The sequence below is a fragment of the Leuconostoc sp. JNUCC 76 genome, from assembly GCF_053667755.1.
Genome location: NZ_CM132206.1, coordinates 475,133 through 1,397,878 on the forward strand (window position 1 = coordinate 475,133; position 922,746 = coordinate 1,397,878).

Annotated in this window: 889 protein-coding genes, 4 tRNA genes, 1 other RNA gene, 13 pseudogenes, 8 riboswitches and 2 other annotated features (2 of these 917 only partly in view); of the genes and pseudogenes, 612 read left to right on the plus strand and 295 right to left on the minus strand. The window is 36.1% G+C overall.

The genetic code is table 11. From position 1 onward, the window contains the following. From JNUCC76_RS02545 to JNUCC76_RS02630, 18 genes are all read left to right on the plus strand, one after another. On the plus strand, positions 1 to 395 hold the final stretch of the coding sequence (locus tag JNUCC76_RS02545; RefSeq protein ID WP_454155554.1) for a Gfo/Idh/MocA family protein. The gene continues 610 nt to the left of window position 1, outside the view; 395 of the gene's 1,005 nt are visible here — the last part of the coding sequence; its start codon lies off the left edge, out of view; the stop codon is at positions 393 to 395. 1 nt (position 396) lies between these two features. After that, complete coding sequence (locus JNUCC76_RS02550) at positions 397 to 1,692, plus strand: DEAD/DEAH box helicase (protein WP_454155556.1); 1,296 nt, start codon at positions 397 to 399, stop codon at positions 1,690 to 1,692. Between the two features lie 190 nt (positions 1,693 to 1,882). After that, the gene (mutM, locus tag JNUCC76_RS02555; RefSeq protein WP_454155558.1) at positions 1,883 to 2,716 is read left to right on the plus strand and encodes a bifunctional DNA-formamidopyrimidine glycosylase/DNA-(apurinic or apyrimidinic site) lyase; all 834 of its coding nucleotides are present in this window, start codon (positions 1,883 to 1,885) and stop codon (positions 2,714 to 2,716) included. Position 2,717: 1 nt separating this feature from the next. Further along, on the plus strand, positions 2,718 to 3,452 hold the full coding sequence (locus JNUCC76_RS02560; RefSeq protein ID WP_454155560.1) for a DUF975 family protein: 735 nt from the start codon (positions 2,718 to 2,720) through the stop codon (positions 3,450 to 3,452). Beyond that, entirely contained in the window at positions 3,453 to 4,073 is a 621-nt protein-coding gene (gene coaE, locus JNUCC76_RS02565; RefSeq protein WP_454155562.1) for a dephospho-CoA kinase, read from the plus strand. Next, positions 4,060 to 5,349, plus strand: a complete 1,290-nt coding sequence (locus tag JNUCC76_RS02570; RefSeq protein ID WP_454155564.1) for a DnaD domain protein — start codon at positions 4,060 to 4,062, stop codon at positions 5,347 to 5,349. The genes coaE and JNUCC76_RS02570 overlap by 14 nt, the downstream gene beginning before the upstream one ends. A gap of 7 nt (positions 5,350 to 5,356) precedes the next feature. Next, the gene (gene dnaI / locus JNUCC76_RS02575) at positions 5,357 to 6,304 is read left to right on the plus strand and encodes a primosomal protein DnaI (protein WP_454155566.1); all 948 of its coding nucleotides are present in this window, start codon (positions 5,357 to 5,359) and stop codon (positions 6,302 to 6,304) included. Continuing rightward, positions 6,301 to 7,386: a YibE/F family protein gene (locus JNUCC76_RS02580; protein ID WP_454155568.1), complete on the plus strand. Its 1,086-nt coding sequence runs from the start codon at positions 6,301 to 6,303 to the stop codon at positions 7,384 to 7,386. Before dnaI ends, JNUCC76_RS02580 begins: the two co-directional genes overlap by 4 nt. After that, the gene (locus tag JNUCC76_RS02585) at positions 7,386 to 8,162 is read left to right on the plus strand and encodes a YibE/F family protein (RefSeq protein ID WP_454155570.1); all 777 of its coding nucleotides are present in this window, start codon (positions 7,386 to 7,388) and stop codon (positions 8,160 to 8,162) included. Before JNUCC76_RS02580 ends, JNUCC76_RS02585 begins: the two co-directional genes overlap by 1 nt. A 40-nt stretch (positions 8,163 to 8,202) precedes the next feature. After that, positions 8,203 to 8,505 carry a hypothetical protein gene (locus JNUCC76_RS02590; RefSeq protein WP_454155572.1) on the plus strand — a complete coding sequence of 101 codons (303 nt, stop codon included), beginning with the start codon at positions 8,203 to 8,205 and terminating at the stop codon, positions 8,503 to 8,505. 127 nt (positions 8,506 to 8,632) lie between these two features. Next, a tRNA-Cys gene (locus JNUCC76_RS02595) sits at positions 8,633 to 8,703 on the plus strand. A gap of 309 nt (positions 8,704 to 9,012) precedes the next feature. Continuing rightward, positions 9,013 to 11,043: an ATP-dependent DNA helicase RecG gene (recG, locus tag JNUCC76_RS02600; RefSeq protein WP_454155574.1), complete on the plus strand. Its 2,031-nt coding sequence runs from the start codon at positions 9,013 to 9,015 to the stop codon at positions 11,041 to 11,043. Positions 11,044 to 11,127: 84 nt separating this feature from the next. Next, positions 11,128 to 12,174 (plus strand): phosphate acyltransferase PlsX, encoded by a 1,047-nt coding sequence (gene plsX, locus JNUCC76_RS02605; protein WP_454155576.1) that lies wholly within the window; start codon positions 11,128 to 11,130, stop codon positions 12,172 to 12,174. 49 nt (positions 12,175 to 12,223) lie between these two features. Further along, a complete protein-coding gene (gene acpP / locus JNUCC76_RS02610) occupies positions 12,224 to 12,472 on the plus strand; it encodes an acyl carrier protein (protein WP_010284595.1) in 249 nt (82 codons plus the stop codon). 185 nt (positions 12,473 to 12,657) lie between these two features. Beyond that, positions 12,658 to 13,107, plus strand: a complete 450-nt coding sequence (locus tag JNUCC76_RS02615; RefSeq protein ID WP_454155579.1) for a SprT family protein — start codon at positions 12,658 to 12,660, stop codon at positions 13,105 to 13,107. 48 nt (positions 13,108 to 13,155) lie between these two features. Continuing rightward, complete coding sequence (locus tag JNUCC76_RS02620) at positions 13,156 to 13,989, plus strand: Cof-type HAD-IIB family hydrolase (protein WP_454155581.1); 834 nt, start codon at positions 13,156 to 13,158, stop codon at positions 13,987 to 13,989. Then, complete coding sequence (locus tag JNUCC76_RS02625; RefSeq protein WP_454155583.1) at positions 13,970 to 14,200, plus strand: hypothetical protein; 231 nt, start codon at positions 13,970 to 13,972, stop codon at positions 14,198 to 14,200. The genes JNUCC76_RS02620 and JNUCC76_RS02625 overlap by 20 nt, the downstream gene beginning before the upstream one ends. Further along, positions 14,193 to 14,930: a CPBP family intramembrane glutamic endopeptidase gene (locus JNUCC76_RS02630; RefSeq protein ID WP_454155584.1), complete on the plus strand. Its 738-nt coding sequence runs from the start codon at positions 14,193 to 14,195 to the stop codon at positions 14,928 to 14,930. Before JNUCC76_RS02625 ends, JNUCC76_RS02630 begins: the two co-directional genes overlap by 8 nt. Positions 14,931 to 14,967: 37 nt before the next feature. Here JNUCC76_RS02630 and JNUCC76_RS02635 read toward each other — a convergent pair whose 3' ends face one another. Further along, the gene (locus JNUCC76_RS02635; protein ID WP_454155585.1) at positions 14,968 to 16,065 is read right to left on the minus strand and encodes an aminopeptidase P family protein; all 1,098 of its coding nucleotides are present in this window, start codon (positions 16,063 to 16,065) and stop codon (positions 14,968 to 14,970) included. Between the two features lie 201 nt (positions 16,066 to 16,266). Here JNUCC76_RS02635 and ccpA point away from each other — a divergent pair, with 201 nt between their 5' ends. The 6 genes from ccpA to budA all read left to right on the plus strand — a co-directional run bounded on the left by ccpA (position 16,267) and on the right by budA (position 23,664). Beyond that, positions 16,267 to 17,274 carry a catabolite control protein A gene (ccpA, locus tag JNUCC76_RS02640; RefSeq protein ID WP_454155587.1) on the plus strand — a complete coding sequence of 336 codons (1,008 nt, stop codon included), beginning with the start codon at positions 16,267 to 16,269 and terminating at the stop codon, positions 17,272 to 17,274. Between the two features lie 108 nt (positions 17,275 to 17,382). Then, complete coding sequence (locus JNUCC76_RS02645) at positions 17,383 to 19,245, plus strand: acyltransferase family protein (RefSeq protein WP_454155589.1); 1,863 nt, start codon at positions 17,383 to 17,385, stop codon at positions 19,243 to 19,245. Between the two features lie 114 nt (positions 19,246 to 19,359). After that, the gene (locus JNUCC76_RS02650; protein ID WP_454155591.1) at positions 19,360 to 20,706 is read left to right on the plus strand and encodes an MFS transporter; all 1,347 of its coding nucleotides are present in this window, start codon (positions 19,360 to 19,362) and stop codon (positions 20,704 to 20,706) included. A gap of 173 nt (positions 20,707 to 20,879) precedes the next feature. Further along, entirely contained in the window at positions 20,880 to 21,836 is a 957-nt protein-coding gene (locus tag JNUCC76_RS02655; RefSeq protein WP_454155592.1) for a cation:proton antiporter, read from the plus strand. 108 nt (positions 21,837 to 21,944) lie between these two features. Next, entirely contained in the window at positions 21,945 to 22,865 is a 921-nt protein-coding gene (locus tag JNUCC76_RS02660; RefSeq protein ID WP_454155594.1) for an EamA family transporter, read from the plus strand. 79 nt (positions 22,866 to 22,944) lie between these two features. Then, the gene (gene budA / locus JNUCC76_RS02665; protein WP_454155595.1) at positions 22,945 to 23,664 is read left to right on the plus strand and encodes an acetolactate decarboxylase; all 720 of its coding nucleotides are present in this window, start codon (positions 22,945 to 22,947) and stop codon (positions 23,662 to 23,664) included. A gap of 69 nt (positions 23,665 to 23,733) precedes the next feature. On the opposite strand, the gene JNUCC76_RS02670 is transcribed toward budA, so the two are convergent. Beyond that, positions 23,734 to 24,588, minus strand: coding sequence for a MurR/RpiR family transcriptional regulator (locus JNUCC76_RS02670; RefSeq protein ID WP_454155596.1), 855 nt, complete (start codon positions 24,586 to 24,588; stop codon positions 23,734 to 23,736). A 130-nt stretch (positions 24,589 to 24,718) separates the two neighbouring features. On the opposite strand from JNUCC76_RS02670, the gene gnd reads away from it, so the two are divergent. The 14 genes from gnd (at position 24,719) to JNUCC76_RS02740 (ending at position 42,765) form a co-directional block, all read left to right on the plus strand. Beyond that, the gene (gnd, locus tag JNUCC76_RS02675) at positions 24,719 to 25,627 is read left to right on the plus strand and encodes a phosphogluconate dehydrogenase (NAD(+)-dependent, decarboxylating) (protein WP_454155598.1); all 909 of its coding nucleotides are present in this window, start codon (positions 24,719 to 24,721) and stop codon (positions 25,625 to 25,627) included. 105 nt (positions 25,628 to 25,732) lie between these two features. Beyond that, positions 25,733 to 27,271, plus strand: a complete 1,539-nt coding sequence (gene gntK, locus JNUCC76_RS02680; protein ID WP_454155599.1) for a gluconokinase — start codon at positions 25,733 to 25,735, stop codon at positions 27,269 to 27,271. A gap of 72 nt (positions 27,272 to 27,343) precedes the next feature. Beyond that, entirely contained in the window at positions 27,344 to 28,726 is a 1,383-nt protein-coding gene (locus JNUCC76_RS02685) for a gluconate:H+ symporter (RefSeq protein ID WP_454155600.1), read from the plus strand. A gap of 226 nt (positions 28,727 to 28,952) precedes the next feature. Then, the gene (locus JNUCC76_RS02690; RefSeq protein WP_454155602.1) at positions 28,953 to 30,383 is read left to right on the plus strand and encodes an APC family permease; all 1,431 of its coding nucleotides are present in this window, start codon (positions 28,953 to 28,955) and stop codon (positions 30,381 to 30,383) included. Positions 30,384 to 30,456: 73 nt separating this feature from the next. After that, entirely contained in the window at positions 30,457 to 31,791 is a 1,335-nt protein-coding gene (locus JNUCC76_RS02695) for an aspartate aminotransferase family protein (RefSeq protein WP_454155604.1), read from the plus strand. A 256-nt stretch (positions 31,792 to 32,047) separates the two neighbouring features. Then, a complete protein-coding gene (alaS, locus tag JNUCC76_RS02700) occupies positions 32,048 to 34,729 on the plus strand; it encodes an alanine--tRNA ligase (RefSeq protein WP_454155606.1) in 2,682 nt (893 codons plus the stop codon). Between the two features lie 96 nt (positions 34,730 to 34,825). Further along, positions 34,826 to 35,077: an IreB family regulatory phosphoprotein gene (locus JNUCC76_RS02705; RefSeq protein WP_004164519.1), complete on the plus strand. Its 252-nt coding sequence runs from the start codon at positions 34,826 to 34,828 to the stop codon at positions 35,075 to 35,077. Further along, on the plus strand, positions 35,077 to 35,508 hold the full coding sequence (gene ruvX, locus JNUCC76_RS02710) for a Holliday junction resolvase RuvX (RefSeq protein WP_454155608.1): 432 nt from the start codon (positions 35,077 to 35,079) through the stop codon (positions 35,506 to 35,508). Before JNUCC76_RS02705 ends, ruvX begins: the two co-directional genes overlap by 1 nt. A 76-nt stretch (positions 35,509 to 35,584) precedes the next feature. After that, complete coding sequence (locus tag JNUCC76_RS02715) at positions 35,585 to 35,884, plus strand: DUF1292 domain-containing protein (RefSeq protein ID WP_454155610.1); 300 nt, start codon at positions 35,585 to 35,587, stop codon at positions 35,882 to 35,884. 195 nt (positions 35,885 to 36,079) lie between these two features. Next, positions 36,080 to 37,555, plus strand: coding sequence for a cytochrome ubiquinol oxidase subunit I (locus tag JNUCC76_RS02720; protein WP_454155612.1), 1,476 nt, complete (start codon positions 36,080 to 36,082; stop codon positions 37,553 to 37,555). Further along, entirely contained in the window at positions 37,555 to 38,568 is a 1,014-nt protein-coding gene (gene cydB, locus JNUCC76_RS02725) for a cytochrome d ubiquinol oxidase subunit II (protein WP_454155613.1), read from the plus strand. Before JNUCC76_RS02720 ends, cydB begins: the two co-directional genes overlap by 1 nt. 110 nt (positions 38,569 to 38,678) lie before the next feature. Continuing rightward, positions 38,679 to 40,406 carry a thiol reductant ABC exporter subunit CydD gene (cydD, locus tag JNUCC76_RS02730; protein ID WP_454155614.1) on the plus strand — a complete coding sequence of 576 codons (1,728 nt, stop codon included), beginning with the start codon at positions 38,679 to 38,681 and terminating at the stop codon, positions 40,404 to 40,406. After that, positions 40,403 to 42,127, plus strand: coding sequence for a thiol reductant ABC exporter subunit CydC (gene cydC / locus JNUCC76_RS02735; protein WP_454155616.1), 1,725 nt, complete (start codon positions 40,403 to 40,405; stop codon positions 42,125 to 42,127). Before cydD ends, cydC begins: the two co-directional genes overlap by 4 nt. Further along, positions 42,127 to 42,765, plus strand: a complete 639-nt coding sequence (locus tag JNUCC76_RS02740; protein WP_454155617.1) for a glycoside hydrolase family 73 protein — start codon at positions 42,127 to 42,129, stop codon at positions 42,763 to 42,765. The genes cydC and JNUCC76_RS02740 overlap by 1 nt, the downstream gene beginning before the upstream one ends. Positions 42,766 to 42,789: 24 nt before the next feature. Here JNUCC76_RS02740 and JNUCC76_RS02745 read toward each other — a convergent pair whose 3' ends face one another. Then, positions 42,790 to 43,287 carry a GNAT family N-acetyltransferase gene (locus tag JNUCC76_RS02745; RefSeq protein WP_454155619.1) on the minus strand — a complete coding sequence of 166 codons (498 nt, stop codon included), beginning with the start codon at positions 43,285 to 43,287 and terminating at the stop codon, positions 42,790 to 42,792. 183 nt (positions 43,288 to 43,470) lie between these two features. On the opposite strand from JNUCC76_RS02745, the gene pcrA reads away from it, so the two are divergent. From pcrA to JNUCC76_RS02765, 4 genes are read left to right on the plus strand one after another with little or no spacing between them, the layout of a single operon-like run. Continuing rightward, the gene (gene pcrA / locus JNUCC76_RS02750) at positions 43,471 to 45,720 is read left to right on the plus strand and encodes a DNA helicase PcrA (RefSeq protein ID WP_211636724.1); all 2,250 of its coding nucleotides are present in this window, start codon (positions 43,471 to 43,473) and stop codon (positions 45,718 to 45,720) included. Then, positions 45,717 to 46,205: a kinase gene (locus JNUCC76_RS02755; RefSeq protein WP_454155620.1), complete on the plus strand. Its 489-nt coding sequence runs from the start codon at positions 45,717 to 45,719 to the stop codon at positions 46,203 to 46,205. Before pcrA ends, JNUCC76_RS02755 begins: the two co-directional genes overlap by 4 nt. Before the next feature lie 8 nt (positions 46,206 to 46,213). Beyond that, positions 46,214 to 48,256: an NAD-dependent DNA ligase LigA gene (gene ligA / locus JNUCC76_RS02760; protein ID WP_260342505.1), complete on the plus strand. Its 2,043-nt coding sequence runs from the start codon at positions 46,214 to 46,216 to the stop codon at positions 48,254 to 48,256. Continuing rightward, positions 48,256 to 49,398, plus strand: a complete 1,143-nt coding sequence (locus tag JNUCC76_RS02765; protein WP_454155621.1) for a CamS family sex pheromone protein — start codon at positions 48,256 to 48,258, stop codon at positions 49,396 to 49,398. The genes ligA and JNUCC76_RS02765 overlap by 1 nt, the downstream gene beginning before the upstream one ends. A 27-nt stretch (positions 49,399 to 49,425) precedes the next feature. Here JNUCC76_RS02765 and JNUCC76_RS02770 read toward each other — a convergent pair whose 3' ends face one another. Both JNUCC76_RS02770 and JNUCC76_RS02775 read right to left on the minus strand, forming a co-directional pair. Next, complete coding sequence (locus tag JNUCC76_RS02770; protein ID WP_454155623.1) at positions 49,426 to 50,118, minus strand: MucBP domain-containing protein; 693 nt, start codon at positions 50,116 to 50,118, stop codon at positions 49,426 to 49,428. A gap of 78 nt (positions 50,119 to 50,196) precedes the next feature. Beyond that, on the minus strand, positions 50,197 to 52,251 hold the full coding sequence (locus JNUCC76_RS02775; RefSeq protein WP_454155625.1) for an ATP-dependent Clp protease ATP-binding subunit: 2,055 nt from the start codon (positions 52,249 to 52,251) through the stop codon (positions 50,197 to 50,199). Positions 52,252 to 52,436: 185 nt separating this feature from the next. Here JNUCC76_RS02775 and JNUCC76_RS02780 point away from each other — a divergent pair, with 185 nt between their 5' ends. The 27 genes from JNUCC76_RS02780 to trxB all read left to right on the plus strand — a co-directional run bounded on the left by JNUCC76_RS02780 (position 52,437) and on the right by trxB (position 77,951). After that, positions 52,437 to 52,610, plus strand: a complete 174-nt coding sequence (locus JNUCC76_RS02780; RefSeq protein ID WP_454155627.1) for a protein YkzS — start codon at positions 52,437 to 52,439, stop codon at positions 52,608 to 52,610. Positions 52,611 to 52,706: 96 nt separating this feature from the next. Next, positions 52,707 to 53,714: a rod shape-determining protein gene (locus tag JNUCC76_RS02785; protein WP_454155628.1), complete on the plus strand. Its 1,008-nt coding sequence runs from the start codon at positions 52,707 to 52,709 to the stop codon at positions 53,712 to 53,714. Between the two features lie 162 nt (positions 53,715 to 53,876). Further along, positions 53,877 to 54,734 (plus strand): rod shape-determining protein MreC, encoded by an 858-nt coding sequence (gene mreC, locus JNUCC76_RS02790; protein ID WP_454155629.1) that lies wholly within the window; start codon positions 53,877 to 53,879, stop codon positions 54,732 to 54,734. Then, on the plus strand, positions 54,734 to 55,261 hold the full coding sequence (mreD, locus tag JNUCC76_RS02795) for a rod shape-determining protein MreD (protein WP_454155631.1): 528 nt from the start codon (positions 54,734 to 54,736) through the stop codon (positions 55,259 to 55,261). Before mreC ends, mreD begins: the two co-directional genes overlap by 1 nt. A 35-nt stretch (positions 55,262 to 55,296) precedes the next feature. Then, positions 55,297 to 55,521 (plus strand) — a binding site (T-box leader). Between the two features lie 225 nt (positions 55,522 to 55,746). Then, the gene (locus tag JNUCC76_RS02800) at positions 55,747 to 56,388 is read left to right on the plus strand and encodes an amino acid ABC transporter permease (protein ID WP_454155632.1); all 642 of its coding nucleotides are present in this window, start codon (positions 55,747 to 55,749) and stop codon (positions 56,386 to 56,388) included. Between the two features lie 4 nt (positions 56,389 to 56,392). After that, positions 56,393 to 57,031 carry an amino acid ABC transporter ATP-binding protein gene (locus tag JNUCC76_RS02805; protein WP_454155633.1) on the plus strand — a complete coding sequence of 213 codons (639 nt, stop codon included), beginning with the start codon at positions 56,393 to 56,395 and terminating at the stop codon, positions 57,029 to 57,031. Further along, positions 57,031 to 57,885 carry an amino acid ABC transporter substrate-binding protein gene (locus JNUCC76_RS02810; protein WP_454155635.1) on the plus strand — a complete coding sequence of 285 codons (855 nt, stop codon included), beginning with the start codon at positions 57,031 to 57,033 and terminating at the stop codon, positions 57,883 to 57,885. Before JNUCC76_RS02805 ends, JNUCC76_RS02810 begins: the two co-directional genes overlap by 1 nt. Positions 57,886 to 57,970: 85 nt before the next feature. Further along, positions 57,971 to 59,425 (plus strand): cardiolipin synthase, encoded by a 1,455-nt coding sequence (gene cls / locus JNUCC76_RS02815; protein ID WP_454155636.1) that lies wholly within the window; start codon positions 57,971 to 57,973, stop codon positions 59,423 to 59,425. After that, on the plus strand, positions 59,422 to 60,687 hold the full coding sequence (gene yfmF / locus JNUCC76_RS02820) for an EF-P 5-aminopentanol modification-associated protein YfmF (RefSeq protein ID WP_454155638.1): 1,266 nt from the start codon (positions 59,422 to 59,424) through the stop codon (positions 60,685 to 60,687). Before cls (JNUCC76_RS02815) ends, yfmF begins: the two co-directional genes overlap by 4 nt. Position 60,688: 1 nt before the next feature. Beyond that, entirely contained in the window at positions 60,689 to 61,960 is a 1,272-nt protein-coding gene (gene yfmH / locus JNUCC76_RS02825; protein WP_454155640.1) for an EF-P 5-aminopentanol modification-associated protein YfmH, read from the plus strand. 14 nt (positions 61,961 to 61,974) lie between these two features. Continuing rightward, a complete protein-coding gene (locus JNUCC76_RS02830; protein ID WP_454155642.1) occupies positions 61,975 to 62,850 on the plus strand; it encodes a helix-turn-helix domain-containing protein in 876 nt (291 codons plus the stop codon). Between the two features lie 10 nt (positions 62,851 to 62,860). Beyond that, positions 62,861 to 63,442, plus strand: a complete 582-nt coding sequence (gene pgsA / locus JNUCC76_RS02835) for a CDP-diacylglycerol--glycerol-3-phosphate 3-phosphatidyltransferase (RefSeq protein WP_454155644.1) — start codon at positions 62,861 to 62,863, stop codon at positions 63,440 to 63,442. A gap of 139 nt (positions 63,443 to 63,581) precedes the next feature. Next, on the plus strand, positions 63,582 to 64,739 hold the full coding sequence (gene recA, locus JNUCC76_RS02840) for a recombinase RecA (RefSeq protein WP_454155646.1): 1,158 nt from the start codon (positions 63,582 to 63,584) through the stop codon (positions 64,737 to 64,739). Positions 64,740 to 64,821: 82 nt separating this feature from the next. Next, positions 64,822 to 65,514, plus strand: a complete 693-nt coding sequence (locus JNUCC76_RS02845; protein ID WP_454155648.1) for a response regulator transcription factor — start codon at positions 64,822 to 64,824, stop codon at positions 65,512 to 65,514. Between the two features lie 248 nt (positions 65,515 to 65,762). Beyond that, positions 65,763 to 66,677 (plus strand): phosphate ABC transporter substrate-binding protein, encoded by a 915-nt coding sequence (locus JNUCC76_RS02850; RefSeq protein ID WP_454155650.1) that lies wholly within the window; start codon positions 65,763 to 65,765, stop codon positions 66,675 to 66,677. 81 nt (positions 66,678 to 66,758) lie between these two features. Beyond that, on the plus strand, positions 66,759 to 68,099 hold the full coding sequence (locus tag JNUCC76_RS02855) for a sensor histidine kinase (protein ID WP_454155652.1): 1,341 nt from the start codon (positions 66,759 to 66,761) through the stop codon (positions 68,097 to 68,099). A gap of 162 nt (positions 68,100 to 68,261) precedes the next feature. After that, positions 68,262 to 69,143 carry a phosphate ABC transporter substrate-binding protein PstS family protein gene (locus JNUCC76_RS02860; RefSeq protein ID WP_454155653.1) on the plus strand — a complete coding sequence of 294 codons (882 nt, stop codon included), beginning with the start codon at positions 68,262 to 68,264 and terminating at the stop codon, positions 69,141 to 69,143. 50 nt (positions 69,144 to 69,193) lie between these two features. Next, on the plus strand, positions 69,194 to 70,117 hold the full coding sequence (gene pstC / locus JNUCC76_RS02865) for a phosphate ABC transporter permease subunit PstC (RefSeq protein ID WP_454155654.1): 924 nt from the start codon (positions 69,194 to 69,196) through the stop codon (positions 70,115 to 70,117). Next, positions 70,117 to 71,001 (plus strand): phosphate ABC transporter permease PstA, encoded by an 885-nt coding sequence (gene pstA / locus JNUCC76_RS02870; RefSeq protein ID WP_072613268.1) that lies wholly within the window; start codon positions 70,117 to 70,119, stop codon positions 70,999 to 71,001. Before pstC ends, pstA begins: the two co-directional genes overlap by 1 nt. Positions 71,002 to 71,008: 7 nt before the next feature. Further along, positions 71,009 to 71,851, plus strand: coding sequence for a phosphate ABC transporter ATP-binding protein PstB (gene pstB, locus JNUCC76_RS02875; protein ID WP_454155655.1), 843 nt, complete (start codon positions 71,009 to 71,011; stop codon positions 71,849 to 71,851). After that, positions 71,848 to 72,618: a phosphate ABC transporter ATP-binding protein PstB gene (gene pstB / locus JNUCC76_RS02880; protein WP_072613269.1), complete on the plus strand. Its 771-nt coding sequence runs from the start codon at positions 71,848 to 71,850 to the stop codon at positions 72,616 to 72,618. The genes pstB (JNUCC76_RS02875) and pstB (JNUCC76_RS02880) overlap by 4 nt, the downstream gene beginning before the upstream one ends. Before the next feature lie 57 nt (positions 72,619 to 72,675). Then, positions 72,676 to 73,350, plus strand: a complete 675-nt coding sequence (phoU, locus tag JNUCC76_RS02885) for a phosphate signaling complex protein PhoU (RefSeq protein WP_454155657.1) — start codon at positions 72,676 to 72,678, stop codon at positions 73,348 to 73,350. Between the two features lie 308 nt (positions 73,351 to 73,658). After that, positions 73,659 to 74,015 (plus strand): phage holin family protein, encoded by a 357-nt coding sequence (locus JNUCC76_RS02890; RefSeq protein ID WP_260354659.1) that lies wholly within the window; start codon positions 73,659 to 73,661, stop codon positions 74,013 to 74,015. A 1-nt stretch (position 74,016) separates the two neighbouring features. After that, entirely contained in the window at positions 74,017 to 74,982 is a 966-nt protein-coding gene (gene hprK / locus JNUCC76_RS02895; protein ID WP_454155659.1) for an HPr(Ser) kinase/phosphatase, read from the plus strand. Further along, entirely contained in the window at positions 74,975 to 75,985 is a 1,011-nt protein-coding gene (locus tag JNUCC76_RS02900; protein ID WP_454155660.1) for an NAD(P)H-dependent glycerol-3-phosphate dehydrogenase, read from the plus strand. Before hprK ends, JNUCC76_RS02900 begins: the two co-directional genes overlap by 8 nt. Before the next feature lie 23 nt (positions 75,986 to 76,008). Further along, a complete protein-coding gene (gene galU / locus JNUCC76_RS02905) occupies positions 76,009 to 76,884 on the plus strand; it encodes a UTP--glucose-1-phosphate uridylyltransferase GalU (RefSeq protein WP_260354654.1) in 876 nt (291 codons plus the stop codon). A 113-nt stretch (positions 76,885 to 76,997) separates the two neighbouring features. After that, a complete protein-coding gene (gene trxB, locus JNUCC76_RS02910) occupies positions 76,998 to 77,951 on the plus strand; it encodes a thioredoxin-disulfide reductase (protein ID WP_454155662.1) in 954 nt (317 codons plus the stop codon). 46 nt (positions 77,952 to 77,997) lie between these two features. On the opposite strand, the gene JNUCC76_RS02915 is transcribed toward trxB, so the two are convergent. The 3 genes from JNUCC76_RS02915 to JNUCC76_RS02925 are packed head-to-tail and all read right to left on the minus strand — an operon-like array spanning position 77,998 to position 80,188. After that, positions 77,998 to 78,381, minus strand: coding sequence for a VOC family protein (locus JNUCC76_RS02915; protein WP_454155664.1), 384 nt, complete (start codon positions 78,379 to 78,381; stop codon positions 77,998 to 78,000). 50 nt (positions 78,382 to 78,431) lie between these two features. Then, on the minus strand, positions 78,432 to 79,169 hold the full coding sequence (locus JNUCC76_RS02920) for a DUF6198 family protein (protein WP_011679418.1): 738 nt from the start codon (positions 79,167 to 79,169) through the stop codon (positions 78,432 to 78,434). 2 nt (positions 79,170 to 79,171) lie between these two features. Beyond that, on the minus strand, positions 79,172 to 80,188 hold the full coding sequence (locus JNUCC76_RS02925; protein ID WP_454155666.1) for a zinc-dependent alcohol dehydrogenase family protein: 1,017 nt from the start codon (positions 80,186 to 80,188) through the stop codon (positions 79,172 to 79,174). Between the two features lie 146 nt (positions 80,189 to 80,334). Between JNUCC76_RS02925 and JNUCC76_RS02930 the strand changes: the two genes are divergently transcribed. The 4 genes from JNUCC76_RS02930 to rplS all read left to right on the plus strand — a co-directional run bounded on the left by JNUCC76_RS02930 (position 80,335) and on the right by rplS (position 84,249). After that, positions 80,335 to 81,315, plus strand: coding sequence for a LacI family DNA-binding transcriptional regulator (locus tag JNUCC76_RS02930; protein ID WP_454155668.1), 981 nt, complete (start codon positions 80,335 to 80,337; stop codon positions 81,313 to 81,315). A 49-nt stretch (positions 81,316 to 81,364) separates the two neighbouring features. Beyond that, positions 81,365 to 82,024, plus strand: a complete 660-nt coding sequence (locus JNUCC76_RS02935) for a DedA family protein (RefSeq protein ID WP_454155670.1) — start codon at positions 81,365 to 81,367, stop codon at positions 82,022 to 82,024. A gap of 41 nt (positions 82,025 to 82,065) precedes the next feature. After that, the gene (locus JNUCC76_RS02940; RefSeq protein ID WP_454155672.1) at positions 82,066 to 83,766 is read left to right on the plus strand and encodes a phospho-sugar mutase; all 1,701 of its coding nucleotides are present in this window, start codon (positions 82,066 to 82,068) and stop codon (positions 83,764 to 83,766) included. 123 nt (positions 83,767 to 83,889) lie between these two features. Beyond that, positions 83,890 to 84,249 (plus strand): 50S ribosomal protein L19, encoded by a 360-nt coding sequence (gene rplS / locus JNUCC76_RS02945; protein ID WP_004164446.1) that lies wholly within the window; start codon positions 83,890 to 83,892, stop codon positions 84,247 to 84,249. 349 nt (positions 84,250 to 84,598) lie between these two features. On the opposite strand, the gene JNUCC76_RS02950 is transcribed toward rplS, so the two are convergent. After that, complete coding sequence (locus JNUCC76_RS02950) at positions 84,599 to 85,312, minus strand: YslB family protein (protein WP_011679423.1); 714 nt, start codon at positions 85,310 to 85,312, stop codon at positions 84,599 to 84,601. A 48-nt stretch (positions 85,313 to 85,360) separates the two neighbouring features. Here JNUCC76_RS02950 and racE point away from each other — a divergent pair, with 48 nt between their 5' ends. From racE to JNUCC76_RS02995, 9 genes are all read left to right on the plus strand, one after another. Next, positions 85,361 to 86,236, plus strand: a complete 876-nt coding sequence (gene racE / locus JNUCC76_RS02955) for a glutamate racemase (RefSeq protein ID WP_454155675.1) — start codon at positions 85,361 to 85,363, stop codon at positions 86,234 to 86,236. Beyond that, positions 86,233 to 86,838 (plus strand): XTP/dITP diphosphatase, encoded by a 606-nt coding sequence (locus JNUCC76_RS02960; RefSeq protein WP_454155677.1) that lies wholly within the window; start codon positions 86,233 to 86,235, stop codon positions 86,836 to 86,838. Before racE ends, JNUCC76_RS02960 begins: the two co-directional genes overlap by 4 nt. Next, positions 86,838 to 87,374 carry a YfcE family phosphodiesterase gene (locus JNUCC76_RS02965; RefSeq protein ID WP_454155679.1) on the plus strand — a complete coding sequence of 179 codons (537 nt, stop codon included), beginning with the start codon at positions 86,838 to 86,840 and terminating at the stop codon, positions 87,372 to 87,374. Before JNUCC76_RS02960 ends, JNUCC76_RS02965 begins: the two co-directional genes overlap by 1 nt. A gap of 134 nt (positions 87,375 to 87,508) precedes the next feature. After that, positions 87,509 to 88,564: a Holliday junction branch migration DNA helicase RuvB gene (gene ruvB / locus JNUCC76_RS02970; protein ID WP_454155681.1), complete on the plus strand. Its 1,056-nt coding sequence runs from the start codon at positions 87,509 to 87,511 to the stop codon at positions 88,562 to 88,564. Next, positions 88,561 to 89,418: a phosphoesterase gene (locus JNUCC76_RS02975; RefSeq protein ID WP_454155683.1), complete on the plus strand. Its 858-nt coding sequence runs from the start codon at positions 88,561 to 88,563 to the stop codon at positions 89,416 to 89,418. The genes ruvB and JNUCC76_RS02975 overlap by 4 nt, the downstream gene beginning before the upstream one ends. A 109-nt stretch (positions 89,419 to 89,527) precedes the next feature. Further along, on the plus strand, positions 89,528 to 90,589 hold the full coding sequence (gene queA, locus JNUCC76_RS02980; protein WP_454156505.1) for a tRNA preQ1(34) S-adenosylmethionine ribosyltransferase-isomerase QueA: 1,062 nt from the start codon (positions 89,528 to 89,530) through the stop codon (positions 90,587 to 90,589). 100 nt (positions 90,590 to 90,689) lie between these two features. Further along, positions 90,690 to 91,808 carry a glycerophosphodiester phosphodiesterase gene (locus JNUCC76_RS02985; RefSeq protein WP_454155685.1) on the plus strand — a complete coding sequence of 373 codons (1,119 nt, stop codon included), beginning with the start codon at positions 90,690 to 90,692 and terminating at the stop codon, positions 91,806 to 91,808. A gap of 75 nt (positions 91,809 to 91,883) precedes the next feature. Continuing rightward, entirely contained in the window at positions 91,884 to 92,474 is a 591-nt protein-coding gene (gene ruvA / locus JNUCC76_RS02990; RefSeq protein ID WP_011679431.1) for a Holliday junction branch migration protein RuvA, read from the plus strand. Between the two features lie 237 nt (positions 92,475 to 92,711). Beyond that, on the plus strand, positions 92,712 to 93,344 hold the full coding sequence (locus tag JNUCC76_RS02995) for a deoxynucleoside kinase (RefSeq protein WP_454155687.1): 633 nt from the start codon (positions 92,712 to 92,714) through the stop codon (positions 93,342 to 93,344). A gap of 35 nt (positions 93,345 to 93,379) precedes the next feature. Here the strand turns inward: JNUCC76_RS02995 and mscL are convergent, their stop codons facing one another. Next, on the minus strand, positions 93,380 to 93,760 hold the full coding sequence (gene mscL / locus JNUCC76_RS03000) for a large-conductance mechanosensitive channel protein MscL (RefSeq protein WP_260342526.1): 381 nt from the start codon (positions 93,758 to 93,760) through the stop codon (positions 93,380 to 93,382). Positions 93,761 to 93,931: 171 nt separating this feature from the next. Between mscL and JNUCC76_RS03005 the strand changes: the two genes are divergently transcribed. The 3 genes from JNUCC76_RS03005 to JNUCC76_RS03015 all read left to right on the plus strand — a co-directional run bounded on the left by JNUCC76_RS03005 (position 93,932) and on the right by JNUCC76_RS03015 (position 96,847). Continuing rightward, the gene (locus tag JNUCC76_RS03005) at positions 93,932 to 95,404 is read left to right on the plus strand and encodes an ABC transporter permease (RefSeq protein WP_454155689.1); all 1,473 of its coding nucleotides are present in this window, start codon (positions 93,932 to 93,934) and stop codon (positions 95,402 to 95,404) included. Between the two features lie 60 nt (positions 95,405 to 95,464). Beyond that, positions 95,465 to 96,127 (plus strand): ABC transporter ATP-binding protein, encoded by a 663-nt coding sequence (locus JNUCC76_RS03010; RefSeq protein ID WP_454155692.1) that lies wholly within the window; start codon positions 95,465 to 95,467, stop codon positions 96,125 to 96,127. A 105-nt stretch (positions 96,128 to 96,232) separates the two neighbouring features. Then, positions 96,233 to 96,847, plus strand: coding sequence for an ECF transporter S component (locus tag JNUCC76_RS03015; protein WP_454155694.1), 615 nt, complete (start codon positions 96,233 to 96,235; stop codon positions 96,845 to 96,847). A gap of 31 nt (positions 96,848 to 96,878) precedes the next feature. Here the strand turns inward: JNUCC76_RS03015 and JNUCC76_RS03020 are convergent. Further along, a tRNA-Arg gene (locus JNUCC76_RS03020) sits at positions 96,879 to 96,951 on the minus strand. A gap of 107 nt (positions 96,952 to 97,058) precedes the next feature. Between JNUCC76_RS03020 and JNUCC76_RS03025 the strand changes: the two genes are divergently transcribed. Continuing rightward, on the plus strand, positions 97,059 to 97,673 hold the full coding sequence (locus JNUCC76_RS03025; RefSeq protein WP_454155696.1) for an ECF transporter S component: 615 nt from the start codon (positions 97,059 to 97,061) through the stop codon (positions 97,671 to 97,673). A 48-nt stretch (positions 97,674 to 97,721) separates the two neighbouring features. On the opposite strand, the gene JNUCC76_RS03030 is transcribed toward JNUCC76_RS03025, so the two are convergent. Next, entirely contained in the window at positions 97,722 to 98,399 is a 678-nt protein-coding gene (locus tag JNUCC76_RS03030) for a cell wall anchor protein (RefSeq protein WP_454155698.1), read from the minus strand. 268 nt (positions 98,400 to 98,667) lie between these two features. Between JNUCC76_RS03030 and JNUCC76_RS03035 the strand changes: the two genes are divergently transcribed. The 3 genes from JNUCC76_RS03035 (at position 98,668) to tuf (ending at position 102,876) form a co-directional block, all read left to right on the plus strand. Next, the gene (locus tag JNUCC76_RS03035) at positions 98,668 to 100,497 is read left to right on the plus strand and encodes a ribonuclease J (protein WP_454155700.1); all 1,830 of its coding nucleotides are present in this window, start codon (positions 98,668 to 98,670) and stop codon (positions 100,495 to 100,497) included. A 104-nt stretch (positions 100,498 to 100,601) separates the two neighbouring features. Further along, on the plus strand, positions 100,602 to 101,525 hold the full coding sequence (locus tag JNUCC76_RS03040) for a type I restriction endonuclease subunit R (protein ID WP_454155702.1): 924 nt from the start codon (positions 100,602 to 100,604) through the stop codon (positions 101,523 to 101,525). Between the two features lie 163 nt (positions 101,526 to 101,688). Beyond that, positions 101,689 to 102,876: an elongation factor Tu gene (gene tuf, locus JNUCC76_RS03045; protein ID WP_454155704.1), complete on the plus strand. Its 1,188-nt coding sequence runs from the start codon at positions 101,689 to 101,691 to the stop codon at positions 102,874 to 102,876. Positions 102,877 to 102,921: 45 nt separating this feature from the next. Here tuf and JNUCC76_RS03050 read toward each other — a convergent pair whose 3' ends face one another. Further along, on the minus strand, positions 102,922 to 103,056 hold the full coding sequence (locus JNUCC76_RS03050; protein ID WP_010692185.1) for a hypothetical protein: 135 nt from the start codon (positions 103,054 to 103,056) through the stop codon (positions 102,922 to 102,924). Between the two features lie 137 nt (positions 103,057 to 103,193). Here JNUCC76_RS03050 and JNUCC76_RS03055 point away from each other — a divergent pair, with 137 nt between their 5' ends. The 3 genes from JNUCC76_RS03055 to JNUCC76_RS03065 all read left to right on the plus strand — a co-directional run bounded on the left by JNUCC76_RS03055 (position 103,194) and on the right by JNUCC76_RS03065 (position 105,142). Next, entirely contained in the window at positions 103,194 to 103,928 is a 735-nt protein-coding gene (locus JNUCC76_RS03055) for an amino acid ABC transporter ATP-binding protein (protein ID WP_454155706.1), read from the plus strand. 9 nt (positions 103,929 to 103,937) lie between these two features. Next, the gene (rpiA, locus tag JNUCC76_RS03060) at positions 103,938 to 104,627 is read left to right on the plus strand and encodes a ribose-5-phosphate isomerase RpiA (protein WP_454155708.1); all 690 of its coding nucleotides are present in this window, start codon (positions 103,938 to 103,940) and stop codon (positions 104,625 to 104,627) included. A 74-nt stretch (positions 104,628 to 104,701) separates the two neighbouring features. Beyond that, positions 104,702 to 105,142, plus strand: a complete 441-nt coding sequence (locus JNUCC76_RS03065; RefSeq protein WP_454155710.1) for a universal stress protein — start codon at positions 104,702 to 104,704, stop codon at positions 105,140 to 105,142. A gap of 33 nt (positions 105,143 to 105,175) precedes the next feature. Here the strand turns inward: JNUCC76_RS03065 and JNUCC76_RS03070 are convergent, their stop codons facing one another. From JNUCC76_RS03070 to JNUCC76_RS03080, 3 genes are read right to left on the minus strand one after another with little or no spacing between them, the layout of a single operon-like run. Next, positions 105,176 to 105,928, minus strand: coding sequence for a peptidylprolyl isomerase (locus JNUCC76_RS03070; protein ID WP_454155712.1), 753 nt, complete (start codon positions 105,926 to 105,928; stop codon positions 105,176 to 105,178). After that, positions 105,928 to 106,449, minus strand: coding sequence for an SAM-dependent methyltransferase (locus JNUCC76_RS03075; protein ID WP_454155713.1), 522 nt, complete (start codon positions 106,447 to 106,449; stop codon positions 105,928 to 105,930). Before JNUCC76_RS03075 ends, JNUCC76_RS03070 begins: the two co-directional genes overlap by 1 nt. Further along, positions 106,433 to 107,086 carry a phosphatase PAP2 family protein gene (locus JNUCC76_RS03080; protein WP_454155715.1) on the minus strand — a complete coding sequence of 218 codons (654 nt, stop codon included), beginning with the start codon at positions 107,084 to 107,086 and terminating at the stop codon, positions 106,433 to 106,435. The genes JNUCC76_RS03075 and JNUCC76_RS03080 overlap by 17 nt, the downstream gene beginning before the upstream one ends. A 337-nt stretch (positions 107,087 to 107,423) precedes the next feature. Between JNUCC76_RS03080 and leuS the strand changes: the two genes are divergently transcribed. From leuS to guaA, 13 genes are all read left to right on the plus strand, one after another. Next, positions 107,424 to 109,850 (plus strand): leucine--tRNA ligase, encoded by a 2,427-nt coding sequence (gene leuS, locus JNUCC76_RS03085; RefSeq protein WP_454155717.1) that lies wholly within the window; start codon positions 107,424 to 107,426, stop codon positions 109,848 to 109,850. Between the two features lie 96 nt (positions 109,851 to 109,946). Then, positions 109,947 to 111,890, plus strand: a complete 1,944-nt coding sequence (locus tag JNUCC76_RS03090; protein WP_454155719.1) for a putative polysaccharide biosynthesis protein — start codon at positions 109,947 to 109,949, stop codon at positions 111,888 to 111,890. Positions 111,891 to 112,023: 133 nt separating this feature from the next. Then, positions 112,024 to 112,872: a hydrolase gene (locus JNUCC76_RS03095; RefSeq protein WP_454155720.1), complete on the plus strand. Its 849-nt coding sequence runs from the start codon at positions 112,024 to 112,026 to the stop codon at positions 112,870 to 112,872. 1 nt (position 112,873) lies between these two features. After that, positions 112,874 to 113,788 (plus strand): hypothetical protein, encoded by a 915-nt coding sequence (locus tag JNUCC76_RS03100; protein ID WP_454155722.1) that lies wholly within the window; start codon positions 112,874 to 112,876, stop codon positions 113,786 to 113,788. Between the two features lie 36 nt (positions 113,789 to 113,824). Continuing rightward, the gene (locus JNUCC76_RS03105) at positions 113,825 to 114,373 is read left to right on the plus strand and encodes a LemA family protein (RefSeq protein ID WP_011679449.1); all 549 of its coding nucleotides are present in this window, start codon (positions 113,825 to 113,827) and stop codon (positions 114,371 to 114,373) included. Beyond that, a complete protein-coding gene (htpX, locus tag JNUCC76_RS03110) occupies positions 114,373 to 115,266 on the plus strand; it encodes a zinc metalloprotease HtpX (protein WP_454155724.1) in 894 nt (297 codons plus the stop codon). Before JNUCC76_RS03105 ends, htpX begins: the two co-directional genes overlap by 1 nt. A gap of 111 nt (positions 115,267 to 115,377) precedes the next feature. After that, entirely contained in the window at positions 115,378 to 116,355 is a 978-nt protein-coding gene (locus JNUCC76_RS03115; protein WP_454155726.1) for a YitT family protein, read from the plus strand. A 27-nt stretch (positions 116,356 to 116,382) separates the two neighbouring features. Continuing rightward, positions 116,383 to 116,568, plus strand: coding sequence for a 2-hydroxymuconate tautomerase (gene thmT / locus JNUCC76_RS03120; RefSeq protein ID WP_004164395.1), 186 nt, complete (start codon positions 116,383 to 116,385; stop codon positions 116,566 to 116,568). 202 nt (positions 116,569 to 116,770) lie between these two features. Then, the gene (locus tag JNUCC76_RS03125; RefSeq protein WP_454155727.1) at positions 116,771 to 118,183 is read left to right on the plus strand and encodes a C40 family peptidase; all 1,413 of its coding nucleotides are present in this window, start codon (positions 116,771 to 116,773) and stop codon (positions 118,181 to 118,183) included. A 536-nt stretch (positions 118,184 to 118,719) separates the two neighbouring features. Beyond that, a complete protein-coding gene (locus JNUCC76_RS03130; protein WP_072613310.1) occupies positions 118,720 to 118,950 on the plus strand; it encodes a CsbD family protein in 231 nt (76 codons plus the stop codon). 183 nt (positions 118,951 to 119,133) lie between these two features. Further along, positions 119,134 to 119,230, plus strand: a riboswitch (purine riboswitch). Between the two features lie 223 nt (positions 119,231 to 119,453). After that, positions 119,454 to 120,596, plus strand: a complete 1,143-nt coding sequence (guaB, locus tag JNUCC76_RS03135; RefSeq protein ID WP_454155729.1) for an IMP dehydrogenase — start codon at positions 119,454 to 119,456, stop codon at positions 120,594 to 120,596. 42 nt (positions 120,597 to 120,638) lie between these two features. Continuing rightward, positions 120,639 to 121,625 carry an IMP dehydrogenase gene (locus JNUCC76_RS03140; protein ID WP_454155731.1) on the plus strand — a complete coding sequence of 329 codons (987 nt, stop codon included), beginning with the start codon at positions 120,639 to 120,641 and terminating at the stop codon, positions 121,623 to 121,625. Between the two features lie 3 nt (positions 121,626 to 121,628). Next, positions 121,629 to 123,173 carry a glutamine-hydrolyzing GMP synthase gene (gene guaA / locus JNUCC76_RS03145; protein ID WP_454155733.1) on the plus strand — a complete coding sequence of 515 codons (1,545 nt, stop codon included), beginning with the start codon at positions 121,629 to 121,631 and terminating at the stop codon, positions 123,171 to 123,173. Between the two features lie 90 nt (positions 123,174 to 123,263). On the opposite strand, the gene JNUCC76_RS03150 is transcribed toward guaA, so the two are convergent. Then, positions 123,264 to 123,434 carry a hypothetical protein gene (locus JNUCC76_RS03150; RefSeq protein ID WP_011679456.1) on the minus strand — a complete coding sequence of 57 codons (171 nt, stop codon included), beginning with the start codon at positions 123,432 to 123,434 and terminating at the stop codon, positions 123,264 to 123,266. A 949-nt stretch (positions 123,435 to 124,383) separates the two neighbouring features. On the opposite strand from JNUCC76_RS03150, the gene JNUCC76_RS03155 reads away from it, so the two are divergent. The 7 genes from JNUCC76_RS03155 (at position 124,384) to JNUCC76_RS03185 (ending at position 130,705) form a co-directional block, all read left to right on the plus strand. Then, complete coding sequence (locus JNUCC76_RS03155) at positions 124,384 to 124,611, plus strand: CsbD family protein (RefSeq protein WP_454155735.1); 228 nt, start codon at positions 124,384 to 124,386, stop codon at positions 124,609 to 124,611. A 151-nt stretch (positions 124,612 to 124,762) separates the two neighbouring features. Further along, the gene (recU, locus tag JNUCC76_RS03160; RefSeq protein WP_454155736.1) at positions 124,763 to 125,377 is read left to right on the plus strand and encodes a Holliday junction resolvase RecU; all 615 of its coding nucleotides are present in this window, start codon (positions 124,763 to 124,765) and stop codon (positions 125,375 to 125,377) included. Positions 125,378 to 125,398: 21 nt separating this feature from the next. Continuing rightward, a complete protein-coding gene (locus tag JNUCC76_RS03165; RefSeq protein ID WP_454155738.1) occupies positions 125,399 to 127,591 on the plus strand; it encodes a transglycosylase domain-containing protein in 2,193 nt (730 codons plus the stop codon). 57 nt (positions 127,592 to 127,648) lie between these two features. Then, positions 127,649 to 128,215, plus strand: coding sequence for an SLOG family protein (locus JNUCC76_RS03170; protein ID WP_454155740.1), 567 nt, complete (start codon positions 127,649 to 127,651; stop codon positions 128,213 to 128,215). A gap of 75 nt (positions 128,216 to 128,290) precedes the next feature. Beyond that, positions 128,291 to 128,689 carry a DivIVA domain-containing protein gene (locus JNUCC76_RS03175; RefSeq protein WP_454155742.1) on the plus strand — a complete coding sequence of 133 codons (399 nt, stop codon included), beginning with the start codon at positions 128,291 to 128,293 and terminating at the stop codon, positions 128,687 to 128,689. Positions 128,690 to 128,711: 22 nt separating this feature from the next. Then, positions 128,712 to 129,084: RNase P RNA component class B (rnpB, locus tag JNUCC76_RS03180), an RNA gene on the plus strand. A gap of 148 nt (positions 129,085 to 129,232) precedes the next feature. Then, positions 129,233 to 130,705, plus strand: a complete 1,473-nt coding sequence (locus JNUCC76_RS03185; protein WP_454155744.1) for an ABC transporter substrate-binding protein/permease — start codon at positions 129,233 to 129,235, stop codon at positions 130,703 to 130,705. Between the two features lie 56 nt (positions 130,706 to 130,761). Here the strand turns inward: JNUCC76_RS03185 and JNUCC76_RS03190 are convergent, their stop codons facing one another. Then, positions 130,762 to 131,790, minus strand: coding sequence for a lactonase family protein (locus tag JNUCC76_RS03190; protein ID WP_454155746.1), 1,029 nt, complete (start codon positions 131,788 to 131,790; stop codon positions 130,762 to 130,764). Positions 131,791 to 131,968: 178 nt separating this feature from the next. Between JNUCC76_RS03190 and JNUCC76_RS03195 the strand changes: the two genes are divergently transcribed. From JNUCC76_RS03195 to JNUCC76_RS03285, 19 genes are all read left to right on the plus strand, one after another. Beyond that, positions 131,969 to 133,123, plus strand: a complete 1,155-nt coding sequence (locus JNUCC76_RS03195) for an AI-2E family transporter (RefSeq protein ID WP_454155748.1) — start codon at positions 131,969 to 131,971, stop codon at positions 133,121 to 133,123. Then, the gene (locus JNUCC76_RS03200) at positions 133,120 to 133,632 is read left to right on the plus strand and encodes a tRNA (cytidine(34)-2'-O)-methyltransferase (protein ID WP_454155750.1); all 513 of its coding nucleotides are present in this window, start codon (positions 133,120 to 133,122) and stop codon (positions 133,630 to 133,632) included. Before JNUCC76_RS03195 ends, JNUCC76_RS03200 begins: the two co-directional genes overlap by 4 nt. Before the next feature lie 72 nt (positions 133,633 to 133,704). Beyond that, positions 133,705 to 133,776, plus strand: a tRNA-Glu gene (locus JNUCC76_RS03205). 155 nt (positions 133,777 to 133,931) lie between these two features. Next, positions 133,932 to 136,298: an FtsK/SpoIIIE family DNA translocase gene (locus tag JNUCC76_RS03210; RefSeq protein WP_454155752.1), complete on the plus strand. Its 2,367-nt coding sequence runs from the start codon at positions 133,932 to 133,934 to the stop codon at positions 136,296 to 136,298. A gap of 232 nt (positions 136,299 to 136,530) precedes the next feature. Continuing rightward, positions 136,531 to 136,749, plus strand: a binding site (T-box leader). A 78-nt stretch (positions 136,750 to 136,827) separates the two neighbouring features. Next, positions 136,828 to 138,795 (plus strand): threonine--tRNA ligase, encoded by a 1,968-nt coding sequence (thrS, locus tag JNUCC76_RS03215; RefSeq protein WP_454155754.1) that lies wholly within the window; start codon positions 136,828 to 136,830, stop codon positions 138,793 to 138,795. 116 nt (positions 138,796 to 138,911) lie between these two features. Continuing rightward, positions 138,912 to 140,285, plus strand: coding sequence for an amino acid permease (locus JNUCC76_RS03220; protein WP_454155756.1), 1,374 nt, complete (start codon positions 138,912 to 138,914; stop codon positions 140,283 to 140,285). A 122-nt stretch (positions 140,286 to 140,407) separates the two neighbouring features. Next, positions 140,408 to 141,082: a VTT domain-containing protein gene (locus JNUCC76_RS03225; protein ID WP_454155758.1), complete on the plus strand. Its 675-nt coding sequence runs from the start codon at positions 140,408 to 140,410 to the stop codon at positions 141,080 to 141,082. Between the two features lie 37 nt (positions 141,083 to 141,119). Further along, positions 141,120 to 141,665 (plus strand): XRE family transcriptional regulator, encoded by a 546-nt coding sequence (locus JNUCC76_RS03230; protein WP_454155760.1) that lies wholly within the window; start codon positions 141,120 to 141,122, stop codon positions 141,663 to 141,665. Between the two features lie 183 nt (positions 141,666 to 141,848). Further along, positions 141,849 to 142,691 carry a fructosamine kinase family protein gene (locus JNUCC76_RS03235; RefSeq protein ID WP_454155762.1) on the plus strand — a complete coding sequence of 281 codons (843 nt, stop codon included), beginning with the start codon at positions 141,849 to 141,851 and terminating at the stop codon, positions 142,689 to 142,691. An 86-nt stretch (positions 142,692 to 142,777) separates the two neighbouring features. Beyond that, positions 142,778 to 142,946, plus strand: a riboswitch (Lysine riboswitch). An 83-nt stretch (positions 142,947 to 143,029) separates the two neighbouring features. Beyond that, the gene (gene lysA / locus JNUCC76_RS03240; protein WP_454155764.1) at positions 143,030 to 144,322 is read left to right on the plus strand and encodes a diaminopimelate decarboxylase; all 1,293 of its coding nucleotides are present in this window, start codon (positions 143,030 to 143,032) and stop codon (positions 144,320 to 144,322) included. 1 nt (position 144,323) lies between these two features. Next, positions 144,324 to 145,025 (plus strand): 2,3,4,5-tetrahydropyridine-2,6-dicarboxylate N-acetyltransferase, encoded by a 702-nt coding sequence (gene dapD / locus JNUCC76_RS03245; protein ID WP_014324468.1) that lies wholly within the window; start codon positions 144,324 to 144,326, stop codon positions 145,023 to 145,025. Next, positions 145,025 to 146,179, plus strand: a complete 1,155-nt coding sequence (locus JNUCC76_RS03250) for an N-acetyldiaminopimelate deacetylase (RefSeq protein ID WP_454155767.1) — start codon at positions 145,025 to 145,027, stop codon at positions 146,177 to 146,179. The genes dapD and JNUCC76_RS03250 overlap by 1 nt, the downstream gene beginning before the upstream one ends. A gap of 1 nt (position 146,180) precedes the next feature. Further along, positions 146,181 to 147,047 (plus strand): 4-hydroxy-tetrahydrodipicolinate synthase, encoded by an 867-nt coding sequence (gene dapA / locus JNUCC76_RS03255; protein ID WP_454155769.1) that lies wholly within the window; start codon positions 146,181 to 146,183, stop codon positions 147,045 to 147,047. Continuing rightward, positions 147,047 to 147,769, plus strand: a complete 723-nt coding sequence (dapB, locus tag JNUCC76_RS03260; protein ID WP_072613331.1) for a 4-hydroxy-tetrahydrodipicolinate reductase — start codon at positions 147,047 to 147,049, stop codon at positions 147,767 to 147,769. Before dapA ends, dapB begins: the two co-directional genes overlap by 1 nt. An 89-nt stretch (positions 147,770 to 147,858) precedes the next feature. Beyond that, positions 147,859 to 148,662, plus strand: coding sequence for a recombination regulator RecX (recX, locus tag JNUCC76_RS03265; protein WP_454155771.1), 804 nt, complete (start codon positions 147,859 to 147,861; stop codon positions 148,660 to 148,662). Positions 148,663 to 148,712: 50 nt separating this feature from the next. Beyond that, a complete protein-coding gene (ntdP, locus tag JNUCC76_RS03270) occupies positions 148,713 to 149,282 on the plus strand; it encodes a nucleoside tri-diphosphate phosphatase (RefSeq protein ID WP_004164346.1) in 570 nt (189 codons plus the stop codon). Positions 149,283 to 149,389: 107 nt separating this feature from the next. Beyond that, complete coding sequence (locus tag JNUCC76_RS03275; RefSeq protein ID WP_454155773.1) at positions 149,390 to 150,073, plus strand: rhomboid family intramembrane serine protease; 684 nt, start codon at positions 149,390 to 149,392, stop codon at positions 150,071 to 150,073. Continuing rightward, positions 150,070 to 150,276 (plus strand): YqgQ family protein, encoded by a 207-nt coding sequence (locus tag JNUCC76_RS03280; protein WP_011679476.1) that lies wholly within the window; start codon positions 150,070 to 150,072, stop codon positions 150,274 to 150,276. The genes JNUCC76_RS03275 and JNUCC76_RS03280 overlap by 4 nt, the downstream gene beginning before the upstream one ends. Before the next feature lie 161 nt (positions 150,277 to 150,437). After that, positions 150,438 to 151,403: an ROK family glucokinase gene (locus JNUCC76_RS03285; protein WP_454155775.1), complete on the plus strand. Its 966-nt coding sequence runs from the start codon at positions 150,438 to 150,440 to the stop codon at positions 151,401 to 151,403. A gap of 54 nt (positions 151,404 to 151,457) precedes the next feature. Here JNUCC76_RS03285 and JNUCC76_RS03290 read toward each other — a convergent pair whose 3' ends face one another. Continuing rightward, positions 151,458 to 152,057, minus strand: a complete 600-nt coding sequence (locus JNUCC76_RS03290) for a DsbA family protein (protein WP_454155777.1) — start codon at positions 152,055 to 152,057, stop codon at positions 151,458 to 151,460. Positions 152,058 to 152,198: 141 nt separating this feature from the next. Between JNUCC76_RS03290 and JNUCC76_RS03295 the strand changes: the two genes are divergently transcribed. The 4 genes from JNUCC76_RS03295 to mgtE all read left to right on the plus strand — a co-directional run bounded on the left by JNUCC76_RS03295 (position 152,199) and on the right by mgtE (position 155,987). Continuing rightward, positions 152,199 to 152,774, plus strand: coding sequence for a GTP pyrophosphokinase (locus JNUCC76_RS03295; RefSeq protein WP_454155778.1), 576 nt, complete (start codon positions 152,199 to 152,201; stop codon positions 152,772 to 152,774). Then, positions 152,771 to 153,565: an NAD kinase gene (locus JNUCC76_RS03300; protein WP_454155780.1), complete on the plus strand. Its 795-nt coding sequence runs from the start codon at positions 152,771 to 152,773 to the stop codon at positions 153,563 to 153,565. Before JNUCC76_RS03295 ends, JNUCC76_RS03300 begins: the two co-directional genes overlap by 4 nt. A gap of 154 nt (positions 153,566 to 153,719) precedes the next feature. After that, on the plus strand, positions 153,720 to 154,619 hold the full coding sequence (locus tag JNUCC76_RS03305) for an RluA family pseudouridine synthase (RefSeq protein WP_454155782.1): 900 nt from the start codon (positions 153,720 to 153,722) through the stop codon (positions 154,617 to 154,619). Positions 154,620 to 154,622: 3 nt separating this feature from the next. Then, positions 154,623 to 155,987: a magnesium transporter gene (mgtE, locus tag JNUCC76_RS03310; protein ID WP_454155783.1), complete on the plus strand. Its 1,365-nt coding sequence runs from the start codon at positions 154,623 to 154,625 to the stop codon at positions 155,985 to 155,987. Between the two features lie 54 nt (positions 155,988 to 156,041). Here the strand turns inward: mgtE and JNUCC76_RS03315 are convergent, their stop codons facing one another. Both JNUCC76_RS03315 and ade read right to left on the minus strand, forming a co-directional pair. Continuing rightward, complete coding sequence (locus JNUCC76_RS03315) at positions 156,042 to 156,539, minus strand: hypothetical protein (RefSeq protein WP_454155785.1); 498 nt, start codon at positions 156,537 to 156,539, stop codon at positions 156,042 to 156,044. A gap of 4 nt (positions 156,540 to 156,543) precedes the next feature. Continuing rightward, on the minus strand, positions 156,544 to 158,199 hold the full coding sequence (gene ade / locus JNUCC76_RS03320) for an adenine deaminase (RefSeq protein WP_454155786.1): 1,656 nt from the start codon (positions 158,197 to 158,199) through the stop codon (positions 156,544 to 156,546). A 208-nt stretch (positions 158,200 to 158,407) separates the two neighbouring features. Between ade and glmS the strand changes: the two genes are divergently transcribed. The 18 genes from glmS (at position 158,408) to JNUCC76_RS03410 (ending at position 183,193) form a co-directional block, all read left to right on the plus strand. Beyond that, positions 158,408 to 160,213, plus strand: coding sequence for a glutamine--fructose-6-phosphate transaminase (isomerizing) (gene glmS / locus JNUCC76_RS03325; RefSeq protein WP_454155788.1), 1,806 nt, complete (start codon positions 158,408 to 158,410; stop codon positions 160,211 to 160,213). Between the two features lie 118 nt (positions 160,214 to 160,331). Then, entirely contained in the window at positions 160,332 to 161,111 is a 780-nt protein-coding gene (gene uppS / locus JNUCC76_RS03330; protein ID WP_454155790.1) for an undecaprenyl pyrophosphate synthase, read from the plus strand. After that, positions 161,111 to 161,905: a phosphatidate cytidylyltransferase gene (locus JNUCC76_RS03335; RefSeq protein ID WP_454155792.1), complete on the plus strand. Its 795-nt coding sequence runs from the start codon at positions 161,111 to 161,113 to the stop codon at positions 161,903 to 161,905. Before uppS ends, JNUCC76_RS03335 begins: the two co-directional genes overlap by 1 nt. A gap of 53 nt (positions 161,906 to 161,958) precedes the next feature. Further along, the gene (gene rseP, locus JNUCC76_RS03340; RefSeq protein WP_454155794.1) at positions 161,959 to 163,212 is read left to right on the plus strand and encodes an RIP metalloprotease RseP; all 1,254 of its coding nucleotides are present in this window, start codon (positions 161,959 to 161,961) and stop codon (positions 163,210 to 163,212) included. Between the two features lie 50 nt (positions 163,213 to 163,262). Next, positions 163,263 to 164,981 (plus strand): proline--tRNA ligase, encoded by a 1,719-nt coding sequence (locus JNUCC76_RS03345; RefSeq protein ID WP_454155795.1) that lies wholly within the window; start codon positions 163,263 to 163,265, stop codon positions 164,979 to 164,981. A gap of 55 nt (positions 164,982 to 165,036) precedes the next feature. After that, positions 165,037 to 169,350, plus strand: a complete 4,314-nt coding sequence (locus JNUCC76_RS03350; RefSeq protein WP_454155797.1) for a PolC-type DNA polymerase III — start codon at positions 165,037 to 165,039, stop codon at positions 169,348 to 169,350. 69 nt (positions 169,351 to 169,419) lie between these two features. Next, positions 169,420 to 169,827: a phosphate-starvation-inducible protein PsiE gene (locus JNUCC76_RS03355; protein WP_072613347.1), complete on the plus strand. Its 408-nt coding sequence runs from the start codon at positions 169,420 to 169,422 to the stop codon at positions 169,825 to 169,827. 147 nt (positions 169,828 to 169,974) lie between these two features. Beyond that, on the plus strand, positions 169,975 to 170,886 hold the full coding sequence (gene rbsK, locus JNUCC76_RS03360) for a ribokinase (protein ID WP_454155799.1): 912 nt from the start codon (positions 169,975 to 169,977) through the stop codon (positions 170,884 to 170,886). Continuing rightward, positions 170,886 to 172,298, plus strand: a complete 1,413-nt coding sequence (locus JNUCC76_RS03365; RefSeq protein ID WP_454155801.1) for an RsmF rRNA methyltransferase first C-terminal domain-containing protein — start codon at positions 170,886 to 170,888, stop codon at positions 172,296 to 172,298. Before rbsK (JNUCC76_RS03360) ends, JNUCC76_RS03365 begins: the two co-directional genes overlap by 1 nt. A 156-nt stretch (positions 172,299 to 172,454) precedes the next feature. Further along, complete coding sequence (locus JNUCC76_RS03370) at positions 172,455 to 173,570, plus strand: BMP family lipoprotein (RefSeq protein ID WP_454155802.1); 1,116 nt, start codon at positions 172,455 to 172,457, stop codon at positions 173,568 to 173,570. A 150-nt stretch (positions 173,571 to 173,720) separates the two neighbouring features. Beyond that, positions 173,721 to 174,065, plus strand: coding sequence for a cysteine desulfurase (locus JNUCC76_RS03375; RefSeq protein WP_454155804.1), 345 nt, complete (start codon positions 173,721 to 173,723; stop codon positions 174,063 to 174,065). Between the two features lie 44 nt (positions 174,066 to 174,109). Then, positions 174,110 to 174,763 (plus strand): histidine phosphatase family protein, encoded by a 654-nt coding sequence (locus tag JNUCC76_RS03380; RefSeq protein WP_454155806.1) that lies wholly within the window; start codon positions 174,110 to 174,112, stop codon positions 174,761 to 174,763. Further along, positions 174,763 to 177,150, plus strand: a complete 2,388-nt coding sequence (recD2, locus tag JNUCC76_RS03385; RefSeq protein ID WP_454155808.1) for an SF1B family DNA helicase RecD2 — start codon at positions 174,763 to 174,765, stop codon at positions 177,148 to 177,150. The genes JNUCC76_RS03380 and recD2 overlap by 1 nt, the downstream gene beginning before the upstream one ends. A gap of 49 nt (positions 177,151 to 177,199) precedes the next feature. Next, positions 177,200 to 178,171 (plus strand): ribose-phosphate diphosphokinase, encoded by a 972-nt coding sequence (locus tag JNUCC76_RS03390; RefSeq protein WP_454155810.1) that lies wholly within the window; start codon positions 177,200 to 177,202, stop codon positions 178,169 to 178,171. Then, positions 178,168 to 179,058 (plus strand): SGNH/GDSL hydrolase family protein, encoded by an 891-nt coding sequence (locus JNUCC76_RS03395; RefSeq protein ID WP_454155812.1) that lies wholly within the window; start codon positions 178,168 to 178,170, stop codon positions 179,056 to 179,058. The genes JNUCC76_RS03390 and JNUCC76_RS03395 overlap by 4 nt, the downstream gene beginning before the upstream one ends. A gap of 1 nt (position 179,059) precedes the next feature. Continuing rightward, entirely contained in the window at positions 179,060 to 180,052 is a 993-nt protein-coding gene (locus tag JNUCC76_RS03400; RefSeq protein ID WP_454155814.1) for an aldo/keto reductase, read from the plus strand. Between the two features lie 219 nt (positions 180,053 to 180,271). After that, positions 180,272 to 181,516 (plus strand): phosphoribosylamine--glycine ligase, encoded by a 1,245-nt coding sequence (gene purD / locus JNUCC76_RS03405; RefSeq protein ID WP_454155816.1) that lies wholly within the window; start codon positions 180,272 to 180,274, stop codon positions 181,514 to 181,516. 12 nt (positions 181,517 to 181,528) lie between these two features. Further along, entirely contained in the window at positions 181,529 to 183,193 is a 1,665-nt protein-coding gene (locus tag JNUCC76_RS03410) for a formate--tetrahydrofolate ligase (RefSeq protein WP_454155818.1), read from the plus strand. Between the two features lie 30 nt (positions 183,194 to 183,223). Here the strand turns inward: JNUCC76_RS03410 and JNUCC76_RS03415 are convergent, their stop codons facing one another. Next, positions 183,224 to 184,099, minus strand: coding sequence for a cation diffusion facilitator family transporter (locus tag JNUCC76_RS03415; protein WP_454155820.1), 876 nt, complete (start codon positions 184,097 to 184,099; stop codon positions 183,224 to 183,226). Positions 184,100 to 184,274: 175 nt separating this feature from the next. Here JNUCC76_RS03415 and JNUCC76_RS03420 point away from each other — a divergent pair, with 175 nt between their 5' ends. From JNUCC76_RS03420 to JNUCC76_RS03610, 39 genes are all read left to right on the plus strand, one after another. Then, positions 184,275 to 184,499: a cold-shock protein gene (locus tag JNUCC76_RS03420; protein ID WP_072613358.1), complete on the plus strand. Its 225-nt coding sequence runs from the start codon at positions 184,275 to 184,277 to the stop codon at positions 184,497 to 184,499. Continuing rightward, positions 184,499 to 185,053, plus strand: coding sequence for an NUDIX hydrolase (locus tag JNUCC76_RS03425; RefSeq protein WP_014324489.1), 555 nt, complete (start codon positions 184,499 to 184,501; stop codon positions 185,051 to 185,053). The genes JNUCC76_RS03420 and JNUCC76_RS03425 overlap by 1 nt, the downstream gene beginning before the upstream one ends. Positions 185,054 to 185,056: 3 nt before the next feature. Next, the gene (locus JNUCC76_RS03430; protein ID WP_272220364.1) at positions 185,057 to 185,350 is read left to right on the plus strand and encodes a hypothetical protein; all 294 of its coding nucleotides are present in this window, start codon (positions 185,057 to 185,059) and stop codon (positions 185,348 to 185,350) included. A 17-nt stretch (positions 185,351 to 185,367) separates the two neighbouring features. Beyond that, the gene (locus JNUCC76_RS03435) at positions 185,368 to 186,042 is read left to right on the plus strand and encodes a 5'-methylthioadenosine/adenosylhomocysteine nucleosidase (RefSeq protein ID WP_454155822.1); all 675 of its coding nucleotides are present in this window, start codon (positions 185,368 to 185,370) and stop codon (positions 186,040 to 186,042) included. Positions 186,043 to 186,187: 145 nt separating this feature from the next. Continuing rightward, positions 186,188 to 186,844 (plus strand): YtpR family tRNA-binding protein, encoded by a 657-nt coding sequence (gene ytpR / locus JNUCC76_RS03440; protein WP_454155824.1) that lies wholly within the window; start codon positions 186,188 to 186,190, stop codon positions 186,842 to 186,844. A 60-nt stretch (positions 186,845 to 186,904) separates the two neighbouring features. Continuing rightward, the gene (locus tag JNUCC76_RS03445) at positions 186,905 to 187,045 is read left to right on the plus strand and encodes a hypothetical protein (protein WP_282849028.1); all 141 of its coding nucleotides are present in this window, start codon (positions 186,905 to 186,907) and stop codon (positions 187,043 to 187,045) included. After that, on the plus strand, positions 187,042 to 188,376 hold the full coding sequence (murC, locus tag JNUCC76_RS03450) for a UDP-N-acetylmuramate--L-alanine ligase (protein ID WP_454155826.1): 1,335 nt from the start codon (positions 187,042 to 187,044) through the stop codon (positions 188,374 to 188,376). The genes JNUCC76_RS03445 and murC overlap by 4 nt, the downstream gene beginning before the upstream one ends. Positions 188,377 to 188,447: 71 nt before the next feature. Next, positions 188,448 to 189,167, plus strand: coding sequence for a Bax inhibitor-1/YccA family protein (locus JNUCC76_RS03455; protein WP_454155827.1), 720 nt, complete (start codon positions 188,448 to 188,450; stop codon positions 189,165 to 189,167). Between the two features lie 139 nt (positions 189,168 to 189,306). Next, complete coding sequence (locus JNUCC76_RS03460) at positions 189,307 to 189,702, plus strand: DUF1093 domain-containing protein (RefSeq protein WP_454155829.1); 396 nt, start codon at positions 189,307 to 189,309, stop codon at positions 189,700 to 189,702. 242 nt (positions 189,703 to 189,944) lie between these two features. Then, positions 189,945 to 191,522, plus strand: coding sequence for a glycoside hydrolase family 32 protein (locus JNUCC76_RS03465; RefSeq protein WP_454155831.1), 1,578 nt, complete (start codon positions 189,945 to 189,947; stop codon positions 191,520 to 191,522). A 204-nt stretch (positions 191,523 to 191,726) separates the two neighbouring features. Then, positions 191,727 to 194,408, plus strand: a complete 2,682-nt coding sequence (polA, locus tag JNUCC76_RS03470) for a DNA polymerase I (protein WP_454155833.1) — start codon at positions 191,727 to 191,729, stop codon at positions 194,406 to 194,408. 36 nt (positions 194,409 to 194,444) lie between these two features. Beyond that, complete coding sequence (locus JNUCC76_RS03475; protein ID WP_454155835.1) at positions 194,445 to 195,437, plus strand: class A sortase; 993 nt, start codon at positions 194,445 to 194,447, stop codon at positions 195,435 to 195,437. 147 nt (positions 195,438 to 195,584) lie between these two features. Beyond that, the gene (locus JNUCC76_RS03480; RefSeq protein ID WP_454155837.1) at positions 195,585 to 196,814 is read left to right on the plus strand and encodes an ATP-binding protein; all 1,230 of its coding nucleotides are present in this window, start codon (positions 195,585 to 195,587) and stop codon (positions 196,812 to 196,814) included. Positions 196,815 to 196,903: 89 nt separating this feature from the next. After that, on the plus strand, positions 196,904 to 197,242 hold the full coding sequence (locus JNUCC76_RS03485) for a MerR family transcriptional regulator (protein WP_010289022.1): 339 nt from the start codon (positions 196,904 to 196,906) through the stop codon (positions 197,240 to 197,242). Between the two features lie 12 nt (positions 197,243 to 197,254). Next, the gene (gene glnA / locus JNUCC76_RS03490) at positions 197,255 to 198,601 is read left to right on the plus strand and encodes a type I glutamate--ammonia ligase (RefSeq protein ID WP_072613368.1); all 1,347 of its coding nucleotides are present in this window, start codon (positions 197,255 to 197,257) and stop codon (positions 198,599 to 198,601) included. 267 nt (positions 198,602 to 198,868) lie between these two features. Further along, entirely contained in the window at positions 198,869 to 199,354 is a 486-nt protein-coding gene (gene purE, locus JNUCC76_RS03495) for a 5-(carboxyamino)imidazole ribonucleotide mutase (RefSeq protein ID WP_454155840.1), read from the plus strand. Then, the gene (purK, locus tag JNUCC76_RS03500; protein WP_454155842.1) at positions 199,351 to 200,460 is read left to right on the plus strand and encodes a 5-(carboxyamino)imidazole ribonucleotide synthase; all 1,110 of its coding nucleotides are present in this window, start codon (positions 199,351 to 199,353) and stop codon (positions 200,458 to 200,460) included. Before purE ends, purK begins: the two co-directional genes overlap by 4 nt. Further along, a complete protein-coding gene (locus JNUCC76_RS03505) occupies positions 200,444 to 201,193 on the plus strand; it encodes a phosphoribosylaminoimidazolesuccinocarboxamide synthase (RefSeq protein ID WP_454155844.1) in 750 nt (249 codons plus the stop codon). Before purK ends, JNUCC76_RS03505 begins: the two co-directional genes overlap by 17 nt. A gap of 1 nt (position 201,194) precedes the next feature. After that, positions 201,195 to 201,464, plus strand: a complete 270-nt coding sequence (purS, locus tag JNUCC76_RS03510; RefSeq protein ID WP_004164272.1) for a phosphoribosylformylglycinamidine synthase subunit PurS — start codon at positions 201,195 to 201,197, stop codon at positions 201,462 to 201,464. Next, on the plus strand, positions 201,461 to 202,129 hold the full coding sequence (gene purQ / locus JNUCC76_RS03515) for a phosphoribosylformylglycinamidine synthase subunit PurQ (protein ID WP_454155846.1): 669 nt from the start codon (positions 201,461 to 201,463) through the stop codon (positions 202,127 to 202,129). Before purS ends, purQ begins: the two co-directional genes overlap by 4 nt. 4 nt (positions 202,130 to 202,133) lie before the next feature. Further along, positions 202,134 to 204,350 carry a phosphoribosylformylglycinamidine synthase subunit PurL gene (purL, locus tag JNUCC76_RS03520; RefSeq protein WP_454155848.1) on the plus strand — a complete coding sequence of 739 codons (2,217 nt, stop codon included), beginning with the start codon at positions 202,134 to 202,136 and terminating at the stop codon, positions 204,348 to 204,350. Continuing rightward, on the plus strand, positions 204,329 to 205,939 hold the full coding sequence (gene purF / locus JNUCC76_RS03525; RefSeq protein WP_454155850.1) for an amidophosphoribosyltransferase: 1,611 nt from the start codon (positions 204,329 to 204,331) through the stop codon (positions 205,937 to 205,939). The genes purL and purF overlap by 22 nt, the downstream gene beginning before the upstream one ends. Further along, on the plus strand, positions 205,936 to 206,973 hold the full coding sequence (gene purM, locus JNUCC76_RS03530) for a phosphoribosylformylglycinamidine cyclo-ligase (RefSeq protein WP_454155852.1): 1,038 nt from the start codon (positions 205,936 to 205,938) through the stop codon (positions 206,971 to 206,973). Before purF ends, purM begins: the two co-directional genes overlap by 4 nt. Further along, positions 206,967 to 207,557: a phosphoribosylglycinamide formyltransferase gene (gene purN / locus JNUCC76_RS03535; protein WP_454155854.1), complete on the plus strand. Its 591-nt coding sequence runs from the start codon at positions 206,967 to 206,969 to the stop codon at positions 207,555 to 207,557. The genes purM and purN overlap by 7 nt, the downstream gene beginning before the upstream one ends. Next, positions 207,554 to 209,080 (plus strand): bifunctional phosphoribosylaminoimidazolecarboxamide formyltransferase/IMP cyclohydrolase, encoded by a 1,527-nt coding sequence (gene purH / locus JNUCC76_RS03540; RefSeq protein ID WP_454155855.1) that lies wholly within the window; start codon positions 207,554 to 207,556, stop codon positions 209,078 to 209,080. The genes purN and purH overlap by 4 nt, the downstream gene beginning before the upstream one ends. A gap of 103 nt (positions 209,081 to 209,183) precedes the next feature. Next, positions 209,184 to 210,356: a metallophosphoesterase family protein gene (locus JNUCC76_RS03545; protein ID WP_454155857.1), complete on the plus strand. Its 1,173-nt coding sequence runs from the start codon at positions 209,184 to 209,186 to the stop codon at positions 210,354 to 210,356. Then, positions 210,346 to 212,709 carry an ATP-binding protein gene (locus JNUCC76_RS03550; protein WP_454155859.1) on the plus strand — a complete coding sequence of 788 codons (2,364 nt, stop codon included), beginning with the start codon at positions 210,346 to 210,348 and terminating at the stop codon, positions 212,707 to 212,709. The genes JNUCC76_RS03545 and JNUCC76_RS03550 overlap by 11 nt, the downstream gene beginning before the upstream one ends. Positions 212,710 to 212,736: 27 nt before the next feature. Next, positions 212,737 to 213,687, plus strand: a complete 951-nt coding sequence (locus tag JNUCC76_RS03555; RefSeq protein WP_454155861.1) for a 3'-5' exoribonuclease YhaM family protein — start codon at positions 212,737 to 212,739, stop codon at positions 213,685 to 213,687. Positions 213,688 to 214,102: 415 nt separating this feature from the next. Further along, positions 214,103 to 215,392: an alkaline phosphatase family protein gene (locus JNUCC76_RS03560; protein WP_454155863.1), complete on the plus strand. Its 1,290-nt coding sequence runs from the start codon at positions 214,103 to 214,105 to the stop codon at positions 215,390 to 215,392. 36 nt (positions 215,393 to 215,428) lie between these two features. Then, positions 215,429 to 216,742 (plus strand): bifunctional folylpolyglutamate synthase/dihydrofolate synthase, encoded by a 1,314-nt coding sequence (locus tag JNUCC76_RS03565; protein WP_454156507.1) that lies wholly within the window; start codon positions 215,429 to 215,431, stop codon positions 216,740 to 216,742. A gap of 142 nt (positions 216,743 to 216,884) precedes the next feature. Next, positions 216,885 to 217,982: a tRNA dihydrouridine synthase gene (locus tag JNUCC76_RS03570; RefSeq protein WP_454155864.1), complete on the plus strand. Its 1,098-nt coding sequence runs from the start codon at positions 216,885 to 216,887 to the stop codon at positions 217,980 to 217,982. Between the two features lie 56 nt (positions 217,983 to 218,038). Continuing rightward, entirely contained in the window at positions 218,039 to 219,511 is a 1,473-nt protein-coding gene (gene murE, locus JNUCC76_RS03575; protein WP_454155866.1) for a UDP-N-acetylmuramyl-tripeptide synthetase, read from the plus strand. Positions 219,512 to 219,618: 107 nt separating this feature from the next. Then, on the plus strand, positions 219,619 to 220,629 hold the full coding sequence (lplA, locus tag JNUCC76_RS03580; RefSeq protein ID WP_454155868.1) for a lipoate--protein ligase: 1,011 nt from the start codon (positions 219,619 to 219,621) through the stop codon (positions 220,627 to 220,629). Then, complete coding sequence (locus JNUCC76_RS03585) at positions 220,622 to 221,758, plus strand: thiamine pyrophosphate-dependent dehydrogenase E1 component subunit alpha (RefSeq protein ID WP_454155869.1); 1,137 nt, start codon at positions 220,622 to 220,624, stop codon at positions 221,756 to 221,758. The genes lplA and JNUCC76_RS03585 overlap by 8 nt, the downstream gene beginning before the upstream one ends. 1 nt (position 221,759) lies before the next feature. Continuing rightward, positions 221,760 to 222,740, plus strand: a complete 981-nt coding sequence (locus JNUCC76_RS03590; protein ID WP_454155871.1) for an alpha-ketoacid dehydrogenase subunit beta — start codon at positions 221,760 to 221,762, stop codon at positions 222,738 to 222,740. Next, a complete protein-coding gene (locus tag JNUCC76_RS03595) occupies positions 222,733 to 224,034 on the plus strand; it encodes a dihydrolipoamide acetyltransferase family protein (protein ID WP_454155873.1) in 1,302 nt (433 codons plus the stop codon). Before JNUCC76_RS03590 ends, JNUCC76_RS03595 begins: the two co-directional genes overlap by 8 nt. A 2-nt stretch (positions 224,035 to 224,036) precedes the next feature. Then, positions 224,037 to 225,446 carry a dihydrolipoyl dehydrogenase gene (lpdA, locus tag JNUCC76_RS03600; RefSeq protein ID WP_454155875.1) on the plus strand — a complete coding sequence of 470 codons (1,410 nt, stop codon included), beginning with the start codon at positions 224,037 to 224,039 and terminating at the stop codon, positions 225,444 to 225,446. Positions 225,447 to 225,495: 49 nt separating this feature from the next. Further along, positions 225,496 to 226,284 (plus strand): alpha/beta fold hydrolase, encoded by a 789-nt coding sequence (locus JNUCC76_RS03605; RefSeq protein WP_454155877.1) that lies wholly within the window; start codon positions 225,496 to 225,498, stop codon positions 226,282 to 226,284. A gap of 152 nt (positions 226,285 to 226,436) precedes the next feature. Beyond that, entirely contained in the window at positions 226,437 to 228,110 is a 1,674-nt protein-coding gene (locus JNUCC76_RS03610; protein ID WP_454155879.1) for a glycerophosphodiester phosphodiesterase family protein, read from the plus strand. A 55-nt stretch (positions 228,111 to 228,165) separates the two neighbouring features. On the opposite strand, the gene JNUCC76_RS03615 is transcribed toward JNUCC76_RS03610, so the two are convergent. After that, positions 228,166 to 229,341, minus strand: a complete 1,176-nt coding sequence (locus JNUCC76_RS03615; protein WP_454155880.1) for a DNA/RNA non-specific endonuclease — start codon at positions 229,339 to 229,341, stop codon at positions 228,166 to 228,168. A gap of 521 nt (positions 229,342 to 229,862) precedes the next feature. Between JNUCC76_RS03615 and JNUCC76_RS03620 the strand changes: the two genes are divergently transcribed. The 4 genes from JNUCC76_RS03620 to topA all read left to right on the plus strand — a co-directional run bounded on the left by JNUCC76_RS03620 (position 229,863) and on the right by topA (position 233,224). Beyond that, a tRNA-Ile gene (locus JNUCC76_RS03620) sits at positions 229,863 to 229,936 on the plus strand. 162 nt (positions 229,937 to 230,098) lie between these two features. Further along, on the plus strand, positions 230,099 to 230,269 hold the full coding sequence (locus JNUCC76_RS03625) for a hypothetical protein (RefSeq protein ID WP_454155882.1): 171 nt from the start codon (positions 230,099 to 230,101) through the stop codon (positions 230,267 to 230,269). A gap of 169 nt (positions 230,270 to 230,438) precedes the next feature. After that, positions 230,439 to 230,972 carry an HdeD family acid-resistance protein gene (locus tag JNUCC76_RS03630; RefSeq protein ID WP_454155884.1) on the plus strand — a complete coding sequence of 178 codons (534 nt, stop codon included), beginning with the start codon at positions 230,439 to 230,441 and terminating at the stop codon, positions 230,970 to 230,972. A 167-nt stretch (positions 230,973 to 231,139) separates the two neighbouring features. Beyond that, positions 231,140 to 233,224: a type I DNA topoisomerase gene (gene topA, locus JNUCC76_RS03635; protein WP_454155886.1), complete on the plus strand. Its 2,085-nt coding sequence runs from the start codon at positions 231,140 to 231,142 to the stop codon at positions 233,222 to 233,224. A gap of 25 nt (positions 233,225 to 233,249) precedes the next feature. Here topA and JNUCC76_RS03640 read toward each other — a convergent pair whose 3' ends face one another. Then, positions 233,250 to 234,137, minus strand: coding sequence for a YitT family protein (locus JNUCC76_RS03640; protein ID WP_454155888.1), 888 nt, complete (start codon positions 234,135 to 234,137; stop codon positions 233,250 to 233,252). Positions 234,138 to 234,237: 100 nt separating this feature from the next. Between JNUCC76_RS03640 and JNUCC76_RS03645 the strand changes: the two genes are divergently transcribed. The 18 genes from JNUCC76_RS03645 to rnhB all read left to right on the plus strand — a co-directional run bounded on the left by JNUCC76_RS03645 (position 234,238) and on the right by rnhB (position 250,168). Beyond that, positions 234,238 to 234,732 carry a hypothetical protein gene (locus tag JNUCC76_RS03645; protein WP_454155889.1) on the plus strand — a complete coding sequence of 165 codons (495 nt, stop codon included), beginning with the start codon at positions 234,238 to 234,240 and terminating at the stop codon, positions 234,730 to 234,732. Next, complete coding sequence (locus JNUCC76_RS03650; RefSeq protein ID WP_454156509.1) at positions 234,732 to 235,535, plus strand: bifunctional hydroxymethylpyrimidine kinase/phosphomethylpyrimidine kinase; 804 nt, start codon at positions 234,732 to 234,734, stop codon at positions 235,533 to 235,535. The genes JNUCC76_RS03645 and JNUCC76_RS03650 overlap by 1 nt, the downstream gene beginning before the upstream one ends. Positions 235,536 to 235,639: 104 nt before the next feature. Then, positions 235,640 to 236,797 carry an isochorismate synthase gene (locus JNUCC76_RS03655; protein ID WP_454155890.1) on the plus strand — a complete coding sequence of 386 codons (1,158 nt, stop codon included), beginning with the start codon at positions 235,640 to 235,642 and terminating at the stop codon, positions 236,795 to 236,797. Further along, positions 236,775 to 238,400 (plus strand): 2-succinyl-5-enolpyruvyl-6-hydroxy-3-cyclohexene-1-carboxylic-acid synthase, encoded by a 1,626-nt coding sequence (gene menD / locus JNUCC76_RS03660; RefSeq protein WP_454155892.1) that lies wholly within the window; start codon positions 236,775 to 236,777, stop codon positions 238,398 to 238,400. Before JNUCC76_RS03655 ends, menD begins: the two co-directional genes overlap by 23 nt. Next, complete coding sequence (gene menH / locus JNUCC76_RS03665) at positions 238,397 to 239,197, plus strand: 2-succinyl-6-hydroxy-2,4-cyclohexadiene-1-carboxylate synthase (RefSeq protein WP_454155894.1); 801 nt, start codon at positions 238,397 to 238,399, stop codon at positions 239,195 to 239,197. The genes menD and menH overlap by 4 nt, the downstream gene beginning before the upstream one ends. Next, on the plus strand, positions 239,184 to 240,284 hold the full coding sequence (menC, locus tag JNUCC76_RS03670) for an o-succinylbenzoate synthase (RefSeq protein WP_454155896.1): 1,101 nt from the start codon (positions 239,184 to 239,186) through the stop codon (positions 240,282 to 240,284). The genes menH and menC overlap by 14 nt, the downstream gene beginning before the upstream one ends. Positions 240,285 to 240,297: 13 nt before the next feature. After that, on the plus strand, positions 240,298 to 241,563 hold the full coding sequence (locus tag JNUCC76_RS03675) for a tetratricopeptide repeat protein (RefSeq protein WP_454155898.1): 1,266 nt from the start codon (positions 240,298 to 240,300) through the stop codon (positions 241,561 to 241,563). Between the two features lie 39 nt (positions 241,564 to 241,602). Beyond that, a complete protein-coding gene (locus JNUCC76_RS03680) occupies positions 241,603 to 242,808 on the plus strand; it encodes a CCA tRNA nucleotidyltransferase (protein ID WP_454155900.1) in 1,206 nt (401 codons plus the stop codon). Continuing rightward, positions 242,795 to 243,292, plus strand: a complete 498-nt coding sequence (locus JNUCC76_RS03685; RefSeq protein WP_454155902.1) for a dihydrofolate reductase — start codon at positions 242,795 to 242,797, stop codon at positions 243,290 to 243,292. The genes JNUCC76_RS03680 and JNUCC76_RS03685 overlap by 14 nt, the downstream gene beginning before the upstream one ends. Positions 243,293 to 243,301: 9 nt before the next feature. Continuing rightward, complete coding sequence (locus JNUCC76_RS03690; RefSeq protein ID WP_454155904.1) at positions 243,302 to 244,156, plus strand: DegV family protein; 855 nt, start codon at positions 243,302 to 243,304, stop codon at positions 244,154 to 244,156. Between the two features lie 180 nt (positions 244,157 to 244,336). Then, entirely contained in the window at positions 244,337 to 245,323 is a 987-nt protein-coding gene (locus tag JNUCC76_RS03695) for a nucleoside hydrolase (RefSeq protein WP_454155905.1), read from the plus strand. After that, positions 245,320 to 245,868, plus strand: a complete 549-nt coding sequence (locus tag JNUCC76_RS03700) for an ECF transporter S component (protein WP_454155907.1) — start codon at positions 245,320 to 245,322, stop codon at positions 245,866 to 245,868. The genes JNUCC76_RS03695 and JNUCC76_RS03700 overlap by 4 nt, the downstream gene beginning before the upstream one ends. A 154-nt stretch (positions 245,869 to 246,022) precedes the next feature. Beyond that, positions 246,023 to 246,724 (plus strand): nicotinamide mononucleotide transporter family protein, encoded by a 702-nt coding sequence (locus tag JNUCC76_RS03705; RefSeq protein ID WP_454155909.1) that lies wholly within the window; start codon positions 246,023 to 246,025, stop codon positions 246,722 to 246,724. A 91-nt stretch (positions 246,725 to 246,815) separates the two neighbouring features. Continuing rightward, positions 246,816 to 247,727 (plus strand): SGNH/GDSL hydrolase family protein, encoded by a 912-nt coding sequence (locus tag JNUCC76_RS03710; protein WP_454155911.1) that lies wholly within the window; start codon positions 246,816 to 246,818, stop codon positions 247,725 to 247,727. Beyond that, positions 247,709 to 248,323 carry a YpmS family protein gene (locus tag JNUCC76_RS03715; RefSeq protein WP_454155913.1) on the plus strand — a complete coding sequence of 205 codons (615 nt, stop codon included), beginning with the start codon at positions 247,709 to 247,711 and terminating at the stop codon, positions 248,321 to 248,323. Before JNUCC76_RS03710 ends, JNUCC76_RS03715 begins: the two co-directional genes overlap by 19 nt. Then, on the plus strand, positions 248,310 to 248,537 hold the full coding sequence (locus tag JNUCC76_RS03720; RefSeq protein ID WP_004164222.1) for a YozE family protein: 228 nt from the start codon (positions 248,310 to 248,312) through the stop codon (positions 248,535 to 248,537). The genes JNUCC76_RS03715 and JNUCC76_RS03720 overlap by 14 nt, the downstream gene beginning before the upstream one ends. Positions 248,538 to 248,559: 22 nt before the next feature. Next, on the plus strand, positions 248,560 to 249,414 hold the full coding sequence (gene ylqF, locus JNUCC76_RS03725) for a ribosome biogenesis GTPase YlqF (RefSeq protein WP_260342605.1): 855 nt from the start codon (positions 248,560 to 248,562) through the stop codon (positions 249,412 to 249,414). Then, complete coding sequence (rnhB, locus tag JNUCC76_RS03730) at positions 249,407 to 250,168, plus strand: ribonuclease HII (RefSeq protein ID WP_454155916.1); 762 nt, start codon at positions 249,407 to 249,409, stop codon at positions 250,166 to 250,168. The genes ylqF and rnhB overlap by 8 nt, the downstream gene beginning before the upstream one ends. Here rnhB and JNUCC76_RS03735 read toward each other — a convergent pair. From JNUCC76_RS03735 to JNUCC76_RS03750, 4 genes are read right to left on the minus strand one after another with little or no spacing between them, the layout of a single operon-like run. Beyond that, positions 250,152 to 250,793, minus strand: a complete 642-nt coding sequence (locus JNUCC76_RS03735) for an energy-coupling factor transporter transmembrane component T family protein (protein WP_454155918.1) — start codon at positions 250,791 to 250,793, stop codon at positions 250,152 to 250,154. The genes rnhB and JNUCC76_RS03735 overlap by 17 nt on opposite strands. Then, a complete protein-coding gene (locus JNUCC76_RS03740) occupies positions 250,790 to 252,163 on the minus strand; it encodes an ATP-binding cassette domain-containing protein (protein ID WP_454155919.1) in 1,374 nt (457 codons plus the stop codon). Before JNUCC76_RS03740 ends, JNUCC76_RS03735 begins: the two co-directional genes overlap by 4 nt. A gap of 30 nt (positions 252,164 to 252,193) precedes the next feature. Then, positions 252,194 to 252,487, minus strand: a complete 294-nt coding sequence (locus JNUCC76_RS03745; protein WP_454155921.1) for a thiamine-binding protein — start codon at positions 252,485 to 252,487, stop codon at positions 252,194 to 252,196. Then, complete coding sequence (locus JNUCC76_RS03750) at positions 252,484 to 253,065, minus strand: ECF transporter S component (protein WP_454155922.1); 582 nt, start codon at positions 253,063 to 253,065, stop codon at positions 252,484 to 252,486. The genes JNUCC76_RS03745 and JNUCC76_RS03750 overlap by 4 nt, the downstream gene beginning before the upstream one ends. 279 nt (positions 253,066 to 253,344) lie before the next feature. After that, positions 253,345 to 253,434, minus strand: a riboswitch (TPP riboswitch). Between the two features lie 253 nt (positions 253,435 to 253,687). Between JNUCC76_RS03750 and JNUCC76_RS03755 the strand changes: the two genes are divergently transcribed. The 3 genes from JNUCC76_RS03755 to pepT are packed head-to-tail and all read left to right on the plus strand — an operon-like array spanning position 253,688 to position 256,438. Beyond that, entirely contained in the window at positions 253,688 to 254,377 is a 690-nt protein-coding gene (locus tag JNUCC76_RS03755; protein ID WP_454155924.1) for a tRNA (adenine(22)-N(1))-methyltransferase, read from the plus strand. Further along, complete coding sequence (locus tag JNUCC76_RS03760; RefSeq protein WP_454155926.1) at positions 254,374 to 255,159, plus strand: Nif3-like dinuclear metal center hexameric protein; 786 nt, start codon at positions 254,374 to 254,376, stop codon at positions 255,157 to 255,159. The genes JNUCC76_RS03755 and JNUCC76_RS03760 overlap by 4 nt, the downstream gene beginning before the upstream one ends. A gap of 43 nt (positions 255,160 to 255,202) precedes the next feature. Continuing rightward, on the plus strand, positions 255,203 to 256,438 hold the full coding sequence (gene pepT / locus JNUCC76_RS03765; RefSeq protein WP_454155928.1) for a peptidase T: 1,236 nt from the start codon (positions 255,203 to 255,205) through the stop codon (positions 256,436 to 256,438). A 52-nt stretch (positions 256,439 to 256,490) separates the two neighbouring features. On the opposite strand, the gene JNUCC76_RS03770 is transcribed toward pepT, so the two are convergent. Further along, on the minus strand, positions 256,491 to 256,688 hold the full coding sequence (locus tag JNUCC76_RS03770; RefSeq protein WP_454155930.1) for a YjzD family protein: 198 nt from the start codon (positions 256,686 to 256,688) through the stop codon (positions 256,491 to 256,493). Positions 256,689 to 256,882: 194 nt separating this feature from the next. On the opposite strand from JNUCC76_RS03770, the gene JNUCC76_RS03775 reads away from it, so the two are divergent. The 10 genes from JNUCC76_RS03775 (at position 256,883) to JNUCC76_RS03820 (ending at position 268,436) form a co-directional block, all read left to right on the plus strand. Further along, on the plus strand, positions 256,883 to 260,221 hold the full coding sequence (locus tag JNUCC76_RS03775; RefSeq protein ID WP_454155932.1) for a DNA polymerase III subunit alpha: 3,339 nt from the start codon (positions 256,883 to 256,885) through the stop codon (positions 260,219 to 260,221). A 95-nt stretch (positions 260,222 to 260,316) separates the two neighbouring features. Next, positions 260,317 to 261,738: a pyruvate kinase gene (gene pyk, locus JNUCC76_RS03780; RefSeq protein ID WP_454155933.1), complete on the plus strand. Its 1,422-nt coding sequence runs from the start codon at positions 260,317 to 260,319 to the stop codon at positions 261,736 to 261,738. 161 nt (positions 261,739 to 261,899) lie between these two features. Further along, the gene (locus JNUCC76_RS03785; protein ID WP_454155935.1) at positions 261,900 to 263,096 is read left to right on the plus strand and encodes an ammonium transporter; all 1,197 of its coding nucleotides are present in this window, start codon (positions 261,900 to 261,902) and stop codon (positions 263,094 to 263,096) included. A gap of 103 nt (positions 263,097 to 263,199) precedes the next feature. Next, positions 263,200 to 264,192, plus strand: a complete 993-nt coding sequence (locus JNUCC76_RS03790; RefSeq protein WP_454155937.1) for a PhoH family protein — start codon at positions 263,200 to 263,202, stop codon at positions 264,190 to 264,192. Continuing rightward, entirely contained in the window at positions 264,192 to 264,674 is a 483-nt protein-coding gene (gene ybeY / locus JNUCC76_RS03795) for an rRNA maturation RNase YbeY (protein ID WP_454155939.1), read from the plus strand. The genes JNUCC76_RS03790 and ybeY overlap by 1 nt, the downstream gene beginning before the upstream one ends. Beyond that, complete coding sequence (locus JNUCC76_RS03800) at positions 264,658 to 265,125, plus strand: diacylglycerol kinase family protein (RefSeq protein ID WP_010284749.1); 468 nt, start codon at positions 264,658 to 264,660, stop codon at positions 265,123 to 265,125. Before ybeY ends, JNUCC76_RS03800 begins: the two co-directional genes overlap by 17 nt. Before the next feature lie 41 nt (positions 265,126 to 265,166). Further along, the gene (gene era / locus JNUCC76_RS03805) at positions 265,167 to 266,078 is read left to right on the plus strand and encodes a GTPase Era (protein ID WP_454155941.1); all 912 of its coding nucleotides are present in this window, start codon (positions 265,167 to 265,169) and stop codon (positions 266,076 to 266,078) included. Between the two features lie 55 nt (positions 266,079 to 266,133). Next, positions 266,134 to 266,913, plus strand: a complete 780-nt coding sequence (recO, locus tag JNUCC76_RS03810; RefSeq protein ID WP_454155942.1) for a DNA repair protein RecO — start codon at positions 266,134 to 266,136, stop codon at positions 266,911 to 266,913. Between the two features lie 2 nt (positions 266,914 to 266,915). Further along, complete coding sequence (locus tag JNUCC76_RS03815; RefSeq protein ID WP_454155944.1) at positions 266,916 to 267,878, plus strand: asparaginase; 963 nt, start codon at positions 266,916 to 266,918, stop codon at positions 267,876 to 267,878. Between the two features lie 6 nt (positions 267,879 to 267,884). Next, complete coding sequence (locus tag JNUCC76_RS03820) at positions 267,885 to 268,436, plus strand: histidine phosphatase family protein (RefSeq protein ID WP_454155946.1); 552 nt, start codon at positions 267,885 to 267,887, stop codon at positions 268,434 to 268,436. A gap of 30 nt (positions 268,437 to 268,466) precedes the next feature. Here the strand turns inward: JNUCC76_RS03820 and JNUCC76_RS03825 are convergent, their stop codons facing one another. The 3 genes from JNUCC76_RS03825 to JNUCC76_RS03835 are packed head-to-tail and all read right to left on the minus strand — an operon-like array spanning position 268,467 to position 272,006. After that, a complete protein-coding gene (locus tag JNUCC76_RS03825; protein ID WP_454155948.1) occupies positions 268,467 to 269,822 on the minus strand; it encodes an aspartate kinase in 1,356 nt (451 codons plus the stop codon). 31 nt (positions 269,823 to 269,853) lie between these two features. Further along, positions 269,854 to 270,732 (minus strand): homoserine kinase, encoded by an 879-nt coding sequence (gene thrB, locus JNUCC76_RS03830; RefSeq protein ID WP_454155950.1) that lies wholly within the window; start codon positions 270,730 to 270,732, stop codon positions 269,854 to 269,856. Continuing rightward, positions 270,729 to 272,006, minus strand: a complete 1,278-nt coding sequence (locus JNUCC76_RS03835) for a homoserine dehydrogenase (RefSeq protein ID WP_454155951.1) — start codon at positions 272,004 to 272,006, stop codon at positions 270,729 to 270,731. The genes thrB and JNUCC76_RS03835 overlap by 4 nt, the downstream gene beginning before the upstream one ends. Positions 272,007 to 272,131: 125 nt before the next feature. Between JNUCC76_RS03835 and thrC the strand changes: the two genes are divergently transcribed. From thrC to JNUCC76_RS03865, 6 genes are all read left to right on the plus strand, one after another. Further along, positions 272,132 to 273,589: a threonine synthase gene (gene thrC, locus JNUCC76_RS03840; RefSeq protein ID WP_454155953.1), complete on the plus strand. Its 1,458-nt coding sequence runs from the start codon at positions 272,132 to 272,134 to the stop codon at positions 273,587 to 273,589. Positions 273,590 to 273,682: 93 nt separating this feature from the next. After that, positions 273,683 to 274,915, plus strand: a complete 1,233-nt coding sequence (gene glyA / locus JNUCC76_RS03845; protein WP_454155954.1) for a serine hydroxymethyltransferase — start codon at positions 273,683 to 273,685, stop codon at positions 274,913 to 274,915. A gap of 37 nt (positions 274,916 to 274,952) precedes the next feature. Further along, on the plus strand, positions 274,953 to 275,492 hold the full coding sequence (locus JNUCC76_RS03850; protein ID WP_454156511.1) for a 5-formyltetrahydrofolate cyclo-ligase: 540 nt from the start codon (positions 274,953 to 274,955) through the stop codon (positions 275,490 to 275,492). Between the two features lie 77 nt (positions 275,493 to 275,569). Continuing rightward, positions 275,570 to 276,859: an AMP-binding protein gene (locus JNUCC76_RS03855; RefSeq protein ID WP_454155955.1), complete on the plus strand. Its 1,290-nt coding sequence runs from the start codon at positions 275,570 to 275,572 to the stop codon at positions 276,857 to 276,859. Then, entirely contained in the window at positions 276,856 to 278,004 is a 1,149-nt protein-coding gene (locus JNUCC76_RS03860; protein ID WP_454155956.1) for a thiolase family protein, read from the plus strand. The genes JNUCC76_RS03855 and JNUCC76_RS03860 overlap by 4 nt, the downstream gene beginning before the upstream one ends. A 113-nt stretch (positions 278,005 to 278,117) precedes the next feature. Further along, complete coding sequence (locus JNUCC76_RS03865) at positions 278,118 to 279,314, plus strand: class I SAM-dependent methyltransferase (protein ID WP_454155958.1); 1,197 nt, start codon at positions 278,118 to 278,120, stop codon at positions 279,312 to 279,314. Between the two features lie 67 nt (positions 279,315 to 279,381). Here JNUCC76_RS03865 and JNUCC76_RS03870 read toward each other — a convergent pair whose 3' ends face one another. From JNUCC76_RS03870 to rbsR, 5 genes are all read right to left on the minus strand, one after another. Then, positions 279,382 to 280,215, minus strand: a complete 834-nt coding sequence (locus JNUCC76_RS03870; protein WP_454155959.1) for an aldo/keto reductase — start codon at positions 280,213 to 280,215, stop codon at positions 279,382 to 279,384. 122 nt (positions 280,216 to 280,337) lie between these two features. After that, the gene (locus JNUCC76_RS03875) at positions 280,338 to 281,255 is read right to left on the minus strand and encodes a DMT family transporter (RefSeq protein WP_454155961.1); all 918 of its coding nucleotides are present in this window, start codon (positions 281,253 to 281,255) and stop codon (positions 280,338 to 280,340) included. Next, on the minus strand, positions 281,255 to 281,950 hold the full coding sequence (gene rpiA / locus JNUCC76_RS03880; RefSeq protein WP_454155962.1) for a ribose-5-phosphate isomerase RpiA: 696 nt from the start codon (positions 281,948 to 281,950) through the stop codon (positions 281,255 to 281,257). The genes JNUCC76_RS03875 and rpiA (JNUCC76_RS03880) overlap by 1 nt, the downstream gene beginning before the upstream one ends. Before the next feature lie 8 nt (positions 281,951 to 281,958). Further along, on the minus strand, positions 281,959 to 282,900 hold the full coding sequence (rbsK, locus tag JNUCC76_RS03885; RefSeq protein ID WP_454155963.1) for a ribokinase: 942 nt from the start codon (positions 282,898 to 282,900) through the stop codon (positions 281,959 to 281,961). A 111-nt stretch (positions 282,901 to 283,011) separates the two neighbouring features. Next, positions 283,012 to 284,022 (minus strand): ribose utilization transcriptional repressor RbsR, encoded by a 1,011-nt coding sequence (gene rbsR / locus JNUCC76_RS03890; protein WP_454155965.1) that lies wholly within the window; start codon positions 284,020 to 284,022, stop codon positions 283,012 to 283,014. Between the two features lie 153 nt (positions 284,023 to 284,175). Here rbsR and JNUCC76_RS03895 point away from each other — a divergent pair, with 153 nt between their 5' ends. From JNUCC76_RS03895 to JNUCC76_RS03910, 4 genes are all read left to right on the plus strand, one after another. Further along, positions 284,176 to 285,399 carry a NupC/NupG family nucleoside CNT transporter gene (locus JNUCC76_RS03895; RefSeq protein ID WP_454155967.1) on the plus strand — a complete coding sequence of 408 codons (1,224 nt, stop codon included), beginning with the start codon at positions 284,176 to 284,178 and terminating at the stop codon, positions 285,397 to 285,399. Between the two features lie 30 nt (positions 285,400 to 285,429). Continuing rightward, positions 285,430 to 286,362 carry a ribonucleoside hydrolase RihC gene (rihC, locus tag JNUCC76_RS03900; protein ID WP_454155969.1) on the plus strand — a complete coding sequence of 311 codons (933 nt, stop codon included), beginning with the start codon at positions 285,430 to 285,432 and terminating at the stop codon, positions 286,360 to 286,362. Between the two features lies 1 nt (position 286,363). Continuing rightward, positions 286,364 to 287,323 (plus strand): nucleoside hydrolase, encoded by a 960-nt coding sequence (locus tag JNUCC76_RS03905; protein ID WP_454155971.1) that lies wholly within the window; start codon positions 286,364 to 286,366, stop codon positions 287,321 to 287,323. A 122-nt stretch (positions 287,324 to 287,445) separates the two neighbouring features. Next, positions 287,446 to 288,729: a chloride channel protein gene (locus JNUCC76_RS03910; protein ID WP_454155973.1), complete on the plus strand. Its 1,284-nt coding sequence runs from the start codon at positions 287,446 to 287,448 to the stop codon at positions 288,727 to 288,729. Between the two features lie 66 nt (positions 288,730 to 288,795). Here JNUCC76_RS03910 and JNUCC76_RS03915 read toward each other — a convergent pair whose 3' ends face one another. Next, complete coding sequence (locus JNUCC76_RS03915) at positions 288,796 to 289,752, minus strand: KpsF/GutQ family sugar-phosphate isomerase (RefSeq protein WP_260354397.1); 957 nt, start codon at positions 289,750 to 289,752, stop codon at positions 288,796 to 288,798. Next, positions 289,736 to 290,587 (minus strand): 3-deoxy-8-phosphooctulonate synthase, encoded by an 852-nt coding sequence (kdsA, locus tag JNUCC76_RS03920; RefSeq protein WP_454155975.1) that lies wholly within the window; start codon positions 290,585 to 290,587, stop codon positions 289,736 to 289,738. Before kdsA ends, JNUCC76_RS03915 begins: the two co-directional genes overlap by 17 nt. A gap of 256 nt (positions 290,588 to 290,843) precedes the next feature. Between kdsA and JNUCC76_RS03925 the strand changes: the two genes are divergently transcribed. From JNUCC76_RS03925 to JNUCC76_RS03945, 5 genes are all read left to right on the plus strand, one after another. Further along, positions 290,844 to 291,293, plus strand: coding sequence for a Fur family transcriptional regulator (locus tag JNUCC76_RS03925; protein WP_454155977.1), 450 nt, complete (start codon positions 290,844 to 290,846; stop codon positions 291,291 to 291,293). A 234-nt stretch (positions 291,294 to 291,527) separates the two neighbouring features. Beyond that, complete coding sequence (locus JNUCC76_RS03930) at positions 291,528 to 292,418, plus strand: metal ABC transporter solute-binding protein (RefSeq protein WP_454155979.1); 891 nt, start codon at positions 291,528 to 291,530, stop codon at positions 292,416 to 292,418. A gap of 7 nt (positions 292,419 to 292,425) precedes the next feature. Further along, on the plus strand, positions 292,426 to 293,112 hold the full coding sequence (locus JNUCC76_RS03935; protein WP_454155980.1) for an ATP-binding cassette domain-containing protein: 687 nt from the start codon (positions 292,426 to 292,428) through the stop codon (positions 293,110 to 293,112). Next, the gene (locus tag JNUCC76_RS03940; RefSeq protein WP_072613446.1) at positions 293,105 to 293,905 is read left to right on the plus strand and encodes a metal ABC transporter permease; all 801 of its coding nucleotides are present in this window, start codon (positions 293,105 to 293,107) and stop codon (positions 293,903 to 293,905) included. Before JNUCC76_RS03935 ends, JNUCC76_RS03940 begins: the two co-directional genes overlap by 8 nt. A 94-nt stretch (positions 293,906 to 293,999) precedes the next feature. Beyond that, positions 294,000 to 295,331, plus strand: a complete 1,332-nt coding sequence (locus JNUCC76_RS03945; protein ID WP_454155982.1) for a dihydrolipoyl dehydrogenase family protein — start codon at positions 294,000 to 294,002, stop codon at positions 295,329 to 295,331. Positions 295,332 to 295,407: 76 nt separating this feature from the next. Here JNUCC76_RS03945 and JNUCC76_RS03950 read toward each other — a convergent pair whose 3' ends face one another. Further along, complete coding sequence (locus tag JNUCC76_RS03950; protein WP_454155984.1) at positions 295,408 to 297,081, minus strand: hypothetical protein; 1,674 nt, start codon at positions 297,079 to 297,081, stop codon at positions 295,408 to 295,410. A gap of 195 nt (positions 297,082 to 297,276) precedes the next feature. Here JNUCC76_RS03950 and JNUCC76_RS03955 point away from each other — a divergent pair, with 195 nt between their 5' ends. Next, entirely contained in the window at positions 297,277 to 298,977 is a 1,701-nt protein-coding gene (locus JNUCC76_RS03955) for a hypothetical protein (protein WP_454155986.1), read from the plus strand. Between the two features lie 46 nt (positions 298,978 to 299,023). Here the strand turns inward: JNUCC76_RS03955 and add are convergent, their stop codons facing one another. Continuing rightward, positions 299,024 to 300,040 carry an adenosine deaminase gene (gene add, locus JNUCC76_RS03960; protein WP_454156513.1) on the minus strand — a complete coding sequence of 339 codons (1,017 nt, stop codon included), beginning with the start codon at positions 300,038 to 300,040 and terminating at the stop codon, positions 299,024 to 299,026. 248 nt (positions 300,041 to 300,288) lie between these two features. Between add and JNUCC76_RS03965 the strand changes: the two genes are divergently transcribed. Genes JNUCC76_RS03965 through JNUCC76_RS03975 form a run of 3 tightly spaced genes read left to right on the plus strand, consistent with a single transcriptional unit; the run spans position 300,289 to position 303,471 of the window. After that, positions 300,289 to 301,701 (plus strand): cryptochrome/photolyase family protein, encoded by a 1,413-nt coding sequence (locus JNUCC76_RS03965; protein WP_454155988.1) that lies wholly within the window; start codon positions 300,289 to 300,291, stop codon positions 301,699 to 301,701. Positions 301,702 to 301,727: 26 nt separating this feature from the next. Next, on the plus strand, positions 301,728 to 302,774 hold the full coding sequence (locus JNUCC76_RS03970) for an ABC transporter permease (RefSeq protein WP_454155990.1): 1,047 nt from the start codon (positions 301,728 to 301,730) through the stop codon (positions 302,772 to 302,774). Positions 302,775 to 302,778: 4 nt separating this feature from the next. Beyond that, a complete protein-coding gene (locus JNUCC76_RS03975; RefSeq protein ID WP_454155992.1) occupies positions 302,779 to 303,471 on the plus strand; it encodes an ABC transporter ATP-binding protein in 693 nt (230 codons plus the stop codon). Positions 303,472 to 303,517: 46 nt separating this feature from the next. On the opposite strand, the gene JNUCC76_RS03980 is transcribed toward JNUCC76_RS03975, so the two are convergent. Next, positions 303,518 to 304,081, minus strand: coding sequence for a TetR/AcrR family transcriptional regulator (locus JNUCC76_RS03980; protein ID WP_454155993.1), 564 nt, complete (start codon positions 304,079 to 304,081; stop codon positions 303,518 to 303,520). A gap of 138 nt (positions 304,082 to 304,219) precedes the next feature. Between JNUCC76_RS03980 and JNUCC76_RS03985 the strand changes: the two genes are divergently transcribed. Both JNUCC76_RS03985 and JNUCC76_RS03990 read left to right on the plus strand, forming a co-directional pair. Beyond that, positions 304,220 to 307,825, plus strand: a complete 3,606-nt coding sequence (locus JNUCC76_RS03985) for an MMPL family transporter (RefSeq protein WP_454155995.1) — start codon at positions 304,220 to 304,222, stop codon at positions 307,823 to 307,825. A 405-nt stretch (positions 307,826 to 308,230) separates the two neighbouring features. Then, positions 308,231 to 308,662, plus strand: coding sequence for a universal stress protein (locus tag JNUCC76_RS03990; protein WP_454155997.1), 432 nt, complete (start codon positions 308,231 to 308,233; stop codon positions 308,660 to 308,662). 332 nt (positions 308,663 to 308,994) lie between these two features. Here the strand turns inward: JNUCC76_RS03990 and JNUCC76_RS03995 are convergent, their stop codons facing one another. Next, positions 308,995 to 309,372, minus strand: a complete 378-nt coding sequence (locus tag JNUCC76_RS03995) for a PH domain-containing protein (protein WP_454155999.1) — start codon at positions 309,370 to 309,372, stop codon at positions 308,995 to 308,997. A gap of 253 nt (positions 309,373 to 309,625) precedes the next feature. Between JNUCC76_RS03995 and gltB the strand changes: the two genes are divergently transcribed. The 9 genes from gltB (at position 309,626) to JNUCC76_RS04040 (ending at position 324,567) form a co-directional block, all read left to right on the plus strand. Beyond that, positions 309,626 to 314,146 carry a glutamate synthase large subunit gene (gene gltB / locus JNUCC76_RS04000; protein WP_454156001.1) on the plus strand — a complete coding sequence of 1,507 codons (4,521 nt, stop codon included), beginning with the start codon at positions 309,626 to 309,628 and terminating at the stop codon, positions 314,144 to 314,146. Positions 314,147 to 314,156: 10 nt separating this feature from the next. After that, positions 314,157 to 315,611, plus strand: a complete 1,455-nt coding sequence (locus JNUCC76_RS04005) for a glutamate synthase subunit beta (protein WP_454156003.1) — start codon at positions 314,157 to 314,159, stop codon at positions 315,609 to 315,611. Positions 315,612 to 315,909: 298 nt separating this feature from the next. Continuing rightward, positions 315,910 to 316,815, plus strand: coding sequence for a cation efflux transmembrane domain-containing protein (locus tag JNUCC76_RS04010; protein WP_454156004.1), 906 nt, complete (start codon positions 315,910 to 315,912; stop codon positions 316,813 to 316,815). Between the two features lie 18 nt (positions 316,816 to 316,833). Further along, the gene (locus JNUCC76_RS04015; protein WP_454156006.1) at positions 316,834 to 317,790 is read left to right on the plus strand and encodes a dimethylarginine dimethylaminohydrolase family protein; all 957 of its coding nucleotides are present in this window, start codon (positions 316,834 to 316,836) and stop codon (positions 317,788 to 317,790) included. 120 nt (positions 317,791 to 317,910) lie between these two features. Next, positions 317,911 to 318,048, plus strand: a riboswitch (FMN riboswitch). A 125-nt stretch (positions 318,049 to 318,173) separates the two neighbouring features. Continuing rightward, positions 318,174 to 319,205, plus strand: coding sequence for a bifunctional diaminohydroxyphosphoribosylaminopyrimidine deaminase/5-amino-6-(5-phosphoribosylamino)uracil reductase RibD (ribD, locus tag JNUCC76_RS04020; protein WP_454156008.1), 1,032 nt, complete (start codon positions 318,174 to 318,176; stop codon positions 319,203 to 319,205). A gap of 2 nt (positions 319,206 to 319,207) precedes the next feature. After that, positions 319,208 to 319,798: a riboflavin synthase gene (locus JNUCC76_RS04025; RefSeq protein ID WP_454156010.1), complete on the plus strand. Its 591-nt coding sequence runs from the start codon at positions 319,208 to 319,210 to the stop codon at positions 319,796 to 319,798. 2 nt (positions 319,799 to 319,800) lie between these two features. After that, the gene (gene ribA, locus JNUCC76_RS04030; protein WP_454156012.1) at positions 319,801 to 320,994 is read left to right on the plus strand and encodes a GTP cyclohydrolase II; all 1,194 of its coding nucleotides are present in this window, start codon (positions 319,801 to 319,803) and stop codon (positions 320,992 to 320,994) included. Between the two features lie 24 nt (positions 320,995 to 321,018). Further along, a complete protein-coding gene (ribH, locus tag JNUCC76_RS04035) occupies positions 321,019 to 321,489 on the plus strand; it encodes a 6,7-dimethyl-8-ribityllumazine synthase (protein WP_454156014.1) in 471 nt (156 codons plus the stop codon). Between the two features lie 438 nt (positions 321,490 to 321,927). Then, positions 321,928 to 324,567 (plus strand): cation-translocating P-type ATPase, encoded by a 2,640-nt coding sequence (locus JNUCC76_RS04040; RefSeq protein WP_454156016.1) that lies wholly within the window; start codon positions 321,928 to 321,930, stop codon positions 324,565 to 324,567. Positions 324,568 to 324,635: 68 nt separating this feature from the next. On the opposite strand, the gene JNUCC76_RS04045 is transcribed toward JNUCC76_RS04040, so the two are convergent. Continuing rightward, complete coding sequence (locus tag JNUCC76_RS04045; protein ID WP_454156018.1) at positions 324,636 to 325,814, minus strand: MFS transporter; 1,179 nt, start codon at positions 325,812 to 325,814, stop codon at positions 324,636 to 324,638. Between the two features lie 31 nt (positions 325,815 to 325,845). Next, positions 325,846 to 327,516 carry a glycoside hydrolase family 13 protein gene (locus tag JNUCC76_RS04050; protein WP_454156020.1) on the minus strand — a complete coding sequence of 557 codons (1,671 nt, stop codon included), beginning with the start codon at positions 327,514 to 327,516 and terminating at the stop codon, positions 325,846 to 325,848. A gap of 212 nt (positions 327,517 to 327,728) precedes the next feature. On the opposite strand from JNUCC76_RS04050, the gene JNUCC76_RS04055 reads away from it, so the two are divergent. Continuing rightward, positions 327,729 to 328,709, plus strand: coding sequence for a LacI family DNA-binding transcriptional regulator (locus JNUCC76_RS04055; protein WP_454156022.1), 981 nt, complete (start codon positions 327,729 to 327,731; stop codon positions 328,707 to 328,709). A 201-nt stretch (positions 328,710 to 328,910) separates the two neighbouring features. Here the strand turns inward: JNUCC76_RS04055 and JNUCC76_RS04060 are convergent, their stop codons facing one another. Together JNUCC76_RS04060 and JNUCC76_RS04065 are read right to left on the minus strand one after the other, a co-directional pair. Beyond that, positions 328,911 to 329,042 (minus strand): hypothetical protein, encoded by a 132-nt coding sequence (locus JNUCC76_RS04060; RefSeq protein WP_454156024.1) that lies wholly within the window; start codon positions 329,040 to 329,042, stop codon positions 328,911 to 328,913. A gap of 157 nt (positions 329,043 to 329,199) precedes the next feature. Then, the gene (locus JNUCC76_RS04065; protein WP_454156026.1) at positions 329,200 to 330,114 is read right to left on the minus strand and encodes a LysR family transcriptional regulator; all 915 of its coding nucleotides are present in this window, start codon (positions 330,112 to 330,114) and stop codon (positions 329,200 to 329,202) included. A gap of 123 nt (positions 330,115 to 330,237) precedes the next feature. Here JNUCC76_RS04065 and JNUCC76_RS04070 point away from each other — a divergent pair, with 123 nt between their 5' ends. The 5 genes from JNUCC76_RS04070 (at position 330,238) to JNUCC76_RS04090 (ending at position 334,326) form a co-directional block, all read left to right on the plus strand. Further along, positions 330,238 to 331,575 (plus strand): aspartate aminotransferase family protein, encoded by a 1,338-nt coding sequence (locus JNUCC76_RS04070; RefSeq protein WP_454156028.1) that lies wholly within the window; start codon positions 330,238 to 330,240, stop codon positions 331,573 to 331,575. A 39-nt stretch (positions 331,576 to 331,614) separates the two neighbouring features. Continuing rightward, a complete protein-coding gene (cysE, locus tag JNUCC76_RS04075; RefSeq protein WP_454156030.1) occupies positions 331,615 to 332,118 on the plus strand; it encodes a serine O-acetyltransferase in 504 nt (167 codons plus the stop codon). A 68-nt stretch (positions 332,119 to 332,186) separates the two neighbouring features. Then, a complete protein-coding gene (locus JNUCC76_RS04080) occupies positions 332,187 to 332,732 on the plus strand; it encodes a GNAT family N-acetyltransferase (RefSeq protein ID WP_454156032.1) in 546 nt (181 codons plus the stop codon). Positions 332,733 to 332,823: 91 nt separating this feature from the next. Beyond that, on the plus strand, positions 332,824 to 333,732 hold the full coding sequence (locus tag JNUCC76_RS04085) for an aldo/keto reductase (RefSeq protein ID WP_454156034.1): 909 nt from the start codon (positions 332,824 to 332,826) through the stop codon (positions 333,730 to 333,732). Between the two features lie 93 nt (positions 333,733 to 333,825). Continuing rightward, the gene (locus tag JNUCC76_RS04090; RefSeq protein ID WP_454156035.1) at positions 333,826 to 334,326 is read left to right on the plus strand and encodes an NUDIX hydrolase; all 501 of its coding nucleotides are present in this window, start codon (positions 333,826 to 333,828) and stop codon (positions 334,324 to 334,326) included. A 32-nt stretch (positions 334,327 to 334,358) separates the two neighbouring features. Here JNUCC76_RS04090 and JNUCC76_RS04095 read toward each other — a convergent pair whose 3' ends face one another. Next, positions 334,359 to 335,255: an AraC family transcriptional regulator gene (locus JNUCC76_RS04095; RefSeq protein ID WP_454156036.1), complete on the minus strand. Its 897-nt coding sequence runs from the start codon at positions 335,253 to 335,255 to the stop codon at positions 334,359 to 334,361. Positions 335,256 to 335,378: 123 nt separating this feature from the next. On the opposite strand from JNUCC76_RS04095, the gene JNUCC76_RS04100 reads away from it, so the two are divergent. The 6 genes from JNUCC76_RS04100 (at position 335,379) to JNUCC76_RS04125 (ending at position 342,762) form a co-directional block, all read left to right on the plus strand. Next, the gene (locus JNUCC76_RS04100) at positions 335,379 to 337,400 is read left to right on the plus strand and encodes a beta-galactosidase (RefSeq protein WP_454156037.1); all 2,022 of its coding nucleotides are present in this window, start codon (positions 335,379 to 335,381) and stop codon (positions 337,398 to 337,400) included. A gap of 2 nt (positions 337,401 to 337,402) precedes the next feature. Further along, complete coding sequence (locus JNUCC76_RS04105; protein WP_454156039.1) at positions 337,403 to 338,653, plus strand: MFS transporter; 1,251 nt, start codon at positions 337,403 to 337,405, stop codon at positions 338,651 to 338,653. 15 nt (positions 338,654 to 338,668) lie between these two features. After that, positions 338,669 to 339,817 carry a glycoside hydrolase family 5 protein gene (locus tag JNUCC76_RS04110; protein WP_454156040.1) on the plus strand — a complete coding sequence of 383 codons (1,149 nt, stop codon included), beginning with the start codon at positions 338,669 to 338,671 and terminating at the stop codon, positions 339,815 to 339,817. Between the two features lie 36 nt (positions 339,818 to 339,853). Continuing rightward, on the plus strand, positions 339,854 to 341,512 hold the full coding sequence (locus tag JNUCC76_RS04115; RefSeq protein WP_454156041.1) for a glycoside hydrolase family 43 protein: 1,659 nt from the start codon (positions 339,854 to 339,856) through the stop codon (positions 341,510 to 341,512). A gap of 190 nt (positions 341,513 to 341,702) precedes the next feature. Continuing rightward, on the plus strand, positions 341,703 to 342,431 hold the full coding sequence (locus JNUCC76_RS04120) for an AzlC family ABC transporter permease (protein ID WP_454156043.1): 729 nt from the start codon (positions 341,703 to 341,705) through the stop codon (positions 342,429 to 342,431). Between the two features lie 79 nt (positions 342,432 to 342,510). Continuing rightward, positions 342,511 to 342,762, plus strand: coding sequence for an AzlD domain-containing protein (locus JNUCC76_RS04125; protein ID WP_454156044.1), 252 nt, complete (start codon positions 342,511 to 342,513; stop codon positions 342,760 to 342,762). A 40-nt stretch (positions 342,763 to 342,802) separates the two neighbouring features. Here JNUCC76_RS04125 and JNUCC76_RS04130 read toward each other — a convergent pair whose 3' ends face one another. After that, a complete protein-coding gene (locus JNUCC76_RS04130; protein WP_454156046.1) occupies positions 342,803 to 343,180 on the minus strand; it encodes a MerR family transcriptional regulator in 378 nt (125 codons plus the stop codon). A gap of 229 nt (positions 343,181 to 343,409) precedes the next feature. Between JNUCC76_RS04130 and JNUCC76_RS04135 the strand changes: the two genes are divergently transcribed. From JNUCC76_RS04135 to JNUCC76_RS04160, 6 genes are all read left to right on the plus strand, one after another. Then, positions 343,410 to 344,120, plus strand: a complete 711-nt coding sequence (locus tag JNUCC76_RS04135) for a CPBP family intramembrane glutamic endopeptidase (protein ID WP_454156048.1) — start codon at positions 343,410 to 343,412, stop codon at positions 344,118 to 344,120. Positions 344,121 to 344,589: 469 nt separating this feature from the next. Further along, positions 344,590 to 345,669: a GntR family transcriptional regulator gene (locus tag JNUCC76_RS04140; RefSeq protein WP_454156050.1), complete on the plus strand. Its 1,080-nt coding sequence runs from the start codon at positions 344,590 to 344,592 to the stop codon at positions 345,667 to 345,669. 230 nt (positions 345,670 to 345,899) lie between these two features. Next, a complete protein-coding gene (gene araA, locus JNUCC76_RS04145; RefSeq protein ID WP_454156052.1) occupies positions 345,900 to 347,324 on the plus strand; it encodes an L-arabinose isomerase in 1,425 nt (474 codons plus the stop codon). Positions 347,325 to 347,334: 10 nt separating this feature from the next. Further along, a complete protein-coding gene (locus JNUCC76_RS04150) occupies positions 347,335 to 348,714 on the plus strand; it encodes a sugar porter family MFS transporter (protein WP_454156054.1) in 1,380 nt (459 codons plus the stop codon). A gap of 84 nt (positions 348,715 to 348,798) precedes the next feature. Next, positions 348,799 to 350,415 (plus strand): xylulokinase, encoded by a 1,617-nt coding sequence (locus tag JNUCC76_RS04155; protein WP_454156056.1) that lies wholly within the window; start codon positions 348,799 to 348,801, stop codon positions 350,413 to 350,415. 5 nt (positions 350,416 to 350,420) lie between these two features. Beyond that, positions 350,421 to 351,125 (plus strand): L-ribulose-5-phosphate 4-epimerase, encoded by a 705-nt coding sequence (locus tag JNUCC76_RS04160; protein ID WP_454156058.1) that lies wholly within the window; start codon positions 350,421 to 350,423, stop codon positions 351,123 to 351,125. A 9-nt stretch (positions 351,126 to 351,134) separates the two neighbouring features. Here JNUCC76_RS04160 and JNUCC76_RS04165 read toward each other — a convergent pair whose 3' ends face one another. Further along, a complete protein-coding gene (locus JNUCC76_RS04165; protein WP_454156060.1) occupies positions 351,135 to 351,998 on the minus strand; it encodes a helix-turn-helix transcriptional regulator in 864 nt (287 codons plus the stop codon). A 204-nt stretch (positions 351,999 to 352,202) separates the two neighbouring features. Between JNUCC76_RS04165 and JNUCC76_RS04170 the strand changes: the two genes are divergently transcribed. The 17 genes from JNUCC76_RS04170 to JNUCC76_RS04250 all read left to right on the plus strand — a co-directional run bounded on the left by JNUCC76_RS04170 (position 352,203) and on the right by JNUCC76_RS04250 (position 374,079). Then, positions 352,203 to 361,202, plus strand: a complete 9,000-nt coding sequence (locus JNUCC76_RS04170; RefSeq protein ID WP_454156062.1) for a glycoside hydrolase family 70 protein — start codon at positions 352,203 to 352,205, stop codon at positions 361,200 to 361,202. A 282-nt stretch (positions 361,203 to 361,484) separates the two neighbouring features. Next, positions 361,485 to 362,354: an SDR family oxidoreductase gene (locus JNUCC76_RS04175; protein WP_454156064.1), complete on the plus strand. Its 870-nt coding sequence runs from the start codon at positions 361,485 to 361,487 to the stop codon at positions 362,352 to 362,354. Between the two features lie 237 nt (positions 362,355 to 362,591). Further along, positions 362,592 to 362,726 carry a hypothetical protein gene (locus JNUCC76_RS04180; RefSeq protein ID WP_002827664.1) on the plus strand — a complete coding sequence of 45 codons (135 nt, stop codon included), beginning with the start codon at positions 362,592 to 362,594 and terminating at the stop codon, positions 362,724 to 362,726. Between the two features lie 197 nt (positions 362,727 to 362,923). Further along, entirely contained in the window at positions 362,924 to 363,169 is a 246-nt protein-coding gene (locus JNUCC76_RS04185) for a GlsB/YeaQ/YmgE family stress response membrane protein (protein WP_011679630.1), read from the plus strand. 24 nt (positions 363,170 to 363,193) lie between these two features. Beyond that, positions 363,194 to 363,748, plus strand: coding sequence for an alkaline shock response membrane anchor protein AmaP (gene amaP, locus JNUCC76_RS04190; protein WP_454156066.1), 555 nt, complete (start codon positions 363,194 to 363,196; stop codon positions 363,746 to 363,748). 17 nt (positions 363,749 to 363,765) lie between these two features. After that, positions 363,766 to 363,966 carry a DUF2273 domain-containing protein gene (locus tag JNUCC76_RS04195; RefSeq protein ID WP_282834787.1) on the plus strand — a complete coding sequence of 67 codons (201 nt, stop codon included), beginning with the start codon at positions 363,766 to 363,768 and terminating at the stop codon, positions 363,964 to 363,966. Positions 363,967 to 363,993: 27 nt separating this feature from the next. Continuing rightward, positions 363,994 to 364,521, plus strand: a complete 528-nt coding sequence (locus JNUCC76_RS04200) for an Asp23/Gls24 family envelope stress response protein (protein ID WP_454156068.1) — start codon at positions 363,994 to 363,996, stop codon at positions 364,519 to 364,521. A gap of 91 nt (positions 364,522 to 364,612) precedes the next feature. Continuing rightward, positions 364,613 to 365,257, plus strand: a complete 645-nt coding sequence (locus tag JNUCC76_RS04205; protein WP_454156070.1) for a DUF1345 domain-containing protein — start codon at positions 364,613 to 364,615, stop codon at positions 365,255 to 365,257. Positions 365,258 to 365,371: 114 nt separating this feature from the next. Next, positions 365,372 to 365,620, plus strand: coding sequence for a GlsB/YeaQ/YmgE family stress response membrane protein (locus tag JNUCC76_RS04210; RefSeq protein ID WP_072613496.1), 249 nt, complete (start codon positions 365,372 to 365,374; stop codon positions 365,618 to 365,620). A 72-nt stretch (positions 365,621 to 365,692) separates the two neighbouring features. After that, on the plus strand, positions 365,693 to 365,836 hold the full coding sequence (locus tag JNUCC76_RS04215) for a hypothetical protein (RefSeq protein ID WP_454156072.1): 144 nt from the start codon (positions 365,693 to 365,695) through the stop codon (positions 365,834 to 365,836). A gap of 95 nt (positions 365,837 to 365,931) precedes the next feature. Then, complete coding sequence (locus tag JNUCC76_RS04220; protein WP_454156073.1) at positions 365,932 to 366,774, plus strand: aldo/keto reductase; 843 nt, start codon at positions 365,932 to 365,934, stop codon at positions 366,772 to 366,774. Positions 366,775 to 366,827: 53 nt separating this feature from the next. Beyond that, positions 366,828 to 368,198, plus strand: a complete 1,371-nt coding sequence (locus JNUCC76_RS04225) for a sugar porter family MFS transporter (RefSeq protein WP_454156075.1) — start codon at positions 366,828 to 366,830, stop codon at positions 368,196 to 368,198. Between the two features lie 22 nt (positions 368,199 to 368,220). Then, on the plus strand, positions 368,221 to 369,240 hold the full coding sequence (locus JNUCC76_RS04230) for a polysaccharide pyruvyl transferase family protein (protein WP_454156077.1): 1,020 nt from the start codon (positions 368,221 to 368,223) through the stop codon (positions 369,238 to 369,240). Between the two features lie 179 nt (positions 369,241 to 369,419). Next, on the plus strand, positions 369,420 to 371,645 hold the full coding sequence (locus JNUCC76_RS04235; protein WP_454156079.1) for a beta-glucosidase: 2,226 nt from the start codon (positions 369,420 to 369,422) through the stop codon (positions 371,643 to 371,645). 140 nt (positions 371,646 to 371,785) lie between these two features. Next, positions 371,786 to 372,328: an NADPH-dependent FMN reductase gene (locus JNUCC76_RS04240; protein ID WP_454156081.1), complete on the plus strand. Its 543-nt coding sequence runs from the start codon at positions 371,786 to 371,788 to the stop codon at positions 372,326 to 372,328. A gap of 113 nt (positions 372,329 to 372,441) precedes the next feature. Continuing rightward, positions 372,442 to 373,089, plus strand: coding sequence for a YcjF family protein (locus tag JNUCC76_RS04245; RefSeq protein WP_454156083.1), 648 nt, complete (start codon positions 372,442 to 372,444; stop codon positions 373,087 to 373,089). A 114-nt stretch (positions 373,090 to 373,203) separates the two neighbouring features. Next, a complete protein-coding gene (locus tag JNUCC76_RS04250; protein WP_454156085.1) occupies positions 373,204 to 374,079 on the plus strand; it encodes a CPBP family intramembrane glutamic endopeptidase in 876 nt (291 codons plus the stop codon). Positions 374,080 to 374,104: 25 nt separating this feature from the next. Here JNUCC76_RS04250 and JNUCC76_RS04255 read toward each other — a convergent pair whose 3' ends face one another. Beyond that, positions 374,105 to 374,626 carry a 2'-5' RNA ligase family protein gene (locus tag JNUCC76_RS04255; RefSeq protein ID WP_454156086.1) on the minus strand — a complete coding sequence of 174 codons (522 nt, stop codon included), beginning with the start codon at positions 374,624 to 374,626 and terminating at the stop codon, positions 374,105 to 374,107. Positions 374,627 to 374,757: 131 nt separating this feature from the next. After that, a complete protein-coding gene (locus tag JNUCC76_RS04260; RefSeq protein WP_454156088.1) occupies positions 374,758 to 376,680 on the minus strand; it encodes a glycoside-pentoside-hexuronide (GPH):cation symporter in 1,923 nt (640 codons plus the stop codon). Between the two features lie 170 nt (positions 376,681 to 376,850). On the opposite strand from JNUCC76_RS04260, the gene JNUCC76_RS04265 reads away from it, so the two are divergent. From JNUCC76_RS04265 to JNUCC76_RS04285, 5 genes are all read left to right on the plus strand, one after another. Then, entirely contained in the window at positions 376,851 to 377,858 is a 1,008-nt protein-coding gene (locus JNUCC76_RS04265) for a LacI family DNA-binding transcriptional regulator (protein ID WP_454156090.1), read from the plus strand. A gap of 77 nt (positions 377,859 to 377,935) precedes the next feature. Further along, a complete protein-coding gene (locus tag JNUCC76_RS04270) occupies positions 377,936 to 380,158 on the plus strand; it encodes an alpha-galactosidase (RefSeq protein ID WP_454156091.1) in 2,223 nt (740 codons plus the stop codon). Between the two features lie 30 nt (positions 380,159 to 380,188). Next, positions 380,189 to 381,373 carry a galactokinase gene (locus JNUCC76_RS04275; protein WP_454156093.1) on the plus strand — a complete coding sequence of 395 codons (1,185 nt, stop codon included), beginning with the start codon at positions 380,189 to 380,191 and terminating at the stop codon, positions 381,371 to 381,373. Between the two features lie 2 nt (positions 381,374 to 381,375). Next, positions 381,376 to 382,893, plus strand: a complete 1,518-nt coding sequence (gene galT, locus JNUCC76_RS04280) for a UDP-glucose--hexose-1-phosphate uridylyltransferase (protein WP_454156095.1) — start codon at positions 381,376 to 381,378, stop codon at positions 382,891 to 382,893. 125 nt (positions 382,894 to 383,018) lie between these two features. Then, a complete protein-coding gene (locus JNUCC76_RS04285) occupies positions 383,019 to 385,271 on the plus strand; it encodes an excinuclease ABC subunit UvrA (RefSeq protein WP_454156097.1) in 2,253 nt (750 codons plus the stop codon). 59 nt (positions 385,272 to 385,330) lie between these two features. On the opposite strand, the gene JNUCC76_RS04290 is transcribed toward JNUCC76_RS04285, so the two are convergent. After that, entirely contained in the window at positions 385,331 to 386,452 is a 1,122-nt protein-coding gene (locus tag JNUCC76_RS04290) for an alpha/beta fold hydrolase (RefSeq protein ID WP_454156098.1), read from the minus strand. Positions 386,453 to 386,591: 139 nt separating this feature from the next. On the opposite strand from JNUCC76_RS04290, the gene JNUCC76_RS04295 reads away from it, so the two are divergent. The 3 genes from JNUCC76_RS04295 to JNUCC76_RS04305 all read left to right on the plus strand — a co-directional run bounded on the left by JNUCC76_RS04295 (position 386,592) and on the right by JNUCC76_RS04305 (position 388,454). Further along, positions 386,592 to 387,164 (plus strand): TetR/AcrR family transcriptional regulator, encoded by a 573-nt coding sequence (locus tag JNUCC76_RS04295; RefSeq protein ID WP_454156099.1) that lies wholly within the window; start codon positions 386,592 to 386,594, stop codon positions 387,162 to 387,164. A gap of 113 nt (positions 387,165 to 387,277) precedes the next feature. Beyond that, a complete protein-coding gene (locus JNUCC76_RS04300) occupies positions 387,278 to 387,625 on the plus strand; it encodes a PadR family transcriptional regulator (protein ID WP_260342222.1) in 348 nt (115 codons plus the stop codon). Beyond that, a complete protein-coding gene (locus JNUCC76_RS04305) occupies positions 387,612 to 388,454 on the plus strand; it encodes a DUF1129 domain-containing protein (protein WP_454156101.1) in 843 nt (280 codons plus the stop codon). Before JNUCC76_RS04300 ends, JNUCC76_RS04305 begins: the two co-directional genes overlap by 14 nt. Before the next feature lie 34 nt (positions 388,455 to 388,488). Here the strand turns inward: JNUCC76_RS04305 and JNUCC76_RS04310 are convergent, their stop codons facing one another. After that, the gene (locus JNUCC76_RS04310) at positions 388,489 to 389,598 is read right to left on the minus strand and encodes a helix-turn-helix domain-containing protein (RefSeq protein ID WP_454156103.1); all 1,110 of its coding nucleotides are present in this window, start codon (positions 389,596 to 389,598) and stop codon (positions 388,489 to 388,491) included. Positions 389,599 to 389,749: 151 nt separating this feature from the next. Between JNUCC76_RS04310 and JNUCC76_RS04315 the strand changes: the two genes are divergently transcribed. The 7 genes from JNUCC76_RS04315 to pgmB all read left to right on the plus strand — a co-directional run bounded on the left by JNUCC76_RS04315 (position 389,750) and on the right by pgmB (position 399,077). Beyond that, on the plus strand, positions 389,750 to 391,003 hold the full coding sequence (locus JNUCC76_RS04315; RefSeq protein WP_454156105.1) for an MFS transporter: 1,254 nt from the start codon (positions 389,750 to 389,752) through the stop codon (positions 391,001 to 391,003). Positions 391,004 to 391,030: 27 nt separating this feature from the next. Continuing rightward, complete coding sequence (locus tag JNUCC76_RS04320; protein WP_454156107.1) at positions 391,031 to 392,557, plus strand: alpha-L-arabinofuranosidase C-terminal domain-containing protein; 1,527 nt, start codon at positions 391,031 to 391,033, stop codon at positions 392,555 to 392,557. Between the two features lie 106 nt (positions 392,558 to 392,663). After that, positions 392,664 to 393,650 carry a LacI family DNA-binding transcriptional regulator gene (locus JNUCC76_RS04325; protein WP_454156109.1) on the plus strand — a complete coding sequence of 329 codons (987 nt, stop codon included), beginning with the start codon at positions 392,664 to 392,666 and terminating at the stop codon, positions 393,648 to 393,650. A gap of 2 nt (positions 393,651 to 393,652) precedes the next feature. Next, complete coding sequence (locus tag JNUCC76_RS04330) at positions 393,653 to 394,606, plus strand: LacI family DNA-binding transcriptional regulator (RefSeq protein WP_454156111.1); 954 nt, start codon at positions 393,653 to 393,655, stop codon at positions 394,604 to 394,606. A gap of 106 nt (positions 394,607 to 394,712) precedes the next feature. Then, positions 394,713 to 396,065 (plus strand): SLC45 family MFS transporter, encoded by a 1,353-nt coding sequence (locus tag JNUCC76_RS04335; RefSeq protein ID WP_454156113.1) that lies wholly within the window; start codon positions 394,713 to 394,715, stop codon positions 396,063 to 396,065. 50 nt (positions 396,066 to 396,115) lie between these two features. Next, positions 396,116 to 398,374, plus strand: a complete 2,259-nt coding sequence (locus JNUCC76_RS04340) for a glycoside hydrolase family 65 protein (RefSeq protein WP_454156114.1) — start codon at positions 396,116 to 396,118, stop codon at positions 398,372 to 398,374. Between the two features lie 16 nt (positions 398,375 to 398,390). Beyond that, the gene (gene pgmB / locus JNUCC76_RS04345; protein ID WP_454156116.1) at positions 398,391 to 399,077 is read left to right on the plus strand and encodes a beta-phosphoglucomutase; all 687 of its coding nucleotides are present in this window, start codon (positions 398,391 to 398,393) and stop codon (positions 399,075 to 399,077) included. Positions 399,078 to 399,128: 51 nt separating this feature from the next. Here pgmB and JNUCC76_RS04350 read toward each other — a convergent pair whose 3' ends face one another. Then, positions 399,129 to 400,136, minus strand: coding sequence for a LacI family DNA-binding transcriptional regulator (locus JNUCC76_RS04350; RefSeq protein WP_454156117.1), 1,008 nt, complete (start codon positions 400,134 to 400,136; stop codon positions 399,129 to 399,131). 109 nt (positions 400,137 to 400,245) lie between these two features. On the opposite strand from JNUCC76_RS04350, the gene JNUCC76_RS04355 reads away from it, so the two are divergent. From JNUCC76_RS04355 to JNUCC76_RS04385, 7 genes are all read left to right on the plus strand, one after another. After that, complete coding sequence (locus JNUCC76_RS04355) at positions 400,246 to 401,916, plus strand: glycoside hydrolase family 13 protein (protein WP_454156119.1); 1,671 nt, start codon at positions 400,246 to 400,248, stop codon at positions 401,914 to 401,916. Between the two features lie 102 nt (positions 401,917 to 402,018). Next, positions 402,019 to 403,383, plus strand: coding sequence for an SLC45 family MFS transporter (locus JNUCC76_RS04360; RefSeq protein WP_454156121.1), 1,365 nt, complete (start codon positions 402,019 to 402,021; stop codon positions 403,381 to 403,383). Between the two features lie 3 nt (positions 403,384 to 403,386). Further along, a complete protein-coding gene (locus tag JNUCC76_RS04365) occupies positions 403,387 to 405,069 on the plus strand; it encodes a glycoside hydrolase family 13 protein (protein ID WP_454156123.1) in 1,683 nt (560 codons plus the stop codon). A 227-nt stretch (positions 405,070 to 405,296) separates the two neighbouring features. Further along, a complete protein-coding gene (locus JNUCC76_RS04370; protein ID WP_454156125.1) occupies positions 405,297 to 406,157 on the plus strand; it encodes a PRD domain-containing protein in 861 nt (286 codons plus the stop codon). Between the two features lie 96 nt (positions 406,158 to 406,253). After that, positions 406,254 to 408,092 carry a beta-glucoside-specific PTS transporter subunit IIABC gene (locus JNUCC76_RS04375; RefSeq protein ID WP_454156127.1) on the plus strand — a complete coding sequence of 613 codons (1,839 nt, stop codon included), beginning with the start codon at positions 406,254 to 406,256 and terminating at the stop codon, positions 408,090 to 408,092. A 13-nt stretch (positions 408,093 to 408,105) separates the two neighbouring features. Then, entirely contained in the window at positions 408,106 to 409,566 is a 1,461-nt protein-coding gene (locus tag JNUCC76_RS04380; protein ID WP_454156129.1) for a glycoside hydrolase family 1 protein, read from the plus strand. A 190-nt stretch (positions 409,567 to 409,756) separates the two neighbouring features. Then, entirely contained in the window at positions 409,757 to 410,212 is a 456-nt protein-coding gene (locus JNUCC76_RS04385; RefSeq protein ID WP_454156131.1) for a GAF domain-containing protein, read from the plus strand. 75 nt (positions 410,213 to 410,287) lie between these two features. Here JNUCC76_RS04385 and JNUCC76_RS04390 read toward each other — a convergent pair whose 3' ends face one another. The 6 genes from JNUCC76_RS04390 to JNUCC76_RS04415 all read right to left on the minus strand — a co-directional run bounded on the left by JNUCC76_RS04390 (position 410,288) and on the right by JNUCC76_RS04415 (position 415,484). Further along, positions 410,288 to 410,722, minus strand: a complete 435-nt coding sequence (locus JNUCC76_RS04390; protein ID WP_454156133.1) for a hypothetical protein — start codon at positions 410,720 to 410,722, stop codon at positions 410,288 to 410,290. Next, the gene (locus JNUCC76_RS04395; protein WP_454156134.1) at positions 410,676 to 410,969 is read right to left on the minus strand and encodes a hypothetical protein; all 294 of its coding nucleotides are present in this window, start codon (positions 410,967 to 410,969) and stop codon (positions 410,676 to 410,678) included. Before JNUCC76_RS04395 ends, JNUCC76_RS04390 begins: the two co-directional genes overlap by 47 nt. A 75-nt stretch (positions 410,970 to 411,044) precedes the next feature. Further along, entirely contained in the window at positions 411,045 to 412,019 is a 975-nt protein-coding gene (locus JNUCC76_RS04400; protein WP_454156136.1) for a LacI family DNA-binding transcriptional regulator, read from the minus strand. Between the two features lie 73 nt (positions 412,020 to 412,092). Beyond that, the gene (locus JNUCC76_RS04405) at positions 412,093 to 412,332 is read right to left on the minus strand and encodes a hypothetical protein (RefSeq protein WP_454156138.1); all 240 of its coding nucleotides are present in this window, start codon (positions 412,330 to 412,332) and stop codon (positions 412,093 to 412,095) included. Between the two features lie 18 nt (positions 412,333 to 412,350). Next, the gene (locus tag JNUCC76_RS04410; RefSeq protein WP_454156140.1) at positions 412,351 to 413,754 is read right to left on the minus strand and encodes a glycoside-pentoside-hexuronide (GPH):cation symporter; all 1,404 of its coding nucleotides are present in this window, start codon (positions 413,752 to 413,754) and stop codon (positions 412,351 to 412,353) included. Between the two features lie 17 nt (positions 413,755 to 413,771). Then, positions 413,772 to 415,484, minus strand: a complete 1,713-nt coding sequence (locus JNUCC76_RS04415; RefSeq protein ID WP_454156142.1) for an alpha-glucosidase — start codon at positions 415,482 to 415,484, stop codon at positions 413,772 to 413,774. 338 nt (positions 415,485 to 415,822) lie between these two features. Here JNUCC76_RS04415 and JNUCC76_RS04420 point away from each other — a divergent pair, with 338 nt between their 5' ends. From JNUCC76_RS04420 to JNUCC76_RS04470, 11 genes and pseudogenes are all read left to right on the plus strand, one after another. Further along, positions 415,823 to 416,539, plus strand: a complete 717-nt coding sequence (locus JNUCC76_RS04420) for a Firmicu-CTERM sorting domain-containing protein (protein WP_454156144.1) — start codon at positions 415,823 to 415,825, stop codon at positions 416,537 to 416,539. Between the two features lie 5 nt (positions 416,540 to 416,544). Beyond that, positions 416,545 to 417,117 carry an exosortase family protein XrtG gene (gene xrtG / locus JNUCC76_RS04425; RefSeq protein ID WP_454156146.1) on the plus strand — a complete coding sequence of 191 codons (573 nt, stop codon included), beginning with the start codon at positions 416,545 to 416,547 and terminating at the stop codon, positions 417,115 to 417,117. Then, the gene (locus tag JNUCC76_RS04430; protein ID WP_454156147.1) at positions 417,118 to 418,464 is read left to right on the plus strand and encodes a TIGR03111 family XrtG-associated glycosyltransferase; all 1,347 of its coding nucleotides are present in this window, start codon (positions 417,118 to 417,120) and stop codon (positions 418,462 to 418,464) included. Further along, positions 418,461 to 418,841, plus strand: a complete 381-nt coding sequence (locus tag JNUCC76_RS04435; RefSeq protein ID WP_454156149.1) for a 6-carboxytetrahydropterin synthase — start codon at positions 418,461 to 418,463, stop codon at positions 418,839 to 418,841. Before JNUCC76_RS04430 ends, JNUCC76_RS04435 begins: the two co-directional genes overlap by 4 nt. 3 nt (positions 418,842 to 418,844) lie before the next feature. Next, on the plus strand, positions 418,845 to 420,401 hold the full coding sequence (locus JNUCC76_RS04440) for a TIGR03766 family XrtG-associated glycosyltransferase (protein WP_454156151.1): 1,557 nt from the start codon (positions 418,845 to 418,847) through the stop codon (positions 420,399 to 420,401). 237 nt (positions 420,402 to 420,638) lie between these two features. Next, a pseudogene (locus JNUCC76_RS04445) lies at positions 420,639 to 421,001 on the plus strand (SDR family NAD(P)-dependent oxidoreductase); the annotation flags it as partial. Between the two features lie 28 nt (positions 421,002 to 421,029). After that, positions 421,030 to 421,767: an NUDIX domain-containing protein gene (locus JNUCC76_RS04450; RefSeq protein WP_454156153.1), complete on the plus strand. Its 738-nt coding sequence runs from the start codon at positions 421,030 to 421,032 to the stop codon at positions 421,765 to 421,767. Positions 421,768 to 421,832: 65 nt separating this feature from the next. Beyond that, entirely contained in the window at positions 421,833 to 422,999 is a 1,167-nt protein-coding gene (locus JNUCC76_RS04455; protein WP_454156154.1) for an MFS transporter, read from the plus strand. A gap of 158 nt (positions 423,000 to 423,157) precedes the next feature. Continuing rightward, positions 423,158 to 424,207, plus strand: coding sequence for a 2,3-butanediol dehydrogenase (locus tag JNUCC76_RS04460; protein WP_454156156.1), 1,050 nt, complete (start codon positions 423,158 to 423,160; stop codon positions 424,205 to 424,207). Between the two features lie 314 nt (positions 424,208 to 424,521). Continuing rightward, entirely contained in the window at positions 424,522 to 425,097 is a 576-nt protein-coding gene (locus JNUCC76_RS04465; protein WP_454156158.1) for a uracil-DNA glycosylase family protein, read from the plus strand. 66 nt (positions 425,098 to 425,163) lie between these two features. Then, entirely contained in the window at positions 425,164 to 425,670 is a 507-nt protein-coding gene (locus JNUCC76_RS04470; RefSeq protein WP_454156160.1) for an ECF transporter S component, read from the plus strand. 448 nt (positions 425,671 to 426,118) lie between these two features. Here JNUCC76_RS04470 and JNUCC76_RS04475 read toward each other — a convergent pair whose 3' ends face one another. Next, the gene (locus JNUCC76_RS04475; protein ID WP_454156162.1) at positions 426,119 to 426,625 is read right to left on the minus strand and encodes a type 1 glutamine amidotransferase domain-containing protein; all 507 of its coding nucleotides are present in this window, start codon (positions 426,623 to 426,625) and stop codon (positions 426,119 to 426,121) included. Between the two features lie 294 nt (positions 426,626 to 426,919). On the opposite strand from JNUCC76_RS04475, the gene JNUCC76_RS04480 reads away from it, so the two are divergent. The 5 genes from JNUCC76_RS04480 (at position 426,920) to gndA (ending at position 432,232) form a co-directional block, all read left to right on the plus strand. After that, positions 426,920 to 427,318, plus strand: a complete 399-nt coding sequence (locus tag JNUCC76_RS04480; RefSeq protein WP_454156164.1) for a pyridoxamine 5'-phosphate oxidase family protein — start codon at positions 426,920 to 426,922, stop codon at positions 427,316 to 427,318. Beyond that, positions 427,311 to 428,537 carry a pyridoxal phosphate-dependent aminotransferase gene (locus tag JNUCC76_RS04485; RefSeq protein WP_454156166.1) on the plus strand — a complete coding sequence of 409 codons (1,227 nt, stop codon included), beginning with the start codon at positions 427,311 to 427,313 and terminating at the stop codon, positions 428,535 to 428,537. Before JNUCC76_RS04480 ends, JNUCC76_RS04485 begins: the two co-directional genes overlap by 8 nt. Before the next feature lie 78 nt (positions 428,538 to 428,615). Beyond that, positions 428,616 to 429,386, plus strand: a complete 771-nt coding sequence (locus JNUCC76_RS04490; RefSeq protein ID WP_454156515.1) for a glucose 1-dehydrogenase — start codon at positions 428,616 to 428,618, stop codon at positions 429,384 to 429,386. Positions 429,387 to 429,413: 27 nt separating this feature from the next. After that, positions 429,414 to 430,748 carry a gluconate:H+ symporter gene (locus JNUCC76_RS04495; protein ID WP_273730064.1) on the plus strand — a complete coding sequence of 445 codons (1,335 nt, stop codon included), beginning with the start codon at positions 429,414 to 429,416 and terminating at the stop codon, positions 430,746 to 430,748. Positions 430,749 to 430,804: 56 nt separating this feature from the next. After that, the gene (gndA, locus tag JNUCC76_RS04500) at positions 430,805 to 432,232 is read left to right on the plus strand and encodes an NADP-dependent phosphogluconate dehydrogenase (protein WP_454156168.1); all 1,428 of its coding nucleotides are present in this window, start codon (positions 430,805 to 430,807) and stop codon (positions 432,230 to 432,232) included. A gap of 561 nt (positions 432,233 to 432,793) precedes the next feature. On the opposite strand, the gene JNUCC76_RS04505 is transcribed toward gndA, so the two are convergent. Then, on the minus strand, positions 432,794 to 433,300 hold the full coding sequence (locus tag JNUCC76_RS04505) for a GNAT family N-acetyltransferase (RefSeq protein WP_454156170.1): 507 nt from the start codon (positions 433,298 to 433,300) through the stop codon (positions 432,794 to 432,796). 203 nt (positions 433,301 to 433,503) lie between these two features. On the opposite strand from JNUCC76_RS04505, the gene JNUCC76_RS04510 reads away from it, so the two are divergent. From JNUCC76_RS04510 to JNUCC76_RS04550, 9 genes and pseudogenes are all read left to right on the plus strand, one after another. Continuing rightward, complete coding sequence (locus JNUCC76_RS04510; protein ID WP_454156172.1) at positions 433,504 to 434,940, plus strand: 6-phospho-beta-glucosidase; 1,437 nt, start codon at positions 433,504 to 433,506, stop codon at positions 434,938 to 434,940. Positions 434,941 to 434,954: 14 nt separating this feature from the next. Beyond that, positions 434,955 to 435,272, plus strand: a complete 318-nt coding sequence (locus JNUCC76_RS04515) for a PTS cellobiose transporter subunit IIB (RefSeq protein ID WP_454156174.1) — start codon at positions 434,955 to 434,957, stop codon at positions 435,270 to 435,272. Positions 435,273 to 435,300: 28 nt separating this feature from the next. Continuing rightward, a complete protein-coding gene (locus tag JNUCC76_RS04520) occupies positions 435,301 to 437,292 on the plus strand; it encodes a BglG family transcription antiterminator (protein ID WP_454156517.1) in 1,992 nt (663 codons plus the stop codon). After that, positions 437,289 to 437,648 (plus strand): PTS cellobiose transporter subunit IIA, encoded by a 360-nt coding sequence (locus tag JNUCC76_RS04525; RefSeq protein ID WP_454156175.1) that lies wholly within the window; start codon positions 437,289 to 437,291, stop codon positions 437,646 to 437,648. The genes JNUCC76_RS04520 and JNUCC76_RS04525 overlap by 4 nt, the downstream gene beginning before the upstream one ends. Further along, the gene (locus tag JNUCC76_RS04530; protein ID WP_454156177.1) at positions 437,605 to 438,159 is read left to right on the plus strand and encodes a sugar transporter; all 555 of its coding nucleotides are present in this window, start codon (positions 437,605 to 437,607) and stop codon (positions 438,157 to 438,159) included. The genes JNUCC76_RS04525 and JNUCC76_RS04530 overlap by 44 nt, the downstream gene beginning before the upstream one ends. 17 nt (positions 438,160 to 438,176) lie before the next feature. Beyond that, entirely contained in the window at positions 438,177 to 439,511 is a 1,335-nt protein-coding gene (gene celB, locus JNUCC76_RS04535; RefSeq protein ID WP_193324971.1) for a PTS cellobiose transporter subunit IIC, read from the plus strand. A 174-nt stretch (positions 439,512 to 439,685) separates the two neighbouring features. Then, a riboswitch (TPP riboswitch) is annotated at positions 439,686 to 439,775 on the plus strand. Positions 439,776 to 439,857: 82 nt separating this feature from the next. Then, positions 439,858 to 439,957, plus strand: a riboswitch (TPP riboswitch). 281 nt (positions 439,958 to 440,238) lie between these two features. After that, the gene (gene thiW, locus JNUCC76_RS04540) at positions 440,239 to 440,703 is read left to right on the plus strand and encodes an energy coupling factor transporter S component ThiW (RefSeq protein ID WP_454156520.1); all 465 of its coding nucleotides are present in this window, start codon (positions 440,239 to 440,241) and stop codon (positions 440,701 to 440,703) included. Positions 440,704 to 440,841: 138 nt separating this feature from the next. Next, a pseudogene (locus JNUCC76_RS04545) lies at positions 440,842 to 441,452 on the plus strand (hydroxyethylthiazole kinase). 158 nt (positions 441,453 to 441,610) lie between these two features. Beyond that, positions 441,611 to 442,177: an NADPH-dependent F420 reductase gene (locus JNUCC76_RS04550; protein WP_454156179.1), complete on the plus strand. Its 567-nt coding sequence runs from the start codon at positions 441,611 to 441,613 to the stop codon at positions 442,175 to 442,177. Between the two features lie 86 nt (positions 442,178 to 442,263). On the opposite strand, the gene JNUCC76_RS04555 is transcribed toward JNUCC76_RS04550, so the two are convergent. Further along, the gene (locus JNUCC76_RS04555) at positions 442,264 to 442,623 is read right to left on the minus strand and encodes a winged helix-turn-helix transcriptional regulator (RefSeq protein ID WP_454156181.1); all 360 of its coding nucleotides are present in this window, start codon (positions 442,621 to 442,623) and stop codon (positions 442,264 to 442,266) included. A 187-nt stretch (positions 442,624 to 442,810) separates the two neighbouring features. Between JNUCC76_RS04555 and JNUCC76_RS04560 the strand changes: the two genes are divergently transcribed. The 11 genes from JNUCC76_RS04560 (at position 442,811) to JNUCC76_RS04610 (ending at position 454,750) form a co-directional block, all read left to right on the plus strand. Beyond that, entirely contained in the window at positions 442,811 to 443,263 is a 453-nt protein-coding gene (locus JNUCC76_RS04560) for a MarR family winged helix-turn-helix transcriptional regulator (RefSeq protein WP_454156183.1), read from the plus strand. A gap of 2 nt (positions 443,264 to 443,265) precedes the next feature. After that, positions 443,266 to 444,606: a dihydrolipoyl dehydrogenase family protein gene (locus tag JNUCC76_RS04565; protein WP_454156185.1), complete on the plus strand. Its 1,341-nt coding sequence runs from the start codon at positions 443,266 to 443,268 to the stop codon at positions 444,604 to 444,606. Between the two features lie 15 nt (positions 444,607 to 444,621). Next, positions 444,622 to 445,560: an NADP-dependent oxidoreductase gene (locus tag JNUCC76_RS04570; RefSeq protein ID WP_454156187.1), complete on the plus strand. Its 939-nt coding sequence runs from the start codon at positions 444,622 to 444,624 to the stop codon at positions 445,558 to 445,560. A 17-nt stretch (positions 445,561 to 445,577) separates the two neighbouring features. Continuing rightward, entirely contained in the window at positions 445,578 to 445,937 is a 360-nt protein-coding gene (locus JNUCC76_RS04575; RefSeq protein WP_454156189.1) for a DUF1304 domain-containing protein, read from the plus strand. A gap of 517 nt (positions 445,938 to 446,454) precedes the next feature. After that, positions 446,455 to 447,687, plus strand: a complete 1,233-nt coding sequence (locus tag JNUCC76_RS04580) for an LCP family protein (protein WP_454156190.1) — start codon at positions 446,455 to 446,457, stop codon at positions 447,685 to 447,687. 350 nt (positions 447,688 to 448,037) lie between these two features. After that, positions 448,038 to 448,484, plus strand: coding sequence for a MarR family winged helix-turn-helix transcriptional regulator (locus JNUCC76_RS04585; RefSeq protein WP_454156192.1), 447 nt, complete (start codon positions 448,038 to 448,040; stop codon positions 448,482 to 448,484). Next, positions 448,471 to 449,823 carry an MFS transporter gene (locus JNUCC76_RS04590; RefSeq protein ID WP_454156194.1) on the plus strand — a complete coding sequence of 451 codons (1,353 nt, stop codon included), beginning with the start codon at positions 448,471 to 448,473 and terminating at the stop codon, positions 449,821 to 449,823. Before JNUCC76_RS04585 ends, JNUCC76_RS04590 begins: the two co-directional genes overlap by 14 nt. A 198-nt stretch (positions 449,824 to 450,021) precedes the next feature. After that, complete coding sequence (locus JNUCC76_RS04595) at positions 450,022 to 452,712, plus strand: HAD-IC family P-type ATPase (protein WP_454156196.1); 2,691 nt, start codon at positions 450,022 to 450,024, stop codon at positions 452,710 to 452,712. 203 nt (positions 452,713 to 452,915) lie between these two features. Beyond that, positions 452,916 to 453,347, plus strand: a complete 432-nt coding sequence (locus JNUCC76_RS04600; protein WP_454156198.1) for a hypothetical protein — start codon at positions 452,916 to 452,918, stop codon at positions 453,345 to 453,347. A 307-nt stretch (positions 453,348 to 453,654) separates the two neighbouring features. Then, positions 453,655 to 454,122, plus strand: a complete 468-nt coding sequence (locus JNUCC76_RS04605) for a YbaK/EbsC family protein (protein ID WP_454156199.1) — start codon at positions 453,655 to 453,657, stop codon at positions 454,120 to 454,122. A gap of 148 nt (positions 454,123 to 454,270) precedes the next feature. Further along, positions 454,271 to 454,750 (plus strand): LysE family translocator, encoded by a 480-nt coding sequence (locus JNUCC76_RS04610; RefSeq protein ID WP_454156201.1) that lies wholly within the window; start codon positions 454,271 to 454,273, stop codon positions 454,748 to 454,750. A 39-nt stretch (positions 454,751 to 454,789) separates the two neighbouring features. Here the strand turns inward: JNUCC76_RS04610 and JNUCC76_RS04615 are convergent, their stop codons facing one another. Further along, a complete protein-coding gene (locus tag JNUCC76_RS04615; protein WP_454156203.1) occupies positions 454,790 to 455,749 on the minus strand; it encodes a D-2-hydroxyacid dehydrogenase in 960 nt (319 codons plus the stop codon). Positions 455,750 to 456,044: 295 nt separating this feature from the next. On the opposite strand from JNUCC76_RS04615, the gene JNUCC76_RS04620 reads away from it, so the two are divergent. The 11 genes and pseudogenes from JNUCC76_RS04620 to JNUCC76_RS04670 all read left to right on the plus strand — a co-directional run bounded on the left by JNUCC76_RS04620 (position 456,045) and on the right by JNUCC76_RS04670 (position 468,129). Then, positions 456,045 to 456,908 carry an oxidoreductase gene (locus tag JNUCC76_RS04620; protein ID WP_454156204.1) on the plus strand — a complete coding sequence of 288 codons (864 nt, stop codon included), beginning with the start codon at positions 456,045 to 456,047 and terminating at the stop codon, positions 456,906 to 456,908. A 260-nt stretch (positions 456,909 to 457,168) separates the two neighbouring features. Next, positions 457,169 to 458,560 (plus strand): hypothetical protein, encoded by a 1,392-nt coding sequence (locus tag JNUCC76_RS04625; protein WP_454156205.1) that lies wholly within the window; start codon positions 457,169 to 457,171, stop codon positions 458,558 to 458,560. Continuing rightward, positions 458,541 to 460,211: a lectin-like domain-containing protein gene (locus JNUCC76_RS04630; protein ID WP_272204404.1), complete on the plus strand. Its 1,671-nt coding sequence runs from the start codon at positions 458,541 to 458,543 to the stop codon at positions 460,209 to 460,211. Before JNUCC76_RS04625 ends, JNUCC76_RS04630 begins: the two co-directional genes overlap by 20 nt. Before the next feature lie 115 nt (positions 460,212 to 460,326). Then, positions 460,327 to 461,373 (plus strand): acyltransferase, encoded by a 1,047-nt coding sequence (locus JNUCC76_RS04635; RefSeq protein ID WP_454156207.1) that lies wholly within the window; start codon positions 460,327 to 460,329, stop codon positions 461,371 to 461,373. Then, positions 461,370 to 462,584, plus strand: a complete 1,215-nt coding sequence (locus JNUCC76_RS04640) for a glycosyltransferase family 2 protein (protein WP_454156208.1) — start codon at positions 461,370 to 461,372, stop codon at positions 462,582 to 462,584. The genes JNUCC76_RS04635 and JNUCC76_RS04640 overlap by 4 nt, the downstream gene beginning before the upstream one ends. 5 nt (positions 462,585 to 462,589) lie before the next feature. Continuing rightward, complete coding sequence (locus JNUCC76_RS04645) at positions 462,590 to 462,862, plus strand: hypothetical protein (RefSeq protein WP_454156210.1); 273 nt, start codon at positions 462,590 to 462,592, stop codon at positions 462,860 to 462,862. Positions 462,863 to 462,929: 67 nt separating this feature from the next. Further along, entirely contained in the window at positions 462,930 to 463,772 is an 843-nt protein-coding gene (locus JNUCC76_RS04650; RefSeq protein WP_454156211.1) for a polysaccharide deacetylase family protein, read from the plus strand. 730 nt (positions 463,773 to 464,502) lie between these two features. Next, entirely contained in the window at positions 464,503 to 465,153 is a 651-nt protein-coding gene (locus JNUCC76_RS04655; protein ID WP_454156212.1) for a YczE/YyaS/YitT family protein, read from the plus strand. 63 nt (positions 465,154 to 465,216) lie between these two features. After that, a pseudogene (locus JNUCC76_RS04660) lies at positions 465,217 to 465,399 on the plus strand (Y-family DNA polymerase); the annotation flags it as partial. 334 nt (positions 465,400 to 465,733) lie between these two features. Continuing rightward, positions 465,734 to 467,554 carry a pyruvate oxidase gene (gene spxB, locus JNUCC76_RS04665; protein ID WP_454156213.1) on the plus strand — a complete coding sequence of 607 codons (1,821 nt, stop codon included), beginning with the start codon at positions 465,734 to 465,736 and terminating at the stop codon, positions 467,552 to 467,554. Positions 467,555 to 467,706: 152 nt separating this feature from the next. Further along, on the plus strand, positions 467,707 to 468,129 hold the full coding sequence (locus JNUCC76_RS04670) for an Hsp20/alpha crystallin family protein (RefSeq protein ID WP_282835184.1): 423 nt from the start codon (positions 467,707 to 467,709) through the stop codon (positions 468,127 to 468,129). 158 nt (positions 468,130 to 468,287) lie between these two features. Here the strand turns inward: JNUCC76_RS04670 and JNUCC76_RS04675 are convergent, their stop codons facing one another. Next, positions 468,288 to 468,569 carry a Rossmann-fold NAD(P)-binding domain-containing protein gene (locus tag JNUCC76_RS04675; protein WP_454156215.1) on the minus strand — a complete coding sequence of 94 codons (282 nt, stop codon included), beginning with the start codon at positions 468,567 to 468,569 and terminating at the stop codon, positions 468,288 to 468,290. Between the two features lie 404 nt (positions 468,570 to 468,973). Here JNUCC76_RS04675 and JNUCC76_RS04680 point away from each other — a divergent pair, with 404 nt between their 5' ends. Then, on the plus strand, positions 468,974 to 469,486 hold the full coding sequence (locus JNUCC76_RS04680; RefSeq protein ID WP_454156216.1) for a DUF6622 family protein: 513 nt from the start codon (positions 468,974 to 468,976) through the stop codon (positions 469,484 to 469,486). A gap of 165 nt (positions 469,487 to 469,651) precedes the next feature. Here the strand turns inward: JNUCC76_RS04680 and JNUCC76_RS04685 are convergent, their stop codons facing one another. From JNUCC76_RS04685 to JNUCC76_RS04695, 3 genes are all read right to left on the minus strand, one after another. Next, entirely contained in the window at positions 469,652 to 470,230 is a 579-nt protein-coding gene (locus JNUCC76_RS04685) for a zinc-binding dehydrogenase (protein WP_454156522.1), read from the minus strand. Between the two features lie 281 nt (positions 470,231 to 470,511). Further along, complete coding sequence (locus tag JNUCC76_RS04690; protein ID WP_454156218.1) at positions 470,512 to 471,552, minus strand: HAMP domain-containing sensor histidine kinase; 1,041 nt, start codon at positions 471,550 to 471,552, stop codon at positions 470,512 to 470,514. Further along, a complete protein-coding gene (locus JNUCC76_RS04695) occupies positions 471,537 to 472,298 on the minus strand; it encodes a response regulator transcription factor (protein WP_454156220.1) in 762 nt (253 codons plus the stop codon). The genes JNUCC76_RS04690 and JNUCC76_RS04695 overlap by 16 nt, the downstream gene beginning before the upstream one ends. A 55-nt stretch (positions 472,299 to 472,353) precedes the next feature. On the opposite strand from JNUCC76_RS04695, the gene JNUCC76_RS04700 reads away from it, so the two are divergent. Both JNUCC76_RS04700 and JNUCC76_RS04705 read left to right on the plus strand, forming a co-directional pair. Beyond that, entirely contained in the window at positions 472,354 to 474,327 is a 1,974-nt protein-coding gene (locus JNUCC76_RS04700; protein WP_454156222.1) for an ABC transporter ATP-binding protein/permease, read from the plus strand. Between the two features lie 94 nt (positions 474,328 to 474,421). Further along, a complete protein-coding gene (locus JNUCC76_RS04705) occupies positions 474,422 to 474,721 on the plus strand; it encodes a DUF2316 family protein (RefSeq protein WP_454156224.1) in 300 nt (99 codons plus the stop codon). 76 nt (positions 474,722 to 474,797) lie between these two features. On the opposite strand, the gene JNUCC76_RS04710 is transcribed toward JNUCC76_RS04705, so the two are convergent. Continuing rightward, positions 474,798 to 475,496, minus strand: a complete 699-nt coding sequence (locus JNUCC76_RS04710) for a hypothetical protein (protein WP_454156225.1) — start codon at positions 475,494 to 475,496, stop codon at positions 474,798 to 474,800. Positions 475,497 to 475,728: 232 nt separating this feature from the next. Between JNUCC76_RS04710 and JNUCC76_RS04715 the strand changes: the two genes are divergently transcribed. The 7 genes from JNUCC76_RS04715 to JNUCC76_RS04745 all read left to right on the plus strand — a co-directional run bounded on the left by JNUCC76_RS04715 (position 475,729) and on the right by JNUCC76_RS04745 (position 480,593). Then, on the plus strand, positions 475,729 to 477,093 hold the full coding sequence (locus JNUCC76_RS04715) for a hypothetical protein (protein WP_454156227.1): 1,365 nt from the start codon (positions 475,729 to 475,731) through the stop codon (positions 477,091 to 477,093). A gap of 62 nt (positions 477,094 to 477,155) precedes the next feature. Continuing rightward, complete coding sequence (locus JNUCC76_RS04720; protein WP_454156229.1) at positions 477,156 to 477,437, plus strand: hypothetical protein; 282 nt, start codon at positions 477,156 to 477,158, stop codon at positions 477,435 to 477,437. Positions 477,438 to 477,457: 20 nt separating this feature from the next. Further along, positions 477,458 to 477,829 (plus strand): hypothetical protein, encoded by a 372-nt coding sequence (locus JNUCC76_RS04725; RefSeq protein WP_454156231.1) that lies wholly within the window; start codon positions 477,458 to 477,460, stop codon positions 477,827 to 477,829. 169 nt (positions 477,830 to 477,998) lie between these two features. Further along, complete coding sequence (locus tag JNUCC76_RS04730; RefSeq protein ID WP_454156233.1) at positions 477,999 to 478,274, plus strand: hypothetical protein; 276 nt, start codon at positions 477,999 to 478,001, stop codon at positions 478,272 to 478,274. A 51-nt stretch (positions 478,275 to 478,325) separates the two neighbouring features. Further along, positions 478,326 to 479,000, plus strand: coding sequence for a response regulator transcription factor (locus JNUCC76_RS04735; RefSeq protein ID WP_454156235.1), 675 nt, complete (start codon positions 478,326 to 478,328; stop codon positions 478,998 to 479,000). Further along, complete coding sequence (locus tag JNUCC76_RS04740; protein ID WP_454156237.1) at positions 478,993 to 480,087, plus strand: HAMP domain-containing sensor histidine kinase; 1,095 nt, start codon at positions 478,993 to 478,995, stop codon at positions 480,085 to 480,087. The genes JNUCC76_RS04735 and JNUCC76_RS04740 overlap by 8 nt, the downstream gene beginning before the upstream one ends. Positions 480,088 to 480,119: 32 nt before the next feature. Further along, on the plus strand, positions 480,120 to 480,593 hold the full coding sequence (locus JNUCC76_RS04745) for a VOC family protein (protein ID WP_454156238.1): 474 nt from the start codon (positions 480,120 to 480,122) through the stop codon (positions 480,591 to 480,593). Positions 480,594 to 480,776: 183 nt separating this feature from the next. Here the strand turns inward: JNUCC76_RS04745 and JNUCC76_RS04750 are convergent, their stop codons facing one another. Beyond that, positions 480,777 to 481,649: an Rgg/GadR/MutR family transcriptional regulator gene (locus JNUCC76_RS04750; protein ID WP_454156240.1), complete on the minus strand. Its 873-nt coding sequence runs from the start codon at positions 481,647 to 481,649 to the stop codon at positions 480,777 to 480,779. A 98-nt stretch (positions 481,650 to 481,747) separates the two neighbouring features. On the opposite strand from JNUCC76_RS04750, the gene JNUCC76_RS04755 reads away from it, so the two are divergent. The 23 genes from JNUCC76_RS04755 to msrA all read left to right on the plus strand — a co-directional run bounded on the left by JNUCC76_RS04755 (position 481,748) and on the right by msrA (position 507,774). Beyond that, positions 481,748 to 482,299, plus strand: coding sequence for a flavodoxin family protein (locus JNUCC76_RS04755; protein WP_454156242.1), 552 nt, complete (start codon positions 481,748 to 481,750; stop codon positions 482,297 to 482,299). Further along, a complete protein-coding gene (locus JNUCC76_RS04760) occupies positions 482,292 to 483,509 on the plus strand; it encodes an MFS transporter (protein WP_454156244.1) in 1,218 nt (405 codons plus the stop codon). The genes JNUCC76_RS04755 and JNUCC76_RS04760 overlap by 8 nt, the downstream gene beginning before the upstream one ends. A gap of 1 nt (position 483,510) precedes the next feature. Further along, positions 483,511 to 484,734 carry an ATP-grasp domain-containing protein gene (locus tag JNUCC76_RS04765; protein ID WP_454156246.1) on the plus strand — a complete coding sequence of 408 codons (1,224 nt, stop codon included), beginning with the start codon at positions 483,511 to 483,513 and terminating at the stop codon, positions 484,732 to 484,734. 742 nt (positions 484,735 to 485,476) lie between these two features. Further along, a complete protein-coding gene (locus JNUCC76_RS04770; protein ID WP_454156248.1) occupies positions 485,477 to 486,241 on the plus strand; it encodes an SDR family NAD(P)-dependent oxidoreductase in 765 nt (254 codons plus the stop codon). Positions 486,242 to 486,258: 17 nt separating this feature from the next. Then, complete coding sequence (locus JNUCC76_RS04775) at positions 486,259 to 486,708, plus strand: MarR family winged helix-turn-helix transcriptional regulator (protein WP_454156250.1); 450 nt, start codon at positions 486,259 to 486,261, stop codon at positions 486,706 to 486,708. Between the two features lie 741 nt (positions 486,709 to 487,449). After that, positions 487,450 to 487,977 (plus strand): methylated-DNA--[protein]-cysteine S-methyltransferase, encoded by a 528-nt coding sequence (locus JNUCC76_RS04780; protein ID WP_454156252.1) that lies wholly within the window; start codon positions 487,450 to 487,452, stop codon positions 487,975 to 487,977. Further along, the gene (locus tag JNUCC76_RS04785) at positions 487,964 to 488,512 is read left to right on the plus strand and encodes an Ada metal-binding domain-containing protein (RefSeq protein ID WP_454156254.1); all 549 of its coding nucleotides are present in this window, start codon (positions 487,964 to 487,966) and stop codon (positions 488,510 to 488,512) included. Before JNUCC76_RS04780 ends, JNUCC76_RS04785 begins: the two co-directional genes overlap by 14 nt. 96 nt (positions 488,513 to 488,608) lie before the next feature. Further along, a complete protein-coding gene (locus tag JNUCC76_RS04790; RefSeq protein WP_454156256.1) occupies positions 488,609 to 489,217 on the plus strand; it encodes a LysE/ArgO family amino acid transporter in 609 nt (202 codons plus the stop codon). A 193-nt stretch (positions 489,218 to 489,410) separates the two neighbouring features. Continuing rightward, a complete protein-coding gene (locus JNUCC76_RS04795) occupies positions 489,411 to 489,830 on the plus strand; it encodes a MarR family winged helix-turn-helix transcriptional regulator (RefSeq protein WP_454156258.1) in 420 nt (139 codons plus the stop codon). Between the two features lie 165 nt (positions 489,831 to 489,995). Further along, positions 489,996 to 491,372: an MFS transporter gene (locus tag JNUCC76_RS04800; protein ID WP_454156260.1), complete on the plus strand. Its 1,377-nt coding sequence runs from the start codon at positions 489,996 to 489,998 to the stop codon at positions 491,370 to 491,372. Positions 491,373 to 492,121: 749 nt separating this feature from the next. Continuing rightward, positions 492,122 to 492,877: a hypothetical protein gene (locus tag JNUCC76_RS04805; RefSeq protein ID WP_454156262.1), complete on the plus strand. Its 756-nt coding sequence runs from the start codon at positions 492,122 to 492,124 to the stop codon at positions 492,875 to 492,877. 11 nt (positions 492,878 to 492,888) lie between these two features. After that, positions 492,889 to 493,479 carry an ATP-binding cassette domain-containing protein gene (locus tag JNUCC76_RS04810; protein WP_454156264.1) on the plus strand — a complete coding sequence of 197 codons (591 nt, stop codon included), beginning with the start codon at positions 492,889 to 492,891 and terminating at the stop codon, positions 493,477 to 493,479. 331 nt (positions 493,480 to 493,810) lie between these two features. Beyond that, complete coding sequence (locus JNUCC76_RS04815; protein ID WP_454156266.1) at positions 493,811 to 494,365, plus strand: GNAT family N-acetyltransferase; 555 nt, start codon at positions 493,811 to 493,813, stop codon at positions 494,363 to 494,365. A 454-nt stretch (positions 494,366 to 494,819) separates the two neighbouring features. Then, positions 494,820 to 494,945, plus strand: coding sequence for a hypothetical protein (locus JNUCC76_RS04820; protein ID WP_454156267.1), 126 nt, complete (start codon positions 494,820 to 494,822; stop codon positions 494,943 to 494,945). A 1,289-nt stretch (positions 494,946 to 496,234) separates the two neighbouring features. Continuing rightward, a complete protein-coding gene (locus tag JNUCC76_RS04825; RefSeq protein ID WP_454156268.1) occupies positions 496,235 to 496,846 on the plus strand; it encodes an MptD family putative ECF transporter S component in 612 nt (203 codons plus the stop codon). 103 nt (positions 496,847 to 496,949) lie between these two features. After that, entirely contained in the window at positions 496,950 to 497,522 is a 573-nt protein-coding gene (locus JNUCC76_RS04830; protein WP_454156270.1) for an energy-coupling factor transporter transmembrane component T family protein, read from the plus strand. A gap of 2 nt (positions 497,523 to 497,524) precedes the next feature. Further along, entirely contained in the window at positions 497,525 to 498,997 is a 1,473-nt protein-coding gene (locus JNUCC76_RS04835; RefSeq protein ID WP_454156271.1) for an ABC transporter ATP-binding protein, read from the plus strand. Positions 498,998 to 499,116: 119 nt separating this feature from the next. After that, positions 499,117 to 499,788: a TetR/AcrR family transcriptional regulator gene (locus tag JNUCC76_RS04840; RefSeq protein WP_454156273.1), complete on the plus strand. Its 672-nt coding sequence runs from the start codon at positions 499,117 to 499,119 to the stop codon at positions 499,786 to 499,788. Between the two features lie 102 nt (positions 499,789 to 499,890). Then, entirely contained in the window at positions 499,891 to 501,648 is a 1,758-nt protein-coding gene (locus JNUCC76_RS04845) for an ABC transporter ATP-binding protein (RefSeq protein ID WP_454156274.1), read from the plus strand. Further along, the gene (locus tag JNUCC76_RS04850; protein ID WP_454156276.1) at positions 501,645 to 503,381 is read left to right on the plus strand and encodes an ABC transporter ATP-binding protein; all 1,737 of its coding nucleotides are present in this window, start codon (positions 501,645 to 501,647) and stop codon (positions 503,379 to 503,381) included. The genes JNUCC76_RS04845 and JNUCC76_RS04850 overlap by 4 nt, the downstream gene beginning before the upstream one ends. 740 nt (positions 503,382 to 504,121) lie before the next feature. Next, the gene (locus tag JNUCC76_RS04855; RefSeq protein ID WP_454156277.1) at positions 504,122 to 504,967 is read left to right on the plus strand and encodes a PhzF family phenazine biosynthesis protein; all 846 of its coding nucleotides are present in this window, start codon (positions 504,122 to 504,124) and stop codon (positions 504,965 to 504,967) included. A 313-nt stretch (positions 504,968 to 505,280) separates the two neighbouring features. After that, the gene (locus tag JNUCC76_RS04860; RefSeq protein WP_454156279.1) at positions 505,281 to 506,507 is read left to right on the plus strand and encodes an MFS transporter; all 1,227 of its coding nucleotides are present in this window, start codon (positions 505,281 to 505,283) and stop codon (positions 506,505 to 506,507) included. A gap of 430 nt (positions 506,508 to 506,937) precedes the next feature. Beyond that, the gene (msrA, locus tag JNUCC76_RS04865; protein ID WP_454156281.1) at positions 506,938 to 507,774 is read left to right on the plus strand and encodes a peptide-methionine (S)-S-oxide reductase MsrA; all 837 of its coding nucleotides are present in this window, start codon (positions 506,938 to 506,940) and stop codon (positions 507,772 to 507,774) included. A 48-nt stretch (positions 507,775 to 507,822) separates the two neighbouring features. Here the strand turns inward: msrA and JNUCC76_RS04870 are convergent, their stop codons facing one another. Then, a complete protein-coding gene (locus JNUCC76_RS04870; protein ID WP_454156283.1) occupies positions 507,823 to 508,119 on the minus strand; it encodes a Dabb family protein in 297 nt (98 codons plus the stop codon). 308 nt (positions 508,120 to 508,427) lie between these two features. On the opposite strand from JNUCC76_RS04870, the gene JNUCC76_RS04875 reads away from it, so the two are divergent. The 4 genes from JNUCC76_RS04875 to JNUCC76_RS04890 all read left to right on the plus strand — a co-directional run bounded on the left by JNUCC76_RS04875 (position 508,428) and on the right by JNUCC76_RS04890 (position 511,084). Then, positions 508,428 to 508,700, plus strand: a complete 273-nt coding sequence (locus JNUCC76_RS04875) for a hypothetical protein (protein WP_454156284.1) — start codon at positions 508,428 to 508,430, stop codon at positions 508,698 to 508,700. 18 nt (positions 508,701 to 508,718) lie between these two features. Continuing rightward, positions 508,719 to 509,627 carry an ABC transporter ATP-binding protein gene (locus tag JNUCC76_RS04880; protein WP_454156286.1) on the plus strand — a complete coding sequence of 303 codons (909 nt, stop codon included), beginning with the start codon at positions 508,719 to 508,721 and terminating at the stop codon, positions 509,625 to 509,627. Further along, positions 509,620 to 510,387, plus strand: coding sequence for a hypothetical protein (locus tag JNUCC76_RS04885; RefSeq protein WP_454156288.1), 768 nt, complete (start codon positions 509,620 to 509,622; stop codon positions 510,385 to 510,387). The genes JNUCC76_RS04880 and JNUCC76_RS04885 overlap by 8 nt, the downstream gene beginning before the upstream one ends. Before the next feature lie 391 nt (positions 510,388 to 510,778). Next, complete coding sequence (locus JNUCC76_RS04890; RefSeq protein WP_454156290.1) at positions 510,779 to 511,084, plus strand: MarR family winged helix-turn-helix transcriptional regulator; 306 nt, start codon at positions 510,779 to 510,781, stop codon at positions 511,082 to 511,084. A gap of 126 nt (positions 511,085 to 511,210) precedes the next feature. Here the strand turns inward: JNUCC76_RS04890 and JNUCC76_RS04895 are convergent, their stop codons facing one another. Further along, the gene (locus tag JNUCC76_RS04895; RefSeq protein WP_454156292.1) at positions 511,211 to 512,101 is read right to left on the minus strand and encodes a serine hydrolase; all 891 of its coding nucleotides are present in this window, start codon (positions 512,099 to 512,101) and stop codon (positions 511,211 to 511,213) included. A gap of 244 nt (positions 512,102 to 512,345) precedes the next feature. Here JNUCC76_RS04895 and JNUCC76_RS04900 point away from each other — a divergent pair, with 244 nt between their 5' ends. Then, positions 512,346 to 512,675, plus strand: a complete 330-nt coding sequence (locus JNUCC76_RS04900) for an ArsR/SmtB family transcription factor (protein WP_454156293.1) — start codon at positions 512,346 to 512,348, stop codon at positions 512,673 to 512,675. Positions 512,676 to 512,691: 16 nt separating this feature from the next. Continuing rightward, positions 512,692 to 513,894 (plus strand): iron-containing alcohol dehydrogenase, encoded by a 1,203-nt coding sequence (locus JNUCC76_RS04905; RefSeq protein ID WP_454156295.1) that lies wholly within the window; start codon positions 512,692 to 512,694, stop codon positions 513,892 to 513,894. 553 nt (positions 513,895 to 514,447) lie between these two features. Here JNUCC76_RS04905 and JNUCC76_RS04910 read toward each other — a convergent pair. Beyond that, entirely contained in the window at positions 514,448 to 515,026 is a 579-nt protein-coding gene (locus JNUCC76_RS04910) for a TetR/AcrR family transcriptional regulator (protein ID WP_454156297.1), read from the minus strand. 119 nt (positions 515,027 to 515,145) lie between these two features. Between JNUCC76_RS04910 and JNUCC76_RS04915 the strand changes: the two genes are divergently transcribed. Together JNUCC76_RS04915 and JNUCC76_RS04920 are read left to right on the plus strand one after the other, a co-directional pair. Then, on the plus strand, positions 515,146 to 516,966 hold the full coding sequence (locus tag JNUCC76_RS04915; protein WP_454156298.1) for a hypothetical protein: 1,821 nt from the start codon (positions 515,146 to 515,148) through the stop codon (positions 516,964 to 516,966). A gap of 270 nt (positions 516,967 to 517,236) precedes the next feature. Continuing rightward, positions 517,237 to 518,025 (plus strand): CPBP family intramembrane glutamic endopeptidase, encoded by a 789-nt coding sequence (locus JNUCC76_RS04920; RefSeq protein WP_454156300.1) that lies wholly within the window; start codon positions 517,237 to 517,239, stop codon positions 518,023 to 518,025. Positions 518,026 to 518,700: 675 nt separating this feature from the next. On the opposite strand, the gene cls (JNUCC76_RS04925) is transcribed toward JNUCC76_RS04920, so the two are convergent. Continuing rightward, positions 518,701 to 520,212, minus strand: a complete 1,512-nt coding sequence (cls, locus tag JNUCC76_RS04925; protein ID WP_454156302.1) for a cardiolipin synthase — start codon at positions 520,210 to 520,212, stop codon at positions 518,701 to 518,703. A 736-nt stretch (positions 520,213 to 520,948) separates the two neighbouring features. Between cls (JNUCC76_RS04925) and JNUCC76_RS04930 the strand changes: the two genes are divergently transcribed. The 3 genes and pseudogenes from JNUCC76_RS04930 (at position 520,949) to JNUCC76_RS04940 (ending at position 523,282) form a co-directional block, all read left to right on the plus strand. Further along, complete coding sequence (locus JNUCC76_RS04930; RefSeq protein WP_454156304.1) at positions 520,949 to 521,416, plus strand: MarR family winged helix-turn-helix transcriptional regulator; 468 nt, start codon at positions 520,949 to 520,951, stop codon at positions 521,414 to 521,416. 202 nt (positions 521,417 to 521,618) lie between these two features. Continuing rightward, positions 521,619 to 521,996: a hypothetical protein gene (locus JNUCC76_RS04935; protein WP_454156306.1), complete on the plus strand. Its 378-nt coding sequence runs from the start codon at positions 521,619 to 521,621 to the stop codon at positions 521,994 to 521,996. A gap of 137 nt (positions 521,997 to 522,133) precedes the next feature. After that, positions 522,134 to 523,282, plus strand: a pseudogene (locus JNUCC76_RS04940) (IS30 family transposase). A gap of 52 nt (positions 523,283 to 523,334) precedes the next feature. Here JNUCC76_RS04940 and JNUCC76_RS04945 read toward each other — a convergent pair. Next, a complete protein-coding gene (locus JNUCC76_RS04945; RefSeq protein WP_454156308.1) occupies positions 523,335 to 523,904 on the minus strand; it encodes a helix-turn-helix transcriptional regulator in 570 nt (189 codons plus the stop codon). Next, positions 523,888 to 524,184 carry a helix-turn-helix transcriptional regulator gene (locus JNUCC76_RS04950; RefSeq protein ID WP_454156310.1) on the minus strand — a complete coding sequence of 99 codons (297 nt, stop codon included), beginning with the start codon at positions 524,182 to 524,184 and terminating at the stop codon, positions 523,888 to 523,890. Before JNUCC76_RS04950 ends, JNUCC76_RS04945 begins: the two co-directional genes overlap by 17 nt. A gap of 172 nt (positions 524,185 to 524,356) precedes the next feature. Here JNUCC76_RS04950 and JNUCC76_RS04955 point away from each other — a divergent pair, with 172 nt between their 5' ends. From JNUCC76_RS04955 to JNUCC76_RS05030, 16 genes are all read left to right on the plus strand, one after another. Beyond that, positions 524,357 to 524,749, plus strand: coding sequence for a DJ-1/PfpI family protein (locus tag JNUCC76_RS04955; RefSeq protein WP_454156311.1), 393 nt, complete (start codon positions 524,357 to 524,359; stop codon positions 524,747 to 524,749). Between the two features lie 215 nt (positions 524,750 to 524,964). Next, a complete protein-coding gene (locus JNUCC76_RS04960) occupies positions 524,965 to 526,287 on the plus strand; it encodes a Y-family DNA polymerase (protein WP_454156312.1) in 1,323 nt (440 codons plus the stop codon). A gap of 26 nt (positions 526,288 to 526,313) precedes the next feature. Continuing rightward, positions 526,314 to 526,685 carry a hypothetical protein gene (locus JNUCC76_RS04965; RefSeq protein WP_454156314.1) on the plus strand — a complete coding sequence of 124 codons (372 nt, stop codon included), beginning with the start codon at positions 526,314 to 526,316 and terminating at the stop codon, positions 526,683 to 526,685. Next, entirely contained in the window at positions 526,682 to 526,936 is a 255-nt protein-coding gene (locus JNUCC76_RS04970; protein WP_454156315.1) for a hypothetical protein, read from the plus strand. Before JNUCC76_RS04965 ends, JNUCC76_RS04970 begins: the two co-directional genes overlap by 4 nt. 423 nt (positions 526,937 to 527,359) lie before the next feature. Continuing rightward, the gene (locus JNUCC76_RS04975; RefSeq protein ID WP_454156317.1) at positions 527,360 to 527,581 is read left to right on the plus strand and encodes an XRE family transcriptional regulator; all 222 of its coding nucleotides are present in this window, start codon (positions 527,360 to 527,362) and stop codon (positions 527,579 to 527,581) included. Then, the gene (locus JNUCC76_RS04980) at positions 527,578 to 527,820 is read left to right on the plus strand and encodes a hypothetical protein (RefSeq protein ID WP_454156319.1); all 243 of its coding nucleotides are present in this window, start codon (positions 527,578 to 527,580) and stop codon (positions 527,818 to 527,820) included. The genes JNUCC76_RS04975 and JNUCC76_RS04980 overlap by 4 nt, the downstream gene beginning before the upstream one ends. A gap of 76 nt (positions 527,821 to 527,896) precedes the next feature. Beyond that, complete coding sequence (locus JNUCC76_RS04985) at positions 527,897 to 528,034, plus strand: hypothetical protein (protein ID WP_454156321.1); 138 nt, start codon at positions 527,897 to 527,899, stop codon at positions 528,032 to 528,034. Between the two features lie 576 nt (positions 528,035 to 528,610). Continuing rightward, positions 528,611 to 529,258 (plus strand): 3,4-dihydroxy-2-butanone-4-phosphate synthase, encoded by a 648-nt coding sequence (ribB, locus tag JNUCC76_RS04990; RefSeq protein WP_454156323.1) that lies wholly within the window; start codon positions 528,611 to 528,613, stop codon positions 529,256 to 529,258. Positions 529,259 to 529,270: 12 nt separating this feature from the next. Continuing rightward, positions 529,271 to 530,494, plus strand: coding sequence for a 1-acyl-sn-glycerol-3-phosphate acyltransferase (locus tag JNUCC76_RS04995; protein ID WP_454156325.1), 1,224 nt, complete (start codon positions 529,271 to 529,273; stop codon positions 530,492 to 530,494). Between the two features lie 321 nt (positions 530,495 to 530,815). Further along, positions 530,816 to 531,646, plus strand: a complete 831-nt coding sequence (locus JNUCC76_RS05000) for a helix-turn-helix domain-containing protein (protein ID WP_454156327.1) — start codon at positions 530,816 to 530,818, stop codon at positions 531,644 to 531,646. Between the two features lie 174 nt (positions 531,647 to 531,820). Then, on the plus strand, positions 531,821 to 531,916 hold the full coding sequence (locus tag JNUCC76_RS05005) for a hypothetical protein (RefSeq protein ID WP_454156524.1): 96 nt from the start codon (positions 531,821 to 531,823) through the stop codon (positions 531,914 to 531,916). A 119-nt stretch (positions 531,917 to 532,035) separates the two neighbouring features. After that, entirely contained in the window at positions 532,036 to 532,773 is a 738-nt protein-coding gene (locus JNUCC76_RS05010) for an SDR family NAD(P)-dependent oxidoreductase (protein ID WP_454156328.1), read from the plus strand. 1,099 nt (positions 532,774 to 533,872) lie between these two features. After that, positions 533,873 to 534,559: a response regulator transcription factor gene (locus JNUCC76_RS05015; protein ID WP_454156330.1), complete on the plus strand. Its 687-nt coding sequence runs from the start codon at positions 533,873 to 533,875 to the stop codon at positions 534,557 to 534,559. Positions 534,560 to 534,597: 38 nt separating this feature from the next. Further along, the gene (locus JNUCC76_RS05020) at positions 534,598 to 535,527 is read left to right on the plus strand and encodes a sensor histidine kinase (protein ID WP_454156332.1); all 930 of its coding nucleotides are present in this window, start codon (positions 534,598 to 534,600) and stop codon (positions 535,525 to 535,527) included. 134 nt (positions 535,528 to 535,661) lie between these two features. Continuing rightward, positions 535,662 to 536,582, plus strand: a complete 921-nt coding sequence (locus JNUCC76_RS05025) for an ATP-binding cassette domain-containing protein (RefSeq protein ID WP_454156334.1) — start codon at positions 535,662 to 535,664, stop codon at positions 536,580 to 536,582. After that, positions 536,575 to 537,258 carry an ABC transporter permease gene (locus JNUCC76_RS05030; RefSeq protein WP_454156336.1) on the plus strand — a complete coding sequence of 228 codons (684 nt, stop codon included), beginning with the start codon at positions 536,575 to 536,577 and terminating at the stop codon, positions 537,256 to 537,258. Before JNUCC76_RS05025 ends, JNUCC76_RS05030 begins: the two co-directional genes overlap by 8 nt. Positions 537,259 to 537,458: 200 nt before the next feature. On the opposite strand, the gene JNUCC76_RS05035 is transcribed toward JNUCC76_RS05030, so the two are convergent. Continuing rightward, positions 537,459 to 538,607, minus strand: a complete 1,149-nt coding sequence (locus JNUCC76_RS05035) for an MFS transporter (RefSeq protein ID WP_454156338.1) — start codon at positions 538,605 to 538,607, stop codon at positions 537,459 to 537,461. 76 nt (positions 538,608 to 538,683) lie between these two features. On the opposite strand from JNUCC76_RS05035, the gene JNUCC76_RS05040 reads away from it, so the two are divergent. Both JNUCC76_RS05040 and JNUCC76_RS05045 read left to right on the plus strand, forming a co-directional pair. Further along, complete coding sequence (locus JNUCC76_RS05040) at positions 538,684 to 539,040, plus strand: MerR family transcriptional regulator (protein ID WP_454156340.1); 357 nt, start codon at positions 538,684 to 538,686, stop codon at positions 539,038 to 539,040. A 141-nt stretch (positions 539,041 to 539,181) separates the two neighbouring features. After that, entirely contained in the window at positions 539,182 to 539,592 is a 411-nt protein-coding gene (locus JNUCC76_RS05045; RefSeq protein WP_454156342.1) for a hypothetical protein, read from the plus strand. Here JNUCC76_RS05045 and JNUCC76_RS05050 read toward each other — a convergent pair. Beyond that, positions 539,587 to 540,288, minus strand: coding sequence for a CPBP family intramembrane glutamic endopeptidase (locus tag JNUCC76_RS05050; protein WP_454156343.1), 702 nt, complete (start codon positions 540,286 to 540,288; stop codon positions 539,587 to 539,589). The genes JNUCC76_RS05045 and JNUCC76_RS05050 overlap by 6 nt on opposite strands. Before the next feature lie 301 nt (positions 540,289 to 540,589). Between JNUCC76_RS05050 and JNUCC76_RS05055 the strand changes: the two are divergent. The 14 genes and pseudogenes from JNUCC76_RS05055 to JNUCC76_RS05120 form a co-directional block, all read left to right on the plus strand. After that, a pseudogene (locus JNUCC76_RS05055) lies at positions 540,590 to 541,351 on the plus strand (IS30 family transposase); the annotation flags it as partial. A 967-nt stretch (positions 541,352 to 542,318) separates the two neighbouring features. Further along, the gene (locus tag JNUCC76_RS05060; RefSeq protein WP_454156344.1) at positions 542,319 to 543,278 is read left to right on the plus strand and encodes a hypothetical protein; all 960 of its coding nucleotides are present in this window, start codon (positions 542,319 to 542,321) and stop codon (positions 543,276 to 543,278) included. A 308-nt stretch (positions 543,279 to 543,586) separates the two neighbouring features. Continuing rightward, a complete protein-coding gene (locus JNUCC76_RS05065) occupies positions 543,587 to 545,464 on the plus strand; it encodes an AAA family ATPase (protein WP_454156346.1) in 1,878 nt (625 codons plus the stop codon). Between the two features lie 120 nt (positions 545,465 to 545,584). After that, complete coding sequence (locus tag JNUCC76_RS05070; RefSeq protein WP_454156347.1) at positions 545,585 to 547,003, plus strand: AAA family ATPase; 1,419 nt, start codon at positions 545,585 to 545,587, stop codon at positions 547,001 to 547,003. Then, the gene (locus JNUCC76_RS05075; protein ID WP_454156349.1) at positions 547,003 to 547,920 is read left to right on the plus strand and encodes a hypothetical protein; all 918 of its coding nucleotides are present in this window, start codon (positions 547,003 to 547,005) and stop codon (positions 547,918 to 547,920) included. The genes JNUCC76_RS05070 and JNUCC76_RS05075 overlap by 1 nt, the downstream gene beginning before the upstream one ends. Before the next feature lie 238 nt (positions 547,921 to 548,158). After that, complete coding sequence (locus tag JNUCC76_RS05080) at positions 548,159 to 548,941, plus strand: hypothetical protein (RefSeq protein WP_454156350.1); 783 nt, start codon at positions 548,159 to 548,161, stop codon at positions 548,939 to 548,941. Between the two features lie 268 nt (positions 548,942 to 549,209). Then, on the plus strand, positions 549,210 to 551,243 hold the full coding sequence (locus tag JNUCC76_RS05085; protein ID WP_454156352.1) for a KUP/HAK/KT family potassium transporter: 2,034 nt from the start codon (positions 549,210 to 549,212) through the stop codon (positions 551,241 to 551,243). A 126-nt stretch (positions 551,244 to 551,369) separates the two neighbouring features. After that, entirely contained in the window at positions 551,370 to 551,582 is a 213-nt protein-coding gene (locus tag JNUCC76_RS05090) for a hypothetical protein (RefSeq protein WP_454156354.1), read from the plus strand. A 45-nt stretch (positions 551,583 to 551,627) separates the two neighbouring features. Next, positions 551,628 to 553,421, plus strand: coding sequence for a KxYKxGKxW signal peptide domain-containing protein (locus tag JNUCC76_RS05095; protein ID WP_454156355.1), 1,794 nt, complete (start codon positions 551,628 to 551,630; stop codon positions 553,419 to 553,421). 90 nt (positions 553,422 to 553,511) lie between these two features. Further along, entirely contained in the window at positions 553,512 to 554,396 is an 885-nt protein-coding gene (gene uasX / locus JNUCC76_RS05100) for a serine-rich aggregation substance UasX (RefSeq protein WP_454156356.1), read from the plus strand. A 179-nt stretch (positions 554,397 to 554,575) separates the two neighbouring features. After that, positions 554,576 to 555,757: a multidrug effflux MFS transporter gene (locus JNUCC76_RS05105; RefSeq protein ID WP_454156357.1), complete on the plus strand. Its 1,182-nt coding sequence runs from the start codon at positions 554,576 to 554,578 to the stop codon at positions 555,755 to 555,757. A gap of 80 nt (positions 555,758 to 555,837) precedes the next feature. Continuing rightward, positions 555,838 to 556,785, plus strand: a complete 948-nt coding sequence (locus tag JNUCC76_RS05110; protein WP_454156358.1) for a conjugal transfer protein — start codon at positions 555,838 to 555,840, stop codon at positions 556,783 to 556,785. A gap of 12 nt (positions 556,786 to 556,797) precedes the next feature. Further along, entirely contained in the window at positions 556,798 to 557,025 is a 228-nt protein-coding gene (locus JNUCC76_RS05115) for a TcpD family membrane protein (RefSeq protein WP_454156360.1), read from the plus strand. A 5-nt stretch (positions 557,026 to 557,030) separates the two neighbouring features. Beyond that, complete coding sequence (locus JNUCC76_RS05120) at positions 557,031 to 557,405, plus strand: MFS transporter permease (RefSeq protein ID WP_454156361.1); 375 nt, start codon at positions 557,031 to 557,033, stop codon at positions 557,403 to 557,405. A 102-nt stretch (positions 557,406 to 557,507) separates the two neighbouring features. On the opposite strand, the gene JNUCC76_RS05125 is transcribed toward JNUCC76_RS05120, so the two are convergent. After that, positions 557,508 to 558,077: an RBBP9/YdeN family alpha/beta hydrolase gene (locus tag JNUCC76_RS05125; RefSeq protein WP_454156363.1), complete on the minus strand. Its 570-nt coding sequence runs from the start codon at positions 558,075 to 558,077 to the stop codon at positions 557,508 to 557,510. Between the two features lie 127 nt (positions 558,078 to 558,204). Between JNUCC76_RS05125 and JNUCC76_RS05130 the strand changes: the two genes are divergently transcribed. The 18 genes from JNUCC76_RS05130 (at position 558,205) to JNUCC76_RS05215 (ending at position 574,890) form a co-directional block, all read left to right on the plus strand. After that, positions 558,205 to 558,780 (plus strand): alanyl-tRNA synthetase, encoded by a 576-nt coding sequence (locus JNUCC76_RS05130; RefSeq protein WP_454156364.1) that lies wholly within the window; start codon positions 558,205 to 558,207, stop codon positions 558,778 to 558,780. Positions 558,781 to 558,834: 54 nt separating this feature from the next. Continuing rightward, the gene (locus JNUCC76_RS05135) at positions 558,835 to 560,823 is read left to right on the plus strand and encodes a CD3337/EF1877 family mobilome membrane protein (protein ID WP_454156366.1); all 1,989 of its coding nucleotides are present in this window, start codon (positions 558,835 to 558,837) and stop codon (positions 560,821 to 560,823) included. Beyond that, a complete protein-coding gene (locus JNUCC76_RS05140) occupies positions 560,820 to 561,962 on the plus strand; it encodes a phage tail tip lysozyme (protein WP_454156368.1) in 1,143 nt (380 codons plus the stop codon). The genes JNUCC76_RS05135 and JNUCC76_RS05140 overlap by 4 nt, the downstream gene beginning before the upstream one ends. 15 nt (positions 561,963 to 561,977) lie before the next feature. Then, complete coding sequence (locus JNUCC76_RS05145; RefSeq protein WP_454156370.1) at positions 561,978 to 562,502, plus strand: hypothetical protein; 525 nt, start codon at positions 561,978 to 561,980, stop codon at positions 562,500 to 562,502. Continuing rightward, positions 562,492 to 563,058: a hypothetical protein gene (locus tag JNUCC76_RS05150; RefSeq protein WP_454156372.1), complete on the plus strand. Its 567-nt coding sequence runs from the start codon at positions 562,492 to 562,494 to the stop codon at positions 563,056 to 563,058. The genes JNUCC76_RS05145 and JNUCC76_RS05150 overlap by 11 nt, the downstream gene beginning before the upstream one ends. Before the next feature lie 79 nt (positions 563,059 to 563,137). After that, on the plus strand, positions 563,138 to 563,338 hold the full coding sequence (locus JNUCC76_RS05155) for a helix-turn-helix transcriptional regulator (RefSeq protein WP_004906473.1): 201 nt from the start codon (positions 563,138 to 563,140) through the stop codon (positions 563,336 to 563,338). Continuing rightward, the gene (locus JNUCC76_RS05160; RefSeq protein ID WP_454156374.1) at positions 563,328 to 563,849 is read left to right on the plus strand and encodes a DUF3278 domain-containing protein; all 522 of its coding nucleotides are present in this window, start codon (positions 563,328 to 563,330) and stop codon (positions 563,847 to 563,849) included. Before JNUCC76_RS05155 ends, JNUCC76_RS05160 begins: the two co-directional genes overlap by 11 nt. Before the next feature lie 2 nt (positions 563,850 to 563,851). Then, positions 563,852 to 564,310: a thioredoxin domain-containing protein gene (locus JNUCC76_RS05165; protein ID WP_454156376.1), complete on the plus strand. Its 459-nt coding sequence runs from the start codon at positions 563,852 to 563,854 to the stop codon at positions 564,308 to 564,310. 32 nt (positions 564,311 to 564,342) lie between these two features. Then, complete coding sequence (locus JNUCC76_RS05170) at positions 564,343 to 566,847, plus strand: ATP-binding protein (protein ID WP_454156378.1); 2,505 nt, start codon at positions 564,343 to 564,345, stop codon at positions 566,845 to 566,847. An 86-nt stretch (positions 566,848 to 566,933) separates the two neighbouring features. After that, a complete protein-coding gene (locus JNUCC76_RS05175; RefSeq protein WP_454156380.1) occupies positions 566,934 to 568,082 on the plus strand; it encodes a CPBP family intramembrane glutamic endopeptidase in 1,149 nt (382 codons plus the stop codon). A gap of 41 nt (positions 568,083 to 568,123) precedes the next feature. After that, the gene (locus JNUCC76_RS05180) at positions 568,124 to 568,684 is read left to right on the plus strand and encodes a helix-turn-helix transcriptional regulator (RefSeq protein WP_454156382.1); all 561 of its coding nucleotides are present in this window, start codon (positions 568,124 to 568,126) and stop codon (positions 568,682 to 568,684) included. Positions 568,685 to 569,019: 335 nt separating this feature from the next. Continuing rightward, complete coding sequence (locus JNUCC76_RS05185) at positions 569,020 to 569,382, plus strand: hypothetical protein (RefSeq protein WP_454156384.1); 363 nt, start codon at positions 569,020 to 569,022, stop codon at positions 569,380 to 569,382. Then, positions 569,382 to 569,639 carry a hypothetical protein gene (locus tag JNUCC76_RS05190; protein WP_454156386.1) on the plus strand — a complete coding sequence of 86 codons (258 nt, stop codon included), beginning with the start codon at positions 569,382 to 569,384 and terminating at the stop codon, positions 569,637 to 569,639. Before JNUCC76_RS05185 ends, JNUCC76_RS05190 begins: the two co-directional genes overlap by 1 nt. Beyond that, a complete protein-coding gene (locus JNUCC76_RS05195) occupies positions 569,632 to 571,008 on the plus strand; it encodes an ATP-binding protein (RefSeq protein WP_454156388.1) in 1,377 nt (458 codons plus the stop codon). The genes JNUCC76_RS05190 and JNUCC76_RS05195 overlap by 8 nt, the downstream gene beginning before the upstream one ends. Beyond that, a complete protein-coding gene (locus tag JNUCC76_RS05200; RefSeq protein WP_454156390.1) occupies positions 571,008 to 571,319 on the plus strand; it encodes a hypothetical protein in 312 nt (103 codons plus the stop codon). The genes JNUCC76_RS05195 and JNUCC76_RS05200 overlap by 1 nt, the downstream gene beginning before the upstream one ends. A gap of 261 nt (positions 571,320 to 571,580) precedes the next feature. After that, positions 571,581 to 572,402 carry an alpha/beta fold hydrolase gene (locus JNUCC76_RS05205; RefSeq protein ID WP_454156392.1) on the plus strand — a complete coding sequence of 274 codons (822 nt, stop codon included), beginning with the start codon at positions 571,581 to 571,583 and terminating at the stop codon, positions 572,400 to 572,402. 192 nt (positions 572,403 to 572,594) lie between these two features. Next, positions 572,595 to 572,891 carry a hypothetical protein gene (locus JNUCC76_RS05210; protein ID WP_011679788.1) on the plus strand — a complete coding sequence of 99 codons (297 nt, stop codon included), beginning with the start codon at positions 572,595 to 572,597 and terminating at the stop codon, positions 572,889 to 572,891. A 385-nt stretch (positions 572,892 to 573,276) separates the two neighbouring features. Next, positions 573,277 to 574,890 carry a replication initiation factor domain-containing protein gene (locus tag JNUCC76_RS05215; RefSeq protein WP_454156394.1) on the plus strand — a complete coding sequence of 538 codons (1,614 nt, stop codon included), beginning with the start codon at positions 573,277 to 573,279 and terminating at the stop codon, positions 574,888 to 574,890. A gap of 22 nt (positions 574,891 to 574,912) precedes the next feature. Here the strand turns inward: JNUCC76_RS05215 and JNUCC76_RS05220 are convergent, their stop codons facing one another. Beyond that, positions 574,913 to 575,230, minus strand: coding sequence for a winged helix-turn-helix transcriptional regulator (locus tag JNUCC76_RS05220; RefSeq protein WP_454156395.1), 318 nt, complete (start codon positions 575,228 to 575,230; stop codon positions 574,913 to 574,915). 94 nt (positions 575,231 to 575,324) lie between these two features. Here JNUCC76_RS05220 and JNUCC76_RS05225 point away from each other — a divergent pair, with 94 nt between their 5' ends. From JNUCC76_RS05225 to JNUCC76_RS05240, 4 genes are all read left to right on the plus strand, one after another. Beyond that, entirely contained in the window at positions 575,325 to 575,936 is a 612-nt protein-coding gene (locus tag JNUCC76_RS05225) for a nitroreductase family protein (protein WP_454156397.1), read from the plus strand. Between the two features lie 78 nt (positions 575,937 to 576,014). After that, positions 576,015 to 576,425: a hypothetical protein gene (locus JNUCC76_RS05230; RefSeq protein WP_454156399.1), complete on the plus strand. Its 411-nt coding sequence runs from the start codon at positions 576,015 to 576,017 to the stop codon at positions 576,423 to 576,425. Between the two features lie 104 nt (positions 576,426 to 576,529). Next, on the plus strand, positions 576,530 to 577,684 hold the full coding sequence (locus JNUCC76_RS05235) for an IS30 family transposase (RefSeq protein WP_454156401.1): 1,155 nt from the start codon (positions 576,530 to 576,532) through the stop codon (positions 577,682 to 577,684). A gap of 126 nt (positions 577,685 to 577,810) precedes the next feature. Beyond that, positions 577,811 to 579,580, plus strand: a complete 1,770-nt coding sequence (locus JNUCC76_RS05240) for a DUF262 domain-containing protein (protein WP_454156403.1) — start codon at positions 577,811 to 577,813, stop codon at positions 579,578 to 579,580. A gap of 256 nt (positions 579,581 to 579,836) precedes the next feature. Here JNUCC76_RS05240 and JNUCC76_RS05245 read toward each other — a convergent pair whose 3' ends face one another. Both JNUCC76_RS05245 and JNUCC76_RS05250 read right to left on the minus strand, forming a co-directional pair. Then, positions 579,837 to 580,421, minus strand: coding sequence for an NAD(P)H-dependent oxidoreductase (locus JNUCC76_RS05245; protein ID WP_454156405.1), 585 nt, complete (start codon positions 580,419 to 580,421; stop codon positions 579,837 to 579,839). Positions 580,422 to 580,425: 4 nt separating this feature from the next. Next, complete coding sequence (locus JNUCC76_RS05250; RefSeq protein WP_454156407.1) at positions 580,426 to 580,950, minus strand: TetR/AcrR family transcriptional regulator; 525 nt, start codon at positions 580,948 to 580,950, stop codon at positions 580,426 to 580,428. 269 nt (positions 580,951 to 581,219) lie between these two features. Between JNUCC76_RS05250 and JNUCC76_RS05255 the strand changes: the two genes are divergently transcribed. From JNUCC76_RS05255 to JNUCC76_RS05315, 13 genes are all read left to right on the plus strand, one after another. After that, a complete protein-coding gene (locus JNUCC76_RS05255; protein ID WP_454156409.1) occupies positions 581,220 to 581,654 on the plus strand; it encodes a hypothetical protein in 435 nt (144 codons plus the stop codon). A 486-nt stretch (positions 581,655 to 582,140) separates the two neighbouring features. Continuing rightward, positions 582,141 to 582,413, plus strand: coding sequence for a helix-turn-helix transcriptional regulator (locus JNUCC76_RS05260; RefSeq protein WP_243152021.1), 273 nt, complete (start codon positions 582,141 to 582,143; stop codon positions 582,411 to 582,413). Beyond that, positions 582,403 to 583,374, plus strand: a complete 972-nt coding sequence (locus tag JNUCC76_RS05265) for a replication initiator protein A (RefSeq protein WP_454156412.1) — start codon at positions 582,403 to 582,405, stop codon at positions 583,372 to 583,374. Before JNUCC76_RS05260 ends, JNUCC76_RS05265 begins: the two co-directional genes overlap by 11 nt. A 27-nt stretch (positions 583,375 to 583,401) precedes the next feature. Continuing rightward, a complete protein-coding gene (locus tag JNUCC76_RS05270; protein ID WP_454156414.1) occupies positions 583,402 to 583,677 on the plus strand; it encodes a hypothetical protein in 276 nt (91 codons plus the stop codon). Beyond that, entirely contained in the window at positions 583,646 to 584,002 is a 357-nt protein-coding gene (locus JNUCC76_RS05275; protein WP_454156416.1) for a hypothetical protein, read from the plus strand. Before JNUCC76_RS05270 ends, JNUCC76_RS05275 begins: the two co-directional genes overlap by 32 nt. Next, positions 583,992 to 584,426 (plus strand): single-stranded DNA-binding protein, encoded by a 435-nt coding sequence (locus tag JNUCC76_RS05280; RefSeq protein WP_454156418.1) that lies wholly within the window; start codon positions 583,992 to 583,994, stop codon positions 584,424 to 584,426. Before JNUCC76_RS05275 ends, JNUCC76_RS05280 begins: the two co-directional genes overlap by 11 nt. A gap of 4 nt (positions 584,427 to 584,430) precedes the next feature. Then, a complete protein-coding gene (locus tag JNUCC76_RS05285; protein ID WP_454156420.1) occupies positions 584,431 to 585,399 on the plus strand; it encodes a hypothetical protein in 969 nt (322 codons plus the stop codon). Between the two features lie 206 nt (positions 585,400 to 585,605). Further along, positions 585,606 to 585,983, plus strand: a complete 378-nt coding sequence (locus JNUCC76_RS05290) for a ribbon-helix-helix protein, CopG family (RefSeq protein WP_454156422.1) — start codon at positions 585,606 to 585,608, stop codon at positions 585,981 to 585,983. A 15-nt stretch (positions 585,984 to 585,998) separates the two neighbouring features. Continuing rightward, positions 585,999 to 586,784, plus strand: a complete 786-nt coding sequence (locus tag JNUCC76_RS05295; protein ID WP_454156424.1) for a DNA/RNA non-specific endonuclease — start codon at positions 585,999 to 586,001, stop codon at positions 586,782 to 586,784. After that, positions 586,785 to 587,498, plus strand: coding sequence for a hypothetical protein (locus JNUCC76_RS05300; protein WP_454156426.1), 714 nt, complete (start codon positions 586,785 to 586,787; stop codon positions 587,496 to 587,498). Then, positions 587,488 to 587,802, plus strand: a complete 315-nt coding sequence (locus JNUCC76_RS05305; RefSeq protein WP_349531203.1) for a hypothetical protein — start codon at positions 587,488 to 587,490, stop codon at positions 587,800 to 587,802. The genes JNUCC76_RS05300 and JNUCC76_RS05305 overlap by 11 nt, the downstream gene beginning before the upstream one ends. Further along, positions 587,786 to 589,267: a MobP2 family relaxase gene (gene mobP2, locus JNUCC76_RS05310; protein ID WP_454156428.1), complete on the plus strand. Its 1,482-nt coding sequence runs from the start codon at positions 587,786 to 587,788 to the stop codon at positions 589,265 to 589,267. Before JNUCC76_RS05305 ends, mobP2 begins: the two co-directional genes overlap by 17 nt. Positions 589,268 to 589,692: 425 nt before the next feature. After that, entirely contained in the window at positions 589,693 to 590,553 is an 861-nt protein-coding gene (locus JNUCC76_RS05315) for an alpha/beta hydrolase (RefSeq protein WP_454156430.1), read from the plus strand. A gap of 74 nt (positions 590,554 to 590,627) precedes the next feature. Here the strand turns inward: JNUCC76_RS05315 and JNUCC76_RS05320 are convergent, their stop codons facing one another. Further along, entirely contained in the window at positions 590,628 to 591,509 is an 882-nt protein-coding gene (locus tag JNUCC76_RS05320; protein WP_454156432.1) for a LysR family transcriptional regulator, read from the minus strand. Between the two features lie 113 nt (positions 591,510 to 591,622). Here JNUCC76_RS05320 and JNUCC76_RS05325 point away from each other — a divergent pair, with 113 nt between their 5' ends. The 14 genes from JNUCC76_RS05325 (at position 591,623) to JNUCC76_RS05390 (ending at position 603,901) form a co-directional block, all read left to right on the plus strand. Continuing rightward, on the plus strand, positions 591,623 to 592,360 hold the full coding sequence (locus JNUCC76_RS05325) for a carboxymuconolactone decarboxylase family protein (RefSeq protein ID WP_454156434.1): 738 nt from the start codon (positions 591,623 to 591,625) through the stop codon (positions 592,358 to 592,360). Positions 592,361 to 592,384: 24 nt separating this feature from the next. Continuing rightward, positions 592,385 to 593,392 (plus strand): aldo/keto reductase, encoded by a 1,008-nt coding sequence (locus JNUCC76_RS05330; protein ID WP_454156436.1) that lies wholly within the window; start codon positions 592,385 to 592,387, stop codon positions 593,390 to 593,392. Positions 593,393 to 593,636: 244 nt separating this feature from the next. Next, positions 593,637 to 594,773, plus strand: a complete 1,137-nt coding sequence (locus JNUCC76_RS05335) for a low temperature requirement protein A (RefSeq protein ID WP_454156438.1) — start codon at positions 593,637 to 593,639, stop codon at positions 594,771 to 594,773. A gap of 31 nt (positions 594,774 to 594,804) precedes the next feature. Then, entirely contained in the window at positions 594,805 to 595,731 is a 927-nt protein-coding gene (locus tag JNUCC76_RS05340; RefSeq protein WP_454156440.1) for an amidohydrolase family protein, read from the plus strand. A gap of 43 nt (positions 595,732 to 595,774) precedes the next feature. Next, positions 595,775 to 596,134 (plus strand): MerR family transcriptional regulator, encoded by a 360-nt coding sequence (locus JNUCC76_RS05345; RefSeq protein ID WP_454156442.1) that lies wholly within the window; start codon positions 595,775 to 595,777, stop codon positions 596,132 to 596,134. A gap of 123 nt (positions 596,135 to 596,257) precedes the next feature. After that, a complete protein-coding gene (locus JNUCC76_RS05350) occupies positions 596,258 to 596,902 on the plus strand; it encodes an NAD(P)H-binding protein (RefSeq protein WP_454156444.1) in 645 nt (214 codons plus the stop codon). A gap of 47 nt (positions 596,903 to 596,949) precedes the next feature. Next, positions 596,950 to 597,696: an SDR family oxidoreductase gene (locus JNUCC76_RS05355; protein WP_454156446.1), complete on the plus strand. Its 747-nt coding sequence runs from the start codon at positions 596,950 to 596,952 to the stop codon at positions 597,694 to 597,696. 64 nt (positions 597,697 to 597,760) lie between these two features. Next, complete coding sequence (locus tag JNUCC76_RS05360; protein WP_454156448.1) at positions 597,761 to 598,048, plus strand: YciI family protein; 288 nt, start codon at positions 597,761 to 597,763, stop codon at positions 598,046 to 598,048. An 11-nt stretch (positions 598,049 to 598,059) separates the two neighbouring features. Next, positions 598,060 to 599,025, plus strand: coding sequence for an aldo/keto reductase (locus JNUCC76_RS05365; RefSeq protein WP_454156450.1), 966 nt, complete (start codon positions 598,060 to 598,062; stop codon positions 599,023 to 599,025). Positions 599,026 to 599,070: 45 nt separating this feature from the next. Continuing rightward, positions 599,071 to 600,057: an aldo/keto reductase gene (locus JNUCC76_RS05370; RefSeq protein WP_454156452.1), complete on the plus strand. Its 987-nt coding sequence runs from the start codon at positions 599,071 to 599,073 to the stop codon at positions 600,055 to 600,057. Positions 600,058 to 600,147: 90 nt separating this feature from the next. Then, positions 600,148 to 601,611, plus strand: a complete 1,464-nt coding sequence (locus JNUCC76_RS05375) for an MFS transporter (protein ID WP_454156454.1) — start codon at positions 600,148 to 600,150, stop codon at positions 601,609 to 601,611. 31 nt (positions 601,612 to 601,642) lie between these two features. Next, entirely contained in the window at positions 601,643 to 602,515 is an 873-nt protein-coding gene (locus tag JNUCC76_RS05380; RefSeq protein ID WP_454156456.1) for a DUF3737 family protein, read from the plus strand. Next, positions 602,502 to 603,683, plus strand: a complete 1,182-nt coding sequence (locus JNUCC76_RS05385) for a MalY/PatB family protein (protein ID WP_454156458.1) — start codon at positions 602,502 to 602,504, stop codon at positions 603,681 to 603,683. Before JNUCC76_RS05380 ends, JNUCC76_RS05385 begins: the two co-directional genes overlap by 14 nt. 44 nt (positions 603,684 to 603,727) lie before the next feature. Then, positions 603,728 to 603,901, plus strand: coding sequence for a hypothetical protein (locus tag JNUCC76_RS05390; RefSeq protein WP_454156460.1), 174 nt, complete (start codon positions 603,728 to 603,730; stop codon positions 603,899 to 603,901). 1,023 nt (positions 603,902 to 604,924) lie between these two features. On the opposite strand, the gene JNUCC76_RS05395 is transcribed toward JNUCC76_RS05390, so the two are convergent. Then, entirely contained in the window at positions 604,925 to 605,503 is a 579-nt protein-coding gene (locus JNUCC76_RS05395) for a TetR/AcrR family transcriptional regulator (protein ID WP_228934561.1), read from the minus strand. A 101-nt stretch (positions 605,504 to 605,604) separates the two neighbouring features. On the opposite strand from JNUCC76_RS05395, the gene JNUCC76_RS05400 reads away from it, so the two are divergent. The 14 genes from JNUCC76_RS05400 to JNUCC76_RS05465 all read left to right on the plus strand — a co-directional run bounded on the left by JNUCC76_RS05400 (position 605,605) and on the right by JNUCC76_RS05465 (position 617,311). After that, entirely contained in the window at positions 605,605 to 606,180 is a 576-nt protein-coding gene (locus tag JNUCC76_RS05400) for an NAD-dependent epimerase/dehydratase family protein (RefSeq protein ID WP_454156462.1), read from the plus strand. 26 nt (positions 606,181 to 606,206) lie between these two features. Next, positions 606,207 to 608,804 carry a YhgE/Pip family protein gene (locus JNUCC76_RS05405; protein ID WP_454156464.1) on the plus strand — a complete coding sequence of 866 codons (2,598 nt, stop codon included), beginning with the start codon at positions 606,207 to 606,209 and terminating at the stop codon, positions 608,802 to 608,804. Between the two features lie 26 nt (positions 608,805 to 608,830). After that, on the plus strand, positions 608,831 to 609,643 hold the full coding sequence (locus tag JNUCC76_RS05410) for an N-acyl homoserine lactonase family protein (protein WP_454156466.1): 813 nt from the start codon (positions 608,831 to 608,833) through the stop codon (positions 609,641 to 609,643). Positions 609,644 to 610,541: 898 nt separating this feature from the next. Continuing rightward, positions 610,542 to 611,066, plus strand: coding sequence for an MFS transporter (locus JNUCC76_RS05415; RefSeq protein ID WP_454156468.1), 525 nt, complete (start codon positions 610,542 to 610,544; stop codon positions 611,064 to 611,066). A gap of 167 nt (positions 611,067 to 611,233) precedes the next feature. Beyond that, positions 611,234 to 611,407: a hypothetical protein gene (locus tag JNUCC76_RS05420; RefSeq protein WP_454156470.1), complete on the plus strand. Its 174-nt coding sequence runs from the start codon at positions 611,234 to 611,236 to the stop codon at positions 611,405 to 611,407. 150 nt (positions 611,408 to 611,557) lie between these two features. Further along, positions 611,558 to 612,019, plus strand: coding sequence for an NUDIX domain-containing protein (locus tag JNUCC76_RS05425; RefSeq protein WP_454156472.1), 462 nt, complete (start codon positions 611,558 to 611,560; stop codon positions 612,017 to 612,019). 189 nt (positions 612,020 to 612,208) lie between these two features. Then, positions 612,209 to 612,823, plus strand: a complete 615-nt coding sequence (locus tag JNUCC76_RS05430) for a LysE/ArgO family amino acid transporter (RefSeq protein WP_454156474.1) — start codon at positions 612,209 to 612,211, stop codon at positions 612,821 to 612,823. 301 nt (positions 612,824 to 613,124) lie between these two features. After that, a complete protein-coding gene (locus JNUCC76_RS05435; RefSeq protein ID WP_454156476.1) occupies positions 613,125 to 613,586 on the plus strand; it encodes a GNAT family N-acetyltransferase in 462 nt (153 codons plus the stop codon). 18 nt (positions 613,587 to 613,604) lie between these two features. After that, positions 613,605 to 613,967 (plus strand): hypothetical protein, encoded by a 363-nt coding sequence (locus JNUCC76_RS05440; protein WP_454156478.1) that lies wholly within the window; start codon positions 613,605 to 613,607, stop codon positions 613,965 to 613,967. A gap of 240 nt (positions 613,968 to 614,207) precedes the next feature. Beyond that, on the plus strand, positions 614,208 to 614,270 hold the full coding sequence (locus JNUCC76_RS05445) for a hypothetical protein (RefSeq protein WP_223317226.1): 63 nt from the start codon (positions 614,208 to 614,210) through the stop codon (positions 614,268 to 614,270). Positions 614,271 to 614,493: 223 nt separating this feature from the next. Then, positions 614,494 to 615,816: a Y-family DNA polymerase gene (locus JNUCC76_RS05450; RefSeq protein ID WP_454156480.1), complete on the plus strand. Its 1,323-nt coding sequence runs from the start codon at positions 614,494 to 614,496 to the stop codon at positions 615,814 to 615,816. Then, entirely contained in the window at positions 615,809 to 616,177 is a 369-nt protein-coding gene (locus tag JNUCC76_RS05455) for a hypothetical protein (RefSeq protein ID WP_454156526.1), read from the plus strand. The genes JNUCC76_RS05450 and JNUCC76_RS05455 overlap by 8 nt, the downstream gene beginning before the upstream one ends. Continuing rightward, complete coding sequence (locus JNUCC76_RS05460; RefSeq protein ID WP_454156481.1) at positions 616,174 to 616,428, plus strand: hypothetical protein; 255 nt, start codon at positions 616,174 to 616,176, stop codon at positions 616,426 to 616,428. The genes JNUCC76_RS05455 and JNUCC76_RS05460 overlap by 4 nt, the downstream gene beginning before the upstream one ends. A gap of 91 nt (positions 616,429 to 616,519) precedes the next feature. Beyond that, positions 616,520 to 617,311 (plus strand): AAA family ATPase, encoded by a 792-nt coding sequence (locus JNUCC76_RS05465; protein ID WP_454156482.1) that lies wholly within the window; start codon positions 616,520 to 616,522, stop codon positions 617,309 to 617,311. 314 nt (positions 617,312 to 617,625) lie between these two features. On the opposite strand, the gene JNUCC76_RS05470 is transcribed toward JNUCC76_RS05465, so the two are convergent. From JNUCC76_RS05470 to JNUCC76_RS05520, 11 genes are all read right to left on the minus strand, one after another. Continuing rightward, positions 617,626 to 617,880 carry a hypothetical protein gene (locus JNUCC76_RS05470; RefSeq protein WP_454156483.1) on the minus strand — a complete coding sequence of 85 codons (255 nt, stop codon included), beginning with the start codon at positions 617,878 to 617,880 and terminating at the stop codon, positions 617,626 to 617,628. A gap of 29 nt (positions 617,881 to 617,909) precedes the next feature. Then, complete coding sequence (locus tag JNUCC76_RS05475; protein WP_454156484.1) at positions 617,910 to 618,233, minus strand: hypothetical protein; 324 nt, start codon at positions 618,231 to 618,233, stop codon at positions 617,910 to 617,912. Next, positions 618,214 to 618,444: a hypothetical protein gene (locus JNUCC76_RS05480; RefSeq protein WP_139968325.1), complete on the minus strand. Its 231-nt coding sequence runs from the start codon at positions 618,442 to 618,444 to the stop codon at positions 618,214 to 618,216. Before JNUCC76_RS05480 ends, JNUCC76_RS05475 begins: the two co-directional genes overlap by 20 nt. Before the next feature lie 448 nt (positions 618,445 to 618,892). Next, positions 618,893 to 619,111 carry a hypothetical protein gene (locus JNUCC76_RS05485; protein ID WP_454156486.1) on the minus strand — a complete coding sequence of 73 codons (219 nt, stop codon included), beginning with the start codon at positions 619,109 to 619,111 and terminating at the stop codon, positions 618,893 to 618,895. Positions 619,112 to 619,121: 10 nt separating this feature from the next. Next, complete coding sequence (locus tag JNUCC76_RS05490; RefSeq protein ID WP_285714046.1) at positions 619,122 to 619,334, minus strand: hypothetical protein; 213 nt, start codon at positions 619,332 to 619,334, stop codon at positions 619,122 to 619,124. Further along, positions 619,327 to 619,770 (minus strand): hypothetical protein, encoded by a 444-nt coding sequence (locus tag JNUCC76_RS05495; RefSeq protein WP_061514929.1) that lies wholly within the window; start codon positions 619,768 to 619,770, stop codon positions 619,327 to 619,329. The genes JNUCC76_RS05490 and JNUCC76_RS05495 overlap by 8 nt, the downstream gene beginning before the upstream one ends. Then, entirely contained in the window at positions 619,770 to 620,108 is a 339-nt protein-coding gene (locus JNUCC76_RS05500; protein ID WP_454156488.1) for a hypothetical protein, read from the minus strand. The genes JNUCC76_RS05495 and JNUCC76_RS05500 overlap by 1 nt, the downstream gene beginning before the upstream one ends. Positions 620,109 to 620,347: 239 nt before the next feature. Further along, on the minus strand, positions 620,348 to 620,560 hold the full coding sequence (locus JNUCC76_RS05505) for a hypothetical protein (protein ID WP_454156490.1): 213 nt from the start codon (positions 620,558 to 620,560) through the stop codon (positions 620,348 to 620,350). Beyond that, positions 620,547 to 620,918, minus strand: a complete 372-nt coding sequence (locus JNUCC76_RS05510; protein WP_454156491.1) for a hypothetical protein — start codon at positions 620,916 to 620,918, stop codon at positions 620,547 to 620,549. Before JNUCC76_RS05510 ends, JNUCC76_RS05505 begins: the two co-directional genes overlap by 14 nt. Positions 620,919 to 620,928: 10 nt before the next feature. Further along, on the minus strand, positions 620,929 to 621,273 hold the full coding sequence (locus tag JNUCC76_RS05515; RefSeq protein WP_270340384.1) for a hypothetical protein: 345 nt from the start codon (positions 621,271 to 621,273) through the stop codon (positions 620,929 to 620,931). A 3-nt stretch (positions 621,274 to 621,276) separates the two neighbouring features. Next, a complete protein-coding gene (locus JNUCC76_RS05520) occupies positions 621,277 to 621,645 on the minus strand; it encodes a hypothetical protein (RefSeq protein WP_273711700.1) in 369 nt (122 codons plus the stop codon). Positions 621,646 to 622,099: 454 nt separating this feature from the next. Between JNUCC76_RS05520 and JNUCC76_RS05525 the strand changes: the two genes are divergently transcribed. The 7 genes from JNUCC76_RS05525 (at position 622,100) to JNUCC76_RS05555 (ending at position 632,707) form a co-directional block, all read left to right on the plus strand. Then, positions 622,100 to 622,366: a hypothetical protein gene (locus JNUCC76_RS05525; protein ID WP_002814593.1), complete on the plus strand. Its 267-nt coding sequence runs from the start codon at positions 622,100 to 622,102 to the stop codon at positions 622,364 to 622,366. Continuing rightward, positions 622,353 to 624,620, plus strand: coding sequence for an ArdC-like ssDNA-binding domain-containing protein (locus tag JNUCC76_RS05530; protein ID WP_454156494.1), 2,268 nt, complete (start codon positions 622,353 to 622,355; stop codon positions 624,618 to 624,620). The genes JNUCC76_RS05525 and JNUCC76_RS05530 overlap by 14 nt, the downstream gene beginning before the upstream one ends. Before the next feature lie 13 nt (positions 624,621 to 624,633). Further along, positions 624,634 to 625,116: a hypothetical protein gene (locus JNUCC76_RS05535; RefSeq protein ID WP_454153259.1), complete on the plus strand. Its 483-nt coding sequence runs from the start codon at positions 624,634 to 624,636 to the stop codon at positions 625,114 to 625,116. Beyond that, complete coding sequence (locus JNUCC76_RS05540; protein WP_454153261.1) at positions 625,113 to 627,011, plus strand: AAA family ATPase; 1,899 nt, start codon at positions 625,113 to 625,115, stop codon at positions 627,009 to 627,011. The genes JNUCC76_RS05535 and JNUCC76_RS05540 overlap by 4 nt, the downstream gene beginning before the upstream one ends. Next, on the plus strand, positions 626,998 to 630,018 hold the full coding sequence (locus JNUCC76_RS05545) for a type IV secretory system conjugative DNA transfer family protein (protein WP_454153263.1): 3,021 nt from the start codon (positions 626,998 to 627,000) through the stop codon (positions 630,016 to 630,018). The genes JNUCC76_RS05540 and JNUCC76_RS05545 overlap by 14 nt, the downstream gene beginning before the upstream one ends. Next, a complete protein-coding gene (locus JNUCC76_RS05550; RefSeq protein WP_454153265.1) occupies positions 630,015 to 632,126 on the plus strand; it encodes a pLS20_p028 family conjugation system transmembrane protein in 2,112 nt (703 codons plus the stop codon). The genes JNUCC76_RS05545 and JNUCC76_RS05550 overlap by 4 nt, the downstream gene beginning before the upstream one ends. Before the next feature lie 62 nt (positions 632,127 to 632,188). Next, positions 632,189 to 632,707 (plus strand): hypothetical protein, encoded by a 519-nt coding sequence (locus tag JNUCC76_RS05555; RefSeq protein ID WP_013102172.1) that lies wholly within the window; start codon positions 632,189 to 632,191, stop codon positions 632,705 to 632,707. 50 nt (positions 632,708 to 632,757) lie between these two features. Here the strand turns inward: JNUCC76_RS05555 and JNUCC76_RS05560 are convergent, their stop codons facing one another. Further along, the gene (locus tag JNUCC76_RS05560) at positions 632,758 to 633,039 is read right to left on the minus strand and encodes a hypothetical protein (protein WP_004915935.1); all 282 of its coding nucleotides are present in this window, start codon (positions 633,037 to 633,039) and stop codon (positions 632,758 to 632,760) included. Beyond that, the gene (locus JNUCC76_RS05565) at positions 633,039 to 633,818 is read right to left on the minus strand and encodes a ParA family protein (RefSeq protein ID WP_048593024.1); all 780 of its coding nucleotides are present in this window, start codon (positions 633,816 to 633,818) and stop codon (positions 633,039 to 633,041) included. The genes JNUCC76_RS05560 and JNUCC76_RS05565 overlap by 1 nt, the downstream gene beginning before the upstream one ends. A 369-nt stretch (positions 633,819 to 634,187) precedes the next feature. Between JNUCC76_RS05565 and JNUCC76_RS05570 the strand changes: the two genes are divergently transcribed. The 25 genes from JNUCC76_RS05570 (at position 634,188) to JNUCC76_RS05690 (ending at position 662,072) form a co-directional block, all read left to right on the plus strand. Next, positions 634,188 to 634,517 (plus strand): DUF5592 family protein, encoded by a 330-nt coding sequence (locus JNUCC76_RS05570; protein WP_013102170.1) that lies wholly within the window; start codon positions 634,188 to 634,190, stop codon positions 634,515 to 634,517. Beyond that, positions 634,517 to 635,170, plus strand: coding sequence for a TraC-like domain-containing protein (locus JNUCC76_RS05575; RefSeq protein ID WP_147651751.1), 654 nt, complete (start codon positions 634,517 to 634,519; stop codon positions 635,168 to 635,170). Before JNUCC76_RS05570 ends, JNUCC76_RS05575 begins: the two co-directional genes overlap by 1 nt. A 2-nt stretch (positions 635,171 to 635,172) precedes the next feature. Continuing rightward, positions 635,173 to 637,128: a type IV secretion system protein VirB4 gene (locus tag JNUCC76_RS05580; protein WP_454153270.1), complete on the plus strand. Its 1,956-nt coding sequence runs from the start codon at positions 635,173 to 635,175 to the stop codon at positions 637,126 to 637,128. Position 637,129: 1 nt separating this feature from the next. Further along, the gene (locus JNUCC76_RS05585) at positions 637,130 to 637,324 is read left to right on the plus strand and encodes a hypothetical protein (RefSeq protein ID WP_004901748.1); all 195 of its coding nucleotides are present in this window, start codon (positions 637,130 to 637,132) and stop codon (positions 637,322 to 637,324) included. A 3-nt stretch (positions 637,325 to 637,327) separates the two neighbouring features. Continuing rightward, positions 637,328 to 638,578 carry a phage tail tip lysozyme gene (locus JNUCC76_RS05590; protein WP_454153272.1) on the plus strand — a complete coding sequence of 417 codons (1,251 nt, stop codon included), beginning with the start codon at positions 637,328 to 637,330 and terminating at the stop codon, positions 638,576 to 638,578. Between the two features lie 12 nt (positions 638,579 to 638,590). After that, positions 638,591 to 639,016: a thioredoxin family protein gene (locus JNUCC76_RS05595; RefSeq protein ID WP_317848475.1), complete on the plus strand. Its 426-nt coding sequence runs from the start codon at positions 638,591 to 638,593 to the stop codon at positions 639,014 to 639,016. 2 nt (positions 639,017 to 639,018) lie between these two features. Further along, positions 639,019 to 639,576, plus strand: coding sequence for a hypothetical protein (locus JNUCC76_RS05600; protein ID WP_454153274.1), 558 nt, complete (start codon positions 639,019 to 639,021; stop codon positions 639,574 to 639,576). A 2-nt stretch (positions 639,577 to 639,578) separates the two neighbouring features. Further along, on the plus strand, positions 639,579 to 640,175 hold the full coding sequence (locus JNUCC76_RS05605; RefSeq protein WP_454153276.1) for a hypothetical protein: 597 nt from the start codon (positions 639,579 to 639,581) through the stop codon (positions 640,173 to 640,175). A gap of 293 nt (positions 640,176 to 640,468) precedes the next feature. Beyond that, on the plus strand, positions 640,469 to 640,858 hold the full coding sequence (locus JNUCC76_RS05610) for a hypothetical protein (RefSeq protein ID WP_013102158.1): 390 nt from the start codon (positions 640,469 to 640,471) through the stop codon (positions 640,856 to 640,858). Between the two features lie 15 nt (positions 640,859 to 640,873). Next, positions 640,874 to 643,003, plus strand: a complete 2,130-nt coding sequence (locus JNUCC76_RS05615; protein WP_454153278.1) for an AAA family ATPase — start codon at positions 640,874 to 640,876, stop codon at positions 643,001 to 643,003. Positions 643,004 to 643,013: 10 nt separating this feature from the next. After that, positions 643,014 to 643,895, plus strand: a complete 882-nt coding sequence (locus JNUCC76_RS05620) for a sortase family protein (protein ID WP_454153280.1) — start codon at positions 643,014 to 643,016, stop codon at positions 643,893 to 643,895. A gap of 66 nt (positions 643,896 to 643,961) precedes the next feature. Further along, positions 643,962 to 645,980: an SspB-related isopeptide-forming adhesin gene (locus tag JNUCC76_RS05625; RefSeq protein WP_454153282.1), complete on the plus strand. Its 2,019-nt coding sequence runs from the start codon at positions 643,962 to 643,964 to the stop codon at positions 645,978 to 645,980. Between the two features lie 710 nt (positions 645,981 to 646,690). Further along, on the plus strand, positions 646,691 to 647,716 hold the full coding sequence (locus JNUCC76_RS05630; protein ID WP_454153284.1) for an IS30 family transposase: 1,026 nt from the start codon (positions 646,691 to 646,693) through the stop codon (positions 647,714 to 647,716). 1,192 nt (positions 647,717 to 648,908) lie between these two features. After that, positions 648,909 to 651,785, plus strand: coding sequence for a YobI family P-loop NTPase (locus tag JNUCC76_RS05635; protein WP_454153286.1), 2,877 nt, complete (start codon positions 648,909 to 648,911; stop codon positions 651,783 to 651,785). Positions 651,786 to 651,863: 78 nt separating this feature from the next. After that, positions 651,864 to 652,643 (plus strand): hypothetical protein, encoded by a 780-nt coding sequence (locus JNUCC76_RS05640; RefSeq protein ID WP_454153288.1) that lies wholly within the window; start codon positions 651,864 to 651,866, stop codon positions 652,641 to 652,643. 92 nt (positions 652,644 to 652,735) lie between these two features. Further along, entirely contained in the window at positions 652,736 to 653,236 is a 501-nt protein-coding gene (locus JNUCC76_RS05645) for a GNAT family N-acetyltransferase (protein ID WP_454153290.1), read from the plus strand. Positions 653,237 to 653,567: 331 nt separating this feature from the next. Then, the gene (locus JNUCC76_RS05650) at positions 653,568 to 655,721 is read left to right on the plus strand and encodes a KxYKxGKxW signal peptide domain-containing protein (protein ID WP_454153292.1); all 2,154 of its coding nucleotides are present in this window, start codon (positions 653,568 to 653,570) and stop codon (positions 655,719 to 655,721) included. A gap of 83 nt (positions 655,722 to 655,804) precedes the next feature. Continuing rightward, on the plus strand, positions 655,805 to 657,550 hold the full coding sequence (locus tag JNUCC76_RS05655; RefSeq protein WP_454153294.1) for a GH32 C-terminal domain-containing protein: 1,746 nt from the start codon (positions 655,805 to 655,807) through the stop codon (positions 657,548 to 657,550). 21 nt (positions 657,551 to 657,571) lie between these two features. Then, entirely contained in the window at positions 657,572 to 658,306 is a 735-nt protein-coding gene (locus JNUCC76_RS05660) for an SH3-like domain-containing protein (protein ID WP_454153296.1), read from the plus strand. Between the two features lie 21 nt (positions 658,307 to 658,327). Continuing rightward, on the plus strand, positions 658,328 to 659,170 hold the full coding sequence (gene uasX, locus JNUCC76_RS05665) for a serine-rich aggregation substance UasX (protein WP_454153298.1): 843 nt from the start codon (positions 658,328 to 658,330) through the stop codon (positions 659,168 to 659,170). A gap of 35 nt (positions 659,171 to 659,205) precedes the next feature. Further along, on the plus strand, positions 659,206 to 660,153 hold the full coding sequence (locus JNUCC76_RS05670; RefSeq protein ID WP_454153300.1) for a conjugal transfer protein: 948 nt from the start codon (positions 659,206 to 659,208) through the stop codon (positions 660,151 to 660,153). Positions 660,154 to 660,167: 14 nt separating this feature from the next. Beyond that, positions 660,168 to 660,395 carry a TcpD family membrane protein gene (locus JNUCC76_RS05675; RefSeq protein ID WP_454153302.1) on the plus strand — a complete coding sequence of 76 codons (228 nt, stop codon included), beginning with the start codon at positions 660,168 to 660,170 and terminating at the stop codon, positions 660,393 to 660,395. Between the two features lies 1 nt (position 660,396). After that, the gene (locus tag JNUCC76_RS05680; RefSeq protein ID WP_454153304.1) at positions 660,397 to 660,765 is read left to right on the plus strand and encodes a hypothetical protein; all 369 of its coding nucleotides are present in this window, start codon (positions 660,397 to 660,399) and stop codon (positions 660,763 to 660,765) included. A 274-nt stretch (positions 660,766 to 661,039) separates the two neighbouring features. Next, the gene (locus JNUCC76_RS05685; RefSeq protein WP_454153306.1) at positions 661,040 to 661,519 is read left to right on the plus strand and encodes a GNAT family N-acetyltransferase; all 480 of its coding nucleotides are present in this window, start codon (positions 661,040 to 661,042) and stop codon (positions 661,517 to 661,519) included. Between the two features lie 25 nt (positions 661,520 to 661,544). Next, positions 661,545 to 662,072 (plus strand): alanyl-tRNA synthetase, encoded by a 528-nt coding sequence (locus JNUCC76_RS05690; protein WP_454153308.1) that lies wholly within the window; start codon positions 661,545 to 661,547, stop codon positions 662,070 to 662,072. A gap of 136 nt (positions 662,073 to 662,208) precedes the next feature. Here the strand turns inward: JNUCC76_RS05690 and JNUCC76_RS05695 are convergent, their stop codons facing one another. Then, positions 662,209 to 662,697 carry a MepB family protein gene (locus JNUCC76_RS05695; protein WP_454153310.1) on the minus strand — a complete coding sequence of 163 codons (489 nt, stop codon included), beginning with the start codon at positions 662,695 to 662,697 and terminating at the stop codon, positions 662,209 to 662,211. 128 nt (positions 662,698 to 662,825) lie between these two features. Here JNUCC76_RS05695 and JNUCC76_RS05700 point away from each other — a divergent pair, with 128 nt between their 5' ends. The 10 genes from JNUCC76_RS05700 (at position 662,826) to JNUCC76_RS05745 (ending at position 672,525) form a co-directional block, all read left to right on the plus strand. Next, a complete protein-coding gene (locus JNUCC76_RS05700; protein WP_454153312.1) occupies positions 662,826 to 664,790 on the plus strand; it encodes a CD3337/EF1877 family mobilome membrane protein in 1,965 nt (654 codons plus the stop codon). Continuing rightward, positions 664,790 to 665,962: a phage tail tip lysozyme gene (locus JNUCC76_RS05705; RefSeq protein ID WP_454153314.1), complete on the plus strand. Its 1,173-nt coding sequence runs from the start codon at positions 664,790 to 664,792 to the stop codon at positions 665,960 to 665,962. Before JNUCC76_RS05700 ends, JNUCC76_RS05705 begins: the two co-directional genes overlap by 1 nt. Positions 665,963 to 665,977: 15 nt before the next feature. After that, positions 665,978 to 666,502 carry a hypothetical protein gene (locus JNUCC76_RS05710; protein ID WP_454153316.1) on the plus strand — a complete coding sequence of 175 codons (525 nt, stop codon included), beginning with the start codon at positions 665,978 to 665,980 and terminating at the stop codon, positions 666,500 to 666,502. Continuing rightward, positions 666,492 to 667,061 carry a hypothetical protein gene (locus JNUCC76_RS05715; protein ID WP_454153318.1) on the plus strand — a complete coding sequence of 190 codons (570 nt, stop codon included), beginning with the start codon at positions 666,492 to 666,494 and terminating at the stop codon, positions 667,059 to 667,061. The genes JNUCC76_RS05710 and JNUCC76_RS05715 overlap by 11 nt, the downstream gene beginning before the upstream one ends. 134 nt (positions 667,062 to 667,195) lie before the next feature. Then, complete coding sequence (locus JNUCC76_RS05720) at positions 667,196 to 667,825, plus strand: hypothetical protein (RefSeq protein WP_454153320.1); 630 nt, start codon at positions 667,196 to 667,198, stop codon at positions 667,823 to 667,825. A 320-nt stretch (positions 667,826 to 668,145) separates the two neighbouring features. Beyond that, complete coding sequence (locus JNUCC76_RS05725; RefSeq protein WP_454153322.1) at positions 668,146 to 668,604, plus strand: thioredoxin domain-containing protein; 459 nt, start codon at positions 668,146 to 668,148, stop codon at positions 668,602 to 668,604. 31 nt (positions 668,605 to 668,635) lie between these two features. Further along, positions 668,636 to 671,134 (plus strand): ATP-binding protein, encoded by a 2,499-nt coding sequence (locus JNUCC76_RS05730; protein ID WP_454153324.1) that lies wholly within the window; start codon positions 668,636 to 668,638, stop codon positions 671,132 to 671,134. A 13-nt stretch (positions 671,135 to 671,147) separates the two neighbouring features. After that, positions 671,148 to 671,474: a hypothetical protein gene (locus JNUCC76_RS05735; protein WP_454153326.1), complete on the plus strand. Its 327-nt coding sequence runs from the start codon at positions 671,148 to 671,150 to the stop codon at positions 671,472 to 671,474. Positions 671,475 to 671,905: 431 nt separating this feature from the next. Continuing rightward, positions 671,906 to 672,268, plus strand: a complete 363-nt coding sequence (locus JNUCC76_RS05740; protein ID WP_454153328.1) for a hypothetical protein — start codon at positions 671,906 to 671,908, stop codon at positions 672,266 to 672,268. Then, entirely contained in the window at positions 672,268 to 672,525 is a 258-nt protein-coding gene (locus JNUCC76_RS05745) for a hypothetical protein (protein ID WP_454156528.1), read from the plus strand. The genes JNUCC76_RS05740 and JNUCC76_RS05745 overlap by 1 nt, the downstream gene beginning before the upstream one ends. 75 nt (positions 672,526 to 672,600) lie before the next feature. Here JNUCC76_RS05745 and JNUCC76_RS05750 read toward each other — a convergent pair whose 3' ends face one another. Then, the gene (locus JNUCC76_RS05750) at positions 672,601 to 673,041 is read right to left on the minus strand and encodes a hypothetical protein (RefSeq protein WP_454153330.1); all 441 of its coding nucleotides are present in this window, start codon (positions 673,039 to 673,041) and stop codon (positions 672,601 to 672,603) included. A gap of 120 nt (positions 673,042 to 673,161) precedes the next feature. Between JNUCC76_RS05750 and JNUCC76_RS05755 the strand changes: the two genes are divergently transcribed. The 3 genes from JNUCC76_RS05755 to JNUCC76_RS05765 are packed head-to-tail and all read left to right on the plus strand — an operon-like array spanning position 673,162 to position 675,368. Further along, positions 673,162 to 673,662: a PASTA domain-containing protein gene (locus JNUCC76_RS05755; RefSeq protein ID WP_454153332.1), complete on the plus strand. Its 501-nt coding sequence runs from the start codon at positions 673,162 to 673,164 to the stop codon at positions 673,660 to 673,662. A 15-nt stretch (positions 673,663 to 673,677) separates the two neighbouring features. Beyond that, complete coding sequence (locus JNUCC76_RS05760; protein ID WP_454153334.1) at positions 673,678 to 675,057, plus strand: cell division protein FtsK; 1,380 nt, start codon at positions 673,678 to 673,680, stop codon at positions 675,055 to 675,057. Beyond that, positions 675,057 to 675,368, plus strand: a complete 312-nt coding sequence (locus JNUCC76_RS05765; protein ID WP_454153336.1) for a hypothetical protein — start codon at positions 675,057 to 675,059, stop codon at positions 675,366 to 675,368. Before JNUCC76_RS05760 ends, JNUCC76_RS05765 begins: the two co-directional genes overlap by 1 nt. A 174-nt stretch (positions 675,369 to 675,542) precedes the next feature. Here JNUCC76_RS05765 and JNUCC76_RS05770 read toward each other — a convergent pair whose 3' ends face one another. Then, positions 675,543 to 676,058, minus strand: coding sequence for a GNAT family N-acetyltransferase (locus JNUCC76_RS05770; RefSeq protein ID WP_454153338.1), 516 nt, complete (start codon positions 676,056 to 676,058; stop codon positions 675,543 to 675,545). A gap of 323 nt (positions 676,059 to 676,381) precedes the next feature. Between JNUCC76_RS05770 and JNUCC76_RS05775 the strand changes: the two genes are divergently transcribed. From JNUCC76_RS05775 to JNUCC76_RS05790, 4 genes are all read left to right on the plus strand, one after another. After that, positions 676,382 to 676,678, plus strand: coding sequence for a hypothetical protein (locus JNUCC76_RS05775; RefSeq protein ID WP_454153340.1), 297 nt, complete (start codon positions 676,382 to 676,384; stop codon positions 676,676 to 676,678). Between the two features lie 398 nt (positions 676,679 to 677,076). Then, positions 677,077 to 678,729, plus strand: coding sequence for a replication initiation factor domain-containing protein (locus JNUCC76_RS05780; protein WP_454153342.1), 1,653 nt, complete (start codon positions 677,077 to 677,079; stop codon positions 678,727 to 678,729). A gap of 296 nt (positions 678,730 to 679,025) precedes the next feature. Beyond that, complete coding sequence (locus JNUCC76_RS05785) at positions 679,026 to 679,436, plus strand: hypothetical protein (RefSeq protein WP_454153343.1); 411 nt, start codon at positions 679,026 to 679,028, stop codon at positions 679,434 to 679,436. A 262-nt stretch (positions 679,437 to 679,698) separates the two neighbouring features. Beyond that, positions 679,699 to 680,883: an IS30 family transposase gene (locus JNUCC76_RS05790; protein WP_454153345.1), complete on the plus strand. Its 1,185-nt coding sequence runs from the start codon at positions 679,699 to 679,701 to the stop codon at positions 680,881 to 680,883. Positions 680,884 to 681,956: 1,073 nt separating this feature from the next. On the opposite strand, the gene JNUCC76_RS05795 is transcribed toward JNUCC76_RS05790, so the two are convergent. Beyond that, a complete protein-coding gene (locus tag JNUCC76_RS05795) occupies positions 681,957 to 683,069 on the minus strand; it encodes an SLC13 family permease (RefSeq protein ID WP_454153347.1) in 1,113 nt (370 codons plus the stop codon). A gap of 718 nt (positions 683,070 to 683,787) precedes the next feature. On the opposite strand from JNUCC76_RS05795, the gene JNUCC76_RS05800 reads away from it, so the two are divergent. From JNUCC76_RS05800 to JNUCC76_RS05815, 4 genes and pseudogenes are all read left to right on the plus strand, one after another. Continuing rightward, the gene (locus JNUCC76_RS05800) at positions 683,788 to 684,207 is read left to right on the plus strand and encodes a hypothetical protein (protein ID WP_454153349.1); all 420 of its coding nucleotides are present in this window, start codon (positions 683,788 to 683,790) and stop codon (positions 684,205 to 684,207) included. Beyond that, positions 684,194 to 684,597 (plus strand): annotated as a pseudogene (locus tag JNUCC76_RS05805) (transposase); the annotation flags it as partial. The gene JNUCC76_RS05800 and the pseudogene JNUCC76_RS05805, both read left to right, overlap by 14 nt. Positions 684,598 to 684,695: 98 nt before the next feature. After that, complete coding sequence (locus JNUCC76_RS05810) at positions 684,696 to 685,553, plus strand: SDR family oxidoreductase (protein ID WP_454153351.1); 858 nt, start codon at positions 684,696 to 684,698, stop codon at positions 685,551 to 685,553. A 24-nt stretch (positions 685,554 to 685,577) separates the two neighbouring features. Further along, entirely contained in the window at positions 685,578 to 686,891 is a 1,314-nt protein-coding gene (locus tag JNUCC76_RS05815) for an amidohydrolase family protein (RefSeq protein WP_454153353.1), read from the plus strand. 66 nt (positions 686,892 to 686,957) lie between these two features. Here the strand turns inward: JNUCC76_RS05815 and JNUCC76_RS05820 are convergent, their stop codons facing one another. Further along, a complete protein-coding gene (locus JNUCC76_RS05820) occupies positions 686,958 to 687,599 on the minus strand; it encodes an FMN-dependent NADH-azoreductase (RefSeq protein ID WP_454153355.1) in 642 nt (213 codons plus the stop codon). Between the two features lie 604 nt (positions 687,600 to 688,203). Between JNUCC76_RS05820 and JNUCC76_RS05825 the strand changes: the two genes are divergently transcribed. From JNUCC76_RS05825 to JNUCC76_RS05940, 24 genes are all read left to right on the plus strand, one after another. Next, a complete protein-coding gene (locus tag JNUCC76_RS05825; protein ID WP_454153357.1) occupies positions 688,204 to 688,956 on the plus strand; it encodes a hypothetical protein in 753 nt (250 codons plus the stop codon). Positions 688,957 to 689,044: 88 nt separating this feature from the next. Then, positions 689,045 to 691,153: a Dam family site-specific DNA-(adenine-N6)-methyltransferase gene (locus JNUCC76_RS05830; protein ID WP_454153359.1), complete on the plus strand. Its 2,109-nt coding sequence runs from the start codon at positions 689,045 to 689,047 to the stop codon at positions 691,151 to 691,153. Then, positions 691,150 to 693,099: an AlwI family type II restriction endonuclease gene (locus tag JNUCC76_RS05835; RefSeq protein WP_454153361.1), complete on the plus strand. Its 1,950-nt coding sequence runs from the start codon at positions 691,150 to 691,152 to the stop codon at positions 693,097 to 693,099. Before JNUCC76_RS05830 ends, JNUCC76_RS05835 begins: the two co-directional genes overlap by 4 nt. A gap of 17 nt (positions 693,100 to 693,116) precedes the next feature. Then, a complete protein-coding gene (locus JNUCC76_RS05840; RefSeq protein WP_454153363.1) occupies positions 693,117 to 694,064 on the plus strand; it encodes a conjugal transfer protein in 948 nt (315 codons plus the stop codon). Between the two features lie 12 nt (positions 694,065 to 694,076). Continuing rightward, positions 694,077 to 694,304: a TcpD family membrane protein gene (locus JNUCC76_RS05845; RefSeq protein WP_013231575.1), complete on the plus strand. Its 228-nt coding sequence runs from the start codon at positions 694,077 to 694,079 to the stop codon at positions 694,302 to 694,304. 3 nt (positions 694,305 to 694,307) lie between these two features. Continuing rightward, positions 694,308 to 694,682 carry an MFS transporter permease gene (locus JNUCC76_RS05850; protein WP_454153366.1) on the plus strand — a complete coding sequence of 125 codons (375 nt, stop codon included), beginning with the start codon at positions 694,308 to 694,310 and terminating at the stop codon, positions 694,680 to 694,682. Between the two features lie 131 nt (positions 694,683 to 694,813). Continuing rightward, positions 694,814 to 695,344: a hypothetical protein gene (locus JNUCC76_RS05855; protein WP_454153368.1), complete on the plus strand. Its 531-nt coding sequence runs from the start codon at positions 694,814 to 694,816 to the stop codon at positions 695,342 to 695,344. Positions 695,345 to 695,360: 16 nt separating this feature from the next. Continuing rightward, positions 695,361 to 697,358 (plus strand): CD3337/EF1877 family mobilome membrane protein, encoded by a 1,998-nt coding sequence (locus JNUCC76_RS05860; RefSeq protein WP_454153370.1) that lies wholly within the window; start codon positions 695,361 to 695,363, stop codon positions 697,356 to 697,358. Continuing rightward, on the plus strand, positions 697,355 to 698,497 hold the full coding sequence (locus JNUCC76_RS05865; protein WP_454153372.1) for a phage tail tip lysozyme: 1,143 nt from the start codon (positions 697,355 to 697,357) through the stop codon (positions 698,495 to 698,497). The genes JNUCC76_RS05860 and JNUCC76_RS05865 overlap by 4 nt, the downstream gene beginning before the upstream one ends. Positions 698,498 to 698,512: 15 nt before the next feature. Further along, entirely contained in the window at positions 698,513 to 699,037 is a 525-nt protein-coding gene (locus JNUCC76_RS05870) for a hypothetical protein (protein WP_193324947.1), read from the plus strand. After that, entirely contained in the window at positions 699,027 to 699,590 is a 564-nt protein-coding gene (locus JNUCC76_RS05875; protein WP_454153374.1) for a hypothetical protein, read from the plus strand. The genes JNUCC76_RS05870 and JNUCC76_RS05875 overlap by 11 nt, the downstream gene beginning before the upstream one ends. Before the next feature lie 15 nt (positions 699,591 to 699,605). Continuing rightward, on the plus strand, positions 699,606 to 700,043 hold the full coding sequence (locus JNUCC76_RS05880) for a thioredoxin domain-containing protein (protein WP_454153376.1): 438 nt from the start codon (positions 699,606 to 699,608) through the stop codon (positions 700,041 to 700,043). A 3-nt stretch (positions 700,044 to 700,046) separates the two neighbouring features. Further along, on the plus strand, positions 700,047 to 702,551 hold the full coding sequence (locus JNUCC76_RS05885; protein WP_454153377.1) for an ATP-binding protein: 2,505 nt from the start codon (positions 700,047 to 700,049) through the stop codon (positions 702,549 to 702,551). Positions 702,552 to 702,574: 23 nt separating this feature from the next. Then, complete coding sequence (locus JNUCC76_RS05890) at positions 702,575 to 702,832, plus strand: hypothetical protein (RefSeq protein ID WP_454153378.1); 258 nt, start codon at positions 702,575 to 702,577, stop codon at positions 702,830 to 702,832. Positions 702,833 to 702,852: 20 nt separating this feature from the next. After that, positions 702,853 to 703,167 carry a hypothetical protein gene (locus JNUCC76_RS05895; RefSeq protein ID WP_454153379.1) on the plus strand — a complete coding sequence of 105 codons (315 nt, stop codon included), beginning with the start codon at positions 702,853 to 702,855 and terminating at the stop codon, positions 703,165 to 703,167. 13 nt (positions 703,168 to 703,180) lie between these two features. After that, positions 703,181 to 704,548: an ATP-binding protein gene (locus JNUCC76_RS05900; RefSeq protein WP_454153380.1), complete on the plus strand. Its 1,368-nt coding sequence runs from the start codon at positions 703,181 to 703,183 to the stop codon at positions 704,546 to 704,548. A gap of 284 nt (positions 704,549 to 704,832) precedes the next feature. Then, a complete protein-coding gene (locus JNUCC76_RS05905) occupies positions 704,833 to 705,126 on the plus strand; it encodes a hypothetical protein (RefSeq protein WP_010001878.1) in 294 nt (97 codons plus the stop codon). A 384-nt stretch (positions 705,127 to 705,510) separates the two neighbouring features. Then, positions 705,511 to 707,124 carry a replication initiation factor domain-containing protein gene (locus JNUCC76_RS05910; RefSeq protein WP_454153381.1) on the plus strand — a complete coding sequence of 538 codons (1,614 nt, stop codon included), beginning with the start codon at positions 705,511 to 705,513 and terminating at the stop codon, positions 707,122 to 707,124. A 12-nt stretch (positions 707,125 to 707,136) separates the two neighbouring features. Further along, complete coding sequence (locus tag JNUCC76_RS05915; RefSeq protein WP_454153383.1) at positions 707,137 to 707,544, plus strand: hypothetical protein; 408 nt, start codon at positions 707,137 to 707,139, stop codon at positions 707,542 to 707,544. A 107-nt stretch (positions 707,545 to 707,651) separates the two neighbouring features. Then, a complete protein-coding gene (locus tag JNUCC76_RS05920; RefSeq protein ID WP_454153385.1) occupies positions 707,652 to 708,809 on the plus strand; it encodes an IS30 family transposase in 1,158 nt (385 codons plus the stop codon). A gap of 119 nt (positions 708,810 to 708,928) precedes the next feature. After that, on the plus strand, positions 708,929 to 709,213 hold the full coding sequence (locus JNUCC76_RS05925; RefSeq protein WP_282836378.1) for an ArsR/SmtB family transcription factor: 285 nt from the start codon (positions 708,929 to 708,931) through the stop codon (positions 709,211 to 709,213). Between the two features lie 100 nt (positions 709,214 to 709,313). Then, positions 709,314 to 710,750: an MFS transporter gene (locus tag JNUCC76_RS05930; RefSeq protein WP_454156530.1), complete on the plus strand. Its 1,437-nt coding sequence runs from the start codon at positions 709,314 to 709,316 to the stop codon at positions 710,748 to 710,750. Positions 710,751 to 710,761: 11 nt separating this feature from the next. Next, positions 710,762 to 710,959, plus strand: a complete 198-nt coding sequence (locus tag JNUCC76_RS05935; protein ID WP_454153387.1) for a hypothetical protein — start codon at positions 710,762 to 710,764, stop codon at positions 710,957 to 710,959. Positions 710,960 to 710,966: 7 nt separating this feature from the next. Further along, positions 710,967 to 711,242: a hypothetical protein gene (locus JNUCC76_RS05940; protein ID WP_454153389.1), complete on the plus strand. Its 276-nt coding sequence runs from the start codon at positions 710,967 to 710,969 to the stop codon at positions 711,240 to 711,242. Positions 711,243 to 711,926: 684 nt separating this feature from the next. Here JNUCC76_RS05940 and JNUCC76_RS05945 read toward each other — a convergent pair. The 20 genes and pseudogenes from JNUCC76_RS05945 to JNUCC76_RS06040 form a co-directional block, all read right to left on the minus strand. Next, positions 711,927 to 713,197 (minus strand): annotated as a pseudogene (locus JNUCC76_RS05945) (IS30 family transposase). Between the two features lie 230 nt (positions 713,198 to 713,427). Continuing rightward, a complete protein-coding gene (locus tag JNUCC76_RS05950) occupies positions 713,428 to 713,787 on the minus strand; it encodes a DUF2178 domain-containing protein (protein WP_454153391.1) in 360 nt (119 codons plus the stop codon). Continuing rightward, complete coding sequence (locus JNUCC76_RS05955) at positions 713,777 to 714,016, minus strand: helix-turn-helix transcriptional regulator (RefSeq protein WP_002814620.1); 240 nt, start codon at positions 714,014 to 714,016, stop codon at positions 713,777 to 713,779. Before JNUCC76_RS05955 ends, JNUCC76_RS05950 begins: the two co-directional genes overlap by 11 nt. Positions 714,017 to 714,136: 120 nt before the next feature. Beyond that, positions 714,137 to 714,550: a hypothetical protein gene (locus JNUCC76_RS05960; protein WP_454156532.1), complete on the minus strand. Its 414-nt coding sequence runs from the start codon at positions 714,548 to 714,550 to the stop codon at positions 714,137 to 714,139. A gap of 14 nt (positions 714,551 to 714,564) precedes the next feature. After that, on the minus strand, positions 714,565 to 714,837 hold the full coding sequence (locus JNUCC76_RS05965; RefSeq protein ID WP_454153393.1) for a hypothetical protein: 273 nt from the start codon (positions 714,835 to 714,837) through the stop codon (positions 714,565 to 714,567). Between the two features lie 68 nt (positions 714,838 to 714,905). After that, on the minus strand, positions 714,906 to 715,166 hold the full coding sequence (locus tag JNUCC76_RS05970) for a hypothetical protein (protein ID WP_454153395.1): 261 nt from the start codon (positions 715,164 to 715,166) through the stop codon (positions 714,906 to 714,908). A gap of 73 nt (positions 715,167 to 715,239) precedes the next feature. Beyond that, positions 715,240 to 716,910 (minus strand): replication initiation factor domain-containing protein, encoded by a 1,671-nt coding sequence (locus tag JNUCC76_RS05975; RefSeq protein WP_454153397.1) that lies wholly within the window; start codon positions 716,908 to 716,910, stop codon positions 715,240 to 715,242. Between the two features lie 397 nt (positions 716,911 to 717,307). Then, positions 717,308 to 717,604, minus strand: coding sequence for a hypothetical protein (locus JNUCC76_RS05980; RefSeq protein ID WP_454153399.1), 297 nt, complete (start codon positions 717,602 to 717,604; stop codon positions 717,308 to 717,310). A 276-nt stretch (positions 717,605 to 717,880) separates the two neighbouring features. Beyond that, on the minus strand, positions 717,881 to 718,192 hold the full coding sequence (locus JNUCC76_RS05985) for a hypothetical protein (protein ID WP_454153401.1): 312 nt from the start codon (positions 718,190 to 718,192) through the stop codon (positions 717,881 to 717,883). Continuing rightward, complete coding sequence (locus JNUCC76_RS05990) at positions 718,192 to 719,562, minus strand: FtsK/SpoIIIE domain-containing protein (protein ID WP_454153403.1); 1,371 nt, start codon at positions 719,560 to 719,562, stop codon at positions 718,192 to 718,194. The genes JNUCC76_RS05985 and JNUCC76_RS05990 overlap by 1 nt, the downstream gene beginning before the upstream one ends. A 30-nt stretch (positions 719,563 to 719,592) precedes the next feature. After that, positions 719,593 to 720,351, minus strand: a complete 759-nt coding sequence (locus JNUCC76_RS05995) for a YibE/F family protein (RefSeq protein ID WP_454153405.1) — start codon at positions 720,349 to 720,351, stop codon at positions 719,593 to 719,595. Next, positions 720,348 to 721,454 carry a YibE/F family protein gene (locus JNUCC76_RS06000; protein WP_454153407.1) on the minus strand — a complete coding sequence of 369 codons (1,107 nt, stop codon included), beginning with the start codon at positions 721,452 to 721,454 and terminating at the stop codon, positions 720,348 to 720,350. The genes JNUCC76_RS05995 and JNUCC76_RS06000 overlap by 4 nt, the downstream gene beginning before the upstream one ends. Before the next feature lie 70 nt (positions 721,455 to 721,524). Then, positions 721,525 to 721,791, minus strand: coding sequence for a hypothetical protein (locus tag JNUCC76_RS06005; RefSeq protein ID WP_454153409.1), 267 nt, complete (start codon positions 721,789 to 721,791; stop codon positions 721,525 to 721,527). Then, positions 721,788 to 722,126, minus strand: a complete 339-nt coding sequence (locus tag JNUCC76_RS06010) for a hypothetical protein (RefSeq protein ID WP_454153411.1) — start codon at positions 722,124 to 722,126, stop codon at positions 721,788 to 721,790. Before JNUCC76_RS06010 ends, JNUCC76_RS06005 begins: the two co-directional genes overlap by 4 nt. Beyond that, positions 722,113 to 722,499 (minus strand): hypothetical protein, encoded by a 387-nt coding sequence (locus JNUCC76_RS06015; protein ID WP_454153413.1) that lies wholly within the window; start codon positions 722,497 to 722,499, stop codon positions 722,113 to 722,115. The genes JNUCC76_RS06010 and JNUCC76_RS06015 overlap by 14 nt, the downstream gene beginning before the upstream one ends. Positions 722,500 to 722,513: 14 nt before the next feature. Further along, a complete protein-coding gene (locus JNUCC76_RS06020) occupies positions 722,514 to 722,831 on the minus strand; it encodes a hypothetical protein (RefSeq protein ID WP_454153415.1) in 318 nt (105 codons plus the stop codon). After that, positions 722,824 to 723,150, minus strand: a complete 327-nt coding sequence (locus tag JNUCC76_RS06025) for a hypothetical protein (protein ID WP_454156534.1) — start codon at positions 723,148 to 723,150, stop codon at positions 722,824 to 722,826. The genes JNUCC76_RS06020 and JNUCC76_RS06025 overlap by 8 nt, the downstream gene beginning before the upstream one ends. Positions 723,151 to 723,167: 17 nt before the next feature. Continuing rightward, positions 723,168 to 724,598, minus strand: a pseudogene (locus JNUCC76_RS06030) (ATP-binding protein); the annotation flags it as partial. A 50-nt stretch (positions 724,599 to 724,648) separates the two neighbouring features. After that, entirely contained in the window at positions 724,649 to 724,873 is a 225-nt protein-coding gene (locus JNUCC76_RS06035; RefSeq protein ID WP_454153417.1) for a hypothetical protein, read from the minus strand. Further along, the gene (locus tag JNUCC76_RS06040) at positions 724,870 to 725,043 is read right to left on the minus strand and encodes a KxYKxGKxW signal peptide domain-containing protein (RefSeq protein WP_454153419.1); all 174 of its coding nucleotides are present in this window, start codon (positions 725,041 to 725,043) and stop codon (positions 724,870 to 724,872) included. The genes JNUCC76_RS06035 and JNUCC76_RS06040 overlap by 4 nt, the downstream gene beginning before the upstream one ends. A 162-nt stretch (positions 725,044 to 725,205) precedes the next feature. On the opposite strand from JNUCC76_RS06040, the gene JNUCC76_RS06045 reads away from it, so the two are divergent. Next, positions 725,206 to 725,748, plus strand: a complete 543-nt coding sequence (locus JNUCC76_RS06045; RefSeq protein WP_454153421.1) for a GNAT family N-acetyltransferase — start codon at positions 725,206 to 725,208, stop codon at positions 725,746 to 725,748. A gap of 76 nt (positions 725,749 to 725,824) precedes the next feature. On the opposite strand, the pseudogene JNUCC76_RS06050 reads toward JNUCC76_RS06045, so the two are convergent. From JNUCC76_RS06050 to JNUCC76_RS06095, 10 genes and pseudogenes are all read right to left on the minus strand, one after another. After that, positions 725,825 to 726,065, minus strand: a pseudogene (locus tag JNUCC76_RS06050) (hypothetical protein). A 190-nt stretch (positions 726,066 to 726,255) separates the two neighbouring features. After that, on the minus strand, positions 726,256 to 727,053 hold the full coding sequence (locus tag JNUCC76_RS06055) for an alpha/beta fold hydrolase (RefSeq protein WP_454153423.1): 798 nt from the start codon (positions 727,051 to 727,053) through the stop codon (positions 726,256 to 726,258). A gap of 249 nt (positions 727,054 to 727,302) precedes the next feature. Beyond that, positions 727,303 to 728,088: a hypothetical protein gene (locus JNUCC76_RS06060; protein WP_454153425.1), complete on the minus strand. Its 786-nt coding sequence runs from the start codon at positions 728,086 to 728,088 to the stop codon at positions 727,303 to 727,305. Between the two features lie 43 nt (positions 728,089 to 728,131). After that, positions 728,132 to 728,275: pseudogene (locus tag JNUCC76_RS06065) on the minus strand (IS30 family transposase); the annotation flags it as partial. A 251-nt stretch (positions 728,276 to 728,526) separates the two neighbouring features. Next, on the minus strand, positions 728,527 to 729,495 hold the full coding sequence (locus tag JNUCC76_RS06070; protein WP_454153427.1) for a S66 family peptidase: 969 nt from the start codon (positions 729,493 to 729,495) through the stop codon (positions 728,527 to 728,529). Positions 729,496 to 729,963: 468 nt separating this feature from the next. Then, positions 729,964 to 731,166 (minus strand): MFS transporter, encoded by a 1,203-nt coding sequence (locus JNUCC76_RS06075; protein WP_454153429.1) that lies wholly within the window; start codon positions 731,164 to 731,166, stop codon positions 729,964 to 729,966. Positions 731,167 to 731,453: 287 nt separating this feature from the next. After that, positions 731,454 to 731,692: pseudogene (locus JNUCC76_RS06080) on the minus strand (hypothetical protein); the annotation flags it as partial. 288 nt (positions 731,693 to 731,980) lie between these two features. Further along, positions 731,981 to 732,925, minus strand: a complete 945-nt coding sequence (locus JNUCC76_RS06085; RefSeq protein ID WP_454153431.1) for a LacI family DNA-binding transcriptional regulator — start codon at positions 732,923 to 732,925, stop codon at positions 731,981 to 731,983. Positions 732,926 to 732,951: 26 nt separating this feature from the next. Beyond that, complete coding sequence (locus JNUCC76_RS06090) at positions 732,952 to 733,770, minus strand: HAD family hydrolase (RefSeq protein WP_454153433.1); 819 nt, start codon at positions 733,768 to 733,770, stop codon at positions 732,952 to 732,954. Between the two features lie 354 nt (positions 733,771 to 734,124). Beyond that, positions 734,125 to 735,294, minus strand: coding sequence for an MFS transporter (locus JNUCC76_RS06095; RefSeq protein WP_454153435.1), 1,170 nt, complete (start codon positions 735,292 to 735,294; stop codon positions 734,125 to 734,127). Positions 735,295 to 736,006: 712 nt separating this feature from the next. Between JNUCC76_RS06095 and JNUCC76_RS06100 the strand changes: the two genes are divergently transcribed. Further along, positions 736,007 to 736,102, plus strand: a complete 96-nt coding sequence (locus JNUCC76_RS06100; RefSeq protein ID WP_454156536.1) for an alpha-amylase family glycosyl hydrolase — start codon at positions 736,007 to 736,009, stop codon at positions 736,100 to 736,102. A 492-nt stretch (positions 736,103 to 736,594) separates the two neighbouring features. Here JNUCC76_RS06100 and JNUCC76_RS06105 read toward each other — a convergent pair whose 3' ends face one another. The 10 genes and pseudogenes from JNUCC76_RS06105 to JNUCC76_RS06150 form a co-directional block, all read right to left on the minus strand. Beyond that, positions 736,595 to 738,283 carry an alpha-glucosidase gene (locus JNUCC76_RS06105; RefSeq protein WP_454156537.1) on the minus strand — a complete coding sequence of 563 codons (1,689 nt, stop codon included), beginning with the start codon at positions 738,281 to 738,283 and terminating at the stop codon, positions 736,595 to 736,597. Then, a complete protein-coding gene (locus JNUCC76_RS06110; protein ID WP_454153437.1) occupies positions 738,276 to 738,695 on the minus strand; it encodes a PTS sugar transporter subunit IIA in 420 nt (139 codons plus the stop codon). The genes JNUCC76_RS06105 and JNUCC76_RS06110 overlap by 8 nt, the downstream gene beginning before the upstream one ends. Positions 738,696 to 738,711: 16 nt before the next feature. Then, positions 738,712 to 739,533, minus strand: a complete 822-nt coding sequence (locus tag JNUCC76_RS06115; protein WP_454153439.1) for a PTS system mannose/fructose/sorbose family transporter subunit IID — start codon at positions 739,531 to 739,533, stop codon at positions 738,712 to 738,714. Beyond that, positions 739,523 to 740,332, minus strand: coding sequence for a PTS mannose/fructose/sorbose/N-acetylgalactosamine transporter subunit IIC (locus tag JNUCC76_RS06120; RefSeq protein ID WP_454153441.1), 810 nt, complete (start codon positions 740,330 to 740,332; stop codon positions 739,523 to 739,525). The genes JNUCC76_RS06115 and JNUCC76_RS06120 overlap by 11 nt, the downstream gene beginning before the upstream one ends. 9 nt (positions 740,333 to 740,341) lie before the next feature. Beyond that, on the minus strand, positions 740,342 to 740,812 hold the full coding sequence (locus tag JNUCC76_RS06125) for a PTS sugar transporter subunit IIB (RefSeq protein ID WP_454153443.1): 471 nt from the start codon (positions 740,810 to 740,812) through the stop codon (positions 740,342 to 740,344). Between the two features lie 139 nt (positions 740,813 to 740,951). After that, positions 740,952 to 742,445, minus strand: coding sequence for an SIS domain-containing protein (locus JNUCC76_RS06130; RefSeq protein WP_454153445.1), 1,494 nt, complete (start codon positions 742,443 to 742,445; stop codon positions 740,952 to 740,954). Between the two features lie 271 nt (positions 742,446 to 742,716). Next, entirely contained in the window at positions 742,717 to 742,920 is a 204-nt protein-coding gene (locus tag JNUCC76_RS06135; protein WP_454153447.1) for a hypothetical protein, read from the minus strand. Then, a pseudogene (locus tag JNUCC76_RS06140) lies at positions 742,880 to 742,981 on the minus strand (hypothetical protein); the annotation flags it as partial. The gene JNUCC76_RS06135 and the pseudogene JNUCC76_RS06140, both read right to left, overlap by 41 nt. Before the next feature lie 533 nt (positions 742,982 to 743,514). Continuing rightward, a complete protein-coding gene (locus JNUCC76_RS06145; RefSeq protein WP_454153449.1) occupies positions 743,515 to 744,438 on the minus strand; it encodes a DMT family transporter in 924 nt (307 codons plus the stop codon). A 29-nt stretch (positions 744,439 to 744,467) separates the two neighbouring features. After that, positions 744,468 to 745,586 (minus strand): alpha/beta fold hydrolase, encoded by a 1,119-nt coding sequence (locus tag JNUCC76_RS06150; RefSeq protein ID WP_454153451.1) that lies wholly within the window; start codon positions 745,584 to 745,586, stop codon positions 744,468 to 744,470. 133 nt (positions 745,587 to 745,719) lie between these two features. Between JNUCC76_RS06150 and JNUCC76_RS06155 the strand changes: the two genes are divergently transcribed. Continuing rightward, the gene (locus JNUCC76_RS06155; protein ID WP_454153453.1) at positions 745,720 to 746,295 is read left to right on the plus strand and encodes a TetR/AcrR family transcriptional regulator; all 576 of its coding nucleotides are present in this window, start codon (positions 745,720 to 745,722) and stop codon (positions 746,293 to 746,295) included. Positions 746,296 to 746,586: 291 nt separating this feature from the next. Here the strand turns inward: JNUCC76_RS06155 and JNUCC76_RS06160 are convergent. From JNUCC76_RS06160 to JNUCC76_RS06175, 4 genes and pseudogenes are all read right to left on the minus strand, one after another. Then, a pseudogene (locus JNUCC76_RS06160) lies at positions 746,587 to 746,786 on the minus strand (hypothetical protein); the annotation flags it as partial. A gap of 229 nt (positions 746,787 to 747,015) precedes the next feature. Beyond that, a complete protein-coding gene (locus tag JNUCC76_RS06165; protein ID WP_454156539.1) occupies positions 747,016 to 747,357 on the minus strand; it encodes an ASCH domain-containing protein in 342 nt (113 codons plus the stop codon). Between the two features lie 52 nt (positions 747,358 to 747,409). Then, positions 747,410 to 748,024 carry a cadmium resistance transporter gene (locus tag JNUCC76_RS06170; protein ID WP_454153455.1) on the minus strand — a complete coding sequence of 205 codons (615 nt, stop codon included), beginning with the start codon at positions 748,022 to 748,024 and terminating at the stop codon, positions 747,410 to 747,412. A 127-nt stretch (positions 748,025 to 748,151) separates the two neighbouring features. Further along, positions 748,152 to 748,565 carry a cytidine deaminase family protein gene (locus JNUCC76_RS06175; RefSeq protein WP_454153457.1) on the minus strand — a complete coding sequence of 138 codons (414 nt, stop codon included), beginning with the start codon at positions 748,563 to 748,565 and terminating at the stop codon, positions 748,152 to 748,154. A 220-nt stretch (positions 748,566 to 748,785) separates the two neighbouring features. On the opposite strand from JNUCC76_RS06175, the gene JNUCC76_RS06180 reads away from it, so the two are divergent. Next, positions 748,786 to 749,217: an HIT family protein gene (locus JNUCC76_RS06180; RefSeq protein WP_454153459.1), complete on the plus strand. Its 432-nt coding sequence runs from the start codon at positions 748,786 to 748,788 to the stop codon at positions 749,215 to 749,217. Between the two features lie 82 nt (positions 749,218 to 749,299). Next, positions 749,300 to 749,740, plus strand: coding sequence for a DUF2000 domain-containing protein (locus JNUCC76_RS06185; protein WP_454153461.1), 441 nt, complete (start codon positions 749,300 to 749,302; stop codon positions 749,738 to 749,740). Here the strand turns inward: JNUCC76_RS06185 and JNUCC76_RS06190 are convergent. The 4 genes from JNUCC76_RS06190 to JNUCC76_RS06205 form a co-directional block, all read right to left on the minus strand. After that, positions 749,732 to 750,508: an AraC family transcriptional regulator gene (locus JNUCC76_RS06190; protein ID WP_454153463.1), complete on the minus strand. Its 777-nt coding sequence runs from the start codon at positions 750,506 to 750,508 to the stop codon at positions 749,732 to 749,734. The genes JNUCC76_RS06185 and JNUCC76_RS06190 overlap by 9 nt on opposite strands. 75 nt (positions 750,509 to 750,583) lie before the next feature. Then, positions 750,584 to 751,231, minus strand: a complete 648-nt coding sequence (locus tag JNUCC76_RS06195) for a response regulator (protein WP_454153465.1) — start codon at positions 751,229 to 751,231, stop codon at positions 750,584 to 750,586. After that, entirely contained in the window at positions 751,224 to 752,429 is a 1,206-nt protein-coding gene (locus JNUCC76_RS06200) for a sensor histidine kinase (protein ID WP_454153467.1), read from the minus strand. Before JNUCC76_RS06200 ends, JNUCC76_RS06195 begins: the two co-directional genes overlap by 8 nt. Before the next feature lie 63 nt (positions 752,430 to 752,492). Beyond that, positions 752,493 to 754,604, minus strand: a complete 2,112-nt coding sequence (locus JNUCC76_RS06205; RefSeq protein WP_454153469.1) for an MMPL family transporter — start codon at positions 754,602 to 754,604, stop codon at positions 752,493 to 752,495. A 137-nt stretch (positions 754,605 to 754,741) separates the two neighbouring features. Here JNUCC76_RS06205 and JNUCC76_RS06210 point away from each other — a divergent pair, with 137 nt between their 5' ends. Beyond that, positions 754,742 to 755,203, plus strand: coding sequence for a GNAT family N-acetyltransferase (locus tag JNUCC76_RS06210; RefSeq protein ID WP_454153471.1), 462 nt, complete (start codon positions 754,742 to 754,744; stop codon positions 755,201 to 755,203). Positions 755,204 to 755,242: 39 nt separating this feature from the next. Here the strand turns inward: JNUCC76_RS06210 and JNUCC76_RS06215 are convergent, their stop codons facing one another. The 33 genes from JNUCC76_RS06215 to xerC form a co-directional block, all read right to left on the minus strand. Then, positions 755,243 to 756,613: an FAD-binding oxidoreductase gene (locus JNUCC76_RS06215; protein ID WP_454153473.1), complete on the minus strand. Its 1,371-nt coding sequence runs from the start codon at positions 756,611 to 756,613 to the stop codon at positions 755,243 to 755,245. A gap of 26 nt (positions 756,614 to 756,639) precedes the next feature. Beyond that, complete coding sequence (locus JNUCC76_RS06220; protein ID WP_454153475.1) at positions 756,640 to 757,839, minus strand: MFS transporter; 1,200 nt, start codon at positions 757,837 to 757,839, stop codon at positions 756,640 to 756,642. A 118-nt stretch (positions 757,840 to 757,957) separates the two neighbouring features. Beyond that, entirely contained in the window at positions 757,958 to 758,884 is a 927-nt protein-coding gene (locus JNUCC76_RS06225; RefSeq protein ID WP_454153477.1) for a helix-turn-helix domain-containing protein, read from the minus strand. 9 nt (positions 758,885 to 758,893) lie between these two features. Further along, complete coding sequence (locus JNUCC76_RS06230; protein ID WP_454153480.1) at positions 758,894 to 759,655, minus strand: acetoin reductase; 762 nt, start codon at positions 759,653 to 759,655, stop codon at positions 758,894 to 758,896. 134 nt (positions 759,656 to 759,789) lie between these two features. Then, positions 759,790 to 760,929 (minus strand): acyltransferase family protein, encoded by a 1,140-nt coding sequence (locus JNUCC76_RS06235; RefSeq protein WP_454153482.1) that lies wholly within the window; start codon positions 760,927 to 760,929, stop codon positions 759,790 to 759,792. Further along, a complete protein-coding gene (locus JNUCC76_RS06240) occupies positions 760,913 to 762,442 on the minus strand; it encodes an AMP-binding protein (RefSeq protein ID WP_454153484.1) in 1,530 nt (509 codons plus the stop codon). The genes JNUCC76_RS06235 and JNUCC76_RS06240 overlap by 17 nt, the downstream gene beginning before the upstream one ends. Positions 762,443 to 762,463: 21 nt before the next feature. Then, positions 762,464 to 763,432, minus strand: coding sequence for an aliphatic sulfonate ABC transporter substrate-binding protein (locus tag JNUCC76_RS06245; protein WP_454153486.1), 969 nt, complete (start codon positions 763,430 to 763,432; stop codon positions 762,464 to 762,466). Then, positions 763,429 to 764,151: an ABC transporter ATP-binding protein gene (locus JNUCC76_RS06250; RefSeq protein ID WP_454153488.1), complete on the minus strand. Its 723-nt coding sequence runs from the start codon at positions 764,149 to 764,151 to the stop codon at positions 763,429 to 763,431. The genes JNUCC76_RS06245 and JNUCC76_RS06250 overlap by 4 nt, the downstream gene beginning before the upstream one ends. 4 nt (positions 764,152 to 764,155) lie before the next feature. Then, positions 764,156 to 764,932 carry an ABC transporter permease subunit gene (locus JNUCC76_RS06255; RefSeq protein WP_454153490.1) on the minus strand — a complete coding sequence of 259 codons (777 nt, stop codon included), beginning with the start codon at positions 764,930 to 764,932 and terminating at the stop codon, positions 764,156 to 764,158. Between the two features lie 256 nt (positions 764,933 to 765,188). Continuing rightward, the gene (locus tag JNUCC76_RS06260; RefSeq protein ID WP_454153492.1) at positions 765,189 to 766,382 is read right to left on the minus strand and encodes an MBL fold metallo-hydrolase; all 1,194 of its coding nucleotides are present in this window, start codon (positions 766,380 to 766,382) and stop codon (positions 765,189 to 765,191) included. Then, on the minus strand, positions 766,383 to 767,675 hold the full coding sequence (locus JNUCC76_RS06265; protein ID WP_454153494.1) for an ABC transporter substrate-binding protein: 1,293 nt from the start codon (positions 767,673 to 767,675) through the stop codon (positions 766,383 to 766,385). 116 nt (positions 767,676 to 767,791) lie between these two features. After that, entirely contained in the window at positions 767,792 to 768,613 is an 822-nt protein-coding gene (locus tag JNUCC76_RS06270) for a carbohydrate ABC transporter permease (protein WP_454153496.1), read from the minus strand. A 12-nt stretch (positions 768,614 to 768,625) separates the two neighbouring features. Beyond that, positions 768,626 to 769,519 (minus strand): carbohydrate ABC transporter permease, encoded by an 894-nt coding sequence (locus JNUCC76_RS06275; RefSeq protein ID WP_454156541.1) that lies wholly within the window; start codon positions 769,517 to 769,519, stop codon positions 768,626 to 768,628. Next, positions 769,519 to 770,559, minus strand: coding sequence for an ABC transporter ATP-binding protein (locus JNUCC76_RS06280; RefSeq protein ID WP_454153497.1), 1,041 nt, complete (start codon positions 770,557 to 770,559; stop codon positions 769,519 to 769,521). Before JNUCC76_RS06280 ends, JNUCC76_RS06275 begins: the two co-directional genes overlap by 1 nt. Positions 770,560 to 770,856: 297 nt before the next feature. Then, positions 770,857 to 771,741 (minus strand): type I 3-dehydroquinate dehydratase, encoded by an 885-nt coding sequence (locus tag JNUCC76_RS06285; RefSeq protein ID WP_454153499.1) that lies wholly within the window; start codon positions 771,739 to 771,741, stop codon positions 770,857 to 770,859. Then, positions 771,738 to 772,292 (minus strand): hypothetical protein, encoded by a 555-nt coding sequence (locus JNUCC76_RS06290; protein WP_454153501.1) that lies wholly within the window; start codon positions 772,290 to 772,292, stop codon positions 771,738 to 771,740. The genes JNUCC76_RS06285 and JNUCC76_RS06290 overlap by 4 nt, the downstream gene beginning before the upstream one ends. A 3-nt stretch (positions 772,293 to 772,295) precedes the next feature. Continuing rightward, entirely contained in the window at positions 772,296 to 773,096 is an 801-nt protein-coding gene (locus tag JNUCC76_RS06295; RefSeq protein WP_454153503.1) for a shikimate kinase, read from the minus strand. A 7-nt stretch (positions 773,097 to 773,103) separates the two neighbouring features. After that, entirely contained in the window at positions 773,104 to 773,955 is an 852-nt protein-coding gene (locus tag JNUCC76_RS06300; protein ID WP_454153505.1) for a prephenate dehydrogenase, read from the minus strand. Beyond that, positions 773,952 to 775,259 carry a 3-phosphoshikimate 1-carboxyvinyltransferase gene (gene aroA, locus JNUCC76_RS06305; protein ID WP_454153507.1) on the minus strand — a complete coding sequence of 436 codons (1,308 nt, stop codon included), beginning with the start codon at positions 775,257 to 775,259 and terminating at the stop codon, positions 773,952 to 773,954. The genes JNUCC76_RS06300 and aroA overlap by 4 nt, the downstream gene beginning before the upstream one ends. Positions 775,260 to 775,301: 42 nt before the next feature. Then, positions 775,302 to 776,480, minus strand: a complete 1,179-nt coding sequence (aroC, locus tag JNUCC76_RS06310) for a chorismate synthase (RefSeq protein ID WP_454153509.1) — start codon at positions 776,478 to 776,480, stop codon at positions 775,302 to 775,304. A 2-nt stretch (positions 776,481 to 776,482) separates the two neighbouring features. Then, positions 776,483 to 777,547, minus strand: coding sequence for a 3-dehydroquinate synthase (gene aroB, locus JNUCC76_RS06315; RefSeq protein WP_454153511.1), 1,065 nt, complete (start codon positions 777,545 to 777,547; stop codon positions 776,483 to 776,485). After that, positions 777,544 to 778,536 carry a 3-deoxy-7-phosphoheptulonate synthase gene (aroF, locus tag JNUCC76_RS06320; protein WP_454153513.1) on the minus strand — a complete coding sequence of 331 codons (993 nt, stop codon included), beginning with the start codon at positions 778,534 to 778,536 and terminating at the stop codon, positions 777,544 to 777,546. Before aroF ends, aroB begins: the two co-directional genes overlap by 4 nt. 4 nt (positions 778,537 to 778,540) lie before the next feature. Continuing rightward, positions 778,541 to 779,365: a shikimate dehydrogenase family protein gene (locus tag JNUCC76_RS06325; RefSeq protein WP_454153515.1), complete on the minus strand. Its 825-nt coding sequence runs from the start codon at positions 779,363 to 779,365 to the stop codon at positions 778,541 to 778,543. Beyond that, positions 779,362 to 781,284: a transketolase gene (tkt, locus tag JNUCC76_RS06330; RefSeq protein ID WP_454153517.1), complete on the minus strand. Its 1,923-nt coding sequence runs from the start codon at positions 781,282 to 781,284 to the stop codon at positions 779,362 to 779,364. The genes JNUCC76_RS06325 and tkt overlap by 4 nt, the downstream gene beginning before the upstream one ends. Positions 781,285 to 781,666: 382 nt before the next feature. Further along, positions 781,667 to 782,239 (minus strand): anthranilate synthase component II, encoded by a 573-nt coding sequence (locus JNUCC76_RS06335; RefSeq protein WP_454153519.1) that lies wholly within the window; start codon positions 782,237 to 782,239, stop codon positions 781,667 to 781,669. Further along, the gene (trpE, locus tag JNUCC76_RS06340) at positions 782,236 to 783,600 is read right to left on the minus strand and encodes an anthranilate synthase component I (RefSeq protein ID WP_454153521.1); all 1,365 of its coding nucleotides are present in this window, start codon (positions 783,598 to 783,600) and stop codon (positions 782,236 to 782,238) included. The genes JNUCC76_RS06335 and trpE overlap by 4 nt, the downstream gene beginning before the upstream one ends. Further along, a complete protein-coding gene (gene trpA, locus JNUCC76_RS06345) occupies positions 783,587 to 784,363 on the minus strand; it encodes a tryptophan synthase subunit alpha (RefSeq protein WP_454153523.1) in 777 nt (258 codons plus the stop codon). The genes trpE and trpA overlap by 14 nt, the downstream gene beginning before the upstream one ends. Then, entirely contained in the window at positions 784,360 to 784,935 is a 576-nt protein-coding gene (locus JNUCC76_RS06350; protein ID WP_454153525.1) for a phosphoribosylanthranilate isomerase, read from the minus strand. The genes trpA and JNUCC76_RS06350 overlap by 4 nt, the downstream gene beginning before the upstream one ends. A gap of 3 nt (positions 784,936 to 784,938) precedes the next feature. Beyond that, positions 784,939 to 785,721, minus strand: a complete 783-nt coding sequence (gene trpC / locus JNUCC76_RS06355; RefSeq protein WP_454153527.1) for an indole-3-glycerol phosphate synthase TrpC — start codon at positions 785,719 to 785,721, stop codon at positions 784,939 to 784,941. Then, a complete protein-coding gene (gene trpD / locus JNUCC76_RS06360) occupies positions 785,718 to 786,743 on the minus strand; it encodes an anthranilate phosphoribosyltransferase (protein WP_454153529.1) in 1,026 nt (341 codons plus the stop codon). Before trpD ends, trpC begins: the two co-directional genes overlap by 4 nt. Then, on the minus strand, positions 786,736 to 787,923 hold the full coding sequence (trpB, locus tag JNUCC76_RS06365) for a tryptophan synthase subunit beta (RefSeq protein WP_454153531.1): 1,188 nt from the start codon (positions 787,921 to 787,923) through the stop codon (positions 786,736 to 786,738). Before trpB ends, trpD begins: the two co-directional genes overlap by 8 nt. A gap of 435 nt (positions 787,924 to 788,358) precedes the next feature. After that, on the minus strand, positions 788,359 to 789,237 hold the full coding sequence (locus tag JNUCC76_RS06370) for an aldose 1-epimerase family protein (RefSeq protein ID WP_454153533.1): 879 nt from the start codon (positions 789,235 to 789,237) through the stop codon (positions 788,359 to 788,361). Positions 789,238 to 789,301: 64 nt separating this feature from the next. Continuing rightward, positions 789,302 to 790,204 carry a tyrosine recombinase XerC gene (gene xerC / locus JNUCC76_RS06375; RefSeq protein ID WP_454153535.1) on the minus strand — a complete coding sequence of 301 codons (903 nt, stop codon included), beginning with the start codon at positions 790,202 to 790,204 and terminating at the stop codon, positions 789,302 to 789,304. Positions 790,205 to 790,345: 141 nt separating this feature from the next. Between xerC and JNUCC76_RS06380 the strand changes: the two genes are divergently transcribed. After that, a complete protein-coding gene (locus JNUCC76_RS06380; RefSeq protein ID WP_454153537.1) occupies positions 790,346 to 790,786 on the plus strand; it encodes a hypothetical protein in 441 nt (146 codons plus the stop codon). A gap of 34 nt (positions 790,787 to 790,820) precedes the next feature. On the opposite strand, the gene JNUCC76_RS06385 is transcribed toward JNUCC76_RS06380, so the two are convergent. The 3 genes from JNUCC76_RS06385 to JNUCC76_RS06395 all read right to left on the minus strand — a co-directional run bounded on the left by JNUCC76_RS06385 (position 790,821) and on the right by JNUCC76_RS06395 (position 793,165). Then, positions 790,821 to 792,164: a PFL family protein gene (locus JNUCC76_RS06385; protein WP_454153539.1), complete on the minus strand. Its 1,344-nt coding sequence runs from the start codon at positions 792,162 to 792,164 to the stop codon at positions 790,821 to 790,823. Between the two features lie 53 nt (positions 792,165 to 792,217). Continuing rightward, entirely contained in the window at positions 792,218 to 792,490 is a 273-nt protein-coding gene (locus JNUCC76_RS06390) for an ACT domain-containing protein (RefSeq protein WP_014324802.1), read from the minus strand. A 231-nt stretch (positions 792,491 to 792,721) separates the two neighbouring features. Further along, entirely contained in the window at positions 792,722 to 793,165 is a 444-nt protein-coding gene (locus tag JNUCC76_RS06395) for a nucleoside 2-deoxyribosyltransferase (protein ID WP_454153541.1), read from the minus strand. A 267-nt stretch (positions 793,166 to 793,432) separates the two neighbouring features. Between JNUCC76_RS06395 and JNUCC76_RS06400 the strand changes: the two genes are divergently transcribed. Beyond that, positions 793,433 to 794,068: a hypothetical protein gene (locus JNUCC76_RS06400; RefSeq protein WP_454153543.1), complete on the plus strand. Its 636-nt coding sequence runs from the start codon at positions 793,433 to 793,435 to the stop codon at positions 794,066 to 794,068. A gap of 27 nt (positions 794,069 to 794,095) precedes the next feature. Here the strand turns inward: JNUCC76_RS06400 and JNUCC76_RS06405 are convergent, their stop codons facing one another. The 18 genes from JNUCC76_RS06405 to JNUCC76_RS06490 form a co-directional block, all read right to left on the minus strand. Next, a complete protein-coding gene (locus JNUCC76_RS06405; protein WP_454153545.1) occupies positions 794,096 to 795,253 on the minus strand; it encodes a hydroxymethylglutaryl-CoA synthase in 1,158 nt (385 codons plus the stop codon). A 134-nt stretch (positions 795,254 to 795,387) separates the two neighbouring features. Further along, the gene (locus JNUCC76_RS06410) at positions 795,388 to 797,010 is read right to left on the minus strand and encodes an ABC-F family ATP-binding cassette domain-containing protein (protein WP_211636419.1); all 1,623 of its coding nucleotides are present in this window, start codon (positions 797,008 to 797,010) and stop codon (positions 795,388 to 795,390) included. A gap of 162 nt (positions 797,011 to 797,172) precedes the next feature. Beyond that, on the minus strand, positions 797,173 to 797,610 hold the full coding sequence (locus JNUCC76_RS06415; protein WP_454153547.1) for a hypothetical protein: 438 nt from the start codon (positions 797,608 to 797,610) through the stop codon (positions 797,173 to 797,175). A 48-nt stretch (positions 797,611 to 797,658) separates the two neighbouring features. Next, the gene (locus JNUCC76_RS06420; RefSeq protein ID WP_454153549.1) at positions 797,659 to 798,396 is read right to left on the minus strand and encodes an RsmE family RNA methyltransferase; all 738 of its coding nucleotides are present in this window, start codon (positions 798,394 to 798,396) and stop codon (positions 797,659 to 797,661) included. Then, positions 798,396 to 799,286 (minus strand): 50S ribosomal protein L11 methyltransferase, encoded by an 891-nt coding sequence (gene prmA / locus JNUCC76_RS06425; protein WP_454153551.1) that lies wholly within the window; start codon positions 799,284 to 799,286, stop codon positions 798,396 to 798,398. Before prmA ends, JNUCC76_RS06420 begins: the two co-directional genes overlap by 1 nt. Then, complete coding sequence (locus JNUCC76_RS06430) at positions 799,273 to 800,343, minus strand: zinc-binding alcohol dehydrogenase family protein (protein WP_454153553.1); 1,071 nt, start codon at positions 800,341 to 800,343, stop codon at positions 799,273 to 799,275. The genes prmA and JNUCC76_RS06430 overlap by 14 nt, the downstream gene beginning before the upstream one ends. Then, positions 800,340 to 801,131 (minus strand): GTP-binding protein, encoded by a 792-nt coding sequence (locus JNUCC76_RS06435; protein WP_454153555.1) that lies wholly within the window; start codon positions 801,129 to 801,131, stop codon positions 800,340 to 800,342. Before JNUCC76_RS06435 ends, JNUCC76_RS06430 begins: the two co-directional genes overlap by 4 nt. Further along, entirely contained in the window at positions 801,115 to 802,968 is a 1,854-nt protein-coding gene (gene lepA, locus JNUCC76_RS06440) for a translation elongation factor 4 (protein WP_454153557.1), read from the minus strand. Before lepA ends, JNUCC76_RS06435 begins: the two co-directional genes overlap by 17 nt. A gap of 127 nt (positions 802,969 to 803,095) precedes the next feature. Next, positions 803,096 to 804,148, minus strand: a complete 1,053-nt coding sequence (locus JNUCC76_RS06445) for a Gfo/Idh/MocA family oxidoreductase (protein WP_454153559.1) — start codon at positions 804,146 to 804,148, stop codon at positions 803,096 to 803,098. A 43-nt stretch (positions 804,149 to 804,191) separates the two neighbouring features. Further along, the gene (gene glyS / locus JNUCC76_RS06450; RefSeq protein ID WP_454153561.1) at positions 804,192 to 806,249 is read right to left on the minus strand and encodes a glycine--tRNA ligase subunit beta; all 2,058 of its coding nucleotides are present in this window, start codon (positions 806,247 to 806,249) and stop codon (positions 804,192 to 804,194) included. Between the two features lie 37 nt (positions 806,250 to 806,286). Further along, entirely contained in the window at positions 806,287 to 807,228 is a 942-nt protein-coding gene (gene glyQ / locus JNUCC76_RS06455; RefSeq protein WP_454153563.1) for a glycine--tRNA ligase subunit alpha, read from the minus strand. A gap of 276 nt (positions 807,229 to 807,504) precedes the next feature. Then, positions 807,505 to 808,626 (minus strand): DUF805 domain-containing protein, encoded by a 1,122-nt coding sequence (locus JNUCC76_RS06460; protein WP_454153565.1) that lies wholly within the window; start codon positions 808,624 to 808,626, stop codon positions 807,505 to 807,507. 82 nt (positions 808,627 to 808,708) lie between these two features. Continuing rightward, on the minus strand, positions 808,709 to 809,254 hold the full coding sequence (gene frr / locus JNUCC76_RS06465; RefSeq protein WP_454153567.1) for a ribosome recycling factor: 546 nt from the start codon (positions 809,252 to 809,254) through the stop codon (positions 808,709 to 808,711). Then, complete coding sequence (gene pyrH, locus JNUCC76_RS06470) at positions 809,251 to 809,979, minus strand: UMP kinase (protein ID WP_260355732.1); 729 nt, start codon at positions 809,977 to 809,979, stop codon at positions 809,251 to 809,253. The genes frr and pyrH overlap by 4 nt, the downstream gene beginning before the upstream one ends. A 146-nt stretch (positions 809,980 to 810,125) precedes the next feature. After that, positions 810,126 to 811,001 (minus strand): translation elongation factor Ts, encoded by an 876-nt coding sequence (tsf, locus tag JNUCC76_RS06475; RefSeq protein WP_036091182.1) that lies wholly within the window; start codon positions 810,999 to 811,001, stop codon positions 810,126 to 810,128. A gap of 117 nt (positions 811,002 to 811,118) precedes the next feature. Next, positions 811,119 to 811,895, minus strand: a complete 777-nt coding sequence (gene rpsB, locus JNUCC76_RS06480) for a 30S ribosomal protein S2 (RefSeq protein ID WP_002814693.1) — start codon at positions 811,893 to 811,895, stop codon at positions 811,119 to 811,121. A gap of 144 nt (positions 811,896 to 812,039) precedes the next feature. Continuing rightward, positions 812,040 to 812,312: a GIY-YIG nuclease family protein gene (locus tag JNUCC76_RS06485; RefSeq protein WP_454153571.1), complete on the minus strand. Its 273-nt coding sequence runs from the start codon at positions 812,310 to 812,312 to the stop codon at positions 812,040 to 812,042. Further along, complete coding sequence (locus tag JNUCC76_RS06490) at positions 812,309 to 813,073, minus strand: tRNA1(Val) (adenine(37)-N6)-methyltransferase (protein WP_454153573.1); 765 nt, start codon at positions 813,071 to 813,073, stop codon at positions 812,309 to 812,311. The genes JNUCC76_RS06485 and JNUCC76_RS06490 overlap by 4 nt, the downstream gene beginning before the upstream one ends. A gap of 59 nt (positions 813,074 to 813,132) precedes the next feature. On the opposite strand from JNUCC76_RS06490, the gene JNUCC76_RS06495 reads away from it, so the two are divergent. Next, the gene (locus tag JNUCC76_RS06495) at positions 813,133 to 813,771 is read left to right on the plus strand and encodes a lysophospholipid acyltransferase family protein (protein ID WP_454153575.1); all 639 of its coding nucleotides are present in this window, start codon (positions 813,133 to 813,135) and stop codon (positions 813,769 to 813,771) included. 10 nt (positions 813,772 to 813,781) lie between these two features. Here JNUCC76_RS06495 and JNUCC76_RS06500 read toward each other — a convergent pair whose 3' ends face one another. Continuing rightward, positions 813,782 to 814,018 (minus strand): YneF family protein, encoded by a 237-nt coding sequence (locus tag JNUCC76_RS06500; RefSeq protein WP_454153577.1) that lies wholly within the window; start codon positions 814,016 to 814,018, stop codon positions 813,782 to 813,784. Between the two features lie 248 nt (positions 814,019 to 814,266). Between JNUCC76_RS06500 and lexA the strand changes: the two genes are divergently transcribed. Continuing rightward, a complete protein-coding gene (gene lexA / locus JNUCC76_RS06505; protein WP_454153579.1) occupies positions 814,267 to 814,905 on the plus strand; it encodes a transcriptional repressor LexA in 639 nt (212 codons plus the stop codon). A gap of 39 nt (positions 814,906 to 814,944) precedes the next feature. Here lexA and pyrE read toward each other — a convergent pair whose 3' ends face one another. From pyrE to JNUCC76_RS06600, 19 genes are all read right to left on the minus strand, one after another. After that, positions 814,945 to 815,577, minus strand: coding sequence for an orotate phosphoribosyltransferase (gene pyrE, locus JNUCC76_RS06510; RefSeq protein WP_454153581.1), 633 nt, complete (start codon positions 815,575 to 815,577; stop codon positions 814,945 to 814,947). Next, on the minus strand, positions 815,578 to 816,273 hold the full coding sequence (gene pyrF, locus JNUCC76_RS06515; RefSeq protein ID WP_454153583.1) for an orotidine-5'-phosphate decarboxylase: 696 nt from the start codon (positions 816,271 to 816,273) through the stop codon (positions 815,578 to 815,580). A gap of 44 nt (positions 816,274 to 816,317) precedes the next feature. Next, positions 816,318 to 819,497: a carbamoyl-phosphate synthase large subunit gene (carB, locus tag JNUCC76_RS06520; protein ID WP_454153585.1), complete on the minus strand. Its 3,180-nt coding sequence runs from the start codon at positions 819,495 to 819,497 to the stop codon at positions 816,318 to 816,320. Then, positions 819,490 to 820,575 carry a carbamoyl phosphate synthase small subunit gene (locus tag JNUCC76_RS06525; RefSeq protein ID WP_454153587.1) on the minus strand — a complete coding sequence of 362 codons (1,086 nt, stop codon included), beginning with the start codon at positions 820,573 to 820,575 and terminating at the stop codon, positions 819,490 to 819,492. The genes carB and JNUCC76_RS06525 overlap by 8 nt, the downstream gene beginning before the upstream one ends. Further along, positions 820,572 to 821,849, minus strand: a complete 1,278-nt coding sequence (pyrC, locus tag JNUCC76_RS06530) for a dihydroorotase (protein WP_454153589.1) — start codon at positions 821,847 to 821,849, stop codon at positions 820,572 to 820,574. Before pyrC ends, JNUCC76_RS06525 begins: the two co-directional genes overlap by 4 nt. Before the next feature lie 4 nt (positions 821,850 to 821,853). Next, the gene (locus JNUCC76_RS06535; RefSeq protein WP_011679936.1) at positions 821,854 to 822,747 is read right to left on the minus strand and encodes an aspartate carbamoyltransferase catalytic subunit; all 894 of its coding nucleotides are present in this window, start codon (positions 822,745 to 822,747) and stop codon (positions 821,854 to 821,856) included. Positions 822,748 to 822,924: 177 nt separating this feature from the next. Then, positions 822,925 to 823,548 (minus strand): signal peptidase I, encoded by a 624-nt coding sequence (gene lepB / locus JNUCC76_RS06540; protein WP_454153591.1) that lies wholly within the window; start codon positions 823,546 to 823,548, stop codon positions 822,925 to 822,927. A 60-nt stretch (positions 823,549 to 823,608) separates the two neighbouring features. Next, positions 823,609 to 823,962, minus strand: a complete 354-nt coding sequence (locus tag JNUCC76_RS06545) for a YlbF family regulator (RefSeq protein WP_454153593.1) — start codon at positions 823,960 to 823,962, stop codon at positions 823,609 to 823,611. An 87-nt stretch (positions 823,963 to 824,049) separates the two neighbouring features. Beyond that, positions 824,050 to 826,110: a PBP1A family penicillin-binding protein gene (locus JNUCC76_RS06550; protein WP_454153595.1), complete on the minus strand. Its 2,061-nt coding sequence runs from the start codon at positions 826,108 to 826,110 to the stop codon at positions 824,050 to 824,052. A 3-nt stretch (positions 826,111 to 826,113) separates the two neighbouring features. After that, complete coding sequence (locus JNUCC76_RS06555; RefSeq protein ID WP_011679939.1) at positions 826,114 to 826,584, minus strand: arginine repressor; 471 nt, start codon at positions 826,582 to 826,584, stop codon at positions 826,114 to 826,116. Positions 826,585 to 826,696: 112 nt separating this feature from the next. Continuing rightward, positions 826,697 to 828,388, minus strand: coding sequence for an arginine--tRNA ligase (gene argS / locus JNUCC76_RS06560; RefSeq protein ID WP_454153597.1), 1,692 nt, complete (start codon positions 828,386 to 828,388; stop codon positions 826,697 to 826,699). Between the two features lie 279 nt (positions 828,389 to 828,667). Continuing rightward, the gene (locus JNUCC76_RS06565) at positions 828,668 to 828,937 is read right to left on the minus strand and encodes a hypothetical protein (RefSeq protein ID WP_454153599.1); all 270 of its coding nucleotides are present in this window, start codon (positions 828,935 to 828,937) and stop codon (positions 828,668 to 828,670) included. 54 nt (positions 828,938 to 828,991) lie between these two features. Next, positions 828,992 to 830,197, minus strand: a complete 1,206-nt coding sequence (gene coaBC, locus JNUCC76_RS06570) for a bifunctional phosphopantothenoylcysteine decarboxylase/phosphopantothenate--cysteine ligase CoaBC (protein ID WP_454153601.1) — start codon at positions 830,195 to 830,197, stop codon at positions 828,992 to 828,994. Between the two features lie 70 nt (positions 830,198 to 830,267). Continuing rightward, positions 830,268 to 830,750, minus strand: a complete 483-nt coding sequence (locus tag JNUCC76_RS06575; RefSeq protein ID WP_454153603.1) for an LURP-one-related/scramblase family protein — start codon at positions 830,748 to 830,750, stop codon at positions 830,268 to 830,270. An 11-nt stretch (positions 830,751 to 830,761) separates the two neighbouring features. Next, on the minus strand, positions 830,762 to 831,577 hold the full coding sequence (locus JNUCC76_RS06580) for an SPFH domain-containing protein (RefSeq protein ID WP_011679943.1): 816 nt from the start codon (positions 831,575 to 831,577) through the stop codon (positions 830,762 to 830,764). An 11-nt stretch (positions 831,578 to 831,588) separates the two neighbouring features. Further along, positions 831,589 to 831,936: a toxin-antitoxin system HicB family antitoxin gene (locus tag JNUCC76_RS06585; RefSeq protein ID WP_454153605.1), complete on the minus strand. Its 348-nt coding sequence runs from the start codon at positions 831,934 to 831,936 to the stop codon at positions 831,589 to 831,591. 102 nt (positions 831,937 to 832,038) lie between these two features. Then, positions 832,039 to 832,242: a CsbD family protein gene (locus JNUCC76_RS06590; protein ID WP_011679945.1), complete on the minus strand. Its 204-nt coding sequence runs from the start codon at positions 832,240 to 832,242 to the stop codon at positions 832,039 to 832,041. A 1,132-nt stretch (positions 832,243 to 833,374) separates the two neighbouring features. Then, positions 833,375 to 833,557 (minus strand): hypothetical protein, encoded by a 183-nt coding sequence (locus JNUCC76_RS06595; protein ID WP_454153607.1) that lies wholly within the window; start codon positions 833,555 to 833,557, stop codon positions 833,375 to 833,377. Between the two features lie 993 nt (positions 833,558 to 834,550). Further along, complete coding sequence (locus tag JNUCC76_RS06600; protein ID WP_454153609.1) at positions 834,551 to 835,009, minus strand: GNAT family N-acetyltransferase; 459 nt, start codon at positions 835,007 to 835,009, stop codon at positions 834,551 to 834,553. Positions 835,010 to 835,919: 910 nt separating this feature from the next. Here JNUCC76_RS06600 and JNUCC76_RS06605 point away from each other — a divergent pair. The 3 genes from JNUCC76_RS06605 to JNUCC76_RS06615 all read left to right on the plus strand — a co-directional run bounded on the left by JNUCC76_RS06605 (position 835,920) and on the right by JNUCC76_RS06615 (position 837,475). Then, complete coding sequence (locus tag JNUCC76_RS06605) at positions 835,920 to 836,249, plus strand: S24 family peptidase (protein WP_454156543.1); 330 nt, start codon at positions 835,920 to 835,922, stop codon at positions 836,247 to 836,249. Between the two features lie 65 nt (positions 836,250 to 836,314). Further along, complete coding sequence (locus JNUCC76_RS06610) at positions 836,315 to 837,049, plus strand: DUF4352 domain-containing protein (RefSeq protein WP_454153611.1); 735 nt, start codon at positions 836,315 to 836,317, stop codon at positions 837,047 to 837,049. Positions 837,050 to 837,268: 219 nt separating this feature from the next. Then, entirely contained in the window at positions 837,269 to 837,475 is a 207-nt protein-coding gene (locus tag JNUCC76_RS06615; protein ID WP_454153613.1) for a hypothetical protein, read from the plus strand. A 179-nt stretch (positions 837,476 to 837,654) separates the two neighbouring features. Here the strand turns inward: JNUCC76_RS06615 and trmB are convergent, their stop codons facing one another. The 3 genes from trmB to JNUCC76_RS06630 are packed head-to-tail and all read right to left on the minus strand — an operon-like array spanning position 837,655 to position 840,343. Further along, entirely contained in the window at positions 837,655 to 838,314 is a 660-nt protein-coding gene (gene trmB / locus JNUCC76_RS06620; protein WP_454153615.1) for a tRNA (guanosine(46)-N7)-methyltransferase TrmB, read from the minus strand. A gap of 12 nt (positions 838,315 to 838,326) precedes the next feature. Next, the gene (locus JNUCC76_RS06625; RefSeq protein WP_454153617.1) at positions 838,327 to 839,613 is read right to left on the minus strand and encodes an ABC transporter permease; all 1,287 of its coding nucleotides are present in this window, start codon (positions 839,611 to 839,613) and stop codon (positions 838,327 to 838,329) included. Beyond that, positions 839,603 to 840,343, minus strand: a complete 741-nt coding sequence (locus tag JNUCC76_RS06630; RefSeq protein ID WP_454153619.1) for an ABC transporter ATP-binding protein — start codon at positions 840,341 to 840,343, stop codon at positions 839,603 to 839,605. The genes JNUCC76_RS06625 and JNUCC76_RS06630 overlap by 11 nt, the downstream gene beginning before the upstream one ends. Before the next feature lie 162 nt (positions 840,344 to 840,505). Here JNUCC76_RS06630 and JNUCC76_RS06635 point away from each other — a divergent pair, with 162 nt between their 5' ends. Genes JNUCC76_RS06635 through JNUCC76_RS06645 form a run of 3 tightly spaced genes read left to right on the plus strand, consistent with a single transcriptional unit; the run spans position 840,506 to position 842,262 of the window. After that, positions 840,506 to 840,928, plus strand: coding sequence for an HIT family protein (locus JNUCC76_RS06635; protein WP_454156544.1), 423 nt, complete (start codon positions 840,506 to 840,508; stop codon positions 840,926 to 840,928). 34 nt (positions 840,929 to 840,962) lie between these two features. After that, a complete protein-coding gene (locus JNUCC76_RS06640; RefSeq protein ID WP_454153621.1) occupies positions 840,963 to 841,205 on the plus strand; it encodes a hypothetical protein in 243 nt (80 codons plus the stop codon). A 55-nt stretch (positions 841,206 to 841,260) separates the two neighbouring features. Beyond that, positions 841,261 to 842,262 (plus strand): peptidyl-prolyl cis-trans isomerase, encoded by a 1,002-nt coding sequence (locus JNUCC76_RS06645; protein ID WP_454153623.1) that lies wholly within the window; start codon positions 841,261 to 841,263, stop codon positions 842,260 to 842,262. A gap of 77 nt (positions 842,263 to 842,339) precedes the next feature. Here the strand turns inward: JNUCC76_RS06645 and JNUCC76_RS06650 are convergent, their stop codons facing one another. From JNUCC76_RS06650 to JNUCC76_RS06680, 7 genes are read right to left on the minus strand one after another with little or no spacing between them, the layout of a single operon-like run. Continuing rightward, positions 842,340 to 843,545 carry an MFS transporter gene (locus JNUCC76_RS06650; RefSeq protein ID WP_454153625.1) on the minus strand — a complete coding sequence of 402 codons (1,206 nt, stop codon included), beginning with the start codon at positions 843,543 to 843,545 and terminating at the stop codon, positions 842,340 to 842,342. A gap of 11 nt (positions 843,546 to 843,556) precedes the next feature. Then, the gene (locus JNUCC76_RS06655) at positions 843,557 to 844,738 is read right to left on the minus strand and encodes a pyridoxal phosphate-dependent aminotransferase (RefSeq protein WP_454153627.1); all 1,182 of its coding nucleotides are present in this window, start codon (positions 844,736 to 844,738) and stop codon (positions 843,557 to 843,559) included. 30 nt (positions 844,739 to 844,768) lie between these two features. Continuing rightward, complete coding sequence (locus JNUCC76_RS06660; RefSeq protein ID WP_454153629.1) at positions 844,769 to 845,707, minus strand: D-isomer specific 2-hydroxyacid dehydrogenase family protein; 939 nt, start codon at positions 845,705 to 845,707, stop codon at positions 844,769 to 844,771. Between the two features lie 18 nt (positions 845,708 to 845,725). Then, complete coding sequence (locus JNUCC76_RS06665; protein WP_454153631.1) at positions 845,726 to 846,448, minus strand: amino acid ABC transporter ATP-binding protein; 723 nt, start codon at positions 846,446 to 846,448, stop codon at positions 845,726 to 845,728. Further along, a complete protein-coding gene (locus tag JNUCC76_RS06670) occupies positions 846,441 to 847,100 on the minus strand; it encodes an amino acid ABC transporter permease (RefSeq protein ID WP_454153633.1) in 660 nt (219 codons plus the stop codon). The genes JNUCC76_RS06665 and JNUCC76_RS06670 overlap by 8 nt, the downstream gene beginning before the upstream one ends. An 11-nt stretch (positions 847,101 to 847,111) precedes the next feature. Further along, complete coding sequence (locus JNUCC76_RS06675) at positions 847,112 to 847,948, minus strand: basic amino acid ABC transporter substrate-binding protein (RefSeq protein WP_454153635.1); 837 nt, start codon at positions 847,946 to 847,948, stop codon at positions 847,112 to 847,114. 2 nt (positions 847,949 to 847,950) lie between these two features. Then, on the minus strand, positions 847,951 to 849,147 hold the full coding sequence (locus JNUCC76_RS06680; RefSeq protein WP_454153637.1) for a trans-sulfuration enzyme family protein: 1,197 nt from the start codon (positions 849,145 to 849,147) through the stop codon (positions 847,951 to 847,953). A gap of 320 nt (positions 849,148 to 849,467) precedes the next feature. Between JNUCC76_RS06680 and JNUCC76_RS06685 the strand changes: the two genes are divergently transcribed. Beyond that, positions 849,468 to 850,373 (plus strand): LysR family transcriptional regulator, encoded by a 906-nt coding sequence (locus tag JNUCC76_RS06685; RefSeq protein WP_454153639.1) that lies wholly within the window; start codon positions 849,468 to 849,470, stop codon positions 850,371 to 850,373. Positions 850,374 to 850,651: 278 nt separating this feature from the next. Here the strand turns inward: JNUCC76_RS06685 and JNUCC76_RS06690 are convergent, their stop codons facing one another. From JNUCC76_RS06690 to JNUCC76_RS06720, 7 genes are all read right to left on the minus strand, one after another. After that, a complete protein-coding gene (locus JNUCC76_RS06690; RefSeq protein WP_454153641.1) occupies positions 850,652 to 851,389 on the minus strand; it encodes a 3-oxoacyl-ACP reductase in 738 nt (245 codons plus the stop codon). Then, positions 851,386 to 851,943 carry a QueT transporter family protein gene (locus JNUCC76_RS06695; RefSeq protein ID WP_454153643.1) on the minus strand — a complete coding sequence of 186 codons (558 nt, stop codon included), beginning with the start codon at positions 851,941 to 851,943 and terminating at the stop codon, positions 851,386 to 851,388. Before JNUCC76_RS06695 ends, JNUCC76_RS06690 begins: the two co-directional genes overlap by 4 nt. A 6-nt stretch (positions 851,944 to 851,949) precedes the next feature. After that, positions 851,950 to 851,995: riboswitch (PreQ1 riboswitch) on the minus strand. 21 nt (positions 851,996 to 852,016) lie between these two features. Next, complete coding sequence (rpoD, locus tag JNUCC76_RS06700) at positions 852,017 to 853,315, minus strand: RNA polymerase sigma factor RpoD (protein WP_011679963.1); 1,299 nt, start codon at positions 853,313 to 853,315, stop codon at positions 852,017 to 852,019. Positions 853,316 to 853,364: 49 nt separating this feature from the next. After that, positions 853,365 to 855,227, minus strand: coding sequence for a DNA primase (dnaG, locus tag JNUCC76_RS06705; protein WP_454153645.1), 1,863 nt, complete (start codon positions 855,225 to 855,227; stop codon positions 853,365 to 853,367). 451 nt (positions 855,228 to 855,678) lie between these two features. Further along, positions 855,679 to 856,665, minus strand: coding sequence for an IS30 family transposase (locus JNUCC76_RS06710; protein WP_454153647.1), 987 nt, complete (start codon positions 856,663 to 856,665; stop codon positions 855,679 to 855,681). 116 nt (positions 856,666 to 856,781) lie between these two features. Next, positions 856,782 to 857,312 (minus strand): hypothetical protein, encoded by a 531-nt coding sequence (locus JNUCC76_RS06715; protein WP_454153649.1) that lies wholly within the window; start codon positions 857,310 to 857,312, stop codon positions 856,782 to 856,784. Between the two features lie 62 nt (positions 857,313 to 857,374). Then, a complete protein-coding gene (locus JNUCC76_RS06720) occupies positions 857,375 to 859,462 on the minus strand; it encodes a pLS20_p028 family conjugation system transmembrane protein (protein ID WP_454153651.1) in 2,088 nt (695 codons plus the stop codon). A gap of 451 nt (positions 859,463 to 859,913) precedes the next feature. Here JNUCC76_RS06720 and JNUCC76_RS06725 point away from each other — a divergent pair, with 451 nt between their 5' ends. The 5 genes from JNUCC76_RS06725 to JNUCC76_RS06745 all read left to right on the plus strand — a co-directional run bounded on the left by JNUCC76_RS06725 (position 859,914) and on the right by JNUCC76_RS06745 (position 861,773). Further along, positions 859,914 to 860,357 carry a hypothetical protein gene (locus JNUCC76_RS06725; RefSeq protein ID WP_454153653.1) on the plus strand — a complete coding sequence of 148 codons (444 nt, stop codon included), beginning with the start codon at positions 859,914 to 859,916 and terminating at the stop codon, positions 860,355 to 860,357. Beyond that, a complete protein-coding gene (locus JNUCC76_RS06730; RefSeq protein ID WP_285714046.1) occupies positions 860,350 to 860,562 on the plus strand; it encodes a hypothetical protein in 213 nt (70 codons plus the stop codon). Before JNUCC76_RS06725 ends, JNUCC76_RS06730 begins: the two co-directional genes overlap by 8 nt. Before the next feature lie 10 nt (positions 860,563 to 860,572). Then, positions 860,573 to 860,791 (plus strand): hypothetical protein, encoded by a 219-nt coding sequence (locus JNUCC76_RS06735; protein WP_454153655.1) that lies wholly within the window; start codon positions 860,573 to 860,575, stop codon positions 860,789 to 860,791. 447 nt (positions 860,792 to 861,238) lie between these two features. Further along, positions 861,239 to 861,469 (plus strand): hypothetical protein, encoded by a 231-nt coding sequence (locus JNUCC76_RS06740; protein WP_454153657.1) that lies wholly within the window; start codon positions 861,239 to 861,241, stop codon positions 861,467 to 861,469. Next, positions 861,450 to 861,773 (plus strand): hypothetical protein, encoded by a 324-nt coding sequence (locus JNUCC76_RS06745; RefSeq protein WP_454153659.1) that lies wholly within the window; start codon positions 861,450 to 861,452, stop codon positions 861,771 to 861,773. Before JNUCC76_RS06740 ends, JNUCC76_RS06745 begins: the two co-directional genes overlap by 20 nt. Positions 861,774 to 862,538: 765 nt before the next feature. Here JNUCC76_RS06745 and JNUCC76_RS06750 read toward each other — a convergent pair. The 5 genes from JNUCC76_RS06750 to JNUCC76_RS06770 all read right to left on the minus strand — a co-directional run bounded on the left by JNUCC76_RS06750 (position 862,539) and on the right by JNUCC76_RS06770 (position 869,184). Continuing rightward, the gene (locus JNUCC76_RS06750) at positions 862,539 to 864,485 is read right to left on the minus strand and encodes a hypothetical protein (RefSeq protein ID WP_454153660.1); all 1,947 of its coding nucleotides are present in this window, start codon (positions 864,483 to 864,485) and stop codon (positions 862,539 to 862,541) included. Between the two features lie 656 nt (positions 864,486 to 865,141). Continuing rightward, positions 865,142 to 866,062: an FRG domain-containing protein gene (locus JNUCC76_RS06755; protein ID WP_454153662.1), complete on the minus strand. Its 921-nt coding sequence runs from the start codon at positions 866,060 to 866,062 to the stop codon at positions 865,142 to 865,144. An 821-nt stretch (positions 866,063 to 866,883) separates the two neighbouring features. Continuing rightward, positions 866,884 to 867,507 carry a hypothetical protein gene (locus tag JNUCC76_RS06760; protein WP_454153664.1) on the minus strand — a complete coding sequence of 208 codons (624 nt, stop codon included), beginning with the start codon at positions 867,505 to 867,507 and terminating at the stop codon, positions 866,884 to 866,886. 1 nt (position 867,508) lies between these two features. Beyond that, complete coding sequence (locus JNUCC76_RS06765) at positions 867,509 to 868,561, minus strand: DUF262 domain-containing protein (protein ID WP_454153666.1); 1,053 nt, start codon at positions 868,559 to 868,561, stop codon at positions 867,509 to 867,511. A 494-nt stretch (positions 868,562 to 869,055) separates the two neighbouring features. Further along, positions 869,056 to 869,184 (minus strand): hypothetical protein, encoded by a 129-nt coding sequence (locus JNUCC76_RS06770; protein WP_454153668.1) that lies wholly within the window; start codon positions 869,182 to 869,184, stop codon positions 869,056 to 869,058. 390 nt (positions 869,185 to 869,574) lie between these two features. Between JNUCC76_RS06770 and JNUCC76_RS06775 the strand changes: the two genes are divergently transcribed. Continuing rightward, positions 869,575 to 870,828, plus strand: coding sequence for an FRG domain-containing protein (locus tag JNUCC76_RS06775; protein WP_454153670.1), 1,254 nt, complete (start codon positions 869,575 to 869,577; stop codon positions 870,826 to 870,828). A 172-nt stretch (positions 870,829 to 871,000) separates the two neighbouring features. Here JNUCC76_RS06775 and JNUCC76_RS06780 read toward each other — a convergent pair whose 3' ends face one another. The 19 genes from JNUCC76_RS06780 to JNUCC76_RS06870 form a co-directional block, all read right to left on the minus strand. Beyond that, on the minus strand, positions 871,001 to 871,243 hold the full coding sequence (locus JNUCC76_RS06780; protein WP_454153672.1) for a hypothetical protein: 243 nt from the start codon (positions 871,241 to 871,243) through the stop codon (positions 871,001 to 871,003). Between the two features lie 11 nt (positions 871,244 to 871,254). Further along, entirely contained in the window at positions 871,255 to 871,986 is a 732-nt protein-coding gene (locus tag JNUCC76_RS06785; protein ID WP_454153674.1) for a hypothetical protein, read from the minus strand. 6 nt (positions 871,987 to 871,992) lie between these two features. After that, complete coding sequence (mobL, locus tag JNUCC76_RS06790; protein ID WP_454153676.1) at positions 871,993 to 872,751, minus strand: relaxase MobL; 759 nt, start codon at positions 872,749 to 872,751, stop codon at positions 871,993 to 871,995. Beyond that, positions 872,735 to 873,049, minus strand: a complete 315-nt coding sequence (locus JNUCC76_RS06795) for a hypothetical protein (protein ID WP_454153678.1) — start codon at positions 873,047 to 873,049, stop codon at positions 872,735 to 872,737. Before JNUCC76_RS06795 ends, mobL begins: the two co-directional genes overlap by 17 nt. Then, positions 873,039 to 873,752, minus strand: coding sequence for a hypothetical protein (locus JNUCC76_RS06800; RefSeq protein WP_454153680.1), 714 nt, complete (start codon positions 873,750 to 873,752; stop codon positions 873,039 to 873,041). The genes JNUCC76_RS06795 and JNUCC76_RS06800 overlap by 11 nt, the downstream gene beginning before the upstream one ends. A 17-nt stretch (positions 873,753 to 873,769) precedes the next feature. Beyond that, the gene (locus tag JNUCC76_RS06805) at positions 873,770 to 874,078 is read right to left on the minus strand and encodes a hypothetical protein (protein ID WP_454153682.1); all 309 of its coding nucleotides are present in this window, start codon (positions 874,076 to 874,078) and stop codon (positions 873,770 to 873,772) included. After that, complete coding sequence (locus tag JNUCC76_RS06810; RefSeq protein ID WP_454153684.1) at positions 874,065 to 874,862, minus strand: DNA/RNA non-specific endonuclease; 798 nt, start codon at positions 874,860 to 874,862, stop codon at positions 874,065 to 874,067. Before JNUCC76_RS06810 ends, JNUCC76_RS06805 begins: the two co-directional genes overlap by 14 nt. Before the next feature lie 15 nt (positions 874,863 to 874,877). Next, positions 874,878 to 875,255 (minus strand): hypothetical protein, encoded by a 378-nt coding sequence (locus JNUCC76_RS06815; RefSeq protein WP_454153686.1) that lies wholly within the window; start codon positions 875,253 to 875,255, stop codon positions 874,878 to 874,880. Positions 875,256 to 875,462: 207 nt separating this feature from the next. Next, positions 875,463 to 876,431 (minus strand): hypothetical protein, encoded by a 969-nt coding sequence (locus tag JNUCC76_RS06820; protein WP_454156546.1) that lies wholly within the window; start codon positions 876,429 to 876,431, stop codon positions 875,463 to 875,465. Positions 876,432 to 876,594: 163 nt separating this feature from the next. Continuing rightward, positions 876,595 to 876,945 (minus strand): hypothetical protein, encoded by a 351-nt coding sequence (locus JNUCC76_RS06825; RefSeq protein ID WP_454153688.1) that lies wholly within the window; start codon positions 876,943 to 876,945, stop codon positions 876,595 to 876,597. Then, positions 876,923 to 877,189, minus strand: a complete 267-nt coding sequence (locus JNUCC76_RS06830; RefSeq protein WP_454153690.1) for a hypothetical protein — start codon at positions 877,187 to 877,189, stop codon at positions 876,923 to 876,925. Before JNUCC76_RS06830 ends, JNUCC76_RS06825 begins: the two co-directional genes overlap by 23 nt. 26 nt (positions 877,190 to 877,215) lie before the next feature. After that, complete coding sequence (locus JNUCC76_RS06835) at positions 877,216 to 878,157, minus strand: replication initiator protein A (protein WP_454153692.1); 942 nt, start codon at positions 878,155 to 878,157, stop codon at positions 877,216 to 877,218. 14 nt (positions 878,158 to 878,171) lie between these two features. Continuing rightward, on the minus strand, positions 878,172 to 878,393 hold the full coding sequence (locus JNUCC76_RS06840; protein ID WP_223321768.1) for a helix-turn-helix domain-containing protein: 222 nt from the start codon (positions 878,391 to 878,393) through the stop codon (positions 878,172 to 878,174). A gap of 210 nt (positions 878,394 to 878,603) precedes the next feature. Further along, positions 878,604 to 878,897, minus strand: coding sequence for a PTS sugar transporter (locus JNUCC76_RS06845; RefSeq protein ID WP_454153695.1), 294 nt, complete (start codon positions 878,895 to 878,897; stop codon positions 878,604 to 878,606). A gap of 21 nt (positions 878,898 to 878,918) precedes the next feature. Beyond that, positions 878,919 to 879,761: a PTS system mannose/fructose/sorbose family transporter subunit IID gene (locus JNUCC76_RS06850; protein ID WP_454153697.1), complete on the minus strand. Its 843-nt coding sequence runs from the start codon at positions 879,759 to 879,761 to the stop codon at positions 878,919 to 878,921. 1 nt (position 879,762) lies between these two features. Then, positions 879,763 to 880,626, minus strand: a complete 864-nt coding sequence (locus JNUCC76_RS06855) for a PTS mannose/fructose/sorbose/N-acetylgalactosamine transporter subunit IIC (protein ID WP_454153699.1) — start codon at positions 880,624 to 880,626, stop codon at positions 879,763 to 879,765. A gap of 25 nt (positions 880,627 to 880,651) precedes the next feature. After that, positions 880,652 to 881,146, minus strand: a complete 495-nt coding sequence (locus JNUCC76_RS06860) for a PTS sugar transporter subunit IIB (protein WP_454153701.1) — start codon at positions 881,144 to 881,146, stop codon at positions 880,652 to 880,654. Between the two features lie 15 nt (positions 881,147 to 881,161). Continuing rightward, positions 881,162 to 881,593 carry a PTS sugar transporter subunit IIA gene (locus JNUCC76_RS06865; protein ID WP_454153703.1) on the minus strand — a complete coding sequence of 144 codons (432 nt, stop codon included), beginning with the start codon at positions 881,591 to 881,593 and terminating at the stop codon, positions 881,162 to 881,164. Positions 881,594 to 881,777: 184 nt separating this feature from the next. Then, the gene (locus JNUCC76_RS06870; RefSeq protein ID WP_454153705.1) at positions 881,778 to 882,353 is read right to left on the minus strand and encodes a TetR/AcrR family transcriptional regulator; all 576 of its coding nucleotides are present in this window, start codon (positions 882,351 to 882,353) and stop codon (positions 881,778 to 881,780) included. Positions 882,354 to 882,494: 141 nt separating this feature from the next. On the opposite strand from JNUCC76_RS06870, the gene JNUCC76_RS06875 reads away from it, so the two are divergent. Continuing rightward, complete coding sequence (locus tag JNUCC76_RS06875; protein WP_454153707.1) at positions 882,495 to 883,631, plus strand: alpha/beta fold hydrolase; 1,137 nt, start codon at positions 882,495 to 882,497, stop codon at positions 883,629 to 883,631. Positions 883,632 to 883,732: 101 nt separating this feature from the next. Beyond that, complete coding sequence (locus JNUCC76_RS06880; RefSeq protein ID WP_011679995.1) at positions 883,733 to 883,876, plus strand: hypothetical protein; 144 nt, start codon at positions 883,733 to 883,735, stop codon at positions 883,874 to 883,876. 39 nt (positions 883,877 to 883,915) lie between these two features. On the opposite strand, the gene dprA is transcribed toward JNUCC76_RS06880, so the two are convergent. Together dprA and JNUCC76_RS06890 are read right to left on the minus strand one after the other, a co-directional pair. After that, a complete protein-coding gene (gene dprA / locus JNUCC76_RS06885) occupies positions 883,916 to 884,782 on the minus strand; it encodes a DNA-processing protein DprA (RefSeq protein ID WP_454153709.1) in 867 nt (288 codons plus the stop codon). A 54-nt stretch (positions 884,783 to 884,836) separates the two neighbouring features. Beyond that, on the minus strand, positions 884,837 to 886,714 hold the full coding sequence (locus JNUCC76_RS06890) for an ABC-F family ATP-binding cassette domain-containing protein (RefSeq protein WP_454153711.1): 1,878 nt from the start codon (positions 886,712 to 886,714) through the stop codon (positions 884,837 to 884,839). Between the two features lie 93 nt (positions 886,715 to 886,807). On the opposite strand from JNUCC76_RS06890, the gene JNUCC76_RS06895 reads away from it, so the two are divergent. After that, positions 886,808 to 887,746 carry a dihydroorotate oxidase gene (locus JNUCC76_RS06895; protein ID WP_454153713.1) on the plus strand — a complete coding sequence of 313 codons (939 nt, stop codon included), beginning with the start codon at positions 886,808 to 886,810 and terminating at the stop codon, positions 887,744 to 887,746. Between the two features lie 30 nt (positions 887,747 to 887,776). On the opposite strand, the gene JNUCC76_RS06900 is transcribed toward JNUCC76_RS06895, so the two are convergent. Then, positions 887,777 to 889,033, minus strand: a complete 1,257-nt coding sequence (locus tag JNUCC76_RS06900) for an acetate/propionate family kinase (protein ID WP_454153715.1) — start codon at positions 889,031 to 889,033, stop codon at positions 887,777 to 887,779. A gap of 156 nt (positions 889,034 to 889,189) precedes the next feature. Between JNUCC76_RS06900 and JNUCC76_RS06905 the strand changes: the two genes are divergently transcribed. Together JNUCC76_RS06905 and JNUCC76_RS06910 are read left to right on the plus strand one after the other, a co-directional pair. Beyond that, entirely contained in the window at positions 889,190 to 890,053 is an 864-nt protein-coding gene (locus JNUCC76_RS06905; protein WP_454153717.1) for an N-acetylmuramoyl-L-alanine amidase family protein, read from the plus strand. Continuing rightward, positions 890,053 to 890,352, plus strand: a complete 300-nt coding sequence (locus JNUCC76_RS06910; protein WP_454153719.1) for a hypothetical protein — start codon at positions 890,053 to 890,055, stop codon at positions 890,350 to 890,352. The genes JNUCC76_RS06905 and JNUCC76_RS06910 overlap by 1 nt, the downstream gene beginning before the upstream one ends. Before the next feature lie 78 nt (positions 890,353 to 890,430). Here the strand turns inward: JNUCC76_RS06910 and JNUCC76_RS06915 are convergent, their stop codons facing one another. The 4 genes from JNUCC76_RS06915 to JNUCC76_RS06930 all read right to left on the minus strand — a co-directional run bounded on the left by JNUCC76_RS06915 (position 890,431) and on the right by JNUCC76_RS06930 (position 894,405). Further along, positions 890,431 to 892,623, minus strand: coding sequence for a Tex family protein (locus JNUCC76_RS06915; RefSeq protein WP_454153721.1), 2,193 nt, complete (start codon positions 892,621 to 892,623; stop codon positions 890,431 to 890,433). A 123-nt stretch (positions 892,624 to 892,746) separates the two neighbouring features. Beyond that, complete coding sequence (locus JNUCC76_RS06920; RefSeq protein ID WP_010290893.1) at positions 892,747 to 893,178, minus strand: universal stress protein; 432 nt, start codon at positions 893,176 to 893,178, stop codon at positions 892,747 to 892,749. Between the two features lie 370 nt (positions 893,179 to 893,548). Beyond that, positions 893,549 to 894,025 carry an MscL family protein gene (locus tag JNUCC76_RS06925; RefSeq protein WP_454153724.1) on the minus strand — a complete coding sequence of 159 codons (477 nt, stop codon included), beginning with the start codon at positions 894,023 to 894,025 and terminating at the stop codon, positions 893,549 to 893,551. Between the two features lie 92 nt (positions 894,026 to 894,117). Then, the gene (locus tag JNUCC76_RS06930) at positions 894,118 to 894,405 is read right to left on the minus strand and encodes a KxYKxGKxW signal peptide domain-containing protein (RefSeq protein WP_454153726.1); all 288 of its coding nucleotides are present in this window, start codon (positions 894,403 to 894,405) and stop codon (positions 894,118 to 894,120) included. Positions 894,406 to 894,743: 338 nt separating this feature from the next. On the opposite strand from JNUCC76_RS06930, the gene JNUCC76_RS06935 reads away from it, so the two are divergent. From JNUCC76_RS06935 to JNUCC76_RS06950, 4 genes are all read left to right on the plus strand, one after another. Then, positions 894,744 to 895,658 (plus strand): PLP-dependent cysteine synthase family protein, encoded by a 915-nt coding sequence (locus JNUCC76_RS06935; protein WP_454153728.1) that lies wholly within the window; start codon positions 894,744 to 894,746, stop codon positions 895,656 to 895,658. 10 nt (positions 895,659 to 895,668) lie between these two features. Then, positions 895,669 to 896,808, plus strand: a complete 1,140-nt coding sequence (locus JNUCC76_RS06940) for a trans-sulfuration enzyme family protein (protein WP_454153730.1) — start codon at positions 895,669 to 895,671, stop codon at positions 896,806 to 896,808. Between the two features lie 13 nt (positions 896,809 to 896,821). Beyond that, the gene (epsC, locus tag JNUCC76_RS06945) at positions 896,822 to 897,316 is read left to right on the plus strand and encodes a serine O-acetyltransferase EpsC (RefSeq protein WP_454153731.1); all 495 of its coding nucleotides are present in this window, start codon (positions 896,822 to 896,824) and stop codon (positions 897,314 to 897,316) included. A 168-nt stretch (positions 897,317 to 897,484) separates the two neighbouring features. Beyond that, entirely contained in the window at positions 897,485 to 897,685 is a 201-nt protein-coding gene (locus tag JNUCC76_RS06950; RefSeq protein WP_454153732.1) for a hypothetical protein, read from the plus strand. A 299-nt stretch (positions 897,686 to 897,984) separates the two neighbouring features. Here JNUCC76_RS06950 and JNUCC76_RS06955 read toward each other — a convergent pair whose 3' ends face one another. From JNUCC76_RS06955 to JNUCC76_RS07025, 15 genes are all read right to left on the minus strand, one after another. After that, positions 897,985 to 898,260 carry an HU family DNA-binding protein gene (locus JNUCC76_RS06955; protein WP_002814789.1) on the minus strand — a complete coding sequence of 92 codons (276 nt, stop codon included), beginning with the start codon at positions 898,258 to 898,260 and terminating at the stop codon, positions 897,985 to 897,987. 173 nt (positions 898,261 to 898,433) lie between these two features. Continuing rightward, complete coding sequence (gene der, locus JNUCC76_RS06960; protein WP_454153733.1) at positions 898,434 to 899,744, minus strand: ribosome biogenesis GTPase Der; 1,311 nt, start codon at positions 899,742 to 899,744, stop codon at positions 898,434 to 898,436. A gap of 74 nt (positions 899,745 to 899,818) precedes the next feature. After that, the gene (gene rpsA / locus JNUCC76_RS06965) at positions 899,819 to 901,009 is read right to left on the minus strand and encodes a 30S ribosomal protein S1 (protein ID WP_211636487.1); all 1,191 of its coding nucleotides are present in this window, start codon (positions 901,007 to 901,009) and stop codon (positions 899,819 to 899,821) included. A gap of 94 nt (positions 901,010 to 901,103) precedes the next feature. Continuing rightward, positions 901,104 to 901,781: a (d)CMP kinase gene (gene cmk / locus JNUCC76_RS06970; RefSeq protein ID WP_454156547.1), complete on the minus strand. Its 678-nt coding sequence runs from the start codon at positions 901,779 to 901,781 to the stop codon at positions 901,104 to 901,106. A gap of 14 nt (positions 901,782 to 901,795) precedes the next feature. Then, positions 901,796 to 902,350, minus strand: coding sequence for a peptidoglycan-binding protein LysM (locus JNUCC76_RS06975; protein ID WP_454153734.1), 555 nt, complete (start codon positions 902,348 to 902,350; stop codon positions 901,796 to 901,798). A 73-nt stretch (positions 902,351 to 902,423) separates the two neighbouring features. Beyond that, complete coding sequence (locus tag JNUCC76_RS06980) at positions 902,424 to 903,014, minus strand: ECF transporter S component (protein WP_454153735.1); 591 nt, start codon at positions 903,012 to 903,014, stop codon at positions 902,424 to 902,426. Between the two features lie 97 nt (positions 903,015 to 903,111). Further along, a riboswitch (FMN riboswitch) is annotated at positions 903,112 to 903,248 on the minus strand. A 28-nt stretch (positions 903,249 to 903,276) separates the two neighbouring features. Then, a complete protein-coding gene (locus JNUCC76_RS06985) occupies positions 903,277 to 904,026 on the minus strand; it encodes a pseudouridine synthase (RefSeq protein WP_454156549.1) in 750 nt (249 codons plus the stop codon). Further along, entirely contained in the window at positions 904,019 to 904,618 is a 600-nt protein-coding gene (scpB, locus tag JNUCC76_RS06990; protein ID WP_211636490.1) for an SMC-Scp complex subunit ScpB, read from the minus strand. The genes JNUCC76_RS06985 and scpB overlap by 8 nt, the downstream gene beginning before the upstream one ends. Next, positions 904,611 to 905,387, minus strand: a complete 777-nt coding sequence (locus tag JNUCC76_RS06995) for a segregation and condensation protein A (protein ID WP_454153736.1) — start codon at positions 905,385 to 905,387, stop codon at positions 904,611 to 904,613. Before JNUCC76_RS06995 ends, scpB begins: the two co-directional genes overlap by 8 nt. Beyond that, complete coding sequence (locus tag JNUCC76_RS07000; protein ID WP_454153737.1) at positions 905,354 to 905,728, minus strand: riboflavin biosynthesis protein RibT; 375 nt, start codon at positions 905,726 to 905,728, stop codon at positions 905,354 to 905,356. The genes JNUCC76_RS06995 and JNUCC76_RS07000 overlap by 34 nt, the downstream gene beginning before the upstream one ends. Before the next feature lie 5 nt (positions 905,729 to 905,733). After that, positions 905,734 to 906,630 carry a site-specific tyrosine recombinase XerD gene (gene xerD, locus JNUCC76_RS07005; protein ID WP_454153738.1) on the minus strand — a complete coding sequence of 299 codons (897 nt, stop codon included), beginning with the start codon at positions 906,628 to 906,630 and terminating at the stop codon, positions 905,734 to 905,736. After that, on the minus strand, positions 906,627 to 907,490 hold the full coding sequence (locus tag JNUCC76_RS07010; RefSeq protein ID WP_454153739.1) for a CvfB family protein: 864 nt from the start codon (positions 907,488 to 907,490) through the stop codon (positions 906,627 to 906,629). Before JNUCC76_RS07010 ends, xerD begins: the two co-directional genes overlap by 4 nt. Positions 907,491 to 907,578: 88 nt before the next feature. Further along, positions 907,579 to 908,025 carry a GatB/YqeY domain-containing protein gene (locus JNUCC76_RS07015; RefSeq protein WP_454153740.1) on the minus strand — a complete coding sequence of 149 codons (447 nt, stop codon included), beginning with the start codon at positions 908,023 to 908,025 and terminating at the stop codon, positions 907,579 to 907,581. An 82-nt stretch (positions 908,026 to 908,107) separates the two neighbouring features. Continuing rightward, on the minus strand, positions 908,108 to 908,293 hold the full coding sequence (gene rpsU, locus JNUCC76_RS07020; RefSeq protein WP_011680015.1) for a 30S ribosomal protein S21: 186 nt from the start codon (positions 908,291 to 908,293) through the stop codon (positions 908,108 to 908,110). Positions 908,294 to 908,429: 136 nt separating this feature from the next. Continuing rightward, the gene (locus tag JNUCC76_RS07025; RefSeq protein ID WP_454153741.1) at positions 908,430 to 909,698 is read right to left on the minus strand and encodes an MFS transporter; all 1,269 of its coding nucleotides are present in this window, start codon (positions 909,696 to 909,698) and stop codon (positions 908,430 to 908,432) included. Between the two features lie 139 nt (positions 909,699 to 909,837). Here JNUCC76_RS07025 and JNUCC76_RS07030 point away from each other — a divergent pair, with 139 nt between their 5' ends. Together JNUCC76_RS07030 and JNUCC76_RS07035 are read left to right on the plus strand one after the other, a co-directional pair. After that, positions 909,838 to 911,385, plus strand: a complete 1,548-nt coding sequence (locus tag JNUCC76_RS07030; RefSeq protein ID WP_454153742.1) for a PucR family transcriptional regulator — start codon at positions 909,838 to 909,840, stop codon at positions 911,383 to 911,385. 101 nt (positions 911,386 to 911,486) lie between these two features. Next, entirely contained in the window at positions 911,487 to 912,893 is a 1,407-nt protein-coding gene (locus tag JNUCC76_RS07035) for an amino acid permease (RefSeq protein ID WP_454153743.1), read from the plus strand. Positions 912,894 to 912,944: 51 nt separating this feature from the next. Here the strand turns inward: JNUCC76_RS07035 and JNUCC76_RS07040 are convergent, their stop codons facing one another. The 4 genes from JNUCC76_RS07040 to JNUCC76_RS07055 all read right to left on the minus strand — a co-directional run bounded on the left by JNUCC76_RS07040 (position 912,945) and on the right by JNUCC76_RS07055 (position 918,390). After that, complete coding sequence (locus tag JNUCC76_RS07040) at positions 912,945 to 913,811, minus strand: YitT family protein (protein WP_454153744.1); 867 nt, start codon at positions 913,809 to 913,811, stop codon at positions 912,945 to 912,947. Between the two features lie 101 nt (positions 913,812 to 913,912). After that, positions 913,913 to 915,688 carry an aspartate--tRNA ligase gene (gene aspS / locus JNUCC76_RS07045; RefSeq protein WP_454153745.1) on the minus strand — a complete coding sequence of 592 codons (1,776 nt, stop codon included), beginning with the start codon at positions 915,686 to 915,688 and terminating at the stop codon, positions 913,913 to 913,915. Further along, positions 915,685 to 916,986, minus strand: coding sequence for a histidine--tRNA ligase (hisS, locus tag JNUCC76_RS07050; RefSeq protein ID WP_454153746.1), 1,302 nt, complete (start codon positions 916,984 to 916,986; stop codon positions 915,685 to 915,687). Before hisS ends, aspS begins: the two co-directional genes overlap by 4 nt. Positions 916,987 to 917,394: 408 nt before the next feature. Then, entirely contained in the window at positions 917,395 to 918,390 is a 996-nt protein-coding gene (locus tag JNUCC76_RS07055) for an aldose epimerase family protein (RefSeq protein WP_454153747.1), read from the minus strand. A gap of 172 nt (positions 918,391 to 918,562) precedes the next feature. Here JNUCC76_RS07055 and JNUCC76_RS07060 point away from each other — a divergent pair, with 172 nt between their 5' ends. Further along, entirely contained in the window at positions 918,563 to 919,492 is a 930-nt protein-coding gene (locus JNUCC76_RS07060; protein WP_454153748.1) for a helix-turn-helix domain-containing protein, read from the plus strand. Here JNUCC76_RS07060 and JNUCC76_RS07065 read toward each other — a convergent pair. The 3 genes from JNUCC76_RS07065 to JNUCC76_RS07075 all read right to left on the minus strand — a co-directional run. Further along, complete coding sequence (locus JNUCC76_RS07065) at positions 919,489 to 920,661, minus strand: galactokinase (RefSeq protein ID WP_454153749.1); 1,173 nt, start codon at positions 920,659 to 920,661, stop codon at positions 919,489 to 919,491. The genes JNUCC76_RS07060 and JNUCC76_RS07065 overlap by 4 nt on opposite strands. A 28-nt stretch (positions 920,662 to 920,689) precedes the next feature. Next, a complete protein-coding gene (locus tag JNUCC76_RS07070) occupies positions 920,690 to 922,102 on the minus strand; it encodes a glycoside-pentoside-hexuronide (GPH):cation symporter (RefSeq protein WP_454153750.1) in 1,413 nt (470 codons plus the stop codon). A gap of 167 nt (positions 922,103 to 922,269) precedes the next feature. Beyond that, positions 922,270 to 922,746 carry the 3' portion of a histidine phosphatase family protein gene (locus JNUCC76_RS07075; RefSeq protein WP_454153751.1) on the minus strand. Its footprint extends 195 nt past the window's final position, so 477 of the gene's 672 nt are visible here — the last part of the coding sequence; its start codon lies beyond the right edge, outside the window; the stop codon is at positions 922,270 to 922,272.

Sequence of the window (922,746 nt, forward strand, 5' to 3'; positions counted from 1 at the left end):
TACCTAGACTATTACGCAACGGGGCTGATGGTAGTGGTGTAGCCAACCTATTTTACGACAATTTTAATGTAACTGTTATCTTCGGTAAAACTTCAAATTCGTATTTACCAAGTGAGTTTTATGGATTAAAGGATACAATCAGTGTCAGCAACATTGCAGAACTTGAAAAGGTTACTTATTATGATGGTGAAGGAAATAGTAATCATTTAGGAGATGTACCCGAAGAAAATCCCATGATTCGTGAGAGTCAGGATTTTGCAAATATTATTAACGACCCAACTACAAATCACGCTGAATATAGTCAGTGGTTTCAGTTGGCGAAGCAAGTGAACCAGACATTGTTTGACTTGCGTCAGTCTGCAGGCATTGAGTTTCCTGCAGATATTAAGGAATAAAATGAAACCTGAACTTTTAGAAAAATTTAATGCCTCTTTTGATACACCAACGCCTATACAAAGTGCTGTTTGGCAACGCTTGACTGATGGCGATTCAATATTTGGTTTAGCACCAACTGGAACTGGTAAGACATTAGCTTTTGTATTACCAGTTTTATCTCGTATTGACACGAACTTGAAACGTACACAAGTATTGATTCTAGCCCCCAGTCAAGAATTGGCCATGCAAACAACACAAGTCGCTCGAGAATGGGGAAATGTTGTTGGTGCAAGTGTAGCTAGTTTAATTGGTGGCGCAAATGGCCGTCGACAAGCTGATAAAATTAAGAAAGACAAACCGCACATTATAGTAGGCACATTGGGTCGTGTGCTGACAATGGTAGACGGTGGCGTACTAAAATTAGATCATATTGCAACTGTTATTTTTGATGAGGCTGATGCAATGTTAACTGAGGAGCGTCATGACAGTTTACAGAAGTTAGCAGATAAGTTACCTTCACATATTCAATTAGGGTTGTTTTCAGCAACTTCTGGTGTGGATTTAAACTATGTCAGCGACACGTTTGAACAAAAAGTGCATCCAATCTCTGTAGGAACAGATGCGCCGGTATCTATTAAGCATGAATTCCAGTACGTGGATCAACGTGCAAAAGAAAAAGTATTAATACAATTAGCCCGAAATAATCAACAGGCTTTGGTATTCTTTAATACAATTAGTGCTTTAGTGAGTATGCAAGCTACCTTGCGACACGCTCATGTGAGTGTTATGAGCATCGGTAGTAATGACAAACGCCAAGTGCAACGTGCAGACGCTTTGCGTTTATTCAAAAAAGGCGAAGTTACTTTATTATTGGTAACTGATGTTGCGGCGCGAGGATTAGACATTGAAGATCTGCCATTGGTAGTGAACGCACAGTTGCCGCAACGTAAAAAAACCTATGTCCACAGAACAGGACGAACAGGACGTATGGGAAAAATAGGGCGTGTATTGAATCTTGGTAACGATCATGACATTCGCGACCTAAAAAGAGAATTAGGGGATAGCTTTAATCTAGACAAAGCAGAAAACTTGTTTGAAAAAAGTATGAAGTCCCAAGAAAAGGCTGTCACAAAAGATACAAATACAGATAATGTTTCATCTGTCTCTAAAGTCAAAAAATCCTCAAGTGCCATTCCTTTGGTAACAAAAAAAGAAGTTATAGTTGAGCCCACTACAAAAGTTAAAAAGAAGAAACGTGCAAAAAGTTCCAAAGATAAGGGAAAACCAAAGTGGGCCAAGAACGGTAAAACGAAGTGATTGAGTTAGCTTGATACTTGGTTATCTACGTGACAATATGATATAAAGTTAAAAGCGCACACAATATTTGGTTGGGTGCGCTTTAGTGCTTGTGTGTTAAAATGATGTAATATAGAAATAATGCAATGCAAATTTATAAAATTAAGCTATAAAACAATTAGTCTTGTTTTACAAGACAGCAGGAGGGAAGATGCCAGAACTACCAGAAGTTGAAACGGTCAGACGTGGGCTTGAAAAACTGATTATTGGCAGCAAAATTATTGATGTACAGTTACCTTACCCAAAAGTTATTACTGGTGATGGGCAGCAGTTCATCACCGGCGTCATGAATACAGAATTCAAACAAATTGATCGTCGGGGCAAATATTTATTACTACGTTTAGCGAATAATCATACGATTGTATCGCACCTACGAATGGAGGGGCAATATTCAGTTGAGTCTCTCGAGACGCTCCCTTATAAACATACAGAGATTGTCTTTGAATTATCCGATAAGCGAGCTTTGTTTTACAATGACACGAGACGTTTTGGGCGCATGGCGTTGACCACAACTGGTTTTGAAAACACAGAAGTACCTTCGTTATCCAAATTAGGACCAGAGCCTACAGAGGAACAGCTGACTTTATCATATATGAAGGTCATTTTTTCAAAGTCTAGAAGACCTGTTAAAACATTTTTATTGGATCAAACACAAATAGCTGGTATTGGTAATATTTATGCTGATGAGGTTCTGTGGCAAAGCAAAATTCATCCCAAAACGCCGGCCAATGCACTAGATGAAGTTCAATTGAGTGTTCTTAGAGCAAATATCATTTCAGAAATTAAACGAGCGATTAAGCATCACGGTACAACAGTACATAGTTTTAGTAATGTTTTTGGTGAGGTGGGCAAGTTTCAAAATGAATTACAGGCTTATGGGCATGCTGGCGAACCATGTTTACGTTGTAATACACCAATGGTTAAAATAAAAGTTGGTCAACGTGGCACGACTTTTTGCCCATTTTGTCAAGTGGAGAAGAATTAATATGAATCAGGAACCAATAAGTATTATTGACGTCAAACGCGATGCCAAAAAATTGATAAAGGGTCGACTAGGGACAGCTATCAAAATTAATATTATCGCGATTATTGTGACAGTGATGACCTTATCAATGATGACTTTCGCAGTGTATGCGATGATCAAAGACACTAATCTAATGTCTAGCGCTGATGTTTCTTCAACAACAACATCTCTAAATATGAATACAGGAGATGTGATTGTTTCAGTATTGCGAGATGCAGCTGGGCTAACATTTATGTGGTCTGTTTCTTGGACAATTATTGATTGGTTTAATAAGCCTGAAAAGAATCCAAGATTCATTCAAACTTTTCAAATATTTAATAATGGTAAATTTCCGCAAAGTTTGCTATTAGCTGTCGTGCAGTCCATGCTGACTTTCCTTTGGACGATGCTGTTTACAATTCCTGGATTGATTAAGCATTATTCCTATGCTCAAACGTATTTTAGTTATAAACTAGATTTGGATGCTGGGAAACAAGCCAATGCATTGACAGATTATATTACACGTAGCCGAAAAATAATGAATGGCCGTAAGTGGGAATTATTTTTATTAGACTTGAGTTTTATTGGTTGGCACTTATTAGGAATATTGACAGCTGGTTTGGCTTACATTTATGTCATTCCTTATCTGAATGCTACTAAGGTAGCTTATTCACGTCGGTTATTTAAGCTAAATAATGAAGCAAACGAGGAACAGTAAATGTTGACAATTGGTTTAACAGGTGGAATTGCTACAGGGAAATCAACAGTTAGCGCTTTGTTGCGTCAAGCAGGTTTTCCAATTGTTGATGCAGATATAGTGGCTCGTGAAGTTGTTGAGCCAGGAACACCAACGCTTGAAAAAATTAAATTAGCGTTTGGGTCGGGGATAATTGACAATGGCGTATTAGATCGACGTAAGCTTGGTCAAATTGTCTTTGAAGATGGTGCCCAATTAAAAAAATTAAATGATATTATGCAACCAACCATTAGCAGTGCTATGGCAGATAAAATTAATTTTTGGCGTTTACAAAATGTGCCAATATTAGTCCTGGATGTACCATTGTTATTTGAACGAGACTATGATAAAAATAAGTCAGTAGATAAAATAATTGTTGTTACTGCTAGCGAAGAAGTCCAATTGTCTCGTTTGAAAAATCGTGATCAACTTAGTAATATGGAGGCACGTAATCGTGTAAAGGCACAGTTACCAATGTCGCAAAAAATTGCGAGAGCTGATTACGTTATAGACAATAATGGCCATATCGAAGAGCTACAGGAACAAGTTACGATTTTAATCAAAAAAATAAAGGAGATCGCGTCAACGCATGATGCAAAATGATGGCACAATTGAGTTTCACGCTAAGGCTGGTGTTTTTGTGCAGTCAAATACACCAATCACATTGACTGATTTAGATCGTGCTTTTGATTTATACACGCCGTTTATTGGTGCAACTGGATATGCATTGTACCATATGTTGGTAAGGGAATTACCCTACAATACACGACTAGATGCACGTGAAGATCATAATTTTATTTTAGATAGTCTGAATGTCAGTTTACCTGATTTTGTTAAGGTTCGTCGTCGTTTAGAAGCAGTTGGCCTATTGACGACACTTTATACGGAAGATGCTTTGGGAGAAATTTATACGTATCAATTATTTGCTCCGCTTGACGTTGACAGTTTTTTCAAAGAAAAATTATTGGCTGGCCTATTGTTTAAATATGTCGGGGAAGAGCGTTATTTAACACTCCAGAAACGATATGCTACACAAGGTCAACCAAACGTAAAGGGTGATAATATATCCGCCAAGTTTTTACAGGTCTTCAAGCACGATACAGCTACCTCATTACCACCAGTTGAAGCAGAAGTAAGTCATGGCAAAATTGAAATAGTAGATGACTTTAATTTTGAAAACTTTACTGGCTTAGTGAGAGGTACAACAATAGAAAAGTTGGCACAACATCGTGATTTCTTAGTATCGATGCACGTTATTTACGGTGTTGATGAGGTGACGCTTGCTGGCTATACCTCTCAAGCAATCTCATTAGATACTCATGATGTTGACGAAAAAATTTTGCAGCAAGTTATGCGTCAGAATCGTACAACTGTCGTTGCAGAGCCAGTGGTCTCACAGCCAGTACAGCAAAACATCTCCAGGGAAATGTTACAATTAGTTCAAGATGCGAAAACATTAGCGCCTAATGCCTTTATTGAAGATGTTAAGTTTAAAAAAGGTGGCGGATTTGTGACACGAAATGAATATTATTTCATTAGTAAAATGATCAAAGATGTGCGACTCAAAGCAGAGGTTGTCAATATGTTGGTTTGGTACGAGTTGGGTAAACGAAATCGTGATACTGTCAATGTTGATACAGCGGAAACAATTGCTAATTCATGGTTAAAAATGCATGTGAATTCGGCCGAAGCAGCACTAAATGCAATTGAAAAATATCAACCTAGTCGTCCGACAAAGCGAAATTATACCAAAAAAGTGACGCGTGTCGAACCAAAAATGCCTTCTGATACTCCCCAAAATAAGCCAGCAACTTCTGTGGATGAAGTAGCGGAAGCCTTAGCTGAACTAAAAAAGTTGAATATTAAGACTAAGAATTGAGATTAATATGCAGAATTTATCTGAAGTACTCAAGCAATTTCAGCAACAATATGCTAATAAAGCTAATTTATCGGATATTATTGAATCCATTGGAAAGGATCAAGATATACGTACTTTTTGGAATGAGCATCAGGATGAATTAAACTCAGATGCTTTTCAACTTAAAATGGGTGATCTGTATGAGTACATTCAACAAAAGAAAAAAATTGCAGCTGGGGAGAAAGTGCTCTATCCAGGATATTATCCACAGTTAACGATTGAAAAAGGTTATCCATTAGTTCATTATGTTGCTGATGAGAAAACACGCAAACAATTAATGCAACGCGAAAAACTAACTTTGTACAAGATGCCAAAATCTGTTCGTTCAGCAGATTGGAGCACTATCGGCGAGGAGATTGTTGATCATGCCCAAGAGGAACAGGGTAAAACAGAAGCATTTGTTTCGCTCAATAAAATTTTAAAAAGCTTAACTAGTACGGTCCAAAACAATTTTGTTCAAGGTATTTATTTATACGGCGATTTTGGCGTAGGTAAAACATATATGATGGGGGCTCTTGCTAATGCACTGGCCGCTAATAACATAGGCGTTATGTTGCTACATTTTCCTTCATTTATTAGTGATTTGAAAGCAACATTTGATCATAAAAATGAATCTTTGGATGAATTATTAAGTAAGGCAAAAAGCGTTTCTGTGTTAATTCTTGACGATGTTGGTGCAGATACGTTGACAGCGTGGAGCCGAGATTCGATTCTTGGTATTATTTTGGAATATCGTATGCAAAATGAGTTAACAACATTTTTTACCTCTAATTTTGATGCGAATGGATTTGAGCAATATCTATCGCAAACTAGGGAAGGTAATGAACCTATTAAAGCTGCTAGACTCATGCAAAGAGTGAAGTTCTTAGCTAAGCCGGTCCAAATGACAGGAAAAAATAAACGGTTAGAAAATTGATATTCCTAAAAAAGACAAAAAATTATTGGTTTGTAGCCATTGCCGTAATTGCTGCTTGGTTTCTATTGCGATCTGATTCATTTTTGTATCAAGAGCCAGTGGGCCAGGTTACGCATGTTAAAATTCAGTCCAAACAAAAAACGACAGATGAGCATAATAATACAGATAATATTTATCATCAACAATTAACGGTTAAACTGTTAAATAGAAACAAAATCATTAAGTTGACCAATCAATACACTGATTCGCAAACTGTGACACATAAGTACAAAGTTGGAGACCAACTATTATTAACAGGGCATACGGGATATTTTCGCATTATATCTCTTAAACGTGATGCAGTCATCGGATCTTTAGTTGTTTTACTATTAGGGCTGTTATTGATTTACGGGAAATGGCGTGCGACGTCATGGTTAACCCTCAGCCTTGTCGCTAATGTGATTCTTTTTGCGATTGCATTATATATAGATGTTCATCTTAAAAATCCGAATGTCATTTTGATATTTAGCATTTTAGCTATTGTTGTAGCCGCAATGAGTTTGGTACTAGTATTGGGCAGAACCCTCCAGATGGTGGTTACACTTTTGGCAACTCTTTTATCAACGATCCTTACGATGTTCATCATGTTTGTTGCCCTTAAAGTTACTGGTAATGAAGGTGTTCATTTCGAAACCATGTCGTACGTAACGCAAGTGCCAGTGACTTTGTTTATCGCCCAAACAATTATTGGTGTTCTAGGAGCGGTTATGGATGAAGCTGCAGATATTGTTGCTGCGTTATTTGGTCTGCGTCGTGAAAAAGTTGAGCGTCACTTCAAGGACTATTGGCATGCGGGAATGAATGTTGGGCGCGATATTATGGGTACATTAATTAATGTACTGTTCATGATTTTTATTGCAGAAACAATGCCAATGGTTTTTTTGATGCTACGAAATGGCAATAATTGGCCCTATATACTTGACCAAATTATGAACTTGGGCATTTTACAGACAGTTATTTCTGGAATCGGCATTGTATTGGCTGTTCCTGTCACTAGTGCTTTGGTTGGGTGGATTGCTGAGAGATACAAGGTGGTGGACTAATGAATGCGATTGGATTATTAATAATCATTTTATTTATTTTAATGGTGTTTGTTGGTGGTGTCCAGGGAATGAAAGCTTTTGTAGGCTTGGTGTTGAATTTTATCGTTATTTTCATTTTGATGATTTTAGTTAATTGGCAATTTAATGCATACATTGTTACGGCTTTAATGAGTGTCATTATTCTGGCTCTTGCAATTTATTTAGGTGCAGAAAATCAATTTGTGACTAACACAGCTTTTAAGACAAGCTTGATAGTTGTGTCAATTTTGATGGTAGTGGCGATTTTGGTTCAACATTTAGGCCAATTTCAAGGATTTGCAACCGAAAATTCAGAAGAACTGGAAGGGTTATCGTTGAATGTAGGCCTGCCTTTTACAAACATCGCTGTAATTGTAATGGTCATATCCATTTTAGGGGCTGTTGCTGAAGCTGCAATGGCTATTGTAGCTGATTTGAATGAGGTCATAGAGCGTACACCAAATTTGAGCAAAAAAAGTCTATATGCGCATGCACATATTATTGGTGGGCAAATATTAGGGACAGCTATTAACACACTTTTCTTTGGGGTTTTAGGTGCCAATCTACCGCTTTTAATCTGGTTCATTCGCCTCCGGTATTCAATCGCGATGTTTTTTAATGCAAAGCTATTAATGGTGGAAGTTGTTACAATGTTGTTGGGCATGCTAGGGATTTTGATGAGTATCTGGGTAGCTAGTCGATTAGTTGTACATGAATATGAAAAAATACAAAGCAAAAATACGATAAAAGGAGAATGAAGTCTACTTCTAAGGCTTCATTATTAAAAATTAATTCACTATGAAAGAAACTTTTAATTTAATTGAACGAATCACACGTAATGATGGTAGTTCTTATTTTGAACTAGGGAACATCCCTCATAATGGTCGTGCTGAATATGCTGCTGAACACGGGTTTATTCAAAGTGTTCAGATTTTGAAAGTTAACATACCACGCTCAACTCACGTAGAAAAAGTGGAAGAGTATATTAATTCACACTATAAACTACTTCCTTTGGAATATGATGGTTGGGAAGAATGGACTAAGACACCTGAAATTGAGGAAGAGCTACAAAGAATACTTTTGGATAATCGATTGGGCTAACTGAAACCCGTGTTTAAAGACCGATTAGTAACAATGTATATGAAAAGTAACCAAAATGTTGTAATTTTGATCAATTTTATATATAATTAAGAGCGTTGTTATTTGATATGACAACGCAAATAAGTTTGGTAGTGTAGCCAAGTGGTAAGGCAACGGTCTGCAAAACCGTGATCGCCGGTTCGACTCCGGTTACTACCTTCTAAATATGATAAACGCTGTAAAATTTTATGGATGCTGGTTTAATTGACCAAGCTGACAATATGATTTTAGCAGTGTTTTTTATATAAGAAATAGTTATGGATGCAGAGCCTGAATGCAAGCGAATAAAAAGCTATTTGGTGAAAAATATTGATAATGTCTTTCAACTATTGAATTAATGTTAGCGATTGACGAGCAAATACAGCCAACTATTTTTTTAAATGACGTCGGAAAATGATGTAGATGACCTTGCTCTTCTGTTGATGTTGCCACGCTATTGGTACTTTTTTATATGTTATAATATTCAAGATGATAATGCTAAATGACAATGTGAATATTTTGCCAGGTGTAGGTCCTAAGCGCCTAGATGCGTTACATGAAATTGGTATTTTTACCATTGAGGATTTGATTAATTATTTTCCATTTCGTTATGAAGACTTAGGAGAACGGCTACCCTCTGAAACAATAGATGGTGAAAAGGCTACTTTTAAGGGAATTGTGAGTACACCGGCTGTTGTAAATCGTTTTGGCAAACGATCTCAAACACGTTTTGGACTAATGATAGAGCATGAAAATGTACGTGTATCATTCTTTAATCAACCATGGATTGCTCAAAATATCGTGGTTGGCCAAGAGGTTGCTGTTTATGGTACTTATGACGCTGCTAAAGCATCCTTGACAGGAATGAAAGTGATTTCCAAGGCTTCCAATGAACTAGATCCAATTTATCCTTCGTCAAAACAAATAAGCGCTAAAACAATACGTCATTTGATAGAAATTGCGTGGGCTGATGTACGTGGTACAGTTGGCTCATTAGTTCCCGATAAAATTCGTCAAAAATACCGTTTACTGGACAGAAATACGCAAATTGAAAATATGCATTTTCCAGTTGACATGGAGCAAGCCAAATTGGCACGCCGAAGTATAGCTTTTGAGGAATTTTTTATATTTCAAATGAGATTGCAGTTGCTCAAATTAGCTGATAAGAACTTTTCCGGTGAAGGTATTAATTATGATAGTAAAGCGCTAAACAAATTTGAAGCTGGTTTACCTTTCACATTGACAGAAGCACAACAAAAAGTTGTTTCTGAAATTTTGCAAGATCAAAAACGTCCAGTTCACATGAATCGCTTATTACAAGGTGATGTAGGTTCTGGTAAAACAGTTGTTGCAGCAATTGCATTATATGCTGCTGTCACAGCAGGAATGCAAGCTGCATTGATGGCGCCAACTGAAATTTTGGCTCAGCAACATGCCATTAATTTAGCTTCAATGTTTGAAAAAGCTGGCGTTGACATCCGTATTGAATTACTGACTAGTGGTATGAAAGCTGCAGCTCGCCGTCAACTATTAGAAGATTTAGCTGACGGAACAATAGATATCTTGATTGGTACACATGCGTTGTTACAACCGGATGTAATGTTTCATCACCTGGGTTTAGCAGTGATTGACGAACAACATCGATTTGGTGTCAATCAACGTGCAAAATTACGTGAAAATGGTGTGAATCCTGATATACTAGCAATGACGGCCACGCCAATTCCTCGTACCTTATCCATTACTGCTTATGGAGAAATGGATGTATCAATAATTGATCAACTACCTAATGGTCGTAAACAAATTCAGACACGAAAGATTAGTCATAATCAAATTGACTCGGCACTTAATTTTCTTAAACAGCAGCTTTCAGAGGGCGCGCAGGCATATGTTGTGACGCCTTTGATTGAAGAGTCAGAAGCATTAGATGTGCAAAATGCGCAAGCAATGTATGAAGCATTACAACTTGAGCTGCCAAATGACACAATTGGCTTACTTCATGGTCGGCTCTCGAACGACGAAAAAAAAGCTTTGATGGCCGACTTTAAAAGAAACAAAATTCAGGTTTTAGTTGCTACTACAGTCATTGAAGTGGGTGTTGATGTACCTAATGCTAGCATCATGTTAATTATGGATGCAGATCGATTTGGATTGGCACAATTACACCAATTACGTGGCCGAGTTGGTCGTGGTACGAGACAATCATACACGATTTTAGTTGCAGATCCAAAGACGGATTATGGTCGTGCTAGGCTTGATGCAATGGTCGAAACAACAGATGGTTTCATTCTAGCGCAAAAAGACTTGGAACTACGCGGTTCTGGCGATATTTTAGGAACTAAACAGTCTGGTGTACCAGAATTTGCAGTTGGGGATCCGATTAAAGACTTGAAAATGATGGAAGTTGCTCAGCAAGAAGCAATTAGCCTGGTTAGTACTGACGGTTGGGATAAGTTCTCTGAGAATCAGGTATTAGTGGATTACTTATCAAGAACAATGGCGCATTATCGGCATTTAGATTAGATTAGGCAGTTTTGGCGCAAGAATAGAGATAAAAATGGAAAGGAACGTGTTCAGCTAATATTAAGTTGAACACATTTAAAGAACATGAAAATCGCAATAGATGCAATGGGTGGCGATTACGCACCGATGGAAATAGTCAAGGGTGTAGAAATAGCTCGTGATCGTTATCCAGATATTGAATTTTTACTTTTTGGAACAAGTGAACAGGTTAAACCATTGGTAAAGGATTGGTCACATATTACCCTAATTCCCACAACTGAAGTTATTGAGATGGGCGATGAGCCGGTTAAAGCAATGCGACGTAAAAAAGACTCATCAATGGTTCGTGCCGCAAATGCTGTTAAAGCTGGCGAAGCTGATGCTTTATTTAGTGCTGGAAATACGGGGGCCCTACTATCAAGTGCTATTTTCTTAATTGGTCGTATCAAAGGCGTTGACCGTCCAGCTTTGGCCACCGCTTTACCAAGTTTTGCTGGTGAAAATGATCAATTTGTATTTATGGACTTAGGTGCAAATGCTGAAAGTAAAGCCTCACATTTATATCAATACGGAATATTAGGAAGCTTTTATGCTTCTCATGTTTTAGGAATTAATGATGCACGAGTGCGTTTATTGAACAATGGTGCAGAAGAGGATAAAGGGGATGAGGTTCATAAAATAGCGCATCAGCTGATGAAAAACTCACAATCTTTTAATTTTTTGGGTAATGTTGAAGCACGTGAATTATTAGAAGGAACTGCAGACGTAGTGGTAGCTGATGGCTTTTCGGGTAATGCAGCATTGAAAGCCACGGAAGGCACTGCATTGATGATGTTGAAGCAAATTAAGCAGGCTATCATGCAAACCGGGCTTCGTGGTAAGATGGGCGGTCTCTTGCTAAAACCAGCTTTCAAAGATATTCAAAAGAAGTTGGACTATAACGAAGCAGGTGGTGCAGTAATCTTAGGTGTTAATGCGCCTGTCGTTAAAACGCACGGTTCTGCTAAAGCTAATGCAGTTGCTAATACAATGGGACAGATTAAAAAAATGATTGAAAAAAATCTAGTGCCAGATATTCGAACATACATCGCGGACCATAAGAATGAGTTGCAAGCTGCTAAGAATGAATTGCAGTCACAAATTAATGAATAAGTTATGGTATAATGGTTATTTAGATTAAAGATTCTGGGAGTAATTACTGATGGCAATGGAAAAAGAAGCAATTTATAATATGATGGCGGATGAAATTGCAGAACGATTTAATGTGAAAAGAGATACCATTACGCCGGATTTGAATTTTTTGACAGATATCGATGCGGATTCTATCGACTTTGTTGAGCTGGTATTAGAAGTAGAAGATATGTTTAATGTCGAAATTTCTGATGATGATGCTGAAAATTTGGTTACGTTGCAACAGACAGTTGACTACATTGTTGAACACCAAAATTAAATGTTTAAATACTTTGTATCATTCATGGGACTGACAAACATTTACAATATAGATACGCTTTAATGATTACGGGCATTGTTCTGAATCATTATATATTTTTGTTAAAGTAAGTCCTCACACATTGTTATTTGTTTGGGGACTTTTTGTATGATTGGCTAAAATATTAATTGAAACGATGTGTTAAAATGACAGATAACGAGTTACAAAATCTTGTTGAAAAAATATCACTTGATAACTTTGATAGACCATTTCAACACCATGCAACATTCAATTGTCATTTACGAACAACAGGTGGCCGCTATTTTTTGAAAACACATGATTTAGAATTCAATCCTAAAATGTCTACATTAGAAGACTTTAACAAAATTATCAAGCATGAATTGGTACACTATCATCTACATTTAAGTCATCAAGGGTACCAACATAAGGATAGCGATTTCAAACAATTATTAGTACGTGTGGGCGGCATGCGCTATGCACCTGATATTGGTGGCAGACAATCATCTAAGTATCAGTGGTTATATCGTTGTGAAAATGGGCATGATATTATTCGGAAACGCCGATTTCAAACTGCACGCTATCGATGTGGTCAGTGTCAAGCACGGATAAAATTTATTGGTAAATTATCTAAATAAATAAACTGCTTTGTTATAATGAATGTACAAACATAATTGGAGATTATAATGATAAAATTGATTCTTTCAGATTTAGATGAAACATTACTCGACGATGATGGTACGATTAATTCTCAAAACATCACTGCTGTTCAAAAATTTGTGAAGAATGGCGGCTATTTTGTTCCTAATACTGGGCGTTCTTATAAGTCTGTTTTTGGTACATTAAAGGATCTGGGCTTAAACAAGCAAAACAAACAGTACGTGGTTTCATACAATGGTGGTGCAATTGTGGAAATTCATGAAGATGGTGGCGAAAAGATTATTGTCCAACACGGCATGGATTTAGAACTAGCCAAGAAAATTTTTTCTCTTGGCCAAATTCAAGCAGACATTGATACACACATCTACACGATAGACACACTATTCATTTATAATATTTCGGAAAATGATGAACAATACATGAAAGAACGTAGTGTGCCATATCAAGAAATGGCCGACGATAATTTAGATTTTCTATCGAATGAAAAAACGATAATGAAAGTTATTTTTGAACATCGCGATCCAGATGTATTGCAAAAAATTGCTGACACAGTTAATGCTCAACTTTCTGATAAGGTATTGACAACATTCAGCTCCAATCGCTATGTTGAGTTCAATCCTAAGGGAAGTGACAAAGGTTCGGCCGGATTAGAATTAGCTGACATGCTGGGAATACCACGAAACGAGGTTGCTGCGTTGGGTGATAATTTGAATGATGCAGCTCAAATAAAAGCGGCAGGCGTAGGTGTTGCCGTGGCAAATGCTAAACCGGAAATCAAAGAAATGGCTGACTTGGTATTGTCAAAAACAAATAATGAAGGCGCGGTTGCGGAATTCATTAATGAACATACAGGAAAATAAATTGGGTAATTTAATTGCAAGAGTAGTAATATCAATAATCAGTTTCGTACTTTTTTTCTGGATATTTATGTTAAGTAATCATCAGCATTGGCCATTATGGATAACGATAGTACTTGTTGCTTTCTTATTCATTGCTTTTAATGTGAGCTTTGTTTGGTTATATTGGCAGAAGAAAAAAGTAACATTAGATGATGAGGATGATGATGCTTGAAACAACAAACGAAGTGAGACCGAAGTCCCTAATACTTAGAATAATTAATGTTGCTTTTGTTCTAGTTTTAGTAGTGGTTGCGCCGGTACCATTACTTTTTGCTACAAAAACAGATAATATACTTTTACAAATATTGTGTGCCACAATAATGTTCATTTTTTATATCGGTATCGGATTCTATGCCTATAGACTACTAAGAAAAAATGTATCTGGTCCAGTTTTTGCTAAACCAGATATTCGGAATTGGCGTGGCTTTTGGTGGCTAATTGGTATGTGGTTTATCATGATAGCTATTGAGATGATACTAGCTCAATTACGGGCTCAACTAACAGGGGTTACAACAACTGAAAATCAGGAGGCTATCAATGAGCTAACTTCAAATCTAAATGTTCCAATGGTTGCCATGGTAATTTATGCTATGTTTTTGGCACCTGTAGTTGAAGAATTAGTTTTTCGTGGACTTATTTTAAATTATTTTTTCCGTAAAAGTTGGTGGTGGGCAAATATTATTTTGTCTGGAGTAGTTTTTGCACTACCACATATGGATACAATTCCCACGAATCTCGCCGACACCTTGAGCTATGGAATATATGCTAGTATGGGGATGGTGCTTGCGTATGTTTACAAAAAAACTGGTAATTTGAAAAATAGTATTACAGTTCATATGTTGAATAATGTTATAACAATGATACCAATACTGGTTGTAGCAATTATGAATGCTATACAATAAAAGACCAATGACTTGAGTCATTGGTCTTTTATTTATTTCAGAATTGTAGTAGTGCTTTGGATGTGTGAGTATAAGGAATGAAACCTTCTTTACTCATATAACCACTATCTTCAATACGGACACCTGCAACACCTGGAACGTAGATACCAGGTTCAATAGAAAATACCATGCCTTCTTTAAGAATCATGTCATTTCCCGCCATAATTGAAGGAAACTCATGTACTGATGAGCCTAAGCCATGTCCGAGTCGATGATTAAAATATTGACCATAGCCAGCTTTTGTAATGATATTTCGTGCGATGGCATCCAGTTCGCTGGCTGTCATACCAATTTTAGCTTGCGATTGGGCTGTGAGTTGTGCTTCGAGTGTAATAGCATGTATCTTTTTGGCTTCGTCGCTTACGTTTCCAAAAGCTACTGTCCTTGTGGCATCTGAGGCATATCCTTCAGTCATCGTTCCTAAATCAAACAACGCCATTTCACCAGTATTGAGTGTATTTGTTGATGTTGAACCATGTGGATCAGCAGCGTGGGCTCCAAATTGAACTAGTGTTTCAAAACTCATACTAGATACGCCTGCTTTTTTAAGTTCATATTCTAATTCGGCGGCAACAGCTAATTCTGATATACCACGCTCTAGTGCGTTAAAGCCAATTTCAAAGGCGCGATCAGCATCACGACCAGCAGCTTTCATATGTGCTATTTCGTCTGGTGTTTTGATTAGGCGAAGCTGATTAATTTGATCGGTAATGTCAATAGAAAACTGGCCATCAGGAAAGGCAGTTTGCAGTAAGTTAAGACGTGCAACTGTTAGATTATCGGCCTCAATGGCAAATTTTTTACCGTTGGTTAATGTTCTAATATGGTCAGCCAATTTTAACCAAGGATTTTCATGGTCTTCGTAGCCAAAAGCAGCATAGCGCCAGCCACTTTCTTTCATACTGTTGACTTCAAGTGCTGGTCCAAACAAAAAAGGTTCACTATTTTCCAGTAGAACGAGCGCTAAAACACGTTCTATTGGATCAGATTCAAAACCGCTTAAATAGGCAACACTGTGGTAATTTGTAATGATAGCGCCTGACAACTCTTGTTTGGTCAGCCAGCTAGTTAATGCGCTGATTTTTTCTGCATTCATGACACTAACTCCTGTGAAATTTTATATAAATATATTGTATCACTTTCATCATGATGAATCTTTTCTTGTAACAAAGTGAAACAATGATGAAAACACTTATAATTAATGTTGTAAGCGTTTGCAATTTAATTATGATTTGATATAATAGTGTAGATGACTTCTAAAAAGAATAATAATAAATGTATTAAAGAGGAATAAATTATGCAAAAAAAGCAAACGGCTACAATTTATGATGTTGCTAGTCGAGTTGGTGTATCACTAGCAACAGTATCGCGAGTTGTAAATGGCAACAGTAATGTCCGTGAATCTACGAAACGTAAAGTATTGGATGCGATTGAAGAATTAGGTTACCATCCAAATGCTGTAGCACGTGGGCTGGCTTCAAAAAAGACGACTACCATTGGTGTTGTGATGCCAGACGTAACAGATATGTATTATTCAGAGCTGGCCCGAGGCATTGATGATGTCGCTAATATGTATCATTATGATGTCTTGCTAACAAATACAGATGAAGATCCTGTACGTGAAACAATGGCTATTAACAACCTTGCCAGCAAGCAAGTTGATGGCATTATTTTTATGGGCAATGAATTGGATCGTGAAGTTTTAAAGACAATCTCCTCTGTTGATGCACCGGTTGTTTTAGCTGGTTCTATTGATGCTGAAAAGGTCTTGCCAAGTGTTAATATTGACTATATTGCAGCTACCAAAGAAGCGGTTGAAATGGTAGTCAAAAATGGACATGAACGTGTGGCATTAGTTACCGGACCAATGGAATATGCAATTAACAAACAACATCGCTTAGTTGGCTACCAAGCAGGTCTAGAAGCTGCCGGAAAAGAGTTTGATGAGAATTTGTTATTTGCCTCTCATCAGGACTATTCTGCTGGCTATCAAATTGCCGATAAAATCTTTGCCACTAATGCAACAGCAGCTATTGTTCATGATGATGAAGTTGCATTAGGAATCATGAATTATATGCGCGATCAAAGTAAGTCAGTTCCTGAAGATTTTGAAATCATCACATCAAATGATACAAAATTTGCAATTGTGACGCGTCCTGCTTTAACATCAATCGGTCAACCTAAGTACGATATTGGTGCAGTCGCAATGCGTATGTTAACTAAACTGATGAATAATGAAGTGGTTGATAACATGCAAGTTACGTTACCACATACATTTGAAAAACGAGGAACAACAATTAATTAAGAAATAATATTGAAACATTTGACACGTTACGTTAATAAAAGTAAAATTAGAGAAATGATGTAGATTTCGTGTATTTAAGATTATTGAGGGAACATAACGGTCAAAATTATGGAAAGTCCAAAAAGACGTTATATCAAGGGATTTGATGGCTTACGTGCTTTAGCCGTCATTGGTGTTATTTTATTTCACTTAATGCCCACAAAATTTGTCGGTGGCTGGTTTGGCGTGCCGCTTTTTTTTGTGATTTCAGGATATTTAATTACCGATCAATTGATACAAGAGTTTGATCGCAATCACAAGATTGCAATTTTTAAGTTTTATAAGCGTAGAATAAAGCGTTTGTATCCGGCTTTAGTAGCCATGTTGTTGATAGTGACTGCGATGATTTTACTTTTTGATCGCCAGTTAATCTACAATTTACGTCCTACTGTTGAAACCAATTTATTGTATGTTTTTAACTTTTGGGCAATCGGCCATGGGTCGTCGTATTTTCAACAATTTGGTGGTGCTTCGCCTTTCACACATTTATGGTCACTTTCGATAGAGGGGCAATTTTATTTCATTTGGCCCTTAGTTGTTTGGGCTGTTTTACGATTGGGTTTGAAGCGAGTAAATATTGCTAGAGTACTAATTTTGCTTTCATTAATTAGCGCGATATTAATGGCTGTTTTGTATGATCCTGCTGCGATTAATCGAGTGTATTATGGAACGGATACGCGACTATTTGCTATTCTATTGGGTACAGCTCTAGCATTTGTTTGGCCCTCGATTAAACTTTCTAATCATGTTAGTAGCAAGGTAAAACACTATCTTAATATTGTAGGACTCTGTTCCTTTTTACTTTGGGGATTGGGAACATTATGGTTGAATGGACAACATCCTGCGACTTATTATGGATTAATGTATTTGCTAACTATAGCAAGTACTGTTTTGGTTGCTGTAACAGCTCATCCGGCTTCCTGGCATGCCAAAATATTAGATAACAAACTTTTAAACTATTTAGGGGAACGCTCCTATAGTATCTACTTATATCAATTACCAGTTTTTGTGTTTTATGAAAAATTTATCCCGCATTATCAGCCAAATGTTTTGAACATATTGATTGAAATTGCGATTGTTTTACTGTTAAGTGAATTGAGCTACCGCTATGTCGAAAATTTGTTTCGTAATGGAGAAAAACTACGCCAATTGGGTCATTGGTTGGTACAGTCACGTAATCGATTTTTCTTAATTTTAACGCCTGCACTGATTTTTTTGCTTTTCATCGGTCATGGATTAGCCAATCAAGATGCTGGGCACCCGCAACCACAGACTGAATTACAAAAGAAATTGTCCAAAAATAAATTGGCAGTGGAAAAGAGTAATCAAATCGCTCAAAAATCGGCTAAACATTCCTCTAAGCAATCAAGCAATAAAAGCATGTCGGAAGCTGATAAAAAAGTCATTGCAACATATGATTTAAATGCCGCACAGTACATGAGCTTCAAGAATATGTCATTTACAGCTATTGGTGATTCGGTTATGTTAGATTCGGCACCATATCTCCAAGAAATTAATCCCAAGATAGTGGTCGATGCAAAGGTGGGGCGCCAAGCCTACGAAGCGCCGGATTTAGTGAAAAAAATGGCTCGCAACGACGAGTTGGCACCAAACATCTTGGTAGGATTAGGAACAAATGGTGAGATTAGAAGGCAAGATTTGGATCGCATGATGAAAACCTTTGGTACAAAGCGGCAGGTTTATTGGATTAATAATTTAGTACAGAGCAAACCTTGGCAGAAAGATAACAATGACATGTTGGCGGAAGCTAATAACGATTATAAAAATTTACATATCATTGACTGGTATGGTTTGGCAAAAAAACATTCGGATTGGTTCGCTGATGATGGTGTCCACCAAGGGCCTCTTGGCGCACGAAATTATGTCAGGTTGATTGTTGAAAAAACAGGTGATGTGAACAAAATCAAGTAAGAATTAGCGCATGCAACCGTTTGAACATAATATCATTATAAATTATTCGTCAAAAGTTGAATTTTATGCTTATTTGTATTAGAATGAATATAAATAAGTGTTTGAGGGGGGATGATGTTTAAAAATATCAGAAAACTAACACCATTTTCACTTGCGTTATTATCGATTGCATTTATCATGTCGATTAGTCAATCTACTATGACAACGGCTTATCCGATTTTGATGAAAAGTTTTAATGTTAATGCGAGCACGGTTCAGTGGTTAACAACAGGTTTTATGGTTGCAATGACATTAGTCATGCCGCTAAGTCCTTGGCTTTTGGATAATGTGTCCTTACGTAAATTACTCAATGGTATCGTAGCCCTCTTTTTATTAGGAACTTTTTTGGCTATGGTTACACCCAATTTTACCGGTATTATTATCGGTCGGTTGCTAGAAGGTTTAGCAGTGGGTGCTTTATTTCCGACATTTCAAAGTGTAATCATGGAAAATACTGATAAAAATCAACGAGGTGTAGCTATGGGCGTAGTTGGTTTAGTTATGGGTTCAGCATTAGCTGTTGGTCCAATTATTTCCGGCTTGGTCCTGCAATGGATCTCTTGGCGTGCTTTATTTATGTTGTTTTTTGTCATATTGCTAATTTTGATTATTGTTTTGCAAAATAAAATAGAAAACACGCACACTATGAAGCCATCTGAATTTGATTGGTTTTCGGCTATAACCTTGCTTGGATTTGGCGGTATTTTGTATGACATTTCAATCATTCCAACCTCTGGAATTAACTTCTTGTGGTGGCTGATTTTAATAATTAGTGTTAGTTTATTAGTCATATTTATTGTTCGTCAAGTAAAATCACCTCAACCGTTTTTAGATTTAGCGGTGCTCAGATATAGAGGCTATGTTCCAGCTATGTTTTTAACGGGATTATCATATTCAGGACTAATTATTGCAACGGTTTTGATGCCTTTGTTTTATCAAAAGGTTTTTCATTTTAGCCCATTGTGGTCAGGGCTACTTATGGTACCTGCGGCAATCTTTCTAAGTCAATTGAATCCAAGATCAGGGGCGATGCTCAACAGAATTGGGTTAAAAAAATTAGTTTATATTGGTATGTCAATGATGCTTGTAGGGTATGCAATTTTGGGTACTTTAGGATCAGCTTCGTGGATAGCGTGTTTGATAGCAGCTATGTTACTTGAAGGTGGCAATGCTTTCATTATGATGCCCGCAATTACTGCGGCAAATAACGCACTACCCAAAAATTTAGTTAGTCATGGTACTGCGATTATTACTACGATGCGTCAAGTCATTGGAGCAGGTAGTGTTGTTGTTGCTTCTATTCTAATCACCGCATTTAATGTCAATTCTTCATTTGTACATGCGTTGTTAATGACAAGTCGCTGGTTTATCATTGTGCCACTTATTGGATTACTACTGACAATCAGAATCAAGTCAAATTAACTATTCGGTTGAGAAAATGTGATGTCGACTTGATTGCGTTCAACGATAAAGCATGCTAGTATTGAATATAATAAATTATTAACGGTTGGGCGAAAGCTTCAAGAAGTTAACTAGTCGGGGAGCTAGTTAATTTTTTGAAGCTTTTTTCTTTTTGTTTAGGAGAAATAAAAGATATGATAAATGCTTTATTATTAATCACAGTAACTCTATTTTTCGGGAAAGTGGCTGTAAAACTGGGCCTTTCAGAGGTTATAGGTCAGTTACTTGCTGGCATCGTCGTGGGAATGAGCTTTTTAAACATCGTTCATAGCACAAATTTAGTTCATATGCTGTCTGAAATTGGTATTTTTATATTGATGCTAAGTTCTGGATTGGCATCAGACATGAAAACAATGAAAAAATATGTCAAAGCTTCATCAGTGATAGCAATCATGGGTGTTGCTATTCCGGTGATTGCATTTCCAATCGCGTTTATTTTAATGGGATATAGTGTAGCAGTTTCTTTGTTTTCGGGTATAGTTTTTTCTGCCACATCAATATCAATTACATTAGCTGTTTTAGCTGAGCAAAAAAAATTAACATCAGTAGTTGGCGCAATAATATTGTCAGCTGCCATAATTGATGATGTTATTTCATTGCTAGCTGTCACATTATTTTCCGTATTTATTGGTAATGGTGGTTTCAATATAAGTAGTCTGTTGCCATTAATTGCTTTTGTTATCGGCATTTTTCTTAGGAAAACAGCGATTGCGGATCAAATATTCGAAAATACAAATCGGGTTGGACAGTGGATTTTTTATCCCATTTTCTTTGGATCAATAGGATTGAATGTTTCTATAGGACAATTGAACAATAAAATTTTAGCGATTGTTTTATTTATTTTGTTAGCGATTATCACAAAATTTGTTGGTTCATGGATTGGAGCTAAAATGTCTGGCTTGAACAATACAGCTTCAAAAGCTATCGGCGCGGGTATGGTATCGAGAGGGGAAATGGCGTTAGTCATTACACAGATAGGTTTATCATCACAAGTAATTAGCGCTGCAGTTTCAGGGGAGCTTATCTTGGTGATTATTTTTTCTACGCTCATTGCGCCAATTTTAATGAAACCACTATTTGGTAACATATAAAAAGCTTATTTTATATTAAAAAAAGAATACAATGACAAAGTAGGTGTACGAATCTCATCGATTAGGTTATTCTAAATTATAACTAGTATTCGAAAGGGATCAATTGGGATGAAAAAGCAGAGCATAATTTGTGGAGTTTTAAGTGCGATTTTATTTGGAATTAGTGGCATATTGGCAAGTATTTTATTTCGAAATCAAAATATTAATCCGGAGTGGCTAGTTGGTGTCAGAATGACCTTGTCAGGAATAATTTTGTTAATTGTATTATTTTGTTTTTCAGGACGTCGGGTTTTTGAAATATGGTTGAACAAAAAAGATGTTGTTCTAATTATTTTATACGGCATCGTTGGTGTTTTGTTAGCACAATCTAGTTTCTTTTTATCTGTATACTTTGGTGACGCAGCAACAGCGACCATTCTGCAATCACTTGGTCCAACTATTATTGTTATTTTATTGAGTTTAGCGACGAGGACGCTACCTTCTCGATTAGATGTTTGGTCAATTCTGATTGCCCTAACTGGTGTATTTTTGTTAATTACTAATGGCAACATCAATCAGCTAGTAGTAAACTCAAAAGCTTTATTTTGGGGTATACTGTCTGCATTTGGTTTAGCTGCGTATACACTTATTCCAAAACCTTTGCTTGACAAACAGCCACCCTTGGTTATAGTTACTTGGGGATTATTGGTTGGTGGAATAGCTGAGAACTTTTTTCATCCTATTTGGTATATGCCGTCTCAGGTGAGCACCAAAGACTGGATTATCATGTTGTTTGTTATTATAGCTGGCACATTACTACCATATGCTTTGTATGTTATGAGCCTGAGCCAATTAAAACCTACTACAGCAAGTTTATTATCTACCATTGAACCGATGGTGGCGACGCTTTTGTCGGTTACACTTTTACACGTTCACTTAAGGTTGTTTCAAGTCGTAGGAATCGTGTTCATTATTTCAACAATATTTTTAATCAGCTTACCACTAGAACGTATCTTTAAAAAAAGGATTAGTGATACTGAAACAAATTAAATATTTGCTCAATTTTTCTGGTTTATTTGCATTATTATACTGATAAACTTAAAATGATAGGTAAGAAGTGAGGCAAAACATGACAACAATATATCAACATGGTACATTAGCACAATTAGTAGCGCGCCAAATGTCAGGGACAATAACAGTCGCTGAAATGTTGGAACATGGGGACACTGGTATTGGTACTTTTGAGGGTCTTAACGGCGAAGCTATTTTTCTAAATGGGGAAGCCTATCAAGCTGATAGTACAGGAAAAGTCCACCACATAACTGATAAACAAACTACACTACCTTTTGCATCAATACATTTTGATCAACCAGAGGCAAGTCAAAAATTACCTTTTAAAAAAATAAAATATAGTAATTTGACTCAGAACTTGAAAGATGAGCAGTTATTTAACGTTTTCTCTGCCTTAAAAATGCATGGTGAGTTTGCCCACGTTCACGTTCGTATTGTAACCAAGCAAGAAAGACCGTATCCAAGTTTGTTACAAGTAGCTGAGCAGCAGCCTGAATTCAAAGCAGACAACATAACTGGTACATTAGTTGGATATTATGCACCAAAAGTTTTTGGCGGACCAACCGCAGCAGGGTGGCATTTACACTTTTTGTCAGATGATTTAACCTTTGCTGGTCACGTTTTGGATTTTGAAGCAACAGATGTGGATGGTACTTTAGAAGTTTTTGATAACTTTTTGCAACATCTACCTATTAACAATGCTGACTTTAGAAGTATGAATCAGGATATAGCTGGTTTGGATAAAGCCATTGAGGCCAGTGAAGGCGGAAAAAATTAGCAGTATTTTTGTGGCGAATGCTATGTGAAAAGTAATAATATCAAAAAAAGGAGCTCATTGAGCTCCTTTTTAATGTGATCTTGTTTCTTCAATAACATCGCGCATGGTGTCAACAACGTTCTGTGTATCTTGCGATAAATGGGAACCAACTAAAGTAAATAGCGTATCAATAATGGTCAGTTGAGCAATCAACGAACTCATTGATTCACTACGAAAATTAACTTCTTCAGCTAATGATAATAAAACCATATTCGCTAATTTGGCTAAAGGTGAATCTTTGAATGATGTTACTGCGATAATTTTAACATGTTGTTCATGCAACTTTTTTGCAATAAGCAGTGTATCCTTATTTCTACCGGAATGTGAAATAACCACTGCTGTATCATTTGAATTGAGTTTAACTGCTTGCATTAATTGAACATCATAATCTGGATGGGCGATAACGTCAATTGGTGTGCGCAGAAATTTGTGGTAGGCATTAAAAGCAACAATAGAAGATCCACCAATACCAAAAAAACCAACGCGCCGAGCAGATATTAAGGCCATAGTAGCCTCCTCTAGCTGGGGTGCTGTTAAATTACTGACAGTCGCTGCTAAAGCGTTCTCTGCTCCGCCAAAAACTTTTTGAGCAACCGCAATTGTATCATCAGTATCAGCTATTTCTCCAAATAAATCGACAGATGTTGACAGTTGGGTGGCAGCGCTGGCTAATGAAACAGAAAATTCACGAAATGATTCCAAGCCAATCTTTTTGACGAAACGAGAAATAGTGGCAGTAGAAACGCCAGACAATTCAGACATTTCTTGAATGTTAGCTTCGCGCGCTTGGCTGACGTTATTAATGATGAAATCAATTAGTTTTTGTTCGGTTGTATTATATTGTTTTCTTTGTGCCCGTAATTGAGCAATGATGTTATTTGCCATTTTATAATGCTCCAATAAACTAATAATACAAGATTAGAAAACAATTTTCAATAATATGGTTGCAATGTGTAAATTATTTTCATATAATAATAGTGTATTAAAAACTCAAAAAACAAAGAGGTAAGTAGACATGAAGTTTGCGATGATCGGCCTTGGTAAGATGGGCTTGAACTTGGTAAAAAACGCCGTTGATAACGGTCACGAAGTTGTTGCGTTTGATTTAAACGCTGACTTTGTTAAGGAAGCAACTGACTATTCAGCATCAATTGAAGCTGCTTCTGACATTGATGATATGTTGTCAAAGTTGCCATCTCCAAAGGCAGTTTGGGTTATGGTACCAGCCGGTGTACCAACTAACTCAACAATCGATACATTGATTGAGAAGATGGACAAGGGCGACATCATTATTGATGGTGGTAACTCTAACTATAAAGACAACTTGGAACAAAACAAGCGCACATCTGCTGCTGGAATTAAGTTCTTTGATGCCGGAACTTCTGGTGGAATGAACGGTGCTCGTAACGGTGGTAACTTCATGATTGGTGGCGATGATGCCGAAGCTTGGAAAGTTATCGAACCTTTGTTTAAGTCAATTTCTGAAGAAGATGGTTACTTGTACACAGGCCGTTTGGGCTCAGGTCACTATTTGAAGATGGTTCACAATGGTATCGAATACGGTATGATGCAAGCAATTGCTGAAGGATTCGAAGTATTGGAAGCCTCACAATTTGACTACGACTATGAAGCTGTTTCAAAGTTGTGGAACCACGGATCAGTAATCCGTTCATGGTTGATGGAATTGGCTGAAGAACAATTCGCCAAGGATCCACATTTGGATGCTATCGCTGGTCGTATGCATTCTTCAGGTGAAGGTAAGTGGACAGTTCAAGAATCATTGGACTTGGACGTACCTGCACCAGTTATCTACTTATCATTAGCAATGCGTTACCGTTCATTGCAAGATGACACATTTACTGGTAAGGTTGTTTCAGCTTTGCGTAACGGCTTCGGTGGTCACGCAATGGACGCAGCAAAGTAATTAAAAACACTTGTTCAATTTTATGAACAAAGCTCCCGCTTAAGGGGGCTTTTTCTGTTTTAAATAGAAAATATTAAACGCTTAACATCGATTAGAGGTAAACAAATGGAATATATGGTAGGAGTCGACATCGGCACAACCTCAACAAAGGCTGTTCTGTTTGATGATGAAAATGTAGTGGTAGCAAGTGCAAACAAGAGCTATGCTTTATATCGTGATTTGCCAGATATGGCTGAAGAAGACTTAAATGAGCTTTTTGAGGCATTGGTTTCGGCTTTGGCAGAAGTTGTACGTGATGCGGACTTGAGTAAAGGGAACAAAATTGCAGCTGTATCATTTAGCTCGGCAATGCATTCGTTAATTGCATTTGATGAAAAATGGAAGCCATTAACACGTGCGATTACTTGGGCCGACACACGGGCAGTAGAATACACCGAAGAATTAAAAGCAAATGGACTTGGTGAACAAATCTACAAAAATACTGGAACACCTATTCATCCGATGGCACCTTTATCGAAGCTATTATGGCTTAAGTCGGAACACGCTGACATTTATCATAAAGCTGCTCATTACTTGGGAATTAAGGAGTACTTATTCCATCGACTTTTTGGTTCAAATAAAATGGATATTTCTATTGCTTCAGGTACTGGGCTATTTAATATCTTTAATTTGGATTGGGATGAGCAAGCGCTTGAAGTTACAGGTGTTAAAAAAGAACAATTGCCTTTACCTGTAGAACCTTATGAATATGAAGACAACATGCTTGAAAAGTATGCCACACTTATTGGTATTCCGGCTACTACACCTTTTGTCTATGGTGCTGGTGATGGGCCACTTTCAAATCTAGGTGTAAACGCTGTTAAACCTGGTGTGGCGGCCATTACAATTGGTACTTCTGGTGCTATTCGAGTAGTGTCGGACCAGCCAGTTATTGACCCTAAAGGTCGTACTTTTACTTATGCTTTGGATAAAGACAACTGGGTGGTAGGTGGCCCAGTTAATAATGGTGGTGATGTATTCCGCTGGGCACGTGATAATATGTTTGATGCTGAAAAATCCACAGCGACCTTGCTTGGGAAAGATTCTTATGATTTATTGACAGAAATTGCTGAGCGCATTCCTGCTGGTTCAGAGGGTTTAATTTTCCACCCCTATCTTGGCGGCGAGCGCGCGCCAATTTGGGATGCTAATGCTCGCGGTTCTTTCTTTGGCCTTAATCATAGTCACACTCGTGCACATATGTTGCGTGCCGTGCTAGAAGGAATAACATTTAATGTGTTTATGGTGAGCTTGGCACTTGAAGAAGTTGTTGGTGGCTTGAAATCAATACAAGCAACTGGTGGCTTTGCTCGTTCACCATTATGGCGTCAGATGTTTGCTGATATCTTCGAGCAGCCAGTGACTGTACCAGAAGCATTTGAATCCGGCGCATTGGCTGCGGTTATTGTGGCACAAAAAGCTTTGGGGAAAATTGATAGTTTATATGAAATTGAAAAATATGTAGGCGCATCTAATACCTATATGCCTGAGCCAAAAAACTTTGAGGCATATAGAGAACTTGCACCAATATTTATTCGCCTATCTCGTCAATTACAGACAGAGTATCAAAACATTGCTAATTATCAAAGAAAGCACTCAAAATAATTTAATACTAGCGGGGAAGAATGTAGTTGTGATGAAAAGGAGATAACGGTCAAAGATCGTTAACACAAGTAGATGGATTTTGTTATGTTGGTTGTGTCGATTCTAATTTTGCTGGTTTTAATCGCCAAATTAAAATTAAACACATTTGTTTCACTTATTATTACCGCTTTTATTTTAGCTTTGCTACTAGGTATGAAGCCAATGGAGATACCAGATGCTGTTCTTGGTAGTGAAGGAGTAGGAAATATTCTTGGTCCTAATTCAGTTATCTTTATATTTGGTGGTATGATCGGACGTTTAGTTGCTGATGCAGGTGGATCTTATCGTATTGCGAAGACACTGATTGATTGGTTTGGTGTTAAGCGTCTGCAATGGGCAGTATTGATAGCATCATTTATTATTGGTATCTCCATGATTTTTGGTGTTGGTATGGTGTTGTTAATTCCGATCGTATTTGCTGTAGCCATTGAAGCTGGCGTACCATTGCTTTACTTAGGTATCTCAATGACAGCTGCCTTAAGTTCGGCACAAGGGTTTTTGCCACCACAGCCGGCGCCAACAGCTGTTGCTTCAGCTTTAGGGGCTAACATTGGAATGATGTTGATTTTTGGTTTGATTGTATCGGTAATTACCGCAGTTGTGGCTGGTCCAGCATTTACTAAATTGGCACAAAAATACGCACCTGATGCTTTTCAGTTTAAAACAGAAATTGAGGCAGTTGGTCCTGCTAAAAAGTATGATTTAAATGCAACACCAAAGTTCGGATTGTCCGTACTAACTTCTGTTTTTCCATTAGTATTTATGATTATTGCCACAATTTATAAGCTGATTTATACAGGTGGTGTAACGCCAAAGAACCCAAATACAATTGATCAAATTGTTGAGTTTGTGGCTAGTCCTGCAGTAGCTATGACAATCGCACTAGTTTTTGCTATTTTTACAATGGGAATTTGGCAAAAGAAAACCATGGTTGAAGTAGGGAAATCATTAAACGAAGGAATGTCAGCCGTTGCTGGAATTTTGTTAATTGTTGGTGGTGGTGGCGCCCTGCGTGGTGTCTTGGTTACATCGGGGCTGTCTGACAAAATTGCGACAATTTTCCAAGCCGGTGGTGCCATGAGTCCGATTGCTATTGTGTTGTTTGCTTGGGCTGTTGCGGCAGTCTTGCGAGTTTCTGTTGGCTCAGCTACAGTAGCTGGAATGACTGCGGCAGGAATTGTTACGGGTATTTTGGCCGCAAACCCTGGTAACACATTATTGCCAGTATTCGTGGCGTTAGCTATTGGTGCTGGGTCATTAATAGCTTCACACGTGAACGATGCGGGCTTTTGGATTTTTAAAGAATTTTTCGACTTATCAGTTAAGCAAACATTTCAAATTTGGACTGTTTTGGAAACAATTATTTCCGTGACTGGTTTGATTATTATTTTAATTTTAACGTCAGTATTTGCTTAAATTAAAAATGCTATTCCGCTTGGAATAGCATTTTTAATTTGGAAATGTAGTGAGGAACAGTTTTTTTATTCGATTGAACTTTATCAAAACTTTATTTTATTATTAAAATCCAACGAAAATAATAATTTGATTGGCATAATCATTCTTTATATGGGAAACGTTGACAATAAAATTAGAAAATGTTAATATATTGAAGTAACTTTTATAGAGTTGAAGGGATAAACATATGTCAGAAACAAAAACAAAAACAGGATGGTTGCATAAAGCCACTCCTGCTAGTTTCACTACTAGTGATCGACACCTACGTAAGACGTTAGGTGTTAAAGAAATGTTAGCTTTAGGTATTGGAACCATCGTATCTACAGCTATCTTTACCTTACCAGGTATTGTTGCAGCTAACCATGCTGGACCAGCGGTTGCAATTTCATTCGTAATTGCGGCAATTGTTTCAGGGCTCGCTGCGTTTGCTTATGCGGAGTTTGCTTCGGCATTACCTTTTGCCGGATCTGCTTATTCTTGGGCAAACGTTGTCTTTGGTGAAGTGTTTGGCTGGATTGCCGGTTGGGCACTTTTGGCGGAATATTTCATCGCTGTCGCTTTCGTGGCTTCAGGTTGGTCAGCAAACTTCAAATTATTCCTTGGCTCACATAACTTAGTATTGCCAAAGGCTTTGGCTGGTTCATTTGCTGCAGGAAATGGTGGTGTAATTGATATTGCTTCACTATTTGCTGTTTTAATTGTAGCAGTTCTGTTATGGCGCGGTACCAACACAACAGCTCGCGTTGAAAATGTATTAGTTGTGGGTAAAGTGTTAGTTATTTTGATTTTTATCGGTGTCGGCTTAACAGCTATTCACCCTGGTAATTACGTACCATTTATCCCTGCTCATAAGGCAGGAACTGATTTTGGTGGTTGGTCCGGTATATTTGCCGGTGCTTCACAAATTTTCTTAGCTTACATTGGATTTGATTCAATTGCTGCTAGTTCAGCTGAAGCAAAAGATCCTAAAAAGACAATGCCTCGTGGTATTATTGGTTCTTTAATCATTGCTACAATACTATTTGTGACAGTTGCGCTTGTATTGGTTGGTATGTTCCATTATACAAAGTATGCAAATAACGCAGCCCCAGCAGCATGGGCGTTATTGCATTCTGGACATGAATTTACATCTAACCTATTGTCCGTAGTGGCGTTGGTTGGTATGTTTACAGCCATTATTGGTATGATGCTTGCTGGCTCACGTTTACTTTATGCATTTGGTCGTGATGGATTGCTACCAAGTTTCTTAGGAAAAGTTAATGATAAAGGTTTGCCTAATAATGCATTGTTAGTATTATCTGTTATTGCTATTCTAATTGGTTCAGTATTTAGCTTCACAGAATTAGCTGGATTAATTTCTGCGGGGACATTGATTGCCTTTATTATTGTTTCACTGGGTATCTACGCATTACGCCCTCGTGAAGGAAAAGACATTCAAGAACCAGGATTCAAGATGCCATTCTATCCAGTAATGCCAGCATTGGCAGCATTAGGATCAGGATTTATCTTTTATGAATTAGACAACCAAGCAAAAATTTATGCTTTTGGTTGGTTCGTACTTGGCTTAATTATTTATGCTTTTTACGGTTCTAAACATAGCAAATTGTCTCAAAAATAATTGCCAAAAAAGTCCTGAATTGCAGGGCTTTTCTTGTACACAAATTTAAAACAAGATTATGAAAGTTGTTAATATGTCAAAAAACAAAGAGATTTTAGATGAAGAAAAAGTTCACTTGGCAGATGCAACGCGAGTTAAGTATTTTGATATTGTAATTGATCATGGTCAAGGTGCAATCATTACAGATGCTGATGGTCATGACTATATTGATCTATTAGCTAGTGCAAGTGCCACTAACACTGGTCATTCACATCCTAAGGTAGTCGAAGCCATTACAAACCAGGCTCAAAAGTTAATTCAATATACACCAGCGTATTTTGCTAATACTGCTACTGCAAAATTATCCAAGCGTTTAACTGCTGTTGCACCAGGTGATTTTGATAAGCAAGTAGCATTTGGAAATTCGGGTTCTGATGCTAATGATGCTATTATTAAATTTGCACGTGGATATACTGGTCGACAATACGTTGTTAGTTTTACAGGTGCTTATCATGGGTCAACTTATGGTTCTATTTCAATTTCAGCCGTGAGTCTAAATATGACCAGAAAAATTGGACCACTTCTACCAAATATCGTGAAGGTTCCTTACCCAGATCAAACTCAACGTATAAAGGGAGAAACCGATGATGACTTTTCAGAACGTTTATTTAAAGATTTTAAATTGCCATTTGAGACTTATTTACCAGCTGATGAAGTTGCTTTAGTAATTATCGAACCAATCCAAGGAGACGGGGGCATCATTAAAGCACCACAACGCTACATGGAACTAGTTTATGAATTTACACGTGAGCATGGAATTGTTTTTGCTGTTGATGAGGTTAATCAAGGATTAGGCAGAACTGGTAAGATGTGGTCTATTGACCATTTTGGAATAGCACCAGATTTGATGAGTGTTGGGAAATCCATCGCCAGTGGATTACCACTTAGTGCTGTTATTGGTCGTAAAGAAATCATGAGTAGTCTGGGAGCACCTGCGAACGTTTATACAACGGCTGGAAATCCGGTAACATCTGCTGCTGCATTGGCTACTTTAGACGTTATTGAAGAGGAAAACCTAGTTGAACGCTCTCGACAACTTGGTCAATTAGCCAAGCATTTTTTTGAAACGGCTGCTAAACGTTATGCTTTCATTGGGGATGTTCGTTTATATGGTTTAAATGGCGGAATTGATATCGTTAATACAAAAGGTGAACCGGATAATGAGGCAACTAACAAATTAATTTATCGCATCTTTGAGTTAGGAGCCATTATGATTAGCTTGAGAGGAAATATATTGCGTTTCCAGCCACCATTAGTCATTAAAAGGGAAGAGTTACAACAAGCGTTTGAAATATTAAATCAAGCGTTCTCGGACTTACAAGCTGATAGAATTACTTTACCAAAAACGGATAATCACATTGGTTGGTAATATGATATAATGATTAAGAATTCTGGACATACGAATTAGCCGTCCGTCAGTTAGAAATGTGCTGGATGATGAAAAGCACACGTTGGCTCTTTTGCGCTACCAGACTTAATTGTGATTGAAAAATCACCGCTGCTCAGCGTTATGAGACATAAAGGTAAAGATTTTATTCAAGATCATTACAAATTGCGGTGGTACCACGGTAGAGCGTCCGCACTTTGTTTTGGTCTTTTTATATTATTTAAGGAGAAATTTTTTTATGAAAGACTTGAGTTCAGCAGAAATTCGCCAAATGTTTTTAGATTTTTTTGCTTCTAAGGGTCACGAAGTTGTACCTTCAAAAAATCTAATTCCGCAAGATGATCCAACATTGTTATGGATTAATTCCGGTGTTGCGACTTTAAAAAAGTATTTTGATGGTACAGTAGTCCCAAATAATCCACGTATCACCAATTCTCAAAAGGCAATCCGTACCAATGATATCGAAAACGTTGGGAAAACAGCTCGACATCATACACTTTTTGAAATGATGGGCAACTTTTCGATTGGAGATTATTTTAAAGAACAAGCAATACCTTGGGCTTGGGAATTATTGACCAGTCCTGAGTGGTATGACTTGGATGCTGAAAAATTGTATGTAACTGTGTATCCTAAAGATCAAGAAGCTAGAAAAATTTGGGAAGAGAAAACTAGCTTGCCTGACGGTCACATTTATGAAGTTGAAGATAATTTCTGGGATATAGGTGAGGGACCTTCTGGCCCTGATTCTGAAATATTCTTTGATCGTGGTACTGACTTTCAAGACTTACCCGATGATGATTCAGAAATGTATCCGGGTGGTGAAAATGAACGATATCTAGAAATCTGGAACCTTGTTTTTTCACAATTTAATCATTTACCAGGGTTAACAGATAATTCACAGTATCCCGAGTTACCTCATAAAAATATTGATACCGGTATGGGACTTGAGCGTGTCGTATCTGTTTTCCAAAATGGTCGCACTAACTTTGATACAGACTTGTTTTTACCTATTATCCGGGCCACAGAGAAATTATCAAATCAATTTACCTATGATGATAGCCAAGATTCAGAGGTCAATACGAGTTTTAAAGTAATTGCCGACCATATTCGTGCAATAACGTTTGCAATTGGGGATGGTGCCTTGCCTTCAAATGAGGGACGTGGATATGTCATTCGGCGCTTGTTGCGCCGCGCAGTTTTGCATGGACAAAAATTAGGCATTAAAGGACAGTTTTTAACTAACCTGGTACCAATTGTTGGGGATATCATGGAGAGCTACTATCCAGAAGTTAAAGCCAACACTGCCAAAATTCAAAAGACTGTTGCTGCTGAAGAAAAACGCTTTAATGCAACATTAACAGGCGGACTCTCTTTGTTGAATGATGTTATCAGAGAAGCTAAAAAGACTGGCCAAACACAAATTAGTGGTGCCGATGCATTTAAATTATCTGATACTTATGGCTTCCCGCTTGAGTTGACGCAAGAGCAGGCTGAAGATGCTGGATTGACAGTGGATGTGGATGGATACAATGATGAGTTGCATGCGCAACGCGTTCGTGCTCGTGCTGCACGCTCTAATACTAAGTCAATGGGCGTTCAAAATGCCGTATTAACCGATTTGCGTGTCGATTCAAAGTATGTTGGTTGGTCCCAAACTGAAGTCAATCATGCAGAAATCGTTGCTATTATTGGCGAAGATGAACAAGGTGTTGATGCGTTATTGGATAATGCCGATGTTGATGCTACCGTACAACTAGCCTTTGATGTAACGCCTTTTTATGCTGAAATGGGTGGACAAGTGCCTGACTTTGGTGTTGTTTTGAACACTAATGGAAATGTGATTGCTCGTGTTACAGATGTTCAAACAGCTCCAAACGGACAACATATTCACACGGTTGATGTCATTTCAAGCTTTACTCTTGGTGATAAAGTAGATTTGAAGGTTGATATGGCGCGTCATATTGCTGTATCCAAAAACCACACAGCAACGCACATGTTAGATCAATCATTACGTAATATACTTGGTGGTGATGTTCATCAGGCGGGTTCATTAGTAGAGCCAGAATATTTAAGATTTGATTTCAATAATGATGGACCCGTTTCAAGTGAAAATCTTGATAAAATAGAATCGATGATGAATCAAGAAATTGCTAAGAACTTACCGGTTACATGGTTAGAAACTGACATTGAGTCTGCGAAAAAATTGGGTGCAGTTGCCGTATTTGGTGAGAAATATGGCGATCAGGTCCGTGTTGTATCAATTGGTGATTTCAATAAAGAGTTTGATGGTGGTACTCATGCTAATTCCACCGCAGAGTTAGGTCTATTTAAAATAGTCAGTGAATCAGGAATTGGTGCCGGGGTACGCCGTATTGAAGCGGTAACTGGTCTACAAGCACTAGCACAATATAAGGCTCAAGAAAAAGCTTTGAAAGAAATAGCTGCTACTTTGAAGGCACAAAAACTGACCGATGCTCCGGAGAAAGTATATGATTTGCAAGCTGATTTACGTACGGCGCAACGTCATGCTGAATCATTAGAAGCTAAATTAGCTAATGCCACAGCGGGTGAGATTTTTAATGATGTGAAAACTGTCAATGGACATACTTATATTACTGCCCAGTTACAGGTTTCTGGTATGGATGGCTTACGACAAGTTGCTGATAACTGGAAAGAGAATTATCCATCAGAAGTTTTGGTGCTAGCAACCGTTGCTGATGAAAAAGTTAGTTTGATTGTTGCTGCTTCACCAGATGCTAATGAGGCAGGCATTAAAGCCGGTGAATTAATCAAGACAATCGCACCAAGCATTGGCGGTGGCGGCGGTGGCCGTCCTGATATGGCTCAAGCTGGTGGTAAAAATGCTGCTGGGATTCAGGATGCATTTACCGAAGTTTCGGCATTCTTAGCAAATAAGTAACTTGTTTGTAACTTGATTGATGTGATTATAGCGTAGTATAATGAGTGAATAAACAAGGCAGTATGGAGATGATTTCTAAAGAAAGGAGCGTGTACTATGACAGTAGGAGATGAAACAGCAATATTTGATTTTGGTAATCAAATGCCAAAAGATATCCACGAAACACTTGAGATTGTATATAGTTCACTGGAAGAAAAGGGCTATAATCCAATTAACCAAATAGTTGGTTACTTGATGTCTGGCGATCCTGCCTATATTCCACGTTTAAATGACGCACGTAATCTAATTAAACGTCATGAGCGTGATGAAATTATTGAAGAACTTGTACACGCCTATTTGAAAAAATAATGCGCATATTAGGGTTAGATGTTGGTAGTCGAACAGTTGGTGTATCGGTTAGTGATCCGATGGGGTGGACAGCACAAGGTGTTGAAATCATCCGCATCAATGAAGAAGATAAAGAGTTTGGCATTGATCGTTTGGGAGAAATAATCAAAGAGAAAAACGCGACAGGTGTTGTTCTTGGTTTGCCAAAAAATATGAATAATAGTGAGGGGCCACGTGCAGAAGCAGCTCGAAACTATGCAAAGTTGGTTGAGGAAAACTTCGGTTTGCCGACTGATTTTCAGGATGAACGGTTAACTACGGTGGAAGCTGAGCGTATGCTCATTGAAGAAGCTAATGTATCACGCAAAAAGCGAAAAAAAGTTATTGATAAAATAGCTGCTGAATTTATTTTACAAAATTATTTAGATTCGAAAGGTAAGTTAACCAACTAGAATAAGAGCCTTGTCCCTATACGGAGCAAGGCTTTTATTGTATAATGAACTTATGACATTTGATAAGGAAAAAAACATGAGCGAAAATAACGCAGAAGTACAAAAAATTACGTTAATTGATGAAAGTGGTGATGAATCTCTGTATGAAGTATTATTCACCTTCCATTCAGATGAATATAATAAAGATTATATTTTACTAGTACCAGAAGGCATCGAGGATGATGAAGAAGTTGACATTCAAGCTTACATTTTTAATCCCGATGAAAATGGTGATGCAACAGAAGAAGAATTAGTTCAAATTGAAGATGATAAAGAATGGGATATGGTCGAAGAAGTCTTGAACACATTCCTTGAGGATGATTCTAACTTTAGTTAAATTTTATATGTTATTAAGAATATTCATGATGAAAAGTTATGGGTATTTTTTATTTTATTTAAAAATATCCAAATTACTTTCTTCATAGCTTATCAAGTGATAAACTATATAAGATAGAAACTATCTAATTTAGATTGGTTTCAATATTTGAGTTAGACATGTCAAATGTTCAGTCATGTCAGTGGAGGAATAGTTATGGTTACGTTAGTGGGCATTCTTGATTTAGCCCGTTTTCAATTTGCAATGACAACGATTTTTCATTTTTTCTTTGTACCAATGTCAATTGGTCTTGGAGTAGTTGTCGCTTTAATGGAAACAATGTATGTTATCAAAAAAGACGAAATTTACAAGAAAATGGCACAATTTTGGAGTAAAATTTTCTTGTTAAGTTTTGCTGTTGGTGTTGTAACCGGTATTATTCAAGAATTTCAGTTTGGAATGAACTGGTCTGAATACTCTCGTTATGTTGGTGATATTTTTGGCGCACCATTAGCGATTGAAGCTTTAGTTGCATTTTTTGCCGAATCATCGTTCATTGGATTATGGTCATTTACATGGGATCGCTTTAAACCAGCAATTCACGTGATATTTATATGGATTGTTGCTTTTGCATCAAGTTTGTCAGCCTTATGGATATTGGCTGCCAATTCATTCATGCAAAACCCTGTTGGTTATGCAATTGATAACAACATGGGGCGTGCTGAGTTAACTAGCATAGGTGCATTGTTAACCAACAAACAATTGTGGATTGAATTTCCGCACGTTATTGTTGGGACATTAGTTACAGGTGGCTTTATCGTTGCTGGTATGTCGGCATTCAAATTACTAAAACTTAAAACGAATGATCCTCAAATCGATTTTTTCCGTAAGTCAATTAACATTGCTTTATTTGTTGGCTTGGTAGGTGTCGGTGGCGCTTTGTATACAGGTGATCAGCATGCCTTCGAATTACAATCTATGCAACCAATGAAATATGCAGCCATGGAAGGTGTTGATGAAACCATCGATTCTTCAAAGCGTGCTGATAAGGCACAACCTTGGTCATTGATTTCTGTTACCAATCCTAAAACACACAAAGTGATTGCAAGAATCGAAGTGCCATATGCCTTGTCCATCTTGGGAAATCATTCCTTGACAGGTGGTAAAACTATAGGAACCACAGAGTTAAACAAAGAATTTGAAAAGAAGTATGGTAAGACACACGATGGAATCAAGGATTATTATGTGCCAGAAAATACACTATTTTATGCCTTTCGTGTGATGGCAATGGGAGCTGGATTAATTGGCCTTGTTGCTGTTGTAGCCCTATGGTTCAATCGTAAAAAAACCAATTTAATTCTAACGCAACGTTGGTTTTTATGGGTACTAGGAATTATGACTTTCTTCCCATTTGTTGTGAACACGGCCGGATGGCTCGTAACAGAATTAGGGCGTTATCCTTGGGTTGTCTACGGACTGATGACTATTGCGGATGCTGTATCACCCAATGTTTCAACCGCTTCGTTGCTTATTTCAAACATTATTTATTTCTTGACGTTTGCTGCACTTGGTGGTGTGATGATTTGGTTGTCCCGTCGTGCATTACATGCTGGTCCTGATGCTGAAAAAGAAGCAGAATTATCACCACGAGATCCATATGAAGATCTAGCAGGAAGTGAGGAGAAAGCATAATGAGTTTCTTACAAATTACTTGGTTTGTTTTGATTGCAATATTATGGTCAGGATTCTTTTTCTTAGAAGGTTATGATTTTGGTATAGGCATGCAATTTGTTTTCAATTCCCGTAATCAAAAAGATCGACAGGCACTTTATGAAGCTATTGGGCCTCATTGGGATGCTAACGAGGTTTGGTTAATTACAGCTGGAGGTGCCATGTTTGCGGCATTTCCATATTGGTATGCTTCACTATTTTCAGGATTTTATTTGTTATTGTTTATCGTATTGATGGCTTTGATTTATCGAGGTGTTTCATTCGAGTTTCGTGAACATATGCCAACAATACAAGGATCACAAATTTGGGAGCGCTTGATTGCTATTTCCTCGTTTATTGCGCCATTTTTCCTAGGAATGATTTTTACGGCAATGGTATCTGGTATGCCAATGGACGCTAAAGGAAACCTATCGGCTGGATTTTTTGATTATGTGACACCATTTACACTAGTTGGTGGTATTGCTGTAACCTTGATGAGTTATGTGCATGGGCTGAATTATACACGATTGCGTATTATCGGTGATATTCGCACAAGAGCAATGGCACAATTGAAAGCTCTATATCCAATTTTGTTAGCTGGAGAAGCACTATTTGCAATTCTGCTGTTCTTCTACACGGATTTTTTCCAAACGAAATTGTTATGGACATTAATTATGCTAGCGGCAATTGTCTTATCCACAGTTATTGGTTGGTATTTAACGGTTAACAAGAAAAAAGAAGTTTTCCCATTTATTTTATCTGGATTGACTTTGGTTGAGGTAGTCATCTTAATATTCGTTGGCCTATTCCCACGTTTAATGGTAGCTAACAATCCGCTACACAGTTTAAAAATTATTAATGCATCTTCATCGCCATATACATTAAAAGTGATGTCATTTGTTGTATTAACAGCTTTACCATTGACATTAGGATATCAAATATGGAGTTTCTGGGTTTTCCGTAAGCGTATTGTAGCTGATAAGGTAGTTGAATAATAATTCTAAAAACGTTTACAATTGATTGTAGGCGTTTTTTTATTTAAGGAGAGTGTTTGGCAGGGTATTGTTATAGAGATAGCAAACTGTTGTTTAACACATATAAAAATATGATAGATAAAAGACTTTTTGCGTTACCAGGTATTATTAGTTCTTTAGTAATTTTAGTTATTTTGACAGGAATTCAAGCATTTTCGATTATATTTCAAGGGGTTTTCTTGGCTCGAGCAATTACTGATTTATGGCAAGGTAAAAGCATTGACCAAACAATCATTAATGTATTGCTTTTTGCGTTTTCTTTTGTGATGAGACAATTATTGATTGTGCTAAAAAATAACTATATGTCGAAATTTGCTGATCATACAGTGGAAAATTATCGTATTCAATTGTTGGCTAAGTATACCGAAATTGGCCCTAGTATTATTAAACAATCAGGAACAGGAAATGCAGTTACAACACTAGGTGCGGGACTGGATAATATTAAAAACTATTTTCAACTACTATTGATTAAAGTTTTTGATTTGAGTATTATTCCTTGGTTAATTCTGCTATATATTGCTTATCTTAAGTGGGAACAAGGACTATTTTTATTGCTAGTATTTCCAGTGGTTATTTTGTTTTTCATCATTTTGGGCTTAGCAGCACAAAGTAAAGCTGATGCAGAGTTTGCTAATTTTAAGAACTTAAATAATCGTTTTGTAGATGCTTTGCGAGGCCTGCCAACCTTGAAGCAACTAGGTTTGTCGCAATCATATGGTGACGAAATTTATAATATTTCAGAAGATTATCGAAAAACAACCATGCGAACGTTGAAAATTGCGATTACATCAACGTTTGCGCTTGATTTTTTTACGACTTTATCAGTTGCAATTGTTGCTGTGTTTTTGGGAATGGATTTAATGAACGCCAGAATGGCACTCTTCCCAGCGTTGACAATTTTGATTTTAGCACCAGAATATTTTCTTCCTTTGCGTAATTTTGCTGATGATTATCACGCAACTTTGAATGGTAAAAATTCACTAACTGATGTTTTGGAAGTTATTGATACCAAAATTGTCGGGCCACAAGATGAACTCCAATTAAATAAATGGCATGCAGAGAGTGAATTGTCATTGAATGCTGTGCAGTTTTCTTACGACTCAAAAGTTAACTTGAAAAATATTTCGTTGCACGCTAAAGGTTATCAAAAAATTGCTTTGGTTGGTGAAAGTGGCTCTGGTAAATCTACACTACTAAGTATTTTGGGAGGCTTCCTACAGCCTGAGCAAGGAACGATAAATATCAACGGACAGGAAATCAAACATTTAACACAACAGCAGTGGCAAAAACAGTTTTTTTATATGCCACAAACGCCTTATATTTTTCATGAATCGTTACGTGATAATATTAGGTTTTACGCACCAAGCGCTAGTGACGAAGCAATCAGTGAAGCTGTTGAAAAAGCAGGTTTATCCAGTTTGATTGATGAATTGCCAGCAGGGTTGAATACAGTAATTGGTGAAAGTGGGCGTCAACTATCTGGCGGGCAGGCGCAGCGTGTAGCCTTAGCAAGAATGTTGCTAGATTCATCCCGTAAGGTGCTCCTTTTTGATGAACCAACGGCTCATTTAGATATTGAAACTGAAATTGATTTAAAGAAAACTATGTCAACTATCTTGGACAAGCACTTAGTTTTTTTCGCAACACACCGGTTACACTGGTTAGATCAAATGGATTTAGTTATTGTGATACGTGAAGGGCGCATTGTGGAAACTGGTGTGCCTAGTGTCTTGCTAGCTGATACCAACAGTGCTTTGAATGCGCTGCGTCATGAATTGCATAAAGGTGGTCTGAAATGAAGCGATTGAAAAAATTATTGTCACAAGACAGATGGATTCTTCCGTCCTTTCGTCAACAAAAATCTGGCCTTTTTTGGTCGATATTTTTGAATTTTATGATTACTTTTGCCGCTGGTGCATTAATGTTTGTATCCGGATTTCTAATTTCTCGTTCTGCACAGCATCCTTCTAATATTCTCATTATTTACGTTCCAATCGTGCTGACACGTGCATTTGGAATTGCGCGTCCAGTTTTTCGTTATGCACAGCGTTTGGTGTCGCACAATTGGGTATTACGTGTTGTTTCGAAAACACGCAAGCGTTTATACGAAAGCACGGCCAGCACGGCTAGCAGTATTCGAGGACAACTGCAAACAGGTGAAGTGCTTAGTTTACTTGCTGACGATTTAGAGCACTTACAAAATCTATATCTTAGAACGCTTTTTCCATTGGGTTCAGGTATGGTATTGTACCTTTTTCTCACAATAGCAATTGGCTCAATTAATTGGCTATTCATGTTGTGGTGGTTTGTTATGTTGGCTGTTATCTTGGTTGTTGTGCCGTTGTTGAGTTTGACAGTGAACTATAAAAGTGTGCAACAACAAAAAAAATTACAGCAAAGTCTTTATACAGATGCAACTGATGCTATTTTAGGTTTGCAAGATTGGGTGCTATCAGGGCGACAAGAAGATTTAGTACAAAATCAAGGCGAAACAATGTCAAAATTAGCTCATGTTAAGAACCAAAGTATGAAATTTGGCTGGTGGCGAGATTTTGTTATTCAAGTTTTAGTATTGGTACTGACTATAACAACCTTAATGTGGGCAACCAATCAGTTTTCTGGTAGTGCAAGTACAGTTAATTACATTGCGGCTTTCACACTTGCAATATTTCCTCTGATTGATAGCTTTATTGCTGTGAATCAAGGTGTAAGTGAATCCTCATTCTACGAAGATAGCATTGTGCGGTTAAATGATTTACCAGAACCAACCTTGCTACAGGAGACTAGACACACAACTAACTCAGCAGTAATTAATTTTAATCAAGTCACATTTAAGTATGGGGACAAAACAATTGTTGATAATTTGTCATTTGAAGTTCAGCCCAAAGAAAAAATTGCGTTACTTGGTCGTTCAGGTGCAGGGAAAACAACTTTACTAAAGCTTTTGGCAGGTGATATCCAATCATCTTTGGGTGAAGTAACAATCGATGAAACGCCAGTCCAGAACTTACAAGGGAATATGTCTAGTTTGGTGGCTGTGTTGGATCAACAGGCGTATTTATTTGATACAACGATTATGAACAACGTGCGTATGGGGAATATTCACGCCACTGATGAGCAAGTTCAAAAAGCAATTGAGCAAGCTGGGTTACAGTCACTAATCAATTCATTACCTAATGGATACCATACACAAATGCAGGAAGCAGGAACGCGCTTTTCTGGTGGAGAACGGCAAAGATTTGCCTTAGCACGAATCATGCTGCAAGATGCGCCAATTGTCGTGCTAGATGAACCAACAGTATCACTAGATCCCAAAACAGAGTACGAGGTTTTATCCCAAATATTTTCAGTTCTCAAAGATCGAACGATTATTTGGGTCACACATCATTTGACAGGAATCGAAAATGTTGATAAAGTTTACTTTTTAGAGAATGGAAAATTCACGTTGAGCGGTTCACCAGCTGAATTGCATCAAACTTCAGTAAGATTTAAACAATTATTACTCATGGATCAATATTAATGGCGAAAAAAAAGCGAAGAAGATCAAAAAAAGGATTACAAAAACAGAGATTACGTGTGTTGTGTGGTTTGCTAGTTGCATTGGTTATTTTAGCCGCCATCACATCCAACACTGCGATTTATGAAAGACCTCAAAACAATCAGATCAGTACAAACAGCGCAGAAGCAAAGAAGGTGGCTTGGATTAATGAATTAGCGCCATATGCTCGTGAACTGCAAGAAAAATATGGGGTCCTTGCATCAATTAGCATTGCGCAAGCTATCTTAGAGTCTGACTGGCACACAAGTACCTTGTCAACGAAGTATAATAATCTATATGGCATTAAAGCGGATGCAGGACAAAAAAGTGCGGTATTACCAACACAAGAGTATGTGAATGGTGAGTGGATCACCATTCAAGGACGTTTTGCGGCTTATGATAGTTGGCAAGAAAGTATGAAGGCACATGCAAAACTACTGCATGGTGGTACGAGTTGGAATGCAAAACAATATCAACACGTTTTGGATGCAGATGATTACGCTTCGGCCGCCAAAGCTTTAACGCAAGACGGTTATGCAACAGATCCTAATTATGCTAAAAAAATAATTACAATTATTCAAACATGGCATCTGGAAAGATTTGATGCAACAAAAAAGTAGACGTTAGTCTACTTTTTTGTGTTTTTAAAATGTAAATTCATGCGGAAAAATACCCATCATTAAACTGTCATGGTATTCTCCTTCGGCAAAAAAATGTTGACGGAGCGTACCTTCAGGGATGAAACCAATTTTTTTATAAATGTGGATAGCTGCCAAATTATTCACATCAACATACAAGTAAACTTTATGCATATTCAGTACTGTGAAGGCATACTCTATTCCTGCTCTCATAGCAGCTTGTGCATAACCATGACCTTGGAACTCGGAATGGATAATGATTTGAATTTCTGTGTGTCTGTGTAGCGTATCAATATCCATCAATTCAACAACACCAATAAAACGATCGTTCTCTTCCACAACAAAACGACGTTCAGTTTGATCTAAAATATGACGATCGTAAAGAATTTGTAATTCATCAAAAGATGTATAGGGTTCTTCAAACCATAATGCCATCACTTTACGTGAATTTTCTTGTTCGTAAATATAAGGGAGATCTCTTTTTTCAAGTGGTCTTAATTTCATAGAATACTTCTTTCCTTCAATATGCTTTTACTAGTAATTACGCTTATCATTTTATCATTGATATGGGGCGTGCGCCTAAAAATGTTGGAATAACAAGGGAAATATGTTTGGAAGAGCCATTAGAGTTATTACATGAAAAATGGTAAAATAAAGGAAGTTATTTTTACAAGTAAGGACATAAAAATGCCAATTGAAACCCTAATTCAAGGAATGAATGATAAACAGTCAGAGGCTGTTCAAACCACTGAAGGGCCATTATTAATTATGGCTGGCGCTGGTTCTGGTAAGACTCGTGTTTTGACACATCGTATTGCCCATTTGGTGCAAGATAAAAATGTATACCCATGGCGTATTTTGGCAATTACATTTACTAACAAGGCAGCCCGTGAAATGCGTGAACGTATTGCGCAACTGGTTGATCCGGAAATTGCAAGAGAAATTTGGGTCTCAACATTTCACGCTATGGCCGTACGAATTTTACGTCGAGATGGCGAGAGAATTGGCCTAGCACGTAATTTTACAATTATCGATACAAGTGCCCAACGCACGTTAATGAAGCGGGTTATTAACGATCTAAACTTAGATACTAATCAATATGACCCACGCACAATTTTAGGCACAGTTTCCAATGCTAAGAATGATATGTTGACAGCTAAGGCTTATGCTAAGCAGGCTGGCAATGTATATGAGGAAACAGTCGCTGAAGTGTATGCCGCATATCAAGCGGAGCTACGTCGCGCTCAGAGCGTTGATTTTGATGACCTGATTATGTCGACGATTGATCTATTCAAACAAGCACCAGACGTTCTGGAACGCTATCAAAATCAGTTTGAATACCTGCATGTTGATGAATATCAAGATACCAATGATGCGCAATATACGATTGTCAACTTACTGGCGAAACGTTCACGTAATTTAGCTGTTGTAGGTGATGCAGATCAGTCTATTTATGGTTGGCGTGGTGCTAACATGAATAATATTTTAAACTTCGAAAAAGACTATCCAGACGCTCACACAGTTTTGCTTGAACAAAACTATCGTTCAACTCAAAATATTCTAGATGCAGCGAATGCTGTTATCAATAATAATAATGAGCGCATCGACAAAAGCCTTTGGACTGAAAATGGCAAAGGCGATAAGATTACTTACTATCGCGCGCAAACAGAACGTGACGAAGCTAACTTTGTCTTGGCCAACATTCAAAAATCACGCCAAGAGAAGAATGCAGCATACAGTGATTTTGCAGTATTATATCGTACGAACGCCCAGTCACGTGGTATTGAAGAAGCACTTGTGAAAGCTAATATGCCATACACTATGGTTGGTGGACATAAGTTCTATGAGCGTAAAGAAATTCTTGATATCATGTCATACATGAATCTGATGACAAATCCGGCTGATAATGCCGCGTTTGAAAGAGTAGTTAATGAACCTAAGCGTGGTATTGGCGCAACATCGATTAATCGGTTACGGGATTTTGCTAATCGAATGAATTTGTCTTATATGGGCGCAATTGAAAATATTGAATTAGCACCAGAAATTACAGCTAAGGCAGCTTCAAAATTAATTCAGTTTGCTGAAATGATGCATAATTTGCGTCAACAGACTGAGTTTTTAACTGTGACAGAACTTGCTGAATTAGCGATGACAAAATCTGGCTATCGTCAAAAGCTAGCCGAGAAAAATGATCCTGAAAGCCAAGGGCGTCTAGAAAACTTGGAAGAATTTTTGTCAGTTACAAAGGAATTCGACTCGAAATACAATCCAGAAGATCCTGAGTCTGTTGATCCGATGACTGATTTTTTGAGTTCAACTGCGCTAATGAGTGATTTGGATGATTTTGAAGAAGGCGACGGGGCAGTTACCTTAATGACATTACACGCAGCTAAAGGATTGGAGTTTCCTGTCGTCTTTTTAGTTGGTATGGAGGAAGGTATATTTCCTTTGTCACGGGCTATGATGGATGATGACCAACTGGAAGAAGAACGTCGTTTGGCCTATGTTGGTATTACACGAGCGATGAAAAAATTATATCTAACTAATGCTTTTTCACGCTTATTGTATGGTCGCACGCAAGCAAATGAACCTTCGAGGTTTATTGATGAAATTTCAAGCGAGCTATTGGATACACAATATGGTGGTATCTCTTCTTCATCAAATGATCGAGCTTTTCCATTTGATAAGAAGATGCAGCGAGCAACAGCCACAACCTATAAGGCGGCTAGCCCAGTAACCAAAATAACTGCAGGCACAACTGGTGCTGATAGTATGGTTTGGCAGCCTGGTGATAAGGTGTCTCATAAAAAATGGGGCATTGGTACGATTGTTTCTGTGTCGGGGTCTGCACAAGATCAAGAATTAAAGGTTGCTTTCCCATCAGAAGGAGTAAAACAGTTATTAGCCGCTTTTGCACCAATTAAACGAGCAGAATGACCACGCTAATTATTATACGTGGCAATTCTGGTAGTGGGAAAACAACATTAGCCCATCAATTACGTCGTATTTTACCGGATAGCCTACTCATATCCCAAGATATTGTTCGTCGGGAAATGCTCAATGTTAAGGATCAGGTAGGTAACTTATCGATACCGCTAATCGAACAATTACTTGAGTTTGGTAATCAACAAGAACAGTTTGTGATACTAGAGGGCATTTTAAAAAATAGTGTTTATGGTCCAATGATACGTAAGCAAATCCAATATTTTAGTCAAGTGGTTACTGTTTATTACCAATTATCTTTGAACGAGACAGTTCGGCGTCATTGCACTAAGCAAGTTACTGGCTTTACTCCTAGTGATTTAACTCGTTGGTATCAAAAGGATGACTCACTTCGCATAGAAAGTGAAATTATTTTTGATGAGTCTGTGAGTTTGATGATGGCGGAAAAAAAAATACTTACTAAAATAAATAAATATTGAGGTCGAGAATGTTACCAGATTTTACGCCAATTGAAAAATTAACAACACAAGACGCGCAACAAGAAACCGCGCGATTACAAAAGCAGCTTGTACAATATGGCACGGCTTATTATGAAGAAGACGCACCACTAGTTGAGGACTACATTTACGATGCATTATATGCCCGGTTAATTGCATTAGAAGAAAAATTTCCACAATATGTGACCCCAGATTCACCAACACAGAATGTTGGTAGCGCAGATACAAAATCCGAATTACAAAAAGTGGTACATCCTGCACCTATGCTGTCGTTAGGTGATGTATTTAGCTTAGACGAACTTAACGATTGGGATGCAAGAACAACCAAGTCGCTAGGAAATCAAGCACCTTATAATTTAGAGTTGAAAATTGATGGCTTAGCAGTTGCATTGACCTACGTTGACGGTCAACTAGTACAAGCTTCTACGCGTGGGAATGGTATCGTTGGTGAAGATGTTACAGCGAATGTGAAAACAATTAAAGCAATACCAAAAAAACTGACTGAACCATTAACCATCGAGGTACGTGGCGAAATTTATATGCCAAAAGCTAGTTTTGCTGCTCTAAATAAGCAACGAGAGGCTGATGGGTTAGAACCTTTTGCCAATCCTCGTAATGCTGCAGCAGGTTCTTTGCGTCAATTGAACGTTAAAATTACTAAGTCACGAAATCTAGCGGCTTTTGTATATTATACGGCTGAACCCGATATTCTAGGAGTGACAACTCAAAGTGGTGCGTTAGAGCGCTTTGCAGAATTAGGTTTGCCAACAGACACACACAATCGTGTCATCAATAAAATGGCAGATATTGCTGACTATATTGATGAGTACACTTCGGAGCGCGAAAACTTGTCTTATGGTATCGATGGTGTTGTCGTTAAAGTGAATCAACTAGACTTACAGTTTGATTTAGGGAATACAGTTAAAATTCCACGTTGGGCTATCGCTTATAAATTTCCTCCGGAAGAAGCTTTGACAGTCGTTCGTGACATTGAATGGACTGTTGGACGAACTGGGGCGGTCACACCTACTGCAGTTATGGACTCCGTTTTGCTAGCGGGCACAACTGTGCAACGTGCTAGTTTGCATAATCCTGATTATTTAAGGGAAAAGGATATTCAAATTGGTGATACGGTTACGTTACACAAAGCGGGTGATATCATTCCAGAAATCGGGCAAGTCATTTTAGAAAAACGTCCGACAGATAGTGAAACTTATCAGATTCCAACAATATGTCCTGCCTGTGAATCGAATTTAGTTCACATTGAAGGTGAAGTAGCACTCCGCTGTATTAATCCATTCTGTTCAGCTCAAATTCAGGAAGGACTAACACATTTTGCGTCAAGGAATGCAATGAATATTGATGGTATGGGACCAAGGGTTGTCGGTCAATTATTAAAGGCAGGCTATATTAAAGATGTGGCTTCAATTTACCGCATAACGGTTGAACAATTACTAACTTTAGACAAGTTTCAAGAAAAATCAGCTGTGAAATTAATTGATGCGATTAATAGTTCAAAGAAAAATTCTCTTGAACGCTTATTATTTGGCTTAGGGGTTCGCATGGTTGGTGCAAAAGCGGCTCGCCTGATAGCAGAAAAGTTCAGAACTTTATCAGCTGTTTCAGAAGCTTCTGTTGAAGAAATCGCAAATATTAATGGTATTGGTCACACGATTGCCCAGTCAATTGTGCAATACTTTAGTACGCCAGAATCTAAGCAATTACTTGTCGAACTAGCTTCTTCTGGTGTTAACCAGTCATATTTATCTGATACAGTGATTGACGAAAATTCATTTTTCTATGGCAAAAAGGTAGTCTTAACTGGTAAACTAGAACAGAGTAGTCGACCTGCTGCAACAAAATGGTTGCAAGATCATGGTGCTAATGTCGCCGGATCAGTGTCAGTGAAAACAGACTTAGTTATTGCAGGAGAAGCTGCAGGTAGCAAACTTGATAAAGCTAATCAATTAGGTGTTACAGTTTGGACCGAACAACAGTTTGTTGATGAACAAGTAAAAGAGGACGGAAAATAATGAAGCGGATTGGGTTTCGTGGTTATATAGCGATTATCGTTGGTATTTTGATTATCGCCGTTGGCATTTTATATTTTTTCAATGTGAATCGTGTCACACTAACAACAAGTAAAAAAACAAGTGGTGTACAGTTGACTCAGAGCACACCAGGACAGTACCAAACAGTGATCAAAAATGGTCGTTATTTGGTGAGTGCAGCTCGTGGTATTACGTCAACTTCCGAAACGAATAGTCTTGATGTGAAAAATTTTGAATCATCATTGCTTGATTTGGCCAAAACGCATTTTAAGACAAGCAGTTATATTTTTCAAGAAGGACAATATTTGAGTTCGTCTACTGTTACTTCATTACTTGAACGTAAAAGTAGCAGTAATAGTGAGGGATTAAATCCTGAAGATAATGGTAAGACAGATAGTTCACGTAATCCGGTTTATGTTCAAACACTAACCGAACAGGATTTCATGACCAAAGATGGTGACAATCTTAAATTAGCTGGCATGGTTATCGGTGTGGCAATGAACACACAGGATGAATACCAAAAAGAACAATATGGTGCTACATATACACAAAATATTTCAGATGCTGACCGCATAGCTTATGGTAAAAAAATTGCACCAGAAATTATCAAAAAAGTGCGAGAACAAAAAGGGGTTGATTCAGATACGCCTATTGTGATTGCCATGTATGCCAATTCAAAAACAGATTCATTAGCGCCAGGGAACTTCTATGCAGAGTCTACAAGTAGTAGCGGAACTAAATTGAAAGAATGGACTAGCATTAATCAAAAGTCTATTGTTTTACCTAAGGAGTCAACTGATACATCGAGTTTGGGTTCAGAGGCTAACACATCTTTTGCTAACTTTAAAAATGATGTTTCGAATTTCTTTCCCAACATAGCTGGTGCTACGGCAGTTGCTAATTTTAAATCAGGTACGCTTTCTAGTATGAAAGTTACAGTGACAACACAGTTCTACAGTCAAACTGAAATTGAAAGTTTTGCAACATATGTATCTCAATCGGCGTTAAAGTATTTACCAACGAATGTACCGATTCGAATAATTATTAAAGCCGCCAATGAAATGCAAGCAATTCTAATCCGTAATTCAGGTGACAAAACATTTACGACAACAATATTAGACTAAAAAAATCGACCAACTTGGTCGATTTTTTTATAGCTTATTAATATAAATACTGTTAATCCATCCTTTAGTAGCTATTTTATACCAAACAATGTTATTATCATCATGAACTTCTTCAGTTATTGCCACAAAATCACTATCGGAAACACTACCGATTGGCAACCCATAAGGTTCAGCATAGACTTCTATAGATCGATCGGGAAGAAAATTAACAACCGCGTTAGGCTGATTGCTTTTACTTTTTTCTGCATCATTGAAGTAATTAATATTTTCGACTTCTGGAGCTGTGTCTGACAGTTTCATTTGGGTAGCATCATAACGAATCCAATGATAGTCACCAATTTGATACCAAAATTGACCATTACCAGAAATAGCGCGTAATTGAGTTGCCCAAAAAGTATTTGGGTTTAAGTTTGTCGTAACGTTTGATAAGTTATCTGGCTCTAGAAAAACTTGTACACTGGTTACTGTTTCGATAAACATGTTAATACGGTGTACAGCTTGCCATACTTGTGGCCGATAATGAAGCTCTAATGACTGAGGTAGGCTACCAAACAATCCCGTCAAAGATCCAGAATTATCGATATACTGATAATTGGCGATATCTAAAATAGCGATTTCGTAGGGTGTGCCTACTTCGCCATCTAGTCTTGTTGGTTCGTGTAACTCATCACCAGTTGCTATATTTTTATAATAAACCCATACGGGCGATGTATTTGCCATAATATCCCCTTTGAATATACCTACACATTATATCACAAACAAAAAACGACCCGAAAGTCGTTTCATATCACACGCAAGTTAAATTTTATTTACAGTAACTGGTTCTGGTTTAACTTCACTAATAACAAATTCGTTATGAACAATGTCAGCTTGCAAATGATGAACATTTGGGTGCTCTAAATAGAAGTCAGCGATACCATCGGCAATTTTGTCTTGCATGACACGACGGAGAGGTCGAGCACCCATTGCAGGGTCATAACCGAGCTCCACTAATTTCTTCTTAGCAGCAGTGCTCAAATCAATGTGCAAATCGTTGTCAGACAAGTTATCATTCATATCGGTCAATAGTAAGTCGACAATCTTTAGTAAATGATCTTGTGACAAAGGTTGGAAATCAATGATATCGTCTAAACGGTTCAAGAATTCTGGACGGAAATAATTTTCCAAACGTTGCATCAAACGATTTTGTTGATCAACTTGGGCGAATCCCACAGGCGTATTTCCTGTATCTGTTGAACCAGCGTTAGAAGTCATAATAATGACAGTATCTTTGAAACTCACTATGTGACCTTGTGCATCAGTTAGACGGCCATCATCAAGAATCTGTAAGAACATGTTCATTACATCTGGATGTGCTTTTTCTACTTCATCAAAGAGTACCAATGAGTAGGGGCGACGGCGAACTTGTTCTGTTAATTGACCGGCCTCTTCGTAACCGACATAACCGGCAGGAGCACCAATCATTTTAGAAACGGTATGTTTTTCCATGTACTCTGACATGTCGAAACGAATCATGGCATCTTTGCTACCAAACATTTCCTTAGCTAATTGCTTGGCAGTTTCAGTCTTACCAACACCGGTCGGTCCGACAAATAGGAATGATCCAATTGGACGACCAGATTTTGTTAGACCAATACGATTACGGCGAATCGCCTTGGCTACTTTTTCTACTGCCTCATCTTGACCAATAACATGTTTCGATAAGTTTTTATCCAAATCTTTTAGTTGATTAGCTTCGTTTTCTTTTAAAGCTCCGACAGGAATATCGGTTTTATCTTCAACAATTTTTAAGATGTCTTGTTCTGTTACTGTTTGTGGCTTTGACATCTCCGGGTGAGCCTCGACTTGTGCCTTCTGCGACTCAAGTTGGTTAACCTGATCACGCCAATAGCTTGCTTTTTCAAAATCTTCTTTATCAATTGCTTCTTGCTTTAATTTATCAGCTGCTTCGATGTTCACTTGAATAGTTTTGGGATCCGCAACTTTCATTGTCAAATTTTTACGTGAACCAGCTTCATCAAGCAAATCAATTGCTTTATCCGGTAGAAATCTTTCTGGAATATAACGGTCAGATAGTTCAACAGCTGCTTGAAGGGCAGAATCGCTGAATGTAACATAGTGATACTTTTCATATCGTTCACTAATTCCTTCTAAAATCGTGATAGTTTCTTCCTTAGAAGGTTCTTCAACTTGCACTGGTTGGAAACGACGGGCAATAGCACCATCTTTTTCAATCTTTCGATACTCGTTTAAAGTTGTTGCACCGATTAATTGGAATTCACCACGAGCTAGGGCAGGTTTCAAAATGTTACCTGCATCCATACCGCCTTCAGCATTTCCGGCACCCATAATTTCATGAATTTCATCAATGAATAAGATGACATCATCACTGTTCGTAACTTCTTTCATTAATTCACGCATCCGTGCTTCGAATTGACCACGCATGCTCGTACCTTGAACTAAGGCCGACATTTCCAAACGAATAACTTCTTTATGCTGTAACTTTTCAGGCACCTTTCCAGCCACAATAGCTTGCGCTAGGCCTTCAACAATAGCTGTTTTACCAACACCAGGTTCACCAATTAGTACTGGATTATTCTTTGTACGACGATTTAAAATTTCAATTGTGCGAGCAACTTCGTTATCTCGACCAATAACAGGGTCGAGCTTTCCATCGCGAGCTTGTTTGGTCAAATTAATACCAAACTCATCAAGTAAGCGTCTTTTTTTATTACCATTATTATTTTTTTGTGCTTGTGTATTTTGTTGTCCTTGTGCTTGCGCCATTTGTTCATTCATTGCGCGAAACATTTCATCTAAATTACCAAAACCAAACGAATCTTGTTGTGCCATATCTTTTACTTAGTGTGAAGCACCATGGAATACAGTTATTGCATTTCACCATAGTATTGCACACGATTCCTTTCTGTAGGTTATGCTTTAATTATAGCACGATTTAAGAAAAATGCAATTAAAATTAGCACTCTTTAAAGTAGAGTGCTAATTTTAAAAATGTTATACTGTCTATGAGGTGAATTATGAATTATACACAAGCACTAAATGATCTGCGTGATGGGAAAATAGACGAAATTGAAGTGACACCAGCAGTATTTCCGGAATTTCAGAAGGCTTGGGCAAATTTCGCATATCAAAATACTATTCGTGGTATTGCTCACGCTCACGGTAAAGTTACTTATGTTCGTTCAAATTGATGTGCGAATTAAACCATTTTTATGCTACAATATTATAAGTTAAGTAAAATTTAAATGTGTTGCAATAGCAGTCGTAACACGATAAGGGGCAGTACAGTGGCATTTTCATTTGGACAAAAAAATGTTGGTATCGATCTGGGTACCGCTAACACATATGTATATATCGAAGGTCGTGGTATCATATTGCGTGAACCATCAGTAGTTGCGCGTAATACACAAACCAATGAAGTCGTTGCTGTAGGTTCTGAAGCTAAAGACATGTTAGGCCGAACGCCTGCAAGTATCGCTGCTATCCGTCCGATGCGTGACGGTGTTATTGCAGATTACGATACAACTGTTGCAATGATTCGTTATTATTTGCAAAAAGCACTTGGCGGTCGTATTGGCAAACCTTATGTAACGATTGGTGTACCTTCGGGTGTAACAGCTGTCGAAAGGCGTGCTGTTATTGATGCTGCCCGTGTTGCTGGCGCGCGTGACGCTTATGTCATAGAGGAGCCCTTTGCCGCAGCGGTTGGTGCTGGGCTACCAGTTATGGATCCTACTGGATCAATGGTTGTTGACATGGGCGGCGGAACGACTGATGTTGCGACAATTTCATTAGGTGGAATTGTTTCAAGTCGTTCAATCCGTGTAGCTGGAGACAAGCTGGACGAAGCAATTGCTAATTTTGTTCGCAACAAATATAACGTTACCATTGGTGAACCGACAGCTGAAAGACTCAAAATCGAAATTGGTGCTGCATCACTTGCTTTAGCACGTACCTTGCCAAATGCTACGGTCAGAGGTCGCGACTTGTTGACTGGTTTGCCTAAGACAATTGATGTTACCGCTGAAGATGTATCCACATCAATTCAAGAGCCGGTGCAAGAAATCGTGGCGGCTATTCGTGAGACGTTAGAATCGACTCAACCTGAATTAGCTGCAGATGTTATTGATCACGGTATGATTTTGACCGGTGGTGGGGCATTATTACGCGACATTGAAAAAATTATTCAAGATGCAACCAAGGTACCAGTCTTAATAGCTAACGAGCCGTTAGATGCAGTTGCTATTGGTACTGGAGAGGCGTTGAAATCTATTGATGTCATGCGACAAAAGTAATGGTAGTTTAAAATAGCGTGGCGCTTGCGCTACGCTATTATTTATTTTCAAGAATTAATGTTAAATAAAAGTTTCTAAGTAAAACAAGGTAGCATACCATTGGAAGTAGATGAAATTGTCAACTATTTTTAGAAGTGGTAACTGGCTTTTTTGGGTAAATACATGAAAAAAATATTTTCATCACGCACGTTGGTATCAATAATTGTTGCGTTTATAATAATTGTAAGTTTAATTGCCGGATCAAATTGGTGGGCCAAAAGAACGAATACGCCGCCTTTTTTACAGCGTTTTGGGAATGATTTAGCGGGTGGTGTTAGTCGTATTATTGCTGTCCCAACGACTGCCGTTGGGCGCACAGCAAATAGTATTACTAATCTGTTAGATACATTTGAAGAAAACAAAAGGTTGAAATCTAAGATTGATGAATTTGCTCAGGACAAAGTTCATTTACAAACAGTTGAAGAAGAGAACAAATCTCTGAAGCAACAATTAAAACTAAAAGCCACATTAACAGATTATAAAACAGTTTCGGCTGTCACAATTAGTCGTTCACCAACGACATGGCAGTCACAATTAGTTATTGATGAAGGATCCAATTCGGGTTTGAAAAAAGGGATGCCAGTACTTGCAGGAGCCGGAATTATTGGCCGTATTAGTGAAGTAAACACAACTAATTCAAAAGTGGCTTTGATTTCTGATACTAGTTCCGACGCTAATAGATTTGCGATTAAAATTAAGGGTGATGATGGTGATGTTAACGGCATCGTAACAAGTTTTAATCGTGAGAAAAATCAATTAATTATGGGGCAAGTCACATCAAATAATAAAATCAGTAAAGGTGATTTAGTTGAAACTTCTGGACTTGGTGGTGTTATTCCAGCAGGACTGTATGTTGGTAAGGTTGCCAGTGTTACGACGGATGATTATGGTTTATCCAAGAAAATATACATTGAACCTGCGGCTGATTTAGGTAATATCACCACAGTTATGGTTGCAATTTCACAGATAGGAGCAAATTAATGGCATTTTGGCAATTGACGCGAATGCGTGTAATTTATCCTGTGTTATTATTTTTGGTATTGTTTGTTGATGGAACATTCATGTCTAGCATGGGGGGGTTCTTTACACAATTTCCTTGGCACATTCTACCCACTTTGACACTTGGTTGGCTCTTTTTGGGTGTCCAATTTGATGTTGAAAACGAGCTACCTTTTTGGTTTTATGTTGTAGTCATTGGTATACTGTTTGATATGTACTACACTGGCATTTTTGGTACATATACTTTTGCATTTATTGCCGCGGTAGCTATGATGAAGCAATTGCATGAAGTGCTAGATGAGCGTCTAGTAAGTGGCTTACTTTTATATCTAGCTGGCTTGCTTATTTACCTACTAATTTCTTATGTTAGTGGATTTGTTACTGGGATTGCTAATGTTAGCGTATTATCGTTTTTACTATACGAGGTATTGCCAACAGTAATTTTAAATCTGTTTTTTGCGGCTGTATCATATTATCCAGTATGGTCTTTATTTCAGTTTCTGCGTTGACAAGTTCTCTTTTTATAGTATAATTATGACCATATAGTAAAACGTTGAGTAGAAGAGTAGTTCATTTTAATTTAAAAGAGAATTTGCGGTCGCTGTGAGCAAATAGTTAAATTGCACGAAACACATCTATGAGTATAAAGCTGAACAAAGTAAGCTTTATCGGAAGTGTCCGTTATCACATAACAGTCTTTGACTTATTGAGATGCTACTAGTGATGGTAGCATAACAAAGAGGTGGAACCGCGATGAAACGCCCTCTGAATACATTTCTTGTATTTGGAGGCGTTTTTAATTGGTTAGAAGACTGGTGGAGAACTTTTGTGTGAGCAAAAGTTGAATTCGAGGTGGAACCACGCTTTTGCGTCCTCTTGCAGTAAAAATACTGTAAGAGGACTTTTTCGTTTTATAAATACATTATAAATGTGATTGTTCTTTCTCGTTAAAATATATGAGTTATAAGCGCAATTCAATAAAGGAGTTTCAATTATGAGTTATCTAACTACAATTCTTCCCAGTTTATTGGCTGGACTAAAAACGACGCTAGGGGTGTTTTTCCTAACAATCGTTGGATCTGTACCATTGGGGATTTTAGTATCCTTAGGGATGAAATCACCTTACTTTACAATACGTTGGTTGATTAACGGTTATATTTGGATTATGCGTGGTACGCCGCTACTTCTACAATTGATTTTTATCTACTATGGTCTTGGAATGATGGGTATAGCATTTCCACGATTTGAAGCTGCTATCATAGCGTTTATTATTAATTATGCAGCCTATCTTGCTGAAATTTTCCGTGGTGGACTACAATCAGTCCCAAGAGGGCAATATGATGCTGCTAAAGTACTTGGCTTTAGTAAAATACAAACATTTTTCAAAATAATTTTGCCACAAGTAATCAAGATTGTTGTTCCTTCATTTGGTAATGAAGTGATTAACTTGGTCAAAGACACGTCTTTAGTTTATGTTATTGGCTTAGGAGACATTCTGCGAGCAGGGAATATTGCGGCTAGTCGTGACGTCACTTTGATGCCATACTTATTAGTTGGATTGATATATTTGATTATGACGGCGGTTGTCACATTATTATTGCGTCGTAGCGAAACAGTTTTGAATACATGGAGGTAATTTAATGTTAGAAATCAAAAACTTAACCAAAAAATACGATCAAAATGTGATCTTTAAATCCCTTAATTTAACAGTACATGATGGTGAAGTATTAAGCATTGTTGGTCCATCTGGTATTGGTAAAACAACCTTAATTAAAATTATGGCAGGATTAGAAACTGCAGACGATGGCGAAATTATTTTAAATGGCGAAAACATCGATATTAAAGGTGAAAGTTCAGATACGAATATTGGCATGATTTTCCAAGACTTTAATCTATTCCCAAATTACACAGTTATTGACAATATCACGTTAGCACCTATTAATGTTAATAAACAGTCTTCATCAAAGGCCGTTGAACAAGGGCAGGAGCTTTTGGAATCCTTAGGCATGTTAGATAAAGCTAATTTGTTTCCCTATCAATTATCTGGTGGTCAAAAGCAGCGTGCAGCAATTGCACGTGCACTGGCCATGAAGCCCAAAATTTTGGCATATGATGAACCTACAAGTGGATTGGATGAAGCATCAACACACCAAGTAGCTGATGTTGTTAATACACTTAAGAAACGTGGTGTAACACAAGTTATTATTACGCACGATCAGCCATTTGCTGAAATGGTTTCTGATCGCGTGTTTGATTTTGCGACGGAGGTAAAGCGCTAATGCCAAGCATGAAAAAGAAGATTGTTGTTAATAGTATTGTTGGTACTTTATTTATTGCACTGGTCGTTATGGCAGCTCTCTCTTTATCTAATAATTCCCAAAAAAGCAAAAGTACAGAACAGACAGTAGTGAAAACAGATCAATGGTCACGAATCAAGAGGGAAAAGCAAATTACGATTGGTTTAGATGATACATTTGTGCCAATGGGATTTCGCGATAAATCGGGTAAATTAGTAGGATTTGATGTTGATTTGGCAACCGCTGTATTCAAAAGTTTGGGGATCAAGGTCAAATGGCAACCCATTGATTGGTCAATGAAAGAAACAGAATTAAACACCGGAAACATTGATGCTATTTGGAACGGTTATACAATTACAGATGACCGGAAAAAGAAGGTCGCTTTTTCAACACCTTATCACAAGGCAACGCAAGTGCTTGTTACTTTAAAGAAAAGTAACATTAACAAGTTTTCTGATATGCAAGGTAAAGTATTAGGAGATCAAACAGCTTCAAGTGGCGATCAAACTTTTGCGCAGTATCCTAAAGTTTTGAAACAATATGTTAAAGACCAGAAGGTTATTGGCTATGATACATTTGACAAAGCATTCAATGATTTGAATGCGAGCCGCATCGATGGTTTATTGATTGATGAAGACTATGCACGTTATTATGTTGCTCATCAATCTAACCCAAATGACTACACAATCACAACAGGTGGTTTCCCAGTAAATGATAATGCAGTTGGCTTCCGCAAAGCAGATAAAAAATTACGACAAGCAGTAAATAAAGAATTAGCAACTTATAAAAAAAATGGTCGTTTACAAAAATATAGTACGAAGTGGTTTGGTAATTAATACATACTTTGGCAGCACCGTAATGGTGCTGCTTTTTTATGTTAGAATGGTATTAATAGTTTTTTGTTGCACTGGGGAGGGCAATATGCTGAGAACATCTTTTTGGATTATTATATTAATAGCTTTGGTCATCAATACAATTATTTCTTTTATTGCTGTTTTTCGACAGAAACGTGAAATTGCCACAATTTGGGCTTGGATGCTTGTTCTTCTGCTGTTACCTGTTGTAGGATTTGCTATCTTCTTTTTGGCTGGTAGTCGTATTTCTAGTAAAAAAATATTTCGTTTACGGACCCAAGAACAACGTGGTTTAGATCAAATTGCTTTAAATCAAAAAAAGCAATTACAAGATATTGAGAACTTACTTCCTATTCCTTACAGTGCAACAGAGTTGTTGAAATTATTTTTATCATCTGATCGTGCTGTTTTGACACGTGGTAATAAAATTACAATTTTTAGTGATGGGAAAAAGAAGTTTGATAAGTTATTCTCAGATATTAAGGCTGCAAAGGAACATATCCATTTAGAATATTTTTCTATTTTTGATGATAAAATAGGACATCAACTCGTTGATCTATTAACTGAAAAAGCTAGTGAAGGTGTTGAGGTTCGCGTTATTTATGATCAGTTTGGTTCTCATGGACAACATCCTAAAATGTACAGACAATTACGTGCAGCTGGAGGTGTTGCTGTACCGTTCTTAATGCGACGCTTTCAGCTATTAACTTTGCGTTTTAATTTTAGAAATCACCGTAAAATTGCTATTATTGATGGTAAAATTGGATACATTGGTGGATTTAATGTAGGGGATCAATATATTGGTGAATCTAAAAAATTTGGTTATTGGCGTGATACGCATACCCGAATTGTTGGGGATGCAGTATTATCACTGCAAAGTCGATTTTTAATGGATTGGAACGCCACCGCTGAAGGTAAAGAGCTGTTAATCCAAACTACAAAGTATTTTCCTGAAAATTTTTCTTTACCGGGAAAATCTATGATTCAAATTGTTTCTAGTGGCCCTGATGACGATATGAAGCAGATCAAACAAGGTTACATGAGAATGTTTTCTTCTGCCCGTGAAAGCATAAGTATTCAAACACCTTATTTCATTCCGGACGGTCCCGTGTTAGAAACACTTGAAGTTGCTATTTTGTCTGGGGTTAAGGTGAAATTAATGATACCTAATCAGCCCGACCATCCTTTAGTTTATCGGGCAACTGAATATTATGCTCAAGAATTAATTGATCTTGGCGCGACAGTTTACCGCTATGATGGTGGCTTTTTACATAGCAAGGTTGTGGTCATTGATAATGAGGTAGCAACTGTCGGGTCAGCTAATATGGATATCCGTTCATTTTCTCTTAATTTTGAAGGCAACGCATTTATATACGATCCAGACTTTGCATCTGACCTAGAAGATTTATTTGAGCAAGATGTATTAAAGTCCACAAAATTAACAATGGAATATTTTGAGAAACAGTCTGCTTGGATGAAATTTAAGCAAAAGTTTAGTAGACTTTTCTCACCAATACTATGAAAAAAACAATTATTAATCATGGCGCGAATCTTGTAATTCTGCCAACTACACAATTTAAAACATTGCACATCGCCGTTGATTTTTCAACAGCAGTTGAGCCTGAAAGTATTAGTGCACGTGCATTAGTGTCTTATTTGACTGCTGTTAGCTCGGCTCATTATAAAACGCAACAACAAGTGGCGCAAAAAACAATTGATTTGTATGGTGCCCAATATCAAACTGATGTTTTTCGCATTGGCCAAACGCATCATGTACGCTTTACTTTGCAAATACCGGCACCTACCTACATAGTGGGGGGAAAACAGCTCCTGACCGAAGCTTTTGATTTTTTAAACGAGATGATATTTAATCCTTTGGCAGAGAATCATTCATTCAATGAACAAGTATTTGCCAATGAGCAGCAAAGCCTAATTAATGAACTTGCCAGCGTTAAAGATGACAAAAGTCGTTACGCGGTGGCTAAACTTCGTGAAATAACTTATGATAAATCTGGCATGCGTGTATCCGCTAGTGGTAATGAAGAGACTGTTGCTAATTTAAATCCTTCTGGTGTTTATCAAGCTTATCAGAACATGATTAACGACGATGCTATGAATATCGTTGTGCTTGGTGATATTAATCAACAGCAAATTATTTCATTATTAGAGAAGTGGCCGATTGTGCCACATCGAGCTAAGGAAGAAAAAGAGCCATTTTATAGGCAATCCTCTCGATTACATCTTAGTGAATTAGTTGAGCATAAAACTTCGATTAATCAGGCTATGCTTACCTTGGCTTATCAATTAAATGTTAAACCATTTGATGATCAGCGTTTTGCTGTTATAGTCATGAATTCGTTGTTGGGTGGTACGCCACTATCAAAATTATTTATGAATGTGCGCGAGAAGGAGTCACTAGCATATAGCATCTATTCTCGCTGGCAACACGATACAGGATTTTTAACTATTGCGGCTGGCTTAGATACTACAAAAGTGCGTCAGACGGACACAATGATACAAGAACAAATTAAAGCCATTCAAGAGGGCGACTTTGATAATCAGACAGTTGATGCGATTAAGATGAGCTTAATTAGTGATTACTTAAGTCAACGTGACTCACCTGCAAGTCAAATGGAAGTTGCTTTTTCTCGATTACTCACAAGAAGAGAAACGAGTGAACAGGAATGGATTGATCGAGTTAAGTCTGTGACTGCTGACGATATTCAAAATGCTGCTCAGAAGATGTCACTTCAAAGTCGTTATATATTATTGCCTGAGGTCTAATATGGAAACAAAACATTATCTAAAGTTAAAAGAAGATGTGATTACAGAAACGTTAGATAATGGTCTGTCAATAGTGATGGTTCCGAAGTCTAATTACCATAAAACTTTTGCTGTGTTAACAACTGCTTATGGTGCGTTAGAGCAGAAATTTGTTATCGATGATGAACAACCAATTCAGATTCCCGCTGGAACAGCACATTTTTTGGAACACAAGCTATTTGAAAAAGAAAATGAAGATGCATTCGCAAGATTTGGCGAATTGGGGGCTGATGCTAATGCATTTACCAATGCTTATCAAACAAGTTATCTGTTTTCAACTACTCAAAACTTAATACCTGCCTTAACACATTTACTAGACTTTGTTCAAACACCTTATTTTTCAAAGCAAACAGTAGAAAAAGAACAAGGAATTATTGGGCAAGAAATACAAATGTATGATGATGACCCTAATTGGGAACTCTATATGGGATTATTAAATACATTATATCCCGACTCATCAATTGCTAAAGATATCGCTGGAACCCGTGAAACGATTGCAACTATCACACCTGAATTACTGTACGCTATTCATTCTGCATTTTATCAACCTACACAGCTGACACTACACATTGTGGGGCATTTTAATCCCGAAGAAATATTAGCAGTTGTTAAAGAGAATCAATTCAAAAAAGATTTACGTCCTAGAAAGTTAACCCGTTTCCCAGAAAAAATTTTACCAGCAAAAGAACAACAATCGGAACGCTACTTTAATGTTTCGCGCCCTAAAGTTGCGTTTGGTATCCGACTTGATCAGAATCAGGTCGTTGGCACAGAGGCAACCAAACGTATCTTAATTGCTGATATTTTGGATGATTTATTGTTTGGTGAGCAAACAGATTGGTATCAGAATTTATATAGTCATGGTATTATTGATACAGAATTTGACACATCGTTTGATATTATAAAACATTATCAGTATGTGAGCTTTTTTGCTGAAACGGACGATTATAACGTTCTGACACAAGAAATTCAAAATCAAATTGATAATTATCAAAATGTTTTAGAAAATCAACAAAATGCTTTTGAGTCACTACGAAGAGCTACAGTTGGTGAGGGAATCCAGAAATTGAATTCCTTAGAAAATATGGCTTTGCAAGGTGATGATGTCTTGTTTGGAACTAATCTTTTTGATAAGATAGAGTTGTTACAAGATTTAACATTTGATGACATTCTTGTAACAGCGGATAAAATATATCGAAATGCTACGTTGCAACGATTTGTGTTGCATAAGTAGTCTTGTGGGCTATTATGAATGAAACTTTAACAAATCAAATAGGCGAACAACTGATGGCTGCTCGCTTAGAAAAACAATTATCATTGGATGATATCCAAGAGATTACAAAAATCCAACGCCGGTATTTATCAGCTATTGAAGAAAACAATCTTAGCGTTTTACCTGGTGATTTTTACGTTCGTGCTTTTATTCGGCAATATGCATTAGCTGTTGGGTTACATCCTGATGAGCTATTAGGAGAAACCAAACCAATTTCTATGTCTCGAACTAGCGACCTGAGCCGGGCACACAGGGATAATGATGGTATTGTTCGTGCTGGGATAGATAACACCCCAACAGCAAGATCACGGTTGGCGAACTCTATGCCAACAATTGGTTTGGGGCTATTGATTCTTGTGGCTTTAATAGTTATTTGGTTTGTATTGACACACATAGGAACTAATTCTCAACAGACATCTAATGGCGGTAATATCTCTGTTTCTACTTCTGAGGTTTCCAAATCTTCTAGTAAATCATCAGCATCGAAATCATCTGCTTCTAGTTCCAGTGAGGAATCTTCGAAACTTGATTTAGGTACACCAGAAACAGATACAAGTTTGCAGACGACAATCTATAATTTGTCTAATGAAAATACTAAAAAGCATACAGTTGTTATAACAGCAAAGAACACAGGTACTTCAGTTAAGGTCAATGATGCTAGTAGTAACATTTTGCTAAATGAAACATTGGCTAGTGGCAGTAAAACAGTAGAAATTCCAGCGGGAACAACAGCGTTTAATCTACAATTTTCTAATGTTACTAATGCTTCAGTTACAGTTGATGGACAAGATGTCGAAGTAAGTGGTGCAACAACAGCATTTTGGAATGTGCTTTTTAATCTCAATAAATAAAGGATGTATCATGAATTTACCTAATAAACTAACTGTTTTCAGAATTATTTTAATTCCTGTATTTATTTTATTGCTGACAGTACCATATGCTTGGTCTAATATCAGTTTTTTAGGAGCAACCATGCCAGTTAATTGGTTGATTGCCGCTGTTGTCTTTGCAATAGCTTCTGCAACTGACTTCTTGGACGGTCAGATAGCTCGTAGCCAGCATTTAGTCACTAATTTTGGAAAGTTTGCGGATCCTTTGGCTGATAAACTTTTGGTTATGACAGCGTTGATTTTCTTAACGAGCTTCAATGTTGTTCCAGCTTGGATGACTGCGGTAATCGTTATTCGAGAGTTGGCTGTTACAGGTTTACGCACGCTAATTGTTGAAAACAATGGCAAAGTTTTGGCAGCACAGATGCCAGGAAAGATAAAAACATTTTCACAAATGTTTGCTATTTTCTTCTTATATATTCACAACGCGCCATTTTCCATTATTAATTTTCCTATTGGGGATGTCTTATTGTGGATTGCAGTTATCTTTACAATTTATTCAGGTATCGATTACTTTTGGCAAAATAGAAATGTTTTTTCTGATGGTATGTAAGGAACTAAAAGCGCTTATAGCGCTTTTTTCGTATAATCAGGAAGAAAGCAAACAGAAACGAACAAATGTTCGAAAAACGCTTGCTTTTGACTCGCGAAAAAGGTACACTAATCAAGTAAGATAAAAGGAGTTAGCCGCAATGGTAGCAAAGAAAACGACTAAAAAAGACGATCAAGCAAAGAAAGATGGTCGTCGAGCCGCGCTAGATGAAGCGCTAAAGAAAATTGAAAAAAACTTTGGAAAAGGTTCAGTGATGACGTTAGGAGATAACGCACTAACGCAGATTGAAACGATTCCTTCAGGTTCTGTTAAAATTGATGTTGCTTTGGGTGTTGGTGGCTATCCCAAGGGGCGTATTATTGAAGTATACGGTCCAGAATCATCAGGTAAGACAACCATCGCACTTCATGCAGTTGCTGAAGTTCAAAAGCAAGGCGGAACGGCTGCCTATATTGATGCTGAAAATGCTTTGGATGTTAAATACGCTGAAGCCCTTGGCGTTAAAAAAGACGAATTACTTTTGTCACAACCGGATACAGGCGAACAGGGATTAGAAATTGCTGATGCTTTGGTACAATCAGGTGCCGTAGATATGATTGTTGTTGACTCAGTTGCTGCATTAGTACCTCGTGCCGAAATCGAAGGTGAAATGGGTGATGCGCACGTTGGACTGCAAGCCCGTTTAATGAGTCAAGCACTACGTAAGTTAGCGGGAACTCTAAACCGAACGGGAACAATTGCTATTTTCATCAACCAGATTCGTGAAAAAGTCGGTGTAATGTTTGGAAACCCTGAAACTACACCTGGTGGTCGTGCACTAAAGTTCTATTCGACAGTACGTTTGGAAGTTAGACGTTCAACACAAATTAAAGACGGTACTGATGTCACCGGTAATTTGACAAAAGTTAAAATTGTTAAAAACAAGGTGGCCCCCCCATTCAAAGTTGCTGAAGTCGATATTATGTATGGTCATGGAATTTCACAAACAGGTGAAATTCTTGATCTCGCTGTTGATCAAGATATTATCGATAAAGCAGGTGCATGGTATGCCTACGAAGGCGAGCGAATTGGTCAAGGGCGCGAGAAAGCCAAAGACTATTTAGATGATCCTGAGCATACTGCATTGCGACAAGAACTGTATGTCAAGGTGCGTCAAGCATATGGTATTGATTCTAATGCGAATGGTACTGCCGTTTCAAATACGGAAGCTCAGGCGGAAAAAGCTGATGAGCAAATTAATTTGCCAGATTTGGATACATCAGCAGATGATTCTTTAACAGATGAACCAATTGTATAAATTATGTAAATATTGAGAAAAACGTTAGGTCGTTTTTCTTTTTTTTGTTACAATGCAAGTATAGAAACGCATGGAGATAGACATGACTAAGATACTCGTTGTTGATGATGAAACGGCAATTGCAACGCTGCTGCAATACAATTTGCAACAAAATGGTTACGAAGTAACGGTTGCATCGGATGGTTTAGCCGCTTACCAAAAGGCAAAAGAGCAACAATTCGATGCAATATTGTTGGATCTAATGCTACCAGAAATGGATGGCATGACCGTTTTAAAACAGTTACGTCAAGATAAAGTTAGCACGCCAATAATTTTGGTAACCGCAAAAGGGGATGAGTTTGACCGTGTGCTTGGCTTAGAATTAGGTGCGGATGACTATATCACTAAGCCCTTCAGCCCTCGAGAAGTTGTAGCAAGACTAAAAGCAGTATTACGTCGTTCACAAGTTAGTACAGATGCTAACAAAACGGATGAAATGGTTATTTCTATACAAGATTTGCTCATCAATGATAGTAAAAAAACAGTGATGAAAAAAAATAGTGTTTTATCCTTAACGCCACGAGAATATGATTTGTTATTATATTTTGCACAGCGTTTGGGGCGTGTAATTGATCGTGAAACAATTTTGACAGCTGTTTGGGGATATGAATATACAGGCGAAAGCCGTATGGTAGATATGCACATCAGTAACTTACGTGATAAGATTGAGTCAAATCCAAAGACACCTAAAATATTGAAAACTGTTCGCGGATTCGGGTATACTATGACTAATTAGTGTGTTTATAAGATATAGTCATGTTATGTGGCATTATTATAGTGAATGGCAAACTGTAGACATTACGTCGAAGCTGAGCCATTTTTGTTTTGTAAATTATTCTTTACAATCATTTACAAGAACGCGACTAAATTGTGCGGTATTTCATAACATAATTCTCGTAATATATAAGTTGTAAACAAGGAGCGGCACCCAAGAGCCTCTACTACAGCCTTGTTTCGTTACATATTTCTAAGGGAGAAATCTTCATGAACAAAAATATTGTAGGAATTATTGGTGGTATAGTGGTCATTGTGGCCGGAATTGCTTTGTATACTTCCGCTAACAACAAGTCAAGTGATAGTAATACGAGTACAAGCACTTCTTCATCTTCTAAGGTTACTGGGAAAGTCTTGTCGCTAGGTTCGACAGCTCTACAACCTCTAGCAGAGCAAGTTGCCAGTTCATTCCAAGATAAAAATCCTGGTGTAACTGTGACGGTGCAAGGCGGTGGATCAGGTGCGGGGTTAAGTCAAGTATCTGACGGCTCGGCGCAAATTGGTAATTCTGATGTCTTTGCCGAAGAAAAAGAAGGTGTAGATGCTAGTAAATTAGTAGATCATAAGGTGGCTGTTGTTGGTATTGCACCAGTTGTTAATAGTGATGTTCAAATCAGTAGCCTAACTAAAACACAGTTGCGAGATATTTTCACTGGTAAAATAACAAACTGGAAAGACGTAGGCGGAAAAGATGAAAAAATTGTTGTCATCAACCGTGCAACTGGTTCAGGAACAAGAGCTGTTTTTGAAAAAAATATTTTAGATGGTCAGAATGCTGTTCAAGCAACAGAACAAGATTCTAATGGAACTGTTCAAAAAATCGTTAAGACAACACCAGGGGCTATTTCTTACCTAGCGTTTGCTTATCTAGATTCAGATGGTATTAAGGCTTTGAATTTGAGTGATGTTCATCCTAATAAGGCAAACGTAGAAGATAACTCATGGCCAATTTGGGCTTACGAACACATGTATACTAAAGGAACTCCCACAGGTGCTACTAAAGCATTCTTGAAATATTTCACAACTAAGGAAGTTCAAAAAACAATCGTTCCTAAGTTGGGATATATTGGCTTGACAGATATGAAAGTTACACGTGATTCAAGTGGTAAAGTTAGTGACAAGTAAATAAATAAAAACAAGCATACTGCTTGTTTTTTTATTGCCTTCTAATTTAATACATTGTTAAAACCATGATAGAATAAACTTATGAAGAAAAAAATTGGAAAATTGATTAGTATATATAGTTTAAACCTCTTACTATTACTTACAATAACACATGTAATTCATGTCACTCCAAAGCAACTTTACATGCTCTTAGTAATTTTTTTTGTGGTAGCTAATCTTGAGATTTTGGTTTTAAACTTTTGGAAAAGTAAAGAAACGTCCGAGCTAACTATTATGAAACAGCGAATGATGGCAACGACTACAGGTGAAACGCCACGAGGTGTAATAGCCGAACCGACATCACCTTACTATGACCTATTGGAAAAATTCAATGAATTACAGACTTATGTGCGTCACATGCAGTATGATGCTAATCGCGAAATTAATAACTATCAAACTCTTTTAACAAGTTTACCAGTTGGTGTTATTAATGTTAATCGAAATCATATGATAGATGTCTTTAATCAAACTGCTGCCAATTTTCTTGGTGTGGAAATGCCTGAAATACCAGTTTTAGATAGTTTGGTTATTCGTCAATTTACCTTGTCTGAAATAATTAATCATACTTTTAATACGCAACAGAGACAACAATCTATTTTGAACTTAATGGTTAATGGTGAAGCACGGCAATATGATGTGAGTACGCTATATCATCAATCTGGAGCTAATTCAGAAGTTATGGTCATGCTGTATGATTTAACTGAAGTACTTAAAATTGAACGTATGCAGGCTGATTTTCTAGCAAATGCATCACATGAATTTAAAACACCTTTAACGGCAATAACGGGATTTGTTGAAACATTGCAAGGTGAGGCTGGCTCAGATAACGAGACCAGAACACAATTTTTACAAATTGTAGCAAATGAAGCTAATCGTTTATCAGCGTTGGTCAATGATATATTATCATTATCTCGTATGCAACATAAAGTAGACGAAAAAGTAACAGATGTTGAGGTTGCAAAAATTGTTGATCAACAGTTGAAAAAAATTGATACAAAAACTGTGACGGTTCATAATGAAATTGCTTCCAACTTCAGTGTGTCAGGTGTTGCTAATGATATTAGTACAATCGTGCAAAATTTGCTGACAAATTCAGTGAAATATAATGTAATGAATGGCGATATTTGGATAACAGCCCATAAAAATAAGCAGCAATGGCAAATAGATTTTAAAGATACTGGTATAGGTATACCATTAAGTCAGCAATCACGTATTTTTGAACGTTTTTATAGAGGCGATGAGTCTCGGCAACGAAAAATTGCCGGTGGAACTGGTTTGGGATTAGCTATTGTGAATGAAATTGTAAATAGACATAACGGTGAAATTAAAGTTAAGTCACAGGTAGGTGTTGGGACAACTATTAGTGTTGTGTTACCCTTGTAATAATTTGATGCATGTTAAAGCGAAAAGCAAAGTAAAATTTTACTTTGCTTTTTTGTATTTTTAAACTTATCGTATTTACACAACCTTTACATAAAATCGTTTTGACATTTACATAAGTTTAAGATAATAAGTATGTAGTAGTAAATCTTGGGAGGCATTAACATGTCGAAATCATATCGCGGCCCACTTGTATTCACAATTGTAGCCGTGGCAGTTGCTGCAACGCTTGGAACAGCGTATGCAATGCGTGATAGAAGTGCGTCAAATACGTCAATCACTGCAGTTGGTTCAACAGCTTTACAGCCGTTGGTTGAAGCTGCTGGTGAGGAATATGCTAAAGACAATCTCGGAACTTTCATCAACGTTCAAGGCGGTGGAACAGGTACCGGATTAAGTCAAGTATCACAGGGAGCTGTTGATATAGGTAATTCTGATGTGTTTGCTGAAGAAAAAGAAGGCATCGATGCTAAAAAGTTAACAGATCATCAAGTTGCCGTTGTTGGTATTGCGCCGCTATTAAACAAAAATAATGGTGTAAAAAATTTGACAACAAAACAATTAATAGCCGTTTTCACTGGTAAAGTAACAAACTGGAAAGAAGTTGGTGGTAACAATCAAAAAATTGTAATCATCAATCGTGCGGCCGGTTCTGGAACAAGAGCAACTTTTGAAAAATGGGGACTGAAAGGTGCTCAAAGTATTGAAGCACAAGAACAGGATTCCTCAGGAATGGTTCGTTCAATTGTTGCCACTACCCCTGGCGCTATATCCTATGCAGCTTTTGGATATGTTGATGACACAGTAATAGCTGCTAGTGTCAATGGTGTCAAGCCTACAAAACAAAATGTTGTTTCTGGAAAGTATGCCATTTGGTCGTATGAGCATGTATACACCAAAGGAAAGCCAACGGAACCGGTAAATAAATTTTTAAAATACTTAACTTCTAAAAAAATTCAATCGACTCTTGTACCAAAGTTAGGGTACATATCAATACATGACATGAAAATTAATCGTGATGTGAATGGACATCTGACTAAAAAATAAACATATTTTTTGCTGAAAATCAAAGTTTCGGCACTCACCTTGGAGAAAAAATGGATAACATTACAAAAAAACTTATGCAACGATCCGAATCAACGCGTAAGGATACGTTTGGTCGTGCTGTTAGTTTGACGGCACTAACTCTTATTGGTATTGTGGTTGTGGCAATTTTTGCCTTTGTTTTAAGCCGAGGGTTTTCTACATTCTTTAAAGATGGCGTTAATGTTAAAGACTTTCTGTTTGGAACAACATGGAACCCTTCAGTAACTAATCCAGCAACAAAAATGCCATACGTTGGTGCATTACCAATGATTATTGGATCGTTTTTGGTGACATTCTTGTCCGCAATAGTTGCGACACCATTTGCGATTGGAACGGCCTTGTTTATGACAGAAATTGCTCAAAAACGAGGTGCAAAAATTATGCAACCAATTATCGAGTTGTTAGTAGGAATTCCCTCTGTTGTTTATGGATTTATTGGTTTAACTGTAGTTGTTCCTTTTATTCGAACAATAACAGGTGGTTCAGGTTTCGGTATTCTTTCTGGAACAATTGTTCTGTTCGTTATGATTTTACCCACTATCACATCAATGACTGTTGATACTCTAAAGTCAGTTCCTCGTTATTATCGTGAATCGGCTTTAGCAATTGGTGCAACGCGTTGGCAGATGATTTATAAAGTTGTTTTAAGAGCAGCAACGCCTGGTATCATGACAGCAATTGTGTTTGGTATGGCTCGCGCGTTTGGTGAAGCATTGGCTGTTCAAATGGTTATTGGTAATGCTGCTTTGATGCCAACAGGCTTAACAACACCAGCATCTACCTTAACATCTGTATTGACAATGGGCATTGGAAATACAGTCATGGGATCACTGCAAAATGATGTATTGTGGACCCTAGCAATGATTCTATTGCTTATGTCGTTAGTGTTTAATTTGATTGTTCGTGCAATTGGACGTAGAGGAGCGATGAAATAATGAATGCAAAAACTGCTGATAAAATAGCTACTGGCGTTATTTACGCTATTTCAGGCATCGTCGCTTTAATCTTGTTTGCGATGCTGAGTTTTATTCTTGTACGCGGTGTGCCACATTTGTCTTGGCATTTCTTGACTTCACCAGCACGGGCTTTTGAAGCAGGTGGAGGTATTGGTATACAACTATTTAACTCATTTTATTTATTAATACTTGCAATGGTCATTAGCTTTCCAATTGCTTTAGGTGCTGCAATTTACCTTAATGAATATGCTCAAAAAAACCATTTTACAGCAATTGTGCGTACGGCAATTGAGATATTGAGTTCATTACCATCTGTTGTTGTTGGTCTGTTTGGTTTCTTGCTCTTTGTTGTTCAGTTCAAATTAGGATTCTCTATTTTGTCTGGTGCTATTGCGTTGACATTGTTTAATTTACCTTTGTTAACACGCTCAATTGAGACAAGTTTGGCGCAAATCCCTGATTTGCAACGTGAAGCAGGGGCAGCACTTGGTTTATCACGTTGGGAGACAGTATTACATGTTATTTTACCAGCAGCCGTACCTTCAATAGTAACTGGTGTTGTGCTATCTGCTGGTCGAGTATTTGGTGAAGCCGCAGCTTTAATTTATACTGCTGGTCAATCGGCTCCAGCTTTGAACTTCTCGGATTGGAATCCATTTAACATCTCAAGTCCTTTGAATCCAATGCGTCCGGCTGAAACATTAGCTGTTCATATATGGAAAATTAATTCTGAAGGAATCATGCCAGATGTTAGTGCTGTATCTGCTGGCGCTTCAGCCGTTTTGATTATTGTTGTGTTGTTATTCAACTTTAGTGCACGGAAATTAGGAATGAAATTGTATAAAAAGTTAACGAGTGCGTGAGGCAAATATGACAAATAATAATACAAATCTTAAACCAGCTAGTGAATTCATTAAAGAAAATGCTCCAGAGCGGTTTCTCTATAATATGGACCCTGAAAAACATGAAATTGCTTTATCAACACATGATCTACAAGTATTCTATGGAGATAATCTCGCCTTAAGTGAGGGAGACTTACAGTTTGAGCGTTATAAGATTACTAGTTTAGTTGGTGCTTCAGGTTCTGGAAAATCAACGTTCTTACGTTCATTAAATCGTATGAATGATGGTGTTGCTACTGTGAATGGTAAAATAATGTATCGTGGTGTGGATATCAATACAAAAAAAATTGATGTTTATGAGATGCGACGCCATATTGGCATGGTATTTCAACGCCCTAATCCTTTTGCAAAATCAATTTATGATAATATTACTTTTGCTTTAACTAGTCGTGGAAACTACACTAAGGCACAATTAGATGAGGTTGTGGAAACAAGCCTCAAGCAAGCTGCGTTATGGGATCAAGTGAAGGATGAACTTGATAAGTCAGCACTTGCATTATCTGGTGGACAAGCACAACGTCTTGTTATTGCACGTGCATTGGCACTTAAGCCGGATATCTTATTGTTAGATGAACCTTCGAGTGCATTAGATCCAATTTCTTCGGCACAAGTTGAAGACACGTTGCTTAAATTGAAAGACCAATATACCATTATTATAGTTACACATAATATGCAACAAGCCGCTAGAATTAGCGATTATACAGCATTTTTCCATATGGGAAAAATTATTGAATATGATTTGACACGAAAAATATTTACACGACCAAAAGTGGCACTCACAAATGATTATATATCAGGTAATTTCGGATGACAGATAACAAACAAAAGACAATTTTATCAACCCGTGACGTGCACCTTTGGTATGGCAAAAAAGAGGCGCTTCATGGTATAGATTTAGATTTTCCAGAGAAGGGGATTACTGCCTTGATTGGACCTTCTGGGTCAGGAAAGTCAACATACTTACGTGCTATTAATCGTATGCACGATTTAGAAGATAATGTGACCGTCACTGGTTCATTTAACTTTAAGGGAACAGATATTTATGCACCAACAACTGATACAGTTGATTTGCGTAAGCGCATAGGAATGGTTTTCCAACAGCCTAACCCGTTTCCCTTTTCAACATATGAAAACGTTGCTTTTGGATTACGTCTTGCTGGTGTAAAAGATAAGGCGGTTTTGGATGAAGCAGTGGAAAAGGCCTTGAAACAAGCATCTGTTTGGGATGAAGTGAAAGATAATTTACACAAATCTGCTCTTGGACTATCTGGGGGTCAACAGCAACGAGTTTCTGTTGCACGTGTCTTAGCTACATCTCCAGAATTACTATTGTTGGATGAACCGACTTCAGCGCTTGATCCAGTCTCTAGCCATAACATTGAAGAAACTTTGTTAAATCTTCGTGATGACTATGCAATGATTATTGTGACACACTCAATGTCGCAAGCTTCACGAATTTCTGATCGAACAGCATTTTTCTTGAGTGGTGATTTAGTTGAGGTGGATGATACAAAACATATTTTCTTGAATCCAGAAAAGCAAGAGACACAAGATTATGTTTCTGGTCGTTTTGGTTAATTTACACAATTTTGATATAGAACAGTTATAATATAATAAAGTTAAGGAGGTTTCACTATGCGTCGATTATTTGATGAAGAATTAGCAGATCTAGACAGTTCATTTACCGAAATGGGCATGCTGGTTTCACAAACTATTCAAAAAGCTGTGCAATCATTTGTGGATCATGATCGGGAAGGTGCACGTACGATTTTGGAAAATGACCACCAAATCAATGAACGTGAGGCAGCAATTGAAAAAAAGACATTCGAAATGATTGCCTTGTATCAGCCTGTGACAACTGATTTGCGTGAAATCGTTACTATTTTAAAGGCTGTATCCGTACTTGAACGTATGGGTGATCAAGCGCGTAATATTGCAAACTCAACAATACGCGTTAAAGGCACAAAACACATCGCCAATGTTGAACAGGAACTAGGTGAAATGGGCGAGATGGTTGCTGGTATGGTCTCAGAGGTCATGGACTATTACGTGAAAAATGATGCACTTGGCGCTGAAGCAATTGCTGATAAAAACAGTATACTTACTCAAAACGCAGCCAAGGTGCGAACAGATTCTGTAAATGGTATGAAAGAGGATGCTGAACTAGTTGATTCGGCTGCTGATTATCTTGTAATTGCTGGATACTTGAAGCGTATTGGTGATTATACGACAGATATTGCCGAATGGATTGTCTATAAAAGAACAGGAAAAATTATTGAATTAAATCCTGGGTATAATTTCTTTATATAATATAAACTTGTAGTATATTAAAGGGCGGAACGTAGATAAATACTACGTTTCGCCCTTTAAATTTATAAATAAGTATGAGTGGTGAATTTATTTAATAGCAAATTATTAGTGAGAGTAAATATAAGTAAACACTAAAAATTTCGATGTAAATGTTTGATTAGTTAACGATGAAAATCAATACTATTTTGAACAGACACTTTTGAAGACATTTGACAAACTATCTACAATATTTGTTATAATGGAATTATTGAAAGCTTACTATATCAATATGGTAAACGTTTTCAAAAAAATATGTAATGGAGAATTTAATGCGATTTATTGTTCGTTTGGCAACAAATATGCTAACTTTTTTGATTTTATCAATGATTTTTCCATCAGGTTTTCGTGTAGATAACTGGATTGCGGCTTTGCTAGCAGCATTTGTATTATCAATTTTAAATGCGGTTATAAAACCGATTTTAACAATCTTGACGTTGCCATTAACAATTTTGACTTTTGGATTTTTTGCTATTGTTGTCAATGCCTTGTTATTAGAATTTACTGCTGATATTGTTGGAGGATTTGAGTTTTCAAGTTTTGGCTGGGCAATGATTATTGCATTCATTATCTCTATTCTTAATACGTTTTTGACAAATGATTTGCATGTGCAAGTAGAAAGACATTAAAATGGCACAAAATTCAGTAACAGTAAAACAATTAGTAGATAATACCCGATTAAAGATTGTTGCCGGTGAACAGTATCTAGACCGAGAAATCACTACTGCAGATATTTCTCGCCCTGGATTAGAAATGACAGGTTATTTCAATTACTATGCGCCAGACAGAATTCAGTTGCTTGGTATTACTGAAACATCGTTTTCTGAGCGTATGAGTCATGATGAATTACTGCTAGTATTTCGTCGTATGGCTGATGAAAAAACGCCGGCATTCGTTATTTCAACTGGTTTACCAATAAGTGATGAATTAAGTCAGGCAGCTGATGAGGCACACATACCTATTCTGTCCTCAACTTTAACTTCTTCACGAATTTTATCCAATATGACATATTATTTAGGTGGCGAACTAGCACCACGTAAAAATGTGCACGGTGTTTTGATCGATGTCCATGGATTAGGCGTTTTAATTACTGGAGACGCAGGAATTGGTAAGACAGAATCAGCTTTGGAATTAATTCAACAAGGGAAAGCACGTTTGGTTGCTGATGATCGTGTCGATATTTATCAAGAAGATGAAGAGAGACTTATTGGGGAACCAAACGGTGTATTACGTAACATGATGGAAGTGCGTGGTGTCGGAATAATTGATGTTCAGCAAGTTTATGGCGCTGTATCTGTTCGATCACATGCTACAATTGCGTTAAATATTCATTTATCTAATGGTAAAATAGGTGAAGCCAATTTTGACCGTTTAGGTGACGATAATGATTCCTTAGAAATTTTAGGTGTTAAGATTAAGCGAATGGTTGTGCCGGTGACGCCTGGTAGAAATACTGCAAGTGTGATTGATGCAGCCTCGGTTAAGTTCCGTACAGCGAATATGGGTATTGATGCGCTTAAAACATTGGAAGAGCGCATGACTGCTGAAATGGAAAAGAATGAAAAAATCGATGCAGGGGACGAAAAAAATGACTAAAATAGCCGTACTGGGCGGTGGCTCTTGGGGCACTGCGTTGGCAAACGTTGCTGCGGAAAATGATAATGATGTGCGTCTGTGGACACGCACTGTGGCGCAAGCGAATGAAATAAACAGTCAACATACTAACCAAAAGTATTTGCCAGATGCAAAGTTATCCTCTGAGTTAATGGCAACCAGTAACATGGCCTTGGCAGTGATGGATACCGAAATTGTTTTGACAGTTGTTCCTACTAAAGTCGTACGAGAAGTTGCACGTCAGCTAGCTGACGTTTTAAATAAGCAAAATCATCAGGTGATTTTGGCGCATGCCACTAAAGGACTTGAGCAAGGAACCTATAAGCGTGTATCGGAAATGCTTGCTGAAGAAGTGCCTGCAAAATATCGTTCAACGTTAGCAATGATTTCTGGTCCATCGCATGCAGAAGACGTTATCAGGCATGACTTGACATCTGTATCGATTGCTTCTGAAAATGAAGATGCTGCCAAATTATTACAACAGGTATTTGCTAATAGTTCATTTAGACCTTATATGAATCATGATTTATTAGGAGCAGAATTGGCGGCAGCTTTAAAAAATATTATCGCCATCGGATCAGGTGCGTTAATAGGATTAGGTTATGGTGCTAATGCACAGGCTGCTTTGCTGACACGTGGTTTATCGGAAATGCGCGCCTTAGGTCAAGCAATGGGATCCCAACCAGAAACGTTTTTAGGGCTTGCAGGAATTGGTGATTTAATTGTTACTGGCATGTCACCAAACTCTAGAAATTACCGAGCTGGGAAACAGTTGGGTGAAGGAAAGAGCTTGCAAGAAATCCAAAATGACATGGGCATGGTTATTGAGGGTGTTAGCACTACGAAAGCAGTATATGAATTTTCGCAACATCATTGTGTGGAAATGCCTATAACAGCCGGTATTTATCGCATATTATATGAAAATGAACCATTACGTGATGTGGTTAACGACCTAATGAGTCGCCCGTTGCGCAGTGAAGATTAGGAAAAAATAAAGAGGAAAAAATCATGAAACCAGTACGTAAAGCTATTATTCCAGCAGCAGGATTGGGTACGCGTTTTTTGCCAGCAACTAAGGCATTAGCTAAAGAAATGTTGCCAATCGTTGATACACCAACGATTGAATATATCGTGCGTGAAGCGATTGAATCTGGCATTGAAGATATCGTTATTGTTGATGGTAAATCAAAGCGTTCTATCGAGGATCACTTTGATTCTAACCCAGAATTAGAGAATAATTTACGTGAAAAAGGAAAGGATGAACTATTAAAGCTTGTTGAGGAAACAACAGATATTAATATGTATTTCATCCGTCAATCACATCCCAAGGGTCTCGGTGATGCTGTCTTGACTGCAAAAGCGTTTATCGGGGACGAACCATTTGTGGTTTTGCTGGGCGATGATTTGATGCAAGATGAAGTACCGTTGACAAAACAATTAATCCAGCGTTATGAGGAAACTGGTGAATCAACATTAGCTGTTATGAAAGTACCTCACGATCAAGTATCAGAATACGGTGTAATAGATCCAGCCGCACAAGTTGATAAAGATGGACTATATCGTGTAAAGAGCTTTGTTGAAAAGCCAAAGCCTGAGGATGCACCTTCAGACCTAGCAATTATTGGACGTTATCTTTTGACACCTGAAATTTTCGAAGAACTAGAAAATACAAAACCTGGTAAAGGAAATGAAATTCAATTGACTGACGCTATTGATTCATTGAACAACCGTCAACACGTATATGCTCATGAATTTAAGGGTAGCCGTTATGATATTGGTTCAAAAATTGGTTTCTTGGAAACAAACATTGAATTTGGTTTAAAGCATCCGCAAACAAAGGATGCATTACGTGCTTATATTAAAGAATTGGCATCAAAGTTGTAATTTAAAAACAGGAGAAGTGCTTCCTGTTTTTTTAAATAAGATGATTATGCTCGACAAGGGGTACATAATCGAGTACAATTAGTGTTAACAAAAAGTAAGTAAAGGGGTAAAATATGTCAGAAAAACTCAAAGAATATGATGTGGTCGTTATTGGGGCTGGACCAGCGGGAATGACTGCAGCTACATATGCTTCAAGAGCTAATTTATCAGTATTAATGTTGGATCGTGGTATTTATGGTGGCCAAATGAATAATACAGCTGAGGTGGAAAATTACCCTGGATTTGATTCAATTTTGGGTCCAGATTTAGCTGAAAAGATGTATTCTTCGTCAACACAATTTGGTGCTGAATATGGTTTTGGCTCAGTAGAGAGTATTGAAGTTGAAGATTATAGCAAAGTAATTCACACTGACATGGGGAGTTATGTTGCTAAAGCAATAATCATTGCAACTGGATCAGAGCATATCCACTTAGATGTAGCGGGTGAAGATAAGTATCAGGGTCGTGGTGTAAGTTATTGTGCAGTGTGTGATGGTGCATTTTTCCGAGACGAGGATGTTTTGGTTATTGGCGGTGGTGATTCGGCTATTGAAGAAGGTTTATACCTAACTAATTTAGCAAAATCAGTGACAGTACTTCATCGTCGTGACAAATTACGCGCACAACAAATTATCCAAAATCGTGCATTTGATAACACTAAAATGAAGTTTGAGTGGCATACTGAAGTGGAGGCGATTACTGGTGACGATGACAAAGTTACAGGCGTTGACGTTATCAATAATCAGACAAATGAAAAGCGTCATATTGATGCTTCAGGTGTGTTCATTTACGTAGGGTTAAAGGCAAATACTCAAGGCTTTGAAAATCTCAATATTACTGATCCAGAAGGATGGATTGTAACAGACGATAAGATGCAAACAAGTATTCCCGGTGTTTTTGCTGTTGGGGATGTTCGTGTAAAAGATTTGAGGCAAATAACTACTGCTGTTGGCGATGGTAGTTTGGCTGGTCAGGGTGTATACGATTATATAAGTAGTTTACCCGCCACCGAAAAAATTGCAGAATAAGCTAAAAAAACCGATGTCCAAGAGAGACATCGGTTTTTTATTTTAATTATTTAACGATTTCACAGAATTCTACGATAACGCCATCGGGTCCTTGAAGATTAAAGAACTTGATTCCTTTATCCCAAAATGGTAAATGTTGTACTTCTGAATCAATCAGAGTAAAGCCTTCAGCCTTAGCGGCATTAAAAGCAGCATCTGCATCAGTAGTGTCCATTGAAATATGGTTAATAGCTCCTGGTTTACCAGCAACTTCGTCACCACTCCATGTTTCGATTACTAGATTTTCACGTTGCATAAAGATGACATTTCCGGCAGGGAAATCACCAGTCTTTTTAAAACCTAATTTGGTCCAAAACGCTTCAGATTTTTCTAGTGAAGATGATGGAATACCAACGTGTTGTAAACCTGAGTAATAATCAGCAAAAGCCATAATTGTTTCCTCCAAAATTAATATTTTTCATACCAAACAATAAGTTTATTTTATTCACCAACATCAACAGCTTGGTGATCTAAATTACGAAATACTAGTTTGTCAGCAATTCCAGTTATTCCGCCTTGGAAAAGAAAGGCGAAGAGCGTTCCTAAACCAAAATTATACAGATTTGGGAAAGTAATAATAAACGCAATAATGGCAAAAATTGTTGGTGGAATGTATGAGGCCCACATTGCTTTGAAAGCAGAACCCTTAAAATACTTAAAACGCAAAATTTGCATTAAATCATCTGCTGGATGCAAAACCAAATTTACGCGTTGATATATTGAAATAGCAGTACCGATAAGGGCAACTCCTACGAAGTTGATCACTATATATAAAATGACCATTGGCAACGACTTTGCATCAGGCATAATTTGATTGAAAATGTTTGAAAACCATTGAATGAAAATTGAAAAAGGTAGCATGAATATAAAGTTACCTAAAATTCTTTTCCAATCAAGCTTCTTCATCAAAAATGCATTTAGGAAAGAGATTAACATACCAAGAACTAGGAAGGCCCAGAATAATGCTAGAGAATTATTTCCGAGAATCGCGTGACCTAAGTTGGCTTCTGCTGCTGTCCAGTACGCAGATCCAAGAAAGGCAGGGTGAATATGATCAGAAGTAACTAACGTTAAGACATTACCCATGGCATTGATAACTAGCGAAATAGTAAAGTAGGTAATCGACAAACTCATTGAAATAGTTCTAGAGCTTTTCGTCTTTGTCTCGTTTTGAGTCATAATTATGCCTCTTCGCCGCCAACCTTTACAACAGCCTTAGATACGACACCTAACTTACCGTTAACAAAGTCGTCAACAGTTTTATAGTCTAATTCGTGTGACATCAATGCTTCAACATTCAACTTACCAGATGATAACAAAGCCAATGAATCTTCAAATGCGTTAGGGTTGATGAATGAACCTTGGATTGTCAATTGCTTTTGGAATACTTCATAAGTGTTCATTTGGAACTTGGCATCAGGACCACCAACACCAAACATCAATACTTGAGCACCACGAGCTGATGATTCAATAGCAGCTTCTTGTGTTTGTGGTAGACCAACGGCTTCGATGATAACATCATATTCACCTTCAGGAATCTTGTCACCCTTCATTGTATTGAATGTGTTCTTTACATCAAACTTTTCTTTATTCATTGCCAACTTTTCATCAACAATACCAGCCAAATCAACTTGGTGAATACCATAAGCTTGCAAAATTTGAACAAACAATTCACCCATGAATCCATCACCAATTACCAAAGCTTTTTGGTAAGGAGTAACCTTCAATAATTGAATACCGTGAACGGCACATGAAATCGGTTCAACAACAGCAGCTGACTTTAATGAAACGTTATCAGGAATTGGATAAACAACAGATGCAGGTGCAGTGAAAAATTCTTCAAAGCCACCATCACGTGTCACACCAACAGCTGACAAGTTTTCGCATAATTCAGGACGTGCAGTACGGCAGAACTTGCATTGTCCACAGTAGATGTTAGGGTCAACAGTTACGCGATCACCAACTTTAACGTTGGTAACGCTTGAACCAACTTCTGCAACAACACCTGAATTTTCATGTCCTAAAACAATTGGAGGAACAGCATCAGCAGATCCTGGTAGACCAGCATACAATGCGTGGTCAGTACCACAAATACCAGCAAATGCTGTATGAATCAAAACTTCATTAGGCAAAACCTTTGGACGGTCAATGTCTTTTACTTCTAATTTCTTAGTTCCTGTTAGCACAAGTGCTTCCATGATTAATTCTCCTTTTTTGTGACAAAAGTAACTTACGGTGACTATGCTAAACCTTTGGCATTATAAAGTCAAGTCTCAGGCCAAATTAATTTTCGATTATAAGGCTGTTGGTGTGATAAAATAATATAAGACTATGGAGGTATGTAATGGTTGCAAAATTAAGTGATGTCGCAGCGCTAGCTGGTGTTTCTGTGACAACAGTATCACGTGTTATTAACAGCTACGGTTCTTTGAGCCAAAAAACAATTGATAAGGTCCATGCTGCAATGCGTGAACTACATTATCAACCAAATGCAATGGCACGTTCATTACAAGGTAAATCATCACAATTTATAGGTTTGATTCTACCTAATATGGAAAACCCATTTTTTACTGCACTAGCCAATGAAATCGAACAGTTATTGTTTTTAAAGGGTTATAAAGTTATTATTGCAGCATCAGCAAATAATGTTGAAAAAGAGCAGCAATACTTGCAAATGCTCGCTGCTAATCAGGTTGAAGGTATAATAACTTCTTCACACAATCTAGATATCGAAGAATACCAGAATACTTATTTACCGATTGTCTCTTATGATCGATACCTATCAGATGATATTCCTATCGTTTCTGAAGACAATGAGGAAGGAGGCTATCTTGCTGGTAAGTACTTGCTTTCAACAGGTGCTCAACGCCTATTAATACTGAGTGATGACGATGGCTCGAAATCACCTACACATATCCGCTATGATGGCTTTTTGAGAGCGACAAAAGGCTCTTCAGCAAAAGTGTTCCAAGAAAACTTTAACTTGGAAGGGTTTGCTTCCAAAGAAGATATTGATAAAATGATTAACTACGTTATAAAAGACGATATTGATGGTGTTTTTGCTTATAATGATGTTGGCGCAATTCAATTACAAAACGCACTTAGAAAAATTGGCAAACGTGTTCCAGAAGATGTAAAAATTATAGGTTACGATGGTACACCAATCGTTCGTCAGCTACACCCTGATTTGCCAACAGTCATTCAACCAGTGAAGCAGGCGGCAAAAGTGTTAATTGACGTATTGTTTGCGGTAATAGAAAATCCTGGAGAAAAGCCACAAAATAATGAATTACTTGGCGTTGAATTATTTCAACCCGAGCAATAAGTGATTTCGTTACGCTTTTTTCAACACAATATGACATTTTGGAGGGGAAATGTTTATAAATACATTAGCAACGATGCCAGAATGGATTAACCATCTAATTGGAAGCGACACTGAATTTTCTATATCAACTTTCATTGTGATGTTTTTATTAATTTTTGTTGAGACGGCTGGTATTCTAACAGGATTTATTCCCGGAGATGCTATTTTAATTACGGTCGGTGGCTTGGCAGGGGCACATCACAATATTTTTGAATTGGGACTAGTTATTTTAGTTTTTGCTTTTGCGTCCTTTTTAGGGGATGGTGTTAATTACTGGTTTGGCGCTTATATTACAAAGCAATTTGGTAAAATTCCAATTATTAAAAAACATGTACATGGTGAGTTAGTTGAGCAAATCGCAGGCAATTTCCATCCAAAACGTTGGTTGCTATTTATTGTCTTGGGACGTTTTTTACCTTTTATTCGTGTTGCGGTGCCACTATTAGCTCACCGTTTAGGTTTAGCATTTTTAAATTATTTACGGATGTCAGCATTTGCTAGTTTTCTGTGGTCACTAGTCATGGTCTCAATAGGCTATTTTATTGGTCACCTTGAAATTCCAAGACAAATTTCAATTTCCTTAGTTATTATAATGGCTGTAGTATTTATAGTAATTTTACGCAGCCCTAAATGTCGGCAACGCATTATTCAATTGTTTATTCGAAAATAAATTTGTTATAATTTAAGAATTACGAAAGAAGAAGGTAAATCATGAGTTATAAAGAAGCACTTACAAAATGGCAAGAGGCAACTTTACCAGATTATTTGGCTGCTGATTTAGAAAAATATACACCGGAACAGCAGGAAGATGCTTTTTACCAAAATTTAAGTTTTGGTACGGCTGGAATGCGTGGTGTATTGGGTGCAGGGATAAACCGCATGAATATTTTCACTGTTCGTCAGGTGACTGAAGCTTTGGCACGTTACATTGATGAACAAGGATCAGATGCTCAAAAACGTGGCGTAGCAATTAGTTTTGATTCGCGTCATTTTTCACCTGAATTCGCTTCAAATGCGGCGCAAGTATTGTCGGCACATGGTATTAAGAGCTACCTTTTCAGTTCTTTACGTCCAACTCCAGAACTTTCCTTTACGGTGCGTGAATTGCATGCATTCGCTGGTATTATGATCACTGCATCACATAACCCTAAGGAATACAATGGGTACAAGGTTTATGGAGAAGACGGCGGTCAAATGGTTCCAGAGGCAGTTGATGCTGTGGTTAACGAACTGGCGAACATTACTGATATTTTTAATATCGCATTAGATGAAGACAACAAAAATGTGAAAATTATTGATGATGAAATTGATAATAAATATTTGAAGAAGATGGAAACAGTGACAGTGAACGCTGACCTTGTTGCTAAAGAAGGTGCTTCGCTAAAGTTTGTTTATTCACCGCTACATGGAACAGGTCAATACATTGGCGAAAAAGCATTGCAGCAGGCTGGTTTCACAAATTACACGATTGTAAAAGAACAAGCTGTTATTGATGGTGATTTTCCAACGGTTAAAAAACCTAATCCGGAAGATGCCGCCGCCTTATCATTAGCTATTGAATATGCTAAGCGTGATGGAGCAGACGCTGTTGTAGCAACAGATCCTGATGCTGATCGTATGGGTGCTGCTGTTAAATTAGCTGACGGTACATTCCAAATTTTGACAGGTAATCAAATTGCCGCAGTTTTGGTTAACTACCTACTAACAGCTAAAAAAGACACAAACACTTTGCCAACTAATGGGTCAATTGTGACATCAATTGTATCGTCACGCTTTGCGTCAAAGGTTGCTGAAAGCTTTGGTGTTGAAACAGTTGATGTGTTGACTGGGTTTAAATATATTGCAGCTACGATTGATCAATTTGAGGAAACAAAATCCAATACATTTTTGTTTGGGTTTGAAGAAAGTTTTGGTTACTTGGTCAAGCCATTTTCTCATGATAAAGATGCCATTCAAGCATTGGTATTATTTGCAGAAGTAGCTGCATACTACAAGTCACAAGGGAAGACTTTTGCGGATGGATTGTATGAATTATTTGAGAAATTTGGATACTTTGAAGAAAAAACAATTAGCTTAGATTTCCCAGGAATTCATGGCAATGATGAAATGGCGTCCATTATAGCTGGCTTTCGTGATAATCAGCCTACTGAAATTGGCGGAATAGAGGTTGCACGCGTGCAAGACTTTTCAACCTCTGTTGAAACAAACAAAGATGGATCAACGGCTAAGTTACCTCAACCAAAAGCAAATGTGTTAAAGTACTGGTTGAATGATGGTTCTTGGGTGGCCTTAAGACCATCAGGCACAGAACCCAAGCTAAAGTTCTACATTGGGGTTGAATCTGAGTCACAACAAGAATCACAAGCTAAAATTGATATTATTTCCGCCGATTTAATGAAGCGCGCAAAGTAATACTAGACATAAAAATTATAATTTGCTATAATTACTGTTGGCTATCAAAGCCCATATTAACGATAATCCGCTGTGCGTTTAGCCTAAGGGCAAGTGTATGATTGTCGATCAGGAGAATGACCAATGCGTCAAAATACTATTTTAGAAAACGTTACATCAGCACAATTACGTACTGACATTCCTGCTTTCCGTGCAGGAGACACTGTTAAAGTGTATGCCAAGATCGTTGAAGGTTCACGTGAACGTGTTCAGTTGTTTGAAGGTGTTGTTATTAAGCGCAAGGGCGCTGGCATCCAAGCAACTTATACAGTTCGTAAGATTTCTTCAGGTGTTGGTGTGGAACGTACATTCCCATTACACTCACCACGTGTTGAAAAGATTGAAGTTACTCGCTTTGGTCAAGTACGCCGTGCAAAGTTGTACTACTTGCGTGCTTTGCAAGGTAAGGCAGCTCGTATTAAAGAACGTCGTCGCGACGTTTAAGTTATGTAAAAGGTATTTCTTCGGGAATACCTTTTTTGTTAATTATTCTTTAAAAAAGCTATTTACTTCACTAAATGTTATGTCATTGTCACGTAATATTTTTGTCAAAATCCAGACACATTATTACGAATAAATTAGTCTATAATAGATATATACTCAAATAACATTTGAGTTTCATTACTTCCCCCAGTAATGCATCAATCAGCTCCCCCAATTGTTGATTGATACACCGATAACTTATGTTATCAACCCCCTGACCAACCCCCCTCTTCGGTCAGGGGTTTTTTGTTTGCAAAAAAGTATTGAAACGTAATAAAAAACCGTTAACGATAGCGTTAACGGTTTTTTATTACTTAAAAGGGGACTGTGAGTTTTCTGTAGATGTTGGCACATTAAATGGATCAATTTCTTCACCAGATAAAGCACTTAACCCAGAACTTTCTTCTGTAGGCATGACGGTTTCATCAAACTTAAAAGCTAACAAGGAGTCTGTGATAGACTGTTCACGTGAAATATCGTCGTTATCGCGTACTTCCACAACGGTAGCTTTTTCTGTTGTAGCATGTGTTCGATCTAAGAAAGAATCTCGTGCAGCTGCACGTTGCCTAAGATCATCAACATTAACTGTTTCAGATAGGTCAGTGATTACTTCAAAAGAAACACCTTCGTTTTTCTTCAAATACTTGAAATTGGCTTCTGCAATGGCACCAGTTTGTACTTCAAGTTGTTGTGCTAAAAAGCCAGCCTCTAAACTAAAATCAGCATTTTTATTTAACGCAAGTCGTTGCCGCACTAAATCGCCAGTTAATTCCCAACGTTGGTTCTTGCTATTCTGTGATTTAATTTCTAAATCACCAAAGGCAGCGTTGGCAAAAAACTCTTTTACTGTCGACAGTGTGTCAGTTGGAAATTGACGCGCAATTTCTTTACCGGCCCAGTATAAAATATGCGGATAGTCTTCTTGAAGCAAATTCTTTAAGAGACCATCACGTAGCAAACTGAGCGCGAAACTGTTTACTTGAAAGTTTGTTTGTAAAATTTTATCGTAATCGTTGATATCCATGGTTGACGAAAATCCTTTCATTTCATTATACACAAAATTAGTGCTCAAATGCTTGCATTTTTTATTATCCTCGTCATAATTAATTATATGATAAAAAATAATCCTATTGGGTTAGTTGACTCTGGTATTGGTGGTCTAACTGTTGTCAAAGAATCCCAGAAGCAATTACCGAACGAACAATTAATTTATATTGGTGATACGGCACGTATGCCATATGGACCGCGATCCGAAAAAGAAGTTATTGACTATACTTTTCAAATGGCTCATTATCTAGTGAATGAGCAAAATATTAAAATGTTGGTCATTGCTTGTAATACTGCCACTGCTAGAGCTTTATCACAATTACGAGATCAATTGCCTATTCCGGTCATTGGCGTCATTCAACCAGGTGCAGAAGCAGCTGTCTCAATTAGTCAAAATAAAAAAATTGGATTGATTGCAACACAAGGCACTGTCGAATCGCAAGTCTACAATAAAAAAATGTTAGCAATTGACAATAATGTTCAGATTACTTCACAAGCTGAGCCTGAATTTGTTACTTTAGTGGAAAATAATCTCTATCAGAGTGATGAAGCCCGTGAGCTAATTGAAAGTCATTTGAGTGCCTTCAAAGAGGCAAATATTGATACCCTGATTCTGGGGTGCACTCATTTTCCATTACTGACGCCTTTTATTCAAGCGGCAGTCGGAACTGATGTTACACTCGTTGATTCTGGCGCTAAGACTGTTGCGGTGATGAAACAATATTTGGATGACCTTGACATTCATTCAGAAGTGAAACACAATCATAGCGATGATATTTATAACACGACAGGTGATAAACTGAAATTCAAAACAATTGCTAGTAGTTGGTTAGCACGAAATCATGAGTTAGATGTGCGCCACCTCAATATTGTTGGTGACCATTTGGAGGAAGAAGAGTGAAATTAATCATAGCGAGCAATAATGCCCATAAAATAACTGAAATTGAAGCCCTGCTGGCATCAATAAGTATTGAGTTACCTGTCGTTTCACTTCAAGAAATAGGGGATGTTCCCGATATTATTGAAGATGGGACAACATTTGAAGAAAATGCTGTGAAAAAAGTTGAAACGATTGCTAAAGTTGCCCCTAATGATTACATTTTGGCTGATGATTCTGGTATGTCGGTGGATGCTTTAAATGGTGAACCAGGCGTTTATTCAGCACGTTATGCTGGCGATCACGATGATCAAGCAAATATTGATAAAGTTTTGCAGAAATTAGCTAAGGTCCCTAACGAGCAGCGAACAGCACACTTCAATAGCGTTATCGCTCTACATAGTCCTAAGGGATCAAACCTAATAGTTAACGGACAAGTAGATGGCTATATAACAGAAAGTGAACGCGGACAAGATGGCTTTGGATATGATCCAATATTTTTTGTACCTAGCATGAACAAAACCTTTGCAGAAATGTCTGCAATTGAAAAAAATACAATTAGTCATCGTGGTTTAGCATTGCAAGAACTCGGTAAAAAATTACCAGTTTGGTTGAAAGGAGAATAATGGTTAAATTTTTGATTGTTTCAGATATACACAGTGATCGAAAAATTTTAGTAGATGTTTTGGCTCAGTGGCGAGATAAGGTTGCTGGCATTTTTTACAATGGTGATTCTGAATTGAACGCTGATGATGACATTTTTGAGGGTGTTTCTACGGTAATCGGTAACATGGATGATGATCCTGATTTTGCTGAAGCACGTTCAACGGTTATTGATGGTATAACTTTTTTTCAAACCCACGGTCACCTTTACAATGCAACGACAATATTAAAATGGGCTAATTTGAATTTGATGAACGAAGCTGCAAATGATGCCCATGCACAAGTTGTTTTGTTTGGTCATACACATAAAGAAGGGGCTGTTTTATATGATCATAAGTTATTTATCAATCCAGGTTCAACAACCCTGCCAAAGGGGCCACATGCGGACCTTGGTGGAACCTATGCGGTTCTAGAAGTAACAGATGATAAGTATATCGTAACGTTTTACACACGTCAGCATCAGGCCGTTCCTGATTTAACCGTGAAAGTAAATCGATAAATTTTTTTAAAACATAAAACTCCTTTTGTTATAATTTACTTATAAACTTAAGGAGTTTTTATTACGTCATATTAAAAAGTATGATGTTCAAAAACATAACCACATCATCGAACGTGTATAATATAGGACTAGCTATGACAGAAGATAACCCACAATTTAATCAATGGTATGAACAGGACACCGAAGCAGATCAGTTATTACGTGACGCAGCTGCCAATGATGAAGAACAGCGTAGTGAGTTATCATTACGTCCGCAATTTTTGCGTGAGTATATTGGGCAAGAGGCGTTAAAAGAAGAGTTGAATGTCTATATTTCGGCAGCGAAGCAACGTGAAGAAGCATTGGATCATGTGTTGCTTTTTGGACCGCCAGGATTAGGTAAAACAACGCTAGCGATGATTATTGCTAATGAGATGAATGTTAATATTAAAACAACATCGGGTCCTGCTATTGAAAAGCCAGGTGATTTGGTAGCATTACTGAATGAACTGGAGCCGGGAGATATCCTGTTTATTGATGAAATACATCGAATTCCTACTAATATTGAGGAAATAATGTATTCCGCAATGGAAGATTATTTTGTTGATATTATGGTTGGTCAGGGGCCAACAGCGCGTCCGGTTCATTTTCCGCTACCGCCATTTACTTTAATTGGGGCAACCACACGTCCTGGTATGTTATCCAAGCCACTTCGTGATCGATTTGGCATTATTAACTCGTTACAATATTATACTCCAGAAGAATTACAGCAAATAGTTGTTCGTACAGCGGACATCTTTAATGCACCAATTAAATCGGAAGGTGCATATGAAATATCGCTGCGCTCTCGTGGCACACCTCGTATCGCTAATCGTCTGTTGAAACGCGTCCGTGATTTTGCTCAGGTCGAGGGAAAAGATGCAATTGACAAGAATATTGTGACTATTGGTTTGGATAAATTGCGCGTTGACAATAGGGGTCTTGACGAAACCGATCATAAGCTTTTAGAAACAATGATCGAATATTATAAAGGTGGACCGGTTGGGTTAAATACAATAGCTGCTAATATTGGTGAAGAGTCAGAAACATTAGAGGCAATGGTTGAACCATATTTATTGCAGATTGGTTTTTTACAGCGCACACCGCGTGGACGTGTTGTCACTGAAGCTGGGTACACTCATTTAGGACACGCCTACCAAAGGAAATTATGACAAAATTTATTATTTCAGACACACATTTCAATCATGAAAAAATTCTATATTTTGATAAATCACGGGCAGTATCACTGCAAGCATTAAATATTGAGCCAACGATTGAAAACATGGATCGATATCTTGAGGATACTTGGAACGAAACTGTAACGGACGAGGACACAGTTTATTTTCTTGGTGATTTGGGTATGTTTCGCAAGAAACAGGATTTTGTAGCACAACTTAGTCGTTTAAAAGGTAAAAAAGTGTTCTTTAAAGGGAATCACGATCATTCAGATCAAATTAAAGCAGCAATAAAGGCACCCGAAACAAACATTATTGAATATATTGAAACTGCTAAAGCTATAAAAATCAATGGTATTAATGTATGGATGAGCCATTATGCAATTGATTTACCATACCCCATTTTATCTGTTCACGGACATATTCATGAAGCAGAGTACAAACAAGCTGGTATGGTGAATTTATCGCTTGACTCCTCATTTATGCAAAAAAGACGTTTTGGCCAACCGATTCCTTTTGATGAACTAACCGAAGAACTGACGGACAGATTGGACAAAATTCAAAATGAATATGCGATTGAGTCCGATAACAAGCGTTATGATCGATCTGTTGAGCGAGCTTTCGATGAAACGATAACAATTAATAAACCGACCGCTACACAGCGCCATGAATTAGCTTTATTAGTTGATCATTTGAATCAACATGATTTGACATATGCTGATGTTTTGGAGCAACTTAAAATTCCAAATGTAAATAAAGTATTGACTGCCGATGAACTTGACAAAGTAGCGCAAACCGGATTTGAGTTCGAAAAGAAAACAGGCCTCAGTGGTAATACCGGCAGTTTATAATGTGTTTTCTAATTTTTTCATTTGTTAAGCCAGTGCAGTGGCTTTTTTCTTTGCAAATAAGTATGTTACAATGGAAGTTAGATTATTTTTAAAGGGATTCGATATCATTATGGCAGAAGAAAAAAAATATACATTATCAGATTTCGATTATGATTTACCAGAGGCGTTGATTGCACAAACACCGTTGAAGCAACGTGATGCTTCGAGATTATTAGCATTGAACGCCGAAACTGGTGTTTATGAGGATAAACATTTCTATGACATATTGGATTACTTGAACCCTGGTGATGCTATTGTCATGAATAATTCACGTGTTCTACCAGCACGTTTACACGGTGCACGTCCGGAAACGGGTGGACATGCTGAAGTCCTACTACTTCGTCAAGATCATGGTGATGTATGGGAAACGTTAGTTAAACCAGCGAAAAAATCACCCGTTGGGTCAACTATTGTTTTTGGTGATGACATTGAAAATCCGATTATGACTGCAACAGTTGTTGGTGAGTTAGAACATGGTGGTCGATATATTGAATTTCATTATGATGGTATCTTCATGGAGCTACTTGATCAGTTGGGCGAAATGCCATTGCCACCTTATATTAAAGAAAAGCTGGACGATCAAGAACGTTATCAAACGGTCTATTCAAAGGTTGATGGTTCAGCAGCAGCACCAACAGCAGGGCTACATTGGACACCTGAGTTGTTAGATAAGGTTCGTGCCAAAGGTGTTAAAACAGTTGAATTAACGCTTCATGTAGGTCTTGGAACGTTCCGGCCTGTCGATGAAGAAAATATTGAAGATCATAAAATGCATTCGGAATTTTACCAACTCAGCCAAGAAGCTGCTGATGAGTTGAATTCGGTTAGAAAACACGGCGGGCGTATCATTGCTACTGGTACGACGTCAATACGTACCCTTGAAACTATCGGTACTAAGTTTAATGGTGACCTGACCGCTGACTCAGGTTGGACGGATATTTTTATTAAACCAGGATACAACTGGACAGTTGTAGATGCCTTTATAACTAACTTCCATTTGCCTAAATCAACATTGGTCATGTTAGTCGCTGCTTTCACTGGGCGTGATAATATTTTGAATGCATATAAACATGCGGTTGATGATCGGTATCGTTTCTTCAGTTTTGGAGACGCGATGTTTATTCATAAATAATAAAGACGAACAAAACGAAAAAAAAATACATCTGACTCTCAGACGTATTTTTTATTTGTTTATCAAAGTAGAATGCTATAAAAGTAATAACGGGGGTAACATGAGATTTATTGTAGGTTTGTGTGCATTGATATCGGGCATGCTTTTTACCAAAATTGTGAATTCGGAAGCGGGCTTAGTGGAGCCACCTTCAATGTTAGAAAAAGTAGTGCTAACACAAATTGAAAATGATTCGGTTGGCCAAACGCCACACTCTGGTTATGTGAACGGCAGTTATTATAAGACAGCTGAACCGGCTAACGGTTATTTAGATGATGGAACTGGAAAGTATTTTTTTAAAGATGGCAAACGTCAAAGTGGTTTACAAACTGTTGAATCAAAAACTTATTACTTTGATTCAGTAACAAATCTTGCTGTTAAAAATCAATTGAAGTCAGTTGATAAGCATACGTATTACTTTGCATCTGATGGTAGTGTTCAATACCGTGTTAATGGTAATTTTCAAACAAAGCTAATTGCTCATCGTGGTGCTTCAAATTTAGCGCCTGAGAATTCAATACCAGCTTTTCAATTAGCTAAGGGTAGCTATGGTGCGGAAACAGATATTTGGCTCACAAAAGATAGGCAGTGGATTGTCAGCCATGATGGCACTATTGATCGTATGACTAACGGTCATGGCGCCATTAAAGATTTAACATTAGCTCAGATTAAACAATATCACATTGACTCTGGTGTTAATGTTGGAAAATATCAATCACTAACTTTGCCAACTTTAAAAGAGTATTTAACCGAGATGTCTAATAATAATTTACGACCAATTATTGAAATTAAACAGCCTGCCAGTCAAATGAGCGATGGTGATGTTCAAAATTTAATTGGTGCAGTTAAAAATGCAGGATTGTATAACAATAGTACGATAATTAGCTTGCAGTGTGAAGCCTTAAAACACGTATATGCGCTAGATAAAAAGATTTCGCTGGAACTTTTATGGGATTCGACTAGTGATCCAGTGAAGTTGTCTGAAAAATTAAACGAATTAGGACCCAAAGCGGGGCTGGATATTAATGGGAAAAGTTTAACGAGCCAAACAATTCAAGAGCTCAGACGGCAAGGGCGACGACTAAATGTTTGGACAATATCACCGTCAGATTTCCCGTATTATATTGGACTAGGTGTTGATGAAATTACGACGGATGCTAACAGTTTTAGTTTAAACTGATTTATTTTAGGGTGAGTGCTATGCGCGTTTTATGCTAAACTAAAAGAAACGATTTGAAAGAGAGTTATTGCGTAAATGTATGAGTATATTAATGGGTTAATCACAAATATCACACCATCGTATATTGTGATTGCATCTCGAAGTGGCGTGGGATATCGTCTGTACAGTGCTAATCCTTACCGTTTTGAGGAGAATGTGGAATCACATGTCTATGTTCAGCAAATTGTTCGTGAAAATGACATCAGTTTATATGGATTTATTGACGCTGATGAGAAAGCCTTATTTAATAAGCTATTAAATGTTTCAGGAATTGGTCCTAAAAGCGCCTTGGCTATTTTGGCCAACGGGGATGCCGAGGGTCTTATTAGTGCAGTTGAAAATGATAATGTGGCTTATTTGACACAATTCCCTGGTGTCGGAAAGAAAACGGCGCAGCAAATTGTTTTGGATTTGAAAGGGAAGTTAGATGAGTTAGCATCTAAAACAGGTATGGTTGATTCTTCAAGCAATCCAGAACAATCGCAAGCCTTGGATGATGCTCTTGAAGCACTATTAGCACTTGGCTACACAGCTAAAGATGTGAAAGCGGTCGCCCAGATTATTGGTCGCAATAGCGATACTACAGATGGATATATTCGCTCAGCTTTAAAGCTGTTGGTTAAATAAAAACGTCCGTGAGGATGTTTTTTTTGTAGAATAAATTGGTAGGCATTTAAAGTAGTCTGCATTTTGAAGGATGTATTTGATATAATAAATATTGTCTTTAATACTGAAAATACCTCTGAATATTTTGTGAGGGTTCATCGGATATGACAAAAGTCGCTCACTAGCGATTACTTGAAAATAGCTGATTCAAACTAATTTTCAAGTCAAAATAATGAAAACATCAGGAAGAAGGTTGTCATGGTGATTATTACTGCGGGTATGATCGGTGTTGGTAAAACAACACTCACAAGTTTGATTGCAGAGCATATGAACACGAAAGCATTTTATGAACCGGTAGGCGATAATCCCGTTTTACCGCTTTATTACTCCAATCCAAAGCAATATGGTTTCTTGTTGCAAATATACTTTTTAAATCGTCGTTTTGACATGATTAAGCAAGCATTGGCGGACGATAATAATGTTCTTGATCGTTCAATTTATGAAGATGCCTTGTTTACAGAAGAAAACCACAAAGATGGTAATATCTCTGACTCTGAGATGGACGTTTATACCAGCCTATTAGATAATATGATGGCTGAACTACAAAAAATGCCTAAAAAAGCTCCCGATTTGATGGTATATGCTGAAACTGATTTTGAAACCATTTTATACCGTATTAAAAAGCGTGGTCGTGATTATGAACAATTTGATAATAATGAAGGTTTAAGAGCCTATTATTATAAAATGTGGTCAGCCTATCGTGATTGGTTTGATGCTTATGATGCATCTCCAAAAATTAAAATCGATTTACAGACTTATGATCTTGAGCAAGCAGATAACCAAAAAATTATTTTGGAACAAATTGATGACGCACTAAAAGCCATTCGATAAATAAAAAAGAAGTTCAAATTTGAACTTCTTTTTTATTAAGCTTTTTTCTCAGCATCTAACAAATCACGGATTTCTGTTAAAATCTCTAATTCAGGGTTAGCTTTTGCTTCTTCTTGTTTGTTAGCTTTAAACAAGCGATTGATAAACTTAACAATCAGGAATACAACGAAAGCAGTAATCAAAAAATTAATTACGTCATTTAAGAAAGCACCATATTTAAATGTTAACGTTTTTGTAATGACAAGTTGCAATTGGTCTAAGTCTGTTGTTCCGCCAGTTGCAAATGCAATGATTGGACCGATTAAATTAGTTGTTAATGACTTAACCAATCCAGTAAAGGCACCACCAATAATGACACCAACTGCCAAGTCAAGTACATTTCCTCGCATAATAAAAGCTTTGAATTCCGATAACATTAAGTTTGCTCCTCTATTCTCTTTAAAATTATTCTTGATTAAATTATACAATAAATGCAGGTTTTTGCCAAAAAAACGAATAATATGATGCTTTAATTTTCGTTTAATTGATTTGAATTTAATTTAGAAGTGCTAAATTGTCAATATTAAGAAATGTTAAGGAGCATTATTATGGATTTCATCAAACGTGCTGGGCTCTATTTACGGCAAAAAATAGGGCGTACAGCGTTGATTACACTGGTAATGAGCGCCATTATGATATTTGTATTGGCAGGTATCATCATTCAAAGTGCTGCTATTCAAGCGACGAATAGCGCTAAAAATTCGGCAGGTACGACAGTTACTTTAAGTGCAGACCGTGAAAAAGCTTTTGCCTCAATGCGCAAAAGTCAAAGCGGCTCGTCTTCATCAAGTAGCTCATCGTCGAATGTAACACCGGCTGCCATTACAATGCCAAGTGTAAAAATTAAAACGGCTGAAAAAATTGCTGCTTTGAGTAATGTGGCTGGTTATCAATATAGTAATAGTGCTTCAGTAAACGCTAGTGGCTTTTCGGCGGTTACAACATCTTCATCAAGTGGCGGCGGTGGCCAAGGTAGATTTGGTGGTTCAACAAACAGCGGTGATATAACAATTAGTGGTGTATCAACAACAGCTGCCGAAACTAACTTCAAATCAAAAAGTTATAAAATTACATCAGGTCGCGGTATTACCGCCGCCGATAAAAATACTAACAATGTTGTGATTGAAAGTGAATTAGCAACAAGCAACAGCTTAAAAGTTGGCAGCACCATTAAGGTTAAAACCACAGACGATGATTCAAAAACTTATACATTAAATGTTGTGGGTATTTACAAAGCAAAAACATCAACATCAAGTCAAGGTGGACCAAATATGAGTGATCCATCAAATACAATCTATACAAGTTATACATTTGCAGGAACAGTTAATGGTGATACAACATCTGTAACAAGTGTCGTTTACACACTAACAGATTCATCTAAAGAAAAAGCATTTACAAAGCAAGCTAAGAAGCTAATTTCAAGTAGTTTCAGTTTGACATCTAGCTCTGAAACTTATGCTTTGTTGATGAAGCCCATGAAGAATGTTCAAAGTTTTGCCAATAAGATTGTTTGGATAGTTGGTATTGCTGGTACGATTATTTTGGCATTAATTACTGTTTTGATGATTCGTGAACGTCGTCATGAAATTGGCGTCTTGATGGCATTAGGAGAAAGTAAATTTAAAATTGTGCTTCAACTTTTTTCGGAATTATTTGCGGTATTAGTATTGTCTCTAGTGATTGCAGGAGTTGCTGGAAACTTTGTAGGAAGTGCGGTGGGGAAGCAACTTGTTTCACAGCAAACTACTGCTACGCAATCAACTAGCACTGGTGCTGGGTTTGGTGGTGGTGGACAACGACCAGGTGGTGGCGGTGGAACAGCACCTTCTGGCGCTGGTAGAAGTGGTCAAACTAGTATGACAGCTGGTGGCAGTCAAGTAAACACCCTAAAAACAAAGATTAGCGCAAAGTCAATGGCTGAACTTGGTGGCCTAGGTTTGGGAATCATCGCGATTGCTGTCGTTGCTGGATCAACACCAATTTTCCGCTTAAAGCCAAAAAAGATTTTGTCAAATGAATAACGTAAAACTATTACAAAATTATTCATGCGCCTTGATGGCTAATCAAAAGGAGAATTATTAATGACATTGGCAATAAAAGATTTAACACATCAATATAATGCACAAGAAAAGCCACTATATGAACATATCAATATGTCATTTGAACCGAAAACATTGTACAGTATAGTCGGACAATCTGGTTCTGGTAAAACAACATTGCTTAGTTTTCTAGCAGGTTTAGACACACCATCCGAAGGGACGATTACGCTAGATGGTGAGGATATTAGTAAGTATGGATTAACCAAATACCGGAATCAAAAGGTTGCAATCATTTTCCAGTCATATAATCTCTTAAATTATATGACAGCCGCACAAAATGTATCATCAGCGTTATCGATGACCAACTCAAAGCATACAGGCGACAAGGATTATATTTATGCAACTTTGGAGAAACTTGGTATTAACCGCACGCTGGCAGATAAAAATGTTCAGCAGTTATCAGGTGGGCAACAACAACGAGTAGCTATTGCTCGAGCTTTGGCTGTGGATGCCAAGATAGTTATTGCTGATGAGCCAACAGGTAATCTGGATGAGGAAAATACACAAGAAGTTATCAAAATTTTCCAAGAACTGGCACATGAAGTTGGTAAAACAGTTATTTTAGTCACACACGAACCCAATGTGGCTCAAGCAGCCGATGTGCAAATTAGTTTGAAAAATCGTCAGTTTACAATTGTAGAATAACAATCAACAAAGAGCGCTATCATCAAAAGTTAGTGCTTTTTTTATTGACAAATTAATGATGTATCTATATAGTTTAGGGCATATGCAATTATTGGGGAGTCTATAATGATTAATCAAAGAACACGTTATTTCGTAATAACGACACTTTTTATCGCAATTGTATTTTTACAGATTTTTGTTCCTTGGCTTGGATTATTACCCCTTGGCGCATTTATTGTTGGGGCTTCAGTGACGATTATCCAATTTACCGTTGCCATTTCTAGCATTATTTTGGGTCCAAAATATGGCGCAATTGTTGGCTGCTGGTGGGGTTTATTATCATTTGCAAATGCCATAACTCACCCAGGAACGATAGGTTCTTTAATGTTTCAAAATCCTTTGACTGCCATTATCCCACGTGTTTTAGTTGGTTTGATTATTGGCTATTTCTTTAATAAGCTACTACGAAACCAGTCTACAGCAGTTCGGACAGTTGGGCTAGGGGTATTAGGTACAACAGCAGCTTTAATCAACACAGTAGGAGTTGTTTTGCTAACCACATTAGGTTTCACTGTTATGCACACTAATTTTACGGGTGTACCAACGCATAACATCTTAGCTTGGCTGATCAGCATTGTTTCATTTAATGCCTTGTTTGAAATGATTGTAGGTTTTATTTTAGTCAGTGTAATTGGTAGTGTATTGTTACCAATAGCGGAACGAGCAAATATAATAGGATAGAAAAAGGGTGCCAATCGGCACCCTTTTCTTATGCGTCCACCCAGACTCGAACTGGGAGCTAAAACTTAGGAGGTTCTTGTTCTATCCTGTTGAACTATAGACGCAGTACTCATAAATTATACCGATATTTGGCGACAAAAACAAATGTTAAATGAATAATGTTGCTCTATGATATGATATAAAGCGTGGAATATACATAGGAGCAAATATTATGACCAACAATAAGACAAAATATTTGGTAATTACAACCTTCTTTATGGCAATTATCTTATTACAAGTGCTGATTCCTTGGCTTGGATATATACCGCTCGGTGCTGTTATTGTAGGTGCACAACCAACAATTATACAGTTTACCGTAGCTATCGCTGCAATACTTTTAGGAGCACGTCGAGGTGCCTTTATTGGCGGCTTCTGGGGGTTATTAACTTTTTGGCAAGCTTGGTCGACACCGGGGTCTATTGGTTCATTAATGTTTCAAAATCCTTTTACGGCGTTTATACCTCGTATTTTAGTAGGGCTAGTAATTGGTATGGCTTTTAATAAGTGGTTGCGCAACAAAAATTTTGGTGTCCGTACGCTTGGATTAGGATTCTTAGGCGGACTAGCCGCTTTGATTAATACAGTTGGCGTGGTGCTACTTACTGTCATCGGGTTTACAGTGATGCGCACGAATTTTACCGGCATACCTAATCATAATTTATTAGGCTGGCTAATAGGCATTGTGTCGTTTAACAGCATTTTTGAAATTATTACTGGAATTATTTTAGTAGCTGCCATTGGCAATGTTTTGGTCCCCATTGCTCAAAGAGCTGGGGTAAAAGGGTAGCAGCATGTAGCAGCATAATAAAAAAGACATCAGTGAAGATGTCTTTTTTTATTGTAAACCTGATTGTGTTTTGTTACTTGCAATGAGTTGAACGTTATTACTTTCACCGCTAGGTGTAAAGACGATAGAGACTTTTGCACCACTTTGGCTTTGCCAAGTAGCATAAGCATATTTTTGATCTGCAGTTAAGTAAGTAGGGTTACCGTAAGTAGCACGAATTTGATCATAAGTGGCTGAACCAATGGCCACTTCATTATAAGTTGCCAAAGACCAGTTTCCAAATGTAGTTGTACTTGACGAAACAGCACTTGATGCGGAAGAACTATTGCTAACGCTAGATGTATTACTGTTATCTTGTACTGGTGTCTGCGTTGCATCTTGGGTAGCACTACTTAAGACTTGGGAAACTTCGCTACTAGCAACAGATGGAGCTGGAGCCACGCTTGTGGAAGAACTTATCATTGAAGTGGATTCTTCTGTTGAAGTACTGTTTGATGTATCTGAAGAGGTACTTGCTTTTTTTGCCTTCTTTTTGCTTGAAGATGTTGATGAGCTATGGGAAACTTTGCTTGAAGAAGTTGCTTTTTTGTTGTCAGATTGGTGACCAACAATTACAAATCCTATCACCACTACTGCGACAAAAATAATAATTATTATAATGCCATTGCGAACTTTGTGTGATGGTTTGAATGGATGACGTTGCATGAGGTATCTTGTTCCTTTCATTTATAGACATGCTTTTTATTAATTTTTATCTGTCATCTTAACAGATGCTGTTCTATTATTAACACGCTGTTTCAATAATACCAGAAAAGAGTTGAAAAGTATGCTAAAATAGAAACATTACGTATCGAGACAAGCAACAAGGAAGACCTCAGTGTTTTAGACCAGCAGGCTCCTGTTATTCATTAAATATACGAATAAAAAAAGAGTGTGTAGACTATGGTGATACCTAAAACATCTAGTTAATCACATGTTTATAAAGGAAAGATTAATGACAGATTTAAGTATTATTCCCTTTGGCGGAGTCCGCGAAAATGGGAAAAACATGTATGCCGTCACAGTTAATGACGAAATTTTTATATTGGATGCAGGATTAAAGTATCCAGAAACAGATCAGCTTGGTGTAGATGTAGTTGTGCCGGATTTTGAATATTTGATTAAGAATACTGAAAAAATTGCTGGCGTTTTCTTGTCACACGGACACGCGGATGCAATTGGAGCTTTGCCGTATTTTTTGCAACAAGTCAATGTACCGATTTTTGGATCCGAGCTAACAATTGAATTAGCTAAGCTAGCGATAAAAGATCAGCCGGCACTAAAAGATTATAATGACTACCACATTATTAATGAAAAAAGTGAAATTGACTTTGGTAATGTTAAAGTATCTTTCTTTAATACCACACACTCAATTCCAGAATCATTAGGTATTGTAATTGGTACGGAATATGGCCAAGTTGTGTATACTGGCGATTTTAAGTTTGATCAAACGGCGGAAAGTTACTATCGTACCGATATTCCTCGTTTAGTAGAAGTTGGTCAAGGGAAAGTATTGGCTTTGTTGGCTGATGCTGCTGGTACGGAGGGTGGAGCTGATTCAGTTAATGAATCAAAGATTGGCGATTATATATTAGAAACTTTCCGTGATAACAAAAAAAAGCGCATCATTGTAGCGGCCGTTGCTTCGAATATTCAAAGAATTCAGCAAATTATTGATGCCACTGCTGCGACAAAACGTAAACTTGTTTTATCAGGAAATGATATCGAAAATGTTGTCAGAACAGCTATCAAATTAAAAAAGTTACAGTTACCTTTGCCAGAAAGTCAACTATTTGTCAGTTTAAAAAATATGAAGAGTTTAGTTGCCCATGAAACGGTTATTTTAGAAACAGGCCGCATGGGAGAACCAATTAAGCATTTGAATCGTATGGCAAATGGCGAAGACGCTCACATTAAGATTGGTTCAGATGACCTTGTGTTTATTACCACAACACCTTCTACAGCCATGGAAAGTGTTGTAGCAAAAACACGTGATATGATTTTCAAACAAGGTGCTGATGTGAAACAGATTAGCACTGATATGCGTTCTAGTGGTCATGCATCACGAAATGATTTACAAATGATGCTTAATATCATGCAACCAGCGTATTTTATGCCTATTCAAGGAGAGTATCGTGTGATGTCAGCAGCTAAAGATGCTGCTGAAGAGGTTAATTTACCTGAAGATCATATCCTGATGGCAATGAAGGGTGATCAATTTAAGTTAATTGACGGCCAATTTGAATTAAAAGATTCATTTACTATTGGTGAGACATTGATTGATGGATCTGGTATTGGCGATATTGGTAACGTGGTCTTGCGTGATCGTCGTATTTTGTCTGAAGATGGTGTTTTTGTTTCTGTTGTGACAATTGATCGTAAAAAACGCCAGGTCGTATCAAAACCAAAGTTAACATCACGTGGATTTGTTTATGTTAAAGCAAATCGTGATTTAATGAAAGAAGCTTCTGATTTAACCGTTAAACAGATTGAAGATTATTTGACTAACAATAAAAGCTTTGATTGGAATGAGCTAAAAGCCGGTGTTCGTGATGTATTGTCACGTTTCTTATTTGAGCAAACGAGACGTCGACCTATGGTTATGCCTGTAGTTATGGAAGTTAACCAAAATCGCAGACCAAATAACCATAAAACAACGGCGACACAATCTGGTGCTCAAACAAGCAAACGCCCAGCACAAAAGAAACTAGCAACACCTAATAGCAATAAAAAAAAGGTTCGCCGTCCAGCAAAAAAGAATGTACAAAGTAAAACTACTGAATAATAAAAGTCCCAACTCGATTGAGTTGGGCTTTTGAATATTTGAAAGGAGGGCATGTGTTTTAATCATATACTGCATGATTTGAGTATTGTTGAACACAATAAATTATGGATGAAAATATAACACCAGAAAATCAAGAATTAATTAATCGAGCCAATATTGAGACAAAACAAAAAAATTGGCATGATGCTGCTGAAACGTTAGCTACGCTTTATGAGAAAATGCAAACATTCAAAGTTAATTATCGTCTAGTAACAGCGTTATTTATGGATGAACAATATCAACTTGCATCATCTTATGCGGATGATTTTCTATTAGAATATTTAGATGATGAATCTAATTTTCGAATGATTGTAGCGCTTGCAGTTCAAAATCAAAATTTTGTTTATGCGCAACAATTGGCTGTACTTTGGGATGATTTAGACGTTGTTGATGAAGTTCTAAATGAAATTAGACAAGCTGAAGAACTGGCGCAAGAGAATATGAAAGCAACACTCGATACTGTTGCGCGTCAGTTTTATCATATGAGTGATTATGATTTGCTAGCGCAGCGTGATCGCTACGAATCTGCGCGACATTTACCAGTGGCACAGTTTGTTGTTGGTGCTAAATTTCTCCTTGTGGATCCGTACGCGTTACCAATTATTCGCGCAACCTTATTAGAAGATTTGCAAAAACTGCAGATTGATGGGATAGTTAAGTACCGTTGGCTTGATGATGAAATTTATGCGATACAGCTTAGCGATGTAATGCCGTTAACTAGTTCACCAATTTTTGAAACTGCAGCAGCGACACTTGAAAGCAGATTAGGACAAGAAGATCCTATTGCCTTAGAAATGTTAGCTCATCAAATGCGCATTGAGCTAACATTGCTATACCCACGAGTTGATATCGCAATAACTGATATTGAAAAATGGGTTGATAGCAGTATCGCACATTATTATGGTCGCTCTAAACCAGATGAGCCAGAAAATCAACGACAATGGCATGAAAAAATAAATGCATTGACTGAAAGCTTTTTTGAAAATTAAGTTCAAAACGGTTTACATTTTCTTAATAAGTCGGTATAATAATTTCTGGCTTCAAAAGCCGGAAAAATGCAAGTTATTTGTTGTCTTTTGACGGCTTGCGTTGTAAAATATATTTATAAACATTTTTCATAATATTGAAAAATGAATTTTGGAGGAAACTACATTGGCTAAGGAAACTTACGTTCGCACTAAGCCCCACGTTAACATTGGTACTATTGGACACGTCGATCACGGAAAGACGACTTTGACTGCCGCTATCTCAAAGGTATTGGCTGAAAAGCAAGGTATTGATGCTACTGATTTTGCTGAAATCGATAACGCGCCTGAAGAAAAAGAACGTGGTATCACAATTAACACTTCTCATATCGAATATGAAACAGAGAAGCGTCACTATGCCCACATCGATGCCCCAGGTCACGCGGATTACGTTAAGAACATGATCACTGGTGCTGCCCAAATGGATGGTGCTATCTTGGTTGTTGCTGCAACTGATGGTCCTATGCCACAAACACGTGAACACATCTTGTTGGCACGTCAAGTTGGTGTTGACTACTTGGTTGTCTTCTTGAACAAGACTGATTTGGTTGATGATGAAGAATTAGTTGAATTGGTTGAAATGGAAGTTCGTGAATTGTTGTCAGAATATGACTTCCCAGGTGACGATATTCCTGTACTTAAGGGTTCAGCTTTGAAAGCTTTGGAAGGTGATCCTGAACAAGTTAAGGTTATCGAAGAATTGATGGATACTGTTGATTCATACATTCCAGAACCAGCACGTGAAACAGACAAGCCATTCTTGATGCCTGTCGAAGATGTCTTCACAATCACTGGTCGTGGTACAGTTGCTTCTGGTCGTGTTGACCGTGGTGTATTGACTACAGGAACTGAAGTTGAAATCGTTGGTTTGAAGGACGAAGTTCAAAAGACTACTGTTACAGGTATCGAAATGTTCCGTAAGACTTTGGAAGAAGCTCAAGCGGGTGATAACATCGGTGCATTGTTGCGTGGTGTTGACCGTAGTAACATTGAACGTGGTCAAGTTTTGGCAAAGCCAGGTTCAATTAACACACACAAGAAGTTTAAGGCTGAAGTCTATGTCTTGACTAAGGAAGAAGGTGGTCGTCATACACCATTCTTCACTAACTACCGTCCACAATTCTACTTCCACACAACTGATGTTACAGGTGTTGTTGAATTGCCAGCCGGTGTTGAAATGGTTATGCCTGGTGACCAAGTGACATTCGAAATCGAATTGATCTCACCAGTTGCCATCGAACAAGGTTTGAAGTTTACTGTTCGTGAAGGTGGCCACACTGTTGGTGCCGGAACAGTTACTGATATCGAAGACTAATTAATTTATTAGTATTCAAAAAAACACGCGTGAGCGTGTTTTTTTTTATTTCTTCTTTTCGTCTTTATCATGACCTAATGCTGCTTTTCGAGTTTCGTCATTACTTTCACTAGTTGGTAATGAAATGAGATCTTCGAATGAATTTGATACTTTTTCTTCACGATTTACAATTTTAGCCATTAGTAGTCTCCATATATAGTTTATCAAAGTTAGTTTTATGCAATATTATACAATGTATTCAGTTTAATACGAATAACAGATGCATATAAATTATAACACTGTATAATAGTAATTAACATTAGAAATGGAGATTAATAATGACTGAGTTATTGAATATAAAAAACTTGAAAAAACAATTTGGTGAAAAAATAATTTTTGATAATGTAAATGTTGCTGTACAAAAAGGAGAGGTTATCTCTGTTATTGGTCCTTCTGGCGCAGGTAAATCTACTTTTTTACGTGCCATTAATATGTTAGATGCACCAACTAGTGGTAAGGTGAATTTTGAGAATCAGGATTTAACAAATCTGTCTGAAAAAGAGTTGGATCAGTTACGTGAAAAAATGGGTATGGTGTTTCAAAGCTTTAATTTATTTCCAAATTTGTCTGTGATTGAGAACATTAAATTAGCACCGGTAAAGGTTAAAAATATTAGCGACAAGGAGGCAACGAAAATTGCTGAAAAGCTACTTGCTCAAGTTGGCTTAGCCGATAAAGGAACTGTTTATCCGGACAGTCTCTCAGGAGGGCAGAAACAACGTGTAGCGATTGCACGTGCTTTGGCAATGTCTCCTGATGTGTTACTCTTTGATGAACCGACAAGTGCCCTAGATCCAGAAATGGTAGGTGAGGTATTAGGCGTGATGAAGCAGTTGGCAGAAGATGGAATGACCATGATTGTTGTCACGCATGAGATGGGGTTTGCACGTGAAGTGGCGGATACTGTATGGTTTATGGCTGACGGTGGCATACAAGAGATTGCTACACCACAATCATTTTTTGATAAGCCAAAGACAAAGCGGGCACAAGAATTTTTAGAAAAAGTGTTGTAAAACAAAAAGATGAACAAGCAAAAGAAACATGCCGGTGAGTTTGCTGCTACACTAATAGAAGATGGAATGGTTGTTGGTCTTGGAACAGGATCTACGATAGCATACTTTTTAGATGCATTAGCTAAACGTATTCAAGATGAAAAAATGACTATTATTGGTGTGACCACCTCAACAAAGACTGCCAGACGTGCGGAAGAACTTGGTATTCCGATTCGTGATATTGACTTAGTGCCGATGATAGATTTAACAATTGATGGTGCGGATGAAGTTGATAAGCATTTAAATGGCATCAAAGGCGGTGGAGCAGCTTTCTTAATGGAGAAAGTTGTGGCGAGATATTCTAGACGTGTGATTTGGATTATTGATGAACAGAAGCTGCATAATGAACTGGGACAATTTCCTTTGCCGGTAGAAGTAGTAGCATTTGGAAGCGGTAAACTAATAGCTGAATTGAAAGAGCGCCATTTACACCCCAAATTACGTCTAGACAATCATCAGCAACCGCTAGTAACGGACTTAGGACACTATATTGTTGATCTATATTTAGAACAAATTGATCAGCCGTTTGAACTAGGGCACTATTTAGATGGACAGATTGGTATTGTTGAGCATGGGTTGTTTCTAAATGTTGCTGATCAAGTTATTATTGGACAGGACGAAGGCTATCGAATCATGAATAACTTACAGAAAGAAATGTAATCCATTAAAAGCGCTTACATTATTTTTTTAATAGCGTTATAATGTAGTTATTAAGAAATAAGAGGGATAGGCGCATGGCATATAAAAACATTTTGGTTGCAATTGATGGTTCAGAAGTTTCAAACACATTGATTAAAAAAGTTGTTGAATTTGCTCCTGATTCACACATTGATATTTTGACAGTAGTGGATACCACAGGTGGTGGTTATTTTGGTTCAATCGCAATGAATGAAGACGTTGTTTATCAAATGGAACAGACTGCAGAAAAGTCTGTTAACGAATCTTTTGATTACGCTAAGTCATTGGGACACAATGATGTCGATATTCATGTACGTTTTGGTTCACCAAAACGTGTGATTGCACGGGATTTCCCGAAGGATCACCATAATGATTTAATTGTGATTGGTGAAACCGGGCTGAGTCGTTTACAAAGAGCGATGGCAGGTACGGTACCATCCTTTGTAACACAGGTTTCCAAAGTAGATGTTTTGATTATGCGGACGTTTGAAAAATGAAGCTCAAAAAAAAGGTAGCGTATGCTACCTTTTTTATTGTGCTTCTTTTATAATTTCAATACTTGTAATCTTTACTGGATTAGCGGGCTTTGATTTTTCACCACTTGAAGTGGCGCTAACTTTAGCACTAGCTATTTTATCTACTACTGCCATGCCATCAATTACTTGGCCAAATACAGTGTAATTACCATCCAAACTAGGATAACCGCCTTTTTTATAAGCATTGAGAATTTTGGTTGGGTAAATATTGGGGTTGACGCCACTTGAAACATCTTCTGGGTTTTGGACAATGAAGAACTGACTAGTATTAGTGTCCGTACCTGCATTTGCCATTGAAACAGCGCCACGGATATTGTACAGTGAGGTACTAATTTCGTTTTTAAATCCGTTACCACTATCGATGCTCGTGTCTTTGCCTTTCCAAATTGATTGCCCACCACTACCTGTACCTGTTGGATCACCGCCTTGGATCATAAAATTATTAATAACACGATGAAATGATGTGTTGTTATAGTAACCATCTTTGGCATGAGTAATGAAATTTTCAACAGCTAGTGGTGTGTATTTATTAAAGAGTTTTATGGTGATATCACCATAAGTTGTCTTCATGATGAGCTTACTCTCGTTTTTAGCAATTTTAGTTGTTAGTTGAGGGAGGGCAACTTTATCTAGTTTAGGATCTTTTTTAGTACTCGGTGTTTTTTGTTGTGTCATCAGTAAAATGCCAACAATGCTAATGATTAATATGATTCCCATAACAATATGCGGCAAAAATTTTTTCATCATTAAATCCTTTCAATAACATCCGTTTGGACGAATCTTGTAATGTAACTAGCTTGTGAGTAGTCGGCCTCAAGTAGATTATTTTTATATTCAAGCCATGCTTCAGGTACTTGCTCAAATTTAACAATGAGTAACCCCCCATGGGTTAACCGCGGTAAGACGTATGAAATTTGTGCTAGGTAATCAGCTGGTCGATCATTAATATTTTTAGCATCATCAGAATAATCGAAAATGGCGACACTAATTTGGTTTTGTGAACCAAGTTCATTGATGAATTGGTCATCTAATGTTTTTCCCAGTAGGGTTACACGATCTGACAAACCACTCATGAAAAGCGAAGCAGCGGCAGCATTAGCATTGTCCTTGGTCGTCGCATAGCTAAGCACTTTTCCAGCATTTCCAACTCTTGTAGCTAAAAATCTGGTATTGATACCATTTGCTGTTGTGCCATCAAGAACTATATCGTTGATTCTGACTGTTTGTTCAATTAATTGATGTGTGAAAGTATTACTTGTGAGAATCATGAAGAACTCCTGTAGTTGATTTAAGATCAAAAATAAAATACTTCGAAATAAAAAGTAACACGTAGCCAAGTGATAAACCAGCAATAACATCACTTGGATAATGCACGTTAACATACACTCTGCTGATTGGAATAATGACAATTAAACCTGTTAGAACAAGTACACTGGCAGTTTTGAATAAACTTTTTTTTAGGTGATAATTGATGAAAATAATTAATGAGCCATATAATAAAATTGCGGCCATAGAATGACCAGAAGGAAAGCTGTAGCCACTTTCTTGAATAAGTTGTGGTTGTGGTCTGACACGAGTAATCACGTGTTTAAGCAATTGTGTAATGATTCCAGCTGATAACACGATATTAACGGACAAAAATAAAAGTTCGCGATAACAATGTTTATAGATTAGAAAAATACTAACAATTACTGATACTACAATAATTGCAGTCATATTGCCAGCCTGTGTAATATGAGTGAAAAATAAAGTAGTAAAGGTACCACGATGTTGGATTAACTGTTGGAAAAATATATCAAATTGGCGAAACCAGTTGGGACTCATCAGAATGCCAAACGTCATTATACCAAAGAGTATGGTCGCTAATAGCGTGCTTAATTTTTGTTTCTTTTGTTGAATAGTCATGCATTCAATTATACCTGATTATGACAATTTGTGTTATAATAATAGCATTATTGTTCAACACTATTACGTATGGCGGGGTATCAGAGAGTAAGTGGCGCTGGAAACTTACCAAACAAAATTCGGAACTCAGTTGATTAAATTGCGGGTGAAATTAAGTAGTTCGTAACGTTTTGTCGCGTTAAGATATAATGAGACGTAGCAATACGTGAACATGGGTGGTACCGCGAAACTTACATTTCGTCCTGTGTCATGCCTTTTTGGTGTGATGTGGGGTTTTTTTATTTCAAACGTAACGCCAAACTCTGTTAAAGAGAATAAATACAAAAGGGAAAAATATATGGTATACAATCACAAATCCATTGAAGCTAAATGGCAAAAATATTGGGATGAAAACGAAACATTTAAAGCACCTGATAAATCAGAAAAAGAAAAATACTACGTTATGGATATGTTCCCATATCCTTCTGGGCAAGGCCTGCACGTAGGACATCCTGAAGGTTATACGGCTACTGATATTATGAGTCGTTATAAGCGTGCTAAGGGATTTAATGTGTTGCATCCGATGGGGTGGGATGCATTTGGATTGCCTGCGGAACAATATGCGATTAAAACAGGCAATAATCCAGCCGGGTTTACTAATAAGAATGTTCAAGTATTTAAAAATCAAATTAAGTCGCTTGGCTTTTCAATCGATTGGTCTCGTGAAATTAATACAACCGATCCAGAATATTATAAATGGTCACAATGGATATTCGAAAAATTGTATGAAAAGGGCTTAGCTTATGAAGATGAAATCATGGTTAACTGGGCTCCGGATTTCCCAGGCGGTGGTATTGTTGTTGCAAACGAAGAAGTCATCGATGGTAAGACAGAGCGTGGTGGTTATCCAGTTTACCGCAAGCCAATGAAGCAGTGGGTATTGCGTATCACAGCGTATGCCGATCGTTTGCTTGAAGACTTGGAAGATTTAGATTGGCCAGAAGCTATTAAGGAACAACAACGTCACTGGATTGGGAAGTCAATTGGTGCTTCTGTATTCTTCAATATTGCAGATTCAGACAAACAAATTGAAGTTTATACCACACGTCCGGATACGCTGTTTGGTGCTCAGTATATGGTTCTATCACCAGAACATGAACTGGTAGATGAAATCACTACGCCAGAGCAAAAAGAGGCCATCACTAACTATAAAAAAGAAGTAGAAACTAAATCTGATTTAGAACGTACCGATTTGAACAAAGATAAGACCGGAGCCTTTACTGGGGCTTATGCTACCAACCCAATTAACGGTGAAAAGTTACCAATTTGGATTGCAGATTATGTTTTGTCTTCTTATGGTACTGGTGCGATTATGGCTGTTCCGGCACACGATGATCGTGATTGGGAATTTGCTAAGAAGTTCAATTTGCCAATTAAAGCTGTTATTGAAGGTGGAGATGTTGAAGATGCAGCTTACACTGACGATGGTACGCATATTAATTCGGGTTTCTTAGATGGTTTAAATAAGCAAGAAGCCATCGACAAGGCCATCAATTGGTTGGAAGAGCATAATGCAGGTCATAAGCAAATTAATTATCGTTTGCGTGATTGGATCTTTTCACGTCAACGTTATTGGGGGGAACCTATTCCAGTTATTCATTGGGAAGACGGTACACAAACTCTTGTTCCTGAATCAGAATTGCCATTGCGCCTACCAGAAATGACACAAGAACAATTAAAACCTTCTGGAACGGGAGAGTCACCATTAGCTAATGCTACTGATTGGTTAAATGTTACTCGTGAAGATGGTGTTAAGGGGCGTCGTGAGACTAATACAATGCCACAGTGGGCAGGCTCATCATGGTATTTCCTACGTTATGTTGATCCGCATAATTCAGAGGTATTGGCTGATCCTGAAAAGTTAAAGTATTGGATGAACGTTGATTTGTACGTAGGTGGTGCAGAGCATGCTGTGCTACACCTATTGTATGCTCGTTTCTGGCACAAGTTCTTGTATGACTTAGGCGTAGTACCAACTAAAGAGCCATTCCATAAGTTAGTTAACCAAGGTATGATTTTAGGTGAAAACCACGAGAAAATGTCTAAATCTAAGGGAAATGTTGTTAACCCTGATGAAATTGTTAATAACTATGGTGCAGATACGTTACGTGTATACGAAATGTTTATGGGACCGTTAACGCAAAGTAAGCCATGGTCTGAAGATGGTGTTGCCGGCTCACGTCGTTGGTTAGATCGCGTATGGCGTTTACTGATTGATGATGATAACAAACTTCGTGATCATGTGACAACCGTGAACAATGGTGACTTGGATAAGATCTATAATCAAACTGTTAAAAAGGTTTCGGAAGATTTAGAGAATATGCGATTTAACACAGCTATTTCTCAATTAATGGTTTTTGTTAATGAAGCATATAAATCAGAAACTTTACCAGTCCAGTATATGGATGGTTTTGTTCAAATGTTGGCGCCAATTGCACCACACTTAGCTGAAGAACTATGGTCAAAACTTGGACATGAAGATGATATTAGTTACGTTTCCTGGCCAACTTATGACGAAAGCCAGCTTGTTGAAGATAGTGTGGAAATTATTTTCCAAGTGAACGGTAAAGTACGTGGTAAAGCCACTGTTGCCCGTAACATTGATAAAGATGCTATGCTCGACTATGCTAAGGCTGATGAAAATGTCCAGAACTTTATTTCTGGTAAGGAAATTCGCAAAATAATTGCTATTCCTGGTAAGTTTGTTAATATTGTGGTAGGTTAAGATATCGAGTTAACAAATTTATACTTTATTTGCTAGTTGAATAAAAGCAATAATCCCGCTTTAGCGGGGTACATAATTAAAAATGAGGTCTCAAACATGACGAATGATCAACGTCCAGGAAAATTCAACGGTAATACTCGCGTTGATAAAACAGATGTTGACGGTAAAACGTTAACGGCTGATGAAATTCTAGCATTGGCAGGACGGCACCTACAAGAAAAACGTAATATGGGACCAAAAGCGACACGAAAGTCACGTAGCCATGCTAATGTGCCTCAGCCAACAGAACAAGAAATTTTGGCCATTAAAGAGAAAAATATTCGTGCACGACAAAAAATTATAAAAAAGAAACCTAATTTGCAGGTTCCAGAACAACTATCTACTGTTGAGAGTTCTCTTGAGAAACAACCAACGGCACAAGAAAGCAATCAAGCAACATTAATTAAAGGTTCAGCGTGGTTGTCCGTTGGAAACATGGTTTCGCGTATATTAGGTGTTGTATACTTAATTCCGTGGATGGCCATGCTTGGTAGCTACGGTACAAGAGCAAACGGCTTATTTAACCAAGGATACACTATCTATGCAATCTTTTTAGCGATAGCTACATTTGGTATTCCTGCAGCTATTTCAAAAGTAGTTGCGGAATTGGCAGCTAAAAATGATGTCTACCGATCAAGACAGTTAACAAGGCAATCTATGGCTTTGGGTATTGTACTAGGCATAGTGTTTGGTTTGATTTTGTACTTTGCTGCTCCCGCCTTATCCAATAATAATGCTGATGTTATTCCAGTACTTCATTCCTTGGCACCAGCGGTAGCTATTTTTCCTTTAATGTCAATGATCCGTGGCTTATTTCAAGGGCATCAGTTAATGAGCATATCAGCCATGTCACAGGTTATAGAACAAATTGCTCGAGTTGCTTACATGCTAGTAATGGCAATTATTGTGTTAAAAGCTGATCCAGATAATTGGACTGGTGTAGTTGTGCAATCAACTTTTGCAGCATTTATTGGTGCAATTTTTAGTATGTTGGTATTAATGTGGGGATGGGTAAAGTATCGTCATATATTATCCCGACCAGTGCTTCACTCTGTAAAACACGAAAAAGCTAGAACACTCAGCTTAGTACTAAATATTTTGAAAGAATCATGGCCATTCATCATTATTGGCTCTGCTATCACACTATTTCAAGCTGTCGATCAGTACTCATTCTTTAGCATAATGAATCATTTTTTTTCCGTTTCCAAATCGGATTTGCTGGAAAAATTTTCACTCTTTAGTGCTAATCCTAATAAGCTCATAATGATTATTGTGCCATTTTCAACTAGTATAGCGGCGACGGCGTTACCAATGTTATCCGGTAGTAAAGCTGCGTTAACTTATGAAACGATTCAAGATCAATTAAAGCAAGTGTTGAAGTTGTTCTCTTTGATTATGTTGCCTAGTGCTTTGGGAATGTATGCAATTGCAGAGCCTTTGTATAAAATGTTCTATCCAATCGAGGCCTCAAACCAAGAAGGTATTTACATGCTTCAATACTCAACAATCCTGGCATTGGTATTTAGTTTGTTCATGTTGCTTGCGTTTGTATTACAAGCTCTTTCAGAAGTTAAAATTGTTATGAAAGCATTTTTTGTTGGCATTATCATTAAAATTGTTTTGCAGATTCCATTGATACGCTATTTTGAAGGTATGGGTGCTTTGATGACGAGCGTGATTGGCATGTTCATTTCAATTCTCTATATGTTAGACTTTTTGCAAAAGGTTTATGGTGTTTCATTTAGTATGATTGGTAAAGAACTATGGCAGATGTTTATGGCTTCAGCCCTAATGGCTATTGTTGCCTATATTATCGTCTTTGCTATGGGTAATTTTATTTTCCCAATGGATACAAAGTTCTCTGTTACTGTGACAACGTTTAGTGCGGTCTTGATTGGTGGCGCTTTGTTAATCATAATGTATTTGCGAATGGGCTTAGGAGATGAGTTATTAGGTCGAAGAATGCGTTATATTCCTAAAATATTGCAACCGAAGCGATGATTTTTCATCGTTTTTTTGATGATAAATAACACCTATAAAGACAATAAAAAATTCTTAAGATAGTACTTTTTAAGGATTATATAAGGTATGCTAAAATTAGGTTTTAAATTAAGCTTTTAGCGGAGGCAAAACAATGACAGATTCTCAAACTGTGTTGCAGCCAGAATTAATCAATCGGCTCGATAGTAAAATTATGTACCTCGGACAATTACAGTCTGCTGTAATGAACCAACAGGTGCCCCAAGTATATGAATTACTCGACTCCAAAAAATTTAACGAGCAAATTCGCCAACGTCCTCATGCAGATTCTAATGCCTTACTCGCCCAAATGGTTACTGACATTCATGATAATCTGGCAATTTTCTTAGCACCTGAATTATTGAAATATTTAAAACAACAGTTTAATTTTTTTGATTTTGTGGCAACTAGCGATGAACCATCAATGTATAAAGTGTATATTGGTACTTGGTGGGATCACCGCCAATTTGCAATATTAGATGTTTTGTCACTCACGTTAACAATTAATAAAAAAATAGTTGGTGAATGGCAAGAAACAATTAAATTGCCAACTGGGGCAAACATCAATGATATTCAGATTCGTGAAATAAAACAAATTACGAATGGCTTACAAACTTTTTTGGACGATGAAACTAAACGGAATTTAGAAGTGCAAGTTTTAAATGATCAGTTAGCTCAACTAAAAGAAAATAAATCTGGACTGCTAGGGCGTACTGATAAAAAGGCCCGGGAAGAATTAGAAAATAAACGTGATTTATTGTTGGCCTCGCAGCAAAGAGTTCCTGAAGTAAAAGCTAAGTTGGCTGAACATGAATCCGAAATGCTTCAATTGGAAAAAGATGACGCTTTACGTCACCTCGAAATCGAAGAAATATTGTCACATTTTGATGACATCGACGCTTTCATTCAAAAAGTAGATCACCTTTATGTTGACTACTTGAAAACACTATTGCAGAAGAAATGATATGAATTTTGATACTTATAGCTATTCACAACAATTAAAGAAAGACTTAGAAGTGTTTCAACGGTGGCAAGTATTAATTGAAGCACTTTCTGAAGCCAATCAGACTGCTGAAATATTAGATATCACCAAAAAAATATTGGCTTTTGACGTGCATAAATCAGAAATTATGCGTGTAGCAAGTGAACATTGGTACCCCAACACGCATTGGATTACTGTAGCTTTTTCAAATTTAGCTAAAATGACCTCGCTATCACAAGCGCAAGTCATTTTACCAAAGATGCAAAAAGTGGCTGAGCTCCATTTTGAAGAATTTCCAAACGCGGCTTTCCAATTTACCAAGGCACCTTTAGCTGCAGGAGGTTATTATTTAGAAGAAATATCTCAAAATTTACGCGTTGCATACTGGGATATCATCAATAAACGTTTTTACTTAGACACTGTGCATTTTATGAAGTTAGTGCAAACAGAAGCCATTCAAATCGCTGGTGTTGAGGCACTAACTATTTTTCAAAAGCGCTTGACAGCAATTAGCTATCTCCTGAAAGATAACGAGTATGCTATTGATATTGTCGGACTTGATATGACAGATACTCAAAATTTGATGATGCAGCAAAAGGACTTGTCAGCTGAAATACTTGACAGCTTGTTTGTTGAAGCGGCAAAGCAAAACTTTGTCTTAACGTTATTACAAAATGATCAAGATGGGGCTGTATTAAAAATAGGCTCTGTATCATTAGAGATTATTCAGCACCGTGACCAACAAGGGCACGCGGTCTGGCAATATGATATCATTGATAATAATAAAAGCGTTACAATTTATACACTGTTTCAACAATTACCTTTTTTTGCCAAATGGTATGAAAAATGGTTTAATGAAGTTGGTCTGAAGGACAAACGCGCAGTTTTTGTGGATTAAAGCCAAAACTGGCATTGATTAGAAAGAGGAAACATTATGACAATACTGATTATAATTGCAATCGTTGTAATTATCGCTGTTGCTTGGGTTAGCATTTACAACTCGCTTGTAAAAACACGCATGCAAACAAAAGAATCTTGGAGCCAGATTGACGTTCAATTAAAGCGTCGTAATGATTTGATTCCAAATTTAGTGGAAACTGTTAAGGGCTACGCTAAGCATGAAAGCGGTACGTTAGAAGAAGTAACGAAACTCCGTCAAGAGGTAGAACGTGCCGCAACGCCGGCTGATAAAATGGTTGCTTCAAACCAATTGACTGGCGTTTTATCTGGATTCTTTGCTCGTGCTGAAGCGTATCCTGATTTGAAAGCTAATACAAACTTTACAAAGTTGCAAGAAGAACTAACAAACACTGAAAACAAGATTGCCTATTCACGTCAGTTGTTTAATTCAACAACAGCACTTTATAATACGAAGTTACAACAATTTCCAAGTAATATTGTTGCGGGAATTCATCATTTTGAACCTAGTGAATTTTTGCAAGTCCCAGAAGCTGAGAAAGAAGTCCCTACGGTTAAGTTCTAATGTTGTACCAACAAATACAATCAAATAAACGGCGCACCATTGTATTATTATTTGTATTTTTTATTTTGGTAGCCTTAGTTGGAGCTGCAGTGGGTTACCTATTGCTTAATTCCTTAGAAACTGGCGTAGTTGCGGCCATAGTTATTGGTGCTATTTACACGATTATTATGGTTAGTAATTCAACTAATGTAGTCATGGCGATGAACCATGGCCATGAAATCAAAAATGCTGACCATTATCCAGAACTTTGGCACACAGTTGAGGACATGGCGATGGTTGCTCAAGTACCAATGCCACGGGTATTTATTATTGATGATGATAGTCCTAATGCTTTTGCTACCGGAAATAATCCTGAGCATTCGGCAGTTGCTGCCACCACTGGGCTACTGAAGATTATGAACCGAAGTGAGTTAGAGGGTGTTATCGCTCACGAAATGAGTCATGTGCGCAATTATGACATTCGAATTTCAACTATTGCTTTAGCATTAGCTGCTGCTATCACACTATTAACTAATATTGGTGGTAATTGGTGGTTTTGGGGCAGTGGTGACAGACGACGAAATGATGATCGTAATGGTGGTGGTGGTTTACAAATACTGTTGTTAGTATTTTCGATTTTAATGATGGTTTTAGCACCGTTGGCTGCAGCAGCAATTCAAATGGCGATTTCACGTAATCGTGAATATCTTGCCGATGCTGGTAGTGCGGAGTTAACGAGAAATCCACAAGGATTAATTTCAGCATTACGAAAATTAGGTAACGCACAGCCAATGAAAGATGTGGATTCTTCATCAGCTGCATTGTATATTAGTAATCCTTTGAAGAACAAGGAGCGTTTGTTTGATACGCATCCACCGATTGAAGAACGTATTGATCGTTTAGAAAAAATGTAAAACGCGTAAAGGTTAATATAATTGAGCAAAACAAAAAGTTACGAACATATTCGTGACTTTTTTTGTTATGATAAAAGATGATGTAATTTGAATTTTGTGGAGTGTTGGGCGATGAAAAATATTAAAATTAACTGGCGAAAAGTACTGCTTACGATACTCATCTTTTTTGCTAGTTCAGCTGTACAAGTAGTTGGATTAAACGCTTTTTTAATTCCCAATAATGTTTTTTCAGGTGGATTTAACGGTATTGCGCAGCTATTATCTTTGTTCTCCCAAAACTTTTTCCACGTTAGCATGCCTACTGGAACATTTATTATGATATTCAATATCCCAGTTGGAATTGTTGGTTGGAAAATGATTGGTGGCAAATTTACAATATTGAGCTTTGCTAATTCACTATTCGTATCTGCTGTCCAAATTATTGCGCCGACACAAGCTTTAACCACAAATCCGTTGTTAGCAGCATTATTTGGTGGCTTATTAATTGGTGCTTCGATCGGACTAGCCATGAGATATGGTTTTTCAACAGGTGGTATGGATATTGTCGCGATGGTTGTTCAAAAGCGAACCGGAAAATCGATTGGTGCGCTGATGAACGTGATTAATTTCGGCGTTGTTGTTATTGCTGGTTCATTTATAGGCTGGCAAAATGCCTTATTCACAATCATTGGTATTTATGCAACCGGTCGTGTTGTTGATACGCTATATACTGGTTATCAGAAGTTGACGGCAATGATTGTAACCTCCAAAGGTGATGAAGTCGTTGCAGAGTTGCACAAAGACCTAATTCGAGGAATTACCATTTTGCCATCGAAAGGCGCCTATACAAAACGTGATTCGACAACATTAATGATGGTTCTTTCCCGTTACGAGTTATTTGAAATGCAAGAGGTTGTCCATCGTGCTGATCCAAAAGCGTTTATTAATTTAATGAATACGGTTAGTGTTTCAGGGGAGTTTCTTGATGCTGACCGTCAGCTGCAGATGAAGCGGGCGGTCGCTGTTCCAAAAGTTGAAACCGTTGAGGCGCAGATTGAAGCTGAACAACGGCTAGAAGAGCAACTTGAAAATTTAGATGATAAAAAGTAAAATATAGGAAATAGAAGGAGAATATTTATGCCAATAGTACAAGTCGAATTGCTTGAAGGTCGTACTCACGAACAACTTGCCAAAATGGTGAAAGACATTACCAACGTTATTGTTGAAGACGCAGGTGCATCACGAGAGGCCGTTCACGTTATTTTACGCGAAATGCCAAAAGACCATTATGCGGTTGGTGGTGTCTTAAAAAGTGACCAATAATTTTATTACAAACGATTAAAAACAGGAAATTTTATTCACCCTGTTTTTTTTGTAGAAATAAAATTTCAAGTTAGTAACAATAGTGCATTCCTTATGTTTTTTTAACAATTTCATGATAGAATTAAAATATTAAGAAAAATTTAAACATTGAGAGCAAAAAATAACACTGATTGTGGTGTTTAGAGTGGAAAGGTAGGGAAATATGGAACGACTGGATAAAAAAGTAGTAGCTTCAGGACTGAGTTTATTAGGTTTAGTAGGCGTTGGCTCGGGTATCGCCCATGCTGATGATGTTAAAAGCGCTGTCAACAAGGCTGTTAATTCTGTTGCCGAAGCTGCTGGACTAATTGATAACAAAACGGTTAACCTCACTCAAAAGAGTTTAACAATACCAAAAGATAAAGTAGCTCATATTGAGACACCAGCTGAGAAAAAAATTACCCAAAAAGCCACCACTAAATTAACATCGTATAAAGTAAAGGCTGGAGATTCTCTTTGGTCAATTGCTCATAATCATAATTTGAATGTCGATGATCTTGTGAGTGAGAATAATAATTCCGATTTGATATCAGTAGGGCAAACCTTAAACTTGCCAAATAGTGTTGGCGCTGATACACAAACGACAGTGGCTGATCAATCACCAACAGATATTAATACAAGTACTGATTCGTACGCCGAATCGTTGCAAACTCCTGCTAACGCACCTGTTTCAGAGGTATCAGCAGCCGGTAGCGCAGAATCAACTGAATCTTCCGTCACTTCTAGTGCTTCCAGTCAAGATTCATTGGCCTCAAGTTCAGCAGCTGAAAGCTCAGTACCTTCGACTTCGTCAAGTGGAGAATCAGCGCCATCAAGTTCAGGGAGTTCGGCAGTCTCGAGCGGATTAGATGAAGAAACAAGTTCAGCGACGGAGGGTACTTCTTCAACAACGTCTAGCACGGCAGATGTAGCATCAGAAACGCAAAACACATCAGTCAATACTAGTTTGCAAAGTAGTGAGCCAATTGCGTCAAGTGCTGCGAGTGACGCTACAACTTATACGGGTTCTGCAGATTCAACTTCAACAGATGATTCAGACAACATCAATAGTTCTTACGGTGCAGCTGCTGTTTCAAGTTCCGAGTCGAGTGCTGGACAACAGTATAATCAGCTATCTTCGACTACGACGAGTAATAGTAATTTAGTCAATCTTTCTACTGGGTCTGTCAGTCAAATAGTAAGTTCTAATACAACACAATCTACGTCTGAAAATTCTGCCGCAATTATTGCGCTAGCGCAACAATTGGTAGCACAAAATATTCCTTACGTTTGGGGTGGAGGATCACCTTCAACTGGGTTTGATTGCTCTGGATTAGTGAGTTATGTTTTCAAAAATGCTGCTGGCATTTCACTACCACACTCGTCCGTTGAACAAGAAATGTACACTCAAAAGAAATCGGTTTCTCAAGCTCAGCCAGGTGACTTATTATTTTGGGGTACACCAGGCGCTTCATACCATGTGGCTATTTATATTGGTAATAATCAGTATATTGCCGCACCAAAACCTGGATTGAATGTACGCGTTGAAACGATTTCACCGAACTTTTTGCCATCTTTCGCCGGTTCAATTAAGTGATTTAATGTATCAAACCAAGAGACTAGTTATAGTACGAGCACTAATCCATCAAGAGGGTTATGTGCTTTTTATTTTATTTTTTTGAATAAATAGTAATCATTACATTTATGTGGTACAATTAACTCATGAGTTACTTTAAATAAGCTCATTTCATTATTGTGATTACTGACAGTTACTACACATTTCTTCCATGATTAGATAATTGTAACTTACAACTTCATTTATCTGTTTGTCAGCATTGCATTGTTTAAGCGCCATAGTAGGTGCTTTTTCTTTTGAACAATCTCTGTTTTATTGACTACCGTTTTGGCTTGTAACCTACTTTTAGAAAACTTATAATTAATAGTATAGTTTAGTTGATCTTCAATGAGAAAACTTGAACTTTTGCGAAAGCTGCTCACCCCCGGGTGGCTTTTTTGTTTTGCACTTTTTGAGGTAAATGGTCCTATTATTAGAATCAAAATAATTTACAAACATTATGTACTACGTTATGATTAATTTGTAACATTGAATAAACCTCAAGGAGAATATGTACGATGACAGTTGAAGAAAAATTTGATAATGCCAAGGACAAGATTGCTGGAAAAGCAAAGGAAGTTGAGGGGAAAGTTACTGGTGACAAACAACGTGAATTACAAGGTAAAACCCAAAACATTTTCGGTAAGGCAAAGGATGCTGTAACTGATATCAAGGATGCAGCAGAGGAAGCCGTTAAAGATACGATTAATGACTACAAGCAAGATAGCAAAAAAAATATTGATAAATAAACATATGAAGAAAAGAGCATCTGATTGTAAATGAAAAAAATCAGGTGTTTTTTTATAAATTATTGAGTGTTTAATTAGTTGGAAATTACATATTTCTAGGAAAATTTTAAGTCGAGTCAGATGGGCTTTTCCTGCCTAACTAACGGTTGCTTTTTCTCATAAAAGCGGGTAATATGATAACAACAACTAAAGAAGTTATTTGCAGATATATCGTTGGAAAACGGCCAACAGTTTCTACCACGCCCCAAAAGTCGTGACTATCCGCAAATGTTTTTGACGATTCAAAAGCATTTGTGGATCTCTGTGTCCCAGATGCTTTTTTTGTGTTTAAAGATGATGGCGGATCCGTTAACAATTGTGTTAACAAAAAGGCCTTATTAAATTATATAAACTGCCGGTAAAGTTCGTTTTAAAAACAAATTGCAATACCTATTGGGGATGGGTCCAATTGCTTATTTGTTTATACGACCAAGGTAGAATGCATGTTTATTTTGGAGGATCTTATGCAGAAGTTTAGTTCAACAAACAAGTTTGTCCCAATGGGATTAACATTTGAAGACGTCAAGTTAGTTGATGATTTACAGTCAACTGTGACACCTGAATCTGTTTCGGTGACCACAACCTTAACACCTACTTTGAAGCTTAATATTCCATTACTCTCAGCTGCGATGGATACAGTGACAGAAGCACGCTTTGCTACAGCTTTAGCTAAGTTAGGTGGTCTTGGTGTCATCCATAAAAATATGACAATTAGTGCACAGGCTGATGAAGTTCGCAAGGTTAAAACGGCAACGTTTGACTCAGCAGACTTTCCTAATGCGGCTATTGATGCTGAAGGACATCTGCTTGTTGCTGGTGCCGTGGGTGTAACGAATGACACTGTAGATCGTGTGCAGGCCATGGTTGAATCTGGAGCTGATGCAATTGTGCTGGATTCTGCACATGGACATTCTGAGGGCGTTCTCCGCAAGGTATCTGAAGTGAGGTCGACTTTCCCTAATTTAAATATTATTGCTGGTAATATTGCAACTCGAGAAGGTGCAGCTGCATTATACGATGCGGGAGCTGATGTTGTTAAAATTGGAATTGGCCCTGGATCAATTTGCACCACACGTGTGGTTGCTGGTATTGGTGTACCACAAGTTTCTGCTATTCGTGATGCCGCCCTTGAAGCGGCTGCACGTGGCAAGAAGATTATTGCTGATGGCGGTGTTAAAACGCCATTAGATATTGTTAAAGCAATATCAGCTGGTGGAAATGCGGTCATGCTTGGATCAATGTTTTCTGGGACGGAAGAAACACCCGGCGAAGTGTTTGAGGACAATGGTCAAAAGTACAAAACATATCGAGGCATGGGTTCAATTGCTGCCATGGAAAATGGATCAAAAGATCGTTACTTCCAAGGTGAAGTGAACGAAGCTAAAAAGATGGTACCAGAAGGTATTGAAGCTCGTGTTACATACAAAGGCGATTTGACAACCATTTTAAATGCGATGTTAGTAGATATTCATAAAAAAATGGCACAATTAGGAGAAACGACGATTGATGACTTAGTTAATCATGAGCATATTGCACGTGACAGCGAAGTATTTGATTTCGAAGCAACGACGGATAAGCAAAAGCCTATTGTTGCTGCCCAATTCTAATTATCATTGCAAATAATAGTTCAATCATCTTTGGAGAAAATCATGCCTGAAAATACAGAGTTCATAGGTCTTGGCTACGATCAAGTTTTGTTAGTACCAGGAGCCTCAAACGTTTTACCATATAGTGTTACCTTGCGTACACAATTGTCAGAAAATTTTGAATTAAATATTCCGCTTGTTTCAGAGGCTTTTGGTCCGGAAACAGATACACGTGTTGCGCCAACCGCTTTGAATGGTGGCTTAGGCGTTGTTGCTGAACAAGAAGACTTGTCAAAACAAGTAGTTAGTTTGCAACAAGTTAAGGAGACATTCGTTGATACTGAAAAATATCCTAATGCTTTAGTTGATTCACAGAATCGTTTACGTGTAGCAGCTGAAGTATGGTTAGTGGACGGTGCAGAAACTCGTGTTGCTGCATTGGTTAATGCAGGAGCGGATGCTATATTCTTTTATTTGCATGAAGAGCTAGCTAAGAATACGCGTGATCTTATTAAGCAAATACGACAAGCATATCCGGATTTGTTCATCGCTGTTGGTGTCGTTGAAGATCAAAGCATTGCTGCTGCTTTATATGAAGCAGGAGCAGATACAATACTTGCAGGACGTTCCGTTGAATCATCACTACCAAACGACATTACATACCCATTCTTAACGATCACAATGAATATTGCAGATGTGGCAGCTGCATATGACAACAAATCAGTTATTGCTGTTGGGGGTATTCATTATTCGGGTGACATTGTTAAAGCTATTGCAGCAGGAGCAGATGCAACAATGGTATCAGACCTGTTAAAAGGATCAGTACTGGAATCTGACGGTTCGTTTAAAGAGGGAGATATGTCAATTGATGATGCAATCTTCCAAACTGACGGTGGCTTACGTGCTGGAATGGGGTACACGGGGTCACAAACAATTGAAAGCCTAAAATTAAATGCTAAGATTGTTCAAATAACAGATAACGGTTTGCGTGAATCACATCCACACGATGTTGAAATTACAAAACAAGCGCCTAACTACGCGAAAGGATAAGCAATGGTTGACAAACTTGATAAAGTCTTAGTTTTAGACTATGGAAGCCAATATAATCAATTAATCACACGACGTATACGTGAAATGGGTGTATTTTCAGAACTTAAGTCACGTAATATGACTGCCGAAGAAATCAAGTCCTATAATCCAAAGGCCATCATCTTGTCTGGAGGCCCTAAGTCGGTTTATGAGGAAAATGCGTTTACCATTGATAGCGAAATATTCAATTTAGATATTCCAGTTTTAGGTGTATGCTATGGTATGCAACTAATGGCACAAGAATTAGGCGGTAAAGTTGAAGCTAATCCAGGTAATGGCGAATTTGGACAAACTATCCTACAACAAACAGAGTCTGCTGGGCGATTATTAGCTGATACACCAGTATCACAAACTGTTTTGATGAGCCATTCAGATAATGTCATTGAATTACCTGAAGGATTTAAAGTGATTGGTGGTTCAGATAAAACACCAATCGCTGCCATTGCTAACGAAGAGCGTCGCTTGTATGGAGTTCAGTTCCACGCAGAAACGACCTTGTCAGAAAATGGTAAGCAAATTTTAACCAATTTTGTTAAAAATATTGCTGAAGCAGAATCTAACTGGGACATGAGTGGATTTATTGATGAACAAATTCAAAAAATTCGCGAAATTGTAGGCGACAAAAAGGTGTTGCTTGGACTATCAGGTGGTGTTGATTCATCCGTTGTTGGTGTTTTGTTGCACCGCGCGATTGGTGACCAATTGACATCTATATTTGTGGATCATGGCTTGCTCCGTAAAAACGAAGCAGATCAGGTGATGACAATGTTAGGTGGTAAGTTTGGATTAAACATCATTAAAGTTGATGCCCAGGAACGTTTTTTGGATAAATTGGCCGGTGTTTCAGATCCTGAACAAAAGCGAAAGATTATTGGAAATGAGTTTATTCAAGTTTTCAATGATGAGGCTAAAAAGTTAAATGGTATTGAATTCTTAGCACAGGGTACGCTATATACTGATGTGATTGAATCTGGTACCGATACGGCACAAACTATCAAGTCACATCATAACGTTGGTGGCTTACCAGAGGATATGCAATTCCAGCTAATTGAGCCACTTAACACATTATTTAAGGATGAGGTTCGTGAATTAGGTGAAAAGTTGAATATGCCACACGAAATGGTCTGGCGTCAACCATTCCCTGGGCCCGGATTAGGGATTCGTATTCTAGGAGACATCACTGAAGATAAGTTAGAAATCGTACGTGACTCTGATTGGATTTTGCGTGATGAAATCGCCAAAGCTGGTCTAGAAGGAGACATATGGCAATACTTTACGGTATTGACTGGTGTCCGTTCAGTTGGTGTCATGGGTGATTACCGTACTTACGATTACACGATAGCAATCCGTGCCATTACTTCTGTCGATGGTATGACAGCTGATTTTGCACGTGTGCCATGGGAATTATTGCAAAAAATATCAGCTCGTATTGTCAATGAAGTTGGTCATATTAACCGCGTGGTGTATGATATTACGGCTAAGCCACCTGCAACTGTTGAGTGGGAATAATCTCAAAAAAAATAAACCTCATTTGAGGTTTATTTTTTTTGACAAATTATCTATCTTTATTCAATGAATATGTACGTCCAGAAGGACTTTTTATTTTAAGAAATTATTGCGGTTTTCCCAGAGATATGAAATCGCTAAAATAAGCAAACCTAAGTTAGAGGCAATAATAGCAAAAGTTGGTTGGCTCATAATCCAACTAATCAAAGACGCAAACATAAGTATGAGTGAAATCATTAAAACAAAAACTGACACTTTTTTCATAAAACATTCTCCCTAATTTTGATCGTGATTGCTTAAAATTAAATGTAAAACATAAGGCACGACTACTACCGTTCATGTTATCACAGCCATTATCTTTATTCAAATAGGTCGCTTATCAAATAAATCGTAACGTTTGGCTCAATGCGGCTAATTTTTTATAGTGATGGAATGAATATGAAACACAAATAGATGAGCACGATAATTTGCGCTACAATTCCTACAACAGCTGTGATGGTCATATAACGATTATGCAGGATTAGTCCAGCGATTAACAGTGCAGTTAATAGAAGGGTCATAACAAATAACAATGAAAAGGGCACTATCATATTCTCCGATGTTTTTTGATACTGTCATTTTATCACAGATAACCTGAAAAAAAGCCAACGGAATATGAACTTTTATACAGTTATTGAGTCTGAAATACAAAAAACATACAATAAGAATATTGGTCAAATAAACAGATTATAGATAATTCATATAAACATAAAGAAACGAAAAAAGCAAAACAGTATTGTTTGAATCACAATACCGAAAGAGGTGATAATGATTGTTCCGCGGCTTCGAATTATAATTCCGACGAATAAAAAAGTAATTAAACAAATTGTTACGAATAAAATAAAAGTGTAGAGAAAAATAATTGTCATGATGACTCCTTAGTGAGCTTAGTAAGAATTATATCAAATTCTAGAAAAGGCTACACGGTCTATTTTGAGAATAAATATTGACATAGACAAACCACCCACAGAAACGAGTGGATGGCATGTGAAATTATTATGTCATTCGAATATTTAACGAGGATTAACTATAAATTAAATAACTAATTATTTTCTCCATGATGGAAGAAAATCTATTAATATACAATGTAACTTTATTGTGAGTTATTTACAAGCGCTTACATTTAAGTTATACTATATATGTAACATCAAATAAAGTTCAAGGAGGACATTATATGTCAGTTGAAGATAAGTTTGATAATGCTCAGGACAAGGTTGCTGGTAAAGCAAAAGAAGTTGAAGGCAAAGTTACCGGTGACAAGAGTCGCGAAGCACAAGGTAAAGCACAGGGACTTTTTGGTAAGGCGAAAGATAAGCTATCTGATGCCGCCGAAGCCGTCAAGGATTCTGCTGAAGATGCAGTTGATACTGTCAAAGATGGTGTTGAGAAGTTAAAAAAATAATAAGTAAAACCGTCCGACTAAACCTTTAGTCGGACGGTTTTTGAATAACCTGCACACACAAACATTGATATTGCTTAACCTAATTATGGTTAAGTTCTTTTTTATGGTAAAATAAAAAATATATATTTTATAGAAAATATTGAGAGTTGCGATGACAATTAATTATCCAGTCGGTACTCATCATGGTAAGACGTTAAAAAATAACACATTGCGTACCGGTAAAACAACTAAAAAGGTATTATTTGGTAAGCGAGGTATGGGTCTGGAAGATGAAATTAATCTTGCAAATGACTATTATCTTGCTAATCGTTTGGCAGTTGTTCATAAAAAACCTACACCGATAACCATAGTCAAAGTTGACTATCCTGTTCGCTCTGCTGCAAAAATTACAGAAGCATATTTCAAGCAAGCTTCAACTACAGATTACAATGGTGTTTATCAAGGAAAGTACATTGACTTTGATGCAAAGGAAACAAAAAACAAAACATCTTTTCCTTTAAAAAATTTTCATGAGCACCAAATTTCTCATTTAGCGAGTATTTTATCTCAAGGTGGCATTGGATTTGTTATCATTAAATTTACAAGTTTAAATGAGAGTTATGTCTATCCTGCTAGCGAATTAATACAACAGTGGCAACATTTGAATGGCAAACAGTCGATTTCTTATCAAGAGATAGTTGATAAGAGTTTTGTTGTGCCTGAAAGTTTAAATCCGAGTTTGGATTATCTCACGGCTGTGGATAAAATGCTTGACGCATTACATTAAATTTTAGGAGTTTTCAACAATATGGCAAATGACAAAGCAAATCAGTGGTCACGAGTGAATCGTAATCATAACATGTATGATGAGTATCCTGCACAAGAACCACCACGACCGCCTAAACCAAACGGACCTAAAGGTGGAGGACCACGGAAGCCACGAAAGACTAAAAAGAAACATCATTGGATTCTGGCAATTTTTTTGTGGTTATTGACACTTGGTGTTATCGCTGGCCTAGCTGGAACAGCACTTTTCTTCACTTATGCAAACGATGCGCCTAATATCACAGAATCAGATTTAGCTTCAGAGAACTCTACACAAATTCTAGATTCCAAAGGGAATGTTATTTGGAGTATGGCTACTCAGGATAGAGATTATGCCAACTCTAATGAGATTCCAAAGCAATTGAAACAAGCAGTTGTGTCAATTGAGGATAGGCGCTTTTATAAACACCACGGAGTTGATCCGATTCGTATCGCTGGGGCAGCAGTATCTAACATTAAAGGCTCCTCTTTGGGGATGCAGGGTGGGTCTACCTTAACGCAACAACTAGTTAAGCTTTCTGTATTTAGTACATCGACAGCTGACCAAACGTTTAAACGTAAAGCTCAAGAGGCTTGGTTAGCATTGCGAGTTGAAAAGAACTTTACAAAAGATCAAATTTTGACATTTTACATGAATAAAGTGTATATGGGACATGGTGTTTATGGAATGAAAACAGCTTCTGAATATTTTTATGGCAAAGCACTGACAGATCTTTCGCTACCACAATTAGCTTTGCTTGCTGGCATGCCACAGTCACCTACATACTATGATCCTTACTTAAAAGACACTACTGCCGCTAAGGAGCGGCGTGACACTGTTTTGAAAGCAATGGTTACATATGGCGCAGTTACTTCCAAACAGGCTTCAGATGCAATGAAAGTACCAGTGAGTGATGGGTTACAAGATTTAGATGCTAAAACTGAGGCTGCTAATAGCACCCGTAAAGTGGTGGATGCATACGCGCTCTCCACAATTAATGAAGCAAAAAAACTTGGTTATGATACAACAAAAGCTGGGTTGAAAATCTACACTAACATGGATTCTAATTTACAACAATCACTTTACGACAACGCTAATGACGGTTCTGTTAGTTTTTCAAGTAGTGATTTACAAATCGGCGCCACAATGACAGATCCTGATAACGGTCATGTTGTTGCACAGATTGGTGGACGTAATCTGACGACGTTACAAGCGCTTAATCGTGCCACCAATACTAACCGATCATCTGGTTCGTCCATTAAACCCTTGCTAGACTATGGTCCAGCAATTGAATATTTAAATTGGCCGACTTATCGAACGGTTGAAGATAAAAAGTACAAATATCTTGGAACAAATACAACCGTGTATGATTGGGATAAAAAGTATATGGGTAATATCACGATGCGGACTGCATTAACTCAGTCTCGAAACATCCCAGCTGTAAGAACTTTGGAAGAAGTTGGTGGTTCGAACGCAGAGAAATTTGTTAATGGCTTAGGGATTACTACAAGTTCAACTCCTGGCGGTTCAATGGCTATAGGTATTAATGTTTCAACAGAACAAGAAGCTGCCGCTTATGGTGCTGTAGCCAATGGTGGAGTATATTATAAGCCAACTTACATTTCAAAGGTCGTAACGGCTGATGGAACAACCCATAATTATAACTCAACTGGCACACGGGCTATGAAGACTAGCACTGCCTTTATGTTGACGGATATGATGAAGGGAGTCATCAAGCCTAACGCTACTGCCGCAGATGCTGCAATTTCTGGGTTGCATCAAGCAGGAAAGTCAGGCCTTGTTGCCTATGATGAGAATTCAGGGATGCCTGATCAAGCTATTTCTGATGCCTGGTTTACAGGTTATACAAAGTCTTATGCACTTTCTGTGTGGACGGGGTTTGATGTTCCTGGGAAAAATTATATTCCTTGGACAGAACAGGACTTGCCAGCGCAGTATTATGCAAAAGTAATGGCTTATGCAATGCAAAATAAGTCGAATACTGATTGGACCGCACCGGATACAGTTACCGCAAAGGTTAAAGGTAATATTGTGGAATACGAGGTAAAAGATGCCTCTTGGAGTAATGGTGGATTACCGAGTGTAACTTCTATTACTCAATCTGGTGAAACACCATCTGAAGCAGGAATTAGTGCCAACTCAGCTTCAACAGGATCCACAACTGGCAACAATTAATTTAGAATGTCTCGGTCTTGCTTTCATAGCAAGACTTTTCTTATAGAGGAGAATATTATGAGGCTTTGGGTAACGGGTTACCGTAGTTATGAACTAGGAACATTCGGCGACAAAGATCCTAAAATTAAAGCTATCAAGTATGCATTACATCAAACGCTAAAAGAACAAGTTGATAATGGATTGGAATGGGTAATCACAGGTGCCCAGCTAGGCATTGAGCAATGGACAATTGAAGTTGTGGATGATATGAAAAAAGAATATCCGCAACTTAAATTAGCTGTAATGTTACCCTTTAAACAGTTTGGCAGTCAATGGAGTGAAGATAATCAAGCAAAATTGCAGAGGTTGATTGCACAGAGTGATTTTTCTGAGAGCGTATCGACTAAACCTTTTCAATCGCCTATTCAACTAAAAAATTACCAAAAATTCATGTTAGCGCACACAGATGGGGCAGTGTTTTTTTATGATACGGAATTTGAAGGAAAGACATTATTTGATTTTCAAGTTGTGACAAAGTATCAGACGGAAACGCCGTATCCTCTTGTCCAAGTTGATATGTATCAGTTGCAAGAGTATGCATCGGAACTTGAAGAAAAAATGAATGAAAATCGTTATGATTATTAGTATTAAAAATGCCTTGTAATTCATTAGAATTATTGGTAACATAGGATAAGTAAAAAAATAATCGAGGTATAGCTTGTGGAACAAGTAAAATACACGCAAAAAGACATTTTGGAACGCGTCTTTAAGCAAAAACGTATGGGGGTCGGTTATGATCCTGCTGATGTTGACAGCTTTCTAGATGATATTATTAAAGATTATGGTGCATTTGGTAGCCGTGTTGAACAACTAAAAAGTGAAGTGGCTCGTTTACAAGTCGCTTTGAAAGATGCACAAGATCAACTAGTTGCTGTTAAACAGCAACAAAGTGTTGCACCGCAACAACCAGTTCAAACTGTTTCTCAACCTCAGCCAGTTGAGGATCAAAGACAAGCAGCAGTCGCACAGCAAGCGGCAGTAACTAACTTAGATTTGATTAAGCGTGTTGCTAATTTGGAGCGTGTGGTGTTTGGTCGCGATCATAATAGTGCTGAATAAATAAAAAGATAATAATTTTGCAAGTATCGGGTAATTGCGCGTTATATTCCTAACGTGAGGAAGGTCCATGCTCGTACACTCTGAGATGGGTGTAGTGTTTGTGCTGGGATAAAAAATAAACCCAGGAACAGTGATGTTACGGCAGTCGAAAGGGCTAAGGCTTAGGCTATGTCTGAATAGGCTCGAAGGTGCCATAGAAACGTATATGCTAGTGAAAGCTAGTATTTGAGACGAGGTAAACCCCACAAACGGGCAACCCAAACTTTTGGTAGGGGCGGCTGGCCTAGTGAAATGAAACGATGGTCGGTATGGTTCGTTTGAACGAACTTAGATAGATGATTACCGAAGGTGTAATGTTACCTGCATTGCACTGGAACAAAACATGGCCTATAGATACTTGCGACAGGTAGACTCGCTTCGGCGAGTTTTTTTGTATAAAAAAACTAGTTATTCAATAGCTTTTGTATATCCACGTTTTTTTATTGTATAAAAATTCAAATCAAGGTAAAATTAGTAATGTTGTTTCACATGAGGAGAAATTAAATGAATAGTATATTAAAAAAAGTATCAATCGTGATAATGACGATTACAATGTTATTGCCATTGTTAGCAGTTTTGCCAACTCATGCTGATGCTGCGACTACGGATCCGGCTCTAACTAAAATCAAGAAAAAGGGTACGTTAGTAATCGGTCTGTCAGCAGATTATGCACCATTTGAGTTCCATGCTACGGTCGACGGACGTGACCAAATTGTTGGTTTTGATGTTGAGATGGCTAAAAAAATTGCTAAGGATCTTGGTGTTAAGCCTGTCATTAAGGAAATGGGATTTGATGGTTTAATCGGTGCCTTGCAAACCGGTAAAATTGATGTCATTATTTCGGGTATCAATGCCACATCAGAACGAGAAAAAGTAGTTGATTTTTCAAACTCATACATGAAGCCTTTACAGACTGTGATGGTTTTGAAAAAAGATGCCTCTAAATATAGTGGCAACTTAAACTCTTTTTCTGGTAAGAAAATTGGTGTACAAAAACAAACTACCCAAGAAACTTATGCTCAAGAAAGTATGAGTGGATCAACAATAGTCAGTCTTCAAAAAGTTCCTGATTTGGTTGCACAATTATCCACTGGTAAAATTGCTGGAATTGTCCTTAATGAGCCAATATCTAAGGCTTATACACAACAAAATAAAGCCTTTAAAATTATTTATCCAAAGCCTTCGTCTGGAGAAGGGGCAGTTTCAATCGCGATGCCTAAAAATTCTCCAGTCCTGAAAGCCAAAATTAACAAGTCACTTGGTAACATCATTAAGTCAGGCGAATTAGAAGCTTATCAAAAAAGAGCTAATAAGCTAATGTTTGCCGATCAAAGCTTCTGGGCTAAATATGGTAATCTGTTTGTTAAGGGGACATTGTTGACGCTTGCCTTAGCTGCAGTGGCGGTAGTTTTGGGTATCGTGCTTGGCACAGTCTTTGCCTTATTCAAGTTGTCTCCCAATGCCATTTTGAGAATTATTGGTAATATTTATGTTGAGTATGTTCGTGGCACGCCGTTGCTAGTACAAGCGTTTATGGTGTTTTTCGGTACGCAAGTGATTGGATTGAACTTATCAGCTTTTGCTGCCGGTGCTCTGGCAATGGGACTTAATTCAGCCGCTTATGTTGCTGAAATCATTCGTTCAGGAATCAACTCTGTTGATTTTGGACAAACGGAGGCATCGCGTTCACTTGGCTTGTCAAAAGGCAAGACAATGCGATATGTCATATTACCACAAGCGGTTAAAAACATTTTACCTGCTCTGGGTAATGAATTTGTGACAATTATTAAAGAAGGTTCAGTTGTTTCTGTTATTGGTGTTGGTGAATTGATGTTCCAAACTGGTGTCGTTCAAGGGGCTAGTTTCAAACCATTTTTCCCATTAGTTATTGCATCATTGATTTATTTCGTTTTGACGTTTGGAATTAGTCGCTCATTGGGTTACGCCGAAAAACGTATGAATCGTAGTTCACGATAATTTAATTTAATGCAAGTAAAAAAGGACGCATCTGTCAATGATGCATCCTTTTTTTGTTATTCAAATAATACGCGAACACCTTCTGGAACTGTGAAGTCTTTTTGGAGTAGTGATAATTCGCCGGACTCGTCATTACGAGCGTACAATGACACGTTATCGGTATCTTGATTAGCAACTACTAAGAATTGTTCAGATTTGTCCCAATTCATGTCTCTTGGGAATTCTCCTTCAGTACTGATTAATTGAATACGTTCAATTTCAGATCCAAGATTAGTTGTTTTGAAGACTGCGACTGAGTTATTACAACGATTTGAAACATATATGAAGCGACCATCTTTACTGATGCGGATTGCAGCAGCTCCGTTATGTGCTGTCCAATCTGATGGTATAGTTGGTGCTGTCTGGACGTGTTCAAAAGAACCATCTTCACTGTTGTATTTCAAAACACTGAGTAGACTTGATAATTCACCGAGGAGGTAAGCATACTGACCATCTGGCGAGAACCGAATGTGACGAGGCCCAAAGCCATCTTCTGCTTTGAAACGAGCAGCTTCCGCTAACTTGCCATTGTCTGATACGTCAAAAGTAATAACTTCATCTGTACCTAAATCAACTGCAACTAAACGGTTGTCAGGCGTTAAATTGCTAAAGTGAATATGTGAAGATCCTTGTTCAGGACGCGGACCTGATCCTTCATTTTGCCAAGTATCGGTTAATGTCAAATTACCATCATCGTTAATTCGGTAAACTTCAACAGTTCCACGGTGATAATAACCTGCATAAACAAATTGACGATCTTCATCAACACCAATATATGCCGGCGCTGAACCTTCACTTAATTGTGCATCAATCTCAGCAAGGGGTCGAACGGAATTATCAAATGTAACAACACCACCTTGACCATCACGGTTCTCAACCGCATAGACTTTGTTGGCTTTTGATATTGCCAAATAAGTTGGATTTGTCAAACCACCAACGAATGTGGAGTTTTGTAATAATTTTTTTTCTGTATCAAGCTCAGCTTCATATATACCTTTTGAAACGTGCTTTGTATACGTACCAAATAGAATTTTATAGACTGCCATTATATAGTAGCTCCTTTGAATGTCTGTTTTAATTATACTTGTATGTAAGCATTTACACAAATAGAATTTTTAGCCTTAGTTAATTATCACATCATCGTAAAAATATTGCAAAGTAACAGCCATTCATAATTCTATGGTAAAATAATTACAATTGTATAGCATGAGAAGGGGAGTTTTTATGAAAAAACCAGAGCAACAGTCATGGTATAGTCGTTGGTTTTCTGGCAATGACTTGTTAAATGGTCTGATTGTAATTTTATTAGTTTTGCTAATCATTTTTTTGGCTTGGCAAGTACGTTTTTTGTTTGAACCAATTCGTGCATTATTTACAGCCGTCGGTGCACCAATAATAATAAGCGGTGTGTTGTATTATTTGCTGAGCCCGATTGTCGGTCTTCTGGAAAAATACGTGCATTTACCAAGAAATTTATCGATTGGTGTGGTCTTGATTGTCTTATTAGCTATCATTGGAGTAGCCATTGCTGCTATTGTCATGGTATTGCGCAATCAAGTCATTCAATTTATCGATAACTGGCCAAATTACTGGAAAACCAGCGAAGCTTTTATTAATGAGACTTTTGCCAGTGAACAATTTAAATTTATCAGAGATTATTTGAATCATACGAATTCTGATCTTAATCAGAATGTATTAGATTGGAGCAAAAAGTATTTGACGAGCGGGGTTGCAGGTATCAGTTCATTTGCATCAATCCTTACATCAATTGGTGTGACAATTGTTTCAACACCGTTTATTCTTTATTATATGCTGTTAGATGGACACAAATTTTCGTCATTTGTTTCTAGTAAGTTTCCAAATAACTCACAATTATCAGTACGCTATTTATTAACAGAAATTAGTAAGCAAATCGCTCAATATATTCGTGGACAACTTGGCGTTGCACTCGCTGTAATGATTATGTTTTCCATAGGGTATACCGTTATTGGTTTACCGTACGGCATATTATTAGCGCTGATGGCAGGTTTCTTTAACTTAATCCCGTATGTTGGATCAATTATTGCGCAAGTACCAGTTTTCATAGTAGCGCTGATTGCTGGTGGTCCAAAAATGCTAATATTAGCTATTATCGTGCTAGCTTTTGAACAACCAATTGAAGCACACGTTATTTCACCAAAAATTCTCGGGGAGGCGTTATCAATTCACCCTGTTACTGTTATCGTTGTGTTATTGAGCAGCGGACATATTTTTGGTGTATTAGGTATTGTGTTGGCGGTGCCATCGTATGCAGTAGCTAAAGTATTTGTTACGCACATCTATGATTGGTGGCGTGCAAACTCAGATTTATTTGAAGTAGAGGAAGTAGCTGAAAAATGACGAATCACATTGTTTTATTTGAACCTTTAATGCCTGCTAATACGGGGAATATTGCTCGTACGACTGCTGGGACAGATGCAGTTTTACATTTAATAGAACCGTTGGGGTTTGAACTGGATGACAAACACGTTAAACGTGCTGGGTTAGATTATTGGGATCATGTAAAGTTGGTGAAACACCCAAGCTTACCTGATTTTCTAGACACTTTAACAGAAAAAGACAACTTATACTTGGTTTCCAAATTTGCTAATCAAGACTACACACAGCCTAATTACGCACAAGATGATACTGACAACTACTTCTTGTTTGGGAAAGAAACCACAGGGCTACCAGAAGTATTTATGCGTCAAAATCCAGAGAAAGCTATTCGTATCCCACAAGATGATTCACATGTTCGTTCGTTGAATTTATCGAATACTGTCGCAATTGTACTTTATGAAGCATTGCGCCAGCAATCTTTTTCAAATTTAGAAACAACTCACACATATGAGCAAGATAAACTGAAATAAACGGTTGACAGATATAAATTTCCCTGATAAACTAATATAGTTGTTTCGTTACAACGAACAACTATTGACCATGGCTCGTTGGTCAAGTGGCTAAGACGCTGCCCTTTCACGGCGGAATCGAGAGTTCGATTCTCTCACGAGCTACTAAAAAGCGCAACTCTGGTTGCGTTTTTTTGTGTTTAAAAATTAAATTTTTGAAATAGAGTTAAGCAAAGCTTAAGAATTCGATGTGAACGTTTGTTCGTGTTTTAAAAATGATAAAATAAAGTGTTAGAATGAACTGACTAAGAGGTGGAACTTTGGCGACAAGAAAGACTACACAAAGACGGCGTACAACACGTGGTAAAAATAGTAAAAAAAAGAACCCTTTAGTTCAAAACCTATGTTTTTTGGGTGGTATTGTTTTAGGTATACTAGGGATATTTAAGCTTGGTATATTAGGGGTATTTATCGCTGATATTTTCCGTTTTTTCTTTGGAAACATGTATCTTGTGATTTTAATACCTATGACATTATTTTTAGGATACTATTTTATTACTCGAAAAACACCCAAAATAGCAACTCATTTTTGGGTCGGTGCCTTTATGATGTTTATTGCTGTTGAGACAATTTCATCATTGTTATTTTTTGAATACACACTAAAAAATGCAGATGGATACGTTGGCGAAGTGGTGCGGTTAATTAGTCAAGATTTTGTCAATCAATCAGCAAACACACCAGTTGGCGGTGGTATAATCGGTGCGGCATTGTATCATTTACTGTTTATGTTAATGTCTAGCATTGGCACGTGGATTGTAACAGTAATCTTATTATTCAGTGGTATTGCAATCTTTTTCCGTATTCCGGCTCGTGACATTGTTCAGCAAGGCGTTGAAAAAGCTCATGAAGGAGTTACCTATATTCAGGAAAAACGAGCTAACGAAAAGCCAACCCGACAATCGTTTTTCAAACGTGATCGACACAAGAAAGATATTACTGATTATGGAGATGATCCATTAGGTGTGAGCCAAGATAATAGCTTGTCGTCAGATGCTGTCCCTAAAATAGAAAAAGATGTCAATGAACCAAGTGCTCAAGAGAATTTCAATGAACCTGAAATTAAATGGAATGGTCCTATAGCACCCCAACCAACAAAAAAGTCACCCAAAAAACAAGCCGAGAAGACTTCTGTTAGTGATAGCGAAGTTTCTACAAATATGTTGGAAAAAGAAAATCCGGATTACCAGTTACCAACTGCTGACCTATTGACGCAATTAGCGCCTACAGACCAAACAAAAGAGTTTAAAGGTTTAACTGACAAATCACGTCTTGTTCATGATACGCTACAAAGCTTTGGTGTTGAGGCGGAAGTGACCAGTGTTTCATTAGGACCTACGGTAACGCAATATGAGTTAAAACCAGGGCAAGGCGTTAAGGTGAATCGAATTGCTAATCTATCGGATGATTTAGCATTGGCATTAGCTGCAAAATCAATACGAATTGAGGCGCCAATCCCCGGTAAACCCTATGTTGGTATAGAGGTTCCTAATGATACTCAGGCAACTGTTGGATTCCGGGACATGATTGAGAATGCGCCATTTGATGATAATCCGCTTAATGTGCCACTTGGCCGAGATGTAACAGGAAATATTATCATGGCAGACTTATCGGCTATGCCTCATTTGCTTATTGCTGGATCGACTGGATCTGGAAAATCAGTAGGGCTTAATGGTATTATTGTATCTATCCTTTTGCGTGCAAAACCTAATGAAGTTAAATTAATGATGGTTGATCCAAAGGTTGTTGAGCTATCTATTTATAATGGGATCCCACACCTGTTGACACCAGTTGTTTCGGAGCCACGCAAAGCAGCGAAGTCTTTGCAAAAAGTTGTTGACGAGATGGAAAATCGCTACAAGCTTTTAGCTCAATTTGGAAAACGTAATATTGGTGAATACAATGCGGCGGTTGAAAAGCAGAACGCTGAAGCCAAGGAAACAGATCAACCAATTATGCAACCAATGCCATATATTGTCGCCATTGTAGATGAATTCGCTGACTTAATGAGTACGGTGGGCAATGAAATTGAAGTTTCTATCGCGCGCCTTGGTGCTAAAGCTCGTGCAGCCGGTATTCACATGATTTTGGCCACACAGCGACCAGATGTTAAAGTGATTAACGGTACTATAAAAAGTAATATTCCTGGTAGAATTGCTTTTAGAACAGCCTCTGGAATTGATTCACGTACTATCCTAGACAGTAATGGTGCTGAGAAGCTACTCGGAAAAGGGGATATGATTTTTGCACCGCCCGGTAAGCCGACACAACGTGTTCAAGGTGCATTTATTAGTAATACTGATGTGACTAATATTGTTGAATTTGTTAAATCGCAACAAGAGGTTCAGTATTCCGATGCAATGACTGTTACAGATGAAGAAATTGCTCAAGATAACTCCGAAAATGCTGATGGAAATAGTGATGATGAGTTATTCCAAGAAGCTTTGCAATTTGTTATTGAACAACAAAAAGCCTCAACATCACTGTTACAACGTCGCTTCAGGATTGGTTATAATCGAGCCGCACGATTAATTGATGATTTGGAATCGGGCGGTTACATTGGTCCAGCAGACGGATCACGGCCAAGACACGTCAATATTTCAGATGGTAGTTCTGGAATAGAAAGTTAGCATTAGTTTCAAACTCAGTAGTATGATTATATTTTTTGAGTATAATTAAATGATTAAGCAAATAGGAGAATAATAAAAATGGCACTTACAAAAAATCAAATTGCTGCGCTACAAAATGTTTTTGATAATGGTATTTTAGATCATGATGCCGAGGCATTAGAAGCGCTAAAGATTGTATTGGCAGATTTAAAAAAATAATTGCAACGCAGCAAAAAAAATGTTATGATGTTTCTCAGAAACATTGATAAGGACAACTCGAATGTTATGCACTTAAAGAGAGCTCATGTTTGGTGAAAATGGGCAGTGCACACATAAGAGACTACCTTTGAGTGGTGATTTAGTATTTTTAAATGAAAAGTTACCCGGGTGATACCGTTATATATCATTTGAGAGAAATAGGAATTTTTCCTGTTTTTAAACTTGGGTGGTACCGCGGTAAAACGTCCCTTTAGATCGAATAAGGATCTAAAGAGACGTTTTTTGTTTTATTAATGTAAAAAATTGGGATGGAATTTGAAAGGAAAATAATATGGCAGAAATCAGTCTTACATTTCCAGACGGCGCTGTTAAGAAGTTTGATGAGGGCATCAAACCAATTGAGGTTGCTGCAAGTATTTCAAAGTCATTGGCAAAGAAGTCAGTGTCAGGAAAAATAAATGGTTCATATATTGGTATGAATGATGTTATTACTGAAAGTGGCGATTTTCAACTAATCACTACATCAGATAGCGAAGCATTAGATCTACTTCGTCACTCAGCATCTCATTTATTAGCACAAGCATTAAAGCGAATTCCAAAATTTGCTAACATTCATTTTGGAGTTGGTCCTTTTATTGAAAATGGCTTCTATTACGACACGGATAATGGGGCTGGTAATCAAGTATCAATCGAAGATTTCCCTGAAATCGAGGCGATGATGCACAAAATTGTGAAAGAAGATCTACCTATTCTTTCTCGTGAAATCACACGTGATGAAGCATTAGAAATGTTTGCTGATGATCCATATAAAGTTGAGTTAGTCAACGATTTACCAGCCGATGAAAAGATTACAATTGCTGTTCAAGGAGATCATATTGAACTTGATAAGGGTGGTCTGGTGCCCTCAACAGGTTGGATTAAGCATTTCAAGCTTACTTCAGTGGCTGGTGCTTACTGGCGTGGAAATTCAAGCAACCCAATGATGCAACGAGTATATGGAACAGCCTTTTGGAAAGCAGCTGACGTTGAAGCAGAAATTGCTCGTCGTGAAGAAGCCAAGGAACGTGATCATCGTGTCATTGGACGAGATCTTGATTTATTCTTTACTAGTCAAGAAGTTGGTTCAGGATTACCAGTTTGGCTGCCAAATGGTGCAACAATCCGTCGCCAAGTTGAAAGATATATTACAGATAAAGAGCTGTCAAATGGTTACCAGCACGTTTACACACCAGTATTGTCTAATTTGAACTTATATAAGACATCTGGTCACTGGGAGCATTATCGTGAAGATATGTTTCCACCAATGGATATGGGGGATGGCGAATTTTTGGAATTACGTCCAATGAATTGCCCATCACATATCATGGTATTTAATCATAAGCCACGTTCATACCGTGAATTACCAATGCGTATTGCTGAATTGGGAATGATGCATCGTTATGAAAAGTCTGGTGCTTTGACAGGGCTATCACGTGTTCGTGAGATGACGTTGAATGATGGCCATACGTTCGTTGAACCAGAAAAGTTAGAAGAAGAGTTTAAGTCTATCTTGACAATGATGATGGGCGTTTATCGTGACTTCAACATTAAAGATTATCGTTTCCGTCTGTCTTATCGTGATCCCAAAAATACAGAAAAGTATTTTGATGATGATGAAATGTGGGAAAAGTCACAAAAGCAATTGAAAACAGCAATGGACGATCTTGGTCTTGATTATTTCGAGGCTGAAGGTGAAGCTGCCTTTTATGGTCCAAAGTTAGACGTTCAAACAAAGACAGCCTTAGGTAATGAAGAAACATTATCTACGATTCAATTAGACTTTTTGTTGCCAGAACGATTTGATTTGAAATATATTGGTCGTGATGGGCTTGATAATCATCGTCCAGTGATGTTACATCGTGGTATTGTTGGTACGATGGAACGTTTCACAGCTTACTTAATTGAGATGTACAAGGGTGCATTCCCAACATGGTTGTCTCCTTTACAAGTGCAGATTATTCCTGTTAATTTAGGTGCTCACGGAGATTATGCAAATAATGTCCAACAGAAATTGCAAGATGCGGGATTACGCGCTAATGTTGAAACAAAAGATGCTAAGATGGGCTACCTCATTCGTGAAGCACAGACAAATAAAATACCATATACTTTGGTTCTTGGTGATTCAGAAGTGGATACTGATACAGTTACAGTTCGTAAATATGGTGAAGCAAAAACAATTACAATGTCATTTAATGAATTCCAAAACTTGATTTTATCTGATGTTGCCAATTATTCACGTGAATCCGAACCAGCAAAATAAAAATAGCTTGTTAAAAGAAATTATACTATACCATTTGTAGGTATATTTGTACAAAGCAAAGCACCCTGAGATTATCGAAGGGTGCTTTGCAATAGGAAAGGAAAATTTTTAATATTATGTCCGATTCAAAAGGCGACAGTAATCTTCCCAAACGAGGTTTACAAAATCGACACGTTCAGTTAATAGCCATTGGTGGTACGATTGGTACTGGTCTATTCATGGGTGCAGGAAACTCTATTCATTATGCTGGACCGTCTATTCTGTTGGTTTATTTAGTTATTGGAATGTTCATGTTTGTTGTGATGCGTGCTATAGGTGAATTGCTTTATGCTGATCCGAGCCAACATACATTTATTACATTTATTACCAAGTTTTTGGGAAACCGTGCCGGCTTTTTTGCCCGATGGTCGTACTGGTTAACCGTCGTATTTATGGGAATGGCTGAACTAACCGCTGTCGCGAAGTATATCCAATTTTGGCTACCAAGCCTCCCAAGTTGGTTAATCCAGATAGTGATGTTGATTTTATTGACATGCGTAAATTTGATTGCTGTAGCACTTTATGGTGAAACTGAGTTTTGGTTTGCTATGATTAAAATCGTTGCTATTTTAGCACTAATTGTTACTGGGATTATGATGGCAATAACTGGATTTAAAACCCCAGTAGGAACTGTTGCATTTAGTAATGTTTGGAATCATTTTGAATTTTTCCCTAATGGTGTTGGTAATTTTATTAATGCCTTTCAAATGGTGATGTTTGCCTTTGTCGGTATGGAATTTATCGGAATGACAACAGCAGAAACAGAAAATCCACGTTCAGTTTTACCTAAAGCAATTAATCAGATACCTTGGCGAATTTTATTCTTTTATCTTGGTGCCTTGTTTATTATTATGACAATCTATCCATGGCAAAAAATTCCTGCAAATCAAAGCCCATTTGTTATGGTTTTTGAATTAGCAGGTGTTAAGTGGGCAGCAGCATTAATTAATTTTGTTGTGTTGACGAGTGCTGCATCAGCTTTGAACTCAGTTTTGTTTAGTGCAAGTCGTAATTTTTATGCACTTTCATTTCAATCAAAAGCTAAATTTTTACAACCATTTAGAAAAATTTCTAAAACTCAATTACCAATCAATGCTGTATTGTTAACAGCAGTGATGGTTGCTTTCTCTGCATTGATTTCAGTTATACCTTCAATTACAAACGCATTCAGTTTTGTAACAAGTGCTTCAACTGATTTATTTTTAATGATTTATGTGTTGATTTTGATGGCATATATGAAATATCGTAAGTCAGATAGTTACATGCCTGATGGTTTTCTTGTTATAGCACCTAAGACATTAGTGCCATTGGCAATTCTGTTTTTCAGTTTTGTATTTGTTACGCTCTTCTTTAATCCAGAATCTCGTCTACCAGCAATTGGTGCTACTATTTGGATGGTCGTGTTTGGCTGTATTTCAATGAGACAACCAAAACAGGCGTTAAATAAGTAAGTTACTGTAATTTTTCTGGTTAGAAGGCAGTTAAAATCGCAATAGATATGAAAAGTTATATTTTAATATGACAAGCTTACATGTGTGGTAAAATATTACTATTCGTACTTTAGGGGAATTTTATGTCATTTCTAATTGATTTTATTTTGCACATTGATGTCCATATTGGTAATCTTGTGCAAGCGTTCGGTTTATGGACGTACTTGATTTTATTTGCGGTAATTTTCATTGAAACTGGTAGTGTGATTATGCCGTTTCTACCTGGAGATTCACTATTGTTTGCTGCAGGAGCAGTTGCTGCTACGCCTGCTGGGCTAAATGCCGGACTTAATCATTGGGTATTTATGATTGTATTCTTCTTAGCAGCTGTTATTGGTGACTCAGTCAATTTTTGGATTGGTCGTACAGGTGGTTATAAAATCTTGCATCACCGTTTCTTTGGCCGTTTCATTAAAGAACAACATATCAAAGAAGCTGAGGCTTTCTTTGAAAAGCGTGGTGCTGCGGCAATAATCATTGGGCGATACATGCCGATTGTTCGCACATTTGTACCGTTTGTGGCTGGCATCAGTCAATTTCCATACAAGCACTTCTTACGTAATAGTGTGATTGCTGCGTTTTCTTGGAGTTTAATTGCAACCGGTGCTGGTTATATGTTCGGAAATATTCCATTTGTTAAAGCACATTTTTCTGTAATTATTTTGGGTATTGCGTTGGTAACATTAATGCCAACGATTATTGGTGTTGTTCGTTCAGCGATGATTGCAAAAAAACAGAAAAAAATAATATCGAAATAACCGCCATTCATGGCGGTTTTTCTGTATAATTATAACTATGAATAACTTAAAAAAACTACAAGAATTAACTAAAATTTCAACATTAGAGATTGCTGATGCACTAGATGTTGAAGTTGAAACTGTTGAAGCATGGCAAAACGAAGAAAAAGTACCTAGTGTGAGTGATTTTGAGGCATTAAGTGGTATCTTCTCTTCTCAATTGGATGCTCAAGGAATCGACTCCCAATCCAGTAAGCATCCAATTCACATTCGTTTATCTGTGGATTATCTATTGAATCTAGGAATAACACTTTCAGATTGGATTACTTTAAAGTGGGCCTTTGAAGGGCAGTGGAACAATGATCAGTTAGCCGTCGGATTTTTTTCTAATAATCAATTGGTGCGTGTTGTCAAAAGTGAAAACGAATTTTCGGATGCTTTTGCAGGCTATCTTATTTTACAAACTGAAGGTGAGTTTGAACCATATATTGATGAGTTTGATAATGATAGGGAATACGATTGGCGGTTGTTACGTTTGAACGATGAAAGATTTGTAGATATAACTAACGATTTAATTGCAGCCAATTTACCAGTCATCAGCTAACAGTAGAGAAGTACACAAAGTAGTGACGTCTGTATAATATTATGATACACTACAATTAGATGTTAATACTTGTGGGACAATTGAATAAATTTGTCGATAATAAGGGTATTATTTTGTCAAAAACACAGTTTTCGTAATGGAAATTGTGTTTTTTTGTTCCGATAATAAATTTTGGAGGATAATATGGATTTAGGCAATGATTTTGTTACTCGTTTGGGACTTGAAAAACCATACGACTTAGAAAAGGTACGTGGTGGTGACATTAACGAGGCGTTTTCAATCTATTCGAACAACAAGCGCTATTTTTTAAAGATTCAACAAAATGCTCAAGCAAGTTTTTTTGATCATGAGGTTGCTGGTTTAAAGGCTTTGGGGGAAGTGGTGACTGTGCCAGCCATTTTAGCGCAGGGACAATTACAAGGACACGCCTACTTAGTATTGTCGTGGATTAATCAAGGAAATGGGACACAACAAGAATTAGCAAAGTCGCTGGTTAAAATTCACCAAGCTACAGCACCAAAGTTTGGATTTGATAGTGATAATTTAGTAGATTTTGTGCCTAAAAATAATACTTGGCAATCCTCTTGGGCTGAATTTTTTGTGACACAACGCTTGGATCCGCTAATGGCGCAAGCGCAAAAAAATAATTTTTGGCTGACCCAACGTGGTGATCATTATAATAATTTACGTGAAACGATATTAAATGATAATCACGCGCAAACAGTTCAACCATCATTACTGCATGGTGATTTCTGGGCAGGAAACTTTATGTTTAACGATCAAGGTAAACCTGTATTTATTGATCCTAACGTGTTCTACGGTGATCGAGAATATGATTTAGCTATTTCAAGAGTGTTTTCCGGGTTTAGCCTGTCATTTTATGATCAATATATGCAAGAATGGTCATTGGACGATGACTGGCAAAAACGTGAAAAATGGTATGAGTTCTATTACATATTGATGCACTTTACACGATTTGGTGATATTTATGCACCGCGAATGAACCAATTATTAACGTCTTTTTAAAAGCACATGATTGCTAGCAAAGAATTAGACGGAAAAACCTTGACATTCAATAGTGATTCAGTCATAATAATGACAGAATAAAAATTATTTCACATAGAGGTCGCGATTGACAATACACTTACCGGAGTTGCTGTAGCAATTGATGGTAAGCTTAGGGGATATCGCCGAAATCAAGGGTAACTACAAATAACCTTGATTGGGCTAATAGTTAAGAGCTATTAGACTGTCGCAGAGATGCGGTGAGCTATGGAAACTGTCAAAAATGCTAACAATGCCCTTTGATAAGTCCGTTTTGCGAACCTATCAAAGGGTTTTTTTGTGTAATTCAAGGGGAAATGATGACGTATCCAACAAATGAAAAGCAACATCTGACAGTTGATGGTGTTGATACAATCGAACTGGCAAAGACATATGGCACGCCGTTAGCAGTTTACGATGTAACACTTATTCGTAAGACAATGAGGGCGTTTAAACGTATCTTTGAACAAGAAAACGTCCCATATGTTGTAAGTTATGCTGGTAAAGCTTTTGCTACTAAAGCAATTTATCAAGTGGCAGCTCAAGAAAATATTCACGCTGATGTCGTGTCTGGTGGGGAATTATATACAGCAATTAAAGCTGATTTTCCAACTCAGCATCTTAGTTTTAATGGTAATAATAAGAGTTATGATGAACTTGTGATGGCCGTTGAAAATGGTGTGGGAACAATTATTGTTGATAATTTTCTGGAGTTACAGCTACTGTCAGAAATTACGGCGGAAAAAAATGTTATTCAAGATATTTTGCTACGTATTTCACCAGGAATTTCAGCTCATACTCATGAATTTATTAGTACTGGTCAACAAGATAGTAAATTCGGCTTTGATTTACAAACGGGTCAAGCGAAGCAAGCCTATGATATTGCAATAAAAGATAACCATCTTCACTTACGTGGCTTACATGCGCACATTGGATCTCAAATATTTGATGTGACTGGATTTGAGAAAAATGCAGCACTATTAGCAGACACTGCTTATTCATGGGGATGGCAACCAGAGGTCATTAATACTGGCGGTGGATTTGGTATTCGTTATACTGATGAGGATCAACCTTTGCCAGAAAGCGAGTTTGCTGATGCTATTATCCGTGTTTTGAAAGAGAAGGCTACACGGTACAATTGGGCGATGCCAGAAATATGGATTGAACCTGGTCGTTCGATTGTCGGACCAGCCGGACAAACTCTATATACAGTTGGATCGCGTAAGGATATTCCAGGAATTAGAAATTACTTGGCTGTAGATGGTGGTATGGGAGATAATATTCGTCCAGCACTTTATCAAGCAAATTATGAAGCGGTTTTAGCCAATCAACCAAATGCTAAAAGTGAAGAGATTGTGCGAATTGCGGGTAAGTATTGTGAGTCTGGTGACGTATTGGTTTGGCAGGCAGAATTACCGGCGACAAAACCTGGTGACATTTTATCTGTGCTTGCAACAGGTGCGTATGGCTATGCAATGGCTTCAAATTATAACCGAAATCCACGACCGGCCGTTGTCTTCGTGGAAAATGATCAGCATCAAGTCGTTGTTGAACGTGAAACTTTTGAACACATGATCAGTTTAGATCAGGATTATACTCTAGGAGATAAATAACATGGCTGAAAACGAAGCACAAAAACTAATTAATTTCATTGCAAATGCAAAAAAAATTACTCCAGTAAAGGTTACATATAAAGGTACATTGGCAACTGAAGTGCCAGATACTGTGCAACAATTTGGAAATGAGTCATTTGGACAATTGATTGGCGACTGGTCTGAAATTGAATTGTTGATTAAGAATCTACCATCAGAAGATGTGTTTATTGAAAATGATTCACGTAACTCTGCCGTTCCTTTGCTTGATAAAAAAGAAATTAATGCTCGCATTGAACCAGGTGCCATTATTCGCGATCAAGTTGAAATTGGTGATAATGCGGTGATTATGCTGGGCGCAGTGATTAATATTGGTGCAGAGATTGGTGCTAACACAATGATTGATATGGGTGCTGTACTTGGCGGCCGTGCCATCGTTGGTGAAAATTCTCATATTGGTGCTGGCGCGGTATTAGCTGGTGTGATTGAACCAGCATCTGCCCAACCTGTTCGCATCGGAAATAACGTTCTAGTTGGCGCTAATGCCGTCGTTATTGAAGGCGTACAGGTCGGTGACGGCGCAGTAGTTGCGGCTGGAGCGATTGTCACAAAGGATGTACCAGCCAATACAGTAGTTGCGGGTGTTCCTGCAAAAGTTATTAAGGAGATTGATTCGAAGACGCAACAAAAGACTGCGTTAATTGACGCATTGCGAGGCTTATAATGCCAGTTAGTGAAGAAGATTTAAAAACCTATCGGCGTGACTTACATAAAATTCCAGAACTTGCTTTAGCGGAATTTAAAACGCATCGTTATTTACTAGAAAAAATTCAATCTTGGCAAACTAATTTTATGACAATACGTCAAGTAGAAGAATTACCTACTGCATTGCTCGTGAAATTTTCTGGAACTGACCCAATTCGGACGATAGGATATCGTGCTGATATTGATGCGCTGCCAGTTACAGAAGATACTGGCTTGCCATTTGAATCAACACATAAAGGTGTTATGCATGCATGTGGGCATGATGTTCACATGTCTTTAGCTTTGGGATTGGTTCAGTATTTTAGCGAGAATCAACCTAAAGACAATTTAATTATCTTTTTTCAACCGGCTGAAGAGTCAAAAAGTGGTGGCAAATTAGCTGTTGATTTAGGAATCTTTGAAGGTGAATGGCATCCTGATGAGTTTTACGGTATTCATGATCAGCCTAATTTACCTGCTGGAACATTGAGTACATTAGCGGGTACCTTATTTGCCGGGACAGCCGAGCTCGAAATTGACATCTATGGGCAAGGTGGTCATGCGGCTTATCCCCACTTAGGTAAGGATCCAATTGTCATTTCGGCTGAATTAATTATGTTGTTACAAACTGTTGTATCGCGTGACGTTGATCCAATAGAAGGTGGTGTAGTGAGTCTTGGAATGATTAGCGGCGGCTTTACAAATAATGTTATTCCAGACACGGTTCATCTTGCCGGAACAGTTCGTAGTATGACTAAAGATGGGTTGGATAAAATGACAACACGAATTCGCCAAATAGTTGAAGGTGTGGCATTGGCAAATGATGTCAAGATTAATGTTCGCCTTGAAACAGGAAGTTATTTGCCTGTTGAAAACAATCCCGAATTAGCTAATAATTTGCTGAGTTTCATGGAACAGCGTCAAGACATTGCTTTTGAAGAAGCAAAACCTGCGATGACAGGTGAGGATTTTGGTTACATATTGCAACATATTCCTGGTGTCATGCTTTGGCTTGGCGTCAATGACAACCATTCACTGCACAGCGCGAAGTTAAACATCGATGAAGCAGCTTTGTTGCCAGGATTTAATGCTTTGAAAGATTTTATTGAGTGGCGAATGTCACAAGGAGAATAGCATGTACGAAGGAATTAATTTAATTACGGCGATTATTACGCCCTTTACAGTAAACGATGAGATTGATTATGAGTCATTAGAGAAATTAATTGAACACCTGTTAAATCATGGTTCGCAAGGATTTGTGATTGCAGCAACAACAGGTGAATCTCCAACGTTGTCTTTTGAAGAAAAAGTTGAGGTTACGAAGTTTATCGCAAAACAGGTTGGTAACCGTGCACTTTTAATTGCTAATGCAGGGTCCAATAATACAAAGGAATCCGTAGAAGCAGCCAAAGTTTTAAGTAAAATCGAGCATATTAACGGCATCTTAGCAGTAACACCGTATTATAATAAGCCAAGTCAAGCTGGTATGATTGCGCATTTTAAAGCTATCGCTGATGCTTCCGAAAAGCCAATTATGTTATATAATATTCCTGGACGTACGGTGGTCGGTCTGACAGTTGATAGTGTGATTGAATTAGCTCAACATCCTAATATTAATGCAATTAAGGAAACAACATCAACTGAATTTGTTGAAGCAGAGGTAGAAAGAACCACTGGATTTGCAGTCTATACTGGTGAAGATGCAATGACTCTTTCGGCCTACACTGTCGGCGGTGCTGGAACAATTTCGGTAGCTTCACATCTTTATGGCGACGAAATGTCTGAATTGTTTACTGCTATGAATGCAGATAACTGGCGTGAAGCTGCGCGCTTGCAACGTTACCTAACGCCACGAATGAATGCTCTATTTGCCTATCCTTCCCCAACTCCAGTTAAAACAAAATTGGCTGAAAAAGGATTCGTACGTGAAGTTGTCCGTCTGCCTCTTATTTCTTTAAGTGATGCAGAAAAATTACATTTGAATGAATTATTGGAGAAATAATGACAAAAATAATTTTAGCTGGTGGTTTTGGTAAACTAGGTCAAGCTATTCAAGATAACTTGAGTGAAGAATATGAAATTGTTGGTATTGTGAGTGGTCATCAACATGAGAGTAAGGTACCTGTGTGGACCTCCTTATCAGATATTAATGTGACAGCAGATATTTGGCTGGATGTCAGTACTCCAGCAACTGTATTTGACAATGCAATGTACGCAATCGAGCACAACATGCCACTAGTGATTGGTGCGACTGGTCTGTCTGATGAACAAGTAGCAACACTGCGTGAACAGTCATCAAAAGGCGTTTTAATTGTACCAAACTTTAGTTTATCAGCGGTTTTGTTAATGCAATTCTCACAGTTAGCGGCCAAATATTTTCCTGATGCAGAAATTATTGAAGCGCACAACCCTAAAAAGATAGATGCACCATCTGGAACGGCTAAGCAAACAGCAAAATTGATTGCAAAAGCTCGTATTGAGGAACCTACATCAACAAAATTAGCGCCAGCTCGCGGTGAACAGATTGATCGTGTGCCAGTCCATGCTGTACGGTTGCCTGGCTATATCGCACAGCAAAGTGTTTATTTTGGTGGTGTGGATGAGCAATTAACGCTGACCCAAAGTACAACAAGTCGATCAGCCTTTGTACCAGGTGTTATTCGCGCTATAGAAGCTGTGAAAAATATAGATGGTGTGGTCATCGGACTAGATCAAATTATTTAAATTAAAAATTGTGATGTTAATGTCAGTATTAGCATCATTTTTTATTTTAAAATACATGTGAATAGCAATATTTATCGTACAATAGAGTTATGAAAAAGATAACTAAAATTTCAATTCAAAAAAAAGCGGGTCGCTATAATATTGATCTAGATAATCAATTCGCTTTTGGTGTAGCAGAAAGTGTTCTCATCAAATTTGGTTTGGCGAAAGGGCGAGAATTAGATGAAGAACTAATTGCAGAAATTAAGCATAACGATTCTATTGCCAAGGCGTTAAGCATTGCGCTTAACTTTCTTAGCCACTCATTGCACACAGTTAAACAAGTTAAACAGAAAATGAGTGAAAAAGAGGTATCTGAAAGTATTCAGGATGAAGTCGTTGCCCAATTATATGAGCAAAAATACATCGATGATTTAAATTATGCACAACACTATGTTTCAACAAAAAAAAATATTAGTCCTAAGGGACCCAATGTTATCAAAATGGATTTGAAGCAGGCAGGTGTTAGTGATGATGATATCGAAACAGCGTTATCGGATTATGCTCACGAGGAGCAAATTGAAATTGCAGAGAAACTTGCTTTAAAATCTGCTAACACATACAAAAGAGAATCAACTCGTGCTAAGAAACAAAAAATTGTACAAGCTTTAGCTACAAAAGGGTTTTCTTTTGATATTGCAGAGATTGTTGTTGATAGGGTGATTACAGAAAATGACGATGAAGTTGAGTTAGAAAATATCAAACGTCAAGCGGAGAAAAGCTGGCGACGCTACCGTAAGGAACTACCAAGTCAAAGGATATATAAAACTAAAAATAGTTTATATACGAAGGGTTATAATGCCGAATTAATTAATGTGGTAATTCATGAGTTAGAAGTATCTGCAGATGATTGAAATGTGGTACAATTAAATAGGAATTCGGTGTTAGAAGAGTAGGTAGCGTTATGAACGTTGATAGACCCAGTCGTGGACCACGAGAAGGTGACTTCATCACGATCAAAAGCTATAAGCATGACGGCTCGTTGCATCGAACTTGGCGCGATACCATGGTACTAAAGACTAGTGAAAATTCTATCATTGGCCTAAACGATCATACTTTGGTAACGGAAGATGATGGTAGACGATGGGTTACCCGAGAACCTGCTATTGTTTATTTCCATAAGAAATATTGGTTTAACATTATTGCGATGATTCGCGATAATGGTGTGTCGTATTATTGTAATTTAGCTTCTCCCTATGTACTCGACAAAGAGGCGCTAAAATATATTGACTACGATTTAGATATTAAAGTTTTTCCTGATGGTGTCAAACATTTACTGGATGCAGATGAATATGCGGCTCACAGTAAAAAGTGGCATTATCCACCAGAAATCGATAAAATTTTGAAAGCTCATGTAAAAATTTTGGTTGATTGGATAAACGAAGGTTCTGGACCATTCTCACAAGGATATGTTGACGTTTGGTATACACGATATCAATATTTGATGCAACAGCGGTTAAAAGATCGTCGTTGAGAAAAAGCATTCGATTTGTCGAATGCTTTTTCTGATGCATGCGAAGAAGTTAATTGATTTATCACATAACAAAACATAAAAAAAAATAATCTGTTAAAATAAAGGTTATGAAGGCATTAAAAGAACAATATCAAACAGCACCGATAACGACAATTATATTTTTAGTAACTACTTTTGTATTCCTAATTGAGCTTGTATTAAGCCGTGGAATGACGGAAAATAGTGAATTTTTAATTAATATGGGTGCAAAATGGGGACCATATATCCAGTTAAAACATGAGTACTGGCGATTGTTAACACCTGTTTTTCTCCATGCTGGTTTTTTACACATTGTCACTAATATGATAACTTTATGGTTTATTGGACCACTCGTTGAACGAGCATTTGGCAGTGCAAAATTCTTTGGACTATATTTTTTTGGTGGCGTTATTGGTAATATTTTTTCATATTTATTCGCGCCGTCGAGTGTTTCTGTAGGTGCATCTACAGCACTTTTTGCCATGTTTGGTGGACTGATTTTATATGCCATTCGTTTTAAAGAAGATCCGCAAGTTAAGTCGATGGGAACAATGTTGGGGCTCTTTGTCATTTTGAATCTGCTCACAGGATTTTCATCAACGGATATTGATATATGGGGGCACATCGGTGGCTTAATCGGTGGACTGATGTTTGCGGTAATGTTTGGTTTCTATGGGCGCAGTGGAAAATACGCTATTCGAGCGCGCTTAATCATGGGGACTATAGCAGTATTGCTGATTATTTTAACTTTTTGGACAGGTTTAAGAATATGAAAACATTTTATGATGTATTACAGTATTTAAAAGAATTCGGTGTGTATATTCATGTCGGTAAGCGTCTGTGGGACATCGAATTAGCAGCACTAGAAGTAGATAATCTCTACAAAACTGACATTCTAAATGCAAAAGATTACGCAACAATTAAGTTAATTTTATCACATGAACACACAATGGAAGTTGAAAATCCAAGTGATTGAAAACATTTAATGAAAATGATGAAAACGCTTGCACTATGTAAGCACTTTCTGTTAGAATATGTAGGTAATAAATTTTATGGAGGAAACATGCATTGCGCTGATTAATCATCATATAAGGCAGTTAATATGTCTTTAGAAACACGCTTTGCACTTTAATAATCATGGCAAAAGATAAACTTATTGGCGTTGATCTTGGTGGTACAACTATCAAGTTTGCAATTTTGACTGATCAAGGTGAAATTCAACAAAAGTGGTCAATTAAAACAAATATTTTGGATGATGGTGCACACATTGTTCCAGATATTGTTGAATCCATTAATCATCATTTAGACTTATACCAATTGGATAAAGAACGTATTATTGGTATTGGTATGGGAACACCGGGAACTGTTAACCGCGAAACGGGCACAGTCACAGGTGCCTTTAACTTAAATTGGAAAACAGAGCAACCTGTCAGAACAGATATTGAGGCAGGAACTGGATTTACTTTGACAATTGATAACGATGCTAATGCTGCTGCCCTTGGCGAAGCATGGAAGGGCGCTGGTAATAATGATGATGATGTTTCATTCATTACCTTAGGCACCGGTGTCGGTGGTGGATTGTTAGCCAATGGTAAGCTAATCCACGGTAAAGTTGGGGCCGGTGGAGAAGTTGGCCACATGATCGTTGAACCTGATGGATACTTGTGCACATGTGGTAATCGTGGCTGTTTAGAACAATATGCTTCAGCTACAGGTGTTGTTCATTTGGCACAAAATATTGCTGAAGAATATGTAGGTAGTTCAAAATTAAAGAAGATGATCGACAATGGTGAAGAAGTCACATCAAAAATTGTTTTTGATTTAGCAAAACAGGGCGACTTTTTGGCAAATAAAGTTGTTGACAAAGTGGCTTACTATTTGGGTTATGCCACAGCTACTATGTCTAATATCTTGAATCCATCAGCTGTTGTTATCGGTGGTGGTGTTGCTGCTGCTGGCGAGTTCTTGCGTGCACGTGTTGAAGAACATTGGAGCAAGTTTGCTTTCCCAACTGTTCGTCACTCTACACGTGTCAAGTTAGCAGAGTTGGGTAACGATGCTGGTGTGATTGGCGCGGCGAGTCTAGCTCGAATAACTGCTTAAAATAATTACAAATAAAAAACTGCTATCTCGTAGCAGTTTTTTATTTGTAATTATTTATGCTAAATTGACTGATGCTTCTGCATTTTTTTCTGATGCATCATCATCTGATATGTGGGGTAAAAATGCAGGTAGCAAATCGTTAACGGAGAAATCAGTCAAGATTTGCGTTTTTAAATCGACTGCATCATCAATTGCTACCGTAGCCTGAATTTTTGGCATCATGCCGTGAGCTAGTTCTTGATCTTCTAATATGGCCTGCATTGTTTCTTTTGAATTACGGTTATACAGAAAGTCTGTGATGTTGATGCCCACTTTTTTAGCAATATTGATTACTAAATTACGTGAGTATTTCTGATGACCCATCGTTAGCGCTTCTTGTAGGTTAATAAGTAAAGCACGCGCTTTTTTATTACCTTCAATTTGAGCAGCTTTGAAATCGAGAGTGAGTCGATAGACTAAGCTGGCTTTGTCTGCTGGCTCATCAGCACATGTTGAATTATCATCTTTAATCATTTGCAAAATTGGTTCATTGATTAAAGGTACAAAAAACAGATGATGTGAGCGGTGAATTTGTTGACTAATTTTTTGTAGATATTGCTCTGTAATTAAGCAATTATCGGACAGTGGCGTGTCGAAATGATATATAGATAGCATGATTGTTCTCCTGAGTTATTAACTTATTCAATATACAAAATATTAGTATAGTCGTCAAGGGTATACTTGACAAATGATACGCTCATAAATATGTTAAAATAGAATAGTAGTAATTAAAAAAATATAATAAAGGATGACAGTATGAATTGGGATCATTTTTTTATACCATATATTCAAACCGTCTCAGAGCTTAAAGTAAAATTACGTGGTTTGCGTCAGCAATACGAAAAATCTGGTGAAGATTCATCAATTGAATTTGTAACTGGTCGTGTAAAGTCTCAAGCCTCAATTGAAGAAAAGATGGTTCGTCGACATTTAGATGAAAATCGGTTAGCACTTGATTTGCAAGATATTGCTGGTGTTCGTATTATGACTAAATATGTGGAAGATATCTACACTGTAGTTGACTTATTACGTCAACGCACGGATTTTCAAATTTTAGAAGAACGTGACTATGTAAGTAATGCAAAACCTTCAGGATATCGTTCCTATCATATCGTTATTGAATACCCAGTACAAATGTATACTGGTGAACTAAAAGTACTAGCTGAAATTCAAGTGCGAACAATGGCAATGAATTTTTGGGCGACTGTTGAACATGATTTGCGTTATAAGCATGGTGAATTAAACGAAGATTTAGCAGATCGATTGACGAAATTATCTGAATCAACTTTTGCTTTAGATCAAGAACTTAGTGAGATAAGAGCAATAGAATGAAAATCGCAATTTTCAATAATCATGCTGAACATAGCGTGCTTATTGCCAAAAAATTAATACTGGCAATGAAAAAAAACAATGTCGATATTGATGATAGAAATCCGGATATTGTCGTTTCCGTTGGTGGGGATGGCACGCTTTTGGGCGCTTTCCAAAAGTATGTTGATCAAACAGAAAGCGTGCGCTTTGTTGGCCTTCATACAGGCCATTTGGGGTTTTATACGGATTGGTTAAGCACGGAGCTTGATCAGTTTGTTGATAGTTTAATCCATGATAATGGACAAAAAGTTAGTTACCCATTACTCGAACTGACTGTTGTGAGAACTAGTGGTGAATCTTATAAATTTTTAGCGCTTAATGAAGCGGTTATAAAGCAACCCATTGGTACTTTAGTTGCTGATATATATTTAGGCGGTCAGGCCTTTGAGCGTTTTCGTGGAGATGGTATTGCTGTTGCAACGCCAACTGGATCAACAGCTTATAATAAGGCTAATGGTGGTGCAGTGCTACATCCGAGCTTGCCAGCAATTCAAATGTCTGAAATAGCCTCAATTAATAACCGAGTATTTCGAACATTAGGTTCACCGCTAATCGTGCCACAAGATCAAGAAATTGTCATGAAACCAAAAAGCGATCATTTTTTGGTCATGTATGATCAAGAAGAGATTAAGGGGCACAATATCACCGAACTACGCTTTAAGGTTTCCGAAAAAAGCGTCCATTTTGCTCAATATCGGCATGTAGATTTTTGGCGGCGTGTACAGAATGCCTTTATCAGTGAAATTGAATAAATTAAAAAGCTAATTACTGTCTTGAGGGATAGGATTTTTTATACATAAATTCGAGAGGAAATTTAGTAATAGTTTGTTCCAAGTCGGTACAAGCTAGAAATTATATATTGCAAATATTGTAGTATATAATTTAAGTTATTGAATAAGATTAAATATGAAATTTACTTGGAAATATAGTGGTGATGAACAGCGTAAAGTGCGTACTTTTTTGCAAAATCATGGCGTTTCGCATAGAATGTTTAGCCAAATGAAGCATAACGGTGGCGCAATCTTGGTAAATGAAAAACCAGTTTATACATCCGATTATTTGACGAATGGTGACATCGTGACGATTGTTATGCCTACAGAAAAAAGCAATGACTTGGTTGTACCGGACTATAAACCATTAGACATTATATTTGAAAATGAACATTGGCTAGTTGTTGATAAACCGTACGGTATAACAACGGTTCCAGGACATGCTGATCGTTTGCATACTTTGGTGAATCAAGTTAAAGGACACCTTGAAACAATTAAGGCTGATGATTTAGTTCCTCATGTTGTTACTCGCCTCGATCGTGACACATCAGGAATTGTCTTGTTAGCCAAACATAGATTTGCCCATGCGGTTTTGGATCAACAATTACAAAACCACACGGTTGAAAAATTTTATTTGGCTTATCCGTCAGGAATTTTACCGGATGATCATGGCGATATTAATGCACCGATTGGTCGTATGGATGATGATTTTATCAAAAGAGAAGTCCGTGATGATGGCAAACCATCTCGCACAGAATATTGGGTCGAACGTCGTTATGAAGATGATGAACAAAACATGACTCGTGTGAAGGTGCAATTGCATACGGGGCGAACACACCAAATCCGTGTTCATTTTGCCAATATAGGGCACCCTTTGGTAGGGGATACTTTGTATGGTGGACCAGCATGGCATGGATTACAAAGGCAAGCATTGCATGCTTATCATATGAAATTTTATGATCCCTTCATTGAGGAATACCGAGAATTTAATACCCTTTTACCAGATGATTTAAAAACCTTGAGAGATATAGAGTAAACAGTGGAAGAAAAATCAGAACAACTACATCAAAATATCGCTCATCTTTCCGATTTATTGCATTCAGGACAAGATGAGGCTTTTGTGACGTCATTCAACGCGCTACACGACTTTGAAATGGGACAAGTGTATAGTGAATTACCGGAACAATTACGTGCAGTAGCATGGCGATTGCTTGACAATGAAACATTAGCGACTGTTTTTGATAATATAGATGTTGATGATGAAGATATTGATGACTTATTGCAAGAAATGCCCCCTCAAAAAGCTGTTCAAATTTTGCGCAATATGTATGCCGATAACGAGGTCGATCTTCTTCAGGAAATGCCAACGCGGTTAGTTGCAACCTACTTAAGCTTGATGCCAAAAGATGAGGCTGAAGATATTCGTAAGCTGATCAATTACGAGGAGCAAACTGCTGGTTCATTAATGTCAATTGAGTATTTGGCAGTTGAGGCAGATTTGCGTGTTGATGAAGTGATGCGTTTAGTTAAGCAACAAGCACTTGAAGCTGAGGCGATCAACTACGTTTATGTATTAGATAAACAAGAACGGCTAGTTGGTGTTATTTCTCTTCGTGATTTGTTAACACATCCTGATGACATGTTGGTATCGGAAATCACGAAAGACAGGATTATCAGTGTAAAAGCTGGTGACGATCAGCAAGACGTTGCACAAATTGTGGCTGATTATAACTTCATATCCATTCCAGTTACAGACGATAATGACCGATTATTAGGTGTCATTACAGTCGATGATATCGTGGATGTTATTGATGAAGAGGCTGTTGAAGATTATTCCGGATTGGCTGCCGTTAACGTTAGTCAAACAGATGATACAGCATGGCATTCAGCGATTAAACGTATTCCTTGGTTGATTGCACTTCTTTTATTAGGGATGTCAACGGCTACACTGATTAGTTCATTTGATGGTCTGGTACGAAAAGCGTCAATACTGGCTGTGTTTATTTCTCTGATTACTGGTACAGCAGGTAATGCTGGAACGCAAGCATTAGCTTTGGCTGTCCGGCGCTTAGCTGTGGGAAGTAGTAATAGTGCTGTTAAAAATTTCTTGAGTGAAATTTTTGCAGGTTTTTTAGTAGGGACGGCAACGGGCTTTTCGGTTTTTCTAATTGTTACTTTTTGGAAGCATAATTATCAATTGGGTTTTGCGGTGGGTATCGCGATGGCAGTCGCCATTATGGTAGCCAACCTAGCAGGGTACTTGATTCCCGAACTTATTGATAAATTAGGCATGGATCCAGCGGTAGCAAGTGGTCCATTTATTACAACTTTATCAGATTTAACTTCAGTTCTAATTTATTTTAATATTGCACAATTATTTATTTCACATTTTACCGGCGCGTAAAACTAAAACACGCGAAAAAAGCAATAGCGGTTCTCATCGCTATTGCTTTTTTGTTTATATGATTTTAAATATTGGTTTGATTTGCTTCGCGAAGCTACCATCAGGGTCATTGACAAATGAAGCGTAGTCTTGCCAATATTTGTCTGATAAAATAATTGGTTCAGCAATATTGTCGGGGATGTATTGGCGAGGAATCGCACCATCCTCTGTAACGGGGCCATCATAACTGTTGATGAAGTCTTGCATTTTTTTCTCAATTACAAGTGCTTGTGGACCAAACCAATTATATGGTTCTCGATGGATATTACTTTCATTAATATCAAATAATTCATCACGATTAATCACTGTAAATGGATGAACCAAAGTAATAAATTTAACTTGACCAGTGTCACTGACTTCGGCTAATGCGCCTGCCATTTCAGACGGCAGGTTTGGTTGTTGATGCACCGTTGTTGCTAGAAGTAGTTGGCCTGCATAAGAAATATCTAAAGTTATGGGTTGACCAATGACCATTGTTAATAATTTTTCTGGGGAAATACTTAATGCTCTCATTTTTTTAATCCTGTAGTGTTATGAAATCAAATTTTTCGAAATCGAATAGGCCTTGATCGGTAATCTTTAAACTTGGAATGACTGGTAATGCCATGAACGATAAAGTTAAAAATGGATCAAATGGCACGTCACTGATTTCTGAGAAAGCTTGTAACAAATGTTGATTAGTTTTGATGACATTTTCAAATGGTTGATCTGACATTAAACCGCCAATTGGGAGTGGTAAGGTCGTAATTTTACCATGGTTAACGACAACTTGGCCGCCGCCAATTTCATGCAGCGTATCTGCTGCTAAAATCATGTCTTCGTCGTTTACGCCTGCTATAATCACGTTATGGGAATCATGAGCAATAGTTGAAGCAATCGCACCGTCGCGCATGTTAAATCCTTTGATGATACCGACACCGTGGCCAAGATTGTGATAACGTTCTGCGACTACAATTTTAGCGAAAGTTTCGTTTGCAACGAACAGTCCTTGTTCAACAGGAACTTCTTCCACAGTGTGCTCGGTGGTGATGTGGTGAGGGGTGATGTTGATAATATGCGCTGGTTTATCAGATTGGAGAGGTAAGGCAATATCGGATTTGGTTAATGAGAAGTTTAATGATTGGTTAGCTAACGGTGTGACAGTTGAATGATTGTCTTTATACCAATGACCACCAATCATGACCTTTGGTGTTTCCAAATGTGCTAAATCATCGAATACTGCTAGATCAGCCACAAATCCATCTGTCAATGCGCCGATATTTTGTAACTTATGCGCTTGAGCGGCATTATACGTTGCTATCGTAAAAGCAATTGCTGGATCCATACCATTTTCAATGGCAAGTTTCACGCTATAATCAATGGAACCTTCACTTTGAATGTCGTTAGCTGTTTTGTCATCTGTGGCAAAAGAAAAATGTGATTGATTGGCCATTGTAATTGCAGGTAGTATTGCTTTTTCATCACGCTCAACCGTACCTTCACGAACAAAGATTGAGAAACCAGCATTTAAGCGTTCTAATGCTTCTTTTGCATTCTCACTTTCGTGATCGGTGTCAATGCCAACTCTTCGATAAATTGCAAGTTGCTCCGGAGTTAAACCGGCAGCATGCCCGTCAACATGTCGACCAGCATCTTCAGCATCTTTAATTTTTTGTAACATATCGAGATCAAAATTTGCTACAGCAGGAAAATCCATAACTTCTGCTAAACCGTTGACTTCCGGCACGCTATAGAATGGCTTTAAAGCATCAGCGTGAAGCGTGGCTCCAGCATGTTCAAAAGGTGTAGCGGGTACTGAAGAAGGTAACATGTAATGAATGTTTAGTGGTGTTTGCTTAGCATCTTCTAACATATACTGAATGCCAGACACACCAGCTACACTGGCAATTTCATGGGGATCTGCAAATATTCGTGTAATGCCATGCGGTATAACCAGTTTTCCGAATTCACTGGGCGTGAGTAATGAGCTTTCAATGTGTAAATGGGAATCTATCAATCCAGGAACAATATACCTGCCACCAGCATCAAAGGTATTTTTAGCTGTCAAGTCACTTCGTTTTCCGCGGTATAAAATTTGATTATCGTTAATCCATAATTCTGTATCGTCAAATTTTAAATTAAATACATCTAGAATTTTGGCATTTTTGATGTGCCATGTAACGAGTTTTGTCACAATATGTCTCACCTTCAATTTTTTTATATGATACCACAAACTCATATTGTATAGGAAAAATATTCTAAATATTAATATTGTACCAATCACTTTTTATAGGGTATACCAATAATAAAAAAGTTGTTTGACAATGGCTTTTAAGCTGTGTAAAATAACACTTGTGAACAAAATAAAAAATAAAACCATTTTTGAAAGTAGGACTATATAAATGTGTGGAATTGTTGGATTTACTAGTTTTAATCAAGTGTTACCAACTTTATTAAAAGGTCTAGAAAAGCTAGAATATCGTGGTTATGATTCAGCTGGCGTGTATGTAAATGATGGTGACCAAGGAGACTATTTGGTCAAAGAAACAGGCCGTGTAGCTGATTTAGAACGTGCTACAGAAAACAAGGATATCAAGGGTACTTCGGGGATTGCTCACACGCGTTGGGCAACTCACGGTGGTGTATCTGTTGAAAATGCGCATCCCCATGCTTCAGAAGATGGACGTTTCTACTTAGCACACAATGGTGTAATTGAAAATTACGATGAATTACGTGATACATATTTGCAAGGTGTAAAACTACATTCTCAGACAGATACAGAAGTTGCGGTCCAATTGATAGATAAGTTTGCAAAAGAAGAGAACTTGTCAGCAGTCGACGCTTTTAAAAAAATGATTGCTTTACTAGACGGCAATTCAGCATACGCGTTCTTGTTGATGGATCGTCAAGAACCTGGTGTTATGTATACTGCTAAAAAGAAAAGTCCTTTACTGATTGGTGTTTCAGATCAGGGAAATGTGGTGACATCCGACGCTGCTGCTATGTTAGATGTAACTCATGACTTTATCGAATTGATGGATGATGAAGTTGCGATTATTGAGAAAGATAAAGTGACTTTATTCAATGCACAAGGAGAACCAATTACGCGGTTACCATTCCATCTCGATATTGATGCTACTGAAACTGATAAAGGTGTTTATCCATACTACATGCTTAAAGAAGTGGACGAGCAAGCAATTGTTACTCGTACACTTTCTCAATATTATTTTGATGATGAGAACAATATTCAAAATATCGATATCAAAATTATTGATGCAATGAAAGCGGCTGATCGCTTATATATTGTTGCTGCAGGAACATCTTATCATGCCGGATTAGTTGGCAAACGGTACTTTGAACAATGGGCTAAGATTCCGACTGAAGTTCATATTTCTTCAGAATTTGCTTATGATCAACCAATGCTCAGCCAAAAACCATTCTTTATCTTCTTAAGCCAATCAGGTGAAACGGCTGACTCTCGTGAAGTTTTGGATAACATTACGAAACAAGGTTATCCAACCTTGACTATTGCTAATGTTATGAATTCAACATTAACACGAGAAGCTGACTTCGCATTACCTCTACTGGCCGGACCGGAAATAGCGGTTGCTTCTACTAAAGCATACACGGCTCAAATAAGTGTTGAAGCTATTTTAGCTCACGCTATTGGTCATTCAGGATTGGATTTAAAGCTTGAATTGGCGAAAGTAGCTGTTGAAATGCAAGTGATCATTGATCAAAAAGAAGATTTTAAAGCAATAGCAGAAAGCGCATTATCTGGACAGCGCTCAGCATTTTATATCGGACGTGGCCTAGATGCTGCCGTAGCTGTTGAGGCGGCACTCAAATTAAAAGAAATCTCTTACGTCCAAACGGAAGGGTTTGCTGCTGGAGAGCTAAAGCATGGTACGATTTCACTTATTGAAGAAGGAACACCAGTTTTTGCACTCCTTACACAAACGAAGACAGCTGGATTAGTTCGAGGTGAAATCGCACAAGTTGCCGCGCGTGGTGCTAATGCAATTGTTATTGCAACCAAAGGACTCGCTAAAGTTGGGGACGCCTATATTTTGCCGGAAGTTAATGAGCTACTGATGCCATTATTGGAAGTGATTCCAGCTCAATTAATAGCCTACTACGCAACTCTAGACAGAGGGTTGGATGTTGATCGACCTCGAAATTTGGCAAAGAGTGTAACCGTTCAATAAAATATAAAAATCGATAGAAATATTCTTATCGATTTTTTTTGTACGCAGCGTTTCATTCTGGTAAAATGAATTAGATACCATTATGCAAAAAAAATATTGCATACGAAGGAGGAGCGTTTTGGCGCTTTTTAAAACAAAAAAGAACACCGTTTACGATACTACGCAACTTAAAATTCCAGAGCATATTGCAATTATTATGGATGGTAATGGTCGATGGGCAAAGAAACGTTTGATGCCAAGAGTTGCGGGACATAAAGCTGGCATGAATACAGTAAAGCGCATTGCGTCTGCAGCAAGTGATATGGGCGTTAAAGTCTTGACACTATACGTATTTTCTACGGAAAATTGGTCACGCCCTAATGATGAGGTCAACTTTCTAATGCAGCTGCCAATCGCTTTTTTTAATGATTTCGTACCTGATTTGATTAAAAATAACATTCGAGTTTCTGTTACTGGAAATGTTGATGCGTTACCAGCAGCGACTCAAGATGCTGTTAATAGAGCAATTGAAGAGACTGCCAGCGGTACCGGCATGGTTTTAAACTTTGCAATGAATTATGGCGGACAAGTTGAAATTGTTAATGCTACAAAAAAAATAGCCGAAGAAGTGGCCAAGGGTCATTTGTCACCGGATGATATTAATTCGGAAGTTTTCGCTGCTGCCTTACAAACAGCACACTTGGGAGACTTGGCTACACCAGACTTGATGATTCGAACCTCTGGTGAATTGCGCTTGAGTAATTTTTTGCCATATCAAGCCGCTTACGCAGAATTATATTTTACTGATGTTCTATGGCCTGACTATTCTTCGGATGATTTAATCATAGCCATACAATCTTATACAAAACGAGATCGACGATTTGGCGGTCTCAATGATGAAAGTGAGAAACAAGCTTAATGAAAACACGTGTTATTACAGCAGTCGTTGCTTTAATTATCTTTGTGCCATTGTTAGTAATTGGTGGCACGCCTCTTTTAATTTTGACGTTAGCCATGGCAGTTGTTGCTATGAGCGAGATACTACGTATGAAACATCGTTTTTTCGTATCTGCGGAAGCATTGCTGAGCTTTGTTGGTGTTACTGTAATTACACTACCAAAAGCAACTTGGCAGGATATGCCCTTTAATCTTAATGGAAGCATTATTTTTTATATTATTGTTTTCTTACTTTTGTTACATACCGTTTTGAGTCGTAATCATTTTAATTTCGATGATGCAGGAACATTGGCGCTGACGATTGTATATGTTGGTACAGGGTTTCATTACTTTTTTCAAGCAGATAGTAAAGGAATTGCTACGGTCATGTTCGGTATGCTGATTGTATGGATTACTGATTCAGGTGCTTATATGGTTGGTCGTGCAATTGGGAAAAACAAATTGGCTCCTAAAATCAGCCCCAATAAAACTTGGGAAGGTTCTATTGGTGGTAGCATGGTAGCTATTATTGTTGTTCCGGCATTATTTACCATCTTCCATTGGTTGCCGAACTATAACTTTATCGAATTGCTAGCGTTTACGGCCATTTTGTCAATTGCTGGTCAGTTAGGTGACTTAATTGAATCTGGTTTCAAACGTCATTATGGTGTGAAAGATTCGGGTAATATTTTGCCTGGACATGGTGGCATATTAGATCGTTTTGATTCAATGCTAATCGTTATGCCTATGATGGCCGTATTGGGTATACTCAATTAAAAATGATTTTGCAAGAATGTTAGATTTCTTCAAATCAGGTAGGTGCTAAATTTATGAATGTTACATCAATTATTGCTTTTATATTTGTGTTTGGCGTGCTCGTTACAGTGCATGAATTTGGACATTTTTTTGTTGCAAAAAAATCCGGTGTATTAGTTCGTGAATTTGCAATCGGAATGGGACCAAAACTGCTCAGTTGGAATCGAAACCATACAGCCTATACTATTCGCATACTACCTGTAGGTGGATATGTTCGCATGGCTGGCATGGATGAAGAACCTGATCTGGATGCGGGTCAACGATTACGTTTGACTTTTAATGAGCAAGGAAAAGTCACAAAAATAGATACACAAATAGATGAGGCCGGGATTGGCGTGCCTTTCCAAGTAGATTCGTTCGATTTAAGTGATGCATTGACCCTGACGGGATATTCAGATAATGCCACAGAAATGACGACTGTACATGTTGATCATGATGCAACGATTATTGAGGAAAATGGTATCGAGGTTCAAGTTGCGCCTCGAGATGTATGGCTACAAAGCGCCAAAGTATGGAAACGCGCGTTAATTAATATTGCCGGCCCGGTTATGAACTTTGTATTAGCTTTGGTTATTTTTTCGGGCGTAGGGTTTGCCACGGCTAGTGTGGGCTTAAATGAACCAATTATTGGCACCGTTCAAAAAAGTATGCCAGCTGATCAAGCTGGTTTAAAAGCCGGTGATGAAATCACACAAATTGATAAGGTCAAAACGAATACTTGGAATCAAGTTGCCAATGCTATTGGTAACTCTAAGGAAAATCAGCTGAACATCATAGTGTTACGCAATGGTCACAAAAAGCAGGTTGAAGTGAGACCAAAAACTGTTAAAATAAATGGTGTGCAGACTAAACAAATTGGTATCATCGAAAAAAAACACACTGATACCATTTCACGTCTAAAGTATGGTTTAATAAATACTGGTGCAACAATTGGCCAAATATGGCATGCTTTAAGCCATTTATTTACTGGTGGCTTTAGCTTAGATAAGCTTGGTGGTCCTGTATCTATTGCTAAAACAACTTCATCCGTAGCAAAAACAGGATTTTTAAACATATTAATATTTATGGCTATGCTATCACTTAATTTGGGTATTATGAATTTAATTCCAATTCCAGCATTGGATGGTGGTAAACTCATTTTGAATTTGTTGGAAGGTCTATTACGTCGACCTTTGCCACAGTCATTTGAAAACGCTGTAACTATCGTTGGCGCTGTATTTATGATCATTTTAATGGTCGCCGTCACTATAAACGATATTTTAAGATAAAAACTGGTGCTATCGGCACCGTACATAACAACAAAACATAAGGGGAATTCATGAAACAGTCGAAATTATTAATGCCAACATTGCGGGATATTCCAGCAGAGGCTGAAGTAAAAAGCCATCAACTTTTGCTAAAAGCAGGGTATATTCGCCCAATTGCAGCAGGAATGTTTTCATATTTACCATTAGCAAAACGAGTTTTAAATAAAATTGAAACAATTATTCGTGAAGAGATGGATAAGATTGATGCCAACGAAATGTTGGTACCTGAAGTCTTACCAGCCGAGTTATGGCAACGCTCTGGTCGTTATGAAACATACGGACCAGCTTTATATAAGTTTAAAAATCGTCAAGATCGCGATTTTATTTTGGGTCCCACGCACGAAGAAACTTTTACGCAATTAATTGCTGATGAAATTAAGTCATACAAGAAATTACCGTTGACTGTTTATCAAATTCAGGCAAAGTTCCGTGATGAAAACCGACCACGTTTCGGGCTATTACGTACTCGTGAATTTATTATGAAAGATGCTTATTCATTTAGTGCTGATCAAGAAGGTTTAGATGAAGCATTTCATAATATGGAAGAAGCCTATACCAATATCTTTGATCGACTAGGGCTCAAGTATCGTGCAATAGTTGGCGATGCTGGTGCTATGGGTGGATCAGATTCTAAAGAATTTTCGGCACCTGCTGCAGCTGGTGAAGATACGATTGCTTATTCTGATGCAACAGATTATGCGGCTAATCTTGAAATGGCTAAGGATTTTTACGAACGTCAATCTGCAACAGCTGAACAGTTGGCGCTTGAAAAGATTTCAACTCCTAACGAAAAAACAATTGATGATGTGGCCACATTTTTGGACAAGCCAAAGAATGAATTAGTTAAGACGATTATGTTCGTTGCAGATGACGAACTAGTTGCTGTTGTGACAACTGGCGATTTTGAAGTCAATGAAGTTAAGGTTCAGAATTATTTACATGCTGATTCGTTGGTTATGGCTGAAGAAGCGGATGTTCGTAAAGCAGTTGGTGCCGGATTTGGTTCATTGGGACCAATTGGACTACCAGAAGAAGTTAAACTTCTAGTTGATGAGAGAGCGGCTGATTTAGCTAATTTTGCAGCTGGTGCTAATGAAGACGGGATGCATTATGTCAATATTAATTGGAACCGTGATGTTGACTTACTTGCAGAAAATATTAGTGATTTCCGTACAGTACGCGAGGGTGATTTATCCATAGATGGTAAGGGTAAATTACAGTTTACTTCAGGTATTGAAATTGGTCATATTTTTAAACTTGGTACACGATACTCGAAAACCTTAGGCGCGCAAGTTCTGGATAATAATGGACGACAAACTGATGTCATCATGGGATCATATGGTATCGGTGTGTCACGTTTATTGAGTGCTATTGCCGAACAAAAGGCAGATGAAGATGGTTTAGTCTGGCCTGCTAGCGTAGCACCATTTGACATTCATATTGTTCCAATTAACATGAAGGATGAAGACCAAGCTCGTGTGGCTGAACAGTTAGAGACATTGTTGGTAGCGCAAGGCATGGAAGTACTAGTTGACGACCGTAAAGAGCGAGCTGGAGTTAAGTTTGCTGATGCGGACTTGATTGGCCTACCAATCCGTATTACAGTCGGTAAAAAGGCTGACGAAGATGTTGTAGAAGTCAAAGTTCGAGCAAGTAACACAAACATTGAGATGCGAGTTAGTGAAGTCGTAGATTCTGTCTCAGTATTGCTAAATGCGTCAGAAAAATAAGTATATTTAAAATTGCCGATATTCTATCGGCTTTTTTACTCAAGTAGAGGATAAAATGAAGTTAACGCAACAAGAACAATTACAACACTTACTTACGCATATTCAACTGCCAGAAGAAATTCATCATTATTTTGATGACGGTTGTTTGTCTCAAGTTGATGTTTCAGTTAGTCAAAAAATGTGGCTTTTTCATGTCGAAATTGAACAGATACTACCGGTAAATGTATACATGCAATTTCAGCAGTATTTACGAACTGCGTTCACTAATATAGCAGTGGTTCAACTTGAGATCACCACGCCAGTGCAGCAAGTTAACGAAGAAGTTGTCAATTCTTATTGGCATCTAGCGCTACAAGAATCAAGTCTTAACCATGCTACAACGCAGCAACTTGCTAGCAACACGATACTAAAGACAATTGAAACGAATCACTTTGGTGTTGCAGTCGGCGCATCAATTTTGTATCGCGCATTGACTGTTGAGGTTATCGATTCAATTACGACAGTTTATCATTCTTTTGGATTACCAAAAATTAAGTTGACTCCAAAGTTGGATGAACAACTTGAGCAAGAAATTCAAGAAAATGTGGCACAACATCATGCAAAAGCGCGTGAAGATTTGCAGAGAGCAATTGTTGCTAACGAACAATCAAAGCCTAAAGTTTCTAGTGAGGGGGTTGCATTAGCTTTAGGGCGTAAAATACCTGCTGATTCTGAAATTACACGTTTAGATAGCATAGATGGTGAAGAAAATCGTGTCGTTATAGAAGGATATATTTTTGCGGAAGAAATAAGAGAGCTACGTTCTGGACGGAAACTACTAACACTCAAATTGACAGATTATTCAAGTTCTATTTCTGCTAAGAAATTTTCAAACAACGAGAATGATGAAGCCGTTTTTGATGGTTTAAAGTCTGGTTTGTGGGTGCGATTAAGTGGAAACATTCAAGAAGATCAATATGCACGCGAATTGGTGATGAACATATATGATTTGCAGGTTGTAGATCATGCAAATCGACAAGAAGCTTATCAAGGTGAAGAAAAACATATTGAATTGCACGCACATACTAATATGTCAGCGATGGATGCAGTTACTGATTTTTCAGGTGTCGCGAAATTAGCAAAAGGTTGGGGACAAACTGCTTTGGCTGTTACTGATACGGGTAATGTTCAGGGATTCCCTGAGGCATCAGCTGCTGGTGCAAAAAATGGTTTGAAAATGATTTATGGCATGGAAGCTAACTTAGTTGAGGATGGTGAGCCTATTGGTTTTAATTTAGATCAAACCGAATTATTGAATAAAGACACTATTTTTGTAGCTTTTGATTTGGAAACAACCGGTTTATCGGCAGTGACAGATCGTATTATTGAGCTATCAGCGGTTAAAATGCAGCTGGGTAACGTAATTGAGAAGTTCTCAGAGTACATTAATCCTGGCTTCCCACTTTCTGAGTTTACCACCAAGTTAACTTCTATTACTGATGCTATGGTTGCTAATTCAGATACCGAAGAAAATGTTATTAAACGCTTTCGTGAATGGTCTGGAAATGCTGTCTTAGTTGGACATAATGTCACATTTGATGTTGGTTTTATGAATGCTGCCTATACGCGTTATAATCAACCAATTATCACGAATGCTATTATTGATACGTTACCATTCACACGCTGGTTATACCCTGATTATAAGTCTTATAGATTGGGCACAATCGCCAAGCGTTTCAATATTAATTTGGAACAAGCGCATCGCGCTATTTTTGATGCAGAAACCACTGGACATATCGCTTGGCGATTAATTAAGGAAGCACACGAACGTTATAATTTAAACCGCCATAATGAGTTGAATGATCGCATGACTGAAGGAGACGCTTGGAAACATGGGCGTCCCGTGCATGCCACTTTGTTAGTTCAAAATGCAATAGGTTTGAAAAATTTATACAAATTAGTGTCTCGATCTAACATTGAGTTTTTTGCTCGGGTACCGCGTATTCCAAGATCAATTCTAGAGCAGTATCGGGAAGGTTTACTTATCGGTACTGGAGACACGGGTGGTGATGTTATCATCACCTTGATTGAAAAGGGATATCAAGAAGCAGAGAAAAAAGCGGCATATTACGATTTTATTGAAATACAGCCAACAGCCAATTATCAACCAATGATTGAATCAGGATTGATTGCAAATGAAGAAAAATTGCAAGATATTTTGAAAGATATGGTATCAATAGGGAATAAGCTGAAGAAACTAGTTGTAGTTACCGAGGATGTAAAGTACACAAATCCTGAAGACAAGGTTTATCGCAATATCTTAATTGCCACACAACCCGGAAACCCACAAAATAGAACAGAATTACCGGACTTATATTTTAAAACCACACAAGAATTACTTGATGATTATGCTTTTATGGGTGAAGCATTAGCAAAAAAGTTGGTTATTGATAATACACATTTAATTGTTGAGATGTTAGAGGATGTTGAACCACTAAAAAGTGGTTCGTATCCACCAAAGATTCCTGAGGCTGGCGATGAGTTAACTGCAAAAACTTATCGCACAGCTAAGGAATGGTACGGTGATTCTATTCCAAAAGAAATACAGGCTCGTATCGATCAAGAATTAAAAGCCATTATCGGTAATGGCTTTGCACCACACTACATTATTGCACAAAGGCTGGTTGCAAAATCAATTAAAGATGGTTATTTGGTTGGTTCCCGTGGGTCAGTAGGCTCCTCTTTTGTCGCTACAATGTCTGGAATTACAGAGGTTAATCCCTTGCCACCTCATTACCGTTCTGCCCACGGAGATTATTTTGAATTGGTCGATCCTAAACAATATGAGTCGGGTTATGATTTACCTGAAAAAGAAGATCCGCATCATCCCGGCGAATTATTGATTGGTGATGGACAAAATATACCGTTTGAAACTTTCATGGGATTTACTGGTAACAAGGTGCCTGATATTGATTTAAACTTTTCTGGCGATTACCAACCGATTGCACATAATTACATGAAGGTATTGTTTGGTGAACATAATGTTTATCGTGCGGGGACAATTGCGACAGTCGCTGAAAAAACAGCTTTTGGTTATGTTAAAGCTTATGAACGTGAACATGAAAAACATTACCGAGGTGCCGAAATTGAACGACTTGCACAGGGAATGACAGGGGTTAAACGTACTACTGGTCAACATCCGGGTGGTATTTTGATTGTACCGCGTGAATATGAGGTATATGACTTTACACCAATACAATATCCAGCTGATGACCAAAAATCTCTCTGGCAAACTACACACATGGATTATCATTCAATACATGATAATTTACTTAAAATGGATATATTGGGTCATGATGACCCAACAATGGTACGTACTTTAAAGGATATGTCGGGAATTGACCCGCAGTCAATTCCTGCCAATGATCCTGGCGTGTTGAGCTTGTTTACATCAACTGAAGCGTTAGGTGTTACACCTGAGCAAATTTTTTCTAACACAGGGACACTTGGCTTACCTGAATTTGGTACCAATTTTGTGCGGGGGATGTTAACAGAAACACAACCACATACTTACTCAGAATTATTACAAATTTCTGGTCTATCTCATGGTACTGATGTTTGGTTAGGTAATGCCAATGAATTAATTGAGAATGGTACAGCAACAATCGGTACAGTAATTGGAACGCGAGATAAAATTATGACCGATTTAATTAACTGGGGATTTCCTGCTGCTGATGCTTTCAATATTATGGAAAAAGTACGTAAAGGAAAAGGGATAACAGACGAATACCAAAAACAGTTGCGTGAAGCAAAAATTCCTGAATGGTATATTCAATCAATGTTGAAGATTAAGTATATGTTCCCACGTGCTCATGCTGCTGCGTACGTTCTTATGGCGCTAAGAATTGCTTACTTTAAGGTATACTTTCCAACGATATACTATGCCACTTATTTTTCTGTAAGGGCTGATGCGTTTGATATTGTTGCTATGAGTCGCGGTAAGGATACAACTAAAGCAGCAATACAGAAGCTGAAGTCGCTAGGAAATGATGCCACTGTTGGAGACAAAAATTTGTTAACTGTTTTAGAGATGGCTAATGAAGCATTAGAACGTAATATCACTTTTGCTATGGTTGATTTAAATAAGTCTGAAGCACTGGAGTGGGTTATCGATGGAGATACGTTAATTCCGCCATTCGTTTCATTACCTGGATTGGGAGATAATGTGGCAAAGCAAATCGTTGCTGCTAGAACAGAAAAACCATTCATTAGTAAAGAAGATTTAAAGAAGCGTGGGAAAGTCTCACAAACAATTATTGAGTTTATGACATTGCACTCGGTTTTAGATGGATTACCAGATGAAAATCAGTTAAGTTTGTTTGATTTTTAGTAATTATGTTAAACTTTTGATACGGATATAAAACATTCTAAATCTGTCTACATTAAGAGGGAGAAATTTATGAAACATGAATGGCATCAAAAGGTAGCTGGATATTTTGAATACGTTTTAAATATTATGATGATTTTAATTGGTATCGTTATATTTGGTTTTTTGATTCGTGAAATTTGGAATTTGGCACAAATGCTGTCAATTAAGGATATCTCAGGACATTTTACGGAATTAGCAGAGCAAATATTGATTGTCTTTCTATTTTTTGAATTTTTGGGATTAGGAAGAGAATACTTTGTTAAGGATGCGCATATTTCAACTGATAATTTCTTGTATATTGGTGTTACAGCTATTGTACGAGCAATGCTTGTATATCACGATGAAACTTACAAAACATTAATGCTAGCTGCCTCGATATTCTTACTTATTTCAGCTCAGGCGATTTATCGTTACTTTAGACCAAAGCAAAAATATTGAATTACTAATCTGTAAAAAACTAATTATGATTCTAAATAATTAGTTTTTTTATTTGACTTCAAAAAAAGAATGTTTAGTAATCTATGCTTTTCGTCATCTATTTCATGGTATGATAATAAAAGAAATTTTATTAAAATGGACGGAAACATGACTAAAAACATTGTCGTACTCGGCAGCTTGAATGTCGATAATATTATGAAAATGCCACGGATGCCACTTGTTGGTGAAACGATGGCGCTTACTGAAGTGACAACAGCACCGGGTGGAAAAGGTGCTAATCAAGCTGTTGCTGCTTCTCGTCAAGGTGCTAATGTATCATTTATTGGCGCTGTTGGAAATGATGCTAATGGTCAATTTATGCGGGCAACATTACTTACGAATGGTGTTAATGTTGATTCAGTTGCAACAAATAGTGATGTACCAACAGGTTCAGCATACATTATGCTACAGGAAAGCGGCGCTAATACAATTTTAATTCATGGTGGAGCTAACCAAGCATTAAAAATTGAGGATCTAAATCCAGCACTAATTGCTAAAGCTGATGTTTTGATTGCACAATTTGAAGTACCATTAGACGTAATTGTGGCAGCATTTAAAATTGCCAAAGAAAACAATGTTCAAACTATTCTAAATCCAGCACCAGCGGTATATGAACTAACATCAGAACTAATGTCTGTGACAGACATAGTATTACCAAATGAAACTGAAGCACAATTATTGACTGGTATTACTGTCGTTAATGATGAAGGGGTATTAAATCGAGTTAGCGATGCACTTCAAGCGAAGGGAGTCCAACGGAGTATTATCACATTAGGAGAAGCGGGATCGTTTATCGCCGATGGTCAAAAAAGATGGTGGGTACAACCTGAAAAGGTAGATGCACAAGATACTACTGCGGCGGGTGACACTTTTATCGGTACATTAGCCAGCGTCATAGCACCTGATTTTAGTAATTTAGATGATGCTGTGCAGCGAGCTAACATTGCTAGTGCAATCGCTGTAACACGTCCAGGTGCTATTCCTTCAATTCCAACAGACAAAGAGGTTGATAACTATTGATGTTGCCTGAAGACTTTAAAAATAAATACAATCGGCTCCTCGGCGATGAGTATGAAGATTTTTTATTGAGTTTTGACGCACCGGTTCAAAAAGCGTATCGTGTGAATCCATTAAAATCACATCCTGTCGTCAATGATACAGAAGATCATGGTAATCTTCCCTATGGTAAATGGGGACATTTTGGAGCTGTTAACGGACATTCAGTAGACCACGTTACTGGTGTGGTCTACTCCCAAGAGCCGTCAGCGCAATTTGTGGGTGAGGTTGTTAGGCCAAATCCTGGCGAACGTGTTTTAGATTTAGCCGCTGCACCGGGTGGGAAATCTACTCATCTAGCAGCATTCATGGGACAAAAAGGACTATTATGGTCTAACGAAATATTCTTAAATCGTGCAAAAATTTTGAGCGAAAATATCGAGCGTATGGGTATTAAAAATGCAATTGTTAGTTCACATACACCGGCTGAGTTGAGTTCAAAATTACCACTTTTTTTCGATAAAATCTTATTAGACGCCCCTTGTTCTGGTGAGGGAATGTTTCGTAAAGATCCCGGTGCGATAGACTATTGGCATGAACATTATCCAGCTGAGAATGCCACTAGACAGCGTGAAATACTCGGAGAAGCTGTTAAAATGCTTCGTCCGGGTGGGCAGATTATTTACTCAACTTGTACATTTGCTCCAGAAGAGGACGAACAAATAATCAATTGGCTTATGGCGGAGTATCCTGAATTTAGTTTGGTTTCGATTGAAAAGCCAAACAGCGCTAATATTAGTGATGCACGTCCTGAATGGATAGACGAACTTTTTGTAAATGGAACAAATGAGCACAGTGCAACGACGACGAAAAATGAGATGAAAAAAGCTGCAAGATTGTGGCCACATAAGCTGGAAGGGGAAGGTCATTTTGTGGCGAAACTTGTTAAGGCTAGTGACGATTACAATGATGTATCTGTTGTCAAACCGCTTAAAAACAAATCTTTAGATAAACAACAACGTGAGATTTTATTTAGTTTTTTTGAGGAAACATTGGCTACATTTGATCAAAAAGCAAATGAATATGTTTTGTTTGGGGATCATTTGTATATGGCACCATTTGGTACACCAGATATTTCAAGTATGAAAATATTACGTCTTGGCCTTGAATTAGGTTTATTTAAGAAAAAAAGATTCGAGCCAGCACATGCGTTAGCTCTGGCCTTGAACCCTGATGAAGTTAATCAGTCGTATGAAATGAATTCTGAGGAGTGGGCACAATTTGTTCACGGTGATGTCCTTCAGACAAAGCTGGACTTAGATAAAGGTTGGGTATTAATGACTGCTAATGGTAACGGTGCTGGGTGGGGACGTTACGTTAACGGACAAATTAAAAACTTTTTTCCAAAAGGATTGCGATTTGTTGTAAAAAAATAATTTTGTTGAGACAGCTTTTCTTTAAAAAACAAGGCCATTTTCAGTCCTTGTTTTTTCTTTACGGTCACGTAAAATGTATTAATGTTAGTATTTGAGAAATTGCTACACTAAACAAAACTATTTTATTGAAAACAAGGTGAAACGGGAGAATTTATCATGAATAGGTCAACAAAAATATTTACTGGTTTGGCAGCTGTTGTTGTTATTGCAGGTGGCATTTATGCAGTTACTAGTCACAACTCATCTAGCTCAAAAAATACAAATAAAAGCGCTACTTTAGGATTGGTATTAGACGTTGGTGGTGTTGATGATCATTCCTTTAACCAATCAGCTTGGGAGGGTGCAAAATCTTATGCTAAGGGAAATAATTTAAAGGCCGGACAAAATGCGGCAGTTACATATTTTAATACAAAAAGTCAGTCAGATTTGAATCAGAACTTTAATTTGGCTACAAAAAGTAAAAAATATGACATTGTCTACGGTATTGGTTACTCGTTAAACCAATCAATCAGCAAATCAGCAAAACTTAATCCAAAACAGAAGTTTGTGCTAATTGATGATATTGTTAAAAACCGTAAGAATGTAGCAAGTGTGATGTTCCGTTCGGAGCAATCTTCTTACTTAGCTGGTGTAGCGGCAGCGACAAAAGCAAAAGAAAATGGTGAAAAAACAGTAGGATTTATTGGTGGTATCCATGGAAACATCATCGACGCTTTCGATGCAGGATTTGAAGCGGGCGTGAAAGCAACGGATTCATCATTGACAGTTCAAAAACAATATGCAGATTCTTTCTCTGATTCCGCCAAGGGAAAGACGATTGCGGCTGCTATGTATGCTTCAGGTATTCGCACAATTTTTGCGGCCGCAGGATTTGTCGGTAATGGCGCATTTGCTGAAGCGAAGGCTGAAAATACAAAGTTAGATGCAGACTCAAAAGATCGTTTATACATTATTGGTGTTGACCGTGATCAAAAATCTGACGGATCATATACATCAAAGGATGGAAAAAAGGTCACATCAACAATGGCCTCTTCAATTACTTCAGTTGGCGATGGGGTGAAAAACATTGCTGATAAATACAATAAAAATAAGAAATTCCCTGGCGGTAAAACAATCGCCTATGGCTTGGACGATCATGGTGTTTATTTAACAAAGTCTGAATTGACTAAGTCACAAAAGGCCGCAGTTAAAAAGGCAGAAAAGTCAATCATCAATGGTAAAATTACAGTACCAAATCATCCTAAGGGTTCACAATTTAACCAAAACTTTTAAATACTAAAAGCTATTCATTTGAATGGCTTTTTTTTGTACTTACCAATACTGTTTGATACTATATTCGTTCAAGAAGTTTATTGGTAGCAAAGCATTTGGCCGAAATACTTGTTATAATATTAATTAGACGAATCAGGGAGAAAATAAGACATGGCTTTTGACAAAACTGTAACGATACCTGGCGATAAAACATATAAACTCAGTAATAGTATTAAAAAATATACGCTTGGAGATCTTGGATTTATTACAAATAAAGCTGGTGTACACATATTACACCGTGCTTTAGAACCAGAAAAAGCGCTCGATAATGCTATTCAATTGAAAGTCTCAATCAATCAAGAACTGACTGGATTTAAAATGAGTACAGTTTCTGCTGGAGATGTTGTGCGAGTTGATATTTTCAAAAACAATAATGCTGCTGAGTTGGTGAAACTTTATTATTTTTTCGTGAATGAGTTAATTGAACGAGGCGTTCTGGAAGCAATAAATGAATAAATTTCTTTTGAAGTGGTTAATGTAGGAGGCCTAAGTAATTAATTATGACAAAATTTTACTTTGTACGACATGGACAAACTGAATGGAATCTTGAGCGCCGTTTTCAAGGTGGGCATGGTGATTCTGAATTGTTACCTTCGAGTTACAATGATATGAAAAAAGTGGGCAAGTTCTTGAGTAAAATCAAGTTCGACCACATTTATGCTTCGCCAATACGTAGGGCACGTATTACTGCGATTAACATCGCTAAACAGCTAAAATATAAGCCTGCTATATCTTTACGGTCAAATCTAGCTGAAGTTGGTTTGGGCGCATGGGAAGGTGAACTAGTTGCTAATGTAAAAGAACAGTATGCATCAAGCTATGACAATTACCGCAATGATTTAGATAAATTTGATGGTAAAGAATTTGGTGGCGAGGGATATACAAAAGCTGAAGCTCGGTTTGTTCGTTTTATTAAAGCAACCGCTAATAATTTCCCAGAAAGCAATATTTTAATTGTTTCCCACGGTATGGAACTGTCTTTTGGATTAAATGGCTTACTAAAGCAACCCCGTATGAGCATTCGTGAGCGAGGTGGTTTGACTAATACATCAACGACTATTTTATCAACTACTGATGGTGAGGATTTTGTGATAGAGGATTGGAATAATACCACTTATCTGAATAAGGAACAGGATGATTCGACAACAATTTGATGGCATACCCGGAAAAACAATTAGATAAAATAACTGGCACGTTACAAAACGTTATTTTTTCATCGACAGAATCTTATTTTAAAATTTTGTCGGTACATATTGAAGAATCAACTTTAGAAGATTGGCAAGAGCCAGAAATGATTGCCACTGGAACATTTGCTGACGTCCAAGAAGGAAGTGTGTACGGATTTTATGGCCAATTGGTTCGACATCCAAAGTACGGACAGCAATTTAAAGTCGACCATTACGAAAATGAACTGCCTCCTGATGAAAATGGATTGATTAAGTATTTTGCTAGTGGTCAATTTACTGGAATTGGTAAAAAAACGGCTGAAAAAATTGTTAACCATTTGGGATTGAATGCTGTTAATCTAATTCTAGATGACGCAAAAATTCTTGACGGTATTGTAAAGTCAGAAACAGCTCGAAAACTGGCGCGTACGTTGCGACTTAACCTAGGCTTAGAACGCTTGTTCCAAATCGGCAATCAATTTGGTATTGGTGCGGATATTGCCGGACGTTTATATGATCAATACGGCAACGAAGCACAAGATATTTTAACGCAAGATCCTTACCGTTTAGTATTTGAATTTGATGGCATTAGTTTTAAAAAAGCCGATGATATTGGTCAAAAGGTTGGTGTAGATAAATTCGATGAACGGCGTATGCAAGCCGCTGTTTACGCAACAATTATGAATGTGACGTTTCAATATGGTCATATGTTTTTATCACACGATCAATTATTATTGGCAGTCGAGCAAATGTTGCATCAAAACAACACCGAAATGTCAAAGCAAATTCAAAAGGCTATTCAGAGCTTGATTGATAGCAATATTTTGGTTAACGATGATGGTCGTTATTATGCCCAAAGGTTATATATCGCTGAAAAAGAAACGGCCAGTAATTTAACACGATTATTAAATACAAGTTCGCCATTGAATATAACAGCAAATGATATTGATGAATCATTTGTGACGCCTGGACAAATGACGCTTGATCAGAGACAAGTTGAGGCGGTTAAAACCGGGTTAAAATCACAAATTTTCTTGTTAACAGGTGGACCAGGAACTGGAAAAACAACAATTATTCGCACGATGGTCGCTACTTGGAAGAAAATGATTCAAAGTCGTGCAAAGTTTGCAGATAATACTAAAGATTTTCTCAAAAATTATCAGGTCAGAATGGCTTCACCAACAGGACGTGCAGCAAAGCGCATGACTGAGGTAACGGGTTATGATGCTTCGACAATCCATCGGCTACTGGGTATTGCTGATTTGGATGAGCCAGAGTTTAATGCGGATAATCCTATTGCAGGCGGTTTACTAGTAATAGATGAAGCATCGATGCTGGATATTGAATTAACTTCAAAATTACTAGCAGCAGTTCCAAATGGGATGAAGATAATTATCGTCGGAGATAGCGATCAACTACCATCGGTTGGACCGGGCAATGTATTAGAGGATTTAGTTAGTAGCGGAGATATCACTCATATTGAATTAGAAGTTATTTATCGACAAGGACGTGGTAGTAGTATTACTGAACTTGCAACGCATATTAAAAAAGGTGAGTTACCAACAGATTTCTTAGAGAATCAACCAGATCGTTCGAGTTTTATGGTGAATTCAGAGCAAGCTTCGCAAGCGATTGAACAAGTGGTTGCATTGGCGATAAAAAAAGGTTACACGCAAGATGATTTACAAATATTAACCCCAATGTACAAAACATCTGCTGGTGTAATTGCGTTAAATCAAATGGCTCAAAAATTATTTAACCCGCTTAAATCAAATCAAAAAAGTTTGCAGTTTGGCATGACGATTTTCCGAAAAGGTGATAAGGTCCTACAGTTAGAAAATGACAGCGAGCGAGATGTTTATAACGGAGATATGGGCAAAATAATTGCTGTCCAGTACAAGTCTGACATTGGTAACGATGATAATGAAGATCGCCTCATCATTGATTTTGATGGTAAAGAATTGGCTTATCCCAAAAAAAATTTGAATCAACTGTCATTAGCGTACGCTACGACCGTCCATAAAGCACAAGGCAACGAGTTTCAATTGGTTATCATGGTTTTGACAAATCATTTTGGCTTAATGCTTAATCGAAATTTATTGTATACAGGAATTACTAGAGCTAAAGAAGCTTTGATTCTTGTGGGAGAATACACCGCTTTTGAACGTGCTTCACGCACCTTGGTGCCGAAGAGATTCACATTTCTGCAACAAAGGTTGGACCACAGCAAAACTGAAGCGAATGAGCATGATAGTACAGACGAACCGGAAATTATTCGTGAAAAAGAACCTCATTTGACAACAACAATGGTTATTAGTAGTACGGTTAATCCGATGATTGGAATGGAAAATATTACCCCATATGATTTCATGTAATCGTTTTCATATAGTATAATGTATAATATAATAATGAATGGAGAACTTTATGACACCAGCATATGAGTTATTTAACCTTGGCAGTAATGATGAACTGGCAGGTGAAATATCAACAATTTTAGGTGTACCATTAGCCCCAATTGATATCAAAACATTTGCTGATAATGAAATATATGAGCGAATCGAAAATACTGTTCGTGGTCGGAATGTGTATGTCATCCAAGGAATCACGGCACCAGTAAATGATAATTTTATGAAATTAATGATTTTTATTGATGCAGCACGTCGTGCTTCTGCTAATTCAATCAACATTATTATTCCCTATTTCGGTTATGCACGTTCAGACCGAAAAGCCCGTTCTCGAGAACCTATTTCAGCACGTATGATTGCTAATATGTTGGAGTCTCAGGGTGTGAAGAGAGTCATGACGATAGATTTACATGCGGATCAGGTTCAAGGATTCTTTGACATTCCAGTAGATCATTTGCTAGCCATGCCGGCATTGGGACACTATTTTTATGCTAATGATTTGTTAGGGAACGATTTAGTTGTTGTTGCGCCGGATCATTCTAGTGTGGCTCGTGCACGCAAGTTTGCCAAACTTTTACATGCAGATTGGGCACTAGTTGATCGACGTGTCGATAGCGTTCGCCCGAATACACCATATCAAATTACTGGTAATGTTTCTGGTAAACGTGCTATTCTAATCGATGATATCATTGATACAGGGACAAGTATGGTTCTTGCCAGTGAAGCAGCTACTAATGCTGGTGCGATTGAAATTTATGCTGTCGCTACGCACGCTGTGTTGTCAGATAACGCGGTCGATCATCTTGAGAAATCACCAATTGATCATATTGTTGTAACAAATACTGTTGAAATAGCCGAACATAAAAAAATGAGTAAGTTGAAAGTGTTGTCTGTGGCCGAGTCATTTGCTGAAGCAATTAGACGCATCAATGTGTTTGAAAGTATTGAGGATGTGCTGAAAAGCCCAGATAATTTGGACGTAATGTTATGAAAATAGTGGATCTAGAATCTTTTTTATCTCCTGAATGGGGAAAAACAAGTAATGGATTTGTTACAACTCAATTTGGCGCAGCGTTGGAATTTATGGTTCAAGGTGCGCGTGAAGTTACTTTAAAGTTTGCAAAAAAATACGAAGGTCTCTCGCTGGTATTGTCTCTTAATGGAGAAAATTGGCATGAAATTAACGTTGAAAATAATGTAATCAAGTTATCGGTAACTGACGGTCGCTATATTTTATTGGTACGTTCTATTGCTGGTAATCAAATGACGCTATGGACTAATCCAATCACATTAGTTTCGGGCCAAATTGATTCTGGAGAGATAGCACCAATTGCAACCAATGTAAATTACATTACATTTATTGGTGATTCAATTACTGCTGGTGAGGGGATGATTGAACATGAGCCACATCCAGAGCTAAGCTATCCTGAATTGATTGCTGAAACGCTCCATAAGCCACTAGCTCGGATTGGCTATGGTGGTTCAGGTTTAACGCCGAGTGCCCCTTTTCAGGAACCAACGGCTGTTGAGGCATTATGGCATGTTGCTCCGAATGTTGAGCGTCCTAGGGTATTTTCTGATTTAGTAATTGTTAATTATGGCACAAACGATTATAATTATGGTGCAACGGTGCAAGATTTTTGTTTTGGGTTACGAGTGTACTTGCTCGAACTAATTAAACGTTTCCATGATGCTAAGATAGTGCTATTAGTGCCTTTCAATGGTGCGTTTAAAGAAGTCTTTGAGCAAGAGATAAAGCGCTTCGATTGTTTCGTTTTATTGGACACTACGCCGTGGAAAATTTCGCCGCAACAAGTGCATCCGAATATTTTGGAGCACAAGCGCGCGGCAAAACTACTTTTAGGAGGATTGATTTAAAATGGTATATGCAGCAGATGAACAACGTTACGAAAAGTTACCTTATCGCCGAGTTAGTGATTCTGGTCTTATTCTACCGGCAGTTTCGTTTGGATTGTGGCGTAATTTAGGTGATCAAATGCCACTTGAAAATTCCAGAAATGTGATTTTAAAAGCGTTTGATAGTGGTATTTTTAGTTTTGATAACGCATCAAATTATGGCCCAAGTAATGGCACAGCCGAAGTGACATTTGGAAATGTTTATCGTAATGATTTAAAACCTTATCGTGATGAATTGGTGATTACGACGAAAGCCGGTTATCATATGTGGACTGGACCTTTAGGCGAATTTTCTGGTAAGAAAACATTAGTTGCTGCGCTGGATTTGAGCTTACAACGTATGGGACTAGATTATGTTGACATCTTTTATGCACACCGTTGGGATCCAAACACACGTTTAGAGGAAACTGCTCGTGCGTTAGACTTAATTGTAAAACAGGGTAAGGCGCTTTATGTTGGTGTTTCAAACTACACTGCTGAGCAAACAAAAGCAATTACTAAAATATTCGATGAACTTGGTACACCATTTATTGGCAACCAAGTATCTTATAACATGTTGAACCGCACAGCTGAAAAGGATGGTCTTTTGGATGTCTTGGATCAAAATCATGCGGGTCTTGTAGCCTATGGACCACTTGCTGAGGGCTTACTAACTGATCGTTATCTGCAAGAAATTCCTGCTGATTATCCAATCCATCCAACAAATCAATTCTTATTTAAGAACGGTAAGGACGCCTTAATTGCCAAGCTAAATGCTTTAAACGCAATTGCGCAAGGCCGTGGACAAAAATTGTCACAAATGGCGCTAGCTTGGCTATTGAAGGATGAGCGCGTTGCAACAGTTGTCATTGGTGCAAGTAAGGTTGAACATTTAGTTGACAACTTAAAGTTTTCCGATAATTTAAATTTCTCGGCGGCTGAACTTAAAGAAATTCAAGCTATTTTAGACAAATAAATATTGGATACATCAGGAATCAGTTTTGAACTGGTTCTTTTTATTGTCCAAAAAGAAACCGTTTACAATCCAAACGTTCGACAAATTTTGTCAGATCTTGAAAATATCTATCAAAAAACGAACCATATCGTTATTTATTATAAAAATATAATTTAAAAACATACAAAATGATCAATATAATTGTTAAACTATAGTTATTAACAAACAAAGAGGCCAGTCATGACAAAAGTTTTGATTATCGGTTCTGGTGCACGTGAGCATGCGCTAGCACAAACATTTTTAAAAAGTCCACAAGTAGATGAAGTCATTGTTGCACCCGGAAATGATGGGATGTCAGATGACCATTTACGTCGAGTTGAAATTCCAGTAACTAATTTAATTGAACTAAGAGATTTCGCAACCCAAGAACACGTTGATCTAACTTTTGTTGGCAATGAAGAGCCGTTGACACTAGGCATCGTTGACGTATTTGCAGAAGCCTCCTTAAAAATATTTGGTCCAACAAAAAAGGCAGCCCAACTTGAAGGTTCTAAATCATTTACGAAGAACATCCTTCAAAAGCACAATATCCCAACTGCGCAATCACTGACCGTAACTTCTTTGAATGAAGCTAATCAAGCTATTGCAAAATTTGGTTTTCCAATTGTTTTTAAGCTCGATGGCTTGGCTTTGGGCAAGGGAGTAACTATTATTGAAAATGCCGCTGATGCTCAACAATATTTGGAAAAGTTATACACGCAAAGTGCTGATGCCAAATTGGTTATTGAGGAATATTTGAAAGGAGTCGAGTTTTCTGTATTCACATTAGTGGGTCAAAATGGTGTAATGACTCATGCGCCTTTGGCACAAGATCATAAACGTCGTTTTGATGGTGATGAAGGACCTAATACCGGTGGAATGGGGGCTTATAGCCCAGTGAAATGGATTTCAGATCAAATTCGACAGGAAACTATTGAAACTTTAGTTAACCCAACAGTGAAAGCGATGGTTGAAGAGCATGCACCATTTACTGGTGTCTTATACACAGGTGTCATGTTAACTGAAGAAGGACCTAAAGTCATTGAGTTCAATGTGCGTTTTGGTGACCCTGAGGCGCAAGTAGTATTACCCCAATTTGATGGTGATTTTTATCAATTAATTTTGCAGCTATTGTCAGGTGAAAAGCCAACGTCACATTGGCAAGATGAAGAAGTGTATGTTGGTGTTGTTCTAGCAGCGAAGGGTTATCCTGAACGTCCTCAAAAAGGAGCAATCGTTCCTCAAATCCCATTAGTGACTAATTATGCTGGCGTTAAATTGGCGAACACGGTGTTGCGTGCAAATGGCGGTCGTGTAGCCACTGTTATTGCTCATGACAAAAATGTGAAATTGGCACAAAAAAAAGTTTATAATGTATTAGATAAGACACCGATGGATTTACAATATCGTCATGATATTGCTTATCAAGCTGTTCAAAAATTATAAAGGGAAACAAACATGCAAACAGATATTGAAATTGCCCAATCCGTTGAAATAAAACCAATTACAGAAATTGCTACTGCTGCAGGGTTGCAGGCCAATGAAATTGAGCCCTATGGATACGACAAAGCAAAAATTAATTTGGATTCATCTATCGTGCGTAAACAAGAATTAGGTAAGCTGATTTTGGTTACGTCAATTAATCCAACTCCTGCTGGCGAAGGGAAATCAACAGTAACGGTTGGTTTGGCTGATGCGCTAAATTTGGCTGATAAAAAGACGATGATTGCGCTACGTGAACCTTCCTTGGGACCTGTGATGGGACTTAAAGGTGGCGCAACTGGTGGTGGCTTTGCGCAAGTTGTTCCAATGGCTGATATTAATTTACATTTTACTGGGGACTTTCATGCATTAACATCAGCTCATGATACACTTGCTGCATTGCTAGATAATAGTATTCACCAAGGAAATCCATTAAATATTGATCCACGTCGTATTTTGTGGAAACGCGTAGTAGATATTAATGATCGTGAATTGCGTCATGTTACCGTCGGCTTAGGTGGACCAACTTCAGGTGTTCCGCGGGAAGATGGTTTTGACATTACTGTAGCTTCTGAGTTGATGGCCATTCTAACACTCTCAACTGATTTAATGGATATGAAAGAGCGTATCAAGCGTATTGTTGTTGGTTATACCTACAGTAAAGAACCAGTGACTGTTGCTGATTTGGGTGTTGCTGGAGCTTTAACTGTTTTGTTGAAGGACGCTATCAAACCCAATCTTGTCCAAACGTTGGCGCACACACCGGCAATTATTCACGGTGGTCCATTCGCTAACATCGCTCAAGGGACTAACTCTATTTTGGCAACCAAAACAGCTCTGAAATTAGCAGATTATGTTGTCACGGAGGCGGGATTTGGTGCCGACTTGGGGGGGGAGAAGTTCCTAGATATTAAAGTGCCGTTGCTGGGTAAAACGCCAGATACAATTGTTATTGTAGCTACTGTACGTGCTTTGAAACATCATGGTGGCGTTGCATTAGCAAATTTGAATAATGAAGATATCACGGCGCTCAAGAACGGCTTAGAGAATTTGGGTCAACACCTAACAGCGATGAATCGTTATGGCGTACCGGTGTTAGTAGCCATTAATCGCTTCACCTCGGATACGGAAGCAGAGTTACAGGTTATTAAAGATTACGTCCAAAAATTTGGCGCTACAGCTTATACGACAGAAGTTTGGGCAAAAGGCGGTGCAGGGGCACAAGAGCTGGCTGCGGCTGTTATTAAAAAATCAGCTCAAGAAGCAGATTTTACACCACTATATCAAGCTGAAGATTCAGCTATTGATAAACTAAATACTATCGTGCAAACAATATACGGCGGAGCTGGTGTTGAATTATCAACTAAGGCGCAAAAACAATTACAAGATTTTGAAAAGTATGGTTGGGACAAGTTACCAATTATTATGGCAAAAACGCAGTACTCATTTACAGATGACGCTAAAAAACTTGGAGCACCTCAAGATTTCAAAATTCATATCCGTGAATTTGTACCGAAACTTGGGGCTGGATTTTTAGTCGCATTAACGGGAAACATCATGACAATGCCTGGATTACCAAAACATCCAGCGGCATTAGATATTGATATTGATGAAAATGGTACAATTACTGGTTTGTTTTAGACTAAAAAATGGCTTTGGGGCCATTTTTTATTACATATTTGCTGGCTCGACATGGATTTCAACGTCAAAAATTTGGTACTCTTCAAATAATTTTTTTTCAATAAGTTTTGTGATGGCATGACTTTCTGCCACAGTCAGTTGTGGGTTCATTGTTACGACAATATCCAAGGCAATGTTTTCACTATAGGATCGACCTCTTATCTCTTTTACAGTGATGACACCAGGAATTCTGTTAACTGCCAAACGATACTGATCCAGTGTATGCTGATCAAAACCATCTGAAAGCATAAACACACTATTTTTAAAAATGTCAATTGCCATGTTAAGAATTAATAGAGAAATAATGATTGCTACAGTGGCATCAAGCCATGAAAAATGAAGTGATGATGCGAGAATTGCCAACGTGGTAGCTATACTAGTAAAAATATCACTGAGATTGTCCTTTGCAGCAGCAAGCAAAGCTGTGCTATGTACGCGTTTGGACAACTTTTTGTTGTGAAAGTACAAAAAGCTAAGTAGAATGGCTGAAACGATGCCAACAATTGCGCTGAGCGGGCTAGGAGTGGCTATCTGATTACTCAAGATATTTTTAAAAGCGCTAAGTAGAACTTGTAACGCAACGATTAACATCATTATTGAAGTAATCATACTGGCGATGTTTTCTGATTTCCAGTGACCGTATTGATGGTTTTTATCAGGTGGTCGGCGCGAAAAATGAAGTCCAATCAGTACGGTTAGTGACACTAAAATGTCAGTTAAATTATTAAAGCCATCAGCGATTAAGGCTTCCGAATGACCAATTTTTCCAACTAACAATTTCGTAACAGTGATCAGGCTATAGGCAGTTAGACTTATAATAGCACCACCTTCAGCGGCTTTAAGTTGTTCATAGCGTTTATTGAGCATTTTGGTACCTGCATGTCAATGACAAATACATGTGCAAGAATTCACTCTTATTATACAATGAAATACAGTTGTTCCATCAAATTTGACTTTCATTTTTGGTGGAGAACAAATCCCTTTTAATGTTGTGTTTGAACCGTTTTAAACCAACAATATAAAGGTGTGTTATACTATATTTATGAAAACAGGAACAGTAAAAATTTGGCAAAAAGAACGTGGATATGGATACATTACACCCGATGAAGGTGGAGATGATGTCTTTGTTCATTTTAATGGTATTGATATGGATGGCTTTAAGTCATTGATTCAAGGCGAAAAAGTAGCGTACGTACTGGTACAAGGGTATAAGTCTTATCAAGCAGCCCAGGTTCGTCCACTTTCGGTTGAGGCAGCAGACATTTAATGGTGGCATATCGTGAGACAGTAACATCGTCTAAGATAATTTATGAGGGACCAATCTTTAGCGTTGAAACGCAAGATGTTGATCTCTATAATGGAAAAAAAGCTAAAAGAGATATTGTTCGGCACGTGCCTGCAATTGGCGTTTTAGCTTTTGTTGATGATGAACATATTATTTTAGAGAAACAATGGCGTGCCACAATTGGCGATTTTATTTTGGAAATTCCCGCTGGAAAATTGGATCAACGTGATTTTGACGAACCTCATCATGCAGTTGAGCGTGAACTAAATGAAGAATTACGTATGGCAGCGGGTTCTATTGAAAAAGCGTTAGGTTTTGTTGAAACGGTTGGTTTTTCTGATGCTTATATGCATTTATATGTTGCGAGAAATTTGACACCCATTGAACAAGATCAACAATTACCACGCGATTTAGGGGAGACAATGGATTTAGTAACCATGTCTTTTAGTGAAGTGAAATCGTTGTTTGATTCAGGAAAATTAATTGATCAAAAAACTGTCACAGCCTTTTTGTATTGGAATTACTTGCGGGGTTAATTTATGGATAAAATGTCACGTAAAGCAGCCAAAAAAGAGCAAAAGGTGCGTGAAAAAGAACGTATCAAAGTTGAAAAAGAATACGCTAGAAAACATCCAACTCAAGTTGAAATTGTCCAACCAGAAACTCGAGAAGAGATGCGGCTAACACGTAAAGGACGTTATGAATTAGGGTCAGATGGTAAGTTAACAGCGAAAGGTAAATCAAAACGCTTAACGCACCGTTATAATGTAATTATTATTGTTTTGATTCTATTAATTATTGCAACGTATGCTGCCTTTTTTTTAATTAACTAGTAAATTTGGAGAAAAAAATGAAAATAGGAATTATCACGCCAATGGCGGAGGAAAAGATTGCATTGTCTGCAATTCTTGAAAATACAGAAACAAGACAGCACGGCAGCACAACGATTACTTCAGGAACTTATAAAAATCATGAAGTAATGCTCACTGAGTCTGGTATTGGTAAAGTGGCTGCAGGTTCTGCCGCTACAGTGATGATTGATAATTTTAATCCTGATTTAATTGTTAACACTGGTTCTGCTGGTGCATTAGACCCCGATTTAAAAATAGGGGATGAAGTTATTGGTACACGTATTGCGTATTCTGACGTTGATGTAACAGCATTCGGCTATGCCTATGGTCAATTACCAAATAAGCCCTTATATTATGAAGCTGATCCGGCAGTAGTTGCTGATTTTATGAATTTGACAGCGGGCAAAAAAGGCTTAATTGTTTCTGGTGATCAATTTGTTCAAGAAGATGGTAAAAAGAAAATCTTGTCCCATTTTCCAGAGGCATTAGTTGCTGAGATGGAAGCAGCTGCAGTAGCACAAGTTGCGACACAGTTTGGAACCCCATTTATTGTATTACGTGGTGTTTCCGATTTAGCTAACGGAGAATCTAATATTGTATTTGATGATTACGTAGTTGAAGCTGGCAAGGCTTCAGCCCAGTTATTAATTAACTATATGGATCAAAAAAACTAAGCCGACAGGCTTTTTTTTGTACTTTGAAATTAGTGCAGTGTTAGATATAGCTGATTTGTATAGTAATTGGTATAGAGGTTAGTGTGCAAGCTAGTGAAGAATAATGTAAAATAGAAAATATATTAAATTTAAGGAATATAATAAAATGATTACTTCATATAACCAAAAATCTTGTGGGGACATACTTGTCGTTACGCTTGCTCCTAACGCGGAAAAACAGATGGTGACTACTAGCGGAAACGTAACACGAATAAGTAATGCTGAGACAGGTCAGGCAACTGGATTTAACATCGCTAATGTAGGTGCCAAATTAGGAATTATTGGAGAAAATGGTCAAATATTCTTAAATGAAGAGCAAATAAATATTCTTAATGCCAATATCAAATCAGCTGGGTTTGATGAAATCATGAAGGTTTCACCTTCAAAACTTGTTATTGGTTTCGTTGAAAGCCTTTCGAATCATCCCGATTCAGATCATTTGCATATCACACAAACAAAAGTTGGTGATCAAAAAAGTTTGCAGATTGTCTCTGGATCGCCAAATATGAAAAAAGGGATTAAAGTAGTGGTAGCTCAGCCTGGAACTATGATGCCTTCAGGCGCCTTGATATGGGATGGTGCATTACGCGGCGTGCCATCTTCAGGGATGATTGTTTCTGGGCGAGAGTTACATTTACCGGGGGCTCCTGAAAAACCAGGTGCTTTAGTTTTACCAAATGATTTTGGTGAAATTGGTGATGTGTTTGACTTCAAAAAGGGTGCAACTCTCTATAAAAATGGATTAGTTGATACAAATTATTAAGACAGAGGAAGTACAGCTAGTGTTGATTAATTGATTAATGTAGCTGAAAGTGTTGATAAGATGGTAGATAAAATTAGAAACGCACCACGTGTTTATCGAATATTCAATGATGAAAGTACAAAGTACCGGAAATTGGTGTTTGAGTTACGAAAAGGTGAGTTACAGTATTTCACGTTTGTGATGGAGATTGTAAAAAAATGAGTAAAAAATATTATTTTATTGGCATTAAAGGTACTGGAATGGGACCGTTAGCACAAATTTTGCATGACCAAGGGGACGAGGTACTTGGTTCAGACATTGATACGTATACATATACGCAAGCTCCGTTAGAGGCCGCAGGTATTAAAATATTACCATTTGATGCAAGAAATGTAGATGCCAATCAAGATGCTATTTTTGTGAAGGGAAACGCTTTTAATAATGATCAAATTGAAGTGGCTCGGGCATTAGAAATTGGTGTAACCATGATTTCTTATCCAGAAGCTGTTCAAGAACAAATATCACAAACCACATCCATAGCAATTGCAGGAGCCCACGGCAAAACTTCCACAACCGGATTACTAGCTCACGTGTTAAAGAATATTGCCCCCACCTCATATCTTATCGGGGATGGCACAGGACGAGGGGTGCCTAACTCACAATTTTTTGTTGTTGAGGCAGATGAATATCGTCGTCATTTTAAAGATTATGCCCCAGATTATGCAATTTTAACAAATATTGATTTTGATCATCCTGATTATTATACTGGCATTGAAGATGTAACGTCTGCATTTGCTGATTTTGCTAATAATGTTAAAAAGGCTATTTTTGCTTGGGGTGATGATGAACATTTGCGTTCGTTGCAACCTACGGCAGATGTCTACTACTATGGTGTTAATCCCGAACAGGATGATTTTGTTGCAACTAATATTCATAAATCAACTCAAGGATCGCATTTTGACGTTGTTTTTCGTGGTAAAGACTTAGGCGAATTTGCCGTTCCCTTATTCGGGCAACATGGTATTTTAAATGCGTTAGCAGTGATTGCTGTATCTTATATGGAAGAGGTTGACCTTGATTTAATTCGTCAATATTTGCTGACCTATCAGGGTGTTAAACGTCGTTTTAGCGAAAAGCAAATTGCTGATATTACAGTGATTGATGATTATGCTCACCATCCAACAGAAATTATGGCGACATTAGATGCGGCACGCCAAAAGTATCCCAACAAAAAAATTATTGCCATTTTCCAACCACATACTTTTTCACGCGTAATTGCGTATAAAGACGAATTTGCTAGTAGTTTAGAAGCGGCAGATCAAGTTTATCTAGCCAATATTTTTGGATCTGCACGAGAACAAGCCGGAACGATTACTTCCAAGGACTTAGGATCTGAAATTAGTAAGTTTGGTGGCATCATTGAAGAAAATGACATGAGTCTTTTGATGCCATATGAAAATGCTGTAATGGTCTTTATGGGCGCTGGTGACATTGAAAAATATGAATTTGCTTATGAAAAGCTACTTGGCCAATTGAGAACGGACTTGACTTAATATCTATTTAATGTGATTTCTGTTATAATTGATATAACCAGAATTGTTTAGAATACTGGAGGTAAATAGTAATGGATAATTTTAATATGAACGCCCGTCGTGATGTGACGGGTGTAGATGAGGGAATGCGCGCATTCTTTAAACAAACATATAGCTTTATGGGTATAGCAGTTTTACTTACCGCAGTGACAGGCTTTATAGTACAAAACTTTTTTTTGGAACAAGTTGCTAAGTTGCTTGTAGGTAATGTTATTGGTCTTTTGGCGCTGTTGGGTATTCAGATGTTGATTATAACGATGATTGGTCGTGCAACTTTTAAAAATCCTGCTCGTGCTTTTGGTTTGTTGATGGCTTTTGCAGTGGTTGAAGGCTTAACGCTTGGTGTCTTGTTAGCTGTTTATACAGGAGCTTCTGTGATGATGGCTTTCGTTTCTGCATCCGCGGTTTTTGGTGGAATGGCGGCTTATGGTGTCCTCACAAAACGTGATTTGACGGGACTAGGTTCGATTTTGTTTGGTCTGTTAATCGGTTTGCTGATAGCATCAATTGCTAATATGTTTTTCTACAGTGGAATCGTTTCGCTATTGCTTTCATGGGCTAGTGTCGTTGTCTTCTCCTTATTCACAGCATATGATAATCAGAATTTGAAGGTGATGTACTCACAATTTGCTGGTCAAGCAGATACAACAGGACTTGCAGTAAATGGCGCCTTGAGATTATACTTAGACTTTGTCAATATTTTCTTCGCGCTGCTACGCATCTTCGGTGTTGTTAATGGTTCACGTGATTAATGAAAAAGACCCAAAGGGGGTCTTTTTTTTTGTGAAAAAAATTTTGCTATAAACTAGAAACAAAAGTTTTAATTTTAATCATATAATCACGTATAATGAAATAGTTGTGGAAATATGAAGATTATTGTTGAGGAATATTATGAATTTGAATCGGAGAAAAAGCATTATTTTGGTCTCAATTATCTTGGTATTACTGGCTATTATTTTTGTTCAAGTAGCACGTTATTATCATGATACATATGTAACAGAAATCGGCTATGCCAAAACATCTGCGCATGTTCCTAAAAAAGAAAAAACTACAGATGATAATGGGAAGATTATTGCTCATTCACATAGTTATATATATAAATTTTACTTTGTTACCAAAAAAGGTGAAAGAAAAACACTCAATTATGAATTAAGTGGTAAGAATGTGAGGCCATTGAAAGAGAATAGTTTTGTTAAAGCCGATATTAGTGATAAACGTGTAGTAAAAGGTCCATATATCATTAGTAAGTCAACAATTCCAGATAACATTATTCATAAGCTGAAATAATATTTTTGAACACTTTCATAAATACTGCCTAGTATAGTCCATTGCTTTCAAAAAGCTATCGTTTTAAAATATTGTATGTGCTTTTCAACTCTACCGAAAAATGCACACTCTTGAATGTGGGACCATATGTTTACCTAATTGTATGGTTCTTTTTTATTTAGTTTAAATGACCAACGTTTGACAAATAAAATCTTTCAGGTACAATGAATCTTATGCGTGAATTTAAGAGAGAGAGTATTTTTATGACATTTACAAGACTACTAAGGGTAGCTGGAGCAATATGTTCACTGTTTTTCATCAGCACCTCATCTGTGATGGCGGGAACTGTGACGTCAAATGAATATCAGCAATATTATCATCATAATATTGAGCAAGGATTTATGAATGACGTACAGAGTATTTGGCAGGACTCATCAGGGTACTACCATATTTACTATTTAGCGGATTTAAATTATAAGCATGATGACGATGGCACGGAATGGTATCATGTTAAGACAAAAGACTTTGTACACTACGAGAAACTAGGAATAGCTATCCCTAAGTTTCAGAATAAGTGGGAAGCAGTTGCTACTGGATCAGTAATTAAAAACACGAACAAATTTTTTTCTGATTTGCCAAAAAAAGCAATAATTGCTTACTTCACTAGTTATACGCCAACTGGACAAAAACAATATGTGGCTTATTCTATTGACAATGGTGTGACCTATAAACCTTATTCCGATGGCGCCATTATGTCTGCGTCGTCCGTAAATGCTCACTTTAGAGATCCATACGTCTTTTTCAATAAAGAAACTAAAAAAATAACGATGTATCTTGCTGAAGATGATAAAATTGGTGTTTACACTAGCGATGATGGTAAAAACTTCAACTACGTAGGTGCTACGGCATTGAATAGCGATGCCTTAAATGGCAAAGATCTGGGCTTGATTGAATGTCCAAACCTAAAAACAATGAGAGATACAACCACAGGGATAACTAAAACTGTGATGTTTTTCGGTGCTAATGGCTACAATTACGGACAGACAAGTGGTTCTTATTATATGGTTGGGCACCTTGACAATAACGGTGTATTTGTCGCTGAACAGCAACCAAAACGTGTTGATGATGGTTCAGATTATTATGCTAGTAACTATTTTCAAACATCAGACAATACGAATATATTGTCAGTCGGTTGGTTAGGTAATTGGGGTTATTCAAGCAAAAAAATAGTCGATGCGAATAATGAACAATCATATAAGTTGGGCTCATTATCTTTAGCGCATCAATTGAATCTAAGCAAAGTCAACGGTGAGTACACAATGGTATCTTCATTGGTTAAGCCCTACGGTAGTTTAACACAAACAGTTAAAGACACGATTAATACGAGTCAGTTATCTAAGGATAACGAAGGCTATTATCAACTATTGAATGCTCAACGCTGGACAAGTCAAAACTTCTATTTACAAATGACAAATAAAAAGAAGGGGACCGTCTGTGGAAACGTTCACTTGTCATTCAAGCAAAAAGATTCAACTGTTAACTTAAATTATAATGCAGACACCGGATATTACACGGTAACACGACAAACAAAAAATATCGCTGATAGTAATGCAAACACTGAGTATAATAAAACATTTGTCGAACAAAGCGGTGTGGTTAATCCAAATGTCTTCAAGCTTCATGTATACACGGATAAAACAAGCATTGAGTTTGAATTTGAAAATAGTGGACGTACTTATTCACTATTAAAGTATTCGACAGAAGATGACTTATTATTTAATATTGAAACTGACAGTGAGAACGACTTGTTTTATTCGATGAGCAATGTTGATAATAAATAATCTTTGCTAATTAGCAGCATTTGTAACTAAATAAAAAGTATGTAAAACTTTTAGCTGGTGAATTTGGCTAAAAGTTTTTTATCGTTTTGACTAGTAACAACAAAAAATACGTGCAAAAACTGATTCATAAGAAATTACTATACTTAAGTGATATATCAACGTGTGTTACACTTAATATAGATAAATATAAGATGGGACATTAAGATGACCAATAAAAAACTATTACTTATTGATGGGAATTCTCTGGCTTTTAGGGCTTTTTATGCGATGTACAATCAGCTAGATCGTATGATCTCGCATGAAGGATTGCATACAAATGCATTAGTGGCTTTTAATAACTTTTTAGATAAAATTGTAGACCCAATGGCTCCAGATTTAGCATTAGTGGCTTGGGATGCTGGTTCTGGCAAAGAAACACATCGTGGGAAATTATTTCCTGAATATAAGGACGGCCGTTCTAAAGTACCAGAGGAATTTAAAGAACAGTTTCCATATTTACGTGAAATGGTTATGTTGCATGGTTTGCGGAATTATGAACAGGCTGGTTTAGAAGCTGACGATATCATTGGCACTTATTCACGTATGGGTGAAGCAGCAGGATATTCTGTTATTATTGTAACCGGCGATCAGGATTTGACACAATTAGCCACGGAAAATATTACTGTAAACGTGACCAAAAAAGGTGTAACAGATATTGAAAGCTATACACCAGCTTATATAAAAGAAAAATTTGGGCTTACACCGGATCAAATCATTGATAAGAAGGCGTTGACGGGCGATACATCTGATAATTATCCAGGTGTTACAAAAGTCGGTGAAAAAACAGCATTAAAATTACTTACCGAATATAATAACATTGACAATTTGTATGATAATATCGATAAAATGAAGCAGTCAAAAATGAAGGATAATTTGATCAATGATCGCGAATTAGCCTTCCAAGCACGTGAATTAGCTACAATTTTAACTGATGCTACATTACCTTTACCGCTTGAAGAAATGGAATATAGAGGTGTCGATTTTGAGAAGATTATTCCATTCTATGAAAACTTGGATTTCAAACAACATTTAGCGAAGATAAAAGCATTACGTAAATCTGGACAACTTGAGAATACAAAAGAATTTGATAATGGTGTAAATTTTGTCGAATTAAAAGAAAATAATTTAAAAGCAGTTGCGATGCTAGGGGATAAAATATCAGTTCATATTGAATTTGTGGGTGATAATTATCACGAGGGTGAAATGATTGGTTTCGCCATTGGTAATCCAGAAGTTGGCTACTATGCTAGTCGTGATATTTCCTTGTTACAAACCGAAGAGTTGAAGTCAGTGATTGAGAATGACCAGATTTTAAAAAATGTTTTCAATGTTAAAGCACAGCTTGTATTATTTAAGCGACTTGGTGTGGCACTTAAGGGCGTGAATTTTGATTTTATACTGGTTGCCTATTTGCTTGATACGGTAGCTAATGATAATGTTTTGTCAACTTTAGCACAGCGTTTTGATGTTTACTTAACACCTGATGAAGATATTTATGGTAAAGGCGCTAAATTCACTGTTCCAACCGATACCAATCTTTTGTTGTCACACATTGTTCATAAAGCGGATGGGCTTTTCAAATTAGAAAAACCAGCGTTCGCAGAATTAAAGCAACACGAACAAACGCACCTATATACAGACATTGAGCTACCATTAGCGTTTGTTTTAGCTGATATGGAATATCAAGGTATTAAGGTCAATCCCGAGTACTTACAAAATAAAGGCAAAGACTTATCCGAACGAATAGCTGATATTCAATCTGCCATCTATATTGAAGCTGGTGAAGAGTTTAATCTGAACTCACCAAAACAATTAGGTGTATTGTTGTTTGAAAAAATGGGTTTGCCAGTGATTAAAAAGACAAAGACAGGATACTCAACGGCTGTGGATGTTCTAGAAAAACTAGCACCACAAGCGCCCATAGTGGACCATATTTTGCAGTATCGTCAATTAGCAAAATTAAAATCAACTTACATTGACGGCCTACTTTCGGTTATATATCCCAAGGACAGCAAGATTCACACACGATTTTTGCAAACTTTGACACAAACTGGTCGATTGTCATCAGTTGATCCTAATCTGCAAAATATTCCAATGCGCTCAGAAGAAGGGCGTTTGATTCGGACAGCATTTGTTCCTAGTCATCCGGACTGGCAAATATTTGGTGCCGATTATTCTCAAATTGAATTGCGTGTTTTAGCCCATGTTACAGGTGATAAAAACATGCAAAAAGCCTTTCTAAACGGCGAGGACATACATGACGAAACAGCTCGTGCTGTCTTTGGCTTAGCCGATGATGCAGTAGTTGATCCACTTAAGCGTCGCACGGCTAAAGCTGTGAATTTTGGTATTGTGTATGGTATTTCGGATTATGGTTTGGCTAATAATTTAGGGATTCCACGTGCCGAGGCGAAACGTTTTATTGATACTTATTTCCAAGAGTTCCCTCAAATTCATGAATGGATGAATACAATTAAGACTTTTGCACATGAACATGGTTATGTAGAAACAATTGCCCATAGGCGACGTTATTTGCCAGATATTCAAGCAAAGAACTTTAATTTAAGGTCATTCGCTGAACGAACTGCGATGAATTCGCCCATACAAGGTTCAGCGGCAGATATTATCAAAATTGCGATGATAAAGGTTAACGAAGCTTTACGAGAGAATAATTTGCAGGCAAGAATGTTGCTTCAAGTACACGATGAATTGATTTTTGAAACCCCTGTAGACGAAATTGATGAATTGACCGAAGTTGTCACGAATGTTATGGATTCAGCCGTTGCATTAGATGTACCATTGAAAGTTGACGCACACCATGGTGACACTTGGTACGATGCAAAGTAGGGGTTACAAAAATTCAAGTGAGGACGGATTATTATTATGATAAAATTGCCTTCAGTATTGGCGGTGACTTCTAGTGGCGACATGACAGTATGGCGGATCATGCAAAAATTAGGAATATATGTTGCAATTTTTGTGATAATCTTTTTGTTAGTTGCTGCTGGTCAACTTGTAATTTCTAGACTACGTCATAAGAAGTTTAGTCATCATCATTTGTTTTATGATGCACTGTTTGCCACAAGTTTCATCTCGTTGCTTGTCCTTGGAGGTTCTTACTTATACCAAAAAAATGTGGCTGGCATCAAAACAGCTATTTTAGAACCAATTCATGAACAAGAACGCAAAACGGCTAATAAAAAAGCAGCAGAGGATACAACTTCGCGCGCCCTTATTCGAAAAATGGTTATGCGAAATGCAACAAAAAATTTTGAGAAACAAGGATTTGTAGCAATTCCAAGTAGAAATATTTTATTACCAATTTATAATGATGCCTATAGTGATGAAGGACTGAACCTTGGTGCAAATTATGCGAATAAATCCGAAAAAGACCCGGAGGGGAAACAAAAGCCAGTTATGGGACAAGGGAACTATGGATTAGCAGCCCACAATTTTAATGATGGTCAGACTGGCTTTAGTGCGTTGCAACAGACAGCCAATAATGATTCACCGTATTTACAGGACGGTAAACTGAAGGGTTCATCATGGCTAAATGGGAACAGTATTTTGTTGGCTAATAGCGAAGGTATTTACCGATACGAAATTACTAGCCAAAAGACAGTTCCATCAACAGAGGTGTCAGTTTTAAATCCAACTAAGAAAGCACAGTTAACAATTATTAGTTGTCTTTTTCCTTCAACGACATATCGAATTATCACTCATGCTGATTTGAAAAAAACTTATACATGGCGTAATGCACCCGAAAAATTGGTTAGTGAATTTAATTTGAAAGTACGCAATACTAATGCCCGTGTTAGTTGGTGGAATCCAGGCATAGAAGAAGGTGCAAATGGTGATGCTGGTGGAACAAAATAAATTGAATTGATTGAAAAAATGGTTTCAGATAATGAAACCATTTTTTGATGAATAAAATTCATTACCATTTATTTATACTATGAACAGCGCTATAATAAGCGAAAGCATAAAAATAGTGTCAAAATTTTTCTTTATACAGGGATAAAAATGATAAATAAACAAAAACGTAAGGATACCTCACTAATATTTAAGCGACAATTCTTCGATGTGAAAGCACAAGAATATTTGCCCATCTCTGCTGATGAATTATTATCTCAGCACTTGCTGATCACTGGTGTTACCGGTAGCGGAAAGTCTTCGACTGCGCTAACCATTATAGAAGAACTCAAAAAGAACCAACAGAATGTTATTGTATTAGATCCAACAGGTGAATTTCGTACAATACCAAATGTACAGCGTATCGTGTTGGGGAATGATGGTTTTTTTGATGTTACTCACCTAACGAGTGATCAAATTGCTCAGCTATTAAATATTACAGATGAATCGTTGCTGGGCAAATTACCCGCTGCAATTGAAAGTTTGCAAATACAAAACAATGTTGTAGCTAAAACAGGAATCTATAAAAAGATTAATAGAAGCCAAATTGAACATGAGAACCTAGTGGAACGACTTAAAATCAAGGATAAATACTTTGATTTAAGCTTGCTGGCTAATCAGTTGCAAGAAGAATTTATTACGCCGTATGTTGATGAGCGTGCTGATTTTTCATTATTAGGACAAACTTATGATAAGGAAGCTATTGCCAAAGCATGGTCAAGCATTGCCCAATTAAAGCAAACCTTAAAAAATAAACAAATACGTACTTTATTGTCAAGATCAATGAAACAAGGAATTGTGCACTATGATGTCGATTATTTACTGCGATTGTTTATAACGCGTCGGGCGACCAAACAGAGTTTGATTATTGATTTATCTTTGTTTAGTCACGAACAAAAATTAAATCAAGTACTTGTTGAGATACTGACTATGCAAATGATGAGCATAGCGAAACTTAATGGACCAAGCTTTCCTGTAACAATCTTTATTGATGAAGCACATCGATACTTGTCTAATAATGGGCATGACAATCACGGCATCTTTTCGTTAATTCGTGAGGGACGAAAACTAGGATTAGATTTGATGATGAGTACACAAAGCCCATTGGATGTTCCTGTTGAGCTACTCGGACAATTTGGCAGCTTTATCGTGCAGCGACTCAACACACGAAATGAAATGAAAAACTTATTAATCATCAAAGAGGACCTAATTGACCAAGTAGCAAATCTTGCAACTGGGGAGGCGCTTTTAAAAACAATTGGTCGCCAAGAGTTGAAAAAAATCAAAGTTGAACTGAGTACAATTAGTCACCAAACCGAAAATATTCAATTTGGTCTATAACTAATTTCAATGTCAGAAAACCTGACACATAATTTGCAAAGGCTATTAATTTCGTTTAGAATAAAAGTATCTTAAGCGGAGGTATTGTGATGAGCGAACGCGAATTGAGACGTAATTTATCAATTTTACCAATTGGTACTGTACGCGAGCTCACGTTATTGACTGATCGTCAGATTAGATACTATGAACAACAGAAATTAATTGCGCCGGGTCGCGGCAAAGGTGGCCAGAGACGTTTTTCATTAAATGATGTTGATCGTTTGCTCGAAATCCGTGATTTCTTGGATGCTGGAGACTCTATCAAAGATATTCAAGAGATTTTCGCCAAGCAACGCCGTAAAGCACAAGAAAAACAAGATTCAGAAGCAGCATTACGCCGTTCACTACAAAAAGAATTCGCCCAACTGGGACGATTCGGGGCTCATTAAGAAAGGACAATCATGGCTCGCAAAACTTTTACCAAAGAAGAAATTAAGCAAATCGTGGCAGACGAAAACGTGGAGTTTATTCGCGTAACCTTTACAGACGTCTTGGGCGCTATTAAAAATGTTGAAGTACCTACATCACAGTTAGATAAAGTGTTAGACAATAATTTAATGTTTGACGGTTCATCTATCGAAGGGTTTGTACGTATTAATGAATCAGATATGTATCTATATCCTGATTTGTCAACATTCATGATTTTCCCATGGGCGACTGACGGACACGGCGGTAAGGTAGCACGATTAATTGCTGATATTTACACAGCGGATCGTGAACCATTTGCTGGTGACCCTCGTCACGCACTACGTACTGTGTTGACAGAAGCACGTGAAGCTGGATTTACTTCATTTAATGTTGGTACTGAGCCTGAATTCTTTTTGTTCAAGCTTGATGAAAAAGGAAACCCAACCACAGAATTGAATGATAAGGGCGGCTACTTTGATTTGGCACCTTTGGATATGGGTGAAAATGTTCGTCGTGAAATCGTCTTGACATTGGAAAAGATGGGCTTTGAAATCGAAGCAGCTCACCACGAAGTTGCTGAAGGTCAACACGAAGTTGATTTCAAGTATGCATCGGCATTGGAAGCGGCAGATAACATTCAGACATTTAAGCTCGTTGTTAAAACAATTGCACGTAAGAATGGTTACTTTGCAACATTCATGCCAAAACCAGTTGCTGGTATTAATGGTTCAGGTATGCACACAAACATGTCTTTGTTCACTAAAGAAGGTAATGCCTTTGAAGATGTTTCTGATGAAATGGGACTTTCAAAAGCAGCTTATAACTTCTTGGGTGGTGTTTTGGAACATGCTACAGCCTTTACAGCTTTGGCAAACCCAACTGTTAACTCATATAAGCGTTTGACGCCTGGCTTTGAAGCACCAGTTTATGTTGCTTGGTCAGCTTCAAACCGTTCCCCAATGGTACGTGTCCCAGCTTCTCGTGGACAGTCAACACGTTTGGAATTACGTTCAGTAGATCCAACGGCGAACCCCTATACATCACTCGCAGCAATCCTTGCCTCAGGATTAGATGGTATTAAGCGTGAGTTGGAACCACTGGCTTCAGTTGATAAGAACATTTACTTGATGGATGAAATTGAACGTGAGCGTGCCGGTATTACAGATTTGCCAGATACATTGTTGGCGGCAGTTCGTGAACTTGCAGCTGATGAGGTTGTTCGTGCAGCAATCGGTGAACATATTGCTGACAAATTTATTGAAGCAAAGAAGATTGAATATACATCATATCGTCAATATGTTTCTCAATGGGAAACAGATTCATATTTAGAAAAGTATTAATTTTGTAGAAGCAGAAATGCTTCTTTTTTATTGCTCAAAATTTTAGACGAACGTTCAGTTTTGATGTTTTTGTAAACGCATACATTACTAACGTTCGGATAAAAACAAATAAAAGTAAAAAATGTTCGTCATATACGAACTCTTTTTTTATTATTGTGAATTTTCTTATTTTAAAACGAACACAAATGTATAAAAATCTGTTAAATTGTAATTGTAAACGAACGATAACCTTGCAAATCACAGAAATTGTATACATTGGAGAAAAATATGCCTCAAGTTGCAGTTGTCATGGGATCAACTAGTGATTGGTCCAGCATGAAAAAAACGACAGAAATTTTGGATATATTAGGTGTTACTTACGAAAAGCATGTTATTTCAGCACATCGCATGCCTCAAGAATTACAAGCATTTGGCACACAAGCAAGAGACAATAAGCTTCAAGTAATTATTGCTGGTGCCGGAGGTGCAGCTCATTTGCCTGGTATGCTGGCAGCTAATACGACGCTCCCAGTTATCGGCGTGCCGATGCAATCACGGGCACTAAATGGACTGGATTCTTTACTCTCTATTGTTCAAATGCCAGCGGGGGTCCCCGTTGCCACGGTTGCTATCGGCGACGCAGGTGCAAAAAATGCGGCAATTCTAGCTGTGCAAATTATTGCTTTAAATGATGATGACGTATTGCAGGCCTTGAATGAATATCGAGAACGCCAAACAAAGACTTCTATTGAAAGCGAGGCAGACTTGATATGACAGGAGTAATTTTACCACCGGCAACGATTGGTATTATTGGCGGTGGACAACTTGGTCAAATGATGGCTCTTTCTGCAAAGGAAATGGGGTATCGTGTTGGAATTTTGGATCCTACGAAAGACTCTCCAGCTGGGCAAGTATCCGATTTTCAGATAGTTGCTGATTATGATGATGTCGAAGCATTGAATGAATTATCACGACGAAGTGAAGTGTTAACATATGAATTTGAAAATGTTGATCGAGATGCATTGAATGAGCAAAGCGATGCAGAACTGCCACAAGGTACAGAACTACTAAGAATTACAAGCAATCGCATTACTGAAAAAAAGTTTATTCGAGATGATGCTAAAGTACCAGTCACAAATTTCATTGAAGTAAATTCACCCGAAGATTTACGAAAGATAACTTTACCAGCTATCTTAAAAACAGTGAGTGGTGGATATGATGGACATGGTCAGTGGTCAATCAATACAGTACAAGATATTGTTAATCTTGAAAAAGATTTTCCAGATACGCAATTAATTTTAGAACAAGTTGTGGATTTCAAGCAAGAGCTAAGTATTATGGTTTCACGTTCCCAAGATGGGCAAATTGTGACCTGGCCGATTGTCGAAAATATTCATGAAAATCACATTTTAAGAACGACAACAGCACCTGCTGACATTTCATTGGCACTCAAGAATAAAATTGAAGCAATTGCTGAGAATATCGCTGAGGCACTTAAATTGCGTGGCGTACTCGGTATTGAGTTATTTGTCGCTGACGAGGAAGTGTGGGTTAACGAATTAGCACCGCGACCACATAATTCTGGACATTATAGTATTGAAGCGACAAATGTATCACAGTTTGAAGGACATATTAGAAGTATTGTCGGTCTACCTATACCAGCAATTGAGTTGCAAAGCCCTGCTACAATGTTGAATTTGTTAGGCGATGAGTTAACGCAAGCTAGAGAAGATTTAATTTATCATCCTGAATGGCATTTTCACGATTATGGTAAATTAGTTGTTAAACCTGATCGTAAAATGGGACATATTACGGTATTAGGAGCAGAAAATGATCGAAAATTAAAAGAATGGGGTAACTTGCATGAGCAGCGCAACTGAATACGAAGACAAAACAGTGACTCGCGGAGAACTGAAATATCAAGGTAAGGCGAAACAAGTTTATTTCACAGATAATCCTACAATTTTGTGGGTTCATTATATGGATCAAGCAACAGCCCTGAATGGTAAAGTACATGAGGATATTCCTGAAAAAGGAAGACTAAACAGTGCTATTTCACATATATTGTTCAATTATTTAACTCGTCAGGGTATTGACAATCATTTTCTTTCTTCAATTTCAGAAACAGATGAACTTGATACTGCTCTTGATATCTTGCCGATTGAAGTAGTAACCAGAAATTATGCATCCGGGCATTTTGTTAGTAAGTTCGACGCTAAACCTATGCAAAAGTTATCACCTATCGTTCAAGAATTTTACTATAAATCAGACGAGCTAGATGATCCCTTTATGAATGATTCTCAAATTTTAGCTCTTGGTTTTGCCACATTATCTGAACTCACAAAATTACGCGCTTATGCCCAAGAAGTTAATCAAGCGCTCAAAGAAATATTTGATGAAATTAATATTAACTTAGTCGACTTTAAATTAGAATATGGTCGTGATAGTGAGGGAAAGTTAATCTTGGCTGATGAATTGTCACCAGATAATATGCGTTTGGTCGACCAAAAAACAGGCCAGTCGCTTGATAAAGATGTATTTCGAAAACATGCTGGTGACGTTACTATTGGTTATCGTGATGTTCTATCACGTTTAGAAAATTTGGAGAAATAATATGTACTTAGCAAAAATATATGTCACATACAAGCCATCAATCCTTGATCCACAAGGAGAAGTGATTAAAGCTGCGTTGAATCGTATGGATTATAGCGGAATCGAGCAAGTATCACAAGGGAAATATTTTGAAATTAAGCTGAAAGCGACCGATGTTGATGCTGCTACTTCAGAAGTTGAAAGTTTCACTGATGCCCTATTAATCAATCAAAATACCGAAACCTACCGTTTTGATTTATCTTTGGTAGATGAGGACGAGGTACTATCATGAAAGCTGCGGTTATTAGTTTTCCAGGATCAAATTGTGACTTTGACATGTTACATGCATTGCAAGAATTTGGTGTTGATGCAGAAATTGTTTCTGCAAAACATAATAATTTAAAAGAATATGATGCAATCTTTTTACCAGGTGGTTTCTCATACGGAGATTATTTGCGTACAGGAGCAATTGCCCGTTTTTCACCGATCATGAGTGCTGTGACACAGGCGGCTAATGATGGCAAGTTAATTGTGGGTATTTGCAATGGGTTCCAAATTTTGACAGAAGCTGGATTGTTGCCAGGTCAGTTGCTTCCTAATCAAGTGCCTGGATTTATTTGCGACGAGGTTGCCTTGTCAATTGCTAATCCAAATACATCTTATACGAACTCTTATGATGCTGAAGAAATAATTAATATTCCAGTGGCACACGCAGAAGGAAATTACTACGCAGATGAAGAAACATTAGTAGCTCTTGAAAGTCATAATCGTGTTGTCTTTCGGTATGTAAATAATCCTAATGGTTCAGCACGTGATATTGCCGGGATTATGAACGAGCGCGGTAATGTATTTGGTATGATGCCTCATCCGGAACGAGCAGTGGATGGTATTTCAGGTAACGAAGACGGTAAGAACTTTTTCAAAAGTATTTTGAGCGGCATTCTCGCAGGAGCCTAATATAATGACAACTAATGAATTATCACCAGAAGAAGTACGAGATACTAAGGTTTATCTAGACTGGGGACTCACTGAACAAGAATATGACTTGATTGTTGAGAAACTAAAGCGTCTGCCTAATTTTACTGAGACGGGAATCTTTTCTGGCATGTGGTCAGAGCATGTTTCTTATAAAAAATCAAAACCAATTTTACGTAAATTCTGGTCAACCAATGAACGTGTTTTGCAAGGCCCTGGAGAGGGTGCTGGTATTTTAGACATTGGTGACAACCAAGCAGTTGTTTTTAAGGCTGAAAGCCACAACCATCCTTCATTTGTTGAACCATACGAGGGTGCAGCAACCGGAGTTGGTGGTATTTTACGTGATATTTTTTCAATGGGCGCACAACCTATTGCTGTGTTAGATTCACTGCGTTTTGGGGAATTAGATAATACACATACTAGTCATATTGTTGACGGTGTTATTGCAGGAATTGCTGGTTATGGTAACGCGATTGGTATTCCTACAGTAGGTGGCGAAATTAGTTTTGATTCAGTTTACGCAGGAAATCCGTTAGTAAATGTAATGGCTGTCGGTCTGATGGATCAAAATGCCATGCAAGTTGGTCAGGCAAAAGGTATTGGTAATTCAATTATTTATGTTGGTGCCAAAACAGGTCGTGACGGTATTAATGGGGCCTCATTTGCTTCTGCTGAGTTCTCAAGTTCAGAAAAGTCTGATCGTTCTGCTGTTCAAGTTGGTGATCCATTTTTAGAAAAATTAGTGATGGACGCAACCCTCCAAGCAATTCGCGAACATTCTGATACTATTGTAGGTATTCAAGATATGGGTGCAGCTGGACTACTTTCTTCAAGTTCCGAAATGGCTGCCAAAGCTGGTATGGGCATTAATTTAAACTTGGATATGGTACCTCAGCGTGAAACAGGAATGACACCTTATGAACTAATGTTATCTGAGTCTCAAGAACGTATGGTATTGGTTGTTAAAAAGGGAGAGGAACAAGATATTATTAACTTGTTCCAAGAAGCCGATTTAGATGCGGTAATTATCGGACAAGTTACCGATGATGGCCGTTATCGATTAAACTTTAAAAATGAAGTTGTTGCAGATGTGCCTGTTGACTTTTTGACACATGCACCAAAACAAAATTTACCAATGAGTGAACCAGCGAGATTGGCGAACTTTACAGATGAACAATTTGAGCCAAACATGGTTAATGTCAAAGAAACGATATTAACATTACTCGCGCAGCCGACAATTGCTTCCAAAGCATCGTTGTTCCGTCACTTCGATTCACAGGTGCGTGCCGATACCGCCATTAAGCCTGGTGGCGATGCAGCACTAATTCGTATCCGTGGTACTCAAAAAGCATTGGCAATGACGACTGATGTTAATGCGCGCTATTTGTATCTCAATCCACGAGTGGGTGCAAAAATGGCAGTTGCTGAAGCTGCCAGAAATATTGTAGCCACTGGAGCTAATCCAATTGGCATTACGGATGGATTGAACTTTGGATCGCCTGATAATCCAGAGGTGTATTATGAATTAGATCAAGCTGTTTCAGGGATTAATGATGTTGCCAAGAAACTTAACACACCAATAATTTCCGGAAACGTTTCCCTTTACAACGAAACTGATGGTCAAGCAATTTATCCAACACCAATGATTGGTATGGTTGGATTGCTTGAGGATATCACAAAAGCAACACGAATCGCATTTCAATCGGCAGGTGATAGCGTTTATCTTGTAGGTCAAACTGAAGATAGTTTTAACGGTTCAGAAATTCAAAAAATGCAAACTGGAAATATTGATGGTCAATTATTCAACTTCAATGATGAGCGAGAAATTGCGACACAACAGTTCATTCTACACGCAACAGATAAACGCTTACTTAAGAGTGTACATGATTTATCAGAAGGTGGATTAATTGTTGGACTTCTTGAAAGTGCATTTGCTGGAAATCTTAGCTTCGATATTACTTTTGCGCTTGCGGATAAATATCTATTTTCAGAAACACCAAGCCGTTTCATTGTTAGTGTAGCACCTGAGAATGTTGCCGAGTTTGAATCGATGGCAAGTGATCAGGTAACAAAATTAGGTGTGGTCACAGCGGGAGATGCAATTAATATCACAACTTCAGCAAGCGATATTCAATTGTCACTCAAAGAAACGAAAAGGATTTATCAGGAGAGTATCGCATGGAAACTAAACGCGGAGTAGCGATGATGAACGAAGAAAAAAATGAAACATCACGTCTTAATGTGCGTAGTTTGAATGAAGAATGTGGCATTTTTGGTGTTTGGGGTCGACCGGATGCCGCGCAACTAACATATTATGGCCTGCATGCCTTACAACACCGTGGCCAAGAAGGAGCCGGAATTGTTGCCAATAATAATGGTCACTTGTGGCAAGAGCGTGGGTTGGGTTTACTGAGTGATGTGTTTCGTGATACATCACGTATAGAGGCATTAGCTGGTGAAAGTGCTATTGGTCATGTACGTTATGCCACAGCTGGATCTAATGGGTTAGAAAACATTCAACCCTTGATGGTAAATTTTCATGACATGCAAATCTCATTAGCTCACAACGGTAATTTGACAAATGCACTAACATTACGTGAAAATTTGGAAGAAGAAGGAGCTATTTTTCAATCATCTTCTGATTCAGAGATTTTGCTACATCTAATTCGTAGATCTAAAGCAGACAAATTTGCAGATAAGTTAAAAGAGGCGTTAAACATTGTCCATGGTGGTTTTGCATTTTTGTTATTGACGCCACATGGGATGTTTGCTGCTTTGGATCCGCATGCATTTCGTCCCTTTGTGATTGGTCAAATGCCTGACGGTCATTATATTGTGACATCAGAAACAGCAGCTATAGAGGTCGTTGGTGCGAAATTTGTACGCGATGTACAACCTGGTGAATTAATTATGATTGACGATAGTGGGTTAACCATCGATACTTATACTGATAAAACAACTTTAAATATTGATTCAATGGAATATATTTATTTTGCTCGACCTGATTCAATGATTTATGGTGTGAATGTGCATAAGGCCCGTAAGCGAATGGGGGCAGCCTTAGCAGCGGAAAAACCTGTTCCAGAAGCAGATATTGTTGTTGGTATCCCAAACTCTAGTTTGAGTGCAGCCGCTGGTTTTGCTGAAGCAAGTGGTTTGCCTAATGAAATGGGGTTGGTTAAGAATCAATATATTGCGCGAACATTTATAGAGCCAACACAGGATAAAAGAGAGCGTGCTGTCCGTATGAAATTAAGCGCTGTTCGTGATGTTGTTGTTGGAAAAAATGTTGTCTTGATTGATGATTCAATTGTTCGTGGTACGACGTCAATGTTTATTGTACGTATGCTAAAAGAGGCTGGTGCTAAATCAGTGCATGTAAGAATTGCAAGTCCTATATTTAAATTCCCATCATTTTATGGTATTGATATGCAAACAACAGAAGAATTGATGGGTGCAAATCATTCTCTACCAGAAATGACAAAAATGATTGAAGCTGATTCACTTGGATTTTTGTCAGTTGATGCGCTGGTTAAGGCAATTGACTTACCATATGATGGAGAAGGAACTGGGCTAACGACCGCTTACTTTGATGGGCATTATCCAAGCCCCATTTATGATTATAAAGCCAGTCTAGATAAATTTGTGCAGGCTGGAGAAGTTGATTTTGTTCCAGAGCCAACTACTACCTACCATCCCCGTCAAGTGGCATCGTTGCGACATCAAGAGCTTTTATCAGATGGCACTATTCACTTAGATTCACAAACAATTCAGGGGGTAGAGATATGAGTGAGCAAAACGCCTATCAAAGGGCTGGTGTTGATATCAAAGCTGGAGAACGTGCTGTTGACCTAATGAAAGATGCAGTGGCGGCTACGTATAATGACCAAGTTTTGGATGGTATTGGTGGCTTTGGGGCAGCATTTGCTTTAGGAAAGGACTACACGGATCCAGTTTTAGTTTCAGGCGCTGATGGTGTAGGAACAAAGCTATTGCTAGCTATTGCTGCGGATAAACACGATACAATTGGGCAAGATTTAGTAGCGATGGTGGCCAATGATATTTTGGCTCAAGGCGCAAAGCCTGCTTTTATATTAGATTATCTAGCTGTGGATAAAATGAGACCAGAAGTGGTTGCTGAAATTGTCACAGGCATTGCCAAAGCTGCTAAAGAATCAAATATGGCTTTGATTGGCGGTGAAAGCGCTGAATTACCGGGATTATATGCGGAAAAGCATTATGACTTAGCTGCTTTTGCTGTTGGTATTGCAGAACGTCAACAGTTATTGTCTGCGCAAAATATTTCTGAAGGGGATGTTTTGATTGGCTTGCCATCTTCTGGCATTCATTCTAACGGTTATTCACTAGTACGTCAGGTCTTTGATATTCATTCTGATAAGGACTTTAACAAATTATCGTTTGAAACAAAAGAAACACTACTGACGCCAACCGCCTTATATGCTAAGCCTGTTTGGCCACTTGTGGAAGCCAAATTAATACAGGCAATGGCGCATATTACTGGTGGAGGAATCACTGAAAACTTGCCAAGAGCCTTACCGGAAAATGTTTCTGCAGAAATAAACTGGGGTTCATGGCCTATTTTACCAATTTTTTCCGAATTACAAGCCAAGGGGAACCTTTCTGTAAAAGATATGTTATTGACCTTTAATAACGGACTTGGAATGATTTTGATTGTGAAACCACAGCAGTTAGCTGATGCGATGACATTACTAACAGAACAAGGTCAGACAGCTTATGTAGTCGGTAAAGTAACGCCTGCTCAGAAGGAACGAGTTGTCTTTACAGGTAATGAACCATGGTGAGAAAAGTAAGGTTAGCAGTTTTTGCATCTGGGACGGGGACTAACTTCCAAGCATTAAATGATGCTATTTTACAACGAAATCTGAATGCTGAAATCGTACGTTTGATTGTTGATAAATCAACTGCTGGTGCCCTGAATTTAGCAAAATTATTCGGTATTCCTGCTACAGCAATTAAATATTCGAATTATGAAACGAAGAGTGAAGCGGAACAGGTCATTATTAATCAACTTAAAACAGATCAAGTTGACGGTATTTTATTGGCAGGCTATATGCGTATCTTAACCTCAAAGTTAATCAGTGCTTATTCAGGAAAAATCATTAATCTCCACCCGGCCATGTTACCTAATTTTCCAGGGCGACATAGCATTTTAGACGCTTTTGAAGCAGGTGTTTCAGAGACTGGTGTAACTGTTCATTTTGTGGATAATGGCATTGACACTGGTGAAATAATTGCTCAAGAAGCTGTGCCAATTCTGGTTAATGATACAATTGATTTACTTGAGACACGGATTCATCATGTTGAACATGTGCTGTATCCTAACACACTTGAAAAGTTAATAGATGAAGGAGTATTTTTAAAATGACACGAGCATTACTTAGTGTTTCTGATAAAAGCGGTTTAGTCCCTTTTGCCAAAAATTTAGTTGAATTAGGTTATGAATTGGTATCTACTGGTGGTACACATAAGGTATTGGCGGATGCTGGTTTAGCTGTTATCTCAATTGATGAGGTAACTGATTTTCCAGAAATGCTGGATGGGCGTGTGAAAACTTTACATCCTCGTGTCCATGCAGGTTTGCTTGCTCGTCGTGATTTACCAGAACACATGGCAAAGTTAGCAGAATTTGATATCACACCGATTGATATGGTAGTTGTTAATTTATATCCCTTCAAATCAACCATCCAAAAAGAAGGTGTTACTGAGGCGGAAGCAATTGAAAACATTGATATTGGTGGTCCTTCAATGTTACGTTCTGCTGCCAAAAATTTTGCATCAGTTTTGCCAATTGTTGATCCAAAAGACTATGACGTTGTTGTCAATAAGTTGAAAGCTGGCGAAGTTGATCGTGAATATCGTAAGTCGTTGGCCGCAAAAGTATTCCAACATACTGCTAGCTATGATGCTTTGATTGCCAATTATTTGACAGAAACATCATTTCCTGAAAATCTAACATTACCTTACGAAAAATTTGATGATATGCGTTACGGGGAAAATCCACATCAATCAGCTGCTGCCTATAAGACAGCCTTACCTGAAGCTTATTCGGTTCTGAATGCTGATATTTTACATGGGAAACAATTGTCATATAACAATATTCGTGACGCCGATGCAGCACTTAGAATAATTGCTGAGTATGAAGAAACGACAGTTGTTACAGTTAAGCATATGAACCCAGCTGGAATAGGGCAGGGAGAAACTTTGGAGGCTGCTTGGGATCAAGCCTTTGCTGCTGACGATATTTCAATTTTTGGTGGTATTGTAGCGCTTAATCGTGAAGTTGACGTGGCGACTGCAGAAAAAATGCATGCTATTTTCCTTGAGATTATTATTGCGCCAAGCTTTACACCGGAAGCATATGAAATTTTAGCAGCTAAGAAAAACCTTCGTTTGCTAACATTACCATTTACAACAAGTATTCCACAAAAATTGGAAGTCACTTCTGTATTAGGCGGTGTGGTTGTACAAGAGCGTGATTTGGTTGGTGAGTCTGAAGATAATTTTAAAGTGGTTTCAAAAGCTCAGCCTACTAAAGAGCAATTACAGGCAATGATTTTTGCTCAAAAAGTAGTGAAACATGTGAAGTCAAATGCTATTGTTGTCGCTCGTAACGGACAAACGTTGGGTATTGGTGCAGGACAGCCTAATCGTATTGATTCAGTTGTTTATTCAATTCAAAAAGCAGAAAATAAGCCAGGGTTTGATGAAGCAGTATTAGCTTCAGATGCATTTTTCCCAATGGATGATTCTGTTCAGTATGCAGCAGAACATGGTATCAAAGCGATTGTTGAGCCTGGCGGATCCATAAAGGACAAAGATTCAATTGCCAAAGCTGATGAATTAGGAGTGGTTCTAATATTTAGTGGCACAAGACATTTTAAGCATTAAAATAATAGCCCAAAAGCGCTTTAAAGAGCGTTTTTTTAGTTGAATCGCGGTATTTTTTTAGGTATACTTATTTATACGAACAAATATTCGCTTAGGAGATCATATGAAATTCATTCATGCGGGTGATGTACATCTGGGGAATCCCTTCTCAGGATTGGATAAACAATTGCCATTTGCCCTAAAAAAAACAGTTCAAACAGCAACAATTAAGGCATTTGAGCAATTAATTGATGATGCTATTTCTGCTGAGGTTGATTTTGTCTTATTCCCAGGAGATTTATATAATTCAGCCGAGAATAGTCCATTTATTCAAGAAGTAGTGAGCAAACAATTCCAACGACTTTCAGATGTGAACATTGATGTTTTTTTAAGTTTTGGGAATCATGACTTTGAAGCAGATACAAGAAATCATCTGCCTTGGCCAAACAATATCCACGTTTTTCCTCAAGAAGTAGAAACAAAAATTAAAATACTTCATTCAGGAGAAAAAGTTGCGCTGACGGGATTTAGTTACCAAACTCAACGCCAAACTGAAAAAATCATTGATGAGTTTCCTAGCAAGGGGAATGTTGATTATCAAATAGGCTTGTATCATGGCGCACTCGGCGTTGATGGTGATCCTTATGCTCCTTTTTCCTTGAGTGATATGTTGCAAAAAAACTATGATTACTGGGCTTTGGGGCACATTCATATACGTCAAACACTAAATGAACAGCCATTTATTGGTTATTCTGGTGTTTTACAGGGCTTAAATCGTAAAGAAACCGGGGACAAAGGCTATTACCTGGTTCACTCTGAGAACCAACGTTTGATTCCAGAGTTTAAAAATATTGCACCAATTAATTGGAATAGTATGACGATTTCGTCAATGACAGATGAGGCTGACTTAATTGATCAAATTATCAGTCTCAAAAATGACAAAATAACTTTTTGGTCAATCACTATAACTGCTCAGATTGATGCAACCATTATTGAACGAATTAATGGCGGCGTGACATTAGACAAAATTCGTGATCAATTATCAACTAACATGTGGGTAGTTCGTTTAAGTGTTGCTAATTCTGGACAATTATCATTAGTTTCTGACAATATTGATCAACAATACTGGACGGGAGCGCTTGAGAAGGTGTTTGAAGAGTCTAACATAACTAATTACTTGCCGAGTCAAGTTCCTGTGTTTATTCGTGAGCATTTCATGAGTGGTGATGGTCAGGAAGAACTTCAAAATGCTATGGAACAATTAATCGCAGAAAGGCGACAAAACAATGAAGATTAAACGCTTAGAAATTAGCGGATTTGGCCGTTGGTCGCAAGAAGCTTTTGATTTATCGGATGGTTTACAGGTTATTTTCGGACAAAATGAGTCGGGGAAAACAACCCTAAGAGCATTTATTGTAGGTGTCCTGTTTGGTTTTCCAACGAAAAAAAATGGCCATAACGTTTACGATCCAAAGGACGGAAGCCAATACGGTGGTAGCCTAATTTTAGAAACAGATGAGGGCGATGTCAAAATAACGCGTTTGAATCGTACCAAAACAACTTTGACAATTACACGCTTAATTAATCAAACAGAAATTATTGATCCTGAAAAGTGGCTGAAACAAAAATTATCGCCACTCACAAGAGAAGCTTTTGACGATATTTTTAATTTTAACCAAGAAGACCTAACCCAAATTTCTCAAATCAAATCAGTGGATTTTCAAAGGTTGCTATTAAATATTGGTGCTGTAGGAAGCACAGGTTGGTTAGATGTCATGGATGAATTTGATAAGTCTGCTGATAAACTATTTGCTCCGCGGGCAAATAAAAGACCTTTAAATATTGCCATTAAAGAATATGAAAATGCAACGGAAGAATTACATCAAAAAAGTGCTGAATTAGATGATTTCATGTCGGCAGAACAAACACTAACTGATTTAGAAAGCAAGCAACATGAACAAGAAGGGAAAATTCTTACAGCTAATAAACAACTACAAGAAACACAACAGTTAGTACAACAATACCAATTGTTTGAATCAGCTAAAAAAATAGAAATTGAAAATATGCCATCTGCTAATGAAAAGCAGGTCATGCAAGCACGACGATTACAAATTGAAATTGATTCTTTGAATGATAATATTTTGCAACATAATGAAGTGTTAAAAAATATTGAAGTGCCTCATGAAGTGAGTGACGATAACACCGACCAAATGGTTTTAACAAAAGCACAAGTAGCGCAACGGAATTTGGCAGTGAATACTGAGAAGCGTGCTAATTTGCTAAAACAGAAGGAAAAAATTGAAGCTCAGTTTGAGGGGGATGTGCCAAAGGGATTAACAGACAGTGAGTTACAAAATTTATCTTCTTCAAATGTATATTTGTTGTCGACTGGTGCGTTAATTTTAATCTTATTTGTTAGTATTTTTATAATGCACTGGCCTGCCTTGTGGATGATTATTTTGGCACTAATTGTAGCTGCAGGTCTGTTCTATAAGCAACAGAAGAAAAATCAAATAAGCCAAATGATTCAAAAGGCTTACGGCCCGCTTAATATACAAAACATTAAGAAAATACAGCCTGAGATAGATCAATATGAACAACAAAAAAAAGATATTCAAATTTTAAGTGAACAGATTGAAGGCCAATATGACAGTCTTATTCAAATGTTACAGCCAATTGCACTGAAGCTTGATATTCAGATTCTTTCAGATTCGTTAGAATTAACCATTGCGCAATTAATAAATGTTCAACAACAAGAAAGTCTTTCGGAGCAAAGTAGACGAAGCATGTATGTGCAACAGCAAAATCAAATTGTCACTGAGATACAGCAACTACAGGAAAAGTTGTCTGAGAAGTTGAACGAACAGAACACAATTTTTAAAGAATATCATGTCACGGATTTGCACGAACTGCAAAACACATTAGATCGATATAAAAAAAATGAACAATTAAAGCAGCGCTATCAAGATATCATGAACCAAATTGATGAAAGTACGCGCCAAGAACTGTTAAAGTATGATAACGAAAGACAACTGCTTGAACAGAAAGAAAAACAGCAAAATCACTTAACGATACTACAAAAACACGCATTTGAATTGCAGAGCGACATTGCACATTACAAAGCGCAGCAGGAGCAAAGGACTAGTAACGATCAGTTCATGATGTTACAACAAGAGCTTGCTAACCAAAAAACAGAGCTTATACAACAATTTGGCGAGTATTTAGCAAAAAAAATGAGCGTAAAATGGATAAATCAAGCCTTGCAAGATGCATCTCAAAATCGCTTTCCAAAGATGCAGCAGTTAGCAACGGACTATTTTCAAAAACTTACAGATGGTCGATATGTAAACATTCAATTCGATAAAAATACGTTGCAGGTCGTGAGAAATGATCGACAAAAGTTTAGTGTAGTAGAATTATCCACCGGGACACAAGAACAACTGTATGTGGCCTTTCGTTTAGCGTTAAGCCAAGTTATTAAGGATATTATTAATATGCCTATTCTAGTAGATGATGGCTTTGTTAATTTTGATTTAAGTCGTAAACAAAATGTTATAGCATTGTTAACTGATATTGGTCGGAATCAGCAAGTTATCTATTGGACAGCTGCTATTCATAACGAACACTTCGACAAAGTGATAGAATTATAACTAATTAAGCTGGTAAGGGGCCGTGAGATGAAAAAATTATTAGCAGAGTATCAGGATACAGAGCACATTGATAATTTTGCACTAATCAAAGCTGCAGAGGTACGTCTAACGAAAACAGGGAAAACTTATATCAATATACTGTTTTCGGATCGTTCAGGAGATTTACCTGGTAATCTTTGGGATGCTACTGATGAACAAATTAAAACTTTGATTCCTGGAAAAGTCGTTAGTTTACAAGGCGTTAGAGGATCATATCGTGATCAGCCTCAGATACAAATTACTCACGTCAGACTAACTGAAGCTGGGGAACCTGATAGTCCTTCAGATTTTATGACTCATGCGCCAATTAAAGAAGCCGAAATGAGTGAAGAACTTAGTGATTTTATCTTGTCAATTGCTAATCCTACCTGGAATCGATTAGTTAGAAAATTATTTACGCAATATAATGATTTGTTTTTAAAATATCCTGCCGCAAAGATGAATCATCACGCATTTGGAGGCGGATTGGCATTTCACTCTTTGTCGATTGCTAAACTAGCAAAGAATCTTGTTTTACAATATCCGCAACTTAATCAGGATTTGCTGATTTCTGGTGCCTTGCTGCATGACTTAGGGAAAGTGATCGAACTTTCCGGACCAATCGCTACACAATATACATTGGCCGGAAACTTAATCGGTCATATTACGTTAATTGATGAGCAAATCGTTTTAGCAGCAAACGAGTTACATTTTGATTTGCAGAGTGAAGAAATGATTATTTTACGTCATGTGGTTCTAGCACATCATGGTTTGCTAGAGTTTGGATCGCCTGTTCGTCCGGCATTAATGGAAGCAGAAGTTCTCCATCAACTTGATGAGCTGGATGCAGGGATTCAAATGATGACGGGGGCTTTAGAAAAAACAAATTCAGGATCATTTTCCGATAAAGTATTTGGCTTAGACAATCGGAAGTTTTACAAAACAGAAGAGGATGATTAACTGAAAAATCAGTAGCGTAGCCTATCATAAACGTTTGAATAAGAAAAATGCAAAGGCACAAAATCCAATTTGAATGATCAAAACAGTGCTGACAAATACAAGTAAGTGAACGTCATTCAGACGGAATGATATATAAATTAGTAACAATAATACTAAAAAAATGATGACAAAAAAACCTGGCATAAACTTCTCCTTATTTATTGTGATCTTATTTTAGATTATTATAAGTTGCAATAGTTATATGAATTTTAAATGCATAAGATGCCCATCATTTATTGCTTGGTCTATTTGGCGCTTAATTTAAGTTAAAGTTTCGTACTCAAATACTAATATTATATTTTTGAACGTCTCTCATATCAGTGCTACAATAAATGAAATATAATATATTTGTAATTTGACGAGAAGGAAGAAATTCATGACTATTAAAAACCCGTTAGTAATTGTATCTTTTGATGCTATGGGTGCTGAAGATATTGCAGAGCACATTAACTTGATGCCCAATGTTGCTGCTTTAATCGCTCGGGGAACCCATGTAAAAAAGGTTGAAGGCATTTACCCAACACTAACTTATCCTTCACATACAACTATTATGACTGGTGTTTATCCCGCCAAGCACGGCATCGTAAACAATACAAAAATTCAGCCGGAGTTGGGGGATTCACCAGACTGGTTTTGGTATGCGCGAGACATCAAGACGCCAACTTTATTTGATTTAGCACACAACAAGGGATTGAAAACAGCAGCCTTTTTATGGCCGGTTTCAGCCAAAGCGCCAATTACATGGAATATTGCTGAAATTTTTCCTAACCGAATTTGGACTAACCAATATTTTGTTTCGTTTCATGCTAGTTCACCCTATTTTTTGTTTGACATGAATAGAAAATTTGGTAAATTTCGAAAAGGAATTGCACAACCACAGTTAGACCAATTTATTACAAAAGCCGCAGCAGATACAATTAAACACAAAAAGCCAGATATGACAGCTATTCATTTAGTTGACATGGATTCGCATCGGCACAAATATGGCGTGCGTTCTAAGGAAGCTTATGAGGCTTTAAAAAGATTAGATAGTAACCTTGGTGATATTATTCAAGCGACGAAAGACGCAGGTACTTTTGACCAAACCAATTTTGTTGTTTTAGGGGATCATTTTCAAATTGACGTTGAAAATATGATACATTTGAACAAGTTGTTTGCCATTAATAATTGGCTCACTGTAACTGACAAAGGGTTGATTGCAAATGATTGGCGAGTATTAGCCAAAACAACTGATGGGTCTACGTATATTTATATAAAAGATCTTTCATTAGTAGATGAGGTACGTGATGTTGTACAGCAAGTACCAGGTATTGAAATGATATATACTTCTGCAGATATTATTAAGTGGCACATTGATCCAGAAGCCACTTTTATTGTTGAAGCGCAAAACGGTTTTTTCTTTACAGATGAAGTTGACCGACCTGTAGTTGTGGAACCAACAGATGAGAAGGAATTAGGTCAAAGTGACCGCTATAAAGCAGTACATGGATTTCGGCCGGATAAAGTAGGCTATCAGACTACCCTTGTGATGGCTGGGCCAGATGTTGCGCATGGCACAATTGAAGAAGCGAGCTTAGTAGATGAAGCGCCCACTATGGCACAATTACTTGATGTGGAGTTTGAAAACGTCTTAGATGGTATACCGCTCACTAAAGCGTTTAAATGAAAATATCTTTTTTGGAGATTGATTGTGGATAAAAAAATGGATAAAAGCGAGTTGAAGGTTGCAACGCGCTACAAGACAGTGCTAAAAAGTCTGGATAATACATGGCGTATTCTTGATGAAGGTAGGGTAGCTGTACTAAAAGATGTGTTGATGTGGTTGGGGCATCCTGACCAATCATTAAAAATTATCCATATTGCTGGGACTAATGGCAAAGGGTCAACAGGCACAATGTTGGGATCAATTTTAAAGGCCAATGGATACACCTATGGTCATTTTTCAAGTCCTTATATCATGGATGATCGTGAACAAATTCGTATTAATGGGGAAATGATATCCAAAAGTGATTTTTTAAAATATTATGATCAGTTAGTCACTCTTTTTAAACATCATAATGTGCCCCTTTACTATTTATCTTATTTTGAGTATTTTACGATTATTTCATTGCTCGCATTTGTTGACAAAAAAGTGGATTTGGTTATTTTTGAAACTGGGTTAGGTGGACTTTTGGATGCCACTAATGCGATTGAGCCACCAATGTTAACTATTTTTACTAAAATTAGCATCGACCATCAAAACTTTCTTGGACATAATATCGCTGAAATTGCTGAGAACAAAGCTGCTATTATTAAACCGGGTACATGGGTAATTGACTATCCAGGACAAGATATTGAAGCAAAAAAGGTATTAAAAGCGCAAACAGAAAAGGTTGGCGCACGTTGGTTTGAACATAAGAGAGATGAAATCATTATATCCAATACCTCACCATCTGGTCTTGATTTGATTATTAATGGCAAGAGCGGTTATTTCTTAAGTATGGCTGGTGCTTTTCAGGTTCACAATTTCAGTATCGTATTGAAAACGAAAGCGGCATTAATCGAAAAGGGATATCGATTTGATGCCGAAAAGACTCGTAATGGCATTGCTAATGTAAAAATGTTGGGGCGGATGAATTATCATGCTGATAAAAACATTTTGTTTGATGCTGCTCATAATGTTGATGGCATTCAGGGATTAGTCTCTGCATTGAACTCTTGGCACTTAAAAATTAAGCCGACTTTGATTCTAGGCGTTCTCAAGGACAAAGATTATCATGAGATGTTGGATGAAATTATACCATTTGTTCAGCGTGTCATTACCGTCACACCGAATAACAAAACACGAGCGTTATCTGCAGACGAATTGGCAACTGATATTTTATCGAACTATCCAAGTATTGAGGTTGAGATTGCTAATGATGCTTCGGCAGCCATCTCACTTGCAATGCGTGTTCGTGAGTCTTCTCAGGCATTGATTGTGGTTACTGGATCATTCTACACTTTAAGTGCAATTCATAGGGAGGGGCGTATTTAGAGCCAGTTCAAAAATGATGTTGCTTAGTAGCAATTGATCATTTATTCACTTTTTTAGGTTGTCAATCTTTTGTGAAAATGTCTCTCTCATGTTAAAATGGGAGAGATATTTTTATGAGTATGAAACTTTATGAGGCAAAATAATGTCAGAATTAAAACAAAATTTTTTCTGGGACGAAGTCGTTGAAAAAGTACAAAATAATCACGAGAGCAAGCAACCTTTTTTTAGTATGGCACCAATGGAGGCCGTAACTGATACTGTTTTTAGACGTGTTGTCGCCCAAGCAGCGGCCCCAGATGTTTATTATACTGAGTTTACCAATGCTAGCTCGATGGTTCATCCTAAAGCTAAGTTTTCTGTTCAGGGTCGCTTGGCAGTCGCTGAAGGTGAACAACAGCCCGTGGCACAGATATGGGGATCAAGACCAAAAGAGATAGCTGGGTCAATAGAAGTTTTAGCTGACATGGGTTATCAGGCTGTTGATATTAATATGGGTTGCCCAGATGGCACAGTGATTAAAAATAGTTCTGGATCTGATTTGATCAGGCATCCTGATTTAGCTGAAGAAATTATTGTTGCCGCTCAAAGCGGTAGTTTGCCGGTTTCAGTAAAAACACGGCTTGGGTTTTATAAACCAGAAGAATTTAGAGAGTGGTTACCAATTATTTTGCGACATCAGGTAGCAGTTCTGACTGTCCATCTACGATCCCGTAAAGAGATGTCTAAAGCACCAGCTCATTATGAACATATTGATGAAATACTGGCAATGCGTGACGAAATAGCACCCAACACATTAATTCAAATTAATGGTGATATTAAAACTAGAGCACAGGGAATAGCACTAGTCCAAGAGCACCCAGGTATTGATGGGATTATGATTGGTCGAGGAATTTTTGAAAATCCGTATGCTTTTGAAAAGCAACCACGCCGACATACATTAGAAGAATCAATTGCGTTGTTAAATCTACAATTAGACTTATTTGATGAAATTAGTGAAACGGTAGCTACGAAACATTTTGAGGCTTTGAAAAGATACTTTAAAATTTATTTGCGTGGATTCGCCCATGCTTCAGCATTACGTCAAATGTTGATGGATACACATACAACGACTGAGGTTCGAGAAATTTTAACCCGTGAATTGGCAAAGGTCTATGCTGCAGTTGCTGATGATAAGCATATCTATCGTGACAATGCTGCTGCTAGTGCTGATATGGCCTTGTCAGCGAATAAGCAAAAATAAGAAAGCATTTGAAAGTTTGTGTGACTATTGCACAGCTTTTTTAGTATAATGAAATTATGAGATTAACAACTGAAACAATTCAAAATTTATTAGTGGACCATAATCTATTATTAGATGCACCAGACGTTGATATGACGTTTGATTTCTTACACTATGATACCCGAGAAGTACAAAAAAATACGTTATTTGTTATTAAGGGCGCCTTCAAAAGAGCCTACTTGGATAATGTACATGGTATTACAGGATTAATTACAGAAACAAAAATTGATGTTGATTTACCACAGTGGCAAGTAACGAATGTTCAAAAGGCCTTATCCTTGTTATCAATGGCTTTTTTTGATTACCCGCAAGAGCAGCTATGGATTGGTGCTTTTACAGGTACCAAAGGTAAAACAACTGCTGCTTATTTTGCCTATACAATGCTGAAAGAGGCAACTAATAATCATACGGCCTTATTTTCTACAGTTGATCGCATTACTGGCCCGCAAGCATCTGACAAGAAAAAGTCTGATTTGACAACACCTGAGTCATATGAATTGTTTAAAGATATGCGACAAGTTGTTGATAATGGTATGACTCACCTTGTGATGGAAGTAAGTTCACAAGCCTATCTTAAAAATCGTGTTTATGGACTACGCTATGATGTGGGCGCCTTCTTGAATATATCCCCAGATCATATTGGGCCTAATGAGCACCCAACATTTGAAGATTATTTGGCACACAAATTGATGTTACTAGATCATTCAGATGAGGTGATTGTCAACGCTGAAACAGATCATTTTGATACTATTTACACCTATGCTAAAAAAACACATCATAAGGTCTACACATACAGCCGTCAAATGTTTATTTCTGAAGAAAGTGCCATTCATGAAAGTAGATTCACTGTTATTAAAAGTGAATTCAATGAGATGCTGGGTTCGTATCGTTTAAATGTTCCAGGAGACTTCAATGAGTCAAACGCAATGGCAGCAATGATGCTGGTTTCTTTTGCTGGTGTTAAGCATCAAGCCATGGTAAAAGGGTTAGATGAAGTGTTTATTCCCGGCCGGATGCTTAGTTTGCCAATTAACGGACATGGAGTTGCTTTTGTTGATTATGCTCATAATTTTGTCTCCATGCAAGCTTTACTTAGCTTTGCACAGGCCCAATATCCAAATGGTAGAGTGCTTGTTGTAGTTGGTTCCCCAGGTAATAAAGGTGTTTCGAGACGTGCTGATTTTGGTCACGTAGTGAGTGATTTGGCTGATGTAGTTTATTTAACCGCTGATGATCCACAATTTGAAAATCCTTTGGATATTGCACAGGAGATTGCTGCGCATATCAATAATGATAAATTAGAGGTGCATTATGAAATGAACCGTATTGCAGCCATCCATGAAGCGATTTCTGCTGCAAAAGAAAATGATATTGTTATTGTTGCTGGTAAGGGTGAAGATCCCTACCAAAAAATAGATGGTGTTGATGTGCCTTACATTGGTGATTACGCCGTTGTAAAACAATTTAGAGATCAGATAAAGAACCCGTAAGGGTTCTTTTTTGCTTTGTAAACTTTAAAATTGATCATATTTTTTGGAAAACTAGTGGTACAATTAAATTGTATAATGTAAGCGGTTACAATAAAGGAGCTGATAATATGCAATTTATTAAATATTTTAATCAAGATGCCTATACCAACATCGCCATGGATGCTTGGTTATTAAAAAATTTAAAACCAAAAAAGCCGGTTTTTGCATTATGGCAGAACAAAAAAGCAGTGATTATTGGTGAAAATCAAAATACCTTTTCGGAGGTAAATCAGGAGTATATAGAGTCACAAAATGTTCAAGTTGTCCGTCGTGTTTCAGGAGGAGGCGCAGTTTATCATGATTTAGGAAACATTTGTTTTACATTTTTTGTTCCAGTTGCTACTAGTGCTAGTGTGGATTTTCATCAGTTTGTTAAACCAATGGCGGATGCTTTGGAGTCACTTGGTATACATGTTGATATCTCTGGACGAAATGATTTAGAGATTGCGGGGAAAAAGGTTTCTGGGAATGCCCAGAGATATGCCGGCGGCTATCTAATGCATCATGGCACACTGCTCTGGGACACTGATGTGGATGCTATGATACGTTCTCTTAATGTAGCTGATGAAAAGTTTATATCTAAGGCGGCTAAATCAGTTCGTGCTCGTGTTGGCAATATCAAAGACTATGCACCTGAGGGGTTAACAATTAGTACATTTATTGATCAGTTGAAATACCATTTAACAGATGAGGGCAAAGATACTGAATATGTGTTGAGTGAAGAACAAAAGGCTTCTATCAAAAAACTGCGCGATGAAAAGTTTTCACAGTGGGCATGGAATTACGGAAAAAGCCCACAGTTTATGTATAACAATCATGCTAAATATGGTGGTGGTGCAATTGATGTACAAATCGATGTTAAAAATGGTGATATTACAGATGTAAACTTTACAGGAGACTTTTTAGGGGTAAGAGATTGGCGTGAAATGAAATCAGAATTAATCGGTATTCCATTTACTCGCGATGCAATTGCCGAAGTACTTGACAGAAATAAAGATGGTCAATACTTTGGTAGCATCACAAATGATGAACTTTTAGAAACATTCTTTCAGAAAGATGAGGTAAAAATAAATGGCTGACATAACAGCAACAAATAAGCAAGTACTTGACTTTAATCATCAGCTTACTACACAAGCAAATAGTTTCCCAACATTAAGTGTATTAGACAATACTGGAAAAATTGTTGATGATGAAGCTTTTGAGCGTGCTGAGTTATCTAATGAAGACTTAATCAATATTATAAAACGCATGATTTTAAGTCGGCAGTTAGATATTCGTTCAACAAAATTAGCTAAGCAAGGGCGGTTTGGATTTTTTGCACCAACAGCTGGTCAAGAAGCCTCACAGATGGCCTCTTCTTATGCTTTTAATGATGATGACTGGCTAATGCCGGGTTACCGTGACATCCCACAAATTGTTGTGAAGGGATGGCCAATTTGGAAGGCAATTTTGTGGTCACGTGGGCATGTTTTAGGAAATGTATATACTACTGAAGACGACAAACCAGTAAATTCGTGGATGCCACAAATTATCATTGGTGCGCAGTATGTGGAGGCGGCTGGTATTGCGTTAGGTTTGAAGAAACGTGAAAAAAATGCAGTTGTGTATGCTTATACAGGTGATGGTGGTTCATCACAAGGCGATTTTTATGAGGGCATAAATTTTGCCGGAGCGTATAGAGCTAATGCAGTGTTTTTTGTTCAGAACAATGGTTACGCTATTTCTACACCACGCGCTTTGCAAACAGCAGCACCGCATTTAGCTGCAAAAGGTTGGGCGGCTGGATTACCAAGCCTGGTGGTGGACGGAAATGATCCGATTGCTGTTTATTTAGCTTCTAAAGAAGCTCGTGCATGGGCGGCAAATGGCAATGGCCCTGTACTGATTGAAACGATTACTAATCGTTTGGAGGCTCATTCGACAGCTGGAGACGATCCGCTACGTTACCGAACGAAAGATGATATTGGAGAATGGTGGCAAAAAGAACCGCTTATTCGCATGCGCAAGTTATTGCAGGATCAGGGTATTTGGAGTGAAGAACAAGAAGACGATTATGTAAATGAAGTCAATCAACTGATTGATGATCAAATTAAGATTGCAGATAGTGTTGAGAAACAAAAAATTTCTAACTTTATTAAAAATACACTCGAAGTCCCAAGTCAGGCAATGAAAGAGCAAATAGCTAAGTTTGAAAGCGAGGGAAAGTAACATGGCTGTGAAAAGTTACATCGATGCCATCCGCGAAGCGATGGACTTGGCATTGGAAAAAGATGATGATGTGATTATCTTTGGTGAAGATGTTGGAAAAAATGGTGGCGTTTTCCGTGCCACTGACGGTCTTCAAGCTAAATACGGTGAAGATCGTGTTTTTAATACACCTTTAGCAGAATCAGGTATAGGTGGAATGGCAATTGGTTTGACCACTCAGAATTATCGACCAATTATGGAAATTCAATTCTTTGGCTTTGTATTTGAAGTAATGGATTCGATAGCAGGCCAAATGGCACGAAATCGTTTTCGGTTTAATGGTACGCGTAACATGCCAATTGTTGTCCGTTCTCCTTATGGTGGCGGAACTAAAACACCAGAAATGCACGCCGATAATTTAGAGGGTATGGTAGCACAAATTCCTGGTATCCGAGTGGTGATGCCGGCAAATCCTGCTGACGCAAAGGGACTGCTACTAAGTTCTATTGCGTCCAATGATCCAGTTGTATTTCTAGAAAATTTACATTTGTATAGATCATTGAAGGGTGATGTGCCGGAAGGATACTACACAACACCATTAGATAAAGCTGCGATCGCACGCGAAGGAGAAGATGTATCAATCATTTCTTATGGCGGTGGCGTTCCTGTTGCCTTGAAGGCCGCTGAGGAATTACCTAAGAAAGGTATTTCAGCTGAGGTGCTAGATCTTCGTACAGTTTCGCCGTTAGATATTCAATCAATTGGAGAAACAGTTGCTAAAACAGGTCGTGTGGTTGTTGTGCAAGAAGCCCAACGAATGGCAGGTATTGGCGCTGCTATTATGAGTGAAATTTCTGAACGATTTATTTTGAGTTTAAAAGCACCTATCGGTCGAGTAGCTGCACCAGACTCTGTTTATCCATTTGGACAAGCAGAAAATGATTGGATGATTAAGTCTGACGATGTTGTGGCCAAAGTAGTGGAGGTTGTAAATTATGACTGAGATTTTTAAGATGCCAGATATTGGCGAAGGTATGGCGGAGGGAGATATTACTTCTTGGCTGGTTAAAGTTGGTGATACGATAGCCGCTGATGACCCAGTCGCAGAAGTACAAAATGACAAACTGATTCAAGAAATTTTGTCTCCTTACGGTGGTAAAGTTACAAAACTTTTTGTTGACGCCGGAACAACAGTTGAGGTTGGCGATCCATTAATTGAGTTTGATGGAGACGGCAGCAGTGATAATGACTCTGATAACGGTCATGTAGCACAACCAAGTATTTCTTCGAACGCAGTGAAGACAGAGGAAAGCAGCCCAAAAAACACAGCTCCTAAGGAAACTAGCACTGTTCAAGTAGCAAACGGTCATGTGCTGGCGATGCCATCAGTACGTCATTTGGCTTATGAGAAAAATATAGATTTAACACAAGTACCAGCTACTGGTCGCCATGGCCATGTTACACTAGCAGACGTTGAAAACTTCCAAGGATCAGACAATTCAGCATCCACTCAAACGCAAACATCAACCACATCTCAAACAGAGGCGTCTGCAGCTGTTCATGAGGAAAATGAACCAGCACCAGCATTACCATTACGTGAAGGGCGTCAACCAATGGCACCGGTACGTAAGGCGATAGCTAGAGCGATGGATATGCAAGCATCTATTCCAACAGTGACGAATTTTGATTCTGTTGATGTTAGAAAATTGGTTGCCCACCGTAAGGCGTTTAAGGAAATGGCTCGTGATGACAAAGGCATACGTTTAACATACCTAGCCTATGCTGTTAAAGCGTTGGCAGCTGTAGCTAAGAAATTCCCAGAATTAAATGCTAGTGTTGACATGAAAGCACAAGAAATTGTTTACCACGATGATGTTAACATGGGCATCGCTGTGGATGCGCCTACTGGGTTGTTTGTGCCAGTCATTAAGAACGCAGATCGAAAGTCTATTTTCACAATTGCGCAAGAAATAACTGATCTTGCTGAAGCAGTTCGTGATGGATCAATTACACCTGCCCAAATGCAGGGCGGAACAATCACAATTTCTAACCTTGGTTCAGCCCGAGGTACTTGGTTTACACCAATTATTAACGGTAAAGAAGTAGCAATATTAGGATTAGGCTCAATCTTAAAGGAACCGATTGTCAATGACGATGGAGAGCTAGCCGTGGGTCAAAATATGAAATTATCATTGACCTATGATCATCGTTTGATTGATGGCATGTTAGGACAATCGGCTCTTAATTATTTGAAGCAGTTATTATCTGATCCAGCCTATATGTTGATGGAGGTGTAATTATGGTTGTTGGTGCACAAGCACGTGAAATTGATACAGTAGTCATTGGATCTGGTCCTGGTGGCTATGTTGCTGCTATTCGAGCTGCTGAACTTGGACAAAAGGTTGTTATTATCGAGCGTGATAATATTGGTGGTGTTTGTTTAAATATTGGTTGTATTCCATCAAAGGCATTAATTAATGTAGGTCATAGGTACCGTGAAGCAACCGAGGAGACTCCGTTTGGATTAACCACTTCTAGTGTCACACTAGATTGGCAACAGACACAGGATTGGAAACAAAATAAGGTAGTACACACGCTAACTTCTGGTGTAGAGATGCTATTAAAAAAGCATCATGTTGAAATTGTTAAAGGAGAGGCAGTGTTCAATGACAACGAGACCTTGAATGTTTTACAAGAGGATGGTCATGAACTATTGCAGTTTAACAATGCAATAATTGCTACAGGTTCGAAGCCGGTTGAAATTCCAACTATTCCGTTTGGTGGACGCATCGTTGATTCTACTGGTGCTTTAGCTTTTACTGAAATACCAAAGAGATTAATTATTGTAGGTGGTGGCGTTATTGGATCTGAGATTGGCGGTGCCTATGCTAATTTAGGAGCGCAAGTAACCATTATTGAGGGTTTGGACCACACACTGAACGGTTTTGATGCGGAAATGACGAAACCAGTATTAGATGATTTTAAAGCTCATGGTGTTACGGTTGTGACGTCCGCAATGGCTAAGGAAGCAACACAGACTGCTAAGGAAGTGACGTTGAGCTACGAGGCAGACGGTAAGGAGCAAAGTATTACGGGCGATTATCTCTTAGTAGCTGTGGGACGTCGCGCCAATACAGACGGTTTGGGATTGAACAATACCGATATCAAAGTAGACAGCAAAGGCTTGGTTACAACAAGCGATACAATGAAAACGAGCGTTCCGCATATATATGCCATTGGAGATGTTGTCGCAGGTCCGCAGTTGGCTCATAAAGCTAGTTTTGAAGGAAAAATAGCTGCTGCAGCCATCGCAGAAGATGCGCAGGCGCGTGATTTACATTATTCACTACCTTCTGTAGCCTATACGCAGTATGAATTAGCAACAACTGGTGAAACGCCTGAGTCAGTTAAAATAAATCATTTGGATGCAAAAATTTCAAAGTTCCCGTTTGCCGGTAATGGTCGTGCTATTTCTATGGATCAAGCTGTTGGTTTTGTGCGGCTGATTAGTGATAAAAGTAGTAATGCGTTAATTGGTGCACAGGTTGTTGGTCCCTCTGCATCGGACTTGATTTCCGAGTTGTCCTTAGCGATTGAAAATGGTTTGACAACGAAGGATATTTCATTGACAATACATCCACATCCGACACTCGGTGAAGCAATTATGGATGCAGCTGAGTTAGCCGATGGGCTACCAATCCATATTTAAGTACAAAGTGTGTGATGAGTTTAAGAATAGAAGATGTTGGGGGTAAACAATGCCAACATTTATAACAAATGATGACGTAAAACTGAATTACAATATATACGGCGATGGGCAACCAATTATTTTAGTTGCAGGTTATTCGGGCAACCAGGCTACGTGGGCGGCACAAATAGAACCGCTTAAACGGGCTGGGTTTCAGGTGATTACTTATGATCGTCGCAATCATGGTGAAAGTCAAACGGTTGATTATGGCATGCGTATGTCAAGACATGGGCAAGATTTAGCCGAGTTGATCGCAGTGCTTCATCTCAATCAAGTAGTTCTTGTAGGACATTCAATGGGTGCAAGTACAATTTGGTCCTATTTGTCACTGTATGGCGAAGCAGATGTCAAAGCTATTATTACGGAAGATCAAATGCCCAAGATTTTAAGGGATGATACTTGGCCTCTGGGGATTTTTAATGCAGATATAACAATGATATGGACGGCAGCAGAAAAGTTGCCACATACTAAATTAACGCATGCTAAAATTTCAAGTGACATCAAACGTGAACTTGCAGCGGCTTATCATCCCTTTAACTTTAAATATAATGAACCATTATTAGTAAATAGTTTTATCGAAGATTGGCGTGACATTGTTAAACGTGAACGTGTACCACATTTATTCTTGGCGGGTAAGCATTCTCCTTTATGGCCAGCTGACCACGTTTATGATTTGAAGGGTATGTCTACATTTGGTGAAGAACACATATTTGAAGAATCGGGACATATTCCACATATCGAAGAACCAGAAAATTTCACTCAAGTAACCATCAACTTTTTAAAACGCATCGATGATTAGTGGACTGATAATAGCAGAGTATGACATTAATTTGTTTTAATGGTAACATGAGATTGTTCAGGTTACGTACTATGAATAGTACTGGCTTGCGCTTTCTTTTTTATGTCTAAAATAAAATTTATAATATCCCAGAAGTTCGTGAGAGAATACTTATGAAAAAAATAAAATTAAATACACTTTTTAAATGGGCAGTCGCTTTGTTTATTTACAACCTCGTTGCTAAAACAATCATTTATTTTGCTCAAAAAACGTTACCAGATTTTTATCGAGTTGATACGAGTAGTTTAGCTTCACTGACCGACTCAGCTTCAAAATACTTAGGATCTTTATTGGGAATAATTGGGGTTTATATTGTCCTTTGGTTTATGTTCGCAGGTATTGTATTATCCTTTCTTCGACGTTCGTGGGGAGAAGAAGGCAGAAAGCATTTTACTAGGCAGTTATTGTCTTATAAATTACATACTTCAATCGCGGCATTTATTATTTTGATGATCCCGTTAGTTGAATTTGGTTTAAAAGTGCCATTTGCTCAATATCTTGCACTACCCAAAACTTTTGTTGATACGGTGAGTGGATTTTGGGCAAATACGATTTTCACAGTGTGCTATCTTCTACTGATTTTATTGTTAATTAAATTCAGACACATTGGTTATTTTGCGATTTATAAAAATTATTCCTTATTGGACGCTATCAAGATATCTGCAAGAGAGGGTATGGCCTCAGCAACACAGTTATTCTTAAAATCAATAATTCGTTTGGTGGTAGCTAGTGGCATTTGTTTTGCGTTATTATATTTTGTGCAGTTATTTGCTGATACTTTTTTTGACGTAAATAATAGACGCCTTATTGCTAACATCTTACTTGCTATTACAAGTGCGTTAATGTATGTTATTACTGCATATATCTTAAACCTGTATGTCACTCTTTTGACAATTGACCGCAAGAAAGATTCTGCAGCAAAGTTGAATGGTTCTTCAATTTTTTTGCAAGGACTCATACTCTTAGCTATTGGGGCAGGCAGTACTTTGATTTCAGGTAATTATTTTATATCGCCAAGAGAAAAATATTTAGTGATTGCACATAAAGGTGTTTCATATCCGAATGCCGTGCCAAACTCGTTAATTGCTTTGAAAAGAACTATTGCTACTCATCCTGATTACGTTGAAATCGACATTCAACCCACAAAAGATGGCGTATATGTTCTGACACACAATACTAAAGTAAAAACAGTCTCGGGGGAGACGCTTGACATATCAAAAACAAATTGGTCGACTCTGAAAAACAAAAAAGTTACGGAAGATGGGCATCGATTTTATTTAACTAGCTTTTCGAAATATATTGATTTGGCTAATAACAAAAAACAAAAATTATTAGTGGAATTGAAGTTGAATCAAACTGTAACAGATGAGCAATTAAAACAATTTGTAGCCAAATATGGCAAGCAAATGAAGGAAAATAAAAGCGAAATTCAATCAATGAACCAAAACGTTATTAAACGAATATATCAATACACTAGTTTAACTACGGGATTATTATCACCCGTTAAAAATACAGTTGATGGAAATCAAATTAGTAAATTCTATGCTATAGAATATTCAAAGGTTGATTCACATTTATCCAACCAAATTAGACACCATAACAAAGGTTTGTATAGTTGGACAGTTAACGACAAACTTGATATTGAAACGGCCTATATGATAGGTGTCAATGGTGTGATTACCGATAAACCACGAGAGGCACGGACTATTTTAAAAAATATCAGTGAAAAGTTGACTTATCGTAGAGCATTTATTTCTATGATTTTGAATCAGCAAAGTGATATTTAATTCAATCCTTTTGAGTTCTTTAAAAATAATTATGTATGCCCGTGAGGGCTTTTTATTAGCGTAATGATTTACGATATCCTGCCGCTTGGGCGTCTGCTTCGCTATTAAAATAAACAGCGTTGCTATTGTTCATATAGTATCCAGCTTGACCAGGGACATGATAAATATGTGACTTTGAATTTCCGATAATTTGTTGACTTTCACCAGTATATGTTTTTGTTGCTGCAGATTGATTCTGTGCAGCTTGAGCTTGTGCAGATGAAGCTGCTGCTGCAGAATTAGCTGCTGCTTGAGATGACGCGGCGGCTGCCTGTGATACACTAGCTTCACTTGCAGCTTTTTGTGCAGCAGCTATTGAAGATTGTTCTGCTTCGGAACTAGCTTTGGCAGATGAAGCTGCTTCAGAACTGGCTCTGGCAGATGAAGAGGCTGCCGCAGAGCTAGCTTCTTCTGAGGCTTCTTTTTGAGCGGCTAAGTCAGCCTTTTTGTGTAATGTATTTTTGGCCGTCCCATCAGCATAATTAATAATTGCGTTTGAACTGTCATTATTTAGGTAAACGACTGTTGCACTGTCATTACCATCTTCTTCACGGTATGATTTAAGACTAATCTTAACTTTCTCTCCAGAGCTAGAATAGCCTACGTAAGCTAGGCGAATCTGTTGTGGCAAGAGTTCGTTGCCACTATACATTGGCGTAACTTGATAATCTAAACGACTTGATTTGTGTTGCTTAAGCCATTTTGTGAGGCCTCTTTCATAGTAAAGCACGGCTTTTTTATTACTAGCATTTGATTTTTTAAGTGCACCAGTATTTAGGTAAGCTGTCTCTGGGACTAAGTTTTTTGCTTCATCATTTAAGCCGCTGAATTGGAAACCAATAAGGTGTCCGCGATTGAATAGCCATGATTTACCAATAGATGCGTTGGCTTTTTTATATTTGAACTTATAGTTGTGCCAACCAACAGGATTGTAGTTTAGTTTTTTCGCTTGTTTTGCAGTTGGCTCTTCAGCATAATTGAGCTGAATATGAGCATCAACGGCACGCTTTTGACTATCTTGATCAGCTAAAACAAGTTGTTTTTCGTTTTTGAAATTAAGAGGATGCTGCTCAGCACCACTTAGTTTTTCATTCCGATAACTATCAGCAGCAACACCCAAAGCAGGATATATCGTACTAGCGGCAACCACTAACACAGCACTGATAGTTACTTTTTTTAGTAACTTTAACATAATAAATTCTCTCCCGAACAGTTTAGCGTGGATATTTAGCACGTATTCAACAATCATTTTTTAGTATTATTAAAAAATAGGAACAACTTTTTTATTTTTAAGCGTAAGCTACCATACTTTCTTAATTATAATACTTCTAAAGTGCGACATGCAAATATACTTGTGCAGACTAGTTGCTCGATATAAAAATGTATATCATAAAGGGCATTGACGAAACTTGAAATGCTGATATAATAAATATGTAAGCGTTTTCTTGTATTGAGTATTCGTTTACACAGCAATAATTTTCTGGCAATGAGTCAGATGCTCCTTAAATATGTATACTGAAATGTATACAATAAATAAGATGTGGTCACGGAAAACCATATCTTATTTTTTCAATATTTATGTTTTTCAAGTTTAATTTATTATGTTTTGATGATATAATTTAAAATGGTTGTGACCTACGATAGTTTCGAAAATATAAATGATGTAAAATTACCAATTTTATTTCAAAGTACTATTGTGGGGCATTACTGTCTGGACCATTAGCTCAGTTGGTTAGAGCAAACGGCTCATAACCGTTCGGTCGTTGGTTCGAGTCCAACATGGTCCATCTATTTATTTTAATTTAGTAGGAGCTTGTCTTCAATTGTCTTTCTGATATCGTTTTTTTATAGATATCAATCAATAAAAACGAAATAGGCTAAGAACAACCAAACGGAGTATTTTGGTTGTTTTTATTTGCTACTATTTTAAGTGAAAGAAGGATATGCTAATGAGTCAAGATATTGATTACGATATACTGAGAAAAAATCAGCAAGAAAACCATGCCAATGCTTATTTGAATAAAGGCTTGCGATTATTTGGTGCTGTGCCTATGATAACTATGGGGGTAGACACTAAGGATTATATGACCGAGAGTGGTTTTTATTCAGATAAGCATTGATAATAGAAAATGAAAAAGTCAGCCAGGTTAGTTTCTGGTTGATTTTTATTTTCATAAAAAGTAGGTGCTGAATTAATTCAAAAGCATCTTAAACACCAAGAGTAGTCCAAAAATGAGAATTAGCCATTAAAAGCGTATAATATGGAGTGAATGAGAAGGAGGATGAATAATGTCAGGCATATTTTTAAAGAAATTACGCAATATTATTGGATTTGACGCTATTGTGTCAATTATTTTTGGTGCTCTGATACTTTTTTGGCCAACGCATAGTGCTTCAGTAGTAGCCGCTTTAATTGGGTTAGCTTTTATTGCAATAGGTATATCGCACATAGCATCCGTATTCGATAGAAAAGATGAAGACGGTTGGGCTCGTGTGGGTAATTTGGTCGTTGGGGCTGTCTACTTCATCGCCGGTATATTCACCTTTATAAACTTGTATGCAGCAACTACCTATTTGTTTATAATTGTTGGCTTGCTTGTTGGTATGACATGGATACTCGAAGGAATTATTGAATTTGGATCACTGAAGTATTACACACAAAAAGGATGGGCAATGTTTTCAGCTCTCATCAGTATAATTGGTGGAATCGCGTTACTATTTGCGCCTTTGCTTAGTGCAATATTCCTTTGGCAATTACTTGGAGCCTCTTTACTGGTACTAGGTATTATTAAACTGTTGCACTTCTTTGCTTGGAAAAGGTAAAACCTATTTTCCAATTACAACGCCGTCTGCTTAGATTAATTCTGAACAGACGGTTTTGTGTTATAATCAAATCAATTTTAAATTATAAAGTCTTAAACAATTTGATTAGTGACTAATGTAACAAAAAATACTATATTTAAACATAAAAGATTGCGAGGAAATCTATTTTGGCAGAAACCAAAACAGCAACAAAAAAGAAAAAAGCAGCACCACGAAAGAAATCTAAAATCAAAAAAAATCTAGTTATTGTTGAAAGTCCATCGAAAGCAAAAACAATTGAAAAATATTTGGGTCGCAACTATAAAGTAGTTGCTAGCCTTGGTCATATACGTGATCTGCCTAAATCCACCTTAGGTGTTGATGTCGAAAACGATTATGATCCTAAGTATATTAATATTCGCGGAAAAGGCGATGTTATCAAGGGATTACGCAAGGAAGCAAAAGCCGCAAAAGCCGTTTATCTGGCTTCCGATCCGGATCGTGAAGGAGAAGCAATAGCTTGGCATTTGCAGCATATTTTGGATTTGAATCCTGAACAACCTAATCGAGTTGTTTTCAATGAAATCACAAAAGATACAATTAAAAATTCCTTTAAAACACCGCGCATTATTAATCAAGATCTTGTTGATGCACAGCAAGCACGTCGTATTCTTGATCGATTAGTAGGTTATTCAATATCACCTATTCTTTGGAAAACCGTGAAGCGTGGGTTGTCGGCTGGTCGCGTGCAGTCTGTGGCCTTAGGTTTGATCATTGCGCGTGAGCGAGAGATCCAGGCTTTTCAACCAGAAGAATATTGGACGCTGGATTCTATGTTTAAAAAGAATCGCACCAAATTCAAATCAGTATTCTACGGATTTGATGGAAAAAAGCAGCCATTGCCAGACAATGCCAGTGTTCAAGAGGTGTTGAATCGGATTAAAAAAGATGACGATTTTGACATTGTTAAGGTAGATACAAAGCAACGCAAGCGTCAACCTCAACCACCATTTACAACGTCAACAATGCAACAAACAGCCAATACGCAGTTAAAATTTAGAACGCGCAAAACAATGATGGCTGCACAGCAACTATATGAGGGTATTAATCTAGGCAAGGGGTTAGGTCAAGTAGGATTAATTACTTATATGCGTACAGATTCGACGCGTATTTCATCTGTTGCAAAAAATGCTGCGGCACAATTTATTCATGATACATGGGGTGAAGAATACTCACAACATAAGCCGGTACAAGGAAAGCTGCAGGAGGGAGCTCAAGATGCCCATGAGGCTATACGACCATCTGATGTCAATCGGACGCCAGAGTCTATCAAAGATAAACTAACCCCTGATCAATTTAAGCTATATTCTTTGATTTGGTCCCGATTTGTTGCTAGTCAAATGACACCAGAAATTTTAGATACAATGGCTGTGACAATTGAACAAAACGGTGTTATTTTCAGAGCTAACGGCTCTAAAACAAATTTTGAAGGATTTACAAAAGCCTATCCAACAGCAAAAAAGAAAGATAATGTTTTGCCTTCGTTGAGCGAAGGAGACAAGGTGAGTTTGGCGAATACAGATCCTGAACAACACTTTACTTTGCCACCAGCACGTTATTCTGAAGCGACGCTAATTAAAGCCTTAGAGGAAAATGGCGTAGGGCGTCCATCAACTTACGCGCCAACTCTAGATACGATCCAACGGCGGAACTATGTTCGTATTGATGCGCGTAAGTTTGTGCCAACTGAACTGGGAGAAATTGTTCAAACAATTGTTGAAGAAAGTTTTCCTGATGTGACCAACATGAAGTTCACGGCTGCGGTTGAACATGAGCTAGATGAAGTAGAAACCGGTAATAAGCACTGGGTACCAGTAATTGATTCGTTCTTTAAACCTTTTCAAAAAGAAGTTGAAAAAGCAGAAACGTCTCTGGAAAAAATCATTATGCATGATGAATTGGCGGGAATGGATTGTGAGGTTTGTGGTGCGCCAATGTTGGTTAAGATGGGACGATACGGTAAGTTCTATGCTTGTTCACGTTTCCCAGATTGTCGTAATACAAAAGCTATTGTGCAAGAAATTGGTTTATTGTGTCCAAAGTGTCATAAGGGACAGATTGTTCAGCGGAAGACCAAAAGAGGGCGCACATTTTATGGTTGCCAGAGGTACCCTGATTGTGATTTTGTAACATGGGATAAACCAACTGAAAAAACATTAGCTGATGGTACAACGCCAAAAGATGATGAAAAGAAAGAAACAGTCAAAAAATAAAAGCCACAATACAATATTGTGGCTTTTATTTGAATTTAAATATTGATTTTTGAGGGCGTTGGTAAGAAAATCCTTCGCCTAGTTGCTCTTGTGTTGTAAATATTGAAACAAAAGCTTTTGGATCAATTTGATCAACAATACGTCTGACAGTGCTAACTTCAGAAGGATCAACTACGGCATAAACAACCCGCTGACCACGATGAGAATAACCGCCTTCAGCTTTAAGTAAACTAGTACCACGATCAAGTTCATCCATAATAGCATGTGACATTTCTTCTGGGTACTGTGTAAAGATCATAAAGGATCTTGCATCATAAGCACCTCGTTGCGTCATGTTAACAACTTGTGAAAATACAAATGATGCAATTAGTGTATACATCATGTGCACAATATCAATATAAACTAGTGATAACAGCAAAACGATAGCATCAAGTACAAACATTGTTCGACCAATAGGGATACTGAATTTTTGTTCTACAATACGTGCAACGACATCACTGCCGCCAGAAGTGCCACCGAATCTAAAGACGATACCTAGACCAAAACCAGCAATTATTCCTGCAATGATACCGGCAATGAGCATATCGTGATGAAGTGCAGGTGGTGTGGGAACTACTTGCCATAACCATAGCCACACTGATAGAGAGGTAATTCCCCAGATAGTATAAATTAACGCGCGTCTACCTAAAATTCGATAGCCAATAAAAAGAAGAGGCACATTCAATAACAAGTTAGTATAGGCAGGATTCCAATTGAAAAGTGCCCGCAAAATCAGTGTGATACCGGATATACCACCTTCAGCTAAATTATTAGGTATATTTATATTAATTAAACCCCAGCCGTACATTCCGGTGCCAAAGGCAATCATAATTAAGTCTTTAATTGAAATGCGTTCCATGTTAGTTGTCTGCATAGCCAAAACCTCACAATATCTCGTAAAATTAATCATACCATATATATGGTGGGAAATTTATCGCTTTATTTGATATAATGGTTAGTGATTAGAGGTTAATATGGCAGATTATAATAATTATAAACGACCACAATTTTATAAGAAAAAGCATCCAGTACGTAATTTTTTTATTGTGCTTGTAATTTTAATTGTTGTAGCGTTGAGTATTTTTATCTACATGAATTATTCAACAGCACAAAAAACAACCACACCAATTGAACAGAAAACCAGTACAAATAGTACAATTGAAGAAAATTCTGATTCAACTTCTGAAGATAGCAGTTCCTCGGATGACAGTGAATCAAGTGATTCTGAGTCATCGTCAAGTGAATCAAGTTCGTCGTCATCTTCAAGTAGCTCAAGTTCATCATCTTCAAGCAGTGTCGCTGATTCAGCACAATTGAAGGGCAAAAAGATTAGTGAAGCTATTGCATGGGCTAAAGAAAATAGACGTACTTATTCATGGAACATTACATCAGGTGGAAATGATGCCGTTGTTACTCAGATTACAGACGATGGACAGAATATTAGTTTTACGGCATCGGCTGAGCAATGATGGTTAAGAAGTTACTAACAATTGCTGGATCTGATTCACTTTCAGGTGGTGGGGTTCAAGCTGATTTAGCTACATTTAATGAATTTGGATACTTTGGGTTAAGTGTGATCACAGGTATTGTGACCGTAACAAAAGACAATTTTAAAATTTATCCAACTGATTTAAAAGTTATTCAAGCACAACTTGATTCAACGTTAGCATTAGATGATATTGTTGCGATTAAAGTTGGCTTACTACCCACAGTTGACATTATTGACTTAGTTGCTGAGTATTTAAAAAAAGTCAATGTGCCTATTATTGTTGATCCCGTGATGGTGTTCAAAGAAACGAGTAGCACAAATACTGATTTTTTGGTACAAGCAATAAAAAATCAGTTATTACCACTAGCCACGGTTGCAACTCCAAATTTAGATGAGGCACAATTATTGTCTGGTTTAACGATTCAGAATGTAGACGATATGAAAGTTGCGGCAAAAGTTATCGGTAGTTTTGGAGTCGAGAGTGTTGTAGTTAAAAGTGGTGCGCGACTCGCTGGTAATCAAACATTCGATCTTCTGTTTCACAATAACCACTACACGATATTTGAACAGGAAAAAGTGATGGCAAATATACCCATGAACAACGGAGCAGGCTGTACTTTTTCATCCAGCATTGCGGCTAACCTTGTAACGTCCAGTGTTACTGATGCTGTAGCGGATGCAAAAGCATTTGTACTTGCGGGTATTGAAAATGGTGTAATATTAAATAAAAATTTTGAAGTAGGCAATGTCTGGCAGGCCGCTAGGCGTCTGCGCAACAACTAAAGTAAAAGCGACAGATCAATATCTGTTGCTTTTTATATGTTAAAGGCACATGTGAAATGGTAATCATAGACGAATTGATACGATATCGACGCACGCTGAGGTCGATGGATCGCAGTTTATTAAATCAAATGTTAGATAACGTTCAAGTTGCTGCATTCTTTGAAGCTAGTGATAAAAAAAGCACAATGTATGCATTTGGACAAAAAAAAATATGGTCAAAAATGCCAGATAAAACAGATTCGATTGTTTTTGGTGCCAGCTCTTTTGATGATCAATCAGAAGCAGGAATTATGAAGGGTTTTTGGTTTGAACCTGAATTTTTAGTTTTATTGCAAAATAATCAATTACTATCTAGTACTACAGCTATTGATAATTATTTAATGCAGCTTAGTCAATTAAAAGAACCACAAGCACCGAAAATTATCGATGAAAGTGCTGAGGCTGATTGGCGAGTAAGGGTGCAGAATTTAATTAATGAGTTGAACGTTAATCGAAGTTTAAAAAAGGTGGTTTTTAGCCGGCAACAGCAAGTAACATTATCATCAAAATTGGTTCTGTCTGAAGTCATACCAGCATTGCAAAAACAGCAAGATGTTTATCATGTGGCCCTCAAAAGAGATACTGAATTATTTATAACTGCCACACCAGAGCGACTAGTTAAAATAAATGATAATCAAGTAGAAACAGCAGCTGTGGCCGGTACAATTCGTCGCGAACAGATAGGCCTACTAGAAGATGTTAAACTGGGTAAAGAGCTATTGAATAGCGAAAAAAACAATCAAGAGCATCGTTATGTTGTGGATAATATTGTTCAGCAATTGGATAGTTTAACTAAGCAACTGCATGTGCCAAGTAAGCCTTTCTTGTTGAAAAATAAGCAGGTGCAACATCTTTATACGCCAATCCAAGGCACATTAGCTGACAACATTTCTATTAAAAATGTTGTCCAAAAATTGCATCCAACCCCGGCTCTGGGCGGTTTACCAAGAAAAGAAGCCTTGGAATATATTCGTAATTATGAATTGCATCCCCGAGGCTTATTTGCATCCCCAATAGGTTATTTTACAAAAAATAATTTTGGAGAATTCGTTGTCGGTATTAGATCAATGTATGTTAATGACCAAAATGCTCGTCTGTTTGCAGGCGCTGGTATTGTGGCTGAATCAGATAGCCAACAAGAATATCACGAAACAACTTTAAAGTTTCAACCAATGCTTGAGTTACTGGAGGAACTATCAAATGACGGATACACTAACTTTTAATACAAAGCACTTACTTCAGGCACTATTTGAAAGTGGTATTCGACATTTTATTGTGTCTCCTGGATCCAGAAGTACACCGATAGCATTACTTTTAGCAGAATATGCAGAACAGAATAATGAAATTAAATTATTTGTTGACGTTGATGAACGCTCAGCTGGCTTTTTTGCTCTAGGAATCGCCAAAACACTTTTGGAACCTGTTGCCCTGTTAGGAACATCTGGCACTGCAATTGCAGAGTATATGCCAGCAGTGGCTGAAGCGTATGCTGCGAACATACCATTAGTCGTATTATCAACTGATCGACCCCAAGAATTGCAGTTCAATGGAGCGCCACAGACCATACCGCAAAGTAACTTGTTTGGTCAATTAACAAAACAGGCAGTTTTAATACGTTTGCAAGATATGCACAGCGATGTGACAGAGTATATTGATTTCATGGTACAAAAGGTGGTTAACTTATCTATTACTGCACCACGCGGTCCTATTCAAATTAATTTACCGCTTCGTAAGCCGTTAATGCCTGCATTGGATCGACAAGATGAGGTGCATGTTCAACAAGTAGTTTTTGAACAGCAAACCGTGCAATATCATTTACCACCAATAACGGCAAAAAGATTATTAATATTGGCTGGTCCAAATGTTTTGGATAGTTATGATGATAGTTTGAAAAATTTTGCTATTAAAAATAATGTACCTGTCATTGCCGATGTGCTTAGTCAAAGTAGACATACAAATACAATTCATGGCATAGATGTTTTACTTCAGGCACACAAAATTAATGCTGATCTGAAGCCTGATTTAGTTGTTCGATTTGGTAAAACGCCAGTGTCTGCACGTGTATTACAGTGGCTAAAAGAGGAAAAAATTTTAACTTGGCATGTTGATGAAGATGCTGGTGTAGATCATACAAGACATATTGCACGAGCAATTAAGATGTCGCCAAATGATTTCCTGGAAAACATGCATTTGACGGTGTCTAAAAATCAGATTGATTTTAATCAAAAGTGGTTGTCTTTGCCTAAAGTAACAAAAACTCGTAACGAAATGAATATTATAACTGCTTTGGATGATGCTGTTCCAGATGACACGCATATTTTTGTGGCTAACAGCATGCCAATACGTGACATGGATAATTTTTTTACTGGTAACCATACGCAGCGTATTTATGCAAACCGCGGGGCTAATGGTATTGATGGTGTGATATCAAGCGCATTGGGCATGAGCGCAGTGGTTAAGCAGCGGAGTGTTTTGTTAACAGGTGATTTGACGTTATTTCATGATATGAATGGTTTAATGATGGCTAAAAACTATCAGTTACCGTTAGATATTATAGTAATTAATAACAACGGTGGGGGCATTTTCTCATTTTTACCGCAGGCCGGTGCACCAAAGTATTTTGAACAATTATTTGGCACCCCATTAAATATTAACATGAAAAAAATTGCTGATTTATATGATATAGACTATCATCAATTGAGTGTTCCAGAAGCATTAAGCCAAATTTTACAAACTCCTTCAAAAACGACGAGACTGATTGAATATAAAAGCGATCGTCAGAGGAATAGAGATGACCATCGTGACGTATTGGAGATGTTAAAATGATTATTAACGCCAATAATTATCCTTATCAGGCCTACCTGACGAAAAATAATGATGAAAATCAAAAGTGGCTATTATTGCATGGCTTTATGGGGTCTCATTGTGATTTTAATCATATTATTAATCATTTACCAGGGCAAGTATTGACTTTGAACTTACTGGGGTTTGGTGGTCATACAACGTCGGTTGAAGTTACCAGATTTGAAATGGCTAATCAAATACAAGATTTAGCGACTATATTGAATCAGTTGCACTGGAAAGATATTAACCTACTAGGCTACTCGATGGGCGGTCGATTAGCTTTAGGCTTTACCATGGTGCACAGTGAGATGGTTCAGCGATTATACTTAGAGAGCACAACTGCTGGATTAAGGACTGCTCAAGAACGTCGTGAACGGTGTGCTTCTGATTACAAAAAGGCTGAAAAAATCCAGCAGAATTTTGAAAAATTTGTTACGGACTGGGAGCAGATGCCACTATTTGCTACACAACAACATGTTAGTCTAGAGCAAAAAAAATTTATGCATCAACAACGAATGAGTCAGAATCCAATCAACGTTGCGAACTCACTCCGTTATATGGGCAGTGGTGTGCAACCAAATTATTGGTCTTGTTTGAAATCATTACACACACCCACACAAGTTATTGTAGGTGAACAAGATATTAAATTTAACCTTATTGCCGAAGAAATGACAAACTTACTGCCAAATGCCAAAATAAGTATTGTACCCAATGCTGGACATAATACGCATTTTGAGCAACCAGCAGCATTTATTGAGGTACTTGATGTATCAAATTAAAAAGATAACTTTAATACCTATTGCGCTGACTATGTTGCAAGCCTTTGAAACGGCGCATCACACCATTAGCGAACGGCCATTAACTATTGTCACCATCGAACTGTTGAACGAAGATAGTGGTGAGATAGCTGTAGGTTATGGTGAAGTACAGTCATTTGCAGACTTCTCGTATGCACCTGAAAATCAATATGTCAGTCGAGAAATTTTAAAAACAGTATTGCTACCACAAATTCGAAGATTTTCTTTTAGTAATCCACAATCATTTTCGAAGCGTTTGAATCAACTGACGCCATTTGCTTCATTCGCTAAGGCAGGTTTAGAAATGGCTATTTGGGATGCGATTGGTAAATTAACGCATCAATCTCTACAACAAATGATTCATGGTCAAGGAGCAACAGTTCCAGTCGGAATCGCTGTCGGTATGGCAGATAGTATTGATGAAGCATTAACGCAAGGATATCAGAGAATTAAGCTTAAAATTGATGCTCATTTAGTTGAGTTTGAAAATTTGAACCGATTGCTAAACAAATATCCTGAACAACAATTTTCAATTGATGCAAACAGTAGCTTTACAGATGAAAATATGGCACAAATTAACAGGTTACCTGAAAATGTTGGTTTCATTGAACAACCACTTGGGGAAAATGATTTTGTACAGCATGCGGTACTCCAAGCCCATACAAATAAAATCATTAGTTTAGACGAATCAATTAATAATCTTAGCGATGTTGCTACGATGTTGAAATGTCGTTCGGCGAAAGCTTTGACAGTTAAGCAGGGCAAAATTGGTGGTATTTCCAACGCTTTGACGGCCATCCAACTTGTTGATAAGCCATGGATTGGTGGCATGCTAACTAGTGGTTTAGGTAGAAGCGTCGATATAGCAATGAGTAGTTTACCTGAAATTGCTTTCCCAGGAGATATTTCGGATAGCAGGCGTTATTTTGAACGTGATATTATTGAGGAACGTTTGCTTGTGAATAAGGGGATGATGTCAGTGCCAAGGAAGTACGGCATTGGCGTGACATTAGATTTAAATGCGATTTCAGATCTACAAACGGAACAAATGTTTACAATTACTGATTAAAAACGAGGTTATTATGGAAACAAACTATGCGCAACAAATGCTTGATGCTCTCTCAAGTGGGCAACTAGATGATGCAAAAAAGTTTTTTGCACAATCATTACGAAAAGATAGTGATGATTTAATTTATAGTTTAGCTGAGGAGCTATATGCTCTTGGGTTTTTGAATCAGTCACGTCGTGCCTATAAAAAATTATTAGAAAAATACCCCGATGAGGATGAACTTCGTACGGCATTAGCTGATATTGCGATTGAAGATGGTGAGATTGATGAAGCGCAAGACTATTTAGCGCAAATTAATCCTGACTCACCTTCATACTTACAGGCTCTACTTGTTAAGGCAGACGTCTATCAGTCTGAGGGATTAACGGAATCCGCAGAACACAGTCTATTGCAGGCAGAAAAGATATCCCCAGATGAAGATGTGATTCAATTTGCCTTAGCTGAATTCTATTACGCTAATCAAAGTTACCCCAAGGCGATTCCACGCTATCGTGCGTTGCTGAAAAAAGGCAAACGAGAAATTAGTCGAGTTGATATTGTAGCGCGGATTGGTATGGCGTACGCTCAAGTAGGCAATTATGAGCATGCGGTTGGTTATTTAGAACAAATTAAACCAGAACAGATGACATTAGATACACGATTCCAACTAGCAGTTTTGTATCAAGGAAACAAACGAATCCAAGAAGCGATTGATTTGTTTAATGGTGTATTGGAAGTGGACCCAAAATATACGTCTATTTATCCGATATTGGGACAAGCGTACGAGCAAGAACAACAACTTGAGGACGCTTACCGAGTTTATCAAGAAGGGTTAGCTCAAGATGAGACCAACACAGTATTATACCGTTTAGCTGGGCTGGCGGCAGAAAAACTTGGAGATAATGCTAAAGCTAAAGCATATTATCAAAATGCTTTAGCTTTAGATGATACAGATATACCGTCAATAATTGTTTTGTCTGCTTTGCTATTAAAGCAACGAGAATTTGAAGCAGACATTCAGTTGTTAGAGAAACATATTCAAGAAGATGTTATTGATCCTGAGTTTTATTGGCATTTGGCGCGCGCCTATTATCAGGAAAGCAAGGAAGACCAAGCTACTAAATATTGGGAAATGGCTTTACCGTTTTTCCAAGAAAATGCTTCGTTTTTGCGTGATATTATTGACTGGTACCATGAAGAAGGTGAACGTGCAAGCGAGATTGACATGATGGTCAGATATTTAAACATCGAACCAGATGATGCTGATATGCAAATGCGATTAGAAAATACAAAATATTAAAGATACGCAATTGCCGCTATTTTGGTAAAATAGACTCATATGAAAATTACACAATTACCTCAAGAATTTATAGATGCACAACCAATATTAACAAAGTTAGAAGATGCTGGATTTGAAGCTTATTTTGTTGGTGGTTCGGTGCGTGATACTGTGCTTGGAAAAACGATCCATGATGTTGATATTGCAAGTAGCGCTTTTCCAGAAGAAGTTAAATCATTGTTTCATAATACTGTGGATACGGGCATTCAACACGGAACAGTTATGGTTTTGGACCATGGAACAGGATATGAAATTACGACTTTTCGTGTCGAGTCAACTTACACGGATTTTAGGCGACCTGATCGTGTCACTTTTGTACGTAGCCTCGAAGAGGATCTTAAAAGGCGTGATTTCACAATTAATGCTTTGGCAATGCGGCACGACGGTGAAATATTGGATTTTTTTGATGGCCTAGAGGACATGAAAAAAGGCGTTATTAGAGCCGTTGGAGATGCCGAAAAACGTTTCACAGAAGATGCCCTGAGAATGATGCGGGCTTTGAGATTTAGCGCCCAACTTGGTTTTAACATTGAAGCTGACACCCAAAAAGCATTGGTAGATTTGGCACCGAACTTGGTTAAGATCGCTGTCGAGCGAGTTCGAGTTGAATTTGAAAAACTGTTGTTAGGCAATCAAGCATCGCAAAGTTTAGAACTGGCCCTGCGCGATCAGGTCATGAATTATTTACCAGGTCCGCACATTGAAGATTGGTCAAGTATTATAGCTGATTTAAATAAAAACCAGGCTACAAATTACGCCGTTGCTTGGACACATGTATTGTCAAGATCTCAATTTGATGACAAGAAACGTCGTCAATTTATGTACGATTGGAAAATGAGTCGTAACGTGATGAAAATGGTCAGTGCAATTGTTCCAATCGTACATAATCCAGAGAAGTCAACTGTATTTGATATATACCAAGTTTTGGCTTATCAGAAAGAATTACTTGAAGTTTTGGCCCTAACCAATATTCAGTCCGAGACAATTGAAAGAATAAGTCATATAATAGAGATGTTACCGATTACAAAAGCTGCCGATATTAACATTAGTGGTGGTGAATTGATTCGTTCTGGTATTTTAGCACCTGGGCCTTTATTGGGGCGTGTGCTTAAAAAAATTGAGTATGCTGTCGTTGTTGGTGATGTTTTAAATGATCACGACGCACTTGAAAAATTTGCAAAGGAGTACGTAAATGACCAAAATTAAAATGGTATGGGCTGAAGATCGTCAACATGCAATTGGAAAAGATGGTGGTATACCTTGGCATATGCCTGATGACCTCAAGCTGTTTAGAGATGAAACGGTGAATACCTTAATGATTATGGGGCGTCCAACGTGGCTTAGTATTGGGCGACCATTGCCTAAACGAACAACTGTAGTTATGACTAGGCAAGAAGACTGGACACCGAGTTATCCAGAAGTAAAAGTTATTCATTCCATTGAAGAAGCCAAGCATTTGATAGCTAAGGAAGAGCGAGATATTACGATTGCTGGTGGTGCAGCGGTTTACCGTGAGTTTATGCCTTATGCAACAGATTTAGTTATAACGCGAGTTGACGGTGTGATTGATGGTGATACTTTTGTTGATGAGGTGGATTTAACACAATTCCAACTAAAGTCCAGTGAACCACATGCGAAAGATAATAATCATGATTACGCATTCGTTGTCGAACGCTATGAACGCATATAAGGAAAGAATATGTCAAATATTAAAATCGTTACAGATTCAGCTGTAGCATTAACTCCAGAAGAAATTACCAAATATGATATCAAAATTGTGCCACTATCAGTACAAATCGATGGTACAGTCTATGAAGATGGTGTCACTATTCAGCGCGATGAGTTTCTTGAAAAGATGGTTGAAAGTAAGAGTCTCCCTCAAACATCGCAACCCTCAATCGGCACATTTCAAGCTGTTTATGATGATATTCATAAGAAATTTCCAGATTCCGAAATTTTAAGTCTCCATTTATCATCAGGGCTGTCAGGAACTGTTCGCGCTGCTGAACAAGCAGCTGCATTGACAAGTGCTAAGATTACAACATTTGACACATTAGCAGCTGACCGTGCGCAAGCATTTGTTGTCTTACAAGCGGCGAAAATGGCCTCCCAAGGGGCTACGATGGCTGAAATTTTACCAGCGGTTGAAAAAGCTCGGGATGAATCGCATATCTTTTTGAGTTTTACTTCTTTGACAAATATGGTTGCCGGTGGTCGCTTGAGTAAAACACAAGGAATCATCGGTAATTTACTTAATATAAAAGTAGGTGCTGGTGTAACAAAAAATGATGGTACCGTTGAAGTGCTTCTCAAAGGTAGAGGTATGAAGACTATTGCTAAATTCAACAATAATGTTATTGCTAAGATGCAAGAGTATAAGGAAGTATTGTCAATAGGTATTTCTCACGCAGGAATTCCAGAGGAAGCAGCTCAAATTGCAGCACGCTTAAAAGCAATTTGGCCTGATATTGAAATTCCAGTTTTAAATACAACACCAATTATTTCTACTCACACAGGCGTAGGCGCATTAGCAATTTTGTACCGAGCGCGTTAACATAAAACCCCAGAATTCTATTTCTGGGGTTTTATTGTGCGCTTAAAATTGGTACACTTAAAAAGCATTTATCAAAATCGGCAATTGTGCCGGACTGGTTCGGAAAATCCCAGAATAAAAAACCAAGTGTGATGAGTATTTTGATAATATGATTCGCATGTGAACGAAAGGAAAGATGAAATGCAAAAAGTTATTATTGACACAGACCCTGGAATAGATGATAGTTTAGCACTTCTTGTTGCGCTAAATTCTCCAGAATTAGATGTCATTGGAATTACTGTTGTCGAGGGCAATGTACCTACTGATATTGGTGTGCAGAATGCCCTTAAAGTTCTTGAAGAGGCTGGGAAACCTGATATTCCCGTTTTTGAAGGTGCTCCCTTACCGTTGAAACATGAATATATTAGTGCTCAGGACACGCATGGTATAGATGGGCTTGGAGAAAGCAATGTTACTGCTCCTATAATATCGGCTAGTAAACTCAAGGCTTTATCAGCTTATGAGCAATTACTTTCTAATAATGATGATGTTTGGGTGCTGGCTTTAGGGCCATTGACCAATATTGCTATATCAATGCAAAGTACGCCCAAATGCTGGAAAAATATGTCACGATTAATTATAATGGGCGGTGCTTATCAATCAAATGGTAATACTTCACCGGTTGCTGAATATAACTTTTGGGTTGATCCGGACGCAGCAGATTACGTTTTAAAAAACAGTCCAATTGTTGCTGAAATTGTGCCACTCGATGTTACGAGAAAAATATTGTTAACACCAAATATTCTGTCATTAATGCAACGTTTAAACCCTGCTAACTCAATATTTATTACAAAAATAATTCAATTTTATTTTGATTTTCATTGGAAACAGGAACATGTATTGGGTGCGGTCATTAATGACCCGCTAGTTATTATCCATGCACTTTATCCTGAATACACAAGGGGCATGAGTAAATATGTCACGGTGGTGACTGATGGTATTGCATTAGGTCAAAGCATTGTTGATGTAGCTGATTTTTGGCAAGAAGAGCCTAATGCAGTTATTTTAACAGAAGTTGATTCATTACATGTCATGTCTGAAATAATAGCTCGCTTATTGAACTTATCTTCATCAATAGTGTTAACCGAGTTAACTAAAATTGCCACAAATCTTGAGGTGTTATCATGAGAAGAATTTCTACTCAACGCATAACACTTATTGCGCTATTTATAGTTGTTAATATTGTTGGTGGTCATGTTGCTTTGCTAGCAAAACTACCAGTTTATCTAGATACAATAGGAACATTATTAGGTGCAGCTTTTTTTGGCCCAATCGGGGGCGTTATAGTTGGCGTTCTAACAGCAATGATCAATGGTTTTACAGGCGATCTTTTTTCAATTTATTTCATGCCTAGTCAAATAGTCACCGCACTTATGGCTGGTTTTGTGTATCGAAAAGTGAAAGCTACGGAAATAAAAAAAATTTGGTGGTTGGCACTTGTTATATCTGTTCCAGCTACAATTGTAAGCTCAATTATCACGGTCATATTATTTCATGGTATAACATCTTCAGGATCTAGTACAATTGTACAGGTACTTCACGGTTTGGGGATGAATCAGACATTATCCGTTTTCTTAGTACAAGTTGGCACTGACTACCTTGACCGTATAATTGGTGTGTATGTTGTAGCTGTAGTATATAGTATTATTACTAGACGTATTAATTTGAGTTAACTAATACGTTAGTACAATATATTGGCCTGAATATGCCATTCAAAACTACTCCGGGCGTTCACGGCAGATCGGCTCGTTAACAACAAACTGATGAGCACGTTGCCGTTTCGGTGTTCGAAAAACAAGCGGAGGGCATTTTATTATGCTAATTCTAATGCAAAAACTTAACCGATCATGGATTATTGATATAGTTGGGATTTTGATTGTTGCTTTTGTTGCTTATAGTTCGGGTTATTTGTTTAATAATTTGGCTAGTGTAGTGATGTTTGCTCATGATAATTGGGCAAAGTATGTTCCTTTTGGTATTATTTCTGTTGTGTCATCCAGTTTATCAATAATGTCAACTCGTTTAACATCTCGTTTGAATAAATTTGGTAATGTTGTTGGTACATTCAATACATTGCTTTCTGGAATAATTGATTTTATGTTAGGAAACAGTGGTGCTGTTCTAACTTATCCGCTTTCGTTTCTTATTAACGCGGCCTCAGTTGGTGGCTGGACTCATTATGGTGATAAGCGAGTAAATCGGGCACTTGATTTTAAAAAATTATTTTTTGTCATGATTATAGGGGCAATAATTTTAAGTTTTGGATTAAATTATTTAGCATTTCAAAGCACAAGTCCATTATTTTGGTTATCAAGCACAGTTTTTGCTTTATCTTTAATTCCTAACATTATGAATGTTTTCAAGATTGAAGATCAGTGGTTGTTCTGGATAATATACAATGTTGTTCAATTAGCAAAGGCTCTGACTCAAGGTAACTTTGCTAATGTAGGGAAATATTTATATTACATTGCAAATAGTAGTATTGCTTATCCAGTTTGGAGAGCAAAGCGCCAAGATAATATTTCATAGCAGTAAAATAAAGAACGGTAAAACTCGTTCTTTGTACATAGTAATTATTTACGCTATAATGGTTACCAGTAAAGTTTCAGGAGAATTACGCATGCGAAAATTTGCCATTAGTTTCATAGTTATCTTACTGGTTGGCATTGGTGCGTTTTACGGTATCAAAATCTGGGAAAATCAAAAAAACAATTTGAATGAATCTCAAAGTTCTGTAAAAAAAGTTTCGCACATTAATTTAGTTGCGCTAGGTGACTCATTAACTGAAGGTGTTGGTGACGAAAAGAATATGAGGGGCTACTCTGGCCGTATTGCAAAAAAAATTCGTTCTACTGATAATATCAGTGTAACGATTAGCAATTTTGGAAAAGCAGGAGACCGCTCCGATCAAATTCAAAAAAGATTGGACACGCAGCAAAAGTTTAAAGCTCATCTAAAAGAAGCTAATGTAATTATAATGACTTCAGGTGGGAATGACTTACAACAAATACTTTTAAAAAATGTATTAGCAACTTCACCAAAGGCGTTATCTGCTGCTGTTAAAACAGGGCAACAATCTTATCAACAAAAGCTCACAGCCTTATTTAAGGATATTCGTTCTTTCAATTCAGATGCACCCATTTTCATATTTGGAAATTATAATCCATTATATGTTCATTTTGCTGACAGATCAGATTTTAACGCCGATGTTAAGTTATTTAATGAAGTTAATGCTACTGTCGCAAAAAAAGATGGTAATGCATATTTTGTTAATATTTTTGATTTGACATATGGTCAATTCAAAACAGCGGCGCAACGTGAAAAATTGATTTTAGAATCTGCAAGCTCTAATAATAGTACAAGTTCGGATGCTGCTATGACTGCCGTATTAACTGGTAAAGCAGGTGTTAATAACGCATGGATTAGTACTGATGATAATTACCATCCAAATAATAAGGGCTATAATTATATGACAACACAATTATTTAACAAAATGCAAAAGGAAGCAGATAAATGGCTGATCAAACATTAATTAGATCGAAAACTGAAGTTAAAAAAAAGAAACCAATTTGGTTTTGGCTTTTTTGGGGATTGCTACTTTTTCTAATAATTGGGTTTATTTGGATTTTTAATGATGCAACAGGCCCCGTGAAAATAAAAGATAATGTGTCTAAAGTAAGCAAATCAGATGCGACGTTTGATGTAACCTTGAATAAAAAACAAATTAATGCTTTGGTAGCTCATTACCTTAATGATACAGATAATAGTGGTTATACATTTAAAATTGGTGATGATGTGATGATGTATGGCAGTGCAAAATTTCTAGGGCAAAAGTTTAATTTTGGTATGGCTTTAGATGCCAAGCTAACACCTAATGGTAACATTGTTATGCAGGCGAAGTCTTTAGCAATCGGTAACCTATCGTTGCCGATTAAAACTGTGATGAGTTACGTCAGATCAAGTTATGATGCGCCTCAATACGTTACAATCGTACCGAAGAAGAAACAAATATTTATTGATATGAGCAAGTTACCCACAACGCAAGGTATTAAATTTAAAGCAAAGGTCATTAATATAAAAGCAGATCAGTTTGTTTTCCAAGGAGGTCTTGCAAATGAGAAAAAGTGATCGTTCATTTTACAATTGGTTAATGACGAATCGTAATTCTATGGCAGCCAATGAAGTGCAACAATTTGCAAATAATGCCTTTTTAGATTCGTCATTTCCAAAACAAAGTAGTGATTTTGATGAATTGTCAAAGTACTTAGAAGAGAATACAACCTATTTAATGAGTATGACAACATTTGATGAAGCGTGGTCACTATACAACGCTGAGCGTTGATGTTAGAAAGGATATATGTTTAATGGCACAAATAATTCAATGGTTCCCTGGCCATATGGCCAAAGCTTTTCGTTTGATGCGGGAAAATTTAAAACTAGTTGACGTTGTTTTTGAGCTGGTTGATTCCCGTATTCCCGAAAGCTCCCGTAATCCGGAAGTGGATAAGTTAATCGGCAATAAACCCCGTTTGTTAATTATGACTAAAGCTGATTTAGCAGATCCTGATCAAACACGGGCATGGAAAAAACATTTCGAAGCACAAGGATACACAGTACTTGTGCTCGATACGCGTGACCCAAGGACTCCGCAATTAGTGACTAAAGCAGCTCGACGAGCAGTTGAAGCAAAAAAAGCAGCACAACTAGCAAAAGGTATTCAAGATCAGCCTATTCGCGCCATGATTTCTGGAGTGCCAAATGTCGGTAAGTCAACATTATTGAATCACTTGGTAATGAAAAATGTTGCGCCAACGGCGGATCGACCAGGTGTAACGAAGAAAGTTGCTTGGCTAAAAACGCCAACAAAATTAGAATTACTGGATTCCCCAGGAGTGCTCTGGCCAAAGTTTGAAGATCAGAACATCGGCATGAAACTAGCATTAACAGGAGCGGTGAAAGATACAATCTTTGCCAAAGATGATGCTGCACTATTTTTAATTAACTTTTTTCGAGAATATCGACCAGAGGCCATTATTGAGCGATATCATTTGAACGACAATATTTTTGATCAAGAGAATGTAGATGTTTTATTATCCATCACAAGCAAATTAGGATTCAAAGACGATTATGACAAGGCCAGTGAACGAATACTAAATGATCTTAGAAAAAATAAATTAGGGGCGTTTACACTTGATTTAATTGAGATGAAAAATGACTGACACAATTGCAAATATTAAATTACAATTGAAAAATATGTTGCCTAACGATGAGCAGTTGCTGATTTGGCAACAAGATAAACGTGTTGGCGTACAAAATGCTTTGAGAGCTTGGCAAAAAAAGCAAGTGATGTTGCAGGAAAAACGCGAGCATTTTTTATCTCGTTTTGATATTGAGCGTCAGTACTGGATGCAAGGCTACGACTTAATTGCTGGCGTGGATGAAGTTGGTCGGGGGCCTTTAGCTGGCCCAGTTGTTGCGGCAGCTGTTATTTTACCGCATGATTTTGATGTTTTAGATGTCATAGATTCTAAGCAACTGTCTGCAAAAAAAAGAGACGAGTTGTACGACAAAATTATAGAAAAAGCAATTTCTATAGGTGTTGGTAGCGTCGAAGCCTCAATTATTGATGAAATTAATATTTATGAAGCAGCGCGTGTTGCGATGAAAGAGGCAGTCAACCAGTTGGCTCCCGTACCTGAAGCTTTATTAATAGATGCTATGCGGTTAGATTTAGATTTGCCACAAGAATTTTTAATTAAAGGGGATGCACGAAGTAATTCTATAGGTGCAGCCAGTATTATTGCAAAGGTCACACGTGATCGCCTAATGGCTTCTTATGGTTTAAAATATCCTGGTTATGGTTTCGAAAAGAACGCTGGATACGGTACAAAAGAACATCTTGAGGGTATTAAAAAAATCGGCATTACACCGATTCATCGTAAAACATTTGCACCTATTAAAGATATATTATGATGCACTGTAATATGACTAAGAGACTGATTGCCATCATCCAGTCTCTTTTTTTGATCACAATTGTTTTAAAGTGTGTCCGCTCAGCATTTTCGGTAAATCCGTGCGAGGCCATAGCTTCTGCTAAACGAGTTGACCATCGGAGTGAAACTAGAATAGCTTTGAAAAATAATTGTGGTGAGTAAAATGTTAAAGATTCACCACGCATTAAGGCTGCTGTTCGGATAGTTTGAATTTCTTGTTTAACACGTGGCACAAAAGATAATGCACCGCGAAGACCGTAGACAAAAGTGGTTGGCACACGAAATTTTTGTTCAAGTGTGTCTAGAAGCAGGACCATATCCGTTGTAAACGAAAAAGCCGCTCCTAGGAATATATAGGCGACAATTCGAGTTATCATGATAATTGCCATTTCATGGGAACCAAAAGTTGTAAATGATGTCCATGCACCTAAGACAGGCAAGATAGGCATGGCAATTAATAGCAAATAACGTTTCCAAGACAGTTTTGAAAGAACAAGATAAATACCAGCAACAATCGTTACAACAACATTGATTTGATAATTCAGGACAAAAGTTAGTTCGATGCTAACGATAAGTATAAGTAGAAATTTAACACTTGGATTCATAAAAAATGCTCCATATATTGTAACGTTCGATTAGATAGATGCAAATGATAATCAATGATTGGGCGTAGCTGATCTAGTTGGTGGCTAATAATAATAAAACGTTGTCGTCCAATGTCTGCGATTTCTCGTAAAATTTCGCCTACAACACGAACAGAATCTGTGTCCAGACCAGCAATAGGTTCGTCTAACAATAATATTGGTGTACCAACAATTAGCATCACCAAGAGTTGAACTTTTTTCTTTTGCCCGCCAGAGAGCTGATAAACGACATGATCTTGTAGTCCATCCAAATTTAAGCGCTCTAAATAACGAGTAATGACTTTTTCGGACCATTTTTCTGGTTGCTGCGCATGTTGCACGCTCAACGCGATTTCCTCACGAATCGTCATTCGTAAAAATTGTCGTTCTGCATTTTGAAATATCAATGCTACTTGTTTTGCATATTTTGCAGCATTAAATTTTTTGATATTTTGATCCATATACAAAATGTCACCTTGGTAGGATTTTAGACGAGTTAGCGCATTAAAAAGGGATGACTTGCCTGTGCCATTTGCTCCAGTAAGGAGCGTAATTCCACCAGGAGCCAAAGATAAATCAGAAATACTAATTAATTGACGTTGTCCCACTAAAAGTTCAAAGTTTTTTAATTGCAAAACACCTTCTTTAGGTAATTGCAGGTGGACATTTTGTTCCGGTAAAATACGATTCTGAAAGTTATTAACAGTTGTTACTTTTTTGTGGTGTATTTCCCATACATGATCAACAAGTGGTTCGTACCCATGTAAATCGTGATCAGTGATTAATATAGTGGTTTGTCCCTGTTTTTGTAAATCTTTCAATTTAGCTAATAGATCCTGACGAGATTGGCTATCAATATTTGCAAAAGGTTCGTCTAATAATAAGAAATCACTTTGCATTGCAACAATGATAGCTAATGCAACTTTTTGCTTTTCACCACCTGATAAGGTGTTAATATCTTGATGAGTTAATTCTGAGATACCAACAAATTCTAGAGCATGCGTTGCACGTTGCTTGATATCAGAAGGATGAACTTGCAAGTTTTCTAAAGTAAAAATCAATTCTTCCAGTGGTGTTTTCATAACAAATTGAGTGTCTGGATCTTGAAATAAAAAACCGACGACTTTAGCTTTTTCGTTAGCTGGTAATGTGGTAACTGATTGATCATTAACAAGCACTTCACCTTTTAGTTGGGGATATAGTCCTGCAAATATTCGGAGAAGGGTTGATTTTCCAGAGCCAGATGGACCGATTAATAGGTTAAAACTATTGTGAGATATTGACATAGTGGTATCATCAAGTATTTTTGTGTTGCCATATGACAAACTGATATGTTTTAAACGAGTAACCATAATAATTCCCTATGTACGCGGAAATTCCGCTTATTTATATTTATCTGTTTTCTTTGCAATGGTTAAAACATCAGAATCTGTAGCCATGTTTATTTTGCTGTAAACCATGACAGGAATGTCACTAATTTCTGCTGCAACCTTCGGCAGATTTTTCAAAATATCCATTAATTGATCGTAATCACCGTCAAGAGTTGATTCAAAAGCACCTACCTGATAGTTGACACCACTCTTGTCAATGTAAGCAATCACATGATCAACTATGCGAATGATTTTTTCTGTATCAGCTGTCATTGGTAATACTTGGACTGCAATACTTGATATCATGAGACCACCTCGTTTTTATTAACCTCTAGAATACCTGATTTAGCAACTAGTTTTTGTGTGAAGTAAACGATAACTCCTGCAAAAATAGCTGCTGAAATGAGACGAGTAATGAATAATCCAATCAACAAACCAAATGAATAATCAGCATATCCATTGCGGAAAAGGTCCCAAATAAATGTCACAATAGTAACTGTGATGACAGACATTGACAAACTCGTTTTGTCCCAACGACGGTAGCCAAATACAGCAAATCCAAGTTCGGTACCAAACCCTTGGATTAATGCAGCGACAACATTCATGACACCCCATTGAGAGCCAAAAACCATTTCAATTGTGCCGCCAAGTGTTTCACCTATAATAGATGCACCAGGACGACGTAAGATGAACCCAGCCATAGGACCAGCCATTAGCCAAGGACCCAATGTTGCATCATTAGCATATGCGCTTAATCCGAATGGTGTTAAAAAGGCAGCGATGACATTATAGCCAAATGCCCAAGCCCAAAATATAAATCCAAAAAACACACCGATTAGTGCGATGAAGATAACATCGCGAAGTGACCATTTGTTTGCAGACATTTGCAAAACCTCCTAAAATTTCCGATATTAACCAATAAGAGTATGAGATATACAACTGTTTTCATGACTTATTGGTTAATAATTGATGTAGCCGAAATCACCGCAAAATCGGGTGTAATTAGAAAAAGCCAGACTTCACAAGGAAGACTGGCTTGAAAAATTGTGGTCATAATTTCAATGCATAAACGACACTTAACAAACTTGTGTTATTTCATCATCACATATTATAGTGATAACGTTACAAAACATAGTACTGGTAAGATATGTCATTTCATAAATACATTTTCAAGTAAATCTCCCTACGCTAGTATTATCTAGATCAGGTGTAATGGGTTTTATCTCAGCACGACGGCACCCCAGATTTTGGTGTTTTCAGTTATTTGTGAAAAGCTCACGCATAGAGTGTAACACAGGACCAATTATCGTGCAAACTATTCATTCGTATGTTATAGAATTTAATCACCAAATAATGTTATATTTTCTAACATTTTAATGTTTTTAATGAAGAAATTTGAGTATGATGTAACTTGTGGTCTTTATTAATTAAAAGTACATGATATCAGCGAGATATTGAGTTATTTGTTATACTAAAATGAGTAAAAAACAACTCTAAGGATAGAAAATGGACAGTATTCATCTTTCACCACGGCTTGCAGCTGTGGCTTCATTTGTACCCAAAGGCGCAAGGTTAGCCGATATTGGCTCTGATCACGCTTATTTACCTGCTAATTTATTAATTAATAACAAAATTTCGTTCGCAATTGCTGGTGAGGTTGCTAAAGGACCTTACGAAAATGCGCAGCACGAAATTGTTCGAAAATCGTTAACCACACAACTTGAGGCGAGATTGGCGAATGGATTAGCGGCAATTAAAGATGAGGATCATATTGACACAGTCACAATCGCTGGTATGGGCGGTGTCTTAATTACAGACATATTAGAAGCGGGATTTTCAAGAGCAAAACATTTTGAAACGCTTATACTACAACCCAATACTGATGAGCACGTTGTGCGAACATGGCTAAACAACCATCAGTATAAAATTAACGACGAGGTTGTTGAACAAGAGGATAACCATTTTTATGAAATTATGATTGCAACAAAGGGCACCCAAATTTTATCAAGCCTTGATAAAAAATTTGGTCCTGTCTTGCGAAAGAGCAAAACGTCCGTTTTTGTTGCTAAATGGCAGAAAGAATTGGACCGTATCGACACAATTTTTGAAAATCTTGAATTTGCTGGAAAAACTGATTCACCCATTTATCAAGATTGGAAAAACAAATATCAGCAAATTCAGGAGGTTATCAAGTGATTGCACAAGAGCTAATTGACAAGATTGAGATTTTTGCGCCCAAACAATTAGCTGAGGAGGGTGACCCTACGGGACTGCAAATTGGTGATCCTAAACAGCCCGTGCATCGAGTAATAACAGCCCTTGATGTTCGTCCAGAAGTGGTTCAAGAAGCAATTGATAATCAGGTCGATTTTATATGGGCACACCATGAGGTCATGTTCTTTCCGGCAAAAAATCTAGACTTATCACAGCCTCAAAATCGAATGTATGCAGATTTGATTCAACACCATATTGTTGTTTATGCTTCACATACTAATATGGATAGTGCACAAGGTGGCATGAACGATTGGCTGGCTGAAGCGCTCGGTATTCAAAATGCAGTGCCTCTGGTACCAAATGTAGATAAGAGAACGGGTCTTGGCAGGATTGGACAATTAGTGCAACCAATTTCTGTACAAGAATACGCTGTGAAAATTCGTGATTTGTTTAAAGTTCAAGCAGTGCGCGTTATCGCTAACGATGTGACAAAGCCAATTCAAAAGATCGCTGTGCTAGGTGGAGATGGTGGCCGTTGGTGGCGGGTTGCGCAACAAGCTGGAGCTGATGCCTATGTCACAGCCGATGTCTACTATCACGTTGGGCACGACATCTTGGCTTCAAATTTTATTGTGATCGATCCTGATCATCATATGGAAGCCATTGCTAATGAAAAAATGGTTGATAAGGTCAAAGAATGGTTTGGTGACACTGTTGATATAGTTGCTACAAAAATCAATACAGATCCATACAAATATATTTAGTGAACGGCTAAAGCAGTGGGCAAATGCTCAAAAGGAGTAATATATGACAAAGTATCCTGAATTAACAGAACGTTTTTTGAAGTATATAAAAGTAGATACGCAATCTGATGAGAACTCAGAAACAGTACCTTCGTCACCTAAAGAGGTCGCTTTTTTGGCAGATTTAGCTGACGAATTAAAAGCTATTGGTCTTGAAAATGTACGCACCATGAAAGATGGTTATGTATTTGCGGAATTATCCAGCAATATTGATGACAGTGCTGTACCCACAATTGGCTTTATTGCACACGTCGATACTGCAGATTTTAATGGAGCGAACATTAACCCACAAATTGTTAAAAATTACGACGGCCAATCGTCAATTAAGTTGGGAAATAGTGGTTACGAATTGACAACTAACGAATTTCCTAGCTTAAAAAAATATGCGGGACATACTTTAATTACAACTGATGGCACAACACTATTAGGTGCTGATGATAAAGCTGGAGATGCTGAAATCATTACGGCAGCCCAGTATTTAATTGCACATCCAGAGATCAAACATGGTGATTTGCGATTTGCTTTTGGACCAGATGAAGAGATTGGCATCGGTGCCGATCATTTTGATGTTGAAGCATTTGGTGCTGACTTCGCTTATACAATGGATGGCGGACCGTTAGGCGAGCTTGAGTGGGAGACATTTAATGCTGCGAGCGCCGATATCACAATTCAGGGACGAAATGTTCATCCAGGAACTGCAAAAGATACAATGGTTAATGCCATTCAACTAGCATTTGATTTTCATGAACAACTTCCTGTCCATGATCGCCCAGAAAACACCGAAGGAACAGAAGGATTTTGGCATCTTCTAGCAGTTGACGGTAATCCTGAAGAAGCAACTCTGCGTTATATTGTTCGTGATCATGACCGAAATATATTTGAAGAACGTAAGCAAAGATTATTAGATATTGCCGATGCCTTTAATCAGAAATTAGGGGAAAAGCGTATTAAAGTTGTATTGAAAGATCAATACTATAATATGGGTGAAATCTTGAAAGATGATATGCGTTCAGTTAATTTGGCTGAAAAAGCGATGAATAACTTAGCGATTAAACCAATTATTGAACCTGTCCGTGGTGGTACCGATGGTTCAAAAATAACTTTCCTAGGGCTACCAACACCAAATATTTTTGCTGGAGGCGAAAATATGCATGGCCGTTTTGAATATGTTTCTACAACAGTCATGGAACAGGCAACAGACGTTATTTTAGAAATTGTAAAACTTGCACAAGAAAAATAACTTTTGGATAAACAAAAAAGAGCTCAACTGAGCTCTTTTTTAATCTTGTGATTTATTCTTCAGACGCAACTTCTTTTGGTGCAGCTGATCCTGAAATTGCTGGAATCGCAACTATCGCAATTTCACCAACAATAACAGCAATGACAGCAACAGTAACAAAATCATAAGTGCCAGAATTCAATTGGGATACAATATAACCCAAAATTTCACCAAATATTGCCGACCAAATTGCTACCATAATGTATTTCATGATTTTTTACCTCTTTACTGTCATTATAATACACCTTTTTTCACAAATGGCAAGTTTTTAAGTGAATTTAAACAAGAAAATAGAAAATGTCTAATTTTTGATTTTGAAGAACCCTAATATTTGTTAAAATTGACGACTTTTATGTGATTTTTCTGTATAATTAAAGAAAACAGATGTTCGTATAAGGAGTTGAAATGTACGCACCGCTTCAAATTTTAAGCAGTTATAGCTTATTAAAAAATCCAAATACAATTGAACAAATTGTCCAGACAGCAAAGACTCGTGGTTATGAAGCCATTGCACTGGCTGATGTTAATGTAATGTACGGAGCGATAGACTGGTTTCGACAAACAAGAAAGCATGGAATTAAACCCTTATTTGGCTTGACATTGATGGTCAACGGACTTGTGAATACTGCTACACTATTTCCAATCGTACTATTAGCTGAGAACCAAGTAGGCTACCAAAATCTAATGTGGCTATCATCAGCGAAGATGACCAGTCAGGGAGATTTTCAGTGGGAAACAATGGTTAAACACTTAGCTGGTATAAACATTGTTTTTCCAACTGACAGTGAGCTCGTTCAACTCATCTCTTCAGGGTATGAGGAAGTTGATAACTATTGGCAACAACTTATCACCCTTGTGGACGAGCACCATTCTTTTATTGGTATTAATTCGCAAATGGCACCGCAGATACAAGAGAGATTAGCGCAATTTAGCGAACGAACTGGTGGTCGTATGATTGCTTTAGATGATATTGATTATCTTAACTCAGATGATGCTTTCACTACTCAAGTCTTAAAAGCAATTGATGCAAATGTTAAATTGGACGATATTAAAATTTTGGCTCAGCAACAAGGTTCACATATTTTAAGAGATTTAACTGTTGTTCAGCAAGAATATCAAGATACAGAAATACTAAAGACAGCTTATATTAATAACGAATTATTGGTTTCAAAAAGCAATGTCAGCATTGAATTTAAAGATACGGCTTTACCACCTTTTGAAACACCATCTGGCGTGACCAACGCACAGTTTTTAGAAACAATTGCTGTCAATGGATTAAAAAAACGATTACAAGGACATAATACGAGCTTGAACTTGTACGAAGAAAGATTGCAGCACGAATTAAAAACCATTGAATTGTTAGGATTTAGCGATTACTTCCTGATTGTTTGGGACATTGTTAACTTTGCACATAAAAACCACATTCAAACTGGACCAGGTCGTGGTTCTGTCGCTGGATCTTTGGTTGCGTACAGTTTACAAATTACCGATGTAGATCCCTTGCAATTTAATTTGCTATTTGAACGTTTTCTAAATGATGAGCGCGTGCAAATGCCTGATATTGATATTGATTGGCCACCAAGCAAGCGTGAAGAACTATTCACCTACCTTTATCAAAAGTACGGGAAAAGAAATTTTGGTCAGATTATTACATTTGGTACTTTAGCTTCTAAGCAAGCCCTACGTGATGTTGGTAGAGTGTTTGGATTACCAACCCCAGCATTGAGCAAGTTGAGTGCTAGTATACCTGAAGGAAAAAATGGACGAAAAGTGTCTATTGATGATGCGCTCAAAGCGCCACAATTGCAGAATGCTCTTCGTGATATTGATAATGGTAGACTATTATTACAAACGGCTTTGAAAATTGAGGGTCTACCAAAAAATTACTCTACACATGCGGCAGGAATTGTACTCAGTGCGAACCCTTTGGTAAAAACATTGCCCGTGCAATCTGGTACGGAGGGACGCTTATTAACACAATTTGAAAAAGATCCAGTTGAACAATTAGGGTTACTTAAAATCGATATTCTAGGATTACAAAATTTGGCAATTTTAAGCCAAGCACTCTATTATGCTCAAAAAGAGCTACCAGAAGGATTTGATATTACTAAAATTGCTTTAGATGATGCCAAAACCCTAGCATTATTTGCTAAAGGCGACACAAATGGAGTTTTCCAGTTTGAATCTGCAGGCATTAAAAACGTATTGCGAAAGTTGAAACCGGTCACCTTTGAACATATTGTGGCTGTTAACGCGCTTTACCGTCCTGGTCCTGCACAAAATATTGATAAGTTTATCGCTCGACGCCATGGTAAAGAACCAGTGACAATCCCAGATCCTAGTTTGAAATCAATTTTGGCGCCAACTTTCGGTATCATTGTATATCAAGAGCAGGTTATGCTAGTTGCGGAGTCATATGCTGGGTTCACGCTAGGCGAGGCGGATGTTTTACGAAGTGCCATGTCGAAGAAAAAAGTCGACAAAATGCAAAAACTGCATGAGAAATTTATTAAAGGTGCTTTGAAAAATGGGCATGATCAAGAACAAGCAGAACTTATTTTTTCTTATATTGATGAATTCGCTAATTATGGTTTCAATCGTTCTCATGCAGTTGCTTATAGTAAATTGGCTTTTGAGTTAGCCTTTCTAAAGGCACATTATCCAGTTGCTTTTTTTACAGCTCTATTAAATGCAAATCTGGGGGAACAAAAAAAAGTGCAGCAATATGTATCTGAAGCCAAAATGCGCGGAATTGTAGTATTAGCGCCAGACATCAACAAATCATATAAGCTTTGGACATCTATCGAAAGCCAATTACAAATGGGCTTGAACAACATCCGTGGTGTTCGTACGGACTTTGTGACAGGTGTATTAGAAGAACGGCAAAATAATGGTTCATTTCAAACAATCCAGTCCTTTGTCAGACGTTTGCCAGATAAAATGCGTAAACGAGAAGTTTTAGAGCAGTTAGTATATGCTGGTGCACTTGATTCGTTTGGCTATAATCAACGCGAACTAATCGAAAATCTAGCGAGCTTGATTGAAGGTGCAAGCTTTGGTAACTTAATTTTGGAAGAAACGAAAATTAAGAAGTATGATGATTTTGCTTTGTCTGATCGTCTGAAAAAAGAAAAAGAAGTCATTGGCGTTAATTTATCAGGTCATCCTTTAGATACATATGTTGATTTCATTTTGGAAAATGGTTTTAGTCAAATAGGAAATGTCGTACAGCCCAGTCAGGTTGAGAAAATAATCGCAATTGTCGACAGTATTCGCCAGATCCGCACTAAAAAGGGGGATGATATGGCTTTCGTGAAAGTCTCTGATACCACTGGAGAAATTAGTGTAACCATATTCCCGCAACTATTTAAAAAAATAAGCAATTTTCTAAAGCCAGGAACGATATTGAGTATTGCTGGTAAATCAGAGCGTGATATGCGGAATGAAATCGCTATTGTGGCTAATCACATTAATTTAGCGCCAGAACCCCAGCGCGTCCAAACCATTCAAGGGACTTGGTTTCTTCAGCTTGACGAAAAGCATGACACACCGGAAAGACGTGAGGAAATTGGCCAAATCATGAAAAAACATCATGGCCATAATCCAGTGGTAATTCACTGGCAAAAAGATGGTAAAAATCAAAAACTTGATCAAGAATTTTGGATGACTAGTGAAACCGTTATCATGCGCGAATTAGCAGCTTTACTGGGTAGTGAAAATATTATTTTTAAACAAACTTACTAATAATATGACTTGTACAAATGGGTCATAATGTATAAAATAGAGATTGGGTAGAGTTGCACAAGCAACAACCAAGATAACTAAGGAGCTATTTAACCATGAAAAAGACGAAAATCGTCTCAACACTTGGTCCGTCATCATCTGATGTCGAAACAATCGTAAAGTTAATCCAAGCGGGCGCCAACGTATTCCGTTTTAACTTTTCACACGGTGATCACGAAGAACATTTGGGTCGTATGAATGCTGTTCACGAAGCCGAAAAGATCACTGGTAAGACAGTTGGTATCTTGTTGGACACTAAGGGTGCTGAAATCCGTACAACAAAGCAAGCTGACGGCAAAATTGAATTCCATACTGGTGACACATTGCGTATTGCAATGGATGAAAACCTTGAAGGAACAAAAGAAAAAATCGCCGTTACATACGCTGGTTTGTTCGATGATGTTAAAGAAGGTGGACAAGTCTTGTTTGATGATGGGTTGCTTGGTACAACTGTTGTCGAAAAAGATTCAGCCACTCGCGAATTAGTTGTTCGCGTTGATAATGATGGTATTTTGGGATCACGTAAGGGTGTTAACGCACCTGGTGTTTCAATTAATTTGCCAGGTATTACTGAAAAAGATGCTGATGACATCCGCTTTGGTTTGGATCACGAAATCAACTACATTGCTGCTTCATTCGTTCGTAAGCCTGAAGATGTGCTCGAAATTCGTGCATTGCTGAAGGAAAAGAACATGGAACATGTTCAAATTATTCCTAAGATTGAGTCACAAGAAGGTATCGACAATCTTGATGCAATCTTGGAAGTTTCAGATGCTTTGATGGTACCACGTGGTGACATGGGTGTTGAAATTCCTGCTGAAAACGTGCCTTTGGTTCAAAAAGACATGATTCGCAAGATGAACAAAGCAGGTTTGCCTGTTATTACTGCTACACAAATGCTTGACTCAATGGAAGAAAACCCACGTCCAACACGTGCCGAAGCTTCCGATGTTGCCAACGCTGTGTTTGATGGTACTGATGCAACAATGTTATCAGGTGAATCAGCTAACGGAGATTATCCAGTTGAATCTGTTGCCACAATGGCTGCTATCGACGAAAAAGCTGAAACTTCATTGCGCGAAAACGGTCGTCATGAGGATATTTTCTTTGATGAGACTGATTCAACAGAAGCTGTTGCAGCATCTGTTGCTCGTATCGCACGTAATGTGAATGCTAAAGCTGTTGTTGTATCAACTAACTCTGGTTACACTGCACGTATGGTTTCAAAGCACCGTCCTGATGTTAACATTTTGGCCGTTACCTATTCTGAACGCGTACAACGTGGTTTGACATTGAACTATGGTGTTGTTCCAGTGGTTTATGATGCACCAAAGACTATTGACGAAATGGTCGACTTAGCTAAGAAGGCCGTTAAAGACCAAGGATTGGCTAATTCAGGTGATACTATTGTTATTGCAGCAGGTGTACCAATGTCACAATCAGGTACAACAAATATGTTGACTGTTCAAACAGTATAATAATTCTAGTTTGTACTTGCAAAAAAAGACTATAGTGATTTGATTATTCAATCACTATAGCCTTTTTAATTTAATGTAAGAAAAGCTACCACAGTTTAATACTAAAATTTAGAGAACTGCTAATATTAAATTAATAAAGAAAAACAAGTAGGAGTGATTTAATGGACAGTGGTGATTTAGCATGGGTTTTAGTTTCAGCTGCATTAGTCTGGGTAATGACACCTGGATTAGCCTTGTTCTACGGTGGATTGGGTGAGCGTAGAAACTTGCTGCACACGATGTTTATTCCAGTTATGATTATTGGAATTGCTTCGTTAGTGTGGTTTGTTGTTGGATATACATTATCATTTGGTGGTAGTGGAAATGTAATTGGTAATTTTAAACATTTGTTCTTAACGAATGTTTCGTTCACGCATTCTACTAAAGATTTAACAATTCCTGACGGTGCATTTGCCTTGTTTCAAGGCATGTTTCCGATAATAACTGCAGCAATTATTACTGGATCCGTAATTGGTCGAGTTAGAATCAAAGCATTGCTTGTATTCATCGCACTTTGGTTGATTTTTATCTACTCACCGTTAGCGCACATGGTTTGGGGTGGTGGATTTTTGGCTCAGCTAGGCGCGATTGATTTTGCTGGTGGAACTGTTGTTCACATTTCTAGTGGTGTAACTGGATTGGTATTGGCTTTGATGATTGGACATCGTCATATTGACAAACACATACCTGTACGACCTTCTTATGTTTTGATTGGTGGTGCGTTGCTATGGGTTGGATGGTTTGGGTTTAACTCTGGATCAGCTCTCGCAGCAAATGGCACAGCAGTTCTAGCGTTAGTTAACACATGGCTAGCATCAGCTGCAGCTGTACTAACTTGGGGCCTCGTTGAATATAAGTATCATGGGCGTGCTACATTATCTGGTGTTACTAGTGGTGGTGTTGCTGGATTAGTTGCTATTACGCCTGCAGCAGGGTTTGTGGCACCATGGGCAGCTGTAGTGATGGGACTCTTAGCTGGGTTTATAGGCTTTGCTGGTATCACATTTGTTAAAAATAGTTTTGGATATGACGATACACTAGATGCTTTTGGTATTCATGGTATTGGTGGCGCTGTGGGCGCAATCTTGACAGGTGTATTTGCTGATAAAAGTGTTGGCGGTGTTGCTGGTTTAATCAACGGTGATGTATCATTGGTTGGTAAACAGTTAATCGCAATTTTATTTACTATCGTATTTGCGGCGATTGGCACATATGTTTTAGCTAAAATAACAGAATTTATTGCTGCGCCATTGCGTTTGACCGCTGATGAAGAAGCTGAAGGTTATGACGCAATTATGCATGATTTGACTGTGGAATAAAGGACAATAGTCCTTTTTATTTTGCCTGATATTTTGTGCATAAACTACCATCAATCACGGCAATATGGTAGAATAAAGGAAACATATAAAGGGGATTTGCTTTTTGACAGCACAAATTCAGCAAATTTTTACATTTGAAAATGTGGAGCAACAGACGAAGTTGCTTGGCGTTAATGATAGTTTTTTAAAGTTAATTGAAGAAGGATTAACTGTGCGACTTCATGCTCGTGGTGACCAAATGACCATCTCAGGTGATGAGGATAAAGTGCCATTAGCTAAAGCTGTACTACGCGAGTTAACTATATTAATTAAGCATCAAATTAATATATCCGATACCGACGTTGTGAGTGCAATAACAATGGCACAGCGTGGGACATTGGAGTATTTTGGTGACTTATATTCTGAAGTACTAATTCGTGACAATAAAGGACGTTCCGTTCACGTTAAAAATTTTGGTCAACGTCAGTACGTGCAATCAATTCGTAAGAATGATGTCACGTTTGGCATTGGGCCAGCTGGAACAGGGAAAACCTTTTTAGCAGTCGTCATGGCAATAGCAGCTTTGAAACGTGGTGACGTTGAAAGAATTATTATCACACGTCCTGCTGTTGAAGCAGGTGAGTCACTAGGATTTCTCCCAGGTGATTTGAAGGAAAAAGTAGATCCATATATGCGTCCCATTTACGATGCTATGAATGCATTAATTGGCGCGGAACAGACCCAGCGATTAATGGAGCGTGGTGTGATTGAAATTGCGCCACTAGCCTATATGCGCGGTCGAACATTGGACGAGGCATTTATCATTTTGGATGAAGCGCAAAATACCACGAATCAGCAAATGAAAATGTTCCTAACACGTTTTGGATTTGGATCGAAAATGATTATTAATGGGGACATCTCCCAAATTGATTTACCATACGGTGCAAAATCCGGTCTTATTTCGGTTCAACGTATTTTGAAAGACGTAGATCATGTGTCATTTATTCATTTCGGTAGTGCCGATGTTGTTCGTCATCCGGTTGTCGGTCTAATAGTTGGTGCCTATGAAGCAGCTGAAAAAAAATTAGCCGAATTAAAAAAGGAGCAAATTAACTAATGGATTTGGCTATTATTGACCAAACAAAAGCTGGTGTTAACCAATATCATCAGGATCTGGTTCGCTGTGTACTAGACTATGCTGGCAAATATTTGGAATTGCCCGATAATACAGAAATGTCAGTGACATTTATGAACAATGAAGAAATTCATCAATATAATAAAAAATATCGTGGTATAGACAAACCCACTGACGTGATTAGTTTTGCGATTGAAGAAGACGGTGATGATTTTCCAGTTTTACCAGACGAATTGATGGATTCTGAGTTAGCTAAAAATATTGGTGACATTCTAGTTTCTGTGGATATTATTAATTCTCAAGCAGAGTACTTGGGACATAGCTATGAACGTGAATTAGGTTTCCTAGTGGTGCACGGCTTCTTACATTTGAATGGATATGATCATATGTTGGGTGATGCAGAAGAAAAAGAAATGTTTGATTTACAACGAGAGATTTTAGATAATTATGGCCTCAAAAGATAAAAAGCTAGAAGGTGCGCCTAAAGATTACAATAAAAAAGTACAACGGAACAGTACATTTTTTCGAGCCATGAGAAACTCTTTGCACGGTATTTGGTTGATACTAGTCAGAGAACGCAATATGCGAATACATATCTTGCTAGGATTTCTCATATTACTTGTGGGCTTACATCTTGGCTTAAACCGTGCAGATTGGTTGTGGGTTGCAGTCGCAGTATTTACAGTAATATCAAGTGAGTTTTTGAACACGATTATTGAAGCCGTGGTCGATTTGGTTGTTGAAAAAAGATATCATCCACTTGCCGGGCTGGCAAAAGATGTCGCTGCTGGTGGCGTTTTAGTTGCTGTGGGTTTTGAAATTATTATTTTATTGATTGTATTTCAACCTTATGTTTGGCGGCATTTTGGTATTGTTACCAATTTTTCACAATTTATTCATGACTTTAGTAAATAAAACACATACAGGAGAATACGGCCAAAAGCCGCATATATATTATGACAGAATCTACTTTTAAATCAGGATTTGTGGCGATTATTGGTCGTCCAAATGTTGGTAAATCAACGCTTTTGAACCGCATTGTTGGCGAAAAAATTGCCATTATGTCAGATAAAGCCCAAACTACCCGTAATAAAATACAAGGCATTTACACAACTGATGATGCACAAGTTGTGTTCATTGATACACCAGGTGTACATAAACCACAAAATTCACTAGGTGATTTTATGGTGAAGTCTGCATTTTCTGCGCTTCATGAGGCGGATGCAATCTGGTTTGTGGTAGATGCTTCAATGGCACGTGGTCGTGGTGACGATTTCATTATTGATCGGTTACAAGAAGTTAAAAATACGCCAATTTATTTACTAATTAACAAAGTTGATTTATTAGCGCCAAATGACTTGCTTAATGTTATTGCTAACTATCAGAATGATGCGCCTGAGTGGGCTGAAGTATTTCCTATTTCTGCCACAGAAGGTGATAATGTTCCAGAATTGTTGGACAATATTGTGTCTCACTTGGATGAAGGGCCTCAATATTTCGATGCAGACCAATTAACGGATCACCCTGAACGTTTTGTTATTGGAGAATTAATTCGCGAAAAGGTATTGCAGTTAACACGTCAAGAGGTACCACATTCAGTTGCTGTCGTTATCGACAAAATTGCTCGTGAAAATGAAGAAAAAATTCATATTCAGGCATCGATTATTGTTGAACGACCAACACAGAAAAATATCATCATTGGTAAACAAGGTGCGATGATCAAAGATATTGGTACGAGGGCGCGCAAGGACATTGAACGTCTACTCGGTGACAAAGTTTTCCTTGAAACTTGGGTTAAGGTTGAGCCTCGCTGGCGTGACCGACCACAAGCTTTGCAAACATTAGGATACCGTCAAGAAGATTACTAAAATGATGCTGTGTTGTCATAAAAAAATTTTTGGCGATTGATTTAGTGGAGTCATTATGGCAATTATTCGTGGCATTGTATTATATACACGACAATATAAAGATAATGATTTATTAGTTCGCATACTAACGGAAACGTACGGCATGCGAACTTTTTTGGCACGCGGTGCAAAGAAAGCTACTTCTAAACTCTCAGCTGGTACACAACCTTACACAATTGTAACTTTTGATGGTGCTCTACCGAAACGAGAAACCGGACTAGGTTACATGAATGATGTTCAAGATATAAAAGTATATTCAAGGCTTATCGAAGATATCGAAGCAAATGCCTATGCTGCGCTGATTGCTAGTTTAATTGATTCCTCCTTTGAAGAAGGGGAAAAGATAACACGATGGTATAATCAACTTTTTGTCGCGTTACAGAAACTAGATGAGGGACTCGACCCTCAAATTATTGCTAATATTTTTGAAATTCAATTACTGGTTCCTCTAGGGGTGGCTCCAAACTTAAGAGCTGATCCGATTACAGGTCAAGTAGATGGAAAATTTGATTATTCTGAAAAGTACAATGGCATTATTTCAGAACAGCATTTTAATCTGGATGATCAGCGATTAATGCTTGATCAAAAAACTGTGTTTTATTTACGTCAATTTAGTGTCATTGATATGCGCCAAGTACATGACATCAAAATGTCAGTAATCACCAAACGTGGTTTGCAACGTGTAATTGATTATATTTACGAAAAACAAGTTGGTTTGAAGCCACGAGCAAAGTTATTTATTGAGCAAATGCATTCGTGGCAAAATACGTTGGTTAATTTTAGAAGGAATAAGTAATCATGAAAAAAATTTTAGTTTTGCATACCGGTGGTACAATTTCTATGCATGAAGATGCTGATGGCGATGTCGAAACAGGAGCTGAAAATCCTTTAGTTCAAGCGAAGGTTACCTTTCCAAATATCGAACTAGAAGTTGAAAACATTTTTAATTTACCAAGCGAGCATATTGGTCCTTCTCACATGCTACAGTTACAAAAACGTATCTCTGAAGCCAAAAATGATTTTGATGGTGTTGTCATTACTCATGGTACTGATACATTGGAAGAGACAGCATTCTTTCTCGATAGTACATTAAAAGTTTCGTTTCCTATTGTTATAACGGGAGCAATGCGTTCATCCAATGAACTTGGTTCAGATGGTTTGTACAATTATCAATCTGCGCTACGTGTAGCGGCAGATGATACATCCAAAAACCGTGGTGTGATCGTTGTGATGAATGATGAAATACATGCCGCTCGATTTGTAACTAAAACACACACTACCAATGTGGCAACGTTTGCGTCACCACTTAGTGGCACGATGGGGCTCCTAACGAAACGACAAATTATTTACTTTTATGACCTGCCACAACAAGAAGTATTACCAGATGTAGATATTAACAAAAATATCCCTGTTTTAAAGGCATATGCTGGTATGGATGGCCAATTATTGAAACTTTTGGCTGATGCCAATATTGACGGAATTATTATTGAAGCACTTGGCGCTGGTAATTTATCTCGTGAAGCAGCTCGCGGAGTAGAATATTTATTAGCGAAAAATACGCCAGTAGTCATTGTTTCAAGAAGCTTCAACGGTGTTGCTGCACCAGTATATGATTATTTAGGTGGCGGTGTTCAATTAGAAAAATCTGGCGCAATCTTTGCGTCCAGTATTAATGGCCCTAAAGCGCGATTAAAGCTGTTAATCGGACTATCAAACAACTTAAGTAAAGAACATCTGAAAACGTATTTACACGGTATTTAATACACTATGAGAAGAATCTATTTCGTGCGCCATAGCATACGTGATGCTAAAATTAAAGACGATTATTCGGCACCATTAACGGCAGAAGGGAAGCGATTAGCCCATGATTTGGTAGGTTATTTTGTAGGCAAAAATATTAAGGCTATCTATTCATCACCTTATCAGCGTGCGTTGCAGACTATTGAACCAACAGCAACCACACTGGGTATAGAAATTAATTTGAATGCCGCATTGCGCGAACGGCAAACTAATGACCAAATAGATTGGCAAAATCATTTAGAAAAGCTGTGGCAAAATTTTTATTTTAAAACCGATGGAGAAGAATCTTTAATAACTGTGCAACAAAGAATGAAAACAGCTTTTTATCAAATTATTGATGAATCTTCTGATGAAATAATTATTACAAGTCACGGGACGGCATTAAGTTTATTGTTCCACTACCTAACAAATGGTCATTTCAATTTTATGGATTGGCAAAAAATGAAAATGCCGGATGTATATATTGGCTTATTTGATGAAAATAATCAATTCATCAGTTTAACAAAAGAAGCGTATTAACTATTAAGTTAATACGCTTCTTTTGTTATGTCATTTAAAGATATTTGTATAGATTGCTTCTACAGCACTATCAGATAAGTCGGGCTGAATTCCTAACATAATCGAAATTTCGCTAGCTCCTTGGTTGACCATTTGTAAACTGATATTACGTTCCTTAAGGGGCGCAACAATCTCTGTCAAGGCACCAACACGATTACGCATTCCTTCACCGACAACCATAATAATACCGTAGCTTGGAATCCACTTTAATGTATCAGGTTTAATTTCAGCAGCGATATCACTTAACATGTTATCGACTTGCTCTTGCGTTAACATTGTTTTATCAAAAATAATTGTCAAATCATCAATACCAGAAGGCATATGTTCGTATGAAATGTTGTGACGCTTCAAAATCTCAAGAATACGAAGGGTAAAACCAACTTGCTTATTCAATAAGTATCGATGTAAGTATAACGCAGCAAAACGGTTGGAGTTAGCAATACCAGTTACAGGACGTGTTTGCTGAACTTCTGTAGGTGGAACAATAAATGTTCCAGGGGCATCGGGATCGTTGGTATTTTTGATGTTTATACGAATACCACCTTGAATGGCTGGAATAATGGCTTCATCATGGAATACAGCAAAACCAGCGTAAGATAACTCGCGCATTTCATCATATGTCATTTGTTGGATGGCTGCTGGATGTTCGACAATCGAAGGATTAACAGCGTAGATGGCACTGACATCGGTAAAGTTTTCATATAAATCAGCTCGTAGTCCGCGTGCCATAATAGCACCAGTTATGTCTGAACCACCACGTGAAAATGTCGCCATGTCGCCACTTCTAGTGTAGCCAAAGAAGCCAGGGATAATGAGTCGTTCAGAGGTTGACAGGTCTAACTCGCCGATTGTGGTATAAGAAGCGGTATCAAATGTTGCTGATCGTGCATTATCATCCACGAGCAAACCAATTTCTTTAGGATCCACAAAACGAGCTGGCATACCTAAATGGTTAAAGATTTTAGCGATCAATTGCGCATTTAAATATTCACCATGAGCAGCGAATGCTGCATATAAATAATCAAATGATCGGTAATGTTTTCTTGCTAGATGTTCAATTTGTTCATCTAGATCAGCTAGTTCATAATCTGGTAACTCAAAGTATTCACCAATAGAGTGATAGCGATGTTTAATCGTTTCAATAATTTCAGTGGTATCTTCATCGGCAAGCGTAGCTTGCGCGTATGATATCAATAAATCGGTCACTTTACGATCATCTTTAAATCGTTTACCAGGTGCTGAAACAACAACAACTTTCCGATCATCATCAGCACGAATGATATCGTAGACACGTTGCAGTTGTTGACCGTTAGCTAGTGAAGAACCACCAAATTTTGTAACTTTCATAATATGTAAGTGCTAGGGAGCACGTATTCTCCTAATTATTTTTTGTAATTTGTAAACCAGTATAATCTGGTTCTAGTAATAATAGTTTTCCTGGTAAAGCCATGTTTGTCAGCGTTTTTAATAACTTAGTTGCATTGTCTTTTGATACGAGGGTAATAACAGTTGGACCCGCCCCAGAAAGATAAGTGCCGACAATTTCTAGTTTATGGGCTGTATCGCGAATAATTTTTAGGTGTGGTGCTAAATGAGCACGAGCCTGTTCATGAAATTGGTCCTTTTCAATTAAAACGCGAGCTGTATTAAAATCACCGGCGTTCAATGCTGCGGTTAAAGTATTACTGATAGCGCTAGCAGCAACACTATCTTTAAATGTCATCTCAGCAGGCAGTGCATTACGTGCTTCAGTTGTGAGCAGTTCGTAATTTGGAATGAAGGTAATGAAATTAATGTCTTTTGGCAAATTTAATGGTGCATGGTAGACTTGATCACCATCATAAAAGGCTGCTACGCTCCCGCCAAGTAAGGCTGGAGCAACATTATCTGGATGACCTTCTAAAGCCGTCGCTTGCTTCAATAAAGCATCATTGCTCAATCGTAGATCGGCCAGAATGTTGGCCATGGCTAGACCGGCTAACAGTGCAGAAGATGATGAACCCAGTCCGCGTGCAAGTGGAATATCAGATTTTACAACGATACGATGAGGTGTCAAGTTTGGGGTTAATAACAGTGCTGTTTTGACGATGAAATTGTTAACATCACTGGGCATATTTGCACCGTAATCATGAATCACTTGCCATTCAGAGGTTTCTTCATACACTTCTAAGGTTAAATATAGTTTTAAGGCCACACCAAGAGAATCAAAGCCAGGGCCAATATTGGCGCTAGTAGCTGGAACAGTTATTTTAATCATGAGAAAATTTTATACTCCGCTGCTAAATTAATGCCATCAGCATTTCGGATTGTTGTACGAATAACATTGAGCTGCGCATCAGAGGCAGCGTGTGTCAGAGCAACTAATCGAGCAAAACCATTTTTTGCTGGGGTCTGCTTTAAATCAGTAAAACTTATTTTTGCGGATGCAAACATGCCAGTTACGGAATACATTGCTCCAGGCGTGTCAGCTACTTCTACAACAATAAAACGTCTTGCCACGCGCTGTGAAGGTTTAGCTAGATCTAGGTCTTGGTTAAAAGTATTAAATGGTCTTCCTGGAGTATTTAGCGCTAGATTGGTAGCGACATTTGTTAAATCACTTAATACCGAATTAGCAGTAGGCATTTCACCAGCGCCCGGCCCGTATAACATCACTTCACCAACTGACTCACCATTAACTAAAACGGCATTGTTTTCATTGTTAACGGTCGCTAAGGGATGATTGAATGGTACAAGGTGTGGAGCGACTTCAATGCTAAGTGCATCACCAACACGTTGAGCCACACCAAGCAATTTGATTGCGTAGCCAAAACCATGGGCATCATTGATATCTGAATCTGTTAGGTTGGCAATGCCAGTAATAGTTACGTCATCCATAACAGGTTGCACACCAAATGAAAAGTTAGATAAAATAATTAGCTTATATGCTGCGTCAAAGCCTTCCACGTCATTTGTGGGGTCGGATTCAGCAAAACCTTTTTCTTGAGCTAATTTAAGGGCTTCTGCGTACGTTAAACCATTTGTAGCCATTTGCGTTAGAATAAAGTTACTTGTGCCGTTAATGATACCAGCGACACGTGAAATCTCATCTGCCGTAAAACTGCTTGAAAGCGTACGCAAGATAGGCACGCCACCAGCAACGGCAGCTTCATAATACAAATCAACACCATTCTGGTTAGCTAATTCAGCTAACTCTTGTCCACGACTTGCGATTAAATCCTTGTTTGCCGTGACAACATGTTTTTTTGCCATAAGTGCGCGTTTGATAATATCGTATGCATAATCAATTCCACCCATGACTTCTACTACAATTTGTATTTCATCGTTACTTAAAATATCCTCAGGATTATCAGTAATTGGAAAATCTTGCGTGAAACCTGTGCGCGGTTTATTAAGATTATGTACGACAGCGTGGCGTACGACCAAATGAGATCCCGTGCGTTGGGTAATTTGATTAGCGTTTTGTTGTAATATTTTTACGACACCACTTCCAACTGTGCCGAGACCAAAAAGACCGATGCCTATTTCCATGTGATATTCCCTTTATTTTTGAGTGTATTATATATCTTCTTCTTATGATTTTATCATTATAATATCTAAAAATAAACAAATTTGTTATAATTGGATAAATTATAAAAAAAAGGAATATATTCATTATGAATTATGTATCAACACGTGGAGAGGCCCCTGCGGTTACATCGAGTCAAGCAATCATAAATGGTATTGCTCCTGATGGTGGACTCTATGTTCCAGAAACATGGCCAAAATTAAAACTAGATTGGAAAAATCTAAGCCAACAAAGTTACCAAGAAATTGCAACACAAGTATTTGATGCTTTTTTTGATGATTTTACTGTTGAGGAAATTGACCATGTTATTTCAAAGTCATATGGTAATCAATGGGATTCCAAAAATATTGTAACGCTACACGATGAAAACAGTCTTCACTATATTGAGCTCTTTCACGGACCAACACTGGCATTTAAAGATGTTGCTTTGCAAGCCTTACCACATTTGCTCACAACAGCTGCTAAAAAACAATCTTTACAAGATAAAATTGTTATTTTAACAGCAACATCAGGTGACACTGGAACTGCAGCAATGAGTGGGTTTGCAAATGTTGAAAACACGGAAATCGTTGTTTTTTATCCAGAAGTAGGGGTCAGCGATATTCAGCGTCAACAAATGCAAACGGAAGAAGGACGTAATGCTCACGTTACTTCAATTACAGGTAATTTTGATGATGCGCAAAAAGCTGTAAAATCTATTCTGAGTGATGAATCTTTGATTAAAGAGCTCTCAGAAAAAGGCATGCGTTTTTCATCGGCTAATTCAATTAATATTGGTCGCTTGGTGCCGCAAATTGTCTATTACATATATTCCTACGCCCAGTTAGTGAAGAATGGTCAAGTAGAATCAGGTGAAGAAATTGATATTGTTGTTCCAACTGGTAATTTTGGAAATGTGTTAGCTTCTTATTATGCTAGCCAACTTGGTTTACCAGTACATCAATTCGTTGTTGCATCAGATGAAAACAATGTGTTAACAGATTTCTTTAATACTGGCGAATATAATCGTCACCGCGACTTTAAAGTAACAAATTCACCAGCGATGGACATTTTAGTATCTAGTAATTTAGAGCGGTTATTGTATTTTGCTAGTGAGCGTGATGGTGAAGAAGTCCGTAAATATATGACGTCTCTAGCGGTTAATGGTGAATACAAGTTAACTGAATCAACTCGAAACAATCTTCATAAATTCACTGCTAAATTTGCTACACAAAAGCAGGTCGTAGATACGATTCAGAGTGTATATGAAGATACAGGGTACTTGATCGATCCACATACTGCTGTTGCTAGGTTTGTTTATGAGTCTGATAATTTGCAAACGTTACTTGCAGCTACTGCTAGTCCATATAAGTTCCCTCAAACTGTTTTGTCAGCCTTAAATGAAATAACAGTTGGTGGTGCAAAAGATTTACAAAAATTGGCAGAGCAAACAAATACAAGTGTCCCAAAACAAGTTGCAACATTATTTGATAAAGATATTTTGCATACTAAAGTTATTGATCCTACAACAATTATGCAGTCTCTTAAAGACGAACTTTCATTGTGATTTGGTTGTTATTGTTTAGCATATTAATTTTTTTTGATTCAAATAGCGCTATTTTTAATGTATAATTAGGCTATACCAACCAAGGAGAATCAAATGTCATACAAAGAATTAGATCCTATCGTCTGGAGTGCTATTCAACAGGAAGGTGCACGCCAAAACCGCACAATCGAGCTGATTGCCTCTGAAAACTTTACATCAAGAGCTGTACGTGCTGCACAAGGTTCGGTTTTGACCAACAAATATGCAGAAGGCTATCCATATAAACGCTATTATGGTGGAACTGAATATGTTGATGTTATTGAACAAGTCGCAATCGATCGTTTGAAGGCACTTTTTGGTGCAGAATACGCTAACGTTCAACCACATTCTGGATCTCAAGCGAATGCTGCTGCCTATATGGCCTTTTTGAAGCCAGGTGATAAAATATTAGGTATGAGCCTTGACGCCGGTGGACATTTGACACACGGAGCTAAAGTGAGTTTTTCTGGTAAGGTTTATGAATCACATACTTATGGATTAGATTCTGAAACAGAAACGTTAGATTATGAAGCAATTGCCGAACAAGCTCGTGAAGTAAAGCCACAAATGATTGTGGCCGGTGCTTCTGCATATTCACGAATTATTGATTTTGATAAGTTCCGTGAGATTGCTGACGAAGTGGGTGCTTACTTAATGGTTGATATGGCCCACATTGCTGGCTTGGTTGCGGCTGGATTACATCCTAATCCAGTAGGAATTGCAGATGTTGTGACATCAACAACTCATAAAACGTTGCGTGGACCACGTGGTGGGGTTATTTTGTCACAAGAAAAATACGCTAAACAACTTAATTCAGCTATTTTCCCAGGTTCGCAGGGTGGTCCATTAGAACACGTTATCGCAGGTAAAGCAATTGCTTTTGGTGAGGCCTTGCAACCGGAATTCAAGGATTACGCAAAACAAGTTATTAAAAATGCACAAGCAATGGCAAAGGTGTTTAATGATGCTGATGACATTCGTGTTGTAGCTGGTGGGACAGATAACCATCTGTTTAATTTAGATCTAACCAAAACCGCTTTAAATGGAAAACAAACACAAGAATTGCTAGATACAGTTTCGATTACCACAAACAAAGAAGCTTTACCTAATGAACAATTGAGTCCATTTGTAACTTCAGGTATTCGTATTGGAACTGCAGCCATAACAACTCGTGGTTTTGATGAAGTTGATGCAAGTCGAGTGGCTGAATTAATTGTCACAGCAATTCACAACTATGATGACGAAAAAGTACTTAAGCAAGTGAAACGCGATGCTGAAGCATTAGCGATGATTCATTTGTTTGATTGATTTAAAAGCTGGCTATGCCGGCTTTTTTGGTAAAAAAATGTATACAAAAAAAGAATTAAGACAGCAACAAAAAGTGGCATTAATGACTGAACATGCTTCAAAACGTAAATTTGAAGAGAAAAAACTTTATGAATTACTTTTTAAAAAAACAGAGTGGCAGACAGCTCATACAATAGCAACTACACTTAGTACAGATTTTGAGTTAAATACGATGCCTATTATTGCTGAGGCTTGGGAGGAGAAAAAAAGAGTTGTAGTACCAAAAATTATTAATCATCAAATGGTATTTATGGAAATTGATCCGAAAACACGTTATCAAGTTGGAAAGTTAAGTATTAAAGAACCAATAAATGCTAGTTCTCGTCCTATTGAAGATATCGACTTAGTTCTCGTTCCTGGATTGGCTTTTACCAAAAAGGGTCAGCGATTAGGATTTGGAGCAGGCTATTATGATAAATTTTTGCAGCAGTACTCAGGGAAAACTATAAGCTTAGCGTTGACTACTCAGCTCGTTGATGATTTACCAATAGAAGTACATGATCAAGTAGTTCAAATGGTGATCAGTTTGTCGGAATGATAGCTTTTTATTCACTTAGTATCGTTGCATTGATCTCTACTTTTTGTTAACCTTTTATAAAAAGAGGTTGACAAAAAATGGAGATTTTTAATTTTGACGAAATAGTATCCAAATTTGGCACAAAAACAGCAGTTGTTTCGGCTAATCAAAATTATAGCTATAATGACTTATCAAAATATGCTCAAGAGTTGGTAAAACAATATTCTTTAAAAAAGAAATACATTGTATTAGTCGGAAATTCAAGTGTATTATTTATTTGTCAGTTTCTTGCTGTTCATTATGCCAAACGTATTCCAATAGTGATTAGTCAACATGACACAGATAAACTAGACAAAATACTCATTAATGTTACGAATCAATGGCAATTCATAACAGATGTTGTGCCTACTGATGACTCTTTAGAGCATTTTGAGGAAGATCTATTGTTTTGTGGTGCTACTTCCGGAACAACAGGACTTCCCAAAATGTATCAGAGAAATTGGCAATCTTGGCGAATAGGTTTTGAAATTTGTAATAAAATATATGAGCTAGAAGAATATCAAGGTATAACGACTACCAGCCCATTGACAACATCGTTAGGCATGCATACATTACTTCTTAGTTTATATTTTGGAAAAACATTCTATACTTTTGATAAAGCAGACATTATTAAACATAAAATGAAAACAATGCTTTTCACTGTGCCAACATATTTATCGCATGTGCCACAATTTAAACATGCTTTTCAAAATATTAATGGAATTGTGTCATGTGGCGGTGAATTAACTAATCAGATTATATTAAAATGGAAAGAAAAATGTGCTGAAGTGAAATTATATGAACTTTATGGTTCTTCAGAAACTAGCTTAGTCGCTTGGCAGCGAGTTGATGGTGGTAAAAATGATGCTTGTGTTGGTCAGTTATTTCCTAATGTTAGTGTCAATTTTACAAAAGAGAAAGCTTTAATGGTGAAGAGTCCCTATTTATTTAGTGGATATATTGGGGATGCTTTTCAAGGACCAGTCTTGATGGATGATGTTGGCACTATAAAAAACAATCAACTGTTTATTTATGCTCGAGAAAGCGATGTCATCAATCACGGTGGTAATAAGGTTTACCCGAGTGAAATTGAAGTAATCTTGCGAAAATATTTGAGTGATGTTGTTGTCTTCGGTGTTCCCGATGCTTCTTATGGTGAAAACATTATTGTGATGACAACAACAAATTTAATAAATATAGAAAAATTAAATAAAAATTTAGCTAATTTTCTTCCAAAATATAAAATACCATCAGAATATATTAGTGTTGAGCAAATTCCCGAAACAGCTAATCATAAAATTTCTAGAAAAGAGCTAGTGTCTTTATATGAAAAGGGTACATATCAATGAAAAAAATACTTCCTAAAGCAACGATTGTCAGCGCTAAAAGGTTACCAATTGGAAAAGTGAACGGCATCTATGCAAATAAAACACCGGAAGAGCTTTTTTCACAGTTGTTTAAAAAGCAAGTAAAGGTAATACCAGGATTTTCAATAAAAAGTATTGACCAAATTCTAGTAGGCAATGTCACTAATTTAGGTGGTAATTTAGCTAGAAGATGTGCTATTGCTTCGGAAATTCCACTCTCAAAACCAGCCTACACAATTGATTGTCAGTGTGCTTCTGGACTGATGGCTGTTATTTCAGGTGTTCAAAGTATTTTGAGTGGTGATGCGAAAATTGTTTTAGCTGGTGGCGTTGAAAGCACTTCTACGGCTAACATTGTATTAGATCGTCAAACAAATAAAATAATTAAAAGATTTCCAATGGTACCACAAGGTCAAATAGATTTAGATATGGGTATTATTGCAGAAAATATGAGTGAAAAGTATCATATTTCCAGAGTTAAGCAAGATGAATATGCCTACAAAAGTCAATTTAAGGCTAAAAAAGCTGATGAACAAGAAACAATAAATCAAGAAATCGTACCGTTTGGTTTTGGTAAAAAGTTAATCACTAAAGATCAATGTCCTCGTTTTAATACTTCTATCGATCAGCTTGCTGAACTTAAAGCTGCCTTTCGACAAAACGGTACAGTGACAGCAGGAAATAGTTGTCCAATAAATGATGGTGCAGCCACGGTTATTTTAAAGGAATATAATAAAATTGATGTTGCCCAAGGATACTATCTAGATCAAGCTACAGTGGGGGCTTTACCTGAAGAATTTATATTGGGCCCAGTATATGCTACTAAAAAGTTATTAAATAGGCATCACTTAACCATTTCCGATATTGCTGTCGTTGAGCTTAACGAGGCATTTGCAGTACAAGGGATTTTATGCTGTGAACAGCTTGGCATATCAGAGAAACAGCTTAATCCATTAGGGGGAGCATTGGCCTATGGTCATCCTTATGGTGCAACTGGTGCCATATTGGTGTCAAGGTTATTGAATAGTTTAAACCGAATTGAACGTCCTGCTTTGGGGCTTGTTACGTTGTGTGTAGCGGGTGGAATGGGTATGAGTGTTTTAATTGGAAACAAATATTGGCAGTGAAATTCATCTGATTAAATTATCACTTTTGTTAAAAATGTTGAGAAATACTTGCGATAGTTGACTTTTTTAAGATGTTTTCTTACAATACCAGTATAGTAGGTAAAGGGGAAATTATGCTTGACAAGACGATTTATAAACAGATTTTTAAAGCTAGTTTCGACGCCCCAATCGACGTTGAATTTTGGGATGGGGAAAAGGCAAGTTACGGTCAAGGTGACCCAATCGCCACAATCATTCTTCACGAAGTCATACCAATCAAAGACATTATGGCTCATGCATCACTTACTTTTGGTGAAGCTTACATGGATGGTAAAATTGAAATTAAGGGTAATCTGCAACAATTGGTTAAAATTGCTTATGATTCCAAGGAAAGTTTTTTGAATGGATCTAAGTTTTCTAAGCTTATTCCTAAACACTCACACTCGGAAAATAAAAGTAAGGCGGACGTACAGAGTCATTATGATATCGGTAATGATTTTTACAAAATGTGGTTGGATCCCACGATGACCTATTCTTGTGCTTACTTCGTTAGCGAAAAAGATACGCTTGAAGATGCACAATGGAACAAGGTACGCCATATTTTAAATAAACTTCATGCACAATCAGGTGAAACTTTATTAGATATTGGGTGTGGATGGGGAACCTTATTATTCACAGCGGCTAAAGAATACAACTTGGAAGCCACTGGTGTAACGCTTAGTCAACAACAATATGATTTTGTTTCTAATAAAATAAAAGAAGAAGGCCTAGAAGGTCGCGTTCATGTTTATCTAGAAGATTATCGAGAACTTAAAGATACTTATGACCATGTAACTTCTGTTGGTATGTTTGAACATGTCGGGAAAGAGAATTTAGGTGAATACTTTAAACAAGTAGACCATCTTTTGACAGAAAACGGAACAGCATTAATTCATGGTATCACTGGACAGCATAAAGGTGCAGGTGTTGATGCTTGGATCAATAAATACATTTTCCCAGGTGGTTATATCCCAAATATAGCTGAAAACGTTGAACACATTATAGATGCTTCCTTGCAGGTTGATGATATTGAACCATTACGTCGTCATTATCAAAAAACGCTGGAAATCTGGACAGATAATTTCCATAAAGTTGATGAGGAAGTTGTTTCAAAATATGGCGAACGTTTTTACAGAATGTGGGATTTATATTTGCAAGCTTGTGCGGCTTCCTTCGAATCAGGAAACATTGACGTTGTTCAATATTTGCTTACCAAGGGGCCTTCTGGTACAAATCTACCAATGACTCGCTCGTATATTTATCATGCTGATGTTGCTAGCGGTGTGAAATAGCGTGTAATCTCGTTAAATTAGTAAAAAGCAGTCAACTATGATTAGGAGTTGACTGCTTTTTTATTGATTAAAATTCTTGATAAACTGCAGGATCTTGATTATTTATCCTGCCATCTGGTTTTGCTAGATCGTTGATACGTTGCATATCAGATGAACTAATTTCAAAATCAAAAAGATCTAGGTTGCCTTTTTGTCTTGCGTAACTACTTGCTTTAGGTATAGGCAATACACCAAGAGATATTTCCCATTTCAACACGAGTTGACCAATATTCTTGTGGTATTTTTTAGCTAATTCAACTAAAACAGGGTCTTTCAAAAGGGCACTTGCACGACCTAATGGGCTCCAAGCCTGTGTTAAAATATTTTGAGTGTTATTGTATTCACGCAATTCCTGTTGATTGAAATAAGGATGCAATTCAATTTGGTTAACAACTGGTAATATGTTTGTTTCTTTTTTCAAACGTTCAATGTGTTCAGGTAGAAAATTGCAAACACCGATTGATTTAACAAGACCAAACTTTTGCGCCTGAATGAGTGTGTGCCAAGCTTCTAGATAATGATCATCAATCGGATTGGGCCAATGTAATAGGTACAAGTCAAAGTAATCTAACTTACTTCGATACAAGGATTCTTGAATTAGATCAATTGAGTCTTGATAACTACTGTAATACTTCCCTGGAAGCTTTGAGGTGATGATTAATTCATCTCGATTGACATGCGATTGTTGTATAGCTTGTCCAACAGTACCTTCGTTCTGGTAATTAAAGGCTGTGTCAAATAGACGATAACCAGCATTAATTGCTGATAAAATTGATTGTGTTCCTGCAAAGCCATTTAATTTATATGTGCCAAAACCAATTTCTGGTAAGTGTTGACCGTCGCTTAGTTCATGAAATGTCATAAATATAGACCTACTTTCTTAGTATTATAATCTTTATAGTAGGTCAAGACTCCAGGAGTTGCAAGAGAATGGTTTGTTCACTAGCAAACAAAAAAACATTATCTAAGTAATGATTTTAATTATTAGTATATTTTAATAATTAAAATGCCAATCAACATACCAATAACACCAATTATTTGATAGATAGAAATTGATTGCTGTTTTGATTGAAATAACCCAAATTGTTGAATAAGCATGGCGCCAATCATAACACCTAGTGTTGAAATACTAACCGTGAGACCTGGACCTAACGGTAGGATGAGAAGCGACATAAGGGTTACAAACACAGCACCAGCTAAACCAGCAAACCAAGTTTGTGACAGACGGATACCAATGCGCAAATTATGCCAATTGTTGTTTTTTAAAAAAACGAGCACGACCAATCCGATTATGAAGGCCCATAATGCACTGACAGTTGGGCTTTTGATGTAATGACCTAGCTGACCATTAAAGGTGGATTGCACAGTGCACAAAATACCAGCTCCAAAAGCCCAGAGACGATTTAGCATTTGTGATTTTGAATGCTCACTACTTGCCAATTCTATAGCTGAATGTCGAGCCGATAACACTACGGCAATATAAGTGCCAGCTAAAAGAATGATGATACCAATGATGCGAGTCACAGAAATCATAACAACCGTTGTATTAAACCATCCAAAGGTTTCAAAAAACATACCGGATAAAATTTGACCTAATGTTGGAAACATGACTGTTTCTACAGACCCAATTTTTGGGAAAAGAATAATACAACTTGTAATGAATACCAATCCGAAAAGGCCACCTGTTGTCATCCATATTGGTGCTGAAAAGATAAGCTCTATTTTTGAAAAGTCACCCAGAATAACAGTCAGAATGAACAATAAAAATGAACCAACTATATAGGCCATATAGCAAGCAACGAGGGGAGATTTGAGTAAAAAACTTAACTGCGCATTAACGGCATTTTGAGCGGCCAAAATTAAACCAGCTCCAATGGCAAGTGCAATATATATCATGTACATCAGTTTATCTCCACATGAGCTTGCTGTCGTTCTTTAATTTCTACTGTGTTATCGCCAATAATTATTCGATCACAAACATTTAAAAACAAACCGTGTTCGACAACGCCAACTTGGCTTTCAAGATATTCGGCGAGAGCATATGGATTGTTAATTGTGGTCATATGGCAATCAATAATGTAGTGACCAGCATCAGTGATAACGGGTTGGTTATTGCCGGGATGACGACGTAGCTTGGGAAATAAACCTTTATTGGCAAATTGTCGTAACAATTGACCGCTGCCGTAGGGGATAACCTCTACGGGCAACGGGAAAGAACCTAGCGTGTTGTGCACTTTACTGCGATCAACAATCCAGATATTTTCCTTTGAGTTTTTAGCCACTATTTTCTCCATTAGCAGGGCAGCCCCGCCACCTTTTATACCGTTAAGGTAGGAGTCGACTTCGTCTGCACCATCAACTGTAATGTCAATATGGTCAATGTCATCAATGTCGACAATTGGAATATTTAGTTCTGCGCATCGCTGACTAGTAATTGTTGAAGTGGTCACACCGATGATGTTATATTGAGAAGCAGCTAAAACATCTAGAAAATAAGAAACAGTTGAACCAGTTCCTAGTCCGACAATCATATCGGTCTGGATATAATTTAAAGCTGCGAGGGCTGCTTGTTTTTTTTGGAAATTTTTTTCATTCATGATACACCTCATTCCGCCATAGCCGCATTAGCAAGCAAACCAGCGTCAACTTCTTTTTTATTTGGAATAGAGGCTATTGCACCAGATCGGCTGACAGCTATTGAACTAGCAAGGCAACTACGTCGAATGACGCTTCGTAAATTCGACAAGTTTTCGTCAATATTAGCTGAAAAAGTACCAATGAATGTGTCACCAGCAGCAGTAGTATCAACGGCATTTACCTTGAAAATAGGTAAAATATCTGCCGATTCATTGACATGGTAGTAAACACCCTCACTACCAAGTGTAACCACTACGTTGGGAAAACCTACTTTATTTAATTTGGAAGTAAGTGCTGCTAACGATGATTGTTTTGTGGTTGGCTCAGTGTGAGCTAGGGCAGCAGCTTCAGTTTCGTTTGGTATGATTAAATCAGTAGATGAAATAATATTTGAATCAAGATTTGAAGTAATAGGTGCCGGATTTAATATAGTTAGTACGCCATTTTCCTTGGCGATATTAAATCCAGCAACAATGGCTTCAGTAGGGACTTCAAGCTGTGCTATGACTACATCAGCATTAGCAATTATATTGCGTGCTTTTTCCACATCGGCGCTGGTTAAATTCATATTCGCGCCACCATATACCATAATCGTGTTATGTCCATCTGGCTCCAACATTATAGTGGCAGACCCAGTAAACTGGCTCTTTGTAAAAATGTAATCCGTTGAAATCCCCTCATCACTTAATAGTTGTTTGAAGGCACGTCCACGGTCATCATCACCTACAGCACCAATCATTGTTACATCAGCTCCTTGACGAGCAGCTGCAACTGCCTGATTGGCACCTTTACCACCAAATGTACTTGCTTGATTGTTAACGGTGATGGTTTCTCCTTGGTTAGGTAATCTATCAATCATTTGAATAGTATCAATATTGAGACTACCGATAACAACAACCTTATTCTTCATAACGATTACTCCTTAAAATGTCAAAGTTGGTTAAACGTTTTACCAAATTAAGGGTTGATCACAGTGTACGTTATTTTAAAAATAATGTCAAGAAAAAACAACCATAATTTCTTAGTGGTTGCCTTTTGTATTTTTAACTGGCCCGGTCGATTCACGAATAACCAATTTAACATCGAAAAATTCGGTTTGCAGGGGAAGGTTAGGATGATCGAGACGTCGGATAATCATTTTTAAAGCTGTTTCACCAATTTCCCAAACAGGTTGTGCTATGGTAGTTAATGTAGGAATCATAAATTCTGCATAGTCTGTATCATCATAACCAATGATGGAAATATCATCAGGTACTTTAATATCTTGATAGGCCAAACCACGCAAAACGCCGATAGCCATTTCATCATTTAAAATGAATGCTGCTGTAGATTTACTTTGAATGAGTTGATGAACAGTTGCCAGACCGCCATGTTTTGACAAAGTAGTAGTATTGATTATTTTTGGCGTTAAATTTGCTGTAGATAACGTGTCTAAGAAACCAGCTCGACGTTGTCGCATGTTATCGGTCAGATTATTTGGTAAAATTAAAGCGATATCTCGATGACCAAGAGACATTAAATGACTGGCTGCCATACTTCCGCCTGTAAATTCATTTGTTTGAACCATATCATGTGCATTTATATCGGCGTTTTGATCAAGCACAAGATACGGTATATTACGTTTTTTTAAAAATGTATTAACCTCTGCCCGATTAGGAATGTGACGGCCAAAGACTAATGCTTCTACGCCACGCTCAACCAAGGAAAAAATTGCATCTTGTAAACTTTCATCGGTTGACCCTAGAAATACTAAATTAACATCGGATGGCGCACTAGCTTGCATGCTTTGAATAATGTCGGCAAAAAAAGGCATGCGGAAAGAAGGGACTATGATACCAATCAAGCGTTTGTGCCTGCCTTTAAGATTTCTTGCAGCGCTGTTAGGAACGTAGCCTAACTCATCTCGTGCTTGAAGTACTTTTTCAGTTGTTGCCTCAGAAAAACGTTGGCCTTTGTTATTTAAAATTTGAGATACAGCAGCAATGGAAACGCCCGCTTTTTTGGCAACATCTTTTATTGAGATTTTGCGCATCACATTTTACTCCTTAGTTTAAAAACATTGTTCTTAAACTATTGTACCAGTAAAAAATAATTGAAAACGCTTCCATTTTCAAAAAGTTGGTGTTATAATGTTTTTGGTTAAACGTTTTACTGACTTGCATTTTGTTCAAGAGAGGAATAACTCATGTTTTTATTTGCTAATATTCTTGGTATTTTTGTTTTCATTGCCATTGCAGCTCTGTTTTCAAGGGATCGAAAAAATATTCAGTGGAAATCAGTCGGCATTGTGCTGGCATTAGAGATTTTGCTAGCCTGGTTTTTTACTCAATTCAAAGCCGGACAAATTGCTGTACAAGCTGCAGCTGATGGTTTCAATTGGCTTGTTTCTGTGGCAACACAAGGAATTGCATTTGCGTTGCCTGAATGGTTGACTTCCAATAATGGGGGGCCTAACTTTGTTACTTCTGCTTTGTTGCCAATTTTATTGGTTGTGCCCTTGTTTGATATCTTAACCTATATTGGTTTACTACCATGGCTTATTAAGTGGATTGGTAGGGGGCTCGCTTTTATAACTGGGCAACCAAAATTTGAAGCATTCTTTTCGATTGAAATGATGTTTTTAGGAAATACGGAAGTCTTGGCTGTTTCAAAAACACAACTAGATATGATGTCTGCGCGACGAAACTTTACGCTCGCTATGATGTCGATGAGCTGTGTCACCTCGGCTATTATTGGTTCTTATACTCAAATGGTTCCTGGTAAGTACGTTTTAACCGCCATCCCACTTAATATATTAGGTGCTATTATCATTGCTACGATTTTAAATCCCACTAAAGTGACGCCAGATGAAGATATTATCGTCAGCGTTGCATCGGATAATGGTAAAAAGGAGCCTTTCTTTTCATTCTTAGGCGATTCAATTCTTGGCGCTGGAAAGTTGATTTTAATTATTACGGCTACTGTTATTGCCTTTGTTTCTTTGGCTGCATTGATCAATCAGTTGTTCAGTTTGACCGGGCTACACTGGTTAACATTAGAAAATATCTTTGGCGTAATCATGTTTCCATTTGCGTGGTTATTGGGATTCAATGTTCACGAGGCTTTCCAAATTGCGCAATACATGGGTACAAAATTAGTAACTAATGAGTTTGTTGTCATGGGTGAAGTTTCAAAGTCAATTATGGCCGGTAAGGGACTGTTTGCAAATGAACATGCACGTATTGTTTTGACGGTGTTCCTTACTAGTTTTGCTAACTTTGGAACCCTAGGCATGATTATTGGTTGTTTCAAAGGACTTGTCAGTAAAGAAAAAAATGATTATATTAGTGCACGAGTGCCATACATGTTGTTGTCAGGGATATTAGTTTCATTATTGTCAGCTGCAACAGCAGGAATGTTTGTTTGGTAATCAAAAGAGAAATTCTTAAAAGGAGAAATGATGATACCTATAATTTTAGACATGGATCCAGGGATTGATGATGCAGTTGCTCTATCGATAGCACTCAGCAATCCTAGCATTGATATCAAACTGTTAACAAGTGTTGCTGGAAATGTTAGTGTTGATAAAACAACCAATAATTTATTAAAGTTGACAACATTTTTTCATCAAACCCAAATTCCAGTTGCAAAAGGTGCCGCAGCACCATTGAAAAAAGATTTCTCTGATGCTGCTTATATTCATGGCAAATCGGGTATGCCTGGATATGATTTTCCTCAAGTGACAAAAGAAGCAATTAAATTAGATGCAGTTACTGCAATGGCCGAAGAACTGGAAGCATCGATCGTACCAATTACTATTGTTGCTACTGGATCATATACGAATATTGCATTGCTGATCCAAAAATATCCAAGTTTACTTCACAAGATTGAAAAATTTGTTTTGATGGGTGGCTCTTTGTCAGGAGGGAATGTGTCTTCAGTTGCAGAATTTAACGTGTTTACTGATCCAGATGCAGCTGATATTGTTTTCAAAAGTGGTGTGCCAATTGTTATGATCGGTCTTGATGTAACGCTCAAGGCGCTATTACCTTTTGAAACAATAGATGCCATTGGCAGTCAAGGGGAAGCAGGTGAAATGTTACAGAAAGTTATGACAGCTTATGTTGATACTGCAGAAGGTGGTAAGCCTATGCATGATGTTAATACAATTTGTTATCTATTAAATCCTGAATTTTATACAGTTAAAGATTACTGGGTTGATATTATTGTTTCTGGACCGGCTGCGGGCGCCACGATTGCCGACACGCAAAATCGATGGTCAGAAGGTCGATTGAATGCACAGGTGGCAGTTGATATTGACACAACCGCATTTGAAAAATGGTTTGTTGAACAAGTACCGAAAATGAATCAATATCGCAAAGAGGAAAATTAAAATGGCATCAACAAAAATGATTTTGGACTTGGATACTGGTGTTGATGATGCGCTAGCTTTGGCTTTAGCTGTGTGTGATCCGCGAGTAGATTTAATTGGTGTGATCGCTTCTTATGGTAATACACTAATGAAAACTGCAGCACAAAATACATTAGATTTATTACATTTGCTACATGCTGACGAAGTACCTGTATACTTAGGCGAATCACATGCTTCCACAGTTAATGATTTTGAGGTAATGCCTATATCGAAAGCTATTCATGGTGACAATGGTGTGGGGAATATTTTAATAGAAAAATCACCACGATCAATTGAAAAAGAAAGTGGCATTCAGTTCTTAATAAATATGGCTCATCAATACCAAGATGAATTAGTATATGTACCCACTGGACCATTGACGAATTTAGCCAAAGCATTACAAATTGATCCAAAGATTGCAAAGCTGATTGGGAACACTACATTAATGGGTGGTGCTTTAACGGTTCCTGGCAATGTTACACCATTTACAGAGGCAAATATTAATCAGGACCCGCAGGCCGCAGATCAAGTATTTACTGCTCAAGAACACTTGACAATGGTAGGATTAGATGTGACTCTCCGTACGCTACTGACAAAGAAACACACAAAAAAGTGGCGTGACTTAGGCACTAAAGCTGGTCAAATATATGCTGATTTGATGGACTATTATATTGACGCTTATGATAATTTAGGTATTGATCATAGGGGAGCGGCCTTACATGATCCTTTAGCCGTTGCGGTAGCGATAGATCCAAGTTATGTTATGACAATTTCATTAAATATGCGCGTGACTCATGATCAAAAAACGAAAGATTATGGCCGAACGATTGGCGACCGGGAGCGGCTACTTGAACCGACAACGACAAAAGTGGCCGTTGGTGTAAAGTCTGAGCGCTTCGTACATGACTTCATGGATTTTATGATTGCAGTTTTAAAAAATTAATAAAGTAGAAAGATGGCCATTACGATAAGTAATTTGTTGTAGTGGCCATCTTTTTTTGTTTAGTTATTATATAATAGTGAGGTAATTTAATATTTATCAGAGAGATAGGGTGAGTGCTTGTCATGAAAAACACATTGCAGAAGAACAACGTTAAATCTGGTCAAAGTAAACATCAGTTAATGGTTTTAATTGGTGGAACAGTTCTGATTGGCATTGTCGTTGGCCTCAGTTCTCTTTTTTTAGGGCTTTTATTAGAATATGTTGAACAATTATTTTTGAGCTATGAAGAAACCGCGTGGCAACCAGCTCCTACCGGAACAATACCTGTCCGCCGATTATTTTCAGTGTTTATCGGTAGTTTGATTGCTGCTGTTATTTGGTGGTTTTTAAGAACAAAGACGAAACCAACGGTGGGCATTGCTAAAGCATTGTCGGGAGAGAAGATGCCCTTTTGGCAAACTATACTTCATGTCATGACACAAATATTTTATGTAGGTACTGGTGGTTCAGTGGGACGTGAACTCGCTCCGCGAGAAGCTGGCGCTATGCTTGCCCAAAAAGTAGCGTCTGCGTTTGAAAAATTTAACCTGCCTCAGTTATCTAGTGATGATCGTAAATTACTAATTGCATCAGCCGCAGGCGCTGGCTTTGCAGGAATATACATTGCGCCAATAACTGGAATGTTTTTTTGTACTGAAATTTTATTAAAAAAAATGACGGTACGTACAGTTGCAGTCAGCTTAAGTATGTCAACGATTGCAATGCTTATTGGGTCAATTGCCAAAGGATTTAAGCCATATTACTTAGTTGGGGACGCGAAATTATCAGTAGCCACTTTGCTGGTGGTGTTAGTGATTGCACCATTATGTGGTATTGCTGGGGCATTATTTCGAAAGTTATGCCAATGGGCAGAAAAAAATCAAACACGCAAGAATAACATTCTGTGGCAATTGCCTATCATGGGATTCACCACGGGACTAATTTCCATAATATTCCCAGAAGTGATGGGAAATGGTCGGTCATTAGCACAAGTGGCTATCAACAGCGCAGGATTTCTTTCTGTCAGTTTATTGCTATTAGGTGCTTTAACAAAAATGGTGGTTACTGTATTGACTATTCGATTTGGTGCTGCTGGAGGGACTTTGACCCCAGCAATTGCCATCGGGTCAGTCCTAGGAGCATTTATTGGTAGTCTTTTATTTTATTTGGTTCCAGGCATTCTAATGTGGGAAGTAGCTATACTAGGTGCTGCCACGTTACTTGCCGCCTCACAACAAGCACCGTTAATGGCCTTATTTATGATATTTGAAATTTGCCATTTGAATTATGCAATGTTATTACCACTCGGTCTGGGCGTTTTAATATCAATTGTTGTCTCGCGAAAAGTATTGAGTCAGTTCAACTGATTTTATATATGTTTATATCAAAAAAGACTGGAGGTTTTTCCAGTCTTTTTTAGTACAAAGCAAATATCATTCCAGTACATCATGAATGGTGACCACACCAACAACTTTTTTATCCTTATCCAAAACAACTAAGTTGGAAATATTATAGTTGGCCATTTTTCTCCAGGCTTCACGATTTCTTTTGTTTTCACTAATGCTAATGAAACCTTGTGTCATGTAATCTTTTGCTGTTGATCCTTTGACTCTACTGATATTGAGGAATTTTTTTCGAATATCGCCATCAGTAATAATACCAATCACATTTTCTTGTTCATCTTTGACTAAGGTAATACCAATCCCGTAGTCACTGATACGGTAGATTACCTCATTGATTGAAGTGTCGACATGAACATAAGGAATCTTAGTGTGCATTGAGTTCTTAACGTTTTGAAGCAAAATTTTCCCAATGGAGCCGCCAGGATGGTACATTGCGAAGCTTTCGCGATCAAACTCTTTGGCAGTTTCGATGGCAACTAGTAAGGCATCTCCCATGACAAGTGTGGCTGTGGTTGAACTAGTTGGTGCTAACTTTGTGATATCGGCTTCTTCAGCGACATCAATTGAGAGCACAATATCTGTATTTTTTGCGAGAGTCGAATCTTCAGAACCTGTCAAAGCAATAGTTGCCAATTCATTGTTATGGATATTTTGTAGCGCTGACAGGGCTTGGAGTACTTCTTGTGTTTCACCACTGTTGGATATGAATATAACAACGTCATCAGATGATACACGTCCCAAATCACCATGATACGCTGTTCCTGCATCAATATAGAAACTTGCCAAGCCTACTGAAGAAAATGAAGCAGCAATTTTATCAGCGATGATACCAGATTTTCCAATGCCGATAAATATAACGCGACCTTTAGTAGATAAAATTTTATCTACTGCTTCATCAAATGATTTACCCAGTGAACTTTTGACGCGATTCAGTGCTTCTATCTCAGCATCAAATGTTTTCTTTGCATCTTCATAATAAACCTTCATGATCATAAACCGCCTTCATCTTGAGATTTTGATGGAAGAGGTCGTTAGCTACCTCTAAGATTGGACGTATTTTGGAAAGATACAATTGACTATCCTGATCAGAAATAGCCTTGGGTGGGTTGGGGTGTACTTCTGCAAAAATACCAGCGACACCAATCGTTAAGGCTGCACGCATCAATGGGAATGCATAATCTCTATTACCACCCGAATGGTTACCATAACCACTAGGTATTTGGATAGAGTGGGTAGCATCGTAGATGATAGGAAAATTAGTCTCACGCATTTGAATAAGACTGGTCATATCAACTACGAGCTGATGATAACCAAACATGCTACCACGCTCAGTAACTAAAATATGTTTGTTGGTTTCTTCAACCTTATGCACAGCACTTTGAATATCTTCTGGTGCCATGAATTGAGCTTTTTTAATATTAACAACACGACCAGTTTTGGCAGCGGCAATTAAGAGGTCAGTTTGTCGACTTAAATAGGCAGGAATCTGTAATACATCAGCGACTTTTGCGACTGGTTCACATTGGTAAGATTCGTGAACATCAGTAACGATAGGGACATTATAAGTCTCTTTTATTTTTTTCAAAATTTCAAGGCCATGAGCCATTCCTGCACCACGATCGGACTCAAGTGAACTACGATTGGCCTTATCGAATGATGATTTGAAAACAAAGTTGATACCCAATTCGTCAGTAATTTCTTTTAACTGTTCGGCAACCTCAGCACATGTTTCATATGATTCAATTGCGCATGGACCAGCTAACAGCGTTAGCTTATCATCCGAAAAATTGTACTCTTGGAAAACTTCACTAATTTTTGTCATAATATATCTCCTTATATAGATACAAACGATGCACATATCTTCGCGGTATGTGCCACGAGCCCAAGTATTGAGTGAAGAAGCCTTGGTAAATTTATTGTAGCATCATTGAACTTAGAAGTAGTAAAAAATGACTTTTCAAGTTTTAAGGAAATAAGCGAGACCAATTATCACTTTGGAACAAAGCAGTGGACTAAATAATAATTATGAGAGATAATAATTGTTAAGTAAATTTGATGAATAATGAAAGTGTAATACTATGACAGACGATGAGACACAATACAAAAAAGGGTTGGATATCTTACAGAATAGCGAATTTCGTGTAACGAAACAACGCAAAGATCTCCTCAAATACTTATCAAAATTTGAATCACAATACGTATCAGTGACTGATGTCGATAGCTTTATGCAACAACTGTATCCTAATGTTAGCCATACAACAACTTATCGTAATATCAAAGAATTCTCTGAACTGGGCATCGTTGAACAACGTTCTGAAAATGGTCAGCTGAATGTCAAATTCCAATGTGACTTTGTTTCGCCGCAACACGGCCACTTTTTTTGCCAAAATTGTCATCGGGTGATAAAAATAGATTCAAGTTTGTCTCCTGCATTAAAAGAATCATTGAAAGAATTTTTGGTATTAAACATAAAATTAGAATTGTTTGGTTTGTGTGACCGGTGTCAACAAAATAACAAGACAGCATGAGATTAAGTTACCTTATTTATAAAAAAGAGCGACTATATTGTAAAAATATAGTCGCTCTTTTTCTTTTAAAGTAAGCATTACTTTTTGTTGACTTTAATAGTAATGATTACTATAATAAGAAAAGAATATTTTTAACACTAAATAGAGAGAGGGCAGTTCTTATGTTTCAAACTTAAACAAAACTTTTATTTCAACATAAATTTTAGAATAGATGAGAAAGTAGGAAATAGAATTATGAAACAAAAGAATTTTTTTGGTGGTTTGATTGGCGTTATTTTAGCGCTCTTCGTATTTGTTGTTGCTAACGGCACAGTGGGAGCTGATACAAAAAATATCCAGGTAGTTTCCTCAGTTGATTTCTATGGTGAAGCAGCTGAAAAAGTGTTAGGTCAGTATGGTACGGTTAAATCGGTCATTACGAATCCTAATGTTGATCCACATGATTATGAACCAAGCGCCAAAATTGCTACAGAAGTTTCCAAGGCTGATTTAGTTGTATACAATGGTATTGGTTATGACTCTTGGATGACTAAGCTAGCAAAAAATGCAAATGTTAAATCTGTTCGAGTTGGTGAAGATATTTTAGGTAAGAAAAACGGCGATAATCCTCACCTATGGTATCAAAGCCAAACAATGCCTAAACTTGCAAACTACTTGGCTGACAAGTTTTCAAAAATAGATCCTAAACATAAGGCTGCTTTTAAAGCAAATGCTAAAAAATATATTGCGAGCTTGGAACCTATTCAAACAAAAATAAAAGAACTAAAAAAGAATTCAGATAATAAGTTAGTTGATGTAAGTGAACCGGTTTTTGATTACGCTTTGGAAGAACTAGGGTATTCTGAAAATAATACACACTTTTCTAAGTCTGTTGAAGATGGTACAGACCCATCACCCAAAGATATCAAGGCAATGCAAGATGATATTAAAAATAAAAAAATCAGCTTCTTTGTTCAAAATACGCAAGCAACTGACAAAACAGTTGGGCAGTTAGTAAAGTTAGCAAAGAAACATGATGTACCAGTATTAAATGTTACTGAAACAATGCCTAAGGGTAAAAACTACAAACAATGGATGTTGAGTCAGTATAAGCAGTTAGAAAAAATCCAAAAATCAGAACAGTAGTCATTATATGATTGAGAAAATTTTAGAAGTTAATCAGTTAGATGTTGAAGTCCCAGGAAGTCTATTAATTCAAAAACTTTCTTTTTCAACCTACTCAGGGAAATTATTATGCATTACCGGTGACAATGGGGTTGGCAAAACAACCCTAATTAATTACTTACTAAAGGCAGCAAGAGACAAAAAGAGCTATCAATCAGAAATTAATTTGCACATTAAATTTGGTGACATTCAATTAGTACCACAATTTAGAGACGTTGATGCTGAGTATCCACTTAGTGTAAAAGATTTTATAGTATTGAATTTAACGCATCCTCTTACGCCTTGGCTAACTTCCTCAGAGAAGAAGCACTTAGAAAAAATTATATCTGTAACTAATTTAAAGGAGATTAAGAATCGTGCCTTAGGTCGTGTTTCAGGTGGCGAAAAGCAGCGTGCCTATTTGGCACAAGCATTAATGGCAAATCCGAAGATGTTGATCTTAGATGAAAGTACCTCTAATTTGGATTATGAGTCGCGGATTGATCTTTTGAAACTAGTTAAAAAAATTATTGCACAAGAGCAGTTAGCCGTTATTTTCATTACACATGATCCGGAGTTGGTTAGTTTATTTGGTGATTATGAACTGCACATTAGTAATCACCACGGTGAAATGAAAGAATTGCGTTCTTCTGCAGGAGGGAGTACGCATGTTTAATTATCCGTTTATGCAGTATGCGTTCATAGCAAGTTTTTTTATATCAATTATTTGTGCAGTTGTCGGTGTTTTCGTTGTAGCACGTAAAACATCCTTTTATGTCCATACTTTATCTGAAATTAGTTTTTCAGGTGCTAGTTTTGCTATTTTTGCAGGAATATCACCTATTGGTGGCATGCTATTATTTACGATACTAAGTTCAATATTTGTTTCTCTCGCGGGTAACAGGTTGAGTCAACGGGAATCTTCTATTAGTGTTTTTTCAGCAATATTCATTGGATTAGGTGTCTTATTCTTGTCTCTGTCCAATAAGCAGTCTAGTTATGCCACTAACATTTTATTTGGTAGCATCGTTGGTATTAGCCAAGAAAACCTATACGAGCTATTAGTTTTAATTATCGTTATTTTATTAATCACACTATTAATGTATCGAAAACTTAAGTATATATCTTTTGATACAATTGGTTCTGATTTGAATGCTAAAGGGACTGTCTGGATTTCTTTACTATTCTTAATACTAGTTGCATGTACCGTCAGTGTGACCGCGCAAATTGTTGGATCATTATTGATATTTTCTTTGTTAACGGTTCCTGCATCTTCTGCCAAATACATTGTTAGGTCTGTCCATCATATGATATTGCTTTCGTTTGTGTTTGCATTGTTTGGCACTTGGATGGGATTGTATTTGAGCTATATTAGTAATTGGCCTGTGAGCTTCTTTATCACCATTATTGAAGGTGCTATTTATTGTCTATCCTTGTTATATTATAAAATAAATACGTTACATCGTTAATCATTGAGCGAGTATATTGTTTGCCATACATATTTGCCTGAACTATAATTGCCATAACTGATACGGTAAGAGCCCTAAAATTGGAGGAAATTTTATGACACAGCAATACGATTATGATGTTTTATATTTAGGAAGTGGACATGGTACGTTTGATGGTGCAGTGCCACTTGCTCAATCAGGGGTCAAAGTTGGTATTATAGAAAAAGATTTGATTGGTGGTACATGTCCAAACTATGGTTGTAACGCTAAAATTACACTCGATGCTCCAGTTACTTTACTTCGTGAATCAGAGCGTTTCTCGGGTGTCGTTGCGGGTAACTTGAAAATCAATTGGAAAGAAAGTGTTGCGCACAAGCAAGAAGTAATTGATGAGTTGCCAGGGATGATTGGTGGACTTATTAAGAGTTCAGGGATTGATATCATCCAAGGAACAGGTGTTTTTCAAGATAATCACACTATTCTAGTAGATGGTCAGCCAAAAACTGCTGACAAAATTGTCATTTCAACTGGCTTACGTCCACATAGGCTTGACATTCCTGGTAGTGAGTTGGCCCATGATAGCCGTGAGTTTATGGATTTAACTGAATTACCCGACAAGATTGTTATTATAGGGTCTGGCTACATTAGCATGGAGTTTGTAACAATTGCCAATGCTGCTGGTTCTGACGTCACGGTGCTGATGCACGGGGAAAAAGCGCTTAAAGAATTTTATCAGCCATATGTCAACAAAGTAATTGATGATCTTCAGGAGCGTGGCGTAAAGTTTGTTAAAAATGCTAAGGTTTCAAGTTTTGAAAAATCAGGTGATCAAGTTATCGTGAATTATGGTGATGATCAATCATTATCAGTGGGATGGGTGTTAGATGCGACTGGTCGCATCCCAAATACTGACAATCTAGGGTTAGCAGAAATTGGTGTGAACTACAATGAAAAAGGTGTGGTTGTTAATGAGTATTTGCAAACTAATATTGATAACATATACGCATCAGGTGATGTTATTGATAAAACACAGCCTAAATTGACGCCAACAGCAATCTTTGAATCAACTTATTTGTTTAAGCGTTTTTCTGGTCAAAGCAGAGAACCTATCGCATATCCTGTGATTCCATCAGTCGTATTTACATCTCCTAGAATTGCTAAAGTTGGAGTAACTGTTGAAGCAGCAAAAGAAAACAATTATCAAATTGAAGAGAATAATTTGGTTGGTGATTGGTATCGTAAGGTGAACAAGGAAACAATTAGTGAGAACACCTTAATTTTTGATGATGAACATCGATTGCTTGGTGCAACAGAAGTCAGTGAGCAAGCAGAAAATGTTATCAACACATTGCTGCCAGCCGTTGAATTTAAGTTTAACAAAGAAGAAATTGCTCGGATAATTCACTTGTTCCCTTCAATCAGCGCCTCTACCTGGGATTTGTTATAAGATAGTAGCAGCTTAAGCCTTTTATGGTGCTGCGATCATAAAATAAAAAAGTATAATAAAAAACGCCAAAAAGATATTATTTATCGTTTTGGCGCTTTTTATTTTTTCTTGCAAAACTGTTTGAGTTTGCAAATGTTAGTTTCCCGATACTGTATACTATCGTCAATAGACTGATCAGCATCGTGAAATAATTACTGATATTTACTGTAACCGTGATTTTTAAACGGTTCAGGCCCTTAGGGATTTTTAATTTAAGAGCGTGGCTGTTTGCAAGCTTTACTTTTTTGTGATTTAAAGTAACATTGTAATGAATGCCTGAGTATACAGCAATCGGTAGAGAATAGTATCCTTCCTTTGCCGTAGTGATCATGTACTCAGCACTATTATATGTTTGCGATTTTATTTTCAGGGAAGAAACACTTGCATTTTGTAAAGCAGTTATTCTGGATTGCAGTTGATGCTTATTGTTTGCGGGTAAATAATCAATGCCTATTGCGCTATTTTTAATGGTTTGGTCATAGTTGTCTCTAGTTAGCCAAAAACGGTAACCATCTTTCGTGGTTTTGTTGTGATAAGTGTGAACTGCATTTAAACTGACTGCAACTAAAGCTAAGGTAATCACAAAATTAATGTCTTTGTACTTTAAAGGATACTGGTCAAAATAATACATAACACTGATGGCTAGAAATAGAGAAGAAATGAACAATAATCGTCCCAAAAATTGAATCATATTGATAGGTGTGCCGGCAAGGTTTTGCCAAGGTAACCAGTCAAAAGTGCTAAAAAATACAATAATTGTTGCAAGTGTCCAATGGCGCCATAAACCAGATTTATTTGTAAACAACATAATCATTAGGAAAAACAATAGGAAGGTGTTAATTGGCCCCATGTTAAAGTTAGCGGAACGTTCAATGATGCTATTATCAAGAAGAGCTTGCCAGTATTTTGTTGCATTTAACGGTACTAATTTTGGTGTTGGGCTCATTAATAAATTGGAGGCTAGCAGTGACCCGATGTTAGTAAGCGTATAAAAAGCCGATAAAATCGCTAGAACAGTGGCTTTTATATAATTAATGACTTCTTTTCGTGTTAATTGATGACGTAAAATTCTGATAAAACAGAAAATGGCAATCATGATTGTTACAATAATTAAAGAAAGAATGTGACTGTTGGCGATGGCGCCCATACCGAATCCTAAGTATAGCCAACCATTTGTTAAGTTATGCCATATTTTGAGACATCCCAGCAGAACTAGGGGTAAAAAAGCATAAGCCAGTGCTTCTCCAAGTGCATTACGAGAATAAAGGACAGCCATGTGATAAGAACTAAATTGGTATATTGCTATACCAAGTATTTGAATCCATCTTTTATGTGTTATAAACTTAGCTAGTAGGAAAACGTTAAAAATTGTTAAAAAGTTTAAAACGATAAATCCGACCATTAATGCAACTATTGGATTACTGAACAATAATTTGGGGATGATAAAAATAGTGCTGGTTATCCAAGGATACATACCGTTCATGGCAATCCCAGTATGGTGAAGGCCAATAAAATTTACAAGGGGAGGTAAAGAACCATGGCTAAGTGCTTGTGTTATAGCGTCGTAGCGTGCCAAGTGAATATTACCATCGTAGCTCAATTTGAATGTGTTGTTGGTAAAAGCGGGTAACGTTGATAAGAGTGATAAGAAAAAGATAATGACAAAAACAATGAAGCAATGCAACCATACTGGGGAATGACGTCTTAACATGATAAATCCTTTTTTTAATTCGTTCTAAACCGATTTATACCTACCATAATAAAAACAAGGTCAAATAGCAACTATAAAAAGAACAAAACGACATTTTGTATAAATATGCTTAAAATTAATGTTCATTTTATGTTAAAACGATAGTATTTTTCTGGCGTCTAATCTTAGCCAAGTAATACATAAATAGGGGAAGTTATGTCAACAATTTTACAACAGGTTAAAAAACTATGGCCAATCGCCATTCTACTACTGTCGTCGATACTGCTTTTAATACCATTTTTCTTAAACCATGCAATGATTATTGGATCTGATGCTATTTTTCACTTTAATCGTTTGTTTGATACGGCTATGCAGATAAAGCATGGGAACTTTCAATATTTTATTTCCATGTATGGATTCCAATCTTCTGGTCGAATTGTCAATGCCTTGTATGGACCATTTATGGCCTATATACAAGGGTTGATTGTATTAATTAGTCCTTCTTGGTTTGGTTATCAGGTGATTTCAAATGGCATTTTGTATTTTTTTTCTGGTTTGTCTTTGTATCTTCTTTTAAAAAAAGCTGGTGTACAGCTTGTGTATAGGATACCATTAAGTATTTTGTATATGACTACATACTCCGTTCAGTATTGGACATTACGACAAGGATTTTCGAGTTGGGGAGCAGCATTATTTCCACTCTGCCTTATACCGTTAATCGACTTAATTGAAAAAAAGAAGCTTTATCCAATCCAAACGGCTATAAGTATCGGCGTCATGTGTCAAGTTCATATGTTGTCAGCTTTTTTGCTTGTGTTTGTGTATACTTGCTTTTTCTTAACAGCTTTTTTCTCTAACAGTAAGCACACTAAAATTAAGCTTTTGAAACAGCTAGGTTTAGCCATTGTTATCTTCGGTTTTTTAGTATTAAATGTACTCTATAGTTTTATTGCAATTTATAGCGAAAATAATATTGCTCAACCATTTGTTAATAAATGGATGGCAGAAACAACTATTTTTAAGGGTAGTAGTTATTGGTTATTTTATCCGCCCATCTTAATGATTATTGTGCTGTTTGCTCTATGGACAATCTGTAAGCATTGGAAAAAAGAGTCGCAATTATTGAAAGTAACAGCGGTTACCTGCGGATTTTTGTTTATTTTATGTACAAATTTATTTCCATGGAAATTATTGAATAATTCTCATAATCAATTAATTGAGACAATTCAATTTCCGTTTCGTTTTTTCGTACCTTTCACAGTTCTGCTACTCCTAGCAGTTGGTTTGCTTTTGGAAAAGTGGCATAATAAATCAGTTATTTTTGGGCTCATCAGCTATGGTTTATTACTATTGTCGTTGTTTCAAACAGGTATTTCAACTAACAATGCCTTGAATGTGTGGCACCAAACGGAATCCTTTTTAAACTCTTCTGTTCATACGTATTTTACATCTGAAAATACCAGTGAAATCAAGAATTCCTTTTTCATAAAAAATAAAGCACTAGCTTTACAATACGTGGTAAAATCCACCCCAGATTACTTACCAGTGAAAACAGTTAAGTGTAAAGATAAATATTCACTCTATCATCATCAAGTTATTAACAAACAAAAATACTTTCATAAGTCTATCAATGGCAATAAATTGGTAGTCGAATGGGAAGGCAATAGCGTTAAGAGTATTCAGATTCCAATTATAAAGTACACAGATACTATTTTGCGATTGAATCAAAAAATGCTGCACACAAATGTCAAACTCAGTCGAATAGGAACGCCAATCGTCAAACAAAGAAAAGGTCATAATGAATTAGTTGTTTCTTATCGTAGTGATCGTCTATTGGATACGATACTCATATTTAATTTCATAAGTTGGTTAATTGTATTTTATATGAATTACAAGTTCAAGTTTTTGAACGAGTGATGATTAACTAAGAAAAGCCCATTCCCACTAAAGGAATAGGCTTTTCTTAATTTGTAGCAGCGTATTGGTCTAATTCTTTTAAATATAATTCTTTCTGTTCGGTACTAATCCAAGCTGATTCAAAAGAATTGCGAGCTAATTGGATCAATTGTTCCTTGCTTAGATTGAAATCAGTAGCCATTTTATAGTAATTGTCACTGATATATCCACCAAAATAGGCTGGGTCATCAGAATGAATAGAAATTTTAACACCTTGGTTTAACAAGTCAATCAGTTCTTTACCCTTCATGTCTGGCGTAACAAAAGAATTAGAGAGGGGGCAAGATGTCAAACCGATTCCTTTTTTAATAACTAAGTTGACTAAGTCTGGGTCTTCGACGATGTTGGTACCATGGTCGAGTCGTTCGACTTCCATGATTTCAAGTGCTTGGCGGATATGGTCAATGGAATCCTTCTGATCAATATCACAATGAGTTGTTAAATGCAGGCCGTGGGCTGCCGCATCCTCAAATTGACGAGCAAACTTTAAAGGCGGATTATTATGTTCATCAGAATCAAGTCCTACACCAATGAATTTATCTTTGTAAGGAAGCGCTTCGAGAAGAGTTTGCCGAGCTGACTCTTTCGGTAAATCACGCAAGAAACACATAATAAGTGCAGCATCAACATTTAAAGCGCGTGCGTCTACAATGGCTCTATGGAGGCCAGTAATAATCGTTTTGAAGGCAATGCCTCGAGTTGTATGAGCTTGAGGATCAAAAAAAATTTCGACATGACGAACATTATTGTCAGCAGCTCTTTGTAAATAGTCAAAAGCTAAATCATAAAAATCTTCTTCAGTTATTAAAACTGACATTCCCGGATAGTAGACAGCTAAAAAAGACGCTAAATCGTTAAATTGATAAGATTTTTGTATGTCTTCGACGGTTGTTTCAGTTAGCGCAATATTATTGCGTTGCGCTAACTTAAGCTTTAGCTCTGGTTCAATGGTTCCTTCAATATGCACATGTAACTCGCATTTTGGTAGTTTTTTTGTGAATTCATTGGTAATCACAGTGGTCATTGTGGTGTACTCCATTTTCTGTATTGTTCGTTAATTTATTGATATGTTTTATTTTAACATACTGATTGCTTAAAAATGGTCGCTAAAAACTATTCGTTGTTTAATTTATTTTATTATTGTTCGTTTATTAGCGATAAACGCTTTAATAGTTTATTATTTATTAATTTGATACAATGCATTATAGATAACTGTTATGGTGTTTTGCCATAATTATTCGTGGCAATAAAGAAAGATGCAGGGGGAATACAATGGTATCTGTTATGTGGTTTCGCAGAGATCTTAGATTAGAGGATAATATTGCATTATTTAATGCATTGCGACATAGTAATGAAATTTTTTTTGTGTTTCATATTAATCCGGAACAAGTGACAGAAAAGAGTACTGTCAATCAGAGTGCTTTTTTTGCGAGTGTTTTGCATTTTAAAAACAAACTCAAAAAACAAGGTATTACTTTAAACATAATGTATGGTGATATTAATGACTGTTTTACTTCTTTAAAACAGAAGTTGCCAGATTGGCATGACATCTTTTTTAATTTTGATGAAAGAGGTTTTGGGAGAAATAGGGATCAAAAAAGTGTAGCCTTTTTTGAGAATAAGTTAAAAGTTAAAGCACACCCTTATATTGATTATAATCTACACGGTGCCACCGAAGTAAAAAAGGATTCAGGGGAAGGGTACAAAGTATTTACCCCTTATTTTAAAAGATGGATACGCCAAGAAAAACCAGCACCAGTAAGCTATGTGATTGATAAACGAATCAAGAGCACCCGATTACTTTTTCCAGAAAATGAACAGCTATTAGAAACATTTATAGATGATCGTTTTTCTTTTATAAAAAAAGATTTAGGTAGTGAGACGGCCAAAAAGGTGCTCAATCGATTCATTAACGAAAGTTTGGATCAGTATGATGAGGGACGAGACTTTCCGGCAAACGACAGCACTAGCCATTTGTCGCGATATTTGCGGACCGGAGAAATATCAATTCGAACAGTTTGGCGAGCAATCGATCAGTCTCCTGACAGTGATGGCAAAATCACGTTTATGAAAGAGCTTTGCTGGCGTGACTTTTACAACATGATTTATGTGATGTACCCAAATCAAAACGTTGAATCAATCAATAAGGATTTTCGACATGTTGATTGGATAAATAATGAACAACAATTTGAAGCATGGCGGACAGGCCAAACTGGCTTTCCGATTGTGGACGCTGCTATGCGGCAATTAAATGAGACGGGATGGATGCATAATCGTTTAAGGATGATTGTCGCTTCATTTTTGACTAAAGATTTACTCATTGATTGGCGGTGGGGAGAGGCATACTTTCATCATAAATTGCTAGATTATGATGCGGCAAGTAATATTGGCGGTTGGCAGTGGGCTGCTTCTACGGGAACAGATAGTGTTCCTTATTTTCGAATATTTAATCCTACTTTACAATCAAAAAAATTTGATCCAAATGGACTATTCATTAAAAAATATGTGCCAGAACTAAAGAATGTGGACAACAAAATGATTCATGAACCAGGAAAACTCTCGGACTCGGAACAGACACGATTTAGTGTTAGAATAGGGCAGAACTATCCTTTTCCTATTGTGGATCATTCTTACGCAAGGAAACGCGCAATTAGCATTTATGAGAGCAGTAAAGATGTTAATTAAACAGTTAGAGAGGCAGGAGGCATATCATGTTTTTGGCATTAAGAGAAATCAGACATGAGAAATTACGTTATAGTTTAATTATTACGTTAATACTTTTTATTAGCTATTTAGTTTTTATTTTAAATGGTCTTGCTACGGGCTTGTCTGATTTAAACAAGTCGGCAATCACGCAATGGCAGGCATCAAAGATACTATTAGACACAGATGCTGAAGGGCGGCTGACACAGTCATTTTTGGATAGTGATGATCAAAAGAAGGTTAGTGGGCAAGGAACTGCAATTAGCCAGTACAGCACACTAGTTAAGAATAGCCATGCTGATAAAACTAACGCACAAATTTTAGCAATCAAAAGCGATGGTTTTATCTACAAAAACATAAAAATCATATCTGGGCATCGTTTTACTGGGGATAATACGGCAACCGTTTCTGATGAATTAAAAAAATCAGGATTTAAAATTGGGGATGAGATTACTGTAGCTAACAGTGACGAGAAGTTGAAAATTGTTGGCTTTACTTCGAATGCATCTTTGAACGTGGCTCCGGTTATTTATACGTCTTTCCAGACTTTAAAGAAAATTAACCAGGCACCCGTCAACGCGTTAGTTTTTAACAAAAAGATTACAGGCGCCACTCACTTTAAGAGCAGCAAGTTATACACGATAAATAGTTTTATTGAAAAATTGCCAGGGTATCAAGCACAACAATTAACCTTTAAATTTATGATTGGCTTTCTCTTTGTTATTGTTTTGATTGTTATTTCAATATTTTTGTATATATTAACAATTCAAAAATTACCTAATTTTGGTGTTATGAAAGCACAAGGTATTTCTACTAAATATCTGGTATTAAATACTCTCACACAAACATTTTTGATGGCGGTGATAGGTATCGGATTGGCAATTATTTTTACAATTATAACTTCGTACGTTCTCCCTAGCGAGGTACCAATAGCCATTTCAACCACGCAAGTGGTTACCACAAGTTTTGGCATTTTGATTATGTCGCTACTTGGGTCCTTATTACCAATTAGGCAAATAATTAAAGTAGATCCATTTGAAATGATTGGAGGTTAATACTATGTCCCGTTTAGAGTTTGAAAATGTTAGTAAAAAATATGGTACCGGAACAAGTGAATTTTTGGCGTTGGATAATGTTAATTTCAGTGCTGACTCTCAGCAATTAATATTAGTTGTTGGTCCTTCAGGTTCTGGAAAAACAACTTTTTTAACAATTGCTGGTGGATTACAATCTCCCACATCCGGTACGGTGAAAATTAATGATGAAATAATAGGCGAGTTATCGAAAAAAGAGCAGTCAGATCTCCGATTAAACACGGTAGGGTTTATTTTGCAATCTTATAACCTAGTGCCTTACTTAACGGTTAATGAGCAATTTGAACTAGTGGATAAAGTGAAAGAACAACATTTATCTCATGAAGAGTTTCGCACTGTTTTAAAAACATTAGCTATCGAGGACTTGGGAGCAAAGTATCCTAACGAACTCTCTGGTGGTCAAAGACAACGTGTTGCTATTGCGCGGGCCTTGTACGCTGATCCGGAATATATTTTAGCCGATGAACCAACTGCTTCATTGGATACAGCCCGCTCCAAAGAAGTTATGTCGCTATTACGTGAATTAGCCCATAAGAATGACAAAACAATTATTGTGGTGACCCATGATTTACGTTTGAAGGAAGAGGTGGATAAAGTTTATCAAATTATTGATGGCAAAATGTCCAAAATTGATGATGGTAAATTCAGTGAGATATAGTAAAAAACCTACGTGGTTCACGTAGGTTTTTTTAGAGAAAGAAAAATTAAGACTGGTAACACCATTTGTTGAAATAAGATGTGAGTGTCTTAGGCGACTCTTTCATATCATTTTTTATCCAATGTCTGATCATACCAACAATTCCGTTCAATGTATATTCGTATAGAAATTGCTTTTCACTCATTGATAGTGTGTCATCGTCTGGGACAAGCTGGTTAAAAAACTTCTGCTTTGTGGTAGATAAAATATTTGCTAAAAAGTCTTGATCTTCAGTCAAAATAAAATTAAAAACCCTGTTGTTTTTTTCAACTAGTTCAAATATGGCTTGTAACAAAACTTCCACAGAGTCAGTCTGTTTATCATTCTCAAGTATAGAAAAAAGTTCATTGGCAGTTTCTTTTTCCATATGATTCATGCAATCAGTAACATCAAGAAAATGAGCATAAAATGTTCCTCGATTAATGTCAGCAGTTTTACAAATATCTGTTACAGATATACTGTTGATATTTTTATCGCTCATTAGGTGGATTAGGGCATCTTGTATGTTTTTTTTCGTTAACTGTGCACGTCTATTATTTTTGGTACCAACCATTTTATTTCTCCGATTCATTAGTAAGAAATACTATCAATATATTATAGCAATAAATAATAACCATTTGATATGAAATTAAGATATGATATAATATTTTTCGTACACTATGTCGTTTTAATAACATAGTGTACGAAAAAATTACTGGAGGATACTAGAGTGAAGGGTAGCAAAAGAACTTTTCTCGTACAAGCTGTCATTTGGCTAATTATTATGATTTCGGCAGTCATATATTTGCCAAATACAAGCCAGCTTATTAAAGAAAAAGGTGATACAAGTTTACCAAGCGCTGTTAAAAGCGAGGTAGCGCAAAAAATTCAAGACAATTGGGGCAAGGGTCAAGATAATACGCGGCAAGTAATCGTTGTTTTCAACAATGGTAATGAAAAAATAACTGCTAGTCAGGAAAAAAACATTGCGAAAACAGTCGAACACTTTAAGAAAAATAAATCCACTTATCACATTAAGTCAATTTTAGCGCCAGAAGATAGTTCTGAAGCTAAGGAACAATTGCTTTCTAAAGATAAGACAACGGAATTAGTTCAGCTAACAGTGGATAAAAAACAGTCTGTCAGTCAAATGACAGAAACTTTAACCAAACAAGCTAAAACTGATGGTGTTAAAACCTACATAACGGGTAGTGACATTCTTGAAGATGACTTCTCTGAGGAAATTGAAAAGGGATTGCATAAAACAGAATGGATAACGGTTGTATTTATTTTTCTTGTATTAATGGTCGTCTTTAGATCAGTAATCACGCCGATTGTATCACTGTTTTCAGTGGGAGTATCGTTTATTACATCGCTAAGTGTAGTCATGAACTTAGTTGATAAGTTTAACTTCCCACTTTCCAATTTCACGCAAGTATTTATGGTGGTTGTGTTATTTGGAATAGGGACCGACTATAACATACTTTTGTTTGACCAGTTTAAGGAAGAACTGAATGCGGGTTATGAAAAGCTAGAAGCGACGAAGCGAGCACTAAAAACTGCAGGACGAACAATACTGTATAGTGGAATATCGGTACTCATCGGTTTTGCTACATTAGAGTTAGCGAAGTTTTCAATTTATAAGTCAGCAGTAGGAGTATCAATTGCTGTTGCGGTTTTGCTTCTCGTGCTATTGACACTCAATCCATTCTTCATGGTCATCTTTGGTAAATACTTGTTTTGGCCAAGTAAAAAATTTGCTGAAACATCGCAAAGCAAATTGTGGCATGGTATCGCTAAGAAGTCTATCAAATATCCATTGATAGCATTGTTGACAGTTGTGATAATGGCTATTCCATTATTTGCTAGTTACAACAGTCAATTAAACTATGATACCTTGACAGAACTTGGGGATGATATTCCGGCCAAAAAAGGTTTTAAAGTTGTTCAGAAGCATTTCTCAGAAGGAACAGCGGAGCCATCAACATTATACATAAAATCAAAAAACCGATTGGATAATGAAGATAGTCTTCAAACCATTGATAGTTTGGCGGAAAAATTGAAAAAAACCAAAGGTGTTAAGACAGTAACGTCGGCCACACGTCCTGGTGGTTCTAAGATAAAAGAACTATATGTTCGTAATCAATTAGGAACTGTTACAGACGGTTTGAAAAGTGCAATTTCTGGTACAAAATCTATTGGAAGTGGTTTGAATGAAGCAAGTAGTCAATTATCAGCTGGTAATATAAATGAGGGCATTGCCGGTGCCAAACAATTAGCTGATGGTTCAACAGAATTAAAGAATGGTAGCGCACAACTGAGTTTAGGTGCAAATGATTTGAATAACGGTATAGGTACACTATCTTCTGGTACGTCCGGGTTGGCTGAGGGGTTGGCAACTTTGGACAGTAATAAGGCGGCCATTCAATCAGGAGTTGGTACACTGAATACTGGTGTAAGCAGTTTGAACAGCGGATCTGCACAAATCACAAGTGGTCTAAAGCAATTAGAGTCAGAATTGAGTGCACAATCTGGTAATGATGTAGGGGAACAGCAAAGTCAAATTAACGAACTGAAGGAAAGTTTGCAAAGTTTGAATGAAGCCATGAACTCATTATCTAAAAGTTCAGACAGCAATGATAGTCTATCCAAGCTTAACAATACTTCTAGTTTGCTAACAACATCTAGTGCTAACATACAGACAGATGCTAATGACTTGAAAAATTCATTAAATGCAGCATTGAATAATAATAATAGTTCACTCAATGTACTTTCTGAAAATGATATTAATAATATTATTAGTAGTATTAATAGTAAGTCAGCATTAAGTAATGAGCAGCAAGCTGCATTAAGATCAGCATTACAAGAACAATCAAAATCCATCAATACACAAATCAGTTCAGCACAAAGTACTAACAAAAATAATATTGCTACAGCAAGCACAGCTGCAGAAAAGTTAGAAAATGACATGTCTGCTTTCCAACAAACAGGCAATGCACTTACTGAAGAATTAAGTAATTTGAAGGTATTTGCTGAACAAATGTCTAATTTAGGTGCATTAGCAACAAATTCGATTAAAGCTAATACCGCTTCAATATCAGCATTAGATAAGCTTAGCGAAGCTATTTCTGGTACACAGCAAATATTAATGGCATTACGGGGAACAAAAGATCAAACTGGATTAGTAAGTGGTTCGCAACAATTAACAGAAGGTTTGTCACAATTAAATACCGGTGTATCAGATATGCAAAGTCAAATGCATGCATATACCAACGGTGTTTCTAGTGCATCTTCTGGTGCAACAGCTGTTAATAGTGGTGTTGCAGAAATCAAGTCAGGTAGTCAAAGTTTAGCTGATAATCAAAGTCAATTAACATCCGGTATTGATAACCTCAATGCTGGTCAACAAACGATGTATAATTCGCTGAAAACTACTGGTGGACAGGTTCAATCACTTCAAGAAGGCTTGTCAGAAGCAAGTAATGGGACAACTCAAATCAGTAGTGGTTTAGAATCAGCAAATGACTATTTGATTGGATTAAAGAACTCTTCAGCAGCCAATACTTACTATGTACCAAAAAATGTATTGAATGGAAAAGATTACAAATCTGCTCTAGATGCGTACATGTCTGAAAATAAGAAAGCAACTAGCTTGAATATTATTCTAGATAGTAATCCTAATTCGGAAAAGTCAATGAAAAAAGTTTCTCAGCTACAAAGTCAAGTTGAGGGTGCTTTGAAAGGAACAGGACTCGCCAGCGCAGTTGCCGCAATTGGAGGACAAACTTCGAGAACGAATGATACCAGAGCAATTGCCTCGGCAGATTTCATTAGAACTGGTATTATTATGGTTGTCGGTATATTAATTGCTTTGATTTTTATCACCAAATCATTATTGCAACCACTATATATCATGGGTACATTGCTAGTATCTTATATTATGGCGTTAAGTCTTACTCAGATCATCAGCCATATTTTCCTGAAGCAAGATATGCTTTCTTGGACAACACCATTTTTCGCATTTATTATGCTATTAGCATTAGGTGTCGATTATAGTATTTTCTTAATGATGAAGTATCGTGACCTACAAAAGGAAGTTCCTTCAGCCAGAGATAGAATTCTTAGGGCTACGGGAATAATTGGTGTTGTTGTATTATCTGCCGCACTTATTTTAGGTGGCACATTTGCAGCACTAATACCTTCTGGTGTGTTAACGTTAATTCAGGTTGCAATCACGGTAATATTTGGCTTAATAATATTAATCATTGTATTACCAATTGTGATACCAAGTATGATTTCTTTGACATATCCTATTAAAAGTATGAAGCGTCACTGATAGGTTTGTTATTGATAATAAAATAAAAGTTGTGCAAAAGGCACGGCTTTTTTGTTAAAAGCAATTGTAAGCGCTTGCAATTCAGTGGAAGGTGTTGTATACTTTAGACATAGATTAGAAGAAGTCCTGTAGCAACGAAGTTGCTGACTTATTTCACGTAAGTGGTATAAATGGATTTCGCCTAATCCATGAGACAACTTGCTCGTTGTTTATATTATGAAGTTAAGTGAATGCTACGTGCATGATGTTAATTGATTAGTTTAAGCAGAATAATAATTATTTGGCCAAGTGAAAGCCTTGGGGAATATTGTTAGAGAGTGAGTTGTTTTTTATTGTTTAAAGTATTATTACGCTTAAGGTAAGGTTAAGATTGGTCATCTTATGTTTATTGGAAAGGAAATGCTCATGATTAATACAATTGTTGTTGCGACTGATGGTAGTGAGGCGGCTATGAGAGCGGTGGAGTATAGCACCCAGTTAGCTAAAAAATTTAATGCAAAGATTGAAATTGTTAGTGTCATTCAATACTCTACTGTTGCCTATCATGATGGCAGCCAGATTTTCTATGCTTCGATGACAGATAGCTTAACAAAGTTAGCATCAGATAATCTTTCCAAAGCAGCATCTGTTGTTGAGCCAACTGGTGTACCATTTGATACACATATCTTTAAAGGGGATGCTCGTTTCGTTTTGGTTAACGAAGTTATAGAAAATTATAATCCAGACTTAATTGTGATGGGGAAAACAGGCACAACTATCTTGACAAGAATGTTTATTGGTTCTACTGCACGTTATGTATCTGAACGTGCGGATACAAATGTTTTGCTTGTAAAATAATTATAGTTTATAAAAAACATCTAATTATGCAAATTAGGTGTTTTTTGCTGGTTTAAACTTGCAAAAATGCAACTATTTATGATGATGCATCCAGAATAAATAGCATCCCATAATAACTAGTATTGTTGTAAGTAGTGTATAAATAAGGATATAAACATATCTGATGTGTGACACAAAATAATTTAAAAAATGAGCCATATTTGTTCTCTCGCTTATTAGTATTTTTATTGCAAGTTATGATGATTGATATGTACGCCCACCAATAAAGGGCATTTAATTATATTTCAGCACGTAAAACTAAATGGTTTTCAACACAGCCAAATGGTTGGTTATTATAAAACTTTTTGAGCTAATAACTTTTGTACATCTGTTAATGCTTGCCCCTTTTTAAATTGTATTTTTTCTGATGGCTCTGTTTGCCCAGATATCCAGATTTTTACTTCTCCATCGAGATCAAAGTGACCACTAGTTTCGGTAGAAAACCTTGCAATAGAGCGGTAGGCGATAGATTTATACTCAACTTTTTTACCTGTAAATCCTTGAATATCACTTAAAATAAGCCTCTTGTTTGTAAAAATAACTAAGTCACGTACAAGTCGAAATGCGTTTTCGACTATTTCTGATTCGATTAAAAGAGGCTCAATTTCTTTTTGGACACTTGCAACAGGAACGCTTGAAGCATTACCAATTAATCCATTTAATAAACTCATATTCATTCCTCTCATCCATTCGTATTTGAATATTTCCCCAATACTTTTATTCTATCAATAGAAAAATAAAAAGCAAAAGAACTGCATAATATATTAAAAAACTGGTTAATCATATTAACGTTTATGAGTATTTTATTCCAAAATTATATTAAAAGATTAAAAAAATAAGAGTATAATTATAAAAAGTTTTAATTTTTTCGTTTGGTATTCAATATAATTTGAACTTAAATAAAATAAAGTGCGGGGAAAAAAGATGAAACAGTCAAAACTTCGTGAGCATTTGACAAATGATGCGCCACTTTGGGACGAGTCACTTGAACATGATGCATGTGGTATGGGATTTATTGCGCAGCGTGATGGGCAAGCCACTCATGAACTTGTAGAACGTGCCATTACACTATTAACGCGAATGAATCATCGAGGTGGAACAGGATCAGAACCAGATACAGGGGATGGTGCTGGCTTGTTGATGTCAATTCCTGATAAATTTTTTAAAAAAGTAGCAAAAGTAGAAGGGATCAATTTACCACAGTCAGGAGAATATGCTGTGGCTATGCTTTTTTTACCCTTTGACACAGTAGCTAAAAAGAAGGTTTTAGATAAAATAATTACTGAAATTATTTCAGGGGGATTCGAATACATTTTTGATCGAGATGTACCTTTTGATTTTGATGCTTGTGGTCCTACTGCGCAACAAGCTATGCCAGGATTTCGACAGGTCTTTATTAAAAAACCACAACATGTTGCTCTAGGAAGGGATTTTGATGACGCCTTGTATACACTACGGCGTCATTTAGAAGATACGATTTCAGACGAAGATATGTATATTGTATCCTTGTCGGCTAAGACAATTACGTATAAAGGCATGCTTCATGCATACCAAGTTGGGCAGTTCTTTTTGGACTTGCATGATGAAGATGTCGAGGCCAAAATAGCGCTAACGCATTCACGTTTTTCAACTAATACTTTCCCATCTTGGGACCGTGCACAGCCTTTTCGTTTTTTGGCGCATAATGGTGAAATTAATACCTTGCAAGGTGATGTTAACTGGATGAAAACCCATAATGTTGCTATCTATAACGAAGAAAATTCTGATTCGGCTATGATGGAAAATACAATGGAGCATCTATATCGAAATGGCCGTTCAATACCACAAGCTTTATTAATGATGGTCCCAGAAGCGCACTCGAAAGAAGCCAACGTTTCGGATGAACTTGCAGCTTTTACTGAATATAATGAATCCTTCATGGCACCTTGGGATGGCCCAGCTGCCGTTGTCTTTACTGATGGAGATATTGTTGGTGCAAGATTAGATCGTAACGGGTTACGCCCATCGCGTTATTTGATTACTGATGATGGTTATATCATTTTATCTTCTGAATCTGGAGTAGTTGATGTGCCTGCTAGTTCAATTATTGAAAAAGGTGTGCTCGGACCGGCCAATATGATTTTGGTGGATACAAAAACAGGAATTTTCACGAGAAATGAAGATGTAAAACATCATTTTGCAACTCAACATCCTTATCGACAATGGCTTAATGATCATCAAGAAACATTGCAAGAACTACCAAATCAAAATTTATTAGAAAAACGTTTAAATAATAAGGAAAGATTGACCCTTTTCAAACGCTTTGGTTATACGCAAGAAGTTATTGATGGTGCAGTTTTAAAAATGGCTAATACCGGACAAGAACCAACTGTTGCTATGGGATATGATTCACCACTAGCAGTCTTGTCGGACAAGCCACAAGGATTGTTCACATTTTTCAAACAACAATTTGCACAAGTCACCAACCCACCAATTGATGCACTTCGTGAACACCTAGTCATTGCAACACAGATGTATTTAGGCAGAGAAAATGATTTTCAAAAAGATTTGCCAGAAAATGCAAGCAAGTTAAAAATTGACTCGCCAATTCTTTCACCGGCTGATTTTGCTAAAATTGCACATATTTCCAATTCTAAACAAAAAGTTGCGCTTATCAAGCTAGCTTATAACTTAACAGGATTGGCAAATGGTCGTTTAGAGAGAGCCTTAATTGGCATTAATCAACAAGCCGATGCTGCTATTGCCTCTGGCGCAACAATTTTGATTCTATCTGATCGTGAGGTAACCAAAAAGCAACTGACAGTGCCGGCTCTTCTAGCTGTGTCCTCACTAAAAAATTATTTGGCAGCCAACGGAAATGCCACAAATGCTTCAATTGTGTTAAATACTGCGGAAGCCATTGAAACCCATCATTTTGCAACATTAGTTGGTTACGGAGCAGCCGCGATATATCCGCGTGGTGCTTACCGAATTTTAGAAGCATACGATATGAATGATGCAGCACATCAAGAAAACTATCGTGTAGCTGCTGAAAAAGGTATTGTTAAGATTATGGCTAAAATGGGTATTTCTACGATTCAAGGCTATTATGGAGCGCAATTATTTGAAGCGATTGGTTTATCAAAGAACGTTGTTGATACATATTTTACTGGCACACATTCACGAATTGGTGGTTTAGATCTAAATCAAATTGAGGAGGAATATTTAAAGCGTTACAAAGCAGCATATGACGAATCTCAAGACGACCCAATTCCTTCAGGTGGTGCTTATTCATTACGAGAAGATGGTGAATACCATCTATATAATCAAATGATGATGTATAAATTTCAAACGGCGGTCCGGACTGGAAATGAAGAACTTTTCAAGGAGTATGTGGCTGACATTCATGAAGCGGAGCATGAACATCCTGGTACTATTCGGTCGATGTGGGACATTGTGCCTAATCGTCTGCCTATTAATATTCAAGAAGTTGAGCGTGTTGAAAATATAGTGAAGCGATTTAAGGTTGGCGCGATGTCATTTGGTGCATTATCCCAAGAGGCTCATGAGACTATGGCTGTGGCAATGAACAGATTAGGTGCTAAGTCAAATTCTGGTGAAGGAGGTGAAAATAGGAAACGTTTTCACACAATTAAAAATTCTAAGATTAAACAAGTTGCTTCATCACGTTTTGGTGTTAACGCAGAATACTTGATGTCAGCCGAAGAAATTCAAATCAAAATGGCACAAGGTGCTAAGCCAGGTGAAGGTGGACAACTAGCTGGAAATAAAGTGTTTCCCTGGATTGCTGAAACACGTGGTTCAACACCAGGGGTACGCTTAATTTCTCCGCCACCACATCATGATATCTATTCAATTGAAGATTTAAAGCAGTTAATATTTGACTTAAAAGCGGTTAACCCGTATGCCAAAATTAATGTCAAATTAGTTTCCTCAACAGGTGTTGGTACGATTGCAACTGGTGCTGTGAAAGCTGGTGCTGACACAGTTACAATTTCTGGATATGATGGTGGCACAGGGGCAGCACCACGAAACTCGATTCGTGATGCTGGACTACCCTGGGAATTAGGGTTAGCTGAAGCACACCAAATTCTATCCGCCAATAAATTACGTCAACGAATGACTTTAGAAACTGATGGCAAATTGTTGACAGGTAGAGATATAGCTATTGCTGCTATGCTTGGTGCGGAAGAGTTTTCATTTGCAACATTATCAATGGTGGCAATAGGTTGTATTATGATGCGTGTTTGTCATTTAAATACTTGTCCAGTGGGAATTACTTCTCAAAATCCATTATTACGTTCACGTTTCCAGGGAAAACCAGAAGACATCATAAATATGATGACTTTTTTGGCGCAAGATTTACGTGAATTAATGGCCGAACTGGGTTTTCGTACCCTAGAAGAAATGGTTGGACATACAGAACTATTGAAAACTCGCTTTACAACGAACAAAAAGTATAAATCACTTGATTTTTCGAACATGATTGGTCAAGTGATTCCAATAGCACGAAAAACAAAAGATCCATTCATTGCTAAACGACAATGGCCAGAGTTAGATATGGCCGCTAAAGCGGCTATTGACAACAAACAAACATTAATAATGTCTGCGCCCATTAATAATGTATCACGAGCTGTTGGTGCTCGGATGGGTGGTTGGATAGCAGAGCGTTATGGAAATACCAAATTATCTTCAGGGCTTCTTCAATATACGTATACTGGCTCTGCGGGACAGTCGTTTGCAGCCTATACAACACAAGGTATGGAACTTAAAATTATTGGAGAAGCGAATGACTATGTTGGTAAGTCATTATCTGGTGCGCGTTTAATTGTAACGCCACCAAAAGATGCAGGATATGATACGAATAATTCGCCAATTATTGGTAACGTAGCTTGTTTTGGTGGATTTGCTGGAGAGGCATATTTTCATGGCCGCGCTGGTGAACGATTCTTTGTTCGCAACTCTGGCGTTTGTGGCGTTGTTGAAGGCGTTGGGGATCACGGTTGTGAGTATATGACGGGAGGTGTTGCTGTCATTCTGGGGACAATTGGGCGTAATTTTGCTGCTGGTATGTCAGGAGGAATTGCCTATATTTATGATCCAAATCATCAAGCAACGGCTAATATTAACATGGAAATGGTGGATTTGTTTGAAATTGGCCAAACACGTGGGGATGACATATTGTATAGTTTGCTTCGGGCACATGTAACGTATACTGACTCTCCCAAAGCTAGGCATATTTTAGCTCATTTTGAAACTGAAAAAGCTAATTTTATTAAAGTTTATCCAACTGAATATCATGAGGTGTTAAATGTCATGAATAAATATGAAGTTAAGGGATTTGGTGGCTTGACTAAGGAATTAAAAGCTTTTAATGAATTAATGCCAGCATATGAACGAGTACCAGAAACTGAAGAAGAACTAAAATCATTATTATCGAAGTGAGGTAATTACAATGGCTGACCCATTTGGCTTTCTTAAATACGAACGAGTAAACAATCCTTATCGTCAAATTGATGAACGTGTTAAAGATTTTAACTACATGGAAGAACCACTAAAATTCGATCAGCGAATCGAACAGGCGGCTCGTTGCATGAATTGTGGCGTCCCATATTGTCATATTGGTGCATTGTATGGCAACAAAAGTAAGCAATTAAGTGGTTGCCCGAATGATAATTTAATTCCTGAGTGGAACGACTTATTGTATCGAAAACAACTACATCAGGCTTGGCTAAGGTTAGCGAAAACTAATCCAATTCCTGAATTTACTGGAAAGGTTTGTCCTGCTCCATGTGAAGTTTCGTGTAACGAATTTTTGAATGGTGAAGGTGTTACAATCAAGGATAATGAAGATTTCATTGTCGAGTATGCTTTTGAGCACGGCTGGGTGGTTCCGGATGGTCTACCAGAACAGCGGACCGGTAAAAAGATTGCAGTTATTGGATCTGGACCAGCAGGAATTACAGCGGCTTGGCGATTAAACCAACTAGGCCATGAGGTTACAATTTTTGAGAAAAATGAACGCTTAGGTGGTCTTTTAATGTATGGCATTCCAAATATGAAATTAGAAAAATGGGTTGTCAAGCGTCGCTTTAAAGCCATGGCAGAAGTCGGTATAAAGTTTAAAGTTAATACAACTGTTGGAAAGGATGTTACCAAAGAACAATTAGACGTTGATTTTGATAAGGTCATAGTTGCTACTGGCGCATCAATTGCACGAGACGTAAATGTACCTGGTCGTAATTTAAAAGGAATTGATTTTGCATTACCATTTTTAAATGAAGCAACTGAAAATGTATTAAAAAATGGAACGAAAACATTTGAGAAAACCCTATCTAAAAAGAAAGTGATTGTAATTGGTTCTGGGGATACAGCAACAGATTGCATTGCAACAGCGGTTCGATTAGGAGCCGAAAATGTGACACAATTTGATTATCATGCAGAAAAACCAACAGACCGTACGACACCTTGGCCAGAATATCCATGGCAAAAACAAATCACCTATGGACAAGCGGAAGCTATGAATGTTGTCAATCCTGAATTAATACCCTATCAAACGCAGACGATAGAATTTTTAGGAAATGATTTTGGAGAAGTCATTGGTGTTCGCACTGTTTTAATTGATGCCAATAAACAAGTAATACCAAGTTCTGAAAAAGTTTATGAAGCTGACTTAGTACTGATTGCTGTTGGATTTACAGGACTCGACACTAAAGTGTTGATCGACTTAGGTATAACGCAGCTTAATGTTATGGGGGCGACAAACCAAGAAAATTACATGGTAGCAGGAGATGCTAATACTGGTGCTAATTTGGTTATAACAGCTATTCATGATGCTCGTTTAGTGGCTGAAATGATTGATTCGAAGCTCCAAAGTTTCGCAGATAGTTTTTCGTTTAAAGTAAATTAGTAAGTTGGAAAGAATAATTTTCATTTTTAAACATTGTTTGTATAAAAAACAGTGTTTTTTTGTTGGCATTTTTATACTCATTTAAATATTTTAAGTGAATAAAATGTATTGACAGGTCAGAAAAATTACTGTAAAGTAATTAACTAAGGTAATTACTTTGGTTAATTAAAAAAGAAAAAAGGGGGCAATAATTGTCAAATGAAGTACATATATAATTAGCAAAAATGGTTAACTAAATAGACATGCTAAGCTCACTCATAAAGCTGGCAAATAAACTAACTGATATGGATAAAATTATATGACTCAAAAAAAAGTTGAGCAACGCGCATTCATGGTTGGCTTGGCGATGAACTTACTTATGGGAAGTTTAGGGCTTTTCGTCTATTACTTGACTCAAATTCAAGCGTTGTTTGTAGATACATATTTCACAATCATGACTTTGATTTCAGGAATAGCAGCAATTATGATTTCAAAATTCAGTGTTAAAACAAGTAAACGTTTTCCACAGGGGCATTTTATGTTTGAGCCAATGTATGCAGCTTTTAAATCATCAATGACGCTGATCTTATTGACTACTTCTACTATACAAGTTAGTCAGAAAGCATATCAGTACTTTGTTTACCATAAAGGAGAACTATTAGATTTAACACCAATCATTCCGTATGAAATTGTCATGGTTATATTATGCTTAACAATTTCCTTATTTTACAGTCGTCAAAACCGTAAAATAGGTGGCGCAAGTACGATGTTATCCGCGGAGTCAAAAAGTACGCGCATAGATTCAATCATGTGTGGGGGTATAGGATTAGCAGCGTTCTTGGTGTTATTGATTCCAAAAAATTCTAGCTTGGGATTCTTATTATATACTGGTGATTTTTTTGTAACAGTGTTGCTGGTTCTATTTTCAATTACAACACCAATTAAAGTATTGAAGAATGCATTTAACGAAATTTGTGGGGGACGCTTGATTGATGAAAAGATTCAAAATGAATTTGAAGTTTGTCTAACAAAGCATTTAGGACGTGACATTAAAATGCATGAATGTCATATTTACAAAACAGGGATGTATTTTTCAATAAAAGTAATAATTGATGATACAAGTGAAAAAATAAATGCGGCACTATTGCGAGATAAAAAAGTACGCATTTTAGAAGAACTCAAAACATATTATGAATTTGTACATTTAGAATTTGTTTATGTCTAATGAAACGGGGAAGAAAAAATGAAAATCAATGTTTATAACGAATACGGTCCATTAAAAGAAGTCATTATTGGGGATGCAACAAAGTTGTATTTTCCAGACACACATGAAATTGAGCAAGAAGACCATACTGCAAAATGGAAGCAATTTGTTACGAAGCATATTTATACAGTCTTGCGCGGTAAAAGAGTACCAAATTTTATTGCTAAAAAGTTTCAAAATGAATTAGCGGAATTTAAAAGGATTCTAGAATCAAATGGTGTTAAAGTACATACTGTTGATGCAGTAACGCCGACGAAACAGGATCCTTATGGTATGGGACAAATGTATGCCCGAGATAGTACAATGAGTGTTGGTGAACATCTAATCGAGGGTAATGTTCAAATTGAGATGCGAAAAATTGAACGTCGTGGGTATCAAAGAATCGTTGAAGCAATTAAAAAGAACAATCAAGTTCATACGATAAATCAAAAAGATAAAATATATCTTGAGGGCGGTGATGTCATCGTTAATTATCCGAATGTATTCGTCGGCATTGGTAAGTATGCAAGTAACATGGCGGGTGTTGAATGGTTGCAAAGTATTTTAGACGAGGATTTTGAGAATAATATCGTTGAACAACCATGGAAAGTTATTCCAGTTTACTTGAATGACGATGCTATTTTGCATCTCGATTGTTGTATGACTATTATTGGTCCCAAAACAGCTATTATTCACAAACCTGTATTAAAGGATTTACCAAATGAACTTAAAGATTATAAGTTTATTGATATAGATGCTAAAACTCGAAAAGAAATGGGTGGCAACGTTTTGGTGATTGGTCCTAAAAAAGTTATTGTACAAAAAAGGCATACAGCCTTGCAAGAAGCTTTGAAACGAGAAGGGTATACTGTTATTCCTATTGTATTTACATGGCATTCATTGCTAGATGGGGCTTTAAGATGTGCTTCTTGCCCACTAGTCAGAGAAAAAGGATAAACAAAAAGACTGCTTTAGGCAGTCTTTTTTTGTTAATAATTTTTATGAATTCAAGCATATAGGAATTATTTTTTGATTGACATTGTAGAATTCTAATGATAAATTAGCAGTGTTAAATAATTTAATCTTCGGGGCAGGGTGCAATTCCCGACCGACGGTGATGGCTTATGGCCTTAGTCCGTGACCTACGATATTTTCGTGGTTGACACAGTGAAATTCTGTGACCGACAGTTAGAGTCTGGATGGGAGAAGATTTAAAATAGTTTAGGCAAAGCCGCTTTGGCTGTGTCTAGGTTTTTTTGAATTAATCTAAACTACTATAAACCCGATGTGTATTTTTAACGCATCGGGTTTTTTGTCCTGAAAAATTCAGGAGGTAAGCTATGAATGATTTAACATGGATGAATTTGGCTGCTCATGAAGCAGCCAGGGGATTACCCTACAAAACTTTTGAAAATCCTAGAGTCGGTGCGGTTCTTGTCAAAAAGAATAAAATTATTGCCACTGGATATCATGAAGAATTTGGGGAAGAGCATGCGGAAATCAATGCCTTTAACCACGTAAAAGATAAGAGCCAGGTTTTAGGAGCAACACTTTATGTTACATTAGAACCTTGTGCTTCGCGTGGAAAAGTTGGTTCTTGTGCAGAAGCGATTAAAAGATGGGGATTACATCGTGTTGTGATTGGTAAAAAGGATCCTAATCCTACAAATAATAGCAAAGGCATTAAAATTTTAAAAGATGCTGGAATTATTGTAGATGTTTTAAATACGACAGAATATCAACTTATTAACCCAGCCTTCGATTTTTTTTTCAACAAGCAATTACCCTATGTTCAGTTAAAGTCAGTAATGTCTCAAAATGGACTTGTTACTAAAATAGTTGGAGAACAGACAAAACTAACAGATTTTTTAGCAGATGTTGATGTTCACAAAGAACGTGCATCTAAAAGTGCAATTATGATAGGTAGTGAAACAATGCTGATCGATCACCCTAAATTAACAGTTAGATATATTAACATTAATCACAGACAACCAATGAAAATAGTGATTGATCGACGTGGACGTTTAAGAGATACAGATTTTGATTTTTCGGATAATTGGTTAATATATACCGAAAATATAAATTTTGCAAAGCAATGCGCCTATGCCAAATTAATATCAGACGGACTAAAAGGCATATTAATCGATTTAGCGAAACAGAATATTCAATCTGTGATGGTTGAAGGCGGGCCAAGCTTGATTTATTCATTTTTGAAACATAATTTATGGCAAGAAATGTTGATTTATACCACAAATAAAATTTTACCTGAGGGCGGACTAAAAGGAATATCTTTCAATCAAAAACCACAAAAGCAGTTGTATGTTGGTAATGCTGTTAAAAAAATATATGTAAACAAGCAAGGAAGAGTGTAAGTATGTTTACAGGCATTACACAAGAAGTTGGCCATTTGATAAGCCTCCATCATCGTAATGATAAAGAAATGCGCTTAAAAATTGCTGCATCCGAAGACTATTTTTCTGATAGCAGAGTAGGCGATAGCATTATGGTTGATGGTATTTGTTTAACAATTAATCGGCTAGAATCAAATTTTGCTGAATTCGACATTATGGTACCGACTTTTGAAACGACCATTGTTAAATTCTATCAAGTTGGTCAAAAAGTAAACTTGGAAAAAGCACTTTTAGTTTCCAACCGATTTGATGGCCATTTTGTTTTGGGCCATGTAGATCAGACAGCTGAAGTAGTCAAAAAAGAGTACAGTGGAAAAACCACGTTGTTAACTTTTAAATTAGCAGACCGTCAGCTAATAAATCAGATCGTCAATAAAGGTTCAGTTACTATATCAGGTGTGAGCCTGACCATTGTTCAAACGAGAGATGATGTATTTCAAGTTGGTCTAATACCACTTACATTAATCAAAACAACTTTGGGATTATTATGTGAACATGATTTGGTAAATATTGAAACCGATATTTTGGCGAAATATTTAATGAAAGGAAAATAATAATGACAAGTAGCACAGAAAAAGTTAAAACAGCAGTTAAAGAGCTGAAAAAAGGTAAGCTGATTATTTTGAGCGATGACAAAACAAGAGAACATGAAGGAGATTTGGTCGGTTTAGCATCATTTGCGACGGCAGCTACAGTCAATGAAGCCCTTTCAATTGCAAGAGGTGTTCTAGCTGTACCAATCACTAAATTTCGTGCTGATGAACTCGGGTTAGACCAAATGACGACGCATAATTCTGAAAAATTTGGGACAAAGTTCACTGTGAGCGTTGATCATATTGACAGCACGACGGGCGTTTCTGCGTATGAACGTGCTGCCACAATCAAAAATTTGGCTAATTTAAGTACAACATCTGCTGACTTTGCGACGCCTGGTCATATTTTCCCATTAGTCGCTGAAGATGGTGGCGTACTGACACGACAGGGACATACTGAGGGAGCTGTTGAATTAGCTAAAATAGCTGGTGTGCCACCAGTGGCGTATATAATTGAAATTTTGGCACAAGACGGAACAATGGCTCGAGAAAAAGAACTTAAAGAATTAGCGCAAAAACACGATATGTTTCAATTATCAATGCAGGATCTAATTAATTATCGAGAGAATCAAAAGCTATCAGGCATTGATGAGGGGGCAACGGTATATTTACCAACTCAATATGGTGATTTTCATTTGACGGAGTTCAGCGTGAATGAAGAAGAAAAACCAGAGCTACTCATTCAAAGTAGTCGTAGTTTTGATCAAATTCCTTTAGTTCGCCTACATTCCGAGTGCTTAACCGGCGAAATATTTGGTTCAAAACGTTGTGAATGTGGTCCTCAACTGAGAGAAGCGCTCAAAATAATAAACAAACAGGGTGGAGCTCTTGTTTATCTTCGTCAAGAAGGTCGTGGTATTGGACTCCACGAAAAACTAAAAAGTTATGTGTTGCAAGAAAATAAGTTTGATACGTATGATGCGAATGTTCACTTAGGGTATCTACCGGATGAACGGGACTATAAAAAGGCTGCCGAAATTCTAAAAATATCAGGACTAACGAAAATTCGCTTATTAACAAATAATCCGGATAAAGTGCAGTCGTTAATTGAGGAAGGTATTGAGGTTACTGAACAGGTACCCTTAATTACAGGCATTAATGACACGAATAAACAATACATGCAAACCAAAAAGGAAAAATTTAATCACAAGCTGTGATTGACATTAATCAGGTAAATAAAAATGATTTATAAAGCTAAATTAATTGATCTAAAAAGTAAAAAAATTGCAATTGTTGTCAGTAAGTTTAATGATTTAATTGTTAAGCAACTGCTTGCTGGCGCGCAAGAATCTCTAGAAATGCATGGTATTGATGCGGGTAATATTGATATTATTTGGGTGCCGGGAGCTTTGGAAATTCCAATAGTTGCCAAAAAAATAGCACAGGATCAAAAATATGATGGCATTGTAACATTAGGTGCTGTAATAAAAGGAGATACAGCTCATTATGACCTTGTCATTAATGGTGTTGCTAACGGTGTTTCTCAAATAAGTTTGAGTACCGATGTGCCAATTGTTTTTGGTGTGTTGACTACGGATACGTTAGAGCAAGCACAGCAACGGTCAGGCGCCAAATCAGGAAACAAAGGTGCCGAAGTTGCACTCAGCTTGTTGGAGCTTATTAATATCTTTGATCAAATAAAATCCATTTGATAAGCGTTTCTCATATTGCTGATATTGTTTTCATTTTCTATTCTTTTTTGTTTGCCTATAATACAGCGTTTGTTTAGTTATGTTACAATAGAAGTATCATACTAATTAGATAAGAATAATCGTTTTTATTCTTCTTTTATCATATTCTCATATATTATGAGAGAATAAATTTTTTGACAGCGAAGAGCGTAACTCAGTTACGTAGAGACATACAATGACTAATTTAAGATGGAAATGATTCATTTTTATCTATAAAGCGCAGTGATCAATCAAGTGAGTGTTAGGGACTCCGTTTGAATTGATCATTATTGTTGCGCTTGTTCTTGAATAGTATGCAACTGCCAACATGAACACGCTGGGAAAAACGTGTCGTGGCCACATTTCATCATGTGGTTTTATAATCTTTCCATAAGCAGTAAACAAAAAGGAGGACACTAAATGGAAGCATTCCGAAGAGGTGTTAAGGAAACAATCACAGCGCACCACGTTGATATGGGGAAAGGTTTAGATGCTGAGCAAGTTTCTAAAAATCGTGAAGAATACGGTGCCAACGTTTTTGTAGCTGAAAAAAAAGTTTCATTGTTGAAAAAAATCTTAATCAGCCTAAATGATGTTGCTACAATCATCTTGCTAATTGCGGCGGTGATTTCGTTTGTTGCTACATACTTAGAAAATACGGGGAACTATTTTGAAAGTCTCTTAATTATTGGTATTGTCGTTATTAATTCGGTCTTATCAATTGTTCAGGAAGGAAAAGCTGAGGATTCATTAGCAGCCTTGCAAAACCTCAATCGAACGCAAGTTAAAGTTTTGCGTGACGGACAGATAGAACAAATTGACGCGGATGATGTGGTTCTTGGGGATGTATTGGTTGTTGAAAACGGCAGCGCAATCGCCGCTGATGCCCGTTTAATTGAGGCTATTGAGCTTCAAGCTGAAGAGTCTGCTTTAACAGGTGAAAGTTTGCCGGTTGAAAAGAATGCAGATGCCACGTTTAAACTAGATGATGAAGTTGGTCTTGGAGAACGAATTACGATGGTATATCGTGGGACGACGATTGTTAACGGTCATGGACGAGCAATTGTTACAGCTGTTGGTATGCAGACTGAAATGGGTAAAATTGCCAGTTTACTTAGTAATGAATCAAAAATTCCATTAACACCATTGCAAAGACGTCTAGTTCAATTAGGAAAAAACATTTCTTGGGTAGCTATAGGTGCCGCAGTGGTCGTACTTGGGTTAGGTATTTACCAGGGCATGGATTTGAAGCATATCTTTTTGACAGCAATTTCTCTGGCCGTTGCGGTTGTTCCAGAAACATTAGCAGTAATTGTTACAATGACACTGGCGCTTGGCGTCCAACGAATCGCGCAAAAGCATGCGATTATCCGAAGGTTGCCAGCAGTAGAAACCTTGGGCACAACGAACGTTATTGCTTCCGATAAAACTGGTACATTAACACAAAATAAGATGACTGTTCGAAAGGTGTGGCAAGATGAACAGGATCATTTGACCGATATTTCAGATGGCTTGGACGATACTACTACGGAAGTGTTGTCTTTGGCAGCCATATCAACCAATGTTTCAGTTAAAACTGTTGAGGGGCGGACTGTTTATGATGGTCTACCAACAGAAGTAGCGTTAGTAAGAGCTATTGATGAAAAAGCGACACGGGAAGAGTTGTTAGAAAAGTATCCGCTAGTAGAACAGATACCATTTAATTCGACGAAAAAAAGAATGACCACCGTCCATAAGCAACCAGAAGGTGGCTACATTGCGATTACCAAAGGCGCATTTGATGTTTTGCTTCCAATGATTAAGCATGGGAATCGTGATAAAGCTGAAAGTGTCAACAAAAAATTCGGTGGACAGGCATTACGTGTCTTGACAATCGCTAAAAGAACATTTGATGTTATGCCAGAAGCGCCAACACAAGAATTTTATGAACAGGATTTGACATTGGTGGGGTTAGTTGGTATTATCGATCCACCACGACCAGAATCGGCACCAGCGGTTGAAAAGGCTCGTCTTGCAGGTGTTAGAACAATTATGATCACCGGAGATCACGTTGAAACAGCTAGTGCAATTGCGCGTGAAATTGGCATTTTACGTACTGGAGATCAAACAATTACAGGTTCAGAGTTAGCTAAATTATCAGACAAAGAGCTCGATGATAATGTGCAGCAGTATAGCGTGTATGCCCGTGTGACACCAACTGATAAAATTAGAATTATTAAATCATGGCAGCGTCAAGATGCAACCATTGCGATGACTGGAGATGGTGTCAACGATGCTCCCGCATTAAAAGCAGCGGATGTCGGTATTTCGATGGGTGAGACAGGGACAGATGTTGCCCGTGAAGCTTCGGACATCATTTTGACAGACGATAATTTTGCGACGATTATTAATGCTATTTCTGAGGGACGTGGTGTTTATGTTAAAGTTCGAAAGACAATTAATTTCTTATTAAGTGCCAATATATCAGAGTTGTTAGTGATCTTGATAGCCATGTTGCTAGGATGGGGATCACCATTGCTGCCCGTACACCTGTTGTTCATTAACTTGGTATCAGATGGTTTGCCAGGATTTGCTCTTAGTCGTGAGCCAATGTTAACAAACGTCATGAACGAACCGCCGATGCCTAAAAACACAAAGTTATTCGCACAAGGGCTAGGTCGTCAAATTGGCTTAAATGCTGCTTTGTTTGCGATTGTTACCTTGGTAGCCATCTGGGTTGGACAAAATGTTGTCTTTGGTGGTTTGCAAGCTAACGAGCAAATTGGTCAAACAATGGCTTTCACCATTCTGTCATTGACTTCTATATTCCACGTGTTCAATATTCGTTCAGAAAAGACGCTTTTTGCTATTAGTTATCGTGCTAATCCTTCGTTAGTTAACATGGCAATTTTAGCGACAGTAATTACCTTAGTGATTACGTTAATGCCATTTACACAGACGTTATTTGGTTTAACGGCGCTTTCATTAGGACACTGGATTGTGATTATAGTTCTTTCTTTAGCACCTACAATCGTTATTGAGTTGTTGAAGTATGTACGACCAACATTGTTTAAAGTGTGATAAATGAAAAAGCTTTGTCTCAAGGACAAAGCTTTTTTTGTTATATATTTTAAATTTATTTATGATCATTAATTCATAATATTTTGATGCACTTTTTTCTGGAAAAAAGTTTGGTAAATCAATACAATAATTGTCAGAATAATTAACAACCAGAATACCGTTAAGAATGGGCCAGCATGTGTCGTTAATGAGTTCATTTTTCCTAACTCACTTAAGAATAAGGGTGTTGAGAAAGACCCAAGATTTGCGCCAATTAATAGAGTTGAGTTAGCCAATGTTTCTGATCCTTTCGGTGCTATAGCACTTACTAGCGAGAAGATATAAGATCCTACAAGTGGATATGACATACCGCAAACAACAGCGCCAAGCGTAACACCAGCAACACTGTGAAAACTAACCATCATTAATGAACCAAACGCCATAAATAAAATACCTAATGGTAAAATAAATTTTTTAACAAAATGATAAATACGTCCGAAAAGTATGCCCATTACCATGCCCATCAGTGTATTAGCTGAAATAATCAAACTTGAAACAGCGCTTGATTTTGAAAGATCAGTGACTATAATATTTGGAACCTGAATAATAACTGCTGTAGTACAAGCAACCATGAACGCTAATAACAGTGTCATAATGATGACTGGTAAGTTAATGCGCTGTTTATTATTATCGCTATCTTGTGAGATAGGTGGTTCTGGCACTACTTTTAAGAAAAAGAGTAGTAGTGGGAAGGCTAAAAGATAGATTAAAAATGAAGCATGCCAGTTAATTAGCACGAGTAAGCCAACGACAATGTTTAAGATTGAAACACCAACTTGTTCCGTAGCAGAACGAAAACCAAGCATTTGAGAACGAGCAGGATCTTCATAAAATAAATCAATAATGGTGATGGCAAGTGAGTTAAACAGGCCAATACCACACCCCACGATTAACCTTGAAATTAAAATTAAGATGAAACTATGGGAGAAAAACGGAAATATACCGGCTATGCCCGTTAAAATCAACCCAATTGTAATTGTCCTCTTAATACCAAGCTTTTTGGAAATGATACCAGAAAGAAGTAGTGTTATCATAACTGAAAATTGCTGTATGGTAGCAATCATATCAATTTGGGATACGGAAATATCTGGGAAACTCTTCGCCATTTCAGGTAACGCAGAAGAAATTGCTGTACCTGTTGTGATCATGACAGATACTGATAAAACAGCTAAAACAAAAATTTTAGAATGAGGATTTTTTTGATTCAAAATAGCACCTTCTTTTTGTCAGAAATTTTAATTATTTCGTCAAAAGATAAACTTTGCTTTCATATGGACGTAAGGTTGTTCCTTGATCATCTGAATAGTTATTGATTAATAATTCTGCGAACTTCGTTTGTTCATAGTCGCGAGTGACTATTTCGTCAGTAAAGTTGCTCAAAACAAGAATAGACTGTTCTTTATAGTGACGAAGGTATGCGTATACCTGGTTATCTTCAGGATCAATTGCTTCAAACGTTCCATATCTAACGATCTCTGAATCATGACGAAGTTGTATTAACTTCTGGTAATGATAGTAAACGGAGTCGTTATCAGACAAAACATTTTCGGCATTGATTGCTCTGTAATTTTTATTTGGTGCATACCAAGGTGTCACATTTGAAAATCCGGCATTTTGTTGGTTGTTCCATTGCATAGGGGTTCTCGCGTTATCACGTGACATATTAGCTAAATACTTTAGCATTGTTGCGCTGTCAACAATCTTTTGCTCATCAACAAATTCATGATAAAAGTTGATCGACTCAATATCTTCATATTGTTCCAGATTCTCAAAATGACCGTTAGTCATACCTAGTTCTTCACCTTGATATACGTAGGGTGTACCTTGCATCATGTGCAAGGTAGTTGCCAACATTTTAGCAGACAATACTCTAAATTCAGGTTTATCATTTCCAAATCGCGAAACTGCACGGGGTTGGTCGTGATTATTCCAATAGAGGCTATTCCACCCCTTGCCATCTAATCCAATTTGCCAACGATTTAAGGACTCTTTTAACTCTTCTAGTTTAATTGGTTTGTCATTCCATTTACCAAGTCGTACGTCTGGATTAGGACTAAGAGAAACGTGTTCGAATTGGAAGACCATATTCAATTCATGACTATCTAGCCCTGTGTATTTAATCGCATCCTCAGGGGTTGAGCCAGGCATTTCACCAACAGTAATCGTGTCGTATTTAGACAATACTTCGTCATTCATTTCACGTAAGAATTCATTGAGTCGATGACCGTCTGCCACAAAGTCTAATGTTGTTCCTGCAGTTGCTGTTCCTGTGACATCAGGGAGGCCTTCAGGTTTAGAAATTAAATTGATTACATCCATTCGAAATCCATCAACACCTTTATCCAACCAAAATCTTTCAATATCAAAGACAGCTTCACGAACATCCGGATTTTCCCAATTGAGATCAGGTTGTCCTTCGGCAAACATGTGCAGGTAATATTGCTTACGATCAGGGGCATAAGTCCAAGCGGAACCGCCAAACGCTGCCTTCCAATTATTTGGCTCATGTCCGTCTACCGGATTTCGCCAAATATAATAATCTGCGTACTCGTTAGCTTGATTCTTCCGACTTTCTTTAAACCAAACATGTTGATCTGACGTATGATTAACAACCAAATCCATCATAATTTTAAGGTTTAAGCGATGAGCTTGTTGAAGTAAATCTTCAAAATCCTGCATTGTGCCATAATCGGGGTTGATATTGCGATAATCAGCAATGTCGTAGCCGTTGTCTTTATTTGGAGAGACATAAATAGGATTTAACCAAATAACATCAGCACCCAAATTATGAATATATTGTAAACGTTGAGTGATGCCAGCAAGGTCACCAATACCGTCGTTATTACTGTCTTGAAAACTCATAGGATAAATTTGATATACCACTGAGTCTTTAAACCATTGTTTAGTCATTGTATGATTCTCCTTTTTTATTTTATAAGCACAGACTATCACTTTACGTAAACGTTTACAATCCTTTTATATCAACACAGTAAACGTTTACTCATTATAATGACTGATATAATCGTCCACACACGAAAAAAATAAGAATTTATTTAATTTATGAGATTGAGTAGTGTTGGGATATAATAAAATCAGATGTAAGTTAGAAAACGGGGTTCATAATGTCAGTTACAATTAAAGATGTTGCTAAAAAAGCAAATGTTTCAATCGCAACTGTTTCCAGAGTATTAGCAGGTAAAAAAGAAGCCTACTCTTTAGCAACCAAAAAAAGAGTTCATGAAGCAATTCAAGAATTGGGCTACAAAAAAAATAAAGCCGCAGTAGAATTAGTGACCATGAAAAGTAATGTTATTGCAATTTTGGTACCAACACCCAAAACAAATTTTGCAATGAAGATCATTGAAAGTATCCAAAAAAATGCCTTTGAGAGGGATTTGAGTGTAATAATCCTATTTGTGGGTGATAATGATGAAGAAACACAAATTAAAGCACTCAATACTGTTATTGAACGACCTGTCACTGGCATATTATTAATTTCTGTGGGACTACGTGGTGATGCTATCAATTTACTAAAGAATAGTGGTATTTCGCATGTATTTGTTTCAACTGCAATGAGTAAAGAATCAAAGTTTGTGTCTTCAGACGATTTTAAAATAGGATATGAAGCAACCAAGTTTTTGATTCAAAAAGGTCACAAAAAAATTGGTTTATCAAGTCTAGAAGTGGATAAGTTTATAGGTCACCAACGAGTAGCTGGCTATTTGTCAGCTCTGAAGGACCATCATATTTCTCAAAATGATGATTGGATTTTTGATGGCGATTACTCATATGAAAGTGGTGTATCATCAATGCAATATTATGCATCACAAACGGATGTAACAGCCGTTATTGGCGCGAGTGACTTGGCAGCAATAGGTATTATTAACAAAGCTCAAAAACTAGACATTAATGTACCAGATCAACTAGCAGTAATCAGCATTGACGGCACCTATTTAGTTGATATTGTTAGCCCTCGTATCACGAGCGTCACACAGTCATTCTATAATATGGGAGAAACAGCTTTAAAGATGTTGTTTGATAAAGACAATGAGTCGAATCACATTTATACTTCTTTTCAGATAGACGAACGCGAGAGTAGTTGAATAAAATTAAAATGATTTCAGAATATGTTTGTACTAAAAAGACCCTTTGCCATTCATCGTGTGATGTGTGCACGGCGGTCTTTTTACAGTTGCAGTCATTTAACGCGAAAAGAACTTTATATGGGCTTCGAAGTGTTATCACTAAAAAATACCAATTTCCATACCAAACAATTCTGTTAATGACGAAGCATTAGGTAAATTTTAATAGGATAGTAGTGCATATTGTGTCATCACGATGGCAACTAATCCATCGACTAAATTTAATGATTTCAAATAAGTAATAATTGGACTACGAAAATGACGAGCTTTAAGCCAGCCAACGACGGATGTCATAATTTTAGTGAAATCAATCAGTGCAATTAGCAACACAATACTCTGAAAATATCAGAAACATATAATCAGCAGGTTTCAAGAAAAATATATTAGAATTCTGTTAGAAAAAATAAAAAGCGATTTCAATTACTGAAGTCGCTTTTTAAACTTGTAAAAATCAATCAAAGTTTTTTAAAACTGTAGTTGCTTGATTGGTAATCATTTGCGACACAATTTTGATTGCGGGGATTTTTTTTTGTGGCTTACGTTCTAAAAGGTAGATTTGTCTCTTGCTTTTAATATCAAAATCATGAATAAAAATCCCATCCATATCATTACCTGGAGTAAGTGCTAAGGAAGGCAATATAGAGATACCAAGTTGTGATTTTACTAAGCTTTTTATAGCATCATAACTGTGAATTTCACTAACGACATCAGGGTCAAATAAATTTTCTCGGCACATTTGGATGATATGATTAGATAAATATGTATTTTTGGGCTCTGTGATCCACTTTTTTGATGCTAAGTCTGAAAAGTGTTTAATTGGTAAAATACTTTTGTCGTCTTTACTTGAGACCACTAATAATTTATCTTCGCCAATATTGGTCGATATGATGTCTGAATTGGGAAAAGTGACCTTTTTTTCAAAATAACCAGTTAACACAATATCAAATTTGTGTGATTGAAGTCCTAATAGGCTTTGGTCGGGTTCCTCTTCATATATTCTGCATTCAATACTCGGAAAGGTTTGATTAATATTTTTTATGACAGGAATAAGTATAGAATTTAGTGCACTGGTGAAGGTTGCAATTCGAACAATACCAGCAATTTCACTTTGTCGTGTTTTAAATTCATTTTCGATCGTCTCTAATTCAGATAAAACCGGCTGGGTTCTCTTCACTAATTCTTGTCCAGTTTGGTTCAGATAAACTTTCCGTCCTTGTTTTTCAATCAGCGTTAATTCTAAATCGTTTTCAAGGTCTCTTAATTGCTGTGATATTGTTGCAGGACTAACAAATAAAGCATCAGCAACTCGATTCATTGTTCCTAGTTCGGCTAGGTGGTTTAAAATTTGCAGTTGCCAAATATTCATTCATATTACCTCAATCGTTTAGAAAAACTGAACTATATCCTCAGATACTTTATCTTTTCATTAATTTTATATTGCTTTAAAATTAATTTCAAGTTAATTATTAATCGAAAGAGGCATTTGAATATGATAGAAGCATTTGAAAAATCACAGGAACCATGGGGTGATATAGAAAAATATGTTGGTCGGTACGCTGGAATGGCTTTTAGTCCCGATATTATTGACCGCGCAAAAGGGACTTATTTGTTTACAGAATCAGGTAAAAAAATACTTGATTTTACGTCAGGGCAGATGAGTTCCACATTAGGACATTCAAATCCTGAAATTGTTACAACTGTACAGCAAACCGTACAACGATTGGATCATTTATATAGTGGTATGCTTTCGCGACCTAATATCAATTTGGCTAAAAACATTGCTAGTAAAACAGGAGGGACTTTAAACAAAGTTATTCCGTTATCGACGGGGTCGGAAGTTAATGAGGCCGCTTTGAGAATGGCTAAATTGGTCACAGGAAAATTTGAAGTCGTCTCTTTTAATAAATCATGGCACGGTGTGACGCAGGCTAGCGCTGGCGCCACCTATGCTTCAGCTAGAAAATCTGGGGCACCAACCTCTCCAGGTCAACTTTCAATCCCAACGCCGTATACATACCGTCCCAATTTTTTCAATTCAAAAGGAGAATATGATTGGCGCAAAGAACTAGATTATGGATTTGAAATGGTTGATGCACAATCGGTTGGTAGCCTAGCAGCTTGCATTGTGGAACCAATTGTATCGGGTGGTGGTATTTTGGTGCCCCCCAAAGGATACTTGGCAGCACTAAAAGAAAAATGTCGCGAACGTGGTATGTTGCTGATATTTGATGAAGCGCAAACTAGCTTAGGTAGAACTGGTGAATGGTTTGCATATCAGAATGATGACGTTGAACCAGATATTTTGACTTTATCAAAAACATTGGGTTCGGGTCTACCATTAGCAGCATTGGTTACGACGGATAAAATCGAAAAAGAGGCTCATGAAAAAGGATTTCTTTTTTATACATCGCACGTGAACGATCCCTTGGTAGCAGCTGTTGGTTGCACAGTTATGAATATTATTGAACGTGATAATTTATGTCAAGTAGCCAAAGAAAAAGGGAATTATTTACATGATGGATTGCAAAAACTAGTCGATAAATATGATATTGTTGGGGATGCTCGTGGTCGTGGGCTTCTTCAAGGATTAGAAATTATAAAAAGTAAAAGCAATAAAGAAAGATCTGAATTTATTGGTGATGAAATTACAAAACGCTGCTATAAACTAGGACTTCATATGAATATTGTTAATCTTCCAGGGATGGGTGGTGTGTTCAGGATAGCTCCGCCACTAACTGTTAGCTATGAAGAATTAGACAGTGGTTTGGTAATACTCGAACAGTCCATTAAATCTGTCCAAAATGCTATAAACCTTGGTAATTTATAGAATACTAAAAGGAGAATAATTATTTTTGAAAATATTAAAATGATCAGAAATTACGATCCCGCCATTTCTTCTAATTTGCAAATTATTTTAACTTATTCTGGCTTGCATGCTGTTTGGGTTTATCGTATTAGCCATCAGTTGTGGCAACTCAATTTGAAGCTTCTTGCGCATCTATGCTCGCAATGGGGACGCTTAATCACAGGAGTCGAGATACATCCTGGCGCGCAAATTGGGAAACGTCTGTTAATTGACCACGGCTCTGGAACTGTCATTGGTGAAACAGCAATTATTGGTGATGATGTGATTTTATATCATGGTGTAACCCTAGGTAGTACGCATCATGCCCTTGGAGACACAAGTCGCCGGCACCCGAAAATCGGCGATCACACACTGATTGGTGCGCATGCTACTATTTTGGGAAATATTACAATTGGAAATCATGTGAAAATCGGAGCTGCAACAGTGGTTTTACATGATGTTCCAAGTCACGTGACTATCGTTGGTAATCCAGCGCATATATTGCACAAAAATCCGAATATCTAATAAAAAAATGTAGTAATATCATAATTGTGTTAGAGTATATGATATTCTATACGTTATGAGGGAAAATTATGAGTATTTACTTTGAAAGTACGATAGAGAATCATCTTGCTATCGCGGTGACCGAACTAAGCCATGCCGATGAAATGTTTGAGTTACTCTATAATGATCAAGAAAACATCGGTCAATTTCTTGGGTTTGTGGCATTAACAAAAACAAAAGAAGACGAAGTTAATTATATAAAGAAAAAAATGCATGGTATCGCAGATGGTACTGATGCATTGTTTTCAATTATTCGAGATAATCATATTGTGGGTGTAATTGATCTTCATTATATTGATTCAGAGAACAAAAAAGCAGAGATAGGGTATTGGTTACATTCAAAATTTCAGCATCAAGGTATCATGACCAAGTCTGTTCGTAAGGTTTGTGAGTATGCTTTTGAAAATATTGGTTTGAATAAGTTATCATTGTTTGCCGATGTAGAGAATGTTGGCAGTAATGCAGTTGCCAAACACGCAGGTTTTTCATATTTGGCAACTCATCCGGATTACTATGTTCATCGTGGTCAATTGCGCGATATGAATGAGTATTATCTGCTCAAACGAGAATTTTAAATGTAATAATTAAGCATGAAAACAGTATTATTGATTAATCTGCTATATAATTAAGCTAATTAATAGTTAGTTGAATGTAGAAAGGAGAATCATGTCACATAATCAAAAAGAAAGTAGTAAGGCTGTGAAGTTGGGCATTGGAACCAATAAAGTAGGCGGTCATAATTTGTTTGAGGGCCTAAAAGATGAAGATGGCTTTGATATAGTTCGTGAAGCATTGGATTCGCAGGTTCAAATGATTGATACAGCCTATATGTATGGTCTTGGTCGCTCAGAAGAAATCATTGGTGAAGTTATTAAAAATTATTCTCGTTCAAGCTTTAAAATTGCTACTAAAGCGGCACAAGATCCAGATGATAATTTAAAAATTAATAATACACCAGCTTTTCTTAAAAAAGCAGTTGATGATGCCTTGGAAAGACTTCAGACGGACTACATCGATATTTTCTATATTCATTTTCCTGATGAAAACACGCCCAAAGATGAAGCAGTTGCTGCTTTAAATGATTTGAAGAAATCAGGGAAAATTCGTGCAGTCGGTGTATCAAACTTCAGTTTGGAACAAATTAAAGAAGCTAATAAAAATGGTCAAGTAGACTATGTCGAAGATGCATATAGTTTAGTGCACCGCGAAGCGGAAAATAAATTATGGCCATACTTGCAAGAAAACCATATTGGTTTTGTGCCATATTTTCCATTGGCTTCTGGATTGTTAACGGGAAAGTACAGCTTGGCAGATGCTGATAAATTTGAGCAGTTTACAAAAGAACAATTTGAAACAATTATTTCTGCCTTAAAACTTGTTGAGAAAATAGCGAAAAATCACAATGCTTCAATCTCGCAAACTATTCTGGCTTGGTATATTGCCAATCCTAGCATCAGTGCGGTTATTCCTGGGGCACGTAATGCAAGCCAAGTGACTAATAACGTTGCTACACTAAACATTGATTTAACTGAAACAGAATATCAGCAAATCGACACAGCCTTTGAAAATTTTTAGGTAGTGTTGTACTATAAGTCTATATAAAAAAGCAAGTCAGTAATATGACTTGCTTTTTTACGCTATTCACACTTTAGAAAGAAGGAATGGAATATGGAAAAATATCATCGTGCATTTGGCGTTTATGGCATTATTTATTCAAGCAGTAAAGGGCTTGTTGTCATAAAAAAGAATGGTGGACCATACATTAATCGTTTTGATTTGCCAGGTGGCAGCTTAGAAGATGGGGAAGAATTATCGCTTGCTATTAAACGTGAAATAACAGAAGAAACAGGTTTGACGGTTCAGAAATATAGTCAGTTGGGAATTACTAGTTTTAAATATCCTTGGGATTATTTAAATTACCACTATAATCAACATATCGCTGTATTTTATGATGTTGAAAAGTTGTCTGGCAAAGTTGAAGAAATTGCACCACAGTTTGATGGGCAAGATTCATTAGGCGCTGTTTTTATACCACTGGAAAATATAAGTATTCGTAATGCTTCACCATTGGTTTTAAAAGCAAAGGAATATTTATTGAACAATCGTCGTTTTGAAGATGAAGATACCATATTTGATGAGTGGACAGTGTTGGAGAATGCTGTATTTTAAAAAAGTACTGATTGCTAACAATCGGTACTTTTTTATTGATGATTTTTACGATATTGATAGGGGGTATTTTCAGTCCATTTTTTAAATTGTCGTGAAAAATGAGCGGAATCCTGATAACCCAGCGCTTCGCTAATGTTAATCACACTTAAATCAGGCATTTGCAGTAACCGCTTAGCTTGTGCAATTTTTAATTTTGTTAAATATTGTCGTGGTGCGTATCCGTAAATTTTTCTAAACACTTCTCCACCATAACTTGGACTAATTTTTAGATCACTGTAAATTTTGTCAATACTTAAACGGGACGAATGATCGCTGACAATGAAATCTTCGTTAAAGTAGCTGTGGATATTCTTTTGCAAAGTAGTTCTTATACCATAAGCAATTGAACTGGCTATTTTCAGTTGGGAGGAGTTAAGGGATGTGTGTTCTAATACTTCAGTAGAAAATAATTGGAAAATAAAATCAGACAGTAATACATGAAGCTTCAACTCATCCTTAAAAGTGTACGCCATGTTTTTGTTTAATACGTCCCGTAATTTGTCCAAACTTTTGATAAGAGGGATATTTTTTAGTGATCCGTTAGGAAAATTAAGGATACCCTGACTTATTAAATTTGTGACGAAACGTTCATCATCTAAATTGAAATGAAAATTAAAGTAGGTTGTATTTGTTAGACTAGTTGTTTCGTGCCATACATTGGGATATAAAACCATAATATCCCCCGATTCTAGGCGAATTGTATTATCAAAGGCCGTTACATTGATAGCACCTTCGACAATGTAAAATACTTCAAAAGCCAGATGACGTTCAGAAGGGTAGTGCCAGCCAGGTTTGATATCTTGCTGATGACCACCAAAGAAAGAGATGTTCCAATCTAATGCGGGTAATCGTATGGAGCCTTGAAGCTCTTTTTTTTCGAATGATTTCATGTGATAACCTCAAAAAGGGCTTTTTTATGGTGAATAAAGCGCTTACATTTAAGATAATTATGCGCCATAATGAAAGCGTTATCAAGAGTTATTATTTTATTTTAACACAAAGAAAGGAATCGTATGAACAAAAATAAGGAATTATTGTTTGGCGTTGCCTATTATTTTGAGTATTTACCCTATGATCGTATTGATCAAGATATCAAAATGATGCAAGAAGCCAAAATTAATGTCGTCAGAATTGGAGAAAGTACTTGGAGTACTTACGAACCACAGGATGGTGTATTCGATTTTAGTAAACTGATTTATACGCTCAATAAAATGAGGGATGCAAAGATATCGGTTATTGTGGGCACGCCGACGTATGCATTTCCTACTTGGCTGGCTAGGAAGTTCCCTGAGGTGCTTGTTGAAAATAACGGGATCCGCTTGCCTTATGGTGCCAGGCAGATAATGGATATTACCAGTCCAATTTATCGATATTATTCTGAGCGGATTATTCGTCAAATGTTGCAGAAAACGGTTGATTACGAGAACATCATTGGTTATCAAGTTGATAATGAAACCAAGCACTATGGTACATCTGCAAGCCATGTCCAAGCCGGCTTTGTTGAAGAAATTAAAGAAAAATTTTCTGGTGATCTTGATACGTTCAATAAAGAGTTTGGTCTCGACTATTGGTCGAATCGTATTAACACGTGGGAGGATTTTCCGAATGTAAACGGTACAATTAACGGCAGTTTAGCAGGTGAGTTTGCAAAATATCAACGTTCTCTGGTTCAGGAATACTTAAGTTGGCAAGTTGATTTGGTCAATGAATATAAAAAAGATTTTCAATTTGTGACACACAATTTTGATTTTGAATGGCGTGATTATTCGTATGGCATTCAACCAGACGTCAATCATTTTGCGGCAGCCGAACCGTTAGACTTTGTGGGAATTGATGTCTATCATCCCTCACAAGATCAACTTACAGGGACGGAAAATTCTTTTGCTGGCGATATTGCGCGTTCAATTAAGCATCAAAATTATTTGGTGCTAGAAACACAGGCACAAGCATTTAAAAGCTGGACACCATTTCCAGGTCAACTTTATCAACTTGCCTTTAATCATATCGCTAATGGCGCGAACATGATTGAATATTGGCACTGGCATTCTATCCATAATTCTTTCGAGACATATTGGAAAGGGTTATTGAGTCATGATTTTGAACCAAATCCGGTTTATGAAGAGGCTCAGAAAGTGGGACATGACTTTGAACGTTTGTCTGATAAGTTAGTCAACTTAAATCACTCAGCAGACGTAGCGTTTGTGGTAGATAACGAAAGTCTCACAGCAACATCCAGCGATTGGATAGAGTTTGCGATTGGGAAGGACGTAAAATACAATGATGTATTTCGGAGATTGTACGATACATTTTACAAATTAAATGTCCGAACCGATATTTTGAATCCAAAAACGATTAATTTGAGTGATTATTCATTAGTTGTCGTACCAATGTTATATGTCAGCGACGAAAGCTTTTTGAAAGCATTAAATCACTACATTCATGACGGTGGCAATGTATTGTTCACATTTAAAGATGGTGTGACTGATGAACATGTCAAAGTACGGACTGATATACAGCCAGCAATTATTCGAGAAGCAATTGGTGCGCATTATCACATGTTTGTCGACCCCAATGGTGAGACATTAGAAGATCAGACTGGCATATTTGAAGATACTGATTTGCAAATCAGTGAGTGGGCTGAATTGCTCGAAAGTGATGGAGCAACAATTTTAGCCTCATATAATAATCATTGGAAAAAATTTGGGGCTATTACTGAAAACAAATATGGTAATGGTACGGCATGGTATTTAGGTGCTTGGCCAAGCCAATCTGTTACGAATGCTCTAGTAAAACATGTTATCAAGCAATCAGGAGTTCTCCAATCCAATTATGATGCAACTTTCCCAGTGATTGTTAAATCAGCACAAAATGAGTACGGTGCAAGCATTGATTTCTTGTTTAATTTTTCGGATAGGAGTACAAGCCTGGCTGCGCCTTTCTCAGGTATGGAGTTAATCAAACAAGAACACATGGCTCAAGGTAGTCAAGTGACATTGCAGCCTTGGGATGTAAAAATTATAGAAAGAAGTAACTGATAATGGATAAGACAGTAGATGCTCAAATTAAATTGGGCAAAAAAGATGGATTTCGATTCACGATATCTTATTTCTTGTTCTCATTGTTGTGGATGGCTGGATTGGCAATTATAGCTGCAGTTCTTTTGCCACAACATTTGCGAAATGTGGTAGGAGCCGAAGGTTCCACAGCCGTGTTTGGTGTTTTAAACGCAGCAACCGCCATAACCTCATTATTATCAAACTTAATCGTTGGTAATTTATCAGATCGCACGCGTTCTCGCTTTGGCCAACGTACGCCATGGATTGTTGCAGGTGGTGTTATCGGCGGTGTATCTTTGTTTGCTATCGGTCTGTTTCAAAATGTCTGGTTAATCGGGGTTAGTTACTGTATCAGTATGATTGGTTTAAATATGATGATTGCGCCAGCTATGGCGACTCTGTCAGACCGAGTTCCCGAAAACTTGCGTGCAACAACATCAGCATTTTATTCAGCTGGTACTACCGTTGGAACGTCGCTTGGAACCTTAATTGGTGCCCGCTTTATTACGTTGCAGACTCCAGGATTTATTACGGCCGGTATCCTAATGGGTATTGCAGGTATTGCGACAGTTATCGTTTGGCCACACGAGCGTTCTGCAAAGTCATTACCATCAGTTACAGGTGGCGTTAAGGAATTATTAGCTTCATTTCGTCCACCACTTAAAGGCGCCCGTGATTTTTGGTTAGCCTTTACCGGTAGGTCATTATTAATCTTTTCATACTACATGATTTTGAATTATCAATTATATATTTTGTTAAGTTATATTGGTCAAAGTGAAACAGCTGCTGCTGCAACTATTTCGGTCATGTCAATCGTGACAATGGTTGTCGGATTAGTTGGCTCATTGGTCTCAGGGAGTTTGTCAGATAAATTTGGTCGTCGAAAGCTGCCAGTAAATATTGCAACCTTGCTCATGTCCATTGGGTTTTTGTTACCATGGATTATGAAGTCACCATTCTCAATGATTCTGTTTGCAGGATTCTCAGGATTAGGTTATGCAGTGTACGGTGCGGTTGATCAGGCATTGAATATAGACGTTTTGCCTAACAAGACTGAATCGGGTAAGGATTTAGGGATTTTAAACATGGCAACCACATTAGGCCAGACAGTTGGTCCAATTGTTACAAGTATTTTAGTTGGATTCGGCGGATATAATTTGGTATTTCCAACAGCTGTTGTATTTTCTGCACTAGCTATGATATTTATCCAAATGATTAAGTCGACAAAGTAAAGGAGAATTTAGACAATGATTAAAGGTGTTAATTTAGGTGGATGGCTTGTTTTGGAAAAATGGATGGCACCACAATTATTTGATGGTGTAGCAGCAGAAGATGAGTATTACTTGCCACGTGATTTAAGTGAAACAGACTACAAAACACGCATAAATATGCACCGGGCTAATTTTATTACGGAGGCTGATTTCTTAAATATCGCAAGTTTAGGAATAGACACAATACGTATTCCAGTTCCTTATTTTATTTTTGGTGATGTGTCACCATTTATTGGTGCTATCGATTATCTTGATAAAGCCTTTAGTTGGGCTGAAGCATATAACCTTAAAATTCTAATTGATTTGCATACAGTTCCTGGGAGTCAAAATGGTTTTGACAATGGTGGTATATCTGGTGTTCAGAACTGGGCACAACATTCAGATCAAGTAGATTTTGCTATTTCAGTTTTGCGTCGTTTGGCCGAACGTTATGGGCAAAGAGTTGGGTTATATGGTATTGAAGTATTAAATGAACCTGCAACAGCCGAAATGTTTCAAACAATGCTTGATCGGTATAAACCTCGTGATCCCGAGATGGCATTGGAAAACGCACCAATTACATTTAAGTTTCTATACGAATTTTATAAGCAATCATACACCAAATTACGAGAAGTACTACCGGTAGATAAGGTGGTTATGTTTCATGATGGATTTGATATTTCAAAATGGGCGGAATTTTTTAAGCAAAATGAATTTGAGAATGTTGTATTAGATACCCACCAATATCTAATGATTGCTGAAATGAAGACAGGTGAGTTAACACTTGATTCGTATCATCAATACATGAATGAAGTTGGGGATGCGATTGCTAAAGTCAAAGAATTTGTTCCAGTAGTAGTAGGTGAATGGACTTTGTTCAATTCTTTGGCTACAGGTTCAGATACCAAAGGTGGTGTTAGCCCTGTCCAACAGGTATTTGATCAGGAAGTAGAAATTGATCAAAACAATGCGCTAAGTATTTATCAAGATCTTTGGAACTTACAAATTGAGCAGTGGCAACGCGTTGATGGTTATTTTTTCTGGAGTTACAAAATTAATATTGACACAATTAATGATAAGGAATGGTTCGGTTGGGATTCTTGGTCACTCGAAAGGTCTGTCAACAAAAAGTGGGCCAAGATTTAAACAAACTGAGGCGATTAATTGAAAGAGAGTGATCATATGTTAAAAATAAAAAACCCGATTATTCCTGGAATGGCACCTGATCCATCCATCATTAGGGTAGAAAATAAATATTATATTGCTACTTCAACCTTTCATTGGACACCTGCAATTCAGCTATTTGAATCAACTGACTTAAAAAATTGGCAATTAATTGATCATGTTTTGAAAAAAGAAGAGATCTCTTTGAAGGGAACAAACACACCAGCAGGAATTTGGGCGCCACATCTATCCTATGATGCACACAAAAAACGTTATTGGATTGCTTATTCGCACATGTTAAACATGGCGGGTCGAGAATTTAATGCCGATTCGTATGCGCTTTGGTCGGAAAGTATTCACGGCCCTTGGTCAGAGCCAATTTACCTCACATCAATAGGCTTTGATCCATCTATTTTTCATGACGACGATGGCAAGAAATATATTGCTATCTTAGAATGGGAGTCAAGACCAAATTATCAAGCACCAGGGCATATTGTCATAGCTGAATTCAACTTTGAAAAGCAGAAAATTGTTGGTTCGTGGCATCGAGTAACTACCGGATTTACTTCAAGGGGTGCTGCTGAAGCACCAATAATTTACAAAAGAAACGGTTACTATTATCTTATGATTGCAGCTGGGGGTACAGGTTACGCCCATGGAGTCGAAATTGGCCGATCAAAGGACATATTTGGACCTTATGAATCACATCCTAGTGGCGAACCAATTATTACTTCCTCACCAGAACACCTTTTTTCCCTAGGAGATCCTGATGCTGGGCAATTTGAGATGTATAATCCAAATTCTAATATACAAAAGTCGGGTCACGGTTCTTTGGTGGAGACACCCAACGGTGAGTGGTACGTTGCACATTTGATGTCACGCCCATTGCCTGGTACGACATTAAACCCATTAGGACGAGAAACTGGTATCCAGAAAGTAAATTGGACGGCAGACAACTGGTTACAAATGGCTGACGGTACAAATTTTGCTAAGGAAAATATTGATGGCCCACAACAAAAAGAAGCAACAATAAAATATTCTGAAGATATCAAGGAGGACTTTAATGAGCCTTATTATGACAAGCGATTTTTATCTCCATATCGTTTTCAGAATAAAACATGGATCAATAATTCGGAAAATACAGATTACTTAAGAATTTATGGTGGCGAGTCACTTTTCTCACAAATGAATCCAAGTATTTTAGCTACCCGAGCTACATCGTTCACTTATTCTCTAGAAACTGAAGTGGAAATTCATCCAAATCATTATTCTGAATCAGCTGGAGCAGGGCTATATTATGATGCTAATAACTGGTTGTATGCAAACTTATACTGGTCAGAATCATTAAACGCGATAACATTAGGTTTAACACAAGCAAAGTTGGGTGAGAAAAAAATTTATCAGTACGTTAAGGTGCCTATTTCAATTGGACACGTTCAAATAAAATTCGTCTATAATTTTGGTGAAGCGACAGTGTTTTATAGAATGTCTGCTGACAGTGAATGGCTGATATTACTAGAAAATGTTGATGTTAATTATTTATCCGATGAAGGGGTTAATGGTGAAAAAGGTGAAATTGGCGGTTTCACAGGGCTCTTCAACTTCATAGCGGTCACTGATGCACACCAGCATGATGGTTACGGTGACTTTTCGTTCTATAAGGTAACGAATCTTTGATGTGTTGTTTAATTTAATTAAGAAGAAAACCCAACGTGATATGCTCGTTGGGTTTTTTGATGTAAAAATTATCATTTAATATAAAATTGTCTAATTATTTACTAATAAAAATATTAACATTATAAAACAGTTATGATAGGATATTTATATTGCTTCAACTGACTAAAATGTTATGAATTGAGAATAGTCTATGTCGTTATCAAAAGAACAATTGAATGATTTTTGGAGTGGCGTAAAGGCTTCTTTGCCAACCATGCTAGGTTATATTAGTATTGGCGCAGCATTTGGAACAATTGCTGGCTCAGAAAACTTTACTCTTTGGCAAGTATTTTTGCTGTCAGCGATTTTTTATGCTGGTTCTGGACAGTTTATTGTTATCAGTATGTTGGTTGCCAATGCGTCCATTAGCAGCATTGTCATGATGGTTTTTTTGGTTAACTTTCGCATGTTTTTACAGTCACTAACGGTTACACAAGTTTTTCCGCGGCAATCTACTGCATCCAGTTTGCTTATGGGTAGTTTAGTAACTGATGAGTCATTTGGCATACTGTCTGTGAATATTGCAGCTGGCAAGAAAAGATCAGTGATGTGGATGCATGGTTTGAATATTGCTTCATGGGCAACATGGTGGCTAGCTTGTGTTATTTTTGCAGTAGTTGGCAAAAATATTACTGATTCTGCAGCATTCGGCTTGGATTTTGCTTTAACGGGAATGTTTGCCGGACTTTGGTTGCTGACAAGCATTTCAATGTTCCAAAATCCTAAGGAAAATAAGTTTAAGGTGCTGTCAATTATAATCGTTTCTACGGCTTTGTTGTACTTACTTATGTATTTCTTTAGTGCAGTTGTGTCTGTATTGTTAGCATCTGTTTTGGGGAGCTTTTACGCCGTTTTGGTAAATAGAAGTGAGGGTGAGTAATATGAGTGATACTAAATTTTATATCGTCCTTCTAGGCTGTATTATTGTGACACTTATTCCTAGAGTGATACCTTTTTTTATGGCTAAGTATATTAACTTTCCAGATTGGATGACGACATTTTTAAGGTATTTACCGTTAGCAATGATGACAACACTTATGTTTCAAAATATATTTGTTGTTCATGGGCACGGGCAGCTGGCGACTGTGAACTTTACTGTTTTAGTGGCATTGTTACCTGGTTTAATTATCGGCTATTTTAGGCGTTCTCTGATGGTTGTAGTTTTATTGAGTGTGCTAGTAATGGCTTTGATGAGATACTTTAATCTTTAAAAAAAGATAGCCATATACGATAGTTATCTTTTTTTTTTACTTAAAATGTGCCCAAATAATTGTAAATGTCGGAATCTGAGAATTCTAACAAAGACATCAATAATTTTTTCATGGTAAATAGATTATCAATTCTGGATTCAATTTGAGTAATTTTACCTGCAACAAGCTTTTTTAAATCGTCTGGGGACATTTGTTTGTTAAGCATATTCAGGCTTTCTTGAATCTCTTTTAAAGTGTAACCTAGTGATTTGGCATCTTGAATAAACTTAATTTTTGGTAAATAAGTTTCATCATATATGCGATAACCATTTGCTAAACGCTTTGGTTTTGGTAGTAGTCCGCATTGTTCATAATAACGAATTGTCGCTGCACTAAGACCTGTTATTTTTGCTAGTTTGCCACGAGTTAGTTGTTTCATATCATTTTCCTCTAAAATAATTGGTTCCACTTTATTTCAATGACAAAATAGCAAGTTTAGCTTGACATTGAAGTTAACTTCATCGTTTGTAATAACGTTATTCCAGAGTGTTTGCAACGATAATAAAAAATTAAAGGATGTTTTAAATATGCTACGAAAAAAATATAAGCCGATAATGTTTCTCATAAAGAATATTGCAATTATCATAATGTTTTTTATTGGTATCTCGATGGAACCGTATTCTCCAGATCAAGCACCATTAAAAAATTTAATCATAATAACTTTTCTTTTAATCGTGTGCATCTACATATTTTCATGGCTTGTCAATTCGATTTCAAACCATGGTCGATTATTCATACACCGTATTGAACTGTCTACGTTTCAAAAGTATTCATCACTATTTGCTTTTGGTTATTTTATTTTGCTATATATTATTAATGAAAATATTCAAAGTATGCTACTTTTGTTTCAGAGTTCACCTGAAGTTATTGTCACTTGTACAGCTATAGCTTTGGGCGCCGGATTTTTCGAAGAATATCTTGCAAGAGGATATTTATTCAATCTAATTCAGCGGTTTTTAAAAAAATACAATAACAAATTGCTCATCACATCAATAGTGACTAGTATCATATTCGGTTTGTTGCATCTATTCAATTTAGGATTAGATACCACTAAGGGCGTTGCCCAGCAAGTTTTCTATGCTTTTTGTATTGGTTTATTTTTTTCTTTGGTAAAAATCATTACAAACAGTATTTACGTTGGTGCCATCTTACACTTTTTGTTTGATTTGCAATTTGGCATATACGAAAATACTTCAACACATATGAGTTGGTCAGTAGTCGTATTATTGTTTCTTCCCTTGGCTGTTATCAGTATGATTTTGATTAAATCATTAGAAACAACGGTGAATGCTAATCAAAATTTACTATTGGAAGTTTAATTGCAGTAAATATTTTCATAAAGTTGCGCCAATATCAGTTTTCTTTCAATTCATGACATGAAAAAAGGTATTTGCTTCGTAGTATTTTTACAAAAAATAGCAATTAGCTGTTTTTTTGATGAATTTTCAAGACTGCAATCTTTTGTAGCAACGTTTTATGCTTTTGTGAGAAGTATAGTTTAACGTATATATTTCTCATAGTAGCTTAGATAAAACCATAAGTTTGGTATTATCATTATTTGAAAGGCGATAAAGAAAAGCTTTTGATTAAGAAATCTAATAAATACCCTGAAGTGATTTTCAATAAACAATACACAAATTCGAAAAAGTAAGCTATGTATGACAACAGTATGATAAACTCAATGTATGATTAATTTTATACACTTGCTACACTGCAAAGAATAAGATTAAAATGATCATATAAAAGGACTAGCAGTGCCAGAAATATTTCGGCGCATTTTTATTAAACATGGCAAATAAATATGAAATTGTTAAAAAAGACATTTTAGAAAAAATATTGAGTGGAGAATACGATAAAAATCAACAGCTGCCAACAGAGAGCGAAATGATGACAGCGTTTTCTGTCAGCCGTTACACCGTACGACGTGCTGTTTCTGATTTAGAAAATGAAAAATATGTTTATCGTGTGCAAGGTGGTGGCTCGTTTGTGGCTGATTGGTCAGCTGCAAAAAAATATGAGGAAGTCCCCAAAGTAATTGGTATCTTATCTACTCATGTGGCATCTTATATATTTCCAGCAATTATTGATGGTGCTGATCAAGTGCTATCTGAAAACGGATTTTCACTTATTTTGGCTAACACCCATAACGACCCAAAACGTGAACGCACAGCATTAACAAACTTAATGAGCCAAAATTTAGGTGGATTGATCATTGAACCAACCCAAAGCGCTATCGATACACCTAATATTGATTTGTATCAAAAAATTGCGCAACTAAACATTCCGATGGTTTTCATTAATGCCTCATACAATAATTTTGAAGGGACCACATTGGTCAGTGATGATAAAAATGCAATCTATCAGGTAACGGAATATTTGATTAAACGAGGACATAAAAGAATCACAGGTGTATTTCAAGTTTCCGATGTTCAAGGTATTCATCGTTTGAATGGCTTTCTTCAGTCGTATCAGAACCATCCGAATATCTTACCAGAGAGTTCCTCAATCATGTATAAATCTGATGAAGTGAATGAAGCACTTCAAAATATGCGTGAATTGTTGGTGAAAAATCCAGATCAAAGGCCCACAGCCGTCATCGCATATAATGATCAGCTAGCGATACGTATTGTAGACTTGATTCATGAAGTGGGGCTTAAAGTACCACAAGATATCTCCGTGATTGGTTTTGATGATTTCCAATTATCACAATATTTGTCTCCTAGGCTGACAACAGTGTCACATGCTAAAGAGAAAATGGGACAAGATGCGGCGAGGTTATTGTTACAGAAAATCAAGCATCACAAGGTTGAGTCGATTATCTATCATTCTCAATTGATTGAAAGAGAATCAGTAAGTGATATTAGTTAAATTAAACGGCTAAAAAAAAGCTAACTAGAAGATATTTTCTAGTTAGCTTTTTTATGTTTTTAAAATTAAGTTATCGTATAAAAATAAATATATTTGACTTATACGGACAAATGTTTTATAGTTTGTTTGTAAGCGTTTCCAAAAAATGATTATTCTAGATAACATCGTTTGATTCCGAGTCGCTTCAACACTACAAATGTCGCTACAAGTACAAATACAGAGGATGAAAAATGACTGATATACAAGATTACAAGTTTTGGTTTGTGACAGGATCTCAATTTCTATATGGTCCTGAAGTATTGAAACAAGTTGAAGAAGATTCAAAAAAGATTATCGAGAAGTTAAATGAATCAGGTAATTTACCTTATCCAATTGAATTTAAAACTGTTGGTGTGACAGCTGAAAATATTACTGAAACGATGAAAGAAGCAAACTATGATGACTCTGTTGCTGGTGTCATCACATGGGCACATACTTTTTCACCAGCTAAAAATTGGATTCGTGGGACACAATTACTAAACAAACCACTGCTTCATTTAGCAACTCAAATGTTGAATAATATTCCTTATGACACAATTGATTTCGACTACATGAATTTAAATCAATCGGCGCACGGTGATCGTGAGTATGCGTTTATTAATGCTCGGCTTAGGTTAAACAATAAAATCATTTTTGGTCACTGGTCTGATGAAGCCGTTCAAGTGCAAATTGGAAAATGGATGGATGTTGCTGTCGCTTATGAAGAAAGTTTCAAGATTAAAGTAGTCACTTTTGCTGATAAGATGCGTAATGTAGCAGTTACAGACGGTGATAAAATTGAAGCACAAATTAAGTTCGGTTGGACAGTAGACTATTGGGGTGTTGGTGACTTAGTGGAATATGTCAATGCAGTTGATGGTACCGAAATTGATGATCTTTACATCAAGCTCCAAGATCAATACGAATTTGTTGCTGGTCAAAATGATCCTGAGAAATATGAACACAACGTGAAATATCAATTACGCGAATATCTAGGTATCAAGGCATTTTTGACTGATAAAGGTTATTCGGCTTTCACCACTAATTTTGAAGACTTGGTTGGGCTTGAACAATTACCTGGTTTGGCAGCACAACTTTTGATGGCAGATGGATTTGGATTCGCTGGTGAGGGAGATTGGAAGACAGCAGCACTAACACGTTTGTTAAAAATTGTGTCACATAATCAAGCGACAGCATTCATGGAAGATTATACTTTGGATTTGAGACAAGGCCATGAAGCAATTCTTGGATCACATATGCTTGAAGTTGATCCAACGATAGCATCGGATAAATCACGTGTTGAGGTGCATCCTCTTGATATTGGTGGTAAGGAAGATCCCGCTCGTTTGGTCTTTAGTGGACGTACTGGTGATGCTGTTGATGTGACAATTTCTGATTTTGGTGATGAGTTTAAGTTAATTAGCTATGATGTCACAGGAAATAAACCAGAAGCTGAAACACCATATCTACCAGTTGCTAAGCAATTATGGACACCAAAGGCCGGCTTGAAAGCGGGTGCTGAAGGATGGTTAACAGTTGGTGGCGGACATCACACAACATTGAGCTTCTCGATTGATTCTGAACAGCTGACCGATTTAGCCAACTTATTCGGTGTCACATATGTAGATATTAAGTAAAGGCATAATCATGGAAAATGGATCTACAAAAAAAATCTCCAGTTCATTTATATATTTCTTTGGTGCATTTGGTGGAATTTTATTTGGTTACGATATCGGTGTTATGACCGGTGCCTTACCATTTTTGCAAAAAGACTGGAATTTAACAGATGCTGGAACAATCGGATGGATTACTTCAACTTTGATGTTAGGAGCAATTCTCGGTGGTGCATTAGCTGGCCAATTGTCAGATAAATTGGGTCGGCGTCGGATGATATTAGCTTCATCGTTTATCTTTGCAGTAGGTGCGCTGATGGCAGGAATATCTCCGAATAACGGTGTAGCCTGGTTGCTCTTTGCTCGTTTCCTTTTGGGCTTAGCTGTTGGGGCAGCTTCGGCATTAGTTCCTTCATACATGTCTGAAATGGCGCCAGCAAAAACGAGAGGTCGTTTATCTGGATTGAATCAGTTGATGATTGTTTCTGGAATGCTTTTATCATATATCGTTGACTATTTGCTACAGGGGTTACCTCATACACTTGCTTGGCGATTAATGCTTGGTTTAGCTGCCGTACCTGCAATCATACTTTTCTTGGGTGTTCTCCGTTTACCTGAATCACCACGATTTCTGGTTAAAACACATAAATTAGCTGAAGCACGACAAGTGCTTACTTATATTCGTAGTGTCGGTGAGGTGGACTCAGAATTAGAAGACATACAAAACACTGTAGCAGTTGAGTCAGGAGCACAGAAGAATATTACTCTAGGTACATTATTTTCTAACAAGTACCGGTATTTAGTTACTGCGGGTATCGGTGTCGCAGCCTTTCAACAATTTATGGGCGCCAATGCAATATTTTACTATATTCCGCTAATTGTTGAAAAGGCGAGCGGTCAAGCTGCCTCAAGTGCATTGTTATGGCCTATCGTACAAGGTGTGATACTTGTACTTGGCGCATTATTGTACATGATAATTGCAGATAAATTCAAACGTCGCACATTGTTAATGGTCGGCGGAACAGTAATGGCTTTATCATTCTTAATGCCCTCAGCTCTCAATGCATTAGTTGGGGCTGATAAATTTCCACCAATGTTGATTGTTGTTTTTCTATCAATTTTTGTAGCCTTCTATTCATTTACTTGGGCGCCTTTGACATGGGTATTAGTAGGTGAAGTGTTCCCTCTGGCAATTCGCGGGCGTGCAAGTGGTTTGGCTTCATCGTTTAATTGGCTAGGATCATTTGCAGTTGGGTTGTTATTTCCTATTATGACGGCAGCAATGCCGCAAGCAACGGTATTTGCTATCTTTGGTGTAATTTCTATTATTGCCGTGCTATTTATTAAATTTGCTGTTCCTGAAACTCATGGCAGAACGCTTGAAGAAATAGAAGCTCAGGGAACCAGGAACTGATACATTGCGGGCCAAACTTAGGCATAAAAGAAAAGATACTTAACAAGATTGATAGGTATGTTTTCTGTTTAGGAGAACAAGTATATGACAAATGAAAAAGTAAAACAGGCAATTGAAACAGGAAATATAGCCCTTGGTGTTGAGTTCGGTTCAACAACAGTCAAGGCGATACTAACAACAGAAGATTTTACAACAATAGCTTCTGGTAGCTTTGATTGGGAAAACAGTTTACAAGATGGCCTATGGACATATGCAATAGAAGATATTTGGGTGGGACTTCAAACGGCCTATCGTAATCTTAAAAACAAGGTATTAGCAAATTATGATGTTGAAATAACTCAAATTAAGACAATGGGTTTTTCAGCTATGATGCATGGATACTTAGCATTTGATAAGAATGATGAGCTACTGGTACCATTTAGAACTTGGCGTAATGCCATTACTGGACAAGCGTCACTAGAGTTAACTAAACTATTTAACTTTAATATTCCACAACGTTGGAGTATTGCCCACCTGTATCAAGCCATAATCAATCAAGAATTACATGTCAAAAACATTGACTTTCTGACAACGCTTGCTGGTTATGTACATTGGCAATTAACAGATAAAAAAGTCATTGGCATTGGAGATGCATCTGGTATATTTCCCATTGATCGAACAGGAAATTATAATCAAAAAATGTTACATCAATTTAGTGGTTTGAAATCTGTTCAACAATATAATTGGTCAATCGAAACTATCCTACCAAAACCGTTAATGGCTGGAGCAGATGCTGGTTACTTAACAGAAAAAGGTGCAAGATTACTTGATCCAAGTGGTCAGTTAATTGCTGGATCGTTTATTGCTCCACCAGAGGGGGATGCAGGAACCGGAATGGTATCTACAAATAGTGTTAAGAAAAGATCTGGAAATATTTCAGTTGGAACATCTATTTTTTCTATGATTGTATTAGAAAAAAGCCTTAAACATGTCTATACCAATATCGATATAGTTACAACACCAACAGGGTTACCAGTAGCGATGGTTCACGCCAACAACTCCGCCTCTGATTTGAATGCATGGATAAAGTTATTCTCACAATTTGCTTCGATGATTGGAAGCGATATTTCAACGAGTGAATTATACAAAGTGCTTTTCAATGCTGCATTGACAGAAGCTGATGCTGATGCTGGTGAACTTTCTGGATATGGATATTATTCTGGTGAAAATATTACGGCAATACCAGAAGGACGTCCACTGTTAGTACGTCAACCAGATTCAGAATTTACAATTGGTAATTTGATGAGATTTCATCTGTTTACTGCGTTTGGTGCGGTTAAAATTGGTATGCGTATCTTGGCTGACGAAGATGTATTAACAGATAATATTGTGGCGCAAGGTGGGGTATTCAAGACACCGGTTGTGGCACAAAAATTATTAGCTGCCGCACTAAATACAGATGTCACGGTAATGAAAACGGCTGGCGAAGGTGGCCCTTGGGGAATGGCAATATTATCTCTATATGCAACAAATAGGCAAAATGGGCAGACCTTAGATGATTTTTTGGACAATGTTGTTTTTGCAAATGAAGTATCAGAAACTTTGTCGCCTGAACCTTCAGATGTCAAAGGGTTTGAAACATTTATGAAACGATATGTTGCAGGCTTAGATATTGAGTTGGCGGCAATTAAAACGTTACCTTCTAAAAAAAGAAAGGAGTGAATGTTATGCTAGAAGATTTAAAGAAAATTGTTTACGAAGCTAACATGGCCTTACCGGCCAATAATCTAGTAACTTTAACTTGGGGGAATGTCTCTCAAGTTGATCGTGAAAAAGGTGTTTTTGTCATTAAGCCTAGTGGTGTCGATTATCGTGAGTTGAAACCAGAGGATATGGTGGTTGTTAGTTTAGATGGTGAAGTAGTTGAAGGTAATTTGAATCCATCAACAGATACCCCAACACATGCATTTTTGTACCGTCATTGGCCCGAGCTAGGTGGGATTGTTCATACTCATTCTAAATGGGCAGTTGCTTTTGCACAAGCTGGTATTCCCGTGCCAGCGTCAGGAACAACACATGCTGATACATTTTATGGCGATGTACCGGTAGCAGACCGTTTAACTAAATTTGAAGTTGATGATGAGTACGAGTTAAATACTGGTAAGTCAATTGCTCGCGTGTTTGACAGAGAAAAAATAGATCCTATGGCAATTCCAGGAGTGTTAACTAACGATCATGGCCCGTTTACCTGGGGTAAGGATGCTTTGGATGCTGTTCATAATGCCATAGTACTAGATGTTGTTGCAGAAATCGATTACCATACAATGAATCTTAATCCATCCCAGGATATTCATGTACCACAGTATTTGTTGGATAGACATTATTTTAGAAAACATGGTGCAAATGCATATTACGGACAGAATAAACAATAAGTAATTTTGTTAAAGCTCTTTATTAAAGGAGCTTTTTTTATTATTATTTTTTGAACAATGTATTTTTATACGATTGAATACTTCAGCAGTACAGTCGTCATTTAAATACTCAGTGATACTATATGCTTCTTCCAACTTTTCTTGATTGTTGTAATAAATTCCAGTTAAAAATAACACCCATAATTGGTGATTAGTATTAAGGGTGACGTCATCACTACTTATTTTAGCGAGTAAAAAAGAGGTGATATGATTTTGCTGCTGTAAGATACTTGCCTCTAAATATTTAATCATAATGTTAGTGACAATATCAGGGTAATACATATTTACTTCACCACTACTACTATACTGTGACAAAATATCTAAAAAATAGGGTTTTGTTTTTTTAACAGGTAGCATATTAATGGTGGATTCAAGTAAATATATGTCATATAATTGCCAATTGATAATTTCATCAAAATATGAAAATAATACATTTTGATTAATTTCGTTTGCTTGTTTAAACAGCATGTGATAAATAGTGGATTTTATCATTAACATATGATGTTTTGTTTCCATATCTAAAGAAGCGTGTTGTTTATACTGACTATAGATTTTGTATAGTTCGTCAATTTCTCCTTGTTTATATAAGTAATCTAACTTATTTCTAAAGGTTGTGATATTTTTATCTGGGCCGAAAATGTTGCAAAAATATTCCTCTACTGTAATTTCTAATTTTTGGCAAAGCGTAAATATTGTTTGAGCATTGGGTAATATTTTTCCATTTTCAATTCTTGAGACCATTGCTTGTGAGCCAACAATATTACCTAGTTGAGCTTGCGATATATTTCGTAACTTTCTTTTTTCCTTAATAATGTTGTCACTAGTATCTTTCATTACCTAAATTTCTCCCATTACAACTTAATAGTTAAAAAATAGCATGGTATACACTATTTTTTTAGTTTATTCATTATTGAATATACTATTATGCATAAAATCAAGAAGATAATCATAAGACTAATAGAATGTAATGGTGAAGGTTTGTCATCTTTATATTATTGAGCATCTTACAGTAAGAATTTGAAGTGAGGGAATAGTTTTATGAGAAATAAGCGAGTGGTTTGCAATCGTAAAAAATTGTATAAATCTGGAAAAATGTTGGTTACAGCAGGTATTTTTTCTACAACAATTTTTGGTGTTGCAATTTCTAATGTCAGTGCGGATAGTACAAACAACACATTAGTAACAGCAACGACAACACAGCCAGCAGATACAACAACGGCCAATAAGTCAACAGATACAACAGCAACGACAACACAGCCAGCAGATACAACAACGGCCAACAAGTCAACTGATACAACGACAACGACAACACAGCCAGCAGATACAACAACGGCCAATAAGTCAACAGATACAACAGCAACGACAACACAGCCAGCAGATACAACAACGGCCAACAAGTCAACTGATACAACGACAACGACAACACAGCCAGCAGATACAACAACGGCCAATAAGTCAACAGATACAACAGCAACGACAACACAGCCAGCAGATACAACAACGGCCAATAAGTCAACAGATACAACAGCAACGACAACACAGCCAGCAGATACAACAACGGCCAACAAGTCAACTGATACAACGACAACGACAACACAGCCAGCAGATACAACAACGGCCAATAAGTCAACAGATACAACAGCAACGACAACACAGCCAGCAGATACAACAACGGCCAATAAGTCAACAGATACAACAGCAACGACAACACAGCCAGCAGATACAACAACGGCCAACAAGTCAACAGATACAACGACAACACAGCCAGCAGATACAACAACGGCCAACAAGTCAACTGATACAACGACAACACAGCCAGCAGATACAACAACAGCCAATAAAAATCTTAAGCAAATTGATGGGAAAACTTATTTTATTGGTGATGACGGCCAGCCAAAAAAGAACTTTACAGCACTTATTGATGGACAGGTGTTGTACTTTGATAAAGATAACGGAGAGTTAACATCAAATAGTAATCAGTATGTGAATGGTTTAGCAGACATTGGAAACGAGCATAATGCTGCTTATTCATTAGCCGCCGATAATTTTACACAAGTAGATGGTTATTTAACTGCTGATAGTTGGTATCGACCTAAAGATATTTTAAAAAATGGTACAACATGGACAGCGTCAACTGCGAATGATCTTCGTCCATTGCTGATGTCCTGGTGGCCAGATAAGAGCACACAAGTTTCTTATTTGAATTACATGAAATCTGTTGGTCTCTTGAGTGATGATGTTACAGTATCAAGTGCTGATGACATTAACCAACTGACTAACGCAGCAATGACTGTTCAAAAAAACATTGAATCAAAAATTAGCCTTTCAGGTAGTGCCGATTGGCTTAAAACAGATATGGATCAAATGATTGATTCACAACCAAACTGGAACATTGATAGTGAATCAAAAGGAAACGATCATTTACAAGGTGGGGCATTATTATATGTCAATAATGATAAAACGCCAGACGCGAATTCGGATTATCGCTTATTGAACCGGACACCAACAAATCAAACAGGTCAAGTCACTGACGCAAGTAAACAGGGTGGCTATGAAATGTTGTTGGCAAACGATGTTGATAATTCTAATCCAATTGTTCAGGCAGAACAGTTGAACTGGTTGTATTATATGATGAACATTGGTAGCATTACACAAAACGATCCGACAGCTAATTTTGATGGGTATCGAGTTGATGCAGTTGATAATGTCGACGTTGACTTATTGCAAATAGCTGGTGATTATTTTAAAGTAGCATATGGTACAAATCAAAGTGATGTAAATGCAAATAGCCATATTTCAATTTTAGAAGATTGGGATAACAATGATCCAGCTTATATAAAAGCGCAGGGAAATAATCAATTAACAATGGATTTTCCAATGCACTTGGCATTGAAGTATTCACTAAATATGCCTAGTGCTTCTCGAAGTGGCTTAGAACCAGATATATCTATCAGCTTAGTTAACCGTGCCGATGATTCAACCGAAAATGAAGCACAACCAAACTATTCATTTATTCGAGCTCATGATAGTGAAGTTCAAACTGTTATTGCACAAATTATTAAAGATCAAATTAATCCTAATTCGGATGGATTAACTGTTTCAACTGATGAAATTTCTAAAGCATTTGAAATTTATAATGCTGATGAACTAAAAGCCGATAAACAATACACAGCATATAATATTCCATCGTCTTATGCTTTAATGTTGACTAACAAAGATACAGTGCCACGTGTGTATTATGGTGATTTATTTACAGATGATGGCCAATATATGTCAGCAAAGTCACCATACTATGATGCTATTACTTCGCTATTAGAATCACGTGTAAAATATGTTTCTGGTGGTCAGAGTATGAACATGACGTATCTTCACGATAATCAAGGTGTGTTAACTTCTGTTCGTTATGGTGATGGTGCTATGTCTGCTACGGATTCAGGAACTAGCCAGACTCGTACTGAAGGAGTAGGTTTAATTGTTGGTAATAAAACTGATCTGAATTTAAACAATGATGAACAAATTGTACTTAATATGGGTGCCGCACATGAAAATCAAGCCTATCGTGCATTAATGTTAAGTACAAAAGATGGCTTGAAAATTTATAATAGTGACGCTGATGCACCAGTTGTTTACACTAATGATCAAGGACAATTGATATTTAAATCTGACATGGTTTACGGTGTTAGTGATGCACAAGTTTCAGGATACCTTGCGGCTTGGGTTCCTGTTGGTGCAAGTGAAAATCAAGATGCAAGAACTACTAGTTCAACAGATACAACAACCGATGGAAACACATATCATTCAAATGCTGCGTTAGATTCTCAAATAATATATGAAGGTTTTTCAAACTTTCAAGCTACACCAACACAAACTGAAGAGTATGCAAACGTCAAAATTGCACAAAATGCACAATTGTTTAAGAATTTAGGAATTACTACTTTTGAATTGGCACCACAATATCGTTCAAGTACTGATAATAGTTTCTTAGATTCAGTGATACAAAACGGATATGCTTTTACTGATCGTTATGATATTGGTTATGATACACCAACTAAATATGGAACAGTTGATCAGTTGTTAGATGCATTGCGTTCCTTGCATGCGCAAGGAATTCAAGCAATTAATGATTGGGTTCCTGATCAAATTTACAATTTAACTGGTGAGCAAATTGTGACTGCTGTGAGAACAAATGGTTCTGGAACATATGATTATGATTCTGTTATTAATAATACTTTGTATGACTCACGCACTATTGGAGGAGGGGAATATCAAGCCAAATTTGGAGGTGCTTTCTTAGATCAATTGCAAAAAGATTATCCTAGCTTATTTGAAACAAAGCAAATTTCTAATGGTCAACCAATGGATCCAACTGTTAAAATAACTGAATGGTCAGCTAAGTACTTTAACGGATCTAATATTCAAGGTCGCGGTGCGTGGTATGTTCTGAAAGATTGGGCAACCAACCAATATTTTAATGTTTCCAGTGATAATTCATTTTTACCTAAACAATTGTTGGGTGAAAAAACAAGCACCGGATTCACCACAAATGATAATGGAAAAACTGCTTTCTATTCTACTAGTGGCTATCAGGCTAAGAATACATTTATCGAGGATAATAGTAACTGGTATTACTTTGACACTGAGGGCTACATGGTTGTCGGCGCCCAAGAGATTAATGGCAAAAAATATTATTTCTTACCTAATGGTGGCGAATTGCAAGACGCATATATATTTGACGGGAAAAAGCAATACTACTACGGTACCAATGGGGCACAAATATCGAATCAATATTATCAGGGAACCGATGGCAATTGGCGTTATTTCTTCAATGACGGTCACATGGCAATTGGATTAACAACTATTACTTCAACTGATGGTCAAACAGCTCAACAATATTTTGATGGTAATGGTGTACAACTTAAGGGTGTTTCAATCAAAGACAGTGATGGAAGTATTCGTTATTTTGACGGAAATACTGGAAACATGGTTACACACTCGTGGGGAAGGACACCAGATGGCGCATGGCTTTATTTGAACGATAAGGGTACTGCCTTGATTGGAGCATCAAATATTGATGGTCAAAATTACTATTTTGATGCTAATGGAAAAGAGGTTAAGGGGGATGCTGTTACTGATAGTAATGGAAAAATACATTACTATGATGCAAATGGTGGTCACATGGTGGTTAGTTCATGGGCTAAATTGGCAAGTGGTTCATGGCTATATTTGAATGATAAAGGTGAAGCTGTTACGGGCAAACAACAAATTGATGGCTCATGGTTGTATTTGAATGATAACGGAATTGCTGTAACAGGTGCTCAGATTATTAATGGTCAAAATCTTTACTTTGATGATAATGGAAAAGAAATAAAAGGTAATTCAGTCAAAGATGCTAATGGTAATGTACATTATTATGATGGTCATACAGGAAATATGGTTATTAGTTCATGGGGTGTAACGCCAGAAGGCTCATGGCTATATTTGGATGATAACGGAATTGCTGTAACAGGTGCTCAGATTATTAATGGTCAAAATCTTTACTTTGATGATAATGGAAAAGAAATAAAAGGTAATTCAGTCAAAGATGCTAATGGTAATGTACATTATTATGATGGTCATACAGGAAATATGGTTATTAGTTCATGGGGTGTAACGCCAGAAGGCTCATGGCTATATTTGGATAATCAAGGTAATGCCGTTACTGGTAAGCAAGATATTAATGGCGAAACATTATATTTCAATGATGATGGGACACAAATTAAAGATTCATTCAAAGAACAAATTGATGGCTCATGGTTGTATTTGAATGATAACGGAATTGCTGTAACAGGTGCTCAGATTATTAATGGTCAAAATCTTTACTTTGATGATAATGGAAAAGAAATAAAAGGTAATTCAGTCAAAGATGCTAATGGTAATGTACATTATTATGATGGTCATACAGGAAATATGGTTATTAGTTCATGGGGTGTAACGCCAGAAGGCTCATGGCTATATTTGGATAATCAAGGTAATGCCGTTACTGGTAAGCAAGATATTAATGGCGAAACATTATATTTCAATGATGATGGTACACAGATTAAAAATGAATTTAAAACACTAGATGATAATTCAGTTGTGTATCTAGATGATAAAGGAATTGCTGTTATTGGTAAGCAAACAATCGACGGTAGAACCTATTTCTTTGATGCTTATGGTAAACAAGTACGATGCAGATTCGAGGAATTACCAAACGGATCATGGATGTATTTAGACGATAATGGTGTTGCTGTTACAGGCAAACAAATTATTAACGAACAAGAATTATATTTTGATGATAGTGGTCAACAAATAAAAAATGATAAAGTAATTAATTCGGATGGAACTATTAATTATTACACTGGTATAAGTGGTGAAAAATTAAAAAATGATTTTGGTGAATTACCTGATGGATCATGGATGTATTTAGATAACAATGGTAATGCAGTTACAGGTGCACAAATTATCAAAGGTCAAAATCTCTATTTTAAAAACGATGGTCAACAAGTTAAAGGTGCCACTGCTGTTGATAATGCTGGGAATATGCATTTCTACGATGCGAATTCTGGCGAAATGATTGTTAATAAATTCGAACAAATTACAGACGGTGTATGGAGTTATTTTGATGGTGAAGGAATTGCCGTAACTGGAGAACAGTATATTAATGGTCAAAATCTGTATTTTGATCAAAATGGTTATCAAGTTAAGGGTGAAGAACGAACAATTAATGGTACACGTTATGCTTTTGATAAAGAAAGTGGAGAGAAACAAAGCATTAGTTTTGCAACACTTCCAGTATCTGGACAATATATAACAAATAATGGCCAAGATTGGCAATTTGAAACAGATGGACAAATTGCTAAGGGATTTTATACAAATAGCGATGGAAAACTACGATATTTTGATTTGACAAGTGGTATACAAGCTAAAGGAACTTTTATTACAATTGGTCATGAAACATATTACTTTACGTCTGCGCAAGGAGATGGTCAATTAATTCCAAACATCGTAGATGGCAATTACGAATCAATCAAGCTCGAAAATAACAAAGTAGCATGGGTCTATAAAGATAAAAATAATGCTCTTCTTAAAGGTTTGCAAAATGTTAATGGTAATCTTCAATATTTCGATTCATCAACTGGAGAACAATTAAAGGGTGGTGCTGTTGATTATGATGACAATTTTTATTATTTTGAATCTTCTAAAGGAAACTTAGTGAGTACTGTTCAACAATCTTATACAGATGGAAAGTATGTCAGTACTGGCGATGGTAAAAGATATGTTGATGCATCACAAAATGATGTAACCGGCTTAGTTGTTATAAATAATCAATTGCAGTATTTTGATCCGTTAAATGGCAATCAAGTTAAAAATCAACAAGTCATTGTAAATGGTGTTACTTATTATTTTGATGAAAATGGAAATGGTCAATACCTATTCACCAATTCATCAGTTATGTCTACCAATGAATTTACGCAACATAATGCAGCATATAGTAATGATAGTACTAGCTTTAAAAATACAGTTGATGGTTTCTTAACAGCGGATACATGGTATCGTCCCAAAGACATTCTGCAAAATGGAACCACGTGGATAAAATCTTCAGATACAGATATGCGTCCGTTGATTACCGTATGGTGGCCAAATAAAAATATTGAAGTTAATTATTTAAACCTCATGAAACAAAATGGTTTATTACAAACTAATGATCAATACAGTCTACAATCTGATCAGTCTGAATTAAATACTGCGGTACAAGCTGTTCAAGTAGCAATCGAAAAGCGTGTGACAAAAGAAAACAGTGTAGATTGGCTACAAAGTTTGTTATTTAATGCACGGGGAGATCAAGAATCATTTGTTAAGCAACAATTTATTTGGAATAAGGATTCAGAATATCAAGGTGTTGGGGATGCATGGTTCCAAGGGGGGTACTTGAAGTACGGTAATAGTGATTTAACACCAACTACTAATTCGAATTATCGTCAATCTGGGAATGCGTTTGATTTTTTGTTAGCCAATGATGTTGATAATTCCAATCCTGCCGTTCAAGCTGAAAATCTGAATTGGCTTCATTATTTGATGAATTTCGGTACAATTACCGCTAATGATGATGATGCTAATTTTGATAGTATTCGTCTTGATGCTGTTGACTTTATCAATAATGATACAATCCAAAGAACCTATGATTATTTGCGTGATGCCTACGCAGTTGATTCTAGTGACGCCAATGCTAATAAACATATTTCCTTAGTTGAATCTGGTTTAGATGCCGGCACTTCTACAATTAATAGTGATGCATTAGTCGAATCTAACTTACGAGAGGCAGCAACTGCATCTTTGGCAAATGCATCGGGTAAGAATAGTTCATTAACTAATATGCTTCAAGATGTTGATGGTGGCACAGTCATCGCAGATCATACTGATAATGATACAGAAAATGAAGCCACACCAAATTATTCAATCATTCATGCTCATGATAAAGGGATTCAGGAAAAAGTCGGTGCAGCAATTACTGATGCGACTGGTGCAGACTGGACAAACTTCACTGATGATCAATTACAAGCTGGATTAGATCTTTATTATGAGGATCAGCGTTCGACTGATAAAAAATATAATATTTATAATTTGCCAAGTATTTATGCATTAATGTTGACAAACAAAGATACAGTACCACGTGTCTATTATGGTGATATGTATCAAGATAATGGGCAATATATGGCTGATCAAAGTATCTATTATAATGCTATTGTTTCATTAATGAATACCCGTAAGAATTACGTTAGTGGTGGACAAACTATGAGTGTAGATAGCAATGGTTTGTTAAAAAGCGTTCGGTTTGGCAATGATGCTATGACAGTCAATGATGATGGTACGAATGAGACAAGAACAGAAGGTGTAGGTGTAATTGTTGGCAATGATGCTTCATTAAAGCTTGATGATTCAGCTACTGTTACACTAGAAATGGGTGCTGCACATAAAAATCAAGAATATCGTGCTGCATTATTAACAACAGACGATGGTATTGCTACTTATGATTCTGACGAAAATGCACCAACTGCTTGGACAAATGAAAATGGTACACTAACATTCACAAATAAGAATGTTAGTAATCAAAATGACACAAGTATTAGAGGCGTGTCAAACCCACAGGTTTCGGGTTACCTTTCTGTTTGGGTCCCTGTTGGCGCTAGTAATGGGCAAGATGCACGTACAGTGGCAACAACAACCCAAAATACTGATGGCAAAGTGCTACATTCGAATGCAGCTTTGGATTCAAATCTAATTTATGAAGGATTTTCAAATTTCCAACCAAAAGCAACAACAAATGATGAATTAACTAATGTTGTTATCGCAAAAAATGCCGATTTGTTCAAAAATTGGGGCGTAACTAGTTTTGAAATGGCACCACAATATCGATCAAGTGGCGATCATACGTTCTTAGATTCAACAATCGACAATGGATATGCTTTTACAGATCGTTATGATTTGGGATTTAATACACCTACGAAATATGGGACAGATCAAGATTTACGTTCAGCTATAAAATCATTGCATCAATCAGGTATGCAAGTTATGGCTGATGTTGTAGATAATCAAATTTATAATTTATCTGGACAAGAGGTCGTATCTGCATCGCGTGCTGGTGTTTATGGTAATGATGTTAAAACAGGTTTTGGGACAGAACTTTATGTTGCAAATTCTGTTGGTGGAGGTCAATATCAAAATGAATATGGTGGAAAGTATTTAAACGAATTAAAAGATAAGTATCCCGATTTGTTTGATGCGAAGCAATATAATTATTGGACTAAAAATTATTCAAGTGATGGATCAAGTCCGTATTATACACTGTCACAAAATACCAGAGAGACCATTCCAACTGATGAGATTATTAAGCAATGGTCAGCCAAATACATGAACGGCACCAATGTATTGGGCAATGGTATGGGATATGTATTAAAGGATTGGAATACAGGAGATTATTTTAAAGTTGGTGATAAGGATTATTCTAATTTACCAATGTAACTGGAATAATGAGCTTAAAATTATATTACAATAAGCATAAAAATTATTAATATAATTTTAAAAATAGAAGTACTGTTACAAAAAAGTTCCATGTTTTTCATGGGCTTTTTTTATTTAGATTCAAGTCATTAAATTTGTAAGCAAAATTTTTGTAACCGCTCTCTTATAATGATATAGTGATCGTAATAAATCAGATATTATTTTGATTTATTTTCAGAACACAGTTTTATCATATATAAATCAGTGTTTGATGATTTGTTTATAAAATTAGGGAGGAGATATATGGCAAACACAAGTGGAAAATATGTTAAGCAAAATTTTCCAAAACAAAATCAGTCTGAACCAGGATTACAAAGCAAAATGTCACCGGCTCCTGATGATGGCGCAACCAGTTACATTGGTCATGGCCGGTTGAAGCATGAAAAGGCTTTAATTACTGGTGGAGATTCTGGAATTGGTAGGTCAGTTGCGATTGCATATGCTCATGAGGGGGCAGACATTGTATTAAATTATCTTCCTGAAGAAGAATCCGATGCGCAAGAAGTTAAGGGAATTGTCGAAGCACTTGGACGAAAAATTAAATTGGTGCCGGGAGACTTGAAATCGGAAGAATTTAGTCAAATATTAATTAATGAAGCTGTTGATTTCTTGGGTGATCTGAGTATTCTGACTCTTGTTGCAGGAAAACAACAAGCAGAGGTTGATATTACTAATTTATCGACAACACAATTAGAAGATACTTATGCAACCAATGTTTTTAGCATCGTTTGGTTGGTTAAAGCGGCTTTACCTCATTTGCAACCAGGTAGTAGCATTATAACAACTAATTCGATTCAAGCAGAACAGCCATCTTCATTTCTAGTCGACTACGCTGGAACAAAGGCTGCGATTAAAAATATGACGCTGAGTCTAGCCAAGCAGTTAGCAAATCGAGGAATCCGCGTCAATAGTGTCGCACCAGGCCCAATTTGGACACCGTTACAAGTAGTGGGTGGGCAATTGCCAGAAAATATTCCTACATTTGGTCAATCAACGCCGATTGGTAGAGCAGGTCAGCCTGCGGAATTAGCTGGTGCTTATGTTTTTCTTGCTTCCGACGAGTCTAGCTATGTGACAGGAGAGTCGATTAACGTTACTGGTGGTCTTAAATAAGGACTGATCACTGGTAAATTTCTGAAAATATGAACCACTGAAGCGGTCGGAAATTTGACAAAGAAAGTGGGAAAATACAATGAGTAAAAATCATCAAAAAATTGGCTTTTGGGATAAATTGTCAATGCTTTTAGCATTGTCGCAACTATTGTTTAGCCTTTATTATGTCGTTAAAAATTGGAAAAAAGCAAATAGAAATTAGATTATTTGCTCATAAAAGTAAGAAAGGAAAGAACTATGTTAAAAACTGTACTTAAAGTATTGTTGGCATCTACTTTAATTCTAGGTGGTATAGCAGTTGGAGGAACCATATTTGCAGCTAAAGGCATTGATAAAGCTGGGGACCGTTTGGAAGAGGAAATCCATAATTAAACTATAGAACAGATAATAACGATAGCAACTTATTGATAAGGGGTTATTGTTTTTTTTAATCTTTTAAAAATAACTCATAATGTTATTGTTTTGTAAAGGGGTAAAGCATTATTTTTGTAAACGCTTTCCGTTAGTGCTATATTTAGGCTAATGAATTGGATATCATAATTCATAGAGAAGAGAATGGAGGAAAGATTATGATTTGGTCATTAATTGTAGGTGCCATTATTGGTGCCATTGCAGGTGCTATCACAAATCGTGGTGAGTCAATGGGGTGGATTAGCAATATTATTGCTGGTCTAATCGGATCGGCTATTGGCCAGGCTTTGTTGGGACAATGGGGACCCAGTTTGGCGGGAATGGCAATCATTCCTTCGATAATCGGTGCTGTGATCCTTGTACTAGTCGTGTCAATGGTGCTTGGGATGAGAGCAAAACAGTAGCATAAGATAATAGAGAGGTATGATATGAAGAAAAGTCAAAAAATTATTCTGAGTATTTTCAGCCTCGGATATCTGGTTGGGCTTTGTTTGTTAATATGGCCGCAAATAATTGATGAAATGTTCAAATTTTCAGCAGAGTTTAATATACATTTAGACTTTAAGAGCGATCTTTTCATTTATTACTATGGTCTTGTACTGCTGTCACTGACCGTGCTTGTGTTTTTACTCATATTGATATGGCCGGTAGAATTACCAGATATTCCTTTGAAGCAAACCAAAGAAGGACGGCTTGCGTTGAGTAATCATGGGATCAACCAGTTTATTCAGACAAAGCTCTCAGGTGAAGATTTATCAAATATTAAAGTGAGATTGAAAAATACGCGTCGTCAACGAAAATTTTATATTGTTGCTGATTCAGTTTATAAACAGGCGACAGTCAAAGAATTACCTCGTATTTCATACGATTTAACGAAAAGCCTGAATGATTTACTCGCTGGCATAAATCGAATTCCCATTAAAGTTGATATTAAAGTAAATCAGAAATCAAACTCAAAGCGTAAAGTCACACGTGTGATTTAAAAAGGAGTGCGGATATAATGAAAGACAAAAAATCAATTAATATTTGGGTTGGTGGTCTTGCGGGTTTCCTTCTGTCAACTCTATTAGTAACTGTAGGATTTTGGAAGACAATTTTAATTATAGTTGTCACCTTACTAGCAGGTTGGATTGGCTACCTGCTCGACGCATACAATGTCGATTTATCAATTGTCTCTAAAATATTTACACGTAAAAATTAATTATTTAGATATAGAAAGGACTTAATTATGACTACAGAGAAAACAACTACACAAAATACAGCAACAGAGAATCATCAACCTAAAGGTGAATTAACATTTGATGACAAAGTGATTCAAAAGGTAGTGGGCTATGCAATTGAAAACGTGACAGGATTACTAGGTGTTGACGGTGGTTTTGTCGCAAATATTAAAAATAAAATTGTTAATACGGATAATCCCACTGACGGCATTGGTGTTGAGGTCGGAAAAGAACAAGTTGCGGTAGATTTAGATATTATCATGGAATACGGCCACAACGCACATGATATTTACAAGCAACTAACAGAGGTAATCACAAAACAGGTGCGAGACACAACAAGTTTGACACTAGTTGAGTTGAATGTTGAAGTAGTTGATATTCAAACACAAAAAGAATTTGACGCATCACAAACAAGCTTACAGGATCGCGTAACAGACGCTGGTAGCACCATCAAAGAAAAAACTTCAGATGGCGTTGATGCCGTGAAAAAGACAACTTCTCAAGTAGTGAACGATGACGACAATCGTGTCAAGTAAACGCACAAGCGTTTTGAAGTTGCGGTAGTAAGTTTCAGCACAACGGCCTAAACGTTGTGCTTTTTATATTAGAGCTAGGGTGATTTAAGATATGAAGCGAATAAAAATTCAAAGGTTTTTGCATGAACACGGGAATGTTTTTTTGCTTGCCTTAACTAGTGGTACCTTAGTAGCTTTGCTAACTTCTATGACTGCTTCTTGGGAATACGTTCTCCTAACAGGATGGGATTGCGCTATAATGGTGCTTTTTTGTTTAGTAATTTACTCTTTTTATCCGATGGATCAAGGGCGACATACGAAGAAAGTAATTCTCAAAGAAGGTATTCGATACCCACTGATTGATGCGTTTGTTGTCTTTTCAAGTGCAGTGAGTGTTTTTATTGTGATTTTGCTATTAACTGTTAGTAAAGGCAGTCGCATGGAAATTGTATTTTGTATTTTCAGTGTTTTTTCTTCTTGGAATTTGATTCAATTATTGTACGCTATTCACTACACGGAAATTTATTACCAAAATAATGGTGGGGTATCATTTAATGCAAAGGATCTTCCGAATTTTTGGGATTTTTTGTATTTAGCTTATACCATTGGTATGACTTACCAAGTTTCCGATACCAATTTTTCTACAACCCGCTTTCGAAAAGTTGCTTTAGGGCACTCGCTCATTTCTTTTGCTTTTAGTACACTTCTCATTGCCACTATGATTAATTTTATAGCCAGTTTGATTAGTAGTCACTAAGCCTTTTTTAGAATTAAACGCGATAGGAGTGCAAGCTAAATATTTGCGGAAAAAATATGACAGTGGTAACCTGTATTTAGGTTCTGATAGAGAACCGGAAGGAGAGATATCATTATGGGATTAATTTGGACACTTATCGTAGGTGCAATTATCGGCGCTATTGCAGGAGCAATTACAAGCCGTGGTGCAGCTATGGGATGGATTAGCAACATCGTCGCTGGTTTAATTGGTTCTTGGTTAGGGGAAAGTCTTCTAGGATCATGGGGACCAAGCTTAGCAGGAATGGCACTTATTCCTTCAATTATTGGTGCAGTTGTATTAGTCTTAATTGTATCTTGGATTACTAGTCGCACAAATAAGTAATTTATAAAAACTCAATGCGTAAAACTGTAATTGACTGTTTCACACAGAAAGTAGGTATAGGAGAAACTTATCATGACAGAAAACAAAAATAAAAACCAAAATAAAGAAGAGCAAGTTAAGGATCAAAAGGAAAAGATTGATCCTGAGTCAACTGCCGAAAATACCAATCTTTATGAACATGATCCAAAAAACGCTGATTATAAAAAAGCGGACTAAGGATTATATCAGTATTGCTACTAAAGCTTAAATTTGTTAGTTAACAAGTTAGGCTTTTTTATAAACCCTTTTGCAGTAGAATAGGAGACTTTTTAATGAGTTTGAATGAATTATATGAACTAAATGATGGACATCACTTACCAAAAATTGGTTTGGGAACTTTTCAGATTCGAGGTTATCAAGGCGTTGACCAGATTTTAAATGCTATACAGAGCGGTTACCGATTGCTTGATACGTCTACAAATTATGACAGCGAAGGTGCGGTTGGAGAAGCTATTCGTCGTTCAGGTATTCCACGTTCGCAATTTTATGTAACGACAAAACTTCCTGGTAAATATCATCATTTCGACGATGCTTTGAAAATTATTGAAGAATCGTTACTTCGTTTAGGCTTAGACTATTTGGATCTTTATTTGATTCATTGGCCACTTCCTAAACGAGACAATTATGTGGAGGCTTGGCAAGCTTTAATTGAGGCACAAAGACGTGGACTAGTTCGTTCGATTGGTGTGTCCAACTTTGAAAAGGAACACCTAGATAAGATTATTTCAGCAACGGGAGTCACACCGGCTGTTAATCAAAATGAAATTCATCCATATTGGCCGCAGGAATCATTGGTGGCTACTAATCAAGTGTATGGTATCGTGACTGAGGCTTGGAGCCCACTAGGTCGAGGCAGTAGCGAATTAACAGAACCGTTAATTTTAAAATTAGCTGAAAAATATGATAAAAATGCGGGTCAAATTATTTTGAGATGGCATATACAACGTGGTATTTTACCAATTGCTAAAGCCACCACTCCTCAGCATCAGCGACGTAACTTAGATATATTTGATTTCACACTGACAGAGACTGAGGTTAGCCAAATATCTGATTTGGAACGTAAAGATGGACGTGTGGATGACCAAGATCCAAAAGAATACGAAGAATTTGTTTAAGTGATTTATGGTTTTCTCACTTTTAAAATTTTTACAAAGGAATATTGAAAAGTATGAAAACTAGATCAAAAAAAATTAAGCTGAATTTTCTGCATTACTGTGTTTACGTTATATCATTAGGCGGATTTTTATTTGGCTATGATACTGGTGTGATTAACGGCGCACTGGCATTTATGAGCCGTCCGGACCAACTTAATTTGACACCGACCTTACAAGGCGTTGTGTCTAGTTCATTGGTTATTGGTGCTTGTTTTGGGGCACTAGGGTGTGGTCGAGTTGCTGATAAAATTGGTCGCCGTAAAACACTACGAATCATTGCAATCGTATTTACAATAGCTACATTGTTTTGCGCTGTTGCCATGAACTTTTGGCTTATGTCATTTTTTAGATTTGTATTAGGTTTAGCAGTTGGTGCTGCATCAAGTTTGTCACCAATGTACTTAGCAGAAATTTCACCAGAAAATTTAAGAAGTGCTAATGTCAATAAAAACGCTATTTTTATTGTACTTGGTCAGTTATGTGCTTTCATTGTAAACGCAATACTAGGTAACATCTGGGGCCATTGGGGTCCAATTTGGCGTGTTATGGTGATTTCTGGTGCGATCCCATCAATTATTCTCTGGGTAAACTCTTTTCGTATCAGTGGTAGTCCGCAATGGTTACTCTTAAAGCATCGCTTTAACCGAGCTCGAAAGATATTTCGTCGATTGGGATTTGAAAATACCAACCAGTTTATCAAATCTCAGAGTGAGCAATCTAGTGAGCAGAACGACGAATTTAATTGGTCAACAGCATTAAAAAACAAGAAGTTGATTTATTTGTTAGTGACAGGAATTGTGATTGCTTTGATCCAGCAAATATCAGGTGTAAACACCGTGATGTATTACGGTACGATTTTACTTGAAAAAGTTGGTATGGGCGAAAGTGGTTCCTTGTATGCCAATGTGTTAATTGGTGTCGTTTCTGTTATTGCTAGTATATTTGGTACTCGAATGATAGAACATGCCAATCATCATCGCATGTTGATTATTGGTTTAATTGGTAACGTTGTTTTTATGGCGCTACTTGGAACTATTATGAAATCTAATGTTTTTTCTCAAGGAGTAACTAATGCTTTGGTGCTTATCAGTTTAACGTTGTTTTTGGCTAATCATCAAGGTATTGTAAGTCCTGTTACATGGCTTTTGTTAGCCGAAATGTTTCCTGGAAAGGTTAAGGCGCAATTTATGTCCGTGGCCACAGCAACAACTTGGATAACCAACTTTGTCATTAGTTTGATCTATCCGCAGTTAGTTGCTATTCTTGGAACAGCATTGGTATTTTTCGTTTTTGCCATGTCAAATGGATTAAGTATTGTGTTAGCAAGTCTGTTTGTCAATAGTAAAAAAATGTCAAAGGCCTATGATACAGCTAGTTTATCATAGCCTCCAAAAAGGAGTGTAATTAATGGCTAATTTTTACATTGATACGACGGAAGTCGTTCATGAAATCCCACAAAATGATCGCCCAAAATTTTATATGTTTGGTGTGCCGAGTTATACAAATATGGGCGATCAGGCAGTATCATTAGCTGAAAGAAAATATATTGAAAATGAATTTCCTACTTATCAATATATCGAAATTATTGAAGAAGATGATGATGAAGCTATTCCAGTAGTACTGGAACATCTCCGTGCCGATGATATTATTGCTTTTACTGGCGGTGGCAATATGGGTAATTTGTATCATAATCACGAAGAGGCAAGGCGTAAAGTCTTTTCGACATTTGTAGACAATCTTACAATCTCATTTCCGCAATCAATTCATTTTGAAGATAATGAGGACGGTGAAATTCAAAAGAAAAAAAGTCAGGAAGCCTATGGCAAGAATCCAAATCTTGTTCTTGTAGCTCGCGACGCACAAAGCTTTCATCGTATGCTCACGATTTTTGACAACAAAGTTATTTTCACGCCGGACATGGTATTATACATGAATTCGGTAGACTGGAAATTTGAACGTAACGGCGCTCTGTTTGTTCTACGTCATGATTCAGAGAAGGTTGTCAAGCAAACCACTATTGATAAAATAAAAGAAATACTCGGTAATGACAGACCAGTGAAACGTGTTGATACAGTGCTAGATGAACCAAAAGAGATTACGCCGGTCACACGTGACACCTTGTTTGAGCAACAGCTTGAGTTATTTTCACATCAGGAAATCATCATTACCGATCGTTGGCATGCAATGGTTTTTTCTGTTTTAACTGGGACACCTTGTTTGCTTTTTGGAAATAGCTATGGAAAGGGCAAACACGCTTACTTTGATTGGCTAGAGCATGTGAATTGGATTGATTACACAGATGAGACCGATATCGATCGAATTGAAAGTGGTTTAAAACAATTGATGAAGCAGGAACGTCATGATTATAATGTAAAAAAAGACTTCCAGCAGCTTCATGATATTATAGAAGAAAATATATCTAAATAAGATTTCTAAGAACCTAGTACTTTTTTGTTCTAGGTTTTTTTGCAGTTAGATAAGTAAGAATGATGAAACGTTCTAATGTAAGCGTTACCAAAAAGTGGTATAATTCTGCTATAAATGTAATTTTTATTCTTAAATAGAATAAATTATTGTATTGAAAACAAAAACAAGGAGTTGGAAGAATGAGCACAAAATTTGATTTATCCTTTATACAAGGACTAACCGTTCGTGAAAAAGCTGAATTAGTAACAGGAAAAGATTTCTGGTTTACCGCGGAAAACCATGATAATGACATACCAAAAATCATGGTAACAGATGGTCCTTCTGGATTGCGAAAACAAGCAAGTAGTGCAGATGCACTAGGCTTGAATCAAAGTGTGGAGGCCATTGCTTTTCCAAGTTCGGCGTTGATGGCTAGTTCATTTAATGTTGGCATGCTTTATGAATTAGGTCAAAATCTTGGTACAGCCTCTAGAGCTGAAAATGTGTCAGTTTTATTGGGGCCAGGTATTAATATTAAACGCTCGCCATTGGCAGGAAGAAATTTTGAATACTTTTCCGAAGATCCATATCTTACTGGAGAATTAGGAAGCGCTTATGTGAAGGGTGTGCAATCGCAAGGCGTTGGTGTGAGTGTCAAGCACTTTGCAGCCAACAACCGAGAAGATCAACGTTTTACCTCGTCCTCGAATGTTGATGAACGTGCTTTACGTGAGATATACTTGATGGCTTTTGAAAAAATTGTCAAAGAGGCACATCCAGCAACGTTAATGTGCTCTTACAACGCGATTAATGGCGTGCTTAATTCTCAAAATTACCGTTTGTTAACCGAAATACTGCGTAATGAATGGGGATATACTGGCGTCGTTATGTCAGATTGGGGAGCAGTGGCCGATAATATTGCTTCGCTAAAAGCAGGTTTAGATTTAGAGATGCCTGGAAATGGTGCATATTCGATTGATAAAATTGTATCTGCTGTCCAAAATGGTCAGTTAGAAGAATCAAAATTAGATATTTCGGTATTACGCGTACTGGCGTTGGTTGAAAAGTTCCGTGTTAACGAAGATGATGGTACGGATTATGATAAGAATAATCAACATGAGTTTGCTCGAAAAGCAGCAGAGGATAGTATTGTTTTACTAAAAAATGATGACGATGTTTTACCGATTAAACAAACTGAAAAAATTGCATTAATTGGTGAACTAGCTCAGAATCCAAGATATCAAGGTGGCGGTAGTTCACATGTAAATGCGTACAAAGTTGTTACACCACATGAGGTTGCAAGCAACAGTGATTACAATGTTACTTATACTGCAGGGTATAGCTTATCTGAAGAAAAAGGTAATTTAGATTTAGAACAGCAAGCAGAATCTATTACTGAGTCGAGTGACAAAATCATTTTCTTTGCTGGGGTTCCAGAACAAGATGAGTCAGAAGGATTTGACAAAAAAACAATTGACTTACCGGAAAATCAAGTCAATTTGATTCAAAAGCTATCAGCAATTAATCCTAATGTAATTGTTGTTCTTCAAAATGGATCAGCGGTTGCAACACCTTGGAGAAGTAAAGTAAAAGCAATTGTAGAAACTTATTTAGCCGGCGAAGCCGTCGGTGAGGCGACATGGAATATTTTGACTGGTCAAACAAATCCTTCAGGTAAATTAGCAGAAACTTTCCCTGAAAAAATTGAAGACACACCGGCATACGGAACGTTCAATGCTAGTGTAGATGAAGAAAATTACCATGAAGGAATATTTGTTGGTTATCGGCATTATGATTTAAAGCAGAAAGAAGTTGCATTTCCATTTGGACATGGATTAAGTTATACAGATTTTGAGTATGAAGATTTGGAAATAGTAGCTAATACGAAAAAGCATGTCACAGGTAAAATCAAAATAACCAATGTGGGCTCAATATATGGCAAAGAAGCAGCTCAAATCTATGTTCAAAATCTAGAAAGCCGTGTTGAGAAACCTAGTCAAGAATTAAAAGCATTTGTTAAAGTTGGTCTCAATCCAGGAGAAAGTAAAACTGTCGAATTTTTCTTAGATCGAAGAAGTTTTGCTTGGTATAACGTGAAAAAAAGTATTTGGCAAGTTGATCAAGGTGACTATAATCTAAAAATAGGTAGTTCTTCGCGCGATATTAGATTAGAAAAAATTGTTTCCTTAGAAATGGGCACCAAAAATAATAGTCCAATCAGCGGAGACACCTATATCAGCGAAATTATTAACCGAGATGGTTTACATGAATCACTCGTGGCGTCTGGTTTACAAACAGCGATTGAGAGTATTAGTTCATCTGATAGTAATCGAGAGCTAATGGAAAACTTGCCACTGCGGGCAATTATTATGATTGGAGCAAATGTGGATCAAGTGAACAAGTTTATTGAACTAGCAAATAATTGACCCACTCGTTTGTAAATTTCGTTGAAAATATTTACTCAAAGATAGCTTGGTTAGTGTACAAAGAGATATAAATAGATGCTTGCAAACTATTTAATTTCATTGTATACTTACTTTTAGTAATTAGAAAGAAGGTCACATAAATGACAAAATATGGTGTTGTTGTTGGTTCGATTCGTGAAAACTCATTTTCAAAGGGAGTAGCTGACGCACTTGTAGCTGGTCTGCCTGAAGATGCTGAGGTAAATTACTTGAATATCAGTAACTTACCACTTTACAATCAAGATTTTGATGCTGATTCGCCTGAAGAATATACAACGTTCCGCGCGGCAGTTGCTGAGCAAGATGCATTTATCTTTGTCACACCTGAGCATAACCGAAGCATTTCAGCAGCTTTGAAAAATGCCTTAGATGTTGCTTCTCGACCTTGGGGGGAAAACGCATGGGCTGGCAAACCAGCGCTAGTCGCTTCACAATCAATTTCTGGTATTTCTGGTGTATTGGCTCATCACGTGCTACGTCAATCTTTGGTATTCTTGGATATGCCAACTCTGCAACAACCAGAACTGTATATTGGCAATGTTCAAAACTTAGCCGATGAAAATGGTCATATTACTAACACAGATACGCAAAATTTTCTTGCAAATGCAGCAAAGCAATTTGTTACATTCGCACAAAAGTTTTAATTATAAATATATATAAAACCTGGCTTTAGAAATAAGTCAGGTTTTTTATGTGCCTTTATATGCGATTAAAATTAAAATGAGGGTATAATAAAGGTAAAGGAATGTTAAATAGTATGGACAAAAACCAATTTGAAAAAAGAAACGATGACTCAGTCTCAGAAGACAAAGAATTCAATTCTTTTTTTTCTGAATTATTGCAACGATTTCCTGACAAAACTGCAAAGATTATACAGAACTCATATGAAAAATCGAAATCCAAGGCGGACAAGATATTATTTAAAAGTCAATCGAATTTGGATCAAGTTTTTGATACTTTTTTAACGGGAGTTGATCAACAAACAGCTCAGAAATGTCATCGGATTATTCATGCTGCATCATTGAGTGCCGCAATTGTGGGCTGCTCGCCAATTCCTTTCTCAGATGCGTTTTTACTAGTACCAATTCAATTGACTATGATGTCGCGATTGCATAAATTGTTTGGCCAGTCATGGTCAGAAGGGTTAGGTAAAAGTTTATCTAAGGAACTGGTAGTTGTAGGTCTTGGTCGTAGCGCAGTTGGGAATATTATTAAATTTATACCAGCTGTGGGAACTGTATCTGGTGCTGTAATCAATGCTTCCGTTGCTGTTTCAATCACTGAGGCTTTGGGATGGGTGACGGTGAAAATGTTAAATGATGGTGAAGATATATTTGAAAAAGCCATGTCATTTCGAGGACAGTTTGAAATTCTCTTTAAAGCACTTAGAAAAGCGAAAAAATAATTTTAAAAAGCATATCTCATGTGGATATGCTTTTTTTATAATTATTTGACATTAATTAAGAAACATTATAAACTATTTTGATTATGTATTAATTGCTAGGGGGAAACATTGAACATGGGGAAATTAAAAATAGTTTTAAAGTATTTGGTATATGCATTTTTACTCAGTTTTGTATTGGATATCGGCGGATTGTTTAGCGGAATATATGCTGAGCGTAGCGGTTTACCTGAGGAGTGGCTTGAAAATAGTCAGGGAGCTACGGTTTTCATGTTGATTTGTCAAATTACTTTACCAATCTTCTTGATGTTCCAGTATAAAGGTCGAAAAAATGATCTTAGAATTGTGATGCCCTTTGCTAAAGATAAAAAGGCCAACAAATATTTGATAGGGTACGCTGCTGGGGCAATATTCTTTCTGCTAACTTGGATAATAGCAGTCGCCTTTGGAGGATTTCAAGTCGTTAACATTTGGCATATGCGCAATGTACTGTGGCTTGTTCTCTTTCTTTTAGGTTTTTGTATTCAAGGGATGGGTGAAGAAATACTAGTTAGAGGATATTTGTTAGGTAAATTGAGTCAACATTTAAGCTATGTTTCAGCTATTATAATAAGTTCGATTTTTTTCGCTGCGCTACATTTGGCAAATCCAGGAATAACCAGAGTAGCTTTCTTAGAGCTATTTTTGTTTGGTGCTATCATGGCTATGATTCGAATTGAAACCAACGATTTGTGGACGGTGGGCGCCTTTCATGGTGCGTGGAACTTTTTTCAAGGACCGATTCTTGGTGTTGCAGTTTCTGGTACCAACGGTGGTGTGTTAATTTTCAAATCAATTCCAACACAAGCTTATGAATGGTTAAATGGTGGGCGTTTTGGCATCGAAGGCAGTGCAATGAGCCTAACGTTACATGTTGTGTTATTTGGTGTAACCGCAGTTTGGATTAAATTAAACAAGAATAACTCAAAAATCATTTGCGAATCTACTAAATAATTTTTTATTTTGCTCTGATGATTGATTATTCTTTTAGTCTAGATAGGGGAGTTTGAAAGAATTCGTCTGAATCGTCATTATCTAGGATATGTTCGATTGAAACGGTGTCGATTTCAGCATGGAGTTGCAGGTGTTTTGAGTTTAGCACTTTTAAGGTTGATAACATTGTTTGCTGATTATGTATCTGTCCCACTGTGATATGGGGCGTATATGGAAACTCAGGGCGTAAAAAGGGTGAGAACAAAGAGGATTGATATAAAACATCATGCATTTTTTGAATGAATGAACACCCCTCGTTAACAGGTAGCCAAAGATAATTTTTTTCATCAGACGAAAAATTTTCAAAAGTCACGTTGAAAGCCGAGAATGGTTTTAAAATCGTTTGAATATTTTGGATAATAGCTTCGTCTGTATCCTCACTTTCAAATGGGAACACAAGAGTGATGTGTGGACGAATATGTGGATATAAGGGATCAAGTTCGCTCCTGATATTTTGAATTGTTGTTACTTCTGAAAGTTTAGGAAATATTAAAATAGAACGTAACATAAACCTGGCCTCTTTAAATAGATTTGACTTGTGTTTGTAGTATATCAAATTTTAATGTACACAGTCTTCATAAGAAACAAAAAGTTATCAATATATTATATATTGATAACTTTTTGTATGTTAAAACTTACTTATTTATTGATTAAAGTCAAAACGATATCATGTTTATCAACTTTACTACCAATAGGCTTTACAATGTTGAATTCAGAAAGGACATTAGAATTAGTTATTGTCACAATAACGGTGTCATCAAAGCCAGCATCCTTTATTGACTTGTCCCAGAATTCAATGAGTAGATCACCTTTCTTAACGTGCTGGCCGCGCTCGAAGTAAGTGACAAATCCTGTCCCTTGCATAGCAACAGTACCAATACCAATATGAATTAATGTGACTAGACCAGTGTCTGAAACCAGACCAATGGCATGTTTTGTTGAGAAGGCAACGCGAACGGTTGCATCAAATGGCGCATAAACTCGACCATCGTTCGGGCGAATTCCAAATCCTTGACCTAAAGAGCCTGAAGCAAATGCATGGTCATTAACAGATGATAGATCGATTAATTCACCGGCAATAGGTGCATTGTATGTGTACTCACCAGCTTTTAATTCGGGAGTGGTTGTAGTTGTTGTTGTGTCAACAAATTTCTTTCCCCATGTTTTTTCAAGTTGGTCAACAATTTCAGCGTGCTTGCGCTCAGTAAGTGTTACTTTGCGATAAAATACGTAGGTGCCGACTAAAATAATAACAATTGGCAAACCAAACATAATGATTTTGAAAATAGATTGTCCAGACCCCGTTACTGAAGAAGCTGTGGCACCAGTTGTCATTCCTGCGACTACGGCAGTTAATCCGACGACACCGTTTGAAATAGCGCCAGCTAATTTATCTAATAGTGGACGAACCGACAACGTTAATGATTCATCACGATGACCGAGCTTCAGTTGACCGTACTCCACAGAATCAGAGATTGTCATGAGAACTACTAAGAACACAAGTGGTTGTGGAATGGCAAATAATTCGGCAGCGATTAGAACCATTGTGAGTGATTGTCCTGCAAAAATAAACAGAAATAACCCGATAATCATGGTTAAGATACACCAGAAAAATAAATTACGTCGATTAAGTTTATCAGCTAATTTTGGAAATAGTGAAACAGATAGTAAGCCAGTCACAATGTTTAGTGAGGCGAAAATTGAGAAAGCAGATGAGTTTCCTAAAATAAAAGTGAAATAATATAATTCCAGCGAATTAACAAGAGTGACGCCGGTAGTGTAAAATCCATAAGATAGGGCAATCCACATGAGCTGGTCATTATGTGTTAGTATGTGGATAACATTTTTGAACGTTGTTTTTTCTTTGTTCTTACGTAGGTCGGAATCAACTTCTTTAGTACCAACACCGACAGCGACCGCACTTAGCCATGCGATTACCGCAATAATAACAGCAAACCAGAACCAACCACGAGTGTCACCAGTACCATCATTTTGATTCAAAGAAAAAAACAAAACAATAGGCATAACAACAACGCCGACTAAGTTTCCACCGATAGTAGAACCAATACGGGCAAAAGTTGCGGTTTTTTCACGCTCACGTGAGTCAAAAGTTAATGCCGGTATCATTGACCAGAATCCAATATCTTTAAATGAATAGAAAATGTCCATAATAATATAGATTACGCCAAAGATAATCAAATAAAGAAGTGGGTTTGATTTATTTAGACCGCCCATATTTGTGAAAAGAATGATCAAAGCAACTGACCCAACCGTCCCACCAACAACCACCCAAGGTTTAAATTTACCCCATCGGGTGCTAGTATTGTCAATTGCATTACCAATAAATGGATCAATTGCCAATTCAACAAAACGTAACAAAAAGATAATTAGTGTAATTGAACTAATCATTTTGTCATTTTGCGCAGCATTACCACTGTTGAATAAATGTGTGGTAACAAACATAATGAAATACGTTGATAATGTCGCAAAAAACATATCATTACCAAATGCACCAAAAGCGTATGAAATGCGTGAGGACATTGACTGTTGGTTAGACTTCATAATTGTAATCTCCTTTTGTAGTAGCTAACACCTCAATAGTAAGCGCTTTCATTTAAAAAATCAATACTTTTTAGTAAATATTTAGTAAATAGTTATTTTTTATATTTTGATGTAAAATGATAAGGAGTATAAACGAAACAAATGAACTTGCATAAATTGAGGAAGAAAATATGGTAACAATTAAGCAGATCGCGTTGGAAACGGATGTGTCATCAAGTACCGTTTCTCGAGTTTTGAATAATGATCTGACTTTGTCAGTTTCTGATGAAACTCGTAGAAAGATTATTGATACCGCGCAAAAGTTGAATTACACAAAAAAACATAAAAAAAGTATTTCCAAAAAAATAATTCATATTGCGGTATTGACGGTTTTTTCTGAAATCCGAGAAGCCAGTGACGCTTACTGGCGACAAATATATCTGAGTATTGAACAGAATGCCCAGGATCAAAACATTATTGTTGATGAAGTTGTTCGAATCAATCAGGGTATCAATATCGCGGATTTCGTAACTTACGATGCCATTATTATTTTGGGTGATATGACTCAAAAAGCCGTGAACCAATTACAGAAAATTAATGAGCGAATTGTGTTGGTTGATGCTAAAACGCATTATGAAACCATTGACTCTGTCAATCCCGAACTGAAGATGATGACAACACGGATATTGAATGAGTTTTATCAAGCTGGACGACGGCATATTGGATTTATTGGTGGCGTCAACGATCTGCTAGAATTAGATGGCTCCTCAACACTTGCTGTCGAAGATGTGCGTAGCAAAATCTATCGTAATTGGGCTGAAGAACATCAAATGAGTCCCCATTTTTATACAGGACCATGGCATGCTGAAACAGGCATGCAAGGGGCTATATCGTTATTAAGAGAAGAACACAATATAGACGCATTTTTAGTTGCTTCAGATCCGATTGCAATTGGTGCCATTAATGCATTGAAATCCGAGAATCTAGAGCCGGGAATTGATATTGATGTGGTGAGCTTTGATAATGTTGAATTATCCTCTTACTTGGTTCCGTCACTAACGACGGTAGATTTAAATCCTGCGGCACTAGGGAAGACGGCTTTAGAACAAGCCTACGAACTTGCAAACGATGCACGTGATTGGACAGTTTGGGCTACAATACCGGGAAATTTGAAATATCGAGAAACTTTTAAAAAGTAAAAGTAACCGTTTACATTTTAGTAAACTAGTGGTAAACTGTGTTTGTAATTTAGTAAAAGACTTCACGGAGGAAGATTATGGCTAATGCAAACATTTCTTTTGATGACAAGCAAAATGTTTTTCATCTTTCGAATCGACAAATATCTTACCTGATACAAATTGAAGAGGGCGGACTGCTAAGCCATCTCTACTTTGGTAAAAAAATTACAAAATATCACGGTTCACGACATTATCCACGTCTAGATAGGGGATTCTCACCAAACCTATCTGGAGATCCACATCAAACAGATCGTAGTTATTCGAAAGACACATTATTACAAGAATACGGTGGTTATAATACGGGAGATTTTCGTCAAGCCGCGATTAAAATTAAAGGAGCCAACGGTGCACAAGCATCTGATTTTCGTTTTCAATCATTCGAAATTATAAATGGCAAGCCACATATAGATCATTTGCCGCAGGCCTACGTGTTGTCTGAAGATGAAGCTAAAACATTAATAATTTATCTTGTGGATAGTACGCTAGATGTCCAATTATCGCTTTATTACACAATTTATAGTGACCGGCCAGTAGTTGCAAGATCAACTAAAATAACGAATCTCTCTCAACAAAGTATTAATGTTGAGAAAATTGCATCACTGCAATTAGATTTACCAGTAAGTGATTTAGAAATTATCTCGTTACCCGGTGCACACGTGCGCGAACGTCAAATGGAGCGGCAAACTGTGCGCCAAGGGGTGACCGAATTTTCTAGTCATCGAGGAACGAGCTCGCACCACATGAATCCATTTGTAGCACTAGTAACACCAAACACAACCGAAAATGAGGGTGAAGCTGTTGGTATCCAACTGGTTTATTCGGGAAATCATCAATTCACTGTCGAAAGAGACTATGTGGAACAGACACGTGTTTTATCTGGCATTAACGAAGATGGATTTGATTGGCAGTTAAATGCTGCTGATGATTTTCAGACGCCTGAAGCGTTGTTGGTTTATTCTGATGAAGGCTTAAATGGTATGTCACAAGCTTATCATCACTTGCTACGAGAACGTGTAGCCCGTGGAAAATATCAATATGCAGAGAGACCGATTGTTATTAATAATTGGGAAGCAACCTATTTTGATTTTAATGCAGAAAAAATTCAAGAGATATTAGACGAAGCCTCCCCATTAGGCATTGAAATGTTTGTCTTAGACGATGGTTGGTTTGGAAAGCGTGATGATGACGATAGTTCTTTGGGTGACTGGTTTGAGTACGCTACTAAATTACAGAGTGGCGGTGGTTTAGTTGGCTTATCAGATAAAGTACACGAAAAAGGTATGAAATTTGGATTGTGGTTTGAACCAGAAATGATTTCCAAAAATTCTGATCTTTATCGGCAACATCCCGATTATATTCTCGGTATGCCTAACCGTGATTTGACCCCTAGTCGTGATCAATATGTGCTTGATTTTTCAAGACCTGAGGTAGTGGATAATATTTTCCGACAAGTAGTAAATATCTTGGATAATGTTAAGATTGATTACATTAAGTGGGACATGAACCGTCATTTGACAGAAGTATATTCTGCAGCGTTGTCACCAGAACGTCAAGGAGAAGTAGGACATCGTTATATGTTAGGTGTCTATGATTTGGCGGATCGTTTGACTAAACGTTATCCCGATATTTTGTTTGAAGGATGTTCAGGCGGTGGCGGACGATTTGATGCTGGCATGTTATATTTCTTTCCACAATCGTGGACATCCGACAATACAGACCCTGTTGAGCGCTTGAAAATTCAATATGGGACAACATTAAGTTACCCAGTTTCCAGTATGACTGCTCACGTTTCAGCATCACCTAATCATCAAACTGGGCGTCAAACGAGTCTGGCTATGCGTGGGGATGTTGCTACTGCAGGTGTCTTTGGATATGAATTAAACCTAGCTAAATTGTCATTAGAAGAAAAATCAGAAATCAAAAATCAAGTGACATTTTATAAACAGCATCGCTCGTTAATCCAGTATGGTAATTTCTATCGTATTAAAAATCCTTTTAAAAATAATGAAACAGCTTGGGAATTTGTCAGTGAAGATAAGACAGAAGCATTGTTATTTAATTACCGTGTTCTGTCAACTGCGCAGCCAGTTTTCAGTGTAACTAAAATGAGTCACCTGAAATCTGATGGAATCTATGTTGATCAAAGAACAAATGAACGTTATTCTGGAGATGAACTCATGTCAATTGGTCTATATAATACGCCAATTAAGCAAGCTGATTTTACCTCTGCGGTGCGTTATTTCAAATGGCAAGCTGAGTAAGTGAAAGTCATTGTGAAAGGAAAAATGAAAATGACTGAAACGTATGAAGAATTAATTCATGTTTTTAAGGACCGATTTCATCATGAGCCAACTGACAAGTTTTTCTCACCAGGCCGAATTAACTTAATCGGTGAGCATACTGATTATAATGGTGGTCACGTGTTTCCAGCCTCAATTACATTAGGAACATATGGCGTAGCATCTCAAAGAGCGGATAGTTTGGTAAAACTCTATTCGACCAATTTCCCGGATGAGGGGATGATTAGTTTTGACGTTAATGACGAAAAAAAGTTACCCAGAGCATCTTGGGGAAATTTTGTTAAAGGCGTATTGCAAGCTTTAAGAGGATATGGTAATCGTTTTGAGTATGGATTTGAATTAGTTATCAATGGTAACATACCAAACGGCTCAGGTTTGTCATCCTCATCGTCTTTAGAACTCTTAATTGGCGTAGTGGCGCAAAAACTATATGATTTAAAAATTCCGAGATTACAATTGGTGGCCAGTGGACAACGTGCTGAAAACGATTTTGTTGGTGTTAATACTGGAATAATGGATCAATTTGCTATTGGATTTGGTGAAGCAGACCAAGCTATCTATTTAGACACGAATACGATGATTTACGAAATGGTACCAATCTATTTGGGTGATTATGTTGTTGTCATTATGAATACGAATAAACGAAGAGAGTTAGCTGACTCAAAATACAATGAGCGTGTTCGTGAAACCCAAGAAGCAGTCTATCAACTGCAAAAATATACACCTATCCAATATCTGGGTGAACTAGACGCTAAAACTTTTAATAAATATGCTGATAAATTAGAAAGCAACATACTTGTAAAACGTGCTCGCCATGCTGTCTATGAAAACGAACGAACTAAAATTGCTGTCGAGGCATTAAAATCAAATGATTTGGCTAGTTTTGGTAAGTTGATGAATGAATCGCACCAGTCTTTAAAGGATGATTACGCGGTAACTGGAATAGAACTTGATACGCTTGTTGAAACAGCGCAAACAGTTGATGGTGTGCTCGGTGCAAGGATGACTGGTGCAGGATTTGGTGGTTGTGCAATCGCACTAGTACATCAAGATAGTGTTGATGAGTTGAAAACAGCTGTTGGGGCTAAATATGAATCTGTTGTTGGTTACGATCCCTCATTTTATGTAGCAAATGTTGGTGACGGGGCACACTGGGTCGGCAAAGTAGGTGAATAATAATGTTAGAAAACAATTTAATTACGGAATTTACTCAGCGTGTTATCAAACAATCAGATTACACAAATGAAGATGCAATCTACTTGGGAAACCAAATATTAGGCATGATTGGTGAATCAAATTATGAGCATGTAGCAAATGATCAAGATGTTTCGAGGTTATCTACGTTAACACTATTAGATAAGTTGGTAGCAATTGCTGCAGATAACGGCACATTACAAAATAGAAAAATAAATGCTGATATACTAGGGGCACAACTAATGGATTATTTTGTGCCTCGTCCTTCACAAGTTCGACAAATTTTTTGGCAACATTACGAGCACGCTCCACGCGAGGCTACTGACTATTTCTTTGATTTATCGAAAAGAAGTAACTATATCAAGACGCGGGAAATTAGTCAAAATTTATCTTACCCAGTTGACACCGAGTATGGTCAATTACAAATTACAATTAATCTCTCGAAGCCTGAAAAAGATCCGAAGGCAATTGCAGCAGCACTGAAAAATCAAACACAACAACAGGAACAATATCCTGCCTCTCAGTTAGCAAAAGAGAATGAAGGCTACTGGGGTCGTTTGGATTATGCTGCTCGGTCGAATCATCGTGTCATTCCAATAGCTTTAGGTAATGAAACTTGGTATTTTCAATATTCACCGTATGCCTATTTTAATGAACATGCAATTGTGCTATCAGAAAATATTCGACCAATGCACGTTGATCAGGAAAACTTAGCTAGACTGTTAGAATTTGTTACTAAATTTCCAGATTACTTTATTGGATCTAATGCAGATTTGCCAATTGTGGGTGGTTCGATATTGTCCCACGATCATTTTCAAGCAGGACGCTATGACTTACCAATGGCAAAAGCAACATTGAAGGAAAGTTTTCAGATTTCAGATGTGAATCTGTCAGAAGCGGGGGTATTAAACTGGCCAATGACCGCAATCCGTTTAATTGATTCAGACACTGACAAGTTACTCGTAGCGGCTGGTAAAGTAATGAAAACCTGGGGAAATTATGACGATCCAAATTTGTTTATTCAATCTCATAGTCAAACGGGTGAAAGACATCATACGGTTACTCCAATCGTCCGATTCCGCAACAACAAATATGAAGTAGACCTTGTGTTACGAGACAATAATACGTCGTCTGAGTTTCCAGATGGTATTTTTCATCCTCACCCAGATGTACAACATATAAAAAAAGAAAACATTGGACTAATAGAAGTGATGGGTTTGGCTATTTTGCCACCGCGTTTAAAAAAAGAACTTGCAGAAGTCGAAGCATATCTTCTGGGAAATACGGACTCTGTGGCTTCAAAATATAAGATATGGGCCGATAAATTAAAACATGAAGAAACTGTTAATGCTGATAATGTAACGGAAGTGGTGGAGCAAAGTGTTGGTCAAATTTTTAAAAGAGTTCTTGAAGATGCTGGCGTTTTCAAAAATTCTGAAGCAGGCCAAGCTGGTTTGAAAAAATTTATTGAACAATTGACCACTAATTGGAAACATGAATAAAAATACAAGTTATTACTTGTATTTTTTATTTTATCCGCAATGTAATCTGACTTTGATTATCATATAAAAAAATGATAACATTGCAATGAATTGTACACTAAAGATAATCGACAAAGGGGGATAGCGTGGGTAACAATGAATGGATTGGCATCGAAAATGCTCATCAAAATAATTTAAAAAATATTTCAGTCAGTATTCCAAAACATCAGTTAACAGTTTTTACAGGTGTATCTGGTTCTGGGAAGTCAACCTTAGTTTTTGACACTTTGGTTGCGCAGTCAAGACGTGAATTAAATGATACTTTCTCGAGTTATGTGCAACACATTTTACCAAAATATGGTAGGCCTGCTGTAGATAACATTACTAATTTGCCAATAGCAATACCAATTGAACAACGAAAAATGTCGGGTAACGTTAGGTCGACAGTAGGAACGTATACTGAAGTATATACATTCTTACGTTTGCTATTTTCTCGAATAGGCCAACCTTTTGTTGGTTATTCAGATGCCTTTTCTTTCAATCATCCCCAAGGAAAATGTGAAGTTTGTGATGGCTTAGGTTTTACTAAGAAAATTAATTTGACATATCTTGTTGATTTTAATCAATCACTTAATGAAAATCCAATTGATTTTCCAACTTTTGGAAATGGTGCTTGGCGTTGGAAACGTTATGCCTATAGCGGCTTATTTGATTTGAATAAAAAAATAAAGGATTATTCTAAAGAAGAACTAGATTTATTGTTGTACGCACCGCAGCAAAAACTAGCTTCTCCTCCTGAAAAATGGCCAAAAACTGCCTTATATGAGGGTTTGTTACCGAGAATTAAGCGAAGTATTATTAATACTGATGAGGGGAAAAGGCATAGAAAGCAACTTGAAAAGTTTGTATCCACTGGTATTTGTCCAACTTGTCAGGGTTCCAGATTGAATGCGAAGGCGCTGAGTTGCAAAATTGATGGACATAATATTCGTGACTTAGTTGCAATGTCGTTGGACGAATTACAATTATTTATTCAAAAAATAAAAAATCCACTGGTTCAGGATGTTAAAACACAGATTGATAAACGCCTAGATGCTTTAATTACGATTGGTTTAGGTTATCTTAATTTAGCAAGAAGTACAGATACGCTATCGGGTGGCGAAGCGCAAAGAATCAGAATTGCTAGGCACATCGCAAGCTCGTTAAATGATGTGATGTATGTCCTAGATGAACCTAGCTCAGGCCTACATCCAAAAGATATTGAACGACTCTATAAATGTTTGAACGTCTTAAAGAATCAAGGGAATACGATTATTTTGGTGGAACATAATCCATTGTTAATTCAACGAGCCGACTATATTATTGATGTTGGTCCGGGTCCTGGAGTTAATGGTGGCAGTATTCAATTTTCGGGAACATACGATGAGTTTTTTAAAAGTGATACGATTACCAGTATTGCTCTGCGTCAAAATGATAAATTGGATAATCATACTATCAAAAACTTCAAAAAATGGCTTTCTGTTAAAGATAAAAATTTAAACACAGTACAAAATGTTTCTCTAAAAATGCCACTCAATGCTTTGACTGTTTTATGTGGTGTGGCGGGATCGGGTAAATCGTCTCTAGCACAAATAGTAGCGTCAGAATTGATTCAAAAAGGAATTGATGTTATCAATATTTCGCAAAAGAACATTGGTATTAGTCTTAGGTCAACACCACTGACTTACTTAGATATTTTTGATGATATTAGGAAACTATTTGCCAAAGCAAACTCAGTTAGTCCATCGTTATTTAGTTACAATTCAAAGGGCGCTTGTCCGCGCTGCAAGGGGAAAGGCGTTATCGTTAATGATATGTACTTTATGGACGATGTCGTTTCTGAGTGTGAATTGTGTCACGGACAACGCTACAATCAGAAAGCATTGCAATATGACTATAAGAATAAGACAATTGTTGACATATTGTCTATGACAGTGAGCCAAGCCGTTGACTTTTTTAGTGGTATTGCACGAATAGCTACTGGTTTGCAGGCAATCTGTGATGTGGGTCTTGGTTATTTAAAATTAAACCAATCTTTGAGCACATTGTCAGGCGGAGAGTTGCAACGGATTAAGTTATCGAGCTACTTACAAAAGAAGAGTAGTGTTTATGTTATTGATGAACCAACGAATGGGTTACATCTAAGAGATATTGACCATTTGCTCGAGCTTTTCGATAAGCTTGTTGCTAGAGGAAATACGATTGTCATTATTGAACACAGTTTGAAAGTCATTCGACAGGCTGATTGGTTGATTGAGATGGGACCCGAAGGCGGGAAGATGGGCGGTAAAGTTGTTTTCTCCGGCACAATCGATGATTTAAAAAAATCAAATGATGCAATTACAAAACCATATTTATAAACAGAGATGCATATAAAAAGCAGAAAAATATGATTTATTTTTCTGCTTTTTATATTTAGCTATTTATTCGATAAAAATTCTTTTATAGCATTAAATCCTAATTGTCGATTACCCGCTTGACAATGTTGATCACCACCAGATGCCTTGTCAAACATAATTGATTTGACGGAAGCAGCATTAATTAATTTGCTATCAATTTCTACTAAGCGACTACTTGGAACATATTGATCATTTTCGCCAGCTAGCAACAGAACATCTTGATTAATAAGTGGCATAATCGGCTCCATATTATATTTTTGGAACTGTTTTAATAGTTCGTAAGGTGATTGAACGCCAACGTTTTCCATACCCTTATTAATTTTCCAATTTAAATCTAGATCATTGGCTATCATATTTTTTAACATAAGGTTAACTGTTTTGGCATCTTTAGCAGCTAGTAGTTGTTCGATTTTAGTAATTTGATCATAGGGCATTCGAATACGTAATGCATCAAAGAAACTATAGAAAATATCAAATGCGACAACTTTGTCCAATCGTTTTTCAAAGGCAGCGGCACGCATAACTAAATATCCACCTAATGACATACCAACTGCACTAGCTCTTTTAAGGTTGAAATAATCTAATATGACGCTTACCGGATTTTCCCAATTATGTATCAGGTGAATTCCTTGACGTAACGCAGTTCCTTGCCCCGGACCATCAAAAACATAAATATTATAATCAATTCCCTTCAAGAATTTTGACATTTTGACCATCTCTTCCATGTATGAATCGTACCCGGCAAAAAGCAATAGATTCTTAGTGGCGTTTGGTGTGACTAGTTTTACAACTGGTAAATAACCGTTTTCATAAGGTACTTGATATCTTTCGTATTCAAAGTCGTTGAACCCTTTATAAAAGTTTTCTCGATACTTTTGATAAGCATTTTCATCTCGGGGATCCTCAGGCGACAAATAAAACTCAGAAGCCTGATAATAAGTTGATGCGATAGAAAAATCATCATCTTGTTCTCTTGCAATAGCTTTATCATTCCAAGCTTTGAACCAAGACTCTTCATCTTTTAATTGGGGAATGATACTTTTTAAGTCTTCCTGTACTTTTTGATCATCCTCGTATTCATCATTGATGAATCGGTTGATTTGCAGATTGAATTGTTCGTTTTTAACATATTGTTTAAACATATTGTTTCTCCTTCTTTTAAGTACATTTTGACATGATGAAGGTAAAATACAACTGGCAAAAGCGGTAATAAAGAACGATATCATACTGAAAAAAGAAAACAGTATGATATTATTGATGTATAAATAGGGGGTTAGCATTGTGTCAAAAGACAAAAGGGTTATCAAAACAGAGAAATTGATTACTAAAACGATGATGCGGTTGTTGGCGACCACGAGTATTTCAAAGATAACTGTTAAAAAAATTTGTGATGAAGCTTTGATTAGTAAATCAACTTTTTATGATCACTATGTCGACAAGTTTGATGTCATTGACAAGGTTGTTGATGAGTACGCTATGCAGTTTAATTGTGAAATCCAACAAAGATTTGAAGCAGTGCAGCAGAAAGATACCTTTGAAATCTTTAACAAAATTATTAAAGATATGGCTAACCAAGATAGTGATCTATTGATTTTAATGTCGCTCGAACACGATGTACATAGTGTTCAAGATTGTTTTCACAAAATATTATACGATAATGCCCACTCTTTCTTGTCAAAACAAAAAATGAATAATCGTTTTTCAGTTGCTTTCTTGTCCCAAATTTATGCTGATCTTGCATTGACTTCAATTTCTTTTACGTTAAAACATGCTGAGAACAAAAATCTTCTTGAAGAGCAATCTGATTTTATGAATTTAATGCAAGAGGTGATTATTTCTAACGTTAAGCAGTAAATACCCATTCTTAATTTATATAAGTTTTAATTGTGTCACTAATATGCTTTACATATTAGTGACATTATTTTATACTACTAGTATGTTAAACATACTAATTGAGAGGATACATCATGAAACAAAATATATCCAGTCAGATGTTAAAAGGTATTCTTCAAGGAATCATGTTAATGATTTTGGCAAAACGGCCGGATTATGGTTACGGTATTAGTAAACAAATTAATGAATATGGCTTAGAAGATATCCCGAAAGGAACTATTTATCCTTTATTAACAGCCATGGAAAGACGCGGATTAATTGTAGGGAAAATGGAAGTATCACTAGATGGGCCGGATCGTAAATATTATTTTGTTACATCAGAAGGAGAGCAGGCAAAGCAAAACTTTATGCAAGAATGGCATTTTTTAAAGCATGCTGTTGACAAGCTAGTAGAGGAGAATAATCAAGATGAAAACCAGTGAAATGATTGAGGCAAATAATCAATTACGAGTACAGTTAAATACAAAAAATAAAAATTTTTATGAAAATATATTAGTTTACATTAGAATTGGAGGGTTAACACGTGATGAAAATAAAATGGAAGTGCAACTTCTGAACATATTACAAGATATAATTGACGCCCAAAATGATGGCTTAACTGCAGAAGAATATTTTGGTAAAAATCCTAAAGAACTTGCGGATGAAATTTTGTTGGCAATGCCATCTAATATTTGGGAAGGCGTCAAGCTAGCGTTATACATTGTGGCAGCTTATATAGGTTCATCTTTTTTGCCGTCTTTAATGACTGCAGGAACACCTTTGGATGTTGGCGCACTCGTACTGTGCGGGATATACTCAATTATTAGCGTTATTGTAGTATTGAAGTATGTTGCTTCAACAATATATACAGCTAATCGAAAAATGAAGAATAAGTATGCCAAGATTTTTGTATTGTGGTTTACAATCAGTTTATTGTTTGCACCCTTATTTATCATAAAAACGTTTGTACACACACCAATTCAAATAAGCTTAGATGGATGGATTGGCATTATAGTTATTATAATTACCTTAATTATTGGCCTTGTCTTCTTTTTTCGACAGAAAGATAAAACTTTTGGCTGGCCAGTTGTCATTTTTTTAGCTGGTGCAGGAATAATGGGTATTGTCACACGAATACCAGCTTATGGTAATTCATTGCTACATACAAAAAATGGTCGATATTTAGTAGCTGGAATAACTACAATATTGTTTATTTTATTTTGTCTATTCAATATTATCGCAGCTAGAAAATTAGCAAAGCAAACAAAATAAAAAAGTACTGACTGATGTGTAAAGTTCATATCTATCAGTACTTTTTTGTCGACATAAATTGTTTTGGGGATGTTCCTGTTAAACGTTTAAAGGTATGGGAAAAATGTGTGTAATCTTTAAAATTAAGTAACGTTGAAATATCGATTAAGGATAGTTGTGTTGAAAGTAATAAACGTTTTGCTTCTTCAATTTTTGCTTCAATAATGTATTGTTTGAGTGTTTGATTTGTTTCTTTTTTGAATCGTGTGGATAGGTAGTTTTGACTATATTTGAATTGTTTGGCAATATCTATAATAGATAAATTCTCATAGATATGGATTTGAATATAGGTTTGTATTTCAAATACTAAGTGACTTAATTTTCTATACTTCAGGGTTTTGACCAAATTAGCAAAATTGAGGAGAATATTTAACCGAACGTTTTGATTAATGATGTCTTCAACAGTGGTATATTTTTCAATTGTATTTATCCATTGATCAGACAATAAATAAGCTTTTTTTTCATTCACACCAGCTTGAATTACTTCACGTGTGGCTAAGGTTGCTACAATAATGAGCATATTTTTTTCATGACGTAATCGATTATTCTTCATTGCTAAAAATGATTCGTGCTCATTTTTAACCTGAAATTGTTTGTAAGCATTGATGACAATTTGTTTATCACCAGTTTTGATAGTGCTTAGTAATGCTTGTTCATCTAAATAACTGTGATGCGTTTGTAAACGAGAGGAATACTCTAACAAACTGATACCATCATCTGGAGCTTTAATGTTAATTGTCCCATTATTCTTGGGAATTTCATTATATATTATTGCTAGTATTGCACGGTATTTTTGATAGAGATTCAACAAAAGATATGTTGAAGAGTTGCTTTCTGATAGGGTAGGTTTACCATATAGAAACAAGTGATATGTTTTTATTGAAAATATGGCCAAAATCCCATCATAGTGAGAAGAATCAGAATGTACAATTGGATAAAATAGTGGTGAAGAGGAATTTTCCAAAAGAGCTTTGTGAAAATGTAGTTGATTGTTAAGTTGATTTAAGAGATCTTCATCACCAAATATCACATTATTGTGTGTGTCTTGCATAAATATTTTGTCAGTGATTAATTCTTGAATTGCTTTTAAAGTTTCTGCTAACATAATTAACCCCGTTTTTAACAAAAAAAAGTTAGAAAACACAATTTTTTTTTCAACTGAAGACTTATTATTTCATTATAGTAAGCGCTTACAAAAAAATCAACCTAAAGTACTCATCTACTTTTTAAAGGAAGGTATCATGATGGATAATCACATGAGTAAAAAAAATGATGTTTTGTATAATGGTTTGAGCAAATTATATAGAATACGTTTTGTTGTGAGTTTTTTCCTCTTCTCATTCTTATGGATGGGAGCCCTAGCAATTATTGCATCAGTTCTCTTGCCACAACATTTGAAAAATTTAGTTGGAGCTACTAGCTCTGTGGCAATTTTTGGTGTTTTGAATGCTGTAACAGCTATTTCATCGTTAGTTTCCAATCTAATATTTGGTAATTTTTCAGATCGTACCCGCTCAACATTTGGGCGTAGAACACCATGGATTTTTGTAGGAGGTATTCTTGGTGGCGCTTCTTTATTTTTAATGGGTGTTCTAAATAGTATTTGGCTCATTGGATTTTTCTACTGTCTAGCCATGTTTGGTCTAAACATGATGATTGCTCCAGCAATATCGACATTGTCTGACCGTGTTCCAGAAAGTTTGCGGGGCACAATGTCAGCATCAATGTCAGCAGGAACCACTGTTGGTAGTTCCGTAGGCGTGTTGATTGGCGCGTTATTTATTACAAGACAGTTACCCGGTTTTGCACTAGCAGGTATACTAATGGCAGTTTCTGGGATTTTGACAGTTATTGTTTGGCCACGTGAAGAGTCTTCGAAGAGTATGGCTCCTGTTAATAACAGTTTTAAGGATATCTTAGAATCATTTCGGCCACCTATTAAGGGTGCGAGAGACTTTTGGTTAGCATTTATAGGGCGTAGTCTACTTATTTTCAGTTACTACATGATTTACAATTATCAGCTCTATATTTTGCAAAGCTACATTGGATTAAGTACTACATCGGCTGCTGCAACAATTTCAGTGATGTCAGTAATTACTTTGATTGTTGCATTAGTTGGTTCATTTGTATCAGGAATTATATCTGATAAAATGGGCCGGAGAAAGCTGCCAGTTATTATAGCTTCTATCCTGATGGTGATTGGTTTCTTGCTTCCATGGGTGCTTCAATCAACATTCTCAATGATGCTGTTTGCTGGTTTTGCTGGATTAGGCTATGCCATATATGGTGCCGTGGATCAAGCATTGAACATTGATGTCTTACCTTCAAAAGAAACTGCGGGTAAGGATTTAGGAATTTTGAACATTGCCACAACGCTGGGTCAAACAGTTGGACCCATTGTAACCAGTGCGTTAGTAGTTATGGGTGGTTATGGTTATGTGTTCCCAACTGCCATTGCTTTTGCATTAATTGCCTGTGTATTTATCCAAATGATTCGTTCAACAAAATAATGATAAATCAAAAATTCTGGAGGAAAAATGAAAGTTAAAATACAAAAACGTCAAGATGAGACAAAAATTAATCCACGTTTACATGGTCAGTTTATTGAATTCCTCGGTAATGCCATAAATGATGGTATTTGGGTTGGGAAAGAAAGCAAAATTCCAAACATTAATGGTATGCGATTAGATGTCATTAATGCCTTAAAAGAAATTGAACCACCAATCATAAGATGGCCTGGTGGCGTGTTTGCCGATCATTACAATTGGAAAGATGGTGTAGGCAAAAAAAGGAAAAAGGTATTTAATGAAGGATTTGGAACATACAGCGTTGAAACAAACGAATTTGGAACAGATGAGTTCTTAGAATTTGCATCACTGATTCACTCTGAGCCATGGATTAATATTAATTTGTTGACTGGGTCTGCTCGGGAAATGTCTGAATGGATGGAATATATTAATCGTAAGCAAGCAAGTTATTTATCACAAAAAAGAAAGAACTCAGGTCATGAAGCACCTTATAATGTGAATATTTGGGGAATTGGCAATGAAGTTTGGGGTGGTGGCGGCATGATGACCCCTGAGCAATACGTTGCTGATTACCGAAAATTTGCAACTGCGGCACCAACGTTTGCATTGAATCAGTTTTCAGAAGATTCGAGATACTTTATTTTAAGTGGCGCGGATGCTAATAAGCCAAAAGAGCGTCGTTATTGGACTAGCAGTGTGATGAGAGAATTAGCAAAGGCTCGTCCACCGAAAGTTGATGGATATGACTTGCACTGGTATAACTGGTACTTAGGGAAAGAGTTTTCTGCATCAGCAACAGATTTTAATGCCGATGACTGGTACCAAGTAATTAGTGGTGCAATGGAATTAGAAGACATACTTAAAGAACAATATGATTTGATTCAGGATGGTTTAGATCAAATGCCAGAGCCTGAAGGAGAGTTTGATCAAAAACTAGAAAAGATTGATTTGATTTTAGGTGAATGGGGTAATTGGTACGGAAAAGCCTTTTTCGAAGAGAAAGCATTGTATCAGCAAAATACAATGCGTGATGCGATAACAACGGCAATCATTTTAGATATTCTTCATTCTAATGCTGACAAAGTTAAAATGGCTAGTATGGCACAAACAATTAATGTATTGAATGCATTGATATTAACTGATGGTAAAAAATTTGTACTAACACCAGTATATGATATTTTCAAAATGTACAAAGTGCATAGAGGTAATGATGTCTTAGATGTTAATGTAGCAGATCAGAGTAGTGATCACATTAAGCTCTTTGCATCAATAAAAGATAAAATAATTTATTTAAATGTGATTAATTTTGACCTGACTGAAACAATTAATATCAATATTGACCTACCTGGTCAGGTAAGTCGTTATCAAAGGGAAGAATTAGCAGCCAATGACATGCATGAGACGAATACGTTTGAGAATCCCAATCATTTGCGTTCATCGATTGTGGAACAACATGATGATGTTTCTTCGAATGAGCTGTCAAATATTGACATAAAACCAATGTCAATTTCTGTCTTTAAACTTGAATTAAGTTAGGCGCACATTAAATGAAAAATTTGAAGTAATTAGTATCTTTCAAAAAAGATTGAGACAGGTGTCTCAATCTTTTTCATGTTAAAATAACGTGAACAGGAGGTCGTGTATGGTAACAATACAAGATATCGCAAATAGAACTGGTGTGGCGATTTCAACAGTATCACGTGCTTTGGGTGATTCACCTAAAATCAGTTTAAAAACTAAAGAGCGTATTAAGAAAGTGGCACAAGATATGGGATATACACCCAATTTTGCTGCGCGAAACTTAACACAAACTGAAAGTAATACGGTTGGTGTTGTATTTCAACCTCAATCAGAAGGCAATACAGATAATGATTTTGCCATGCAAATTTTATTTGGAATTAATTCTCAATTAATTGCACGGCGATATTTATTAACCACAGCCACAGGCAGTAATTGGTTAGAAGTATTTAATTCGGTGAAAATGATGGTTGAGGCCGGACAAGTAAGGCGTTTTATTTTATTATATACAGTTGAAAATGATCCAATCACAGAACTGCTTAGTGAAAATCATGCGCGTGTTGTGGTTACGGGTGAGCCAGAAAGTGCTACAAATGTTTTGTATGTAGATAACGATAATCGTAAAGCAAGTGCTGAAGCTACTAAGACTTTAGTCAACTATTTTCAATTAAAATCACCACTATTTGTTAGAACAATGGCAGATTGGCGTTTTGAAGAAAATCGCGAACAGGGTTTTCGTGAAGCACAAGAAGAAGGTGATGTTTTATCTTTACCCTTGGAATTCACGCAACAAAAACAGGTTTTACAGAAATATTTTGAGCAACATCAAACGATTGACGGAATAGTTGCTAGTGATGATAAACTTGGTTACTTGGTACGTAATCAAGCACAAGCTCATCTGCCCAGTCATCCTAAATTACCAACAATATCATTCAACTGCTCTGAATACGCCCGCTTGGGAGGGAAAAACTTTTATTCTGTTGATGTCTTACCAAGGACTCTCGGAAGTGAAGCAGTTCGATTGTTATTTAATGACCAGCAATCGCTACTAGAGAGAACTGAAGCTACCAGTGTCATTGTTCCGTATCGTATACCAAAAGTAGGTGAATAGTAATGGCGAACTTAAATGATGTTGCGCGGAATGCCCATGTATCTAAAATGACAGTTAGTCGTGTAATCAACCACCCGGAACAAGTTTCAGAAGAACTGAAAGAGCTTGTAGGGAAAGCAATTCAGGAGGTTGGGTATGAACCAAATCGTATGGCAAAAGCGCTTGTGAATAGGCGTCAGTATGTGATTAGATTTTTACTCTTGGAGGATGTCACAACAGTTGAACCAAATTACGCCAAGTTATTGATTCATATTGCAAATTATCTCCAAGAGAGTGGCTACACGCTCGAAATAAGTACTGATTTAGCTGCCAATACAAACAATATTGACGGGATGATTGTTAGTGGCTGGCGTCAAACAGACTTAGAGAGTTTATCATTAGTGACTGTGCCAATTATTTTGTATGGTGTAGCACCAGAAAATTCATGTCTTTCTTATGTTGACGTTCATAATAAACAAGGAATTGAGATGGCGACGCAATATATGATAGACAGGGGTTATCAGGATATTTGGTACATTGGAATTGCAATTGACTTACCATTTGCTAAACAGAGGGCGTTAGGTTATCGTTCGGTCATGAATAAATATGGTAAGAGTCAAAAAGTTTTTGCGACAGAAAATCATGCCCACTCGGCGGATATATTAATGACGAATATGGTGACAAGTATTCAATCAAATACCGGTTTTGTCTGCGCGACAGATCGTATTGCTTTGGGCGTTGTCAGATCCTTGACACGTATTTATGAAGTGCCAACTGATTTTGGGGTAATTGGATTCGATGGTGTATTTATTGACCAAATTTCCTCACCACAATTAACGACAATTAGGCAACCGCTTGCATTAATTGCAAAAAATTTGGTCAAGGAGATAGTAAACCGAGTTGAGTCTGATGAAGAAAATACCAAAATTGAAGTTAATATTACGCCAGAACTAATTATCCGCGATTCAACGCAATGAAATGATGTTACCGTTAACATCGTGCAAACGCTTCCAAATATTTATCGACTGCTTTATACTGTTCAATGTAAACGGTTACAAAAATAATATTTTGGAGGCAGAAATAATGGATGAAAAGCATAAAGGGCAGGGATTACCTAATTTGCCGCTTAGCACAATTTGGATGTTAAGTTTTGGGTTCTTAGGTGTGCAAATGGCTTTTTCCTTGCAAAGTTCACAAATGGGAAGAATTTTCCAAACATTGGGTGCTGACCCAACAAAACTTGGTTTTTTCTTCATATTGCCACCTTTGGCTGGACTATTTGTTCAACCCTTGGTTGGTTATTTTTCAGATAGAACTTGGACTAAACGTTTTGGGCGACGCATGCCGTACTTGTTAGTTGGAGCGGTAGTTTCGGTTATAGTGATGTTCTTGTTACCAAATTCTGGTAGCTTTGGATTTTCTACAACCGCAGCATTATGGTTTGGTGCAATAACGATTTTATTTATGGATCTTAGTTCAAATGTAGCTATGCAACCCTTTAAAATGGTTGTTGGTGATATGGTTAATGAAGATCAAAAATCATACGCCTATTCTATTCAGAGTTTCTTATCAAATACAGGTTCCGTACTAGCCACAATTTTTCCGTTCTTGTTAACAGCAATTGGGGTTGCTAATACCGCTGGCAAAGGACAGGTTCCAGCTTCGGTTATTATTTCCTTTTACGTTGGTGCAGTTGTATTAGTTGTCTTCTCACTAGTTGCGGTATTCAACGTGAAAGAATACGATGACGGAACTTACGAGCTTTATCATGGTTACGCATTAAACACGCCAAATGATAATAATGGTGGGTTTCTAACTTTATTGAAGCGCGCACCAAAAACATTTTGGATGGTTACTGTGACACAATTCTTTTGCTGGATGGCTTTCCAATATTTGTGGACATACGGTACAGGCGCAGTTGCAGATAATGTCTTTCGTGCAACCGACCCAACAACAGCAGGTTATCAAAATGGTGGAAACTGGTTTGGCATTTTGTCGGCAGTTTATGCGATAGCTGCCGTACTCTGGTCGTTAGTATTGTCTAAAATTCCGGCTGAAAAAAATAAATTTGGGTATGCTTTGTCGCTGCTATTAGGGGCATCAGGATTCGTTTCAGTTTTCTTTATCCATTCACAATATCTTTTAATTGCATCTTTCATTTTGATTGGTATTTCATGGGCAGGGATGATGGCTTATCCATTTATCATGGTTACTAATGCATTGAACGGCGATCACATGGGTACGTATCTAGGGCTATTCAATGGCTCTATATGCTTACCACAAATTGTGGCGTCAGTTGCAAGTTTTGTTGTATTTCCAGCATTAGGATCACATTTTCCATCAATGATCTTGGTTTCAGGTGTTTTGATGCTATTGGGTGCAATCAGTGTTGGTTTTATTAAGGAAATTCATAGTAATCCAGTGAATGCAGATTAATATAGTTAATGAAATAACGTTACCGCAAAGAAGAATGAGGCATAAAAATAATGAAAAGAATCTTTGAAGTTAACCCTTGGACAGTTACCACGCATGATTTAAATCCTGAAGACAAACGCTTACAGGAATCTATGACTAGTTTGGGAAACGAATATATGGGTATGCGTGGTATGTTTGAAGAAGTTTATTCAGGCGATACACATCAAGGTATCTATATTGGCGGTGTGTGGTTTCCAGATAAAACAAGAGTTGGCTGGTGGAAAAACGGATACCCACTATACTTTGGAAAAGCTATCAATGCTTTGAATTTTGTTAAAGCAGATATTTATGTTGATGGGCATCAAATTGATTTAGCCAAGAATGAATTTCAGAATTTTGAAGTATCCTTAGACATGAAACATGGCGTTTTGAATCGTCGATTTACAGTCTTTGGCGTTGAAGTTCAAGTATCGCGTTTCGTTTCAGCTGCGTTTAAAGAACTAGCAGATATTCATTATACTTTTACATCTGCAGATGGATATAAGCATAATATTCGTTTTGATGCTAGCATTGATGCTGATGTAGTCAATGAAGATGCTAATTATGACGAAAAATTTTGGCAAGTCTTAGATGCCGGTAATGGTGTCGCATCGTCATTTATTGCCACACAAACCATTGAGAATCCATTTGGTGTGCCACAATTCACAGTGGTTGCTCGTCAAAGCTTCATTGGTGGCGAAAAGCACGGCTCTAATCGTGGAACAAAAGAAGTTACTGATAACTTTGATATTGAGGTACCAACTAGTGGCACAGTAAATTTTGAAAAGCGTGTCATCGTAACCACTTCTCGAGATTACGATAGTTTAAAAGAAACTATAGATGCTGGGACAACGTTGACGGACAAAGTTTTAGAAAAATCTTATCAAGAAATATATGAAGACCATGCGCAAGAATGGTTGAAACGGTGGGAGAAGGCTGACGTTCAAATTGAAGGTGATGATGCTGCGCAACAAGGTATTCGTTTTAATTTGTTCCACCTCTTCTCAACGTATTATGGTAATGATTCACGGCTAAATATTGGACCGAAAGGCTTTACCGGTGAAAAGTATGGTGGTGCAACGTACTGGGACACAGAAGCTTTTGCCATTCCGGTCTATCTTGGTGTTGCTGATCCATCAGTTACAAGATCACTGTTGCAATATCGTTTTGATCAACTTGATGGTGCCTTTCATAATGCCAGACAACAAGGTCTAAAAGGCGCGCTTTATCCTATGGTGACTTTTGATGGTATTGAATCTCATAATGAGTGGGAAATAACATTTGAAGAGATTCACCGTAATTCAACTATTGCTTATGCGATTTATAATTATACAAATATTACCGGAGATCACTCTTGGTTAGATGGGGATGGAGCGCAAGTACTTTACAGCATCGCGCGTTTCTGGGCTGACCGCGTTCACTATTCAAAACGCAATGATCAGTATATGATTCACGGTGTCACTGGACCCAATGAATATGAAAATAATGTTAATAATAATTACTACACTAATTGGATGGCTAAATGGGTCTTACAGTATTCGCTTGATCACTATGACGAAATTAATGATATGCAAAAGACAAAGTTAGCTATTACCGATGAAGAGTTGGTTCAATGGCAAGATATTGTTACTAAAATGTATTTACCAGAAGCTGATGTTGATACAAAGAATGGCAAAAAACATATTTTTGTACAACATGATACATTTTTGGATAAAGATTTAACCCCGATTGCTGATATGCCACAAAATATTCGTCCAATCAACCAGAACTGGTCTTGGGATCGAATATTACGATCGCCATACATTAAGCAGTCTGACACTTTGCACGCAATGTTCTATTTTCCTGATGCCTTTACTGAAGAAGAGAAACGTAACAATTTTAATTTTTATGAGCCATTGACTGTGCACGAATCATCATTATCACCGTCAGTTCATGCGATATTGGCTGCTGATTTACAAATGGCTGACAAAGCTGTTGAAATGTATGAACGCGCTGCGCGATTGGATTTGGATAATTACAATAATGATACTGATGATGGGTTGCATATTACTGCGATGACCGGTTCATGGTTGGCAATCGTGCAGGGATTTGCAGGAATGCGAGTACGAAATGACGAATTACATTTAAAGCCATTTTTGCCTAAAAATTGGACAAAATACGCTTTCCGTTTGGTTTTCCGTGGTCATGTTTTGGAAGTGACGGTTGACAAAGAAGGTACAGATGTCCAACTGATTTCTGGTGACCCACTTACGATTAATTTATTGGGTGAGCAAGTCACGTTAACGAGATAATAAGGAGGACAAATCAATGCAGAAATTCAAAGATATTAAGGGATTTGCTTTTGATTTAGATGGGGTCATTGCAGATACAGCTCGATTTCATGGACAAGCTTGGCATCAGACTGCTGATGAAGTCGGCACAACTTGGACACCACACTTGGCTGAATCACTCAAAGGTATTAGTCGCATGGAATCATTGCAAATGATTTTAGACGCGGGTAATCATGCGGATGATTTTTCACAAGCTGATAGAGAAGCACTCGCTGAAAAGAAAAATTATTTCTATCAACGACTAATTGCAACATTAACGGAGAAAGACATATTGCCGGGGATGAAAAGTTTTATTCAGTCGGCTAAAGTCGCAGGGTACAAAATGTCTATCGCCTCAGCCTCAAAAAACGCTCCTATGATCCTTGATCATTTGGGATTAGCAAATGATTTTGTTGGAATAGTAGATCCAGCAACACTGACAAAAGGAAAACCAGATCCTGAAATTTTTGTTAGGGCTGCAGAAGTGCTAGAACTGTCACCCAATCAAGTCATTGGATTAGAAGATTCAGCAGCCGGCATCGAGTCAATTAATGGTGCTGGTCAAATATCGTTGGCAATTGGTAATGCAGTTGTTTTATCGGCTGCTGATTTGATTTTCAGTTCGACTGCCGATGTCACTTTGCAAAGTATTCAATATAAAATGGACAAAATTAAATCCAACTAAAAGAAAATCATTAAAGCTACTAGAAATAAGCTTTAATGATTTTTTACTGTGCTAATTATTTTTGTCAAGTTTTGTCACTGTGCCTGATGGGACGATTTTAGTCTCTGTAAAGAAAACAGCATGTGGCGCTAATTCCTGTTCATCTAGTGCCGAAATAGCTAACTGTCCCATTAATTGAAAATCCTGTTTGGCAGCACTGAGAATGGGTCGGGTTATTTGTGCTATTTCAGTACCGTCAATTGTTATGATAGATAAGTCTTTGGGGACATCAATTTGAGCATCTTTAGCACCATTGAGGATGCCAACGCTGATAATATCAGCCGAACCAATTGCTGCTGTAAAAGGTAACGGGGTACCAAAATGTTTGATAGCATCCATTCCGGTTTGGTAAGCATTCTCTGTCCCCCATATGAAATCGGGATGATGTTTAATTCCGTGCTTTGTAAGTGCGTCAATAAATCCTTGTCTTCGTAACTTAGCAACAATTGAATTTGGATTAGAAGCACCAATAAGCGAAATTTTTTCGTGGCCATTTTCGTAAAGATAATCAACAATTTGGTGCATCATATCATAATTATCAGAGGAAATTGAAGGGATTTCATTGTTTAATTGATTTGAAACGCTAAGAAGTTGGACACCAGTGCTGGTCAACAAGTTAAAAACTGGGTCAGCGATTTCAATATCCACTGCCAACATGACAATTGCCAGCACTTTTCGAGATAACAAAGAATGAACGGTTTGCAGCTGTTGTTCTTTGTTTACATCGACAAAGGCGATGAGTAATTCATAGTTGAGCTCATACGCTTTAGATCGCATGCCCTTAATAATTTCATCAGCAAAATTAGTATGCTCGCTTGGTACTAACACGCCAATAACGCGACTTTGTTTTTGTGATAAATCAGCTGCTGATTGATTCTTAAGATAACCCATTGATTCCGCAAGTTCACGAACTCTTTTTGCTGTATCCGCATTAAAACGACCTCGATTAGTTAAAATTCGAGATACGGATGCCGGTGAAAGACCAGCTTTATCTGCAATGTCTTTAATAGTGATAGCCATATCAATTATTATAACCTAAAAAGGTTGACTTTCAATATGGAAGCGTTTACAATGTAGTTGCGTAAACGTTTACCCAAAAAATTTTTTAGTAATGATAAGGATGGTTATTATGGGAAAAGTGCAGTGGTGGCAGAATACAGTTGTTTACCAAATTTATCCAAGAAGCTTTCAAGATAGTAACGGAGATGGTGTGGGAGATATACCCGGCATTATTGAACGATTACCTTATTTGAAAGATCTTGGTGTCCAAGTGATTTGGCTAAGTCCAATTTATCAGTCGCCAAATGATGATAATGGCTATGACATTAGTGATTATCGTGAAGTCTTACCAGAGTTTGGAACAAAGGCAGATGTTCAAGAAATGCTTGAGGTAGCACATCATTTAGGGCTAAAAATTATGATGGATTTGGTCGTCAACCATACTTCTGATGAACATCAATGGTTTAAAGAGAGTCGTAAAAATAAGGATAATCCTTATCGTAATTATTATATTTGGCGAGATCCTGTGGATGGACACGAACCTAATAACTGGTTATCAGACTTTGGTGGATCAGCATGGGAATTTGACAGTAATACACAACAATATTATTTACACTTATTCTCAAAAAAACAACCAGATCTTAATTGGGATAACCCTGATTTGCGACAAGATATTTACGACATAATGAAATGGTGGTTAGATCAAGGTGTTGATGGTTTCCGCATGGATGTTATCAACCTAATTTCAAAACCATCAGATTTACCAAATGATCCAAATGTCACCTTAGAAAATCATGGCTCATCGATGGATTTTGTTGCTAATGGACCAAATATTCATGAGTATTTACAAGAGATGAATAAAGAGGTATTGTCAAAACATGACATCATTACCGTTGGTGAAACGCCAGGCGTATCAACAAGTGATGCAATGAAATATGCCGGTTTTGATTCGCGTGAGTTACAAATGATTTTCCAGTTTGAACATACAGAAATCGATAATAGTCACGAGGGACTAGGTAAGTGGAGTGATGAACGTTTCAAGTTAGTTGATTTAAAACGTATTTTATCCAAATGGCAAAATGATTTGTATGGTAAGGCTTGGAACAGTCTTTATTGGAACAATCATGATCGACCAAGAGTAGTCTCACGATTTGGAAATGATTCAGATGAATATCGCGTATTATCTGCTAAAATGTTGGCCGCAACTTTACATTTTATGCAGGGAACACCTTATATTTACCAAGGTGAAGAAATTGGTATGACCAATATTGACCTACCATCCATTAAAGACTACCGAGATATTGATACCTTGAATGCATATAATGATTTAGTTGTTCAACAAAAACGAGTTACTGCCGATAAAATGATGTCTTATGTTCATCATTCTTCAAGAGACAATGCACGAACACCAATGCAATGGGATAACACTAAAAATGCCGGATTCACTGATAGTCACCCATGGTTAAGTGTTAATCCTAATTACCAGACCATCAATGTGGCAGATGCATTAACTGATCAACAGTCAATCTTTCATTTTTACCAAAAGCTCATCGCCTTGAGGCAAAAGTTACCTATTATCACGACCGGAAAGTATGAAGTGTTGGATCTAGAAGACGAATCTGTCTACGCTTACAAGCGTATTGATAAAGATACGCAATTGCTAGTTATTAGTAACTTTACTGATCAAAAGCAAACACGTCATTACGATCGAACCCAATCTGCACAATTAGTTATAAGTAATTATGCAGATGACCAAGGTGATACACTCAGACCTTATGAATCAAAAGTATATTTGTTTTGATTCTTTTCCTTCAGTAAAATGTAAGCGGTTACTTAATAAAGGGGTGAGGGTTTGAATATTCTATATTTTTATAGCATCACTTAATTAAGGAGAGTGAATATAATGAGTACTAACGAACATAAAAAGGGACAGCTTCCAATGCTGACTAGCATGCAGCTATTTTTAATGACTTTTGGTTATGCAGGTGTTCAAGTTGCCTTCTCGGTTCAAACTGGTAATATGGGAAGGATATTCCAGACCTTAGGTTCCGATCCAACAAAATTAGGATTTTTCTTTATCTTGCCTCCTTTGGCAGGTATGATTACGCAGCCTTTAATTGGTCTGTTTTCTGACAAGACTTGGTTGCATAAATTTGGTCGGCGAATGCCTTACCTCATTGGTGGGTGTTTAGTATCATTGATTGTTTTACTATTATTGCCTAACACAGGTTCATTTGGTTTTGGTTATGGATCAATGACAGCCTTGTGGTTTGGTGCGATAACGGTATTGTTCATGGACTTGTCCGCAAACGTTTCAATGCAGCCTTTTAAGATGATTATTCCTGATATGGTCAATGAAAAGCAAACTGACAAAGCATGGAGCTTACAAAATATATGGGGAAGTTTGGGTGGCGTGATTGCCTTTGTTTTCCCATTTATCTTAACTTCGTTTGGTGTTGCTAACACTGCAGCACGTGGGGTTGTACCTGATTCAGTTAAAATTTCATTTTATGTCGCAGCTGCAATATTGTTATTGTCAACTATTTTTACCATTATGAACGTAAAAGAGTATGATCCGGAAACCTTGGCATATTACCACGGATTTAAATCTGATGATAAGACACACGAGTCGTTTATTGATATTTTAAAACACGCGCCAAAAGTTTTTTGGACCTTAGGCATTGTTGAATTCTTTGTCTGGTTTGGTATTCCATACATGTGGACTTATTCTACTGGTGCTCTGTCAGAAAATATCTGGCACGTTTCAGACCCTGCATCTGCGGGCTACCAAGCAGCAGGTAACTGGTTTGGTATTCTGCAGGCAGTGTATTCGGTTGTTGCAATAGTAGTGGGTATTTTATTTCAAAGATTAAACGATAAGACAAGAAAAATGACGTATTTCTTAAGTTTGATAGCTGGTGGTTTAGGATTTATTATCGTAGCTTATGGGCATACTCATGCGTCGTCGTTAATTGGCTTTGTATTAATCGGTATTGGTTGGATTGCATTGATTTCGATTCCATTTACTATTCTGACGAACGCATTGGATGGTAAACATGATGGCGTTTATCTAGGTCTGTTTAATTGCTTTATCTGTATCCCTCAAATTGTTGCTTCGGTAGCAAGTTTCGCTATTTTTCCAGCCGTCGGAAAATCAATGGCCCACATGTTAGCAATTGCAGGCGTCTTTCTGATGATTGGTGGTTGTTTAATTTGGATTGTTAAAGAAGAAAAAACACAAGTAGATGTGACACAAAAAGGAGAATGAAAAATGACAGAAGATATTAAGTGGTGGCAGAAAGCAGTTGTTTATCAGGTTTACCCACGATCGTTTCAAGATGCAAATGGAGATGGTATTGGTGATCTTCAAGGCATAGAACAAAGGTTAGATTATATTAAAAACTTGGGTGCAGATGTCATTTGGTTAAATCCAATATATGCTTCACCTGACAAAGATAATGGCTATGATATTTCTGATTATGAAGATATTAATGCAAAATTTGGCACAATACAAGACTTTGATCGATTACTTCAGAAAGCCCATGATAAAGGCATTAAAATTTTGATGGATTTGGTCGTTAATCACACATCAGATCAACATCAATGGTTCATTGAAAGCCGTTCCTCAAAAGATAATGATAAGCGTGACTTTTATATTTGGCGTGATCCGGTTGATGGACATGAGCCAAATAATTGGGGCTCATTCTTTTCCGGGCCAGCATGGAAATTTGACGAAGAAACCGGGCAGTATTACTTACATTTGTTTGTTGAAGGACAGCCCGATTTGAATTGGGTAAATCCGGAAGTACGCCAGGCAGTATTTGACATGATGAACTTTTGGGTTGATAAGGGAATTGATGGCTTCCGAATGGATGTTATTTCTTTGATATCAAAACCAGATGGTTTACCAGACGGTGAGATACCTGAAGGTGGAGAGTATGGTAATTCAGATAAGGCAGTAGCTAATGGGCCACATGTTCACGAATATTTGCAAGAAATGCGTGAAAAAGTTCTAAAGAGAGCTGATATGATGACTGTTGGTGAAGCATCTGGCGTTGATATTGATAACGCAATTAAGTATGCAAACACAGATGAATCAGAATTAAATATGGTTTTCCAATTTGAACATATGGGACTTGATAATAATCCAAATCCAGCTTTGGGAAAGTGGTATGATCAAAAAGTTTCTCTGATTGCCCTGAAGGAAAACTTATCCAAATGGCAAAATGATTTAGCCGGTAAAGCTTGGAATTCGCTTTATTGGGATAACCATGATCAACCACGAGCAGTAAGCCGCTATGGGGATGACCGAGCAGCGTATCGTGTGGTTTCAGCAAAGATGGTTGCGACCTTATTACACTTTATGCAAGGGACACCATATGTCTATCAGGGTGAAGAAATTGGAATGACAAATGCCTATAATTTGCAACGTGAAGATTTCGATGATGTTGAAATCAAAAATGCTTTTAAGTATTTAATTGACAAGGATCATTTGATTGACGAAGACACAATGTTGAAGTACGTACATGCGAAAGGACGCGACAATGCACGTACGCCGATGCAATGGGACAGTACAGCGAATGCAGGATTTACAACAGGCACGCCATGGCTCAAATTAAACGATAATTATGACGCAATAAACGTTGAGCAAGCACTAGCTGACAAGGGTTCTATATTTTACTATTATCAAAAACTAATTCAATTACGTCATGATTTGCCAATTATCACTACCGGCAAGTATCAGTTGTTGGATCCAGAAGACGAGCAAGTCTATACGTACCGACGTGTGGGGAATAACGAACAACTGCTTGTTATCAATAACTTCACTGACAACATTGTTACACGAGATTATAGTGTACCCACAAATGCAAAAATTTTGATTAGCAATTATGCTGATGACAAGGCGGAAACACTTCGTCCGTACGAGTCTAAAGTTTATCAGTTTGAAAAATAGCATTTTGCTTGATGAATGACATTAAATTTTTATTGTAAGATAATTTATTTAAATTGTTGTAAACGCTTTCATTTTGATATATAATAACAATATAAAGTTGGATTGTAACCACTGAATAAGTTGCGGTGGGCAAAACCAAATGATAGGGAAACTATACACCTTTCGATAAGCGATGGTGATGGGGAACTATTATTTGGTTTTTTATTTTCAAAATATAGGAGTGAGTCATGCTGGTAAAAAGAATTTTTAATAATAATGTTCTACTAGCTGAAAATAGCGAACAGGAATTAGTAATCGTTGGGCGCGGTGTTGGGTTCAAGCAAAAAATAGGTAATACAGTTGATTCGAGTAAAATTGAAAAAACTTATTATCCGCAAGATGAAAATTGGACGAGAATGTTTAACGAAATGGTCGATACAATTTCGTCGGATTATGTTGAAATCGCCTCACATATTATTTCAACTGCGGAAAAAAGTTTAGGCCTGTCATTTGACGGATACTTGTTAATTGGACTAGCTGATCACATACAGTTTGCGGTAGAACGCTTACAAAAAAACTTGCCCATTAAAAATGAACTATTATGGGAAACAAAACACTTTTACCCTGATGAATATCGTATTGGTGCACTCGCTGTAGCTTTTATTAATGAACAAATGGGTGTGCAATTACCTGAAGATGAGGTGGGTTTTATTGCTTTGAAGTTTGTTGAAAAGCGTGCTGGCCCAAACTTCAATGAAAAAGCAACCAACATGACGCAACTCATTGAGAGTGCATTAACATTGATTCGTCATGATTTATTACCTGATATTGATTCTTCTAATCTCAATTATCAGAGATTAATTGTTCATTTGCGTTTCTTCGTAGATCGATTATTAGATGAAAACCATGTTCAAAAAGGTGAGAATAGTTTTGACAATGTAATGTCGCAGCATTTATCAGAAAATTTGCGGGAGCGTTACACAAGTTCATATCAATGTGCACAACGTGTAATTAACTATTTTGAACAACAAACGAAACAACAAACAGGAGTCAACGAACAAGTTTACTTGACTATGCATCTGCAAAGAATTGTGGATTCTTCAATTTAAAATAGGGATTGTAACTATTTAATTAGGCAAAACCCAAAAGATATCATGTGTGATGTTTTTTGGGTTTTTATTTTACAACATAACGAGGTAGAAAAAATGGATTATGGAGTTTTGGCTAATAATATATTGGCTGGTGTCGGTGGCAAAGATAATATTGGATCCGCTTGGCATTGCGCTACGCGTTTGCGGTTTAAGTTAAAAGATGAAAGCAAGGCAGACACTGAAAAAATAGAAAATATGGATGGTGTGATTACTGTTGTTAAATCAGCGGGTCAATACCAGGTAGTTATTGGAAACAACGTTGCACGGGTCTTTGAACCATTGGCCGATGCAATTGGATTAGCAAGAGATGAAGCTCAGAGCGATAATCAAGAAGAAAAAAAGAAAGAAAATATTGTTAATCGCTTCATTGGTTTTATTTCAAGTGTTTTCACGCCTTTCTTAGGAGCAATGGCCGGAACCGGTGTTTTGAAAGGTTTATTGGCACTTTTTGTGACACTCGGATGGTTGCAAGAGTCCAGTGGAACTTATCAAATTTGGTATGCCGCTGGTGACGCATTCTTCTACTTCTTACCAGTCTGGCTAGCCTTCACAGCTGCAGCGCATCTGAAAGTGAATCAATATGTTGCAGCAGCTTTGGCTGGTGCGTTACTTTATCCAAATTTGATTACATTATTGGCAGGAAGTAAGCCTGTAACATTCTTCGGTTTGACTGTTGTCGGAACAACATACAGTTCGAGTGTTATACCAATCTTGTTGGCAGTTTGGATGTTATCTTATTTGCAACCAATTTTGGATAAGTTTTTCCATGATTCTGTTCGTAATATCTTTACACCGATGGTCAGTTTGATGATTATGGTACCAGTCACATTATTGGTTGTTGGTCCATTAGGTACTAGTGTTGGAACCGTGTTATCATCCTCAGTCGAAAGTGTTTACCGTGTGGCACCTTATGCTGCTGGTGCTGTAATGGGTGCTTTGTGGCAAGTATTTGTTATCTTCGGTGTACATTGGACTTTCGTGCCAGTTATGACAAATAATATCAGTCAGTTAGGGTATGATTACTTGCTACCAATGTTAAGTGTTGCTGTTTTAGCACAGTCGGGGGCTGCACTTGGTGTGTTCCTCAAAACAAAAGATGCTAAGATGAAATCTTTAGCAGGATCATCAGTCCTCACTGGTGTACTAGGCATTACTGAACCAGCCATTTATGGTGTTACACTTAAATTAAAGCGACCATTTATTTTCGCAGCGATTGCCGGTGGTATCGGTGGTGCCATTGCTGGTGGGGGCGGCGCGCATGCGAATGCTTTTACCTTACCTAGTTTATTAGCCTTACCTACGTATTTGGGTAAGGGATTTGCTAGTGTGGTTGTTGGTTTGGTTGTCGCCTTCGTTTTGTCAGCAGTTGCTACTTATCTATTCGGTGTACCTAGCCAACCAAAAGACAGTAAAGCAGACACTAAAAAAACCGAAGAAGTTCAAGATGACCTAGTCATTGCTCCTGTGTCTGGCACCATTATTCCACTAGAATCAGTAAAGGACGAGGTTTTTGCTAGTGGCGCAATGGGTAAAGGTATTGCTATCGTACCTGATGATGATCAAATTGTTTCACCAATAGTAGGTACAGTAGCTGCCGTTTATCCAAGTAAACATGCAATTGGTTTAATCTCTAATGGTGGTGTAGAAGTACTAATTCATGTAGGAATTGACACCGTGCAACTGAATGGAAAGCATTTCAATCAATTAGTTGAACAAGGACAAAAGGTCTCTGTTGGTACGCCGTTAATAACCTTTGACCGTCAAGCTATTCAGGCAGCTGGATATGATCCAACGGTGATGGTTATTATCACAAATACAGCAGATTACGAAATCACCGAGACACAAGATACGGTAGCTAACCAAAATTGGTTGCTACAACTGAAAGCATTATAAAAGGAGAATAAAAATGTACAGTAAAGAATCAATCACAGGTTTTCCAAAAAACTTTTTATGGGGTGGTGCAACCGCTGCTAATCAAATTGAAGGGGCATGGCAAGTTGATGGGAAAGGCTTAACAACAGCTGAAGTCGTACGTAAAGCTGAAGACCGACGCCACGGTTCAATGGGAGATGTTAACGCAGATACTTTACAAGAAGCTATCGCTGATCATTCGGATGTACATTATCCAAAACGTCGTGGAGTTGATTTTTATCATCACTACAAAGAAGATATTGCACTATTTGCAGAGATGGGTTTTAAAGTATTTCGACTTTCAATCGCTTGGTCACGTATTTTTCCAACTGGTTTAGAAGAAAATCCAAATGAAGCTGGGTTAGCTTTTTATGACCGAGTATTTGATGAACTAGATAAATACCATATTGAACCACTCGTGACTCTTTCACATTATGAGATGCCAATTGAACTAACGAAGCGTTACAACGGTTGGTTGGATCGTGAGGTCATCAAGGCATTCAATCACTATACCGAAACTGTTTTTAAAAGATACAAGGACCGAGTTAAGTACTGGTTGACATTCAATGAAATTAATACTAGTGCTTGGGGATTTCATGAAACTGGCGCTATGGATGGTGATTTAAGTACGCAAGAACAGTTGCAAGTGCGCTATCAGGCAGTTCATCATCAATTTGTTGCCAGCGCTATTGCGACAAAGCAATTAAAGGAAATTGCGCCCAATGCCAAAATTGGTTCAATGTTAGCTCGCATGCAAACGTATCCAGCAACAGCAAACCCGGTTGATGTGCAAGCAGCACAAGTTGAAGATCAGAAAAATTTGTTTTATACGGATGTCCAAGCACGGGGTGAATATCCAGAATATATGAATCGATATTTCAATGAAAATGACATCGTTATTAATATGTCTACTGATGATGAAAAGCTTTTGAAACAGTATCCGGTTGATTTTATTAGTTTCAGTTATTATATGACCAATGTGACAGGAGTAGATGGCATTGAAGACGGGATTGGTAATATGAGTTTGGGTGGTCGTAATCCCTACTTGAAGGAATCAGAATGGGGATGGCAAATCGACCCAATCGGCTTGCGAGTTTCTCTGAATGTCCTGTGGGATCGTTACCGTAAACCATTATTTATTGTTGAAAATGGCTTAGGAGCAGTTGACGAATTGACAGCAGATTACAAAGTACACGATGATTATCGTATTGACTATCTTCGTTTGCACATTGAGCAAATGAAAGAGGCTGTGATTGATGGTGTTGACTTAATGGGCTACACAATGTGGGCACCACTAGATATTATTAGTTTTAGCACTTCTGAGATGAGTAAGCGTTATGGCTTAATTTACGTAGATCAAGATGACGCAGGAAGTGGCACATTAAAGCGTTATAAAAAGGATTCGTTCTTCTGGTATCAAAAAGTTATTGAAAGTAACGGTAAAACATTAGAATAATAGCAAAAAGCGACACATCAATAAACTGTGTCGCTTTTAAATTGAAGTAGAAATAGTAGTCGTTTGTTTACATTAATAGTATAAGGATAGCAGATAAGTAACAAATGTTTAATAATTTACTCGGAACTTGTTTTATGTTAATATACTTATAATTAATAAGTGTATTACTTTAATAAAAAGAGGTGTATTCATGAGTAAAGTTATAAGTTTAGTTGGGCAACAGTTAGATGCACTACTAGAAAATGAGACTAATATCGTTTCCAACCTAGCAAATGCTGCTGCCTTATTGTTTCAAAACTATGAGAATCTGAACTGGGCAGGTTTTTATATCTACAACGATGATGCTAAAGAGTTGGATTTAGGTCCATTTCAGGGTAAAGTTGCATGTATGCATATCAAACCTGGATCAGGCGTAGTAGGGACGGCTTTTGCTAACAAAGAAAGTATTGTTGTACCGAACGTACATGAATTTGCTGGTCACATTGCTTGTGATGCTGATAGTAATTCAGAATTAGTTGTACCAATATTTAAAAATGGAAAAATTTATGGAATAATTGACATCGATTCACCATTACTGAACCGCTTTGGTGAGAACGAAAAAAATGAAGTAGAAGAACTTGCTGAAATCCTAGCAAATCATATTTAACGTCCATACTATAAATAAAAAGGCAACTGAGTTGAACAGTTGCCTTTTTATTTTGATAGGAATGCGTATCAGTATTTACCTATTTTTGAGGGCATCTAATACGTGGCATTTTTGGTAAATAACCAATAATAGTAAACCACCTAACGAGCCAACTAATGCTAGGAAAAGACCTGAGCTAACTCTAGTATCCGGAACAAAATGATTTGATAATAGAATTAATCCGGTAAATAGTATTAATAACATAAATGAGCTAACATATATGGCATTTAATACTTTCTTATTTAAAAAGTCAAGAAGTTCAAATCGATGATTAATATAACTGCCCATAATAATTGTGACAATAACCAGAGAAATCAACGTTGATAATAAAGCGCCTAGAGAGCTTGTTAAATAGATCATAATAGGCTGGCATAGGATTTTAACAGCCATGCCCCAGCCAATTGCCCTAAGTGCTATGCCAGTTTTACTGAGTCCTTGTAAAATCATGGCTAGGACAGATGTTAACCCCATGAATAGCGCAATAACCGCTGAAATTTGTACCAGCCGAAGGTAATCCAGCAGTCGATAACATTAAGAAAAATTGATATAAATTATAGCCTTTTCCCATCAAGGTGTTAGCTTGTAATGAAAGTGCACCTAACATCATCGTCCAAGGAATGACATACAATGCGCCTAAAACTCGCGAAGTAATATTGCCAAAAGCGAGCCATGCGGTACCGTTAGTGAGTTGGTTTTTGGATAATTTTTTTAGTCTCATCTTATTATTGTAACACTGATAAATATTTCAATATATTGGCGCATCTAATTTTGAAAAGGTATTACACCAATATAGTTACAAAGTAGTCATGCCTTTGACAAAATGAACTGGTAAGGTGACGTGATCGTGGGACGCTGTAGTAGTTTTTTGATTCATTTGTGATAATAATCTTTCTACTGATGATTTGGCGATTTCGGCAGTAGGCTGTTTAATTGAAGATAAGAAAATTTGTTGTCGTGAATAAATACGAGCACCATCAAATCCTATTATTTGTACATCTTTGGGTACATTAATTCCCTTTTGGGTAAGCAAAAAGTAAAAATCACTTGCGAATTCATCAGAATCAGAAAAAATACCGTCGTAGTTAAATGTTTTATTTATAGTATTTTCATTAATGAACGTAGCAAAGTCGTCCACAAAATTGGCAATGTCACGAGTTACAAACCTGTCTACAGTAATATTGTGTTCATGACAGTAGTCAAAAAATCCTTGTTCACGAATAGCTGATATATTTCTCACAGGTGCCTTTGAAATAAATAAAAGTCGTTTAGCACCAGAATTAACTAGAGTTTTCCCCGCTAGCTGTCCGCCAGAATAGTTATCTGAAACAACCAATGGGACTTGATCGGAAACTTTTTTTTCAATGGAAACGAGCGGTATATCTGTTGCGATTAAATTAGCTGCATCAGCATAGGACATCGTAATTAGCCCTGCAACTTTTTGTGTATTAGCCATCTGTATGTATTCGATTTCATCTTCTGAGCGGTTATTCGAGTTACATAATATCATTTTATAGCCATTTTTTTGCAACTCTTGTTGCATGTAGTAGCTCAATTCCGAAAAGAACGGTGAGTTGACTGTCGGAATAATAAAAACAACGAAATTTGATTGACTAGTTTTTAAAGAACGAGCCATAGCATTTGGCACATAGTTCAGCTCCGCTATGGCTTGTGCTATTTTTTTCTGTGTATTCGGCTTGGTTTTTTTTCCATTAATGTAATTAGACACAGAACCTCTAGAAACACCAGCTAAGCTAGCTACATCGTTCATATTAACCAATTGCAAATACCTTCTTCAATATATTATGTAATAAAAAAGTGCCTAACTGGCACTTTTACAATTATTATGGTGTAAACCTTCCTGATAACATTTTATCAAATAATTCTGACATTTGTTGTTGTTTCATGTTTTCTATTTGCTTCACTTCTAAATGATTGAAGTCTTCTATCATGAAATAGGCTTCTAGATAAAGTGTCAATTGATTTTTAATAAATCGTTGATTTGTTATCTTTTCGGGACGATTTGTGTTTCTTATCAGAGCTATCGCAAAATCGTGTGGATCAATAGTAAATTTTTTCTCCATGGTCGTTATCCTTTCTGATTACTCAATGCTATCTTCCAAATTTTCTCTGGCATGTTTGGCATCAATATAACGTGTCATTTCTAATTCCTTTTCGGGAGTCAAACGATAGAAGAGTATTAGTATGAATGAAATGACTAAAGCGACTAAAGGAACCCAAACATAATTTGCTTCGATACTAAATAGTGCTGCTGCAGACTGGGATTTATTTGGCACATAGTGACCAAGTGATAAAAGCATACCTGTAATTGCGCCACCAATACCCATGCCAAACTTGGCGGTAAAACTTGAGGCAGAGGTTACAATTCCTTCAGCACGAACGCCGTTTTTCCACTCTCCATAATCAACTGAATCTGCTAACAAAACAGCAATTAAGGCCCCAACGAAACCATTTCCAAAGTTTCCGATAATCGTACCAATAATTACTAGTGGAATGTTCAGTAATTGTGCACCGAGGCCAAGGACTAATTGACCCAAAATACTCAGTGCTAGTCCTGATAGTATTGTCTTCTTTTTTCCTATTTTCATGACAATTTTAGGTGTTAAGAATACAGAAACCAATCCAACAGCATTGAAGAACAATGCTAAGGAAGCAAGACCAGGTTTATCTAAATTGTATTTAAAGAAGTAGATGGTTACTTGTCCCTTTGTCTGCATTCCTAACCAATAAATAAAGTTTAAGCCAACAACAATAACCCATGGCCAATTATTCCTAAGTGCTTTTAAAGATGTTTTAATTGGAAGTGCTTGTTGTGATTGGCGGGTTTGTACATGCTCACGTAGGTTTGCAAACACAACCAGGTAAATGATGAAGAAGACGGCCGCTGCCATGACAGCAACCCAGAAGAACCCCCGTCGTGGGTTATTTGCCCCTCCGAATAAGGTGACAAGTGGTAAAGCAATAACTGAAATAAGTGTTCCACCAAAGTTTGAAAATAGCGACCTAATTGTGGAGAGTAAAACGCGTTCATTTGGATCTGTTGTCATACTTGGCAAGATTGAAGTTAGTGGAATATTGAAAGCTGAATATAAAACGTCAATACCAATATAGGTGACATAGGCCCAGACAATTTTCCAATTCATTGATAAGTCTGGTGTTGTAAAACATAAAATAGTGAAGATCGTAAATGGGGCATTAAACCAAAGAAAGTAGGGGCGGCTACGGCCCCATTTTGTGTGCGTATGGTCGATCATAATACCCCAAAAAGGTCCATCAAGTGCATCAATTACACGTGCAACTAACATCAATGTGCCGACGGCACCGGCTGTGATACCAAAGACGTCAGTATAGAAATACATTAAATATGTGCCAATTAAGCTAAATGTAAAACTACAAGCAAAATCACTAGCACCATAACTTAAACGTTCATTCCAAGGCAACTTTCCATTGCCTTTTTCTACCGTAACTGTTCCATTACTAGACATGTCATACACCTTCCTTTTTATAGATGCAGTGTGGTTGAGGGAGAAGTATACAGGTACACTTTGACCTCATATGGTTTTAATACTTGATTGTCATTTTGGAGATAATTTTGAATAATTAATTTGCTTTCAGAGGGTACATCATATTGGCGTGCGACCGAATGAGAGGTGAAGTTCGCAATTACGAACAAGGTTTCGTTTTTGTTTTTTCGTGTATAGGCGAAAACTTCCTTATCTTCCTCATTTCCTTTGAATAAATTGAAATCACCATCGGTAATCACTGGTAAAGTATGGCGTAGTTTAATCAACTTTTGATAAAAATAAAACAGTGAATTTGGATTTGATAATTCATCCTCTGCGTTAATTGCTTGATAATTGGGGTTCACAGATAGCCATGGTTTAACATGACTAAAGCCTGCATAAATATCGCTATTCCATTGCATCGGTGTTCTTGAGTTATCACGTGACCGTGCACGAAGATATGTCATCATATCCTGAGGTGTAATTAATTTTTCCTTTTCAACTAGCTCTTCATAGGCATTGATGGATTCCAAATCTTTATATTGTGACAATTCCTGAAAACCAGCGTTTGTCATCCCTAGTTCCTCACCTTGATAGATATAGGGGGTACCTTGCATGAAATGTAAAAGGGCAGCCAACATTTTTCCAGAAATTTCTCGATATTCTTCTGAGTCGTTGCCAAATCGTGATATAGCCCGGGGTTGATCATGGTTATTCCAATACAAACTGTTCCATGCCTTACCATACAGCGACTTCTGCCACTTGGTCAAATTATCACGTAATTTTTTCAATGACACGTGGTTATCGGACCATTTTCCGAGTGCTGGGTTGTCGTTTCCATCAAGACTAACATGTTCAAATTGAAAAACCATATTTAGTTCTGTCCCATCTAAATTGGCATATTTCTCCGCTTCTTTTGTGTCGACTCCGATAGTTTCGCCAACTGTAATCCAGTCATGCTTTTTCAATACATGTTTGTTCATTTCAGTTAGATAGTCATGGATATGTGGTCCATTGGCGACAATTTCGGCAGCATCACCATATAATTCTGAACCGTGTATCCGACCATCAGGTAATCCTGTTGGTTTTGAAATAAGGGAAATGACGTCCATACGAAAACCATCAATTCCTTTTGTAGCCCACCAATTCATCATGTCGAATATTGAATGTCTGAGTTCTGGATTATCCCAGTTTAAGTCTGGCTGTTCTTTGGCAAATAAATGCAGATAATACTGTCCAGAACTCTTGTCAAATGTCCAAGCAGGGCCGGAAAAGAAGGAACCCCAGTTGTTTGGTTCATGATCATTAACTGGGTCACGCCAAATATAATAATCTCGATACTTGTTATCCGTACTTTTGCTGCTGATGCTCTTTTGGAACCATTCATGTTCAAAAGAACTATGGTTAACCACAAGATCCATCATTATTTTTAATCCGCGTTCGTGGGCTTTGCTTAGTAGTTCTTCAAAATCATGCATGTCGCCAAAAGTAGGGTTGATGCTTTTATAATCCGAAATATCGTAACCACCATCAATATTGGAGGTTTTATAGACGGGATTCAACCATATAACGTCAACGCCTAGTTTTTTGATATAGTCAAGGCGATTTATTATGCCTCTCAAATCACCTATACCATCGCCATCACTATCTTGAAAACTTTTTGGGTAAACTTGATATACAACAGCATTTTGCCACCACATTGTCTTATTCATAAGTTCTCCTTTTTCATAAATGGAACGTTCCATTTATTTACCACATAGTATAAACCGAATAAATTATAAATGCAAGCGCTTACATTTAAAGGAGGCTTTTTTATATTACAGTGATGAAAATAGCAAAATTTAATTGAAAAATTAGAGATAATAATGTACAATTCAGAAGGCATGCATTTGGTTGTTTTCTTGACAATTACTGGATTTAGTGGATTACGTCAGTCAAGAATACCAAACAATTGACTGATGTATATATGTACTTAAATAAAGCGTAACTAAATATATTTTTTTAAGTCTATGAAAACCAATATGTATAAATCAAAGGAAGGTATCGTTTATTGCGTTTCAAAAAGATACTAATATTGTTTGTTTTAACGGTAAGTCTGTTTACAGTCACCTTATTGTATCCGAATTTAGTCAAAGCAGACACAACAAATAATTACAATATTACAATTGATGGTAACTTTGAGGATTGGGAAGACAAACCTAAGATAGATATCTTCTTTGACTATAACGATGGCAATGTTACCAAACAGGGTTCTTTTTTATCTGACGATAAGTACTTATATATTTATATTGATATGGATCCTTATAATAAGGGACATAATTATAGGTTTCAAGGAAGTGGTTGGAATGTCCAAGTTGGTAACAACATTACTAGTTTAACCTTTTCAGTTGATGGTGGAATATGGTCTCTCCAACCTGGTTCGAAAGCTGCTATTTCTTCTGTTTGGTCGTGGAGCAATAATGACCCTGACAAATTATTTATCAACCAACAAATTCCGGGTGTGACGGGTTATGTTACCACTGAAAAATCGAGTAATGGATGGGCATATCGCGATCGTGCAGAGATTAAGATCCCATTAAGTGGCTTTTTAAAAAATCCAGATATTGTGCAAAGCCTCATAATCTATGATACCGATAACATGGGACAACAAAAAGTAACGGTAACTGGTGCTAGTACGGGTGGAAATCTGATCGTTTTAAGCGGTTTTATTATGGTGATTCTGTTAGTTTTATTTGGCAAACTTTTCAAAAATAGAAAGAGAGGCTAAATTTTTTGAGTATCTTTTTATTAATTAGTGGTGTTATTTGGCTTTATACTTTATCTGTTTTTAAAAGAGCCAAGCTTCCAGCTTTTTATTTTATTGTGGGTAGCGTAGGGCTATTTTTTATTTTATTTTTCTTTAGCAAACCTTATTTTATTTGGATAATGGTGCGAGCGGTTACATTTGGTGTTTCTTTAGTCGCGCATCCCTTAAATTTAGCCACTGTATATTCAGATTACGGTTTAATTGCTATTAATAATGGATTTAACGCCATTACAATGTCAATTGATTATGAGTGTTCAGGAGTTATAGAAACAGCAGCATTTTGGGCTTTATTAGCATTTTATCCTATGTATCAAGTTAAAGAAAAAATTGTGCTAGCTTTACTGGGCCTTTTGTGGATGTACGTTGCAAATGTTATTAGATTGATTTTGATTGTACTAATTGTTCATACTTTTGGTGTTGATCATTTCTTTTTAGCTCACTCAATTATCGGTCGAATTGTATTTTATATCTTTGCGGTTTTCTTTTACTACAAAGTATTTACTTATGGTTATTTAGCAAAAAATAAAAAGAAGGTGTAGATGAGTTACGTAATTTTTTCAACGCTAAGTCAAATGGGATTCTGGATAACTTGGCTACTGATTCCTATTTTAGTAGAAACAGTTCCTGCGATTTTGTCTTTTGTTAATATATTTTTTTATACGATTGGTAAGCAAAAATCTGAAAAGGATCCAAGTTTCTGGCCTTTTATTTCAATTATCATTCCAGTATATGACTCTGAAGATACACTTTATGAATGCATTCAATCAGTGTACCAATCGACCTATCCTATAGATAGAATTCAAGTGATAGCAGTAGATAATAAAAGTAAAGACAGAAGTTTTAAAGCTTTTCAATCTGCACAAAACATTTTTCCAAAATTAAATATGCAGTGGATGAAGACAGAGCAGGGAAAAGCTCGTGCGCTAAACTCTGCAATTTACAGTAGTTCTGGTGCGTATATTATTAACATTGACAGTGACGGTATTTTAGAGCGTAATGCTTTAAAAAATCTAATCAAAAAGTTTGAGAGTGATACAACAATATCTGCCATGACAGGTAGTATACTGACACAAAAGTCTTTGATTAAAAGTACTAAAAATGTTGGATTGAAATGGTTGCAACGCTTAGAGTATTTTGAGTACGCGCAAGCTTTTATGTCGGGCAGGAGTATTGAATCACAAAATAATCACTTATATACAATGTCGGGTGCATTTTCAGGATTTCGAAAAGATGCATTAATGAAAACCTTTATGTATGATGTATCAACTGTCGGCGAGGACATTGATATTACCTTTCAGGTTAGAGACAAAACGAATGGAAAGGTTATTCTTTGTGCAGATGCTTTCTTTTTCGTTGACCCAATTGAAAGTTGGAATAAATTATATACTCAGCGACAACGTTGGCAGCGTGGCCAAATTGAAGTATCGCAAAAGTATTCTGAAAGTCGTTTAGGATTAAAATCATTTTTTTCAAATTTTTTAGTGAGAAGACTAATCATTGATCACACATTTATGTTTCTAAAAACAATATGGCTCTTCGCAAGTATTGCGCTGTTGTTTTTAAACTATTCACCCTTACTGTTATTACTATCATATGTTGCCATTTATCTTCTATATGTTTTCATGAGTATGATGGTTTTTGTTAATGTAAACATGATGCTAAAAAAATTTAGTGATGAGCGTACATTTTATTTTTCGCTATTCGATTGTGTATTTTGGATGCCCATATATAATTTTATTTTATCTTGGATACGCTTAATTGGCGTAATTAATACAGAATATCTTTCTGCTAAGTGGGCTACGAAAAATTATCATGAGGAATTCAAAACAGTCGGAACAATTGTTAAACAGGATTTTATTAAAATTAAAGGAGGTAGAAAAAAGTGAATTTAGTAGGTACCTATCATTTGAAATATTATATCCATGCTAGTCATGCAATTAGATGGGAAAATGGCGAAGGTGAAGAACATGCACATTCTTGGGAAATAGCTGTAGAATTCCGTTCAACAAACGAAAACATGATTGTATTTGATAAAATTGAGAGCTCTCTAGATGAGCTTTTTAAAGCATATTCTGGAAAATTTTTGAACACAGTTGAACCTTTTACCACAATAGATCCGACTTTAGAAAATATAACAAAGTTCTTTTTTACGTTAGTTGAGAAGCAAATTTTACCTATGCACGCACAATTAAACAAAATTGAGCTCGGTGAATCGCCAATGAGATTTTATTATGTGACCCGAGATGACATGAGTGGTGAATAGGATATGAAAGAAAAGATATTTTCTTTGGGAAATGCTGCTATTCTGGTTTTATTTTATTTACTTTTTGGTGTTACCTATATTTCAGTGATTCTATCAGATAATTTTACTATCGGTGATAATTTAAAAAGAGGAACAACGACGACGTTGGGATTGCTTGCCTTTCTTAGCATAATATTGTTGTTCATATGTCTACTTTATTTTTTACCTAAAGTCAAAAAGGCTGTTGTATTTGTTTTTAAACAACATAAAAATATTACATCAGTTACGTTATTTTTATTGTTAATTTTATTACAATTTTTGTTTGTAACAGTATTTCATTCCAAAATTGGCTGGGATCCCTCGGCATTAATTAATACACTAAATCATGTAAATGATGTAAACAATAGAGCATATTTTAGTTTGAATTCAAATAACTTGCCCATTCTGTTGTTTATGTCGTTTCTTTCAAATGTTTTTCAGTTGAAAACATGGTTGTTTTTTGATTATCTGACCATAGTCATGGTTGATCTATCGATTATTTTTTCGGTTGCCACCACTTATATGATCGACAGACGTTACTTTGCAGTTTCTTTATATATTCATATATTAGTATTTGGTTTCTTTCCTTGGATAGTTGTACCCTATACCGACACATGGGTCCTACCATTTGTATCAGCATTTTTATTTTTCTATTTCAGCGCAAAGAAAGTATCTAAACTATGGCAAAAAAATATATTAATGACACTCTTTGCTTTACTTGTGTGTGGAACGTATTTCATTAAACCATCCGCAATTATTCCCGCTATCGCAATTGGTTTAATTGAGGCACTTAGCTTGTTTAAAGAAAAACGTGTGTTATTACCCGAAGTACTCAAAAAAACCAGTACAGTTTTGATAGTTATGTTTTCTTTTATTTGTTTATACACGATAACTCAAAATAAAATTGAGCATCAAACATTAATTACCGTCAATCGAGAGCGGGCTATCCCAGCGGTGCACTTTATGAACATGGGTATTTCTGGTGATGGTGGATATAATGCGCAGGATACTTTAAAAATGGGTGAGTTAGCAACTAAGTCCGAAAAAATTGAGTATTCAAAAAAAATGTATGTTAAACGATTAAAAAAGTTAGGTGTCATTGGCTATTTTCATTTTATAATTCAAAAGCAAATAAACAATACGGCCGATGGCTCGTTTGCATGGGGAAAGGAGGGGCATTTTATTCAAGGAGACCAAATTTCAAAATCCCATGGATTAAAAGGGGTGCTGGAAAATCATCTGTATATATATGGGAAAAATGTGGCCAACTTTCGGTTTATTGCCCAATTCATTTGGTTGATTATCTTAAGCTGTATATTTTTTGGTTGGCATAATAAATCACAGACAACACAAACAATCAGATTAGGTATCACGGGAGCCTTTCTGTTTCTTCTTTTGTTTGAAGGAGGTAGAAGTAGGTATATTATCCAATTTTTACCACTATTTTTATTGGGCGCCAGTCTCTTGGTTAATGATTCGAAACAAATTATTAAAAAAATTATTGATGCTACGTTATTAAAACGAACAAACTACGAATCATAATAATTAGAATTTTGATAGTATGATGTCACTGGTAACAGTGGCTTTTTAATTATGAAAGCGTGAAAATTAAGGTTATAATTATTTTGTTGGAAAACACAGTATGCAGTAAAGTTAACAGATTAATAAGTTTGTTAATTGTCAAATCATATTTTGAAACCTTACGTCAATTATATGAGTCATCGAACGAAAAATGGAGAACATAAACGTATGACCAAGCAAAAAATAGTATTAATAACTGGTGCTGTTGAAAGTGTCCCCATAGCAGAAGCTAAGTAGCAATTTGAAACTAATTTGTTTGGCATTGCCAGTCTTGTTCAATTGGTTTTACCGCATATGCGTCATCAAAAATATGTCCGTATCGTTAACACTTCATCCATGGCAGGACATATATGGGCGGCTTTGTATCATGCCACGATGTTATTCCTAATTGAACCAGGTGGAATTAAAGCTGACTGGGGTACTATTGCTGCGGCAAAGTCAGTGACTACTAAACGACCAAAGTCTAGATACTTAGTGGGTTATGGCGCAAAGATATTGGTTAGTTTGCATGCCATTTTACCTACACGAATGTTTGATAAATTAATTCAAAAGGTTGTTTAAATTCAATTCAAACTACAAGGAGGCAGTTATGGATTCATTTCCTTTGGAAAGACCTTACATCACTATTACTAATGTCATCTGGAGTTTTGATTATAATACGCAACAAGTCAAAGTATTATTAATCAAGCGTGCAGATGAGCCATTTGGAAATTTTTGGGCGTTACCAGAAATATTGTTGCGAGAAGACGAAAGTGCACATGAAGCATCCTTACGGCTAATAAAAGAAAAAATAGGGTTATCGCTTTCGGATGTTCATGCAGAGCAATTAGCAACGTTTACAGCACCAGATAGAAATCCTGATTTTCGGGCGCTCTCGCTGAGTTACATGATATTTTTGCCAGAATACGTCAATCTCGTTCCTGGATCTGGTGCGATTGAGGCAGAATGGTTTACGCTAGAAAAGATTAAAAACAATTATTTTGGCATAAAAAAGGGTGATTTGTTTTTCAAAACGTTAGCTGAAAATGAGTACGTAACAGAATTAGATTCTCAAAAGCGATTGGCCTTTGATCATAATTGGATTTTAACTGTGGCGTGCCACCGGATAGTCAACAAGTTGAATTACCAGCCGACTATTTTATTAACATTAGGATCTTCCTTTACGTTGAAAGCAGCTCGGCATGTCTATGGCATTTTTGGACAAGATGAACCTGATAATTCTAATTTTTTACAAAACAATAAAAAAATATTTGAATTAGTTGGAGAAGTTGATAAAAAAGGTCCTGGAAGGCCTGCAAAGAAGTTTCGCTTGATAATTTCATTTTAAAGATGTAGAATCTCTTTATAAATAATAAAAGTAAAAAATACTTTTATAAGAAAGGGGTTCTTTTTATGGATAAGAAGAGACACTTATTGTTCATTATTGGCACGGCATGGATGATTGACGCATTGGATGTTGCTTTGCTATCGTTTATCATGCCATTAATTAAAAATGAGTGGGCCATCGGTAGTACAGAATTAGGATTGGCTGCCGCTGTCACATCGATTGGCATGATTGTTGGGTCAATTGTTTGCGGTAAATTAGCTGATAAATATGGTCGTAAAAATATTATCATCGGAACGCTACTCATTTTTTCATTGGGCAATTTGGCGTTAATATTTGCCCCAAATATCTTGTGGTTTATGGTCATTCGTTTTATAACAGGCATTGGACTAGGTGGGGAGTTACCAGTAGCAGCAACGATTATTGCTGACAACTACACTGGCACAAAGCGATCACAAATGCTATTATTAGCTGATAGTTTTTGGGCTTATGGTTGGATTTTAGCATCCTTAATTTCTTTTCTAATTATTCCTCGTTTTGGCTGGCGTGCTGCCGTTGCCCTTGCGGCTTTGTTTGCTTTTTATGCCCTAGCATTGCGTAAACACTTACCAAATGAACAGGATAATAAGAAAAGTCATGAAAACACTTTTAAAGAGCTTCTTTCCAGCAAACATAGATCACGGTTAATTGTTTTAAGTACAATGTGGTTTATCGTGATGTTGACCTATTATGGAATCTTTTTGTGGTTGCCTACTGTCCTAACCATGCGTGGCTTTTCAATCGTTAATTCATTAGGATACACGCTTATCATGAGTATAGCTCAGTTGCCAGGGTATTATTTAGCTGCCTACTTAATGAATAAGATGAGTCGGAAAAAGATTTTGGCAATTTATCTGTTGGGCACGCTGATTTCGAGTTTCGTTTTTGGCTTTGGTACTAATATAGCTTTAATACTAGTTGCTGGTGCCTTTATGTCTTTCTTTGACTTAGGTGCATGGGGGACATTAATTTCCTTGACTCCCGCACAATTTCCTGAAAAAATACGTGGTACAGCTATGGGTACCGCACAAGCAGTCGGGCGTGTTGGCGCCACGGTTGGACCATTCCTTGTCGGCTGGTTATTTGATTTTAAATTAGGCATTAGTGTCATATTTAGTGTCTTTGCAGTATTGCTGATTATTGCGATAGTGGTGTTATTAATAGGTGTAAAAGACAATCTAGAGGATGAGTATTGATTTTTACCATAGTATTGCTTGGTTGTGTATATAAATTTATATGTTTTATACAAAAAAACAACGAAATTTATATACACAAATTGTAAGCGTTGACATATAATATAATAAAGATAATTTATGTCTTTCAAAATTTAAACTGATAGTCAGAAGGAGAAACAATGAAAGCAGCTGTATGGCATGGCGTTAAAGATGTTCGTGTGGAGGATGTTGAACTCAAACCAACAAAATCTAATGAGGTAGTAGTGCGTGTTGCTTATGCTGGGATTTGTGGCAGCGACTTACACGAGTACCTTGAGGGTCCTGTATTTATTCCCGTTGATCAGCCAGATGAATTGACTGGCGGTCAAGCACCATTAACGATGGGACATGAGTTTTCTGGCGTTATCGAAAAAGTAGGTCCTGATGTGGTTAACTTTAAAGTTGGGGATCACGTTTCAGTTAATCCAACTGTCACAAAGGGAATTTCTTCTGATGATTTGGATGTTTACGATGGCTATAGCTTTATTGGTTTAAGCACGGATGGTGGCTTCACATCATACGTGAATGTACCAGAAGATAACTTATATCATCTACCTGAAGAATTCTCACTAAAATTAGCAGCTACTATCGAGCCAACGGCGGTTGCGGTCCAGGCTATCAAAGAAGCTGATCTTCGATTTGGCGAAAAAGTTGTGATTTTTGGTGCTGGGCCAATAGGTGTATTAGTTGCTGCTGCTGCGAAGGCAGCAGGAGCTACTAAAATCGTGGCTGTCGATTTGTCAGAAGTTCGCTTGAGAAAAGCGCTTGAAATGGGCGCAACAGATTTGATTAATCCAAGTCAAGTGCCAGATACTATTGCGGCTATTAAAAACATTATTCCTGGTGGAGCGGATGCATCATTTGAAGTTGCTGGGGTACAACCAACCTTTGAACAAGCAATAGATGCAACACGTCCACGCGGAAGTGTTGTTATTGTTTCAATTTTTGCAAAGCCAATCAGCTTTAACCCAATGCAATTGATGAATGCAGGTGTTAAACTGACTACAACAATTGCTTATTCAAAAGAAACTTTCCAACAAACTGTTGCTCTTGTTAGCAGTGGACAAATTAATGTAGAACCAGTTATTACGGATACAATTTCATTGGACAATGTTGTTTCTGACGGTTTTGAGTCATTAACAAGCGATAAATCACAGGCCAAGATTTTGATTGATTTAAATAAAGATTAACTAGTTCAAACTATCTAAGTATACAAGTTACTGCTATTCTTAATTTTTTTAGGATAGCGGTAGCTTTTTATTATGATTTAGATATTTAGCTAATTAATATATCATAAAAATATTTCAACTTAACTTTTAAAATATGTAGGTTTTTTTCTTGTTAGTTTCGCACCAAAGACAGATAACAGTGGTCACGATGTCGCATAATTTGCAGCAATTAGACAGTCTTCTATTTTCTAAAATAGATTTCTAATACAGTCGAATGGTATTAATATGGTAATATAAAGTTAGATTATGTAATTCGTGATAAATGGGAGAAATACATGACTATTTTTGAGGACATTAAAGCAGATAAGGATAATTTAACTTACACAGAAAAAGGGATAAATCCTGTATTTCACACACCTCAGAGCGCAAAAATTCTGATTATTGGTCAGGCTCCCGGTAAAAAAGTGCAAGAAACAGAAATCATGTGGAATGATGCTTCCGGAGATAGATTACGCGAGTGGTTGGGTGTTGATAGAAAACAATTTTACGATTCTGGTAATTTTGGTTTTATTTCGATGGACTTTTATTACCCAGGGAAAGCAAAATCAGGTGATAAGCCACCGCGTGGTGGTGTAGCAGATAGGTGGCACCCAAAGCTTATTGCTTCAATGCCTAATCTGCAGTTAATTGTTTTAATCGGGTCATATGCTCAAAAATACTATCTACACTTGTCTCGCACAGAGAAAATAACTGATGTTGTAAAAAATTATAAAACTTATTTGCCAAAATATTTTCCTATCATTCACCCATCACCAAGAAATAATATTTGGCTTAACCGTAATCCTTGGTTTGAAAAAAAGGTAGTGCCTCGCTTGCAAGCCAAAGTTAGTAACATAATTAAAGAAAAGTAAAATTGCGCGACAATTTGACTGAAGTATAAAAAAGTTATTTATGCAAAGTAAAAGGAAACAAATGATATGATAGAACAAAAAAACCATACAAAGCAGATCACTATTTTAGCGACAATCATTGCTTTTAATATTGCATTATCTTACATTGTTAAGATACCTGTCCCAGCGACAAATGGATTTGTTAACTTGGTTGAAGCTGGGATATTTTTAGCTGCCCTGCTTGGTGGCGCACGTAGTGGATTTATTGTCGGTGGTTTAAGCGGTTTGCTGTTAGACTTGCTTGCTGGGTATCCACAGTGGATGATTTTTTCTTTAATTATTCATGGGATAGAAGGATTAATCGTTGGCTATTTTGGCTATAAAAAACACATTACCAGCCAAGTCATTGGCTTAATTATTGGATCATTTATTATGGTGGTTGGGTACATGTTAGCTGGGGCTATGTTGTATAATTGGACAGCGGGACTGGCGTCAATTATCGGGAATATCGCACAAGCGGTGATGGGACTAATCGTTGCACTAGTTCTTGTTCCAGTAATTAAAAAGCTACCACAGGTTGATTTGAAAATTTAATCTTTTTTGGTTAGTTATTGATTTTTCTGTTTGATTAAAAATCTTGTATAAAAGTTGCATTTATGTAATCAAAATCACAAACTAGCTGGAAAACTTGGGCTATGGTCAGCGACCGAGGGCTTCATTTTTTGAAATATTCAAAAAACACTTATTGATATAAAAAATCCGAGGGGAAAGGTTCAGCGTCTTTGATATACACTGATTCTTTCCTTTTTTGATTTAGATAAAATGCTTTGTTCAGGTGGCTACATGTTCCTTTAGAGATCAAACAAGGGTTTCAAATAATGTGTGAGAATAAAAATTGAACCTGTTATACCAACGGGCAAAACTTAAAACATTTTAAGTTAATATGAATTTACTAGTTGTTGAAGAGAATAAAAAAGACCATCTTTCTTTAGAAATTGATGGATTAATGTAAGATGATTTTTATTGATGTTTTATTGCATTTCTAATTTAGAGCAGCAACTATAGCTTCATTAAACGAAGGGATGTCTTTTGGTTCGCGGCTAGTGATGAGATTACCATCAATAACTACTGGCTTATCCTCTATACGGGCACCGGCATAATAAAGATCTTGTTGTACTGTTCGATATGCTGTCATGGTTCTACCCAATACTAAGCCAGTAGGGATCATCAATTGTGGACCGTGGCAAATACTAAATAATGATTTATTGGTTGCCAAGAAATGTTTTGTAAAATTAACAAAGCGTTCGTCGGCTCGTAACTGATCTGGAGAAAAGCCTCCGGGAATGAACAGTACGTCAAAATCAGATGGCGCTACATCGCCGATTGATTTATCAATGTCAATTTTGGTGCCATGCTTTCCTGTAACAGCTTCAGTACTAAAACTGATTGTTGTAACTGAAGAACCACTTTTTTTTAGTGCTTTGACAGGGTCAGTGAATTCAATATCTTCGACTAAATCAGTTACGAGAACAGCAACTTTTTTACTCATGAATAATTCCTCCTTCTATAATTAGCTTAATTGTAACGACAATTAATATAGAATGAAAACGATACGTCTTGTAAACAAAGAATAAGTCATTATCTTTGTAAACGTTTTCTGTTAATGGTATATTAGCACCAACAAATTGAATGTGTCACTTTGTTGAGAAAAATTTCTTTTTTTTAATATAGAATATTCAAATCGACTGCTAGCACAACAATTGCGTGTTGTGCTTTTTAATTTAAAAAATTTAAATTTTAAAGATGTAGCAGTTTCCGCACGCACTCAAAAGGAGATGGAACAATGGCATTATTATCTGAAGAAATGAAAAAAATGATTGAACAACAGCTACCATTTTTAGCGACTACTGGAGGAGATGGGTCGCCACAAGTCGGGCCTAAAGGATCAACTCGTGTGTACGATGATGAACATTTGATTTATTATGAGCATACATTCAAACAAGCCTATGCCAATTTACAACAAAATGGTTATGCGGCAATTGCGGTCGTGGATTCTAATGTAGAGAAGGGGTTCCGCTTTGAAGGAACGGCCGTTATTCATGAAGATGATGACTTTGCTACTGACATTTTAGACAAAACAAGCATATTTGATCGCTTTCCAAGAGCGGCCGTCGTCTTGATAAGTATTGATCGCATCTATAAATTGGATAATACTTTGGAAGCTGGAGATCGCATTGCCTAATAGTCAAGAGAATATGGAAAAGGAAAATGTCATGACAAAGCCTATTAATCATCAAGTAATCAAAACAGAAGCCTCAGGAATTCGCCTTGTCTTGGACTTAGTAAAGAAGCCTGCTGACCAAATGATTGAATTAACGGTCGGCGAAATCGATTTACCTACGCCCGCGGCAACTAAAGAAGCAGGTAAACAAGCAATTAGTAATAACGTGACAAAATATACCGAAAATATGGGTTTCTTGTCGCTTAGAAGAGTAATATCTGATTACATTAAAAGATTTTATGAAGTAAGTTATTCCCCAGAAAACGAGATACTTGTGACCGTTGGTGCCAGTCAAGGTATTGACCTCACGGTTCGTACGCTCATTAACGCCGGTGACGAAGTTATTTTAATTGGGCCAGCTTACCCAGCTTATATACAAGCAGTAGTTCTGGCTGGGGCAATTCCTATCGTTGTTGATACTCGTTCTACTCATTTTAGATTATCTCCAGAGCAACTTGAGTCAGCAATTTCAAGCAAAACAAAATTAGTTATTTTAAACTACCCAAATAATCCAACAGGTATTGTGTTGTCGAAAGAAGAATTGAGTTCACTAGCGTCAGTTATTCAACAATACGATTTATATGTGCTGACAGATGATGTTTATCAAAGATTAACATATAATCAAGATTGTGCGTCATCAATTGCTAGCGCGCCATTGATGAAAGAGAGAACAATCATAGTCAACGGTTTGTCGAAATCGCACAGCATGACAGGCTGGCGTATCGGCTATTTGGCTGGTCCTAAAGCACTGATTCAAGAAATCTATAAAATACAGCAGGCTAATGTTGGTTGTGCATCAAGTATTTCGCAAATGGCTGCTTTAACGGCTTTAACCACCGATATTGAAGCCCCAAAAACATATATTACGGTGTTTAGAAAGCGTAGAGACTATATTTTGCAACGCTTAGATGAAATGTCTTTAAAATATACTAAACCTGAAGGTGCTTTTTATGTGTTTATCGATGTAAAACTATTTGGCATGTCGTCTTGGGATTTTGTTGCATTCACTATCAACGAATCTGATCTTGTTTTAGTACACGGTTCTGCTTTTACGGAGGCTGGCGAAGGGTACGTGCGTCTATCTTTTGCAAATGAAATGCAAGTACTCGTTGAAGCGATGAATCGCTTAGAGAAAACAGTAGATGTTTTAACGGCAAAAAAATCCGCTCATTTAAGTTGACAAAATAAATTCAAAAGACTATGATTGTAAGCGGTTACACAGAGTGGTTTATCGGTACACTAAGAAAGGGAAAAAATGATGGATAGTCAATCTAATTTATTTGATCTTACAAGTCGAGTTGCGATAGTGACGGGTGGTGCTTCAGGATTGGGGAAATATTATTCTCAAGCTCTCTTAGATGCAGGAGCTGATGTTTTCGTAGTTAGCAGAAGTGAAAGAGGCTGGTCAGAGTTAACGGAATTTGCTGAAAATCGTAATAGAAAAGTGCAATTTATGAGCATAGATATAACTGAAAGTGATGCCGCAGAAAAAATTGTCAACAACTGTGTTAAAGCTTTTGGTCAATTAGATATTTTAGTTAACAACGCTGGTATTCAGATTAGAAATAACGTGCTTGATTATAAGGATGAGGATTGGCGTAAAGTCATTGACATCAACCTAAACGCATTATATTTCCTGTCACATGAAGCCGCAAAACTCATGACAAAACAAAAATCTGGGAAAATAATTAATATTGGATCGATGCAATCGTTTCGAGCTGGAAAGTTTATTTTTCCTTACGCTGCAAGTAAGCATGCAGTAGTCGGGCTAACCAAAGCTTATGCAGATGCTTTAGCGTCCTATGGGGTTCAAGTCAATGCGTTGGCTCCTGGATACATTGATACTGAAATGACCAAGGCTCTTCAAAATGATCCAGAAAGAAATACTGAAATTCTAAACCACATTCCGGCAGGACATTGGGCAAAGCCATCGGAATTAATGGGTACGATTATTTATTTAGCAAGTGATGCATCAAATTATGTGAATGGCGCAACAATTCCGGTTGATGGTGGCTATTTACTAAGGTAGGGCTCGCATTTAAAAGGAGAATTAATTATGCCATTGTTAACAGTTTTGATTGGTGTCATTTTACTCGTATTTTTGATTACTAAATTTAAGTTGAACACTTTTTTATCGTTGGTCATTACAGCGTTTGTTGTCGGCTTAATTTTAGGTATTCCGGTTTCTGATATTTCAACAAGTATTGAGACAGGAATAGGTGGTCAGTTAGGCCACTTAGCGATTATATTTGGATTTGGATCGATGCTTGGAAAGCTAATTTCCGACGCAGGTGGTGGCTTTCGGATTGCGCACCAGCTCATTGCGACTTTTGGAAAAAAGCGCATCCAAATTGCTGTTATTATTACATCGTTTATTATTGGTTTGGCTTTGTTTTTTGAAGTTGGATTGGTCGTGTTATTGCCAATTATCTTCGTCATTGCACGTGAAGTAAATATGCCTCTTTTGTACCTTGGTATTCCAATGGCTGCGACATTAAATGTTGCACACGGTTTCTTACCACCACATCCTGCACCGACAGCGGTATCACAGGTGTTGAATGCGCCTTTAGGGCACGTTTTACTTATTGGTATTTTAGTATCAATTCCCACAATCATTATTTCTGGTCCGGTGTTCAATTACTTTTTGCATCGAGTATATCCGCAAGTTTATAAAAAAGATATTAATATTTCGGTTTTAGGTGAGTACAAAGAGTTTGAGTTGAAAGATACACCAAAGTTTGGCATTAGTGTTTTGACAGCATTATTACCAGTAATATTGATTAGTATTGCGACCATCTTATCATTTGTTTTGCCAGCTAAGTCAGTTATTTATCAAATCATTACATTTATCGGTGCACCTGATGTGGCTATGCTCATATCACTAATTGTTGCGATTTTCACCATGGGTATTTTCCGTGGATTGAATATCAAAGAAATTGGTGACGCAATGTCTGAATCGGTCAAACAAATTGCTATGATGTTGTTAATCATTGGTGGGGGTGGTGCCTTCAAACAAGTATTGGTTGATGGTGGCGTTTCTAAGTATATTGGTGATTTATTTGGACAAACTAATTTGTCCCCAATTCTTGTCGCTTGGTTAATCGCTGCTTTACTTCGCGTAAGCCTAGGATCATCTACTGTTGCTTCGATAACAGCAGCCAGTTTAGTTACTTCAGTTGTGTCTAACTCAAGTGTGAGCCCAGTGTTAGTAGTTTTGGCAATTGGTGCTGGAAGTATATTTGCTGATCATGTTAATGATGCTGGATTCTGGATGATAAAAGAATATTTTGGTTTAACATTGAAAGAAACGTTCTTATCTTGGACGACATTAACCAGTGTTATCTCCGTTTCGGGCTTGTTATCGATTCTACTCGTGTCATGTTTTATGTAGTGCAGTAAATTAATTATATATGAAAAAAGTTTAAATTAAGGAAAGTGGGTAATAAAATGGAAAAAGCAGACTTTGGTGTTGTTGGATTAGCAGTAATGGGACGTAATTTAGCGCTCAATATTGAGTCCCGTGGTTATCGAGTTGCTGTTTATAATCGTTCTCGCGAACGAACTGATGATTTAGTTCAAAAGCATGAAGATAAGAAATTTATCCCAAGCTATACTACAGAGGAATTTGTGGGGGCTATCAAAAAGCCTCGCCGAATTTTGCTGATGGTAAAAGCTGGAAAGGGTACGGATGCTGTTATTGATGAATTATTACCACATCTAGAAAAGGGTGATATGCTGATTGATGGCGGTAATACTTACTTCGAAGATACAATTCGCCGCTCAGATAAATTAGCTCAAGAAGGTATTAACTTTATTGGTATGGGTGTATCAGGTGGTGAATTGGGTGCACTGCAAGGACCGTCATTAATGCCAGGTGGTCAACGCGAAGCATATGATTTGGTAGCTCCTATTTTGACGCAGATTGCAGCAAAAGCCCCAGAAGATGGTAAGCCAACCGTTACGTATATTGGTCCTAATGGCGCAGGACATTATGTAAAGATGGTGCATAATGGTATCGAATATGGTGATATGCAATTGATTGCAGAGTCCTATGATATTTTGAAGCGTGTCTTACATCTTAATCAAGAGCAGTTATCTCAAACTTTTTCTGGTTGGAATGAAGGAGAACTAAACTCTTATTTGGTTGAAATAACTGCTGATATTTTAACTCGAAAGGATGATTTAGGGACTGACAAGCCAATTGTTGATGTTATCTTAGACCGGGCTGGGAATAAAGGCACAGGTAAGTGGTCTTCTCAATCAGCGCTTGAAGTTGGAGCGCCACAATCATTAATAACTGAATCAGTTTACGCACGTTATATATCAGCAATGAAAGATGATCGTGTTGCGGCTTCAAAAACATTGCAAGGACCAGACTATTCGTTTACTGGTGATGAGCAAAGTACTGTAGAGGACATTCGAAAAGCTTTATATTTTGGAAAGATCATGTCGTATGCACAAGGATTTGATCAACTTCGTATGGCATCAGAGCACTATGATTGGCATTTACCATTTGGAGAATTAGCACAATTGTGGCGTGCAGGGGCGATTATCCGTGCCCAATTCTTACAACGCATTACGGATGCTTTTACAACGCAAGCAGATTTGCATAATTTGCTCTTAGATCCTTACTTCCAACATATTGCTGAAGAATACCAAAATGCTGCTCGTCGTGTAGTAGCACTAGCTGTTACCGCTGGTGTGCCAACGCCTTCATTGTCTGCCGCTGTGGCTTACTACGACTCATATCGTTCAGCTGTTCTACCTGCTAATCTCACACAAGCACAACGTGATTATTTTGGTGCTCATACCTATGAGAGAACGGATAAGCCTGCTGGAGAAATGTACCATTATCCTTGGTACAATGAAGCATGAAAAAAACCGTCTTGGACGGTTTTTTATTTGAATGTACTTTCTTATTGAGAATGTGCTTTGTGGAGTGAGATAATTGAGCTATTTTTTCTTAAAAGATTACAAAGGACAACGAAACAAAAATGATGCCGATGTAAACATGGTATAATTATAGAAATAATATATTTTGTTGGGGAGTTTGACTATATTGATTAATGACAGTTAAGTTGGAAAAATATATTATTTTATTCTTAATTCAGGGGGTATTGATTATTGAGCGGGAATAATCAAAAAGTCTCTAACACATTTATTTATTTAACTTTCATTATTTGTGTTTGGCTTATTTATTTTATATTTACGGTTGCTATATTAGTTTTGTTCTGCAATTTTAGTCGAGCAATCTTTCTTGCTCTGATAATATCTAGCATCCTAACAGTATTGTTTATCATAATACAGACTTCATTTAAGCATTTGAATTCAATCAATAACGAAGATGATTAAATTTAAAAAGCTGCCTTAACAGGGCAGCTTTTTTGTCGTATTTTTTTAGAAATAAAACATCTTTCTGGATGATGATATTTATTACTAACTATTCAAATCAATCCAATATCGACAAAATAATTTTCCTGTGCTAGGTTCTTTGATGATGTTTTCAAGGACGCCACCATTGGATTCGATTGTCTTACGGCTAGGGATATTCCATTCTTCAGCGGTAACCAAGACAGGTGAAATTTTACGTTGCTGATAAATGTTCAGTGTTAATTCTAACATTTTTTTAGCTATTCCCTGTTGACGCCAGGCAGGGGCAACGCCGTATCCTATATGTCCTCCAAAATTAAGCAAGTGGTCATTTAACTGCCAGCGAGATGATACGCCGCCTTTTATCAAACCATCTTCAATAAAGAAATAGTTGCTGGCGGGGACAAAATTATCAATACTATTATTTTTCATCTGCTCTAGCTTAGCTAAATGTTCAGCGAAACTGCCAGTAATAGGTTTGGCTACAGAAACAATTGTCGATTCAGTGGTCCAACTTTTAATCCAGTCGTTAAAAATTTTTTCATCGTATTGTTTTAATTCTCTAAAAGTCATTTGTTTCCCCCTTGAGGTGACCGTAATCATTGAATATATTTACTAATAATTTTATCATACTAATTTATGTATTTTTATATATTTTTAATAATCATCATAAAAACTACTCTTGTAAGGTAATTTCCGCAAGTATGGGGAAAACAATTCAATGGTAATGTAAGCGCTTACTTGATAAAATGTAAGTAGTTAAAGGAGGACTAAATATGTCTAAACGTTTATCTGAAGATTTTCTTTGGGGTGGAGCTGTTGCAGCTCACCAATTAGAAGGTGCGTGGCAAGAAGGAGGTAAAGGAGTTAGCGTCGCTGATGTCATGACGGTTGGTGGACCAGACAAAGAGCGAAACATTACGAAAGGAGTTGTCTCAGGAGAATATTATCCTAATCATGAAGCGATTGATTTTTACCATCGTTACAAAACAGACATTGCCTTATTTAAAGAAATGGGATTTAAATGTTTTCGAACTTCAATTGCATGGACAAGAATTTACCCTACTGGTGAGGAAACCGAGCCAAATGAGGCAGGTTTAAAATTTTATGATGACCTATTTGATGAACTAATCAAAAATAATATTGAACCGGTCATCACGTTATCTCATTTCGAATTACCGTACCACTTGGTTACAAAATATGGCGGTTTTCGTAATCGAAAAGTAATCGATTTATTCGTTAAGTTTGCAACGACTTGTCTAAAGCGATACAAAGACAAGGTTAAATACTGGATGACGTTTAACGAGATTAACAATCAGGCTAACTATGACAATGATTTTCTGGTCTTTACAAATTCTGGGCTGCACTTTAACCATGGTGAAAATCGTGAGGAGGGCATGTACCAAGCTGCTCATAATGAATTAGTAGCTAGTGCACGAGTTGTTAAAATTGGTCATGAGATCAATCCCAATTTTCAAATTGGCTGTATGATCGCGATGGGACCTATTTATCCAGCCTCTATGAATCCAGATGATGTTCTTGCAGCTCAAAAGAGCATGGAAAAAAATTATTTCTTTGCAGACGTGCATGTTAATGGTCAATATCCGGCATTTTTAACAAAATATTGGACTCGGAAGGGATTTAACATTGATGTTACCCAAGAAGACCTGGCAGATTTACAAGCTGGTACTGTTGATTATATTGGTTTTAGTTACTACATGTCACATGCAGTTAAAAAGCCAGAAGGGTTAAACTTTGATGACATGACACCAGAAAATAGCCAAGTACGTAATACCTATTTAGCAGCAAGTGATTGGGGATGGCAAATTGATCCTAAGGGGTTGCGTTACGCCCTGAACTGGTTTACAGATAAATATCATTTACCATTATTTATTGTTGAGAATGGGTTCGGCGCATACGATAAAGTTGAAGAAGATGGTACAATACATGATTCTTATCGCATTGCATATTTACAAGAACACATTCGGGAAATGAAGTTGGCGGTAGTTGAAGATGGCGTTGACTTGATTGGATATACACCTTGGGGATGTATTGACTTGGTTTCAGCCGGGACTGGAGAAATGGACAAACGATACGGATTTATCTATGTAGACAAAAACAACCAAAATGAGGGCTCATTAAAACGTAGCAAAAAGGATTCCTTTTATTGGTTTAAAGACGTTATCGCAACGAACGCTGAAAATATTAATTAAAAAGGAGAAACACGATGAAAAAAGCGTTAATTATTTGTGCAGCTGGTATGTCATCATCCATGATGGCAAAAAAAACAACTGACTATTTCAAAAATAAAAATATAGATATTGAAGTAGATGCGATTACTGCTACAGAAGGAGAAGATGCTATTCGTAATAGTGATTTCGATCTATTTCTAGTCAGCCCACAGACAACAATGTATCTTGAAGGTTTTGAAAAAATTGGAAATGAGGTTGGTAAGCCTGTTGTTTCTATTCCCTTTAAAGCCTATATACCCATACCAACAGGTATTGAGGGCATGGCGAACTTAGTACAAGAGCATATTAATTAGCGATATGTATGATAAAGGTTGTGTGATGATGAGGAAAAAAGAACGTGATTTACTAATTTATTTAGTAGATAATTCAGATCGTTTCGTAACCAGTGAGGAATTATCTACTCTTTTGTCACTGACACCCAGAACAATTCGTAATTATATCAAAATTTTAAAAGAAACCTTAGTCTCACAAGGTGCCCAACTTGATGCGAAACCCAGTTTAGGTTATCGTTTGCACATATCTCATCCCGTTACATTTGACTTATTTTTAAATAAAAACTATGAATTATCCCAGTGGTTAATTAATGAGGACAGCAATAATATTTCGGATCGTCAAAAGTATATTTTGAACAAACTTGTTATTGAAAATCAAAAATTTCTAATTGAGGACTTAGCTGAAAAACTATTTGTTACAAGAACCACACTTTCAAAAGATTTATCGATTATTCGCAAAGTGTTAATGCCATATCAAATTAGTGTCGAAAGCAAAGCCAATATTGGTGTCTTCATTACGGGATTAGAGCGCGATAAACGTCATTTTATTTTAGATTACTTTTTCAGTCATAGTGAAAATTCTATTCAACATTATATGAAAAACAAATCTTTCTTTAAGGCAATTAGTTTTGATCAAATTACGATTATTGTTCTTGATGAATGTCGAGAAGCTGGTATTCATTTAACAGACTTTACCATACAAAATATTGTTTTATACATTGCACTAAGCGTTCAACGATTGAAATGTGGCTTTGAATTACAGGCTGTCCAAGTTGACATTAATCCTGAAATCAGAAAGGTTCGTGATGTTGCTAGAAAAATTTTTTCTCGTATTGAAAGTGGCCTATCATTAAAATTTCCGAAAAGTGAAGTAGATTATTTAACCATTCAATTAATGGCACAAGGGAAAAATATTAATATACAAAATGATGGTCCGTTACAACGGGATTTAGATATGATCTTACGACGAATTGAATTAGAAACCGACTACCCAGTTACTAAGGATTATGCTCTCAAGAAAAATATCATTGAACACCTAAAACCGATGGTAGTTCGCCTTGAGCAAGGTATTCAATTGAAAAATCCTTTGTTACAGGAAATAAAAACGAATTATTTAAGTGAGTTCATGGATACCAAGCGCTATATAAAATGGTCACCATATCTATCTCAGTTTGACATTAATGACGATGAAGTCGCTTATCTAGCACTTCATTTGATGGCAGCAGCAGAAAAATATAAAAATTTAAATAAACCAAGAGCCTTAATTATCTGCGCAACAGGGTATGGATCGGCACAGTTACTCAACAATCGTGTCGAAAAAGAATTTGGTATGTGTTTAAACATTGTTGATATTAAAGGATATTATGAAGTTGATGACACTGCTTTAAGTAATGTTAATCTCATTATCAGTGCTATTGATCTGTCAACACGTGTTTTCAAGGTCCCGGTCATACAGGTAAGTATTTTTTTAACTGAAGCAGATGTTCAAAAAATAAATGAATTTTTAGATAATGAACAAATCCGAAATAAATATATTGCTGTAGAGAAAAAGCAGCCAATTAATAGCGTTTTAAATCATTTTGATCAATTTATTGACCAGTCAAGTTTTAAAATATGGCAGGTATCGCCTCATCGAAAGGAATTACTACAAGAGTTAACTAATATGCTGATGTTCAATGAACCTACCGAATTAAAACATGAATTTTTGGAACAAATTGATCAACGTGAACAGCTGAGCTCAATCGTTTTTAGTGATACTATTGCCGTTCCACATCCTGCTATGCCGATGAGTCGAGTACCCAAAATTGCTATTGGGATTATACCAAACGGTGTCAGGTGGTCTGACGAGTATCCAAGCATTCAGCTAGTTTTCTTGCTATCACCATCTTATCGGAGCAATAAGGGTCTGACAGAAACAACGCAGGCAATAGTAAAATTCACAGAAAATACTGAAGAACAGCGTCGATTAGTTGCCTCAAAAAATTTTTCAGAATTTCGGCATAATTTTCTGTTAATGATGAAAGGAGGTAAGTATATATGAAATCAGAAGACATTCAAGTTGTCGCTTTTGAAATTATTTTACACAGTGGAAATGCGCGCACAATGGTTCATAAGGCTTTTGAAGCTATGAGAAAAAAAAACTTTAAGCTATCTAACGAAAATCTAAAATTATCAAATGACGAATTACTATTAGCTCATAAATCGCAAACAAACTTATTACAAGAATACGCTGAGGGTAGTCATATTGATATGGAAATTATATTAGTCCATGCACAAGACCACTTAATGACAACGATGACTTTACGTGAGATGGCTATTGAAATGCAGACTCTTTATGAGGAGGTACAAGACATTGAAAAAAGGAATCAAACGAGGGCCAAAAAGGCCACAGGATAAGCAGTATGGTTTAGAGGTCGCAATCGAAGAAAATCGTACGGAAATGAGCCTTAAAAGCATGCAGTTTAATCGATTCATGTTAATCCGTTATGCCACGGCATTCTTTCTGTTCGTAAACTTGTATTGGGCCATAATTATGTGGCAGACCCCAGTGGCACTAATACCTGTTGCTTTAATGCTTATCGCTTCGCTAGCAATTCTTGAACAAATTAAGTTATTTGGACATCATACGAATCAACTGATTTATTCAAAAGTGTTCTTCAGATCACAGCTTATCGTGAATATCATTTTAATGGTGAGCATCCCAACATCGTTATTTACATTTTTTTACCAATTTATACAAAATACTGGTAGTAACCGCTTAGTGGTACTAATCCTGTTATTACTCAGTAGTAGCATGCTTCTCATAGTTAACAAAAGGTTAGGCTTGATTGCAACAAATCACGATAAATATTACGCACGTTTGACAGCCTATCAGTCCGTTCTTAAAAATAATAAGGAGATGAAATAGTTATGGAAAATGGACCTATGTTTAACTTCCTGCAAAAAGTGCTTTTGAAACCAATGACCAAAGTTTCACAATATAGAATTGTGAGAGCGATCATGGCTGCTGGTATGGCTTCAATCCCTTTTACAATTGTGGGATCTATGATATTAGTTTTGAATATATTGCCGACAGTATTTCCGTTCTTAAATGATTTTTTCGACGCAACATTCTTTAAGTTTAGCGATTTGTACATGATTGCCAACACAGCAACCATGGGTATCTTAGCCATGTATTTTAGTTTAGCAATTGGTTTTGAATTAACGCGTATTATTCAAACAGAAGATAAACTAAAAGTAGCGCCATTAAATGGTGCCTTCTTATCGCTATTTGCATTCTTTATGTGCTTGCCAGAATTGGTTTTAAAAGGTGGAAAAATTGTTCTGCTAAATACCATATCCAAGGACGAAACAGTTATCAACGGATTTAGAATGACCAGCACAATCGACCGTGTTGGAACAAGTGGTATTTTCACAGCGATTATTATGGCTATTTTAGCAGTCTGGTTGTATTCATTCTGTGTGAAACATAACTGGACGATTAAAATGCCGGATGCTGTACCGGAAGGTGTATCAAGATCATTTACGGCATTAATTCCAACTTTCGTTATTGCTTTTGTTGTACTGGGTATTAATGGTTCCTTAGTGTTACTCGGTACTGACATTTTCAAAATGATTGCAATACCATTTAGCTTCGTCACAAGCATGACTAGCACCTGGCTAGGAATTATGGTGATTGAGTTCTTGATTCATGCCTTGTGGATTGTTGGTATTCATGGCGCTAACATTATTTCCGCATTCATTACGCCTATCTTCTTAGCAAATATGGTAGCAAATTCAAATGGGGCTAACATACCGTTTGCTGGAGAATTTAATAATGCCTTTGCTATCTTAGGTGGTTCTGGTGCGACACTTGGATTATGCATATTTATTACTTTACTAGCACGTTCCGAACAGCTCAAAGTTTTGGGTCGAGCTTCAATTGTACCATCATTTTTCAATATTAACGAGCCGTTAATATTTGGACTACCAATTGTTTATAATCCTTATCTAGCTATTCCATTTTTCTTGGCACCAATGGCAACAGCTTCCGTTGCTTATGCAGCTATTAACTTCCATATCATTCGGCCAATTGTTATTCAAGCACCATGGCCATCCCCAGCCGGAATCGGTGCATTTATTAGTACCGTTGATTGGAAAGCAGCAGTCTTAGCAATAATCTGTGTTGTAATAGCTTTCATTATTTACCTACCATTTATCAAAATATATGATACGAAGTTGTACAATGATGAGCAGGGGAAAACGCAAGTACAGCCTTAATGACGAGACATCGAAATACTGGTCTGTGTTTAGTAGCAGATTGGTATTTTTATATTCTCGACTGGCGGATTTGTGAAAAGTAAATTTCATCTGTAAGTCTATCACTTAATGATAAAGTTATGTGAAAAATAGAATGAATTATTTAGATTTAATAGGAAAATTATGATACAATAATGTTTGTGCTAGGGGCGCCAAAATGGCTGAGAAGAACCCTTCGAACCTGAACTGATTAACATCAGCGTAGGAAAGTGCTACATTTTTTAACGTAGCATTTTTCTCTAGGTGAGAAAAATGTTTTTTTATTGCATAAAATGACTTATTGAAAGGAATTTTTTGAAAAATGAATAATAATCACTAGGGGCGTCGCAAAGACTGAGATGATGTATATCGGTCCCTTTGAACCTGATCTAGTTAATACTAGCGTAGGAAAGTGACCAATATTTGATAACGACATGTACTGTTGTCAAAAGTGTCCTTTTTTATGTATTTAAGGGCACTTTTTTTATTGGAAAAGGAATTTAATTATGATGTGGCAGGTTCAGCTGTATTTCTGGCCTGAAAGCTTGCAAATAATATGACCGCCAATGTCTATTCATAGATGGTGGTTTAACTATGCTCTAATCGAAATTAACACAATCATTAAAATATAAAAATACAATGGAATATTAAAAAGGAAATCATAATGAATAAAAATGTTAAGTTAACAAAAATAATGGTCGTTACAATTATGATAGCGCTAGATATCGTGCTATCTCCAATTTTTAGAATTGAAGGTATGGCACCAATGTCCAGTGTCATGAATATTATTGCTGGTGTAATTCTAGGACCAGTATATGCAGTTTTTATGGCAGTAATCACTGGAATAATAAGAATGCTAATGCTAGGTATACCGCCATTGGCTTTGACTGGTTCAATTTTTGGCGCTTTTGGTGCAGGTATCTTGTATAAGTGTGGACGTAATATGTATTGGTCAATTTTTGGTGAAGTTCTTGGAACCGGAATTGTAGGATCGTTAATTTCAGTTCCGGTGATGGTCTGGTTTACTGGACAACAACAAAATTTATATTGGTTTGTGTATACACCTCGTTTTGTGGGTGCAACCATAATTGGATCAGTAATCGCTTATTTTGCTTTAGTAAATTTGCTAAAAATAAATTCTTTTAAAGAAATTCAGAGAATGTTTGTTGGGTAGCATAGCTATAAAAAATGAATTAATAAAAATTAAATCAATTTTACCTTTGCAAAAGGCACGTTAGTACATTGCATAACCAATGATATTACGTTATAAACGGTGGCTAATACTATATTGTATCTTGGTGGTAAACCTATCATGAGTAGTGATACCCGTGAATTTTCGTCATTATTTCAGTCAACAGATGCATTACTATTAAACATGGGTCGACTTAATGAGTCACACGAACAAAGTTAGGAATGGCTATGGCGCGTAATCATCCAACAGTCATCAAAGGAAATACTTCAGAAATCAGAAGATTTGTCGGCTTACCATCATTAGCAAAAGGTATTGATGGTGCTAGCTCTGATCAGCATGATCAAGCGTTAAAAGATCTCATTTTTTCTTTGAAACAAATAACAACTGATTATGCCGATACCGTGTTTGTGGCAACAGGAAAAAAGGATGTCATTGTTCAAAATGATAAATACCTTATTTTAAACAATGGCGTCGATGAATTGAATAAGTTTGTTGGGACAGGAGACATGGTTGGTGCAATGATAACTACACTTCTTGCGGTCGGTAAAGATCCATGGGTTGCCAGTCAATTTGCAATTAGCTACCTCAATATAGCAGCTGAAAAAGCACTGTCACTAACAAGCGGCATGGAAAACTTCAGGAGAGAAGTCATTAACCAAATTGACTTGCTGTGCAGTGATCCTCAATGGGTATTTAACATTAAATATTCACAATTGAAAAAAAGCAATTAAGTGAATGAAATGTTAAGCATAAAGGCAAGTTATTGATATACCAATAAGTTACTAATAGATATCTACTAACTTTAAACTGCCTACTATCAATTAGGTTGCAAACGTACTATAGTTATTATAGTGAACAAAACAAATAATTATAGAAATGAGGTTCTATCATGAAAGTAACAATTTTTGGTAAAGGCAATATGGGACAGGCAATCGGAGCTAATTTTGAAAAAGCTGGCAATGGTGTCAACTATTTAACTCCAGAGGATACAACGACAAGTCTTAGTGAATTAGTTATTTTGGCTGTGCCTTATCCTGCTTTAGACACAATCGCTCAACAATACAAACAAGAATTAAAAGGAAAAGTTGTTGTTGATATAACAAATCCCTTGAACTTTGAGACTTGGAATGAATTAGTCGTTCCAGCTAATAGTTCAGCAGCAGAAGAACTACAAAATAAGTTACCAGATAGCATAGTACTTAAGGCATTTAATACAAATTTTGCTGCTACGCTACAAAGTGGAATGGTTGGTGAAAATACAACAACCGTTTTGGTGGCAGGAAACGATGAAGGGAAGAAGCTATTTATCGAGGCTTTGAATGATAGCGATTTAAATGTTCTTGATGCGGGTCAACTTAATCGAGCTCGTGAATTAGAGGCAACTGGTTTTCTACAGATGACCTTGGCAGCTAGTGAACAAATTGGCTGGACAGGTGGGTTTTCAGTTACTAAGTAACTTCCAAAATAAAAAGCAACTATTTAAAGATAGTTGCTTTTTATTTTGCATAGCATATTCACTCGAAAAATGTGCATAATTTAATCTTATTGTTCCAGCAATGCTTTTCTTTTGTCTGGATTTTCGTCAAGATAGAAACTGCCCCAGTCAGCCATCGAATCAATGACTGGACGCATGCTTTGTCCCAAGGTTGATAAACTATACTCTACCCTAAGAGGTACTACAGCAAAGACCTGACGAACCACGAGACCATCTTCTTCCATCTCTCTCAAACTTTGCGTTAACATTTTTTGACTAATACCGGCCACACTAATTTTTAATTCTGAAAAACGTTTTGTTCCAGGTAAAAGGTCACGAATAATTAATACTTTCCATTTGCTGCTGAGCAGATCAATAGTCGTTGCTACAGGGCAGATGCCATTTTGTTCCAATAGTTTTCTAGACATAATGATTATCCTTTGTATTTTAAAACATACTTAAAGTGTGTAGGTTACTTTTAGTATCTTTTAATTATTATAGGCTTTCTTTGACGATAAGGCAAAGAAAGCCTATAATCAGTTATTTTTTTTAGTTATAACGTACTATTTGCAATATATATCGCACGCGATATAATATTGTTTAGGAGGTTACGATATGAGTAAAGATGAACATCTTTATGACGAATTGTGCTTGTCAATATACAATACAAATCGTTATTTTCATCATCTGTATGGTTACGTATTAGAAAAATATGATTTATCATATTTGCAATATATGAGCTTACTGATTATTTATAAACAGAATTCGGCTAAGCTAATGGATATTGGTGCCGAGCTTGAGTTGTCAAGTAATACATTGACACCGGTAATTGAGAAACTTGTCAATAAGTCTTGGATTGTTAAGGTGCAAAGTTCACAGGATAGACGCGTCAAGGTCTTAAAAATGTCTGATCAGAAAGCAACTACTTTTGAACGCATTTTGTCTGAAATCAAAATGATGCGTGACAACTTAATACATCAAGTTGGACGTCCAATTGAAGAAGTATTGCGAGAAAATCAAGCGCTTAATCAGGTCTTAAAAAAGATGATACAAGAAAAAGAGATATGAAAATGGATTATGATGTTATTTTTATTGGTAGTGGTCATGCTGCATGGCACGGGGCACAAACGTTAGCTCGCTCAGGAAAAAAAGTAGCCTTAGTGGAAGAAAATAAGGTTGCTGGTACATGCACAAATTTTGGTTGTAACGCCAAGATACTGTTAGATGGTCCCGCTGAAATGATGCATCATTTGCATCATTACCACGGTATCGGAATCAATGAAACGCCCAACATCATTTGGCCAGAATTGATGGCTTATAAGCACCAAATGATTGATCCTTTATCAGGCGTTTTAACACACATGCTGTCTGTTGATGGAATTGATATTATCAATGGACACGCCAAATTTTTAAATAACAAAAAAATTATTGTTGCTGATCAAGTTTATCAAGCTGAAAAATTTGTGATTGCTACTGGCCAGCGACCTGCAAAACTACCGATTTCTGGTTCAGAGTTTATGAAAGACAGTACAGACTTTCTAGACTTACCTAATATGCCGAAGTCAATTCTATTCGTTGGCGCAGGTTATATTGCAATGGAATTTGCTTCAATTGCATATGCCGCCGGGAGTGATGTCACTTTAATTGAATACGGGGACCATGCTTTAAATGGATTTGATGAGGCCTATTCTCAAATAGTCGTAGATGATATGACAGAAAGAGGCATTCATTTTAAGTTCAAACAAGCTGTTTCAAGCGTATCATTACTTGAAAATAGGCAATATCAAGTTAATACAACGCAAGGAGAGACCTATCATGTTGATTATGTTATGGATACAACAGGTCGTGTATCCAATATTGAGGGATTAGCCTTAGACGACATTAATGTTTTGTATGATAAGCAAGGTATTTTAGTTAACGATCATTTACAAACTTCTGTTGACAATATTTATGCCAGTGGTGATGTGATCTCTAAAACAATACCAAGATTAACACCAACCGCTACTTTTGAATCAAATTATATTGCCAGTGTATTATTAGGTAATCAGGAACCTATAAATTATCCTGTAGTGCCAACAGTCGCTTTTACATTGCCGCGTGTAGCACAAATAGGGGCAACCATTGATGAAGCGGCTAAAGATGAGAACTTACAAGTGCATGAAATTCCTTATGGGAGAGTTATGAGATTTCAGACACTAAACGATATTGACGCAGCAATTAAAATCGTAGTGAATAAAAACAAACAGCTGGTTGGTGCAGCTTTAATCGGTGATTTTGCCCCAGAGGTCGTCAATGCACTGGTTCCTGTGATTAATCAGCAGTACACAAGTTCGGACATTACCTCACAAATTTATGCGTTTCCAACTGCCTCAGGTATTATATTGCCAATGATTGCAAATTATTTAGCCTAAGTAAGGAGACCTATTATGAAAGCAGCAGTGATCAATCATTATGGTGGTAGAGAACAGCTAGAGGTTATCGACATGCCTATTCCTAAAGTAAAATCGGACGAGGTTTTAGTAGAAAACATGGCCACGAGTATTAATCCAATTGACTACAAAGCGCGAGAGGGATTATTAAAACGGATGTTTCAATGGCAATTTCCAGTCATTTTAGGTTGGGACATCGCTGGAATAGTTGCTTCTATTGGAGATGACGTAACAGGTTTTAAAGTTGGAGACCCAGTGTTTGCTCGGCCAGATATTGACTCAAAAGGAGCGAATGGTTCGTATGCAGAATACACAGCTGTTAAAGCGAATAAATTGGCAATAAAACCAAATAACATTAGCTTTGTTGAGGCGGCTGCCGTTCCTTTGGCTGGGCTAACTGCCTTGCAAATGCTGAGAAAAATTCAGTTATCATCTAATCAGAAAATACTAATTCAAGCTGGTGCTGGCGGGGTAGGTATTTATGCAATTCAGCTGGCTAAAATGCTTGGTGCATATGTAGTAACAACTGCTAGTCAAAATAACCATGAATTTGTGAAATCTTTAGGAGCGGATTCTGTAATTGATTATCACAAAGACAATATTCAAGATGTGTTATCTGATTTCGATGCTGTGCTAGACACAGTTGGCGATGTTGATAATGGGATTGCCATCCTTAAATCCGGTGGACACCTCGTTACCATTTCCAACACGTTAACTGATCAACAGAAAAAGACCTCAGACAAGACCGTGACAGAAGGGTGGTTAGACCCGAATGGTCAAGATTTAACAATTTTAGCATCCTACATCGCCATGGGTGAGCTTCAAATTGTTGTGGATTCTCTTTATCCATTAACCACAAAAGGTATTCAATCAGCCCACGAGCGAAGTGAAACACACCATGCCCGTGGAAAAGTAGTAGTTCAAATTAAAGAGTAGATACAGAGGAAAAATAAATGCTGGCATATATTATGGTTACATTAGTTAGTTTAGAGGCTATTGGTATTATGTTTGTAGAAATGTTTGGCACAACTTCACAGCAGGCAAAGGCATTTGATCTTAAAGAATCTTTCGTTCAGATACCAGAGGTTAAAACGTTATTAGCAAATCAAGGAATCTATAATGGATTGTTCGGTGCGCTCATTATTGGTACTATGTTGTTTGTATCAGGCCCCCAACAAGTTTTGATGTTACAAATGGAAATGTTATTTATTTTCTTGGCTGCAGTTTATGGTGCTTTAACAGCCACAAAAAAGATTATTCTAGTTCAGGGATTGCCAGCATTTATTGCAATAATTATTCTTTTTTTGAAGTAGTCTTTAACCAGCTAATATTACCGAATTAAAAAAGTGTAGCAATGACTGCGTTTTTTTTGCATAAAAGTATTATTTATATTTTAATTCTAGCATGCGCTGATAATGTTGATAAAGAATAGTGAATCAATTAATGTTGTGTTTATTCCACGGTTTCGGACGACCACAAAAATGTAAAATAGACGTGTTTGCTATCACCAAATTTGTATCAACTTGACCTCGGCTCTTAGCAAAGTGAACGATGTTATCTCGCGTATCAAACCTTTTGGTGTTTGCAAGTTCATTTTTAATTTGAGTAATTAACATTTTTAAAATAAGTTGTAAATATTTTTAAAATAAGTTGTAAATATTTTTGAAATAAATCATGAATATGATATAACCAAGGTAACCAACTATATTTCCCTTACACAATAATAACAGTTGAAATCCTCAACATTCTTAATCAATTTTCAAAAACCCTTATGTTATAATGGATAGCGTCCAATAGACATTTTTGAAAATTTAGGGGTAATGGGGAACAATGAAAAAAAATAGGGATACAAATACGCCATCAACTACTAAAAGTCGTATGGCGTTATTTCATAGTAAAAAACATAGTTCATTCAAATTATATATTATTTTAGCAGTTGTCACTGTTTTACTATCTGCTTCTGGTTATGCAGCATACTATTTTTATAGTTTGAATAACACAATTAATAAATCATTTTCATCAACAGGTCTCGATTCTGAAAAAAAAGCTACACAATTAATTCAGGATAAAAAGCCAATATCTTTCTTAGTTTTAGGAACAGATATTGGCACAGACGGTGGGTTTGGCACGAATCGTAGTCGCGTAGGATTAACTGATTCTATGATGGTTGTAACTGTTAATCCTAAAAATGAAACAACGACTTTAATTTCTATTCCACGAGATATCATGACATCCATTTCTGGGTTTGAAAGTAGTTTCCCTCAGAAATTAAATGCTGCCTATGCGTTCAAGGCAGCTTCTGATAATAATGCTTCGTTGGGGGATGGTGTAAGCACAACAATAGATACCATACAAAAGATGTTTAACTTCCCAATCAACTATTTTGCCATGGTTAACATGAGTGGACTTGGGGATGTTGTCGAACAACTTGGTGGCGTAAAAGTTAAGTCACCTTTAACGTTCGCGTTTAGCCAAGAAACTGCGCATGAAAGTGGCAAAGATCTATACCAATTTACTGAGGGTTCTAGCACATTTAAATATGCTTCTGATGGTGAAAACTTTAAAACCTATAGCAAAATGAATGGACAAGCAGCCTTAGCGTTTTCTCGAATGCGGTATCAAGATCCAAAAGGAGATTATGGTCGAACTGAACGACAACGCTTATTATTGCAACAAATTATTAGTAAAGTTAAGAAAAATCCAGCTCAGGTAGTTAATTTGAAATTCATCAATTCGACGACTAAAAATATTGCTTCTAATCTAAAATCGGAAGATATGTTGAAATTAGGTACTAACTACATTAGTGCCTCAAAGCATATTGTTTCGTATACTGTTCAAGGACAAGGTGAAACATATGAAGGAATCTCATATCAACGAGTTACCACCGCTCAGCGACAAGCAATAACAAATAAAGTTAGAAGCAGTTTGAACTTAGAAGCAGCTACAACTGGGAATGAATTTGGCAGTAATATTACAGAAAACAATTTAGCTCAAGTAGGTACCGCAGATCAATTGTATCCAGAAAATAATACTGACGAAAATATGCAGTTGCATGAAGAGTAAATATATAATTAGAAAAAGACATGTCAGGCAACATGTCTTTTTCTTTTTTAAATATAATAAAAAAGCAGCCTTGGGAGAGACTGCTTTTCTGGGAGAGAAGAGAATATTATCTTGTAGGGAGAAAGAAAATATATTCTTATATAAATAGTGGAGATACCTCTGTTAAGGTATGAATTCATAATACCGCTGAAATGTTAAATGAATATAAAAACCACGGAGTAATTATTTTCCATTAAGTCACGAAATAAATTAAAGAAAGGTATTGATTTATGTTGATTATAAGTGGTAATATCATTGTTATAATGTTAGTTAGCTAACTAACGTTTAATGATAAAGAAGGACAATTTATAATGACATCTATAGGTAAATTATTCAAAATTGGGCAACGTAATCTTGTAAAAGATCTTGATAAATTGGCCGTAACTCACGGGGTGACTGGTACGCAATTATCGGCAATTGACTTTATCGCCGACAATAAGTACGTTACGCAAAAAGATATTGAACAAGAATTTCATATAAAAGCTTCATCTGTAGCAACCATGATAGACCGAATGGTAGAGAAAAAAATGGTTACAAGAGTACCAAATGAAAAAGACAAAAGAGTTAATGAAATACATCTTACGGCGTCCGGAGAAAAGATTAATAAAATCGCTAAACAAATTATTAGCTCCCATGATGACGATATTTTACGGCCTTTTTCAGAAGATGAACGAAAAACTATAATTAAATTTTTAAAATATGTGGCAGAAGATAACAGAAATTCCTCACTAGAAGGAGAAAAAAATGGAAGAAAATAAAGTTTCAACTAAAAATGCAATGGCTATTATAGCGGTAGCGTTGGTTTCTTTTTCTGGTATTATGGCAGAAACGGCTATGAACGTTACATTTCCTGTTTTAACAAGGTACTTTAGCACATCGCTCAATTCGATACAGTGGGTAACGACTGTGTACTTACTCTCTGTAACAATTATGATCACAACAAGTGCCTATCTGAATAAAAGATATAATACCCGTTATTTATGGTTAGCCAGCCTTATTTCGTTTGCTACAGGAACTTTAGTGGGCGGGTTGGCCAGTAATTTACCGGTATTGTTAATTGGTCGTGTGTTAGAGGGTGTAGCAGCAGGTATATCAATGCCTCTCATGTTTAACTTGATCGTTCAACTAGTACCAAGATCAAAGATTGGCGTATGGATGGGTATTGGTTCTATGGTTGTCAGTTTAGCCCCTTCATTTGGTCCTACATACGGTGGCGCTTTGATCGATACTCTTGGTTGGCGATCAATATTTTTTATTCTTTTAATTGTGCCGATTATGTCGTTGTTATTAGGGTGGAAAACTATCGACAACAGTAAAGAAACACAAGCCAATGTCTCTTTTGACGTTCTTGCTTTCAGCTTATTATCAGTGTCATTAATTACGGCTTTGATATTAATTAACCAATTAGAAAATGGGACTGTCAATATCTTACTTCTAGTTGTCACCATTGTCAGTTTAACAGGTTTTGTAATTAGATCACTAACTTCAAAACAAACTTTCTTGAACATCAGATTACTCAGTAACAGTAAATTTCTATTTCTGCTACTTCCCGTTGTTTTATATATGTTTGCAAATTTGGGTATTAACCTTCTGCTGCCAAATTATTCGCAAAAAATCTTAAATACGTCAAGCTTTTGGGCAGGATTCTCTTTACTGCCTGGAACGTTACTAGGTGGTATCTTAAATCCTTATTTTGGCCATTTATATGATAAGCACGGAGATAAAATACCACTTTTGATAGGAAATACGATCTTTGGGATTAGTCTATTGGTCATGGCCTACTTCACTAAAAATTTTGGAATCATAGCATTCATACTCATGTATATGATTTTCACATTTGGGCGTAATATGGCTTTTAGCATTGGAATGACAGCATCTATTGATGAGTTGAGTAGAGATAAAAAGACGGATGCCACTGCTATTTTACAATCATCACAAATGTTTATGGGTGCATTAGGTACTACCGTTGCAGCTTTATACGGTGCACAAAAATCAGGCCTAGCTGTTGGGTTCCAACATTTCCTATGGTTGCTTTTCTTTATTTCACTTGTTATTTTCGTTATGTTCTTTGCTCGACAAAAAACAGGGAACAAATGAAATCTTTATATTAGACAGTAAAAAAATAGCATGATACAATTACATTACAAAATTAATGTGTTTTCATATTTAACATCCTTGCGGGAGTAGCGGCGCATGTGCGTGGGAAACTGACTTACTAGATTATTTACAGTCTAGCGGCCAACCTTAAACAGCAAGACGCAAAGAATATTTTCTCTTAAAGGAGTGTATCAAAATATGAGCACAAAGTCGAAAGAGGTAGATGATGATATTCCGTTATCGTCCTCAGCAAAGTTTCACCATCAAGAATGGTCTAAGATAGTCAATGATTTACATGCAAATTATCCTAAGGGACTATCAGACGAACAGGTAAATAATCGCTTACAAAGGAACGGATATAATGAGGTTAATCCAAAAGTTATCCCGAAGTGGTTGATTTTTTTGCAGCAGTTTAATAATGTTATTGTCTATATTTTAGTGGTAGCTGCGCTGCTAACGCTTTTTATGCAACATTATGCAGATTCAGTTGTTATTGCATTAGTTGTATTAATTAATGCGTTAATTGGGTATTTACAAGAAGTGAATGCCAGTAATGCACTAGATAAAATAAAAAATATGTTGTCTGTTGAAGCCACTGTTATTCGAGATGGCGATCGCTTTGATGTTCCAGCTCGAGAATTAGTACCTGGCGATTTAGTCTATCTAGAGGCTGGGGATAATGTCCCTGCTGATTTACGAATTATAGATGCTGACAACTTACGTATTCAAGAGTCGTCTCTAACTGGAGAGGCTGATTCCGTCCTCAAAAGCGAATCTATTTTATCCGAGCATGTGCCACTAGCCGAGCGTAGTAACATGGCTTATGCATCAACAGCTGTGACTAATGGTAGTGCCACAGGAATCGTGGTAAACACTGGTGTTCATTCACAGATTGGTCAAATTTCTCAAAGTGTTGCTGATGTTTCAGATAAAAAATCACCACTAACACGAGAATTAGATAGTTTAGGCTATGGTATTTCTTGGTTAATTATTGTTGTGGCTATAGTCATGTTTGCCTTAGGTTGGTTTTTCAAAATATATGACATATCCACCTTGATTATGGCTATTATTGCAATGATTGTCGGTGCAATGCCGGAAGGATTACCAGCAGCTACGTCAATTATATTAGCAACCGGTGTTCAAAAGTTAACCAAAAAGAATGCAATTGTGAAAACATTACCTGCTGCTGAAACCCTAGGTGCAATAGACATTATTGCGTCTGACAAAACAGGGACATTAACAAAAAATGAAATGACCATTCAAGATATTGTCGTTGGTGAAAATCATTATACAGTCACTGGGACTGGATATGCACCCGATGGTGACATTTTTATAGGGAATAAGCTTGTCGATGCAACACAAGACAAAAATCTTGAAATGTTTTTAACAATGGGACATCAAGCAAATGACACTTTTTTGACCGAAGAAGCAGGTGTCTGGACCATCAACGGCGAACCGACTGATGCTGCCTTTTTGTCGGCCTACTACAAGGCCTTTGGACAAAAAGTACCTAAATTAAAAGAGTTGGATCGTATTCCGTTTGATTCTGACTATCGATACATGGCACGTTTAGTTGAAAATAAGCATCAGCAACGATTTGTCGCCATAAAGGGTGCACCAGACAGATTATTCACATTAGCCCGAAAAAATTCAAATTTTGACTACGAGTATTGGACAAAGGTGTCAGCAAAGTTTGCCAAATCTGGAAAACGTGTAATTGCTGTTGGATATGTTGATGTCGATTCAGATACATCAGAAGTCCTTCACGAAACACTTGCAGCTGAAGGCGTGACATTCTTAGGATTAGCCGCTATTATTGATCCGCCACGACCAGAGGTTGTTGATGCTATTAGCAACATGCGCGAGGCTGGTATTCGCGTTAAAATGATTACCGGCGATAGTCCAGATACGGCCAAAGCAATCGCTCAACAACTTGGTTTAGCCGACCAAATTGAAGCTGTTACTGGATCAGAAGTTGAAGCAATGACGGATGATCAGTTGGCTAAGGTTGTTACAAATTATGATGTCTTCGCACGAACTACACCACAAGATAAGTTACGTATTATATCTGCCTATCAAGCAAATGGATTAGTAACTGCCATGACTGGTGATGGTGTTAATGATGCGCCAGCATTAAAAAAAGCTGATATTGGTGTAGCAATGGGTATTAAAGGTACTGATGTTGCAAAAGATTCGGCGGATATGGTATTGGCTAACGATGATTTTTCAACAATTAAAGTAGCTATCGAGCAAGGTCGTCGTTTATACGATAATATTAGAAAAACAATTTTATATTTGTTACCTACTAGTTTTGCTGAGGGATTGATTGTTGTCTTTAGTATATTATTGCGCCAGCCAATGCCTTTAACTGCAACGCAATTATTGTGGATTAACTTGGTTTCTGCTTTGACGTTGCAATTAGCGTTTATATTTGAGCCAGCTGAACCAGGATTGATGAAACGTCCACCGCGTAAAACAACGGCCAAATTAATGAGTCGATACGATGTTTTCCAAATGATTTATGTCAGTGTCATTATTGCCGCAGTGGCTCTAGTTGTTTTTGAACATTTAGATGATATCACAGGTTTTGCGGTAGCCAGTACAATGGCTGTTAACATACTTATTTTTGGTAAAATTTTCTATATGTTTAATATCAGAACAGCAGCACCAGCGCTAAGTAAGACATTCTGGACAAACCCAATGGCATTCGTGGCTATCGGTGCTATGATTATTTTACAGTTATTATTTACGTATATACCATTTATGCAAGGTGTATTCTCTACAGCTGCGTTATCGCTTTCTGATTGGTCTTTCATCATCTTAACAGGATTGATTGTTCTAATCGTAACAGAATTAGATAAGTATCGTCGTATGATTGTAAAACGATAGTATGTAAATAACGGTATTTATTAAAAAATAGCAGTCACAACTTAATTGACCTGTGATTGTTATTTTTTTTTGTGATGAAAATCTTATAAAAAATCACATTGAAGAAATCACTCTCACTCTTTTTGAAAAAACTTTTAATTTAATTTAACCTGATATCGATATAATCAAGCTAGTAACTAAACTATAAAAGATAGGATCAAGCTATGGTTAAAAATTCAACTACTGAGTATACTTTTATAAAAGCACAAATTGATCTGGTTATTCATAATATTGTTAGTAATAAATACAATGAGGAACTGACGTACTACGATGTTTTATGGCTTCCTGATCATTTAACCAATCCAGATAGCAAAGAGCTTTGGCAATCATTTCAAGATAATTTAGAAAAAATTTCTTTTATAGCTATGAATACTGGTTTGCCGAATCCCAATGCCAATGTCGAATTGGTAATCGTTAAAATGAATAGTGGTGAAATAAATCCAAATGCGATAAAATATTTTGAAGTAGGTAAGCGAAAAGATTATTTAGCGATGCAATACCCACATATAATGGACAAAGACAATGACACTTTATTTAACGCTTGGGATGAGGCTAACAACTCGTATAATTCAACGGAAACATCCGCAAGCGTTTGAAATTTAAGCGACTATCTGATCGAAAATACTAAATTCAAATAAAAAACAACTATCACTGCATAGTTGTTTTTTATTTGCCAGCTATTTTAATTTCTATTCGAAAAAAACTATTGATTTGAAATCCACTCTAAGGGTTACACTTATTATATACACTAGCCAAAATACGAGATAAAATAATTTAAAATTCCTGTTTTAAGTAAGATAATTTAACACGTGAATATTGAAAAATATATGTAATAATTTGTTGTTTTACATACTGACCAGGCAGTATATACTAGAGATATCAATTATTCAAGGAGTATAAAAAATGTCTGTTGAAAACGTTCGTCAATTTTTCAAAAAATATCATTTAGAGAACCGAATCGTAGAACATGAGAACATTGGCGATACGGTTGAACACGCTGCCGAGTTGTTGAAGTGTGAGATAAAACAAATTGCCAAATCCATGACCTTCATCGTGGAAGAAAATCCAGTTTTGATTGTTCTTGCAGGTGACAAAAAAGTAGATAATAAAAAATTCAAATCAACGTACAATTCAAGACCAAAAATGATTCCTTTTGATCAGGTTGCGGACAGAATTGGACACATTCCTGGTGCGGTAACACCATTTGCAATCAAATCAGACGTAAAAGTATATTTAGATGTATCTCTAAAGAGATTTGAAACTGTTTTTGCTGCAGGCGGTAGCACAAATAGTACAATCGAATTATCAATAGATGAGCTTGAAAACTATGCTCATCCCCTAGACTGGGTAGATGTTGGGAAAGACCAGTAAACTCACTTGCTAAACAAATTGTGTAGCAGGTGGGAACCGGAGGCAATCAATACGAATGACAGTAAATGATTGGATAACCTTTATATTAGCTAGTACCGTTATTATAATTTCTCCAGGTCCTTCTGTAATATATGTAACGACAAACAGTATGACCAATGAAATTAAAACGATGATGCCATTGGTTGTAGGGCTTACTGCAGGCTGTTTTTGTGGTATGGGCATCTCTTTAATATTTATAAGTAGCTTACTCAAAATTTCATCCTACTCATTGGTCGTGTTAAAAATAATTGGTTCTGGTTATTTAACGTACTTAGCCATCCAAATGTGGACTCGTAAGCATGTTAATCAAGATAGCAGAAAACCAACATTCATACGAGGTGTGCTCATTGCTGTCAGTAATCCTAAGGCGCTATTATTTTATACAACTTTTTTCCCGCAATTTGGTCATACTCAAGTTGATATGGTATATCTAGCACTATGTTACGGCATATTAAGTTTTATAGCGGATTTTTCGAATATGTTAATTTCTCATTTTGTTAGCAGAGGAATTAGCATGAACTCTTTAATGTGGATTAATCGATCCGGAGCATTATTGCTATGGATTACTACTTTAAAGATTTGGCTGTGAATAACCAGAAATTAGTCCCAACTGCTTTTTTTAGGACATTTAACCAATAACGTTTTTGGCTTCTCCTGATAAATATGCATTTAAATTATCTACGGTTATGCGTAATAATCTTTCACGAGTCTCTAATGGTGCCCAAGCGATGTGAGGCGTAATAAAGCAATTTTTAGCTTTTAATAAAGGATTGTCTTTTTCAATTGGCTCTTTTTGGACAACATCTGTAGCTAAGGCATAAACTTTTTCATTATTTAGTGCCTCGGCTATGTCATTTTCACTAATAAGTTTTCCACGGGCTGTATTGATTAAAATCACACCATCTTTCATTTTTGAGATAGTAGTCTTATTAATTAAATTAATCGTTTCTGGCGTTTGAACAACATGAAGACTAATAATATCCGCTTTTTGGAAAAGCTCATCTAAAGAAACTTGGTTGACCCATTTTGGGGTTGCAACACTAGGTCGATGATTATAAAAAATAACTTTCATTGAAAAAGCATTGGCTAATTCTGCCACTTTTTGAGCAATTCGACCATAACCAATGAGCCCTAATGTTTTACCTTTCAATTCAAATAGCGGTTTATCCCAAAATGTAAAATCATCGACACTAGACCATTTCCCATCATGGACCAATTGGTTATGTAATCCAACTTGACCGGTTATTTCTAGTAATAATGAAAAGGTAAATTGCGCGACAGCATCCGTAGCATAAGTAGGCACATTCGTCACAATAATGTTGTGGTTGTTTGCACTATCAATATCGACAACGTCATAACCTGTTCCCATAATGCCAATATATTTTAACTGTGAAGCACGACGGATTACACGATCATCTAGTGGGGTCTTATGTGTTATCACAACTTCCGCATCATCAATTCTCTGCAAAATTTCAGTGTCATTATCTACTGATGTACGGCTATAAAACTCGAAGTCGCCCAAATTTTTTAACGTTTCCCAATTTAAATCTTGATTGAGATCATAACCATCTAAAAGTACAATTTTCATAACTTATATCTCCGATTCATTTGCACAGATATTTTTCTACATGGATCTGAAAAGTAATTTAGTCATATTTTATCACTTATGACCTATTAACCATGATTTTTAAACTTGAAGACTAAGAACAGGGAGTTGTCGCAAGAATTATTTCGTGAATATAAACATCGTGGAGTTTTGAGTCCTTAACCGTGCTCAATTAAAATAAAGTGGTAAAATGAAACAAATGAGCGCTAATTGTTTGTTATCATCTGATTTCAGGTGAAGTTACGGCGCGGGTACTTATCATATAGGAGGAAACTAAATGTCAAGGAATGAAGAAAAAGTTTGGCTTGTAACGGGTGGATCAACTGGATTTGGACGTAAATTAATTGAAGAATTAATTGCAAAAAAGATTCCAGTCGTAGCTACCGCAAGAAATTTATCAGCATTTGATGATTTAGAAACGAATGAGGATGATTTACTACTTAAAGTACAATTGGATGTCACAAACCAAGAACAAGTTAACAATGCTGTCCAGTCAACGCTCAACAAATTCGGAAAAATTGATGTTCTGGTTAATAACGCTGGCTACGGATACTCTGGTTCGATCGAAGAATCAGATGAAACTGCAGTCCGCAAAATGTTTGAAGCAAATTTCTGGGGTGCTAGTGCGATGATTCGTGCAGTGTTACCAACGATGAGAAAAAATAGATCAGGATTAATTATCAATGTTACATCAATAGGTGGTTTACTAGCGTTACCCACCTATGGCTATTACAATGCAACCAAGCATGCCTTAGAAGGATTGGGTAAGGCGCTATCATTAGAAGTTGAACCTTTTGGTATTAAGGTAACAAATGTCGAGCCTGGTCCCTTTAGAACTGATTGGGCAGGCAGATCACAATTTTCTGCAAAACATTCAATTAACGATTATGAAAATACACCAGCAAGGAAATCCGAGGAAGCTTCACATGCCAGATCAGGCGAGCAAACTGGCTCTCCTGAACTAGCTGCAAAGGTATTTATTAAAATCGCTGAATCCGACAATCCACCTTTGCATTTTATTGCCGGTCAAAATGCTTTTAAACGTGAGCGAGAAGAAATTTCTGATATTCAACATGATATGCAAAAATGGCAAGAGGATTCAACCCATCTGGACTATGGTGACGAGACATATTGGCAATAGGTGGGGGAAATTTGTTGGATCGTTTATGAAAAAATAACGCATGCGATGATTATATTTTTTATTACGACTACTTTTCTTAGAGCACTATAACTAAGGCTAATAGTCTCTTTTTTATACACTTGACATCGCTTCGAAAAGATAACTTAAGTATTTAATTTATCTTTTTTATTTTTTAATTTTTTTTAAATTCTAAAAAAACAAGTAATATGGTAGGGTGTATAATTAATTGGTTTACACTAGATAAAAAGAAGGAAATAATAATGAATTCGTTAGATACGTTTATTACTAAAAATGATTCATTAAAAATTGATTTAATGAATTATTTTTTAGAAACAGACCAAAGTTTATATACAATGAAAAGCATTGAAAATAACTTCACATTATCGACATATATGTTGCGTGAAACAATAGAAGCATTAAATATTGATATTAATAATTTATTTAAGTTTGATTGGCTGCTGATTAAAAAAGGTATTATCTACCAAAAGTATCGCGTCAGCAGGTATCATCTCTACAAGCTGTCTCAATTTTATTTTAATTTGTCACCTTTAAAAATACTTTTAGAAAAACGATCGCTTTCAGGATCACTTCCCACCTACACGAATATTCAGGCAGAATACGGATGGAGTACTTCCTATTTTTTCACACAAAAAAATATCTTAGACAATATAATTATGGATCAAAATCCTTTTGAATTTATTCAGGCAGGTTATGCAATTTACAACTACTTTGATGAGAAACCATCTTTTTCTGGCCGTATAAAATCTATTAGTCATGCCATTATAGATTTTTTATTAGATACATATCTTATTAATGATATGAACCTTCAACAAAAAGAATTACTTATTGATTTTTATGTTTCTGAAATGATTAACAATGGACGTTACTGCTTAACAAACGTCAGTGAACCAGTAATCTATACATTACAAAAATTACCAGATTCGATAGCATTGCAAGTAAGTGGTGACACCACTATCTTTTTATCCAAATTGCTAGAAGTTTTAGATTTGTTTGATTTTCTACAAGAAAGTAATCTCTACTGGTTTTCTCCTGAAATTGAAGATAAAATTTTAAAGGCGCAACAAAAGATTACGCCGTTATTGTCACGTTATTTCAAGACTTTAAGTTTTTCAAAAATTAGTTTATTAGGTCATCAAATTTCAAAATATAGTCAACGATTTAGTATGAAAACGCAATGGTTTTTCAGACCAGAAGGTGTTGTTAACCTAAAATACTTTCAGGATATTTATCCTTCAATTTTTACATTATTACCAGAAATAATTAAAATACTTAACGATCAACAAACTATAATTTTTGATAGTCGTCAAAATTTATTTGAATTTAATCTTATTGGAATTATGTTTAACGATATTGCAGCTATCAATCTTGACAAGATAGAAATCAGTGTTAATTTCACAGCCACACAAATGACAAACAATATGATTATTACAATGCTAAAAAGTCATATTAATCACGCGAGCGTGTACTTCACACAAAACCAGACCAATGCGGATATTTATTTATCTGACACAATTGATGAAAAATCAAGAGGAGAGCAAGTAATTTGGAAAAAGCCGCCTACCTTAAGTGACTGGAGAGCATTGGGAGAACTAATTGTAAAGATAAAGAAAAATGAAAAGAAAAAAACTTAACATTAACAAACTAGTTTACACAAGCACCTTATCAATTTTATTGATATCAATTAACTCAACTTTGAGGCATCCTCTCATTACGGCTAACAAGATCACTTTAAGAGAACTCATTAATAATGATAATACGTTAAATCAGCTAGTAATAAACGGAGATGCTTTTGTTGATAACAATATTATTACGTTGACACCGGATAAACAGTCCATGTCTGGCACCGCTTATTTAAAAACACCGATTAACTTTTCTAATGATGTTTTGTTAAGTTTAAAAGTAAATGTTGGCGATAAATCTCAGCAAAGCAACGGTGGAGATGGCATTGCTGTTAGTTTTGTACCATATGATCAAATTAATTTACTAAATCAAAAACATGGCGGCGCTTTAGGGCTCGGGGGCATAAAAAATGTGTTTGGTTTTAAGGTAGACACATACTTTAACCAAGTTGGTGAGACAGGGATTTTTGATCCAGATCCTTCTAAATTTGGTTTATCACAAGGTTCTGGTGTACCATTTGGTGCATTTTTTTCTGGAACAAGTCAAGGCGTCATTCAGACGTTATCTGAAGGAGCTCAATCTCTTGATCAAGAAATTTATGGCAATCAACTTGAAGACCTGACTATCTCTTATGATAGTAACAATCGTTTGTTTCAAATTAACTATCATGGAAAAACTTGGAATCATTCAATTAAAAATGCTAATGAACTAGACAAACCGATGTATTTAGTTTTTTCCTCTTCTACTGGGACAAACCATAATTTGCAACAAATATCACTTGATACCACAGACTTCAAACCTTACACGTCAACTGTAACTGTTAATTATTTAGATGAAAGTAATAAAAAAATTGCATCTTCAGAAACTTTGACAGGTACGCCTAATGAAAAATATACTACCAATGAGAAAAAAATTGAGGGTTATGAGTTAATCGAGAAACCAAATAATAACTCAGGCATATTTTCAGGTAGTAGTTCAGATGTTAATTATTACTACAAACCAATTACCCATCAAATTATTATCGATTATATGTATAACAATTATTCATTACGAAAAGAAATATTAACAGGTAATACTGGCGAGACTATTAACCATGCAAGTACTACTACGCTATCTGTTTTAAAAGACTACACAATTGATTCTTCCGATTGGCCAGGAAGTTTCTCCATTCCTAATAGTGACCAGAAAGCATGGCACTTTAAAATCAGGCTATCCAAAAAAGCTGCATCTGTTACTAAAAATAACGACAGTGTGAAGGTAGATGGGGAAAAGATAAATAGCACTAATATAGTGACAAAAGATCCAATTGTTACGAGCTATTTCTCTGAAAGGTATTCAAGTGAAATTATCAAAAAATACCTATTTCCAAAATTATTTACTAATACTTCTAAAAAATATGTACAAATAGAGCATCCGTCTATTGTTATTGACAGGATAGCAGATAACTATTCAAACTTAGATAAGTATTTTGTTAGTATTAATAATCAAAAAGAAAAAACTACTGCTATAAGCACAACAGACCTTATGAATATTGATCAAGTAGCATTTCGTGATGATTTCATTAGTCGAAACATAAAGCCTAGCCCTTTTAGTGTAAAGGTAAGTGACTTTACAAAAGTATTAAATGTTATGGCATCGTACACAACTTTTACGGATAGATAAAAGCGTTATAATACGCTTTTTTATTTTTCATTTTTTTCAAAATAGAAAAGAATATATTAATAGGATAACTATATATAATAACTACTGGTCAAATATTTTATATAGGGGAGTAATCATGGGAAAACGCATCTATCAAATTGACAGTATCAAGGTCTTTGCAATATTCTCTGTTGTATCAGTTCATTTTCTTCTTAATTCGGGGTTTTATGATATTGACATTGAGTCTTTATTAGCATCAATTGGTACTGTTTTGAGATTGATTTTCATCACTGCGGTGCCACTGTTTATCATGTCAACCGGTTTTTTAATGGGAGAAAAAACTCTAGATGATACGTACGTTACAAAACTTGGTAAGGTATTGTTGATATACATTGTTGTGTCATTGATTGATTGGATTGGACATATTTTAATTCTACATAATGAATTTTCATTTTCTGATGCCGTATTTGGACTATTGGATTATTCAACTGACAGCTATGGCTGGTATGTAGAAATGTATATTGGATTGTATTTAATTATTCCTCTGTTAAATGCTGCTTGGCATAATAGCGAGGATAAACGATATCATTTATATATTGTAGTAACATCGACTATATTATTCTTCTTACCTTCACTATTTAACATTTTTGGGAAAATATTACCAGATTGGTGGACAGCTGCTTATCCTATCGGATACTACTACCTTGGGCTCTATTTTAAAACTTACTTGGAACAAATAAAAACAATTCGTGTAAAATCATTACTTTTTTATTCTGGAACAGTGTTTATTTTTCTATCAATTTTGACGTTATTAAAAAATTATGGTGGGATCTTTTCTTGGACAACGCAAAATGATTATATGGGATATCAACCATTTATTGTGTCAATCATCATTTTTTTATTATTTTTGAAATTGCCTTTTAAAGATGAAAAAAATGGCTCATTTCACTTTTTGTTGGTAAAGATATCAAATATGACATTAACCATTTATCTTTTTTCGGACTTAACTGACAGCATAGTGTATTACTATTTTAAGCAATTCGTGCCAAACATAGAAGCACGGTTTGTATGGGCACCAGTTATTGTTTGCATATCTTTTACTATGGCGCTTATGTTATCTTTTGCAGTTGAGATAATTTTATCAAAAACAATTTTCAATAGAATAAGAGGAGAAAAATCATGATGTTTTTGTCGAATGTTTTGCAATTCTACACATCGTATTATCCAATTATTATGACTATTGTTTGGTTACTGGGATCATGGATTTCCGGAATTCGAATTTCTAAAACAAAACAACAAGAATGTGTGAAAAATGATAAAGTTACTATACTTTTATCAATGTTCAATGAAGAAGAAAACATTATTGAAACGTTACAGTCATTTACTCATTTAGAATATTCTAATTTTGATGTTGTTATTGTTGATGATAAAAGTAATGATCATTCTGTCAAAATTGTCAAAAAATGGTTAAATGACCAAGTAAACATAACAGTTAATTTGATTGAATTATCTCAAAATATTGGTAAGGCGCAAGCACTAAATGAAGCAATCAAACAAATTGATTCACCGTACATCTTAGTAACAGATGCTGATTCTTTGTTAGCTAGTAATGCAATCAATAAATTATTGCAAGGTGTAACTAATGAAAGAGTTGCTGCTGTCACCGGTAAACCAATTGTCAGAAATCGAACAACATTACTTGGCAGATTACAAGCATTAGAGTATGTAGGTATCATTGATAGAATAAAACGAGCTCAGGACAATTTATATGGCGGTATTATGACCGTCGCAGGAGTTGTTGTACTGTACCGAAAAAAAGCGTTATTATCAGTGAATGGATTTGATCGTACAGCTATCACTGAAGATATTGATATTACTTGGCGATTAAGAAAAAATCAATGGCTCATTAGATATACACCTGAATCGTTAGCTTATATATTAGTACCCGAGACTTTTCAAGGATACGTTAAACAACGTATTCGTTGGTCAATAGGTGGGCTGGAAGTATTTTTAAAAAACATAAAATGGGTAGTTAAGCAGGGAAGTACTTATCAGAGAATGTTGTTACTTGACATGTTTTTAAGTCACATTTGGGCCTGGTTGGCAGTCATAACATTATGTCAATACATTCTATTAACCGTTACAACCAAAACATTTTCATTGCCTGGTGGCATATTGACTCTATATATTTCTCTCTTTTTTATCATGTTTTTTCAAGGCCTAATTCAAGATAAAGGTCAATCAATGCTTACTGTACAGGATATCTTTGCGTTGCCATTTTATAGCACCTTTTACTGGTTCACATCACTAGTAACAGCAATTATTTCACAGTTTAATATTGCCTTTTTTCACAAACAGAAAGGTTCTTGGAAAAGTCCAGATCGAGGGAGATAAAAATGATGTCAGAAATTATAATTCGTCGTAAAAATATGATAGGGAATACAATATCAAACATAATTACTTTGGTAGCTTGGGGGCTTAATTTGTTTATAATTTTGCTCGCCTTAATAACACAATGGGGAATTTACTCGGATAGCTTTGTGGTTGTTCAGCTATTATTAGGCCTGAATACACGTGTTATCAACGGAGGGTTACAAACAATTATGATCTGCTTAACTTTGATGTTATTACCAATGCTCACATCTTTGTTATCAAAAAAAGAGGGTATTTGAAGTGAAAAAAAGAAGTCGAATATCGGTGCTGATAGTTATATGTATTATGATTAGTCTCTTTTTTTTAATGACCTTATTTGTTTTTAAACAAGAACTGCGGCAACAAGAGATTGATCAAAAAGTTGATTATACATATCGTGATTTCGCACAAAAAAATAAGAATGTTAAGGATGGTGTAATTGTTTTAGCCTACCATCGTATCTTAAAAAATAATAAGACAGTTGATTTTGCAAAAAAAATTTCCAAAAATCCGCAGTTGCAACAATACAATGTTTCTCAAAATGAATTTATTCGTCAAATGAAATGGTTGAAGAAAAATGACGTTAGTGTTTGGTCAACAGATGAACTAATCAAACACTCTAAAGAAAATAATATTAGAGGAAAACATGTTGTTTTAACGTTTGACGATATTGATACGACATTACCGCGTAATGCAGCTCAGACAATGTTCAACTTGAGTTTTCCGTTTACTATTTTTGTAATCACAGGACAAACGGGTAGAAATTTAGACGGTGAGCAAATGGCAACATGGTCAGAAATTGCTAGATTGGCTGGACATAAGGAAGTTACAGTTGGGTTACACACCAATGATTTACATTATCAAGTTAATAATCACCCAATTTTATCAAGTGGAAAACTATCAAAACATACAATAATAGAAGATTATAAAAAATCACAACAAAAAATTAAAAAAAAATTATCAATCAATACGCATGTGTTTGCTTATCCTTATGGGAGTGAAAATAAGACACTTACAGAATATATGTACTTACACGGTATGAACGGTATTTTTCTTTTAGAACCTGGTGTTGTGACAAATGATATGCCTGATATTTTAAAACATGTACCAAGGTTTATCGTAACGGATTCGAACTTTAATCAGTTGGGAAAATGGCTTAATTCAAGATAAAAGATTATGAAAGTAATAATTTTAGTTGGTTGATAATATGACAACAAATGTCCCAGTTAATGTTTTTAAAAGAAAGTACAATACATTTCTTTCTAACTATTGTGTATCAGATGTAAAATGGATACATACAAATAAGCACTTAGAAATTCATTTTCTCGAAAGTAACGAGTATTCAATTGAGTCAGTACATATCCGCTGGCAAATTAAAAATGGTATAGTACTGCATAATTCAAAAAGAGTATTAAGATTTTGAATATGAATACTTAGTATCAGTTCAAATCACAGTATTTATTGACGCCATTGGGATTAAGTTACAGCGTTATTGTGTAAAAGCATAACCTTTTTTTGTTCAGATTTAGAATTAGCGTCTTACTTTTGGTGCTTGTTTTATGTTATATCGTTACGTAAAAATATTCTAGCGTTTTAGTGTTACTAATACCAGAGGTAATAGAAAAAGGGAATACCACTTAGAATGACAGTAATTTCGACAGACAGATTGGTCATCAGAACGTTAGAAATGACTGATTATGGCAGTTGATTTACTGGATTTTCTCATAGGAAACTTTATACATTAAATAATGATTTAATCTCAAAATCCTAACTTTTCTAAGGAATAGGGGTTGTGCTGAAAAAATGCGGATGCGCTCAATACAGAATTTAAATCATTAATTGACAATTCACTATCATCCATTTAAACTTTACTTATAAATAATAAGTTGAGGAAAAGAATTTGTTCAGTAGGAAATTAGGATCGTATTCTTTTCGTCTTTGTCTGTCTATTGTTGGCACCATTATCATTGCCTTTGGGATTGTTTTATTCCGTTTGGCGAACATGGGCATTGATCCAGCAACAGCAGCAGACGTTGGTATCTCAGATACCTTCCATTGGAATTTAGGGAACTACCAGCTTGCATTTAATGCACTATTGTTCCTTGGCGTGTTGTTTTTCGATCAAACCCAGTTTGGCGTCGGAACAATAATCAATATGTCGTTACCAGGATACATTATCGCTTATTTTACACCTAAGTTTGAACCTATAGTTGGACGTTGGTTTGGAACTTTTTCATATCTGGAAACCATATTTTTATTTGTTATTGGTATGTTTTTATTTTCATTAGGAATTGGCATATATACAAGTGTAAATCTTGGTGTTTCTCCGTACGATGCGGTTGCACCATTGTTTAACAAAAAGAAATGGGCTAGTTATCGTCTGACAAGGTCTGTTCAAGATTTGTTCTTTTTTGTAGTTGCCATTATATTTGGTGGGCCACTGGGTATTGGGACTTTTTTGATTGCCACATTAACTGGCTATATTGTACAATACTGGCATCAGCTATTTAAAAAAATAAAACACTACATACAAAAAACGCACAGCTTTTAGTTGTGCGTTTCGTCATTCAAAAAATTAAATGTAATTTATCCTCTTGCCTAAATAGAACACTTGGAATCTATTTTTGATATGATCTATTCTTGGCGTCTTTTTTGAAAATCACCGGAGAAAGTTGCTTTTAAAATACAAAAGCAAGTTCTGGCAGAAACAGGTATCTATCTAACTGTTGGTATTGGAAATTCTCCAGTCTTAGCCAAATTAGCGCTTGATATTGAAGCCAAACATGATAGAAATCTGACATTATGAATATTTGTATCAAATACCAGAGTTGGCGAAACTGATTAATCAGGCTACGGGCCAAACAGTTAACATCAATTAATTTATTCGTGAATTAATGATCATCTAAAGTCGTTTTTAGATTCAGTATGCGCTATACTATTCGTCTTATAAACACTTCAACCTCGGTAGATAGAGTGGTTGCAATAATTAATTGAATAATGGTTGCTCATCCAAATTCGAGTATTACTGTTAGCTACTTCACTAATTTGATATTCTATCCTAGTTGATATACAATTTAGTTATCATAATGAAAGCGCTTACAGTGTTTTCGTTTTTAGGAGGCCAGGTTAGAATGTCAGATAAAAAAATATCAGCTGGGTTAGCAGCTTTGAAGGTCATGGAAGGATGGGGTGTTCATACTATATATGGTATTCCTTCCGGAACATTAAGCGGGTTGATGGATGCTATGGGACATCCTGAAAATAATATTAAGTTTTTGCAAGTTAAACATGAAGAAGTTGCTGCAATGGCTGCCGTGATGCAATGGAAATTCGGTGGAAAATTAGGCGTCGCTGTCGGATCAGGCGGCCCGGGGGCTACTCATTTGATTAATGGCTTATATGATGCAGCTATGGATAATACGCCTGTATTAGCAATTTTGGGGTCAAAGCCAGTTCGTGAATTAAACATGGATTCCTTCCAAGAATTAAATCAAAATCCAATGTATGAAAGTATTGCTGTTTACAATCGTCGCGTTGCGACTGCCGAACAATTGCCTCATTTGATTGATGATGCAATTCGTACGGCGATTGCCAAGCGTGGTGTGGCTGTTCTTGAAGTACCTGCAGATTTTGGATTTTCACAAATTGATGCCAATTCGATTTATTCAACACCACTGTATTCATCAGGCCCAAAGTATAAAGAATACAAATCAGCACCTGTCGATAAGACTGATATTGATGCTGCTGTCGAACTATTAAACCAAGCAAAACAACCAGTTATTTATGCTGGTGTGGGTACCATGGGTCATGGCTCAGCTGTACAAGCGTTATCTCGCAAAATAAAGGCGCCCATTATCACGACCGGTAAAAACTTTGAAACTTTTGATTGGGACTTTGAGGCCTTTGCAGGTTCAAATTTCCGAGTAGGGTGGAAGCCAGCCAACGAAGCCGTTCTCGAAGCAGATACTGTACTATTTGTTGGAACAAATTTTCCATTTTCAGAAGTTGAAGGGTCATTCCGTAACGTTGACAAGTTTATCCAAATTGATAACAATCCTGCAATGCTAGGTAAACGCCACCAAAATGATGTGGCCATTCTCGGTGATGCTGGTGAAGCAATTGATGAAATACTTGCCAAGGTTTCCTCGGTTTCAGAATCACCTTGGTGGCAGGCTAACATTAAAAATATACAGAACTGGCGCGATTATATGACCAAACTTGAAAAAAAGACCGAGGGAGACCTACAAGCTTACCAAGTTTATAACGCAATTAATGAGCATGCAGCGAAAAACGCCATTTTCTCAATTGATGTTGGTAACGTAACACAGTTATCAGTTCGTCATTTGCACATGACACCTAAAAATATGTGGCGCACATCACCATTGTTTGCGTCAATGGGTATAGGTCTACCGGGAGGTATTGGTGCAAAGAACACTTATCCAGATCGTCAAGTTTGGAATTTGATAGGTGATGGCGCCTTTTCGATGACATATCCAGATGTTGTGACAAATGTTCGTTATAACTTACCAGTTATCAATGTTGTATTTACCAATACGGAATATGGATTCATCAAAAATAAGTACGAAGATACTAACACCTACAACTTCGGCGTTGACTTTACAGATGTTGATTATGCCAAAATAGCCGAAGCTCAGGGGGCGATTGGATTGACAGTAAGTCGTATTGAAGATATTGATCACGTCGTTCAGGAAGCGCTTAGCTATTATGATAAAGGCCGTGTCGTGGTGATTGATGCAAAAATCACTAAGGATCGTCCAATTCCTGTTGAAACATTGAAGTTAGATAAAAGTCTGTACAGTGCAGAAACTGTTAATGCTTATAAAGAAAAATACGAAGCGCAGGAACTCGTCCCATTCCGTGAGTATTTGGAAGCAGAGGGACTAACTTCAAAGTATATTAAAGACAGTAATGACAATAAGTACAGTTTCTAACAAGATACTTTTTAATGTTTAAATGCATTTTGTTTATACCTTGCCACCACCAGTCCAATCTATAATTCTAACTAGTATGTATCATTTGACAAAATTTATAGACGATACTATAACATAGTTGTAGACATAAAAAATTTGATGGAGGTGTAAATATGTCAAACAATTTAATGCAACGTTTTAGTTCTGATGATATTTTTGATTTTATGAATCAGGCTATGCATCCTTGGGCCGATCAACGTTTACTACCAAAGTCGATCAAGACTGATGTGATTGAGAAAGATGATCGTTTCACCGTTACTGCAGAATTAGCTGGGGTAAATAAAGACGACATTAACATTGATTACAAGAATGACCAACTTTTGATTAGTGCTAAACGTGATGAATTCAAGGATCACACTGATCATGACGGTAATATTTTGCAGAGTGAACGGACCTACGGATCTGTGTCCCGTGCTTACTATTTGCCAGGGGTGGACTCAAGCAAGATTACAGCAAAATTCGCAAATGGTGAATTGCGTGTTGAATTGCCTAAGCAAGCAACTGAACAATCAAGTACTAATATTAAGATTGACTAATCTATAACTCGGTGTTTCTGGCCGAAAATTGATTAATTCGTCCTTTGTACTACATTAATTGATACAAGTACAAAAGCTCATCCTGATGGGTGAGCTTTTTGTATTGGGCCTATTATATTTTTATGTTGGGCATCAACTTATATCAAAGACTTCATGACTTATTGGATACTTTCTAAAGCTTCAAATATAGGTGTATCACCATCACTCATTTTTATAACTTGATTTATTGTTGAATTGTGATTCAAAATATCCGCTAATGTTGTGCTAATATTTTGAATTGAATTCGTCGTTCGCGCCTTATCATTTAAGTTAATTTTATTGGTCCTCGGTATGTCTACGCGTGCAGTTGCTTGTAAAATCGTATAATTAAGTTTCGTTTGTTTCACAAGATATTTATCCGCAAAAAATTTAGCGATATTATAATTTATCAAATCAATCATTGCTGGATTATGCTATTTATTAGGTTCATTTTGAACATAACTTACTATATGTGAGTTTAACATAATTTTTTTTGTGTTGCTAAGCACTTTCATTTTTGAAAGAACGATAAAAAGATTTTGTGAATGGCTTTGAGGACAAAACAATTTTATAATACTTTGCCTCTCAAGATAGATGATGTTTTTTTTTAACATATAGATAGTTACCACTTACATTTACGCACCAACCTGTCGTCAAGTGTTTTTACCTCTTGTCCTAATTCTTATCTCAACAGTTATATTCTTCAGTATGATATTGGGTGTTGAAAGATATTTCTAATGTAGAAATTTTGTTGATTCGACTTGTTTGTTGTGTGAATTGTTATTTCATACTAACTAAAATTTATGTAGAGAAGGGAAGTATCATCATGGCTGATATACTAAGATTTATTTTCGAAATCATTAACAACACACCTTTCTGGGTATGGGTTGTTCTAGTTATACTGATTAAACGAGGTATGTCATTAATAAAGGACAGTCCTGCTTCTATTGGAAGATCAATTATAATGCCTTTTATTTTCGTTATTTGGGGTCTAAATACAGTAGTAAACAAATTTGCTTCTCCAAATACATTGCTGAGTTTTTACCTGGTAGCATTGATTCTAGGATTTTTGTTCAGTTACTTACTTTATATGCGACGATCTTTTTATGTTGAAGATGGTCAATTAATTCAAGAGGGTAGCGTCTTACCTTTAGTTATTATGCTAACCAATTTTCTAGTAAAATATATTCTAAACGTTATTCTTGCTATCCATCCAGTACTTTACACTCAGATGAATTTCAACATTTTTTATGGTATTGTTTCTGGGTTCACAGTTGGATTATTCTTTGGCGGTATTTATAAAACGCTTACGGCAAAGAAACAAATTTTGAAGTCATAGTGAAAGGAGCCATTCAAATTCCCAAGATCACATTATCGTAACCCTAAAACATAAACAAAGGCTCATGTATGTGTTTTCGTGTGTATTTTGACAGGAAAATAAAAATGCAATCTTTTTGCACATTATTTTTCATCGGAAACTAGATTATCAGCATTCACATCAGTACTAGTATAAATAAATTAAATTACTGAAAAAATAAATATTTATTCGATTTAACGTGATAATTAATACTTTGAGTGTGTGATTAACATCCGTCGCATCTTGAATAGCCTCTTCCGAATTATTTTGATTAAATTCACCAGTAATCATCAGAAGGAGATTAAATTGATGACCTTTCATAATTGCCATAACGGTTTTAACATCCTCAGGGTGGTATTCCCCAGAACCACCAATACTTTTTGAACCGTGTATCAATTCAAGCATATCAAGAGTGGGGTTTGAATTATTGATTTCAACCGTAACAAAGCGTCTGTCAATAGCTCCAAGATCTATAAACGCTTGAAGAATGTCATTACGATCAACGGCATCAATAAAGATATTTGCATTGGGATAGTCCGTGCCATGTAACCCTTGTGTTGTTCCTAAAATGTCAGTTGCGCGTTCGTGTACATGTTGCTGACCATTATTGATTATTTCGAATCCAAGTTGCTGGGCAATTTGTAAACGGAATTCGGAGCGGTCTACTAAAACAACTTTTTTAACGCCAAAGTGTATTAATGCAATCGCTGCAGCAAGACAAATAATACCGGCACCATTGTTCGAAGGGTTCGATGAGCTAAATCAACTGCTATATTAATTATATTAAAGCTCAGCAACCGGAAATTTTGGATGACGATTTAATGTACTTTTTTGTTGCATTTCAGTCCAGTTTTACAATGATTTTACGTCATTGGTCGGAAGAAGATTATCAAAAAGATCCGGAATAATTAGTAAATATTATCATCAATAGTTTGCCAAAAATTATTTTTGATAGCCATTTTGGATAAATTAATATTAATCGAGGTAATGTTTTAAAACCAACCGTGTTAATTATGTTTGGGAATTTTTACCTTAAATGTTGTTTCGTTTTGGTCGGAGTTTAATAATCTAATTGTGCCATTGTGCAGTTGGATAATTTTACGGACTAAGCTCAAACCTAAACCATTGCCATTTTTTGCGTGTGACGTGTCACTTTGAAAAAATTGATCAAAAATATATAACTGATCGTTTTTAGAAATTGGTTCGCCGTGATTTGTAATGGTGAATTCAATTGATGTATTGAATTCTTGTAAAATAATTTCTAATGATGATTCTGGGTTTGAAAACTTAACGGCGTTGCCAATTAGATTGATCCAAACATCCATCAATAATGGTTGATTACCAGTTATTTTTATTGCATCTAATTCAATATTTAACACTAGGTTTTTGGGTTGCCATTTAGGAGCTAACCACAAAATTGCAGTTCTAATTTGTTCATCAATCTCAAATCTTGTTTGCTCTAATTCACTTTCTTCCAAGTTTTCTAATTTTGATAATTCTAGTAAATGGCTAGTCATGGACGATAATTGATGTGTACTTTCAATGATTTGATCTAAATATCGATCACGTGTTGTTGGTGATAATTCTTTACTTTGTAATAAAGCTGCATATCCCTCAATAACAGATAGTGGTGTTTTGAATTCATGGGATACATTAGCAATAAAATCATTTCGTAGTGTGGCGATACGTTCCAGTTGTTCGGCCATATTATTGAAATTAGTCGATAAGTTTTTAATTTCGTCAACAGATGAATGGGTAGGTAATCTTACTTCAAAATTTCCTTCAGAGATGCTTTTGGTGCCTGATATAAAAAGTAAAAGTGGCTTTAAAACCTGTTGAACAAGAATAAATGAGAGCGCTACACTGACGAGAAGACTTAAGAATAAGAAACCAATTAAGGAAACTGTATTGCGATTCTCCAGTCCTGGTAGAAGCATTTTAAAGTGCGAATGTAAAATTATAACAGAAACAACAATAACGACGGTACTAAAGAAAAGAATTAAAGCAACAAAAAGAAAATATTTAATATAGTTTAGTTTTCTGTGCATAATGTCACCTGGTAACCAAGACCTCTAACCGTTATGATTTGTAATTGTTTGATTTCTTTTAGATGTTCTCTTAAACGATTAATATGAACATCGATTGTTCGTTCATCTGAATCTGAATCAAGGCCCCAGATGGCATCCAATAGCCGGCGTCTTGTAAATATTTTATTTGGGTATGAAATTAATTTATAAATTAAATCAAATTCTTTTTTTGGAAGCAAAATTGTTTTATTTTGGTATTCGACATTGTAACTACTTTGATTAAAAGTTGCTCCTGCAATTTTTAAAACTTTTGATTCATTAATTTTAGCGCGACGCAAAAGCGCTTTGACGCGTAATAATAATTCATTTAAATTGATTGGTTTTACCATATAGTCATCAACGCCAAGTTGATAACCACGTTCCAAATCTGTAAATTCTCCTAAGGCTGTTATTGCAATAATTGGGGTTGATAATTTAGCTTCACGAAGTAATTTAATAAAATCAAGGCCACTCATTTCAGGCATTAAAATGTCTGTTAAGATTAGATCAATTTCCTTATTTTCCAAAATGTCTAACGCTTGTTGTGCATTATTTGCGGAAAAGGTATAGTAATCTGCCCCCTTTAAGTATGTTGTATAGAGATGATTTAACGCTAAATTGTCTTCGATAACTAAAATCTTAACCAAAATGTTTAATCCTTTATGAATATTAGTTTTGTTGTTAGTATACCATCTCTGATAAATTAGGTTAATTGTTTGTTTGTTCATATTGAGTTTACAAAAGTATTTTAAACTAATGATATTAACAAACAGGAGGTCAGTTATGGCATTTTTAAAAATTAAAGATATTCGCAAATCGTATTATTTAGGTGATCAAGAATTTCCAATCTTGAAAGGAATTAATTTAGATTTTGAATTAGGGCAGTTTGTATCCATTTTGGGTGAGTCTGGCGGTGGTAAGTCGACATTAATGAACATCATTGGTGGGTTAGATCGACAGTTTGAGGGTAAAGTTACTATTAATGGTAAATCACTAAATCATCGTGATGAACGACAAATGGATGACTACCGACGTGCAACAGTGGGATATATTTATCAATCCTACAATTTAATCAATCATTTAACGGTATTAGAGAATGTGCTAATTTCACTTGAAATGACCACGCTAACACATGCTAATAAAATCGCGCGCGCGAAAGAGCTACTGGAACAGGTTGGCTTAGCCGACCAAATGAAGAAATACCCCAATCAACTATCAGGTGGGCAGAAACAACGTGTTGCGGTTGCTCGAGCGTTGGCAGCAGATCCGCAAATCATTATTGCTGATGAGCCAACAGGTGCATTGGATGCACAAAACACGCAGGAAGTGCTAACGCTTTTAAATGAGATTGCTAAATCAGGAAAGTTAGTTATAGCCGTAACGCACTCACAGGAGGTTGCAAACTATGGTACTCGAATTGTCCATCTAGCGGAAGGACAAATTGATGAAGATGTTATTCTTAAACCAGCATATGTGAAACCAACTAATCAAGGGGACCCCTCATTCACAGATCGACCACTTTCAGCACTATCCAGTTATCAAAATGCTGTTAAACATCTAACACATTCATTTTGGCGTAATTCTTTAATAGTATTAGGAACATCGATAGGTCTCTTTGCTGTTCTGCTATTTACAGGGTTAGGAGCAGGAATAAAAAGTTATATCAATTCAGAAGTTACTTCACTTGCAAATCCCAATGTAGTGACTGTTAAGACTTATTCTAAAGCTAGTCAGGATGAGTCCCAGATGACTACTGGAGGAAGTAGTGCTAGTTCAGGTGCCATCACTCAATCACAAGTGAATGCACTAAAAAAGACCAGTAAAATGTCATCTATTCAGCCAGGATATCAGTTTACTAATGCAACAGTACAATTGAATCAGCAAGTGGCATCAGCTCAAAGTTTGACCACTTGGACTGCTAATTATAGTAAAGATAGTTTGACAGCGGGAAAAGCACCGAAAGCTAACGAAGTAGTTATTGATAAAAAAAGTGTAGCACAAAAATTTGCAACAAAAAATTATAAGTCTGTAATTGGTAAAATGGTTACAGTTACATGGAATGTTCAGAAATCTGATGGAACAACAGCACAAGTCAAGCAAAATTTGAAAGTTTCCGGCGTATTGCAAACAACGTCAGCAGCGGGGATAGACGTGTTGAACTATCGATCGACTAAGGCGGCTTTGAAATCAGCTGGTGTGGCTGAAGATGTTAACTTTATCGTTGTCAAGGTGAAGGAAACTAATGATGTTAAAGCAGTTACAAAGCAAATCAATAATATCAAACAAGACAATAAGCGTATATTTACGGCTTCAACAATTGGTAGTATGCTTGATATGATCAATACAATTATTAGTTTGGCAACTAATGTATTAACAGCTATAGCAGCTATATCATTAATTGTTTCAGCATTGATGATTATCGTGACGATGTTTATGTCAGTATCCGAGCGTACTCGAGAAATCGGTGTTCTCAGAGCATTAGGAGAAAGCAAAAAAGATATTCGTAGATTATTTACAAGCGAGTCAATCTTGATTGGTTTGACTAGTGCTACATTAGCTACAGGGCTAGGACTAGCGTTTGGTGCGATATTAAATAAATTATTATATAGCATTGCTAAGTTCAATTTAGTACAAATTTCATTGAAACACGTGATATTGGTCTTTATTTTATCCCTCGTAATTTCTTATGTGGCGGCATTATTGCCATCACGTCGTGCAGCACGTTTGAATCCAATTGATGCTTTATCAGCAGACTAAAAAGTTTCGCCACTCAATTTGAAATTGAATTGAACTTTGACTTTTTTTCTGATTATATGTGTTATCATAAACAATAAATCAAGGAGGGCATCTCATGTCATTAAATGAAATTGAGCGTGCAAATACTATAAATGAGCTAAATGTCAATTTCCAGTTATTACATTACTCACTAACAAAAATTGCGCAAGATTTACATACAGAACCATCTCGAATTCAAGACATTTTAAAATTGAACCATGTTATGCCAGAAGATGCCTGGATTCTCAAAAATTATTTAAGTCGGGAACTTTTTAGACAAGGTAAAGAAGAAATTGCATACACTAAGTTAACTGGAACTTATCGTGATTATTGGTTTTTAGATCAACAAATAATTGAGCAAAATAAAATTTTATAAAAATATTCTAATGATTATAAAAAGACCTATCTTAATTTTAAAGATAGGTCTTTTTTCGTTATTATATTAAGTAAAATCATTTAGAATGAATTGAGTTTATATGGGCACGCAAAGCTATGATTAGTCCGACAATAACTAAAACAATTCCAATAGCTGCACCGAATAATCCAGTTGATGATGAGGCATCAGCTGAATGTTCATAAGCTAATAAAGAATATTGTGTCATGACAATAGCAACTAGACCATCCGCAAAATTCAGTGATTTTAAGTAGGTAATAATTGGACTTCTAAAACGCCGTGACTTAACCCACCCAACAATAGAGGTTACAATTTTTGTAAATCCAATCAGTGCAATTAATAAAACAATGCTTTGATTATAGTGTTGTGGTTGACCTTTAAAATACATATATGCTGATAATCCTACTAAAGCAGCTCCCAAGAGTGCATATAAAATACCGCCTTCACGCAAGTACTTCATTTCAATTTTTTCTCGTTCAGCGGGACTGATTGCAGAAACTCTAATTTGTTGATATCGCCATAAAAAATATGACCGTATGGCTAGAAGAATGATATAGTAACCACCAAAAATTAAAAACCAGAGAGACCAAAAAAATAGGCCAACAGCCAATTTTATTAATGCAAATAAAGAATTTGATATGGTGCTTGCTGCATTATAAAGTACAACACGATCAGCCTTTTCTGTGATGTGTCGTCTTAAGTTATATTTGTCGATGAGCACATTGGCTTTATTTGTAACTTTTTCAATAATTTTCATAAGGATAATCTTTCATATATGAATTATAGGTAATGGGGCTACATAGATAAAAATAAGTGATAATACAGTAGAAATTTCATTATTAATTGTACCAAATTTTTTATGTCGAGAACGAGCCCTTAATAAGATTAACAAAACACAAACAAAACGTAAACAAAATCCCAATAATTGTTAATTAATATTGAGGACATAAACAACTTAGAAATGAATGTTTTCAAAAAGGAGTCTAAAAATGACAGAAACAACTATTGAGGAAAAATATCAAAATATCTGGTTAACAACTAATGGCAAAAAGTACCTTGAAGCATTGCCACATTTGCAAAAAATTATATCTGGTCAATCATTTTTGTATCGTGAAAACGGTACGCCTAGTATGGTAATGGATATCAAGTTAGATGAGCAGGTAAATCAAGAGGCATTGCAAAATGCACTATATGCTTCTTTAGAACGTTTCCCATATTTTACTGGTCAGTTGCAGAGGAAAGAGAATAATTATTTCTTGGCTCATAATGACCTTCCGATAATTGTTACTGAAAGTAATACGTTACGAGTGCTCGGAGGTGCTGAAACAAATTATCATTTAATTGATGTAACTTTCTGGAATGACAAAATTCAGGTCTCCTATCATCACGCGTTAACTGATGGACGAGGCATAACGCCATTTATTAATACTTTGTTATATTACTATTTTAGTATAACAGACCATTCTTTACCACAGTTGACAGATATTCATCAGAGCAATGAAAGCATGCAATTAGAAGAAATGGCAGAGCCATTTGAACAAAAATTAGATAAGACACAGCAAAGCCATCCGATTAATCGTACAGGTTTTCAATTACCGGAAGTCACAGATGATTACAGTGAACAAAGTTATCGTTATGAATTAAACATTGATCAAAAAAGTTTTATGATGTTTGCTCGAAACCATAATGCTACACCAGCGATAGCGATATCAATTATGATGAGTCAAGCAATTCAAAGAGTATATCCTGAATTTGATCAGCCTATTGTTGTCAACATGGCAAGTGACTTGAGAATGGGTAGCGCGCATCAGTCAACGTCTCGTAATTGTGTAGGAAGTGTTACGTTGCCCATAGAGAAAAACATTGATGATAATACTTTGTTTGCGGAGTTGGCCAATAAATTCAGACAAGAGATAAAAGAACATAAGAAGCAAGAAAACCTAAATCAGTTATTAAATCAAATGATGGCTTTATATACAAAGTTAGATGCCCAGCCAACATTTGCTGATAAACAAAGAATGATGTCAATGTTCGATGATATGCTATTAAATACTTTTATTTTAAGTTACTCTGGTCAAACACAATTAGGTGTATTTGAGTCACATATTGAAGAAATGCACACATATATGAGTGGAACAAAAGGGCTATCAATTGAGATGTTAGCAGCTAATGACAAAATATTTGTAGATATTATGCAAAGCTTTGAAAGCGATGTATATGTTAAAACTTTAGCCGATATATTAACAGAAAACAATATTCAATTTACTAAACGAGACGGTATTGTATTTGAGACACCAAATGATGAAATTGAAAACAAAAATTCTAAAATTAACAAAACAGCAACAAAAGTTTAGCAATTTATAAACAAAACAATTAGATAATAGACTTATAAAAACAGCCAAAGGAGAAAAGAAAAATGGCAATCGTATTAAATATTATTTTAGGTGTTATAGTAGGTGCAGGTGTTGCATACTTAGGAAATATGGTGAACAAACCAGGAACAGAATTAAAGAAAATTATTACTTTAGTGATAGGAGTTGCACTGGGTGGTTTGGGTTCAGTTGCCGGTGATCAATTATTAGATTATGGTCCTACTTTCTTAAACAGTAATTTTGTTCCAGCAATTATTGGTGGCATCGTGTTAGCATTTGTCGGTGTCTATGCAGGGAAAAAGTGGTTGCATTTAGGAAATGCATAAAGGAAAGTAAGTGAACACTTATGAAGAAAAAAGATTTTGTAACAATGCTTATTGGCACTATTAGTGGATTCTTCTTTGCAATTGGTATGTGTATGGCTTTATTACCTGAATGGCATGCGGGTACATTGGGCATTGCTTTGGGTATCATAGGCCTGATAGGCGCATTAGTTGCATTCTTAATTAGACGTAAAATGGAAGGTAAGCCACTGTGGACATGGAATACTCGAATTGTACTAATTAGTTTGTTTGGTTTGTTGGGTGCTACAATTTTTGGTATCGGAATGGTTATGTCAATGGTATGGAATATGATGATTTTCGGTATTATTATTGGTTTTATTGGTATTGTCATGTTAGTTACATTATTCCCAATGATTAAAGGATTTGAAGAGTGAATAATTTAAATACTATTTAGCTTAGAATTTCAGGAGGAAATATTATGGAAAATCAAAAGACGGAACATCGCACAGTTAAGGCTTTAATTGGTTTAGCTATTGGTGGCGCAGTGATTGCGGCTATCGTGTTGCCAATCAAAGCTTACGTTGATTATCGAGATTAATAAAGATGATAGTACTTTTTCTATCAATATTAATTGGTATGATGTCTGGTGGTTTGATTACAGGCATTAAAAGATGGTCTAGTAGTTTAAACAAAACTAAATTACATTTTGCAATTGATTATACAATAGGGATGGGCTCAGGAATCATAGGAGCCATTATTGTTAATCATTTTTTGCTGAATGGACCAGAATTGTTCGGCTGTCATATATTATCAACAGTGGTGGGTGGTCTCCTTTTTTCCTATGAAGCATTCTATTTAATTCAAAAAACTTCATTGTAGTAGCTATCACTGGTATACTGTCTATAAAGTAAAGAAAGCGACAAGTTAACTATGATTTCAATTTTAGTAGTAGAAGATGATAAAGACTTGAATCAAACTGTATGTTCGGTATTAAAAAGGCATGACTATAGTGTCAAAGGCGCGCTCAATGCTAACGATGCGTTTGATTTGATGTATGCTGAAAAATTTGATTTGGTCATATCGGATATTATGATGCCTGAAGTTGACGGTTATGAATTTGCTGAAACAATTCGGCAACTTGATAATAATATTCCGATTATGTTTATGACGGCACGTGATGATTTTGAATCAAAGCAGATTGGTTTTCGTATAGGTGTTGATGATTATATGGTTAAACCTATTAATTTTGATGAGATGTTATTACGAATTGGTGCATTGTTGCGCCGTGCGAAAATTGCTTCCAACAAGAGATTGACGATTGGCTCATTTATCATGGATGCAGATGAACATGTTGTTTACAATCGGGGTGAAGTGATTGAATTCACACTACGAGAATTTGAATTAGTGTTCAAATTATTATCTTTCCCTAAAAAAACATTTACAAGAGGCCAATTGATGGACGATTTTTGGGGCGTCGGCACAAATACAAGTACACGCACAGTGGATGTTTATATAACAAAGATTCGTGAAAAATTAATTGACGTTGATGATTTTAGTATTGTTACTGTAAGAGGCCTCGGTTATAAGGCGGTTCCGAATGAATGATGATTTAAAAACCGTTAAAAACAGTATTTTTGGAATTGGTAACTATCTGGTTTATTTCTTATCTAGTTCCTTAGTTGTTACCTTAACTATTTTAATTATCTATGTACCTACGGGTAAAGAAACAGTTAATTCTATCAGACCCAGGGCGATTCTCGGTTTAGTTATTATAATTGCTTTAGCTTTGTTTTTGACAGTTGTTAATGGATTATGGCGGCGGTATACCATTGGACGACCAGTTAAAAAAATTCTTGAGGCAACACAAAAAGTCACAGAAGGGCAATATGATGTGCGCATTGAACCTTCACATGGATTTGACACAATCACAGAGTTAGATGTTATCATTACAAATTTTAATATTATGACAAAAGCACTTGGAAGTGTTGAAGCCTTGCAAACAGACTTTATCGCCAGTGTTTCTCATGAACTTAAGACACCTTTAGCTGTGATTCAAAATTATGCTTCTATACTTCAAGATGAGGATTTATCTGTAGAAGAAAGAGCTGAGTATGCAGCTAGAATTACAGATGCAACCCAACGATTAAGTACCTTAATTACAAATATTTTAAAGTTAAACAAAATAGATAATCAGGAAATAACGCCAAAGAATGACACCTATTTGTTGAATGAACAATTGGCCGAGGTGTTAGTCAGCCATGAGGCTTTATGGGAAGAAAAGAACATTGAACTTGAAGTAGATATGCCAGATGCATATATTACTAGTGATAGTGCTTTATTGGAACTTGCTTGGAATAATTTGGTTAGCAATGCAATAAAGTTTAGTCGCACAAATGGTAAAATTACCGTCAGTTTAATTCAACCTTCTGAAAAAGAAATCATTGTTCAAATACGTGATAATGGTATAGGTATGACAGAAGAGGTCAAAGATCATATTTTTGATAAATTTTATCAAGCAGATACCGCACGCTCAGTTCAAGGAAATGGTCTAGGATTGGCTTTAGTACGTCGAATAATTTATTTAGTTGGTGGGCAAATAGAGGTGACTTCTCAAGAAAATCAAGGATCGGAATTTAAAATAACACTACCAACAAATCATCCTAGTTGGATAAAAAAGGCAACAACGGCATAGATAGAAAATTGATTGTATAGGAGTAGATTTTTATGACACAACAATTATCAGAAACATATCATCTTGGAGAGATAGACCAAATTGCTTTTGTGGTTAACAATTTGGATATTGCTTTGCCGACTTATACGACTTTATTTGGTTCATTTAAATCTGTATTACTTCCCAATATACCAGTTGTTTATCGTGATAAGGAGACTTCAATTGCATTGAAAATGGCATTTGGGAAAAATGAATCACTTGAAATTGAAATTATAGAACCTGTAAATAAAAATGGTGAAACCGGTCCTTTTGGGGAGCACCTTAAAAAACATGGAGAAGGATTACACCATGTTAGATTTAAAGTAAAGAACTTACAGGAAACATTACGTTTAATGGAAGCAGATGGGTATAAGAATATTTATGGTAATTTAAACTCTGATCATCCATGGGCTTACATTGAAGCACCAGATAAATTAGGACATACACTAATAGAGTTAATTGAAGGATTGTCAAGTTCGACAATATAAAGTTATAGTCAAAGTACTATAGCTTTTTTTATTGAAAATAAGTTTAAAATTTTTTTCTATAGCAATTACTGTTATATACTATTTGATTTATCTGAAAACATCAAAGACATATTATCAACAAGTTTCGAGAAAGATATCATAATTTATACTAAAAAAACAACACATATTGTGCGTTGTTTTTTTTTAAAAATGATTGTAATTATCGAGAAATTGTTGCCAACGTTGTTGATAAAGCTTTGCTAAATGTTTTGAGTTTAGAATCTCAAAAATATAGAGTGATTCCTGTACTTTTTTTTGTGCTGGTTCGTAATTTTTTTGAAGATATAGCAATAAACCTTCAATAAAATGAAGCTCTGTTTTTTCATAAAGATATTGCTCATTATGAATTAAAGTATGTGCTTCAGTAATCATATTTGATAACTCTATCACATGATTGGTATTTGCCATTGTCAAAGCAGTTGTTAATATGACGTATAGCAAGTCGGCTTGATGATTCCAGTTCACATCTACTGTATCAGAACCTTTCTTAATCATTTGTTCCGTAAGATAATAAGATTGAAGTGGCTCAAATAAGGTGATAATGCTCATATAAAGTCTAATTTCATAGTGAGTCCAAGTTTCCTTGCTGAACAAGTAGTCATATAAAAAATGTTTTTCAACTAGAGTTAGCTCTGATAATTGATGTTTTTCTAGTGTAGCTTTTTCTTTCAAAAAGTTGACATAGTAATACTGTTCGTGATTAGTTTGCCATTGTTGATAATAATAATCACGAAGCTTTATGGAAGAAGCTACGGATTGCTCATCAACATAGTCTTTTGTATCATCATAATGAAATGGTTGATATCTTTGATTTATGTGATTGTCAAGATAAACAAATTCTTCTACTGATACATTGATGTTTAATAATAAGGAGTAAAGTTTATCAAAAACAATGTTACTTTGTCCACGTTCGAAACGTGACAAGAAAGATTTTGAAACAATATTTTTTGATGCCTCAGTTAAACTGATTCCTTTAGCCTCCCGCAAATGTTTAAATGTGTCTCCATAAGTATTCATGAGGTCTCCTGTGAACTATATGCAACTTTCTAAGCATATTATAATATTGATGATAACCTAAAGATACTTTATATGTAAAGGACTTAGGTGATCAAGTTATGAATATTTTAGTCATTAATGGCAGTTCTAGAGATAATAGTAATACAGATAGTATGCTAGCGGTATTGCTCAAGAATTTGTCGTATTGCAACATAGCGTTAAGAAAGTACAAGGTTTTGCCAATCCATGATCAAAGGCATACCAGAAAAAATTGGGAAACAGTAGAAGATGATTATAGTGCATTAATACAGAAAATGGTTAATGCAGACATCGTTATTCTTGCAACACCAATTTATTGGTACGGTATTTCTGGTTTGTTAAAAAATTTTATTGATCGTTGGTCGCAAAGTTTGGCAACTAATAAAAACTTTAAGCAAGATCTCAAAAGGAAAAGAATATATTTACTCTTAGTTGGGGATGATAGACCAACAGTAAAGGGAATGCCAATCATACATCAATTTCAATATATATGTGACTTTCTTAATTGGAATTTTGTCGATTATGTTATCGGATCAGGTAACAAACCGCAAGAAGTGAAAGATGATCGAATGGCTATGACAAAACTTTTGCAGCTTAATCAAGAATTACTGTTAGGTGGCAGCGATGAATAAACAGGCGTTACTACTAAACAAAAAATCATTTCGTAACTTTTTAATAGCTGATGTTATCTCAGGTTTTGGTGTAGGTATGACAACGGTCGGCGCCAATTGGTATTTGCTTTTACAGACGCATTCTAATCAGTTAGTTGGTATATATTTAACTATTAATGTTTTATCAGGATTTTTTGTATCGCCTTTAGCTGGTGCTATTACTGATAAATATTCTAGAAAAAAAGTTATTTTATGGACCTTTATTACTAGAGCTTTTCTGATTAGTATTGTAGCAGTTTACTTTTATTTTTCAGGATTTAGTATTTTGATGATGTATTTTTTATCTATTGTCACTGGAGCTGGGTGGATTACATATATGGCCGCATCCAGAAGTTATGTCCAAGACATTTTATCCAAAGAACAGTTTGGCAGTGCTAATTCTTTTATTGAAGTTTCTTTACAGGTCGGAATGTTTTCTGCAGGTGCCATTTCTGGATTCCTTTTAAACTACACTGGTTTTTTAATTATATTAATAATCAATATTTGTTTGTTTTTCTTCGCTAGTGTATTAATTTTAACTATCGAAAATGATAGGATATCTCAAATGAATCCAAGTGGAGCAAAGGGTAATTTTGTTTCAGGAATAAAATATATTTTAAATAAAAAAACAATCATGAATGCGGGATTACTCTCAATATTACCACTAATAATTACACAATTGTTCAATGTATCATCACCAGATTATGTTGCTTCAACACTTCATGCCACTAGTATTGTCTATGGTATGGCAGATATGTTTTATGGTATTGGGGGATTAGCAGCTGGGATTATGGTTGGATTGCTTCTAAATCAATTTCAAAGTAAAAAACTAATTATTTTATTTTTCTTTTTAGCAGGCTTAGCACTTTTTTTACTTTACCTCAAGCATTACGTTACTTTGATGTATATTTGTACCTTTCTTCTAGGATTATCAAATTCTTCGCTTCGTGTCATTATCAATACAATTCTAATGGCAAAGATAGAACCCGCATTTATGGGTAGAGCTACGGCACTATGGAACGGAATTGCGCAGTTTATGGAAGTTTTTGCTGCAATCTTAATTGGTATGCTGAATGATCGCTTCGGGGCTAGTTTAGGCTTCCTAGTCATGTTTTTCATTATGTTTTTCGGAATGATATGGAGTGCAATAGGACTTACATCAACTACTACTGACAAAAAGAGAGGAATATAATATGAACAGAGTTTTATTGGTAGAACCTAGTTTTTACGGTGTTGAATTTGTTAAGTCAGCCAAGAGCCTAGGTTGTGAAGTTGTTTGTGTTGTTAGCAATCAGGATAATCCAAAAAAATATGGCTATGAAGATTATTATGACGATTTAATAGTAGCTGATATAAGGAATGCAGAGAGTATTCTGGAAGCAATTGAAAAAAGTTCGTATACTAATTTTGATGCAATTATTCCAGCTACTGATTACGTTACGGAAATTACCGCTAAGGTTAATGAAAAATTACAATTATTTGGTAATTCAGTAAGTGCAACACACTTTGCTAGGAATAAAGATGCAGCTAGGAAAGTATATGCTCAAAAAAATGTACCATCAGCTAAGTTTAGTGTTGTAAAAAATATTGACGAAGCAATTCAAGCTAGTCAAAAAATTGGTTTTCCATTGGTTTTAAAGCCAGTTAATACTGCGAGTAGTATTAATGTTTTTTATATTGACACTGTTCAAACATTGGTAGAACGGTTTCAAGAAATGACAAAATTAAAAGAAAGCTATATGGGATTTAAAGTAAAAAATGAATATTTAATGGAAGAATTTTTAACTGGCCCAGAGTTTAGTGTTGAACTATTCTTAAACAGCAATTCAATAGCATTTGTAGAAGTTACAGCTAAAAAAACTACCAAACCGCCTTACTTTGTAGAGTTAATGCATACATTTCCAGCAGAAATTAGACTAGAGGACAAACAAGTAATCGTCGATGCAGCTTTTAAAGCCGTTCAATCCATTGGATTTGAAAATGGTCCAGCTCATGTTGAAGTAAAATTAACAGAAACTGGCCCAAAAATTATTGAAGTAAATGGGCGTCCAGGAGGGGACTGTATTACATCAGATTTAATTTTGAATGCTTATGGTGTAAATATTTTTACGAAAACTGTTGAGCTTTATTTGAACAGAAAAATAACATTTAACGTGGCTAAAAACAAATGCTCCATCATTAAATTTCTTTTTTCAAACAAATCAGGTAGATTAAAAGAAATTAAAGGTCTAAAAGAAATAAAGTCATTGCCAGAATTTAATCGCATGAAAATAATGAAACAATTGGGAGATACCGTAATTCCACCAACCAATTCTGATGATAGAATTGGTTACTATATTTTAACTGGTAATTCAGCATCAGAATTAGTCAAAAAGGTTCAAGATGTTGAGCAATTTTTTAAAATGAAGTTTGAATAGAATGAGTAATTGCATTATCTGAAAATTTCTTTCGAATTTTTTGCAGAGTTTCCGGCAACAATCGAGTAAGCTGAAGCATCATTATCTACAATGCCGTTAGCACTAATGTTAGTTCCATGCTCTACATGTACGCTTGGTAAAATTGTTACATTTTGAACTACCTAAACATCATTTTCTATGACAATATTTCCTTTATTTGGTAAATCGTCAACTACAGGAAAATGTTAAGACAATTCAGCGTCCATAATAAAAAGGTGAGGTGTTATACTTTTCATAAATTAGCTAGCACCGTTCATTATGGATTCTATATTGTCACCAATTGAGCAAAATTTTCCAATAATTAATTTATCATTTATAAATTCATAAAACTGGCAAGTTTTGCAAATCAAAAGAAATTATCCTACTCAAGCTTTTTAGCGTTGTGTTGTCGCTGATTTTACCAATAATAGAAGGTTTATAAAAGAATTCAAAAATTGAAAAACAAATCAAAAAAGACTAAAATTTTTAGTCTTTTTTGATTTTAAACGGTTTGACTTGGAATATTTTCTTGTACCAAAAATGAACTACTTTATTTATTCGAAAATAATGTGAAGAATGATCATCAACTTTACAATATAACTTAGCGACTATCAAACAGGTTTTCTAGGAGAAATAGTACATTTTATTGACAAGTTGGGTTTGAAGCTTTAATATATGTTTAGACATACATGTCTAAACATATATTAAACCAAGAGGTAATAAAATGAAATACATAGTAATCACTGGAGCTTCTTCTGGTATTGGGAGAGCATTTGCTCAACATTATGCTCAAAAAAATAGTAACCTAGTTTTGATTGCAAGGTCAGAGGATAAGTTGAAATTGATGAAGCAAGAATTCGAGAGTAAATTTAGCATCAACGTTATGCCACTAGCGTACGACTTATCCGTACCCGACATCGCACAAACAATCTATACAAAGTTATTAGATCAGAATATTGAAGTGGAAACATTAGTGAACTCGGCAGGAATCGCAACTAATGGCTTCGTTAATGACACTTCTTACGAAAGCCAACATAATCAGATTGTGCTAAACATAGTATCTTTGTTTGATTTAACTAAATTATTTTTAAATTCAATGATTGAAAATAATAATGGTACGATTATCAATGTGGCCTCAACTTCAGCGTATCATCCAATTCCAACCATGGCAGTATATGCAGCTAGTAAAGCCTTTGTTTTGTCTTTTTCTGAAGCATTATCAGCTGAAACGAAAGGAACAAACGTTCAAGTATTTGCAATTAGTCCGGGGGCTACAGATACAAATTTCTTTTCAAATGGTGGCGTATCTTACGGAAACCTGCGTACACCTGAACACGTCGTTGATATTACGATGTCTGCATTAAACAAGAAAAAAATATCAAAAATTGATGGTTTTAATAATTACTTCACCAGCATGATTTTGCCAAGAATATTGACGAGAAACAGAATGGTTAAAATGGTTTATAATATAATGACGAAACAAAAATAGTTTAAAGAGGTTACGTTTTGGATAAAATAGAAAAACTAAGATATTTAACTAAGGCCGTTGATTTAGAAGGCGAAAAACACTTTGCACAACTCCTATCTAGTGAAGATATTACGCCAACGCAAAATGAAGTATTGAAAATATTAGCTCATTATGGCAGCCTCTCAATTTCTGAAGTCGGAGATTTATTGATTTGTGGTTCTGACAATCCAAGTAGAGTTGTGCAACGTCTGCTATTAAAAAATCTGGTCATTAAGAAAAAAGATGGTAGTGATTCTAGAAAAACCAAACTATTATTAACCGAGCTGGGTAAAAGTACTTTAAATAAAACAACAAAAATAGAAAAAATGTTTAATCAACAAATAGCTCAAAACCTCGAAGATACAGTCGAAGTGGATAAATTAATTGAAATTTTTACTAAACAAATTTCTGGTTCCAAAACATTACAAAAGATTTCTACTCGAGAATAAGAATGCAATATACATTGTATAAGATGTATTAACGTAGGAAAAATTTATCTGTTTGAAACTGACGAAACGCAGGTGGGTTTATTCAACTAGGCTTTTTGACCCTGAATAAATTACTAGGCTATACACTGAATGCTGAGCTTGCGACAAATGGTAATCGTTCATTCAATTAATTTTGAAAGTAGGTCAAGAAGCGATTGGCATTTACAGTACGCTTAACAATCGGATGCCAAATTTAATTATTGGGTGAAAGTCCTTATTATTAGGGCTTTTTTCTTTTGACTAAAATTCATTGTTTTTTATGTAATCCTTTAAAAAAATATATCAATATTACGTGAATGAATATGAAAGACAAATACTGTTATTTATTAAGTCATTAATTTGCTATAATTTTTTTAAGAAAGGGGGCTGGTTAGTGGATACTACTTACACGATTAAGTTACCTAAACTGTTTGATTGAAAAAAGTAATAAGTTATTTGCAGAGAGAACAAAATGAGATAATATATCACATAATCAACACACAGATTTGGTAAAAAAGGCTATGGGGACAGCCCTATATTGTTCTAAGGCTTTGTCTCCGAATGGGAAATATACTGATACTGGATTATTAAACGGAATTATAGAAGTAAAAAACTAAATCACAAACCAAATACTGACTATTTAATGCAACTGAAGCAAAGATGCGGTTGCTGGTGTGATTATACTACATTTAAATAAAGGAACAGCAATTTATGTTGCACAAAATGACATACAAATCTCCATTAGGCGATATTACATTATTGAGCGATGAAACTTACCTACTCGGTCTTTGGATAAAAGGGCAAAAGAATTATGGTTCGACGTATAATTTAAATGCTACAGAACAGTCAGAAAGTAAACCTATTCATTTAGCGGTGCTTTGGTTAGAACAATACTTTGCCGGACAAAATCCTGATGTAATGAATGTCCCATTAAAGCCGGAAGTAACAAAGTTTAGGAAACTAATCTTACAAGAGGTAAGCAATGTACCATATGGACAGACAATTACATATAAACAGATATCCAATGCACTACAAAAATCTGATAGTTCTCTACAAAGTAACAAGTCTCGAGCAGTTGGCAATGCTTTGGGGCATAATCCGCTAATGATTATCATTCCATGTCATCGAGTGATTGGGAGCAATGGTTCATTAATGGGATATGCGGGAGGCTTGGATCGGAAACAATTTTTATTAAATTGGGAACAAAAGAGCATAGTATTCAGAAAAAGGAATCAAAATGGAACTAACTGACAGTATTTGGGAAATTATAAAAACAAATAGCAATGTTCTCGACGGAAAAGTTTGGTACGGCGTTAAATCAACCAAAATATTTTGTAAGCCGTCGTGTCCATCACGAATACCAAATAAATCTAATGTTCTTTTGTTTACTAATCTTGATGATCCTGTAAAAAACGGATTTAGACCCTGTAAACGTTGCCAGCCGATCAATGAAATTGTCTCTGATGAAGTTTGGGTTGCTGAAATAAACTACATTTTGGAGAGCTATTATGATCAAGACTTAACACTGGCAGAACTATCTGTTTTGGCACATGGAAGTATTTCTCATCTTCGTCATGTTTATCAATCAAAAACTGGCATATCACCATCAGAAAAACTGATGCGAATTAGAATGGATAAAGCTACAACACTTTTACAAAATACTAATCGGTCCATTAGTGATATTGGTAATGATGTTGGTATTCCTAATAACTCTTATTTCATTAAAATTTTTAAAAAAATTTATGGTATCACACCCCATCAGTATCGTGCTAAGCGTCTTAATTAAAATTAAGACTGGCTATAAGTTTTTACTAGAAAATTTTAAAATTGCAAGTTGCAACATTGAAAATGAACACTTTAATGATAAATGGAGAATGACATTATGTTTTATAATGGTTTACTGTTGGGATTTGCATTAGTAGCACCTATTGGCATGCAAAATTTATACGTATTCAACAACGCATTGAACAATCGTTTGCGACGCGCATACTTGTATTCAATGTTCATTTGGATTGCCAATAGTGCCTTTGTTTTATTTGCCTATTTTGGATTTGGCACATTAGTTAACAAGTACTTGCCGTTAAAATTTATAGTCATGCTTGTGGGAAGCTTTTTGGTAATTTGGATGGGAGCCATGGTTTTGAGATCTTCACAAACGATACAGCTGAAGACCGAACACAATGGGACAACTGTAAAAAAAGCTTTAACATCTGCATTGATTGTTTCCTGGGCCAATCCGCAAGCGATAATTGATGGTTCAATTACCCTTAGTGCTTTTCGAGGCACGTTAAACAATCGTGAGGTTTGGCCATTTGTGTTAGGAATTATGGCAGCGACTTTTATTTGGTTTAATGCAGTGACATTGTTAATAAACCTATTAAAAAGACGTTTGCCTCAGAACATAATATTCTGGTTTAACATTATATCAGGGTCCGTTCTAATTGGATATGCGTTTTATTTAATGTATGAAGTGTATCAATTGATCGTTTAATACGTCCCATTATTGAAACTAGTTTGAGAAAAAAATTGTATTTTAAATAACAATTTGAGCTGAAGAAAGACGGCAAGAAAATATTATTCCTAAGTCCAATGATGTGACCAAACAACTAAAAGATTTACAAGGTGTATAAAGGGTCAACAGATAATGTTATGATTAATTTATTTCATAGAAAGAGGTTAAAGGTATGGCATTACAAGAAACCGGCCGTAAAATCAGTCATTTATATCAATTATTTATGCAAGAATATGCTGATTTTGGTGAGAAAATATCAGTCAATGTGACTGATTATAATGTTTTTTTATCAATCCAAGAAAATCCTGGGTGTAGCCAGCAGTTTTTAGCTGATAAACGTCATGTCCAGCGTAGCCTTTTGACACGTATTATTAAAAAATACGTAGCCTTAGGGCTAATTGAGCGTAGAAGTAGTGACCGCAATAAAAGTGCTTATGCACTATACTTAACTAAAGGTGGGGAAAAAACAACCCAACAAATTAGAAATAAAATTCTTGATCTTAATCAAAAAATAGCTAATCATTGTTCAGCAGAACAATATCAGCAACTTAATGAAGCATTAGATACCATCATTAATAACTGGAATAGCTAGTCCCAAAAATTAATTAGTCCGAAAAAGACGTTACAATAATTTGTGATGTCTTCCTTTTTATCTGTAGTGTTTACAATGTAAACACTTCGTGTTATGATTTTATTCATAAACAAAAATAGAACTGATAGCATTATCAATGTTCCAAATAAAAAGGGGATAATTAAAATGAAAAACAATGAAAAAAGAGTTGCTCTGTTAATGGGTTTAAGCTTATTTATGGAGATGTTAGATAGTACCATTGTGACTACGGCTTTACCACAAATCAAAAACAGTTTACATATTACTTCTGCTAATGCTTCGCTAATCATTAGTCTATATATGATAGCTGTAGCTATTTTCATACCGTTGAGTGGTTGGCTTGCAAAAAGATATGGTAATAAAACAATATGGCTCTTTGCTATTATTATATTTACTATTAGTTCAATTGGTAGTGGACTTGCGTCAAATTTCACACTAATGTTAAGTATGAGATTACTACAAGGATTTTCAGGTGCATTAATGGTTCCGATAGCTCGGTTAATCGTTCTAGAAAATACACCACCTCAAAATTTACTCAAGATGATTAGCTATGTCATTTGGCCAGCACTAATAGCACCGGCTATTGCGCCATTTATCGGTGGAATACTAACTACATACTGGTCATGGCGTTTGATTTTTATGATTAATGTACCAATCGGTATGATTTTATTTATCATTGGGAACACAATTTTACAACACGAAAGCGAACATGAGAACAAAAACGCAACTTTTGATTGGATTGGTTTTTCTTTAATTAGTTTAGCTAGTGCATCGCTTTTAATAGCTTTGGACATTATTTCATCAAACAAAGCACTTAACATTTCATCGATAATATTGTTACTTGTTTTTATCTCTAGCAGTATTGTTACCGTAAAATATCTCATGAATACGAAAGTACCGCTATTTAGCATGCGAACACTCAGATTTTCATCATATAAAGTGAGTCAGCTCGGTGGTAGTATCATGTGGCTAACTGTGGGTGCCATTCCATATCTAAGTACTATTTTTTTTCAGAATGCTTTCCATTGGTCTGCCATTAAAACAGGTTCCTTTGTGTTATTTATTTTCGTTGGTAATATTGCTATAAAACCAGTAGCAAACAGCATCATACAACGAATAGGGTTTAAAAATACCATATTGTGTTCTTTGTTTCTGATATTTATTACAACACTCATGATTGGTACGTTGACAGAACAAATGAATCAAATTTATATATTAGCTATCTTAACATTTTCAGGTATTGGTAGATCTTTAGCTTTAACGGCATATAATGGTATGAGTTTAGTAGAAATCCCTTATGATGAACGAAATAGTGCTAATACACTAGGTGCTGTAAGCCAAAATTTGTCGCAAGGAATCGGTGTGTCATTAGTAACAATTAGTTTTTCAATTCTGAATCAATATCAGCCAGAATTAGATGCTTATCGGCTAACATACTTTTTATTGGGAATAATTATTATTGTGCCCATAGTAGAAATTATAATTCAGCCCCAAAGTATTGGTGTTGTTAAGCAAACAAATTAAAATCAATTCTAACTAGCATTATAAATTAAACTAATACTGTATTTCTTAGAAATTTAGTTGTGGAATCAAGATGTTAAACAACCTTAAAATAATTTTTAGAAACCGTAAACATTTCCGGAATTTTACCAATTGATTAAAACATCTGGTAAATGACTTGCACAGAGTATGTAGAATTATAAACATAAGATTTGATATGGAAGTTGAAATGCTTCTGTAACATACATCGTGATTTTATTTTTGAAAAAAGACAATGTAGTTTTCATAATTTATATAATCCTTGTAGAATTTGGGAAAAAAAACTTTTGGGGGTTCAAGTTGAATACAATTCTGAAAACTTATTTCTTTTATTCATCATTCATATTTTCCTTAAATTTTTTTATTCGCTATAAAATTGTATGATAATAATACATCTTAGAGCATACTTTAATGCAAGGAGGTAAAATGAAATTTTCAATAAATGAAATGAGTCAATTTACGGAAGTGAGTAAACACACGTGATGATATTATGAAAAAGAAAGATTGATCCCACTAATTGAACAAAATGAGAGTGGACATCGAGTTTATAATGATTAAGATTTAACGTGGATTAATTTTTTAATCCACGTCAAGAAAACTATTATGTCTATTGATAATATTAAAAAGTATGCAAAGATGAAACGCGATCACACTCAATTTTTGTATGGACTACCTAAAAACTTCTCGTTAGTATATAATAAAATTTATTGTGATTATATATTGAGGAGAATATGATGAGAGATATAGCGGCTTTATGTAAAGTCTATATGATTAATATATTGAGTAATAAGTTTGCTTTTGTTTACAATTTATTGCTACCAATTATCTATTTTATTTATAAAAATGTGACTTTTACTTCTTCATCCAGTCACCTTACTACTTCTGCAATGGAAACAATTGGAAATTTTTGGGCGTATATTATATTTGCTACAATACTTAACAATGTTATTGTGTCATTAATTGTTCAACGGGAACAAGGTTTTTACAAGCAAATGTTGTTTGTGGTGGGTTCTAAATTCAAAATTATCACTGCAATGTTTTTAGTTCAACTAGCAATCATTTGTATTGAACTCAGTATATTCAACATTTTGGTGATGATAGTTGTTCATCAACTAAGTTTTAAATTACTTCTCGCTGGAGTGGCTGTCGCACTACTATCTGCTTTGCCAGTGACACTAGTAGGTAGTAGTTTATTGATATTCAAAATAAAAATTGAGTCAGTTAACATACTGCTTGGAATAATATTATTTGGACTATTTTTTATAATGTCGGTTCCAACATCTTATTCCATTATTGGTCTGGTAAGTCTGTTAAATCCGTTGAGCTTTTTGACTGAAATGTCGTTACAAGTACAAAATATTATATTTAATATAGGGCTAGTTAGTGCTGGAATTTGGCTTCAGATGGTTATTGTTAGTTTATGTTATGCAATAATTGGATATTATTCAATTTCCAAGTTCTCTGTAAATGCGATTGCCGATAGGGTGTAAAGGGAGAAACAATGGAAATTAGAAATTATTCTGTGACATTTGATAGTCGTCAGCTTTCAAAAAATTTAAATTTGTCATTTTCAAGTAATAAAATGAACATTATTATGGGTGCTAATGGTGCTGGTAAAAGTACACTATTAGACTTTATAGCTGGAGTGGGACCGAAAGGGGCTGTCGGCGAAAAAGTAGGAATCCCTTCTTATCAAAAAATAGCTTATCAACTTCAACAAGTACATTTTTTCCCTACTTTGACGGTTGCACAAACCATTGATTTTTATAGTAAGTTAAGCAATAAATCTGACTCAAAATCATACGAAAATGCAAAATCTGTGCGAAATAATTTATTGAGTCCAATTTGGAACACTAAAATGGGGCAATTGTCTGGTGGGGAACGACAAATTGTTTTGACGTATGGGCAGTGTTTATTGAATAAAGAAGTTTATATTTTTGATGAACCGACAAGTGGGGTAGATGAAACAAATGCTCCTCTCGTTTTGAGCATGATTAATGACCTCGTACTCAATGATTACAAGGTTGTCATTATGACGTCTCATCATTCTGAACAGTTAAAGAAATTTAATCTTAATTTGATAGCATTATAATCATTTGAAGCGTGGAACATGCTTTTTTTATTTAAAATTTACCTATTTAATGAATTCTGTCTTGAACTATATTCAAGGGTTAGAAAATTAAGAAATGTATAATCGACTTGTGTACACGAATTCAGCCAAGTTTTGAATGATTTATGGTGATTTAAAAAGTGCCAGTCTTTATTGATTTTGAAAGTGGCGCTATTAAAAATAAAAAACGATCAACCTATTCATGAAGCGAAAGATTTTGACTTTATTTTTTGATTTTACAAACAACTTTTATTATTTTATAATAAATAAGTTATTTATTTCAAATACTTTTTTAATTTAAGGAGACATATTTGTGTTTAGTTTTAGATATGATGACGAAGTTAGTATAGCATTACCTTTGCCAGATAAGGATTCAGCAGCACTGTATGCACTCGTCGAAGACAGCCGCACTACACTTGCTCAATGGCTACCGTGGGCTAATCAACTTCATTCTGTTAACGATGAAAAAAAGTTTCTGCAAACAACGCTTATTCATTTCGGTGCAGGTGATTCTTTAAATTGTGTAATCCGTTATCGTAATCAGCCAGTTGGTATGATAAGTTTTAACCAGATTAATAAAGAACACAAACATGCCGAAATTGGCTATTGGCTTGGTAATCAATGGCATCACAAGAACATTATGCACCGTGCCGTAACAGCGTTAATGACTATTGGATTCACAGAATATAATCTACGTAAAGTCATTATTAATGTCGATATTAATAATGACTCGAGTAATCATGTCGCACAAAAATTGAACTGCCATTTAGATGGAACTAAACGCGAGGATATTTTATATAGTAATGGCAAATTTGCTGATATGAATGAGTGGACACTATTAAGGTCGGAATGGGAAAACCTCAGATAAAAAAGCAAAGAATATTTTTATTCTTTGCTTTTTTAGTAGTATTTAAACAATATAATGTGTGTCAAAATCTACTATTGTAATTATGATCTTAATTTCGATGAAGACTTTGTAGAGCTTTGATGTACAATATTCAGAATTTCCAATCTAGACGAGAGAATTAGATCGGTAGGTTTAAGCAATTGGGTCTAGTTAAAGCTACCGGTAACTGCAAACAAAACAAGTAAAATTATGACTATAGCAATTAAAATAATCATACTTTTGATACTAATGAATGCAAAATGTTGTTCCGGGTGAAGTGTTGATTCAACTGGATTATTATCTTTATTGACTTGTTTTTTAGTTATTAGTAGTACCTCATGATTTTATTTTATTACACCATATTTAGTCTGGTATAGCAACTAAGTACAGAAAGGGAAGATATATTATTCATGAAATATTTAGCACGTAATCCAATATGATTTCAAGTTTAAATGTATATGTTGCTAATATCCAAAAAAGACAAAAGGAAAATATGGCTTTTGACGTTAAAAAAGTACAATCACTATCAGAACAATCAATTGCTGATTTGAAAAAAATCTAGAAATTAGTCCGATGTTGCCACCATATATTACGGAAATCCGGGGAAACATTTGGTCCCTATTGGGTACTATAAGTCGGTTCGGACTCATGCGATTAATCGTGATTTTGTGCTTTTCTGTTTATCATACAAGCTATTTGGTTAATTATCCAAAAAAGTACTCTGCTTCAAGATAATATTAACGCATTTAAATAAGTATTCTCTATTATTATATGTTCATCACTCAATGCTAGTGGTGATTTTTTATTTGTGAAAAGAAAAATTATGCCAACTAAAATATGATTAAAAAGTTGGAACAATTTAGAGACTTATCTAGTCAACTAAACCAGACGTTAGAAAGTTATAGACAAGGCTTTCAGTTTAAACCCGGTGAACCCAATTTACAAAACACACTTCAAATATCCATGAAGTGATATCGTTACATTCAATCTTTGAATAGCGGGATTTAACTAATTTTTTCAACGGTCAAGGTAACGAGAGACTGCATGCTTACGAGAAAACTACAAAAAGTGGTGAGTTGTTGCACCATTCCATCTACGATTTTTCGTCGATGGTAACTAAATGCAAACAAGTTAGTCCTCGAAAAATTTATTTCTTGCAATTTTCTGAAATATATTCCAAAAGTACTTAAAATAGAACTTTTTTCTGCACGTCATTGATACCCCAACAGGAATTAGTTTTTAACTTGATAGGTAACGATAGTTAGATGAAATTACTGATAAGATGAATGCAATGTCGGTGCGAATTACCTTACAAGGTAATAATCCAATTGTGAAATCTGCTAAGTAATATAAAATGATATTATACATTGTGCTATAATGATAATCATTACTTTTAAAGGAGGGGTTTATGGGATATATAATTTGTAAATATTTTGTGAGCCAAGTAAGTACACTATTTGATTGTGCAACAATTTTTTTGATAGACCATGGTTTCTGGTAGCTAATTATAACGTTGTTTAATCTCAGCAATTGTTTATCAAAAAATCACAACTTTTAAATTGCTTGTAGTTAATTAAGCTTCTTTTTTCGATGTTGACATAGGGTTGGCATTTAAATGTTTGAAAAAGCGCTCAACGTAAACAAGTTGAAACGCATTTCACTATTTTACCAGTGATATCCATCTGATCAACACGTCGAAGAGTCGTGACTAGACCCTTTTTGAAACAGTTACCAAAAGTTATGTTGGAAGGGAAAATTAATTCACGGCGCGTCATCACATCTGAGTATAGATAATATATTCAAAGCATGTAGGAGATACCTACAAATGATAATATAAGGAATATTAGTTTTATGAATAATAATAAATTTTCTAGTAAGGATTATATAGCAGTGGTTATATACTCACTATTAGCATATGTTTTAATGTCTATTATGGGTCTGATTTTTAGCTTTGTAATGCCTTTTGCATGGCCTATATTGAGTGGTATTTCACTGTTCCCAGTCGCTATAATCTATTTGCTTATGGCATACCGAATTGGTAAAAAAGGAGCCATTTTTGGTTTTAGTTTAGTATTAGGTTTGATATATTCTTTAATGGGCCTAATCATTATGTTGCCTTATTCAATTTTATTCGGAATTATTGCGGAAGTTTCTCTACTTGGGAATTATAAAAACTATCGTAGTTTTGTACGACAAACTTTTGCATACGCCATCTATGTTGTAGCTCTCGGATTTGGTGATATGTTTTCTCTTTACGTTTTAGGAAGAAGTGCTTATAAAAAAATGCAGTATTCTTCAACTTTAATTGACAAAATGCAAAGTTTTGCCACAAATCCACTTTGGATAGTAGCAAATTTGCTTACAACATTATTATTGGCAATATTAGGATGTTGGATCGGTGAGAAGTTACTCAACAAACACTTTCGTAAGGCAGGTTATCTAGATAATCATGATAAAAATTAATTCGTTTTGCCAGTTAATTACTTTTATACTTGTTATCAGTCTAATTTTTTTTATCAATTTGAAAACAACATTTTTGCTGTCAATTATTGGCATCATATACTTAATGATTCAAAATAAAATGATTCTATCTTTTAAATATCTGAGCATTTCCGTCGTATTTATTTTTTGTATAATTTATATTGGTGCAACAAATAACACATATCTAGGATTACTTGGTTGGATTATTACAATTATGTTCAAATTATTGCCTACAATAATTTTTGGCTCTTCACTTGGTCTCGTTCCGATTAATGAGTTGAGAAGCATAATGGTAACATTGAAAGTTCCATCTGAAATTCAGATGTCACTGATTGTTGGAATAAGATATTTTTCCATTCTCAATGATGAATTTAGGGAAATTAAACAAGCCAGATTAACACATGGTTTATCATTAAGGAATCCTATTTACTACAGAAAACCTGTGCTTATTATGGAATATTATTTAATACCAACATTAATGAGAACAACACGTTTGATTGATGATTTAAGCATTGCTGCTTTTACTGAAGGACTGACAGTTTCTGGTAAAAAAACTTCATATAAATTAATTAGACTGAATGTAAATACATTCATCGGTCTATTATTTATTTTATTAATTCTTATAGTTAGTATTTTCAGTTTGTTAGGAGGATTTTAGTTGTGCTGAAATTAAAAAATGTTTCTCTTAAAATTAATAATAAAAAAATCTTATCAAATATAAATTTAGAAATTAATGCTGGTGAAAAAATTGCTCTAATTGGGCCCTCTGGTTCTGGTAAATCATCACTTATACAGCTAATTAATGGCGTATCTCAGTTTTTAGATCCCGATAATATTGAGGGAACTATTCTATTTGAAAATAGGTCCATTACAGACTGGCCTGTAGCAGAGTTAACTAACAAAATCGGTAACGTTTTTCAGGACCCCAGGAATCAATTTTTTGCCAATAGCGTTTCAGATGAAATAAATTTAAAACTAAGTTCTAACGAATTTGATGAAAGAAAGTTAACACACAAAAGAAACAAAATAATCAAGGAATTTAAATTAAATGATATATTAACAAAACGTCCAGTTAATTTATCTAGTGGGCAAAAACAGACAGTAGCTTTTGCAGCAGCAACAGCAAATAATCCCGATTTGTTGATTATGGATGAACCATCAGCTAACCTAGACTTACAAGAAGCTGTCCATATTGGCAATCTATTATCTAAGTTGGAACATAAAACAACTCTGATAATTTCAGAACATCGATTATTCTTTTTATTGCCAATTATTAATCGTTTTATTTATGTAAATAATGGTGCTATTCAAAGGGAATTCACAGCCAAAGAACTAAAGGAATTAAATGATGATCAGTTGGATCAATTAGGGTTGCGGCCACTCAGTATATATGATTCACCAACAAAAAATACTCCTATTACTCAGAATAAAAAAATAAACAAACAAGAGTTACTTAGAACAGAGAATGTAAACTTTTCATACCATTTTAATCATGAAATGCTGTTAAAAAACGTTAGTTGCAAAATTAATTCAAATGAAATAGTTGGATTGGTAGGTAAAAATGGTGTCGGTAAATCTACTTTTGCGAAAATAATTTCCGGTCTGAAAAATCAACGTAAAGGCAAAATCTTTATTCAAAACCATGTTTCTAGAAAATGGTCGTTACAAAAGTATGTTTGGTATGTAATGCAAGAAACAACTTATCAACTTTTTACTGATAGCGTGTGGAATGAATTATTTTTAAATCTAAAACAAACTCCTAAACTAATAAACGAAGGACAATATCTTTTGCAGGAGTTAAATTTAAGCGGATATGAACAACGTCATCCAGCAACTTTGTCCGGTGGTGAAAAACAAAGGCTTGTCCTTGCTACAGCATTAATACACCATCCCAAAATAATTATTTTAGATGAACCATCTTCAGGGTTGGACGAGAAAAGTTTAAACTGCATCATCAATGTTATAAATCATTATCAGCAAGAGCATGATATATCTTTTTTTATTATTAGTCATGACCCACAATTTTTATTTCAAATTTGTGATAAGATAATAAAATTTGAAAAATTTTCGAAGCCTAAGTCTGTTGATATTGATAACGATCATTACACAGATTTTTTAAAACTATTTGGATAATTTGATGATTTTATTTAAAAAAAGCAAGTGATTAACGTAACATGTTACAATAAGTACAAAGAAAATTTTATTAACGTAGTTTGCTAGAAATATCAAATAAAATGAGATAGCGTGTCACCATGAAAAATATTAGAGATTATCAAAAAACTCATAAAAAATTATTACAGAGTGGTTTAACCCTTTTTTTAAAAGCGAACTTTGAAACAACAAGTGTTCGACAAATTTGTAAGCTAGCTGATGTTACCACTGGAGCCTTTTATAAACATTTTACAAGTAAAGAAGATTTACTTGATGAATTAATTGAACCATATTTATTGAGTTTAAAAAAAATATACGACGAATATAGTAATGTTTTTCAGATGATGGTTTTCAATGAAGGGGTACAAAATTCTTCCGTGCTCAATAATTCTTTCCTAAAAAAATACTGGGAACAAAATACAAGTGAACTGGACCCAATTATTGACTATATGTATCTTCATCCTGAAATCACTAAACTAGTTTTGTTTAAATCTAACGGTTCACAATATGAAAATATTTTAGAGAAAATTACTATTTTTTCTGAAACAAGAACAATAGAAACAATTAAATGGTTGAAACAAAAAAAATTAATTAGTAAAGAAATTACAGGGGAAGATGATCAACTTCATTTTTTTATTTACTCTTATTTAGCGACAATACTTGATATTTTAATGCATGAATACTCATTAGAAAAAACAAAAAAATTGATGCGTGACGTTTATTCTTTTCAAACCCCATCTTGGATAAATTATTTATTGAATATCAAATGTTGACATTTTAATTACCAATGGTAGTATATATTTAGTTTTCCAATTAAGATAGCATTGCTATCTTAATTGGAAAATGGAACAACAAATATGTTTAGGAGAAATGTTATGCAAAAAATTCAACGTATTATTAATTTTGCAGGAAACTATAATAAATATTTGTATTGGTCAATATTTTTTTCAGCGTTAAGTGCTATTTTTATGCTAGTGCCATATTTAAGTATTTACAACTTAATTACATTATCATTTAATCAACATATTTCTGCTGCAAACATATTTAATTATGGTTACCTCGCATTGGGTGGTATATTATTAGACATTATTTCATACTTTATTTCTCTTTGGCTTAGTCATATGGCAGGGTTTCGCATTGAAAGAAACATGAGAATATATGGTATTAATAAATTGTTAGATGTTGGGCTAAGTTTTTTTGATAGTGAAGAATCAGGTGCTATTCGAAAGACAATAGATGACAATGCTTCCTTAACACATTCATTTGTAGCACATAATATCCCAGATATTATTAGAAGTGTTGTTGGCCCAATGATTATTTTAGTTAGTATTTTTTTGATTAATTGGTTGTACGGTTTTCTAATTCTAATGATAGTGATAATTTCACTATTTCTTTTAAGTAAAATGATGGGGAATACGAGCGACATAGTTCATTATATGGATTCTTTAGATGAAATGAATTCATCTTCGACAGAATTCATCAGAGGCATGTCATTAGTCAAATTATTCAATGTTCCGTTAACAACCTTTAAAAGATTCAGGCAATCAATATCAAACTATAGTCAATGGGCATTAAATTATTCTTTAACCGTACGGTTACCTTATGTGATTAATCAGATTGTACTAGAGGCATTTCCACTTTTAATTGTTTTCACACTGAAAAATACAGCTGTGATTTCAGACAGCGGTGCTACAACATTATTTTGTATCATTATTAGTTCACAAATTATATTATTACTAACGAAAGTTTTATCACTGGGTGAAAGTTTTTCAATGGCCATTCAAGCAGTGAACAGAATAGATAATATGTTTGATGGTTATAGCCAAACTTCTTTATTTTTAAAAACTAAAGAGAAAATATCAAAAGATTTTTCAAATGATGATATTTTTGCTAATAATATTGAATTTTCATATTCTAAAAGCCAACCAGTATTGAATGATATTAGTTTTACAATACCTAAAAAGAAAATGACTGTTATCGTTGGTGCTAGTGGTAGTGGAAAATCAACTATTGCCAAACTATTGATTGGTGCTTATCGAGAATATTCAGGTAATGTTCTTATTGGTAATCAAAATATTAAAAATATGAGTGAAGATCAACTTATGGAAAATATAACCTACATTTCACAAAATAGTAAGTTATTTACAAGATCTATTTTGGATAATTTAAAGATTGCTAATCCTGATGCCACCGAAGAGCAAATTAAACTAGCAATCAAACTATCTTGTTGCGACGAATTGATTGCAAAAATGCCAAACGGATTAAATACACTAATTGGAAATGAAGGTGTTCATTTATCTGGAGGTGAGCAGCAAAGATTAAGCCTTTGCCAAGCATTTTTACGAAAGGCAAAAATCGTTATTTTGGATGAAGTAACTGCTTCAATTGACTCTGAAAATGAGGAGCAAATGCAGGAAGCTATTATTCACTTGGCAAAAGAAAAAACATTAATTCTAATTGATCACAAATTAAAAATCACTAAATACGCTGATCAAATTTTAGTATTTAATCATGGAAATATTGTTGAACGTGGCACCCATTTAGAATTAGTTGATAAACATGGGAAATATTCAGAAATGATTCATATGCATCAACAAACGCAGAAATGGCAATTGGGGGTGGAAAATAAATGATTGAAAAGATTTCTAAAAAATTTGTACTTTCAAAAAAAGGAGCCCGAAACTATTTAGTATCCTCACTGTTGGAGTTTATAAATAACATTCTAGCCATGTTACCTATGATGTTATTTATTGTTTTCTTATTAGAATGGGAAAAGGCAAATTATTTATTTACATCGCCGGTTATTGTAATATTATTAGTTTTTGTTATTATCACTATACTTTATGTATCAAACTATTTTGATTATACTTTTTTGTTTGTTTCTGCTTATAAAGAGAGTGAAAAAAATCGCATACGGTTAATTAATAAAATGAAAGAATTACCGGCCAGTTATTATTCTAAACACAGTACAGCTGAATTAACCAATGTATTACTTAATGATATTTCTGAACAAGAAAAACTATTTAGTGGTGCTATGCCAAAAATGATAGGTATGTTCTTATTTATGGCATTGGGTTTTGTAAGTATGAGTATTTATAATTTTTGGATGGCAGTCACTCTGTTTTCTACTTATCCAATGTCTGCTTTTATTTTTTGGCTTTCTGGCCGTATAGAAAAACGTGCACATGAAAAATATGACAAACAATTACTAAAGCAAAGTAATGTTTTTCAAGAATTCATAGAAAAAATGCCAGAAGTACGATTCTTTAACTTTGTTCACGGAGCAAAAAAAGAAATTTTTTCCTTGTTAGAACAACAAGAAAAAAGTCATTTACAAACAGAATTACCTACTGCCATTTTCCATGGATTAATTACGAGTGTTACTCAAATTAATTTAGTATTATTAATAATTTTTGGTGGGTTTTGGTGGGAAACAGGTAATATTAGTTTGATTACGTTCCTTGTTTTCATACTTGTTGCAACACGATTCAATGGTTCAATGGTGGGAATATTTGAAACTCTTTCTCAATATAGATATGTTAAATTATGCATGAATAGACTTCGAAAGATTTATGACACACAACCAGATTCAGCAAATTTGCAACCGGACTTAAAACATTATAATTTTACAGTTAGTGATTTACATTTTGGTTATGCAAAAAAGGACGAAATTCTTAAAGGAATTTCATGTCAAATTCCTGAAAAAAAGGTAACAGCCATAGTTGGGCCTTCTGGATCTGGTAAAAGTACATTTTTAAGGCTATTATCAAAATTTTATCCATATGATTCAGGAAAGATATTACTTGATGGTGTTGATATTAAAACAATAGAACCTAATTTTTTATTTAAACAAATTTCGATGGTGTTTCAAGAAGTGATTTTATTCAATAATTCAATTAAAGAAAACATTAGAGTAGGTAATCCAAATGCAACTGATGAACAAGTAATAGAGGCAGGAAAACTAGCACAATGTGATGAATTTACAGAACATTTAGCAAATGGATACGATACGAATATAGGCGAAAACGGATCTCAACTTTCGGGTGGGCAGAGACAGCGTATCGCTATTGCCCGAGCCATTTTAAAAGATAGTCCTATTCTATTTTTAGATGAAATTAGCTCAGGATTAGACTACGAAAATGAATACTATGTTCAAAAAGCACTGAGTAATCTTGTTGAAAATAGAACAGTTATTGTAGTAGCACACAGATTAAAAACAATTGAAACCGCTGATAATATTTTAGTGATTGACAATGGTTATTTAAAGGAGTGTGGTAATAAATCTGAATTACTAAGTAAAAATGGTGTATTTTCAAAACTATGGAAACTTGAAAATAATATTGAAAGCGATGGTGAATTAGACTAATTTCAGCTTAAAAAAGAATTTATCAATAGGTAGATTGCAAGAATTAACCGGACACGACGAATTGCTGAGCACAAAAAATATAATTGTTATTCACTATACGATGGGTTATTTCACTTAATTTAGAAGGATCAACGAATAATTTTTTTAAGATTCTATTATTGGCTTTTGGGCATGAAGCATATTTGCCATCATACATTACAGAAATTCGGAAAACATTGGGTTCTTATTAGGTAACTATAAGTCGATTCGGAATCATGCAATCAATCGTGAAAAAAAGCTAAACAATAATATAGAAAATAAACGCCGGTATAAAGTATTTAGGTTATTGTGAAAGATGCCATTGTTGGTACTAGTGTTCATTACAATCAATTCATACATTCTGCTATTATGTTAATTATCGTGACTGCTAGTGGAACAGCAGTTTAGGTTCAATAATATTATCACCTTAATTACAGCTAATTTCTAAATAAGAAGATTCATCAAAAGCACAATTTCATTTTGTGCTTTTTTCTTGTTTCAAAATCAATTGAGTTGTCATTTGCTTATCGTGCTGATTAAGGGAAATGATTGCAAAGGTTTAAGTGGACATTGTATCAAGCTAATCGTCAGCTACGCGGAACTAGCGGTTAATAAATGATTTTAACTACTTAAAAAGTATCTATTGTAATCGTTTAAATAAATCTGTATACTAATCAGAACGAAGTGGCAATCGCAGTAATTTTGAATGGAGACAAATAATAATGGTTGACGTATATGTAGTAAGTGCTTTTAGTAAAGACAACGCTGGTGGTAATAAAGCTGGCCTTGTGTTTGATAGACCCGATTTAAATTCTGCTCAAAAAATGGCAATTGCCAAAGAATTGGGATATGCTGAAACGGCTTTTATAACCAAGTCAGAATTAGCAGATTTCCGATTAGAGTATTTCACGCCTACGGAAGAAGTGCCACTTTGTGGACACGCTACAATAGCAACATTCGCATTTATGAATTTAACGAATAAATTATCTAAAAGTGAGTATACGATAGAAACAAAATCGGGTGTTTTATCCATGAGAGTGGACCAAGACGGTATGGTATTTATGGAACAAAATGTTCCTACTTACTTTAATACGCTAACATCAGATTCATTTAATGAATGTTTAAATACAAATTCAATTAATTCAAAACTGCCAATTCAAATTGTTTCAACTGGATTGAGAGATATTCTCTTACCAATAAAGTCAAGTAAAGCACTTCAAAAGCTAAATCCTGATTTTAGGGCTATGACTGAATTGAGTAAGGAACAAAATGTGATTGGCGTTCATGCATTTGCACTAGAAGATGGCGATGTTACTGTAATTTGTAGAAATTTTGCACCACTCTATGATATTGATGAAGAGTCTGCAACGGGAACTTCTAACTGTGCGCTGGCTTGTTATCTATTTAAGTATGTTGAGAAGAAGTCACAATACATTTTTGAACAAGGTTATAATCTCAATAGCCCATCACGCATTGTTGTTAATTTAACAACGCATGATGATATAATTGATGCTGTATTTGTAGGCGGATATGGTTATTTAGTAGAGACAAAATCAGTATCAGTTTAAAATTATTATTGAATAGTCTTGAAGACAAAAAGCACAGACGCAGACTTATGGCGATGTGCTTTTTTAGCAAAGAATTAGTACTTCGTATTCAAATTCCGGTGTCAAAGTCGTTGGAACTTAAAGCGACTTATATTTGCTCATTGAAGGAACTAATCACAATATTGAAAGTAGCTTGAACAAATCGGTCATTCACATCAGTGGGAATCTGCTGAAACCTTTACAACATATCACGTAATGTTGTATTTATGGTATATTGACACAATCTATACATTATCTATCAAAATATTTGATACCCTTATTAATGAGGTGACGTATGTTAAAATCAGTTTCTAAGTTCACTCCAGCAGAACGAAGTTGGATGATATATGATTGGGCAAATTCAAGTTTTAGTTTGATTGTTGTTACTGCGGTTTTACCACTGTGGTTGGAAACAGTTGGTCAAAATATTAGTATATCGACTGCTCAAACTACTTCTTGGTGGTCTTATGCAAATTCTTTTTCAACGCTAATTGTAGCTGTATGTGCACCAATATTAGGTTCATTAGCAGATTTTCGTGGCTGGAAGAAACCAGCTTGGTTAGTATCTACTTTACTAGGCTTTGTTACAACACTCCTACTAGCAGCAGTCCCAGCTGATGGATTTTGGATGTTATTATTTTTGTTTGTATTAGCTAATATTGGTTTTAGTATTGCTAATATTTATTATGATGCTTTTATAACAGATGTCACAACATCAGAGCGCATGCCCAAAGTTTCTAGTTGGGGGTTTGCCCTTGGTTATGTAGGTGGCGTTGTACCATTTGTTATTTTTTATGCATTACGAAGTTTTATGTCTAGTCAACAAGGAGTCATGTTTGCTTTTATTCTTGCTGGTTTGTGGTGGGGCGCTTTTTCCTTGCCAATGTTATTTAAAGTTCGTCAAAAACATTTTTTACCAGTACCACAACATCCAATCAAACAATCTTTTAAACGATTAGTAAGTACGCTAAAACATTTATCTCAATATCCAAAAATTGTTGGATTTTTGATAGCATACTTTTTCTACATTGATGGTGTCAATACAATTATTACTGAAGCTTCTTTATTTGCAACTTCTATAGGTATTGACATGACACAATTACTTACAATTTTATTGTTCGTTCAATTAGTGGCTTTTCCAGCTTCAATTATTTTTGGACAGTTATCCAAAATTTTTGGAACTCGTCAAATGATATTAACCGGAATTTTTATTTATTCAATTATTTCCATCATGTCGATTTTTATTACACAAGCATGGGGATTTTGGTTAATGGCTTTTTTGATTGGCAGTGCGCAAGGAGGAATTCAAGCTTTGAGTAGATCATATTTTGGTCAAATTATTCCCAAAGAGTATTCCGGTGAATTTTTTGGATTTTACAATATCTTTGGAAAATTTTCAGCAGTTTTAGGCCCATTGGTTTTTGGTAGTGTTGCTGCTGGCACTGGACAAGTTCAGTTAGGTGCAGCTTCATTGTTGATTTTCTTTGTTCTAGGTGGTTGGATTTTTGTGAAATATGCGTAATGCTATGTATTATTCAAATTTTATTGTTTTTGAGAACAATTGTTATGAGTTATATTATTAAACAAAAACATCTACGTTCGGATGTTTTTTTTGTTTACAAAAAATTATAGATTGTATTTTCAATTTTTTTATGCGTGATTATTTTAGGAAACCATTTTCCAAATATTATTATAGTACATGGTATATTGACTATTATTTTAGGTATTTATGGTGGAAATTAGTTTATTGAGTGCATTATATTTGACTTAGTTCAAATGTAAGTGTATACATCTGTCATTAGGAGAGAATAAAATTTCAGTCGTAGCAACAGAAATAAATAAGTTTTGGTGAACTGATAATTGCCGAATACTTTGGTTCAATTGAGAAATTAAGAGGTGGAGATAAATTGTATTGAAATAGTTTCCATCAACAAATTGAGGAGCGTGGGAAAATGAAGCTTAATCAAGATGAAATTCAAAGAAACATCTATAATCTTATTTTAAATCCAGCAACTCGTGATTGGGAACGGCAAGTATTAATAGAATCAAAAAATGAATTTAACACGACTAGACTTAACGTCACAATTGATGAATTGAAATATAAGTTTAAACCGTTAGCTGTTCGAAATAATTTAACTCCTGATGTGATGGATTTTTATTTAAAAATTACTGATAGTTATCAAACCAGTTCAAATGAAAAAATGACATTGCATCATATTAAGAACTCATCATATCAAGAACTAGCTATTTTTGCCGGCGGCTGTTTTTGGTGCATGGTAGAACCATTCGATAAATTGCCTGGAATCAAATTAGTTGTTTCTGGTTATATTGGGGGAACACTAAAAAATCCCACATATGATCAGGTTTTAAGCCAACATACAGGACATGTTGAGGCTGTAGAAATTTTGTTTGATAATCGGTTTATAACATATGAACAACTGATAAATATTTATTGGCTACTTATTGATCCAACGGACAATTTAGGCCAAGTTGAAGATAGGGGGGAGAACTATAAGCCAATTATTTTTGTAAATAGTGAAAGGCAACGATATATAGCAGAAAAGTCTAAACAATCTATTATTGATTCTCATGTTTTCGCACGACCAATTGTAGTTGAAATTAAAAATGCAACCAAATTTTGGCCAGCAGAAAATTATCATCAGGATTTTTACAAAAAAAATCCTAGACGATACCATAAGCTAAAAAGATTTAAACAAGTATACTTATTTACACAACGCATACCAAATAGGTTAAGTCGTATATTGAAAAAAATGCACTATGATAAGTAGTCGATGTTGTTTAATTGTGGAATAAAATAATTTGAATGTACATTACTTTTATGAAACTTGAAAATCCATAACAACAACATCATTAGTGAAATTTTGAATGGCATTTTTAAAAACTTCATGATTAGGATGAGTGGCATAAGCTTCCAAATTTTCATATGAATCAAAGAAAAGCGTTAATCCATAATTAAAACCAGCCATTTTATCGGTTTCAGGAGTTTTGTTTTTTCCAAAATAAACATCTTGCACTCCTTTAATACAACGAAAATTTTCTACTAAAGCAGCTAGATTATCATGATTAGTTTGTTTTGAATCAAAATTAAAAAGAACGTTATGAACATATCGCATTTTAAGAGCCCCTCTTAGATAATTAATAGAGATAGTATAGCATGCAAAACTAATTTTTGTCGAGGTCTTGTCATAACAAAGTATTAAAAATTGAACAGCTAAAAAGCAGCATAGAATAGGTAGTTTAGCACAGAATTTAAATCGGTATATATTCAGATTTTGAGCAGAAATAAATAGTATTTTATTAAAAAGCATAAAATAAAATATCATTAACAATACTTAAACATTTTGTTAGCGATATAGCAACAAATCTCTGCAATAATATTGTTATTGACAAACAAAAAAGACAATTTTAGGAGGAAACTAGAATGACAATTTTTATAAATGTTGTTATTGGAATTATAGCTGGTGGGCTATTAGCATTTTTAACAAATCTGTTAACAAAACCATCTTCGAGTGTTAAACGTATCGGAATTTATGTTTTGGGAGTTGCTTTTGGTGGAATAGGCGCCCAGGCTGCAGATCAATTATTAAATTATGGTCCGACATTTTTGAATATTAGTATCGTACCTAGCTTCGTAGGCAGTATTGTACTTGTGTTTATTGTATTATATGCAGGAAAAAAATGGTTACATTTGTAATCAAATTAGGAGAAAATAATGAACGCTATCATCACTAAAAATATTTCAAAAAAATACAATAGTCAAGATGTTGTGAATAATTTAAACATTACTGTTCCTAAAGGTTCCATTTACGGATTTATTGGTAAAAATGGTGCAGGAAAATCTACAACTCAAAAAATGATTTGTGGCTTAATACAACCTACATCAGGAGCGATTGAAATATTGGGACATCCAGTTACTGATGATGAAGTGCGACACAAGGTAGGGGCTCTTATTGAACAAGTGGGGATGTATCCAAAGATGTCTGCTTTTTCGAATGTGTTGATGCAAGCTTTTAACTTAGGTTTAGATAATCCAACAGAATCATCTTTATCAGCATTGAAAATGGTTAATTTAGAAGAAGTACAAAATAAAAAAGCTAAGCATCTGTCCTTAGGAATGAAACAGCGCTTAGGGTTAGCTATTGCGTTGTTGGGAGATCCAGAATTATTAATCCTTGATGAACCGATAAATGGTTTAGATCCTGAAGGAATTGTTTCCTTTCGAAATGTGCTAGAAGAATTACATGAGCAAGGAGTCACAATTTTTATTAGTTCGCATATTTTAGGTGAACTTTCAAAAGTTGCAACTCATTATGGTTTTATAAACGATGGTCAGTTATTGGAAGAATTAACTGCAGAAGAGCTGCTGGCTAAACGTAAAAGTTATTTATCTGTTAAAGTGTCAAATGCAGATAATGCACTTAATTTATTAAAGCAAGAATTAAATATCACAAAATATGAGCTTGTATCTGACCATGAATTTAAAATTTATGATACCGAGGATACTGCAACTGTGAACTATATACTTTCAAAAAATGATTTTAAAGTTGAAGAAGTTTTTGTCTATCATGAAGACTTGGAAGACTACTTTATAAAATTAGTTGGAGGCGCAAAGAATGATTAGAATCTTTAAAATGGATCGCTATCGATTGATTCATTCCACTATTTTATATGTTTCTCTTGGTTTTATTACGATAATGGCAGTTGCAATGGTCATGAGTAACAATAATACTACATTAGATACATTAATGGGAGTGGTCAGTGAAACTGCTCAAAAGGATGCGTTTATGACTTCGACCACTGGAGCCGGTGTTATAAATATTTTATTAGGCATAATGCTTGCATTATTTATCAGTGGGGATTTTTCTAGCGGCTTCATAAAAAATATTTTCACAGTTCATGGCAATATTAAGGACTACTACTTAGGGAAACTAACTTCATTTAGCATTCTGAGTGGACTTATGTTGGTTTTCTATACAGTTGAAAGTTTGATTGCGTTGTTATTATTGGGTAACGGGATTACTTTTTCTTCTGGAATAATAGGTTTCATGTTCTTCCTTCTAGAAAAGTGGTTTGTTTCTATTGCCTTTTGCGGTGTCATTCTGTTATTAACTTTGCAAACACGTAAAGCTGCTTGGGGAATTATTATTGGATTTATTTTAGCAACTGGTGGCATTTCTATGATGCTTCCAGAATTAGCTCAAACACTCCATTTAAACTTTATAAATTACATTTATATGTTAACATTGTCTGGAACTAGTTCTTCAATTACAATGCAGTTTAGTTTTATTGGGTTTGTACATGTATTATTAGTTGGAATGATTTGGATTGCTGTTCCTATGTTAATAGCAATTAAATCTTTCCCTAAAAAAGATATTATTTAGTTTTTCTTTTACTAATTAAAAATTATCAAAAGAACAAGGCAATAGATATTCATCTATTGCCTTGTTTCTTTTTCAGCTTTCTTAATCAGTTCAGACAAAATTATAAATTAAAAAACAGCCATGGGAGGTGGCTGTTTCTTGGGGAGAGAGTATTTATAGAGAAAAAGAGAATAATTCTTATATAAATAGTAGGTATACCTCTATTAAGGTATGTATATACAGTAACAATATAAAATTAAATGAATATAAAATATACCAAAAAGTTGTTTTTAAATATGATTCGAGATGAAAATTCGTTCTATAATATTAGTTAGCCAGCTAAGATTATGTTTGGTGAAAATATATTATCGATTCAATAGGTAAATTATTCAAAATTGGTCAAAGAAATCTTGTGAGAGATCTTAATATACTAGCCAGATCTCATGGTGTAGCTGGTTCACAGCTATCAGCAATTGATTTTATTGGTGATAATAAAAGTTACGTGACACAGAAAGACATTGAGCAAGAACTTAATATAATAGTCTCATCTGTAGCAGCTATGATCGACAGAATGGTGGAAAAGGGACTTGTTATTAGAATTGCGAATGTTAATGACAGGCGAGTTAATGAGATACATCTCACAGAGGCGGGGCTTAAAATAAATGAAATTGCCAAAACAGAGTATCAACTAAAGATGCATTGGCTATCATCGCAATAGCATTAGTGTCTTTTTAATTGTTAGATTAGTTCCAGGGGCAAAAATTGGTGTTTGGATGGGTATTGATTGGATCAATGGTTGTTAGTTTAATGACGGCCTTTTGTATGGATTGTCAAAATAAGAATATCAATCTGAGTCGAGGTGCTGTGCTGTTAGAGTTGCCAATTTTTCAATTAAATCGATACCATCTTGTTCGGTCGGGTTGCCATTAGTTAACACAGCAATTGTATAGTTATTGTCGCTGGTTTTAACATGACCAATTGAATTAACAATCCAGCCACTGCCATACTCTAGCCAACCATTTTTTAACTCAATTGTAGCATTTGAATCAACACCAGTACTTATACCCCAGTCTTGATCAGAATCAATATTTGCCATTAAATTCAACACATAATTTCGGTCAGTACTGTCAATTGTTGAATTTTTACCATATGCTAAGGCATTCAAAAGTTTAACTTGATCATGAGCAGTTGTTGTAGTCAAACCCCAAGCATCAGCATTCATTTTGCTTTGAGACATATTTAAATCGTTAAATAACGCATCTGGGGCGCTATAACTGCCTTCGTAGGTACTTAATAACGTTGTCGTCGCATTATTATCAGATTCTTCAATCATTTCTTGGGCCAGCGTTTCTTCTGTAGTAGACAATGCTGTATTATTTTCTTCATGTTGTTGCAAAAGATTCGTCAAGACGCTAACTTTAACAATACTTGCTGTTTGATAGGTAGCACTGGTATCACTATTATAGATGGTTGTTTGTTTAGTTTTGTGGTTATAAACGGCAATATTAACGTTAGCATTTTGTTTTGCTAATGTTGTTTTCCATTGCTTTTTGAGCGCAGAATCAGGTTGATGGGTTATTTTTTGAGAAAGAGATACCACTGCGGAAGTTGATGAATTTAAGTTTTCTTTGATAGATTTTTTATAAAACAAAAAAGCACTTGTAACAAGTGTGAAAATTAAAATAAACACAATTAGTTTTGTTAAATTACTGTTTTTTCTTTTGAAGTGTCTCATAAAAAAGATTATACAGATTTATATTAAATGAAAGTGCGATTTGATTTATAAATAAAATGTATAGCAGAATAAAAAATTAAAAAGCGACTGTTTTCAGTGACTAAATTAAGTAATACTGATCAAAAAAATGACAAGACCATTCCGCAAATAAATGGTTACTCATAATAGATTCTTTCATAGTATCAAAAAAGATGCTATCATTAGTTCATAAGTTGAAACATATAAACCAATGATGAGGATTAATATGACGACAGCAGAGAACAATAAAAGAAATCTAGAACTATTTAAACAATCATTACCAACATTCATGACACTAAACGATGAAAACCGACAACAGATTATCATGATTTTAGCTGATAAGGGCTCAGAAGGTGTTTCTGTAGATGATATTACAAAAAGAATGAATCTATCACGTCCAACAATATCACATCATTTAAAATTATTGAGTCATAGTGGGATTGTTTCAGTTCGAAAAGAGGGAACAAAGCATTTTTACTTCCTTACACTTAAAAAGGCTGTAAATGAATTAAAAGAACTCATTACTATGTTAGAAAATACTTGTGAGCTTATATAAAAGAAAGGTTTTTAGTATGAATGAGATAACTAAATTATTCACGCGATCAGAGCAGATGATGTTCAGCTTTTTCCAAAGAGGACAAATTTTTCTTAAGCCTGATGTTGTTAACGGGTCCGAAAGCTTGTTAGAAATAAGTAATATTTTACTAGAAAAACGAATTACCTCAGTTTTGGTGGTTACCACAGCTGGATTCATTAACAGAGGCTCGTTAGAATCTTTCTTTGATAAATTAACTGTTAATGATATTAAAATAAGCGTTTTTTCTGAGGTATTGCCTGATCCAGATATTCAAACGGTTGAAAAAGCAGCCGAAATTTATAGACAAAATCATAACCAAGCCATTATCGCAATTGGTGGTGGCTCAGTGATGGACACAGCTAAAATAGCAGGGGCTTTAGTTGCAAAACCAAAGCAGACAGTCCATCAAATGACAGGTACGATGAAAATCAGAAAAAAAATACCACTGTTATTTGCAGTTCCCACAACAGCTGGATCGGGGTCTGAAATTTCACCAGCTGCAGTGATTACTGATGAACAGACACAAAGAAAGTATCCAATTACTGATTTTGCTATTGTTCCAAAATATGTTATTTTAGATCCTAAATTATTGTTAGGACTACCAAAAGATACTACGGCCAATTCTGGTATGGATGCCTTAACACATGCCATTGAAGGATATATAAATGTTTTTTCTCCTAGAACTGCTAAAATCAGTGCTAAAAAAGCGATTACTTTAATTTTCAATAATTTATCAACAACATACCACCAAGGTAATGACTTAAAAGCAAGAGAAAATATGTTAATTGCTTCTTTTGAGGCTGGAATTTCTTTAAGCTATGGTAATACAGGTTACGTGCATGCCATATCGCACGGTATTGGGGGACTATATCATTTACCACATGGCCGTATTAATGCAGTTCTTTTACCCCAAGTTTTAAGAGAATATCAGCCAAAAATTGAAGGGAAACTAGCCTCTCTTGCTCAAGTAATAGGAATACAAGGAAACAATCAGCACGAACTCGCTACTAAGTTTATAGAACAAATTGAATTGCTACGCCAATCGATGGATATGCCAAATGAATTACCGGAAATTGATACGTCATTTGTTCAACAACTAGCTCATGGCGCAGAAAAAGAGGCTAATCCTGCCTATCCTGTACCTGATATTTGGGATCAAGCCAGATTTGAAAAATTGTTAGATAAAATAAAAGGTTAAAAATAAAGAAAGTGAAAGTTTATTGGCTAACTAAAATACGATAAGCACAATCTCAAAGATTTGGGGATGTGCTTTTTTTCAAATCATTAACCATCACGGTTCATGATTTAATGTCAAAATCTATGAGTTATCGTTTCCTAATCGGGAGTAAAAATCATTTCATTTATAAAGAGAAGTTAAAAAGTGGTTATTTCAAACAATTGCATCAGAGGGTAATACTATTTTTCTGCAAGTTACAAATAGTGTAGTGCCATGAAATTCCTATAAATTAACCTTTATGGTATGAATGTCAATAATATAATTACGTATATTTTTATATCAGAGGAACAACATGACTACAAAATTTAACAATACACCCATGGATTCATACGAATATGTACAAGAAAGAGGATTTTACTATAGTTTAGATCAAATTTACAACTTTTATGTTCAAAGCCTTAAATTACTCCAACAATTACTGAAACTATTATCATGGTTTAAAAGAAGTATATTGAAAAAAACATTTTGGAATATAGAAAAAATTTCTATAACAATTAATTTTTATGTTCGTATTCTAATATTTCAAGCTGTCATAATGTTGGGTAAACATTTGGGTCATTGCGTCACAGGATTCTTTTGCACCATTTTCGATCCAAAGAGTGAACACGTTGAACAAGGCACCAGTTTGAAAATAAACTTGATATTTTTCTTCAATGTTTTTCGCTGGCTTATATTTAATCATTAATGAATTGAGTTGTTTTAGTAATTGTTGACTGAGATTAGCCTTAATCAAAGTTTCATAAACACTTTTGTGCTGATAAACGGAATTGAATAGCGTGTCAATAAATTCACGAGGTTGATTTAACTTACCAGAGGTTTTACCAGCGTATGGTTGAAGAGAATCGTTGATATCATTAATAAAATTATTAATCAAGTCGTTGAGAATGTCGGTTTTTGAATGATAATTATTATAGTAGGCTGTTCGTGATACACCAGCTAAGTTGACAATGTCACTAATAGATATTCGATCAAGTGTTTGGTGCCTCAGTAATTTAACTAGTGCCGTAGTTATAGCTTCCCTAGTTAGTCGATTAACTTCGGAATTAGATTTATTTTTCATTTCGATGTGAATTTCTTTCATTAAATCAGACATTACAAAATCTCCTTATTTGTACAAGTTGATGGTTAATTGATTTATTCTTATTATATCTCTTGCTACAATAGTATTTCAGTATTGTAGTTATAATTTTTGTAAAATGGAGAGATGGTATTATGAATTTAATGATGAGTCTGCTATTAGTATGTTTATCTTTAATCAACCTTTTGTTTTCTGGATATTTTCGTTTGTTAGCGGTCATTACAGCGATAGTCGTAATTATATTTATTTTGATGATGCGTTTTGGGAAACGTGCCCAAAACCGTTATATATATCTGTTATTGATGAGTGCAATTTTGTTTGATTTCGGCTATATGGTATTTGATTGGCTGCCACTGCTCTGGTTACAACTTGCTGTCCAATTGATTGCGAGTTTGTATTTTATACTAAAAACAAAGCTCAATAACATCGGTTTAACTTTGTTGTTGAAAGGTTTGTTTGTTGTGCTATTTAGTTTAGGTGTCACAGCATTTGCAGTTGATATCGTAAGTAATCCGACATTAAAATATCAAAGGGAACTCCCTAAAATACCAACTGTTAAACTGAATAAAACAAACTTAGAAACTTCCCAATCTCAGATGGCCAACATGGCAATAATGAATAGCTTTGGCAGTAGATTGACGGGCTCAGTTGGTCAATCGAATTTTATTGAGTGGCTAGAATCACAGTTAAAAGATGCCGGTCTGACAGTTCATGAAAATAAATACCAATTTTTAAATTGGACAGCAAAATCCAGTTCATTGGTAGTCAATCATCAGTCAATTCCAATCTCATCCGTTTATCCTTATTCAGGAGTAACATCTAAGCAAGGTTTAGACAAAGAATTGGTTTATATTAAGAATAATGATTTTGAGAAGGCGTCTGGTAAAATTGCAGTTGTTAAGATAAATATTCAGCCAGTTTTGCCTAAACAACTTATCATGAATCAACAAAGTGTTTTTCCACAAGGAACGAGTGCTTCATCCAGTGATGGTGATATTACTTTAGCTGCTGCATTGAAAGCATCAAACTTAAAAAAAGCAAAAGCTGCAAATGTAAAGGGGGTCATTTATATTTGGGAAGGTGCGTCGGGTCAAAAAGTATCTGGTCAATATCAACCGTTCACGACAGAATTTGCAGGTGTTCCAGCAGTTTGGTTAAATGAAAACGAGGGTAAGAATCTCATTCGTGCTGCCAAAAAACATCAGCATGGGAAGCTTACGCTTTTGGCGACGCGGAAAAAAGTTAGTACTAAGTCTTTTTATGTGACGATACCTGGAAAAAATAGTAAAGAGTCTATCATTGTTAATTCTCATACAGATGGTGTAAATGCAATAGAAGAGAATGGGGCAATTGGAATGTTGTCAATGATCAAGTATTTACGCCACCAAAAACCTAATAAAACATTAGTATTTGCATTTGTTACTGGTCATTTTAGATTGCCTGTGTTTAAAGGCACTTCACAAGCGACTTCAACGTGGATGGCAGATAATCCACAAGTTTGGGATGGCAAAGGAAATCATATGAAAGCGGTGGCCGCAGTAACAGCTGAGCATTTGGGAAGTATGGAATGGAAAGATAATAAAAAAGGTCAATTTGAACCTACTGGAAAAATTCAAACTGAATATACTTATACAGGTAATGCTGTAATGAATGATGTTTGGTTGAAAGCAATTAAAGGCAGAGCCATGACTAGAACCATTACATTACGAGGTCACAACAGGTTTGAATTTGGTGAGAGTCAACCGCTATTTAACGCAAAAATTCCGGTTATTGGCTTGATTCCTATGCCGGATTATCTTACTACTAGTAGTCAAAATTTGGAAATGGACAAGTTTAATGTTAACTTAATGCATCAGCAAGTATCATCCCTGATTAAAGCGACTATGATGCTCGATCAACTTCCTTCAAAATCAATAGGTAAAGGGGAAAATTATTCTTACTTTGTTGGGAAATAAATGTAATTGTTTAATTATTTTCACTGTAAAAACATGAGCAATAATTACTTAGACAAACTCATTATGAATATGCGTTTGACTTTTCTAAATTAATAGACCATAAATTATTAAAAAAATTGGCTTATTACTTACAAATATCTAAAAGAAGATACATATTGGTATTTTTTTAGGTGCAGTTAGTAGTAAAAAAAGAAAGCTAGCCAAGTATTCTATTAAGTAAAGAAAAAATTTGGTAAATTGAAATGATTTGATAAATATAAGGAGACAATAATGGATTGGAAAAAATTTGCTTCAACGGTAGGTGGTATGTGGTTAGCATATTTAGTTTATAAAATAAGTACACTTGCACTCTTGTACTCATTTGATGGTTTACAATCTAAACCTTATTACGAATTTATTTATTTCGCTATTGTTGTTGCTATTACATTAGTCATACTCAGTTACACAAAAAAAATTTTTAAGCAGAAAATATCGTTTAATCCCAACGTTACATCCTTAAAAAGACAATGGCCAATACTTATAGTACCACTGTTTTTATATGGTATTGATGCTTTCGCCATTCTACCAACCATAACCGAGTATTCTTTTTATATAATTATGGCCACTATTGCTAGTGCTTTAGGAGCTGCTATCTTTGAAGAAGTTCGAGATCGAGGATTTGGTAGCATTGGGCTAGCAGTATCTATTGAAAATAGTAAATGGAAACCAATGTTTATTGCACTCGTAACTTCTTTTGTTTTTGCTACGACGCATTATTTTAACTTACTAATGCCAAATTCACCTACACTGATGGCTACTCATCAACAGGTAGTTTTTACATTTTTCTTAGGAATGACTTCGATTGTGCTATATATGCGTACAGGAAGTATAATTTATAGCATCCTAATTCATTTTTTAAATAATTTTTCTTTTTGGACACCTACATCTGATTTATCTCAAGATAATGGCTGGGCATCAATGTTAATCTTTTATGCTCTTATTCCAGGTCTTTATTCATTATGGTGTCTCAGACCTAAAAAAGCAGAGATGAATTTGACATATTTACCTTCAAAAAAATAAGACTCTTTTTATTACACAAAACCAAACTAATTTTAAAAAGTAAGATTATCAAAAAATATTAATAAAAAAGAGAAAACAATAATGTTTAGGAAGATTGACCTACATAGGTCGCAACAAAGTTGGAACAAATGGTGCATTTAGGTCGCTGTACTCAATATCAATGACACCCTAAATACTGAAAACATCACGCCACAGGCCGGCTTTGATTTTGCTAAACCTTTTGGTACTGAATTGAAGTAATCGTCTTGATGACGTAAGAGTTGCCACAAAGTCTGGAACATTATTACCAGTTTCTGATTCCCAAACTGATGATATACCAAAAACAGAATAATTCCAAACCAACTTTCATTAAAATATGGAATAGATAAAAATATTTTTTTGATAAGTCAATCTAATACGCAAACTTAATCATTGTTACAATACTTATCCAAAGTTACCTTGGCTAAGTACTCTGAAACTAATTACACCGTAGACAAAATAACTGATAAAAGAAGCAAAAATTTTCTAACATATCAAAAAAAGTATACGTGACGCGTAAGGAAAAAATAGGTCTACTTTTGCGGGTTCTTCTTTCGACAAAATAATAAATCGCAATACAGAAGAAGTTATTGATAGTTACAAATTATTAAAAAAAGCTATAAGTTATATTCTTTAAAATATAACTTATAGCTTTTTTTAAAGTAACGGACTAAATGCTCGTAAAACTAGATTAACTACTTGATGAGTTATACTTTGTTGAAGTTTATTTTCTGTAACGAGACTTGAAACTAAGCGAGTTTCTTCAAAGTCATTAATCATATCACTTAATACTGATTTATCTGTTAAAACCACACCATTTTCAAAGTGGTGTACAAGACTGCGATAATCCAGATTAACAGTACCAATAATAGCAACATTGTCATCTGAAATGTAATATTTTGAATGAATGAATCCAGGGGTGTATTCATAAATTTTGACACCAGAACTCATCAGTCGCTTGTAATTTGCCCGCGTCATCGCGTAAATTATCTTTTTATCTGGGATACCTGGGGTGATGATGTTTACATCGATTCCTCGTAACGCCGCTGACTGAAAAGCATTGGCTAATTCATCATCTATGATTAGATACGGACTGGTTATTAAAACACGAGTTTTCGAGGTTGAAAGTAATTGGATTAATGCAAGCTTAGATACACGATAATTGTAGATGGGGCTCGGTCCATCGCCAAAAGGTAGAACAAAGCTTTCTGATTCTACTGGCTTTGCTAATAGATACTGTTCAATATTAAGCGTGCTTGCCATATTGTTAGTGTACCAATCAACAAAAAACATTTTAGTAAATTCATTAGTTGCTAGTCCGTTTATACGAATAGCAGTGTCTTTCCAATGACCAAAACGATCAATGAGATTAACATATTCATCAGATATATTAATGCCACCTGTGTAACTAATTTGACCATCAATAATTAACATTTTACGATGAGATCGATTATTAACGTCACTATTTGCATCACCGGTGAAACGTGCGAAGGGGGTTACCTCAATTCCATGTTTGTTCATCAGTACAGTGAAATTATTGGGTAATGTCTTAAAACTACCAATGTCATCATACATTACTCTAACTTCAATCCCTTTTGACGCTTTTTTAGCTAAAATATCTAAAATACTATCCCAAAATAAACCAGTTTCGATAATAAAATAATCAACAAAAATAAACTTTTCGGCTGTTTCTAAATCAATTAGTAACTGTGACCACATATTTTCTCCAAGGGGAAAATATGTTAGTTTGGTATTTTGGTATAATTGATTTCCTGAGGATTTTTGAATTAAATTACACAGTGACTGTATTTTAAATTCAGAGGGTCGCCTTAAGGTTTTACCTTCAGAATGTTGCAGTAACTGTTCATTAGCCTCATCCATTCGTTTTGTGTATTTTTTTGAAAGTTTTCGTTTACCAAATATAAAGTAAATCATCATTCCTGAAATTGGTACTAAAATGACTAACAGTAGCCAAGGAATTTTAAATTCAGGATTTTGATCGGAGCTTATAATTATTGCAACAACTATAAGCTCCGATATTATAATTGCAACACTAAAGTATGGTACGTATTTTGTTAGCAAAATGACAATAAGTAAAATCATAAAAGTTTCAAAAATGAGTTTGATGACAGAAAAAATAAACCTATGTGATATATTTTTTTTTTGCATAAGCGAGTAACTAATCTCCAATTTTAATTTTAATTACAATTCATTTATTATAGCATGTTAGATGAATAGTTTAGCTTCGTATAACTGTTCAATAACTAAATAATGAAGATCTCATGATATGTCACAACTTACAAAGATAAATTTAAGTATTAACTATAGATTATTGAAACAATAAAAAACAGTGTGATAAAAAACTTATAACATGATGCTTGATATGAAATAAATTACTCTTTAGACCATTAAAAAGGCCTGTTATCACGAAAAGTATTAAGCCGCTAATTGTAACTAGTTTAAATAGGTCTTGGTTCATCAGGTTTGAAAGTAAAATAGCTAGCCCACTCAAAATGTTTCCCCAATGATTGTTATAATTTATTTCCTGTACTGAAGCCAAAACAATTAGATCTGTATATCAAACAGTTAGAATGGCGGTTTGGAAACTTATACAGTCAACTAAGCCAAATGTTAAAAAGCGATAGACAAGGCTTTCAATTTAAAGATAGTAAGCCAAACTTCGAATCGACTTTGAGTGTATCAATGCAATTACAAGATAAAATTAGACAAGCACAGGCGCATACTTATGGCGATGTTTTTTTAACAAAGAATTAGCAACTAAGTAACCACTCTGTTGGATTCATACCTTCAAATAGAAAACCCGAAATTAATGATTTACAATTCGTTTCAAAAATATTTGCAGATGTTCCAACAAGTATTTTTGCACTTATTGAGGCTGCTACCAATGACTCAAAAATTTAATTCTGAGTTTAAAGATAACGCGGTTAATTCCGTAGGGCTCTCATTTGTAAAGGTTTATAATTTATGGCACACACGTATAAAAAATGAATTACGTAAATACAATTTAACTCACCCGCAATTTATTGTTTTGTCAACACTAGCTTACTTAACACAACACAATGATGAAGTTAATCAAGTGAATATTGCAAAACATTCTGATATTGATGTTATGACGACTTCAGTAATTATAAAAAATTTAGAAAAATTTGGGTTCGTTACACGTGAAGCCTCAAAAAAAGACACCAGATCAAAAGTTATAAAGCTTACTCAAGGTGGTCTGAATATTATTAATGAAACGTTACCAATTGTTGAAGAAGTAGATCAAAATTTCTTTTCTGTTCTAAAAAAAGAGAAGAGTCAATTTAATAATATGTTACAACTATTAATAACCACTAATTCAACCACAGAATAGTAATAAAGTATTATTTATTAATCAAGAATAAAAAACACAGTTTAATATGACTAGTGTTTTTTTAATATTAATTTGTAGCAATCAAGAGAATTTTCTAGGTTGCTTTAACTATTAATAAATTATGATGTATAAAGTAGTAAGTTGGCACAAATCAAATTGTGCTGGCTTTTTTATTTATATTTAAATTTTGAAAGGATAAACAATGACACAAAAAATATGGTTAAAACCAGACCAACTAGAAAACTACGTCGATCAACTTCAAGGATTCAGAAGTACTTATCAATCGTTATTAGCTGTTTTAGCATCTGATCGCCAAAATTTTGAGTTTAAACCTGGGGCACCAAACTTCCAAAACACACTCCAGATGTCAATGAAGTTACATCGTTACATTCAATCAGTCCAGTCACAAACCTTTGGTGATGTCCTGATTTTCGATAAAGAGTTAGATAAACAAGTACAAACTCTAATCGAAACCAGTATTGCTTTAACCTTTGAATACCGTGACTTAACCGACTTATTAAATGGTCATGATGTTAATAGTGAAAGTGGTATAAATCTGATTGAAGCCAAGCTAAAGTAAGCGAAAAAACAACTTTATGAAGCCTCACGATAAGTAATATTGGGCTGTAAATTTTTAAAACGTTTATCATCTTGATGTTATATATGTTTGTTAGTCAGAAATTGTATATTGTTGAGCAACGGAGAAAGAAAAATTAAATGACAGCAGAACAACCAAAGAAAAGGAAACGGCAACCACGATTAAACGAAAATCAACGCTACTTAATCGAACATTTGTGGAATAATGAACAAATCTCACAAACTGATATTGGTCGTCAATTAGGTTATGACCCGTCAGTGATTAGCCGTGAATTAGACCGTAGCAATATGCTAGACTTCTCTAATCTAGACCGTCACACTTTATTAAGAATGAGCATTCATGCACGAATTAAGTATTCGGCGCAACGTGGTCAATATATCGCTACTAAAAAACGTTTCCGTATGGGACAAGGGCTATTACTAACACCAGAACTAAAAGAACTAATTGAGCATTGGATTAATGTGGAACATTGGGCACCGGAACAAATTGCGGGAAATGTGCAAGATGTGGACGTTTCGTCTTCAACGATTCGAGACTGGTCAAAAAGAGGTCTAATCGATATTCGTACCCACAAATATCATCGCCAAGATGGCTCCCCTAAACAACGTGAGTTAGCCAAAAACCAACGGGCACGACAACCAGAAATTGCTAGCTTACGAGAAAACTTACAAAAAAGTGGTGAGCTAGTACGTCATTCAATCTATGATCGTTCACCAGTGGTGGCTAAGCGTAAACAATTTGGGCATTGGGAAATTGATTTGGTGTTACCAATGAAACAAAACAATGGACAATACCAAGACCATTCCGCTATTATGACAGTTGTTGAACGAAAAACCAGATTTTACGCTTTAATCAAAGTTAAAAGTAAACAATCGAAAGATATGATTGAAGCGTTTAAATTATTTTATGAACGCTATGGTAAAGCGGTAAGAACGATTACCGCTGACAACGGTTCTAAATTCATCTCTTGGGACTTTCTTTAATATGTTCAAAAAGAACTTAAAATAAAGCTTTATTATTGTACACCTTCATCACCACATCAGCGTGGATCTAACGAAAATCGTAACGGTAAATTGCGTGATTGGTTCCCCAAAGGCACAAGTTTTAAGCCAGTAAGACAAAAACAATTAGATGAAGTTTCGGATAAGATGAACGCTATGCCAATGCGAATTGCTTTAGATGGTAAGAGTCCAATTGAGTTGTTTGATAAAGAATATAAGACGATGCAAAGGTATCGTCGTGCGGATGAAAAAAGAAAATTAAAATAAGCAAAATAAAACTAATACTTCAATAATTTTATTTTTGTCTAGGTAATCACAATTAAGATTCATATATTCGGGATAAATTCTTTATTTTTTCTTTCAATGTTGAACGAACATGTAGGGGTCCTAGACATTCACATTGATCCCCAAAACCTAAAAGCATGCTGTAGTAATAATCATTTTCTATAAAAGGAAAATTAACAATATAATGGCTTTTATCATCTTTTGAAAAGTTCTCATAGTCACAATAATCAAGAATTCGTTCTAAAATTGACTCATGAATCCTCAGTTTAATAGTTATTCGTAATTTAGTTAAAATTTCTGTCGTATCTAAAAGGGGGTCTGGATTTATTTTGGGAATAAACGTGCGATTCTTAATTTGTAAATTAGAAATACGGGATAATTTAAACAAACGAAAATCATTTCTTTTATAGCAATAGCCCTGAAAATACCACTGACTATTTTTTAAAATTAACTGATAGGGTTCAACTTGTCTTTTGGTTTGATTCCCACTATGATTTATGTATTCAAATGAAAGAACTTTGTTTTCTTGTAATGATATTTTGATAAGAGTAAGGTAAGGTTCTAAATCTCTATGGTCTCCCCAATTACTAAAGTCGATGTGCATTTGCTTTCGAACGAGCTAATTCTAATTTATCCTTAGAGATAAAACTTGTAATTTTGGTATGCGTATTTATAAAATCGTTACTTTTCATGATACTTGGTATGCTGGACATTCCTGTTAGGATTGTGGTTAAATCTGTTTCTGAAAAAGTACTTTTATCAATTTTAAATTTTTCCATAATTTCAAAACCACCACCGACACCAGAAGTAGAATAAACTGGAATCCCTGCCATACTGATAGCCTCTACATCACGATAAATAGTTCGGGTCGATACTTCAAGCATATCAGCTAATTCTTTTGCGCCAATTTTTTTCTATCAATAAGAATCATAATAATAGTAACAAGTCTATTAACTCTCATTTGTTATCCACCTTTAAGTTATTTAGAATTGTTGCCATAATGTTGTCAACAATCAGTAAGTATAATGATAGCAGAACTAATTAATGGAGGAAAGTATGAAAACAATTTATGTTTATGTATTGGACACGCTAGCGGACTGGGAAATAGGATATATTACTGCAGAAATAAATTCTAAACGATTTTTTAAAAGAGATGCTTCTTTGGTACAAATAAAAACAGTTAGTTATTCTAAAAAAACTATTAGTACTATGGGAGGCTTTAAAATAGCGCCAGACTGCTTAGTTGAAGAGATTATCTTGGACGAAGATAGTATTCTACTGTTACCAGGTGCCGATACTTGTAATGAACAAAAAAACAGTAAAATTATTAGTATTTCAAGAGAATTACTTTCAGTTGGTGGTACAGTAGGCGCAATTTGTGGCGCAACTGTAGCGGTTGCCAATATTGGATTATTAAATGATCACTCACACACTTTATTGAGAGTTTAGATGTTTTTGAGTCAGACACGTTAGAGGCTTGGTATAACTATTTTAGTACAGGGAATTCGAATTTCTTTTTTAAGCTTTTGCAAACTTTACCCTCTAACCAAGAATCTGAACTTTCTGGAGAACAGTAATTTGTTTATAGGATTATAGTTTTCTCTTGCCAAACAGAACATTTGTTCGTATAATGAATTATACAGCTTTTGTTTTGGAGATAGTCTATGGTAGATCAACCAAAAACTGAATATGATTATACACATGAAGAACGACGTGTGATATTTATGATTGACTCTAAAAGTTTCTATGCCAGTGTTGAGTGTGTGGAACGTGACTATAACCCATTAAAAGCATTACTTGTTGTGATGTCAGAACAAGAAAATACCAACGGTGGTTTAGTCTTGGCATCTTCACCAATGGTCAAGAAAATACTGGGTATCACTAATGTTACCCGACAACGTGATATTCCTGTTTGTCCGGACTTAGTGATTGCTCATCCGAGAATGAATCTTTATATTCAAGAAAATCTACGTATTAATAATATCTATCGACAATACACTGATGATGCGCACTTATTGCCATATTCCATTGACGAATCTATCCTTGATATGACACATTCTTGGCAGTTATTTGGCAAGACACCAGCAGAAGTTGCTTTCAAAATACAACAACAAGTTCGGGCAGAAACAGGTATCTATTTAACTGTTGGCATTGGTGATTCACCAGTCTTAGCTAAATTGGCGCTTGATATTGAAGCTAAACACGCAAAGAATTTAACAGGTATTTGGCATTATGAAGATGTACCAGATAAATTATGGCCAATCACACAACTCACTAATATTTGGAGTATTGGTTCACGGACTGCTCGTAAGCTCAATTTGATGGGTATTCATTCGATGAATGACTTAGCGCATCAAGATCCATATCTTTTTCGTTCGCAACTAGGATTAATGGGTGAACAATTACTCGCGTTGTCTTGGGGTATTGACCGTTCTGATTTGGCTGAAAACATTAAACCAAAAAGTAAGTCTTATAGTAACTCACAAGTATTACCACGTGATTATAGCCAACAAGCTGAGATTGAACTTGTCATTCGTGAAATGGCTGATCAAGTCGCTACAAGAATTCGTGCCCATCAAAAGCAAACAGGCTTAGTTAGTTTGTTTATCGGTTATTCCTTTTCTGAAACTGAGCAACAGGGATCTCATGGTTTTAGGAAACAGTGCCGGATTAATCCTACCAATGATACCAATACCTTAATGGCTGTTATGGTTAATCTTTTTAGAAAGTACTGGCATGGCGAAGTGATTAGAAACATTGGGATTGATTATGGTGGTTTAGTTGATGACACTGGCGTACAGCTTAATCTTTTTGAACAACCTGAACATCTTCTTAAAACAAATAAAATTGACCAAATCGTTGATGAAATTCGGCAACGTTTTGGCACAACTGCTTTGATGCGAGCCATGTCCAAAGAAGAGGGGGGCACTGCCATTAATCGAGCTAGCCTAGTGGGTGGCCATAATGGGGGTAATAGTTATGATTAAAAGAAAGAATGTGTTGGCACAGCAATATGACAAATAAAGAAAACTTTAGCACCATTATCAATCGCTACTTTAAGAATGATTATCGCGAACGTGGCAAAATCAAGTGGAATGGTTACTTCTTATCCGATCACACCTCATCCTTAGTCAAAGAGGACGTTCAACGCAATCAGAAAACGCAAAAGTTACCTAAAATACCACTAAATGAAGCACAAAGTACCTTACAACATTCTTGTGTGAATTATCACATAGTGACTGTGCAACAAAACATTGAAACTAATGATGGTTATCTGATTCCTAATGTGACTGGTTTAGTTAATGGCTTTACAGAATTAGGTGTCTACATTAATCAACAATTTATCGCTTTTGAAGATATTAGGACGGTTATCAGAGAAAAATGAATCCAATTGAAGACATAATCATAACCATTCAAACGCTATTTACAAAACAACCCAATACGATTTATGAAGTACGTATTGTTCATCAGCGATATGCCAAAAAAGTTAATATTTTCTTTGAATACTATAAAATCGGACAAGCCAAGCGTTCGCAACAAATTGGTCGTCTTGATGATGAATACCGGTTGCAAATACCAGCATTAGCAAAACAGATTCATGAAGCTACTGGATTAACGATTCGAACAAGTGATTAATCATGTTAAACAGTCTTAAAAGCTGTGGACAGTGATTTAATATTGATGTATGACATTGGTACAATGGAATAAGCCGTGTTTTACAAATAAAAAATCAACCAGTACAATCACAAAAATATTTCCGTAATTCTACTGGTTGATAGGTTGGTACACAAGGAGTTACACCATTCTATAAAAATCCAAAGTCAATAATTTGAAATGAAGTAACGCTTTAGTAATATTCGTTATTTTAAAAGCTCATAAGTCCTGTGTGGGCTTATTTTTTTGCTTAAAAATAGCCTAAATATTAAGAAGCCGTGCCAAATGACGGTTAATTAGTGGTATCCAAACCAATGGAACTTGACAATAAAAACAAGTGAGAAGGAGACAAAATAAAACATTCTTTTAGATCAATAGTAAAAGCCTATCGCGAAAAGAAAAAGTTTGACACAATTGGAATTAGCTGTGAAATCAAAAGGGAAATTATCAACGGCTACGATTTCAAAAGCTGAGACCGATCCAAGTTATAATCCGAAACTGACTACGTTCATCAAATTTTACAAAATTATGGATGTTTCGTTTGAAGATATTGTTGCAACACTAGAGGGGAATGCTGATTTTGAAGTTATCCGCAGGGATAATCTCTTTGGGGACAAGGAATTATGAAATTGATAGGTCAAGAACTGTCAAATGAGACTAAGAGTAGGGAGACTAATTTGAGTGAAACAGAAACCACTTATTTTGATGAGGACGAAACAAATAATAATAATCCCCAACAGCCTCTGGTTGCCGTCGGCAAAATTATTCAAAACAATCGAGGTGTTGTTCAAAAGTTAATTTCGGATTTACTATTGAATGATCCTGAACAAGCACTAATCGTTGCGAAAAGTCTGAATCATGGTTAGCAGAACTTCAAAAAGGTAATACTGTTATGGAGGTGCAAGCTCAAATTCAGGGCAGAAATGCTATGCCATTCCAATAATGCTCGTACGAGTCGGGCTTGTTCCGCTACAAAATTTGGTTGATAACAATTATTACGGCCATTACTTTGCTAATGGGCTTGAAAATCGTTTGAAAATTGCGGTCTCACAACAAGCCAATCGGCATCAGTCTAGGTAATCATTATGTCGGTTGTACAGTCCTAAAGGGCATCCATTATTCTGAATTTGGCAAACAAATTCCCGTGTTTAAACTACCAAATAATATCCAAGACTATTTAGCCAATCAACTGACACTGATTATTAGTTTACTGGATCAAAAAAAGGAGAAATTATTATTCAAATTAATCACCACGTAGGACGTCTAGTCCGTGATGTAAACTTTACTGTAGGTGGTGAAAATGAAACCAAAATTGCCTACTTTAAATTAGCAATTAATGATTTAAAAGATGGTAAAGCAATCCATTGATTACGTCGCTTCTAACAAAATGGCTGAATTAATTCGTGATTATTTCACTAATGTTGGCTAAGTTGTTGAGTTTGAATTTATGATGCGCAATCATAATTACACTGATAAAAATACTGGTCAAAAAATGTATGCCATTCAAAATCAAGTCACACAATTCCGCATATACAAAACAAATTCGTCATCAGGATGAGTACAAAAAATACAGATAACTATGAATATTCAATGAAATATCAGTATTTTGATAAATATTATTGAGAATTTGGTGTGAATAGAGACAAAAATAAAAGTATGCTTTGTAGTATAGAAAAAGGAGGCAGTCAAATGGCTAATGTAGAAGAAATTGTGAAATATATGAAAAAAGGTGGACTAATCATTCTGGTGGATGATGAAGATAGAGAAAATGAAGGTGATTTAGTTGGCATCGGATCAAAAATGAGTCCAGAAAATGTAAACTTTATGGTTACACATGCTAGGGGATTATTGTGCACTCCTGTTGGAGAGAGTATTACCCGCCGCTTAGGACTTACTCAGATGGTGGCAAACAATACAGAGAGCAATGGGACGAGGTTCACTTTTTCGGTCGATGCTGAGACAGTGCACGGCGTAACAACGGGAGTGTCAGCATTTGATCGTTCAGCAACTATCAGAGTTCTGGCTGATCCATCGAGCACAGAGAAAGATTTTGTTCATCCTGGACATACATTCCCACTTCAAGCACTTGATGGTGGTGTTACAGTTCGGAATGGCCATACCGAGGCTGCTGTGGATTTGGCTAAATTAGCAAATGAGGAGCCAGTAGGCGCTATTTGTGAGATTCTAAATGAAGATGGAACAATGGCACGACTACCTCAGTTGCTTGATATGTCCAAAAAGTTTAACTTACCACTACTAAGTATTAAAGAGTTGACCATCTATATGGAACAAATACAGATGTAGGAGTATATGTAAATGAGTTTAACAAATACGATTCTCACACAGTTAACAACCAAAATTGTAAGCTTATTTGTTGGCAAAGTAAAAGGTTTAGACAATCTAAAATTTAATGGGCCACGTATAATCATCGCTAACCACAGTAGTTACATGGATCATTTTGTAATCTTGCATCTGTTAAAAAAACAAAATCCAAATCAACCTGTTTATTTTTTAACAAAGAAGGAGGCGTTTGAAAAACCATTTTCAAGGTGGTGGCATTTATCTTTAAATAGTATATCTGTTGACAGAACTAAAAACGCCATGTCTTCTATGATGGTTCTAAAAGATAAGTTGACCGATGAAAAGGCAGCTGTTGTTATTTATCCTGAAGGAACCCGAACACCAACTGGAAATATGTATTTTGGAAAAAATGGTGCAGAAAGTTTATCATACGCCACGGGAGTTGAAATTATACCAATTGGTATGCATGGAAATTTTGATGTTTTACCTAAATTTTCAATCTTCCCAAATTTTAAGAAAGTTAGCATAGCTGTTGGCAATCCGATTCAAATACCGAAAACCTCCAGAAAAGAAATACCTGCTATTAGCAGGTCAAATATTGAATTGTTAAGTAGTCTGGCCCATGAACAACTAGAAAAAGAATCTGTCGAATCAATAGATGTAAAAGAAGAAATGCTACGAGCGATGATTAACGATAATAAAAAGGCTTTGAGAAATTATCCGGATGCAAATCATACACCGGTAGATTATCATAAAAGGGTTCTTTATCTGGGTAGAACATTATTAGCACGCTTCGACAGTTCTTCGCCAGAACAAAATTTAATTTTGTTAGAAAGTGCCCGTGCTTATGGAAGATTAGGGTACATTAAAGGAATCAAAACCGTAAAAGGAAGATACTACATGATGAAAACTACTTCAGCACTTAACAGAGCTGCATTGATTGCTGACAAAAATTCTGAGTGGTATTACATTAAAGGTCATCAGAGTTTGTTTTTAGGTGACAAAAAAAGTTATTTGAAAAATTTAGTCAAAGCCAACGACATACTCAGGAACAACATACAGTACATGTTGGCTTTAGCTAAAGCAATGAACGCTAATAATGAATTTTGTGCTGCGCGAGATATTTTATTGTCTATTCTAAAAGTTAACGCCCATACGCAATTAGATAATCGACGTAAATATGAAGCAACCGTTCTTTTAATGAGAATGGACTCAAATTTTGAGCCGCGGGGTATTTAATAGGCAAGATACATTATTCGTTTTGGAAAAACAAAGTTGATGGACAAATACTCGATTATAGCATTATTTGGGAATTTGAAACTTTAGATTCTGGTATAACTCATTTAACTCAGTCATTGTATATAGAGGAAACGAGTAGACTTGCTCCAATATTATTCTTATGTAATACAGCATTTTCAAAATATTTTAGTACGTTTTTAAAAAATATAAAACAGTTAATCGAAATCTCAACAAAGTCGTAATTTGATTGTTTTAAACGCGCTTGAATCAAAATGGTAAAATAAAATTACAAGAATACTATAGTTGAGGATGGTTGAAAATATGCAAGATGTTCTGGATCAGGCGACTAAACGTGTTGGTGAACTAATTAAATCGAGTAGGAAAAAGAAAAAACTTACACAGTCTGAATTGGCCGACGGTCTTTGTTCACAAGCTATTATAAGTAGCATAGAAAGCGGTTATGATATGCCAAATGTCTTTTTGTTTTATAAATTGTGCGCAAGACTAGATGTTTCTTTGACTAATTCATTTTTAAAAGAGATACTAGATTTTGAAGCCTCTTCTAATTTTGCTGAGCATGTGTTTCAACTATGTAAAAATCATCAATACACTGAAATGCTAGAATACATGGACTCAAGCAAAATATTGGATCAGCTTGAATCAAACAGAGATTTTCAAACTTACTATTATTATTATGCTTGTGCTTTGTATCAGACAAAAGGTAATCTGCTTGAGGTAGAAAGATATCTAAAACTTGCTATTGCTTGCACTCTGAAGAAGCCCTATCAACCTGAGAATCAAATTGAAATTTTATTGATTAATTCTTTAGGAGTTGTAAACTTAGATTTTGGTTTTTTTGAAAAAAGCTTTGATTATTTCGACACTGCCTATAATGCTTTCTTAAAATGTCGAGAAAAAACTGAAAATTTAAACGTCATTTCATATCAATATGGTGTTTTTTTATATAAGCAAGAGAGGTACATGGAATCACTTTCAGTTCTCTTGAAAGGGTTTGATGATGTCATTAAAAAAGAGACTTTTTTTATGCTAGCTGAATATTCTTTATTAATATCTAAGTGTTATAAAAATATTGGTAACAATTTAGATGCAAAAAAATATTACGATAAATATGGCGCTTTTTTGGATCTGTGAATTCTGAAAATGGGAGAACATTTATGGATGTTTTTGTTATCGCTCAATATTATGGTTCTCCAGGGCTTCAACTTAATTTTGCACGCCAGACGAGAATTTTCTGATATATTTTGGGTCAATTATGCCCAAGAGTATGCAGTCAATGGAATCAGAATTAATGCAATTTGTCCAGGAATGATAGTAAGCTCGATGACTGATAAATTATCGGAAAAGATGAAACAGTATGCTTTATCAAAAATCATATTAAAAAGGTTTGGAGAATTTTTTTGAAGTTGCGCAAATAGTTATAGCTGTCGCACCTAATACATATATGACAGGTTCGGTGGTTGAGGTTAACGGCGGATTACGAATGGGAAACAACAGTTGATTACGAAAGAGGTTAGTAGAGAATGAAAAATATTGTGATAACTGGCGGTGGTTCAGGAGTTGGATTAGCTATTGCGGAAGATTTAGTAAAGGATAACAAAATAATTCTAGTTGGTCGAAATGAGCGCAAATTAACACTAGCGAAAAACAAGCTGGGCGAAAATTCCAGTTACGTAGCCGGGGATTTGTCAACTGTGTTAGGTCGAAAAAAAGTGGTTGATTTTATTTTGAAAAACACAGATCATGTGGATGTTTTGATTCACAGTGCAGGCATTTATCCAACTAGTAATCAAGATAATATCGACATTAACTTATTATCTCATTATTATTTAACTATGTCTCTCGTGAAAGTATTGAATGATAGTCGAGTACTTATTGTAACAGGCAACCCCCAAGCTATTAAAATGGCACCTGTTTGTGAAAAACAATTGAATGATATATTACGAGCGGCATGGGCTGTGACACATAAAACACTCCTCATGTTTTTACTTGCGGATAAGTTAAGAATCAAACGAACTACTGTTAACAGTTTTTTCCCTGGTGACGTGAAAAGTGATTTAATGGCTTACACAAAATCATTAACGAATACTTCCGTCCCAGTGGGAAGACTTCTTTCCTTGGATGAGCAGTTTGATAATATTACCGGCCAATTTTTTGATGAAAACGGCTTGCCTGTTAATCTCAATTCAGAAAAATATAATAAGAGTGTTGCAACTAGTGTATTATCAAAATATATTACAGAAGTGGATAGAAACGACTAACTCTTAAATGATGCTCCAGAGTAATATAAAAAAATGATGACTTGTATCAAAGTCACACTAATTTCAGAGAAGAATACCATTAACCGGAAACTCTTCTTCAGCGATGACCTAGCCCAGATTCATACTGTTCCAACACCATCGAAAGGCCATGAATTTGGAGTTTGGATTTTAGCTTAAGTTGGCTTGAAGAATGTATCAAAGAATCAGAACTAGATGTCATAGTAATAACAAATCATAATCTTTTTGACATCGATAATTTTTACCTAATCAAAGAACACTTGAAATCACTAAAAAGGTTGATTGCTATCTACCCCGGCATGGAGTTTGATGTTGAGGATTTCACAGGAGTTCAAAATACAATTGTGTCTGCAGTTAAACCCAAAATTACGTGAATTCATGGAACATTCACCACGACTGAAAGAGAGTATTGAGTCAGAGTTTAGTATATAAAAACTAGAGTTACTGGTTTAACTTTAACAATATATTTCAAGTATAAGAGTGGCTCCTATGATGTAATTACGGACGAAATTGTTCGATATATTTCAATCATAGGAGCTTTATTATGGATATAACTATGCATATAAAAATGGGTACTCTCCGGAATTCAAGTCATCTTTAGTAGCTTTACATCGATCAGGATGTTTGGCTAATTCGTTAGAGACAGTTTTTTGTCCTGAAAAGAGAAAAGTATTAGGTTATAAAATTGACGATACAATGATGGCCAGTTTTGCCACAAGTGCCTTACAAATGGCATTGAATAAACAAAAAAACCACTGGTTATTCATTCAGGTATGGGTCACAATATACGAGTTCTGATTATAATATTAAATGTAAAAATTATGGCTTGAAACATTCTTATTCACTCAATTTTGAAGCGTGAAAAAGATTATTTGAAACCCAAATTTTCCAACAGTTGTAGGGTTGGGGTATTAATTTTTATAATCACAACTGCATTCCAAATATGGCCTAAGTAACTTAATGAAAATAGTCCAATTTAGTGACTTATGAGCAATTATAGGTGATATTGTTTTGATGAAATTCAAAAATAATTTGGTTCGTTATGGTAAGATTAAAAAACCACCTACAGGAGATTACACATATGGGGAAAAAAATATTAATTGTAGAAGATGACCACTCCGTTAGTGAATTGATGTCCAATTACCTAGAAAAGGAAGGATATGATTTATTACATGCTTTTGAGGGTGAAGAAGCCATCCAGAAATTTAAAAATAAAAAATTTGATTTAATAATACTTGATATTATGATTCCTAAATTAGACGGATTGGAAGTGATGAAACAAATCAGGGAAAGCAGCTCAATTCCAATACTTATCGTTTCCGCAAAAGATACTGATGTAGAAAAGGCGTTGGGATTAGAGTTGGGGGCAGATGACTACCTGTCTAAGCCATTTTCAATAATTGAGTTCTCGGCAAGAGTAAAAGCTGCGCTAAGACGGGTAAATTACTCAAAAGATGAGAACAATGTAACCGTCTTTCACTATATGGACTTAACAGTTGATACCAAAAATTTTTCTGTGTGGAAACCAGAAAGAAAAATTCAACTAACCGCAAAGGAATTTGAAATTTTAAAACTATTTCTGAGTCATCCAAATAATGTATTCACAAAATCTCAAATCTATCAAAATGTTTGGCATGATGACTATTATGGTGATGAAAATGTCATTAATGTCCATATCAGAAGGTTAAGGGAGAAAATAGAGGAGACTCCTTCCAATCCAAAATACATTACGACGATTTGGGGTATAGGCTACAAATTGGGAGAATAATAATAGAATATGTACTGGCGACATGATAGGAGAAAGGTATGATGTATATTTTAATAGCCATTATCTGTTTACTTATTGGAATAATTGCAGTGCAATCTCGTTCAAAAAAGAAAAGTAATCGTGAATTACATTATATGACTCAAAAATTAAACAATGTTATCGAAAATCAAACAAGTGAAAATTTACTCGTTTTTACAGATGATCACTATTTAGTCGAACTATTAATAAGTATCAACAATTTACTTAACCATAACCAAAAACTATTGGCTGATTATTCGCGAAAAGAAGAAGCTGTCCGTAAAATGATATCAAACATTTCTCATGATTTAAAAACACCTCTGACAGTTGTTGTTGGTTACCTTCAAATTTTAAAAGAAAATAAAAGTTTTAAGCACGAATCTGAAAAAGAAATCAATTCTGCATATGATAAAGCAGTAGAATTACTTGCATTAATCAATAGTTTTTTTGACTTAGCTAGAATGGAAGCAGGAGATAATAAAGTTAAACTCGAAAAAATTAATATTAGTGAAATTTGTAAGGAAACCATTTTAGAGTTTCATCATGTACTTAAAAACAAAAATTGGACCGTCAGCATTGAAATACCTGAAGAACCTATCTATGCCATTGGAACTATAGAGTCTCTAGGTAGAATACTACGAAATTTGCTTTCTAATGCTATTAGATACGGAGCGGATGGTCAGACTATTGGATTAACAGTAAGATATGATCGTTCGTTTGCATACATAGAAGTATGGGACAAAGGGAAAGGTATTCAAGAAGCAAGTCAGGGAAAAGTATTTGAGCGACTTTATACATTAGAGGATTCCAGAAACAAATTGTATCAAGGCAGTGGGTTAGGATTAACAATAACAAAACGGCTAGTGGAAAGCTTAGGAGGAACAATATCTCTTTCCAGTGTGCCTTATGAAAAAACAATTTTTACTGTTTGCCTTAAAAAATTACTATAGTGTTTCCTTAATCAATACTTGATTCTCACGCTTCCTCACCTTAAGAAATAAGTAAGAAACAAGAAAGAAAAAAGACAAGTCAGTCCACTACAATAGTAACTGTAAACAGACGTAAAATAAAGGGAGGAAGCAACATGGAATATATTGTACGAACACACGATTTAGGAAAAAGCTTTGACGACATAAATGTAATTTCTGATGTTAATATGTCAATTAAAAAAGGAGAGATATACGGGTTGTTAGGTCCAAACGGGGCTGGGAAAACTACTGTCATGAAAATGATGCTAAATTTATTGCAACCTAGTCAAGGGGCTATTGAGTTATTCAACAGTACCTTGACAAATAATTCATACGAATTATTTAAACGGATGAGTGCTATTATTGAGTATCCTATTTTTTACGAAAAATTGACCGCAAAGGAAAATCTGGACTTGCACTGCGAATATATGGGGTATCACAATAAAAACGAGATTGACGAAGCTTTGCAACTTGTTAATCTCAAAAACGTTGATACTAAATCAGTGAGTTTTTTTTCGTTAGGAATGAAACAACGTCTGGCCATTGCGCGGGCTATTATCACAAAACCTGAACTATTAATTTTGGATGAGCCAATAAACGGACTTGACCCAGTCGGTATTATAGAGATTAGAGATTTACTTGAAATGCTAAATCATGATTATGGAATTACTATACTCATCTCAAGTCATATTTTATCTGAAATTGAACAAATAGCCGATACCATAGGCGTGATGAATAATGGCCGTTTGATAGAGGAAGTATCCATGACATCAATTAGAGATAGTAGCGTAGAGTATATTGAAATTGAAACCCGTCAAATAACACAAACAGCACACATTATTGATTCAAAATTAAACATCAAAAACTTTAAAGTGATGGACGGTAAAAAAATAAGAATTTATGAAACAGAAACATCTCAACATGAGTTATATAAAACGTTAGTATCAAATGACATTGACATTGATTCAATTAATACAAAGACTGGTTCCTTAGAAGATTATTTCTTGTCATTAGTAGGAGGAAAAGAAGTTGTTTAAATTAATTAGGTTAGAGATGAGGAAAACAAATTTCAAACAGTATGTTATCGGCGGCTTGATAGCGAGTTTAATTATTCCAGCTTTTCTATTTTTTCTATTGTACATTGATAAACAAGATTCTCCTATTACAAACACAAATTTTCTTTTCCTAGTCGATAGTATCACGAGAATTGTGTTTATAATTTTTTCGGGTGTATTAATTTCACGGCTTATTGTGGAAGAATACATCGACAAGACGATTACGTTGATGTTTACTTATCCAATTAGCCGAAAAAAGATTATTCTTTCAAAATTAATTATTATTATCGGATTTGCACTCTTTTTCATCATTTGGACTAGACTGATATCATTTTTCACAGTTAATTTATTAAATAATCATTTTCACTTTATCATTGGAGAAGTTACGAATAATAGCATTCTGAAACATTTTATAAGCACCATTCTTTACGACTTCTCAGCTAGTGGTGTCGCTTTAGTACCGCTCTTCTTTGGTATGAAGAAACGTTCTACTCGAACTACTATTGTTACGGCTATCATTATTGCATTCTTTCTTGGCGCAGGCAACGCAGACCAATCTATCGGTTCATTTCTCATTGTTCCGATGACCTTGACAGCGATTGGACTGTTCACGTCGTATCTATCGATCCATAACATTGAACGAACCGACGTATTATGATATTATAAAAATTTTTTACTACTCAAAATTACTCTTATACAGAGTGTCTTTTGAGTGTGTAAATCCATTATTTTGGCATTTAATAATAAATTCAGTACTTAAGTATTTTGAACCCACAGTGCCATTTAGCAACATAAATTTCAAAAGAAAAGAGTATAGTTTGTTGTAACTATTTAAATTTAGTTAAAAAAATTGATTAACTATTTGGTTTTTATAGTTGTCGAAGATAAGGCACCTATTAAAGTTAGTAGAGCTAAAAAGCTAAAGGCTATCACAACACCAAAAATTTGATTTAAATAGTTAGTTATTATTGGCCCAAGTGTTGCACCTATGAACAGAATGAAAGTATACAATACGATGGCTAATGACCGATTTTGCGAAATTGCTGTTGAACCAATGATTGAAACGACTAACGGGAGTGATAGGACAATTCCAAAAGCAACAATTATGCTACCTATTGTTAGAAAAATTTCATTTCTTACAATAGATAAAATAACAAATCCGATTGAAACTGATAAAAGAGAGAGTCTTAACACAAACATTTGGTTGTTACCGGAAACTTTTGAAAGGACAATGATTGCTGTAATGATTCCAATCAATCCGTAAATACGGAACTGCATAATATGATTTATCGCTATGAAATTATTGGCGCTAACCAAAGCGTACATGCTCACAAAAGAGAATAAGAGTGTGAATGTAATGTAGTATTGTTTTAACAATATCTTATTTGAAAGGATGTTTTTTAAACTACTGCTGACAGAAACATGGCCATTGGGTGATGGAAGGCTAGGGATTATGTGCCAAAGTAATAATAAGATAATAACTAACAAAACAGCTTGAAAAATAAATATAAACTGCCAATTAATCAGCTGATAAATAGAGGTACTGTATATTTGTCCGACAATACTTGAAATGACAAAGCCTGATGTGATAAGACTATTAGCAAAAGTAATACGTTTTGGATCAATCAATTTTAAAACTGAGGCAAAAGCAATTGGTCCAAAAAAGCTTGAAAAAATACCCTGCAATACTCGAAGAATTAAAAATAGTTCGAAATTATTTACAAATCCAAGAAGTACAGTGACAATAGACGCAAGTAGTAGATTCAAGAAAAGTAGTTTACGATTATTTTTAAATCTCTTCCATAATGGTGTTACTGTTAGAAATCCGATGGCATATCCTAGAGAAAATAAACTATTTGCTTGTACAGCAGTCGTTGCTGAAATAGTAAATTTAGTAGATAAAAAATTGCTAAGTGGAATCATTTCATAAATGCTGATTCCAATAACGATACTTGAAAATAATAAAATACCCATGATGATATTCTGATTACCAATCTGATGTTTCATAATTTTTCTCCTTAAAATAAATTGGTGTAGCATAAGTATAAACGTTAAAGTATACTTTAATGCAAGAGGAAAAACTATGAATTATACAATTGAGCAAATAAGTGATATTTCACATCTAAGTAAAGCAACTTTGCGTTACTATGAACAGCAGCAGCTTATTCCACACATTCAACGTAATATAAACGGTTATAGAACGTATACAGAAGAAAATTTAGAATTTATTCTTTTTTTGGTTAAAGTAAAGAAAACTGGGATGCCATTGAATGAAATTAAACGTTTTTGTAGTTTACTATCTAACCCAAATTCTATTGCTGAACGACGTCAAATTTTATTAAGGCATAAAGAAAAACTTGAAAAGGAGCAGGCATATTTAGAAATCTCTTTGAATGTGGTTTTAAATAAATTATCATTACCAATTTATGATATTGATTAATAAGATTCGACAGCCTTTTCTTTATGGCAAATATTTGATAATTTGTTAATAACAAACAGTGTCTTGTACAATATAGATGAGTTAGTGCTTGATAGGTACTAGCTTTTTTATTTATATTTAAAAATGAAAGGAATAAACAAGATGCCAACAAAAATATGGTTAAAACCAGAACAATTAGAACTGTATATCAAGCAGTTAGAACGGTTTATAGACTTATATAGTCAACTAGATCAGACTTTAGAAAGTGATAGACAAGGATTTCAATTCAAAGGTGGTACGCCCAACTTCCAAACAACGTTGAGCGTATCAATGCAATTACAAGCTAAAATTAGACAAGCACAATCTCAAACATACGGAGATGTGCTTTTTTTTAACAAAGAATTAGCATCTGAGATACAAGATTTGGTTTCTAAGTCAATTGAGCTAACTTTCGCATATCGTGATTTAGATTTGCTGATTCAGGGAACTGATCGCAATAACGAAAGTGGTTTAAACAAGATTGAAGAACAGTTATATCAAGTGAAACGGCAAATACGAGAAAGAAATTTATAAAAAGATGATGATATTATCTTGAATATATGGCCATCCAATTATGGTATTAATAAGAATGTGTGCCAACATGGTGTATTGCAGTTTTCCAGTGAATCGATATAATAATCCCAACAATAAGCCAAAAATAAAATAAGGTAATAATACTGATAAATTCTGGTGTTGATGAAGCCACGAAAAAATAATTGCGTTTAGGATAACATCCAATCCAAATTTAGAATTTTTAAAATAGAAGTTCATTAATAAACCTCTACACATCAATTCTTCAAAAATTGGGCCCAACAGTGTGATAGCTAGCAACTCTAATTGTATTCCTAATATAGAAGAATTATTTAATGCATTTAACAGCTGGGTTTGGTTAGTTGCTACAGAAACAGGGAAAAAATTATGGCTTATTATTGTAAATAAAAAATACAATACCACAACAAGCAAGCTAAGTAGAATTCTAAGCAATTTCGGTGCTTCCCATACAACTGAGGCCTTATTTTTATTTTTGAGATAAATAGCTAAAAAAATAATAGGAAGAGGGTATAGGGTGATATCTGATAGCAACCAACCTTGATAGCTTTTATAAAAAGAAAAATTTAAAAAAGAAGCAGCAAAATTGGTGAGTAGAGGAATTAACCAAACAAAGGATAAAAAAATCAATCCGGGGGTGATGAAATTTTGAGATACAGTTCTGAAAGATAGTTTTGCCATTATGATTTAAAATTCCTTGTTTATGAATATAATTTTGATTATTATTCTCTAATTGTACTCTTATCAATGCCAATGTTAAATAGATTTTGGAGTACTAAAAAAACAAAGTATTGTTTTTTTAGTACTGTGTATATGCCTATTATTTTGAGTTAGGTTAAAAAATAAAATAACAAGCAACATTGTAAAATGTTAAATATGTTATAAGGGATAAAGACCTATATTAAAATAATCATACTTAAGGAGTAAATGTGTTTTATGAGTGATGAAACACCAAAAAAACGCAAACTCAACGATTAGGAATTGGGCAAAACAAGGTAAAATTTATCTAAGACCATACTATCGTAAACGTGCGCATAGTACAGATGCAGAAAAAGCTAAAATTAAAACGCAGTATCAAAAACAGCGTGAGATTGATAGACTGCGTTCAAAGCTAAAGTCACAAGGCATTCTAGTCCGTCACTCAATCTATGAACGACCACCAAAGATAAATACACGGAAACAGTTCGGACATTGGGAAATTGATTTAGTTTTACCTGCTAAAATGAATAATCAACGTTATCAAGATACTACTGCGATTATGACATTTACTGAACGCAAAACTCGGTTTACTGCTTTAGTATTAGTTCGCAGTAAGAAATCTAGTGATATGGTTGAAGCGTTTAAGTTATTTTATGAGCGTTACGGCAAAGCTGTGCGTACTATAACAGCCGACAATGGTTCTGAATTTATCTCATGGGACTTCTTAGAATATGTTCAAAAAGAGCTTAAAATTAAGCTATACTATGCCACACCGTCATCACCACAACAACGTGGTTCCAATGAAAACAGAAATCGTAAGCTACGTGATTGGTATCCTAAAGGTACGTCATTTAAAGACGTTAAGCAGCGACAGTTAGATGAAGTAGCTTCAAAAATGAATGCTATGCCATTACGACAAGCACTAGACGGCAAACGACCTATGGTAGTGTTTGAACAGGAATATAAAGCTATGCAACGTTACCGTAGAGCTTATGAAAAACGTAAACAGCGAATGCTTGAAGAACGCCAAAATGATGAAAAATAAGCCGTAAAAGCTGGTAATAAAAATAATGAACTTTAGGCACTAGATGTGTCTTTTTTTGTTGTGCTTAAAATATAAATATTTGAAAACGGTTTAATTGTTTGAAACATTTGATATAATAGTGAGTAATTAGATTGCTAAAAGCCTTTGTATAGACGTTCTAAAAGCGTGGACGTGCAGTTTACTTTTAAACCAAATCATGATACTCTATAAAAAGTTGTGCTTTGATTTAGAAATAATCTTCGTTAGTTTTACATACATGTTAACGGTAGATTACCAATATATTAAACATGTGGTTTTCAGCTTGACCGGAGTCTGTAGAATAATAAGCATAAGGTTTGATATGGAAGTTGAAATACTTCTGTAACATACCTTGTGCTTATATTTTTGTCAAAAAGGCTTAATTTATTAAGAAAACCTAAAAAATGAAAATAAGCACGAAAAAAAAGACCAACCAGTGGCTAGTCGATTATGTACTTTGAAAACTAGATATAAAAATTGATTACTATAAAATAATGTCTCGACAACCTTATTCAAAAATCAAATTTACTTAACTAATCTTCAATATGATAATTGTAAAGTATTTTGTGAATTATAGCAATCATGGTTGGCTTTAATTAGCTAACTCGGAGCCTCTAAAAGAGTGTAGAGATAACAGTCTAGGGCAGTTACAACAATCAACGTAACTTGTTACTCCGTTAGAAAAAATCTCAGTACCAATGCGATGTGTGCATACTGTGGCATGTATGTTACACCAAAGGTTCTGCAGTCGTGAAAACAACAAAAGTGTGAGAGACTATTCACACACAGAGATATAGTCAAGATGTTTTGTTGAATAGCGTGCCAAAAGATTAATACTTCAATTCAATGATATATTTATGTTGGTAATTATTATTATTTAATTCAGTCAAAATATATAATATAATCATAAATAATATAAATTAACTTAATTATTAAGTAGGCGATCAATATGAAATTCTTGAAGCAACGCGTTGTTTTAATTGCAATTTTTTTAAGACAAAACTGGAGAGATACTTTAGTTTTTTTTCTAGGTTCGTTATTTTCAATATTTGCAATCATATCCTTTTGTTTAGTTCTGGGTATTGATATCCCAATAGTGCGTACACCGCAAATTTCCTCTTTGAAAGATAAAATAACGGTTTCTTTGTCATTTACAACAGCATTATTTGCGATTACTTCGTTTACTATAAATACAAACAATACATTCAAGAAAAACAAACTTGATACAGACTTCATGCGTTCCAAGTATTTTAACTTGAAACTTGATAAATTTGTTGACGATAAAGAATTTAAGGAGCAATATGATTCTCTTGTTTACGTTATTGAAGACATGGCGAGTATGTATGATGAGAAACATGCAACCAAAATTCCCATTTTAGGAATGCATGAACGAATTGAAAGTAAAAACGAAGAATACTTTTCTTTTTTGAATGAAAGAATACCATTTACAGCTATTGAAAATTACGAGAAAAAGCATGCTGGAAAACTTTTAAATATTAAAAAAGATATTAGTAAAGTTTTTAATCAAGTACACCAAGATAGTTTATTATTTGAAGTACTGATCAAAAGTTATGATTTGAAAATTGATAAGAAATCTCAAGAATTACTTTATACAGTTAAATACAAAAGTAGCCTGTTCATGGAATTCTATTCAAAAGATGATGATTATCAAACAATTAATTATCAAATTATTCTTGAGATGTGGCAAGCACTGTTGATTAACCAAAAATTTGGAGAATTAGCTTATGAAGTAGTTCAATCAGCTTCCATGTTAATTAAATATTCTAGAAATTTTTCAATTGAATTAATTGAATTAGATGATGTGAATTACATTTTCAAGCAAATTGAAAAAAACAAAGAATTACTGGAGTTAATGTTTAAATTGGATAATCAAAAAAGTTCGAATTGAGCTAATATGACTACATTTAAACGAATCAGTGTTAATTGATCAGAAATAAATTGGTCTATTTTTATTCAATTATTTAGTCCAAAATTGAAAGGTGGTCGTGATTACAAAAATTAATGTACTATCCTATGCAGGTATAATCTTCTGTTAAAGTCTGGTAGAATTATAATTCCACTTATTCAAGCTTAAAAATTGAATGAAGCGATTCCATTCATTCGGTGTTATAAGTTCAACGTTTTAGAATTTTTATATCCTTATTTTTCTTTATTCACACCCAGTGTATAATAAGCCTTAGAGGATGGAATATAAAAATGATACAAGAGAAAATTAATGAATTGAAGAAAAATATTGAAAAAACATTAGTATATTATTCATCTTATGACGCTATCCAATTAGGTAAATTCAAAGATAATATTAATTTGGCACTTGATAAGTTAATAAAATTAGCTGCGTTATCTGGGGATAACGCACAACTTTGTACTTCAATTGAGAAAACATTAGGTATTTTTGACAATCAAAGACATACACTAATGATTAGTAAAGATATTAACACGTCATTAGAAGAATATATTCAAATGGTTGAAAACAACACAAACAATTACTTAATGCAATTACAAAGTGATATTGAGAGATTAGAGTACTTAAAAATTATCCAAGATAAAAACGTGGTTATTGTGGGAGGTAATGGAGTTGGGAAAAGTTCATTTGCTTCCTACTTGAAAGATGCATTAACCGATAATATCATTATGATTCCAGCGCAAAAATATTTATATACAGACTTCAGTGATTCATCTGAATTTATAACCGCTAGTCAATCGGATATTAATACTATTCAAAAGGAGGATATGGCTCGAAAAGCAAAGATTTCAGATAATCTGTATGACTACAATAGAAAAAATAGAAAAATATTTGCTGAATTAATCACAGTATTAGTTAATGAGCACATTTTAATTACGAACGATTATTTTGGATCAAAAGAAGATTTAACAACTCAGTTAACTACTTTGAAAAAAGTTTGGAGCATAATGTTTCCGAATATTAAACTCGTTGAAGACCCTATAAAAAGGATTCTTAATGTTCAAAAAGGCAGCGATATTTATTCAATTAATTCTTTAAGCGATGGCGAAAAGGCTGTTCTTTATTACATGTTGCAAATTTTATTTGTACCCAAAGAAAGTTTTGTATTTATAGATGAGCCCGAAACATATCTTAACTCAACTATTTCTGATCGACTATGGGATACATTAGAATCTGAACGCCAGGATGTTAAATTTATATATATATCCCACAATGTGTCTTTTATTTCTTCAAGAAAAAACACAGACATTCTCTGGATAAAAAATTTTTCATATCCTAATACTTGGGAATTGAAAGAACTTGCGGATACCGAATTACCAAGAGAGCTTATTAGCGAACTTGCAGGCACGCAAAATCCGGTCATTTTTGTCGAAGGAACGATATCCAGTCTCGACTACACAGTGTTCACAAGCATGTTCAAAGAGTCGGCTATTGTTTTTCCAGTTGAAGGACACTTAAACGTTATCAATTACACAAGAGCTTACAACAAGAATAACGTATTTAACAGTGGTAAAGCTTTTGGAATCATAGACAACGATTTGAGAGTACAAGATGAAATTAATAATTTTGAAAAAGAGGGCATATACACGCTCCCCTTTAATGAAATAGAAATGTTGTATTTTGATGAAACATTAATGAAAAAATATTTAGAAGATTTATTTTATCCTGAAGAAGTAAAATGCCGAATTGATAAATTCAAAAGGTCATTTTTTGATGCGATCATACAGCGAAAACAATATATCAAAGAAAGTAAAGCAAAAAAAATATTGGACACATATCTTTCAAACCAAAGGGTAGAAGTTTCGAAGGGAAAAACATCAGATCAAATGGTTGAACAAATAATTGATGGTATTCATAATCTGTCACTATCAAACAAGATTGAAGATTTTTCGTCTGATTTGGACCAAGTAATTGAATCAGAAGACTACTCTAAATTATTAGTTTTGAGTCCGTTAAAAAAAGAAATCTCAAAAGGAAAAGCAGTTATCTTGGACTCAGATTATATAGATAAAATGTCCAATAAGTTTAAACGTGATCCTTTTTATACTAACTATCTAAAAGAAAAATACTTTAGCAAATTAAATAAAAGTATTTTGGAATCTGTGAAATAGAAGTATTTACCGGATCAATATGCGAAGAATTATAAATATTTAGAGATGTAGTCATTGATTTTTTTTTTATACTTAATTTTTATTGTATAATTAGCCTAAGACAATATTGAGGAGATAAACGTGAAATATATTAAAGAATTTGGAATCGATGGATTATATGGATACAGAGATTTTCATTCGACATTTAAAAAAGACTTTACTATATTTGTAGGAGAAAATGGTTTAGGAAAAACTTCTATAATGAGAATTTTGTTTTACACTTTAAAAAAAGACTTTGAACATCTAAAAAATATTGAATTTTCTACAATAGACATTCTCTTTTCTGGAAATAATCACTTTTCACTTTCAAAAACTGCTATTGAAGAGTACATTAATGAATATAAAAACATCAATAATTATAGACCCAACAGTTCATTATTCAAATTAAGGCAAATTATTCAATCTAAGTTAAATTTGCTATATATGAAATTTGATTTGCACGAATTCAATAACATTATAGATAAGAAAAAACGGGAACGAGATTTCGACGACATAATCGAAGAAGCCCGTAAAGCTAATTTATCCAATCCTCCTCTTCATATAATTCTGAGGGAAGTAGAACGTGTACGTGAAAATTTCAATTTGACTCGTACACCTGAAAGTAGTGAACTTAGTCGCTTTGTCAAATTTCTTGACAGTAATATGAATGATATCGAATTTCTTTATTTTCCAACTTATCGCCGCCTTTCTGATGATTTGCATCAAATGTCGATTCAATCAGAAGGATTTGAAGGTAGTGATATTGATAGGGAAATTGAGAAGTTAATAGGGTCAGATAATGAAATCGTTAAATTCGGTATGGGAGATGTACAGGCCAGAATAGATTTATTGCTTTCCAAAATAAGAAAACAGTCTCTTGAGGCTTTCAATGAACTCAATGTCAAGATTCTTTCTCAGTACACCAGTCCTGATAAAATAGAAAATAAATCTACCTCTGTTGACATTAAAAAATTGAATATCGTGTTGCAAAGATTAGGCAATCGTATTGATGAATCATTGAAAGAAAAAATTAAACTTCAGTTAAAAAGAGACCAGGAAGACAAGAACTTTAAACTCTTAAAAAATTTTGTTCTATTATTACTTGATACTTATAAACAAAGTGAGGAATTAGAAAAACGTATCCTCTCATTTACAGAGGAAGTAAATAAATTCTTAGAGGATAAGTATTTTTCTTATGATCCAGCAGCACTCGAAATAACTTTAAAACTCAAAAAGACAGAAAAAAATGTAGAATTATCTAACCTTTCGTCTGGTGAGAAACAGGTAGTGTCACTCTTTGCCAGAATTTTCCTGCACGATTCAGAGAATTTGTATATATTTTTCGACGAACCTGAACTCTCATTATCTATAAAATGGCAAGAAAAACTAATTCCTAGCATGCGAAGAGCGCATTCACTTAAATATCTTGTAGCTATTACTCATTCTCCTTTTATATTTTCTGATATCAACATACGAAATAATGCCGTATATATGAAAAATAAAATTGAGGTTCAAAATTAATGCATCCTGATAATTATGTCGAAGACATGTTAAACAAAACAAACAATGTCACTACGTTATGGACAAAAGTACAAGATATTATAAACGATGATTCGATAGCAGTTGTTGTCGAAGGAAAAGATTATCAATATTATGGATATCACATTCGAAATAATAATCTGATAACAAAAAAATTACTGCAACCGGTAAATGCAAATGGCAGAAAGAATTTAATCCGTCTAATTGACTATATGATCGACAAAGAAGAGCAAATTATTAACATGCTTTTTTTCCTTGATAATGAGTTACCTAGTCAAAAATGGGAGAACAAATATTGTTTTGTAACATCTGTTAATTCGGTGGAAAGTTATTATGTATCGGTGAATGCCTTTGCTAAATTAATAGATTACCATACTTCAATAACAAGGAAATATAGAGAAAAATTGTTAAAGAAATTTGATGATTGTTTACAAATATTTAATAAGGAAATGATACGTATTGGCATTTTTTTAGATACTTGTCTACAGTTGGGTCTGAATCCAATAATTAAAAAATTTGACTTCCAACTTTTTTTTAATTTTGATAATCTGGTAATCCACCCAATTGAACATTCACTTGCGGAATTACTCGAGTCTTTTGTTGTTCGGTGCGATGTCAATAAGCAAAAACTAATAAAAGAAACAATGTTGGACACTCAAAGAAATATTGAAAATACTGATAAACTAAGTTATGTTCGCGGTAAATATGCCATGAGCTTTTTACGATATTTTTTAGGTGCAGTTAGGAATTCGGAAAAAAAGAACGGAATAGTTAACGAAACATCATTATCTTATTCTTTAAGCAAAGATAAAAATAATGATGAAGTTATCAATGATTGGCAAGATATATCTGACTGTGATCCACTATTAAAACCATACGTTTTAAAAATGATATCTTAATCATTGTTTGATTGATGATGAAATGTATATTCAGCAAAGGTAGTGGTTCCAAAACAAAGCATATTTGTTTTAAAAGTAAAGAAAAACACAAAGGTTATTCTTTCTACAGCACACAATATAAAACGAAATATAAGCTCAATTTAGTCTATGTTTCAAAATGAAATTATTAAAATTGTAGCAAATGGAACATACAAAGTTCTGTTTGCTTTTTTTATAAAGAAAGTAGGAAATTCACATTATGGTTAATAAATTTGGTAGTTTATCACTACAAGGGAAAAGTATCGGAAAGCTCACATTTGCTGGGCGCAATTTAGTTGGTGCCAATGCTGATGTGGCAGTAGCGATGTTGAATGTGAATAACACATTGAATACTGAAAACGTTACACCACAGGCTGGTTTTGATTTTAGCATGGCTTTTGGTACACCACTAAAACTGATCGATGCAAAAATTATTGCTGGTACTGCTCGCAGTAACCAAAGAAGTGGCGCTCGTGTTGCTACTAAGACAGGAACTTTGTTACCTATGTCTGATGCTAAAACAGATACCTTACCAGAAGAAGAATATGATGCTGTATTCGTATCAGGTAAAGACAAAACACCACATGGGCGTGTGCGTAGTGCTGATGCGTTTGATAATCATGATTTAGTTTTGTTTAGGGTTACACCTAATTACAAAACCGATAATCGTGGCGAAGTTGCTCGTGATGATTACGATGAGCCAATCATCTCAAATTATCAGTTCAACTTTATCCAACAAAGCAAATCAGGCGATGTTGGCAATGATGATAACATTGTCCGTATTTTGGTTGACCCAGCAGAAAGTGAACGCTTGCAAGCTGGTTTGAAGCCAGGGGACAAGTTAGTGCCACAAGGTTTGAAGTTTGCATTTGCTGGTAATGATGCCACTGATTGGACGGTGTATGCTGATACGTTAGTTGCACTTGATGAAAAGGGATCAGAAAAACCAGTATCAAATCAAAACAAGACAAGTACTAATCAATCTGACAAAGAAAAAAGTTAATAGCATATTTATATAGAACAAATTGTATATTTAAATTTGTATAAATAGATGGGTATAAGTGAATTATTCTATCTTTGCTCTCATTGTCAGCAAGGTTTTTAATCGAGTAGGACTTATGAGTGTTTTACTCTGAAAGAAATTTGAAATTCTTTTGGTAACAAGTTAACTTGTATTAATTAATTTAATAATAGAAAAGTGGTGCAATATTTTTTTTATTGTGCAATAATACTGTTTAAGTTAAAAATAAACAGTATTGGAAGTTATCGAAATGTTAAAAGAAAATCAGTCAAAGTGGTCTTCGGCTGGTGCTTTAATTGCCATAGGTATAGTGTTCGGTGATATTGGAACTTCGCCACTATATACAATGAATTCTATCTTAAATAGTGCAAAAAGCGCCCATAATCTTGACACTTTTGTTATTGGTTCTGTTTCATTAGTATTTTGGACTTTAATGTTAATTACTACTATTAAGTACGTTATCATAGCTTTGCAAGCTGATAATCATGGTGAGGGTGGTATTTTTGCTCTATACAGCAGAGTTAAAAAACCTAATAAAAAATGGCTATTATTACCAGCTTTAATTGGTGGGGCAGCCTTATTGGCTGACGGAACATTGACTCCAGCAGTTACAGTTACTACAGCTATAGAGGGCTTGAAAGGGCAAGGGATAGGCGATTTTATTTTTCCAAATAATCAAACCATAGTTTTGTTTGTAGTAACTGTTATTCTATTAATTGTCTTCACATTCCAAAAAGCTGGTACGAAAAAAATTGGAAAGATTTTTGGTCCTGTGATGCTTATTTGGTTCTTGTTTATTGGTTTTTTTGGTCTAATTAACATCTTTAGTGACCTGACAATCCTTAAAGCTTTGTCACCAACATACGCCATTGCTGTTTTATTTAGTCCTGAGAATAAGACTGGAATTTTTATTTTAGGCAGCGTTTTTTTGGCTACTACTGGTGCTGAAGCTTTATATTCTGACATGGGTCATGTTGGAAAGCATAACATTTATGTTAGTTGGATTTTTGTTTATAGCATGCTAATTCTGAATTATATGGGACAGGGCGCCTGGATTATGTCTCATACTAACCAAGAAAATTTATTAAGGCAATCGTCTAATCCATTTTTTGAGATTCTACCCAGTGGGTGGCGGATTTTTGGTGTGGTAATGGCTGCTTTAGCAGCAATCATTGCTTCTCAAGCTCTTATTTCTGGGGCGTACACTTTAGTCAGTGAGGCAATTAATTTAAAGGTCATTCCCCGTCTGCGGACTTTTTACCCAAGTGATGCAAGAGGGCAAATGTACATTGGCACCGTTAACTGGTTACTTTGTGTTATAGGTTTAATCATTGTATGGACATTCCAGACCTCTCACAATATGGAAGCTGCTTATGGACTTTCTATTACAATCACAATGCTGATGACAACGCTGTTACTATACCAATTCATTAAACAAACAATGAAAAATAAGTTTATGGCTGGAATGTTTGTGGTAATATTCGGAATGATTGAAGCCGTATTTTTGATTGCAAGTCTTGGTAAATTCCTACACGGTGGGTATGCCACTTTGATTATAATGATAGCTGTATTAAGTATTATGATGATCTGGTACTACGGAAACAAACGTCGTGAGGCAATATCTCAACAAAATGATTATCTCTCATTAAAAGATTACAGAAAACAACTAATCAATTTATCGAAAGATAGTGAAGAACCGATTTTCTCTTCAAATCTAGTTTATATTGTAAATATTCATCAAAACTACATGCTAAAAAGATACGTCATATACTCTATTCTAGGATCAAAACCTAAAAAAGCTGAAACCTACTGGTTTGTTACCATACGCTCATCAAACGATCCGTATGAAAAAAGCTATTCAGTGGATATGTTGGGTACTAACAATATCGTGCATGTTACACTGAATGTTGGATTTAAAGTTGAACCACAGGTTAACGTGTACATGAAGCAAATTGCCAATAATCTTGTTAAGCAAAATATTATAAAACCACAGTTTCCTAAATATACGCTTAATAAGCGAGGGACTGTTGGAGAATTTAAGTATATTATGGCGAGTCAAAACTATGAAGATTTACTCAATTTACCTGATATACACTCTTGGGATCGCTTAATTATTTCTGGTCGTTTATGGTTACAATCACATACTGTTAAACCAAGTAGTTTCTATGGCTTAGAGTCAAGTGATGTATTAGAAGAAACTGTACCATTATTTATTAAGAATTCAAGCAAGAGTAAGATTAAACTTATTCAGAACGAAATTAAAAATGTAGTTAAACCTGAATGATAGTAGAATTTAATTCTAATAATTTGATTTAGTGAACAATGCTGACACATTCAAGCGTCAGTAACCTCAAAATTTAGTAGAAAGGTTAAAGGCTAATTAAATAATCGGTCTTTTTTGGTTGTTACAATGGCACAGAAAATGATTTATTTTAGCTTTATATTTGGGGTCTGGCTTGTCTATGTTGGGTCTATGTTCCCTATATTTTTACTCTTTATGAGTTCGGGTCAATCGCTACATGTCGCTATGATAATTGGTAGTGTTTTGACCTTTTTATTTATTATTGTTCAAAGAACCTTTAGAGGTTTACATTTAATCAATCAATTACAAAAGAATATTTGAGAGAAAGGATAAGAGCTAAAAATAGCTCTTTTTTATTTAAAAATTATGCAAAATTCAAAAACATATAAGTTGTACAAGTCAGGTAAACTGTGGGTAATTGGTGCCGTTGCGGTTGCTGGTGTTGCTGTGAGTGCTAACACCACACAAGTCAGTGCTGATACTGTTTCAACGTCTGATGCACAAGCTGTTAAAACAACTGATACGACACAAGATGACAGTCAAGTTCAATTAACAGCTTCATCTGCCGATACAACAACAGATACGGAGACCACTGATGCTGATGCAACAACTGCTACTGCTTCATCAACTGCTGAAAAAAGCACAGTGCCAACCACTTCTGGTACAAGTTTCACGCAAGACCAAGCATCAGATGCAATCGATAAGGCACAAGATACAGTAAAAGATGATGCCAAAGTTGCATCTGATGCTGGTGTTGATGTGACAACTGGTGCGACAACTGATGTCACAATCAATGATGACAATGCTTCATCAAAAACAGATGAAGTGCTATCTGATTTGAATAAGCAAGACCAAGCCGTTAAAGATGCTACGGCAACACAACAGGCAAACGATCAAGCGTATCAAACAGCCACAACAGACCAACAAACAGCGACCACACAAGGTCAAGCTGATTTAGATAAGTCTACAACTGATTTAAATACTGCCATTGATATCGCTAAGCAAGCAGGTATTGATGTAAGTGTTGGGGTTTCAGAGACTTCACCAGAATACAAGTCATTGACTGGGCTTGAGGGTCAAGATTTATTAGATGCAATGGCTTATAACATTGATTTGTATAAGAAAGCCGTTACGGACGGTGTGGCAACACAAGATGCTGACACAGCTACACTAACGAATTTGACAGCCGAATATCAAAAGCAGGTTGCTGACTATGAGGCACAAAAAGTAGCCGTTGATAAGGCAAATGCTGATAAAAAGGCAGCTTATGATGAAGCAGTTGCTGAATTTGAAAAAGCAGTTAATGCACAAATCACGATGAGTGCGACAACACAAACAGATGCTGACAGTGGGCAATACAAAACATTTATGACAGCTAGTGTTGACCAAACCACAGGCGAATTTACACTTGAACACGATATGAATGACGGTGTTAATATCATTGGTCATGGTGTTTTGACAGGAAAAATCAATTGGACTGTGGTTTCTAATGGCGATGGTTCGGAGACGGTTACTATTTCATCAATTGAACTATATTCATACACTTACACGAATTATTATCCAAACCAAGCTGCTAATCAAGACATTAACTTCCATGTTTATAATTTGGACGGCAATGAATTGTTCTCTGTTTATCATGACGGTAATACGACGTTTACTAAAACGATTAACAGCACAACAGCTATTAACAAGACATTTACATTGGCACCAAATGAAACAAGTTCATCAATTGAGTTTTTGACAGTTGATGATAATTGGGTATGGGACACACATGGTCAAGTCACTGTTCAAATTAAGAACACAAATGTGACACCAGCATTGCCAGAATATGAGTCAGAGCCAACAGCACCAGTTGCACTAACGGCAACGGTTCATAATGTAACGGTAGCGGATATGCCTACTGCTGATAAGCCAACGCAACAAAAAGTTGCTGTGCATTATTACAATATCAAGAAGACACCAAAAGTTGAAAAGACATCTATTCCTGCTCCTGTCACACTAGAAACACCTGCCACACCAAAGGCAGTGGAAACGGCAAGTATTTTGCCACATACTAATGCTAAAGAGCAAGGTAGCGGTGCAGTATTAGGCATTATGGCAAGTATTGCTAGTCTAGGTTTACTTGGTGCAATGAGCAAAAAGTTTAAGAAACAAAACTAATTAGATTAACTGCTGGTCGTGACGTTATCACAGAATATAGCCAAATGGGGTGTGAAGCCCAATCAATAAAATTGTTAGGAGACAATATTTATGTTGAAAAAACAACTTTTAATCGCAGGAACTGTGCTGGGGGCTTTGGCATTAGGTCATCAAGCAGTTAGTGCTGATACTGTACCAACAACATCTGATACTAGTACAGCACAATCAGTACAAGCAACGACTAAGGCGTTACCACAAGTTAAGGCAGTTGTATTAAGTGCTACGACTGATGTTGTGAGTGATGCCAGTTCAACCGTAGATGACGGAACGACCGTTGACAATGGTGGCTCATCAACCGATGACGGCACCACAGTAGATAACGGTGGTAGTTCTTCATCAAGTGACAATGGTAGCGGTTCTTCATCAACCGATGACGGTACAACCGTTGATAATGGTGGTAGTTCTTCATCATCTGATAATGGCGGTTCAAGTTCATCAAGTGACAACGGTGGTAGTTCATCATCTGATAATGGTGGTTCAAGTTCTTCATCAGATAACAATGGTTCTTCATCAAATGGTGGCGGTACGGATAACTCAACGACTGGTGGCAATGGGTCATCAAGCGATAATAACATCGTTCCACTAACAACAACGCCTGATACAAACAATCAAGGCGAAGTTAATCATGTTAAACCAGTTGAAGTAACACCTGATAATTCAGGCAACGTTGTTGATGTGCCAACACAAGTTGCTAGTGTACCTAGCGTTGCTCGTGCAATTGAAGCCTATAATCAGGCATTAACTGCTAATGACAAAGATGCGACAAAAGCACCAGTTGTTGAAGCAAAGCAAAAACTTGATGACGCCGTAGCTAAAGCATTGCCCTTAACAGATGCAATAAAAAAGTCATCTATGGGTGGTAATGGCATCTTAGCATTGGCAATGTCTGGCTTAGTTGCTTTGGGTGGTTTGATTTACAAGCGTAAGTATTTGTGATTCTTAATCAGTTGTGACGGATATGTTATAATACTAGGACATTAATACTATATTGATTTTTTCAATACCTTAAAAATTGGAGGAGTAATAAAAATGCCTTACGTTATTTTTATTGCATTAGAGGCTGTAGTCAAATAAGGGTGTTCATTTAAAGAATAAATAAACTAAGAGGTTAAAAAATGGACACCCGAAAAAAATTTAAACTATCCGTAGCATTACTTTGCTTATTAATTGGTTTTCCGCAAATAAGCGAGTCAATATTTACACCAATATTGCCCACACTAAGCAAAACATTGAAAGTTACTGATTCTAATATTCAATTGACTGTAAGTATTTATTTTATTGGATTCGCTCTAGGCGTATTGATTTGGGGTATACTATCTGATAAATACGGCAGAAAGCCAATCATGCTAATGGGAATTTTGATATACCTATTGGGCAATATCTCCTTACTGTATTCTAATAGCTTTTACTTAATTATGATGAGTCGTTTTATTCAAGCTTTTGGCGCTAGTGTAGGATCTGTTATCACACAAGCAATCATGCGTGAAAGTTACTCAGGTTCAAAAGCTACCAAAATTTTTGCGACTGTCGGCGCAGTTATCTCTATTGCACCGGCTATTGGGCCGATTATTGGCGCGCAACTAGTCACTCATTTTCATTACATGAGCGTATTTTTGTTTCTAATAGTATTGGCCATAATATTATTGATACTCACTTCCGTTAAGCTACCTGAAACTAACTTGATGAAAGTTGATTATTCGCTTAAAGCATTAATAACCGTTGCGTTCAGGTTACTAAAAGACAAATTTGTTCTGTTGAATGCTTTTGCCATTGCAGTTTTCAATGCGATATTATTTAACTTTTATTCTGAAGCACCATTTATTTTTATTAATAATTTAAAACTTAGTACCAGCGCTTATGGCAATACAGGTATTTTAATTGCTCTAGGAACGATTACAGGTGCTTATGTTGTCAATAAATTAGCTGTGAAGACTAACAGTTTCAATGTTATTCGATCCGGAATCTGTATTGCTGTTGCCTGCTCAATTTTTTCAATTTGGGCCTTTACTAGTGCCAATATTTTTATGATTTACATCGCAATCTTTGGTATATTCTTAGGTATCAATATTGCACTACCGGTTATTCTAAAAACTTCTTTATATGCTTATGAAGAAGTTATTGGGATTGCTAGTGGCATTTTTGGTCTTATGTATTATTGTATGATCGGTATTTTGACCTTTATCATGAGTGTCATTCATAATGGAAATATTCTAGTTTTTCCAACATATACTTTGACATTGGCAATTGGCTTATCTATTCTAATTTTTGTCAATAAACGTAGTTTTAAAAATGTCTGATTAATTATTAAACTTCAAGGATCAATCATATTCTATGATTGATTTTTATTTTGCTAAAAATTATTGAAAGGGGGTGTGAAATGCGTGGTCTCCCAAAACTCAAAGTGAATTTTGAGTATGAAAAAAAGCAAAAGGAAAAAGCAGTAAAAATACCGAAAGCTCATACAATGAATTTAGGTAAGGTACGTAAGATAGTTCTATTATTTTTAATAGGGCTTTTTATTTACTTTAGTTATATATTGGTACTTGCCAATGCGATCGCTCAAAAGAATAAAACATTGCGTGCAACGGTCACAACTTTAAGCAAAAAATTGGATAAGGCAAGTGCTGGCACAACCAGTTACAACCCTGTTGTCGGACAATATCTTGCCAATTTTTTGACACTGTATTATTCGTCATCAGATAATAACGCTGATAGTCGTTCCCAACAATTAAGCAAATATTTGGCAAGTAATATCACATTACCTAACAACGTTGGCACTTCCAAAATGAAGTTAGATAGTGCTAAATTAAATGGCATCTTCACTGTGGATAGTGTCAAAACAGCACAGTATAGCTTAGTGGTTGAAGCGGACGGCAAACAAAGTGATATGACGGTTAATGTACCGTATGCACAGGAAAATGAAAAACTAACCGTGATTGGTTTGCCTTATGTTGCTAACGCGATTGATAGTGTCGGGCACGTAGGGACTGCAAGATTTGATAAAACTGGTAAGACAATTAACGATAGTGAAGTCACGGCAAAAGTCGTTAAGTTTACCAAACAATTTGCACAAAAATATGTATCATCTTCAACTAAAGATATGTCAATGTTAATGTCCGACCCTGCGGGGTTAAATGGGGCTGTTGACCTTGTGACGTTAGATGATAGTAGTATCAAAGTAACAGGCACAAGTGATAAGCCAGTTGTGACAGCGACAATGACGGTTCAAGTTCATGGTACAAACATTATGCAAGTACAGACAATTAGGTTAGATTTGAAAAAGCAATCATCAACCTATTTTGTCACTAAATTTGTACAAGCATAGAAAGGATTTATTATGGATATTTATAACGCGTTGAAGCCTGTGTTGCTTGGTGCGGTTGTGATTATCGCAGGTGGTCGTGCAATCGGTCATTACGGTAAAAGTGAAACTAAAGCAATGTGGGTTACAATTTTAATTGGTGCTTTAATGTATTTCTTCATTAACGGACCAGCCAATACATTAAATGCCTTTTCTGGTTTGATGAATACAATTTTGAATTATATTCAAGGGCTAGGGGGCTAAGGTGTATGTACAATTACAGACGAGTTTATACTAATTCGGCAAAGTTCAAAACGATTTATGGCGATTTCAAGTTACCAGTCTTTATTGATACGCGAATTGCTGGTGTTTTGGCAATCACAACAGTGATCGATGCCGTGATTATTTTTGTGTTCAAACTTTATGCTGTGAATAATGGGGCTTTAACATGGGGGTTTGCTTTATTGGTTGGTACCTTAGTCGGTGTTTATCAATTAGACAAGCTACTCAAAGTTGATGATTTACCATTTGAGACAACGCTTAAATATGCCTTAACACATTATTGGCGTTATTGGTTTCAAAAGAAACAGTTGTATCAGGATAAACATTTGAACAGTAATAACCAACGGTATCAATTTTTATAGTATAAAAAAAGCATGTTTTCACACATGCTTTAATCATGTTATCGCCAATTAAAAATAGGGCAGTGTTGGGGCAGTTCCAGCAGATAACTAGTCAGAAAATTTTTAATTCTGAGACAACATATTTTGTAATTCCTCATAAACACTTGGTAACTCAAAGACATTATCTCGATCAATAAAATGCTTTCCACTTGGTAAAAGAACGAATTTGCAATTTAGATGCTCAGCTAATGTTTGGGAATAATGAGTAGGGACAATATCATCATCAATCGCCGAGATCACAACTGCTTTCTTTATCTTTGGTAAAATACTATCCATGGCAAGATGAAAATCAGTAAATTCATGCAATTGTGGCAATGTGTTGGTGGTTTCATCAAATCCAGAAACTAAAATTAAATTAACATTTGATACATCGTGCTGTGAAACAAATCTAAGTGCTTCAATACAGCCTAGACTATGACCAATAATTGTAATATTAGTTGATGTGTCAATAATTTCGTTTACTTTGTTGTCCCATTCATTCACTTTAGGATTGTCTGAGTTAGGCATTTTTATAATTTCAATTGGAATGGAAAGACTTTGCTGTGATTTTTTGTTAAGCCATGGGAACCAACTGTCTTCAGGAGTTGCAGTGTAGCCGTGAATTAAGTAAATTTTGTTTTCTGATTGTTTCATTTTTGTTCTCCGAATAATTGTTTCAACTTAAAATATAATTCTAAAAATATTGTAACAGAGTTTGTAGAATTAAAGTAGTTCATCATTTTGGTTACTTAAAACTATATGAAGAGGTGGGTGTGATAAAATGGATGTATTAACAACACGATATAAGAAAAAAAATATGCCTGAGAAATCAAAAAAATTTGAGAAAAAGAACGTGTTATATCTGGTGATTGCAGGACTAGCTTTAGTTATTATCATTTTATTAGCATCATGGGTCATAATTTCCAATAATTCGGGTTCGACTACTGAAGAAACTGGTACAACGGCTAAAGTAAGTAGTAGTGCATCAAGCGTATCAAGCACATCAACTAGCAAATATGTTGAGGGTAAAGATTACACTGTTAAATACTCAAATGACGGTGTTGTTGATAAATCTAGTGTTGATGAAGCTATGACAGCTACTGGTGTTAATAATTATGATGATGATATGGATACAAGTTCCGATGGCGGGAATTTTGCTAAGATTGAAATTTTTTATAATAAGTCAGAAAACGTTATTGTTCAAAAGCTATATAAGAATGGGTATAAAAATAATGAACCAACTATGATAAATGCTTATGATTTAAGCAAAAAGAAAATGGTTGATGGCTACATTAGTAAATCATATTATGATAATATGCCGTTGGTTTATACTTGGACGAATAATACGGTTCAATAAATTGCTTAGTGTTTGCAAATACTGCAAGCGCTTTTTATTTTGAAAGGAAAGCACATGTCAATAAAATTTTGTCGGAAGCTAATTATTTTGGCTTCTTTTTTGTTTGTTTTGGGTTTTGCACAAACACAAGTGTCCGCAAATGATAGTAGTAATTCGAGCAGCTCCGTGATTTCTGATGATACTACTAAGGCAATTGATGATGCTTCAAAGCAAGCTGAAAAAGCTGTTAGTGAAGTAACCAATGATGCAGAAAAAAAGTCTGGTGACACATCTTCCGCAAGTGACTATCCAGAAGATGTTATTAAATCAAAGTTAGGTCAACCTGATATGGACTGGGTCAACAGTCATATTTTGCAAAACTACAAGTTCTATCATCAAGATAGTTCATTGACAGATGTTTCATCAGGTGCGGCACATATCGTCACTGATCTGTTCACTGCAATTAACTTAAACATTGTTTATCCATTGTTTGATAAAGCGTTGTCTACTATGTTTAATTTAACTGGTATTACAAGTGGTATTAACAGTGTACTAACTAGTGTTGGGCAATATTCTAACAAAGCATGGCAAAGTGATGCCTTAAAAGGACTACTATATCTAGCATTTGGTGTTGGTCTAGTATGGACATTTGCGAAGAGTATTAAAAGTGGTGGCGGGTTAAAGTCCATTTTGACAATCGTAGTCATTGCTGTTGTAGGTTCTGCTTGGGTTGGAGCTGGTAGTACGGTATTGTCAACGATTAACACACTAACTTCTAATGCACAGACTGCGGTCTTTGTTTCAACTAGTGATATTAAAGGTGCATATAGTGATACAGGAGATAGTTTTCAAAATACATTGAGATATTCATATTTTGAACAGGCAGTTGAGCGACCATTTTTGTTAGGTAATTATGGTGTTGCCACTATGTCAGATGCCGAAAAAGGTAATGATAAAATGGGCAACCCTTATCGCTTAATTGGTGGTAATGTCACTGATGATGTGCTGTCAGAATTTGCGAAAAATAATAGTTATATTAAAAAGAAAGGCGGACAAGAGTGGTATCAAGTCGCAATCGCCTTTATGTCACCAGTGATGTCATTTGCTTATGGCGTACCATTGCTTATGGTTGGGTTGGCTAACTTGCTGGTTCAATTAGGGGCTATTTTGTTATATTATTTGGCGCCTTTTACAATCATGATTTCTCTCATTCCTAAATTTGCAAACAGCGCTTTAAAAACAGCAATGGGTGCGCTTGGTTTGCTTTTTGCTAAGGTTGGTTTGTTATTTGGTATCATGTTTATTACTTGGGTTGGCAATGTCACTGATACGGTGGTGCCACCAGTTGATAGTGCCAGTTCAATGTTGAACTCTATTGTTTATATTGTTTTGATGATTCTACTTTGGAAAAACAAAAGTTGGTTAGTACAAACGATTACTGGTTCAAGTATGGCTAATAATGCTATAAACAAAATCAGTATGACTAGGGCAGGGCGTAAAGCATTAGGTACGGCAAATGAAATGCGTAATAGTGCTAATCGTATGTATCAAGGCGCACGTAACGGTATCAAACGTGGCAAAGACATGAAAGACAATTACAAAGACAAGCATAGTGATGATTTTGATGATTATGCACTTCGTGATGAAATTGAACAGGAAGAACAAGCAAAGCGTAAGCAAGCTCGCAAAGACTACCTTTCAAAAGATATGGCAAAACATCAAGCACAAGTCAAAAAAGACCGTGCTAGTCGTTTGAAGAATGCAATGCCAAATCAAGATATACCACATGACACGCCACAGTCAAGGGGCAATGATTTTCCTGAAAATAACGGTACACATAGTAGAGCAATTGCTGATGAAGTGGAATTGCCACGCTATCAACGTTCAAAAGAATTAAAGAAAGTGCCTGAGATTTCTGATAGTGCTACAGAGCCAACAAGACGTGAGGCACGTTCAAAGGTATTGAAACTAAAAGATGATGCCACACATTTTAATCAACGTTTACAAGCTGATAATGAACAGCGTAAACAAAACAAGCAAGATTTAGATAAGGAGTTGCGATGAAAAAACTTCTGAAAGGCTATTTAATAGCTATTCTATCCCTTGTTTTTTTAATTATTGTCATTATTGGTATGTTTTTTAGCAATAGTGATCAGTGTCAATCTACCAGTACAGACGTTAGTGTCACAACCAGTGCTGATAAAGAAGCGGTTGCTAAGTCTTTGCATGACAACCTTAAAAAAATATCAGGTGTGACCGAAGCTGGTATTGCTGGTTATCTGGGTAATACACAACATGAAAGTGGTTTTAATGCTAGTGTTGTGCAATCAAATGCAACTTACAATGAGACAACGGCAATGAATGCTAGTATCAGTGGTTATGCTTTAGGGCTTAATCAATGGGACAATTCAAGACGTGTTGAGTTGCTGGATTATGCGAAATCTCAAAATAAAAAGTGGACTGATGCCAGCTTGCAATTAGATTTTGCGCTTAATCATGACGGCACAAACTCTGACTTATTAAAGCAAGGTCTGAAAATGACTAACGTTGATGATGCCACTGAATTTTTAAGAGCTAGTTGGGAACGTGGTGGTGCTGGGACAACAGCTACAAGACAAAGCTATGCTCGTTCTTGGTATGCTAAGTTTTCCAATGGGTCATCAGATACAGCCGTTGATACCGCCACAACTGGTACCGAAACGACTCAAAATACCGATAATACAACTAATAATTCAAATGGTTGCGCTACTAATGTTGCGCAAGGTATGGGAACTAGTGGTGCGCCAGTTAAAGAAATACCTAGTGCCTATAAAAGCAAAATTAAAGATACGAATTTCACAGCCACGTCATCATCAAATACTTATCCATTCGGACAATGTACTTGGTACACCTATAACCGTATGCAAGAATTAGGCACACCAGTAGAAAATGGTTTAGGCAATGGGGCTGATTGGGGCAAGAACGCTAAAGCCAAAGGTTATAAAACTGATAGCCAACCACATGTGGGCTGGGCAGTTAGTTTCTCACAAGGTGCAGACGGTGCCGACCCGACTTACGGACACGTTGCCGTAGTTGAAGCGATCAGTGATGACGGTAAGCATTTCTTAGTTAGTGAATGTAATGTTGTGGCATCTGGGGCTGGAACGGTTAGTTTTAGAGAATTAACAGCAAGTCAAGGCGTAACCTTTATTCAAGGTAAATAATCGAAAGGAGATAGTATGAAAAATAGCCGTTTAATCATTGTTGCGTGTTTAGTTTTGGATGGTATTCTTGTAACACAATTTAATCAGATGCCTAATTTAGATAAACAATTGGTTCAAGCTAAAGCTGATTTAAAGCAAGCTAAATTAAGTCAAAAAAAGTCAAAGACAATCGTATCTAGTCCTCAATCACAACAATCGACAGTTAGTAATAGCACTAATCAAGTCACTAATTTTGTAAAAACATTTAGTAATCAGCCTACTTCAACTTATTCTGATAGTTTAAAAGGGTTGGCATCACAAAAAGTGATTAACGAACTCACTCAAACTTTTGCGCCTAGTGTGACGTTTAGTGATAAAGCACATTATGATGTACCACTTGTCGGGCTTAAAAATGCTTGGGGGTCTGATTTAGAATATCTAGTTATTACTAAGAGTGATGTACAAAGTGTGGCTTACACAATCACTTATGATACTGATGAAAAGCAAGTGACTGATATGTCACGACTAACCTTGAAAGGGGCATTCGATAATGAAAAATAAGGTTTTACTTAGCATTATGGGTTTGCTTTTAATTAGTCTTGGCATCACAATGTCAATCACAAATCATAAACGGTTACAAATAGCAGACGTTAGAAAGGAAGTGTCGCAAGTGAAAAAGCTTCAAAACCATGTAACGACACAAATTGATAACTTACAAACCACGTACAATGCAAATGATGCGACAGCTAAACGAAAGTTATTAGAATTTGCAAAGGCTTATTATACTTTTAGTAGTCAAGCTGATTATGATAAGCGATTTAATCAAGTATCAGATATTTTAAGTCTATCAAGCGAACAAAAAAATAAATTATTTGATAGTGGACTAGATGCCACAGGTGGGTCCCGAATTGATAATCTCGGTTTAACTAGTGAGTATCAAACAGCCACAGGTTATACAAGTGATATAGATAATCAAACAATCGAAAGTCTAGCGACTGTAATTGTACAAACTAGTGGTACAGGTCAAAAATCAATCAATCAAACAGTTTTTTTACATGGCTGGTTTGATATAAAAACGCAGAAATTAACATCAATTAAAATTAACTCAATATCTTAGTGTGTCATATATACTTGACATATTAACTAGTCTACTCTAGAATGGTGTTAGTCACATATAAATGACATTGGAGTTCAGTATGAATCATATCAAAGAGTATCGCAAAGCAAAAAAGATGTCACAATACGAATTATCACAAGCGATTGGTGTGGCAAGACAGACTATCAATTTGATTGAAAATGATAAGTATAATCCATCATTATCGCTTTGTTTGAAATTAGCTCATGTACTTGGAACTGATCTAAACGCACTTTTCTGGGAGGAAGACGATGACAAATAAGGAAAAATTTTCAACAAGAATGTTAAAACGCTTTTATGGTGTTCAAGGGGTCTTAGACGAATATAGACGTAACGAAATTTATAAAATTGGAAACACTGCTTTCATAGCTATGTTCTATTATTCTCTGATTAGTAATTTTCTTGTGTTTCTAATTCTAAGCCTTGATGAGTATAAACATTTGGAAAGTATTTTTCTCTGGTATATTGGGGCTAATATTATATTCGTAGTATTCGGTATCTCTGGATACATTATTTTTGCAACAAAGAGTAGGCATTTAGTTGAAAATGAAGTCCAAGATATTGCCTATCAGAAGAAGCGTCTAATCAATATATCTATAAAGCAAGGTTTTACTTTTGGCGTATTAACCTTTATTCTTAACGGAATTATGTCACCACATTTGAGTGAATTAACTTCATGGCATACAGTCAGAGTTTACATTATAGAAGGTGCTTTCTTTGGCTTAGCAATGTATTTTTACCAAAGAATGAATTTAAAAAAAATAAAGGAGTAATTATGAAACACTATATTAGAGGGGGCAGTAAAACTAAGAAAGGGAATAAAAAACAGTTACCCAAACCCATTACAATTATTATTAATAGCGTATTACCAGTCATTTTGTTATTAGTGACTGGTTTTTATTTTATACCGAAAGCATCAATGTATTTTCAAAATAATGATGTTAAAGGGTTAGATACAAATGTACAAGCCGTGATGTTTTACAATGCTGATTGCGCACATTGTCAAAAGGTCTATCCCAAAATATTTTGGCACAATGTTTTGAATTTCAATCATGATGACAAACAAGTTCAAACAATCAATGTGCAAAACGTCAATAACAAACATTACGTGAGCGACTTTGCGATACAAGAAACACCAACGTTTATGAAACCAAATAACCCAAACATGAAATTGGTGTCAACTGATGTGAAACAAATCAATAATTTTGCAGAGACCGGGGCAAGTGATCAATGACAAATTTTAAAAGAAAGGTGAGTATTTAATTTATGGCAAAGAATGTCAATGTAAAGTATGAAAACCCAGTTGTGCAGTATCAAGATAATTTACTCCTCACAACAGTGGGTGATGTGTGGGCTTACTATCAGTTGAAACCATTTCAAATCAATGTCGCCAATGCACAAGATAAAAGCAATTTTAAAGAAACATTTGTTGATGTGTTTGAGCGATTACAAAAATATGATGATGTTGATTTGAAGTTGATTCCAGTTGATATGGACTTGGCGGGTCGTATTCAAGGTACTAGTCCTGATTGGGCAAAAGATATATCTGATGTGGCGCAATACTATATGGGTCAAGAAGAAGTCGATATTTTGGAAAGTGAATTTAATCCAGCAATTCGTGATGAATTCTATGTTGGCGTTAAGTTGAAAAATACCAGTGTTGGGGACGGCTTAAAAGACAAATTCCAGTTTGCCACCGACCTTATTTTAAGACGTTTGGCAGAAACCATGCGTTATCAGGTCAAGTTTGATGACAAATTCTTTGAACGTTATCAAACCATGAATGACGATGTACTTGGTATTTTACGACCACTAGATGCAACAAAGATGAGTGAAGACAAACTAATCAATATATTGGGATCAACCTATCATCATCAAGGCATAAAAGATTTCTCTAATATGCGTGATACGGCTTTTGACTTAGCAAAATTGGGTATTGTTAAGCGTGAAACACAGGAAGAAACAGATTATATTAGTCACTTGGTTTTGAATTTGCCTGATAGATTAGACAATTTAGCGCTTATTCCTGAATTGCAATCATTTAAATTTCCTGTTGAAGTTCATTTTAAAATTAACTTTCCACAACGAGACGGTTTTAAAGGTATGAAGCAAGAGACCAGAAGTTCAAAAGGGAAGTATAAAGATGAACTAGAAGATGCCTTACTAAGTGATGATGATAGTTCAAAGCGATCTCGTACTAATTTTGCTTTGGCACAAGATTTGGCTGATGTCATGGATAGTAAAGATGCCTTTATGCAGTGGTTACTTGTATTAGTGGTTCGTGATGATGATGTTGAGGGATTGAAAACAAAAATTCGTGAAGTAAAGACACGGTTATCAACTGTTAATCGTGAAATAGATGTTTTTCAACCTAGTTTTAATCAAGAATTATTGTTGTATCAAAACTTACCAGCGACCAATTTGGGAGTGTTTAAACGTTGGCGACAATTTACCAATGCGCCAGCTCTAGCCCAGTTGATGTTTGGCACTAGTCATGAATTAGGTTCTCGAACAGGTTTTTATATCGGACGTGTATTAGATACTAACCGTTACTTTAGTGTGGATAGTGCCGTGGCATCTTCAAGAACATTGTTGTTGATTAACCCAGTGATTGCCAACAAAGGTATTGTTGGGGCGAAAACAGATAGTCCGCACATAGCAATCACTGGCGATACCGGACAAGGAAAGTCATTCTTGGTTAAAGTATTGCTTTTATATTTAGCAATGTTTGATGTGAAGCTACTATATGTTGACCCAAAACAAGAAGTGAGACGTTGGTTTAAGGAATCACTCGAAAATAACGACAACCCATTTTTCACTAAGCTGATGAATTCATTTCATTATGTGACTTTGAATGCCAATGATAACTCTAATCGTGTTGTCCTTGACCCAATGCTTACTTTGAATAGTCAGAGTACCGTAGATGAAAGACCTAGTGTCTTAACGTTGGTTAAGGAAATGTTGGTACAGGTTCGGTCAATCTCACAAGATATGAAACTTGATACGGCTTTAACCAATGCGATTAAACAAGTCTGTAATCAACGCTTGGCTGGCGAGCAAGTTGGTACAATGGCGATTATCGAAATTCTAAAAACTGGCAATGAGAAGTCACAACAGTTAGCGAATTATTATGAGAGTGTCATTCCTGATAGTATGCTCAAACTGGCTTTTAGTGACGGACAAACGGATAGTATCGAATTTAATAATCAACGGACAATTTTAGAAGTGACTGGTTTGGACTTGCCACACGCTGACCAGGAAGTACGTAGTTACACTGAAACGCAAAAATATTCGGTGTCGATTATGTTGGCACTTGGTAAATATTTAGAGAAGTTTGGACGTGAAGACACGAAACGCTTTAGTGCTGAAATTATTGATGAAGCTTGGATATTTAACGCTTCGCCTGCTGGACGTAAAGTTTTGGACGGCATCAAGCGTTTGGGTCGTTCCGAAAACAATATGTTGATTTATTCCACGCAAAGAGTTGGCGATGTCAATGATGAAAAAAGTAACGGTCAATACGGACAAATTTTTGCCTTTGATAGCGCTGATGATAGTGAGCGTGAAAATATCTTACGCCATTTTGGTCTGCCAGTAAACAAATCAAATATGGATATGTTAAAAGACCTAAAAAAGGGTCAATGTTTGTTTAGAGATATTTATGGGCGTGTTGGTAAAGTGGTTATCCATTCGCTATTTGAAGAATGGACGAAAGCTTTTAAGACAGTTGATAAGAATGCTGGTGCGGAGCTTGAAGCCCTTTATTACTGATGTTTAGTGCACTGTAACCAAATTGGTGCTTGAATAAAAAGACAGTTTTTTATTTAATATGGGTATACAAAAAAGGGGTGCAAAACATGCAACACACAAAAACGATGGTTTCAACATTATATTTAGGTTTTGAATTGTTGGCCATATTAATGTCACTTAATTTAATCATTTCTCACGAATTATCAAATTCTGAAAATATTTTTCTGCTAATTGCGACTTTATTTATTGGTATTTTTGGTTTAAAATTTGATACCTTTCATGCAAAAAATTGGATAACAAAAAAATTTCAACATACTTTTATCAATTTTTGGAATTATATATTACAAATAATATCTTGGGTTGTGATTTCTAACATGCTAGTAAACAAAGGATATAGTGAATATTCTATTTTTATCATACTACCTATACTATTGTTAATATTATGCGTGTTAAGCCGTATTCTCACGTTCAAATTTTCTTCAAACAAAATATTTTGTTATTTTCAACTGATAATGATTTTTCTAGTTGTTGGAGGTATTGCAAAAGGTATCCCTACCGGATTGATTTATGCTTTTTCCAATACCAATTCTGTTAAATCATTTACAGCAAGTGCGTTGATCTCAATCCCATTTGTTATTTTAATGGTTAAAAAATTAATGGAAACCAATAATGTCAGGGAAATACAAACTAGCTACTCGTTAAAATCAGTTTTTGCTAGACGTGATTGGTTTATCATTATATTAGTACACATGGTTGCGTTATTCTTTGACTCGGGATTTTGGTTACATCCACTTAGTACTTGGCATTTAACGATTGATGGTTTTATGTTTGGCTTTTACGCGGGATTTGTAGAAGAAATATTGGCTAGGGGATTAATATTTGGAATATTAATGAAGGTTTATGTTCATGAAAAAAATGGAATGTTTAAAGCGATTATATATCAAGGTATTATTTTTGGGATAGTGCATTTAAGTGGTATTATTTCAGGAGAGGGGATAACAGCTATTTTTATTGCCATCGATGTCACCGCAATGGGCATTGTTTGGGGTTTAATTTATTTATTATCACAACGACTATGGATTGTGATTGTTTTGCATATGGTATGGGACATTTTAGAAAGCATTATCAGTCAGGAGTCTAACTTGTCAATTCCTGGATTCCAAGGCATAATGGTATCAGTATTAGTTAGCCTTATATTTTTATCCTTATCTATTTTTTTATTTAGGAAAAACAATTATAAACTTAAACACTTGTAAAAAAAATAAAACTACATTTATTATATATTTGGAAAATAAAAATGAAAAATAATTTACAACAAATTAGACAAAACTCCGGATTGACACAACAGGAGGTTGCTGATTCGTTATTCGTAACTCGTCAAAGTATTTCACGTTGGGAAAATGGTTCTAGAGAACCATCAATTTCAATCTTGGAGGATTTAGCAAAACTTTATAACTCTTCTTTACCAATTTTGTTGGGGTATGATGTAGTTTTAACAAAAAAAACCAATTATTTTTCTATACTAGGCAACTTCATATTTAATTTTTTTGTTGGTTTGCCGGTTGTTGGAATTGTTGGGTTGTTATCATTTATTTTGGCTAGTTTTTCTTTTGCACTCGTCGTGATTCCAGTGTATGTATTGTATGAAAAACTTTTCGAAAATCGTAGTATTAGATTTATTTTACTTAGTTATCATCCGCAAGGATTTGCTGCACTTTTACTATATACAATTACTTTTTTATTAGGATTAGCTCTTATTTATGCACTTTTATCATTTTCTCGGCTATTTTTTATTTTTCTAAAAAAATATTTTAGATATAGTTTTAAATCTATTCGATATGATATTATTGAAAGATAAAATACTGTTAATGTCCTTTATAAAAAAATAAATATTATAATAAAAATTATGTAGGGTGTGGTTTTAGAATTCACTATTTTTTGCATAGTTCTTTGACTGATAACTATGCAAAAAAATAATCATGAATTTTTAATTTCATGTTTGAATAAATTTTAAAAACAATTAAATAAAGAAGTTAATAAAGGCAAAGAGCTTATATAAAAAGACTTTGCTTTTTTTTGATGACTAATACAATGACTGTACAGTTGACAGAGTTTATCGTTAGTTGTTTTAATTATTGTATTATTTGAAACATTTGAACTAATTAGAGTTGATAAAAAGATTTTGGAGATGTTATGACTAAAGTTGATTTTAGAATGGCAGATTTACAAAACACGATGCTTGGTTATTCCGAGGGTATGCTTGTTAACGAAGATGTTTTACGTAAAGCTAATCGTGCTTACAAAATATTTCATGATAAGTATTTAGCTATCAAAGACCAAATTAAAGATTTTGATGAAGCAAGATATGCTTTTATCTATCATGATATGTCGTTAGAATATTTTGCAAAACAAGCAAAGTTAATGGTTAGAGCTGGTAATTATAATAGCTTAGATATTTTTGGTAATTACCTTGAATATATTGATAGTTACAATGAATTATCGGCATTGATTAGAAACGATTATGTGCCCGTTAGCTGTGATGAAAAGAGAGTTTAATGATGAGTGAATTTAAGAAGTATCGTATGACACGAAAAGATGTGTTGTTATTGGTGCAAGCCATTATCAATGTTCATGGGAAAATTGCTTGGCAAGATTATGCAAGTGATAGTCCTTATCCCGACCAGCATAGTCTTACCCTGAATGAAATTAAGGGCAGTCCTCAAAAATTTGAACGATTTAGAAATGAGTTCACGCATCAAATGTATGATAACGTCATCAATGATGAGATGCAAAGATTGGAGACAGATGTTTAAGAAAATTAAATACAGCGATCAGTATTTAGCAAAGACTTTATTTAAAAGGGCTTTGCTTTTTATTTTGTTTTCAGTAACGGTTTGCTTTGGGTTTTGGTATCTGAATATTTTTCACTTGTTGATGCAAGGGCAATATAGTTGGTGGTATCTGTCACCAGTTGTTTTAAGTATTCTGCTGACTGGTTTGTTTGGTTGGGGTTTGTTTTGGTTTTACAAGCACTATGTTCCAGAACATTCCGACTTTATTTCAAAGTATTTGAAAACAGTTGAATTACGCCAGATGATAAGTTTGTTGATTGTTTCTAAAGGGTTCTTTGATACTGCTAGTGATGATAATGGGACATTTATCGCTTATTTCCCAAAATTGAAATTAAAGGTACTACACAAAACAGGTCAACTGATTTTACAAGAGCCAGTAGACGGCCAAAAATACATGGAAAGTTTTTCTAAAAATGAGTTTGATAATGTTGTTGAAACAGCATTACTCGCTGATATGCAAACAACTGAATTTAGTAAAAATATAATGATTAGTTCCTTTGCTTTTGACCCGATTAAATTTAGACGACAGTTAAAAGAATTGAAACCTAAAAAAGGGTTATTGCAGATTTCAAAGGGTATTGATTGGAAGTATGATACTTTCTACAATGCTTTAATATCAGGTAACGTTGGTACTGGTAAGTCGTATACCATGTTTGCGATTATCGGACAGTTGTTACAGGTCACTAAATTTGTTTATATCATTGACCCAAAACGGTCTGATTTAGCTGGTTTAAAACATGTACCTGAATTAAAAAATAATGTTTTTAGTGTGGCATCTGAAATCAATCAAGCTGTGATAAATTTTTATACTAAAATGATGGCTCGTGCTGAAAAAATTGAAGCAATTAAAGTATCGGGTCAAGTTGGGACTTATAAAGATTTTGGGTTTACACCTTATTTTTTAGTGTTTGATGAATTTGGTGCTTATTATGAAATGAATGATAGATTGGCTTATGATGACCCAACTAAAGCTAGTTATGAGACAGCAATGTCAAATCTTAGAGAGATTGCTATGTTGGGACGTGAATTAGGTTTTTATATTTTAATTGGTATGCAGAGACCTGATGCAGGCACGTTACCTATGGCAATACGTAACCAATTGAATATGCGTATCAACATGGGTGTGCCAACACCTGAAATTGAAAAAATGGTATTCCCTGATAATGAAAAGCAGTTGCGCCCTTTGTCATCTAGTTTGAAAGGCTGGGGCTTTATTAAGATTGGGGATAGTCAAGTCAGGTCATTCTTTGCACCAGAAGTACCAAAAAATTTTAATTTACATGAATACATGCGTGAAAATATCGCAATAAGAGAAAGTCAGGGAAAATAATGGTAGATGATATTATGGCAATTGAGCGAACTAGGTTAAGTTTAGTGAATGGTTCAAGAAATATGTCGTTGATGTTGGATAAGCTACGTTCGATTGATGCCAACGAAATGGCTAATATTAGAAATATTGTTAAGAATATTGATGTTGAAAGTGGCGCAATTGAAAATGAAAAAGCGTTACGATTTATTGCAGAAATAAGAGATGTTGATGTTTTTGATTTTACACAGGATATTGTTGATTTGATGAAGCATATTGAAAGTTCGCAAGAACAGTTAGATGCGTATATCAAAGAGTTTAGAAAATTGGTCTAAATTGATGCGATTTGTGAAATTTGCTGAAATGACTAGTTTGTGAAATGTAAAAATAGTGTTATTTGATGTTTGTGAATTTTAAGATTTCACAAGCATTTTTTAGTGCTTATCAACGTTGATATACCGTTACTTATGATAGTGAGACTTATGTTAACCTGAAATGGTATAGCCCATTTTTGTGGGTTGTGAAAAGTCTAGTTTATAAGTTAAAATAGCAATATACTATTAATTTGTTTGAATAATATTCTATAAGGAGCATACATGACACTCGAATATGAAAAACCAAATAAGGTCTTTAAAAGTGAATTTGGCTTTGTTAAGTATAATGTGGTAGGTTCTGGTGAACCACTAATACTAGTACATGGAACGCCATGGTCTTCATTTAATTGGCGTAAAATAATTCCAGCTTTAAGTGAGTGGTTTACAGTCTATTATTATGATTTATTAGGTTATGGTGAATCAGAAAAAAATGTGTCTGATGTATCGTTAGGTGTTCAAAATGATATTTTATCTGCTTTAATAAATTATTGGCATCTTGATAAGCCTAAAATTGTTGGGCATGATTTTGGTGGGGCAACCGTACTGAGAACCTATTTAATTAATAAAATTGACTTTGAAAAGATATTGTTAATTGATCCTGTTGCTGTGGCTCCGTGGGGTTCACCATTCTTTTCTCATGTTGCTTTGCATGAATCTGCTTTTAGTGGTCTACCAGACTACATCCATGAAGCTGTGTTAGAAAAATATGTTAATGGTGCTACGTTTCATAATATGAATTCGGAGGCGTTAGAAGGTATTAAAAAGCCATGGTTAAGTGAAAGTGGAAAAAAAGCATTTTATCAACAAATAGCACAGTCAAATCAGAAGTATACTGATGAAATTGAAATTTTATACTCTAAAATTGAAAAACCAATAGTTTTACTATGGGGTCAAGATGACATCTGGATTCCAATAAAACAAGGAGAAAAGCTCAATAAATTAATTCCTAATTCCTCTTTGATTCCTATTAAGGAGGCAGGCCATTTGGTACAAGAAGATCAACCAGCTCTAGTCTTATCTTATATTCTTAAGTACCTAAAATAATTACACTAAGAATACCTGATTTTATTACAGATTTAAAAAAAACGATACAACATATTGGTTGTGTCGTTTTTGTTTTGAATAAAGGAGTTATTAAAATGAAATACCATGCTAGAAGTCCAACACTTAGTATCTGTGTTTGGCTTTGCTGTTAATTAAATATTTGTAGTTAAAAAAAGAAAAGTAGGTAAAATTATGGCTTTAGAAGTTAAAAAAATTCAATCTTTGTCCGCTCAATCAATTGAAGATTTGAAGGCAATTGAAAAGATAGGTGGACTTGAACACCTTGCTCAACTAAGTGATGAACTTAAGAAAGCAATGGCAGATGAAGAACAGTTACGTGCTGTTAGTCCAATGCTGCCACCTTATTTTGCAGAACTACGTAAGAACTTAGGTTTTTTGCTTGGTACGGCTAAGTCATTGCAGACACACGGTGTCAACCGTACAAAGGATATTGAGGGTCTTTTGGATCAACTGTCACATATCAAGTAAGTAACTATTGTTAAAGCTCTAGTCTTTTACAGCAAATGTCCTGTGAGAGACCGGGGCTTTATGTACATAGTGACTTTATTTTAGGCGTGGCTCGACCAAAGGAAGAGACAGTGCCACGCCCAGCCCTAGCGTAGCGTTGGGGCTGGGTGCGTGGTCGCTGTTAAGCAAATGCAAAGCATTTGTAAGCGACTGGCACATGCGTCAAAAATAAAGTCACCAAAAAGGCTTTAACCCCCAGTTACTAACAGGGGGGTTAAACCGGTAAAAACGCTGAAAGCGTCAACCCAATATGGGGAACAAACGCTGATATGAAGCGATTTAGATTAAAAAAGCAAATGTCCGGTTGAAAACGCCAAATCGGACATTTTGAGAAAGGAAAGCCGACATGATAACGATTAATCATAAACCAAAAGCGTACACACCTATTTTTCTAGGAACAATTCAACATAGCATACGGTTATCGTTAGAAATCATTATCATGATTGGCATGAAATGGCATGATGAAATTATTGAAACTTATAACGTAACCATTTCGACTATTGACTTAGGACAATTACCCAATATCGGTAGTGAAATTCCAATTAGTGAAATCACAGGTAGTGAGCTATTAGGATTCAAAGCAAAAATGAGACAGTCTGACGTCCAATTACAAAACAAGGTTTCAAATGAATTAGAGCAATTAGTTGATTTAAAAAACGTTGGTCGCTACCAACTGTTGAAAGGAAAAAAGACAATGACACAAGAATTAAATGTACCAGAATTAACAAATAATAATTTGATACTAATACGACAATTACTTGATGTAACACAAGAAGAATTGGCAATTACTATGGGTATCAATGAAAAAACAATACGACGTATTGAAAATAAAGAACAAGGTATTAGTGAACGTTTTGTAAACAATTTACTATCAGTTTATCCAGATTTAGCTCAAAGTATTGAAGTACAATTCGATTTGATTTCTTTGACATTTCCGGATTTAACTTCAAAACAAGTAATCAACGATGTACTAAATATTCAACCTGATTTATTTTTGGAACGGCCAACATCACAAAATTTCTATACCCGTGAAATGGCATTTGCTGGCGAAAAGAACATTTATATTCAAGACTTTGCACCTATTAAAAGCCCTGAAACACAGGCCATTGAACAAAAGTATGGGACAACTTTATATTTAACTGGTAAAGGCACACGCCTATTTGAAAAGGCTTTGTTAGAACAAAATGTCACTTGGCGTGGTTTCTTTCAAAAAGCGAGACAGTATCGAGGACATCTCACTCGGTTAGATATTGCTATCAACGATAAATGGGGACTTCTAGATATGAATGATCTCGTAAAAGCCGTGCAAGAAAAACGTTTTTGGAGTAAATCAAAATCTTATGCCGTTCATGGCAACGTTGATGATGGTTGGACGGTGAACTTTGGAAAATCACCGTTTGTTATTCGTGCTTACGATAAACGCAAAGAACAAGCCAGCAAAGGCTTTGACACAGACGTACAAAACCGTGTGGAATTAGAATTACATCAAGATAAAGCAGAATATGTCATTGATGAATGGCTTGATCAGGACAACAATAAAACATTAACGGAAATCACCTTTGATATTTTGTATACGTATCTTTGGTTTACTGATAAACCAATTGAGGAAAAGCTACTAAAAGCTGATAAAGTTCGTGACACGATTGAATCTTCCGTTGAACCAATGCCCGCTTGGTCATTACTAACCGCTCTAGGTCATAAAATGAAATTTATTCGTCAACCCAAAGAACAAAGTATTGAACGGATTGAAAAATGGGTTTTGGATTCAGTTGTGCCTAGTTTGGCCGTCTTGAAAAAAACTGGTCATTGGGCAGAAGTGATTGAGGCCATAAACAGTGCTGAATTATCCTCTGAACAACAAAAGTTAGTTAAGGCTACGATGATTAATGCCATTACACAAGCCAATCAAAAATTAACTATTAATTTTGAAAAACCCAAAAAACGTTATCAAGAAATTTGAATATTACTTGTTGTTAATAGATTCAATCTGAATGCTTTCCAAATTCATTAAGTTTTAAAAGCAGAGGTAATAACTCTTTCGCTTTATGGGTCAAGTGGTATTCTGAATGAAATGGCGCTTTATTGCCAGACAATGATTTTGAAATAAATCCTTCAACTAACAAAGTATCAAGCGAACGAACTAACATCATATTAGTAATTTCAGGTAGTTGATTTCTGAGTTGATTAAAACCAATGCCTTCATTTTGAGCAATAATCCAAAACAAATTAAGACGCCATTTACCGGAAAAAGTATCCATAATCCTTGTAATGCCACACGACCATTTATTAGTTGATTGCATTTAGCAATGCCTCCTAAGTAACAAAATTGTGCCTACTATTTTATCATTATGATATTGATTATACTTATTTTACTTACAAAAAGAGAGGGTCAACATGAATTTTTTAGAACAATTAGATATGAGAAAATCAATTAGACATTTTGATAATAAACACAATATCAGTGATGATGAAATTTTAAACATATTAAATCACGCTGCCAACGCACCATCAAGTAACAATGCTCAACCATGGCAGGTTGTAGTCATTAAAAATAAAGAACTATTAGTTAAAATGCAGAAATTTTCTTTTAATCAAGAACAAGTTGGGCAAGCTTCAGCTATCTTTTTAATATTAGGAGATCGGCAAAGCTATGAAGTTAATCGATTAATACAATTAAGTCTTAAATATCATCTAATTACTGAGCAAGAAATTGGCAATAAAAAACAAAGAATTGAAACTTATTTTTCTTTACATCCAGAAGATAAACAGGAAATAGGTCTTCGTTTTGATGTTGGCCTATTTAGTATGAATTTGATGCACGTTCTACGTACATTTGGTTACGATTCAGTACCGATGAGGGGTGTTGATTTTGAAAAAATAATGGAGATGCTTAAATTACCAGAAAAATTAGAGCCAATTCTTCTACTTCCTGTCGGTAAAGCAACTACATTTGGTCATTCACATCAGCGTGAATCTGCTGAAAAATTTACGACTATCATTAAATAAAACACTCAAATAACAAGCAAGTACTTGTTTACCAATAAATAAGTACTTTTTTAATGACAAAATAAAAAGGAGAAAACAATGACACAAAAAATATGGTTAAAACCAGACCAACTAGAAAACTACGTCGATCAACTTCAAGGATTCAGAAACACTTATCAATCGTTATTAACTGTTTTAGCATCTGATCGTCAGAATTTTGAATTCAAACCTGGGGCACCAAACTTCCAAAACACACTTCAGATGTCAATAAAGTTACATCGTTACATTCAATCGGTGCAGTCACAAACCTTTGGTGATGTTTTGATTTTTGGAAAAGAGTTAGACAAGCAAGTGCAAAATTTAGTTGAAACCAGTATTGCTTTAACCTTTGAATACCGTGACTTAACCAACTTATTAAATGGCCATGATATCAATAGCGAAAGTGGCATAAATCTGATTGAAGCAAAAATAAAACAAGCGAAAAAACAACTTTATGAAGCCTCACGATAAGTAATATTAGGCTGTAAATTTTTAAAACGTTTATCATCTTGACGTTATAAACGTTTGTTAGTCTGAAATTGTACACTATTGAGCAAAGGAGAATAAAAAAACAAATGACAGCAGAAGAACCAAAGAAACGGAAACGCCAACCACGATTAAACGAAAACCAACGGTACTTAATTGAACATTTGTGGAACAATGAACAATTATCACAGACTGATATTGGTCGTCAATTAGGTTATGACCCATCAGTGATTAGCCGTGAATTAGACCGTGGCAATGTCCTGGATTTTTCAAATTTAGACCGTCACACTTTATTAAGAATGAGTATTCATGCACGCATTAAGTATTCGGCGCAACGTGGTCAATATATCGCGACTAAGAAACGCTTTCGTGTAGGACAAAGACTATTGCTTACACCAGAATTAAAGGAGCTGATTGAACACTGGATTAATGTGGAACATTGGACACCTGAACAGATTGCGGGAAATGTGCAAGATGTAGAAGTATCGTCCTCAACCATTAGAGACTGGTCAAAAAGAGGTCTAATCGATATTCGTACCCACAAATATCATCGTCAAGATGGTTCACCTAAACAACGAGAGTTAGCCAAGAATCAAAGAGCAAGACAACGAGAAATTGCTCGCTTACGAGAAAACTTACAAAAGAGTGGAGAGCTAGTGCGCCATTCAATCTATGATCGTTCACCAGTAGTGGCCAAGCGCAAACAATTTGGGCACTGGGAAATTGATTTAGTCTTACCGATGAAACAAAATAACGGGCAATATCAAGACCATTCAGCTATTATGACGGTCGTTGAACGCAAGACACGCTTTTATGCCTTAATTAAAGTTAAAAGTAAACAATCGAAAGACATGATTGAAGCGTTTAAACTATTTTATAAACGCTATGGTAAAGCAGTAAGAACAATTACCGCTGATAATGGCTCCGAATTTATTTCTTGGGACTTCTTAGAATACGTTCAAAAAGAACTTAAAATAAAACTCTATTACTGCACACCGTCATCACCACATCAACGTGGATCTAACGAAAACCGCAACGGTAAATTACGTGACTGGTTCCCTAAAGGCACAAGTTTTAAGCCAGTAAGACAAAAACAATTAGATGAGGTGGCTGACAAAATGAACGCTATGCCGATGCGAATAGCTTTACAGGGTAAGAGTCCAGTTGAGTTGTTTGATAAAGAGTATAAAACGATGCAAAGATATCGAAGAGCTTATGCAAAAAGAAAAAATAAAAAGGTATAAAAACGTGGTAAGTACGCAAAGGTGGGAAAAACAGAATTTAATAACATTGCTGAGTCACATTGATGTATTCTGTTAGCTGTGAGATACTAGAATATATTTAGACATTACAGAGGGAAAATAAAAATAATGCAACGCAATGATATTAAATCAGACCCACAAAACATTGAACTTTTTTTTGGTCGAAATGAATTTTATATACCTAGTTATCAACGTCCTTACGCATGGCAAATATCGCAATGTGAGCAATTAGTAGAAGATATTGAAACGCACCAAGAAAACTTTGATGCAGGTACACAAGATAATTATTTTTTTGGTGCCATTTTGATAGCCCAAGAGTCAGGTGAAGAGCATGATGTTACATTGATTGACGGTCAACAGAGAACTACTTCGTTTATGTTGTTACTTAAAGCGGTTTTAATTAAAATAAAAAGTGAACTGCATAAGTTAAATGATGATACCCTGGATGATGCTAAGTTGATTGAAAAACTTACCGAGTTAAAAAATAAGATTATATCTATGATTTATAATTTAGGAGAAGATGAATCTTATTCGTATAGAAAAGATAAGTATGAGTTACAAAAGAAAGATACAAAATATTTCAATGATTCTGTATCAGAATTATACGCCACTGATATGGTGACTATATTAATTAATGAAAATATAGAAACGATTCGAGATCAAGTTATTAAGCTGGCTCATAAACAAAAAGATAATAAATACAGTAACTATTACAAAAACTTCAGATTTTTCCATGAGTATTGCAGTAAGTTAACTAACACTCAAATTAGAGATTTCACAACACATCTAATTGAATATTGTCAAGTCATCACAATAACTAGTTTCAATACAGATCAAGCCATTAACATTTTCAATTCACTGAATGGGACAGGCGTACCACTGACCCCAATTGAAGTCATCGTTTCAAAAACGACTGCTAAGGCTATGGATAGAAAACTATTTGAAAAAAATTGGCAGAATATCGTAAAAAAATCTGATAATTCTCCTGTGAACTTAAACTTGCTAATGACGCATTATATATTTATGCAATTATCGGCTCAACATGGATCTATGTCCCGTAATCCCGGAATTAGAGCTTTTTTTGCAGAGAACAAAACATTATTGAATAATGATGTACAATTCACTTCAGATTTAGATAAATTGTTGGATATAATTACTAGTTTTTATAACACGGAATTAGGCCAAATAATGACAAAATTCAACAGTAATTTTCTGCCTTTTGTATCAAGTTATTTATTCTATCGAAATGACGATGCATATCTATCATATTTATTACGATTGTCAGCAGTGCTAGAAATTACTGATTTTGCTTATGGAAACAGTCGATTCAAGGGTTTCCTTGAACGCATCAATCTAAAGTATAGTCAAGTCGATACAGTTTCAGAACAGGAACTACTTAAAGAAATAAAGCAGAACATAGTAGAAAATTTCAATAAAGATGATATCGAACAATCTTTAACTGATAGTGGAGTTCCAAATTCGTTAATTATCTTGAACGAATATCTCTATGCTCAAGAGCAACAAATACCGTTTGACTTAACTACAAATCCAGATATTGAACATATCATGCCACAAAGTGGCTATAATAGAGCAAATATTATACAAGACGCTAATTTGACCGATCAAGAAGAGTTCCATGAATACGTTGAAAAAATCGGAAACAAAATACTTCTTGAATCCGAGATAAATCGAGGCCTGGGTGATGCTTGGTTTAGAACTAAAAAACAAAATGTACTAAGTAACCACGGTTATAAGGGTAGTAAATATCCCATTGCGCAAGGTCTCGTTGATTATCCTAAAGACACTTGGAATCGCGATGATATTGACCAAAATACAAAGAAAGCTGCACAACGCATTACAAATTTCATTTTTTCATAAACGAATTCTTTTAAATAGTTAATTGACATCATGCTTTTATACTAAAAAACTTACTAACAATCCTTACTAGCGACAAACAAAACAAATTGGTCGTCTTGATGATGCATATCGATACAAATACCAGCATTAGCAAAACAGATTTATGAAACTACTGGATTAACAATTCGTATAGGTGATAAATTAACATCTTAACGTCTTATAGAGCCCGAACGGTCATTTACTTTAACGTCCTTGCTAAGAAATATGAACTAATTTGCTATTCAAACTTTTTTAATTGCATACTTTTAAGAAACTTTTCCCTTTTTTCAGCAGTTGTAGTCGAAATCATGCCAAAGTTAATCCAAGAACGGCCTTGGAAACCTAGTTGCTTTAATGTTTGATTTAAAAATATTTTTTTGATGCCATTTCCGTTGAAAAAACGTATATAAAATGTAGGTGAGGAAGATGTTGTGATTAAATAACATCTTTTTATATTCTTTAACTCACCTTGAACACCTAATTTCGTAACCGTATGTGATAGATTTTCTCCTTCTTTCATTACTTTGTCAATAAATCCTTTCAACATGCCTGGCACACTATTCCACCAAACAGGGGAAATGATTATGACAGTATGTACCGTTTTTAGTAGCTTTAGGTATTTTTCAACTAATGGATCAGTGGTTTGACCACTATGATAAAGTTTTAGCTCCTCAGTGGAATAAACTGGAGAAAAGTCATCGGCATACAAATCAATGGTTTGATAGTTTAAGTTGGATTGATTAAGACTTTGTTGAACTGCACCTAATATGGCATGGTTAAAACTGTTTTGATAAGGGTGGCAATATATAATAAGGGTATGCATCTGTTTATTTCTCCAAAAATTTGTATAGTGTATTTTTCACTAATTCATGGTCATAGTTAGTTATTTCATTTTTAATTAATGCACCATATCCTTGTATAAAGGACCATAGCTGAATAAATAATGCTTTGTTACTGTGTTCGTTTTCAGTTGGATTAACTCGCTGTATCAAGTTGTTAATCGCATCTAAAAACATAAACTTATGTGCATCAAGATTATTAGATTGGTTCAACATAATAAACTCCATTAAATAGGGTTCACTTTTAAACAACAAACAGATTTGCTCGGCTACTTTTAATAATTCGTTAGTTGGCTCAGCAGTAGTATCAATGTTTAATCGTTCTGTTAATTCTTGCGATAATAATATTGAAACTTGATAATATAAGTCTTCTTTATTGTTGAAATGTTTATAAAAAGCACCCGTAGTGATGCCAATCGAATTGGTCAGAGTTCTAAGAGATATTTCACGATAATCTTTCTCACGAACCCACTTTGTAGTGGTGTTTAGAATTAGAGATTTGGTATTCTTCATATTTTTTACCTTACCATTAATTTGCTTAGGTGATGTATTTAAAAGATAACAGTGTTATCTTTTTTTGTCAAATAGATTTTTATACTTAATAAGCTCAACAGCTTAATTTTAAATTCAGCAAATACTTCAAAATTACCGAATTGACAGTTTAAATTCAGCAAATACTTCAAAATTACCGAATTGACAGTTTAAATTCAGTAATTTTATATTCAATAATTTATACTGACCAATATTAATCAAATTCATTTAGAAAGAAAACTCATAAGACCATGCCCAAGAATAAAGATACCGAATACCGCTATATCAAGACTCAAATCCGATTAATTATTAAACATATCATTCAAACACTAAAAAATGATTTGGAACCAGTGGGTTTAGAAAAGCAAGTTTACCGATTATATGTACCACAGCACTTTATATCCAGCACAAGTAAATCGTTATTAGAACAATTCGAACAGAATGTTCAACAAGCTGGATATACAACACATATCGCAAATCAGTCATCACATTTTGAGCAAGAAAATACCATAGTAATTAAACTAGCAATTCCATGGAATAATCATGATCATAAACAGTTGACGCAGTATTTAATTAACGAAAATGCGTATGTAGACAGCACGAACTTCAAAGATTTAGAACATGTGCGAATTAAAGCAGATCAAAAATATCACGGAATCCTAAAAAATACAGATCATCAAATGTGAAAGTTTGAAGTATCTGTATTTTTTTAGCAATTTAGTTGAGGAAACAAGATGTTAAACAGCCTTAAAATAAGGATGAGAAATTGTGGACAGTGATTTAACATTAATGTATGACATTGGTATAATAGAATAAGAAGTGTCTTACAAATAAAAAAACAATCAGTGAAATTACGAAAATATTTCCGGAATTTTACCAATTGATTAAACATCTGGTAAATGACTTGCAATCCGCCCCTACCAATTTAGGTGTAAAGTGCATAATCTAACGTAACAGAGGCTTGTTAATACGTTGGCGCACAAGGGTTTACGCGATTCTATAAAACTCCCAAGTCAATAATTTGAAATGAAGTAACGCTTTAGTAATATTCGTTATTTTAAAAGCTTATAAGTCCTGTGTGGGCTTATTTTTTTTGCTTAAAAACAGCCTAAATATTAAGAAACCGTTAAGAAACCGTCTTAAATGACGGTTAATTATTGGGGAACAAATCAATGGAACTTGACAACCAAAACAAGGGAGAAAGAGACAAAATGAGACATTCTTTTGGATCAATTGTAAAAGCCTATCGAGAAAGAAAAGGTTTGACACAATTGGAATTAGCTGTGAAATCAAAAGGGGAGTTATCAACGGCTACGATATCAAAAGCTGAAACCGATCCAAGTTATAATCCGAAACTCACTACATTCATCAAATTTTACAAAATTATGGATGTTTCGTTTGAAGATATTGTTGCAACACTAGAGGGGAATGCTGATGACAAATGACCAAGATACACCTAGGAAAATGGCACGGGTTAGTAGAGACCAAGTCGAAACTAACGAACGGTTTTATAAAATTCCAAAAGCTCTTTTTGAAAACGAATTTTATGCTGAAATGAAGCTTGAAACGAAAATGGCTTATGCCATTCTACGCGATCGTTTCTTGTTGTCAATTAAGAATAATTGGATTGATAAAAATGGTGATGTCTACTTGATTTACAAAAACGGGGACCTGCAAGCAATGCTTAGTGTCGGCGAGAAAAAAGTCATTAGTTTGAAAAAAGAACTAGCATATTTTGGGCTACTTGAAGAAGAACGACAAGGGTTAAATAGACCTAATAGATTGTACGTTGGCAACATAAATGCCGATTTTGAAGTTATCCACAGGGATAAAGCCTTGGGGGACAAGGAACTGTCAAAACGACAGGTCCGGAACTGTCAAAATGACAGGTCAAGAACCGTTAAAATAACAGGTCAAGAACTGTCAAAACGACAGTCAAGTGAGACTAAGAGTAATGAGACTAATTTGAGTGAAATTGAGACCGCATCTTTTGATGAGGATGAAGTAACTAATAATAACAATTCAAAAAAATCTCAACAATCATTTATCGCCATCGGCAAAATCATTGAAAAAAATCCTCACTTAAGAAATGTAGTGCAAAGGTTAATTCCCGATTTACTTTTGAATGAGCCAAAACAGGCAGAGATTGTTGTCAATGCACTTGACCAGGGCTATAAATATTTAGCGGCTGAACTTGAAAAAGGTAATTCTATTTTGACATTACAAAAGCAGTTACAAGGTGAAGTAGGCAATGAACTCTTTCTGACAAAGATTGGTTCTAAGCAAGTGGAATACATGCGAGACCATTTGATTGATATCAATCAATATGGCAATTATTTTGCTAGCGGGCTTGAAAATCGTTTAAGAATTGCGGTTACAACGGCACAATCGGCGGCGGGATTTTAACTTAAAATTCAAGAGGGGAGAGACATAATGGCAAACCAATACAACATATTTATTGCAGTAGACTTCTTCAATGCAGATATACTTTTTGTTGCTAAATCATCAGGGGAACTCAGTCGAAAAGTCATCAAAGCAATTGAAAATCATGAACTAGAAAGTGATGGCGCAGTGAGATTATACCGTACCTCTTATCAATCATTTAAAGCAATTCAAGCATTGATGGAACACTATCATTTACCATTCCATGAAGCTGCAAGACCTAAAGGGAGAGACTATGAAAGTCAGACAATTAACGCTGTTGGATGAGCAAAGTTTACACGAGCTGCAACAAACCAAATATGTAGTCATTCTCGTTAAAGAATTAAAAGACAATCTCGTTCAGCCCACCAAAAAACGAGCCTTTGTCTGCTTAAAGCCACATGAGATGAAAGTCAAAGGTGAGTTGTTTGACGATTGTCTAGGGAATCATTATATCGGCTGTACAGTCCAAAAGGGCATTCATTATTCTGACTCTGGCACCCAAATTCCCGTGTTCAAATTACCAAATAATATTCAAGACTATTTAACCAAACAACTGACACCAATTATTAGTTTACTAGATCAAAAGAGGAGAAACTATTATGCAAATTAATCACCACGTAGGACGTTTAGTTCGTGATGTTAACTTCACTGTAAGAGGTGAAAATAAAATCAAGATTGCCTACTTCAAATTAGCCATTAATGATTTAAAAGATGGCAAAGCAACTTACATTGATTATGTTGCTTTTAACAAAACAGCAGAATTGATTCATTATTATGTGACTAATGTTGGTCAAGTAGTTGAGGTTGAATTTGTGATGCGCAATCACAACTACACCGATAAAAATACTGGTCAAAAAATTTATGCGATGCAAAATCAAGTGACACAATTCCGCATCTATAAATCTAATCAGTCATCAAAAACTCCTGTTGTTCAAACACAGCTTGCTGACAGTAAAAATAGTGAAGTGACAGATAAGGACTTGCCACCATACCCTGACTTTAACAGCAATGCATTTGAGTATGTAGAGGGGTAGGACAATGACTGCAATAATCACAATAGCTGATAAATTTAGAAATATCTTTCAAAGATTTAGTCGCTTTGGAACTTGGTTTTTGGAACATCAACGGCGCAATTTAATTGCCATATTTAGCCTATTTATTCTGATAGCTTTTAGTACAACCGTGATGGTTAATATTACTCCTCGACCTTCAAATTTGCCTAGTACGGAGTTAAATACGCCAGTGTCATTTGGCACTTTGAACAAAACTGCTAGTCTGACAAAAAGTGTTTTTAATAAAAATAATGGTGTTTTGGAACTGCATTATACAATTTCTGACGGAGCTGTTTCTGATCAAGATTTGGTTGATATTAGCAAAATTAAATTCACTGCTATGACTGATCATGGTGGTAGTCAAGTGACAGGTCGTGTCGTACCAACTTCGAATAATACAGTCGTGGTTCAATTTAAAAACTTGAGTCATAACTTCAATGCTGTAACACTAACAGCTCATGATAAAAGCATAAATACTGCCACAGTCGAAGCGCCAAGTAGTGTTAGTGCTGAAAGCTCAAGTACGAAGAAAACGGCAACAGATACAAATACGGCAAGTGGCAAATTCATCATCAATCGTGACAAAGTATCTAAATCAAATACGCTAACATTTGCCAGCCAAAAGGAACTTGAAGTTAGCGAAAGTGAAGCTAAAATAGCGGCACAACAAAAATTGATTTCCAAGAATACAAACGCGATTGTTGAATATCAAAAAGCAATTGATCAACAGCAATCGTCCATCAAAAAGTACCAAAAAATACTCGCCCAGTCTGATGACTCAGATACACAAACTAGCATTGATAATGCGCGTGATGCCATTACACAAATACGAACACAAATCAGTGATGCACAAAAAAATATTCAACGTGCTAGGACAAATATTAGTCAATATCAAAAGACTAAAAAGCAAGTTCAAGAAGGAAATTCATTGCTGCCAAAACCAACCGATTTGTAATTCTAAATAGTTCAAAGATTTCCCTATTGGGCTATTTTTTTCAATCAAATAAAGGTTTAAAAAGGGTTAAACGAGGGTTTAAAAAAGGTTTAACTTTAGAAATTGCTTACCGCCACTGGAATGCCCGCACGGCGGGGCTGAGGTACTGCGTACCGCCATTCCCCCTTAACCTGTTCCCAGTTATCAAAATATATTTAGGAGTTTTCATGGATACAGTTAGAAAAGATATACGTGGATTGAATCCAGACGTATTAGACTTAATCGAAAAACGTGCCAAACAGGAGGGCGTTACATCAAATGACTTGTTGAGGGAATTGATAACTAACTATGCGCGTCAGATTGAAGAAGATAGCGCAGCAAAAATATTGCATACTTATCTCGACGATTTAATCATGGCTAACAATAACGTTGTGCACGGATTAAATGACAATACCATTGCGATAGGCGAAATGTTTAAAACAATTCTAGCGCGACTTGATATGTATTTTCCAGACTTGAATGATGAGGTAGAACGAATTCAAAAAAACGCTCGCCCTCAGGAAAAAAAATTGCCAAAGTCGATTGACTTTGATGAGTTTGAATAAGCAGAAGAGGTTCAAATGAAAAATTATAAACGTGGTCGATTTGCAAGAGGAATTCTATTTAGCATTGTCATATTGATAGGTATTGTCTATTTAAACCGTGTGTCGATTTTGCAAAGAATTGTAGCACTAGGTTCGCAATCACAACTGATTAACATTGATACACAAAGTAGCTCTCCAACACAAAACGATGAACTTGTTGATTTGAAATATACTGGTCAAACAGTTGTTGAAGTCAATCATAACCAACCAACATTTACACAAGATGATTTACAAATTAAACAAGGTGGCTGGCAAAAACTTTCGTCATTAGATTGGTTAGGCAGACCACAAGTTGCTAATGCCTTATTGAATCAAAAGTTGATGCCTCCATCTCAAAGGTACAAAGCGCGTGAACGGTTAACAATTAAAACACCGGGCTATCACGCCATTAAAACGGGAACGAATAATACAGACTGGTTATACAACCGTAGTCATCTAATTGGTTATCAATTTACTGGTTTAAACAACGAAGCAAAAAATCTAATTACAGGCACGCGACAATTGAACGCGGACAGTCGGGTTAATGCTAAAAGTATGGTGACTTATGAAACTGAAATTGCTGATTACTTGCATCAGTCAAAAAATAATTATGTGCGTTATCAAGTCACACCCGTATACAAAAATGTTGAGTTAGTACCCCGTGGTGTTCACATGATGGCACAGTCAAATGACAATACTTTGAAATTTAATGTCTATGTTTTTAACGTTCAAGATGGCTGGACAATCAACTACTTAAACGGTAATGCTGAAAGGAGCGAATAAATGAAAGATGCAATAGAATTCAAAACAAGTCAAATGAAGGCGCTCATCAAAAGAAGAAATGTTTTGAATAAAAAATATGATACAACGCTACCCGAAGATATTCCTTTAGAGGTTAAATCAGAACTAGAGTTTATTGAAAATTTGTTAAATGAATTTGACATCAATCAATTAATTTTTGATGAAAGACCAACAATGATTGGAATTAAAAATTCACGAGATGAAGAATGGTATTTTCAACAAATGAAGCATTGGATAGAAAGACACCCAAATGCTCTTAATGCGAAGTTTAGTCGAAGTAGTGTCTATAAGTTTGCTTTGCATTTCTTCGTAGAAAATATTGCGCTTAATGCCAACAATGCACGTCTTAATTATTCAGAACTAGCCCAGAAGGTAAATGATGCCAACTCCACAAAAAGTGATTCAAAATTGACTGCGCAATTGGCAAATGTAGAGAATTTATTAGGATTTCTTTTAACCATGCAGCAACGTCAACTTGAATATATTCCAGAAGGCATTAATTTAGAAAATGGTTTTGTTAAATATGCCATCAACCCAATTAATCCAACAGAGTTCCAACAATTTGGTACACCAACAGAACTCAATCCAAACAATGAATTGGCACAATCTTATGAAGAATATAAAAAAATTCGGAGTCGCGATAAGCAGCTGATCAAAAAATATCACCAAACAGGAGGACACCTCGATGACGATTAAAAAGCATAATAAAAGAAAAGCACAATTGACAAAGTATTTAGAACAACTTGATGAATTCAATTGGCACCATCCTACTCAAGTTAGTGAGATGGCTGACAGTCAACATGAACGCGATAAACGCACGTACTATTTGGCTCAGATAAGTTTAATTCTGTTTAATAACTATCAACAGTCCTATATGCAAATTGCTCAAATGCTGAACATGTCTTCCAGAACAGCCCGCCGTTTGACAATTGATTATGAACAAGATTTTGATAGTTTAGAAGAGATTATGGAGGAATTGCAAAATGGCGAAGACTGGTGAAATTGCTGCATTTGCGTTGGGTGAAAAAAAGACGGCAATGGTCAATTTACCAGCACATTTCGTCACTTCTAGTACAGCAGATATGAAGGGACAAAAATACTCAGACCTCGTTGATTATGCGGATAATTCTGAGAAGACAAGTGATCTCAATAATGAGTCCATGAACGATTTAATTGACTTAAAGGAACAATTTAGCAAGCCTGGCTATGCTAACCGCAATTCTGCGGTAACAGAAACGCATCCAATATTTGGTAGCGATAAACTAAATTATGATAATCACGATATTTCTGTATTGAGAAAAGACTTGGATGAGGCTCAAAAAAATGGCAATAATATCCATGAACTCGCTTTTTCAATCAGAGGCGATTGGTTAGTTAAAAACAATCTCTATGATCCCGAAACTCGTATGATAGACCAAAATAAATTGAAGCATGCAGAACAAGAGGTTGCTAAGACGCTAATCAACAAAGGTTTTAATTTACCTTTGGGAGAAGATGAAAATGACGTTGTTTGGTTTGGTGTGATTCATCAAGATACCGATCACCTAAACATGCATCTCTGGTTTGCTAAAAAAAGCCGTGAAACGCGGCCTGAGATGCTAAAACAAGAAGGCAAGTATAAAGGGCAACCAATCGGCGTTATACCTCTAGAGGTGATTGAACAAGCCAAGCGACAGTTTAGAAAGCAATTAATGTCATCACGGGAACTAAGGCGGCATCAGGAAATATTAAAAGGTGTTGGTGGCTTTAAAAAAGAAATTGTTGAGACAGCGCCAGACAACTTATTAAATGACCGTCACGCCAAAGTCATCAAGCAAATTTATGATGCTTTACCTCAAGACATGAAAGGGCGGTGGCAAGTTGGTAACGCTCATTTAACAGATGGAAAAGGCAAGATGGCAAAAGCAAATCAATTAACCGTTCAACTAATAGATGATTTGTTTGCCGAAGAGCTTAAACCTGAATATGAGTGTTTTAAGTCGCTGGCACAAGAATACGACGCCATTAATATTGAAGACCAGGGCGTGATGCATAAGGGGCAACGCAAGTGGTCTGAGAATAAGGAAGAGGAATTAAGGAAACGCTTAGCGAATCAACTCTACAAACATTTAGCACAAATTGAAGACACCTCAATAAATGATATTGACCAACAAATGTCTGAACTACTAAGCCATGTTAAAAAAAGTGACAAAGGCGGTAACGTAGATAGAACTAAAATTGCATCTAGCCCTCAGGAAAAAAAATTGGACTCCAAGCCGTTGATCAACAATGTAACCCCAAATTCAAATCACATAGGTGATCAGATGCCAGTGCGGGGTAGCTCGTTCAATAAAATTAGTCGCTTGTGGCGGCAGGACATTCGCGCTGAAACAAATGCAGAACGTCAGTTCTTAAGAAATCAAAAGAAAGTTGAACAAGAAAAGGCTCAAGAAGAATATGAGTCCCAAATATCAAGAAAAATATAAGAGGAATTATTAAAATCTCTTGTAATTTGGCAAATGTATTTACAGTCATTCTCAGTTAAGAATATTTATCAATTTTGGTTAGGTTTTAATATTATTATTGACAAATCAAATCTTTATTGTGAATTTTCGGCTTAAAATTTTATTTTATAATCCTTTTACATGCCAACAATATGTAACTTAAGTTGCAAAGTTTCTAATATTTTTGCTAATTTAAAAAATTGGCTTGCGTTGAAGTTGACTTTAACAACTATAATAAAGTTGTCTTTGAAAATATTCCATTAGCTTGACAGAAAGTTTGAATAAAAATTTGAAATAGACTTCGGCTTTTTGTTAAATATAGCATTTTAGGACATTTAGTAATTCGGAATAAATATTTACTCAATAATTACTCTAAACAATAGGGTTCTAGAAGAATAAGAGGGAAAATGAAGAAAAAAATCATATTAAGCGTTACGATAGCAACCTGTATCATTTTACTTGTGATTGGAGTAGGTGTAGTGCTGTGGATGAGACATCGTACAATTCCTGAAACGGCTAATAGATCCAATAGTGTTCCCACATTGTATGTACATGGTTGGGGCGCGGGCGCCCGATCGACAAATAGCATGATTCGCTATGCAGAACATTATAATAATGCAAAAAAGGTTCTAACGGCAACCATTTCACCAGAGGGTAAAGTTAGTTTTAGTGGCTATTGGCCTGCAAATGCAAAAAAACCATTAATTCAAGTTGTCTCCGTTGACAACAAGTATTACAACTACAAAGTGACACAGAAGTGGTTTGGTAATGTCTTGAAAAAACTGCAAAAAGATTATCATATTAAACGTTACAATACGGTTAGCCATTCAATGGGAAATTTGACGACAATGTATTACCAAGTCACTAATGGTCAAAACAAACGGTTACCTGCTCTTCAAAAGCAAGTCAAGATTGCGGGGCATTTTGATGGCATTGTTGGTATGGACGACAAACCTAATCAGAATTCATTGCAAAAAAATGGCGCACCAAAGATACAAGATAGCAACTTTAAATATTTAAATACCCATCGGCAAGGTTATCCAAATAAACAAGTTGATGTATTAAATATTTTTGGTAATTTACAGGATGGTAGTAATTCAGATGGCGATGTCACAGTAGTCTCTGCCAGATCTCTCAAATATTTACTACGCGAGAAGTATCAGCATTATCAAGAACTAGAAATATTAGGTAAAAAAGGACAACATAGTCAATTGCATGAAAATGAGAGAGTTGATCGTGCTATTGGTAAGTTTTTGTGGCAAAAATAGTAGAGATGCTTTTGGTATAAAAAACCTCATACCGCTTGATGTCAGCATAAGGTTCGATTAAATTTACATGGTGGCTAAATATTTGTTTTAGCAACTAAATATTGTAAAAAAGCTGTTGCTTCGGTTGATAACTGTATATTTTTACGCCAAACTAAAACATGGTTACTGACAATATGATTTTCAAATGGTAGAAATGTTAAATCAGCATCAGGTCTAATAGTCAATGCTCCTTCAACAGAAATAAGTAGTGCATGTTGTTTTTTTAATATTGACAATGAATTTGTTAAAAGATTATGCGTGCTAACAATGTTCAGCTGGGCTATTTTTACATTCAACGTATCTAATATATTATCAATGATAATTGATCGTCGAGGAAGAATGACTGGTTGCGCAAATAGGTCCGTACTAGAAATTTCATTTTGTTGTGCTAACTGGTTTACTTTTTCAAGAACAATGCCCCAGCGTTCTTGTGTACCTATAATTTGTGTATGATATTTAGCTACTTCAATTGGTTCAATTAAAAATCCGAGGTCTAAAGTGCCCCCGTCTAGTCTATCTTTTATATCATTTCCATCGGCATTATAAAAATCGAATGAAATTTGAGGAAATTCTTTTTGAAATTCTGTGATGAATGTTGACAAATAAGTAGAAATACTTGTCTCGACAACACCGATTCGTACAACACCATGAGGAATTTTGTGATTTTGTTGAATTTCCTGAAAGGTAGTGTCAACCATATCTAAAATTGCCTGGCCATTTTTAGCGAGTAAAATACCGTCACTAGTTAACGTTATCGTTTTTTTACCTCTTCTAAAAAGTGTTGAATCCATTGTGGATTCAAGTTTCATTAGTTGCCTACTTAATGTTGGCTGTGTCATATGTAATTTCTCAGCAGCCTTACTAATATTTCCTTCTCTAACAACAGTGAGGAAATAAGATAATAGTTTTGTATTCATAATGCTAATTATACACTATTTGCATAACTAATAAGTTAAAATAAGCATTTTACATATTTCTTGTTTTAGTAGATAATGACAGTAAATAAAGTGTAATTTGAAAAGGGGAAAAAATGGTTAAACAAACAGCTGGTCATGATTCTTTGGGTGATTTTGCACCAAAATTCGCATCATTAAATGACGATGTATTATTCGGAGAAGTTTGGTCACGTGAAAATGAATTGTCACTCAAACTACGTAGCATTGTCACTATCAGTGCTCTTATTGGCAAAGGTATAGTTGATAACTCGTTAAAGTATCATCTTGAGACCGCCCGCAAAAATGGTGTTAAGAAGCAGGAAATGGCTGAATTATTGACGCATATTGCATTTTATGCTGGTTGGCCTAATGCGTGGGCAGCATTTAATATGGCGAAAGAGGTATATGATAATGACAATATTTCAGAAATCCATGGCGGTTTTTTTGGCCAAGGTAAGTTAAATACAGAATTTAGTCAATACTTTACAGGTAATTCATTTTTAAACCCTTTAGCAAAACAAACTGATGCTCTACAAATTTTTAATGTGACTTTTGAACCAAAGGCGAGAAATAATTGGCATATTCACCATGCAAAAAGTGGCGGTGGTCAGGTGTTAATATGTGTTGATGGCGAAGGATGGTATCAAGCGAAGGGTGAAAATCCTGTCAGTCTTGTGCCTGGTATGATAGTGGAAATTCCTGCTGGTGTAGCCCATTGGCATGGTGCGAAGTCTGATAGCTGGTTCAGTCACATTGCGTTTGAACTACCTGGAGAAGACTTACAAACTGAGTGGTTAAATCCGGTTTCTGAAGAAGAATATCCAACGAAATAAATGCTTTTTTAGGAGGAAATGTCGATGGAATATGCGCAATTGGGTCAAACAAATATTCAAGTTTCTAAAATATGTGCTGGGGCTATGAGCTTTGGTCAAGCTGGATCAATGCATGACTGGACATTAGATGCTTTCGAGACTGAACAAGTAGTAAAGCATGCATTAGACCTCGGAATTAATTTTTTCGATACAGCTAACGTGTACTCCAAGGGTACGAGTGAAGAATACCTTGGAAAAGCGATTAAAAATAATGTCGATAGAAATAAGGTGGTTTTAGCTTCAAAAGTTTATTTTAATCCCGGCAGATTGTCAAAAGATGCGATTAACAGAGAAATTGACGGTACGCTGAAAAGATTGAATACTGATTATTTGGACTTATATATCATCCATAGATTCGATTACAACACACCTATTGAAGAAACAATGTCAGCTCTAAACGACTTGGTTATTTCTGGTAAAGTTCGTGCGATTGGTGCTTCTGCTATGTACGGATATCAGTTTTATAATATGCAACAAATCGCAATTGATAAGGGGTGGACAACTTTTTCGGCTATGGAAAATCACTATAACTTGTTGTATAGAGAGGATGAGCGTGAGCTTATTCCTATTTGTCAGCAAATGGGGGTTTCGCTAATGCCATACAGTTCACTTGCAGCTGGGCGATTGGCGCGACCAGCTTGGTCTGCGAATACTTTGCGTAGTGAAACAGATATTGTGTCTAAAGGGAAGTATGATCATACCCAGTCTACAGATCAAGTAATAGCAACCAGAGTAAAGGAGATCGCAAAAAAATATGACGCCTCAATGGCTCAAATTGCAATAGCTTGGCAGTGGAGAAAAGGGGTTACATCGCCAATTATAGGTGCTACAAAAGCACAGTACTTTGATGATGCAATTGGTGCGTTTGATATAAGATTGACCTCAGCAGATATTGATTTTATTGAAGAGCCATACGTACCCCATAAAATAATAGGTGCCATATCTAAAAACCCAGAAGCGGGTGAAATTTTACTTGATGCGGACAAAAAATAATAGAATAATTGTTGTTAATTTAAAGACGCCAATACCAGTGATGGCAAATTTTAAAAATTTTTGTCAATTAGTTCTAATTGCAAGTAGATCCAAAAACGTTATGAGTGGGAGTTTATCATAACGTTTTTTCTTAACAAATTTCTGAAGTTTTTATCTGGGAGTTAATATTTAAGGTTGACTTAAACTAAACTTTAAGAGTTATAATTTAGTCTTCAGAACTCATTTAAAGGATGGAAATAAGCTAATGTTACAATCTATTAAAAAAGTAGAAATGCCAGAACTTTTTTTTGATCTCGTCTATGTGTATGCAATCTCGCAAATGACACATGTCATACATGATGTGGTTCATTTTTCGGATTTAATTCAACAATTATTTTTTTTGGTAGTGTTGTTAGTGATTTTCGTTAATACATGGATGTTTGAAACTGTTTTTACAAATAGATACGGATCAAATAATCTCGTAGATATACTATTTTTAATGTTGGATATGTCTTTACTTTTGTTCATGTCTAATTCATTTTCGGGTGAAATAAACCATTGGTTACGCCCATTTATGGTGACGAGCGCACTGATGACAATAACTTTGGTAACACAATATCTTATTGTTTTTAAGAAAAAAAAATCTGCAATTGATCGAAAAATCGCACGAATTTTTGTCATTATTTTATTAATTAGAGCTATTTTCTTTTTAATAGCTGCATATTCTAAAACGCTCAGTATTGGATTGACATTCATGTTAACTGGGGTGTTGATGGGATGGATACTTCCAGCATTTTTTTCTAGGACTATGGCAATGCGGCCAATTAATTTTTCGCATTTGTTAGAAAGATTAACTTTACTAGCCATTGTAGTTTTTGGTGAAAGTATTGTTGAGGTAGCTTCGTTCTTTACTGTTCATACCATTAGCATACAGTCATACCTTGTTTTTAGCATGATATGCGGCATGTTTTTGATGTATATTACGCAATTTGATCATTTTATTAATGTTAGCCAAAATGATCCAACAGGAATTTATTTAATATATTTGCATTATTTAGTAATCTTTGGCATAACATTTGTATCCGTATCAATTGAATTAATTGGGAAGACTGGAACAGACCTGATGTTAACTATTTCTTCTGCTTTTGTGGGCCTTTTTTGTTTTTACCTAGGCATCTTTATGGCGACTAAATATAATAAAGAGAGTATAAATCTGCCGAGTTACTTTTGGATTTATGTATTTTCAGTAACATTAGTTGTTTTTATCATTAGTCTTTTTAGTCGGTCGGCTACTGTATTTATTATTTTAACAGCTTCAAATATTATATTTATTGAGGCACTATACATTTTTTTCTTAAATCGTTCACGGAATTTTGTTGTTCAAAATAAAGATGAACGCTAGTAATTTAAAGTGAGAAGAGGAAATTATAGATATGACAAACATAATTGATGTTTTCGCTCATTTTCTACCACCAAAATACCTAGAAACATTGCGAAACTTAGCTGGGAGAGATGTTTTAACTGGCCAAAATTCTTGGATGAATAACATACTGTTAATTAATATTGAAGAAAGATTGGATCATATCAATCAACATTCAAAAGAGATCATTAGCAATGTGAGCTTGTTTCCAGAGATGTATTTATCTGGTAAAGAACAAATATTATCTTTATATAAAAAAGCGAATTTAGAATTATCAGAAATTGTAAGTATTCACTCTGATAGATTTCTGGGTTGTGTGGCTAATATTCCGTTGAATGATGTTGATGGTGCGTTAGAAATTATTAACGAACAAGTTAATCAAAATGATGTTATAGTTGGAATCCAAATTTACACACCCATTGACAATGAAAATAAACAGTATTTAGATATCAACCTTGATAAAATTTTTGAAAAAATGAATGAAATTGGTAAGCCTATTTGGCTACACCCAATTTTTAACACTGATAGGTTGGATAATAACATTACTTTTAGTTGGGAATATGAACTCACACTAATGATGCAAAGTATTATTGATAAACAATATTTTAATAAATACCCTGATCTTAAAATTATTGTTCATCATGCAGGTGTCATGGTTCCCTATTTTGCAGAAAGAATCCGATATATCCAAGGGGAAAATAAGCTGAAGTCTTTTCAAAACTTTTATGTCGACACGGCATTGTTAGGTAATACTCGAGCAATAGAACTTGCAATCAGTTTTTTTGGTATAAGTCACGTACTCTTTGGAACAGATGCGCCATTAGGGATTCCTCCTTTTGGACCGACGGACACTATTATAAAAACCATCAATGAAACACGTCTTTCACCTTCTGATAAAAGAAAAATTTTTGTCGATAATTGGTTTACAAAAATTTTTTGAGTTACTTAACAATAGTCTCAATCAGGGAGAAAGGAATGACAATATGAAAAACTTGTCTATTAGTGAAGTTAGTCAAAAATTTAATATAACTAATTCAACAATTCGATATTATGAAAAAGTCGGTATATTATCAGATATACCCCGAGATACAGGTGGGCGGAGATATTTTGATAATAATATTATTGAATGGCTTGAGATGATTTTGTGCCTCAGAGCTTCTGGGGTCTCAATCGAGGCTCTGATCAAATATGCTGACCTTGTGCGATTAGGTGAAGGTACCATCTTTGAACGCATAGCATTGTTGTCTGAGCAACGTGAGAATCTTCAAAATCAAAAAAATCAATTAGATAGATCTCTTCAGAAACTCAATCATAAGATTGAGTTCTACTCGCTTAAAATTTAGAAAAGTACAGTTTTTTTACGTAGTCAATTTGAAAAAAATAGAATCATATTATATAACAAAGTTCTTGACTTAAAGTTAACTTTAAGATCTATAATGTGTTTGTTCTAATGAAAGGAGAAAAATATGAACATTTTAATAGTTGGTGCGACAGGAAAAATGGCTCAACTCGTTGCTGAAAATCTGACACAGTATCCCGATATAAAGGTGTTATTACTTGCCCGTAATCCAGATAAATTTGGCACTGAATTGCTAGCTTCTAATCCCATGATAGTTAAAGGAAACGTTCTTGACACAGATTTTCTAACCGAGACACTTGAAAAAAATAATATTGATTTGGTGTACTCAAACGTGGGTGGTATTGATCTTGCTGATCAAACTGCTAGCATTATTAAAAGTATGAATGCTAGTAATGTAAAGCGTCTAATTTTCATTGGCGCTTCAGGGGCACATCATGAAGTGCCAGGTCATTTTGGTGAATGGAATGAACAAGCAATTTCGGCATACTTGCCTGGATTTAGAAAATCATTTGAATTATTAGATAAGTCAGACATTGACTATACTATGATTCGCCCAGCTTGGTTAACAGACTATGATGAAGTTGATTACGAAACCACAGGACGACATGAACCATTCAAAGGCACTGAAGTATCTCGAAAGAGTGTAGCTCATTTTGTAACGAAGGTAATTTTAAATCCAGATACTTATGTTCGTGACAGTATAGGTCTTAATAAGCCTAATACGGATGCTGATAAGCCATCGTGGATGTAAAACGTATAACGAACATGTCTTAAAGCTAAAAAAATAGAAGGTAAAAAATGACAATTCAAAATAAAGTTGTAATCATCACAGGTGCTTCATCAGGAATCGGAGAAGCTACTGCTAAAAAACTGGCTGCCAGCGGTGCTAAATTAGTACTTGGCGCACGTCGTGAAGACAAGCTTAAAAAAATTGTTTCGGATATTGAAGTAAATGGCGGGCAAGCCATTTATAAGGTAATCGACGTAACAAAAGTAGATGACAATGAAGCGCTTGTCACAGCTGCTTTAGATACGTTTGGTAAAGTTGATGTTATTTTCTTGAATGCTGGCCTAATGCCGACAGCACCACTCTCTGCTTTACAAACTGACTTGTGGGATAAGACAGTTGATGTTAACTTGAAAGGCGTGTTGAAAGGCATCGCTGCAGTTTTGCCAAAGTTCATTGAACAAAAAGCTGGCCACATTATTGCTGTATCATCTGTTGCGGGCATTAAAGCATATGAAGGCGCCGGCGTTTATGGTGCTACAAAATGGGCTGTTCGTGATCTGATGGAAGTTTTGCGTATGGAATCTGCCCAAGAGGGTACAAATATTCGTACAGCAACTATTTACCCAGCAGCTATTGAAACTGAGTTGCTTGATTCTATTGCTGACAAAGCTTCACGTGAAGGAATGGGGCAGGTTTACGATCAATATCAGATTCCTGCAGATCGTATCGCTAATGTAGTTGCGTTTGCCATTGATCAACCTGAAGATACTAATGTAAACGAGTTTACGGTTGGCCCAACTAGGCAACCATGGTAACAGAAAGACGTCATGAAAAGTGACGTCTTTATGCTTTAAAAAATCAGTGAGAAAGGCCATTAATATGAAATTTATTGAGTATGCAATACCCAATGTCGGTAAGATTAAACAACATGATGTCAATATTAATGAAGTAGTTAAACAACATGTTACTTATTTGGAGCAAAAAAATGCCGAAGGGCTACTCGTATTTGCTGGTACGACAACTGATGGTACTGGCGGTTTAATTGTTTATGATGTCTCTGATGAAGCAACACGTGATCGTGTTGTGCAAGAAGATCCGTTATATTTATCAGAATCTATGGACATAACTATTCATCCGTTTGAAACATTTGAAAATATTACATCATGAAGGAAAAATATATGACACATACAAATGAAACACAAAAACCAAAAATTGCGTTAGGAACATGGTCCTGGGGATCAGGTGCTGCTGGTGGGGATCAAGTCTTTGGTAATCATTTAACCACTGAAGATTTGCAACCTGTTGTAGATACGGCAATGGCCAAGGGCTTTAATTTGTGGGACACTGCTGCTGTTTATGGCGAAGGAAGTTCGGAAATAATTCTTGGTGAATTATTAAAAAAATATGACCGTAGCAGTTATTTGCTATCTACAAAGTTCACACCACAAGTTGCCACGGGACCTGAAAAAACTGCTATGGCAGACATGTTAACTGGTAGTTTTAAACGTTTACATACAGATTATATTGATATTTATTGGATTCATAATCCGTCTGACGTCGAAAAATGGACGCCTTATTTGATTCCACTAATTCAAAGTGGAAAAATTAAAAGTGTTGGTGTTTCAAATCATAATCTGTCACAAATCAAACGTGTAACTGAAATACTTGGTCAGGCTGGTGTGAAATTGGCAGCAGTACAAAATCATTACAGTTTACTGTATCGATCGTCCGAAAAAGCGGGAATTTTAGAATATTGTCTTGAAAATGACATCAATTTTTATGCTTATATGGTACTTGAACAAGGCGTTTTGACTGGCAAGTACAATGCTGACAACCCGTTGCCTGAAGGCAGTGGCCGTGCGGCTACCTATAATGCTAATCTGCCTAAATTAGCAGCATTGATAGACGCTTTGGCACAACTGGGTGACAAATATCAGGCAAAAGTGGCAGACATTGCGACAAGTTGGGCTATTAATAAAGGTGCATTACCAATTATCGGTGTCACTAATGAGAAATACATCGCCTCCGAAGAACGGGCACAGAATATCAAATTATCTGAGCCAGAAATTGCTGAACTTGAACATTTGGCTGAGCTAACAAATGTTGACACTAAAGGTTCTTGGGAAAATAGCATGTTATCTTAATCGGATTTAGAACGGTACACTGTTATTTTTTGAAAAGGAGAAAAAATGGAATACACTAAGCTTGGCAAAACAGGTATGAAAGTTAGTCGATTAGCTTTAGGAACTATGAACTTTGGCTCTAGAACCAGTGACAAAGTAGCTTTTCAAATTATGGACCGTGCCTTAGAATTAGGAATTAATTTTTTTGACACTGCCAATGTTTATGGTGGTTGGGGCGGACCCGGTCACGGTTACACTGAGGAAGTAATTGGGCGCTGGTTCGCACAGGGTGAAGGTCGTCGCGAAAAAGTAGTTTTGGCAACAAAATTCTATAATAGCATGGGTAATGAGTTAGATGGGCCCAACGATGAGGCTGGTGTTTCAGCTTATAAGCTCTATCGTAATTTAGAGGCGTCTCTCAAACGATTGCAAACCGATCATATCGAGTTGTATCAAATGCATCACATCGATCATTCGATAAACTGGAAAGAAATCTTTGTGGCCTATGAAAATATGATTGCGCAAGGAAAAATATATTATGCTGGATCAAGTAACTTTGGAGCAAGACATTTAGCTTACGCCGAGGCAGCTTCTGATCAACGCGGCTTTTTAGGGTTAGTTAGTGAACAACATTTATATAACTTATTAGAACGTTTACCAGAACTAGAATTATTACCCACTGCTAAAGATTTAGGAATGTCAGTACTAGTATGGAGTCCGTTGGAAGGCGGTTTGTTGGCAGCAAATGCACTCAATACAACTTCTGGTCGACGTTCTGAACGCGTTGAGGCTCTAACGCAGTATGATCGTCAGCAATTGCAACGTTATGCAGATTTATGTGCTGAACTAGGAGAAACTGAACAAGACGTCGCTTTGGCGTGGTTGCTGCATAAATCAGATATCACAATTCCAATTATTGGACCACGTACAGTTGAACAGTTAGAGTCAGCAGTGCATGCTTTGGATATTCATTTGTCAATCGACGTCATGAATCAATTGGATGATATATTCCCAGGGCCAGGCGGTTCTGCGCCTGAGGCCTATGCTTGGTAACAAATAAGTAGATGAGTTGACATGATATAGTTACTATTTGTTCATAATAAAATAGTAACTATATTTTTCGTAGAAGAGAAAACGGTAAATATGGAAAATAAACAAATAAACTTAGCTTTTTATGCGTTTGCGATCTCTAATGTTATGGTTGGGTTAGACGGTACAATAGTAGCAACCATAATGCCTTCATTGATGGCAGATTTACATGGAATGACATACATGTCATGGGTGGTTGCATCTTATTTTTTGATGATGGCTTCCTCAACGCCAATATGGACCAAAATGGGTGAACGATTTGGTTTAAAAAAGATGTTTTTAATTGGTACGGTAATTTATATTCTTACATCATTCATTCAAGGTATTTCACCAAACATTTTCGTATTTATTCTAGCTCGAGCATTTATGGGAATCGGAGCTGGCGGAATGTTGCAGTTACCGTTTGTAATTTTTGGTAAATATTTAAAAGGGGCAGAAAGAAGGGCAGCCTTTGGGCGAGCTACAACATCTTATGCTATTGCTTCGGCTATTGGACCATTTGTTGGTGGATGGATTTCTCAAAATTTTGGTTGGGAATGGACATTTTACATTAATATCCCAATTGGTATATTAATGTATGTTTTGGTGAACCATAATTTTAATTTGAAGTTTGATAGTTCAACAGAAAAAATTGATTTTATTGGTTCGGGATTAATTGTTTTATTGGTAAGTAGTCTTTTAATGGGCTTGCAGCTTCTGGGGGAAGTAAATTCTTCAATGACATTAGTTGTTCTGTTGTTTGCCTTCAGTGCCATTTTACTGGCTCTATTTGTTGTTTTTGAAAATAAAAATGTCGAGCCAATAGTACCACTTCGTTTATTTCGCAATTTGTCATTTTCTATGAAACAAATTGTAGCATTTGTTGAGTTTGGTTTTTTTTATGGCTATATGACTTACTTTCCAATTTGGTCACAGGGTGTACTGGGTAAAACAGCGACTGTTGGAGGATTAATTATGGTGCCAGGTTCTGTTGCGATTGCATTAGGGTCTGCATTTTCGAAAAAGATAATTAATAGAATTGGAGAAAAAAATTCAGTATCATTGAGTTTGCTTACCATGCTTATAGGAACAGTTATTATTCTTACACTTGGTATGAATAATTCTGTTATATCGCTTACAATTTCAGGGATTATTATAGGTTTTGCTAATGGATTATTTTTTAGTATACAACAGTCAGCAACACAAGATGCTGTTAATCAGAGGGACATTGGACCAGCAACTTCTTTAAATTCGTTATTTAGAACTATTGGTAGTACCGTTTTTCTGTCTATTTTTTCTTTAACGCTGAACACACGTTTTTATGAGTCAGTTGAGAGAAGTCATAATCAAGTAACGATGGATTTTTTTAATAGAATTTCGGATGTTCAAGCAGCAAAGTCAATTCCTAATGAATTTTTACCTCTGCTTCGAAATACATTATATGATGGGCTTCATGCAGTTGTTGTTATGATGGCTATTTTGATGATTGTGGCTATAATAATTAATCATTGGCTAGATCCTTGGAAAACAAATAATTGAAATTTGTAAAATATGAAGGAGCACGGGTAATATGACAATTTATCAAGAACAACATTTTGAAGGTGAACGTCCTTTATTTGGTGAACAACACGCTACTATTATAAGAACAACGTTTGGCGAAGGTGAATCTCCTCTCAAAGAAAGTGATGATATTACAATAGAAGACTCTGTGTTTGGTTGGAAGTATCCGTTGTGGTACAGTCATCATGTGCAAGTAAATCAGACCATTTTTGAGGAGATGGCTAGATCTGGTATTTGGTACACTTCTGACATAAGTATTAGCAACTCTGAAATTCAGGCGCCAAAGCTATTAAGACGATGTCAAAATGTTTTATTGTCAAATGTTCATTTTTCAGAGGCAACAGAAACATTATGGCATTGTCAATCAGTTAAAATGAAAAATGTTTATGCTACAGGTGATTATTTTGGGATGGATAGTCAAGATATTGTCGTTGACCATCTTAACTTAATTGGTAATTATGCATTTGATGGTGCAAAAAATATTGAAGTCCATCATTCGAATTTTGTGACAAAAGATGCTTTTTGGAACTGTGAAAATGTTACGATCTATGACTCAACTATAAACGGCGAGTATCTAGCTTGGAATACAAAAAATCTAACATTGATTAATTGTACAATTATTAGTGATCAAGGGCTCTGCTATGTCGACCATTTAACCATTAAAGATTGTCATTTGCTAGATACCTACTTAGCGTTTGAGTATTCAAGCAACATTGATGCTGATATTAAAGGTTCAATTAACAGTGTCAAAAACCCAATTTCCGGTCAGATTAAAGCAGAAAGTATCGGAAGTTTAATTTTAGATAAAACTAAGATTGACCCTAGTAAAACAACCTTTTTTGTTGTGCAGGACTCCAAAGGAAAAAGACATGAGCAAATATGACTTTGAATCAATTATTGACCGTCGCAACAGCAATTCGGTTAAGTGGCATGTAGCAGAAAATGAGTTACCAATGTGGATAGCTGATATGGATTTTGCCACTGCTCCTGAAATATTATCAGCTTTGCAAGAGAAAATAACACTAGGTACATTTGGTTATGAAGAGCCTGATGACAATTATTTTGATGCTATCATAGCATGGTTTAAACAAAGACATCACGTTAATATACAGTCAGAGTGGCTTAACTTTGTTACTGGTGTTATTCCAGCACTTTCGTCAGTCGTTCGACGATTAAGCCATGTTGGTGACAATGTGGTTGTTATGACCCCAGTATATGACATATTCTTTCATTCAATTGAAAATAACGGTCGTCATGCTTTGGAGAGTCCTTTAAAATATGATCCTGATACAAATCATTATGAAATTGATTGGCATAATTTAGAAACTCAGTTGGCTGAGCCATTGAGTACATTGCTAATATTATGTAATCCCCACAACCCAGTGGGCAAAACATGGTCACGGAAAACACTTTCACGACTTCTGCTATTATGCCGAAAGCACGGTGTTACCGTAGTGAGCGATGAAATTCACGGTGATGTTGTTTTAGGTGAACCAAGTTATCAATCGCTTTTGGCACTGCCAGTTGAACAGCTGCATAACGCTGTCGTGATTTTTTCACCATCGAAAGCATTTAATGTTGCGGCTTTACATGCTGGTAGCATTGTAGTTCCTGATAAATCATTGCGCGAAACTGTGATGAGAGGCATTAATAACGACGAATTAGCTGAACCTAATTTGGTCGCTATAGAGGGTTCTATGGCAGCTTATCAGAAAGGCGGTCAGTGGCTAGATGCTTTGATTGAACAGTTACAATACAATCGATATCAGGTTGAAATGTTTTTACATGACCACATACCACAAATAAGACTTGCTTCAGAAAATGCAACATATTTACTTTGGTTGGATGTGAGCGCGGTGACGGAAAACAGTAGTGATTTGGTAAAACACCTCAGAAAAACAACGGGTCTTGTATTGTCGGCTGGCAATATTTATCGTGGCAATGGCGAAAAATTTGTTCGTATTAACATTGCTTGTCCAAGGCAATTATTATCAGATGGGCTATTACGTTTATCAAGAGGCATTAAAACATACGCAAATGTAAAGCGATAAACATAATAATAACGATTATGTTTATCGTTTGATGGGGTGAAGATATGCAAAATAAAACAAAATATGGCGATATTTGGAACAAAAATGAAGGTTTAGTTGAGCCTAGTCAAATTGGGCGCCAAATAATGGTCTTTATTTCGATTTTTCTGACACTAATCTTTGGTATCATATTCATTATGTGGATAGACAACAACATGATTTGTAATTTATATTATTAGTTTATGACTAAAAGATCGGGAAAATTTTATCATTTTAGTACATTTTATTTATAATAAGCTGTAGTAATGTGTATAGCTTTTTAACACGCTAAGTGACTTGCTCAGAAATCAATAAATTGGACTATTTTTATTCAGTTAATTAGACGACATTTGAAATGAGATTCCGATTATAAAAATTAATATACGACAGCTTTCGAGAATTAACCGGATAAATTTAAATTATGGCAGATTGATAAATACGAAATATTGGATAAGTCATCAAATTTTACATAAATTCAGTACTATTTTGACACTTTAGAGTCAAAACACTTAAATATTTAACTTGATTTAAAGATATTTGTATTAAAAATTGATATATACCAATTCAAGTTGACATAACTACTACTATATAAAGTAGCTCAGAGACAGGCTTTCAAGAGCTTGTTTTTTGTTTGTGAAATAGAAAAATTCACAAGCTAGGCATAATGCAGATCTTTCTATTTCACAAGCACACAAGTTTGATGTATTTCACAAGCGACTATGTTTTAGACCAATGGCTGATATTGGAAGCCAAATTCACCACTAATAAATCATTTACCAGCTATCCTTACGATAGGAAATGTTTCATTCAATGACAAGGTGCATTTGTACTCATACAGAACTGTGTTGAAGTATAAGCAGGCATTTGCTGGTATATTAATTATTATAATTTATAATCGCAATCGCATTTCAAATGTCACCTGAGTAACTGAATAAAGATAGTCCAATTTATTGACTTCTGAGCCACATCGAAAGCCACTGATTATTCACTTAAACAAATGTCAAAATACATGAGTGCTGAGCAGAATATTTTGACATAAGAAAAACCCATTAACTTTTTGAACAGATTTTTTATTCTGTCCAAGTTATTAGGTTCACTTCAACCTAGTAATGCTTTTTTCATTACTGACATTATTACAATGCCTATACTTTATCTTGAGGAATAAGCCAAAATAGCTTTTTTGGTATAAGAGCTATATGATGAGTGACTTTGTAAACGGGCTTTCAATCTGCTCCAGCTATTTCAAGGGGTGTTAGTCTTCTTGTTTCATAAATAATATCAGCGACTTTTTCATAGGGCACTTCCGAGTTATTTGTAATCCAAAAAAGAACAACGTTGAAAATACTGTTTATAATGAAATCTTCTGCAAAATTGACGGGAATATTTGAATTCTTAGATGTTTTAATAACGCCGTTTGATCCTATAAACGGGACCAATCGTTGTTTTAAATGATTAGCAAATCGTTGATCACCATTAACACCTAAGAGTGCCATATACGCATCACGGTTTTTACTAATTGATTGTGTGATTGCCTTGTACATATCAAGTTCTAGGCCGTTACCTGAATGAAGAGCATTAGTGGTTTCCAAGACTTTTACAATCTTATTTGTCAAAATAGTTTCTATTTGTAAAATGGCATCAGAAATATCCGAGAAGTACAAATAAAAAGTTCCTCGGTTAATGCCAATTTTACGTGTGAGCTCAGCAACTGTTACATCATATATTGCTTTTTCATCGACAAATGAAATTAACGCATTAAATATTTTAAGTTTTGTATTACTATCAATTGAACTGTTATCCATATTTACTCAACACATTTCACGATACTGTTGTTCTCTTTTTTTCTACTATACTATATTCTGATACATATACAAACTAAATTATACGATAAAGGAGATTTTTTATGACAAACGTGGTGGTTTTAGGTGGTAACGGTTATATCGGCAGAAATATTATGGAGACATGGTTAGGTCAAGATCCCAATATCATATTCTTTGTTTATTCTCGTTCAGGAAAAAATAGTATGCATCACCCTAATATAAAAAATGTTGCGGTAAATGTAACTAATTATTCAGAATTAAAAACTTACTTGCCAGATCGCATTGATTATATTATTGACCTTGTTGGTAGACCAGAAAAAGACAAACAACAGCTGAAGCGTATTAATGAGGATCCTGCAAAAGTCATGTTAAGAATTGCAGGTGCTTATCATGTAAAAGGCATGGGATTTATTCAAGGGCGCTTGGGGCCAAAGCCATTTCTTGAAATAAAACAAGAAATCGCTAACTTGTTGACGGGTAGTGGGGTTCCGACGGCTATTGTCAATCCGACCTTAGTCTATGGAAATGATCGATCAGATATATTGTCCAAACTAGTTCCTCTATTTAAATTACTAGGTATTTTTACGCCTAATTTAAGACCGGTTCATGTCAATCAAGTTGCGCGTGAAATGGTAGACAAGTTAACTAGATTGGAATAATGCGCTAAGAAGGAGTAATCAAAAAAATGATTTGGAGTGAATGGAAATATTTAGCCAAAAACAAATTTTTAATTGTTGTATTAACAGCGATTGTTTTAATCCCATCAATATATGCTGTTCTGTTTTTAAGCTCAATGTGGGATCCTTATGGTAGAATCAAAGACTTACCGGTGGCCGTCATTAACGAAGATAAGTCTGTTAAATATCAAGGAAAGATGCTTTCAGTTGGCGCCAAACTGAAAACTAATTTAGCAAATTCGGACGCCATGAAATTCAGTTTTCCTTCTAAAAAAGCAGCTAAACAGGGATTAGCTAGTGGTAAGTATTATATGGTGATGACGATTCCTGAAAACTTTTCAGAGAATGCAACGACATTACTTGATTCACATCCCAAAAAAATGTTAATACATTATACGACAAGTTCGGGACATAGTTTTATTGCAGGAAAATTTTCAAAATCTGCGGCTGAGAGCATTGCCAGTTCAATTTCTACACAAGTGACAAAAACTTACGCCAAAACGTTATTTAAGCAAATAAAATCGTTGGGGAATGGGATGGGAACTGCCGCTGATGGTAATAAAAAATTGGTTGATGGTACAGAACAGCTACAGACTGGCAACCAAACAATATCTACTAATTTAAAAACGTTATCATCAAGTAGCTTAACTTTCAGTAATGGCACAAATACATTGACAGATGGCTTATCGCAATACTTTAGTGGCGTGAATCAACTTGATACTGGTAGCTCAAAATTAACTTCCGGGTTGGGTCAATTGGGTAGTCAAATCCCCACACTGAGTACTGGCGTTTCACAATTATCCGCGGGATCATCCAGTTTGAATAGCGGATTAAAACAATACACATCGGGTGTTAATCAACTTTCTAGCGGATCAATTGCTTTAGCCACCGGTGTTAGTGATTATACAAAAGGAACCAATGAAGCCTATAAGGGCAGTCAAAAGGTTTCAACTGGCTTAGCTGAGATGAATCAAGCTTTAAATAGCAACGATGCCAAAAATAAAATAGCAAAGTTACAGACGGGTCTAAAGCAATTTCAGGTTGGTCTTAATCAGTTAAAAGAATCGTTAGACAATAGCAATCAAAGTTCTGAACAAATTACAGAACTTACCAACACTATGAGTAGTCTTGGTACCAATGTTGCGACTGTTAGTAGTTATATCACTGGAACAAAAGAAAAAATTGAGTCTGTTGCAAAGGCACAGAATTTGACTGACACTCAAATTAACGCCTTGGAAACAGCATTATTGCCAACAAATGATATCAATAATGCCTTGAAATCAGCGACGTCAAATTTGAGTAATTTACAAACTAATCTGACGGCACTCATTAAATCTAGTGATAACAGTATGTCGGAGCTAAAGTCAGCGGTGAATATGTTGAATAGCAATTATGGTACCAGTGATGGTGCGCAGACACTCTATGGTGGTATTACTGCAATGATTACATCACTAAATCAAGTCGGCAGTTCAACTACTAAACTAAGTGATGGTGCCGCGCAGTTAACCGATGGTTTATCACAGCTAAGTAGTCAATCACAAAAATTAGTTAGTGGTAGTTCTAAGTTGAAAGAAGGGACACAACAGTTATCGCAAAATAGTGACAAATTGAATTTAGGTTCAGAAAAACTCAATAATGGGTTATCTTCACTAAACGAAAAGATGCCAACATTTGGAACAGCTGTATCGCAGTTATCTTCTGGCAGTAGTCAATTAACGTCAGGATTAGATAAGTTAGTTGCTAATAATAGTAAATTATTAAGTGGATCAAGCCAATTGGCCAGTGGTGCTACAAAAATAGCAGCGGGTAGTTCTAAATTAGCAGATGGGTCATCAAAACTGAGTGATGGTTTAACGAAAGTTAAAGATGGCAATCAAACACTTGCCAATAAACTTAGTCAAGCAAACGCAGCCGTGAATCAGGTTAATGCCAATCAATTAACTTACAAACAGTTAGCTAACCCATCAAGTACTAAACATGTGGAAAAGGATAAGGTACCAAATAATGGGACATCCATGGCGCCATATATGCTATCAGTTGCTTTGTTTGTTGGATCGTTAGCATTTAATCTAATGTATGACATGTTTTCACCACGTAAATATCCAAAAAATAGTTTTTCATGGTGGTTAAGTAAAATGACCGTTCTTTATCCATTCGCTATTTTACAAGCGACAGTAATGTATGGCTTGATGGTATTGGCAGTTGGCTTGTCGCCAGTTGAGAACTTTAAAACTTATTTGACACTAATAGTCATATCATTTACTTTTATTAGTATTGTCACTATGTTGAATCTTTGGTTTGGTAAGGTTGGTGCCTTCTTAAGTATGATTTTTATGGTGATTCAATTAGGAGGTGCAGCGGGTACGTACCCAATACAACTTTCTAACGGATTCTTTCAAGCAATCCATCCATACTTGCCAATGACTTATTCGGTCAACGCTTTACGAGAAACCCTAATGATTAATGGGCCAATTGGATCAGAGATTAGTGTGCTGTTAATTATTTTTGTTATCGTAACCGTTTTGATTATGCTGTTTTATATTGTACGATTTGGTAGTTTACAGCCTATAACCTTTAAAAATAATCAAGAAACTAAGCAAGCATAACAACGCTCTTTTGAAAAAAGGTAATCATGACAGATAAAATAAAAATACACATTTGGCATACAGGCATGGTTTTAGTGGATACTGCAGTTCCTTTTCGTCATACTGCGGCATGGCCGATGGGCTTGGGCCGTGGTAGAAAACACAAAATACTCTTACCAGTGTCCAGCTATCTAATTCAACACCCAAAAGGTAACATACTTATTGATACGGGGTGGTCGGAATTAATTAGGGATGGTCAAACACGTCAACTTGGATTAACAAGACTAGCATCAAAACCATCTCTCCCAGCAAATTGGTCTGTTAAAGAGCATTTAAGAAGAATCAATATGAATGTAGCGGACATTGACTTTGTTCTGCTGACGCACCTAGATACTGATCACGTTAGTGGATTAATGGATGTAAAGAATGCGAGAAGTATTATTACTAGCAATGTAGAATTGGAAGCCGCACAAAAATCAAGTTTGAGATATCGTAAAATACTGTGGAAAGAATTGAATATTCAACCTTTTCAGTATCAAGTAAGTGGAGTTGGTCCGCTAGGAAAATCGTATGATTTGTTCAATGATGGTACTGTTCAGATTGTTGCCACACCAGGCCATACGGCAGGATTGTCTTCTGTTTTGGTAACAGGTAGCAATGATAATTTTGTTCTATTAGCGAGTGATGTGGGTTATGAAGAAGAAAATATAACCGAAAACTTTTTGCCTGGCATTCTCACCAGTCTTGAGGAAGAAATGAATAGTTTATCTTGGGTTAGAGAAATGTCCAATCTTCCAAATTGTCAAGGCATTATTTTCAATCATGATATCAAAATTGTTGAACAAGAAATGATTATTTAAACTATTAATAAATTTAAAAAAATTAAAGCGAAAATTAAAATCATTTGTTTTGGCTATTTTTATAAAAAGAGACTGAAGTTTAAAAGAAAAAAGTTCAAATTATTCAAAAGAAATAACTTTAAAACCATTCATGATTGTTTAAAAGTTAATAAATTAGGTTATTTTAATTCAGTTAAATAAGCAACATTTAGAATGCAGTGGTGATTACCAAAAATGATATACAATCCTAATAACTGCTTAAACTTAAATCTGGGTAAGTTCTCAAATAAATCCCTTCGTGTCTCAAAATTGAATGAAAAGCCTTTGTCGTATGGACTCTATTTAAGGGAGTAAGAATGTTTCAGACTATATTTTTAGCGTATGATATTGAATTCGGCACTTGTCTATTGTAATCTCATAACTGAATGACTTACCAGTGGTTTGTCAGTTGAATATAAATGATATCTGTTGGATAAGTACCACTTCAATTCATCCAATTTCTGAGAAAATTTGCCTATAAGCTCAACAATAGCATTCTTGCATGCGCAATGCCTTGACAAATACATCTAGCACAAAAGATTTCAGTATTTCCTGACGTAAGGGTTGTCGGATTGTGCATGATACAAAATTTGACGTCAAGCACACTTAAAATACAATCAAGCCGTGTAAGCTTGTGCTAAAAGTAGATTAATTAGCGGTAAGTCTCAAAAATCATTTTTTATTAGTAAAATGACCATTCAATGCTTGTCAGGGTATGCGTGATAAAATTTCATTTTCTTTTAAAGTTGCAAGACGTTACCCTAGTATTATTGTTACTTACTGCTATGAAGCTACACTAAACTAATTTGATAAAAGTTGGTTACTCGCAAAAAAATTTATTAACCATTGCATTTAGGTTACTAAAGGACAAATTGGTCTATTGAATGCTTTTGCCAGTGCAGTTTTATTCAACTTTTACTCCGAACCGCCATTCATTTTTATTAATAATTTAAAACTTAGTACAAGTTCATATGGCAATACAGAACTTTTAATTGATCTAGAAATAATTATAGGTGCTTATGTGGTCAAAAGATTAGCTGTGAAAACTAGTAGTTTTAATGTTATTCCATTAGGAATCTGTTTAGTAGTTACCTGCTCAATTTGGGCCTTTGCTAGCGACAATATCTTTAGGATTAATATCTCAATTTTTGGCATATTTTTAGGTATTAATATTGCATTACTTATTATTCAAAAAACCTCTTTATATGCTTATGAAGAAGTTATCGGAATTTCTAGTCGCGTTTGGGGCTATATGTATTATTGTATGATCAGTATTTTGACCTTTATCATGAGGGTCATTCATACGAGAAACATTTTAGTTTTTCCAATATATAATACATTGATACTGACCATTGGTTTATTTTTACTGATTGCCATCAATAAAACGAGTTTTAGGAATATTTAGCTAATTATTAAATTTCAAGAATCAATCATATTTTATGATTGATTCTTATTTTGCTAAAAATTATTGAAAGGAGGTGCGGAATGCGTGTTCTCCCAAAACTCCAAGTGAGTTTTGAGTATGAAAAGAACTAAGAAGGAAAAGCAGTAAAAATTGCTAAAACCCATACAATGAATTTAGGTAAAGTACATACGAAAGTACAATTATTAATTGGGTATTTTATTTACTTTAGTTATGTATCTGTACTTGCTTATGAAATCGCTCAAAAGAATAAATCGTTGCGTGCAACAATCACAACTTTAATCAAAAGAATATACAAAACAAGCGCTGGTATAATTAGTTAAAACTCTGATGTAGTTAGAATATTCTCCACTCTTTGGACATTTTACTGACTTATGAAATACTAAAAATGATATTATGGTCATAAATACATTATAATGACATTTATGTAGTATTTACGAAGAAGAACTTACTAATTTGGAGGGATAAAGCTGATGAGACAACCTATTAATATTCATTTATTTCTTTACAGAACGAATCAATTTGGTCAATATGAATTTGCAATTTTTCAAAGAACCGATGATAAGAAATGCTGGCAAGGTATATCTGGAGGTGTCGAAGATAATGAAACTCTTGAAGATGCTGTATATCGAGAATGCGTCGAAGAAACAGGTTCTGCTCTGGATAGACCAATATTTTGTTTAGATTCCAAAAGTTATATACCTGCGAACAACTTTTTAAATTATGAATTATGGGGAGAGGAGGTTCTCGTATGTCCTATGTACTTTTTTGCAGCAGAATTTTCAAAAAAAATTATTCTTACAAAAGCACATGAGAATTTTGATTGGTTGCAATTTGATGATGCTTACCAACGAGTTTTTTGGCATGATCAAAAAAATGCTTTGTGGGAACTAAACCAGAGATTAATTCGTGTCCAACTAAAAAGAGAATTTTAAATTAATAAGAATGCTTTATATTTATCTAAAAGCAGTTTGGTCAAACTGTTATTGAAAAAAAGGAAGAATAAATATTAGTAAGCTTAGTGACTTATTATTGCAATGTTTCTAGTAATCTTTGCATAAACATGATATACTAATTTTTTGTTTCTTGGCTCAACTGTTCCCAAAAAATAAAGGAGTGTAACCATGTTAGTGATATTAAAAGGTTTGTTAATTGGATTTGGTTTTATAGCACCCATTGGTATGCAAAATGTTTTCATGTTCAATAACGCGTTATCAAATCGTTTTACAAAAGCTGTCTTTGTAGCTGCAATGATTTGGATTGCTGACGCGTCTTTTGCTTTATCTGCATTTTGGGGTTTTGGCGCACTTATTATGTCCGCCAATTGGTTAAAAATTACAATCATGCTTGCTGGTGGTGCTTTAGTAATTTGGATAGGAATCAATATTATCAAAACAGCATGTCAAGTAAAAATAGGGTCATCTGGTAAGACATTAAGTTTTTCAAAATCGATATTAACTGCTTTTCTCGTAGTTTGGGGTAATCCACAGGCTATCATAGACGGTGCATTAATGTTGGGTGCTTTTCGAAGTACACTAAGCATAAATGATGCATTTTTATTCATATTTGGTGTTATACTGGCGTCTGCACTTTGGTTTTTTTCGATTACTATCATCGTAAATATACTCAGACACAAAATTTCAAATAAGGTTCTAATTGCTGTTAATTTCATTAGTGGTATGGTTGTTGTTATTTATGGTATATATATCTTTGTTCATGGATTACAACAACTTATTTAAGAAAATAGCTGTACCTCAATTTTGTCTAATTAATTGAAAAAGGCTGGCCAATAATTGACCTATGAGCAATTACAAATCCCGTGACTATTTTAGGATTTTTACTAATTTCAGCAAGAACACGAAGTATTAATAGCTTATTTTTGAACGTGTGCATTTTACTACTTTTCAATTTTGGAAAAATAGAGTCTACAATTTACTACGTTGTTCTCTAGCTTTGTTTAATAGATTTTTACAGAAGCTTTTCTTAACGAACGCTCAGCTTATTACATCTGTTCAATTATAAATTACGGAATATCTTAAAATGAATTTGAAAATTTCAGAGACAAAAGACATACCAAGCATGATTTATCCATCTTTATTTGAGGCAGATCCTTCACTGGAAAAAGTGAAGGATAATATGCAGCATTCATTGGCGTTTCTAGCAAAAGATGATGATAGCGTATTAGGAATAATCTTACTCAGAGAACGATCAAAATCTCAAACAGAGATTGTTAATTTATCTGTGATAAAGAAATATAGAGGTATGGGCATTGCTTCTCAGCTCTTATCATTCACAATTTCATGCTCTCAGGTTCACAATTATAAGTCTTTGTATATATGTACAGGGACTACTAGTTTTGAACAAATGTATCTTTACCAAAAACATGGATTTAGATTTGATAGAATTGAGAAAAATTACTTTGTTAATAATTACAAAGAAAAGATAATTGAAAATGAATTACATTTAAAAGACAGAGTGCAATTAAAGTTAGTGTTAAGTTGAGCCTAATGTTGTGTAGGATTGAGCGGTCAACAGATTAGAGAAAAAATTGCGCAACAGTCTGCAACAATAAATTTGGCTGTAGCACAATTACTGATTTTAGACCCATCTGAAGCAGAAAAAAGCCTAAGCTTATTTTCCAGTTCAGGTCTTGATTCGGATAGAGTATTAGCAGATGGCCATGGATTTTTAAGTTCTTCCATGGCCAGTCTTACAAAGGATCCCGTAGCTGCTCAGGAATTCGATACAAAAGGTAATTTGGTTCGCAGCTACAATTTGATGACAGATCCTGATGTTACAACTTTTGGTGAGATTAAATCTGCCTACTACACTGCTATTCATAATAATTATCAACAGTATTACCCTTCAGCTCACACTGAATAGATGTATGTTTTACCTTTATCTAGATTTAAAATACATTAGTATGTTTTTTTGTCATTGATTATTAATAACTAGCGTATCTTAATTTTTAACGTGATATACTAGTTACAGCAAACAAGTTAAGATGGTGGCTATCCTGAGTGGAGGTGGTGCTTATGGTGTTAAAACTGTAAACCCAGATTCTAGGAAAGGAGATGCCTTGTGTCCGTATCGGATGCATTACAGCTAATGATTAGCTTTGGAATGTTTATTCTATCGTTAATTACTTTAGTTGTTGTGTTGATCAAAAACAGCGCAAAAAAATAACCATTCTTAGCTTTGGATGAGCGAATGGTTATTAGTTTAACTTAAAGCTTAGCCACCGTCGAAACGGGTTTGCTAGGAGTCGTAGTTCACGCTACGGCTCTTTTCTATGTCTTTATTATAGCATAGCTTTTGATTTTGTCACAAATTTAATGTTTTGTTCACTTGCTTAATCGAACACTTGTTCGTATAATGAATTATACACAATTGTTTTTGGAGGTTGTTGATGGAAAACGCAATCGCAACTAAATATGATTATACACAAGAAGAGCGACGCGTGATTTTTATGATTGATTCAAAAAGTTTCTACGCCAGTGTTGAAAATGTTGAGCGGGGCTTTAATCCATTAAAAAGTGATTTAGTCGTGATGTCTGAACAAGCAAACACGAATGGTGGTTTAGTCCTAGCGGCCTCACCAACAGCTAAGAGGGACTTAGGCATCAGTAATGTGATGCGCCAGCGTGATTTACCTGATGTGCATGGCTTGTTTATCGCACACCCTAGGATGAATAATTATATTGCTGAAAACCTAAAAATCAATAATATTTATCGTCAATATACCGATGATATTAATTTGCTGCCGTACTCGATTGATGAGTCTATTTTAGACGTAACCCATTCTTGGCGGTTGTTTGGTAAAACTCCTGAGGAAGTAGCTTTTAAAATTCAAAAGCAAGTTAGAGCGGAAACGGGTGTCTATTTAACAGTTGGTATTGGTGACACGCCTGTACTCGCAAAGATAGCCTTAGACATTGAAGCGAAACATACTAGAAACCTGACGGGTATTTGGCACTATGAGGATGTACCGACAAAATTATGGCCAATCACGAAACTAGATGATGTCTGGAGTATTGGTTCCCGCACAGCACATAAACTTGAAGTGATGGGTATCCATTCAATGTACGATTTGGCGCATCAGGATCCTTATCAATTTAGAGCAAAGATGGGATTGGTTGGCGAGCAATTGTTTGCCTTATCTTGGGGCATTGATCGTACAGATATGACTGAGGTCGTCGTTCCTAAAAGCAAATCATACAGTAATTCCCAGGTATTACCGCGCGATTATAAACGAAAAGAAGAGATTGAAATTGTTGTCCGTGAAATGGCAGATCAAGTGGCGACCAGGATTAGAGCACATAAGAAACAAACTTGTTTAGTCAGTCTTTTTATTGGTTATTCCTTTGCCGAAAGTGAGCGCCAGGGAAGTCATGGTTTTAGAAAACAACAAAGAATTGATCCGACTAATGATACCCGCAAACTAATGGCAATTATGGTGGCTTTGTTTGAAAAGCATTGGCATGGTGAAGTGATTCGTAATATTGGGATTGATTATGGCGGCTTAATTGAGGACACTGGCGTGCAGCTTGACCTCTTTGAGCAACCAGAAAAATCAATTAAATCCAACAAGATTGATCAAGTTGTTGATGAAATTCGAAAACGGTTTGGCACCACAGCCCTGATGCGGGCAATGTCCAAAGAAAAAGGCGGTACGGCGATTAACCGTGCCAGCCTTGTTGGTGGTCATAATGGCGGTAATAGCTATGAGTGATGCAGAATTTAGTAAAATGATTAACAACTACTTTCAAAACGACTATCGCGAACGTGGTAAGGTTAAGTGGAATGGCTATTTCCTGTCGGACCATACCTCAGCTTTAAAGCGTGAAGCACAGAACAAAAATGCAGTACCTGTTAAATTACCAATGATGTCCGTAACGGCTTGTCAAAATATCTTGCGTCATGCCTCAGCGAATTATGAATTTGTGACTGTACAACAAAATATTGAGGACACAGACGGTCACTTAGTGCCTAACGTAACTGGTTTGGTCGATGGTTTTTCTGATTTAGGGGTGTATATTAATGAGTCCTATATTGCATTTGAAAATATTAGAGCGGTGGTGAAAGAAGAATGAATCAAATTGATGCGGTCATTGTAGATATAAAAAAGATGTTTGCTAAACAACCTAACACAATCTATGAGGTGAGGGTGGTCGATCAGATATACTCAAAGAAGGTCAATATTTTCTTTGAATACTATAAAATTGGCAAAGCAACACACTCACAACAAATAGCTCGCTTAGATAGTGAGTACAGAGAACAGATACCTAAAATCATTGCTAAAATTCGCAAAGAAACTGGGCTAACAGTTAATACAAATGTATAATAAATAGTTAAGTACGCACAGTGTTAACCAGTAATTTGCTACACGTTAACCTTATATTATTAATCCCCAACTAATAACAGGATATATTTTTATGTTAAAAAAAATTTCGTACACATTCTCAAAAAAAGACAACAATAAGTACCCATTTACTTTGAAATGGCTGCGTTCTTCTGCTGAAATTGATTTTGATAACTCTTTAACTTTTATAGTTGGTGACAACGGTGTTGGCAAATCAACATTACTGCAGTCTATTGCAATAAAAGCACAAATTCCGCAATTAACAAATGAACCATATTCTGATGATCTCGAATACCAAGCAATTACTAAATTTGCGCATCATTTGAAAATACAGTGGGATATTAAATCACAAAAGGGTTTCTTTTTTCGTGCAGATGATTTTATCAGCTTTGTCAGAAAAACAAAAAGGCTACGTGAAGATTTGGAAAATGAGTTAGACAAACTAACAGAACTTGGTGTTGGTGAACTATCTTTTGAACGTTTACCTTACAAAAACTCTTTAACAGCACTAAAAAACACATATCCAAAAGAATTAGAAAGCTTATCTCACGGACAGGCATTTTTATCTTTATTTAAAAGTAGACTTTCACCAAGAGGGCTTTATATTCTTGACGAACCGGAGATACCTTTAAGTTCTCAAAATCAGCTTGCGTTACTGTACATGATTAATGAACAAATCAAAAACGGCGCACAATTTATCATTGCTTCCCATTCTCCAATTATAACTGCATTTCCCAATGCTCGTATTTACAATATTAGTTCAGAAAGAATAGAACAAATTGAATATAATGAAATTGAAAATGTGCAATTTATGACATCATTTATGAATGACCCAAAGCGTTTTATGCATCATATACTAAAATAACTAAAATTAACTGCGATTTTTTTTGTAGGAAAACGATAATGCAAAAATACTTTTAAAATACCCTTACAACATTATTATGTTATGTTTAAAAGTTATGTAACTAGAATATTCTACTAATAAAATTACAAAAGCAATTATACACTTTGGCTGATGGTTTCTTTTGACGAAATAGACACAGAATATCGATGAAAAGGGAATCAATATTTCTATCAAAATCAATAGTTTATCAACTAAGATATGATATAGTGGTTGTTTCTTACAGTATTTAAATTTTACAACTATTGAGGCTTCACATCACTATTTAACAGGTCTTTTTATTTTGCTATGAATTGTGATGACGCGGCCAATATATCAACAGTGCTAATGCAATTGACATAATGATAATAATTAAGACCAGCATCGCTAAGACGCTTTTGATGCCAAAAGCAGTAGCCAGGCTTATCAAAATAATAAGTAGCAAATAAAAGTACCAATATGAAATCATATGGCCAACAAATAGGATACTCAAATACAGGATGGTGCCAATGATGTGGCCAAATAGCCAAAACAGAAACATTGCTAATAAACATAAACAAAATATTAACATGCTAGGTTCCTCCTAATCAGAGAGTTGTGTGAGACAAAGTGAAAAAAGCTCCTTTGTCACTGAGGGATAGTTCAATAGATTCTTAATACCAAAATGCGTTTGCGTATAAGCGCAGACTAGATAACCAAAATACCAGTCATGACCTGATTCACTCAGACCATCTGGGTGATCAACAAAAAGACGTTGCAGTCGCTTTAAAATACGCGGACCAAAAATAGCATCGTCAAAGATTACTTGTGCCAAACCTGGATAGATATATTGGCCATTGCTTTCTAAAATGACTAATCCGTTAACATCAGTAGTGGTAGACAATGATTTAGTTGTGAGTTTTGACATGAGTTTTCTCCTTATGGGACAGGTGACCAGTATCAATCCAGCTACGCGTCGCTTTATAAGCGGACTGCTTGAAAGCCAAGCAAGCTAAGACATAAAAGCCAGCCAGGGTGAGCAAGACATACAGCATCGTGCCATTGATGACCATTAATAAAATATCCACACTGATAATTGTTGCGGCAATAGTAGTGATAACTTTGGTAATTCGATTCATAGTAGTTCTCCTTGATTATGTACGCACCAGGCAGAAACTGTTTCCTGTCGGCCCTGCCTGTGATTGGTGTGTTATTTCGTTTTGACGAAGAACATGGAGACACAAGCAGCGCAGAATACAAGGGTGAGCGTAGCGAATTTACGAAGCCCTTGTATTCTGTGCTAGTGCTTGTAAGCTGTGGTATCATCACCACAGCTTACAAGTCACTGGTTGTGGCACAATGTTTGACTCAAAGCGAAGTGGCACCCAAGAGCTTGGCAGGACAAGCGTAGCGTGTTTGATCCCGCTTGCGGGTCTGGGGAACACGGCAAAAAATTTTTACCGCTCATCATCTTCACGCGCAATCATAATCACACCGACTAGGTAATATAAAATATAGACCAGCATGGCAATTAGCATGAGAAGTTTAAAAACGAATACACCCATAAGCACACACTCCTATCTGTGATTAAAATTCCTCGTAGTCCGTTGTTTCTTGTTTGTACTCCGCACTGATTTCACGTAAATCTAAATCATCTGCTCCTAAAATCACTTTTTCGTCAAAATAGTGACGTTTACCAATTGCAACAGCTTGTATCAGTTTTTGCTCATCTGAGAGTGTATCAGGGACATTAACTGCCACTGTTCTTACCAATGTTTCCATATATTTAACGTTGACGATTGCCATATTATTCTCCTTAAATTGTGGTTCTAAGGGTAACGTGTTTACCCTCAGCTAATTCTTGCATGATAAATGCACTTAATCGCAGTGCTTCATCATCTGATAAATCTATTTCACCCGAGTCATTGCTAGTGGACTCACTGACGTGAATTTCACTCCCGCCCATAGGGAATTCATCAGACCACGAAAAGTAACGTATGGCTATATTTTCAATCACTTCATCATTCATTGTCATTAGTCTCCTGTTGGTTTTGTGTGTAATAGGTTAGTCCGTTTTCTTCAACTTGATTGAACATTTGGATAAAGTCCTTATCAAGGATATTTTTCTTTTTGTTCAATTCAAATTGTGACCAAGTAAATTCCATTGCTTGATATTGACTAGGGGTAATACTGCTAGGCTTTACTTTGGTATCAAGGCAGAGCATAGCTTGATAAAACAGCTTTGGGCTTTCTTTTTGCAAAGCTTGCAAAGTGTTGAAAATGGTGTTGACTAATGAAACACTAACACTGGCTTCAACCATTTCTTCAAAGCCTTTACTTAATTGCGCTTTATAGTGACTAGTTGGCACTTTGGTCTCATTGAACAAATAAGTCATATCAGCGATTGATTGTGCCATTTTGGCGATTGGTAATTTGCTAAAATCATCATAGAATTGCTTTGTCATTATTTTTTCTCCAGTTCATCAACATTGACTAATTTAATATTGTTGCCGTATTGGGTGGCTAAAAAGGCAAACGTGTCTTTCAAAATATAATCTGTAGAACGATTAACGCCATAGATTTGTAAATAAATTGGGTAGCCATGCGTGAGGACAACTTGCTTATCGGTTGAGGCATAACGCACGGTATGAACGCTGTTGCGAATAAGTTGATAATAAACTTCCATAAGAAATAAACCTTTCCAAAACTTTTTCCTGTTGGCAATCGCTCCAATTGAGCTGGTTGCGTCGTGACGGGTAACAATTGGCATGATAACCAAAGAAACACAAGGATTGCGCAGCAACTTGCCACGTCCTTGTGTTTCTTTGTAGAGACTGTTTGGCGCTTGCGTCTTACAGACTCTTTATCATGCGATTGTGAAAACGGCACAGAGCAAACAGAACAATTTGATGCGATGCGAACGGAAGTGAGCTTTTTGAACCCCCAATTAACTTTACTGGTGTGGTATCAACCACGCCTGTCAAGTTAATGATCAGGGGGACTGGGGGAAGGGCTATGACTAAAAAATAGTCATGGCTTTTTTTATTGAGATATTGACTGAACAATAGCGTCAAGAATTGTATCAATTGAAACACTCGCTAGAATGTCACCATAATCTTTTAAGTAAGTCCCGTTATGTCTCGCTAGACCATTACTAGCCACGGTTATTTCATCACCATTTTTTAGGGTTGCAATCATCACACCATTGGTAGTGATTAGCTTATTTACAATTTCAAATGGGTTAGTTTCTGTCATTTTGTTGCTCCTTGTCTGATTTTGATGAGTGATAGTCTGGGTTGTTTAGCCACCAGTCATTCATGATTTTAAACAACTTTTTGCGAATGGTTGCTGCACTGGCTTTTGGGTTGCCACATACTAGTTCCGTAACATCTTTATCAAAAACAGGATTTGACAATGGATATTCTGCAAACCGTAATGAGAAAAAATAGTCATAATCACCGTCATTGTAGTCATTACGATACGCTTGCAAGTGAATTGGTTTTAATTTTGAGTCACAATCACGCCAGCTCAATAATTCTGCATTTATTGAAATATTTTGTTCAATCATCATATAGTCGGTTGTAAAAACTTGTTGAGGGCTATACCATGCCATAATGTCTCCTTTACATCCAATCGGGTCTTTCGTCACCATCAATACTGCCGTGAATATGATTTACTAGGCTTTCGTTTGTGACCGTGATGTTGTTGTCTGCGACGTAGCCAATTGTTAATCTATCGTATTTATCATTTAGATGTTGATGATGTACCCAATTGTTGTTGACGGGGTAGTAAAGTCCTAGCTCGGATAACTCATCTTCCAGCCCTGACCAAACATTAGCCGTCAAGTCATCTTCATCATAGCTTTTAGCTTCATAAACAAGTTCTACGGCTTGAATAGCACCGCTTGGAATTAGTACCATTGCTGGATTTTGTAAGTAGGTTTCCATTCTAATAATTCTGATATTCATATTTCACCACCATTCTGTATAGTACAAATTCTCTAAATCACTGTTGTAAGTGAATTCTTTTTGAAGAAAATGCCGTGTGTCTCTCAACACTTCAAAATAATAACCATCATAGTCTGTGCTACCAAAGAAAAAACCTGCTGCCGTAGGTAACAACTCTAATGCCAAAGCGTGGCTTGCCAAAACTTGTTCAATATCACTTGTTAACGCCTCTAAATCATCACGAGTGATTGCAATTTTCAATTGGTCATTAGGGTCTAAGTCAAAGCGTCTTACAAACCAATCTCTAATTTGATTGGCTTTACGCCATGAGTGAATAATGACCTCTTTACCTGTTTGCTTGTTCTCTGTTTGTAAATACATATCTAAGCCCATAGTCTTGTCCTCCTGTTGGCCTGTTTTGTGACCAATTTATTCTTATTGTGTTGTGAACGGACAAACTAAAACAAGCCAGGGCGGTTTTGCAAAGCTCGCGTAGCGACACGTAGTGCTTGGCCTTGCAAATTTAGCCCCAAATCTTTGGACTTTAGTCCTTAGATTTGCTTGGCTTGTTAGAGTTTTGGTAGTCACAAAAGCAAGAATAGATGGTGCATAACAGCCAGCAGGAAGGAAAGCCATCACATTTAAACGGTTTGAAAATCGTTTGAATGTGATGGCTTTTTTGAACCCCCAATTAACTTTACTGGTGTGGTATCAACCACGCCTGTCAAGTTAATGATTAGGGGGACTGGGGGGATTTGTGTTGTCTCAGGAAAAACCATTTACTTTTATGAAGTTATTTAAAAGGTTGATATATTGACCCTATATTAAACAAAAAGGGAGCTACAAAATGGCTAAAAAAACGATTGACCAACAAATTAAAGAAAAGCAAACACGTTTGGATGAACTAGATTTACAGGCAAAAGCAATTCAAGACGAAAAGCGCGCGATCAAAAAAGACATCAAACAACTCAATGATGCCCTTGTGGCTGAATTGGGACGGTCACTGTTAGCCAAAATGAATTTGGAAACAGATGATATTGACCAGGCATTTGCTGAATTGAATCACTTACCAATTGACAAACAAGTTGGAGGACAAGCTCATGGCGATCAGTAAAGAAGAACGTGCGCAGCTTAAATTATTACCAATTCGTGGCTATTGTGATTGGAAAGGTATTCCATACACGACAGACACTCCCACTGAGTTACGTATGGTTGATCATGACAGTTTGGTGGTTAGAACAAAATTAAATCGCTTTGTCTGGAACTCAACTGGCGTTAAAGGTGACTTGGTTGATTTCATCCACTACTACGAATTAGGCAAATCAGACGGGGACAGCAAAGGTGCCGCTATTAAAAATCAACTGGCTTACGCACGCTTTGTCAAAGGTGAAAATATTGATGTCTCTAAACTCTACGAAGACAATACACCGCGTTACAAGTTTGATTATGACAAGGTCTTCAAAACTCAGGAAACAAACGTAGCCAAAGATTATTTAGTTAATCAACGAAAGCTCAATCCACAGTTCGTTGACAATTTATTGAGAAGTGGCGCAGTGGTACAAGGAAGCCGTTATCGTGAAGGTGATAAACTACATCAAAACCCCGTCATCTTCCCCTGGAAAGATGTGAATGGCAAAATTGTGGGCGCTGATCGTCAAGGAACTGAACAAGACTTTGAACATTACAAAAAGCGTGGCACATCCAAAAAAATATTTGCTGGCAGTGATACCTCAACGGGATATAACCTCTCATTTGGATCAGGCGACAAAACATTAATTCTATTTGAAAGCCCAATTGACTTATTGAGTTATGCCCAACAAAACCATCAAGACATGGTGAAAAGTAACGCCACGCTGTTGTCTGTGTCTGGAACTGATGCCAAACGTGGCTTGCAATATTTGAATGATGCGGTTGCTGCTAAGCAAGCCAAATTTAATAAGATCATTGTGGCTTTTGATAACGATGTTGCAGGGTTTAAAGCCGCTGATTACTTTGATCGTTTTAGTTTTAAAAATCCAATTACTGGTGAAGCGATTGAAGCAGAGCGTCATATTCCCCTACAAGGCAAAGATTGGAACGAACAATTGAAAGCAGGTGTTACAGGGCGGCGCGTTATGAGTATGACGGATAATGCTAATCGCTTAGATGCCTTAGAAAAACTTGCAGTGCAAGAGACACAAACAGGCAAACCAGATTATGTGGATGTCAAAATGAGTACCATTCAACCTGTTAAGCCAGTAGTTGACGAAAAAACACCGAAAAAGAGTAAAGAACGTCGTTCCAAAGCTGATCGTCGTAAGGAAAATGCTTTGAAGAATAAGCAGATAATTCAAGAGGCAATGGGAAAGGTGGCCAAGTACCAACAAGATCCCGCTGAACTTAAAAAGCTCCTTGACTTTACCGCGACTGGCTTAAATTATTCGGCTCGTAATTCAATGTTGATTCAACTACAAAATCCAAAAGCCACCTTGTTGAAAGGCTACAAACAATGGTCTGCTGATGGCATCCAAGTTAATAAGGGTGAAAAGGGCATCAAAATATTTGGCGCCCCAACCAACTTAAAAACAATCATTGCTGCCAATGGCGAAAAAATACGTTGGTCTGATGCGACACCTGAACAAAAGCAATTAGCCAATAACAAGCAATTGGAAGTCCGCAGTGTAAAACATTATCCAGTCGAAACCGTATTTGATGTTCGTCAAACAAATGCCACAGCTGAGCAATTGCCAAGTATGTTACCGAATCGTCCAATTAACTTAGCCACTGATAAAAGTCCGAAACATCTGGATGCGGCCTATAAAACGTTGTTGAAGTTCGCCGACAAGCTTAAAGTGCCCGTCATTGACCAAGGTGTAGACGAACAAATTGCCAAGCGACCAATGACCTGGCAAGGACAAGCAAAAGGCGCCTTTGTTCAATCAAAAACCAATAAGGATGAAAAATATATCCTGTTGCGCAGTGACCTTACGCCAACCGATAAAATTCACACCTTAGCGCATGAAATAGCACATGCACAGCTTCATTCCCTGCAAAGTCAAAATAATTGGCCAACAGCCATTAAAGAAACGCAGGCTGAGTTATCCAGCTATGTGATTACTAAAAACCTAGGCATTGAACCTGGTGAGAAAAGCGTTGATTATATTGCGGGTTGGTCAAAGAATTTAAAGGCACTTGAGGGTCAAAACACTGGCAAAGTCATTAGTCAAGCACTCAAAGCTAGTACAGATGTTACTCAGTATTTATCGGATAACTTGAGCAACGGTGAAATCCGTCAACCAAAAACAACAAAATTGCTTAAGCCTGATAAGTTAGCGGTTGTCGAACAGAACTATCAGGCCATTAATCAAACAACTACACGACACATGTAAAAGGAGCAAACACATGTCACAAGAAAACATTCAAGAACTCACAGGCTTTATCACAGGCATTACAAAGTCTGCTGAAGTCAATATTTTATCCTTCCAGGAAAAGGGTCAACCAGGTGCAATTGCTTTGACAATTGAAACCAGGCGCTACCATGAATTATTTCCAGCAGGCGATCCAATTCTAGGTATTGAAATGGTGGCCGTATTACAACAAATTGGCAAGAAATTACAAGTAGTCTCAATCTATGATCCCGAAGGTGATTTTATTGCCGCTGACGAAGTGCCAGAACTTGGCCAATTGAATCATCAATTAGATGATGCCAAAAGCACTGATGTCTACACAAGTTTACTCGCTGATCGTCAAAAAGCAGTTGATCACATTGATGCGAGTACAAGTGAATTAGAGGAATTAGCCAGAGAACACGATGCTGCAAATCAAGTCCCTGAAAGCAGTACGAATTACGGTGATCCCGTTACTGACCAGGGAGGAAATGAATGATTGAATTAAAACACAACAATTCCACACCTTACCTTGACCGCTATACAACAGACATTAGTGCCAAAGTGATGTCTGAACCAGACAAATATCGTGCCTACGAACGTGAAAGTATTACGCGTCGTATCATGGTCTCCTTGATGAAACAAATTCAAAATGCGCCTTTATTAGTTGGGTTACCTGGAGTTGGTAAAACAGCTATTGTAGAGGATTTGGCACGCCAATTGTTAAGTACGTCAGTTCCTTCCCTCAAAGGCAAACACTTAGTTCAAATTAGTTTGGCCAACTTGATGAAAAGCAGCGATGTTGAGTCATTTGCGCATAAGTTCCAGGCGATCATTGATGAATTGATTGCCAATAAAGACACTGTAATTGCTTTTATTGATGAAATTCACCAAATTGTTGGCACGGGCGCTGAAACATCAGGAAGTTCATTGGATGCGGGTAATATTATCAAACCAGCTCTAAGTCGTGATGATCTCCAAATTATTGGAGCAACGACTACGAAAGAATTTCACGAATATGTGGCGCGTGATGGCGCACTGATGCGGCGATTTGATTTGATTGAAGTGCCAGAATTAAGCTTTGAACAAACGAAGCGTGTTTTATCTAAAGTCGCCTTACAACTAAATAACGGTATTGAAGTGCCAGAAACGGTACAAGACAGAATTATGGCACTATCACAACGCTATATCACTGACCGTTACTTTCCTGAAAAGGCAATTATGTTGCTAGATGGTGCGTTAAGTGTCGCACGACTGGATAATCGACCAACACTGTCAAATAAAGACATAGCTACGATTATTCATGATGATTATCATGTACCCGAATATGTCATTAATCAGACGACTGATGAACGATTATTGAACTTGTTACCAAGACTAAAAAGCCAGGTGATTGGCCAAGACACAGCCTTAGAAAAAGTTGCTATGAAACTGACTAATCGCGAGGCAGGATTAGCCGATACCTCAAAGCCTGAATCATTTCTCTTTATGGGGCCAACAGGTGTTGGTAAGACTGAGACCGCCAAACAACTAGCGCTAAATCTATTTGGTAACCAACAAAACTTTATCCGCTTTGATATGTCTGAGTTTAAGTTTGCAGGGACTAGCCTAGAAAGATTTAAAGATCAACTCACCACTAGAGTCAGGCACACACCTTATGCCGTATTATTGTTGGATGAAATAGAAAAGGCTGATCCAGAAGTCATGGATTTGCTTTTGCAGGTCTTAGATGATGGTCGTTTGAGTGATGAATATGGTCGTGTCATTAACTTTAAAGACTTAATCATTGTCATGACAACTAACTCAGGGGCAACAGCAGTGATGAATCGTGATGCCAAATCAGATTCTGTTAAAGAAGACAAAAAGCGTCAAGCAAACTTTGAAGAACAACTCGAAATTGCCTTGCAAAGTGATGGTTACCGTCCTGAGTTTATCGCTAGAATTGGTGCCATTATTGTCTTTGATGTCTTAAAAATGGCGGATATGGTGCGAATTGTTGAACTAAAATTGTCCCGACTCAATCAAAAAGCACAAGAGAGCGGCTTCAACATTGTTTTTGGCACACAAGAGGTGGCGCGTTATATCCCATCGTTTGACCTGGGCTTTGAGTATCTAAATGACAAACAGGAGGTCAGCTCACCAATTGCCAACTACATCGCAGATGTTGGTTATAAACCATCGCGAGGTGTCAGACCAATTGATGACACAATTGCCACGTATGTGAGTGATCCAGTGTCTGCCGCAATTATCCAAAAGCGACAAGGATTAGGACAAGACTTTGACACTTTCATCTTTAGAGCCATTGGCAATCCACCGTCTTTGACAAGCCCTTATGGTGAATGGCAAGTTGTGGTTTCCACAGTTAAGGAGGCAACAGACAATGAAGCTATTTAAAAAAGATTATCGCGCTGAAAGACAATTTATGCGCGAGAGTTACATTCGTTGGCGTGGTCGTCCCTGGTTCTTATGGCTGTATGGCATTATAGCAACTATTGGAGTGATATTCATATCGCTTTACGTCACGATTATTGTTGACCTGTTGATAAGAGTAGTTGGCCCATATATTCAAGCCTTTAAGTTCTATATGCAAAGTGGTGTTGCTCAATGGCCTGAGTTCAATGATGTCATGAACATGACAGCCACTGTGCTCAATCCAATCAATATTTTCACTATTCTGTCGCGACTAACTTTAGTAACAAGCATTGTACTAATCCTATGCCTGTTACTCCTACTTAAAAAATATGTCTTCCAGCGCATCTACGACTGGTATCAATTGTTTAGAGACCAAACACGTAACACTAACCGTTTTGCGGAAGTCCGTGAGGTGGATAAGGTTTATAAATTGATTCCCGATCGCAATAAGAATTTTAAGGGTCGCCCAGGACAACCAGTGCTGCACACACAAGGATACACCTTCGAATTCTTTATGATTCATCCGTTCCTGTGGGCGTGGCAATGGTTCAAGCGCCCGCTTGGAATGAATTCTTTACAATTTGGTGGTATCTACAAAAAAATACGTCCCGTTTTACTGGAACGTTTGCCAAAGTTATTTGAAAAGCAACTGAATGTTCAAGGCGGTTTTGATGGTTTTTATTGGGTGGATACCAGTAACACACATTCAAAGACCACTGGGATGACGCGTTCTTCAAAAGACCAAATGCGAGGGTATACCCTAATTGACATCATTCGTCGTGCCGAAATCAAATGGAACATTATTGATACGGATGCCAAAAACGAAGATGCCAAAATGAGCTACAAGTCCTTACGCACAGCAGGTTATGACGTGAAACTACTTAACATCATGGAGCCAAGTGAGTCTGAGTCCTGGAATCCACTTGAAATTGCGATTGATTATGCCTTTGATGGTGATTGGGACAGTGCCAATACGGAATTGCGTAAGGTTGTACAAGTCATTGGTGGTTCAAGTGGGGAAGAAAGTAGCCACAAAGATATTTGGGATAGTGCCGCTGAAAGTACCATCCAGGCAGTCATGCTCACAGTGCTAGATATTGCTGTACGTCACCAGGACAAATCAATGGTGACCATCTCAAACGTCTTGCAATTCATCAATGATATGAACAAGTTCTCGGACAAGGAAGGTGATGGCTTAACTAAGTACATTACTAATATTGGTAAACTACCGCGAACACCAGCGCGCAATATGATTATTCTAAACGCCGCTGAGTATCTATCCGCCACAGGCGATACAAAATCATCAATTTCTTTCTCAGTGATGAATCGTTTGAATTTGTTTGCCTCAGAGTCAATCACTCGTCTGACAACCTTTAACACTATCAATTTGACCGACTTAGGGTTTCCAAGAATGCTAAAGATTAAGTTCTCTGACCGCTATAAAGGTGTTCATGTTAGCATTCATGTTTATGAATCAGGTAAAAAGCATGCAATAGAAAAGGACAAGCTAACTGTGTCCCAATCAGGCACGCTAGCTTATCCGATTCATAACCATTTACCCGTCTCATGGCAAATTGAGTTGTCACTCGATAATGACGGCAATTCAATTGCGATGCGTAAACAGTCGTTTACGTTGACTGGTAAGATTGTACAACGAAAATTACTCAATGGCAAGATTAAGCGTGACTTGTTTTCTAAGCAGCCTGTCATCCAATGCCTGGTCGATCAGATTAAACCACAAGGCACTACTGAGACACCAGGTGTCACCTTGCGTTACTCAGAAAATCCAATGGCAGTCTTCATCATCACGCCACAATCTAACGATGATTTCTCCGCTTTGGCCAGCTTGTTTATCTCACAAGTTTTCTCAGTCAATACGGACATTGCATCAACGATTACCCGCAGGAAAATGGACAGTTGGATACTTTATAAGCTCAATGAGTTTTCTATGTTCCCACGTATTCCAGGCTTCACCAACATTCTAACGCGTGGTTTAACCTACGGGCATTTGGTTGATTTGTATATTCAAACCTTAACACAACCACGATTGCATTATTCTGAAATGGAAACCAACGACATCAATGGTAACACGGGTAACTGGTTCCACATTTTAACTAATGATGAGCAAACAAATGAAGCACTATCTAAGCAACTAGGTGAGGTTGAAGTCCAAACCGAATCAGTCAATTCACAAATTGGCTTAGATCGTCAAGATCGTGGTAACCGTCATGCACAAGTTAGCAAGGTTCGGCTGTTAGATGCCAAAGAAATTAGCGAATTGAGTCCGCGTGAGATGATTACCATCCGTACCATCAAACGTGCGGATAAGAAAGGGCGTTCTGTTCGCCCTTTGCCAATTTTCTCTACGGGTGCTTACCGAATGCCGTTTGCCTATGAATTATTGGGTAAGCAGTATTCACTTGATTACTATACAGCCGATTTGAACATCAAAGCGCAGCATAACGATTTGAAATATGATGACCTCTATCATGACTTTGTGCCTTACTTTGATGAGCTAGATCAACAAGTTCAACTAGAAATTGAGGAAGAAGGCGCAGGTGGCAATCAAATTGATAATCGTCAACTCAATACGTTAGCTGATGATGAAATCAACAACATTTTGGCCAAAGCGCATCAAGATATCGAAACAGCGACAGTGCAAACACAACAAGAACTCTCTGATGAGGAACGTTACTTGCAGTGGAAACATGACTTTAACCCTGATGAACCATTTATGACCGAAGAACAACTAGACAATGTTGAGCTACGTCAAATTGTAGAGAAATCCATCAAAATGAGGATACCACGCTCAAATAAAACGGAAGAACAAAACAGTGCCGTTGCTTACTTAAATCGTGGCAAATATCTGACACTTTCTGGCAACAATAATAACGGTAAAGTTCTACGATTACTAAACAACGAACCCGCATACATGTGGGAAATATATAAGCAGCTTAACGCTGCAACAACTCAAGGAGAAGTCGAATGACAAATCTATTCTCGGGCATCAATACATTAGCGGGTAGTTTACCAACGCTACCTAATAATGGCCCAACAGCCGATTTTTACAACCAATGGTCGCAATACCTATCACCATTGCCACATATTTTCTTAACGCTGATCATGTTATTCATGCACAGCATTGCATTGATTTTCTATTACATTGCGAATGCAGTCTTTACGGCTTATCAGTCATCTTTCAAACTGTTAGACTTTATGAATATCTTTTTTGAGCCAAATAGCGATGTTTATCAAAATTGGAATTTAGGTAATATTCTTAAAGACTTTCTGTACCTGGGTTTTGTTATATTTGGCATCATGATGATGGTGCAGTGGATACAATATACCGCTACTTCTGGTCGCAAGGGTAGGGAATGGCCTAAGGGAATCACCATTACAGTTGCCGTAATCACGGCTTTACCCTGGGCGATTGGATTGATGAGTGGTATTGGGACAGCCACGGTCAATGATACGTCAGGTACAAAAGAAAAAAACATTGTCACACAATTATGGCAAGGTAACTCTACAAATTTGCGTACATTAGCCTCAAATAACTTTGACCTGAATAAATATAAAGTCTACTTGAGTAACCATCCAATTACTGGAGAAAAAATTGAAGGTTCGGATTTCCACTCAGTAATGAGTGATGCTGGTTACACCGACGGTTTAAGTGACGCTCAAAAGTCTGTATTTACCAAAAAAATTGGTGGCAATGGCAACATGGTTGATATTACCGGTGACTCACTTGTTCTGGGTAAGACATTTGCGGATGATTATCCAGTGATGAAAACAAATTGGTTAGGCATTATTGGTGGTGAAATAGTCTTTATTATCGTTGTAGCTGGTGCGATTGTGCGTTTGCTGTCCTCAGTCTATAAAATGGCTTTTATGGCAGGATCCATTGTTTACTTTGGCCTAAGAGATGGCACACAAGGTAAACGGGTACAGCAAGTTCTGGGAATGATTGAGGGACAAATAACAGGTATTGTCATGATGCCAATTTCATTAATTTTCTTCTTTGCCTGGGTAGAATTTGCCTTTAATACCATTAATGGTTTAGGTCTAGATATGTGGCCATTTACAATTTTGTCGATTGCCGCTCTGTTAGCTGGTGGTAAAGGACTCGCAGGTGGCTTTGAAATGATTGAGCAATGGACTGGTGTTCGCTCAGGTCATAATCCTGTTGCTTCAATGATGTTAGCCAATCAAGCTGCACACATGGTAGGTGGCGCCACAAGGGTTGCCAAGAAAAATATTGGCAAGGGTCTCAACGCAATTTCACCAGAACAGAAAAAGAAGAATCGTGAACTAGGTAAGAAGATTGCCAACTCAGGTGGCAATCAAGGCTTAGATAATAGTAAAGCACTGACTGATCATAGCTTAAATGATAATGATGTCGATGCATCCGCACAAGCCACAGGTAAGGCGGCAAAGGCGGCTGAGGTAGCAGGACGTACAGTTGGAGCAATGAAACATCCAGGTAGTTTATTGAAAAACACTGGTCGTGCGGCTGGTGATAAAGTTAAAGGTGGCGTGAATAAAGCCGTTGGCAATGTCAAAGATTATGCTGGTGGTGTCGCCGACAACTTTGCAGGAGGACAACAAGCCGTTGAAGCCTTTAACAAACGTCATTCACCTGTAACACCAAAATCAAACAACGGTGATACACCATCTTCTTCTCAACCACGTAATGTGCATGAAGCACTTTCAAAGGCTGCCACAGATTCACCTAATTCTCATCCAAAGGATACAGCAAATAAGTCTCAATCTAACATGAGCCACGCTATGTCTGATGCACATCGTGGCTTATCTACTAGAACTAATTCACCCAAGTCTAGCACTGCTAATTCAACTAAGCCAATTGTGAGTGGTGGAACAGTTGTTCAACCTAAGGGAATTGGTGCAACACCAGCAACCATGTCACGTCCAAACACCCCACGTTTGAGCGGTACATTGCCTGGTAGAAAGACAGTGACTCAACCACTGACACCTGTTCAACAAAAAGAAAAGGATCGCGCCTGGGCTGAGAGTGTTATTGCAAAACAAAAAGCTAAAATGCAGAATCAACAAAACGTATCAAGTAAAGAAGACAAGTGAAACTTTTAATTTGTAGGCTAATACGGTAAAATTAACAGTAGTTGATTTTAGGGAGTATACTGATGGAGAAAATTAAGCAAAATAAAATTTGGATCACGATTTTGGTAATTGGAATCATTGTTATCGGAATTTTGTTGGCTATGTTGCATCAACAAAAACAAAACAGTCCTGAGGCACAATCATCAAGTTACGTGTCAAGTGCTAAGGCTTCATCCGCCTCAACCTCAGTTCAAGACAAGAACAATGAAAAAGTGTATGCAAAAAAAGCCGCTTCGATGAAGGGACATGTTTTGATAATGGGTGAAAATCAAGTATATTTCACTACGTGGACAGCTAAAGAGTTTAAGAATTGGGCTAGCCATTATCTTGCGCTATCTGAGTCCGAAAGACACAAAGATGGTGTTAAAGAAAGTTTTGGCACCCCAGTGAACATTGAAAACAGTGATACTAATATGTTATATCCCCTCGATAATTGGGCCAAACAAATCGAATCTAATGGCACACCTTCTGATTACTTCTCCACAGTTAAGGCATATAACAAACAATATCCAGGAGTTAATCCTGATGATATAAAGAAATAGATAAAAAGCCGTGATTTAATAAGTAATCACGGCTTTTGTTTTGTTCTAAACTATTTTGATTGATTTAAGACTTGTTCTAATACTAGATCTACAAAGGCACTTGATGAGCGGAATCCTTGTTTGGTAGCCAACTTCTCAATGCCTTGTTTTATCTCAGGGCGAATGGTGTAAGTCGTTTGTATTTTACGACTACTATGATTTGAAGAAGGTAACTTAAACCCGTCACCTAACGATACCTCTGATTGTGGCTCGTCTCGACTAAAGGCATCTGCCATTTGTTTTTGAGCGCTGGCTTCATCAAACATACGGGGGTCTTTTTTATCGTAATCCATTATTTCACACTTTCTAATAGCTTTTGATAAGCATCATTAATTTGCTGCAGGGTTTTAGGGTTGCGCTTGGCTTGGTCTAAATCAAACACTGGGGTTTTAAGCATGGTTGAACTATTAAACACTTCACGTTCATTTAAGACAGCGACAAGGTTCTCAATTTGGTCAATAATCTGGCCAAACTCATGACTTGAACGGGTATTGTGCTTCACACGATTAGCAAGGTACAAAACTTTTGCTTCAATCAGTGATTCGCGTGTTCTAATATCTACTGCATCATCACGGAACTCTTTCATCCGTAGGTCAAATTGTTGTTTTGATTGAATAAAACCATACTCTGAGGGTTCTAGTGGCACAACAACATAATCAGAAACGGCAATCATATTCTTCGTTAATGTCCCAAACTCTGGATGGGTGTCAATTAGAATATAGTCATAATCTTTGATTTCCTCAAGGTGATCTTGAAGCCACATCATCATCAAAAAGTTTTTATTATTCTTTGATTGTAATGTACCTTCTAATTCGTCTAAATGAGGGCTAGCAGGTAATAAACCTAATTGTGGGGTAATTTGTCTAATTTGAGCCAAACCGCCTGTAAAGACGTCGTATAGCGTATTTTTATTAGTATAGCTTTCATAGGTAGAGGACAAGTTACCTTGATAGTCTGAATCAATTAACAAGACCTTGTAGCCTTGTCGAATCAAAAAACTAGCGAAGTTGAATGTCATCGTTGTTTTACCAACGCCACCTTTAGATGCTGAAAATGTAATTGTTTTACTCATGATGAAGCTCCTTAGTTATTTTATCTGTCAAAACGAAATAACGATGAAACCATCAATCCAGGCATGTAAAACTCGTTTACATATATATTATATCATACATATAATGTATATATCAATACACTATACTTTAAAGATAGTTAAAGGTATGTTTGTGTTATAAGATGAATATATGCACATATATCAATATCGTATATAGATTGGATACACAAAAATATAACAAACAAATCATTGTCTCCTGTTCGTGCAGGGGGCTTTTTCTTTGCCTTAGGAAAAACCATTTACCTTTATGACATTTTTTGGATACCTTGTACACTGACCACAGATTGAACTTCAATCCAGGCAAAAATAACTTGTTAAAGGAGAAATTATATGTATGAACACTTTACCCCAGGGCGCAATATTTGGAAGAAAGTGTCTCGGTGGATGTTCTTCACGATGGAACGAATCTTTGTCCTAGTCATTGTTTTTGGGATTACTTACCTGATGATTAAATCATTCTATCCCTACAATATTGGCAAGTATGGGCTGATTCTAATTATCAGTAATGCGTTACTAGCTGGCTATTTGATTTTACCTAGTCCAAGTAACCCAATGGGTCTCATGTATCAAGAGATCCTACGTGGCATCTTAAAGTCCAGCAAGCACGCCACAGGTGATCTAACTGCGATTACTGAAAACAAGAAACGAGAGGAAAAATAATGGGAATAAAAGCTAAACAAGCACAAAAGGGAAAGGGTTTAACAGTTGTCAAACAAGCACTTGATAATCGCAAACCAATTCCAATCTACTTTGCTTTACCTTATAAAGACATTTTGAACAAAAAAGGGCATCCAATTCTATTGGCAGATGATACATACGCTGACATGCTTAATCTACCTGGAAAAGATTTGGATTTCCTGAATGCAGAAGGTGATAAGAGTTCTAATGCCATTATCGCTGACTTTCATCAATTGCTATCAGTTTACGTGGAAGACTTTGATATATTTGTTAGTCAACTACCCGCTGACACCCGTATCCAGCAAGCTTCATGGGGACAAGAGTTAGTGAGAGTGGAAAGTCAATTAAATAGTGGTGAACTAGATGATCGTCATTACCAACAATTATTAATGATGCGTCAAACTATTTTGCAAGAAATTAATATTGAAAAAAATGTGGTCGGTGACATTAAACATCAAGAATATACCGCTGTGATCTACGGTAAGACGTTAGCTGCCTTAGATAAAAATCGTCGTGACTTCATGGCACACGCGGGCATGGCATTTACACCTGAGCCAGTCTCAATTAATCGTAAAAAGATGGTCATGTACCAAATCAATAATCCTGGTGAAACCTTAGAACTGGAGGAGAAATAAGCATGCGCACAAGTTTAAATACAGCAAAACGTTCCGCTTTAAAAGCACGCGGCTATAATTTAGAACTTATTGAGGAAGTTCAAAATCCTAGTGGTATTGAATTTCATACTACTTACTTTGATGATGGTATGGCAAGTAGTGCAATTATCAACGTCTACGACTATCCCAAAAATGAACAATTACAAGGCTGGTTCAAAGAGTTAATCAATCATAAGAATACAATTGTAGACATTAAGATTGGGACTGAGAACAAGTTTGAGGTGCAAAAAGCCCTGGAAACAGCTACTAATACCTTGCGTAGTAAGGCACGTAGTGAAGTGACCTCACAAGGTGACGCGTTAGAAGCCGAACAAGATGCTGACATTACACTGCAAGATTTGAATGAAGCCCGAAATGGTCGTGAAATTTACAAACGTGTCTACGTTAGGTTGTTGGTATCAGATGTTTCTCCAGAAGAATTACGTCGTCGTGTTAAAGAAATTCAACAACAGCTTTCTAACTACCGCATGAAAGTTTATCCTTCTGAGCAATTAACCCACTTCCAACAATTCTTTATGCCCGCCATGTCTATTGAAAATCAAACGATTAAAGACAAAGGTTTTCCAATGAAAGCCTATGCGTTGGCTGGTTCTTATGCCTTTAACCAAACCTTTATCGCTCATCCTCGTGGTTCATACATGGGTTTGACGATGCAACGTGGTGAGGTTATGTATGATCCTAGCTACAATGACCATCGTACGCAGTTAACCGCTTATAACCTAGTTGTGGGTGGTGAACGTTCAGGTAAAAGCTCGTTTGCTAAAAAGAATTTGGGGCCATTAGTTTCTCGCGGTGACACGGTTTGGGTATTTGATAAGTCCAATGAATGGCGTGACCTCGTGAATTACTATTACGGGGTCACTCTGACACTTGATGGCAGTCAAAACATCATTAATTTGATGCAAGTGTTTGGTACAGTCTTAGATGCTAACGGCAACGTTGATGTCATTGCTAGCTTCAACCAACACCGAACAAAGGTGATTACTTATTACGCGACACTTAATCCACAAGCCGACAAGAAAGAATTGGAAATGTTGGGTAACCTAATTACTGATTTCTATGTTGAACGGCGTATGTGGTCATTGTCACCAAAAGACAACCCGCAGGATTTACGTGTGATTGGTCTACGCAACGAAGATTATCCAATTCTCGAAGATTTTCAAACCTTCCTCGAAACCCGCAACATGCTGACGCGCAACATGACGCAACCCGCCGTAGAACGTTTGGACAATATCTTATCGACAATTAGCAGCCTAATTCAAAACCACGGTGACATGGTGAACGGTGTGACTACCATGCCTGATTTGTCTGGTGAACGTTTGATTCGTTTTGATACTAGTGGTCTTTCAAGATTAGAAGATGATCTCTACAACGCGCAATATTTTACCATTTTGTCTTTGATGGAAAGCTACATCACGATTAATGGAACACAACAACGTGAGCGCATTAAGCGTGGTGAAGTCTCAACTCAGGGCAACAAAAATGGTAATCCACCAAAATATTTCTGGTGGATACAGGATGAAGCGGATGATATTTTCAATGCTAAACATTCATTAGGCATAACCTTTGGCGATAACATGATGGCACAACATGGTAAAGATTTCTTTGGTATGTTTGCCATCTTCCCAGGACTAAAAAACGTTGTGCCAACCGGCAATGCCTCAGACACTGAGGCAAGTCGTGCCGCATCTTCGTTCTTTGGCCGATTCCCAAAGCAAACGATTGGACGTCTATCAAAAACGGATACAACCCGTTTACGTAGTGTGGTGAGTGAAACTAATATCACTGATGGTCAACTACAAGCACTACAAGGATTGGATCAAGGTGATTTCTTAATGAATTTGGTAGGTAAGCAAGCAACATTCATGCACGTTGATCTTAATGACTCAGAAATTAATTTATTTGGTGGAGGACTGTAAAATGAAATTGCCACATCCATTAAAGAAGGCGCGTGATAACCGCGAAAAAATGAAACAAGAGGCACAACAAATCGTTGAGAACTACGATAAAGGTCAAAAGCCTCAACCAGTGGATAACAAAATTATTTGGTATGTCATTGGTGGTTTTGTTTTTGTTTTTATTCTCAAAGGCCTCAGCCTTTTAATCGGAGGTTAGACCATGTTAGAACGTTGGATGCAAGATAAAAAACGTCGCTTGTATGTCATCATAGGCATCATCACTACAGCTATCCTATCAATATCAGTTATTTTCTTAATGTGTTTCATGGTTTTTTCAACACAGAATGCCAATTGTTGGAATGATGATACAACAATTGATGATGGTGGTTCAGCCTTTGGTGGTGATTGGAAAGATCCAAACTCAGGCACGCATAAATATATTCAACATGCAATTGACCGTTTTCATAAAGAAATTAAAATGTCAGGCGACAATATCGCTGCTGCGATTGCGATTGGACTTAGAGAAAGTGGCTTTAACCCTAAAGCCGTCAATCCTGCTGGCTCAGTAAAGGGAATTTGGCAGTGGGGTGCTGGAGGTATCAACGGTAATCGGTTTGGTGATACTGGCGATACTGTACAGGCACAAGTTCAACTGGCAATCAATGAATTGCATAGTAGCCACAAGGCGACACTGATTGGCTTAGCGGCCGCTAACAACATTAACAGTTCAATGGTGGCTTGGGATACAAAGTTTGAAGGGGTCGGAGAAAATGATCCACAACGAAAAGTCGCCGACACTGCTAAAACAGCGGAAGAAGTCAAAAAGGTTTTCAAACTAGATTATGCAGGTGATATTGATGTCTTTGATGGCGGCAACAACGATTCTGGTTCAAGCGATACCTCAGATGATGCCAATTCAAGTGCTATGTCTGATGCCTCATGTGACACAGGTTTGGATAACAACACAGACGGCTTACCAGTTAAAGGAAAGTACAACATAACAGGTGGCTATCCAAACTATGCAGGCCTGACAGGCGCAGAACATTATGGTGTCGATTTTCAAACCGTCAACCACACTATGACTGGTGGTGAAAGTAATGTGTACGCTGTTCATGATGGCACGGTAGTAGCCAAAAGCTTTGATAGCGTTGGGGGTAATTGGCTAGTTATTAAAGGCACTGACGGGGTGTTTACCTATTATGGTCACGCACCAACTCAGTCAGCCATTGTTGTCAATACAGGTGATAAGGTTTCTGCTGGTCAACACATTAGTCACGAAGGACAAACTGGTGAAGCAACAGGTATTCACGTTCACTTCGCTGTGCAAACAAAAGATCAATACAATTGGGCGCCCGAAAGTAAAGGACTAAAATCACCTGGTCTTTATCTCAAATTACCTGCAAAGGCAGGCACTAACGTTGTTATTCCTAGTGGGCCATTTGATTCTAGTACAGGCAAAACAGATAAATAGGAGTATTCAAATATGAATAAATTAAAGAAATGGAGCATTGCAGTGTTCTCTTTAGCCGCCATTGCTATAGTAACCGCAATTGGTGGAACTTATTACTACAACACAGAGGTGAATGGTTATCCAGATACCAAAAACTTCTCTGATAAAATTGATCAGCTAGACAACAAAAGCAAGCAAAAGACAGTCTTAATCTTCCATAAGCCTGGTTGCCCTGACTGTAAAAAAGCGCGTAGCACGATTAAAAAGACGATCAAGACACATCAAAAGACAATTGATTATGTTGTGGTCAACGTGAAAAAGTCTGATGCACAAGCATATCTTGCTAAGTACGGCGTGACACAAGTACCCACAGTGATTGCTTTGAAAGGTAATCAAGTGATTGACAGTACCAGTTCAACCAACAATAAAACGATTGCCAAAGTGGTCGCAGGAGATTAACCATGACAAAATTCAATTTAAAATGGGTTTACGCTTTTGCGTTAACGCTTGCTTGCCTGTTTTTAATCCAGCAAGGACTTAGCTATCAACGCACGGTCAAGAGTGTGAATATCGTGCACCAAGAAATCAAAGCAACAAAAGCTAAGACAAGTCAGTACGCTGTCCAGGCTAAACAACTTGATAAGGTTAAAACTGCTGATATTCGTGATACCCAAAACATTCAAAAAATTGGCAATACTTTCTTCAAAGAAATGTTTGCCATCTTACCAAAGTTAAATAAATCAGATGCTAAAAGTAGTGTGGCAACGGATGACGTTGTGTCAGCTTTTCTAGGGGCAACGTTTGGTGGTGATGTGGATGAAGGCGTGCCAACTTTTCATTTAGAAAGCAATGATATTGTCTATTCCAAAGCAGCCGATGGCTCAGGTCTAGGATTTGGGACGGTTAAATATAAATTAGGCAAAGAGGAAACCAGCACAACACTATTGATGCACATTGAAAATGGCAAAATTACAGAACTCCAAACGGGAGCTGTAAAAGATACCTCAGGAAGGAAATAACCATGTCAAAAGTTAATAAAAAAATCCCCTTACTGTGGGTTATGCCAGCGTTGATGGTGATTGCTGGACTGGGCTTTTGGTTAGCTACTCAAGTCACTGTTAAGACACATCAAAGTGCCTCAAATGAACTAGCCGTGCAACAAAGCAAACTCATCAACAAGAAATCAAAGGTCGGTACGGTACTAGATTCAAAGCAACCTAATGTCTCGGCAGCCTCTACCTTGCTTGATAAACTGTTTACCCTAGATTGGACAATTGCCTCTCAAAAGGAATTTGATGCCAAAGCCAAACAGATGACACCTTATGTGGCTCAAGAGGTCGTCAAAAATAGTTTAGATTTCAAGGCTGATCCAGATAAAATGATTACACAGACAGGTGTGGTAATGACCTATGATCACATGGATTTCTTACCCACCTCAGCAAGTGCCACAGAAGTGAAGGGAAAGGTGATTGTCTTTGTCAAAAGCCACCTCAAGGACTCGGCAGATGCCACCACACGTTTTGTCTATAATGTCAGCTATAATCCTAAAACAAATCTTGTGACACAACTAGATCGCATCGGAACTTATCAATTACAAAGTGACAGCAGTGTGTTATGAGTAAATATAAATAATCTGATTTATAATTTTAAGTCAATTTGATATACTGTATTTACAAATTAAAATTTATTTTTAGCTCGATGTGTATCAGCTCGCCAAAGTAGATACAGCACATCGGGTTTTTTATTTTATAATCATTATTACTTTAATGATGTTGTTCTCAAAGCTCGTCCAATTGGATGGGCTTTTTTGTTTGCCTCAGGAAAAACCATTTACCTTTATGACAATTTTTTGATTCTTGTTATTCTGTGCGTGTGTTGATAACACAACAAAGAAAAAGGAGGACTTTTTGAATGAAAAAGTCAAATGCACATAACAAGTTTCTATGGGAGCGTCGTCCGATTTCACGCTTACAACAAACATTAGCGGGATTGGTCGCTTCATTACCAATGTGGCTACCGACTGTTGCCTCAGCGGATATTGGTGATGCTGCCAAAACAAGTGGTTCAAAGGTCATCACAATTCTTTATATTGTGTTGATCGTTGTTGGCGCTATTTGCTTATTGATTGGTTTCATCATGCGTGCAACTGGTAATGAACAGATGGCGCAAAAGAGTAACAGCAAGCTAATGCACGCCATGTTCGGTATTGGTGGTGGTGCTTTGACTGGACTATTGCTGACATGGATTTGGCAAACAGCCACTACTGCTGGTGGCGGAAATGTCATCAACTGGCCATTCTAAACGGGGGAATAAGATATGTTTGGAAAGAAAAAACAAACTAGTATCGGGGATCCATTTTTTGCCCGCGTTGAACAAACTGAAATTGATCTCAATGATGAGGTGATTCAAGACCTGGCTGAAAAAAGTGGGGTAAGTGAAAGCTGGCCGAATGTATCACTGTCAGGGCTACAACAATTCGCTGCTGGTTTAGTCAATGATGTGGTGCGTGCAGGTGATCATGACGTTCGTTTAGGTAACGTCGTCTACTTTATCACTAATGAAAAAGGCCGTGCTGAGCCAACAGGATTAAGTTGGGAAAGAGCGACACTCACAGCAGGGTTTGAAAACATTGTTGTTAGTACCGCTGATCATATTTTCAACGACACAGAAATTCGTCAAGATGAAGATATGACTTATGACATTATTGTTGAAGCCCTACAACCGCTGATGGATGCCGTGCTTGCTGATGGTAGTCTGTCAACATATGATTTGCCAGTTTTACCTTCCGAGGAACAGTTTAGACAAGCGCGTGAAACAGGTGAAGTCCTAACGGTTGAACCAAATAAATTCCAACGCACAACGATTGAAGTCAAGCCACCAGTGGTTCAGGCTGTTGAAAATGAAACTAGTGACCAATCACAGGAAAAGGTCGTAAAGACTGTACCTGCTATTCCTAAGATAGTTGAACAGCCAAAGCAGCCTGCAAGTGGTGACATAGTGAAGCCAATTGTTCAAGCTGTTGTTCCGACTCAAGACAACTCAGACGGGGTCATGACCGAAAGTGATCCCACACAAAAGTTAATTGATCGTGTCAACCTGGCACCAAATGCATTTGAGATGAGTGATGTCAAAGCTGATTTACCTGCGGAACACCCCGATTACGTGGTTAGTCGTTTGAACGCAGACAAAGCCAAAGCAAACGACTTTTTGAATGATACCAGCAACATTTACACGCAAAAGATACGCAAAGCGATGTCCGACTTGTTGAAACAACAACAAGCAAAGACGAAAGCAGCAGTTGAACAGTTGCGTGAGACTAATGTCTCTGAGACGGTTGATGCACAAATGAAAGAAGAACGGGCAACAGAGTTTGAAACCCGTTATGCGCAAGCACATCAAGCTCGTGAAGCAGGTTATCGCACGGCTGTGGAAGATGAGAATGCGCGTCATGATAATACACTCAAAACGCTCAAGAGTGACTTTGTAAGCGACTTAGAGGCTTTGAAGGTATCTGTTAATCAAGAGCTGGATAACTGGTTTATAGAACGTTCTAAAGACTTGCAAAGTAATCTTCAAGCCACAGTAGACAATCAGGTCTCAGAAGTGACGTCACAAGCGCAAACAGAGACGCTAACCAGTCTTAAAGCTTTGCGTGATGAGTTATTAGCTCAAAACACACAATCCTTGCTAGACATGCATCAAAAGCTGGAAGAAGACATCAGTAACAAGCGGTCACAATATCAATCAGAACATGAAAAAGCGATGATCAGTGCGACTGAGTTAGAAAGTGCTAAAACGCATGCTGGTAGCCTCAGTGAACTTGAGCAACAAGTCCAGATTTTGAAGCAAACTAATCTAAACCTCGAGCAACAATTAAAAGGTAAAGATGCTGTCAATAATGATGAGGTTTCCCAACTTCGTCAACAGTTACAAATGCTTCAAAATGCCCCCAAGACAACATCACATGATGAAACTAACCAGCAATTGATGACTTTGTTAGCAGCGCAAATAAAACAGCCTCAAGTTGAACAAAAGAAAAATAGTGCTTGGCAATCAGCGGCGATTGGTGTCTTGGCTGTTCTGGCTATTGGTGGTGCGGGCTTTGGTGGTTATGCGATGGCCCAACACAAAACAGATAGCGCCGCACAATCATCAAAAGCGGTCTCTGCGAGTAGTCACAACGAAGGCAACGCAACCGTAACCTTAGCCCCTGAATCATCTGAGGCTAGTTCTTCTTCAAAGGTAAGTGCTTCAAGTAGTCAATCAAGCTCATCTAGCTCACAAGCTAACAGTTCTTCTACATTAGCTGACCGCTACCATGTCGGTGAAGACGTTGATGCCACAATCAATGGTCAAACAGTCACCGCTAAAGTCGTTTCGGTACAAGACAAAACCATTACAGTGCATCATGATGGCTACGATTATGTTGTACCGTTTGACAATTAGGCGGTGATCTATGGCAATCAACATTGAACAGGTCAAGCGCCGTCGAACGACAGCGCAAGCTAGACGTCCAAATTTCCATCGTTTGAAAAGGCACCATCCAATTCTAAAAACACTGTTATTAGCCATGATTGGCATCTTAATTGTCACTGGCGCTGTGATTTACGGTAACCATACGCAGTGGCAAACAGCGCAGAAGGTTCAAAAAGCTAGTCATAAGGCTGTTGCTAAAACAAAGAAACAACCTGTTGTCAAAGCAAGTCAAGTCAAACAAGTGGCGGCACAGAAAAGTGTCAAACCTGATTACTCAGGGACTGGCGGTTTATCTAGCAAAGAAGATATGTTGAAACTAGCTCAAAGCAATCAAGCTGAAATCCTACGTGGACATGTGGCTGTGCCAAGTTTTAGCATTAGTGAGCCAATCTATGAAGGCACTAGTAACCACGTCTTAGCCATTGGTGCGGGCATGAATGCACCCAACCTAAAGTTTGGAACTGGATTAGTACCAATATTTGCTCACAATATGGGTGATTATAATGCCGTGTGGCCATACCATCCTACCAAGTTTAGTGCCTTACAAAACATGACTGAGAAAACCATTTTAGGGAAAGATATTTATCTCTCAGATGGTCATACAGTTTATCGTTATAAAGCGACCAAATTGGATTATGGTATCGCTGTGGGCGTGATGAACCAAGAATTAGCTGTTGAGAACACAGGCAAACCAAAAGTTAAATTGATTGCTTGTTTGGAAGATCAAGAATTTTGGCAGCAGGTTAAAGCGAGTCACTACACAAATTTCACCGCTAAAAAGCGAATTGTACTGACGGGTGAATTAGTTGGTGAACAATCAATTAATTCCCTGGACAGCAGCTTAAAGCAGCAATTGCAATAAAACTAATTTAATTATAGGGGGTGGCAAATCACCACCCTCCAAAAATCGGAAGAGAGAATATTTATTATGTCACATAACATTAAACACAAACTACGCAATCGTATTTTTGAAGGCGCAGCCATTGCCACGATTATGATTCCAATGGCTTCACCAATCATTGCACATGCCACAGATACTCCAACGCCTGTTAAGGTCTCTACAACTGGGACGAAAGTGAAAATTGATGATGCGGCTTTGCAAAAAGCTATTGCTAATGCCAAAGCTGCTGGCGTGGACTTAACGCAAGAAAAGACTGATACACAAACAGTTAAATCTAGCGAAGTCGCATCCGCTAAAACAAAAATCACTGATAGTTACAAGACACAGGTTTCAACGCTTGAAGCTGCTACTAAAAAGCAGACCACCGCTAACACTGACTACGCTACCAAAGAGGCGCAGTATCAAAAAGATTTAGATCAGTATAACAAAGATGAAGCCGCCTATGAGGCAGAAATTGCTAAACATAAAAATGATACGCCTATCGCTGACAAGAATGGTATTAAGGTCTACGGTGACTATAATGAAGCTGGTAAAGGCTCACTGGATTACTACAAAAATTTTGATGTTGTCGTTGATGGTTCAAAGGTCAAAGACTTTGCATCTGTGTCTGATTTAGGTTGGAACAAAGATAGTAAGGTCACTGCAATTGGTAAAACACAAGTTTTGAATACTGACAGCACGAACTTTAATGCCCCTTCAAAGGATATGTACTTAATTAAGGATTTCAATAAGGGACAACAGTTCAAGATTGAAAATGTTGGGACTGATAAAATTACAGGTAAAAAAATCAACGCGATCATTACCTTTACTAATACGGTTAAAAGTACCAGCTCTGATTCGCATTACCTAGCCGTTGGTAAGCAAGATATGGATGGTCAAACTAATGATTCTGTCCGTTTTGAATATCTGAATACTGATGGGGTCAAGACTAAGATTAACTATGAATACTCTGATGGTAAAGCGGCCAATTTGGTAACCGCATTCGCAATTGGTGACGTGGATGTCTTACAAGGTATGCAGACTGACTATGGTAATGTCACGCAATTGAGTCCAAAAGACAATGGACTAGAAATCGACAAGAATGCACCTTCTGGATTATTCGGCACTTATACGACAAGTTCTGCTGCACTAGATGGCTTTAATGACACACCGCTTGGTACAGTAGGTTTGGTAGGAACTGGGTCAAGCTTTACGTATAACTTCTTTGATGAATATACTAAAAATGCCACTAAAGAAGATACGACTGCAAGCAATGTCATTACCGAAAAGGGTGGCTTAGTTAATGCCTGGAAGGCTTTGGGAACACAATATAACCTCTTTGGTTCCTCTGCGGCTCTAAATGTCGTGACACCACCCGTTAAGCCAACACCACCAACAAAGGAAACGGTTAAGGCTAGTTACAAGCTCAGCGAATTATACACAACGCCAGAGCCACACAAGTCAGAAACAGATGATAGTGGTAAGGACAACAATGGTCAAAATGTTAAACCAGGTGAAACTTTGCATTATAAGTTAACGTGGGATTTGAAAGGTTTAGAAGCTATTGACGTGGATAAGGATACTTTAGCTAAGGGCTTGTCATTCATGGATGATTATGATGAGACTAAGCTTGATATTACTGACCAAACTAAAAAAGACTTCACAGTCATTGATGCCAAAACACAAAAGTCAGTGATGGATGAACTCCAACAAGATTGGGATATCAAGAACGGTAAGTGGACTTTGAAAGCAAAGAACGTGCAGGACTTTTTGACTAATCATGCAGGTCATGAATTGACAATCACGTTTAATCCAGTGGTTAAAAAGGGTGCCACAGGGACAGTGACAAACACTGCGGTTCAAAATGACTTTGGTCAGGATTTTGATACTGAAACAGTCAAGAATCCAATCACGCCTGATACGCCAAAGCCAGATACACCATCAACACCTAATACAAGTTATGGTGAAGCGCCAAAAGGATGGTTATATGGTACTATTGCAGCGATTGCACTAGCAGGCGCCGCCTTTGGATTCCGCAAGCCAATCAAGAAGTGGTTCCACAAATAACAACTTTTAACAGTGCCTAAGGGCATTGTTTTTTTGTTTTGTCCTTATCAAGCGATAAAATAATAAACAATAGCACTTGTTTTGTTCTTCACAAAGTGGTATATTTAAGGTATTCAGAGGGGGTCTTGACATGTGATATTGGTAGTCTGTTTTCCTAAATATATCATTTCTTTTTTGAAATCTATCATGTCTCACTTCACACATTTAACAATATTGCATGGTCTCTCAGAACATTTTTCCTAAGTTAAACAGTGAATCTTTACTCCAGATTGACTGCGCAAATAGAGCCGTCCTTTGATGGCTTTTTTGTGTGCGCTTATGAACAAGCGCGCTTGTCAAGCCTGACAGACACGTCAAATTGATGACGATTAAATAAAATCATTTGCACGATATTATTAGAAAATATAGATACATGACTTAGGTGAAAGCAAGTCTATTATCTATATCAATATACGTATACACGTCAATATAAGATAAACATAATGATAAGTATGTTAGCGTATATATTTATAACTATATCCATGTATATATACGTGTGTATAGTATCATTATACCTGCTAATATACACACGTATATAAATAAACCATAACAGTCTTCAAACGCTGATACCAAGCTATTTGCGCAGTTGTTCACTTTTGTTTTTCTTAACATTTTAACTATTGACCGAATGTCAATTTTATAGTCTTATTGAGAGAAGGAATAATTGCCACATGACTAAAAAGAATCCCAAATCCAAATACGCGCGTTTAGAGTTTAGTGAGCGTATTACGATTAAAAATATGATTGATGCGGGTAAAACCAATGCCGAAATTGCTCGAAAGCTAAACCGACCTCGGGCTACCATTACACACGAATTGCAGCGTAATGCCCGTGTCATGACTTGGCGTGGCAAAAAGAAAATATTGCGCCATACATACGAACCTGTGCAAGCGACTAGACGTGCTGAGTATTATCAATCAAAGTCGCATCGTTCACAGCCTAAAATCACACCTAAAAAACGCGAAAAGATAGATTACTATCTCAAAAAGAAACATTGGTCGCCAGAACAAATTGCACATGGTGTGCCACGAATTGGTGTTTGCACACGAACAATCTATAACTGGATACTTAATCGCAACCTGAGTGCGACATTAAATGATTTACCGCTTAAAGGCAAAAGACGCAGGCATCTAAGGGCAAAACCAGTTAATCCAGAACATAAACGGATGATGATTGAAACGCGTTCAATTCACAACCGTCCAGAAGTCATCAATAATCGCTCAACATTTGGTCATTGGGAAATTGATGGGGTGATGAGTCCTCAAGATTCCCAATCTTTCGTGATCACATTTGTAGAGCGAAAAACACGTTTTATGGTTGGTGTCAAAGCAAAGAGTAAAAATTCAGAAGATGTCAAAACAGCCATAGATACCTTTATGTCAAGGTTTGAGAACGTTTGTGACAGTATCACATGTGATCGTGGCTCAGAATTCACCAGTAGTTTATTTATTTACAGCATTGAAGATACGTACGGTAAAAAGTTATATTACGCTGATCCACAATCACCAGGCCAACGTGGTACAAACGAACGCATGAATCGTGAATTAAGGCGTGTATTTCCTGCTGGTTATGACTTTACTAAGATTACCCAACGTAAGCTTCAAAACGCCATTCAGGACATCAATGAGCGTCCTAGAAATGTGCTCAGGTTCAAAACACCTGAAAAAGTCTTTACTAAGCGAATCATGGCAGCTTAATCATCAATAGATGCTAAAAATCGCTAATTGTTAAGACAGTTCAAAGTCAATAGCTTTGGGCTGCATTTTTGCGTATAATAATAACCAGATAAACACGAATTAAGTGCTTGATTGGCTCAAAAAAAGTCAAAATGGCAATGCAAAAACTAAATATGCGACCAACATCAAAAATAAATTATGGTAGTTGAAATTTAGAAACGCAAAACCAAAAATAGCACTAAAACAGTCTTTGTAATCAGATTGTAAACAAATCCGCTATCACAACAGCGACAACGGATTAGCCAAAATAAAATCAATTTTTTTAGATTATTTGTTACTTTAGGGGTTGACCGGAGTCTGTAGAATAATAAGCATAAGGTTTGATATAGGAGTTGAAATACTTCTGTAACATACCTTGTGCTTATATTTTTGTAAAAAAGGCTTATTTTATTAAGAAAACCTAAAAAAGCACAAAAAAAGACCAGCCAATTGCTAGTCAACTTGTACATTGAAAACTTAATATTGATTGACACATAGTTAATGCCCCACCACGGTTATTAAATAGTGCAGAATATAATGTTTCAATACGCTAATTATACTGTATTTTTGAAAAGTGTTCAATCCGGAGGCTGTAAACAGTAAGAGATAAAAGTCTAGAAAAGTTGAGTTAGTCACAATTTCTGCTCCGATATCAAAATACAACATGTCGAGAGATGCAAATTGCTAGAGTGCATTTCGGAAATGGGCAGAGCCTGAGAGTGTTGCTTGAATGTCATACTTATATAGTAGGCGACTTTAAAACATTTGAGAATTTAGCATAGTTAATTATGAGGACGGATATAGTCAGAATAGAATTATATCCCTTGAATTGAAAATCGTTAGTAAATATTTATTGTATATCTTACAAACAATGTTGGTATGAGCAAAATCGGAAAAATCTGTTTTTGCTTTTTTTATCCTGAAAGTATTTTTCTAAAATTGGTAATGTTGATACTTCAGATTAGGAAAAACTCAGTGGAAATCTGAACAAATTAGTCTTAAATCTTTTATTCATTATTAGTGTTATCTTTGAAGAGGGAATTCTTTAATTTTCGTTTATATAATTCAAATCAGATATATTGGAATGGTGATATACTTATTTTGGGAGTCACTGTGGCTTTTTTCAATTAAGCAACAACATTGCTTAAAAAAACAGCGTCGGGAGATTGATAAATTGGACGTAAAACCTAAAAAATTGTTACCTTTATCGCCAAAAGTTGACTTAGAAAATGAAAAACATTATAAAGTTTATAAAAGTTATTTGGATGATGCGTTAAGCGATGATCATATCCACAATTTAGCTGTTACAGGTAAATATGGAAGTGGAAAATCTTCCATTGTCGATACGTATTTTAAGAAAAAAACAAACTTTCTTAAAGTTAGTTTTTCCACTTTTGAAAGTTCATCTACTAAAGTAGTATCACAGAAAGAAATTGATGACAGTGATGACACTCCTTCATCAATTAGAGGTGAACAATCAAATAATTTGATTTCAAAAGGAACTATATTCGCAAACATCATCAACCAAATTATTTATCAAGTTGATCTTAAAAATATTCCATTAACACGGTTTAAGATAAAAAAACCACTTTCACGGTTTTCCAAATTTTCATTGTTATTTGAAATATGTCTTTTGTCTTCCTTATTTTTTCCGATTAGTGGTATGTATAGAATCGGACTTTCTGTTGCTTCTATTTTGGTTGGACTAGTTATTATTTGGTACTTTCTTTCAAATTTTGAATTTCGAAACTTAAAAATTTCTATAAAGCAAGTTGAAACTGAAATCAATATGAAAAGAGATGATTTATTTGAAAGATACACTGACGAGATTGTTTACTTATTTGAGCAATCAGGAAAATCAATCCTAATTATTGAGGATCTAGATAGATTTAAAGATTTATCAATATTTGAAAAATTGAGAGAGTTAAATACTAAACTAAATTCAAACTTAAACGACAAGAAAGAATGGACTTTCATTTATTTAATAAAAGATGAACTATTTAAAGATAAGACCGATCGAGTTAAGTTCTTTGATGAAATAATTCCAGTTATACCGTTTATTACGACTTCCAACTCTTTTGATAAACTCAGAGAGATTTTTAAAGGGGAAGATATCAATGTTAGATTGTTGCGTATACTAAGCCAATTTATTGATGATTTTCGTTTATTGCTGAATATTCATAATGAATATGAAGTTTACTCGAACATTGGGAACTTGGCACAAAATAAAAATGATAAAAAAATAGAGCTTAACGAGCTGCTAGCTTTAATAGCATATAAAAATATTTTCCCGAATCAATTTGATGACATTCAAAATGGGGGAGGTATTTTAGGCGACATAGTAAAGCAATACAAGAATAATGTTCAACAGCAGATTGATAATTGTACAAAAAAGATTAATGATTTACAAGAAAAAAAGAACAGTACTAGTTTAAAAAACGAATACGAATATTTATTTATTTGGGCGTCCAAGAACAATTTGGTGTCTGTTGATAATTTTAACAATAGACAATATATTGACACCTTGGATAAAGCTGAGTACATTGTAAAAAATGATGGGGGTATTTACTATGAAAACTCTGTTATTGAATACTCAAAGTTTAAAAACAATGCAAAGGAGTACGCCAACAATCTAGTTCCTGTGACAGCTTTTGATAATGAAATGACAAGGTTCAGAACCAACTTATCAAATATCAGTAATACACAATTTTTTGATGTAGATGACACATTAAATTCTTTTAAAGATAATCAACTACTTTATGCCTTGATTAAAAACAAGTACATCACTCTTGGTTACCTGAATACTATCAATCATTACTATGGTGATTCATCCACACAAGTATTTATGCGGAACCTGTACATTTCCGCGCGTAATTTTGACATCAATATGAAGTTGAATGATATTCCAGGGCTAATTGAGCAACTTCAAGAAGAAGATTACGAGCAAAATCAAATATTGAACATCGAGTTGACTTGCTGGTTATCTAACAAAAATTTTGAGAAATTCAAGCTCATTCTCCACACTGCTGATAATTCAGAAATTCATTTTATTGAAGAATTATTAAATTATAATCCAGCATTGTACAAATCAGTGACGTCAATTTTGCCAAACATTCAGTTTGATCTTTCAATTTTGAATCCTATTCAGGTTTTTGATATCGCAATTAATAATAGATATGCAGATACCCAATCAAACGTAGAATTAATTGTACATCATCTTAACAAGTTTATTTCTTTGAATGAATTTACCAGTCTTATAAACGGAGAAAATATTTATGAAACGTTTAAACATGAGTTGATACAAAAAGCTGATAGTTCTATTACTCTTAAAAAAATTTCAGATGTCAATATTGATATTTTAGGTTTACTTATGAGGAACAATCGTTTTATAGTAAATGCATCTAACATCAATTTTTATATTAGAGAATATTCGTACAATAAGGTTTTTGAGAGTTTCATAAATGGTCATCGTATTACTTTTGATGAAGATTTGTCAGAAGAAACATTTATGTCTACAATTAATGAAAATAGTTTATCTGTAGAAACATTTACTGATATTTGGAGAACTTATCACGGTGAAAAGTTACACTCGCAGAATCTGTCTGTACTAGATAATCAGTTAATTCTAGTTTTACTAAAGCTAAACCTTATAGAAATAGACTCTAGTTTACTGGAGTTGATTTGTCAAAAAGAAATTAACGTCAAGCCAGACTTTTTCACGCACGACATAAAAAGTATAATATTGAAAAATCAAATTATACTGAACAAGGATTTGTTTGATAAGTCAATAGAAATAGATGATGATTTAAATGATCAAATTTTTGCAACGAATATCAATAATTTGTCAAGAGAAGAAGTAATCAAATATCTAAAGCGTAAAAAATTGTCGAATGGAAAGTTCATAAAAATTATTCAGAAGGATCGAGGATATCAGAACATTATTTTCAACAATGAAGAAATCAACTTGGAAATTTTATCATGGATGAAAGACAAAGAGATTATTGATAACATGAATGTTGCTAATGGAAAGATAAAGCCAACATTCGATTAAAAAACTTAAAATAATATAATTTTAGAAAGAGCATTTAATTTATGCTCTTTTTTTAGTATAAAAAAAGGAAATATAATTATGGTTAACAAATTTGGTAGTTTATCACTACAAGGAAAAAGTATCGGAAGTCTCACATTTGCTGGGCGCAATTTAGTTGGTGCTAATGCTGATGTGGCAGTCGCTATGTTGAATGTGAATAACACATTGAACACTGAAAATGTTACACCACAGGCTGGTTTTGATTTTAGCATGGCTTTTGGTACACCACTAAAACTGATTAATGCAAAAATTATTGCTGGTACTGCTCGCAGTAACCAAAGAAACGGAGCTCGTGTTGCCACTAAGACAGGAACTTTGTTACCTATGTCTGATGCTAAAACAGATACCTTACCAGAAGAAGAATATGATGCTGTATTCGTATCAGGTAAAGACAAAACACCACATGGACGTGTGCGTAGTGCTGATGCGTTTGATAGTCATGATTTAGTGTTGTTTAGGGTTACACCTAATTATAAAACTGATAATCGTGGCGAAGTTGCACGCGATGATTACGATGAACCAATTATTTCAAATTATCAGTTCAACTTTATCCAACAAAGTAAATCAGGCGATGTTGGCAATGATGATAACATTGTCCGTATTTTGGTTGATCCAGCAGAAAGTGAACGCTTGCAAGCTGGTTTGAAGCCGGGGGACAAGTTAGTACCACAAGGTTTGAAGTTTGCATTTGCTGGTAATGATGCCACTGATTGGACGGTGTATGCTGACACGTTAGTTGCACTTGATGAAAAGGCAACAGAAAAGCTAACATCAAGTCAAAGTAAGACAACGACTAATCAAGCTGACAAAAATAAATAACAGAGAGGCCAGCGGTCTGGCTACTATACAAAAGTAGTTTGCATTTAATCGAAACAAGATTATAATAAAAATAATTTCTGTGGAGGTTAGATATGTATAGGGTAAGAAGATTTTTAAATACTGATGCCGAGTTAGTTGCTCAATTAATAGCTAAGACAATGAAAACAACTAATATAAAAGATTATTCAATTGATTTCATTAAGAAAGATTTACAATCTCTAAAAGCCAATGATTTAATTGAACGTGCAAGACAATTTCATTGTTATGTTATCGAAAATTCCGATGACAGTTCAATTATAGGTGTTGGTTCAATTGGTCCTTTTTGGGGTAGTAAGACGGAAAGTAGTCTATTTAATATTTTTGTTGACCCAGATTATCAAGGTCACGGTTTAGGTAGAAAAATAATTGAAACTTTGGAAACAGACGAATACTTTTTAAGAGCCTCACGTATTGAGATACCAGCATCTAAAACGGCGTTACATTTTTATCAGAAAATGGGTTACGATTTTAAAAATGGTATTGATGAAGTTGATTCCGAAGAATTGTATCGTTTAGAAAAATTTAACTCCACTTCAAAACGTCAGATCAAGTAGCTCTGGTTAATTTAATAGAAAAGTTAAAGGCTGATTAAACAATCGGTCTTTTTTAGTTGTTACAATGGCACAGAAAATGATTTATTTTAGCTTTATGTTTGGGGTTTGGCTTGTCTATGTTGGATCTATGTTTCCTATATTTTTACTCTTTATGAGTTCGGGTCAATCACTACATATTACTATGATAATTGCCAGTGTTTTGACCTTGTTATTTATCATTGTTCAAAGAACCTTTAGGGGTTTGCATTTAATTAATTAATTAATTAATTATAAAAGAATACTTGAAAGAAAGGAATAGTTACTTAATAAGTAGCTTTTTTTATTGGTAATTATGGAAAATTCAAAAACGTACAAGTTGTACAAATCAGGTAAGTTGTGGGTGGTTGGAGCCGTTGCAGTTGCTGGCGTTGCTGTGAGTGCTAATGCCACAAGTGTAAATGCTGATACTGTTTCAAATGCTGATGCACAAGCTGTTAAAACCACTGATGCCACGCAAAATGACAAGCAAGTTCAATTAACTGCTTCATCAACTGATACAGGTACGGACAAGGCGACAATTGATGATGCCACTAAATCTGCGACTGTTTCATCAACTGCTGAAAAAAGCACTGTGCCAACAACTGCTGGTTCAAGTGTGACACAAGACCAAGCAAAAGATGTGGTCGATAAGGCACAAGATACAGTCAAGAGTGATGCAGACACCGCTTCAAAAGCTGGTGTTGATCTGACGACTGGTAAGACAACTGATGTCACAGTTACTGATGACAACGCTTCATCAAAAACAGATGAAGTGCTATCTGACTTGAATAAGCAAGACCAAGCCGTTAAAGATGCCACGGCAAAACAACAGGCAAATGATGAAGCCTATGATAAGGCAACTACTGAAAAAAAAGATGCCACTAAGCAAGGTCAAGCTGATTTAGATAATGCAGCATCAGACCTTGATAAGCAAGTTGATACTAGTGAAAAGGCTGGTACCAAAGTCAACGTCGAAGTGGCACAATCTTCACCTGAATATAAGGACTTGTCTGGGCTAGAGGGTCAAGATTTGTTAGATGCAATGGCTTATAACATTAACTTGTATAAGCAAGCAATCGCAGACGGTTTGACAAGTGAAAAAGCTGATACTGAAACATTGGCTAAGTTGACGGCTGAATACCAACAAAAGCAAGCTGATTACGCCAAAGCTAATACAGACCGTGATGAAGCGGTTGAAAAGGGGCAATCTGACTTGAACAATGCGACATCAGACCTTGATAAGCAAGTTGAAGCAAGCAAAAATGCAGGGCTTGATGTGAGTGTTGCAGTTTCAAAAGTTTCGCCAAAGTACAAAAACTTGACTGGCTCAGAGGGGCAATATTTATTAGATGCAATGGCTTATAACCTTGATTTGTACAACAAAGCAGTCGCTAGTGGTGTGGCAAGTGAAAAAGCTGACCAAGCAACACTCGTTAAATTAACCGCTGAATACCAAAAGCAAGTCGCTGATTATGAAGCACAAAAGACATCAGTTGATCAGGCAAATGCTGATAAAAAAGCAACCTATGAAAAAGCGCTTGAAGACTATATGAATGGGACTAATCAAACTACAAGCATGACTGCTCAAACGCAAACTGATGCCTCATCTGGTCAATATCAAACCTTTATGAATGCCACTGTTGATCGAAAAACAGGTGAGTTTACGCTGGAACATGATATGAACGACGGTGTGCATATCATTGGTCATGGTGTTTTGAAAGGTAAAGTCAATTGGAAGATTGTTTCAAATGGTGACGGCACAGAAACCGTGACGATTTCATCAATTGAATTGTATTCATATACGCATACCAATGCTTATCAGAACCAAGCGGTTAACCAAAATATCAACTTCCACATTTATGACAATGACGGCAATGAACTATTTTCGGTTTACCATGACGGCAATACAACATTCTCAAAAACACTCAATAAGACTGCTCAAATTAACAAGACTTTCAAAATCTCACCAAATGAGACTAGTCCTTTAACACAGGTATTGGTGGTTGATGATAACTGGATCTGGAATACGCATGGTCAAATTTCAACACAAATTAAGAATACTAACGTAGCACCAAAGGCACAAACTTATGAGCGAGACCCAGTGAAGCCTACGGCACCAAAAGCAACAGTACATCATGTACAAGTTGTGGTACCTGATAAAGGTCAAGAATCTGCTGTACCAGTTGCCAATGTTAAAAAGGTAACCGTAGCGGACATGCCAAACGCTGATAAGTCACAACCGCAAAAGGTAGATGTGCATTATTACAACATTAAAAAGACACCGAAAGTTGAAAAGACTGCAACGACTGCAACACCCGAAACACCCGAAATACCAAAGGTAGTGGAAACGGCAAGTATTTTGCCAACAACACACGCTAATGAAAATCAGGGTGGCTTTTGGTTAAGTGTATTAGCTAGTCTTGGTTTGGCTTTTGGCATTTCTAAAAAAGGTAAAATCCAAAACTAACCAAAAAATTGATCACGTGACGTTATCACAGAATATAACCAAATGGGGTGTGAAGCCCCAAAAAAAATCGGAGAGAATAAAATATGACAACTCACTTACCACTAAAAAGCACAGCGATTTTAGCTCTAATGGCGGGTACTGCCATGATGACAGCAACACAAGTAAATGCCGATACATCAAGCACCTTGACGTCGACCGAGCACGTGCAAAAAGACCACTTGAACGTTGAACAAGGTTGGGGAAATGATGTCCAAAACATTGTTTGGAATAGTACAGGACAATATTACGATATTTATTTCTTACATTCAGTAGATGGTGGCGACAATCCATTTGGCGAGCAAGGTCAAGATTGGTACCATACGACTACCAAAGATTTTGTTCATTATACAAAACAAAACACTGCCATTTCATCCTTTGGACCTAATTCCCAGTACACGTGGAAATCAGCTTGGACTGGTTCAGTGGTGACGAACCAAGGCAATATTGCTGGTGTCCCCAAAGGTGCCAAAGTTGCGTATTTCTCTGGCTTAGAAAAAAATGATGGTGGTTCTCAAAATATTTGGGCAGCTTGGTCGTCTGATAACGGAAAAACTTTTAGTCATGTGTTGAATAATGCCAACCCAATTTTAGACCATTCATGGGACTATACTTCTGCTAATCATGCAGATTTGCGTGACTCCAGTGTGTTCTATAAAGATGGTGAAATGTATATGTACACTTCTGAGGGTCAAGAAATTGGCGTGTATAAGTCTAAAGACGGTTTGAAGTGGGAAAAAGCTGATAAAGACGGTGAGTCAAAAGTCAAGCCAGCAACCTTTTTTGCGGGGCATTCTTGGACTGGCAATGAACCCATTGAATGTCCTGCGCTACGCACGATGAAAATGGCTAATGGTAAGACAAAACAAGTCTTATTCTTTGGGGCTAAAGATGCTAGTCAAGGTGAAACCACTGGTACTTATTATGTCGTCGGTCATTTAGATAAGAATGGTCTGTTTGTCAATGAAACCAATGCGAAACGTGTGGATCAAGGTAGTGATTTTTATGGCGCTAACGTAAGTGGTAGTGATGATATTAATCAAGTGAATTCTTCTTTGAATGCATTAGGTTGGGTTGGTAATTGGAACACGACTGGTTCAGGTATTCATTCCGACCAAAACGGAGAGTCTACCTTAGCTAAACGATTGGGCGTTTATTCATCTGTACGAAAGCTTGTATTGAATAATGACTTAACGCTTAATCAGACAACTGGCTTTGGAGAAGACTTCTTTAAATCACGTACTTTCTATAAAGCCACAACCACTAGTCCAGTCAATGCCAACAATAAACAGGCGACAAATGGACAAGATACGAACGGTACTATTTATAATTTGTATGACAAAGCAAACGAAGACGCCAATCAAGTTTATAAATTAACTTTTAACCAGAAAGCTAAGCAGTATAAAGGACGTATTTATATAGACATTTGGCAAGGTAAAGATTATATCAAGTTTAATTATGACCCAACGACAGGCTACTATAACGTTAAGGGTTACTCATCTGAATTAGATAACAACAATTCAGGACAAGGAACTTCAAACTATTATAAAAATGGTCTGCTTGGCAATGGAAGTGGTTACATGAACCAATCAGGATATCTGAATACAGGCGCTGTGAATTTGAAAGTTGTTACGGATAAGAGTTCTGTTGAAATCTTCTTCCCTAACGGTCAATCATATACTGTAGCTCGTTATGCGACATCAGATAAACAGGACTTCAAGATTTACACAGAAGACCCAGATATCAACCAAGATGCCAACACAGTTAACATTTCAAAGACTGTGGTAAAGTAAAAAAAGATAGGAAGTTTAAAAATGAATATTACTGCAATGAAAAAAATTGTTTTAGTTCCTTTAACTATGGGGGTTTTAGCAACCTGTGGTTTGGTTACTCAAAGTTTGGTCGCTAATCAGACCGTATCAGCTTCGACAGTGACTTCAACCAATAATATTGATTTGGTTGTTGACCAAACTGGACGTAATGACGGTTTATGGACGAAACCTTATGGGCAAGCTGGTGCCGAATATTTAGGCAGTATGCAACAGTATAACGGACAAACAATTACTGCTAACCAGATTGGAACTACTGTTAAGCAACGTGATACGACTTGGCGACAAGTCACCATTAACGGACAAACTGGTTATGTTAATGCCAATGCGTTTCAAGATGTAAAAAAAGGCGCTGTAATTGATACTGATGCTTCAAAATATCAAGTGACGTTTAACATTAATCGTGGGACAATTTGGACGAAACCTTATGGTGTTAGCGGTGCGGAGTATGTGGGACAAAACAATGGTGATACTAAAACCTATAATGTCGATAAAATTGCGAAAGTAGTTTATCGGGGTGGCGTGACACAGTGGGTACATTTGCAAGGGTATGGTTGGGTAGACCGTAATTGCACTAGAACACAAATTAATATGTCCGAAGTGAATGCCACATTGTATGGTCGTTATGGTATTTTACCTAGAGAATTCAATGTATTCAACGTGTACGGCAACCAGTTAAATAATGCGGTTACGAGCAACGCAGATGAATTATATTATTAAAAAAAGATAGGATCTTATCAAATGATAAAGAAACAAATTTTAATTGCTGGTACAGTATTGGGTACCTTATCTATGGGGCAACAAATTGCACACGCTGATACCACTGGTAATACTAACGGTGCAACAATCAGTAGTGTTTCAAGTAATATTGATGATGGTACCAATGTAAATAATGGTTCATCATCAGATAGTAGTGAAGATAATAATAGTTCATCATCATCATCTAATACAGATGAAAGCCAATCCAACTCAAAGAGTTCAGAAGATAGTCATACATCTTCTGATACTGACAATGGTAGTTCAAGTTCAACAACGCCAGATGACGGCACGAATATTGATAACGGTAGTTCATCAAATGATACTGATAACAGCGGTTCATCATCAAGCAGTACTGATAAAAATAATGTTTCATCGAATAGCACAAGTGAAAATAGCAGTTCTGCATCAAACAACACAGGTGACAGCGCTACTTCATCATCAAATAGTAGTCAAAATACCGTACCATTAACACCAACAACACCTGATACGAACGATCAAGGCGAAGTTAATCATGTACAACCAGTAGAAGTACAAGCTGATAACACTGGTAATGTAGTTGATGTACCGACACAAGTAGCTAATGTGACTAGTGTTGCACGTGCCGTACAAGACTATAACAAAGCTTTAGATGAAAATGATAAAGATAATACTAAAGCACCAGTTGTTGAAGCGAAGAAAAATCTTGATGAAGCAATTACAAAAGCTTTGCCTTTAACTGGTGTCACTAAGAAATCTAGTTTTGGTGGTAGTGGTATTTTAGCTTTAGCAATGTCTGGTTTGGTTGCTTTGGGCGGTTTGATTTACAAGCGTAAGCATCATCTATAATGATGTGATGTAAAAATATCGAAAGGGGGTGCGAAATGCGTGGTCTCCCAAAACTCAAAGTTAATTTTGAGTATGAAAAGAAACAAAAAGATAAAGAGGTAAAAATTCCAAAAGCACATGTTTATAATTTGAGCAAAGTACGTAAGATTGTGGTTGCTTTATTGATTGTATTAGTGTTTTATTTTGCCTACGTTTTAGTCCTAGCTAATGGTGTAGCGATTAAAAACCGTGAATTAAGGCATAACATTACTAATCTTACAACCAGACTTGATAAAGCCAGTGCTGGGACAACCAGTTATAACCCAATTGTGGGGCAATACTTGGCAAACTTTGTGACTGCTTATTATACGTTTGATAAGACCAAAAGTGATGCTTGGTTAGATAAGGTTACACCTTATTTCGCTAAAAATGTCACCTTATCATCATCGACCAATACCGAAGATATGAAGCTGTTACAAGCTAAATTGAACGGTATTTTTACGGTGGATAGTATCAAAACAGCACAATATTATCTCACGATTGATAATAACGGCAAGCAAAACGCTATGACTGTCAATGTCCCCTATACACAAGATAATGATAAGTTGACTGTGATTGGGTTACCTTATGTGGCTAATGATATTGATAGTGTTGGTCAAGTTGGTAAAGCCAGATTTGATAAGACTGGTAAAACAATCATTGATAAAGCAATCACGGCAAAGGTTCAAAAGTTTACCAAACAATTCGTGCAAAAATATGTCTCTAGTTCAACTAAAGATATGTCGTTGTTCATGAATAACCCTGTGGGCTTAGATAATGTCGTTGATTTGGTTAGCCTTGATGATAGCGATATTAAGGTGACTGGTTCGGCAGAAAAACCAATTGTCACAACCAAAATCACAGTTAAAGTACATGGTTCAGATATTACTCAGGCGCAGATAATTTACTTAGAACTTAAAAAACAAAATTCTACGTACTTTATCACAAAGTTTTTACAGGCTTAGAAAGGGGTATCAGATTGGACTTTTATAATTCAATTAAACCTTTATTGTTAGTTGGTACGGTTGTTATTGCTGGTGGACGTGCGTTGATGCATTATGGCAAAAATGAATCTAAAGACATGTGGATGTCAATATTTATTGGTGCTTTAGTTTATTTCTTCGTCAATGGACCAGCAAACAGTTTGCAGGCGTTTAGTGGTATCTTGAATGCTTTGCTAAATTGGGTTAAGGGTATTGGTGGTTAGCATGTTTAATTATCGACGAGTTTATATCAATTCAGCGAAGTTTAGCAAAATTGGTAAGGGCATGCGTTTACCTATTATGGTTGACACAAGATTTCTATATTTATTTTCAATCACGTTAATCATCACAGCATTCATTAGTTATGTCTTAGGTTGGTTTCACATGCAGTATCTTAGTTTAGGGTTCGGGTTAATCATAGTAAGTGAAGTAGCTGTTTACTATTTAGACCGTCAACTCAAAAGAGATAATCTACCATTTGAAACAACGATTAGATATTTAGTCACTTATGTTTGGCAGTTTTGGTTTTGGAAAAATCAATTGTATCAGGGAAAGCGTGTTAATAGTAATTCAAAGCAGTACATGATACTGTAAGTAAAAAATTTTAAAGAGCATGGTTAAACATGCTTTTATTAAGGCATCGTCAATCAAACGATAGGGCAAGTTGGGGCAGTCCCAACAGATGCGAATGAAAATATAAAGTGTTAACATATGAGGTGTGATAAAATAAATTGAGAAAATTGTCAAACTCAACACACGATTAATAGTATCCAATTCAAACGGCAATTATTCATTTCAAATAATTAACTAACAAAACTATTTAGTTTTAACAAATATCGTTTATTATATATTGTACGGGAGAAAAAACATGAAGGTTCATTTGAAAGAGATAAACGAAACAGAAGAAACAATCATTCAACATTTATACCAATTTTATCAGTATGAATTTAGCAAGTATGTGCCAACTATAACTGTAAATTCACAAGCTAAATTTAAAAGCGCAGATATGGAAAAGTATTGGTCAAACGATAAGTACCATGCCTTTTTAATTTTAGCCGATGATAAAATAGCTGGTTTTGCTATGGTTAGAGAAGAAGAGCACAGTTCTCCTAATTTTATCGAGCAATTCTTTGTACTGCAATATTTTTCAGGGAAAGGGGTCGGTAAAGCGGCAGCCAAACAAATTTTTTCAAAATTTTCTGGAAAATGGCAAGTTCTACAAATAAAGAATAATTATCCTGCTCAGGCTTTTTGGCGTACTGTTATAACTGATTTTACCAATAACCATTTTGAAGAAAGATATGATCCGTCAGATGACAGAAGTTCTATACAAGAATTTCAAAGTTAACCTATTGAATTAAGAGGTAACTATTATGTCAGAAAATAAAGCAAGCAACAAGAACAAAAAAATACTTTATGCTATCATTGCCATTTTAGCTGTTTTAGTCATTGCATTAGGCAGTTACGCTTATAAACTTTCACACCGAAGTACAACAACAATTGTAACTGCGCCTACCAAATCTGTTAGTTCAGAAAAAGCATCATCAAGTACCAAAAAATATGTTGCTGGTAAAGATTACAAAATTACTTATAGTAACACGAATTTGATTGATAGGTCTACTTTAGATAAGGCTTTGAAAAATAGTACTGGTGCGGATATATCTTATATGATGGATACGTCCGAAGATTGTGGCGACATGGCAAAAGTTGAAGTTTACTACAACAAAGACAAGAATTTGTTAGTTGAGCGATTGTTCAAAAACGGTTATAAGGGTGACGAAGAGACAACTAGGGTTGTATATGATATAACTCAAGGAAAGATACCGGACAATGGTGCAGATTCAAATGTTTATTACCAACCGTCATGGTTAGTCTATACATGGGAAAAATTAACTAAATAAGTTTCAGCAAAACATTTACAAAACTTGTAAGTGTTTTTTGTTTCACTAAAAATCGATATTATTTAGATAAGCTTACAAATAACAAACTGTTTTCAATAAAAATATGGTAATCGGACAATACATTTGAGAATAAGTTTCATCGTTGATTCAAAAGTAAACTAATTTTTTGACTATACTTTTTTAGAGATAAATCAACAAAGTAAGGGGTTTGCCAGGATTGTGTTTTAACAGCTGTATTATTTAAATCGTTTTCCCAGCTTGGATATACCCTAAACGCCATTTTACCCTTAATCTTGCCACTATTTAGAATTTTGTGCTTTATTAGAATAGACTTGGGAAAGATGAATATCCCGATTTTTGCTTGGTCTATAATGCTAATCATCAATAAATCTGGGCTATTTTCATCATCAAAAGGTTTATTTTGATTCGATCTATCTTTTTCCCATGCCACCACAAAATATCCTTTTTTTGTTGGTGTTTTTTTTGCTAAACGACTGCGCACGCTATGATCACTAAACGACAAAACTAGTCCCTCATAATCACTGTTTTGTTTTTCTTCATGCACTTTGGATATTACAAGATTGTTCTGGTTTGCTATTCTTTCTAATACTTCTAAAGATTTCATCGGAACTCCATACATCAACTTTTATTTCATTTATTGTATCACACGGTCAATCACTTATGCGTCAACTTAAACAAACGAGACACTTACATCCATGTGAGTGTTTTTATCGTACTCAGAGAGGAAAATCAATGAAAAAATCAATCTTACTATTACTCGTCATGGTGTCAATGTTTAGTTCACTGGTAGTTAGTAGCTTTATGATTGCGCCACAACATGTTTATGCGTTAACTTATGATTCTAAAGAAATAAAAGAAGCCAAACGTGAGTCCGATAAGGAAGCATTGGCAAAAGATAAGGCAGACGGAAAGACAGTTGATGAGGGGACAACTCAACCCACACACACCGAAAAAACAATTAAAGACAAACTAAAATATAATGATATTGATTGGATAAATAAAAATATTTCTAAAAATTTCACGGTTTATTATCAATCAGGCTCGTTGACAGATTTAGGGTTAAGTTCAGCTCATTTAGTCGCTAGTTTGTTCATGTCACTTAATTTATATATTATCTATCCATTGTTCGATACCGCTTTATCAAAAATGTTTGATTTAACCAATATCACGCAAGGGATCAATGATATTTTCTCAAACGTCCAACAGTTTACCAAACAAACATGGGCTGGGGAAATCTTTAAGCAATTATTGTATACCGCTTTCGGTTTGGGGCTTGTCTGGGTGTTTATTCAAAATGTCAAAAGTGGTGCTGGTTTGAAAAGTATTTTATCAGTTTTGTTAGTAGCTATTATCGGTAGTGCTTGGATAAGTGCTGGTGGTACAGTCTTGACGAAAGTTAATGAATTCACGTCAACCGCTCAAACGGCTATGTTTACTGAAACAAATAGTCAAACACAGCAGTATACAGGCGTTAATACATTTGAAAAGTCGATAAGAAAAACTTTTTTTGAAAAAGCGGTTATTCGTCCCTATACATTGGCGAACTTTGAAACAACAAATTTAGTTGCAAGTGAAAAAGACGGCTCGTATCGTTTAATTGGGGGTAAAGCTGATAGTGATGTGATTGATGCCTTAGCGAAATCAAATGATTATCTTTCTAGGGACGGTGGCGAAGAATGGTATCAAGCATCTGTGGGTCTCATGGCACCGATTATGTCGCTAGCTTATGGTGTACCATTGCTCATGATTGGTGTATTTAATTTGATATTGCAACTAGGTGCAATTTTGCTTTACTATTTGTCTCCATTTACAGTTTTACTTTCTCTGCTACCACGCTTTTCAAACAGTGCTTTAAAAACTGGTTTGTCTGCATTAGGGTTGCTATTCGCAAAAGTCGGACTGTTATTTGGCATCATGTTTGTTTCGTGGGTTGGCACAGTTACAGATACGATTGTACCAGTCACAGGCAGTGCCAGTGCTTTACTTAATTCAATTGTCTATATTGTTTTAATGGTCTTACTTTGGAAAAATAAATCATTCTTAGTCCAAACGGTCACTGGTTCATCAATGGCAAATCAAGCCTTGAACAAGATTCAACTCACACAGGCGGGACAACGTGCGATGCAAGCAAGTAGTGAGATGTTCAATTCGTCTAAACATGGGCTTGAAAATATCAAAGGCTTTAGTGGTCGTCATGCTAAAGACAAATCAGAAGACAAGTCAAAAAATAAAGATGAAGGCGATAATGAAAACCGTGATAGACGTGGTAATGCGCCTGATGAGCAAGAAATGCGTGAATTAGAAGAACAACGTAGACAAGAGCGTGCACAACGATTGGGTGATGAAGATTACACTGATAGGTATGGTCATGGCGATGATGATGAATTACCAACTTATAAACGCACACCTTATCTCATACGTGACAAAGCCACAGAAGATAATCATGGAAACGGTTCTAATGAGCCTGAAAGGTCGTTTAATCGTAGTCGGGTGTCAGATAACGAAAGCAGTGAAAAATTGACTGAAAAGAGACGTGAAACACGCTCACAAGTTTTGAAAAGCAGTGCTAAACCAGCTAAGCCAAAATCAATACCAGTAGATGATGATAAATTGCAACATCGAAATTTTGATGAAGCCGTTCATCATCAAAAACAAATTACACAAGATGAGGAAAAAGAATTAGATAAGGAGTTGTGATGCAAAAACAATTAGTGTCTCATTTCAAACATAAAATTGTGCTTTTTCTAGCGCCTTATTTCACTTTTTTGTTAGTGCTATTACTTATCGTAATGGCACTTTTTTATCAGGATAATAACAATGACTGTCAAAGTACAGATATCACAGTAACTGTCACAACCATTGCTGATAAAGAAACGATTGCCAAATCAATTCATGATAATTTGAAAAAAATATCAGGCGTGACTGAAGCTGGTATTGCTGGTTATTTAGGTAATACTGAAAATGAAAGTGGTTTTAATGGCAGCATCGTCCAATCAAATGCCACATTCAATGAAAGTACCGCTATGAATGCTAGTATCAGTGGTTATGCTTTGGGTCTTAATCAATGGGACAATTCAAGACGTGTCGAGTTGTTGAATTATGCGAAATCACAAAATAAGAAATGGTCTGATACTGGGTTGCAGTTAGATTTTGCTTTAAATCATGACGGCACAAATTCTGACTTGTTAAAGCAAGGTCTGAAAATGACCGACGTTGATGATGCCACTGAATTTTTAAGAGCAAAGTGGGAACGTGGTGGTGCAGGGACAACATCAAAAAGGCAATCTTATGCTCGTGCTTGGTATGGTAAGTTGTCTAATGGCTCATCAAACACTGCTGTTGATACTGCAACAACTGGTACTGAAACCACTCAAAATACTGATAACACAACTAACAATTCAAGTGGTTGTTCTACTAATGTTGCGCAAAGTATGGGAACGAGTGGCGCGCCAGTTAAAGAAATTCCTAGTGCTTATAAAAGTAAAATCAAAGATACTAATTTCACAGCCACTTCATCATCAAACACTTATCCATTCGGACAATGTACTTGGTACACTTATAATCGTATGCAAGAATTAGGCACACCAGTTGAAAATGGTTTAGGTAATGGTGCTGATTGGAGTAAGAACGCTAAAGCCAAAGGGTACAAAACTGATAGTCAGCCACATGTGGGTTGGGCGGTTAGTTTCTCACAAGGTGCAGACGGTGCCGACCCGACTTACGGACACGTTGCCGTAGTTGAAGCGATCAGTGATGACAAAACAAATTTCTTAGTTAGTGAATGTAATGTTGTGGCATCTGGGACTGGAACGGTTAGTTTTAGAGAATTAACAGCAGGTCAAGGTGTAACCTTTATTCAAGGTAAATAAACGAAAGGAGATAGTATGAAAAATAGTCGTTTAATCATATTTGCTAGTTTAGTGATGGCTGGAATTTTACTAGTCCAATTCAATCAGATGCCTAATTTAGATAAACAGCTAGTACAAGCTAAAGCTGATTTAAAACAGGAAAAAGAAAATCAGGTTAGAACACAAACAATTGTATCTAGTCCTCAATCACAACAATTAGCAGTTAGTGACAGCACTAATCAAGTGACTAACTTTGTTAAGACATTTAGTAATCAGCCTACTTCAACTTATCCTGACAGCTTGAAAGGGTTAGCATCTCAAAAAGTGATTAACGAACTCACTCAAACTTTTGCGCCTAGTGTGACGTTTAGTGACAAGGCGCATTATGATGTACCACTTGTAGGGCTGAAAAATGCTTGGGGTTCTGATTTAGAGTATTTAGTCATTGCTAAAAGTGATGCACAAAGCGTGGCTTACACAATTACTTATGATACTGATGAAAAGCAAGTGACTGATATGTCACGACTAACCTTGAAAGGGGCATTCGATAATGAAAAATAAGGTTTTACTTAGCATTATGGGTTTGCTTTTGGTTGGTCTTGGCATCACAATGTCAATCACAAATCATAAACGGTCACAGATAGCAGAAGTTAGAAAGGAAGTGTCACAAGTGACTAAAACACAAAAGCATGTCACGACACAAATTGATAACTTACAAACGACCTACAATGCAAACGATACGACAGCTAAAAGCAAGCTACTACAATTTGCAAAAGCCTATTATACATTTAGTAGTCAATCAGATTATGATAAGCGATTTAGTAAGGTGTCTGATATTCTGTCACTATCTAATGACCAAAAAAATCAATTATTCGATAGTGGACTAGATGCCACAGGCGGTTCACGAATTGATAATCTTGGTTTAACTAGTCAATACCAAACAGCCACAGGTTACACGAGTGATTTAGATAACCAAGCAATTGAAAGTCTAGCGACTGTCGTTGTCAAAATCAGTGGCACAGGGCAAAAAGCAATCAATCAAACCGTGCTATTACATGGCTGGTTTGATATTAAAACTCAAAAATTTACGTCAATTAAAATAAACAATACACATTACTAGGCTAGTGTTTTGAAATTTAAATTACATGGCTGTATTTGAATGAGATACTTTAAAATGTATTATAAACGTTTGGCAATGTATGTAGCTAAATTATCATTAGGAATGTTATACTGTTTCTCAAGGGAGAGCGTATAATGACATTTACACCAAAATTAAAAGCATATATTCAAAAACATAATAATCCTATAAATATAAGTGCAATAATAAAAGCCATCATCTATTTCATAGTTCTATTTTATGGTGCGCATTGGGGCATTACGGTATTATTCTCAAACAACTCTTTTATTGATTTCGCGATTGGTCTGACTAATATTGCCATTTTTTCGGCCTTAGGAATTATGCTTGTGTATGTTTTGAAAAATAATTCAAAAATAACAAATAAAAATTTTGATCGGATGGAAAAAGGTGAATTTAGATTTGATGAAATAGAAAATTGGACTGGCCTAAGCCTTACGACTAACATGGCGAAAACTATTGTTAGTTTTAAAGCAAGTGAGGCCTTTACTTCCAAACAGGATCCTTCCAATACCGCTTTCCAAACAAAATTTGAGAAACAAGATGTCATCTTATCAATTCAAGTAAATGATAATTTGTCATTTCAAGATGTAGCTGACAAAGTAGAAAAAACTTTTGGAACTACACCTACATTGGTTAAGCACCACAGCGCAACAACAAGTCACATGTATGAAATTACAATACACTTAGGCGATGTTGAATGGATACAAGACCAAGATATTATTGAATATGAACTTTTGGAATCATAGACTGTCACATTATTTGTAGGGAAGGTGTGGACAAAATTTATAAAAATGAAATGAAATGAAATCAAATTAATATAGTTGGCTTTAATATTTTCATTTTATATTAAGTAGTCACTATAAACTCAATGAGATTTGATGCCAAGTAATTAAAAAATTTTTGGGAATATTTTTTATCAAATGTAAAAACTTCTGCGAGAATATAATGAATATGAACTTCCTTGATATACAACTCACGGAAGTTTTTTATTGAAAAAATAGAAAGTCTAGTTAATCAGAAAGCTATTAAAGATAATAAGTGACGTAAAAAAGGAGAGTAACCAACCATGAAGCAATACATTAAAAATATTACTGATACTAAGAAAGGGACAAAAAAGCAATTACCCAAACCAATTACAATTATTATCATTAAAGTATTACCAGTCATTGTATTATTAGTGGCTGGTTTTTTCTTTATTCCATACGCATCAATGAATTTTCAAAATAACGATGTTAAGGGACTAAATACAAAAGCAGAAGCCGTGATGTTTTACAATTCAACTTGTTCACATTGTCAAAAGGTTTATCCTAGAATTTTTTGGCACAATATTTTGAACTTTAACAACGATGACAAGCAAATTCAAACAATCAATGTACAAAACCCTAATAACAAACATTACATTAGCGATTTTGCTATTCAAGAAACACCAACGTTTATGAAGCCAAACAACCCAGACATGAAATTAGTCTCAATTAATGTGAAACAGATTAACAATTTTGCAGAGACCAGGGCAAGTGATCAATGACAAATAATAAAAGAAAGGTGGTATTTAATTTATGGCAAAAAAAGCAACGGTCAAATATGAAAACCCTGTTGTGCAGTATCGAGATAATCTATTGTTGACTACGATTGGCGATGTGTGGGCTTACTACAAGATTAAGCCTTTTCAAATCAATGTCGCCAATGTTGAAGATAAACGCAAATACAAAAATAGTTTTATTGATGTGTTTGAACGTTTACAAAAATATGATGATGTTGATTTAAAACTCATTCCTAAAGATATGGATTTAGTTGGTCGTATTCAAGGCACGAGTGATGATTGGGCTGATGATTTGCGAGAAGTTGCCGAGTATTATATCGGTCAAGAAGAAGTCAATTTATTAGAGAGTGAGTTCAACCCAGCCATTATTGATGAATTTTATATCGGGGTTAAGCTCAAAAATATCAACGTTGGTGATGACTTAAAAGACAAGGTTAGTTTTGTAACTGATTTAGTGATGAAGCGCATTGCCGAGACATTTAGGTATCAGGTCAAATTTGATGATAGTTTCTTTGAACGTTTTAATACCATGAATGAAGATGTGTTGAGCATCTTGAAATCAATTGATGCCGAGAAAATGGACGAAGATAGATTAGTCGCCATGCTTGGTTTGCCTTATCATCACGAAAAAGAAAAGTCACTTATGGCGATGCGTGATACGGTCTTTGATTTATCGAAAACAGGCTTTATTAAACGAATTACAGATGAAAAAGAAGATTACTTCACGCATCTCATTTTGAATATGCCAGACAAGATGCAATTTTTGTCTGTATTACCAGAAATACAATCCTATAAATTTCCAGTAGAAGTGCATATCAAAATCAATTTTCCACAAAGAGACGGTTGGCGTGGTTTGAAACAACAAACCAAATCATCAAAAGGCAAGTATCGTGATGAATTGCGTGATGCCTTTAACACTGATGAAGATAGTTCAAAACGTAGTGAGTTGAATTACAAATTGGCGAAGAATTTGGTCAATGTCCTTGATGATAAAAATGGGTTTCTACAATGGGCAGTTATTTTAGTAGTTCGAGATGAGAACGTTAAAGAATTGAAGAAAAAGGTCAATAAACTTAAAACACGTTTAAAGACTTTTGAGCGTGATATTGAGTTGTATCAACCTAGCTTCAATCAAGAACAATTATTGTATCAAACATTGCCAGCAGTTAATTTGGGGGTCTTCAAACAATGGCGACAATACACAACTGTACCAGCACTAGCGGAGTTGATGTTTGGTACTAGTCAAGCGTTAGGTTCACATACTGGTTTCTATGTTGGGCGTGTTTTGAGCCTAGATAAGTTTGAGACTATCCAACAAGCCGTGGCATCTTCCAGACTATTATTACTACTTAATTTAGTGATTACCAACAAAGGTATAAGGGGTGCTAAAACAGATAGTCCCCACCTTGCATTATCAGGCGATACCGGACAAGGAAAGTCATTTTTGTTTAAATTATTGTTGCTTCACATGGCAATGTTTAACGTCAAGATTTTATATATTGATCCTAAGCAAGAAATTCATAGGTGGTTTATGCGAGCATTAGAAACCGAGAAAAACCCTTACTTCCGTAAGTTGATTGAGTCGTTTCATTTTGTCACTTTAAATGCCAATGATAGAAATAACTTAGGGGTGCTTGACCCAATTTTAACTTTGAATGAGCAAAGTACCGAAGATGATATACCTGATGTCTTGACTTTGGTTAAAGAGATGTTAGTACAAATCAGACCAATTTCACAAGATATTCAATTAGAGACAGCGCTTAATCGTTCCATTAGTAAAGTTTGTGCGATGCGTATTCAAGGCGAAAAGGTCGGAACTTTAACAGTTTTTGATGAATTAGCTAAAGGTTCACAGGCTGAAAAAGATTTGTCAGATTTCTATCAAAGTATTGTCCCAAAGACGATGTTGCGCTTAGCCTTTAGTGACGGTTCAACGGATAGTCTGCAGTTTAATGACCAACGTACAATCTTAGAAGTTACTGGTTTGCAATTGCCAAATGCTAAACAAGATAGCCGTACTTATACTGAAACACAAAAGTATTCAATGGCTTTGATGTTGGCACTTGGTAAGTATCTTGAAAAGTTTGGTCGAGCCAACCCAGATGAGTTTAGTTTAGAAATGATTGATGAAGCTTGGATATTTACGACTTCACAGGCTGGTAAGAATGTGTTTGATAGCATCAAGCGACTAGGGCGTTCTGAAAACAACGCTGTTTTCTACGCCACACAGCGTGTGAAAGATAGTGATGATGAAGAAAGTATCGGACAGTATGGTCAGTTGTTTGCCTTTGATAGTTCTGATGACCGTGAAAACATTTTAAAACAGTTTAATTTGCCAGTGACCAAAGCAAATATGGAAATGTTAGCTAACCTGAAAAAGGGACAATGTTTGTTTAGAGATATTTATGGGCGGGTTGGTAAGGTGGTTATTCATTCACTTTTTGATGAATGGACGGCAGCCTTAAAGACAGTTAACTCAAACGAGAGTGCCAAGTTAGAAGAAAAGTATGCTTAGAAAGTAGGACAGTATGGGAAACTTTATTTTGTTTTTAATTTTTGGTTTTGGCATTGCCTTTTTGTATGTACGACACAATCGAGATTTTGAAGCGTTAGATGATTTCGGTAAGGAAATCTATAAAACTAAAGACTTAGCCTTTACGATTCCAGAGGCTAGTGATTTATCAAAAGATATTCAAGACAAAACTGGTGTGATTACCAGTAACACAGTAACCGCTTTTGATAAAAAGCAACTTACTTTGAAGATTGAAGCTAGTTATTATACGATTACAGTTATTTTGGATAAAAAGCGAGATGTGGTTCGTTTTGATATGATGAATAGACGTAAAAACAACTAACTCAAATATAGATAATTAAAATGATAAAAATTATTGTGATGATAAATCTAATAATATGGTGTTTGATGTGAAATGCATGGTTTTGTAATCCATTAAAAATTGCGGTTACGATAAAAACCAGTAGCCCGATAATTGAAATTGTTTTAAAGTATTCATTTCCAAGGAAGTTTGAAAGAAAAATGGCAATGCCACTAATTATGTTGACAGTGTTACTTAATCTATTTTTTGAATTGATTTCCTTTATAGAAGCAAAAACCATTAGTAAAGCATATAATATTACGATTAATTTTACGATTATTGAAAATAGCATGATATATTTCTCTTCTCTTTTTTTAAACACAATATAAATGCTATCACAAAATAGATTGTATTATAAGTATTTAATTAAAATATAAGTTAATGATGAGAAAACGTATAGAAAAGAGACAATTATGTTGCAAGTTAATTTTACAATGGCAGATTTACAAACCACGATGCTTGGTTATTCCGAGGGTATGCTTGTAAACGAAGATGTTTTACGTAAAGCCAATCGTGCTTATAAGGTATTTCATGATAAGTATTTAGCAATCAAAGACCAAATTAAAGATTTTGATGAAACAAGATATGCTTTTATTTATCATGATATGTCGTTAGAGTATTTTGCTAAACAGGCAAAGTTAATGGTTAGAGCTGGTAATTATAATAGCTTAGATATTTTTGGTAATTACCTTGAATATATTGATAGTTATAATGAGCTATCGGCATTGATTAGAAATGATTATGCGCCTGTTAAAAGTGATGAAAAAGGGGTTTAATCATGAGTGAATTTAAGAAGTATCATATGACCCGAAAAAATGTGTTGTTGTTAGCTCAAGCGATTATCAATGTTCATGAGAAAATTGCTTGGCAAGATTATGCTACTGATAGTCCATATCCCGACCAACATAGTCTGACTTTGAATGAAATTAAGAGTAGTCCTGAAAAGTTGGAACGCTTTAGAAATGAGTTTACACATCAAATGTATGACAATGTTATCAATCATGAAATGCAGAGATTGGAGCATGATATTTAACTAATAGCTAATAAACAGAAAGTTCATCAATGACAAAAAATAACAACCACAAATTTATGGTGTTATTTTGCATATCTATTTTATAATCGACAATTCCATGTTCAAGACTTGTATTTCATCACTTTTAGCACGGCTATTGTTGACGCCTATTTTAACTACTAGATCGTATCTAATATTCAAAACCAAGGGTTTTCGAGATTGAATCGTATAGCCTAGCAGGTAAACATGTGGACTTTTTAATTTTTCAACATACAAACTGTCATCCTCAAAATTGCTCCAGTCAAAGTTCTGGTTTTTGTCCGTTTCTTTTTTCAAAGCATTTCTAGCCAATGTAAACATTTCTTTTTTCTGTTGATCGCCTGATAATTTATTTATCTTATCAGATAATATGATGTGGTTTGTAGATGAATTATAATATGGAATTTTATGTAAATTGTCAGAAACGATGATACCGATTATTCCCGCTACAACTATTAATATTCCAATAAAACTGATGGTGAAAACTCTTTTGCGCATTTTATTCTCCTTATAGTTCATGAAAGCCAATTCTTTCACCATAGCCCATGTTTTTTTTGAACAGTTTCTGTAAGGCTTAATGTATAATTAAAACAATTGGATTGAATAGGAGAAATAAAAATGGGAAAAGCAAAATTGTTTGGTACGATTGGGAAAATGGCACTTGGAGCAGTAGCACCAGATGTATTGGAGCAAGGAACTAAAATCGTTAATGATCAATTAGAGAAAAGGAAAGACTACCTTAAAATACCCGATGTAAAATTATTAGATGTTGAAAAAGCAACAGCGGTAATAGATAAGTATAATTTTAATCATTCTGAAGTACCGGTGAAGGCAGATTTACATTATGCTGATGCATTACCAAATTCTATTGTAAAAATGGAACCAAAAGGAAATACCTCTGTGGCTCCAAACACCTTTGTGAAATTGTACTACATCGATGAACAAACACTTATTGATAGTCAACTTTTGGCTCAAGAAGAAGAAAGTAAAAAAGCGTTAAAAAAACAAAGGACGCAAGAACAAATTCACAATGTTTTAGAAACTACTTCAAATGTATCTGCTAATATTGGTAACAAATTACATTTCAAAAAAGGAAAAAAGGATGACGATAAAGCATAATAAAGAGGTTTGTTTATGAAATATAAAACAATTAAATATAGTGATCAATATTTGGCAAAGTCTTTATTTAAAAGGACTTTGCTTTTTATTTTGTTTTTAGTAACGGTTTGCTTTGGGTTTTGGTATTTGAATATTTTTCAATCGTTGATGCAAAGACAATATAGTTGGTGGTATCTGTCACCTATTGTGTTAAGTGTTTTGTTGACTGGTTTGTTTGGTTGGGGTTTGTTTTGGTTTTACAGGAACTACGCACCAGAACATTCCGATTTTATTTCAAAATACTTGAAAACAGTTGAACTACGCCAGATGATAAGCCTGTTGATTGTTTCCAAAGGGTTCTTTGATACTGCTAGTGATGATAATGGGACATTTATAGCTTACTTTCCAAAACTAAAGTTAAAGGTACTGCATAAAACAGGTCAACTGATTTTACAAGAGCCAGTAGACGGCCAGAAATACATGGAAAGTTTTTCTAAAAATGAGTTTGATAATGTGGTTGAAACAGCATTACTTGCTGATAGACAGACAACTGAATTTAGTAAAAATAAGATGAGTAGTACCTTTGCTTTTGACCCAATTAAGTTTAGACGACAGTTAAAAGAATTGAAACCTAAAAAAAGGCTATTGCAGATTTCAAAGGGTATTGATTGGAAGTATGATACTTTCTACAATGCTTTAATATCAGGTAACGTTGGTACTGGTAAGTCGTATACCATGTTTGCGATTATCGGGCAGTTATTACAGGTTACTAAGTATGTTGATATTATTGACCCAAAGCGTTCTGATTTGGCAAGTTTGAAATATCTTGATGAATTAAAGGGACGTGTTCATAGTACGGCATCCGAAATTAACAATGCTGTGATTAAGTATTATCAGTTAATGATGAAGCGTGCAGAGCGTATGGAAGAGTTAAAGGCATCAGGTCACATTGGCACCTATAAGGACTTTAGTTTTGAGCCTTGCTTTTTAATTTTTGATGAGTTTGGGGCTTTTGTTGAAATGAATGATAGGTTAGCCTATGACGACCCAATTAAAGCAAGCTATGATACAGCAATGTCTAATTTGAATGAGATAGCTATGCTGGGACGTGAACTTGGTTTTTATATTTTGATTGGTATGCAGAGACCTGATGCGGGTTCTTTGCCAATGGCAGTACGTAACCAATTGAATATGCGTATTAACATGGGTGTGCCGACACCAGAAATCGAAAAAATGGTGTTCCCTGATAATGAAAAACAGTTACGCCCTTTGTCATCACATTTGAAAGGGTGGGGCTTTATTAAGATTGGGGATAGTCAAGTTAGGTCATTCTTTGCACCAGAAGTACCAAGAGATTTTAATTTACATGAATACATGCGTGAAAATATCGCAATAAGAGAAAGTCAGGGGAAATAATGGCAATTGATATTATAACAATTGAGCGAACTAGATTAAGTTTAGTCAATGGTTCAAGAAATATGTCATTGATGTTAGATAAGTTGCGTTCGATTGATGCTAACGAAATGGCTAACATTAGAAATATCGTTAAAAATATTGATGTTGAAAGTGGCGCAATTGAAAATGAAACAGCGTTACGTCTTATTGCAGAAATAAGAGATGTTGATGTCTTTAATTTTACACAGGATATCGTTGATTTGATGAAGCATATTGAAAGTTCGCAAGAACAGTTAGATGCTTATATCAAGGAATTTAAAAAATTGGTCTAAATTGGCATTATTTGTGAAAAATTCTAAAATGACTAGTTTGTGAAATGTAAAAATAGTGTTATTTGATGTTTGTGAATTTTAAGATTTCACAAGCATTTTTTAGTACCTATAAACGTTGATATACCGTTACTTTGTATAGCGTACATTATGTAAACATTGATTGGTATATAGCAACTAAATGTATTTTTTGTCCAAAATGTCTTCCCATTTTTTTCCAGTGGGTTTAAAGCCAATTGATTTATAAAGATTATATGCTGACGTATTTTCATTGGTCACAACCAAATATATTTTGGAGGTGTTTAATTGCTTACCATTTTCAATTACTTTTGAAAGTAAAAACTTAGCTAATCCTTGACCTCTATAGTTTGGGTGAATGACAACATACAAAATTAATGTGATGCCTTTAAACTGCGAACTCAATAAACAACCAATAAGTTGTTTATCTTTGTACAGAGAAAAAGACAGTTGCTTAATAATGTGTCCATACTTTGAATTAAAAACTTCAGAAAGTTCGTTGTTCCAATCTTGTAAATTTTCGCCTTCGTCATCAATTGTATTGTGATAGGACTCATAAAAGAGTTTTGAGATATCAACGTTGTTTTTTACAAGAGTTTTTATAGTAAATGTAGAGGGTCTTGCAATTTTTTTATGATTTACCGATGTATTGAAAATCATAATTGTTCTGTCCATAACGATTCCTTTTTTATGTACTCAATTAAGCTGTTTTATTTTTTGGTTATTTTACTACATTATAAACATTTTACATAACAATTTGATGATTAGAATTTAAATTTCCAATTAAGCATAGAAATTTTGTCAGTTGTATTTTTTTAGAAAACAAATTTTCAACTTCAGTTATTACTTTTTGTTTTGATAATTTTTTGGTTAGTTAAATATTTGAAAGGATAAAAAATCATGAAATACCACGCTAGAAGTCCAACACTTAGCATCTTTGTTTAGCTTTGCTGTTAATTAAATATTTGTAGTTTAATAAAGAAAAGTAGGTAAAAAATATGGCTTTAGAAGTTAAAAAAATTCAATCTTTGTCCGCTCAATCAATTGAAGATTTGAAGGCCATTGAAAAGATAGGTGGACTTGAACACCTTGCTCAACTAAGTGATGAAATTAAAAAAGTAATGACAGATGAAGAACAGCTACGTGCTGTTAGTCCAATGCTGCCACCTTACTTTGCTGAACTACGCAAGAATTTAGGTTTCTTGCTTGGTACGGCTAAGTCTTTGCAGACACACGGTGTCAATCGTACAAAAGACATTCAAGGTTTGCTGGATCAATTGTCACATATCAAGTAAGTAACTATTGTTAAATCTCTAGCCTTTTACAGTTAATGTCCTGTAATAGACCGGGGCTTTATGTACATAGTGACTTTATTATTGGCGTGGCTCGTAGCGACCAGCAGAGAGACAGTGCCACGCCTTGCCCCAACGCGGAGCGTTAAGGGGGCAAAGGTGCGTGGTCGCGGTTAAGCACACACGACCAGTGTGTGTCAGCGACTGGCACATGCGCCAAAAATAAAGTCACCAAAAAGGCTTTAACCCCCAGTTACTAACAGGGGGGTTAAACCGGTAAAAACGCTGAAAGCGTCAACCCAATATGGGGAACAAACGCCGATGTGAAGCCATTTAGAACAAAAAACAAAAATGTCCACTTGAAAACGTCAAATCGGACATTTTGAGAAAGGAAAGCCGACATGATAAAGATTAACAATGAGCCAAAAGCCTACACGCCTATTTTCTTAGGCACAACACAACATAGCTTACGGTTATCGTTGGAAATACTTATTATGGTCGGTATGAAATTAAATGATGAAATTATTTATACTTATAACGTGATCGTATCGGCTATTGAATTGGGACAATTGCCTAACATCGGTAGTGAAATTGCGATTGATGAAATTACTGGTAGTGAGTTATCAGGCTTTAAGGCAAAACTTAAACATTCTGATGCGCAAATTCAAAACACAGCTTCAACTGATTTAGAAAAATTAGTTGATTCAAAAAATGTTGGTCGATACCAACTGTTGAAAGGACAAAAAACTATGACACAAGAGTTAAATGTAGCAGCATTAACAAACAATAATTTGATATTGATACGACAAATGCTTGGTGTAACACAAAAGGAACTGTCACTCGCTATGGGTATCAATGAAAAAACGATACGACGTATTGAAAATAAAGAACAAGGTATCAGTGAACGTTTTGTTAACAAGTTATTGGCAGTATATCCAGACTTAGCCCAAATTATTGAAGTGCAATTTGATTGGGTTTCATTGACGTTCCCAGATTTAACTTCAAAGCAAGTGATTGCTGATGTGTTAAGGCTTCAAGAGAATCTGTTTTTGGAACGTCCTACATCTCAAAACTTTTATACTCGTGAAATGGCATTTGCTGGCGAAAAGAATATCTATATACAAGACTTTGCACCAGTTAAAAACCCAGAAACACAAGCGATTGAGCAAAAATTTGGGACAACGCTTTATTTAACTGGTAAAGGTACACGGCTTTTTGAAAAAGCTTTGTTAGAACAAAGTATGAATTGGCGTGATTTCTTTGAAAAGGCAAGATTATATCGGGGGCATCTAACACGACTAGATATTGCGATAAATGATAAACGGGGTTTGCTAAACATGAACGACCTTGTTAAAGCTGTTCAAGAAAAACACTTTTGGAGTAAATCGAAGTCCTATGCGGTCCATGGCAATGTTGATGACGGCTGGACGGTGGACTTTGGTAAATCGCCTTTTGTTATTCGTGCCTATGATAAACACAAAGAACAAGCCAATAAAGGTTATGATACTGATGTTAAAACTCGTGTGGAATTAGAATTGCATCAGGATAAAGCAGAATATGTCCTTGATGAATGGCTTAACAATGATGAAAAGTTGGTTAATATAACTTTTGATATTTTGTACACCTATTTGTGGTTTACTAATGAGCCTATTGATGCACAGAAGCTAAAATCAGATAAAGTTCGTGAAATGATTGAGCAAACAGTTGAGCCGATGCCTGCTTGGTCACTATTAACAGCTTTAGGAAAGAAAATGAAGTTTGTTAGACAACCAAAAAGGCAAAGTGTGGAACGTATCGAAAAATGGGTATTGCAATCGGTTGTGCCTAGTTTAGCAGTGTTAAAGAAAACAGGACATTGGCATGAAATTATTGAAGCGATGAATAGTGTTGAGTTGTCGGCAGAACATCAAAAGCTGGTTAAAGCTAATTTAGTAAATGCAATTACAAATGCAAATAGTATTTTGCATCAAGAAAATATGAAATTTGATAAAGAACAGGAAGACTATCATGAAGAAACAGCAAAGTTCGAACAAAAAGTCAACTTACCATTTTGAGGGTATCATAGCTTCACACTATAAATATATATTGATGCTATCAACGTTAATATTAGTTTTTATTAGTAACACTTGATATTCATTTAAACAATTAAGAAAGAGGCATGAAGATGTATAAGGTAATCGGTGGGCATTCACAAAATGAGTATATGAACGGGGATAACTCTAGCTGATGTGATGCGCAAATTACAAAAAGAGTACCCAGCACGCAAAAAATAAATGGCGAACCGTTAAAAATTATTGATGAAAGTGGTAAGGATAAGCATTATTTAGCATAAGAAAATAGGAGAATAAGAATGCCAACAAAAATATGGTTACAGCCAGAACAATTAGAGCTGTATATCAAGCAGTTAGAACGATTTAGAGACTTATACGGTCAACTAAACCAAACATTAGAAAGCGATAGACAAGGTTTTCAATTCAAAGCTGGTGCACCAAACTTTCAAACTACGTTGAGCGTATCAATGCAATTACAAGCTAAAATTAGACAAGCACAATCTCAAACCTACGGAGATGTGCTTTTTTTTAACAAAGAATTGGCAACTAAGGTACAAGACTTAGTCTCTAAATCAATTGAGTTAACTTTTGCTTATCGTGATTTAAATTTGTTGATTCAGGGAACTGATCGCAATACCGAAAGTGGTTTGAATAAGATTGAAGAACAGTTGTGTCAAGCTAAACGTCAATTAAAGGAAAGAGCAATATGATGATAAATAATAAAATAATAGGGCATATAGTTTAGACTAGTGCTACTCACAATATTGTTATTTTTAGTGATAAACCGTTCAAACTATTTAATAACCTATATAATATTGATAGTCTCAACCTTGTACAGGTATTTATGCTTATTATTCTATTTTTGAATAAGTCAAAAAATAAAATAATAAGCATGATTGTGAAATGATACACTTGTTTTAGGGAAAAATATGATATACCCAACATTAATAATCAAAGGAGTATGTATGTTTTATGAGTGATAAAACACCTAAAAAACGAAAACGCCAACCACATCTAAACGAAAATCAACGTCACATGATTGAATACTTGTGGAATATTGAGAAAATGACACAAGCAGATATAGCAAGGCGTTTAGGCTATACACCGTCATCAATACTACGTGAACTGCATCGTGGTAACACGCTAGATTTCTCACATCTCGATAGACGAACACTGCTGAATATGGATATACACGCACGTATCAAGTATTCGGCACAACGTGGTCAATATCTAGCCTTAAAAAAGCGTAGTAAAATGGGAACTGGTCTTAAACTCACACCTGAATTAAAAGAAATCATTGAGACTTGGGTTAATGTTGAGCATTGGACGCCCGAACAAATCGCTGGCAATGTGCAAGATGTTGATGTGTCGGCATCTGTGATTAGACTATGGTCTAGGCAAGGTTTAATTGATATTCGTAAGCATAAGTATCATAGAAAAACTGGTACGCCAAAAGAGCGAGCTGTTGCACAAACTAGACGTGCTAAAGAACATGAAATGGCTAGACTACGTGAGCAATTAAAAAATGACGGAGAATTAGTCCGCCATTCTATATTTGATCGTTCACAAGTTGTAGAAAGCCGTAAACAGTTTGGTCATTGGGAAATTGATTTAGTTCTGCCTGCTAAAATGAATAATCAACGTTATCAAGATACAACTGCAATCATGACACTTACTGAACGCAAAACCAGATTTACAGTGTTAATACTGGTGCACAGTAAGAAATCTAGTGACATGGTTGAAGCTTTTAAATTATTTCACGAACGCTATGGTAGAGCTGTGCGAACTGTAACAGCTGATAACGGTTCAGAATTCATTTCATGGGACTTCTTAGAATATGTGCAGAAACAGCTTAAAATCAAGTTGTACTATGCTACACCGTCATCACCACAGCAACGTGGTTCTAATGAAAATCGAAACCGTAAGCTACGTGATTGGTATCCTAAAGGCACGTCATTTAAAGATGTGAAGCAACGACAATTAGATGAAGTAGCTTATAAAATGAATGCATTGCCACTTAGACAAGCACTTGATGGTAAACGACCAATGGAAGTCTTTGATAAAGAATATAAAGCCATGCAACGATATCGCAGAGCATATGAAAAACGTAAACAAAAAATGCTTGAGAAACAAGAAAAATCGAAAAGTAACAATTAGGACAGATAAAATAAATAATATACGATAGACACTAAAAGTGTCTTTTTTATTTACACTTAAAATTATGACTAATCATGAAAGAACAAATTTTCTGAAATGTTTGTTATAATATCGAGTAAATAGATTGCTAAAAGCTTACGTATTAACGTTTTAAAAGCGTGAAAATGTTATTTACATTTAAACAAAATCATGCTAATGTAGAGAAAGTTGTGTTTTAATTTAAACATAAAAACCGTTAATTTTACAGCAACATAACGCATATATTACCATTATATTAAACATATGGTTTTCAGCTTGACCTTAAAGTATAAACTTATAAGCATAAGGTGTGAAACAGAGATTGAAAAATTTCTGTAACATTCCTTGTGCTTATTCTTTTTGTCAAATACGAATGTTCATTAAGAAAGTATTAACATTAAAAATCAGCGCAAAAAAACACAACTAGTTTGACTAGCTGTGTTTCAGTACATTGAAAACTAAATATACTCTTGATTGATAAAATAATGCCTTCGACAACGTTATTAATGAGAATCAAAATTTAAAGTTATTTTCAATAACCTAATTTTATATGATTATCAGCCATCAATCAAGCGCAGGTACAGAGAGAAATGTCTGGTACTGTGTTGAAGAAAATCATAAGACCGATGAGATGAGCACTTATAGTGGCATATAAGTTGCGCCTAAGGCTTATGTCATAAAATATCACTTCTGAAAAAATAATAAACAAAGAAAAATAATAAATAAACCAATGATATAGTATGAGCCATTCTTTTTAAAACATTTTACTTTACGTATTGAAGGATTCCATAAAAACAATTGTATTAAGGAACTAGAACTATTGTGAAGAAATTTTAAAATCAAAGACAAAGAAATCATTTATTTAGACTTTTGTAATAAATAAAGAACTAATTTTGATGAGAATTTTACGTTAAATTACGAAATTAGATGGCTTTTAATATCGATAATTGATAAGAATCTTGTATAATTAAAATATAGAATACATATTACTATAAAATGAAAATGAATTGATACAATCTAAAAGTTTTCTAGGTATTATATTTGTTTAAATTATATTAATATCTAAAATATATTAAAGATATACCTGCAGTTATAAAGAATAATAACAGTAAAATATTTAAAAGCGAAAATGTTTTGAAGAAACTAAATGTATTGTTATTTTGCGACAAAACAGAATATTGACGTAGAGCTAAAAGGTTAGCCAATGAGGCAATGAGCGTACCTAATCCACCGACAGTGACACCTAAATATAAGCCATAACTATGTTGGGTGAATTTTGAGATTAGAATTGCAGCGGGCACATTACTGATGAATTGGCTAGTTATCAAACCGGAGAAAAACGTTTCTAAGCTTGATGTGGTGTGTTGATATAATAAAGTTTGCACGTATTTGATACGACTGATTGCGCCGACAATAATGAAAAAATTAACGAAAGTTAAAATAATCCCGTAATCAGCGTGTTTGAAAACTGACTTTTGCAAACAAACCGCCGCTAAAACACTAACTATTATTGCCATATAAACAGGTATGACTGACAAAATCCCTAAAAGAACGATTAACGTGGCGCCTAACAATAGCCAAGTTTTATGTTGGTTAATTTCAATTGATGGTAAAGTAACATCATCAGTGGGTTGATTTTTGATGACTAATAAAACAATAAACATGGATAATAACGCCACCAAACCAAAAGGTAACGACATCATCAGAAATTGACCAATTCCGAGATCGTAATGAGACACCAAATAAATGTTTTGTGGGTTACCAAAAGGTGTTAAAGCGCTGCCAAGATTGGCATATATGGTTAATAAACTGATTGTTAATATTTTTGGTACATTGATTTTTTGAGCAATATTAAAAACAATTGGCACAAGGGTCAAAATCGCAACATCGTTTGTAAAAAACATGGATCCAAAAAAAGAGCAAAGTAGAAGCACTAAAATGACAGAACGGATCGTGCTACATTTTGCAACAATGTAATTTGCTACGAATTTTAGTATATTGAGCGCTTGATAAATTGTAATAAGTAGAATTAATGCTGCTAGTGATGTAATGGTATTAGCATCAATGTCTGATAACTTGACAACACCAAACGTCATTGAGAAAACTGCAAGGATTAAGGTAATTAAAAATGTTTTATCAGTGATAATTTTTTTTAAAATGATATTCATGAGATGAATTTCCTTTGTAACTACTAGTCATAGTAAGTTTTTTTAATTGAGTTATTATACCATTTTAAATAACCAATTATAGTTGTAAATGAATATTTTTTGTTTTGGTTCAACAGTTTCTAGAATAGTAAGTTTTTTTACAACAAGGTAACAGATCTGTATGGAAGTTTACTTGATGAAATTAGTAAAGTTGTATTTGCTAATTTCTAATCAAATGACGCAAAAAATTAGAGACAGTTACGTTTTAAAAATATAAATTATTTATTTCATGTAAATTTACCAAATGATTTTTGTAAGTTTATCAATGCAAGAAAAAAGCATCGGAAAGTTTCACAGTTTTGATTTTAGTATAGATTGTGGCACATTTTTAAAAATGATTGATGCAAAAATTATTAGTGTTACTGCTCACAGTAACCAATAAAATTGTGTTCGTGTTGTTACTAAAAAAATACTTTGTACTCAATTTTGGATACAGCAAAATACATTATCAGAAGATTATGAAAGAAAAAACACAACGCAAACGTCTAGGTAAGTGCCGAAGCGTTTGATAGTAATGATTTAGTAATTGCAGAGTTACTCCTAATTATAAAAATGATCATCGTGGCGAATATAATCATTTTTATTGTGAAAATTCTTTGCCCAAAAGTACAATAATAGCATTAAAAAAAATAAACTATACTAATCCTCCTATTGACTAGACAATAGGAGGATTAGTGTATTGTCAAAATTTTTTAAGTGGTATACTCACAAGGTAAAAAAATTTCCTAAACGTATTTGGGGATTAGGGGTATTAGTAGTAATTATTACAGCCATTCTAGGCTTGGGGTTTGGTGGTTCATTATCTAGTGAAGGAATGACAATCGGTAACACACCAGCTCAAAAAGCAGCAGACATTGTTTCTAAAAATTTTAAAAACACTGCGACCGGTGCTCAAGTACAAGTTATTCTGAAAGCCAAAGATTCTTTGAAAACAAGCGAAAACCAAAAAAGAATATCGAATTTACAAAATATTTTGCAGAAACAAAGTAATGTAAAAACAGTTATCATACCTGATCAGTTGTTTAATTATGCAAGTAAGGATATGGTTGCTTATCTAACTGTTACTTATACTAATAAAATAGTCACAGTTGTTTTATGAACGTTATGGTAAAGCGGTTCGAACAATCATAGCCGATAATGATTCCGAATTTATCTCATGGGACTTTTTAGAATATGTTCAAAAAGAGCTAAAAATCAAGTTATATCATACTACACCGTCATCACCACAACAACGTGGTTCCAATGAAAACAGAAATCGTAAGCTACGTGATTGGTAACCCAAAAGCATGTCATTTAAAGATGTGAAGCAACGACAATTAGATGAAGTAGCTTCAAAATGAATAAGATGCCATTAAGACAAGCATTGAACGGAAAACGACCTATGGCAGTCTTTGAACAAGAATATAAAGCCATGCAAAGTTATCGTAGAACCTATGAAAAGCGTAAACAGCGAATGCTTGAAGAGAAAATAGTTGATAAAAATAAATAAATTTAAAATATAGTTTGTTATTGACTAAAAATTTTTCATTCTTTTACAAATTTATGTTATGATATCTATCACATTGTATAAGTATAGGAGCTTTTTACATGACAAATATTAATCATAATAATTTTGAAATACAATCTCAACCTGAACCTGGCCTAGAAAGTAAAATGATCCCTAAACCAGACGATGGTTCAAGTAACTATAATGGTCACAAAAAACTAGTAGGTAAAAAGGCCTTAATCACTGGTGGCGATTCTGGCATTGGCCGTGCTGTTGCTATTGCTTTTGCTCATGAAGGTGCAGATATTGTGATAAATTATCTTCCCGAAGAAGAAAGTGATGCACAAGAAGTTAAGCAGATTGTTGAAAAAATTGGTGGTAACATACACTTAATTCCGGGAGATTTAAAATCCGAAAAATTTAATCACAATTTGGTTGAGCAGGCTGTAAAATTGTTGGGACATATTGATATTCTTGCTTTGATAGCTGGTAAACAACAATCAATCGAACAAATTGACGATTTAACAACACAACAATTGATTGATACTTATACAACAAATGTTTTTAGTTTAGTTTGGTTGATCAAGGCAGCAAAACCATATATTAGTAGAGGCGGAAGTATCATCACTACCAGTTCATTACAGGCAGATAGACCTTCTAGTTTTTTGATAGATTATGCTGGAACAAAATCAGCAATTAGAAATATGACAATAAGTCTTGCTCAACAATTTAGTGACTATGGTATAAGAGTGAACTGTGTTGCTCCAGGACCTACGTGGACGGCACTGCAAGTAGCTGGTGGTCGACCAATCGAACAATTGCCTTCGTTTGGAAAAAATACAATTTTAAACCGTGCTGGCCAGCCTAGAGAGATTGCAACAGCATATGTTTACTTAGCTTCAAATGAATCTAGTTTTATCAATGGAGAATGTATAAAAGTAAATGGCGGTTTAGCCTAGTAAAAGAAAAATTGAGATAAAACTATGACACTAATTCTGAAAAATGCCATAATATTGGACGTTAAAAAACAACAAAAAATTCAAAGAAGTATTGTAATAGATTCAGATGGTAATATTGAACATGTTTTTTCATCAAACGAGATTGAAACTTATCTAGATCATAGCACAGAAGCTAAAGTGATGGACTGTGAAGGATATTATATATCTCCTGGTTTGATTAATGCCCACGCACACTTGTTTGCCTCTGGAAAACCATTAAATAAAAAAGTAAATCCAACATTCTTAAAATTGGGATATAAGTTATTATCAACTAAAATCGGCAATTTTTGTGTAAAAAATATCATGAAAAGAAACGCTCTAATTGAGTTGCAAAACGGTGTGACAACATTACGCTCTTTAGGTGAGTTTTTTTATCAAGATGTTAGTCTAAGAGATGAGTTTATACAAAAAAGGAAGGTTGCACCAACATTATTAGTTGCTGGCTTTTTTTTGAGCACCACTGATGGACATGGCGCGCCTTATCTTGCTCTTGAAGGTGACTCACCATGGGAGGGACGAAAAAATGTTAGAAAAAATATTAAGAAGGGTGTAGATTGGATTAAAATTTGTGTAACAGGTGGAGTCACAGACGCGAACAAGCTAGGTGAAGCTGGTTCACTACAGTTGACGGAAGAAGAAGTCAAGGCAATTTGTTCTGAAGCACATAAAAACAACACATCTGTTGCTGCTCACGTTGAAAGTACTGAAGGAGTTCGTATTGCTTTAAAAGGAGGTGTTGATACTATAGAGCATGGCGCTGAAATGGATGAGGAGATTATTGAGCTTTTCAAGAATAATCCTTATTCTTTGAAAGGTTATTCTTCTCTGGTACCAACTTTTCAAGCTGCCGCACCATTTGCTTTGCTTAAGCCAGAAATCACTGGTTTGAATAATATTACATATATAAACGGAAAAAGTATATATTATTCTATGCTTAAGGGATATCAACAGGCTTTGGGCAATAACATTTCTTTTGGCATTGGGAATGATGCTTCAATGTCATTTGTTACACATTATGATTTTTGGAGAGAACTGAGGTTACATAAAAAATTGGGTTCTCAAAATAATTTTGAAATCATTAAAGCAGCAACATTACAAAACGCTAAGCTACTTAATATAGATAAAGAATATGGCAGCATTGAAATTGGAAAAAAAGCAGATTTATTAATCACATCAAAAGATCCGACGATTGATTTAAAGAATCTATCTGAAATAGTTTCAGTTTTCAAACATGGTCAACCTGTAGCTCAATATAAATATAAGAAATATAAAAATTTAGATACATTATTGGATATATAGAAAAAAGGCAAAAATTTAAGTAAATAATTTTTGCCTTTTTATGTGCCATAATTCTTTTAAAATATTTTATTGGTAGAATTTGCTCATGTAGTTTTGAATTTCGATTTTACTTTTTTCCAGAATAACTGATCGCTCCATAAAATCTGTTCCTTCAGCTCGTATAATTTTAAAGTCATCAAAATTCATAATGTTTTTAAACATTGTTTCTAAATATTGCTTTGCGAAATCCATATTTGCGTAGATACTGCTTTGATCTGTATAAACACAGCCACTTGATTGTAGTACTAAACACTTATGATTTTGCATCAATCCTACTGACTCACCAGATTCAGTATATTTAAAAGTGTGCTTCGCGATTAGTATGTTGTCTATGTAGTCTTTTAGACGAGAAGAAATATTGAAATTATGTAATGGGGTTGCAATTATAATATGATCACTTATTTTGAATTGTTTTAATAACTTTTCGGATTGGATCGCAATTATAGATTCAGACTGTGTAAGTATCTCGTCATTTTCTTGCTTTTTCCAAACTCCTGTTAATTCTTTGTGGGAAAGAGTCGGTATTTCTTCATCATACAAATTGAGAACATCTATTTCATTTTCGGGAAACATCAGATTATAATGTTTTAAAAATTCTTCTTTAAGTGCAAATGTAAAGGAGTTAGGGTTGTTATTGTCTGGATGTGCATTCAGTAGCAAAGTTTTCATAGTGATTTCCATTTCTCATTAGGTTTATTTAAGCTAATTTTTAAATTATATATTTAAAAAAAATAAAAATCAATAATATTTCATAAGTTAGTAGAAAATGAACATTAAGATTGCTTGTATCTTTTTTATTGTGCTTAAAACACAACTGATCACAAAAGAACAAATTTTCTGAAATGTTGGTTACAACATCGAGTAAATAGATTGGTAAAAGACTATGTATCAACACGTTTATTGAGGGTTTAAAAAAACATAATCCTCAAACTCAATTATATATTCATAATCAAGATTTTTGCGACAATTTAAAAATTGATGGTATAATTGACATAACAAATAATTAGTCGAAGAAAAAATTGTATGGTAAATAGCGATAAGGTGTTCTTTTGTAATCAACTTGCGGAGTATTTACTTCATCAACATATGTTAGATTTGCTCAAGGAACAGAAAAAAGGTTTTCTACAAAAAATGTTTATTTCATAAGTTTTATTGTAACAACTTGCGCTACACATTAATTTCATAAATTAAAATTATCGAAAGTTCAAATTTAAAATATTTGAGCTTTTTTGTTTATCAAAAAAATATTAATAAAGAAAAAGAGGAAACAACAATGGTTAACAAATTTAATAAATTATCACTACAAGGCAAAAGCCTAGGAAAATTGACCTACGTAGGTCGCAACAAAGTTGGCACCAACGGTGACATTTCAGTCGCTGTACTCAATATCAATGACACATTAAATACCGAGAACATCACGCCACAAGCCGGTTTTGATTTTGCTAAACCTTTTGGTACTGAATTGAAGTTAATTAATGCTTCAATAATTGGTGGTGAAGCACGTAGTAATCGTAGAGGTGGGGCAAGAGTTGCCACAAAGTCTGGCACATTATTGCCAATGTCTGATTCAAATACTGATGACATACCAGAGGCAGAATATGATGCTGTATTTGTTTCTGGAAAAGATAAAACACCAGTGGGACGAGTACGTTCCGCTGATGCCTTTGATAGTCACGATTTGATTTTATTTAATGTGTCGCCAAACTATCAAACTGATAATCAAAACAATCCGGTTCGTGATGATAATGGTGAACCAATCATTTCAAATTATCAATTCAATTTCATGCAACAAAGTAAGTCAGGTGCAGTTAATGATGATGATACGTTCATTCGAATCTTAGTTGATCCAAACGAAAGTGAGAGATTACAAGTCGATTTGAAGCCCGGTACAAAATTAGTGCCACAAGGATTAAAGTTTGCCTTTGTTGGTAATAATGCCACCGATTGGACAGTTTATGCTGATACACTAGTCCCACTAGAAGTGAAAATACCAAATAAATCAATAAATGACAATAAAAAAGAATAATTTCAAGCACATTTTTATGTAAATTGGGAATGAGTATCGTACTTTTTTATGTTACAATATAGCTAACTGTAAAAGGAACGTGATGCCTATGATGACGACTAAAGAACTAGAAACTGAATATAAAGTTACTAGACAAACAATCAATAATTGGATTAAAAAGGGCATAATACCAGCTCCTAGGGATAAGAAAGGGCATCAGAACGTTTGGAACTCTGATCAAGTAAAATTAATCGAATCGCAAATACAACAAAAACAAAATGAACAATTATCTTTGCTTGAAAGTGAACCTGAAAAACTTCAAATAAATAATCGCAGATATTTGGGTAGTAAACAAAAGATGCTTGATTTTATAAATCAAGTCGTTTCTGAAAATACTAACCACATTAAGACAGTTGCAGATATTTTTGGTGGTACAGGTGTGGTTGCTGATATGTTTAGGCACCAAGGTAAAAACATAATAGTCAATGATATCTTAACTAGCAACTATATCTCGTACCAAACATGGTTTGGTAATAATTCTGTTGATTACCAAAAAATTACTTTAAAAATAAATGAACTGAATCAATTAAAAGGTATTTCTGGATATGTTACTGAAAATTTTGGTAATCGCTATTTTTCAAGTGATAATGCTCAAAAAATTGACGCTATTCGAGAAAAGATTGAAACCTATGACGATGTAAATGAGCGAGAAAAATATTTTCTACTGACATCATTATTATATGCAATGGATAAGGTTGCCAATACCGTTGGTCATTTTGACGCTTATCGTAAACACATGGATAGCTTGAAGCAAATTGTTTTACGTGTTCCTGAATTACATGAAAATATAGACAATAAAATCTATAATGAAGATGCGAATCAACTGGTACGTAAAATATCAGCGGACTTAGTTTACATTGATACACCATACAATTCTCGTGGGTACGAAAGCGCCTACCATGTTTTAGAAAATGTCATGGAATGGAAAAAGCCTGCTGTTGAGGGTGTTGCCAGAAAAGCTGTAAATCGTTCTGAAAAATCATCAGAATATACCAAATCAAAAGCTCCTGATGCTTTTGAAGACTTAGTTCAACATATTGATGCCAAATATATTTTGGTTTCTTATAATAATATGGCCAAAAAAGGTAACTCACGATCTAATGCTAAAATATCAAACGAAGAATTGATTAGCAGTTTAGAAAAACGTGGAACAGTACAGGTTTTTGATACTGATTTTAATGTTTTCACTACCGGGAAATCTCATATAACAAATCATAAAGAACTTTTATATTTGTGCACAGTGGACGATTCTATTATTAAATCAGCTCTAAATTATACCGGCAGTAAGCATAAATTGTTACCACAACTATTACCACTATTTCCAACAAAATATAATCGATTTGTCGATTTGTTTGCTGGCGGAGCAAGTGTAACAGCTAATATGATTAAGTTTGGACATTCTGCTACTTATCTTGTTAATGACATTGATAAACACGTGATCGATTTTTTTCAGCATCTTTCTAATGTCAGTTTTGATTCATTTCTTAAAGATGTTGAATTGCAAATTGACAAATATGGTTTCTCAAACACCAAAAAAAATGGATATAATTTTTACGGCTTAAGTAGTTCAGAGGGCTTGGCAAATTACAATAAAGAGAAATTCTTAAAACTACGCTCTGATTATAATATGAATCATTTACCAGTGTTATTTTACTTACTGATTGTTTTTGGATTTAACAACCAAATTCGATTTAATAAAAATGATGAGTATAACTTACCAGTTGGTAAAAGAGATTTTAATCAGAAGATGGAAGATAAGTTACATCGGTTTATGAATATCTTGCAAAACCAGAATATCTCTTTTTCTTCAATTGATTTTAGAAAAATTGAAGTTGAATCTGACGACTTTGTTTATGTGGATCCGCCTTATTTACTAACCAATGCTGCTTACAATGAAAATGGTGGTTGGACTAAACACGACGAACAGGATTTATATCAATATCTAGATGATATTAATCAAACTGGTGCTAAATTTGCTCTTTCTAATGTTATTTTACACAAAGGTCATGAAAATGAATTGTTGAAAAAATGGGCTTCAAAGTATCAACTTCATGTCTTAGATTATCATTATAATAACAGTAATTATCATTCTACAGCTAAGTTGAGTGAAACTGTCGAAGTATTAATTACAAACTATGTTACAGGGAGCCACAAATGAAACTATTAAGTAGTGCTGAAACCTTTAATCTTGGTGATACAAGTTTCAGGAGAGAGTCATTGATGGAAGATTATAATATTCTTCTACCTCTCTTGAAACAAATAAATGGTGAATATATAAATTGGAATAAAGAATCTCAGGGAGCTTTTTATATAAAAGCTTTAAATCAAACTAATCTTTTTTCACATAATCGTTCGGAAGATCCTACTAAGCGTGGTCGAACAGTGACAAATCCACTGGTTAAAATAGGTTTAACTGATAAAAAAAGAAGGCTCTCTAGTGTGGCTATTAATTGGATAGACGAGTCTATAACACCTATGGATGATTTTGAGAAGCTTTTTGGAATAGACGTTAACAATGTACTTTTCTTACGTCAACTAGTGAAACTGAGAGTCTATGATTCGGTAGGCAAAAATTACTTCTATCCATTTCGTGTCGCTTTACAATTATTAATCAAATATCGTAATATTCCACAACAAGATTTTTTAACAATCATACATTTAATTCAACCTACTTTTAGTGAACAAAAAATAAAGGAAATTATTAATAATTATGGAAAAGTAATTACTAATGACATCATATTTTCTGAATTTTTAGATAATAGTTTCCCAAAGGAATCTATTGATACTAGTCTTGCGATTGAAAGCCTATTTGATAGCGAAAACATCAATAAAAAAGCATTTAATTCTATTTTTGTTAATAGAAAAACTAGTAAATCACAGAATATCTATTATGATTTTATTGTAAAGTTACTAAAATTTAAAAAGACTCCAAACTCAGAAAATCTCCAATTACTATTGCAAGACTCCACAAATGATAAGATAAAGAAAGCTTTTGGATTTGGAAAGTCTGTCTTTCTTCGAAAAACAAATGTTACTGATTTTTATGATGAAAATAGTGACAATGCTTTACTGTCAAACAATAATCGGGATATCTATGATCAGTTTATACTATCAAAAAAAGAGGATATCGTAAAAGAATATTGTGATATGACGAAGAGAACATTCAATCTAACGGGAATTATTGATTTTAGTAATGGCCTAGTCAATGCAACTAATCAAGCAATACTAGAACCAATCTTTAATAATATTCCTATTGCTGGAACAGGGCAATATACTGATTATGAACAGAATTTAAGTTTTACTTTTTATCAGGATATACCACTCTCTAATATTTTGAATTTGAATACTGATGTTATTTTTAATACGTTAAAAGAAGTTTTAGATGTTACAGACAAATCAAAAGTATTAACTGCAGTTGTTACGCAAAAGGAAGATAAATTTAGATTACTTATTAGTCAGAAATTCCCAAAAGAAAAAATAATGGAAATCTTACCTTTATTCTCTGAAAGGAAAGATTCTGAAATTCATAAGTTAGTCTCTGAATATGCTACAATACCAACCATTTTTGAATATGTTGTTGGTATTGCATGGTATCACATTTCAAACGAAGATTTTTCAATAAGCGAGAGTCTCAACTTAACTTTAGATGGAAACATGCTTCCTTTGTCACATGCTGTTGGTGGTGCTGGGGATATTGTCATTGATTATAAACATATGACACTAATGATTGAAGTAACTTTGATGAATTCCCAAGCACAAAAAAGAGGTGAGTGGGAACCTGTATTAAGACATGCTACTAATTTAACTGTTTCCCGTTCTCCCAAAAATGTAACAACATTATTTATTGCAGATGAACTAGATGATAATACTATAAATATATGGCGTGCTGTTGCCAGTGTTCCTATGAAAGCAACGAACAACAACGAATTTACTAATTTAGTTAAGATTTTTCCAATGACAAATAGTGAATTGTTAAAAGTACTTGATCAATGTATTGATGAACAAAAACTTCTAAAAGACATTGATAGTTCATACAATGTTTCTTCTGAAAGCTTTGATTTATCTTGGCGAGATAAAATCTTAAACAAATCAATTAGTCAATAATTAAGAAAGGAGCATAGATGCCCAGAATTCCAAAACTCAAAATTAACTTTGAGTACGAAAAAAAGAAGAAAGAAAAACCCATCAAAATTCCTAAAGCGCATACGTTGAACTTAGGTCGGGTTCGTTCAATTGTCCTATTAATCTTAATAGGGCTTTTTATTTACTTTAGTTATGTCCTGATTCTAGCTAATGCGACTGCGCATAAGAATAGAACCTTACAACAAACAGTATTTACCTTGAATCAACGCATTAATCAAGAAAATGCAGGGACAACCAGTTATAATCCATTAGTGGATCAGTATATGACTCAGTTTTTAAAAGTTTATTATTCACCAGCAAGTGATGATTCAGATGGTCGAACAAAACAGATAACCCAATATTTGGCTAGTAATTTAACGTTACCGAGTACCGATAAAAATACTGATTTAAAGCTGGTCTCATCAACATTAACTGGCATTTTTACAGTAGATTCAGTAAAAACAGCGCAATACAATTTAACGGTTGAAGCCAATAACAAACAAAGTCAATTAACCGTTGATATTCCTTACCAACAGGATAACGAAAAACTAACCGTTACCGGCTTACCGTATGTAGCTAATCCGATTAATAGCATAAGCCATGTAGGTCAAGCTCGATTAGCTAACACCGGAAAGACACTAAATAGTGAACAAACCATCACAAAAGTGGCTAAGTTTACCAAACAATTTGCCCAGAAATATGTTTCATCATCAACGAAAGATATGACCTTTTTGATGGCAGATCCTGTTGGCTTAGATGGTGCAGTTGATTTTGTTTCTCTTGATGATAGTTCAATTAAAGTAGCTGGAACAACTAAACGTCCAATAGTGACGGCAACTATGACCGTCAAAGTTCATGATTCAGATATCACACAAGTACAAACCATTCGTCTGTATTTGAAACAACAAGCTTCAACTTATTTTGTGACTAAATTTATCCAAGCATAGAGAGGAGAACCAATGGATATTTATAATGCTTTAAAACCGGTATTACTAGGCTTAGTCGTTATCATAGCAGGAGGTCGAGCCATTCAACATTATGGTAAAAATGAAAACAAAGATATGTGGGTCACCATTTTAATTGGTGGCCTAATTTATTTCTTTGTTAATGGGCCAGCCAACACCTTAAATGCTTTTTCAGGTTTAATGAATTCTGTTTTGACCTTTATTCAAGGGTTAGGAGGGTAAGAAATGTATAACTACCGACGTGTTTATACAAACTCCGCCAAGTTTCGCACGATTTATGGCGATTTGAAATTACCAATTTTTATAGATTCCCGAGTAGCGGGACTACTAACGATTACCACAGTGATTGATATGGCGATTATCTTTATTTTTCAATTGTGTCAAATCCAAAATGGCCGACTAACCTTTGGCTTCGCCTTACTAGTTGTCTCATTATTTACCGTTTATAAACTCGACAAAGTTTTAAAAATAGATGATTTACCTTTTGAAACCACGCTTAAATATGCGGTGTTACATTACTGGCGTTATTGGTTTCAGAAGAAACAACTTTATCAGGATCAACACTTAAACAGCAATCAGAAAAAGTATCAAATATTGTAGTCAAAGAGCATGTGTAAGCATGCTTTTTATTATGTCATCGTCAATTCTTAGAACAGGACAGGTTGGGGCAGTTCCTACCAAATGACACCATACTATGAGTTTAGAACATTACGCTCGAAAGGAGTATCACAATGAAAAAAGTTCAATTTGAACAAAAATTAAAAAACTTACCCAAACAGTTAACTAGAAGAAAATTCATATTATTTATTGCTGGTTCCTTAATGATTGTTTTGATATGTCTACTACTATTTGTATTTCACAATAAACAATCATCAGTGGCACATTCCGAAACTAGTCAATCGTCATCACAGGTTAATAATCAACCTACGGAGGGAAAAGACTATACGATTCAATACAGTAATTCATCGCTAATCAAACAAACAACCTTAAATTCAGCGTTAAAAAAAGCGGGCTTGTTTGATTTCAACTACTTATTAAACACCAGTGACGATGGTGGAAACGATGCGAAAATTTTAGTTTACTACAATCAAGCCAACCAACAATTGGTTTTTAAATTCTATCAAAATGGCCATCAATCAGACAATGATTATCAAATTGGTGGCTATGATCTCCAAAAGCAAACGGGTATTCACGGCTTACAATCGTCAGCTTTTAATGGCTTACCACTGGTTTATACTTGGGAGAATTTACAAGCAAAATAATGGAAAGGAGGGAAACATGAAAAGAATGTTAATTATCTTGGCGGTGTTATTAGGCACGGCTTTTTTTGTACCGCAAAGTTTAGTGTTTGCAGATGGCACAATAGGTTCAGCCAATGCGAATAGTAGTCTCATTGGCAAAAGTAACAAAAATAATAAAAGTACTCTGGGTACAGATACAACCAAACAAACCAATAGTCTTAGTAATGATGGCTCACCAGCTAATCAAAGTGAAAGCACCATCAGAGACAAGCTAGGTGAAACTTCTGGTTCACCGGATATGAATTGGGTAACGAGCAACATTTTAGACAATTACAAAATGTATCACGAAGACGGATCCATCACTGATTTTGCTTTAGGAGCTTCACATATTGTCACTGATTTATTTACAGCGATTAATTTAAATATTGTTTATCCTTTATTTGACCAATCACTATCAACGATGTTTGATCTCACTAACATTACGAATGGGGTAAACAATATCTTAACCGATGTCGGGCAATACACGAAAAATTCCTGGCAGAGCCAAGACTTTAAAGACTTACTTTACTTAGCCTTTGGGGTCGGCCTTGTCTGGGTGTTTGCCAAAACCTTTAATCATGGCGGTGGGTTGAAATCTATTTTAACTGTCTTAGTGATTGCCATTATTGGTACCGCTTGGGTTGGTTCAGGGAGTAAAGTTTTACAAACCATTAATACTTTAACTTCGCAAGCGCAAACACAAGTCTTTACCGCTACGAGTAATATCAACCAAACGAGCTTTTCTGATACCGGTGATAGTTTTCAAAATGCTTTACGCTATGTCTACTTTCAACAAGCGGTGGCGCGACCGTTTGCTTTAGGTAACTTTGGTCAAGCTGATGTCGCTAGCGCTTATCAAAATAAGAACAAACAGGGAAATCCCTATCGTTTAATTGGGGGCAATGTTGATGACAAAGTAATTGCAAGTTTTGCCAGTAAAAATCATTACATCTCCAAAGATGGTGGCCTTGAATGGTATCAGTCAGCGATTGCCTTTATGTCACCCGTCATGTCAGTAGCTTATGGGGTACCACTTTTGATGATTGGTTTAGCGAACTTATTAGTACAGATGGGTGCTGTCTTGTTGTATTATCTAGCACCATTTACGATTTTGATTTCACTATTACCAAAATTTGCCAATAGTGCTTTGAAAACAGCCATGGGGGCACTCGGCTTACTCTTTGCAAAAGTTGGTTTATTATTTGGTATTATGTTTGTTTCTTGGGTAGGTAATGTGACCGATGTGGTTGTACCGGTTAAGGGCAGTGCCAGTGCAATGTTAAATTCAATTGTCTACATTACTTTAATGATCTTACTATGGAAAAACAAAAATTGGTTAGTACAAACAATTACCGGTTCAAGTGTCGCGAATAATGCCATGAACAAAATTAGCATGACCAAAGCGGGTCGTAAAGCCTTAAATGCTACTGGTGAAATGAAGAATCGGGCGAATCAACTATATAGTGGCGCTAGAAGTGGCTTGAAACAAGGCAAACAATGGCGTGATAACTATCAAACGAAACATAATTCAGAATTTGATGACAAAGCCTTACGTGATGAATTGCAAGCCGAACAACAAGCGCAACGCAAACAAGATCGCAAAGAATACTTGGCCAAAGATATGCAAAAGCACGCTCGAAAGGTTCGCAAACAACGCGCTGAGCGGTTACAGAAGATGAAACAGCAAAAACATCAAACAAATGAACCAAAACATGAACCTGATAACACACCTCGTTATCAACGTTCTAAAAAACTCAAAACCAACAAAATACCGGCACAAGAATATGCAGATCAAGCGGTTAATCAAGAGAAAAATGTAGAAAAGCCTCGAACACGATATGTTGTCAAAAATACAGCCAACACCATTACTCATCAACCTTACTTACGTGCCAAAAGATTGAAAAAGCCATTGACCAAAAACTTCAATCAGAAATTACAACAAAATATTGACCAACACCAACAAAGAAAAGAACGACTTAAGCAGGAATTGAAATGAAAAAACTGCTCAAAGGTTATTTAATAGCAATTCTTGGTCTGGTGTTTTTAATTATCTTAATATTGGGTATGTTTGCAGGAAACAGTAATCAATGCCAATCAACAGATACTAGTGTCACAGTGACAACTAGTGCTGATAAGGAGGCGGTAGCGCAATCGATTCATGATAATTTGAAAAAAATCTCGGGTGTCACTGAAGCTGGCATTGCTGGATATTTAGGGAATATGGAAGTTGAAAGTAGCTTCAACCCGAAAAGTATTGAATCCAGTGCCACTTATGATGAAACCAAAGCTATGAATCAAAGTTTAAGTGGTTATGCTTTTGGTCTGAATCAATGGGATAGTGCCAGACGAGTGGCCTTATTAACTTATGCCAAATCCCAAAATAAACAGTGGTCGGATGCTAGTTTACAATTAGATTTTGCCTTAAATCATGATGGCAGTAATTCTGATCTCTTAAAACAAGGGTTGAAGATGACTGATGTCAATCAAGCCACTGAATTTTTAAGAGCCAAATGGGAACGAGGTGGGCAAGGCACAACCACTAAACGGCAAGCTTTTGCCCGTAATTGGTATGCTAAGTTCTCAAATAGCAAATCAAATACGGCCATTGATACCGCAACTAATGGCACCGAAACGACACAGAATACGGATAACACGACCAATAATGCTAGTGGTTGTTCAACTAATGTGACACAGGGTATGGGCACGAGTGGGGCACCAGTAAAAGAAATACCCAGTGCCTATAAAAATAAAATAAAGAATACGAATTTTACAGCCACCTCGTCCACGAATACTTATGCTTTTGGACAATGTACTTGGTATGTTTATAATCGCATGCAAGAATTAGGAACACCAGTAGATAATGATTTAGGAAATGGCGCTGATTGGGGCAAAAATGCCAAAGTAAAGGGTTATAAAACGGATAGTCAGCCACATGTTGGTTGGGCAGTTAGTTTCTCACAGGGCGCAGATGGTGCAGATGCCACCTATGGACATGTTGCGGTCGTTGAAGCAATCAGTGATGATGGCAAGCATTTCTTAGTCAGTGAATGCAATGTCGTTAATAGTGGGTCTGGTACAGTGAGTTTCCGTGAGTTAACGGCTGGCACAGGTGTCACTTTTATTCAAGGTAAATAAGAGAGAGGGATAAGTATGAAAAATAGTCGTTTAATCATCTTTGCTAGTCTGGTGTTAGTTGGTATTTTGATCACACAACTGAATCAAATACCGAATCTGAATAAACAATTACTGCAAGCTAAAGCAACTTTAAAACAAGCAAAGACTAGTCAAGAACAGTCACAAACGATGGTTTCTAGTCCACAGTCACAACAAAATAATGTATCCGGCAGTACAAAAAAAGTTACTTCGTTTGTGAAAAACTTTAGTAATCAACCAACTTCAAGTTATTCCGATACTTTGAAAGGGTTGGCTTCACAAAAAGTAATTAATGAACTAACCCAGACCTTTGCGCCTAGTGTAACTTTTAGTGATAAGGCACATTATGAAGTACCAATGGTCGCTATTAGAAATGCTTGGGGTTCTGATTTAAAATATTTAGTTATTGCTAAGAGTGATGCACAAAGCTTGGCTTACACAATCACTTATGATACTGATAAAAAATTAGTGACTGATATGTCACGACTAACCTTAAAAGGAGCATTCGATAATGAAAAATAAAATCTTACTTAGCATTATGGGTTTGTTTTTAGTTGGTCTTGGCATAACAATGTCAATCACAAATCATAAATGGTCACAAATACGGCAAGTTAGAAAGGAAGTGTCGCGAATGAATAAACAACAAAAACAGGTCACGACACAAGTTGATAACTTACAAGCAACTTACAATGCTAGTGACGAGCAGGCGAAAAATGACTTACTAGCCTTTGCCAAAGCCTACTACACTTTTAGTAGTCAATCAGATTATGATCAACGATTTAGTCAAATTTCGGATATTTTAAGTTTAAGCAATGACCAGAAAAATCAGCTATTTGATAGCGGCCTTGATGCCACTGGTGGGTCAAGGATTGATAACTTGGGTCTAACCAGTCAATATCAAACAGACACCGGTTACACCAGTGATTTAGATAATCAAACAATTGAGGTTCTAGCAACTGTTATTATTCAAACTAGTGGAACAGGTCAAAAGGCAATTAACCAAACAGTACTATTACATAGCTGGTTTGATACGAAAACACAGAAACTAACGTCGATTAAAATTAATCAAATATAATAGGAGCAAAAACTGATGAAAAAACGAATCAAGCGACTTGATAAAAACAAACCATCATGGTCACTAACAAAAATAATCATAATCAAAGTATTACCAGTCATTGCATTTCTAGTGGCTGGTTTTTTATTGGTTCCATATGAGTCAATGTATTTTCAAAACAACAAAGTTGACACGATTCACACTAAAAATGAAGCGGTGCTCTTCTACAATGCCAATTGTCCACATTGTCAAAAAGTTTATCCTGAAATATTCTGGCATAATGTTTTGAACTTTAACAATGAATCGAAACAAATTCAAACAATTAATGTTCAAAATACTAATAACAAGCATTATATAGCTGAATTTGCTATTCAAGCGACACCAACATTTATGAGAACAACCAATATCAATCAACGGTTGGTTTCTACCAATAGCCAACAAATCAAACGATTTATTCAGACAGGAGGTCATTAATCTATGGGTAAAAAAGTAAACATCAAATACGAAAATCCCGTGGTGCAGTACCAAGATAACTTGCTATTAACTACGGTCGGTGATGTATGGGCTTATTATCAATTGAAGCCATTTCAAATCAATGTAGCTAATGCGCAAGACAAACAAAGCTTTAAAGAAAGTTTTATTGATGTTTTTGAACGCTTGCAAAAATATGATGATGTTGATTTAAAACTCATTCCCGCTGATATGGATTTATCCGGACGGATTCAAGGCACTAGTCCGGATTGGGCTAAAGATATTGCCGAGGTTGCGCAGTATTACATGGGACAAGAGGAAGTGAATATTTTAGAAAGTGAATTTCAACCAGCTATTCGTGATGAATTTTATATTGGCGTGAAGCTCAAAAATACCAATGTTGGCGATGACTTAAAAGATAAGTTTCAATTCGCCACAGATTTAATTCTTCGTCGTTTAGCCGAAACCATGCGTTATCAAGTGAAGTTTGATGCCCAATTCTTTGAACGCTTCATGACAATGAATGATGACGTGCTGGGTATTTTAAGACCATTAGATGCCACTAAAATCAGTGAAGCTAAATTGATTAACTTACTAGGCACAAGTTATCATCACCAAAATATTAAAGACTTCGCTAATATGCGAGACACGACTTTTGATTTAGCCAAAATGGGTATTGTAAAACGAGAGACCAAAGAAACAACCGATTATATGAGTCATTTGGTACTCAATCTACCAGACCGTTTGGATCATCTGGCCTTGATTCCGGAAATTCAATCCTTTAAGTTTCCCGTTGAAGTCCATATCAAAGTCAACTTTCCCCAACGTGACGGCTTTAAAGGCATGAAGCAAGAAACTCGAAGTTCAAAAGGAAAATATAAAGATGAACTACGCGATGCTTTAATTAGTGATGATGATAGTTCGCAACGTTCCAAAACCAATTATGCGTTAGCACAAGAATTAGCTGACGTGATGGATCGTAAAGATGCCTTTATGCAATGGCTCCTAGTGTTAGTTATTCGCGATAATGATTTAAAACAATTAAAGCAAAAAATTCGTATGGTCAAAACGAGACTATCCACTCTTAATCGTGATATTGAAGTCTTCCAACCAAGCTTTAATCAAGAGATGTTGTTATATCAAAATTTACCCGCTACGAACTTAGGTGTGTTTAAACGGTGGCGACAATTCACCACCGCACCAGCACTAGCACAACTCATGTTTGGTACCAGTCATGAATTAGGTTCAAGGACTGGTTTTTATATTGGACGAGTGTTGGACACCAATCGTTATTTTAGTGTCGATAGTGCGGTTGCCTCTTCAAGAACGCTATTGCTAATCAACCCAGTGATTGCCAATAAAGGGATTGTTGGGGCTAAAACAGATAGTCCACATATTGCCATTACTGGAGATACTGGTCAAGGGAAATCGTTTTTGGTTAAAATTCTGTTACTTTATCTAGCCATGTTTGATGTGAAGTTACTTTACGTAGATCCCAAACAAGAAGTCAGACGTTGGTTTAAGGCTTCTCTAAAAGATAACGATAATCCGTTCTTTACTGAGTTAATGAATGCTTTTCATTATGTGACTTTAAATGCTAATGATAGTGCTAACGTGGGCGTGTTAGATCCGATGTTGACTTTAAATAGTCAAAGTACGATTGATGAAATACCCAGTGTTTTGACTTTGGTCAAGGAAATGCTAGTACAGGTTCGTGCTATCTCACAAGATATGGAGTTGGACACTGCTTTAACTAATGCGATTAAGCAAGTTTGTAATCAACGTTTAGCTGGTGAACAAGTTGGTACCATGGCCATTATTGACATTTTGAAGCATGGTTCTGACAAAGCCAAACAGTTGGCCAATTACTACGAAAGTGTGATTCCCGACAGTATGTTAAAACTAGCCTTTAGTGATGGCCATACGGATAGTATTGAATTCAATAAGCAACGGACAATTCTAGAAGTCACTGGTTTAGATTTACCTCATGCCGACCAAAAGTCGAGTAGTTATACAGAAACGCAAAAGTATTCGGTCTCGATTATGTTGGCGTTAGGCAAGTATTTAGAGAAATTTGGCCGTGAAGATACAACGCGATTTAGTGCTGAAATTATTGATGAAGCTTGGATTTTTAACGCTTCACCAGCCGGACGAAAAGTCTTAGATGGCATTAAACGTTTGGGACGTTCCGAAAATAATATGTTGATTTACTCTACCCAACGAGTAGGCGATGTTAATGATGAAAAGAGTAATGGTCAGTATGGCCAGATATTTGCTTTTGATAGTGCTGATGAACGAGAACGAAAAAACATTCTCACACATTTTGGTTTGCCAGTAAATAAATCAAACATGGATATGTTAAAAGATTTAAAAAAGGGGCAATGTTTGTTTCGTGATATTTATGGACGTGTTGGTAAGGTGGTGATTCACTCGTTATTTGAAGAATGGACGAAAGCATTTAAGACCGTTGACAAAAACGCTGGTGCGGAACTTGAAGCACAATACGGATAAATAACAAATAGGAGAATTAAAGAATGGCTAGTGAATTTAAAAGGTATCGTATGACACGTAAAAATGTTCTGTTGTTGGCTCAAGCGATTATTAATGTGAATGGTGAGATTGCTTGGCAAGATTATGCGAGTGATGGGGCCTATCAAGATGAACATAGTCTAACACTTGATGAAATCAAACATAGACCGGAAAAGTTAGAACGTTTTAGGTTAATGTTTACTGATAGAATGTACGATACGGTTATCAATGATGAGATGCAACGGTTGGAACAAGAGATTTAAGTAGAGAAAGGAGTTTTGTAATGACTATGGTTAATTTAACAGGAGATGAGTTTAAACAAAGGTATTTCCCAAAATATCATGAGTTTCAAGATATCACCACCGATATGGTCAAAGATGCCAAACATCTTTCGGATAATTTTCACGATTATTTAGTTAATAATCGTTTTTTGTCACGAGTGACGTGTTTTAGAGTCTATGATAATAATCTATTTGGGTTTTATAAGCAAGCTGAAAGATGTTTGAAAGCAGGACGTACCAGTAGTTTGGATATCTTTGATCAATGGGTATTGTTGTGTGGTTCTAGTATGACGTGTCATAGATTTTTGACAAGTTAGAAAGGACGGCGTGATGTTTAAAACAATTAAATACAGTGATCAATATTTAGCAAAGACTTTATTTAAAAGGACATTGATTTTTATTTTAATTTTAGTAACGGTTTGCTTTGGCTTTTGGTACTGGAATATTTTTCAAGCAATAATGAAAGGGCATTATAGTTGGTGGTATTTGTCGCCTATTGTTTCAAGTATTATATTAACAGCTTTGTCTGGCTGTGTTATTTTTGGGGTTTACAAAAATTATGCACCAAAACATACTGACATTTTTTCTCGCTACTTAAAGCGGGTTGAACTTCGGCAAATGATTAGTCTGCTAGTTGTTTCTAAAGGCTTTTTTGATACAGAAACAACTGACAATAATACTTATTTAACTTACTATCCAAAACTAAAAATCAAAGTGAAGCATAACACCGGTCAACTATTGATTGAAGAGCCGATTGATGGGGAAAAGTATATGACTCAATTTGCGAGTGGTGATTTTGACCAGAGCGTTGAAACGGCATTATTAGCTGACCGACAAACAACTGAATTTATGAAAAATAAAATGATCAGTACGTTTGCGTTTGAACCGATTAAGTTTAGACGGCAGTTATTAGCGTTACAACCACAAAGAGGTCGCTTACAACTTGCTAAAGGTATTGATTGGAAATATGACACATTTTATAATGCGTTGATTTCTGGAAATGTGGGTACTGGTAAATCCTATACGCTTTTTGCTATCTTGGGGCAATTACTACAGCTTACTAAATACGTTGATATTATTGACCCTAAACGTTCTGATTTAGCCAGTTTGAAATATATTGATGCCTTAAAAGGCAGAGTACACAGTACGCCAATAGAAATTAATCAAGCAGTCATTAAGTATTATCAAAATATGATGGTACGAGCAGAAAAGATGGAGAAAATTAAAGCAACCGGCAAAATTGGGACTTATAAGGATTATCATTTTGAGCCATGTTTTTTAGTATTTGATGAGTTCGGTGCTTATCGAGAAATGAATGACCGGCTATCGTTTAGTGATCCCGCCTATGAAGCCTATCAAACAGCTATGTCTAATCTGAATGAGATAGCTATGCTCGGACGTGAATTAGGATTCTATCTTATTATCGGTATGCAAAGGCCTAGTGCAGATAGTTTACCAATGGCGATTCGTGGACAACTAAATTTACGGATTAACATGGGTGTGCCGACACCAGAAATTGAAAAGATGGTCTTTCCAGATAATGACAAACAACTTCGTCCCTTATCTTCACAACTAAAAGGGTGGGGCTTTATCAAAGTAGGTGATAGTCAAGTACGTGCTTTCTTTGCGCCAGAAGTGCCAAAAGAATTCAACTTGCATCAATGGTTAAGTGAGCAGATAGAAATACGAAAAAGATGATTTCTTAAATTGGTCTAAAATAAATTGGCTTGTGAAATTTAAAAAAAGCTCACGTCAAATCAACGTTTTAACGACTTTGTGAAAGCTTTTGAAAAATACGTCTTTTTTATCGTCTAAAAACGTTGATATAGCGTTACTTTGTATAGCAGTTCTTATGTAAACCTTGATTGGTCTAGTTAAGTCTTTGTAAAGAAAGGAAAAATATTAATGCAATATTTAGCACGTAGTCCAACATATTTGTAATTTTATATGTTGTAAATGTTCAAAAAAGAAAAGAGGAAACTATGGCTTTTGACGTTAAAAAAGTACAATCACTATCAGAACAATCGATTGCTGATTTAAAGACAATTGAAAAATTAGGAGATTTGGAACATCTCTCCCAACTAAGCGATGAATTGAAACGAATCCTTGCTGATGGTAATTTGGAAGAAATTAGTCCGATGTTGCCACCATACATTACAGAAATTCGGAAAAACATTGGTTTCTTATTGGGTAATTATAAGTCAATTCGGACGCATGCAATTAATCGTGATAAAGAGTTAAATTCACTGTTGGATCAACTCTCACGGATCAAGTAAATAAGTAATGTAAACAAGTTGATGGTCTAACTCCTAGATAGTCAACTTGTTTTTTGTACATAGTGCTTGATTGAGAAGAGTGGTTCGACCGACCGGGAGAGCCAGTGCCACACCCTGCTCTTAGCGGAGCGTAAGAGGGCAGGGTGCGTGGTCGCGGTTAAACACGAATGACCATGAGTGTCAGCGACTGGCACGCACTCTGCTCAAGCAACCACAAAAAAAACTTTAACCCCCAGTTACTAACAGGGGGGTTAAACCGGTAAAAACGCTGAAAGCGTCAACCCAATATGGGGAACAAACGCTGATGTGCAGCGATTTAGATTAAAAAAAGCAAATGTCCGGTTGAAAACGCCAAATCGGACATTTTGAGAAAGGAAAGCCGACATGATAACGATTAATCATGAGCCAAAAGCGTACACACCTATTTTTATAGGAACAATTCAACATAGCATACGGTTATCGTTAGAAATCATGATTATGATTGGCATGAAATGGCATGATGAAATTATTGAAACTTATAACGTAACCATTTCGGCTATTGACTTAGGGCAATTACCCAATATTGGTAGTGAAATTCAAATTAATGAAATCACAGGTAGTGAGCTATTAGGCTTCAAAGCGAAAATGAGACAGTCTGATGTCCAATTACAAAACAAGGTTTCAACTGAATTAGAGCAATTAGTTAATTTAAAAAACGTTGATCAATACCAACTGTTGAAAGGGAAAAAGACAATGACACAAGAATTAAATGTACCAGAATTAACAAATAATAATTTGATGCTAATACGACAATTACTTGATGTAACACAAGAAGAATTGGCAATTACTATGGGTATCAATGAAAAAACAATACGACGTATTGAAAATAAAGAACAAGGTATTAGTGAGCGTTTTGTAAACAATTTACTATCAGTTTATCCCGATTTAGCTCAAAGTATTGAAGTACAATTTGATTGGATTTCTTTGACATTTCCAGATTTAACTTCAAAGCAAGTGATCAAAGATGTACTAAGTATTCGACCTGACTTATTTTTGGAACGGTCAACATCACAAAATTTCTATACCCGTGAAATGGCATTTGCTGGCGAAAAGAACATTTATATTCAAGACTTTGCACCGATTAAAAACCCTGAAACACAGGCCATTGAACAAAAGTATGGCACAACTTTATATTTAACTGGTAAAGGCACACGGCTGTTTGAAAAAGCTTTGCTAGAACAGAATATCACTTGGCATGATTTTCTTCAAAAAGCGAGACAGTATCGAGGACATCTCACTCGTTTAGATATTGCCATTAATGATAAATGGGGACTTCTAGATATGAATGACCTTGTAAAAGCCGTGCAAGAAAAACGTTTTTGGAGTAAATCAAAGTCTTATACCGTTCATGGCAACGTTGATGATGGGTGGACGGTGAACTTTGGAAAATCACCGTTTGTTATTCGTGCTTACGATAAACGCAAAGAACAAGCCAGCAAAGGCTTTGACACAGATGTACAAAACCGTGTGGAATTAGAATTACATCAAGATAAAGCAGAATATGTCATTGATGAATGGCTTGATCAGGACAACAATAAAACATTAACGGAAATCACCTTTGATATTTTGTATACGTATCTTTGGTTTACTGATAAAGCAATTGAGGAAAAGCTACTAAAAGCTGATAAAGTGCGTGACACCATTGAAGATTCTGTTGCGCCGATGCCCGCTTGGTCATTACTAACCGCTTTAGGTCATAAAATGAAATTTATTCGTCAACCCAAAGAACAGAGCATTGAACGGATTGAGAAGTGGATTCTAGAGTCAGTGGTGCCTAGCCTAGCAGTCTTAAAGAAAACTGGTCATTGGGCAGAAGTAATGGAGGCTATAAACAGTGCTGAATTATCCTCTGAACAACAAAAGTTAGTTAAGGCTACGATGATTAATGCCATTACGCAAGCCAATCAAAAATTAACTATTAATTTTGAAAAACCCAAAAAATATTATCAAGAAATTTAAAAGGAGAAAACAATGACACAAAAAATATGGTTAAAACCAGACCAACTAGAAAACTACGTCGATCAACTTCAAGGATTCAGAAGTACTTATCAATCGTTATTAACTGTTTTAGAATCTGATCGTCAGAATTTTGAGTTCAAACCTGGGGCACCAAACTTTCAAAACACACTCCAGATGTCAATGAAGTTACATCGTTACATTCAATCAGTGCAGTCACAAACCTTTGGTGATGTCCTGATTTTTGGTAAAGAGTTAGACAAGCAAGTACAAACTTTAGTTGAAACCAGTATTGCTTTAACCTTTGAATACCGTGACTTAACCAACTTATTAAATGGTCATGATGTTAATAGCGAAAGTGGCATAAATCTGATTGAAGCTAAGTTAAAACAAGCTAAAAAGCAGCTTTATGAAGCCAAATGATAAGTAATATTAGGCTATTAATTTTTAAAACGTTTATCATCATGATGATATAAATGTTTGTTAGTCTGAAATTGTATATTATTGATCAAAGGAGAATGAAACAGTAAATGACAGCAGAACAACCAAAGAAAAGGAAACGACAACCTCGATTGAATGAAAATCAACGCTACTTAATTGAACATTTGTGGAATAATGAACAACTCTCACAAACTGATATTGGTCGTCAATTAGGTTATGACCCATCAGTGATTAGCCGTGAATTAGATCGTGGTAACGTACTTGATTTTTCAAATTTAGACCGTCACACCTTATTAAGAATGAACATTCATGCACGCATTAAGTACTCAGCGCAACGTGGTCAATATATTGCGACCAAAAAGCGCTTTCGCATGGGACAAAGGCTATTACTAACACCAGAACTAAAAGAACTGATTGAACACTGGATTAATGTGGAACACTGGACACCTGAACAGATTGCGGGAAATGTGCAAGATGTGGACGTATCCTCCTCAACGATTCGAGATTGGTCAAAAAGAGGACTAATTAATATTCGTACCCATAAATATCACCGACAAGATGGTTCTCCTAAACAACGTGAGTTAGCCAAAAACCAACGTGCGCGACAACGAGAGATTGCTCGCTTACGAGAAAACTTACAAAAAAGTGGTGAGTTGGTGCGTCATTCCATCTATGACCGTTCACCAGTTGTGGCTAAACGTAAACAATTTGGTCATTGGGAAATTGATTTAGTGTTACCAATGAAACAAAACAACGGTCAATATCAAGACCACTCCGCTATTATGACAGTCGTTGAACGAAAGACTAGATTCTACGCCTTGATTAAAGTTAAAAGTAAACAATCGAAAGATATGATTGAAGCGTTTAAACTATTTTATGAACGTTATGGCAAAGCAGTAAGAACGATTACCGCTGATAACGGATCTGAATTTATCTCTTGGGATTTTCTGGAGTATGTTCAAAAAGAACTTAAAATAAAACTTTATTATTGCACACCATCATCACCACACCAACGTGGATCTAACGAAAACCGCAACGGTAAATTGCGTGATTGGTTCCCGAAAGGAACTAGTTTTAAACCAGTAAAGCAACGACAACTAGATGAAGTGGCTGATAAGATGAATGCCATGCCAATGCGTATAGCGTTAAAAGGCAAGAGTCCTGTTGAGCTATTTGATAAAGAATATAAAACCATGCAGAGATATCGAAGAGCTTATGAAAAAAGAAAATTGCACAAAAATAGTTAAAATATAGCCCGATACAATATTTTTTACCAACAATTAAAAGTTTGATACTTCAATTTGAACATTTAGATATTGCATTCAAAATATTGACAAATAAAAAAAAATAGGTGTATGCTAGTTTTATGACAATAGAACAAGAAGATCTCAAAAGAACAGAAATATTTAAGGTCCTTTCCGACACAAATAGATTAAGCATTATCAGAGTTTTGAATCATAGTGATAGAGAAATGACTTGCGGTGAAGTTGGTAAAAGCCTTAATGTAAGCAAATCTACTGTATCTTATCATTTTAAAATTTTACGGTCAGTTGGTTTAACAAATACGCGAAAGGAGGCTCAAAGTAAATATTTGTCACTAAATTATCAAACGTTTAATCACTATTTACCAGGATTTTTAGACACGTTATGATTTTTTTATTTCTTTCGTAGTTCTAATGTTATAAAACAATAGAAATAATAAACAGGGGGATATTTTGATAAAAAATAAAAATATAAGTACAGGATTTATTATGATGGCTGTACTAATTGCTACTTTTATGACTTCAGTTGAAACAACAATTATTACCACAGCTTTACCAACAATTGTTAGTCATTTAAATGGTTTATCATTTCAGAGTTGGGTTTTTGCAACATATTTGCTAACGACAGCACTATCAACTCCTATCTACGGAAAATTAAGTGATCGATGGGGTAGAAAACCTGTTTTTATGATAGGATTACTTATTTTTTCAATAGGATCTTTATTATGTGGCCTAGCAAATAATATCATTCTTCTGATTTTATTCAGAGGACTACAGGGAATTGGTGCCGGTGCAATAATGCCAATAACTTTCACAATCATTGCTGATTTATTCGACTACGAACGGCGGTCAACAATGTTGGCACTGAATAATACAGCCTGGGGTATTTCTGCATTACTTGGTCCGTTACTAGGTGGGTATATTGTTGAGACTCTATCATGGCATTGGGTTTTTTTTATCAACGTGCCGTTAGGATTACTAGTATTTCTCATTGTCTTTTTTAAATACAATGAAAAGAGTCACCGTGTAGAAAAACATAAAATTGATTATAAAGGTATTTTATTTTTGTCCAGTTTTCTATTAATTTTATTGATTACATTTCAAAATCTAGGTAATTTCAAAATAAACCTATCTTTAATAACGTGTTTAATTTTATTAATTATTATTTTGGGAATATTGTTTTATAAAACGGAAAAAAATGCTAGTGATCCAATTATACCGCTTGAATTATTTAGAAATAGAGTTTTTTCAATTCAAATTTCTACAGCTTTATTATTAAGCGCAATTCAAATTGGGTTTCAAACCTATTTTCCAATGTGGCTACAAGCAATATATAAATCTTCAGCAGCACTAGCAGGTTTGGCAGTAACACCCAGTCCCATCTTTTGGCTGATATCATCTTTCTTTGTAGGTGCTCTTGTAAAAAAATGGCCTCCTAAAAAAATATCCTTGCCTTTAATATTGTTAATGTCTGTTTTTTATTTTCCATTGACTGTTATTTCTTCATCATTTCCACAGCTTATTTTCTATATTATTTCAGCGATAACGGGAATCACATTAGGAATTATCATCACAATGAACACATTAGTCTCTCAACGAGTGATAACTGATTCTAATTTAGGTACTGCATCGGCAATGCTTACATTAGGACGTACATTAGGTCAAACTATAGCAACGGGAATATTAGGATTAACATTTAATTTAACGTTGAATAGTGGTATTCAGTCTCATGGCAAAATAAATAGTAGCATGATTAACAATTATATTGGTGGTATTCAATCAACTACAAATATTAAGAACTATGAATCAATAATACGGCAAACCGTATTGTCTGGTATGCATAATGTTTTTATAGTGGTTATGCTTATCTTCGCGATTGCACTGATAATTAACATAATGGATAAGAATAATAGCATTATTAATTAGAAAGGATAAATATGTTAGATATTAAAAAATTTTATGATTCAAGCATTAATGTTACAAGTGTAAGCAAAATAGATAAAAAGATTGGTAAATACCGAGCAAATAAAACTCAACCAATTATTGAATTTAATAGTATTTTGATTAATACAAGACAAAAATCTCAGTCTGCTAATTCAATTTATGATGAGATAAGTACGATGCAGTTTTTTTAAGAAAGAATTGAAAACATTAAGTCAGTTTAGTCAAAGAAGACGTGCAACGCAATCAAAAATCAAAGAAATTACCAAGAATATCACTAAATTAGGCAAAAAGTATCTCACAACACTATTGTGTGAATCATCACATAATGACTGTACAACAAATATTGAAACTACTGATGGTTATTTGATTCCTAATGTGACTGGATTAGTCAATGGTTTTACAGAATTAGGTGTCTACATTAATCAACAATTTATTGCTTTCGAAGATATTAGGACGGTCATCAGAGAAAAATGAATCCAATTGAAGACATGATTACAACTATTCAAACACTGTTTACCAAACAACCTAATACGATTATCCAGTGAATTAAAACTAGTTTAGTTATGATAATCAATCAAAAATACAGATACTTAGCAAATTGAATTTGCATAATGAGTATCTGTATTTTTTTAGAAACTTAGTTGAGGAATCAAGATGTTAAACAGCCTTAAAATAAGGATTAGAAACCGTGGACAGTGATTTAACATTAATGTATGACATTGGTATAATAGAATAAGAAGTGTCTTACAAATAAAAAAACAACTAGTGAAATTACAAAAACATTTCCGGAATTTTACCAACTGATTAAACATCTGGTAAATGACTTGCAATCCGCCCTACCAATTTAGGTTAACATAATATATATTATCGAAAGTAAATATTTTAGGGCAGATTGCAAGAGGTTTTCTCTATTTGTAACGGTTTGTTAAAGTGTCTGTTACATTCTGTAATTTGTAATGAGTTTGAAATTATTATTGAACACACTTAATCAACAAGTATACACTTGTTATTTAAATTTCTCCAGTAACACTGACCCCTTAAATGACGTGCTTTTAAGACTATTTCACATAGTCATTTCGCTTTGTATGTCGTTATTATGACACAAAAAAAGACTAATCACTAGTCTGTGTGTGAACTTATTTTACTTTTAAACGTTTCTTAATTTATATCATCGATATTAACCTTGACATCTTTATCTGCATCTATATCTGTTAAATTAACGTCTTTGAGTGCATTGATTTCTTCGGCTAATTTTTGCTCATATTTCTTGATTTTCTGCTTGATGTATCGCTCTTTATAGCGTTCCATGTTGCGGTATTCCTTATTAAAACGTTCATAAGGTGTTGAGCCTTGCAGTGCAATACGCATTGGCTTACGGTTTATTTTATCAGCGATCACTTCTAAGTCTTTCTGCTTAATCGTTCTAAAAGTCGTTTTCTTTGGAATAAAGACACGTAGCTCACGGTTTTTATATTCGTTTGTCCCCCTTTCCTGCGGTGAAGAGGGTGTTGCATAGAATATTTTGGTCTTATATTCCTGCTGGACAACTTCTAAAAAGTCCCACGACATAAACTCAATACCATTATCAGCCGTGATTGTGCGTACCCATTTGCCATAATTCTTATAGAAGTATCTAAAGCCTTTAATCACCCTTTAATCACATCAAATGATTGTTTACTATCAATCTTAATTAAAACATAAAAACGTGTTTTACGTTCCACTAAGGTTAAGATAGCGCTCTTATCGTTAATTTCGCCATTCTTACCTTTTGCTGGCAAAACTAAATCAATTTCCCAATGTCCGAACTGTTTCCGTGTATTTATCTTTGGTGGTCGTTCATAGATTGAATGACGAACTAGAATTCCTTGTGACTTTAGCTTTGAACGCAGTCTATCAATCTCACGCTGTTTTTGATACTGCGTTTTAATCTTTACTTTTTCCGCATCTGTATTGTTAGCGCGTTTTCGGTAATATGGTCTTAAATAGATTTTACCTTGTTTCGCCCAATTCCTAATCGTTGATGCCGAGACTTCAATATCTGATACATGAGCTTCAGCGATTTGTTCTGGTGTCCAATGTTCAACATTGACCCAATGCTCAATCAATTCCTTTAGCTCATCTGTCAGCAATTTTGAGCCATTGCCACGTCTCACACTTCTTTGAGTGGCAATAAATTGACCACGTAAAGCGGAGTATTTAATACGAGCGTGTATCTCAAGATTATATAATTGGCGCTTACTTAGATTACTAAAGTCAAATATATTGCCTTGCTTCAATTCTCTCGATATAGCAGATTGCGAGCGATTAAGTTTTCTAGCGATTTCCGACTGCGTTAGTTTTTCATCATTCCACATGTGTTCAATCAAATGTCTATCATTTTCATGAATACGTGGATATTTTATTTGGTCTTGTGGTAATTTCTTAGTCATATAATTTACTGTTACTCCTAATTAGTTATGTGAATAAGATAATATTATCACACCTAAACTATGCTTAAAAGCCTACAAATAAAGCATATAGAATTGTGAACCTGTTAGCATAACTGTAGTTCAAACTCTGATTTTATGAAAAAGTATTTAAAATTTAGAGCATTAAAAAAAGCTATCAAAAATAATTTTCGATAAGCCTTTTTTCATTGTGTTCTTTAATGAGCTATAACTCACTTCAAATCTTTCTTTGACTGCACCCATAAATATAATCCTGAAATAGAGAACGCAATACCATACTTAAACAAGAAAAATTGATGGACTAAATACCCTTTTGGAAAAAACATATCACATACAATGATAGCAATCAGCATAAAATATGCACTTTTCAGGCTGATCAATGTTGTTCTTTCATCACTTTTTCCAATTTTCATAGAATAAATAATTGCGAAAACAACACCAAATATAAAGAAAAGGAAACTAATACCTATGAGTAAATTGTAGTTACCAATTGATTGTTCAGACCATTTTTTTAAAGGATAAAATAATGTATCTGAACTATTAGTTATATCGCCTAAACATTTAATCTTCATTCTCTGTTCCCCCTATATCATAAGAAAAAATATCTGTTAGATCTACCTTAAAAAAAGTCGCAATTCTAAATGCCAATAAAAGCGTTGGAAAATATTTTCCTTTTTCCATAACAAATATTGTTTGCTTTGAAACCCCTACTTTTTCTGCTAGTTCCTGTTGAGATAATCGAGCTAAGACACGGAATTCATATACTTTATTATTTATTGAGTCACCAAAGTCTTTTTTCATTTGCTTTATCTCCTTAAATTTATAATACATCATACTTATCTAAAAGTAAAGTATAGTTATACAAAATAAATCTATTTTTATATTAAATAAACAGTTTATGATATAAATAACTTTGCATTTTTATTTCACTCCGTTTTCTCTTAATTGTCGTTTGGCTTGATACAATTGTTCTTCAATTTTATTTAAACCACTTTCGTTATTGCGATCACTTCCCTTAATCAGCAAATCTAAATCACGATATGCAAAGGTTAACTCAATTGATTTTGAAACCAAATCTTGTACCCTAGATGCTAATTCTTTGTTAAAAAAAAGCACATCTCCGTATGTTTGAGATTGTGCTTGTCTGATTTTTGCTTGTAATTGCATTGATACACTCAACGTTGTTTGGAAGTTAGGCGCACCAGCTTTAAATTGAAAACCTAGTCTATCACTTTCTAACGTTTGGTCTAGTTGACTGTATAAGTCTCTAAATCGTTCTAACTGCTTAATATACAGCTCTAATTGTTCTGGTTTTAACCATATTTTGGTTGGCATCTTACTTTTTCCTTTCATAATGCATATTTGTACATAACTATCATCACTAATAGATAATTTAAAACATTTATTTTGTCATTAAAATTTTCGGCATCTCTAATAACTACTGCGACCATATTTAAAGAAACAATCAGACTAATCAACAAAAACCTTATTCCATGTCCCACATAACTACCAGACAATTGACTAGAATATTCTGACATCAAAACAATCATCAGTACATCAAGTCCAATAATAGAAATTCTTTCAGATACATAAGTCCAAGCCTTTTTTAATTTCGATTTCATTTTTTATCCTTTCATTTTTATTGCAAACAAAAAAGCTAGTACCTATCAAGCACTAACTCACTTTATGACTAATCATATATATTTGTACGAACCGTCAAACCAGTTTCTTTACGAATTTTTTTGATAATTTCTGGAATTTGTTCTGTATAAGTGCTATCAAATTGCGCTATTTGTTGCGACCTTGTAGCCTTACCAATTTTGTACCACTCAAAGAATATATTGACTTTTTTTGAGTAAATTTGGTCTACAACTCTCACTTCATATATCGTGTTAGGTTGCTTAGCAAACATCTCTTTAATGTCTTTAATCACAGCATCAATTTGGTTCATAGCTCACAGCTCCAGTCATGTTTATTTACTATAATTATTATACGAACAATTGTTCGTGTAATCAATAATTTTGTTAAAAAGGTAGATTCGCTTTTTTCTCAAATTCGGCTGTTTCTTCATCATATTTACGTTTTGCCTTATCAAAGTTCAAATTACCATGTTCTAAGTTAGCTTTTGAATTTGTAATTGCGTTAACTAAATTAGCCTTAACTAACTTTTCTTGTTCTGGAGAAAGGTTAGCCTTATCCATTGCTTCAATCACTTCATGCCAATGTCCTGTTTTTTTCAATACTTCTAAACTAGGAACAACATATTGCATTATCCAGCTCAAAATACTATCAACGCTTTGTTCTTTCGGTTCTCTAACGAACTTCATTGATTGTCCCAAACTTGTCAATAAAGACCATGCAGGCATAGGCTTTAAGCTTTCAATATAACGTTCTCTAACGTGTGTTCCTTTTAAATCTTCTTCATCAATCGGTTCATTCACAAACCACAAATAGCTGTACAGAATTGATGCGGTATATTCCACAAGATTATCATTTTCAAACCATTCACTAATAACCTGTTCAGCTCTTTCAGAACGCAATTCTAATTCGACGCGGTTTTTAATTGACGTTTCTAACCCCTTTTGGTCTTGTTCTTTTTGCTTATCATAAATACGAACCACAAAGGGTGATTTCCCAAAGTTAGCCGTCCAGCCGTCCTGATTATTCCCATGAATTGCAAATGACCTTGACTTACTCCAAAATCTGTTTTGCTGGGTTGCTTCAACAATTTCTTCCATATCTAACAAACCCCAATTATCATTGCTAGCAATATCCAATCGTGAAAAGGTGCCTTTAAACCGCTTTGCCCGAACAAAAAACTTTTTCCAAGTAAGTCCTTGTTCCAACAATGCCTTTTCAAACAAACGTGTGCCTTGTCCTGTAAGATACATTGTTGTGCCAGTCTTTTGTTCATCTTGACCATGTTCATTAGTCGTGGATTCAAAGTCCTGTACATAGATATTTTTTTCGCCAGCAAACGCAAATTCTCGTGTGTAAAAGTTTTGTGTCGTTGATCGTTCTAAAAATAATTCTGGTTTTAAGCGCATCACATCATTGATAACTTGTTCGCCAGTCATATCAGAAAATGTTATATTGACCCAATCAAATTGTAAATCAAGTGCATTCTTTAAATCTGGAAAAGCTGTATACATTTTTTCAACAAATTCATCTGTAATTGGCTTACTACCTATTTCAATATAGCTTAATAATGAACCCGACACACCAATTTTTTCAGCAAATTCAGTCTGTTTCAAATTCAGCATATTTCTAATAGTCTTAATATGTGAGCCATGTAATTTCGGTGCTTTAATAAAATCTTCCATTGTGTTATCTTCCTTTTCATCATCATTTGTCACTAATTTTAATAATTGATATTTACCAACGTTTTTCAAACTTTCTAAATCAGTAAACAGCTTTCGATAATTATTATCATCTGCTTGTGTGGCATCAATTGAAATTGCTGTGTAACCATTTAAATCATCTCCCTTGATTATTCCTAGTTCAATAAAATCGCCTAGTTTAAGATTATTAGATAATTGATTACCGTTAACTTTGATTATCTTTACAGCTTGTAATTCGCCATGTAAGCTCAAACCAACTTTAATCAGTGGTGTATTCGTATAAGCTAAACTATGTTGTGTTGTCCCTAAGAAAGTAGCGCTATAAAATTGATTAGTTTCTGCTAAGACTGTCATAGCTATTCCTTTCAAATTTTCAACAAACAATAGTCAAATTTCACAATTTTTTTTGACAATTTTTTATATTTTTAAGATACCGTCATATCAGCCGTTCTCGATACTTTTGGGGGTATTTGTCGTAGCGACTTCTGCCCTTTAACCCCCCTGTTAGTCAGAGGGGGTTTTAGAAATTTAAGTAACCTTTCCGCCAGCGCAAGTGCCAGTCGTGCGACCAAAAGGTATTTTGGTCTTAACCACGACCACGCACCCTGCCCTTTAACGCTACGCTAGGGCGAGGGCGTGGCATGGCTCGCAAGGGCTTGCTCGCCACCCTGTCGGAACGGTCACTCTATGTACTAAAAAGCTCACCAATGGTTTTATGCATCAGCAAGCTCTTTACTACCCCTACAATTGATCAACGCTTGATATGCGATAATTGCTCATTCAACTGCATCAAATCTTTACTACGATTGATAGCATGTGTTTTGGTAGAACGATAATTACCAATCATAAAGCCGATATTTTTACGAATTTGAACGATATATGGTGGCAACATTGGGTTAATGCTTTCCAATTCGTTACTTTCCAATACTTTCTTCAATTCGCCATTAAGCTCTTCTAGGTGTTCAAGGTCACCAAGTTTTTCAATTGTCTTTAAATCAGTGATTGATTGTTCCGACAAAGATTGAATTTTTTTAACATCTAAAGCCATAATTTTTACCTACTTTTCCTTTTTAACTTCAAAAACAAATAAACAGCAAAACTAAACACAGATGCTAAGTGTTGGACTTCTTGCGTGGTATTTCATCATTTCTAACTCCTGTTTTCTACTAGACCAATGACTGTTTACATAACCTTTGCTATACAAAGTAGCGCTATATCAACGTTTCAAAGCGCTAAAAAATAGGTCATTTTCAAAACCTTTCACAAAGTCCTTAAAACGCCTATTTCATCACAGCACTTTTAAAATTTCACAAGCCAATCAATTTTAGACCAATCTTTTAAATGCACTAATATAGTTATCGAGTGTTGCTTGGGAACTCTCAATATTTTTTATCAGCTCTACAACGTCCTGATCAAAATTAAAAACATCAACATCTCCGATTTCTTGAATAAGTTCTAACGCTTTGTCGTTTTCAATAGCACCACTTTCAATATCAATGTTCTTAACGATATTTCTAATATTAGCCATTTCAGTTGCATCAATCGAACGCAACTTATCCAGCATCAATGACATACTTCTTGAAGCATTTATTAAACTCAATTTTGTACGTTGAATTGTCACAACATCTTCTGCCATTAAGTAACCTCCCTTTTAGCTATCTGACCACGCATGTAGTCATGTAGGTTAAAATCTTTTGGTATTTCTGGTGCAAAGAATGAGCGTACTTCTTCGTTACCCGATTGAATAAAACCCCAACCCTTTAAATCATTTGATAGTGGGTGGAACTCTTTCTGCGTATCTGGAAACATCATACGTTTCACTTCTGGTGTAGGAACACCCATATTGATACGTAAATTCAATTGATTTCGAATTGAGGTAGGTAAACTATCAGTGCCGGGTCTCTGCATACCAATCAAAATATAAAACCCTAATTCACGCCCAAGCATGGCAATCTGGCTCATTTTTGACATTGCCAAATCAAAATTTGTTCGTTCATCAGAACCATAAGGCAAGCTATCGCCCATTTCAGTAAACACCCCAAACTCATCAAAAATCAAAAAACTGGGCGCAAAATTAAAATCAAAATATGACCCAATCACACCTTTAGACTTTTTGCGTTCCATAATTTCGGCCCGTTTCATCATCTTATCGTAGTAATCAGCAACACATTTTGTAATATCATTGATATCACTAAACACATGTCCTTCTAATTCTGGTAGATGTTTCAAACTAGCCAAATCAGAATTTTTAGGGTCAAGAATATCAACATATTTTGTCAACGTTAATAATTGACCAATAATTGAAAACATTGTATATGATTTACCAGTACCAACGTTTCCAGCAATTAGAGCATTGTAAAACTTATCAAACTTCCAATCAATACCTTTTGCCACTTGTAATACCCCTTTTCTAGCCTCTAATTCCAACAACTTCCGTCTAAACTTAATTGGCTCAAACGCAAAGGTACTTGTCATCTTGTTCTTAGCAAATTCAGTTGTCTGTTTATCAGCCAACAAAGCTATCTCAACAGCCGTATCAAACTCGCCTTTAGAAAATTGTTGCATATATTTCTCGCCGTCAACTGGTTCTTCCAATAGAACCTGTCCTGTTTTAAATAAGAACTTGATTCTAATTTTTGGAAAATATTTAATAAACGTTCCATTTTCATCAGTTGCCGTTTCAAAGTAACCTTTTGAAATAACCAACAAACTAATCAACTGTCTTAATTCAACAGCAGTGAAATAATGAGCCAACTTATTATCATGTTTAACTGGGTAATGCTTATACAACCAATACAAACCCCAACCAAACAAACCAGTCAGCACAATACTTAAAATAATAGGCGACAAATACCACCAACTGTATTGTCCTTGCATCAACGCTTGAAAAATATTCAAATACCAAAAGCCAAAACAAACCGTTACTAAAAACAAAACAAAAAGCAAAGTCCTTTTAAATAAGGTCTTTGCTAAATACTGATCACTATATTTAATTTTCTTAAACATTTTTCTCCTTAAATTTATTAGCAAAAATTATCATGGTAGTATTTTTTTACTGTGCGAAGAACGCTTGGATAGTAAAAGAACTGTTAAAGGTATAACTAGAGCAACAGAAAGAATTGATAATAAAACAAGTAATAGTTCAAAAACAAAAATCTTATCATTAATAAACTGTCCTATACTATAATCTAAACGTGCAAACCAAATAAACAAAGCTAACGAGCTACCAAAAAAGCCAAAAAAAATTGTATTAAACAATGTACCCATCATTTTTTGACCTAAATGCCAACCAAAACCATAAAGATTGTCAACTGCAATATTCTTTTTTAAAAATTGTTCCATACCAGCTGCTACTGACATAGAACCTTCTACCACTGATCCAAGAATACTAATAATTGCCATTGCCACGCTAATATCAGAAAATCGAATGTTTATTAGAATAGACATACTTTCCAATTCTGCGGTATTTTCTGAACCAAACCCCTGAACTTGAGACCACCTATAAACTAAAAATGTCGTGATACTCATTAAAATTATAATAGTCATTGTAGATTGCAAAACGACCTCTTTTATGACGTTCGTTGCCTCACTCAAATAAATAGTGGACAAAAGAATGACTACACAACAAATAGTTGTTATCCATAAAATTGGAAATCCCCATGAAACAAATCTTATAAATATAATGAGGAGTAAAAAATTTATTAACCAACCAAATAACATTTTAAATGATGCCTTTCCGATAATGAAAACAGACAACACTATAACAAATATCAACATTAAACTAATTGATTTCATGAATTTTTCCTCGTCTTTATTAATTCACGGGTCACTACTAAGCTAGTAATTGGGACACTGATTAACAGCCCGACTATACTTGATAATACCTGAAAAATACCTAAAGACATAATCATTGACATTGAATAAAAAATATCATTTCCATTTTTTATGAAAAGAATCATCATTGGCAACGTACTAGGGACAAAGATTAAGCTTAAAATATTGACCGAAGGCATTAATAAAGTTTTTCCACAAGAAATTCCAACTTTAAAAATTGCATAAAAATTTTTATCTGTTTCTTGTTTGAATAAATTAGTTAGGCTAACTGTAATATCTCCAGAAACGTCAACGATTGCACCCAACATTCCGATTATAATTGAAAAAGTATATAGTAAGGTTCTTGATTGGGTCACGTAATTCATAGTTTCATAATGCAGACCTGAACTATGCGTGAAGTATAAATTGCATTCAATCAAGCATAATGTTAGGAGACATGTTATGAGTGATGAGACACATACATTTTTTCCCGTTATAGTTCTGCCATACACAAAAGCTGTTGTAATTATAAGAAATAAGATTGTTGTTGAACTATAAAGTAAAATAACTTGATTTGAACCTACTTTGATATCTAACTGAGTGGCTATAAAGAAAAAAGTAGCATTTAAAATAACACTCATAATTGACATTACTGCGTCTTTGTTGCCTATAACTATGATAATGAACAAAACCACAGTTAATACAACAAAAACGGAAGTATCACGCTTTAAACCCTGTATAACATAATTGTCCCCATTTTTCACAAGAAAAATTTTTTGCCCTTTAGAGTATTTAGAATCATAGGCATGAGAGCCTGAATATTTATTATCGACTGTTACTTTTCGCCCCTTTATATCAGTATTAAGCATTTGCAACTCAATTTTCTGTGATTCTACATAATCGGTATTTCCAAACTCATCAGACTGATTTTGACGTCCGTAGTTATGAACCTTAACTATTTGACCGATGGGCTGATGATACATATTAAAATCATGATTAGATATATATATATCAAACATAATAAGTATTGAAAGTATGGATAATAGCTTAATTATTTTATTTGATTGGAATCTTTTTTTGCTCAACAGGCCACCATTAATCTTTATTTAATAGTAATGATTACTTTCTACATATTAATGCCATATCCTTAATATGTCAATTTAAATAATTAAATAGCTCCAATCTTTGCATCTCATCATTGATGACATTACTATACATTTGATGCGTAAATTCATTTCTAAATCGTTCAAATTTTTCGGGACTGCCCTTAATCTCATTCAAAGTAAGACTGTGTTGGTCGGGATAAGGGCTATCACTCGCATAATCTTGCCAAGCAATTTTTCCGTGAACATTGATAATCGCTTGAGCTAACAACAACACATTTTTTCGGGTCATACGATATTTCTTAAATTGGCTACTCATTCTGTCTCCCTTCGATACAATAAATGTCTAAATGACGTGTAATTATCTATATATTCATAATAGACACCAGTAATATCAGCGCCATTTGTTTTGCCCGAACGCACCATATTTTTAGCCACAATAGAAAAGGCTTCTAAAGCAGTATCAAAAGTAAATAACGCATAACTTAAATGTTCATCTGCTCTTGCATCTTTTTCCAATGACATAAACCTTTCATGAAAATGATGATAGATGCGCTCTACTTTTTTAGATAATTCATCTGTCACTGTCATGCCCTCTTCATAAGGCAATTTAAATTGTTCGAGGTCTGCCACATTAAAATCAACACTTGTCATCCTTAACCCTTCCAAATATCATTTTATTAGAATGAACTGGCTCATAGTCATTTCTAATCAATGCCGATAAATCATTGTAGCTATCAATATATTCAAGGTAATTACCAAAAATATCTAAGCTATTATAATTACCTGCTCTAACCATTAGCTTTGCTTGCTTTGCAAAATACTCTAACGACATATCATGATAAATAAAAGCATATCTTGCTTTATCAAAATCTTTGATTTGGTCTTTGATTGCTAAATACTTATCATGAAATAGCTTATAAGCACGGTTTGCTTTTAGTAGAACATCTTCGTTTACAAGCATACCCTCGGAGTAACCAAGCATTGTACTTTGTAAATCTGCCATTGTAAAATCAACTTTAGTCATCACATCTCCAAAAATCATATTTTTTTATCAACTCTTATTAACTCAAAATCATCAGACAGTATAATTACATATCTACCACTTTCAACGTCAATCACTAAAGGACCATGCTTACCAAAATAAACTACAAATGGTCCACTAACATCAAGCCATTTTCTAATATCCTTATCTAACCGCTCAATCACTTCTAATCTGACTTCTCTGGGTAATTCCCTCACAAGTCGTCTACACAACAAAGAATATTGTTGTCTATATTGCTTTTTAATGTATTCAGAAACAAAAGTGTAAACAACTACAATAGCACAAAGAACTAACCCAATAATCACTTTATTCATCAGTTAACTTCCTATTTGCCACATCAAAGCGGACAACATCTCGCTTTTGATCTAAAATCACTGTGATTGTATAATCACTCGTTTCAATCTTTAAAGTAAGTTGCTTTTTATCAAAAGCAGTCACTGTCTTACCAATAATCACACCAGTTGTCTCTTGAATATCTTTTGATAAATCACTAGCCTGTGGCATGGTAATTGCCAAGCCTTTTGTCTTATAAATATCTTGCGCCAACTGATCTAATTTTTTCAATTCGGCATCATGTTTAAAATACACATATAAAATGCCAACCCCAACAATCACTAAAAATACAACATTCATCATCAAGTCCTACTTTCTTATCCGTACTTAGCTTCAAGCTCCGCACCAGCGTTCTTATCAACTGTCTTAAAGGCTTTAGTCCATTCTTCAAATAGCGAATGGATAACCACCTTACCAACACGACCATAAATATCTCTAAACAAACATTGTCCTTTTTTCAGGTCTTTTAACATATCCATGTTTGATTTATTGACGGGCAAACCAAAGTGTCGCAAAATATTTTCACGCTCACTATCATCAGCGCTATCAAAGGCAAATATTTGTCCGTATTGACCACTCTTTTCATCATTGACATCACCAACTCTTTGCGTGGAATATATCAGCATATTGTTTTCAGAACGACCCAAACGCTTGATGCCGTCCAAGACTTTACGACCAGCAGGCGAAGCGTTAAATATCCACGCTTCATCAATAATTTCAGCACTAAAGCGTTTCGTGTCTTCACGTCCAAACTTCTCTAAATATTTACCAAGTGCCAACATAATCGACACCGAATATTTTTGCGTTTCAGTGTAACTACGTATTTCTTGTTCAGCGTGTGGCAAGTCCAAACCAGTCACTTCTAAAATTGTCCGTTGATTATTAAATTCGATACTATCCGTTTGTCCGTCACTAAAAGCCAGTTTGAGCATACTATCAGGAATGACACTCTCATAATAATTCGCTAACTGTTGTGACTTCTCATTGCCAGTTTTTAGAATTTCGATAATCGCCATTGTACCAACTTGTTCGCCAGACAATCGTTGATTACAGACTTGCTTAATAGCATTCGTCAAAGCCGTATCAAGTTCCATATCTTGTGAGATTGAGCGAACCTGTACCAACATTTCCTTAACTAACGTCAAGACATTAGGTATTTCATCTACCGTACTCTGACTATTCAATGTGAGCATTGGGTCAAGTACACCACGATTAGAGCTATCATTGGCATTCAAAGTCACATAATGAAATGAATTCATCAGCTTGGTGAAAAATGGGTTGTCGTTATTTTCGAGTGATGCCTTAAACCAACGTCTCACTTCTTGTTTTGGGTCAACATATAGTAGCTTCACATCAAACATTGCTAAATATAAAAGCAATACTTTAACCAAGAATGACTTTCCTTGTCCGGTATCGCCTGTGATTGCTATGTGCGGACTATCTGTTTTCGCCCCAACAATACCTTTGTTGGCAATCACTGGGTTAATTAAAAGCAATGTTCTTGAAGATGCCACGGCACTATCCACACTAAAGTAACGGTTAGTATCTAATACACGTCCGATATAAAAACCTGTTCGAGAACCTAATTCATGACTAGTGCCAAACATCAACTGGGCTAGAGCTCGCGCATTGGTAAATTGTCGCCAACGTTTAAACACTCCCAAATTGGTCGCTGGTAAGTTTTGATACAACAATAATTCTTGATTAAAACTAGGTTGAAAAACCTCTATTTCACGACTAAAGGTTGATCAGCCTTTTCACTAGTATCAACTTGATTATCAAGGTCTGATGTTGCATTTTATAAATCAGCTTGTCCCTTTGTCTTGGTATCTGTTTGTTCAGTAGTTGCCGTTTGATAGGCTTGATCGTTTGCTTGTTGTTTTGCCGTGGCATCTTTAACGGCTTGATCTTGCTTATTCAAATCAGATAGCACTCCATCTGTTTTTGATGAAGCATTGTCATCATTGATTGTGACATCAGTTGTCTCCTTGTCAGTAGTTGTATCAGTTGATGAAAGAGTCAATTGAACTTGCTTGTCATTTTGCGTGGTATCAGTAGTTTTAACTGCTTGTGCACAGTATCAGCACTGACTTGTGTGGTGTTAGCACTCACAGCAACAGCAGCTACTGCAACGGCTCCAAAAACCCAGAGCTTACCAAATTTGTATGATTTATACTTTTTTGAATTTTCCATGCTTTTTAAATAAAAAAGGCCACTAATTAAGTAACCTTACTCTTTCTAACTATTTTTAAAATTAGTTTATATATTGTAGTGTCAGGAATATTGACACAAATTAATTCTTGCTTATTTCTCCGTAGTAAAATGGTGATCAAAATGTTTTTTAGGAGAATTGATATGTTTATTCGAACTGCCACAGAAGAAGATGCTAACCAACTTATTGATATCTATAAACCTTATATTGAGAACAGTACAACAAGCTTTGAATATGATGTTCCATCACTTGATGATTTTAAACAACGTATAAGTGATGTAACAATTAAATACCCCTATATTATCATGGTAGACGGAGCAACAATTTTAGGATATGCGTATGCTCACGAATATAAAGATCGGGATGCATATCAGTGGACAGTTGAGGTCAGTATATATCTGTCTAAAAATGCTCAAGGTAGAGGTATAGGAAGCAAATTATATAATTCTTTAGAAGAATACTTATGTCGTCAACATGTCGTTAATATTATGGCCTGCATTACAGGAGATAATAAAACAAGCATTGCTTTTCATGAGCATATGGGTTATAAAACTGTCGGGCAATTCAAAAAAGTTGGTTTTAAAAATAACCAATGGCTGGATATTTATTGGTTAGAGAAACAAATTTCTAGTTCAGTTAGTCCCGAAGCATTTATACCATTTTCAAAATTAAATGAGTTAGATTAATTTTCTTGGCTACATTCTCAAAGTATTAAAATGTTGATCCACGTCGGAACTGATTTCTTTTATTTTAATAATTGAGTTAAAACCCCAACAAATATAGCAACCCCTTCTGCATTTTTTCCCAACATATTCTTTTATAATTGATTAAATGCAAACCCCTAAAGGTTCTTTGAACAATGACAAATAACAAGGTCAAAACACTGGCAATTATCATAGCGATATGTAGTGATTGACCCAAACTCATAAAGAGTAAAAATATAGGGAACATAGACGAGCCAAACCCCAAACATAAAGCTAAAATAAATCATTTTTTGTGCCATTGTAACAACTAAAAAAACTGATTGTTTAATCAGCCTTTAACCTTTCTGCTATACTATAAAGCTATTAACCTCTTGACTTGTCATCTTGGTTAGTAGCTTTTCTGACCTAAATTAGTTGATAATTTTTGTCTTAAGGAAAAATAACGAGTTTCCTCAGAATAAAAGACAAAAAATTTATCTTTGAACGCCATTATAAAGTGTGTAAAAAACTGTCAAATAGACCGTACACATATTTGGGTTGATCTATCATAACATTGTGACCTGCTGAAGCCAGCAACGTTACATTTGATTTTTCATTACTTATAAATTTATTCATCTGTTGCTTATACCCCACTACATGGTCATGTCTACCCAAAACTAGTTGAATTTTTGTATTTTGTCCTAGATTTTGTAATTTTTCTTCAAATGAAATGGCGTAACTATCCTCTTGAAGGCATTTTAAAAAGTTGGTATCAGCCTTATTTAATCCAGGTAAAATAAGATATTGGTACGTCGCCCATCGTGATTGGCCAATTAAGACATTCATAGACTCAAAGTCAGCGTAAAATGTTTCATTTTCAGAATGATGTACTTTGCCAATAAATTCATTTTTATGTTTTTCTACTAAACGTAATTCTTTATCAGCAATACATACAGGACAAGTTAAAAATAAACCGTTAACTTGATTCTGATAATGATAAGCAATCGCTTGTGCCAAGTACCCACCATATGAATGCCCGTATATGACAAATTCCTGTGTTCCAACTACATAATCAGTAAAACTTAAAAGTTTTTTAAAAATAGCGTCAGTGGTAGTTTCGGATGTGGGTAATGAGTTTCCCATTCCTGGAAGGTCTAAATAAATGCGTTGGAATTCGGCAAGGTTATTATCTTTTTCAAAAAAATTTTTAGTTGAACGCTTATCTAAAAATAAGCCATGCAAAAATATTATCGGCATACCGTTCCCAATAATTTGATATTCTATATTCTCAAATATGTTTGTTTCCATTAATTTTTTACCCTGCTTTTCAATAAAATTATAATTTATAAATATTTTATGAGTTAATAGATGAAACTGCAATCACTTTAAACGGAACTGAATTTAGTATAAGAATTCTTAACTTTTGAATGTTAAAAATAGTTCACATATAGAAGACCAAAATTACATTTTTTAAAAACTAAGACTCTCAAAGAATTTTTAGATATTTTAATGTAGACACAGTATAATTACTTATACTATTTTTAAAAGCTCATATAATTACTCACCTTTAAGTTTGCTAGCTTGGTTAGTAGTTGTCTTACTTTGATTTGATACTTGCTTTTCTGGCGCCTTTTCACCAAGTGCAACTAACGTATCAGCATACACCGTCCAATCAGTGGCATCATTACCAGCAAATGCAAACTTCAAACCTTGTGGCACTAACTTGTCCCCTGGCTTCAAACCAGCTTGCAATCGTTCACTTTCTGCTGAGTCAACCAAAATACGGACAATGTTATCATCATTGCCAACATCGCCTGATTTGCTTTGTTGGATAAAGTTGAACTGATAATTTGAGATGATTGGTTCATCATAATCATCACGTACAACTTCGCCACGATTATCAGTTTTATAATTAGGTGTAACCCTAAACAAAACTAAATCATGACTATCAAACGCATCAGCGCTACGAACACGTCCATGAACTGTTTTGTCTTTACCTGATACGAATACAGCATCATATTCTTCTTCTGGTAAGGTATCTGTCGTTGTGTCAGAGATAGGCAACAAAGTACCAGTCTTAGTGGCAACACGAGCACCACTTCTTTGGTTACTGCGAGCAGTACCAGCAATAATTTTTGCATCGATCAGTTTTAGTGATGTTCCAAAAGACATACTAAAATCAAAACCAGCCTGTGGTGTGACATTTTCAGTATTCAATGTGTTGTTCACATTTAACATTGCCACTGCCACATCAGCATTCGCACCAACTAAATTGCGCCCAGCAAACGTGAACTTTCCGATACTTTTTCCTTGTAGTGATAAACTACCAAACTTATTAACCATAATGTAAATTCTCTACTTTCTTAATTCAAAATAAAAAAGCAAATATTGATGACGGTGTATAGCCTAAACGCCTTGCTATATCTGCTTGTGTCATTTTCTCAATATTCCACAAGTATTCAATCATGTGACGTTGATTTTCGTTTAGATGTGGTTGGCGTTGGCGTTTTTTAGGTGTTTCATCACTCATAAAACATACATACTCCTTTGATTATGATTATTGAAGTTGGGATTTATCCCCTACAACAAGTTTATCATTTCACAATGTTGCCTATTATTTTATTTTTAAACCTGTCGAAAAACAAAATAATAGGCACTAAATTTACATATTCGATTGTTGAAACTAATTAATAGAATAGCTTTCCATTAAAAAAGCACAATAGTTACTTGTGCTTTTTTAAATATCCTTATGAAGTGCCAAAGAAGTGTTCTTTAAAGAATCTAATTTTCTTGCACACTGACCTCAATTTTGCTACTGTTAGTCGCATTCACTTTGATACTTTGCCCTAATGGTAAAGTAAAAATTGGTTGAGTATGACCAAAATCCAAATCATATATTACTGGTATTTTCTTTAAAATCGAAAATTTATCTAAAACTGATTGCAGTTTCTCATCACTCATTTCATTGACAGTAGGAAATCTTCCTATTACAAGTGCTTTTATATCCTTATGTATTTGTAATATTTGAGCCAACTCACGTGAAAATTCCAGTGGCGACCCACCCTCAGCTTGTTCAATGAAAACAATTGGATTTTGTGTTTCTGGGAAAAATTTCGTTCCTGCTTGTAAACAATATGTCTGAATATTTCCTCCAGTGGATATACCTGTTGCTTCTCCTAAATTATAGGCTTTCCATTTATTAGCCAATGGATGACGTGGTAAAGTCTTGTCAAACCATAAATCACTAGTCCAAACATCACTCGGCTCTAACTTAAAAGATCCATTTATAGCTGCCTTTAACCATTCTGTTGTTTGATATTCTTGTAATTCATCCATTTTGAATGAAGAATAACATGGACCATAATATGTTATTTGATCTGTCATTGCACGAATTGCATTATGCAAACTGGTCGTATCAGAATATCCAAAAAACATTTTTGGATTTGAACGAATAATGTTCCAGTCAATATGTGTTAATAATTCATTAGAATTAAAACCACCAATAGTAGTCATAATTGCCTTAACATTTGGGTCACTGAATGCATCATGGAAATCAGAAATTCTCGATGCGATGCTACTGGAGTAAAACTCATCATTTTCAAAAATGTGCTTTCCGAAAGTTACTTGAAATCCCAAGTTTTCCAATCTCTTTTTGGCAATTAAATTTTCTTCAAAGCCACCAACACGTTCCATTGAGGAACTTGGGGATATAATTCTAATTTCGTCCCCCTTTTTGAGTTTTAAATGCATAAAAAGCCGAGCCTCCTTAATTAGTTAAATCTTATTTAAAACAAACCGATATTTAACATATAACCAATAATATATCATAGCTCTATATTGTGCAATGTGACATCAGTGACAAAAATTTGACTTTACAAATTTATTTCTCTCAATTGTCGTTTAGCTTGATACAACTGTTCTTCAATTTTATTTAACCCAGTTTCGTTATTACGATTATTTCCCTTAACAGCAAGTCTAAATCACGATAAGCAATGGTTAATTTTTTGAATACAAATAAAAAAGTTAGTACCTGTTAAGCACTAACTCATCTTGAAACTGATCATATATTTTGTACGAACCGTCAGAACTGTTTATTCACTTAGGTCAAAAGATATATTGTTAATATTATACTTGATGTGTGAATATCTAATTTTATCTAAATAGCATATATACAAAAAAGAACAAGATTACATAAAAAGTACTTGTTCTAGATGAAAATTAGTTGTTATTAATCAATCGTTTGTTCACAAAAAGCAAAATTGAAATAAGTAGCAAAAGCATTGAAGATATGACAAAAACAATTCGAACGCCAAATTGTTCCGCCAAAGCACTTACCAATATAGAAGTAATTGAAAATGTCCCAGTATACAAAACCGTCATGCTACTAAAAATATTTGGTAAGAATTTTTTTTCAGTTCGCGATTGGATCAATGAAGTTTGTGGAATATCTTTTAATTCACCAAATACTCCAACAAATCCTGATAAACACAGTAAAATCCACATATTGGAATTAATAGAAACAATTAAAGTAACAATAGCAACCACTGTAGAACCGATAAACATCACTGAAAAAGGATTTCCTGATATGCGTTGACTTAGCTTATAAAAAAGTAGACCACCAACGACACCGCCGAACATATATGCAGCATTGATATATCCCCACCAATATTGGGAGGAATTTAGCGTTTTTTGAACAAAAGCGAGAATAACCGATGAAATCCAAACGCTGTTTGCCATCGTATCGAGAATCGAAATTGTGGCAGTCAATTTTAAAAGCGGAACTTTATAAATGATTTTCCAACCGCTTAATAAATTATGCCAAATACTTTTATCTGAAATTTTTTTATCGATATCTACTGATTGCAATTTGGAAAGTAAAATAACAGATAATATAGCCAATAAAACACTGAGTGCTAGAATGCTAGGAGCAGAAAGCCAAGCTAACAAAATACTTCCACCTGCCCATCCACTAATACCAAGTATCTGAAATGAAGAATTAAGTATGCTGTTAGCTCTTATTAAAGCGTTATCAGTAGCATAATGCGGTAATATTGATTGACTGACAGGTTGTGCAAATCCATCTGAAAAAGCAATAATGCTGATAATGACGAACAGACCAAAGATGTTTTGTTTAACAAAACCGTTTTTTATATAAAATAATAACCCCACCAAAAAAACTGATTTGATAAGCTGTGTACTGACTAAAATATGGTTTAGTTTTACTTTGTTGGCTAAAAGTGGTGATATGAAACTTGCGATTACCATAGCACATGTTATGACAGTAGGAACTAATGATGATGCAACTACTGAATGGGTCAAGTTAAAAACTGCGCTGATGACGGAAATAATATATAACGTGTCACCAATATTTGCAGTTGATTGGCCGAACAATAAGAATAAAAAGTTTTTATTTTTGAGCATGAATATATACCTTTTAATTATTTTTTGATTATTTACTTGTAATAGATATAGTGTTACTACACGCCAGTCGACCTCTTCAATTTTTATAGTTAAAAGTATTCATGCTCTAAAATACTTTTCTAAATTTATCATATTAACAACTGTAACGCAATCCTATTATGTCAAAAAATTAATTTTAAAATGTCCTTAGCTGATTTAATTTTGTAACAAAATTGACGAAATTTTTGAATTAATGTGATTTCAAAAATGAATAAATTAAATTTTTTCATTCAATTCACAATTTATTGTTATATATTTCGTTTCTTTAGTTGCCGTTTAGCTTGATATAATTGTTCTTCGATTTTGTTTAACCCACTTTCAGTATTGCGATCAGTTCCTTTAATCAGCAAATCTAAATCACGATACGCAAAGGTTAGCTCCATTGATTTTGACACCAAATCTTGCACTTTAGATGCTAATTCTTTATTAAAAAAAGCACATATCTGTATGTTTGAGATTGTGCTTGTAATTGCATTGATACGCTCTCTAATTGCTTGACATTTTTTGGCCTTACGATTAAGCATGTTAACGGTAGCTTGTTTAAACCAGATAGTAATAGGATCCATTAAAAGTTTAAATTACTCTGCCAATTTTTAAGTGAACACTCTTCTTAGTTTAGTTAGACCTGGGAATAGTGAATTAACATAAAAATACTCCTATACTTTAATTTTACGAACTGGATAAAATGAGTCACTTCTTTAGTATAAGAGCACATGTGAATGAGTTTAGGCGTTTGCATTGTTCTTTTTCAATTTTTTATAAAATTCGATTATTTCTACAAATTTCGATTAATTAATTCTGAATTTATCATAATTTGGTCGCAATTATTTTTTAGAACAAGCTGAAAAGCAGCCTGCCCCAATTCCTTAAAATGATGGTCAATTGTTGAAATGTTCAATAGGAATCCAGATACTTGATTTTCTTGTCCCATCATTTCGGGTAAGTGATACCCTGCCTCTACATAGGCCTTGCTAACACCTGCGGCAACATCATCACTATTGGCAAAGATATAATCAGGTTTTTGTATTAAATTTGCATATTTTTTTCCTGCCGCATAACCATCTTCAAAGGTTGTTATATTAGTGCTAATTAAGCTATGTTCAGGAATTAGACCAAAAACTTTTTCATAACAATCAATTGTTAATTGACTAGTTACGCTACTATAATAATCTCGGCTTAACATGATGGCTATATGATTAAATCCTTTATGCTTTATTAATTCAAATGCCTTCACATAAGCCTTTTCTCTGGAAGTAAATGCTGAGGCTATAGGCATATTTTTAACGTTTTCGCAAACAACGATTGATCCATATTTTCTGTATTTCAGTATCTCCTCTAAGGTTAAACTATGAGACGTGAAAATTAACGCGGCTAACTCTTTACTATGTAGTTTTTCCAAATAAGAACGCTCTTCGTCATTGTCATATTTTGATTGTAAAATTAGGATACTATACTTAGACAAATACGCTTCTTCCATAGTACCTGATACCGTTTGTATAAAAAACGGGCTGCGCATATGTGGAACCACAATCCCGATTTGTGACGAAACACCTTTACTTAAGTTTCGAGCAAGTGAATTTGGTGCATAATCCAAAGTTGTTATTGCTTGTTGGATAATTTGAGAGGCATTTTCTGAAACATATCCAGTTTTATTGATAAAACGAGAAATTGTTGATTTGGAATAACCTGAAAATTCCGAAATTTTTTTAATATTTACCATATTTTTATATTTTTTATATGCAAAATTCAAATTTTATATTTGTTTTTAATTTTATTAATTCCAAATGCTACTCCATCCGCATCATTTGTTTTCGTTATGAATCGACCAAATTGTTTCACATCTTTAGGTGCATTACCCATAACAACAGGAAAACCTACCGTCTTTAACATAGATATATCATTGTATCCATCACCAAATGCGACTGTCTCCTCAGCGTTCAAATTTTTCATTTTCATGACCTCTTTGACAGCAATATCTTTTTGTGCAAGTGAACTAGTAATCTCTAAACACCTATTCATCGACTTGTAAATTGAAATTCCTTTCAAATTCATCGAATTAATTTTTGCCTCTATTTGGAGTAGATTTTTTTCACTAAGATCTATCAACATAATTTTAGCAATACCTTTTTCACAATTTTGAAAGTGCTCATCAACTGTCGCGCAAAAATATGGTTCTTGTCCTGTTAATTTTGCTTGGAATTCCACGCCCAAATCCTCTTTCAATGCAACCCATTCTTTTTTTGTGTAATATGACAAACTTATTATAGGAAAATTTTTTTGAATCCAATTAATTAAAAAATAACTAACATTGTGAGGTATCAAATAAGATTTACCTATATTTGTACCAAAATTATCTTGTTTGTAAATAAGACCGCCGTTAAAAGCCACTTGCTGTTCCAATAAATTTAACTTTGTAATTATTGGCTCCATTTCTGATGGAGAGCGTGCTGAAACTAAAGTAAGTGGAATCTGATTTTCTTCAATTGCTCTTATGTTGTTATCACTGATATCGCCATTACTGTTCAGTAGAGTGCCATCTAAATCCATAAAAATATGTTTAATCATTGTTTATGTTACTCCTTTTTACTGTATATTAGATTGTATCTTGTGAAACGCGTTCCATAGCAACATAAAATTCAGAATTTAAAAAATTTTTACTTTACTGCAAAAACTTTAGCTAATCAACATTAAATAATTGCATTTAAATAGCTAAAAACAGCATTAATTAATGCTGTAATAAAATAGAAAACATGCAGAAGACGTTGATTTATTAGCATAGTCTGAAAAACAACCAAAATGATAGCATTTTCTTAGGAGCATTGATAATTGATTTTGTACATCCTGTTATGTGTTACTAATCTTAAAATTGTATACTTTTTCTAATTTAATGTAGAAACTAAATACACAGTAACTTTGCGGTTAACCTTTTAGAACGTGGATTTGTTTTTTTAGTTTTATAGTAGACAACGCCATGATTAAAAAGGCAATTAATAGATAGTACGGGAATAATCCAGTTGAATAGTGTTGCGCTATCAGACCAAATATTGGTGTCATGCATAATGTTCCAACATATGATGCTGTCATTTGCACCCCCATTATTGATTGAGAATTTTTTTGCCCAAAATTTATTGGTGTTAGGAAAACGAAGTTTGGATACATCATACTATTTCCGAATCCAATTAAAAGCAATCCCATTAACACAATGAAACTTTGTACCGGTATAAAAACCAAAGATATACCAGCTAGTAAAAAAATATGACCTATGAATATCACAGCCCAACTACTCAGACGTGAATTCATAATTCCAGAACAAAGCCTGCCAATAAACATTCCCAAATAATAGAAAGTTATTCCCTGCGCTGCGTTGGCAACAGTCATAAAACGACTGTTAACTAAAAAAGTACTCCCCCATACCCCGCAAGTCGCCTCAATAGTACATGTGGCAATAAAAATAACACAAGTCAACTTTACACCAGGTATTTTTAGTACTTCTTTTATTCTGAGCACTTTTTTATTTTCAGTTTTTTCATCCACCTTTTTTTCTTCAATATTTGGCCAGAGTCGCAAAGAAGAAAATAAAATAACTGTAATTAAAACCTGGATTAAAAAGGCAATTTGATAACCATTTTGCCATGTGAAATCATTTTTCAATAAGAGCGACATGAAATATGGACCGGCTAAAACTCCCAATCCATAAAAACAGTGCAGAAAACTCATTTGACTAGCAGAGTAATGTAGCGCCACATAATTATTTAATGCTGTGTCAATTGCTCCCGCTCCAAGTCCTAGTGGGAAAGAAAGAAGAAAAACCCACCAAATGCTAGGAGACAAGGAGATTCCGAGTAGTGAAATTGAAGTCAAAAACGTGCTTGCAATAGTTATTTTGGCAGTACCATACCGATGAATTAAACGTGAGCTATTCAAGCTCGATACAATAGTCCCAGCAGATGTCAATATTATAATATAATTTGCTGTTGAGAGTGGCAGGTTAAACTGTTGGTACATCGATGGCCACGCTACTCCGAACAAAGAATCTGGGATTCCTAAGCCAACAAAAGCAATATATATTACGATAAGCAGTAAAATCATTATTTTCCCTATTTCTTTCGATTTATTAGTTTACCTGTATGATACTTTTTTTAAAACTATGCCAAATGTTCAGATTATGTACTTAATATCTTAATTCTTTTAAAATTGAGAAAAATTTACAAAGAAAAGTTTTTTATATCTCAGTCTGTATATTTTTTCGATGAAACTTTCTTGAAGTTGAATTGTCACAATTAAAAAATTAGTGACATGTGGCACATTTTACTTCTTACCGCCAGATCAATCCCTTTTTCTATACTTGATATATCACATTTCACGGCTACAAATTTTAAAGAATAAAATAATTCTTTTTATTTATCAAACTCAATGTCATCAATCGAATTATGCGTAAGCGTTTCCTCACATAATATGAAAACATTGTAAACATTTACTTAACGTGTTACCGCTTACTCATAATCGTAAAGTAGATACTAACGTGACAAAGCAATCGTTTAAAAACTCTGTGTTGTATTAGATAAATCCCATGAGTTTTCAAGATAGCAACGATGATAGTATAGAAGTAACTTAACTAGTATCAAACAACGCTTAAAAGACGTCTATAATTTGGATGTCAATATGATTTTGCTCAATCCTTTTTTTGTTTCCCAAAATAAATAATATTGCTGACCATACACGTATTAATCCTGACTATCGTCCCATGCAAGAATTTGAAAATCTACTAGAGTAAGTTCAACGGCTGAATTTACAGATTATGATGGATTTAGTAGTGAATCATACATCTGATGAACATTCCTTGTTTAAGGAAAGGCGAACTAGTAAAAATAACCACTACTTTTATTACTACATTTAGAGAGATTTCATTGACAGACAGGAGCCGAACAATTGGTTGGCTGCATTCGGCGAATTGACCTGTCCTTATGCTGCTGAACGCACACAGCACTACCTCCCATATGTTTTCAGAGAGTCAAGCAGATTTCAACTGGAAAAAACCAGACGTTTGAGAAGCAATGTTTGATATTGAATACTTCTAGTTAAACAAGAGTATCGATGGTTTCCGAATGGACTTCATCAACTTAATATCAAGATAATTCAAAAAAGAACTCACCTAAGCGCCAATACTGTTAAGTGACTAAATCAAACAGAGGCACGGCTTATATGAGTTCTAATATTCATTCTACCTCATCGAGTGTGGAAACATTTTAATTCTTCATGACCGCTGGTATTTTATGGCAAAAATTGCCCGCCTTTTGTGTCACGATTAAAGCAAAATTCTTTCCTTTTTAATTATACTTTATAAATTATTTTAAGATCAAAAAGGTAACCTATTTTTAACTATGATTTACTAACGATTAATTAATACCACGGACTGATAAGGCTCTAATGAAATAATATCTTGAATAGTAAAGGCATTATCATAAGAGTTTAATAATACTCGCCAATTTTCATTTGTAATGACTTTTGGCAATTGATAAGTCAATTTTTCTTCCGAAAAAGAAGCTATAACAAATATTTTGATCCCATCAGTTGATTCCCTAGAAAATGCATAAATATTATTGTCATCCGGATCATACAAATGATATTTACCGTTAATAACGACAGGATATTCGTGACGTAGTGCGATGAGTCGCTGATAATGATAAAAAACAGAATCCGTATCTATTAATGCTTGTGCCACATTGATTGTATCGTAATTCGGATTCATTTTAATCCAAGGATCACTTTGACTGAATCCAGCATAAGGTTTTTCATTTTGCCATGGCATTGGTGTTCTTGCGTTATCTCGAGATCGTAAATAAGCAACTCGTTTGATAAATGACTCGTCTAATCCCTCTTCCTCATACAGACTGATAATGTTCTTGGTTTCGATATCTTGATAATCTGTTAATAAATCAAATTTAGCATTGGTCATCCCTATTTCTTCCCCTTGAAAAATATAGGGCGTTCCTTTTAACATGTGCAAAACAGTAGCTAAACTTTTAGCACTTTCAACACGGTACTTCTCAGAACCAAATCTTGTAACAGCACGAGGTTGATCATGGTTAGACCAATACAATGAATTCCAACCATGATCGCTCAATTTATTTTGCCATTCAGTAAATACACGTTTTAAATCAGTTAATTGGAAACGTGTGACATCAAATTTTCCTCTTTCACTATAATCAATATGCATATGGTCAAAATTAAAAACCATATTTAGTTCATGACGATCACTATCAGTGTACAAAATGGCCTGATCAGCATTCGTATTTGGTGTTTCACCAACAGTAAGTGTGTCGAAATTGCTTAACACTTCCCGATTCATTTCTTGTAAGAACTCGTGTACTCGAGGGCCATTTGATGCTCCGGCATAGTAGCTCTTGCTGTATGGGAATCTGCCATTGGCGTTCGGAAAATCTTGTCGTTTTGATATTAGAGAAATAACATCCATCCGAAATCCATCAACACCAAAATTCAGCCAATATCGCATCATTTTATAGATGTCTTGTCGTAACGAAGGATTTTCCCAATTCAATTCTGGTTGTTGCGGTGCGAAAGAGTGAAGATAATATTGTTTTCTTTCTGGCACATAGGTCCATGCTGGGCCACCAAATGTGGCACCCCAATCATTAGGTAAGCTGCCATCATGGCTTGGATCTTTCCAAATATAGTAATCTGAATACTTGTTATTGCGACTTTGTTTTGATGCTTTAAACCACTCATGTTGATCACTGGTATGATTGACTACCAAATCTAAAATTATTTTTAAATTCAAACTGTGCGCCTGCTGTATAAGCAGTGCAAAATCGTCCAATGTACCATAATCTGAATTAATTTGATAATAGTCTGCAATATCATATCCATTGTCAACCTGAGGACTAACATAAATTGGATTTAACCATATAACGTCAATGCCAAGTTTTTTAAGGTAAGGCAATTTTTCAATAATACCATTTAAATCACCTATGCCATCATTATTACTATCTTTAAAACTTTGGGGATAGACTTGATAAACAACCGCTTTTTGCCACCATGAGCTGTTTTTATCATTCATCATCGTCGTCAACCTCCATTTTTGCTAATACAGCATTCATATAAATGATTTCATTTTTAGATTCATCTATATAGTGCTGAATGGTTTGATCATCTAAATATTGATTCGTAGGGGCGAGTGCTATTGATAAAGCAAGTGGCAAGTTCATGCCTGATAATAAATGAACATGTTGTTGACCCAGATACTTAATAAATCCTTGATTGACACTGCCAGCCTTCAAATCAGTTAGCACAACTACCTCGTCATCAACTTTTTTTTCTTGAAATATTGTTTTTAAGGTTTCATCCAATGGAATATTATCTAGATAAGCATCAATTGCCAGGACGTTTTGTTGCTCGCCAGCAATAAATTCTAATGTATTCTTGATACCAGAAGCCATTTTATGATGTGATGCAATAATTATTTTTCTCATTTCTAATATTCTCCGACTATGCTTTTAATATGCCAAAATACGATAACACCAATGAAAATCCAATTAATATCCAAATTATTTTTGAAATTGATAACTTGTTGGTTAACACGATTCGGTACACTAAATATGTCAAAATTGCTGGCAGTAAAGAAGGCATAATAGCATCTAAAATGTCTTTTTGAACAGACATTTTCACTTTGCCTGTTGCAAATGTTGTGGCAAGATTCATTTTAATGACACTTGGAATTAAAGCGCCTATAACGGTTAGTCCCATAATTGAGGCGGCTTCCGTGAAAGCGTTCAACTTACTACCTAAGTCTGTTACTAACCTTGTACCTGTTGCATATCCCCATTCAAATATTTTAATTCGAAATAGGAAGACGAGAATATTCGCCAAAAACCAAATAATTGCCCCTGTTGGATTACCTTGCAAACCCATATAAGCCGCAATTGATCCAAATACGGTTGGAATCAATACCCAAAATATCGTATCTCCGACACCTGCAAGAGGGCCCATTAATCCCGTTTTCAAACTTTGGACGGCCGGTTGAGATTTCCTTCCTTCACGGTCCTCCATTGCCAATGTCGCTCCTAGTATCAATGAGGCTGCTGGTCCAGTTGTATTAAAGAATTTAAAATGATTGTCTAATGAAGACCTGTAACCTTCTTCATCATTTTGATATATTTTTCTCAAGGCCTTACTCAACGAAAATACAACACCAGCGGCTTGTTGTGATTCATAGTTATAGGCATTGGATGTCATAAATTGCCAACGCAAAGCTGTACGACGAATATCCTTTTTACTCAAATGCGTTTCAGTCTTTATTTCACTCATCAAAATCACCATCCTCAATGTCTGCATCACTTGCAGTATTATTGTTCAGCGCTAAATTTTTGTCTGAAGCAACTTTTTGTACAAAAAAGTTGTAGGCGGCTGCAGCGCCAACTAAAGCAACCCCCATCATTGGCATTTTCAAATATGCAGCGGCAATAAAACCAATGATCAAATACATCAAATGTTTTTTTATCGGCATCATGGAAATTAAAATGCCAATACCAACTACTGGTAAAATACCACCCGCGATTGACAAACCGTTAGTAAACCATTTCGGCAACACTTCTAAAATGAAGGAAACAATTGGTTTTCCAAAAATTACAAAAAGTGCCGTTGGTAAAGCCGTTGTTAATCCAAAAATGACTGGGGCGAATAAAATTGTCTGATTCATTTTTTTATATTGACCATTATGCGCATATTTTTCTGCTTTATGGACTAGTGGATTCGTTAAAATTTTTCCCAGCACATCTAGTTGAATTCCTAGCATACCAACAGGCACACCAACAGCTAAGGCAGCTGCTTTAGCGTCCACAATGTTACCGGTTGTCCGTATGGCAACGTACACACCTACCAATGCCGCTAAACCGTAGTTGGGTACTGACGATCCACCAATGTTAGCAACACCCAAGGCCATTAATTGGAATGTTCCACCAATCACCATGGCTGTTTGTATGTCTCCCAATATAAACCCAGCAAACATTGCAATTATGACAGGAAACCATGTTGTTATGACTGGTCCTTGCTGATCAATAACCATCCAGAACGCTAATAATATGATTAAAATATCTTGTAAAATTGACATTACTTACTCCTAAAGGATTTCGACCTTTTTTTCATCTTCGTTGGGGACATAGTGAAATGTTACGGGAACATTCAGTGACTGTATTTTTTTGACATCTGCCTGTTCTTGCTCATCCATGGCAACCATCTTAGTGAACTGTTTTTTACCACTTTGATTAAAAATGATACCCAAATTAACTTTGGGAATTTTCACACCATTTTCGATTAACTTAACTAGTGTTTCCGGTTCCTTAACCAATAGGAACACAGTATGATTGTCATATTTTCCCATTTTAAAGTTATTAATAGCTGTTTCTGTATTAATAATTGACATGCTTGTCCCAGCTGGTTTACTTAGTTTCATACCCGCTTTCATTGTTTCATCTTGGCTAACCTCATCATCTACCACCATTAGACGCTTAGCTTTTGTATAAGCGGCCCATTGTGTTACGACAATTCCATGAATTAAACGTTGATCTACACGTGCTAAAATTACTGACATTATAACTACCTCTTTTTTTTGATACTTGTATTGTAGTCGGATTTGTAACCGCTTTCAATAGATTGTGTTGATTTCGTGAGTATGGACAAAAAGGGAACGGATTTACTCAAATTGTAAATCCGTTCCCTATAAAAATAAGTTAATAAAAATAACTAATAAAGAAAAATTCAAGCAACCACATATCAGAGAAATAGTGCGTTGAGGCAGTTGCGCTTTTGAAAAATACTTTTCCTGAAACTTTATATCCTAATATATTGGTATCTTTGTTAGCAAATGCTACTACCTCATTGTTACCATAATTAATTTTGCTTGCTGTTTGAACAAAATCAGTTTCGCCATTTTGGCTTGTAATCAAAAAAATAAAAAGTGTGTCTTTTCTCTCACTAATAAACTTAGAATCTTGTTGACCATTAATTTTTTGCATTAATTTATCAGTATGAAAAAACATTCGAATCAATTCATCGGCTAATATTTCACTATATTGATCATGATAAATAATACAAACACGGTTATATTTTGAAATTAATTTATGTACTATCGAAAAATCCGTTGACATAATATCATTTACAGATTTATTAAAACCGTTAACCAACGTTTGGTAGCTATCATATTGATTGCTATTAGGTAAAAAATCCCTTATTTCTAATCCAATAGATGACCGAAATTCTTTGAATCCCTTAAATCCTAATGCTTTTGACAATCGGAATATAGTTGTCGTAGAAACATTTAATTTCTGACTAATATTAGATATACTAGTGAAAACTAACTCAGGAGATTGAATGAAATTTAGTAACAACTCTTTGTTATTTAAGCTCAGATAATCATTTGTAGATACCATATAATTTGATAACACGTTCTGAACCAGCTCTTGTTTGTCTTTCGTTTGTTTGATAATTGAATCGCCGGTTAAATAGAAGTCGATTAATTCAATTAGGCCGTAAAACAGTGAGTTTAATTCGTAAACATTACCATCAATTTGTTGTGTATTGATAAAGACAGTAAAGTTGGACCAATTACTTATTGGATTTGATCGTAAACTGGTTACAGTTACGATTCTTGCATTCGTTTGATTAATTGAACGAACAGCGTTTAATAAATCATTTGACGTTCCAGTACGAGTCAGTACTATTACTAAATCCGTTTTGTGCATATTTTTCTTTATTTCTTCAACTTCAAATAAATCATAAATTTGCACAACAAAGTAACCGTGTTTTATCAAAATTTTAGATAAAATATTTGCTTGATTTTTTTGCGCTTTACCAGTTGAGATTAAGAAAATCCGTTCACTTTTTTCAACAAAATCAATAATTTTTTTAATTTGTGATGTGTCAAAATGATTAATAATATGGTGAATGTTTTGTTCTAATATACTTGGCTGTATCTTCGCAGTAGTAGTAATATCTGCAAATACAGTTTGACGATTCAAGTCTAGAAGAAATTCATTTGAATCTTTGTAGCCTAGTTTTTTAGCAATTCTCAAAAAAGTTTGACGCGATATGTGCATCGAATCAGTTATTTCAGTCAACGTTTTCCCTTGTAAATCTGCGAGATTTGTCCAAATTTGTTGAAAGATACTTAATTCTGAATTTGACAATAATATTTTATTTTTTTCAAAACGATTTAAAATATTCACTATAATCACCTTTTATTTAAAATATAACATTTAAACACAATTATTTGTAGTTTTCGATAAAATTGTACAAAAAATAATATTATTTGCACATGACTAAATATCTTTTGAAATAAGACAATTACCGATGATTATATTTTTTTAATTCTAATGCCGATTCAATTATAAACAGTGTTGCAATAAATAAAAATGGATAACTGGAATTTCCAGTTGCGTTGCTAATTATTTTTGTAACAATCGATCCAACCGTAGCACCAATAAATAAAACAAATGTCTACAAGACAATTGTGACTGAAATATCATTTTTATTTGAAAATTTCCCAATGTTAGAAACTACTAATGGTAAAGACATTGTTACTCCGTAAGCAAATAAAATACTGCCAATAATTAATAATGTACTGATATGCCACACACTACTCTTGACTGTATCTTGTACATTATCGACCGAATCTTTTGCTTGGCCTTGTGTAACTAACACTAGTACCCGCAGTTGATGCAGCAGTCTTGTTATTTTGTGTGGCGTTAGTACTCACAGCAACTCCAGCTACTGCAACAGCTCCGACAACCCAGAGCTTACCAGATTTGCATAATTTTTAAATAAAAAAGGCTACTTATAAGTAACCTATGCTTTCTCTCAAATATTCTTTTGTAATTGATTGATTAAATGTGAACCCCTAAAGTTTTTTTGAACAATAATAAATAATAAGGTCAGCACACTAGCAATTATTATAGCAACATGTAGTGATTGACCCATGCTCATAAAAAGTAATAATATAGGAAAACTAGACCCAACATAGATGAGCCAAACCTCAACTTTAAAACTAAAATAAATCACTTTCTGTACCATTGTAATAACTAAAAAAAGACTGATTAAATAATCAGTCTTTAACCTTTCTACGTATATATGATAAAAATAATCCTGTATTAGACCAATTTAAGTAGCAGAGTATATTATAGTTTCTATTTCGGCCTGTCAATTATCTACAACTTTAAAATATGGTATTGCTTAAAACAAAATCTTAAATGATTCATAAAATTATTGTTATAGTTATAAATACATCAACACTATCGTTTATATATTTAGAAGATATACACTACTAATGAGTAAAATTATTCCAAACAATTTAGTAATATTCATCCTTTGTTTTTGAACATTGAAGAGACCCAGTTGGTCGATAATTACACCACAAATTATTTGGCCTAATAAAATTGAAATAGTACTTACCCCTATACCAATTTGCGGTACTAAAAATACATTCCCTAAGACAAATACGGCTCCTAGTAGTCCACCAGACCAAGACCAAACAGGGACAGTTCGAATGGATAATGTAATTTGCGATTTTGTGCCGCCTGTTACATTCGCAGTAATCAATATAATAACTAATATTATACTTCCTAACAAAAAAGATATAAACGTTGGCAAAACAGTTGATGATAGTAAACTACCTAGTCGTGCATTGATTGAGGACTGAACAGAGATACATGCTCCAGCAACTACTCCTAATATTACCCATTTAAATTTGCTTTTAGAACTAGAACGTTTGCTATATTTTTTATCTTTATTATTTGTCACTATGATAATAATTCCAATCAATGACATTAAAATACCCAAAAATCTCAATCCATTAAATGAGTGTACGGCAGAATCAAACCAGCCAAAACAATCAATAAGTGAACTCATAATTATTTGACCTACTAAAGGCATCAAAACTGTTTGCATTCCACCTATTTTCGGAAATAATAATATATTTGAAGTAAGAGCGACTACACCGAATATTCCCCCAAGCCAAATCCATATGGGTAAATTCCAAAAAGTTTGGCTCAAAACTAAAACGTAACTTTTTGATAAAATAACAATTATTCCCAAAAAGATTGTACCAATAATAAATGATATAGATGAGCTAAAAATTGGTGATTTTAAATTCAAACTTAGCCTTGTATTGACAGCTGTCTGGATTGGTATAATAAAACCAATCATTATTGCGAGTAGTATCATAGGTTTCCTTCGTCTCTCTATTGGTTATGTTAGGCCAAAAACTTTTTAATCGCATCGAAAGCTAATTCACGATGTCCTGCTTGGCAATGTTGTTCACCTCCTGACGGAGAGTTAAAGATTTTGGAAGTTATCGTTTTTGCGTTTTTCAATTCTTTCTGAATTTGGTAAATCCTTGATAGTGGAATGTATTGATCTTCAGATCCTGCTAATAATAATACTTCTTGATTAATGTGCTCTCCCAAATCTGTCATATCATATTTCTTAAATTCTTTAAGCAGTGAATAAGGTGTCGTCGCACCTGTATTTGCCATACCTTTGGAAATTTTCCATTCAAAGTCAATGCTTTTACTCATCAGGCTATATACTAAGTTATTCAATTCTACTCGTTTATCATTGTTTAATAGATTAAGTATTTGAGAATAAATATTAGCAGAAGTTGACATCTTCAACGTATCAAAAAAAGAATAAAAAATATCAAAACAAATTACTTTGTTTATTCTTTTTTCAAAAGCTGCGGCCCTCATTGCCAGATAGCCACCAAATGAAACACCTAGAATAGTTGCATTATTCAATTTATAAAAGTCAAAAATAGTTTTAACCGGATTCTCCCACTCAGCTACTAATTTGAGTCCTCGACGTAGCGCGCCACCTTGTCCTGGCCCATCGAAAATGATAATATTGTACGCTATATCTTTCAGGTATGACATAGCTTTTACCATCTCTTCCATAAACGAATCATAACCTGCAAAAACTACGAGAGTCTCTTTTGCGTTCGGAGTGATTAATTTTACTGATGGCAATGAAGAATCTCCATAAGGAACATCATTATATTCAAAGTTCCAATCAGTATACGTTTCGTAAAAAAGTTTCTTGTACTTTGAATAAGCTAAACTTTCTTTAGGATCTTCAAGTGAAAGATAAAATTCAGACGCTTGATAATAAATCGATGCTAGATCTAAATCTCCAATGCTTTCTCTATACTCCGCCATATTATTCCACTGAGCATACCAACTTTCAGTATCCGTTAAATTCGGTAAAATTTTTTCTAAATCTGAACTGACCCGCTCATCAGATTCATAAAAATCATTTACAAATCTATTTATTTGTAAATTAAATTGTTTGTTCTCTGTGTATTGCTTAAATGACATTTGTGTTATACTTCCCTTGCTTAAGATATTTCAATTTTAATATCTCATTGTTTACCATACAACTAACAAAACTGTATAGATGGTAGTAATTCGTACCTTTGTCGAAATAAAGTACAGTATAAAGAGGAGAAAAATGAACGTTAGGATCTTTAAAACAACAAATACCATTTATGAAACCTTTAACACATTACTTCGTGAAAAAAATTTTGATAAAATTTCAGTTAACGAAATCTGTAAAAAATCATTAATAAGTAAGTCAACATTTTACGCCCATTTCGCTGATAAATACGATTTAATAGAGCATTTTTCAGATAAAACAACATTAATTTTGGAAGATATAATCCGACGTAGATTTCAAGCAATGGATTATCAAAATCCGTTTTCCACATTTGATAAAATAGCTAACGATACTGTTTCCCAAAATAAGAACATTCAATTGCTTTTAAAACTTAACAGTCCTGAGTTTCAATTTGAAAAGTCTATACAGCAAATACTGTACAAAAACTGCTTTAAATGGCTAGAAAAATCTAATAAGAAACTAAAATTTACTAAAGAATTTACAGCACTTTTATACTCAAATATTGCCCTTTCTTCTATCAAATTTTCTTTAGAGATTTCAGAAAAAGAACCGGAGTATTTAAAAGACCAAATAGTATTTATTTCGAGCATGCAAAATCCTATTTTAGGTACAATTTTTTTGTCGGAATAAATATTTTTGTTCAAATAATATATTAACTAGATAATTCAACTACAAAATTTTCGGTTGAAGGATTAAAGGTTCAAACTACGTTGTGTAATTTATCAGATAAATCTGTGAAATCTTGAAAAATGATTGGTAAAAAAAGCTTGATCGTTATTTGGTTTAGTAAACTGAAACCAACATAGATGAGCCAAACCTCAACCATAAGACTAAAATAAATTTTTTTTGTGCCATTGTAACAACCAAAAAAGACCGATTATTTAATCAGCCTTTAACCTTTCTGCTATACATATGAAGCTATTAACCTTTTGCTTTGTCGGCCTGGTTAGTAGTTGTTTTACTTTGATTTGATGCTTGCTTTTCTGGCGCCTTTTCATAAAGTGCAACTAATGTATCAGCATACACCGTCCAATCAGTGGCTTCATTGCCAGCAAAGGCAAACTTCAAACCATTTGTCCCCCCGGCTTCAAACCAGCTTGCAATCGTTCACTTTCTGCTGGGTGTTTTCAAAACAAACAATCCATCATTATTGGTGCCCGATTTTCATCATATATTCAATTAACTCAGAATTGTCAAATGTTAGGTATTCATGTTGCAACAGGTAAATTCGAGCCTCAATTATTTTATTGACAATCAAAATCAACAAAAAAGAATATTATTACAGTTCAGAACCTAGAAAATGCCGTAAACTACGTTCTTAGTAATTGGATAATTTTTTTAAAGCATTGACTACTGATCACATAACAACATTTCAATAGCCAACACCCCGTAATGCTTCTCCTGTTGGGGAGTATATATTTCATAAGTATCATTAACCATTTTTTCGATATTGTCTGTTGAATTACTCCCAACCGTTGCTCCATTAAATTGCGCATAGAGATCAGCAAATGTAGTGAATTTGTATAATTGGTTCACACTAACCATAATTTGATTATTATTCTCTAAATCAGTAAATAAGATTTTATGCCCAATTTTTAATTGTGCTCGCTTCTCATCATTGAGTCTTATTTCAATTGTTTTTGTACCTCTCTGCACTAAAACAAATTGATCATGATTTAATCCCATTAACATAATTATTTTCTCCATCTTAAATACCATTACCTATCATTATATACTAAAGGTTTTAATAGATTAACAGTAATAGGCGCTGAAGAGTTCCGGCCTCTACTAAAACATATAGCCCTAATGAAGTATACACAATTAACTGAACTAAATCGCCTTGTTTATCAAAAAATGCCTTTACGATTGGTACTTTTACTAACTTATATGCTGCCACGATCACAGACGTCAAGATAATAATGAACAGGACTAAAATGATCGGTAAGATTTGAAGATTTAGTATCGTAAAATATGGTATATATAGCGCCATATTATCAGCGCCACAGGCAGAAAAAGTGATTACCAACACGTCCCAAAGAATAGCATCTGGTTTAATTATCTTTAATTTTTCTTCTATCTCTTCCCCTTCGTCTTCCTTACTAAAATACCCCTTTACCCCGATTATGATTGGAATAATACCCAACAATCCAAGAAGCCATTCCTCCGGAACTTGCTGTAATACAAGCGCAATAATAATTGAAATAAGTACTAGTAATCCATTTCCTAAGTAAGCGCCTAAAACAACTAATTTCGTATCTTGTTTTGTACTATATTTTCCAAAGAGCAAGAGTAGAACAACAAAATAATCCGTTGTTGTTCCTATATAAGAAAAGATTGCGGTCAATACATCTTTCAACATAAAAGCCTCCTAATTATTGCATGAATTTATTTTCATATATAGATATTAACATACTTACTAGATTTTACAAATTTTTATTATGATATCAAAAAAGAAACCAAATTTTATGGTTTCTTTTTTGATATCATCATTCCCGCGTATGCCCCCACCACTTTGGCAGTAGTTCTTTCAAGGTAACAGACTCTCTGTTGTCATAATCTACCATAATTTCAGTATTTGCATTTTCTAAAGAAAGTTGCATTAAGAATTCACGGCAAACGCCACACGGCATACCCGTAATATCAACTGGAGCCGCATCTCTAAAAGCAATTATTTTCTTTATTTTAGTTTGATCGCTATTTAAATACATATTCAACGCAGCTGTTCTCTCGGCACAAAGGTTCATCGTTCCACATAGACCTTCAATACAAAATCCAGTATATATATCGTCATTTTCTGCCTCCAAGGCACTAACAACATGATGCGCATAGATAAATTCGTTTACTTCTGTCGGACGATACTGTTTTTTAGCAGCTTCATATAGCTTTTTCCAAGTATCCATTTTATCAAACCTCTTTACATTACTGAGGATATTGTAACACATGCCAAAGGATTGAATTAAAGTTACACATGTACTCATATGATAAATATGTGTTACTTTCAAATTTGCAGAATCTTTTGTTTTAGTAATTCACTCGTTTAAGTAATGATATAATGGTCTAAATAAATAACGAAACTCAGGTTGTGAAATGAATAACTGTGAAATATGCCGAAGAATTAAAATGATTGAAGAAGGCACTAATCCCTACTTTGTTGCTGAACTAGAAACAGGATATGTTGTTATTGGTGATCATCAATATTTTGAAGGATATACTTTGTTTTTGTCTAAAAAACACGTAACCGAGCTGCATCATTTACAAACAGATTTCAAACGCAAATTTTTGGAAGAAATGTGTCTTGTTAACGAAGCCGTTGCGTTAGCTTTCAACGCTGAAAAAATGAATTGTGAACTACTTGGTAACGGCGACGCACACGTCCATTGGCACTTATTTCCTAGGCAAAAAAATGATACGCCAACACCAGGGCCAGTTTGGTGGTTAAACAAGAAAATCATGTTCAATGAAAACAACTGCCCAACACAAGAAAAACTTACGCAACTAAGAAACAAGCTGTCTAGGGAATTAAAAAAATTACAAAGAATTAGTTCTTCGTAAAATTATATAAAAAAATTTCGTCTTTGCTTAAATAGCAAGTTTATACAATACCTTCTTTTTAGAACATGTTTTAATAATACACATGGAAAATTTTGCAAAGAAGGAAAAGTTAAAAATGAAAATGAAGTGTGTTGTAATAGTAGATCCTGAACTGCCAATTGGTCTTGTTGCCAATACAGCAAGCATATTAGGTTGTTCATTAGGTAAGACGCATCCTGAAATCAACGGAGAAGATACTTATGATAAAAACGATCAATTTTATCCTGGTATTGTCAATATTCCCATTCCTATTTTAAAAGCTGATTCAAATAAAATTAACGAGATTCACCGCCAAGCTAGCCAGTACGAAGAAATTGAGGTTACTTCGTTTGTGGACATAGCACAAAAAGTCAATAATTATGAAGAATATAAAGTAAAGCTCAAGCAGAGTACAGATTCGGATCTTAACTTTTTGGGGATTTGTTTATATGGTAGCGAAAAGAAAGTCAATCATTTTAGCGGCAGCTTACCAATGTTAAGATAATTGTAATTGATATTTTTTTGGTGAAACACCGTGATACTGCTTGAAAAGTTTGTCAAAATGACTTTCGTCAAAAAAACCATTTTGATGAGCAATTTCCGACATCGACAAATTTGTATTATCTAACAAGTCCTTCACAGCCCTATTCATACGATAGTTCATCAAATATTTTGCTGGTGAGATATGAAAAGTTTCTTTGAACAAACGGGTAAAGTAAAACTTGCTCAATCCTGATATGTTAGCTAGTGTCTCAACATTACATTCACTATGAAAATTATTAGAAATGTAATGTTGAACATTTTCGAATCGTCTAGTCTCCATCTTTTCTGCCGAATTCACGGTCCGAAAAGATGATATTTCTTCATTATCGAGTACATTAATAATTTTCGTCAATATATCCGCAGCAGACAGTCCATATATAGCAGAATCCATAATCATTTTAATCTGTTGCATTTGTCTGCTAGTTAATTTAATTGTCATCGGTTGATTAAACTGATATTCAAGTGCATTCGGTGCTATATATAGCATCGTGTAACGCCAGTTCACTATGTCCATTGGCTGACACCAATGGACTAACTGACTAGGAATAATGATCAAAGTATTCTTTTTAATGTGCCTCACTTTATCAACATTTGCAATACAACTGCCACCTTCAACAATACCAATCGATAAAAAATCATGATATTGATATCTTGCAGTTTGAAGTTCGTGTGCGCATCTTTTTATAATTAGGCTCTGATTTACAAGGCTTCTGCTGTAATTAATTGTCATACGATATATTATATCCTAACTTCTAGTAATTTAAAAAGCAGATGACAAGTCTGCTTTTTTAGTACGAAAAATATGTTAATCAATATCAATTAGATTATTTTTAACAGCTAAAGCCACGGCTTGAACTCCTGTTGATACGTTCATTTTGATGTAAATGTCAGTTAAATTAGACTTTATAGTTCGTTCTGAAAGATGCATCTCTAGCGCAATTAGCTTAATTTTCACTCCCCGAGCAACACGAGATAATATTTTAAGTTCTTTTTCTGATAGATTGTAGTCTTGTGTTTTTTCTGGTCTTTTTTCTGCCTGATTCTGAGAGAATAGAATGTCTGTAATCTGGTTTTGTAACACCATGTTTCCAGTTATTACACTGTCAATTGTTGTGAAAATTGTTTCGGTACTAGCATCTTTTAATAAATAACCCTTCGCTCCTAACTTTAACATCCGTTGTATATTCACAATATTATCAAAGGTTGACAGTACCACGACGGGAAGATTTGGAAAATGATCATGAATGAAAGACATAACCTCAAAACCATCCTTTTTAGGCATTTTAATGTCTAATAAAACTAAGTCAACTTGAGATTGCTTGATGATATCAATAGCCTCATCCCCATCAGCTGCTTCATAAGCAACATCGTAATCTGAATGACTTTCAAAAATTAGTTTAAGCCCCTCACGTATAATAAAGTGATTGTCCACGATCATAATTTTACTACTCATTTTGCCACCTTAATTTTGTCGGAATGGAAATTTTAACTTTTGTCCCTTCTCCAACGTGACTGTCAATTTTAACTTGTCCTTTCAAGTTCGCAACACGTTCATAAATTGAATTGAGTCCAAAATGATTTACTTTTCTCTCTCCAGTACCAACGTTAAAACCAATACCATAATCAATCACTTCAATATAGAGCACATCATCAAGAGATATTTTCACAATTGCAACATCAGTTTTTGAATGCTTAACAATATTAGTCAGTGCTTCAGAGACGATTTTCAATATTTCTTCTAAGTAATCCTGTGGCAATTTAATTTCTGAACCAATTTTAATGTTGACACTGAGACCATAGTTTTCATAGAAAACTTTAGCTAGTTGATCTAAACGATTATATAAATCAATATTTGTCGTACTACTTTTACGCATATCGTATACAACTGCTCGTGCTTCTTTTAATGAGTTTCGAGATAAATTAATTGTTTTATTGATTTCTTTTATTGCTCGTTCAGTTTTATTATTATCGAGCAAAGATTTTATGCCTTCCAGTTGCATAGTAACGCCAGCCAATCCCTGCATCAAAGTATCATGCAAATCACGCCCGATTCGATTGCGTTCATTTTGCTGTGATATTTCTTTTACCTCCGTATATGTTAACTGTAGTTCTTCCAACAAATGTTTTGTTTTAATCATTTGACTGACTTGTCTGTGATAAAATCGCCATGCTAAAAAAATAATAGTATTCAAAAATGCCGAAGCTTCAGCAGCCATTAATGCTAAAAATAATCCACTATTAATCAGTTGAATAACGATAACTATTATTTGTGCGGGAGCTAATATAAACAGTAATGTTTTAAGCTTAATATCATATAATGAAATAATTTGTATACCAATTACAGGTAACATACTCATATATAAAACTGTTTCTCCGGGTGAAATTAAAATACCAGAAATAATAATTATTACAATTTCAGAAAGAATGTACAGTAACTTATTCACAGCAAGAATTTGAACACTTTTATAGTTAATTAGTGCTTGAATAAAAAACAGTGTGAAAAAAGCAACAGATTGTATATTAGAGGGTGTCGCGGCTGTACTTTTAAGATAAAAAGCCAAAAAGTACATCATTAGGCTCCAAAATATCATTGGCCATCTATACAGCAGTAAAATGTATTTTCTTGTCTCCGTTTCAATATCGGTTTTCATATTTTTCCTTTCAAAAAAGACTAAGCTTTAATTTATTATAGCCTAGTCTTTCTGTCTATTCTATTAATCAATCTTAACATTTGGTAATATCTTCTCCAACCATTTAGGTAGATACCAACTTGCTTTACCAAACAAAGCAATTGTTGCTGGAACCAAAATCAATCGTACAAGTAAGGCATCAAATAATATACCTGCAGTTAATACTAACCCCATTGATTTTACGGTAGCATCACTTGCAAAAATGAATCCAGAGAACACAGCCATCATAATAAATGCCGCCGCCACGACAGCTGGTCCGCTATCTTTCATTCCCGCAATAACTGCTTGCTTTGTATTTTTTGTCTTCAAATACTCTTCACGAATACGACTAACAAGAAATACTTCATAATCCATCGCTAAGCCGAACATAATACCTATAACCAATACTGGCAAGAAGTTAAGAATTGCCCCCTTAGTTGAGATTCCAATCAAATTAATAAAGTGACCGTCTTGAACAATAAAGACAATTGACCCAAGTGTTGCACCCAATGATAATATAAATCCTGCTACGGCAACCACTGGAATAAGTAATGATCTGAATACTACAGTCAATAATACAAAGGCGAACACAACAATCAAAATAGCAAACTTAGGTAAAGCTTTCATCAAAGCATCAGACATATCGATATTAATTGCCGTAGAGCCTGTAATATAAAGATTTGGCACATTATTATTCTTTTCTAAATCACGAATATTTTGTACTAGATCTTTTGTCTTGACGGCATTAGAATCAGTTTTTGGCTGAACTGTAATCATTTGATAGTCATTGTTTTTACTTGGTGTTGCTTGCGAAACTGCAGCTACATTACTTAACTTTTTGATATCATTCGTAACTGTTTGAATATCTTGTTGTTCTGAAGTTTTTACCAAAACAACTAAAGTTGCCTGACTCCCTTTACCATAAGCTTCTGTTAGCAAATCATACGCACGTCGTTCAGTTAACTTGTCAGATTTGATTGCATCATTTGGTAATCCCAAATTAATATGCGCAAATGGTGTTGCTGCTACTCCTAAAATTGCGATAACAAGAACAGTCAAGGCTAGCTTATACTTAGTAACGAACTTACCCCAACCACCGTGAATTCTCATCTTGCTAAACACTGATAATACACGATTAGGCTTTTTACCTGTAACGCGATCACCGAGTAACACCAACATAGCCGGAACAAATGTTAATGATGTCAAGATAGCAGTCACAATAGCCATTGCGGCTGTAATGCCCATAACTGATAACATATCAATTCCTAGAACTGTCATGCCTAACAAAGCAACAATAACTGTTGCTCCAGCAAATACAACAGAAGTTCCAGCCGTAGACATTGCTGCTGATAAGGCTTCCTGCTTACTCTTTTCTTGCAATTCTTGACGATAACGAGAAATTAAGAACAATGCGTAATCAATACCAACTGCTAGACCCATCATACCAACTAGTGACATTGAGAAAGTTGCAACGGATAAGAAATTGGTCGAAATAAGAACTAACATCATTCCAATTGCTAAGCCTAATATTGCTGATAAAATAGGAATACCAGCAACAAGTAATGAAGCAAAAGTGATAGCCAAAATAACAAATGCTATAGCAAGTCCTACTACCTCAGCTTTTTCACCATTATCCAAAGCTGATATTGTTACATCACTTGATGTTAACTCTGTTTGTATACTTTCTTTCTTTGTAATTTTAATTGATTTTTCTAATGAATCAATTGTTTTTGTTGAAACATCGGCAGCTTTTTCTTTATACATTACTCGAGCTGTAGCTGTCATGCCATCTTTACTAAAACTGTTAAGCATAGCCGGTTGCACAACCATTTTTACATGTTTATTTTTTTGCACGTCCTGAAATAATTCAGCCATAACTTTTTGATTCTCGGCAGTATTTAATGGCTCACCATTTTTGGAATGCAAAACAATTTGCACTTGCCCTCCAGTTTGTTTAGTACTAGGAAATTCTTTTTCCATTAACGTATTCGCTTTTTCAGATTGCGAACCTTGTATTGTCATTCCTGCACTATCGAAACTAATCCCAAAACTAAGTGCTGCAACAACTGAAATAACAAGTGTTACAAAAAATCCAAAAATTGTTAGTTTAGCATGTCGAAAAATCCATGCCCCTAACTTTCCGAGTGCATTACCCATTCGTTTATTTCTCCTTCAAAATTAATATATATTAACTGTATCAACAAAAAAGAGCTTACACATCGTACAAAAGGGCACACTTTTTGCCCTTTAGGGCAATTGTGATATACTAAGTAACTAAATACTAGGAGATAACAATGTTAAGATTGGAAAAAATGACAGCAGCGCATTTTGATGACTATATGAGTAGATCAATCAAAGAATACGCTTTGGAAAAAGTGCAAGCCGGTAGCTGGACACAGGAAAATTCGCTGGATAATGCAAGACTAACATATGATCGATTATTGCCAGATGGATTAAACACTCCTAATAACTTTCTCTTCTCCATTATCAATGGCGACAACGTTATTGGCTATATTTGGCTTGGACCAGACAGTGAAAACAAGAACATCGCTTTTATTTTCGACTTTGAAATTTATGATGCCTATCAAAATAATGGGTTTGGTTCTCAAGCCATCACACTAGCTTCCACAAAAGCAAAAGCTCTGGGGTTCACCTCAATTGGCTTACACGTTTTTGGTACTAATTCTCGCGCTATACACGTTTACGAAAAAGCTGGCTTTGAAACAACTGATATAAAAATGAAAAAAAAACTATAAAAAAGAGCAGAGATATAGTCAAATATATCTCTGCTCTTTTTATGCATATCTAGACTGGTTTATAATATGTTTTGAATCATATTTTTTAACAATTTGTTGCAATCGTTCACGCGTATCACGTGACCATGATCTTTCTGTCTCTAACTTACTGGTATCACTGGAATAAGCACCATACACACCACATCCATGGTCTTGTAGCGGTTTGAACAATTGATTCAATAAGCTTGATTGTGTGGCATCACCCCACACAGCAACAAACAACGTTGCTTCACGAAAGGACCAAGCATCAAAATCAGGCGACAACTGATTTATAGGACCATCAATAGCACGCACTTCAATGCCCATGACTGCACTAGATTTTAACATGGTATGCAATGCATTAAGTAAATAATCATCAATTTTAGTTAACAGTACATTTTTGACATAGACGTTATTCGCCCCTTTGTGTGGTAAATGCGGTGCCTGAACCAATGTATGATAACTCAAATTGCTCTCATCTTGTTTTTCAACTTTGGCGATGTTTAGTGCGTCATTAAAATTTTTTTCGCACGAATCTGTTTTTTCACCGCACCAGATGTTAGTTGCCTGCACCGAAATAATACTTGAAGTACTGTCGCTTTTGGTTAGCATTAATAAACTACTCATGTTTTCAGTCGTAGTTGTTATCCAAGAATGCCATGCAAACAAAAAATTCGATAAGTCGGTCACGTTATATGACAACTTTTGCAAACCGATTGGTAATTTTTGTCCTGTTTTTGCTGGTTTGACTTGGTCGGCTTGAAAAACAAACTCAGTAACAATACCGACTTGTGAACCTCCGCCACGAATTGCCCAAAATAAGTCGCCATTTTCTTCTTTGTTAACATTACGCTTCTTCCCATCAGCAGTAATGACCGTTGCACCTATTATTCGATCAGTGGTCAATCCTTGTTTCCGCACGAGTAAACCTAACCCACCGGAAGTTGCTAAACCACCAACACCTGTATCGCCAAAGTCACCACTAGACAAAACTAAATCGGCGTTACTAATTTTATCAGCCACATCTCCCCAAACTGCACCAGATTGGATTTTAATAAGACCTTTAGCCTCATCAAGTATGTTCACTTGGTTCATCTGTGATAGATCAATAATGATACCATCATCATTAACTGAATAATTAGTTATACCGTGTCCACCACTACGAACAGAAAAAGGAATTTGATGTCCAACAAAACGCTGCACATTTCCAGCGTACTCAACCACGTGCGAAACGTGTTCATCATTTTCAGCCATGAATACTAATCTAGGATGCCCCACCTTAAAATAATTAGAACTTACCGACTCGTACTTACTGCTATTTCTTGTAACTGCTATGTTACTTAATGTAGCGGGTAACGCTGGCCATTTTTGTTGATTATCACTGTCTGTCATTAGACTGATTTCCCCTTTACGATGAACTAGCTCAATGTGTTTTCACGTTTTGAATTATTAGCAAGAAAAAATAAATAAGTTAAAACCGCAAACGCAGCAAAAAATAAAAATGGTAACTTGATGTTGATTTGATAAATAAATGAACCAAATAATGGTGAAACAATTCCAGCTATTGCTTGTGTCATAGCCACAGTTCCAGCAACCGCTCCTTGTTGATCTTGAGATACAACTAATGATGCACCAGCTGACAACGAGCTCATACCAAATGCTGCTCCTGAACCAATCAATATATAACTTACAACTAACATCCAAAAAGCATTTGCAAGAGCAATTAATAGTAATCCAAGTACAATCAATGGAATACCAACAATCATCATTTTACGTGCTGAGAAATTAAACACTTTAATTTGCAGAATTTGTGTCAACATTAGTGTAATACCTAATATAACAAATAACAATGATGAGGTCTTGGCACTCTGAACAACAGTTTGACCAATATTATCATGTAAATATAATGATGTTAACAATTGTAATCCAACAACAACAAACATGACAGAACAACCTACTAACAACCAGCTCAATAGTTTAACTGAGAAAAACTTTTTTGAACTTTTTTCTTTTTTGTCGTTAACATGATTTTCACTAATGGTCACTTGCTTTTTGGGTAGAATAGCTAACATGACAACAGTGAATACCAATAAAAGGATAATTGTTGTGTAAAATGGCAAATATAAATTACCAGATGTAGAAATCAATCCCCCGATAATTGGTCCAAGAACCATCGCTAATCCAGTTGCAAAACCAAGTGATGACATATCCTTAGCTCGATCTTTTGTTGTTGAAATATCAGCCATGTATGCATTTGCAGCAGTCGGTGTTGTTGTCATGAATATGCCTAACAAAAACCGAGTACCCATCAACCCATAAAAGAATAATGGTACTAATTTTGAAGAAGCAATGGCCATGTGGAATAACGAAACATAAAGAATAAAAAATATGCCCATTCCGAATAACCCAATAATCATAACGATTCGACGCCCGAATACATCACTTAGTTTTCCCCATATTGGAGCAAACAACAACATTGCTGCAGCCCCCAATGAAATCATAATACCAATTTGCCCCGGCATCATGTGTGCTTTAGTTGAAATTGCTGACAAGACTGGCATGGTAATATAAATTCCCAAATACGACACCAGCGTCGCAACAAATAGTTTCTTCTTCATAAAATAAAAATTCCTTTCCTTAGTCACATACTCTAGTGACTAATGTAAAGGAATTTTGAATGCCTTACTGCTCCATTTGAATATTTTTAGCCCAATTAATTAACGTATTCGATATAAATTAATTTTTATAAAGATTACGATACATTTTAGGAGTCATCTGCTTTTCATTTTTAAAGAAGGCGGAAAACTTACTTGTGTTAATATAACCAACCTCATTTGCAATAAACGTGATACTCATATTACTGTTCTTCAAGAGATCACACGCTCTTTTTATTCGAGAAGACATCACGAAACTATGAATGGATTGATCATATGTTGCTCTGAATAGATTTTGCATCGTGGTTAAGCCAATATTATATTTCTCAGATAGTTGTTTCAAAGTTGTTCTTTCACTCATATTTTCTATTAAATAACTATGAATATCATAAATTTTTTTGATATCTTGTACTGGAAAATATGTTTTTGGCAAAACAGATCGGTTAGCCTCCTCAGAATCTAAATAAAGTAATAGTTCAGCAACTTTTAAACATAAAAATTGTAATTGGTTACTCACTCTGACTGTCTCTATATCTTTAAAAAAACGTTCAATGTATTCTGTCTTCAAAATAGTATAATCATCATCTAATAAATATGAATCAATCAATTCATCTAAAAATGATTGTCTTCCCAACAACATTAGAAATTCCGGATTAATTTTTTGTCGATTGACAAGTATGGTAACGCCCTTATAATAACCATTTGCTGCAGAGTAATTATTGCGATCGTCAGAACTTTGAGATAACTTTAAAAATCCTGGTTCTAAAAAAATTGTTTCTTGATTATTTTTAATAAGATTGACAGATCCGCTGTATGCAAAATCTAATCGCAAGATTTTATCTGAAAAAGCAATCGCACTGCCATAGTTTTCAAAGGTATAATCATGAAAAACTAAATCTAGTCCCTGCGTCAATTTGATTGCAACAGGTCGAATATTATCTGAAGCACTAAACAATCTAGTTTTTTTGCCTCTTATTGTACTTGTTATATTTATATTTTTATTCGTCATTAAAGACTATTATACATAATTAATACCACCATCAACCAAAATTGACTGACCTGTAATATAATTTGATTTTTCATCTGCTAAAAATGAAACTAAATTGGCAACATCAGCTGGTTCTTCCCCACGACCTAGTGCAATACCATCAATATATTCTTGCTTTGTTTCTCCTAATGGCCGATCATAAATTTTGGCCATTGCTGCATCAATCTGATCCCACATTGGTGTTAACACAATTCCTGGGCAATAAGCATTAACAGTAATTTTATCTTTTGCCAATTCTTTCGCAGCAGCCTGTGTAATACCACGTACGGCAAATTTGGTAGCAGAATAAATACCCAATAATTCAACTGCCTGATGTCCAGCAATAGAACAAGCATTAATAATTTTACCGCCCTTGCCTTGCTTCTTAAACTGCTTTGCTGCGGCTTGAATACCATAAATTGTTCCATTAACATTAATGTTAAAAATTTTGGTAATTTCTTCAGGTTTTGCATCTACAATAGCTGCAATTTGAGCAATACCAGCATTATTTACAAAAACATCTAAATGACCGAAGTCGTTCACAACGTCATCAACTAACTTGAACATGTCCTCATGACTCGAAATGTCAACGTAGTAACCCTTTGAATCATTACCAACTTCTTCGGCAACTTTCACCGCATTATCTTTGTTCAAATCAGCAACTGCGACAGTGAAACCGTCTGAAGCGAGTTGCTTAACAATACCCTCGCCAATTCCTTGTCCACCACCAGTAACAACTGCAACTTTAACCATGTGAATTTCCTCCTTTTTAATTACAACTACATTATAGTATTGTAAACCCTTCCATGCAAGTTTTACAATTTTATTTGTGATTAATAAAACAAAAAAGGATAAATTATATACAGATCTATCCTTTTTATATTTTATTATTTAACTATCTTTCGAAATGACTGTGGTCGTCCTATTAGAAAACCAAATGGTGGTACTTTATAGAAAAAATAACACAGCGCGTATCCCATTAGAGCTGTGACTACATAAACAAAAGGTAGCATAATTAGTAATAGCCAATCATTAGCAATTGTTATGCTTGATAACATAACAACCATCAGCGCCAATGGCAAAGTTTGCGACAAATAAATACCAAATGAAATTTTAGCACCTATACCAACAAAGTTTGTTGCAAACTTGGGCAAATAATCTTTTCTCAAATCTGCATAACGCAATCCTAACCAAATAATATAACCAATAATTACAATATCATAAACAAAAATGAATGGCTGATGAACTTCTTCTGCCTTATCAAGAGACAAATGCAATATATTAATATTGTAAAAAAACAAGAGTATAGTGCCGGCAGCACAAATTAACGATGCCTTACCTAACCAAGTGTGCCATTTACGGATAAATGTAATAAATTCCTGATAGTGTATGGCTGCATATCCGCCCATAATAAAGTAGAATTGGTAAACAAATACATTAAATCCATAATTTTTCAGCAAGTATGGCCATCCATTAGTATCAACATTTGGCAATTGATACTTAATAAGGAAAAGCAATATTAGTTGTGCAACTGCAGAAGTTATAATAATTACATTATGATTTGCTTCAAATTTCTTAAACAACCATACAATTACTGGAAAAATTAAATACAGCTGCAATGTGACAAGTATATAATACATATAATAATCATCCCCATATACTGATAAATGTACCCATTTAGCTATAAATGTGCTGAATGATGGATTACTTTCAGTAGCTGTTAAGATAGCTGTCCAACTCAGATAAGGTACTAAAACCCCAAGGTATCTTTTTTTCCAAAATTTTAAAACATTAAGAGGCTTAAAGTAATTGTTCATAAACAACACTAGTCCTGTTACAAACATGAAGCCCATTCTAGTGAAATGTAACGAAATATGTGTGGCCATCAAAATACTGTAGGGAATTGAATCTGTTGCCATTTTATGTGTTACAAGCGTAGTCGTATGATTCGCCAAAACTCCTAAGATAAAAACAATACGAAAAAAATCTACCTCAAATAAATAAACACGCTTATTTGCTTGTTGCATGCTGATTTTCACCTTTCAAACGTTCAATTAATTGTGGTCGTAAAACCTTACCTGTTTGATTTCTTGGAAAAGCACCAGTAATTAAATATTCTGAAGGTTGTTCATACTTTGCTAATTCGTGTGATACTTTTTCTTTAATTGCTTTAATTTTTTGATCATAATTATCCAAACGGTCTAGATGCAAAGCAGCAACTACACGCTCACCATATAATTCATCTGGTAATCCAATGACAGCAACTTCTGTGACAAATTCAAATTGTGAAATAATACTTTCTACTTTTGCCGGAGCAATTTTCTCACCACCATGATTGATAATCTCTTTTATTCTACCAATCACATATAAGTAACCATCTTCATCAAAATAACCGATATCTCCTGTTCGAAAATACCCATCTATCAAAATATTATCTTTGGGATCAAGATATTGCTGTAAAACTCGGGGGCCTCTCAATATGATTTCACCGTGCTGATTCGCCTTATAAGTCACACCATAATTAGTTGAATAAATAGCGATATCCGTATCAACAACTGGCCCAACAGATCCAATTTTAGGTTTGTCTAATGGATTAATTGAAACGACAGTTGTTGATTCAGTCATACCATATCCCTCTTGTACCCTGACATTGAATCGTTCTTCAAAACTAGTCAGCAACTGCTTAGGTAGTGAAAAAGAAGCTGACCGTACATATTGAAGTTGAATAATATCTTTTAGTTTTTCGTATTGTGCGTTACTTTTTTCATTTTTCAATAAAATATTAATAATTGTTGGTACAACTGATAGCCAAGTTACTTGATAATCGGCTACAATTTTCCAAAATTTACTAGCAGAAAACTTTGGCGCAACAATCACTTGGCAACCGTTAACACGTGATGTCACTGTAGAAACAATTTGTGCATTAATATGAAACATCGGCATAACAATTAAAGCATGATCTGTTTCTTTAATATTTTGACTTTTTGTGACAGCTTTTGTAGCCAATAATATTTTTTCATTCGTAATACCAACTCTTTTTGGTTTGCCAGTGGTGCCTGACGTATTTAAAATTAATGCAAGTTGTTTTTCTTCTTCATTTGAAATATGTTGTAAAGGTTGCCCATTAAATGCATAATAATTAACCGATTGATCCAATATTGCAAACGTTTTACTCAAAAGAATACCTTGATCATCCAATTCTAAACGTAGTCGCTCACTAACAATTGCACCAGAATACTGATACTCGGTAAATTCATTCAGAATTTCTTTAACACCTGTTGTTTCAGAAATAGGATGGGCTATTGCGCCAAGTTCCCATAGAGTTTGTTCAATGATTGTCATCCATATCGTATTACTCAAAGCAATTAAAACAACATCCCCTCGATTAATATTTTGTTTTATAAACTGCTGACGGAATAAATCAATTCTCTCTTTAACTTCATTTCCAGTTAATTTAAGATTACTTTCAGCATCTATTAATTGAATTTCCTTTGCATGTAATAATAATTGTTTATTCAACTTATCGAGTAATATTGACATATTATTTTTTTACCATCTTTTCTATTTTTCAACATTCAAAACAGCATCACTAACGACAATTTTTTTAGTTATCAGTTTCTGTTCATAAAATAAGTCTGCGATATCTTGTTGTTCCTTTACAACAGACGATGTGATACTAGTAATTGTAAAGTCTTTACGATTAACCATTTTTTCGATAACTGACTTTTTCATACTTAATGACTTAACTAGTAATTTTGAAACCTTAGATTTATTGCTATTTGCCCACTTCATATCTTCAGACAAGAATTTTACTAAATAAGCCGAAACTTTTTTATTTTTCTTAGCAAACGATTGCGTAGACAGTACAAAATCACGATTTTTACTCAATCCTTTGCCTGTTGTTAAAACTTGTGCATATTGAGTTACTTGTGCCTGTGCGGTATAGGGATCCCAAGTGACCCAAGCGTCAATTTTTCCCTGTCCAAAAGCAATACTAGCATCGGTTTGTTTCATATTTACTAAAGTCACATCGCTCGAACTTAAACCAGCCTTTTTTAAAGCACTCAGAAGTAAGTATTGTGAACTAGTCCCTTGTGTATAGGCAATACGTTTACCTTTCAGTTCTGATAAATTTGATATAGTTGAACCGTTTGGAATAACAATAGCTGAACCACTTGATTTACTTGCGCCAACTGCTATATATGCGATATCTGTTTTAGATGCTTGAGCCGTAACAGGAGGTGTGTCACCAGTACGAGCATAGTCAATGCTACCACTTGCCAATGCTTGCATTTCTGCAGCACCATCAGCAAATTCACGGTATACAATTTTATATCCTTGATCCTTCATATTTTTTGCAAGTTCACCATGTTGCTTAGCAATGTCAATTGGATCTCCCTTTTGATAACCAACTGTAATGGTCTGCAACGTTGATTTTTTTTCAACCGTTTGTGTGTAACCATATACCGCACAAATTATCCAAAATAACAAAAAAATAACTAGCATTAGTTTCCGAATTAATTGCGTCATTTTTCTTCCTCGCTAGTTGTTAAGATGAATTCTTGAACTTTCTCAATCACCTCAGCTAGATCTGTTCGTGTATCATTCTTTCGTGTGCCATCCACAATCAAACCCAAATGGCCATCTTTAACAGCCACCACACGATTTCCTAACAAAACTGCTTCTTGAACATCATGAGTGATTAGAATTGTTGTTAAATTTGATTCATCAACGATTTTAGCAATCAAACGTTGCATTTTTAAACGTGTTAACGCATCCAAAGCACCTAATGGTTCATCTAACAGTAAAATCTTAGGCCGTGACATTAAGGCACGAGCAAGAGCAACACGTTGTTTCTGACCACCAGATAACTGCTGAGGATAAGAGGTGCATTTATCACCAAGTTCCACTTTTTCAAGTAGTTTTAGTGCATAATCCTTAACTTCTTTATTTTTATTCCCAAAAGTGACATTATCGATAACTGTCATCCACGGTAATAATCGTGCGTCCTGAAACATCACTCGAGCAATTTCATTTTTACCATTTAATGGCTTATCATTGATTGTAATAACACCAGAAGTAGGTGTTTCTAAACCGGCAATTAACCTTAATAAAGTGGTTTTACCTCCACCACTTTCGCCAACAAATGAAATAAATTCACCTGCTTGAATATCAAAATTAATACTTTTTAGAACTTGCTTGTTGCCATATGACTTATTGATTTTATCTAAAGCTATTACTGAACTCATATTCCTATCCTTTTTGCCAATTTAGCAGAATACTTTCAAAACTCAATGCAATCCAATCAGATACTTTACCGAGAAAAGCATAAATCAAGATACTCAAAAAGATTGTTGGCATGTCCAAAAACTGTTGTGCATTGGTTTCCATATAACCTATACCCGAACTTGACGAAATCGTTTCAGACACAATTAATGTTGTCCACATGACACCTAAAGCATAACGAAATCCCATCAAAATCGATGGTAAGGCCCCTGGTATAATAATTTTCATCAACATTTGCTTACGACTTAATGCGTACGAGGAACCCATTTCAATCAAATTTTTGTCGATAGACCTTATACCATGAAAGGTATTGATATAGATTGGAAAAAATACACCAACAGCAACTAATGAAATTTTTGCACTTTCACCAATACCAAGCCAAATAATAACTAAAGGAATTAATGCCAAGTGAGGAATGTTACGAATCATTTGGATTGAACTATTGAAAAATCTTTGGGCAAGTAACGATATACCATTAATACCACCAAATACTAAGCCTAAAGTTCCACCGATTAATAATCCAGAAGTAGCTCTGTACAATGAAATACTCATATTTCGCTGTAATTCACCACTTTGGAGTAGTTCGATACATTTATTAATAACCGCCACTGGCGTTGGCAATAATGAATCATCAATTAAATTAATACTGGTTGTTACTTGCCACGTAACTAAAATCAAAACAGGTAATATAAATGGAATCATTACCTGAAACCCAATATTACTTTTGTCCCTGACACTTGACATACATGTTCTCCTAACTTTTTTATGACAAAAGATTTTTACGTTCTATTCTAAAATAGCTCGTTACTTTTTGTAAGCTTATCTTATCTTGTGTAGATTAATTGAAAACAAAAAAACGTGTTAAATTCGTATTTAATTTATTTAATAAAAATGCTTTGGAATTGATAAACGCTGGTCATATAACAATTGAAAATAAAAAAGACAAACACTGTTTGGTTTGTCTCTTGTTCTAAGAAGAAGTTTTTATAATTCGAAAAAGTCAATTATAGTTTAGAATCTCACCTTTTGTTGGTAGATAAACATTTAGTCCTGCACTTACTAATTCTGATGCTTCCTTTTCTGGTTTGAATGAATGCCAAGGAACTGTTTGCTTGGCATTCACATGTTGAGCTAGGGCCACTAAATCATTGGGTTTGGCATGACCACTGGCACCCATTAATTGTAAAGCTACGTTTCTCGTCTCTAGATAAGTTGATAGTTCGAAAAAACGAGGATCATATTCACCTAATGGTTCGCCATTCATGTGCAAGTAGACAAATTGTTTATCAAATTGATCCAAATCATGCAATTGATCAAATCGGTTTTGAATAACATAATGGCTAGGGTCTGAAACAACCTTCGACCAATCAATTTCTTGAACGTTTTTAATGCCCATGGCTTTTAAAATAACTGTGAATCGATGATCCCATAAAAGTTCTCGATTATTCTCATGTGCAGTGTTTTGTAATGCCAACAATCGATCAATATTTCTTTCATATGGATTAACAACAACTAATTCTTCAGTTTCTTTTAATATCTTGGCAAAATCCATTTGCAAAGATTGTTCAGTTTGACGAACACATTCATCGCTTTGATTCTCAAAACTAAATTCTGTTCCTTCCAACAAAAACAAATCAATTTTATTATCGTGGAGGACATTTGCCCAATGTTCAACTCTTTCTGAATGTGGACCATCTAAACGGACATCCCCACTATGAACAAAAATGTGTTTCCCATCACTTACACGAATGGCTGAAGCACCACGTATATCATGATCCGTTTCAAAAAAAGTTACTTCAAACGGTCCAAAATTTATTGGTTTTTCATAATCAATTATCTTAACATTTGCATATGGCGCATGCTCAACACCTAAATTAATTAATACTTGATACAAATCAGCCGAATCTTGACTCATATAAACATCTGTGGGACTTGTTAAATATTTAAGCGCACCCATATGGTCTAAATGTAAGTGCGAAACGAAAATTGTGCTTTTTAAATCACTTTGCATATTCTGAAATAAACTAGGTAAATTAGGTAATGTGCCATCATTTAGTAAATCAGTTGCCGGTGTTGTTGCTGGCGCAAAATTAACGCCAAAATCCATTATTAATCGTGTTTGCTGATTAGTAAAAGTTACGACGTTACCACCAATTGTATTTAATCCATTTAAAAATTCTACTTGTGTACTCATTTATTTATTCTCTTGCAAAGTTTTCTTAGTTTGATCAGCTAACGTATTCAAAGCATCAGATGCTGATGTGTTTTTTGTTAGCATCGCATCAACAGCAGTAGCCAAATTAGTACGATAATCTTGGTAACCTAAGAATGCTGTATCAGAAAATGCACTAGTCAATGATTCCGATGCTGCTTTAGCTAATGGATTTTTATCCAAGTAAGCTTTATAAGCTGCCGATTTTGTAGCAGTCTTAGTAATTGGTAAATACCCAGTAGCTTCCGCCCACTTTTCAGTTTGCTTATCAGACATTAGAAACTTCATAAATGCCCATGCACCAGACTGCTGCTTTTTAGAGGCTGTTGCTGTGACAACTAAACTATTTCCTGCTAATACAGTCGCTGATTTACCCTGATATGATGGTAGTGGAGCAGTTCCCCAATCAAAGTCTTTTGCAGCCGCAGCTTGTGTGGCTGTAATACCTGCTGATGATGAAAATGTTAGAGCCGTCTTACCGTTAACAAAATTTGTTGTGCCATAAATATCTGATCCAGCTGTCTTTGCTGTCCCATCACTTACCATATCTGTAATTAACTTAGCTGCTGCCACAGCTTTTTTTGAGTTTACATTAACTTTCCCACCACTAGTAACAAGCGAGTCACCAGCAGAATGCACCATAGAATCCCACTCCATATCAAATGATTTATCAAATCCTACAGTCGCAATACCGTCTTTTTTTAATACTTCTGACATGTTAGCAATATCATCCCAAGTTTTTGGAACTGATAAGTTATATTTCTTCAGTAAAGTTTTGTTATAAAACATTTCACGTACAGATGCAGAAAAAGGTGTTGAATAATACTCACCCTTATATTTTGATTGTTGTAGAAATCCAGAATAAATATTATTTAATTGTTTCTTCGACAAACCATTTTTACCAGTCACTTGTGACTGAATAGATGTTACAATACCATCTTTAGCATAATCTGGAATTTGTGTGTATGTCGCTTGTGCCATAACTGGCAAAGTTTTTGACTTAGCACCAGCCATGATTTTTTGGTTCAAAGTTGTATAATCACCCTGCGCAGTTGCCACAACCTTATACTGCTTTTGCGACTTATTAAAAGCATCAATACGTTTTTGCAAAGCTTCCTTGTATGGCCCAGCCATTGCATGCCAAAAAGTGATTTTGACTGGTTTAGTCGTGGCTGCACTTACTGTCGACGTATCTACAGCTGACAAACCAGCAAATAACGAGCTTGCCAAAATTGTAATAGCAGACCATGCTGCAACTTTTTTCCCTGTACTCATATGTACACATTTCCTTTCGTGTTCCCGAAAAAATTCACTGCTCTATTTTATAAGCAGCAAACAAATTTCATCATCAGATAAAATCTCTTTACTGCCCATAAAAATTAGGCCATGTACTATCCTTTAATGCCACCACCTGAAATGCCAGCAACAACATACTTATTCAAAAACAAATACAAAATAGCCATTGGTAATATAACAAAAGTTGATGCTGCCATTAATTCTGGATAATTAACACCAGAATCGGAACTAAAAGCTTGTAACCCAACAGGTAATGTTCGCATCTTATCCGTATTAGTAACAATAAGTGGCCACATAAACGAGTTCCAAGAACCAATCACTTGCAGTAATCCGATAGCAGTAATAGACGACTTTGAATTAGGTACCAAAATCTGCCACAAAAACTTCCAATCTGATGCACCATCAAGTTTAGCCGCATAATATAATTGATCAGGAACACTGGCAAATGATTGACGTAATGTAAAGACTGCAAAAAAACTAGCCAACCAAGGAATAATCAAGGCACCATAGGTATTTACCAAGTGTAATTGCGACAATGTCACAAAGTTTGGAATAATAAGCATTTCTCCTGGTACCATCATCGTTGCCAACAATATAGTAAAAAGAAAAGTTTTACCACGAAAATTCATCTTTGCAAAAGCAAATGCTGCCATAATCGCAGTAATTATCTGACCAACTGTTGTTATTAATGCTACTACGACCGAATTGATCAAATAAGTCGCAAACGGTGCCGCGTGCCATGCAGCAATCCAATTGGTTAGCTGAAGTTTTTTTGGTAACCAGGTTGGTGGTGTTTGTAACGCTTCAAAACCAGTTTTAAATGATGTTGAAATCATCCAAAAGAATGGTAATAACATTGTCAGCGCACCAATTACTAATAATGAATAAACCATTATTTTTGATAGTTTCTTTTTCATTATTATCTCCCTTTAATAATGTACATGTTTTTTGCTGACCCACATTTGGATCAATGTTACAAACAAAATCATAAAGAATAGTACAACTCCCGCAGCAGCTGCAATACCATATTTATTTTGTTCATAAAACATGCGATAAAGATAAAATACGACTGTCATTGCGGAATTACCAGGCCCAGCTTGTCCACCAAATAGTGAAAATATTTCATCAAATACTTTAAATGATCCGATTACAGCATTGATAGCAATTAGAAATGTCATTGGACTAATCATAGGAACTGTTACGTGACAAAATCGTTGCCATGCATTAGCACCATCTAGCCGTGCTGCACTATATAAACGCTTATCTACGTTATTCAATGCCACTAAAAACAGCATAATATTAAATCCTAGGCTCTTCCAAATTGCTAAAATAATAAGCGCTGGCAAAGCCCATTTAGGATCATTTAACCAGTCAATTGGTTGAATACCAATAAAACTCAAAAAATAATTTATTAAACCAGAATCTCTATTGTATAACCATTTCCATACCATCGATATTGCTACAATGCTTGTCACAAATGGTAGAAAATATACTGTGCGAAAAAAACCAGCTAAAACTTTGATTTGATTCAATAGCACCGCAATTGTCAATGAAATAACAACCTCAAGTGGCACAACACCGACAACAAAAATCAACGTATTAGCCACTGCTGAGTGAAAAAGTGCGTCATCCCATAAATATTTAAAATTATCAAAACCAATCGCTAAAATTTGATTTGTAAAAAAATTATATTCGGTATAGAAGCTCATTGCCAAACTTGAAATGATTGGATACAAACTGAATACTGCTACAATGGTTAGCATTGGTAAAACATATAACCAACCCTTTAAATTTTGTTTCCACGTTGGCTTCTGGTTTGTCATCATAGTTGCTCACCTCTTAAGGATAAACGGTGTCCCTCATTATCAAATGCATATACACCGTCTAATTTTGCAAATATTGTTATGACTTTGTTGACAATCACATTAGTATTAATACCCGTTGCAATCAAGTATTGCTCTTTAAATATTATTGTTGCTTGACGCTCATGACCAAACGAGAGAACTTCCTGTACATTTGCTTGCAATTGAATCGCAGGATTGTTCGTTTCATTAGTCAATGCTTCAGCACGAATACCAATTGTTGCAACTTCACCATTAAATAATTGCTGCACACTGTCTCCAAAATAGCTGGCATCAATAACATTCAAAGCCGGTTCACCAATAAAATTAGCCACAAACTGATTTTTGGGATTTTCATAAAGTGACTGTGGGTCATCATATTGTTGAATTCGACCATCATTTAGTAACATTATTTTATCTGCCACATGCATGGCTTCACTTTGATCATGAGTTACGAAGACAGTAGTAACACCAGTTTCTTTTTGAATACGACGAATTTCTTCTCTCATCTCAACGCGTAAACGTGCGTCTAAATTAGATAATGGCTCATCTAATAATAAAATATTTGGAGATTTTGCCAAGGCGCGAGCAATAGCGACTCTTTGTTGCTGTCCGCCAGATAAATCACTGGGTTTCTTATTAATTTGATCATCAACACGAACTAACTTTGCCAGTTCCAAGGCGCGTTTCTTTCGTGCTACTTTATCAATTTTAGCCATTTTCATTGGAAAAATTATATTGTCCAATACTGTCATATGGGGATATAAAGCATAATTTTGAAAAACCATACCAACACCACGCTCTAAAGCATCTTGTTTGGTCACATTTTGTTGTCCAAAATAAATTTCACCTGTTGTGGCTGATAATAAACCAGAAATCAAATTCAAAGTTGTTGATTTACCACCACCAGAAGGGCCAAGAAGGGCAACTAATTGGCCATCAGTGATATCAAAATCCATGTCATGTAGGACCTCAACACCATTACCATATGTCAAGGTCACGTGATTAAATTTAACTTCCACTTTATTTTCCTCTTCTTATTGTCATCAGTATCATAAAATAAGACAAAATTTCTCCAATTCAACTGTTGAAAAGGACAACTATTGTCTATGCAATAAATATACCAATCAAGCGTCAAGATTTTGTCAAGGTTTGATATAAATATCATCAAAATCGAAAAGATTTTATAATTAGCTGCAACAAAAAAAGTGAGACCTATGACAGGTCTCACTTTGAATTAAAATAAAAAACGCTATCTCAGAAGAGATAGCGGGTAGGTAGATAGATACTACCCAGTTGGTCTTAAATAATATACCACATTATTGCCATGATTGCAATAATTCTTTAACAGTCAATTGTCCTGGTGCACTTTGATTAGTGCCATCCAAAGTAGCAAATGTCAATTCAGAACCATATTGGTAACCTTCAACTCGCGTACGTTTACCTAATTCGCCCATACTCATGGTTATTAAGGGTTGTAACACCTCAGCATCACGAGTTACATCCAGCAAATACTGGACATCTTCCTCAACTTTAGGCGTTACAGCTATCTTTATGATATCTGCTACAGTCTCAGACATATCTTTAATCATATTAGACAAATTTTTTGGTGTGCTATTAATATCATGGTATGAAAGTATTACTGGCACATTGGAATGATGAGCGGCCTCCATAATGCTCTTTCTTAATGGCTCATCTAATGTATATTCAACATCAACAGCAGCAAAGGGGTAGCCCGAATGTAATGCCGATATAACGAAAGTTGCATATTCAATCGCACTCATTTCGCCCTTCCCACCTTGTTCTACTGTTCGATAGGTTAAAATAATAGGAAATCCACCAATACTATTAAACACTGTTCCAGTCAGTTCTTTAATAATTTGTGCATTCATCTGCGGCCAATTAGCCATAAACTCCTGTTTTGCATTGTCAATTTCTGATAGCATTTTTGCTTCAGTCATTGCCGAAACTTCTTTTTGTGCCAACTCATTTTGCGCGCCAGTCTTAACTTGCTGCCACATAACAGCTTGGCTAAAGTCATCAGCAATATAATCCGCTCGCCATTCAACGATATCCGGGTTTTGTTGCTGCAATTTTTGCGCAAAAGGACTAAATTTGTCTGTAGGGCCCAAAGTTAATGGCACAGCAATAATAGGCTTGTCTGTATTTCCAGGTATCTTTAATAATTCTCTCAATGTTGTCATAGGACTCTATAGACGATCCAAACCATTTGAGGCTTCAATTGTTGCCTAATTTGGTATTTTTCGTCACTACTTTCAGGTAATTTTTTGAATTGTTCTTCAGAAACAATTGTAAACCGATTTTGTTCTTTTATAAAGCTTTGTAATGCCACAACTTTACTTGGGGCAAACATAATTGAAGGTCCCCACGCATTGTCCAAGTTGACGGAGGTTAAATATCTCTTCATCAGGCCTTCAGTTGCTGCATGAACCAATGCTACATTGCGTTTGAACTCTGTATTTTCAATCACACTCATTGTCATTAATGGAAGTGAGAAAGTTGTTTCAATGTCAATATCAGACCAATTTAAATAATTAAAATCTGACCAGTTTAAGCTTGGCTCTTGATTTGATTTAAACGCAACTGGTAAAACTATTTTGTCACCCTTGTATGCTTTCAAATTCAGCAAAATTTCCTCAAAACTACTATGTAAAACAAGCGTTTCATCTGTCAAATAATGTTGTGCAGCGCGCTCAGAATCCGTACCATTAGGGCCTAACGTATGTAATTTCATAAATCACCTATTTAACTGTTTGTTCTCTTTATCTATCGCTGCTTGCATTAGAATAGTCATGATACCATCAATCATATCATCTGTAATGTCACTTGATGTGCTAAAGTCAGATTTCAATTCTGAACGTAATTTTAACATACGATCATGTTGTACGGTTGGCATACCAAATTTTTCTTTATATCTAGCAACTGCCTCAACAACTTGAAAACGTTCTGAAATAGTTTGGAAGATTTGTCGGTCAAAAGCATCTATTTGAGAACGTAACTGGAGTAATGCTAACTCGTCTTCATTAGCACTAAATAAGGCAATGATTTCCGCAGCAATTCGAGCTGGTGTTTTACCCACCGTTTCAACGGTAAAGTTAGCAACCTCATCATACTTGGGATCCCGTGTTTGCCATAATGCAAAAAAGTCTGCAGTAGACTTTTCTTGTAATAATGGTCGTTGTCCTTCGAGAATCAAACGTCCAATAGTACTTTCTAAATTACCATGTAAATAGATAATCGTTGCTGGTGAACGGCGTAAAACTTCCAAATTTTCTGATCGCTCAACCACGCCACCACCCGTTGCAACAATTCCCTTGAATGTCTGGACATCACTTAAAACTTTCGTTTCTAATTCTCGGAATCCTTGCTCTCCACGCTCTTCAAATATTTCTGAAATCTTCTTTCCAGCGACACGTTCAATTTCAGAATCAATATCTATAAATTTTGAGTGATGTTGTCGAGCTATCTCTTTACCGACAGTTGTTTTCCCAGCGCCCATGAATCCAATGAGCATCAATGTATCTGGTTCTTTAATCATAGTTTTCTCACTTTAACAATAAATTTTTTCTTGAATGTTGCGCCGATGCAATTAAAGTCATCAATGTAGCTGAATCATTATTTTCAATTGCCTGAGAAAACAATTGTAATTGCTTATTGAGCAACGCTTGGCTAGACAAAATTGCTTCTTTATTACTTAGCAACACATCTGTCCATAGTTTCGGATCACTTTCTGCAATACGTGTCATGTCCTTAAAGCCACCAGCAACATATTGACCAAATGTTGCTGAATCTCCTAATTGATTTGTAGCAGTATTCATTAACGAAAAAGACAAGATATGAGGAACATCACTAATGATTGCCATTAACTCATCGTGCTTCTCAATCGATATAGACATAAAGTTCGCACTGATCGGTTCCAAAATATTCTGGATATCAATCGTTTGGCTAATAGAACTTGGGATAAGAAAATATGAAGTATCTTTGTACAGAGATTCATTTGCCCACATAACACCACTTTGATGTGTTCCCGCCATGGCATGCCCACCAATAAAGTGAATTTCTTTTGGCGTTAATACTTCTTCGGCCATTGTCATAATATCTCGTTTGGTTGAACCTGTATCAGTGATAACCACTTCCTGCTTTAATGGCAGAGACGCCAATTTACGAATATTGTCTTCGATATGAGTAACTGGTGTCGCTAAAATAATAACATCAGCCTGTGGTGCAACCATATCTAAATCAGATGCCACACTAGAAACAATATTGTTATTTTTGGCGTAAGACAACGAATCATCATTCACATCAACACCAATTACTTCGTTCTCAGGTTGCGCATTCAAAATTTTAGCTAAAGAAGCACCCATTTCCCCAAGGCCAACAATTACTATATTTCTCATAACAATTCTCTCTCAATTATTGAAGAAATATCTTCCATGAATCCAGGATAAGAAACACTCATCGCCTCTTCACCGGTTAATACCACGTCCCCTTCGGTAATCAAAGAGGCGACCACATTCATCATGCCAATACGGTGATCTCCATGTGAATCAAGTAACGCTGAACCATTTTCAGCATGTAGCGATGTACCACCATGAATAACCATACCGTCTGGCTTTTCTTCAATATTAGCACCTAATTTTGTTAATTCACTGATAACAGTTGCAATTCTATCTGTTTCCTTAACACGTAATTCTTCCGCTCCACTAATTATAGTGTCCCCGACTGCTTGCGTAGCTGCTAATGCTAAAATTGGAAGCTCATCTACAGCACTAGGAATATCAGCCGCAGTAATTTCAATACCTTTTAAAGTTTGCGCCTTAATCGTAATATCTGCCAGAGGTTCCCCATCAGAAGGGATGTCATTTTGCAAGATCTTGGCACCCATCCGCTCAAGTAATTTAATCACACCATCACGCGTTGGATTAACACCGACTTTTTTAATTCTAATATCAGAATTTGGTGTAATTAACCCAGCCACCATAAAAAAGGCAGCACTAGAAATATCTGAAGGCACAAGAACTTGTTGGCCATTTAATTGTGGTTGTTTTTTGACAGTTATTACGCCATCTTCGGTTTTTATTTCTCCACCAAATTGACGCAACATACGTTCCGTATGATCACGTGATGGTAACTTTTCAATAACTGTCGTTTCACCATCTGCCTGCATTCCAGCTAATAATATAGCACTTTTAACTTGTGCTGAAGCCACTGGCATATGATAAGTGATTCCTGTTAGCTTATCATTCGCTTTGATTACAGCAGGTAAAAAGCCTTCGTTCGTCAATTCGAATTGTGCATGCATCAAAGATAATGGATCAGCAACACGACGTAGTGGTCTTTTACTTAAGGATGCGTCCCCAAAAATATTTAGATCAAAAGGTTGTTTGCTTAGCAAGCCCATCAAAAGTCGAGTTGAAGTTCCTGAGTTTCCCATGTCTAAACCATGTAATGGCTCTGTAAAGTTAGTCAACCCTTTTCCTATTACCGTAGCTCGCGTACTAGTACAATCGATTTCTACACCAAGCGCACGAAAAACACCCATGGTATGCATCACATCATCTGACATCAAAAAATTATCGATAACTGTTTTTCCATCAGCAATTGCTCCAAACATCAATGCACGGTGTGATATAGACTTATCTCCTGGAACAGTTATTTCGCCGTGAAGTCCTGATTTAGATGCTTTTGTGAGTTTAATCATATTTTTATCCTTTTTTGTATTATGTACATAGCCGAAGCTATATTAAAACTTTCTTATTTCTTCACGATATACTGCCACTTGCTCTTTCATACGTTCAATGTTATCTGCATCAAATTTATCCAAAACAGCTTTGGCCAATTCGATAGCGACCATTGCCTCCGCAATCACAGCAGCTGCAGTAACCGCAGTTGTGTCTGAACGTTCTATGGATGCACGGTGGTCTTCATGTGTATCGATATCAACTGACTGCATAGGACGATACAAAGTGGGAATAGGCTTAACAACACCACGAACCACAATTGCTTCTCCTGTCGTCATACCGCCTTCAAAACCACCGAGATTATCAGAACCGCGATAAAAGCCACGTTCTTCGTTCCAAAAAATTTCATCCATGACTTGATCGCCATACTTTTCTGCGTTATCAAAACCGCCACCAAATTGAACACCTTTGAAGGCATTGATACCAACAATAGCGTTGGCAATTTTAGCATCTAACTTTGTATCGGCAGATACATATGAGCCCAATCCAACAGGCATACCTGTCGCAATAACTTGAACTTGGCCTCCCACAGTATTTGCATCACGCTTTGTTTTATCAATTACTTCTTTAATAGCTTCATCAGCTTCAGCATTTAGAGCACGTGTGTCGAAACCTTCTGTCACAACCCGCAACTCTTGCAGATTCTTATACTTAGTTAACTCATTTAGGTCGGACTTAGCAGGTCCAACATTCACAACAAATCCATGAACATCAACACCTATTTCGGCCAGTAATTTTTTGGCAACAGCACCGACTGCAACACGCATTGTCGTTTCACGAGCCGAAGATCTTTCCAAAACATTGCGTAAATCTTCACGGTGACGATACTTCATCCCACCAACTAAATCAGCATGTCCTGGTCGTGGCCTCATTACCTTACGAAGTGTATTCTCTGAGGTTGCTAGTTCATTAGGCGCCATAATTTTTGACCAGTTATTATGGTCGTCATTATGAACATTCAACGTAATTGGTGACCCAAGAGTAGTTTGGTGACGAATACCTGTCAAAAAAGTAACTGTATCTGTTTCGATCTTTTGACGATCTCCTCGACCATAACCGCGTTGACGGCGAGCTAGTTGCTCATTCACATCTTCTTGGCTAATGTGTAACCCAGCAGGGATACCTTCAATAACAGCAATTTCTTCAGGGCCATGGCTTTCACCAGCAGTAACATATCTCATGTTTAATTCTCCACAAATGCCGGCATGTCGGCAATTTTTTTCTTTACAATAATTGGCTGACCTATTTTTTCAAGAGCTACTAAATTCAAAACACCATCATGATTTTTTTTATCATTGATCAAGTGGTTAAAAAAGTCAGTTGTCCCGATAAAATGCGATTGTGTTGGTAAACCAACAGCTTCCAATCGACTTAATAATTCAGTAGTTAGCCCTCTAGGCATTATACCATGTTGTTCAAATCGACTGCTAATAGCAATCATACCAATCGCCACAGCCTCCCCATGACGCAGTTCACCATGAGCTAATAGTTCAATCGCGTGACCAAAAGTATGCCCAAAATTCAGAAACTGGCGTTCTCCAGATTCCTTTTCATCAGCCATCACTACACTAGCCTTATAAGCAATCGCACGTTTTGACAATTCTTGCGCATGATGCCGTATATCCGCCACCGATTTGATTTGACCAGTAAAATCAAAAAAGTCTTGATTAGCCAATGCTGATGTTTTAACAACTTCCGCATAGCCTTCCACTAAATCACGGTCCGTCAGTGTATTCAAATAAGTAACATCTACTAAATCTAAATCCGGCTGATAAAAAGAACCAGCAATATTTTTTGTATTACCAAGATTCACAGCCGTCTTACCACCAACTGACGAATCAACTTGAGCTGTTAATGACGTCGCAATTTGAATAAAAGCAATTCCGCGCATGTATAAAGAGGCGACTACTCCACCTAAATCACCAATAACGCCACCGCCTAATGCAATAACACCATCGCCACGCGTAAATCCAGCAGTTGCCATTTTAGCAATCAATTCACCAGCCACTGACAAAGATTTTGATGACTCTCCGGCTGGAACTTCTAGCTCGAGTATATCAAATCCTGCTTCACGTAATTGCTTTGCTGTGTCCTTTAAATACAATGGCCCAACGTTGCTATCTGTTAATAGTGCAATCTTTCGTGCAGACCACACAGTCGAAATTTCTTGACCCAGACGCGTATGTAGAGTGTTGTCAATTTTCACATCATACTTTTTTGTCGCTAAATCAACTGTAATTGTGCTCATTTTATCGCCTCGCGCACCTTGTTTGCTTTCTCTGTCAATTGTTTGAATTGTGCTGGTGTCAATGCTTGGGCCCCATCAACAAAGGCATGTGACGGATCATCATGTATTTCGGTCATCAAACCTTGTGCACCAGCAGCAATTGCAGCCAAAGCAAGCGGTTCAACAAACTTTGAAACACCAGCCGCATGCGAAGCATCTGCGACAACAGGATAGTGTGTCAATGATTGTAAAACAGGAATGGCCGATACATCAAGCGTATTACGCGTGTACTTATTATCATAAGTACGAATACCGCGTTCCATCAAAATAATCTGATCATTGCCACCAGCAGCAATGTATTCAGCAGCATTAAGCAAATCATCAATGGTTGCTGACATACCACGTTTCAAAACCACTGGTTTGTTCTTCTTACCCAGAGCCTTAAGCAAAGCGAAGTTTTGCATATTACGCGTACCAACTTGGAAAATATCTGTGTAAGAATCAACCAAATCAACATCTCGTGTATCCAAAATTTCGGTTACCATGTCCATTTCCAACGCATCTGCTGCTGCACGATGGGCTTTTAATCCTTCTTCGCCGTTACCTTGAAATGAATATGGTGATGTACGTGGTTTGAAAGCCCCACCGCGCAAGATAGTTGCGCCCGCCTGCTTAACATCTTCACCCATTTCTTTAACATGTTCCGGAGATTCAATTGAATCCGGGCCGGCCATGAAAACAAAGTTGGCCCCACCAATGACACTATATTTAGTTGTAATAATTGTATCCTCTGGATGAAAGTCACGTGATGACTTGATGGCTGAATGATGATTTGTGATTGTTTCAACAATATATTGTGAAATGCTTTTCAATACATCTTCGGGTAAATTCTTTACACCAGCTAACGCAACCCTATTATTGTGAACAAACACTGGTTTAATAGGATTTTTAGTATCTAATTGCGCCGCAATTTTTTCTGCATCTTGACTTGTTCTTGCGATAATAATCATTGTTTTATTCCTCAATTGCTTTCTTCATAAGATTTCTGTCGGCTGGCTTGTCGAACCAATATTCGAAGCTTAATGCTCCTTGATTGACTAACATCGGCAAACCATTTAATGTTACTAATCCACGTTGGTTAGCAGATTTCAATAATGTAGTTTGTTGATTACGATAAATCATGTCTACCACCAAGGCGTGCTGTGGTAGTAATGCTATTTGTAAATCCGTCAAAAGCGTCCGCAAATCATTCATCCCAACGGTAGTGGCATTGATAAGCATATCAGCACGCTTTAATGCTTTGGTGAGCATCTGATTATCTGCTAAATCCTCTAGATGCCCATTCCCCTCACTAAGATAGCTAATCTCTGCTTTTCGCTCATACCAATCTTCATGAACTCTATTAAAAACAATTAACTCTCTCACGCCGTACAGTTTTGCAGTGGCAATCACTGACCTAGCTGCCCCGCCAGTACCCAGCACAATAACTGTTTCTTTGGGTTGGCGAGAATTGATACTTTGCCAAAAACCATCTCCATCTGTGTTAGTACCAATCAGACGCCCTTTGACACTTTTAACCGTATTCACCGCATGAAGTCGTTGTGATATTGGCGATAACTCGTCTAAATATTGAATAATTTCATTTTTAAACGGTGTTGAAACATTGAATCCGCCTACGTGTAGGGCTTTTAATCCAACGATGGCCTCTTCAAGTTTTTCTGGTAAAATGTCGAAAGCGTGATAGTATGCATCAATACCATATTCAGCTATCATCATGTTTTGCATTTGTGGCGAACGTGAATGTCCGGCCGGATGCGCGATTAATCCATATAAAGTCATTGTAACTCCTGTGTGATTTTATCGACGATATCTTCAGCATTAAATCCAAATTCGTCAAGAGCTATTTGTGCTGCCGCACTCATACCAAATTCATCAATACCAAATATTACGCCATCATTGCCAGCAATTCCTTGCCAACCCAATGTTGTTCCTGCCTCTATTATCACATTTTTTGTGCCCGTTTCGGGAATAATTTGTTGCTTTTTATCATCATCTAGCGCTAAGAATCGCGACAGATTTGGCATGGAAACAACGTTTGAAGGTAGTGACAGTAATTCACTCACCTTCTGTGCTATTTGGACTTCGGATCCAGTAGCAATCAAGTTAATTTTAGCCTCATCATGATGTCTTATTTGTGCCGCGCCATTTTCAAGTGATTGTTTTGCTTGGTCTGTGTTTCCTTGAACACCAATTTCGCCACGACTCAAAATTAAGATTGTTGGTCGATCAATTGATGTCAACGCCTGCTGCCAAGCGCTGGCTATCTCTTCAGCTGTTCCTGGGCGCAATACATCAACACCCGGAATCAGACGAAGCCCCATCAATTGTTCAACCGGTTGATGTGTTGGTCCGTCTTCACCAACCGTAATACTGTCATGAGTAAAAACATAAATACTTGGCACATGCTGCAAGGCACTCAAACGAATAGCTGCTTTCATATAATCCGAAAAAGCTAAGAATGTAGCGCCAAATACTTTTGTACCACCATGTAAGGCTATGCCATTCATTACCGCGCCCATGCCAAACTCACGCACACCAAACGCAATATTTCTACCCGATCGATCATCGGCGTTGAACAATGGTGAAGCCGCCACTTCAGCATTAGTAGATGCTACCAAATCAGCTGATCCACCCCATAATTGTGGTAATTGTGTTGCAAAGTCTTGCAACACATATTTAGATATTTTTCGTCCTGCTTGTGCTTTCAAATCGGTCGGCAACTCGGGGATGGTCACCGTGTTTTTAGTTGAGAATTGCAGATAATCGGTTAATTCGTCATTCAAAGGTTGTTTTTGATGCAAAAGTCTATTCGAAATTTTAGCACGCATGTCTTCAAGCAAATTACTTGGTAATTCAAAATTTTGTATATCAACATCAAGCGCTGATGAAAGATCTTGCAATTGTTGACTATCTAGTGGTGTGCCATGGGCCTTATTAGTGCCAGCGAATGGTCCAAAATCACCAATAATTGTTTTCACAGCAATCAACGTGGGCTCAGGAGACATTTTAGCATTTTCAATTGCATCGTGAATGGCTTCTAAATCATTACCATCTACCACCTCACGTATATCCCAACCATAACTGGCAAAGCGCGCTAGATTATTTGATATATCTGACCTTTTCTTCAAACCATCAAGACTGACATCATTATCATCATAAAGAACAATCAACTTACCGAGTTTTTGTTGACCGGCGAGTGACGCTACTTCATGGCTCACCCCCTCCATTAAATCTCCATCACCAACTAGCGCAAACGTAAAATGGTCAATCACTGAGGAAAATTGGTTATTGAGCTTTGCTTCAGCCATTGCCATACCAACAGCCATACCTAATCCTTGCCCAAGTGGTCCAGTTGTTGCTTCAACACCAGGTGTCACGCCAACTTCTGGATGTCCAGGCGTTTTTGAGTGTGGTTGTCGAAATTCGGATAAGTCTTGGGCTGACAGGCCAAACCCAGCTGCATGTAACGTTGCATACAGTAACGCAGCACCGTGGCCCGCAGACAAAACGAAGCGATCACGATTAATCATATTAGGATTCTCGGGATCCACGTTTAGTTGATTTGCATACAACTCATACAAAATTGGTGCTGCACCCAAGGCAATGCCAGGATGTCCAGAACCAGCTTTGCTAATCATTTGATTAGACAGCAACCTCAACGACTGAATTGTTTCTGTTGATAATGATGATGTTTTCATGAGATTCTCCTTAAATAAAAATCGTACTAAGTGAGTAAACACCTAGTACGATTTAACAGAAAATTACACTCCTGAAAAAATAAAAGCCACTAGGTGTTTAATATCAACACTTAGTGACTCAACCTTGAAAAACTTCTGGTCGCTAAGTGCGTCGTAACCGACGCACTTATAATGCGACGGCTCTACATAAACCAGAAGTAGTAATAACTATTATTTTTCAAGACTTTGCTGTTCATAATTTTTCTCATTCTTATTTGATGTAATTAACTATACATTCATTTATTATAAATGTCAACAGTTTATTAAAATAAACTTCATTACATCATTAATTCCTCATGAAAAAAACTTTTACTCTTGTATTTAAGTTTAATTATTATAGTGTTTATTTTACTTTTGCAGTTAAAGTTATAAATTTTTCAATCATTTTTGATCCTGTCGGTGTTCCAATAGATTCAGGATGAAATTGAAAGCCAAACAGTGGTAAACTTTTATGTTGCATAGCCATTATCTCATCATCATCTTGTGCAATACCGATTACTTCGAAATCTCTTGGAAAATTTTCTTTATCAAGAATGAGTGAATGATAACGCATAATCTCGACTACTCCAGTACTCAGTAACGTCGATGTGTCTGTTGCCAACATATCAGAAACCTTACCATGACGAATAACAGCTGCCTGTTTCACACGTCCACCAAAAACTTCACCAATGGCTTGGTGCCCTAAACAGATGCCCAACATCGGCTTGCTGTTGGCATAATGCCGAATCATGTTTTCCATTTCTCCTGCTTGCTCAGGTTTCCCTGGACCAGGCGAAAAAATAATCCCGTCAGCTTTATCAGCAGTCTCATAGAGTTTCTGATCATCGTTTCTTAAAATCACTAAATCAGTCTTTGTGCCTACAATTTGTGCTAGATTATAAGTAAAAGAATCATAATTATCCACAATTAAAATCATACATCCCCTCCAACTCGCAACAAAGCTTTAGCCTTGTTAAGCGTCTCTTGGTATTCATTTTCTGCAATAGAGTCATAGACAATACCAGCACCCGCTTGTACATATCCTTTATTACTTTTAACAACCATCGTTCGAATTGCAATGGCAAAATCCATCTGATTATCGCGAGATAGATAACCAATTGCACCAGCATAAACACCTCTTTTAACTGGTTCCATTTCGTAAATACGTTGCAGAGCACGGACCTTGGGCGCCCCAGAAACAGTTCCAGCTGGTAATGTAGCTTTCAAGGCTTCAATAGCAGGTGTGTGTGCCCTTAATTTTCCACTAACTTCAGAAACCAAATGCATAATATAACGGTATTTTTGAACTTCAAGCAAAGTTGTTACCTTGACACTGCCATATTCAGAAACTTTACCAAGATCATTCCGTCCAAGATCGACTAACATACGGTGTTCTGCTAGTTCTTTTCCATTTGTTTTCAATTCTTTAGCAATGGCAACGTCTTCTGTTAATGTTTGCCCCCGTTTACGCGTTCCCGCAATTGGATTAGTAGTTACTGTCTCTCCTCTTACCGTCACCAGGCTTTCTGGGGATGAACCAATAATTTGATAATCGCCGTAATCCATATAGTACATATATGGCGAAGGATTCGTCCGACGAAGTTGCCGATAAAAATCAAACGACTTATCTTCAAAATCAAAACTAAAACGTTGCGACGGAACCATTTGAAACATATCGCCTTCTTGAATTAATTCCTTCGTATGATTAACAATTTTTTTAAACTGCTCGGGCGTCACATTTGATTTTGGATTTAATTCATGTAGTTTTACCGGAACGAGTTCATCAGCCACGGGTAATTTCAACTTATTTTCGATTGCAATAACGACGTGTTCTAAGTTCTGACGTCCCGAGTAAACATTATCCACGACAATTTTTATTTTTTCTTGACGATGGTCGAAAATAACAAAAGTTTCATACAAAAACAAATGGCTGTCAGGCATATCCAACTCATCTTTAGGTTGGTTTTCTAGTTTTTCATAGCAAGCAACCGTGTCAAACCCTACATATCCGATGGCACCCCCCTGAAAAGGCAACTCCTCCACGGGCTGTTCTTGCACAACTACTAAATTTTGCAACGCCAGCAGGGGGTCATTACTTTCACTAGTCTGACCATCAATAGTCACCAACATACCATTGGTCTTAAATTCATGGACAGGATCAAGTGCGATAATTGAATAACGTGACTTTTCACTATCTGTAGGTACTGATTCTAATAAAAAGCTGTGTTCTCCGCGTAACCGAAAATAAGCACTGATTACTGTTAAGGTATCCGCGTCAATTGTTTTAATTTGTCGCATGACGCGCTCCTTTCATGTTTTTAATAAAATCTGTCAAATAAGATGTAGCATCCTCTGGGTGATCTTTAATAATTTTGACAAGTGCTGAACCAACAATAATCGCATCAGCCGATTCAAATTGTTTTGCTTGATCATATGTCGTGATGCCAAAACCAACTGCAACTGGCAAATCTGTTAGCCGCTTAATTTTAGTGACAATTTCATCAGCTTCGTTTGACAATTCACTTCTAGATCCTGTTATGCCTAAGGAACTTACTACATAGATAAACCCGGAAGCACGTTCAACAATTTTCGGCAAACGATTTCCTGATTGTAGTGTTACGAGTTGAATAAAGTCGCGATCATACTGATGGACAAGTTCCAAAAATTCATCTTGTTCTTCCATGGGCATGTCAGGCATAATAACACCCTGAATATCTAACGACTGCATTTTAATAAGAAACTTTTCGTATCCATATTTAAATACTGGATTTGTATACGTTAGAAAAACCAAAGGCACATCCGTGTGTTTGCGAACTTCAGCAACTAAATTAAACACATCGTCTGTTGTTGAACCGTTTTCGAGAACCTGTTGATCAGCACCCATGATAGTGGGACCGTCAGCACTTGGATCACTAAAAGCAATGCCAATCTCAATAAGATCCGCACCAGCCTCAGCCATATCAACAATATATTTTGCACTCTTTTCAAAATCAGGATATCCTGCTACCGCGAAACCAATAAAAGCATTTTTATTTTCTAATGCCTGCGAAATTCTAGTCATTTATTACTCCTTGCTATGCGAACCACTTCGCGCATCTTTTCTAAGTTTTTTATACCGTTACATTCTGTTCCTGAACTAATATCAACAACCTTTGGTTTCAATAAAAAGATTGCCTGTTGTAAATTATCGGGGGTCAGCCCTCCTGCCAAGAAATCCAATGACTCTAGTGGCCGGAATTTTTTCCAATCAAATGTTTTACCGGTACCTGCTCCTGCGTCAATCATTCGGCGCACAGCTTGTGTTTTATACTGATGGTCAGGCTTCATGACCTTAATAACTGGTAATCCTGCTTTTTGTATTTTACTAATTTCCTGTTCAGACTCATTACCATGTAATTGAACCATTTGAACAATCTCTCTATACTTCAAAATTTCATCTGCATCTTGATTTAAGAAAACACCAACTAATGGAATCTTTTTATCTAATTGCGAACGCATTTTTTGAGCAAGGGCAAGAGACACCGAGCGTCGTTTGTTAGGAGCCAAGATAATACCAGCTAAATCAGGTCGAACATCATTCAAGTATTCTATATCTTGTAAACGAAAATTTCCACATAACTTAAGTAGCGTCATCTTTTACCCCCGTAACTGTTGTATGATCGCTAATTTATCTGTAGCCTTCATAAACGTCTCACCAACTAAAATACCGTCCACGCCAATTTGTTCAAGAATAACAACATCTGAGCGATCTTTTATACCAGATTCTGAAATAAATAAAATTTCTGGTGGAACTAATTGTCGTAAACGTTTGGTGTTATCAAAATTGACCGTGAAGTCTTTCAAATTACGATTATTCACACCAATAATTCGTGCATTTACCTTCACTGCTCGGAGAATCTCTTCTTCATTGTGCGCTTCCACAATTGCTGACAATCCTAATTCGTTCGCTAAAGATAGATACTCTTTTAATTGTTCGTCTGTTAAAATAGCAACAATTAATAAAATGATTTGTGCGCCAGCTACTTTAGCCTCGTAAATCATATATGGATCAATTGTAAAATCTTTGCGTAATATAGGGGTAGTAGAATTTGCTGCAACTGTTTTTAAAATATCAAGAGATCCCTTGAAATAACGCTCTTCTGTCAAAACGCTTATCGCATCAACACCTGCCACCTCATAGTCTTTCGCGATTTCTTGATAATCAAACTCTGATGAAGGTACAATTTGCCCTTTTGATGGGGATGCTTGTTTGATTTCGGCAATAACCGATATTTTTTGTTTAGCTAAGCTCTTTTCGAAAGGAAACTCTCTTGAAACTGTGATGTGTGCTGCTTCTTTTTGTAAGTCATGCAGCGATTTTTGAGCTTGACGCGCCAACATATTTTGACGTGTTACTGCTACTAGATCATCTAATATCATGCCGTCACCGCCCTAGAAGATGCTCGCAACGACTCCAGTTGCCCTAAGGCAGTTCCATTAAGTAAGGTTTCTCTAGCTAGCTGAATAGCAGCATCAATGGATTGCGCTTTTTTTGCAATGAACAATGCTAGCGCAGCATTTAAAATTGCAGTATCTGCCATAGGACCAGTGATTTTTCCTGCCAAAATATGCTCTGTTATTTTAGCGTTTTCAATTGGTGTACCCCCTTGTAAGGATTCAATAGAAACAAATTCAAATCCATAATCCTGTGGGTCGAAAGTGGCCTCTCTAATATGACCATCCGATAATATAGCCAAATCAGTTTTAGTTGTTAATGTCACTTCATCTAAACCATCTTGTCCATGGACCAATATAGCTTCTTGAACACCTAACTCAGACAGTACATTTGCTAGTGGTACTAGCAACTCTTTTGTGTAAACCCCCACCAACATTGTACGTGGCCGTGTTGGATTCGTTAATGGCCCAAGGATATTAAAAATTGTACGAAATCCCAGGCTCTTACGAATTGATCCAACATACTTCATTGCCGGATAGAACGAACGTGCAAATAAAAATGTTTGGCCAGTATTTGTTAAAACATCAGTCGCTTGTTCTGGTGTTAAATCAATGGTAACCCCCAGTGCTTCCAATGCATCTGCCGTACCTGATTTAGAACTAGCAGCACGATTTCCATGCTTGACAACAGGCACTCCTGCTCCAGCAACAATGAAACTAGCCGTTGTCGAAATATTGAATGTACCGGACAAATCACCACCAGTTCCGACAATGTCTATTGCCTCAAATTCTGATGGAATTGTTTTTGCATGTTCAATCATGGCCCGTGCCGAGCCAACTATTTCCGAAACAGTTTCTTTTTTTGCAGCCAATCCCATTAAATAAGCTGCAATTTCTGGGTCAGACACTTTGCCGTCCATGATATCGTTCATTACTTTCTGAGCCATAACATCTGTCAAATTTTTTTGCACGAGCAAAGTTTTGAGTGCTTCTTGAATATTACTCATGAATATCAACTCCTTTATAACGAGCTATCGCAGCAACATCTTTGTCACCTCGGCCACTCAGATTAACCATTATTTGCTGATCTTTTCTCATTTTTGGTGCTAATTTCATTGCATAGGCAACTGCGTGTGCGCTTTCAATTGCAGCAATTACACCCTCAGTTTTTGCAATGTATTCAAATGCATCAACTGCTTCATCATCTGTAATCGGTACATAAGTTGCTCGGTGAATATCCTTTAGATAAACATGCTCCGGTCCAATACCAGGATAGTCCAATCCTGCAGAAATACTGTAAACAGGATCAATTTGCCCATCGGCTGATTGTAAAAATTGGGATTTCATACCATGAAAAACACCTGTTGAACCTAGTGCCATGGTTGCAGCTGTTTGATCAGTTTTTATGCCTTTTCCAGCGGCTTCAACGCCAATCAATTCCACTTCTGCGTCATCAATGAACTTAGCGAAAGCACCAATTGCATTCGATCCACCACCAACGGCAGCAATTACAGCGTCTGGTAGTTTCCCAGTCATTTCTAAGAATTGCCTTCTGGCTTCCTCACTTATAACCGATTGGAAATATTTAACCATTTCTGGGAAAGGATATGGACCAACCGCTGAACCAAGTACATAGAAAGTATCGTCAATTCTTTTTGTCCAATCTTGAAATGTTGCGTTCACTGCATCTTTTAAGACTTGCGTTCCTGTTGTCACCGCATGGACTTTAGCCCCTAGTAACTCCATACGATAAACGTTCAACGCTTGTCGCTCTGTATCCTCCTTGCCCATAAAAATTTCTGCTTCCATACCAAACAATGCTGCTGCCGTAGCTGTTGCCACACCATGTTGTCCAGCACCTGTTTCAGCAATTAAACGTGTTTTACCCATTTTTTTGGCAATTAATGCTTGCCCTAAAACATTGTTAATTTTATGAGCTCCTGTGTGATTTAAATCTTCTCTTTTTAGGTAAATTTGCGCACCACCTAAGTCTTCAGACATATTTTTTGCATAATACAACATAGATGGCCGGTTCGCATAATTGTCGAATAAATCTTTCAATTCACTTTTAAAAGCTGGATCCTCTTTATATTTATTAAATGCCTCTGTGACCTCATTAATTGCTGGCATTAGCAATTCTGGAACAAATTGTCCCCCATATTCTCCGTAATAACCCTTTTTTGTCATCTTATTCCTCTTTCTTTAAGCAAACAAAAACCGTCCTGAAAAATTTGCTTTTGCAAAAATTTCAGGACGGTTTTTCCGCGGTGCCACCTGATTTCGTTTAAATCAAATGGTAACCAAAAAAGCCCACTCGAGTTAAAACGCGTCTCAACAGTTATCTAACAATAACCTGATCACTTACGTGGATCTTACGTTTGGCAGTACTTGAGATTGCTCTCGTTCAACCAACCCTCAACGGTCCATTTGCCATGCTGCGTTCGGCCCTACTTCCAGTAACAAGGGCTCCCTGTACGTGCACACATGGTTTGATCTCCGTCTCATCAGTTTATGACGTTTTTAAATTATTATTAGTTTAAAACATTATGATAAATAATGCAACCTTTTAATACAAATTCTAATAAAAAGACCATCGATACTAATATATCAATGGATTTTTTATTAGAAGAACTGTAGGCTATAGGTGCCACTAAATGTGTCACCAGCAGCTAAAACATTCGAACCAAATTTCTCTTTAAAGTTACCTGTTGCATCTACCGTGTCAGCCAGACCCCACCATGGTTCAAGCGCAATAAATGGTGCTTGCTTGCCAGCAGGTGTCCAAACGCCGATAAATTGTGCATTGTCTAATGTCATACGCAATCCATGTTGATTAGCCAAACGAGCCAATAAAAATGACGTTTTTTGTCGATTTAGTTTCAGAATAATAGCATCATCATGGTAGTCTTCCTGACGCAGACGTAGCGGAATACTAGCATTAAATGGCGTAGGATGGTTTGGATTAGAATATGGTCCAACTAGACGCACACGATCATATATTTTTTCAGGTTCAATTGACAGATAATAGTCCGAAAACTTTCCTCCATCAAGTGGCAAATTAAAGGCCGGATGTCCACCCACACTAAAAAATAGGGTTTCTTCTTTATCGAGATTATGCACGATATAAGCAATATGTAGTGTGTCATCCTCTGTTAATTCATAACTGATATCTAATTGAAACTTAAAAGGATATACACGATGCGTTGACTCAGAGTCAACAATACGGAAAACAGCCTTATTGTCACTTTGTTCAACGACATCAAATAACATATTACGTGCAAAACCATGTTGGTTCATGTAATACGTCTCACCCGCAACTCTAAATTGGTCGCCACGCAATCGGCCCACAATAGGAAACAGATTTGAAGCATGTCGTCCCCAATATTTAGGATCCGCAGTCCATATATATTCTAATTCAGCATCTTTATGCCAGACACTTGTTAATTCAGCGCCTTCTGGATTAATTTTCACAATGAGGTGTTTATTTTCTAGCGTTATCATAACTTTTATTTTACTATCTTTTCTTAGATTTGTGAAGCGCTTGATAAACTATTTTTGTAACCGGTTACTTATTGGCTCGTGGAAAGAAATTTTGATAATTCTTTTGTAAACTTTCTCGCGTTACATGAGTATACATTTGTGTCGTTGACAAATTAACATGACCCAACAATTCTTGAACCGTTCTCATATCTGCACCTCTATTAATCAAGTGTGTCGCAAAAGTATGACGCAACATATGTGGATGAATTTTACCAGTTAATGCAGAACGTTGCATTAACTGGTTTAGAATGTAGGTAATGCCGGCTGGTGTAATTGGTTCACCACGGTGATTTACAAATACATATTCATGTTCTTGACTTACTGTTAAGGATGCACGCAAATCTGTAATGTATTCTTTCATAATATTTTCTGCAAAATGCCCAAAAGGAACATAACGATCCTTATTCCCCTTACCATGAATAAGCACTAGGCGCTGTGAAAAATCCAACTGAGATAACGTCAATCCAGCAATTTCAGCTACTCTTATTCCAGTAGCATATAAAAATTCAAGTAGTGCTGCATTACGTTCCCACAAATGATTTTCATGATTATAAGCCACATCAAAGAGTTCATGCAGTTCATCTTCGTAAAAAAAATCTGGTAACTGATTCTGATGTTTTTTTAATGAAATACTATCAAATGGATTATCAATGGCAAACTGATTAGTAATTAAAAATTGATAAAACATTCGCAAGCTGCTAATCTTTCTAGAGATAGTTGTACGAGCCAACTTTTTTTCGTATAGATCATTCAAATAGACACGAACATCTAAAGTTTGAACCTCTCCAAATTTTGTAAATCCGCCATTTTCATGCAAATAATTCTTAAATTCAGCAATATCTGTTAAATAAGCTTTTAAGGTTTGCGGTGAATATTGGCGTTCTGATTCTAAATAATCATGATAAAGTTGTTCTTCACGTGTTGTCATATTTTCATTATACTATCTATTGAAAAGATTAAGAACAATTAAATTTGTTTGCAATCATATAAACTCACCCAAATTTGTCTTAAGATGTCGTATAGTAAAGTTAGGATTTAACAATTAACGTTGAAGATATGGAGATTAAATATGAAAGTACCAATATATAGCCCCATAGAGCAATTACGTGAGCGCGTAATGAAGTTACAAAATAAGACATTGGTTAATATTGCTAATTTCCGAAAAAATGTCTTAAAAAATCGAGATGACCGACGCAAACGAATAGCTAAGTTATCAAAAACACGTGAAATTTCTATTGTTCCTTATGAATCAACAGCCAGAGCTGTTGATACTAATAGTTTTGCCTATGCCTTGGAAGCCTCAATTACGGAAAGCGCTGCACCGCAAAAAAAACATTTTGGCATTTCAAATTATATTAAAAACTTTCTCTATCACCCACTTCGTGTTTTATCTACTGTCATTATTCTGATTCTATTAGTTTATATTGCGATTATGTTTTCTAAAGCAATTTCCACAAACCAAAATCCAATTACCGAAACACGAACACAACAATCAAAAAATACAAAATAAAAAAGTTGCGATGATTTTTATCGCAACTTTTTTATTAGTTTTTAAATGAATGAATCGGTGCTGGAATGTGTCCGCCACGGTTGATAAAGTCTGCACTTGACTTTTCTACAACTGGCATAACTGGAGCAGTACCTAACAACCCTCCATAATCGACCATATCACCAACCTTTGTGCCCAAAGTTGGTAAAATACGGACAGCCGTTGTTTTATTATTTTGTACACCAATAGCAGCTTCGTCAGCGATCATTGCACTAATTGTCGTTGCACTAGTATCCCCTGGAATGGCAATCATATCCAATCCAACCGAACACACAGCAGTCATTGCTTCAAGCTTTGATAACGTCAATGTACCTTCTTTTGCTGCATCAATCATACCAGCGTCCTCTGAAACTGGAATAAACGCACCGGATAGGCCGCCAACACGTTGCGAAGCCATAACACCACCCTTTTTAACAGCGTCATTCAGTAGCATTAGTGCAGCCGTAGTTCCGTGAGTACCCACTTGTTCAAGACCAATTTCTTCAAGCACTTCAGCTACAGAATCACCTCGTGCAGGTGTGGGCGCCAAACTCAAATCGACAATGCCAAATTCAACTCCAAGTCGTTCAGCAGCTAATGCACCAACCATCTGTCCAACACGTGTAATTTTGAAAGCTGTCTTTTTGACAGTTTCAGCAACTACCTGAATAGATTCGCCTTTTACCTTTTCCAGTGCACGTTTTACAACACCAGGTCCAGAAACACCAACGTTAATCACAACATCGGCTTCACTGACACCGTGAAAAGCACCAGCCATGAAAGGATTATCTTCGACAGCATTTGCAAAAATAACTAGCTTAGCATTAGCTGTATCAGATTTTTCAGAAATTCCTTTAACAGTTTCACCCATCAATTTAATTGCATCAAGGTTTATACCCGCTTTAGTTGAACCAATATTAACACTCGACATCACTAAATCGGTTTCTGTAAGCGCACGAGGTAACGATTTAATTAATGCCAAGTCTCCATTGGCAAAACCTTTTTGGACCAATGCTGAATAACCACCAATGAAATCCACACCCACCGTTTTAGCCGCATCATCCAAGGCATGTGCGTAATAGAGCATATCATCGGGTGTTGCGTGACCTGCAATCAACGCAATTGGCGTTACACTGATACGTTTGTTTGTAATTGGAATACCGTATTCACGTTCAATTTGCTCAGCAACTTTTATCAAGTCCTTGGCATATGTTGTAACTTTCTTATATATATTTTTTGCAGTTTGTTGGGGATCACCTGCGACTGTGTCGAGCAACGAAATACCCATCGTAACTGTGCGGATATCAAGATGTTCTTCCTCGACCATGTTAATTGTTTCTTGTATTTGCTTTGTTTCCATGACTTCTCCAGATGATTCAATTCGTAAGTTTTGTATTAGGTTAATTACAAATATTAAACTCTACTCATCGCATCAAATATTTCTTCACGTTGTGTATGAATGGTAACGCCTAAATCAGTCCCTAACTTATTCAAATCATCTTGCAACACGTTGAATTGCCCTTCTAATTCTTCTAAATTAATTAACATACTCATCGTGAAAATATCACTCATAATCGTTTGAGAAACATCTAAAATGTTGATGTTGTGATCCGCTAATGTGTTAGCCACCCCAGCAATAATTCCCGGCTTATCTTTGCCAACAACTGTTACAACTGCTTTACTCATAGTCATACAAATTCTCCATTAAAATTTACTTACAATATTATACCAGATTATACAGCAAACTATTTTGCAAAAACGAATAATTAATAGTACAAAACTTTTTTTATTCGTTTTATCATCTGATCATTATACGGTTAAATCACCAGTTAAAACGATTAACAAAAAATATAAGCGCCAGTGATTACCTGTTTTTTGTTTTGTTTGGCAGACACATATCAAGCCCACTCTTAAAAATTAAAAGATTTCACCACTAAATTCAATCTTTGGCGTAGCATCAAAGTCGTAAGTCTCCAAATCTGAAATATCCGTGATATAAGCCGTTAACGGCATTCCCATCATTAGATTTACCGCACCAGCTTTTTCTTTAACAACAATAACCGGAATGTTTTTCGCTACTGCATAGCCAAACTCCCAAGCAGTTCCAGGATCTACTTCCTGCCCCACATAATCAATAACCGCTACCATAACGTCAGCTTGGTTAATTGCCTCAATATCGCCGTTGTAGGTTGCAACACGCCACTCCGGACCAAACATTTCAAATTCTTCGTGTTGGTGTTCGCGTGGTGAAAAAACTGAATTTAATGTCTTATTGACTGCTAAAGCTTTTTCAACACGTTCAACACGCTCAATTTGCTCTTTATCGAAGAATGGACTCGCAAGGTAAACATTTTTTGACATTTTTAACTCCAATATTATTTAATGCTATTAGTATAACACACCTTCTGGTGAGATTAATCGACCCGAAGACATAAAGACTTCTAAATGAATGCTGTTTCGCAAAACAAATATACAAATGACTTCTTAGTAGTTCTTTTATACTTGAAACAGACAATAATTTTAGATATAATAATGGTGCAAGCGCTTAACTATAATGGTGATGCCGTGCCGGGACACGCTTCATCGGTTAAGTGCTTTTTCTTTTTCAAAATAAAGGGGGCTAAGAAAATGATATTCTTGTTTATCATTTTATTTTTATTAAGTATACTGTTTGTAAGTTTTACGATACAAAATAAGCAGAGATATGGGACATTTCTAGTACCACTTATATTCTCCATATTGTGTGTTGGTGGTACAATCTTTTCTGGTTCTCAATTACCGGCAGCAATACAAAAGATACAAAAAAATAATGACGCACAGGCAAATTCAAACAACCTAATCAAGTCACAACAAGCTCATTCACAATCAAATTTGGAAAATGGCAGTACGACTGTAATATCCGATGCCACAACGAAACAACAGCAAGAACAACTCAAATTAAAAGAACAAGAGCTTACTCAGAAACTAGACACAGCATATAGCAAAATTGGTGACGTTACTTTTAATACCGATACCAAAACTTTCCAGCTTAAATTATACACTGATTCTGATTTATCAAAGTCGGTTGCTCAAATAGAGACCGACCCAAGTTTAGCAGAAGAAGCGCACTGGTCGAATTTCACTGATTCACTTTTAGAAACTTCGAAGAATATCAAAAAATCTTTTAAAACTGGATACACTTTTGAACTGATGGGTGTCAATGATAATAACAAAGTCTTGTTTGCGGCAAAAGATGGTACTGAAATCAGCTCTATCACGAAATGAAGAGATGCATACGCATCTCTTCATTTTTTATTTATATCGTCTTTCACCACTCTGCCAACCTAAAAACTGAAAATGATCTGCGTCAGGATGATCAGATGAAACGTTCTCATGTGAATCAAGAAGCTGTGAATTAAATATTTGTTCATACTGATCTACAGATACTTTTTTTCGATCAGCTAATTCTTTTTTGGTTTCATTTGCTGGTACATACTTAAAGAAATTTTCTTGTAACGTTATAGAGTACAGTTCAGCCTCAGCACCTGAACCATAACTAAATATGGCCAACTGCTCTCCTGAAACCAAGTCTTGTGCGTAACTCAATAATGATAACAAGCTTAAATACACAGATCCAGTGTATAAATTTCCTACTTCTCGACTAAACTTTTGACTTGCCTTTAGATTTTTTAATAAACGTTCCTGCTGTAACTTATCAGCCTCATCTATAATTTGATCGAAAGCTTTTTTACCCATTTTTGTATATGGTAGATGAAAAGTAAAACCTGCAAAATCAGCAATTGCCCGACCAGATTGCTTCTTATAACGTTGCCATAGTGTCAAAAACATTTCTTTATAAATGTCTGTTGATAAATGGCCATCTACTATGGCTTCCGTTCTATCGATAGGACGCCAAAAATCTGCGACATTTCGGCTCATATAAACTGAATCAGAATTAATTGTTGCAATGTGTGGGCTTTCTGAAACAATCATGGCAACAGCCCCACCACCTTGAGTCACTTCACCAGGTGTATTTAATCCGTATCTTGCAATATCAGATGCGATAACTAAAACCCTTTTACCAGAATGGTTTGCAACGTAATCGCGAGCCTGCATTAATCCGAATGTTCCCGCATAGCATGCTTGTTTAATCTCAATTGTTCGCGAAAATTCAGACAAATTAAGCAACTTTTGAATATATAATGCGCTTGACTTTGAATTATCGATACCAGATTCAGTAGCAAAAATAATCAAATCAATCTGCTGACGATCATCATTATCAATAATTTTTGCAGCCGCGTTAGCACCCATTGTTACGACATCTTCATAATTCGGTATCACAGATTGTTTATCTTGACCAATACCGATAGTATATTTATTCGGATCTACCCCACGTCGCTGAGCTAATTCTACCAAATCCAATACATATTCAGATGTGTAAAATGATAATTTATCAATTCCAATTACCATTCTTTTTCCCTCCTGTTTTATTATGGTTAAATAGCAAAAAAGAATTAATAAGCCGACTCTCAAAATTCACAATATGTTACAGATTATGGTTTTTTGCGCCAGCTCATTAACTCAGTTATTGTATTACTTATCTATTAGTAAAGTTCGTTTACTTTATCCTGAATACTATCATTATTAATGAATTCATCATACGTCGTATCAACACGATCAACAACACCCTTTGGTGACACTTCAACAATATGATTTGCCGTAGTTGCTAAGAATTCATGGTCATGCGAGGTCATAATGATTGAACCCTTGAATGCAATTACCGCATCGTTAAGTGACTGAATTGACTCCAAATCCAAATGATTTGTTGGGTCGTCCATCAATAGCACATTAGCCTTGAGCAACATCATCTTCGCCAAAACAATGCGGACTTTTTCGCCACCGGATAACACATTAATTTGTTTCAAGGAATCATCACCACGAAATAGCATTTGCCCTAGCATGCCACGTAAACTCGTATTATCTTTTTGCTCTTCTTCCGCAAAATCACGTAACCAATCCAAAATAGTTACATCTTGATTATCGAAGTTATCATTTAAATCTTTAGCAATATATGATTGTGATGTTGTAACACCCCAAGAAACCGTGCCCTCATCTGGTGCCATTGTACCTGCTATAATTTGCATCAACGTAGTTGTTGCTAAATCAGAACGTGATAAAATAGCAATTTTATCGTTTGGTCGACCAATAAACGAAATATTATCTAATACTTTTTCGCCGTCAATTGTTTTTGAAACGTTTTCAACGCGAACCATATCATTCCCGAGCTCACGATTAATGGGAAAATTGATGAATGGGTATTTTCTTGATGACGGTTTAATATCATCTAAAGTAATTTTATCTAATTGCTTTTTTCGAGCTGTAGCCTGCTTTGATTTTGAAGCATTAGCTGAAAACCGAGCTACGAAATCTTGCAACTGTTTAATTTGTTCTTCCTTCTTAGCATTTTGTTGAGAAGCTAAGCGTTGGGCCAATTCAGACGATTCACGCCAAAAATCATAGTTTCCAACAAAGGGTGTAATTTTTCCAAAATCAACATCCAGAATATTGGTTGAAACAGCGTTCAAAAAATGACGATCGTGGGAAACAACAATCACTAGGTTTGGAAAATCAGCAAGAAAGTCTTCTAGCCAATTAATCGTCTGTACATCCAATCCGTTGGTTGGCTCGTCTAAAATCAAAATATCTGGATTACCAAACAAAGCTTGCGCAAGCAGAACTTTCACTTTATCATTTTCAGTTAGCTCACCCATCAAGGTATCGTAAACACTATCGCTAATACCCAGCTTGCTCAACAATTGACCAGCTTCAACTTCAGCATTCCAACCATCTAGCTCTTCAAATTCCGCACCCAAATCAGCAACACGCACACCATCTTCATCGTTAAAATCCGGCTTAGCATAGATAGCGTCCATCTCAGTTTTAACTTCGTACAGTCGCTTATGACCTTGGATCACTGTATCTAAAACCGTAAATTTATCAAATGCAAAGTGATCCTGCTGCAATGATGACATTCTCTCGCTATCACCGATTGAAATGGTTCCTTCAGTTGGTTGTAGTTCTCCTTGCAATAACTTCAAAAAGGTAGACTTACCGGCGCCATTAGCGCCAATAATGCCATAAGTATTACCGGGTGTTAATTTCAAGTTAACATCTTGATAAATTTTAGGCCCTGAAAAACTAAAACTCATATCTGAAACTGTAATCAATGTAAAATCCTCCAATTAAGTTATGTTAAATAGTATCCCAGAGTTCATTATTATCTGTATGCTTTAAGCAATAACTATTAAACACATATGTAAAATATCCTATACCAGTGTAACAGAAAAAGTGCGAAATATCGCACTTTTTCTAGTTATTCATAATACTAATTATACTTTCAAGTTTCCATCAACTGAAACTTGTCCATCATTATTTGTCTCACTTTTTAAATCACGAAATCCGTTTTCAACTGGAATTTGATTTTCATCCGGATCATCACGTGTATCTCCGAAAAAGGTAAATAAACTTAGTACAATGTACATTAGTCCAAAATAAAATCCATACTGATGAGACACCAAATGAAGTAATAATGTTGAAATCCCAGAGAACACTGCAGGCAAGGCAAATAAAATCAGAGGTGATAGTCCACGCTTGCGCACACTATACCCAAGGTATAAAGTATAAACACCATTAATGATTAGATAAAACCAAATAACTTTATGTAAACCACTCACACTGAGTAACTTACCAATAACTGGTAGTACCAAACCAAGCATAAACGCTGCAAGCCACTGATACCCGTAGTATTTTTTGAATATCTTCAGCATTATCTCACCACCTATAGTTATCTCATTTATTTATTATATTATATCGAATTAATTTAGTTCACGCAACACGCTAATCGCTGACATTGCATAGAGTGGCGCTGTTTCAGCTCTCAATATTCGAGGCCCCAATCCAGCTAATTCAAAATTCTGCAATCGTAATTCCTCAATCTCATTTTCTGTTAAACCACCTTCAGGACCAAATACACAGACTAATTTTTTTCCAGATGGGACAGCAGAAACAGCCGCTATCAGTGCAGCACTTTCTCCATCACGAGCTGATTCTTCCCAAGCAACAAGTCCAGTATTTTTAGGCATTTTGATAGTATCTTGCCACGTGGTAAAAATAATTTCTGGAACAACCAACCGATGTGCTTGCTCTGCTGCAGCTTGCGCTATTTTATTAAATCTTTTAAGTTTCTTTTCTTGTTGCTTCCGCCAATCAGCAACTGTTCGCTTCATTGAGGTGAATACGATTGTTTTGACGCCAAGCTCTGTTGCTTTTTGGATAAACCAGTCAGAGCGATCATTCTTTAGGGGAGACACGACGAGCGTTACATCTATTGGTAACTCAACATTTGAATAATATCGATCAATCACTTTGATATTAATCACCTCGGAATCAATTAAAGTAACTTCTCCAAGACAGATTTCCAAATTATTACTAACAAATTCAGCTTTTGACCCCACTCGAGCTCTCAAAACCTTGCCAAAGTGCTTAAAAATGTCATTGTTAGCTGTTAAGCGAATCGTGTCATTAATTGGTTCGTTTAGAAAATAGCGTTGCATTATTTAGAATCCTTTTTTGCAATGAATGCATGCCAGTCACCCATTGTTGTATGTTGAAAAATTTTATATCCCGCTTGTTGTAGTTGTTGTTCAATCGACACTGAAATGGCGTCATAGATTCCAGAAACCAAGAAATAGCCACCAGGCTTCAGGCGTGACCACGTCTGTGGAATAAGGCGTTCAATAACGTCAGCTAGAATATTAGCAACGATCAAGTCTACAGATTTATCAATAGCAATTGACTCCAGTAAGTCACTAGTTACCACTGTAACATCATTGGCCACTGGGTTTAACGCTAAATTTTCTTTAGCAACATTCACTGCCATCTCGTCAATGTCTGTTGCTAAAATGTCTGCTACACCTAGTTGTTTTGCAGCAACGGATAGTACTCCTGAGCCCGTACCGACGTCTATCATGCTTTCTCCACCACGAACGACAGTTTCTAGCGCTTGGATCATTAACCGTGTTGTTTCATGAACTCCTGTTCCAAAAGCTAACTTAGGATCCATCATAATTGGATATTCATCTTCTTGAGCTGCTACAAATTTTTCCCATGAAGGTACAACAGTAATGTGTCTTGTTATGCGGGTGGCATGATAATATTGTTTCCAGTTGTTTTCCCAATCTGATTGTGCAATGCCATTTAATGTAATAGTTGCAGGTGATGCATCAACCCCAAGCGTCACTAAGTTGTGCAACTGTTCTTTTATCCGACTAACAGTTTTAGGTAGATATGCATCATCTTCAAAGTAAGCTGTCACTGTTATTGGTGAAATATCATCAACAATCTGCACCCCCTCAGCACCGGTTGACATTAATATATCAGCAATTGGTTCAATACCATCATTGTTCGTTGCAACGGTGAGTGCTTGCCATTTATTGTTCGTCATACTTCACCACTACTTTTCCAATCATGCGCCCAGCTTCAACTTCTTTAGTAGCAGCACGAATATTTTCTACAGATAGCCCGTGATAAGTCTTTGACAGTGTCGTCTTGATTTTATTCTCATCAAGTAAACGTGCTACCTGATTAAGTGCATTCCCTTGAGACTGCATATTAACACCATAGTTTCCCTTAGCAAACATGAACACCCAGCTAAACTGTGCGCCAATGTTCTTCAAAGGCCCCATATCAATTGGCTCCATCGTTTCAACAATTGATGCAATTCGTCCAAATGGCTTAATAACGGCTGTTGCAAGTGGCCAATAATAATCCGTATTTTGTAAAATCGCAATATTATCAACTTTATCGTGTTGAATTTTTCTCATCTGCTCGTTCAAATCCTGATGGTAGTCTAAGATATAATCAGCGCCAAGTGACTTAACCCAAGTAACAGACTCGGCGCGAGATGCTGTAGTGATAACTGTCATCCCGATGTACTTTGCTAATTGAATTAATACGGATCCAACACCACCAGCACCATTCACAATTAAAATTGTGTGACCCAAGGCACTGTTTTCCTCAAGATCATAACACAATGCTTCATGTAAGATTTCGTAAGCTGTAATTGATGTTAACGGCATAGCCGCAATTTCTTCATCACTTAATGCGGTAGGGGCATGGCCAACCAATGCTTCGTGGACAACTTGAAGCTCAGCGTTAGAACCAGGTTTCAATTGTACTCCAGCATAGTAAACTTTATCACCAACACTGAAATGTTGAACATTTTGACCAACTTCTACAACCACACCGACTGCATCAAAACCCAAAATACGAAAAACACCATCATGAGCATAATTGGCTCTCATTTTTGTATCCACCGGATTAACAGAGCTGGCCAAAACTTTAACTAGCAATTCATCTTTATCCGGTTGTGGTCGGGGAATAACTTTTTCAACAAAAGCATCCGGTTGATCAATTGATAGCGGCCGTTCAAATCCAATGGCACGCATTTTATGACTTTGGCCAAATGGCCAAATGTTTTTTATTTTATCTAATAAATTCATTCTGATAACCCACTATTTAAAATATTATTCAGCGTTTGTTTTGATACTTGATAAACTGGTTTAAAGTTTTCATGAGTATACAACATTGTTATTGTCATATTTCTTGTTGCTGCGGTTGGCATGTCGTCCTTCAAAACGCTTTGCCAATTTTCAGCGATCATAGCATACTCAACTAAGCGCAACTGTTCAGCGGATAATTTGCTTGCCTCATTAGATTTTTTTTGTAATTGTTTTTCAACATAACTTTGAACCTTTTTCTGGCCGGCAGGCAAATCAATAGGTGTTACTTGATATTGAACCTTTGCGTTATGGTATCGATCATACCTTATTTTTGTGATTTTATAGTTACGATCGCGTTGTAAGGTCGTTACATATCGTTGCGATAAATCGCTTATGACTTGTTTCTTTTGATACTTATGGCCATCAAAAGTAACCGAGTTTGCCACTTTGGCGCTGCTCTTCCACGCTTTGCCAACGCTAGTAGCAATTTCTTTTTGCCACGCTGTATTGGTTAAATGTACAACCTGTTTGGTACGTTTGTCATCAGAATGGCCTGTCAAGCCAAATTGTAACGCAATCGCTGCATCTTTTTGAAGAGTTTTCACACGAGTGTCCTGCGAGATACCATCAAAATTAAAAACAACTCTGGCAACTGTCAGACTAACCACTAACAGCATAACCACTACTGAACAAACTGTTAGGATTTTAACTATACGATTTGTTGGTTTTGGCTGTTCGGATAAATTGCGTGCTAATCTAGAACGCTTTGTGTTAGTTTCCTCGGGCATATTGGGCATCGTCCTCCGTTTTAAGCACAGCCATGAAAGCTTCTTGCGGTACCTCGACTGAACCTACAGACTTCATACGTGCCTTACCCCTTTTCTGCTTGTCAAGCAACTTCGCACGACGATCAGGATCACCTGTATGAATTTTAGCCGTAACATCCTTCCGATAAGCTTTAATGTTTGTACGAGCTAATATTTTAGCGCCAATAGCTGCTTGCACTGGAATTTCAAAGTTTTGACGTGGAATGATCTCTTTTAGTTTAGAAGTAATAATCCGTCCTCGTTCTACAGCAAAGTCACGATGAACAATGAAACTCAAGGCATCGACCTTCTCGCTATTTAACAGAATATCTATTTTGACCAAGTCTGATTGTCTGTAGGATGATAACTCATAATCAAGTGAAGCGTAACCACGCGTGCTAGATTTTAGTTTATCAAAGAAATTGAAAATAATTTCGGACAAAGGCATGTAATACTTGACATTGACACGCGTGTCATCCAAATATTCCATTGTGTCAAATTCACCACGCTTGCGTTGCGCAAGTTCCATAACAGCACCAACGTAATCATTAGGCACCATAATTTGGGCATGCACATAAGGCTCCTCAATGTATTTCACCTTGGACGTGTCTGGCATTTCTGATGGGTTTTCAATCTCAATAGTTTCTTCATCATTAGTTACCACTCGATAAGTAACAGATGGAGCAGTTGTCACCAAGTCCAAATCAAACTCGCGCTCTAGCCGCTCCTGAATGACATCCATGTGTAGCAAACCCAAAAAACCAACTCGATATCCAAAGCCTAGTGCTTGTGAAGTTTCTGGTTCAAATGTTAGCGCAGCGTCATTGAGCTGTAGTTTTTCCAACGCTTCCCGCAAATCCGTATACTTAGCATTGTCTGAAGGGTATAGACCAGAATAAACCATGGGCGTCATCGGTTGATATCCGGATAATGGTTCACTGGCCGGATTATTTACTAGGGTAATTGTATCACCAGAATGTGTCGTGTGAATATCCTTAATAGCTGCTGTTAAGTAACCAACATCCCCTGCCATCAAGTAATCCCGTTTTTGAGCATTTGGAGACATCACACCAACTTCCGTGACCTCATATTCCGCACCCGTGTTCATCATACGAACCTTGTCACCAGGCTTTACAATGCCTTCTCGTACTCGCATGTTAACAACCACACCACGATAAGCATCGTAAGCTGAATCAAAAATCAAAGCACGTAGTGGCGCATCAATATCACCCTGCGGTGCAGGTAAATCGGTAACAATTTTTTCCAGCAGTTCTGGAATACCAATACCTTGTTTAGCTGACGCTAACACTGCCTGTGAAGCATCAATGCCAATAACATCCTCAATTTCCGTACGAACCTTTTCGGCATCTGCTGCCGGTAAATCAATTTTGTTAATTACAGGTAGAATTTCCAAGTCATTATCTAAGGCCAAATAAACGTTAGCTAACGTTTGTGCTTCAACGCCTTGAGAAGCATCAACAACAAGTATAGCCCCTTCAGCAGCTGCCAATGCCCGTGACACTTCATAAGAGAAATCAACGTGCCCTGGTGTGTCAATCAGATGAAAAATGTAGGTTTCACCATCTTTAGCGTCGTAATGAACTTCGACCGCATTTAGTTTAATCGTAATTCCACGTTCACGTTCTAAATCCATCGTATCCAGTAACTGATTCTGCATGTCCCGTTCAGCAACAGTATGTGTCTGTTCCAAGATACGATCAGCTATTGTTGACTTTCCATGGTCAATGTGTGCAACAATTGAAAAATTACGTATGTGTTTTTGTCGTTCTTTAAGTTCATTCAAATTTAATTCTGTCATATTTGGCATTTTTTCTTTCAGTTTTCTATCTATTTAATTTTACCATAAAGCCTCACATTACTTTTCGAAAATGATACCGCTATTTTAGCAAAATAAAAAAGCAAGGCCATTGCCAAGCTTTCAACTTTCATGAAAATTTAACGACGTGTGGTCCTTTTTCTTTCAACCCTGCAGACAGTATCTTCATCACAGTAATCATGTTTTCGTCGGAAACAAGTTTTGCAGTACCTTTGACCAGCGTGTTATAAACAGAATCATAGACTCTGCCATAGTCACCCTGAATACTAGGTATGTATTTATCAATACGATCACCACTCTGATTGTAGTATACCAAGTGCCCATAGTTTTGTGGTGTGTCAACGCCAAAACGTGCGTCTCCTGGCATAATACCAGTTTTAAGGTCATTTTCCTGCTCATCAACCTCATACTTAATAAATGTACCTTGTGTTCCACGCAATTGCCATTTTGGATATTGGATTGTTGCTAATTCTGTGGTCTGGATTGTTGCTTTAAAAGCTTGTGGATAAAAAAGGTTAACTTCAATTTGGTCGTCTACAGGACTATTCAGTAATCGAGTAGAACGTATATCGTAAGCTGCTGAATTTGGTGCGCCAAAAAGACTCACAATTTGATCTACCAAGTGAACACCATGCCCGAATAGCGATCCGTCGATTTCCTTACCATTCAATTGTCCGTCATTAGGCCGATAATGGTCCATATGAACCTCAAGATCAACTAAACGACCGAGGTACCCATTTTGAATAACTTGTTGAACTGTCAAAAAGTCACTATCAAATCGTCTACTTTGAAATGGCATCAAAAATAACTTTTTATCATAAGCAATATTGACCAGATCACGAGCCTCAATATCACTAGCAGCCATTGGCTTGTCAACCATAACATTTTTTCCAGCCAGTAGTAGTCGTTTTGTCACCTGATAATGGCTAACTGAAGGCGTTACAACAACCACTAGATCGACGGTTTCATCTCCAATAATGTCATCAATATCTGTTGAAAATACAGTGCCAGTAGCTTCTAACTCAGATTGCTCTGCTGGTCTTTTCCCAAGTGTAGGTGTTACTACACGGCTCACGTGAAACTTATCTTGCCGTAACTTTAAATAAGGTAAATGATAACGATTTGTGCTTTTTCCAAAACCAACGTAAGCAATATTCAACATAATGACCTCCTACTTTCTAGTGACGACCTATTATTTAATCATTTTACTTAATAACAATTTGTTCTAAATCACCCAATTCACTAATTAAGCGATGAATTACATTCAGTTGTGCATAACGATTGTTTTTAACAGCTGCATTCTCGGCGTTAACCATTGTAGCTTCAAAATAAGTTGAAATAGGAGATTGCAATCCAGCTAATGCTGAATAAACCTCGTCAGCACCTTCTTTTACTAAGTGGCTCAAGTTCAGTGCATACGTTGCCTGGTACAATTCTTTTTCAGCATCATTTTCAAATAAAGATGGATCCACGCTGTCATTAGTTAGCTGCTTAACTGCCAAGCGATCGACACGTGTCAACGCTTCAATCACATCACGGAAATTATCATCTTTACTATGAGTAGAAAGTACATTAATACGATTCATGAGGTAAACAACGTCAGTATTTCCTGAGCGACTAACGCCTGCAGATACCAAATCTTGGCGAATACCATCATCCAATGTTAACTTACGCACGCGATCTAAGATAAACTCCAGTACAGCTGTGATATCAGCCGCAGCAACTTTTCCTTGTGATTGAGCAAACTGAGTTAATATCGGTTTCAAAGCAACATGCCAATTTTTCCCCTGTAATGTTCTTACAATACCTGTTGCTGCGCGACGTAGTCCATAAGGATCATTTGAACCGCTTGGTGTTAAGTCAGCTGCAAAGAAAGTTACAATAGCATCTAGTTTATCGGCAACTGCTAGTACAGCACCAATATCTGATTCAGCAATTTTTCCTGTTGCTGAAGTCGGCATATAGTGCTCTTTAATTGCTGCAGCCACAGCAGGATTCTCACCAAATAATTTAGCATAGTGTTCACCCATAATACCTTGCAATTCGTCAAACTCACCAACCATACCGGTCATTAAGTCGAATTTATAGATTTCTGCTGCACGGCTCACGTTAGACAATTGTTGCTCATCAAAATTCAGTGATTGCGCTAATGTATATGCCAAAATGCCAGTTCGCTGCATATGTTCATAAACAGTACCAATTTTTTCGTGGAAAACCAGTTTTTTGACCTTTTCCATGTAGTCAGCAATTGTTTTAGTTTGGTCTTCTTTGTAAAAGAATTCTGCATCTTCAAGACGAGCAACCAGAACTTTTTCATTACCAGCAATAACATTATCCAAATGCTCTTGGTTCCCATTACGTACTGATAAGAAATGTGGCAACAATTCCCCGTCATGATTAGTAACAAAGAAGAAACGTTGATGTTCGCGCATTGATGTGATTAATACTTCATCAGGAATTTCCAAATATTTTTTATCAAAAGTACCAGCAAATGCCGTTGGCCATTCGACAATATTATTAACTTCTTCCAGCAAGTCCTGTGCTGCATCAGTGTCTAATTCTAATGACCAATTGTTTTGTTTAGCAATTGCCGTCAGTTGAGAACGGATTGCATTTTTTCGTGCCTCAGCGTCAACTATAACACTTGCTGATTCGAGTGTACTTACATAATCGTCAGCAGAAAAAATTTCAACATGTTCATTTGACAAAAAGCGGTGTCCTCTTGTAACACGACCAGTCTGAACATCTAATACATGAAAATCAACTACTTCCTTACCAAACAAGGCGACAAGCCAGCGAATTGGTCGCACATACAAGAAAGCATTATTTGCCCACTTCATGTACGTTGAGAACTTCATCTCTGAAACCACCTCGTCACCAATTTTGACCAAGATATCCTTGGCAGGAACGCCTTCAGTATGCTTTGTTAACCACACATAGCCATCTCTTGTTTCAAAGTCATCTGGTGTTGCGCCTTGACCGCGTGCAAATCCCATTGCTGCCTTAGTCCACTCACCATTGGCATCTTTTGCTCTTTCAATTGACGGACCACGCTTTTCTTCACTCAAACTTTCTGATTTTTCCGCTACATCGGTTAATTCAACAGCCAATCGACGTGGAGTTGAATAAGGCTTGATGGCACTAACAGTCAAGCGGTGCTCAGCTAAAAAGTTTCTTGTTCTTTCAATTAATTGATTTTCTGAACTTGTGACCAAATGTGCTGGCACTTCTTCAAGACCAATTTCTAATAAAAATGTTGACATGAGTTATTCTCCAATATTGATTTTATCTCTGTTACTATCAGGCATTTTCTTGGGTGTACTTACCGTTTTTACCAAGATACTTATCACGTAAGGTCTGATCTTTTAGCAAAGGAAAACCAAGCTTAGCACGTTCTTCAATAAATACTTTCGATACTTTGCGAGCCATTGTACGAATACGATGTAAATAACCAGCACGTTCTGTGACCGAAACTGTTCCACGTGCATCTAATAGATTAAATGTATGCGATGATTTCAAAATATAGTCATAAGCCGGATGTACCAATCCCAAGTCCAACAAACGAGTTGCTTCTGCTTCAAATTCTTCAAAGTGACGCAACAACATATCTTGATTAGATTCTTCAAAAGCGTATTTTGAATGCTCGTATTCTGGTTCTTTGAAAATATCACCGTACAACACACCATTACCCCATTCAAGATCGTAAACCGTTGGCACATCTTGAATATATGATGCTAGTCGTTCTAAACCATAAGTCACTTCTGCCGTCACAGAATCTACTTCAATTCCACCAACTTGCTGGAAATAAGTAAACTGTGTTACTTCCATACCATCTAGCCAAACTTCCCAACCAATTCCTGCAGCACCCATGGAAGGATTTTCCCAGTTATCTTCAACGAAACGTATATCATGTTCTAATGCTTTAATACCCAAAGCTTCTAAAGATCCTAGATAAAGTTCTTGAATGTTTTCAGGGGAAGGCTTCATCACTACTTGAAACTGATGATGTTGAAATAAGCGGTTTGGATTATCGCCATATCGGCCATCAGCTGGACGACGAGAAGGTTGAACGTAAGCGGCGTTCCAAGGTTCAGGACCATTAGCACGTAAAAATGTATATGGCGACTGTGTTCCAGCCCCAACTTCATTGTCATATGCTTGCATTAAGTTTGCACCTTGTTTAGCCCAGTATTGTTGTAGAGTCAAGATGATATCTTGTAATGATAGTTTTTCGTTTGTCATAATCGTTCTTCCTTAAAAATTTATCGACAGTTCAGCACAGATGATGTCGATATTTTGTTATATTTACCAGCATCAAAAAACCGCGTGTAAGCTCATCCAATGCCAAAATAATTGACATCAGGACGCTTACGCGCGGTTCCACCTGACTTCCGAGTTATAAAACCCGACACTCGATTGTTTGTCCATTCCACCAACGCCACTTGGCTTCATCACGTACAAAACTCAATAATGATATTATGCACCCTCCACGACAAATCGTCAAGTAAAATTTCTACATTAACCTACTCGAAAACTTTCTGACAATGTTTTAACAATCAAATTAAGCAATGCTCTTGATGGCGCAATTAAGTACACAACTCGAATGTGACCATCCGGCATATGCCACTCTAAATAAGTTATTGCTTTAATACTGTCAGAGGTAGTATCTTGGTAAGTACCATCAATTCGAGAGGCTTGTACATTGTCAATTTGATCTAATGAAAGATAACTTTCTCCCGTAATTTTTTTAAAACTAAAACTAGCAAAATCAACACCAAATCCCTGACCTTGAGTGCTGGTTAAAATCATTATGTTTTGTTGTGATTGCAACCACTGCAAAGAAGATGCATCTTGTTCCCAAGTCCCATGAACCTTAAAGAAACCAAACTCTGCGTCTCCTATTGTATCTTCTGTTAATCCTTTGTATGCTGTCGTCTCAGAATCGTCTGGAAGTTCAGTAACTTCTTTTTCAGGTATCGAAGATGCTGAGCTGGCGTCTGGTAGGTTATCATCTGTCTCTCGGGCTGAGGCTGACGAGCTCATAGAGCGATTTTTAGTAGAATAACTTGAAGAAGACACAGATGTACCTCGATTTTCATCAACCCGACGCTGTTCCTGAATATACTTTTGTGCAGCAGCTCTAAATTCATGTGTGACATGCTTTAAAGCGGTAGCCTGAAAACAAGTCGTTAAAATAATTACAACGCTAATTACAGCTGCGTAAAATGATTTTTGCTTTTTACTTAAAAGCGGCGTCCAATAAGCAGAACGCCTTGAAACCAAGTAAATAATCCAACCGAAGTATATTAAAAATGCAATTGGTGTCAAAATAACTAAACGAAAACTGACTAAAATGCCGAAACTCACTCCTAAAAGGGACGGGCTCATCAGTACAAACATAATTGTCTGTACTGGAAATCCTGTATCCCGTAATCGTCTAATAAATAAGGATAAGTTTGGAATAGTTATTAAGATACTGAATGTCCCCGATAACTTGGTCGCTAACGCCCATGAATTAAAAAAGTTAATTGATACAAATAAAATAGATGCAAAAATAAATGTATTCACGATTTGAACCCACCAAAAGTCCAATCGATACGCACCACTATGAAAATCAAATGCTTCCCGCCAATATCTCAAATATCTCCTCAGCACATCCCTCTCCTAAATAAAAAGACTTGGATTTATCCAAGTCAAGCATAATCACAATATCTTACGAAAATCAAATTGTCAATAATTCTTTTTCTTTTTCAGCCGCTATGCCATCAATTGCTTTGATGTTTTCATCAGTCAACTTTTGTGTTTGATCTTCTGCCTTGCGGGCATCATCTTCAGGCATTTCTTTATCTTTTTTAATATCATCCATAATATCACGACGAACATTACGAACTGAAACTTTAGCTTTTTCAGCTTCAGCTTTCACTTCTTTAGCAAGTTCTTTACGACGTTCTTCTGTCATTTGTGGAATCGCCAAACGCACAATATTTCCGTCAGAAGCAGGATTCAAACCAAGATCAGACACGTTAATTGCATGTACAATCGCTTCTATGGCACTTTTATCAAACGGCGTAATTAGCAAAATTCGTGCTTCAGGTACTGAAATTGAAGCCACTTGGTTCAATGGTGTCATTGCACCATAATATTCAACTTCCACACGATTCAAAATATTAGGGTTTGCGCGTCCTGTTCGGATACTAGCCAATTCACGTTGAAGTGCTTCTTGTGCACCTTTCATCCGTTCCTTTGCATTTGTCAAATCAAAAGTCATTGTTTTTCTCCCGTTACTGTTGTTCCAATTTCTTCACCAAGTACAACTCGCTTCAAGTTACCAGGTGTATTGAGGTTAAAGACCACCAAAGGCATATTGTTATCCATAGAAAGCGAACTAGCTGTGGAATCCATTACTTTCAAACCTTTTTTCAAGATATCAAGATGAGTTAATTCGGTAAACTTAACTGCATTAGCATTTTTATTGGGATCTGAATCATAAATACCATCTACACCATTCTTCCCCATTAAAATTGCGTCAGCATTAATTTCGTTAGCACGCAAGGCTGCTGTTGTATCCGTTGAGAAATAAGGTGAGCCTGTTCCTGCTGCAAAAATGACAATACGTCCCTTTTCTAAATGACGGATTGCACGACCACGTATATAAGGCTCAGCGATTTGCTGCATTGTAATGGCTGTCTGAACTCGTGTTTGGACTCCAGCACGTTCCAACGCATCTTGTAAAACAAGCGCATTCATCGTTGTACCCAACATTCCAGTGTAATCTGCTCGAGAACGTTCCATCCCAATTTTTGATGCTGGTTCTCCACGCCATAAATTACCACCACCAACAACAATCGCAATTTGCGTACCCAAGTCATGGACATCTTTCAGCTCTTCGGCAATCGCAGAAACTGTCTCAAGATCAATGCCTTGGCCTTTCTCTCCAGCTAGTGCTTCGCCAGAGAGTTTCATCAAAACGCGTTTATACTTAATATCAGTCATGTTTAACCTCTTTTATTTGCTTATACAAGTATATCAAAAAATACTAAAAATTTCCGAAAAAAAGTGCACTATTTATAATAGTACACTTTTTAACTAATTAGCTTTATTGATAAAACAATCAACGGCAATTAGTAATTTTTAAATAATTAACCAAGTTGCTTAGCAACTTCTTCAGCTAAATCAGTGACTTGCTTTTCAATGCCATCACCAACTTGGTAACGAACAAATGACTTAACTGATCCATTTTGTGAAGCAATGAATTGTGCAACTGTTTGGTCGCCGTTTTTAACAAATGGTTGATCCAACAAAGAAATTTCAGCCAAGAACTTTTTGATACGTCCTTCGACCATGCGTTCCTTAATGTTATCAGGCTTACCATTCAAGTCTTCAGAAGCTAATTGCACTTCCTTTTCCTTAGCAATAACATCAGCAGGTACTTGATCATCAGATACAAATTGTGGTGCAATAGCAGCAACATGCATTGCGATATCCTTGGCAGCTTCTTCTGAAGCACCATCAACAACAACCAAAGCTGAAATTGAGCCTGCCAAGTGAGAATATGAACCAAAGTTTTCTGAATCTGACTTTTCTACTACTGAGAAACGACGCAAAGTAATCTTTTCACCAGTAATTTGAGTTGTTCCGATAATTTTGTCGTTCAAAGTTTGACCTTCTTGAACTTCAAGTGCCAAAGCAGCTTCAACGTCAGCAGGTGCAAATTCAACGATTGTGTTGGCAACTGCATTAAGCAATTCGTTAAATTCAGCATTACCAGCCACGAAGTCAGTTTCTGAGTTTAATTCAATGATCGCAGCGCGGTTACCCTTAACGGCAACAGCTGTCATGCCTTCGGCAGCGACACGATCACCCTTTTTTGCAGCCTTTGCCATACCTTTTTCACGCAATAAATCAATTGCCTTGTCTAGGTCGCCATCAGCTTCAACCAATGCTTTTTTAGCATCCATCATTCCAACAGATGTCTTGTCACGTAGTTCCTTTACCTGTGCAGCAGTAATTGCCATTATAGTGCTCCTCTAAAATAGTTTAATGTGTTTGTGTGTTTTTATTATAACATATTAAAATACCATTCCGCGTCCCGAACAGGTCCGCTAGGAACGGTATTTATAGAATAAAATTAATTAGTTATTGCCTTCTTCAACGATGTTAGCAATTTCTTCGATTGATTCAGTGTTTTCGTCACCTTCAACGAATGCATCTTCAGGTGCTGAATCTTGGCCTTGACGACCTTCAATAACAGCATCGGCAATCTTTGATGTGATCAAACGCACAGCACGAATAGCATCATCGTTAGCAGGAATCTTAACATCGACTACATCTGGATTAGCATTTGTATCGATCATAGCTACAACTGGGATATTCAACATGTTTGCTTCCTTGACGGCAATTTCTTCCTTCTTGGGATCAACAACAAACAATACATCTGGCAAGCCAGGCATATCTTGAATACCACCTAAGAACTTTTCCAACTTTTCACGTTGCTTGTTCAACAAAACAACTTCTTTTTTAGGTAGTTGCTCAAATGTGCCGTCTTCGGCCATTGTTTGCAAATCCTTCAAACGTTGGATGCGTGTCTTAATAGTGTTCCAGTTTGTCAATGTACCACCCAACCAACGATGGTTGATGTAGTATTGACCAGCACGTGTTGCTTCTTCAGCAATCGCATCAGAAGCTTGCTTCTTCGTACCAACGAATAATACGTTAGCTCCATCAGTAGAAGCGTTACGAATAAAGTTATAAGCTTCATCAACTAACTTAACTGTCTTTTGTAAGTCGATGATGTGAATACCATTACGTTCTGTAAAGATATATTCATCCATCTTTGGGTCCCAACGACGTGTTTGGTGACCGAAGTGTACTCCTGCTTCGAGGAGCTCTTTCATTGAAATAACTGCCATGTTATGGCCTCCTAGGTTTTTCCGCCGACAAATTCGTTGTTCACGCTGACATTTCTGCACCTACGTGTTCTCATTTATCGTGTGTATTTGCTGCTTTCACAACATATTTCATTTTACATTATTTTTGGTTCCTTGACAAGCATATTACCAAATTTTGACCACGTGATGTGCCAATAAGTACTGTTCCTTGTTAATTCGTGTTAATTTCTTAAAATTTGCCTCTGCTTTTAACGCTTCGCTCTTTGTCTGGAATTCTTCATAATAAATCAGCTTTAATGGATGTCGCGCTTTTACCCGAGTAAACTTAGCCCCTTTACCGGACTCATGTGTCGCTAAACGACGTTGTACGTTATCCGTGAATCCACCATAAAAATAACCATCTGCTGTATATAGCACATAAAAATAATAATACTTCATTCATGCCACGCTTTACCATAGAGGATGTCGTGAACCTCTGAGGTATAGTCATTGTTATCAGTATAGGCGATGAGGGGCGGCATAATGCGCACGCCACCTGGTCGGCCAGATTTAATGGCTTCTATTAAAACCATATTGGCTTCGCGGTTCGCCTTTCCATAAACAAATTGGACTCTTTTAATCATGAGCTTTCGTGCAGCAAATGCTGCGAATATATCTGCTAGTCTTTCCGGCCGGTGTACCATATAGACCTTGCCATTATTTTTCAGGAGTTTATTGGTAATTTGAGCCAACTCAGGTAGGTTAATCATCAACTCGTGGCGCGCAATTTCATAATGTTTATCAACATTAGTCTTAGTAGTTTCATTTAATGGGAAATAAGGTGGATTAGTCAGAACAGTTTCAACAGATCCAGGTTGAATTTCATTAAATATATCTTTCATGTCAGCTTGAATGACTGAAACACGTTCATGTAAATTGTTCAGCTCAATGCTACGTTGTGCCATTTCAGCTAGTTCTGGTTGTATCTCGACTAACTTGATTTCCCCAGACACTTTTGGGGCGTAAAAAAGGCCAACTGCGCCAGTACCTGATCCCAAATCTACAGATAGCCCTTTACCTTTTCCCTTTACATCAGCAAAATGTGCTAATAAGATTGCATCTAAGGAATAGGAAAACATGTCTGGATTCTGGATAATATTAATGTTTTGTGATGGAAGGCCATCGATACGTTCATTTGCTTTAAGAACTGGTTGTGTCATTTGCGTTTCTCTCTGTTTATCTGTAAAATTGAAATGATTAATTTATGAGGTAAATAAATATGAAATTCTATGATTTTTTACGCGGCATTGCTGTTGCTTTAATATGGGCAGTTACTGGCCGCATTAAATACATGAATCGCGACAGAATACCCCAAAACGATAACTATGTGCTAGTTGGCCCACACCGCACTTGGTGGGATCCAGTATGGTATGCCGTGGCGGCCTACCCAAAACACTTTATTTTCATGGCAAAAATTGAGTTATTTAAATTCAAGCCACTTGCATGGTTAATTAAATCAGCCGGCGCATTCCCAGTTGATCGTGAAAATGTTGGCCCAAGCGTCATCAAAATTCCTGTACGCGAATTAAAAGATGGCAATCGCTCTTTAATAATGTTTCCTTCTGGTTCTAGACACAGTGATGATTTAAAATCAGGTTCCATTTTAATTGCACGAATGGCTGGAAAAACTATCGTACCAGCTGTCTATCAAGGCCCTGTTAAGTTCAGCCATCTTTTTAAACGTAATAATACCACAGTTAATTTCGGAGAACCAATTGTTATTGATAGAAAAGATCGTTTAAATAAAGAAAACATCGCCAAGTATACTGAGATGATGCAAACAGCTTTTGATGAACTCGATGTCGAAGTTGATCCTTCTTGGAAATATATAGATCCTAAACGTTTAGAAAAAAAATAAGCCACTCGGCTTATTTTTTTTGTGAGTTGGCACTTTGTTGCTTCATTTGAGCCATCATTTGGTTCAATTTCTTTTGAGATGGTTTTTGTCCCATTGACATCATCATTGATTTCATCATTTCTTCTGAAATAGGTGGGTTTTTTGCAAGATAATTCTTCATTGAATTACGTGCCAAGAAAAAGCCACCGACCAAACCAATAACTAAAGTTAACACTGCAATCAAAATTGCTAGCCATGTGCTAATCATGCATATTCTCCTTACTAAAATGTCTGATAGTTATTATAGCACAGCCAGCAAAGGCGTGCTATAATAACTTGCAGAGTTAACGTTTTCAATATGAACCGTTTTGTTCGTTACAAAAATAAATAACACAAATTTTTATTATTTATTTAATATTAGGTTGAATTTTGACAAAAATAACGAACAAACGTTTGATTTGTTCGTGTTTTTCCGTTATACTAATGATAGTAAATTTAACAAGTAGGAAACCCATCATGGCAATTACACAAGAAAGCAAACAAATTCAAGTGCTTCGATTTATTCATGAAGCACAATCAGAAAATGGTTACCCACCAACTGTCCGAGAAATTGGTGAAGCTGTTGGATTATCTTCTTCTTCAACTATTCACGGTCACATCGAACGTCTGGTAAAAAAAGGTTATCTTTTAAAAGATGCTTCTAAACCAAGAGCTCGCGCGATTGAAGTAACCGATATTGGTTTAGAGATGCTTGGCATTTCAACAACACCCGGAAAAATTCCGGTACTTGGAATGGTTACAGCGGGCACACCAATTTTGGCAGTGGAAGAAGAAGCAACCGAATTTTTCCCTATTCCAGATAATTTAATGCAATTTGATGGTGATTTATTCATGCTTAATGTCCATGGTGATTCAATGATTAACATTGGCATCCTAGATGGGGACAAAGTTATCGTACGTAAGCAAGAGAATGCTGATAATGGTGATGTTGTTGTCGCTATGAATGATAGCAATGAAGCGACAGTTAAGCGGTTTTTCCGTGAAGCCGATCATTATCGCTTACAACCTGAAAATAACAGCATGGCACCAATTATCTTGCAAAAAGTCTCTATTTTAGGAAAAGTTATCGGACTATATCGCGACGCTATTTATTAAAAACCAAGTAAAAAGGCTCATCTCTGATGAGCCTTTTTATTATGCTTGCCAAGAATTTGGATTTTTCTTCCAGTTTTGTAAGGTTTCCACTTGTGATTTATCGAGATCTCCACGCTTTACAGCTGTTTCAATGAGTTGTGAGTATGTTGTTAGTGAGTTAAATGTTAGTCCTGCTTCATCAAAGTTTTTTTGACCAGCTGGCAATTCATAAGAGAATATAGAAACAACGCCAAGTACACTTGCTCCCTCATTACGTACCGCATTTACTGCAGCCAACACAGACCCCCCTGTTGATATCAAATCATCAATCAGAACGACTTTACGATTTTTTACCAAGGCGCCTTCTGTTTGACGACCTGCCCCGTGATCTTTAGGTTTTGAACGTACATAGATCATTGGCTTATTTAATTCTTCAGCTACCCAAGCTGAATGAGGAATACCTGCAGTAGCCACGCCACCAATAATTTCAACGTCACCATACTCTTTTTTTATTAATTCAGACAACCCCTTATAAATATTTTGACGTACCGAAGGGAAACCAATGGTCATCCGATTATCTGTATAGATTGGACTCTTTATACCCGATGCCCACGTGAAAGGTTCTTCTGGTGAAAATTTTACGGCACCAATTTCAAGTAAATCATTAGCTACTTGTTGTTTATAGTCTGTCATTTATTTTCTCCATTCATTGACAACACGTTGATATGCAGCTACTGGGTTAGTTGATTGTGTAATTGATCGACCAACAACTAATCCAGTTGAATTCAACTTCTTGGCTTCCGCTGGCGTAGTCACACGCACTTGATCTCCAGCTGCGTCACCAGCTAAACGAATACCAGGTGTAATACGTAAAAATCGGTCATTCGTGTGTGACTTGATTAAACTAGCCTCCAAAGGTGAACTAATTGTCCCGTCTATGCCCGCCGAGTAAGCAAGCTTAGCCAAATGTGCAACACTTTCTTCAATAGTTGCTGTGGTTAATTGTATCTCTTGTACCTCAGCTTCAGAAAAAGAAGTTAGCTGCGTCACTGCAAGTAATTTTAATGCGTCACTCTTATTGGCAACAGCTGCTTCCAACATTCTTTTCCCTCCAGCTGCATGCAAAGTTAAATATTGTACATCTAGTTTTGATATATTAGCGACTGCACGACCAACAGTATTTGGAATATCGTAAAGTTTTAAATCTAAGAAAATCGTATAGCCCAATGCACGTAGTTCTGTGATGAACTCTGGTCCCGTACGATAAAAAAGCTCCATACCGATTTTCAATGCTGGCTGTTCCACTAGATCTGAAAAAGGCTCCAAAAATTTGCAAGTAGTGGTTGCATCGGGAAAGTCCAAAGCAATAAAGACTGGCTGTTCTGTCATTATGATCCTCCTATGTACATAAGCCGAAGCTTATTTGAAAAAGTTTAGTGCATTTCTTTCACTGTAAAACTGCGCGACTCTAATACTTCTAAGAAGGCACTAACTGTGTCTAAGGCAGTAAACAAAGGCACGGCATTTTCAATTGCAGCATTTCTAATCAAACGGCCATCGCTTTCAGCACGGTCATCTGCTTGAGTTGTGTTAATAACAACCTGTACTTTTTGTTGACGCAGTGCTGCAACTGCATTATTATCTGATTCCGAAATTTTATCGAGTACTTCCACAGGCAAGTCATTGTCTGACAAGTAAGCACCCGTACCGGCAGTTGCAAACAAAGCAAATCCCAAATCATTGAATCTCTTTGCTAATTCGAGCGCCTCTTCTTTGTCATCATCAGCAACTGTGAACAAGACATTGCCGTAACGTGGTACTTTGATGTTAGAAGCAATAAAGGCCTTATACAACGCCTTGGATAGGTTAATATCTGACCCCATGACTTCACCAGTAGACTTCATTTCTGGGCCGAGCAAAGAATCAACGTCGGGCAACTTTGTGAACGAGAATATTGGTGCTTTAACGTGCACCATATCATCGTTAGGAACAAGTCCCGTCTCAAATCCCATTTCCGACAATTTTTCACCTAACATAACTCTTGTTGCTAATTGAGCGAGCGGAAGATGCGTGACTTTCGATATGAAAGGTACTGTACGTGATGCACGTGGATTTACTTCGATAACATATGCAGTATTTTCATGGATAACAAACTGCACGTTCATCAATCCTATTGTATTCATAGCTTTAGCCAAATTAATAGAGGCTTGCACCATTTCATCTTGAACCTTTTGTGACAAGTATTGTGGTGGATAAACTGACATGGAATCTCCTGAGTGGACCCCTGCCCGTTCAATATGTTCCATAATACCTGGGATTACAGCTGTCTCACCATCTGACAAAACGTCTACTTCTGCTTCTTGTCCCACTAAGTACGAATCAATCAATACCGGATGATCATTTGAAACCTTGACCGCACGCTGCATGTAGTCCTGGAGTTCATCGTCAGAAGAAACAATTTCCATTGCTCGACCACCCAAAACATATGAAGGACGAATCAATACGGGATATCCAATAGATTGTGCAGCTGCTAATGCACCGTCTACTGTGGTTGCTGTTTTACCAACAGGTTGTGGTAAAGCAAGTTCTTTTATGACCTGATCAAATGCTTCACGATCTTCGGCACGATTTAGATCCTCTACAGAGGTTCCCAAAATGTTTACACCATTGTCTATCAAAGGTTGAGCTAAATTAATTGCAGTTTGTCCGCCGAATTGAACAACTACACCGACCGGATTCTCTAGATCAATTACATTGAGAACATCTTCCAAGGTAAGTGGTTCAAAATACAATTTATCTGAGATAGAGAAATCCGTTGAAACGGTTTCTGGATTTGAATTCATAATAATCGCTTCATATCCAGCCCGTTGAATAGCCTTAACAGCATGAACAGTTGCATAATCAAATTCAACACCTTGCCCGATGCGAATCGGTCCAGAACCTAGTACAAGTACCGATTTTTTTGTACTAATAATCGATTCATTTTCCTGTTCATAGGTTGCATAATAATACGGTGTTGCCGATTCAAATTCTGCTGCAACAGTATCAACCATTTTGTAAACTGGTTTAATTTTTTTATCTTTGCGCAGTTTTCTAATATCAGCAACTGTCTTGCTCCAGATTTTAGCAATTGTTTCGTCAGCAAAGCCATTCTTTTTAGCATATTGCAACTGATCAATATCTCCAACATGATTGGCAAGATCTTGTTCAATTTCGATAACATGCAATACTTTATCCAAGAAAAATTCATCGATTAGTGTTTTATCATGAATAGTTTCAATCGAAACACCTCGGCGCAATAAATCAGCAATCATAAACAAACGATCATCTCGAGCGGGCATTAATGCTGCTAACAGTTCGTCCTCTGAAAGATCCTTATAGGTTATATCATCTAAACCAACAGCTCCAATTTCCAGTGAGCGAACAGCCTTTAACATAGCTTCTTCCATATTGCGGCCGATAGCCATCACTTCACCAGTTGCCTTCATTTGTGTGCCTAGGCGACGATCAGCTGTTGAAAATTTGTCAAATGGCCAGCGTGGAATTTTAAATACAACATAATCTAATGCTGGTTCAAACTCTGCCTTTGTAGTACCTGTTACTGGATTGATAATCTCATCAAGTGTTAAACCAACGGCAATTTTTGCAGCCATTTTGGCAATCGGATATCCAGTCGCTTTTGAAGCTAACGCAGAAGACCGACTGACACGTGGGTTGACTTCAATAATATAATATCGATATGAATCAGGATCGAGTGCCATTTGAATATTGACACCACCCTCAATTTTCAAAGCACGAATAATTTTCAATGCAGCATCACGCATCATTTGAACTTCACGATCAGACAGTGTTTGAACTGGAGCAGTCACAATCGAGTCTCCAGTATGAATACCAACTGGGTCAAAGTTTTCCATTGAAGCAACAACCAATGCGTTGTCATTAGCGTCACGCATTACTTCAAATTCAATCTCTTTATAACCTGCAATCGAACGTTCAATCAACACTTGTGTTACTGGAGAAAGTTCTAATCCATTAGCCGTAATTTCCGAAAGTTCTTTATGCGTTTGAGCAATACCTCCGCCGGTACCACCTAAAGTGTAGGCTGGACGAACAATTACTGGGTAACCATGTGTGTCAGCAAAATTAAGTGATTCTTCTAAAGTAGTTGCAATAATGGACTCTGGAATAGGCTCATTCAAACGTTCCATCAAGGCTTTAAATTCTTCACGATCTTCGGCCTCTTCGATTGCTGATAGCTTAGTTCCAAGTAACTCGATATTGAGTTCATCCAAAATTCCCGCTTCGGAAAGGTCTTTAGCCATATTTAATCCAGTTTGACCACCTAGCGTTGGCAAAATAGCATCTGGACGCTCTTTACGTAAAATACGTTCAATGAAGTCAATTGACAAAGGCTCAATGTATACCTTGTCAGCAATTTCAGCGTCAGTCATAATCGTTGCCGGATTAGAATTTACTAAAATAACATGATACCCTTCTTCCTTTAAAGAGAGCGCAGCTTGTGTGCCAGAATAATCAAATTCGGCTGCTTGACCGATAACAATTGGTCCAGAACCAATCACTAATATTTTACTAATGTCTTGACGTTTAGGCATTTGTAATCTCCTTCTTTGAATCAGATATCATATCCAAAAATTCATCAAATAAATACTCAGCATCGTGTGGACCAGGTGCTGCATCTGGGTGGAATTGAACAGAGAAAGCATTGTAGCCTTTTAGACGAACACCTTCAACAGTCTGATCATTAATTTCTTCGTGTGTCACAACTAGATTAGTTTTCTCTAAGCTTGCTCGTTCTACTGCATAACCGTGATTTTGTGACGTAAAGTCTAATCTTGCTTTGGAAATCGTGCGCACGGCATGATTAAAGCCACGATGACCAAATTTCATTTTGTAAGTTTCTGCGCCATTAGCGATTGCGAACAGTTGATGTCCCAAGCAAATGCCCATTAGTGGCAAATGCTTTTGTAGCTTCTGAATTGTTGGAATTGCATAATTTACATCTTTGGGATCACCAGGTCCATTCGACAGTAAGATACCGTCAGGGTTCGCTGCCAAGACTGTTTCTGCATCCACATTAGCAGGAAATACCATCACGTTAACACCGCGCTTGGCAAGCGAGCGAAGAATTGAATTTTTCAGTCCAAAATCAATAAGCGCAATCGATACACCATCAGTTGGGTTCTGATACTGTGTCTTTGTTGTTGCATCTGCAACCATTGTTTTTGATGTTTCAAATGCTTTTAGTCTCGCAATGACTTCATCCGTTATTTCATCAACAAGCGCTGCTTTCATGGAACCCTGATTACGTAACTCTTTTGTTAAAGCACGTGTATCAATGCCCGTTATGCCAGGCATTCCAGTTTTTTCTGCCCATTCTGGCAAACTCATCATTTTGCGCCAATTACTTGGTCGTCGAGCAATTTCGTGCACTACAACCGCAGATGCAGCTGGGCGCAAACTTTCAAAGTCATCACGGTTAACCCCGTAATTACCGATTAGTGGGTAAGTAAATACAATAATTTCACCTCGGTATGATAAATCTGTAATCGACTCTTGATAGCCGGACATACCAGTATTAAAAACTAACTCTGCCATAATATCAACATCAGCACCAAAAGCTTCCCCTTCATATACTGATCCATTTTCTAATAATAAGTAGCGTTTTTTCATTTTACGTTATCCTTATATACAATTTCACCGTCAACCCATGTGGCCAGTGTTTTTCCATACACTTCCCATCCAATAAATGGTGAGTTTTTTCCCATCGATTCAAAGCTCTCGGTATCTATTACATAGTTATTCTCTAGATCAAACAGAGCGAGGTCTGCTCGCGCACCTTCTTCGATATTAGTGGGCGCCTGCAATTGGAACGCACTGACTGGAGCAGAGACCATTCGCTCAAGCAAAGTTTCTAGAGTCATCACACCATTTTTAACCAAATAAGTATAAAGCAGTTGGAAACTCGTTTCGATTCCGGTAATGCCAAATGGTGCCTCTCGGAAAGACTTCTGTTTCTCTTCTTTTCCATGTGGCGCATGATCAGTAGCAACCATATCGATGGTTCCATCCAACAATCCAGCAATAACTGCTTCACGATCTCTCTGAGTTCGTAGTGGTGGATTCATTTTGAACATTGCATTATCAGAATTGATATCTTCTTCTGATAATAATAAGTGATGCGGAGAAACCTCTGCAGTAACATGAACACCTTCATGTTTAGCAATTCGCACCAATTCAACCGATTCCTTAGTTGAAATATGCGCAACATGATAATGAACGCCAGTAACTTTAGCTAGTACCAAATCTCGAGCAAGTTGTGAACTTTCCGCCAATCCTGTAATTCCTGGTAATTCTAATTTTGTTGATGCTTTCCCCTCATTCATGACACCATCATGAACCAGCGTGTCGTCTTCCAAATGCGCGGCTAAAGGTTTGTTAGCCGATGCAGCGGCGACCATTGCTTGGAGCATAGTATTTGCTGTCTGTACCCCTTTACCATCATTTGTGAATGCTTTGGCCCCAGCTGCTGACATCCCTTTAATATTGGTTACTTGAGTTGACGTCAAGTTATTTGAGATGGCCCCGTACTGTTCAATATGAATCACACCATTTTGTTTATTTCGTGCAATTTGATTCGTTATCTTTTCTTCATTGTCAGGAACTGGATTTAAGTTAGGCATAGCAATCACAGTCGTAAACCCACCGCGTGCAGCCGCCTTAGATCCGCTATTAATCGTCTCCTTATACTCAAAACCAGGCTCACGAAAATGTACGTGCACATCTACTAATCCCGTTGAAAGAAAGGCTCCTTTGGCATCAAAAGTAGTGGCTGCATTACTTTCAAGATGATCACTAATCTTTTGAATGATTCCTTTATCAATTAAAATATCTCGAGGAATGAGTTGATTGTTCCATAAAATTTTAGCATTTTTTATTAGTTGCATTTACTTACTCCGTAACGTATTCTAAAATGGCCATTCGTGCATAAACGCCATTAGTCATCTGATCAAATATGCGCGATTTTGGTGCTTCAACTAAATCATCAGCAATCTCAACGTCTCGATTAACTGGGGCCGGATGCATAATAATACTATTCTCTTTCAAATTTTCATAACGTGATTCAGTCAAACCATACACTTCATGATACTTTTTTGCCGAAAAATTTTGATTTTCAGTATGTGTAATTCGTTCATGCTGTACTCTAAGAAACATCACAACATCTTGTTCCGACCAACCAACATCAAGGTCCACATGTTCGCCAAATGAATCAAAATCAACTGGTTGCCAGTCTTTTGGTCCACTGAATGTCACTGTTGCGCCAAGCTTGTTGAGTATCTCTGCATTTGAACGCGCTACTCGTGAATGTGCTAGGTCTCCAATAATTCGAACCTTCAAACCTTCAAAATGCCCAAATTCTTGATAAATTGTCACTAAATCTAACAAACTTTGTGAAGGGTGTTGGCCGCTGCCGTCCCCCGCATTTACAAGTTGTGGAATTGCATGCCCTTCACTCCGTAAGACGTTTTCATACCATGAATTTTGAGAGTGACGAATTACTGCAACATCCACACCAATCGCTTTAAGTGTTTTTAATGTATCAACCAAACTCTCTCCTTTTGTCATTGAACTAGTTTGAGGGTCGATTTGTATCTGTTTCCAATTAAGTTGATTCTCTGCCATTTGGAAACTACTATGCGTTCTCGTTGAATTTTCAAAAAATAAATTTACAGCCGTTATCGATTTTGTTTTAGGTTGCTCACCTGATTTTAACGCCAACGCACGTTGTATTAAGTGTAGCACGTCGTTTTTATTAATTGCATTTATATTCAAATAATTTCGCATATTACCCTTCTTTATACAAAAAACCAAGCGATCTGAGCGACCGCTTGGTTCTAGAAAATGAGGGTAAAAGTGTACACTTCACCAAAAGTATCTAAAGCCTTGCAAGTCTCTCTGGACCTGATTAAAGGTTTTATTTTATTGATAGTAATCATAGCATTTTTTAAAAGTTAATGCAACTTACTTACTAAAGAAATTTTTATTCCCTTGATTAACATTTGCTTTGGCTGTTTTGTTACTATTCCAAAATGGAACAATGACTTTACCAACAACGTGCTTTTTATCTACGAATCCAAAATATCGACCATCATTTGAAACTGACCGATGATCTCCCATGACAAAATACTTACCTTTTGGCACTGTAGAATTATTGCGATCCTTTTTCTGCCATAACGTACCAGAGGAAAGCGTCTTAAGAGACCATGTGCTGCCAAAAGACATTTCCGTTCCCTCTGTACGTTCACTCAAACTGATGAAGCTTTGATTAACTTTCTTGCCATTGACATATAGATTAGACGCTTTGTATTCAACTGTATCACCTGGAATCGCAATAATACGCTTCACGTACTTATCATCCCCAGACTGGTATCTAGGATCTTCATCTTTAGCGTTGAATACAATAACATCTCCACGCTTATAACTTGCCACTTTGTTTAGAAACACATTCTCTTTATCTTGCAAATTCGGTTCCATTGATGGTCCGCTAACTTTTACGCGTGTGAATAAAAATGAGCGAATTAGCACAACAATAAGAATTGCAATGGCAATTGGGAAAACCCACTCCTTCAAAAATTTCATAAACATAAATAACTTCCTTTACATAAAATCACCAACAGAATAACTGTCGGTGATAGTGAGCTTAATTTACTTCTGCAACTTAGAATAAGCTTCGGCAACGGGTTTTGTAACGATGTCATTTAATTCCGTTAGCAAAGTGTTCAAAGCCTGTTCTGCTTCCATCAGCGCATTAATTTTTTCGTCTTTTTGTACTTTTGCAGCAACTGCATCCCATTCCTTTTCTTGTTCAGGTTTTGGTTGTTGCTGGCTTTGCATCATTTGTTGTACTGCCATTTGAATTTCTTGGAATTCACCAAACAACACTTTAGAATCAGTGTCATTTTGTATTGCGTTAAATGCATTTTGCCATGCAATATATTGTTGTGTTTCTGTCAAAATATTTGCCATTTCATTGGCATTATCGTAAATATTTACTGTCATGTTGTTTTCCTTTTTTTACGTTATTCTATACCACTAAAATCATATCACAACCAATAACTAATGTGAAACACTAATCAATCTGAACGATTAATTGCCAAATAATCCTTTGACACTATTCCACAATTGACCAGCCCCTTCAACAGCTTTGTCAACACCACTATTGAAATCATCTTGAATCGTTCCCCATAAGTCACTGCTCTGACTTGTACTACTTGACGTGGTGTTAGGATTTGTGACTGTAAAGGCAGTTTGATCGGTATTTGGCAAAATTTGTTCCAATGACGTTTTAACCAGTGGTCCCATTGTAGATGTTAATCCTAATGGCAAAGAACCAGTATTGTTTCCTTCCAGTCCCATCCAAGTTGCCTGAACAATGTCTTTCGTATATGCCATTGCCCATGAATCCTTTGACGAACTAGCGTTATTAGTACTATTAGGATTCTCAGTAGTACCAGTCTTACCAGCAATAGTGTAACCCGATGGTGCAGATCCAACACCTGTACCATCCGTATAAGTACCAAGCATCATACGTGTCATATTATTTGCAACTTTACTACTGATGACCTGTGTTTGTTTTGCTTTTGGTGAGCTAACAATTACTTTACCACTTGCATCAACTATTTTAGTAATATAATGTGCCTGACTCATCACACCACCATTGGCAAAAGCCGTGTATGCTTGCGCCATTTGTTGTGGGGATACACCTTTGGTCAATCCGCCTAGTGCTAGTGATAGGTTCTTATCCTTTTTGCTTAATGGTAAGCCAAACTTAATACCACTCTTATAACCAACCTCTACACCCATTTTATTAAGTAAATAAACTGCCGGAATGTTATACGAATGTTCCAAAGCTGAATACATCGGAACATCAGCCGTTTCAACGTTCATGGCATTGTTTGGAGTATAATTGTTCGTCCCAAAGCTCATCGATTGATTAGGCAATGTTGTACTAATACTATAACCTCGTTGTAGAGCTGGTGCATAAACGACCATTGGTTTTATTGCTGAACCAGGCTGTAATTGTGATTGATTAGCACGATTAAAGCCACGGAAAGTATGGGATGCTTCACGACCACCGACTACAGCCAATACCCCTCCAGTTTTAGCATTCAAAACAATAGAGGCTGCTTGTGCGTCATCAACATAGTTAAATAATGCTGAATTATCGAAATCATTTTGTAAATTCGTTTGATCCTTTTGGTTTAACGTTGTATATATTTTATACCCACGATTCATAACATCGTTTTCTGTTAAACCATAGGTATTAATGGCTTCGTTAATCACTGAGTCGAAATACCAAGGATAATTATAATCACCAGAATCATCATACGTATCATTTAGCGTATCTGTCGTCGATTTGGCTGTACTAGCCTGCGCTGAAGTTATCTTTTTATTCTCAACCATAGTTGTCAAAACTAAATTACGTCGGGCCTTGGAAGCTTCTGGATGATCGATAGGATTAAACTTAGCGGGACTAGTTAACATACCCGCTAGTGTAGCCGCTTGCGTTGTTGTTAATTCACTAGCATGAACACCAAAATATTTCTGTGATGCATCTTCTACGCCCCAAACACCATGACCAAACCAAGCATTATTAAGATACATCGTAAAAATTTCATTTTTAGTGTAATCTTGTTCAACCTGCATGGACAAAAAGATTTCTTTGGCTTTTCTGGTAAATGTCTGTTCTTGCGATAAATAAGCATTTTTAACCAATTGCTGTGTCAACGTAGAACCGCCACCAGAAATAGTATTAGATCCGGTAATTTTGTTTTTAACCAATAAAACAGCTGCACGTGCAATCCCTTTTACCGAGAAACCATATTCATGATAAAAATTACGGTCTTCGATTGATAAAACTGCATCTCGCATGTTTTGTGAAATCTTATTATACGAGACATAGGTGCCTTTTTGTGAATATAATTCACCTGCTTTTTCACCTTGGTCATCGTAAACTGTTGCCGTTTGAGAGAGCGTTGCTTCTAAATTTTTAACGTGTGCAGTTTTAGCTGAAATTGCTAAGTAGGCACTTGTGACCAAAAATAATGTTAAAAATAAAATAATCAGCAGGCGACCAAATTGCCAACGATGCCAAATTGGTCCTAATTTATCCCACACTTTTTGACTTATTGCTTTCAACCACTTCATTCATCAACCTATCAATTCCGCCCAATGATCAGCTAGCTTTGCGGCATCTGTTTCATTTTTACTTGTAACGTAAATTGTGTTAAATCCCGCTAGTGTCGTAATAACTTCAGGTAGATTTGCGTCATCAATAATGCCTGCAACTGAGTTACCACTACCATCAGTAGTTTTAATAATCGTTAAGAACTCAACATGAGTCACAAATGAAGCATATTCTTTGATTGCTTCATCAACAGCGTTAGTCGTTACCAGATTTTGAACATTTTTCGTTGTATCATTGAGTTGCTGGTAACGTAATTGTCCGCTGTCGCTCTTTTGGCGAATAATATTCATTGCTCGAATATCACGTGATACGGTTGTTTGTGTTGTCTCAACACCGTGCTTGATAAGTTGGGCAAGTAATTCTTCTTGACTGGCAATGATATTATCCTGGATAATATCTAAAATAAGCTTTTGCCGTTCTTGTTTTGAAATCATTGATTTCTCCTTTGTATCATGATGCACGGTTATATAAAAATATATCATTTACTACCGTTTTGTACATCACTTTAACAGTTAGCTTAAATAGCTATTGATCTTTCCAAATCAGTTACATCTCTTCAGGTGCCTTGACACCTAATAATCTCAAACTTTCTGTCAAAACAATAGACACTGATTTAACTAACACCAAGCGAGCATTTAGTTGAGCGTCTTCTGTTAATATTTTTGAGTTAGCATAATACTTGTTAAATGCTCTTGACAAATTCAACGCATATTTAGCAATAATGCTGGCCTCACGTTGTTGCCAAGCCCGTTGCACTGTCTTGGGAAAGTTGTTTAGTGTCGTAATAATATCCCATGTTGCTGGATCACTCAAATTCAAGTCGTCACTCGTCAATTGAACCGACGTCTTGCGTAAAATTGATTTTGCTCGGGCATTCGTATACTGTACGTATGGTCCAGTATCTCCTTCAAAACGGACAACTTCTTCTAAATTGAAGTCAAAGTTGTTGGTACGATCATTCATTAAGTCATGAAACACAACAGCACCGGCGCCCACTTCTTCTGCCACTGTATCTTTATCACCCAAAGCAGGATTTTTCTCTTGAATTTGCTTCAAAGCCAATTCATGAGCATCATCTAATACATCCTTTAGCAAAACAACATCACCCTTACGTGTGGACATTTTTTTGCCATTAAACGTAATTAGACCAAAGGCAATGTGCTCAATGTCATCAGCCCACTCAAAGCCCATCAGTGATAAGACAGCCTTCATCTGCACAAAATGTTCTCGTTGTTCACCACCAACAACATACAACGATTTCGCAAAATCGTATGTTTCTTTTCTGTAAAGTGCCGCTGCTAAGTCGCGAGTCATATACAAAGTTGCACCATCTGAACGCTTAATCATGGCCGGTGTTAGATTTGGATTGATATGGCTCAAATCAACAATCTGTGCCCCTTGTGATTCAACTAGAAGATTTTTTTCTTCTAAGATATCAACTACCTTGTCCATTTTATCATTATAAAATGCTTCGCCGTTGAATGAATCAAATGTAATGTCCAAGCGATCGTATATTTCAGAAAACTCTTTCAACGATTCAGCACGGAACCATTGCCACAAACGATGTGCCTCTTCATCACCATCTTCAAGTTTCTTAAACCAAGCACGACCTTCATCATTTAATGAGTCATTTTCTTTAGCTTTTTCATGAAACTCAACATAGTATTTTAACAAAGTGGCAATTGGGTCTGATTTGACCTCTTCTTCAGAACCCCAAGCTTTGTAAGCGTATATTAGTTTACCAAATTGCGTACCCCAGTCACCTAAATGATTTATTTTAACAGGTGCGTAACCATTTTTTGCTGTAATGTTGGCTAGTGCATTACCGATAACAGTCGAACGTAAATGTCCCATCGACATTGGCTTGGCGATGTTTGGACTGGACATGTCAATCGTCACTTTGGCACCCTGTCCGTCCACATTGTCACCGTAGGCACCTTCCAAGTCAAATACTGTCTTCAATACTTGATTAGATGTAGCTACTTTGTCCAAGAAAAAGTTAACATAAGGCCCAGTAGCAACAACTTTTTCAAATCTTTCCTGATTAATTGTAGCAACGATGTCTGCTGCAATTAATTGCGGTGCTTTATGTAATGTCTTGGCTAATGTAAATGTTGGAAAAGCAACATCTCCAAGATCAGATGATTTTGGTGCTTCTAGTTTTTCAGAAATTTCTTGTAAAGTAAGGTCGGTTAGCACTGCGTTAAGTGCCTCAACAATTTGTATATTATCTACCATTTTTTTTCCTTTTGGTTTTTAATTATGATTTTTAGTAAAAATACATTATAATCAAAAATTCGATATCCTTATTATACCGTATTTTAGGCATTATTCATCTAAAAATAAATAAGCTCGCCTCTTGTTTTCATCAACAAAGAGACGAGCCTAGCCCGCGGTACCACTCTAATAGCTTTCGCCACTCAAATTTATTAACTTTTGACTCCTAGTACGCGCCGTTTTGACTATGGCCTGACTTCCATCAACTCAAGCTCGCTTAATCATAGCTTCAAAACATCTTTACTTATCTTCGTCTTTTACAGATTTTTCAGGCGTGGGACCGTGCTTAATCACTTCAACCTCATCCATGCGAACAACCGCACGATGGTTCATTTCGTTAACTGCTGGTTGGTCAGCTGGAGCATTCTCCGTAATCTCAACCAACAATGAGTTTTCATAAATTTTTTCAACTTGACCTGTAAAAGGTTTTTCTAAATTACCATAAGCTGGTGCTAATAAAACATCTCCAAGGTTAAATCCAGAGGTATTTTCTTCTACTTCTTCTGCCATGTTTGCCTCCATTTTAACGTTATTTAACAGTTTATTCTAGCATAAAACAGATGTTTATGCGAGTGTTTTAACTACTCTATCTAATATAGTCCGCGCAATATCAAGTTTTGGTGACAATTCAATTTTTTCTGGGTTGTTATCACGTGATAAAATCGTTACTTTATTATTATCAGAGTCAAAACCACCATCCACATCACTAACATCATTAGCAATTAAGAAATCCGCATTTTTCTTTGATAACTTTTTTTGTGCAGACGCAAGAACGTTTTGCGTTTCAGCAGCAAATCCCACAACTATTTGCCCAGCTTTCTTTATATGACCAATGTCTGATAATATATCAGGATTTTGAATTAATTCAATCGTTAAATTCTCTTGCCCTACTTTTTTTATTTTGTTTTCAGCTTGTGCAGCAGGCCGATAATCAGATACAGCTGCCGAACTAATGAAAATATCCGCGTCAGAAAATTCTTGCACAACTGTTGCATGCATGTCACGTGTGGAAGTAACAACTATTTCTCGGACACCGTACAATTCTTCTCGTTTTGTTGTGGTTATAAGTACCACTGTTGCACCTAACTCTGCAGCTGCCTGTGCCAAAGCATAGCCCATTTTTCCTGAAGAACGATTTGTTAAATACCGCACTGGATCAAGCGCTTCACGTGTCCCGCCGGCTGTAATAACAATTTTTTTCCCTTTTAACTCACCGCCGCGCGCCTGTATACGAATAGCTGCCTGCTTTATAATTGCCGCAGGCTCCGGTAAGCGACCTTGCGACTCGTAACCTTCTGCTAAGAAACCAATCTCTGGGTCAATAATAAACCAACCATCACTTTTTAATAAATTCAAATTACGTACAACCGCGTCATTGTTAAGCATAATATCGTTCATCGCTGGGGCGATAACTTTAGCCGCAGATGATGCCATTACCGTCGCAGTCACAGCATCATCTGCGATACCATTTGCTATTTTTCCAATAATGTTAGCAGTAGCTGGCACAACAAATATCAAGTCTGCCCACTTAGCCCATTCAATATGAGTAACCGCAGCCTTCTCATCACGAAAAAGATCGGTTAACACATCATGTTTAGACAAAACGGCTAATGTTTGTACAGTAATAAATTCTTGGGCCGCAGCCGTCATTCCTACACGAACATGAGCGCCGCTCTTAATGAATTCGCGTACTAATGTTGCTGACTTGTAGGCCGAAATGCTACCTGTCACAATCACTAATATATTCTTATTTCTATAGAAATCATTCATGCCATTCATTATATCATGGATTGTTTTAAACACGATTCAAAAAGCGATATTCTAAGAATATCGCTTTCTTCTAAGAACTTGCAGAACTAGAATTATGAGATTGTGCTTTAACATAATCAATTGCTACCACTACCGCCACAACAACAGATTCCAAAGACTCGTCCTCAATTTTAATGTCATAGGTACTTGTCATTGCTAACCAGCGCTGATCAACAGAGCCAATTTCACGTCCATTTTGCAGAAGGGCAAAATTCATGTCCCAGATATTACCTTCTACACTTAGACCAAGCCCTTCAATTTCGTATCTTGGTTTTAAAAATGAAAAACGTTTAATGATTTCAACTTCTTCTGGAAATTCATTAATAATTAACTTAAACTTTGGTAAAAAAGTAAACACTTGATGGGTTAAATGCGCAATATGTATACTGTTTGAATTTAGAATATCAAAATACTTTGGAATACTAAATGTACTGCCGGAAACCGTGTAGAGCGTGTTCTCACTGTCGTCAGTTATGTCAAACTTTCCGCCCAACGAAAACAAGTGTTGTCTCATCAGTAAATGTTTCATTTAAGTCCTTTTTCTAGTAATTTCCCAGCAACTGGTATTTGACCCAATTGATCTAATTCCTGACCATTCACAACTACCAAATTACTAGATGATTCAGCCAACGTTGAGAAAGCATTGATTGACTGGTTTTGGAAATACTTATCATCAGCACCAGCTAAACCAGCCTGAACAGTGTCAATACGATACTTTTCAGCTTCAGCACGAGTTTTCGTGGCATCAGCTTCAGCCTTGGCAGTAGCCATCAATGCATCGTTTTTAGCTTTTGTTGTCAATTCAATTGAACGTGCTTCCCCTTCAGCCTTAGCAATGGTAGCAACTCGCTCACGATCTGCAGTTAATTGCTTATCCATTGCTTCTTGAATCGAAGCAGAAGGACGTAATTCATCAATATTGATACGATCAACATTGATACCGTATGTATTCGTTAAATCACCAATGGCATCCGCTAATTGGACGTTAATTTTGGTTGTAGAACCTAGCGCTTCGTTTAACTCCATGCGACCAATAATATCACGTAAGTGTCCACGCACAAGTTGTGCCATAGATTCAACTGAATCCGTGTTTTCGTACATATATTTAACTGCGTTAGTTACATGATAATTTAAAGTAACACTTGCCTTAATATCAGCGTTATCGGCAGTAATCACCGAGTAATCAGGCAAACGCAGTGGGCGCATAGCCAAACTCACCTTACGAATTGTTTGAAAGAACGGTACATAAAAATGTAATCCCGCCTCTCTTCGAGCACGATATTTTCCCAATGTCTCCACAAGCCCCGCATTATTCTGCGGAACAATCTTAAAAAAAAGCATAACTTCTCCCTCTAATCTTTCATGATTTGTCGTAATGTCAATATATTCCCGTTTGCCTCGAGAATCACGTAATCTTCATCACTTTTAGCAACAGCACTATTATCAATCAAATATCGATAATAGATACCAGAAACGTTGACTAAACCGCTCTTAATGTCAATATCTTTACCTGGAATGACCTGACCCACAAATTGACGGTCTTCAAAGTTGCTTGGATGATAGTTAGCCATCAATAATTGGGTAATGTAATTATTCAATGACCTCCCCTCCTTGCTGGCCTGTTCCGCCAAAAACTCATGCAGTTTTGGATCAATTCTTAATGGTATGTTGCCTGACTTCATGTTTTTTTCTTTAACCATATCTTTATGATATCATAATTAAATCATTTTGCAATTATTAAATTGATTTTACATAATAAAAAGCGCTTAACTACCAAGAGTTAGGCGCTTTTTATTTGTTAATTACTTTTTATCGTTCTTTAAATTGTCAATACTATCTTTGACAGCGTCTTTAGCTTCTGTTACGGCATCCTTAGCTTTTCCAAACAGGCCTTGTGCCTTACCTTCTGCTTCACGCTGCTTATCACCGGTAACCTTGCCCTCAACTTCTTTTGCTTTACCAGCAACCTTGTCCTTAGCATTATCAAACTTTTCTTCAACTGACATAGAATACGTTCTCCTTGAAATTTATTTGATGTTACAAGTTCATTGTAACATTTCTAATAAAAAATGACAGTGAAAAAGAACCACTAGAGAAGTTAGACGTGGTTCTTCACATTGGGAGTTGTGATTTTCGGGATAATTGAAAACCACATATTTATTCTATGCTTATATAGACGCTAAAACAACGATTTTCCCTAGTCAATTAACTACCTTATGTTCAAAAAAACCACGTGGCATGAGCGGACGCGTGGTTTAAAGATTAGAGTTCTGGTTTCCGTGGCAAATAACAAATCGAAAACCATACACACATTTTAGTTTGATTTATGGCACAATACAATAGCAATTGCTGAGCAATATCATTTAGTTTGTTCAAAAATAATTTTATTTTAATTCTTGATTTTCCAGATGTTACACACTGGCCATTTTATACACAAATCATTAGCTGATAGTTGAAAAGACATTTTGCGAGTTCTGATTGACGTAGATATCCCAATTCAGTCGAATTATTATTTGTTTAAATAGTATTGACAATGAGAAAAATTTCGTTATTCACATATGTACGATGCCCCCGAAGGGAAGAAGCAATACATTTTGGGAGTGTATTTAATAATTTCTAGGGACATCTTACCTAAATGTTAGCACGCTAATTACATTTTCTCTAGCAATAACACTTATAATAACTGGTTAAACGTTCGACAATACATCAATTAGAATTTAATACACAATAAAATGCCCAACCTGAGTTTCGGGATAAAACATACAAATGATTGGGCATTTGATAATGTATAAATAACATTACAAGACTAGTATAATGGATCAATAATTTAAAAACATGAAATATGTTAACTTTATTAACAAAATAAATACCGACCAGAATGTCTCTTCTAGCCGGTATTCTTTGAACTTTGAAATGAGTTTCACTCAAAATAAATTCTTCCCCATTTGTAAAGCATATCATGAAACATCGATAGAAAATTCAATTGTTTATTATTAAAATTAACTTATTTAATTCAAATTTAAATGTTATTTTAAATGAATAGGAGTTCATTTTTCATCAATGTCATTAATAAAATTAAAATTGTCGTAGTAAATATTTTCTAACGTTTCTATTGCATAACCTTAATTTTTTCGCATCTTAAGCCGTGATTCGCCCTATCTCCTCATTAACATACGGCATATTAAGAGGCAAAGCTGTTTCCCCTATAATTTCTTTGTTGGGCTCAAAACTATATTTTGCATAGTTCTTTTCTCGCACATCTTGCCAAATATCAGCATAAGTAAACTTTTTATCAGTAATACTAGCCTCAACTGTTTTCATAATTTTCCGTGGATAGATGATCTTTGTTTTGTGAAACAGGACGTTTGATTTCTTTTTTGAAAGAATACAAATATCCTTTTATATCAATCTGAATCTTTGTATCATATGAACGGTAAAAGAAACCCACAAAAATAGCAATTATCGACCCTAAACCACTCAATCAGCAAGTGGTCCTATTTCAATTGCTATTAAAATCATCATAGTATATAGTTCCCAATAGATAGCAAAAAAAGCATCCGAAGATACTTTTAAGTGATCCAAACAACGGTGTTATGATTTTGTATATTAATCAAGTTTCAGGAAATTACATAGTACGTTTGAATCACCACGAGCTAAATATTAGCATACTAATCCTATCTTGTCACTAATATATTTGTACGGTACCAACAATTGAAAATATAATAGTCTTTATAAAAACGCCTTGATTATTAAGAATCCTTAGGTATTTTTTTCTGGTTGCAAGCTCTTGGTAATAAAAAACAAGACTTAATCCTCACTCAAGAAAAAGCCTTGCAAACTCAGTAATTCTCGGCTTACCAAGCTTAATGATATACATTTATGAATGAATATCATTAAGTAAACATTTTTTGAAAACGCTTACTTAATGATTATATACAATTCTAATATGATTGGCAATAATTAATTTGCTTAGTTTTTTATGTGATTAATTATTTCAATTTCTTCAACGGTTATTGGTATTCCTACTTTATTTTTCATTTCATTTCCTCAATCACTTCATTTAGCTCTTGTAGTCAATCTTCCTGTTCTCCAATACCTTTGACCTAACCTGAATACGTGAGCGCTCATGTCATGCAATGAAAAGGTCCAATTTGCATATATGTTTTAGGTTCGCAAATTGGACCATGTATTTTTATGTACGCAATCACCTGAAAACCGCCAAAGAACTTAATGTGATTAGGCATACAACGTGGATATAAAAAAACAGCCGTCAGAGCCTACCTGTTAACATCTGAGTGATGGCTGCACGTTGTTTTAAAAGTAATTAGGTAAATACTTAGTATTAATTTTAGTTTCATTAGGATAATACATTAACTTGCTATCATCATGAACCTGTAACTTTTGATCTACTACAGCAAATCCTATTTTTTCATAGTATGAAGGGCTGATATCACTCCAAAGGAAGTAAGTATCGGCCTCATTTTTGGCCAGTACCTTTTTTATCAAAAGCGCCCCATAGCCTAGTTTTCGTTTTTCACTTTTAGTTGCTAATGATCCAATACCAATAACCTTATCCGAAATATTGTACAAAATACAAGAACTGACATTTTCTCCATCAACATTGAGAACATACCATGTACCAGACTTATATTTTGTAGAGGTTCTACACTCAATTAAATAATCAGAGTATAGACTCCCCTCACCCCATGCATCGTAGCCCATAGAATATATTTCATCTAAATCATTTGAAACTGCTTTAATTAACTTTTCCACGTATAATTATTTCCACCTTACATAATTTAGATTTAGTATATCATACATAGATTTGTATTCGTTTAGACTTATGCTTTTCCCGAAGTCATATGCAACGTCGCCTTTGGTTGGTGCGATAACCCTGATGGATAATTATCAACAATACAATTATTGCGCTGTTTTTAGGTCGAAAACTATCTAAAAACTCGCATGTTTTCACTGCTCTGAGTCACCCACAGGCTGATAAGCAAACACCGACTTTCGATATATCTGTTTAATCTTCTGAAAGTCTCTGTGGCACCGGCGCTTTCTTCCTTAGTGAGTATCTTCAAGAAGTTAGACATACACCACTTGTCACAGATAAAAGATTATAACACATAACCGCTCTGTTCTTAACTATTCGTAGTCTCTTCTCATTTTTTCAAGGTTATTTAGCATAACTTTTCCCTTAGATACGAATTTTCGTACGTCGAACGTAAAATTATTTGTGCTATTTTCTTAAGCACAAATACATTGTATACGAAAATTCGTATTTATTTTCATTGTTATGCGATTTTTGTATGTTACGATATTGATATAGAGAATTTCTTATGAGTAAAGAAATATACCTCAAAAACTTAGTTGAATCCAAATTTGGTAATGTTAGATACTTTGCCGAACAAATAGAAATCCCCATACAACTGTGCGTTCAATATTGGAGCGTGGAATTTTCAATGCCAAAATGGGAAATATCATTAATATATGTAAAGGTTTGAAAATAATACCAAAATAACTTTGAGGATTCGGTAATATCACAAATTAATAAATTAGCTATTCAGCTTCATAAAGATAAGTAAGACAAAGTTTACCACTTTACTGAACAACAATATATTGAACAAAATAACTTTGTTGAGTTATCTACTAAAATAATGAAATCATAACATTAGGAGCCATTTCAGCAGGCACTGGCGAGTATTTTGACGACGGGTATAAAGAAACTGTTACATATAACGAAGAAATCCTAGGCCATGATTTCGCTGTTGTCGTTAATGGTGACTCTATGGAACCAACATTCGAAACCAAGCAAGTCATCTTTGTTAAAGAAACTAAAGAAGTTCGTAACGGTCAATTCGTTATTGCTGACTATGATCATCAAGTTTACGTCAAGAAATTCATGCGTGATGAGAATGGCTGTCGATTAGTTTCACTAAACAAAAAATACAAAGACTTACCAATTAACGATGAATACAAAATGTCAATATTTGGTGTCGTTGTATTATAAACCGCTGTGCGGTGTACATATTATGTGCTAAGCAATCACACTAAAAGGTTTGAGGAGATTGAGAGATGAAAGAAAGAAAAGTATTGGGTATACTTTCTATTGTTTTTGGCGGTTTAGGACTTTTGTTATCATGGATTCCTATAGTAAATAATTTTGCGTTCTTCCTAGGCATAATTTCATTGGTATTAGGAGTTATCGCATTAGTGATCAACAGAAAAAATAAAAAGGTACTTTCTATTATTGGAACTGTTTTATCTGTAACTACTATTATTATAGTTATAGCAACACAAGGTTTGTATGCTAATTCATTAGACAAGGCTACAAAGTCATACAATAAAGAAGTAAAGAAAATTGATAGTTCATCTAGTTCTGAAGATCAGTCGTCTAGCGCTTCATCTAGTTCAAATACTAAAAAGAACTTTAAAGTTGGAGAAACAGCTTCAATAAGTGGAGTTGAATATACAGTTACTAAAGTTTCATATTCAAACGGAGACGGCGACATGAACGTACCTGATAGTGGTAAGCAGTATGTCTTCGTAGACGTTACTATAAAAAACAACTCGGATAAAGATTATGAGTATAATCCTTTAGACTTTCAATTAAGCAACAACGGTAATAAGACCGATAATGATTATGTTGACGATGATTTTGTTCAGAACCAATTTACATCTGGAACATTAAGCCCAAATGCAAGTTACAGTGGCACATGGGTAGGACAATCAGGTTCTGAAGGAAATCTATCTTTCACTTATAAAGGTTCATTGTCAGATACTTCTGATTTTGAATTTCAATTACGTTAATAAATGCCCTTTTGGGCGTACATACTTTTTTAATATTATTTGGTAAACGATTAACATTTTGTGCTAAGCAACCACATTAAAAAGCTTTAGGAGAGATATAGTGTTTATTGCATTATTTTTAATACCGTGTTTAGTATTTTTATTTTTGTTAGTAAGGTTACATGAAAAAAGCGAAGCAAAGCATTTGATTTCCCAAAAAAGCCTAAAATCTATTTGACTTTGTCTATCGTATTTCTATTACTTACTATTATTTCGATACCTTTTAGTGCAAGAAGTTCGTCCTCTGAACAGTCTCACAAATCACCTAGTTCTGTCAGTGATGATGATGTTTCCGGAGATAATTCTGAATCTTCTGATAACTCCAAAGCACAGCAATCGATTATGTTTCAAAAAGGCTTGGCCATGAAAATACTCGCATCACATTAGATGTTTACGCTCACATATTGAAAGAAAAGGAACAGGAACAAGACCAGATGGCATTGACCTTTTTATCTTTAAGTCCCCAAATGTCCCCAGACAGCAAAAACAACGCCTAAATTAGACGCTGTTTTTTATTTATATAATACTCTGTAACATTTATATAATACTCTGTAACCCTTGTTGCTCTAAAAGTGAGCCTTAATCTTATAAATTGGTTGACCTTTAGCCATAAACTTTTGTTCATACTCGGTCTCAACGTTACCTTGTACCTTGTCTTCATCAGCATGCAAGTCCAGCGTGTAGTCTTCTGGAGTCCATCGCATGCCATAGTCCATGAAGCTAACCATCGAATACTCAAATAAATGACGATTATCTGTTTTGAATTCAACTTCGCCATGTTCTGGCAAAACTGCTTCATAAGATTTCAAGAATGACTTATACGTTAATCGACGAGATTCATGACGCTTTTTTGGCCAAGGATCAGAAAAGTTCAAGTAAACTTTGCTAACTTCACCTTTTTCAAAATAAGTCTCAACACCATTGCCATTACCATAAATATAACGTAAGTTTGGCAATGTGCCGACCTGATCAAAACTCTTACGTGCTGCGATGGCAATCGCCGTCTCTTGAATTTCCATGCCAATATAATTGATTTCCGGATGTGCCAAGGCCATGCCAAGAATAAACTGTCCCTTACCAGAACCAATCTCCAAATTTATTGGTTGTTCTTGGTCAAATAATGATTGCCACTGTCCAATTTGTGCTGTTGCACGATCTTGATCAATCACTATATCTGAATGCTCAGCCAGCCAATCGCTAGCCCAAGGTTTTGAGCGTAAATGCATAAAATTTCTCCGTTACTTTTTCATTTTTTTAATCATATATGGAATATAACTTTTTTGTAGCCCAATAGTAACTACAATCAACAATACAAATAATAACAATATCCGTTGTAACGAGTCACTTGTCACGGCTACCGTAACAATCAACAATGTGCAAACAATGTAGTTCACTAATCTATGTACCTGAATAAATGCGCTCTGTTTCTGAGAATTGGTGATTGGCATTAAACGCGTCCAAATTTTCTTTTGCGTATCTGAAAATAGTGGCAATAACTGAAAATTCACAAGATATACTGTCAATGCACCAACTACAGCAACTAACCAATCGGGTGCAGTCTGTAACACACCTACGATAATCATTCCCACAATTATTAATCTAAGAACCAAAGGCAATATTTCCGTGTCTCGCGCTAAACGTGTCCAATATAATCGCAACATTGCTGGTTTGTTCTTTATCAAACGTTGTAGACAAAAGTCTAGATAACGACGTCTTTTAATTGATTTAGGTTGATTGGGTATTTCAGCAAAAAGCGCAAAAAAGTGCAATACCCGTTGCTTTTGTTGTTGTGCCTGTTGTGTTGCGATGGCCCAGTTAATTGCGAATGAGTTTGCCTTATGATTGTTGATATGAAAATAGTAAGCAGTTACTAACATCAATACCAACCAAGCACTCATCAAAATATATACTTGCATCTGGGTCAATATAAGAATAAATTCTAAGAAAATGCTAGGCAATAAAACACGAAAGAGAAGCCTCTCAGCTGTTGAATTTGCTTCAAATATCGTAATCGTTTGCACTCGTTGCTTCAAGAATAATTTATCTCGTTCAAATAACAATAGCAGCAACTTGTAACTAATTGCAAAAATCAACAAAGAACTAATTCGTAACAAACCGTTGACATAAATTCTCAATAGCATTGGTATAATAGCACCAACAAAAACAGCTTGCCATACGCTGGCATATAAAATACTCAAATTTACAGAACGCGTCAAATATTTTTTGATAATTTCCGAGTCGTTCCCCAGTAAGTAAAGCCTATCTGCTGGCTTGAAGTACGTAATTAAATCACCTATCTGTAGTCCTATTAGTAACCACGTAATGATGATTATTTGCCACCAATTAGAGCGCCAAAACATCATCGACTGTGGCGTACTGAGCAGTTCGCGATAAGCAAGTACAGCACCACCTAAAGCAATAATCAAAAAAATCACAAAATGATCATTAAATAACAATCGCAGATATTTAGCACATGTCCGCTGTTCGTCTCGAAAGCGTCGCCAAAATAAATCGCTAGCTTTCATTAGCTAACTCCTTTTGCATTAAATCAAACAAATCATCAAGATGATCAACTGTTAACTGATTTTCTTCTGCTAAAGCGGAAGGTGTGCCCACGAAACGTACTTTACCGTCATGTAAAACAACAAACCTGTCCACAAATGATGCTGCCGAAGCTAATAAATGAGTTGTCATCAAAATACTATTCCCAAGTTTTGCTTGTTCTCTCATCAAAGATACAACGTCTCTTTGCGCCAATGTATCTAATCCCAAAAAAGGCTCATCAACAATTAGCAATGGGGCATTCAACATAAATGCAGACACAAGCATTACTTTTTGTCGCATTCCCTTAGAAAAATGGATTGGTAGCCAGTTTAGCTTATCCTCTAATCTAAACATGGTTAATAATGACACAACATGTTCCCAAGTATTCTCATTGTCTTTTTCATGCGCCGCTAGCATCAAATGTAAATGTTCACCTAACGTCAATTCGTCATACAATATTGGTTGTTCGGGAATATATGCAAGTTGTGATTTAAAGGCTGTTGGTTCTGATACTATATTAGTATCATTAAGAACTATTGATCCCATTTGAGGCTGCAGTTCTCCGATAATGTGATTAATTGTCGTTGATTTTCCAGCACCATTTAGACCAATTAGAGCAACGATTTCACCATTAGGCACGTCAAAAGAAATATTTTTCAATATATTATTGCCCGCGTACCCGCCAGATATATTGTTAATTTTTAATCCCATACATCTATTATAGCAAGCATTACATGATATTTGTATGAAATCTATAAATATAGATAATGACCGTTTCTTTTCAATTTGTTTACTAAAAATAACACTTCATTTTTGTTATATAACCTTATTTGTTATAATGAAAAGTAACAAATGGAAACGGAGATTATTACATTGGATATTTTTGACAAAATTATTGCAGGTGAAATACCAAGTTATAAAGTTTATGAAGATGAAGACGTTCTCGCTTTTTTGGATATCTCACAAGTAACCCCTGGGCATACACTAGTTGTACCAAAGAAAAACGTTGATAACATTTTTGACTATGATGATGATACTGCCAAAAAAGTTTTGTTGAAATTGCCTGTCATTGCACGCGCCATAAAAGCCAGTGACGACAAAATTACAGGTCTCAATATCCAATCAAACAACGGCCCTTCTGCTGGTCAAACCGTTATCCATTCTCACTGGCACCTAATCCCTCGTTATGATGATGATAATCTAAATAGTGTGTTAGCACCAACTATTGATAACAGCGCTCATTTTTCACCGGAACAATATCAAGCCATTGCTGATAGTATTGCTTCGCAATTTTAAAACATCCGACGTAACGATGTTTGGGAGAAATAATATGAAATTATTTGATCAATTCAAAAATCTCATCACGAATATAAAAGAAATAACAGCTTTGCTCAAACAACTCCAGTTACAACAGCATGAATTAACAGAACAAATAAAAGAGATGCAGAGTGTTTCTGAAGATATTCAGTCAGACATCGAAAAAATGAATTTCAAAAATCAACCACATATTTCACGTATTAATGAAGCTACTGAGCATTTAAATACTGAATTATCTAAGTTTAAAGCGCATTAGATTCATTTATGGTAAAATACTTAGTATTGTATCTAGAAAAGGAAAGTATTATCACATGCGAAAATTTATTTGGGGGCTTCTCGTCGTTGTTTTTGTCGGCGGACTGGTCTTTCTTGGTTTTAACTCGTCAAAAACATTAATGACTTCAAAAGTTGGTAAAATTACTGAAAAGCAGTTTTACGAAGATATCAAAACATCATCAGCTGGTCAGCAAGAATTTGCTAATATGGTTATTAATAAAGTTCTGTCAGCCGAATATGGTGATCAAGTTTCTGACACAGATGTACAAAACGCCTACGACGCGCAAAAAGCGCAGTATGGTTCATCATTTAAGTCTGTTTTGGCATCTAACAATACAACTGATGCCCAGTTCAAAAAGAATATCAAAAATAATCTGATTATCAATGCTGCCATCAAGGCTAATTATAAGGTGACTGATAAGCAACTAAAAACTGCTTATAAGAATTACCACTCAGACACGACGATTTCAATGATTACAGCTAAGAATGAAGCGAAGGCTAAAGAAGCAATTGCCGCATTGAAGAATGGTGATAACTGGAATACGGTTTACAAAAAGTATTCTACAGATAGTACTTATAAATCATCAAATGGTAAAATGCCAGCGTTTAACTCAACAAACACAAGTATCGACTCAGCTGTGCAAACTGCAGCATTCAAGCTCGACAAAGTTGGTGACTATTCAACGGAACCTGTAACTGGTACAAGCGGCAGTTACTATGTCATTAAATTGAATAAGAAAACAACAAAGCCTTCAATGAGTAGCTTGCGTAGTACCTTATCAACTCAGATAGTAACTGACTTTATTAATGATTCAAACAACACCAGCGAAATACAAGCCATTGTCGGAAAGATTTTGCGTAAAAACAATGTTAGTGTTAAAGACAGCGATTTGAAAACTGCTTTGAATGCCTATCTAACGGCTGGTATTTCTTCTTCAAGTTCTTCAAGTTCTTCAAGTTCTTCAAGTTCTTCAAGTTCTTCAAGTTCTTCAAGTTCTTCAAGTTCTTCAAGTTCTTCAAGTTCTTCATCAAAATAACTGCTGAATCATTTATTGTCAATGATTGTGCAAAAAAAACGATCTAATTGCTTAGATTGTTTTTTTATACCAATTTTTTATGTAGTGTCCGTTAAATTACCCAATCCTCTTTTTTGCAATAATATGTAGCTGATTATTAAGGCACCACTAGCAATATAAAATAGATTATTCAGCGACATAAATTGACTCAGGTATGCACCAAGAATAGATCCAGCTAGACTACCAAGTGATTGCGCCGATAAACTCATACTAAAAACCGTACTCAATCGATTACTAGCTTTTGACAATAATACTTGTATCATTGGCGTCATACCAGCGTTAGCAATCCCAATTAAAAACCTTAGTCCTGCAAAAATAATTAAACTGGTGGTCATGCCAAGCAAAGCATAAATTATTATTGCTGTGAGTTCACACAACTTAAGTATTTTCAGAGCACCAAAATGGCTACTCATTTTGCCAACAAAGGTTGCAAATACAGCTGTTGCGACACCTGGCAAAGCAGAAACTATACCCGTCATGATAGTCAAATAATGCTCTGAAAATAACAAATATTTAATCATCAAACTAACATACGGAATTATGCTACTTTCCACAAACTGAATTAGCATGGTAGCACTCAGCAATATTAAGATTGGTACAGTCCAAACGCTTTCCTTGTTAGATGAAACTAATTTTTCTGTCGGATTTGCATTGATTTTCTGAAAGTTTTCTTTAATACCATAAAAACTGATGAAAGCTACGAATAACAAAATTATACCTGTAATAAAAAAGGTCATCCTAATACTAAATATTGTAGCGAGCAAGCCGCCAATTAGAGGACCCATTAACCCGCCAATAATATATCCCGTGGACAACTTACTAATAACTACGGATCGCTCCTCAAGTGGCGTTTCAGCAGCAATTAAGGCAATTACACTGGGTGTATAACCATCAAAAAGCCCTTGACAAAGACGGAGAATAATAATCTGCCAAATATTCGTCACACAACTCAATAAGATGATTATAATCCCCATCCCTGCCGCTGTGCGAAGCAGCATTGGTTTTCGCCCGTGTTGATCTGCAATTTTACCCCAAATTGGTGAGACTAATATCACAACTAAATACGAAGCCGCATATGAAATACCGGCATAAAAACTAACTTTTGCCTGATTAAAATGACTAATTTGCATGATATAAAGAGCCAAAAAAGGCATGGCTTCACTAAATGCCATGCCCGCCATAAATGTTCCTATCCATGCTATCTTGAAATTTCTAATTCTTTGATCACTTTTGATTTGCCCCACACTTCCACCTCTTAACTGAGGCTTTTTTGATTGTTTAATGTAGACACGGCAACTTGAAACCTGTCCAAAGCTTCTTTTAGAATTGATAAATCCATTGCATAGGAAATTCGAATAAACCCTTCACCAAATTCAGTAAAAGCGGAGCCATGAACAACAGCCAAATCTACTGTTTCTATTAGAAACTTCACGAAGTCCAATGAAGTCATGCCAAACTTATCAATATCTGCAAAGACATAAAATGTTCCCTCTGGTTTAATATAGCTAATACCAATTTCATCTAATCGTTTCAGAACATAGTCTCGCCTTTCTCTAAATATGGGCACGATTTCAGACGGGTTATCACGATCAACTGTTAAAGCTGTCATTGCAGCTTCTTGAGAGATACTTGAGGCACAGCCAACACCAGTTTGATGGATTTTATATAATTCGTGAATTAAAGACTCTGGCCCTAATAAATAACCAATGCGCCATCCCGTCATACTGTGCGATTTAGATAAACCGTTTAATACTAGGGTTCTTTCCTTCATATCGGGCACACTTGCAATCGATGGTGCGAAATCTTGATCGTAGACTAAACGATTATACACGTCATCTGTCAACACATATAAATCATGCCTCTTGATGACATTAGCTAATTTTGCTAACTCTTGAGACGATAAAACAACACCACTCGGATTATTCGGATAATTGAGTATAACTAATTTACTTTTCTCACTAATTACCTCCTCTAATTGATTTGGTAATAGCCTAAAATTACTCGATCGTGTATCAACAACTACTGGAACACCTCCTGCTAAAGTAACGGCTTGTGTATAAGCAGTATAACCAGGTGAAATAAGAATGACTTCATCACCAGGATTAACTAGTGCTCTGATTGCTAGGTCAATGCCTTCACTTGCACCAACTGTCACTAGTACCTCTGTAACAGGATTATAAGGTTCACTATAAAATTCTTGCGCGTACTCAGTGATGATTCTTCTAAGTGCTAATATACCCATATTATCAGTATATTTTGTATGATCTTGTTCAATAGCTTTAATGCCGGCTTGCTTGGTAGCAAATGGTGTTGGTAAATCAATTTCACCAACTGTCAGTTGAATGACTTCGTTTACCGGCTTTTTTATAAAATTAGAAACCAAACGAATACCTGACAGTCCCGTATTATGAACATTTTTATTAATATTTTTTGTCATTAATAGCGTACCTTTCATCCCCTAATTGTGCTAATTTAATCTGTATATCGGCTTTTGATTGTCAAAAAAACCAAGAACACTTGCCACTACTTTTTCAGCAGTCAAGTATTCGGACTCTTCTGTATTGGCACCAATATGTGGTGTAATCACAATTTGATCATGATTCAATAAAGGACTAGCTGTTTTTATGGTCTCATAACTTGTTGTGTCTAGACCTGCACCTGCTATTTTTCCAGTATTTATTGCCTCAACCAACGCTTCTTCATCCACTAAAGCAGCTCGTGCTGTATTAATTAGAATAGCATTCGTTTTCATCTTTGAAAACGCTTCATGATTTAAAATACCACTTGTTTCTGGTGTAGCAGGAATATGTAACGATATGATGTCTGATTGTGCTAGTAATGTGTCATACGATACAAATTGACCATAAAGCGTGTCTCGCTTTGTTCGACTATAAATCAATACTTGCGCACCAAAACCATGCAATATTTTTTCTACATTTTGCGCAATTTGACCATACCCGATGAGTCCTATTATTTTCCCAGATAAATTATGACCCATTAAACTTGCTGGATATGTTAATGCCTCACCTTTTTGCACGCTATTGGCTGCTTGGTTGACCTTGCGCAAAACTGTTAATATCAAAGTAACAGCCAATTCCGCAACAGCAATAGCATTTGCACCGGGTGTATTTGTCACCCACACACCGTGTTGAGTAGCTGATTCCACCGGAATGTTATCATATCCTACACCACGACGTGCGATTAGTTTTAGATTTGGCAAGACATCAAACCAATTCTCGTCAAATACCATGTCAGTCATAACAATGACCGCTGCCTCGTAAGCTAAGGACAATAATTTTTTTTCATCGTAATTTGGGCTATGCGATAAATCATATCCTGCACTGGTAAATTTTTGAATAGCAACTTCGTGTAAATCACCTACAATGTGTATGCGTTTTCCTGACATATATGATCCCTCAATTTTTCATAATACTTTTCCTAAAAATTCCTTTGTTCTGACATTCTGTGGATCTCCAAATATCGCATTTGGAGATCCTTCTTCAACGACCACACCATCGGCCATAAAAATAACTTTATTAGCTATTTCTCTGGCAAAACCCATTTCATGAGTCACTACGATCATGGTCATACCCTGCTTAGCTAAATCCTTCATTACTTCAAGAACATCATCAACCATTTCTGGATCTAAGGCCGAAGTTGGCTCGTCAAACAATAAGTATTTAGGATGCATCGCAAGCGATCTCGCTATTCCTACACGTTGCTGTTGCCCGCCAGACAAAGATTTAGGATAAGCATTAACTTTGTCAGATAATCCGACTAATGCCAACAGTTTTTTTGCCTCTTCATTGGCCTCATCAACACTCAAGTGCTTCACGCGTTTAGGCGCTAATGTTATGTTTTCCAATACAGTTAAATTTGGAAACAAATTAAAATGTTGAAAAACCATTCCCATCTTGGATTGAATACTGGAAATATCATTATTTTCATCTGTTATATCTTCACCATCAACATGGATGTACCCACTTGTTGCAACATCTAAGTGATTGATAAGTCGTAGCAATGTTGATTTACCAGATCCTGATGGTCCAATGATAACAACAACTTCATTTTCTGGCACTTCTAAGTTAATGTCTTTTAAAACATCATTGGTGCCAAATTGTTTCGAAATGTGTTCTACTTTAATCATTTTGCGCCATTTTCCTTTCCCATAGTTTCATTAGTCGACTTGCTGACAAGGTCAAAATCAAATATAGTACGGCAACTGTGAGATACGGCGTCCAAACGACATAGTATTGTGCATTCATAGCTTGAGCCCAATACGTAATTTCTGGTGCGGATATTGCTGATACCAAAGATGAATCTTTGATTAAACTAATAAATTCGTTTCCTAATGCTGGTATCACTATTTTTATGGCTTGCGGCACTATGATAAAACGCATCGTATCAAATTGAGACAAACCTAATGTTCTGGCTGCCTCACGTTGTCCTTCAGAAATGGATTGAATACCTGAACGGAATGTTTCAGCTATGTAGGCCGCTGCGTTCAGGGACAAGGAGAGAGCACCAGCTATATATGGATTAGAATGTCCAAAAATTGCCGGTACAACACCAAAGTTGGTAATCAAAATTTGTACAAATAATGGTGTGCCACGAAACAAACCAATATAGGTTTTAAATATTCCAGAAATAACGGGGTTTTTTGACATACGACCAAGTGCAATAATCAGTCCGAATATCGTTCCAAAAAGTACTCCACAAAGGGAAAATAGCAAAGTGTATAGTAAACCATGCATGAAAAATGGGGCATAATCTAAAATCATTTCATAACTAAAACTCATAGATCATCTCCTCATTGCTGCGACTTTATGACGTCAAGTGATGGCTTACTACCAAACCACTTTTCATAAATTTTTGTATATTTGCCATTGTCAATTATTTTTTTCAAAGCAGCATTATATGTTGAACGGTATTTTGAATTTTTAGAAAACATCAAACCAAAATATTCTGGTTCAAAATTTTTATCGTCATAAATCACTTTTAATTTGTATGAAGGATTACTTGCCACATACTTTTTAACAGTGGTTTCATCACCAATTGCAGCATCTGCTTGCCCATGAACAACCTGTAAAAATGTTGTACCTCCTTTGTCTTTGCTAATATTTGAACTATTCTTACCAAGAATTGATTCAGCAGCTTCCTCTCCGGTTGAACCCAGCTGAACTGCAACTTTTTTATTCTTGAGATCGGTTGCATTCTTAATTTCTGTGTCAGTTTTCTTAACAATGATTGCCTGTCGAGAAACGAAGTAAGGCTTTGAAAACGAATATGTTTTTTGACGATCTTTTGTAATTGTAATACCAGAAACAGCTGCATCAGCTGAACCAGAATTTAATTGTGTAAACATCGAGTCCCAACCAGTATTCTTGATTGTATACTGATAGCCCGCTTCTTTAGACAGAGATTTTAAGATATCTAAATCAAACCCTACAACCTTACCATTTTTTATGTATTCAAACGGGTTCCAGTTAGCATACGTTAATACTGATATTTTCTTTTCTGATTTATTTTTGGTGGTTGCTGAATGTCCCACCAATTTTATTGAGCCTATGACAATCCCTACAATAACGACACCTAAGACAATATACACAATGTTATTGTGTGATTTTTTTTGACGTGGAGCTACCATGTTTATTCACCATCCTCTAACTCTATCTGAGATAATGCATACTCAAAGTCATGAATTAAGTCTGCTTCATCCTCAATACCGACACTAATACGCAGTAGTTGGTCAGTAATACCAATCTTTGCTTTCTCTTCTTCTGGCGTATCATAGTGAGATGAGGATACTGGATGTGATATTGTCGTTCGTATGCCTCCAAGGGTCATGGCATACTTCGTCAAGTTTAGTTCCTGTAAAAACTTATTAATTGTTTGACGGTCGCCTTTTAATTCAAAACTCAACATTCCTCCATATTGGTTAGAAAATTGCGCTTTCGCTAAGTCATGTTGTGGATGGCTCTTTAAACCAGCGTAATAAACCTTGCTAATCAGCTGATGGTTTTCCAAAAATGTTGCTAATGACAAAGCATTACTTGACTGTTTTTTAACACGCAAGTCTAAGGTTCTGATACCACGTGTTGCTAACCATGAATCAAAAGGATCTCCTGTTGTACCTAGTAACACCTGAAGATTATAAATTTTTTCTATTATCTCAGCCTTAGCGCTAATTGATCCTAGTGTTACATCACCATGGCCATTTGCAAATTTAGTTAAACTATTAATCACAACATCTGCACCCTCAGTTAGTGCGTGAAATAAAACTGGCGTCATAAAGGTGTTGTCAACAATAAGATAGCTTTGGTGGCTATGCGCTAAATCTGCTAAGGACTTGATATCTGCAACTGTCATCATAGGATTGCTAACTGTTTCTGTATAAATAATTTGAGTGCTTTCATTTATAGCCGAAGCAACCTCATCTAAGTTTGTAATGTCAACAAAATTGACTGAAATTCCGAATTTACTTAGTGCCTTAAGAAAATCAATTGATTCACCATATAACGTTTTATCAGCCACAACGTGATCACCTGATGTCAAAAGTGCTAAGAATGTTGACGATATAGCGGACATACCTGTGTTCGTGATGACACTTTTTTCTGATTGCTCCAAGTATGTCATGAGTTCTGCAATTCCATCACGATTCGCATTATGGGACCTCGTATACGCATAACCTTTTCGATCATAAGTATTTTGTAGATCATCTAAATCTGCCACATTATGAGCTGTTGACAAATATAACGGCATCACTTCAGGATCTGTAACACGATTGGGGTCAATTTTATTCCCTTTGTACAATATGTTTGTATTTTGTTCATTTTTGTATGTCATTACGACAATACCTCCCTTAAAATAAAAATAAAAATGTACTAATTTGTATCAAAGTTCGTATTTACGGATCCGCTATTTGATATTGCAGTCTACTCTACATACTTATCTATTTTATTTCATTAGTTAAATTGCCTTTTTAAAATTATAATTTGTATAAGTTGCACAAATAACAACTTTTTTTCTAAAAAAAAATAGGCATACCCAAGTAGGTATACCTATTTTTAGAAAATCATTTACTCGCAATGTTTAAAGAATTTTATCTTGGTTCCACTGAATAAATGCTATAATCGATTAACAACTTTTTTGAAAGTGTGGTTCGTATGGAAATTAAGCAACTAGAATATTTTGTTACTGCCCATAACTGTGGTAGTTTGAGCAAAGCTGCCGCTAAACTGTATACAACTCAACCCAATGTCAGCAGGGTCATCAAACTTTTTGAACAAGAGTTAGGCTCTCCTCTGTTTGAACGAACTAGTAAAGGATTGAAACTAACAGCATATGGCAAATCAATTTATAGTTATGCTGAAAATATTTTAAAAAACGTGAATTTAATTACTGATACAAATTCTATATCAAGTAATAATAATTTTTCCGTAGCAACCTATCCCAGTAATATCATGTCATGGCTGTTAGTTGAACTATACGAAAAACACCCAGGTATGATCCTTTCTCACCAACAAGGTACCGTTGAAGAAATAACGACTCGAGTATCACAAGGATTCTCTGAACTAGGCATTCTATACGTTTCTCAAAACCAATTAAAGGCTTTTCGCCATATTATTTCTCACAAGAAACTAAAATTTATTGAGATTGAAAAAAGAGAGGCGTGTATTTATGTCGGACATAACAATCCGCTTTACAATAAAACCTCGATCTCTTTTGAAGAACTACTAAAATTAAAATTTGTCCGCGGATTAAATGACTTTTTCTCTATGGAACACCAATTGGAACAAGTTAATGTCGGTGGTTTCGCTACAGATACGCTACAACCAACTGTTTACACCAATAGCGAGCATCTTTTAACAAATATAATTTTAGAAACAGATGTCGTTGAACTAGGTATTAATATGGTTTCTCCTGGCCATAAACAATATGATATCAAAAATTTAAAAATTGAAGGAGAAGATGCCTACTTAACATTTGGTTATGTGATTCAGCAAGATCACAACCTCAGTCATAGCGCACAAGAACTACTAAAAAGTCTCGGAAAATTACTAAAGCCATAACATTTTGTTATGGCTTTTTACCTATAAACTGGTAATTGTTCTAAATAGTTATATCAGGTATAGTAATTGTATATTAATCATTCGAAAAAGGCCATTTTTGAATGAAGCCATCGTTATTCTTTAAAACTTCGAATTAGCGACAACCCAAACTCATGCAAAACTTCATCTGCCAGTAAATAAATATTATAATGCAAATACTCTTTAAATCGAATTTGTCTACCCTTATTAAATGTGACCTGAATTGACCATATTATATGGAAGAAAAAATTATTTTTTGTTCAATGTCCTAATGTCCAACCACCATCAATTGGTACCACTGTGCCATTAATATAGTCAGCTTGAGGGCTTGTCAAAAACATTGTTAAGTCAGCGACTTCCTGTGGTACAGCCCATCGCTTTGCGGGTGTTTGATTGGCAACTTGTTGGGCCATACTAGCATCATCAGCAAAATCTTTGGCATTCATTGGTGTTTTAATTGCTCCCGGCGCGATAGCATTAATATGTAATCCCTTTGAAGCGTAATCAAAAGCCAACTGCTTGGTATATCCAATAATTGCATGTTTACTGGTTGTATATGCCGCCCCACCCCCACCAGCAGTGAATCCAGCTATAGATGCCATGTTAATAATATGTCCATATCCAGCGGCAATCATCTTGGGTAATACCGCATTCGATAAAATAAACATCGGTGTTAAATTTGTATCCATCACCCGTTGCCAAGTATCCAAGTCAATGGTCAAAGATGGCTGATAATCATCTAAGATTCCTGCTGTATTCAATAGAATGTCAATTGAAACATTACTAGTTATGTGCTCCACCAACATTTCTAGTTTTTTGTGTTGTCTAATGTCAATTTGATACGTATGCAAATGTTTGTGTGTGTGCGTAATTTTTTCTTTGTCTAAAGCATACACTGTTGCGCCTTGAGACAAATAAGTTTTCAATTGCGAAAAACCGATGCCTGAAGCAGCACCGGTTAATAAAACATTTTTATTTGTATAATTTTGTTCAATCATTTGTCTAATTTAATAATCTTACTAAGTGCAAAAATCAAAATACCACCGACAATTAATGACACAATTTCTCCTGGCAAAACACTAATATAGTACGCCAACCATTGTGAAAAAAGACCGCCTGATGCGCCTGAAGAAAACGAACCACTGGCGCCGATATTAAAGGCAAATGTAAACTCTGCTGCTAAAATACCCATTCCCAATGTAGAAACTACAAAAGAGCTAATTAAAATTTTTACCAGTGTGTTTGTCACTTTCCGAGTCAAAAGATAGGTTACGGTAGTCATAATCAAGGTACCTGCAGTACCAAATATCCAATCAACCCAACCTAATGGCGACATGAGATTGGCGATAAAAACACCTAGCCCCAATGCCAAAATATATCGTTTATTCCACGCGGATAAGTGATTTAAGCCCTCAGATAAACGTAACTGAACTGGTCCAAATCCGATTGGTGCTATAACTAACGTGATTGCTGCATATAACGCAGCAACAATCGCTGTTAATGTGATATTTCTTGTGCGATTGCTTTGTCGCGCACCTAATGTTTTTTGCATAAGTAGTATCTCCTAGTTTTTTTAAGCGGGATGGTTGATGAACCGCTATTATTAAGTTTCAGAACACAATCAATTAATTTGTACTCTCATCCATGAAATCCTTCAATTGTTTTGAACGACTTGGATGACGTAACTTCCGTAACGCTTTTGCTTCAATTTGACGAATACGTTCACGTGTTACACCAAATACGCGGCCAACTTCTTCCAATGTACGTGTACGTCCGTCTTCTAATCCGAAGCGCAAACGCAAGACATTTTCTTCTCGATCAGTCAATGTATCCAAAACGGATTCCAATTGTTCCCTGAGCATTTCATATGCCGCAGAGTCAGCTGGAGAAACTGCCTCATTATCTTCGATAAAATCACCCAAATGAGAATCATCTTCTTCACCAATAGGTGTTTCAAGAGATACTGGTTCTTGAGCAATTTTTAAGATTTCACGTACTTTGTCGGCCGTCAAATCCATTTCAGCACCGATTTCTTCCGGAAGAGGCTCACGTCCCAAATCTTGTAGCAATTGACGCTGTATACGAATCAGCTTATTAATCGTTTCAACCATGTGGACTGGAATACGAATCGTACGCGCTTGATCGGCAATAGCACGTGTAATGGCCTGACGAATCCACCATGTAGCATATGTTGAGAACTTAAATCCTTTAGTATAATCGAATTTATCTACGGCTTTCATTAAGCCCATATTTCCTTCTTGGATTAAATCCAAGAATTGCATACCACGACCAACGTAACGCTTGGCAATCGAGACAACCAACCGTAAGTTGGCTTCTGCTAACTCTTGCTTGGCTTCAACGTCCCCATTTTCAATACGCTTAGCGATATCAATCTCTTCATTTCCCTTCAACAAATTGACACGGCCAATTTCTTTGAGGTACATACGCACTGGATCATTAATTTTAATACCAGCTGGGGTTTCCTCGGCTTCTGCTAACTCTTGATCAGTGGGTTTGTTTTGCTTGGCCTTTAACACTTCTGGCGCCGGATCACCATTGTCATCAACAATTGCTATACCGGCATCCTCAACTTTTTCCATCAGACGTTCGATGTTTTCTTCATCTAAGTTAAAAGGTTCAGCCAAACGCTTTGATAGTGCTGCATATGTTATTTGTTTTGCTGCTTTATACTCAGCAATTAATGCTTTAGTTGCCTTATCGTACTCAGGATTTTTTAGTGGACCAGACTTTTTGGCTGATTTAGGCTTTGAAGCTTTTCCAGCTGCTGCCGCTTGTTCAGGAGTCTTTCCTTGTGCCAAAGCTAATAATTCAGCTTTCTTTGCGCGACTATTATAAGCAATTTTTTGCTCATCAAGATAATCTTTAATATCTGAAATTTTACTTGAACTTGAAATAATTGTCATTTTTACTCCTATATTTTACAATGAGGCTATTTAATCAACATCTACTCGATTAATGTTGTCGTTTTTTTATGTTAATTAATTCAGTTGAAAGTTGAACTAGTTTGGCATCATCATGCTGTTGCTTAGCAATTTCAATTAGTTGTTTTAATTCCTGAACACGATTTGAAACAGGTGCTTCTTCCATAATTATACGCAAATAATCTTGAACCGCATCATTTTCGACCTTTATATCACCAAAACTGTGATCAATGGCCATAATTTTTTGATTCAAATTTGGTTTTTGTATAAAATCCATAAATTGAGCAATATCAAATGTCCCTAAATGATCTCGTTGATAAATTTCAGTCAGCATCATTAGCAATTGATACTCAGGATGAACAAAAGCAAATCCCGCTGTCGATTTAACACGTTCCAGTGTATACGGATCTTTAATCATTGCCATAATTAAAGCGCGCTCTGCCAACTCTACCTTTGAAATTTTTTGATATCGATTAGGTTCAACCGGAGAACCGAATTCATATTCAGGGGCCTTTGGGTTAAAGTCACTAACAACATGAGATGATTGCGAAACTGATTGATGACTATTTTGCCCTTTTACTGACTGCTTAGTTTGTTGTAGTTGTGCTTGTAGTGCTTGCTTTGATGTACCAAACTCATTTGCAATCCGAGTCAGCTGAATATCTTGTTCAACTGGTGTAGCTGTATATAAGATCTGCATGACTTCATGCAAGAACGCTAGATACTGCGCTTGATTACTTAGATTCTTACCATTTCTGGTTGCATTAACCAAGAACTCAATTGGTGTTAAAATGCTTTGATTAAGTGCCTTTTTTAAAACTGGTAATCCGCGCTGTATTCGAACTTCATCCGGATCAAGCAAGTCAGGAAGATGGACAACACCGACCTCTATATCTTTAGCATTACTTTTAAAGAGCTCAATTGAACGTCTTGCAGCATTTTGCCCCGCTTCATCACTATCATAAATAAGAAGTATTCTCTTCGCAATGCGTGAAAGCTGTCGGACATGATCAGGTGTTAGTGCGGTTCCCATGGTTGCAACACCAACTTTTTCATCGGCCATGTGTGCTGAAATAACATCCATAAATCCTTCAAAAATCATCGCCGTACCCGTTTGTCTAATGACATTTTTGGCTCGATCTAAATTATATAAGATACGTCCTTTAGTAAAAAATGGGCTTTCTGGACTGTTCATATATTTGATTGAATTTTCAGCGTCTAGTGCTCGGCCCGAAAAGCCAACAACTTGACCTCGTTCAGTTTTAATTGGCCAAACGATACGTCCTGAAAAACGATCACGCATGTCGCCACTCACACTATTCGTGATAAATAGCTCGGAAGTCATTAATATTTCATGAGATAAATTTTTCTCCTTCGCATAACTCAATAAAAGGTTATCGTCCGGAACAAAACCAATCCCAAATTCCTTAATAATGTCATCACTTAACTGCCTTTTATCATGTAGATAGGCTAGTGCCTGTTCACCAGAAGTGGTGTTAAGCAATGTATGCTGATACAATCGTTGCGCATCAGTATGTAGTTGATAGATTGCTTGTGTTGTACCATCAATTTGATTACCATTATTCGCAGAAATACTTGAGTCAATTGGAATATCAACACTTTCCGCTAATGACAAGATCGCCTCAGGATAGCTATATCCTTCCTTTTCCATAATAAAGGAGAAAACAGAACCAGAGCGACCACATGAAAAACAATTAAATACTTGCTTGTTTTCTTCAACAAATAAGGAAGGATGCCTGTCATCATGAAAAGGGCATGAACCCGTCCATTGTCGGCCTTTTTTTACCAATTGTGTGTACTGGCCGATAACATCAACGATATTTACTTTTGATCGCACATTATCAATAAAATCTTGCGGAATACGATTTGCCAATGGAACCACCTTTCAAACAATAAAAGTCGCAAACTATTTGGTTTGCGACTGAAATCATTCAACTGTTTTAATTATAATAGTTTAAACAAATCTTGTCAATCCCTAGTTTCGAGCTAGAAATACTTCTATACCAGCGTTTAAAGCTATTTTTATTTTAAGCAATTAGATATTATGTTAACTAAAAAGGTTTACGAACATGTCAACCCCAAATAGAAAATATATAGCCTTTTTAACGATTATTTTTTATTTTGTGCCTGTTTATATCTGATACGGTGCGGTTTCTAGTGTTTATTACATTTTGGTTACATTTTTCAGTTTTTCCAAAAGTTTTGCCCCTTTTTTTAACTAAGTTTTGATTCGCTTAAAAATTTCATTCTCACTCTCTAATTTAATGACACGAAAAATAGACATCCACTGCGTGAATGCCGTTCTGATTGTGCTATTTTATAAGTCAATTTTTGGACTTTTTCTCCCGTCTGGCTAAATTAAATTTATCGGCTGGCGTATGCCAATTCAATACCCTTAATGGCTTTTCATTAATCAGTTTAGTTACTGAGTTAATTCTAACTTGCAATATTTTAGTAAATACAGTGCCTTTAGGAAAGTATTCTCTGATTCTGGCATTACGTTCTTCATTTGAACCTCTTTGCCATGCAGCAAAAGCATCCGTAAAGTAAATCTTTTTATTAAACTCATGCGTAACAGTCAGAACATTAGACGTATTGGTAAATTCATTACCACGATCAAAGGTCATACTTTTAACTTGATCACCATAAAATCTAAAAAAGAACGCCATAGCCTCTCTAATGGACTTACCCGTTTTGCTTTTGGTCTTCACAGCGACTAAAAAGCGTGTTTTGCGCTCTAAAAACGTCAGCAAGAGCGTTGAACTAGAAATCGGACCTTCTACCCCATCAACCTCCCAATGGCCAAATTCGGTCCTTTCTGTGACTTTTTTTGGCCGTGAACTAATGTGATGAATCTTGAACATCTCTCGGTCTGTCTTCACGCCGTGGTAGTGCTTTTTTTTTAACCTATATTTCTTTGGTCGATATTTTAATAATCCATCACGTGCGTAGCCATAAAGCGTATTTGTTGAATAAGGCACACGAGTTGCCATAGCAACTTGTTGTAAAGACCAATCTCTATCTAAATACTCATTGATAACCTTTTGCCAGTGTCTCGTCATCTTTGGTTTACGCATAGATGCTTTCTTTCGACGGTATTCTGATTGAACCTGAGCCCAATCAGCATTATAGGGAAATATTTCGGTATTTCGAATAACATCTGGTCGCATAGTATTGCGGTGAATTTCGTTATAAACCGTTGAGACTGAACGATGAATTTTCTCGGCTATATAGGCATAGGTATGCCCTTCTTGTCTTAAAGTTTCAATTCTAACCCGATCACCATGCTCTAAATGCCTAAAACGTCTCATTTTGTATTTCCTATTTTTTCTAAACATTGTTAGCAGAGAAAAAAGTTTGATCCTCACAAACGACTAGGAATCAAACTTTTTTTACTTTTATTCAATGAAATTATTGACAACTGTTGTTACTGTATATCATCTGGGTTAAACATAGTGTTGTCCTTATTAAAGTCCTTCACCGTATCATAATAGCATCCCAATTCTTTATATTTTCCTGCCTTCACCGCATCATAAATTGTATCCAGTGCTTCCGTGTCATAATCGCTGTTTTTTATTGAATCAGGTGTGCCAAAGCTTATACTTGCAGCATATTTTTGTTTTTGAGTCATCTGTGAATATTTTTCCGCCCACTGATTCGCATAGGTTTTAAAGTCTGAAAAAGTCCATTTAGTGAAGTATACATCATTTTTCCCACTACCTAAGACAATCACATGGCCCTTCATCTTAGCAGCTTTTTTAGCATAGGCTTTTTCTGTATTTTGATCCTTTACAGATGTCGAAGCAGATGATGCTTTCACACTTGAAGCATAACTTGATGATTGTGCCTCAGGACTGTTTTGTTTTTGTTGATGCAACATAGCTAACAAAATTCCGATAACAATGATTCCAATCACCACAATTGTAATCCAAATTTTATTTTGCTTAATTTTCTCCATCAGTATACTCCCTAAAATCAACTACTGTTAATTTTACCGTATCAGCCTACAAATTAAAAGTTTCACTTGTCTTCTTTACTTGATACGTTTTGTTGATTCTGAATTTTCGCTTTTTGTTTTGCAATAACACTCTCAGCCCAAGCGCGATCCTTTTCTTTTTGTTGCGCTGGTGTCAACGGTTGAGTCACCGTCTTTTTGCCAGGCAATGTACCGCTCAAACGTGGGGTGTTTGGACGTGACATGGTTGCGGGTGTTGCACCAACTCCCTTAGGTTGAACAACTGTTCCACCACTCACAATTGGCTTAGTTGAATTAGCAGCGCTAGACTTGGGTGAATTATTTTTAATAGGCAAGCCACGGTGTGCATCAGACATAGCGTGGCTCATAGATTGAGACTTATTTGCTGTATCTTTTGGATGAGCATTAGGTGAATTTGTGGCAGCCTTTGAAAGGGCTTCATGAACATTACGTGGTTGGCTATTAGTGACAGATTTATCACTGCCACCAGCTTTTGGTGTCACAGGTGAATGACGTTTGTTAAAAGCTTCAACAGCTTGCTTGCCACATTCAAAGCTATCAGTGACACCACCAGCATAATCCTTGACATTGCCAACGGCTTTATTCACGCCACCTTTAACTTTTTCACCAGCAGCCCGCCCAGTGTTTTTCAATAAACTACCTGGATGCTTCATTGCCCCGACTGTACGTCCTGCTACCTCAGCGGCTTTAGCTGCCTTTCCCGAGGTTTGTGCGCTACTATCAATACCAGTATCACCCAAACTATGATCAGTCAGTGCTTTACTATTATCTAATCCTTGATTGCCACCTGAATTGGCAATTTTCTTGCCTAGTTCGCGGTTCTTCTTTTTCTGTTCGGGTGAGATAGCATTAAGCCCTTTACCAATGTTTTTTTTGGCCGCTTTAGATGCGCCACCAATCATGTGTGCCGCTTGATTAGCTAATATCATTGAAGCCACTGGGTTATGACCAGAACGAACCCCAGTCCATTGTTCAATCATTTCAAATCCACCTGCAAGCCCTTTACCACCAGCTAATAAGGCGGCTATGGATAAGATTGTGAACGGCCACATACCTAAGTTTGGAATGCTTTTAATGGTGTTAAAGGCAAATTCAACCCAAGCAAAGAAAAATATCAAAGAAATTGGCATCATTACAATGCCTGTAATTTGTCCCTCAATCATGCCTAAAATTTGCATAACTCGTTTACCTTGTGTCCCATCACGTAACCCAAAATAAACAATTGAGCCGGCCATGAAGGCCATTTTATAGACGGAGGATAGCAAACGCACAATAGCGCCAGCGACTACAATAATAAAGACAATTTCACCGCCAATAATGCCCAACCAATTAGTTTTCATAACTGGGTATTCATCCGCAAATGTTTTACCCAAAACAAGTGAGTCACCAGAAATGTCAATCATCTTACCATTTCCACCAATTTTTTTTGTAAAAACAGACTTTTGCGCATCATTTAATCCGTCTGTATAACCTGCATCACTCATAACTGAATGATAGTCAGAACCAGTTATTTTGGCATCTGCATCAGCAAAGACATTCTTATCAAGTTTGTATTTAGTCATATCAAAATTATGTTTAGCTAAATACTTTAAATCGGTTGAATTTCCTTTCCAAAGTTGCGTAATAATTTGTGGTTGATCTTTTCCAGACACATCTGCGACCGTTGCCGTACCAATATTTGACATTAAACCAATAATCATTGGCAAAGCACTGATGACTGCAACAGTGATGGTGATGCCTTTAGGCCATTCACGCCCTTTCCGACCAGAAGTAGCCGTATATTGAATCCACTGTACTAGCATCATAATGCCAAAAATGACAAAACCTAAATACAAGAAATCTTTTAGAATATTGCCTAAGTTCCAATCCGTGTAAGCTGCGTTCTTAGGCTCAAAGAAAATATTCATAAAGTCTAACAGTTTAAATGAGTCTTGATACGCCTCATAAACAGTATTGGCAATGTAATAGAATATTAAAGCTATACTATGCATAAATAGCATAATTAGCGTTAAAAATATGTGTGGTAAAGGGCTGAGATACTGCGACCATTCACTGTAAAAGTCTGGTGTTGGCCCGTTTACTGGTAATGTTTGTGCTAAAGTTTGGAGCATTATTTTTTCCTCTTTTCAATGCGGGTGTTTTTCTGCTCGTACATTTTCGTTTGTACTTTAATACAGGTATGGCTCACTCTAGCAGCTTTTAATAAAATGTCATAAGAAGCACCACTTTTTCGTGAAGACTCCCCCAGTCCCCCTGATCATTAACTTGACAGGCGTGGTTGATACCACACCAGTCAAGTTAATTGGGGGTTCAAATGGCTCACTTCCGTTCGCATCGCACCAAATTGCTTTGTTTGCTCTGTGCCGTTTTCACAATCGCATGATAAAGAGTCTGTAAGTCGCAAGCGCCAAACAGTCTCTACAAAGAAACACAAGGACGTGGCAAGTTGCTGCGCAATCCTTGTGTTTCTTTGGTTATTATGCCAATTGTTACCCGTCACGACGCAACCAGCTCAATTGAAGCGATTGCCAACAGGAAAAAGATTCAGAATGGAGAAAAATAATGACAAAGCAATTCTATGATGATTTTAGCAAATTGCCAATCACCAAAATGGCACAATCAATCGCTGATATGACTTATTTGTTCAACGAGACCAAAGTGCCAACTAGTCACTATAAAGCGCAATTAAGTAAAGGCTTTGAAGAAATGGTTGAAGCAAGCGTTAGTGTTTCATTAGTCAACACCATTTTCAACACTTTGCAAGCTTTACAAAAAGAAAGTCCCAAGTTGTTTTATCAAGCTATGCTCTGCCTTGATACCAAAGTAAAGCCTAGCAGTATTACCCCTAGTCAATATCAAGCAATGGAATTTACTTGGTCACAATTTGAATTGAACAAAAAGAAAAGTATCCTTGATAAGGACTTTATCCAAATGTTCAATCAAGTTGAAGAAAACGGACTCATCTATTACACGCAAAACCAACAGGAGACAGATGACAATGAATGATGAAGTTATTGAGAATATAGCCATACGTTACTTTTCATGGTCTGATGAATTCCCTATGGGCGGGAGTGAAATTCACGTCAGTGAGTCCACTAGCAATGACTCGGGTGAAATAGATTTATCAGATGATGAAGCATTGCGATTAAGTGCATTTATCATGCAAGAACTAGCTGAGGGTAAACACGTTACCCTAAGAACCACCATTTAAGGAGAATAATATGGCAATCGTCAACGTTAAATATATGGAAACATTGGCTAGAACAGTGGCAGTTAATGTCCCTGATACACTCACAGATGAGCAGAAACTGACACAAGCTGTTGAAATTGGCAAACGTCACTATTTTGACGAAAAAGTGATTTTAGGAGCAGATGATTTAGATTTACGTGAAATCAGTGCGGAGTACAAACAAGAGACAACGGACTACGAGGAATTTTAATCACAGATAGGAGTGTGTGTTTATGGGTGTATTCGTTTTTAAACTTCTCATGCTAATTGCCATGCTGGTCTATATTTTATATTACCTAGTTGGTGTGATTATGATTGCGCGTGAAGATGATGAGCGGTAAAAATTTTTTGCCGTGTTCCCCAGACCCGCAAGCGGGATCAAACACGCTGCGCTTGTCCTGCCAAGCTCTTGGGTGCCACTTCGCTTTGAGTCAAACATTGTGTCACAACCAGTGACTTGTAAGCTGTGGTGATGATACCACAGCAACAAGCACTAGCACAGAATACAAGGGCTTCGTAAATTCGCTACGCTCACCCTTGTATTCTGTGCTGCTTGTGTCCCCATGTTCTTCGTCAAAACGAAATAACACACCAATCACAGGCAGGGCCGACAGGAAATGGTTTCTGCCTGGTGCGTACATAATCAAGGAGAACTACTATGAATCGAATTACCAAAGTTATCACTACTATTGCCGCAACAATTATCAGTTTGGATATTTTATTAATGGTCATCAATGGCACAATGTTGTATGTCTTACTCACACTGGCTGGCTTTTATTTCTTAGCTAGCTTGGCTTTTAAGCAGTCCGCTTATAAAGCGATGAGTTCCTGGATCAATACTGGTCACCTGCCACATAAGGAGAAAACTCATGTCAAAACTCACAACTAAAACATTGTCTACCACTATTGATGCTAACGGATTAGTCATTTTAGAAAGCAATGGCCAATATATTTATCCAGGTTTAGCACAAGCAATCTTTGACGATGCTATTTTTGGTCCGCATATTTTAAAGCGACTGCAACGTCTTTTTGTTGACCACCCAGATGGTCTGAGTGAATCAGGTCATGACTGGTATTTTGGTTATCTGGTCTGCGCTTATACGCAAACGCATTTTGGTGTTAAGAGTCTATTGAATTATCCCTCAGTGACAAAGGAGCTTTTTTCACTTTGTCTGACAAAACTATCCGAATAGGAGGATAAAATCATGTTAATCTTTTGTTTATGTTTATTAGCAATGTTTCTGTTTTGGCTATTTGGCCACATTTTAGGAACCTTACTTTATGTTTTAATCCTTATTTTTGGTCATCTTTTTAACTACTGGCACCTGTATTTACCAGTTTTTATCATTGCTTGCATCTGGTATCATATCGGCACCCTGAATATGACTGTTTTCATGCTTTGTTTAGCAGCAATGGGATGGTCATATTTAGTCATACTGGTTCATTTTGGCAAGCAGAAGTGACCTACAAGAAAAAATGTGGCATACATGCAACATTAATTCATTATCTGTTATAGTCTTCTCGTGATAGAAATTATTAATACTTGAGTTTCACATTTTGACCTTTAATAAGCCAGTCACTCTTGTTTAATATACATGGTCAAAATGTGTTGGCTTGACTCTTCCTCGGTTTATTTTTATCACTAGACATTGTGTGGCTGTGTGATTGGAGCATTGGCCAGTAGTTTATCTAATCGTCAATTAAACACATAAATACTTTGTCACTCACAAAAGGCGCTAACTTGCTTAAATTACAAGTTAGCGCCTTTCTTAGAATCTGGGCCTAAAGATTTTACACCTTTAAACCGTTAATATAGCAATACTTTGGATAGGAGCAATTATGTCAAGATTGATTGATACATTAGACTTACGGTACATTGTTTTTTCAAATTTCACTATAATATATTGACAAGTGCAAAACCTACATTAAAATGCAAATCAATCAAATTAAAACTGTTCTTAGTTCGTATCTTCTAACCGCCCGGATTGCTTTTTTCTAGCATACCAATCTAATTCCTCATCTATTCTATATGTATATAATAAAACAATACCTAAGAGATTTAGATAAAATATTTTATATTCTTTATCTTTTTTCTTTGAATAACTTCCATGGGTAAGTTTATTACGAATTTTCAACGAATCATTATATTTTTGATCATCCAAAATATACGAAATATAATTCATATCCTCCTTAGAGAAAAGTAGCCCCTCATACTTTAATTTTCCACTATCAACCCCCGCTTGTATTGTTTGATTTAAGCTTTCGGAAAGATTCATTGTCGAAATATATCCTCTTTGCCAGATTAATTGAAAAATCTCAATTTCATTTAAGTTAGTAAAGTATAAGTTTTGCCCTACACCTAGCTGCAGGATATTTTCTGAAATAATTTTTTCAATTTTATACACTTGGAATTCATCGAAATCATTCAATGTGACACCGTTCCGTACCAATTCAAAAAAGTTTGAATAATTATTCTTTGAATTTTGACGTATCAAAAATGAATTTGTTGAAAAAAGCAAGTTACATAAATCAATTTGATTTTGTGAATTAAAATATACAAATTTCTTTTTAGATAACGACGGAATCTCATTGTAGTTTACATCACCAGAAGAGAGTTCAAACAGCTCCATATTTATTTCTTTATCCTTGACAAAAAAAACGAATTGCCTTAATATGCTATCCATTTCAGGAATAACAAGCTTACATCTATCATAAAATTTGTAGTCTTTACTGGACACATTGAAAAAAAAACCTCGAATACAATAATCTCTTTCTATAAAGATATTATAAAAGTCTCCAAAAACTGATTCCAAATCATTCCCATTTTTATCAAGATAATCAAAATATGCCAAGAAAATTAAATCAAATAATTCTTTAGTATATTTAAAAATGATAGAATTATCATAATCAAATCTAGAACTACGATTAAACAAATCCATAAACGAATCCATACTAAAGTACGGCGATGCTGAAATTGTAAATTGGCCCACACTGTTAAAAAAACCAAAAAAGTATATAAAATTTTTTAGTATCGTTCGACCATCTTGCTCTGTGTCTAACCAATCTCTATTAAACTTAATAAAATTTTCTGACTGGCTATTTAGCGATTTGAATTCATAATCTTTTTCCAGTCCACTTTCGAAAGACACTCCCATGGAGAAAATATGAGCTCCTTTTTTATCAGCAAATATTTTTTCTAAACCATCATTATATTTATGTTTAGCTAATAAAATGATTTCAGGATCTAATTTTTTCAAATTATGTTTGCCCCACTTACTAATTGCTTCTAAGTAGCTCAAATTCGCATTAGGTAACATGCAATAACGTCGTGCCCATTCATTTAGTTCAACATTCGTAAAATCAAAGTTGAATTCGATTCTAACTTTATTACCTATCTCCTCATATTTATCTACAAAAATTTCAAAGTGTTTTGGATCCTTCAATAGTAAGCCTTTTATCCCTAGATTGAATTTCTTGCTAATTGCTTTGTAATGCAAAATTGTTCTCATACTCACGTTTTGGTGCTTTATAAAAGAACAAAATTCATCTGAACTCACTTTTTTCAGTACCCCCAATTTCAGCATTAAGGACCAAAAACAATCCTTATAGATACTAGGTAAGATAGAGTATTCATCGGAAAAACTGTCTAATTTTCTCTGTGAAACAAATATTACTATTCTATTTTTTAAGTCTTGATAAAAATTATTTAATTCAAGTTCAGTAAGTTTGGCGGCTTCTTTAAATTTTTCAATAAAAGAGCAAATATTATCTAATTCAATAATATCTACTAACTCCGATCCAAATTTATCGTTTTTAACTTGAATTATAATTGATTGAATTCGTTCAAAATCATCTTTCAAATAATATGTGTATTCTGAATGATAGCAGAAGCGTTTTGCGTCCATAATGTAATCCTTTCTTGCATAACTCTAAGCGTAACACAAAATAAATGTTCTCAATTTATTTAAAATGATTATGAAATACTCACTCATAATACAAACACAAACAGTTCATATGCGTCGGATTATACGCTGTACGACGTAATTTATAAAATCATTTATTTTTATAATAAAATATTCATTCAAAAAACTTTTTTGGCTCTTGGAGTGAATTGATTATACGTCAATGAAAGACAGTTTTAAATTGGTTAACATTATTTCCGAAATCAAACTACAAACCCGCTTATGTTCTAAAATAGGCCGCAAATTGGGATTAGGTGGTCTTATCACCTAAAATGAATCAATTAAGTTTTAATTTAAAATTCTGGTGGCCAAGGTAATAATTCTTTTGCTTTTTAATTGACTCAAACAAACTCATTTTATCGGGAATTTCTATGAGCTATTAAAGTACCTTAATGTCAATAATTTGTCTAAAATATAACTGCTTGTGAAATAGGAAAATAAACATTTAAGTCAGCTTGTGGATTCTGCTATTTCACAAACAAAAACAGGCTCTTGATAGCCTGTACCTACGCTACTTTGTATAGTGACAATTATGTTAACCTGAATTGGTTTATCTATTTTTTTCATTTTTAAAGTCACGCCAGAACATCATTATAATTTTATAACAGAAAGTGTCTCGTGAATAGTTTGTCTAATAACTCACTATTTTGATCACCAAGACGATACACTGAACGTTTTGTATAGTTGAATTCTTCCAGGTATTCCATCAGATCAGAGTGAAAAAAGTTTTTATCAAAATTTAAAACAGCAGAAATAAAAAATTTTGATTCATTCGATCCTCCAATATCATACGACATATTCCGTAATTGTACATCTTCCATTGGATTCTTAGGACCTTTGATTGTGAACTTTCCAGATTGCCTAGTAATTCTATGACAAAAATCTAAATTTGTCTCTATGGCTATTGGGTTGATAAAAGAATTTGTGGCATCTCCATCAGGATTTAGTGAATCAACTTGTTTTGTATAGTACTCAACTACAGCTACATCATCTGAAGATAGCACATCTGAAATATCATGACCATTACTTGACAAAGCCGCGTAATAATTTAGTATTTTTGGGTTTGTAGCATAAATAACAGGCATTGTACTTGTTTCAGTATCGGCATCATAGCAGTCTATAAAGCCATCTATTGCAAAAAAAAGAGCAATATTGGGATCTGCTGTCCAATCAATAAACGGAGTTTTGAAGCCGTAGTGCTGAGCCAGCAATCCAAATTGTAAATTATTTAGCTGTAAATGAGCAATACTTTCATACTTTGCATCAGATTCAACAATACTCTTAATTCTCTCAATGTTGTTTTTGAAATTTTTAATGGTGTATTTTATCGTAGATATGGAGTTACTTTGAGTTCTCACTTTATCCCTTGAAATAGTAGACTCTATATCCCAAGAATTATCGCGCTGTCCTCGATACCAACTATATCCTGAATTATTTGCCATTCGTACAAATTCAAAAAAACCATCGAGATTGTTTATCTGATAGTTTGCATTTTTAACCAAAACTTTCATATTTTTCATTTAATGGTCCTCGAAATGTATCAACTGGTTGTTAAATTAGATTGCGAAGTGAACATCAACAGAGTTAATTAATAAAAAGGTTTTCTTGTTGATTGCCAGTAAAGCGTGTTTTATAAAAGAAACATCATCAGATACTTCCAGAGTATGACTAATGTTAATAAAACATCAGCATTTTCGAACAATTCATCGAAAGCCTTATTCAAATGAAAGGTCAGTTTATTCTCTAGGAGGTATTTGGATCATTTGAACCATAGCCATGATATCCAAAAGATCATTGTGATTGAGCACGCCAACATTATGAGCGCAAAAATAATATAAATTGTCGTTAACACTATTTATTTTTTTCTTTTACTTAATTCATTATTTTTGTATTTTGAATATTTTGTAATTCTTCAAGTTCATCAATTAAGCTATTTAAATCGTTAATTTTTTCACGTGTTATATCACACATTAAGTCACAATTATTGATAATGTTTTTCACAACTTTCATAAGGTACCTTTAATTTGTTAAATTTTACCCTGCATCATTCATAGTTGATTCCTTACTTGATCTGTATTATGCTTCAAATTTTAAAAAGAATGTTACTAAGGTGCCTGGCAAGATAAAAAAACAAAAGTTAATACCCCGGTTGTTTGACTTCTGAGCATATAATTTTGAACAACAAATTTTGTAGGTTACTTAAATCTCAGAAACTTTGCATCATTAACTTTTGAACAAACTCACTGCTAACAAAAGCTACCTTTTTTTATTTACTATAAAATCAAAAGCACTATTGCTCTTTTTAAAACGAAAATTGTAACAAATTATTCTTAAAAATATATTAACTAACATTATATTCAATGGGCTTTTCGGCAATAAAACTTATCATTTCTATAATTATTTCGACATAAAATATAAAATTAGTTTTATAAGTTTTTTTGAGTTTTGATCCTGAACGTTTTTTCCTCATATATTCGTCAACTTCTATGAAATCAATACCTTTAGGATCTAAAATTTTGATATATGCTTTACGAGATTCATCACTTCGATGTGCTATAAAGTTACGAATCTTTTTTATATCATTAACTTGTGAAAAGTTATTCAGTTGTTTCATTTCTTTATAAGGATTTGGCTCTAATAGCAAATCCCCCTTATCATCTACAAGATCAAAATAATCTATAAACGATTGACCTCTAGATTTCATTAACTTATAAAACTGATTCTCATCTGAAAAATTAATTTTGCCAAGGTACCTTTTATTGCTGACGTCAGTAATAGAATTTTTCACTTCTTTTTCCTCAATGTTCAGAACAAAAAGTTTAAAAGAATCTACATAATAAGTTTCGTACAAAACCCAAATTCTTAAAATTGGTAGTTCATAAACATCATCGTGGATGGCTTTATCACGCCACATTTCTATTTCACTAATTGTTTCTGTTTTTAATTCGCTCAGATTCATTTTCATTTCAATTTCTAAATAATATTTTTCTTAGGATAATAACACGCTTTTCTCTAGATAACTTTGAAGTAGTCCTTCGCGTGTTTAATTGTTTGAATTCAGAAATCATATTTTGGACTTCAGGTGTTAACTCTTTTTCATCAGAACTCCACAGACTAATGAAATTACGAAAATTTTTCACCATATTTTTTTTCGTTTCTTCTGACAACTCATATTTTTCACTCTCATTTTGTTCTGCAATAGTAGCAAATAGTGTAAATAAATAATTTTTATTATCAAAGGGTTCGATATTACGATTAACACTATTAAATAAAAGTTCAATATACTGAATTATTGCAAACATTCTTTCTTTAACCTGAAGAACATTATCAAAATCCACATCATATTTCTTATAGACATTATCAATAAATTTTGGTGTCTCTTCAACATAGCCGTTCAACAAAAAAATGATTAATGAGTTCACAAATGCTGCATCATTCATTCTTGAAAAATCACGATCTTTAAAAATTTTGAATTCATCAAAAAAATCATGCAATTGTCCAGAAATACTGTAAACGAATACTTTAAACGGCCCCCAGTATATAGAATTTCTTATTTCCTGTTTATTCAAAACATAGTTATTTGAATTCAGACGTGCAAACATTTCGTAAATCAATGAATCCTTATGCTCTGTTATAATTCCAGATGAAATTTTATAACTAAGCACTTCTTCTTTTTTGCTATCATCAAAGTTTGAATATATCGTAGAATAGTATTCAGAATTATGTGATTTCAACACTGTCAAATCGTCATTTAAAAAGTCTATAATGGCCGTAATTCTTTGTTGTCCATCAATTATTTCGCGAACAACATCGTTGTTTTCAACATTGAATGATTTTCGCATAAAAATTGGTGGAATTGGAAACCCTCTTAAAATAGAGTCTATCAGATATGATCTTGCATTTTCGTTCCATACTTTATTCCTCTGATACTTCGCAGACAACTCTAACTTACCTTGCTTATACCATTGAACAATATCTGCAACTGTCACTATTTCATAGTCGTTTCTTATTTGAGTCATTATAACGTTTCCTTTTAATTATTGCATTACTTTTTAATAACTTACATCAGAAATTGATCAAAAATAATTAAACCTCTTTCAATACCAGCAATTATACTACCAAAGACACAATTGTTAAATGAAAATATGAGTTTTTTAAATAATTAACATGCGTTTTTTCTGCTCAGAATTCAATGGAATAAACTATTTTTTTCAGTTACCAAACACAATTGAAATGTGGTTTTGCTTATAAAAGTTGACACACAAGATAATGTCTTCTTGCCCTTCAGTTAATTATTGCTATATACTTTTCAAACAAATATTTTCACGCTTTAAAATTTAATAATCGCGAAATATGGAACGCTAAAAAGGTTTGAGCGCTTACTGACATAATTCTTGTCTACTGGATACTGATGGCTCCTGATATAATTAGGTACTGGATTGGTTTTTAATTGTAATTAAAATACGCACAAGTGTCTAGACTTGTACTAAAAATTGGATGATTGCAAGTAATCTCACATCACAAATTTTTTTGTTGGTACGATGACCGCTCGTTTTAACATTTCATTTCCTTCTTCCAAAATAGCGAGATACTTCTCTAATTGTTTGACATCCTGTAATGTCTTTGACTTACCATTAATCATAACCAGTATAGCTTGTTTGACCCGAATAATAATAAAATCATTTGACGGCCAAAATTACTCTGGTAATGATTTTGGTGAACTTTTGCTTGGTAAAGTTTAACCGGTGAATCTTTAAAATCTTGTGAATAACAAATTGACAAAAAACATACCAATATTATCATTTTACCGGCTAAATAAAAATAGTTCATTTCTCAGTGTAAGAACATTTTTTTTGTAATGAAATTGAACCTGTTGTCATGTGGCATAACCTTTATTAAAAATGAACAAAAATATTGGTATCTTTAGTTGCATTAAAAAAAACTAAATAAATTTTATGATGACATCATCTATTATTTTGTAGTTTAAAGTTATATGATTGTATTTATATGAAATCCGAAAAGGCAATAATTAATGGACAAAATAAAGAATCTATCAGAATATTTAAATACTGTTAGCGACCTGCCACAAGAATATTTTTATCGGGGAGAAAGTAAGGACTTCAATTCGACAGCATGTGTAGCAACAGCAAACCGTACTGGTTCTAACTATGATAAGTATCAGAAAAGAATGGACTTGTTCAATAGAAAGATACGAGAAACAAATTTATTAAATAACTCAAAACAACTTATTCCGTTTGCTCAACATAGTGGTTTGGCAACAAAGCTTCTGGACGTAACTTCAAATCCTTTAGTTGCCCTTTACTTTGCTTGTCAATCTACAAAAGATAACTCCGATGGAAACATTTTTATTTTTGATGACTATATTGATGCAACAGATATTTTTGAAACTTATCCAAATTTTGATTTGGAAAGCGAATTGATAAAGCATCTTGAATTATTAACAGAGCAAATACAAAATAAAATAACTATGAAGGATGACTTTGATCTGGCTTTAAATTCTCAATCAGCATTTAAAAAAATTGAACATGACGAGCTAAATCTATTTGGAAAATGTATTGAACAATATCGTAATAAATTTATCATGGGCGGATACCATAGGAATTCTCTGGCGCGTGGCATTTCTGAAGATACTAGCCCTTTTGTGAACAAATTAAACAATCTTCGTTCATTAATTGATGTAATCAAAAATTTTGCAGTTCAGATTAGTTTATCAAATGAGGAGCTGGCAAAATTAATTCTTCCATCTAATCATTCAAAAAATCGATCATCCATTGATTATGTTCACCCCTTTAGAGAAAAGCGCTACGGGTATTATAATGAACAATACAAAGTCTTTGACATCGAGGTAAAAGAATACATGATTGCTTTGGAAAGTTTGATTGCTTTCATAAATGATAGAAGTACTCTTTTAAACATGGCAGGTTCATTTAAACTACCGATTTCGACTTTGAGTTTTCTGCCAAACATGCTCTATCGTCCTGTAATGACGTTTAAAAGGGGATTAAGTCAACAAAGTGCTTTTTTTGTACAAACGACTTTTGATAAACATGCCTTTAACTTGGTCAGTCCTGACACCGACGAAATGACTGAGCATACACCAAGGCAATTATTAAATTGTCAAGCTAATTTTAAAAAAAAGTTGCTCATTGAAGGTATTTCGAAAACCAAAATTCTTGCGGAGCTTGATAGAATTGGTGTAAATAAAGCTGCCATGTTTGGAGATGCAGATAACATAGCTTCATACATAATGAACTCCAACAGCTGAACTAAAATTCACCCCCGCAAAGAGCAATTATACAAACATACGTATTCTGGTACAGCGAAAATAGAAACTTCCTTGCATGAGCTGAACCATTTGAAATTTCATTTGTTAGTGATCTTATCATATTTTTGGTTATTTCCCACCAAAACGTAATTATTTTTTTCAGATACTTGAATCATCTAATTTTATCAAATAATTCATTGTCGATTGATATCACTTCCAACAACTTTTCCAATCCTGCATCAGTGACTTCAAACTTATCAGCTAACATTTCTTTTCGATTTTTGTCAAACGTCTTAGGTGAAAAACGTCCTGCTAAAATACTAGTTATTTTTTGTGCTACAGATGGTGCTGGTAAGTGATGATATTGATCGCTTTTATCATTCACATATATTGTTAAATAGTCATTGATTGTCATGGAATAATCCTCTATCTTCCTCTTGAGACATGATTTTCATATTCTGCTTGCTGTCGTTCCACGATCTCTTTACGTTGATTGTCCATAAAGCGTCGCTCAGCAGGTAACTCAGCGCGTACTTCTTGTTGCCAAATTCTACTGATTTTATTAATTGAGCGATTATTTTTAAAAATTTGAGGCTCTGATTTACTATTTAAGACAGCTTGATTATTCATTGAATAGACTTGCTTCTCAGTACCTTTTAAATTCTCAGAGGACCATTTAGAGCTATTTTTATCTTTATGAGGCTTTTGTGACTTTATTCGATCAAATATTGATGCCAACTGCTGATCAATCGTCTCTGGTTCATCTATGACATTCAAATGCCGATACAATTGATTAGCTAAGCGTTTTTTAAGTTCTGCCTCTTTATTTTCAGACCATTTACGTTGTCCTTTCCTCATCACACCTTGATCTTCGATATTAAAATCATCGTATATTTTGGCTAACGAGATAAATTTACTGTAAGTATTTTCTTCATTATTTTGCAAGACTTTATCGATTAAATCACTAGTTAACAGATTAGCTTTAGCCATCCTACCTCTACCACTGGTCAAATTCGTATTACCAACTTGCCATTTGCCATGCAAATCTTGTGGTAAAGCCTGATAAATCTGTTTGATTTGTTTCGTATATTGGTCACTAACGAAATGTTGATCTGTACTGGCAATAATTTCATCTTTACATGAAGCTACACCTTTCAATATTTCTTATCGCCTATTAACTTCTGATTCAGACATTAACTGATTTCGAAATTGTCGTTTAGCCTTCTCAATGTTTTTTAATGGTATGACACCAACTTGCTGTCCTTTATATGGCCCGGTTTGTTTTAACATTTCAGGGCGAGTTTCAGGACTGATTTTGGCAAACCATAGATGCATATTTAAGTGGTCCGTATCTTGATGAATAACACCAAACCATGCCACATCTTCTGGGGTCTCTCCTAAGGGCAAACTAAACCCCTGGTTAATTAACTTTTTGGCAACGACTTGCTCTGCACGTTTTAATTTGTTTTGATCTAATATCCCTGTTTCTGGGTCATAGAGTTTATTTTTAACTAACCAATCCCCTCTGATAGAAAAGGCCAACTCATAGATATTGTTGCCATTTTGTTGTGCTTCATCCAGTCTTTTTTTTAAACAAGAGATATCATGGTTATCATAGTTTAGCTTGTCATGACTAAATACTGGTTGATTTTCAGTAACTGCGGTTGAACGTGTTGCATAGCCCTGTTTACGACTACCTTCAAATTGTTCTGACAACGTTATCACATCCTCTATTGTGCCGTTATTGGCCTCACTAGTTTTAACCTTGCCATTTTGGTCTTTAAGAGAGTAATCAACTAACTCGCTATACTGCCAACCATTCTCGTTAGCGACATTTGCCGTGACAAAATGGGCCGGCAGATTCACCATAGCTGTCTTCTTTTCGCCCATTGTAAATGCGCCTAATTTACCAGTCTTCACCATTCTCAAGTGCCTCCTGAATTTCTTCTAGAGATGAAAAATCTTGTTTATATTTTTTAATTAAATCAAAGCCATGTTTAACTGATATCTGTAAGATATAGTCAATATTGTTATACGACATTTGATAATTATTTTTTAAGATCAAAGCCATCTGAGCTGTATAGTAATTTGTTTTTTCCCGTTCATATTGACTATCCGCCATCTCATTAGCTTGCTCTGGATGATGCCAATTAAATTCATCAAGCTGCTGTATATACTTTGCAAGTTGAACTTCTCTTTGTGTTTTGTTCTTAATCGTCATCTATTTGCCCTCCTGCTTGATGATATTTTTTGATCAGCTGCTTGTCCCGACTACGAATTTTTTTATATTTTTCATAGGATTGTGCCAATTCATTGTTTGGATTGAGTTCTGTTGGTGCGCCAAATTGTTGAAATTCTGTCGGATTGATTGGATTAATGGCGTATTTGACAAACCCATTATCTAAATTAATCCCTTCTGGTATGTATTCTAATTGCCGCTGTTGCATGGTTAACAGAAAGCCGAGTAACGTCTCGATATTGCTGAGCTGTGTGTCCCGTTTTTTGTCCGCCTTAGACGGGCCAGTGTGATTAACCTTCTGGGCAAGATCACTATAATTCAAGTTTGCATTACTGGGATTTAATGCAACGTTTTCTACGAAAAAGTGCAAGGCAAATTTGTAGATACCACCTTTTGAAAGTTGTCCATTTAAAGCAGCTGGATGATGTTGCACCCAATGACTCATCTGCTGAAAATACCATTCTTCTTCACGTGAATTTCTGATATTGATTGCTTTGGATTGTATATTAAATACCTGTTCATCAACATCCATTTCTTGAATCACTTTGTCAATAAAATCTAATTCTGATTTCACGTCAAGCGGAATATCTTCGGGTAAATAGGTATCATAGGCCTTGAGTAAATAGTTCTTACGCTTCAACAATGTTTTCATGTGCTGTGCTCTGATTTCGACAGTGTCTTTCATAATTGATGTTCTTCCTTTCAAAATAAATAACGGTATTGTCCAACTATAAGGAGTAGCTCGAGTAAAGTGATGACAATGAGTCGCCTACTAGCATTTGGTTTAATTAAATTGTCTTGAATGCGCCAAACCTTGATACCATAAATCGCATCCATACCTAGATGAATAATGAGAACGAAAGGCATCACTAAGATACCATTTGGAATATTAAACTTTTTAAAAAAACAAGCATAGAGCAGTATCAACACAAAACTACCAATAGTACTTTGTATAATGATCAATAGTTTTATTTTTCTTCTATCGTCAGATATTTTTTTATTTTGCATCATTAGCTTCTTTCTCGGCCGAACCGTTTAAATAATTTATTTTCCACCCATCCTTAACATTGAAAACGTAGACATTAAATTTTAAAGTCCCATCATTTGACTGTGCCATCATGTGAACACCACGAGGGACTAACTCAACATTTTTGTACATGGGTGTGACTTGATAACGAACATAGTTATTCATTGACTGATGCAAGTAATCGGCAATTTCAGTTTCATAAGTCACCATACTTTTTGCATTGACACGGCTATCCGCATTCAATTGTCGCGTGCCTGTGATTAGATTTTTGGCTTCGTTGTTTAGACCAGTAAATTGATACCCAATCAAATGACTACGGTTGTAGAGCCATTCTGTGTTATTCGTCCCAGTTTTAATGGCATGGTATCCCGGCGTTTTAATTGTTAATCGTTCACGCGCTTGATACTTTTGAGAGGGTGGCATCAATTTTTGGTTAAGCAATGAATTAGCAACCTGTGGTCTCCCCAACCAATCGAGTGACGAAAGTTTTTGCCAACCGCCCTGTTTAATTTGCAAATCATTTTGATTAAAAGTTGGTTGATTATGATTGACCTCGACAACGGTTTGACCAGTATATTTCAAATTAGCTAGCTCATCATTTTGTGTCGGTGAGCTATTTTGTTTATCAATATTAATCAGTTGTGAGTGAGAACCTATTGCGACTATTTTTTGTAAAATCGACACACGATTTAAATAACCAACACCTATCAAGATGACAATAACTAATAAAATTCTTCTCGCAAATCGACCACGTTTATAATTTTTCATCTGCACTCCTTTTGTTTAGTCAAACTCATCAAAGTTAATCGGCTTTGGCAAATTTTTTTCCTGAGGGCGAGCGTTGTTTTGTATTTGCTCAATATCATCTGCCAATGGTGGTAAATAAAAATCTAAACGTGAAATAATCTTTTTAGCTAACTCACCAAAGACAAGCGTGTTGTCATTATGGGCTTGAATCAAATTATTGTTCGCATCAATCAGCTCATCAATATCCGCATCCAATTTTTGTGAAGCATCCATCCTTTCCAATCGTTGTGCATAGGCTTCAATTAGTTCTCGAATTAATTGATTAGCTGTTACGTCTTCTTTCAATGCATGCTCTTCAATAATTTCCAGTGCATGATTATCAATGTTTCTGACTGTTTTAGTTATCCCTGCCATACAACCTCCATAAAATTATTTAGTGAACTGGGAACAGGTTAAGGGGAAAGGAAATCCTAATCGGATTTATCCCGCCGTGCGGGCCTTTCAAAGGATTTCCAAACCTTTGGGGTGTAAAGGCGTTTCTTTACGCCTGTTTCACTATTTCTTTACACTCAAATCGGATAAAAAATAGCCCATTTGTGAGCTTTTTTCATGATTGTACTTTTACAAATCAGTTGGTTTTGGCAACAACGACTTGCCATCTTCAACTTGCTTTTTTGTCTTTTGATATTGACTAATATTTGTCTTGGCACGTTGGATATTATTTTGCGCGTCACTAACTTGTGTCCGTATTTGAGTAATAGCATCACGCGCATTATTAATGCTCGTTTGGGTATCGGAGTCATCAGATTGTGCGAGTATTTTTTGGTACTTTTTGATTGAAGCCTGTTGTTGATCAATTGCTTTTTGGTATTCAACAATGGCGTTCGTATTCTTCGAAATGAGTTTTTGTTGTGCTGCTATTTTAGCTTCACTTTCACTAACTTCGAGTTCTCTTTGAGTGGCAAATGTTAGACTATTTGACTTAGAAACTTTGTCACGATTGATGATGACTTTACCGCTGGCTGTATTACTATTTGCAGCCGTTTTCTTTGCACTTGAACTGTCAGCAACAACGCTACTTGGTGCTTCGACTGTCGCCGTGTTGATGCTTTTATCATGAGCTGTTAGTGTTACAGCATTGAAGTTATGACTCAAGTTTTTAAATTGAACCACGAGTGTATTATTTGAAGTTGGTACGACACGACCTGTGACCTGATTGCCACCATGATCAGTCATAGCAGTAAATTTAATTCTGCTAATATCGACTAAATCTTGGTCAGAAACTGATCCGTCAGAAATTGTATAGTGCAGTTCCAAAACACCATTATTTTTATTAAAAACACTTTCTGTCAGACTAGCAGTTTTGTTCAAATTGCCAAATGAAACAGGTGTATTTAATTCCGTACTTGGCAAATTTGAAGGTCGAGGTGTGATACTAACCAGCACAGTTGTTCCGAAAGCTATCAGAATAAATAGGCTAAATATGGCAATTAAATTGCGCCGTTGATGTTCCAAAAACCAAGTACCAAAGCGACTAAATCTTTGAAAGATAGTTCTAAACTTATCAGCTATTGTAATTATTGCAGTCATTGTCCTACCCCTCTCTGCTGTTTTGTTAAAAGCAACATAATCAATATAAGTGGCTTTGCCATCCTTTAAATCATTAATGGCTAATTTGAAGTAGGCAATTTTGGTTTCTTTTTCACCTCTTACAGTGAAGTTTACGTCACGAACTAAACGTCCTACGTGATGGTTACTTTGCATAATAATTGTTCCTCTTTTGTCTTAATATTTTCAAAATTGGCTCAGCTTGTGTCGCTAAATAATCACGCATAACCGTTGACAAAATAAATACTTCCGTATCACATTGAATCTGTTTACTTGTTAAATCTTTGACGATTGTACAACCAACATAATGGTTGCCTGCTGAGTCGGTAAATAGCTTTCCTTTGATTCTCATGCTCCCTTCACCATGCCAATAGGAAACCAATTTTTTGTCCAAATCAATATGATCACCACATACTTTCTGAACTCTAATAACGTAGTATTTTTTGCCAGCCATCCTCTTTTGAGCTTTCTTTTTAAGCGTATTTGATTTCGTCATGTTGATACTCCCGTGGCTTAGCTACTTGATAAAACGGTAAACGATAATTTCTCATTAATCTTTGAATCATCTTAAATGATTGATAAGAAGTACGGTACAATCTCACTGCACCTTCACTTTGTAATTCATGGTTTTCAATTGCTTTAATCACTTGTCGGCTTAGTTCTCCTGACGAGTTAGCCACAAAAAGAATATCAGCATTGAAAAAGTCTACCGCGATGAAAATGTTGTATTGGTTTGCCATTTTTTCTCTCCTCTCTCAACTTAACGTTAAAACCCTGATACTGATTGACTAGTCGTAACAGCTACTTTCAGACGATTTTCAAGCCCCTTAGAAAAATAATTACCGTACTGGCTAATATCAACTAAGTGGTCTCGCATATACTCCAATTGCTTACCACCAATCTTTAACAAAAATAATTTGATACTGTCATAACCTTGCAACTGCTTTTGTAGTGCCAAAACAGAATTATTTTTTTCAAGCTCACTTGTTAAAAATTTATAACCCCGATCAAGTGCAGTAACAACTACTTGTGCTTGCTCAGGTTCATTCAGCAGTAAATCAGGAATCAATGTTTGGACTACTACCCTCAAGGCTGGATTGTTCTGAATTGTTTTCCCGATAGCCACCAAAGGTTGTTGAGAATTATTTGAACTCTTAATATTATTTGTTTCATCCTCATCCAAAGAATCTGTTTCAGTATTAATCAACTCAGTCTTACTTAACTCAGTATTACTAGTGTCGTAATTTGCGACTTCTTGAAGTCTCGTTTTACGACTTCCGGTATTCGCATTTTGAGACTTCCGGAAGTCGCATTTTGCGAATACCTTGGTACTACTGGCATTGTCTGTCTTTTCTGTGACATCTTTAATTTCTAAGTTGCCAACATAAATACGATTGGGCTTGTTAAATCCTTGTCGTTCTTCTTCTAAAAGTCCGTACTGTTGTAGTTCCTTTTTAATTCGAATAACTTTGTCTTTTCCAACGCCCAACATTTTAGCCAGTTTGTCGTTTGGATAATATAAATACACGTTGCCAGATTCATCAATCCATTTATGTTTGATAGATAATTTGAAACGTTCTTTCAAAATGCTATAAGCCATTTTGGATTCAATTTTCATCTGTTGATAAGGTTCAGCAACAAATAGAGCTTTTGGAACCATGAAAAATTGTTCACTGGTCTGAACTTGGTTTAGGCTAATTCTTTGCATATTCTTTCCCCCAATCAGTCACATCCGTCTCGATACTCATTAATAATCCTCAACAATTCAATTTCGGAAATATCCAAGACTCTGGCTACTTTAGAAATTTCGTCCCCGTATATTTTGACTGTTCCTCGTTCGATTCTGGATAAACGGCTTCTATCAATTTTCATTAAATCGGCTGCTTCGTTTTGTCCCATCCTTTTAGCCAATCTTTTCTGGATCAAAAAATCACCTAATTTCATAATTGCTCTCTCCAATCAAATATGAGTTACTTTTACTACTCTTTTTCTGGTACAATATACTTTCAACAAAAATCATGAAATTATTTGACGCTTATTTTGGTCAAAAAAAAAGCATCCTACTATAAGAGTAGAAATACTATCATATCAATCATTAAAACGTTATTTTAAAGTAATATTCTATTTCATAATAGAATGTACAACTAAAAAGGTTTATTCAGCTTTGATTAGTTCATCATATCGTTCAACAATCACATTAACATTTTGTTGTCCTCTATAAATGGCATAACCAATGATGAAAACAATTAAAATATTGATTGTGACTAAAACCAAACCTGTACCAAATAACCAAACACTTCGATGGACAAAGAAATAAGTAAGAAGAATGCTTAGACCAACAATCATTGAGAAAAAGGATTGCCAATGTTGAAGATTTTTAATCATTTCCTGTTGATAAGAAATTTCATTTTGATATCCCTTGTTCAAATTTTGTATGCTCTTCGCCATAATAAATACCTTCTCTATTCCTTAATAACTCAGTCCAGGATTGAAGAATCCAACTAACACACCAATCAAGGCAACAACCACCAAAATGAGCATAACCCTAATAGGTGAAATGTTTTTCTTAGCCATTAACCACCAACAAAATACAATAAACAAAGCGGTCAATAACCCTGGATACACCGAGTCCAATTTGTCTTGCAAAACTAAGTACGCTTTTCCAGACGAGTTAGTTAATTTAAAAGACGTTTTTACGGTCACCCAAGTGGCAGCGACACCACCGACAACCATACCGCCGACAGTTGCAATCGCTTTACGAATTGCTTTCCCTTGAGCGCCAACTAAAATTCCTACCGCCTTATCTCCTAATTCATAACCTTTAAAGTACGCAAAACGCATACCAAAGTATCCAAGTAAATTCCAGACAATAATATAAAATATTGCACCAAGCGGTGATCCACCGTCGGACATCCCCAAAGCAATTCCAAGAATAACTGGGATCAATGTACCGACAACTAGTGAGTCACCAATTCCTGCAATTGGGCCCATTAGACCGGCTCGTAGACCATTGATTGTTGTATCATCAACATTGCCATGATTGGCTCTTGCCTCTTCCAAACTAGCCGTAACACCGACTATAACAGTACCTAACTGTGGCTCTGTATTGAAAAAAGCCGTGTAGGTTTTCATTGCCTTTTCTTGATTTTCCTTGTTGTCATACAATTCTTCCACAATAGGTAACATTGAAGTCAAATAACCAAATGTCTGCATGTGTTCTTGAGAGAAAGCTGTAAGATGACCATAAAACCAGTAATGAAACGACTTGTTTAAAGTCTTACGAGAAATTTTCTTTTTTTCTAAGTTATCCATTTTAAATATCCTCGTCTTCCTCATCATCGGTGGTCACATCAGTATTTGCTCCCGGAGATGCAACTTGTCGATTGGTGCTGATTGCCATGTCTAACTTGTATGAGATCATGGCAAAAATTAATGAAACAACTGTCACTGAGACCAAGTTCAAACCTAGAGAAGCAGCAAATGTAAAGCCTACGAAAAACGGAATGAAATCAAGTGGACTATCTACTATTTGCTTCAACAAAATTGCGATACCTACACAGGGGAGTAAGGCACCAACTGTGAACAAGGTTTTCATTGGAATACCATCCATTGGTAATGCTGTCTTTAATGCAGTAACAGCACTAGACCCAAAATGTGTCATGAATAGCGTTGGAATAAAAGAGAAGAAAAAGTGTGAGATCCATGGAAGTCCCCAATCCACAACATACAATTTCTTAAATTGCCCTTTTTCAACAGCTCGCCATCCAATGTGTTGCCAGACCAAGTTCATAGTTGCGGTTCCGTAGAACAACACCGTTCCAACAGTTCCAACCAATGTACCCATTGATTTAGCTAAATCAGCAGCATTTCCTGATGTTGCTACTAATCCTTGAGCATGAATAGCAACCATTGCTAATGGTATACCGATGTAAGAGACCGCTCGAAGATCCGCCGAAACAGTTCCTCCAGGAGTAACCAATGCGATATAGACTAACTGCATCGCGACACCAGCAGCAATGCCTGTTTTAAGATCTCCCAAAACCAATCCACAGACTAAGCCACCCACTAACGGACGCCCCAGTGTGTAATTTCCAATTGTGGATCCTGCCATACCTGGCATGGAAGACAAACTTGCAAAAATACCTAAAATACTTGCTTGCATCCAACTAATTGTCATATCTCTAACCTCTTTTTATGTTAGACTACAGATTAAATTTTCCTCTAAAGGCATCCCAATAACCAATTGATACATCTGGCAACAATTGAAACTTAACTTGGTACCCTTTCGCTTGAATATCATCAAATGATCTAGCTTCATCAAATGTAATTGACTGATTATTTCCTAATTTCACTGCATCGGGCCGATCGTTAGCTGGACCAACAATCACCGTTTTCACATCATCAGGATTGAACCCAAAATCAACCAAAATTTTTTTCATATCCTGTGGCGTTTTCGTAATTAGAAAATATTGTCGATCGGAATCCAAAACTTGTTGTGCTTTTTCTTGGAAGTGGTCTAGTGTCCAAACAAACGTTTTCTTTTCTGAGGCACTTTTGAATGCATCCTTTAGAATAGGATTTGTGGCTGCTGCATCATTAACTGCTATCAAGCCATCACAAGGATATTCTTTAGCCCAGCGGGTCACAGTCTGTCCGTGAATAATTCTATCATCAATACGTACAAATGAAATACTCATAATTACTTCGTCCTTTCAAATCTCCTCATCGTCCTCTGGATCATCATTGAGCTCAAATTGTTTCAACGCAGAGGCGCCTTCACGCAATACACTGCTAATTAGGTCGTCTTTACTGGCACTGTCTTTCAAGATAGCAGCATTCAGTGCCATTGGAAAATTCATCCCGCCAAGAACAATTGTACTTTCTAATCTATTTTCTTGATTCAACACGTTTACAACGGTAGTCAGTGGACTACCGCCGATGATGTCCCCCAGAATAAGCAATTCTGAATTTTGTTCAAGTGTTGATAATAAAGATTTGAAACGATTTTCAAAATGATCTGTATCTTCACCTGATTGGAGACCTATTGCTTTCACAGTTTTAATACCATCACCAACAAACAATCCCAGAGCGTCCTTGAGCCCCTCCGAGAACTGGCCGTGGCTAACCAAAATAAGATAGTTCATTCTTTTCTCCTATCTTTCATAAACGGAATGTTGTTTCATTTGTTACTATGAAACCCCTTTGTCAGGTTATTATGTAAGCGCTTGCATAACCTAAATCTTATTCTACTCTTACTATCGATAAAATACAATAATAAATAACAATATTATATGAAGTTTCTCATAACTAAAAAATCATAGCTCTTTGCTATGATTCGTCATGAATTTCCTTTAAAGATGTAGACATCTCAAGTATTTTTTTTCTGATGTTTTCCACAAATAACAGTGTTTCATCATCAATGCCATTTTCAAATGTCCAGTTAAGCGTGTCAAAAACAATACTAGCGCCAAATTTTGCAATCAATTCATTATACTTCAAAGAAGATTTTTCACTGAGATACTTCAGCCAATGCTGATACAATGTATCCTCAAATTTTTGTTTTAAATTAAATTCCGGTTCATTGATTGTAAATAAAGCTTGAATAATCTGTTTGTTGTTGACTAATTCATTGTAGAAATGTGTAATCGTTTCTTCAAATTGCCCAGAAATCAACCCTTCAACCCTTTTATCTACAATTTTTTCAAAGACTGAAAACTGTGTTTCGACAAGCTGATTTAAAAGATCATATTTATCTAAATAATGCAGATAAAATGTTGATCGGCTCGTCATAGCTTGCTTGCAAATTTCTTCCACGGTTATTGATTTGAAATTTTGTTCATTCAGTAAGGTGACAAAGGCCATCTCAATGTTTTTTTTCGTCTTTATTTTTCTAATATCCGCCATACAAATAATCCTTTTCTGTCCATAACTAGACAGGTCAAATCATATCGTCCATTTATGGACATTATTAACATCAACTGATAATTGTTTGACCTTATTTTATTAATTATAATGAGTTTAACAAATAAAGAAAGAGGTACTAATATGTTTTATGAATATATCAAAAATAACCCACAATGGAATTTGCAAATAAATCGTCAACTTGAAGGAATCAAAGAAAGTTCAAAAGTGAAAGATGATTTAAAAATAATCATACCTAAATTAACCAATGATACTGCTTGGTACGAAACTTGGTTCTCGTTCGGCGAATTACGCGAAAAAGAAGAAAAATATGCTCTCGCTTGCGCTTATTTTGGACTTGCCCAGTTTTACTTAAACCAAGATGACGAAAATAAGCAGACAGTTGTTCATCGATACTTAAATAATTTTTACCGTGCACATACGGAAATTGATTATGAAAGTTATCAAGTACCCTATCAAAAAACATTTTTGCCTGCCATAAAGGTCAATATAAATCCTACAGCCACTAAAACTTTGATTATCATCAACGGTTTTGATAGCTTTATGGAGGAAATATTAGTTGCAGTCAATTTCTTTAAGGGAACCGATTATAATGTGATTTTATTTGACGGTCCAGGTCAAGGACGAGCCTTAATTGATAATAACATCAAGTTCACACCATATTTTGAAGATCCTGTCAGTGCAATCATTGATTATTTTAATTTAGACGAAGTTGATGCGATGGGTGTTTCATGGGGCGGTTATTTCGTTATTCGTGCTGCTGCCTACGAAAAGCGAATCAAGAACGTTGTTTGTTATGATTTCTTTTATGACGGATTAAATACTTTTTTGAAAGATTTTTCAAAAGACACACGAGATCATATTCGTCAATTACTACAAAATAACGATGTTGAAAAAACAAATCAATTAATTCCTACTTTAATTAATTCTGATGCCAACTTAAATTTTCTCTTTACAAAAGGTTATGAAAATACTGGTACTGACACCCCTTACTCACTGCTAAAAGAAATTGAAAAGCATACAGTGAAAGGAATCGGACATTTAGTGAATCAAAATGTATTATTACTCGCCGGAAAGGAAGATCAATATGTACCTTTTAATGACTTGGTACTAGAACAACAAGAATTAACAAACGCAAAATCACTTGAAACTAAAATTTTCACTAAAGAAACTGGTGGTGAACAGCATTGTCAAGCTGGAAGGTATGATTTAGCTTTAGTCGCCATTCAAAAATTTTTAGCCGCACACAGTGAGGGGTAAAATATACTGGTTTGATCGATACTTTTGGTTGTTTTAACCAATTCATTTTTTGGAAATCTGAACCTATGGTATAATGAGAACTTCAAAAGGAGTTTAAAAACATGGGACGATATCAAATTGACTTTAAACAGAAACAGGCTAATGCTAAGTACAAGTCTAGTCAACAAACGCAAGCCACTAAAGCCGAAAAAGTCGCTGCTATTAAGTCAGCCTTACTTTCACAAGCAAAGAAACAAGATAAGTAATTGTCTTGTTTTTTATTTGTTCGGAAACAACTAAATTGATCAGCTAAAGGTTTGCACGCTTTCAATGATTTCTTCTGAACAACTAATTAATTTTGCACCTAATTGTAATAACTCATTAGTGCCCTGAGAATTTTCGGAGAAAATAGACCCTGGTACAGACAACACTTCTCTGTTATTTTGCAGCGCATAATTAGCAGTTATTAAACTTCCAGACTTTATTTTGGCTTCAATGACCAATGTAGCCGATGATAGACCCGCTATGATACGGTTTCTTGCTGGAAAATGAGGCTTTTGTGGCCCAACATCGTGTGCATATTCACTTAAGACAATGCCATGTTGTGCAACTTGTTGTTGTAATACTTTATTCTTTGCAGGATAAGCAACGTTCAAGCCCGTCCCTATAACTGCTATAGGCACACCCTGATTGGCGAATGTAACTTGGTGCGCCATTACATCGATACCTTTAGCTAGTCCTGAAACAATGGCTGTCCCTTTATTTATTACGTTTGGCAATAGTAATCGTAAACACTCTAATCCATAGGGCGTTGCAGTTCTTGTGCCCACTACCGCTAAATTAGGTAATTTCAGTGCGTTTAAATTGCCTTCATAAAAAAGAATTAATGGCGGGTCAAATATTTCTTTGAGTTGTATCGGATAACAGTCATCAAAATAAGTAAAATAATTTTCCTGACTTGTTACTGCCTTCTGACAAGCTACTGCATATGTAGCTTTTATTTTAGCAATATGTTGCGGTAATGGTTTGACTACTGCTAGTAAAGTTTCAATATTCCAAGGATAATTCTCCGATATCAAATGATTATCAATTACTTCAATCACTCGTTTTTCTCCAGCATGACCAATGCCTGAAGTTAAATGTAAACCTAATAAAAACTGTTTTAAAATCATATTATTTTCCTCTTGAAATAATACGAAACCCAAAAATAAAAAGCTTATGATTTATCACAAGCCCTCCACAATTTCACTCAAATATTCCCAGCGATTCATTTTTTCTTCCAAGGCCTCATTTAGCGAATCTAACTCTTTTTGTAAATCGCCTAACAAGACATAATTTGTACCATTTTGAGCCATCTCTTCAGGAATTTCAGAGATTCTTTGTTCAATTGAAGCTATATCATCTTCAATTGTTTGCCACTCTTTTTTTTCATTGTATGTTAACTTCTTTTTTTGCGGTTTTTTATCAGTAACTACTTTTTCTTCTTTTTGTGCTGGTGCTGATTTCGCTAAGTTCATCGCCAGATAGTCGCTGAACAGGCCATCAAAGCGTTTGACAACACCATCTCCTTCAAACATGTATAGTTGATTAGCAACTTTATCCAAAAAATAACGATCATGGGAAACAGTAATTACGGCCCCAGCAAAACCAGACAGGAAATCTTCTAGAACAGTTAATGTTCCAATATCAAGATCATTCGTCGGCTCATCAAGCAAAAGCACATTAGGTTGTTGTAGTAGCAGTTTCAATAAATACAGTCGCCTTTTTTCACCACCAGACAACTGCCGAATTAATGTCCCATGCATAAATGGTGGAAATAGAAATTGCTCTAATAAGTCCGAGACACTAATTTGATTCCCATCTTTGTCCTTTACAGTAGTTGCAACGTCTGACAAATAAGCAATCACACGCTTATCATCTGGGATCTCTTCAGTAACCTGTGTATAATAAGCCATCTTTACAGTTTCACCTAATTCAATGATTCCGCTAGTTAATGGCACTCTCCCAGCTATTGCATTCAAAAAAGTAGATTTTCCCGCGCCATTGGCACCTGTAATACCTATACGATCACCTGAGGAAACTCGTAAATTGAAATTTTCAAATATTTTTTTATTGTCAAATTGAATAGTTGCATCTTCAATAACAATTACTTTTTTTCCTAAACGTTGCTGTCCAAGATTAACAGCAACATCTTCATCGAGCTGTAGTGTGCCCATGTTAGCTTCTAGCTCAGCAAAAGCATTCTCTCTCCCTTTTTGTTTAGTTGTTCGGGCACGAGCGGATTTACGCATCCATGCTAGCTCTTGTTTGTATAGCTGCTGTTGCTTGTGTTCAGCGACCTTTCCCTGCTCGATACGCTGGGACTTTCCACTCATATAATCTTGGTAATTACCTTGATATTCATACAAATCGCCAAATGATAATTCGAATATTCTTGTTGTGACAGCATCCAAAAAATAACGATCATGAGTAACAACTAAAACTGCCCCCTTATAGGCAGCTAAATACTTTTCTAACCAAGAAATAGAATCAAAATCTAAATGATTAGTAGGTTCATCCAATATCAATAAATCTGGCTCTTGAATTAAAACTTGGGCTAATCCAACTCTTTTTCGTTGTCCCCCTGAAAGTTCGCTCACTTTTTTATGCAACTCTGGCATATGTAGCTGTGTTAGAATTGTTTTTACCTGAGATTCCGTTGTCCAGGCATCATCTCGGTCCATGGTATCTTGTGCTTTTTCAAAATTTTGGGCAACTTTTTCATCTGTTGGTTGCTCTCCGAATTTCCGCAACGCATATTCATACTGTCGTATCGTCTGGAATACTGGTTGATCGCCAGACAAGATTGCATCCATCAATAAGGAATGGTCATCCAAATACGGGTCTTGCGCCAGATATCCGATTGTATAGTCATTTTGCTTCGTGATTGTTCCAGCATCAGCTGGCTTTTTGCCAGAAATGGCATTCAGAAGAGAGGTTTTACCACTGCCGTTTACACCAATTAACCCAATTCGATCACCTTCCGTAATCAAAAATGAAATATTATTGAAAAGAACCTTTTCGCCATATGTGCTTTTTAAATTGTCTACTCTAAATTGTTTCATAATACTATTATAACCATTATTGGGGGTTTATATCTCAATAAGTTTTAGATATAATAAGATAACCATTTTAAGGTAACAGAAAGGATTATTTTCATGAATTTAACTGCTAACATCGCTGGTTTTAACTTCGACCATATTTTACTCAACGCTGCAGGTGTCGTGTGCCAGACTAGCGACGAATTAGATAGTGTTCTAGCATCTGACTATACGGGATCAGTTGTGACGAAATCAGCAACTCCAAGCCTTCGCCCAGGTAACGTCTCACCTCGATATCATGAATTGACCAATAGCTTAGGCACGATTAATTCAATGGGTTTACCAAATGAAGGCTTTGACTATTACATGAATTATGTTACCCAAAAACAAACAAACAAGCCGATCTTTTTCTCAGTTGCTGGTTTATCAAAACAAGATAACTTAGATATGTTGCACAAGATAGAAGAATCAGAATTCAATGGGCTTGTTGAATTGAATCTATCTTGTCCTAATGTACCTGGTAAGCCTCAAACAGCTTATGATTTTGAAACAACTGAAGAAATTTTAACTGAAGTATTTTCATTTTTCACCAAGCCTCTTGGCGTTAAGTTACCACCCTACTTTGATATTGTGCATTTTGACAATATTGCAAACATTTTAAATAAATTTCCATTAGCCTTTGTCAATGCTATCAACTCAATTGGTAATGGCCTTGTGATTGATGAAGAAACTGACACAGTTGTTATTAAACCGAAAGGCGGTTTTGGTGGTGTCGGTGGTCCCATTGTCAAAGCAACAGCGCTAGCTAATGTTAGAGCATTACGTCAGCGGTTAAACTCAAGTATTAAAATGATTGGTACTGGTGGTGTTACTTCTGGACGTGATGTTTATGAACACGTTTTGTGTGGCGCTGACTTAGTTGAAGTTGGTTCACAATTAGCAATCGAAGGAATATCTGTTTTTGAACGTTTGGAAAAAGAGTTAACAGCTATTTTAACAGAAAAAGGCTATAATTCTCTTGATGAAGTTCGTGGGCAGTTGAAAATAATTGAGTAAATAAAAAAAGTTGGCGTAAGCCAACTTTTTTTATTTTGTGTTTTTTAATGTTACCACATCACGTGCAATCATTAATTCCTCATTTGTCGGAATCAATAACCCAGTTACTTTAGAATCGGACGTTGTAATAATTGTTTCTTTACCACGAACATTGTTTGCTTCTTCATCTAAATCAACCCCAGCAAATGCCAATGATTTCAATACTTTAGCACGTGTTACTGCATCGTTTTCACCGATACCTGCTGTAAAAATAATAGCATCCACACGACCTAGTTCAGCAAAATACTGCCCTGCATAACGAATCACACGATCGTAGAACATGTCCAATGCCAATTGGGCATGAGTATTGGTTTCCTGAACATTTTCCAAATCACGCATGTCACTTGAAATAGTTGAAATACCTAATAGACCAGACTTTTTATTTAAGACATTAAGCATTTCTTCATTTGAAAGGCCTTCACGTTCTTGAATATAATAAATTAATGATGGATCCACATCCCCAGAACGAGTCGCCATTGTCAAGCCAGCAAGCGGTGTGAATCCCATTGACGTATCGTATGACTTACCATTTTTAATTGCCGTTACTGATGCTCCAGCACCTAAATGAAATGAAATTGCATTGAACTCATCTAATGGTATTCCTAGTTTATCTGCTGCTCGTTCAGTTACATAGCGGTGTGAAGTTCCATGCGCACCATATTTACGAGCACCGTAGCGTGCGTAGTATTCATATGGCAAGCTATATAGATAATTTTTTTCAGGCATTGTTTGATGAAATGATGTATCAAACACTGCAACAGAAGTTGCATGTGGCAACAGTTTTTGGAATGCCCGAATTCCCATTGCATTAGCTGGGTTATGCAATGGTGCGTAATCAGATAAGCGATCTATCTTAGATAACACCTCATCATCAACAATAACTGAATGATTGAACCACTCACCACCAGCGACAACGCGGTGGCCGACACCTGTTATTTCTTGAAAATCTTTAATAATTCCTAAATCTGATAACTTTTTTAACATCAGATCAATCGCTTCATGATGATCTTTAATTGGTAATTCAGCTTCGTATTTCTGATCACCACTTTTAGTTAATGAAATTGTACCATTTTCAGTACCAACCAAACGAACAGGCTCAACATCTGCACCATACTTAATTGTAATGATTGCATCGTCCATACCAATTCGTTCGATTACCCCTTGTGTAATAACTGTTTCCTCGGGCATTTCTAACAATTGAAACTTAAGTGAAGAACTTCCGGCGTTTACTGCCATTATTTTTGACATCTGCGTCTACTCTTTTAATCCTTTTCTTTTCTAAAACTATATTATACAGTAAATTTAAGATAATAACGATCATATATTCAAAATTAAGTAAGCGTTTTCAAAAATAAAAATATGGTAAACTACTATATATAAATAGAAAATGTACGCAAGGATATTATGGTTAAAAAATGGCTTTTAAGTAATTTGATTGGCATCATCATTACTGTCAGTATATTAATTACAGTGGTAGGATTAATTATTTCACTCGTTTCAAAAGAAGAGATTATTACCCATCCCAACAATGTTCAGTTTCGAAATGGCCCTGGGCGACAATACAAATCATTAGCTTCACTAAAAAATGGTACTCGATTAATTGTGATAGACAAGAAACACGGCTGGTGGCAAGTTCGCCGTTCTGACAATGAAAAAGTCGGTTGGGTGGCCAGTTGGGTGGCAAATTCAACCATCTTAAAAACAGCAAAACCGATTAGTGAGGCCACTATTGTTTTAGACCCTGGTCACGGCGGTTCCGATACCGGCGCCCTATCGTCAAACGGCAAGTACAAAGAAAAAACATATACTTTGCGCACTGCAAGACATGTTAGGGCGGCCTTAAAATCGACTGGTGCTCGTGTCATCATGACAAGAGACAGTGATAAAATTGTGCCACTTTTGGAAATACCCATTCCTGGCGAAAAAAATAAAGCCGATGCACAGATATCCTTTCACTTTGATTCTTCAGCAGAAGGTACCAAAGCAACTGGTATTTCGCAATATTATTATCACAAAAATTCTAAAACACTAGCAGAAGTAGTTAGCTCCTCATTAAATAATATGCCGTTGAATAACCGTGGTGTTGATACAGCCGCTTATATAGCAATAAAAAATACTAGTCAACCTGCAATTTTACTTGAAAATGGCTTCATCAATAACAATGCTGACTTGAAATATATTCGTAAAAGCAGCTATCAAAAGAAAATTGCCAAAAACTTAACTACGGCCCTAACGACTTACTTTAAACAAAATACGGAGATGAAATAATGTCACTATTTAAAAAAGCAAAATCACAAATTGAAGAAAATGCAGCTAATCAAGCCACAGAAACCGTTGAAACTCGTTTAGATGGTATGATTGTCCAACCATTTGCTTATAAAAAACTACTTATTATTTACCGTATCGAACAATATCCTAGTACTAGTAATCACATTGAAAACAAAATATTATCATTTGATCGCAAGGAACCCTTGTCCGAAAATCGTTATAACGAAATTATCACTCGCTTGAAAAACGATGAAAGTGATCGTATCGCCATTGTTAATATTTTACCTCTAGTTGATTAATGAAAATAAAAATTGATTAATGAAAACAAAAAACCTTACCTGCTAAGCGGTAAGGTTTTTTATTACAACCAACGTCTGTTATTGTGGCGTCAACATGGTTAATCCAATGCGATTTCTTTTTTCATCAACATCAACAATCCAGACCTCAACAATATCACCAACAGATACAATTTCAGATGGATGTTTAATACGACGTGTACTCATTCTAGAAATATGCACAAGTCCATCGTGTTTGACGCCCAGATCCACAAATGCACCAAAATCCACAACATTGCGAACGGTACCTTGTAGTTTCATACCTGCCTTCAAATCTTCAATGTGCATAACATCAGATTTTAGCAATGCCCCCACCATTTCTGAACGACCATCTCGTCCCGGTTTTTGTAGGCTCATTACCATATCATGCAACGTTTGTATACCAACATCTAATTGCTCAGCTGTGTGCTCATTATCTAATCGGTTCAATACCGCATTAGCTTCATCTGTTGCTAAGTTTACTGGGTTGATGTTTGCTAATGACAATAACCTTTTAGCAGCGGCATAACTTTCTGGATGAATATCCGTGTTATCTAATATATTCTTACCATCCACAATACGTAAAAATCCAGCAGCCTGCTCATACGCTTTAGGTCCTAAACGTGGTACTTTCTTGATTTGTGTACGCGATGTAAATTCACCAAAGTCGTTTCGATAATTAACGATATTTTGAGCCAAATTCTTATTCAGGCCAGCAATGTGAGCTAATAACGCAGGTGAGGCTGTATTTAAATTAACCCCAACTTGGTTAACTGCTGTCTCGACAACATTGTCTACTTGTTCATCTAGTGTTTTTGCATTCAGATCATGTTGATATTGGCCAACACCAACGGATTTTGGATCGATCTTGATTAATTCAGCTAACGGATCCTGAATCCTGCGCCCAATAGAAATCGCACTACGCTCTTCCACATGCAAATCGGGAAATTCTTCCCGCGCCTGTTCGGAAGCAGAATATACGGAAGCGCCCGCTTCGTTGACAATAGTATACTTTACACCGGCTGGCAAATTTTCCGCAACAAACTCTTCAGATTCACGAGACGCTGTGCCATTCCCAATTGCTACCAACTCTACCTTGTAATCTGATACCAACTGTTTGAAGATGTTGATTGCTTCGGCCCGTTTCTGCACATTAGCTGGTTTATGCGGATAGATAACCTGCTTAGCTAAAAACTTGCCATTGCTGTCAATAATTGCTAATTTTGATCCTGTACGAAATCCTGGATCAAACCCCATCACAATTTTATTCTTTAGAGGTGCTTGCATCAAAAGATGATAAAGATTGTCGCCAAATACCCTGATGGCTTGCTCTTGTGCTTGGATTGTTAATTCTTGTCTAATTTCTCTTTCGACTGCTGGACGAATAAAACGTTTATATGCATCTTCAATGGCATGGTGTAATATCTCATATCCCTGGCCTGTCGGATTTTGTCCATTCAACTCCTTCGTTTGAATAAAGTGCATCATACGCGCCTCAGAAAAATCAATTTTCACAGATAATATGCCCTCTTTCTCACCTCTATTTACTGCTAAAATACGAAATTTATTGTTGAGAAGTGATTTAATTGTTTCAGTGAAATCGTAATATTGCTCATAAATTTTTTGCTCATCTTTTTCAGCCATACCACGCTTTAAACTAGAAACCAACAACCCATCTACAGCCATTCTCAAGCGTAACCACTGGCGATAATTGGCCTTTTCGCCGATTTGTTCAGCCAAAATTTCATGCACTCCTGCACGCACATCGACCATCGTTGGTAAAGCTTCATTAACGTAATTTGGAAAAATTTCATCAATATTACTATTAATATGCGTCATTAACCAGTCGGCAAGTGGTTGCAAACCATTTTCTCGTGCAACCATCGCCTTGGTTCGCCGTTTTTGTTTATATGGTAAATATATATCTTCCAGTTCCTGAAGCGTTTGAACGTCTTGAATACTCTTTTGCAAAGCATCAGTCAATTTTTCTTGTTCAAAAATGGATTTTAAAACTGTATTTTTTCGTTCTGCTAACTCTTTTGACCTTTTTGCAATGGATTGGATATCACGAATCTGTACTTCATCCAGTTCACCCGTCATTTCTTTTCGATATCTGGCGATGAAAGGTACTGTTGATCCTTCATTAAGCAAGGTTAGTGTAGCATTAATTTGCTTTTTGGTAATATTTGTTATTTTAGCCGCAACACTTTGCGCGATAACATCTTGCGTTGGCTCATGTTGTATTAATTCTGTCATGTTTAGTGTGTTTCCTCCACAAGAACCATTATACTAGATTATTGCTGGAATATATTTAGAATAATAAACAAGACTGCACAAAAAAAACACTACTAAAAAGTAGCGTAATCATCTTTATCAAATCTATTGCACTAACAGAACACTGGTTTCAGCATGTTCTGAAACATATCGAGCCGTTGAACCCATGAACACACGCATGACAATATTAGTACCGGTTTTTCCCATTACGATTAAATCAGGACTGAGTTGTTCTGGAACCTGATCAGCCAAAACAAATCGCGCATCACCCTGTAGGACATGTGTATCAACTGCAATTTCAGCGTCTTTGACAACAGCCGCTGCCTCATCAAGTTTTGCTGATGCTGTATTAGTCATTCTCTGCACCAGAGAATCATAAAAAGATTGGTCAGAGTCGTAATAAGTGATGGTTGGATACTGAATTACATTAACGATATCTATTTTAGCATCAAACTTCTTTGCCAGTTCAACGCTAAAATCGACTGCTCTTTGAGCTGCTTCACTACCGTCTATCGCAACAACAATTCTACTAATCATAAGTGCTTCCTTTCTGATATAATCATGCATGCTACACTACTCAAATAAATTATTTGTTAGCATACCATCGTTTTGATTAACAAAAACAACTTTTTTGACGAAAACTGCCTAAGATTCTCACTTTGGGAAACGTCATCATCATCTTGCTCAAACTAGTCCTGTAACATCATGCGCGTGGCAATACTTGTAAATTGATAACATAAACTACAAGCAAGTTGTTTTGGGGGTCAGTCAACTTTCACTCATATTAAACATCTACAGTCCTAACCGTCTTTAGAAACTAAACTAACCTATAATTTCAGTATAACCCTTATTGATTTCTTTTGCAAGCGCTTACAGATGGGCCAAAAAGCATTTTTCTTGATATAAATCAATCCTTTTTGTCTTCAGTTTGATTCAATAATTTTTCTTGCAGATTGACTGATTTCTTGAGTAGCTCATTAGTTTCATGCTGTATCTTAATTAACTTTTTCGTTTCTTCAAGTTGTGCGTTATAACCCAAAGTCTCTGAAGCCTCTTTGACCAAAAACTTATTGACCAATTTAACAAAGAAAAAAACACATGCAGCAATAGTACATAACGTTAGAAAGTTTTCAAAAACAGTGCGCAAAGGATCTAAAACTAAGTTACTTTTGGCCGAGTGAGCTTTTGAGAATAAAAGTAAAGACAGATAATAGAACAAATTAGAGGCAAAACTAATCACACTTTTGATTAAATCAGTCAAACTGCCACCGACGATGACACCAATAGATAATTGAATAATGGCTGGAGAAGTTATAAACTTTCTAAATTCATTAACCTGTTCGGTAGCAATATTATCGGTTATTGGTAGTTTTATTTTTTGCATATTCTCATCCTTGTAGTCTGCCATTATTATGATGACAAAACAATGTTTAATAATTACTTGTTTATTATTCCATGTTGCACTAAATTTTTCAACTAACGGTTTTTTTCATCATTTTCATTTGTTGCTTCTGGTGCCACAACTGTATTGGAAAAGTTTGCGCCTTTTTCGTTAACAGTGTCTTCTGCAACTACTGTTGATGTTGTGTCTGTCGTATAAACAGAAGCTGTCGATGTGGTGTCCGCGCTAGCAGTAATTTGACCAAAACCAAAAATACCAAGTGCGGATAGGCCAGCAAATAGCCATATTTTACCAGACTTATACATTTTATAGCGTTTTGAAATAACAGCATGTACAGCATTGTGACAATCCTTAATTAGCATACGTTTATCATATATATTAGAAATTAAGAAGATTAATTTGAAATTCTATCAGCATTAAAATCTCTTCCAACATTATTTGACAATATATTTCATCTATAGTATATTTAACTCAATTCATAATTAGGAGTTCATTATGGTGTTACCTTTCGCTACATTTAATTCAACATGCTGCAGTACAACGCGTTTTCGATGTTGTACTGTTTAGTGAGCATGAATTTTTAGGTATATCATAACTTAAGATTTTCTTCTTACACAGTTAAACCATCAAAACGCGGGAATTCAATTGAATTTGCGCGTTTTTTGTTTGTTTTTTACTAAAAATTATACAAGGATACATTATGCTAATCAAAAACATATATCAATTAGTTGGCCAAACACCGCTAATTGAACTGCAAATACCTGTTCCAAACCAAAGTCGTATTTTTGCAAAACTGGAGATGTTCAATCCTGGTGGTAGCATTAAAGACCGTTTAGGACAATTCTTAATATCAGATGCTTGGCAGCAAAATTTAATTAATCAAAATTCAACGATTATTGAGCCGACTGCCGGAAATACTGGTATTGGCTTGGCATTAGCTGCACAACAACATAAATTGCCAACCATTCTTGTTGTACCTGAGAAATTCAGCGCTGAAAAACAGCAACTCATGAAAGCATTGGGCGCAACAATCATCAACACACCTTCTAATGAAGGCATTAAAGGTGCCATTTCCAAAGCAAAATCAATAGCTGCCGAAATTGAAAACAGCTACTTACCAATGCAATTTGCTAATCCTGCTAATCCTGAAACATATTACCAAACAATAGCACCAGAAATCGTTACAGATTTGAAAAACGAAAAAATTGATGCTTTTGTTGCCGGTGCCGGTAGTGGTGGAACTTTTGCTGGAATTGCCAAATACCTTAGTGAATATGATGCAACTATAAAAAATATTGTTGTAGAACCCGAAGGATCTATTTTAAATGGTGGCCCAGCGCATGCTCACCGCACAGAAGGTATTGGTGTTGAATTTGTGCCACCATTCTTCGAATCAATTCACATTGACAAAACATTAACTATTAGTGATGACAATGCCTTTCAGCAAGTTCGATATGCTGCCAAGAACCTAGGACTTTTTATTGGTAGTTCAAGTGGCGCAGCCTTAGCTGCTAGCCTACAGATGGCAGAAACATTACCGCCACAAAGTAATATTGTAACGATATTTCCAGACAGCAGCGAGCGTTACATGAGCACAAATATTTATGGAAACTGAGGAAAGAAAAATGAAATTTGATACACAACTTATTCATGGTGGCATTAGTATTGACCAATCAACTGGAGCCGTATCTGTCCCAATTCATATGGCTTCAACCTTTAAGCAAACTAAAATTGGCGAGGCAAAATATGAGTATTCAAGATCTGGCAACCCAACTCGTGAAGCCGTAGAAAGCTTAATTGCAGACTTAGAAAATGGTACTGCTGGCTTTGCTTTTGCATCAGGATCTGCTGCGATAAGCACTATTTTTTCACTATTTTCATCTGGGGATCACATTATTGTTGGAAATGATGTTTATGGTGGTACATTTAGGCTAATTGACAATGTCCTAAAAAGAACAGGTCAAACATTTACAATTGTCGATACCCGTGATTTATCTGCTATTCAGGAAGCTATTCAAGATAATACTGTCGCCATTTACCTTGAAACACCAACTAATCCTCTATTGCGCATTAGTGATATCAAAGCAATTTCCGAACTTGCTCATCGTCATAATTTATTAAGTATTGTTGACAACACATTTGCTTCTCCATATGTACAAAATCCAATTGACTTAGGTGTGGATATTGTTGTTCACAGTGCTTCAAAGTATTTAGGTGGTCATAGCGACCTTATTGCCGGCTTAGTTGTTACCAAAGGCGAGGAACTCAGTGAGAAAATTAAGTTCTTACAAAATGCAATTGGTGCAATTTTAGCCCCTCAGGAAAGCTGGCTCCTACAACGAGGTATGAAAACGCTTGGATTAAGAATGCGTGCTCACCAGTCAAATGCTCAAACAATATTTGACTACCTTAAAACACAAGATAAAGTTGGTAAAATATATTTTCCCGGTGATCCTGATAATCCTGACCACGCTTTAGCCAAACAACAGATGAATGGCTTTGGTGCCATGATTTCATTTGAGCTAAAAGCTGGGCTGAATCCAGAACAATTCATTAGTAACTTAAAAATCATTACCTTAGCAGAGAGTTTAGGTGCACTTGAAAGCCTAATTGAAATTCCAGCTAAAATGACTCACGGCGCCATTCCTCATAATATCCGAATTTCTCACGGTATTCAAGACGAACTAATCCGTCTCTCTGTGGGTGTTGAAGATATTAAAGATTTAATTGAAGATCTAGAACAAAGTTTTAATCAATTGAAATAATAGTGGAGAAAAAATGTTTTTTACTGCTAAATCAATTCTAAAGCGCGATCCGGCCGCAAAAAGCATTGTGCTGGTGATTTTAACTTACCCCGGTTTACATGCACTGTGGTTTCACCGCATTGCTCATTGGCTTCATATTCATCACCGTTATTTGCTTGCCGCTATCGTTGCTCGTTGGTCAGCCAAACGAACTGATATATTTATTGCACCCGGTGCACAAATTGGTCATGGCGTGTTTATTGATCACGGCGTGGGTGTTGTTATTGGTGAAACTGCAATCATTGATGATGGTGTAACCATACTACATGGTGTCACTCTGGGTGCTCGTCATACGGTGACAAAACGTAGGCACCCTCATATCGAGAGCAACAGTTTCATTGGTGCTCATGCGCAAATATTGGGCAATATTACTATTGGTGCCAATAGTAAAGTTGGTGCTAATGCTGTGGTTTTAAAAGATGTTCCCGCCTATTCTACTGCTGTGGGTAATCCTGCACGCCTAGTCTAGTCGCTTTTTATCGAGATCAATTAATTCGGTACCAATGCGTCATTTTTTTAATGATTACTTTGATAATTGTGAGGATTAAACCGTATATTTTTGTTTAAGCGTTTGTAAAGTGGTATTCTTAAGTTACTAGCTCATTTAGAGTTAAGTAAAATTTATAAGGGGGTTCATATGGCTTTCAATAAACAAGTTGCCAATATGATAAAGGAAAAAGTTGAAAAGGGCGAAACAGGATTCTGTTTATCGCAATTCAATCAAATTGATGTTGCTAATACTGCGAATGCACTCGCAGAAGAATTAAACCTCGTTCACACAGATATTTATCCTGAGGTAAACGCTGTTATTAGTGTTCGATCGCATAAATCTCTTTAAATACTACAGTAGTAATACTTATACTCAATCTAATGAATTCCATAATAACATGGAATTCATTTTTAAATTGATTGACCGTTTTGCCTATCCTCTCCTATCCTCTTTTCATTCGTCTTCTCAATGCTTTGATTTAGTCATGATTTTAGATTGTATCTAGCCACTTACCTAATAATTATCGGAAAAATAACCTTTCAATCTCGAATCCAATCTCAATTTTTAAAATACCATGCTAAAAAGAAAAAGAACAAGCCCATGTTGAGCCTGCTCTTAATTTATTTGGATCATATTATGGCTATTAATTACTTAACGGCATCCTTCAAAGCTTTACCTGGCTTAAATGCAGGTACCTTTGAGGCAGCAATTTGAATTTCTTCACCCGTTTGTGGGTTACGGCCCTTACGAGCAGCACGATCACGAACTTCAAAGTTACCAAAGCCGATCAATTGAACCTTTTCACCGTTCTTCAATGCTTCTTCGATTGATGCAAAAACTGCGTCAACTGATGCAGTAGCATCCTTCTTTGTCAAACCTGTTGCCTTAGCAACTGAATCTACTAATTCTTGCTTGTTAGCCATTTTCTTGTCTCCTAATAAGAGTTTTTTTAACGCATGAAGCGTTCCGTGAAATCTGTCGAAACATTATTTCATGTAACTAGAATAACATAAGAATCGCCAAATGTGTAGTGTTATCAAGGGTTTTCGGGATTTCGTAACATTTGTGTTACATTAAAAACATATTTTTGCAACGTTTACTTTCGTGCGCGAACAATGAGTTTGATTGGCGTACCAGTAAAGTCAAATGATTCTCGAATTTTATTTTCTAAGAATCGTTCATATGAAAAATGCATAAGTTCGACATCATTAACAAATATGACAAATGTTGGTGGTTGCGTTGCGACTTGTGTCGCATAATATACACGTAAACGACGACCATTATCCGAAGGTGTTGGATTTATTGCAATAGCATCCATAATGACATCATTTAATGTTGAAGATGTTATACGCTTACGATGATTATCATCAACATCTTTAACCATTTGTGGTAATCTATCTAAACGTTGCCCTGTCTTAGCAGAAACAAATACAATCGGAGCATAGTCTAAGAATTTAAATTCATCACGAATTAGATTCTCAAAATCAGACATTGTTCGATCATTCTTTTCAATCGCATCCCATTTATTGACAACAATGATCATTGCTCGCCCAGCTTCATGAGCAAACCCAGCCACGTGTTTATCTTGTTCTCTAATTCCTGCTTCCGCATCAATAACCATCAAAATAACGTTGCTATCGTCAATAGCTTTCATAGCACGCATCACGGAATACTTTTCAGTATTCTCATAGATTTTCCCGCGCTTTCGCATACCGGCTGTATCAACCATCACAAATTCGTCACCCTTTTCAGTCACAAATCGTGTATCAATAGCATCACGAGTAGTCCCCTCAATATCAGAAACAATCACACGTTTTTCACCAAGCATGGCGTTCACAATTGATGATTTACCGACATTTGGACGGCCAATTATACTAAAACGAATCGCATCGTCTTCTTGTTCAGCAGCTTCATCAGGAAAATGCTTTACGATTTCATCAAGTAAATCACCTAATCCCAAACCGTGTGATCCTGAAACTGGGAATGGATCCCCAAGACCTAGTGCATAAAAATCATAGACATCATGACGCATTTCAGGATTATCTACTTTGTTGACAGCCAGAACAACAGGCTTATCAGATTTATATAGCATGCGTGCAACCACTTCATCAGCCTCAGTTAATCCTTCTCGGCCGGAAACAACCATCACAATAACATCAGCTTCATTAATTGCTAATTCTACCTGTCCACGTATTTCCGCTAAAAACGGTGCATCGCCGATTTCGATACCACCGGTATCAATCATTCGAAATTCATAATTTAACCATTCAGCTGGTGCATACAAGCGATCTCGCGTGACACCGGGCATGTCTTCAACGATCGCAATTCTTTCTCCCGCCATACGGTTGAAAATAGTTGATTTACCAACATTTGGTCGACCGACAATTGCTACTATTGGTGCTGACATTTTGGCACCTCCTTTGTATAAATAAATTTATCATAAAAAAAGAACTGGCGAACCAGTTCTTTTCAATAGAATTCTTAGAACTTACCATCAAAGAGGTCGCCCAATGTTGCAGCTGAATCATCTTGTTGCTTATAAGCAGCAATATCTGCACGTGATGCTGAGCTATCCTTTGAATTTCCACGATCTTCACGTTCTGGCTTTTCTTCCAGTGCCTTCATTGACAATGAAATGCGTTCTTCGGTAGGCTTAACATCCAAAACTTGAACTTGAACTTTGTCGCCTGACTTCAAAACTTCTGAAGGGTTTTCGATACGCTTGTGTGAAATTTGTGACACGTGAACTAACCCTTCGATACCAGGGAAAATTTCAACGAAAGCGCCGAAGTCTTTTACACGCTTAACAGTTCCTTCAAGAACTGTTCCGGCAGGAGCTTCTTCAGCAACCTTATCCCAAGGTCCAGGTTGTGTAGCCTTGATTGACAATGAAATACGTCCCTTTTCAGCATCCAAGGCTAAAATTTTAACGTTAACTGTTTCACCCTTTGTCAAAACATCAGCAGGATTCTTAACACGATCATGAGAAATTTCTGAAACGTGTACCAAACCATCAACGCCACCCAAGTCAACGAATGCGCCGAAGTCAGTCAAACGTGCAACTTTACCTTCAACAACTTCACCAACTGATAGCTTTTCAAATGCTTCTGCTAATTGTGCTGCGCGTTCTTGTGCTGCAACTGCCTTACGTGACAAGATTAAACGTGCCTTTGCAGCATCAATTTCAATAACTTGTGCTTTAATATCTTTATTCTTAAACTGGTTCAAATCTGACACGAAACGATCAGCAACCATTGATGCGGGTACAAAGCCACGAACACCATTAACATCGACAACTAAACCACCACGTACGGCATTGATAACCTTAGCATCAACTGTGTCACCTTCACCAAATGACAAGTTTTCCCATGCCTTACGTGCTTCTAAACGCTTCTTTGACAACAAGTAAGATACGCCTTCCTTGTCGCTTGTTACATTAGAGATGACAACAGCTTCAACACTGTCACCAACCTTCAATTCGTCTGCCAGATTAATGTTACGATCGTCTGAGTACTCACGCGCTGGCACAACTCCTTCTTCACCGGTATGCAAACCAATAACTGCTTGGTTATCGTTATCAACGGCTAATACTTCGCCTGTAACGACATCTCCTACCTTAATTTGATCTGCACTCTCGAGAGCTGCTAAAAGCTCGTTGTTTGTTTCACTCATGACGTCAAACGTCCTCCTACAATTTACACTATGAATATAGTGTACCAAATATTTTAGTTCTTGTATAGTAAAAAACACGGTTTAACCGTGTAAATTAGAAACTAATTTTATTTTCAATAATATTGGCTATTTTAGCCACAACATCGTCAATACTTTGGCCTGTTGTATCCACTAAAATTGCGTCCTTCGCTTGTGTTAGTGGACTAATTTGACGATGGGAATCCTTGTAATCTCGCGCTTCAATTTCACGCTTCAATGTTTCGAGATCAGTAGTCATTCCTTTAGCAACATTTTCTTTATAACGTCGTTGAGCACGTTCATCAACACTTGCTACAAGAAAAATTTTGACATCTGCTTCTGGTAACACAGTTGTACCGATATCGCGGCCATCCATAATCACACTGTTACTATTAGCTATTTCACGTTGGCGATTGACTAAATTAGAACGTACATCCGCAAAAGAAGCCACTACAGATACATTGTTAGTCACTTCAGTGGAACGAATTTCGTCCGTGACATCGACATCATTCAAAAATACACGTTGAACTGGTGTACTAGGTTCAAAGCGTATTTCCGTTTGTGACAATAAGTTTTTTATTTTTTCTTCATCATTATAAGCAATGCCGTTCTTTTTTGCAGCTAAAGTTATTGTTCTGTACATTGCACCTGTGTCAACATACACATAATTTAGATTTGTTGCTAAGATTTTGGCAATTGTAGACTTACCGGCAGAAGCTGGGCCATCAATGGCAACTTGAAAATTCGTCATAATAATAAAAAGTCCTCTTACTGAATGTTTAATGCAGTGCCAGCATACTGTGTGTAATTGTCAACTGTTAACCCTGGATTTAATGCAATAACTTGGCTAGTTGTCATCCCATGCGTAACCGCAAAATTATACAGCGTTTGACTAGTACCCAAAACTGCAGTGGTGGTTGTGGAACTACTTGATGATGAACTTGATTCAGCCGGCTCAGTAGAAGATGAACTAGCATATTCCTCACTTGAAGCAGCTTCACTGCTACTTACTGATTCTTCTTCAGAAGAACTTGATACACTTGACTCGGATGATGATTCAGAAGATTCAGATGATGTAGATTTAGTGGTTGATGAACGTTTTGCACTTGAAGAAACAGCCGTTTGTGGCTTGGATGATTTTTGATTAGCAATCATGCCATACACAGGCACAAAAGATATAATTGCAAGCGCTAATACAACAAACAGAACACGAAACCCTTTATTCGGAAATTTTGAATCTGACTTTCGGGAAAATTTTGGTTCAAGTTTATCTTTTTTGGGACGCTTTGAGCGGCTCATGTTGTTTAGGTCAAAATCGTTCATAGAAACGACCTCCATTTTATTGGTTCACATAAAATTTTACCACACCAACACCGACTTTGTTCATAATGTTTTGTTAAGAATGGAACCTTCTCTGTAGTGGCTGTATTGCCCTTAATATAATCATGCTCACGACAAACCATATAATACCCTCAATAAGATTAAACGGTAACACCATACCAATAAAATAGTTTTTTAAACCAATGAATTTAGCAATGTCGAAATTAGCAAACCTCGCATACAAAGGTATAGCTACAAACCAGTTGATAACAATCGCAACAATTGTCATGACAAACGTGCTGCTTATTAACGGTATGATTTTTTTTTGCCAACTACTATACTGCTCCAGATTAAACATTGTAATTTTTAAAACTGTGACAAAAGCTAACACAACCAATAAATTAACCGGCAATCCTAAATAAGTGTTAACCCCCTCATTTGCCAGAATTAACTTCAGCAAGGTACGGATTAAAATAATCCATAGTGAGGCAGAATAATTTAACCAGTATAAGCCAATGACAACTGGTACGATTGAAAAATCTAGCTTTAAAAAATCAGCACTTGGAATGATTGGCACTTGGGGAAACAGCATCAAACCAAATGAAATAGCGCTTAGTATTGCAATTAATGTAGTACGTTGCACTCGCGTTACAGGAACAATTGACATATTTCTTTCCTCTTGTTTGCTTACCCACAGGTAAATGCAAACAAAAAACCACAGATTTTGTCAGGGTACAACAAAAAATGCAGCTTTCACTTTCTTTTTTAGACTTCTTTATACCCGACTTTACGGTCGGCTCTGGATTTTGACCAGATCAGCTGCAAAAGCAGGTCGCGGGCTTACCATGAAAATTCATGTCTCACCGCCGGTTGGGAATCACACCCGACCCTGAAGTTATTATTAAATTTGATTTTATTGTATCACGGTGTTACTTACGACGCAACAATTTGTAATCTTGTGCCTTTAAGCGTTTGATCTCTACGCTTGTTAATTTACGGTACTCACCCGGCTGTAGACCAGTGACATCAAAAAAGGCATACTGCTCACGCTTGAGCTTTTGTACTGGTAGACCAACCTTCGCAAGCATGTTTTTGACCTGATGATTACGACCTTCATGAATAGTTAGACGGACCATACTTGTTCTCTTTGTCTGCTCAATTCTTTCAATGGAAACGCGAGCTGGAGCAGTTTTACGACCTTTTAGGACCACCCCACGTTTCAAAGGAGCTAACTTTTCTTCAGTTGCAATGCCTTCAACCTTTGCAACATAAGTCTTATCGACTTTAGTTTTAGGATGCATTAATTGGTTAGCAACTACACCATCATTGGTTAATAACAAAACACCAGTTGTATCATAATCTAGACGGCCAACTGGATAAACGCGTTGATCCACATCCTCTAAGATATCCAACACCGTACGACGACCTTTTTCATCATCATTGGTTGTCACAACCCCACGAGGCTTATTTAACAAGTAATAAACTAATTTCTCACGCCCTTCAATTGGCGCACCGTCGACCTGTACTTTATCATTTGCAGTAACTTTTGTACCTAATTCGGTAACAGTTTGCCCATTAACTTGAACACGCCCTTTGATGATCAATTCTTCGGCACCCCGTCGGGATGCTAGACCCGCTTGGGCAATAATTTTTTGCAGTCTCTGTGCTTCTTCAGACATTTTCTTTTTCACTTTCTGATTGATGTACATCAAATGCACTCGTAAATAGTTCTCCATCAATATCATCACCTAACTCTAACATATTAAAATCAGGTAACGGAGGTAGTTCTTCAATACTTTTCAAACCAAAATAGTCCAAAAATTCATCGGTAGTACCAAACATGATGGGACGTCCTGGTTCGTCTTTTCTGCCAACTTCGTGGACTAGTTGCCTTAATGCTAGCTTCTGTAAAGTCCCTGAGGATTGCACACCACGAATTGTATCAATTTCAACACGTGTAATTGGCTGCTTATAAGCGACAATAACTAGTGTTTCGAGTTGTGCTTGCGATAATGTTGCATTTACAGGTGAATCAAAATACTGTTTTACTGTGCCACCAAGTTCCGGTTTAGTCACTAGGCGATACACATCGTCACTTTCACGAATTTGTAATGCACTACTTAAATCAGTATCATACTTTAACACAAGTTCTTCAAGCAATCCTTGTATTGCTGAACGATCAAATCCAGTGATAATGCTCATATTTTTCACGGAAATGCCTTCATCGCCAGATACGAACAATAGTGCTTCTATTTGACTTAAATTATTCATCTTCGCCAAACGCCTCAATTTCTACATAAATTTCTTGTTGTTGGTGTTCTTGGTGTAATTTTAATCTTCTATCTTTGGCCATTTCTAATAACGCCAAAAAAGTGACTACCAAATGTTCCCGCTTATAAATATCATCAAAAAAAGAAGCAAATGAAATCATATCACCTGTTTGATGCTGTAATAAATGTTTATTGATGTTGTTAACAGCTTCCTCTAGAGAATATGTTTCCGCAGTAACATGCCTTCTGATAGGTTTTTCCTGCTTTTTTCGCCGCAATAGTTGAGCAAAAGCTGTTTGTAAATCTCCTAACGATAAACCAGGAGCTAAAGTTATGGGATGTTCCAAATTATCAGGAGCCTTCATTTGAGTACGTGGAAAGGATTGTTGTTTTAATTGTTCACGTTCACGCAAAGATTCGCTTGCCACTTGAAATTGTTTGTAGGTCAATAATTGTAGCATCAACTCTTCACGTGGATCCGCATACTCTTCATCTACGGCATAATCATCTGGCTCTTCTTCTGGTAACAAATCAGCGGACTTTATCTTAACTAAAGTAGCAGCCATCACTAAATATTCACTTGCTACATCAAGCTGCATAGCCTGTTGTGCATGAATAAAATCTAAATACTGAGATGTAATGTCAGCAATTTGCAAATCAAAAATATTCATCTCGGATTTCTTAATTAAGTGTAATAACAGATCGATTGGTCCTTCAAAGTCACTTAATTTAATTGTTAGACCGTTTTGCGCGATGTTGCTTTTCTCCATTTGTTAATTAACTTTTGATTATCCAAGGTACCCATTAAAAAGGTTTCAGGATGTTGCTCTTGATAATCAGAAATCATGTCAAAGTAGTTTCTGACACTGCGTGACTCGGGGGTCAAGGCAACATGACGAATTATAGCAATATTGTTATTATAAATCTCAACACCTAGAACACCAAGTACTTGTCCTTGGGACTCTTTTTGCCAAACATATAAAGATCTTGCTTCATTATCATGATACCATGCTATTTCCGCATTTAAATGAGATATTTCACGTAGGCCTGGCAGCAACGATAAAATACCCATAATTGTTTTTTCATCTGATTGTCTTGATTGTGTCAACATAATTTTTACGCTCTGGGGTGGTATTCATCATACACTTCACTAAGTCTTTTTTTCGAAATATGGGTATAAATTTGCGTTGTCGAAATATCCGCATGTCCCAATAATTCTTGAACTATACGCAAATCAGCGCCGTTTTCTAAAATATGAGTAGCAAAAGAATGACGAAGTGTATGGGGAGAAACATCTTTAGTTATTCCAGCAGTTGTTACTAACTTTTTTATAATCTTCCATATTCCCTGTCGTGAAATTTGATTTCCACGATCGTTTAAGAAAACATAAGGAGACTCTTTATCTTTAAGTAAAACAGTACGGCTTTCATTAAAATATCGAGTCAGCCAATCAATCGCAATTTCACCAATTGGAATAATACGTTCTTTGTCACCTTTTCCAAGCGTTTGAATCAATCCCAATTGCAAATGAAGGTCACTCATTTTTAAATTAACCAATTCACTGACACGCAAACCAGTTGCGTACATCACTTCTAGCAATGTTCTATTTCGAAGACCAAGTGGTGTATCTTCTATCGATACTTGTAATAAACGGTCAATTTCTTCGATGCTCAAAACTGCTGGTAGGTGCTCCGCTTTTTTGGGTGGGCGAACATCACTCATTGGATTATGGGCGACCACTTTTTCTCGCACTAAATAGCCAAAAAAGTTACGCAATGTCGTAACCATTCTAATAACTGAACTATTGGATTTGCCTAGATCTCTGAGTTGATTCAACCATGACAAGATAACAATATGATCAACTTGATCAAGCACCAGTTTTTCACCATTTAGATACTCACCAAATTGTACCAAATCTTGGTGGTAACTCTTAATTGTATTTTCAGATAAGCCACGTTCAATTCGAATATAGTGTAGATAATCCACTATCGCATTGTCAATTTCTTGCATCATTTCTCAACTAATTTTATACCATCGTCAATTTGTTCAATTAGTCTATCCTTGTATAAATGACCCAAGGCTCGTTTGAACTGACTCTTACTAAATCCAAATTGACGCTTAATTGCCTCTGGGTTACTTTTATCATTGAATGGTAAGAAATGATCCGCCCGTCGTTGCAATTGCAACAATAAGAATTGTGCATCCTCATCCATGGTCTTATAGGCCAAAGGTTTCAGTGATAGATTTAATGTGCCATCATCACGGACGCCAATAACACGTGCATCAACGACTTGTCCTAAACGTGGCTCATCGTCACGTTGCGAAGGATGAATAAAACCAAGGTAATATTCATCAGTAATAACCAAAGTACCTGCCATTTTGTTACGATAAACTGTGGCCTTAACTGTGGTCGATTTCATACTTTCCGGTGCACGACGTGATACAGCATTAATAATATGCTGTTGAGCTATTTCACCCCACAAACGGCCTTTATGATCTTCTTTAATGGCAATCATCAATTTGTCACCTTTTTGTGGCCAAAGTGTTGAAATCGTTGGTAGATCATCAAGAGAAACAACGATATCCTTATTGGGCAAGCCAATTGAAACAAAGACACCCAAATCATGTCGATTCGCTACGACTGTTCCCCAACCGTAGACTGATTTCTGTACAGCAGGCGTTTTCTTGGTGATTTGTAGTTTGTGTCCTTCATTTTCATAAGCAAATCCGGTCACAAATCCGCCGATTTTGAGTGGCTTCTCAAGTTCTGCCTTGTCAATTTCATATGTAAAGCCATCGACTTGTGCAAAGAAATATTTCTCATTTTCATCAGTAACGTTTGCTTTAATTATTGTTCCAACTTTTGGATTCATAGCGTTTTCCTTAACGTACGCAACATCACGCACTTTTTATAATACTTATAGTTTACCATGTGTGGTTTACATAATCTATAACGGTCAATTAACCTTTTAACAGATTTTTCACTTGATTAGCAACAAATTTACCGTCAGCCCTTCCTTTGACTTGAGGTGTGACAATACCCATCACCTTACCCATATCTTTTGGAGATGTAGCGCCCGTCTTTTGGATTGCATCCTTCACCATTTCGATAACCTCTTCGTCACTCAAAGGTTCTGGCAAATACTTTGCTAAAATAGCTAGCTCTGCGCGAATACCAGCAGCTAAATCTTCTCGATTGCCTTTTTCAAACTCTGTCAACGAATCTTGACGTTGTTTAACTTCACGTGAGAGGACTGTTAATTCTTCTTCCTTTGTTAAATCATGGCCTAAATTAATCTGCTCGTTCATAACCGTTGATTTAACCATGCGAATCACTGACAAAACATCTTTATTTTTGTCTTTCATGGCCTGCTTTATATCATTATTTAACTCTTCTAATAAACTCATGTATATCAACCTTTCAAAATTCAATCTATTGTTATTCTACCATAAAAGAAAAACGCCACCTAAGTGACGTTTTAGAATCGAATTAACGACCCTTCTTCTTGTTACGCTTTTGTGCTGCTTCAGACTTCAATTTACGAGCAACTGAAGGCTTAACATAGTATTCGCGCTTACGGTATTCTTGGAGAGTACCGTCTTTTGAAACACCACGCTTAAAGCGACGCAATGCATCATCCAAAGATTCGTTCTTACGTACGATGACCTTTGCCATGTGATAACCCTCCTTTCTCGCATTTTATTTCGTTAAACGACATGCAGTAAATACTTATTTATTATGACAGACTTTCGCGTAATCGTCAATACTATCAACACTGTAATCATGCATTTCATAGCAATTTCCAACATCATTAGTGATCAAGCTTAGATGTGTGCTTTGTATCCGTCATGCGCCAATAAACTAGCAAACTAATGAACACAACTACAGTGACATAGACAAAAAACAAATTTTCGTGGTTTATTTTTTTCAGGTACAAGGCAACGTATTCAACCGTGCCACCAAAAATAGCGACCGTCAAACCATAAGGCAATCCTACACCTAATGCACGAATTTCAGTTGGGAACATTTCAGCTTTAACAATTGCATTAATTGACGTATAACCTGTAACAATAATCAATCCAGCCAGCATGAGTAAGAAAGCCCCCATCCCCGTTTTCACTTGTTGCAAAGTGAGAAAAATAGGAATTGTAAATATTGTCCCCATAATACCGAACCAAAATAATAATGGCTTACGACCTATTTTATCCGATAATGCACCGGCGATAGGTTGTAAAATCATAAAAATAAATAATGCTGCAAAGTTGATTAGCGTGACTTCTTGTGTTGGTAATCCAACAGAGTTAATCATAAACTTTTGTAAATAAGTTGTATAAGTGTAGAAAGCGATTGTCCCACCAAGTGTTAATCCAACTACCGTCATGACAGATTTTGGATACTTTAATAAGAGCCGCAGACTACCATTATTGTTTTTCTTTTGCGCCTTAAATTGGTCAGATTCTTCCATGCTCAAACGAAGGAACAATACCACGATAGCTCCTAGAGAACCAATAACAAATGGAATACGCCAACCCCAGTCAGTCAACATTTCTTCTGATAGCATTGATTGTAAAACAATTTGAACACCCAAGGCAATGAGCTGTCCACTGATTAATGTCACATATTGAAATGAGGCATAAAAGCCACGATGTCCGCGACTGGCCATTTCAGAAAGGTAAGTTGCTGAAGTACCATATTCTCCACCCAACGATAACCCTTGGAATAGCCTTGCCAACACCAAGATGATTGGTGCAGCAATTCCTATTACATGGTAACTAGGCGTTATCGCAATTACAAGCGAACCTGTGGCCATAATCAATACTGATAAGGTTAATGCGGCCCGGCGACCATGTTGATCCGCATATTTACCTAACACTAAACTTCCTAAAGGTCTCATCAAAAATCCAATTGCGAAAACTCCTGCCGTACTTAATAATGCAGCCGTTTTGTCATGGCTGGGGAAAAATGATGGGGCAAAATAGATAGAGAACGAGGCATAAACATACCAATCAAACCACTCAATTAAATTACCTAAGGATCCCTTTAAAATATTGCTGACAATTTTCTTTTCTGTACGTTGCATACGCTCACCTCATAATGTTTTCTTTACTGTAACGAACGCATAAAAAATAATCACCGTCATATTGCACAACATTTTTAATTTTATTTGTACACAATAAGCAAACATGGCATAATAGTAACAATACAATTGGAGGTCAATTATGAATGTTAAAGAATTATTAGCTAACCCCGTATTAGCAGAATACCCAATTTTAGCAGGCGCCGAAGGGCTCAATCGTGAGGTCAGTCAAGTGGGTATGATTGATGCACCAGATTTTGATGCCTATATTGCTCCTGGTCAATTACTGCTCACTACTGGCTTTTTGTTCAAAGAAGATTGGACATTACTGCGAGACTTAATTATCGCGCTAGATCATCATAATGCTGCTGGCTTAGGCATTAAGACAAATCGACATTTATCACAGTTGCCTCGTGATATTATTATATTAGCCAACAAACGTCGAGTGCCAATTCTCATGACCCCGAATGATGAATTGATGCCACAAACCATTCAAAATATCACTGATATTATTCTGAACACTCATACGGGCGAATTGCATCAAATCGTTAATATTAATCACCAGCTATCAACGATGCAAACTAATAATACCTATCAACATCTGTTAAATTTGAGCGCGGAAATTTTAGAAGCACCACTAACCCTATTGGACTCACATTTTCGTGCCTTGTATGCCAGTACTGATTTACTTCCGCAACGTGACTTTTTCACCAAATTTTTACGAGAAGAATCCGGGATTGATTATTTAAATTTAACTCAAAAAGTTCACGTTACCTTCAATAACACAATTTTTGAGATTTCTCCTATTTTTTCTGCTCTAAACGAAAATAAAGCCTTTGTAGCTATTATGAGTCCAAATAAGACATTATCAGATTTTGAACTTTTAAAACGCGAACAGGTAATTACTGCATTGGGATTTTCAAATTCGAGAACCGATTTGTTAAATGAAACTGAGTTTCGCAACCGTTCTGGCTTCTTTTTGAACATCATGCAACACGGGCTAAGTGATGATGCGATTGACAATTATCTAAAGAACGCAAACATTGATTCTAAAAATCCCTATCGCGTAGCAGTCATTGACTTTACAGCGAAAAAAACAGTGATTGAAACACATCAATTTGAAATATTACAAGCACTGACGCGCTGGTTTGTTAACGAATCAAACTGGTCTGTACTTCTATTTTCCTATAAACAACAACTAATTTTGTTAGTTGACAATAAAATTGATACACGCGCATTTCTCAAAGAATTATACGATTTTCTAACATCACAATCAAAGTTAGAATATGATTTTACTGTTGGCTTTTCTCGAGTCGCAGAGCCCATTCATGCATTAGCAGATCTTTATGAGCAGGCTAACCACGCGCTTCAATTGACATCAGTAGCACATCCAATTATGCGGTTTAGACCCAAGAGTGCACAAGAAATGTTAAACTTGTTACCTAAGCAAGAAAGTGATGCTTTTGTGGAAAGAATACTGGGCCCAATTTTAGACAATCCTAGTCTTCTCAAAACATTAGAGACCTATATGTTCTTGCATCAAAATGTAACTGCTGTCGCTTCTGACATGTTTGTACACCGGAATACTATTAATTATCGTCTGAAAAAGATATCTGAGTTATTAGATGTTAACCTTGATATGCCTGATGTTTTGGTCGATATTCAATTGGCTTTTTTGTTACTTGGTTAGGCACAATGCACAATAGATCATCCTGTTTTTTGTTCACTAATAAATGAGGTTTTAATGATAAATGTGTTAGAATTGTTATCAGTCGAGGAGGCATAATATTTATGAGTCAACAAAAAAACGCAACGATGAATGCCGATGGTACCATACGTGGTTTGAAAAAGAAACACGTACAGATGATTGCCATTGGCGGTACCATTGGTACAGGACTTTTCTTGGGAGCTGGAAACTCTATTGCTAAAACTGGGCCATCAATTTTGATTGTATACGCAGTGCTTGGTGCATTTTTCTTTATGATGATGCGGGGTATTGGTGAAATGCTTTATGCAGATCCTTCCCAACATACATTTGTTTCTTTTATCAGTAAGTATGTTGGGGCTGGAGCGGGATATTTCGCTGGATGGTCCTATTGGATTGGACTACTTTTCGTAGCTATGGCAGAATTAACGGCCGTATCAACTTACGTTAAGTTTTGGTTCCCAAGTTGGAAAACTTGGATAATTCAAATTATCTTTTTGTTTGTTTTAACTATGATTAATTTAATTGCTGTTAAAGTATTTGGTGAAACAGAATACTGGTTTGCAATGATTAAGATCATTGCAATTGTCGCAATGATTGCAGTAGGATTAGTACTAATATTTACAGGATTTAAAGCCCCTGCAAGCGGTGGTAATACAGTTGCTTCATTTGGAAATGTATTTTCAAACTTTTCACTATTTCCGAATGGTGCTTCTATGTTCTTTGCTGCGTTCCCAATGGTTTTTTTCGCCTTTCAAGGTATGGAATTCGTTGGAATTACAACAGCTGAAACAGAGAATCCTCGTGAGGTTCTACCAAATGCTATCAACACAATTATTATCCGTATTTTGATTTTCTACTTAGGTGCTATGATTATCATTATGTCAATTATTAATTGGCATGTTATTGCTAAAACACCAAATTCTAGTCCCTTTGTCATGGTGTTCCAACTAGCAGGGTTCAAAGCAGCTGCTACTGTCATTAACTTTGTCGTATTGACATCTGCTGCTTCAGCATTAAATTCAGCTATCTATTCAGCAGGCCGTCATTTCTATCAACTTGCTGAAGAATCAGATTCAAAATTCATGATTAACTTTCGTGAAATTTCATCAAATGGCGTTCCTGCTAAAGCAATCATATTCACAGCTATCTTAGTGTTAATATCACCTGTGATTAATTCAATCCCACAGATTACTAGTGCGTTCAGTTTAATTACATCGATCTCATCAAACATGTATATCATCGTTTATGCAATGACAATGTATGCTCATCGTAAATTCCGAGAATCAACTAATTTTATGCCAGATGGCTTCCTGATGCCAGGATACAAGTGGACTAGTCCACTAACATTGCTATTCTTCGTCAGCATTTACGTCAGTTTGTTCTTTCAAGCAGACTCTCGTGTTGCTGCCATCGGCGCAATTCTGTTCACGATAGTCTTCGGTTACCTTTCTCACCGAAAGTTTGCTTCTAAAAATACAGTAACAGTGTAAAAAATAAAATAGGATAAAAAAGGAGACAACACTATGTTGTCTCCTTTTTTACTATAACTCTGGCTCGTAAAAACGTCCCACAGTATGTTCGATTTTCCAAGTGGAAGAAAAAGCTTGTTCATCAATCTCTTTAATCGCTTCTCGTAACTCAAATCGTTCTTGTTGCGTGATAACGGTTAGTAACACCGAACGTTCTCTCCCAGTGTAACCACCACGTGCCTCGTCGATAATGGTAACACCTCGTCGAAGCTTATTCTGAATACTATCCACCATTTCATCTGGTTTAGTAGTAATAATCATCACTTGCATTTGCTGCTGACGTGTATAGAAAACATCTATCATTCGCGAACTAATAATAACACCTACAATTGAGTACAAAGCATACTTCCAACCATATGTTATCCCAGCACCTACCATAATCAAGGCATTGAAAGATAAATTAATTGGTCCCATTTTAAAGCCGTAATGCTTCTTAACTAAGAGACCAATAACATCTAAACCACCTGTTCCGACGCCATACCGTAATGCTGTACCAACCGCCATACCATTAAGCGCACCACCAAACATGGCATTTATTAACGGGTCCGTTGTTAAAACACGCGTGGTATCAAAGACGGGAATTAACGCCGAACTGAGCAAAACTGCTAACGTCGTAAAGATAGCAAATCTCCACGACAGCTTCCACCATGCAATGGCTAACATTGGTAAGTTAACTAAGGCTAGCGCTAAAGCGACGGGAATTCTATCACCGGTTAAAGTTGAAACAAGTTGGGCAAATCCTGTGAATCCAGAGGAATAAATATGCCCTGGATGCCAGAAATAATTCATTGCAAAGGCAACGATTACACCATAAAATACTGCGCCACCAATACGACTAGCGTATTGGTTTTTCATAAAATTGTGAACAATTTTTTGCATAATCAATATGCATGTTACACGATAAAAAATCTAATGTATAACACACATTTATCTCCAAGTTTTATCTAAACTAATAATAACACGAATTTGTATGATAACAATTACTCTGCGTCTGGAACAAACAATCCTAATTCGTTCAGTTGTTTGCCTTCAACACGAGTTGGTGCCTCAGTCATTGGTTCAGTAGCTCGTGAATTCTTTGGGAAAGCAATCACTTCACGAATATTTTCTTGGCCAGCTAGTAGCATTGCCAAACGATCCAATCCTAGTGCGATACCACCCATTGGTGGGAAACCATATTCCATACCCTCAAGCAAAAATCCAAAGGCTTCATGTGCTTTTTCAGGAGTAAATCCAAGTGCTTTTAGCATCTTTTCTTGAATATCCATACGATGAATACGAATTGATCCAGATCCTAGTTCGTAACCATTTAGTACTAAATCGTAGCTTTGAGCATGCGCCTTATGAGGATCTTCACCATCATTCAAGTAGTGTAAGTCTTCCTCATTTGGCATCGTGAATGGGTGATGAGCAGCAATCCAGCGGTCAAAGTCTTCAGAGTATTCAAACAATGGCCAATCCACAATCCAAGCAAATGCCCAAGGATTCGTTTGATCAATCAAATCTAATTCTTTAGCTGTTTCACGACGCAAATAATCTAGAGTCGCTGAAACGATATCAGCACGTCCGGCACCAAATAACAACAAATCTCCGACTTGAGCGTCTGCCGAAGCAATCAGTGCTGCCTGTGCTTCGTCATCAAAGAATTTAGCAATAGGACCGGTCAGGCCTTCTTGCGCTACTTTCATCCAAGCTAAACCTTTTGCGCCGAAACGTTCGATGTATTTTGTTAGCTTATCAATGTCTTTACGTGAATAATGGTCAGCCCCACCAGGAACAGCCAACGCTTTAACAACACCGCCGCCTTTAATAGCATTTGCAAACACACCAAATTCACTATTCTTTACCGTTTCAGACAAATCCTTGATTTCGTAAGCTATACGTAAATCTGGCTTATCAGTACCAAAGCGATCCATAGATTCTTGCCATGTCAAAGTTGGAATTTTAGCTGTATCAAGATCAAAATCTACAACGTCATGCATCATCGCCTTAACCCATGCATTGACCAATTCACGGATTTCATCGGCCGTCATAAATGACGTTTCTACGTCCATTTGTGTAAATTCTGGTTGACGGTCACCACGCAAATCTTCATCACGGAAGGCGCGGGCAATTTGGAAATAACGATCGAATCCTGCGCCCATCAACAATTGTTTAAATAATTGTGGTGATTGTGGCAAGGCATAAAATGATCCTGGGAAAACACGAGATGGTACTAAATAGTCACGGGCCCCTTCCGGTGTTGATTTTGCCAGTACGGGCGTTTCGATGTTAATAAAATCATGAGTATCCATAAAATGCATGGCGCTACTCATAATTTTTGAACGAATGCGTAAGTTTTTTTGCATCTCAGGGCGGCGCAAATCTAAGTAACGATACTGTAACTTCAATTCTTCATTGGCATTCACATCATCTTCAATATAAAATGGTGGTGTTTTTGACGTTGACAAAATTTCCGCCTCTGTTACATCGACTTCGATTGTTCCAGATTTTATTTTTGTGTTAATTTGATTTTCAGCACGTTCAATAACATGACCAGTAATTTTTAGAACATATTCACTACGAACTTTTTCTGCGACTGCTAGGGCGTCAGCGTTTGTTGCGTTAAAAGTTAATTGAACGATACCTTCTCGATCACGTAAATCAACGAATATCAAGTCTCCAAAATCACGTCGTTTTTGTACCCAACCGGTCAATGTGACTGTCTGGCCTAAATAAGTTTCATCAATTAATCCTGCGTAATTAGTACGTTTCATTCCTTGTCCCCTTCTGCATCCATGATAAGTGGTAAATTGGTATATAATTCTGACAATCGAACAGACTTTTGTTCGCCATTTGTCATATTCTTGATGTTAACAATTTGTTCTTCAAGTTCTTGCTCGCCAATCGTTATGACATATTTGGCATGATGACGATCAGCTGCCTTGAACTGTGCTTTCGCTGATTTTGACAAATAATCACGTTCAGCAACGTAACCAAATGATCGAACAGCTTGAACAATTTTTGTTGCGATAACATCAGTAGTATCACCGATATTAACTACGTAAAAGTCTAAATTCTGTTCTTCTGTTGGGGCAACATTTTGCGCTTGCAATAAATCCAGCAAACGTTCTACACCAATACCAAAGCCAACACCTGGTGTTTCCGGACCACCAAATTCCTCAACCAAACCAGAGTAACGACCGCCACCAGCAATTGTTGCAGCGCCTTTTAGACTTTCATCTGTAGTCATGATTTCAAAAATTGTGTCGTTATAATAATCCAATCCTCGAACCATTGTTGTGTCAATGTCAAAGTCTAAATTTAATGCAGTTAAAATAGCTTGCAACTTTTCCCAGTGTTTAGTCGATTTTTCAGACAAAAAGTCCAGGATTGATGGTGCATCTGCAACAAAGGCCTGATCACGGGGGGCTTTAGAGTCCAATACACGTAATGGATTTTTTTCTAAACGAGCTTGTGAATCTGCAGATAGTTCATCAAAATGTGGCTTCAGATAATCAATTAATGCTTGTCGGTAAGCATCCCTGGACTCTTTATCTCCCAAGGTATTAATCGCAACTTTCAAATTTTTTAACCCGAGCGTTTGAAAAAAGTCAATAACCATCGCAATTACTTCAGCATCTAATGCTGGCGAATCTGATCCAAATACCTCTGCACCTATTTGATGGAATTGACGGAAACGACCAGCCTGTGGCCGTTCATAACGGAACATCGGCCCCATGTAAAATGCCTTATAAGGTTTGTCAAATTCCGGTCCATATAACTTATTTTCCACATATGCTCGGACGACACCTGCGGTACCTTCCGGACGCAAAGCGATGTGACGGTCACCCTTATCATGAAAATCATACATTTCTTTTGTCACAACATCAGATGTATCACCAGCTGAGCGTGAAAAGACTTCGAAATTTTCAAATAACGGTGTGCGAATTTCTTTGAAATTATAGTCACCAAATAAAACACGGGCAACTGCTTCTACATGTTGCCACTGTACTGTTTTTTGAGGCAGTAAATCTGCTGTTCCTTTGGGACGTTGAAATATAGGTTTTGCCATAGTTGTTATCGTTTTTAGTGTTTTTTATCAGAATTTTGAAATATACGACATATTAGTTAACATATTCATCGCTATCCAAAAATAATCAACAACTGCAAACGTATTTCCTCCATTATTTTTTATCTTGCTATTTAAAATCCGAAAAAAGCGCCCTCAACGATTTCTCGTTAAGGGCGCAAATGCACGGTACCACCTTAGATTTTAACATTTTCATGTCACTTTAATTGCTTAACGCGCAACCACGAGCTATCTTGATCAATAGCAACCTCCAAGGTGTCCAAAATTACGTCTCTGTTTTGCTCGCATCTTCCGCAAAATTTCTTCATGTCCTGACGGTAATTTTTCCAATTCATCGGTTCTAATATAAATAATCATAGCTGTAAGGCTGAATAAAGTCAAGTGAAATATTTAATCTGTTATCTTATAAGTCACCGTGTATTCTTTCACCTGGTTAGCTGGCAGCACAATGTCGCCAAATCCCTCATGATTCACGGCGTCCGGCAATGTTTGCATTTCAACAGCAAGAGCTGTGAATGGTGCATTTTCTGCCCATTCATCATCATGATCTTTGATTCCTGGATTAGTCATAAAAATAACAACACCATTCCGATCTGAATCGACTGTTAGTGTTCGGCGACTAACAGGCTCTTGCACAATAACACCAACTTCGTCACGCTGCTCATCTAGCAACCAGGCATCATCAAATTGATCATCCCCTATTTTACGTAGCTGTGAAAAGTCAAATTTGGAATGCTGATTTTCTACCAATCGGCCAGTAGGAATTGTTTCGTCATCTACTTCAACATGTTTGTGAGATGCCACTCGCAACTCATGATTTGTGATATCGGCATCTTTTCCTGTTAGATTGAAATAAACATGTGTCATAGGATTATACAGTGTTGGTTCTGTTGATTCACCACTAAACTTAATCGTTAACTTATCGTCGTCATAAAGTGTGTAAGTCACATTCATCTGTAATTGGCCAGGAAATTCATCGTCAAACGTATGTGACAAAGCAACTTCTGCAGCTGTACCCATGTTGCGTGCTGTTCCTTGCCAATTAATCGTATCAAAACCATTTACACTTGAATGTAAGACATGCCCATTTTCATTTGGTGTTAATGTAAATGCCGTGCCAGATAAATTGTATGCAGTTTTAGATAGTCGACCACCCACACGTCCAATAGTATTTCCAAAATGAAAAGGATTGTCTAAGTATTGCTCTAAATCATCAAATTGAACAAGCAATTCTTTTTTCTCTCCTAATCGCTCAATAGAAAAAGACTGCCATGTCGCACCATACGATATAACCGTTACTTGAGTATGATTAACGTTTTCTAACGTAAACGCGGTTACCTTTTCGCCATCAGGCAATGTACCAAACACTTCTTCTGTAACTTTCATATACTACCTCTTTCATTTAATTAAAAATTTTGTTTTAAACTATTTATCTAACCTAATAATAAATCACTTGGATAACACATAACAAGTATTATCACTTATCAATAAATGTTTTTAAAAAATGATATACTAATGTTGGAAGCGCTATCATTTATTTTAAAAAGGTCGTTAAATTATGGAAAAATCATTATTTAATATCGTTAATGAGCACACGCTTGAATCAAGCATATTCTTTGATTTCTCTGGCGTTAGTAAAACTTTCTCTGGTCATGCTTCTGGCCCATTAAAACGTTCACATTATCTGCTTCATTTTGTCTTAGAAGGCCAAGGAACTTACTTTACCATGAATCATAAATATACCCTGAAAGCAGGTGACTTTTTCCTTATACGACCTGACGAAACAATTTTTTACCAAGCCGATTTGAATAATCCATGGCACTATGCATGGATATCCATTGGTGGTGCTGAAGCAGCACAACTAATTGAGAATTTCTCGCCTTTTCGTAATCACCATGATACTTTTTCTTGCGCAACTGTTGAAAATTATCTTAAATTAATTGTTGAATCACTAACGTTAACAGGTCATAGGCCACAAGCCGAATTGCGATTAAATCAAATTACTAGTGAAATACTCCTGTTGTTAATGAATGAAAACTCTTGGAACATCACTGAGCATCAAAACGCAACAATACGCCCCATGTCAGAATACACTAAATTATCATTAGCCTATATCAATAATAACTTTACTTACGACACATCTATTACTGACATAGCTAATGCTATTAAAATCAACCGTTCTTACCTCTCGCGACTCTTTCGCCGAGATGTGGGTATTTCACCAAAAAAATTTTTATTACGACTTCGTATTAACGAAGCTTGCCAATTACTTCAAACAACCCAGTTGTCAATTAATCAAATTTCCGAAAAGGTTGGTTTTAGCAGTCCTTCTGTTTTCGGCCACTCATTTACAGAGTTCATCCATGAAACACCTAGTGCATATCGAAAGCGAAGAAGTTTCAATAATATCCAAGAACAACACTCATTAGAATGGCAACAGATTAATGATATTTTAGGACATTTAAGTGCTGTGCAGCAATCTACTTAATCATTAAGCTTAGTCGTGCCATTGCCAACATGTGCCACGTAAAATTCTGGAGCATAGCCGACCACATTCATATAGTCATCATAGACTTTGTTTTCAAAATTGGAAATGGCTGTTTCTTTAACAAGTGCTATTGCACAACCACCGAATCCAGCACCTGTCATTCGTGCTCCTAAAACACCTGGCTGTTTTTGTGCGGAATGAACTAGCGTATCTAACTCAAGTCCAGTAACTTCATAATCTTCTTTTAGAGAGGCGTGAGAATCATTCATTAATTGTCCAAATGTTTGCAAATCACCGTCGGACAACGCTTTTTTTGCTTTTAAAGTGCGCTGATTTTCATAAACTGCATGACGCGCTCGTTTTACAAGTGTTTCGTCGTGAATTAATGCAACATTGTCATCAAATTCTTTATCAGTCAATTCACCTAATGACTTAATATTAAGTTCCGTTTGTAATAATTTTAAAGCAGTTTCACATTGTGCGCGCCTTTCGTTGTACTTCGAATCGCCTAATTCACGACGTTTATTCGTATTCATAATAACAATCGCATATTCACCAAGGACAATAGGAACCAACTCATACGTCAATGTATTTGTATCTAACAAGATAGCCTTTTGTTCTTGACCAAAACCAATTGCAAACTGATCCATAATGCCAGTATTAAGACCAAAGTATTCATTCTCAACTTTTTGACCAATTTCAACTAATGATAACCTAGAAACATCCAGATTAAACAAGTCCTCTAAAACAACCCCCACTAATAACTCTAACGACGCTGATGAAGAAAGACCTGCACCATTGGGAATGTTGCCCTCGACCAACAGATCAAATCCTGTGTCGAGTACATAACCCTGCTCTATTAATTTGACGATAACGCCTTTAACATAGTTGGTCCACCCATCATTTACATCAAAATCAAGCTTCTTATAGTCTAACTGAACTACGCCTTTTTCATCAAAATTAACCGAATAAACTAAAATACGATTATCATCTCGTTTTCTGGCAACACCGTAAGTCCCATAAGTGATTGCAGCGGGAAAAACGTGACCGCCATTATAGTCCGTATGCTCACCAATTAGGTTAATCCGCCCTGGCGAAAAATACTGTTGGGTTTCGTGAGGGCCAAACTTTTCAGCAAACTTCGTGTTTAGTGCTTTAATTCTTTTCATGGGTAGTCAACCTTTCAAATTATACTGATTACTTCTTGCTGTAGCGTAATTCGAGTTCTGCAACTATCTTCGCATGCTTTTTTTCAGTTAGTGTCACTTTAAACATAAAAATCAGCAAAGCTACAATCATTAATGCTGCAGGAATATAAAACGCATACAGTTTATAAGTATGAATACCACTAGCTGTCATATCATTAAATGTCGCATTACCAGTCATACCAGCAGCAATTGCAACAAACCCAACAATAGCATTTGAGAATGCGCCAGCTAATTTATCTAATAAAGGACGTAAGGACAGTGTTACGGCCTCGTTCCGCTGACCATTTTTCCATTGTCCATACTCAACAGAATCGGTAATTGTCATTAGTACTGATAAGAAAATAAGTTGTTGTGGAAAATAAAAGAATATTAATCCCAAACCAACAATCCACAAGTTGGTACCAGCAATTGTAAACATGACATAGCTTAATACCATTAGCCCAATACCACTAGCAAAAACATAGCGACGTGTCATTATTTTGGCTAAAAACGGAAACAGAGGTACAGCAATAATACCCGTAATCATAGATATCACACCCACCATTGCAAACTCTGTCACCTGACCAATGACGAACTTGAAGTAAAATAATAACACCCCAGTCGTTGCCACATTAGCGATAGCATAAAACATGTAAGATAATGCTAACCAAAGTAACTGATCATTTTTGATAATGGCTTTAAATACATCCAAAATATTATACTTTTCACTGGCCTGTGTTCTCAAAACTGTTTTATTTTCTTTTGAAAATTTCGCTGTAATTATTGCTGATCCTGCTGATAAAACAGCAACAATAAACGCAAACCAAAACCATCCAGTAGCACTCTCTTTGCCAGCTCCCCCTGTAATAGCAGTAAAAAATGCCACAATGGGAACCACTAATGCTGTTGTACCATTAGCACCCAAAGAAGATCCAAAACGAGCAAATGTTGCTAAAGTGCCACGTTCTGCCGTGTCGGTGGAAAGTGCCGGAATCATCGACCAAAAAGCAATATCTTTAAATGAATAGAAACTATCCAAAATTACAAAAGCAATTATAAATAGTATGAGATATAGTGAAGGATTATTAACTGATAATCCAAAAAAATTCGTGAAAATAACAAGTAAGGTTACACCTGAAACGATACCACCAATTACTAACCAAGGCTTAAATTTTCCGTATTTGGACCGTGTATTATCAATAATACTACCAATAATTGGATCAAAAATAATTTCTACCAACCGAATACCAACAACAAGTGAGGTTACAATACCAATATATTTGGCTTCCGTTGCTTTATCACTACCCGCAAATAGGGTACTAGTGACAAAAATCATAAAATATGTTGATAACGTTACATAATACGCATCGTGCCCAAAAGCACCAAATGCGTATGAAAAACGCTGTTTCATTTTATCAGACATCTTTCGACTCCTTATATTTTATTATGTTCAGGATATGTATTAACAATACTATGTAAGCGTTTCCAATAATAGTGCAATTTGTTTCCTATTTTCGTTATTTTGTGATATTTTTTGATTCCACAAAAAAACTATCGCTGTTACACGATAGTTTTAACCGTTAAGAAACTTTATTCTAGACTATGTTGATTATATTGGTGTAATGTCATTTTAAGATTGTCTTTCATTTCAAAAATAGATATTGAAGCATTATCAGGATTGTTATGATAAGAATGTGTAATCCGAGTTGCTAACTTACGAATCAAGGCTCCATGAGTGACAACCAAAATTTTGTCTCCATCTTGTGACTCAGAAAAGACATGTTGTAAGCCTTGCTCAATACGATTCCAAAATTCTAACGAATTTTCTGCATCATGTGTTGGATCAATTAACTTAAATTGATCCATAATATCGTCTTCAGGAAAATATTTTGCTAATTCACTATCATTTTCTACGGCAGTTTTATTAATTGCACTCAAATCAAACAACTTTGAAAATATATTGAGTTTATCCCCTTCAAAAGATCCGAAAAATTGTTCACGAAAATTAGGAATGTATTCTAATGGCATCGTTTGTTTATTTTTGTTTTCTGACAATATGATGGCAGT

Bases quoted from the DNA above. Each gene is read 5' to 3' on its own strand.
- JNUCC76_RS02550 (WP_454155556.1), top strand. From the start codon at position 397: ATGAAACCTGAACTTTTAGAAAAATTTAATGCCTCTTTTGATACACCA.
- mutM (WP_454155558.1), top strand. From the start codon at position 1,883: ATGCCAGAACTACCAGAAGTTGAAACGGTCAGACGTGGGCTTGAAAAA.
- JNUCC76_RS02560 (WP_454155560.1), top strand. From the start codon at position 2,718: ATGAATCAGGAACCAATAAGTATTATTGACGTCAAACGCGATGCCAAA.
- coaE (WP_454155562.1), top strand. From the start codon at position 3,453: ATGTTGACAATTGGTTTAACAGGTGGAATTGCTACAGGGAAATCAACA.
- JNUCC76_RS02570 (WP_454155564.1), top strand. From the start codon at position 4,060: ATGATGCAAAATGATGGCACAATTGAGTTTCACGCTAAGGCTGGTGTT.
- dnaI (WP_454155566.1), top strand. From the start codon at position 5,357: ATGCAGAATTTATCTGAAGTACTCAAGCAATTTCAGCAACAATATGCT.
- JNUCC76_RS02585 (WP_454155570.1), top strand. From the start codon at position 7,386: ATGAATGCGATTGGATTATTAATAATCATTTTATTTATTTTAATGGTG.
- JNUCC76_RS02590 (WP_454155572.1), top strand. From the start codon at position 8,203: ATGAAAGAAACTTTTAATTTAATTGAACGAATCACACGTAATGATGGT.
- recG (WP_454155574.1), top strand. From the start codon at position 9,013: ATGATAATGCTAAATGACAATGTGAATATTTTGCCAGGTGTAGGTCCT.
- plsX (WP_454155576.1), top strand. From the start codon at position 11,128: ATGAAAATCGCAATAGATGCAATGGGTGGCGATTACGCACCGATGGAA.
- acpP (WP_010284595.1), top strand. From the start codon at position 12,224: ATGGCAATGGAAAAAGAAGCAATTTATAATATGATGGCGGATGAAATT.
- JNUCC76_RS02615 (WP_454155579.1), top strand. From the start codon at position 12,658: ATGACAGATAACGAGTTACAAAATCTTGTTGAAAAAATATCACTTGAT.
- JNUCC76_RS02620 (WP_454155581.1), top strand. From the start codon at position 13,156: ATGATAAAATTGATTCTTTCAGATTTAGATGAAACATTACTCGACGAT.
- JNUCC76_RS02625 (WP_454155583.1), top strand. From the start codon at position 13,970: ATGAACATACAGGAAAATAAATTGGGTAATTTAATTGCAAGAGTAGTA.
- JNUCC76_RS02630 (WP_454155584.1), top strand. From the start codon at position 14,193: ATGCTTGAAACAACAAACGAAGTGAGACCGAAGTCCCTAATACTTAGA.
- JNUCC76_RS02635 (WP_454155585.1), bottom strand. From the start codon at position 16,065: ATGAATGCAGAAAAAATCAGCGCATTAACTAGCTGGCTGACCAAACAA.
- ccpA (WP_454155587.1), top strand. From the start codon at position 16,267: ATGCAAAAAAAGCAAACGGCTACAATTTATGATGTTGCTAGTCGAGTT.
- JNUCC76_RS02645 (WP_454155589.1), top strand. From the start codon at position 17,383: ATGGAAAGTCCAAAAAGACGTTATATCAAGGGATTTGATGGCTTACGT.
- JNUCC76_RS02650 (WP_454155591.1), top strand. From the start codon at position 19,360: ATGTTTAAAAATATCAGAAAACTAACACCATTTTCACTTGCGTTATTA.
- JNUCC76_RS02655 (WP_454155592.1), top strand. From the start codon at position 20,880: ATGATAAATGCTTTATTATTAATCACAGTAACTCTATTTTTCGGGAAA.
- JNUCC76_RS02660 (WP_454155594.1), top strand. From the start codon at position 21,945: ATGAAAAAGCAGAGCATAATTTGTGGAGTTTTAAGTGCGATTTTATTT.
- budA (WP_454155595.1), top strand. From the start codon at position 22,945: ATGACAACAATATATCAACATGGTACATTAGCACAATTAGTAGCGCGC.
- JNUCC76_RS02670 (WP_454155596.1), bottom strand. From the start codon at position 24,588: ATGGCAAATAACATCATTGCTCAATTACGGGCACAAAGAAAACAATAT.
- gnd (WP_454155598.1), top strand. From the start codon at position 24,719: ATGAAGTTTGCGATGATCGGCCTTGGTAAGATGGGCTTGAACTTGGTA.
- gntK (WP_454155599.1), top strand. From the start codon at position 25,733: ATGGAATATATGGTAGGAGTCGACATCGGCACAACCTCAACAAAGGCT.
- JNUCC76_RS02685 (WP_454155600.1), top strand. From the start codon at position 27,344: ATGGATTTTGTTATGTTGGTTGTGTCGATTCTAATTTTGCTGGTTTTA.
- JNUCC76_RS02690 (WP_454155602.1), top strand. From the start codon at position 28,953: ATGTCAGAAACAAAAACAAAAACAGGATGGTTGCATAAAGCCACTCCT.
- JNUCC76_RS02695 (WP_454155604.1), top strand. From the start codon at position 30,457: ATGTCAAAAAACAAAGAGATTTTAGATGAAGAAAAAGTTCACTTGGCA.
- alaS (WP_454155606.1), top strand. From the start codon at position 32,048: ATGAAAGACTTGAGTTCAGCAGAAATTCGCCAAATGTTTTTAGATTTT.
- JNUCC76_RS02705 (WP_004164519.1), top strand. From the start codon at position 34,826: ATGACAGTAGGAGATGAAACAGCAATATTTGATTTTGGTAATCAAATG.
- ruvX (WP_454155608.1), top strand. From the start codon at position 35,077: ATGCGCATATTAGGGTTAGATGTTGGTAGTCGAACAGTTGGTGTATCG.
- JNUCC76_RS02715 (WP_454155610.1), top strand. From the start codon at position 35,585: ATGAGCGAAAATAACGCAGAAGTACAAAAAATTACGTTAATTGATGAA.
- JNUCC76_RS02720 (WP_454155612.1), top strand. From the start codon at position 36,080: ATGGTTACGTTAGTGGGCATTCTTGATTTAGCCCGTTTTCAATTTGCA.
- cydB (WP_454155613.1), top strand. From the start codon at position 37,555: ATGAGTTTCTTACAAATTACTTGGTTTGTTTTGATTGCAATATTATGG.
- cydD (WP_454155614.1), top strand. From the start codon at position 38,679: ATGATAGATAAAAGACTTTTTGCGTTACCAGGTATTATTAGTTCTTTA.
- cydC (WP_454155616.1), top strand. From the start codon at position 40,403: ATGAAGCGATTGAAAAAATTATTGTCACAAGACAGATGGATTCTTCCG.
- JNUCC76_RS02740 (WP_454155617.1), top strand. From the start codon at position 42,127: ATGGCGAAAAAAAAGCGAAGAAGATCAAAAAAAGGATTACAAAAACAG.
- JNUCC76_RS02745 (WP_454155619.1), bottom strand. From the start codon at position 43,287: ATGAAATTAAGACCACTTGAAAAAAGAGATCTCCCTTATATTTACGAA.
- pcrA (WP_211636724.1), top strand. From the start codon at position 43,471: ATGCCAATTGAAACCCTAATTCAAGGAATGAATGATAAACAGTCAGAG.
- JNUCC76_RS02755 (WP_454155620.1), top strand. From the start codon at position 45,717: ATGACCACGCTAATTATTATACGTGGCAATTCTGGTAGTGGGAAAACA.
- ligA (WP_260342505.1), top strand. From the start codon at position 46,214: ATGTTACCAGATTTTACGCCAATTGAAAAATTAACAACACAAGACGCG.
- JNUCC76_RS02765 (WP_454155621.1), top strand. From the start codon at position 48,256: ATGAAGCGGATTGGGTTTCGTGGTTATATAGCGATTATCGTTGGTATT.
- JNUCC76_RS02770 (WP_454155623.1), bottom strand. From the start codon at position 50,118: ATGGCAAATACATCGCCCGTATGGGTTTATTATAAAAATATAGCAACT.
- JNUCC76_RS02775 (WP_454155625.1), bottom strand. From the start codon at position 52,251: ATGGCACAACAAGATTCGTTTGGTTTTGGTAATTTAGATGAAATGTTT.
- JNUCC76_RS02780 (WP_454155627.1), top strand. From the start codon at position 52,437: ATGAATTATACACAAGCACTAAATGATCTGCGTGATGGGAAAATAGAC.
- mreC (WP_454155629.1), top strand. From the start codon at position 53,877: ATGAAAAAAATATTTTCATCACGCACGTTGGTATCAATAATTGTTGCG.
- mreD (WP_454155631.1), top strand. From the start codon at position 54,734: ATGGCATTTTGGCAATTGACGCGAATGCGTGTAATTTATCCTGTGTTA.
- JNUCC76_RS02800 (WP_454155632.1), top strand. From the start codon at position 55,747: ATGAGTTATCTAACTACAATTCTTCCCAGTTTATTGGCTGGACTAAAA.
- JNUCC76_RS02805 (WP_454155633.1), top strand. From the start codon at position 56,393: ATGTTAGAAATCAAAAACTTAACCAAAAAATACGATCAAAATGTGATC.
- JNUCC76_RS02810 (WP_454155635.1), top strand. From the start codon at position 57,031: ATGCCAAGCATGAAAAAGAAGATTGTTGTTAATAGTATTGTTGGTACT.
- cls (WP_454155636.1), top strand. From the start codon at position 57,971: ATGCTGAGAACATCTTTTTGGATTATTATATTAATAGCTTTGGTCATC.
- yfmF (WP_454155638.1), top strand. From the start codon at position 59,422: ATGAAAAAAACAATTATTAATCATGGCGCGAATCTTGTAATTCTGCCA.
- yfmH (WP_454155640.1), top strand. From the start codon at position 60,689: ATGGAAACAAAACATTATCTAAAGTTAAAAGAAGATGTGATTACAGAA.
- JNUCC76_RS02830 (WP_454155642.1), top strand. From the start codon at position 61,975: ATGAATGAAACTTTAACAAATCAAATAGGCGAACAACTGATGGCTGCT.
- pgsA (WP_454155644.1), top strand. From the start codon at position 62,861: ATGAATTTACCTAATAAACTAACTGTTTTCAGAATTATTTTAATTCCT.
- recA (WP_454155646.1), top strand. From the start codon at position 63,582: ATGGTAGCAAAGAAAACGACTAAAAAAGACGATCAAGCAAAGAAAGAT.
- JNUCC76_RS02845 (WP_454155648.1), top strand. From the start codon at position 64,822: ATGACTAAGATACTCGTTGTTGATGATGAAACGGCAATTGCAACGCTG.
- JNUCC76_RS02850 (WP_454155650.1), top strand. From the start codon at position 65,763: ATGAACAAAAATATTGTAGGAATTATTGGTGGTATAGTGGTCATTGTG.
- JNUCC76_RS02855 (WP_454155652.1), top strand. From the start codon at position 66,759: ATGAAGAAAAAAATTGGAAAATTGATTAGTATATATAGTTTAAACCTC.
- JNUCC76_RS02860 (WP_454155653.1), top strand. From the start codon at position 68,262: ATGTCGAAATCATATCGCGGCCCACTTGTATTCACAATTGTAGCCGTG.
- pstC (WP_454155654.1), top strand. From the start codon at position 69,194: ATGGATAACATTACAAAAAAACTTATGCAACGATCCGAATCAACGCGT.
- pstA (WP_072613268.1), top strand. From the start codon at position 70,117: ATGAATGCAAAAACTGCTGATAAAATAGCTACTGGCGTTATTTACGCT.
- pstB (WP_454155655.1), top strand. From the start codon at position 71,009: ATGACAAATAATAATACAAATCTTAAACCAGCTAGTGAATTCATTAAA.
- pstB (WP_072613269.1), top strand. From the start codon at position 71,848: ATGACAGATAACAAACAAAAGACAATTTTATCAACCCGTGACGTGCAC.
- phoU (WP_454155657.1), top strand. From the start codon at position 72,676: ATGCGTCGATTATTTGATGAAGAATTAGCAGATCTAGACAGTTCATTT.
- JNUCC76_RS02890 (WP_260354659.1), top strand. From the start codon at position 73,659: ATGCGATTTATTGTTCGTTTGGCAACAAATATGCTAACTTTTTTGATT.
- hprK (WP_454155659.1), top strand. From the start codon at position 74,017: ATGGCACAAAATTCAGTAACAGTAAAACAATTAGTAGATAATACCCGA.
- JNUCC76_RS02900 (WP_454155660.1), top strand. From the start codon at position 74,975: ATGACTAAAATAGCCGTACTGGGCGGTGGCTCTTGGGGCACTGCGTTG.
- galU (WP_260354654.1), top strand. From the start codon at position 76,009: ATGAAACCAGTACGTAAAGCTATTATTCCAGCAGCAGGATTGGGTACG.
- trxB (WP_454155662.1), top strand. From the start codon at position 76,998: ATGTCAGAAAAACTCAAAGAATATGATGTGGTCGTTATTGGGGCTGGA.
- JNUCC76_RS02915 (WP_454155664.1), bottom strand. From the start codon at position 78,381: ATGGCTTTTGCTGATTATTACTCAGGTTTACAACACGTTGGTATTCCA.
- JNUCC76_RS02920 (WP_011679418.1), bottom strand. From the start codon at position 79,169: ATGACTCAAAACGAGACAAAGACGAAAAGCTCTAGAACTATTTCAATG.
- JNUCC76_RS02925 (WP_454155666.1), bottom strand. From the start codon at position 80,188: ATGGAAGCACTTGTGCTAACAGGAACTAAGAAATTAGAAGTAAAAGAC.
- JNUCC76_RS02930 (WP_454155668.1), top strand. From the start codon at position 80,335: ATGGTTGCAAAATTAAGTGATGTCGCAGCGCTAGCTGGTGTTTCTGTG.
- JNUCC76_RS02935 (WP_454155670.1), top strand. From the start codon at position 81,365: ATGTTTATAAATACATTAGCAACGATGCCAGAATGGATTAACCATCTA.
- JNUCC76_RS02940 (WP_454155672.1), top strand. From the start codon at position 82,066: ATGAGTTATAAAGAAGCACTTACAAAATGGCAAGAGGCAACTTTACCA.
- rplS (WP_004164446.1), top strand. From the start codon at position 83,890: ATGCGTCAAAATACTATTTTAGAAAACGTTACATCAGCACAATTACGT.
- JNUCC76_RS02950 (WP_011679423.1), bottom strand. From the start codon at position 85,312: ATGGATATCAACGATTACGATAAAATTTTACAAACAAACTTTCAAGTA.
- racE (WP_454155675.1), top strand. From the start codon at position 85,361: ATGCTTGCATTTTTTATTATCCTCGTCATAATTAATTATATGATAAAA.
- JNUCC76_RS02965 (WP_454155679.1), top strand. From the start codon at position 86,838: ATGGTTAAATTTTTGATTGTTTCAGATATACACAGTGATCGAAAAATT.
- ruvB (WP_454155681.1), top strand. From the start codon at position 87,509: ATGACAGAAGATAACCCACAATTTAATCAATGGTATGAACAGGACACC.
- JNUCC76_RS02975 (WP_454155683.1), top strand. From the start codon at position 88,561: ATGACAAAATTTATTATTTCAGACACACATTTCAATCATGAAAAAATT.
- queA (WP_454156505.1), top strand. From the start codon at position 89,528: ATGGCAGAAGAAAAAAAATATACATTATCAGATTTCGATTATGATTTA.
- JNUCC76_RS02985 (WP_454155685.1), top strand. From the start codon at position 90,690: ATGAGATTTATTGTAGGTTTGTGTGCATTGATATCGGGCATGCTTTTT.
- ruvA (WP_011679431.1), top strand. From the start codon at position 91,884: ATGTATGAGTATATTAATGGGTTAATCACAAATATCACACCATCGTAT.
- JNUCC76_RS02995 (WP_454155687.1), top strand. From the start codon at position 92,712: ATGGTGATTATTACTGCGGGTATGATCGGTGTTGGTAAAACAACACTC.
- mscL (WP_260342526.1), bottom strand. From the start codon at position 93,760: ATGTTATCGGAATTCAAAGCTTTTATTATGCGAGGAAATGTACTTGAC.
- JNUCC76_RS03005 (WP_454155689.1), top strand. From the start codon at position 93,932: ATGGATTTCATCAAACGTGCTGGGCTCTATTTACGGCAAAAAATAGGG.
- JNUCC76_RS03010 (WP_454155692.1), top strand. From the start codon at position 95,465: ATGACATTGGCAATAAAAGATTTAACACATCAATATAATGCACAAGAA.
- JNUCC76_RS03015 (WP_454155694.1), top strand. From the start codon at position 96,233: ATGATTAATCAAAGAACACGTTATTTCGTAATAACGACACTTTTTATC.
- JNUCC76_RS03025 (WP_454155696.1), top strand. From the start codon at position 97,059: ATGACCAACAATAAGACAAAATATTTGGTAATTACAACCTTCTTTATG.
- JNUCC76_RS03030 (WP_454155698.1), bottom strand. From the start codon at position 98,399: ATGAAAGGAACAAGATACCTCATGCAACGTCATCCATTCAAACCATCA.
- JNUCC76_RS03035 (WP_454155700.1), top strand. From the start codon at position 98,668: ATGACAGATTTAAGTATTATTCCCTTTGGCGGAGTCCGCGAAAATGGG.
- JNUCC76_RS03040 (WP_454155702.1), top strand. From the start codon at position 100,602: ATGGATGAAAATATAACACCAGAAAATCAAGAATTAATTAATCGAGCC.
- JNUCC76_RS03050 (WP_010692185.1), bottom strand. From the start codon at position 103,056: ATGGCTAAAATTGTAAATCGTGAAGAAAAAGTATCAAATTCATTCGAA.
- JNUCC76_RS03055 (WP_454155706.1), top strand. From the start codon at position 103,194: ATGACTGAGTTATTGAATATAAAAAACTTGAAAAAACAATTTGGTGAA.
- rpiA (WP_454155708.1), top strand. From the start codon at position 103,938: ATGAACAAGCAAAAGAAACATGCCGGTGAGTTTGCTGCTACACTAATA.
- JNUCC76_RS03065 (WP_454155710.1), top strand. From the start codon at position 104,702: ATGGCATATAAAAACATTTTGGTTGCAATTGATGGTTCAGAAGTTTCA.
- JNUCC76_RS03070 (WP_454155712.1), bottom strand. From the start codon at position 105,928: ATGATGAAAAAATTTTTGCCGCATATTGTTATGGGAATCATATTAATC.
- JNUCC76_RS03075 (WP_454155713.1), bottom strand. From the start codon at position 106,449: ATGATTCTCACAAGTAATACTTTCACACATCAATTAATTGAACAAACA.
- JNUCC76_RS03080 (WP_454155715.1), bottom strand. From the start codon at position 107,086: ATGACTATTCAACAAAAGAAACAAAAATTAAGCACGCTATTAGCGACC.
- leuS (WP_454155717.1), top strand. From the start codon at position 107,424: ATGGTATACAATCACAAATCCATTGAAGCTAAATGGCAAAAATATTGG.
- JNUCC76_RS03090 (WP_454155719.1), top strand. From the start codon at position 109,947: ATGACGAATGATCAACGTCCAGGAAAATTCAACGGTAATACTCGCGTT.
- JNUCC76_RS03095 (WP_454155720.1), top strand. From the start codon at position 112,024: ATGACAGATTCTCAAACTGTGTTGCAGCCAGAATTAATCAATCGGCTC.
- JNUCC76_RS03100 (WP_454155722.1), top strand. From the start codon at position 112,874: ATGAATTTTGATACTTATAGCTATTCACAACAATTAAAGAAAGACTTA.
- JNUCC76_RS03105 (WP_011679449.1), top strand. From the start codon at position 113,825: ATGACAATACTGATTATAATTGCAATCGTTGTAATTATCGCTGTTGCT.
- htpX (WP_454155724.1), top strand. From the start codon at position 114,373: ATGTTGTACCAACAAATACAATCAAATAAACGGCGCACCATTGTATTA.
- JNUCC76_RS03115 (WP_454155726.1), top strand. From the start codon at position 115,378: ATGAAAAATATTAAAATTAACTGGCGAAAAGTACTGCTTACGATACTC.
- thmT (WP_004164395.1), top strand. From the start codon at position 116,383: ATGCCAATAGTACAAGTCGAATTGCTTGAAGGTCGTACTCACGAACAA.
- JNUCC76_RS03125 (WP_454155727.1), top strand. From the start codon at position 116,771: ATGGAACGACTGGATAAAAAAGTAGTAGCTTCAGGACTGAGTTTATTA.
- JNUCC76_RS03130 (WP_072613310.1), top strand. From the start codon at position 118,720: ATGACAGTTGAAGAAAAATTTGATAATGCCAAGGACAAGATTGCTGGA.
- guaB (WP_454155729.1), top strand. From the start codon at position 119,454: ATGCAGAAGTTTAGTTCAACAAACAAGTTTGTCCCAATGGGATTAACA.
- JNUCC76_RS03140 (WP_454155731.1), top strand. From the start codon at position 120,639: ATGCCTGAAAATACAGAGTTCATAGGTCTTGGCTACGATCAAGTTTTG.
- guaA (WP_454155733.1), top strand. From the start codon at position 121,629: ATGGTTGACAAACTTGATAAAGTCTTAGTTTTAGACTATGGAAGCCAA.
- JNUCC76_RS03150 (WP_011679456.1), bottom strand. From the start codon at position 123,434: ATGAAAAAAGTGTCAGTTTTTGTTTTAATGATTTCACTCATACTTATG.
- JNUCC76_RS03155 (WP_454155735.1), top strand. From the start codon at position 124,384: ATGTCAGTTGAAGATAAGTTTGATAATGCTCAGGACAAGGTTGCTGGT.
- recU (WP_454155736.1), top strand. From the start codon at position 124,763: ATGACAATTAATTATCCAGTCGGTACTCATCATGGTAAGACGTTAAAA.
- JNUCC76_RS03165 (WP_454155738.1), top strand. From the start codon at position 125,399: ATGGCAAATGACAAAGCAAATCAGTGGTCACGAGTGAATCGTAATCAT.
- JNUCC76_RS03170 (WP_454155740.1), top strand. From the start codon at position 127,649: ATGAGGCTTTGGGTAACGGGTTACCGTAGTTATGAACTAGGAACATTC.
- JNUCC76_RS03185 (WP_454155744.1), top strand. From the start codon at position 129,233: ATGAATAGTATATTAAAAAAAGTATCAATCGTGATAATGACGATTACA.
- JNUCC76_RS03190 (WP_454155746.1), bottom strand. From the start codon at position 131,790: ATGGCAGTCTATAAAATTCTATTTGGTACGTATACAAAGCACGTTTCA.
- JNUCC76_RS03195 (WP_454155748.1), top strand. From the start codon at position 131,969: ATGAAAAAACCAGAGCAACAGTCATGGTATAGTCGTTGGTTTTCTGGC.
- JNUCC76_RS03200 (WP_454155750.1), top strand. From the start codon at position 133,120: ATGACGAATCACATTGTTTTATTTGAACCTTTAATGCCTGCTAATACG.
- thrS (WP_454155754.1), top strand. From the start codon at position 136,828: ATGGCAGAAATCAGTCTTACATTTCCAGACGGCGCTGTTAAGAAGTTT.
- JNUCC76_RS03220 (WP_454155756.1), top strand. From the start codon at position 138,912: ATGTCCGATTCAAAAGGCGACAGTAATCTTCCCAAACGAGGTTTACAA.
- JNUCC76_RS03225 (WP_454155758.1), top strand. From the start codon at position 140,408: ATGTCATTTCTAATTGATTTTATTTTGCACATTGATGTCCATATTGGT.
- JNUCC76_RS03230 (WP_454155760.1), top strand. From the start codon at position 141,120: ATGAATAACTTAAAAAAACTACAAGAATTAACTAAAATTTCAACATTA.
- JNUCC76_RS03235 (WP_454155762.1), top strand. From the start codon at position 141,849: ATGGATTTAGGCAATGATTTTGTTACTCGTTTGGGACTTGAAAAACCA.
- lysA (WP_454155764.1), top strand. From the start codon at position 143,030: ATGACGTATCCAACAAATGAAAAGCAACATCTGACAGTTGATGGTGTT.
- dapD (WP_014324468.1), top strand. From the start codon at position 144,324: ATGGCTGAAAACGAAGCACAAAAACTAATTAATTTCATTGCAAATGCA.
- JNUCC76_RS03250 (WP_454155767.1), top strand. From the start codon at position 145,025: ATGCCAGTTAGTGAAGAAGATTTAAAAACCTATCGGCGTGACTTACAT.
- dapA (WP_454155769.1), top strand. From the start codon at position 146,181: ATGTACGAAGGAATTAATTTAATTACGGCGATTATTACGCCCTTTACA.
- dapB (WP_072613331.1), top strand. From the start codon at position 147,047: ATGACAAAAATAATTTTAGCTGGTGGTTTTGGTAAACTAGGTCAAGCT.
- recX (WP_454155771.1), top strand. From the start codon at position 147,859: ATGAAAAAGATAACTAAAATTTCAATTCAAAAAAAAGCGGGTCGCTAT.
- ntdP (WP_004164346.1), top strand. From the start codon at position 148,713: ATGAACGTTGATAGACCCAGTCGTGGACCACGAGAAGGTGACTTCATC.
- JNUCC76_RS03275 (WP_454155773.1), top strand. From the start codon at position 149,390: ATGAAGGCATTAAAAGAACAATATCAAACAGCACCGATAACGACAATT.
- JNUCC76_RS03280 (WP_011679476.1), top strand. From the start codon at position 150,070: ATGAAAACATTTTATGATGTATTACAGTATTTAAAAGAATTCGGTGTG.
- JNUCC76_RS03285 (WP_454155775.1), top strand. From the start codon at position 150,438: ATGGCAAAAGATAAACTTATTGGCGTTGATCTTGGTGGTACAACTATC.
- JNUCC76_RS03290 (WP_454155777.1), bottom strand. From the start codon at position 152,057: ATGCTATCTATATATCATTTCGACACGCCACTGTCCGATAATTGCTTA.
- JNUCC76_RS03295 (WP_454155778.1), top strand. From the start codon at position 152,199: ATGAATTGGGATCATTTTTTTATACCATATATTCAAACCGTCTCAGAG.
- JNUCC76_RS03300 (WP_454155780.1), top strand. From the start codon at position 152,771: ATGAAAATCGCAATTTTCAATAATCATGCTGAACATAGCGTGCTTATT.
- JNUCC76_RS03305 (WP_454155782.1), top strand. From the start codon at position 153,720: ATGAAATTTACTTGGAAATATAGTGGTGATGAACAGCGTAAAGTGCGT.
- JNUCC76_RS03315 (WP_454155785.1), bottom strand. From the start codon at position 156,539: ATGAGAGCATTAAGTATTTCCCCAGAAAAATTATTAACAATGGTCATT.
- glmS (WP_454155788.1), top strand. From the start codon at position 158,408: ATGTGTGGAATTGTTGGATTTACTAGTTTTAATCAAGTGTTACCAACT.
- JNUCC76_RS03335 (WP_454155792.1), top strand. From the start codon at position 161,111: ATGAAAACACGTGTTATTACAGCAGTCGTTGCTTTAATTATCTTTGTG.
- rseP (WP_454155794.1), top strand. From the start codon at position 161,959: ATGAATGTTACATCAATTATTGCTTTTATATTTGTGTTTGGCGTGCTC.
- JNUCC76_RS03345 (WP_454155795.1), top strand. From the start codon at position 163,263: ATGAAACAGTCGAAATTATTAATGCCAACATTGCGGGATATTCCAGCA.
- JNUCC76_RS03350 (WP_454155797.1), top strand. From the start codon at position 165,037: ATGAAGTTAACGCAACAAGAACAATTACAACACTTACTTACGCATATT.
- JNUCC76_RS03355 (WP_072613347.1), top strand. From the start codon at position 169,420: ATGAAACATGAATGGCATCAAAAGGTAGCTGGATATTTTGAATACGTT.
- rbsK (WP_454155799.1), top strand. From the start codon at position 169,975: ATGACTAAAAACATTGTCGTACTCGGCAGCTTGAATGTCGATAATATT.
- JNUCC76_RS03365 (WP_454155801.1), top strand. From the start codon at position 170,886: ATGTTGCCTGAAGACTTTAAAAATAAATACAATCGGCTCCTCGGCGAT.
- JNUCC76_RS03370 (WP_454155802.1), top strand. From the start codon at position 172,455: ATGAATAGGTCAACAAAAATATTTACTGGTTTGGCAGCTGTTGTTGTT.
- JNUCC76_RS03375 (WP_454155804.1), top strand. From the start codon at position 173,721: ATGGCTTTTGACAAAACTGTAACGATACCTGGCGATAAAACATATAAA.
- JNUCC76_RS03380 (WP_454155806.1), top strand. From the start codon at position 174,110: ATGACAAAATTTTACTTTGTACGACATGGACAAACTGAATGGAATCTT.
- recD2 (WP_454155808.1), top strand. From the start codon at position 174,763: ATGGCATACCCGGAAAAACAATTAGATAAAATAACTGGCACGTTACAA.
- JNUCC76_RS03390 (WP_454155810.1), top strand. From the start codon at position 177,200: ATGACACCAGCATATGAGTTATTTAACCTTGGCAGTAATGATGAACTG.
- JNUCC76_RS03395 (WP_454155812.1), top strand. From the start codon at position 178,168: ATGAAAATAGTGGATCTAGAATCTTTTTTATCTCCTGAATGGGGAAAA.
- JNUCC76_RS03400 (WP_454155814.1), top strand. From the start codon at position 179,060: ATGGTATATGCAGCAGATGAACAACGTTACGAAAAGTTACCTTATCGC.
- purD (WP_454155816.1), top strand. From the start codon at position 180,272: ATGACAAAAGTTTTGATTATCGGTTCTGGTGCACGTGAGCATGCGCTA.
- JNUCC76_RS03410 (WP_454155818.1), top strand. From the start codon at position 181,529: ATGCAAACAGATATTGAAATTGCCCAATCCGTTGAAATAAAACCAATT.
- JNUCC76_RS03415 (WP_454155820.1), bottom strand. From the start codon at position 184,099: ATGCTCAATAAACGCTATGAACAACTTAAAGCCGCTGAAGGTGGTGCT.
- JNUCC76_RS03420 (WP_072613358.1), top strand. From the start codon at position 184,275: ATGAAAACAGGAACAGTAAAAATTTGGCAAAAAGAACGTGGATATGGA.
- JNUCC76_RS03425 (WP_014324489.1), top strand. From the start codon at position 184,499: ATGGTGGCATATCGTGAGACAGTAACATCGTCTAAGATAATTTATGAG.
- JNUCC76_RS03430 (WP_272220364.1), top strand. From the start codon at position 185,057: ATGGATAAAATGTCACGTAAAGCAGCCAAAAAAGAGCAAAAGGTGCGT.
- JNUCC76_RS03435 (WP_454155822.1), top strand. From the start codon at position 185,368: ATGAAAATAGGAATTATCACGCCAATGGCGGAGGAAAAGATTGCATTG.
- ytpR (WP_454155824.1), top strand. From the start codon at position 186,188: ATGATTACTTCATATAACCAAAAATCTTGTGGGGACATACTTGTCGTT.
- JNUCC76_RS03445 (WP_282849028.1), top strand. From the start codon at position 186,905: ATGGTAGATAAAATTAGAAACGCACCACGTGTTTATCGAATATTCAAT.
- murC (WP_454155826.1), top strand. From the start codon at position 187,042: ATGAGTAAAAAATATTATTTTATTGGCATTAAAGGTACTGGAATGGGA.
- JNUCC76_RS03455 (WP_454155827.1), top strand. From the start codon at position 188,448: ATGGATAATTTTAATATGAACGCCCGTCGTGATGTGACGGGTGTAGAT.
- JNUCC76_RS03460 (WP_454155829.1), top strand. From the start codon at position 189,307: ATGAATTTGAATCGGAGAAAAAGCATTATTTTGGTCTCAATTATCTTG.
- JNUCC76_RS03465 (WP_454155831.1), top strand. From the start codon at position 189,945: ATGACATTTACAAGACTACTAAGGGTAGCTGGAGCAATATGTTCACTG.
- polA (WP_454155833.1), top strand. From the start codon at position 191,727: ATGACCAATAAAAAACTATTACTTATTGATGGGAATTCTCTGGCTTTT.
- JNUCC76_RS03475 (WP_454155835.1), top strand. From the start codon at position 194,445: ATGATAAAATTGCCTTCAGTATTGGCGGTGACTTCTAGTGGCGACATG.
- JNUCC76_RS03480 (WP_454155837.1), top strand. From the start codon at position 195,585: ATGATAAATAAACAAAAACGTAAGGATACCTCACTAATATTTAAGCGA.
- JNUCC76_RS03485 (WP_010289022.1), top strand. From the start codon at position 196,904: ATGAGCGAACGCGAATTGAGACGTAATTTATCAATTTTACCAATTGGT.
- glnA (WP_072613368.1), top strand. From the start codon at position 197,255: ATGGCTCGCAAAACTTTTACCAAAGAAGAAATTAAGCAAATCGTGGCA.
- purE (WP_454155840.1), top strand. From the start codon at position 198,869: ATGCCTCAAGTTGCAGTTGTCATGGGATCAACTAGTGATTGGTCCAGC.
- purK (WP_454155842.1), top strand. From the start codon at position 199,351: ATGACAGGAGTAATTTTACCACCGGCAACGATTGGTATTATTGGCGGT.
- JNUCC76_RS03505 (WP_454155844.1), top strand. From the start codon at position 200,444: ATGAGCAGCGCAACTGAATACGAAGACAAAACAGTGACTCGCGGAGAA.
- purS (WP_004164272.1), top strand. From the start codon at position 201,195: ATGTACTTAGCAAAAATATATGTCACATACAAGCCATCAATCCTTGAT.
- purQ (WP_454155846.1), top strand. From the start codon at position 201,461: ATGAAAGCTGCGGTTATTAGTTTTCCAGGATCAAATTGTGACTTTGAC.
- purL (WP_454155848.1), top strand. From the start codon at position 202,134: ATGACAACTAATGAATTATCACCAGAAGAAGTACGAGATACTAAGGTT.
- purF (WP_454155850.1), top strand. From the start codon at position 204,329: ATGGAAACTAAACGCGGAGTAGCGATGATGAACGAAGAAAAAAATGAA.
- purM (WP_454155852.1), top strand. From the start codon at position 205,936: ATGAGTGAGCAAAACGCCTATCAAAGGGCTGGTGTTGATATCAAAGCT.
- purN (WP_454155854.1), top strand. From the start codon at position 206,967: ATGGTGAGAAAAGTAAGGTTAGCAGTTTTTGCATCTGGGACGGGGACT.
- purH (WP_454155855.1), top strand. From the start codon at position 207,554: ATGACACGAGCATTACTTAGTGTTTCTGATAAAAGCGGTTTAGTCCCT.
- JNUCC76_RS03545 (WP_454155857.1), top strand. From the start codon at position 209,184: ATGAAATTCATTCATGCGGGTGATGTACATCTGGGGAATCCCTTCTCA.
- JNUCC76_RS03550 (WP_454155859.1), top strand. From the start codon at position 210,346: ATGAAGATTAAACGCTTAGAAATTAGCGGATTTGGCCGTTGGTCGCAA.
- JNUCC76_RS03555 (WP_454155861.1), top strand. From the start codon at position 212,737: ATGAAAAAATTATTAGCAGAGTATCAGGATACAGAGCACATTGATAAT.
- JNUCC76_RS03560 (WP_454155863.1), top strand. From the start codon at position 214,103: ATGACTATTAAAAACCCGTTAGTAATTGTATCTTTTGATGCTATGGGT.
- JNUCC76_RS03565 (WP_454156507.1), top strand. From the start codon at position 215,429: ATGGATAAAAGCGAGTTGAAGGTTGCAACGCGCTACAAGACAGTGCTA.
- JNUCC76_RS03570 (WP_454155864.1), top strand. From the start codon at position 216,885: ATGTCAGAATTAAAACAAAATTTTTTCTGGGACGAAGTCGTTGAAAAA.
- murE (WP_454155866.1), top strand. From the start codon at position 218,039: ATGAGATTAACAACTGAAACAATTCAAAATTTATTAGTGGACCATAAT.
- lplA (WP_454155868.1), top strand. From the start codon at position 219,619: ATGCAATTTATTAAATATTTTAATCAAGATGCCTATACCAACATCGCC.
- JNUCC76_RS03585 (WP_454155869.1), top strand. From the start codon at position 220,622: ATGGCTGACATAACAGCAACAAATAAGCAAGTACTTGACTTTAATCAT.
- JNUCC76_RS03590 (WP_454155871.1), top strand. From the start codon at position 221,760: ATGGCTGTGAAAAGTTACATCGATGCCATCCGCGAAGCGATGGACTTG.
- JNUCC76_RS03595 (WP_454155873.1), top strand. From the start codon at position 222,733: ATGACTGAGATTTTTAAGATGCCAGATATTGGCGAAGGTATGGCGGAG.
- lpdA (WP_454155875.1), top strand. From the start codon at position 224,037: ATGGTTGTTGGTGCACAAGCACGTGAAATTGATACAGTAGTCATTGGA.
- JNUCC76_RS03605 (WP_454155877.1), top strand. From the start codon at position 225,496: ATGCCAACATTTATAACAAATGATGACGTAAAACTGAATTACAATATA.
- JNUCC76_RS03610 (WP_454155879.1), top strand. From the start codon at position 226,437: ATGAAAAAAATAAAATTAAATACACTTTTTAAATGGGCAGTCGCTTTG.
- JNUCC76_RS03615 (WP_454155880.1), bottom strand. From the start codon at position 229,341: ATGTTAAAGTTACTAAAAAAAGTAACTATCAGTGCTGTGTTAGTGGTT.
- JNUCC76_RS03625 (WP_454155882.1), top strand. From the start codon at position 230,099: ATGAGTCAAGATATTGATTACGATATACTGAGAAAAAATCAGCAAGAA.
- JNUCC76_RS03630 (WP_454155884.1), top strand. From the start codon at position 230,439: ATGTCAGGCATATTTTTAAAGAAATTACGCAATATTATTGGATTTGAC.
- JNUCC76_RS03640 (WP_454155888.1), bottom strand. From the start codon at position 234,137: ATGCAGACAACTAACATGGAACGCATTTCAATTAAAGACTTAATTATG.
- JNUCC76_RS03645 (WP_454155889.1), top strand. From the start codon at position 234,238: ATGGCAGATTATAATAATTATAAACGACCACAATTTTATAAGAAAAAG.
- JNUCC76_RS03650 (WP_454156509.1), top strand. From the start codon at position 234,732: ATGGTTAAGAAGTTACTAACAATTGCTGGATCTGATTCACTTTCAGGT.
- JNUCC76_RS03655 (WP_454155890.1), top strand. From the start codon at position 235,640: ATGGATCGCAGTTTATTAAATCAAATGTTAGATAACGTTCAAGTTGCT.
- menD (WP_454155892.1), top strand. From the start codon at position 236,775: ATGACGGATACACTAACTTTTAATACAAAGCACTTACTTCAGGCACTA.
- menH (WP_454155894.1), top strand. From the start codon at position 238,397: ATGATTATTAACGCCAATAATTATCCTTATCAGGCCTACCTGACGAAA.
- menC (WP_454155896.1), top strand. From the start codon at position 239,184: ATGTATCAAATTAAAAAGATAACTTTAATACCTATTGCGCTGACTATG.
- JNUCC76_RS03675 (WP_454155898.1), top strand. From the start codon at position 240,298: ATGGAAACAAACTATGCGCAACAAATGCTTGATGCTCTCTCAAGTGGG.
- JNUCC76_RS03680 (WP_454155900.1), top strand. From the start codon at position 241,603: ATGAAAATTACACAATTACCTCAAGAATTTATAGATGCACAACCAATA.
- JNUCC76_RS03685 (WP_454155902.1), top strand. From the start codon at position 242,795: ATGACCAAAATTAAAATGGTATGGGCTGAAGATCGTCAACATGCAATT.
- JNUCC76_RS03690 (WP_454155904.1), top strand. From the start codon at position 243,302: ATGTCAAATATTAAAATCGTTACAGATTCAGCTGTAGCATTAACTCCA.
- JNUCC76_RS03695 (WP_454155905.1), top strand. From the start codon at position 244,337: ATGCAAAAAGTTATTATTGACACAGACCCTGGAATAGATGATAGTTTA.
- JNUCC76_RS03700 (WP_454155907.1), top strand. From the start codon at position 245,320: ATGAGAAGAATTTCTACTCAACGCATAACACTTATTGCGCTATTTATA.
- JNUCC76_RS03705 (WP_454155909.1), top strand. From the start codon at position 246,023: ATGCAAAAACTTAACCGATCATGGATTATTGATATAGTTGGGATTTTG.
- JNUCC76_RS03710 (WP_454155911.1), top strand. From the start codon at position 246,816: ATGCGAAAATTTGCCATTAGTTTCATAGTTATCTTACTGGTTGGCATT.
- JNUCC76_RS03715 (WP_454155913.1), top strand. From the start codon at position 247,709: ATGGCTGATCAAACATTAATTAGATCGAAAACTGAAGTTAAAAAAAAG.
- JNUCC76_RS03720 (WP_004164222.1), top strand. From the start codon at position 248,310: ATGAGAAAAAGTGATCGTTCATTTTACAATTGGTTAATGACGAATCGT.
- ylqF (WP_260342605.1), top strand. From the start codon at position 248,560: ATGGCACAAATAATTCAATGGTTCCCTGGCCATATGGCCAAAGCTTTT.
- rnhB (WP_454155916.1), top strand. From the start codon at position 249,407: ATGACTGACACAATTGCAAATATTAAATTACAATTGAAAAATATGTTG.
- JNUCC76_RS03735 (WP_454155918.1), bottom strand. From the start codon at position 250,793: ATGAATCCAAGTGTTAAATTTCTACTTATACTTATCGTTAGCATCGAA.
- JNUCC76_RS03740 (WP_454155919.1), bottom strand. From the start codon at position 252,163: ATGGTTACTCGTTTAAAACATATCAGTTTGTCATATGGCAACACAAAA.
- JNUCC76_RS03745 (WP_454155921.1), bottom strand. From the start codon at position 252,487: ATGATATCAAGTATTGCAGTCCAAGTATTACCAATGACAGCTGATACA.
- JNUCC76_RS03750 (WP_454155922.1), bottom strand. From the start codon at position 253,065: ATGTCTGCAAACAAATGGTCACTTCGCGATGTTATCTTCATCGCACTA.
- JNUCC76_RS03755 (WP_454155924.1), top strand. From the start codon at position 253,688: ATGGACAGTATTCATCTTTCACCACGGCTTGCAGCTGTGGCTTCATTT.
- pepT (WP_454155928.1), top strand. From the start codon at position 255,203: ATGACAAAGTATCCTGAATTAACAGAACGTTTTTTGAAGTATATAAAA.
- JNUCC76_RS03770 (WP_454155930.1), bottom strand. From the start codon at position 256,688: ATGAAATACATTATGGTAGCAATTTGGTCGGCAATATTTGGTGAAATT.
- JNUCC76_RS03775 (WP_454155932.1), top strand. From the start codon at position 256,883: ATGTACGCACCGCTTCAAATTTTAAGCAGTTATAGCTTATTAAAAAAT.
- pyk (WP_454155933.1), top strand. From the start codon at position 260,317: ATGAAAAAGACGAAAATCGTCTCAACACTTGGTCCGTCATCATCTGAT.
- JNUCC76_RS03785 (WP_454155935.1), top strand. From the start codon at position 261,900: ATGGACAGTGGTGATTTAGCATGGGTTTTAGTTTCAGCTGCATTAGTC.
- ybeY (WP_454155939.1), top strand. From the start codon at position 264,192: ATGGATTTGGCTATTATTGACCAAACAAAAGCTGGTGTTAACCAATAT.
- JNUCC76_RS03800 (WP_010284749.1), top strand. From the start codon at position 264,658: ATGGCCTCAAAAGATAAAAAGCTAGAAGGTGCGCCTAAAGATTACAAT.
- era (WP_454155941.1), top strand. From the start codon at position 265,167: ATGACAGAATCTACTTTTAAATCAGGATTTGTGGCGATTATTGGTCGT.
- recO (WP_454155942.1), top strand. From the start codon at position 266,134: ATGGCAATTATTCGTGGCATTGTATTATATACACGACAATATAAAGAT.
- JNUCC76_RS03815 (WP_454155944.1), top strand. From the start codon at position 266,916: ATGAAAAAAATTTTAGTTTTGCATACCGGTGGTACAATTTCTATGCAT.
- JNUCC76_RS03820 (WP_454155946.1), top strand. From the start codon at position 267,885: ATGAGAAGAATCTATTTCGTGCGCCATAGCATACGTGATGCTAAAATT.
- JNUCC76_RS03825 (WP_454155948.1), bottom strand. From the start codon at position 269,822: ATGAAAGTTACAAAATTTGGTGGTTCTTCACTAGCTAACGGTCAACAA.
- thrB (WP_454155950.1), bottom strand. From the start codon at position 270,732: ATGATTAAAATAACTGTTCCAGCTACTAGCGCCAATATTGGCCCTGGC.
- JNUCC76_RS03835 (WP_454155951.1), bottom strand. From the start codon at position 272,006: ATGGAAATAGGCATCGGTCTTTTTGGTCTCGGCACAGTTGGAAGTGGT.
- thrC (WP_454155953.1), top strand. From the start codon at position 272,132: ATGAATTATGTATCAACACGTGGAGAGGCCCCTGCGGTTACATCGAGT.
- glyA (WP_454155954.1), top strand. From the start codon at position 273,683: ATGTCATACAAAGAATTAGATCCTATCGTCTGGAGTGCTATTCAACAG.
- JNUCC76_RS03850 (WP_454156511.1), top strand. From the start codon at position 274,953: ATGTATACAAAAAAAGAATTAAGACAGCAACAAAAAGTGGCATTAATG.
- JNUCC76_RS03855 (WP_454155955.1), top strand. From the start codon at position 275,570: ATGGAGATTTTTAATTTTGACGAAATAGTATCCAAATTTGGCACAAAA.
- JNUCC76_RS03860 (WP_454155956.1), top strand. From the start codon at position 276,856: ATGAAAAAAATACTTCCTAAAGCAACGATTGTCAGCGCTAAAAGGTTA.
- JNUCC76_RS03865 (WP_454155958.1), top strand. From the start codon at position 278,118: ATGCTTGACAAGACGATTTATAAACAGATTTTTAAAGCTAGTTTCGAC.
- JNUCC76_RS03870 (WP_454155959.1), bottom strand. From the start codon at position 280,215: ATGACATTTCATGAACTAAGCGACGGTCAACACTTACCAGAAATTGGT.
- JNUCC76_RS03875 (WP_454155961.1), bottom strand. From the start codon at position 281,255: ATGTACATGATATATATTGCACTTGCCATTGGAGCTGGTTTAATTTTG.
- rpiA (WP_454155962.1), bottom strand. From the start codon at position 281,950: ATGAATGAAAAAAATTTCCAAAAAAAACAAGCAGCCCTCGCAGCTTTA.
- rbsK (WP_454155963.1), bottom strand. From the start codon at position 282,900: ATGAAGAATAAGGTTGTTGTTATCGGTAGTCTCAATATTGATACTATT.
- rbsR (WP_454155965.1), bottom strand. From the start codon at position 284,022: ATGCGCAAAATCTCAATAAAAGATGTTGCCAAAAAAGCGGGCGTTTCC.
- JNUCC76_RS03895 (WP_454155967.1), top strand. From the start codon at position 284,176: ATGTTTTTATTTGCTAATATTCTTGGTATTTTTGTTTTCATTGCCATT.
- rihC (WP_454155969.1), top strand. From the start codon at position 285,430: ATGATACCTATAATTTTAGACATGGATCCAGGGATTGATGATGCAGTT.
- JNUCC76_RS03905 (WP_454155971.1), top strand. From the start codon at position 286,364: ATGGCATCAACAAAAATGATTTTGGACTTGGATACTGGTGTTGATGAT.
- JNUCC76_RS03910 (WP_454155973.1), top strand. From the start codon at position 287,446: ATGAAAAACACATTGCAGAAGAACAACGTTAAATCTGGTCAAAGTAAA.
- JNUCC76_RS03915 (WP_260354397.1), bottom strand. From the start codon at position 289,752: ATGAAGGTTTATTATGAAGATGCAAAGAAAACATTTGATGCTGAGATA.
- kdsA (WP_454155975.1), bottom strand. From the start codon at position 290,587: ATGACAAAAATTAGTGAAGTTTTCCAAGAGTACAATTTTTCGGATGAT.
- JNUCC76_RS03925 (WP_454155977.1), top strand. From the start codon at position 290,844: ATGACAGACGATGAGACACAATACAAAAAAGGGTTGGATATCTTACAG.
- JNUCC76_RS03930 (WP_454155979.1), top strand. From the start codon at position 291,528: ATGAAACAAAAGAATTTTTTTGGTGGTTTGATTGGCGTTATTTTAGCG.
- JNUCC76_RS03935 (WP_454155980.1), top strand. From the start codon at position 292,426: ATGATTGAGAAAATTTTAGAAGTTAATCAGTTAGATGTTGAAGTCCCA.
- JNUCC76_RS03940 (WP_072613446.1), top strand. From the start codon at position 293,105: ATGTTTAATTATCCGTTTATGCAGTATGCGTTCATAGCAAGTTTTTTT.
- JNUCC76_RS03945 (WP_454155982.1), top strand. From the start codon at position 294,000: ATGACACAGCAATACGATTATGATGTTTTATATTTAGGAAGTGGACAT.
- JNUCC76_RS03950 (WP_454155984.1), bottom strand. From the start codon at position 297,081: ATGTTAAGACGTCATTCCCCAGTATGGTTGCATTGCTTCATTGTTTTT.
- JNUCC76_RS03955 (WP_454155986.1), top strand. From the start codon at position 297,277: ATGTCAACAATTTTACAACAGGTTAAAAAACTATGGCCAATCGCCATT.
- add (WP_454156513.1), bottom strand. From the start codon at position 300,040: ATGACCACTGTGATTACCAATGAATTCACAAAAAAACTACCAAAATGC.
- JNUCC76_RS03965 (WP_454155988.1), top strand. From the start codon at position 300,289: ATGGTATCTGTTATGTGGTTTCGCAGAGATCTTAGATTAGAGGATAAT.
- JNUCC76_RS03970 (WP_454155990.1), top strand. From the start codon at position 301,728: ATGTTTTTGGCATTAAGAGAAATCAGACATGAGAAATTACGTTATAGT.
- JNUCC76_RS03975 (WP_454155992.1), top strand. From the start codon at position 302,779: ATGTCCCGTTTAGAGTTTGAAAATGTTAGTAAAAAATATGGTACCGGA.
- JNUCC76_RS03980 (WP_454155993.1), bottom strand. From the start codon at position 304,081: ATGAATCGGAGAAATAAAATGGTTGGTACCAAAAATAATAGACGTGCA.
- JNUCC76_RS03990 (WP_454155997.1), top strand. From the start codon at position 308,231: ATGATTAATACAATTGTTGTTGCGACTGATGGTAGTGAGGCGGCTATG.
- JNUCC76_RS03995 (WP_454155999.1), bottom strand. From the start codon at position 309,372: ATGAGTTTATTAAATGGATTAATTGGTAATGCTTCAAGCGTTCCTGTT.
- gltB (WP_454156001.1), top strand. From the start codon at position 309,626: ATGAAACAGTCAAAACTTCGTGAGCATTTGACAAATGATGCGCCACTT.
- JNUCC76_RS04005 (WP_454156003.1), top strand. From the start codon at position 314,157: ATGGCTGACCCATTTGGCTTTCTTAAATACGAACGAGTAAACAATCCT.
- JNUCC76_RS04010 (WP_454156004.1), top strand. From the start codon at position 315,910: ATGACTCAAAAAAAAGTTGAGCAACGCGCATTCATGGTTGGCTTGGCG.
- JNUCC76_RS04015 (WP_454156006.1), top strand. From the start codon at position 316,834: ATGAAAATCAATGTTTATAACGAATACGGTCCATTAAAAGAAGTCATT.
- ribD (WP_454156008.1), top strand. From the start codon at position 318,174: ATGAATGATTTAACATGGATGAATTTGGCTGCTCATGAAGCAGCCAGG.
- JNUCC76_RS04025 (WP_454156010.1), top strand. From the start codon at position 319,208: ATGTTTACAGGCATTACACAAGAAGTTGGCCATTTGATAAGCCTCCAT.
- ribA (WP_454156012.1), top strand. From the start codon at position 319,801: ATGACAAGTAGCACAGAAAAAGTTAAAACAGCAGTTAAAGAGCTGAAA.
- ribH (WP_454156014.1), top strand. From the start codon at position 321,019: ATGATTTATAAAGCTAAATTAATTGATCTAAAAAGTAAAAAAATTGCA.
- JNUCC76_RS04040 (WP_454156016.1), top strand. From the start codon at position 321,928: ATGGAAGCATTCCGAAGAGGTGTTAAGGAAACAATCACAGCGCACCAC.
- JNUCC76_RS04050 (WP_454156020.1), bottom strand. From the start codon at position 327,516: ATGACTAAACAATGGTTTAAAGACTCAGTGGTATATCAAATTTATCCT.
- JNUCC76_RS04055 (WP_454156022.1), top strand. From the start codon at position 327,729: ATGTCAGTTACAATTAAAGATGTTGCTAAAAAAGCAAATGTTTCAATC.
- JNUCC76_RS04060 (WP_454156024.1), bottom strand. From the start codon at position 329,042: ATGACATCCGTCGTTGGCTGGCTTAAAGCTCGTCATTTTCGTAGTCCA.
- JNUCC76_RS04065 (WP_454156026.1), bottom strand. From the start codon at position 330,114: ATGAATATTTGGCAACTGCAAATTTTAAACCACCTAGCCGAACTAGGA.
- JNUCC76_RS04070 (WP_454156028.1), top strand. From the start codon at position 330,238: ATGATAGAAGCATTTGAAAAATCACAGGAACCATGGGGTGATATAGAA.
- cysE (WP_454156030.1), top strand. From the start codon at position 331,615: ATGATCAGAAATTACGATCCCGCCATTTCTTCTAATTTGCAAATTATT.
- JNUCC76_RS04080 (WP_454156032.1), top strand. From the start codon at position 332,187: ATGAGTATTTACTTTGAAAGTACGATAGAGAATCATCTTGCTATCGCG.
- JNUCC76_RS04085 (WP_454156034.1), top strand. From the start codon at position 332,824: ATGTCACATAATCAAAAAGAAAGTAGTAAGGCTGTGAAGTTGGGCATT.
- JNUCC76_RS04090 (WP_454156035.1), top strand. From the start codon at position 333,826: ATGGAAAAATATCATCGTGCATTTGGCGTTTATGGCATTATTTATTCA.
- JNUCC76_RS04095 (WP_454156036.1), bottom strand. From the start codon at position 335,255: ATGAAATCATTCGAAAAAAAAGAGCTTCAAGGCTCCATACGATTACCC.
- JNUCC76_RS04100 (WP_454156037.1), top strand. From the start codon at position 335,379: ATGAACAAAAATAAGGAATTATTGTTTGGCGTTGCCTATTATTTTGAG.
- JNUCC76_RS04105 (WP_454156039.1), top strand. From the start codon at position 337,403: ATGGATAAGACAGTAGATGCTCAAATTAAATTGGGCAAAAAAGATGGA.
- JNUCC76_RS04110 (WP_454156040.1), top strand. From the start codon at position 338,669: ATGATTAAAGGTGTTAATTTAGGTGGATGGCTTGTTTTGGAAAAATGG.
- JNUCC76_RS04115 (WP_454156041.1), top strand. From the start codon at position 339,854: ATGTTAAAAATAAAAAACCCGATTATTCCTGGAATGGCACCTGATCCA.
- JNUCC76_RS04120 (WP_454156043.1), top strand. From the start codon at position 341,703: ATGTCGTTATCAAAAGAACAATTGAATGATTTTTGGAGTGGCGTAAAG.
- JNUCC76_RS04125 (WP_454156044.1), top strand. From the start codon at position 342,511: ATGGCTAAGTATATTAACTTTCCAGATTGGATGACGACATTTTTAAGG.
- JNUCC76_RS04130 (WP_454156046.1), bottom strand. From the start codon at position 343,180: ATGAAACAACTAACTCGTGGCAAACTAGCAAAAATAACAGGTCTTAGT.
- JNUCC76_RS04135 (WP_454156048.1), top strand. From the start codon at position 343,410: ATGGAACCGTATTCTCCAGATCAAGCACCATTAAAAAATTTAATCATA.
- JNUCC76_RS04140 (WP_454156050.1), top strand. From the start codon at position 344,590: ATGGCAAATAAATATGAAATTGTTAAAAAAGACATTTTAGAAAAAATA.
- araA (WP_454156052.1), top strand. From the start codon at position 345,900: ATGACTGATATACAAGATTACAAGTTTTGGTTTGTGACAGGATCTCAA.
- JNUCC76_RS04150 (WP_454156054.1), top strand. From the start codon at position 347,335: ATGGAAAATGGATCTACAAAAAAAATCTCCAGTTCATTTATATATTTC.
- JNUCC76_RS04155 (WP_454156056.1), top strand. From the start codon at position 348,799: ATGACAAATGAAAAAGTAAAACAGGCAATTGAAACAGGAAATATAGCC.
- JNUCC76_RS04160 (WP_454156058.1), top strand. From the start codon at position 350,421: ATGCTAGAAGATTTAAAGAAAATTGTTTACGAAGCTAACATGGCCTTA.
- JNUCC76_RS04165 (WP_454156060.1), bottom strand. From the start codon at position 351,998: ATGAAAGATACTAGTGACAACATTATTAAGGAAAAAAGAAAGTTACGA.
- JNUCC76_RS04170 (WP_454156062.1), top strand. From the start codon at position 352,203: ATGAGAAATAAGCGAGTGGTTTGCAATCGTAAAAAATTGTATAAATCT.
- JNUCC76_RS04175 (WP_454156064.1), top strand. From the start codon at position 361,485: ATGGCAAACACAAGTGGAAAATATGTTAAGCAAAATTTTCCAAAACAA.
- JNUCC76_RS04180 (WP_002827664.1), top strand. From the start codon at position 362,592: ATGTTAAAAACTGTACTTAAAGTATTGTTGGCATCTACTTTAATTCTA.
- JNUCC76_RS04185 (WP_011679630.1), top strand. From the start codon at position 362,924: ATGATTTGGTCATTAATTGTAGGTGCCATTATTGGTGCCATTGCAGGT.
- amaP (WP_454156066.1), top strand. From the start codon at position 363,194: ATGAAGAAAAGTCAAAAAATTATTCTGAGTATTTTCAGCCTCGGATAT.
- JNUCC76_RS04195 (WP_282834787.1), top strand. From the start codon at position 363,766: ATGAAAGACAAAAAATCAATTAATATTTGGGTTGGTGGTCTTGCGGGT.
- JNUCC76_RS04200 (WP_454156068.1), top strand. From the start codon at position 363,994: ATGACTACAGAGAAAACAACTACACAAAATACAGCAACAGAGAATCAT.
- JNUCC76_RS04205 (WP_454156070.1), top strand. From the start codon at position 364,613: ATGAAGCGAATAAAAATTCAAAGGTTTTTGCATGAACACGGGAATGTT.
- JNUCC76_RS04210 (WP_072613496.1), top strand. From the start codon at position 365,372: ATGGGATTAATTTGGACACTTATCGTAGGTGCAATTATCGGCGCTATT.
- JNUCC76_RS04215 (WP_454156072.1), top strand. From the start codon at position 365,693: ATGACAGAAAACAAAAATAAAAACCAAAATAAAGAAGAGCAAGTTAAG.
- JNUCC76_RS04220 (WP_454156073.1), top strand. From the start codon at position 365,932: ATGAGTTTGAATGAATTATATGAACTAAATGATGGACATCACTTACCA.
- JNUCC76_RS04225 (WP_454156075.1), top strand. From the start codon at position 366,828: ATGAAAACTAGATCAAAAAAAATTAAGCTGAATTTTCTGCATTACTGT.
- JNUCC76_RS04230 (WP_454156077.1), top strand. From the start codon at position 368,221: ATGGCTAATTTTTACATTGATACGACGGAAGTCGTTCATGAAATCCCA.
- JNUCC76_RS04235 (WP_454156079.1), top strand. From the start codon at position 369,420: ATGAGCACAAAATTTGATTTATCCTTTATACAAGGACTAACCGTTCGT.
- JNUCC76_RS04240 (WP_454156081.1), top strand. From the start codon at position 371,786: ATGACAAAATATGGTGTTGTTGTTGGTTCGATTCGTGAAAACTCATTT.
- JNUCC76_RS04245 (WP_454156083.1), top strand. From the start codon at position 372,442: ATGGACAAAAACCAATTTGAAAAAAGAAACGATGACTCAGTCTCAGAA.
- JNUCC76_RS04250 (WP_454156085.1), top strand. From the start codon at position 373,204: ATGGGGAAATTAAAAATAGTTTTAAAGTATTTGGTATATGCATTTTTA.
- JNUCC76_RS04255 (WP_454156086.1), bottom strand. From the start codon at position 374,626: ATGTTACGTTCTATTTTAATATTTCCTAAACTTTCAGAAGTAACAACA.
- JNUCC76_RS04260 (WP_454156088.1), bottom strand. From the start codon at position 376,680: ATGAAGTCTAACCAACAGTCAATGTCCTCACGCATTTCATACGCTTTT.
- JNUCC76_RS04265 (WP_454156090.1), top strand. From the start codon at position 376,851: ATGGTAACAATTAAGCAGATCGCGTTGGAAACGGATGTGTCATCAAGT.
- JNUCC76_RS04270 (WP_454156091.1), top strand. From the start codon at position 377,936: ATGGCTAATGCAAACATTTCTTTTGATGACAAGCAAAATGTTTTTCAT.
- JNUCC76_RS04275 (WP_454156093.1), top strand. From the start codon at position 380,189: ATGACTGAAACGTATGAAGAATTAATTCATGTTTTTAAGGACCGATTT.
- galT (WP_454156095.1), top strand. From the start codon at position 381,376: ATGTTAGAAAACAATTTAATTACGGAATTTACTCAGCGTGTTATCAAA.
- JNUCC76_RS04290 (WP_454156098.1), bottom strand. From the start codon at position 386,452: ATGTTTAAACAATATGTTAAAAACGAACAATTCAATCTGCAAATCAAC.
- JNUCC76_RS04300 (WP_260342222.1), top strand. From the start codon at position 387,278: ATGAAACAAAATATATCCAGTCAGATGTTAAAAGGTATTCTTCAAGGA.
- JNUCC76_RS04305 (WP_454156101.1), top strand. From the start codon at position 387,612: ATGAAAACCAGTGAAATGATTGAGGCAAATAATCAATTACGAGTACAG.
- JNUCC76_RS04310 (WP_454156103.1), bottom strand. From the start codon at position 389,598: ATGTTAGCAGAAACTTTAAAAGCAATTCAAGAATTAATCACTGACAAA.
- JNUCC76_RS04315 (WP_454156105.1), top strand. From the start codon at position 389,750: ATGAGTAAAAAAAATGATGTTTTGTATAATGGTTTGAGCAAATTATAT.
- JNUCC76_RS04320 (WP_454156107.1), top strand. From the start codon at position 391,031: ATGAAAGTTAAAATACAAAAACGTCAAGATGAGACAAAAATTAATCCA.
- JNUCC76_RS04325 (WP_454156109.1), top strand. From the start codon at position 392,664: ATGGTAACAATACAAGATATCGCAAATAGAACTGGTGTGGCGATTTCA.
- JNUCC76_RS04330 (WP_454156111.1), top strand. From the start codon at position 393,653: ATGGCGAACTTAAATGATGTTGCGCGGAATGCCCATGTATCTAAAATG.
- JNUCC76_RS04335 (WP_454156113.1), top strand. From the start codon at position 394,713: ATGGATGAAAAGCATAAAGGGCAGGGATTACCTAATTTGCCGCTTAGC.
- JNUCC76_RS04340 (WP_454156114.1), top strand. From the start codon at position 396,116: ATGAAAAGAATCTTTGAAGTTAACCCTTGGACAGTTACCACGCATGAT.
- pgmB (WP_454156116.1), top strand. From the start codon at position 398,391: ATGCAGAAATTCAAAGATATTAAGGGATTTGCTTTTGATTTAGATGGG.
- JNUCC76_RS04350 (WP_454156117.1), bottom strand. From the start codon at position 400,136: ATGGCTATCACTATTAAAGACATTGCAGATAAAGCTGGTCTTTCACCG.
- JNUCC76_RS04355 (WP_454156119.1), top strand. From the start codon at position 400,246: ATGGGAAAAGTGCAGTGGTGGCAGAATACAGTTGTTTACCAAATTTAT.
- JNUCC76_RS04360 (WP_454156121.1), top strand. From the start codon at position 402,019: ATGAGTACTAACGAACATAAAAAGGGACAGCTTCCAATGCTGACTAGC.
- JNUCC76_RS04365 (WP_454156123.1), top strand. From the start codon at position 403,387: ATGACAGAAGATATTAAGTGGTGGCAGAAAGCAGTTGTTTATCAGGTT.
- JNUCC76_RS04370 (WP_454156125.1), top strand. From the start codon at position 405,297: ATGCTGGTAAAAAGAATTTTTAATAATAATGTTCTACTAGCTGAAAAT.
- JNUCC76_RS04375 (WP_454156127.1), top strand. From the start codon at position 406,254: ATGGATTATGGAGTTTTGGCTAATAATATATTGGCTGGTGTCGGTGGC.
- JNUCC76_RS04380 (WP_454156129.1), top strand. From the start codon at position 408,106: ATGTACAGTAAAGAATCAATCACAGGTTTTCCAAAAAACTTTTTATGG.
- JNUCC76_RS04385 (WP_454156131.1), top strand. From the start codon at position 409,757: ATGAGTAAAGTTATAAGTTTAGTTGGGCAACAGTTAGATGCACTACTA.
- JNUCC76_RS04390 (WP_454156133.1), bottom strand. From the start codon at position 410,722: ATGGGGTTAACATCTGTCCTAGCCATGATTTTACAAGGACTCAGTAAA.
- JNUCC76_RS04395 (WP_454156134.1), bottom strand. From the start codon at position 410,969: ATGAGACTAAAAAAATTATCCAAAAACCAACTCACTAACGGTACCGCA.
- JNUCC76_RS04400 (WP_454156136.1), bottom strand. From the start codon at position 412,019: ATGAACGATGTAGCTAGCTTAGCTGGTGTTTCTAGAGGTTCTGTGTCT.
- JNUCC76_RS04405 (WP_454156138.1), bottom strand. From the start codon at position 412,332: ATGGAGAAAAAATTTACTATTGATCCACACGATTTTGCGATAGCTCTG.
- JNUCC76_RS04410 (WP_454156140.1), bottom strand. From the start codon at position 413,754: ATGTCTAGTAATGGAACAGTTACGGTAGAAAAAGGCAATGGAAAGTTG.
- JNUCC76_RS04415 (WP_454156142.1), bottom strand. From the start codon at position 415,484: ATGAATAAGACAATGTGGTGGCAAAATGCTGTTGTATATCAAGTTTAC.
- JNUCC76_RS04430 (WP_454156147.1), top strand. From the start codon at position 417,118: ATGAGTTACGTAATTTTTTCAACGCTAAGTCAAATGGGATTCTGGATA.
- JNUCC76_RS04440 (WP_454156151.1), top strand. From the start codon at position 418,845: ATGAAAGAAAAGATATTTTCTTTGGGAAATGCTGCTATTCTGGTTTTA.
- JNUCC76_RS04450 (WP_454156153.1), top strand. From the start codon at position 421,030: ATGGATTCATTTCCTTTGGAAAGACCTTACATCACTATTACTAATGTC.
- JNUCC76_RS04455 (WP_454156154.1), top strand. From the start codon at position 421,833: ATGGATAAGAAGAGACACTTATTGTTCATTATTGGCACGGCATGGATG.
- JNUCC76_RS04460 (WP_454156156.1), top strand. From the start codon at position 423,158: ATGAAAGCAGCTGTATGGCATGGCGTTAAAGATGTTCGTGTGGAGGAT.
- JNUCC76_RS04465 (WP_454156158.1), top strand. From the start codon at position 424,522: ATGACTATTTTTGAGGACATTAAAGCAGATAAGGATAATTTAACTTAC.
- JNUCC76_RS04470 (WP_454156160.1), top strand. From the start codon at position 425,164: ATGATAGAACAAAAAAACCATACAAAGCAGATCACTATTTTAGCGACA.
- JNUCC76_RS04475 (WP_454156162.1), bottom strand. From the start codon at position 426,625: ATGAGTAAAAAAGTTGCTGTTCTCGTAACTGATTTAGTCGAAGATATT.
- JNUCC76_RS04480 (WP_454156164.1), top strand. From the start codon at position 426,920: ATGGCATTATTATCTGAAGAAATGAAAAAAATGATTGAACAACAGCTA.
- JNUCC76_RS04490 (WP_454156515.1), top strand. From the start codon at position 428,616: ATGGATAGTCAATCTAATTTATTTGATCTTACAAGTCGAGTTGCGATA.
- JNUCC76_RS04495 (WP_273730064.1), top strand. From the start codon at position 429,414: ATGCCATTGTTAACAGTTTTGATTGGTGTCATTTTACTCGTATTTTTG.
- gndA (WP_454156168.1), top strand. From the start codon at position 430,805: ATGGAAAAAGCAGACTTTGGTGTTGTTGGATTAGCAGTAATGGGACGT.
- JNUCC76_RS04505 (WP_454156170.1), bottom strand. From the start codon at position 433,300: ATGACTTTTAGAGAATTAAAACAATACGATGAAAAAATTTTTAACGAC.
- JNUCC76_RS04510 (WP_454156172.1), top strand. From the start codon at position 433,504: ATGTCTAAACGTTTATCTGAAGATTTTCTTTGGGGTGGAGCTGTTGCA.
- JNUCC76_RS04515 (WP_454156174.1), top strand. From the start codon at position 434,955: ATGAAAAAAGCGTTAATTATTTGTGCAGCTGGTATGTCATCATCCATG.
- JNUCC76_RS04520 (WP_454156517.1), top strand. From the start codon at position 435,301: ATGAGGAAAAAAGAACGTGATTTACTAATTTATTTAGTAGATAATTCA.
- JNUCC76_RS04525 (WP_454156175.1), top strand. From the start codon at position 437,289: ATGAAATCAGAAGACATTCAAGTTGTCGCTTTTGAAATTATTTTACAC.
- celB (WP_193324971.1), top strand. From the start codon at position 438,177: ATGTTTAACTTCCTGCAAAAAGTGCTTTTGAAACCAATGACCAAAGTT.
- thiW (WP_454156520.1), top strand. From the start codon at position 440,239: ATGATAGCGCTAGATATCGTGCTATCTCCAATTTTTAGAATTGAAGGT.
- JNUCC76_RS04550 (WP_454156179.1), top strand. From the start codon at position 441,611: ATGAAAGTAACAATTTTTGGTAAAGGCAATATGGGACAGGCAATCGGA.
- JNUCC76_RS04555 (WP_454156181.1), bottom strand. From the start codon at position 442,623: ATGTCTAGAAAACTATTGGAACAAAATGGCATCTGCCCTGTAGCAACG.
- JNUCC76_RS04560 (WP_454156183.1), top strand. From the start codon at position 442,811: ATGAGTAAAGATGAACATCTTTATGACGAATTGTGCTTGTCAATATAC.
- JNUCC76_RS04565 (WP_454156185.1), top strand. From the start codon at position 443,266: ATGGATTATGATGTTATTTTTATTGGTAGTGGTCATGCTGCATGGCAC.
- JNUCC76_RS04570 (WP_454156187.1), top strand. From the start codon at position 444,622: ATGAAAGCAGCAGTGATCAATCATTATGGTGGTAGAGAACAGCTAGAG.
- JNUCC76_RS04575 (WP_454156189.1), top strand. From the start codon at position 445,578: ATGCTGGCATATATTATGGTTACATTAGTTAGTTTAGAGGCTATTGGT.
- JNUCC76_RS04580 (WP_454156190.1), top strand. From the start codon at position 446,455: ATGAAAAAAAATAGGGATACAAATACGCCATCAACTACTAAAAGTCGT.
- JNUCC76_RS04585 (WP_454156192.1), top strand. From the start codon at position 448,038: ATGACATCTATAGGTAAATTATTCAAAATTGGGCAACGTAATCTTGTA.
- JNUCC76_RS04590 (WP_454156194.1), top strand. From the start codon at position 448,471: ATGGAAGAAAATAAAGTTTCAACTAAAAATGCAATGGCTATTATAGCG.
- JNUCC76_RS04595 (WP_454156196.1), top strand. From the start codon at position 450,022: ATGAGCACAAAGTCGAAAGAGGTAGATGATGATATTCCGTTATCGTCC.
- JNUCC76_RS04600 (WP_454156198.1), top strand. From the start codon at position 452,916: ATGGTTAAAAATTCAACTACTGAGTATACTTTTATAAAAGCACAAATT.
- JNUCC76_RS04605 (WP_454156199.1), top strand. From the start codon at position 453,655: ATGTCTGTTGAAAACGTTCGTCAATTTTTCAAAAAATATCATTTAGAG.
- JNUCC76_RS04610 (WP_454156201.1), top strand. From the start codon at position 454,271: ATGACCAATGAAATTAAAACGATGATGCCATTGGTTGTAGGGCTTACT.
- JNUCC76_RS04615 (WP_454156203.1), bottom strand. From the start codon at position 455,749: ATGAAAATTGTACTTTTAGATGGTTATGATCTCAATCAAGATTTAAAT.
- JNUCC76_RS04620 (WP_454156204.1), top strand. From the start codon at position 456,045: ATGTCAAGGAATGAAGAAAAAGTTTGGCTTGTAACGGGTGGATCAACT.
- JNUCC76_RS04625 (WP_454156205.1), top strand. From the start codon at position 457,169: ATGAATTCGTTAGATACGTTTATTACTAAAAATGATTCATTAAAAATT.
- JNUCC76_RS04630 (WP_272204404.1), top strand. From the start codon at position 458,541: ATGAAAAGAAAAAAACTTAACATTAACAAACTAGTTTACACAAGCACC.
- JNUCC76_RS04635 (WP_454156207.1), top strand. From the start codon at position 460,327: ATGGGAAAACGCATCTATCAAATTGACAGTATCAAGGTCTTTGCAATA.
- JNUCC76_RS04640 (WP_454156208.1), top strand. From the start codon at position 461,370: ATGATGTTTTTGTCGAATGTTTTGCAATTCTACACATCGTATTATCCA.
- JNUCC76_RS04645 (WP_454156210.1), top strand. From the start codon at position 462,590: ATGTCAGAAATTATAATTCGTCGTAAAAATATGATAGGGAATACAATA.
- JNUCC76_RS04650 (WP_454156211.1), top strand. From the start codon at position 462,930: ATGACCTTATTTGTTTTTAAACAAGAACTGCGGCAACAAGAGATTGAT.
- spxB (WP_454156213.1), top strand. From the start codon at position 465,734: ATGTCAGATAAAAAAATATCAGCTGGGTTAGCAGCTTTGAAGGTCATG.
- JNUCC76_RS04670 (WP_282835184.1), top strand. From the start codon at position 467,707: ATGTCAAACAATTTAATGCAACGTTTTAGTTCTGATGATATTTTTGAT.
- JNUCC76_RS04675 (WP_454156215.1), bottom strand. From the start codon at position 468,569: ATGATTGATTTGATAAATTATAATATCGCTAAATTTTTTGCGGATAAA.
- JNUCC76_RS04680 (WP_454156216.1), top strand. From the start codon at position 468,974: ATGGCTGATATACTAAGATTTATTTTCGAAATCATTAACAACACACCT.
- JNUCC76_RS04690 (WP_454156218.1), bottom strand. From the start codon at position 471,552: ATGCACAGAAAACTAAACTATATTAAATATTTTCTTTTTGTTGCTTTA.
- JNUCC76_RS04695 (WP_454156220.1), bottom strand. From the start codon at position 472,298: ATGAACAAACAAACAATTAACCTAATTTATCAGAGATGGTATACTAAC.
- JNUCC76_RS04700 (WP_454156222.1), top strand. From the start codon at position 472,354: ATGGCATTTTTAAAAATTAAAGATATTCGCAAATCGTATTATTTAGGT.
- JNUCC76_RS04705 (WP_454156224.1), top strand. From the start codon at position 474,422: ATGTCATTAAATGAAATTGAGCGTGCAAATACTATAAATGAGCTAAAT.
- JNUCC76_RS04710 (WP_454156225.1), bottom strand. From the start codon at position 475,496: ATGAAAATTATTGAAAAAGTTACAAATAAAGCCAATGTGCTCATCGAC.
- JNUCC76_RS04715 (WP_454156227.1), top strand. From the start codon at position 475,729: ATGACAGAAACAACTATTGAGGAAAAATATCAAAATATCTGGTTAACA.
- JNUCC76_RS04720 (WP_454156229.1), top strand. From the start codon at position 477,156: ATGGCAATCGTATTAAATATTATTTTAGGTGTTATAGTAGGTGCAGGT.
- JNUCC76_RS04725 (WP_454156231.1), top strand. From the start codon at position 477,458: ATGAAGAAAAAAGATTTTGTAACAATGCTTATTGGCACTATTAGTGGA.
- JNUCC76_RS04730 (WP_454156233.1), top strand. From the start codon at position 477,999: ATGATAGTACTTTTTCTATCAATATTAATTGGTATGATGTCTGGTGGT.
- JNUCC76_RS04735 (WP_454156235.1), top strand. From the start codon at position 478,326: ATGATTTCAATTTTAGTAGTAGAAGATGATAAAGACTTGAATCAAACT.
- JNUCC76_RS04740 (WP_454156237.1), top strand. From the start codon at position 478,993: ATGAATGATGATTTAAAAACCGTTAAAAACAGTATTTTTGGAATTGGT.
- JNUCC76_RS04745 (WP_454156238.1), top strand. From the start codon at position 480,120: ATGACACAACAATTATCAGAAACATATCATCTTGGAGAGATAGACCAA.
- JNUCC76_RS04750 (WP_454156240.1), bottom strand. From the start codon at position 481,649: ATGAATACTTATGGAGACACATTTAAACATTTGCGGGAGGCTAAAGGA.
- JNUCC76_RS04755 (WP_454156242.1), top strand. From the start codon at position 481,748: ATGAATATTTTAGTCATTAATGGCAGTTCTAGAGATAATAGTAATACA.
- JNUCC76_RS04760 (WP_454156244.1), top strand. From the start codon at position 482,292: ATGAATAAACAGGCGTTACTACTAAACAAAAAATCATTTCGTAACTTT.
- JNUCC76_RS04765 (WP_454156246.1), top strand. From the start codon at position 483,511: ATGAACAGAGTTTTATTGGTAGAACCTAGTTTTTACGGTGTTGAATTT.
- JNUCC76_RS04770 (WP_454156248.1), top strand. From the start codon at position 485,477: ATGAAATACATAGTAATCACTGGAGCTTCTTCTGGTATTGGGAGAGCA.
- JNUCC76_RS04780 (WP_454156252.1), top strand. From the start codon at position 487,450: ATGACATACAAATCTCCATTAGGCGATATTACATTATTGAGCGATGAA.
- JNUCC76_RS04785 (WP_454156254.1), top strand. From the start codon at position 487,964: ATGGAACTAACTGACAGTATTTGGGAAATTATAAAAACAAATAGCAAT.
- JNUCC76_RS04790 (WP_454156256.1), top strand. From the start codon at position 488,609: ATGTTTTATAATGGTTTACTGTTGGGATTTGCATTAGTAGCACCTATT.
- JNUCC76_RS04795 (WP_454156258.1), top strand. From the start codon at position 489,411: ATGGCATTACAAGAAACCGGCCGTAAAATCAGTCATTTATATCAATTA.
- JNUCC76_RS04800 (WP_454156260.1), top strand. From the start codon at position 489,996: ATGAAAAACAATGAAAAAAGAGTTGCTCTGTTAATGGGTTTAAGCTTA.
- JNUCC76_RS04805 (WP_454156262.1), top strand. From the start codon at position 492,122: ATGAGAGATATAGCGGCTTTATGTAAAGTCTATATGATTAATATATTG.
- JNUCC76_RS04810 (WP_454156264.1), top strand. From the start codon at position 492,889: ATGGAAATTAGAAATTATTCTGTGACATTTGATAGTCGTCAGCTTTCA.
- JNUCC76_RS04820 (WP_454156267.1), top strand. From the start codon at position 494,820: ATGATTTCAAGTTTAAATGTATATGTTGCTAATATCCAAAAAAGACAA.
- JNUCC76_RS04825 (WP_454156268.1), top strand. From the start codon at position 496,235: ATGAATAATAATAAATTTTCTAGTAAGGATTATATAGCAGTGGTTATA.
- JNUCC76_RS04830 (WP_454156270.1), top strand. From the start codon at position 496,950: ATGATTCAAAATAAAATGATTCTATCTTTTAAATATCTGAGCATTTCC.
- JNUCC76_RS04840 (WP_454156273.1), top strand. From the start codon at position 499,117: ATGAAAAATATTAGAGATTATCAAAAAACTCATAAAAAATTATTACAG.
- JNUCC76_RS04845 (WP_454156274.1), top strand. From the start codon at position 499,891: ATGCAAAAAATTCAACGTATTATTAATTTTGCAGGAAACTATAATAAA.
- JNUCC76_RS04850 (WP_454156276.1), top strand. From the start codon at position 501,645: ATGATTGAAAAGATTTCTAAAAAATTTGTACTTTCAAAAAAAGGAGCC.
- JNUCC76_RS04855 (WP_454156277.1), top strand. From the start codon at position 504,122: ATGGTTGACGTATATGTAGTAAGTGCTTTTAGTAAAGACAACGCTGGT.
- JNUCC76_RS04860 (WP_454156279.1), top strand. From the start codon at position 505,281: ATGTTAAAATCAGTTTCTAAGTTCACTCCAGCAGAACGAAGTTGGATG.
- msrA (WP_454156281.1), top strand. From the start codon at position 506,938: ATGAAGCTTAATCAAGATGAAATTCAAAGAAACATCTATAATCTTATT.
- JNUCC76_RS04870 (WP_454156283.1), bottom strand. From the start codon at position 508,119: ATGCGATATGTTCATAACGTTCTTTTTAATTTTGATTCAAAACAAACT.
- JNUCC76_RS04875 (WP_454156284.1), top strand. From the start codon at position 508,428: ATGACAATTTTTATAAATGTTGTTATTGGAATTATAGCTGGTGGGCTA.
- JNUCC76_RS04880 (WP_454156286.1), top strand. From the start codon at position 508,719: ATGAACGCTATCATCACTAAAAATATTTCAAAAAAATACAATAGTCAA.
- JNUCC76_RS04885 (WP_454156288.1), top strand. From the start codon at position 509,620: ATGATTAGAATCTTTAAAATGGATCGCTATCGATTGATTCATTCCACT.
- JNUCC76_RS04895 (WP_454156292.1), bottom strand. From the start codon at position 512,101: ATGAGACACTTCAAAAGAAAAAACAGTAATTTAACAAAACTAATTGTG.
- JNUCC76_RS04900 (WP_454156293.1), top strand. From the start codon at position 512,346: ATGACGACAGCAGAGAACAATAAAAGAAATCTAGAACTATTTAAACAA.
- JNUCC76_RS04905 (WP_454156295.1), top strand. From the start codon at position 512,692: ATGAATGAGATAACTAAATTATTCACGCGATCAGAGCAGATGATGTTC.
- JNUCC76_RS04910 (WP_454156297.1), bottom strand. From the start codon at position 515,026: ATGTCTGATTTAATGAAAGAAATTCACATCGAAATGAAAAATAAATCT.
- JNUCC76_RS04915 (WP_454156298.1), top strand. From the start codon at position 515,146: ATGAATTTAATGATGAGTCTGCTATTAGTATGTTTATCTTTAATCAAC.
- JNUCC76_RS04920 (WP_454156300.1), top strand. From the start codon at position 517,237: ATGGATTGGAAAAAATTTGCTTCAACGGTAGGTGGTATGTGGTTAGCA.
- cls (WP_454156302.1), bottom strand. From the start codon at position 520,212: ATGCAAAAAAAAAATATATCACATAGGTTTATTTTTTCTGTCATCAAA.
- JNUCC76_RS04930 (WP_454156304.1), top strand. From the start codon at position 520,949: ATGACTCAAAAATTTAATTCTGAGTTTAAAGATAACGCGGTTAATTCC.
- JNUCC76_RS04935 (WP_454156306.1), top strand. From the start codon at position 521,619: ATGACACAAAAAATATGGTTAAAACCAGACCAACTAGAAAACTACGTC.
- JNUCC76_RS04945 (WP_454156308.1), bottom strand. From the start codon at position 523,904: ATGCACATCGACTTTAGTAATTGGGGAGACCATAGAGATTTAGAACCT.
- JNUCC76_RS04950 (WP_454156310.1), bottom strand. From the start codon at position 524,184: ATGCTTGAAGTATCGACCCGAACTATTTATCGTGATGTAGAGGCTATC.
- JNUCC76_RS04955 (WP_454156311.1), top strand. From the start codon at position 524,357: ATGAAAACAATTTATGTTTATGTATTGGACACGCTAGCGGACTGGGAA.
- JNUCC76_RS04960 (WP_454156312.1), top strand. From the start codon at position 524,965: ATGGTAGATCAACCAAAAACTGAATATGATTATACACATGAAGAACGA.
- JNUCC76_RS04965 (WP_454156314.1), top strand. From the start codon at position 526,314: ATGACAAATAAAGAAAACTTTAGCACCATTATCAATCGCTACTTTAAG.
- JNUCC76_RS04970 (WP_454156315.1), top strand. From the start codon at position 526,682: ATGAATCCAATTGAAGACATAATCATAACCATTCAAACGCTATTTACA.
- JNUCC76_RS04980 (WP_454156319.1), top strand. From the start codon at position 527,578: ATGAAATTGATAGGTCAAGAACTGTCAAATGAGACTAAGAGTAGGGAG.
- JNUCC76_RS04985 (WP_454156321.1), top strand. From the start codon at position 527,897: ATGCTCGTACGAGTCGGGCTTGTTCCGCTACAAAATTTGGTTGATAAC.
- ribB (WP_454156323.1), top strand. From the start codon at position 528,611: ATGCTTTGTAGTATAGAAAAAGGAGGCAGTCAAATGGCTAATGTAGAA.
- JNUCC76_RS04995 (WP_454156325.1), top strand. From the start codon at position 529,271: ATGAGTTTAACAAATACGATTCTCACACAGTTAACAACCAAAATTGTA.
- JNUCC76_RS05000 (WP_454156327.1), top strand. From the start codon at position 530,816: ATGCAAGATGTTCTGGATCAGGCGACTAAACGTGTTGGTGAACTAATT.
- JNUCC76_RS05005 (WP_454156524.1), top strand. From the start codon at position 531,821: ATGATAGTAAGCTCGATGACTGATAAATTATCGGAAAAGATGAAACAG.
- JNUCC76_RS05010 (WP_454156328.1), top strand. From the start codon at position 532,036: ATGAAAAATATTGTGATAACTGGCGGTGGTTCAGGAGTTGGATTAGCT.
- JNUCC76_RS05015 (WP_454156330.1), top strand. From the start codon at position 533,873: ATGGGGAAAAAAATATTAATTGTAGAAGATGACCACTCCGTTAGTGAA.
- JNUCC76_RS05020 (WP_454156332.1), top strand. From the start codon at position 534,598: ATGATGTATATTTTAATAGCCATTATCTGTTTACTTATTGGAATAATT.
- JNUCC76_RS05025 (WP_454156334.1), top strand. From the start codon at position 535,662: ATGGAATATATTGTACGAACACACGATTTAGGAAAAAGCTTTGACGAC.
- JNUCC76_RS05035 (WP_454156338.1), bottom strand. From the start codon at position 538,607: ATGAAACATCAGATTGGTAATCAGAATATCATCATGGGTATTTTATTA.
- JNUCC76_RS05040 (WP_454156340.1), top strand. From the start codon at position 538,684: ATGAATTATACAATTGAGCAAATAAGTGATATTTCACATCTAAGTAAA.
- JNUCC76_RS05045 (WP_454156342.1), top strand. From the start codon at position 539,182: ATGCCAACAAAAATATGGTTAAAACCAGAACAATTAGAACTGTATATC.
- JNUCC76_RS05050 (WP_454156343.1), bottom strand. From the start codon at position 540,288: ATGGCAAAACTATCTTTCAGAACTGTATCTCAAAATTTCATCACCCCC.
- JNUCC76_RS05060 (WP_454156344.1), top strand. From the start codon at position 542,319: ATGAAATTCTTGAAGCAACGCGTTGTTTTAATTGCAATTTTTTTAAGA.
- JNUCC76_RS05065 (WP_454156346.1), top strand. From the start codon at position 543,587: ATGATACAAGAGAAAATTAATGAATTGAAGAAAAATATTGAAAAAACA.
- JNUCC76_RS05075 (WP_454156349.1), top strand. From the start codon at position 547,003: ATGCATCCTGATAATTATGTCGAAGACATGTTAAACAAAACAAACAAT.
- JNUCC76_RS05080 (WP_454156350.1), top strand. From the start codon at position 548,159: ATGGTTAATAAATTTGGTAGTTTATCACTACAAGGGAAAAGTATCGGA.
- JNUCC76_RS05085 (WP_454156352.1), top strand. From the start codon at position 549,210: ATGTTAAAAGAAAATCAGTCAAAGTGGTCTTCGGCTGGTGCTTTAATT.
- JNUCC76_RS05090 (WP_454156354.1), top strand. From the start codon at position 551,370: ATGGCACAGAAAATGATTTATTTTAGCTTTATATTTGGGGTCTGGCTT.
- JNUCC76_RS05095 (WP_454156355.1), top strand. From the start codon at position 551,628: ATGCAAAATTCAAAAACATATAAGTTGTACAAGTCAGGTAAACTGTGG.
- uasX (WP_454156356.1), top strand. From the start codon at position 553,512: ATGTTGAAAAAACAACTTTTAATCGCAGGAACTGTGCTGGGGGCTTTG.
- JNUCC76_RS05105 (WP_454156357.1), top strand. From the start codon at position 554,576: ATGGACACCCGAAAAAAATTTAAACTATCCGTAGCATTACTTTGCTTA.
- JNUCC76_RS05110 (WP_454156358.1), top strand. From the start codon at position 555,838: ATGCGTGGTCTCCCAAAACTCAAAGTGAATTTTGAGTATGAAAAAAAG.
- JNUCC76_RS05115 (WP_454156360.1), top strand. From the start codon at position 556,798: ATGGATATTTATAACGCGTTGAAGCCTGTGTTGCTTGGTGCGGTTGTG.
- JNUCC76_RS05120 (WP_454156361.1), top strand. From the start codon at position 557,031: ATGTACAATTACAGACGAGTTTATACTAATTCGGCAAAGTTCAAAACG.
- JNUCC76_RS05125 (WP_454156363.1), bottom strand. From the start codon at position 558,077: ATGAAACAATCAGAAAACAAAATTTACTTAATTCACGGCTACACTGCA.
- JNUCC76_RS05130 (WP_454156364.1), top strand. From the start codon at position 558,205: ATGGATGTATTAACAACACGATATAAGAAAAAAAATATGCCTGAGAAA.
- JNUCC76_RS05135 (WP_454156366.1), top strand. From the start codon at position 558,835: ATGTCAATAAAATTTTGTCGGAAGCTAATTATTTTGGCTTCTTTTTTG.
- JNUCC76_RS05140 (WP_454156368.1), top strand. From the start codon at position 560,820: ATGAAAAAACTTCTGAAAGGCTATTTAATAGCTATTCTATCCCTTGTT.
- JNUCC76_RS05145 (WP_454156370.1), top strand. From the start codon at position 561,978: ATGAAAAATAGCCGTTTAATCATTGTTGCGTGTTTAGTTTTGGATGGT.
- JNUCC76_RS05150 (WP_454156372.1), top strand. From the start codon at position 562,492: ATGAAAAATAAGGTTTTACTTAGCATTATGGGTTTGCTTTTAATTAGT.
- JNUCC76_RS05155 (WP_004906473.1), top strand. From the start codon at position 563,138: ATGAATCATATCAAAGAGTATCGCAAAGCAAAAAAGATGTCACAATAC.
- JNUCC76_RS05160 (WP_454156374.1), top strand. From the start codon at position 563,328: ATGACAAATAAGGAAAAATTTTCAACAAGAATGTTAAAACGCTTTTAT.
- JNUCC76_RS05165 (WP_454156376.1), top strand. From the start codon at position 563,852: ATGAAACACTATATTAGAGGGGGCAGTAAAACTAAGAAAGGGAATAAA.
- JNUCC76_RS05170 (WP_454156378.1), top strand. From the start codon at position 564,343: ATGGCAAAGAATGTCAATGTAAAGTATGAAAACCCAGTTGTGCAGTAT.
- JNUCC76_RS05175 (WP_454156380.1), top strand. From the start codon at position 566,934: ATGCAACACACAAAAACGATGGTTTCAACATTATATTTAGGTTTTGAA.
- JNUCC76_RS05180 (WP_454156382.1), top strand. From the start codon at position 568,124: ATGAAAAATAATTTACAACAAATTAGACAAAACTCCGGATTGACACAA.
- JNUCC76_RS05185 (WP_454156384.1), top strand. From the start codon at position 569,020: ATGACTAAAGTTGATTTTAGAATGGCAGATTTACAAAACACGATGCTT.
- JNUCC76_RS05190 (WP_454156386.1), top strand. From the start codon at position 569,382: ATGATGAGTGAATTTAAGAAGTATCGTATGACACGAAAAGATGTGTTG.
- JNUCC76_RS05195 (WP_454156388.1), top strand. From the start codon at position 569,632: ATGTTTAAGAAAATTAAATACAGCGATCAGTATTTAGCAAAGACTTTA.
- JNUCC76_RS05200 (WP_454156390.1), top strand. From the start codon at position 571,008: ATGGTAGATGATATTATGGCAATTGAGCGAACTAGGTTAAGTTTAGTG.
- JNUCC76_RS05205 (WP_454156392.1), top strand. From the start codon at position 571,581: ATGACACTCGAATATGAAAAACCAAATAAGGTCTTTAAAAGTGAATTT.
- JNUCC76_RS05210 (WP_011679788.1), top strand. From the start codon at position 572,595: ATGGCTTTAGAAGTTAAAAAAATTCAATCTTTGTCCGCTCAATCAATT.
- JNUCC76_RS05215 (WP_454156394.1), top strand. From the start codon at position 573,277: ATGATAACGATTAATCATAAACCAAAAGCGTACACACCTATTTTTCTA.
- JNUCC76_RS05220 (WP_454156395.1), bottom strand. From the start codon at position 575,230: ATGCAATCAACTAATAAATGGTCGTGTGGCATTACAAGGATTATGGAT.
- JNUCC76_RS05225 (WP_454156397.1), top strand. From the start codon at position 575,325: ATGAATTTTTTAGAACAATTAGATATGAGAAAATCAATTAGACATTTT.
- JNUCC76_RS05230 (WP_454156399.1), top strand. From the start codon at position 576,015: ATGACACAAAAAATATGGTTAAAACCAGACCAACTAGAAAACTACGTC.
- JNUCC76_RS05235 (WP_454156401.1), top strand. From the start codon at position 576,530: ATGACAGCAGAAGAACCAAAGAAACGGAAACGCCAACCACGATTAAAC.
- JNUCC76_RS05240 (WP_454156403.1), top strand. From the start codon at position 577,811: ATGCAACGCAATGATATTAAATCAGACCCACAAAACATTGAACTTTTT.
- JNUCC76_RS05245 (WP_454156405.1), bottom strand. From the start codon at position 580,421: ATGCATACCCTTATTATATATTGCCACCCTTATCAAAACAGTTTTAAC.
- JNUCC76_RS05250 (WP_454156407.1), bottom strand. From the start codon at position 580,950: ATGAAGAATACCAAATCTCTAATTCTAAACACCACTACAAAGTGGGTT.
- JNUCC76_RS05255 (WP_454156409.1), top strand. From the start codon at position 581,220: ATGCCCAAGAATAAAGATACCGAATACCGCTATATCAAGACTCAAATC.
- JNUCC76_RS05260 (WP_243152021.1), top strand. From the start codon at position 582,141: ATGGAACTTGACAACCAAAACAAGGGAGAAAGAGACAAAATGAGACAT.
- JNUCC76_RS05265 (WP_454156412.1), top strand. From the start codon at position 582,403: ATGACAAATGACCAAGATACACCTAGGAAAATGGCACGGGTTAGTAGA.
- JNUCC76_RS05270 (WP_454156414.1), top strand. From the start codon at position 583,402: ATGGCAAACCAATACAACATATTTATTGCAGTAGACTTCTTCAATGCA.
- JNUCC76_RS05275 (WP_454156416.1), top strand. From the start codon at position 583,646: ATGAAAGTCAGACAATTAACGCTGTTGGATGAGCAAAGTTTACACGAG.
- JNUCC76_RS05280 (WP_454156418.1), top strand. From the start codon at position 583,992: ATGCAAATTAATCACCACGTAGGACGTTTAGTTCGTGATGTTAACTTC.
- JNUCC76_RS05285 (WP_454156420.1), top strand. From the start codon at position 584,431: ATGACTGCAATAATCACAATAGCTGATAAATTTAGAAATATCTTTCAA.
- JNUCC76_RS05290 (WP_454156422.1), top strand. From the start codon at position 585,606: ATGGATACAGTTAGAAAAGATATACGTGGATTGAATCCAGACGTATTA.
- JNUCC76_RS05295 (WP_454156424.1), top strand. From the start codon at position 585,999: ATGAAAAATTATAAACGTGGTCGATTTGCAAGAGGAATTCTATTTAGC.
- JNUCC76_RS05300 (WP_454156426.1), top strand. From the start codon at position 586,785: ATGAAAGATGCAATAGAATTCAAAACAAGTCAAATGAAGGCGCTCATC.
- JNUCC76_RS05305 (WP_349531203.1), top strand. From the start codon at position 587,488: ATGACGATTAAAAAGCATAATAAAAGAAAAGCACAATTGACAAAGTAT.
- mobP2 (WP_454156428.1), top strand. From the start codon at position 587,786: ATGGCGAAGACTGGTGAAATTGCTGCATTTGCGTTGGGTGAAAAAAAG.
- JNUCC76_RS05315 (WP_454156430.1), top strand. From the start codon at position 589,693: ATGAAGAAAAAAATCATATTAAGCGTTACGATAGCAACCTGTATCATT.
- JNUCC76_RS05320 (WP_454156432.1), bottom strand. From the start codon at position 591,509: ATGAATACAAAACTATTATCTTATTTCCTCACTGTTGTTAGAGAAGGA.
- JNUCC76_RS05325 (WP_454156434.1), top strand. From the start codon at position 591,623: ATGGTTAAACAAACAGCTGGTCATGATTCTTTGGGTGATTTTGCACCA.
- JNUCC76_RS05330 (WP_454156436.1), top strand. From the start codon at position 592,385: ATGGAATATGCGCAATTGGGTCAAACAAATATTCAAGTTTCTAAAATA.
- JNUCC76_RS05335 (WP_454156438.1), top strand. From the start codon at position 593,637: ATGTTACAATCTATTAAAAAAGTAGAAATGCCAGAACTTTTTTTTGAT.
- JNUCC76_RS05340 (WP_454156440.1), top strand. From the start codon at position 594,805: ATGACAAACATAATTGATGTTTTCGCTCATTTTCTACCACCAAAATAC.
- JNUCC76_RS05345 (WP_454156442.1), top strand. From the start codon at position 595,775: ATGAAAAACTTGTCTATTAGTGAAGTTAGTCAAAAATTTAATATAACT.
- JNUCC76_RS05350 (WP_454156444.1), top strand. From the start codon at position 596,258: ATGAACATTTTAATAGTTGGTGCGACAGGAAAAATGGCTCAACTCGTT.
- JNUCC76_RS05355 (WP_454156446.1), top strand. From the start codon at position 596,950: ATGACAATTCAAAATAAAGTTGTAATCATCACAGGTGCTTCATCAGGA.
- JNUCC76_RS05360 (WP_454156448.1), top strand. From the start codon at position 597,761: ATGAAATTTATTGAGTATGCAATACCCAATGTCGGTAAGATTAAACAA.
- JNUCC76_RS05365 (WP_454156450.1), top strand. From the start codon at position 598,060: ATGACACATACAAATGAAACACAAAAACCAAAAATTGCGTTAGGAACA.
- JNUCC76_RS05370 (WP_454156452.1), top strand. From the start codon at position 599,071: ATGGAATACACTAAGCTTGGCAAAACAGGTATGAAAGTTAGTCGATTA.
- JNUCC76_RS05375 (WP_454156454.1), top strand. From the start codon at position 600,148: ATGGAAAATAAACAAATAAACTTAGCTTTTTATGCGTTTGCGATCTCT.
- JNUCC76_RS05380 (WP_454156456.1), top strand. From the start codon at position 601,643: ATGACAATTTATCAAGAACAACATTTTGAAGGTGAACGTCCTTTATTT.
- JNUCC76_RS05385 (WP_454156458.1), top strand. From the start codon at position 602,502: ATGAGCAAATATGACTTTGAATCAATTATTGACCGTCGCAACAGCAAT.
- JNUCC76_RS05390 (WP_454156460.1), top strand. From the start codon at position 603,728: ATGCAAAATAAAACAAAATATGGCGATATTTGGAACAAAAATGAAGGT.
- JNUCC76_RS05395 (WP_228934561.1), bottom strand. From the start codon at position 605,503: ATGGATAACAGTTCAATTGATAGTAATACAAAACTTAAAATATTTAAT.
- JNUCC76_RS05400 (WP_454156462.1), top strand. From the start codon at position 605,605: ATGACAAACGTGGTGGTTTTAGGTGGTAACGGTTATATCGGCAGAAAT.
- JNUCC76_RS05405 (WP_454156464.1), top strand. From the start codon at position 606,207: ATGATTTGGAGTGAATGGAAATATTTAGCCAAAAACAAATTTTTAATT.
- JNUCC76_RS05410 (WP_454156466.1), top strand. From the start codon at position 608,831: ATGACAGATAAAATAAAAATACACATTTGGCATACAGGCATGGTTTTA.
- JNUCC76_RS05420 (WP_454156470.1), top strand. From the start codon at position 611,234: ATGAATTTAGGTAAAGTACATACGAAAGTACAATTATTAATTGGGTAT.
- JNUCC76_RS05425 (WP_454156472.1), top strand. From the start codon at position 611,558: ATGAGACAACCTATTAATATTCATTTATTTCTTTACAGAACGAATCAA.
- JNUCC76_RS05430 (WP_454156474.1), top strand. From the start codon at position 612,209: ATGTTAGTGATATTAAAAGGTTTGTTAATTGGATTTGGTTTTATAGCA.
- JNUCC76_RS05435 (WP_454156476.1), top strand. From the start codon at position 613,125: ATGAATTTGAAAATTTCAGAGACAAAAGACATACCAAGCATGATTTAT.
- JNUCC76_RS05450 (WP_454156480.1), top strand. From the start codon at position 614,494: ATGGAAAACGCAATCGCAACTAAATATGATTATACACAAGAAGAGCGA.
- JNUCC76_RS05455 (WP_454156526.1), top strand. From the start codon at position 615,809: ATGAGTGATGCAGAATTTAGTAAAATGATTAACAACTACTTTCAAAAC.
- JNUCC76_RS05460 (WP_454156481.1), top strand. From the start codon at position 616,174: ATGAATCAAATTGATGCGGTCATTGTAGATATAAAAAAGATGTTTGCT.
- JNUCC76_RS05465 (WP_454156482.1), top strand. From the start codon at position 616,520: ATGTTAAAAAAAATTTCGTACACATTCTCAAAAAAAGACAACAATAAG.
- JNUCC76_RS05470 (WP_454156483.1), bottom strand. From the start codon at position 617,880: ATGTTTATTAGCAATGTTTCTGTTTTGGCTATTTGGCCACATCATTGG.
- JNUCC76_RS05475 (WP_454156484.1), bottom strand. From the start codon at position 618,233: ATGTCAAAACTCACAACTAAATCATTGTCTACCACTACTGATGTTAAC.
- JNUCC76_RS05480 (WP_139968325.1), bottom strand. From the start codon at position 618,444: ATGAATCGAATTACCAAAGTTATCACTACTATTGCCGCAACAATTATC.
- JNUCC76_RS05485 (WP_454156486.1), bottom strand. From the start codon at position 619,111: ATGGCAATCGTCAACGTTAAATATATGGAAACATTGGTAAGAACAGTG.
- JNUCC76_RS05490 (WP_285714046.1), bottom strand. From the start codon at position 619,334: ATGAATGATGAAGTGATTGAAAATATAGCCATACGTTACTTTTCGTGG.
- JNUCC76_RS05495 (WP_061514929.1), bottom strand. From the start codon at position 619,770: ATGACAAAGCAATTCTATGATGATTTTAGCAAATTACCAATCGCCAAA.
- JNUCC76_RS05505 (WP_454156490.1), bottom strand. From the start codon at position 620,560: ATGACAGAAACTAACCCATTTGAAATTGTAAATAAGCTAATCACTACC.
- JNUCC76_RS05510 (WP_454156491.1), bottom strand. From the start codon at position 620,918: ATGGCATGGTATAGCCCTCAACAAGTTTTTACAACCGACTATATGATG.
- JNUCC76_RS05515 (WP_270340384.1), bottom strand. From the start codon at position 621,273: ATGAATATCAGAATTATTAGAATGGAAACCTACTTACAAAATCCAGCA.
- JNUCC76_RS05520 (WP_273711700.1), bottom strand. From the start codon at position 621,645: ATGGGCTTAGATATGTATTTACAAACAGAGAACAAGCAAACAGGTAAA.
- JNUCC76_RS05525 (WP_002814593.1), top strand. From the start codon at position 622,100: ATGGCTAAAAAAACGATTGACCAACAAATTAAAGAAAAGCAAACACGT.
- JNUCC76_RS05530 (WP_454156494.1), top strand. From the start codon at position 622,353: ATGGCGATCAGTAAAGAAGAACGTGCGCAGCTTAAATTATTACCAATT.
- JNUCC76_RS05535 (WP_454153259.1), top strand. From the start codon at position 624,634: ATGTCACAAGAAAACATTCAAGAACTCACAGGCTTTATCACAGGCATT.
- JNUCC76_RS05540 (WP_454153261.1), top strand. From the start codon at position 625,113: ATGATTGAATTAAAACACAACAATTCCACACCTTACCTTGACCGCTAT.
- JNUCC76_RS05545 (WP_454153263.1), top strand. From the start codon at position 626,998: ATGAAGCTATTTAAAAAAGATTATCGCGCTGAAAGACAATTTATGCGC.
- JNUCC76_RS05550 (WP_454153265.1), top strand. From the start codon at position 630,015: ATGACAAATCTATTCTCGGGCATCAATACATTAGCGGGTAGTTTACCA.
- JNUCC76_RS05555 (WP_013102172.1), top strand. From the start codon at position 632,189: ATGGAGAAAATTAAGCAAAATAAAATTTGGATCACGATTTTGGTAATT.
- JNUCC76_RS05560 (WP_004915935.1), bottom strand. From the start codon at position 633,039: ATGGATTACGATAAAAAAGACCCCCGTATGTTTGATGAAGCCAGCGCT.
- JNUCC76_RS05565 (WP_048593024.1), bottom strand. From the start codon at position 633,818: ATGAGTAAAACAATTACATTTTCAGCATCTAAAGGTGGCGTTGGTAAA.
- JNUCC76_RS05570 (WP_013102170.1), top strand. From the start codon at position 634,188: ATGTATGAACACTTTACCCCAGGGCGCAATATTTGGAAGAAAGTGTCT.
- JNUCC76_RS05575 (WP_147651751.1), top strand. From the start codon at position 634,517: ATGGGAATAAAAGCTAAACAAGCACAAAAGGGAAAGGGTTTAACAGTT.
- JNUCC76_RS05580 (WP_454153270.1), top strand. From the start codon at position 635,173: ATGCGCACAAGTTTAAATACAGCAAAACGTTCCGCTTTAAAAGCACGC.
- JNUCC76_RS05585 (WP_004901748.1), top strand. From the start codon at position 637,130: ATGAAATTGCCACATCCATTAAAGAAGGCGCGTGATAACCGCGAAAAA.
- JNUCC76_RS05590 (WP_454153272.1), top strand. From the start codon at position 637,328: ATGTTAGAACGTTGGATGCAAGATAAAAAACGTCGCTTGTATGTCATC.
- JNUCC76_RS05595 (WP_317848475.1), top strand. From the start codon at position 638,591: ATGAATAAATTAAAGAAATGGAGCATTGCAGTGTTCTCTTTAGCCGCC.
- JNUCC76_RS05600 (WP_454153274.1), top strand. From the start codon at position 639,019: ATGACAAAATTCAATTTAAAATGGGTTTACGCTTTTGCGTTAACGCTT.
- JNUCC76_RS05605 (WP_454153276.1), top strand. From the start codon at position 639,579: ATGTCAAAAGTTAATAAAAAAATCCCCTTACTGTGGGTTATGCCAGCG.
- JNUCC76_RS05610 (WP_013102158.1), top strand. From the start codon at position 640,469: ATGAAAAAGTCAAATGCACATAACAAGTTTCTATGGGAGCGTCGTCCG.
- JNUCC76_RS05615 (WP_454153278.1), top strand. From the start codon at position 640,874: ATGTTTGGAAAGAAAAAACAAACTAGTATCGGGGATCCATTTTTTGCC.
- JNUCC76_RS05620 (WP_454153280.1), top strand. From the start codon at position 643,014: ATGGCAATCAACATTGAACAGGTCAAGCGCCGTCGAACGACAGCGCAA.
- JNUCC76_RS05625 (WP_454153282.1), top strand. From the start codon at position 643,962: ATGTCACATAACATTAAACACAAACTACGCAATCGTATTTTTGAAGGC.
- JNUCC76_RS05630 (WP_454153284.1), top strand. From the start codon at position 646,691: ATGACTAAAAAGAATCCCAAATCCAAATACGCGCGTTTAGAGTTTAGT.
- JNUCC76_RS05640 (WP_454153288.1), top strand. From the start codon at position 651,864: ATGGTTAACAAATTTGGTAGTTTATCACTACAAGGAAAAAGTATCGGA.
- JNUCC76_RS05645 (WP_454153290.1), top strand. From the start codon at position 652,736: ATGTATAGGGTAAGAAGATTTTTAAATACTGATGCCGAGTTAGTTGCT.
- JNUCC76_RS05650 (WP_454153292.1), top strand. From the start codon at position 653,568: ATGGAAAATTCAAAAACGTACAAGTTGTACAAATCAGGTAAGTTGTGG.
- JNUCC76_RS05655 (WP_454153294.1), top strand. From the start codon at position 655,805: ATGACAACTCACTTACCACTAAAAAGCACAGCGATTTTAGCTCTAATG.
- JNUCC76_RS05660 (WP_454153296.1), top strand. From the start codon at position 657,572: ATGAATATTACTGCAATGAAAAAAATTGTTTTAGTTCCTTTAACTATG.
- uasX (WP_454153298.1), top strand. From the start codon at position 658,328: ATGATAAAGAAACAAATTTTAATTGCTGGTACAGTATTGGGTACCTTA.
- JNUCC76_RS05670 (WP_454153300.1), top strand. From the start codon at position 659,206: ATGCGTGGTCTCCCAAAACTCAAAGTTAATTTTGAGTATGAAAAGAAA.
- JNUCC76_RS05680 (WP_454153304.1), top strand. From the start codon at position 660,397: ATGTTTAATTATCGACGAGTTTATATCAATTCAGCGAAGTTTAGCAAA.
- JNUCC76_RS05685 (WP_454153306.1), top strand. From the start codon at position 661,040: ATGAAGGTTCATTTGAAAGAGATAAACGAAACAGAAGAAACAATCATT.
- JNUCC76_RS05690 (WP_454153308.1), top strand. From the start codon at position 661,545: ATGTCAGAAAATAAAGCAAGCAACAAGAACAAAAAAATACTTTATGCT.
- JNUCC76_RS05695 (WP_454153310.1), bottom strand. From the start codon at position 662,697: ATGAAATCTTTAGAAGTATTAGAAAGAATAGCAAACCAGAACAATCTT.
- JNUCC76_RS05700 (WP_454153312.1), top strand. From the start codon at position 662,826: ATGAAAAAATCAATCTTACTATTACTCGTCATGGTGTCAATGTTTAGT.
- JNUCC76_RS05705 (WP_454153314.1), top strand. From the start codon at position 664,790: ATGCAAAAACAATTAGTGTCTCATTTCAAACATAAAATTGTGCTTTTT.
- JNUCC76_RS05710 (WP_454153316.1), top strand. From the start codon at position 665,978: ATGAAAAATAGTCGTTTAATCATATTTGCTAGTTTAGTGATGGCTGGA.
- JNUCC76_RS05715 (WP_454153318.1), top strand. From the start codon at position 666,492: ATGAAAAATAAGGTTTTACTTAGCATTATGGGTTTGCTTTTGGTTGGT.
- JNUCC76_RS05720 (WP_454153320.1), top strand. From the start codon at position 667,196: ATGACATTTACACCAAAATTAAAAGCATATATTCAAAAACATAATAAT.
- JNUCC76_RS05725 (WP_454153322.1), top strand. From the start codon at position 668,146: ATGAAGCAATACATTAAAAATATTACTGATACTAAGAAAGGGACAAAA.
- JNUCC76_RS05730 (WP_454153324.1), top strand. From the start codon at position 668,636: ATGGCAAAAAAAGCAACGGTCAAATATGAAAACCCTGTTGTGCAGTAT.
- JNUCC76_RS05735 (WP_454153326.1), top strand. From the start codon at position 671,148: ATGGGAAACTTTATTTTGTTTTTAATTTTTGGTTTTGGCATTGCCTTT.
- JNUCC76_RS05740 (WP_454153328.1), top strand. From the start codon at position 671,906: ATGTTGCAAGTTAATTTTACAATGGCAGATTTACAAACCACGATGCTT.
- JNUCC76_RS05750 (WP_454153330.1), bottom strand. From the start codon at position 673,041: ATGCGCAAAAGAGTTTTCACCATCAGTTTTATTGGAATATTAATAGTT.
- JNUCC76_RS05755 (WP_454153332.1), top strand. From the start codon at position 673,162: ATGGGAAAAGCAAAATTGTTTGGTACGATTGGGAAAATGGCACTTGGA.
- JNUCC76_RS05760 (WP_454153334.1), top strand. From the start codon at position 673,678: ATGAAATATAAAACAATTAAATATAGTGATCAATATTTGGCAAAGTCT.
- JNUCC76_RS05765 (WP_454153336.1), top strand. From the start codon at position 675,057: ATGGCAATTGATATTATAACAATTGAGCGAACTAGATTAAGTTTAGTC.
- JNUCC76_RS05770 (WP_454153338.1), bottom strand. From the start codon at position 676,058: ATGGACAGAACAATTATGATTTTCAATACATCGGTAAATCATAAAAAA.
- JNUCC76_RS05775 (WP_454153340.1), top strand. From the start codon at position 676,382: ATGGCTTTAGAAGTTAAAAAAATTCAATCTTTGTCCGCTCAATCAATT.
- JNUCC76_RS05780 (WP_454153342.1), top strand. From the start codon at position 677,077: ATGATAAAGATTAACAATGAGCCAAAAGCCTACACGCCTATTTTCTTA.
- JNUCC76_RS05785 (WP_454153343.1), top strand. From the start codon at position 679,026: ATGCCAACAAAAATATGGTTACAGCCAGAACAATTAGAGCTGTATATC.
- JNUCC76_RS05790 (WP_454153345.1), top strand. From the start codon at position 679,699: ATGAGTGATAAAACACCTAAAAAACGAAAACGCCAACCACATCTAAAC.
- JNUCC76_RS05795 (WP_454153347.1), bottom strand. From the start codon at position 683,069: ATGAATATCATTTTAAAAAAAATTATCACTGATAAAACATTTTTAATT.
- JNUCC76_RS05810 (WP_454153351.1), top strand. From the start codon at position 684,696: ATGACAAATATTAATCATAATAATTTTGAAATACAATCTCAACCTGAA.
- JNUCC76_RS05815 (WP_454153353.1), top strand. From the start codon at position 685,578: ATGACACTAATTCTGAAAAATGCCATAATATTGGACGTTAAAAAACAA.
- JNUCC76_RS05820 (WP_454153355.1), bottom strand. From the start codon at position 687,599: ATGAAAACTTTGCTACTGAATGCACATCCAGACAATAACAACCCTAAC.
- JNUCC76_RS05825 (WP_454153357.1), top strand. From the start codon at position 688,204: ATGGTTAACAAATTTAATAAATTATCACTACAAGGCAAAAGCCTAGGA.
- JNUCC76_RS05830 (WP_454153359.1), top strand. From the start codon at position 689,045: ATGATGACGACTAAAGAACTAGAAACTGAATATAAAGTTACTAGACAA.
- JNUCC76_RS05835 (WP_454153361.1), top strand. From the start codon at position 691,150: ATGAAACTATTAAGTAGTGCTGAAACCTTTAATCTTGGTGATACAAGT.
- JNUCC76_RS05840 (WP_454153363.1), top strand. From the start codon at position 693,117: ATGCCCAGAATTCCAAAACTCAAAATTAACTTTGAGTACGAAAAAAAG.
- JNUCC76_RS05845 (WP_013231575.1), top strand. From the start codon at position 694,077: ATGGATATTTATAATGCTTTAAAACCGGTATTACTAGGCTTAGTCGTT.
- JNUCC76_RS05850 (WP_454153366.1), top strand. From the start codon at position 694,308: ATGTATAACTACCGACGTGTTTATACAAACTCCGCCAAGTTTCGCACG.
- JNUCC76_RS05855 (WP_454153368.1), top strand. From the start codon at position 694,814: ATGAAAAAAGTTCAATTTGAACAAAAATTAAAAAACTTACCCAAACAG.
- JNUCC76_RS05860 (WP_454153370.1), top strand. From the start codon at position 695,361: ATGAAAAGAATGTTAATTATCTTGGCGGTGTTATTAGGCACGGCTTTT.
- JNUCC76_RS05865 (WP_454153372.1), top strand. From the start codon at position 697,355: ATGAAAAAACTGCTCAAAGGTTATTTAATAGCAATTCTTGGTCTGGTG.
- JNUCC76_RS05870 (WP_193324947.1), top strand. From the start codon at position 698,513: ATGAAAAATAGTCGTTTAATCATCTTTGCTAGTCTGGTGTTAGTTGGT.
- JNUCC76_RS05875 (WP_454153374.1), top strand. From the start codon at position 699,027: ATGAAAAATAAAATCTTACTTAGCATTATGGGTTTGTTTTTAGTTGGT.
- JNUCC76_RS05880 (WP_454153376.1), top strand. From the start codon at position 699,606: ATGAAAAAACGAATCAAGCGACTTGATAAAAACAAACCATCATGGTCA.
- JNUCC76_RS05885 (WP_454153377.1), top strand. From the start codon at position 700,047: ATGGGTAAAAAAGTAAACATCAAATACGAAAATCCCGTGGTGCAGTAC.
- JNUCC76_RS05890 (WP_454153378.1), top strand. From the start codon at position 702,575: ATGGCTAGTGAATTTAAAAGGTATCGTATGACACGTAAAAATGTTCTG.
- JNUCC76_RS05895 (WP_454153379.1), top strand. From the start codon at position 702,853: ATGACTATGGTTAATTTAACAGGAGATGAGTTTAAACAAAGGTATTTC.
- JNUCC76_RS05900 (WP_454153380.1), top strand. From the start codon at position 703,181: ATGTTTAAAACAATTAAATACAGTGATCAATATTTAGCAAAGACTTTA.
- JNUCC76_RS05905 (WP_010001878.1), top strand. From the start codon at position 704,833: ATGGCTTTTGACGTTAAAAAAGTACAATCACTATCAGAACAATCGATT.
- JNUCC76_RS05910 (WP_454153381.1), top strand. From the start codon at position 705,511: ATGATAACGATTAATCATGAGCCAAAAGCGTACACACCTATTTTTATA.
- JNUCC76_RS05915 (WP_454153383.1), top strand. From the start codon at position 707,137: ATGACACAAAAAATATGGTTAAAACCAGACCAACTAGAAAACTACGTC.
- JNUCC76_RS05920 (WP_454153385.1), top strand. From the start codon at position 707,652: ATGACAGCAGAACAACCAAAGAAAAGGAAACGACAACCTCGATTGAAT.
- JNUCC76_RS05925 (WP_282836378.1), top strand. From the start codon at position 708,929: ATGACAATAGAACAAGAAGATCTCAAAAGAACAGAAATATTTAAGGTC.
- JNUCC76_RS05930 (WP_454156530.1), top strand. From the start codon at position 709,314: ATGATGGCTGTACTAATTGCTACTTTTATGACTTCAGTTGAAACAACA.
- JNUCC76_RS05935 (WP_454153387.1), top strand. From the start codon at position 710,762: ATGTTAGATATTAAAAAATTTTATGATTCAAGCATTAATGTTACAAGT.
- JNUCC76_RS05950 (WP_454153391.1), bottom strand. From the start codon at position 713,787: ATGAAGATTAAATGTTTAGGCGATATAACTAATAGTTCAGATACATTA.
- JNUCC76_RS05955 (WP_002814620.1), bottom strand. From the start codon at position 714,016: ATGAAAAAAGACTTTGGTGACTCAATAAATAATAAAGTATATGAATTC.
- JNUCC76_RS05960 (WP_454156532.1), bottom strand. From the start codon at position 714,550: ATGCCAACCAAAATATGGTTAAAACCAGAACAATTAGAGCTGTATATT.
- JNUCC76_RS05965 (WP_454153393.1), bottom strand. From the start codon at position 714,837: ATGAAATCGAAATTAAAAAAGGCTTGGACTTATGTATCTGAAAGAATT.
- JNUCC76_RS05970 (WP_454153395.1), bottom strand. From the start codon at position 715,166: ATGAACCAAATTGATGCTGTGATTAAAGACATTAAAGAGATGTTTGCT.
- JNUCC76_RS05975 (WP_454153397.1), bottom strand. From the start codon at position 716,910: ATGACAGTCTTAGCAGAAACTAATCAATTTTATAGCGCTACTTTCTTA.
- JNUCC76_RS05980 (WP_454153399.1), bottom strand. From the start codon at position 717,604: ATGGCTTTAGATGTTAAAAAAATTCAATCTTTGTCGGAACAATCAATC.
- JNUCC76_RS05985 (WP_454153401.1), bottom strand. From the start codon at position 718,192: ATGGCAGAAGATGTTGTGACAATTCAACGTACAAAATTGAGTTTAATA.
- JNUCC76_RS05990 (WP_454153403.1), bottom strand. From the start codon at position 719,562: ATGTTTAAGAAAATTAAATATAGTGATCAGTATTTAGCAAAGACCTTA.
- JNUCC76_RS05995 (WP_454153405.1), bottom strand. From the start codon at position 720,351: ATGAAATCAATTAGTTTAATGTTGATATTTGTTATAGTGTTGTCTGTT.
- JNUCC76_RS06005 (WP_454153409.1), bottom strand. From the start codon at position 721,791: ATGAGTAGCCAATTTAAGAAATATCGTATGACCCGAAAAAATGTGTTG.
- JNUCC76_RS06010 (WP_454153411.1), bottom strand. From the start codon at position 722,126: ATGACAAGTGTTGATTTTAATGTGGCAGACCTCGAACAATTTAAATTG.
- JNUCC76_RS06015 (WP_454153413.1), bottom strand. From the start codon at position 722,499: ATGACTAAAGTTGATTTTACAATGGCAGATTTACAAAGTACAATGCTT.
- JNUCC76_RS06020 (WP_454153415.1), bottom strand. From the start codon at position 722,831: ATGAATAAAGTGATTATTGGGTTAGTTCTTTGTGCTATTGTAGTTGTT.
- JNUCC76_RS06025 (WP_454156534.1), bottom strand. From the start codon at position 723,150: ATGAATGTTGTATTTTTAGTGATTGTTGGGGTTGGCATTTTATATGTG.
- JNUCC76_RS06040 (WP_454153419.1), bottom strand. From the start codon at position 725,043: ATGGAAAATTCAAAAAAGTATAAATCATACAAATTTGGTAAGCTCTGG.
- JNUCC76_RS06045 (WP_454153421.1), top strand. From the start codon at position 725,206: ATGTTTATTCGAACTGCCACAGAAGAAGATGCTAACCAACTTATTGAT.
- JNUCC76_RS06055 (WP_454153423.1), bottom strand. From the start codon at position 727,053: ATGGAAACAAACATATTTGAGAATATAGAATATCAAATTATTGGGAAC.
- JNUCC76_RS06060 (WP_454153425.1), bottom strand. From the start codon at position 728,088: ATGGTTAATAAGTTTGGTAGTTTATCACTACAAGGAAAAAGTATCGGA.
- JNUCC76_RS06070 (WP_454153427.1), bottom strand. From the start codon at position 729,495: ATGCATTTAAAACTCAAAAAGGGGGACGAAATTAGAATTATATCCCCA.
- JNUCC76_RS06075 (WP_454153429.1), bottom strand. From the start codon at position 731,166: ATGCTCAAAAATAAAAACTTTTTATTCTTATTGTTCGGCCAATCAACT.
- JNUCC76_RS06085 (WP_454153431.1), bottom strand. From the start codon at position 732,925: ATGGTAAATATTAAAAAAATTTCGGAATTTTCAGGTTATTCCAAATCA.
- JNUCC76_RS06090 (WP_454153433.1), bottom strand. From the start codon at position 733,770: ATGATTAAACATATTTTTATGGATTTAGATGGCACTCTACTGAACAGT.
- JNUCC76_RS06095 (WP_454153435.1), bottom strand. From the start codon at position 735,294: ATGATTTTACTGCTTATCGTAATATATATTGCTTTTGTTGGCTTAGGA.
- JNUCC76_RS06100 (WP_454156536.1), top strand. From the start codon at position 736,007: ATGGATTTAGTAGTGAATCATACATCTGATGAACATTCCTTGTTTAAG.
- JNUCC76_RS06105 (WP_454156537.1), bottom strand. From the start codon at position 738,283: ATGAATGATAAAAACAGCTCATGGTGGCAAAAAGCGGTTGTTTATCAA.
- JNUCC76_RS06110 (WP_454153437.1), bottom strand. From the start codon at position 738,695: ATGAGAAAAATAATTATTGCATCACATCATAAAATGGCTTCTGGTATC.
- JNUCC76_RS06120 (WP_454153441.1), bottom strand. From the start codon at position 740,332: ATGTCAATTTTACAAGATATTTTAATCATATTATTAGCGTTCTGGATG.
- JNUCC76_RS06125 (WP_454153443.1), bottom strand. From the start codon at position 740,812: ATGTCAGTAATTTTAGCACGTGTAGATCAACGTTTAATTCATGGAATT.
- JNUCC76_RS06145 (WP_454153449.1), bottom strand. From the start codon at position 744,438: ATGATACTACTCGCAATAATGATTGGTTTTATTATACCAATCCAGACA.
- JNUCC76_RS06150 (WP_454153451.1), bottom strand. From the start codon at position 745,586: ATGTCATTTAAGCAATACACAGAGAACAAACAATTTAATTTACAAATA.
- JNUCC76_RS06155 (WP_454153453.1), top strand. From the start codon at position 745,720: ATGAACGTTAGGATCTTTAAAACAACAAATACCATTTATGAAACCTTT.
- JNUCC76_RS06165 (WP_454156539.1), bottom strand. From the start codon at position 747,357: ATGTTAATGGGATTAAATCATGATCAATTTGTTTTAGTGCAGAGAGGT.
- JNUCC76_RS06170 (WP_454153455.1), bottom strand. From the start codon at position 748,024: ATGTTGAAAGATGTATTGACCGCAATCTTTTCTTATATAGGAACAACA.
- JNUCC76_RS06175 (WP_454153457.1), bottom strand. From the start codon at position 748,565: ATGGATACTTGGAAAAAGCTATATGAAGCTGCTAAAAAACAGTATCGT.
- JNUCC76_RS06180 (WP_454153459.1), top strand. From the start codon at position 748,786: ATGATTGAAGAAGGCACTAATCCCTACTTTGTTGCTGAACTAGAAACA.
- JNUCC76_RS06185 (WP_454153461.1), top strand. From the start codon at position 749,300: ATGGAAAATTTTGCAAAGAAGGAAAAGTTAAAAATGAAAATGAAGTGT.
- JNUCC76_RS06190 (WP_454153463.1), bottom strand. From the start codon at position 750,508: ATGACAATTAATTACAGCAGAAGCCTTGTAAATCAGAGCCTAATTATA.
- JNUCC76_RS06195 (WP_454153465.1), bottom strand. From the start codon at position 751,231: ATGAGTAGTAAAATTATGATCGTGGACAATCACTTTATTATACGTGAG.
- JNUCC76_RS06200 (WP_454153467.1), bottom strand. From the start codon at position 752,429: ATGAAAACCGATATTGAAACGGAGACAAGAAAATACATTTTACTGCTG.
- JNUCC76_RS06205 (WP_454153469.1), bottom strand. From the start codon at position 754,604: ATGGGTAATGCACTCGGAAAGTTAGGGGCATGGATTTTTCGACATGCT.
- JNUCC76_RS06210 (WP_454153471.1), top strand. From the start codon at position 754,742: ATGTTAAGATTGGAAAAAATGACAGCAGCGCATTTTGATGACTATATG.
- JNUCC76_RS06215 (WP_454153473.1), bottom strand. From the start codon at position 756,613: ATGACAGACAGTGATAATCAACAAAAATGGCCAGCGTTACCCGCTACA.
- JNUCC76_RS06220 (WP_454153475.1), bottom strand. From the start codon at position 757,839: ATGAAGAAGAAACTATTTGTTGCGACGCTGGTGTCGTATTTGGGAATT.
- JNUCC76_RS06225 (WP_454153477.1), bottom strand. From the start codon at position 758,884: ATGACGAATAAAAATATAAATATAACAAGTACAATAAGAGGCAAAAAA.
- JNUCC76_RS06230 (WP_454153480.1), bottom strand. From the start codon at position 759,655: ATGGTTAAAGTTGCAGTTGTTACTGGTGGTGGACAAGGAATTGGCGAG.
- JNUCC76_RS06235 (WP_454153482.1), bottom strand. From the start codon at position 760,929: ATGCAACAAGCAAATAAGCGTGTTTATTTATTTGAGGTAGATTTTTTT.
- JNUCC76_RS06240 (WP_454153484.1), bottom strand. From the start codon at position 762,442: ATGTCAATATTACTCGATAAGTTGAATAAACAATTATTATTACATGCA.
- JNUCC76_RS06245 (WP_454153486.1), bottom strand. From the start codon at position 763,432: ATGACGCAATTAATTCGGAAACTAATGCTAGTTATTTTTTTGTTATTT.
- JNUCC76_RS06250 (WP_454153488.1), bottom strand. From the start codon at position 764,151: ATGAGTTCAGTAATAGCTTTAGATAAAATCAATAAGTCATATGGCAAC.
- JNUCC76_RS06255 (WP_454153490.1), bottom strand. From the start codon at position 764,932: ATGTCAAGTGTCAGGGACAAAAGTAATATTGGGTTTCAGGTAATGATT.
- JNUCC76_RS06260 (WP_454153492.1), bottom strand. From the start codon at position 766,382: ATGAGTACACAAGTAGAATTTTTAAATGGATTAAATACAATTGGTGGT.
- JNUCC76_RS06265 (WP_454153494.1), bottom strand. From the start codon at position 767,675: ATGAGTACAGGGAAAAAAGTTGCAGCATGGTCTGCTATTACAATTTTG.
- JNUCC76_RS06270 (WP_454153496.1), bottom strand. From the start codon at position 768,613: ATGAAAAAGAAACTATCAAAAATAATGGTTTATTCATTATTAGTAATT.
- JNUCC76_RS06275 (WP_454156541.1), bottom strand. From the start codon at position 769,519: ATGACAAACCAGAAGCCAACGTGGAAACAAAATTTAAAGGGTTGGTTA.
- JNUCC76_RS06285 (WP_454153499.1), bottom strand. From the start codon at position 771,741: ATGACAACATTGAGAGAATTATTAAAGATACCTGGAAATACAGACAAG.
- JNUCC76_RS06290 (WP_454153501.1), bottom strand. From the start codon at position 772,292: ATGAAATTACATACGTTAGGCCCTAATGGTACGGATTCTGAGCGCGCT.
- JNUCC76_RS06295 (WP_454153503.1), bottom strand. From the start codon at position 773,096: ATGATTAAAGAACCAGATACATTGATGCTCATTGGATTCATGGGCGCT.
- JNUCC76_RS06300 (WP_454153505.1), bottom strand. From the start codon at position 773,955: ATGAGAAATATAGTAATTGTTGGCCTTGGGGAAATGGGTGCTTCTTTA.
- aroA (WP_454153507.1), bottom strand. From the start codon at position 775,259: ATGATTAAACTCACAAAAGCATCTAAATCAGGACTTCACGGCGAAATA.
- aroC (WP_454153509.1), bottom strand. From the start codon at position 776,480: ATGAGATATGTTACTGCTGGTGAAAGCCATGGCCCTGAAGAAATTGCT.
- aroB (WP_454153511.1), bottom strand. From the start codon at position 777,547: ATGAGCACAATTACAGTTGATTTAGCGACAAAAAAGTATGATGTGAAA.
- aroF (WP_454153513.1), bottom strand. From the start codon at position 778,536: ATGATTATTATCGCAAGAACAAGTCAAGATGCAGAAAAAATTGCGGCG.
- JNUCC76_RS06325 (WP_454153515.1), bottom strand. From the start codon at position 779,365: ATGACTTTATATGGATTAATCGCGCATCCGGCCGGACATTCACGTTCG.
- tkt (WP_454153517.1), bottom strand. From the start codon at position 781,284: ATGAAAACATCATCATTATCAACAGAAACAATTCAGTCGTTGAGGTTG.
- JNUCC76_RS06335 (WP_454153519.1), bottom strand. From the start codon at position 782,239: ATGATTTTAATTGTGGATAATTATGATTCTTTTACTTATAATCTAGCA.
- trpE (WP_454153521.1), bottom strand. From the start codon at position 783,600: ATGCGACAAATTAAAACAATTGACGCGGATACCTTAACAGTAATCAGT.
- trpA (WP_454153523.1), bottom strand. From the start codon at position 784,363: ATGACTAGAATTTCGCAGGCATTAGAAAATAAAAATGCTTTTATTGGT.
- JNUCC76_RS06350 (WP_454153525.1), bottom strand. From the start codon at position 784,935: ATGACGCTACTTAAGTTATGTGGAAATTTTCGTTTACAAGATATAGAA.
- trpC (WP_454153527.1), bottom strand. From the start codon at position 785,721: ATGATATTAGATGATCTAGTAGCAGTAACACGTCAAAATATGTTGGCG.
- trpD (WP_454153529.1), bottom strand. From the start codon at position 786,743: ATGAGTAATATTCAAGAAGCACTCAAAACTTTGCTCGTGCAAAAAAAT.
- trpB (WP_454153531.1), bottom strand. From the start codon at position 787,923: ATGACAAAAAAGGGTTATTACGGAGAATATGGGGGACAATTTGTTCCA.
- JNUCC76_RS06370 (WP_454153533.1), bottom strand. From the start codon at position 789,237: ATGATAACGCTAGAAAATAAACACCTCATTGTGAAAATTAATCCAGAA.
- xerC (WP_454153535.1), bottom strand. From the start codon at position 790,204: ATGACAACACGTGAAGAACAACTTTATCATGATTATTTAGAATCAGAA.
- JNUCC76_RS06380 (WP_454153537.1), top strand. From the start codon at position 790,346: ATGAAAGTACCAATATATAGCCCCATAGAGCAATTACGTGAGCGCGTA.
- JNUCC76_RS06385 (WP_454153539.1), bottom strand. From the start codon at position 792,164: ATGGAAACAAAGCAAATACAAGAAACAATTAACATGGTCGAGGAAGAA.
- JNUCC76_RS06390 (WP_014324802.1), bottom strand. From the start codon at position 792,490: ATGAGTAAAGCAGTTGTAACAGTTGTTGGCAAAGATAAGCCGGGAATT.
- JNUCC76_RS06395 (WP_454153541.1), bottom strand. From the start codon at position 793,165: ATGTCAAAAAATGTTTACCTTGCGAGTCCATTCTTCGATAAAGAGCAA.
- JNUCC76_RS06400 (WP_454153543.1), top strand. From the start codon at position 793,433: ATGATATTCTTGTTTATCATTTTATTTTTATTAAGTATACTGTTTGTA.
- JNUCC76_RS06405 (WP_454153545.1), bottom strand. From the start codon at position 795,253: ATGGTAATTGGAATTGATAAATTATCATTTTACACATCTGAATATGTA.
- JNUCC76_RS06415 (WP_454153547.1), bottom strand. From the start codon at position 797,610: ATGCTGAAGATATTCAAAAAATACTACGGGTATCAGTGGCTTGCAGCG.
- JNUCC76_RS06420 (WP_454153549.1), bottom strand. From the start codon at position 798,396: ATGCAACGCTATTTTCTAAACGAACCAATTAATGACACGATTCGCTTA.
- prmA (WP_454153551.1), bottom strand. From the start codon at position 799,286: ATGACGAACAATAAATGGCAAGCACTCACCGTTGCAACGAACAATGAT.
- JNUCC76_RS06430 (WP_454153553.1), bottom strand. From the start codon at position 800,343: ATGAATTTATTAGATAAAATAAAAAACATTTGGCCATTTGGCCAAAGT.
- JNUCC76_RS06435 (WP_454153555.1), bottom strand. From the start codon at position 801,131: ATGCCCGAGGAAACTAACACAAAGCGTTCTAGATTAGCACGCAATTTA.
- lepA (WP_454153557.1), bottom strand. From the start codon at position 802,968: ATGACAGAATTAAATTTGAATGAACTTAAAGAACGACAAAAACACATA.
- JNUCC76_RS06445 (WP_454153559.1), bottom strand. From the start codon at position 804,148: ATGTTGAATATTGCTTACGTTGGTTTTGGAAAAAGCACAAATCGTTAT.
- glyS (WP_454153561.1), bottom strand. From the start codon at position 806,249: ATGTCAACATTTTTATTAGAAATTGGTCTTGAAGAAGTGCCAGCACAT.
- glyQ (WP_454153563.1), bottom strand. From the start codon at position 807,228: ATGACAAACGAAAAACTATCATTACAAGATATCATCTTGACTCTACAA.
- frr (WP_454153567.1), bottom strand. From the start codon at position 809,254: ATGACTTTTGATTTGACAAATGCAAAGGAACGGATGAAAGGTGCACAA.
- pyrH (WP_260355732.1), bottom strand. From the start codon at position 809,979: ATGACTGATATTAAGTATAAACGCGTTTTGATGAAACTCTCTGGCGAA.
- tsf (WP_036091182.1), bottom strand. From the start codon at position 811,001: ATGGCAATTACTGCTGCACAGGTAAAGGAACTACGTGACAAGACATCT.
- rpsB (WP_002814693.1), bottom strand. From the start codon at position 811,895: ATGGCAGTTATTTCAATGAAAGAGCTCCTCGAAGCAGGAGTACACTTC.
- JNUCC76_RS06485 (WP_454153571.1), bottom strand. From the start codon at position 812,312: ATGAAGTATTATTATTTTTATGTGCTATATACAGCAGATGGTTATTTT.
- JNUCC76_RS06490 (WP_454153573.1), bottom strand. From the start codon at position 813,073: ATGACACAACCAGTTCTTAAAGCAAATGAACGTATCGATGGCCTTCCA.
- JNUCC76_RS06495 (WP_454153575.1), top strand. From the start codon at position 813,133: ATGAAATTCTATGATTTTTTACGCGGCATTGCTGTTGCTTTAATATGG.
- JNUCC76_RS06500 (WP_454153577.1), bottom strand. From the start codon at position 814,018: ATGATTAGCACATGGCTAGCAATTTTGATTGCAGTGTTAACTTTAGTT.
- lexA (WP_454153579.1), top strand. From the start codon at position 814,267: ATGGCAATTACACAAGAAAGCAAACAAATTCAAGTGCTTCGATTTATT.
- pyrE (WP_454153581.1), bottom strand. From the start codon at position 815,577: ATGACAGACTATAAACAACAAGTAGCTAATGATTTACTTGAAATTGGT.
- pyrF (WP_454153583.1), bottom strand. From the start codon at position 816,273: ATGACAGAACAGCCAGTCTTTATTGCTTTGGACTTTCCCGATGCAACC.
- carB (WP_454153585.1), bottom strand. From the start codon at position 819,497: ATGCCTAAACGTCAAGACATTAGTAAAATATTAGTGATTGGTTCTGGA.
- JNUCC76_RS06525 (WP_454153587.1), bottom strand. From the start codon at position 820,575: ATGAAAAAACGCTACTTATTATTAGAAAATGGATCAGTATATGAAGGG.
- pyrC (WP_454153589.1), bottom strand. From the start codon at position 821,849: ATGCAACTAATAAAAAATGCTAAAATTTTATGGAACAATCAACTCATT.
- JNUCC76_RS06535 (WP_011679936.1), bottom strand. From the start codon at position 822,747: ATGCGAAATTATTTGAATATAAATGCAATTAATAAAAACGACGTGCTA.
- lepB (WP_454153591.1), bottom strand. From the start codon at position 823,548: ATGTTTATGAAATTTTTGAAGGAGTGGGTTTTCCCAATTGCCATTGCA.
- JNUCC76_RS06545 (WP_454153593.1), bottom strand. From the start codon at position 823,962: ATGACAGTAAATATTTACGATAATGCCAATGAAATGGCAAATATTTTG.
- JNUCC76_RS06550 (WP_454153595.1), bottom strand. From the start codon at position 826,110: ATGAAGTGGTTGAAAGCAATAAGTCAAAAAGTGTGGGATAAATTAGGA.
- JNUCC76_RS06555 (WP_011679939.1), bottom strand. From the start codon at position 826,584: ATGATTTCAAAACAAGAACGGCAAAAGCTTATTTTAGATATTATCCAG.
- argS (WP_454153597.1), bottom strand. From the start codon at position 828,388: ATGGTAGATAATATACAAATTGTTGAGGCACTTAACGCAGTGCTAACC.
- JNUCC76_RS06565 (WP_454153599.1), bottom strand. From the start codon at position 828,937: ATGGCAGAAGAAGTAGAAGAAAATACCTCTGGATTTAACCTTGGAGAT.
- coaBC (WP_454153601.1), bottom strand. From the start codon at position 830,197: ATGAATGATTTCTATAGAAATAAGAATATATTAGTGATTGTGACAGGT.
- JNUCC76_RS06575 (WP_454153603.1), bottom strand. From the start codon at position 830,750: ATGAGACAACACTTGTTTTCGTTGGGCGGAAAGTTTGACATAACTGAC.
- JNUCC76_RS06580 (WP_011679943.1), bottom strand. From the start codon at position 831,577: ATGCTTTTTTTTAAGATTGTTCCGCAGAATAATGCGGGGCTTGTGGAG.
- JNUCC76_RS06585 (WP_454153605.1), bottom strand. From the start codon at position 831,936: ATGGTTAAAGAAAAAAACATGAAGTCAGGCAACATACCATTAAGAATT.
- JNUCC76_RS06590 (WP_011679945.1), bottom strand. From the start codon at position 832,242: ATGTCAGTTGAAGAAAAGTTTGATAATGCTAAGGACAAGGTTGCTGGT.
- JNUCC76_RS06595 (WP_454153607.1), bottom strand. From the start codon at position 833,557: ATGAAAACAGTTGAGGCTAGTATTACTGATAAAAAGTTTACTTATGCT.
- JNUCC76_RS06610 (WP_454153611.1), top strand. From the start codon at position 836,315: ATGAAAGAAAGAAAAGTATTGGGTATACTTTCTATTGTTTTTGGCGGT.
- trmB (WP_454153615.1), bottom strand. From the start codon at position 838,314: ATGCATTTACGCTCAAAACCTTGGGCTAGCGATTGGCTGGCTGAGCAT.
- JNUCC76_RS06625 (WP_454153617.1), bottom strand. From the start codon at position 839,613: ATGAAAGCTAGCGATTTATTTTGGCGACGCTTTCGAGACGAACAGCGG.
- JNUCC76_RS06630 (WP_454153619.1), bottom strand. From the start codon at position 840,343: ATGGGATTAAAAATTAACAATATATCTGGCGGGTACGCGGGCAATAAT.
- JNUCC76_RS06640 (WP_454153621.1), top strand. From the start codon at position 840,963: ATGAAATTATTTGATCAATTCAAAAATCTCATCACGAATATAAAAGAA.
- JNUCC76_RS06645 (WP_454153623.1), top strand. From the start codon at position 841,261: ATGCGAAAATTTATTTGGGGGCTTCTCGTCGTTGTTTTTGTCGGCGGA.
- JNUCC76_RS06655 (WP_454153627.1), bottom strand. From the start codon at position 844,738: ATGACAAAAAATATTAATAAAAATGTTCATAATACGGGACTGTCAGGT.
- JNUCC76_RS06660 (WP_454153629.1), bottom strand. From the start codon at position 845,707: ATGTCAGGAAAACGCATACACATTGTAGGTGATTTACACGAAGTTGCT.
- JNUCC76_RS06665 (WP_454153631.1), bottom strand. From the start codon at position 846,448: ATGATTAAAGTAGAACACATTTCGAAACAATTTGGCACCAATGATGTT.
- JNUCC76_RS06670 (WP_454153633.1), bottom strand. From the start codon at position 847,100: ATGAGTTTTAGTTATGAAATGATTTTAGATTATGCCCCATTTTTCATG.
- JNUCC76_RS06675 (WP_454153635.1), bottom strand. From the start codon at position 847,948: ATGGTAGCTCCACGTCAAAAAAAATCACACAATAACATTGTGTATATT.
- JNUCC76_RS06680 (WP_454153637.1), bottom strand. From the start codon at position 849,147: ATGACATACAAAAATGAACAAAATACAAACATATTGTACAAAGGGAAT.
- JNUCC76_RS06685 (WP_454153639.1), top strand. From the start codon at position 849,468: ATGGAAATTAAGCAACTAGAATATTTTGTTACTGCCCATAACTGTGGT.
- JNUCC76_RS06690 (WP_454153641.1), bottom strand. From the start codon at position 851,389: ATGATTGAACAAAATTATACAAATAAAAATGTTTTATTAACCGGTGCT.
- JNUCC76_RS06695 (WP_454153643.1), bottom strand. From the start codon at position 851,943: ATGCAAAAAACATTAGGTGCGCGACAAAGCAATCGCACAAGAAATATC.
- rpoD (WP_011679963.1), bottom strand. From the start codon at position 853,315: ATGACAATTATTTCAAGTTCAAGTAAAATTTCAGATATTAAAGATTAT.
- JNUCC76_RS06710 (WP_454153647.1), bottom strand. From the start codon at position 856,665: ATGAGACGTTTTAGGCATTTAGAGCATGGTGATCGGGTTAGAATTGAA.
- JNUCC76_RS06715 (WP_454153649.1), bottom strand. From the start codon at position 857,312: ATGGAGAAAATTAAGCAAAATAAAATTTGGATTACAATTGTGGTGATT.
- JNUCC76_RS06720 (WP_454153651.1), bottom strand. From the start codon at position 859,462: ATGCTCCAAACTTTAGCACAAACATTACCAGTAAACGGGCCAACACCA.
- JNUCC76_RS06725 (WP_454153653.1), top strand. From the start codon at position 859,914: ATGACAAAGCAATTCTATGATGATTTTAGCAAATTGCCAATCACCAAA.
- JNUCC76_RS06730 (WP_285714046.1), top strand. From the start codon at position 860,350: ATGAATGATGAAGTTATTGAGAATATAGCCATACGTTACTTTTCATGG.
- JNUCC76_RS06735 (WP_454153655.1), top strand. From the start codon at position 860,573: ATGGCAATCGTCAACGTTAAATATATGGAAACATTGGCTAGAACAGTG.
- JNUCC76_RS06740 (WP_454153657.1), top strand. From the start codon at position 861,239: ATGAATCGAATTACCAAAGTTATCACTACTATTGCCGCAACAATTATC.
- JNUCC76_RS06745 (WP_454153659.1), top strand. From the start codon at position 861,450: ATGTCAAAACTCACAACTAAAACATTGTCTACCACTATTGATGCTAAC.
- JNUCC76_RS06750 (WP_454153660.1), bottom strand. From the start codon at position 864,485: ATGGACGCAAAACGCTTCTGCTATCATTCAGAATACACATATTATTTG.
- JNUCC76_RS06755 (WP_454153662.1), bottom strand. From the start codon at position 866,062: ATGAAAAATATGAAAGTTTTGGTTAAAAATGCAAACTATCAGATAAAC.
- JNUCC76_RS06760 (WP_454153664.1), bottom strand. From the start codon at position 867,507: ATGAAAATGAATCTGAGCGAATTAAAAACAGAAACAATTAGTGAAATA.
- JNUCC76_RS06765 (WP_454153666.1), bottom strand. From the start codon at position 868,561: ATGACTCAAATAAGAAACGACTATGAAATAGTGACAGTTGCAGATATT.
- JNUCC76_RS06770 (WP_454153668.1), bottom strand. From the start codon at position 869,184: ATGATTAATGGTAAGTCAAAGACATTACAGGATGTCAAACAATTAGAG.
- JNUCC76_RS06775 (WP_454153670.1), top strand. From the start codon at position 869,575: ATGGACAAAATAAAGAATCTATCAGAATATTTAAATACTGTTAGCGAC.
- JNUCC76_RS06780 (WP_454153672.1), bottom strand. From the start codon at position 871,243: ATGACAATCAATGACTATTTAACAATATATGTGAATGATAAAAGCGAT.
- mobL (WP_454153676.1), bottom strand. From the start codon at position 872,751: ATGGTGAAGACTGGTAAATTAGGCGCATTTACAATGGGCGAAAAGAAG.
- JNUCC76_RS06795 (WP_454153678.1), bottom strand. From the start codon at position 873,049: ATGACGATTAAGAACAAAACACAAAGAGAAGTTCAACTTGCAAAGTAT.
- JNUCC76_RS06800 (WP_454153680.1), bottom strand. From the start codon at position 873,752: ATGAAAGACACTGTCGAAATCAGAGCACAGCACATGAAAACATTGTTG.
- JNUCC76_RS06805 (WP_454153682.1), bottom strand. From the start codon at position 874,078: ATGATGCAAAATAAAAAAATATCTGACGATAGAAGAAAAATAAAACTA.
- JNUCC76_RS06810 (WP_454153684.1), bottom strand. From the start codon at position 874,862: ATGAAAAATTATAAACGTGGTCGATTTGCGAGAAGAATTTTATTAGTT.
- JNUCC76_RS06815 (WP_454153686.1), bottom strand. From the start codon at position 875,255: ATGGCAGGGATAACTAAAACAGTCAGAAACATTGATAATCATGCACTG.
- JNUCC76_RS06820 (WP_454156546.1), bottom strand. From the start codon at position 876,431: ATGACTGCAATAATTACAATAGCTGATAAGTTTAGAACTATCTTTCAA.
- JNUCC76_RS06825 (WP_454153688.1), bottom strand. From the start codon at position 876,945: ATGACGAAATCAAATACGCTTAAAAAGAAAGCTCAAAAGAGGATGGCT.
- JNUCC76_RS06830 (WP_454153690.1), bottom strand. From the start codon at position 877,189: ATGGCAAACCAATACAACATTTTCATCGCGGTAGACTTTTTCAATGCT.
- JNUCC76_RS06835 (WP_454153692.1), bottom strand. From the start codon at position 878,157: ATGCAAAGAATTAGCCTAAACCAAGTTCAGACCAGTGAACAATTTTTC.
- JNUCC76_RS06840 (WP_223321768.1), bottom strand. From the start codon at position 878,393: ATGAAATTAGGTGATTTTTTGATCCAGAAAAGATTGGCTAAAAGGATG.
- JNUCC76_RS06845 (WP_454153695.1), bottom strand. From the start codon at position 878,897: ATGGCGAAGAGCATACAAAATTTGAACAAGGGATATCAAAATGAAATT.
- JNUCC76_RS06850 (WP_454153697.1), bottom strand. From the start codon at position 879,761: ATGGATAACTTAGAAAAAAAGAAAATTTCTCGTAAGACTTTAAACAAG.
- JNUCC76_RS06855 (WP_454153699.1), bottom strand. From the start codon at position 880,626: ATGACAATTAGTTGGATGCAAGCAAGTATTTTAGGTATTTTTGCAAGT.
- JNUCC76_RS06860 (WP_454153701.1), bottom strand. From the start codon at position 881,146: ATGAGTATTTCATTTGTACGTATTGATGATAGAATTATTCACGGACAG.
- JNUCC76_RS06865 (WP_454153703.1), bottom strand. From the start codon at position 881,593: ATGAACTATCTTATTTTGGTTAGCCACGGCCAGTTCTCGGAGGGGCTC.
- JNUCC76_RS06870 (WP_454153705.1), bottom strand. From the start codon at position 882,353: ATGGCGGATATTAGAAAAATAAAGACGAAAAAAAACATTGAGATGGCC.
- JNUCC76_RS06875 (WP_454153707.1), top strand. From the start codon at position 882,495: ATGTTTTATGAATATATCAAAAATAACCCACAATGGAATTTGCAAATA.
- JNUCC76_RS06880 (WP_011679995.1), top strand. From the start codon at position 883,733: ATGGGACGATATCAAATTGACTTTAAACAGAAACAGGCTAATGCTAAG.
- dprA (WP_454153709.1), bottom strand. From the start codon at position 884,782: ATGATTTTAAAACAGTTTTTATTAGGTTTACATTTAACTTCAGGCATT.
- JNUCC76_RS06890 (WP_454153711.1), bottom strand. From the start codon at position 886,714: ATGAAACAATTTAGAGTAGACAATTTAAAAAGCACATATGGCGAAAAG.
- JNUCC76_RS06895 (WP_454153713.1), top strand. From the start codon at position 886,808: ATGAATTTAACTGCTAACATCGCTGGTTTTAACTTCGACCATATTTTA.
- JNUCC76_RS06900 (WP_454153715.1), bottom strand. From the start codon at position 889,033: ATGTCAAAAATAATGGCAGTAAACGCCGGAAGTTCTTCACTTAAGTTT.
- JNUCC76_RS06905 (WP_454153717.1), top strand. From the start codon at position 889,190: ATGGTTAAAAAATGGCTTTTAAGTAATTTGATTGGCATCATCATTACT.
- JNUCC76_RS06910 (WP_454153719.1), top strand. From the start codon at position 890,053: ATGTCACTATTTAAAAAAGCAAAATCACAAATTGAAGAAAATGCAGCT.
- JNUCC76_RS06915 (WP_454153721.1), bottom strand. From the start codon at position 892,623: ATGACAGAATTAATACAACATGAGCCAACGCAAGATGTTATCGCGCAA.
- JNUCC76_RS06920 (WP_010290893.1), bottom strand. From the start codon at position 893,178: ATGATTAGTAGAATTGTTGTTGCGATAGACGGTAGTGAAGCAGCTCAA.
- JNUCC76_RS06925 (WP_454153724.1), bottom strand. From the start codon at position 894,025: ATGCAAAAAATAAAACTACCAATAACCGATAATATTGCTACCGAACAG.
- JNUCC76_RS06930 (WP_454153726.1), bottom strand. From the start codon at position 894,405: ATGCTAATTAAGGATTGTCACAATGCTGTACATGCTGTTATTTCAAAA.
- JNUCC76_RS06935 (WP_454153728.1), top strand. From the start codon at position 894,744: ATGCTAATCAAAAACATATATCAATTAGTTGGCCAAACACCGCTAATT.
- JNUCC76_RS06940 (WP_454153730.1), top strand. From the start codon at position 895,669: ATGAAATTTGATACACAACTTATTCATGGTGGCATTAGTATTGACCAA.
- epsC (WP_454153731.1), top strand. From the start codon at position 896,822: ATGTTTTTTACTGCTAAATCAATTCTAAAGCGCGATCCGGCCGCAAAA.
- JNUCC76_RS06950 (WP_454153732.1), top strand. From the start codon at position 897,485: ATGGCTTTCAATAAACAAGTTGCCAATATGATAAAGGAAAAAGTTGAA.
- JNUCC76_RS06955 (WP_002814789.1), bottom strand. From the start codon at position 898,260: ATGGCTAACAAGCAAGAATTAGTAGATTCAGTTGCTAAGGCAACAGGT.
- der (WP_454153733.1), bottom strand. From the start codon at position 899,744: ATGTCAGCACCAATAGTAGCAATTGTCGGTCGACCAAATGTTGGTAAA.
- rpsA (WP_211636487.1), bottom strand. From the start codon at position 901,009: ATGAGTGAAACAAACAACGAGCTTTTAGCAGCTCTCGAGAGTGCAGAT.
- JNUCC76_RS06975 (WP_454153734.1), bottom strand. From the start codon at position 902,350: ATGAACGATTTTGACCTAAACAACATGAGCCGCTCAAAGCGTCCCAAA.
- JNUCC76_RS06980 (WP_454153735.1), bottom strand. From the start codon at position 903,014: ATGTCAATTGTTCCTGTAACGCGAGTGCAACGTACTACATTAATTGCA.
- JNUCC76_RS06985 (WP_454156549.1), bottom strand. From the start codon at position 904,026: ATGTCTGAAGAAGCACAGAGACTGCAAAAAATTATTGCCCAAGCGGGT.
- scpB (WP_211636490.1), bottom strand. From the start codon at position 904,618: ATGAATAATTTAAGTCAAATAGAAGCACTATTGTTCGTATCTGGCGAT.
- JNUCC76_RS06995 (WP_454153736.1), bottom strand. From the start codon at position 905,387: ATGGAGAAAAGCAACATCGCGCAAAACGGTCTAACAATTAAATTAAGT.
- JNUCC76_RS07000 (WP_454153737.1), bottom strand. From the start codon at position 905,728: ATGTTGACACAATCAAGACAATCAGATGAAAAAACAATTATGGGTATT.
- xerD (WP_454153738.1), bottom strand. From the start codon at position 906,630: ATGATGCAAGAAATTGACAATGCGATAGTGGATTATCTACACTATATT.
- JNUCC76_RS07010 (WP_454153739.1), bottom strand. From the start codon at position 907,490: ATGAATCCAAAAGTTGGAACAATAATTAAAGCAAACGTTACTGATGAA.
- JNUCC76_RS07015 (WP_454153740.1), bottom strand. From the start codon at position 908,025: ATGAGTTTATTAGAAGAGTTAAATAATGATATAAAGCAGGCCATGAAA.
- rpsU (WP_011680015.1), bottom strand. From the start codon at position 908,293: ATGGCAAAGGTCATCGTACGTAAGAACGAATCTTTGGATGATGCATTG.
- JNUCC76_RS07025 (WP_454153741.1), bottom strand. From the start codon at position 909,698: ATGCAACGTACAGAAAAGAAAATTGTCAGCAATATTTTAAAGGGATCC.
- JNUCC76_RS07030 (WP_454153742.1), top strand. From the start codon at position 909,838: ATGAATGTTAAAGAATTATTAGCTAACCCCGTATTAGCAGAATACCCA.
- JNUCC76_RS07035 (WP_454153743.1), top strand. From the start codon at position 911,487: ATGAGTCAACAAAAAAACGCAACGATGAATGCCGATGGTACCATACGT.
- JNUCC76_RS07040 (WP_454153744.1), bottom strand. From the start codon at position 913,811: ATGCAAAAAATTGTTCACAATTTTATGAAAAACCAATACGCTAGTCGT.
- aspS (WP_454153745.1), bottom strand. From the start codon at position 915,688: ATGAAACGTACTAATTACGCAGGATTAATTGATGAAACTTATTTAGGC.
- hisS (WP_454153746.1), bottom strand. From the start codon at position 916,986: ATGGCAAAACCTATATTTCAACGTCCCAAAGGAACAGCAGATTTACTG.
- JNUCC76_RS07055 (WP_454153747.1), bottom strand. From the start codon at position 918,390: ATGAAAGTTACAGAAGAAGTGTTTGGTACATTGCCTGATGGCGAAAAG.
- JNUCC76_RS07060 (WP_454153748.1), top strand. From the start codon at position 918,563: ATGGAAAAATCATTATTTAATATCGTTAATGAGCACACGCTTGAATCA.
- JNUCC76_RS07065 (WP_454153749.1), bottom strand. From the start codon at position 920,661: ATGAAAAGAATTAAAGCACTAAACACGAAGTTTGCTGAAAAGTTTGGC.
- JNUCC76_RS07070 (WP_454153750.1), bottom strand. From the start codon at position 922,102: ATGTCTGATAAAATGAAACAGCGTTTTTCATACGCATTTGGTGCTTTT.